The organism is Ornithobacterium rhinotracheale DSM 15997 (genome assembly GCF_000265465.1).
GTDB classification, from domain to species: domain Bacteria; phylum Bacteroidota; class Bacteroidia; order Flavobacteriales; family Weeksellaceae; genus Ornithobacterium; species Ornithobacterium rhinotracheale.
Window position 1 is genome coordinate 1,540,001 of the sequence record NC_018016.1, and the last position, 859,175, is coordinate 2,399,175.

Annotated in this window: 814 protein-coding genes, 16 tRNA genes, 16 pseudogenes, 1 CRISPR repeat array and 1 riboswitch (1 of these 848 cut by a window edge); of the genes and pseudogenes, 440 read left to right on the plus strand and 406 right to left on the minus strand. The window is 36.9% G+C overall.

Features of this window, described 5'->3' with window-relative positions; all coding sequences use genetic code 11:
- The 7 genes from ORNRH_RS07285 to trpA form a co-directional block, all read left to right on the plus strand.
- Positions 1-822: the 3' portion of an anthranilate synthase component I family protein gene (locus tag ORNRH_RS07285; protein ID WP_036601118.1), read on the plus strand. 564 nt of this gene lie to the left of the window's left edge; 822 of the gene's 1,386 nt are visible here — the last part of the coding sequence; its start codon lies beyond the left edge, outside the window; its stop codon occupies positions 820-822.
- A gap of 10 nt (positions 823-832) precedes the next feature.
- A complete protein-coding gene (locus ORNRH_RS07290) occupies positions 833-1,423 on the plus strand; it encodes an anthranilate synthase component II (RefSeq protein WP_014791235.1) in 591 nt (196 codons plus the stop codon).
- On the plus strand, positions 1,420-2,412 hold the full coding sequence (gene trpD / locus ORNRH_RS07295; protein WP_014791236.1) for an anthranilate phosphoribosyltransferase: 993 nt from the start codon (positions 1,420-1,422) through the stop codon (positions 2,410-2,412). Before ORNRH_RS07290 ends, trpD begins: the two co-directional genes overlap by 4 nt.
- Positions 2,409-3,188 (plus strand): indole-3-glycerol phosphate synthase TrpC, encoded by a 780-nt coding sequence (gene trpC, locus ORNRH_RS07300; RefSeq protein ID WP_014791237.1) that lies wholly within the window; start codon positions 2,409-2,411, stop codon positions 3,186-3,188. The genes trpD and trpC overlap by 4 nt, the downstream gene beginning before the upstream one ends.
- Positions 3,185-3,802: a phosphoribosylanthranilate isomerase gene (locus tag ORNRH_RS07305; RefSeq protein WP_014791238.1), complete on the plus strand. Its 618-nt coding sequence runs from the start codon at positions 3,185-3,187 to the stop codon at positions 3,800-3,802. The genes trpC and ORNRH_RS07305 overlap by 4 nt, the downstream gene beginning before the upstream one ends.
- Positions 3,803-4,050: 248 nt before the next feature.
- Positions 4,051-5,238 carry a tryptophan synthase subunit beta gene (gene trpB, locus ORNRH_RS07310; protein ID WP_014791239.1) on the plus strand — a complete coding sequence of 396 codons (1,188 nt, stop codon included), beginning with the start codon at positions 4,051-4,053 and terminating at the stop codon, positions 5,236-5,238.
- 10 nt (positions 5,239-5,248) lie between these two features.
- A complete protein-coding gene (trpA, locus tag ORNRH_RS07315) occupies positions 5,249-5,983 on the plus strand; it encodes a tryptophan synthase subunit alpha (RefSeq protein WP_014791240.1) in 735 nt (244 codons plus the stop codon).
- 64 nt (positions 5,984-6,047) lie between these two features.
- Here the strand turns inward: trpA and ORNRH_RS07320 are convergent, their stop codons facing one another.
- The 3 genes from ORNRH_RS07320 to ORNRH_RS07330 are packed head-to-tail and all read right to left on the minus strand — an operon-like array spanning position 6,048 to position 10,413.
- On the minus strand, positions 6,048-8,126 hold the full coding sequence (locus ORNRH_RS07320; protein ID WP_014791241.1) for a protein-disulfide reductase DsbD family protein: 2,079 nt from the start codon (positions 8,124-8,126) through the stop codon (positions 6,048-6,050).
- Positions 8,099-9,388, minus strand: a complete 1,290-nt coding sequence (gene tilS / locus ORNRH_RS07325) for a tRNA lysidine(34) synthetase TilS (RefSeq protein WP_014791242.1) — start codon at positions 9,386-9,388, stop codon at positions 8,099-8,101. The genes ORNRH_RS07320 and tilS overlap by 28 nt, the downstream gene beginning before the upstream one ends.
- Positions 9,379-10,413 carry an AI-2E family transporter gene (locus ORNRH_RS07330; protein ID WP_014791243.1) on the minus strand — a complete coding sequence of 345 codons (1,035 nt, stop codon included), beginning with the start codon at positions 10,411-10,413 and terminating at the stop codon, positions 9,379-9,381. The genes tilS and ORNRH_RS07330 overlap by 10 nt, the downstream gene beginning before the upstream one ends.
- Positions 10,414-10,596: 183 nt before the next feature.
- On the opposite strand from ORNRH_RS07330, the gene dnaK reads away from it, so the two are divergent.
- On the plus strand, positions 10,597-12,507 hold the full coding sequence (gene dnaK / locus ORNRH_RS07335; protein ID WP_014791244.1) for a molecular chaperone DnaK: 1,911 nt from the start codon (positions 10,597-10,599) through the stop codon (positions 12,505-12,507).
- A gap of 199 nt (positions 12,508-12,706) precedes the next feature.
- Positions 12,707-13,591, plus strand: coding sequence for a helix-turn-helix transcriptional regulator (locus ORNRH_RS07340; protein WP_014791245.1), 885 nt, complete (start codon positions 12,707-12,709; stop codon positions 13,589-13,591).
- A 2-nt stretch (positions 13,592-13,593) separates the two neighbouring features.
- On the opposite strand, the gene ORNRH_RS07345 is transcribed toward ORNRH_RS07340, so the two are convergent.
- From ORNRH_RS07345 to ORNRH_RS07405, 17 genes are all read right to left on the minus strand, one after another.
- Positions 13,594-14,568 carry an IS30 family transposase gene (locus ORNRH_RS07345; RefSeq protein WP_014791246.1) on the minus strand — a complete coding sequence of 325 codons (975 nt, stop codon included), beginning with the start codon at positions 14,566-14,568 and terminating at the stop codon, positions 13,594-13,596.
- 106 nt (positions 14,569-14,674) lie between these two features.
- Positions 14,675-14,890: a hypothetical protein gene (locus ORNRH_RS07350; RefSeq protein ID WP_014791247.1), complete on the minus strand. Its 216-nt coding sequence runs from the start codon at positions 14,888-14,890 to the stop codon at positions 14,675-14,677.
- A 133-nt stretch (positions 14,891-15,023) separates the two neighbouring features.
- Positions 15,024-15,233, minus strand: coding sequence for a hypothetical protein (locus ORNRH_RS11960; RefSeq protein WP_014791248.1), 210 nt, complete (start codon positions 15,231-15,233; stop codon positions 15,024-15,026).
- Positions 15,233-15,718, minus strand: a complete 486-nt coding sequence (locus ORNRH_RS07355) for a hypothetical protein (RefSeq protein WP_014791249.1) — start codon at positions 15,716-15,718, stop codon at positions 15,233-15,235. The genes ORNRH_RS11960 and ORNRH_RS07355 overlap by 1 nt, the downstream gene beginning before the upstream one ends.
- Positions 15,711-15,884, minus strand: a complete 174-nt coding sequence (locus ORNRH_RS12330; protein ID WP_014790229.1) for a hypothetical protein — start codon at positions 15,882-15,884, stop codon at positions 15,711-15,713. Before ORNRH_RS12330 ends, ORNRH_RS07355 begins: the two co-directional genes overlap by 8 nt.
- A gap of 17 nt (positions 15,885-15,901) precedes the next feature.
- Entirely contained in the window at positions 15,902-16,639 is a 738-nt protein-coding gene (locus tag ORNRH_RS12410) for a hypothetical protein (protein WP_014790264.1), read from the minus strand.
- A gap of 3 nt (positions 16,640-16,642) precedes the next feature.
- Positions 16,643-17,545: a hypothetical protein gene (locus ORNRH_RS11650; RefSeq protein ID WP_014790227.1), complete on the minus strand. Its 903-nt coding sequence runs from the start codon at positions 17,543-17,545 to the stop codon at positions 16,643-16,645.
- Entirely contained in the window at positions 17,535-18,008 is a 474-nt protein-coding gene (locus tag ORNRH_RS07370; protein ID WP_014790226.1) for a hypothetical protein, read from the minus strand. The genes ORNRH_RS11650 and ORNRH_RS07370 overlap by 11 nt, the downstream gene beginning before the upstream one ends.
- A 115-nt stretch (positions 18,009-18,123) precedes the next feature.
- Entirely contained in the window at positions 18,124-18,327 is a 204-nt protein-coding gene (locus ORNRH_RS07375; RefSeq protein WP_014790225.1) for a hypothetical protein, read from the minus strand.
- A 3-nt stretch (positions 18,328-18,330) separates the two neighbouring features.
- Positions 18,331-18,531 (minus strand): hypothetical protein, encoded by a 201-nt coding sequence (locus ORNRH_RS12510; protein WP_014791250.1) that lies wholly within the window; start codon positions 18,529-18,531, stop codon positions 18,331-18,333.
- A 13-nt stretch (positions 18,532-18,544) separates the two neighbouring features.
- Entirely contained in the window at positions 18,545-18,751 is a 207-nt protein-coding gene (locus ORNRH_RS12515; RefSeq protein ID WP_014791251.1) for a hypothetical protein, read from the minus strand.
- A 23-nt stretch (positions 18,752-18,774) separates the two neighbouring features.
- The gene (locus ORNRH_RS12335; protein ID WP_014790223.1) at positions 18,775-18,939 is read right to left on the minus strand and encodes a hypothetical protein; all 165 of its coding nucleotides are present in this window, start codon (positions 18,937-18,939) and stop codon (positions 18,775-18,777) included.
- 20 nt (positions 18,940-18,959) lie between these two features.
- Entirely contained in the window at positions 18,960-19,727 is a 768-nt protein-coding gene (locus tag ORNRH_RS07385) for a hypothetical protein (protein ID WP_014790262.1), read from the minus strand.
- A 7-nt stretch (positions 19,728-19,734) separates the two neighbouring features.
- The gene (locus ORNRH_RS07390) at positions 19,735-20,385 is read right to left on the minus strand and encodes a hypothetical protein (protein WP_014790221.1); all 651 of its coding nucleotides are present in this window, start codon (positions 20,383-20,385) and stop codon (positions 19,735-19,737) included.
- Positions 20,386-20,625: 240 nt separating this feature from the next.
- Positions 20,626-21,243, minus strand: a complete 618-nt coding sequence (locus ORNRH_RS12520; RefSeq protein ID WP_014791252.1) for a hypothetical protein — start codon at positions 21,241-21,243, stop codon at positions 20,626-20,628.
- Positions 21,240-21,788 carry a hypothetical protein gene (locus ORNRH_RS12525; protein WP_014791253.1) on the minus strand — a complete coding sequence of 183 codons (549 nt, stop codon included), beginning with the start codon at positions 21,786-21,788 and terminating at the stop codon, positions 21,240-21,242. Before ORNRH_RS12525 ends, ORNRH_RS12520 begins: the two co-directional genes overlap by 4 nt.
- A gap of 58 nt (positions 21,789-21,846) precedes the next feature.
- The gene (locus tag ORNRH_RS07405; protein WP_014790218.1) at positions 21,847-22,092 is read right to left on the minus strand and encodes a hypothetical protein; all 246 of its coding nucleotides are present in this window, start codon (positions 22,090-22,092) and stop codon (positions 21,847-21,849) included.
- 133 nt (positions 22,093-22,225) lie between these two features.
- Here ORNRH_RS07405 and rpsU point away from each other — a divergent pair, with 133 nt between their 5' ends.
- The 18 genes from rpsU (at position 22,226) to ORNRH_RS07495 (ending at position 37,172) form a co-directional block, all read left to right on the plus strand.
- The gene (gene rpsU, locus ORNRH_RS07410) at positions 22,226-22,420 is read left to right on the plus strand and encodes a 30S ribosomal protein S21 (RefSeq protein ID WP_014791254.1); all 195 of its coding nucleotides are present in this window, start codon (positions 22,226-22,228) and stop codon (positions 22,418-22,420) included.
- 62 nt (positions 22,421-22,482) lie between these two features.
- On the plus strand, positions 22,483-23,355 hold the full coding sequence (gene xerA / locus ORNRH_RS07415; protein WP_014791255.1) for a site-specific tyrosine recombinase/integron integrase: 873 nt from the start codon (positions 22,483-22,485) through the stop codon (positions 23,353-23,355).
- A 5-nt stretch (positions 23,356-23,360) separates the two neighbouring features.
- Positions 23,361-23,660 carry a ribosome hibernation-promoting factor, HPF/YfiA family gene (gene hpf, locus ORNRH_RS07420; RefSeq protein WP_014791256.1) on the plus strand — a complete coding sequence of 100 codons (300 nt, stop codon included), beginning with the start codon at positions 23,361-23,363 and terminating at the stop codon, positions 23,658-23,660.
- A 138-nt stretch (positions 23,661-23,798) separates the two neighbouring features.
- Positions 23,799-23,872 (plus strand) — tRNA-Thr (locus ORNRH_RS07425).
- A gap of 17 nt (positions 23,873-23,889) precedes the next feature.
- Positions 23,890-23,972, plus strand: a tRNA-Tyr gene (locus tag ORNRH_RS07430).
- Between the two features lie 107 nt (positions 23,973-24,079).
- Positions 24,080-24,152: transfer RNA gene (locus ORNRH_RS07435), tRNA-Gly, on the plus strand.
- Between the two features lie 11 nt (positions 24,153-24,163).
- Positions 24,164-24,235 (plus strand) — tRNA-Thr (locus ORNRH_RS07440).
- Positions 24,236-24,282: 47 nt separating this feature from the next.
- On the plus strand, positions 24,283-25,470 hold the full coding sequence (gene tuf, locus ORNRH_RS07445; RefSeq protein WP_014791257.1) for an elongation factor Tu: 1,188 nt from the start codon (positions 24,283-24,285) through the stop codon (positions 25,468-25,470).
- Positions 25,471-25,531: 61 nt separating this feature from the next.
- Positions 25,532-25,604 (plus strand) — tRNA-Trp (locus tag ORNRH_RS07450).
- 15 nt (positions 25,605-25,619) lie between these two features.
- Positions 25,620-25,814 carry a preprotein translocase subunit SecE gene (secE, locus tag ORNRH_RS07455; RefSeq protein ID WP_014791258.1) on the plus strand — a complete coding sequence of 65 codons (195 nt, stop codon included), beginning with the start codon at positions 25,620-25,622 and terminating at the stop codon, positions 25,812-25,814.
- A gap of 17 nt (positions 25,815-25,831) precedes the next feature.
- Positions 25,832-26,374: a transcription termination/antitermination protein NusG gene (gene nusG / locus ORNRH_RS07460; RefSeq protein ID WP_014791259.1), complete on the plus strand. Its 543-nt coding sequence runs from the start codon at positions 25,832-25,834 to the stop codon at positions 26,372-26,374.
- A 42-nt stretch (positions 26,375-26,416) separates the two neighbouring features.
- Positions 26,417-26,857, plus strand: a complete 441-nt coding sequence (gene rplK / locus ORNRH_RS07465; protein WP_014791260.1) for a 50S ribosomal protein L11 — start codon at positions 26,417-26,419, stop codon at positions 26,855-26,857.
- Positions 26,858-26,871: 14 nt separating this feature from the next.
- Positions 26,872-27,561 carry a 50S ribosomal protein L1 gene (gene rplA / locus ORNRH_RS07470; protein ID WP_014791261.1) on the plus strand — a complete coding sequence of 230 codons (690 nt, stop codon included), beginning with the start codon at positions 26,872-26,874 and terminating at the stop codon, positions 27,559-27,561.
- An 18-nt stretch (positions 27,562-27,579) separates the two neighbouring features.
- Positions 27,580-28,104 (plus strand): 50S ribosomal protein L10, encoded by a 525-nt coding sequence (gene rplJ / locus ORNRH_RS07475; protein WP_014791262.1) that lies wholly within the window; start codon positions 27,580-27,582, stop codon positions 28,102-28,104.
- Between the two features lie 47 nt (positions 28,105-28,151).
- The gene (rplL, locus tag ORNRH_RS07480) at positions 28,152-28,529 is read left to right on the plus strand and encodes a 50S ribosomal protein L7/L12 (protein WP_014791263.1); all 378 of its coding nucleotides are present in this window, start codon (positions 28,152-28,154) and stop codon (positions 28,527-28,529) included.
- Between the two features lie 158 nt (positions 28,530-28,687).
- Positions 28,688-32,533, plus strand: coding sequence for a DNA-directed RNA polymerase subunit beta (rpoB, locus tag ORNRH_RS07485; RefSeq protein WP_014791264.1), 3,846 nt, complete (start codon positions 28,688-28,690; stop codon positions 32,531-32,533).
- A 46-nt stretch (positions 32,534-32,579) separates the two neighbouring features.
- Complete coding sequence (gene rpoC / locus ORNRH_RS07490) at positions 32,580-36,860, plus strand: DNA-directed RNA polymerase subunit beta' (RefSeq protein WP_014791265.1); 4,281 nt, start codon at positions 32,580-32,582, stop codon at positions 36,858-36,860.
- Between the two features lie 12 nt (positions 36,861-36,872).
- Positions 36,873-37,172, plus strand: a complete 300-nt coding sequence (locus ORNRH_RS07495) for a DUF3467 domain-containing protein (protein WP_014791266.1) — start codon at positions 36,873-36,875, stop codon at positions 37,170-37,172.
- A gap of 503 nt (positions 37,173-37,675) precedes the next feature.
- Here the strand turns inward: ORNRH_RS07495 and ORNRH_RS07505 are convergent.
- The 3 genes from ORNRH_RS07505 to ORNRH_RS07515 form a co-directional block, all read right to left on the minus strand.
- Positions 37,676-37,748, minus strand: a tRNA-Lys gene (locus ORNRH_RS07505).
- A 37-nt stretch (positions 37,749-37,785) separates the two neighbouring features.
- A tRNA-Leu gene (locus tag ORNRH_RS07510) sits at positions 37,786-37,869 on the minus strand.
- 37 nt (positions 37,870-37,906) lie between these two features.
- A tRNA-Lys gene (locus tag ORNRH_RS07515) sits at positions 37,907-37,979 on the minus strand.
- 105 nt (positions 37,980-38,084) lie between these two features.
- Here ORNRH_RS07515 and ORNRH_RS07520 point away from each other — a divergent pair.
- Entirely contained in the window at positions 38,085-38,603 is a 519-nt protein-coding gene (locus tag ORNRH_RS07520; RefSeq protein ID WP_014791268.1) for a shikimate kinase, read from the plus strand.
- Here the strand turns inward: ORNRH_RS07520 and ORNRH_RS07525 are convergent.
- On the minus strand, positions 38,600-38,986 hold the full coding sequence (locus ORNRH_RS07525; protein ID WP_036601795.1) for an RNA-binding S4 domain-containing protein: 387 nt from the start codon (positions 38,984-38,986) through the stop codon (positions 38,600-38,602). The two genes, ORNRH_RS07520 and ORNRH_RS07525, sit on opposite strands and share 4 nt — an antisense overlap.
- An 83-nt stretch (positions 38,987-39,069) precedes the next feature.
- Between ORNRH_RS07525 and ORNRH_RS07530 the strand changes: the two genes are divergently transcribed.
- The gene (locus ORNRH_RS07530; RefSeq protein WP_014791270.1) at positions 39,070-39,774 is read left to right on the plus strand and encodes a hypothetical protein; all 705 of its coding nucleotides are present in this window, start codon (positions 39,070-39,072) and stop codon (positions 39,772-39,774) included.
- Positions 39,775-39,838: 64 nt separating this feature from the next.
- On the opposite strand, the gene xerA (ORNRH_RS07535) is transcribed toward ORNRH_RS07530, so the two are convergent.
- From xerA (ORNRH_RS07535) to ORNRH_RS07550, 4 genes are all read right to left on the minus strand, one after another.
- On the minus strand, positions 39,839-40,738 hold the full coding sequence (xerA, locus tag ORNRH_RS07535) for a site-specific tyrosine recombinase/integron integrase (protein ID WP_014791271.1): 900 nt from the start codon (positions 40,736-40,738) through the stop codon (positions 39,839-39,841).
- Positions 40,735-42,321, minus strand: coding sequence for a S41 family peptidase (locus tag ORNRH_RS07540; RefSeq protein ID WP_014791272.1), 1,587 nt, complete (start codon positions 42,319-42,321; stop codon positions 40,735-40,737). Before ORNRH_RS07540 ends, xerA (ORNRH_RS07535) begins: the two co-directional genes overlap by 4 nt.
- On the minus strand, positions 42,305-42,745 hold the full coding sequence (locus ORNRH_RS07545) for a deoxycytidylate deaminase (RefSeq protein ID WP_014791273.1): 441 nt from the start codon (positions 42,743-42,745) through the stop codon (positions 42,305-42,307). The genes ORNRH_RS07540 and ORNRH_RS07545 overlap by 17 nt, the downstream gene beginning before the upstream one ends.
- Before the next feature lie 103 nt (positions 42,746-42,848).
- On the minus strand, positions 42,849-44,174 hold the full coding sequence (locus tag ORNRH_RS07550; RefSeq protein ID WP_036601729.1) for an Nramp family divalent metal transporter: 1,326 nt from the start codon (positions 44,172-44,174) through the stop codon (positions 42,849-42,851).
- A gap of 166 nt (positions 44,175-44,340) precedes the next feature.
- Here ORNRH_RS07550 and ORNRH_RS07555 point away from each other — a divergent pair, with 166 nt between their 5' ends.
- Positions 44,341-45,276, plus strand: a complete 936-nt coding sequence (locus ORNRH_RS07555; RefSeq protein ID WP_014791275.1) for an alpha/beta fold hydrolase — start codon at positions 44,341-44,343, stop codon at positions 45,274-45,276.
- On the opposite strand, the gene ORNRH_RS07560 is transcribed toward ORNRH_RS07555, so the two are convergent.
- From ORNRH_RS07560 to ORNRH_RS07570, 3 genes are read right to left on the minus strand one after another with little or no spacing between them, the layout of a single operon-like run.
- Positions 45,268-46,251, minus strand: a complete 984-nt coding sequence (locus ORNRH_RS07560; RefSeq protein ID WP_014791276.1) for a LuxE/PaaK family acyltransferase — start codon at positions 46,249-46,251, stop codon at positions 45,268-45,270. The two genes, ORNRH_RS07555 and ORNRH_RS07560, sit on opposite strands and share 9 nt — an antisense overlap.
- A complete protein-coding gene (locus ORNRH_RS07565; RefSeq protein WP_014791277.1) occupies positions 46,251-47,930 on the minus strand; it encodes a Na/Pi cotransporter family protein in 1,680 nt (559 codons plus the stop codon). Before ORNRH_RS07565 ends, ORNRH_RS07560 begins: the two co-directional genes overlap by 1 nt.
- Before the next feature lie 4 nt (positions 47,931-47,934).
- Entirely contained in the window at positions 47,935-48,426 is a 492-nt protein-coding gene (locus ORNRH_RS07570; RefSeq protein WP_014791278.1) for a CvpA family protein, read from the minus strand.
- A gap of 316 nt (positions 48,427-48,742) precedes the next feature.
- Between ORNRH_RS07570 and pth the strand changes: the two genes are divergently transcribed.
- Together pth and ORNRH_RS07580 are read left to right on the plus strand one after the other, a co-directional pair.
- A complete protein-coding gene (gene pth, locus ORNRH_RS07575; protein WP_014791279.1) occupies positions 48,743-49,309 on the plus strand; it encodes an aminoacyl-tRNA hydrolase in 567 nt (188 codons plus the stop codon).
- A 3-nt stretch (positions 49,310-49,312) separates the two neighbouring features.
- A complete protein-coding gene (locus tag ORNRH_RS07580) occupies positions 49,313-50,056 on the plus strand; it encodes a lysophospholipid acyltransferase family protein (RefSeq protein ID WP_014791280.1) in 744 nt (247 codons plus the stop codon).
- 32 nt (positions 50,057-50,088) lie between these two features.
- Here the strand turns inward: ORNRH_RS07580 and ORNRH_RS07585 are convergent, their stop codons facing one another.
- The 7 genes from ORNRH_RS07585 to ORNRH_RS07615 form a co-directional block, all read right to left on the minus strand.
- Positions 50,089-51,045, minus strand: a complete 957-nt coding sequence (locus ORNRH_RS07585; protein WP_014791281.1) for a chorismate-binding protein — start codon at positions 51,043-51,045, stop codon at positions 50,089-50,091.
- Complete coding sequence (locus ORNRH_RS07590) at positions 51,042-51,461, minus strand: PaaI family thioesterase (protein ID WP_014791282.1); 420 nt, start codon at positions 51,459-51,461, stop codon at positions 51,042-51,044. Before ORNRH_RS07590 ends, ORNRH_RS07585 begins: the two co-directional genes overlap by 4 nt.
- Positions 51,451-52,026, minus strand: coding sequence for a 1-acyl-sn-glycerol-3-phosphate acyltransferase (locus ORNRH_RS07595; protein ID WP_014791283.1), 576 nt, complete (start codon positions 52,024-52,026; stop codon positions 51,451-51,453). The genes ORNRH_RS07590 and ORNRH_RS07595 overlap by 11 nt, the downstream gene beginning before the upstream one ends.
- 171 nt (positions 52,027-52,197) lie before the next feature.
- Positions 52,198-53,916, minus strand: a complete 1,719-nt coding sequence (locus ORNRH_RS07600) for a PspC domain-containing protein (RefSeq protein ID WP_014791284.1) — start codon at positions 53,914-53,916, stop codon at positions 52,198-52,200.
- Positions 53,917-53,920: 4 nt separating this feature from the next.
- Entirely contained in the window at positions 53,921-54,253 is a 333-nt protein-coding gene (locus ORNRH_RS07605; RefSeq protein WP_014791285.1) for a PadR family transcriptional regulator, read from the minus strand.
- Between the two features lie 180 nt (positions 54,254-54,433).
- Entirely contained in the window at positions 54,434-55,021 is a 588-nt protein-coding gene (locus ORNRH_RS07610; RefSeq protein WP_014791286.1) for a DUF937 domain-containing protein, read from the minus strand.
- A 6-nt stretch (positions 55,022-55,027) separates the two neighbouring features.
- Positions 55,028-55,612 (minus strand): hypothetical protein, encoded by a 585-nt coding sequence (locus tag ORNRH_RS07615; RefSeq protein WP_014791287.1) that lies wholly within the window; start codon positions 55,610-55,612, stop codon positions 55,028-55,030.
- 84 nt (positions 55,613-55,696) lie between these two features.
- Between ORNRH_RS07615 and ORNRH_RS07620 the strand changes: the two genes are divergently transcribed.
- From ORNRH_RS07620 to ilvA, 6 genes are all read left to right on the plus strand, one after another.
- The gene (locus ORNRH_RS07620; RefSeq protein ID WP_014791288.1) at positions 55,697-56,689 is read left to right on the plus strand and encodes a GyrI-like domain-containing protein; all 993 of its coding nucleotides are present in this window, start codon (positions 55,697-55,699) and stop codon (positions 56,687-56,689) included.
- 257 nt (positions 56,690-56,946) lie between these two features.
- The gene (ilvD, locus tag ORNRH_RS07625; protein WP_014791289.1) at positions 56,947-58,623 is read left to right on the plus strand and encodes a dihydroxy-acid dehydratase; all 1,677 of its coding nucleotides are present in this window, start codon (positions 56,947-56,949) and stop codon (positions 58,621-58,623) included.
- A 6-nt stretch (positions 58,624-58,629) separates the two neighbouring features.
- Positions 58,630-60,324: a biosynthetic-type acetolactate synthase large subunit gene (gene ilvB, locus ORNRH_RS07630; RefSeq protein ID WP_014791290.1), complete on the plus strand. Its 1,695-nt coding sequence runs from the start codon at positions 58,630-58,632 to the stop codon at positions 60,322-60,324.
- Positions 60,325-60,331: 7 nt separating this feature from the next.
- A complete protein-coding gene (ilvN, locus tag ORNRH_RS07635) occupies positions 60,332-60,865 on the plus strand; it encodes an acetolactate synthase small subunit (protein WP_014791291.1) in 534 nt (177 codons plus the stop codon).
- Between the two features lie 12 nt (positions 60,866-60,877).
- Entirely contained in the window at positions 60,878-61,924 is a 1,047-nt protein-coding gene (gene ilvC, locus ORNRH_RS07640) for a ketol-acid reductoisomerase (RefSeq protein ID WP_014791292.1), read from the plus strand.
- Positions 61,925-61,996: 72 nt separating this feature from the next.
- On the plus strand, positions 61,997-63,247 hold the full coding sequence (gene ilvA, locus ORNRH_RS07645; protein ID WP_014791293.1) for a threonine ammonia-lyase: 1,251 nt from the start codon (positions 61,997-61,999) through the stop codon (positions 63,245-63,247).
- A gap of 82 nt (positions 63,248-63,329) precedes the next feature.
- Here the strand turns inward: ilvA and ORNRH_RS07650 are convergent, their stop codons facing one another.
- The gene (locus tag ORNRH_RS07650) at positions 63,330-64,082 is read right to left on the minus strand and encodes a Bax inhibitor-1/YccA family protein (protein WP_014791294.1); all 753 of its coding nucleotides are present in this window, start codon (positions 64,080-64,082) and stop codon (positions 63,330-63,332) included.
- Between the two features lie 161 nt (positions 64,083-64,243).
- Here ORNRH_RS07650 and ORNRH_RS07655 point away from each other — a divergent pair, with 161 nt between their 5' ends.
- The 13 genes from ORNRH_RS07655 (at position 64,244) to groL (ending at position 78,387) form a co-directional block, all read left to right on the plus strand.
- Positions 64,244-65,056, plus strand: coding sequence for a hypothetical protein (locus tag ORNRH_RS07655; RefSeq protein WP_014791295.1), 813 nt, complete (start codon positions 64,244-64,246; stop codon positions 65,054-65,056).
- Positions 65,057-65,136: 80 nt separating this feature from the next.
- A complete protein-coding gene (locus tag ORNRH_RS07660) occupies positions 65,137-65,979 on the plus strand; it encodes a phosphatase PAP2 family protein (RefSeq protein ID WP_014791296.1) in 843 nt (280 codons plus the stop codon).
- Positions 65,966-67,093 carry a hypothetical protein gene (locus ORNRH_RS07665; RefSeq protein ID WP_014791297.1) on the plus strand — a complete coding sequence of 376 codons (1,128 nt, stop codon included), beginning with the start codon at positions 65,966-65,968 and terminating at the stop codon, positions 67,091-67,093. Before ORNRH_RS07660 ends, ORNRH_RS07665 begins: the two co-directional genes overlap by 14 nt.
- Positions 67,094-67,109: 16 nt before the next feature.
- Positions 67,110-68,789 (plus strand): 2-succinyl-5-enolpyruvyl-6-hydroxy-3-cyclohexene-1-carboxylic-acid synthase, encoded by a 1,680-nt coding sequence (gene menD, locus ORNRH_RS07670; protein WP_014791298.1) that lies wholly within the window; start codon positions 67,110-67,112, stop codon positions 68,787-68,789.
- Between the two features lie 64 nt (positions 68,790-68,853).
- Complete coding sequence (miaB, locus tag ORNRH_RS07675) at positions 68,854-70,287, plus strand: tRNA (N6-isopentenyl adenosine(37)-C2)-methylthiotransferase MiaB (RefSeq protein ID WP_014791299.1); 1,434 nt, start codon at positions 68,854-68,856, stop codon at positions 70,285-70,287.
- A 13-nt stretch (positions 70,288-70,300) separates the two neighbouring features.
- Positions 70,301-70,558, plus strand: coding sequence for a hypothetical protein (locus tag ORNRH_RS07680; protein ID WP_014791300.1), 258 nt, complete (start codon positions 70,301-70,303; stop codon positions 70,556-70,558).
- An 11-nt stretch (positions 70,559-70,569) separates the two neighbouring features.
- On the plus strand, positions 70,570-71,808 hold the full coding sequence (locus ORNRH_RS07685; RefSeq protein ID WP_014791301.1) for a sigma-54 interaction domain-containing protein: 1,239 nt from the start codon (positions 70,570-70,572) through the stop codon (positions 71,806-71,808).
- Positions 71,798-72,307, plus strand: coding sequence for an LptE family protein (locus ORNRH_RS07690; RefSeq protein ID WP_014791302.1), 510 nt, complete (start codon positions 71,798-71,800; stop codon positions 72,305-72,307). The genes ORNRH_RS07685 and ORNRH_RS07690 overlap by 11 nt, the downstream gene beginning before the upstream one ends.
- An 8-nt stretch (positions 72,308-72,315) precedes the next feature.
- Positions 72,316-73,110, plus strand: coding sequence for a hypothetical protein (locus ORNRH_RS11655; RefSeq protein WP_014791303.1), 795 nt, complete (start codon positions 72,316-72,318; stop codon positions 73,108-73,110).
- A 3-nt stretch (positions 73,111-73,113) separates the two neighbouring features.
- Positions 73,114-73,443, plus strand: a complete 330-nt coding sequence (gene secG, locus ORNRH_RS07700) for a preprotein translocase subunit SecG (protein WP_014791304.1) — start codon at positions 73,114-73,116, stop codon at positions 73,441-73,443.
- Between the two features lie 151 nt (positions 73,444-73,594).
- Entirely contained in the window at positions 73,595-76,207 is a 2,613-nt protein-coding gene (locus ORNRH_RS11660) for a reprolysin-like metallopeptidase (RefSeq protein WP_014791305.1), read from the plus strand.
- A 201-nt stretch (positions 76,208-76,408) separates the two neighbouring features.
- Positions 76,409-76,687 (plus strand): co-chaperone GroES, encoded by a 279-nt coding sequence (locus ORNRH_RS07710; RefSeq protein WP_014791306.1) that lies wholly within the window; start codon positions 76,409-76,411, stop codon positions 76,685-76,687.
- Between the two features lie 59 nt (positions 76,688-76,746).
- Positions 76,747-78,387 (plus strand): chaperonin GroEL, encoded by a 1,641-nt coding sequence (groL, locus tag ORNRH_RS07715; RefSeq protein ID WP_014791307.1) that lies wholly within the window; start codon positions 76,747-76,749, stop codon positions 78,385-78,387.
- 80 nt (positions 78,388-78,467) lie between these two features.
- On the opposite strand, the gene ORNRH_RS07720 is transcribed toward groL, so the two are convergent.
- The 5 genes from ORNRH_RS07720 to ORNRH_RS07740 form a co-directional block, all read right to left on the minus strand.
- Positions 78,468-79,598: a beta-ketoacyl synthase N-terminal-like domain-containing protein gene (locus ORNRH_RS07720; RefSeq protein ID WP_014791308.1), complete on the minus strand. Its 1,131-nt coding sequence runs from the start codon at positions 79,596-79,598 to the stop codon at positions 78,468-78,470.
- A 94-nt stretch (positions 79,599-79,692) separates the two neighbouring features.
- Complete coding sequence (gene bioA / locus ORNRH_RS07725) at positions 79,693-80,988, minus strand: adenosylmethionine--8-amino-7-oxononanoate transaminase (RefSeq protein WP_014791309.1); 1,296 nt, start codon at positions 80,986-80,988, stop codon at positions 79,693-79,695.
- Positions 80,985-81,251, minus strand: coding sequence for a hypothetical protein (locus tag ORNRH_RS07730; RefSeq protein ID WP_014791310.1), 267 nt, complete (start codon positions 81,249-81,251; stop codon positions 80,985-80,987). The genes bioA and ORNRH_RS07730 overlap by 4 nt, the downstream gene beginning before the upstream one ends.
- A gap of 139 nt (positions 81,252-81,390) precedes the next feature.
- Positions 81,391-82,377 carry an aspartate-semialdehyde dehydrogenase gene (locus tag ORNRH_RS07735; protein WP_014791311.1) on the minus strand — a complete coding sequence of 329 codons (987 nt, stop codon included), beginning with the start codon at positions 82,375-82,377 and terminating at the stop codon, positions 81,391-81,393.
- 39 nt (positions 82,378-82,416) lie between these two features.
- Positions 82,417-82,827 (minus strand): BrxA/BrxB family bacilliredoxin, encoded by a 411-nt coding sequence (locus ORNRH_RS07740; RefSeq protein WP_014791312.1) that lies wholly within the window; start codon positions 82,825-82,827, stop codon positions 82,417-82,419.
- A gap of 102 nt (positions 82,828-82,929) precedes the next feature.
- On the opposite strand from ORNRH_RS07740, the gene rnpA reads away from it, so the two are divergent.
- The 4 genes and pseudogenes from rnpA to ORNRH_RS07760 all read left to right on the plus strand — a co-directional run bounded on the left by rnpA (position 82,930) and on the right by ORNRH_RS07760 (position 87,956).
- Positions 82,930-83,313: a ribonuclease P protein component gene (gene rnpA, locus ORNRH_RS07745; protein WP_014791313.1), complete on the plus strand. Its 384-nt coding sequence runs from the start codon at positions 82,930-82,932 to the stop codon at positions 83,311-83,313.
- Positions 83,314-83,428: 115 nt separating this feature from the next.
- Positions 83,429-84,952 (plus strand): F0F1 ATP synthase subunit beta, encoded by a 1,524-nt coding sequence (gene atpD, locus ORNRH_RS07750; RefSeq protein WP_014791314.1) that lies wholly within the window; start codon positions 83,429-83,431, stop codon positions 84,950-84,952.
- The gene (locus tag ORNRH_RS07755) at positions 84,943-85,221 is read left to right on the plus strand and encodes a FoF1 ATP synthase subunit delta/epsilon (protein WP_014791315.1); all 279 of its coding nucleotides are present in this window, start codon (positions 84,943-84,945) and stop codon (positions 85,219-85,221) included. The genes atpD and ORNRH_RS07755 overlap by 10 nt, the downstream gene beginning before the upstream one ends.
- Before the next feature lie 168 nt (positions 85,222-85,389).
- Positions 85,390-87,956, plus strand: a pseudogene (locus ORNRH_RS07760) (heavy metal translocating P-type ATPase).
- 79 nt (positions 87,957-88,035) lie between these two features.
- On the opposite strand, the gene ORNRH_RS07765 reads toward ORNRH_RS07760, so the two are convergent.
- The 4 genes from ORNRH_RS07765 to ORNRH_RS07780 are packed head-to-tail and all read right to left on the minus strand — an operon-like array spanning position 88,036 to position 93,800.
- Positions 88,036-89,337, minus strand: a complete 1,302-nt coding sequence (locus ORNRH_RS07765; RefSeq protein WP_014791318.1) for a TolC family protein — start codon at positions 89,335-89,337, stop codon at positions 88,036-88,038.
- A 24-nt stretch (positions 89,338-89,361) separates the two neighbouring features.
- On the minus strand, positions 89,362-91,791 hold the full coding sequence (locus tag ORNRH_RS07770) for an ABC transporter permease (protein WP_014791319.1): 2,430 nt from the start codon (positions 91,789-91,791) through the stop codon (positions 89,362-89,364).
- Between the two features lie 37 nt (positions 91,792-91,828).
- Positions 91,829-92,554: an ABC transporter ATP-binding protein gene (locus ORNRH_RS07775; protein ID WP_014791320.1), complete on the minus strand. Its 726-nt coding sequence runs from the start codon at positions 92,552-92,554 to the stop codon at positions 91,829-91,831.
- Between the two features lie 4 nt (positions 92,555-92,558).
- Entirely contained in the window at positions 92,559-93,800 is a 1,242-nt protein-coding gene (locus tag ORNRH_RS07780) for an efflux RND transporter periplasmic adaptor subunit (protein WP_014791321.1), read from the minus strand.
- Between the two features lie 212 nt (positions 93,801-94,012).
- Here ORNRH_RS07780 and ORNRH_RS07785 point away from each other — a divergent pair, with 212 nt between their 5' ends.
- Genes ORNRH_RS07785 through ORNRH_RS07795 form a run of 3 tightly spaced genes read left to right on the plus strand, consistent with a single transcriptional unit; the run spans position 94,013 to position 97,201 of the window.
- A complete protein-coding gene (locus ORNRH_RS07785; protein WP_014791322.1) occupies positions 94,013-95,350 on the plus strand; it encodes a sigma-54-dependent transcriptional regulator in 1,338 nt (445 codons plus the stop codon).
- A gap of 3 nt (positions 95,351-95,353) precedes the next feature.
- Entirely contained in the window at positions 95,354-96,667 is a 1,314-nt protein-coding gene (locus tag ORNRH_RS07790) for a sensor histidine kinase (protein WP_014791323.1), read from the plus strand.
- A gap of 57 nt (positions 96,668-96,724) precedes the next feature.
- Complete coding sequence (locus tag ORNRH_RS07795; protein WP_014791324.1) at positions 96,725-97,201, plus strand: hypothetical protein; 477 nt, start codon at positions 96,725-96,727, stop codon at positions 97,199-97,201.
- A gap of 89 nt (positions 97,202-97,290) precedes the next feature.
- Here the strand turns inward: ORNRH_RS07795 and ORNRH_RS07800 are convergent, their stop codons facing one another.
- The gene (locus ORNRH_RS07800) at positions 97,291-100,968 is read right to left on the minus strand and encodes a phosphoribosylformylglycinamidine synthase (RefSeq protein WP_014791325.1); all 3,678 of its coding nucleotides are present in this window, start codon (positions 100,966-100,968) and stop codon (positions 97,291-97,293) included.
- Between the two features lie 74 nt (positions 100,969-101,042).
- Positions 101,043-101,810, minus strand: coding sequence for a 5'/3'-nucleotidase SurE (surE, locus tag ORNRH_RS07805; RefSeq protein WP_014791326.1), 768 nt, complete (start codon positions 101,808-101,810; stop codon positions 101,043-101,045).
- A 127-nt stretch (positions 101,811-101,937) separates the two neighbouring features.
- Between surE and ORNRH_RS07810 the strand changes: the two genes are divergently transcribed.
- Together ORNRH_RS07810 and ORNRH_RS07815 are read left to right on the plus strand one after the other, a co-directional pair.
- On the plus strand, positions 101,938-104,067 hold the full coding sequence (locus tag ORNRH_RS07810) for a carboxy terminal-processing peptidase (RefSeq protein ID WP_014791327.1): 2,130 nt from the start codon (positions 101,938-101,940) through the stop codon (positions 104,065-104,067).
- Positions 104,067-105,194: an ABC transporter permease gene (locus ORNRH_RS07815; protein ID WP_014791328.1), complete on the plus strand. Its 1,128-nt coding sequence runs from the start codon at positions 104,067-104,069 to the stop codon at positions 105,192-105,194. The genes ORNRH_RS07810 and ORNRH_RS07815 overlap by 1 nt, the downstream gene beginning before the upstream one ends.
- Here ORNRH_RS07815 and ORNRH_RS07820 read toward each other — a convergent pair.
- The 16 genes from ORNRH_RS07820 to ORNRH_RS07875 form a co-directional block, all read right to left on the minus strand.
- Positions 105,184-106,158 (minus strand): IS30 family transposase, encoded by a 975-nt coding sequence (locus ORNRH_RS07820; RefSeq protein WP_014790869.1) that lies wholly within the window; start codon positions 106,156-106,158, stop codon positions 105,184-105,186. The two genes, ORNRH_RS07815 and ORNRH_RS07820, sit on opposite strands and share 11 nt — an antisense overlap.
- Positions 106,158-106,481 (minus strand): hypothetical protein, encoded by a 324-nt coding sequence (locus ORNRH_RS07825; protein WP_014790268.1) that lies wholly within the window; start codon positions 106,479-106,481, stop codon positions 106,158-106,160. The genes ORNRH_RS07820 and ORNRH_RS07825 overlap by 1 nt, the downstream gene beginning before the upstream one ends.
- A 138-nt stretch (positions 106,482-106,619) precedes the next feature.
- The gene (locus ORNRH_RS11965) at positions 106,620-106,829 is read right to left on the minus strand and encodes a hypothetical protein (RefSeq protein ID WP_014791329.1); all 210 of its coding nucleotides are present in this window, start codon (positions 106,827-106,829) and stop codon (positions 106,620-106,622) included.
- A complete protein-coding gene (locus ORNRH_RS07830) occupies positions 106,829-107,314 on the minus strand; it encodes a hypothetical protein (RefSeq protein ID WP_014791330.1) in 486 nt (161 codons plus the stop codon). Before ORNRH_RS07830 ends, ORNRH_RS11965 begins: the two co-directional genes overlap by 1 nt.
- Positions 107,307-107,480, minus strand: coding sequence for a hypothetical protein (locus ORNRH_RS12345; protein ID WP_014790229.1), 174 nt, complete (start codon positions 107,478-107,480; stop codon positions 107,307-107,309). The genes ORNRH_RS07830 and ORNRH_RS12345 overlap by 8 nt, the downstream gene beginning before the upstream one ends.
- A 17-nt stretch (positions 107,481-107,497) precedes the next feature.
- Positions 107,498-108,235, minus strand: coding sequence for a hypothetical protein (locus tag ORNRH_RS12415; RefSeq protein WP_014790264.1), 738 nt, complete (start codon positions 108,233-108,235; stop codon positions 107,498-107,500).
- Positions 108,236-108,238: 3 nt separating this feature from the next.
- Complete coding sequence (locus ORNRH_RS11665; RefSeq protein ID WP_155814513.1) at positions 108,239-109,102, minus strand: hypothetical protein; 864 nt, start codon at positions 109,100-109,102, stop codon at positions 108,239-108,241.
- Between the two features lie 23 nt (positions 109,103-109,125).
- A complete protein-coding gene (locus tag ORNRH_RS07845) occupies positions 109,126-109,497 on the minus strand; it encodes a hypothetical protein (protein ID WP_014790870.1) in 372 nt (123 codons plus the stop codon).
- Positions 109,498-109,609: 112 nt separating this feature from the next.
- Positions 109,610-109,798, minus strand: a complete 189-nt coding sequence (locus tag ORNRH_RS07850; RefSeq protein ID WP_014790831.1) for a hypothetical protein — start codon at positions 109,796-109,798, stop codon at positions 109,610-109,612.
- 3 nt (positions 109,799-109,801) lie between these two features.
- On the minus strand, positions 109,802-110,038 hold the full coding sequence (locus tag ORNRH_RS12530; RefSeq protein ID WP_014791332.1) for a hypothetical protein: 237 nt from the start codon (positions 110,036-110,038) through the stop codon (positions 109,802-109,804).
- On the minus strand, positions 110,035-110,220 hold the full coding sequence (locus tag ORNRH_RS12535) for a hypothetical protein (RefSeq protein WP_014791333.1): 186 nt from the start codon (positions 110,218-110,220) through the stop codon (positions 110,035-110,037). Before ORNRH_RS12535 ends, ORNRH_RS12530 begins: the two co-directional genes overlap by 4 nt.
- 23 nt (positions 110,221-110,243) lie before the next feature.
- A complete protein-coding gene (locus ORNRH_RS12350; protein ID WP_014790223.1) occupies positions 110,244-110,408 on the minus strand; it encodes a hypothetical protein in 165 nt (54 codons plus the stop codon).
- A 20-nt stretch (positions 110,409-110,428) separates the two neighbouring features.
- Complete coding sequence (locus tag ORNRH_RS07860; RefSeq protein WP_014790222.1) at positions 110,429-111,196, minus strand: hypothetical protein; 768 nt, start codon at positions 111,194-111,196, stop codon at positions 110,429-110,431.
- Positions 111,197-111,203: 7 nt separating this feature from the next.
- Positions 111,204-111,854 (minus strand): hypothetical protein, encoded by a 651-nt coding sequence (locus ORNRH_RS07865; protein ID WP_014790221.1) that lies wholly within the window; start codon positions 111,852-111,854, stop codon positions 111,204-111,206.
- A gap of 240 nt (positions 111,855-112,094) precedes the next feature.
- Positions 112,095-113,258 (minus strand): rolling circle replication-associated protein, encoded by a 1,164-nt coding sequence (locus ORNRH_RS12195; protein WP_014790829.1) that lies wholly within the window; start codon positions 113,256-113,258, stop codon positions 112,095-112,097.
- Positions 113,259-113,316: 58 nt separating this feature from the next.
- Positions 113,317-113,562, minus strand: coding sequence for a hypothetical protein (locus ORNRH_RS07875; protein ID WP_014790218.1), 246 nt, complete (start codon positions 113,560-113,562; stop codon positions 113,317-113,319).
- Positions 113,563-113,779: 217 nt separating this feature from the next.
- Between ORNRH_RS07875 and ORNRH_RS07880 the strand changes: the two genes are divergently transcribed.
- Positions 113,780-113,856: transfer RNA gene (locus tag ORNRH_RS07880), tRNA-Asn, on the plus strand.
- Positions 113,857-113,998: 142 nt separating this feature from the next.
- Here the strand turns inward: ORNRH_RS07880 and ORNRH_RS07885 are convergent.
- A complete protein-coding gene (locus ORNRH_RS07885) occupies positions 113,999-114,334 on the minus strand; it encodes a hypothetical protein (protein WP_014791334.1) in 336 nt (111 codons plus the stop codon).
- A gap of 296 nt (positions 114,335-114,630) precedes the next feature.
- On the opposite strand from ORNRH_RS07885, the gene ORNRH_RS07890 reads away from it, so the two are divergent.
- Complete coding sequence (locus ORNRH_RS07890) at positions 114,631-114,873, plus strand: hypothetical protein (RefSeq protein ID WP_014791335.1); 243 nt, start codon at positions 114,631-114,633, stop codon at positions 114,871-114,873.
- 114 nt (positions 114,874-114,987) lie between these two features.
- Complete coding sequence (locus ORNRH_RS07895; protein WP_014791336.1) at positions 114,988-115,536, plus strand: YceI family protein; 549 nt, start codon at positions 114,988-114,990, stop codon at positions 115,534-115,536.
- Between the two features lie 51 nt (positions 115,537-115,587).
- Here ORNRH_RS07895 and ORNRH_RS07900 read toward each other — a convergent pair whose 3' ends face one another.
- From ORNRH_RS07900 to dusB, 3 genes are read right to left on the minus strand one after another with little or no spacing between them, the layout of a single operon-like run.
- Positions 115,588-116,490 (minus strand): NAD-dependent epimerase/dehydratase family protein, encoded by a 903-nt coding sequence (locus ORNRH_RS07900; protein WP_014791337.1) that lies wholly within the window; start codon positions 116,488-116,490, stop codon positions 115,588-115,590.
- An 11-nt stretch (positions 116,491-116,501) separates the two neighbouring features.
- The gene (locus ORNRH_RS07905; RefSeq protein WP_014791338.1) at positions 116,502-117,167 is read right to left on the minus strand and encodes a phosphoadenylyl-sulfate reductase; all 666 of its coding nucleotides are present in this window, start codon (positions 117,165-117,167) and stop codon (positions 116,502-116,504) included.
- 27 nt (positions 117,168-117,194) lie between these two features.
- Entirely contained in the window at positions 117,195-118,175 is a 981-nt protein-coding gene (gene dusB, locus ORNRH_RS07910; RefSeq protein ID WP_014791339.1) for a tRNA dihydrouridine synthase DusB, read from the minus strand.
- Between the two features lie 222 nt (positions 118,176-118,397).
- Here dusB and ORNRH_RS07915 point away from each other — a divergent pair, with 222 nt between their 5' ends.
- The 3 genes from ORNRH_RS07915 (at position 118,398) to ORNRH_RS07925 (ending at position 120,940) form a co-directional block, all read left to right on the plus strand.
- Positions 118,398-120,167 (plus strand): FISUMP domain-containing protein, encoded by a 1,770-nt coding sequence (locus ORNRH_RS07915; protein WP_036601839.1) that lies wholly within the window; start codon positions 118,398-118,400, stop codon positions 120,165-120,167.
- Positions 120,168-120,350: 183 nt separating this feature from the next.
- Positions 120,351-120,560 (plus strand): AtpZ/AtpI family protein, encoded by a 210-nt coding sequence (locus ORNRH_RS07920; RefSeq protein ID WP_014791341.1) that lies wholly within the window; start codon positions 120,351-120,353, stop codon positions 120,558-120,560.
- A complete protein-coding gene (locus ORNRH_RS07925; protein ID WP_014791342.1) occupies positions 120,557-120,940 on the plus strand; it encodes a hypothetical protein in 384 nt (127 codons plus the stop codon). The genes ORNRH_RS07920 and ORNRH_RS07925 overlap by 4 nt, the downstream gene beginning before the upstream one ends.
- Here the strand turns inward: ORNRH_RS07925 and ORNRH_RS07930 are convergent.
- From ORNRH_RS07930 to ORNRH_RS07980, 14 genes are all read right to left on the minus strand, one after another.
- The gene (locus ORNRH_RS07930; protein ID WP_014790518.1) at positions 120,930-121,904 is read right to left on the minus strand and encodes an IS30 family transposase; all 975 of its coding nucleotides are present in this window, start codon (positions 121,902-121,904) and stop codon (positions 120,930-120,932) included. The genes ORNRH_RS07925 and ORNRH_RS07930 overlap by 11 nt on opposite strands.
- Positions 121,904-122,233, minus strand: coding sequence for a hypothetical protein (locus ORNRH_RS07935; RefSeq protein WP_014790517.1), 330 nt, complete (start codon positions 122,231-122,233; stop codon positions 121,904-121,906). Before ORNRH_RS07935 ends, ORNRH_RS07930 begins: the two co-directional genes overlap by 1 nt.
- Before the next feature lie 133 nt (positions 122,234-122,366).
- A complete protein-coding gene (locus ORNRH_RS11985) occupies positions 122,367-122,576 on the minus strand; it encodes a hypothetical protein (RefSeq protein WP_014790516.1) in 210 nt (69 codons plus the stop codon).
- Positions 122,576-123,061 (minus strand): hypothetical protein, encoded by a 486-nt coding sequence (locus tag ORNRH_RS07940; RefSeq protein ID WP_014790475.1) that lies wholly within the window; start codon positions 123,059-123,061, stop codon positions 122,576-122,578. Before ORNRH_RS07940 ends, ORNRH_RS11985 begins: the two co-directional genes overlap by 1 nt.
- The gene (locus tag ORNRH_RS12355) at positions 123,054-123,227 is read right to left on the minus strand and encodes a hypothetical protein (protein WP_014790229.1); all 174 of its coding nucleotides are present in this window, start codon (positions 123,225-123,227) and stop codon (positions 123,054-123,056) included. Before ORNRH_RS12355 ends, ORNRH_RS07940 begins: the two co-directional genes overlap by 8 nt.
- Before the next feature lie 17 nt (positions 123,228-123,244).
- Entirely contained in the window at positions 123,245-123,982 is a 738-nt protein-coding gene (locus ORNRH_RS12420; RefSeq protein ID WP_014790264.1) for a hypothetical protein, read from the minus strand.
- 51 nt (positions 123,983-124,033) lie between these two features.
- On the minus strand, positions 124,034-124,825 hold the full coding sequence (locus tag ORNRH_RS11670; RefSeq protein WP_014791343.1) for a hypothetical protein: 792 nt from the start codon (positions 124,823-124,825) through the stop codon (positions 124,034-124,036).
- The gene (locus ORNRH_RS07955) at positions 124,815-125,288 is read right to left on the minus strand and encodes a hypothetical protein (protein ID WP_014790226.1); all 474 of its coding nucleotides are present in this window, start codon (positions 125,286-125,288) and stop codon (positions 124,815-124,817) included. Before ORNRH_RS07955 ends, ORNRH_RS11670 begins: the two co-directional genes overlap by 11 nt.
- A 320-nt stretch (positions 125,289-125,608) precedes the next feature.
- The gene (locus tag ORNRH_RS07960) at positions 125,609-126,028 is read right to left on the minus strand and encodes a hypothetical protein (protein WP_014790512.1); all 420 of its coding nucleotides are present in this window, start codon (positions 126,026-126,028) and stop codon (positions 125,609-125,611) included.
- Between the two features lie 23 nt (positions 126,029-126,051).
- On the minus strand, positions 126,052-126,216 hold the full coding sequence (locus ORNRH_RS12360; protein WP_014790223.1) for a hypothetical protein: 165 nt from the start codon (positions 126,214-126,216) through the stop codon (positions 126,052-126,054).
- A 20-nt stretch (positions 126,217-126,236) separates the two neighbouring features.
- Positions 126,237-127,004, minus strand: coding sequence for a hypothetical protein (locus tag ORNRH_RS07965; RefSeq protein WP_014790262.1), 768 nt, complete (start codon positions 127,002-127,004; stop codon positions 126,237-126,239).
- 7 nt (positions 127,005-127,011) lie between these two features.
- Entirely contained in the window at positions 127,012-127,662 is a 651-nt protein-coding gene (locus tag ORNRH_RS07970; protein ID WP_014790221.1) for a hypothetical protein, read from the minus strand.
- 240 nt (positions 127,663-127,902) lie between these two features.
- The gene (locus ORNRH_RS12365) at positions 127,903-129,066 is read right to left on the minus strand and encodes a rolling circle replication-associated protein (RefSeq protein WP_014790511.1); all 1,164 of its coding nucleotides are present in this window, start codon (positions 129,064-129,066) and stop codon (positions 127,903-127,905) included.
- Between the two features lie 58 nt (positions 129,067-129,124).
- Positions 129,125-129,370 carry a hypothetical protein gene (locus ORNRH_RS07980; protein WP_014790218.1) on the minus strand — a complete coding sequence of 82 codons (246 nt, stop codon included), beginning with the start codon at positions 129,368-129,370 and terminating at the stop codon, positions 129,125-129,127.
- Between the two features lie 126 nt (positions 129,371-129,496).
- Here ORNRH_RS07980 and ORNRH_RS07985 point away from each other — a divergent pair, with 126 nt between their 5' ends.
- The 3 genes from ORNRH_RS07985 (at position 129,497) to ORNRH_RS07995 (ending at position 131,673) form a co-directional block, all read left to right on the plus strand.
- Positions 129,497-130,702, plus strand: a complete 1,206-nt coding sequence (locus tag ORNRH_RS07985; RefSeq protein WP_014791344.1) for a PDDEXK-like family protein — start codon at positions 129,497-129,499, stop codon at positions 130,700-130,702.
- 2 nt (positions 130,703-130,704) lie between these two features.
- A complete protein-coding gene (locus tag ORNRH_RS07990) occupies positions 130,705-131,064 on the plus strand; it encodes a hypothetical protein (RefSeq protein WP_014791345.1) in 360 nt (119 codons plus the stop codon).
- 132 nt (positions 131,065-131,196) lie between these two features.
- Positions 131,197-131,673: an RHS repeat domain-containing protein gene (locus tag ORNRH_RS07995; RefSeq protein WP_036601859.1), complete on the plus strand. Its 477-nt coding sequence runs from the start codon at positions 131,197-131,199 to the stop codon at positions 131,671-131,673.
- 60 nt (positions 131,674-131,733) lie between these two features.
- Here ORNRH_RS07995 and ORNRH_RS08000 read toward each other — a convergent pair whose 3' ends face one another.
- The 5 genes from ORNRH_RS08000 to glgP form a co-directional block, all read right to left on the minus strand.
- A complete protein-coding gene (locus ORNRH_RS08000; RefSeq protein ID WP_014791346.1) occupies positions 131,734-133,614 on the minus strand; it encodes a monovalent cation:proton antiporter-2 (CPA2) family protein in 1,881 nt (626 codons plus the stop codon).
- A gap of 3 nt (positions 133,615-133,617) precedes the next feature.
- Entirely contained in the window at positions 133,618-134,223 is a 606-nt protein-coding gene (locus tag ORNRH_RS08005; RefSeq protein ID WP_014791347.1) for an NAD(P)H-dependent oxidoreductase, read from the minus strand.
- 8 nt (positions 134,224-134,231) lie between these two features.
- Complete coding sequence (locus tag ORNRH_RS08010; RefSeq protein ID WP_014791348.1) at positions 134,232-134,906, minus strand: ZIP family metal transporter; 675 nt, start codon at positions 134,904-134,906, stop codon at positions 134,232-134,234.
- A 38-nt stretch (positions 134,907-134,944) separates the two neighbouring features.
- A complete protein-coding gene (locus tag ORNRH_RS08015) occupies positions 134,945-135,613 on the minus strand; it encodes a copper homeostasis protein CutC (protein ID WP_014791349.1) in 669 nt (222 codons plus the stop codon).
- Positions 135,614-135,724: 111 nt separating this feature from the next.
- On the minus strand, positions 135,725-137,383 hold the full coding sequence (gene glgP, locus ORNRH_RS08020) for an alpha-glucan family phosphorylase (RefSeq protein WP_014791350.1): 1,659 nt from the start codon (positions 137,381-137,383) through the stop codon (positions 135,725-135,727).
- A gap of 212 nt (positions 137,384-137,595) precedes the next feature.
- Between glgP and ORNRH_RS08025 the strand changes: the two genes are divergently transcribed.
- From ORNRH_RS08025 to rfbD, 11 genes are all read left to right on the plus strand, one after another.
- Entirely contained in the window at positions 137,596-137,895 is a 300-nt protein-coding gene (locus tag ORNRH_RS08025) for a hypothetical protein (RefSeq protein ID WP_014791351.1), read from the plus strand.
- Between the two features lie 8 nt (positions 137,896-137,903).
- A complete protein-coding gene (locus ORNRH_RS08030; protein WP_014791352.1) occupies positions 137,904-138,188 on the plus strand; it encodes a cell division protein ZapA in 285 nt (94 codons plus the stop codon).
- A gap of 296 nt (positions 138,189-138,484) precedes the next feature.
- Positions 138,485-140,092, plus strand: a complete 1,608-nt coding sequence (rny, locus tag ORNRH_RS08035; RefSeq protein WP_014791353.1) for a ribonuclease Y — start codon at positions 138,485-138,487, stop codon at positions 140,090-140,092.
- Positions 140,093-140,203: 111 nt separating this feature from the next.
- Complete coding sequence (locus ORNRH_RS08040) at positions 140,204-140,914, plus strand: head GIN domain-containing protein (RefSeq protein WP_014791354.1); 711 nt, start codon at positions 140,204-140,206, stop codon at positions 140,912-140,914.
- A 149-nt stretch (positions 140,915-141,063) separates the two neighbouring features.
- Positions 141,064-142,581: a GH3 auxin-responsive promoter family protein gene (locus ORNRH_RS08045; protein WP_014791355.1), complete on the plus strand. Its 1,518-nt coding sequence runs from the start codon at positions 141,064-141,066 to the stop codon at positions 142,579-142,581.
- A gap of 66 nt (positions 142,582-142,647) precedes the next feature.
- Positions 142,648-142,971, plus strand: coding sequence for a hypothetical protein (locus ORNRH_RS08050; RefSeq protein WP_014791356.1), 324 nt, complete (start codon positions 142,648-142,650; stop codon positions 142,969-142,971).
- A complete protein-coding gene (mutL, locus tag ORNRH_RS08055) occupies positions 142,968-144,791 on the plus strand; it encodes a DNA mismatch repair endonuclease MutL (RefSeq protein ID WP_014791357.1) in 1,824 nt (607 codons plus the stop codon). The genes ORNRH_RS08050 and mutL overlap by 4 nt, the downstream gene beginning before the upstream one ends.
- Complete coding sequence (locus tag ORNRH_RS08060; RefSeq protein ID WP_014791358.1) at positions 144,792-145,505, plus strand: rhomboid family intramembrane serine protease; 714 nt, start codon at positions 144,792-144,794, stop codon at positions 145,503-145,505.
- Complete coding sequence (locus tag ORNRH_RS08065) at positions 145,496-146,353, plus strand: rhomboid family intramembrane serine protease (protein WP_014791359.1); 858 nt, start codon at positions 145,496-145,498, stop codon at positions 146,351-146,353. The genes ORNRH_RS08060 and ORNRH_RS08065 overlap by 10 nt, the downstream gene beginning before the upstream one ends.
- A 53-nt stretch (positions 146,354-146,406) precedes the next feature.
- Positions 146,407-146,480, plus strand: a tRNA-Cys gene (locus tag ORNRH_RS08070).
- A gap of 102 nt (positions 146,481-146,582) precedes the next feature.
- Complete coding sequence (gene rfbD, locus ORNRH_RS08075) at positions 146,583-147,440, plus strand: dTDP-4-dehydrorhamnose reductase (RefSeq protein WP_014791360.1); 858 nt, start codon at positions 146,583-146,585, stop codon at positions 147,438-147,440.
- Positions 147,441-147,514: 74 nt separating this feature from the next.
- Here the strand turns inward: rfbD and ORNRH_RS08080 are convergent, their stop codons facing one another.
- Together ORNRH_RS08080 and greA are read right to left on the minus strand one after the other, a co-directional pair.
- Positions 147,515-147,904 (minus strand): HIT family protein, encoded by a 390-nt coding sequence (locus tag ORNRH_RS08080; protein ID WP_014791361.1) that lies wholly within the window; start codon positions 147,902-147,904, stop codon positions 147,515-147,517.
- A gap of 1 nt (position 147,905) precedes the next feature.
- A complete protein-coding gene (greA, locus tag ORNRH_RS08085; RefSeq protein WP_014791362.1) occupies positions 147,906-148,391 on the minus strand; it encodes a transcription elongation factor GreA in 486 nt (161 codons plus the stop codon).
- 97 nt (positions 148,392-148,488) lie between these two features.
- Here greA and ORNRH_RS08090 point away from each other — a divergent pair, with 97 nt between their 5' ends.
- Positions 148,489-148,950, plus strand: coding sequence for a Rieske (2Fe-2S) protein (locus ORNRH_RS08090; protein WP_014791363.1), 462 nt, complete (start codon positions 148,489-148,491; stop codon positions 148,948-148,950).
- Positions 148,951-148,954: 4 nt separating this feature from the next.
- Positions 148,955-150,310 carry a DNA repair protein RadA gene (gene radA / locus ORNRH_RS08095; protein WP_014791364.1) on the plus strand — a complete coding sequence of 452 codons (1,356 nt, stop codon included), beginning with the start codon at positions 148,955-148,957 and terminating at the stop codon, positions 150,308-150,310.
- A 61-nt stretch (positions 150,311-150,371) separates the two neighbouring features.
- Here radA and ORNRH_RS08100 read toward each other — a convergent pair whose 3' ends face one another.
- The 3 genes from ORNRH_RS08100 to ORNRH_RS08110 form a co-directional block, all read right to left on the minus strand.
- Positions 150,372-150,965, minus strand: a complete 594-nt coding sequence (locus ORNRH_RS08100) for a LutC/YkgG family protein (protein ID WP_014791365.1) — start codon at positions 150,963-150,965, stop codon at positions 150,372-150,374.
- An 89-nt stretch (positions 150,966-151,054) separates the two neighbouring features.
- A complete protein-coding gene (locus ORNRH_RS08105; protein ID WP_014791366.1) occupies positions 151,055-152,440 on the minus strand; it encodes a lactate utilization protein B in 1,386 nt (461 codons plus the stop codon).
- 14 nt (positions 152,441-152,454) lie between these two features.
- Positions 152,455-153,192: a (Fe-S)-binding protein gene (locus tag ORNRH_RS08110; RefSeq protein WP_014791367.1), complete on the minus strand. Its 738-nt coding sequence runs from the start codon at positions 153,190-153,192 to the stop codon at positions 152,455-152,457.
- Between the two features lie 178 nt (positions 153,193-153,370).
- Between ORNRH_RS08110 and ORNRH_RS08115 the strand changes: the two genes are divergently transcribed.
- From ORNRH_RS08115 to mscL, 27 genes are all read left to right on the plus strand, one after another.
- Positions 153,371-154,078 carry an SDR family oxidoreductase gene (locus ORNRH_RS08115; protein WP_036601865.1) on the plus strand — a complete coding sequence of 236 codons (708 nt, stop codon included), beginning with the start codon at positions 153,371-153,373 and terminating at the stop codon, positions 154,076-154,078.
- Positions 154,079-154,546: 468 nt separating this feature from the next.
- Complete coding sequence (gene argH / locus ORNRH_RS08120; protein WP_014791370.1) at positions 154,547-155,830, plus strand: argininosuccinate lyase; 1,284 nt, start codon at positions 154,547-154,549, stop codon at positions 155,828-155,830.
- 854 nt (positions 155,831-156,684) lie between these two features.
- Positions 156,685-159,807 carry a SusC/RagA family TonB-linked outer membrane protein gene (locus tag ORNRH_RS08125; RefSeq protein WP_014791372.1) on the plus strand — a complete coding sequence of 1,041 codons (3,123 nt, stop codon included), beginning with the start codon at positions 156,685-156,687 and terminating at the stop codon, positions 159,805-159,807.
- A gap of 12 nt (positions 159,808-159,819) precedes the next feature.
- Complete coding sequence (locus ORNRH_RS08130; protein ID WP_014791373.1) at positions 159,820-161,304, plus strand: RagB/SusD family nutrient uptake outer membrane protein; 1,485 nt, start codon at positions 159,820-159,822, stop codon at positions 161,302-161,304.
- Positions 161,305-161,598: 294 nt separating this feature from the next.
- Positions 161,599-163,068, plus strand: coding sequence for a M20/M25/M40 family metallo-hydrolase (locus tag ORNRH_RS08135; RefSeq protein WP_014791374.1), 1,470 nt, complete (start codon positions 161,599-161,601; stop codon positions 163,066-163,068).
- Between the two features lie 312 nt (positions 163,069-163,380).
- A complete protein-coding gene (locus ORNRH_RS08140; RefSeq protein ID WP_036601868.1) occupies positions 163,381-163,758 on the plus strand; it encodes a hypothetical protein in 378 nt (125 codons plus the stop codon).
- A 188-nt stretch (positions 163,759-163,946) separates the two neighbouring features.
- Positions 163,947-164,249: an urease subunit gamma gene (ureA, locus tag ORNRH_RS08145; RefSeq protein ID WP_014791376.1), complete on the plus strand. Its 303-nt coding sequence runs from the start codon at positions 163,947-163,949 to the stop codon at positions 164,247-164,249.
- A gap of 18 nt (positions 164,250-164,267) precedes the next feature.
- The gene (gene ureB / locus ORNRH_RS08150; protein ID WP_014791377.1) at positions 164,268-164,642 is read left to right on the plus strand and encodes an urease subunit beta; all 375 of its coding nucleotides are present in this window, start codon (positions 164,268-164,270) and stop codon (positions 164,640-164,642) included.
- Positions 164,639-166,360, plus strand: coding sequence for an urease subunit alpha (ureC, locus tag ORNRH_RS08155; protein ID WP_014791378.1), 1,722 nt, complete (start codon positions 164,639-164,641; stop codon positions 166,358-166,360). The genes ureB and ureC overlap by 4 nt, the downstream gene beginning before the upstream one ends.
- A 64-nt stretch (positions 166,361-166,424) precedes the next feature.
- Positions 166,425-167,030: a hypothetical protein gene (locus ORNRH_RS08160; protein ID WP_014791379.1), complete on the plus strand. Its 606-nt coding sequence runs from the start codon at positions 166,425-166,427 to the stop codon at positions 167,028-167,030.
- The gene (gene ureE / locus ORNRH_RS08165) at positions 167,027-167,536 is read left to right on the plus strand and encodes an urease accessory protein UreE (RefSeq protein ID WP_014791380.1); all 510 of its coding nucleotides are present in this window, start codon (positions 167,027-167,029) and stop codon (positions 167,534-167,536) included. The genes ORNRH_RS08160 and ureE overlap by 4 nt, the downstream gene beginning before the upstream one ends.
- 3 nt (positions 167,537-167,539) lie before the next feature.
- On the plus strand, positions 167,540-168,229 hold the full coding sequence (locus ORNRH_RS08170) for an urease accessory protein UreF (protein ID WP_014791381.1): 690 nt from the start codon (positions 167,540-167,542) through the stop codon (positions 168,227-168,229).
- A 29-nt stretch (positions 168,230-168,258) separates the two neighbouring features.
- Positions 168,259-168,900: an urease accessory protein UreG gene (gene ureG, locus ORNRH_RS08175; RefSeq protein WP_014791382.1), complete on the plus strand. Its 642-nt coding sequence runs from the start codon at positions 168,259-168,261 to the stop codon at positions 168,898-168,900.
- Positions 168,901-169,686, plus strand: a complete 786-nt coding sequence (locus ORNRH_RS08180) for an urease accessory protein UreD (RefSeq protein WP_014791383.1) — start codon at positions 168,901-168,903, stop codon at positions 169,684-169,686.
- 2 nt (positions 169,687-169,688) lie between these two features.
- Positions 169,689-170,387, plus strand: coding sequence for a hypothetical protein (locus tag ORNRH_RS08185; RefSeq protein WP_014791384.1), 699 nt, complete (start codon positions 169,689-169,691; stop codon positions 170,385-170,387).
- A gap of 18 nt (positions 170,388-170,405) precedes the next feature.
- Positions 170,406-171,308 (plus strand): urea transporter, encoded by a 903-nt coding sequence (locus ORNRH_RS08190; RefSeq protein ID WP_014791385.1) that lies wholly within the window; start codon positions 170,406-170,408, stop codon positions 171,306-171,308.
- A 10-nt stretch (positions 171,309-171,318) separates the two neighbouring features.
- Complete coding sequence (locus ORNRH_RS08195; protein WP_014791386.1) at positions 171,319-173,403, plus strand: TonB-dependent receptor; 2,085 nt, start codon at positions 171,319-171,321, stop codon at positions 173,401-173,403.
- Positions 173,404-173,464: 61 nt separating this feature from the next.
- Positions 173,465-174,358, plus strand: coding sequence for an AraC family transcriptional regulator (locus ORNRH_RS08200; protein ID WP_036601870.1), 894 nt, complete (start codon positions 173,465-173,467; stop codon positions 174,356-174,358).
- A 187-nt stretch (positions 174,359-174,545) separates the two neighbouring features.
- Complete coding sequence (locus ORNRH_RS08205; protein ID WP_052040747.1) at positions 174,546-175,166, plus strand: HmuY family protein; 621 nt, start codon at positions 174,546-174,548, stop codon at positions 175,164-175,166.
- Positions 175,167-175,168: 2 nt separating this feature from the next.
- On the plus strand, positions 175,169-177,310 hold the full coding sequence (locus ORNRH_RS08210) for a TonB-dependent receptor plug domain-containing protein (RefSeq protein WP_014791389.1): 2,142 nt from the start codon (positions 175,169-175,171) through the stop codon (positions 177,308-177,310).
- Between the two features lie 8 nt (positions 177,311-177,318).
- Positions 177,319-178,254, plus strand: coding sequence for a sirohydrochlorin chelatase (locus ORNRH_RS08215; protein ID WP_014791390.1), 936 nt, complete (start codon positions 177,319-177,321; stop codon positions 178,252-178,254).
- A complete protein-coding gene (locus ORNRH_RS08220; protein ID WP_014791391.1) occupies positions 178,244-178,822 on the plus strand; it encodes a PepSY-associated TM helix domain-containing protein in 579 nt (192 codons plus the stop codon). Before ORNRH_RS08215 ends, ORNRH_RS08220 begins: the two co-directional genes overlap by 11 nt.
- A 6-nt stretch (positions 178,823-178,828) precedes the next feature.
- Positions 178,829-179,254, plus strand: a complete 426-nt coding sequence (locus tag ORNRH_RS08225) for a hypothetical protein (protein WP_014791392.1) — start codon at positions 178,829-178,831, stop codon at positions 179,252-179,254.
- A gap of 180 nt (positions 179,255-179,434) precedes the next feature.
- The gene (gene yidD / locus ORNRH_RS08230) at positions 179,435-179,680 is read left to right on the plus strand and encodes a membrane protein insertion efficiency factor YidD (protein ID WP_014791393.1); all 246 of its coding nucleotides are present in this window, start codon (positions 179,435-179,437) and stop codon (positions 179,678-179,680) included.
- 2 nt (positions 179,681-179,682) lie between these two features.
- The gene (lgt, locus tag ORNRH_RS08235; RefSeq protein ID WP_014791394.1) at positions 179,683-180,573 is read left to right on the plus strand and encodes a prolipoprotein diacylglyceryl transferase; all 891 of its coding nucleotides are present in this window, start codon (positions 179,683-179,685) and stop codon (positions 180,571-180,573) included.
- A 3-nt stretch (positions 180,574-180,576) separates the two neighbouring features.
- Positions 180,577-181,086: a DUF192 domain-containing protein gene (locus ORNRH_RS08240; RefSeq protein WP_014791395.1), complete on the plus strand. Its 510-nt coding sequence runs from the start codon at positions 180,577-180,579 to the stop codon at positions 181,084-181,086.
- Positions 181,087-181,101: 15 nt separating this feature from the next.
- On the plus strand, positions 181,102-181,479 hold the full coding sequence (gene mscL, locus ORNRH_RS08245; RefSeq protein WP_014791396.1) for a large conductance mechanosensitive channel protein MscL: 378 nt from the start codon (positions 181,102-181,104) through the stop codon (positions 181,477-181,479).
- Positions 181,480-181,554: 75 nt separating this feature from the next.
- Here the strand turns inward: mscL and ORNRH_RS08250 are convergent, their stop codons facing one another.
- Positions 181,555-183,054 (minus strand): OmpP1/FadL family transporter, encoded by a 1,500-nt coding sequence (locus tag ORNRH_RS08250; RefSeq protein WP_014791397.1) that lies wholly within the window; start codon positions 183,052-183,054, stop codon positions 181,555-181,557.
- Positions 183,055-183,069: 15 nt separating this feature from the next.
- Complete coding sequence (locus ORNRH_RS08255) at positions 183,070-184,134, minus strand: hypothetical protein (protein ID WP_014791398.1); 1,065 nt, start codon at positions 184,132-184,134, stop codon at positions 183,070-183,072.
- A 142-nt stretch (positions 184,135-184,276) separates the two neighbouring features.
- Between ORNRH_RS08255 and proS the strand changes: the two genes are divergently transcribed.
- Positions 184,277-185,752, plus strand: a complete 1,476-nt coding sequence (gene proS, locus ORNRH_RS08260; RefSeq protein WP_036602037.1) for a proline--tRNA ligase — start codon at positions 184,277-184,279, stop codon at positions 185,750-185,752.
- 71 nt (positions 185,753-185,823) lie between these two features.
- Here the strand turns inward: proS and ORNRH_RS08265 are convergent, their stop codons facing one another.
- From ORNRH_RS08265 to ORNRH_RS08310, 11 genes are all read right to left on the minus strand, one after another.
- Positions 185,824-186,372: a DUF4136 domain-containing protein gene (locus tag ORNRH_RS08265; protein WP_014791400.1), complete on the minus strand. Its 549-nt coding sequence runs from the start codon at positions 186,370-186,372 to the stop codon at positions 185,824-185,826.
- Between the two features lie 113 nt (positions 186,373-186,485).
- The gene (locus ORNRH_RS12370; RefSeq protein ID WP_014791401.1) at positions 186,486-186,653 is read right to left on the minus strand and encodes a DUF5522 domain-containing protein; all 168 of its coding nucleotides are present in this window, start codon (positions 186,651-186,653) and stop codon (positions 186,486-186,488) included.
- Positions 186,653-187,882: a 3-phosphoshikimate 1-carboxyvinyltransferase gene (locus tag ORNRH_RS08270; RefSeq protein ID WP_014791402.1), complete on the minus strand. Its 1,230-nt coding sequence runs from the start codon at positions 187,880-187,882 to the stop codon at positions 186,653-186,655. Before ORNRH_RS08270 ends, ORNRH_RS12370 begins: the two co-directional genes overlap by 1 nt.
- A gap of 3 nt (positions 187,883-187,885) precedes the next feature.
- Positions 187,886-188,215 carry a nucleotide pyrophosphohydrolase gene (locus ORNRH_RS08275; protein WP_014791403.1) on the minus strand — a complete coding sequence of 110 codons (330 nt, stop codon included), beginning with the start codon at positions 188,213-188,215 and terminating at the stop codon, positions 187,886-187,888.
- 18 nt (positions 188,216-188,233) lie between these two features.
- Positions 188,234-188,836, minus strand: a complete 603-nt coding sequence (locus tag ORNRH_RS08280) for a DUF4254 domain-containing protein (protein WP_014791404.1) — start codon at positions 188,834-188,836, stop codon at positions 188,234-188,236.
- The gene (locus ORNRH_RS08285; RefSeq protein WP_014791405.1) at positions 188,836-189,972 is read right to left on the minus strand and encodes a DUF4837 family protein; all 1,137 of its coding nucleotides are present in this window, start codon (positions 189,970-189,972) and stop codon (positions 188,836-188,838) included. Before ORNRH_RS08285 ends, ORNRH_RS08280 begins: the two co-directional genes overlap by 1 nt.
- Positions 189,973-189,992: 20 nt before the next feature.
- Positions 189,993-190,190: a twin-arginine translocase TatA/TatE family subunit gene (gene tatA / locus ORNRH_RS08290; RefSeq protein WP_036601874.1), complete on the minus strand. Its 198-nt coding sequence runs from the start codon at positions 190,188-190,190 to the stop codon at positions 189,993-189,995.
- Between the two features lie 49 nt (positions 190,191-190,239).
- Positions 190,240-191,658: a murein hydrolase activator EnvC family protein gene (locus ORNRH_RS08295; protein WP_014791407.1), complete on the minus strand. Its 1,419-nt coding sequence runs from the start codon at positions 191,656-191,658 to the stop codon at positions 190,240-190,242.
- Positions 191,659-191,680: 22 nt separating this feature from the next.
- Positions 191,681-192,481: a DUF4292 domain-containing protein gene (locus ORNRH_RS08300; RefSeq protein ID WP_014791408.1), complete on the minus strand. Its 801-nt coding sequence runs from the start codon at positions 192,479-192,481 to the stop codon at positions 191,681-191,683.
- Between the two features lie 54 nt (positions 192,482-192,535).
- Positions 192,536-192,970 (minus strand): dUTP diphosphatase, encoded by a 435-nt coding sequence (gene dut, locus ORNRH_RS08305; protein WP_014791409.1) that lies wholly within the window; start codon positions 192,968-192,970, stop codon positions 192,536-192,538.
- The gene (locus tag ORNRH_RS08310; protein WP_014791410.1) at positions 192,967-194,388 is read right to left on the minus strand and encodes a lipopolysaccharide biosynthesis protein; all 1,422 of its coding nucleotides are present in this window, start codon (positions 194,386-194,388) and stop codon (positions 192,967-192,969) included. Before ORNRH_RS08310 ends, dut begins: the two co-directional genes overlap by 4 nt.
- Positions 194,389-194,477: 89 nt before the next feature.
- On the opposite strand from ORNRH_RS08310, the gene ORNRH_RS08315 reads away from it, so the two are divergent.
- The 3 genes from ORNRH_RS08315 (at position 194,478) to nrdG (ending at position 198,419) form a co-directional block, all read left to right on the plus strand.
- Positions 194,478-195,482: an NAD(P)H-dependent glycerol-3-phosphate dehydrogenase gene (locus tag ORNRH_RS08315; RefSeq protein WP_014791411.1), complete on the plus strand. Its 1,005-nt coding sequence runs from the start codon at positions 194,478-194,480 to the stop codon at positions 195,480-195,482.
- Between the two features lie 227 nt (positions 195,483-195,709).
- The gene (locus ORNRH_RS08320) at positions 195,710-197,917 is read left to right on the plus strand and encodes an anaerobic ribonucleoside triphosphate reductase (RefSeq protein ID WP_014791412.1); all 2,208 of its coding nucleotides are present in this window, start codon (positions 195,710-195,712) and stop codon (positions 197,915-197,917) included.
- Complete coding sequence (gene nrdG / locus ORNRH_RS08325; protein WP_014791413.1) at positions 197,910-198,419, plus strand: anaerobic ribonucleoside-triphosphate reductase activating protein; 510 nt, start codon at positions 197,910-197,912, stop codon at positions 198,417-198,419. Before ORNRH_RS08320 ends, nrdG begins: the two co-directional genes overlap by 8 nt.
- 71 nt (positions 198,420-198,490) lie before the next feature.
- On the opposite strand, the gene galE is transcribed toward nrdG, so the two are convergent.
- Positions 198,491-199,504, minus strand: a complete 1,014-nt coding sequence (galE, locus tag ORNRH_RS08330; RefSeq protein ID WP_014791414.1) for a UDP-glucose 4-epimerase GalE — start codon at positions 199,502-199,504, stop codon at positions 198,491-198,493.
- Complete coding sequence (locus tag ORNRH_RS08335) at positions 199,501-200,628, minus strand: DegT/DnrJ/EryC1/StrS family aminotransferase (protein ID WP_036601879.1); 1,128 nt, start codon at positions 200,626-200,628, stop codon at positions 199,501-199,503. Before ORNRH_RS08335 ends, galE begins: the two co-directional genes overlap by 4 nt.
- A gap of 176 nt (positions 200,629-200,804) precedes the next feature.
- Here ORNRH_RS08335 and ORNRH_RS08340 point away from each other — a divergent pair, with 176 nt between their 5' ends.
- A complete protein-coding gene (locus ORNRH_RS08340) occupies positions 200,805-202,043 on the plus strand; it encodes a 3-deoxy-D-manno-octulosonic acid transferase (protein WP_014791416.1) in 1,239 nt (412 codons plus the stop codon).
- 54 nt (positions 202,044-202,097) lie between these two features.
- Here the strand turns inward: ORNRH_RS08340 and ORNRH_RS08345 are convergent.
- Positions 202,098-202,179 (minus strand) — tRNA-Leu (locus ORNRH_RS08345).
- A gap of 208 nt (positions 202,180-202,387) precedes the next feature.
- Between ORNRH_RS08345 and ORNRH_RS08350 the strand changes: the two genes are divergently transcribed.
- The 4 genes from ORNRH_RS08350 (at position 202,388) to aat (ending at position 206,677) form a co-directional block, all read left to right on the plus strand.
- Positions 202,388-202,786, plus strand: coding sequence for a DUF3127 domain-containing protein (locus ORNRH_RS08350; protein ID WP_014791417.1), 399 nt, complete (start codon positions 202,388-202,390; stop codon positions 202,784-202,786).
- Positions 202,787-202,869: 83 nt separating this feature from the next.
- Complete coding sequence (locus tag ORNRH_RS08355; protein WP_014791418.1) at positions 202,870-205,077, plus strand: outer membrane beta-barrel protein; 2,208 nt, start codon at positions 202,870-202,872, stop codon at positions 205,075-205,077.
- A 28-nt stretch (positions 205,078-205,105) separates the two neighbouring features.
- Positions 205,106-205,975: an OmpA family protein gene (locus tag ORNRH_RS11675; RefSeq protein ID WP_014791419.1), complete on the plus strand. Its 870-nt coding sequence runs from the start codon at positions 205,106-205,108 to the stop codon at positions 205,973-205,975.
- 69 nt (positions 205,976-206,044) lie between these two features.
- Entirely contained in the window at positions 206,045-206,677 is a 633-nt protein-coding gene (gene aat / locus ORNRH_RS08365; RefSeq protein WP_014791420.1) for a leucyl/phenylalanyl-tRNA--protein transferase, read from the plus strand.
- Here the strand turns inward: aat and purN are convergent.
- Entirely contained in the window at positions 206,674-207,243 is a 570-nt protein-coding gene (purN, locus tag ORNRH_RS08370) for a phosphoribosylglycinamide formyltransferase (RefSeq protein ID WP_014791421.1), read from the minus strand. The genes aat and purN overlap by 4 nt on opposite strands.
- Before the next feature lie 99 nt (positions 207,244-207,342).
- On the opposite strand from purN, the gene ruvC reads away from it, so the two are divergent.
- Both ruvC and nhaA read left to right on the plus strand, forming a co-directional pair.
- Positions 207,343-207,897: a crossover junction endodeoxyribonuclease RuvC gene (gene ruvC, locus ORNRH_RS08375; RefSeq protein WP_014791422.1), complete on the plus strand. Its 555-nt coding sequence runs from the start codon at positions 207,343-207,345 to the stop codon at positions 207,895-207,897.
- Positions 207,898-207,987: 90 nt separating this feature from the next.
- Complete coding sequence (gene nhaA / locus ORNRH_RS08380) at positions 207,988-209,331, plus strand: Na+/H+ antiporter NhaA (protein ID WP_014791423.1); 1,344 nt, start codon at positions 207,988-207,990, stop codon at positions 209,329-209,331.
- Here the strand turns inward: nhaA and ORNRH_RS08385 are convergent.
- The gene (locus tag ORNRH_RS08385) at positions 209,328-211,115 is read right to left on the minus strand and encodes an AMP-dependent synthetase/ligase (RefSeq protein ID WP_014791424.1); all 1,788 of its coding nucleotides are present in this window, start codon (positions 211,113-211,115) and stop codon (positions 209,328-209,330) included. The two genes, nhaA and ORNRH_RS08385, sit on opposite strands and share 4 nt — an antisense overlap.
- A gap of 330 nt (positions 211,116-211,445) precedes the next feature.
- On the opposite strand from ORNRH_RS08385, the gene ORNRH_RS08390 reads away from it, so the two are divergent.
- The 9 genes from ORNRH_RS08390 to ORNRH_RS08430 all read left to right on the plus strand — a co-directional run bounded on the left by ORNRH_RS08390 (position 211,446) and on the right by ORNRH_RS08430 (position 219,229).
- Positions 211,446-212,708, plus strand: a complete 1,263-nt coding sequence (locus ORNRH_RS08390) for a site-specific integrase (RefSeq protein WP_014791425.1) — start codon at positions 211,446-211,448, stop codon at positions 212,706-212,708.
- Between the two features lie 1,165 nt (positions 212,709-213,873).
- Positions 213,874-214,539, plus strand: a complete 666-nt coding sequence (locus tag ORNRH_RS08395) for a hypothetical protein (RefSeq protein ID WP_014791426.1) — start codon at positions 213,874-213,876, stop codon at positions 214,537-214,539.
- Positions 214,540-214,663: 124 nt separating this feature from the next.
- A complete protein-coding gene (locus ORNRH_RS08400) occupies positions 214,664-214,960 on the plus strand; it encodes a hypothetical protein (RefSeq protein WP_014791428.1) in 297 nt (98 codons plus the stop codon).
- 80 nt (positions 214,961-215,040) lie between these two features.
- The gene (locus ORNRH_RS08405) at positions 215,041-216,039 is read left to right on the plus strand and encodes a DUF2931 family protein (protein WP_014791430.1); all 999 of its coding nucleotides are present in this window, start codon (positions 215,041-215,043) and stop codon (positions 216,037-216,039) included.
- A 185-nt stretch (positions 216,040-216,224) separates the two neighbouring features.
- A complete protein-coding gene (locus ORNRH_RS08410) occupies positions 216,225-217,238 on the plus strand; it encodes a DUF2931 family protein (protein WP_221403023.1) in 1,014 nt (337 codons plus the stop codon).
- A 15-nt stretch (positions 217,239-217,253) separates the two neighbouring features.
- Positions 217,254-217,598, plus strand: a complete 345-nt coding sequence (locus ORNRH_RS08415) for a hypothetical protein (protein WP_014791433.1) — start codon at positions 217,254-217,256, stop codon at positions 217,596-217,598.
- 144 nt (positions 217,599-217,742) lie between these two features.
- A complete protein-coding gene (locus ORNRH_RS12375; protein ID WP_169313175.1) occupies positions 217,743-217,898 on the plus strand; it encodes a hypothetical protein in 156 nt (51 codons plus the stop codon).
- Complete coding sequence (locus tag ORNRH_RS08425) at positions 217,895-218,440, plus strand: hypothetical protein (protein ID WP_014791434.1); 546 nt, start codon at positions 217,895-217,897, stop codon at positions 218,438-218,440. The genes ORNRH_RS12375 and ORNRH_RS08425 overlap by 4 nt, the downstream gene beginning before the upstream one ends.
- 183 nt (positions 218,441-218,623) lie before the next feature.
- The gene (locus ORNRH_RS08430; protein ID WP_014791435.1) at positions 218,624-219,229 is read left to right on the plus strand and encodes a toxin-antitoxin system YwqK family antitoxin; all 606 of its coding nucleotides are present in this window, start codon (positions 218,624-218,626) and stop codon (positions 219,227-219,229) included.
- Between the two features lie 28 nt (positions 219,230-219,257).
- On the opposite strand, the pseudogene ORNRH_RS08435 reads toward ORNRH_RS08430, so the two are convergent.
- A pseudogene (locus ORNRH_RS08435) lies at positions 219,258-220,603 on the minus strand (IS3 family transposase).
- A 215-nt stretch (positions 220,604-220,818) separates the two neighbouring features.
- Here ORNRH_RS08435 and ORNRH_RS08445 point away from each other — a divergent pair.
- A complete protein-coding gene (locus ORNRH_RS08445; RefSeq protein WP_014791437.1) occupies positions 220,819-221,514 on the plus strand; it encodes an ABC transporter ATP-binding protein in 696 nt (231 codons plus the stop codon).
- A 2-nt stretch (positions 221,515-221,516) separates the two neighbouring features.
- On the plus strand, positions 221,517-223,577 hold the full coding sequence (gene glgX, locus ORNRH_RS08450; RefSeq protein ID WP_014791438.1) for a glycogen debranching protein GlgX: 2,061 nt from the start codon (positions 221,517-221,519) through the stop codon (positions 223,575-223,577).
- Here the strand turns inward: glgX and ORNRH_RS08455 are convergent.
- Genes ORNRH_RS08455 through ORNRH_RS08470 form a run of 4 tightly spaced genes read right to left on the minus strand, consistent with a single transcriptional unit; the run spans position 223,574 to position 227,888 of the window.
- Positions 223,574-224,680 carry a DNA polymerase III subunit gene (locus ORNRH_RS08455; RefSeq protein ID WP_014791439.1) on the minus strand — a complete coding sequence of 369 codons (1,107 nt, stop codon included), beginning with the start codon at positions 224,678-224,680 and terminating at the stop codon, positions 223,574-223,576. The genes glgX and ORNRH_RS08455 overlap by 4 nt on opposite strands.
- A 54-nt stretch (positions 224,681-224,734) precedes the next feature.
- Complete coding sequence (locus tag ORNRH_RS08460; RefSeq protein WP_014791440.1) at positions 224,735-226,447, minus strand: 1-deoxy-D-xylulose-5-phosphate synthase; 1,713 nt, start codon at positions 226,445-226,447, stop codon at positions 224,735-224,737.
- Positions 226,448-226,450: 3 nt separating this feature from the next.
- Positions 226,451-227,020, minus strand: a complete 570-nt coding sequence (gene gmk / locus ORNRH_RS08465; protein WP_014791441.1) for a guanylate kinase — start codon at positions 227,018-227,020, stop codon at positions 226,451-226,453.
- A gap of 10 nt (positions 227,021-227,030) precedes the next feature.
- Positions 227,031-227,888 carry a YicC/YloC family endoribonuclease gene (locus tag ORNRH_RS08470; RefSeq protein WP_014791442.1) on the minus strand — a complete coding sequence of 286 codons (858 nt, stop codon included), beginning with the start codon at positions 227,886-227,888 and terminating at the stop codon, positions 227,031-227,033.
- Between the two features lie 98 nt (positions 227,889-227,986).
- On the opposite strand from ORNRH_RS08470, the gene ORNRH_RS08475 reads away from it, so the two are divergent.
- On the plus strand, positions 227,987-228,973 hold the full coding sequence (locus ORNRH_RS08475; RefSeq protein ID WP_155814516.1) for a hypothetical protein: 987 nt from the start codon (positions 227,987-227,989) through the stop codon (positions 228,971-228,973).
- A gap of 108 nt (positions 228,974-229,081) precedes the next feature.
- Here ORNRH_RS08475 and ORNRH_RS08480 read toward each other — a convergent pair whose 3' ends face one another.
- From ORNRH_RS08480 to ORNRH_RS08490, 3 genes are all read right to left on the minus strand, one after another.
- Positions 229,082-230,512, minus strand: a complete 1,431-nt coding sequence (locus ORNRH_RS08480; protein WP_014791444.1) for a Gfo/Idh/MocA family protein — start codon at positions 230,510-230,512, stop codon at positions 229,082-229,084.
- Positions 230,513-230,615: 103 nt separating this feature from the next.
- The gene (locus tag ORNRH_RS08485) at positions 230,616-231,122 is read right to left on the minus strand and encodes a hypothetical protein (RefSeq protein WP_014791445.1); all 507 of its coding nucleotides are present in this window, start codon (positions 231,120-231,122) and stop codon (positions 230,616-230,618) included.
- 11 nt (positions 231,123-231,133) lie between these two features.
- Entirely contained in the window at positions 231,134-231,829 is a 696-nt protein-coding gene (locus ORNRH_RS08490) for a hypothetical protein (RefSeq protein WP_036601895.1), read from the minus strand.
- Between the two features lie 34 nt (positions 231,830-231,863).
- Between ORNRH_RS08490 and ORNRH_RS08495 the strand changes: the two genes are divergently transcribed.
- Positions 231,864-232,085: a hypothetical protein gene (locus tag ORNRH_RS08495; protein ID WP_155814517.1), complete on the plus strand. Its 222-nt coding sequence runs from the start codon at positions 231,864-231,866 to the stop codon at positions 232,083-232,085.
- An 88-nt stretch (positions 232,086-232,173) separates the two neighbouring features.
- On the opposite strand, the pseudogene ORNRH_RS08500 reads toward ORNRH_RS08495, so the two are convergent.
- Positions 232,174-233,485, minus strand: a pseudogene (locus ORNRH_RS08500) (IS3 family transposase).
- 200 nt (positions 233,486-233,685) lie between these two features.
- Here ORNRH_RS08500 and ORNRH_RS08510 point away from each other — a divergent pair.
- From ORNRH_RS08510 to ORNRH_RS08540, 6 genes and pseudogenes are all read left to right on the plus strand, one after another.
- Positions 233,686-233,910, plus strand: a complete 225-nt coding sequence (locus ORNRH_RS08510) for a hypothetical protein (RefSeq protein WP_014791447.1) — start codon at positions 233,686-233,688, stop codon at positions 233,908-233,910.
- 10 nt (positions 233,911-233,920) lie between these two features.
- The gene (locus ORNRH_RS08515) at positions 233,921-235,924 is read left to right on the plus strand and encodes a dynamin family protein (RefSeq protein ID WP_014791448.1); all 2,004 of its coding nucleotides are present in this window, start codon (positions 233,921-233,923) and stop codon (positions 235,922-235,924) included.
- Between the two features lie 119 nt (positions 235,925-236,043).
- The gene (gene rpmI, locus ORNRH_RS08520; protein WP_014791449.1) at positions 236,044-236,241 is read left to right on the plus strand and encodes a 50S ribosomal protein L35; all 198 of its coding nucleotides are present in this window, start codon (positions 236,044-236,046) and stop codon (positions 236,239-236,241) included.
- A gap of 129 nt (positions 236,242-236,370) precedes the next feature.
- A complete protein-coding gene (gene rplT / locus ORNRH_RS08525) occupies positions 236,371-236,715 on the plus strand; it encodes a 50S ribosomal protein L20 (RefSeq protein ID WP_014791450.1) in 345 nt (114 codons plus the stop codon).
- A gap of 71 nt (positions 236,716-236,786) precedes the next feature.
- Entirely contained in the window at positions 236,787-237,698 is a 912-nt protein-coding gene (locus tag ORNRH_RS08530) for a reprolysin-like metallopeptidase (RefSeq protein ID WP_036601889.1), read from the plus strand.
- 42 nt (positions 237,699-237,740) lie between these two features.
- Positions 237,741-239,086: pseudogene (locus ORNRH_RS08540) on the plus strand (IS3 family transposase).
- A gap of 28 nt (positions 239,087-239,114) precedes the next feature.
- Here the strand turns inward: ORNRH_RS08540 and ORNRH_RS08545 are convergent.
- The 5 genes from ORNRH_RS08545 to ORNRH_RS08565 are packed head-to-tail and all read right to left on the minus strand — an operon-like array spanning position 239,115 to position 243,457.
- Positions 239,115-240,653, minus strand: coding sequence for a dynamin family protein (locus tag ORNRH_RS08545; protein ID WP_014791451.1), 1,539 nt, complete (start codon positions 240,651-240,653; stop codon positions 239,115-239,117).
- Between the two features lie 5 nt (positions 240,654-240,658).
- Positions 240,659-241,054: a coiled-coil domain-containing protein gene (locus tag ORNRH_RS08550; RefSeq protein WP_014791452.1), complete on the minus strand. Its 396-nt coding sequence runs from the start codon at positions 241,052-241,054 to the stop codon at positions 240,659-240,661.
- A gap of 13 nt (positions 241,055-241,067) precedes the next feature.
- Positions 241,068-242,900, minus strand: coding sequence for a dynamin family protein (locus ORNRH_RS08555; protein WP_014791453.1), 1,833 nt, complete (start codon positions 242,898-242,900; stop codon positions 241,068-241,070).
- A 12-nt stretch (positions 242,901-242,912) separates the two neighbouring features.
- Positions 242,913-243,137: a DUF6140 family protein gene (locus ORNRH_RS08560; RefSeq protein WP_014791454.1), complete on the minus strand. Its 225-nt coding sequence runs from the start codon at positions 243,135-243,137 to the stop codon at positions 242,913-242,915.
- A gap of 14 nt (positions 243,138-243,151) precedes the next feature.
- Positions 243,152-243,457, minus strand: coding sequence for a hypothetical protein (locus ORNRH_RS08565; protein WP_014791455.1), 306 nt, complete (start codon positions 243,455-243,457; stop codon positions 243,152-243,154).
- Positions 243,458-243,558: 101 nt separating this feature from the next.
- On the opposite strand from ORNRH_RS08565, the gene ORNRH_RS08570 reads away from it, so the two are divergent.
- Positions 243,559-244,731, plus strand: coding sequence for a hypothetical protein (locus ORNRH_RS08570; RefSeq protein WP_155814518.1), 1,173 nt, complete (start codon positions 243,559-243,561; stop codon positions 244,729-244,731).
- A 38-nt stretch (positions 244,732-244,769) separates the two neighbouring features.
- Here ORNRH_RS08570 and infC read toward each other — a convergent pair whose 3' ends face one another.
- The 7 genes from infC to ORNRH_RS08605 all read right to left on the minus strand — a co-directional run bounded on the left by infC (position 244,770) and on the right by ORNRH_RS08605 (position 252,415).
- Complete coding sequence (gene infC, locus ORNRH_RS08575) at positions 244,770-245,330, minus strand: translation initiation factor IF-3 (protein WP_258205066.1); 561 nt, start codon at positions 245,328-245,330, stop codon at positions 244,770-244,772.
- Positions 245,331-245,422: 92 nt separating this feature from the next.
- Positions 245,423-247,342, minus strand: a complete 1,920-nt coding sequence (gene thrS / locus ORNRH_RS08580; RefSeq protein WP_014791458.1) for a threonine--tRNA ligase — start codon at positions 247,340-247,342, stop codon at positions 245,423-245,425.
- 92 nt (positions 247,343-247,434) lie between these two features.
- Positions 247,435-248,409: an ABC transporter ATP-binding protein gene (locus ORNRH_RS08585; protein ID WP_014791459.1), complete on the minus strand. Its 975-nt coding sequence runs from the start codon at positions 248,407-248,409 to the stop codon at positions 247,435-247,437.
- Positions 248,409-249,161, minus strand: a complete 753-nt coding sequence (locus ORNRH_RS08590; protein ID WP_014791460.1) for a DUF3108 domain-containing protein — start codon at positions 249,159-249,161, stop codon at positions 248,409-248,411. The genes ORNRH_RS08585 and ORNRH_RS08590 overlap by 1 nt, the downstream gene beginning before the upstream one ends.
- Before the next feature lie 66 nt (positions 249,162-249,227).
- On the minus strand, positions 249,228-251,051 hold the full coding sequence (locus tag ORNRH_RS08595) for a 2-oxoacid:acceptor oxidoreductase subunit alpha (RefSeq protein WP_014791461.1): 1,824 nt from the start codon (positions 251,049-251,051) through the stop codon (positions 249,228-249,230).
- Entirely contained in the window at positions 251,051-251,287 is a 237-nt protein-coding gene (locus ORNRH_RS08600) for a NifU family protein (protein ID WP_014791462.1), read from the minus strand. The genes ORNRH_RS08595 and ORNRH_RS08600 overlap by 1 nt, the downstream gene beginning before the upstream one ends.
- Positions 251,288-251,299: 12 nt before the next feature.
- The gene (locus ORNRH_RS08605; RefSeq protein WP_014791463.1) at positions 251,300-252,415 is read right to left on the minus strand and encodes an Mrp/NBP35 family ATP-binding protein; all 1,116 of its coding nucleotides are present in this window, start codon (positions 252,413-252,415) and stop codon (positions 251,300-251,302) included.
- Between the two features lie 366 nt (positions 252,416-252,781).
- Between ORNRH_RS08605 and ORNRH_RS08610 the strand changes: the two genes are divergently transcribed.
- From ORNRH_RS08610 to ORNRH_RS08625, 4 genes are all read left to right on the plus strand, one after another.
- Complete coding sequence (locus ORNRH_RS08610) at positions 252,782-253,450, plus strand: YceI family protein (RefSeq protein ID WP_014791464.1); 669 nt, start codon at positions 252,782-252,784, stop codon at positions 253,448-253,450.
- 125 nt (positions 253,451-253,575) lie between these two features.
- A complete protein-coding gene (gene pheS / locus ORNRH_RS08615; RefSeq protein ID WP_014791465.1) occupies positions 253,576-254,598 on the plus strand; it encodes a phenylalanine--tRNA ligase subunit alpha in 1,023 nt (340 codons plus the stop codon).
- Positions 254,599-254,610: 12 nt separating this feature from the next.
- A complete protein-coding gene (locus ORNRH_RS08620) occupies positions 254,611-255,849 on the plus strand; it encodes a serine hydrolase domain-containing protein (RefSeq protein WP_014791466.1) in 1,239 nt (412 codons plus the stop codon).
- An 11-nt stretch (positions 255,850-255,860) separates the two neighbouring features.
- Positions 255,861-256,376: an NUDIX hydrolase gene (locus tag ORNRH_RS08625; protein ID WP_014791467.1), complete on the plus strand. Its 516-nt coding sequence runs from the start codon at positions 255,861-255,863 to the stop codon at positions 256,374-256,376.
- 65 nt (positions 256,377-256,441) lie between these two features.
- Here ORNRH_RS08625 and ORNRH_RS08630 read toward each other — a convergent pair whose 3' ends face one another.
- The gene (locus ORNRH_RS08630; RefSeq protein ID WP_014791468.1) at positions 256,442-257,263 is read right to left on the minus strand and encodes a M48 family metallopeptidase; all 822 of its coding nucleotides are present in this window, start codon (positions 257,261-257,263) and stop codon (positions 256,442-256,444) included.
- 222 nt (positions 257,264-257,485) lie between these two features.
- Between ORNRH_RS08630 and ORNRH_RS08635 the strand changes: the two genes are divergently transcribed.
- The 4 genes from ORNRH_RS08635 to ORNRH_RS08650 all read left to right on the plus strand — a co-directional run bounded on the left by ORNRH_RS08635 (position 257,486) and on the right by ORNRH_RS08650 (position 262,384).
- Positions 257,486-258,808, plus strand: a complete 1,323-nt coding sequence (locus ORNRH_RS08635) for a M16 family metallopeptidase (protein WP_081484561.1) — start codon at positions 257,486-257,488, stop codon at positions 258,806-258,808.
- Positions 258,809-258,812: 4 nt separating this feature from the next.
- Positions 258,813-260,933: an insulinase family protein gene (locus tag ORNRH_RS08640; protein WP_014791470.1), complete on the plus strand. Its 2,121-nt coding sequence runs from the start codon at positions 258,813-258,815 to the stop codon at positions 260,931-260,933.
- Between the two features lie 116 nt (positions 260,934-261,049).
- Entirely contained in the window at positions 261,050-261,379 is a 330-nt protein-coding gene (locus ORNRH_RS08645) for a DUF59 domain-containing protein (RefSeq protein WP_014791471.1), read from the plus strand.
- A 36-nt stretch (positions 261,380-261,415) separates the two neighbouring features.
- Entirely contained in the window at positions 261,416-262,384 is a 969-nt protein-coding gene (locus ORNRH_RS08650; protein WP_014791472.1) for an SPFH domain-containing protein, read from the plus strand.
- 69 nt (positions 262,385-262,453) lie between these two features.
- Here the strand turns inward: ORNRH_RS08650 and ORNRH_RS08655 are convergent, their stop codons facing one another.
- The 3 genes from ORNRH_RS08655 to ORNRH_RS08665 all read right to left on the minus strand — a co-directional run bounded on the left by ORNRH_RS08655 (position 262,454) and on the right by ORNRH_RS08665 (position 265,898).
- On the minus strand, positions 262,454-263,752 hold the full coding sequence (locus ORNRH_RS08655; RefSeq protein ID WP_014791473.1) for a (Fe-S)-binding protein: 1,299 nt from the start codon (positions 263,750-263,752) through the stop codon (positions 262,454-262,456).
- Positions 263,753-263,756: 4 nt separating this feature from the next.
- The gene (locus tag ORNRH_RS08660; RefSeq protein ID WP_014791474.1) at positions 263,757-264,740 is read right to left on the minus strand and encodes an MlaD family protein; all 984 of its coding nucleotides are present in this window, start codon (positions 264,738-264,740) and stop codon (positions 263,757-263,759) included.
- Positions 264,741-264,803: 63 nt separating this feature from the next.
- Complete coding sequence (locus ORNRH_RS08665; protein WP_014791475.1) at positions 264,804-265,898, minus strand: N-acetylmuramoyl-L-alanine amidase family protein; 1,095 nt, start codon at positions 265,896-265,898, stop codon at positions 264,804-264,806.
- Positions 265,899-265,957: 59 nt separating this feature from the next.
- Between ORNRH_RS08665 and ORNRH_RS08670 the strand changes: the two genes are divergently transcribed.
- Genes ORNRH_RS08670 through ORNRH_RS08685 form a run of 4 tightly spaced genes read left to right on the plus strand, consistent with a single transcriptional unit; the run spans position 265,958 to position 270,047 of the window.
- Positions 265,958-268,585 (plus strand): putative LPS assembly protein LptD, encoded by a 2,628-nt coding sequence (locus ORNRH_RS08670; protein WP_014791476.1) that lies wholly within the window; start codon positions 265,958-265,960, stop codon positions 268,583-268,585.
- 43 nt (positions 268,586-268,628) lie between these two features.
- Positions 268,629-269,003, plus strand: a complete 375-nt coding sequence (locus tag ORNRH_RS08675) for a RidA family protein (RefSeq protein ID WP_014791477.1) — start codon at positions 268,629-268,631, stop codon at positions 269,001-269,003.
- A 17-nt stretch (positions 269,004-269,020) separates the two neighbouring features.
- Positions 269,021-269,446, plus strand: coding sequence for a hypothetical protein (locus ORNRH_RS08680; RefSeq protein ID WP_014791478.1), 426 nt, complete (start codon positions 269,021-269,023; stop codon positions 269,444-269,446).
- A 4-nt stretch (positions 269,447-269,450) separates the two neighbouring features.
- Entirely contained in the window at positions 269,451-270,047 is a 597-nt protein-coding gene (locus tag ORNRH_RS08685; protein WP_014791479.1) for a ribonuclease HII, read from the plus strand.
- A gap of 4 nt (positions 270,048-270,051) precedes the next feature.
- Here ORNRH_RS08685 and ORNRH_RS08690 read toward each other — a convergent pair whose 3' ends face one another.
- Positions 270,052-270,897, minus strand: coding sequence for a metallophosphoesterase (locus ORNRH_RS08690; RefSeq protein ID WP_014791480.1), 846 nt, complete (start codon positions 270,895-270,897; stop codon positions 270,052-270,054).
- 4 nt (positions 270,898-270,901) lie between these two features.
- Positions 270,902-271,483 carry a nicotinate (nicotinamide) nucleotide adenylyltransferase gene (nadD, locus tag ORNRH_RS08695; protein WP_014791481.1) on the minus strand — a complete coding sequence of 194 codons (582 nt, stop codon included), beginning with the start codon at positions 271,481-271,483 and terminating at the stop codon, positions 270,902-270,904.
- A gap of 61 nt (positions 271,484-271,544) precedes the next feature.
- On the opposite strand from nadD, the gene ORNRH_RS08700 reads away from it, so the two are divergent.
- On the plus strand, positions 271,545-272,012 hold the full coding sequence (locus ORNRH_RS08700) for a regulatory protein RecX (protein ID WP_014791482.1): 468 nt from the start codon (positions 271,545-271,547) through the stop codon (positions 272,010-272,012).
- Here the strand turns inward: ORNRH_RS08700 and ORNRH_RS08705 are convergent.
- The 4 genes from ORNRH_RS08705 to ORNRH_RS08720 all read right to left on the minus strand — a co-directional run bounded on the left by ORNRH_RS08705 (position 272,009) and on the right by ORNRH_RS08720 (position 275,333).
- A complete protein-coding gene (locus ORNRH_RS08705; protein WP_014791483.1) occupies positions 272,009-272,599 on the minus strand; it encodes an aminotransferase class IV in 591 nt (196 codons plus the stop codon). The genes ORNRH_RS08700 and ORNRH_RS08705 overlap by 4 nt on opposite strands.
- 13 nt (positions 272,600-272,612) lie before the next feature.
- Positions 272,613-273,590, minus strand: coding sequence for an aminodeoxychorismate synthase component I (locus ORNRH_RS08710; protein WP_014791484.1), 978 nt, complete (start codon positions 273,588-273,590; stop codon positions 272,613-272,615).
- Between the two features lie 108 nt (positions 273,591-273,698).
- Positions 273,699-274,940 carry a porin gene (locus ORNRH_RS08715; protein ID WP_014791485.1) on the minus strand — a complete coding sequence of 414 codons (1,242 nt, stop codon included), beginning with the start codon at positions 274,938-274,940 and terminating at the stop codon, positions 273,699-273,701.
- Between the two features lie 84 nt (positions 274,941-275,024).
- Positions 275,025-275,333, minus strand: coding sequence for a DUF4286 family protein (locus ORNRH_RS08720; RefSeq protein ID WP_036601909.1), 309 nt, complete (start codon positions 275,331-275,333; stop codon positions 275,025-275,027).
- Between the two features lie 817 nt (positions 275,334-276,150).
- Here ORNRH_RS08720 and ORNRH_RS08725 point away from each other — a divergent pair.
- The 7 genes from ORNRH_RS08725 (at position 276,151) to ORNRH_RS08755 (ending at position 285,863) form a co-directional block, all read left to right on the plus strand.
- Positions 276,151-276,810 carry a hypothetical protein gene (locus ORNRH_RS08725; RefSeq protein WP_014791488.1) on the plus strand — a complete coding sequence of 220 codons (660 nt, stop codon included), beginning with the start codon at positions 276,151-276,153 and terminating at the stop codon, positions 276,808-276,810.
- 15 nt (positions 276,811-276,825) lie between these two features.
- Positions 276,826-278,091, plus strand: a complete 1,266-nt coding sequence (locus ORNRH_RS11680; protein ID WP_014791489.1) for a hypothetical protein — start codon at positions 276,826-276,828, stop codon at positions 278,089-278,091.
- 92 nt (positions 278,092-278,183) lie between these two features.
- Positions 278,184-278,546, plus strand: coding sequence for a fibrobacter succinogenes major paralogous domain-containing protein (locus tag ORNRH_RS11685; protein ID WP_052040749.1), 363 nt, complete (start codon positions 278,184-278,186; stop codon positions 278,544-278,546).
- A 607-nt stretch (positions 278,547-279,153) separates the two neighbouring features.
- Entirely contained in the window at positions 279,154-279,546 is a 393-nt protein-coding gene (locus ORNRH_RS08740; protein WP_014791490.1) for an HU family DNA-binding protein, read from the plus strand.
- Positions 279,547-280,115: 569 nt separating this feature from the next.
- Positions 280,116-280,682 carry a hypothetical protein gene (locus ORNRH_RS08745; RefSeq protein ID WP_014791491.1) on the plus strand — a complete coding sequence of 189 codons (567 nt, stop codon included), beginning with the start codon at positions 280,116-280,118 and terminating at the stop codon, positions 280,680-280,682.
- 231 nt (positions 280,683-280,913) lie between these two features.
- Positions 280,914-281,627 (plus strand): hypothetical protein, encoded by a 714-nt coding sequence (locus ORNRH_RS08750; RefSeq protein WP_014791492.1) that lies wholly within the window; start codon positions 280,914-280,916, stop codon positions 281,625-281,627.
- Positions 281,628-281,633: 6 nt separating this feature from the next.
- On the plus strand, positions 281,634-285,863 hold the full coding sequence (locus ORNRH_RS08755; protein WP_014791493.1) for a PKD domain-containing protein: 4,230 nt from the start codon (positions 281,634-281,636) through the stop codon (positions 285,861-285,863).
- Between the two features lie 71 nt (positions 285,864-285,934).
- Here ORNRH_RS08755 and ORNRH_RS08760 read toward each other — a convergent pair whose 3' ends face one another.
- Positions 285,935-287,788: a S9 family peptidase gene (locus tag ORNRH_RS08760; protein ID WP_014791494.1), complete on the minus strand. Its 1,854-nt coding sequence runs from the start codon at positions 287,786-287,788 to the stop codon at positions 285,935-285,937.
- An 18-nt stretch (positions 287,789-287,806) separates the two neighbouring features.
- Positions 287,807-288,538: an LPS export ABC transporter ATP-binding protein gene (gene lptB / locus ORNRH_RS08765; RefSeq protein WP_014791495.1), complete on the minus strand. Its 732-nt coding sequence runs from the start codon at positions 288,536-288,538 to the stop codon at positions 287,807-287,809.
- An 87-nt stretch (positions 288,539-288,625) separates the two neighbouring features.
- On the opposite strand from lptB, the gene ORNRH_RS08770 reads away from it, so the two are divergent.
- From ORNRH_RS08770 to ORNRH_RS08790, 5 genes are all read left to right on the plus strand, one after another.
- On the plus strand, positions 288,626-289,522 hold the full coding sequence (locus ORNRH_RS08770) for a glycerophosphodiester phosphodiesterase family protein (protein WP_014791496.1): 897 nt from the start codon (positions 288,626-288,628) through the stop codon (positions 289,520-289,522).
- Between the two features lie 14 nt (positions 289,523-289,536).
- On the plus strand, positions 289,537-291,132 hold the full coding sequence (gene bshC, locus ORNRH_RS08775; RefSeq protein ID WP_014791497.1) for a bacillithiol biosynthesis cysteine-adding enzyme BshC: 1,596 nt from the start codon (positions 289,537-289,539) through the stop codon (positions 291,130-291,132).
- A 32-nt stretch (positions 291,133-291,164) separates the two neighbouring features.
- Positions 291,165-293,075 (plus strand): LysM peptidoglycan-binding domain-containing protein, encoded by a 1,911-nt coding sequence (locus ORNRH_RS08780; protein WP_014791498.1) that lies wholly within the window; start codon positions 291,165-291,167, stop codon positions 293,073-293,075.
- Positions 293,076-293,197: 122 nt separating this feature from the next.
- Entirely contained in the window at positions 293,198-296,299 is a 3,102-nt protein-coding gene (locus tag ORNRH_RS08785; protein ID WP_014791499.1) for a carbohydrate binding domain-containing protein, read from the plus strand.
- 13 nt (positions 296,300-296,312) lie between these two features.
- Positions 296,313-296,837, plus strand: coding sequence for a hypothetical protein (locus ORNRH_RS08790; protein WP_014791500.1), 525 nt, complete (start codon positions 296,313-296,315; stop codon positions 296,835-296,837).
- A 71-nt stretch (positions 296,838-296,908) separates the two neighbouring features.
- Here the strand turns inward: ORNRH_RS08790 and ORNRH_RS08795 are convergent, their stop codons facing one another.
- On the minus strand, positions 296,909-297,592 hold the full coding sequence (locus ORNRH_RS08795; RefSeq protein ID WP_014791501.1) for an outer membrane beta-barrel protein: 684 nt from the start codon (positions 297,590-297,592) through the stop codon (positions 296,909-296,911).
- A gap of 142 nt (positions 297,593-297,734) precedes the next feature.
- Here ORNRH_RS08795 and ORNRH_RS08800 point away from each other — a divergent pair, with 142 nt between their 5' ends.
- From ORNRH_RS08800 to ORNRH_RS08815, 4 genes are all read left to right on the plus strand, one after another.
- Positions 297,735-298,313, plus strand: coding sequence for a DUF3109 family protein (locus ORNRH_RS08800; protein ID WP_014791502.1), 579 nt, complete (start codon positions 297,735-297,737; stop codon positions 298,311-298,313).
- 4 nt (positions 298,314-298,317) lie between these two features.
- A complete protein-coding gene (locus tag ORNRH_RS08805; RefSeq protein ID WP_014791503.1) occupies positions 298,318-299,988 on the plus strand; it encodes a DUF6909 family protein in 1,671 nt (556 codons plus the stop codon).
- Positions 299,989-299,998: 10 nt separating this feature from the next.
- Entirely contained in the window at positions 299,999-300,349 is a 351-nt protein-coding gene (locus tag ORNRH_RS08810; RefSeq protein ID WP_014791504.1) for an arsenate reductase family protein, read from the plus strand.
- A 216-nt stretch (positions 300,350-300,565) separates the two neighbouring features.
- Entirely contained in the window at positions 300,566-301,153 is a 588-nt protein-coding gene (locus ORNRH_RS08815) for an N-acetylmuramoyl-L-alanine amidase family protein (protein WP_014791505.1), read from the plus strand.
- Positions 301,154-301,216: 63 nt separating this feature from the next.
- Here the strand turns inward: ORNRH_RS08815 and ORNRH_RS08820 are convergent, their stop codons facing one another.
- Positions 301,217-301,645, minus strand: coding sequence for a GNAT family N-acetyltransferase (locus ORNRH_RS08820; protein ID WP_014791506.1), 429 nt, complete (start codon positions 301,643-301,645; stop codon positions 301,217-301,219).
- Between the two features lie 103 nt (positions 301,646-301,748).
- Between ORNRH_RS08820 and nusB the strand changes: the two genes are divergently transcribed.
- Genes nusB through yajC form a run of 3 tightly spaced genes read left to right on the plus strand, consistent with a single transcriptional unit; the run spans position 301,749 to position 303,551 of the window.
- Positions 301,749-302,690: a transcription antitermination factor NusB gene (nusB, locus tag ORNRH_RS08825; protein ID WP_014791507.1), complete on the plus strand. Its 942-nt coding sequence runs from the start codon at positions 301,749-301,751 to the stop codon at positions 302,688-302,690.
- Positions 302,691-302,714: 24 nt separating this feature from the next.
- Entirely contained in the window at positions 302,715-303,227 is a 513-nt protein-coding gene (locus ORNRH_RS08830; protein WP_014791508.1) for a DUF1573 domain-containing protein, read from the plus strand.
- Positions 303,228-303,248: 21 nt separating this feature from the next.
- Positions 303,249-303,551 carry a preprotein translocase subunit YajC gene (gene yajC, locus ORNRH_RS08835; RefSeq protein WP_014791509.1) on the plus strand — a complete coding sequence of 101 codons (303 nt, stop codon included), beginning with the start codon at positions 303,249-303,251 and terminating at the stop codon, positions 303,549-303,551.
- A gap of 230 nt (positions 303,552-303,781) precedes the next feature.
- On the opposite strand, the gene ORNRH_RS08840 is transcribed toward yajC, so the two are convergent.
- The 3 genes from ORNRH_RS08840 to ORNRH_RS08850 form a co-directional block, all read right to left on the minus strand.
- Positions 303,782-303,853, minus strand: a tRNA-Glu gene (locus ORNRH_RS08840).
- Positions 303,854-303,870: 17 nt separating this feature from the next.
- Positions 303,871-304,122: a 30S ribosomal protein S20 gene (rpsT, locus tag ORNRH_RS08845; protein ID WP_014791510.1), complete on the minus strand. Its 252-nt coding sequence runs from the start codon at positions 304,120-304,122 to the stop codon at positions 303,871-303,873.
- Between the two features lie 47 nt (positions 304,123-304,169).
- A tRNA-Glu gene (locus ORNRH_RS08850) sits at positions 304,170-304,241 on the minus strand.
- Positions 304,242-304,549: 308 nt separating this feature from the next.
- Here ORNRH_RS08850 and ORNRH_RS08855 point away from each other — a divergent pair.
- From ORNRH_RS08855 to ORNRH_RS08870, 4 genes are all read left to right on the plus strand, one after another.
- Entirely contained in the window at positions 304,550-305,260 is a 711-nt protein-coding gene (locus ORNRH_RS08855; protein ID WP_014791511.1) for a C40 family peptidase, read from the plus strand.
- A 112-nt stretch (positions 305,261-305,372) separates the two neighbouring features.
- The gene (locus ORNRH_RS08860) at positions 305,373-307,070 is read left to right on the plus strand and encodes an ArnT family glycosyltransferase (RefSeq protein WP_014791512.1); all 1,698 of its coding nucleotides are present in this window, start codon (positions 305,373-305,375) and stop codon (positions 307,068-307,070) included.
- On the plus strand, positions 307,067-307,732 hold the full coding sequence (locus ORNRH_RS08865; RefSeq protein WP_014791513.1) for an ABC transporter ATP-binding protein: 666 nt from the start codon (positions 307,067-307,069) through the stop codon (positions 307,730-307,732). The genes ORNRH_RS08860 and ORNRH_RS08865 overlap by 4 nt, the downstream gene beginning before the upstream one ends.
- Entirely contained in the window at positions 307,729-309,720 is a 1,992-nt protein-coding gene (locus ORNRH_RS08870) for a hypothetical protein (protein ID WP_014791514.1), read from the plus strand. The genes ORNRH_RS08865 and ORNRH_RS08870 overlap by 4 nt, the downstream gene beginning before the upstream one ends.
- A 15-nt stretch (positions 309,721-309,735) precedes the next feature.
- Here ORNRH_RS08870 and ORNRH_RS08875 read toward each other — a convergent pair whose 3' ends face one another.
- A complete protein-coding gene (locus ORNRH_RS08875) occupies positions 309,736-310,626 on the minus strand; it encodes a cation diffusion facilitator family transporter (RefSeq protein WP_014791515.1) in 891 nt (296 codons plus the stop codon).
- A 397-nt stretch (positions 310,627-311,023) separates the two neighbouring features.
- Between ORNRH_RS08875 and ORNRH_RS08885 the strand changes: the two genes are divergently transcribed.
- From ORNRH_RS08885 to purB, 10 genes and pseudogenes are all read left to right on the plus strand, one after another.
- On the plus strand, positions 311,024-311,686 hold the full coding sequence (locus ORNRH_RS08885) for a hypothetical protein (protein ID WP_014791517.1): 663 nt from the start codon (positions 311,024-311,026) through the stop codon (positions 311,684-311,686).
- Positions 311,687-311,779: 93 nt separating this feature from the next.
- A complete protein-coding gene (locus ORNRH_RS08890) occupies positions 311,780-312,787 on the plus strand; it encodes a DUF5977 domain-containing protein (RefSeq protein WP_155814521.1) in 1,008 nt (335 codons plus the stop codon).
- Between the two features lie 131 nt (positions 312,788-312,918).
- A pseudogene (locus ORNRH_RS08895) lies at positions 312,919-313,196 on the plus strand (HU family DNA-binding protein).
- Between the two features lie 324 nt (positions 313,197-313,520).
- The gene (locus tag ORNRH_RS08900; protein WP_014791519.1) at positions 313,521-315,662 is read left to right on the plus strand and encodes a prolyl oligopeptidase family serine peptidase; all 2,142 of its coding nucleotides are present in this window, start codon (positions 313,521-313,523) and stop codon (positions 315,660-315,662) included.
- Positions 315,663-315,738: 76 nt separating this feature from the next.
- Positions 315,739-316,698, plus strand: a complete 960-nt coding sequence (locus tag ORNRH_RS08905) for an alpha/beta fold hydrolase (protein ID WP_036601921.1) — start codon at positions 315,739-315,741, stop codon at positions 316,696-316,698.
- Between the two features lie 120 nt (positions 316,699-316,818).
- Positions 316,819-317,364, plus strand: a complete 546-nt coding sequence (locus tag ORNRH_RS08910; RefSeq protein WP_014791521.1) for a DUF4476 domain-containing protein — start codon at positions 316,819-316,821, stop codon at positions 317,362-317,364.
- A gap of 141 nt (positions 317,365-317,505) precedes the next feature.
- Entirely contained in the window at positions 317,506-317,715 is a 210-nt protein-coding gene (locus tag ORNRH_RS12205) for a hypothetical protein (protein WP_014791522.1), read from the plus strand.
- A gap of 172 nt (positions 317,716-317,887) precedes the next feature.
- Positions 317,888-319,174: an adenylosuccinate synthase gene (locus tag ORNRH_RS08915; RefSeq protein WP_014791523.1), complete on the plus strand. Its 1,287-nt coding sequence runs from the start codon at positions 317,888-317,890 to the stop codon at positions 319,172-319,174.
- A 128-nt stretch (positions 319,175-319,302) separates the two neighbouring features.
- A pseudogene (locus ORNRH_RS11690) lies at positions 319,303-319,596 on the plus strand (four helix bundle protein); the annotation flags it as partial.
- Between the two features lie 4 nt (positions 319,597-319,600).
- Positions 319,601-321,040: an adenylosuccinate lyase gene (gene purB, locus ORNRH_RS08925; RefSeq protein WP_014791524.1), complete on the plus strand. Its 1,440-nt coding sequence runs from the start codon at positions 319,601-319,603 to the stop codon at positions 321,038-321,040.
- Positions 321,041-321,284: 244 nt separating this feature from the next.
- Here purB and ORNRH_RS08930 read toward each other — a convergent pair whose 3' ends face one another.
- The 10 genes from ORNRH_RS08930 to ORNRH_RS08975 form a co-directional block, all read right to left on the minus strand.
- The gene (locus ORNRH_RS08930) at positions 321,285-321,677 is read right to left on the minus strand and encodes an HU family DNA-binding protein (RefSeq protein ID WP_014791525.1); all 393 of its coding nucleotides are present in this window, start codon (positions 321,675-321,677) and stop codon (positions 321,285-321,287) included.
- Between the two features lie 136 nt (positions 321,678-321,813).
- Complete coding sequence (locus ORNRH_RS08935) at positions 321,814-322,953, minus strand: BT_3987 domain-containing protein (RefSeq protein ID WP_243925470.1); 1,140 nt, start codon at positions 322,951-322,953, stop codon at positions 321,814-321,816.
- A 52-nt stretch (positions 322,954-323,005) separates the two neighbouring features.
- Positions 323,006-324,103 (minus strand): endo-beta-N-acetylglucosaminidase family protein, encoded by a 1,098-nt coding sequence (locus ORNRH_RS08940; protein ID WP_014791527.1) that lies wholly within the window; start codon positions 324,101-324,103, stop codon positions 323,006-323,008.
- Between the two features lie 4 nt (positions 324,104-324,107).
- Positions 324,108-325,733 (minus strand): SusD/RagB family nutrient-binding outer membrane lipoprotein, encoded by a 1,626-nt coding sequence (locus tag ORNRH_RS08945; protein WP_014791528.1) that lies wholly within the window; start codon positions 325,731-325,733, stop codon positions 324,108-324,110.
- A gap of 18 nt (positions 325,734-325,751) precedes the next feature.
- Positions 325,752-328,823 (minus strand): SusC/RagA family TonB-linked outer membrane protein, encoded by a 3,072-nt coding sequence (locus tag ORNRH_RS08950; RefSeq protein WP_014791529.1) that lies wholly within the window; start codon positions 328,821-328,823, stop codon positions 325,752-325,754.
- Positions 328,824-328,952: 129 nt separating this feature from the next.
- Positions 328,953-329,975, minus strand: a complete 1,023-nt coding sequence (locus tag ORNRH_RS08955) for a BT_3987 domain-containing protein (protein WP_014791530.1) — start codon at positions 329,973-329,975, stop codon at positions 328,953-328,955.
- Between the two features lie 18 nt (positions 329,976-329,993).
- Positions 329,994-331,190 (minus strand): BT_3987 domain-containing protein, encoded by a 1,197-nt coding sequence (locus ORNRH_RS08960; RefSeq protein ID WP_014791531.1) that lies wholly within the window; start codon positions 331,188-331,190, stop codon positions 329,994-329,996.
- 4 nt (positions 331,191-331,194) lie between these two features.
- Positions 331,195-332,361 (minus strand): glycoside hydrolase family 18, encoded by a 1,167-nt coding sequence (locus tag ORNRH_RS08965; RefSeq protein ID WP_014791532.1) that lies wholly within the window; start codon positions 332,359-332,361, stop codon positions 331,195-331,197.
- Positions 332,362-332,373: 12 nt separating this feature from the next.
- Complete coding sequence (locus ORNRH_RS08970) at positions 332,374-334,047, minus strand: RagB/SusD family nutrient uptake outer membrane protein (protein WP_014791533.1); 1,674 nt, start codon at positions 334,045-334,047, stop codon at positions 332,374-332,376.
- A gap of 16 nt (positions 334,048-334,063) precedes the next feature.
- Positions 334,064-337,129, minus strand: a complete 3,066-nt coding sequence (locus ORNRH_RS08975; RefSeq protein WP_014791534.1) for a SusC/RagA family TonB-linked outer membrane protein — start codon at positions 337,127-337,129, stop codon at positions 334,064-334,066.
- Positions 337,130-337,580: 451 nt separating this feature from the next.
- On the opposite strand from ORNRH_RS08975, the gene ORNRH_RS08980 reads away from it, so the two are divergent.
- From ORNRH_RS08980 to ORNRH_RS09005, 5 genes are all read left to right on the plus strand, one after another.
- Positions 337,581-341,873, plus strand: a complete 4,293-nt coding sequence (locus ORNRH_RS08980) for a T9SS type B sorting domain-containing protein (RefSeq protein ID WP_169313189.1) — start codon at positions 337,581-337,583, stop codon at positions 341,871-341,873.
- Between the two features lie 631 nt (positions 341,874-342,504).
- Positions 342,505-344,040, plus strand: a complete 1,536-nt coding sequence (gene gpmI / locus ORNRH_RS08990) for a 2,3-bisphosphoglycerate-independent phosphoglycerate mutase (RefSeq protein WP_014791537.1) — start codon at positions 342,505-342,507, stop codon at positions 344,038-344,040.
- The gene (locus ORNRH_RS08995) at positions 344,037-344,456 is read left to right on the plus strand and encodes a BT0820 family HAD-type phosphatase (RefSeq protein ID WP_014791538.1); all 420 of its coding nucleotides are present in this window, start codon (positions 344,037-344,039) and stop codon (positions 344,454-344,456) included. Before gpmI ends, ORNRH_RS08995 begins: the two co-directional genes overlap by 4 nt.
- 110 nt (positions 344,457-344,566) lie before the next feature.
- Entirely contained in the window at positions 344,567-345,373 is an 807-nt protein-coding gene (gene map / locus ORNRH_RS09000) for a type I methionyl aminopeptidase (RefSeq protein WP_014791539.1), read from the plus strand.
- Positions 345,374-345,468: 95 nt separating this feature from the next.
- On the plus strand, positions 345,469-346,608 hold the full coding sequence (locus ORNRH_RS09005; RefSeq protein ID WP_014791540.1) for a hypothetical protein: 1,140 nt from the start codon (positions 345,469-345,471) through the stop codon (positions 346,606-346,608).
- 89 nt (positions 346,609-346,697) lie between these two features.
- Here the strand turns inward: ORNRH_RS09005 and ORNRH_RS09010 are convergent, their stop codons facing one another.
- From ORNRH_RS09010 to porV, 4 genes are all read right to left on the minus strand, one after another.
- On the minus strand, positions 346,698-347,213 hold the full coding sequence (locus tag ORNRH_RS09010; RefSeq protein WP_014791541.1) for a hypothetical protein: 516 nt from the start codon (positions 347,211-347,213) through the stop codon (positions 346,698-346,700).
- A 194-nt stretch (positions 347,214-347,407) separates the two neighbouring features.
- Positions 347,408-348,739, minus strand: a complete 1,332-nt coding sequence (locus ORNRH_RS09015; protein WP_014791542.1) for a dihydrolipoamide acetyltransferase family protein — start codon at positions 348,737-348,739, stop codon at positions 347,408-347,410.
- 185 nt (positions 348,740-348,924) lie between these two features.
- Positions 348,925-349,455: a YceI family protein gene (locus ORNRH_RS11695; RefSeq protein ID WP_014791543.1), complete on the minus strand. Its 531-nt coding sequence runs from the start codon at positions 349,453-349,455 to the stop codon at positions 348,925-348,927.
- Between the two features lie 369 nt (positions 349,456-349,824).
- Positions 349,825-350,988 (minus strand): type IX secretion system outer membrane channel protein PorV, encoded by a 1,164-nt coding sequence (gene porV / locus ORNRH_RS09025; protein ID WP_014791544.1) that lies wholly within the window; start codon positions 350,986-350,988, stop codon positions 349,825-349,827.
- Positions 350,989-351,396: 408 nt separating this feature from the next.
- Here porV and gldJ point away from each other — a divergent pair, with 408 nt between their 5' ends.
- Both gldJ and ORNRH_RS09035 read left to right on the plus strand, forming a co-directional pair.
- A complete protein-coding gene (gldJ, locus tag ORNRH_RS09030) occupies positions 351,397-353,031 on the plus strand; it encodes a gliding motility lipoprotein GldJ (RefSeq protein WP_014791545.1) in 1,635 nt (544 codons plus the stop codon).
- A 74-nt stretch (positions 353,032-353,105) separates the two neighbouring features.
- Positions 353,106-354,386 carry a UDP-N-acetylmuramoyl-tripeptide--D-alanyl-D-alanine ligase gene (locus tag ORNRH_RS09035; RefSeq protein WP_014791546.1) on the plus strand — a complete coding sequence of 427 codons (1,281 nt, stop codon included), beginning with the start codon at positions 353,106-353,108 and terminating at the stop codon, positions 354,384-354,386.
- Positions 354,387-354,467: 81 nt separating this feature from the next.
- Here the strand turns inward: ORNRH_RS09035 and purE are convergent, their stop codons facing one another.
- Positions 354,468-354,986, minus strand: a complete 519-nt coding sequence (gene purE, locus ORNRH_RS09040) for a 5-(carboxyamino)imidazole ribonucleotide mutase (protein WP_014791547.1) — start codon at positions 354,984-354,986, stop codon at positions 354,468-354,470.
- Positions 354,987-355,003: 17 nt separating this feature from the next.
- On the minus strand, positions 355,004-356,092 hold the full coding sequence (locus tag ORNRH_RS09045) for a 5-(carboxyamino)imidazole ribonucleotide synthase (RefSeq protein ID WP_014791548.1): 1,089 nt from the start codon (positions 356,090-356,092) through the stop codon (positions 355,004-355,006).
- Between the two features lie 107 nt (positions 356,093-356,199).
- On the opposite strand from ORNRH_RS09045, the gene ORNRH_RS09050 reads away from it, so the two are divergent.
- The 15 genes from ORNRH_RS09050 to ORNRH_RS09115 all read left to right on the plus strand — a co-directional run bounded on the left by ORNRH_RS09050 (position 356,200) and on the right by ORNRH_RS09115 (position 377,162).
- The gene (locus ORNRH_RS09050; protein ID WP_014791549.1) at positions 356,200-357,597 is read left to right on the plus strand and encodes a type III PLP-dependent enzyme domain-containing protein; all 1,398 of its coding nucleotides are present in this window, start codon (positions 356,200-356,202) and stop codon (positions 357,595-357,597) included.
- 126 nt (positions 357,598-357,723) lie between these two features.
- Positions 357,724-358,689 (plus strand): deoxyhypusine synthase family protein, encoded by a 966-nt coding sequence (locus ORNRH_RS09055; RefSeq protein WP_014791550.1) that lies wholly within the window; start codon positions 357,724-357,726, stop codon positions 358,687-358,689.
- Between the two features lie 29 nt (positions 358,690-358,718).
- Positions 358,719-359,027 (plus strand): hypothetical protein, encoded by a 309-nt coding sequence (locus ORNRH_RS09060; RefSeq protein ID WP_014791551.1) that lies wholly within the window; start codon positions 358,719-358,721, stop codon positions 359,025-359,027.
- A gap of 66 nt (positions 359,028-359,093) precedes the next feature.
- Positions 359,094-359,876: a 3'(2'),5'-bisphosphate nucleotidase CysQ gene (cysQ, locus tag ORNRH_RS09065; RefSeq protein WP_014791552.1), complete on the plus strand. Its 783-nt coding sequence runs from the start codon at positions 359,094-359,096 to the stop codon at positions 359,874-359,876.
- Between the two features lie 4 nt (positions 359,877-359,880).
- Positions 359,881-361,641, plus strand: coding sequence for an SLC13 family permease (locus tag ORNRH_RS09070; protein WP_014791553.1), 1,761 nt, complete (start codon positions 359,881-359,883; stop codon positions 361,639-361,641).
- Positions 361,642-361,651: 10 nt separating this feature from the next.
- Positions 361,652-362,248, plus strand: coding sequence for an adenylyl-sulfate kinase (gene cysC / locus ORNRH_RS09075; protein ID WP_014791554.1), 597 nt, complete (start codon positions 361,652-361,654; stop codon positions 362,246-362,248).
- Between the two features lie 4 nt (positions 362,249-362,252).
- On the plus strand, positions 362,253-363,155 hold the full coding sequence (gene cysD / locus ORNRH_RS09080) for a sulfate adenylyltransferase subunit CysD (RefSeq protein WP_014791555.1): 903 nt from the start codon (positions 362,253-362,255) through the stop codon (positions 363,153-363,155).
- 53 nt (positions 363,156-363,208) lie between these two features.
- Positions 363,209-364,468 (plus strand): sulfate adenylyltransferase subunit CysN, encoded by a 1,260-nt coding sequence (gene cysN / locus ORNRH_RS09085; RefSeq protein ID WP_014791556.1) that lies wholly within the window; start codon positions 363,209-363,211, stop codon positions 364,466-364,468.
- 169 nt (positions 364,469-364,637) lie between these two features.
- Entirely contained in the window at positions 364,638-364,778 is a 141-nt protein-coding gene (locus ORNRH_RS12210; protein WP_155814524.1) for a hypothetical protein, read from the plus strand.
- Between the two features lie 102 nt (positions 364,779-364,880).
- Entirely contained in the window at positions 364,881-366,968 is a 2,088-nt protein-coding gene (locus ORNRH_RS09090) for a S46 family peptidase (RefSeq protein WP_375600445.1), read from the plus strand.
- 342 nt (positions 366,969-367,310) lie between these two features.
- Positions 367,311-370,622 (plus strand): SusC/RagA family TonB-linked outer membrane protein, encoded by a 3,312-nt coding sequence (locus ORNRH_RS09095; RefSeq protein WP_014791558.1) that lies wholly within the window; start codon positions 367,311-367,313, stop codon positions 370,620-370,622.
- 19 nt (positions 370,623-370,641) lie between these two features.
- Positions 370,642-372,210, plus strand: coding sequence for a RagB/SusD family nutrient uptake outer membrane protein (locus ORNRH_RS09100; RefSeq protein WP_014791559.1), 1,569 nt, complete (start codon positions 370,642-370,644; stop codon positions 372,208-372,210).
- Between the two features lie 14 nt (positions 372,211-372,224).
- Complete coding sequence (locus ORNRH_RS09105; protein ID WP_014791560.1) at positions 372,225-373,109, plus strand: zinc-binding metallopeptidase; 885 nt, start codon at positions 372,225-372,227, stop codon at positions 373,107-373,109.
- Between the two features lie 3 nt (positions 373,110-373,112).
- Entirely contained in the window at positions 373,113-374,354 is a 1,242-nt protein-coding gene (locus ORNRH_RS09110) for a DUF4302 domain-containing protein (protein WP_014791561.1), read from the plus strand.
- Between the two features lie 261 nt (positions 374,355-374,615).
- Positions 374,616-377,162, plus strand: coding sequence for an ATP-dependent Clp protease ATP-binding subunit (locus ORNRH_RS09115; protein WP_014791562.1), 2,547 nt, complete (start codon positions 374,616-374,618; stop codon positions 377,160-377,162).
- 83 nt (positions 377,163-377,245) lie between these two features.
- Here the strand turns inward: ORNRH_RS09115 and ORNRH_RS09120 are convergent, their stop codons facing one another.
- A complete protein-coding gene (locus ORNRH_RS09120) occupies positions 377,246-379,525 on the minus strand; it encodes an inorganic phosphate transporter (protein WP_014791563.1) in 2,280 nt (759 codons plus the stop codon).
- Between the two features lie 943 nt (positions 379,526-380,468).
- Here ORNRH_RS09120 and fabD point away from each other — a divergent pair.
- Both fabD and ORNRH_RS09130 read left to right on the plus strand, forming a co-directional pair.
- Entirely contained in the window at positions 380,469-381,344 is an 876-nt protein-coding gene (gene fabD / locus ORNRH_RS09125) for an ACP S-malonyltransferase (protein WP_014791564.1), read from the plus strand.
- A 10-nt stretch (positions 381,345-381,354) separates the two neighbouring features.
- Positions 381,355-382,275 carry a GYDIA family GHMP kinase gene (locus ORNRH_RS09130; RefSeq protein WP_014791565.1) on the plus strand — a complete coding sequence of 307 codons (921 nt, stop codon included), beginning with the start codon at positions 381,355-381,357 and terminating at the stop codon, positions 382,273-382,275.
- A gap of 1 nt (position 382,276) precedes the next feature.
- Here ORNRH_RS09130 and thiL read toward each other — a convergent pair whose 3' ends face one another.
- From thiL to ORNRH_RS09170, 8 genes are all read right to left on the minus strand, one after another.
- On the minus strand, positions 382,277-383,356 hold the full coding sequence (gene thiL / locus ORNRH_RS09135) for a thiamine-phosphate kinase (RefSeq protein WP_014791566.1): 1,080 nt from the start codon (positions 383,354-383,356) through the stop codon (positions 382,277-382,279).
- A gap of 18 nt (positions 383,357-383,374) precedes the next feature.
- Positions 383,375-384,844, minus strand: coding sequence for a sensor histidine kinase (locus ORNRH_RS09140; protein ID WP_014791567.1), 1,470 nt, complete (start codon positions 384,842-384,844; stop codon positions 383,375-383,377).
- Complete coding sequence (locus ORNRH_RS09145) at positions 384,841-385,422, minus strand: riboflavin synthase (protein ID WP_014791568.1); 582 nt, start codon at positions 385,420-385,422, stop codon at positions 384,841-384,843. The genes ORNRH_RS09140 and ORNRH_RS09145 overlap by 4 nt, the downstream gene beginning before the upstream one ends.
- An 18-nt stretch (positions 385,423-385,440) precedes the next feature.
- Entirely contained in the window at positions 385,441-385,974 is a 534-nt protein-coding gene (locus ORNRH_RS09150; RefSeq protein ID WP_014791569.1) for an IS1096 element passenger TnpR family protein, read from the minus strand.
- A gap of 12 nt (positions 385,975-385,986) precedes the next feature.
- Positions 385,987-387,417: a CCA tRNA nucleotidyltransferase gene (locus tag ORNRH_RS09155; RefSeq protein ID WP_014791570.1), complete on the minus strand. Its 1,431-nt coding sequence runs from the start codon at positions 387,415-387,417 to the stop codon at positions 385,987-385,989.
- A gap of 74 nt (positions 387,418-387,491) precedes the next feature.
- Complete coding sequence (gene gldD / locus ORNRH_RS09160; protein ID WP_014791571.1) at positions 387,492-388,055, minus strand: gliding motility lipoprotein GldD; 564 nt, start codon at positions 388,053-388,055, stop codon at positions 387,492-387,494.
- A complete protein-coding gene (gldE, locus tag ORNRH_RS09165; protein WP_014791572.1) occupies positions 388,042-389,397 on the minus strand; it encodes a gliding motility-associated protein GldE in 1,356 nt (451 codons plus the stop codon). Before gldE ends, gldD begins: the two co-directional genes overlap by 14 nt.
- Before the next feature lie 24 nt (positions 389,398-389,421).
- Entirely contained in the window at positions 389,422-389,787 is a 366-nt protein-coding gene (locus ORNRH_RS09170; protein ID WP_014791573.1) for a single-stranded DNA-binding protein, read from the minus strand.
- Positions 389,788-389,942: 155 nt separating this feature from the next.
- Here ORNRH_RS09170 and ORNRH_RS09175 point away from each other — a divergent pair, with 155 nt between their 5' ends.
- Positions 389,943-390,542, plus strand: a complete 600-nt coding sequence (locus tag ORNRH_RS09175) for an outer membrane beta-barrel protein (RefSeq protein WP_014791574.1) — start codon at positions 389,943-389,945, stop codon at positions 390,540-390,542.
- A gap of 93 nt (positions 390,543-390,635) precedes the next feature.
- Here ORNRH_RS09175 and ORNRH_RS09180 read toward each other — a convergent pair whose 3' ends face one another.
- Positions 390,636-392,699, minus strand: coding sequence for a TonB-dependent receptor plug domain-containing protein (locus tag ORNRH_RS09180; protein ID WP_014791575.1), 2,064 nt, complete (start codon positions 392,697-392,699; stop codon positions 390,636-390,638).
- 224 nt (positions 392,700-392,923) lie between these two features.
- Here ORNRH_RS09180 and ORNRH_RS09185 point away from each other — a divergent pair, with 224 nt between their 5' ends.
- The 3 genes from ORNRH_RS09185 to ORNRH_RS09195 are packed head-to-tail and all read left to right on the plus strand — an operon-like array spanning position 392,924 to position 396,203.
- Positions 392,924-393,607: a DUF5020 family protein gene (locus ORNRH_RS09185; protein ID WP_014791576.1), complete on the plus strand. Its 684-nt coding sequence runs from the start codon at positions 392,924-392,926 to the stop codon at positions 393,605-393,607.
- Positions 393,608-393,633: 26 nt separating this feature from the next.
- The gene (locus ORNRH_RS09190; RefSeq protein WP_014791577.1) at positions 393,634-394,935 is read left to right on the plus strand and encodes an NCS2 family permease; all 1,302 of its coding nucleotides are present in this window, start codon (positions 393,634-393,636) and stop codon (positions 394,933-394,935) included.
- A gap of 32 nt (positions 394,936-394,967) precedes the next feature.
- A complete protein-coding gene (locus tag ORNRH_RS09195; protein WP_258205067.1) occupies positions 394,968-396,203 on the plus strand; it encodes a uracil-xanthine permease family protein in 1,236 nt (411 codons plus the stop codon).
- A gap of 6 nt (positions 396,204-396,209) precedes the next feature.
- Here ORNRH_RS09195 and ORNRH_RS09200 read toward each other — a convergent pair whose 3' ends face one another.
- From ORNRH_RS09200 to menA, 4 genes are all read right to left on the minus strand, one after another.
- Positions 396,210-397,382, minus strand: a complete 1,173-nt coding sequence (locus ORNRH_RS09200) for a class I SAM-dependent methyltransferase (protein WP_014791579.1) — start codon at positions 397,380-397,382, stop codon at positions 396,210-396,212.
- An 8-nt stretch (positions 397,383-397,390) separates the two neighbouring features.
- Complete coding sequence (locus ORNRH_RS09205) at positions 397,391-397,735, minus strand: FtsB family cell division protein (protein WP_014791580.1); 345 nt, start codon at positions 397,733-397,735, stop codon at positions 397,391-397,393.
- A gap of 6 nt (positions 397,736-397,741) precedes the next feature.
- On the minus strand, positions 397,742-398,359 hold the full coding sequence (gene udk / locus ORNRH_RS09210; RefSeq protein WP_014791581.1) for a uridine kinase: 618 nt from the start codon (positions 398,357-398,359) through the stop codon (positions 397,742-397,744).
- 134 nt (positions 398,360-398,493) lie between these two features.
- Complete coding sequence (gene menA, locus ORNRH_RS09215) at positions 398,494-399,387, minus strand: 1,4-dihydroxy-2-naphthoate octaprenyltransferase (RefSeq protein WP_014791582.1); 894 nt, start codon at positions 399,385-399,387, stop codon at positions 398,494-398,496.
- A 160-nt stretch (positions 399,388-399,547) separates the two neighbouring features.
- Here menA and lpdA point away from each other — a divergent pair, with 160 nt between their 5' ends.
- Complete coding sequence (gene lpdA, locus ORNRH_RS09220) at positions 399,548-400,939, plus strand: dihydrolipoyl dehydrogenase (RefSeq protein ID WP_014791583.1); 1,392 nt, start codon at positions 399,548-399,550, stop codon at positions 400,937-400,939.
- Positions 400,940-401,312: 373 nt separating this feature from the next.
- Here the strand turns inward: lpdA and ORNRH_RS09225 are convergent, their stop codons facing one another.
- Positions 401,313-401,894 (minus strand): cysteine hydrolase family protein, encoded by a 582-nt coding sequence (locus ORNRH_RS09225; RefSeq protein ID WP_014791584.1) that lies wholly within the window; start codon positions 401,892-401,894, stop codon positions 401,313-401,315.
- A gap of 94 nt (positions 401,895-401,988) precedes the next feature.
- Here ORNRH_RS09225 and ORNRH_RS09230 point away from each other — a divergent pair, with 94 nt between their 5' ends.
- Together ORNRH_RS09230 and tpx are read left to right on the plus strand one after the other, a co-directional pair.
- The gene (locus tag ORNRH_RS09230) at positions 401,989-402,306 is read left to right on the plus strand and encodes a MerR family transcriptional regulator (RefSeq protein WP_014791585.1); all 318 of its coding nucleotides are present in this window, start codon (positions 401,989-401,991) and stop codon (positions 402,304-402,306) included.
- Positions 402,307-402,401: 95 nt separating this feature from the next.
- Positions 402,402-402,890: a thiol peroxidase gene (tpx, locus tag ORNRH_RS09235; RefSeq protein WP_014791586.1), complete on the plus strand. Its 489-nt coding sequence runs from the start codon at positions 402,402-402,404 to the stop codon at positions 402,888-402,890.
- An 88-nt stretch (positions 402,891-402,978) separates the two neighbouring features.
- On the opposite strand, the gene ORNRH_RS09240 is transcribed toward tpx, so the two are convergent.
- The 3 genes from ORNRH_RS09240 to gyrA all read right to left on the minus strand — a co-directional run bounded on the left by ORNRH_RS09240 (position 402,979) and on the right by gyrA (position 407,661).
- The gene (locus ORNRH_RS09240; RefSeq protein ID WP_014791587.1) at positions 402,979-403,593 is read right to left on the minus strand and encodes a deoxynucleoside kinase; all 615 of its coding nucleotides are present in this window, start codon (positions 403,591-403,593) and stop codon (positions 402,979-402,981) included.
- Positions 403,594-403,727: 134 nt separating this feature from the next.
- Positions 403,728-405,125 (minus strand): tetratricopeptide repeat protein, encoded by a 1,398-nt coding sequence (locus ORNRH_RS09245; RefSeq protein WP_014791588.1) that lies wholly within the window; start codon positions 405,123-405,125, stop codon positions 403,728-403,730.
- A gap of 1 nt (position 405,126) precedes the next feature.
- Positions 405,127-407,661, minus strand: a complete 2,535-nt coding sequence (gyrA, locus tag ORNRH_RS09250; RefSeq protein ID WP_014791589.1) for a DNA gyrase subunit A — start codon at positions 407,659-407,661, stop codon at positions 405,127-405,129.
- 278 nt (positions 407,662-407,939) lie between these two features.
- Here gyrA and rpmH point away from each other — a divergent pair, with 278 nt between their 5' ends.
- Entirely contained in the window at positions 407,940-408,095 is a 156-nt protein-coding gene (gene rpmH / locus ORNRH_RS09255) for a 50S ribosomal protein L34 (RefSeq protein WP_014791590.1), read from the plus strand.
- 88 nt (positions 408,096-408,183) lie between these two features.
- On the opposite strand, the gene dgt is transcribed toward rpmH, so the two are convergent.
- The 5 genes from dgt to ORNRH_RS09280 form a co-directional block, all read right to left on the minus strand.
- Positions 408,184-409,557 (minus strand): dGTP triphosphohydrolase, encoded by a 1,374-nt coding sequence (dgt, locus tag ORNRH_RS09260; protein WP_014791591.1) that lies wholly within the window; start codon positions 409,555-409,557, stop codon positions 408,184-408,186.
- 1 nt (position 409,558) lies between these two features.
- On the minus strand, positions 409,559-409,942 hold the full coding sequence (gene gloA2, locus ORNRH_RS09265) for an SMU1112c/YaeR family gloxylase I-like metalloprotein (RefSeq protein WP_014791592.1): 384 nt from the start codon (positions 409,940-409,942) through the stop codon (positions 409,559-409,561).
- 15 nt (positions 409,943-409,957) lie between these two features.
- The gene (locus ORNRH_RS09270) at positions 409,958-410,434 is read right to left on the minus strand and encodes an S-ribosylhomocysteine lyase (RefSeq protein WP_014791593.1); all 477 of its coding nucleotides are present in this window, start codon (positions 410,432-410,434) and stop codon (positions 409,958-409,960) included.
- A gap of 62 nt (positions 410,435-410,496) precedes the next feature.
- Positions 410,497-411,183 (minus strand): 5'-methylthioadenosine/S-adenosylhomocysteine nucleosidase, encoded by a 687-nt coding sequence (gene mtnN / locus ORNRH_RS09275; RefSeq protein ID WP_014791594.1) that lies wholly within the window; start codon positions 411,181-411,183, stop codon positions 410,497-410,499.
- A 57-nt stretch (positions 411,184-411,240) separates the two neighbouring features.
- Positions 411,241-412,773, minus strand: a complete 1,533-nt coding sequence (locus ORNRH_RS09280; protein WP_014791595.1) for a YifB family Mg chelatase-like AAA ATPase — start codon at positions 412,771-412,773, stop codon at positions 411,241-411,243.
- A gap of 110 nt (positions 412,774-412,883) precedes the next feature.
- Between ORNRH_RS09280 and cdd the strand changes: the two genes are divergently transcribed.
- From cdd to ORNRH_RS09320, 8 genes are all read left to right on the plus strand, one after another.
- Entirely contained in the window at positions 412,884-413,360 is a 477-nt protein-coding gene (gene cdd, locus ORNRH_RS09285) for a cytidine deaminase (protein ID WP_014791596.1), read from the plus strand.
- Positions 413,361-413,435: 75 nt separating this feature from the next.
- A complete protein-coding gene (gene pdhA, locus ORNRH_RS09290) occupies positions 413,436-414,440 on the plus strand; it encodes a pyruvate dehydrogenase (acetyl-transferring) E1 component subunit alpha (protein WP_014791597.1) in 1,005 nt (334 codons plus the stop codon).
- Between the two features lie 4 nt (positions 414,441-414,444).
- Positions 414,445-416,058, plus strand: coding sequence for a pyruvate dehydrogenase complex dihydrolipoamide acetyltransferase (locus ORNRH_RS09295; RefSeq protein WP_014791598.1), 1,614 nt, complete (start codon positions 414,445-414,447; stop codon positions 416,056-416,058).
- 105 nt (positions 416,059-416,163) lie between these two features.
- On the plus strand, positions 416,164-416,838 hold the full coding sequence (locus ORNRH_RS09300) for a TIGR02117 family protein (protein WP_014791599.1): 675 nt from the start codon (positions 416,164-416,166) through the stop codon (positions 416,836-416,838).
- Positions 416,839-416,840: 2 nt separating this feature from the next.
- Positions 416,841-417,161, plus strand: a complete 321-nt coding sequence (locus ORNRH_RS09305) for a DUF3817 domain-containing protein (RefSeq protein WP_014791600.1) — start codon at positions 416,841-416,843, stop codon at positions 417,159-417,161.
- A gap of 74 nt (positions 417,162-417,235) precedes the next feature.
- Complete coding sequence (gene rplU, locus ORNRH_RS09310; protein ID WP_014791601.1) at positions 417,236-417,856, plus strand: 50S ribosomal protein L21; 621 nt, start codon at positions 417,236-417,238, stop codon at positions 417,854-417,856.
- 34 nt (positions 417,857-417,890) lie between these two features.
- Positions 417,891-418,151, plus strand: a complete 261-nt coding sequence (gene rpmA, locus ORNRH_RS09315) for a 50S ribosomal protein L27 (protein WP_014791602.1) — start codon at positions 417,891-417,893, stop codon at positions 418,149-418,151.
- Between the two features lie 99 nt (positions 418,152-418,250).
- Positions 418,251-419,096: a 1,4-dihydroxy-2-naphthoyl-CoA synthase gene (locus tag ORNRH_RS09320; RefSeq protein ID WP_014791603.1), complete on the plus strand. Its 846-nt coding sequence runs from the start codon at positions 418,251-418,253 to the stop codon at positions 419,094-419,096.
- A 68-nt stretch (positions 419,097-419,164) separates the two neighbouring features.
- Here ORNRH_RS09320 and ORNRH_RS09325 read toward each other — a convergent pair whose 3' ends face one another.
- Entirely contained in the window at positions 419,165-421,822 is a 2,658-nt protein-coding gene (locus ORNRH_RS09325; protein ID WP_052312693.1) for a 4-alpha-glucanotransferase, read from the minus strand.
- Between the two features lie 103 nt (positions 421,823-421,925).
- Between ORNRH_RS09325 and ORNRH_RS09330 the strand changes: the two genes are divergently transcribed.
- The 9 genes from ORNRH_RS09330 (at position 421,926) to ORNRH_RS09370 (ending at position 433,436) form a co-directional block, all read left to right on the plus strand.
- A complete protein-coding gene (locus ORNRH_RS09330; RefSeq protein ID WP_036601944.1) occupies positions 421,926-424,439 on the plus strand; it encodes an FtsK/SpoIIIE family DNA translocase in 2,514 nt (837 codons plus the stop codon).
- 25 nt (positions 424,440-424,464) lie between these two features.
- On the plus strand, positions 424,465-425,088 hold the full coding sequence (locus ORNRH_RS09335) for a LolA family protein (RefSeq protein WP_014791606.1): 624 nt from the start codon (positions 424,465-424,467) through the stop codon (positions 425,086-425,088).
- Between the two features lie 6 nt (positions 425,089-425,094).
- On the plus strand, positions 425,095-426,561 hold the full coding sequence (locus ORNRH_RS09340) for an LptF/LptG family permease (RefSeq protein WP_014791607.1): 1,467 nt from the start codon (positions 425,095-425,097) through the stop codon (positions 426,559-426,561).
- 3 nt (positions 426,562-426,564) lie between these two features.
- Positions 426,565-427,692, plus strand: coding sequence for a 3,4-dihydroxy-2-butanone-4-phosphate synthase (gene ribB, locus ORNRH_RS09345; RefSeq protein WP_014791608.1), 1,128 nt, complete (start codon positions 426,565-426,567; stop codon positions 427,690-427,692).
- Between the two features lie 57 nt (positions 427,693-427,749).
- Entirely contained in the window at positions 427,750-428,415 is a 666-nt protein-coding gene (locus tag ORNRH_RS09350) for a porin family protein (protein WP_014791609.1), read from the plus strand.
- Between the two features lie 85 nt (positions 428,416-428,500).
- Positions 428,501-428,800, plus strand: a complete 300-nt coding sequence (locus ORNRH_RS09355) for a hypothetical protein (protein ID WP_014791610.1) — start codon at positions 428,501-428,503, stop codon at positions 428,798-428,800.
- Between the two features lie 99 nt (positions 428,801-428,899).
- Positions 428,900-431,332 carry a TonB-dependent receptor gene (locus ORNRH_RS09360; RefSeq protein ID WP_014791611.1) on the plus strand — a complete coding sequence of 811 codons (2,433 nt, stop codon included), beginning with the start codon at positions 428,900-428,902 and terminating at the stop codon, positions 431,330-431,332.
- A 112-nt stretch (positions 431,333-431,444) separates the two neighbouring features.
- Complete coding sequence (locus ORNRH_RS09365) at positions 431,445-432,116, plus strand: uracil-DNA glycosylase (protein WP_014791612.1); 672 nt, start codon at positions 431,445-431,447, stop codon at positions 432,114-432,116.
- 108 nt (positions 432,117-432,224) lie between these two features.
- Complete coding sequence (locus tag ORNRH_RS09370) at positions 432,225-433,436, plus strand: glycoside hydrolase family 88 protein (RefSeq protein WP_014791613.1); 1,212 nt, start codon at positions 432,225-432,227, stop codon at positions 433,434-433,436.
- Between the two features lie 54 nt (positions 433,437-433,490).
- Here ORNRH_RS09370 and ORNRH_RS09375 read toward each other — a convergent pair whose 3' ends face one another.
- The 7 genes from ORNRH_RS09375 to ORNRH_RS09405 all read right to left on the minus strand — a co-directional run bounded on the left by ORNRH_RS09375 (position 433,491) and on the right by ORNRH_RS09405 (position 442,588).
- Complete coding sequence (locus ORNRH_RS09375) at positions 433,491-434,354, minus strand: DUF4249 domain-containing protein (RefSeq protein WP_014791614.1); 864 nt, start codon at positions 434,352-434,354, stop codon at positions 433,491-433,493.
- 12 nt (positions 434,355-434,366) lie between these two features.
- Positions 434,367-436,742 (minus strand): TonB-dependent receptor, encoded by a 2,376-nt coding sequence (locus tag ORNRH_RS09380; RefSeq protein WP_014791615.1) that lies wholly within the window; start codon positions 436,740-436,742, stop codon positions 434,367-434,369.
- A gap of 110 nt (positions 436,743-436,852) precedes the next feature.
- The gene (yaaA, locus tag ORNRH_RS09385; RefSeq protein WP_014791616.1) at positions 436,853-437,614 is read right to left on the minus strand and encodes a peroxide stress protein YaaA; all 762 of its coding nucleotides are present in this window, start codon (positions 437,612-437,614) and stop codon (positions 436,853-436,855) included.
- A gap of 19 nt (positions 437,615-437,633) precedes the next feature.
- Complete coding sequence (locus tag ORNRH_RS09390; protein ID WP_014791617.1) at positions 437,634-438,548, minus strand: dimethylarginine dimethylaminohydrolase family protein; 915 nt, start codon at positions 438,546-438,548, stop codon at positions 437,634-437,636.
- A gap of 4 nt (positions 438,549-438,552) precedes the next feature.
- Complete coding sequence (locus tag ORNRH_RS09395) at positions 438,553-439,329, minus strand: 3'-5' exonuclease (RefSeq protein ID WP_014791618.1); 777 nt, start codon at positions 439,327-439,329, stop codon at positions 438,553-438,555.
- Positions 439,326-440,012 (minus strand): CDP-alcohol phosphatidyltransferase family protein, encoded by a 687-nt coding sequence (locus tag ORNRH_RS09400; protein WP_014791619.1) that lies wholly within the window; start codon positions 440,010-440,012, stop codon positions 439,326-439,328. Before ORNRH_RS09400 ends, ORNRH_RS09395 begins: the two co-directional genes overlap by 4 nt.
- Positions 440,013-440,071: 59 nt before the next feature.
- Positions 440,072-442,588, minus strand: a complete 2,517-nt coding sequence (locus tag ORNRH_RS09405) for a beta-mannosidase (RefSeq protein ID WP_155814526.1) — start codon at positions 442,586-442,588, stop codon at positions 440,072-440,074.
- A gap of 254 nt (positions 442,589-442,842) precedes the next feature.
- Between ORNRH_RS09405 and ORNRH_RS09410 the strand changes: the two genes are divergently transcribed.
- From ORNRH_RS09410 to ORNRH_RS09435, 6 genes are all read left to right on the plus strand, one after another.
- The gene (locus ORNRH_RS09410; RefSeq protein WP_036601951.1) at positions 442,843-443,304 is read left to right on the plus strand and encodes a carboxypeptidase-like regulatory domain-containing protein; all 462 of its coding nucleotides are present in this window, start codon (positions 442,843-442,845) and stop codon (positions 443,302-443,304) included.
- 45 nt (positions 443,305-443,349) lie between these two features.
- The gene (locus ORNRH_RS09415; RefSeq protein WP_243925473.1) at positions 443,350-445,980 is read left to right on the plus strand and encodes a SusC/RagA family TonB-linked outer membrane protein; all 2,631 of its coding nucleotides are present in this window, start codon (positions 443,350-443,352) and stop codon (positions 445,978-445,980) included.
- 10 nt (positions 445,981-445,990) lie between these two features.
- The gene (locus ORNRH_RS09420) at positions 445,991-447,430 is read left to right on the plus strand and encodes a RagB/SusD family nutrient uptake outer membrane protein (RefSeq protein WP_014791621.1); all 1,440 of its coding nucleotides are present in this window, start codon (positions 445,991-445,993) and stop codon (positions 447,428-447,430) included.
- A 12-nt stretch (positions 447,431-447,442) separates the two neighbouring features.
- Positions 447,443-448,645 carry a hypothetical protein gene (locus ORNRH_RS09425; RefSeq protein WP_014791622.1) on the plus strand — a complete coding sequence of 401 codons (1,203 nt, stop codon included), beginning with the start codon at positions 447,443-447,445 and terminating at the stop codon, positions 448,643-448,645.
- A 149-nt stretch (positions 448,646-448,794) separates the two neighbouring features.
- Positions 448,795-449,865 carry a sialidase family protein gene (locus ORNRH_RS09430; RefSeq protein WP_014791623.1) on the plus strand — a complete coding sequence of 357 codons (1,071 nt, stop codon included), beginning with the start codon at positions 448,795-448,797 and terminating at the stop codon, positions 449,863-449,865.
- A 76-nt stretch (positions 449,866-449,941) separates the two neighbouring features.
- Complete coding sequence (locus tag ORNRH_RS09435; RefSeq protein ID WP_014791624.1) at positions 449,942-451,366, plus strand: alpha-amylase family glycosyl hydrolase; 1,425 nt, start codon at positions 449,942-449,944, stop codon at positions 451,364-451,366.
- On the opposite strand, the gene ORNRH_RS09440 is transcribed toward ORNRH_RS09435, so the two are convergent.
- Positions 451,363-452,097 carry a biotin--[acetyl-CoA-carboxylase] ligase gene (locus ORNRH_RS09440; protein WP_014791625.1) on the minus strand — a complete coding sequence of 245 codons (735 nt, stop codon included), beginning with the start codon at positions 452,095-452,097 and terminating at the stop codon, positions 451,363-451,365. The genes ORNRH_RS09435 and ORNRH_RS09440 overlap by 4 nt on opposite strands.
- A gap of 65 nt (positions 452,098-452,162) precedes the next feature.
- Between ORNRH_RS09440 and rsfS the strand changes: the two genes are divergently transcribed.
- Together rsfS and ftsH are read left to right on the plus strand one after the other, a co-directional pair.
- A complete protein-coding gene (gene rsfS / locus ORNRH_RS09445) occupies positions 452,163-452,537 on the plus strand; it encodes a ribosome silencing factor (RefSeq protein ID WP_014791626.1) in 375 nt (124 codons plus the stop codon).
- Positions 452,538-454,595, plus strand: a complete 2,058-nt coding sequence (gene ftsH, locus ORNRH_RS09450) for an ATP-dependent zinc metalloprotease FtsH (RefSeq protein ID WP_014791627.1) — start codon at positions 452,538-452,540, stop codon at positions 454,593-454,595.
- 83 nt (positions 454,596-454,678) lie between these two features.
- Here ftsH and ORNRH_RS09455 read toward each other — a convergent pair whose 3' ends face one another.
- The gene (locus ORNRH_RS09455) at positions 454,679-457,057 is read right to left on the minus strand and encodes an outer membrane beta-barrel family protein (protein ID WP_014791628.1); all 2,379 of its coding nucleotides are present in this window, start codon (positions 457,055-457,057) and stop codon (positions 454,679-454,681) included.
- Between the two features lie 232 nt (positions 457,058-457,289).
- On the opposite strand from ORNRH_RS09455, the gene ORNRH_RS09460 reads away from it, so the two are divergent.
- Positions 457,290-458,045, plus strand: coding sequence for a response regulator transcription factor (locus tag ORNRH_RS09460; RefSeq protein ID WP_014791629.1), 756 nt, complete (start codon positions 457,290-457,292; stop codon positions 458,043-458,045).
- Positions 458,046-458,048: 3 nt separating this feature from the next.
- Here the strand turns inward: ORNRH_RS09460 and ORNRH_RS09465 are convergent, their stop codons facing one another.
- From ORNRH_RS09465 to dprA, 5 genes are all read right to left on the minus strand, one after another.
- Positions 458,049-458,804, minus strand: coding sequence for a ThiF family adenylyltransferase (locus tag ORNRH_RS09465; RefSeq protein ID WP_014791630.1), 756 nt, complete (start codon positions 458,802-458,804; stop codon positions 458,049-458,051).
- Between the two features lie 152 nt (positions 458,805-458,956).
- Entirely contained in the window at positions 458,957-459,994 is a 1,038-nt protein-coding gene (gene cydB / locus ORNRH_RS09470) for a cytochrome d ubiquinol oxidase subunit II (RefSeq protein WP_014791631.1), read from the minus strand.
- Between the two features lie 16 nt (positions 459,995-460,010).
- Complete coding sequence (locus tag ORNRH_RS09475) at positions 460,011-461,942, minus strand: LTA synthase family protein (RefSeq protein WP_014791632.1); 1,932 nt, start codon at positions 461,940-461,942, stop codon at positions 460,011-460,013.
- Between the two features lie 61 nt (positions 461,943-462,003).
- Complete coding sequence (ctlX, locus tag ORNRH_RS09480) at positions 462,004-462,945, minus strand: citrulline utilization hydrolase CtlX (protein WP_014791633.1); 942 nt, start codon at positions 462,943-462,945, stop codon at positions 462,004-462,006.
- Positions 462,946-462,965: 20 nt separating this feature from the next.
- A complete protein-coding gene (gene dprA / locus ORNRH_RS09485) occupies positions 462,966-464,072 on the minus strand; it encodes a DNA-processing protein DprA (RefSeq protein WP_014791634.1) in 1,107 nt (368 codons plus the stop codon).
- An 83-nt stretch (positions 464,073-464,155) separates the two neighbouring features.
- Between dprA and ORNRH_RS11700 the strand changes: the two genes are divergently transcribed.
- The 13 genes from ORNRH_RS11700 to ORNRH_RS09555 all read left to right on the plus strand — a co-directional run bounded on the left by ORNRH_RS11700 (position 464,156) and on the right by ORNRH_RS09555 (position 474,678).
- Positions 464,156-465,127, plus strand: a complete 972-nt coding sequence (locus ORNRH_RS11700; RefSeq protein ID WP_169313190.1) for an HU domain-containing protein — start codon at positions 464,156-464,158, stop codon at positions 465,125-465,127.
- A 91-nt stretch (positions 465,128-465,218) separates the two neighbouring features.
- Positions 465,219-465,587 carry a hypothetical protein gene (locus ORNRH_RS09495; RefSeq protein ID WP_014791636.1) on the plus strand — a complete coding sequence of 123 codons (369 nt, stop codon included), beginning with the start codon at positions 465,219-465,221 and terminating at the stop codon, positions 465,585-465,587.
- 117 nt (positions 465,588-465,704) lie between these two features.
- Entirely contained in the window at positions 465,705-465,995 is a 291-nt protein-coding gene (locus ORNRH_RS09500) for a hypothetical protein (protein WP_014791637.1), read from the plus strand.
- Between the two features lie 76 nt (positions 465,996-466,071).
- On the plus strand, positions 466,072-466,797 hold the full coding sequence (locus ORNRH_RS09505; protein ID WP_014791638.1) for a hypothetical protein: 726 nt from the start codon (positions 466,072-466,074) through the stop codon (positions 466,795-466,797).
- 22 nt (positions 466,798-466,819) lie between these two features.
- Positions 466,820-467,104: a hypothetical protein gene (locus ORNRH_RS09510; RefSeq protein ID WP_014791639.1), complete on the plus strand. Its 285-nt coding sequence runs from the start codon at positions 466,820-466,822 to the stop codon at positions 467,102-467,104.
- A gap of 481 nt (positions 467,105-467,585) precedes the next feature.
- Positions 467,586-468,068, plus strand: a complete 483-nt coding sequence (locus ORNRH_RS09520) for a hypothetical protein (RefSeq protein ID WP_014791641.1) — start codon at positions 467,586-467,588, stop codon at positions 468,066-468,068.
- 349 nt (positions 468,069-468,417) lie between these two features.
- A complete protein-coding gene (locus ORNRH_RS09525) occupies positions 468,418-469,287 on the plus strand; it encodes a PQQ-binding-like beta-propeller repeat protein (RefSeq protein ID WP_155814527.1) in 870 nt (289 codons plus the stop codon).
- Between the two features lie 125 nt (positions 469,288-469,412).
- Complete coding sequence (locus tag ORNRH_RS09530) at positions 469,413-470,738, plus strand: NAD(P)/FAD-dependent oxidoreductase (protein ID WP_014791643.1); 1,326 nt, start codon at positions 469,413-469,415, stop codon at positions 470,736-470,738.
- A 126-nt stretch (positions 470,739-470,864) separates the two neighbouring features.
- Positions 470,865-471,296: a hypothetical protein gene (locus tag ORNRH_RS09535; protein ID WP_155814528.1), complete on the plus strand. Its 432-nt coding sequence runs from the start codon at positions 470,865-470,867 to the stop codon at positions 471,294-471,296.
- Between the two features lie 114 nt (positions 471,297-471,410).
- A complete protein-coding gene (ligA, locus tag ORNRH_RS09540) occupies positions 471,411-473,396 on the plus strand; it encodes an NAD-dependent DNA ligase LigA (RefSeq protein WP_014791645.1) in 1,986 nt (661 codons plus the stop codon).
- Complete coding sequence (locus tag ORNRH_RS09545) at positions 473,396-474,127, plus strand: hypothetical protein (RefSeq protein ID WP_036601963.1); 732 nt, start codon at positions 473,396-473,398, stop codon at positions 474,125-474,127. Before ligA ends, ORNRH_RS09545 begins: the two co-directional genes overlap by 1 nt.
- The gene (locus ORNRH_RS09550) at positions 474,099-474,500 is read left to right on the plus strand and encodes a hypothetical protein (protein WP_036601965.1); all 402 of its coding nucleotides are present in this window, start codon (positions 474,099-474,101) and stop codon (positions 474,498-474,500) included. The genes ORNRH_RS09545 and ORNRH_RS09550 overlap by 29 nt, the downstream gene beginning before the upstream one ends.
- A gap of 105 nt (positions 474,501-474,605) precedes the next feature.
- Positions 474,606-474,678, plus strand: a tRNA-Gly gene (locus ORNRH_RS09555).
- 136 nt (positions 474,679-474,814) lie between these two features.
- Here ORNRH_RS09555 and ORNRH_RS09560 read toward each other — a convergent pair.
- On the minus strand, positions 474,815-475,681 hold the full coding sequence (locus ORNRH_RS09560) for a sigma-70 family RNA polymerase sigma factor (RefSeq protein ID WP_014791646.1): 867 nt from the start codon (positions 475,679-475,681) through the stop codon (positions 474,815-474,817).
- A gap of 430 nt (positions 475,682-476,111) precedes the next feature.
- Here ORNRH_RS09560 and ORNRH_RS09565 point away from each other — a divergent pair, with 430 nt between their 5' ends.
- The 4 genes from ORNRH_RS09565 (at position 476,112) to ORNRH_RS09585 (ending at position 483,478) form a co-directional block, all read left to right on the plus strand.
- On the plus strand, positions 476,112-477,089 hold the full coding sequence (locus ORNRH_RS09565) for a glycoside hydrolase family 130 protein (RefSeq protein ID WP_014791648.1): 978 nt from the start codon (positions 476,112-476,114) through the stop codon (positions 477,087-477,089).
- Between the two features lie 79 nt (positions 477,090-477,168).
- A complete protein-coding gene (locus ORNRH_RS09570; protein WP_014791649.1) occupies positions 477,169-479,517 on the plus strand; it encodes a glycoside hydrolase family 20 protein in 2,349 nt (782 codons plus the stop codon).
- A 1,261-nt stretch (positions 479,518-480,778) separates the two neighbouring features.
- Positions 480,779-482,458, plus strand: coding sequence for an FISUMP domain-containing protein (locus ORNRH_RS09580; protein WP_014791650.1), 1,680 nt, complete (start codon positions 480,779-480,781; stop codon positions 482,456-482,458).
- A 627-nt stretch (positions 482,459-483,085) separates the two neighbouring features.
- Complete coding sequence (locus ORNRH_RS09585) at positions 483,086-483,478, plus strand: HU family DNA-binding protein (protein WP_014791651.1); 393 nt, start codon at positions 483,086-483,088, stop codon at positions 483,476-483,478.
- Positions 483,479-483,693: 215 nt separating this feature from the next.
- Here ORNRH_RS09585 and ORNRH_RS09590 read toward each other — a convergent pair whose 3' ends face one another.
- Positions 483,694-485,001: a cryptochrome/photolyase family protein gene (locus ORNRH_RS09590; RefSeq protein WP_036601970.1), complete on the minus strand. Its 1,308-nt coding sequence runs from the start codon at positions 484,999-485,001 to the stop codon at positions 483,694-483,696.
- Between the two features lie 159 nt (positions 485,002-485,160).
- Between ORNRH_RS09590 and ileS the strand changes: the two genes are divergently transcribed.
- From ileS to ORNRH_RS09620, 6 genes are all read left to right on the plus strand, one after another.
- Positions 485,161-488,556: an isoleucine--tRNA ligase gene (gene ileS / locus ORNRH_RS09595; protein ID WP_014791653.1), complete on the plus strand. Its 3,396-nt coding sequence runs from the start codon at positions 485,161-485,163 to the stop codon at positions 488,554-488,556.
- 4 nt (positions 488,557-488,560) lie between these two features.
- A complete protein-coding gene (locus ORNRH_RS09600; RefSeq protein WP_014791654.1) occupies positions 488,561-488,950 on the plus strand; it encodes a TraR/DksA family transcriptional regulator in 390 nt (129 codons plus the stop codon).
- 79 nt (positions 488,951-489,029) lie between these two features.
- On the plus strand, positions 489,030-489,587 hold the full coding sequence (locus ORNRH_RS09605; protein WP_014791655.1) for a LemA family protein: 558 nt from the start codon (positions 489,030-489,032) through the stop codon (positions 489,585-489,587).
- A gap of 14 nt (positions 489,588-489,601) precedes the next feature.
- Entirely contained in the window at positions 489,602-490,468 is an 867-nt protein-coding gene (locus ORNRH_RS09610; RefSeq protein WP_052040755.1) for a DUF2207 domain-containing protein, read from the plus strand.
- Between the two features lie 186 nt (positions 490,469-490,654).
- Positions 490,655-491,626, plus strand: a complete 972-nt coding sequence (locus tag ORNRH_RS09615) for an IS110 family RNA-guided transposase (RefSeq protein ID WP_014790141.1) — start codon at positions 490,655-490,657, stop codon at positions 491,624-491,626.
- A 76-nt stretch (positions 491,627-491,702) separates the two neighbouring features.
- On the plus strand, positions 491,703-492,743 hold the full coding sequence (locus tag ORNRH_RS09620; RefSeq protein ID WP_081484569.1) for a DUF2207 family protein: 1,041 nt from the start codon (positions 491,703-491,705) through the stop codon (positions 492,741-492,743).
- Between the two features lie 11 nt (positions 492,744-492,754).
- On the opposite strand, the gene ORNRH_RS09625 is transcribed toward ORNRH_RS09620, so the two are convergent.
- The gene (locus ORNRH_RS09625) at positions 492,755-494,035 is read right to left on the minus strand and encodes an acetyl-CoA hydrolase/transferase family protein (protein WP_014791656.1); all 1,281 of its coding nucleotides are present in this window, start codon (positions 494,033-494,035) and stop codon (positions 492,755-492,757) included.
- A 217-nt stretch (positions 494,036-494,252) separates the two neighbouring features.
- Between ORNRH_RS09625 and ORNRH_RS09630 the strand changes: the two genes are divergently transcribed.
- The 19 genes and pseudogenes from ORNRH_RS09630 (at position 494,253) to ORNRH_RS09720 (ending at position 508,723) form a co-directional block, all read left to right on the plus strand.
- Positions 494,253-495,236, plus strand: a complete 984-nt coding sequence (locus ORNRH_RS09630) for a pyruvate dehydrogenase complex E1 component subunit beta (protein ID WP_258205069.1) — start codon at positions 494,253-494,255, stop codon at positions 495,234-495,236.
- 66 nt (positions 495,237-495,302) lie between these two features.
- Positions 495,303-495,376, plus strand: a tRNA-Arg gene (locus tag ORNRH_RS09635).
- A gap of 1,000 nt (positions 495,377-496,376) precedes the next feature.
- Positions 496,377-496,805, plus strand: coding sequence for a nucleotidyltransferase substrate binding protein (locus ORNRH_RS09640; RefSeq protein WP_014791658.1), 429 nt, complete (start codon positions 496,377-496,379; stop codon positions 496,803-496,805).
- 19 nt (positions 496,806-496,824) lie between these two features.
- Positions 496,825-497,133 (plus strand): nucleotidyltransferase domain-containing protein, encoded by a 309-nt coding sequence (locus ORNRH_RS09645; protein ID WP_014791659.1) that lies wholly within the window; start codon positions 496,825-496,827, stop codon positions 497,131-497,133.
- Between the two features lie 54 nt (positions 497,134-497,187).
- A complete protein-coding gene (locus ORNRH_RS09650; RefSeq protein WP_014791660.1) occupies positions 497,188-497,616 on the plus strand; it encodes a hypothetical protein in 429 nt (142 codons plus the stop codon).
- Positions 497,617-497,786: 170 nt separating this feature from the next.
- Positions 497,787-498,881 (plus strand): Nif3-like dinuclear metal center hexameric protein, encoded by a 1,095-nt coding sequence (locus tag ORNRH_RS09655; RefSeq protein WP_036602103.1) that lies wholly within the window; start codon positions 497,787-497,789, stop codon positions 498,879-498,881.
- A gap of 3 nt (positions 498,882-498,884) precedes the next feature.
- The gene (locus tag ORNRH_RS09660; RefSeq protein ID WP_014791662.1) at positions 498,885-499,667 is read left to right on the plus strand and encodes a zinc ribbon domain-containing protein; all 783 of its coding nucleotides are present in this window, start codon (positions 498,885-498,887) and stop codon (positions 499,665-499,667) included.
- Positions 499,668-499,940: 273 nt separating this feature from the next.
- Entirely contained in the window at positions 499,941-500,483 is a 543-nt protein-coding gene (locus tag ORNRH_RS09665) for a hypothetical protein (protein ID WP_014791663.1), read from the plus strand.
- A gap of 85 nt (positions 500,484-500,568) precedes the next feature.
- Positions 500,569-501,096 (plus strand): STM3941 family protein, encoded by a 528-nt coding sequence (locus ORNRH_RS09670; protein WP_036601987.1) that lies wholly within the window; start codon positions 500,569-500,571, stop codon positions 501,094-501,096.
- A 324-nt stretch (positions 501,097-501,420) separates the two neighbouring features.
- Positions 501,421-502,680 carry a site-specific integrase gene (locus ORNRH_RS09675; protein WP_036601989.1) on the plus strand — a complete coding sequence of 420 codons (1,260 nt, stop codon included), beginning with the start codon at positions 501,421-501,423 and terminating at the stop codon, positions 502,678-502,680.
- A gap of 677 nt (positions 502,681-503,357) precedes the next feature.
- Positions 503,358-503,744, plus strand: coding sequence for a single-stranded DNA-binding protein (locus ORNRH_RS09680; RefSeq protein WP_014791666.1), 387 nt, complete (start codon positions 503,358-503,360; stop codon positions 503,742-503,744).
- 49 nt (positions 503,745-503,793) lie between these two features.
- On the plus strand, positions 503,794-504,867 hold the full coding sequence (locus ORNRH_RS09685) for a DUF932 domain-containing protein (RefSeq protein WP_014791667.1): 1,074 nt from the start codon (positions 503,794-503,796) through the stop codon (positions 504,865-504,867).
- Positions 504,868-504,943: 76 nt separating this feature from the next.
- Positions 504,944-505,417 (plus strand): DUF1281 family ferredoxin-like fold protein, encoded by a 474-nt coding sequence (locus ORNRH_RS09690; protein WP_014791668.1) that lies wholly within the window; start codon positions 504,944-504,946, stop codon positions 505,415-505,417.
- A gap of 7 nt (positions 505,418-505,424) precedes the next feature.
- Complete coding sequence (locus tag ORNRH_RS09695; protein WP_014791669.1) at positions 505,425-506,078, plus strand: hypothetical protein; 654 nt, start codon at positions 505,425-505,427, stop codon at positions 506,076-506,078.
- Positions 506,079-506,090: 12 nt separating this feature from the next.
- Positions 506,091-506,609 carry a PRTRC system protein E gene (locus ORNRH_RS09700; protein ID WP_014791670.1) on the plus strand — a complete coding sequence of 173 codons (519 nt, stop codon included), beginning with the start codon at positions 506,091-506,093 and terminating at the stop codon, positions 506,607-506,609.
- An 18-nt stretch (positions 506,610-506,627) separates the two neighbouring features.
- Positions 506,628-506,846, plus strand: a complete 219-nt coding sequence (locus ORNRH_RS09705; RefSeq protein WP_014791671.1) for a PRTRC system protein C — start codon at positions 506,628-506,630, stop codon at positions 506,844-506,846.
- Positions 506,847-506,856: 10 nt separating this feature from the next.
- Positions 506,857-507,081: a DUF7688 family protein gene (locus tag ORNRH_RS09710; RefSeq protein ID WP_014791672.1), complete on the plus strand. Its 225-nt coding sequence runs from the start codon at positions 506,857-506,859 to the stop codon at positions 507,079-507,081.
- Between the two features lie 6 nt (positions 507,082-507,087).
- A complete protein-coding gene (locus ORNRH_RS09715; protein ID WP_014791673.1) occupies positions 507,088-507,306 on the plus strand; it encodes a hypothetical protein in 219 nt (72 codons plus the stop codon).
- 167 nt (positions 507,307-507,473) lie between these two features.
- A pseudogene (locus tag ORNRH_RS09720) lies at positions 507,474-508,723 on the plus strand (IS256 family transposase).
- A gap of 194 nt (positions 508,724-508,917) precedes the next feature.
- Here ORNRH_RS09720 and ORNRH_RS09725 read toward each other — a convergent pair.
- Positions 508,918-510,450 (minus strand): annotated as a pseudogene (locus ORNRH_RS09725) (IS1182 family transposase); the annotation flags it as partial.
- A gap of 315 nt (positions 510,451-510,765) precedes the next feature.
- Between ORNRH_RS09725 and ORNRH_RS09730 the strand changes: the two are divergent.
- Genes ORNRH_RS09730 through ORNRH_RS09740 form a run of 3 tightly spaced genes read left to right on the plus strand, consistent with a single transcriptional unit; the run spans position 510,766 to position 512,200 of the window.
- Complete coding sequence (locus tag ORNRH_RS09730; protein WP_014791674.1) at positions 510,766-511,299, plus strand: hypothetical protein; 534 nt, start codon at positions 510,766-510,768, stop codon at positions 511,297-511,299.
- 11 nt (positions 511,300-511,310) lie between these two features.
- On the plus strand, positions 511,311-511,763 hold the full coding sequence (locus tag ORNRH_RS09735) for a helix-turn-helix domain-containing protein (protein WP_014791675.1): 453 nt from the start codon (positions 511,311-511,313) through the stop codon (positions 511,761-511,763).
- A gap of 5 nt (positions 511,764-511,768) precedes the next feature.
- Positions 511,769-512,200 carry a hypothetical protein gene (locus ORNRH_RS09740; protein WP_014791676.1) on the plus strand — a complete coding sequence of 144 codons (432 nt, stop codon included), beginning with the start codon at positions 511,769-511,771 and terminating at the stop codon, positions 512,198-512,200.
- Between the two features lie 72 nt (positions 512,201-512,272).
- Here ORNRH_RS09740 and ORNRH_RS09745 read toward each other — a convergent pair.
- A pseudogene (locus ORNRH_RS09745) lies at positions 512,273-512,680 on the minus strand (outer membrane beta-barrel protein); the annotation flags it as partial.
- Positions 512,681-512,700: 20 nt separating this feature from the next.
- Here ORNRH_RS09745 and ORNRH_RS09750 point away from each other — a divergent pair.
- A complete protein-coding gene (locus ORNRH_RS09750; RefSeq protein ID WP_081484570.1) occupies positions 512,701-513,210 on the plus strand; it encodes a hypothetical protein in 510 nt (169 codons plus the stop codon).
- The gene (locus ORNRH_RS09755) at positions 513,210-514,016 is read left to right on the plus strand and encodes a PRTRC system ThiF family protein (protein WP_014791677.1); all 807 of its coding nucleotides are present in this window, start codon (positions 513,210-513,212) and stop codon (positions 514,014-514,016) included. Before ORNRH_RS09750 ends, ORNRH_RS09755 begins: the two co-directional genes overlap by 1 nt.
- Before the next feature lie 332 nt (positions 514,017-514,348).
- Here the strand turns inward: ORNRH_RS09755 and ORNRH_RS09765 are convergent, their stop codons facing one another.
- From ORNRH_RS09765 to ORNRH_RS09800, 8 genes and pseudogenes are all read right to left on the minus strand, one after another.
- The gene (locus ORNRH_RS09765) at positions 514,349-514,633 is read right to left on the minus strand and encodes a helix-turn-helix domain-containing protein (RefSeq protein ID WP_014791679.1); all 285 of its coding nucleotides are present in this window, start codon (positions 514,631-514,633) and stop codon (positions 514,349-514,351) included.
- Positions 514,633-514,923 carry a helix-turn-helix domain-containing protein gene (locus ORNRH_RS09770; protein WP_014791680.1) on the minus strand — a complete coding sequence of 97 codons (291 nt, stop codon included), beginning with the start codon at positions 514,921-514,923 and terminating at the stop codon, positions 514,633-514,635. Before ORNRH_RS09770 ends, ORNRH_RS09765 begins: the two co-directional genes overlap by 1 nt.
- A gap of 93 nt (positions 514,924-515,016) precedes the next feature.
- Positions 515,017-515,247: a hypothetical protein gene (locus ORNRH_RS09775; RefSeq protein ID WP_014791681.1), complete on the minus strand. Its 231-nt coding sequence runs from the start codon at positions 515,245-515,247 to the stop codon at positions 515,017-515,019.
- A gap of 182 nt (positions 515,248-515,429) precedes the next feature.
- A complete protein-coding gene (locus ORNRH_RS09780) occupies positions 515,430-515,855 on the minus strand; it encodes a DUF3872 domain-containing protein (protein ID WP_014791682.1) in 426 nt (141 codons plus the stop codon).
- Between the two features lie 19 nt (positions 515,856-515,874).
- The gene (locus tag ORNRH_RS09785; protein WP_014791683.1) at positions 515,875-516,441 is read right to left on the minus strand and encodes a conjugal transfer protein TraO; all 567 of its coding nucleotides are present in this window, start codon (positions 516,439-516,441) and stop codon (positions 515,875-515,877) included.
- A 4-nt stretch (positions 516,442-516,445) separates the two neighbouring features.
- Entirely contained in the window at positions 516,446-517,402 is a 957-nt protein-coding gene (gene traN, locus ORNRH_RS09790; protein WP_014791684.1) for a conjugative transposon protein TraN, read from the minus strand.
- A 27-nt stretch (positions 517,403-517,429) separates the two neighbouring features.
- Positions 517,430-518,722, minus strand: a complete 1,293-nt coding sequence (gene traM / locus ORNRH_RS09795; RefSeq protein WP_014791685.1) for a conjugative transposon protein TraM — start codon at positions 518,720-518,722, stop codon at positions 517,430-517,432.
- Positions 518,723-518,748: 26 nt separating this feature from the next.
- Positions 518,749-518,961 (minus strand): annotated as a pseudogene (locus ORNRH_RS09800) (conjugative transposon protein TraK); the annotation flags it as partial.
- 374 nt (positions 518,962-519,335) lie between these two features.
- Here ORNRH_RS09800 and ORNRH_RS11705 point away from each other — a divergent pair.
- From ORNRH_RS11705 to ORNRH_RS09820, 4 genes are all read left to right on the plus strand, one after another.
- Entirely contained in the window at positions 519,336-520,358 is a 1,023-nt protein-coding gene (locus tag ORNRH_RS11705; protein WP_014791687.1) for a hypothetical protein, read from the plus strand.
- 138 nt (positions 520,359-520,496) lie between these two features.
- On the plus strand, positions 520,497-520,880 hold the full coding sequence (locus ORNRH_RS09810) for an HU family DNA-binding protein (RefSeq protein ID WP_036602116.1): 384 nt from the start codon (positions 520,497-520,499) through the stop codon (positions 520,878-520,880).
- Between the two features lie 194 nt (positions 520,881-521,074).
- Positions 521,075-522,085 (plus strand): hypothetical protein, encoded by a 1,011-nt coding sequence (locus ORNRH_RS09815; RefSeq protein WP_014791689.1) that lies wholly within the window; start codon positions 521,075-521,077, stop codon positions 522,083-522,085.
- Positions 522,066-522,707, plus strand: coding sequence for a hypothetical protein (locus ORNRH_RS09820; RefSeq protein WP_014791690.1), 642 nt, complete (start codon positions 522,066-522,068; stop codon positions 522,705-522,707). Before ORNRH_RS09815 ends, ORNRH_RS09820 begins: the two co-directional genes overlap by 20 nt.
- 175 nt (positions 522,708-522,882) lie before the next feature.
- Here the strand turns inward: ORNRH_RS09820 and ORNRH_RS12020 are convergent, their stop codons facing one another.
- Genes ORNRH_RS12020 through ORNRH_RS09830 form a run of 3 tightly spaced genes read right to left on the minus strand, consistent with a single transcriptional unit; the run spans position 522,883 to position 523,815 of the window.
- Positions 522,883-523,155, minus strand: coding sequence for a DUF3875 domain-containing protein (locus ORNRH_RS12020; protein WP_014791691.1), 273 nt, complete (start codon positions 523,153-523,155; stop codon positions 522,883-522,885).
- On the minus strand, positions 523,118-523,492 hold the full coding sequence (locus tag ORNRH_RS09825) for a DUF4133 domain-containing protein (protein ID WP_014791692.1): 375 nt from the start codon (positions 523,490-523,492) through the stop codon (positions 523,118-523,120). The genes ORNRH_RS12020 and ORNRH_RS09825 overlap by 38 nt, the downstream gene beginning before the upstream one ends.
- An 11-nt stretch (positions 523,493-523,503) precedes the next feature.
- Positions 523,504-523,815, minus strand: coding sequence for a DUF4134 domain-containing protein (locus ORNRH_RS09830; protein WP_014791693.1), 312 nt, complete (start codon positions 523,813-523,815; stop codon positions 523,504-523,506).
- A gap of 178 nt (positions 523,816-523,993) precedes the next feature.
- Between ORNRH_RS09830 and ORNRH_RS12590 the strand changes: the two genes are divergently transcribed.
- The 3 genes from ORNRH_RS12590 to ORNRH_RS09840 are packed head-to-tail and all read left to right on the plus strand — an operon-like array spanning position 523,994 to position 527,399.
- Complete coding sequence (locus ORNRH_RS12590; protein ID WP_052040758.1) at positions 523,994-525,958, plus strand: TonB-dependent siderophore receptor; 1,965 nt, start codon at positions 523,994-523,996, stop codon at positions 525,956-525,958.
- Between the two features lie 39 nt (positions 525,959-525,997).
- Positions 525,998-526,135, plus strand: a complete 138-nt coding sequence (locus ORNRH_RS12595) for a TonB-dependent receptor (RefSeq protein WP_155814529.1) — start codon at positions 525,998-526,000, stop codon at positions 526,133-526,135.
- A gap of 58 nt (positions 526,136-526,193) precedes the next feature.
- A complete protein-coding gene (locus tag ORNRH_RS09840) occupies positions 526,194-527,399 on the plus strand; it encodes a PepSY-associated TM helix domain-containing protein (protein ID WP_014791694.1) in 1,206 nt (401 codons plus the stop codon).
- Positions 527,400-527,444: 45 nt separating this feature from the next.
- Here ORNRH_RS09840 and ORNRH_RS09845 read toward each other — a convergent pair whose 3' ends face one another.
- The 4 genes and pseudogenes from ORNRH_RS09845 to ORNRH_RS09860 form a co-directional block, all read right to left on the minus strand.
- On the minus strand, positions 527,445-528,065 hold the full coding sequence (locus ORNRH_RS09845) for a hypothetical protein (protein WP_014791695.1): 621 nt from the start codon (positions 528,063-528,065) through the stop codon (positions 527,445-527,447).
- A gap of 3 nt (positions 528,066-528,068) precedes the next feature.
- On the minus strand, positions 528,069-528,518 hold the full coding sequence (locus ORNRH_RS09850) for a DUF3408 domain-containing protein (protein WP_014791696.1): 450 nt from the start codon (positions 528,516-528,518) through the stop codon (positions 528,069-528,071).
- Entirely contained in the window at positions 528,515-529,276 is a 762-nt protein-coding gene (locus ORNRH_RS09855; protein WP_014791697.1) for a ParA family protein, read from the minus strand. Before ORNRH_RS09855 ends, ORNRH_RS09850 begins: the two co-directional genes overlap by 4 nt.
- Before the next feature lie 606 nt (positions 529,277-529,882).
- Positions 529,883-531,228 (minus strand): annotated as a pseudogene (locus tag ORNRH_RS09860) (IS3 family transposase).
- A gap of 89 nt (positions 531,229-531,317) precedes the next feature.
- Here ORNRH_RS09860 and ORNRH_RS09870 point away from each other — a divergent pair.
- The 12 genes and pseudogenes from ORNRH_RS09870 to ORNRH_RS09920 all read left to right on the plus strand — a co-directional run.
- Positions 531,318-532,550, plus strand: a pseudogene (locus ORNRH_RS09870) (TraM recognition domain-containing protein); the annotation flags it as partial.
- Between the two features lie 128 nt (positions 532,551-532,678).
- Positions 532,679-537,361, plus strand: coding sequence for a hypothetical protein (locus tag ORNRH_RS09875; RefSeq protein ID WP_014791698.1), 4,683 nt, complete (start codon positions 532,679-532,681; stop codon positions 537,359-537,361).
- A 43-nt stretch (positions 537,362-537,404) separates the two neighbouring features.
- Positions 537,405-541,481, plus strand: coding sequence for a DUF6402 family protein (locus tag ORNRH_RS09880; RefSeq protein ID WP_014791699.1), 4,077 nt, complete (start codon positions 537,405-537,407; stop codon positions 541,479-541,481).
- Entirely contained in the window at positions 541,462-541,989 is a 528-nt protein-coding gene (locus ORNRH_RS09885; protein WP_014791700.1) for a hypothetical protein, read from the plus strand. Before ORNRH_RS09880 ends, ORNRH_RS09885 begins: the two co-directional genes overlap by 20 nt.
- A gap of 36 nt (positions 541,990-542,025) precedes the next feature.
- Complete coding sequence (locus tag ORNRH_RS09890; RefSeq protein WP_155814530.1) at positions 542,026-542,544, plus strand: hypothetical protein; 519 nt, start codon at positions 542,026-542,028, stop codon at positions 542,542-542,544.
- Between the two features lie 7 nt (positions 542,545-542,551).
- Entirely contained in the window at positions 542,552-543,772 is a 1,221-nt protein-coding gene (locus ORNRH_RS12545) for a hypothetical protein (protein WP_014791702.1), read from the plus strand.
- A 5-nt stretch (positions 543,773-543,777) separates the two neighbouring features.
- Positions 543,778-544,752 carry a hypothetical protein gene (locus tag ORNRH_RS09900; RefSeq protein WP_014791703.1) on the plus strand — a complete coding sequence of 325 codons (975 nt, stop codon included), beginning with the start codon at positions 543,778-543,780 and terminating at the stop codon, positions 544,750-544,752.
- Positions 544,753-544,833: 81 nt separating this feature from the next.
- The gene (locus ORNRH_RS09905; protein WP_052040759.1) at positions 544,834-546,264 is read left to right on the plus strand and encodes a fibronectin type III domain-containing protein; all 1,431 of its coding nucleotides are present in this window, start codon (positions 544,834-544,836) and stop codon (positions 546,262-546,264) included.
- A gap of 232 nt (positions 546,265-546,496) precedes the next feature.
- Complete coding sequence (locus tag ORNRH_RS11710) at positions 546,497-546,931, plus strand: hypothetical protein (RefSeq protein WP_155814531.1); 435 nt, start codon at positions 546,497-546,499, stop codon at positions 546,929-546,931.
- 11 nt (positions 546,932-546,942) lie between these two features.
- Positions 546,943-550,194 (plus strand): T9SS type A sorting domain-containing protein, encoded by a 3,252-nt coding sequence (locus ORNRH_RS09910; protein WP_014791704.1) that lies wholly within the window; start codon positions 546,943-546,945, stop codon positions 550,192-550,194.
- Positions 550,195-550,198: 4 nt separating this feature from the next.
- Positions 550,199-551,563: a PKD domain-containing protein gene (locus ORNRH_RS09915; RefSeq protein WP_014791705.1), complete on the plus strand. Its 1,365-nt coding sequence runs from the start codon at positions 550,199-550,201 to the stop codon at positions 551,561-551,563.
- Between the two features lie 2 nt (positions 551,564-551,565).
- Positions 551,566-553,323: a hypothetical protein gene (locus ORNRH_RS09920; protein WP_036601999.1), complete on the plus strand. Its 1,758-nt coding sequence runs from the start codon at positions 551,566-551,568 to the stop codon at positions 553,321-553,323.
- A 60-nt stretch (positions 553,324-553,383) separates the two neighbouring features.
- On the opposite strand, the gene ORNRH_RS09925 is transcribed toward ORNRH_RS09920, so the two are convergent.
- The 10 genes from ORNRH_RS09925 to ORNRH_RS09970 form a co-directional block, all read right to left on the minus strand.
- Positions 553,384-558,771, minus strand: a complete 5,388-nt coding sequence (locus ORNRH_RS09925) for an N-6 DNA methylase (protein ID WP_014791707.1) — start codon at positions 558,769-558,771, stop codon at positions 553,384-553,386.
- Complete coding sequence (locus ORNRH_RS09930; protein ID WP_014791708.1) at positions 558,758-559,195, minus strand: DUF1896 domain-containing protein; 438 nt, start codon at positions 559,193-559,195, stop codon at positions 558,758-558,760. Before ORNRH_RS09930 ends, ORNRH_RS09925 begins: the two co-directional genes overlap by 14 nt.
- A gap of 26 nt (positions 559,196-559,221) precedes the next feature.
- A complete protein-coding gene (locus ORNRH_RS09935) occupies positions 559,222-560,010 on the minus strand; it encodes a nucleotidyl transferase AbiEii/AbiGii toxin family protein (protein ID WP_014791709.1) in 789 nt (262 codons plus the stop codon).
- Positions 560,007-560,822 carry a type IV toxin-antitoxin system AbiEi family antitoxin domain-containing protein gene (locus tag ORNRH_RS09940; RefSeq protein ID WP_014791710.1) on the minus strand — a complete coding sequence of 272 codons (816 nt, stop codon included), beginning with the start codon at positions 560,820-560,822 and terminating at the stop codon, positions 560,007-560,009. Before ORNRH_RS09940 ends, ORNRH_RS09935 begins: the two co-directional genes overlap by 4 nt.
- A 138-nt stretch (positions 560,823-560,960) precedes the next feature.
- A complete protein-coding gene (locus ORNRH_RS09945; RefSeq protein WP_014791711.1) occupies positions 560,961-563,069 on the minus strand; it encodes a type IA DNA topoisomerase in 2,109 nt (702 codons plus the stop codon).
- Between the two features lie 44 nt (positions 563,070-563,113).
- Entirely contained in the window at positions 563,114-564,628 is a 1,515-nt protein-coding gene (locus ORNRH_RS09950) for a DUF3945 domain-containing protein (RefSeq protein ID WP_014791712.1), read from the minus strand.
- 89 nt (positions 564,629-564,717) lie between these two features.
- Positions 564,718-565,035, minus strand: a complete 318-nt coding sequence (locus ORNRH_RS09955) for a helix-turn-helix domain-containing protein (RefSeq protein WP_014791713.1) — start codon at positions 565,033-565,035, stop codon at positions 564,718-564,720.
- Positions 565,036-565,055: 20 nt separating this feature from the next.
- Positions 565,056-567,119, minus strand: a complete 2,064-nt coding sequence (locus tag ORNRH_RS09960; RefSeq protein ID WP_014791714.1) for a toprim domain-containing protein — start codon at positions 567,117-567,119, stop codon at positions 565,056-565,058.
- The gene (locus ORNRH_RS09965; RefSeq protein WP_014791715.1) at positions 567,091-567,438 is read right to left on the minus strand and encodes a helix-turn-helix domain-containing protein; all 348 of its coding nucleotides are present in this window, start codon (positions 567,436-567,438) and stop codon (positions 567,091-567,093) included. The genes ORNRH_RS09960 and ORNRH_RS09965 overlap by 29 nt, the downstream gene beginning before the upstream one ends.
- Before the next feature lie 270 nt (positions 567,439-567,708).
- Positions 567,709-568,551, minus strand: a complete 843-nt coding sequence (locus ORNRH_RS09970) for an RteC domain-containing protein (protein ID WP_014791716.1) — start codon at positions 568,549-568,551, stop codon at positions 567,709-567,711.
- A 465-nt stretch (positions 568,552-569,016) separates the two neighbouring features.
- Here ORNRH_RS09970 and ORNRH_RS09975 point away from each other — a divergent pair, with 465 nt between their 5' ends.
- On the plus strand, positions 569,017-569,796 hold the full coding sequence (locus tag ORNRH_RS09975; RefSeq protein WP_014791717.1) for a glucose 1-dehydrogenase: 780 nt from the start codon (positions 569,017-569,019) through the stop codon (positions 569,794-569,796).
- Positions 569,797-569,877: 81 nt separating this feature from the next.
- Here the strand turns inward: ORNRH_RS09975 and ORNRH_RS09980 are convergent, their stop codons facing one another.
- From ORNRH_RS09980 to ORNRH_RS09990, 3 genes are read right to left on the minus strand one after another with little or no spacing between them, the layout of a single operon-like run.
- On the minus strand, positions 569,878-571,191 hold the full coding sequence (locus ORNRH_RS09980; protein ID WP_014791718.1) for an ABC transporter permease: 1,314 nt from the start codon (positions 571,189-571,191) through the stop codon (positions 569,878-569,880).
- On the minus strand, positions 571,188-572,102 hold the full coding sequence (locus ORNRH_RS09985) for an ABC transporter ATP-binding protein (protein WP_014791719.1): 915 nt from the start codon (positions 572,100-572,102) through the stop codon (positions 571,188-571,190). Before ORNRH_RS09985 ends, ORNRH_RS09980 begins: the two co-directional genes overlap by 4 nt.
- Positions 572,103-572,148: 46 nt before the next feature.
- A complete protein-coding gene (locus ORNRH_RS09990) occupies positions 572,149-573,660 on the minus strand; it encodes a polysaccharide deacetylase family protein (RefSeq protein WP_052040761.1) in 1,512 nt (503 codons plus the stop codon).
- A gap of 340 nt (positions 573,661-574,000) precedes the next feature.
- On the opposite strand from ORNRH_RS09990, the gene ORNRH_RS09995 reads away from it, so the two are divergent.
- The gene (locus ORNRH_RS09995) at positions 574,001-576,133 is read left to right on the plus strand and encodes a TonB-dependent receptor (RefSeq protein WP_014791721.1); all 2,133 of its coding nucleotides are present in this window, start codon (positions 574,001-574,003) and stop codon (positions 576,131-576,133) included.
- Between the two features lie 89 nt (positions 576,134-576,222).
- Here ORNRH_RS09995 and ORNRH_RS10000 read toward each other — a convergent pair whose 3' ends face one another.
- The 8 genes from ORNRH_RS10000 to ORNRH_RS11715 all read right to left on the minus strand — a co-directional run bounded on the left by ORNRH_RS10000 (position 576,223) and on the right by ORNRH_RS11715 (position 586,295).
- Positions 576,223-576,648 (minus strand): nucleoside-diphosphate kinase, encoded by a 426-nt coding sequence (locus ORNRH_RS10000; protein ID WP_014791722.1) that lies wholly within the window; start codon positions 576,646-576,648, stop codon positions 576,223-576,225.
- 160 nt (positions 576,649-576,808) lie between these two features.
- Positions 576,809-578,104 carry a Na+/H+ antiporter NhaC family protein gene (locus ORNRH_RS10005; RefSeq protein WP_014791723.1) on the minus strand — a complete coding sequence of 432 codons (1,296 nt, stop codon included), beginning with the start codon at positions 578,102-578,104 and terminating at the stop codon, positions 576,809-576,811.
- Positions 578,105-578,148: 44 nt separating this feature from the next.
- Positions 578,149-580,950 carry an excinuclease ABC subunit UvrA gene (gene uvrA, locus ORNRH_RS10010; RefSeq protein WP_014791724.1) on the minus strand — a complete coding sequence of 934 codons (2,802 nt, stop codon included), beginning with the start codon at positions 580,948-580,950 and terminating at the stop codon, positions 578,149-578,151.
- Between the two features lie 96 nt (positions 580,951-581,046).
- The gene (gene galK / locus ORNRH_RS10015) at positions 581,047-582,204 is read right to left on the minus strand and encodes a galactokinase (RefSeq protein ID WP_014791725.1); all 1,158 of its coding nucleotides are present in this window, start codon (positions 582,202-582,204) and stop codon (positions 581,047-581,049) included.
- A 115-nt stretch (positions 582,205-582,319) separates the two neighbouring features.
- The gene (locus ORNRH_RS10020) at positions 582,320-583,636 is read right to left on the minus strand and encodes an MFS transporter (protein ID WP_014791726.1); all 1,317 of its coding nucleotides are present in this window, start codon (positions 583,634-583,636) and stop codon (positions 582,320-582,322) included.
- 16 nt (positions 583,637-583,652) lie between these two features.
- Positions 583,653-584,747 (minus strand): aldose epimerase family protein, encoded by a 1,095-nt coding sequence (locus ORNRH_RS10025; protein ID WP_014791727.1) that lies wholly within the window; start codon positions 584,745-584,747, stop codon positions 583,653-583,655.
- Between the two features lie 240 nt (positions 584,748-584,987).
- A complete protein-coding gene (locus tag ORNRH_RS10030) occupies positions 584,988-585,782 on the minus strand; it encodes a thymidylate synthase (RefSeq protein ID WP_014791728.1) in 795 nt (264 codons plus the stop codon).
- Positions 585,783-585,881: 99 nt separating this feature from the next.
- Positions 585,882-586,295, minus strand: a complete 414-nt coding sequence (locus ORNRH_RS11715; RefSeq protein ID WP_014791729.1) for a hypothetical protein — start codon at positions 586,293-586,295, stop codon at positions 585,882-585,884.
- Between the two features lie 129 nt (positions 586,296-586,424).
- On the opposite strand from ORNRH_RS11715, the gene ORNRH_RS10040 reads away from it, so the two are divergent.
- The 5 genes from ORNRH_RS10040 (at position 586,425) to coaD (ending at position 590,889) form a co-directional block, all read left to right on the plus strand.
- The gene (locus ORNRH_RS10040) at positions 586,425-587,612 is read left to right on the plus strand and encodes a sigma-54-dependent transcriptional regulator (RefSeq protein WP_014791730.1); all 1,188 of its coding nucleotides are present in this window, start codon (positions 586,425-586,427) and stop codon (positions 587,610-587,612) included.
- Positions 587,613-587,698: 86 nt separating this feature from the next.
- Positions 587,699-589,021 (plus strand): MATE family efflux transporter, encoded by a 1,323-nt coding sequence (locus tag ORNRH_RS10045; RefSeq protein WP_243925533.1) that lies wholly within the window; start codon positions 587,699-587,701, stop codon positions 589,019-589,021.
- A gap of 44 nt (positions 589,022-589,065) precedes the next feature.
- Positions 589,066-589,314: a hypothetical protein gene (locus tag ORNRH_RS10050; RefSeq protein ID WP_014791732.1), complete on the plus strand. Its 249-nt coding sequence runs from the start codon at positions 589,066-589,068 to the stop codon at positions 589,312-589,314.
- Positions 589,315-589,439: 125 nt separating this feature from the next.
- Positions 589,440-590,417 (plus strand): D-alanine--D-alanine ligase, encoded by a 978-nt coding sequence (locus ORNRH_RS10055; protein WP_014791733.1) that lies wholly within the window; start codon positions 589,440-589,442, stop codon positions 590,415-590,417.
- Positions 590,418-590,427: 10 nt separating this feature from the next.
- Positions 590,428-590,889: a pantetheine-phosphate adenylyltransferase gene (gene coaD, locus ORNRH_RS10060; protein WP_014791734.1), complete on the plus strand. Its 462-nt coding sequence runs from the start codon at positions 590,428-590,430 to the stop codon at positions 590,887-590,889.
- A gap of 18 nt (positions 590,890-590,907) precedes the next feature.
- On the opposite strand, the gene trmB is transcribed toward coaD, so the two are convergent.
- Positions 590,908-591,582, minus strand: coding sequence for a tRNA (guanosine(46)-N7)-methyltransferase TrmB (gene trmB / locus ORNRH_RS10065; RefSeq protein WP_014791735.1), 675 nt, complete (start codon positions 591,580-591,582; stop codon positions 590,908-590,910).
- Between the two features lie 91 nt (positions 591,583-591,673).
- On the opposite strand from trmB, the gene ORNRH_RS10070 reads away from it, so the two are divergent.
- A complete protein-coding gene (locus ORNRH_RS10070) occupies positions 591,674-592,525 on the plus strand; it encodes a mechanosensitive ion channel family protein (protein WP_014791736.1) in 852 nt (283 codons plus the stop codon).
- An 82-nt stretch (positions 592,526-592,607) separates the two neighbouring features.
- On the opposite strand, the gene pepE is transcribed toward ORNRH_RS10070, so the two are convergent.
- Complete coding sequence (gene pepE, locus ORNRH_RS10075) at positions 592,608-593,327, minus strand: dipeptidase PepE (RefSeq protein WP_014791737.1); 720 nt, start codon at positions 593,325-593,327, stop codon at positions 592,608-592,610.
- Positions 593,328-593,400: 73 nt separating this feature from the next.
- On the opposite strand from pepE, the gene pncB reads away from it, so the two are divergent.
- Complete coding sequence (gene pncB / locus ORNRH_RS10080) at positions 593,401-594,585, plus strand: nicotinate phosphoribosyltransferase (protein ID WP_014791738.1); 1,185 nt, start codon at positions 593,401-593,403, stop codon at positions 594,583-594,585.
- Positions 594,586-594,672: 87 nt separating this feature from the next.
- Here the strand turns inward: pncB and ORNRH_RS10085 are convergent, their stop codons facing one another.
- Positions 594,673-597,078, minus strand: a complete 2,406-nt coding sequence (locus ORNRH_RS10085; protein ID WP_014791739.1) for an alpha/beta hydrolase family protein — start codon at positions 597,076-597,078, stop codon at positions 594,673-594,675.
- A 248-nt stretch (positions 597,079-597,326) separates the two neighbouring features.
- Here ORNRH_RS10085 and ORNRH_RS10090 point away from each other — a divergent pair, with 248 nt between their 5' ends.
- From ORNRH_RS10090 to ubiE, 5 genes are read left to right on the plus strand one after another with little or no spacing between them, the layout of a single operon-like run.
- The gene (locus ORNRH_RS10090) at positions 597,327-598,562 is read left to right on the plus strand and encodes a DUF1015 domain-containing protein (protein WP_014791740.1); all 1,236 of its coding nucleotides are present in this window, start codon (positions 597,327-597,329) and stop codon (positions 598,560-598,562) included.
- Between the two features lie 4 nt (positions 598,563-598,566).
- Positions 598,567-599,220 carry a YggS family pyridoxal phosphate-dependent enzyme gene (locus ORNRH_RS10095; RefSeq protein WP_014791741.1) on the plus strand — a complete coding sequence of 218 codons (654 nt, stop codon included), beginning with the start codon at positions 598,567-598,569 and terminating at the stop codon, positions 599,218-599,220.
- Between the two features lie 54 nt (positions 599,221-599,274).
- Positions 599,275-600,822: an ABC transporter substrate-binding protein gene (locus ORNRH_RS10100; RefSeq protein WP_014791742.1), complete on the plus strand. Its 1,548-nt coding sequence runs from the start codon at positions 599,275-599,277 to the stop codon at positions 600,820-600,822.
- Positions 600,823-600,861: 39 nt separating this feature from the next.
- On the plus strand, positions 600,862-601,413 hold the full coding sequence (locus ORNRH_RS10105; RefSeq protein WP_014791743.1) for a hypothetical protein: 552 nt from the start codon (positions 600,862-600,864) through the stop codon (positions 601,411-601,413).
- Between the two features lie 6 nt (positions 601,414-601,419).
- The gene (ubiE, locus tag ORNRH_RS10110; RefSeq protein ID WP_014791744.1) at positions 601,420-602,148 is read left to right on the plus strand and encodes a bifunctional demethylmenaquinone methyltransferase/2-methoxy-6-polyprenyl-1,4-benzoquinol methylase UbiE; all 729 of its coding nucleotides are present in this window, start codon (positions 601,420-601,422) and stop codon (positions 602,146-602,148) included.
- A gap of 51 nt (positions 602,149-602,199) precedes the next feature.
- On the opposite strand, the gene ORNRH_RS10115 is transcribed toward ubiE, so the two are convergent.
- The 5 genes from ORNRH_RS10115 to trpS all read right to left on the minus strand — a co-directional run bounded on the left by ORNRH_RS10115 (position 602,200) and on the right by trpS (position 606,207).
- On the minus strand, positions 602,200-602,589 hold the full coding sequence (locus ORNRH_RS10115) for a thioredoxin family protein (RefSeq protein WP_014791745.1): 390 nt from the start codon (positions 602,587-602,589) through the stop codon (positions 602,200-602,202).
- Positions 602,590-602,592: 3 nt separating this feature from the next.
- Entirely contained in the window at positions 602,593-603,195 is a 603-nt protein-coding gene (locus ORNRH_RS10120; protein WP_014791746.1) for an HAD family hydrolase, read from the minus strand.
- Between the two features lie 95 nt (positions 603,196-603,290).
- Positions 603,291-604,742 carry a Fe-S cluster assembly protein SufB gene (gene sufB / locus ORNRH_RS10125; protein WP_014791747.1) on the minus strand — a complete coding sequence of 484 codons (1,452 nt, stop codon included), beginning with the start codon at positions 604,740-604,742 and terminating at the stop codon, positions 603,291-603,293.
- 42 nt (positions 604,743-604,784) lie between these two features.
- Positions 604,785-605,114, minus strand: a complete 330-nt coding sequence (locus ORNRH_RS10130) for a HesB/IscA family protein (protein ID WP_014791748.1) — start codon at positions 605,112-605,114, stop codon at positions 604,785-604,787.
- Between the two features lie 118 nt (positions 605,115-605,232).
- Positions 605,233-606,207 (minus strand): tryptophan--tRNA ligase, encoded by a 975-nt coding sequence (gene trpS / locus ORNRH_RS10135; RefSeq protein WP_014791749.1) that lies wholly within the window; start codon positions 606,205-606,207, stop codon positions 605,233-605,235.
- A 336-nt stretch (positions 606,208-606,543) separates the two neighbouring features.
- Here trpS and ORNRH_RS10140 point away from each other — a divergent pair, with 336 nt between their 5' ends.
- Positions 606,544-607,278: an SIMPL domain-containing protein gene (locus ORNRH_RS10140; RefSeq protein WP_014791750.1), complete on the plus strand. Its 735-nt coding sequence runs from the start codon at positions 606,544-606,546 to the stop codon at positions 607,276-607,278.
- A 68-nt stretch (positions 607,279-607,346) separates the two neighbouring features.
- On the opposite strand, the gene ORNRH_RS10145 is transcribed toward ORNRH_RS10140, so the two are convergent.
- Positions 607,347-607,976, minus strand: coding sequence for a lipoprotein signal peptidase (locus ORNRH_RS10145; RefSeq protein ID WP_014791751.1), 630 nt, complete (start codon positions 607,974-607,976; stop codon positions 607,347-607,349).
- Positions 607,977-608,339: 363 nt separating this feature from the next.
- Here ORNRH_RS10145 and nrfH point away from each other — a divergent pair, with 363 nt between their 5' ends.
- The 4 genes from nrfH (at position 608,340) to ORNRH_RS10165 (ending at position 614,979) form a co-directional block, all read left to right on the plus strand.
- Positions 608,340-608,990 carry a cytochrome c nitrite reductase small subunit gene (gene nrfH / locus ORNRH_RS10150; RefSeq protein WP_014791752.1) on the plus strand — a complete coding sequence of 217 codons (651 nt, stop codon included), beginning with the start codon at positions 608,340-608,342 and terminating at the stop codon, positions 608,988-608,990.
- Positions 608,990-610,492 carry an ammonia-forming cytochrome c nitrite reductase gene (gene nrfA, locus ORNRH_RS10155; RefSeq protein WP_375600446.1) on the plus strand — a complete coding sequence of 501 codons (1,503 nt, stop codon included), beginning with the start codon at positions 608,990-608,992 and terminating at the stop codon, positions 610,490-610,492. The genes nrfH and nrfA overlap by 1 nt, the downstream gene beginning before the upstream one ends.
- A gap of 91 nt (positions 610,493-610,583) precedes the next feature.
- On the plus strand, positions 610,584-613,712 hold the full coding sequence (gene ccsA / locus ORNRH_RS10160; RefSeq protein ID WP_014791754.1) for a cytochrome c biogenesis protein CcsA: 3,129 nt from the start codon (positions 610,584-610,586) through the stop codon (positions 613,710-613,712).
- A 25-nt stretch (positions 613,713-613,737) separates the two neighbouring features.
- Positions 613,738-614,979, plus strand: coding sequence for an alginate export family protein (locus ORNRH_RS10165; protein ID WP_014791755.1), 1,242 nt, complete (start codon positions 613,738-613,740; stop codon positions 614,977-614,979).
- 177 nt (positions 614,980-615,156) lie between these two features.
- Here the strand turns inward: ORNRH_RS10165 and ORNRH_RS10170 are convergent, their stop codons facing one another.
- Together ORNRH_RS10170 and folP are read right to left on the minus strand one after the other, a co-directional pair.
- Positions 615,157-617,118, minus strand: coding sequence for an alpha-amylase family glycosyl hydrolase (locus ORNRH_RS10170; RefSeq protein ID WP_014791756.1), 1,962 nt, complete (start codon positions 617,116-617,118; stop codon positions 615,157-615,159).
- Between the two features lie 276 nt (positions 617,119-617,394).
- Positions 617,395-618,219, minus strand: coding sequence for a dihydropteroate synthase (gene folP, locus ORNRH_RS10175; RefSeq protein WP_014791757.1), 825 nt, complete (start codon positions 618,217-618,219; stop codon positions 617,395-617,397).
- A gap of 108 nt (positions 618,220-618,327) precedes the next feature.
- Between folP and ORNRH_RS10180 the strand changes: the two genes are divergently transcribed.
- From ORNRH_RS10180 to ORNRH_RS10190, 3 genes are read left to right on the plus strand one after another with little or no spacing between them, the layout of a single operon-like run.
- Positions 618,328-618,870 carry a DUF1599 domain-containing protein gene (locus tag ORNRH_RS10180; protein ID WP_014791758.1) on the plus strand — a complete coding sequence of 181 codons (543 nt, stop codon included), beginning with the start codon at positions 618,328-618,330 and terminating at the stop codon, positions 618,868-618,870.
- Entirely contained in the window at positions 618,867-619,991 is a 1,125-nt protein-coding gene (locus ORNRH_RS10185) for a BT_3928 family protein (RefSeq protein ID WP_014791759.1), read from the plus strand. The genes ORNRH_RS10180 and ORNRH_RS10185 overlap by 4 nt, the downstream gene beginning before the upstream one ends.
- A gap of 3 nt (positions 619,992-619,994) precedes the next feature.
- Positions 619,995-621,068, plus strand: a complete 1,074-nt coding sequence (locus ORNRH_RS10190; RefSeq protein WP_036602009.1) for an ABC transporter permease — start codon at positions 619,995-619,997, stop codon at positions 621,066-621,068.
- 98 nt (positions 621,069-621,166) lie between these two features.
- Here ORNRH_RS10190 and ORNRH_RS10195 read toward each other — a convergent pair whose 3' ends face one another.
- From ORNRH_RS10195 to mtaB, 3 genes are all read right to left on the minus strand, one after another.
- Entirely contained in the window at positions 621,167-621,673 is a 507-nt protein-coding gene (locus tag ORNRH_RS10195; RefSeq protein ID WP_014791761.1) for an inorganic diphosphatase, read from the minus strand.
- A gap of 81 nt (positions 621,674-621,754) precedes the next feature.
- On the minus strand, positions 621,755-622,408 hold the full coding sequence (locus ORNRH_RS10200; RefSeq protein WP_014791762.1) for a hypothetical protein: 654 nt from the start codon (positions 622,406-622,408) through the stop codon (positions 621,755-621,757).
- Positions 622,405-623,736, minus strand: coding sequence for a tRNA (N(6)-L-threonylcarbamoyladenosine(37)-C(2))-methylthiotransferase MtaB (gene mtaB / locus ORNRH_RS10205; RefSeq protein ID WP_014791763.1), 1,332 nt, complete (start codon positions 623,734-623,736; stop codon positions 622,405-622,407). The genes ORNRH_RS10200 and mtaB overlap by 4 nt, the downstream gene beginning before the upstream one ends.
- A 119-nt stretch (positions 623,737-623,855) precedes the next feature.
- Here mtaB and ORNRH_RS10210 point away from each other — a divergent pair, with 119 nt between their 5' ends.
- Positions 623,856-624,602 (plus strand): hypothetical protein, encoded by a 747-nt coding sequence (locus tag ORNRH_RS10210; RefSeq protein WP_014791764.1) that lies wholly within the window; start codon positions 623,856-623,858, stop codon positions 624,600-624,602.
- Between the two features lie 30 nt (positions 624,603-624,632).
- Positions 624,633-625,400, plus strand: a complete 768-nt coding sequence (locus ORNRH_RS10215; RefSeq protein ID WP_014791765.1) for a hypothetical protein — start codon at positions 624,633-624,635, stop codon at positions 625,398-625,400.
- A gap of 71 nt (positions 625,401-625,471) precedes the next feature.
- On the opposite strand, the gene ORNRH_RS10220 is transcribed toward ORNRH_RS10215, so the two are convergent.
- Entirely contained in the window at positions 625,472-625,948 is a 477-nt protein-coding gene (locus ORNRH_RS10220; protein WP_014791766.1) for a lipocalin family protein, read from the minus strand.
- Between the two features lie 151 nt (positions 625,949-626,099).
- Between ORNRH_RS10220 and ORNRH_RS10225 the strand changes: the two genes are divergently transcribed.
- The 5 genes from ORNRH_RS10225 to ORNRH_RS11720 all read left to right on the plus strand — a co-directional run bounded on the left by ORNRH_RS10225 (position 626,100) and on the right by ORNRH_RS11720 (position 632,453).
- Entirely contained in the window at positions 626,100-627,608 is a 1,509-nt protein-coding gene (locus ORNRH_RS10225; RefSeq protein WP_014791768.1) for a sulfatase family protein, read from the plus strand.
- Positions 627,605-628,792 carry a PNGase F N-terminal domain-containing protein gene (locus ORNRH_RS10230; protein WP_014791769.1) on the plus strand — a complete coding sequence of 396 codons (1,188 nt, stop codon included), beginning with the start codon at positions 627,605-627,607 and terminating at the stop codon, positions 628,790-628,792. Before ORNRH_RS10225 ends, ORNRH_RS10230 begins: the two co-directional genes overlap by 4 nt.
- Positions 628,793-628,812: 20 nt before the next feature.
- A complete protein-coding gene (locus ORNRH_RS10235; protein WP_014791770.1) occupies positions 628,813-631,065 on the plus strand; it encodes a GH92 family glycosyl hydrolase in 2,253 nt (750 codons plus the stop codon).
- Between the two features lie 6 nt (positions 631,066-631,071).
- The gene (locus ORNRH_RS10240) at positions 631,072-631,989 is read left to right on the plus strand and encodes a dihydrodipicolinate synthase family protein (RefSeq protein ID WP_014791771.1); all 918 of its coding nucleotides are present in this window, start codon (positions 631,072-631,074) and stop codon (positions 631,987-631,989) included.
- Between the two features lie 110 nt (positions 631,990-632,099).
- Complete coding sequence (locus ORNRH_RS11720) at positions 632,100-632,453, plus strand: SdpI family protein (protein ID WP_014791772.1); 354 nt, start codon at positions 632,100-632,102, stop codon at positions 632,451-632,453.
- A gap of 256 nt (positions 632,454-632,709) precedes the next feature.
- Here ORNRH_RS11720 and ORNRH_RS10250 read toward each other — a convergent pair whose 3' ends face one another.
- Genes ORNRH_RS10250 through ORNRH_RS10260 form a run of 3 tightly spaced genes read right to left on the minus strand, consistent with a single transcriptional unit; the run spans position 632,710 to position 635,847 of the window.
- Positions 632,710-633,969, minus strand: coding sequence for an aminotransferase class I/II-fold pyridoxal phosphate-dependent enzyme (locus tag ORNRH_RS10250; RefSeq protein ID WP_014791773.1), 1,260 nt, complete (start codon positions 633,967-633,969; stop codon positions 632,710-632,712).
- Between the two features lie 21 nt (positions 633,970-633,990).
- Complete coding sequence (locus tag ORNRH_RS10255) at positions 633,991-634,842, minus strand: SDR family oxidoreductase (protein WP_014791774.1); 852 nt, start codon at positions 634,840-634,842, stop codon at positions 633,991-633,993.
- A 6-nt stretch (positions 634,843-634,848) separates the two neighbouring features.
- Positions 634,849-635,847 carry a PLP-dependent cysteine synthase family protein gene (locus ORNRH_RS10260; protein ID WP_014791775.1) on the minus strand — a complete coding sequence of 333 codons (999 nt, stop codon included), beginning with the start codon at positions 635,845-635,847 and terminating at the stop codon, positions 634,849-634,851.
- Positions 635,848-636,184: 337 nt separating this feature from the next.
- On the opposite strand from ORNRH_RS10260, the gene ORNRH_RS10265 reads away from it, so the two are divergent.
- Positions 636,185-637,069 carry an IS982 family transposase gene (locus tag ORNRH_RS10265; RefSeq protein ID WP_014791059.1) on the plus strand — a complete coding sequence of 295 codons (885 nt, stop codon included), beginning with the start codon at positions 636,185-636,187 and terminating at the stop codon, positions 637,067-637,069.
- Here ORNRH_RS10265 and ORNRH_RS10270 read toward each other — a convergent pair.
- From ORNRH_RS10270 to ORNRH_RS10285, 4 genes are all read right to left on the minus strand, one after another.
- On the minus strand, positions 637,046-637,252 hold the full coding sequence (locus ORNRH_RS10270) for a hypothetical protein (protein WP_014791777.1): 207 nt from the start codon (positions 637,250-637,252) through the stop codon (positions 637,046-637,048). The two genes, ORNRH_RS10265 and ORNRH_RS10270, sit on opposite strands and share 24 nt — an antisense overlap.
- A 41-nt stretch (positions 637,253-637,293) precedes the next feature.
- Positions 637,294-637,752 carry a hypothetical protein gene (locus ORNRH_RS10275; RefSeq protein ID WP_014791778.1) on the minus strand — a complete coding sequence of 153 codons (459 nt, stop codon included), beginning with the start codon at positions 637,750-637,752 and terminating at the stop codon, positions 637,294-637,296.
- 79 nt (positions 637,753-637,831) lie between these two features.
- Positions 637,832-640,957 carry a glycoside hydrolase family 2 TIM barrel-domain containing protein gene (locus ORNRH_RS10280; RefSeq protein ID WP_014791779.1) on the minus strand — a complete coding sequence of 1,042 codons (3,126 nt, stop codon included), beginning with the start codon at positions 640,955-640,957 and terminating at the stop codon, positions 637,832-637,834.
- Positions 640,958-640,986: 29 nt separating this feature from the next.
- A complete protein-coding gene (locus ORNRH_RS10285; RefSeq protein ID WP_221403025.1) occupies positions 640,987-642,633 on the minus strand; it encodes a beta-N-acetylhexosaminidase in 1,647 nt (548 codons plus the stop codon).
- A gap of 255 nt (positions 642,634-642,888) precedes the next feature.
- Between ORNRH_RS10285 and serS the strand changes: the two genes are divergently transcribed.
- On the plus strand, positions 642,889-644,151 hold the full coding sequence (gene serS / locus ORNRH_RS10290) for a serine--tRNA ligase (protein ID WP_014791781.1): 1,263 nt from the start codon (positions 642,889-642,891) through the stop codon (positions 644,149-644,151).
- 294 nt (positions 644,152-644,445) lie between these two features.
- Here serS and ORNRH_RS10295 read toward each other — a convergent pair whose 3' ends face one another.
- Entirely contained in the window at positions 644,446-645,042 is a 597-nt protein-coding gene (locus tag ORNRH_RS10295; protein ID WP_014791783.1) for an MliC family protein, read from the minus strand.
- 169 nt (positions 645,043-645,211) lie between these two features.
- Here ORNRH_RS10295 and ORNRH_RS10300 point away from each other — a divergent pair, with 169 nt between their 5' ends.
- Positions 645,212-646,804, plus strand: a complete 1,593-nt coding sequence (locus ORNRH_RS10300; protein WP_014791784.1) for a peptide chain release factor 3 — start codon at positions 645,212-645,214, stop codon at positions 646,802-646,804.
- 93 nt (positions 646,805-646,897) lie between these two features.
- On the opposite strand, the gene ORNRH_RS10305 is transcribed toward ORNRH_RS10300, so the two are convergent.
- The 9 genes from ORNRH_RS10305 to kdsB form a co-directional block, all read right to left on the minus strand.
- Positions 646,898-648,223, minus strand: coding sequence for a RagB/SusD family nutrient uptake outer membrane protein (locus ORNRH_RS10305; RefSeq protein WP_014791785.1), 1,326 nt, complete (start codon positions 648,221-648,223; stop codon positions 646,898-646,900).
- Positions 648,224-648,239: 16 nt separating this feature from the next.
- Positions 648,240-651,575 carry a SusC/RagA family TonB-linked outer membrane protein gene (locus tag ORNRH_RS10310; protein ID WP_014791786.1) on the minus strand — a complete coding sequence of 1,112 codons (3,336 nt, stop codon included), beginning with the start codon at positions 651,573-651,575 and terminating at the stop codon, positions 648,240-648,242.
- A gap of 20 nt (positions 651,576-651,595) precedes the next feature.
- A complete protein-coding gene (locus tag ORNRH_RS10315) occupies positions 651,596-654,133 on the minus strand; it encodes a zinc-dependent metalloprotease (protein WP_014791787.1) in 2,538 nt (845 codons plus the stop codon).
- Positions 654,134-654,348: 215 nt separating this feature from the next.
- Entirely contained in the window at positions 654,349-655,566 is a 1,218-nt protein-coding gene (locus ORNRH_RS10320; protein WP_014791788.1) for a cysteine desulfurase, read from the minus strand.
- Positions 655,567-655,682: 116 nt separating this feature from the next.
- On the minus strand, positions 655,683-656,954 hold the full coding sequence (gene sufD, locus ORNRH_RS10325) for a Fe-S cluster assembly protein SufD (RefSeq protein ID WP_014791789.1): 1,272 nt from the start codon (positions 656,952-656,954) through the stop codon (positions 655,683-655,685).
- Between the two features lie 21 nt (positions 656,955-656,975).
- Positions 656,976-657,719: a Fe-S cluster assembly ATPase SufC gene (gene sufC, locus ORNRH_RS10330; RefSeq protein WP_014791790.1), complete on the minus strand. Its 744-nt coding sequence runs from the start codon at positions 657,717-657,719 to the stop codon at positions 656,976-656,978.
- A gap of 131 nt (positions 657,720-657,850) precedes the next feature.
- Positions 657,851-658,078, minus strand: coding sequence for a DUF3820 family protein (locus ORNRH_RS10335; RefSeq protein WP_014791791.1), 228 nt, complete (start codon positions 658,076-658,078; stop codon positions 657,851-657,853).
- Positions 658,075-658,734 carry a LolA family protein gene (locus ORNRH_RS10340; RefSeq protein WP_014791792.1) on the minus strand — a complete coding sequence of 220 codons (660 nt, stop codon included), beginning with the start codon at positions 658,732-658,734 and terminating at the stop codon, positions 658,075-658,077. The genes ORNRH_RS10335 and ORNRH_RS10340 overlap by 4 nt, the downstream gene beginning before the upstream one ends.
- A 7-nt stretch (positions 658,735-658,741) precedes the next feature.
- Positions 658,742-659,482: a 3-deoxy-manno-octulosonate cytidylyltransferase gene (gene kdsB / locus ORNRH_RS10345; protein WP_014791793.1), complete on the minus strand. Its 741-nt coding sequence runs from the start codon at positions 659,480-659,482 to the stop codon at positions 658,742-658,744.
- Positions 659,483-659,575: 93 nt separating this feature from the next.
- On the opposite strand from kdsB, the gene ORNRH_RS10350 reads away from it, so the two are divergent.
- The 3 genes from ORNRH_RS10350 to rsmD are packed head-to-tail and all read left to right on the plus strand — an operon-like array spanning position 659,576 to position 661,584.
- Positions 659,576-660,286 carry a hypothetical protein gene (locus ORNRH_RS10350; RefSeq protein WP_014791794.1) on the plus strand — a complete coding sequence of 237 codons (711 nt, stop codon included), beginning with the start codon at positions 659,576-659,578 and terminating at the stop codon, positions 660,284-660,286.
- Between the two features lie 6 nt (positions 660,287-660,292).
- The gene (locus ORNRH_RS10355) at positions 660,293-661,045 is read left to right on the plus strand and encodes a DUF3822 family protein (protein WP_014791795.1); all 753 of its coding nucleotides are present in this window, start codon (positions 660,293-660,295) and stop codon (positions 661,043-661,045) included.
- Positions 661,042-661,584, plus strand: coding sequence for a 16S rRNA (guanine(966)-N(2))-methyltransferase RsmD (gene rsmD, locus ORNRH_RS10360; protein ID WP_014791796.1), 543 nt, complete (start codon positions 661,042-661,044; stop codon positions 661,582-661,584). Before ORNRH_RS10355 ends, rsmD begins: the two co-directional genes overlap by 4 nt.
- Positions 661,585-661,591: 7 nt before the next feature.
- On the opposite strand, the gene ORNRH_RS10365 is transcribed toward rsmD, so the two are convergent.
- Together ORNRH_RS10365 and ORNRH_RS10370 are read right to left on the minus strand one after the other, a co-directional pair.
- The gene (locus ORNRH_RS10365; RefSeq protein WP_014791797.1) at positions 661,592-662,575 is read right to left on the minus strand and encodes an FAD:protein FMN transferase; all 984 of its coding nucleotides are present in this window, start codon (positions 662,573-662,575) and stop codon (positions 661,592-661,594) included.
- Positions 662,575-662,931: a hypothetical protein gene (locus ORNRH_RS10370; protein WP_014791798.1), complete on the minus strand. Its 357-nt coding sequence runs from the start codon at positions 662,929-662,931 to the stop codon at positions 662,575-662,577. The genes ORNRH_RS10365 and ORNRH_RS10370 overlap by 1 nt, the downstream gene beginning before the upstream one ends.
- 69 nt (positions 662,932-663,000) lie before the next feature.
- Here ORNRH_RS10370 and ORNRH_RS10375 point away from each other — a divergent pair, with 69 nt between their 5' ends.
- Positions 663,001-663,399, plus strand: coding sequence for a thiol-disulfide oxidoreductase DCC family protein (locus ORNRH_RS10375; protein WP_036602017.1), 399 nt, complete (start codon positions 663,001-663,003; stop codon positions 663,397-663,399).
- On the opposite strand, the gene ORNRH_RS10380 is transcribed toward ORNRH_RS10375, so the two are convergent.
- From ORNRH_RS10380 to ORNRH_RS10440, 13 genes are all read right to left on the minus strand, one after another.
- Entirely contained in the window at positions 663,396-664,175 is a 780-nt protein-coding gene (locus ORNRH_RS10380) for a lysophospholipid acyltransferase family protein (RefSeq protein ID WP_014791800.1), read from the minus strand. The two genes, ORNRH_RS10375 and ORNRH_RS10380, sit on opposite strands and share 4 nt — an antisense overlap.
- Positions 664,176-664,192: 17 nt before the next feature.
- Positions 664,193-664,846 carry an NUDIX hydrolase gene (locus tag ORNRH_RS10385; protein ID WP_014791801.1) on the minus strand — a complete coding sequence of 218 codons (654 nt, stop codon included), beginning with the start codon at positions 664,844-664,846 and terminating at the stop codon, positions 664,193-664,195.
- An 80-nt stretch (positions 664,847-664,926) separates the two neighbouring features.
- Entirely contained in the window at positions 664,927-666,612 is a 1,686-nt protein-coding gene (locus ORNRH_RS10390) for a S8 family peptidase (RefSeq protein ID WP_014791802.1), read from the minus strand.
- Positions 666,613-667,242 carry a WbqC family protein gene (locus ORNRH_RS10395; RefSeq protein WP_243925501.1) on the minus strand — a complete coding sequence of 210 codons (630 nt, stop codon included), beginning with the start codon at positions 667,240-667,242 and terminating at the stop codon, positions 666,613-666,615. It abuts the gene before it with no gap.
- Positions 667,243-667,329: 87 nt separating this feature from the next.
- Positions 667,330-668,454 (minus strand): efflux RND transporter periplasmic adaptor subunit, encoded by a 1,125-nt coding sequence (locus tag ORNRH_RS10400; RefSeq protein WP_014791804.1) that lies wholly within the window; start codon positions 668,452-668,454, stop codon positions 667,330-667,332.
- Between the two features lie 114 nt (positions 668,455-668,568).
- Positions 668,569-669,225, minus strand: coding sequence for a hypothetical protein (locus ORNRH_RS10405; RefSeq protein ID WP_014791805.1), 657 nt, complete (start codon positions 669,223-669,225; stop codon positions 668,569-668,571).
- Positions 669,226-669,535: 310 nt separating this feature from the next.
- Complete coding sequence (locus tag ORNRH_RS10410; protein WP_243925504.1) at positions 669,536-670,030, minus strand: copper resistance protein NlpE; 495 nt, start codon at positions 670,028-670,030, stop codon at positions 669,536-669,538.
- A gap of 267 nt (positions 670,031-670,297) precedes the next feature.
- Positions 670,298-671,545, minus strand: a complete 1,248-nt coding sequence (locus ORNRH_RS10415; RefSeq protein ID WP_014791807.1) for an ABC transporter permease — start codon at positions 671,543-671,545, stop codon at positions 670,298-670,300.
- A 1-nt stretch (position 671,546) separates the two neighbouring features.
- Complete coding sequence (locus ORNRH_RS10420) at positions 671,547-672,773, minus strand: ABC transporter permease (protein ID WP_014791808.1); 1,227 nt, start codon at positions 672,771-672,773, stop codon at positions 671,547-671,549.
- Positions 672,773-673,462 (minus strand): ABC transporter ATP-binding protein, encoded by a 690-nt coding sequence (locus ORNRH_RS10425; protein ID WP_014791809.1) that lies wholly within the window; start codon positions 673,460-673,462, stop codon positions 672,773-672,775. Before ORNRH_RS10425 ends, ORNRH_RS10420 begins: the two co-directional genes overlap by 1 nt.
- Before the next feature lie 31 nt (positions 673,463-673,493).
- Complete coding sequence (locus ORNRH_RS10430; RefSeq protein ID WP_014791810.1) at positions 673,494-674,843, minus strand: NAD-dependent succinate-semialdehyde dehydrogenase; 1,350 nt, start codon at positions 674,841-674,843, stop codon at positions 673,494-673,496.
- A 15-nt stretch (positions 674,844-674,858) separates the two neighbouring features.
- Positions 674,859-675,305, minus strand: coding sequence for a DUF302 domain-containing protein (locus tag ORNRH_RS10435; RefSeq protein ID WP_014791811.1), 447 nt, complete (start codon positions 675,303-675,305; stop codon positions 674,859-674,861).
- 4 nt (positions 675,306-675,309) lie between these two features.
- On the minus strand, positions 675,310-677,337 hold the full coding sequence (locus tag ORNRH_RS10440) for a T9SS type B sorting domain-containing protein (protein WP_014791812.1): 2,028 nt from the start codon (positions 677,335-677,337) through the stop codon (positions 675,310-675,312).
- A gap of 116 nt (positions 677,338-677,453) precedes the next feature.
- On the opposite strand from ORNRH_RS10440, the gene ORNRH_RS10445 reads away from it, so the two are divergent.
- Positions 677,454-678,245: a M15 family metallopeptidase gene (locus tag ORNRH_RS10445; protein ID WP_014791813.1), complete on the plus strand. Its 792-nt coding sequence runs from the start codon at positions 677,454-677,456 to the stop codon at positions 678,243-678,245.
- 22 nt (positions 678,246-678,267) lie between these two features.
- On the opposite strand, the gene ORNRH_RS10450 is transcribed toward ORNRH_RS10445, so the two are convergent.
- Both ORNRH_RS10450 and ORNRH_RS10455 read right to left on the minus strand, forming a co-directional pair.
- Positions 678,268-679,044, minus strand: coding sequence for a C40 family peptidase (locus tag ORNRH_RS10450; RefSeq protein WP_014791814.1), 777 nt, complete (start codon positions 679,042-679,044; stop codon positions 678,268-678,270).
- Positions 679,041-679,694, minus strand: coding sequence for an O-methyltransferase (locus tag ORNRH_RS10455; RefSeq protein ID WP_014791815.1), 654 nt, complete (start codon positions 679,692-679,694; stop codon positions 679,041-679,043). The genes ORNRH_RS10450 and ORNRH_RS10455 overlap by 4 nt, the downstream gene beginning before the upstream one ends.
- 224 nt (positions 679,695-679,918) lie before the next feature.
- Between ORNRH_RS10455 and upp the strand changes: the two genes are divergently transcribed.
- Positions 679,919-680,578: a uracil phosphoribosyltransferase gene (upp, locus tag ORNRH_RS10460; protein WP_014791816.1), complete on the plus strand. Its 660-nt coding sequence runs from the start codon at positions 679,919-679,921 to the stop codon at positions 680,576-680,578.
- 22 nt (positions 680,579-680,600) lie between these two features.
- Here the strand turns inward: upp and ORNRH_RS10465 are convergent, their stop codons facing one another.
- The 5 genes from ORNRH_RS10465 to ORNRH_RS10485 all read right to left on the minus strand — a co-directional run bounded on the left by ORNRH_RS10465 (position 680,601) and on the right by ORNRH_RS10485 (position 690,517).
- Positions 680,601-681,485, minus strand: a complete 885-nt coding sequence (locus ORNRH_RS10465) for an IS982 family transposase (protein WP_014791059.1) — start codon at positions 681,483-681,485, stop codon at positions 680,601-680,603.
- A gap of 132 nt (positions 681,486-681,617) precedes the next feature.
- Positions 681,618-682,892: direct repeats of the CRISPR family, unit length 47 nt; unit sequence GTTGTGATTTGCTTTCAAGTTCTTATTTTTGTGTGAGTAATCACAAG.
- 108 nt (positions 682,893-683,000) lie between these two features.
- The gene (gene cas2, locus ORNRH_RS10470; RefSeq protein ID WP_014791817.1) at positions 683,001-683,345 is read right to left on the minus strand and encodes a CRISPR-associated endonuclease Cas2; all 345 of its coding nucleotides are present in this window, start codon (positions 683,343-683,345) and stop codon (positions 683,001-683,003) included.
- A 4-nt stretch (positions 683,346-683,349) separates the two neighbouring features.
- Positions 683,350-684,246, minus strand: coding sequence for a type II CRISPR-associated endonuclease Cas1 (gene cas1, locus ORNRH_RS10475; RefSeq protein ID WP_014791818.1), 897 nt, complete (start codon positions 684,244-684,246; stop codon positions 683,350-683,352).
- Entirely contained in the window at positions 684,246-688,853 is a 4,608-nt protein-coding gene (gene cas9 / locus ORNRH_RS10480) for a type II CRISPR RNA-guided endonuclease Cas9 (RefSeq protein ID WP_014791819.1), read from the minus strand. The genes cas1 and cas9 overlap by 1 nt, the downstream gene beginning before the upstream one ends.
- A gap of 194 nt (positions 688,854-689,047) precedes the next feature.
- Positions 689,048-690,517 (minus strand): lipopolysaccharide biosynthesis protein, encoded by a 1,470-nt coding sequence (locus tag ORNRH_RS10485; RefSeq protein ID WP_014791820.1) that lies wholly within the window; start codon positions 690,515-690,517, stop codon positions 689,048-689,050.
- A gap of 206 nt (positions 690,518-690,723) precedes the next feature.
- Between ORNRH_RS10485 and rpsF the strand changes: the two genes are divergently transcribed.
- The 3 genes from rpsF to rplI are packed head-to-tail and all read left to right on the plus strand — an operon-like array spanning position 690,724 to position 691,845.
- On the plus strand, positions 690,724-691,065 hold the full coding sequence (rpsF, locus tag ORNRH_RS10490) for a 30S ribosomal protein S6 (protein WP_014791821.1): 342 nt from the start codon (positions 690,724-690,726) through the stop codon (positions 691,063-691,065).
- Between the two features lie 11 nt (positions 691,066-691,076).
- On the plus strand, positions 691,077-691,379 hold the full coding sequence (rpsR, locus tag ORNRH_RS10495) for a 30S ribosomal protein S18 (protein WP_014791822.1): 303 nt from the start codon (positions 691,077-691,079) through the stop codon (positions 691,377-691,379).
- A gap of 19 nt (positions 691,380-691,398) precedes the next feature.
- Positions 691,399-691,845, plus strand: a complete 447-nt coding sequence (gene rplI / locus ORNRH_RS10500; RefSeq protein ID WP_014791823.1) for a 50S ribosomal protein L9 — start codon at positions 691,399-691,401, stop codon at positions 691,843-691,845.
- A gap of 84 nt (positions 691,846-691,929) precedes the next feature.
- Here rplI and ORNRH_RS10505 read toward each other — a convergent pair whose 3' ends face one another.
- Positions 691,930-692,535, minus strand: coding sequence for a Smr/MutS family protein (locus ORNRH_RS10505; protein ID WP_014791824.1), 606 nt, complete (start codon positions 692,533-692,535; stop codon positions 691,930-691,932).
- 132 nt (positions 692,536-692,667) lie between these two features.
- Between ORNRH_RS10505 and ORNRH_RS10510 the strand changes: the two genes are divergently transcribed.
- The 14 genes and pseudogenes from ORNRH_RS10510 (at position 692,668) to ORNRH_RS10565 (ending at position 701,166) form a co-directional block, all read left to right on the plus strand.
- Positions 692,668-692,913 carry a hypothetical protein gene (locus ORNRH_RS10510; protein ID WP_014790218.1) on the plus strand — a complete coding sequence of 82 codons (246 nt, stop codon included), beginning with the start codon at positions 692,668-692,670 and terminating at the stop codon, positions 692,911-692,913.
- Between the two features lie 58 nt (positions 692,914-692,971).
- Positions 692,972-694,135, plus strand: coding sequence for a rolling circle replication-associated protein (locus ORNRH_RS12220; protein WP_014790259.1), 1,164 nt, complete (start codon positions 692,972-692,974; stop codon positions 694,133-694,135).
- A 240-nt stretch (positions 694,136-694,375) separates the two neighbouring features.
- Positions 694,376-695,026, plus strand: coding sequence for a hypothetical protein (locus ORNRH_RS10520; RefSeq protein ID WP_014790221.1), 651 nt, complete (start codon positions 694,376-694,378; stop codon positions 695,024-695,026).
- A gap of 7 nt (positions 695,027-695,033) precedes the next feature.
- A complete protein-coding gene (locus ORNRH_RS10525) occupies positions 695,034-695,801 on the plus strand; it encodes a hypothetical protein (RefSeq protein WP_014790222.1) in 768 nt (255 codons plus the stop codon).
- A gap of 207 nt (positions 695,802-696,008) precedes the next feature.
- Positions 696,009-696,428, plus strand: a complete 420-nt coding sequence (locus ORNRH_RS10530) for a hypothetical protein (protein WP_014790224.1) — start codon at positions 696,009-696,011, stop codon at positions 696,426-696,428.
- Positions 696,429-696,431: 3 nt separating this feature from the next.
- The gene (locus tag ORNRH_RS10535) at positions 696,432-696,635 is read left to right on the plus strand and encodes a hypothetical protein (RefSeq protein ID WP_014790225.1); all 204 of its coding nucleotides are present in this window, start codon (positions 696,432-696,434) and stop codon (positions 696,633-696,635) included.
- 115 nt (positions 696,636-696,750) lie between these two features.
- Complete coding sequence (locus ORNRH_RS10540; RefSeq protein ID WP_014790226.1) at positions 696,751-697,224, plus strand: hypothetical protein; 474 nt, start codon at positions 696,751-696,753, stop codon at positions 697,222-697,224.
- 27 nt (positions 697,225-697,251) lie between these two features.
- Positions 697,252-698,115 (plus strand): hypothetical protein, encoded by an 864-nt coding sequence (locus ORNRH_RS11725; RefSeq protein WP_014791825.1) that lies wholly within the window; start codon positions 697,252-697,254, stop codon positions 698,113-698,115.
- A 3-nt stretch (positions 698,116-698,118) separates the two neighbouring features.
- On the plus strand, positions 698,119-698,856 hold the full coding sequence (locus ORNRH_RS12425; protein ID WP_014790264.1) for a hypothetical protein: 738 nt from the start codon (positions 698,119-698,121) through the stop codon (positions 698,854-698,856).
- A 17-nt stretch (positions 698,857-698,873) separates the two neighbouring features.
- On the plus strand, positions 698,874-699,047 hold the full coding sequence (locus tag ORNRH_RS12380; RefSeq protein WP_014790229.1) for a hypothetical protein: 174 nt from the start codon (positions 698,874-698,876) through the stop codon (positions 699,045-699,047).
- Positions 699,040-699,525 carry a hypothetical protein gene (locus ORNRH_RS10555; protein WP_014790265.1) on the plus strand — a complete coding sequence of 162 codons (486 nt, stop codon included), beginning with the start codon at positions 699,040-699,042 and terminating at the stop codon, positions 699,523-699,525. Before ORNRH_RS12380 ends, ORNRH_RS10555 begins: the two co-directional genes overlap by 8 nt.
- On the plus strand, positions 699,525-699,734 hold the full coding sequence (locus ORNRH_RS12030) for a hypothetical protein (protein WP_014790266.1): 210 nt from the start codon (positions 699,525-699,527) through the stop codon (positions 699,732-699,734). The genes ORNRH_RS10555 and ORNRH_RS12030 overlap by 1 nt, the downstream gene beginning before the upstream one ends.
- Before the next feature lie 133 nt (positions 699,735-699,867).
- Positions 699,868-700,191: a hypothetical protein gene (locus ORNRH_RS10560; protein ID WP_014790268.1), complete on the plus strand. Its 324-nt coding sequence runs from the start codon at positions 699,868-699,870 to the stop codon at positions 700,189-700,191.
- Positions 700,191-701,166: pseudogene (locus tag ORNRH_RS10565) on the plus strand (IS30 family transposase). The gene ORNRH_RS10560 and the pseudogene ORNRH_RS10565 overlap by 1 nt, the downstream one beginning before the upstream one ends.
- Positions 701,167-701,237: 71 nt before the next feature.
- On the opposite strand, the gene trxB reads toward ORNRH_RS10565, so the two are convergent.
- Complete coding sequence (trxB, locus tag ORNRH_RS10570) at positions 701,238-702,176, minus strand: thioredoxin-disulfide reductase (RefSeq protein WP_014791826.1); 939 nt, start codon at positions 702,174-702,176, stop codon at positions 701,238-701,240.
- A gap of 124 nt (positions 702,177-702,300) precedes the next feature.
- On the opposite strand from trxB, the gene ORNRH_RS10575 reads away from it, so the two are divergent.
- Positions 702,301-702,957, plus strand: a complete 657-nt coding sequence (locus tag ORNRH_RS10575; RefSeq protein WP_014791827.1) for a GDSL-type esterase/lipase family protein — start codon at positions 702,301-702,303, stop codon at positions 702,955-702,957.
- Between the two features lie 94 nt (positions 702,958-703,051).
- Here the strand turns inward: ORNRH_RS10575 and ORNRH_RS10580 are convergent, their stop codons facing one another.
- The 9 genes from ORNRH_RS10580 to ORNRH_RS10620 form a co-directional block, all read right to left on the minus strand.
- Entirely contained in the window at positions 703,052-704,467 is a 1,416-nt protein-coding gene (locus ORNRH_RS10580) for an L-serine ammonia-lyase (RefSeq protein WP_014791828.1), read from the minus strand.
- Positions 704,468-704,551: 84 nt separating this feature from the next.
- A complete protein-coding gene (locus ORNRH_RS10585; protein ID WP_014791829.1) occupies positions 704,552-705,133 on the minus strand; it encodes an outer membrane beta-barrel protein in 582 nt (193 codons plus the stop codon).
- A 66-nt stretch (positions 705,134-705,199) separates the two neighbouring features.
- A complete protein-coding gene (locus tag ORNRH_RS10590; RefSeq protein ID WP_014791830.1) occupies positions 705,200-706,123 on the minus strand; it encodes a hypothetical protein in 924 nt (307 codons plus the stop codon).
- A gap of 124 nt (positions 706,124-706,247) precedes the next feature.
- On the minus strand, positions 706,248-706,655 hold the full coding sequence (locus tag ORNRH_RS10595) for a hypothetical protein (protein WP_014791831.1): 408 nt from the start codon (positions 706,653-706,655) through the stop codon (positions 706,248-706,250).
- Between the two features lie 229 nt (positions 706,656-706,884).
- Positions 706,885-707,565: a zinc metallopeptidase gene (locus ORNRH_RS10600; RefSeq protein ID WP_014791832.1), complete on the minus strand. Its 681-nt coding sequence runs from the start codon at positions 707,563-707,565 to the stop codon at positions 706,885-706,887.
- Positions 707,566-707,762: 197 nt separating this feature from the next.
- Entirely contained in the window at positions 707,763-708,182 is a 420-nt protein-coding gene (locus tag ORNRH_RS10605) for an META domain-containing protein (protein WP_081484572.1), read from the minus strand.
- Between the two features lie 6 nt (positions 708,183-708,188).
- Positions 708,189-710,618: a phenylalanine--tRNA ligase subunit beta gene (pheT, locus tag ORNRH_RS10610; protein WP_014791834.1), complete on the minus strand. Its 2,430-nt coding sequence runs from the start codon at positions 710,616-710,618 to the stop codon at positions 708,189-708,191.
- 41 nt (positions 710,619-710,659) lie between these two features.
- A complete protein-coding gene (gene dnaN, locus ORNRH_RS10615) occupies positions 710,660-711,778 on the minus strand; it encodes a DNA polymerase III subunit beta (protein WP_014791835.1) in 1,119 nt (372 codons plus the stop codon).
- A gap of 85 nt (positions 711,779-711,863) precedes the next feature.
- Positions 711,864-712,910 (minus strand): acyl-CoA reductase, encoded by a 1,047-nt coding sequence (locus tag ORNRH_RS10620; RefSeq protein ID WP_014791836.1) that lies wholly within the window; start codon positions 712,908-712,910, stop codon positions 711,864-711,866.
- A 41-nt stretch (positions 712,911-712,951) separates the two neighbouring features.
- On the opposite strand from ORNRH_RS10620, the gene ORNRH_RS10625 reads away from it, so the two are divergent.
- The gene (locus ORNRH_RS10625; protein ID WP_014791837.1) at positions 712,952-713,299 is read left to right on the plus strand and encodes a 4Fe-4S dicluster domain-containing protein; all 348 of its coding nucleotides are present in this window, start codon (positions 712,952-712,954) and stop codon (positions 713,297-713,299) included.
- A 72-nt stretch (positions 713,300-713,371) separates the two neighbouring features.
- On the opposite strand, the gene hisE is transcribed toward ORNRH_RS10625, so the two are convergent.
- From hisE to ORNRH_RS10640, 3 genes are all read right to left on the minus strand, one after another.
- On the minus strand, positions 713,372-713,683 hold the full coding sequence (gene hisE, locus ORNRH_RS10630; RefSeq protein WP_014791838.1) for a phosphoribosyl-ATP diphosphatase: 312 nt from the start codon (positions 713,681-713,683) through the stop codon (positions 713,372-713,374).
- Between the two features lie 102 nt (positions 713,684-713,785).
- Positions 713,786-714,208, minus strand: a complete 423-nt coding sequence (locus tag ORNRH_RS10635; protein ID WP_014791839.1) for a DUF2147 domain-containing protein — start codon at positions 714,206-714,208, stop codon at positions 713,786-713,788.
- Between the two features lie 237 nt (positions 714,209-714,445).
- A complete protein-coding gene (locus ORNRH_RS10640; protein ID WP_014790141.1) occupies positions 714,446-715,417 on the minus strand; it encodes an IS110 family RNA-guided transposase in 972 nt (323 codons plus the stop codon).
- Between the two features lie 227 nt (positions 715,418-715,644).
- Here ORNRH_RS10640 and clpB point away from each other — a divergent pair, with 227 nt between their 5' ends.
- Positions 715,645-718,236, plus strand: a complete 2,592-nt coding sequence (gene clpB / locus ORNRH_RS10645; RefSeq protein ID WP_014791840.1) for an ATP-dependent chaperone ClpB — start codon at positions 715,645-715,647, stop codon at positions 718,234-718,236.
- 651 nt (positions 718,237-718,887) lie between these two features.
- Here clpB and ORNRH_RS10650 read toward each other — a convergent pair.
- Positions 718,888-720,057, minus strand: a complete 1,170-nt coding sequence (locus ORNRH_RS10650) for a 3-dehydroquinate synthase (protein WP_014791841.1) — start codon at positions 720,055-720,057, stop codon at positions 718,888-718,890.
- Between the two features lie 84 nt (positions 720,058-720,141).
- On the minus strand, positions 720,142-720,471 hold the full coding sequence (locus ORNRH_RS10655) for a hypothetical protein (protein WP_014791842.1): 330 nt from the start codon (positions 720,469-720,471) through the stop codon (positions 720,142-720,144).
- Positions 720,472-720,600: 129 nt separating this feature from the next.
- Between ORNRH_RS10655 and ORNRH_RS10660 the strand changes: the two genes are divergently transcribed.
- The 14 genes from ORNRH_RS10660 to ORNRH_RS10725 all read left to right on the plus strand — a co-directional run bounded on the left by ORNRH_RS10660 (position 720,601) and on the right by ORNRH_RS10725 (position 732,245).
- The gene (locus tag ORNRH_RS10660) at positions 720,601-721,764 is read left to right on the plus strand and encodes a proline dehydrogenase family protein (RefSeq protein WP_014791843.1); all 1,164 of its coding nucleotides are present in this window, start codon (positions 720,601-720,603) and stop codon (positions 721,762-721,764) included.
- 28 nt (positions 721,765-721,792) lie between these two features.
- On the plus strand, positions 721,793-724,258 hold the full coding sequence (gene priA / locus ORNRH_RS10665) for a replication restart helicase PriA (protein ID WP_014791844.1): 2,466 nt from the start codon (positions 721,793-721,795) through the stop codon (positions 724,256-724,258).
- Positions 724,259-724,439: 181 nt separating this feature from the next.
- Positions 724,440-724,706, plus strand: a complete 267-nt coding sequence (locus tag ORNRH_RS10670) for a hypothetical protein (protein WP_014791845.1) — start codon at positions 724,440-724,442, stop codon at positions 724,704-724,706.
- Between the two features lie 92 nt (positions 724,707-724,798).
- On the plus strand, positions 724,799-725,644 hold the full coding sequence (locus ORNRH_RS10675; RefSeq protein ID WP_014791846.1) for a transketolase: 846 nt from the start codon (positions 724,799-724,801) through the stop codon (positions 725,642-725,644).
- A gap of 19 nt (positions 725,645-725,663) precedes the next feature.
- A complete protein-coding gene (locus ORNRH_RS10680; protein ID WP_014791847.1) occupies positions 725,664-726,158 on the plus strand; it encodes a lipocalin-like domain-containing protein in 495 nt (164 codons plus the stop codon).
- Between the two features lie 220 nt (positions 726,159-726,378).
- Positions 726,379-726,690, plus strand: coding sequence for a hypothetical protein (locus ORNRH_RS10685; protein ID WP_014791848.1), 312 nt, complete (start codon positions 726,379-726,381; stop codon positions 726,688-726,690).
- 58 nt (positions 726,691-726,748) lie between these two features.
- Positions 726,749-727,186 carry a GlcG/HbpS family heme-binding protein gene (locus ORNRH_RS10690; protein ID WP_014791849.1) on the plus strand — a complete coding sequence of 146 codons (438 nt, stop codon included), beginning with the start codon at positions 726,749-726,751 and terminating at the stop codon, positions 727,184-727,186.
- 4 nt (positions 727,187-727,190) lie between these two features.
- Positions 727,191-727,688: a GlcG/HbpS family heme-binding protein gene (locus tag ORNRH_RS10695; RefSeq protein WP_014791850.1), complete on the plus strand. Its 498-nt coding sequence runs from the start codon at positions 727,191-727,193 to the stop codon at positions 727,686-727,688.
- A gap of 32 nt (positions 727,689-727,720) precedes the next feature.
- Positions 727,721-728,128, plus strand: a complete 408-nt coding sequence (gene uraH, locus ORNRH_RS10700; RefSeq protein ID WP_014791851.1) for a hydroxyisourate hydrolase — start codon at positions 727,721-727,723, stop codon at positions 728,126-728,128.
- Between the two features lie 37 nt (positions 728,129-728,165).
- Positions 728,166-729,116 carry a transketolase family protein gene (locus ORNRH_RS10705; protein WP_014791852.1) on the plus strand — a complete coding sequence of 317 codons (951 nt, stop codon included), beginning with the start codon at positions 728,166-728,168 and terminating at the stop codon, positions 729,114-729,116.
- 79 nt (positions 729,117-729,195) lie between these two features.
- Positions 729,196-729,630: a CopD family protein gene (locus ORNRH_RS10710; protein ID WP_014791853.1), complete on the plus strand. Its 435-nt coding sequence runs from the start codon at positions 729,196-729,198 to the stop codon at positions 729,628-729,630.
- A gap of 21 nt (positions 729,631-729,651) precedes the next feature.
- Entirely contained in the window at positions 729,652-730,263 is a 612-nt protein-coding gene (locus ORNRH_RS10715) for a fumarylacetoacetate hydrolase family protein (protein ID WP_014791854.1), read from the plus strand.
- Positions 730,264-730,296: 33 nt separating this feature from the next.
- Positions 730,297-730,740 carry a universal stress protein gene (locus ORNRH_RS10720; RefSeq protein ID WP_014791855.1) on the plus strand — a complete coding sequence of 148 codons (444 nt, stop codon included), beginning with the start codon at positions 730,297-730,299 and terminating at the stop codon, positions 730,738-730,740.
- 221 nt (positions 730,741-730,961) lie between these two features.
- The gene (locus tag ORNRH_RS10725) at positions 730,962-732,245 is read left to right on the plus strand and encodes a Glu/Leu/Phe/Val family dehydrogenase (protein WP_014791856.1); all 1,284 of its coding nucleotides are present in this window, start codon (positions 730,962-730,964) and stop codon (positions 732,243-732,245) included.
- A 262-nt stretch (positions 732,246-732,507) separates the two neighbouring features.
- Here ORNRH_RS10725 and ORNRH_RS10730 read toward each other — a convergent pair whose 3' ends face one another.
- From ORNRH_RS10730 to ORNRH_RS10865, 27 genes are all read right to left on the minus strand, one after another.
- Positions 732,508-733,245, minus strand: a complete 738-nt coding sequence (locus ORNRH_RS10730; protein ID WP_014791857.1) for a Mom family adenine methylcarbamoylation protein — start codon at positions 733,243-733,245, stop codon at positions 732,508-732,510.
- Positions 733,246-733,429: 184 nt separating this feature from the next.
- Positions 733,430-733,966: a hypothetical protein gene (locus ORNRH_RS10735; RefSeq protein ID WP_155814533.1), complete on the minus strand. Its 537-nt coding sequence runs from the start codon at positions 733,964-733,966 to the stop codon at positions 733,430-733,432.
- Positions 733,967-733,986: 20 nt separating this feature from the next.
- Positions 733,987-734,364 carry a YcbK family protein gene (locus ORNRH_RS10740; RefSeq protein ID WP_014791859.1) on the minus strand — a complete coding sequence of 126 codons (378 nt, stop codon included), beginning with the start codon at positions 734,362-734,364 and terminating at the stop codon, positions 733,987-733,989.
- On the minus strand, positions 734,361-734,612 hold the full coding sequence (locus ORNRH_RS10745; protein WP_014790926.1) for a hypothetical protein: 252 nt from the start codon (positions 734,610-734,612) through the stop codon (positions 734,361-734,363). Before ORNRH_RS10745 ends, ORNRH_RS10740 begins: the two co-directional genes overlap by 4 nt.
- Positions 734,609-734,980: a hypothetical protein gene (locus ORNRH_RS10750; protein ID WP_014791860.1), complete on the minus strand. Its 372-nt coding sequence runs from the start codon at positions 734,978-734,980 to the stop codon at positions 734,609-734,611. The genes ORNRH_RS10745 and ORNRH_RS10750 overlap by 4 nt, the downstream gene beginning before the upstream one ends.
- 11 nt (positions 734,981-734,991) lie before the next feature.
- Positions 734,992-735,396 (minus strand): hypothetical protein, encoded by a 405-nt coding sequence (locus ORNRH_RS10755; RefSeq protein WP_155814534.1) that lies wholly within the window; start codon positions 735,394-735,396, stop codon positions 734,992-734,994.
- A complete protein-coding gene (locus tag ORNRH_RS10760; RefSeq protein WP_014791862.1) occupies positions 735,380-735,820 on the minus strand; it encodes a hypothetical protein in 441 nt (146 codons plus the stop codon). The genes ORNRH_RS10755 and ORNRH_RS10760 overlap by 17 nt, the downstream gene beginning before the upstream one ends.
- A 13-nt stretch (positions 735,821-735,833) precedes the next feature.
- Positions 735,834-736,544, minus strand: coding sequence for a hypothetical protein (locus tag ORNRH_RS10765; RefSeq protein WP_155814535.1), 711 nt, complete (start codon positions 736,542-736,544; stop codon positions 735,834-735,836).
- A 1-nt stretch (position 736,545) separates the two neighbouring features.
- Positions 736,546-737,157, minus strand: coding sequence for a hypothetical protein (locus ORNRH_RS10770; protein WP_014791864.1), 612 nt, complete (start codon positions 737,155-737,157; stop codon positions 736,546-736,548).
- Positions 737,158-737,172: 15 nt separating this feature from the next.
- Positions 737,173-738,051 carry a hypothetical protein gene (locus ORNRH_RS10775; RefSeq protein WP_014791865.1) on the minus strand — a complete coding sequence of 293 codons (879 nt, stop codon included), beginning with the start codon at positions 738,049-738,051 and terminating at the stop codon, positions 737,173-737,175.
- Positions 738,048-738,512, minus strand: coding sequence for a hypothetical protein (locus ORNRH_RS10780; protein ID WP_014791866.1), 465 nt, complete (start codon positions 738,510-738,512; stop codon positions 738,048-738,050). Before ORNRH_RS10780 ends, ORNRH_RS10775 begins: the two co-directional genes overlap by 4 nt.
- The gene (locus ORNRH_RS10785) at positions 738,512-739,366 is read right to left on the minus strand and encodes a hypothetical protein (RefSeq protein WP_014791867.1); all 855 of its coding nucleotides are present in this window, start codon (positions 739,364-739,366) and stop codon (positions 738,512-738,514) included. Before ORNRH_RS10785 ends, ORNRH_RS10780 begins: the two co-directional genes overlap by 1 nt.
- 2 nt (positions 739,367-739,368) lie before the next feature.
- Positions 739,369-739,665 (minus strand): hypothetical protein, encoded by a 297-nt coding sequence (locus ORNRH_RS10790; RefSeq protein WP_014791868.1) that lies wholly within the window; start codon positions 739,663-739,665, stop codon positions 739,369-739,371.
- Positions 739,665-739,970 carry a hypothetical protein gene (locus ORNRH_RS10795; RefSeq protein ID WP_014791869.1) on the minus strand — a complete coding sequence of 102 codons (306 nt, stop codon included), beginning with the start codon at positions 739,968-739,970 and terminating at the stop codon, positions 739,665-739,667. Before ORNRH_RS10795 ends, ORNRH_RS10790 begins: the two co-directional genes overlap by 1 nt.
- Complete coding sequence (locus ORNRH_RS10800; protein WP_014791870.1) at positions 739,970-740,149, minus strand: hypothetical protein; 180 nt, start codon at positions 740,147-740,149, stop codon at positions 739,970-739,972. Before ORNRH_RS10800 ends, ORNRH_RS10795 begins: the two co-directional genes overlap by 1 nt.
- A gap of 93 nt (positions 740,150-740,242) precedes the next feature.
- Positions 740,243-740,731 carry a hypothetical protein gene (locus ORNRH_RS10805; RefSeq protein WP_014791871.1) on the minus strand — a complete coding sequence of 163 codons (489 nt, stop codon included), beginning with the start codon at positions 740,729-740,731 and terminating at the stop codon, positions 740,243-740,245.
- 4 nt (positions 740,732-740,735) lie between these two features.
- Complete coding sequence (locus tag ORNRH_RS10810) at positions 740,736-741,707, minus strand: hypothetical protein (protein ID WP_014791872.1); 972 nt, start codon at positions 741,705-741,707, stop codon at positions 740,736-740,738.
- A complete protein-coding gene (locus ORNRH_RS11735) occupies positions 741,704-742,324 on the minus strand; it encodes a DUF6046 domain-containing protein (RefSeq protein ID WP_014791873.1) in 621 nt (206 codons plus the stop codon). The genes ORNRH_RS10810 and ORNRH_RS11735 overlap by 4 nt, the downstream gene beginning before the upstream one ends.
- Positions 742,314-742,598, minus strand: a complete 285-nt coding sequence (locus tag ORNRH_RS10820) for a hypothetical protein (protein ID WP_169313191.1) — start codon at positions 742,596-742,598, stop codon at positions 742,314-742,316. Before ORNRH_RS10820 ends, ORNRH_RS11735 begins: the two co-directional genes overlap by 11 nt.
- A complete protein-coding gene (locus ORNRH_RS11740) occupies positions 742,595-744,595 on the minus strand; it encodes a phage tail tape measure protein (RefSeq protein ID WP_014791875.1) in 2,001 nt (666 codons plus the stop codon). Before ORNRH_RS11740 ends, ORNRH_RS10820 begins: the two co-directional genes overlap by 4 nt.
- A gap of 154 nt (positions 744,596-744,749) precedes the next feature.
- Positions 744,750-744,935 (minus strand): hypothetical protein, encoded by a 186-nt coding sequence (locus ORNRH_RS10835; protein ID WP_036602187.1) that lies wholly within the window; start codon positions 744,933-744,935, stop codon positions 744,750-744,752.
- Between the two features lie 44 nt (positions 744,936-744,979).
- Positions 744,980-745,327, minus strand: a complete 348-nt coding sequence (locus tag ORNRH_RS10840; protein ID WP_014791876.1) for a hypothetical protein — start codon at positions 745,325-745,327, stop codon at positions 744,980-744,982.
- A 20-nt stretch (positions 745,328-745,347) separates the two neighbouring features.
- Complete coding sequence (locus ORNRH_RS10845) at positions 745,348-745,773, minus strand: hypothetical protein (RefSeq protein WP_014791877.1); 426 nt, start codon at positions 745,771-745,773, stop codon at positions 745,348-745,350.
- A gap of 3 nt (positions 745,774-745,776) precedes the next feature.
- A complete protein-coding gene (locus ORNRH_RS10850; protein WP_014791878.1) occupies positions 745,777-747,003 on the minus strand; it encodes a DUF2586 family protein in 1,227 nt (408 codons plus the stop codon).
- A gap of 8 nt (positions 747,004-747,011) precedes the next feature.
- Positions 747,012-747,395 carry a hypothetical protein gene (locus ORNRH_RS10855; protein ID WP_014791879.1) on the minus strand — a complete coding sequence of 128 codons (384 nt, stop codon included), beginning with the start codon at positions 747,393-747,395 and terminating at the stop codon, positions 747,012-747,014.
- 112 nt (positions 747,396-747,507) lie between these two features.
- Positions 747,508-748,398 carry a hypothetical protein gene (locus ORNRH_RS10860; RefSeq protein WP_014791880.1) on the minus strand — a complete coding sequence of 297 codons (891 nt, stop codon included), beginning with the start codon at positions 748,396-748,398 and terminating at the stop codon, positions 747,508-747,510.
- A gap of 6 nt (positions 748,399-748,404) precedes the next feature.
- Positions 748,405-749,454 (minus strand): ATP-dependent Clp protease proteolytic subunit, encoded by a 1,050-nt coding sequence (locus tag ORNRH_RS10865; protein ID WP_014791881.1) that lies wholly within the window; start codon positions 749,452-749,454, stop codon positions 748,405-748,407.
- Between the two features lie 136 nt (positions 749,455-749,590).
- Between ORNRH_RS10865 and ORNRH_RS10870 the strand changes: the two genes are divergently transcribed.
- The 7 genes from ORNRH_RS10870 to ORNRH_RS10900 all read left to right on the plus strand — a co-directional run bounded on the left by ORNRH_RS10870 (position 749,591) and on the right by ORNRH_RS10900 (position 755,861).
- On the plus strand, positions 749,591-750,127 hold the full coding sequence (locus ORNRH_RS10870; RefSeq protein WP_014791882.1) for a hypothetical protein: 537 nt from the start codon (positions 749,591-749,593) through the stop codon (positions 750,125-750,127).
- A 66-nt stretch (positions 750,128-750,193) separates the two neighbouring features.
- Positions 750,194-751,702 (plus strand): hypothetical protein, encoded by a 1,509-nt coding sequence (locus tag ORNRH_RS10875; protein WP_014791883.1) that lies wholly within the window; start codon positions 750,194-750,196, stop codon positions 751,700-751,702.
- Position 751,703: 1 nt separating this feature from the next.
- Positions 751,704-752,120: a hypothetical protein gene (locus ORNRH_RS10880; protein ID WP_014791884.1), complete on the plus strand. Its 417-nt coding sequence runs from the start codon at positions 751,704-751,706 to the stop codon at positions 752,118-752,120.
- Positions 752,117-753,403: a phage portal protein family protein gene (locus ORNRH_RS10885; protein ID WP_014791885.1), complete on the plus strand. Its 1,287-nt coding sequence runs from the start codon at positions 752,117-752,119 to the stop codon at positions 753,401-753,403. The genes ORNRH_RS10880 and ORNRH_RS10885 overlap by 4 nt, the downstream gene beginning before the upstream one ends.
- Before the next feature lie 113 nt (positions 753,404-753,516).
- Positions 753,517-754,710, plus strand: coding sequence for a CdiA C-terminal domain-containing protein (locus tag ORNRH_RS11745; protein ID WP_014791886.1), 1,194 nt, complete (start codon positions 753,517-753,519; stop codon positions 754,708-754,710).
- Positions 754,711-754,816: 106 nt separating this feature from the next.
- On the plus strand, positions 754,817-755,341 hold the full coding sequence (locus tag ORNRH_RS11750) for a phage virion morphogenesis protein (RefSeq protein ID WP_014791887.1): 525 nt from the start codon (positions 754,817-754,819) through the stop codon (positions 755,339-755,341).
- 1 nt (position 755,342) lies between these two features.
- On the plus strand, positions 755,343-755,861 hold the full coding sequence (locus tag ORNRH_RS10900) for a hypothetical protein (protein ID WP_014791888.1): 519 nt from the start codon (positions 755,343-755,345) through the stop codon (positions 755,859-755,861).
- 235 nt (positions 755,862-756,096) lie between these two features.
- Here the strand turns inward: ORNRH_RS10900 and ORNRH_RS10905 are convergent, their stop codons facing one another.
- From ORNRH_RS10905 to ORNRH_RS10975, 18 genes are all read right to left on the minus strand, one after another.
- Complete coding sequence (locus tag ORNRH_RS10905; RefSeq protein WP_014791889.1) at positions 756,097-756,528, minus strand: hypothetical protein; 432 nt, start codon at positions 756,526-756,528, stop codon at positions 756,097-756,099.
- 64 nt (positions 756,529-756,592) lie between these two features.
- Entirely contained in the window at positions 756,593-756,919 is a 327-nt protein-coding gene (locus ORNRH_RS10910; protein ID WP_014791890.1) for a hypothetical protein, read from the minus strand.
- Between the two features lie 5 nt (positions 756,920-756,924).
- Positions 756,925-757,389: a hypothetical protein gene (locus ORNRH_RS10915; protein WP_014791891.1), complete on the minus strand. Its 465-nt coding sequence runs from the start codon at positions 757,387-757,389 to the stop codon at positions 756,925-756,927.
- Complete coding sequence (locus tag ORNRH_RS12385; RefSeq protein ID WP_014791892.1) at positions 757,386-757,544, minus strand: hypothetical protein; 159 nt, start codon at positions 757,542-757,544, stop codon at positions 757,386-757,388. Before ORNRH_RS12385 ends, ORNRH_RS10915 begins: the two co-directional genes overlap by 4 nt.
- Positions 757,545-757,554: 10 nt before the next feature.
- Positions 757,555-757,746: a hypothetical protein gene (locus ORNRH_RS10920; protein WP_014791893.1), complete on the minus strand. Its 192-nt coding sequence runs from the start codon at positions 757,744-757,746 to the stop codon at positions 757,555-757,557.
- A gap of 77 nt (positions 757,747-757,823) precedes the next feature.
- Positions 757,824-758,051, minus strand: coding sequence for a hypothetical protein (locus ORNRH_RS10925; protein ID WP_014791894.1), 228 nt, complete (start codon positions 758,049-758,051; stop codon positions 757,824-757,826).
- A 17-nt stretch (positions 758,052-758,068) separates the two neighbouring features.
- A complete protein-coding gene (locus tag ORNRH_RS12555) occupies positions 758,069-758,200 on the minus strand; it encodes a hypothetical protein (RefSeq protein WP_014791895.1) in 132 nt (43 codons plus the stop codon).
- The gene (locus tag ORNRH_RS10930) at positions 758,197-758,877 is read right to left on the minus strand and encodes a DUF3164 family protein (protein ID WP_014791896.1); all 681 of its coding nucleotides are present in this window, start codon (positions 758,875-758,877) and stop codon (positions 758,197-758,199) included. The genes ORNRH_RS12555 and ORNRH_RS10930 overlap by 4 nt, the downstream gene beginning before the upstream one ends.
- On the minus strand, positions 758,874-759,110 hold the full coding sequence (locus ORNRH_RS10935) for a hypothetical protein (RefSeq protein ID WP_014791897.1): 237 nt from the start codon (positions 759,108-759,110) through the stop codon (positions 758,874-758,876). Before ORNRH_RS10935 ends, ORNRH_RS10930 begins: the two co-directional genes overlap by 4 nt.
- Positions 759,111-759,115: 5 nt before the next feature.
- Positions 759,116-759,319 carry an Acb2/Tad1 domain-containing protein gene (locus tag ORNRH_RS10940; protein ID WP_014791898.1) on the minus strand — a complete coding sequence of 68 codons (204 nt, stop codon included), beginning with the start codon at positions 759,317-759,319 and terminating at the stop codon, positions 759,116-759,118.
- A gap of 5 nt (positions 759,320-759,324) precedes the next feature.
- A complete protein-coding gene (locus ORNRH_RS10945; RefSeq protein ID WP_014791899.1) occupies positions 759,325-759,519 on the minus strand; it encodes a hypothetical protein in 195 nt (64 codons plus the stop codon).
- 15 nt (positions 759,520-759,534) lie between these two features.
- Positions 759,535-759,957, minus strand: coding sequence for a hypothetical protein (locus ORNRH_RS10950; protein WP_014791900.1), 423 nt, complete (start codon positions 759,955-759,957; stop codon positions 759,535-759,537).
- A 12-nt stretch (positions 759,958-759,969) separates the two neighbouring features.
- Positions 759,970-760,128: a hypothetical protein gene (locus tag ORNRH_RS12230; protein WP_014791901.1), complete on the minus strand. Its 159-nt coding sequence runs from the start codon at positions 760,126-760,128 to the stop codon at positions 759,970-759,972.
- The gene (locus ORNRH_RS10955) at positions 760,125-760,304 is read right to left on the minus strand and encodes a hypothetical protein (RefSeq protein WP_014791902.1); all 180 of its coding nucleotides are present in this window, start codon (positions 760,302-760,304) and stop codon (positions 760,125-760,127) included. The genes ORNRH_RS12230 and ORNRH_RS10955 overlap by 4 nt, the downstream gene beginning before the upstream one ends.
- Positions 760,288-760,587: a hypothetical protein gene (locus ORNRH_RS10960; protein WP_014791903.1), complete on the minus strand. Its 300-nt coding sequence runs from the start codon at positions 760,585-760,587 to the stop codon at positions 760,288-760,290. The genes ORNRH_RS10955 and ORNRH_RS10960 overlap by 17 nt, the downstream gene beginning before the upstream one ends.
- Positions 760,584-761,504: an ATP-binding protein gene (locus ORNRH_RS10965; protein ID WP_014791904.1), complete on the minus strand. Its 921-nt coding sequence runs from the start codon at positions 761,502-761,504 to the stop codon at positions 760,584-760,586. Before ORNRH_RS10965 ends, ORNRH_RS10960 begins: the two co-directional genes overlap by 4 nt.
- A 24-nt stretch (positions 761,505-761,528) precedes the next feature.
- The gene (locus ORNRH_RS10970) at positions 761,529-763,679 is read right to left on the minus strand and encodes an integrase catalytic domain-containing protein (protein WP_014791905.1); all 2,151 of its coding nucleotides are present in this window, start codon (positions 763,677-763,679) and stop codon (positions 761,529-761,531) included.
- A 95-nt stretch (positions 763,680-763,774) separates the two neighbouring features.
- Positions 763,775-764,023: a hypothetical protein gene (locus tag ORNRH_RS10975; RefSeq protein ID WP_014791906.1), complete on the minus strand. Its 249-nt coding sequence runs from the start codon at positions 764,021-764,023 to the stop codon at positions 763,775-763,777.
- Positions 764,024-764,158: 135 nt separating this feature from the next.
- On the opposite strand from ORNRH_RS10975, the gene ORNRH_RS10980 reads away from it, so the two are divergent.
- Both ORNRH_RS10980 and ORNRH_RS12235 read left to right on the plus strand, forming a co-directional pair.
- Positions 764,159-764,599, plus strand: a complete 441-nt coding sequence (locus tag ORNRH_RS10980; protein WP_014791907.1) for a hypothetical protein — start codon at positions 764,159-764,161, stop codon at positions 764,597-764,599.
- Positions 764,600-764,713: 114 nt separating this feature from the next.
- Positions 764,714-764,962 (plus strand): hypothetical protein, encoded by a 249-nt coding sequence (locus ORNRH_RS12235; RefSeq protein WP_014791908.1) that lies wholly within the window; start codon positions 764,714-764,716, stop codon positions 764,960-764,962.
- 5 nt (positions 764,963-764,967) lie between these two features.
- On the opposite strand, the gene ORNRH_RS10985 is transcribed toward ORNRH_RS12235, so the two are convergent.
- Together ORNRH_RS10985 and ORNRH_RS10990 are read right to left on the minus strand one after the other, a co-directional pair.
- On the minus strand, positions 764,968-765,228 hold the full coding sequence (locus ORNRH_RS10985; protein WP_014791909.1) for a hypothetical protein: 261 nt from the start codon (positions 765,226-765,228) through the stop codon (positions 764,968-764,970).
- 188 nt (positions 765,229-765,416) lie between these two features.
- Entirely contained in the window at positions 765,417-765,602 is a 186-nt protein-coding gene (locus ORNRH_RS10990) for a hypothetical protein (RefSeq protein WP_014791911.1), read from the minus strand.
- Between the two features lie 57 nt (positions 765,603-765,659).
- On the opposite strand from ORNRH_RS10990, the gene ORNRH_RS12240 reads away from it, so the two are divergent.
- Both ORNRH_RS12240 and mfd read left to right on the plus strand, forming a co-directional pair.
- A complete protein-coding gene (locus ORNRH_RS12240) occupies positions 765,660-766,628 on the plus strand; it encodes a S24 family peptidase (protein WP_014791912.1) in 969 nt (322 codons plus the stop codon).
- Between the two features lie 278 nt (positions 766,629-766,906).
- Positions 766,907-770,293, plus strand: a complete 3,387-nt coding sequence (gene mfd, locus ORNRH_RS11000) for a transcription-repair coupling factor (RefSeq protein WP_014791914.1) — start codon at positions 766,907-766,909, stop codon at positions 770,291-770,293.
- Positions 770,294-770,370: 77 nt separating this feature from the next.
- On the opposite strand, the gene ORNRH_RS11005 is transcribed toward mfd, so the two are convergent.
- Positions 770,371-771,432: a branched-chain amino acid aminotransferase gene (locus ORNRH_RS11005; protein ID WP_014791915.1), complete on the minus strand. Its 1,062-nt coding sequence runs from the start codon at positions 771,430-771,432 to the stop codon at positions 770,371-770,373.
- 109 nt (positions 771,433-771,541) lie between these two features.
- On the opposite strand from ORNRH_RS11005, the gene mnmD reads away from it, so the two are divergent.
- The 4 genes from mnmD (at position 771,542) to ORNRH_RS11025 (ending at position 774,189) form a co-directional block, all read left to right on the plus strand.
- On the plus strand, positions 771,542-772,219 hold the full coding sequence (mnmD, locus tag ORNRH_RS11010; protein ID WP_014791916.1) for a tRNA (5-methylaminomethyl-2-thiouridine)(34)-methyltransferase MnmD: 678 nt from the start codon (positions 771,542-771,544) through the stop codon (positions 772,217-772,219).
- Positions 772,207-772,635 carry an NUDIX domain-containing protein gene (locus ORNRH_RS11015; protein ID WP_014791917.1) on the plus strand — a complete coding sequence of 143 codons (429 nt, stop codon included), beginning with the start codon at positions 772,207-772,209 and terminating at the stop codon, positions 772,633-772,635. Before mnmD ends, ORNRH_RS11015 begins: the two co-directional genes overlap by 13 nt.
- Before the next feature lie 35 nt (positions 772,636-772,670).
- Entirely contained in the window at positions 772,671-772,979 is a 309-nt protein-coding gene (locus ORNRH_RS11020) for a hypothetical protein (RefSeq protein ID WP_014791918.1), read from the plus strand.
- An 82-nt stretch (positions 772,980-773,061) separates the two neighbouring features.
- Entirely contained in the window at positions 773,062-774,189 is a 1,128-nt protein-coding gene (locus tag ORNRH_RS11025; protein ID WP_014791919.1) for a GNAT family N-acetyltransferase, read from the plus strand.
- Here ORNRH_RS11025 and ORNRH_RS11030 read toward each other — a convergent pair.
- Entirely contained in the window at positions 774,186-774,686 is a 501-nt protein-coding gene (locus ORNRH_RS11030; RefSeq protein ID WP_014791920.1) for a helix-turn-helix transcriptional regulator, read from the minus strand. The genes ORNRH_RS11025 and ORNRH_RS11030 overlap by 4 nt on opposite strands.
- A 264-nt stretch (positions 774,687-774,950) precedes the next feature.
- On the opposite strand from ORNRH_RS11030, the gene ORNRH_RS11035 reads away from it, so the two are divergent.
- Complete coding sequence (locus ORNRH_RS11035) at positions 774,951-776,075, plus strand: M14 family zinc carboxypeptidase (RefSeq protein WP_014791921.1); 1,125 nt, start codon at positions 774,951-774,953, stop codon at positions 776,073-776,075.
- A gap of 63 nt (positions 776,076-776,138) precedes the next feature.
- Here the strand turns inward: ORNRH_RS11035 and ORNRH_RS11040 are convergent, their stop codons facing one another.
- The 6 genes from ORNRH_RS11040 to ORNRH_RS11065 form a co-directional block, all read right to left on the minus strand.
- Positions 776,139-776,954, minus strand: a complete 816-nt coding sequence (locus ORNRH_RS11040; RefSeq protein ID WP_014791922.1) for a purine-nucleoside phosphorylase — start codon at positions 776,952-776,954, stop codon at positions 776,139-776,141.
- Positions 776,926-777,966, minus strand: coding sequence for a tetraacyldisaccharide 4'-kinase (gene lpxK / locus ORNRH_RS11045; RefSeq protein WP_014791923.1), 1,041 nt, complete (start codon positions 777,964-777,966; stop codon positions 776,926-776,928). Before lpxK ends, ORNRH_RS11040 begins: the two co-directional genes overlap by 29 nt.
- Before the next feature lie 53 nt (positions 777,967-778,019).
- Positions 778,020-778,568, minus strand: a complete 549-nt coding sequence (locus ORNRH_RS11050) for a hypothetical protein (protein ID WP_036602203.1) — start codon at positions 778,566-778,568, stop codon at positions 778,020-778,022.
- Between the two features lie 240 nt (positions 778,569-778,808).
- The gene (locus tag ORNRH_RS11055) at positions 778,809-779,993 is read right to left on the minus strand and encodes an acetate/propionate family kinase (protein WP_014791925.1); all 1,185 of its coding nucleotides are present in this window, start codon (positions 779,991-779,993) and stop codon (positions 778,809-778,811) included.
- A 22-nt stretch (positions 779,994-780,015) separates the two neighbouring features.
- Positions 780,016-782,103, minus strand: coding sequence for a phosphate acetyltransferase (gene pta / locus ORNRH_RS11060; protein ID WP_014791926.1), 2,088 nt, complete (start codon positions 782,101-782,103; stop codon positions 780,016-780,018).
- A 152-nt stretch (positions 782,104-782,255) separates the two neighbouring features.
- Entirely contained in the window at positions 782,256-782,927 is a 672-nt protein-coding gene (locus ORNRH_RS11065) for a DUF4294 domain-containing protein (protein ID WP_014791927.1), read from the minus strand.
- A 66-nt stretch (positions 782,928-782,993) separates the two neighbouring features.
- Between ORNRH_RS11065 and ORNRH_RS11070 the strand changes: the two genes are divergently transcribed.
- The 3 genes from ORNRH_RS11070 to thiD all read left to right on the plus strand — a co-directional run bounded on the left by ORNRH_RS11070 (position 782,994) and on the right by thiD (position 786,126).
- Positions 782,994-784,082 (plus strand): M42 family metallopeptidase, encoded by a 1,089-nt coding sequence (locus ORNRH_RS11070; protein ID WP_014791928.1) that lies wholly within the window; start codon positions 782,994-782,996, stop codon positions 784,080-784,082.
- A 202-nt stretch (positions 784,083-784,284) separates the two neighbouring features.
- Positions 784,285-785,169, plus strand: a complete 885-nt coding sequence (locus tag ORNRH_RS11075; RefSeq protein WP_014791929.1) for an IS982 family transposase — start codon at positions 784,285-784,287, stop codon at positions 785,167-785,169.
- Between the two features lie 144 nt (positions 785,170-785,313).
- The gene (gene thiD, locus ORNRH_RS11080) at positions 785,314-786,126 is read left to right on the plus strand and encodes a bifunctional hydroxymethylpyrimidine kinase/phosphomethylpyrimidine kinase (protein WP_014791930.1); all 813 of its coding nucleotides are present in this window, start codon (positions 785,314-785,316) and stop codon (positions 786,124-786,126) included.
- Here the strand turns inward: thiD and ORNRH_RS11085 are convergent.
- The 9 genes from ORNRH_RS11085 to ORNRH_RS11125 all read right to left on the minus strand — a co-directional run bounded on the left by ORNRH_RS11085 (position 786,123) and on the right by ORNRH_RS11125 (position 794,734).
- Positions 786,123-787,172, minus strand: coding sequence for a HesA/MoeB/ThiF family protein (locus tag ORNRH_RS11085; protein ID WP_014791931.1), 1,050 nt, complete (start codon positions 787,170-787,172; stop codon positions 786,123-786,125). The genes thiD and ORNRH_RS11085 overlap by 4 nt on opposite strands.
- Before the next feature lie 4 nt (positions 787,173-787,176).
- Positions 787,177-788,286: a 2-iminoacetate synthase ThiH gene (gene thiH, locus ORNRH_RS11090; protein WP_014791932.1), complete on the minus strand. Its 1,110-nt coding sequence runs from the start codon at positions 788,284-788,286 to the stop codon at positions 787,177-787,179.
- A 12-nt stretch (positions 788,287-788,298) separates the two neighbouring features.
- The gene (locus tag ORNRH_RS11095) at positions 788,299-789,072 is read right to left on the minus strand and encodes a thiazole synthase (RefSeq protein ID WP_014791933.1); all 774 of its coding nucleotides are present in this window, start codon (positions 789,070-789,072) and stop codon (positions 788,299-788,301) included.
- 5 nt (positions 789,073-789,077) lie between these two features.
- Complete coding sequence (locus tag ORNRH_RS11100) at positions 789,078-789,713, minus strand: thiamine phosphate synthase (protein ID WP_014791934.1); 636 nt, start codon at positions 789,711-789,713, stop codon at positions 789,078-789,080.
- Positions 789,714-789,716: 3 nt separating this feature from the next.
- A complete protein-coding gene (locus ORNRH_RS11105) occupies positions 789,717-790,304 on the minus strand; it encodes a thiamine phosphate synthase (protein ID WP_014791935.1) in 588 nt (195 codons plus the stop codon).
- A gap of 16 nt (positions 790,305-790,320) precedes the next feature.
- Positions 790,321-792,177 carry a phosphomethylpyrimidine synthase ThiC gene (thiC, locus tag ORNRH_RS11110; protein WP_014791936.1) on the minus strand — a complete coding sequence of 619 codons (1,857 nt, stop codon included), beginning with the start codon at positions 792,175-792,177 and terminating at the stop codon, positions 790,321-790,323.
- A 25-nt stretch (positions 792,178-792,202) separates the two neighbouring features.
- Complete coding sequence (gene thiS, locus ORNRH_RS11115) at positions 792,203-792,406, minus strand: sulfur carrier protein ThiS (RefSeq protein ID WP_014791937.1); 204 nt, start codon at positions 792,404-792,406, stop codon at positions 792,203-792,205.
- 78 nt (positions 792,407-792,484) lie between these two features.
- A riboswitch (TPP riboswitch) is annotated at positions 792,485-792,579 on the minus strand.
- A 360-nt stretch (positions 792,580-792,939) separates the two neighbouring features.
- On the minus strand, positions 792,940-793,773 hold the full coding sequence (gene tatC, locus ORNRH_RS11120; protein WP_014791938.1) for a twin-arginine translocase subunit TatC: 834 nt from the start codon (positions 793,771-793,773) through the stop codon (positions 792,940-792,942).
- A complete protein-coding gene (locus ORNRH_RS11125) occupies positions 793,760-794,734 on the minus strand; it encodes a KpsF/GutQ family sugar-phosphate isomerase (protein ID WP_014791939.1) in 975 nt (324 codons plus the stop codon). The genes tatC and ORNRH_RS11125 overlap by 14 nt, the downstream gene beginning before the upstream one ends.
- A gap of 78 nt (positions 794,735-794,812) precedes the next feature.
- Here ORNRH_RS11125 and recQ point away from each other — a divergent pair.
- The 6 genes and pseudogenes from recQ to ORNRH_RS11155 all read left to right on the plus strand — a co-directional run bounded on the left by recQ (position 794,813) and on the right by ORNRH_RS11155 (position 801,570).
- Positions 794,813-797,009 (plus strand): annotated as a pseudogene (gene recQ / locus ORNRH_RS11130) (DNA helicase RecQ).
- A 23-nt stretch (positions 797,010-797,032) separates the two neighbouring features.
- The gene (locus ORNRH_RS11135) at positions 797,033-797,401 is read left to right on the plus strand and encodes a sulfite exporter TauE/SafE family protein (protein WP_014791940.1); all 369 of its coding nucleotides are present in this window, start codon (positions 797,033-797,035) and stop codon (positions 797,399-797,401) included.
- An 83-nt stretch (positions 797,402-797,484) separates the two neighbouring features.
- Complete coding sequence (locus tag ORNRH_RS11140) at positions 797,485-798,924, plus strand: chloride channel protein (protein WP_014791941.1); 1,440 nt, start codon at positions 797,485-797,487, stop codon at positions 798,922-798,924.
- A 33-nt stretch (positions 798,925-798,957) separates the two neighbouring features.
- On the plus strand, positions 798,958-799,461 hold the full coding sequence (locus ORNRH_RS11145; RefSeq protein WP_014791942.1) for a hypothetical protein: 504 nt from the start codon (positions 798,958-798,960) through the stop codon (positions 799,459-799,461).
- A gap of 80 nt (positions 799,462-799,541) precedes the next feature.
- Complete coding sequence (locus ORNRH_RS11150; RefSeq protein WP_014791943.1) at positions 799,542-800,798, plus strand: putative DNA modification/repair radical SAM protein; 1,257 nt, start codon at positions 799,542-799,544, stop codon at positions 800,796-800,798.
- A gap of 10 nt (positions 800,799-800,808) precedes the next feature.
- The gene (locus ORNRH_RS11155; protein ID WP_014791944.1) at positions 800,809-801,570 is read left to right on the plus strand and encodes a TIGR03915 family putative DNA repair protein; all 762 of its coding nucleotides are present in this window, start codon (positions 800,809-800,811) and stop codon (positions 801,568-801,570) included.
- A 64-nt stretch (positions 801,571-801,634) separates the two neighbouring features.
- Here ORNRH_RS11155 and ORNRH_RS11160 read toward each other — a convergent pair whose 3' ends face one another.
- The 3 genes from ORNRH_RS11160 to truA are packed head-to-tail and all read right to left on the minus strand — an operon-like array spanning position 801,635 to position 804,593.
- Entirely contained in the window at positions 801,635-802,036 is a 402-nt protein-coding gene (locus ORNRH_RS11160; RefSeq protein WP_014791945.1) for a hypothetical protein, read from the minus strand.
- A gap of 59 nt (positions 802,037-802,095) precedes the next feature.
- The gene (locus ORNRH_RS11165; protein ID WP_014791946.1) at positions 802,096-803,853 is read right to left on the minus strand and encodes an ABC transporter ATP-binding protein; all 1,758 of its coding nucleotides are present in this window, start codon (positions 803,851-803,853) and stop codon (positions 802,096-802,098) included.
- Positions 803,850-804,593 carry a tRNA pseudouridine(38-40) synthase TruA gene (gene truA / locus ORNRH_RS11170; RefSeq protein ID WP_014791947.1) on the minus strand — a complete coding sequence of 248 codons (744 nt, stop codon included), beginning with the start codon at positions 804,591-804,593 and terminating at the stop codon, positions 803,850-803,852. The genes ORNRH_RS11165 and truA overlap by 4 nt, the downstream gene beginning before the upstream one ends.
- A gap of 41 nt (positions 804,594-804,634) precedes the next feature.
- On the opposite strand from truA, the gene ORNRH_RS11175 reads away from it, so the two are divergent.
- The 5 genes from ORNRH_RS11175 to ORNRH_RS11190 all read left to right on the plus strand — a co-directional run bounded on the left by ORNRH_RS11175 (position 804,635) and on the right by ORNRH_RS11190 (position 808,424).
- On the plus strand, positions 804,635-805,138 hold the full coding sequence (locus ORNRH_RS11175; protein WP_014791948.1) for a metallophosphoesterase family protein: 504 nt from the start codon (positions 804,635-804,637) through the stop codon (positions 805,136-805,138).
- 200 nt (positions 805,139-805,338) lie between these two features.
- On the plus strand, positions 805,339-805,527 hold the full coding sequence (locus tag ORNRH_RS11180) for a hypothetical protein (RefSeq protein ID WP_014791949.1): 189 nt from the start codon (positions 805,339-805,341) through the stop codon (positions 805,525-805,527).
- 19 nt (positions 805,528-805,546) lie between these two features.
- On the plus strand, positions 805,547-806,089 hold the full coding sequence (locus ORNRH_RS11755) for an nSTAND3 domain-containing NTPase (RefSeq protein WP_169313192.1): 543 nt from the start codon (positions 805,547-805,549) through the stop codon (positions 806,087-806,089).
- Between the two features lie 168 nt (positions 806,090-806,257).
- On the plus strand, positions 806,258-807,085 hold the full coding sequence (locus ORNRH_RS11760; protein WP_052040769.1) for an AAA family ATPase: 828 nt from the start codon (positions 806,258-806,260) through the stop codon (positions 807,083-807,085).
- The gene (locus ORNRH_RS11190; RefSeq protein WP_014791950.1) at positions 807,066-808,424 is read left to right on the plus strand and encodes an McrC family protein; all 1,359 of its coding nucleotides are present in this window, start codon (positions 807,066-807,068) and stop codon (positions 808,422-808,424) included. The genes ORNRH_RS11760 and ORNRH_RS11190 overlap by 20 nt, the downstream gene beginning before the upstream one ends.
- A 397-nt stretch (positions 808,425-808,821) precedes the next feature.
- Here the strand turns inward: ORNRH_RS11190 and fabG are convergent, their stop codons facing one another.
- Both fabG and ORNRH_RS11200 read right to left on the minus strand, forming a co-directional pair.
- Positions 808,822-809,559: a 3-oxoacyl-[acyl-carrier-protein] reductase gene (gene fabG, locus ORNRH_RS11195; RefSeq protein ID WP_014791951.1), complete on the minus strand. Its 738-nt coding sequence runs from the start codon at positions 809,557-809,559 to the stop codon at positions 808,822-808,824.
- A gap of 90 nt (positions 809,560-809,649) precedes the next feature.
- Positions 809,650-810,333 (minus strand): DUF4919 domain-containing protein, encoded by a 684-nt coding sequence (locus tag ORNRH_RS11200; protein ID WP_014791952.1) that lies wholly within the window; start codon positions 810,331-810,333, stop codon positions 809,650-809,652.
- A gap of 168 nt (positions 810,334-810,501) precedes the next feature.
- On the opposite strand from ORNRH_RS11200, the gene ORNRH_RS11205 reads away from it, so the two are divergent.
- From ORNRH_RS11205 to rclC, 9 genes and pseudogenes are all read left to right on the plus strand, one after another.
- The gene (locus ORNRH_RS11205; protein ID WP_036602215.1) at positions 810,502-811,845 is read left to right on the plus strand and encodes a dicarboxylate/amino acid:cation symporter; all 1,344 of its coding nucleotides are present in this window, start codon (positions 810,502-810,504) and stop codon (positions 811,843-811,845) included.
- A 4-nt stretch (positions 811,846-811,849) separates the two neighbouring features.
- Positions 811,850-812,416 (plus strand): thioredoxin family protein, encoded by a 567-nt coding sequence (locus tag ORNRH_RS11210; protein ID WP_014791954.1) that lies wholly within the window; start codon positions 811,850-811,852, stop codon positions 812,414-812,416.
- Positions 812,417-812,908, plus strand: a complete 492-nt coding sequence (locus tag ORNRH_RS11215) for a TlpA family protein disulfide reductase (protein WP_014791955.1) — start codon at positions 812,417-812,419, stop codon at positions 812,906-812,908.
- Positions 812,909-813,107: 199 nt separating this feature from the next.
- Positions 813,108-813,206: pseudogene (locus tag ORNRH_RS12560) on the plus strand (YkvA family protein); the annotation flags it as partial.
- A gap of 248 nt (positions 813,207-813,454) precedes the next feature.
- A complete protein-coding gene (locus ORNRH_RS11225; protein ID WP_014791957.1) occupies positions 813,455-814,666 on the plus strand; it encodes a DUF2264 domain-containing protein in 1,212 nt (403 codons plus the stop codon).
- 27 nt (positions 814,667-814,693) lie between these two features.
- Complete coding sequence (locus tag ORNRH_RS11230; RefSeq protein ID WP_014791958.1) at positions 814,694-815,359, plus strand: 3-keto-disaccharide hydrolase; 666 nt, start codon at positions 814,694-814,696, stop codon at positions 815,357-815,359.
- Positions 815,360-815,368: 9 nt separating this feature from the next.
- Positions 815,369-816,193: a helix-turn-helix domain-containing protein gene (locus ORNRH_RS11235; protein WP_014791959.1), complete on the plus strand. Its 825-nt coding sequence runs from the start codon at positions 815,369-815,371 to the stop codon at positions 816,191-816,193.
- Between the two features lie 86 nt (positions 816,194-816,279).
- Positions 816,280-816,684 carry an OsmC family protein gene (locus ORNRH_RS11240; protein ID WP_014791960.1) on the plus strand — a complete coding sequence of 135 codons (405 nt, stop codon included), beginning with the start codon at positions 816,280-816,282 and terminating at the stop codon, positions 816,682-816,684.
- A gap of 24 nt (positions 816,685-816,708) precedes the next feature.
- The gene (rclC, locus tag ORNRH_RS11245; protein ID WP_014791961.1) at positions 816,709-817,314 is read left to right on the plus strand and encodes a reactive chlorine resistance membrane protein RclC; all 606 of its coding nucleotides are present in this window, start codon (positions 816,709-816,711) and stop codon (positions 817,312-817,314) included.
- 81 nt (positions 817,315-817,395) lie between these two features.
- Here the strand turns inward: rclC and uvrC are convergent, their stop codons facing one another.
- The 3 genes from uvrC to ORNRH_RS11260 are packed head-to-tail and all read right to left on the minus strand — an operon-like array spanning position 817,396 to position 820,980.
- On the minus strand, positions 817,396-819,186 hold the full coding sequence (gene uvrC, locus ORNRH_RS11250; RefSeq protein WP_014791962.1) for an excinuclease ABC subunit UvrC: 1,791 nt from the start codon (positions 819,184-819,186) through the stop codon (positions 817,396-817,398).
- Complete coding sequence (gene cmk / locus ORNRH_RS11255) at positions 819,183-819,866, minus strand: (d)CMP kinase (protein ID WP_014791963.1); 684 nt, start codon at positions 819,864-819,866, stop codon at positions 819,183-819,185. Before cmk ends, uvrC begins: the two co-directional genes overlap by 4 nt.
- Positions 819,859-820,980: a YihY/virulence factor BrkB family protein gene (locus ORNRH_RS11260; RefSeq protein WP_014791964.1), complete on the minus strand. Its 1,122-nt coding sequence runs from the start codon at positions 820,978-820,980 to the stop codon at positions 819,859-819,861. The genes cmk and ORNRH_RS11260 overlap by 8 nt, the downstream gene beginning before the upstream one ends.
- 199 nt (positions 820,981-821,179) lie before the next feature.
- Between ORNRH_RS11260 and ORNRH_RS11765 the strand changes: the two genes are divergently transcribed.
- Genes ORNRH_RS11765 through ORNRH_RS11280 form a run of 4 tightly spaced genes read left to right on the plus strand, consistent with a single transcriptional unit; the run spans position 821,180 to position 824,164 of the window.
- Positions 821,180-821,779, plus strand: coding sequence for a hypothetical protein (locus ORNRH_RS11765; RefSeq protein ID WP_014791965.1), 600 nt, complete (start codon positions 821,180-821,182; stop codon positions 821,777-821,779).
- Positions 821,772-822,593, plus strand: coding sequence for a phosphatidate cytidylyltransferase (locus ORNRH_RS11270; RefSeq protein ID WP_014791966.1), 822 nt, complete (start codon positions 821,772-821,774; stop codon positions 822,591-822,593). Before ORNRH_RS11765 ends, ORNRH_RS11270 begins: the two co-directional genes overlap by 8 nt.
- On the plus strand, positions 822,590-823,246 hold the full coding sequence (locus tag ORNRH_RS11275) for a phosphatidylserine decarboxylase family protein (RefSeq protein ID WP_014791967.1): 657 nt from the start codon (positions 822,590-822,592) through the stop codon (positions 823,244-823,246). Before ORNRH_RS11270 ends, ORNRH_RS11275 begins: the two co-directional genes overlap by 4 nt.
- 3 nt (positions 823,247-823,249) lie before the next feature.
- The gene (locus ORNRH_RS11280) at positions 823,250-824,164 is read left to right on the plus strand and encodes a ribonuclease Z (RefSeq protein WP_014791968.1); all 915 of its coding nucleotides are present in this window, start codon (positions 823,250-823,252) and stop codon (positions 824,162-824,164) included.
- Here the strand turns inward: ORNRH_RS11280 and ORNRH_RS11285 are convergent.
- The 15 genes from ORNRH_RS11285 to ORNRH_RS11355 all read right to left on the minus strand — a co-directional run bounded on the left by ORNRH_RS11285 (position 824,124) and on the right by ORNRH_RS11355 (position 841,787).
- Entirely contained in the window at positions 824,124-824,567 is a 444-nt protein-coding gene (locus tag ORNRH_RS11285; protein WP_014791969.1) for a hypothetical protein, read from the minus strand. The two genes, ORNRH_RS11280 and ORNRH_RS11285, sit on opposite strands and share 41 nt — an antisense overlap.
- A 14-nt stretch (positions 824,568-824,581) precedes the next feature.
- Positions 824,582-825,139, minus strand: coding sequence for a hypothetical protein (locus ORNRH_RS11290; RefSeq protein WP_014791970.1), 558 nt, complete (start codon positions 825,137-825,139; stop codon positions 824,582-824,584).
- 32 nt (positions 825,140-825,171) lie between these two features.
- The gene (gene trmD, locus ORNRH_RS11295) at positions 825,172-825,849 is read right to left on the minus strand and encodes a tRNA (guanosine(37)-N1)-methyltransferase TrmD (protein WP_014791971.1); all 678 of its coding nucleotides are present in this window, start codon (positions 825,847-825,849) and stop codon (positions 825,172-825,174) included.
- Between the two features lie 148 nt (positions 825,850-825,997).
- Positions 825,998-827,074: a glycine cleavage system aminomethyltransferase GcvT gene (gene gcvT / locus ORNRH_RS11300; RefSeq protein ID WP_014791972.1), complete on the minus strand. Its 1,077-nt coding sequence runs from the start codon at positions 827,072-827,074 to the stop codon at positions 825,998-826,000.
- Positions 827,075-827,077: 3 nt separating this feature from the next.
- Positions 827,078-827,608: an isopentenyl-diphosphate Delta-isomerase gene (idi, locus tag ORNRH_RS11305; protein ID WP_014791973.1), complete on the minus strand. Its 531-nt coding sequence runs from the start codon at positions 827,606-827,608 to the stop codon at positions 827,078-827,080.
- A 54-nt stretch (positions 827,609-827,662) separates the two neighbouring features.
- A complete protein-coding gene (locus ORNRH_RS11310; RefSeq protein WP_014791974.1) occupies positions 827,663-828,187 on the minus strand; it encodes an acyl-CoA thioesterase in 525 nt (174 codons plus the stop codon).
- Between the two features lie 136 nt (positions 828,188-828,323).
- Entirely contained in the window at positions 828,324-829,856 is a 1,533-nt protein-coding gene (locus ORNRH_RS11315; RefSeq protein ID WP_014791975.1) for an arylsulfatase, read from the minus strand.
- A gap of 107 nt (positions 829,857-829,963) precedes the next feature.
- Entirely contained in the window at positions 829,964-830,599 is a 636-nt protein-coding gene (locus ORNRH_RS11320) for an L-threonylcarbamoyladenylate synthase (RefSeq protein WP_014791976.1), read from the minus strand.
- A 101-nt stretch (positions 830,600-830,700) separates the two neighbouring features.
- Positions 830,701-831,609, minus strand: coding sequence for an AEC family transporter (locus tag ORNRH_RS11325; RefSeq protein WP_014791977.1), 909 nt, complete (start codon positions 831,607-831,609; stop codon positions 830,701-830,703).
- Positions 831,610-831,697: 88 nt separating this feature from the next.
- Positions 831,698-833,026, minus strand: coding sequence for a BT_3987 domain-containing protein (locus ORNRH_RS11330; protein ID WP_014791978.1), 1,329 nt, complete (start codon positions 833,024-833,026; stop codon positions 831,698-831,700).
- A gap of 24 nt (positions 833,027-833,050) precedes the next feature.
- Positions 833,051-834,976 carry a RagB/SusD family nutrient uptake outer membrane protein gene (locus ORNRH_RS11335; protein ID WP_014791979.1) on the minus strand — a complete coding sequence of 642 codons (1,926 nt, stop codon included), beginning with the start codon at positions 834,974-834,976 and terminating at the stop codon, positions 833,051-833,053.
- Between the two features lie 11 nt (positions 834,977-834,987).
- A complete protein-coding gene (locus ORNRH_RS11340; protein ID WP_014791980.1) occupies positions 834,988-838,035 on the minus strand; it encodes a SusC/RagA family TonB-linked outer membrane protein in 3,048 nt (1,015 codons plus the stop codon).
- A gap of 159 nt (positions 838,036-838,194) precedes the next feature.
- On the minus strand, positions 838,195-838,875 hold the full coding sequence (locus tag ORNRH_RS11345; RefSeq protein WP_014791981.1) for a metal-dependent hydrolase: 681 nt from the start codon (positions 838,873-838,875) through the stop codon (positions 838,195-838,197).
- 180 nt (positions 838,876-839,055) lie between these two features.
- Positions 839,056-840,330 (minus strand): glucose-1-phosphate adenylyltransferase, encoded by a 1,275-nt coding sequence (locus ORNRH_RS11350; RefSeq protein ID WP_014791982.1) that lies wholly within the window; start codon positions 840,328-840,330, stop codon positions 839,056-839,058.
- Between the two features lie 38 nt (positions 840,331-840,368).
- Positions 840,369-841,787: a glycogen synthase gene (locus ORNRH_RS11355; RefSeq protein WP_014791983.1), complete on the minus strand. Its 1,419-nt coding sequence runs from the start codon at positions 841,785-841,787 to the stop codon at positions 840,369-840,371.
- Between the two features lie 183 nt (positions 841,788-841,970).
- On the opposite strand from ORNRH_RS11355, the gene ORNRH_RS11360 reads away from it, so the two are divergent.
- Both ORNRH_RS11360 and ORNRH_RS11365 read left to right on the plus strand, forming a co-directional pair.
- On the plus strand, positions 841,971-842,330 hold the full coding sequence (locus tag ORNRH_RS11360; RefSeq protein ID WP_014791985.1) for a fluoride efflux transporter FluC: 360 nt from the start codon (positions 841,971-841,973) through the stop codon (positions 842,328-842,330).
- 116 nt (positions 842,331-842,446) lie between these two features.
- Positions 842,447-844,780, plus strand: a complete 2,334-nt coding sequence (locus ORNRH_RS11365) for an ATP-dependent helicase (RefSeq protein ID WP_014791986.1) — start codon at positions 842,447-842,449, stop codon at positions 844,778-844,780.
- A 299-nt stretch (positions 844,781-845,079) separates the two neighbouring features.
- On the opposite strand, the gene lon is transcribed toward ORNRH_RS11365, so the two are convergent.
- Positions 845,080-847,485 (minus strand): endopeptidase La, encoded by a 2,406-nt coding sequence (gene lon / locus ORNRH_RS11370; RefSeq protein ID WP_014791988.1) that lies wholly within the window; start codon positions 847,483-847,485, stop codon positions 845,080-845,082.
- Positions 847,486-847,712: 227 nt separating this feature from the next.
- On the opposite strand from lon, the gene ORNRH_RS11375 reads away from it, so the two are divergent.
- From ORNRH_RS11375 to ORNRH_RS11410, 9 genes are all read left to right on the plus strand, one after another.
- Positions 847,713-848,165, plus strand: a complete 453-nt coding sequence (locus ORNRH_RS11375; RefSeq protein ID WP_036602224.1) for a GNAT family N-acetyltransferase — start codon at positions 847,713-847,715, stop codon at positions 848,163-848,165.
- A gap of 11 nt (positions 848,166-848,176) precedes the next feature.
- Entirely contained in the window at positions 848,177-849,058 is an 882-nt protein-coding gene (gene porT, locus ORNRH_RS11380) for a type IX secretion/gliding motility protein PorT/SprT (protein ID WP_014791990.1), read from the plus strand.
- 59 nt (positions 849,059-849,117) lie between these two features.
- On the plus strand, positions 849,118-851,265 hold the full coding sequence (locus ORNRH_RS11385; RefSeq protein WP_014791991.1) for an endonuclease MutS2: 2,148 nt from the start codon (positions 849,118-849,120) through the stop codon (positions 851,263-851,265).
- A 65-nt stretch (positions 851,266-851,330) separates the two neighbouring features.
- A tRNA-Gln gene (locus tag ORNRH_RS11390) sits at positions 851,331-851,401 on the plus strand.
- A 373-nt stretch (positions 851,402-851,774) separates the two neighbouring features.
- The gene (locus tag ORNRH_RS11395) at positions 851,775-852,239 is read left to right on the plus strand and encodes a hypothetical protein (protein ID WP_014791992.1); all 465 of its coding nucleotides are present in this window, start codon (positions 851,775-851,777) and stop codon (positions 852,237-852,239) included.
- 162 nt (positions 852,240-852,401) lie between these two features.
- Positions 852,402-852,536: a hypothetical protein gene (locus ORNRH_RS12565; RefSeq protein ID WP_014791993.1), complete on the plus strand. Its 135-nt coding sequence runs from the start codon at positions 852,402-852,404 to the stop codon at positions 852,534-852,536.
- A gap of 262 nt (positions 852,537-852,798) precedes the next feature.
- A complete protein-coding gene (locus ORNRH_RS11400; protein ID WP_014791994.1) occupies positions 852,799-853,203 on the plus strand; it encodes a hypothetical protein in 405 nt (134 codons plus the stop codon).
- Positions 853,204-853,212: 9 nt separating this feature from the next.
- Positions 853,213-853,986, plus strand: coding sequence for a lipoyl(octanoyl) transferase LipB (lipB, locus tag ORNRH_RS11405; protein WP_014791995.1), 774 nt, complete (start codon positions 853,213-853,215; stop codon positions 853,984-853,986).
- Positions 853,987-854,023: 37 nt separating this feature from the next.
- A complete protein-coding gene (locus tag ORNRH_RS11410) occupies positions 854,024-854,431 on the plus strand; it encodes a DUF4293 domain-containing protein (RefSeq protein WP_014791996.1) in 408 nt (135 codons plus the stop codon).
- 83 nt (positions 854,432-854,514) lie between these two features.
- On the opposite strand, the gene ORNRH_RS11415 is transcribed toward ORNRH_RS11410, so the two are convergent.
- Entirely contained in the window at positions 854,515-854,916 is a 402-nt protein-coding gene (locus ORNRH_RS11415; RefSeq protein WP_014791997.1) for an OsmC family protein, read from the minus strand.
- A gap of 442 nt (positions 854,917-855,358) precedes the next feature.
- Here ORNRH_RS11415 and ORNRH_RS12600 point away from each other — a divergent pair.
- From ORNRH_RS12600 to ORNRH_RS11430, 4 genes and pseudogenes are all read left to right on the plus strand, one after another.
- Positions 855,359-855,715 (plus strand): annotated as a pseudogene (locus tag ORNRH_RS12600) (DUF349 domain-containing protein); the annotation flags it as partial.
- A 27-nt stretch (positions 855,716-855,742) separates the two neighbouring features.
- Positions 855,743-857,056 (plus strand): DUF349 domain-containing protein, encoded by a 1,314-nt coding sequence (locus ORNRH_RS11420; protein ID WP_375600447.1) that lies wholly within the window; start codon positions 855,743-855,745, stop codon positions 857,054-857,056.
- 74 nt (positions 857,057-857,130) lie between these two features.
- Positions 857,131-858,141, plus strand: coding sequence for a bifunctional diaminohydroxyphosphoribosylaminopyrimidine deaminase/5-amino-6-(5-phosphoribosylamino)uracil reductase RibD (gene ribD, locus ORNRH_RS11425; RefSeq protein WP_014791999.1), 1,011 nt, complete (start codon positions 857,131-857,133; stop codon positions 858,139-858,141).
- A complete protein-coding gene (locus ORNRH_RS11430) occupies positions 858,138-858,746 on the plus strand; it encodes an IMPACT family protein (RefSeq protein WP_014792000.1) in 609 nt (202 codons plus the stop codon). The genes ribD and ORNRH_RS11430 overlap by 4 nt, the downstream gene beginning before the upstream one ends.
- Here the strand turns inward: ORNRH_RS11430 and ORNRH_RS11435 are convergent.
- A complete protein-coding gene (locus tag ORNRH_RS11435) occupies positions 858,743-859,165 on the minus strand; it encodes an acyl-CoA thioesterase (protein WP_014792001.1) in 423 nt (140 codons plus the stop codon). The genes ORNRH_RS11430 and ORNRH_RS11435 overlap by 4 nt on opposite strands.
- Positions 859,166-859,175 lie beyond the last annotated feature (10 nt).

Genomic DNA, 859,175 nt, shown 5'->3' on the forward strand with positions numbered 1-859,175 from the left:
AATGAAACTTCTAATCAAACAGATGAAAATTATTTAGATTTAGTAAATAAAGGCATTCAACATTGTTTAAGAGGAGATGTTTTTCAAATTGTATTGAGTCGAAGATTTTCTCAGTCATACGAGGGTGATGAGTTTCAAGTGTATCGTGCTTTGCGTAGCATTAATCCATCTCCGTACTTATATTATTTTGATTATACTGATTATAAAATTTTTGGTTCAAGTCCAGAAAGTCAAATTATGCTTCAAGATGGTGAGGCAAAAATTCACCCCATTGCAGGGACTTTTAAACGCACAGGCAACGATAGCCAAGATGCCGAGTTATCTAAAAATTTATTAAGTGACGAGAAAGAGAATGCGGAACACACTATGCTTGTGGATTTGGCAAGAAATGATTTAAGCAAGTTTTGCAAAAATGTGCGTGTAACGAAGTATAAAGAAATTCAGTGGTTTTCGCATGTGATACACATGGTGAGCGAAGTGAAGGGGGATTTTACAAAATCTGAAAATCCGTTTGATTTAATTGCAGGAACTTTTCCACAAGGAACTTTAAGTGGCTCGCCTAAACACAGAGCACTTGAAATTATAGACCAATTAGAACCCACTTCTCGAGAATATTATGGCGGGTGTATCGGTTTTGTGGGGCTAAATGGAAGTGTGAATAAAGCGATAACGATTCGCTCGTTTTTAGCCAAAGAAAATAAATTGCATTACCAAGCAGGGGCGGGAGTTGTAGAAAAATCAATTCCTGAAAATGAACGAAAAGAAGTGCTAAATAAATTGGGGGCTTTGACCAAAGCGATAGACAAAGCTGAAAAACTTTAATGATACTACCATGAAAATATTATTATTTGATAATTACGATTCTTTTACTTATAATTTGGTACATTACTTAGAAGATATAATTTCGGAGAATGATACCATAGAGGTGCAAAAAAATGACCAAATAAGCCTTGAGGAAATTAATAATTATGATTTACTAGTACTCTCTCCAGGTCCAGGAGTTCCGTCTGAGGCGGGAATTTTAATCGATGTGATTAAAGAATATGTTGGTAAAAAACCGATTTTAGGCGTTTGTTTGGGCATGCAAGCCATTGCAGAGGCTTTTGGTGGAAGTTTAAAAAATCTTTCTAAAGTGCATCATGGCGTAGCCAGTAATTTAGTTTTGGCTGAAGAAAAAACTGTGTTATATGAAAATTTAGAATCACCAATCCCTGTGGGGAGATACCACAGTTGGGTTGTAAATCCAGCGGATTTCCCAGAAGAATTGGTAATTACTTCTACTGACGAAGGAGGCGAAATCATGTCTTTAAAACATCGTGAATATCCAATCGAGGCAGTTCAATTTCACCCAGAAAGTATTTTGACACCGCAAGGAAAACAAATGATGCGCAATTTTATAGAATATATTAAAACTAAAAAATGAAAGAAATACTCCAATATTTGTTCAGCTACAACACGCTAAACTACGAAGAAGCAAAGTCCATTATGTTGCAGATTCCGCAAGGCGTGTTCAATGATGCAGAAATCACATCTTTCATCACTGTAATGATGATGCGTAGCATAAGAATCGAGGAATTGAGAGGTTTTTCTGATGCTTTGATAGAGATGGCTCACCCCATTAATCTCGGCACAAGAGATTTAGTCGATATTGTGGGAACGGGGGGCGATGGCAAAAATACTTTTAATATTTCGACTTTGGCATGTTTTGTCGTGGCTGGAGCTGGGCAGAAAGTGGCAAAACACGGAAACTATGGTTCGTCATCGGTTTCAGGCTCGTCCAATGTTATGGCTCATATGGGTTATGAATTTACCAATGACGAAGCCGCTTTGCAACGACAGCTTAGCGAGGCTAATATTTGTTTTATGCACGCACCAAAATTTCATCCGTCGTTGGGGAAAGTTGCACCGATTCGTAAAAATTTAGGTTTTCGCACATTTTTTAATATGGTGGGGCCACTTGTAAATCCTGCCAAACCTAAGCATTCCATGCTGGGGGTATTTAATTCAGAAATGGGACGAATTTATAATTACTTATTGCAGGAGCGCGAGGAGCATTTTATGATTGTGCATTCGCTTGAGGGCTACGACGAAATTTCGCTCACAGGCGAATCGGTCATCACCACAGAGAAAGGTACTAAGCTTCTAAATCCGCAAGAGCTTTTAAGCCAAAAAGTAAAAGCCGAAGAATTATATGGCGGAAATACCACCGAGGAAGCAGCGCAAATTTTCAAAAACATTTTAGAAGGAAAAGGGACAAAGGCACAGAACGAAGTCGTAATTACCAATGCGGCTTTAGCCTTAGAAAATACCAATAAATTCGGAGATTTTGCCACCTGCCGAGCCATGGCAGAGGAAAGCCTAATGAACGGAAAAGCTTTGCAATCACTTCAACAATTAATTAAAAACCAATGAGCATTTTAGATAAAATCGTAGCGCATAAAAAGGAGGAAATCGAATTCGAGAAACGAAGAATCTCGGTAGAAGAATTGATGGATCGCAAGCATTTTCATCGCAAGAGCATGAATTTTGCTTGGCATTTAAAAGAAGATCCATTTGGGATCATTGCCGAATTTAAAAGAAAATCTCCGTCCAAAAGCGATATCAATATTGGGGCAAAAGTAGAAGATATTGTCCCGATTTATAAAGCATGCGGGGCTGCTTGTGTTTCGGTGCTCACAGATTCGCATTTCTTTGGCGGCAGTTTGGAGGATTTAAAAAATGCCCGAAAATACGGTTTGCCTTTGTTGCGCAAAGACTTTATTTTAGATCCGTATCAATTATATCAAGCCAAAGCCTTTGGTGCAGACGCCGTTTTGCTAATTGCTAATATTTTAGAACGAAATCAAATCAAGGATTTAACCGATTATGCCAAGGATTTAGGATTGCAAGTTTTGCTTGAATTTTATGGTGGAGAGGATTTCTCAAAATATTATAACAAAGTGAAAATGGTAGGCATCAATAACCGAAATTTAAACACTTTTGAGGTAGATTATCAGCACGCAATTCGTATGCGAAACGAGTTGCCAGCCGAGGTTTTGAGCGTGGCTGAAAGTGCTATTTACTCGCCCGAGATTTATTTGGAATTAAAAAAGAATGGTTTTGATGCATTTTTGATGGGCGAATATTTTATGAAAACGAACCAGCCAGAAGAGACTTTTAAAAACTTTATCCAAGCGATTCAACCATGAAACTAAAAGTTTGCGGGCTCACTCAAATGGAACAAATCCAAGAGCTTATGGCTCTTGGGGTGGATTATTTGGGATTTATTTTTTATCCTAAATCGCCACGCTATGTGCTCAACCATTTAAGCCTTGAAAAAATCGCAGAAATTCCATTTTCGCAAAAAGTGGGGGTGTTTGTAAACGAAGATTTAGCCCAATTGCTTAAAATTGTAAATACGGCAAATTTAAATTTGGTGCAATTGCATGGCGATGAAGACGAAATGTATCTCCAAAATTTGAGAGAAAAATTAAATCCTGAAGTAAAAATCATCAAAGTTTGTAGAGTGGGAGAAAATTTAAACTTGCCCAAAAATCATCAAAATATCGATTTTTTGCTTTTCGATACCGATTCTAAAGCCTATGGCGGAACGGGGAAAACTTTTGATTGGCAACTTTTAAATCAAGTGAAAACAGACCAAAAGTATTTTTTAAGCGGAGGCGTAAGTTTAAATAATTTAGCCCAAGCTAAAAATCTAAACCCCAAACCGTTTGCCTTGGACATCAATAGTAAATTTGAGATTTCGGCAGGGGTGAAAGATCTGGAACTTATAGCACAAATGAAGGAGCTAATGAAAGTATAGCGATAAAGAAAATAAGAATTTTTGGTATTTTTTTCAATAAATGATTTTGAGGAGTAGAAGAATGCACGGTAGGAGTTCATAAAATTGATAATTTATCAAAGAATAGCGTGTAGGAATAGAAGAATGAATGGTAGGAGTGCAAGAATAGCGTGTAGAAATAGAAAAATGACCAGTAGGATTGTATAAATGGCTTGTAGGAATGCGAAAATAAAGAATTTTTAAACAAGAAAACAATAAAATAAAACAAAATGAATTATAGAAATCCAGATAAAAACGGCTATTATGGAGAATTTGGAGGTGCATTTGTCCCTGAAATGCTCTACCCCAATGTGCAAGAATTGCAAGAAAATTATTTGAAAATCATAGAGAGCGAATCGTTTAAAAACGAATTTAATGATTTGCTTAAAAACTATGTGGGGCGCGAGACGCCACTGTATTTTTCTAAAAAATTAAGCGAAAAATATGGAGCACAAATTTATCTCAAGCGCGAAGATTTAAACCACACGGGGGCGCATAAAATCAATAATGCGCTGGGGCAAGCACTTTTAGCCAAAAAATTGGGAAAACATAGAATTATTGCCGAAACGGGCGCAGGACAACACGGCGTGGCTACGGCTACGGCTTGTGCTTTGCTCGATATGGAATGCATTGTTTACATGGGCGCAGTCGATATTGAAAGACAAGCACCCAATGTGGCTCGTATGGAAATGCTCGGTGCGAAGGTAGTGCCTGCAACTTCGGGCTCTAAAACGCTAAAAGACGCTGTAAATGAGGCGTTGAGAGATTGGATCAATAATCCAACAACTACACACTACATCATTGGGAGTGCCGTGGGGCCTCACCCTTTCCCTGATATGGTGGCGAGATTTCAAAGTGTGATTTCGGAGGAAATCAAAAAGCAATTAAACGAAAAAATCGGACGAGAAAATCCTGATTATGTGATTGCTTGCGTGGGAGGTGGAAGTAATGCCGCAGGAACATTTTACCATTTTGTAAACGAAGAATCGGTGAAAATTATCGGAGCAGAAGCGAGCGGACTTGGTGTTGATTCTGGCGAAACGGCAGCGACTACGGCTTTAGGTACGGTGGGAGTTTTGCACGGGTTCCAGAGTTTGGTTATGCAAACTAAAGATGGACAAGTGATTGAGCCTTATTCTATTTCGGCAGGATTAGATTATCCAGGAATTGGACCTATGCACGCTAATTTATTTACGCAAAAACGAGCAGAATTTATTCCTGTATCAGATGATGAAGCATTGAAAGCAGCTTATGAATTAACGAGAGAAGAAGGAATAATCCCAGCACTCGAAAGCTCGCATGCACTTGCGATTTTACCTAAGAAAAACTTTAAAAAAGACGATGTTGTGGTAATTTGTTTAAGCGGAAGAGGAGACAAAGACATGGCGACTTATTTGAAAAAAATGAACGAATTTTAAACCTAAAGAAATGAAAAAATTAAATATATATTTCACAGCAGGAATGCCAGCTTTGGAAGACACGGCAGAAATTGCGCGTGTGGCACAAGAGGCGGGTGCTGATATGCTTGAAATTGGAATTCCGTATTCTGATCCCGTGGCAGATGGTCCTGTGATTCAAGATGCGCACATGAAAGCCCTTGCCAACGGAATGACGATTGAAAAATTGTTTGAGCAATTGGCTACGATTAAAGAAACAGTAACGATTCCCAAAATTCTGATGGGATACTTGAATCCCGTTTTGCAATTTGGGTTTGAGAATTTTTGTAAAAAATGTGCCGAAAATGGAATTTCTGGTTTGATTTTGCCTGATTTGCCACCCGTGGAATTTGAGAAAAAATACGGTGCAATCCTTCAAAAATATAATTTAAATTTCACTTTTTTGGTAACGCCCGAAACTTCAGACGAGCGTATCAAATATTTAGACAGTTTAAGCTCTGGTTTTGTGTATGCTGTGAGCTCATCGTCCACCACGGGCAATGCCGAAAAGCAGATTAATAACGAGGCTTATTTGGATAGATTGCAAAAATTAAATCTTAATAATCCCGTGATGATAGGTTTTGGGATTAAGAATAAAGCTGATTTTGAAAAAGTAACCCAGAAAGCCGATGGTGGAATCATCGGGACAGCTTTTGTAAAGATTTTGCTTGAAAACAAAGATTGGAAAGATAAGGCTAAAAGCTTTATTCAGTCGGTGAAGAATTAAGCTTTTAAGCTAAAGAAAAAAGGCGATTTCATTTTGAAATCGCCTTTTTTATGGTTTTTAAAATTTATTTATTCTTAAATTTTTGAATCCCTTCTTCTAGCCAATTCAAATATTTTTCGGGATCAAGTTCCGCCCCGATAGGTTCGTTGTATCGGTTAAAATCAGGATCGATGATGATGTACAATGGCTGAGAATTTGATTTAAATTCTTTAATCTGCAAAGCTGTCCATTTATCGCCTAAAGTTTTAAGTTTTCTGCCTTTTTCTTCAGAAAAAACTTGTTCAGCTTCTGGCAATTTTTCAAAGCTATCTACATACAAGGAAGCCAAAACCACATCGTTGCTCAATTTTTCTTTCACCTTTGGATTGCTCCACACATTTCCCTCCACACGGCGGCAGTTGGCACAAGTTTTTCCCGTAAAATCAAGCATCACAGGTTTGTTTACCTTTTTGGCATAAGCAAAGGCATCATCTAAATCATGAAAACTTGGAATTTGGTGCGGGCCATAATGTGCGTTTGGTGGCAAATCGCTTGCTTCGCTGGAAGTGGAGCTTACACGACCAGAAAGTCCCATTGGGGATTCGCTATAAATCTGAGGAGGAATCAAGCCGTCTACAATTTTAAGCGGTGCGCCCCAAATACCAGGTAATAAATAAAATACAATCACAAAGCTGACTAAGGCAAATAATAATCTCGGTGTGCCGATACGCTCTGTTACGCTATCCAATGGCATGCGGAAAACATTTAATAAGTATAATCCCATGACAAAGAAAATCGCTACCCAAGCGGCTACGAAAATTTCTCTCTCAAGCCAGTGCAAGTCTAGCACCATATCTGCGTTTGACAAGAATTTCATTGCAAAAGCCAATTCAATAAAACCAAGACAAACTTTTACTGTGTTAAGCCAGCCTCCTGAGCTTGGCAATGAATTTAACCAGCTTGGGAAAATAGCAAATAAAGTAAATGGCAATGCCAAAGCAAATGAGAATCCAAACATTCCAATGGCAGGCGCAAGAATTTGTCCGCCACGGGCTGATTCTACCAATAAAGTCCCTACGATAGGTCCTGTACACGAGAATGAAACGAGCACCAAAGTAAGAGCCATAAAGAAGATACCAATGTATCCCCCTTTGTCAGCGTTTTTGTCGGCTTTGTTAATCCATTTAGAAGGTAAAGTAATTTCAAACGCGCCAAAGAATGAAACAGCGAAAATAATGAAAATAACAAAAAATGCAAAGTTCAAAACAGGGTGCGAAGCAATTTCGTTTAAGGCACTTGCCCCAAAAATTAAGGTAACTAATAAGCCTAAACCTACATAAATGGTAATGATTGAAACACCGTAAACAAATGCTTTGAAAATCCCCGAACCGCGTGTTTTGCTTTGTTTGGTAAACATACTCACCGTTAGCGGAATCATAGGGAACAAGCAAGGCATCAACAAGGCGGCAAATCCACCTAAAAGTCCAAGAATGAAAATATCAAATAATCCTTTTTTCTTTTCTTGTTTCTGTGCTTCTTTGTGCGTGGCAGATGTTACATCTGTTTTATTTTGCTGAATAGTATCAACGGTGAAAGCCCCTGCATTTTCGTTTAATAAAGCAGAGTCTACAGTTGCAGGCTGTGTTTCGGTTTGCGTGTTTTCTGCTACGGTAGTTTCTTGTGTTGCGTTAGCAGAAGCTGCAGAAGCTTTTAAATCAAAGCTAAATTCCTTGTAATCAGGAGCTATGCAACGAGAGTCATCACAAGCTTGGAAAGTTACATCTACGGCAACTTTGGTGTCTTTGAGTGCTTTTACCTCTTGGGTAAAGGTTACTTTGTTTTCGTAGAATTTATGTTGTTCGTTGAACGCAGGCACAAATTCATCGTGTAATTTCCCGCTTTCTTTTATTTTACCTACGAGTTCATAATCTTTATTTTTCTTCCAATCAAATGAAGTTGGAATCCCCACGCCACCCTCAGGGTGCTGGATAGAGTAGATGTGCCAGCCCGCATCCATCGTTGCTGTGAAAATTAATTGGTAATTGCCATTTTCAAGCGTTTTTTGCTCGGTTTTCCAGTGGACTGGATTGAGCATTTGAGCCAGTGCAAATCCACAAATGATGGTAAATAAAAGACTTAGTCTAATTTTTGTAAATTCAAACATAGTTCAGTATTCTTGTTTATTGTAAATCTTTGGTCTTGGCGCATTCCCACCACCCACATAATCTCATCGTTGGCAGTAGTGAGTACCCAAGTTTTTTCTTTTTGTAATTTATTTAATTTTAAATCTTTAAAAAACTTGCTCAGTTTCTTTTTGCCGTTCATTCCCGCAGGATAAAAGAAATCGCCATTTTGTGGTTTTCTTAATTTCAGCGGAAAAGAAACTTTATCGGCATCAAATGTAATTAAATTTTGCGAATTTTTATTTTGGTCTAAAGTGAATTTCCACGAGAATGGCTTATGGATTTCTTCATTCAAGGCTAAGAAATAAATTGCATCAAAATCGATTTTTTCATTTTTAGTCAAGATTAAATGCTTGCGATCTTTGATTAAACGATAATTTTCGTTAGCAATTTCGGCACTGTTTTCGGCATAAATTAGCTTTTTGATTTCCTGAGGAGCAGTGAAACCATAAGTTTTAAATAAATGAAAAAGATAAGTGTCTAGCGGAATTAATTCGCTTAATTCTTTAATTTTAATAAAAATCGAATTATCGGTGTTGGGGCTAAATAATTTATCTTTTAATGCTTGAATGTGATTATCTATAATCATTTCGTCTTGTTGCAGAAAATTAATGCTTTTTTCAAAACCAAAACGATATTCGGGGCATTTTTCCTCTAATTCAGGCAAAACCACATTGCGCAAGTGATTGCGTAAATAATCATTTTCTGCATTGCTTTTATCCTCTCTCCAGGGAATATTATGTGCAATGGCATATTCCAGAATTTGCTTTTTGGTGGTTTTTAACAAAGGTCGCCAAATACCATTGTTAAATATTTCCATTCCCGCAACGCCTTCAATGCCAGAACCTCGCAAAAGATTGATGATTAAAGTCTCGATATTGTCGTCCAAGTGATGAGCCGTAGCCAAACAATCAAAATGCTGTTTTTCTATAATTTTTCGAAACCAAGCATAGCGTAGCTCTCTCGCAGCCATTTGGGTAGAGAGTTTATTTTCTTTTTTAAAAGATTTGGTGTCAACCGATTTTGTGAAAAAATCAATTCCATATTCTTTGCAAAAAGATTTGACCAAGGCTTGGTCTTTGTCGCAATCTTTAGGTCTTAAATTAAAATTCATATGAGCAGCTGCCACTTTTATATCGTGCGAGTGCAGCAGGTGCAATAAAACCATGCTATCTGCCCCACCGCTGGTAGCCACAAGAATTTTTTTATTAAAAAATGTGTCTAAATCAGAAACTAATCCCAAAACTTGAATTTTTTATCAAAATACTCTTCTCGATAAATTTTTAAAAATAGTAGGAAAAGGCTGATTAACAAAGGACCAAAGACTAATCCCAAGAAACCAAATAGCGGAATCCCAACAATGATTCCAAAAAGAGTAACTAGTGGGTGAATTTCTGCCAAAGATTTTTGAACAACAATTCTAAAAAGATTATCGGTGGAGCCTACGACGATGATTCCATAAAGTGCTAGCCAGATCGCGCCTGCTGTATCGCCTTGGTAATACATGATTAAAACCACTGGAACTAGCCCTATGGCAGTCCCGATAAATGGGATAACAGAGCCCACCGTGGTAACGGCGAACCAGAAAATAGGTGTAGGAGCGTCGAAAATCCAGAATCCGATTAATGCCACAACTCCTTGGCAAAGTGCCACCATAGGAATCGCAATGGCGTTTGATTTTACCATTTCTATGGATTCTTTGCTAATGCGGTTGAAGTTTTTGTCCCCAAGTGGTAAATAAGATTGAATTTGGTCTTTAATCTTATCAAAATTGATAAGCATAAAGTATAATAGAAACACAAAAATACCAAACACCACAGTCATTTCTAGCGTATTGTTAGAAGCTCCTTGAACTACTTTTGTAATCAAAGGTTCGGGATTCGATTCCTTGATTCTGCTAGAAATATCTATGTCTAAATATTGCTCTAGAGCGTGCAATTTGTTAAGGAAAAGCTCAGTATATCGATCATTATTTTGTATAATATCCTTCACGCGATTGGTGAGCAAAAGGGCGATTCCTGCAATGGGTAACAACACAACAATAAAGGTGAAAAGCATTAAAATACTTGCTGCTAACCAGCGTTTCATACCCCAGCCCACCATTTTTCGCATCCAGCCTTTGGTGAGCACAAACATAATGATGGCTCCCAAGATTCCAGAAATGTATGGAGCTAGTTCTCTAGAGATAAAATAGCCTAAAAATAAAATACAGGCAATGATAAATAGTTGCCTAACCATCTTGTTTGAGATAGGGTGTCTTTTTAGCATAATAAAAATGTCATTTTTAGTAATTAGGAGCCAAAGATAAATTTAATTTATGACAAAATGTCTTGCGTGGGCGGTAAAATTTTCAAAAAAATAATAAAAAATGGAATGGTATAGGTTTTGTCTTAGAGAAAGCAAATAATTTAATCAATTAAAAAAGAAATTTAACTAAATAAAATTAAGAATATGAGTAAAATAATAGGAATAGATTTAGGTACCACCAACTCTTGTGTGGCTGTAATGGAAGGTAGCGATCCTACCGTAATCCCAAATGCTGAAGGGAAAAGAACAACCCCATCAGTAGTTGCATTTACAGAAAATGGAGAAATAAAAGTGGGTGACCCTGCCAAAAGACAGGCTGTAACCAACCCGCACAGAACCATCTTTTCAATCAAAAGATTTATAGGAGATAAATACTCTGAAATCCAAAACGAGGTGAAACGCGTTCCTTACGAAGTAGTAAAAGGACCAAACGATACTCCAAAAGTGAAAATCGATGACAGAGAATATACTCCGCAAGAGATTTCTGCAATGATTCTTCAAAAAATGAAAAAAACTGCAGAAGATTATCTTGGACAAGAAGTAACTCGTGCCGTGATCACTGTGCCAGCTTACTTTAACGATGAGCAAAGACAAGCTACCAAAGACGCTGGAGAAATTGCAGGTCTTAAAGTAGAAAGAATCATCAACGAGCCTACGGCTGCTGCGTTGGCTTATGGTTTGGATAAAAAACACGAAGACCAAAAAGTGGCTGTGTATGACTTAGGTGGAGGTACTTTTGATATCTCAATCCTTGAATTAGGAGACGGAGTATTCGAAGTATTGTCTACAAACGGAGACACTCACTTAGGGGGTGATGACTTTGACGATAAAATCATCGATTGGTTGGTAGATGAGTTTAAAAAAGACGAAGATTTTGATTTAAGACAAGATCCTATGGCACTTCAAAGATTGAAAGAAGCTGCTGAGAAAGCTAAAATTGAATTGTCGTCTTCTACCCAAACAGAAATTAACTTACCATATATCACAGCGACTCCTTCAGGTCCAAAACACTTGGTGAAAACTTTATCAAGAGCAAGATTTGAGGATATGACCGCTGACTTGGTAAAAAGATCAATGGAGCCTTGTAGAAAAGCATTACAAGATGCTGGACTTTCAGCTTCTGATATCGATGAAGTAATCTTGGTGGGTGGTTCTACAAGAATCCCTAAAATCCAAGAAGAAGTAGAAAGCTTCTTTGGCAAAAAACCATCAAAAGGTGTAAACCCAGATGAGGTAGTAGCTATCGGTGCTGCGATCCAAGGTGGAGTGCTTACAGGAGATGTAAAAGATGTATTGTTGCTTGATGTAACACCACTTTCACTTGGTATTGAAACCATGGGAGGAGTGTTCACAAAACTTATCGAAGCCAACACCACAATCCCTACTAAAAAATCTGAAGTGTTCTCAACAGCGGCAGACAATCAGCCAGCAGTAACCATCAGAGTAGGACAAGGTGAGCGTTCTATGTTTGCGGACAACAAAGAAATCGGTAGATTTGATTTGGTAGATATTCCACCAGCACCAAGAGGAGTTCCTCAAATCGAAGTAACTTTCGATATAGATGCTAATGGTATCATGAAAGTTTCTGCCAAAGATAAAGGAACTGGAAAAGAGCAATCAATCAAAATTGAATCTTCATCAGGATTATCTGAAGCCGATATCGAAAGAATGAAAAAAGAAGCAGAAGAAAACGCTGCCAAAGATAAAGAGGCAAAAGAGAAAATCGATAAGTTGAATGCTGCAGACCAAATGATTTTCCAAACTGAAAAACAATTGAAAGAATACGGTGAGAAAATCAGTGCAGACAAAAAACAACCAATCGAAGATGCTTTGGCAGAGCTTAAAAAAGCACACGAAGCGCAAGACATAGCACAAGTAGATGCTGCTATGGAAAAAATTAACAATGCATGGAATGCTACATCTCAAGAGCTATACGCTGCCATGAACGAAAACGGAGGCGCACAAGCAGGACCTACTCCAGATGCAGGAGCAGGCAATGCACAAAACGCCGGCGGAGACGATGTGGAAGATGTAGACTTCGAAGAGGTGAAATAGTTTAAAACTAAATTTTTATAAAACGAAAATCGCAGTAAGTATTCTTACTGCGATTTTTTCTGTTTAAAATGTAAGCCATGCCACGATTTGGCATAGGTTGTTTTTAGCTTTGTATCGAAAATTAAGAAATCGAAAAATAAAAATATTACAGATTTTCGTAAGTTTGAGAAAAGAGGGAATTAGATTTAAAGATTTAAACATGGCTAAAAATACACTTAATCAATATATTTGGCTTGTCGATACGATTTATAGGGCTAAAAAAATTAGTTATGAACAGCTCAACGAAAAATGGCAAAATTCAAGTCTAAGTGAAGGAGAAGATTTGCCAATAAGGACTTTTCATAGATGGAAAAATAAGGTGCAGGAACTTTTTAACCTAAATATTGAATGCGAAACCAAAAATGGTTATAAATATTATTTGGAAGGGGAAGAAGAGATTGCTAAAAAAGGAATTAGAAATTGGCTATTAGAAACCATTTCGGTGAGCAATCTTTTGCTCGATAACGAATCCATTAAAAACCGAATTTTGATTGATGAGCGACCAGCTGGAATGTCAATTTTGCCTGAAATTATTAATGCCATTAAGAGAAATCATCCTATAGTGTTTGTGTATCAGAAATTCAGTGATAGTGCTGGCAGGAGATATGTTCTGAATCCTTACGGAATTAAGTTTTTCAAAAATCGCTGGTATATCGTTGGAGCTTTCAGTCATGATCCTGGGCGGTTACTGATTTTTGCACTCGATAGAATCAAGGATATTGAAGTGCAAAGAGAAAAAACTTTTGAATATGACAAAAATCAGAATTTGAGCGTTTTTTTTGAGGATTATTTCGGTGTAATTATCTCTAATGATGTGTCTAGAGAAAAAGTTGTATTTAAAATCATAGCCGAGCAAGTGCCATATCTGCGTTCGTTGCCTTTGCATCATTCTCAAAAAGAGATAGAACAAAATTCGGAATTTAGCTTGTTTCAGTTAGAAATTTATCCTACCTACGATTTCATGCAAGAAATTCTTTCGCTAGGAGACAAGGCGGAAATTATTTCTCCCGAATGGCTCAGAAATCATATAAAAACTAAAGGCTAGATTCAAGCACTAAATGCAACATTTTCCACAAATGTATAAAAAACATCACGAGGCTTGCAAAACTTTAACACTTTAAACGGTCTATCGTTTATCTCTTTTTGCACCGATTTCAGATTATTAGCGGTACTTTTTGTAATTGCCGAACCTTTTTTTACATACTGTCTAATAAGTTTGTTCATGTGCTCAATTTGCCCCTTTTGCCAACTAGAGTATGGATTTGTAAAATAAATCTGTGCTTGCAGTTTATTGGACACTATATCATGATTTGAAAACTCTAAACCATTATCCACGGTTATTGATTTGACCACTTTTTTATAAGGAAGTAACACATCAATAATAGCACGAGCGACCACATCAGCTGTTTTATTTGGTATATACTTTACAAACAAAAACCTTGATACTCTTTCCGTAAGTGTCAGCAAATAACCCTTATGATTTTTGCCCTCTACTAAATCACCCTCCCAGTGTCCGAACTCCTTACGCTCATTCACAACCTGCGGGCGTTCTTCTATACTAGTGCGGTTCTTTATCTTTCCAACAATTTTAGAAACCTGTGCCTTTCTCTTTTTCAAAGCGTGCCTGCAATATTTATATAATTTACCACCTTTCAATTTATCAGCCCTTATATATTGGTAAATTCTTTCCACTGAAACCATAGCAAACCCCATTTTTTTGCAATACCCCACAATCTGCAGGGGCGAATATCTTTTATACAAAAATTGTCTTACTCTTTTCTCAATGTCTTTTGTAAAGCGTCTATAACGCAAAAAACGCTCTTTCTTTTCAGAATAGAGCGTCTGTGCAGTCTTTGCTTTATACTTTCCTTTCTTCGTTCGGTTCCTCCTCACTTCACGGCTTATCGTAGATTTATCCCTTTTCAGTTCACGGGCTATTTTAGAGATAGACCAACCAGCCGTTAAATACGCCTCTATTTTAGCCCTTTCACACAAATCTAAATGTTTAAATCTCCGTGCCATCACTCACCATTTATTAATCTACTTATCTTCAAACCATATCCATAAACCTCACCCTTCGTACAAAAATCATCATAAAGTGGATTAATAAAAAAATCAAAATAAGCAATCAAATGCCCTTTATTCTTAAAAGTTTCTCATCTAAAGAATTAGATAAATTCAAAATATCATCACAATTACTTATATATTCTTTTAACTCTTTTTCAATGTACTTAATCTGTTTTTCAGTGTAGTACTTTCTTATTTCTTTTTTTGCCTCCTTGCTTTGTGCATATCCAGCGGTTACGGCTAAACATAATCCAAATGATAGTAATATTTTTTTCATGATTTTAAGTGATTTTTAAATATGTTAATACCATTATCAAAACAAATGCCAAATAGTGCAAAGCAAAAAGATAAAAAAAAAAGAAACCACACCAACAAAGGTGCAGTCTCTCTCATTATTCAAAACAAACAAATTAATTTAAAAATCTTGGTATATAGTTTCCATTGTAGAAGCGTCTTAAATACTCCCCAGTCCTACGGTCATACACATTAAAATATTTCCAATCTCTAAACTTGGAACTATCAAGCCACTTGCTGAACCTGTGTAAATCGTGCACATATTGCATTTTGAACACTCCAAAGGCTCCGAAAACTATACACGAATAATCATTTTTATGGCTCATTACTCAACACCTTTAATCTCCTCTTCTGCGTCATACAACAGGAAAGGTCCAGTACCTGCATAATGATACTCTTGTCCTGGCTCTAATTCGCAAACTGCATGACTATACGCGTCCGATACATCAAGATAGACCCCAACAAATTTACTAGTACTATTTCTAAAGTGATATCCGTTTTTATTCTTCGTTACAACAAAACCATCATAAAAAGTTCCAACATTATAACTTAACAAAATCGCTGAATTTGAATCATATCCATCTATAAAATTTGGTAAATCTTTCACAGGTTCTCCGTCCAATGGTATCAACCTTTTATAAATAACATAATCAGACTTGTCAATCAAATAACGCCTAAATGCATTAGCGGTATAAAAATATGGACCTACTTGATAATAACAATTATCCGATAAATCAATTGTAGAAACCTCTCGACACAAAAGCTCACTCCTAAACTTTCTATTATCAATAACTATCACACAATCACTCATCTTTTTTATCTTTTAAATCTTTAATTTTCTTTTTTGCAAAGCTATACGCAAAATCAAGCACAATAGCCAATAAACTTGCTAGAAGCGGTTTTAGCTCATCAAACGAAACCGCCCCCGTAAATCCTAATATACTATAAATCTTTGTCCTATCTACAAAATTTGTCATATCTCTTTATTTTTTGTTTAACTCAATTGTTCAAAACCCCCATTACTATCAAGCTGAATATTTGAAACCTGCGCCTTTACATATCCCAACAAATCTATATAATGCCCATGCTCAACAAGATATTCTTTTTCCCCATCATTATAACTCTGAATTACACGTGTAGTTTCACCATATAAATTTAATACCCTGCAATGCCCAGTTGATGGCATTCTAAATAGAGCAAGTCCACCCATGCCAGTTATTTTAACTTTCTCGGGCTCCTCACAATCATAATGAAATTTTACAGGAACTTCACTTATTTGGTTGCAATTATTTTTCTTCTCAAGCAACTTCTTTCTAATTTCTTCTTGTTCTTTACGCTTTCTTTCTTCCTGCTCCCTTCTCTTTTCTTCCTCACATTCAGAACAAAAATCATTTGCCTGCTCCTCCTGCAGTTTTTTAACCACATCACTTTTTACTGGTATTTTTCCCTTCTGTTTTTCTGATTGCATCATATCATCAACTTTTTGACTAAATGCTTTTTCATTTCTCACTGCAGAACCGCCTTTTGCAAAAACCTTATCAAACTTTGGTTTTTCTACTTTGGGCAAACTCACAGGTTCCTTGAATTTATTTGTATCCAGTGGCAACAAGGAATTATCTCCTGTGCTTACTTTCTCCTTTATACTCGTCTTTTTGGTCAATCTAAATAATAGATAGATTATTAAAAAGATGAATAACCAAAACTTAATTTTTCTTTTTTCTCGCTGTGTCATAACCTATTTTTTTAAATAAGAATTAAAAACATTTTCAAACTTTTGAGCATAAGAGGCTATATCTTTTGCTCTATCTGTAGAATTAACAACCCTTCTTGCATTGTAATAATCTGTTTTATTTTCATTACAATAAAGCTTTAAAGAAACACCCGTTAAATTATTAGGTTTATCAGCCATCATCATTTTTATGGTCATTAAAGCATTTAAACGCTTATCATTTACTATTAAATCTGGATTTGACAAAACATCTACACCAGAAAACTCTTTAAACTTAGTATATAAATGCCTACCAGTCCACTGGCAATATCCACGACCAAAAAAACGAGCTCCATCACCTTTATATTTATTACTTAAATTCTTTCTTCTACTAGCTGGATTATAACACCAAGATTGTACGCCATACTTCCACTCCATGTACACAGCCTTTTCAGCACTAACACCAAATGTATCTGCAATCTTCAAAAACTCGTTAAACTCCCTTAATTTATCCCCTTTAAGCGTTTTCTTCAAAACAGAAATTTTATCATTATAACGCTCACGCAATAAACTAAATTGACCCATTTCATGATATGCTGTAGCCATTATATAAGATGCTTGATTTATCAACAAATCACCACTTTTAATTTGATTTATTAATATATCAAACAAAGTATAACCCCAATCAGCATATGAATTATATCCTTTGGCAAATCTCAATCCATTAGGTACTAAAAGCATAGATAAAACACTTTTAGTCTCACTCTCTGTATTTGGAATATCAACGCCCACTAGTTCCAATTCTCCAAACTCAACTTTAGACTTTGGTTTTGATATTTTATAAGCCCACCAACTTCCAGCTAGCAGGGCAATTGCTTTTAAATATGTCATTTTTTTATCTCTTCTTTTATTTCTTCTCTTATTGCCCATATAACGATTTATTAAATTTATCCAAAACCTTTTGCCACTCTGGGTGAAGCTTTGGTTTTGGTGCGGGTATCTTAGGTTGATTATTTAACTTTGGACTTGGTGCGGAGCTCTTAGGTTGATTGTTTAACTTTGGTTTTGTCTTAATTGGAACAATACTTTTCCCCAACTCTATCCCATATTCCAATGGAGTTTTAAACGTTCTTACACCATGTGTAACATAATAAGGGTCAAAGGATCCAACCGAAAAAAACATTTTAAACATTTCAGACCAAAATCTAAAATTTGTCTTCACAAACTGTTCTGTAGTTTTTTCCTTTAAAACCAAAGGCTTTGCATCCTCCATTTTTTGTTTAACAACAGTTACAACTCTATTAAATCTACGAACTAACAAAAATATTATAAAAGCTATCAGCGATAACGCCAATAGCTTACTATTCTTCATCAAATCACTTAAAAACTTCATCCTTTAAAACTATCTTTAATGTGGTCCTTCAACACATCTGATAACATAATCATTCCAATGTAAACCACTGCAATTAAAACACTTGTAATTAATTTACTTGTCATCTCTCAATATTTTACCACATATGTTCCTTATCCGTAGGAACACCCGCAAGTTCTTCTTCATTCAAGTACTCTGGCTCGTTACCCTCCACATCATCAAAGAGTGTATCTATCTCTTTTTTTGCCTCGTGCGCATGATGCAAACATATTTTTGCACATTGTACATACTTCAATAACAACGGCAATGATTTAAATAATCCTTTCAATTGTTTAAACATAACTTATCTAGTTTTAATTTGTCCGAAATATCCACCATTAGGTGCTTTAGTTGAAATTACCATTCCCAGCTTTTGCAAATACACTTTTCCAGTATTCACATTGAAACTTGCTATTTCTAAAACCTTTGCGCCAGTCTTTTTATAGAAAGCCTCAAACATCATAGTTATAAATCTATTTCCAGTGTTTGGAGACTCTGAACGCACACTCTTAGAGTTTTCAAATTGCTTTAACAGTTATCATACCTCTTTGCTTTGAATAATTCCAAGCCGTAACATAAAACCTTCCATTCTTGGATTGTCCAGCTTTAGCCCCAGAATGTTTTTTAGGTTGTCTCTGATTATTATAACCTCGGTCATAACCTCGGTTAAAATTAGGGTTGGGATTTCCACCCCAACCATTACTATATCCATTATTATACGCCATTTCTATACTTTTTTAGTTAATAATTACCAGCCTCTTCTTTTTCCTTTGATTTTAATCCAGCCCATGTACACGGATAAAATCACTGCTCCCAATCCTAAAACCAAAAAGGTCGCAATACTTGTCCCTGCACCATTACCACTTAATGGCTTTAGTAAAAAACTATCAACTTTTGTTATTAATTCTTTCATCTTTATTTTGTTTTTAAATGTTATTTTTTCTTTGTTAATAAATAAATCAATGCCCCTCCTAGTAATAAATACAAAATGTTATTGTCATTTCGCCCAACATGTCCAGTAGCTTTTCCATATACCTCCCCGTCTGTTACCGCAGGATACGCACCTTCTGTAGGCATTCCTGTTTTAAGTGTTTGATCCTTACTAGGTCTGTAATCCGATGAACCTGCTTGGCTATCTGCTTGTCTTTCAGCATCTGTTTTTTCTCTAAAGAATGGCACGCGCAAAACTTCCTTACTCACGGCATCCCCTCTTGAAGTGTCACGGAATGGGAAATTTAAGTTTACATCAGTTCCTTTTGGATATTCCTTATCACCAACATAAGTAAATCTTGTCTGATACTCTTTCAGCATTCTACCATATGCCTCTGTTATCATTGCAGCTAGTGCCTCGGTACCTTTACGCGTACAATCTTTTCCCCATGGAAAACCACTTGCACAAACTTTTAAATAAAGTAACGCCTTATTAAAATTGTCAGCACTGGCTACCTTAGTAAACCCAGATTGTTCAATAATCCATTCAACGATTGTGGTTCCTTCTTTCATCGCTCTACTAGGCGACCAGCTCGAGCCCCAACAATGCAAATCAAAGCCGTTTGCCAAAACGCTATCTAACCCCCCAGTTATCTTACTTAATACACCGCCTACTATCTTTCCTCCAAATTGACCAAGAGAGGAGCCGGAGGCGTTACCGCCCCCCACACTTCCAATTAAACTACTTACCGCTGTTACTGCTCCAATCATTTCAATATTATTTTGCGTCTAACAAATAGAATGTAAATTCTTCTCCTACATTTTTATACACTGCTAAGGTGTATAAGCCTGTTAAATCCAATGCAGGTAATTTCGATAACTCATCAATCCTTGCATTTTTTGCATAATCAAGTTGTAGTTGCGAAATCCTTGTTTTGCCCTGTGCATTGATAACTTGCAATTCATTTGGTGTCTTTTCAGCTACCAAATAATCAAATGCTAATACATCAACATCCTTTACAGATATATTTTGGTCAAGCTTCACTTGTTGCACATAAATAGGCTCTGCACTTCCAATAGCCTCAAATGTTTCTGCAGTTACATTCTGTGCTTGTCCACCCGATACATGGAACTCAATGTAAGTTTTGTCACCTAATGGCAAACTTCCAGATTTAGAAAAAGGAATTACCGCTACTTTGTCGCTACCAATTGTTGTTTGCAATTTAACAAAATGAACGCCCAACAATTCTGTAAATAGCTTAACGCTCATCTTTGGCACCAAAACCTTTTTAGTAAAGGTTTCATCTACTAGGTAAGACTCAATTTGCACCTGTCCGAAATCGGTACTTGAATTACCTTTTAAAATCAAACCCGCTGCACTTTCCTTAACTTCCAGCACCTCGGTTGCTTTTGCTAATGTTACTCTCATTTTTATATCTTATTTTAAATTTCTGAAACAAAGATATTAAGCATGCAAAAGCACTTTTTAAAATCTAGCGATTTTTACCACTTTTAAGCGATTTATACCAATTTTTGACACTAATCATCAAAATATTTTTTTACGAGCTTTAGCGTTAGATATTTCTTTTTATAGTGGCTTAAAATATCTTTTTTTATCATGCGTGCAGTGGAATAGCTTACGCCTAAATAATTAGCTAGCTCCTTAGCACTAATTATTTGCAAGTTCTGTGTATTGTTTTTCATAAATTAATTGGATTAACTGGTCTAAATTTATACTCAAATCGGTATCTAATAACTGTCTTATGGCTTTATTATAAATTTTTAAATGCTCGTTTAATTTTTTATATCCCTTGCGGATCATCTGATATACTTTACCTTTATACAACTCTACAAATTGAATAGCAGTAGGCACATACTCCAATTTTCCCCGCAAGTGGTTTAACTCCTCTAAATAACTGCTAACTTCAAAATTTAAATAATTGAGTTTTTTTACCTTATTTGATGCGCCCCACACCGCACCAATTACTGGGCGTTTATTTTCTTCTTGCTTTAATAGATATTTCACCACATACGCAACTATATTTCGTTTACTCTTTGGCGTTTCAATTTTAGTACTTGGGGGATTGCTCCAACCCATTTTTTTATTACGCTGGTAAGCTAGTATGCAGTCTTTTTCTGATTTATAATTTTTTGAATACTTAGCCATATATTCTTTAGCCGTTAAGCGGTTCATCTTTTCAGAATATCTATCAACATAACCATATTTATTTATATACTGGTTCCATATGCGCTGAATATCCTCACGAGGGATTTGCGTATCAATCAAAACATGAAAATGAATATTTCCATTCTTCTGCGTCTCCGCTTTCCAGAGATAATTTTTAAACCATAGACCTTTTTTAAATGGTCAAGATACTTAGCAAGTATTTTACGCAACACTCTATCATGGTGCTTTTGGGCACTGGGCAAGGTCAAGGTTACAAAAGATAAATATTTGTCCTTGTTTGATTTCGTTGCGTCAGCAAATAAAATAGCATACTTCTTTATATTCCTTACTTGAGTATCCGAGAGCGTTCCTAAATCCTTTAAAACATGCCCTTTCTCATTATACACTTCTTGTTGTTTCTCCTTATACAACTCAACACACTTTTCAGCATATTTAACAATTGAACCAAACTCTGAAATATCATCTAGTGCGTTTAACTCATCTAATTCTGTTTTTTCCTTGTTTAGATTTTGGCGTAAAGTAGGAGCATAGCCTACTTCGTAATTTCGTAAGTCCATCACATAACTATAATGCAATAGGCTAGTAGGTCTAAGCTGAACCTTTTCACACAAATAATAATTATTAACCTCTTGATATTGTCGCATTTACAGGGATTTTTGCCGTTAGATTTTACCGATACTTGAGACGAGCCCACTCAAAAGCCTATCGGCTTTCTATAAAAAAATCGGTTTCTTCTTTTTTCACAGCCACACGATGATATAAAATATCCTTAGGTTTAAAAGTTATCCACGAACGACCAGAAAATAATACCTCAATATTATTTTCTTGTTTCAACACCTGTACTACAATACCATATTCATATATGTACTGCTTAGGTTCTAAATGATTTACGGGAATGGGTACAAACTTCTGTACTACCAAAAAAGGTCTGATTTCTTCTCTTTGCATACGCTTTTAGTTTTAAATTATTTAAGCGTTGCATTTGTGTTTTGAATGTAGGTTTTTGAAATAAAAAATTGATTTTTATGGTATTTTAAAAAATATTTATATATTTGCAGTCCCAAATAAAAGAGATGTAAATATGTTAATAGTACCTGTAAAAGACGGCGAGTCTATCGAAAGAGCGTTGAAACGCTACAAAAGAAAATACGACAGAACAAGAATCGTTAAAGAACTTAGAGAAAGACAACAGTTCACTAAACCTTCAGTTCTAAGACGTCAAGAAATTATTCGTGCTTCTTACAAGCAGAAAATGCAGTCTAAAAACGAATTATAATAAATTTATTTTTATTAATAGTATAAAACCATTTATCTTTGAGGTAAATGGTTTTTTTTTTTATGATTGAAAATTTCCTAGAATATTTAAGTGTAGAGCGCAGATACTCCAAACACACAGTGGAATCTTACCAGAGAGATTTGGTTGATTTTGAAACCTATGTGCAACAAATCAAAAAAAACTGGAAAAATATAGATAAAAAAGATTTGCGTAATTACCTCATGCAGCTCAGCGAAGCAGGAAATAAACCTAAGACCATCAATCGTAAAATGAGTGCTATTCGCAGTTTTTTTAAATTTCTGATCTATATAGATTACATTTCACAAAATCCTGCAAGCCACATCAAATCCTTGAAACTCCCAAAAGAAGTAAATATTCCTATCTCCGAATCTGAAATAGACCAATTGCTCAATCGTTCATTTTTTGATGAAACATGGATAGGCGATAGAGACTTTCTCCTCATTCAACTTTTGTACGAAACAGGAATTCGTCGCGCAGAGCTCATCGGTATAAACATCAGCGATATTGATTTTGAGCAGAAACAAATTAAGGTATTAGGAAAAAGAAATAAAGAGCGAATCATTCCGGTGAGAGATGAATTGTTGCAACATGTAAAGACCTTAATTCAAAACTCTCCATTTTCTAAAACTTGTGCAGCGTTGTTCACCACAGAAAGGGGGAAAAGAATTTATCCAAAACTTGTTTATAATATAGTAATTTCGTACCTTAGACTTGTAACCAATAAAAAAAAGGTGAGTCCGCATGTTTTAAGACATTCATTTGCTACAAATATGCTGAGTCACGGTGCAGAAATTAACGCAGTAAAGGAGATTTTGGGGCATAGTAGTTTAGCCTCGACTCAAGTTTATACGCATAATGATATTAATCAATTAAAAAAAGTGTTTAACAAAGCGCACCCGCGCGAAAAAAAGTAAAGATTATGAAAGTAAATTTGCAAGCAGTAAACTTCAACGCAAAAGATGAATTAGTTGAATTTGTAGAAGAGAAATTAGGAAAATTAGATCAATTTTACGATCAAATTGTGGCAGCAGATGTCTTCCTAAAATTGGATAACAATAATAGCAAAGAAAACAAAATAGTAGAGGTGAGACTTCAAGTGCCAGGTGATGATATCGTAGTTTCTAAAGATGGGCAAACATTTGAAGAAGTAATTAACCTTTCTGTGGATACACTTAAAAGGCTAGTTATCAAGAAAAAAGAAAAAATGACGAAAAAATAATTGAAAAAAATGAAATTTTTTCTCTAAAAAGTTTGTAGAATAAAAAATCGTTTATATATTTGCAGTCCGATTGATAAGGAAAAACAAATCAACGGACTGTTCTTTTAATTTTAGAATAAAGTTTAAAGAGAATTAATCGCCTCCATAGCTCAGTTGGCTAGAGCAGCTGATTTGTAATCAGCAGGTCGTGGGTTCGAGTCCCTCTGGAGGCTCTTAAACTTAATTTTTCGGGCAGATACTCAAGTGGCCAACGAGGGCAGACTGTAAATCTGCTGTCTTTCGACTTCGGAGGTTCGAATCCTTCTCTGCCCACAGATTTTTTAAAGGAAAGTAAAGTAAAAGGTATCTTTTATTTGCTTAAGTGAAGCAGTAATTATAATTTTGTAATTCAACTGCTTTTTTTTGATAAAAAGTCAACTGCGGGAGTAGCTCAATTGGTAGAGCTTCAGCCTTCCAAGCTGAATGTTGCGGGTTCGAGTCCCGTCTCCCGCTCAAAACTTTTGGCCGATGTAGCTCAGGGGTAGAGTGCTTCCTTGGTAAGGAAGAGGTCACGGGTTCAAATCCCGTCATTGGCTCAAATGTCGAATCAATTTAACACAAATAGAATTTAATTATTTAAGACATGGCAAAGGAAACTTTTAACAGAGACAAGCCGCATTTAAATATCGGTACTATCGGGCACGTTGACCACGGTAAGACTACTTTAACTGCTGCGATTACTAAAGTATTAGCTGATTTAGGTTATTCAGAAGCAAGAGCTTTTGATCAAATCGATAATGCTCCAGAAGAAAAAGAAAGAGGTATTACAATTAACTCTTCTCACGTAGAATATCAAACTGCAAACAGGCACTACGCTCACGTAGACTGTCCTGGTCACGCGGATTACGTTAAGAACATGGTTACTGGTGCTGCTCAGATGGATGGTGCTATCCTTGTGGTTGCTGCTACAGATGGTCCAATGCCTCAAACTAGAGAGCACATCTTATTATGTCGTCAGGTAAACGTACCTCGCATCGTTGTTTTCTTAAACAAGGCTGATATGGTTGACGATGAAGAGTTGATGGAGCTTGTAGAAATGGAAGTTCGTGACTTGTTGTCATCTTACGAATATGATGGAGATAATACTCCAGTAGTTCAAGGTTCAGCTTTAGGTGCTTTGAATGGTGAAGCTAAATGGGTTGAGTCTGTTACTGAGTTGATGAATCAAGTTGACTCTTGGATTGAGATTCCAGAAAGAGATCAAGATAAGCCTTTCTTGATGCCGATCGAGGATGTGTTCTCAATTACTGGTCGTGGTACTGTAGCAACTGGTCGTATCGAGTCTGGTGTTATCAATACTGGTGATCCTGTAGATATCGTAGGTATGGGGGAAGAGAAATTAACTTCAACTATTACTGGGGTAGAGATGTTCCGTAAGATCTTAGATAGAGGTGAAGCTGGTGATAACGTAGGTCTATTGTTAAGAGGTATTGAGAAATCAGAAATCCGTCGTGGTATGGTTATCGCGAAACAAGGTTCTGTAACTCCTCACAAAAAATTCAAAGCTGAGGTTTATATCTTGACAAAAGAAGAAGGTGGACGTCACACTCCATTTAAAAACAACTACCGTCCACAGTTCTATGTTCGTACAACTGACGTGACTGGAGAGATTCACTTACCAGAAGGTGTAGAAATGGTTATGCCTGGAGATAACATCTCTATCGAAGTAGAATTGATCCAACCAATCGCACTTAGCGAAGGTCTTCGTTTCGCAATCCGTGAAGGAGGTCGTACAGTAGGTGCTGGACAAGTTACTCAAATCTTAGACTAATAAAATAAGAATAAGCATATAAAGGTGTTTTCTGCCTAAGTGCAGAAACACCTTATATCATACGGGCGTAGCTCAGCTGGTAGAGCAGTGGTCTCCAAAACCAAAGGTCGTGGGTTCGATCCCTACCGCCCGTGCTAATATAAATTTCCATGAAAGGTATTGTTGATTTTTTGAAAGGGTCTTATAATGAGTTTACACATCATGTAACCTGGCCTAAATGGAATGAACTTCAATCTTCCACTATTGTGATCGCTATATGTACTCTCATATTAGCGGTATTGTTGTTTGGAGTAGATACTCTATTTAGTGATGCGATCAATGGTTTTTATAAACTAATGAAATAATTTAAAACTCGATTCTTATGAGCGATATGAAATGGTATGTTTTAAAAACCATTAGTGGTAGAGAAAATAAAGTGAAAGAGCTTATTCAAGACGAGATTAAATATCAAGGTCTAGAAGAATACTTGGGGCAGGTTGTGATTCCTACCGAAAAAGTTATTCAAATTAAAAACGGGAAGAAAATTCAAAGAGAAAGAGTTTTCTATCCTGGTTATGTTATGATTGAGGTGAACTTGGTAGGAGAAGTTCCTCATATTATTAAAAATATCAATGGAGTAATTAGTTTCTTGAGTGCTACTAAAGGTGGAGATCCAGTGCCTATGCGTAAGAGTGAAATTGATCGTATGCTAGGACGAATGGATGATGCGGCTGAAGATGTAGATGTTGTAAATATCCCATACCAAGTAGGAGAAACTATAAAGGTAGTTGAAGGTCCTTTTGCTAACTTTAATGGAGTGATAGAGGATCTTAACGAAGATAAAAGAAAGCTTAAAGTGATGGTATCTATTTTTGGTAGAAAAACACCACTTGAGTTAAATTACATGCAAGTAGAGAAAATTTAGGCTGCTTCCAAATATATAACGCTTAATTTTTAAAAATTTAAAATGGCAAAAAAAGTACAAAAAATTGTAAAGCTACAAGTTCGTGGTGGGCAAGCGAATCCTTCGCCACCTGTAGGGCCTGCATTAGGTGCTGCTGGTGTAAACATCATGGAGTTTTGTAAGCAGTTCAACGGGCGTACACAAGAAAAACAGGGTAAAGTATTACCAGTTGTAATTACTGTATATCAAGATAAATCTTTTGATTTTGTAATTAAAACTCCACCAGCAGCAGTTCAGTTGCTAGAGGCTGCAAAAATAAAAGGTGCGTCTTCTGAACCAAACCGTGTAAAAGTAGCGAACGTTTCGTGGGATCAGATCCGCACAATTGCTGAGGATAAGATGCCTGATTTAAACTGTTTTACTGTTGAATCTGCAATGAAAATGATTGCCGGTACAGCTCGTTCTATGGGTATAACTGTAAAAGGAGGGACTAAACCGGAATAATTAAAAAGAAGATTATGGCAAAATTGACAAAAAAACAAAAAGAAGTAGCTGCTAAATACGATAAATCAAAAGTATATTCTTTAGAAGAAGCGTCAGCTTTGGTTAAAGAAATTAGTAATGCAAACTTTGATGCATCTGTAGATATCGCAGTAAGATTAGGTGTAGATCCTAAAAAAGCGAATCAAATGGTGCGTGGGGTTGTATCATTACCACACGGTACAGGTAAAGATGTTCGAGTATTAGCATTAGTTACTCCTGATAAAGAGCAAGAAGCTAAAAATGCAGGTGCAGACTATGTAGGTTTAGACGAATATTTGACTAAAATAAAAGAAGGTTGGACAGATGTTGATGTTATTGTTACTATGCCAGCTGTAATGGGTAAATTAGGTCCATTGGGAAGAATCTTAGGTCCTAGAGGTTTAATGCCAAACCCTAAAGCAGGTACTGTGACTATGGATGTTGCTAAAGCAGTTTCAGATGTTAAGTCTGGTAAAATTGACTTTAGAGTAGACAAAACTGGTATTGTTCACGCTGTGATAGGTAAAGTTTCGTTTGAGGCTGAAAAACTTCAAGAAAATGCAAAAGAATTAATTCAAACTCTTTTGAAAATGAAGCCAACAGCTGCTAAAGGAACTTATATGAAGAGTATTTATCTTTCAAGTACTATGAGTCAGTCTGTTCAAGTAGATCCAAAAAGTGTTTAATCATAAATAAATCGAAGCATGACAAGAGAAGAAAAAGCACAAATGATAGAAGACCTAACTCAGGTCCTAAGTAGCACAAATACGGTTTATTTATCAGATATTTCTGGATTAAACTCAACAGATACTTCAAACTTAAGAAGAGCTTGCTTTAAAAGAGGTGTTCAACTTAGAGTTGTTAAAAACACTTTGTTACAAAAAGCAATGGAGAGCATTGAAGATAGAGATTATGAGGAGTTGTATGCTACTCTTAAAGGGAATACCGCAATCATGGTTTCTGAAAAAGAAAATGCTCCTGCAAAAGTAATTCAAGAGTTTAGAAAAAAATCAGAAAAACCAATCTTAAAAGGTGCGTGGATTGATTCAGCTGTTTATGTTGGTGACGACAAAGTTGAAGCATTATCTAACCTTAAATCTAAGGAAGAGCTTATCGCAGATGTTGTGGCATTGCTACAATCTCCAATTAAAACTGTTCTTTCTCAGTTACAAAGTGGTGGACAAACCATCTCTGGATTGGTTAAAGCGCTTGGTGAGCGTTCAGAATAATAAAACACTCAATTTAATAATAAGTAAAATTTAAAAAAACATTTAAAATGGCAGATTTAAAACAATTAGCAGAAGAATTAGTAAACTTAACAGTTAAAGAAGTAAACGAATTAGCTGAAATCCTTAAAGAAGAGTATGGTATCGAGCCAGCTGCTGCTGCAGTTGCTGTTGCTGGTCCTGCAGTTGCTGGAGGAGCTGATGCTGCTGAAGAAAAATCAGAATTCGATGTAATCCTTAAATCAGCTGGTAGCTCAAAATTAGCAGTTGTGAAATTGGTTAAAGAATTAACTGGTAAAGGATTGAAAGAAGCTAAAGACTTAGTTGATGGTGCTCCTCAAACTGTAAAAGAAGGAGTTGCTAAAGATGAGGCAGAAGCTCTTAAAAAACAATTAGAAGAAGCTGGAGCTGAAGTAGAGCTTAAGTAATTTACTAATTAATAAATTCAAGGTTTAGACCTTCACGTCATGTGAAAGGTCTAAGCCTATTTTACATTTTAGTTACTTGTATTAAGTAGCGCATTTGTTCTGGTGCATTGCAGAACCCCCTTTTTTTACAATGCAAACTAAATTTCATATTAACCAATATGCATACGAAATTGGCGACAAAAAATAATTCTAGAGTTAATTTTTCCACTGCAAAAGATGTTGCGGAAATTCCAGATTTTTTGGATATTCAATTAAAGTCTTTTGAAGATTTTTTCCAATTAGAAACAAGACCAGACCAACGAAAAAATGAAGGTCTTTTTAAAACTTTTGCAGAGAACTTCCCAATCACCGATACACGCAATCAGTTTGTTTTAGAATTTTTAGATTATTTTGTGGATTCTCCACGCTACTCAATTCAAGAGTGTATCGAAAGAGGTTTAACTTATAGCGTTCCTTTAAAAGCTCGTTTAAAACTGTATTGTACAGATCCAGAGCACGAAGATTTTGAAACTGTAGTTCAAGATGTTTATTTAGGAACTATTCCATATATGACTCCTAGCGGTTCTTTTGTAATTAATGGAGCGGAACGAGTTATCGTTTCCCAATTACACCGTTCTCCAGGGGTATTCTTTGGTCAATCTTTCCACGCAAATGGTACAAAATTATATTCTTCTCGTATCATTCCGTTCAAAGGTTCGTGGATTGAATTTGCAACTGATATTAATAGCGTAATGTATGCTTACATTGATCGTAAGAAAAAACTTCCGCTTACGACTTTGTTAAGAGCTATTGGTTATGAAAGAGATAAAGATATTTTAGAAATCTTCGATTTAGCTGAGGAGGTAAAAGCTACTAAGGCTAATTTAACTAAAGCTTTAGGTAGAACTTTAGCCGCTCGTGTATTGAACACTTGGCACGAGGATTTCGTAGACGAAGATACAGGTGAAGTGGTATCTATTGAGCGTAATGAAATCGTTCTTGATCGTGAAACTATTCTTGAAAAAGAACACATCGAAGAGATTTTGGATGCGGGTGTTAAAACTATCCTTTTGCATAAGGAAGACAACAAAGCTCAAGATTACGCAATTATCTTAAACACTTTACAAAAAGATCCAACAAACACCGAAAAGGAAGCCGTAGAGTATATTTATCGTCAGCTTCGTAACGCTGAGCCACCAGATGAGGAAACTGCTCGTGGTATTATCGATAAGTTATTTTTCTCGGACGCTCGATATAGCTTAGGTGAAGTTGGTCGTTACAGATTAAATAAAAAACTATCTTTAGATATTCCAGAAAATATTCAAGTTTTAACTAAAGAGGATATTATCTCTATCGTTAAATACTTAATAGAATTAGTGAATTCTAAAGCTGAAGTGGATGATATCGACCACTTGTCTAACCGTCGTGTGAGAACTGTAGGTGAGCAAATGGCAAACCAATTTGGTGTTGGTTTGAACCGTATGGCGCGTACAATTCGTGAGCGTATGAATGTTAGAGATAACGAGGTGTTTACTCCAATTGATTTGATTAATGCAAAGACCTTGTCTTCTGTTATCAATTCGTTCTTTGGAACAAACCAGCTATCTCAGTTCATGGATCAAACAAACCCATTGTCTGAGGTTACGCATAAGCGTCGTTTGTCGGCATTAGGACCAGGAGGTCTTTCTCGTGAAAGAGCAGGTTTCGAGGTGCGAGATGTTCACTATACTCACTATGGTAGACTTTGTCCGATTGAAACACCAGAGGGACCAAACATTGGTTTGATTTCATCTCTTTGTGTGTATGCAAAAGTAAACAGTATGGGATTTTTAGAAACTCCATATAGAACTGTTGAAAACGGAGTAGTTGATTTAGACAAGAAACCAGTTTACTTAACAGCAGAAGAGGAAGAAGATAAAATCATTGCGCAAGCAAATGCACCGCTAGATGATCATGGTAAATTTTTAAACGATCGTGTAATTGCTCGTGAAGATGGTGATTTCCCTGTTGTAGATCCGTCTGAAGTAAACTTAATGGATGTGGCACCAAACCAGATTGCATCAATTTCAGCCTCATTGATTCCATTCTTGGAGCACGATGATGCGAACCGTGCATTGATGGGATCTAACATGATGCGTCAAGCAGTTCCATTATTAAAACCTCAAGCACCAATCGTGGGTACAGGATTAGAAGGTGCAGTGGCTAGAGATTCCCGAATCTTAATCAATGCTGAAGGAAATGGAGAAGTGCGTTATGTAGATGCCCGTAAGATTGTAATTGCATACGAAAGAACTGAAGAGCAAGATATCGTAAGCTTTGACCCAGCAGAGAAAACTTATAACTTAATTAAGTTTAGAAAAACTAACCAAGGAACTTCTATCAACTTGAAGCCAATTGTGAAAGTTGGAGACAAAGTTCAAAAGGGGCAAGTTTTATGCGAAGGTTATGCTACTGAAAACGGAGAGCTTGCTTTAGGTAGAAACTTGCTTGTATCATTCATGCCTTGGAAAGGATATAACTTCGAGGATGCGATTGTAATTTCTGAAAAAGCAGTAAGAGAAGATTGGTTTACTTCAATTCACATTGATGAATATACTATGGATGTGAGAGATACCAAGTTAGGTATGGAGGAGCTTACAAACGATATTCCAAACGTATCGGAAGAAGCGACTAAAGACCTTGATGAAAATGGTATGATCCGCATCGGTGCAGAAGTGAAACCTGGAGATATCTTAATTGGAAAAATCACTCCAAAAGGTGAATCTGATCCTACGCCAGAAGAAAAATTACTTCGTGCAATCTTTGGAGACAAAGCAGGTGATGTGAAAGACGCTTCATTGAAAGCAACTCCATCGCTTAGAGGTGTAGTAATTGATAAAAAATTATTTGCTCGTAGTATTAAAGATAAGAACAAGAGAGCAAAGGATAAGATTACGATTGAAAAACTAGACGAAGACTTCCAGAAAAACTTTGATGAGTTAAGAGAAGTTTTACTAGAAAAACTATATAAATTATTAAATGGAAAAACTTCTCAAGGAGTATTCAATGACTTAAATGAGGAGATTATTCCAAAAGGAGCTAAATTCACTCAAAAATTATTGAGTAGTGTAGATGATTACCAAAACTTAACAGGTGGAAACTGGACAACAGATGATCACTTAAACGAATTGGTAAAACAATTATTACACAACTTCAAAATTAAATACAACGACCTACAAGGTGTATTGAACAGAGAAAGATTTACCATTTCTGTGGGAGATGAATTGCCTTCAGGTATCGTGAAATTAGCTAAAATTTATATTGCTAAAAAACGAAAACTTAAAGTTGGAGATAAAATGGCGGGTCGTCACGGTAACAAAGGTATCGTAGCTCGTATCGTAAGAGATGAGGATATGCCTTTCCTTGCCGATGGTACGCCAGTAGACATTGTATTGAACCCACTAGGGGTACCTTCTCGTATGAACATCGGTCAGATTTTTGAGACCGTACTCGGATGGGCAGGTAGAAACTTAGGACAAAAATATGCAACGCCTATTTTTGATGGAGCTCATATCAAAGAGATTAATGAGTTAACAGACAAAGCAGGGGTGCCAAGATACGGAACCACTTATCTTTACGATGGTGGTACAGGAGAGAGATTCGACCAAAAAGCAACAGTAGGTGTGATCTACATGTTGAAACTAGGTCACATGGTAGATGACAAAATGCACGCGCGTTCTATCGGTCCATACTCATTGATTACTCAGCAGCCACTTGGAGGTAAAGCACAATTCGGTGGTCAGCGTTTTGGAGAGATGGAGGTTTGGGCACTAGAAGCCTATGGTGCATCTAACATCTTGAGAGAAATTTTAACTGTGAAATCAGATGATGTTCTAGGTAGAGCCAATACTTACAATGCAATCGTGAAAGGTAATCCAATGCCAGAACCAGGTATTCCAGAATCTTTCAATGTATTATTGCATGAACTTAAAGGTTTAGGTTTAGATATTGATTTGCTTTCATCAGAAGATGAAAATCCACAATAAGAAAACCATCGTTTATTTAATTTAAAATAATATATAGCATCAGTCTATGTCAACAAATAAAAACAACACTAGCAAATTCGATAAAATCAGAATTGGTTTAGCCTCTCCAGAGAGCATTTTACAAGCTTCACATGGTGAAGTCTTAAAACCAGAAACCATCAACTATCGTACGCACAAGCCAGAAAGAGACGGTTTGTTTTGCGAGAGAATTTTTGGTCCAGTAAAAGATTACGAATGTGCTTGTGGAAAATATAAAAGAATTCGTTACAAAGGAATCGTCTGCGACCGTTGTGGGGTAGAAGTTACCGAAAAAAAAGTACGAAGAGATAGAATTGGACATATCAACCTTGTGGTGCCAGTAGCCCATATTTGGTATTTCCGTTCACTACCAAACAAATTAGGATACATTTTAGGAATCCCGTCTAAGAAATTAGACATGATTGTTTACTACGAGCGTTATGTAGTAATTCAGCCAGGTATTGCTAAAAGACCAGATGGTGAAGAGCTTAACCAAATGGACTTCTTGACAGAAGAAGAATATTTGGATATCATGGAAACTTTACCAATCGAAAACCAATATTTAGAAGATTCAGACCCTAATAAGTTCGTAGCTAAAATGGGAGCTGAATGTTTAGAGGAATTATTAAAGCGTATTGATTTAGATGAGCTTTCTTATGACTTAAGACACAAAGCAAATCACGAAACTTCTAAACAAAGAAGAACCGAAGCTTTGAAAAGACTTCAAGTAGTTGAGTCTTTAAGAGAGTCTAATCAAGACGGAAAAGTAAACCGCCCAGAGTGGATGATTATGAAAGTAATCCCTGTAATTCCACCAGAATTAAGACCATTAGTTCCGCTAGATGGAGGGCGTTTTGCTACCTCAGATTTAAATGATTTATACCGCCGTGTAATCATCAGAAACAATCGTTTGAAGAGATTGATGGAGATCAAAGCTCCAGAAGTAATCTTGAGAAACGAGAAAAGGATGTTACAGGAAGCCGTAGATTCATTGTTCGACAATACAAGAAAATCATCTGCCGTAAAAGCTGATGGTAACCGTCCATTGAAATCACTTTCAGATTCATTGAAAGGTAAGCAAGGTCGTTTCCGTCAAAACTTATTAGGTAAGCGTGTGGATTATTCTGCTCGTTCCGTAATCGTTGTAGGTCCAGATTTGGAATTGCACGAGTGTGGATTGCCTAAAGATATGGCAGCTGAGCTATATAAGCCATTTATCGTTAGAAAATTAATCGAAAGAGGAATTGTAAAAACGGTAAAATCAGCTAAAAAGATTATTGATAGAAAAGAGCCAGTAGTTTGGGATATTTTAGAAAATGTATTAAAAGGACACCCAGTGCTACTTAACCGTGCCCCTACCTTGCACCGTCTTGGTATTCAGGCATTCCAACCAAAATTGATCGAAGGTAAAGCAATCCGTTTGCACCCACTTGCGTGTACAGCGTTTAACGCCGACTTCGATGGTGACCAGATGGCGGTTCACTTACCACTTGGTCCAGAAGCAATTTTGGAAGCTCAATTATTGATGCTTGGTTCTCAAAACATTTTGAACCCAGCAAACGGTTCGCCAATTGCAGTACCTTCTCAGGATATGGTATTGGGTCTATATTATATGACCAAAATTAAAAATTCAACCGAGGAGGAGAAAGTAATTGGAGAAGGCTTAACTTTCTATTCAGACGAAGAAGTACAAATCGCATATAACGAAGGAAAAGCTGAATTAAACGCTCCAATCAAAGTTAAGGTAAGAGTAAAAGAGGACGGCGAGTTCAAAATGAAGCTTATCGAAACTTCTGTAGGTCGTGTTTTATTCAACAAAATTGTTCCAGAAGAAGTAGGTTACATCAACGAGGTTTTAACTAAAAAATCTTTGAGAAATGTAATTGGTAGCATTTTGAAACAAACAGATTTCCCTACTACTGCAAAATTCTTGGATAGAATGAAAACCTTAGGATACATGAACGCATTCGAGGGTGGACTTTCTTTCTCATTGGGAGATATCTTAATTCCTGAGCAAAAATCAGAAATGATTCAAAATGCGATTGATGAAGTAGATGCGATTCGTGGAAACTATAACATGGGTCTTATCACCAACAACGAGCGTTATAACCAAGTGATCGATGTTTGGACAAACACCAACGCAAACCTTACTGAAATCGTAATGAAGCGTATGCGTGAAGACAAACAAGGATTCAACTCAGTATTCATGATGCTTGATTCTGGAGCGCGTGGTTCCAAAGAGCAGATTCGTCAGTTGAGTGGTATGCGTGGATTGATGGCAAAACCGCAGAAAGCAGGTTCTACAGGAGGGGACATTATCGAAAACCCAATTGTATCAAACTTCCGCGAAGGTTTATCAATCTTGGAATACTTTATCTCTACCCACGGTGCGCGTAAAGGTCTTGCGGATACGGCGTTGAAAACTGCCGACGCAGGTTACTTAACTCGTCGTTTGGTAGATGTTTCTCAAGATGTGATCATCAACGAAGAAGATTGTGGTACATTGAGAGGTCTTGAAGTTTCAGCATTGAAGAAAAATGATGAAATCATAGAGCCACTAAAAGATAGAATTTTAGGTAGAACATCATTGCAAAATGTATATGACCCTGAAACTGGAGATATTTTAGTAGAAGCTGATCAATTAATTGATGAGGAAATCGCTGCTAAAATTGATGCTGCAGGTGTAGATACAATCGAGGTACGTTCTCCTTTAACATGTGATTCTAAATCAGGAATCTGTGCTAAATGTTACGGTAGAAACCTTGCAACTGGTAAACCAGTTCAGATGGGAGAAACTGTAGGAGTAATCGCAGCGCAATCAATTGGTGAGCCAGGTACTCAGCTTACGCTTCGTACATTCCACCAAGGGGGTACTGCGGGTAACGTTTCTGAGCAGTCTACTTTAAGAGCTAAACAAGATGGTACTGTAGAGTTTGATGAATTAAGAACAGTAGATTCTAAAGATGAAGCAGGAGAACCAATCAAAGTGGTAGTTTCTCGTACCGCAGAGATGAAATTGATCAATAAAAATGGCGATGTCGTAATGACAAACAACATTTCTTATGGTTCAGTTTTATATGTAAGCGATGGACAAAAAGTAATTAAAGGAGAGGCAATCAACTCTTGGGACCCTTATAACGCTGTGATTATTGCAGAAACTGCGGGTAAAATTAAGTTTGAAAACTTAACTCAAGGTGAAACTTTCCAATTAGAAACAGATGACCAAACAGGATTTACCGAAAAAGTAATTTCTGAATCAAGAAATAAAAAATTAATCCCATCGTTGATTGTTGTGGATAAGAGTGGCGAAGAGAAATCTTACAACCTACCAGTAGGTGCACACCTTATTGTAGACGATGGCGAAGAAATTATAGCGGGTAAAACATTGGTGAAAATCCCAAGATCTTCTGCAAAATCAGGGGATATCACGGGAGGTTTACCAAGGGTGACCGAGCTTTTCGAAGCGCGTAACCCATCAAACCCTGCAGTAGTTTCTGAAATCGATGGAGTGGTAAGCTTTGGTAAAGTTAAACGAGGTAACCGTGAAATCATCGTAGAATCTCGTACAGGTGAAATCAAGAAATACTTGGTGAAACTTTCAAACCAAATCTTAGTTCAAGAAAACGACTTTATCCGTGCGGGTATGCCGTTGTCTGATGGAGCAATTACTCCGACTGATATCTTGAATATTAAAGGGCCTACTGCCGTTCAAGAATACTTAGTAAACGAAATCCAAGATGTATATCGTTTACAAGGGGTGAAAATTGATGATAAACACTTCGAAATCATCGTAAGACAGATGATGAGAAAAGTAAGAATCATCGATGCAGGAGATACTCGTTTCTTAGATTCAAGTTTGGAACATAAAATCGACTTTATCGAGGAAAACGATAGAATCTTTGGAATGAAGGTCGTAGAAGATGCAGGAGATAGTGAAGTGTTGAAACCGGGACAAATTGTTTCTGTTCGTGAGTTGAGAGATGAAAATTCAAAACTTCGTAGAGATGATGCTAAATTGGTAGTTGCTCGTGATGCAATGCCAGCTACAGCAGAGCCAGTGTTGCAAGGTATCACTAGAGCAGCATTACAGACTAAATCGTTTATCTCTGCCGCATCATTCCAAGAAACTACAAAAGTATTGAACGAAGCAGCAGTGGCTGGTAAAGTAGACGACTTGAACGGATTGAAAGAAAATGTGATTGTAGGTCACTTAATTCCAGCAGGTACAGGTCTTAAAGCTTACCAAAATATGATTGTAGGTTCTCAAAAAGAATACGAAGAATTAAAAAGTAAAAAATCAACAAAATAAAAATTTTAAATCATGAGCGAAAATAACCAACAACAAAACTTTGATATCGAAATCAATAACGAAACAGCATCAGGCACTTATTCAAATTTGGCTTTGATCAATCATTCAAACACTGAGTTTGTGGTAGATTTTATCCAAATGATGCCAGGAATGCCTAAGCCACAAGTGAAATCAAGAGTTATCTTGACTCCTTACCACGCTAAAAGATTAGCTGGGGCTTTGATTGAAAATATTAATCGTTTTGAATCTCAATTTGGAGAGATTAAAGAGCCAGAAGCTGCACCAAACTTTGGTGTTCAAGGAGAGGCTTAATTCATAAAATCAGTAATAAGAATAAGGCGCGATGCATTTTGCATCGCGCCTTATTGTTTGAATAATGAACTAGAGTGTTTAGCTGAAAGATTTTTATTAAGGCAAAGAAATAAAAAATATACAATGAACTTTAATAGAATGATGAAAGAAATCGCTGTTATAGTTCCTTGTAATGGATTAAATTTAGTTTGTGGTGTCTCCAATCAGAACTTATTGTTGATTGTTTTAAATAAGCTCAAAATCATTGAAGCCTAGATTTAAAAATGGAGTTAGGTTAAAATTACGTTTTTATACTTAAACAAAGATGATATGCCTTAGTTAGAGTAATAAATGTTATTTATCCCGTTAGAGTTTTGAGGCTATTTGATAATAACGAGTAAGGTGAAAAATATAGCAAATTCAATATTTTGTATATTCGTCGGAGGAGTGAGGGTGAAGAGAATGAAAAATGTATAAAACAAAAAAATCCGTCCCAAAAAATATGAAACGGATTAAAATATATGTGACCTGGCTGGGGCTCGAACCCAGGACCCCAACATTAAAAGTGTTGTGCTCTACCAACTGAGCTACCAGGTCATTCTAAAAAATGATAACGATAAATTCTTTTTTTGTGTGCTCACGACTGGATTCGAACCAGCACACCAATACTGGCACCACCCCCTCAAGATGGCGTGTCTACCAATTCCACCACGTGAGCCTGTAAATCAAATTTTCAAATAAAAGAACTTTGTTTGTGACCTGGCTGGGGCTCGAACCCAGGACCCCAACATTAAAAGTGTTGTGCTCTACCAACTGAGCTACCAGGTCTTGCGTTTTGCAATTGGACTGCAAATATAGAAACTTTTAATTTACCTGCAAACTTTTTCTTGATTTAATTTATATTTTTTTATTTTTGAACCTAAAATTGAACATATGTTGATATCTCTTGTAGGCTATATGGGGAGTGGTAAAACATCGGTAGCCAGTATCTTAAGTGAGAAGTTGCAGTGCAAGTGGCTAGATCTTGACCACGAAATAGAAAATTTTGAAAAAATTAAAATTTCTGAGATTTTTAAACAAAAAGGCGAAATCTATTTCAGAAAATTAGAAAATCAATTGCTCGAGAAATTATTACAATCTCCCGAGCCTATGATTTTAAGCCTAGGTGGTGGGGCACCTATGTTTTATAATAACATGGAATTGCTTTTGGAGCGTTCAGAGAGTTTTTATCTCTTTGCATCGCCTGCTGAATTGGCAAAACGCTTGGCAAAAGGCAAGGAACAACGCCCGCTAATTCAGCATTTGTCTGATGATGAATTGCCTGAATTCATCGCAAAACATCTTTTTGAGCGAAATCCCAAATACCAAATGGCAAAATATACTATCAATACGCAAGGACTTTCGCCTGAGCAAGTAGCCGATGAAATCATCCAAAAACTGAAGTTGGGCTAAAAATCATCTTCTTCGTCAAAATCAAACATGAAGTCATCTAAGTCTCGGCGATCTTTTTTGGTAGGTCGCCCTAGACCTTTTTTGCGATAATGCGTTTGCGCTTCTTTACGAAGTTGGAGCAGATCTAGTTGATCTTTTTCAGTTCTGTCTTTGATGTGAAGGCTCACCAGCTTAGCTCCCATACGGCTTTGCGGAATTTGTAGCACCTCAAAAGTATAAATAATTTGGTTTTTTCTCACCTTTACAATATCGCCCACCAGCACTTCTTTAGATGGTTTGGCTACCTCATCATTTATCCACACACGATTTTTCTTCACCTCATCGGTAGCGATGCTTCGGGTTTTAAAATAGCGTACGCACCATAAGAACTTATCAATGCGCATACTTACATTTTGTACCATAAATTGTATATAATCTTAAAAGTTTAAATATATTTGTATCTGCTAATTTACAATTTTAAATTTATATGAAAATAGGAAAGTATATAATCCTTTGTCTAGTAGCCTTTTTGGTAATCTCCTCTTGTAAGGAAGATGAGGATCCGTTTAAGCTTATTTCCCAAAAAGAGCGTAATCAATTAGACGACGAGGCGATTATCATATATTTGAAAGAAAATGGATTTAACGAAGCGGGAAAAGCTATGCCACTCAGCGTATTACCCAAAGATACTAAGTCGCTTTATGAAATGGCAAAACAAGATGAATCTGGCTACTGGTATGTAGTGAATCCTAAAGTTCCTGCCAATAGAGCTAGCATTACAAGCAATACAAAAGACAACATCTTATTGCAATACAATTTGTTTTCTTTTATCCCTAAACAAATACCGAACGAAAAGTCTGAGAAGAAATATGATTTAAAGGTTATTCCAAATATGATAGAATCTACTATCAATACAACGGGAGTTCCGATGTGGGAACCGTCTTTTTACTATATTAAACCTGGAAAAGACATAAATCCAGAATTGTACGAAATCCCAGCATTAATCAATGGATTAAAACATTTTAAATCAACTAATCGCGAGGCAGATGCAAAGCCAGCTGTTCAGTTTCAAGGTTTAATTATAGTGCCTTCTCGTTTGGCTTTTGCTCGCAAAGCAAATCATTTTGTTCAGGGTTACGATCATTCCTTTATTTTAAATTTTGAAATCTATCAGGTAAAACCTAGAAAATAGGCATTTTTTAATCTTAAGAAAAACGAAATCCTTTGTTTAATTATTACTGAACAAAGGATTTTTTTTATGTCTTTTTGTTATTTCTTGGGTGAAATTTTTCGATATTTTTTCTCAGAAATGAACGGTCGATGTGGGTGTAAATTTCTGTCGTTGTAATACTTTCGTGTCCTAACATAAGCTGAATGGAACGCAAATCGCCACCATTTTCAAGCAGATGTGTGGCAAAACTATGCCTAAAGGTGTGTGGGCTTATGTTTTTCTTGATACCTGCTCGCTCGGCGGCTTCTTTTATAATATTAAATACCATAACGCGTGAGAGTTTCGTGCCACGATTGTTGATAAAAACATGGTCGCTGTAGGCTTTCTGTATTGTTTGATGGCTGCGAACGAGTTGCAGGTAATTGGTCAGGACTTTTTGCGTGTATTGTGCAATTGGCACCAATCGCTTTTTGTTTCCTTTGCCTAAGACTTGAATGAAATCTTCCTCAAAATATAGATCCGAAATCTTTAATTCCGTAAGCTCAGAAACCCGTAATCCACAGCCATATAGCATTTCGATAATCGCCTTGTTTCGTTCGCCATGTTTTTGGCTTAAATCTATATTTTCTACAATTTTATTAATTTCTTCGAGCGAAAGCGTATCGGGCAGTTTTCGCCCAATTTTTGGAGATGAAATCAGCTCGGTGGGATTAGGCTTGGTATCGTTTTTTTCTTCTTCCAGAAAATTATAAAAAGCACGCACGCCTGATAGGATTCTCGCTTGAGAACGAGCCGCATATTGTTCGCCTATTTTATAATTAAACAAGCGTAACTCTTCCGCGGTTAACTCCTCGGGATTATTGTCTGGAAACATATTTTGTAGCTTTTGCAAATCACGCAAATAGTTGCTGATGGTGTTTTCAGACAAGTTTCGTTCAAGGCTTAGATGTGCTTTGTAGTCTCGCAGTGTTTGTTCCCAGCTCATCGTTGCTCGTTATCAAGTTTTATGGCTTCTAGAATCATGGGGTCTACGCTGTTCCAAACTTGGTTATAAGCGTTGCTCCCGTAGATGAAATTAGCCATGCTTGCCTTTACAAAAGTATTGAAATTAGCTAATTCCTCGGGGCTGTTTTGAATTGGATTGATGTCCTTGCGTAGTGCATTTGCCAGAGAATCCACGCTGTAATATTTTACAAAATGCGGTTCTTTTATTTTTTCTAAAGTTAAATGGTTTTTATCAATAAATGAAAAAATCGGTCGTTCTAAATGATTGTTCAATCCGTGCTCATAAAACCATCTTCCAATGTTTACGGTATCAATCGGGATAAATACATCTGGAATAATTCCACCGCCGCCGTACACGATTTTGCCTTTCGGTGTTTTAAATCGTAAAGATTCGATTTTTTTAATGCTATCGATGTTGTATAATTCGCCAGAAGCCAATCGGTTGCGAATATCGTAAACATAATTTTTGTCGTTCTGCGTGTAAGGTTTTTGGATACATCTACCTGTTGGAGTATAATATTTAGCCGTTGTCAATCTAATTTTGGAGCCATCTCCCAAGCTTATTTCTTTTTGCACCAATCCTTTTCCATAACTTCTGCGCCCGATGATGATGCCTGCATCTTGGTCTTGAATGGCTCCTGCAAGGATTTCGCTCGCCGAAGCTGAACCTTCATTAATTAAAATATAAATCGGTCGTTTCTGAAAAGTTCCTTCGCCCGTCGCGTATCGGAATTTCTTTTTGCCTTCCTTGTCTTGTGTGTAGACAATCAATTGATCTTCCTTCAAGAATTCATCAGCAATTTTCTGTGCTGCATCTACCAATCCGCCAGGATTGTCGCGCAAATCCAAAACCAAGGATTTCATGCCTTTTTTCTTTAAAAAACTTAAAGCATTTCTAAAATCTTCGGCAGAATTATGAATGAATTTATCCAATTTGATGTAGCCCAAACGGTCATTAATCATATAAAACAAAGGAACAGAACTTTGCGAAATTTTAGTTCGTTTGGCAGTAACTTCAATCTCGTTTCCGTTGCGCAAAAGTTTAATGGGAATTTGAGTATTTAGTTTCCCTTCTAAATAGTTTTTTACAGAATCTCGGTTTTCTTTAGTAATTGAATGTTTGCCAATGGCTAAAATCCTATCGCTGAGCTCAAAAAGTTTAGCATTCACGCTATTAGGTGCGCTGTGTGTTACCACTACCGAATCGTTGTAATTTACATAGCTCACGCCTATTCCCTCGTAGATGCCGTCCATGGCGAGGGTAGTGCTTTCGCCTCGTTCCTTAGGAATATACATGCTGTGCGGGTCGAGATTTTGCGTTACAAAATCAATGGTTTTGTCCACCAAATCATCGGTGTTGAGCGAATCGATGTAGTAATTATCAATTAAGCTCATCAATCTTCGCACTTTTTGCTCGTTTAAGTCATAAGAAATAGTTACATAATCATCGTTTTCATCAATGGCAATATCATATTTTTTGCCCACTTGAACGCCAATGGCAAAAAACATAATCATCGATAAAATGATGAGAATTACATTGAAAACTTTAAACCATTTCTTCATTGATTTCTTCGGCTGAAATTTGAGTGATTTCTACTCCAGCTTTGGCTAAAAACTCCAAGCCAGAAGTATCGGAATATTGATCAATGTACACCACGCGTTTGATGCCGCTCTGGTATATCAATTTGCTACATTCTTTGCATGGCGAAAGCGTAATATAAAGCGTTGCTCCCTCGCAACTTTGAGTAGAAGCTGCTACTTTCAAAATCGCATTGGCTTCGGCGTGGAGCACATACCATTTGGTTTGATTGTCATCATCTTCGCATGTGTTTTCAAAGCCGCTCGGGGTGCCATTGTAGCCATCGGAGATGATCATTCGGTCTTTCACAATCAAAGCACCCACTTGTTTGCGTTTGCAATACGAAAGTTGCCCCCAGATTTTAGCCATGCGCAAATAGGCAATATCATATTTATTCCTCTTATCCATGCGATTTAATGTTTTAAAACCACAGCAATATAATTAAATATTTAAAAAGAAATTGATTTTTAGCTATTTTTTTAAGGCTAAAAGCTTGATTTTATTTAAATGTTTAAAGTTGTTTGAAGGTTTCTATAAGTAAAAATAAGTTTAAAATCACGATAATGATGGTGATAATCCACGCCACGATTTTAATCCAAAGCGTATTGACGAATCGTCCCATCTTGGCTTTGCTACTGGTGAATTTAACTAAAGGAATCACGGCAAAACTTAATTGCATAGAAAGGATTACTTGGCTTAAAATCAAAAGCTCGTTGGTTCCTTTTTCGCCATACAATATAGCGACAATCATGGCAGGAATCACGGCAATCAATCGAGTAACCAATCGGCGCACCCAAGGTTTTAGTCTTAAATTTAAAAAACCTTCCATCACGATTTGCCCTGCAAGAGTCCCTGTAATCGTGGAGTTTTGCCCCGAAGCCAAAAGTGCAATCGCAAAAAGTGTACTCGCTAAACTTGCCCCCAAAACTGGCGTAAGCATCTGGTACGCATCATGAATATCGGCAATGTTTTCGTAAGGCGTTCCGTGGAAAGTAGCGGCAGCTGTAATTAAAATCGCCGCATTGATGAAAAATGCCAAAAGTAGCGAAACATTACTTTCGATAGTAGCGTATTTTATTGCCATTTTTTTACCACTTTCCGTGCGTTTGTAGTTGCGAGTTTGCACCACGCTACTGTGCAAATATAAGTTGTGCGGCATCACCGTTGCCCCCAAAATCCCCACTGCAATGTAGAGCATAGAGGGATTGGTAACAATTTCTGGATGAGGTAGCAAGCCTTTTACAACATCGGGCATATTAGGCGAGCTCACGATTAATTCGTACATAAAACAGCCTGCAATAATGATGATCAAAGCCCCTACGACACTTTCTAGTTTTCTAAAACCTTTAGCCTGAAGAAATAAAATCAAAAACACATCGGCAACCGTAATGGCGACTCCCCATGGCAACGGAATCCCAAAAAGCAAATTCAATGCAATGGCAGAACCTATAACTTCTGCCAAGTCCATGGCGGCGATGGCTATTTCACAGAGAATCCAAAGGATGAAATTCACCGTAGGCTTGTAGTGGTCTCGGCAGGCTTGCGCCAAATCTCGCTCGGTAGCAATCCCTAACTTTAATGCCAAATATTGCAAAAACATGGCAAAAACATTGGAAAGCAAAATCACAAACAGCAAAGTGTAGCCAAATCTTGCTCCCCCTTCAATATCCGTAGCCCAGTTTCCTGGATCCATATACCCCACAGCCACCATAAGCCCAGGTCCCACAAAAGCCAATAATTTTTTCCAAAAACTGCTATTTTCTGGAATGTTGATACTGGCGTGTGCTTCAGCCAAACTCTGTGTCAATCGCTCTCGATTCCACGCTTTTTTCTCCATAGGTAGTTTATGTTTGCTAAAATAAAAGTTAGTTTCAGCTAACAAAGGTATGGATTATTTATTTTTCAGCCTAATATATTTTTTATTAAACTGAGTTTCAAATATTTTTATAACTAAATTTTTTTGGTTTAAAACTTGATGAATTTGGGGTTAAAAATCATTCAAAATGCAAATTATTCGGGATTTTTATCAGCAAGAAAAAGAAGGTTTGGCACCGCACGAAATCTTTTACCAATTATTAGTGCCGAGCGAAAAGCCAAAAGCCACTTTTTTGATTATTCACGGCATGGAGGAGCATAGCGACAGGTATTTAGATTTTGCCAAATTCATGGAGGAGCAAGGTTTTGCGGTGATGCTGTATGACCATCTAGGGCACGGAAAAACGGCGAAAAATACCGAAAATTTAAGTTTTATTATGCCAGATAATCCTGCTACGCACTTGGTGGAAGATGCTGGTGCAATAACCGATTTTTTGCACCAAAAATTCCCTGAAATTCCACATTTTGTTATGGGGCATTCTATGGGTTCTTTTGTGTTGCGATGCCTATTGCAAAAGAAATCTGCCGATTTTCAAGGGGCTATTGTCATGGGGACGGGTGCACGCGTGTTTGGAACAAGCTTGGCGAAAGGATTTTTAGCTATTTTAAACAAAATCATTCCACGCTATAAGAGTGATTTAATCAATGGCGTTTTTGCTAGAATGAACAACCGATTTTTCAAAGATGAGCCTTTGTTTCATGATTTAAACTGGCTGAGCGTGAATCACCAAAACCGAGAAAATTATCATCAAGATCCGTTGTGTGGTGAGCCTTTTTCGGTAAATGGATTTTATGCCTTGCTCGGCGTGGTGGATTGTGCGACCAAAGCTCATTGGGCTAAAAATATTTCGCCTGAATTGCCAATGCTTTTCATCAGCGGAAACGACGACCCGATTGGCGATTTTGGCAAAGGCGTGAAAAAAGCGGCGACCCAAGCTCAAGCTGGTGGGCGAGAAGTCGTGCTTAAATTATATCCTAAAATGCGTCACGAGATTTTGAACGAAGAGATTAAAAATCAGGTGTACTGCGATATTGAAAATTGGATTTCGAGGCATTTAGCCTAAAAGCAAAAGATTGCAACCACGCACATCGCTGTTGTCGAATCTGCCTAAAATCTCAAATTCGTTGTTTGGGTACATTTTGCCCAAATCATCGGTAGCGATAAAGCTACAGGAATATAAATTTGCTAAATCTATTACATTGATGCCTCCTGTTTTTCCTTGTGGCACGAGGCTCAAAGGATCTTCGGTATCGCGGAGCAAAATCTGCATCCAAGGCGGGGTTTTGAATCGCTGATTACCCATAGAATACGCTTGTGAGAGCAGTTCGGTCATGCCATATTCGGAGTAGATTTCCTTGAGCCCAAAAGCTGATTTTAAAATCGAGTGCAATTCCTCGCGCGTGATTTCTTTTTTGCGTCCTTTCATGCCTCCTGTTTCGATCAAAATGGTGTTTTTCATCTCAAAAGGAAAAGCTTCGGCAAAATCAATTAAGGCAAAACTCACGCCGATGAGAATGATTTTTTTGCCCAAATTTTGAGCTTTAATTAAATCTTCTTTCAATTGCTCGTGATTGTATAAATAGTGAATCTGCGTGTTTTGCTGGGTTTGTTTTTTCCAATGTTCCACCATGTCAATCAACGAAGAGCCCGTGCGCTCGGCATAGGCGGGCAGGAGCGAGAAAATCTCGTAATCGGTATAATTTCCAAAGAAATATCGGAAACTCTCGTCCAATTCATCATGATAAATCTTTAAGCGATGCACATAATGGTGGCTCGTGTTTTCGCCCGTGGTGCCTGAGCTGGTAAAAACCTTTTCGTAAGTGCTTTGCTCGGTTAAAATTTTAAATTGTTTAAAGAAAGAAATAGGCAAAAATGGGATTTTTTCTACCGAATTGATTTCCTTTGGATTGATGTTTAAATACTGGATAAATTGACGATAAACCTCGCAATGTTCCGCTTGGAAGTGGAACACGCGCAAAGTCATTTCCTCAAATTCGTGTTGATTTTGGATTTTAAAAATATCTTGAATATTAATCATTATCGGGTAAGGGCTTTGTTGGCTTTAAAAATATGGTCGCTTATGATTTCGTAATTCTGCATCAAATCTCTGTATAGCAAGGCACTCAGTGGTTTGATTTTGTTTTGCTCAATCGATTTAATTAGTAGCTTGTAGGAGTGTCTGCAACATACATCGGTATCGTGTTCTAGCTCCAGCGATTTCTTTAAATTCGGAGAAATGCCATTCTCGTTGATGTTTTGAATCAAATGCGTGGTAGATAGCGAAACCAAATCTTGCAATTGGAGCAAATTGGTGCGTAATTTAGGCGTGATGAAACTATTGGTTTGGCGTCTTTTTTTATGAGTGAAAGACATTTTTATGATTAAATCTCCAATGCTTTCGAGCTCTTTGGAAACCTCGATTAAATGATAAATCTTCTTGGCTTGATTAATGGGCAGATCCATGCCGTAGATTTTATTTAAATAGCCTAAAATATCTTTTTCTAATCGGTCTCCCTCCTTCTCGAGCAAGACAATGCGGTGGTGTAACTCTAAAAATTTTTCGTCATCGCTTTCTGTAATCAATCTGCCAACAAGCGTGATGGATTGCTTGATGTTGCCCACAAAACGCAATAATTTCTTATTGGCTTCGTAAATGTACATTTCAGAAGTGAGCGTGAAAGGAGAATTTACAAAATTTAGTTCCTTGTGTGTGTAATTATATTTTTCGTTTTTGGATTTTCGTTTTTGGCTATATTCTTCGGCATAAGAAGCAATTGGCTCTATAAATGGGAAAACTACAAGTGCCGTAACTACATTAAACAATGTATGGAAAATGGCTAAAATGATAAAGTGATTGCTAAAAAAGCTATGTTGCACCAAAATATGAATAATAAAAGGAGAAATAAAGAAAAATAAACAACCACCTAATACATTAAATCCAAAATGAAAATACGCCACACAACGAGCGCGAATATTTGCCACCGTGGCAGCGATAAGAGCTGTGGTAGAGGTTCCTATATTTGCCCCGATGATCATCATGGCACATAGTTCTAGTGGCAAACCTAAATTTAGTAAAACTAAAACAATTGAGGTGCTGGCACTGGAGGACTGAATCAAGACGGTGAGAATGAGCCCAAGCAACAAAAAGCTGAATTGCCTGCCAAGTGTGATGGAATGATGCTGAAATAAGAATTGAGATAAAAATTCCTCTTGTGTGAGGAAGTTTAAATTGTGCGTAAGGAAACTTAAACCTATAAACATCAAGGCAAATCCCATGCAGAAGATTGCCCAGTTTTGTTGTGTAACCTTTTTAGATAAATAAAACGGCAATGCAAGGGCAATGATTGGCAGGCATAGACTAGAGAAATCTATTTCGTAGCCTAAGGAAATCACCCAAAGCTTGAGTGTGGTTCCGATGTTTGCTCCCACAATAATAGAGAAAGCTTTGTAAAGAGACAGTAAGCCCGCATTGGTAAAGGAAACTGCCAAAACGCTCAAAGCCGATGAGGACTGAATAGCGGTGGTGATGCCAATCCCTGCAAGTATTGCCGTGAATTTTTTGTGAGTAATAGCATTGATGAAATTACGCAACTTTTTCCCCGCAATACGCTGTGCACCATCGCTCATGATTTTCATCCCAAAAATGAAAAGAGCCACCGCACCAATGCTATTGAAGATTTTAAACCAAAGAGTATTTATGTCGATAAAACTTAGCATGATTTTAAGGTTTTACAAAGCTGTGCCAGAACGATTCTATGATGGGAAATCCGATTTTAAAATAAGGCAGAAGAATACTCTGTGAGATGGTTTCTTCTGGAAAAAAATGCGCTTTGCCATTCACCCGAAGTATAAAAAATAGAAATGCGCCAATCATGAGCGAGATTTTAACACCGCCTAGCACCGCTCCCAAAAGACGCTCCAGAAGCCCCAGCCCTAGACTACGGCTCAATTTGCGCAGAAACCCCGCCAGAAAATGAATGGCTATCAATATCAAAATAAAGGCTATACAGAAACTTATGAACGGTGCCGTTTTCCCCTGAGCTAGCCCGCTATCGTGCAATAAATCTCCTGCCAAATCTGCATATTTTAGCCCAAAAATAAGTGCAATATACAGTCCTACGATTCCTGCAATTTGCCTAAAAATTCCACGGCGATAGCCCATGTAAGTGCCATACAGGAGCGATCCGCCTAGTACCAAATCGAGTACATTCATGCCTTTAAACTTCGTTTGTGCAAAGATAAGGTTTGAAAATTAAGTGGAGCAATCTGTTTTAATGAAATCAAAAAAATAATAATCGTAAAAAAAGGAAGCTTCTATTGGCTTAAAAAGAAGCTTCCTTTTCCCGAAAAACACGCTTGTTTTTTTCCAAAATGTAGCGTCTTTTTTTAAAAAAACACCTGTGTTTTTTGGCGAAGCTCTATTTGTTTAAAATTCAGTAGTTTTAGCATTGAAAGATTTTGCCTTTAGCAATGATAAAAAAATTAATATTTTATAACTTATTTATAAGGATAATTTTTACATTTGTTGTATGCAAAAATATTTGATAGTAGGCTTAGGCAATATTGGAGAAGAATATCGAGATACACGCCACAACATTGGTTTTATGGTCGTAGATGAATTGGCTAGAAAAGTAGACCAAAAGTTTAAGCCGTCTAATTTTGGAGAAATCATTCAGTTTAAATACAAAGCGCGTCCCGTTACAGTGCTGAAACCAGATACTTATATGAATCTGAGTGGAAAAGCGGTGAGTTTTTGGGCTAAAAAAGAAAATATCCCTGTTGAGAATATTTTAATCATTACCGATGATTTGAATTTGCCTTTTGGCACTTTGCGCATGCGTGGCAAGGGGAGCGATGGTGGGCACAATGGGCTCAAGAGTATTCAAGCCTTGTTGGGCACTACGCAGTATCCTAAACTGCGATTTGGCATTGGCGATGAGTTTTCTCGTGGCGGACAAATTGATTATGTGCTCGGAAAATGGAGCGAAGAGGAGCAGGCTAAAATGGCAGAGCGTTTGGATAAAGCATCAGATGCTTGTTTAAGTTTTGTCTTTGCAGGTTTAGCCAATACCATGAATACCTTTAACGGAAAATAAATTGTGAACGGAATCAAGAAAATATTAAGTTTTTTGTGGCGTTGCTGGTTTGGGCTAGTGGCGGTTGTTTTTACGCCCATTATTGGGGTGTTTCTTGTATTGCCGTTTAGTTTTAGAGAAAAAGATTATCCCAAGGCGTATTATTTTATGCGTGTTTGGGGATTTATTTTGTTTTATTTTTCGGGTTTATGGTGTGAGCTTTCGGGCGAAAAGCTGAAGCCTAGGCAACAATACATCATCGTTGCCAATCACACTTCGTTTATGGATATTATGCTCATGCTGGTGATTACGCCTAATCCTATGGTGTTTGTGGGGAAAGCCGAATTGGGCAAAATTCCGATTTTTGGATTTGTGTACAATCGTATTGCCGTTACCGTGGATAGGAAAAGCAAAGAAAGCCGTTTGCAAGTTTTTAAGAAAACCCAAGCTAAGCTTAAACAAGGCTATTCTATTTGTATTTTTCCAGAAGGCGGCGTGCCAGATGATACTAGTATCGTGCTCGATAGCTTTAAGCGAGGAGCTTTCTCTATGAGTATAGAGCACCATGTGCCGATGGCGGTGCATACCATTTGCGGAATGAAAGAACACATGCCATATGGTTTGTTTACAGGCTATCCAGGCAAAGTGCGTGTGTTTAGAAATGCGATAATCCCTGCGGATACTTATACCAAAGCCGAAATGCCAATGTATAAAGATAAAGTCTACGAAATCATCTATAACCAGCTGATGGCGTGTGGAGCAAAATAAAAAAGCAAGAAATTTAGATTTTCTTGCTTTTTTTATTCCCCAATCGCTAAACTTTTAAGTTCGGTTTCTTGCCATTCGCTTTGGGCATCACTTTTGGCGGTGAGTCCGCCCCCGACATAGCGTAAAGTATAATCTTTAAACAATTCGGCGCAGCGCAAGTTTACATAAAAATCAGCTGAATTTGCATTTTTAAAACCTAAAAATCCTGCGTAGAATCTACGCTCATGCGGTTCGTTTTGCAAAATAAATGCCATGGACTTGGCTTTGGGCAAACCACAAACGGCTGGCGTAGGGTGCAGTTGTTCAGTGATTTGTGTCGTGTTGAAATTTTCGGGCAAAGTCGCTGAAATATTTGTTTTTAAATGCGAAATATTTTGCAACTCTATCGTGAAAGTTTTTCCAATTTCGGGCTTAAAATCACGAAGTGCCGAAGCGATGTAATCCACTACAAATTGATGTTCTTCTCGCTCTTTCTCTGTCCAATCACGATTTTCTGCATTGGCTTTGGTGCCTGCCAAGGCAATAGTCTGGAGCTTGTTGTTTTCAATTTTTACCAATTGTTCAGGTGTTGCGCCAAGCCAAGTGGTGCCCTCGTACTGAAAAAGATACACAAAAGCTTTTGGATATTTTTGCGTGAGTTTCAGAAAAGTCTCGGTAGGAGAGAGTGCGGGCGTTTTTTTAACTCGGCTCAAAATCAATTTTTCGTAGTTTTTTGCCTTTAATTCAGCGATGAAATTTTGGCACAAATCCAGATATTCCGCTTGAGATAAAATATAATTCGGCTGATTTTCGGTTTGTAAATCAACCTTTAAACTTAAAATTTCGTTTTTGGATATATTTTTTTCGTCTAATATTTCAAAAATCCATTCCGTTTGGTTGTCAAACGAATGAAAAATGAAATTTCGACCATTTTTCTCGGTGTCTGTGGCTTTTAATTCAGCATAAAAAAGCCTTTCGTCTTCAGGATTTTTATACAGAATAAAACTCATTTTACATCAATAATTTTGTTGGTCATCGTAGCTTGTGCTGTGATATGCCCTGTTTCGTTTTTGATGATGATTTCCATGAAATGCAGGCTACTGCCTTTACGCAAAAATCGGGCAGTGGCAAAGACTTTTCCGCTACGCACGGCACGCATGTGATTGACTTGAATGTTGATGCCCACAGCAGATTTTTTATCTTCTTTTTTAAATTGTAAAATCGAAAGATAGCTACCCACCGTTTCGGCAAGTACGGCATTCACCCCACCGTGCAAAAGCCCCATAGGCTGGTGTGTTTTGGGCGTTACTTCCATCTCGGCGGTGAGCGTGTCGCCCGTAAATTCTATGTAGCGAATCCCGAGTGTTTTCATCACGGTATTGTGATTGGATTCGTTTAGTTTAGCCAAAAAATCATCAGTCTTCATCAGCAGTAAATTTAGGATTAAAGTTTTCAGGGAATTTTGGCGCAACATCTCGGTAGAAATCTTCAGCAATTTTTAAAGTTTCTTCCACAGAATGCGTCGCGGGATCAATGATTTTGCCTATGCCCGCCTCCTTTTTTTTGTAATCGCAAAATGCTAAAACGATAGGCACTCCGCCCTTTTGTGCAATGTAGTAAAATCCCTTTTTCCAGCGTGAAGAAAAGCTGCGAGTAGCCTCTGGAGAATTAATTAAAAATAAACCCTCGGGCGAGTTTTTAAGCAATTCGCCAGCGTAATCGGTTAAATTATTGCGTTTTGAACGATCTACGCCAATGCCGCCCAGCCATTTGATAACGAAGCCATACCAAGGTTTAGTCCAAGAATCTTTGATAAAAAGTTTCATTGGGATTCCGAGTTTCCAGAACGCCATCACGGCATAGAAAAAGTCCCAGTTTGAGGTATGTGGCGCACATACAAGCACACAACTATGTATTTTAGAAATGTCTAAATCGTTTTTAAGTTTCCAGCCCGTGAGCGCAAAGGCAAGGCTGCCGATGAGTTTCTTCATAAGGGCAAAGATACTTTTTTATCGATAAATGACAAGTATAAAAAAACGCGAGTTGGTGTGCTCGCGTTGATTGTTTATAGGTTAAAATGAATTTCATAATTTTTTAGTTTTTAAAAAATAAGCCCGCATACCCGATACGGGCTTTAAATTATAACATATGAGAAAAAATGATTATTCGTTAATATTTACGATTTCTTTGCCGTCGGGCAATTTGATTTTCACTTTTTGTTGTTTGCCATCAGCTTCAATTTTGATTTTACCTGGAATTTCAAGTTCTACATTTTCGTTTTTGCCATCGGCTTTAAGCTTTAAATTTTCGCCATCGATGCTGATAGAATCATTATCGGTTTCAGTGGAATCTTCATCCTCCACATCATCATCGGTACAGTTGGTGCATTTCAACTCTCCATCAATGAACATGAAAACTCTAGGTGTTCCATTTGGTTTATTACTCTCATTTGATGTGATATAGGTGTGGTTTTGATTCCTTTGTTCCACAAAACGAGCCCCTTTCACTACAAAAGGAACATTGTTTGGCAGGTGAATGTAATAATCCACTTCTTGATTACGGAAAGGTGTGTTTTTGCCCAAAGTGAAATAATTCGGAATTTCAATTTCGTTAGACAATACTTTAATCGGGAATTTTAATTTACTTAAAGTCTCTTGTGCATCTTTAAAGTTTTTGCCGCGAGAAGTTTTCGTTACTACGATTTTAGCATCTTTGGAATTGATGAAATCAAAGGTGTTTTTATTATCAACCATTGCATAGTCATCGTCTAAAAAGGTGTTAGAATCAAATTCTTTGTTGAACGAAAAGATGAGCGTGTCGTTTGGTGTCGCAGCAAGAGGAATCGAGTTGGTTTTTAAACTTTTAGCGGTGAAATTTCTTGCTTCAATTCCAGCCAAGGTGAATAGGGTTATAATTGAACCTATCAGAATTATTGGAATCGCAATTTTGAGGGCTTTATTAACCTTGAAGTTTTTTGATATTAATTTAATAGTGAATAGTATAATCCCTGCAGTGATGGAGACGAGTGCTAAAACAAGTGCCGTTCCTGCTACACCAAATGTCCATGAATTTTCAACAAACAGCGGAGGGATTTCGGTATTGAAATAGTTTAAGCTACTGCCACCATAAATGAATAGTGCCCCCACAATAGTAAATGTTGTGAATAAAGCCAAAGCTCCTAAGCTAATTACAATCGTTAAAATAATGATTTTAAGCAATATTTTTAAAGCACTACGAAAAAAACTTTCTCTAGGCGGTAACAATTCGCCATTGGCTGCTTTAAATTCTTTAATCGTTTCGGCGTTTACGGGTTCTCCCTTGGCTTGTAGCATATCCGAAACCGTAGTCGCCTTGGGGATTACAATCCATGCTATAATGTACAAAATGATGAGCGATGAGGTAGAAATACCCATCATCACGATGTCTAAAAATGGTGCTAAAACCAATGCTAAACGGATCCAAACTCTGTCTATGCCAAAGTAATTTGCTAGCCCACTAGCTACTCCTCCCAAAATACAGTGATACGGGTCGCGGTACAATTTTCTATTGGCATAGGTGGAGTTAGTGGGAGTAGTTCTTCCCGTTGCAAAGCCATTTTCTGCATAATTTTCGCTTAAATCATCATCTTCCAAATCGTTTGGCATTCCCATGGTATCGATCAGGTATTTAATGTCTTCGCGATTGGCCACCGCTCTACCTTTTAAATGCTCTTGAAGCAGCTCGCCCATGCGATATTCGATATCGGCAATGATTTCCTCTCGCCCCTCATCTTCGCTCCATTTTTGGCGAAGGGTTGCGATGTAGTTTTTTAAATCATTAAAGGCAGATTCTTCCATGATAAAAGAAAAGCCCCCAAGTCCTATGTTGTATGTTTTGTCCATGATGTTAGTTGTTTTTTTCGATAATGTGTGAAACAGTTTGAGTGAGATTGTACCACGAGTCTATCAGCTCGTTTAGGAATTTTTCACCTTCTGGTGTAATGTCAAAATATTTTCTAGGAGGCCCCGAGGTCGATTCTTCCCAGCGGTAGCTTAGCATTCCTGCATTTTTTAAACGAGTGAGTAGGGGGTATAGCGTGCCTTCTACTACCAACATTTGCGCGTTTTTCAATTCTTCTATAATGTCAGAAGAATAGCAATCTCCGCGTTTGATAATGCTTAGAATACAAAGCTCCAAGATGCCTTTTCGCATCTGCACTTTAGCTTTTTCTGTATTCATAGTTGTATAGTTTAGAACTTTCTTATGCAAATATATAAACTAAAAATAGTATTATGCAAAACATAGTACCTAAATTTAACAAATATAATGTGTTAAAATTTAAGCGTGTAGCATAAAAAAAAAACTGCGATCCTTTGTAGGTGCAGGTTTTATGAATTTATTTAGTAAAATTAAAAAATCTTATTTGTTGAAGAATCCTTTTAATAAGTTAGAGCCCATATTCATTAAATCATCTGTAATATTGCCGTCCCCGTTTTGGTCTAAAAGTTTTTCGAGCACATTTTGATTGCCTCCTTTTGTCGCTCCACTTAGCAAGCTACCGAGTAAATCAGAAATATTATTGGAGTTTAAATTTCCTTGCTGTTTTTCTTTGCCCAGAAAGCCCATAATGAGTGGAGCTATGGTAGAAAGAATTTGCATAACATTTCCACTAGAAAGCCCCGCTTGGGTACCGAGGTTTTGGGCTAATTGCTCTTGTTTTCCGCCAAAAATATGGTTTAAGATGCTCTCGCCCTCTGCATTGTTGGTAGCCCCGCCGAGCAATCCGCTCAGATTGTCCAGTATAGAGCCCGAGTGATCGTTGAGTGCATGGTTCAAGCTTTCTGCCCCTTGAGGCGTTTGAGCATTTTTGTTCATTTGTCCCAAAATGGCAGGAACCGCCATTGAGATAACAGAACTTACTTTTGAATCGTCTACGCCTAAACTTTTACTCATTTGTCCTATGACCTGATTGTTGAGTGCGCTTGTAATTAAATTTTGAATATCCATAGTTTTTTATTTGATTTTAATGTCCTCTGAAATGATTTCTAAATTTTTAGGATTTAAAGTTGCCTTAATTTCAGCTGTGAAAATTCGTTTTTCGTAGCATTTTCCTACAAATTTCACTTCAGATTCTATACCATTTTTAGTGAGTTTATAATCACGCTTTTTATAATCAATTTGTTGGCTTTGAGGGCAGAGAGTGTTTAATCTTTCCTCAATAATGGGTTTTACAAAAGATTGAAAGATTTTAGCCTTAATGAATTTCCCCTCAATACTGCGGTAGCCTGGGAAGATAGAATCTAGGCTAGCCTTGTCTACTCTGTAAAAAGGATTAATCATAGTTATGTTATTCTCTTTCTTCATTTGCCCGAAATAAACATGGTCTAAATCTTCATTTACGATATACCAATTCCGGTCAATTCTGCTTTTAAGTTCGCTTTCCATTCGTCGGTTAAAGAAAGTATTTACAGACACTTTTTTAGAACGATCTAAGAATAATCCCTGCTCTGCATCTTGGAGTGCGATGTAATTTGGAGTGCAATTAAAAAGACTAAAAAATAACCCAAAAAAGATAATTGTTTTTATTATATGGTTCATAAATCGTATTTTTAGACCCGTCAAATGTATAAATAAAATATCAATTAGAGCGAAACGCTCCACAAACTATTTAATAAACGAAGCATGAAGAAAGTAATTATTCTACTACTGGTAGTGATGATAGGAATCGTGATTTTTCCAGTTTTTTTGCCAAAATCTACACACGAAGAGGCGGAATATATCTACGAAGCCAATCCTAAAAAAGTATATGACTATTTCAATAATCTTAAAAAAATGTCGCAGTGGTTTGGCTGGAGTGGAGATGACATCGAGACCAATGCCCAATTTTCTACTCCTGCCGAAGGTGTGGGAGCATACTTCAAATGGAGCCATGAAAATGGCGAAGGCGGGTCTGTAACCATTACCGATGCCAAAGAAAATCAATTCGTAGGCTATAATCTATCGTTTGGCGAAGAAAAAGGAAACACTTCCGAGGCGATATTCCAAGTCTTGGACGATGGTAAAGTGAAAGTAATCTGGACATTTGATAGTGCAGAAGTTTCGTATCCGTTTCAGGTATATGCATTTTTCATGCGCCGCAGTATCAAGAAAAATTTACAAGAAGGGCTAGAAAAATTAGACGAGCTTATCAAAAAAGAACAAGCCGAAAACGGAGGTGATGTGCAAGCAAGAGCCATAAGAGAAGTAAGAGAGCCAGCGCACAAGCTATTTGGCGTTATGCAAACGACAGACGCCAATGACGAATCCGAATACAGAACCGCCGTAGGCGAGGCACTTGGCATGGTAGAAAGTTATTTAATTGACGAAAACTCAGTTTCTCCCACTCAAATCAATGGCGATGTGGTGTATTTCTTAAAAAGAAATGCCAGCGAAAATAATTTTGTCGCAGGATTCTTTACCGAGGCAAATGTGCCACAAAAAGAAGGTATGCAATATGTGGAAATCCCAGCATATAAATGCTTGACTATAACCGTGAATAATAATACAGAAGATATAAAAAAGGCATATCAAGATTTAGAAAAATATGCCCAAGAAAAAGGCTTCTATACATTGCAAAGCTCTTGGCAAATCATAAGAGAAGACCAAGTGCAGATTTATATCCCATTGGGACAATAAACTGAAAAAATACCCCAAAAAAGGATTTTTTAATGATATTTTACCTTTTTGTGAAAAAAACAATTAATATTTTTTTGTGATTCAAAAAAGATGCTTACCTTAGCAACCAGAAACATAACAAACAATGAATAGTCAAAACATTATTATTATCTCTATTATTATTCGTTCTCACAAGGAATGAGCAAGAGATTCTATAATGTTTTATGAAATCCCGCTCATTCCAGCAATGAGCGGGATTTTTAGTAAAAAATTAAAAAATGGAAAAGTTTAAAAAGTTTAGCGCAAAAGTCTCTACAGACGAAACACACCCTTCGGCTCAGGCAATGCTTCATGCCATTGGATTGAGCAAGGAAGATTTACACAAGCCTTTTGTAGGAATTGCCAGCACGGGCTACGAGGGAAATCCTTGTAATATGCACTTAAATGATTTAGCCAAAATCATCAAAAAAGGCGTTTATGACAAAGAAGCGGTGGGCTTAATTTTTAATACAATCGGAATAAGCGACGGAATTTCTATGGGAACGCACGGCATGCGTTTTTCATTGCCTTCGCGAGACATTATTGCCGATTCGGTGGAGAGTGTGGTAGAAGGGCTTAGCTACGATGCGCTGGTTACCATAGTGGGCTGCGACAAAAATATGCCAGGAGCTTTGATGGCGATGTTGAGATTAAATCGCCCTTCTGTTTTAGTTTATGGCGGAACGGTAGCACACGGCTCATGCTTTGGTAAGAAACTAGATATTGTTTCCACTTTCGAAGCTTGGGGGCAAAAGGTGGCTAAAGAAATAGACGAAGAAACCTATCAAAAAATCATAGAAAATGCAATTCCTGGCGCGGGTGCTTGTGGCGGAATGTACACGGCAAACACCATGGCATCTTCAATAGAAACGTTGGGAATGGCATTGCCTTTCAATTCATCAAACCCTGCAGTGGGGAGCGATAAAGAAAAAGATGCTTATGCAGCGGGCGAAGCCGTAGTGGAATTATTGAAAAAAGACATCAAACCACTAGATATTGTAACCAAAAAATCGCTTGAAAACGCATTTACATTAGTTAGTATCTTGGGAGGTTCAACCAATGCCGTTTTGCATTATTTAGCCATTGCCGATACTGCGGGCATTGATTTTGGTTTAGAGGACATGCAGCGCATCAGCGAAAAAACGCCAATGTTGGCAGATTTAAAACCTTCGGGTAAATATTTGATGGAAGATTTGCACCGAGTAGGCGGAACGCCAGCTGTTTTAAAATATTTGCTTAAAAACGGATTTTTGCATGGAGATTGTCTCACCGTTACGGGCAAAACTTTAGCCGAAAACTTGGAAAATGTTCCAGATTTAACCGATCAAAACGAAATCATTCACTCTTTAGAAAATCCAATCAAAGCGACGGGGCATATCAGAATCCTTCGTGGGAATTTAGCCTCAGAAGGTTCGGTGGCGAAAATCACAGGAAAAGAAGGTTTATATTTCAAAGGAAAAGCCAAAGTTTATAATTCTGAATACGACGCCAATTCTGCCATTAAAAATGGAGAGATCGAGAAAGGTGATGTGGTCGTGATTCGTTACGAAGGGCCAAAAGGCGGACCTGGAATGCCAGAAATGTTAAAGCCAACGGCAGCAATTATGGGTGCAGGGCTTGGCAAAGATGTAGCACTTATAACCGATGGTCGTTTCTCTGGCGGAACGCACGGATTTGTTGTAGGGCATGTTTGTCCCGAAGCGCAAGAAGGCGGTGTGATTGCCTTGGTAGAAAACGGGGATTTAATTCAAATTGATGCCGAAGCCAATACCATTGATTTGCTCGTTTCGGACGAAGAGCTTGAAAAAAGAAGAGCTAACTGGACAGCACCTGATTTAAAAGCTAAAAGAGGTGCTTTATATAAATATGCAAAATTAGTATCATCAGCTTCAAACGGTTGTGTAACGGATAAATAAAAAATTATGACACAGAATATCACAGGGAGAGACGCAGTAATACAATGTTTATTACAGGAAAAGGTAGACACCATTTTCGGGTATCCAGGAGGGGCGATTATGCCTATCTACGATTCACTTTATGATTATCAAGATAAAATCAAGCACATTCTTACACGCCATGAGCAAGGAGCCATTCACGCAGCGCAAGGTTTTGCGAGAGTTTCGGGGAGGGTGGGTGTTTGCTTTGCTACTTCTGGACCTGGAGCCACCAATTTAGTAACTGGATTAGCCGATGCTTATATCGATTCCACACCCGTTGTTTGTATCACGGGGCAAGTAGGTAGCTCTTTGCTAGGAACAGATGCCTTTCAAGAAACCGATGTGGTGGGCGTTACGATGCCTGTAACAAAATGGAACATTCAAGTAACTCGTGCCGAAGATATTCCTGGTGCCATTGCAAAAGCCTTTTATGTGGCTAAAAGCGGTCGTCCTGGACCTGTGGTAGTGGATATTACCAAAGATGCGCAATTTGCAACTTTTGATTTTGAATACAAACCATGCGAAAATCTTCGTGTGTATGTGCCAGAACCAAACATTTCAACCGAAAATATTAAAAAGGCAGCCGAGCTAATCAATCAAGCTAAAAAACCATATGTTTTGTTTGGACAAGGCGTGATTTTGGGTGATGCCAAAGAAGAATTTAAGGCATTTATCGAAAAGTCAGGAATCCCTGCCGCTTGGACTATCATGGGCGTTTCGGCATTGGAGCGAAACCATCCGCTCAATGTAGGAATGCTTGGAATGCACGGTAATTATGCACCGAATAAATTAACTAATGAATGTGATGTTTTAATCGCTGTGGGAATGCGTTTTGACGACCGTGTAACGGGAGACGTGGAGCGTTATGCAAAACAAGCCAAAGTGATTCATTTAGAAATAGATCCATCTGAAATCAATAAAATTGTGTACGCCGATGTGCCAGTGCTCGGAAGTTGCAAAAACACATTGCCTTTGCTCACAGAATTGGTAGAGAAAAAATCGCACACCGAGTGGCTTAATGAATTTAAAGAATTAGAAAAAGAAGAGTACAAAGAAGTCATCGACGAGGAACTTCAGCCAGCGAAGGACAAAATGATTTCCATGGGAGAAGTCATTAAAATGATTTCAGATAAAACACAAGGAAAAGCTGTTGTAGTAACCGATGTGGGGCAACACCAAATGGTAACCGAACGCTATTATGAATTCGAAGAGTGGAACAGCAATGTAACTTCGGGCGGATTAGGAACCATGGGCTTTGCTTTGCCAGCTTCAATCGGGGCTAAATTAGGAGCCCCAGACCGCCAGGTTATAGCAGTGATAGGAGATGGCGGTTTTCAAATGACAATTCAGGAATTAGGCACCATTTTTCAATCAGAAATCGATGTGAAAATCTTAATTCTAAACAATGAATTTTTAGGAATGGTTCGCCAGTGGCAAGAGTTGTTCTTCGACAGTAGATATTCATTCACCGTGATGAAAAATCCAGATTTTCAAACCATTGCCGAAGGCTACCACATTGCACACAACAAAGTGGAAAAACGCGAAGATTTGGAAAAAGCAGTGGAAGAGTTTTTACAATCAAAAGGAAGTTATTTGCTAGAAGTAAGAGTAGGAAAAGAAAACAATGTTTTTCCATTTGTGCCTACGGGAGCATCGGTTTCAGAAATAAGACTTAAATAATTAAATCATGAAAGAAGAATTCACATTATCCATATACACAGAAGATGTTGTCGGGGCACTTAATAAAGTGAGCTTAATCTTTAGTCGCAGACACATCAACATTATGAGTATCACCGCATCTACAAGCGAGGTGGAGCACATTCACCGCTACACCATCGTGATCAACGAGACCGAGGAACAAGTGAAGAAATTGGTGGGGCAAATCGAAAAGCAAGTGGATATTGCTAAAGCATTCTATTACCGAAATAGCGAAGTCGTTTATCAAGAAATGGCACTTTACAAATTGCGCACAGAATCTTTCACGCAGGGCGATGTAGAATTTGTAGTGCGTAGACATGCCGCTAATATTTTAGATGTTACGCCAGAATATGTAATCATTCAGAAATCGGGCTGGAGAAACGAAATTGAGGCACTTTCAAAGGATTTAAACGACAATTTTGAAGTGCTGGAATACACCAATTCAGGGCGTGTAGCAATTTCCAAAAACATGACTTTATTACAAACTTATATAGATAACTTAGAAAAAAATATTTTAATTTAAAATCAAACAATTATGGCAAAAATAAATTTTGGAGGAGTAGAAGAAAATGTGGTAACTCGTGAAGAGTTCCCATTAGAAAAAGCACAAGAAGTATTGAAAGATGAGGTAGTAGCCATCATCGGCTACGGTGTGCAAGGTCCAGGGCAAGCATTAAACTTAAAAGATAACGGAGTAAATGTAATCGTAGGACAACGCAAAAACTCAAAATCTTGGGACAAAGCCGTAGAAGATGGTTGGGTGACAGGCGAAACGCTTTTTGAAATCGAGGAAGCAGCAGAAAAAGCAACTATTATTGAATATTTACTTTCAGATGCAGGACAAATTTCTCAGTGGGATAAAGTAAAAAAACATTTAACTAAAGGTAAAGCCCTTTATTTCTCTCACGGATTCGGTATCACTTTCAACGACCAAACAGGCATCGTTCCGCCAGCAGATGTAGATGTGATTTTGGTAGCACCAAAAGGTTCAGGTCGTTCGCTTAGAACTTTATTCTTGGAGGGAAAAGGCTTAAACTCAAGTTATGCCATTTACCAAGATGCCACAGGAAAAGCCTATGATCGTGTCATCGCTTTAGGTATCGGAATAGGTTCTGGCTATTTGTTTGAAACCGATTTTAAACGCGAAGTGTATTCAGACTTAACAGGTGAACGAGGCGTATTGATGGGAGCCATTGCAGGCTTATTCGAAGCGCAATACAATGTATTGAGAGCACACGGGCACACACCATCTGAAGCATTTAATGAAACAGTGGAAGAGCTTACACAAAGTTTAATGCCGCTTGTAGCTCAAAACGGAATGGACTGGATGTATGCCAACTGCTCAACAACAGCACAGCGTGGAGCTCTGGACTGGAAAAATAAATTCCGTGATGTGACTTCGCCAGTCTTTGAAGAATTGTACCAAAGTGTGGCTTCTGGAAACGAGGCTAAAAAGACCATCGAGGCAAATTCAAAAGAAGGTTACAGAGATTCGCTCAATCAAGAGTTAAAAGAAATCAGAGAATCAGAAATCTGGGAAACAGGTCGTGCTGTGAGACAATTAAGACCAGAAAATAATTAAAAATATATTTTTTAAAAACCTACTCAGATATCATATTTGGGTAGGTTTTTAGACTAAAAAAATACGCAAAAAATGAATTTCGTAAATCAAGAAAATGTAGCACAAGCGGCAGAACGCATTCAAGAGGTGATTCGCAGAACGCCTTTAGACAAAAACTTAAACGCTTCTGCCACTTATGGTGCAAATATTTGGTATAAAAGAGAAGATTTACAAACCGTTCGCTCCTATAAAATTCGTGGAGCTTACAACAAAATTGTACAATTAAGCCCAGAAGAAAAAGCCAAAGGTGTAGTGTGTGCCAGTGCAGGAAATCATGCACAGGGTGTGGCACTTTCTTGTGCTAAATTAAAGATTAAAGGAAAAATCTTTATGCCAAAACCTACGCCTAAGCAAAAGGTGAATCAAGTGAAAATGTTTGGCGGAGAGTGGATAGAAACCGTGCTCATCGGCGATACATTTGATGATAGCAACGATGCCGCTTTGAGCGAAGTGGCAGCTTCGGGAGCTACTTATATTCCGCCGTTCAACGATGAGCAAATCATCATAGGGCAGGCAACGATTGCCAAAGAAATTTTGGAACAAACCAGCGAGCCGATTGATTATGTGATTTTGCCCGTAGGAGGTGGTGGATTGGCTTCAGGCGTTTCGTCTTATTTTAAATTGCTCAGCCCTAATACCAAAATCATTGCCGTAGAACCTTTAGGAGCACCAAGTTTAACGAAGTCTTTGGAGAAAGGAGAAGTCGTGGAATTGGATAAAATCGATAAATTCGTAGATGGTGCCGCTGTCAAGAAAATTGGGGATTTAACATTTTCTGTGATGAAGGAAACCATTGATCAAGTGCTTTTGATAGATGAAGGGCAAGTATGCGTTGAGGTGCTTAATATTTATAACAAAGATGCCATTGTGCTTGAGCCTGCGGGAGCTTTGTCCATTGCGGCATTGGAGCATTTGAAAGATGAAATCAAAGGGAAAAATGTAGTTTGTGTTCTTTCAGGAAGCAATAACGACATTACCCGAATGGAGGATATGAAAGAAAAAGCACTTTTATTCCAAGGTTTAAAACATTATTTCATCATTGATTTTCCGCAGAGAGCAGGGGCGTTGCGCGATTTTGTGAACCAAGCTCTGGGCGATGGCGTGGATATTACTTATTTCCAATATGTGAAGAGAGTAAACCGAGAGTCGGGACCCGTGGTCTTGGGCGTGGAATTAAGCGAGAAAAAGGATTTAGATGCTTTGATTGAGCGATTTGATAATTTTGATTTTGAATATCAATATTTGAACGATAATCACTTGCTTTTTTCAACTTTGATTAATTAAAAATATTCAGAAATTTATTCATAAAAAAATAGCGTCAAAAACATGTTTTTGACGCTATTTTTTGTTTTATAAAGAGATGTGATTAATCTCTGATTTTGCTTAAAAGTCTTAGGATTTCTAGATATAACCAAACCAAAGTTACAAGTAATCCAAAGGCAGCATACCATTCCATGTTTTTATTAGCACCACGCTCAATTTGAGTTTCGATGAAATCAAAATCAATGGCAAGGTTTAATGCTGCAATTCCTACTACAAAAATGCTAAACCCGATACCAATCCACCCGCTTTGATAAATAAAAGGGATGCTAACACCGAAAAAGCTAAGCAGAATGCTCACTCCGTAAAGAATTGCAATTCCTAAAGTTGCTCCAAAAACTACACTTTTAAAGCGATCGGTAACTTTAATGATTTTAAATCTATAAAGTGCTAACATGGCTAAAAACACGCCCATAGTTCCCATGATTGCCTGTGCAGCAATGCCTGGATAGTTAGCTTCAAAAAATAGAGAGATGATACCCAAGAAAAGCCCTTCCAGAACGGCATATACAGGCGAGGCAAAGGGTGCGATATTTGGTTTGAAGGTAATGACTAGTGCTAAGATAAACCCACCGATTACACTTCCCCAAAGATAAGGCATAAAGTTAAACTCATTGTCCAGCAATAACTTTTCGTCAATATATTGCCAAGAAAAATAAGCAGTAACGGCAGTGATGAGAATGAGTAAAAACGATTTTCCGATTACTCCGTTCAAGGTCATAATACCGCCCAGATCCGTGGTGCGAGTCATATCAAACGCCTTGGTCTGCAAAACTGGATTGGTTGATTTGTTTTCCATAAAACATTCATTTTTTAATTGCTATGGGGTCAAATCTACTAAATATTTGTTGTATATACCAAATTTTTAAGAATGATCGATATTGTACTTTTTGTTAATAAATAGGGTTTGAAATCATAAAATTTCAATATTTATTTAGGAAAATATTTATATTTGGATTTATGAAAAAACTCTTACTATTTAGTATAGCTATTTTTAGCTTTTGGTCTTGCCGTTCCGATGATCATCAAGAAGAAAATTTTAATCGGAAAACAGATTTAGCCATAGAAAACTTAAAAGCTAAGGTTAAGTCGGTGCAAGAGCAGCTATTTCATGTAAATAAGGATTCAGGATCTTTGCTCTTTGAGGCAGAGAATAAGGAATTTACTCCAAAAGGTTTTCTTTCTAAGTATTTCTTATGGGAGAAGGAGAGCGAAAAAAGTAACATATTGAAAGGTCTTCCCAGTGAAGTGTTTACGCTTGAATATGATGTGCAAGATCGTTTAATCCGAAAAAATAACGAGAGTATATTAAATACGGGATTTTCTACCTACGAGCATGATGATAAAGGCAATGTGATTGTAGAGAAAAGATTTTTTGAAGTAGGTAATTTAAGCCGAAAAATCACATCAAAATATGATTTTAAAAATAATTTGATTGAACAAAATACTTACGATAATCAGGGAACACATCTCTTTACAGATAAATACATTTATAATCAAAAAGGGCAAAAAATAGAATTTATTACAACTAGTGTAAATAATAGAGATTTTACAACAAAAGAAGTTTATTCTTACGATGCAAAGGGAAACCTAAGCTCATTGAAGATTTTTAAAGGAGAAGACCAAAAAATATTTTTAGAACGCAGATATACTTACACCAAGTTTGATGTGAAAGGTAATTGGACAGAGCGAAAAATTCAGTCAAATATTGATGGTGTAGATAGTTCTCATATGTATATTCTAGATGTTAGAACCATTGAATATTATCAATAGTCACAGATTGAATCAACGCGTTAAAAATTTCAAAAAAATCATCAAAATTCGTATTTTTATCGGCTGAAAAAGTTTAGTAAATGAAGATTCCGCTCTATTGGAAAGGGCTGGGCGTGTATTTGTCGCTAAGTCTTTTAGGCTGTTTTTTTATGAATTTGTCGTCGCTCGAGTGGACAAATATTCTCATCAATCGCGGATTGTTTGTAGCCTTTTTATTAGTCGTTATTTGGTTTCAGAAGCATTTTGATGGAGCACTGTTCCAGTTAGTGAGTTTAGTGCTAGCCTATTCCTTGCTCGGTAGATTATACACAGAAACGGCGTGGTTCAATACGCTATTTTTCCCTAAGCAAGATGCGCTAGTTTCAAGCTGGGAGCAGCGACTTTTTGGGCAGCAATTAGCCATTTCGTTTTCAGAAAAATGCCCCAATTTTATTTTTTCAGAATTAATGTTTTTAGGTTATTTTTCCTATTATTTAATTCCGTTTTTCATCATTTTCATGCTCCGCACCAAAGCCCTGAAAATCCTAAGCTTTGGTAATTATTTAATTCTGTCTTTTATCATTTATTATTTAATTTTTATTCTATTTCCAGTAGAAGGTCCGCAGTTTTATTACCCTTGTCCATTAAACCAAATCCAAGCCCAAGGCATTTTTGGCTACTTAGTCAAACTTGTGCAGCAAGTGGGAGAGGCTCCTACGGCGGCATTTCCGAGCTCGCATGTAGGGATTTCGGTCATTATTTTATTATGGCTAAAGGACAATTATTTTTCAATTATAAAATATATTCTGCCTTTTTCCTTACTTTTGCTGTTTGCTACGGTGTACATCAAGGCACACTATGCAGTAGATGTGATTGCGGGACTCGTTTCTGGAGTGCTGATTTATTATTTTTTGCGAAAATGTTTGAAGAATGAATTCAATTGAAATCAAGGAAGTGAAAACCAAAAGCCAGTGGAAAGCTTTTGTGTATTTGCCTGAAAAAATCCATGCACAAAATCCACATTGGATGTCGCCACTCTATATGGACGAGGAGCGATTCTTCAAACCTGAAAAAAATCCTGCTTTTGCCCAAAACGAAACGATTTTGTTTTTAGCCTACAAAAATCAAAAAGTGGTAGGGCGTGTGATGGGCATTGTGCCCACTAAGTTCAATCAGAGCAAAAAACAAAATTGTGCAAGATTTTCGTATTTGGATTGCTATGAAGATTTTGAGGTTTTTTCTAGCTTAATCAATGCCGTAAAAGATTGGGCAAGAGCAAGAAATTGCGATGAGCTTATCGGCCCGATGGGGTTTTCAGACAAAGAGCCGCAAGGGTTTGTGGTAAAAGGTTTTGCAGAGCCGAGCATGATGGTCACTGCCAATAATCCCGCTTATTTGCCTCAATTTATCGAAAAAATGGAATTTGAGCCATTTGTACGCCTAATGGAATATGATGTGCCGCTAAAAGCCAATGTCGTAGAGCGTTTTGGGCGATTCACGCAGTTGCTTTTAGACAAGCATAAACTGACTTTGCACGAGTTTAAGCGTACGCGGGAAGTGAAGCCTTTTGTGTCCTCTGTGTTTGATTTAATCAATGAAACTTATCAAAATATTTATGGTTTTGCGCCTGTTTCCGAAGCAGAAAAGAATGAATTTGCAACTCGATTTTTACCTTTGTTAAATCCTAAATTAATTAAAGTCGTAACCAATGCGCAAGGCAAAGTAGTTGCTTTTGTGGTAGCGATGCCAGATTTAAGCCAAGGAATTAAAAAAGCCCGAGGGCGTATTTTGCCTTTCGGTTGGTGGCATATTTTTAGAGCCTTTAAGAAATCCAAGCGACTGGTTTTATTGCTAGGAGCCGTGGCGGAGCCTTTGCAAGGCAAGGGAATCGATGCGATTTTAGGTTCGAGTTTAATATCATCTGCCTTGTCCTTAGATTTCAGCATGATGGATAGTCATTTAATCATGGAAGAAAATGTGAAAATGCGTAGAGAGATTGAGCGTATTCCAGGCAATCGATTGTACAAAGAGTTTCAAATTTATCATCAAAAAATTTAATTAAAGCAAAAGTTCCATGCCAACAAAAATTCGTTCTAAGAAGATAAATGTTCAGCTCATTGTAGAGGCATTCTATGCGATGGGAATCCGTGATATTGTGATTTCTCCAGGCTCACGAAACGGAGCACTCACCATGGATTTTGTAAATCATGGAGGTTTTGCTACGCACTCGGTGGTAGATGAGCGTTCGGCAGGATTTGTGGCTCTTGGCATGGCGCAAAAGACAGAAAAGCCAGTGGTGGTTTGTTGTACTTCGGGATCGGCTGCGGCAAATTATTATCCCGCAGTTACGGAGGCTTTTTATCAGAACATTCCACTGATTGTGCTCACGGCAGATCGCCCTGCGAATTTTACAGATATTTTTGACGGACAAACGATTCGCCAAGAAAATTTATTTGAAAAACACACATTTTTCAACACGCAACTTTCCGAGCAAGATGATGATGAGCAGATCTACGAAAACTTTATAAAAATAAAAAAAGCGGTGTTTTCTGCCATGGAGCAGTCGGGACCAGTGCATATCAATATGCCGTTTTCGGAGCCATTGTATGAAACCACTGAGGAGAAATTAATCAATTTTGAACAAATCACGCCGCCGATTTTTGCGCCCGAAACTTTGGATTGGGAAGCCTTAAAAAATGAATTAAGCCAGTATCAGAAAATCATGATTTTGGTAGGTTTGCAACGCCCATCTAAATGGCTAAACCATGCGTTAAAAAATTTAGCCCAGCTCCCGCAAGTGATTATTTTTACCGAAAACACCTCCAATCTGCACGGCGAGAAATTCATTTCGCGTATTGATAATGTTTTGTTTGAAAAAGAGAAGATTAAAAACGAATCGCTTGCGCCCGATTTGTTGATTACGCTGGGGCAAAACATCATTTCTAAAAAGATTAAAAGCTTTTTGCGCATTAATCAGCCAAAAGCACATTGGCATGTGAACCCGTATTGGTTTCCAGATACTTACTTTTGTTTGTCCAAGGAAATTAAACAAAAAGAAGAAATCTTTGCAGAGGCACTCAGCCGAAATATTGAGCCAAAGGATTCCGAATATCAATCCACTTGGTTGAAAATCAGAGAGGAAAATGAAGCCAAACAAAACGAATTTCTACAAAATCTAGATTTTTGTGATTTGTGGGTATTTCAAAAATTAATCAATTCGTATCCTGCGGATTGCGTGGTGCAGTATAGCAATTCTTCGGTCATACGATACAGTCAGCTGTTTGAGCACCGCGACGACATCAAGATTTTCTGCAACCGAGGCACGAGCGGTATCGATGGCTCTACTTCTACGGCGGTGGGATTTGCAATGAAAACCGAAGAATTAGTGTGCTTGGTTACGGGAGATATCAGCTTTTTTTACGATAGCAACGCCCTTTGGAATAGAGCTTTGCCTAAGAATTTGCGCATCGTTTTAGTCAATAATGGCGGCGGAGATATTTTTAGCATTATTCCAGGTCCAGAGAATACGGGCGCAGGAAAGGCTTATTTCAAAACGGAACATAATTTATGTGCCAAGCCATTGGCTGAGCTTTTTGGTTTAGAATATACTTTAGCTAAAGATAAAGCGGAATTTAAAAATGCTTTAAATCAATTTTTTTCGCCGAGCGAAAGAGCTAAAATCTTGGAAGTAGACACCGCAAATGCTCAAAACGCGGAGATGATGCGCCGCTATATAAAATTAGCAAAGCTTTAAAATATAATTCTGCCAGATTGTCAGTTTTTTTATATATCTTTGCCCTTTAATTATTGATACAAAAATGTTTGAAGAAAAAGTAATAGACGAAACAAGGCAAGGAGAAGTATATCAGGCTGAAGGAAAAAAAGGCGATAGAAAGCTTTTTCTTGAAAGTTATGGTTGCCAGATGAACTTTTCTGACTCAGAAATTGTGGCTTCTATTTTAAGTAAAGAAGGATTTTCTACGACCAATGTGTTGGAAGAAGCAGATTTAATTTTGCTAAATACTTGCTCAATTCGTGAAAAAGCTGAACAAACAGTGCGTAAACGCTTAAACCAGTTCAATGCGATCAAGAAGACAAATCCCAAACTTTTGGTGGGCGTGTTGGGCTGCATGGCGGAACGCTTAAAAGATAAATTCCTTGAAGAAGAGCATATTGTGGACTTGGTTGTAGGTCCCGATGCGTATCGTGATTTGCCTAATTTATTGCAAGAATTAGAAGATGGTCGTTCGGCGGTAAATGTAATTTTGTCTAAAGACGAAACTTATGCAGATTTAAGCCCTGTTCGTTTAGGCGGAAATGGCGTAACGGCGTTTGTTTCCATCACGCGTGGTTGCGACAATATGTGTACTTTTTGCGTTGTGCCGTTTACCCGCGGTCGTGAACGAAGCAGAGACCCGCATTCAATCATCAAAGAATGCAAAGAATTATGGGAAAATGGCTACAAGGAAGTTACCCTTTTGGGGCAAAATGTAGATAGCTACTTGTGGTATGGTGGCGGATTGAAGAAAGACTTTAAAAACGCGACCGAAATGCAAAAAGCAACTGCCGTGAGTTTTGCTAATTTGCTAGACATGGTAGCGACCGAGGTGCCAGGAATGCGTATAAGATTTAGTACATCAAACCCACAGGATATGACGCTAGATGTGTTGCATGTTATGGCTAAACACAACAATATTTGCAAATACATTCACTTGCCAGTTCAGTCGGGAAGTACCAGCGTTTTGAAACGAATGAATCGTCAGCACACTAGAGAGGAATACATAGAATTGGTAGATAACATCAGAAAAATTGTTCCAGATTGTGCTTTATCTCATGATATGATTGCAGGATTCTGTGATGAGACCGAGGAGGAACATCAAGATACGCTTTCGCTAATGGAGCATGTGAAGTACGATTTTGGGTATATGTTTGCCTATTCAGATCGCCCAGGAACGCCTGCACACAAGAAAATGGACGACAATGTGCCTGAGGAAGTAAAAAAACGCCGTCTTCGCGAAATCATAGATTTACAACAGAAACATTCCAAAGAAAGAATGGATTCTTATTTAAACAAAGTGCACGAAGTCTTGATTGAAGGTAATTCTAAAAAAAGCGATGACGAGTGGTATGGTCGCACCACACAAAACACCGTGGTAGTATTCCCAAAAACGGGCAATGAAAAAGTGGGAGATTTTGTAAATGTTTTGGTGAAAGATTGTACTTCGGCAACATTATTGGGCGAGAGAATCTAAAATCAATTAAAAAATGAGAAAAATTATAATTTTAGCTTTTGGATGTATGCTTTTTTCGTCTTGCGTAGATGGAGAGTTAAGTCTAAATGAAGTTCAGCCAAAGCTGAGGGAAGATGTGACTTTTGTCCCCTTTCCTGAAAAGCCGATTGATACCATAGACTCTGAAAAGAAGAAAAAAGAGAAGAAAGAAAAGGACAAGAAGAAAGATAAAGGGAATAAAGATGGCGAAAAAGTGATAGAAACAGATGAAACAAAATCGATAAACCCTTAAAATATTGAATTATGGCAGAATCACTACAAGCAATCAAGCAGCGATTTGGCATCATAGGAAATAACCCTAATCTAAACATGGCGATTGAGCGTGCTATGCAAGTCGCAAACACTGATATTTCTGTGCTCATCACGGGAGAAAGTGGAGTGGGAAAAGAGTTTTTTCCTAAAATAATTCATGCCTTAAGTCTAAGAAAACATAATACATACATTGCCGTAAACTGCGGAGCAATACCCGAGGGAACAATTGATTCTGAGCTGTTTGGGCACGAGAAAGGAGCTTTCACAGGGGCTACACAAACTAGAAAAGGCTATTTTGAGGAAGCCGATGGCGGAACTATTTTCCTTGATGAGGTAGGGGAATTACCGTTGCACACGCAGGTGAGATTGTTGCGTGTTCTGGAAACGGGAGAATTTATGAAAGTAGGTTCTTCCAATGTTCAAAAAACCAATGTGCGTATCGTGGCAGCAACCAATGTGAATGTGCTAGATGCAGTGCAAAAAGGGAAGTTTAGAGAAGATTTATATTATCGTTTAAACACGGTGGAAATCAAAGTTCCAGCCCTGCGTGAGCGTCCAGAAGATATTCCGTTGTTGTTCAGAAAATTTGCCATTGATTTTGCCGAAAAATACCGTCGTCCTGTTGTGAAACTTACGCCACAAGCCGAGATCACTTTGTCGCACTACGCTTGGCCAGGGAATGTGCGCCAACTTCGAAACTTTGCCGAGGAAGTTTCTGTGGTAGAAACGCGCGAAGAAGTGGGGGCAGAAGAGATCAACAAATTTTTACCGACTAATAGCATTGTGCCTGTTAAATCTGGATTTGGTGAGGGCGAAAACGATTTTTCAAACGAGAGAGAGCTATTGTACAAATTCCTTTTTGATATGAAAAAGGATTTAAACGATTTGCGAGCACTCACCTTGCAATTATTGTCCAAAAATCACGATGATGTGGTGGCAGATAACAAAGATTTAGTCAATCGAGTGCTCAATGGCTACACCTCTGCCCCCGATTCCTTATTGAAATACGAGCCAGAAAATATCGAAGCTACGCCTACTTACCCTGCAGAAGTGGAGGATTATGATTATGAGGATATTCCAGAAAATAATTCCTTATCTTTGCAGGACAACGAAATAGATTTAATCGAAAAAGCCTTGCAAAAACACAGCGGAAAACGAAAAGAAGCCGCCGAGGAATTAGGCATTTCAGAAAGAACTTTATACCGAAAAATTAAGCAATATGGCTTATAAGAAAATAATTTTTAGCCTTTTGGGCTTAATGTTGCTTTTAAGTTTAAATGGTTGTTACACCTTTACGGGCTCGTCGCTAGATCCGAGAATCCACACGGCAAATATTCGTAAATTCCCAAACTACGCACCATTGCAGAATCCTAATTTAAGCCAAGAATTTACCAATGCGCTTCAATTAAGATTTGAACAAAGAACCAAATTAACTTTGGTAAACACCGAGGATGCCAATATTATCATCGATGGGGAAATCACGGATTACACCGTAACGCCTACCTCCGTAGTGAGTGGCGACCGTGCGGCGCAAAACCGTTTAACAATCACGGTAAAAGTGAGATACGAGAACAAAATTCAGGAAGAAAAAAGCTTTTCTCGCACATTTTCTGATTATGGAGATTTCGAGGCAAATCAATCCTTGGTACAAGTGCAAGATGAGCTGACCGAGAAAATTATAAAACGACTAATCGACCAAATATTTAATGCAATTGTAGCCGACTGGTAAGAGAAAATATGGAAATTTTAGAATTACTTAAAAATCCACTTGATTTAAAGGATAACAAACTTTTTCTGATTGAGAGAGAGCTTGAAAAGTATCCGTATTTTCAGCCGTTACATTTATTGCAAACCAAGGCGATGCAGGGAGCGGAGGAGTCGATTTTTTTGGAAAATCTTCAAAAAACAGCTACTTATTGCGGTAGCCGAAAAATTCTTTACGATTATCTTTTTTATCAGAAAAAAGAGAAAACAGAAACCTCTACGCCACTCATTGCAAAAGAGGTGAAAGAAGAAATCGAGCAAAAACCGATTTTAGACAATGCCCAAGAGGCAGAAAGAGAGCAGACTTTAGCCATAGAGCAACCCGAAGAATCGCCAAAAGAAGAGGCACAAATTCCACAAAAAAGCGAATTATTATTCAATCAATGGCTTAAAGCAAACAAGAAAAGTGATTTGTCCAGCTCAGAAGATGAAAAAAATGACAAATCTCATGAAAAAACTTTTCAAGAGAAAAATCAAAGTTCTGCGGAGCTAGAAGGCATTCAAGATAAATTAAAAATTATCAACGAATTTTTGGAGAAAAGCCCGAAAATAAAGCCTTCTGAGGACTATAAGCCAAGTCCCATTAAGCTGAAACAAGACCAAAATATGTCGCATTTGATGACGGAAACTTTGGCTAAAATCTATGTAGAACAGAAAAAATATGACAAAGCAATCACTGCTTATAACATTTTGCGTTTGAAATATCCAGAAAAAAGTGGTTTCTTTGCAGACCAAATAAATTTAATTAAAGAATTAAAGAATAATTAAGATATGGCAACATTTATATTTTTAATGATCGTTATCATGATTGTCTGTGTGTTACTAGTAATGGTAGTATTGTCTCAAAACCCAAAAGGAGGGGGGCTTTCTTCCACTTTTGGAGGGGGCGGAAGTCAAATGTTTGGGGTACAACGTACCAATGACTTCTTAGACAAATCAACATGGACTTTGGCTATCTTGATAGCTGTTTTGGTAATTCTTGCAAACTTCATGGCTCCAAGAAGTACCGATGTTGTTTCTCCTGATATTCCAGTAAAGGAAATGCCAGCGTTACCGCAGACTACAGATACTTCTGTAACGCCAAACGCTCCAGCTGAGTAAGGTAGAAATTATTAAATTATAAGAGGAAATCTGTCTTTTAGTGTAAACTAAAAGACAGATTTTTTTTATGTTAATTAATCAAAGTGCTATTGTTTTTTTACAATTAATTCGATTAAATATTTTTAAATTTGAATTCTAAATAAATTTAGAGATGAAAAACCGATTTCTATATATTTTTATCCTTTTCCCGTTGGTTGCCTTTGCACAGCAATATTGGCAAGCCTCTACGCCTAAAAATCACGAAATTCAAAAAGCTTATCATTTGGATTTGATGGCTTTGCAAAAAAATATTCAGCAAAAAGCCGAAGTGCAAATTCCGACTAAAAACGGAGATTTTACAAAATATAAATTGGTGGAAAATAGCAACTTTTCTCCTGAGTTAGCAAAAAAATATCCTCATATTAAATCGTACATTGGGTATGCAAATGGTTCGCAACTGCGATTGAGTATAAGCCCTCAGAAAATTGATGCTTTGGTAATTCATGATAAAGGAGGGATTACAACTTTGGCGAAGAATAAAAATTCGTACAGTACCTATGCTGTAAATCATAATAAATTAAATTTTGATTTCAATTGCTTAACGCCTGAGGCTACAAATGTATTGCCTCCAGCGATAAGCGAATTGCCACTAAAGACAGATGGCAAAAGGCGAGTTTACCGCACGGCAATTGCCGTAACGGGAGAGTACACGCAATATCACGGCGGAACCAAAGAAAAAGCTTTGGCAGCGATCAATACCTCGCTCACGCATGTGAATGCTGTGCTAGAAAAAGAACTTTCGGTGCATTTGGAGTTAATTCCAGATGAGGATAAAATCATTTTTACAGAGGCGAAAACAGATCCTTTTTCAGAGGCGAAAACTGGTGTTAAAAATGGTACTTGGGGAAGAGAATTGCAAGAGGTTTTAGACAAGAAGATAGGAAACGAAAATTATGATTTAGGGCATTTATTAGGAGCTTCTTTTGGCGGAGGCTTGTCGATAGATATAGGAACTGTCTGCGTAAATGGTAAAAAAGGAAGTGCCTTTACTGCTCCGTATGATGCCAAGCCAGAGGGACTCAATTTTGATGTAGATTTCTTAACGCATGAAATAGGACACCAGCTGGGAGCTACGCATATTTTCTCAAAGAAAGAGCTACCACGGGAGGAATCTTATGTAGAGCCAGGTTCTGGATCTACCATCATGGGCTATGCAGGAATTGTAAACGAAGATGGCGGAAAATTCAATGTGCAGAGTCGTAGTGATAATTATTTTAATCAAGTCAGTATTTTTCAAATGAGTTATGTGCTTGGTAAGAAAAATTGTGGAAAAATCACGGATTCTCCTACTCAGCCTCCAGTGGCAGATGCAGGCGAAGATTATACAATTCCAGCTAAAACTCCATTTGTGTTAAAAGGTGAAGCAGAGGGCTCAAACAAAGAGGATTATACTTATACTTGGGAGCAATTGAATAGCTCTCAGAGCTTAAATTATACAAATGCAGATGCCAATAGCAAGACCGATCCGCTTTTTAGAAGTGTGAAACCGTCTAAAGAAAAAGAAAGAATGTTTCCGTCGTGGAATTTAATTAAAAAACAAATGTTGACCGATGCCCCTTTTGAATCTTTATCAAATGTAGCCAGATCGTTGAAGTTTGGTTTCGTAGTGAGAGACGGCAGAGATTATGGGCAAGTAGCCACCGACCACATGACGGTGAATGTTCAAGCAAGTGACACGGGATTCTCTGTTGTGAAACCAAAAGCATACGAAACTGTGGCTAAAGGAGGTGAGCTCAAGGTAGAGTGGAATATTGCCAAAACCAACATAGCTCCTATCAATGTTTCTAAAGTAAATATTTACTTGGTAACAGACCAAGCAGGAAAAATGCAGAAAACCCTGGTGAAAGAAAATGCGAGCAACGATGGAGAGGAAACCGTTCAATTACCAACGGATTTTGAAGCGAAACAAGCTTATATTTTAATCGAATCTGTCGGGAATATTTTCTTTGCAGTAAGTCAGCCGTTTTCGGTGGGGTATAAAGCCTATAATGTTTGCAAAAACTATTATCCCAATGAAAAATTGCCTCTGGCTATTGCAGATGGAGCCACTGCCTCTAATCTAAACTTTCAAGAATATACCAAAATTACATTTCCTGTTTCAGAAGAAGGGCTAATCAGTTATGTTAAATTAAAACTAGGAATTGAGCATCAGAGAATGAGAGATTTACAAGCATATTTAATCTCACCTTCGGGCGAAATGGCAGAAATTTTCACCAAACCTTGTAGCGAGAACGATAATGCAAATTATATAAATGCAGAAATATCAGACAAAGCTTCCGTCATGAAATGCACCGAGAGCGTTCAAGATTTCAAACCACAAGTGCCATTTGCTACATTCAACGGAGTTTCCCAGAAAGGAGAATGGAAATTGCTGGTAGGAGACGGAATTAAACCATATCAGGGCAAAATCACAACTGCAAATTTAAATTTATGTGCGGTGGTATTTAGTTCTCTGTTGCCAGAAAGAGCGTCTAATAAACATGTGGAGTTGTATCCAAGTCCAGCACATAGAAATGTAAATGTGAAAATTTCTAACTTAACCAAGCCAGGAGTGAAATTCAAAATATATAATCTTGTGGGGCAATTAATCAAGCAAGACGAAGATTATACTCAAACAGGAAACTTTATTAAGAAAATCAACATTATAGGAATCCCGCCAGGGGTTTATATCTTGCAAGCCGAAGGAAACGACTTTTTAGAGTCGATAAAATTCATTATTGAATAGTATTTAAACACAAAAAGATAAAACCGAAAAATGCCAAGTTGTCACCAGCTTGGCATTTTTTTGTATGAATTGTCAGTTATTGTGAAAATGTGTAAGGTGCAGATTTTCAGTAATTAAAATAGTGTTTTGGAAATCTAAGTTACTTGGCATGCTTTGTGAAACTTAGAGAGGTAAATTAACTAGAAAAAATAGAAAATAAATATGAGTAATTTAAACATTAAACCCTTAGCAGATCGCGTGGTGATTGAGCCCGCTCCAGCAGAAACCAAAACCGCTTCTGGAATCATTATCCCAGATTCAGCCAAAGAAAAACCACAAGAAGGTGTGGTAGTAGCGGTAGGAACTGGAAAAAAAGACGAGCCACTTACTGTAAAAGTAGGGGATAAAGTACTTTACGGAAAATACGCAGGTACTGAGCTTAAATTAGAAGGAAAAGATTATTTAATTATGAGAGAAGCCGATATTTTGGCAATCGTTTAATTAAATGATTAAGTAAAAATACTCAAAACAAAATATTTAAAAACAAATAAATTACAATCATGGCAAAAGATATTAAATTCAATATAGAATCAAGAGATAAATTAAAAAAAGGTGTAGATACACTAGCCGATGCAGTAAAAGTTACGCTCGGACCAAAAGGTAGAAATGTAGTGTTGGCTAAACCATTCGGTGCACCACATGTTACCAAAGATGGTGTATCTGTAGCTAAAGAAATCGAGCTTGAAGATCCAGTAGAAAACATGGGAGCTCAAATGGTGAAAGAAGTTGCCTCTAAAACTAACGATTTAGCAGGAGACGGTACTACCACTGCAACCGTTTTGGCACAAGCAATCGTTCGCGAAGGTTTGAAAAATGTCGCTGCAGGAGCCAATCCAATGGATCTTAAAAGAGGTATCGATAAAGCAGTTGAAAGAATTGTAGAAGACCTTAAATCTCAATCTACAGAAGTAGGTGATAATCAAGATAAAATTAAACAAGTAGCTTCTATTTCAGCTAATAATGATGATGCAATCGGTTCTTTGATTGCAGAAGCATTTGGAAAAGTAGGAAAAGAAGGTGTAATCACTGTAGAAGAAGCCAAAGGTACAGATACTTATGTAGATGTAGTAGAGGGTATGCAGTTTGATAGAGGTTACCAGTCTCCTTACTTCGTAACTGATTCAGAAAAAATGATTGCAGAGCTAGACAATCCATACATTTTGTTGATGGATAAGAAAATCTCTAATATGAAGGATTTATTACCAGTATTGGAGCCAGTAGCACAACAAGGTAAATCTTTGTTAATTATCTCTGAAGAAGTAGAAGGAGAAGCACTTGCTACTTTAGTAGTAAACAAATTAAGAGGTTCTTTGAAAATTGCTGCTGTAAAAGCACCAGGTTTTGGTGATAGAAGAAAAGCAATGTTGGAAGACATAGCAATCCTTACAGGCGGTACCGTAATCTCAGAAGAAAGAGGATATACTTTAGAAAACGCAACCATTGATATGCTTGGTTCTGCAGAGAAAGTTACGATTGACAAAGACAACACTACCATCGTAAACGGTGCTGGAAACGAAGAGCAAATCAAAGCGAGAGTAAACCAAATCAAAGCTCAAATCGAGACTACTACTTCTGATTATGATAGAGAAAAACTTCAAGAGCGTTTGGCTAAGTTAGCTGGCGGTGTAGCAGTACTTTATGTAGGTGCAGCTTCTGAAGTAGAGATGAAAGAGAAAAAAGACCGTGTAGACGATGCATTGCATGCAACTCGCGCAGCAGTAGAAGAAGGAATCGTTGCAGGTGGTGGGGTAGCTTTAGTTCGCTCAGTGAGTGCTTTAGATAACCTACAAGCCGATAACCAAGACGAAGAAACTGGAGTGAAAATCGTGAAAAGAGCGATTGAAGAGCCATTACGCCAAATCGTTGCTAACGCAGGTGGCGAAGGTTCTGTAGTGGTGGCAAAAATCAAAGAAGGAGACAAAAACTTTGGTTACAATGCCAAAACAGACGAATATGTAAACATGCTAGATGCGGGAATCATAGATCCTACTAAGGTTACTCGTGTTGCCCTTGAAAACGCAGCTTCTGTTGCAGGAATGTTAGTAACTACCGAAGCTGTAGTATATGATATTCCAAAAGAAAACGAAGGCGGTATGCCAGCAGGAATGCCAGGCATGGGCGGAATGGGCGGTATGATGTAAACCCTCAATTCTTAATATAATGAAAGCTACCTAAAAAGGTAGCTTTTTTTGTTTTTAGATTAAAAGTTTAAGACTTAAAATCACCTTTTAATCAAAACGCTCACAGCGTTTCCTCCAAAGCCCGCCGCGTTGATTAATACATTTTTAATTGGGCGTTTTTTGGCGTTGTTTGTATCCCAAGGTAAAGCATAAAAATCTTGATTTTTAATCATTTCTATCCCATAAATCAAACTTAATACACCCGCTGCGCCAAAAGTGTGTCCGATTTTCCATTTATTGTTAGTGATGAGCGGTAATTCTTTTCCAAAAACCGCTTTCACAGCTTCGTATTCAGCTTGGTCGCCTTTGCGTGTGCCAGGCGTGTGCGTAATTACCACATCCACGGGCTCGTCTAAATCACGAATAGCCTCTCGCATCGATGCTTGAAAATGCGTAGCCTGCGCACTGATACTCGTCGCACTTGCCAATGGCTCAGAGGTATAACCAATTCCTGCAATTTCAACGATTTTTTGATTTTTATTTTGTTCGGTTTCTTTTTCCAATAGCAAAAGCCCAGCCCCTTCGCCCAAAACCATCGTATTTTGAGATTTGTTTAAATCTCCTGCCAAGCAAGGAATTTCTTTTTCTCGGGAATAAATTCGCAATGCCTTGGATTGTGCAATGGTAAAAGGTGTGAGCGGAGCCTCGGCACCGCCCGCCAGCATTTTGTCGGTCATGTTGGCGCGTAGCCAAGCCACCGCATTTGCCACACTCAGCAGGGAGGTGCTACAAGTCATCGAGTGGCTAAATTGAATGCCATGTAAGCCCAAATCTTGCCCCACCCAGCTCGAGATGTTGCCCAAACTAGTCGTAGGAGAAGTGAGAATATCGATGTTTTCTTGGTTGAAAAATGCCTCAAATTCGGATTCTAATTTATGCGTAGCCCCTCGGCTAGAGCCGATGTTTACTCCAATTTTTAAATTTTGGTCTTCTGGATTAAAGTTAAAAGCCCTTGCGCACAAAAGTGCCAAATGCACCGTTCTGTCCAATTTTTGGTAATTTGGATTTTGGGCTAAAAGTTGTTGGAGTTTTTCTTCCATTTTGGGCGTTAATTTTCCGCCCCAAGCGGTTTCTTTGCCTATTAGGTGCTTTGCCAAGCCACTTTTAGGTTCGCTTAAATCGTTTAAGCAACTCGCTTGTGCATATTGTGTGACAATGATTTTAGAATTCATTTAAGTTGTATTTGTTGAAAAACTTTAGCCCTAAAAAAATATTCAATTATGAAATTTTTAGTCTAAAAAAAACGCCCGAAAATCGGTTTTTAAATTATTTTTTAGGTGCGAATTTTTTAATTGTTTTTCGTAAGATTTCGTAAGTTTGGTCTAATTGCTCATTGGTAATGCAGTAGGGTGGGAGAATGTATAAAACATTGCCTACGGGACGAGAAATTAAACGATTTTTCATAAAAAAGGCATAAATCTTATTTCTCAATTCTCCATAATAATCATTGTCTGGCTGGTCGAGCGCAAAACGCAACATCACGCCCAGCACTTCGATGTCTTTTACGCCTTTGGTTTCTTTTAATTCGAGCGCAAAATTCAGATTTCGTTGATAAATTCGTTCAATGTTTTTCTCGGTTTCGGGGCTTATGCTTAGATTAATGCTTGCCAATGCCGCCGCGCACCCAGCAGGATTTGCCATAAAAGTATGCCCGTGGAAAAGTGCTTTGTTCACTTCGTCTGCCCAAAAAGCATCATATACTTTTTGTGTGGCAGTGGTTGCCGCTAGTGGAATAAATCCACCCGTCAAAGCCTTGGAGATACACATAATATCAGGAAACTCTTCTAAATAATCACAGGCAAATAATCTTCCCGTGCGCCCGAATCCCGTCATCACCTCATCGGCAATGCAAAGCACATCGTGCTCCTTGCAAATTTGCATCAATCGTTCGAGCAATTCGGGTTTGTAAACGCGCATACCCGCAGCACCTTGCAAAATCGGCTCAAAGATAAAAGCCGCAGGTTTGTGATTTTTAATAATATTTAAAAGTTGCTCTTCGACTTGCGTAATGTTTTCTGGCGTAGGGACTGGAATTCGGTGATTTTTAAGTAATAAACCTTTGAAAGATTCGGTGTAGAGCCCAATGCCCGAAGCTGCCATGGCTGCGAAAGTATCGCCATGAAAGGCATCTTCAAGAGAAATGATACAATCTTTTTTCACGCCTTGGTTAATGTGGTATTGCAAAGCCATTTTCACAGCCACTTCCACCGCGGTAGATCCGTTGTCTGAATAGAAAACTTTGGCTTGGTTATGCGGTAAAATCGAAAGTAATTTTTCTGAAAGTTCTATGGCTAAAGGATGCGTGAATCCGCCAAAAAGCACATGTTCCAAAGTCTGAATTTGGTCTGAAATAGCTTTAGCAATGGCAGGATTTGCATGACCATGCGGGTTGCACCACCATGAGCCGATGGCGTCGATGTATTCGTTGCCGTTTTCGTCCCACAAAAGGGCATCTTTTCCTTTGGTAATAACGATAGGGGCGTCCATGCCCTTGTGCTGAATATACGGGTGCCAGTTGTAGGCAAGATTTTTTTGCTGTAGTTCGCTTAAATTCTTTTTCATTTCTGTCTAGCAATTGAATAAATAAATGCGCCAATTCCCCACAAACAAAGTACAAAAATCCACGGCTTTTGTGGGAGTGCTTTGTTTTTAAATAAGTCTAAAAAGCAAATGATGTGAATGATTAAAGTAATGATGGTGGCTGCCCAAAACTGCCAAGTGACTTCGCCAAAGTGTGAGAAGGTCAAAGCTTGCCCTATGTACATGGCAATGGCGGCTGCAGAAAGTAAAATGCATGCTTTTCTAGGGAATGTGAAACTTTGCATTTGTATGTTTTTACTGAAATTTGAAAGGCTAAATTACGAAAAAATGATAATTCTGTAATTTTTAATTGAAATAAAAAAAGCGTGTTTCGTAAAGAAAAACGAAACACGCTGAAAGTTAAATATCTAAAAAAATAATTTTTTACAATAAATTATTTTCTACCAAATATTCTGCAATTTGAATGGTATTGGTCGCAGCACCTTTTCTCAAGTTGTCTGAAACCACCCACATGTTCAAGGCGTTTGGTTTAGAAAAATCTCGACGGATTCTACCTACAAATACATCGTTTTTGCCCTCAGCATAAAGGCACATCGGGTAGGTATTGGTGTCGGTATTGTCTTGCAGAGTTACGCCTGGTGCATTTTGCAAAAGTTGTCTTACCTCGTTTAAGTCAAAATCATTTTCAAACTCGATGTTCACCGCCTCCGAATGCCCACCTTGAACGGGAACTCGCACAGCAGTAGCTGTAACTTCGATATTAGGATCTAAGATTTTTTTGGTCTCACGAGTAAGTTTCATTTCCTCTTTGGTATAGCCGTTTTCCTCAAAAACATCGCAATGTGGTAGCGCGTTTTTAAAGATTTGGTATGGATACACTTTTTTAACCTCTTCGCCTGCAATTTCTCCGTTTAATTGATCTACTGCGGCTTTTCCTGTACCCGTTACCGATTGGTAGGTAGAAACCACCACGCGCTTGATTTTGTACTTATCGTGCAAAGGTTTCAAAGCCACCACAAGCTGAATTGTTGAGCAGTTTGGATTGGCAATAATTTTATCCTCTTTGGTAAGTACATTGGCGTTGATTTCTGGAACCACTAATTTTTTGGTGTCGTCCATGCGCCAAGCCGATGAATTGTCTACTACGGTAGTGCCTGCCTCGGCAAATTTAGGAGCCCACTCAAGCGAAACGCCGCCACCTGCAGAGAAAAGAGCCACATCGCACTTGCTGTCTACCCCTTCTTGCAAGGAAACTACCTTGTATGGCTTTCCTTTAAAGATAACCTCTTTGCCTACAGATCTCTCTGAAGCTACGGGTACTAATTCATCTACGGGGAAATTTCTTTCCTCCAAAACTTTTAACATGCGTTCGCCCACCATTCCAGTGGCACCTACTACGGCTACTTTCATAAAATTTATTGTTGTTGGTTATTTTTAAAAAATTAATTTTTAGCAAAATTCATCGTAAGCAGATTGCAAATTCTCTGCAATCATAGCAGGAGAATGCCCCTCGATGTGATGTCTCTCAAGCATATGCACTAATTCTCCGTCTTTGAAAAGTGCCACAGATGGAGAGCTTGGCGGGAAAGGCAACATTGCTTCTCTTGCCACTTTGGTAGCTTCGATATCAAAGCCAGCAAATACAGTTCCTAAATTATCAGGTTTTTTATCTTGAGAAAGAGAAGCTACAACACCTGGTCTTGCACCGCCTGCAGCACAGCCACAAACGCTGTTTACTACCAAAAGGCTAGTGCCTTTTTTAGCTAAAAATTCTTGAACTTTTTCAACTGTAGATAAATCTTCAAAACCATTCAGCGTTAATTCTTGCTTCATTGGTATTACTATTTCTTCTGGATACATAAAAAATTATTTTAAATTTGTCTTTTGTATCTACAAAGGTACAATATTTATCAATTGCAAGCGCAATAAAATTTATATTGTTTAAGAAAAAAGTTTAATTATTTGAGTTCAAATGTAGAAAATACCGCTAAAGAAAGGTTTTTATTTAGAAAAAAAAATAAGTTAAAGCGAAAAAAATGGATTGAATTTCTTTTTAGCGAAGGTGCTTCGGTTAAGAATTATCCATTAAAAGCAATTTTTACCCCTTTGGCGCAGGGAGAAATGAATATGATTGGTGTTTCGGTGCCCAAGAAACTTTTTAAACATGCCACAGATCGCAATCACATCAAGCGTTTGATGCGAGAAGCTTACCGATTAAATCAATCCAAGCTAGAGATGCCGCATGCAATAATGTTTATTTATATTTCGGGCAAAAAACCGAATTTTGAGGGAATTTATGGGGCGATGGAAAATCTTTTGAAAAAAATTCAAGATAAAAAATCATAACGGAATTTTTTAGAAAATTTAAAGAAAAAAAGCAGCGATAAAATACCAAATACTCAAAAAAAAAATTATATTTGCAGAAACATAGTTATATAGTTACATACCTAATTATACGCAAATGGCACAAAATATAGGAAAAATTTCGCAGATTATCGGTCCGGTAATCGATGTTATTTTTGAAAATGATCAAGAATTACCAAGAATCTACGATTCGCTTGAAGTGGTAAAAGAAGGAGAAGATCCACTGATTTTGGAAGTAGAACAACATATCGGAGAAGATACCGTGAGATGTATCTCGATGGATAGTACAGATGGATTACAAAGAGGGCAGAAAGTAATTTCTACTGGAACCCCAATCACAATGCCAAGTGGAGAAGAAATTAGAGGTCGATTATTCAATGTAGTGGGAGACCCAATCGACGGGCTTGGTAAGCTAGATAAAACCAATGGATTGCCAATCCACCGCCCAGCACCTAAATTCGAGGATTTATCAACTTCTGCTGAGGTGTTATTTACAGGGATTAAGGTAATCGACTTGATTGAGCCTTATTCAAAAGGAGGTAAAATTGGATTATTTGGTGGTGCCGGTGTAGGTAAAACCGTATTGATTCAGGAATTGATTAACAATATTGCTAAAGGTCACGGAGGTCTTTCTGTATTCGCGGGAGTAGGAGAGCGTACTCGTGAGGGTAATGACCTTATGCGTGAGATGCTTGAATCTGGAATTATTCAATATGGAGACGATTTCATGCACTCTATGGAAGAAGGCGGATGGGATTTGTCTAAAGTAGATAGAAACTTATTAAAAGAATCAAAAGCTGCATTCGTGTTTGGACAGATGAATGAGCCTCCAGGAGCGCGTGCGCGTGTGGCTCTTTCTGGGCTTACATTGGCAGAATATTTCCGTGATGGTGGAGAATCAGGACAAGGGCGTGATGTGTTATTCTTCGTAGATAACATTTTCCGTTTCACGCAAGCAGGTTCTGAGGTGTCTGCACTTCTAGGGCGTATGCCATCGGCGGTAGGATATCAGCCAACATTGGCAACCGAGATGGGGGCAATGCAAGAGCGTATTACATCAACCAAAAATGGATCTATCACATCAGTGCAAGCGGTATATGTACCTGCGGACGACTTGACAGACCCTGCGCCAGCTACAACTTTCGCGCACTTGGACGCAACTACCGTACTTTCTCGTAAGATTGCTTCATTAGGTATCTACCCAGCAGTAGATCCATTGGATTCAACTTCAAGAATTTTGTCTCCAGATGTAGTAGGGAAAGAGCACTACGATTGTGCACAAAGAGTAAAAGAGCTATTACAAAGATATAAAGCCCTTCAAGATATCATCGCGATTTTGGGTATGGAAGAATTGTCAGAAGAAGACAAGTTGGTCGTTCACCGTGCAAGACGCGTTCAGCGTTTCTTGTCTCAGCCATTCCATGTGGCAGAGCAGTTTACAGGAATCCCTGGTGCGCTTGTAGATATCAAAGACACCATCAAAGGATTCAACATGATTATGGATGGTGAGGTAGATAAATACCCAGAAGCAGCATTCAACTTGAAAGGAACTATTGAGGAAGCCATCGAGGCAGGAGAAAAAATGTTAGCTGAAGTTTTATCACTTAAATTATGGGATTAAAATTAGAAATCATAACACCTGAATATGTGCTTTACCGAGGCGAGGTAGACAGCGTGACTGTGCCTGGCAAAGGTGGGCAGTTCCAGATGCTAAATAATCACGCCCCTATTGTGGCTACTTTAGAAAAAGGTGAAATCATAATCGGAGCGTCTAAAGATGCCGAGGTGAAACACCAAAAAGTAGAAAACAAAGGGAAAGATTTAGTGATTAAAGTAGAAGGAGGAACCATTGAGCTAAACAACAATCATTTGATTATTTTAGCTGAATAAATTTAATAAAAATTACTATTGAATAAATCATAAAATTCGTGTCAAGAAAATTGTTTCATGGCACGAATTTTTCTTTCATAAAAGTTACTTAAGAGAACAAAGACATTTAATCAAAATCATTTAAAATATGTGTTTTGATTGGATTTTTAAAAATATAATTTAATAACAATGGAAAAACAATATTCAATCATAGGAATGTCGTGCATGGGCTGCAAAGACAGCGTGGAGAAAGCTTTAAGCCAAGTAGCTGGTGTAAAGCATGTAGAGGTGGATTTGCCGCAAGCTCTGGCTACAATTACCTCGGATCACGAAATTCCTTTTGAGCTTTTAAAAGAGAGTTTAAAAAATTCACACTACGATATTGCACCTTTGCAGGAAATCACTAGAACTTACTCGGTGCATGGCATGCAGTGCGAGGGGTGCAAAGGACATGTGCAAGAGGCGTTAGAAAAAGTGAATGGCGTTTCTAAAGTGGAGGTAAACCTTGATAAATCTGAAGCGGTTGTAACATCTAACCAAGAGATTCCTTTAGAGCAATTTCAAAAAACTTTAGACAAAATTGACGGAAGCTACACCATAGCCAACGAGGGCGAAGAGGCTCCTGCTAAAAAAAAAAGTTAGTCAGTAAATCGGGAAAATACTATTGCCCGATGATGTGCGAGGGCGACAAAGTCTACGATGCGCCAGGCGATTGTCCCGTGTGCGGAATGGATTTGGTGCCCCTCGAAATGAATGAAGATGAGGAACAAAGCAATTATTTGCGATTGTTGAAGAAACTTAAAATCGCGTTGTTCTTTACGGTGCCCATCTTTGTTGTTGCCATGAGCGACATGCTCAGCGATAATCCTTTGTATAAAATTATGCCTCAATCCGCTTGGAATTGGGTGCAATTTTTATTGTCGATTCCCGTCGTTTTTTATGCATGTTTTATCTTATTTAAACGGGCTTATGCCTCGTTGATTACACGAAATTTAAACATGTTCACCTTGGTGGGAATTGGTGCTGGAGCCGCTTGGCTTTATAGTGTAATCGCTTTATTCTTTCCCAATTTATTGAGTGCCACGGGCGAGGTTCATCTCTATTTTGAATCTGCCACAGTGATTCTTACTTTGGTCATGTTGGGGCAGGTAATGGAGGCGAAAGCACACCAGAAAACCCATTCTGCGATAAAAGAATTAATGCAACTTGCCCCTAAAAAAGCTCTGAGAGTTTCGGGAGATGTGGAGCAAGAAGTAGATTTGTCTGAAATTAAAATTGGAGATGTTTTAAAAGTAAAACCAGGTGAAAAAATCCCTGTCGATGGTGAAATTATCGAAGGAAGTAGCCACATAGATGAAAGTATGATTACGGGCGAACCGATTCCTGTAGATAAAGTATTGGGCGATGAGGTGAGCCAAGGAACCATCAACGGAAATAAAACATTTTTGATGAAAGCCAAAAGAGTGGGGCACGATACGCTCTTGGCAGGAATCATCCAAATGGTGAACGACGCAAGCCGAAGCCGAGCACCGATTCAGCGATTGGCAGACAAAGTGTCGGCGTATTTTGTGCCGATTGTTGTGGGCGTAGCGGTGATTACTTTTATCGTTTGGTTTTTATTTTCGCAAGAACATCCGTGGACTAATGCTTTTGTAAATGCCATTGCGGTATTAATTATCGCTTGTCCGTGTGCACTTGGTTTAGCCACTCCGATGTCTATTATGGTGGGAATTGGAAAAGGTGCCCAACGAGGAATTTTGATTAAAAAAGCCGAAGCTTTAGAAAAATTAAAAACTATAAATTTAGTTTTAATTGATAAAACGGGAACCATTACCGAAGGCAAGCCATCGGTGGAAGAATTGGTTGCTGTCGAAGGCGTGAAAAAAATAGACATGCTCCAGCTAATTAATTCATTAAATCAAAACAGCGAACATCCTTTAGCCAAGGCTACGCTTAAATTTGGTCGTGAGCGTCATGTGTCTGCTTTGCCTGTTCAGAATTACGAAAGCATCACAGGAAAAGGTGTGGTGGGAGAAGTGCAAAATCAGTCGGTAGCACTTGGAAACGAAGCCTTAATGGAAAGCGTTGGAGCCAAAGACAATCATAATCTTTATGCACAAGCCGAAAAATTTATCAATCAAGGAGCTACGGTTTCTTATTTAGCCGTAGATCAAGAAATATTGGCGTTTATCGTGATTTCAGATAAGATTAAAGAAAACAGTGCACAGGCACTCAAGGCTTTAAATCAAAAAGGAATTAAGGTTATAATGCTTTCAGGAGACAGTTTAGGAACCGTGAAAGCCGTTGCAAAAAAAGTAGGACTCACTGATTTTAAAGCCGAAATGTTGCCAAAAGACAAATTGGAAGAAGTGAAAAAATACCAAGCGCAAGGCTACAAAGTGGCGATGGCAGGCGATGGAATGAACGATGCACCCGCTTTGGCACAGAGCGATGTGGGAATTGCAATGGGAACGGGAACCGATGTGGCGATAGAAAGTGCCGACATCACGCTTGTGAAAGGCGATTTGCAAGGTATTTTAAGTGCAAGATTATTAAGCGAAAAAGTCTTGAAAAATATCAAAGAAAATCTATTTTTCGCACTCGTTTATAATACGCTTGGTGTGCCAGTAGCTGCAGGGATTTTGTATCCGTTTTTTGGAATTTTGTTGTCGCCTATGATTGCTGCGCTGGCAATGAGTTTCAGTTCTGTGAGCGTGATTGCCAATGCGTTGCGTTTGCGAAATGCTAAGATTTAATAAAGTTGAAATATCAACTAAAAGGCTTTCCCTCGGGAAAGCCTTTTTCAATTACAATGAAAGGAGAAAAATATAAATTTTAGCGATTTTGTGTCATCAGCTGCCAAAGTTTTTGTTGCATTTGCAGTTCGGTTTTGGCGCGATATAATTGGTAATTGGCTTGTAACCAGTTGTTTTTGATGATAAATAAAGTATAAGCATCAATCAAGCCTTCTTTGAATTTATCTTCGGAACGCTCAAACGCCAAACGCTGGTTTTCGTGGTTGGTTTTCAGTAATTCGTAACTTTTCCAAGCGGTGTGGTAATTGTTTTTAATTTCATTGAGCTGATGATTGATTTTTAAAGTGATAGCATCGTTTCGTACATCGGCTTGGAGTTGCTCAATCTTGGCTTTTTGAGTTTCAGATTTCACCAAAAATTGGTTGAAAATCGGAATTTCTATCCCAAACGAAAGATATTGATTGGAGTGATCTTTCCATTGTTGTTTAAAATCTTGCGTAGGCGAATCCGAATCCAAAATCTTGCTATAAAAAGTACCCCATTGGTATTGAGCGGAGAGTCTTGGCAGGCGCAAGGCTTGCACTTTTTTCAAAGTTTGTTTTGCGATTTTTTGTTCCGCTTCAGCTTTGCGCGCTTCGGGATTGTTTGCCAAAATGCTCAAATTATCGATTTTTTCTAAATCTAAAAAATCAATCAAATTATCATTTTTTTCGGCAAATTCTACGCTGTCTTGGAGCATGCCCATAGCTAAAAGCAAATTATTTTTGGCAATATTTTTAGCATTTTGCGCTTGTAGCAGTTGGTTGCTCAAGTTGCCCTTATTGGCTTCGATATCATACACATCGCTCTGTGGTCGCGTGCCGATTTCCACCGCCTGCTGGGTTTGCTGCACTTGCTTTTCCATTTCTTGAATTTGTGGCGTTAAAATTTCTTCCCATTTTTTAGCCAAAAGATAACTGTAAAAATGTTGCACCACTTGCATAGCGATACGCTGCTCGGTGGCTTGCAAAAAATACCGAAAACTGTTTTTTTGCAATTGCGTAAGTTTCAGTTGCATTAAATTTTCCCACGAGAAAAGATTCATCTGTGCCGAAAAATAAAATCGGTCTTGCGAAACATTGAGTGCTTCTCGCGTATTGGTTTGCGGGTCTATGGTCGAGCCAAAACTATAGGCTCGGTTGGCACCCACATTAGCTCTAGGGAGAAGTTGTCCCCAAGCAGCAAGGCGTTCGGCATTTTGCTTTTCGGTGGTAAGGCTTATTTTTCTAATTTCTGGATTGTTTTTAAGCGCAAGGGCAAGGCTTTCTTCCAGACTTAATGTCTGCTGCGCCCAGCCCTGAACGCTCATAAAAACCAAAAAAACTATGATTGTATGTTTCATTTTAGTAATGATTAAAAATCGGAATTATTCGTATTTTAAGTATTTCACCAAATCTCGTTGTGTCGCACGGTAGGCTTTGATGCCTGTAACGACCAAGGCTAAAATGAGTAGCGAAAATACACCCACTAAGAACGGCAGCACGCCAATACTGATGCGGTAGGCATAATCTTGCAACCATTTGGTAATGAACCAATAGCTCAACGGAATGGAAATAAATGAAGCCAACAAACTGATGATGATAAATGGGCGTGTAAGCTCCCAAATCAAGGTTTTGTCGCTGGCACCGAGCGTTTTGCGAATGGCGATATTTTTCATTTTTTGCTCCACCAAGAGTGCTGAAAGCCCAAACAATCCAAGCAATGAAATGAGCAATACCATAAAATTTAAGATTGAAAACAAGCTGCGTTGCTGCTCAATTTTGGTGAAGGTTTCAGCGTAATCTTCGTTTAAAAAAGTATAGCTAAAATCGTTTTCTGGATCAATTTGGCTCCAAAAGTTTTCAATTTTTTTCAAGGTGCCAGCCACATCATTTTGATTGATTTTCACAGCCAAATAAGGAATAGCGTTTCTGATCCAAGTTCTGTTGTAATAATTGTGGAAAATAGGTTTAATCTCTTCTGTGGCGTTATGGAAATGATAGTCTTCTACCACACCGATGATTTTGAAATCATCTCCTAATGCAATTGTTTTCCCAATAGCATCTTTGTCGTTTAGTTCCATTTCTCGCACAAAGGCTTGGTTTACAATGGCACCCGATGCCGTATCCGAAGAAAGTTGTGGATTGAAATCTTTGCCCGCTACAAATTTGATATCATAGAATTTAAAAAAATTATAATCAACGGCGCCTTGTTCGGCATTAATGTTTTTCTCTTGGTTGTTATATTCAAAGTATACCGATGAAATCCCTGCAGTAGGCTTGCCGGGTCTTTGCCTTGAAAAGGTAACATCTTCTACGCCTTTAATTTTGAGCAATTCCGCTTTGGTTGTTTGGTAGCGGAGCGCATTATTCTTGCTGAAATCTTTAAAATCAATCATCACAATCTGATCGCCTTGAAAGCCTAAATCTTTGTTCATTAAATAATTTACCTGTTGGTTTACGAGCAAACTATTGATGATGAAAAAGCCCGAAATTACCAATTGCAGCACCAAAATCCCATTGCGTAGCCAAATTCCATTTTTGCTACGGCTGAAATTGCCTTTCAAAGTATTAATAGGTTTAAAATTAGCCAAATAAATGGCAGGAATGATTCCCGCCAAAAGGCTCATTCCGATGATGATAGCAAAAGCATAAGCCAAAGTTTTTACATAATCCAGCTGAATCTCTTTGCCTAAAAATTGGGCATAAATCGGGAGTAAATATTCAGTAATGGCAATGGCGAGCAAGAGCGAAATCAAACACAAAATAAAAGTTTCAAACACAAATTGCGAAATCAAAAGCAAACGACTGCTGCCCAATGCCTTGCGCACGCCCACTTCTTTGGCTCGTTGTGAGGCTTGTGCTGTTTTTAGATTGATAAAATTAATGGCAGTAAGCACCAAAATCAGAATGCAAAGACCAATGAGCATTTGCAAATTCTTTTTTAGGCTGGTGTTGTCTTGCGTTCCGAGAGTTTTCCCTTTTGAATCTAAATGAGCCTTGTCTAAACGAGTTAAGTACACACGGATGTCTTGCTTTTCTATTCCCATAGATTCTAAAACATCTTCCACTGAATTGCCACTTCTTTGCGCCTCTTTTTCAATAAAATTGGTAAACAAAATATCAGTCATTTGTTTTTCAATATTTTTGATATTGCTACCTGGTTTTATTTTAAAAAAACCTTTGTAATTGAAATTTCCCCAGCGTTCTTTATCCCTATCTAAGTTTATGCATAAAATTATAGCATCGTAGGTAAATTCTGTGTTGCCCTCGGGCAATTCATACACCGCCGCAACGATGGCTGGAAATTGATTATAAAACTTAACCTCTTTGCCTATGGCATTTGCGTAATCGTCTCCAAAAAGTTGTTGTGCGACCTTTTTTTCTAAAAAAATCTTGTCTTTTTCCACACCATTCTGCGTGCTCCCTGCAATGATTTTGTATGGAAATAGTTTGAAAAAATCAGGAGATACTTTAAGTATATTGGGGGTGCTTTTTTTGTTTCCATAAAAAACATTGGCAGTAATTGAAGATTCTATAAGAGCTAAATCTTCAATTTCAGGGATTTTAGCGTTGCTTTCAAGCATCAAAGGATACGATGTAATCGCCCAAATATCATTTTTGTTTTGTTGAATTTCTATTTGGTAAACATTTTCTCGCTCAGGGTTCCATTCTTCAAAAGAATTTTCGTGATTCCAGTAAAAAATGATGAGCAGAAAACCCACCAATCCCACCGTAAGCCCAAACACATTGATAAAGGTAGTAAGAGCATTTTTCTTATAATTTCTAAAAGCGATTTTTAGCCAATTGCGTAACATAAATTGTTGTTTTAAAATTAAAACTTGAGATTAAAATTTATAGCGAAAGATTTTCTAAAGCGGCTTGCTCAAACGAGTCGAGATAAGCGTTTACTTTTTCATCGTTAAAAATCTTTCCGTCCTTCATTTGCACCACACGAGAGGCGTAGCGTGCATCGTGCATAGAGTGCGTAACCATCACAATGGTAGCCCCTTCTATGTGTAATTTGGCGAGTAGCCCCATGACATCGGCTCCGTGTGTACTGTCGAGATTTCCCGTAGGCTCATCGGCTAAAATCAATTTTGGATTATTTACCAAAGCACGCGCTACGGCAACACGCTGCTGTTGCCCACCCGAGAGTTGCTGTGGCAAGTGATTGGCGCGGTGGGCAATCCCGATTTGTTCCATAATTTCGGTTACTTTGGCTTTGCGTTCTCGGCTCGGTACATGATTGTAAATCAACGGGAGTTCAATATTTTCTTTCACGCTGAGCTCATCAATCAAATTAAAGTTTTGGAAAATAAAGCCTAAATTCTTTTTTCGGATATCATTTTTCTGGCTTTTGTTCATTTTTGTAGTTTCTTGTTCATTGAAAATATAGCTGCCACTGGTAGGCGTGTCGAGCAAGCCCAAAACATTTAATAAAGTAGATTTTCCGCAACCCGAAGGTCCCATAATGGCAACAAATTCGCCTTGTTTTATATTTAAATTCACTTCGTTGAGTGCCGCAGTTTGCACTTCTGTAGTTGTGTAGATTTTGCTTAAATTTTGTACTTGTATCATGATTTTAATTTTTTAAATGAATGGTATTGTAATTTTTTAAATCTTTATAATTTGTGATAATTACCTGTTCGCCAGGTTGTAGTCCCTCGATTACTTCATAAAAACGATTATTTTCTTTTCCTAGTTTAATGTTTCGTCGTTCTGCCGTGTTGCCGTTTACCACAAACACCCAATCGCCTTGCGTATCGAGATGGAAATCTCCTTTAGATAGCAGAATACTTTCCACTGAGTCAGACAATTGAAGTTTAATGCCAAAACTCATCCCGATGCGTAGATTGGGAGGTGTGTCTTGCGAAAAATCCAACACTACCTCAAATTGTCGGTCTTTGACTTCGGGCAAAATTTTGCTCACAAACACAGCGTATTCTTTTCCGTTGGTGGTCAAAGTTCCAGCGATGCCCGTGTGCAAACGGTTGTTGTAAAATTCGTCCACTTTGGCGACCAACTTGTAGCCGTCGAGCAGATCCACTTTTCCGATGTTTTCGCCACTCACCAAATTTTGTCCGCGTGTGAGTGTAAAAGAGGATAGTCTACCTTTGGCAGGCGATTTTATAATGAAATTCTGCTTGTTTCCTTCGAGCAACTGTAGGCTTTTTTGCATTTGTGCCATCGCCGTTTGAGTTGCTGCAATTTGCTGATTTCTAGTATTTTGTTCGCTTTTGATGCTTTGCTCCAAAACCTGTTTGCGTTTTTGTTGGTATTCAAAATTTTGTTTAGCCATCAAAAAATCATTTTTTCTACCAATTTCGGCTTCGTATAATCTTTTTTGTGTTTCGTATTCTTGTTGCGCACGGCGATAATCGTTGTTGCTTTGCAATCGTTCTTTTTCTTGTTCAAACGATTGATTTTTAAGATTTAAAATCGTGTTTTGCATTTGATTAATCTGTTGCAACATTTGCGTTTCTTGGTTCATTTGGCTCAATTCCGTGTTGGGATTGTAGATTTTAGCCAAAGCCTGATTCATCTCTACCATGGCACCATCTTCCACATAAATTTCTTGCACCACGCCACCTTCTAGCACATTCACGAGCGTAGAATTGCGAGATTCCGTAGTGGCGTTGAGTAGCAAAATATCTTCAAATTCGCCTTTTTGCACTTCGGCGATTTTTACACGATTGCGATCGATGTTTAAACTTTCCGTTTGTTGTTGCAATAAGAAATAAGCCGCCACGCCGAGCAGAACGACTCCCAAACTTATCCAAACATATTTTTTAAAACCTCTTTTTTTCTGAATTTTCGTATCCATGTGTTTTAATTTTCAAAATTCATTTAGCTAAATGCCAAAACTTTTCCATTACATTAATGAATTTTTAAATCTTTGAAAATCAATTAAAATTGAATTTTGTCTAAATCTAAAGTGTCCGTTTTCGGACAAAAGCTGTTCGATTTCGGACACTCGGGCAAGTTTGCTATTTTAAAAAAGTGTATCTTTGATTAAGCTAAAAAACTCAGCCACTTATGCGAAAAATCGATGCCCGAATTGCCATTGTCGACGATGATAAAAGTATTTTATACGCTGCCAAATTATGGCTAAAACAATTTTTTTCTGAAATCATTTTAATCGATGAGCCTAAGGAGATTTTGCCCACGCTCAACGAAAACGAAATCGAAGTGGTTTTGCTCGATATGAATTTTAGAAAAGGTTATGAAAACGGCAAAGAAGGCATGTATTGGCTCAAAGAAATTTTAGCCACCAATCCCAATATTGCTGTGATTTTGATGACTGCTTATGGCGAAGTTTCGCTCGCTGTGGAAGCTTTAAAAAATGGCGCAACAGATTTTATTTTAAAACCTTGGAACAACGAAAAATTGTTTGCCTCGGTAAAAATGGCGGTGGAAATGGTGCGCAAAAACAAGAAAATCGAACGCCTTGAAAAATCACAAAAAAATACCATTTCAGATTATTTTTTAAGCACAAAATCGCCCCGAATGCAAGCCACGATGAATGCGATCGATAAAGTAGCTCCCACCGATGCCAATGTGTTGATTACGGGCGAAAATGGAACAGGAAAATATGTGATGGCGGAATACATTCATAAAAATTCAAGCAGGAGCGAGCAGCCCTTTGTGCATATCGATTTGGGGAGCTTGTCCGAAGGCTTGTTCGAATCCGAATTGTTTGGCTATGCCAAAGGCGCCTTTACCGATGCCAAAGAACACAGCATGGGAAAAATCGAAGCGGCACAGGGCGGAACGGTTTTTCTTGATGAAATCGGTAATTTGCCCATGCACTTGCAAACCAAGTTGCTCAGCGTGATACAGAATAGGGCAGTGGTGCGCGTGGGCGAAAACAAAGTGCGCCCGCTCGATATTCGGTTTGTGTTTGCCACGAACGAAAATTTAGTCCAAAAAATACAAGAAAAAGCTTTTCGGGAAGATTTATTTTACCGAATAAATACTGTGGAAATTGGTATTCCGCCTTTGCGTGAGAGGCTGGAAGATTTAGAAGATTTAAGCCATTATTTCTTGGAGAAATTTAGCAAAAAATATCATCGTGTGGGCTTAAAAATAAACGATGAACAATGGCGCGAAATGCGAAATTATCCTTGGCGTGGCAACATTAGAGAACTGGCTCATGGTATGGAACGCGCTGTGATTATGAGCGATGCGGGCGATTTGTCTTTAAACCTAAACACCAAAGAATCCGCTATGCCTACCGACGATTTGAATTTAGAAAAAATGGAAAAAACTTTAATCCAAAAAGCCATGCAAAAAAGCGAAGGCAATATTTCTCGTGCTGCGGCAGAGCTCGGCATTTCTCGCGCGGCACTCTATCGAAAATTAGAAAAAATGTAAACTATGAAATATGTGGCAACTTACATGGTGGGTGTGATTTTGGCGGTGTTTTCGTATAGTGCGGCACAGCAGGGAAACAGGCTTTCGGCAGTGTTGCTGGGCGTGGGGAGTTTGCTGTGTTTGTATCTGATTTATCATTTTCAGCATAATAAAAATTCGAGTTTGCTCCGTTTGATTACTGCCGTGCGATACAAGGATTTTTCCTTTCGCCCTAAAAAGACTAAAAGTCATGTTTACAATGAATTGCAAGCCGTTTTTGAACAAGTAAAATCGCAGGAAGAAAATATCGTTTCCTACAAAATGCTGTATGAGCATATTTTAAATCAATCTCAATTTGGATTGATGATTTTAAGCCGAGAAACCGAGCAAGACGAGTGGGATATTTTCTTTGCAAATTATTATTTTTTAGAGATTTTTAAACTCCCTAATTATCAAAAGTGGTCGTATTGCCAGACCAAAATGCCGAAGTTTTATGAAATTATAGAAAAAACTAAATTCCAAAATTCGCAGGCTTTTTATACGGCTAAAACCAAAGATTTTCAGCCCAAAACTTATTCCATTAGGACTTCGCGCGTGAAGGGCGTGGCGCAGCAGTTTTTTGTCATTAATATAGAATCGGTACAAGATTTAGTCGAGAAAAAAGAAAAAATAGCTTGGTATAATTTGCTAAAAGTCATTTCGCACGAGTTGATGAATACGCTCACGCCGATTAATAGCCTAATCCAATCGATGCAATATGCCACGCAGCAAGACGAAATCCAAGGCGAAGATTTATGCGAATTGCGAGAGGGCATGAACATTGTGGCTGAACGCTCGGGGCGATTGATGCAGTTTGTAGACGATTACCGAAAAATCACGCAAATTCCAAAAGCCTATGCCGAAAAAATCGAAATCAAACAATTGCTGCAAGAGATGTGTGCTTTGTTGCAAAACGATTTGCAAGAAAAGCAGATTGAGTGCGATATTTTGGGCGAGCCAACAATGATTTGGGCAGATAAATCTTTGACCGAAAGAGTGCTTGTGAATTTGCTGAGCAATGCAATTTTTGCCCTTGAAAATCTGCCCAAAGAAGATAGAAAAATTGAACTAAAAATCGAAAAGCAACACGATAGCGTACTGGTAAAAGTGCGCGATTATGGTCATGGAATTGACGAAGAAATTGCCGAAAAAGTATTTTTTCCGTTTTTTACCACGAGAGAAAAAGGCTCGGGCATAGGGCTCACGCTTTGTAAAAACATCATGGAAGCACAATCGGGAAGGATTTATTTCAAAAACTTGGCGCAAGGTTGCGAGTTTGTCCTGGTTTTTAAGGCTTAAAAAAATGGAATTTGGCATATTTTTTTTAAATTCGTTATTCAATTGAAAAATTAAAAGATGAAAAAAGTAATTTTATGGGTTTTGTTGAGCGTGAGTGCCACCGCATTTGCACAGCAAAAACCACTGACGGTGGATGAGTCGCTTCGAAAGATTTTTGGCGTAAGTTTGCAAGCGTATAGAGATAGTTTTGGCATTGTGGATGCTGCTAAAAAAGCGAAAATCGACCGTAGCAAAGTTTTGTTTGCAGACCCAAAAAGAAAAGAATTTCCGCAATTGATTTTAGTAAAAGAGGCAAAAAAAGATTTATTAAGTGCTAAAGAATTAAAGATTGTGCCCGATGAGGAGTTGAAAAATTATCAAGTGATTAGCTATTTTGTGCTTGAGCCCGTTTCGCATGAGGATTTAAAAGCGATTTCTGAAAAATCAGAAAAAGGAGAAATTTTGACCGATAAAGATTGGCTGATCATCAAAAAACGATTGATATTGCATGGCAACGAAAAGCCTGCGATAGTCCTTGAAATAGGAAAACGATAAAATTTATATTTTTTACTATTTTTATAAATACAAACGGCGCAGATTTCAAGAAATCTGCGCCGTTTTTGTTTCCTTTGTTTAAGGAAGTTTTATTTAAAATATTCTACACCATTTTTGAAAATATCCATAAAAACAGCATCTGGAATATTTTTGAGCAATCCGTTGCGATAGCGTTCTGGGTGCCCCATACGACCAAAGATTTTACCCGATGGGCTCATGATTCCTTCGATACCGTCTACCGAACTATTAGGGTTAAATGGCATATCGAATGCTACATTTCCGTTTAAATCTACATATTGCGTAGCAATTTGGTCTTTGTCTTTCAATTGTTGAACCACTTCTGGATTGGCAAAGAAACGCCCTTCGCCGTGCGAAATCGGAATGCGATAAATTTGATTTTTCATACCTTTTAGCCATGGCGAGCGATCGCTCACGACACGCACATCTACCATTTGAGAAATATGTCTGCCGATTTTGTTATGTGCCAAAGTAGGTGCATCTTCTGGTAAATCGCAGATTTCGCCAAAGCTTACTAATCCAGATTTAATCAAAGCTTGGAATCCGTTGCAGATACCCAAAATTAAGCCATCTCTGGCGATTAAATCATGCACTGCTTGCTTGATTTTTGGATTTTTAAGCACTGAAACGATAAATTTAGCAGAACCGTCTGGCTCATCGCCCGAAGAGAATCCGCCCGAAAGCATTAAAATCTGACTTTCGTTGATTGTTTTTACCATGTGCTCCACCGAATCGTTGAGCAAGGCATCGTTTAAATTATTGAATATAAAAGGTTGCGGATTGGCTCCCGCTTCTCTAAACACTTTTTCGGTTTCGTATTCACAGTTGGTGCCTGAGAAAATCGGCATGGCAACTTGTGGTTTTGCGCCTGAATTGATGTTTACATTTTTGGTTTTATCTTTAGTAACTTCAGATTTTTCTGCATTTTGTAAATCTTTGCCAAAATCAGTAGGGAAAAGACTTTCAAAAGTTCCAAACCAAGCGTTGAATAACTCGTCCAAATCAAAAGTTTCATGATTTAAAACCAAAGATTTCTCTGCTGAAATGCTACCGATTTTTTGGAAATCGTTTAATTCTGTTTTGCTTTCTAGGATTAAAGAGCCATGCATTGGGCTAAACCAATCGCCCTCAAACTGAACACTTGCTCCTAATTTATTTCCGAAAGCCATTAATGCTAAAGCCGAAGCTAAACCACCATTTTTCACGATTTGAGCAGAAACGATCTCGCCTTTTTCAATCAATTGATGAATTTGAGCATAAGCCGATTTCAATTGTTCGTAGTTCGGCATTCCGTTTTCAAGTGGCTCGTGCTTAAATAAATATAAATGATTGCCTTCAGCTTTAAATTCAGGCGAAATTACATTTTTTAATTCTCCTGCGCAGCACGCAAATGAGATTAAAGTTGGTGGCACTTTTAAATCATGAAAAGTTCCAGACATACTGTCTTTCCCGCCAATGGCAGCGATTTCGAAATTCAATTGTGCGTCGAGCGAGCCCATCAACGAAGCCAACGGGATTCCCCATTTGTTTTCATCGGTGCCCAAACGCTCAAAATATTCTTGAAAACTCAAACGCACATCTTCTCTTTTTCCACCCGCAGCCACGATTTTAGCCACACTTTCTACCACAGCGTAGGCTCCACCTAGCAATGGATTCTCAGAAGATAAATCCACATCGTAGCCCCAAGAAGCCATGGAAACGGTGCTGGTGTTTTTGTTGCGCACGGGCAAAGTGTGAACGCTCGCAAGAGCAGGAGTAACTTGGTATTTCCCGCCCAAAGGCATTAATACGGTAGTTTGCCCTACAGTGCTATCAAATTTTTCGATTAAACCTTTTTGAGAAGCTACATTTAAGCTCTGCAAAGTCTGAACGAAGTTTTCTTTATTTAAAGACTTAGTTTCTTTAGCTTTTAAAGCATTCAAAGAAACCTTTGCATTGTTTTTCTTGCGACAACCAGCGGTGTCTAGGAACTCACGATCAAGATCTACGATTTTGTCACCTTTCCAAACAATTTCTAATCGATTTTTATCGGTTACGGTACCCACGATTTCAGCCAAAATGTTTTCGGCGCGAGCCAACTCCAAGAATTTAGGTGCATCGGCAGCATCAACTACCACAGCCATACGCTCTTGAGATTCTGAAATAGCCAATTCGGTTCCGTATAGTCCGTCGTATTTCACAGGGAGTACATCTAAATCGATGTACACGCCATCGGCAATTTCTCCAATCGCAACAGAAACACCACCAGCTCCAAAGTCGTTGGACTTTTTGATTAAAGTAGTAACTTCTGGTTTTCTGAACAAACGCTGAATTTTTCTTTCTTGTACGGCATCTCCTTTTTGCACCTCGGCACTCATGGTTTCAATGGCACCCACTTTTTGCGTTTTAGATGAGCCCGTAGCTCCGCCGACACCGTCTCTACCTGTTTTGCCACCAAGTACGATGACCACATCGCCCGCTTGCGGTTGTTCTCTCTTTACCCAATCGGTAGGGGCTGCTCCCACTACAAAACCAACTTCCATGCGTTTTGCCTTGTAGCCTTCGTGGTAAATTTCTGAAACTTGCGATGTGGCAAGCCCGATTTGGTTTCCGTAAGAAGAATAGCCGTTGGCAGCTTCTTTGGTAATTTTGCGTTGCGGTAATTTGCCTTCGAGTGTGTCTTCCACATTTTCAAGCGGATTGGCTGCTCCAGTTACGCGCATAGCTTGGTACACAAACGCACGACCACTCAATGGGTCGCGAATCGCGCCGCCGATACAAGTTGAAGCTCCACCAAATGGTTCAATCTCGGTCGGGTGGTTGTGAGTTTCGTTTTTAAATAAAAGGTACCAAGGTTCTTTTTTACCTTCAACATCTACTTCGATTTCTATGGTGCAAGCATTGATTTCATCTGAAATTACCAAATCATTTAATTTTCCATTTTTTTGGAAATATTTGGCAGCAATGGTACCAAAATCCATGAGAGAAATCGGCTTGTGCTCACGATTTAATTCTTTTCTTAAAGCTAAATATCGGTCGTAAATCGCTTGCAAAGTTTCTTGGAAATCCCCTTCAAATGAAATATTTTCCAATTCAGTCATAAAAGTAGTGTGGCGGCAGTGGTCGCTCCAGTAAGTGTCGAGTACTTTTAGTTCTGTTTCGGTAGGATTTCTATTTTCTTTTTTGAAATAATCTTGAATAAATTTTAAATCATCTAACCCAAAAGCAAAACTCCATTCTTGGTAGAATTTTTCGAGTTGCGCGTCATCAAAATCAATAAAGCCTTCGATCACGGGCACGGGATGTGGCTGAGCAGATTGTGGGTAGTTCAATACGCTTAAATCTTTTTCCTTGGCATCCACTACATTTATAAATAGCTTTTTAGCTTCTGCAAATTCTTTGTCGGAAATCTCAGGGAACGCAAAAAGTTTTGCCGTTCTGATTTTGATGTCGTCTTTTCCCGTAATCAATTTTACGGCTTGCTCGGCACTATCGGCACGCTGGTCGAATTGTCCTGGTAGAAATTCTACGGCTACCGTTTTCTGGTAAGCAGATAAATCTGGCTCAGAAGTGTGCAAAATATCCATTACAGGATCGGCAAATACAGTGTGCGACACTTTTTTGAAATCCTCTTCGCTGATGTTGAAAAGATCGTAAAGGATAAAAACTTTTACAGAAAGTGCAGGGTTTATTAAATGTAATTCCTCGGTAAAGCTTTTGCTCAGATGGTCAAAAGCAGCTTTTTTCTCAATAAAAATTCGTTGATTCATGAATGGGTTTTAAAGCTTGGTTTTATAAAGGGGTAAATGTAAGGATTTCTTATGATTTTTGTATGAAAAAATTATCAAAATTTCCATTCATTCAAGGCTGGAATGTAGCGATATGCCGTTAAATCAAACTGAACGGGAACAATGGAAATGTAATTATTCAAAAGTGCCCACTCATCGGTATCGGTGCCTTCGTCCATGTTTTTAAACTCGCCTGTGAGCCAGTAGTAGTTCTGTCCGCGAGGGTCTTGTCTTTCCTCAAACTCTTCGTCCCATTTAGCCTTGGCTTGGCGACAAATTTTAATTCCTTTAATTTCTTCTTTGCTTGCTTTGGGGATATTTACATTTAAAACAACACCGCTTGGCAATTTGTTTTCCAAGGCTTGTTGAATGATTTGGCTTATGTAATCCTCTGCCGCATCAAAATCTGCATGATAGCTGAAATCGCACAGAGAGAAACCAATGGCTGGAACGCCCTCAATGGCAGCTTCTACCGCGGCAGACATTGTACCTGAATAAATGACATTGATAGAGGAATTAGAACCGTGATTAATCCCAGAAAGACATAAATCTGGTTTTTTGGGCAAAACCTTGTCGATGCCTAATTTTACACAATCTACGGGTGTTCCCGAGCAAGCCCATTCATGAGCAGAGCCACCTTTGAGCTTCATCTCTTCGAGGTGTAAAGTTGTATTGATAGTGATGGCGTGTCCCATGCCACTTTGTGGGCTATTTGGTGCTACGACATAAACATCTCCAATTTTTTTTGCGATTTGTATTAATTTTCTGATTCCAGGTGCTGTAATCCCGTCATCGTTTGTTACTAAAATAAGTGGTTTTTCCATAAAATACAATATATTTGTAAGTCGAAAGCAAATTTAGGTAGAAACATCTAATTTTGCGAAACAAAGGCATACTTTATGCTATTAAATTTTTTTAGTTTAATCATTAAAAAATATCTAAGAATAAAAAATGAAATATTTACAAAAGACTTATGTCTTACTTGCCTTTTTGTCTATGTCTCTTTTGGTATTTTGTTACTGTTCGCCATTTCCACTGAATGGTGGGCGAGATGATATAGATAAAGACATTATCAAGAATGTGCGCAGGATTTTAACGCATTTACACTATTCTCCGCAGGAAATCAACGATGAGTTTTCTGAGAAAGTATATGACAGATACATGGAGAATCTCGATAATTTAAAAACTTTTTTCAAAGGTAGCGACATTGCTTTTTTTGATCAGTACAGAGATAAATTAGACGATGCCTTTAGAAACGAAGATTTGACTTTCTATCATCAGTCCATCGATACATTATATAATAGGATTGATGAGCTAAAGGAACTTACTACCGAGTTTACTCAAAAGCCCTTTGATTTTACCAAAGATGAAAGCTTTAATTATGATTATAAAAACGCCTCTTACCCAAAAACTCAAAAAGAGTGGGAGAACAGATGGCGCCAGCGTTTGAAATACAACACGCTACAAGAAATCATGATTTTGGAACAATCGGCTAAGGATACAGCTTATTGGAAAAAGCAAGATTCCATCGGCATTAAGCCAGAAACCTTCGACCCAAGAAATAAATCGTTTGCCCAGCTAGAAACCGAAGCGCGTAAAAAAGTAGCAGAAAACATTTCTGAATATTTTAGAAGATTTAAAGCGCGTAAGAAATCTGAATGGAATTCGATTTACATCAATGCCTTTACACATCAATACGACCCACACACCGACTATTTTTCACCAAAGGAAAACGAGGATTTTGAAGTGGCAATGTCTGGACAAATCGAAGGGATTGGTGCGCAATTGATGGATAAAAAAGGCTATCCAACGATTACCAAAGTTGTAGTAGGTGGGCCTGCGTGGAAACAAGGAGATTTGGAAGTAGATGACCAAATTACCAAAGTGGCACAAGAGGGAGAAGAGCCTGTGAATGTTGTGGGAATGCTTTTGGAAGATGCCATTCGATTGATTCGTGGTAAAAAAGGAAGCAAAGTGATCCTGACAGTGAAGAAAAAAGACGGTTCGTTCAAGCAAATTCCAATCGTGCGCGACATTATAGAACTAGAAGAAACTTTTGCCAAAAGTGCCGTGGTAACCGATGATAAAGGGAATAAATACGGCGTGTTGAATTTACCTTCGTTCTATCTGAACTACGACGGAAAAGGACACGACGCGTCTGATGATGTGAAAAAACAAATTGAGTATTTGAAAGAAAGTGGAATCAAAGGATTAGTGTTCGATCTTAGAAACAATGGAGGTGGAGATTTAGCAGAGTGTGTGGAAATCGTAGGGCACTTTATTCCAAAAGGTCCTGTGGTGCAGGTGCGCATGAGTAATGGTGCCGAAAAGCAGTATGATGATGATATGCAAGGCGTAGTATGGGACGGGCCAATGGTGGTGATGGTAAACGAATTTTCGGCATCGGCATCAGAAATTATGGCTGCCGCTTTGCAAGATTATAAGCGTGCCGTGATTGTGGGAAGCCCACAAACTTATGGAAAAGGAACCGTGCAGACAATCAAGCCGATTAATTGGTTCTTACAAAACGATAGCGAATACGGTGCGTTGAAATTCACCATTCAAAAATTCTATCGTGTAAACGGAGGTTCTACACAGCTAAAAGGAGTGGCTTCGGATATTGTGATTCCAGACAGATATACCTATTTAGATATTTCTGAAGGTTCAGAAAATTCAGCCTTGCCTTGGGATCAAATTGAGCCAGCAAAGTACAATGTGTGGAGCAAGCCAATTGATATGGCTAAAATCAAAGCAAATAGTAAAGCGAGATTGTCTAAAATGAAACAAATTCAAGAAATTGAGGATTATGCTCAATGGATGAAGAGAATAGATAAAGACAAATCTGCGAATTTGAATTACGAAAAATTCAAAGCAGATTTTGATGAAAAAGAAAAACAGGCCAAGAAGTTTGAAAATTTAAGCAAGTACACCAACGGCTTAAAAATCTCTTCTCCAAACTATGAGCAAAATCTCGTGAAAAAAGATACCGTGCTACAAGCTCGCAGAAAAGATTGGCACAAAGCCCTAGGAAAAGACATTTATTTACAAGAATCAATTAATGTATTAAGGGATATTAAATAATGTCAAATCACGGGAAATCGGTATTTTATCATTCCATTCAAAAACTAAAAAAAAATGCACTGGCAATCGCAGCCTTGGTCGTTATCGTCCTAGCTGCCATTGCCAGCGTGTTTTGTTATGTGCTAGCAACAGATTATACCAAAGATGCAGCACTGCAGCAAGTAGTGCTTAAATATAAGCCCATAGGCTATAAGCAATTAATGTTAAAAGTTCCGTTGAGCGATTATACACCAGGCAGAACATTCAGCGATTATTTTTTGGGAAAAAAACAGGATTTTGAGGAAATTCCAATCACGCAATACCAAATTAAGGGAGAGCAAATCATTTATATACCTTATATAGGAGATGGATTGCAAGCTGAGCCCAAAGAAAAAGACTTAAAAATCTGGACAGAGAAAAATATTAAATTAGAAGATATAACTAAAGACTTTATTTATACCCAAAAATTCTATCTCGGCACCGATAGTTTTGGGCGGGATTTTTATTCAAGACTTTTGGTCGGGACTAGAATATCGTTTTTCATAGGTTTTATTGCCGTAGCAATTTCTTTGCTTGTAGGAATTGTGCTGGGGGCACTAGGAGGCTACTATGGTGGGAAAACAGATGCGGCAATTATGTGGCTCATCAATGTTGTGTGGTCGATCCCTACGCTTTTGCTCGTGATGGCGATCACTTTGGCGATAGGAAAAGGGTTTTGGCAGATTTTTATTGCCGTGGGGCTCACCATGTGGGTAGAAGTAGCGAGAGTCGTTCGTGGGCAATTTCTAAGCTTTAGAAAGAAGGAATTTGTGGAAGCTGCACAAAGTTTAGGCATGAGCAATGCCCGAATTATGTTTAAAGAAATCTTGCCTAATGTTGTGGCGCCAGTGATTGTAATCTCTGCGGCTAATTTTGCTGCCGCTATTTTGGTAGAAAGTGGACTAAGTTTTTTAGGTATCGGAGCTCAGCCGCCAACACCTAGCTGGGGGAATATAATTAAAGAAAATTATACACATATTTTGCTGGGAATGCAGTATTTAGCATTCTTGCCAGGGCTGTGTATTCTATTGCTTGTGCTCGCGTTTAATGTCTTTGGGAATTCGCTGAGAGATGCATTAGATGTAAAAAATGCTAGATTCAAGCACTAAATGCAACATTTTCCACAAATGTATAAAAAACATCACGAGGCTTGCAAAACTTTAACACTTTAAACGGTCTATCGTTTATCTCTTTTTGCACCGATTTCAGATTATTAGCGGTACTTTTTGTAATTGCCGAACCTTTTTTTACATATTGTCTAACAAGTTTGTTCATATGCTCAATTTGTCCCTTTTGCCAACTAGAGTATGGATTTGTAAAATAAATCTTTGATTGCAATTTCTTTGCCACTATCTCATGATTTGAAAACTCTAAACCATTATCCACGGTTATTGATTTGACCACTTTTTTATAAGGAAGTAACACATCAATAATAGCACGAGCGACCACATCAGCTGTTTTATTTGGTATATACTTTACAAACAAAAACCTTGATACTCTTTCCGTAAGTGTCAGCAAATAACCCTTATGATTTTTGCCCTCTACTAAATCACCCTCCCAGTGTCCGAACTCCTTACGCTCATTCACAACCTGCGGGCGTTCTTCTATACTAGTGCGGTTCTTTATCTTTCCAACAATTTTAGAAACCTGTGCCTTTCTCTTTTTCAAAGCGTGCCTGCAATATTTATATAATTTACCACCTTTCAATTTATCAGCCCTTATATATTGGTAAATTCTTTCCACTGAAACCATAGCAAACCCCATTTTTTTGCAATACCCCACAATCTGCAGGGGCGAATATCTTTTATACAAAAATTGTCTTACTCTTTTCTCAATGTCTTTTGTAAAGCGTCTATAACGCAAAAAACGCTCTTTCTTTTCAGAATAGAGCGTCTGTGCAGTCTTTGCTTTATACTTTCCTTTCTTCGTTCGGTTCCTCCTCACTTCACGGCTTATCGTAGATTTATCCCTTTTCAGTTCACGGGCTATTTTAGAGATAGACCAACCAGCCGTTAAATACGCCTCTATTTTAGCCCTTTCACACAAATCTAAATGTTTAAATCTCCGTGCCATCACTCACCATTTATTAATCTACTTATCTTCAAACCATATCCATAAACCTCACCCTTCGTACAAAAATCATCATAAAGTGGATTAATAAAAAAATCAAAATAAGCAATCAAATGCCCTTTATTCTTAAAAAGTTTCTCATCTAAAGAATTAGATAAATTCAAAATATCATCACAATTACTTATATATTCTTTTAACTCTTTTTCAATGTACTTAATCTGTTTTTCAGTGTAGTACTTTCTTATTTCTTTTTTTGCCTCCTTGCTTTGTGCATATCCAGCGGTTACGGCTAAACATAATCCAAATGATAGTAATATTTTTTTCATGATTTTAAGTGATTTTTAAATATGTTAATACCATTATCAAAACAAATGCCAAATAGTGCAAAGCAAAAAGATAAAAAAAAAAGAAACCACACCAACAAAGGTGCAGTCTCTTTCTAATGAGAAACAAACTATGAAAAATTAATCTAAAAATCTTGGTATATAGTTTCCATTGTAGAAGCGTCTTAAATACTCCCCAGTCCTACGGTCATACACATTAAAATATTTCCAATCTCTAAACTTGGAACTATCAAGCCACTGGCTAAACTTATACAAATCATGCACATATTGCATTTTGAATACCCCGAATGATCCGAAAACTATACAGCTATAATCGTTCTTATGGCTCATTATTCAATGCCCCTTATTTCTTCATCTCCATTATATAAAACAAATGGTCCTGATCCTTTATAATCAAATTCCTGTCCAGATTCTAATTGGCATACTTCATTACTGTACGGATCTGGTACATCTAAATAAACTCCAACAAATTTACTAGTACTATTTCTAAAGTGATATCCGTTTTTATTCTTCGTTACAACAAAACCATCATAAAAAGTTCCAACATTATAACTTAACAAAATCGCTGAATTTGAATCATATCCATCTATAAAATTTGGTAAATCTTTCACAGGTTCTCCGTCCAATGGTATCAACCTTTTATAAATAACATAATCAGACTTGTCAATCAAATAACGCTTAAATGCATTAGCGGTATAAAAATATGGACCTACTTGATAATAACAATTATCCGATAAATCAATTGTAGAAACCTCTCGACACAAAAGCTCACTCCTAAACTTTCTATTATCAATAACTATCACACAATCACTCATCTTTTTTATCTTTTAAATCTTTAATTTTCTTTTTTGCAAAGCTATACGCAAAATCAAGCACAATAGCCAATAAACTTGCTAGAAGCGGTTTTAGCTCATCAAACGAAACCGCCCCCGTAAATCCTAATATACTATAAATCTTTGTCCTATCTACAAAATTTGTCATATCTCTTTATTTTTTGTTTAACTCAATTGTTCAAAACCCCCATTACTATCAAGCTGAATATTTGAAACCTGCGCCTTTACATATCCCAACAAATCTATATAATGCCCATGCTCAACAAGATATTCTTTTTCCCCATCATTATAACTCTGAATTACACGTGTAGTTTCACCATATAAATTTAATACCCTGCAATGCCCAGTTGATGGCATTCTAAATAGAGCAAGTCCACCCATGCCAGTTATTTTAACTTTCTCGGGCTCCTCACAATCATAATGAAATTTTACAGGAACTTCACTTATTTGGTTGCAATTATTTTTCTTCTCAAGCAACTTCTTTCTAATTTCTTCTTGTTCTTTACGCTTTCTTTCTTCCTGCTCCCTTCTCTTTTCTTCCTCACATTCAGAACAAAAATCATTTGCCTGCTCCTCCTGCAGTTTTTTAACCACATCACTTTTTACTGGTATTTTTCCCTTCTGTTTTTCTGATTGCATCATATCATCAACTTTTTGACTAAATGCTTTTTCATTTCTCACTGCAGAACCGCCTTTTGCAAAAACCTTATCAAACTTTGGTTTTTCTACTTTGGGCAAACTCACAGGTTCCTTGAATTTATTTGTATCCAGTGGCAACAAGGAATTATCTCCTGTGCTTACTTTCTCCTTTATACTCGTCTTTTTGGTCAATCTAAATAATAGATAGATTATTAAAAAGATGAATAACCAAAACTTAATTTTTCTTTTTTCTCGCTGTGTCATAACCTATTTTTTTAAATAAGAATTAAAAACATTTTCAAACTTTTGAGCATAAGAGGCTATATCTTTTGCTCTATCTGTAGAATTAACAACCCTTCTTGCATTGTAATAATCTGTTTTATTTTCATTACAATAAAGCTTTAAAGAAACACCCGTTAAATTATTAGGTTTATCAGCCATCATCATTTTTATGGTCATTAAAGCATTTAAACGCTTATCATTTACTATTAAATCTGGATTTGACAAAACATCTACACCAGAAAACTCTTTAAACTTAGTATATAAATGCCTACCAGTCCACTGGCAATATCCACGACCAAAAAAACGAGCTCCATCACCTTTATATTTATTACTTAAATTCTTTCTTCTACTAGCTGGATTATAACACCAAGATTGTACGCCATACTTCCACTCCATGTACACAGCCTTTTCAGCACTAACACCAAATGTATCTGCAATCTTCAAAAACTCGTTAAACTCCCTTAATTTATCCCCTTTAAGCGTTTTCTTCAAAACAGAAATTTTATCATTATAACGCTCACGCAATAAACTAAATTGACCCATTTCATGATATGCTGTAGCCATTATATAAGATGCTTGATTTATCAACAAATCACCACTTTTAATTTGATTTATTAATATATCAAACAAAGTATAACCCCAATCAGCATATGAATTATATCCTTTGGCAAATCTCAATCCATTAGGTACTAAAAGCATAGATAAAACACTTTTAGTCTCACTCTCTGTATTTGGAATATCAACGCCCACTAGTTCCAATTCTCCAAACTCAACTTTAGACTTTGGTTTTGATATTTTATAAGCCCACCAACTTCCAGCTAGCAGGGCAATTGCTTGTAAATATGTCATTTTTTTATCTCTATTTTTTCTCATTAATGTTGGTATCTATTTTCTTTTTGCAAATCGTATTTTTCCAATAACTTTTGTTGTTCTTGAAAAAATCTCCCCACAAAACTTCCTAAATTCTTGTTTTCATTTCTTAACTGCTTTACCTGCTCATTACTTAGCTTTGGATAACTTCCAAAAAAGAACCATTTAGCACGCACCGCCCAATAATCTAAATAAATACGAAATTGCTCTTTAGATGTCTTTTGTCTAAAAGCCTCCGAAATTTTATCAGGTATGCCGTCTTTGCCCAAAAGCACAGTCTTTTGAAATCCCTTAAATGCCATCCATATGATTAAAGCTACCAGAGCAACCCCCAATAGCTTTAATACATTTGTTAAATCACTCAAAAACTTCATTACTTAAATGTTTCTTTTATTTGGTCCTTTAAGACATCAGAAAGCATAATCATTCCAATGTATATAACCGCCATTACAACACTACTTAACATCCTCATCTCAACAAATCAAATTACCACAAATGCTCCTTATCTGGATCCTCATTCTGAAGATACTCAGGTTCATTACCCTCCACATCATCAAAGAGTGTATCTATCTCTTTTTTTGCCTCGTGCGCATGATGCAAACATATTTTTGCACATTGTACATACTTCAATAACAACGGCAATGATTTAAATAATCCTTTCAATTGTTTAAACATAACTTATCTAGTTTTAATTTGTCCGAAATATCCACCATTAGGTGCTTTAGTTGAAATTACCATTCCCAGCTTTTGCAAATACACTTTTCCAGTATTCACATTGAAACTTGCTATTTCTAAAACCTTTGCGCCAGTCTTTTTATAGAAAGCCTCAAACATCATAGTTATAAATCTATTTCCAGTGTTTGGAGACTCTGAACGCACACTCTTAGAGTTTTCAAATGCTTTAACAGTTATCATACCTCTTTGCTTTGAATAATTCCAAGCCGTAACATAAAACCTTCCATTCTTGGATTGTCCAGCTTTAGCCCCAGAATGTTTTTAGGTTGTCTCTGATTATTATAACCTCGGTCATAACCTCGGTTAAAATTAGGGTTGGGATTTCCACCCCAACCATTACTATATCCATTATTATACGCCATTTCTATACTTTTTTAGTTAATAATTACCAGCCTCTTCTTTTTCCTTTGATTTTAATCCAGCCCATGTACACGGATAAAATCACTGCTCCCAATCCTAAAACCAAAAAGGTCGCAATACTTGTCCCTGCACCATTACCACTTAATGGCTTTAGTAAAAAACTATCAACTTTTGTTATTAATTCTTTCATCTTTATTTTGTTTTTAAATGTTATTTTTTCTTTGTTAATAAATAAATCAATGCCCCTCCTAGTAATAAATACAAAATGTTATTGTCATTTCGCCCAACATGTCCAGTAGCTTTTCCATATACCTCCCCGTCTGTTACCGCAGGATACGCACCTTCTGTAGGCATTCCTGTTTTAAGTGTTTGATCCTTACTAGGTCTGTAATCCGATGAACCTGCTTGGCTATCTGCTTGTCTTTCAGCATCTGTTTTTTCTCTAAAGAATGGCACGCGCAAAACTTCCTTACTCACGGCATCCCCTCTTGAAGTGTCACGGAATGGGAAATTTAAGTTTACATCAGTTCCTTTTGGATATTCTTTATCACCAACATAGGCAAACTTAGTCTGATACTCCTTAAGCAATCTCCCGTAAGCCTCAGTTATCATAGCCGCCAATGCTTCAGTTCCTTTTCTCGTACAATCCTTTCCCCATGGAAAACCAGAAGCGCAGACTTTTAAATAAAGTAACGCCTTATTAAAATTGTCAGCACTGGCTACCTTAGTAAACCCAGATTGTTCAATAATCCATTCAACGATTGTGGTTCCTTCTTTCATCGCTCTACTAGGCGACCAGCTCGAGCCCCAACAATGCAAATCAAAGCCGTTTGCCAAAACGCTATCTAACCCCCCAGTTATCTTACTTAATACACCGCCTACTATCTTTCCTCCAAATTGACCAAGAGAGGAGCCGGAGGCGTTACCGCCCCCCACACTTCCAATTAAACTACTTACCGCTGTTACTGCTCCAATCATTTCAATATTATTTTGCGTCTAACAAATAGAATGTAAATTCTTCTCCTACATTTTTATACACTGCTAAGGTGTATAAGCCTGTTAAATCCAATGCAGGTAATTTCGATAACTCATCAATCCTTGCATTTTTTGCATAATCAAGTTGTAGTTGCGAAATCCTTGTTTTGCCCTGTGCATTGATAACTTGCAATTCATTTGGTGTCTTTTCAGCTACCAAATAATCAAATGCTAATACATCAACATCCTTTACAGATATATTTTGGTCAAGCTTCACTTGTTGCACATAAATAGGCTCTGCACTTCCAATAGCCTCAAATGTTTCTGCAGTTACATTCTGTGCTTGTCCACCCGATACATGGAACTCAATGTAAGTTTTGTCACCTAATGGCAAACTTCCAGATTTAGAAAAAGGAATTACCGCTACTTTGTCGCTACCAATTGTTGTTTGCAATTTAACAAAATGAACGCCCAACAATTCTGTAAATAGCTTAACGCTCATCTTTGGCACCAAAACCTTTTTAGTAAAGGTTTCATCTACTAGGTAAGACTCAATTTGCACCTGTCCGAAATCGGTACTTGAATTACCTTTTAAAATCAAACCCGCTGCACTTTCCTTAACTTCCAGCACCTCGGTTGCTTTTGCTAATGTTACTCTCATTTTTATATCTTATTTTAAATTTCTGAAACAAAGATATTAAGCATGCAAAAGCACTTTTTAAAATCTAGCGATTTTTACCACTTTTAAGCGATTTATACCAATTTTTGACACTAATCATCAAAATATTTTTTTACGAGCTTTAGCGTTAGATATTTCTTTTTATAGTGGCTTAAAATATCTTTTTTTATCATGCGTGCAGTGGAATAGCTTACGCCTAAATAATTAGCTAGCTCCTTAGCACTAATTATTTGCAAGTTCTGTGTATTGTTTTTCATAAATTAATTGGATTAACTGGTCTAAATTTATACTCAAATCGGTATCTAATAACTGTCTTATGGCTTTATTATAAATTTTTAAATGCTCGTTTAATTTTTTATATCCCTTGCGGATCATCTGATATACTTTACCTTTATACAACTCTACAAATTGAATAGCAGTAGGCACATACTCCAATTTTCCCCGCAAGTGGTTTAACTCCTCTAAATAACTGCTAACTTCAAAATTTAAATAATTGAGTTTTTTTACCTTATTTGATGCGCCCCACACCGCACCAATTACTGGGCGTTTATTTTCTTCTTGCTTTAATAGATATTTCACCACATACGCAACTATATTTCGTTTACTCTTTGGCGTTTCAATTTTAGTACTTGGGGGATTGCTCCAACCCATTTTTTTATTACGCTGGTAAGCTAGTATGCAGTCTTTTTCTGATTTATAATTTTTTGAATACTTAGCCATATATTCTTTAGCCGTTAAGCGGTTCATCTTTTCAGAATATCTATCAACATAACCATATTTATTTATATACTGGTTCCATATGCGCTGAATATCCTCACGAGGGATTTGCGTATCAATCAAAACATGAAAATGAATATTTCCATTCTTCTGCGTCTCCGCTTTCCAGAGATAATTTTTTAAACCATAGACCTTTTTTAAATGGTCAAGATACTTAGCAAGTATTTTACGCAACACTCTATCATGGTGCTTTTGGGCACTGGGCAAGGTCAAGGTTACAAAAGATAAATATTTGTCCTTGTTTGATTTCGTTGCGTCAGCAAATAAAATAGCATACTTCTTTATATTCCTTACTTGAGTATCCGAGAGCGTTCCTAAATCCTTTAAAACATGCCCTTTCTCATTATACACTTCTTGTTGTTTCTCCTTATACAACTCAACACACTTTTCAGCATATTTAACAATTGAACCAAACTCTGAAATATCATCTAGTGCGTTTAACTCATCTAATTCTGTTTTTTCCTTGTTTAGATTTTGGCGTAAAGTAGGAGTATGGCCTACTTCATAATTTCGTAAATCCATCACATAACTATAATGCAATAGGCTAGTAGGTCTAAGCTGAACCTTTTCACACAAATAATAATTATTAACCTCTTGATATTGTCGCATTTACAGGGATTTTTGCCGTTAGATTTTACCGATACTTGAGACGAGCCCACTCAAAAGCCTATCGGCTTTCTATAAAAAAATCGGTTTCTTCTTTTTTCACAGCCACACGATGATATAAAATATCCTTAGGTTTAAAAGTTATCCACGAACGACCAGAAAATAATACCTCAATATTATTTTCTTGTTTCAACACCTGTACTACAATACCATATTCATATATGTACTGCTTAGGTTCTAAATGATTTACGGGAATGGGTACAAACTTCTGTACTACCAAAAAAGGTCTGATTTCTTCTCTTTGCATACGCTTTTAGTTTTAAATTATTTAAGCGTTGCATTTGTGTTTTGAATGTAGGAATTAAAAAAAAATCGAGAAATAATTTGCAGAATTAAAATCTATGCGTATATTTGCAATCCGTTTGAGAGAAGTCAACGGTTGAATTGAAAGAAATAAAAAAATAAAAAAAGTTTTGCAGATTAAAAAATAGTTTTTATATTTGCAATCCCAAAACGAAAGAAAAGCCTTTTTAGCTCAGTTGGTTAGAGCATCTGACTGTTAATCAGAGGGTCGCTGGTTCGAGCCCAGCAAAAGGCGCCACCAAAAGCACTGAATTTTCAGTGCTTTTTTTGTTTTATGATATTTTGTTTTTTTGGAAGGTTCATTCGAATTTAATTTTGCAATAAAAATGCAACAATGTTGATTGAAGTGGGATAAAAAAATAGGGGAATGTTACCCCCTTTTAATCAATTAATCTTTTTGATGTTCTTGTGGCGAGATTAAAAATCGCAATTTGTCCGTTTTCAATTCCCATGCGTGTTGCTTCCTCTTCATCTTCCACTAGCATTACAGCGTCCAGATAAAACTTTCCATTTTTCAGTCCACCACCCACAATGTTTGTGGTCTTTTTGGCAATTTCAATCACTTTTTTCAAATCCTCATCATTGAAGTTGTTTTGAGTTTCCTTCAGTGCTACGCACCAAAATTTATCCTTAGGCTCTTGCATGGTGTTCAGGTCGATGGTAACGCCGTTAGGATTTTCAGCCAAGATTTTTTTAATTTCCTCATATCTTTCCATTTCAATTTTTGGGCGGTTTGTTCATTCAGTTGCCCGCATCTGATTTAGGTTGATAATTGCAACGCAAAATATATAAATTGGCTTTGCGAAACAAGATAAAAAACGAATATTTTTTAATTTCATTTCTTAGCTCTGTATTTTTCAGGGGAGAGTTGATTTGTCGTTGCAAAAAATATTAAATCAATGTTTTTTATTTTTTTATCCGAAAAAAAGAAGATTCTGTAAAAAGAAATATAGAATAAATAGGCAAAAATTTCGATTTTTGTGTGTTTAAAATTTAAATTAAATCTTTTTCTATGAAACAGATCATCATTCAGGCAGATGCCTTTTTTAACTTGCTCAAAGAACGAGAGCAATCGATGTGGGAGGTTTTTTCTCAATTGATTAAAAATGGAGAGAAGCAGGAGCTTATTTTTCTGAACGATAAAAAAGAGGTGTTGTTTGCTTATATTTTGCCCGAAACGCTGGAGGAGCTTAGGAAAGATCAAAAAGTTTTTGCCCAAGAGTTTATGCAAAAATTAAAACAAATGGAAAATTAGGGCTAATTGTTTTGTCTACATTTAATTAAATTTAAAATTTAACATTGGAAATTGTGGATTTTTAAAATTTTATGGCTAAATTTATGACAAGAAAAAATCAAAAAATATTTTGTCATGAAAAATTTATTTAAAATTAGCCTTGCTTTTGTTTGCTTATTTTTTGTTTCAATGAGTGTGAAAGCACAAAAAATCGTTTCAAGAGATGTGAATATCACCATTACAGGGACTTCTACCTTGCACGATTGGGAAATGATTTCTGATAACGGAGTCTTTACTGCCAATGCTGGCAATAGCTCCATCAACGATGTTAAATTTGTGTTCCCTGTGCGTTCGCTCAAGAGTGGGAAAGCTGCCATGGATCAAAATGCTTACAATGCACTGAATGCGGATAAGTATAAAGAAATTGTGTTTAAAGCCCTCACTATTGATACTTTAAGCGGAAACACAACTGTAAATGGCTCAATCACGATAAATGGTGTGACTAAGGCGATTAGCGTGCCTGTAAAGGTTTATGATACCGATCGTGGATTTACGATTACTGGTTACATCATGATGAAAATGACTGATTATAAAGTGGAGCCTCCTGTGTATATGTTTGGAACCATTAAAACTGGAGATGAAATCCGTATTCAATTCAATATTTCTACAGAATATGTGAATTAATATTTATTTGAAAAGAAAAATTAAAAGGCTCGCCATTGGCGAGCCTTTGTTTTATAGCTTAAAATTGGATTTAAAATCTTGTAAGCATTCCAAAACGCGTGCTTTGAAATTTTCGTTGTGAGTAGGGTGGTAGAGCGAAGTGATTTGATAGCTACTCATTTTTTGTTGCGTGTTTAAATATTGGAACTCTAGATTTTCAAAGGATTCTAGTAAGATATCTCGCACAGTATTTACCGATTGATTGTATTCTACCAAATTCTCGATTTTAGGCTCCTCTTGGAAAGCTGCTTGTGCCAAACGCTGAGTTACGGTGTCGAGGTGCACAAAAGGTGTGATGTTTTCCCCATTGCCGTTGATTTTAATTTTATTGTAAAGCAGTGCGTCGAAAATTAAATTATTAATCACGCTGTCGAATCTGAACATCGGATTAAACCCAAAGACATTGGCAATTCTAAAAATGCAAACATCCATTTCGTAGCGTAGCAATTCCAAATATTTTTCGGCGTTAAATTTAGAAACGCCATAAGCATTCTGTGGCATAGGAGGCGTGTCTTCGTCAGCCTCAATGTCCATTCCATATACTGCGCCAGAGCTAGTGAAAATTACTTTTTTAGGCGAATTTTCTTGCAAAGCATTTACCAAAGTTGCCGTGCCGAAATGGTTGATTTGCTCGTAATTAAAATGATCTCGATAAGAATACGGAGACTCCACAAAGGCTGCTAGATGATACACGACATCGATGTTTTTTAAATGCTTTTTAAGTTCAAATTCATTTAAAATATCGCCTTTTATGAATTTAGTTTTATTTAATTTTTCGCCAAGGATAAAGAAATTTAAGTTTTGGCGGTAGAGGTTATCAAAAACTATGATTTCTTCTACTTTTTCGTTTTGCTCAAGGGCGCGTACCAAATTGTATCCAAGGTATCCTGCGCCGCCAGAAATAAATATTCTCATCGATAATTTTTTTATTTATTTAAATGAATGCCACATTCAGTTTTATTGCTCCCAGCCCAGCGTCCGCCACGCTCGTTTTCGTCGTGCACACTTTGCGTGCAAGGGAAGCACCCAATGCTGAAGAATCCTTTTTCTTCTAAAGGATGTGCGGGCAAATTATGTAACTTTCGGTATTCGTAAATCATTTTAGAATTCCAGTCTAGAATAGGGTGGTATTTGGTGATTCCTGATTTCTGTTTTTCAAAATAATCCAATCCGCTTCGGAATTTGGTCTGGTCTCTACGCAGTCCCGCAATCCAGATGTCGTAATCTTGGATGCTAGTATTGAGTGGTTCTACCTTGTTGATGTGGCAACAATAGTCGGTATCGCTGGCGTATAGAAACTGTCCGTCTTCGTTCACTTGCTGGTGTTTAGAAGTTTTTGAGCGAACATTTTTTAAGTTTAAGCCCCAATCTCTCACGATTTGATCTCTGAAAGCGTAAGTTTCGGCAAAATGAAATCCCGTATCGATGAAAATCACGGGCAAATCCTTAATTGCTCGGGTGCTGATGTGTAGTAGTGGCAAACTATGCGTTTGGAACGATGAGGTAATCATGATGCGTTTTCCTTCCGAATGCATTTTTTGCAAACATTCGGTGATTTCGTTCACCGCAGAATCTAAGTTAAAATCACTCATAACCTTAGTGCGTATCAAAAATTGTTCTTAAGATTCGTATTCTTTAATAATTTTAGACAAAACCTGAAATAAGTCATCTTTATTATCGAGAGAAACTAACTCTTTTCTAAATGATTTAAAATGCTGAATGCCCTTAAAATAATTGGAATAATGTTTTCGCATTTCCAAAATTCCTACTTTCTCGCCTTTCCATTCGCATGAGAACTCAAGGTGTTTTTTCACGGCGTCTACGCGTTCGGCAATGGTAGGCGGAGCGAGCAATTCTCCCGTTTTTAGATAATGTTTGATTTCTCTAAAAATCCAAGGATACCCAATCGCAGCGCGCCCGATCATAATGCCATCTACACCATAACGATTTTTGTATTCTAAAGCTTTTTCAGGCGAATCAATATCTCCATTTCCGAAAATCGGAATGTGGATTCTTGGGTTATTTTTCACTCGTGCAATTTCCGACCAGTCGGCTTCGCCTTTGTACATTTGTGCACGAGTTCTGCCATGGATAGAAAGTGCTTGAATGCCTACATCTTGCAATCTTTCGGCAACTTCGTAGATATTAATGTTATCGTGATCCCAGCCCAAACGAGTTTTTACGGTTACGGGTAGTGAAGTAGATTTCACTACCGATTCGGTAAGGCGAACCATTAAATCTATATCTTTTAAAACGCCTGCACCAGCACCTTTGCACACGACTTTTTTGACAGGGCAACCAAAGTTGATGTCTACCAAATCGGGTTTCACGGTTTCTACAATGCGGGCAGAGAGTGCCATCGCCTCCTCATCTCCCCCGAAAATCTGGATTCCTATGGGGCGTTCGTAATCAAAAATATCTAATTTTTTCTTGCTTTTGATAGCGTCTCGTATGAGTCCCTCAGACGAAATAAACTCCGAGTACATTAAATCTGCGCCATTTTCCTTGCACACGCGTCTAAACGGTGGGTCGCTCACATCCTCCATAGGGGCGAGCAATAATGGAAAGTCTGGCAATGTGATGTTTCCTATTTTTGTCATAAATTTGGGCAAAAATACAAATTAAGTGGATAATAGATGTGAATTATTGATAAAATTGATTATTAGTCTTGTAGTTCTTTAAATGTTTTGTAGTTTTGCGGCTTTTTGCATTGAGGTGTAAAAATCTTTGAGCTAAAGATTTGCTCATCATTGATTTGAAAAAACAATAAATTGAAAATATTTTTCAAATACGATAAAATTATGAATTTAAAATATATGAATATGAAACAGAAAGTTTTGCTAGCATCAATGTTTGTTTTTGGCTTTCAAGCTTTGAGTGCCCAAAATGATGGTAGGGTGGGAATAGGTACAGAAGACCCTAAGGCTATATTGGATGTCCTTTATAATAGCAAATTATCAGCAACACAAGCTCAAGGTGTTATTTTTCCAAAATTAAGCTCGGATCAGAGAAGTGAGTTCCAAAATGTAGAAGAAGGAACCATGATTTATAATACTACAAGGAAGTGTTTAGAAATGTATTATGGCGACCAGGTAGGATGGGAATGTTTTTGTTCGTGTGGTGTAGGAACTAAAAAAGAACTAATTGTAAGTGCAAGTGGCTTTGGTGGTGCTTTTATGGAAGATGCACCCTCTGGAGAAAATTTTGTGAAATTTACGCTTAGAAATAATACCTCTAAGCCAATTAATAATCTGAATCTTTCAAATGCTGTAACTTTAACAAGTGGAGTGACTAATATTCCAATAGAATCGGGGCAAAATAGCGATGTAAGTATAGAGCCAGGGCAATCGGTTGTGCTATCGTATAAATTTTTAGAAAAACCAAAATTAGGTTCTCCTTTAAAGGCTGTTTTTAGCTATGATAAAGACGAATTTAAGCTTAATGCAACGCAAGAGATTAATAATACGAGACAGCAAGAAAAACTTAAATACATACTTTCTTTACAGTATAAGGAAAAAACAATTCAAGGATTAATCAATAATACAACTAAAAAAGCTTCAATTAAAATCCCATATTCTCAAGGAGAGGGGGCTTACAAAAGCATTAGTGTTACGCAAAAAGCGGCACCAGGAGAAGATGGGAAAACACCACAGCTTACGCTTATAATTCCAGAGGGAAATCTTGCTGGTTCAGGGGTTTTAAATGCTGAAGTAGCTTCAGCTGAAGAATATAAAATAAAACTACTTCAGCCTGATGAAGAGTATGAAATTGCAAAATTTGATTTTCCAATCAACGGAACACAATTTGTAGTTCGGTTGATCGCAACAGGTGGAGTAGCAGATAAATGTCTTGATAAAACTACTCTAGATTGTGTAGGGTATGGTTCGTCGGAAAAGGAACATGAATTTATTTACATGCCTATGCAAGGGCCCGATGGAAAGATTTGGCTAAATAACAACTTAGGGGCAGAGTATACAAGAGTGGGGGCTACAGAATTTAACCCAGAAACACAAGCCGCAAATAAAAAAGATTGGAAAGCGTATGGTTCTTATTTCCAATGGCAAAGAAAACCAGATGGGCATGAATTGATGAAATGGGATACTTATACGAACAATCTATCTGGACCATCGCCTAAATATTCAAATACTAACACTTTGTTTGATTCTTGGACGAATCCTAATAGTAATAAATTTTTCAATAACGGAAGTTCATTGACCTGGGTGTCAGGAAAAGCTGGGGAAATTTATAACTTGTGGGAAGCAAATGGTAGTAATACCCCATGTCCTAAAGGCTATAGAGTTCCTACTCAAGATGATTTCGTCGCTTTACACAAAGCTATAACAGGTTCTTCTGATGCACTGTCAAATAATTCAATGTGGAATGAAGATGTCCTTAAATTAACTGTTCCAGGCTGGCATAATTGGTCTAATGGATTCTCTAAATTTAACTTAGATGGGTATTATTGGTCTAGTTCGCATATTGATAATTCACATGCGTGGACACTTATGTTTAATGAGACTGAAAGTGATCCCGCAAGTGGTGATGCTAGATCTATGGCAGATGGATTCCCTATTCGTTGTTTGAAACAGTAAATGTTAAGTATAAAATTTGAATAAAATTTTAAGCCAAATCAGTATACTGATTTGGCTTTTTTTTGTACTCTAGAGATTAAATGATTGTCTTGATAAATACTAAAATATGTTTAATTTTGAAGGCACTAGAGGTATGTTAAGTGAGGAGGGAATAGAAATATAGTAAATGTTAAATAAAGTTAAATGAAAAGCAAAAGTAAAAATACATGGTTACAATTAACCTCGGTAGGAATTCAAATCGGTGTGGTGATGTATCTAGCTGCATGGGCAGGGCGGTGGTGTGACGAGCATTATCAAACCGAATCTAGCTGGTTTACGCTAGGTTTTACGATTGTAGGAATGCTCATTTCTATATTTTTTTTGTACGAATTAGTTAAAAATACTAATAAATGAAAATTGGTTTAAAAATCATAATAGCCTTAATTATTGCCCTTTTTCTACATTTTCTTTGGAGCCAAAGCGTAGGAATTTTGCCTGAAAAATGGTTTGAATTTCAGTTTTTTTGGATACTCTTGTTCGTCCCATTTCAGGTGGGGCTGATGATTGTTTTAAATAAAAAATCTGATTTTGTAGGTTTTTATTTCATGGGAGCTCTTTTGGCAGTCATTATTTTCGCCAAAATCATGATTGAATATTTTTTTAATCTCTCGGAATTTACTACATTGCAACGAAATATTTTAATCAGTTCGTTTTTTCTATACCTATTGGCTTCGGTGTTTTTTGTTTCTCGAGAACTAAACGGAGAAAAATTTAATGCTAGATTCAACCCCTAAATGCAACATTATCCACAAAATTAAAAAAAACATCACGAGGCTTGCAAAACTTTAACACTTTAAACGGTCTATCGTTTATCTCTTTTTGCACCGATTTCAGATTATTAGCGGTACTTTTTGTAATTGCCGAACCTTTTTTTACATATTGTCTAACAAGTTTGTTCATATGCTCAATTTGTCCCTTTTGCCAACTAGAGTATGGATTTGTAAAATAAATCTTTGATTGCAATTTCTTTGCCACTATCTCATGACTTGCAAACTCCAGCCCATTATCCAATGTTATTGATTTGACCACTTTTTTATATGGAAGCAGCACATCATTCATCGCATTTGCCACAACATCTGCACTTTTACTAGGTAAATATCTAATAAATAAAAACCTTGATACTCTTTCCGTAAGTGTCAGCAAATAACCCTTATGATTTTTGCCCTCTATCAAATCACCCTCCCAGTGTCCGAACTCCTTACGCTCATTCACAACCTGCGGGCGTTCTTCTATACTTACGCGGTTCTTTATTTTTTCAACTATTTTAGAAACTTGCGCCTTTCTCTTTTTCAAAGCGTGACGGCAATACTTATACAAATAACCTCCCTTTCGCTTATCCTCTCTTATATATTGGTAAATCCTCTCAACTGATACCATTTCCAGTCCCAGGCTTTTACAATAACCGACTATTTGGAGCGGTGAATATCTTTTATACAAAAATTGTCTTACTCTTTTCTCAATTTCTTTTGTGAACCTTCTATAACGCAAAAAACGCTCTTTCTTTTCAGAATAGAGCGTCTGTGCTGTCTTTGCTTTATATTTTCCTTTTTTCGTTCGGTTCCTCTTTACCTCCCTGCTTATAGTAGATTTATCCCTTTTCAGTTCACGAGCTATTTTCGAGATAGACCAGCCAGCTTTTAAATAAGCCTCTATCATCGCCCTATCGTGCAAGTCCAAATGCTTAAATCTCCGTGCCATTAGTCTATATATTTAGGTTCAACAAGACTAACTTGATAAAATAAACGATTTGGAAACTCACCTATATATGGATAGATGAAATAATTATAATAAGCCTTTTTTTGCTTTTCACCTTTTGGATATGAGTAATCCTCATAATTTTGCCAAAAATAAATAACCCTATCTCGAGTATATCCATCATCACCAAAAAAGCTTTTTAACTCTTTTTCAATGTATTTTATCTGTTTTTCAGTGTAATACTTTCTAATTTCTTTATAAGCCTCTTTGCTTTGTCCAAACCCAGCGGTTACGGCTAAACATAGTCCAAATGATAGTAAGATTTTTTTCATGATAATAATTTTAAGTGATTTTTAAATATGTTAATACCATTATCAAAATAAATGCCAAATATTGCAAAGCAAAAAGATAAAAAAAAAGAAACCACACCAACAAAGGTGCAGTCTCTCTCATTATTATAACAAACTAATTTAAAAACCTCGGTATATAGTTTCCGTTATAGAAGCGTCTTAAATACTCCCCAGTCCTACGGTCATACACATTAAAATATTTCCAATCTCTAAACTTGGAACTATCAAGCCACTGGCTAAACTTATACAAATCATGCACATATTGCATTTTGAATACCCCGAATGATCCGAAAACTATACAGCTATAATCGTTCTTATGGCTCATTATTCAATGCCCCTTATTTCTTCATCTCCATTATATAAAACAAATGGTCCTGATCCTTTATAATCAAATTCCTGTCCAGATTCTAATTGGCATACTTCATTACTGTACGGATCTGGTACATCTAAATAAACTCCAACAAATTTACTAGTACTATTTCTAAAGTGATATCCGTTTTTATTCTTCGTTACAACAAAACCATCATAAAAAGTTCCAACATTATAACTTAACAAAATCGCTGAATTTGAATCATATCCATCTATAAAATTTGGTAAATCTTTCACAGGTTCTCCGTCCAATGGTATCAACCTTTTATAAATAACATAATGAGACTTGTCAATCAAATAACGCTTAAATGCATTAGCGGTATAAAAATATGGACCTACTTGATAATAACAATTATCCGATAAATCAATTGTAGAAACCTCTCGACACAAAAGCTCACTCCTAAACTTTCTATTATCAATAACTATCACACAATCACTCATCTTTTTTATCTTTTAAATCTTTAATTTTCTTTTTTGCAAAGCTATACGCAAAATCAAGCACAATAGCCAATAAACTTGCTAGAAGCGGTTTTAGCTCATCAAACGAAACCGCCCCCGTAAATCCTAATATACTATAAATCTTTGTCCTATCTACAAAATTTGTCATATCTCTTTATTTTTTGTTTAACTCAATTGTTCAAAACCCCCATTACTATCAAGCTGAATATTTGAAACCTGCGCCTTTACATATCCCAACAAATCTATATAATGCCCATGCTCAACAAGATATTCTTTTTCCCCATCATTATAACTCTGAATTACACGTGTAGTTTCACCATATAAATTTAATACCCTGCAATGCCCAGTTGATGGCATTCTAAATAGAGCAAGTCCACCCATGCCAGTTATTTTAACTTTCTCGGGCTCCTCACAATCATAATGAAATTTTACAGGAACTTCACTTATTTGGTTGCAATTATTTTTCTTCTCAAGCAACTTCTTTCTAATTTCTTCTTGTTCTTTACGCTTTCTTTCTTCCTGCTCCCTTCTCTTTTCTTCCTCACATTCAGAACAAAAATCATTTGCCTGCTCCTCCTGCAGTTTTTTAACCACATCACTTTTTACTGGTATTTTTCCCTTCTGTTTTTCTGATTGCATCATATCATCAACTTTTTGACTAAATGCTTTTTCATTTCTCACTGCAGAACCGCCTTTTGCAAAAACCTTATCAAACTTTGGTTTTTCTACTTTGGGCAAACTCACAGGTTCCTTGAATTTATTTGTATCCAGTGGCAACAAGGAATTATCTCCTGTGCTTACTTTCTCCTTTATACTCGTCTTTTTGGTCAATCTAAATAATAGATAGATTATTAAAAAGATGAATAACCAAAACTTAATTTTTCTTTTTTCTCGCTGTGTCATCTTCTAAAAATTTATTTAACAATTTATAAAACGCCATTCCATTTGAATTTATTAAGTGGTTCTTATTTTCTTAGAAACATACTCACCATAATTTAAAATCATTCTAGACTTAGAAAATTCCAAACTATTTTCTGGCATAACTCTATTTAAATTATAACCATTAAATAAAGCACCTTTCCAATGCATAAATGCACAAACCATATAATTAAAATTCATATCAAAATCCCTCGCTAAATCTGGATTTGATACAGCGTCAACCCCATTAACCTTCGAAAACTTTTCATACAAAAATCGTCCAGTAAGCTGACACAATCCTCGTCCTCTAAAAGTATATCCATCTTCAAAAGATTTATTACCAATCTCTTTACCTTTTTTTCCTCCATTTCTAGATTTAGAAGAATTACCATATCTATATCCAAAATAATTTCTAGGTGTATATTTCAAATCACCAAAATAATTTTCATTCCACCATTTACGACTTGGCTCCTCGTCTAAAACTTCATTATAATGACATTCTATCATTATATTAGCAAGAATAGCCGCCATGTGATTGGTTTTCATTTTACCACTTTTCACTAATGACAAAGCCTTTTCAAATACTTTTTTCTCAATAAATAAATTTGAACCAGCATCAAAACCATTTATTTGTAGACGCTCATCTTTATATTTTTCAAAATCTAAATTTTCCACAATATCAACGCCCACAAGTTCCAATTCTCCAAATTCCACTTTAGACTTTGGTTTTGATATTTTATAAGCCCACCAACTTCCAGCTAGCAGGGCAATTGCTTTTAAATATGTCATTTTTTTATCTCTTCTTTTATTTCTTCTCTTATTGCCCATATAACGATTTATTAAATTTATCCAAAACCTTTTGCCACTCTGGGTGAAGCTTTGGTTTTGGTGCGGGTATCTTAGGTTGATTATTTAACTTTGGACTTGGTGCGGAGCTCTTAGGTTGATTGTTTAACTTTGGTTTTGTCTTAATTGGAACAATACTTTTCCCCAACTCTATCCCATATTCCAATGGAGTTTTAAACGTTCTTACACCATGTGTAACATAATAAGGGTCAAAGGATCCAACCGAAAAAAACATTTTAAACATTTCAGACCAAAATCTAAAATTTGTCTTCACAAACTGTTCTGTAGTTTTTTCCTTTAAAACCAAAGGCTTTGCATCCTCCATTTTTTGTTTAACAACAGTTACAACTCTATTAAATCTACGAACTAACAAAAATATTATAAAAGCTATCAGCGATAACGCCAATAGCTTACTATTCTTCATCAAATCACTTAAAAACTTCATCCTTTAAAACTATCTTTAATGTGGTCCTTCAACACATCTGATAACATAATCATTCCAATGTAAACCACTGCAATTAAAACACTTGTAATTAATTTACTTGTCATCTCTCAATATTTTACCACATATGTTCCTTATCCGTAGGAACACCCGCAAGTTCTTCTTCATTCAAGTACTCTGGCTCGTTGCCCTCCACATCATCAAAAAGCGTATCTATCTCTTTTTTGCCTCATACGCATGGTGCAAGCAAATTTTTGCACATTGCACATATTTCAACAATGTTGGAATACTTTTCATCAAACTTCTAATATTTTTAAACATAACTATCTAGTTTTAATTTGTCCGAAATATCCACCATTAGGTGCTTTAGTTGAAATTACCATTCCTAGCTTTTGTAAATACACTTTTCCAGTATTCACATTGAAACTTGCTATTTCTAGAACCTTTGCGCCTGTCTTTTTGTAAAATACCTCAAACATCGTGGTTATAAATCTATTTCCAGTGTTTGGAGACTCCGAGCGCACACTCTTAGAGTTTTCAAATGCTCTAACTGTGATTAGTCCTCTTTGCTTTGAATAATTCCAAGCCGTAACATAAAACCTTCCATTCTTGGATTGTCCAGCTTTAGCCCCAGAATGTTTTTTAGGTTGTCTCTGATTATTATAACCTCGGTCATAACCTCGGTTAAAATTAGGGTTGGGATTTCCACCCCAACCATTACTATATCCATTATTATACGCCATTTCTATACTTTTTTAGTTAATAATTACCAGCCTCTTCTTTTTCCTTTGATTTTAATCCAGCCCATGTACACGGATAAAATCACTGCTCCCAATCCTAAAACCAAAAAGGTCGCAATACTTGTCCCTGCACCATTACCACTTAATGGCTTTAGTAAAAAACTATCAACTTTTGTTATTAATTCTTTCATCTTTATTTTGTTTTTAAATGTTATTTTTTCTTTGTTAATAAATAAATCAATGCCCCTCCTAGTAATAAATACAAAATGTTATTGTCATTTCGCCCAACATGTCCAGTAGCTTTTCCATATACCTCCCCGTCTGTTACCGCAGGATACGCACCTTCTGTAGGCATTCCTGTTTTAAGTGTTTGATCCTTACTAGGTCTGTAATCCGATGAACCTGCTTGGCTATCTGCTTGTCTTTCAGCATCTGTTTTTTCTCTAAAGAATGGCACGCGCAAAACTTCCTTACTCACGGCATCCCCTCTTGAAGTGTCACGGAATGGGAAATTTAAGTTTACATCAGTTCCTTTTGGATATTCCTTATCACCAACATAAGTAAATCTTGTCTGATACTCTTTCAGCATTCTACCATATGCCTCTGTTATCATTGCAGCTAGTGCCTCGGTACCTTTACGCGTACAATCTTTTCCCCATGGAAAACCACTTGCACAAACTTTTAAATAAAGTAACGCCTTATTAAAATTGTCAGCACTGGCTACCTTAGTAAACCCAGATTGTTCAATAATCCATTCAACGATTGTGGTTCCTTCTTTCATCGCTCTACTAGGCGACCAGCTCGAGCCCCAACAATGCAAATCAAAGCCGTTTGCCAAAACGCTATCTAACCCCCCAGTTATCTTACTTAATACACCGCCTACTATCTTTCCTCCAAATTGACCAAGAGAGGAGCCGGAGGCGTTACCGCCCCCCACACTTCCAATTAAACTACTTACCGCTGTTACTGCTCCAATCATTTCAATATTATTTTGCGTCTAACAAATAGAATGTAAATTCTTCTCCTACATTTTTATACACTGCTAAGGTGTATAAGCCTGTTAAATCCAATGCAGGTAATTTCGATAACTCATCAATCCTTGCATTTTTTGCATAATCAAGTTGTAGTTGCGAAATCCTTGTTTTGCCCTGTGCATTGATAACTTGCAATTCATTTGGTGTCTTTTCAGCTACCAAATAATCAAATGCTAATACATCAACATCCTTTACAGATATATTTTGGTCAAGCTTCACTTGTTGCACATAAATAGGCTCTGCACTTCCAATAGCCTCAAATGTTTCTGCAGTTACATTCTGTGCTTGTCCACCCGATACATGGAACTCAATGTAAGTTTTGTCACCTAATGGCAAACTTCCAGATTTAGAAAAAGGAATTACCGCTACTTTGTCGCTACCAATTGTTGTTTGCAATTTAACAAAATGAACGCCCAACAATTCTGTAAATAGCTTAACGCTCATCTTTGGCACCAAAACCTTTTTAGTAAAGGTTTCATCTACTAGGTAAGACTCAATTTGCACCTGTCCGAAATCGGTACTTGAATTACCTTTTAAAATCAAACCCGCTGCACTTTCCTTAACTTCCAGCACCTCGGTTGCTTTTGCTAATGTTACTCTCATTTTTATATCTTATTTTAAATTTCTGAAACAAAGATATTAAGCATGCAAAAGCACTTTTTAAAATCTAGCGATTTTTACCACTTTTAAGCGATTTATACCAATTTTTGACACTAATCATCAAAATATTTTTTTACGAGCTTTAGCGTTAGATATTTCTTTTTATAGTGGCTTAAAATATCTTTTTTTATCATGCGTGCAGTGGAATAGCTTACGCCTAAATAATTAGCTAGCTCCTTAGCACTAATTATTTGCAAGTTCTGTGTATTGTTTTTCATAAATTAATTGGATTAACTGGTCTAAATTTATACTCAAATCGGTATCTAATAACTGTCTTATGGCTTTATTATAAATTTTTAAATGCTCGTTTAATTTTTTATATCCCTTGCGGATCATCTGATATACTTTACCTTTATACAACTCTACAAATTGAATAGCAGTAGGCACATACTCCAATTTTCCCCGCAAGTGGTTTAACTCCTCTAAATAACTGCTAACTTCAAAATTTAAATAATTGAGTTTTTTTACCTTATTTGATGCGCCCCACACCGCACCAATTACTGGGCGTTTATTTTCTTCTTGCTTTAATAGATATTTCACCACATACGCAACTATATTTCGTTTACTCTTTGGCGTTTCAATTTTAGTACTTGGGGGATTGCTCCAACCCATTTTTTTATTACGCTGGTAAGCTAGTATGCAGTCTTTTTCTGATTTATAATTTTTTGAATACTTAGCCATATATTCTTTAGCCGTTAAGCGGTTCATCTTTTCAGAATATCTATCAACATAACCATATTTATTTATATACTGGTTCCATATGCGCTGAATATCCTCACGAGGGATTTTCGTGTCAATCAACACATGAAAATGCAAATTTCCATTCTTTTGAGTTTCAGCTTTCCATAAATAATTTTTCAAGCCATAGACCTTTTTTAAATGGTCAAGGTATTTAGCCAGTATTTTACGCAACACTCTATCATGGTGTATTTGCGCACTGGGCAAGGTCAAGGTTACAAAAGATAAATATTTGTCTTTATTTGATTTAGTTGCGTCAGCAAATAAAATAGCATACTTTTTTATATTCCTTACTTGAGTATCCGAGAGCGTTCCTAAATCCTTTAAAACATGCCCTTTCTCATTATACACTTCTTGTTGTTTCTCCTTATACAACTCAACACACTTTTCAGCATATTTAACAATTGAACCAAACTCTGAAATATCATCTAGTGCGTTTAACTCATCTAATTCTGTTTTTTCCTTGTTTAGATTTTGGCGTAAAGTAGGAGCATAGCCTACTTCGTAATTTCGTAAGTCCATCACATAACTATAATGCAATAGGCTAGTAGGTCTAAGCTGAACCTTTTCACACAAATAATAATTATTAACCTCTTGATATTGTCGCATTTACAGGGATTTTTGCCGTTAGATTTTACCGATACTTGAGACGAGCCCACTCAAAAGCCTATCGGCTTTCTATAAAAAAATCGGTTTCTTCTTTTTTCACAGCCACACGATGATATAAAATATCCTTAGGTTTAAAAGTTATCCACGAACGACCAGAAAATAATACCTCAATATTATTTTCTTGTTTCAACACCTGTACTACAATACCATATTCATATATGTACTGCTTAGGTTCTAAATGATTTACGGGAATGGGTACAAACTTCTGTACTACCAAAAAAGGTCTGATTTCTTCTCTTTGCATACGCTTTTAGTTTTAAATTATTTAAGCGTTGCATTTGTGTTTTGAATGTAGAAAGTGGTAAATATGTGTAAAAATTATAATATTAAAATAAAATTATCTAAATTTGATTGATTAAAAATTAAGCTTATGGATGAAATAAAAAATCTACTGAATAAAGTAGGAAAGATTAAAAAACATAACGACGAAATCTTGGATGCCACGGGAGCACGTTTCAATGTTTTTGGATTGTGTGGAGTTGCGCATTATGAATTGATGCATTCAAGAATTTTGGGCGAATTTTTAAACCCAAAAGGTTCACATGGTTTAAAAAATGCTTTTCTAGATGAATTTATAGAAACGCTTAATCTATTGCCTAATAATGAGGAGGTGGTAGCCTTAGACAAAGAAAAAGCAAAATTATTTTTGGAATATTACACTCCTGAAGGCAGGATTGATATTCTTATAGAAGATGGCGAAAATGCTTTAATCATAGAGAATAAATTATATGCGCAAGACCAAAGTCAGCAATTGTCTAGGTATGATGATTTTGCAAAGAAAAATGGATATAAATATTCAATTATTTATTTAACCTTAGACGGCTGTGATGCGTCTGCACAAAGTTGTACAAGTAATGATAAAAAACTAGTTGAGTATATCAAAATTTCCTATAAAGACACGATAATTAATTGGCTGGAGAATTGTTTGAAACATGCCGTAAAATACCCATATGTCAGAGAAACAATAGCACAATACATTAATCATTTAAAAACATTAACTCATCAAGATATGAACGATAAAAATAAAGAAGAGGTTTGCAAAGAACTCGAAGAAAATTTAGTAGCAGCAAAAGCAATTTACGAAAACTATGGTGCCGTATTTACTAAAATTGCAAAAGAAAAATTTATGACCAAAATCCAAGAGTATTGCGAGAAAAATAATATGCAATGCAAGTTTGATAGTGCGGCAGAAGAATACATTTGTTTCTCGGTCTTCGGGGGAGTTTTGCCACAAGATTTGAAAATATATTATTGGTATGATAAAACATCAAAGTACTATTATGGCTTATATACAACAAATAGAGCTTTATATGATAAAATCTTTAATTATGTGCAATTAGAAAAGGCTAAGCCCATAGACGGGGCTAAAGATAAAGATGCTAAGTCTAATGAAAATGAAACTTTTATTAAGAGAGGAACATCAGGAGGTAATTATCCAATATGGTTTAACTTAGAATCTCTAACAATTGATGATTGGAATGAATTAAAAGCTGAGAGTAAAAGATTTGCAAGTCAATGTATAGAGCAAATTCAATTTCTTATTAAGATAGCTCAAAAAGCCTTAAAAAATGAATAATTATGAGTGCTGACACGTTAAGCAAAAGATTGGTAGCAAAAAATAAAAGCTATTGTTCTTCAAGTTTGTTTTATATCAAGAGCTCTATTTTTAATAAGAAGCAGCAATTGTCCAATGAGGTTTATTCTGTTCATAACTTAGGATTTGGTGGTTCTGGCAACAAAATATATGTCTACGACGAGTCTGGAAATATTACAAAAATTGATATTCTCTTAGATTATGCACCTAAGCGTTCGGGGTATTTTTCGATGGTAATGGACTTGCCTAGTCGTTACATTCAAACCAGGGGTGATGATTTTGTGCAGTCGCATTTTTATAAAACATTTGAGTACGATGACCAGAATAGATTAATCCAAGAGTAGAATTTTAAGGTAGGCGAAGAAGGTGATGAGCTCCTGGAAACTATCAAAACATTCTATGTAAATCAAGTTTTTGAGATTGAAGAAAAAGAAGAAAATACCCATTATAGATTTATAAATGAAGAGGGACTGCTATTGCAAGAAGTTTTTGAAAATGGAGGCGTTTATGAGTATCAATACAATAGTAAAGGCTTATTGATTAAGAAATCTATGAAAATAAGTCGGCACCAAGAGCAGACAGAGGAATATAAATATGATGAAGAAGGTAGATGTGTTTTTAAATTAACGAGATTCATAGATTGGGTAACAGATAGGAAATGGAGCGAAACGGAGAAATATGAATTTAATGAAAAAGGTCAAAAAATAAAAATGATTAGCTTTTTTGATACTCATCAAAGTAAAACACGACCTGATAATGATGTTTTTCACGATTATACCTATGATGAAAAAAATGGAAATTTAATTCGAATTACACAAAAAAATAGCCAAGGAGAAACATTGAAAGTTGAAAATTACACCTACGATGAAGACGGAAATCTAATAAAAGAAAACAAGAGAGACGGAGAAAGTGAAAAAGAAGACATTATAAATTATAATTACATTTACTTTTAAAAATAAGTCATATTCTTTATCCTAAAACCCCACAAAATCGGATTTTGTGGGGTTTTTAGATTATACTTGATTTTCTTCGTTCAAGTAGTCTCGTTCCCATGAGTGGTCTGTAGCTGCCTCTAGCACATACAAGTCGTTTTTCAGTAAATCTTCTTGACTTTCAATTTCTTCTTTGAGTGTGGTGAAGTAGGCTTTTTTATCATGTCTTCTTGCCGCAAGTTTTTTAGTCGTTTCAATGTCGTATTTTATAAATCTATAGCCCTGTCTTGTTGCGGTGTATTTTCTAAGCCCAAGAGCTACTAAAGCATCAACGCCTAGCGTAACGGCAGAGTAGAGCGTATCTCGGTAAAAATCTTTGATGCCTAAATCTATAAATTGGTAAGCATCGTATCGGTTTCTGGCACGAGTCATTACCTTTACATGTGGGAAATTTTTGCGCACTACCTCCATGAGCTGAATATTCACTTCTGGGTTATCTACTGCGGCAATAAAGAGCTTAGCCTCATCCAGTTTAGCTGCCTTTAGTACCTCTACACGCGTGGCATCGCCATAATACACTTCGTATCCCATTTTGCGCAAAATGTCTACGCGTTCCGAGTCGTGGTCTAGAATCGTAGGCGAAATATTATTGGTCTTAAGCATACGCCCGATAGTTCCTCCAAAATGTCCAAAGCCAGCAATCACAACTTCGCTTGGGCGTTGAATTTCGTCAGAGAAAACTTCCTCATCTCGTTTTGATTTAAATTTAGTCCCAATTTTAGGCTCTAAAATCCTTTCATTAAATAATAATAAAAACGGTGTCAAAAGCATACTGATGGCAATGATCGCCATAACGATATCCGAAGTTTCTCGATTCACAATGTCCAACTGGCGAGAGAAACTCATAATCACAAAACCAAATTCTCCCGCTTGGCTTAATGCAAAAGCAAACAAAAGGTTTTGATCCCAAGATTTTTTGTAAACTTTCCCAATTAAAAAGAGAATAAAGAACTTAACGGTAGTTAGAATTAAAACAAAAATCAATACAAACCATGGGTGTTGCATGATCAGTGGAAAGTTCACCGAAGCACCTACGCCGATGAAAAATAGCCCCAAAAGTAACCCTTTGAACGGTTCTATATCGCCTTCTAATTCATGTTTAAATTCAGAGTTTGCCAACACTACTCCTGCGATAAATGCACCAAGCGCAGGCGAGAGCCCCACCATTTCCATTAAGTAGGAAACACCCATAACTAAAAGTAGAGCAGAGGCGGTGAAAAGTTCTTGTAAACGGGTTTTTGCAATAATTCTAAGCAGGGGTTCTATGATGTATTTTCCTGCTAAACTGATTAATCCAATCGAACCAATTACAATAAGGGTTTGTAGCCAGTTGGGCAAACCTTCGGTGAGAACGGCTGAATTTTCAGCCTTAAGGCTTGCGCCAGAAACCGCCAAAAGTGGAATTAATGCCAAAATTGGGATTACGGCAATATCTTGAAAGAGCAAAACTGCAAACGATGAGCGGGCGGCAGAGGTGTTGTTTAAATTCTTTTCGCTAAGCGTTTGTAGCACAATCGCTGTCGAAGACATCGTTAGAGCCAAAGCGATGGCGATAGAAGTTTGCACGCTCCAGCCAATTAAAGTCACCATAAGCAGGGTGAGCACCGTTGCCGTGAGCAGTAGCTGGATAGCTCCCATGCCTAAAATGAATTTTCGCATTTTCCAGAATTTCATAGGTTCTAATTCTAGCCCTACCAAGAATAACATCATTACCACACCGAACTCAGCAAAGTGCATTAAATCCTCGCCCTTCTGCCCAATCCACCCCAAGATATAAGGACCGATGAGCATTCCTGCAAAAATGTATCCTAAAACTGAACTTAATCCTAATTTTTTAGCCACTGGCACGCAAACGATGGCTGCCGCTAGGTAGATGATGGCTTGTAATAAAAAACTATCCAATGCTTATTGTATTTTATGTTGAAACCAGTCGTTTAAATAAATGAAATCTTTTAATTCTGAATCAAAAATTCTGAATTTAGAAATATAATCGAGCAAAATGCCATAGCGAGCACCTTTTTCTTCCAAAACTTCTTCAGAAACATTGTTCACATCGTGGAATACAAATGGGGGCAAGTAGCGCATGCCACACATTAATGCAGTTTGAGAAAAAGGCTCGAGCAAATCGGGGATAGTATGTTTCTCTAATCCCGTAGGGCAGTAATTTTCTCTCGTTCCTCCTGTGGTGATTACTTGCAAAAGCGTTTTGCCTTTCAAAGCGGCACCACACTCTCCATACGCCCAATCGTAGACCAAAACCATATCGATCCATTGCTTTAAAAGGGCAGGGCAAGAATACCAATACAACGGGTGTTGCCAAATAATGATGTCGTGCTCCAGGAGCAATTCCTGTTCCCGAGCAATGTCTACTTCAAAGTTGGGGTAACATTCATACAAATCGTGAAATGTGAAATTGTCTGAATTTGGAATATTTTGATTGAGCACTTTATTGGCGCGAGACTTTTCGTACAAAGGATGTGCGAAAATAATTAAAACTTTATGCTGTTTCATAGATTTATTTAGTGTGAAAATATAATTGCTAAAAGAAAGCCTAAAACCACCATCGATAATTTTTTGAACTTAAGTTTATGTCCCTCTACACTTTCAAAAATAATCACTGTAGAAATATGCAAAAAGACACCTGCAGCCAAAGCAAGTGCATAAGTCAATAAATGGGGTGGTAAATAATTTCCTACTATGTACCCAATGGGAGAAGCTAAAGCAAATAAAAGCATGAAAATGCCAATTTTGAAAGAGCTGAGTTTAGATTTAGAAAGAAATACAAAAAGCACCATAGCAACGGGAACTTTGTGTATGAGGATAGCCCATAGCAGATTGTGCCCATCGGGTCTTTGTAAAGGCACGCCCTCGATCAAAGCGTGAATAAAAAGCCCCAGAAACACACTGATCGGGAAGACCTCATGATCTTTACTGTGCAAGTGCCCGTGTTCAGCACCTTTTGTAATTCCCTCCAAAATGATTTGAATCAAAATTCCTAAAAGCACAAAAAGTCCGATTTTGCTTGCTGCTAAATCAGATGTGTATAAACTCGGAAAAACCTCTGCGATATTTACCCCAAGTAAATATGCCCCACTAAATGTGAGGAGTAGTTTATTTAGTAATTTATTGCTTCCCAGCAAAAGCCCCAAAGCCGCACCTAATGCTACGGCAACAATCAAAAAAATAATCTCCATGCTCGTAGGCAAATTTACTATTTAATTTTGGTAAATCGCTATTTTTCTATGGCTAGTTTTAGGGCTTTGATTTCGTCTGAATTAGCAAGGTCTTCACCTTTTCTAATGGCTGATGAATGATAAAAAGGTGCTTTTACAATTTTAGCAATTTCACCAATATTGCTTGAGCGAACGCCTCCTCCTGGCATGATGTCTATCTGGTTTCCAAATCGTTCTTGCAATTGTTTTAAAACAGCAATTCCTTCTGGAGCAGCGTTGCAATCTCCTGAGGTTAAAATCGTTGAAAATCCTAATTTTATTACTTTTTCTACCGATTCTATGATGTTTGGCGTGTGGTCGATTGCTCGGTGGAAACTGCAAGGTTTGCCTTCGCAGGCGGCAACAAGCTTTTGGCAGTTTTCTACATCGATGTTTCCCTCTTCGTCTAAAGCTCCAAACACAAAACCATCGGCACCTAGTTCTCCAAAGGTTCTGATGCTTTCAATCATTTGCTTGATTTCATTTGGCGTGTATACAAAATCTCCTCCCCTTGGTCGAATCATGATGTAGACAGGTTTTTTGCTTTCTTTTTTTACCGTAAGGTAGTCTTCCACGCTTGGAGTAGTGCCACCTTCGCTAAACCCTGCGCAGAACTCAATGCGGTCTGCAGGAGAAAGAGCTGCAATAAGAGCAGACTCTAAATTAAAACATGCGATTTCTAGTTTCATAATTAAAATTGATTTTATTATTGGGTTGAAGTTACGATTTTTCGTGTAATAAAAAAAGCAACTTTTTCACTTGTGAAAAAGTTGCTTTCAAAAATGTTTTATTCCAATTAATTACAAATCGTAAATATTAGTATAATATTCCTCAACCATACGAGCAGAGTCAAAGAAAGGAGTCACGGTATTCATGCTTGTAAGCACTTTTTTGTACCATGCTTCTGGATTGTCGTAGTATAGAGGCAATGCTTCGTTTTGTAAAATTTTGTACAAGTTTTCTCTATCGATTTTATCTTGTTCAAAGTGTGGCAATGTCCAATCAATGATTGGTAGAGTGTACAATGCATCTGGGTTCATCTCGTTGAACTCACGAATCCATCCATCGTTGGTAGATAAGTTGATGGCTCCGTTCATAGCAGCTGTCATACCACTAGTTCCAGAGGCTTCACGAGTTACACGAGGATTGTTTAGCCAAATGTCTGCACCGTCTTTTAATTTTTTAGAAAGACTTAATTCATACCCAGCAAGCACAGCCATGTTTTTGTATCCGTGGCTTAATTCTACAAGCGCATCGTATTGGCGAATTGCGTTATAGTCCATAGGATAAGGTTTTCCTGCAATGATTAGCTGGATTGGATGCTTGGTGCTGCTCATAAGCTCGTTGAATTTCTCGATGTCACGAGTAATCAAGTCCGCTCTTTTGTATTCAGCAAAGCGTCTTGCCCAAACGATGGTTAAAACATTAGGGTCAAACAATTTTGCGTTTTGGTCTGCCACTTCTTCAAACAAATAAGCCTTTAATTCTTTTTTACGCTTAATTAGGGCTTCAAGATTTTCGTCTTGTTTAGCTTTGTCTAGGCGTCTATCTGCCCAGTATTTTTTGTTTTGAGCATTGGTTACATGGGTGATAGGGCATACACCTTCGTAGTTTTCCCACATATGTCTAGCCACTTCGCCGTGAAGTTTAGAAACCCCGTTTGCAATTCTTGCCAAACGAAGTGCCACAAGCGAGTGATTAAATTCATCACCTTCTACTCCTGTAAGCTCACGCACGCGATCTAGTGGCAATCCGTTAAAGAAGCCCATTTCATTTAATTCGTGAATATTGTGTTTCTCGTTCCCCGCTTCTTCAGGTGTGTGAGTGGTGAAAACTAATTTTTCTTTCAATTTTTCTTTTCCAAATCTAGGTAGCCAATTAAATACGGCAGAAAGTGCATGAGCTTCGTTAAAGTGGTAAACCTCTGGATCGTAGTTCAGCTCTTCCAATAATTTAGCACCACCTAGCCCTAGCACCATACATTGTGCAATCTTAGCTTTAGGGTCAGAGTCATATAGCTTAAAGGTAGTAGATTTAGCTAAATAGTCATTTTCTGGCAAATCCGTACTTAAAAGGAAAAGAGGTGCGGTGCCAAAGATTTCTGGATCCAAGTAAAAAGCCTTTACCCATACATCGTGTCCAGAGATTTTGATAGTAAATTTAATGTTGGTATCTCTCAAGAAATGATAGATTTTCTCTTGGAAAAGAACCCCCATTCTACGATCCTCTTTTTTGTACTGGTCGTAGTATCCATATTTCCATAAAATACCGATACCTATCAAATTTTGTTTAGTGTCATAAGCACTTCTCATGTGAGATCCCGCCAAGAAACCTAGACCTCCAGAATATATTTTTAATGCTTGATCTATCCCGTATTCCATACAGAAATAAACAGCAGATTTTTTGAATTTAGGGTCAAATTCATACGGCGCACGAAACGCTTGCGGTAATTGATTCATAATATTTTAAAATTAAAATTTTTGCAAAAATAAGTCTTTAAGACAAATTTTTAAGTAAAATAAAGGTTATTTTTGTCATCTTTTTCAATTGAGAAAGAAGCCGTGCCAAAGATGCAGATTAAATTTATATAAAAATACCTCTCTCTACACTTGCGCTCTGTTAAAAAAAACTTTACATTTGTACATTGTTAGAATTAATGCTCTAAAGATTGATGCAAAAGTATAACGAAAGTTTTTTGGCTTTAGAAGAAGCAATCGCAGTTTTGTTGCGCAAATACAAGGAATTACAAGCGGAAAAAGACGAGTTGCTTCATCAAAATGAGCAATTGAAGCAAAAACTGAATGACGCGTGGGCAGAAAATCAAGAGTTGATATATATAAATAAAAATTTAAAAATGGCAAGTGCTTTGGGCGGAAATCCAGAGCATAAGAAATTGATGAAATTAAAAATAAATCAACTGATTAAGGAATTAGATTTATGCATGGCAGAAATAAATAAAAACTCTTTGTAAAGACACACATGAACCGAGTGAAAATCAATATAAATGTTGCAGATAGAAGCTACCCCATGGTGGCTAGCCCTGAAGAAGAGGAAATTTTGAGAGCCACTGGAAAGAAAATTAATGAGTTGATAAAATATTTTGAAGAAAAATACAGTGTAAAAGACAAGCAAGATGCCCTAGCAATGTGTGCATTGCAGTATGTGGCAAAGGCGATGGCACAAGATGAGAAGGAAAAGGAACGCGAGGATTTGCAGAGCCAAGCCATCGATCAGCTTACACAGAAAATCAATCAAAATATATAATTTTTATATTTTTTCAATTAAATAAAACGAGAAGTTCTACCCATCTTTTTGCTGGTGGGATAATAATTTTCCACATTAGTTCTAACATTATTTGGTAAACTCAACGAGAATTATGTAACCGAGCCAATGCCAGTCCTAAGACAAGCCTTCGCCTACCCAGGCACCTAAAGAAAAGGAAGTCTGAATGCTGGAATAACTCAAATCCTGTTTTTAGGAGTTTTACACAAATCACCTGGACTAATGTGGATTTTTTTATGGAAAATATAGAAGAAATTAAATAAACTCAAATATTAAAAATGGAATACATAATAATAGGAATCATAGGATTGTTGGTAGGAGGATTGATTGCCTACATACTGACAAAGAAGCAGTTAGATAACCGAAGCGAAATTCTCTATAACGAGGCAAAACAAAAAGCAGATTTATTAGAAAAAGAAGCCAATCGCATAAAACTCGAAGCCGAAAGCAAGCTTAAAGAAGCCAATACCGAAGGCGAGAGTATTAAAAAAGAGAAAATATTACAAGCTAAAGAGAAATTTTTAGAACTAAAAGCACAACACGAAGAGGCAGTAAATCAGCGAGAAAAGAAAATCTCTGACAGAGAAAAAGTAATCAAAGAAAAAGAACATAAATTAAACGAAGGGCTAGCAGAGCTTAAGAAAAATAGAAAATCCCTGACTTCTGAAATCGAAGTTTTTGAAGAAAGAAGAATTGCATTGCACCGCAAAATCGATGAGGTAAATGCCAATCATAAACGCCAAGTAGAGCTATTAGAAAAAATCTCGGGTTATTCCGCAGATGAGGCGCGCGAAGAATTAGTTCAATCATTAAAAGATGAAGCTAAAACCAAAGCGCAAGCACACATCCAAGAGATTATGGACGAGGCAAATATGAACGCTCGGGAAGAAGCGCGCAAGATTGTAATTCAGTCGATTCAGCGAATCGGGACAGAGCAAGCGGTGGAAAATGCCGTATCTGTATTTAATCTTGAAAACGATGATATCAAAGGTAGAATCATTGGGCGCGAGGGAAGAAACATTCGTGCCATCGAGGCAGCCACTGGGGTAGAAATCATTGTAGATGATACGCCAGAGGCTATTGTGCTTTCATGTTTTGACCCTATTCGTAGAGAGATTGCTCGCTTGTCGATGCACAAACTCGTAACCGATGGTAGAATTCACCCAGGTAGAATCGAGGAAGTTGTGGCTAAAACGACAAAGCAAATCGAGGAGGAAATCGTGAATGTAGGAAAGAAAACCGTAATAGATTTAGGAATTCATGGTTTAAATCCAGAGTTGATTCGTATCGTTGGGCGTATGAAATACCGTTCTTCTTACGGGCAAAACCTTTTGCAGCACTCTCGTGAGGTGGCGCACATTGCAGGTACTTTAGCGGCAGAATTGGGGTTGAATGCCAAATTGGCTAAGCGTGCAGGGTTGTTGCACGACATCGGGAAAGTGCCAGAGCAAGAATCTGAATTGCCACACGCTATTTTGGGTATGCAATGGGCAGAGAAATTTGGAGAAAATCCAGAAGTGGTGAATGCCATTGGAGCGCACCACGACGAGATTGAAATGACTTCGTTATTGTCTCCTATTGTGCAAGTTGCAGATGCGATTAGTGGAGCAAGACCAGGCGCAAGACGCCAAGTCGTGGAGTCATACATTCAGCGATTAAAAGATTTAGAAAATACCGCTTTAGGATTTGAGGGCGTGCAAAAAGCTTATGCAATTCAGGCGGGTAGAGAGCTCCGTGTAATGGTGGATTGCGAAAAAGTGGACGATGCTAGAGCCAACGAATTATCTTTCTTGATTAGTGATAAAATTCAAAATGAAATGACTTATCCAGGGCAAGTGAAAGTTACCGTAATTCGTGAGACACGCGCCATCAATATTGCAAAATAAAATATAGCAAAATCCTATTTTTAGGGATTGATTTTAATGTTAAATCGTAAAGAAAAATTAAATTCTTTACGGTTTTTTTATATATTTGGTTAAGTCTTAAATAATAATATTATGAAAAAAGGATTTTGGTTTATATTTTTCGTTTCATTTTTCATGGTTTCTTGTGGTATAGAGGCTATTTATGGAATCAAGGGGAATGGTAATGTGGTTGAGAGAAATTATGACTTGTCTAGGTTTCAAAAATTAGACATGTTAGGGAGTATGGATGTAGTTTATTACAAAAGCAATTCGTATAGAGCTACGGTGGTTGTAGATGAAAATATTCAGCCCTATGTTTTGGTAGAAGAGGGAAATAACACTTTAAGATTAAAAATGAAACCAGGTTCTTTTTCTTATAAAAAACTTTTGATCAAAGTCTATGCGCCAGATTTATCGTCGGTAGACTTAATCGGGTCGGGTGATTTTAAAGCCAATGATAAAATCACGGCAAATAAATTTTGGGGTGCTGTTTCTGGTTCAGGAAATTTCAGAGGCACGCTTGATTGCGAAAAGGTAGAAATGGCAATTTCGGGCTCTGGCGATGTGAAAGTAGGGGGCAAAACGCAAGATTTAAATGTTAGAATTTCAGGTTCAGGCAACTTTAATGGAAAAAGCTTGCAGAGTGAAAATGCAAATATCAAGGTTTCGGGCTCTGGAGATGTCACTGTATTTGCCACAGAGTCATTGGACGCAGTGGTGAGTGGCTCTGGCGATGTTCGCTATTTGGGTAATCCTCGTTTAAATACAAAAACTTCGGGCTCAGGAAGTATTCATAAATTGTAAAAAATACATTTTTTAGCCATAGATAAATATCAAAAATCGCAAAGTATTCTTTGCGGTTTTTTCGTTTCTTAACGAAATGAGAAAGCATAAAAAGTATTTATAAATCCCGAAAAAAATCCCTATTTTTGTGCGTTTTGTAAGGGAAAACTATGGTAACAATCGTAAATAAAATCGCATCTTTTGTCGTTAATTCTTATGTCAATAAGGTAGAAGAAATTCGCACGCAGCCCATTGAGGCGCAGCAGCGTGTGTTCAAGTATTTGATAGAGAGAGGGAAGAGAACGCAGTATGGACAAAAGTTTGATTTTAAAAATATAAAAACCTACGAGGATTTTAAAGAGAAAGTGCCCGTGGTGATTTATGAAGAATTGGAACCAGAAATTGAACGCGCACGCCGAGGCGCAGCCGATGTGCTCTGGCCAGGGAAGGTGCAATGGTTTGCCAAATCTTCGGGAACGACCAATGCCAAAAGTAAGTTTATCCCAATTACCAAAGAATCTTTGGAGCAAAATCATTTTACTTCGGGCAAAATGCTTTTTGCCAATTATTTAGAAAATCATCCCAATACTGCGATGTTTACCAAGAAGAATTTGCGCATTGGGGGAAGTGCCGATTTATACCAAGAATATGGCACCAAGTATGGTGACTTGTCTGCAATTATGATTGATAATTTGCCATTTTGGGCAGATTATATGAATACACCAAATAAAGAAATTTCGCTACTCAGCGATTGGAATGTAAAGCTAGATGCCATTGCGCAAGCAGCAATCAAGGACAGTGTGGGCTCGCTCACGGGCGTTCCGTCGTGGATGCTGGTGTTGCTCAACCATTGTTTAAGCCTTACGGGCAAGGATCATTTACACGAGATTTGGCCAGATTTGGAAGTGTTTTTTCATGGAGGAATCAGTTTTAAGCCTTATTTAAAAAACTACGAAGAAATTTGTGGCAAAGAGATGAGGTATTACGAAATTTATAACGCGTCTGAAGGCTATTTTTCTATGCAAGATTTGCCCGATAGCAAGGACATGCTTTTAATGCTAAACACAGGGATTTTCTTTGAATTTATCCCGATGGAAGAGGAGGCTTTAAAGGCGAGAAAAGCAGTGCCATTGCAAGAAGTAGAGCTAAATAAAAACTATGCAATTGTGATTTCTACCATCGGCGGGTTGTGGCGTTATATGATTGGCGATACTGTGAAGTTTAAATCAATTAATCCGTATAGGATCGTTGTTTCTGGTCGCACCAAACACTATATCAATGCCTTTGGCGAAGAAATTATTATAGAAAATGCAGAGGAAGCGTTGGATTTTGCGTCCAACGAAACGGGAGCTAAAATTAAAGAATACACGGGCGCACCGATTTTTATGCACGACAAAGAAAAAGGAGCGCATGAATGGGTGATTGAATTTGAACGAGAACCAAACGATTTTGAGCAGTTTAAAATTCTTTTTGACCAAAAGCTGAAAGAAATAAATTCGGACTATGAGGCAAAACGCTACAACAACATGACTTTGAATTTCCCGAGCATTCACATGGGGCGAAAAGATTTATTTTACGACTGGATGGAAAGCCGAGGCAAATTGGGCGGACAAAATAAAGTGCCACGCCTTTGCAACGACCGAGAGTATATAGACCCGCTATTACGCCTAAACCAAACAGAATCTTGATTTTAATAAAACCTTAGCGCGTAATATGCTTTAATTTTATAATTTACACTTTATATTTGCTTTACCATGTTAGGAAAAATATTCAATAAACGAGAATCTAGAAAATTTAAATACATTCCTAGATTTTACGATACCAAAACCCAAGATTTAATCAATCGCAGAATAGGAGATACCCGCTTTGCACAAGGCTATGTGGGCAAGAAAAAATCCCGCGAAGCCGATGCAATAGATGAATCCCGCATTGATTTTAAATCGTTTAGAAACAAAGAGAAACAAAGCGCATATGCTGTGAGAATCAATACATTTATCATTTTTGCGATTCTTATGCTATTTGTGTTTATCATGTGGCTTATCACAAGTCCAAGTTTTTCTAATTTCTTTGCAGAATGAGCGATATCATTCAATTATTGCCCCCACAGGTAGCCAACCAAATTGCTGCGGGAGAAGTAGTGCAGCGTCCGGCCTCTGTGGTAAAAGAATTGCTTGAAAATGCAGTAGATGCAGGTGCTACCCAAATACAATTGATCGTGAAAGATGCAGGGCGCACGCTCGTGCAGGTGATCGATAATGGCAAAGGCATGTCGGTAACCGATGCGCGTATGGCGTTTGAGCGTCATGCAACTTCCAAAATTCACACCAGTGATGATATTTTTAAAATCATGACTAAAGGTTTTCGTGGCGAAGCCTTGGCATCCATCGCAGCGGTGGCGCAAGTGGAGCTAAAAACCAAACAAGACGAAGATACGGTGGGAACTTGCGTGCAGATTAGCGGTGGCGATTTTGAAAGCCAAGAGCCTGCAGTTACGCAAAAAGGGAGCATTATTTCTGTGAAAAATTTATTTTACAATGTCCCTGCGCGTCGTAATTTCTTGAAATCAAATGCCGTAGAATTTCGCCATATTTTAGATGAATTTCATCGCGTGGCACTTTCGCACGAAAATATAGATTTTACCTTAATTCACAACGACGAAGAAATTTTTAGGCTCACAAAAGCAAATTTAGCACAACGCGTTTTGCACATTTTTGGTCGCAAAATCGAAGGTCAGCTAGTGCCTATTTCCGAAGAAACCGATATTGTAAAGATTACTGGCTATGTGGGAAAACCCAATATTGCCAAAAAATCACGAGGCGAACAATTTTTCTTTGTGAATCATCGATTCATTAAGAGTAATTATTTGCATAAAAGTATACAAAACGCTTTCGAGGATTTAATACCCAAAGGCAATCATCCCAGTTATTTTATTTTTTTAGAGCTTCCGCCCGAAAAAATCGACATTAATATTCACCCAACCAAAACTGAAATTAAGTTTGAAGATGAATATAGCATTTTTGCTCAATTAAGAGCTGCAACAAAGCATGCTCTCGGGCAATATCAAGTAACTCCACCTTTGGATTTTGATTCTACGGTACAAATAGATGTCCCGATTTTGGATAAAAGGAAAGATATTTCTTATCCAGAAATTTCGGTGGATAAAACTTACAATCCCTTTGAAGTGGACACGCCACCCGTGGCACCAAGTTCTGGCGTGCCTAAGAACGGAGGTTTTAGCTATTCGCCGTCCCCTAGACCAAAATCTGCGGGAGGCAGCTATGATTATTATGATTTATTGTCGGGGGAGGAAGAGCTGCAAACGACTTTTGTGCCACAAGAGGAAATTCAAGAAACAAGCCAAGTCTTGCAGTGGAATAATGCGTATATCGTAGCCACATACAAGGGCGATTTGCTTTTGATCGATCAGCACCGTGCGCATCAGACTATTTTGTTTTATAATTTCAAAAATTTAGCCCAGAAAAACACTTTAAGCCAGCAATTGCTTTTCCCGATTGAATATCCACTTAATGAGAAAGAAAAAAGTTTGCTCAACGAGTCGCTTTCAGATTGGTTAAGCTTTGGATTTGATATGGAAGTGCAGGGCGATGTTTGTTTGGTCAATGCCATTCCGTCTGAAATTTCTCAAGAAAATATGATTGAAATTTTACAACATTTTTTTGAGGAAGAATCCGTAGATGATTTGGGGGAGCTCAAAGAACATTTATGCCGAATCATGGCTAAAAGTGCTGCAGTGAAAAAGGGAACTACGCTCAACGAGGCAGAAATTAATCATTTGGTACAAGAATTGTTTAAGCTAGAGCAATTTAATTATAGCCCTTTTGGGAAAAAAATATATTATTCACTTTCTTTACAAGAGATTCAAAAAAAATTAGACTAAATGTTTCAAAGAATAGCACCGATTACCAAGAATTTAATCATCATCAATTTGCTGTTTTATTTGGCAACCTTTGTGTTTTCTAGCACCAATGGAATAGATTTGAGAGAATATCTTGGGGCATTTTATCCGTTGTCGGATAACTTTAGAAGTTTTCAAATCCTGTCGCATATGTTCATGCACGGAGATTTGACACACTTGTTTTTCAATATGTTGGCATTGTTTATGTTCGGTTCTACTGTGGAAATGGTGCTTGGACCTAAAAGATATGTTATCCTCTATTTTGCTTCGGCTTTGGGGGCTTATGTTTTGTTTAATGCAACTAATTATCTTGAGGCACAACAACTTATTGCCGCAGCAGATTTGTCGCCACAACAAGTGGCATTGCTCTCAACGCTCAAGCCTATGATGGGAATCCCGGGGCTAGAGACGCTAAGTGCAATTTATTCAACGCCTATGGTAGGAGCCTCGGGCGCAATTTTTGGTGTTTTGATTGCGTTTGGAATGCTATTCCCAAATGCTGTTTTAATGCTTATTTTTCCGCCAATTCCTATCAAAGCTAAATACATTATTCCGCTTTATGTATTGCTAGAGCTTGTTCTGGCGATTCAGAGCAATCCAGGCGACAACATTGCACATTATGCACACATTGGTGGCGCAATTATCGGATTTATACTCATTAGAAACTGGAAAAAGACCTTACCAAGATGGAATTAATCAATAAATTAAAAAATCAATTTATAAACGGAAATATTGCCATTAAATTAATCTATATCAATGTAGCAATCTTTTTGCTAGGTTGGATTATCCGTATTTTTACCCCGATACATTATTTGAATCTGTATTTTGGGCTAAGCCCTTATAGCAGTGATTTCTGGGCAAAACCATGGAGCTTATTCACTTATATGTTTTTGCATTATGATGTATTGCATTTATTATTCAATATGCTTATGCTGTATTTTGTATCGGAATTCTATTTTAGATATTTTGGGGAGAAATCATTTAAAATCTTCTATTTTGTGGGAGGAATTGTTGCAGGATTATTTTTTATGATTTTAAACACATTCAGTGTGCAGTCATCAAATCTCATAGGTGCAAGTGCTGCAATTTATTCTGTATTTTTTGCGATGGTGGCATATCAGCCTAATATGGAATTGAGGCTCCCATTTGTGCAATCGCCAGTGAAGTTGCTGTACATAGCAATTGGTTTGATTGTACTTGGATTTTTATTAAATACCGATAATTTAGGCGGAAATGTTTCCCACATTGGAGGTGCTTTGTTTGGGTATTTGTATATGAAGCAATTTGAAAAAGGAAAAGATATTTTTGGCAAATTGGCAGAAAAATTAAACGGATTATTCAGCAAAAAGAGTCATTTAAAAATGAAGAAAAACTCTAAAGCTGAGAGCCAAACTCCTCCGAGAGATGACTACGAATATCAAGATTGGAAAGCCGAACAAGAGAAAAATATCGATGAAATTTTGGATAAAATTTCCCGTTCAGGTTACAATAGTTTGACTAAAGAGGAGAAAGATTTTCTTTTTAAACGAGGAAAAAAACAATAAAATTGTGCTAAATCAAAATATTTGATTATATTTGCACTCCCAACCCAAAAAATGGTTTCGTGGCCGAGTGGCTAGGCAGAGGTCTGCAAAACCTTGTACAGCGGTTCGAATCCGCTCGAAACCTCCAAAAATCTCTAAGACGAAAGTTTTAGAGATTTTTTTATGCCTAAAAAATCGATTTTTAGACATTTTTCAGTTTTCTTTCCATAATTAAAAGTAAATTTGTTTAATGAAACAAGTTTTAGTTACAGGAGGAAACGGACAATTAGGAAGTTGTATTCAAAAAATAGCATCTAACTATCCAGATTTTAAATTTACTTTTACTGATGTTGCTACTTTAGACATCACTAGCCCAGAGGCGGTGAAAGACTTTTTTGCGCAAAATACATTTGATTTTGTGATCAATTGTGCCGCTTATACCGCGGTAGATTTGGCTGAGACAGAGCAAGAAATCGCACGAAAAGTAAATGCCGATGCCGTGGGCTATTTAGCCGAAGCGGCTCGTTTACAAGATGCGTGGTTCATTCATATTTCTACGGACTATGTTTTTGATGGAGGTTTTTCTACGCCTATATTGCCAGAGGAAAAAACAAATCCGCTCAATATTTATGGTAAAACCAAATTAGCGGGAGAGGAGCTAGCTTTTGCCAATAATCCCAAAACAATTGTGATTCGCACAGCTTGGGTGTATAGCGAGTTTGGCAAAAACTTCGTGAAAACAATGTTGAGATTATTCCGCGAAAAAGATGAGCTTTCTGTGGTGAATGATCAAATCGGGGCACCTACTAATGCGAATGATTTAGCTTTAGCGATTCTATCAATTTTAGAAAAAAATCGTTTAAAATCGGGAATTTATCATTTTACCAATGAGGGAGAGATTTCTTGGTTCGATTTTGCTTCTGCAATTAGGGAGCTTTCGCAAAGTTCTATCACGATTCATCCCGTAGATTCTACGGCGTTTCCTACTGTGGCTCTGCGCCCGAAATATTCTGTACTGGATTTGTCTAGTTTTAAAGAAACCTTTGAGCAAAAAATCCCAGATTGGAAAGTTAGCTTAGAGAAACTGCTGCAAGAAAATGATTTATAAATAAAAAAAGGGCTAAAAACTTAATTTTAGCCCTTTTTACTTCTAAAAACATTTTATCATGAAAACTAAATCGTTTAAATATTGCTAGCAATATTTGCTCTGATTTCTTCCATTTCTTCTTTGGAAATATCAATCTTATTGGCAAAATTCATGTCGCCCATGTCATTCATTGGCACGAGGTGTACATGTGCGTGTGGCACTTCTAGCCCCATGACGGAAACGCCCACACGATTGCAATCAATGCTTTTCTCGATAGCATGAGCCACTTTGTAAGCAAAAGCCATTAAGCCATTGAATTGCTCTGGAGATAAATCCCAAATTCGGTCGGTTTCTTGTTTTGGAACCACAAGCGTGTGACCTTTAGCAATAGGAAATGCATCTAAAAACGCGATATAATCATCGTTTTCAGCGATTTTATAAGCAGGAATTTCTCCGTTGATGATTTTAGTGAAAATACTTGCCATTTTATTCTTCTCCTAAACTTAATTCAGTGATTTCAAAATTTAAAACATTACCATTCGGTAACTTGATTTCAGCTTTTTCGCCTAATTCTTTACCCAATAAACCTTTAGCAATAGGAGTGCTTACAGCAATTTTTCCCGCTTTTAAGTCAGCCTCAGTTTCTGGCACAAGGGTATATTTCATCTCTTGTCCGTTTGCCAAGTTTTTGATTTTCACGGTAGAGAGGATAGAAACCTTGGTAGAATCTAATTGAGATTTATCTATCACACGAGCATTGGCTACTTGGTCTTGCAGTTTAGAGATTTTAGCCTCAAGAAGCCCTTGCGCTTCTTTAGCAGCATCATACTCCGCGTTCTCAGACAAATCCCCTTTATCTCTTGCCTCAGCAATTTGTTGAGAGATTCTCGGGCGTTCTACACTTTCCAAATATTTTAGCTCTTCGCGCAATTTATCCAAACCTTCTTTGGTTACATATTGTAAATTTGCCATATCTTTGATTTAAGTTATATAAAATAAAAAACATAATTCCACACTGTGGTAGTGCGGAACTATGTTGTAAAAAGCAAATATAGTAAATGTTTACGATATGTACAAGTTTAAATTTCTGAATAAAAACTATTTAAAACTGATAATTGTTTCTTTTTTAATGATTTGTATGTCGGCATGTAACAATGATCAAGGGCGTTCTAGTTGTATGCCTCGCTCGTATGTAAATGCTCGCTACTCGCTCAATACGCCACAATTGATTCCGTTGCAAAGCCCGATGGGCTATGTGGTTTTAAATCCAGATGGAACCAATGGAGGAAGAGGTTTAATTATCGTAAATACGGGTGCAAGATTTTTGGCTTATGACCGAAACGCACCACATATTTGCCCCACGGCTAAATCTACGCTAGAAGTGGTACATGGGCTAAAGGTAGTGTGCCCCGAGGACGGAGCCGAATGGATACTCAATACAGGCATGCCGGTAAATTCTGCGACAAATGGCGTACCTTTGTACCAATACACTGTGCAGCGAGAGGGGAATTTTATTTTAATCTTTAATTAAATTTATGGCTAAAGCTAAAACCGTTTTTTATTGTCAGAATTGTGGGACACGCCATGCGCAGTGGCTTGGGAAGTGCAATGCCTGTGGCGAGTGGAATACCATTGTAGAAGAAGTGGTGGAGAAAAATGCACCCGCTACACCATGGAAAGATGATAGCATAAAAACACCTGTATTGTTTAATATTCATGATATTCCAAAGACCAACGAAGCCAGAATTACTACCAAAAATGGTGAGCTCGATAGAGTTTTGGGCGGAGGATTGGTTTTAGGTTCTGTTGTGCTTTTGGGCGGAGAGCCAGGCATTGGGAAATCTACGCTTTTGTTGCAAGTGGCTTTAAGCCTAAATCATTTAAAGGTTTTGTATGTTTCTGGAGAGGAAAGTGCCACGCAAATTAAACTCCGTGCCGAGCGCATAGGGATTGGGACAGATTCTTGTTTTGTTTTGACAGAAACACAGACGCAAAAAATCTTTAAACAAGCCAAAGAAATTCAGCCCAATGTTTTAATTATAGATTCAATTCAGACATTGCAGACGCAATTGGTGGAATCTTCGCCAGGGAGTGTTTCGCAAATCAGAGAATGCACGGCAGAGCTCATTCGTTTTGCCAAACAAACCAATACGCCCGTGATTTTGGTGGGGCATATTACCAAAGAAGGAAATATTGCGGGACCTAAAATACTGGAACATATGGTGGATGTGGTGTTGCAATTTGAGGGCGAAAGAAATCATATTTACAGATTATTGCGTGCGCAGAAAAACCGATTTGGCTCTACGGCAGAATTAGGAATCTATGAAATGCAAGGTGTGGGATTGCGAGAGGTGAGCAACCCGAGCGAAGTTTTGATTTCGGCAAAAGACCAACCGCTCAGTGGAAATGCCGTGGCATCTACCATGGAGGGGATCCGACCGATGTTAATTGAGATTCAAGCCTTGGTGAGCACGGCGGTATATGGAACGCCACAACGCTCCACCACGGGCTATGATATTAAAAGACTTAATATGCTTTTGGCGGTGCTAGAAAAAAGAGCAGGCTTTCAATTGGGGGTCAAAGATGTATTTTTGAACATCACGGGCGGAATCCGTGTAGATGATCCTGCGATAGATTTAGCAGTGGTTTGTGCGATTTTATCGTCTTATGAAAACGAAACTTTGCCAGATAATTGTTGTTTTGCCGCAGAGGTAGGGCTGAGTGGGGAAATTAGACCCGTTAGTCGTGTGGAGCAGCGTATTTCCGAAGCCGAAAAATTAGGGTATGATGTGATTTTTATTTCTAAATACAATAAAGTCAATACCTCAAATTTCAACATTAGAGTAGAAATGCTCGGCAATATTGGGGATTTATATAAATTGCTATTTTAAAGCATTTTTTTAAAAGTATAAAAAACGCAAGAATTCATATTTCTTGCGTTTTTTTGTGATTTTAAGCCTCGGGTAAAAAGAAAACGGTGAGGCTTCGTGCTCCTTGTGCTCCGTGTACCAAGGTTGCCTCAATGTCGGCGGTAGCAGAAGGCCCCATCATAAAGTTTCCGTATTTAATGCCCATTAAATCCAGTTTATGGTAGGCAGTGTGCATGTTTTCTGTGAGCTTGTTTGGATCGAGCAAGATGATTAAATGCTGAGATAAAAATCCAATGGCATTCACTTTTAAATCTTTCTCCGTGAGCCAAACCATACCCATTTCTGCCACGCCAAACTCAGCTCGAATAATGCCTAAATCTACATCGGCTAAATCTTGCGGGTGGTCGATACTGCCCACGGGCTTATTGCCCTGCCATTCATCGGTCACCGAGCAAATTACTTTTGCGTCTGGAAATTCTTTTTTCACGATTTCTTGTGCCTCTTCTATCGAATTGACTTCGTGCCATTTTCCCGCAGCGATTTCTAGATTCTTTTTAAAATTTGCAAGCAAGTCTACACCTTCTTTTTCAAAAGTAGGAATTTCAGGATGCGCTACTTTCTCTCTTTTAGGGAGATTTTGTCTTATGTCGTTTAATATTTTTTCTTTGGTTGTCATGGTGGTGATATATGTTTAAATTGAAATATTTAATTAATTCAGAAAATTAATATTTATTAAATAAAAAATAGGTCTATTATAATTTATAATTACTTCTCTTTTCTATTTTTCAAATACCAATCTCTAAAGGTTTCTTTCTTCACTTTAGGCATATCGTGAAATTGTCCATAGCCGTTGGCTTTCAAATAGATCAAAGCGTTTGGCGTAAATTTTTCGCCATAATGTCCCATTTTTTCTGCCATTCTAAATAGAGTAGGGCTGCCCAAAATTTCATCTGCGGCTTCGAACATTTTTCTGCGAATAAAAGGCGTTTGTTTGTGCTCCATCATGATTTCGCGCCATTTCATAATTTGGTCGGAGATATTGATATGCACAGGGCAAACTTCGGTACAAGAGCCACAAAGCGATGAGTGGAAAGGCAATTCAGAATATTTAGCTTCGTCATAGCTCGGGTCGAGGATAATACCTATCGGTCCCGAGTAAGTGGCTCCATAAGATAGCCCACCACTTCGGCGATATACAGGGCAAGTGTTCATGCAAGCACCACAGCGAATGCATTTTAATGCCTCCCAGAAGTCATCGTTTCCTAATCTTTTTGAACGCCCGTTATCTACCAGCACGATGTGCATTTCGGCACCATCTCTCGGGGCTGAAAAATGCGAAGTGTATTGCGTGGCGGGTGTTCCCAAGGCACTGCGAGAGAGCAAACGAATGAATACGCCCATGTCTTCTACGCGAGGAATGATTTTCTCTATCCCAATACTTGCGATGTGCAAATTCGGCAAACTAGCGGTGAGGTCTGCGTTTCCTTCGTTGGTGCAGACCACAAAAGTTCCCGTTTCGGCAATGGCAAAATTGGCACCCGTCATTCCGACATCGGCTTTTAAAAATTTAGGTCGTGCATTTTGGCGCATTGCCTCGGTGAGTTTCACAGCGTCATTGTTATTGGGATCCGTTCCTATGGTTTTGGCAAAAAGTTTAGACACATCTTCCACCGTTTTGTGTACAGCAGGTACCACGATATGGCTTGGTCGCTCGTGCGAAAGTTGCTGAATTCGTTCGCCAAGGTCGGACTCTACGACTTCTATGCCGTGTTGTTCCAGAAAAGGCGTCATACCACATTCTTCCTGCAACATCGATTTACTTTTAATCAATCGCGAACGATTATTTTTTTGAATAATATCTAAAACGATTTGGTTATGCTCTTCGCCATCTTTAGCCCAATGAACAATAATACCTTTTTTCTCGGCATTTTCTGCAAATTGTAGCACATACTGGTCGAGATGAGAAAGCGTGTGCTCTTTGATTTGCGAAGCCAAATCTCGTAATTGTTCCCATTCAGGGATTTCGCTTGCCACTTTGTCGCGTTTCATGCGAGATGCCCAGAGTACACGGTCGTGCATAGGCTCGTGAATATTATCTTGATTGATGAATTCGGCGGAATTCTTTACAATATCTACTTTTTCTTGGCTCATAATTTCTAATTTTTTTAAAAAGGACCTTCGTTTAAAACTTGAGCGATGTGTATAAACTTTAATTCAGATTTTTCTCGACTCGCAATACCACTCTGGTGCATCATGCAAGACATATCGGGAGATACCACATATTCCACATTGTGGCGAGTGTAATCTGCAATTTTGTCGCTCCCCATTTTGGCAGAAACAGTGGGATCTGTCGCACAGAAAGTCCCCCCGAAGCCACAACATTCATCGGGGCGATCGATATGAATAATATTAATGTCTTTTACGCCAGAAAGTAAAGTTTCTGTTTTGTTGAAACGAGGCTCTTGCCATTCAGAGCGAGAGGTCAAATGCAGCCCACGAATGGCACTGCACGAATTGTGAATTGCAATCGTATGCGGGAACGAAACCGAAGAAAAATCTTTAATCCCCAATACATCGTGAATGAATTCCACCAATTCGTAGGTGTTTTGTCTGATTTTCTTTACCTCGGGCGTTTGCTCCACCGAATGCATATGCTCCCGCACATGTTTCACGCAGCTCCCCGCAGGGCACACAATCGTGTCGTAGCCTGCAAAGTTTTTACAGAAATTTTCTTCCGTTTTTTTGGCACTTTCGCCCTCGTTGCCCATGGGTTGTCCACAGCAAGTTTGGTTGAGCGGGTATTCTACTTCTACACCTAGTTTTTCTAAAAGCTCAAGCGTTGCGATGCCCACTTCGGGGTACACCGCATCTATATAGCAAGGTATGAATAATGCGACTTTCATTGTTTGTTTTTATGTAATTTTTAGCAATTTACTAATCAATTAGAAAAGCGGTTTACTTTAGCCCAAGTATTTTGAAAAACCATCAAAATATGGATTTTGTCTAAATAGAAATAGAACGCGACAGATACGGAACAATCTTTGCAGCATTTAATCTTGAAATTATAATATATTTTTAAATATGCAAATGAAAGATAAAGTAGCCTATATCACAGGCGGAACCAAAGGAATCGGATTTGGTGTGGCTAAATTATTAGTAGATAATGGAATGCGTGTAGCAATTTCAGGTAGAAAATTGGAAGATGCGCAAGCTACAGCCAAAAAGTTAAGCTCAGACGAATCTCGTGTTTTGGGTTTAAGCTCAGATGTTTCGTCATTAGAAAATGAAGAAAATGCCGTAAAAGAGGTTTTAGCTAAATTTGGTCAGTTAGATGTTGTGTTGGCAAATGCTGGCGTAGGGCACTTTGCTCCCGTAGATGAGCTAACGCCAGACCAATGGCACCAAATGATTAATACCAATTTGAACGGAGCTTTTCATACCCTAAAAGCGAGTGTAGAAGCACTTAAAAAATCAAAGGGATATTACATCAGTTTGGCAAGTTTGGCAGGAACCAACTTTTTTGCGACCGCTTCTGGGTACAATGCAAGTAAATTTGGTGTTGTAGGGTTTACGCAGGCAGCTATGTTGGATTTAAGAAAATATGATATTAAGGTAAGCACCATCATGCCAGGTTCTGTGGCAACGGAATTTAACCACCATACACTGAGTGAGTCTGATGCTTGGAAAATTCAGCCAGAAGACATCGGGCAAATCGTTTGGGATTTATTGCAAATGAATCCAAGAACGCTTCCAAGTAAAATCGAGGTGCGACCTACAAAACCAGCTTAATGATTTGAAAGCCACGAGATTATTCGTGGCTTTTTTTTATTCTCAAAAAATAAAGATTAACATTACCACCATAAAGGAAAATTGAAAAATATGCTAAAAATCATTATATTTGGAAGGTTGCTAATTAAATATTAATCTAAAATAAAAAAATATGAAAAAATCGAATTGGTTTCAAAATTCTACTTTTAGTCAAGTTGTTATCTTTACGATTGCGTGCATTTTCTGTGTTGCTTTAAGTCTGCTTTCTATGACAAATTTTTTTACAATTAGTCCGTTTGTGGGCGGTAATTTATTTATGTGGTTTTTAATTATGGGGGCAGTTATTTCTACCATTAAATTAATAATCAATTATAATCGAAATAAAAGCACCCAATAGTCTTGGTAAGAATTAACAACCCGTTGAAAAGAAAATTTTAAAAAGCTGCCAAAAGTCATTATATTTGGCAAACTTCTAAAAAATATACATTTATGAAACTTTGGGACAAGGGATTCTCCGTTGACAAACAAATCGAAAACTTTACCGTAGGAAAAGACCGAGAGCTAGATTTAGTATTGGCAAAATACGACATGCTAGCCTCTAAAGCTCAGGCTAATATGCTTGCAAAAGTAGGGCTGTTGAGCGATGAAGAAAACCAAGCCTTGCAAAAAGCTCTCGACGAGTTGTTGAAAGAAGAAGCCGAGGGGAAATTCGTAATCGATGAGAATTTTGAGGATATGCACTCAAAAATCGAAGCCGAATTGATTAAAAAATGTGGTGATGCGGGAAAGAAAATTCACACCGCACGCTCGCGCAACGACCAAGTTTTGGTGGCGATTCAATTATTCCACAAAGAATACTTGAAAGAAATCACCGAAAAAGTGAAAAAATTAATCGAGATTATGCTCGAAAAAGCCGAAGAGCACAAAAATGATTTGTTGCCAGGCTACACACACTTCCAAGCAGCGATGCCAAGCAGTTTTGGAATGTGGTTTTCTGCGTATGCAGAAAATTTATTATCGGATTTAGCTTTTGTGAGAGCGGCACATCATGTGGCAGACCAAAACCCACTGGGTTCTGGTGCTGGATTTGGAACAAGTTTCCCAATCAACCGCGCGCAAACTACCGAAGAAATGGGCTTTAATTACATGGCGGTTTCATCTGTAGGGGCGCAAATGCTTCGCGGAAAAACAGAAAAAGCAGTAGCTTTTGCCCTTGCGATGCTTTGCGGAACTTTGTCAAAACTTTCGTATGATTTGGTAATGTACAACTCGCAAGATATGGGATTTGTGAAATTGCCAAACGAAATGACAACTGGTTCTTCTATCATGCCACACAAAAAGAATCCAGATGTGTTTGAGCTTACGCGTGCACATTGCAATAGAATCCAAGCTTTGCCAACCGATGTGATGCTTACAATCAATAACTTGCCAAGTGGATATCACCGCGATTTCCAAATTTTAAAAGAAATCTTGATGGAACCAATGATGCAGTTCCACAATATCTTGGATATTTTGATTTTTGCACTTCCGCAATTGGAAATCAAAGATGGATTCATGGAACAGGAAAAATACGACAGCATTTACACCGTAGAAAACATCAACCACATGATTCAAACGGGGACACCTTTTAGAGATGCGTACAAAAATGTAGGGCTTTCTGTGGAAGATGGCAGCTACCAGCCACACAAAGAGTTTAAAACTAGCCATGAAGGAAGTATTCATAATTTAAGTCTAGATATCATTAAAAAGAAATTAAACGAATTTATTCTGTAATTCGCATTTAATTAAAAATAAAAAGAGAGCTTGAATAGGCTCTCTTTTTTGTTTGAAAAAACAGGTTTTTAAAATTCTGTTTTATAGCAAATTAAAATTCTTTTTTTGTGAAAGTGTAAAAAAACGATAAAAAATATTTGTAGTTTAGAAAAAAAGATTAACTTTGCAATGTTATCAAATCTCAATAGGGTAATGAGTAAAAATAAAACACATATTGCAAGTGCATTTGTTGCACCTACTTCGATGATTTTCAGAGCAGTACAAGTTCCTTGTATGTCTATGGAAGTCATGCGAATGTGTTTTATGTCTTTCTAAACTCAGATTACACGACCCAAAATCACTTTAATAAATTTAATATTTAGAGTTTTGCTTTTTTACTTGAGAAAGAAATACAATGATATTCTTTTGCAAGTAGAGGGAAAATCAAAGTTTAGATTAAAGAAAAATTAGAAATAAAATTTCTTTAATTACTATTCTTAATATTGTTTTCGATTTTTTTTCTGACAAGTTTGTGTTTTTCTAGTATAAAAAATGTTTCAGAATTCATGAACTAAATTTTAAAATTATCTAAAAACCGATAATTTCAGTGGCAAAACTCTATTTCTTTTCGGGTTGTATTCGCTAAAAAAACTTAATTAAAAACAATAAGATTGTCTAAGATTAGACAATTGCTAAACACTGAAAAAAAAATGAAAGTTAGCATTTACAAAAAATTTAAAATTTTCTTTATTGAAAAGGTGCTAAATCTTGAACGAATGTATGGTATATGCAATCTGTATAAGGAGCACAACGAGAGTTTATTACATTGCAATCAGGGCAATTATTATCAATTAAAATCAATCAAATAAAAACAAATGAAATTAAAAATATTTATATACATATTTTTCATAAGTGCGGTGATATTTGCACAAAAGAAAATAGAAGGAACTGTGACAGATAAGTACTACCAACCAATTGCTGGCGTGAATGTGCTTATAAATAAAACAACAAAAGGAACAACAACTAATGCAGAAGGGCATTACAGCATAGAGGCAAAAGAGGGTGATGTGCTGGAGTTTAAGCGTATTGGGTATCAAACTGTAACAGAGAAAGTAGATTTTAAAAATCAAAAAACACTCAACCTAGATATTACGCTTGAAGAAGAAAGCGTTCAGCTGAATGAAGTGGTGGCTGTGGCTTTTGGAAAACAGAAAAAAGATGAAATTACAGGTGCTGTGCAAACGCTTAATTCTGATAAAATATCGGAATTGCAAAACGGAAATGTAGTGCAGGGATTGAGTGGTAAAGTGGCTGGCGTGCAGGTTTATAGCAATGGTCAGCCAGGTTCTGGAGCTACGATAAGACTTAGAGGAATCGGGTCGATTAATGCCTCAAGCTCACCACTCATTGTTTTAGATGGCGTGCCTTATTCTGGTTCTTTAAATAGTATCGCCGCTTCGGATATTGCCAATATTTCGTTTCTGCAAGATGCTTCTTCAAACGCCTTGTATGGAGCACGTGGAGCTAATGGTGTGATTCTCGTAACTACCAAAAGAGCAGCTAAAAATGGAGTGAATGTAGAATTAGATGTAAAGACTGGGGTAAACTTTAGAGCCGTTGCTGATTATGATGTGCTTACTACGGCTAAGGATTACTATTCAGCCTACTATCAACGAGTGCGAGTAGGGCAGATTGCCGCTGGAAAATCCGAAGCACAAGCGCACGATTGGGCTATCAATAATTTGAAAAACACCTTGGTCTATAATGCGTATGATGTGCCGTTTGATAATTTATTTGATAGCAATGGGAACTTTAATCAAAATGCAAAGTTGCGTTATCAAGATGATTGGAGAGAGATGTTCCGTCCAGCCTCTCGCAACGAAATTAATTTAAATGTTTCAGGCAAGGGCGAGAAAGTGTCTACTTATACCTCAATCAATTATTTAAATGATAAAGGATATTTAATTAATTCTGGATTTGAAAGATTCGGAATCAGAAACAATTTAGATTATAAATTAACCGATAATTTGAATTTAACCTCAAACCTTTATTATACTTATACTTCGCAGGATAATGGTTCGTCTTATGGTTTTTCCAATCCCTTTGCCTTTGCTAGAAACATAGCACCGTTTTATCCAGTGTATTTAAGAGATGACAACTTTAATCTAGTATATCGCCCTAATGGAGAGGTGCGCTATGATTATGGTGGAGGTGAGGGACCTAATAGCTGGGCTCGTTCCTATGCCGTGTTTGAGAATCCTATTGGAAACCGTATTTATAACAAAGATAACGAGATTTATCATAGAATTTTCTCGAACCTTTCTGCCAAGTATCGTTTCTTGAAAGATTTTGAATTTACTTATAATTTTGGGGGGAGTGTAGCCAATCAGAGAGGTTTAGGTTTTGGAAATAAAATAGGGGGTACTTCTAGCTCTTCTGGAGGGAGTTTATACAGATCATCTATATTAGAGTATAACTTAAATCAACAGCAACTCCTCACTTATTCTAAGAAATGGAAAGAGCACTCTTTTGAAATTCTCCTAGGGCACGAGTATAACAAGGAGCAAGGAAATGAGTTTGATGCCTCTAAACAAGAATTGCTAATAGAAGATTTATTGGTATTTAATAATGCCGTGAAAATTGGGAATGTTTCAGGCTCTCAATATGATTATGCTACAGAAGGGTATTTGTCGAGATTGTTGTATAATTATGCAGGGAAATACTATTTCAATGCCAATATTCGTAGAGATGCCTCTTCGGTATTTGCACCAGAAAGCCGCTGGGGGACATTCTATGGTCTAGGTGCAGCTTGGAATGTGAAAAAAGAAGATTTTTTAAGAAATGTTAATTTCATCAATTCACTTCGTTTAAAAGTTTCTTATGGAGAGCAAGGAAATGATTATTTGCTAGATGGAAGAGGGTATAGATCTTATCAGCCTTACTTAGATTTGTATAAGATAGATAACTTAGGAAACGACACTCCGATTGTAACATTCTCTAGCTTAGGAAACAGAGATTTGCGATGGGAAACCTCTAAAAACTTTAATGCAGGAATAGAGTCTACACTCTTTAATGGTAGATTTTCGTTCTCGCTAGAGTATTTCAAAAGAAGTGTGGCAGACATGATTTATAAGCAAGATTTGCCTGTGTCAAATGTAGGTAGATATCAAAAACTTGCAAATATTGGAGATTTAGAAAACAAAGGAGTTCAATTTTCTACCGATGCCTTTATCGTAAAAAATGATAAAGTGAGCTGGTCTGTAAACTTAAATGCTACACATTATAAAAACAAAATTATTAGCTTGCCAGAAGCACAAAGAAAAACAGGTATTTCAAGTGGAGGATACTTCCGCCTAAAAGAAGGCTATGATCGTTATAATTATTATTTAAGACAATTTGCAGGCGTAGACCCTAGCAACGGAGATGCTCTATGGTATGTAGATGAAAGCCGTACTACCAAAACAAATGATTACAGCAAAGCAAAACAAGTATTTATTGGAAAATCAGCCATTCCAAAAGTGTACGGAGGATTTGGTACAGATTTAAATATAGGACGATTTGCCCTTTCATTAAACTTTGCATACCAGTTTGGCGGTTGGGGCTTCGATGAAACCTACCAAGCACTTTTACACTCAAACAACTACGGGTCAAACTATCACACAGATGTGGTGTATAATTCTTGGACGCCAGAAAACACCAATGCCGCTTTGCCAAGGATAGATAACTATAAGACAACTCAAAATAGTGATTCCGATTTATTCTTAATAAAATCAGACTATGTTAGTTTACAAAATGTATCCTTACGCTATACCTTGCCAAGCGTGGTTTCAAAATCATTGAAATTAAATGAGCTTTCTGTTTACGCCTCTGGTAGCAACTTGTATTTATGGTCGAAAAGAAAAGGATACGACCCAAGATTAAGCCTTAACGGTATCCCGAGTTCCCATGATTATTCAGTTTTAGCAACCGTTTCTCTAGGACTAAATGTTAAATTTTAAAATTAAAACAAAATGAAAAAAAAGATATATAAAGGATTTTTAATAGGATTTGCAATAGCTTTAGCTTCTTGCTCATCAGAATTAGACCTTGAACCACAAGGTAATGTGAGTAAAGAACAAATTTCACAAGACCCTACTGCACTAGACAAAGCAGTAAACGGCTTATACTATGATCTAGCCATAACAGGATCGGCAGGAACAAGTTCACACTCAGATTTTGGACTGTATTCTCTAAAAGTGGGAGCCGATCTTTTGTCAAACGATGTAATCCAAGTAAAGCAGCAGCACTTAGGCTTTTATTACGATTACACGGGAGAGGTATCCTCAGGCTATGCATCGAGTTTGGTGTGGCGCACATTATACTCCAAAATATTTGTTATCAACGGACTTGTGGAATCCATTGAAAAGACAGGGATAAACGAAGAAAATAAATTTGCATATGGGCAGCTATTAGCTTTGCGTGCTTATTCTTACTTCTTCTTGTCTAGATTTTATAGCAAGACTTATGTAGGGAACGAAAACACCCTTTCGGTACCAGCGGTATATACCACAGAAGATCAGTCCAAAGGATTGCCTAGAGCTACGCTCAAAGATTTATATACCCGCATTCTCTCGGATATAGAAACTGCCATTGAAAAACTAGACGGCTACAAGGCTCCTTCCAAAGTTCAGATAGACCAGCGAGCGGCAAAAGCAATTGCAGCAGACATTTATCTAGAAACAGGTGATTTTGCCAAGGCAGCAGAATATGCACACCAGGCAAAAGAGGGGCTATCGCTAGCAGGAAAAGAGCTATATACAAGCACAGGATTTTCAGACATCAATAATCCAGAAACCATCTGGGGATTTGATTCTAATTCTAGCACCATCTCTGGGCGAAACTATTATGCAACACTATTTTCTCAGTTCGATAGTACCAACGAAGGTTATGCCGGAGCCGCCAGAATTTATAAAAGTATAGATAAAAGATTGTATGATGCTATAAAGGAAACAGATTACCGCAAAGAAGTGTTTAACGGAGATTCAACCATTGATTACTATTATGCCGCGGCAGGAAAATTAAAGAAAAACATTCCGCCTTATGCCAATCTTAAATTTAAAGATCCAACACTTTTCCAAGGAGATTTGCTTTACATTCGAGCTTCATTGCTTTACTTTATAGAGGCAGAAGCCCTTGCTAGATTGGGCAGAGAGGCAGAAGCCAGAGCTGTGTTGTTCGAGCTAGTGAGCAAAAGAGATACAGCTTATCAATTATCAACCCAATCAGGGCAAAATTTAATAGATGAAATTTTGCTACAAAAGCGCATAGAATTGTGGGGCGAAGGATACGCTTGGTTTGATTTGAAAAGAAATCATTTAGCCCTAGTGAGAGATTATCCAGATTCTAATCACACCTTTGGTAAATTTAATCTACCCGCAGATAGCCCTAAATTCTTATTCCAAATCCCAGATTTTGAAATAAGTAATAACCCAGCAATTGTTCAAAATAAATATTAAGCTAAATTTATCCCAAATCTTTTCTGCCTCTTGAGGCGGAAAAGATTTGTTTTTAACTCATGCTGTATTTTTAAAATTGGGCTAAAATAGAAGGTTTTAAAGTTCCTTTTTTTATCTTTCGCAAACGAATGCTCATGGCTTGCCCAAAAACACACTACATTTTTCCAAAAAACACGCGTGTCTTTTTAAAAAACACAGGTGTTTTTTTCGAGGGCAATATTTCGTTAGTTTTTAAAAGCACAATGAGTTTAATTTAACTTAGAAAACAAGAAAAAGTTTAAATAATAAAAAAACATGAAAAAAATCAAATTAAAATTTTTTACAATCATTTTGGCTACCACCTCTTTGATGGCTCAGCAATACCCTCAGCCACTCGTTTCTGCCATCAAAGAAAAAGACCTTAAAACAGACATGTATCAGCTCGCGGCAGATGAGTTTTGGGGGCGCGAGGCAGGAACCTTAGATGAGCTAAAGGTATCGATGTGGCTGGCAGACAAGGCAAAAGCAGCAGGTATGCAACCCGCAGGAGAAAACGGGACATTCTTTCAGTTTTTTGATATGTATCGCCACCAGATCGCGCCACAAAGTTTTATAAAAATAAATAACAATGAGCTTAAAATCTGGAAAGATATCCTCGTGGCAGATGTAGTGAATGCCAATTTTGATGGGCAAATTGTATATGCAGGACAGAGCGAGCCAGAGGAGCTTACTAAATTTGATTTAAAAGGAAAAGTTTTGGCAATAAACGCATCGGAAAAAGATATTGCCAAAAATATGACACTTTTTGAACGAAGATACCCAGGCTTCATTCGTAAAAAATATTATGCCATTGCAGAAAAACTAGGAGCAAAGGGAATCATTTTTATCACAGATGATATTTCAGAAAAAAGCTGGGCAGAAGTCCTACCTCAAATGACGAGAGGACTCTATGGTGTAGAAGGACTAAGAGAAAAGGTAGTAAACGGTATTCCCGTTTTCTGGATACATAGAAATCACACCGATTGGGTAAAAAACAATCCACATATTTCGTATAACATCATCACAGAAAGCTACAAATACCCATCTGTGAACATTATCGGGAAAATTGAAGGCACAGATCCTAAGCTTAAAAATGAATATGTATTGCTAAGTGGGCACCAAGATCATGATGGGATTCGCCATCCTGTGAAAAACGATACCATTTACAATGGTGCAGACGACAATGCCTCTACCTGCGTAGCAATGTTGGCAATAGCGAGAGCGTATAAAAAACAACCAGGAAAGCGAAGCATCTTATTTGTTTTTCATGGAGCCGAAGAAAGAGGGCTATTAGGCTCTAGATGGCACTCAGCACACCCCGTTGTGCCAAGAGAAAACATCGTAGCAGTGCTAAATGGTGATATGATAGGTAGAAACAAAATCGATGAAGCAGCCCTTTTAGGCGGAGAGGCACCTCACAAAAATTCAGATGATTTGGTGAAATGGGCTAAAGAAGCAAATGACGAAAGTACCAAATTCAAATATTTGAAAGATTGGGACTTGCCAGAGCACCCAGAGTATTTCTATTTCCGTAGCGACCATGTCCCGTATGCCAAGTTGGGCATTCCTGCGGTGTTTTTTACTAGTGTGTTGCACCATCAGTACCACCAGCCACAAGATGAGTCGGAGAATATAAACTTTAAAAAGCTGCATAAAATGACCGAGTGGATCTATAGAACCAGCTGGAAAGTAGCAAATGAACCAGAAAGACCTAAACTGCTTCCAAATGTTCAGTTTGAAAGGTAAATTTTGATTGATGAGAAAAGGCTATCTCCTTATGGAGGTAGTCTTTTTTTTGTTCAAAAAAATGATAATATTCCCCTTTTTTGATTTAGTGAGAATGTCAATTGTTAATTAAAAAATAAGCGTTTTTCATGTATTTTTGATTGTTAAAAATCTTATTTTCAATATTTTTCTTGTGTTTTTTGAGCATTTGGGCAAGCGGCAGGCTTTAAAACAAAACGAAAAATTAATCACGATTTTCGATAGTATAAAAATTATTTTCAATAATCATTATTTATGAGATTAATTACTTTTGCCAAGTATTTTAATTAAAAGATGAAAAAGATATTGTGTATTTTAATGAGTATGATGATGCTTCTATCATCTACCGCTTTTGTGAGAGGCGCGAGTCTCTTAGCAGGAGAAAGTACGCACTCCACAGTTTTTCATCATAGAAATTCTTTAAAAACTAATATTGCAAATAGCAGAACAGCGGTATTGCTAAACGCATCTGAAACAGATGAGCAAGAACTAGAGCAGCAGGAGCTAGCGCAAGAAGATTTTTGCCCTCAGTTTTTAGCGCAGTTCTACTTATTTCAGTTATTAAATAAAGGGAGTTCTTCAAACCCTTTTGTAAAGAGCCAGCACTTAGAGCTCTTATCATACACACCTGTGTATATTTTATTCCATTCTATTCGACTATACTCGTGCTAATTTTTTAAAATCATTAGCAAAGAATAGTTGTACCCTAAATTTTCTTATTTCACTTAGGCTAAAATCTATGATTTAGCTAATGGTTTTATATGCCATTTTCTAGACGAAAAAAAATGATTTTTTCATCTAGGGAAGGCGTGGCTATGTCCGAAAAAAAGAATAAAAAATCAAAACTAAATCATACAAATATGCATTTAACACCAAGAGAAAAAGAGAAGCTAATGCTGCACTTTGCAGGAGAATTGGCTCAAAAAAGAAAAGACAGAGGGGTGAAACTAAACTATCCTGAGTCTATAGCATTAATCAGTAGTTTTTTACTAGAAGGCGCTCGCGACGGGAAGTCTGTAGCAGAACTTATGCAAGCAGGAGCGCAAGTGCTCACACGAGAGGATGTGATGCCAGGAGTTCCAGAAATGGTACACGAGGTACAGATAGAGGCAACTTTTCCAGATGGGACTAAACTTGTAACCGTGCACAATCCAATTCGTTAATCAAAAGAAAATTAAAAAATGATACCAGGAGAAATTTTTGTAAAAGAAGGTGAAATCATCTGCAACGAAGGCAGAAGAACCACCAAAATAAAAGTTATAAATACAGGAGATAGACCTATACAAGTAGGTTCCCACTTTCACTTTTTTGAAGTAAACAAGGCAATGAAATTCAACCGAGAAGAGGCTTTCGGTATGCGATTGAACATCGTGGCTAGCACCGCGGTGAGATTTGAGCCAGGAGAAGAAAAAGAAGTAGAACTTGTTGAGCTAGGCGGAAGAAAACGCGTGGTAGGGTTCAATAATTTAGTAAATGGTTCAGTAGTTTCAGAAGCCACTAAAAACGAAAGTTTGAATAAAGTAGAAAGTTTAAAATTTGAAAATCTTAAAAAATGAGTTTAAAAGTAGATAGAAGACAGTATGCTAATATTCTTGGGCCTACTGCTGGAGATAAAATTCGATTGGGAGACACCAACATCATTATAGAAATAGAGAAAGACTATGTTCATTACGGAGACGAAGCCATCTTTGGTGGAGGAAAAACAGTGCGTGATGGAATGGGGCAAAATGTGAATGCAAAAAGATCAGACGGCGTTCTAGATTTATGTATTACAGGAGCTACAATCCTAGACCACTGGGGAATCGTAAAAGCAGATATCGGGATAAAAGATGGGAAAATTGTAGGAATTGGTAAGGCAGGAAATCCAGATACAATGGATGGCGTAACGCCAGGAATGGTTATCGGGGCATCTACCGAAGTACACGGAGGAAATGGCTACATCGTAACAGCGGGCGGAATCGATACCCATATTCACTTTATTTGTCCTCAACAGATTGAAACTGCTTTATACAGCGGAATCACAACCATGATAGGTGGGGGAACTGGTCCAAACGATGGAACCAATGCTACCACTTGCACACCAGGGGCATTTAATATTAGAAAAATGCTAGAGGCTTGTGAGGAATATCCTATGAACATTGGATTGTTTGGAAAAGGAAACTGTTCTGCCACTCAGCCGCTCATTGAGCAAATCGAAGCAGGTGTCTTGGGGGTGAAAATTCACGAAGATTGGGGAGCTACACCAGCCACTATCGATGCTGCTTTGAAGGTAGCAGATGAGTATGATGTGCAAGTAGCAATCCACACCGATACTTTGAACGAGGCAGGTTTCTTGGAAGATACCATGGCGGCAATCAATGGTAGAGTGATCCATACATTCCACACCGAAGGTGCAGGAGGAGGACACGCGCCAGACATCATCAAAGCAGCGATGTATCCAAATGTATTGCCAGCATCTACAAACCCTACAAGACCTTATACTGTAAACACAATCGATGAGCATTTAGACATGCTTATGGTGTGCCACCACTTGAGCAAAGATATTCCAGAAGATGTGGCTTTTGCAGATTCTAGAATTAGACCAGAAACCATTGCAGCAGAGGATATTTTACACGACATGGGGGTGTTTAGTATCATGAGTTCAGACTCTCAAGCTATGGGGCGTCCAGGAGAAGTAGTTACTAGAACATGGCAAACTGCTAGCAAAATGAGAGATCAGAGAGGTTATCTTGAAGAAGATGAAAAGAACCAAAATGATAACTTCCGTGCAAAAAGATATGTGGCAAAATATACAATCAACCCAGCAATAGCACACGGAATCTCAAATTATGTAGGTTCTATTGAGGTTGGTAAAATTGCCGATTTAGTAATCTGGAAACCAGCCTTATTTGGAGTGAAACCAGAAATGATTGTAAAAGGAGGATTCGTAATTGCTAGCAAAATGGGAGATCCAAATGCTTCTATCCCAACTCCACAACCAATCATTTATAGAAACATGTTTGGAGCCGATGGAAAAGCAAAATTCGGAACCTGTGCTACATTCGTTTCAAAAGCTTCTATTGAAAACGGAAATATTGCATCTTATGGTTTACAAAAATTAGTGTTACCAGTAAGCAATTGCCGTTCAATTTCAAAAGCGGATTTAATCCATAACGATAAAACACCTGTGATTGATGTGAATCCAGAAAACTACAAAGTAAGCGTAGATGGAGAGCATATCACATGCCAGCCAGCGGAAGAGTTACCATTAGCTCAATTATACTATTTATTCTAGTAGAATTTTCAAGACTTAAGGCTTGTTATTATAAGCCTTAAGTCTATTAAAAAAACAAACCAAAATGATGAAAATATTATTAAACACATTATTAATCTTAGCTGCAAGTGCTAGCCTTATGGCTCAGTCATTTGGGCAGAGAATAGGAAAAGATGAAGCAGGACCAAAAGGAAATATACTAGTTTATGGTTCATTAGATTACTCTAAGAATGTAACGCCTGCGGGCAGTGCTAGCGAATTTGGAACAAGCCCAAATGCGAGCATTCCTTTGGGAGTAGGGTACTTTATCAATAACAATGATTTGATTGGGGTAAACTTTGCATTTGCTCAGCAAAAAGCAGACAGCAATGTAAATTTTAGACAAAGCGAAGTAGGGATTTGGTATAGCCCTTCTGTTATGTTAGGCAAATATTTTGGGCTAATCGCTCAGTTTGATGCACACTATGTGTGGGGCGAACAAAATAATGAAAAATATGATGGATACCGACTAAGAGCTTATCCAATGTTAGGCGTTTTCTTAGGAAATGGATGGGCATTAAAATTCAAATTTGGAGAATTATCTATGCTTTCTACCAAGAGAGATGCAGGCTGGAGCCATGACTATGTAGCAGGACTAAGTGGAGCTACATTCGGAACAGGGATTTCAAAAACTTTTAAAATTAGAAAATGATAATCACGCAGGCAATCGGGAAATTAGAAAACCCTTCATCAGTAAGTAAACAAGTAGATTATTTGGATTTGGAATGGTTTGAAGCCACAAAGAAAATTCAAAGAAAAAGAACACGAGCAGGGGAGGAGGTTGCCATTAAATTTTTAAAAGAAGGGCAACGACTTTATCACCACGATATTTTATTTGAAGATGAAAATAAACTAATCGTTGTAAATATTCTGCCTTGCGAAGCTATTGTAATATCCCCTAAATCTCTCCTAGAAATGGGAACGGTGTGTTATGAAATAGGAAATAAGCATATGCCACTATTCATTCAGAATGATGAGGTATTGATGCCTTATGAGCATCCTATGTTTAGGTGGCTAGAAGCCAGTGGATACAATCCTGAAAAAAGAGAGGAAAGATTGCTAAACTTATTAAAGTCTAATGTGGAGCCACATTCACATGCAAGTTCTGGCACTTCCCTTTTTACCAAAATTTTAAATCTAGCTTCAACAAAAGAGTAATTTATGCAAACATCTTTTTTAGGAAGTTTATTACACTTATCAGATCCCACTTTACCCATCGGGGGCTATACCCATTCAAATGGGCTAGAGACCTATGTTCAGAAAAAAATAGTGAAAGATGCGCAATCTGCAGAGACCTTTGTGGTGAATATGCTTAAACATAACATGAAGTATAACGATGGTGCCTTTGTGAGATTTGCTTACGAGGCAGCCAGTCGCAATGATTTAGCGCAAATTTTGGCACTAGACAAAGAATGTACTGCATTAAAATGCCCAAAAGAAATCAGAGAAGCAAGTCAAAAACTAGGGATAAGAGTAATAAAAATCTTCATAAGACAAAAAAGTTTTGAATTAATCAATGAGTATCAAAAAGCTGTGAAAAATAAAAAAGCAGATACCAATTATAGCGTAGTATTTGGGCTCTTTTCATACTTATTGCAAATTCCATTGAGAGAGGCACTTTTTGCTTTCTATTACAACGCAGCCATTGGTATGATAACCAATGCCGTGAAACTGGTGCCTCTAGGGCAATTGGAAGGGCAAGATATACTTTTTAGGCTCCAGCCCATTTTGCAGGAAGTAACAGAGGAAACGCTCCAAATCATGCAAGAAGAAATCGGGCTATGCAATCCAGCATTTGATATCAGATGCATGCAGCATGAGCGTTTATATTCAAGACTTTATATGTCATAAAAATTAAAATAATTAAAAAACAACCAAAAATGAATTCAGAAAGAAAATATATAAAAGTAGGAGTGGCAGGACCAGTAGGTTCTGGGAAAACTGCACTTCTAGAAAGATTAAGCCGACAACTTTATGGTACCTATAATCTTGGCGTTATCACCAATGATATTTATACCAAAGAAGATGCAGAATTTATGGCAAAAAATAGTTTGTTGCCACAAGATAGAATCATAGGAGTAGAAACAGGAGGTTGCCCTCACACTGCGATCCGCGAAGATGCGAGTATGAACCTAGAGGCAGTAGACGAGCTTGTAGAACGCTTCCCAGACATAGAATTGATTTTAATTGAAAGTGGTGGGGATAACTTATCAGCCACCTTCAGTCCAGACTTGGCAGATGTTACCATTTTTATCATCGATGTGGCAGAGGGCGAAAAAATCCCAAGAAAAGGAGGACCTGGAATCACTCGTTCAGACCTGTTGGTAATCAATAAAATAGATTTGGCGCCACATGTGGGAGCAAGCCTAGAAGTAATGGAGCGCGACGCTAGAAGAATGCGTGGTGGAGCCCCATTTGTGTTTACCAACTTAAAAACAGATGAAGGGCTACAGTCAGTCATCGGTTGGATTAAAAAATATGCACTCTTAGAAGAAGTAGAAGAACCCAATCTTGTGAGATAAATGGATTGTAAACTACATATACAAGCAGGCTTTAAAAATGAAAAATCTTACCTAAAAGATGTGTTTTTAACGCGTCCTTTTAGGTTAGTTCCCGTGGGGCAGCGAAAAAATGACAATAAACTTTATGCCATGATTATGAGCTCTTCGCCAGGAATATTAAGCGGAGACCATTATGACTTAAAGATTGATCTAGACGCCAAAACCAATTTGCAAATCCAGTCTCAGTCCTATCAAAGATTATTTAACATGGACGGAGAAGCAAGCCAAACGATGCAGGTAGAAGTGGGCGATGAGTCGTTTTTTTCCTATGTTCCGCATCCTATTGTGCCACACGAAAATTCAACATTTAAAAGCAAAACAAGCGTGAAAATGGGCGAGAAAAGCCGTGTGATTTTAAGCGAAATCATTACTTGTGGAAGAAAACACCACGGGGAGCTTTTTAAATTCAAGCATTTTCAAAACTTAATGGAAATTAAATACCAAGATCAGCTAGTGCTGAAGGATAATGTGATTTTAAAACCTCAGCAAATTCCAATCAGTAGCATCGGGATTTTGGAGGAATTTACTCACCAAGGCACGCTAGTATATTACTCAACCGATAAAGACGAAAACATTGCTGAATGGGTAGAGAAAATTTATGAAAAGGCAAATGATAATAATTTATTAGAATTTGGAATTTCAGCGATGCAAGAAGGCGGTTTTGTATTCAGAGCCTTGGGGCAAGGAGGAGAAGCTATGTATAATTTCTTTTTAGAAATACAAGATTTAATCTGGGAAAAAAATTAATTATGAATACTACTTTATTGGCATTAGCCATTACATCTATATCAATCAGTTTTGTGCACACCGCCTCGGGTCCAGACCATTATTTGCCATTCATTGTGCTTTCTAAATCTAAAAGATGGAGCATGTTCAAAACAACATTCATCGTGATTATTTGCGGTTTAGGGCATGTTTTGAGTTCTGTGCTTTTGGGGCTAGTGGGCGTATTTTTAGGTTGGCAGCTTAACAAGATTTCTTGGTTTCAGGACATAAGAGGAAATGTATCTGGTTGGGCTTTGTTGATTTTTGGAGTAGCCTATCTGGTGTATGCCATAATCCAAGTGGTGAGAAACAAGCCACACAAGCATTTTGATGTAATGGGAGATGATGTATATGTCTACGAGCACAATCATAGCGAAATTGTGATGCCACAAAATAGAATTAAAGTTACGCCATTGGTGCTTTTTGCCATTTTTGTCATGGGACCTAGCGAGCCACTTATTCCTTTGTTGTTTTATTCAGGGATAAACCGTTCGGTTACAGAAATTGTGGTTTTAATCGTGAGTTTCACTACCTGCACTGTGCTCACAATGCTACTTATGGTAATGCTCGGAAGATATGGCTATACACTCATTCAATCTCAAAATTTTGAAAAATACATGAATGTAATAAGTGGAGCCGTGGTTACGCTTTGTGGTGTGGGAGTAGTATTCTTTGGTCTATAAAAAAATAGAATTTAAAAAATGAATTTATTAAAAAAAGAAGCTCTAGTTACTCAAGTTTTAAAAGGTATAGGGCAAATCATGTTGCAAGAAAATAGCCTCACAGGATTATTATTCTTGATCGGAATATTTTTAGGAAGTTGGCAAATGGGCGTAGGCGGACTTTTGGCTACCTTGGCAGGAACTTTAGTGGCAAGATTTTTAAAGTACCCTGCCGAAGAAATCAATCAGGGATTGTATGGGTTCAGTGCCGCATTGGTGGGCGTTGCATTGACTTTTATGTTTCAATCTCAGGTGATTATTTGGGTTTTAGTCGTTTTGGGAGGAGGCTTGGCTACCGTTGTGCAGCATTTTTTTATAAGAAAAAATATTCCTGTTTTCACACTTCCATTCATCATCATCACATGGTGTATAGTTTTCTTATTACACAGATTTACAGACATTCCGCCATCAGATGTTTTGTCGGCAGATATTAAAATCGATGATTTAGATGATTTTGCCACATCAATCAATGGATTTGGCGAAGTGATTTTTCAAGGAGGTTTTTGGTCTGGCGTTTTATTCTTTGCGGCAGTATTCATTAGCAAGCCAGCCGCAGCATTATATGGCTTATTTGCCTCATTGCTGGGGGCGGCACTTTCGCACCATTATGGCGAGAGCATGGAGCAAATCCATATGGGATTATTTGGATTCAATGTTGTGCTTTCAGCCATTGTATTTGCAGGATTTAAGAAAATAGACGGATTCTGGGTTTTGGTAGCCATTTTATTGACATGGTTTATAGACATAGCCCTAGTCGAGAGCAATGCTCTAGACATTTTTGGAGGCGTGCTCACCTTCCCATTTGTTGCAGGCACATGGATTACATTAATCATTAAAAAATATTTAGATCCAGTTTTATCAAAAATTACATTTGATTTCTAAAAACATAAAAATGAACAAAAAAAGAATTTTATTAAGCGTTTTAGGGCTTATTGGGCTAAACTCAGTCATAAAGGCTCAAGAAACCCAAGCTAAATTTGAAAATGATACCATTCATGATAATAAAATGGTGCATTTGAATGATTTAAAAGTAACAAGTAGTGATTTTATCAAAAACATTACAAAAATAGATTTAAACAAAGTTCCCGTAAACACAGCACAGGATTTACTTAGAAAAGTGCCAGGTTTATTCATCGCTCAGCATGCTGGCGGGGGGAAGGCAGAACAGCTTTTCTTGAGAGGTTTTGACTCCGACCACGGGACAGATGTAGCCGTTTATGCAGACGGAATGCCTGTGAACATCGTATCTCATGCTCATGGGCAAGGTTATGCAGATTTGCACTTTGTGATTCCAGAAACAATTGATTACATCGATTTCGGCAAAGGAAGTTATTACGTAGACAGAGGAGACTTCAACACCGCAGGATATGTTGATTTTAAGACTTTAAACTCAATCGATCAATCCATGGTGAAAGTTGAAGGCGGAAGCTTTAATACCAAAAGACTTTACACTCAATTAAACCTTTTGCACAATCATCAAGATAGAAAGTATGCTTATGCCGCAGCGGAATATAATTATACCGATGGGCCTTTTGATGTGAAACAAAACTTTAACCGAGTAAATTTATTCTTGAAATACAACCAATGGTTTAATAATAAGCAATATGTAAATTTACAATTATCATCATTTAATGCCGATTGGAACGCGTCTGGGCAAATCCCAACACGCGCCGTGGAGCAGAAAATCATAGGTAGATTCGGCAGTATAGACCCTACCGAGGGAGGGAACACTTCGAGAATCAACGCCTTGCTTCAATACAAAAACATCTTGAGCGATACCGAGAGATTTGAAAGTAATTTATGGTATAGCAAATACGCCTTTAATCTGTTTTCAAACTTTACATTCTATAAAGAAGACAAAAATAAAGGCGACGAAATTCAGCAGACAGATGATAGAAATATCTATGGCGGAGAAAGTAAATACATCAAAAATTTAGATTTTGGTAATTCTCACGCAATATGGACATCGGGCGTAGGCTTTAGATTCGACAATATTGGGAAATTACAACTCAACAGAGTGTTTCAGCGAGATGAATTGCTCGGAAGATTATCAGATGTTAAAGGTACAGAATCTAATCTGCATGCTTATACAAGCTTTAGATACAAAACAGGAAAATTTACAATCAATCCAATTTTAAGGGTAGATCATTTCATGTTCAATCTTCAAAATTTATTGAAAGGAACAAATCCAGAATTAGGAAATTTAGACAAAGAATTGCCTATCGACAAATCAGAAGAAGCTACTCGAGTGAGCCCTAAATTAGACATGTCTTATGAGCTAAGCCCAAATGCGTTGTGGTTCTTAAAAACAGGCATGGGATTCCACTCAAACGATGCTAGAGTAGTGATTGCTCAAAATGGTAAAGAAATTTTACCATACTCATTGGGGGCAGATTTTGGAGTGAGATTAAGACCATTGCAAAACTTGATCATAACCCCTACTTTGTGGTACACATATTTGCAACAAGAGTTTGTGTATGTAGGAGACGAGGCAGTGGTAGAGCCATCTGGCAAAACAAGAAGACTGGGAGCAGATTTGAGTGTGAGATATCAACCAACCGAGAATTTATACTTTAATGCAGATGTGAGCTATGCACACGCTCGCTCTATCGACGATCCTAAGGGCGAAGACTACATTCCGCTAGCACCAATTTGGGTGAGCACTGGAGGAATCGGTTGGAACTTCCTAAACGGTTTTTCAGCCAATTTACAATACCGCTTTATGGGAGAAAATCCAGCAAATGAAGATAATACAATCAAAACCAAATCTTATTTTGTAAATGATTTATTGCTAAATTATAACAAAGAAAGATGGGGCGTGAACTTGCAAATTCAAAACTTGTTCAATGTAGAATGGAACGAAGCGCAGTTTGCCACAGAAACTCAGCTTAGAGGAGAAGCCCAGCCTATCACCGACTTGGCGTATACTCCTGGTACACCATTCTTTATGAAATTAGGAGTTTCATTCAAATTTTAATCAAAATTAATTAGAACAAAATACCAAAAGAGCACAATCTTTGGTATTTTGTCTTTTTACTATGAGCGAAGAAAATTCAATCAAAATATTATCCAACACAGAATACAAAAAATCTTTTCTGCCCGATGTATCAGATTTAATTTTAAATAATAAATCATCGATACAACTATATCGGTTAGAATCCTATTTGCGCAATATTCTCATTCCCGTAACGCCCTATCGCACCACATTTAACTTTGTATTATTTGTGAAAAAAGGAAGGCTTAAACAATATTTAGACGGCGAGGAATATGTAGTGAACGAAGGAGAATTTTTGTACATAAAGCAAGGCTCCATCACAGCCACTTTAGAAATCACCAAGGATATAGAGGGGTATTTTTTATTGTTTGAAAACGAAATATTTACTTCGCCTCACTTTACGATAAAACACCCCAATTTATTTTTCATTTCCCCTTATTTTAGTTCAGAGAATTTAGGATTCGAAAGTTTTATCAAGGTTTTAAAACTGATGGAATACGAACTCTTTGTGAATCAATATCAAGACAATGAGATTGTGCTATCTATGCTGAGAGCCGTTTTATTGAAAATGATAGAGCAGGGAAATCAAAACCCTACCAAAGTGAGCCGATCTCTTGAAATTACATTAAAATTTAGAAACCTCTTGCACGAAAATCATAAGCAAGAAAAAAAAGTGAGTTTTTATGCAGATCATCTCCATTTAACAGAGAATTATTTAAACAAATGTCTAAAAGAAGTAACGGGAAAAACACCCAAGCAATGGATCAATGAGATAGACATAGATTACAGCAAAACACTTCTCCAGACGGGCAAATCAATATCTGAAATTGCCTACGAATTGAATTTTCAAACCCCTTCGCATTTCTCTCAAGTTTTTAAAAAACTTATAGGCATTTCGCCCACAGATTTTAGATTAAAATTACAGAATAATAAGTAAATGAAAACCCCACAAAATCCGATTTTGTGGGGTTTTTTATTATAGCTTGTAAGATTGTAAATATATTTTAAAAACACTTTTCTAATTGTTATCTTTTATGATTTTTGTCATAAATAATGTAAAAAATAAATTCAATACTTTTTATTTAGAATAAATAAAAATAGATTTGCGTCAAAATTTAAAGTATATGAAAAAATCAATTTTAGCAATTGCAGGAGCATTGGTAATGTTTTCCTGCAGCAGTTCAGACGACGACAATGGCAAAAAAGTCGTAGATGGCAATGCAGGTGTTGTAGAAGTGCAAACCAGTGCAAAATCTTATGACAAATGGACATACTATTCCATCGAGCAAGGAAAGGAAGTAGCCATCGAAAATCCAAAAGAATCCCTAGCTTGGGATATAGCCTTTCACCGTGGAGATGTAAAATTAAATGGGGGAGCATCTGGAAAAGGTAAAGGAGAGGCTATTAAGCTAACGACTACGGACTTTGCAACAGTGACAGAGGCACCTGCCGAGGGTTATGTAAAAGATGTTAAGGCAAATATTTTATCTTACAACATCAAAACTCACCAAATGACTCCACTGCCAGATGGCTCTAAAAACAATCAACTTGTTTGGCTTAATATAGATACCTCTACTCCGCCGCCAAAATACACATTGTACAAAAATGTATTTGTGATAAAAACAGCAAACGGAAAATATGCCAAAATCCAATTTTTGAATTATATAGGAGATAATAAAGAAAAAATTGTGGCTACTTGGAAATACTTTTACCAAGCTAATGGCTCAAGAAAATTAGTGAAATAAAAATGTTTACCAAAAAGTTTCTTCTATTTTTCATAGTATTATGCGGGCTAAGCCTAGAGGCACAATGCCCGCATAATTTTATCGTAAAGACAGAGGAGGGCAAAGAGATACATGATTTTTGGGTAACTTATCAAGGAGAAACCTTTAAATGCTCCCAAGGCGATTCCATTTTTTATCCCGAAAAAGGCACTAAATTAAAATTTAAAAAAGAAGGTTTTTCGGGCAAAACAGTAGAAGTTTCTGGAGAAAAACAATGGGTGGTATTGCAAGGCAAGGAGCAAGAATATTCACTCAATCCCATGGTGATTACTGGCACTAGAATGCCTAAGCCATTGAGCAAATCTGCCATCTATACCAGAGTTATAACCTCAAAGCAGATCAATGCGACGGGAAATGTGGATTTGGAAGGAGTGCTCACGCAGGAAATTCCCTACATAAGTTTTACAAATCATGCAGGAGAGCCCAATATAAAGTTTCACGGGCTGGGCGGAAACTCTGTGCTCGTGCTCGTAAACGGAGAGCGACTAGCTGGCGAAACGAGAAATAATGTGGACTATAACCAAATAAATCTAAACGATATAGATAGAATCGAAGTTTTGCAAGGAGCTTCCTCCACTTTGTATGGTTCTGGAGCCGTGGGCGGAGTAATAAATATCATTACCAAAAAGCCGTTTAGAGGATTCAATCTAGGTTTGTCGAGTCTTTATAATTCCCAGAAACAGTCTAAAAACAATTTGAATCTCTCGTATTCAAACGAAAAATTAAGTACAAAAACAATATTTAATTATGATTTTTGGGCAGAAAAGGAATTTAAAGATTCAGAGCTAGCTTTTAGAACTTATGAAAATGGCGAAATCGAAAAAGATAAAACGCTCAATACAACATTTGCACCCGAGCAATTCTTCTGGAAAGTGGGGCAAATTGTAGGGTATAAATTCAATGAAAATCTAGAGGCGAGTGTAGATGTTTCGCATTTTTTCAAAGATAGAAAAAGCACAGGGGCAGAAAAAAGTATTTTTAAAAATACCTTTAGCGATAATGCAGGAGTGCTACGAGTAAACTATCGCCGAAATCATTGGGAACATCAGTTTAGTTATAATATAAATACCTACCAGAAAAGGGAAGTTTTTCTAAAGAAAGATAGCATAAGCGATCATTACAACAGTAGTATCTTCAATGCCAAATACGCCGTGAATTACAAAAAAGACAAAATCGGGGTGCTGAGCGGTGCCGAGTTTTTCTCCCAAAGGTTGAAAACCTACATGTTTCAAGAAAATGGAACCAAACGAGTGCATTCGTATAGCTTCTTCAGTCAGTTGGATTGGCAACTGGGCAAAAACGCCTTTTTGCTGGCGGGAGCAAGGCTAGAGTCTCACCAATTTTACGGAACGGCATTTACGCCCAAAATTGCCTTTAAACATAATATTTATAGAAACATAAGTGCACGCTGGAACTTTTCCACAGGATTTCGTTCGCCGAGTCTCAAGGAGCTTTACACCGATTGGGATCATTTAGGCATGTTTAGAATCATAGGCTCTACGGATTTAAAGCCAGAGCACAGCAAGCACTATATGCTCACAATTGAGCAGAATGGCAAAAAGTTTTACAACGCCATCAATTTCTTTAAAACAGATATTAAAGACAAATTAGGCTTAAGGTATAAAAATGCGCACCAAGATACGCTGCAATATCAAAACTTTGAAAAGCAAAATGTTTGGGGAATAGATTTTATGTCTAAAATTTCTGTGCTTAAAAATGTAAACATCAATCTAGGCTACGGATACACCAAAGATGAAATGAAAATAAACGGCAAAAACGCCTCAGACACGCGCCCGCATGCATTCAATTACAGCGTGGAGTATCAGACCAAACTTAGTCCAAGTCTAGCCACATCAGTTTCGTGCAATGGAAATTATTACAGCGGAATCAAGTTTTGGGTAAAGGATAATTACAATAAATTCTTTTATCAAGATTATCCCGCCTACTATGTTATGGGGCTTAATGCGACATTAAAATATAAAAAATATGCCCGCTTAAACTTAGGCGTGCGAAATATGCTCAATTATAAACCTAAAAATTACAATTTCTACAATCCCATGATCGATGGGGCATTGTACTATATAAGTATAAACTTAAACAACTAATTATAATCATGAAAAGAATTAAAAATTACATTTTATTATGCAGCACATTGCTACTCACACTGGCTTGTAGCAAGAAGCAAGAAAATGCCACAACATCTGAGAATGATGGGCAAAAAAAGATTGCCGTTCTACTAGTGAGCCATGGTTCGCACTCAGAAACTTGGCGAAATGCACTACTACATTTAGAAAAAAACACCAAACAAGAAATACTGAAAGACACGCCAGCCCAAGCCGTAGAAACCGCCTTTATGGAATATAACGAGCCCTCAATCGCTACACGCTTGAAGGAATTTGACAAAGAAGGCTATACCGATGTGTTGATTGTGCCCGTGTTCTTAACCGTGAGTCCGCACTCGTTTGAGGATATTCCTACCATCGTGGGGCTTAAAGAAAGTCCTTCGTCTATGGAAACTCTAAAAATTGAAAATATAGAAAGATATCCAGCCAAGGCAAAAGTGCATATAGCTCCGCTTTTAGACTTTAGCAATATTCTTGAGAAAAATGTACTGAGAAGAGTAAAAGCACTCTCTACTCAGCCTGCAGAAGAAGGCGTTACGCTTGTGGGCTATGGCGACAAGGATTATGAGGCAGAATGGAGCAACTTGTTTAAAAAAATAGGAGAAAGCATTAAAGATAGTTTAGGAATTACAGATTTAAACTATGCATGGTGCGGGCACATTGCAGGATATAGCTCAGAGCCTACACAAAGGGCAATAGAAGAGATTTTAAAACAAAAAAAGAGAGATATTGTAATTCCTGTTTTGGTGGCTCACGATGAAAACTTTCAAGTGAAAATCATAGGAGGTGCAATAGACAAAGTGGCAGATAATAAAGAGAAAGTAGGGTATAAACCAGACGCTATTTTGCCAGATAAAAATGTAGAAAATTGGATAGTAGACATCACTAAACAATATGTAGATAAAATCAATAAAGGTGAAAACTAAAAGCCGTAGATACAAAAAGTTTATAAAACTAAATCGAGATTATCATCGCGACTTGGGATACTTTTTTTCGGGCTTAGTCATTATTTATTGTCTATCGGGCATTGCCTTTAATCATATAGATGATTGGAACCCTGATTTTATTTTAAACAAAAAAGAAATTCAGATAAAACAGGAATTAGACAAGGCACATTTTTCAGACAAGACAGCTCACGAGCTGAGCCAGCTTTGTGGCGAGAAGGAATACAAACTTTATGATTTTCCCACGCCCTATCAAGTGAAAATCTATTATAAAGATGCAAGCTTTCATGTAGATTTTAATAAAAAAATGGGCGTTTATGAGCAGATTACCCGTCGTCCAGTCTTTTATGAAGCCAATGTTTTGCACAGAAACAATGTCAAAGCTTGGCGGTGGTTTGCCGATATATTTTCGGTGGCACTTATCATAATTGTGGTAACGGGCTTGTTCATAGCTTCGGGCAAAAATAGTTTTAAGAAAAGAGGATTCATCTTCTTTGCATTAGGATTCATACCTCCCATTGTGGCGATAATCATTCATTATTTAAATTGAAAAAAAATGAAAAAATTAATATTTTTAAGTCTCTGTTTGGGATTTATCGTAGCATGTTCTCCTAAAGGAAATCAATTATTTAAAGGAGACTCTGTGTGGCAGCGGGATTTCTACCCCATGCCAGGGCTAAAGCACCATGTCGAGTATCAATTAGGCAACGATAGCATAAGCTATGCAATAAACGGTAGTGCTGTAAACACGGCATATACAATGCGGGTGGATACCGTGGTGCCAGAGGAAAATAGAATTGTAGCATTTGACAAAGATGGCGTTTGCTATGTGTTGTTTGTTAAAGAATTAGGCGGAGATTCCATCAAAATTTTTAAAGAGCAACGAAATGATAGGGCAGATGCACTTAATTTTCCCGTTCCAGCACTTGATTACAAAGCCAATCACAACCAAGGCTGGAATACCTATTATAAGAAATCTTGAAAAAAAGCAGAAAGCACAAGAGCTTTTAGCCAATTTCTCAAGTGATATTTATAAAAGCACAAGTGATTTTGTACAAAATCACTTGTGCTTTTTTTCGCAATACAATAGTAGGGGAAAGGCTTTGGGCTAAATTTTAGAGAAATCTTTAGCCTGAAAACTAAAAATCAGTATATTTGCCCCATGTCTAGAATCATTCAGCAATTACTTGTTTTGCCCGCCATTGGTTTGATAAAACTTTACCAAATGCTTATTTCGCCATGGCTTGGTCGCAATTGCCGATTCACGCCCACTTGCTCGCAATATGGCATCGAGGCACTGAAAACGCACGGATTTTTCTATGGCAGTTATTTAACCATTAGGAGAATTATGCGCTGCCACCCGTGGGGAGGTAGTGGCAAAGATCCTGTTCCCAAAAAAGAAAAATAATAATGAAAGAAACTTTAGCATACATTACCTACAAAGGCTCAGAAGGAATCGAGATTTTCGGATTACCCCTACATTTTTATAGCTTAATGTGGCTAGCCGCTTTTGTCGTAGGCTGGTACATTATGGCAAAAATGTTTAAAATCGATGGCGTGTCAAAGGATAAGCTAGACCCGCTATTTATGTACACTTTCTTTGGAGCCGTGTTGGGAGCACGCATCGGGGAATTTTTGTTTTATGATCCGAGCGCATTTATTGAGCGTCCGCTAGAGGTATTTTTACCCATTCAATATTCGCCAGGGAGCGAGTTTCTTTTTGGCTTAATTAAAAATTACAAATTCGTAGGATTTCAAGGGCTTGCAAGCCACGGAGCCACTGTGGGGCTTTTGATAAGTTCATACCTTTATACCAGAAAATATTTGCCAGGCAAGAACATGCTTTGGCTTGTGGATCGATTAGCCATCTGTGTTTCTATCGGTGGAGCTTTTGTGCGAATTGGGAATTTTGTAAACTCTGAAATCGTGGGCAAACCAAGCGACTTGCCGTGGGCGGTGTTGTTCGAGAAACAGAGCTTAAGCTATGGCGAAATCGTGCCTAGACACCCAGCACAGTTGTACGAGGCATTTGCTTATATTTTGCTATTTATTCTGCTTTGGTGGATTTACAATAAAACCAATAAAAAATACCAAAACGGATATATTTTTGGGCTATTTTTCACTTTGCTTTTCAGTATCAGATTCATTATCGAATTTTTTAAAGAAAGCCAAGGTGTAGAGTGGGTGGCTCAAACTTTAAAGGTGAATTTAAACAATGGGCAAGTATTGAGCATCCCATTTATCATCATTGGACTTGTGGTGATGTACTTGTCGAACAAAGGATATTTTAATAAAAAATAGAATATGAAAAATTTTAAAATACAATTATTAAGCCTTTTGGCTGCGGGAGCTTTTTTAGTTTCATGCGAAAAAAAATCGACTCAAATCGAGGCAAACAATGCACCTATCGAGATAGAATTTATTAAAGAAGGCGATTTAGTGTTGAAAAATAACGATTCAATCATCAAGAAATTGGATGTTGAGGTGGCAAACACAGATTCTGAACGCCAAATTGGGTTGATGAATCGTAGCAGCATGCTAGAAAATAGAGGTATGATTTTCGTTTTCGACGAAGATAACACTTCTGGTTTTTGGATGAAAGATACTAGAATTCCGCTCGATATTATTTTTGTAGGGCAAGATAGCACTGTAATCAATGTGCAAAAAAATGCGAAGCCTTATGATGAACATAATTATCCTGCAACAGCACCATATCGCTATGTGCTAGAGGTGAATGGTGGTAGTGCCGATAAATGGGGCGTAAAAGATGGTGAGACTAAGTTGAGCTGGAAAGTAACAGATCCTAAGAATTAAAAAAAATAGAGATATATGGCATTTTTTAAAGAATTTAAAGAATTTGCAACAAGAGGTAATGTTGTAGATTTGGCAGTAGCGGTAATCATCGGGGCTGCGTTTAGTAAAATCGTTTCATCTTTTGTAGATGATTTAGTGACTCCACTAATTTTAACCCCAGCATTGAAAGCTGCTAAGGTAGATAAAATTGCGGATTTAAGCTGGAACGGAATCATGTATGGAAACTTTCTAGCTGCAGTTTTAAACTTCATTGTTATTGCTTTTGTTTTATTTTTAATGATTAAAGGAATTAATTCATTAAAGAAAAAAGAGGAGCCAAAACCAGAAGCACCAGCAGGTCCTTCGCAAGAAGAATTATTAACTCAGATTAGAGATTTACTTAAAAATAAATAAGAATTTTCTTATTCCCGAAAAAAAGAAAAGCCACTCAATTGAGTGGCTTTTTTATAAACTAATGAAAAAGTATTTTTAGAATCTAAATCCTAAAGATAAAGAAAAGTTGTTATATTTTTCTTTGATATCTTGTATAGAAGCGGCATAGCCAGTTCCATCAAAATTAGCTCCGTTATCTCTAGCAAAAGTATTTACTTCTAAGCTAGTTCTAGCACCATTAGTCAATACAGGATCTGCAGGGTTTGTAATATTAGGTGCAATATCACTAAATTTAACATTGGCACCAGGCATATTGTTGAAATATATTCCGCTGAGCAGGTGATTTCTATCTCTTTGAGAGTAGCTGTAAGCCGCGTCTAGATAGAAGTTGCCAAAGTTGTATCCCAATCCTAGAGAGAAACCGCTCAGGTCTCCATAAGGTTTAAAAGTGTTTCTTACTCCCTCAAAGCTCACTTCTTTATACGGAGATTGAACATATTTAAATCCAGCGCGTAGACTTAAGTCCTTAACTCTAGTTTCTGCTCCTACTTTTACGCTAGAGCTTCCAGAAACAAAGTTGTTGAAGTAATCATTTACCCCACGAAATATCTCATCACTTTCTGGAGTGTATTTTACAGAGCCAAAATCGTTGTAGGTATAATCCACATTGATCAATCCTTTTTTTCCTAAAATTAAGGCACCAGATGCAGTGAATTTTTGTGCAGAATTAAATCCGTTTTCACCATAATTTTGTTGGCTCACTACATAGAATGCTTGGTTTCGATCAGTTAAGAAATGCTCCATAGCAGTTTCAGAAACATCTCTATACCAAGTAGGGGACTCGTAAGATAATCCTAGGCGTAAGTTTTTGTTTACTTTTCCTATAACACCTAACCCCACAGAGATACCTGTTCCCTCTCTACGACTAGGCGAGTAATCTTGAATGTAGCTCACAGTTTGGTTAGATGTTGGATTAAACTCAGCTAAGCCATTAAGCCTGCTACTTTCAAATTGGCGAAAGTTTAAGCCTACCCCTAGGTATAATTTATCGTCGTAATTACCCGCAAAACTTAAATTCGTAACACTAGAATTAATTTCGTTTTGCGAATAAATTTGCTTCAACGAGCCTACACTAGATTGAATATCAACAGGAAGATTTATTTCATTATTGACATCAGAGCTTTTTTGGTAATTTAATCCTAAAGCAAAGCTTTTCCACTTCTCAGAAGGAGCTCCTGTGTTAAACACCATTACAGCACCTACTTGTCCTAAATTAAATTGGCTATTCTTATTTGTGAAAGAACTATTTTCATAATTACCATTTAATTTACTAGAGGATACACCAGCTGTGAAGTTGGCTTCAGAATTAATGAAAACTCCCACCCCCGCAGGGTTTTCGTTCATTGCAGAAAGATCTCCTCCCAATGCTCCCATGGATCCGCTCAAGGCACGATATCGTGAAGTTCCATAGATCCCTTGGTAATCATTGATTTGGTAAATATCTTCTATATAATTTGTGTTGATCTGTTGAGCACTCAAAGCCCCAGAGGCTAGCAAAAGCCCAAGACAACTAAGTTTTATAAATTTATTTTTCATTTTTTAGTTATTTTTTTATTTGAATAATCTACCACTTCCACTGCTAGAACCTCTTGATGGAGTAGAGTACGAACCTCTGCTGCTACCCCAGCTACTGTTGCTGTTTCCCCAACTAGAGTTGCTGCTTGGTGTATCATAGCTCACTCTTGCTCGTCTCACTGGAGGAGTAGAAGGATAATTGTTGTAATTCTCATTTCTAGTACTTCTCTGGTATCTTCTAGGAGCGTTAGATTGTGTAGAGTACGCATCGTTTCTGGTAGGAGCATTGCTTCTAACTCTTAAAGAACTTCTTGAACTATTATTGTAGTAGCTGCTGTTATAAGCACTATTGTTCATAGTTCTTCTAGGAGCTATTGTTGCATTGCTACCCATTACACTTCCTCTTTTTACAGGCACCGGTTTCACATAGTACGGAGTATAATATCCGCTTCCATAATATCCACCGCCGTAATAATAAGGATTGTTATAACCATAATATCCGTAATACGGAGCATATGGAGCCCAAGAGTTATAGCCATAGCCATAATAAGGAGAGTAGTATCCGTAACCTCCATAGAACGGATAGTCCCAGCCCCAGAAATTATTGTAGTAGCCATAAGGATAATATCCACCATAAAATCTTGGCGAGTACCAATTATAGCCCATTCCAAAACCTAATCCTAAGCCAAAGCCAGAATAGTATGGAGAACCAAAATAGTTGACAGAAACATTTACATCTTGGTCAACATCGCCCCAAGTAGAATATTTGGAGCGTGGCTTTCTATCCTTTCTTTGCCAGTCTCCCTTGTATTCAGATACAGGAGCATTGCCATTTTCGTCAAAATATTTACCCCCAATCCTTACCAAATCTTTTTCTTGAGTAGGCGTTTGGGTGTAATATCTTGCATCGTAGTACACATCTTCATTGCCATTATCATACACGGCAACTTCTCTTACATCCACAGAAGGGTCGTAATAAATTCCATCGGTTTCTCTTGCCATTGGTTGAGAAACGGTACAAGAAGAAACCCCTGCAAACAACAATCCCAGCGGAATTATGCGCAGAAATGCTAAGTTTAATATTTTATTTTTATTTTTCATGACATAAAAGTTTTATGTAAATATACAAATAATTAAATTTGTGCTTTTATTTTTAACCAAGAAAATTCAAATCATATGCCAATATTGAACGATTTATAATTTCATGAAAAAGATTGGCAAATATTTAATAAAAAAGAAGGATATGGCAAAATTAACGCCTCGTAATGAGGATTATAGCAAGTGGTATAACGAGCTAGTAGTTTCTGCAGATTTAGCAGAAAATTCAGGAGTAAGAGGTTGTATGGTAATCAAACCTTATGGCTATGCCATTTGGGAAAAAATGCAAGCTCAATTAGACAAAATGTTCAAAGAAACTGGGCACCAAAATGCATATTTCCCGTTATTTGTTCCCAAAAGTTTATTTGAGGCTGAAGAGAAAAATGCAGAAGGATTTGCCAAAGAGTGTGCCGTAGTTACACACTACCGATTGGTAAAAGACGAGGAAAAGCCAGGGAAATTAAAAGTAGATCCTAACTCAAAATTGGAGGAGGAGCTTGTGGTGCGTCCCACCTCAGAAGCCATTATTTGGAATACCTATAAAAACTGGATTCAATCGTATCGTGACCTGCCAATTTTGGTAAACCAATGGGCAAATGTGGTGCGTTGGGAAATGCGTACACGCTTGTTCTTGAGAACTGCCGAATTCTTATGGCAAGAGGGGCACACAGCACACGCTACTCGCGAGGAGGCAATTGAGGAAACAGAGAAAATGATTGGGGTTTATGCAGATTTTGCAGAAAACTATATGAAAATTCCTGTAATTAAAGGTTTAAAAACTGAAGCAGAGCGTTTTGCAGGAGCAGATGAAACTTATTGTATCGAGGCGTTGATGCAAGATGGCAAAGCATTGCAAGCAGGAACATCTCACTTTTTAGGGCAAAACTTTGCAAAGGCTTTTGATGTTAAATTCAATTCAAAAGAAGGTAAATTAGAATATGTTTGGGCAACTTCTTGGGGCGTTTCTACGCGATTGATGGGAGCTTTAATCATGACTCACTCAGACGACCAAGGGTTGGTGTTACCTTCAACATTGGCACCGATTCAAGTAGTGATTGTTCCAATTTATTTCAACGATGAGCAAAAAGCTAAAATCGATGAGGTAGCTTTGAGAATGCACGATGAATTAAAAGCTAAAGGGCTTAGCGTGAAATACGATGACAATGATGCCTATAAGCCAGGCTGGAAATTCCACGAATATGAATTAAAAGGTGTGCCAGTGCGTATCGCAATTGGACCAAAAGATTTAGAAAAAGGACATGTAGAAGTGGCAAGGAGAGATACGCTTGAAAAACAATTCATCGCGACCGATGAGGTAACCGATCTAGTGCCAAATCTTTTACAAGAAATCGACAATAATTTATTTAAGCGTGCGGTGGAATATCGTGCAACGCATACTACCAAAGCCGATACTTGGGAAGAGTTTGTAGATATTTTAGAAAACAAAGGAGGTTTTGTGTCTGCTCACTGGGACGGAACTACGGAAACCGAGGAGAAAATTCAAGAGATGACCAAAGCTACAATTCGTTGTATTCCTTTAGATAATCAATTGGAAGAAGGAAAATGTATATTGACGGGCAAGCCAAGTAAACAACGCGTATTGTTTGCAAAATCATATTAAAATTCGATTTTTCAAAACACAAAAAAAATCCGTGCTCATCTCTGAACACGGATTTTTTTATAGATAAAAATTTATTTTTTAGGCGGGTAGAAATACAAAATTTCATTTACCGCTTTCGGGATTCGTTCTACTTTGTCAGAAAGCTTATACAAGTTTAATCCCTCACCCATTCCTTGCCAAACAAGCGTATTGTTTTTGCGATTTACCAAATCGATGATCAAAGTCCCATCGTGGTATTTTCTCACATTCGGTGCACCCCAGTAGCCGTTGTAGCCATAAGGTCCCCAAAGACCAGCCCACCATGGATTATACCATGGGTCTACATCTACATTCACATGTTTTTGCGTTTTAGCAACGAGGTTTACGATCAAATCGGCAGAATTTTCAGAATTTGCCATCGTCAAACCTTTTTCTTCAAGATTTTGCTGAACTGCTGCTACTACACGACGCTTGTCTAAATCATTCATTTTTAAATTATTTAGACCTTTTTCATGAAAAGCAAAAGTTTTAAATTGCTGAAAATTCACATTTCTGTCGTAGTCACTGCTCACGCTCACCGTTCCACAGGAAGTCAATGCCAATAGCATGATCATTCCAATGATAGATAAATATTTATTCATGATTAATTCGTTTAATATAAAAGAGCGAGTAACAATAATTATTCCAATTCGTTAAGCACTAGTTTTTTAGCAAAGAATTATGCTTTGATTAAAAAATATCAAAATTCTATTTTTTATCTTTTTTTTCTAAAGGAATTGGTCTTTTTATCATAGCCATAAGGGCAATGTTTGCACCCACTTTGGCAACAATAGCCGCGTTTGAGCAAATATTTCTCGGTTTTAATTTTAAAACCTTCGGGCGAAAGATAGAAATCTCCTTCCTCTAGTTTATCTTGTGGCATTATGGCTGAATGTTAAAGCCTACTCGTTCCAAATCTTTCCAGAAATTAGGATAGGACTTGCCCACAACTTCTGGTTCTTTAATTTCCATTTCACGAATCACGGCTAGTGGCGTAAAACTCAGTGCCATACGGTGGTCTTGATAAGTCTCAATAGTTGGCGTTTGCCAAATATTTTCAAAAGAAACAAGCTCAATAGAGTCTCCCGTAATGATGGTTTTTACTCCACATTTTTCTAATTCTGCTTGCAGTGCTACCAATCGATCGGTTTCTTTGATTTTTAAAGTATGTAATCCAGTGAGCATAGCTTTGATTTTCAATCCTGCACAAGTGATGGCAATTGTTTGTGCTAAATCTGGATTTTTATTTAAATCTAAACGAATAACCTCTGGTGGTGTGAAATCTGTTTTTTTGCGTAAAATCACTTTGTTGTTACGCCAAAGGGTCATTACGCCAAAGTATTTTTCATAAATCGGAACCAAGCGTGCATCACCTTGTAGGCTATCTTTTTTATAAGTAGAAAGCGTGATGTCGCAATCTTTGGACAAAGCCGCCATGCTGTACCAATACGAAGCCGAGCTCCAGTCTGATTCTACAACAACATTGGTGCGTCTTATCCTACGACAAGGAAACACTCGAATGCCTGTTTCGTCATCAAACCATTCAACTTTTATTCCCACAGATTCCAATTGTGCTTTGGTCATTTCAATATAGGGTTTAGAAGTAAGTTCGGTGGTGAATTTTATTTCTAAACCTTGTCTTAATTTAGGCGCAACAAGCATTAATGCAGAAATGTATTGGCTGCTCAAATTTGCTTGGATTTCGATATGTTTAGGCTGAATGGCTCTTCCTGTGATTTTGAGCGGAGGATAGCCTTCTTTTTTTACATATTCGATATCGGCACCTGCTTTTCTTAGAGCTTCTACGAGAGGAGCAATTGGTCTTTCCTGCATTCTTTTAGAGCCAGTGAGGATAACTTCTTTTCCCTTAGAGAGGGCATAGTAAGCCGTAAGGAAACGCATGGCTGTTCCTGCGTGATGAATATCAATTTCGCGAGAATCACTTTGCAATGCACTTCGCAAAACTTTGGTGTCCTCGGCATCTGCAATGTTTTCTATGTCTTTGATTTCTGGGAAAAGTTTCTTTAAAATCAGCCAGCGGTTGCTCTCACTTTTTGAGCCTCCGATTTCGATTTCTCCAAAAATTTCAGCAGAGTGGTGGATAAGTTTCATAATTTAAGAACGGAGTTTTGGGTTATTGGCGTGTCTGTCGTGGTCTCTTTTGGTTTTGAGTTCCATTTTGCGCTGAAAGGCAGCGTCGATGTCTGTACCTGTTTGGTTGGCTAAACAAATTGCCACAAAAATTACATCTGCCAACTCTTCGCCTAAATCTTTATTTTTATCTGATTCCTTCTCGCTCTGCTCGCCATAGCGTCGTGCAATAATGCGAGCCACTTCGCCTACTTCCTCGGTGAGCTGTGCCATATTGGTGAGCTCATTGAAATAGCGAACGCCATGGTTTTTTATCCATTCATCTACTTGTTGCTGGGCTTGTTTTAAAGACATAAAAAAATAGCTATATTTTTATTTTTTGTATAAAACTGGGTTAAACTCCTCGTCGTTGTACATTTTCATTTGTTTGTACACTTTCATTTTCTTGGTGCCATTTTGCAAATCAGTAATAAGTTCCTCAATGGCAGTGCCCAAATCTTCTTTTTGGGTTAAAAGCACATCAAGTTTTTCTTGAGATTTTTTGCGGTGTTCTTCGCTCGCATCGGCACGATTAGCCTCTTCTCGCATGTGGTAAATTTTTAAAGCAAGAATAGAAAAACGATCAATTGCCCATGCAGGGCTTTCTGTGTTTATTTTAGCTTCTGGCGAGGTTTTAATATCTTTTAATTCGTTCAAAAACCAACTGTCTATATATTCCACAGTGTCTGTTCTTTCCTGATTAGATTGGTCTATCCAGCGTTTGATTTTTAAAGCTTCTTCTGGCGAAATTTCAGGATCACGAATGATGTCTTCTAGATGCCATTGTACAGTGTCGATCCAGTTTTTGCGATACAACAAATGGTCTAGGCTACTACTTTCATACGGATTGTTGAGCGTAGCGTAAACATCGTCTTTTACATGATAATCCTTAATGCTTTGTTCAAAAATTTTCCAAGCGTTTTCCGTCAAATTCATTATTTCAGTTTAAATGTTGTAAATAGTCCTTCCATGGCAGTGATGTAGTCTCTCTTTTTACTCTTACCTTGGTTAAGCGGTGCAAACAAAATAGCTTGCGCGATATAAAGTGTGTGATTTTTTTTGTCAAGCAAAATTTTACTTGTGTACGGACCTCCCATTTGAGAGAGCGTCATAGACCACCAACCTTGAGACTCGTATGCCAATACATTGGGCTCAGGGCTAGGAAGAGGCGTAAAGTCGTAAGAATCCATAAAAGCTGGATTTTTTTCCACCGTTACATGGTCTTTCACTTCCACTCTCATGGAGTCGTTACCATTTTTTATGTATTCAAATTTTGGCTCTTTTCCGCCCTCGGTGTAAAGTCCTGTGATGGAATCGCTGATTTGGATAAATTCCTGCAAATTCAAATTAGGCTTATTGAACGGAACTTTGTACACCAAAATGTTGATGATGTCGAATGATGATTTATTAACTAAATTATTTCTAGCATCACGATTGGTAATTGTATTGACTTGGTCTTTGCGATACCAAACAAAGTTTTTCTCGGCACGAGCGATTTGATAATCCTTTGGCACTAAAAGTGAAACGCCCATTGCATCTAAATTCGGGGTGCTAGCTTTGGCTTTAGATGCATAGCTTTCTAGCAAAAACTCTCTGTCTGCCCAGCGATAAAGATTGATGATGCTGTCTTGATTTTTGTGCAAAAGGTCGGCGATTTCTTGCGCATTATTTCCGTGCACTTCTACATAGCCTTGCGGTTTTGCAAACTTATTTTTTTCGGCAATAAACTCAGGAGCACCCAGCTTTAAATTTAAAATTAATCGAGTAGAATTGAAGCGGTTAAGCGTATTTTCCTCGAAATGGCGTGTGCCAAACATGATTTCGGCAGGATAATATAAGCCTGGAAACACTCTACCAAAAAGTAAAGAATCCTCGAGTGTAGGTTTAATTTCCTTGTACAATTCATCGCTAGAAAAAACTGATACCAAGTTGATAGGACCAGATGATGGTTTTCTATAAGGCTCGGAGCTTTCAGACTTTTTGCCACAAGATACAAAAAGCAAAACGATGATTAAAAAAAATGGGAATTTTGTAAATCCCAAATTTTTATTGTGATTGAATAAAATTCCCATAACAATTAAATTTTTTAAAACTATTGTTGATTAATTTCCTCTTTTTTCTCTTCCTTAGTTTTGTCTTCTTCTTTAGTCGCGTCTTTAAATTCTTTAATTCCTGTTCCTAAACCTCTCATTAATTCAGGGATTTTTTTGCCCCCAAAAAGTAAAAGAAGAATAATCGCAATGATTAAGAATTGTTGCGGACTTACGAAAGATAAAATGGCTGCTAACATATGCATTTTGTTTTTTACAAATTTATAAAATAATTTTTAATATCAGATATTACATGTCAGAAATCCAGCTAGCTGGGTTCTGTTTAGAGGTTCCGTTCCAGATTTGGAAATCTAGAATCGTATTGTTGTCTGGATCGGTATATACGGTACCGATGGTTTGTCTAGTGCTTACTTTTTGCCCTTGCGAAACATTTACTGTGCTTAGATTATTGTAGACAGTAAAGTAGTTCCCATGCGAAATCATCACAGCCTTGTTCCCGCCTTGGATAGAGATTACTCGCGAAACTACGCCATCAAACACGGCACGCACGGGGCTGCCTTTTTTAGTTGCAATTTTTACCCCTGCGTTGTTTACGGTAGTTTGTGGTAAAAGCGGGTGTGGCTGAGTTCCAAATCGTCCTACAACTTCACCGCTTGCCACTGGCCAAGGGAGGCGACCTCTGTTTGAGGTAAAGTTGCTTGAAAGTGCCTCGTTGCTTGTGCGATTTTCATAAGTTTTGGCAACTTCCGCTTTTGATTTCTCTTCTGCTACTTTATTGATTTCCTCGTATTTTTTCTCCACTTTAGCCACCTCTGTTGCTTGGCTTTTTCCTTCCTCTGCTGCTTTGGCTTTGGCAGCGGCAATGGCAGCTTGTTTTTCTCTTTCCGCTTTTGCCTTTCTTTCTGCTTCTAGGCGGGCGAGTCGTTCACGCTCTTTTCGGGCAGCTTCTTCTCGTGCTTTTCTTTCGGCCTCTGCCTTGGCTTTGGCAATGCGAATTTCTTCTTGGATTATGGCTTCAATTTTGGCCTCAAGTGCTTTGTTCTGTCTTTCTTTGTCTTTGATTTGAGCTGAAATTGCGGTTTCATTTTTCTTATATTCAGCCAAAATTTTATTTTTCTCATCTTGCTCGCGCAACATGTTCTCTTTTAAGACTTCACGCTGAGCCAACAAAACTTCTTTTTCATTTCTCGCCTTTTGCTGTTGTGCTTTTTCTTTTTCGATGGCGGCTTGTTTTTGAGCGATTTCTTCAGCCTTTTGCCCTTGGAAACCAGAATATTTTTCCAAATATTCAATTCTTCGATAAGCCTCGGTAAAGTTTTTTGACGCCAGCACAAAAAGCACTTTGTTCTGCAAAGACTTGTTTACATAAGCATTTACGAGCACCTCTTTGTATTCTTTTTTTAATTCAGTGAGTTCTCGTTTATACTTGTTTATGGTTAATTGCGATAGGTAAATCTCATCGTCAATCGCTTGTTTTTCTCTAGCCGTAGTGCTTATTAATTGATTCTGAGCGTTGATTTTATCTTTCAATTGCTTTAAATAAAGAATTGATTTTTTGGACTCGGAACGAGTTTGGTTCAAACTTTTGTTCAGTTTTGCAATTTGATTTTGCAGGGCACGGCTTTCTCTTCTCAGCTTTTCCTTGTTGTACTGAGCGTTTCCGATACCCACACAAAGCAGTAATATGAATAGAACTAGTTTTTTCATGAATTTTTAGGTGAAAGATGTTTTAATTAATCTTTTTTTCTTTGTATCCACTCGGAATGTTAAAAGGTGGATTATTTTCTTCAAAAACAAAATTAGTGTAATCTAATTCAATGAGGTCTTTTTGCTTTCCATTTATTGAAATTTTAACAAAGCTCGGGAAGTTTTGATCATTGAATTTTTGCCACTCATCATAAGTTACTTCGATGTTGGTTTGTGAAGTCGGATCTTTCACTTCTACTTTTCTCAATCGGTAATTGCTGTCTAAATAAAAATTATGAATATACTGGTTTTTCTTAGGCGATTTCTCGATTTCAGCATTTTTGTCGTAGCTCAAAATATACTGATTATCGTCGGTAGTTTCCAAGCTGTAATCTTGCGGAGTGCCGATTAAAAATAACTGACCTAAAAGTAGTTGTTGCAAGCGATCATAGGTAATGAAATTCACCTTTAATAAATCATTGAAATAATCAAAATTGCTGTCTATATATTCTTTGCTTAAAACACTGTATCCTTGCACTTTGCTAGGTGTGATGTTGATGCGCGCACCAGTGATTCCTAAAATTGAAGCATTTGCCCAAATTCTTTCTTGATTTTTGATATATAGACGCAAATTGGCGTTCAAATTTTTACCATTCATATCGGTATGAATTTTTGATTTGATTTGAACTTGCTTAAATTTAGGTAATTGGCTGTCGTATTTAGCATAGAAAGTAGTCAAAGCCTGCTCTTTGGCTTCGCCTCTCGCTTTCACGACATTTTTTTGCGGTCCACATGCACTAAAAATCAGTGTAAGCGGAAGAATATAGGTGAGTAATCTTTTCATAATTAATTTTTTAAGGATTAAAAAAATCGGTAAAAAATCGATTTTTAATGATTTTTATTTTTTGCCCGTGCTACCAAAGCCACCTTCGCCGCGAGAAGTGTCCGAAAGCGTTTCGCTTAATTCCCATTCTGCGCGTTCGTGCTTCGCGATCACGAGCTGAGCAATGCGTTCGCCATCGTTCACCGTAAAAGGCTCGTTGGAAACATTTGCTAAAATTACGCCCAATTCGCCACGATAATCGGAATCAATAGTTCCAGGAGAATTTAAGCATGTGAGCCCATGTTTTAAGGCCAAACCGCTTCTTGGTCGCACTTGCGCCTCATACCCCTTCGGGATTTCCATGAAAAGCCCCGTAGGGATTAAAGCTCGTTCAAGTGGTTGGAGAGTAATTGGTTCATTTAGATTAGCATACAAGTCCATGCCTGCGGCTCCTTCTGTTTTGTATTCTGGCAACGAGTGCTTTGATTTGTTGATTATTTTAATTTTCATCGGTTTAATTTTAATTGTAGTGTTTTATATTCTATGACAAAAATAATGCCTCCGTAAATAATTAATAACAAATTGCTTATCCAGAAATTGGCACTAAATACTACATAGCCTATAAAGCTAAATGCGATACACAGCCCTAAATATAAGAGAATTTTTTTCATTCGGTAGGGTATTGTGTAATATTTTTGCCCCAAGATGTAGCTCAGGCACATCATTACAAAGTAGGCGAGTAGCGTTGCCCAAGCGGAAATCATAAACCCAAAGTAGGGCAATAAAAGTAAATTCATAAGTATCGTAACACCAGCTCCTGCCCATGAAATGATTGTTCCCATTTGAGTGCGATCGGTAACTTTGTACCAAGTGGACATGTTGTAATAAATTCCGAAAAATAGATTGGCAATTACAATAATCGGAACAATGTCGATGGCTACCCAGTAAGCTCTATCTCGGATAAACAATTCTTTCAGCCAGTCGATATTTGCAATTAAGGCTAGAGCGGCAAAACTTGCGGCGATTACAAAATATTCTGTCACGCGGGCATAAGTTTTTCGGGCATCGGCTTTTTCCATTTGTTTAAAGAAAAACGGCTCAACGCCTAATCGATAAGCGGTAACGAAAAGCGTCATCAAAACGGCTAATTTGTAGCAGCCACCATAGGCTCCTGCGTGCGTGTCCGAGATTACAAATCGCTGCATGGCTTTGTCTAAATTTTCATTGACCATAAAAGCTAAACCTGCTAGCATTACAGGATAAGCATATTTAATCATTCGTTTAAATAAAGCTATGTCAAATTTAAAGTTCACTTTAGCCACAATAGGCGAAAGCAGTAAAAACGAAATTAAACTGCCGAAAAGATTACTAAAGAACGGAAACGAAACTTTATCTCTTAAACCAAATGAATAGGAAACTTCTAGCGGAATTACAATGAATAAACTTAAAACCAAAAGCGTTTGTGCAATCGATGAGGTTACACGCACCGCCGAGTAGCGAATGGGACGATTATTGAATCGTAGCCACGCAAACGGAATAACGCACAGGGTGTCGAAAAATGCAATCCAGCCAAACCAGCGAATGTACTCTGGGTGAGAACTGAAATCAAGCATATTGGCAATTCCTTGGTCAAAAACCATACAGATGATTAAAAATAATAAGGCATTGACAAATAAGAAGATGGAACTAGTGCTGAGAGCCTTCATTTTTTGGTCTGGTTCTGCCGCAAATCGGAAAAAAGCTGTTTCAAATCCAAAGGTCAAAACGATGTTTACAAACGAAATTAAAGCATATAAATTGGTGAAAGCAGCATACTCAATAGTGTCTAGCTCCTTGATGTAATAAGGCGTTAAGGCAAAATTAATCACTCTAGGCAATATTGCACCTATGCCATAAATTACGGTTTCGCTAATAAGTCTTTTGTACAAAATATAGGTTTTAAAAGCTACAAAATTGTAGTTTCTTTTTGTAAATACAAAGAAAAAATAAAATGATTTAGTTATATTTGTGTTTATCTATGGAAACCTTTACATCAAATCTACGCGTAGGCGTATTAGGTAGCGGTAGTTTTGCCACTGCAATCGTTAAGATTTTATGCGAAAATTTACCCAAGGTAAATTGGTGCGTGAGAAATGCGACCGTGCGCAATTATATCCAGCAAGAATGTAGAAATCCCAACTATTTATCATCGGTAGAATTTAATGCAGAAAAGCTGAGAGTTACCACAAGTATAAATCAATTAGTGCGCAATAGCGATGTAGTGTTGCTCGTTATCCCGTCGATCTATTTGCTAGATGCGTTAAAGGATTTAAAGGTTTCGTTGAAAGATAAAATTGTGGTTACCGCAATAAAGGGACTTATTCCTCAAAAATGCCAAATCATTACAGATTATTTAAAAGAAGAACTTAAAGTTCCGGAGGAAAATATTGGCGTTATCGCAGGTCCATGCCATGCGGAGGAAATTGCACTTGAGCGACTTTCGTACATTACAGTTGGATTTTCAGACCCGAGAAAAGCTTATATTGCTAAAAGAATTTTAACTTGTGATTATGTAAATGTGAGTGCGAGCGAAGATATTTATGGCATAGAACACGCCGCAGTGATTAAAAACATGTTTGCCATTGCTGCAGGAATTGCCCATGGATTAGGCTATGGCGACAACTTTCAAGCGGTGTTGATGAGCAATTCCATTCGTGAGATGAAGAAATATTTGAAGAAGATTAGTCCCGTAAAACGAAATATTAATGATTCTGTGTATTTGGGTGATTTGCTCGTGACGGGGTATTCTTATTTCAGCCGAAATCGTATGCTCGGCACCATGATTGGAAAGGGCTACACCGTGAAATCTGCACTCATGGAAATGAATATGGTGCCAGAAGGTTATTATGCCACCGAAGGTATCCGACAAATCGCTGAAGCAAATGATTTAAAAATGCCAATTTTGAAGGCGGTATATAAAATTTTATACCAAGAAAAAATGCCTAAAAAACAATTTGAAAAGCTTACTAAAAAATTAGATTAAAATCTGATTTTTTGCGATTTTCGCAAGCACTAAATCTGTGCCAAATAAAGTTTAAAAAGCATAAAAAAACACTGCTGATTTATATCACAGCCTAAACTTCCTTTCCCCGTCGGGTAAGTTATATATTTGTGTCAATATTTAAATAAATTATTCTTTTATTTGGTTGATAATGATTTGTTTAAATGTTTTTTTAGTTTAAAAGAACAAAACACACACATTTATAAAAAATGATACAATCTGTAATCAAAAGAGACGGGAGAATCGTAGGTTTTAACGAAGAAAAAATATGCACCGCAATCCGCAAAGCCATGTTGCATACCGATGCGGGAGCCGATGAAACTTTAATCCAAAAAATAGCCAACCACATTGCATGTGCCTCTAAGGAACAAATGAGCGTAGAGGAAATTCAAGACCAAGTGGAAATGCACTTGATGAAAAGTCCGCGCAAGGATGTGGCAAAAAAATACATCACCTACCGCGATCAGCGAAACATTGCCCGCAAAGCCAAAACCCGAGATGTTTTCTTGGAGATTATAGAAACCAAATCAAACGATATTACGCGTGAAAACGCCAACATGAACGCCGACACGCCTGCGGGCATGATGATGAAATTTGCCAGCGAAAGCACCAAGCCGTTTGTAGACGACTTTTTATTGACGGAACCTGTGCGTGAGGCAATAAGAAATGCGTATATTCACGTTCACGACAAAGATTATTATCCTACCAAAAGTTTAACCTGCGTTCAGCATCCTTTAGACAAAATTTTGCAAGAAGGGTTCAATGCGGGGCACGGAGAATCTCGTCCCGCCAAGCGTATCGAAACGGCGAGTATGCTTGCCTGTATTTCGCTTGAAACGGTGCAAAATGAAATGCATGGCGGACAAGCCATTCCGGCATTTGATTTTTATTTGGCACCTTTTGTTCGTTCGAGTTTTATCGAAGAATTAAAAACTCTTGAAACACTTTACGGACAAGATTTTTCGCATCTTTATCAAAAAGAATTCAAGGATTATTTATTCAAAGAATTAGACGGATTGCAAGGCGAAGAGCGAGTGTTGCAACATGCCATGAACAAAACGACTGAGCGTGTGCACCAAGCCATGGAGGCTTTTATTCACAACATGAATACCATTCATTCTCGTGGCGGAAACCAAGTGGTTTTTAGCTCTATAAATTATGGGACAGATACTTCGCCCGAAGGGAGATGTGTGATTCGTGAATTGCTAAGAAGTACTTACGAAGGCGTGGGAAATGGTGCCACAGCGATTTTCCCGATTCAGATTTGGAAGAAAAAACGTGGCGTGAGCTATCTTGAAAATGATCCAAATTATGATTTATATAAAATGGCGTGCAAGGTAACGGCAAAACGCTTTTTTCCAAATTTCTTAAACTTAGATGCGGACTTTAATCAGCATGAAAAATGGCAAGAAAACGACCCAAAACGATATATGTATGAAATGGCAACCATGGGCTGCCGTACACGCGTGTTTGAAAATCATTTTGGCGAAAAAACTTCTGTAGGGCGTGGGAATTTATCTTTCACCACGATTAATATCGTTCGCTTGGCAATAGAATGCATGAACATTGAAGATGAAGAAAAACGAATTTCGGCATTTTTTGAGAAATTAGATAAAATGCTTACGCTCACTGCACAGCAATTACACGAGCGATTTGAATTTCAGAAAACAGCTTTAGCAAAACAATTTCCACTTTTGATGTCAAAATTATGGGTGGGTAGCGAAGAGATTTCACCAAATGATACCATAGAGACCGTTATTAATCAAGGAACTTTAGGCATTGGATTTATTGGCTTGGCAGAATGTTTGGTAGCTTTGGTAGGAAAGCATCACGGGGAATCCGAAGAAGCACAAGCCTTAGGCTTAAAAATTGTAAGCCATATGTGCGACAAAACCAAAGAATTTACCCAGCAATATCAGCATAATTATAGTCTATTGGCAACGCCTGCCGAAGGGCTTTCGGGCGGATTCACGCGCCGAGATCGCAAGACATTTGGTGAATTAAAAGGAATTACCGATAGGGAATTTTATACCAATTCAAATCATGTGCCTGTGTATTATAAATGTTCCGCGGCGCACAAAGCCGAAATCGAAGGTCCGTATCACGCACTCACTCGTGGCGGGCATATCTTTTATGTGGAAATCGACGGAGATGCAACGCATAATCCAGAAGCAATCATGCGAATTGTGGATATGATGGATGCTAATAATATTGGGTATGGTTCGGTGAATCACAACAGAAATCGTTGTCTAGATTGTGGTTACGAAAACGCTGAAAAAGATTTAACGCGTTGCCCAAAATGCGATAGCGAACGCATAGATAAATTACAGCGAATTACAGGTTATCTCGTTGGGACAACCAATCGATGGAATAATGCCAAATTATCTGAGCTCAACGCGCGTGTAACGCATGACTAAGGAAATTTCAGTTTTAAAAATCATTGAAGGTACTTGTGTCGATGGCGTAGGCTTTCGTACTTCAATTTATGCGGCGGGTTGCGGTTTTCGCTGTAAGGGCTGTCACAATCCGCAATCTTGGTGTATAGAAAATGGCGTGTGGACTCCAGTGGAAGACCTGCTTGAAATTGTGGCGAAAAATAAATTTGATGATGTTACTTTTAGTGGCGGCGATCCCTTGTTTCAAGTTGAAGGTTTTAGTCTTTTAGCTAAAGAGATAAAGGCAGAAACGGGCAAAAATATTTGGTGCTACACGGGTTACACTTTCGAGAAAATAATGCAAAATCCGAATTTAGCCCAGATTTTACCTTATATTGATGTACTAGTAGACGGAAATTTTATCCTAAAATTAAAAAATGAAGATTTACCTTTTCGTGGTAGTGAAAATCAACGATTAATCAATGTTCCCGAATCGCTGAAAAGGGGAGAAGTAATAGTTTTAGAGTTAGATAATGAGATTTAATTAAAACAAAAACGGCTTTCATATATGAAAGCCGCTTCTTTAATGTATAAAACAAAGTTATGAAAAATTTCTTATTTTAAGCTCTTTTGCCATTCCCAAGCCGTGCGTAATGCTTCTTCAAGTGGCGTATCTGGATTCCAGCCAAGCTCGTTAGAGGCTTTGGAGTTATCGGCATAAGCCGCGGTGATGTCTCCAGCGCGGCGTTCAGTAATTTTGTAATTTAATTTTACACCATTTGCTTTTTCAAATGCTTGAATTACTTCTAGTACAGTAGAGCCTGTTCCTGTTCCCAAGTTGAATACTTCGTAGTTTTCTTTGTTTTTGTGTTCTACAAGGCGTTTCAACGCTTTCACATGGGCTTTGGCTAAATCTACTACATAGATGTAATCTCTTACCGCTGTTCCGTCGCGAGTTGGGTAATCATCTCCAAACACAGAAAGACATTCTCTGATGCCTGCTGCAGTTTGAGTTACAAATGGGATTAAGTTATTTGGCACGCCTTTAGGCAATTCCCCGATCAAAGCACTTGGGTGGGCTCCAATTGGGTTAAAGTATCTAAGCGCAATCACATGCTTGTTGAACGCACGAGAGAAATCTTCTAAAATCTCTTCGCCCATTTGTTTAGTTTTACCGTAAGAACTTTCTGCTTTTTTGATTGGAGCAGTTTCATCAATTGGTAATTTATCTGCCTGTCCATAAACGGTGCAAGATGAACTAAAGATGAAGTTGTCTACATTATTTTCTTTAGCAGCTTCAAGCAAGTTTAAAAGACCTAAAATGTTGTTTCTGTAATACATCAAAGGTTTTTCCATAGATTCTCCCACCGCTTTGTGAGCCGCAAAATGGATAATCCCTTGAATGTCTTGATGGCTGAAAAACTCATCAACAGCTTCTTGGTCTTTAAGATCTAAAATGTGAGTTTCAACTGGTTTTCCAGTGATTTTCTCTATTCTTTCTTGTACAAATTCTTCTGAGTTAGATAAATCGTCGATTACGACCACCTCGAAACCTTCATTTTGTAACTCGACTACGGTGTGCGAGCCAATGTAGCCCAAGCCACCGGTAACTAATACTTTTTTACTCATTTAAAATAATTTTTAAGGGTTGTTGTTATATATTCTAATTGCTCCTCGCTAAGTTCTGTATGCATTGGCAAAGAGATTACTTCATCTATAAGTTCCATGGTTACAGAGAAAGCCTCATCGGAATACTCGCCATGGTCATAAGCCTTTTGCTGGTGAAGCGGCACAGGATAGTAAATCATGGCAGGAATATCGTGTTCTGCCAAATATTTTTGTAGTGCATCGCGATCTGCATTCAAAATTCTCAAAGTATATTGATGGAAAACATGCGTGCTTTTTGGATCGCGCTGAGGAGTTATAATATTTGGATGATGGGCAAAAGCCTTGTCGTAATAATCCGCAGCTGCATTTCTCGCTGAATTGTAATGATCCAGATGAGGTAATTTTAGTCTTAAAATCGCCGCTTGGATACTATCTAAACGAGAATTTACTCCCACCTCGTCATGATAATATCTTTTATACATTCCGTGATTTACGATACCACGAAGTTTGTGTGCTAAATTATCATCATTGGTAAAAATGGCACCGCCATCTCCATAGCAACCTAAGTTTTTAGACGGGAAGAAAGAGGTGCAGCCCATATGTCCTATGGTTCCAGCCTTTTTGCTCGTTCCGTTTGAGTAGCGAAACTCAGCACCAAGTGCCTGTGCGGTATCTTCAATTACATAAAGGTTATGCTTCTCGGCAATATCCATAATTTCTTCCATATTGGCACATTGCCCAAAAAGGTGAACTGGGATAATTGCTTTAGTTTTAGGCGTAATGGCTTTTTCCAAAGCTTCAACATTAATGTTAAAGGTATCTTTGTCTACATCCACCAAAACAGATTTTAACTTTAATAAATCTACCACCTCTACGGTAGCCGCAAAAGTGAAATCCGCAGTGATGACTTCGTCTCCCTCCTCAAGGTCAAGTGCCATAAGCGCAACTTGCAATGCATCGGTTCCATTGGCGCATGGGATTACATGTTTCACTCCAAGGTATTCCTCTAATTCTTGTTGAAATGCTTTTACTTCAGGACCATTGATATAAGCGGAAGATTCTACTACTTCAATGATTTTTTTGTCGAGTTCTGGTTTTATTTTATGGTATTGGGAAACCAGATCCACCATTTGTATTTTTTGCATAGTTATGTGAAATCTCTATTCAATGGGGTAAAATTACTTAAAAATGATTAGATGATAAAATTATATAAGATGAAAAATGTTAGTATTTTTTTTAAGCATTGAAAGTCTCAGAAAATAAGCCAAATTTGTAATTTGATTTTAAACATAATTAAAGAATAAAAAGTTACCTTTGTCTCATGCAAAAAATCTACACACTCGGCGTTCGCGCCATGTCGCTTGGAATGAAAATCGCATCGAAATTTAACGAAAAGGCGCAAAAAGCCATAGCGGGAAGAGAGAATGTTTGGCAATATTTAACCCAAAAAATCACACCAAATGATGATTGGGTGTGGGTGCATTGCAGTTCGCTAGGCGAGTTTGAGCAGGGGCGTCCCGTGATAGAGGCAATCAAAGAAAAATATCCAAAAGCAAAAATTGCCGTTTCATTTTTTTCGCCATCAGGTTACGAAGTGCGAAAAAACTATGCAGAAGCCGATGCTGTGTTTTATTTGCCCTTTGATACGCCCGAAAATGCACAGAAATTAATTAAAATTCTAAAACCAAAACTTTGGGTATTGGTGAAATACGATTATTGGTACAATTTCTTGAGCGAATATAAAAAAGCGGGTGTCCCGATTATTGTGATTTCGGCAATTTTTAGAGAAAATCAATCTTACTTTAAGTCGTATGGAAAGTTTTTTGCCCAAAAATTAAAAAACGATTTAGCTCATTTTTTTGTTCAAAATCAAGAATCGGTGGATTTGTTGTCTCAAATTGGGATTTCAAATGCGAGTGCGGTGGGCGATACACGATTTGACCGAGTGAAAAAAGTCGCAGACCAAGCCGAAAGATTACCTTGGGTAGAAACTTTTAAGCAAGATAAAAAACTTTTCGTAGTGGGGAGCTCATGGAAAGAGGATGAGGATTTTTGGGTGAAATGGATGAATGAGGAATGTCCACTTGATTGGAAAATCATTATTGCTCCACACGAAATGAATGAAAAGTCTATTTTAGCTTTAAAAGAAAGGTTTAAAGACGAGGTGGCGACTTACCAAAAGCAGGGAAATTTAGAGCAAGCTAAAATTTTAATAGTCGATGCGATTGGATTTTTAAGCAAAATTTACGCCTATGCAGACATTGCTTATGTAGGCGGAGGGTTTAATAAAAGTGGCGTGCACAATACGCTGGAGCCTGCCGTGTTTGGTGTGCCTGTCGTGATCGGGCAGAATTATGCTAAATTTCAAGAAGTGAAAGATTTAATGTCGGAAGGGGCGCTCTTTTCGGTAAGTGATTATGCGCAATTTCAAAAAATCATCAAAAAATTGATTTCTGAAGATTTGGCGATTTATAAAATGAAAACGCAAGCAGTCTTTGATAGAAATCTCGGTGCAACCCAGAAAATCATGCAGTGGATTGAGGAAAACCGAGTAATTTAGATATTTAGGTAAATAAAAAAAAAGAGCTAAACAATGTTGTTTAGCTCTTTTAAGTGCGGATGAAGGGACTCGAACCCCCACACCTCGCGGCACTAGATCCTAAGTCTAGCGTGTCTACCAATTCCACCACATCCGCTTAATTGAGAGTGCAAATATAGAACTTTTTTTATTAAGCACAATTTTTTTTGAAAAATATTTTTTTATTTTCTGCATAAATTGCCCTATGTGAATTTTATAACATAGTAATTTTATGTATTATTTGTGTTTTATTTATGAAAAAACTTCTTTAGAAAAAATATGTATTTCTATATCTTTGCACTAACTAAGATAATTAACATACATAGATGGAAGTCGTAGGAAAAGTAAAAAAAATATTGGAACCACAAACATTTAATAGTGGTTTTACTAAGCAAGAAGTAGTAATTTTGACACAAGAGCAGTATCCGCAGACTCTTGCTATTGAGTTTTTGCAGGATAAAGTGAACTTGCTTACTAATATAAAAGAAGGAGATGATGTGAAGATCTCAATTAACTTGAGAGGTAGAGAATGGGTGAACCCTGAAGGAGTAACTAAATACTTTAATTCCATCACAGGGTGGAGAATAGAGCCACTAGTGCCCGCTACACAAGCAGCAGCAGTAGCGACTTCAGCAGTAGAGCCTACTCCTCCGTCGGCAGATTCTTTTAATCAGAATTTCAATGATTTAAACGCTGGCGATGATGTAGACGATCTCCCTTTTTAACATAATTGATAAAAAAGAAAATTTACTTAGGCATACTATTTGCAACATAATTTAACAAGATAAAAATTTAAATTTTAACTAGAATGAAAAAAACAATTATTTGTTCTGCTTTGGCATTTCTTGGAATCCAAGCTAACGCGCAAGTTGAAGATGTAAGCGTAACGCTTTCACCTACTGCTAGCTACAACTGGTTTGATAACAATTCAGCAATCAAAGATGGTTTGATGATTGGAGGTAGAGTTGGTTTTGGTTTCGGAGAATACTTTGAGCTTAGAGCACTTTACGAAAAATCAGTAGATCTTAAGTCTGAAATTGATAAACTTGATATCAAAGGAAAAGACTGGGAAGAGTTCACTAAAAAATTCCAATCTAGAAATGTAGATGTAGAAAGAATTGGAGGTGAAATGAAAGCTAACATCCCTACAGGTGGTGCTTTAGCTCCGTATGTGACTTTAGGTTCTGGAGTTCAGAAACTTAAGCATGATGGTTTGAAAGACGAGCAAATTTACTTAAGCTTAGGTCTAGGTACTAAAGTTAATTTAAGCGATCGTGTTGTTTTAAACCTAGAAGGTAAAAACACAGCTTACAACTTGAATAAAGCAAATGTTTTATACCAAGAAGCTGGTAAGTCTGAGCTAGAAAAAGCCCTAGGAGATTCTAAAGATGATAGAATGTACAACTGGTCTGTATTGGCAGGTTTACAATTCTATTTAGGAGGTAGAGAGCCTGGAACTCTTACTGAATTAGATAGAGCTTATTTAAGAAAATTCTCAGGAGGTCTTAGTGGATTCAAATTTGTTGTAGAGCCAGGAGTTGCTCAAATTAAATTCAACGATGATTTGAACCTTAGAGATACTTACCTAGTAGGGGGTACTGCAGGATTTGATTTCAACCAATTCATCGGATTGAGAGGTTTCTATTACCAAGCAACTCAAAACGAAGAATTTAAAAAATTCGATGATTTAGCAATGTATGGTGCTGACATCGTTGCTAGATTGAATGTAGCAAGAGGATTGACTCCATACCTTACTTTAGGTGGAGGTTACTTGAACGCTTACTCTAGCTATGAAGGAGAAAAACCATCTTTGGTAGATCCAAGCAGCTACTTCGTTAAAGGAGGTTTAGGGTTGAATGTTCCTCTAGGACAATACTTAGATGTGTTTGGTGCAGCAAACTTGCTTTACACTACTAATATAAAAGATGCTAATAACTTGAAAAATATCCAAGCTCCAAGCGAACTTAAACAAAGCCAAATGTACAATGTTGGTTTAAGAATCAAATTAGGAGCTACAGCTAATGAAGATGCTGTTCTTGAAAGAAAATTAAGATCAGATAACAAAGTTTACCAAGATAGAATCGATGAGCTAGAAGCTGAATTGAGAAAGGCTTACGACGAAAATGATTCTGATAAAGCAGTTCGTGTAATCAAAGAAAAACAACAAATAGAAAAAGGTTACAAAAACTCAGGTAAAGTTGTTTTAACTCCTCAAGAATTACAAGAATTAGTTGAAAACACAATCGATGAGGTAAACGAAGAGTACAGCAACCAAAAAGCTAAACAAAATCAACAAGATGTAAATCAAAGAATTGATAGATTAGAAAGACTATTGCTTGAAGTAAATAGAAAAGACTATAACAACTATCAAGGAGGTAATTTACAAAACTCAGCTACTCAAGAAATTTTAAACGAGTTAAGACAACTTAATAACAAAGTAGATCAAAACTCTAATAGAATTGCTAGCTTAGCAGGAGTTGCAGACGATAACACTGTAGTTGTAGTGCCAGCTCAAAACGCACAGCCAGTACAGCAACAAGCTCAACCAGTACAAGCAGCACCAGCAGCTACAAACACTCCAGCAGTTGTAACTAACGAGGAAGGAGAAACAGGTGTTGTGAAATCTATGTTTGTGAACGAAGGTATTTCAGTTGATGCTGGAGTTATTTTCGGAGGTGGAACTTCAGGTGAAATCGGAATCAGAGGACACTACGGGTTCACTAACTCAAACTGGGAATTCCAACCAAGCCTTTATGTAGGTGTTGCAGGTGACGGTGCTTTTGGTGCTAACGCTAATGCAATCTACAAATTTAACATTGATAGAGGATTTATCGTTCAGCCTTATTTAGGTGCTGGTCTAGGTTACAACAAATTAGATGATGATTCTAGCTTTGGAGCTAACTTAGTAGTTGGTACTTCATTCAATGTATTGAATGGTAAATTGTATGTTGATTACACCGCTTTAAATCTTGCAGATTTCAACAAAATCTCTGTAGGTTACAAATTCGGATTATAATCAATAAACAACATTTAAACGAAACATTATGAATAAATATAAAGTTTTAGGTCTTAGCTTTTTGCTAGCAATCGGTTTCACTGGTAATGCTCAACAAAACAAAAAGAGCAAACAAAAATATTCAGCTGATAGCCAGATTGTGATGTCAAAAGATGAGCTTAAATCTTTCTTGAAAATGGTAGCAGAAAAAAGAATTGAGCAAATCAAAAGATTTGAAAAGCAAGATTCTATTAGCTACTATGTAGGTAGCTTCAGCGAAGTGCCTGCACAAAAATCACAAAAGGCTAAAAAGTCTTGTGGTTCTTGCCAAAAGAATGATTTAGCTAGTCAAGTACAAAAAGTTAATGACAGATTAGACAATCTTATGCTAGCTTTGATTGGAAAAGGAGGAGCGTCTAATGTAGTAGTGCCAGGACAAGGTAGCACTACCTCTTATTTAGACAACGGAACTTCTTCTCAAATCTCAGCCTTGGAGCAAAAGCTAGATTCTCTTAAGAGATTACAGAGTTCATTCAACAACTCTACATCTACCATCTCTCCAGAGCGTCGTTCAGCTTTAGAAGAGTTACTAGCGAAGTACAAAAACTTCAAAAGACAAGTTTATTTTGCAAATAACTCTTATGCCGTTTCTAGCGATGACATTGCTTACATCAATGATGTGGCAAAAGTGCTTAAACAAAACCCAGAACTTTCTGTAGTCCTTGAAGGATACGCAAGTAATGTAGGTAGCGTTGAGTATAACAATCAACTTTCTATGAAACGCGCAGAAGCGATTACTAAAGCCTTGGTTGATAGAGGAATTTCTAGAGATAGATTATACTCTGCATTCTTCGGGATCGACAAAGGTGTTCCAGCTGCAAAAGCTAGAAGAGTAGATATGACAGTTGTGATTAAATAATTTAATCCAACTTTAAATTTAAGCTCTCTTTACCATTGGTAGAGAGAGCTTTTTTTATTACCTTTGGGTATGTTGTTTTTAGAACGAAATCAGCCTTTTCCGCCAGCAGAGATGGCAGATAGTGATGGAATCTTGGCATTCAGTATGTCGCTGGAGCTTCCTCGCCTCATTACGGCGTATCATCTTGGCATTTTTCCTTGGTACAATCAAGGAGAGCCCGTGATTTGGTGGTGCCCAGATCCAAGAATGGTGCTTTTTCCTGATGAGTTGAAAATAAGTAAAAGTATGAAAAAAGTATTTCGCGATGAGACTTTTACTTTTACGATAAATAAAGATTTTCTAGGAGTAATGAAAAATTGCCAAAAGATTTATCGCGAAGGACAGGACGGAACTTGGATTACGCAAGAAATCATAGATAATTATGTAAAGTTGCATCAGCTAGGGCTAGCACATAGTGTAGAGGTTTGGAATCAAGAGGCAGAACTTGTAGGAGGATTGTATGGCGTGAAAATCAATCGAGTATTTTGTGGCGAAAGCATGTTTGCTAAAGAAAGCAATGCCTCCAAAGCGGGATTTATATGGTTTGTTCAGAAAATGAAAGATCATTTAGACTTAATAGATTGCCAAGTTTATACAAAGCATTTAGCCTCACTTGGCGCACGATTAATCCCAAGAAAAGAGTTTTTGAAATATTTAGATTAATATTTTTTAGACAATTTATCGATAACAGAAATTAGTAGAGGTTTTTCAATTTCTGCAATTTTTCCTGCAACAAAAGCCACATCGCTACCCGCTGGAATATCAAAACGCATTTGAGCAATTACCTCGCCCTCATCAATTCCTGCAGTAACATAATGCACACTTGCGCCACTTTCTGTTTCGCCAGCAGCAATCACAGCCTTGTGCACATGCATTCCGTGCATGCCTTTTCCGCCAAATTTTGGTAATAGAGAAGGGTGAAGATTAATGATTTTTTTATCCCATTTTTGGCAAAAATCTTTATTTAAAATAGAAAGAAATCCTGCCAAAACAATTAAATCCACGCTGTTTTCTTTGCAAATCTCATCTATGGCTTGGTTGATATCTTCCTCTTTTTTATCAACAAACCAAGTAGGGATTTCTGCTTCTAGTGCGCGCTCCATGGCATAGCAATTTCTATCGGCAATCACGCAGGCGATTTCCACATTGGTAAGCCTTTCTTGTTGAACAGCATCGATGATTGCTTGCAAATTACTTCCACTTCCAGAAACTAAAACAGCGATTTTCATAGGATTTAAAATTTTTGCTAAGTTAAAAATATCAATTTATTTAAAGAAATAAATAATATTTTATTTAAGTTTGAAAACTAAAAATAGATTAAGAGAATTTTGAGTGCAGAAAATATAATTTTAGGAATAGACCCAGGAACCAATGTCATGGGATTTGGATTGATTGCAAGTCAAGGAAATCGCATGAAATTGATTATGATAGATGAATTATTGCTAAATAAATTAGACAGCCACGCCCTTAGGCTGAAAAAGATTTTTGAAAAAACACTTGCGCTCATCGATGAATATCATCCAGACGAAATTTCAATTGAAGCACCCTTTTTTGGAAAAAATGTGCAATCCATGCTTAAGCTCGGGAGGGCACAGGGCGTAGCAATGGCAGCTGGATTGTATCGCGAAATTCCTATTACAGAATATTCTCCCAAGAAAATAAAAATGGCTATCACAGGAAACGGGAACGCAAGTAAGGAGCAGGTTGCAGGAATGCTCAAAAATCTTTTGGGCTTAAAGGAAATTCCTAAAAGGCTAGACGCTACCGATGGGCTAGCGGCAGCGGTGTGCCATCATTTCAATCGAGGAAAGGGCGACGAGGTGAAATCGTATTCTGGTTGGGATGCGTACATAAAACACAATCCCGATAAACTCAAGGGATAGCCTATATGACATCTGTTGTGGTTGTTAGGCTAAAAAAATAAAATTTCGTATTTTTGTAAAAATTGAGTTTTTATAAAAAATACGAAATATATGAACAACATTCAACAACCTAAAAAAGAATTAGTAGACATCTACATCAAAGACCCGATTTTGGGCTTTATCAATAATAGTACAGCAAGTGGAATAGTGCTGTTTATATCTGCACTTCTTGCTCTTATTATTGCCAATACGGGGCTTTCTCATTGGTATCACGACTTGTGGCACATTCATTTTAAAATCGGTTTTGATGATTTTATGATCGATAAGGATTTGCACCATTGGATCAATGATGGCTTGATGGCGATTTTCTTTTTTGTGGTAGGGCTAGAGCTTAAACGAGAAGTAATCGCAGGAGAGCTTAGCAATCCAAAAAATGCGATTTTGCCACTTTGTGGAGCTGTGGGAGGAATGCTCGTACCAGCGGCGATTTACATGCTATTCAACTCAAGCGGAGAGCCAGCGCAAGGTTGGGGAATCCCGATGGCGACAGATATTGCATTTGCGCTAGGAATCCTTTATATGCTTGGGAAAAATGTTCCAACAAGTCTAAAGATATTTTTAACAGCACTTGCCATTGCCGATGATATCGGGGCGGTACTAGTTATTGCATTTTTCTATACTTCTAATATTGATTTTGTGAGTTTAGCCACAGGGGCGGCATTTTTAGCTGTTTTGATTACCGCAAATTTAATTGGTGTAAGAAATACCTTATTTTATGCCATTGTGGGGATTGTAGGGCTTTGGACAGCGTTTTTGATGTCTGGCGTGCATGCTACAATCGCTGCTGTGATTGCGGCATTTACTATCCCAACAACGGCAAAAATGCCTGAAAATCTATTTACTAATAATATTCAGAAACTATTGCATAAGTTCAACGCGCTAGATCCTAACGGGCAACCTACTTTGACAGAGGATCAGCTACATGTGGTGTCTAAAATGAGTGAAATGAGCAAAAGTGCTTTGCCACCATTGCAGCGTTTGGAACACAGCATGCACCCGCTTGTTTCTTTTGTTGTGATGCCTATTTTTGCATTTGCAAATGCAGGAGTAACTATCGAAGGAGAGTTTCTAGAACTTCTATTATCGCCTGTGACTTTAGGAGTGATTCTAGGTTTATTAATCGGGAAGGTTACAGGAATTTTCGGTATTACTTTCCTTTTAATCAAGACCAAATTAGCCAAATTGCCTGATGGAATGAATCTACTTCACCTGCTTGGCGCATCGGTTTTAGCAGCGATTGGATTCACGATGTCGTTGTTTATTTCAGGTTTGGCATTCCATGATCCGATTTATGACATGGAAGCTAAAATAGGAATCTTAATGGCCTCTGCCATTGCAGGCGTTTTAGGCTTTTTAATCATTAAAAAAGCAAACCAAAAAACAAAGAAGGCTTAGTGATATAAGCCTTCTAATTCATTTTGGTATTTAGCAAAAATTGCTTTTCTGATGGGTTTAAAAGTAGGAGTGATTTCTCCGTTTTCCATACTTAATTCTTGACTAAGTAGATAAATCTTCTTCACCTGTTCGTAGCGGGCAAGTTCGCTTTGTAAGTCATGCACTTTTTGCTCAAAGTATTTTACAACTTTTTTGTTTTTAATCAATTCTACCATGTTTTGGAAATTGATGTTTTGCTCTTTTGCCCAATTTTTAAGCCAATCGAAATTAGGCGTAATTAGGGCAACGGCATAAGGTTTTCTTTCGCCATACACCACAGCTTGGGCAATTTCAGGATCTTTGGTCAATACATTTTCCACCATTTGCGGAGCGATGTATTTTCCGCCAGCGGTTTTAATCAATTCTTTGATGCGATCTGTGATGACTAAATTTCCTTTTTCATCAAATCTTCCAGCATCGCCAGTTTTAAACCAACCATCTTTGGTAAAGGCTTTTTCGTTTTCTTCGGGGCGATTATAGTAGCCCTTCATCACGGTTCTGCCTTTGACTAGAATTTCGTTATTTTCCCCAATTTTCACATCTACATTATTAATTGGTTTTCCCACGGAGCCTAGTTCATAATCGTTTATCTGGCAAGAAGACACGGTTGCTGTAGTTTCAGAAAGACCATATCCCACGATAAGAGGAAGACGCATTGCTCTAAAGAATTCAACCACTTCGTCGCCCACATAAGCCCCGCCACAAGGAATAAATGATAGATTTCCACCTAATTTTTCACGGAATTTTTTGTAAACTAAAGTTTCCGCAATTTGGTCTTTAATTTTTAATCCAAATGGTAGATTTTTGCCATTTCGCACATATTCCTCTCGTTTTTTGCCAATTTCCAGCGCCCAGAAAAATAGTTTTTTCACAGGAGCTTTTGATTTAGACATGGTGTTGATTGCCATTTGATAAACTTTTTCATACAATCTTGGTACAGAGCACATAGCGGTGGGCTTAGCGATTAAAAGCATATCTGCAATACTGCGAGGATCTCGGTTGTAGATATTTGTCATTCCCACTGATAGGGCTAAAAATGACCACGCACGCTCAAAAATATGAGAAAGTGGTAAAAATGCCATAGACACATCTTTATCAGTCAAGTCATATCGCTCCTTGTGGTTTTCTATCGCGGCAAGGAAGTTGGTATGCGTAAGGATCACGCCCTTTGGTTTTCCCGTAGTTCCAGAAGTATAAATCAAAGTAGCAGTGTCATCTGAGTCTATTTCGTTGAATCGCTCGGCGAGTTCGGTTTTGAATTGCTCAGGATTCCCTTGTGCTACATAGTCTTTAAAATATACCGAAATATCATTTTTTAAAGGTACATTTTCATCAAAAACGATGATTTTTTTAAGACTTAATTCTTGATTTTCTAATGCTAGAAGTAACTCATTGTATTGCTCTTGTTCTCCCACAAAAACAACACTAGTTTCGGCATCGTTCAAAATGTATTTTACTTGATCTGCCGCATTGGTTGCATAGACTGGAATGGTAGGGCAACCGATGTTCAGCGCAGCAATGTCAGCCAAAGTCCACTCAGGCATGTTCTGAGAGAAAATTCCTACAGTATCTCCTTTCTTTAGTCCTTCGTTTAGGAGCGAAGCGGCTATTTTTTCAATGGTTTCAAGGCATTGTTTCCCAGTATGTTCTACCCATTTCTTTTGTCTGTAAATCTTCAACATAGGTTTCTGGGCATACTTTGTAAACTGTTCTTTTAGTAAAATAGCTAAATTATAATTTTTCATTTTTTCAGTTTAGTGATACAAATTAACGAATAATATTGCTTAAAATAGCGATTTAAGATATTTTTAATGTAAATATCCATTCCAAAAAGCAAAAATAGGTAAAAAAACGTAACTATCTATGAAGTAGTGAATTAATTATTTGTTTACCTCTAACTTGCCGACTGAGAATCACTGAAATTAGCCTTAAAAAGACAAAGTTGAGTTACTTATCAGTTACTTGATAAGCATTCAAAGTTTTTCATCAAAGAGTCTATATTTCAGTGCTTTGCATGATATTTCATCTTTCATTGTTACTCAATAGAAATTAATTTAGTAACCCCAAATTATAGAATGGTGAAAAAAACGCAAAGAACAACCTTCACGGTATTATTTTACCTAAAAAGAAAAAGCCCCAAAGCCGATGGCACACTTCCCATCATGGCAAGAATTACCATCAACGGAAAAAACGAACCCTTTTCCACGAAGTTAGGCTTATCCCCTTCGCTGGATTTACAGAATAGTAAGGTCTGTGGAAAAACCCATGAAGCTAAACAGATTAATAAAAAATTAAAAGCCATTGAAAACGATATTCAGAACATTTACAGCGAAATGCTCAAATATGAGGGGTATGTAACAGCCAAGAAAGTAAAAGACCGATATTTAGGCAGAGAGCATTCAGACAATACTTTGCTCAAATGTTTCCAAGGCTTACTCAAAGATTTTGCCCTTAAAGTAGATAAAAAATTAAGAGCACGGGCAAGTTATAATACGCATAAATCTGCGTATGCAAATCTAGCGTCATTTCTCAAAGAAAAACTTTACAGAGAGGATATAGACTTGATAGAATTGGATAGAACCTTTATAGATGATTATGATTCGTATCTTAGGATCGAAAAAGGCTTAGATCACAATAGTATTTACGGTAATATGGGGCCGCTTTTGCGAACTATTAAAAGAGCCATCAATGAAGATTTACTTTTGATAGACCCTTTTCGTCATTATAAAAACACCCTAAAGTCTAAGGACAGGGGATATTTATTGAAAGCGGAAATAGAAAAAATCATAAACTATAGAGCATCTCAAGACTTCACAAAAAGGGAAAGAGATAAATTAGAATTAATAAGAGATTTATTTTTATTTAGTTGTTTTACAGGCTTTGCCTATATAGACATCAAGCAATTGAATCAAAGCCACAAGCAACATTTTTTTGATGGGAATCAATGGCTGGTCAAACGCCGACAAAAGTCAAAGATAGCGTGTAATGTTCGATTATTAGAAATACCCAAGATGATTTTAAAGAAGTATGAAGGTTTAGGCAAAAATGGGGCTTTACTCCCTGTACCAAGCAATGGAGTCTGTAATAAATACATCAAAAAAATTATGAATGAATGTAGTATTTTTCGAGAGAAGCCGATTACTTTTCACTGGGCAAGACATAGTTTTGCCACCTTAATGCTTACGGAGGATATTCCGATAGAAAGTATCAGTAAAATGCTAGGACATAAACATATTCATACCACGGAGATTTATGCCAAAATTACCAGTGCAAAAATCAGTAAGGACATGGAAATAGCCGCTCAAAAACTCCAGAATCTGTCCGTTCACTATCATTAGGCTCCGCTTTTTTTTAATTCTTGTAGCCCATTGGCTATGATTTTTCTGAGAAAAACCCTACCCAAAACGCTACTAAGAATTTTCAAACTTACTCAAACTACCGCTACAAAACATTCCCTTTCTTCCCTGTTTTGTAGCGGTAATTTTTTTTTAGAAATAAATCTTAATTGACAGAGGCAAAAATATTCGTTAATCGATACAGAGCTTAGCGTTTCGATGGGCTCCATTTACCTAATGCTTGTCTTTTGTATTAGGATTTCTATTTCCACCTTTTTTTTCGCAGGTATAAAATGGTCGAAATGCGGTTTTTCGTAGTCGAAGGGCAAAAGTATTTCCGTGTTTTAAACGCCTTTACAAGGTCAAGCCCTGGGGTTTTCAAAAAAATCTCCACACCCTTTGGGGTTGTATTTTTCTGAAAAACCTTGCAGAGGCTAAACACTACTTTTTATAAGCCCTCGAAACGAAACCAGTATATTCCGACTCTTTAAACGAATAAAAAAATAATATTAATGATATGAGTTTTAAAAGTTTCAACTAAGGTCGTGTCGCGGACTTATTATGTGCTTATATACATACTTACGTTTGTACTTATGTAATTGAATACATATGTACATATCTATTCATATACTTATGTATTTACCTATGTACGTACTTACATACTTATGTAGCTACGTATGTATGTAAGTACATACCTAAAAAAGACAAGCGTCTTTTTGCAAAAAAATAAAGGATATTCACCACACGAACGGTAGTGAGTGTTTTCTGTTCACCCGAACAGAGCAAGTTGTGTTTTGAGGCACCGAAAACCTTTTACGGCACTCAAAACCAACTTGTCCTTGCAGGAGGCTAAAATCCCTTCGAAGTCGGGATTTTTTAATATTAAAATGGATATAAAATGGAAAAAGATAATAAGCAACTACCACAAGGTGTTCCTCTCATAGAGATTTAAAGCTGTCAAAATGAAGCATATTGGTGGATGAAATTTAAAAAGAAAGCCTTGCATATTTTATGGATTTTGTGTAATTTGCAGATTATAAGCTCCTTACAAAGAAGGGTTTTATCTAAACTGATAATTTTTTTGCTAACGATTTACAGTTGATTATAAACTTAAAAAATCTTTATGGCGTTGGCAATGGCATATTATTAACCCTGAGATAAAAGAACTATGAGAATAATAATTTTAGTCGTGTTAATGTTAATCAATACAAGTTGTAGAGCACAAGTTGATAACAAAATAAATAATGAAAAAATGAAACATTTTGATATAGAAAAGTTTGAAAAAAACAAAGGAAAACAGGGATATTACAATGAATATCACTACTCTCTAAATAATAAGAAAATTAGAGAATTTAGTTATTATAAAGAGAATGAAATAAAATATAAAAGAGAAATATCTCAACTTTTTCATCCTGTACATTATATTTATGTCTATGATAAAGAGGGAAATATATCTACAGAAATAGAAGAATTTAATAACTCTATCATTTCTATAAAACAATACAATAGTTTAGGAAAAATAATAAATGAAGAAAAGTATAATAACTATTTTAATTATGGTTTTCAGCAAATTCGTGAAATTGTATTAAAAGAAAAAGGAGTAGATATTTATGACCAACGGCAAGCAATGGTAAATCGAGTTGAAGGAGATGAAACAACTAGAATATTGAAAAAATATTATCAGGTACATATATTAAAATCTGAACTTCTTAACGGAGAATGGTACTCTGTTCCCGCAGAAAGTTTTTTTATAGATGATGAAACTGGAGAAATACTAACAGAGGAGACTATAAAAGAAAAAATTTCCTCTACTTCTTATCGCACCTATAATTAATGGCAAAAACTACACTGAAGAAGAATGGAAAATATTTGAAGGGCAACAATATCAAGCTTATAAAAAAGGTAAAGCTAAGAAAATTTTTTTGGAACGTTTATTTAGAAATTAAAACTTTAGAATTATGGTTGATAAAGTAACAGATAAAGATGCAGGACAAGATATGAGTATAGAAGTTAGTAATAATATGAATACTAATGTAGGAAATGACCATAATGTACAGATTGTAAATAATCATACTTTTAACTCAAACGATTATCAGCAAAATGTCAAAGGGAATAAGACCATTGATGTTGGAGGAAGTTTAGAAGAATCTACCTCTGAAACTACCCACAGAGCGAAAAATGGTGATATTCTTATGCAGAGTGCAGGAGTTGCTCAAGTTTTAGGAAAAATAGATGCTAAAGTTAATAAGGGATAATATGAAAAAAATAGCAGTTCTATTTTTACTAATAATGAATATAATATCGTGTCAAAATAAAAAAGTTATGGAACAAGAATTTGAATGGGAAGAAAAAAAAGGCAGCACCACTGGGGTATCCCGTAGAAGTATATAGAGGTGGCTTTGAAACAAAGGAGGGCTACTTTAGAAGTTTAGTAAGCGGTATAACCACTGGCAAGCATGGCTGGGGCTACGGAGGTGGTGGTATGAGTAGTTATATGGCACCCATACCCGACCATTTGCACACCATATGGTTTTCTTATGCAGAATCTTGTTTTTACGAGGTAGATACAGAGATAGATAAAGCAAAAATGTTAGCCCTTTTTAGAGAGGGCTATGATTGGCTAGATGCTAATGGAAAAATACGTCCTGATAATTATAATGAAATAATTGCAGGTTTTGCCCCTGGAGGAGTGGTAGTTGTCTGGGTAGCAGGAGCTACCCAGCAGGTAGAGATCGGCAGGTATCAAGGTAGGAAGATTGTAATTCCTCAAGAGGAAATAGATGCATTACCTCAAGAGGATAAATTGCTATTTGATAAAGAAAATCAAAAAGAGGTCATGGAAGATAGTAGTGTAATACCTCAAGAGATTATAGATGCCAATAAAAACAAGCCTATACCTTATGGTCTGTGGGATATTTATCGAAAGAAATACCCGTGGCGGTTAGTTTTTAAGTTTAGAGGAGAAGTAATAAAGTTAGATAAAAAGTCTATGGTTAGAATAGAGTTAGTAAATGGAGAACGATTTACTCTTTTTCATGATAATTTCCCATTAAAACAATTTTTTAATAAATCAATCCCTAAAAACCTTTATTTCGGTTGGAGAACAGAGGATAATACTTTTTATGAAGGCAATTGTTCTTTAGATGAGACGGCTATACTATCAGCTTTTAAAGAAATATTTAGTGGTAACAACAAAGATATTACTGCGGATTTAGTCATATCAGTAAACCAAGCCAACACCTATTTTATAGTGAGGTTAGTTGGAAGTAATGGTAAAGAAGTTGTTATTCCTACACCGGAAATTGAAGTTTACAAGCCAATATTTCAAGATTAATATATTTAATTATGGCAAGAACATTTGTATACAATACAGGCACACCCAAAGAGTCTATAGAAGATATCCACTTACAGGTAGAGTTGTTTTTTTTAGGAAATAAATTAAAGAGGTAGCATATGAAAAAAATAGCAGTTCTATTTTTACTAATAATGAATATAATATCGTGTCAAAATAAAAAAGTTATGGAGCAAAAATTTGAATATGAAGCAAATACAGCAGCACCATTGGGGTATCCCGTAGAAGTATATAGAGGTGGCTTTGAAACTAAGGAGGGCTACTTTAGAAGTTTGGTAAGCGGTATAACCACAGGTAAACATGGCTGGGGCTACGGAGGTGGTGGTATGAGTAGTTATATGGCACCCATACCCGACCATTTGCACACCATATGGTTCTCTTATGCAGAATCTTGTTTTTACGAGGTAGATACAGAGATAGATAAAGCAAAAATGTTAGCCCTTTTTAGAGAGGGCTATGATTGGTTAGATGCTAATGGAGAAATACGTCCTGATAATTATAATGAAATAATTGCAGGTTTTGCCCCTGGAGGAGTGGTAGTGGTATGGGTTGCGGGAGCCACACAACAGGTAGAGATCGGTAGATACCAAGGTAAAAAGATTGTAATCCCTCAAGAGGAAATAGATCAATTGGATGATGAAGATAAAGCACTTTTTAGAAAAAGTTATCGAGAAAAAATGTTTACTTCATCAGGGGTTGTGCCTTTAGATGTTCAAAAAGCCAATAAAAACAAGCCTATACCGTATGGTCTGTGGGATACTTATCGTAAGAAATACCCGTGGCGATTAGTCTTCAAGTTTAGAGGAGAAGCTATTTTGAACTCAAAAGGTGCGATTAAAAATAAATTTTTAAATGGGGAAAAATTTGAGTTGTATGCTAAAGACTTTCCAATAGAAACCCCTTTTTTACAAGCAGTTCCAAGAAGTTTTTCTTTCTCATGGAAGGCAGAAGATGGTTTCTATTACGCAGGATCTTGTAAATTTGAAGAGGAGACTATATTATCGGCATTTGAAGAGATATTTAGTGATAATAGCAGAGATATTACAGCAGATTTGGTAATATCTGTTAACCAAGCCAATACCTATTTTATAGTAAGGCTAATAGGCAGTAATGGTAAAGAAGTTGTAATTTCTACCCCCAAAATTGAAGTTTTCCGAGCAACTCGCTATGACAATATGTAACAATAACTCTAAATTATGGCAAGAACATTTGTATACAATGCAGGCGCACCTAAAAAGTCCATAGAAGACATTCATTTACAAGTAGGGATGTTTTTTGATGGTACGGCAAATAACAGAACTAACACAATGATACGAAAAAAGTATTATCAAATAGAAGAAGGAAAAGGCATTGATAAAATAAAAAAGTCAATTACTTCAATAGATATAGATAGTATAGCTTGTAAAATGGAAAGTTTTATAGAAGGATTAAAAGAGGTATACGAAGATGGTAATATACCAGAAAAGGGGGTTGTCGTATTTTTACTACCTATTATAATTAGATATTCCAATCCTCCTAAAACAGAAAAATTTAAGGTATAATATTTTGACGGATTTGCAGATGATATATTTAGTGAAGGAAGGTATGTAATGTTATCTTGGAAATCCCCAGAATTCAGAGACTCTACTTTAATTCACGAAATTGCACATACATTAGGTTTAGTTCACTCTTTTCAAGAAAAAGAAATGGATAATGGCAGAGAAGTTGTTTCTAAACATATTTTTAAAACTGGAACAACCGATAATGTAATGGATTATAGCGTAAATTCAGATGTATTTTGGAAATGGCAATGGCAAAAAATGCAAGAGGATACTAACGATTTAATACTTGAAAAACTATGAGAAACATTATTTTAGCTATATTACTTTTTTTGGGAAATAAATTGTATGCTCAAAAAGATACTATTGTTATAAATCAACAAGATATAAGAATCAAACAAGAGCAAGTTCATCATTTGAAAAATCCTCGTGGAGGCTACAGCTTAGTCAAAGAGTATTATTTGAAAGCAACAAACGAACTATTAAATGGTTTTTATAAAATAATTATTGATAAAAATCATTTTTATACACTATATTTTGAAGATGGTATAAGAAGTTTAAAAACAGATCCTTATATCAATACAATTAAATATTATCGAAATAATAGTATTTATAAATTAGAAGTTTTTTATCCAACTTTAATCACAACATTATATTATTATTCAATAGAAAACTTTAATTGTAAAGTCAAAAGGTTAACTGGATATAAAAAAAATATTTTTGACGACACAACTAAATCAACTTTTAAAATTAAGCAGAAAACTACAAAAGACTCTATACAATGGTTTTTTAAAGGAAATGAAAAAGGGAATATGAGTTTTTCTAAAATTGAAGTATGTAAATAATATAATAGTATACCAAAGAGATGCAGAAAGTAGTGACTAACTAAATATAAAATGGGGTAATGTTTATTATGTAAAATTTCAAAATACATTATGAAGAAGTCAGAGAATATAAAAGAAACCTACGGAAAAATCAAAAACAGATAATATATTAGATTATTATAATGCAAGAAAATCTTTTTATTTATGGCAAATAAAAATAATGCAAGAAGAAGTACAGAAATATTATCACTGATAATAGTATTTTTATATAGTTGTGGTAGTTATAAAAATCCTCCTCTTTCAGAGATATATACGGATGTTATTTGGAGGTTAGATAGTTTGAAAACTCCAGATAATTACGATTCAAATGAAATGCTACCTTTGTCTGAGGTAAGAAAATCATTTAACATAAAAGGAGGTAAATTATTTAACAAAGAAAACGATACGATAGTTTCTAACATTTCTTTATTATTAAGAATAAACAAAAATCTTAGAGGAATGGATGTTAAAATAAAAAATGGACTTCCTTATAAAGGATATTGTGATTTTTCTAATGGCATTATGTGTAGAAAAGATATTTTTTATGATAGTAAGGGAAATATAGTTTTTTATTCTGTGGAGAATTATACTGTAATCTTCAAAAAAGGATGTGGTTATTGGAAAGATTTTTACAATGAAGGACATCTTAAAGAAGAAGGAGAGGTAAAAAATAACTACAAAGTAGGTCAATGGAAATATTACAACAAAAATGGAGAAATAGATAGCCTAAAAGTTTATTCTGTGAAAGATAGTTGTACGTCGTCAAACTAAAGTTTACTGAGGCTAATATAGTAAACAATTAAATAAGTCCAAAACAATAATTTAATTTTCGTTGATTTAAAGTATTTATTTTCACTTGTTTTCTTAGTTTTAAGATTTGGTCTTGTCTACCTAGGTATACATCTTCAGGGGTTAAATTATTTAAAGCTTCGTGATATCTTTGCGAGTTGTAATATTGCACAAATTTATCAATAGCCCTTTCGAGTTGCTCTGGAGCATAATAATGGTGTAATTTGACTACATTTTTCATGGAACGATGATACCGCTCGATTTTCCCTTGTGTTTGCGGATGCAATGGTTTTCCATGTATGTGTCTGATCCCATAAGTGTCCATTAAGTAATCTTTGAGTTCCTTAGCAATATAACAAGGTCCATTGTCGGAGAGCAACACTGGCGGTTGCTTTCTATTTTTTATTTTAGCTTTACTGATGGCGTTATCGATGGTTCTTTTGACGTCTTGTGCAGTCATACTAGGACAGAGTTCCCAATGAACGATATATCGGCTGTAGTCATCAATGACGGTGGATAAATAATACCATCCCCAACCGATAATTTTGAAATAAGTAAAATCCGTTTGCCACATTTGATGCACGAAATTGGTTTTGGAATGAAACTGATCTGCTGCTGCCAAGAACCTATGCGGTGTGTCGGCCAATAATCCCTGTTTTTTCAAAATGCGATAAACGGATGATTCAGATATGAAAACGCCTTGTTCATCGATGAACCTTGTGGCAATGAGCCTTGGTGTTTCCTGGGGATATTGCAAGGCAATCTCAACGACCATTTGTTTGATTCTATCGGGAATGCTATTCCATTGTTGCTTTTGATTACGTTTCGCTTTAAGGCCATCAATACCATTTTGGCTGTAGGCGTGATACCAATTATAAAAGGTTCTTTTGTGAATGCCTAATTGCTTTAAAGTCCTATTAACGCCTAATTCAGAGTTTTTTACCACCTCTATAATCTCTGCTTTTTCTTCTGCCGTTAGTCTCATATATTTTTTAAATTGAGGGGTTAATCCAACAGATTTAAGCTTTTTTTTACAATGTCATAACGAATAACCAAATCGGCCAAAGACTCCTTCAATACGGTATTTTCTCTGCGTAAATCTTTGACCTCCTCACTGGTAGCTTCTCTTGTTTCGTTACCCGAAAGACGTTTCTTTCCTGCTTCAATGAACTCTTTGCTCCATTTGTAATAAGTGGCTTCGCTGATGCCATATTTTCTGCACAGCTCTGCTACACTGAGCTCTGCACGTAAGCCTTCCATGACGATTAAAATCTTTTGTTCTGCATTGTACACTTGTCGTGTATTACGGCGAACTTCCTTAATAAGCTTTTCGCTTTTTGTTTGTTTTTTTACCATGTTCTAAGTGGTTTTTGTAAAGTTAGTTTTTTCTTTTTTTAACTATACTATTTTTAACCTAAACTGGTAAACTTTTTGCTGACGATTTACATTAATGTTTTGGTATTTAGTGAGATGGAGGGTTTTTGCATTGTTTAATGTAAAAAAAATATTATCAATAGATAATTCAAAACTAAAATTCATACATTTGAAGCCAAGAAAATGATCCAAATTCTATGGCGATAAAAGTAGAGAATCTGACAAAAATATATGCTGCGCAAAAGGCACTAAATGCAGTTTCTTTTGACTTGGGAGAAGATTGTATTCTGGGCTTATTGGGACCAAACGGAGCAGGGAAATCTACCTTGATGAAAAGCCTTGTGGGGCTGGTTTTGCCTACTGAGGGATCAGTTTCGATAGATGGCTTGGTTGTGAGCGAAAATCAAGTGCAAATTGCCAGAAAAATTGGATATTTGCCAGAAAATAATCCGCTGTATTATGAAATGTATGTGCGCGAGTATTTAACCTTCGTGGCAAACATTAGAAATCTATCGCCGCAGAAAGTAGATGATGTGGTGGAACGAGTAGGGCTCACACCCGAGCAGAACAAGAAGATAGGGCAGCTGTCTAAGGGGTATAAACAGAGAGTGGGGCTGGCACAAGCCATCATTCATGAGCCAGAAATTTTAATTCTGGACGAGCCAACCAATGGGCTGGATCCCAATCAAATTTTAGAAATTCGAGAACTTATCAAACAAGTAGGGCAGGGGAAAACCGTGATTGTTTCTACCCACATTATGCAAGAAGTAGAAGCTCTTTGCGATAGAATCCTTGTGCTGAACAAAGGGCAAAAGGCAGCAGATTGTACTTTGTCTGAATTTAAACAAAACTACCAAAGCTTGGAAGAAGCTTTTTACCAAAAAACCAAATAATCATGATTACACACATCGGAAATTCGTTTAAACTTGGGGCTACATTAGAGCCCGAAGGTGTGAATTTTTGTATATTCTCTCCCAGAGCCACCTCGGTAGAGCTTTTACTTTTTGATGATGTAAACGATGTTACGCCCACCATTATAGACCTAGATCCCGTAGAAAATAAGTCTTATTATTATTGGCATATTTTCGTGCCAGGGCTCAAGGAAAATCAATTGTATGGCTACCGCATCAACGGAACTTATGATCCCGATAGGGGGTATTATTTCGATGCCTCAAAGGTTTTAGTCGATCCATATGCCAAGGCAATCGTGGGGGAATACGATCGTAGAGATGCTACCATTTTTGGTAAAAGTAATATAAAAAAATGTTTGAAAAGTGCCGTCATCAATGACGATTCTTTTGACTGGGAAAACGATGCATTCCCTAATCATGAATTAACTTCGTGCATTGTCTATGAGTTGCATGTTGCTGGATTTACTAAAAATCCTAACTCTGAATTAGACGAAAAAATCCGAGGAACTTATCGTGGATTAATTGAGAAAATTCCTTATATCAAGGATTTAGGCGTTACGGCAGTAGAGCTGATGCCTGTCTTTGCATTTGATGAGCAAGATGCGCCAGAAGATAGGAAAAACTATTGGGGATATTCTCCGATTAATTTCTTTGCCGTGCATGCACCATATGCTTCAACTGCTAAACCTCAAGAGATTGTAGATGAATTTAAAGCAATGGTAAAGGCATTTCACGCTGCCAATATTGAGGTGTATCTAGATGTAGTCTATAATCATACAACCGAAAATGATGGGCGAAATAATGGCCCAACTTTATGTTTCCGTGGTATAGAAAATAGTTCATATTATATGATGAGCCATGATTTCCATTTCCTAAACTTTACAGGAACAGGAAACACCATGAATGCCAATCATTCGGTGGTGCGTAGAATGATTACCGATTCGCTAAATTATTGGGTAGAAAAAATGCATATCGATGGATTTAGGTTTGATTTAGCCTCTGTTTTGTCGCGCGATGAGCACGGAAATCCTTTGTATAATTCACCTGTTTTGTGGTCAATTGATTCTAATCCTATTTTGTCTAGAACCAAAATCATAGCCGAGCCTTGGGATGCGGCAGGATTATATCAAGTAAATAATTTTTCGGGAGACCGCTGGATTATTTGGAACGATAAATTTCGAGATGCCATTCGCCGATTTGTAAAAGGAGATGCGGGACAAGTCGAAAAAATCGTTAATCGCATCATGGGAAGCCCATATGAGGTGAAACCACGACACAAATTATTTTCGCCAGAATTAAGCCTAAATTTTGTAACCTGTCACGATGGTTTTACCATGAACGATTTGGTGTCATACAATACCAAACACAATTTTGATAATGGAGAAGATAACCGAGATGGGCACAATGAGAATCATAGCTGGAACTGTGGAGTAGAGGGATACACAGATGATCCTGAGATTGTAAAATTAAGACACAAGCAAGTGAAAAACTTTTTTTCGCTTTTGCTCCTTTCGCAAGGAACTCCGATGATCACCATGGGAGATGAGATTCTGCGCACGCAATATGGTAACAACAATGCGTATTGCCAAGACAAGCCCCTTGCTTGGATGGATTGGAGTTTACTAGAAAAAAATAAAGAAATTTATCGTTTTGTAAGGAATTTAATCCGTTTAACAAAGCAGTTTAAAGTATTTTCTAAAGACTTTGATTATTTAAAAAGAGAAAATCCTACATCTCCTTACATTCGCTTTCACGGGGTGAAACTAAACGAAGTAGACACAAGTTTTGATAGCCGAGCTCTTTCCTGCGAAATCGTTGCACCCAAATATGGCGAGCATGTTTTTGTGATTATGAACATGTATTGGGAGCCACTTTCGTTTGAATTGCCAAAAAATAAACGATTCCACAAGGTTTTTGATACAGAAAATGACTTTGAAACTTGCGATGTGTATGGGGATTTTATTTGTCCGCCAAGAACCGTTGCTTTTGTAACGGCAAAATCAAGATTGTTTAAACAAATGCACCAAACGAAATCTCTGCTCTAAGCCGTTTCTCTTGTGTGCAAATGGCGTGTCATTTTAATCGCTAAATCCAGAAAAACTAACTTGCCAAGCGCATTTCGCTCTATGTGATAATGCGCTTCGTTTATTTCTTGGAGAATCGCTTCGATATTTGCTCCGTGGATGTACTGCGAGAAATTTTCCCATTTAAAATTATTTTTCTGCAAAGGCATATTCACCAAGTTTTGGCTGCCATAGTTTTGCAACAAAGCTTGTCTAAAAATATCGATGCAATAAGCAAGAAATAATTTTTGTTTTTCTCGGCTGTTCCAGCTACCGATGTTCATGCTCCATTCGTGGATTTTCTGCAAGGCACTCAATTTGGTTTTAGCCATAAAAGCATAACGCACCCAATCGATGAAAAGCTCCTCAAACTCCTCAGTTTTCGATTCAATTTGTTCCACTGCAATAGACATATCTCCATACGCACTTTTGGCAAACTGCTCAGCGGTGGCTTGGTCTATCTCATATTTTTCAAATAAAATACTTGCCAATTCTGCCTCCGACAATCTCGGCACTTGGATTCGCTGGCAACGGGAAGTAATCGTAGGCAAAAGCTCATTGTAATGCTCGGTAATGAGGATAAAATAAGTTTTTTTAGGAGGCTCTTCTAGGATTTTTAAAAGCTTATTGGCAGATTGCGTATTCATAGCATCTGCATTCCAAATCAGCATGACTTTGTTGCCTCCTTCGTAACTATTTAAGTTTAAAACATGAATAATTTCATTGATTTGGCTCACATTGATTCCGCCTTGTTTTTTCTCACTTGCGATGAGCTCCATCCATTCAAACAAAGAGCCATAAGGCGTTTCGTTATTAAATCGAATCCACTCTTCTTGGTAAGTGGTGAGCGAAGTGTCCTTGGCACTTGCTACGGGATAACAAAAATGAAAATCAGGATGTTGTAGTGAGTCCACTTTGTGCACACACGAATCATTTTGATTAGAGCAAAGCAATTGTTTTGCCATCCATTTAGCCAGAGGCAAGGTTCCGAACCCCGCTTTTCCGTCGAGTAGGAGTGCATGGCTGATGGTGCCTTTTTCTAGAGCTTTAGAAAATTGATTTTTGATGGTTTCGTGTATGGTCATAGGCGTAAAATTAAAGAATTTAAACCTTTCTAAAAAACGAAAAAATCGAAATTTTTATAATTCTGAGAAAAAATCTGAAAGTGCCTGTGCCGAAAGCCCGTGGAGGTGAAGCAATTCATCGGAGCTGCCGTGTGTTACAAATTCATCGGGCAGAGCTTTGATGATTATTTTTCCGGTATAGGTTTGGCTTGTAGCATAGCTCGCGACAGATTCCCCAAAGCCGCCCGATTTTACGCCTTCTTCTACACAAACGATTTTTTTATATTTCCTCAAAATGGAATCCAATGCTTGCGTGTCCAGTGGTTTTACAAATGGGAAATGTACCCAAGCAAAATCCGTATTTTGAATGATTTTTGAAATATTTTGCCCAATGGTTCCTGTGCTTAAAATGGCAACTTTTTCACCTTTTTTTAAAATTTTAGATTTAAAGCATTTTACTTTTTCTATACCTAAATCTTGGTTTGAAATCGCAGATTTAGGATAGCGAATGCTCATCGGCTGTTTAAGTTGCACCGCCAGCGAAAGCATTTGTATAAGTTCGTGCTCATCAATCGGGCAAGCCACAATCATGTGCGGAATAGCGTTCATAAAGGCAATATCAAAATAACCGTGATGCGTGGCTCCGTCGTTTCCCACAAGCCCTGCTCGGTCGATACAGAAAATCACGGGCAAGGATTGCAACGCCACATCATGAATCACTTGGTCATAAGCTCGTTGCAAAAAAGTGGAATAAATCACACAAAACGGAATCATATTTTGGCAAGCCAATCCCGCTGAAAAAGTAACGGCATGTTGTTCTGCAATGCCGACATCTATGACGCGGTCTGGGAATTTTTGTTTTAAATCTATCAATGCGCTTCCCGTGAGCATTGCGGGCGTTATGGCGCAAGTGTTAGGCTTTTCTTCAAAAATTTTAAGTAAAGATTCTCCTAAGATTTGCGGATAAGTTTTGGCAGATTTAGTCTTAATCCTTTCGCCTGAAATTTTATCAAATTTTCCAGGTGCGTGCCATAGCACTTGGTCTTTTTCAGCTTGGGCAAAGCCCTTGCCTTTGATAGTTTTGATATGAATAATTTTCGGCGTTTTGATGTTTTTTGCCCAATTCAAGGCTTTAAACAAAGCTTCGAAATCATGCCCGTTAATGCCGCCTAAATATTGAAATCCAAGCGATTCGAAAAAAGCCTTGGCATTTTCTGGGTGATTAAAGACCGACTTCAGAGCACCTACCGAAGGGTCGATGCCTATGTCGTTATCGTTTAGGATAATGCAAACATCTAAATCCGTGTCGCCTAAATGATTAAGCCCCTCAAAAGCCATGCCCGATGCAATAGATGCATCACCAATCACAGCCACATGTTTTTTCTTTTCGCCCTTTAGTTTATCGGCATAAGCCATGCCTGTAATCGCTGAAATACTTGTGGAAGAATGTCCAACGCCAAACAAATCGTATTCGCTTTCTGCTCGGCTGGGGAAACCGCTCATGCCATTGAGCTGTCGCAAGGTGTCAAAATCTGATTTTCGTCCCGTGAGTAGCTTGTGCACATAGGCTTGGTGTCCCACATCCCACAAAAGTGAATCGTGCGGAGTGTCATAGAAATAATGCAATGCAATGCTGAGCTCCACCACCCCAAGGCTCGCACCTAAATGCCCCTCCTTGGTGGATACAATGTCTAAAATAAAATCACGAATTTCCGCAGCCAACTTTGGAAGTTGGTGCGTGGGGATTTGTTTCAAATCCTCGGGAAATTGGATTTTATCTAAAAGCATTTTTTATTTAGAAATAAAATTTTCTACAATTTCGTTCACTTCTTTTTTGGCAACTTCCAAGTCATCGTTTACCAAAATGATGTCAAAATCCTTGGCAAATTCTAGTTCTTTGGTAGCTTTGGCAATACGCATTTCCAATTTTTCTGGCGAATCGGTATTGCGGTCGCGTAGTCGTTGAGCCAAAGTTTCCACGCTTGGTGGCTGCACGAAAATAGAAAGAGCTTTGTCTCCAAATTGTTTTTTAAGATTGATGCCGCCCATTACATCAATGTCAAAAACTACATTTTTTCCTGCGTTCCAAATGCGTTCAATTTCTGATTTTAAGGTGCCGTAGCAGTGGTTTTCGTAGACCTCTTCCCATTCTACAAATTCATTATTTGCCACTTTTTGTTTAAACTCTTCGGGTGTCAAAAAATAATAATCCACGCCGTCTACTTCGCCCTTGCGTGGAGCACGCGTAGCACACGAAATAGAGAAAGCCAAATCGTTTCTTGTTTTAAGTAGGTGTTTTACCAAAGTGGTTTTGCCTGCTCCAGAAGGCGCTGAAAATATGATGAGTTTTCCGCTGTTCATGATTTAAAATTTAAAGCACATTGAGCACTTGTTCCTTTATTTTTTCTAGTTCATCTTTCATTTTAATTACCAGTTTTTGCATTTCGGCATGATTGGATTTTGAGCCAAGCGTATTGATTTCTCGCCCAATTTCTTGGCAAATGAAATTTAGTTTTTTTCCATTGCTTTTTGAGCTGTCTATGTTTTTTAAAAAATATTCGCAATGGTTTTTCAGCCTAACTTTTTCTTCGGTAATGTCCAATTTTTCAAGGTAGAAAATCAGTTCTTGCTCAAATCGGTTTAGATCCACTTCTTTGATTTCGTTTAAGCCTTTTTGCATTCTTTCCTTAATGTTGGTAATGCGTTCATGCTCAAAGTTAGGAACTTGGCTTAATAAATTCAAAATTTCATGGATTCTTAATTTAAAATCCTCAGCCAAAACTTTTCCTTCATCGCTACGGAATTTTTTAAGCTGATTGAGAGCTTCTTGCAATTCGCTAGTGAATTTATTCCAATCCTCTTCCGAGATTTCGGTTTGTTCCTGCACATACACATCAGGCATTTTCATAGCAGATTTAAAAAGCGTATCCACCGAAAGGCGTTCATCAATAGCTTTGAACTGTTCAATATATTCCTTGATCAAGGGTGTATTTAATTGGTGAGTTTTGGCAACTCCGTTATGGGTGTGGTTTACAAAAACATCTACTTTCCCACGATTGAGCGACTCGCTCACGATTTTTCTTATTTCTAATTCTTTATCTTTTAAGTCTAAAGGTAATCTTATATTTAGGTCTAAATTTTTGCTATTCAGAGATTTAATATCAATCGTATAGCTAGCGTTTTCAAAACTTACTTCGGATTTTCCAAATCCGGTCATAGACTGAATCATAATATCTAAAAAAATTAAGTCCAAATGTACTAAAATGCGTTAATATGTAAGGCAAGAATTGCAGAAAAGTTTACATTTGAATAGCTAAAAAATTAAAAATGAATAAGAAAGCATTTCTTTTTTTATGTTTAAATATACTTTCCCTAATGCTTGTAAACGCACAGGACTTAACAGGGAAATGGATTATTGTAAATCCTAGCAATGATACAGACTATTATGCCGAATTGAATTTAATTCATAATGGTGGAACAATGTATGGTGGCTACTCGTATGATCGTGAAAATGGTGGCTATTGTAGATACTGGCTAGAGGGGAATTTTGATGAGTCGTCTAAAGGTTTTAAGGCTAATGATGTGGAGCTTATCGATAAATCTCCGAACCACACAGCTACGGCGTTTGATTTAAAGTATAGCAAGGAAAAAGATGGTGAGTATTTAATCGGAACGATTCAAACAATAGATGTGTCTGATATTCAATCGAAAATAGCTAAAGCTTTTGGGCTAGAATCTACAAGCCCCAAACAGAAGATTAAGTATAAAAAAGTGAGCCCCCAATACGCTCCTTATGCTTACCAAAGACCAAGATTAGAGGATAAGCCTATTGTGGAGGCAGAACAAAAAACTTCAACGCCTGATGAAATTACGCAAACTCCCATAGCGTTCAAAAGTATAGTGACCGATGCAGGAGAGTCCAATAAAACTGAAGTTGCTAAAAAGGATAGCATTCAGCCTGAAATCATTAAACAAAAAAATGAACGAAATGGCAAAGTTGTGGCAAGCATTCAACTCAATGGAGCTAAGGAGATTAAATTATTAATTTATGATTATGGTGAAATTGATAATGATACAGTGAGCATTTTCTTTAATAATGATTTAATTGCTAGTGAAATGCGTATTGATCGTGAGGCGAAAGAGTTTACTTTAAAATTAAAGCAAGTTGAAAATCAGCTAGTTTTTGTGGCTAATAATTTAGGTGATGTGCCACCTAATACAGCCAAAATTGCAATTGTGGCAGAAAATCGTCGTTATAATTACAAAATCTTTACCGATGAAAAGAATAATGCTGTGATAAGGCTTTTGAATTAATCAAAAAAACGGATTTTCATCGTAATTAAAAAATCCACAAGTCATCACGACTTGTGGATTCGTAGTAAATAATTAAAAATACAAACAATGAAAAGTCCTCAGTAAATTTTATTTTTTAGCCCAATCATCGGCAAAAGCATGTCGATAGCCTTTCACTTTTTTCCACGCACCACGCGTGAAGTCTGGAATGGCAACTGGAGCACTTCCGTTTTCGATGGATAGGGCAGAAAGTTCGGTTAGGCAAGACCATTCAGCCAAGTCATAAACATCCATATCAAGCGGAAGCCCGTTTTGCAGACAGTAAACCAAACGATAATCCATGATGAAATCCATACCGCCATGTCCTCCCACTTTTTTGGCTTTTTCCTCCAATTCTACGAGGATAGGGTGTTTATATTTATCCATTAAAGCTTTTTTCACATCTTCTGGAACAAATCCGTGAGCGTCAAGCTTTTCATGATCTGGGTTTAGGTCTTCGCTCACTTCTTCGAGTGCATAACCTTGCACTGGATATTTGTTGGCAAATCCTTTGGTTCCAGTGAGTTGGTACATTCTTGAGTAAGGTCTTGGTGTTACCACATTGTGCTGAATTTGAATTGTTTTTCCGTTTTCAGTGCGAATCATTGTCATTGTGTGGTCGCCATTTTTATAGTCTTTAGGAGCTGTTCCAAACATATCTTTCCATGCAGCAGGACCATTCACAGGCTTAGTATCCATGGATACCAAATAAGTCATGCGGTCGCCTCGGTGAATGTCTAGTAACTGGCATGCAGGACCGATTCCGTGCGTAGGATACACATCTCCTCTGAAATCCTTGTTGTAATCTAAACGCCAGTTTTTATAATAAGCTTTCCAGAAATCTTTTAAATTATGAATATATGAACCTTCTGTGTGCAATACTTCTCCGAATACGCCTTTTTGAGCCATGTTTAAAGTCGTAAGCTCAAAGAAATCGTACACGCAGTTTTCAAGCATCATACAATGTTTGCGAGTGCGTTCAGAGGTGTCGATCAAAGCCCAAATGTCTTTCATATTCATGGCGGCAGGCACTTCAACGGCGACATGCTTGCCGTGTTCCATTGCATAAAGTGCAATAGGCACATGGTATTTCCAGTCGGTTACGATATAAATTAAATCAATATCATCTCTTTCGCACATTTTTTTGTAAGCCTCGGTAGAGCCATAGTATTCTGCAGCTCTTTTTTTGCCCGCTTTGTCAAGAATTTCTTGTCCTTTTTCTACTCGATTTTTCTCGATGTCGCAAAGAGCAACGATTTCTGTTCCTGGAATTTGAGTGAATCGTTCAACAGCACCAGGTCCACGCATGCCTAGCCCTACAAAACCTACACGCACGGTTTCTAGTTTCGGGGTTACAAGGTTGATGACATCTGTCTGCCCTGGAGCTCGCTCAGGAACGGGTAAAACAATTGGTGAAACGCCTCCTTTTTTAGCAGGAGTGGTGGCTACTTTTTGCTCGGCACAACTAAAAATCAATGCGAAAATGCATGCAAAAATGCCATAAATGCTAAATTTTCTCATCCTCTACAAGTTAAATTTTTTTAATTATTTGGCTAAAATAAACATTTTTTTGCGTTCTAAAGGATAATTGATAGATGACATTTGTTCCCTGTATTTTAGACACTTATTTCCAAAAATACCATCTGTCCCCATTAAATATGGCAAGTGCTTGTTTTTTTATCTCATAAACAATTGTACCTATAATCGGATTTTTTATGTTTTCAACACTTTGAACTTTAGGAAGTATAAGGGCTTTAGATTTACTCTCTAGTTGAAGAATCCCTTTGCCTTCTTTTTTTATTTCTTTTATGTCTATATCCGATATTATTATACCTCCATCTGTTTCGCTAGATTCATTTTGATCAATGATAACATTTGAGCTGGGGGTGAGATCTATTATTTTTTCACCTGAATAGGCAACCACTTTTTTATTCTTAGAATCAACCCATAGAGCTCCTTCTTCTGTACTTTTTTGAATTTCGGATAAGTAGGGTAAAATAATGGCTTTATCTTCATTATCTTTAAATTCTAGAATAGAGTAATTGGATTGTAAAAAATCTTTTCCAATGGCAACTTGGGCGTTTCCGTAAAAAAATAAAAGGTTAATTATTATGAAAAAATGTTGTTTCATTCGTTTATAGATTATTGATATACAGGAGTTATGCAATTCCATTCTTTATTTCTAAAGAGCTGAAAACATTTTAAATCAGTGTTATATATAAACATTCCATCGGCAGGCTGCGTAATTTTATTTAAATCTTGCTGACTTAACCTTGAAATGATGAAGGGTTTTGTTTTTGATTCTAGTTTTAAAAAAGCATTTTCGTACGCTGTATCAATTGGGTGAGATAAATTAGAAATAGTAATTTCATTTATAGATGGAAGTCCTTTTGAGGGGAGCTCAGAATAAAGGATTTTATTTGTTGTTTTATTTTCTACTATTTTTAAATCCGCTGTATTTATGGTTAAAAATATGTTATTATCGGCTTTAATCATTATACGCCCTTGTTCACTAATCATATCATTAGTAAAGTAAACATTTGCAGAACCATTATTTTCAATATTTTGAGCAAGAATATAGTTGAAATTATTCCCTCTATCTTTTGAGTATAAGATGCTTACAGTTTTAGCATTGATAGGGGAATTATTGGTATTTGCTACATTCCATGTTATTTGAGTAGATTGATAAGTAGGAATGGTTTCTTGTGTATTTTGACTAGTTATTTTGAAAGGTCCTGCTTCTGAAAGAATTTTTAATTTTACATTAGAAGATATGATGTTTCCTGCTTCTTGATTTTCAATTAATGATGTTTTTATGCTGGGGTTTATACTTCTCAAATTTTTATACCTATCTCTTACTATAAAGTTAAAGTTGAGTTCTCGAGCGATATTAGAAACCGTTTCCCAAGAAGAATTTAAGCCAGGATTGGAGTCAGATAAAGATCCATTTAGGAGATTCTCAAGTTTTGGAATCATTCTATTGGGAGAAGTAGATGGAGGAATGGCTCTAGTCATTGCCCCAGAGGAATTGTTCGGTCCGAAAGATGATTTCGTAATGGGGTGTTCAGCTGAATCGGATTCTTCCCAAGTATAAAAAAGTTCATCATTCTCAGGGTCTGTAGCACTTCCCGAGAGTTGTACGTCGTCAAACTAAAGTTTACTGAGGCTAATATAGTAAACAATTAAATAAGTCCAAAACAATAATTTAATTTTCGTTGATTTAAAGTATTTATTTTCACTTGTTTTCTTAGTTTTAAGATTTGGTCTTGTCTACCTAGGTATACATCTTCAGGGGTTAAATTATTTAAAGCTTCGTGATATCTTTGCGAGTTGTAATATTGCACAAATTTATCAATAGCCCTTTCGAGTTGCTCTGGAGCATAATAATGGTGTAATTTGACTACATTTTTCATGGAACGATGATACCGCTCGATTTTCCCTTGTGTTTGCGGATGCAATGGTTTTCCATGTATGTGTCTGATCCCATAAGTGTCCATTAAGTAATCTTTGAGTTCCTTAGCAATATAACAAGGTCCATTGTCGGAGAGCAACACTGGCGGTTGCTTTCTATTTTTTATTTTAGCTTTACTGATGGCGTTATCGATGGTTCTTTTGACGTTTTGTGCAGTCATACTAGGACAGAGTTCCCAATGAACGATATATCGGCTGTAGTCATCAATGACGGTGGATAAATAATACCATCCCCAACCGATAATTTTGAAATAAGTAAAATCCGTTTGCCACATTTGATGCACGAAATTGGTTTTGGAATGAAACTGATCTGCTGCTGCCAAGAACCTATGCGGTGTGTCGGCCAATAATCCCTGTTTTTTCAAAATGCGATAAACGGATGATTCAGATATGAAAACGCCTTGTTCATCGATGAACCTTGTGGCAATGAGCCTTGGTGTTTCCTGGGGATATTGCAAGGCAATCTCAACGACCATTTGTTTGATTCTATCGGGAATGCTATTCCATTGTTGCTTTTGATTACGTTTCGCTTTAAGGCCATCAATACCATTTTGGCTGTAGGCGTGATACCAATTATAAAAGGTTCTTTTGTGAATGCCTAATTGCTTTAAAGTCCTATTAACGCCTAATTCAGAGTTTTTTACCACCTCTATAATCTCTGCTTTTCTTCTGCCGTTAGTCTCATATATTTTTTAAATTGAGGGGTTAATCCAACAGATTTAAGCTTTTTTTTACAATGTCATAACGAATAACCAAATCGGCCAAAGACTCCTTCAATACGGTATTTTCTCTGCGTAAATCTTTGACCTCCTCACTGGTAGCTTCTCTTGTTTCGTTACCCGAAAGACGTTTCTTTCCTGCTTCAATGAACTCTTTGCTCCATTTGTAATAAGTGGCTTCGCTGATGCCATATTTTCTGCACAGCTCTGCTACACTGAGCTCTGCACGTAAGCCTTCCATGACGATTAAAATCTTTTGTTCTGCATTGTACACTTGTCGTGTATTACGGCGAACTTCCTTAATTAAGCTTTTCGCTTTTTGTTTGTTTTTTTACCATGTTCTAAGTGGTTTTTGTAAAGTTAGTTTTTTCTTTTTTTAACTATACTATTTTTAACCTAAACTGGTAAACTTTTTGCTGACGATTTACATTAAAAAACCATAGCCAAGAGGCAAGCTTAATCCCTGAAGAACGTAGCAGTTTTTTTTCAGGAGATTACTTTAAAATGAGCAAAGAAGGTGGTAATAGACTAAAAAAAATATTGGATGACATATCTGAAAAAGATGTAATAATCATACAAGAATTAGGAGAAGAACTTGCTAAGTGCTCCGAAGAAAAGAGCATAGCAAATGCCGTAGCCCACTATCACAAAGAAAACCTAGTTGAAATGGGAAATATGCTCGATAAATTGAAAAAAATATCGGAACCAATCTCATCAAAAAAACTATAATTAAGAATTTATGAATACAAATATATTTGAAGAATTAAGCCAAAAAAAACAAAGTTTAATTTCGCTCACGCAAAAAGCAAAAGATTACGGATGGATTACTCCTCAAAAAGAAGAGGAGATAATCAATAGGATTAAAAATGATGTGCTCACCATTGGAGTCATTGGGCAAATGAAAAGTGGAAAATCTACATTCTTAAACGCCTTTGTTTTTGAAGACGATGTTCTACCTGCCGCAACCACCCCTATGACTGCAGCTCTTTCTATCATTACCTATGGAGAAAAAAAAGAAATTGAAGCCGAATTTTACACTCCACAAGAGTGGGAAGAACAAAAAATGCAAGCGTCTCGCTCACTAGAGGATGTAAAAGGTAATGAGATTGAAGAATCTAAAGTAAAAGCGGCTAAAGAATTGATGGAAAAAGCTCATAAGCTAGGAAGTAGTTTGGAATCTTTTCTTGGCAAAAATCAAAAGGATACTTTTGAAAATTTGGAAGAATATGTAGGAGCTGATGGCAAATACATCTCCATTACAAAAGCTGTGAAAATCTACTACCCAAAAGAATATTTAAAAGGGGTTGAAATTGTAGACACTCCAGGCTTCAACGACCCTATCGTATCCAGAGAAGAAAGAACCAAAGAGTTTCTAGAAAAGGCTGACGCAGTGCTATTAATGCTATATGCAGGGAGACCATTTGACTCTACCGATAGAAGTATCCTCTTTGAAAATGTAGGCAAATGCGGAATTGGCAAAGTCATTATAGGTATCAACAAATATGATATAGCCTACGAAAACGGAGATACAATTGAAGAAATCAACGAATACGTAAAACAACAAATAAAAGATGCCGCTAAAAATTATGGTAACGAGACTCTCTCTGATTTATTAAAAGAGACAAGCCCCATTCCACTATCTGCCGAGATGGCACTTTTATCACAAATGCCGATGAGTAAAATAAATGAATCTGAAAGTTATAGTTTCTCATTCAAACGACATTGTGATAATTTTGAAATTAATTCTCAAAATCAGCTCAGAGACAAAAGTTTCTTAAACAATCTTACCAGTGAAGTTAAAAGAATCATAGACAAGGAAAAAACGCAAATTTTATTTACAAAGCCTATCAATGAATTATTGTCATCTACCTACAATAAAGAAAACTCAACACAAAATGACATAATCGTAACGGAAGAAAAAATTAAAAACCTAAGTCTTGATGATGATGAAATTGATGAAAAGCTTAAAAATGTAGAAAGAATTGAAAAAAGACTAAACAAAAAATTAAATATCTTTATTGATGGGCTTGATGAAATTTTTAGAGAAATCGTAAAAAAAGGAAGTAAAGACCTAGACGACATGGTTGATAACCGTTGTAATAGAATGGATGATATCATAGAAAAGAAGACTGGGATATTTAAAGGGACTGAAAAAGCAAAAAGAGAAATTCAAAAAGAAATTCAACAATTAACACAGAGAGACATTAAACATAAAATTGAACATTTGTCAGATGAGGTTGAGAGAAAAGTTAAAAATGAAATTTCCGATTTCATCTTTGAAGTTGAGGGGTTGTTTATTAAATACATTCCAGATTTTGAAAGCCAAGATTTAATCAACTCTACAAAACAAAAAATAACTTTGGATATTGATGGTAATGCATTCACACCAAACAATGAAGAGAACTTACTAGATAAATTAATAAAATTCGTCAAAAATATATTTAGAAATGATAAAAATGAGTTATACGAATTAGTTAATAAAACTAGAAGTGAATTTAAAGCTGAACAATACTTGGAAAAGATATACCAACATAAAGAAAACATTGCAAAAACCATAAAAACTAACTTTTTCGATGAAGTATTAACACCTATGCGAGAAAACTTAGAACAATTACAAAAGAAAGTTCTAGATAAAGAAAACGCATTAAACGAAGAAAATAAAAAACTTGAAGAATTAACTCAACTAAATAAGTCTATTAAAAATCAAATTGAGGAATTTAAAGTTTTAAAATCAACATTATAACAACCCTCTTCCACAATTAAAATAAAATTCGTACATTTGCACTCCGTTTGCTTTTGTGCGAATTTTTCGTTTAAATACCAAACGGATTAAAGTTCAGTTTAACCAATAAGTACACAGAAATGCCAAAACAAAAAACAAAATCAGGTGCTAAAAAGCGTTTCAAACTTACAGGAAGTGGAAAAATTAAGCGTAAACATGCTTACAAAAGCCACATCTTAACTAAGAAAGAAACTAAGCAAAAGAGAAATCTTACCAAAATGGGTCTTGTAGACCAAGCTGATGTAAACAGCGTAAAACGCCAATTAGGATTAAAATAATTTTTTGTTTTTCAACAAAAACACCAATTATATAAAAATCCGGTTTATTAAAATGTTTAACCCAAGCGAGGGCAGAGAAAAAGAGAAGTTTTATTACACTTCCGCCTACGCTTAAAAAATTTAAAAATTATGCCAAGATCAACCAATTCAGTAGCGTCTAGAAGAAGACGCAAGAAAATTATCAAATTAGCGAAAGGATATTTCGGACGCCGTAAAAATGTATGGACTGTTGCTAAAAACGCAGTTGAAAAAGCAATGGTTTATGCTTACAGAGACCGTCGTCAAAAGAAAAGAAATTTCCGCGCGCTTTGGATCCAAAGAATTAATGCTGGTGCTAGACAACACGGAATGTCTTATTCTAAATTTATGGGTGCTCTTAAAAGCAACAACATCGAGCTTAACAGAAAAGTGTTAGCTGATTTAGCAATGAATCACCCAGAAGCTTTCAAAGCAATTGTAGATAAGATCAAATAAATTTTAATCATTAAACTGAACTTTTATAAGCTACTCAATTAACAATTGAGTAGCTTTTTTAAATTAAAAAAATGAATTTCAAAGCTTTATACCTTTTATTTATTTTCTTATCATCTCTAATTTATTCTCAAGAATCCAATATAAAAACCTTCAAAATTGCAATTGCCGCTACTCCTGATTTTGTAGATATTATAAAAAGAACTCCACCCTATAATAATAAGAAGTACTCTAGAAGATCTGATAAAGAAATTGCGTTATTGGCTATCAAAAACTATATAAACGATATAAATGAAGTTTTTATAAGAGAATTATCTATAAAATTTGAATTAGTTTCCGATGAAAGAACCTTAATTTCGCAAGGAGAAAAAAATCCATTTCAAAATGATTCCTATAATTCAAACTTCTGGCAAGGCAACATCATTCAAAATTTTTTAGACGAAAAAATAGGAGATAAAAATTACGATATTGGTCATCTATTTCATAGTTCTAGCCAAGTTGGAGGGCTCTCTCACTACGGAACAGTTTGCAAAAAAGGAAGAAAAGCCCGAGCTGTAAGTGCCTATGATTTCGTTGGGCAATGGAGAAAAAAAGAAATGTTACACAGAGAGTTTGAAGGAATTTTGATGCATGAAATTGGACATCAATTTAATGCTCAGCACACTTTCTCTTTTGAAATTGAAGGTCGAGCCATTGGAGCCCAAGTAGAACCTGCTAGTGGCTCTACAATTATGGCATACCCTGGAGTTGCCGCTCCAGATAATATACAAACATATAAGGATTTATACTTCAACCATGTATCTATAAACACTATGAAAAATTTTATAGAATCTTTAGATTGTGGAACTAATGAACTAAAAAAAAATAAAGCTCCTTCTATTTTTTTAGAAAATAATACATACAATATTCCTAAAGGAACTGCAATACTACTCTCGGGTGTAAATCGTCAGCAAAAAGTTTACCAGTTTAGGTTAAAAATAGTATAGTTAAAAAAAGAAAAAACTAACTTTACAAAAACCACTTAGAACATGGTAAAAAAACAAACAAAAAGCGAAAAGCTTATTAAGGAAGTTCGCCGTAATACACGACAAGTGTACAATGCAGAACAAAAGATTTTAATCGTCATGGAAGGCTTACGTGCAGAGCTCAGTGTAGCAGAGCTGTGCAGAAAATATGGCATCAGCGAAGCCACTTATTACAAATGGAGCAAAGAGTTCATTGAAGCAGGAAAGAAACGTCTTTCGGGTAACGAAACAAGAGAAGCTACCAGTGAGGAGGTCAAAGATTTACGCAGAGAAAATACCGTATTGAAGGAGTCTTTGGCCGATTTGGTTATTCGTTATGACATTGTAAAAAAAAGCTTAAATCTGTTGGATTAACCCCTCAATTTAAAAAATATATGAGACTAACGGCAGAAGAAAAAGCAGAGATTATAGAGGTGGTAAAAAACTCTGAATTAGGCGTTAATAGGACTTTAAAGCAATTAGGCATTCACAAAAGAACCTTTTATAATTGGTATCACGCCTACAGCCAAAATGGTATTGATGGCCTTAAAGCGAAACGTAATCAAAAGCAACAATGGAATAGCATTCCCGATAGAATCAAACAAATGGTCGTTGAGATTGCCTTGCAATATCCCCAGGAAACACCAAGGCTCATTGCCACAAGGTTCATCGATGAACAAGGCGTTTTCATATCTGAATCATCCGTTTATCGCATTTTGAAAAAACAGGGATTATTGGCCGACACACCGCATAGGTTCTTGGCAGCAGCAGATCAGTTTCATTCCAAAACCAATTTCGTGCATCAAATGTGGCAAACGGATTTTACTTATTTCAAAATTATCGGTTGGGGATGGTATTATTTATCCACCGTCATTGATGACTACAGCCGATATATCGTTCATTGGGAACTCTGTCCTAGTATGACTGCACAAAACGTCAAAAGAACCATCGATAACGCCATCAGTAAAGCTAAAATAAAAAATAGAAAGCAACCGCCAGTGTTGCTCTCCGACAATGGACCTTGTTATATTGCTAAGGAACTCAAAGATTACTTAATGGACACTTATGGGATCAGACACATACATGGAAAACCATTGCATCCGCAAACACAAGGGAAAATCGAGCGGTATCATCGTTCCATGAAAAATGTAGTCAAATTACACCATTATTATGCTCCAGAGCAACTCGAAAGGGCTATTGATAAATTTGTGCAATATTACAACTCGCAAAGATATCACGAAGCTTTAAATAATTTAACCCCTGAAGATGTATACCTAGGTAGACAAGACCAAATCTTAAAACTAAGAAAACAAGTGAAAATAAATACTTTAAATCAACGAAAATTAAATTATTGTTTTGGACTTATTTAATTGTTTACTATATTAGCCTCAGTAAACTTTAGTTTGACGACGTACAGTTTTTTAAATCGGTTAGGTTTTTTTGTAAACTGTAAAATAGATTATCTACTTCTTTGTTTTTTTGATTTAATTCTTGAGCGGCTTTAGAATAGGCTGTGTCTAAAAACGGGATAATCTGGTTTTCTATATAATGAATAATGTTATCTAGGTAGTTTTTTTGGGCTGTTTCGCTTTTGATTTTTTTTAAAGGTGTTAAAATATTTGAGATTGGAGCCTTTGATGAAAAAGAAATAAAGTCATTTACTTTGATGCCATTATCTTCAAACGTTTTTTTGATTCTATCCAAAACTTTTTTTACCTCTGATTCAGCTTTTGTGTCTATTTTATTGATAACTACATACAGCGGCTTGTGGAGGTGCTCTTTGATAAGTTTAATGGATTGTCGGTTGACTTCCCCTGCGTTTACATCAAAAACCCAAAATAGCGCATCGCATTCATTGATCACTTCGATGGTTCTTTCAGCATCTTCACTATCATTTGAATTAAAACCAGGAGTGTCTAAGATACTAATTTCTTTTAGATTATCGTTTTTGTATGTCATCACGAAATACTTAATCAAAGAAGAAATACCTTTCACTTGGTCCAATACTTCCTTTTTTACTCTTTTGAAAGAATTTTCTGTGATAGATTTTTGTTCATTATTCGGTGCAACAAAAGTAAAGTCAGTGATAAGTCCTCCTGAAATATATGTAGGAATAGCTGTAGAAGCTTTTGTGCTAACGGGGAGTGTGGGGGCCTTAGGGTCATCTTGTGAAATGATTCTATTGACAATTGAAGTTTTTCCCGCAGAAAATTCACCTACAAAAGCAATGCTAGTTTTATTTTGAATCCATCTCTTTTTAGAGGTTATAGCCCATTGTTCTAGCCCTTGATTAAAAAAGTAAGCATCATCTTCCACTTCAAGTTCTAAATCACATCTATTGAAAGCATCTCTGATTTCATTTCTTATGAAATTCGTGATTAAATCAACTCTCTGGTGTAATTTTTGAGTTTCTTGGTCACTTATTCCCTTAGCACATAATATTTCTTGAATAAAGGAAATTGAATCATTTTTGATGGCGATTTCTTTTGTTTTATCGCTCAGCTCTTCTTTAATTTCTTCAATTTTATTTGAAAAGCTTTCAATCTCTTTATTTTTATCGTTAATGGTTTCTTCTAAGCTTTCTTTCTCTTTTTTAAATTTTCTCTTATTATTATCATTTTCATCTTCAAGATCTTCTATTTCCTCTTCGAGCGTTTCAATTTTTCTTTTAGCATCTAGAAGGGCAGAGGTGTTGTCGGTTGGAGTGTTGCTTTTTTCTGAGATAGATGAAATTTGGTTATTTAATTCATTTATCCTCCTTTCCTTGTCGGCCAACTTATTTTCTAGGGTTGCAATTGTCTTTTTATCAGTTTCGGTATTTCCGCTTTTTAATTCGGAAATAGAATCTTTTTTATTTGATTTGGATGTAATAATATAGGTGATGACTGCCGTGAAAAGTACAGCCACCACCAAATAAATAATTGTATAGGTCTCCATTTATATTATTTTTTTAGAGCTTCAATTTGTCTTTCTAGCGCTTCGCAGGCTTCTTTATAAGATTTAGCTTGATTAAATAATTCTTGATTTTCTTTTTTTAGTTTCTCAATCTTTGTTTTGGTATCTTCAAGCTCGTCTTTTAAATCATCCTGAAGGTCATCATGTTGATTGAATTTCTTTTTAATCCTAGCATTTTCTTCCTGTAAATATTCTATTTCTTCGGAGAGCTTTGTATTTTTATTTAAAAGTAATTCTTTCTCTTTGATAAGTGAATTGATTTGATTGTTTTTTGTTTCTAGCAAATTGCTTGATTTGTTTGAATCTAATTGACCTTTTGCAATTGCTCCAGCAATTCCCCCGACTACGAGGCCTATCGCTAATCCTGTGCTTTCTATTTCCATGATTTTTTTAATTTTAATTGTTTATTAAAGATTTTTTGAAATTTTTTAATTCGGTCATTCTCGTTTTATAATTTTCTTTTTGTTCAGAAAGTTCTTTTTGTAGTGTAAGTAAATTATCTCGTTTTTGATTGATAATGCTGGTTGCATTCTCATCAAGTATACTTTGTATAGTAGTTAAAATATTTGAGCTGATTGTTTCTAATTGTTGATTGAACGCTGGTATGATTTGCGTACTGAGTAAAGAAGAAATTCTTTTTTTTCTTTGAGGTTTTCCCAGCATGCTGTCAGTTGCCCAGCTTACAATAGATTCCACAATGCCTTGCTCAGTGCCGAATTTTTCTCCATAAGCTTGATTACTTTCCTCTATTGTTTTTAGCTGATTTTCTCCCTCACTTATGTGTTCTCTAAGTTTATTTATTTTCGTTCCTAATTTCTGCATTCTATTCATGCTTTTGGCATTAGAAGCCATATTTCCAAGGTCTGTAGCTGTATCAGCAATTTCTAAAGCAGCAGATCCAGAAGCAGCAGCACCAGCAACACCAGCAGCACCAGCCGTGGAGACAATAGCTACAACCGCTGCCGTTGCTGCTAAAACTTTCACACCTGTTGAAATCATTTTGTTGTATTCTTTTCCAGCAGTATTTAGGCTTAGATTTTGATAAGTGTTGTCTAATTTTAGGCTTGAGAAATCAATCTCTCTTAAATTGTCAAAAGAAATTTCGCTTTCTTTATTGTTTTGTTTTCTAATTTGTTCATTGATGGAATCTTGCACTTTTTTGATATAATTAGAAAATAGAATATTTTGAGCATCATTGATTGCATGATTTACTTCTGCATCGTAATCAATATTTTTTTGCGAAACTATGTTTTCAAGTTTCCCTTTTACATTATCTTCGAATTTTTTAGAGGTTTCTTGTATTGTTTGTTCCGTATCAAACTTAACATTTTCAATGATTTTCTCTACATTTCTTTTAAGCGTTCTTAAGTCATAATCTTGTTGTTTGATGCTGTTTTCTAGAGATTTAAAATCTTGTGCATTTTTTAATAAATCATCTATGTAACTTAGTAGATTTTCTGAAATTGATTTTATTCTCAGTTCAGATGTTTTTTTTACAATTTCGTTTTTTTTCTTCTGAATATCTTTTAGTAAATTATAAAACTCATCTAGATTGTCTTCTAATGCAGAAACACATGCAATTCCATTTGTTGGTAATTTTAGTTCGTTTGAAAAATATTTTTTCACGCTTTCAATTTCATTTTCAGCCTTTGTGTCTGATTTCGTGATTATGACATAAATAGGCTTTTCTGATAGCTTCATTGTCGAAATAAAATCCATCAATGAACGTGTAGAAGGTTGATTGATGTCTATTACTAAAAACATTCCATCTGCATAGGGTAGGAAATTCATTAAATTATCTCTATGCTTTTGGGTAGGAGATGATAAGCCTGGAGTGTCAACAATAATTGTTTCTTTTGGAATCTTGTTAGATGTGTCAAAAATTTTTATTGTAGGTGTATCAATTAAGTCATCATTGTTCAGATCTTCAATATTTTCTATTTCTTTAATGCTTCCATCTTCAAGTACAATTTCGGCTTTTGATGTATTACTCCCAAAATGGATTTCATATATGGTTGAGGTGGTTGGGGTGATTGATGTTTCAAGCTTTTTGTTATCAATCAAGGCATTGATAAGTGTTGTTTTTCCAGCACTAAATTCTCCGATTAAAGGGAATATTAATTCTGCATTATTCTGATTTATTTTATTTTCTAAATTATTAATTTCTAAAATGAGATTATTTAAATTTAAGCTTTCTGCTATTTCTTTTAAATTGCTAATGTTTTTCATTTATTTAAATCTTTAAAGTTTTACAAAATCCATGTAACCAGAGCTTATATAGCTTCTTTTGTTGGATAAATCCACACCATAAATTCTCATGAAGGCATCTATGATTGCTTGTTTGCCATCCATAGACATCAGTGGATTGGTAGTATTTAAAACTACTTCTACATTCATTCCTTTTGCAAGTTTGTGTTGAGGGAAATCTCTTTTTACACTTACTCTAAATCTGTTTAATAATGCCATTGTGTTATAATTTTTTATCTCAATATTTCTGCTCGTATAATTAATATGAGTATCATCAGCCCTATAAAGGCGATAAAACCAAAAGCCCACGCACAACCATTGGCTTTGGCTTTTGAAATCTCTTCTCTTTCTTTAAAAAGGAGTTCTTTTTGTGTTTTAAACTCTTGTTCTGTGATAGCTCCTTCGTCCAATAAAATTTTTAACTCTTTTAAATCTTTAAATGAATTAAAAGACTCTCTCTCATTTTTCTTTTTATAAATCCATCTACCTATGGCAATTAGTCCTATAGTAGCTAGTACGAATGAGATAAATCCACCCATTTTTGTATAATTATTTGCACAAATTTAGAAAATCGTTAAATAAATTTTTTGTACAAGTTTTTATAGTGTTGTTAAAAAACTTTAAATTTGCGAAAGAGATTTTGTTAAATTTAATTGAAGTGGTTTACAATCAGAAACATATTGATTTATTGAAACTTGGGGTTGTCAAAAAATTTGGTCGCTCAATTGAGACGCATAAAGATAGTAAGGAATTAGCCGTATTTGTAAAAGTGGATAATGCACCAGTTTCTGCCCAAACGATTCGCAGAATTTTTGGATTAATTAAAAATGAACATAAGCCATCAATTCCTATTTTAAACGCGCTAGCATCTTATGTGGGATATGAAAATTTTAATCATTTTTTGTCGGAAAATCTTGAGAGTCAGCTAGAATTTTTATTTTCAGAAAATGTAAATACACAAGATTATTGGGATGCTTGCGAGAAATTGAGTTATGCGCTTCTGGATTCCCCAGAAATGGTAGCGATATGCCAAGAGAAATTAACAAAACTACCCATTGCTCGAGAATATTTTATAGAAAACCATCCGCTAAGAGACTTGGTGTGCACAGGCTATGCTATGTATTTTCAAGAATATTTAAAATATAAATACACCAATGAATCTAGATTGTATGCATACGGTTTCTTGTTTGTAGGGGCTTTCTTGTCCGAGAACAAACCTTATATAGATATTTACCATGAGCAAGTCGAGAAAACACCACTAATTTATCCGCCCAATGGTGTCTTTCACCTGCCTGCGGCTCGGAAATTTGGCGTGTCGTTGCTGCATGCATGGCTGAATCAAGATGAAAAACGATTTCATGAGAAATTTAATGAAATGCTTTCTGTACGCCCGTTGTATGAATATAGTTCAAAATATCATGCCTTTAGTTTTGATCAAGAAATGATTGAGCATCTGGTTTTAACGGATCGATTCCATGAAATGAGAATGATCATAGATACAACCGTTCCGCAAGTAAATCCCGATGTTACTTCCTCTAGCAGGCAAACCAGCCATCAAGAAACTTGGAAGATTTTAAAAGCCTATGTTTACTTAAATACAGGGGAAAGAAAATTAGCTGAAAATTACTACAAAGCTGTAAACCTATCTTTAATCAACCCAGGGTGGCAAAAATATTACACAATTTTATATTATTTTGTGAAGTATCATTTTAGTTCCATTAGAAAGAAAAAGGAAGTGTTGAAAAAAATCGAAGAGCTGATAGATATAACGCATTTTACCTTTTACCATCGCTGGATAAAAGAGCTTAAATAAAAATCCCCCGAGCAATCGAGGGATTTATTTTTATACCATTATTTAGTCTTTGTAGGCGCCATCATCATGATCATGCGCTTGCCTTCTAATTTTGGCATTTGTTCTACTTTACCAAACTCTTCTAAATCTTGCGCAAGTTTCAAAAGCAGAATTTCGCCTTGGTCTTTAAACACAATTGAACGCCCTTTGAAAAATACATAAGCCTTCAATTTAGCACCATCTTTCAAGAAGCTTTCTGCATGGCGTTTTTTGAATTCGTAATCGTGTTCATCGGTATTTGGACCGAAACGAATCTCCTTGATCACCACTTTAGATTGCTTAGCCTTCATTTCCTTTTTACGCTTTTTCTCATCGTAAAGGAATTTTTTGTAGTCTAAAATCTTAGCTACAGGCGGCTTAGCATTTTCTGTGATGAGCACCAAATCTAGCCCTCTTTCTTGAGCCCATTCCAAAGCTTGACTAGTTTTGTAGACACCTTGCTCTATTTCTTCTACATCACCAACAACACGCACTTCTGGCACGTGGATATTTTCGTTGATCTTGTGTTGGTCTTCATTTCTGTTAGAGGGGCGAAACCCTCCGAATCTTTTTTTTGCGATAATATTTAAAGTTTTGGTTATACTTGGTTTAAATCTTTGATGTTGCAAATATCGTAATATTTAAGAAATTTTACAATATTAAAACACTGATTTTAAACATTTAATTCTTTTTCCAATAGCGATTTAAAATCTTGAATGCTGAAACTTCCTAAATCCCCCTCGCCATGTTTACGAACAGACACGGTTCCATTTCCTTCCTCTTGCTCGCCAACAATTAGCATATAAGGCACTTTGTTGATTTCGGCATCACGGATTTTTTTACCCGTTTTTTCGGCACGAGCATCTACACTTCCAGCAATGTTTACATCTTGTAATTCATTTAAAACTCTGTAGCTATAGTCTAAATATTTATCACTGATAGGCAGAATTTTAAACTGCTCTGGCGCCAGCCATAGTGGCAAGTTTCCGCCAGTGTGCTCGAGCAAAATCGCTACGAAACGCTCCATAGAGCCAAATGGCGCACGGTGAATCATCACTGGACGATGTTTCTCGTTGTCGCTACCAATATAGCTTAAATCAAAACGCTCAGGCAAGTTGTAATCTACCTGAATGGTTCCGAGCTGCCAGCTGCGTCCAAGTGCATCTTTTACCATGAAATCCAATTTTGGACCATAGAAAGCCGCTTCGTTATATTCAATTTTATAATTTAATCCTTTTTCTTTAGCTGCTGTAATAATGGCATTTTCTGCTTTATTCCAGTTTTCTTCTGTCCCGATGTATTTTGAGCGGTCTTCTTGGTCTCTGAGCGATACTTGTGCTGTAAAATTCTCAAATCCAAGCGAACCGAATACATACAATACCAAATCAATTACTTTTTTAAACTCATCAAGCAACTGGTCTGGCGTACAGAAAATGTGGGCATCGTCTTGGGTGAATCCGCGCACGCGAGTAAGTCCATGAAGCTCACCACTTTGTTCGTATCGGTAAACGGTTCCAAATTCCGCAAAGCGTTTTGGCAAATCACGATACGACCACTGTGCCGAATTGTAAATCTCGCAGTGGTGCGGGCAGTTCATAGGTTTTAATAAAAACTCCTCTCCTTCGTTTGGTGTTTTGATAGGTTGAAAGCTATCTGCACCATATTTTTCATAGTGTCCAGAAGTTACATACAAATCTTTGTGCCCAATGTGTGGCGTTACTACCATTTCGTAGCCCGCTTTTTGCTGAGCTTTTTGTAAGAAAGCCTCAAGTTTGCGTCTCAAAGCAGCTCCTTTTGGCAACCACAATGGCAAGCCTGCACCTACTTTTTCAGAAAAAGTGAAAATTCCTAATTCTTTACCTAATTTTCTATGATCTCGGCGTTTAGCTTCTTCCAGATTTTCTAAATATTCTTTTAGTTCTTTTTGTTTTGGGAACGAAATTCCATAAACACGAGTAAGCTGAGGATTTTTTTCGTTTCCTCTCCAGTAGGCTCCCGCAGCGTTCAAGATTTTCACAGCTTTTACAAGACCAGTGTGCGGAATGTGCCCGCCACGACAAAGATCTGTAAAGTTTTCGTGCGTACAGAAAGTGATAGAGCCATCTTCCAAATTCTCGATTAATTCGGTTTTAAAAGGGTTATTAGCATATACTTTCAACGCCTCTTCTTTGCTCACGGGATAGAGTTTAAACTCGCTTTTAAGTTTGGCGTGTTCCAGCATTTTCTTTTCGATTTTTTCGAAATCTTTTTCAGAAATTGCTTCATCGCCAAAGTCAATGTCATAATAAAACCCATTTTCTATGGCAGGACCAATGGTGAGTTTTGCGTTGGGGTAAAAGTCCAAAATAGCCTGCGCTAACAAGTGCGCAGAAGAGTGCCAAAAGGCTTTTTTACCAAGCTCATCGTTCCAGGTTAATAGTTGCACTTCGGCATCTTGCGTGATAGGCGTGGTGATTTCTACTTGTTTTCCATCTACTAATGCAGATATTACATTTCTTGCCAAGCCCTCGCTGATGCTTTGTGCAATTTCTAATGGAGTGACTTGCTGTTCATACGATCGAACACTTCCGTCCGGTAATTTGATATTAACCATATATTTGTTTTAGATAAGTGGCAAATTTAAACAATTTTAAGATTAAACTTAATTTTTTATTTTACTATAATTAAAAAAAAGTTTTTGAGGGCTTAATTCTTTACAAAACGATAATTTTGAATCTCGATAGATAAAGCTTCTCCTTTGGTGTATGGCTCATCGGCATAGCAAATTACTTGCGTGCCATCGACATCAAGTGTGATTTCGTAACCTCGCCCCACGAATCTGCTGTGTTTCACGGTAGAAGAAACGCCGTAATTCGATATTTTGATTTCGTGTAAATAACTTAAACACTTTTCGCCATTTGGATTATTGATGTTTAATTTTTGGCAGTCGGTCTCGTCCCAGTAATTCACTTTTCCAAAAAGTTCGGCTACATACAAATCCTTTGGAGAAAGGTACACATCTTTTGGCGTACCGATTTGTAGAATTTCGCCCTCTCGCATAATGATTAAGCGATCGGCATAGCCAAGTGCATCATCGGCACGGTGCGAAGAAAAAAGAACGCCCATGTTTTGCTCCTCGCAATATTCCATCAATTGCTGTCGAATTTTGATGTGCAATGCAGCATCTAGATGGCTAAATGGTTCGTCCAAAATCAGCATTTTGGGCATTTTGGCAAGGGTGCGAGCAATGGCAACACGCTGCTGCTGCCCACCACTTAATTCTACGGGTTTTCTGTGGGCAAAATCTGAAAGCGAAAGTACTTCCAAGATTTCGCTTACACGCTGTTTTTTCTTGTTTTGATAAATGTTACTCAAGTGTTTCCCTACATTTTCAGCCACAGTCATATACAACGACAAATCGAAATCTTGTGCCACATATTTCATATCGTCGTGCCCAGGAATGAGCTGTAATTTAGGGCCTTTGACTTTATCTCCATTAAAGATAATTTCGCCCTCATCGGGGTCTAGAATACCATAAATCAACTTTAATAAAGTAGATTTTCCACTTCCGCTTTCGCCCAAAATACAGGTGCGTTCGGTGCTATCTATTTCAAAATCAATATTTCTTAAAACGGAAACATCCGTAGTATAGTTAAAGTAAAGGTTTTTTACACTCAGCATTATTTAAAAACTAGGGGAGTTTGGATGTTTTTATATTCGTAGAGAGACATTTTTAGAGAGCCTACTGCTAATTCTGCTTGTAGCAAAATAGGAATCAAATTGGCATCGTCGCTTACCCAAATTGTGACACTTTCTTGCTCTTTAAACACGCGACCACTCTGCACATAAGGGCGCATTTTGATACATTTGATGGTGCCAAATCGAGATTTAATATTTTCTCTGCCTAAAACTTTTAGCTTAAATGGATAAATTTGTCCATCCATAAAGACATTGATGTTTTTGGTGCCTCCCACAGCAAAATCTGTGTTGGCAATGGTTCTGAGATAATAAAATGCAGAAAGCATGTCTTGAATCTCTGTGTTGTAGCTATAAGTGGTTTTTTTTCCATTTTCTAGATTATGCTCATAAACATATCTTTTGTTATGATCAAAGTTTAAAACCTTGTTTTTGGTATAGCCCCCTTCGTTAATATCTCGAATGAATTTGCTCGGTTTAAAGGTAAGCTTGTCTATAAAAGTTTCATAGCGATCATCTACTTTAAAGAAAACGCGCACAGCTCCACTGGAGCTACCTTTTCCTACGATGTGCCAATGAGGAGACCCATTGTGTTTCACCTCTTTAGCCTTTAGGGTAGCAAAACCAGCATTTAAGAAACCATAATGAACTCTGTATTTTAGAAATTCACCATCTTTGGTTTGTGCTTGAGCAAAACTAAGCGTCAAGATGATGAAAAGTAAGAATGCTTTTTTCATTTTTATTAATTTTTAACAATGTGTAGGCAAAATCTTTGCCAAAATACAGCGTTCACGGTATAGATACTATTTGATCAATTCTTTTACACCCTCATAAATTTCGGTAGCCGTAAACGGCGTTCCTTTAGTTTTATTTAATTTTAAAGCATTTACCAAGAATTCATCTCGTATCAATTTCACCAATTGCCCTTGATTGATTTCAGGGACAATCACATATTTATGTTTAGCTAAAATTTCGCCTAAGTTTTTAGGGAATGGGCATATGTAATTCAGCTGGACATGTGCTACCGAAATTCCATCTTGAGCAAGCAGAGGAGTGGCTGCCAAAATAGAGCCGTATGTGCTTCCCCACCCTAAAATCAATACATCGGCATTTTCATCGCCACATTCGTAGGTAGCTTGTGGAATAAAATCCTGAATTTTATTGATTTTTTCTGCCCTTTGTTTTACCATAAATTCATGGTTATCTGGATTGTAGCTCACGTCACCAGTTAAGTTTTGTTTTTCCAGTCCTCCCACGCGGTGTTCCAATCCTGGCATGCCAGGGATAGCCCAATCTCTCACGCCATTTTCATCTCTTAAATAAGGCAAGAAAGGATCTTTGTTTTGTGGAGAAACTGTTTTTGGGTGAATTTCTTGCAAATCTTCGGCAGTTGGGAATTTCCAAGGTTCAGAGCCATTACCTAAATAGCCATCAGATAGCAACATCACGGGGGTCATGTGCTCAAGCGCAATGCGACATGCCTCGTATGCCATTTGGAAACAATCTCTTGGCGATTTGGCAGCAATCACCACGAGCGGAGCCTCACCATTTCGTCCATGCACGGCTTGCAGTAAGTCGGCTTGTTCTGTTTTGGTTGGCAAACCAGTAGAAGGCCCTCCACGCTGAACATTTACGATTACAGACGGTAATTCAAGCATGATGGCAAGTCCTATGGCTTCTGTTTTTAGAGCAATTCCAGGTCCTGATGAGGCAGTAACGGCTAAATCTCCCGCATACGAAGCTCCAATAACCGATGCCATTGCCGCAATTTCATCTTCTGCTTGAAATGTTTTTACGCCTAAATTTTTATATTTAGCTAAATGGTGCAAAATATCTGAGGCTGGCGTAATTGGATATCCGCCATAGAATAAATCTAGTTTTGCTTTTTGTGCCGCTGCCACAAGTCCAATGGCTAGTGCGTGATTTCCCGTAATATTTCGGTATTTTCCTGCGGGCATCTTGGCGGGCTTTACTTCGAATCTTTCCGTGAATGTATCGCTGATTTCTCCAAAGTGATATCCAGCCTTTAATACCTTAATATTGGCATCTAAAATTTCGGGCTTGTTGCCAAATTTATTTTTCAAAAAGTCGATAGTGAAATCTAGCGGACGACTATATAACCAATACACAAAACCGAGCGCAAACATATTTTTAGTTCGGTCTTTGTCTTTGGTGCCTAGTTCAGAATCCTTCAAAGCTTCGTTAGTCTGTTGCGTAATGTCGATTTCGTAGACTTTGGCATGTTTTCTCACCTCATCAAGTGGATTATTTTCCACTTTGGCAAGTCTTAAATTTTTAGCATTAAAGCCTTCGGTATTGGCAATTACAATTCCGTTGGGTTTTAATTTAAATTGATTTTTGATGAGAGCCGCAGCGTTCATGGCAACTAAAACATCGCATCCATCTCCCGGCGAGGTGATTTTGACACTACCAAAATGCAATTGAAATCCCGAAACGCCTGCAATGGTGCCACCTGGGGCACGGATTTCGGCAGGGAAATCTGGAAATGTACTTATGTCATTACCAATGTGTGCAGAGGTATTGGTGAATTGTGAACCCGTGAGCTGCATACCATCACCCGAATCTCCAGCAAAGAGGATTACTACTTGTTTTAGTTCTGTTTTCACTACGATTGTAAATTTATAATTTCTTTAATTTCTGGGGCGTGTTTTTTTATGGTCATTTCCACGCCAGATTTTAGTGTCATTTGGTTTACACTGCAGCCCATGCACGCACCGAGCAGGCGCACGGTAACGATGTTGTCTGCAATGTCGATGAGTTCGATGTCGCCCCCATCTGATTTCAAGAAAGGTCTAATCTCGTCTAATGCCTTTTGTACTTTAATTCTTAAATCTTCTTGCATAAAATTTAAACTTTATTGGGTTGAACATCCAGCCATGGTGGTGATACGTACGATTTCAGTCGGTGGTAAATTTGTGTTTCTTTCCGCCAAGCTTTCAATCATGTTTTTAGCAATATTTCGGTAAGCCTCGCTTGCAATGGTATTGCCTTGCAATGCGGCAGGTCTTCCCACATCGCTCGCCTCGCGAATGCTTTGAACAATTGGCACTTCTCCTAAGAACGGAACGCCGTTTTGCTCGGCTAAGTTTTTAGCTCCATTTTCGCCAAAAATGTAGTATTTATTATCAGGTAATTCTGCCGGTGTAAAGTAAGACATGTTTTCTACAATACCTAAAACAGGAACATTGATGGCATCTAGTTTAAACATGCCGATACCTTTTTTAGCATCAGAAAGTGCCACCTGCTGTGGCGTACTGATGATAACTGCACCCGTGATAGGAAGTTGCTGAACAAGTGATAATTGAATGTCGCCTGTTCCCGGAGGTAAATCAATGATAAGGAAATCTAATTTCCCCCAATTTGCTTCGTGAATCAATTGTTGTAAAGCCTTAGAAGCCATTGCTCCACGCCAAACAATTGCTTGCTCTGGATCGGCAAAAAATCCGATAGAAAGCAATTTTACGCCATAACTTTCCACAGGTTGAATTTTTGAAACGCCATCTACTTCAACCGATTGTGGTTTAGCATTTTCTACATCAAACATCAACGGGATAGACGGCCCGTGGATGTCGGCATCAAGCAATCCCACCGAAAAGCCCATGTTTTTAAGGCTAATCGCAAGGTTAGATGAAAGGGTAGATTTTCCTACGCCTCCTTTACCAGACGCTACTGCGATGATGTTTTGAACGCCGTCTAATTTCTTGCCTAAAATCTTTGGGTTTTCAGGCGAAACGGGAGCCTGTTTTGGGGTAGGCTTGGCAGTAACTTTGATTGCCAAATCCGCTTCAGGTAATTTATCTTTGATGGCAGCAGTAAGTGCCTCTTCCAATTTCTTTTTGTCGTGCATAGTAGGCGAAGGAGACTCCGCATCAATCATGATTTTGCCTCCCATAATTTGCAGGTTTTTCACCCACTGCATAAGCCCCATGGCTTCTAAAATGTCTTTTATGTCGTTTTTTGTAATACTCATAGATAAATCTGTATTATGCAAAGGTAAAAATAAATATTATAAGTGGTATTAGGAAATAAAGTTAAATAGATTTTCTCACCACGTGAATAGAAAAAATGGATTTTTGCCTATTTTTTAAAAACTAAAAATCGGATTTCGGTGTTTTTTACATCATTAAGAACTTGGATTTTTAATTAATTGTTGTCATTCTAAACTTGATTCAGAATCGTGAAAAGAAATTGAGGAAAGGCGTTTTTTTGTATTATCTTCTGATTGTGAGTGTTTTGTTTAGTTTTTTCGTTGGTGGAAAGGGAAATTTAATTGAAGGTGTTATGATTTATATCATTTTTTTTACTATCTTTGTAAAAACACAAAATTTTTTAATTTATGAAGAAATCAGTTTTAGTAGTATTAGCAGCCGGTTTAGTAGGTTTTACTTCTTGTGAGAAAAAACAAGCAGTTGAGGCTACAGATGCTGTAGAGGTAACCAATCAGCCAAGCGAGAGCGCAAGTCTTTTTGCAGTGAATACTGAAAAATCAAATGTAGAATGGCGTGCCTTTAAATTCTATGAATCTGAAAACAAAGAAGCAGGACACAACGGATTTTTTAAATTTAAATCGGGTGAGGTAGGAGTAGAAAACGGAGTGTTGACTTCGGGAACTTTCACTATCGATGTAGCGAGTTTAGAGAGTTTAGACTTAAATGATGATCCAGATAGCAAAGCAAAATTGGACGGACATTTAAAGTCTGAAGATTTCTTGCATGTAGAAAAATATCCAGAAGCTACTTTTGTAATCACTTCTGTAAAACCAATCGAAGGGGAGTACAATACAGAAATTAGCGGAAATTTAAAACTAAGAGAAATTGAGAAAAACATCACAGTAAAAGCAAATGTTTCTGTAGAAGGAGATCAATTACAATTGAATTCAGAAGAATTTAGCATTAACAGAAAAGATTTCGGCGTTAATTTCGAAGGAAAGCAAGGTGTCGTAATTCGTGACAATGTTGCATTGAAGGTGAACATTCTAGCAGATAAGGAAGTTAGCGTGAAATAAGCTTCGATAAAATATTTTAAATAATTGAAAATTAAGCCGTTCATGTTTTGAACGGCTTTTTTTATGTGCATTTCCCAATGAATTAAGTATGAATTTTGTATTTTTGGGCTTTAATCTAGCAAAAGATGATAGAAGAAATAAAATCTTACTTACAGGAGATTGAGCAGTTTAGCTCTGAGAAAGCAGCAGAAATCGAAGAATTTAGAATAAAATTTTTGGCTAAAAAAGGTTTGTTGAACGGTCTTTTTGCCCGTTTCAAAGAAGTGCCTAACCAAGAGAAAAAAGAAGTGGGGCAAGCACTTAATCAATTAAAGCAAAAAGCTACCGAAAAAATCAACGCCTTAAAATCTCAAAATGCTGGTGGCGAGTCGCAAAGCCAAAAAGAGGATTACACCAAGCCAGGGGAGCCGTTTATTTTAGGAAGCAAGCACCCAATCAGCATTGTAAAAAATAGAATTATTGAGATTTTTAAAAGAATCGGTTTTGCCCTATCAGACGGGCCAGAAATCGAGGATGATTGGCATAATTTTACTGCACTGAACCTACCTGAATATCACCCTGCAAGGGACATGCAAGATACTTTCTTTATTCAGCAAAATCCAGATGTTTTGTTGCGCACGCACACATCATCTGTTCAGATTCGCTACATGGAAAACAACGAGCCGCCGATTAGAATTTTGTCACCAGGTCGTGTGTATAGAAACGAAGCGATATCTGCGCGTTCGCACTGTATGTTCCACCAGATTGAGGGGCTTTACATTGATAAAAATGTATCTTTTGCTGATTTAAGGCAAACTTTGCAATACTTTACCACTGAGCTATTCGGTAAGTCAAAAATCAGACTTCGTCCATCGTATTTCCCATTCACTGAGCCAAGTGCTGAGGTAGATGTTTACTGGGGATTGGAGACAGAAACCGATTATAGAATGACGAAAGGTACTGGCTGGCTCGAAATCATGGGATGTGGTATGGTAGATCCTAATGTGCTTAAAAATGTAAATATCGATCCAGAAGAATACAGCGGATTTGCTTTTGGTCTTGGTTTAGAGCGTATTGCGTTGCTTTTATACCAAATTAGTGATATTCGTATGTATTTTGAAAGCGATGTGCGATTCCTAGAGCAGTTTAAAGCCGAAATGGGAATGTAAAGGAGCACTTCCATGCGATTGATTTTTTATACACTATGCGTTGCATTGCTTTTTGCGTGTAATTCCAAAAGCGATGCAACTTCGCCTGTGGGCTCAAAAGAAGCATTGTCCTACCCTGTTTATGCTAAACCAGATGTAAAGTTACCATATAATAAAAAAGCTTTGGCTGCGTTTAAGCGTGAAAAAAAATCGTATTTAGATGCTTTTTATAAAAATTATTGGGAAGCCAATAAAGTGAGTGGAGGGCTTTTGGTTGCCAAAAATGGCGAAATTATTTATGAAAAGTACATAGGCTTTTCGGACAAAGAAAAAAATAAAGCATTAACCCAAGACACGCCGATTCATTTAGCCTCTATTTCCAAGGTTTTGACGGGGGTGGCGGTGTTGCGTTTGGTGCAAGAAAATAAATTAAAGTTAGACCAATTGGTGTCAAATGTTTTGCCTGCTTTTCCATATAAGGATGTCACGATTCGTGATTTGCTCACGCATCGTAGCGGTTTGCAAAACTATGCTTATTTTCAGCCGCACAAGCGATTTTGGAGAGAAGATAAAATGAAAAACAATTATGATGTGCTAGAATATTTAGCAAATGGTTTATGCCAAGTTCATAATCAGCCCAATAAAAACTTTAGCTATAGCAATACCAATTATGCCCTTTTGGCTTTAATCATAGAAAAGGTAACAGGAGAGCGTTATCCCATTGCGATGCAAAAAATGGTTTTTGAGCCATTTGGGATGAATCATACATTTGTGTTCGATTACAAAAATCCACGAGAGGTTTCAAAATCCTATACTTTTAAAGGAGAATTGTGGCCAGAAAGCGATTTAGATGCCATTTATGGTGATAAGAATATATATTCAACGCCCAGAGATATTTTGCAACTCGACCGAGCAATGTATGCCGATAATTTCTTGACGCCAGAGCTGAAAACTTTGATGAAAAAAGGCTATAGCAACGAGAAAGAAGGCGTGAAAAATTATGGACTAGGTATCCGAATGATGCAATGGGATTCTGGCGATAAGTTGTTGTACCACAATGGGTGGTGGCATGGGAATTACACTAGCTATGTGCGTGGGGAGCAAGATACGCTCACCATTGTGGCTCTTGGCAATCAGCGGAACCGCTCGGTGTATTCTGCGTTTTCATTAGCGGGAGTTTTAGGGAAATATCCCGTAGATTTAGAAAAAGTAAAAAATGCCCATTTACTGAACGAAAGTCATAGAGATAGTTTAACTTTGCAAGCTGAATAAACCTATTTAAAATGGCAGAATTATTTAAATATTGTCTCAATTGTGGTTCCGAGAATCATGAATTTATCAATTCTCACCGTTTCGAGTGTAAGGATTGTGATTTTGTTTATTATCACAATATGGCAGCGGCTGTAATGGTGATTATTGAGCGAAACGGAAAATATCTTTTTACCGTAAGAAATAACGAACCTGCTAAGGGGAAATTGGATTTTCCAGGTGGTTTTGTAGATCCAGGGGAGACCGCGGCAGAGGCGGTAGTGCGCGAGCTAAAAGAGGAATTGGATTTAGATTTAAATATTGGTGATTTGCAATTGATCGACACGGAGGCAAATGATTATTTGTTTAAAAATATTCCTTATCGCACACTTGATGTCATTTTTAAAATTGTGCTCGACCACGATGTGGTGCTCAAAAAAGAAGATTCAGAAATTCAAGATGTGATGTGGCTAAGCGAAGATGAAATAGATTTAGATAAAATCGGATTTCGCTCAATGCGAAAAGTAGTCGAAAAACATGTTTTGAAATAAAAATTAAAAAACGCTCAAGCAATTGAGCGTTTTTTTTTGAACTTTTATTTTTTTATAAAAATGATTTAATTGAGGCTAACCTGCTTGCCTGTAGCTTGGTTATAAAGTTGTAATGCTTTTGGCAGTTCAGCCTTTAATTGTTCAATTCTTCGACCTGGGTTAGGGTGCGTAGAGAGAAACTCTGGCGGACGACGACCGTTGCGAGTTTGAGCTTCCATTCGTTCCCAGAATTTAGGAGCTTCTCTAGGGTCATATCCTGCCATAGCCATTAAGGTAAGCCCAATTCTATCTGCCTCTAATTCAGCTTGTCTTGAGTATGCCAAGATTCCTACCTGTGCACCCACGGGATACAGCGAATTAAACACATTTCTATATCTATTATCGTTTATAGCCATGTTCCCAGCTACTTGCAAACCTTGAGCAATCAATGCCTGAGTGGCACGCTGAGCACTATGCTGAGCCAAGGCATGGGTGATTTCGTGCCCCATAACCACAGCTACACCGTTGTCGTTTTGGCAAACGGGCATAATCCCAGTATAGAAAGCTACCTTGCCCCCTGGCATACACCAAGCATTTAATTGATTATCTTCGATTAAGTTATACTCCCACTGGTAGCCGTTTAAAAAATCTAATTTATTTTGAGCTTTTAGATATCTTTCCACAGCACCTTGTATATTTTTTCCCACGGTTTTCACCATGGCAGTTTGCTTTTTATTGGTAGAAAGTTTTTGAGTTTTTAAAACTTGTTGATATTGTTGTAAAGCCATTGGGATCAAAGATTCATTGCTCACCAACAGAAAGTTAGATTTTCCCGTAATGGGATTTTGCGTACATGCAGCGATGAGCATGAGAAACATAATTACAAGACCAAATGCTGTTTTCTTCATAGTTAATTGTGTTTTTGCGTTTACTTTCAATTATTGTTCCAAATAGATTGTTTGTTTTTTTATACTGAATAAATTAAATCCAAAATTAAATAGGATTTTAGTTTTAAATCATCGTTAAAGAATGAATGCAAAAATAATAAAAAGTTAATGGTTTAATGTGAAAAAAACTTATCTTTACGCGCATCATTTTTAATAAAGTAAAATAAATTTTATATAATGACAATGAAAAAAGTTTTATTGGGTGCATTTTTGGCGGGAGCAAGCCTTTTGACCAATGCACAAAAAATTGATTACGAGGAGTATGATTTATCTAATGGATTGCATGTAATTTTGCACAAAGATACTTCTGCACCTACGGTAATCACCTCGGTAATGTATCATGTGGGAGCCAAGGATGAGCGACCAGATAGAACAGGTTTTGCACACTTTTTTGAGCACCTTTTGTTTGAAGGAACCGAGAACATTAAGCGTGGCGAGTGGGACAAGATCGTTTCTTCTAACGGGGGACAAATGAATGCTAACACCACAGATGACCGTACTTATTATTACGAAATTTTTCCTTCAAATAATTTACAGTTAGCCCTTTGGATGGAATCAGAAAGAATGTTCCACCCAGTGATCAACCAAATTGGGGTAGATACCCAAAATGAGGTGGTGAAAGAAGAAAAGCGTATGCGTGTGGATAACCAACCTTACGGAAATATGATGAAGGCTATCAAAGAAAATATGTTCCAAAAACACCCATACAAGCACACTACCATTGGGGAAATGGAGCATTTAGATGCAGCAACTTTAGATGAGTTTAAAGCTTTCTTTAAGAAATTCTATATTCCAAACAATGCGGTGCTTGTCGTGGCAGGAGATTTTGATGTGGCACAGGCTAAAAAATGGATTCAAGAGTATTTTGGAGACATTCCAGCAGGACCAGCCATTGAGCGTCCGCACATTCAGGAAGATCCGTTTACTGGACAAAAAGAAGCTAAATTCTATGATCCAAATATCCAAGCCCCAATGTACATTTTGGCGTTCAGAACACCAAGTATGAAGGAGAGAGATGCTTATGTTCTAGACATGATTTCTCAAATCTTAAGCGGTGGAAAAACAGCGAGACTCTACAAAAATATGGTAGACAATAACAAGATTGCATTAGAAGCGGCTTCTTTCAATTATGGGCAAGAAGATTATGGTACTTATATGTTCTATGCTTTGCCTATCGGAAAAACAAGCAAGGAGCAAATCTTGAAAGCTTTTGAAAAAGAAATTAAAGATTTACAAACTAATTTAATTTCTGAGAGAGAATACCAAAAGGTGGAAAACTCTTTTGAAAATTCATTCGTAAATCAAAACAAAAACATTTCTGGTATCGCGAGTTCATTGGCTACCAATTATATGTTGTACGGAGACACTTCTTTAATCAACAAAGAAATTGAAATTTACCGTTCAATCACAAGAGAGGAAATTAGAGAAGTAGCAAGAAAATACTTCAATTTAAATCAATCTTTGATTTTGGAATATTTACCAGAACAAAAAAATGATAAAAAATAAACCTATGAAAAAATTATCAATCGCAATACTTTCCGCTTTATTTGTTACCGCTTGTACTTCGACTAAACAAGCAGAAAAGACAGCAGAACCACAAACTACAACCAAGGTGAACAAAGGAATCGATCGCTCGGTGAGACCTACGCCAGGTCCTGCACCTACAGTGAAAATCACTAAGCCAGAAGAGTTTAAATTAGCCAATGGATTGCATGTAATGGTGGTAGAAAACCACAAATTGCCATCTGTGAGCTTCTACTTATCTATGGATAATCCGCCATTGTTGCAAGGAGATAAAAAAGGAGTTTCTCAAATGCTAAGTGCTATTATGGGGAACGGAACTTCAAAGATTTCCAAAGACGATTTCAACGAAGAATTAGAGTTCTATGGAGCCAATGCCAATGTGTATGCTTCTGGAGCCAGTGCAACTACGCTTACTCGCTATTTTCCTAAAGTATTCGATTTAGTAATCAGTGCAGCATTAGACCCTCGTTTGTCTAAAACTGAATTTGAGAAAGAAAAAGAAAAAGCCTTAGAAAATATTAGAATTTCTGAGAAAAATGTTCAGAAAGTGGCAAACGACCTTCGTTCAGCTTTGGCATTTGGTAAAGATCACCCTTATGGTGAATTTACAACTGAAAAAACATTGCAAAATGTTACCTTCAACGATGTGAAAAACTATTATAATAAATATTTTTCACCAGAAAATGCATATTTAGTCGTAGTAGGAGATGTTACTTTGGCAGAAGTAAAGAAATTAGTAGAAAAAGATTTAGCCTCTTGGAAGCCAAAAGGCATCAAAAAAGTAAATTATGCCAAACCACAAAATTTACCAAATGTTCAAATCGATTTCATCGATATGCCAAATGCGGTGCAAACAGAAATCGCTGCTTTGAATGTGGTAGATTTAAAAATTAAAGACAAAGATTATTTTGCAGCCGTTTTAGCCAATAAAATTTTGGGAGGTGGAGCCGATGCAAGATTATTTGCTAATTTAAGAGAAGCTCACGGCTGGACTTATGGTGCTTATTCAGGAATTTCTCCAGACAAAGAAATCGGGAACTTTACAGCAACAGCAGCTGTGCGTAACGCCGTGACAGATAGTGCCGTTGTAGAAATGATGAACGAAATTAAGAAAATCGGAAAAGAGCCTGTAACGCAAGAAGAGCTTGACAGAGCAAAAGCTACTTACATTGGTTCTTTTGTGATGAATGCACAAAAACCTAGCGTGGTTGCTAACCAAGCATTACAAATCCAGGTTCAAGGATTACCTGCCGATTTCTACGAAAACTTTATCAAAAACATCAGTGCTGTAACTTTAGAAGAAGTGCAAGCTGCGGCTAAAAAATATTTTGGAGCAGAAAACTCTCGAATCGTAGTAGTAGGGAAAGCAGAAGATGTTTTGCCAGGATTAGAAAAATTAGGTTATCCAATTAATTTCTACAATCGTTTAGGCGAAAAAACTGGAAATCCACTTAAAAATCAAGTAGCAATTCCTGCGGGACTCACTGCACAAAAAGTTTTAGCAGATTATGTGCAAGCGATTGGTGGAGCTCAAAAAGTGAAAAACATTAAAAGTGTAAAAGCTGCCTTTACATTAGAAGGAGCCGCTCCACAACCACTTGAAGGAGAAGTTTTATACTACGCGCCAAACTTAGAAAAAACTGTTCTTAAAATGAACGGAGCCGTAATCGTTACCACCATTTTCGATGGAAAGGTTGAGAAAACTTCTGGCATGATGGGGAATTCAGAAAAATCTGGAAAAGATGTAGCAGAAAAATCTGCTAAAAAAGGAATTGTACCTCAAGCATTTTATACAGATAAAGAGGCTAAGCTAGTAGGCACAGCTACTATTGATGGAAAATTAGCTTACAAAGTTGAAGTGCCTGTGGGAGATTTAAAAACTTATGAATACTACGATGCCAAATCTAAATTATTGGTGCAAAATAGTGTTTCTGTAGATACACCACAAGGTCCGATGGAAATTATCACCTCTTACAAAGATTATAAATCTGTAGATGGAGTGAAATTTGCATTTGTTGTAACGCAAGAAGTAGCAGGGCAAAAAATAGTAACTACCATGAAAAACATGGAGGTGAACAAAGGCGTAAGCTTAGCAGATTTTAAATAAAATCATTTTTTGTAAAATACACATGGAGCGTCTTTCTTTATCGAAAGACGCTTTTTTGTTTTTGGATTAAAAATTTAAAACAATTAATTATATTTGTACTAAATAAAAATCACAAAATGGCAGAACTTACAAATCAACAAATACACGATTTGGGCGAAGAAATGGTAAAGGTATTTAAAACCATTTATGATCCAGAAATTCCAGTAGATATTTACGAATTAGGCTTAATTTATGATGCGCACATTAGCACAGCGGGCGAGGCTAAAATCTTGATGACGCTCACTACGCCCAATTGTCCCGTAGCCGAGTCGCTACCAGCCGAAGTAGAAGAAAAAATCGGAAATATCGACGGTGTAGAAAAAGCAACTGTGCAAATTACATTTGACCCGCCATGGTCGCAAGAGTTGATGAGCGAAGAAGCAAAATTTGAATTAGGAATGTTATAATTCTCAACAAAAAATTATCTATAAAAAAATAAACACATGATTACACAATTTGAATTTTTAGGACTAGAACTTGGCTTAGGAGCCATATTGTTCATCATCTTTGTCCTTAGTTTTTTTGGACTTTGGTTCATCGTAAAGCAACAAACCGCCGTAGTGGTAGAGCGTTTGGGGAAATTTCATAGCGTAAGAAATTCAGGTTTCAACTTGAAAATCCCTTTTGTGGATCAAATCGCTGGGCGTGTTTCGTTGAAAATCCAGCAATTGGATGTAGTGGTAGAAACTAAGACTAAAGATGATGTATTTGTGAAATTAAAAGTATCTACACAATATTTAGTAATAAAAGACAAAGTGTACGACGCCTTTTATAAATTAGACGATCCGCAATCACAAATTACCTCTTACATCTTTGATGTGGTGCGTGCCGAGGTACCAAAATTACGATTGGACGATGTTTTTGAGAAAAAGGACGATATTGCTATTGCGGTGAAATCTGAACTGCAAGAAGCTATGAACGATTATGGCTATGACATCATCAAAACTTTGGTGACAGATATTGATCCAGATGAGCAAGTAAAACACGCGATGAATCGCATCAATGCCTCTGAACGCCAGAAAATAGCAGCACAATACGAAGGAGATGCTCAGCGTATTTTAATCGTGGAGAAAGCAAAAGCCGAAGCCGAGAGTAAACGCCTCCAAGGGCAAGGGATTGCAGACCAGCGAAGAGAAATTGCTAAAGGTTTAGAAGAATCTGTAAATGTGCTAAATAGAGTGGGGATTAATTCTCAAGAAGCGTCTGCACTTATTGTGGTAACGCAACACTACGACACGCTCACCGCAATGGGCTCAAGCAATAAATCAAATTTGATTTTGTTGCCTAATTCGCCAAGTGCAGCAGGAGATATGTTGAATAACATGGTGGCTTCGTTTTCTGCGGCTAATGTGATAGGCGAGGAGATGAAAAAGAAAACACGCGAAAATATCCAAGATTCAGATATTTTATAAAGCTAAAAAAAGATGTATTATAAAGAAAGTCAGCTCGTGCGAGCTGACTTTTTTCGTTTAATATTAAAGTTATTTATCATTCACCCAATTCAATCGGTCTGCATTGTTGAACTGCCAAGGAGCTCCGTTGTTCTCTATATTTTGCATCATGTGATTAAGTTCCGTAGGGGCTTCCGATTTTTCCATGACCAAATATTGTCTCAGATTGATGATGATTGAAAGCGGATCAATCTCAATAGGGCAAGCTTGCGTACAACCATTGCATGAGGTGCAAGCCCAGATTTCTTCGGCAGAGATATAGTCGCCAAGTAGCGTTTTGTTATCTGGCACAAATTCCTTGTTTTTATCGATATTTTTGCTCACTTCTTCCAATCGGTCGCGCGTTTTCATCATGATTTTTCGAGGCGAAAGCTTTTTGCCTGTGAGGTGTGCGGGGCATTCTGCGGTGCATCTTCCACATTCGGTGCAGGTATAGGCATTCAGCAGTTGTACTCGGTTTAAATCAAAAATATCATTAGCCCCAAAAGTCTCAGTACTTGGCTCTGGCGTAACCGAAAACGGATCAATATTGGGATCCATCATGAGAGCTACTTCTTTTTTTACGCTTTCAAGATTGTCTAATTCGCCTTTTGGTTGCAATTTGCTATACCAAACATTAGGGAAGGCAAGCAAAATATGCAAGTGCTTTGAATAATATAAATAATTTAAAAATACTAAAATTCCCAAAATATGAAACCACCACGCAGTGCGTTCAATGATGAAAAGTGTGGTTTCGTTTAAGTTTTTAAATCCAGAAAATAGATATTTTGAAATAGGGAAACTTCCTGCTAAATCAATGCCTAGGATTTGGTGCAGATAGAAATCGGCGGCGTTCATACACAGAAACGCAAGCATTAGAAAAAATTCGATGATTAAAATAAGATAGGCATCTGTTTTAGGGAAACCTTTTAAAATTTTAAATCGCTGGATAGGTAATAATTTTCTTCGGACAAAAAAAAGCGTTACGGCAATAAGTACCAATGCTGCTAAAATCTCAAATCCGCCAATCAAAACATCGTAAAAACCACCCATGAATCCAAAAGCTCGGTGGGAGCCAAAAAGCCCATCGATTATGATTTCGAGCAGCTCTATATTGATAATAAAAAAGCCCAAGTACGCTGTGATGTGTAATATCCCAGCGACAGGGCGAGCCATCATTTTTGATTGCCCAAGTGCTATAAGCATTGTTTTTTGCCATCTTTTCCTTTTGTGGTCGCTACGATTGATTTTTCTACCGAGCCAAATGTTTCTTTTGATTTTTTTTACATTAAAAACGAAAAATCCGATTCCGCACAATAGGGCTATGGCAAATAGAATTTGGGCAAGCATTTTCTTATTTTATAGTATCTTTTACTCTAATTTTTTTTCCGAAAATTGAAAACTGAATGTATTTGTCTGGGCGTTCTTTTAAATCAGTTAAAAGAGTATTTAAACTTTTGGTAGTTTCGTTGAGGTTGTTGTAAAACGCAGGATCGTTTATAAGCTTATTTAGCGTTCCATTGGAGTTGTCTAGTTTGGTTAAAAACTGTTTCAGTTCTTGAGAACTAGATTCTAAATTTGCCAATGTTTTTTCAAAATTAGCCGCTTCAATTTTGTCGGCAACATCACCATACTTTTTAAGTGTAGAGTTTGCGGTGGACATCACATTGTTGGCGTTTTGAGAAAGTTGTTTCACCTCGCCGTCAATTTTATCTGCAATTTTTGTTGTGGATTGAATAAGGGCGCGAGCACTATTGGAAGTGGCTCCAAGAGATTGAATGGTTTGGTCTAGACTGGCTAAAACATGTTTTAAATTTTGATTGGTTTCTTCGTCTGCCAAGTTTCCAAATCTGCCCAAAGTAGCATTCAGAGTAGTGAGCACGCTATCGAGCTTGTTTTGAGTGGGTTGCAATTTGTTTGATAACATGGTCATGAGAGACTGCGTATTTGCAGCAACGAGCGTGTCGCCACTTTGGGCTTCTGGACCATTGTAATCAATGTTTAGTTTTATTTGCTTTCCAGCCATTAAGCCAGGTTCGTAGATTTCTGCTACTGTATTTTTAGAAAAGTGTAATTTTTTATTAAGTATCATTTTCACTACAAAATAAATATCTTCTTTCCCCTCTACGATTTTAATATCTTCTACAGTTCCCACCTTTAGTCCGTTCACATTCACAGGCTTGGTAGGGAGTAGCCCGTCCACATTTTCGTATACTGCATAGTAAATCTGCCCAGAGGTAAAGAAGTTTTTACCATTTAGGAAATTAAAAAGCCAATAAAATAGGACGATACTCACAACGGAGATTAAACCGATTTTTATTTCCTTACTTATTTTCATATGCTACTATTTAATTTGCAAAAGTATAATTTATCGTGTTATAAATCGTGAAAAATGATGATATTATTTTATACTGTCATTAGTAAACTCAACTACAAAAGCGTCTGGGAATCCTCTGGCTTTTACATGGCGTAGGTTGGCATCGCTTTTAGATTTAAAAGATGTTTTCCCGTAAAAGTATTTATAAATGCCATTATCTTTTAAAACTTCAACATTTGTGAGCCCTTTCAATTGGGGAGCTCCCTGCCTGAAACTTCTTTTGCTCGTTAAAAATTGAACTTTAAAAACTTTTCCTGCTACGGGTTTTTCTGGTTCTATTTTAGGTTTTTCAGCTTTTTTTGTCTCGTTTACATTGTTTACACCTCGTCTTAAATCCCACGCTTTTTTATACGCTTTTATGGCATTAAAGATAGATTCTGCGGTTTTCTCTTTTCCCTCATCGGAGGCAAGATACTTCCCTTCTTCAGGGTTGGTAATAAAGCCAATTTCTGTAAGAATAGAAGGCATGGCAGTTCTCCACAATACGATAAAACCAGCTTGCTTTACACCTCGGCTAAATCTTTTATCTTTATTAATATAGTTATCTTCAATGTATTTAGCCATTTTTAAGCTATTGTCTAGATGCGTGTTTTGCATTAATGTAAGCCCAATGAGAGACTCGGGCGAGCCATTGAAGTTTTCATATTTCTCTTTGTGATCATCTTCAAGCAAGATTACACTGTTTTCTTTTTTTACAATACTGAAATTGGAATTGGCTCGTTTGGGATCAGAGCCTAAAGCATAAGTTTCTGTGCCAAAGGCGCCAGGACGAGCCGAATTGCAGTGAATTGAAATAAAGAAATCTGCATGATTCCTATTGGCTATATCGGCGCGTTCTGCTAGGGGGATAAAAACATCTGTTGAGCGAGTATATATTACTTTTACATCGTTTTTAAAATAATCTTTCACCAATTTTCCCACACGCAGGGTAACATCAAGGGCTACATCTTTCTCATTGGCTGCTACACCTCGTGCTCCAGTATCATGCCCGCCGTGTCCAGCGTCTAGTACCAAAACAAACTTGTCATTTCGCTTTTGGGCTTCAGCGTTTGGGAAAAATAGAAAAGTTAAAACTATGATGAGTAATGTTTTAGAAATATTTTTTAGAATAAAATTCATATAAGCTTGTTTTTTTGTGTATTTTTGAACCCAATTTGAGACAAAAATAATAATATCGCTTGGAATATAAAGTATTTAATCGGGTTATTCGTATAATTTTAATATTTATTTGTGGGATTAGTTTCGCTCAAAAGGCGGCGAGTACCCCGAAAAATAAAAATGAAAATAAAAAAAATGTACAAGACTCGGTGCGTATCGATTCGGTGAGTAGTAACAAGAACGCACTACAATCGGTTGTAGACTACTCTTCTGATAATGTATTTCATGATTTAAAGAATAAAAAATCTTATCTAGAATACGATGCCAAGGTGCACTACACAGATATTGATATTTCTGCCGAGTTTATAGAAATAAATTGGGAAACGGGGGAGCTTTTTGCCGAAGGTAAGAAGGATTCCATCGGGCGATTGATTAAGCCAAGTATCTTTAAACAAGGCGAAAATACGATGGAATACGATAATTTTACTTATAATATTAAGACCAAAAAAGGGACTGCTTCCAACATTCGCACGCAACAAAATTTGGGTGGAGATAATGGCGTAGTGGTGGCTAAATTGGTGAAACAATATAGCGATACGGTTTCGGGATTAAGAAAAGTGGCTTTCACGACAGATGAGTATTTCATCAATAAAAAAGATTCTGTTGCAGATTATCATTTAGAAGCCGAAGTGGCTAAATTCATTCAAGGAAAAGATCGAAAAGTGGTAACGGGACCCGTTTTTATGAAAATCTATAATGTTACCACCCCTTTGGCATTGCCGTTTTCCTTTATCCCGATGGGGACAGATCGTAGCACGGGGCTTCTTTTGCCATCTTTTGGAGAAAGGCAAGATGTGGGGTTCTATATCCAAGGAGCGGGAATTTATGTTCCGCTGGGAGATTATATGGACATTACCTTTACGGGAGATATTTTTACCAAAGGAAGTTATGGCTTGCACACACGCTCCCAGTACAAAAAGCGATATAAATTCAGTGGAGATTTTAGTTTTGATTGGGAACGCAGAGTTTCAGGTTTTAAGGGATTAAGCTCTTATTCCAAGACAAAGCTATACCGATTATACTGGTCGCACAGGCAAGATCCTAAAGCCAATCCTAATTTGATTTTCTCTGCCAATGTAAACTATACCAGTAGCACATTCTATCGCGAAGGATTGAGCAATTATAATTTAATCTCTGGTAATGTTTTGCGCAATACGGCACAATCGTCTATTTCCATAAACAAGACTTTTCCCAACACGCCTTTTAGCGGAAGTTTAAACCTTTCGCATAGCCAAATGTTTGGCGGTAGTGGCAATGGGGAGCAAAATCCTGTAACTTTCACGCTCCCTGCATTGGTGGTAAACATGAGTCGTATTTACCCTTTTGCTCCCAAGGTAGGCACCAAAAAGGGATTGCTGGAAAACATTGGTATGACTTATAACTTTAATCTCCAAAACTTAATTCAGACCACAGAGGAGAATGTATTTACCAAAAAAATGTTTGATGACGCCAAAAACGGAATCAAGCATAGTTTAAGCTTCAATACAGGAACTACGATTTTCAATTATTTCCCAGTAAGTTTTGGAGGGAATTATCAAGATGTTTGGTATTTAAAGACTATAAAAAAATGGTATGATAAAGCGGCTCATAAAGTAGAAACCAAAGATGTAAACGGTTTTTCTACCTTTAGAACTTTTGGAGTAAACACCAGTGTCCAAACAACATTGTACGGAATTAAAGTATTTGGCTCGGCAGATGATAATAAAATGATCAAAGCCATTCGCCATGTCATCTCACCAAGCGTGGGCTTCAGCTATACGCCAGACTTTAGTGCACCATCATGGGGCTATTACGATTCGTATATCAACGAGCGTGGCGAGCAAGTTTTGTACTCCAAATTTGAAGGTGGAATCTACGGAAGTCCCTCAAGAGGCTTGAGCGAAAGTTTGAATTTAAGTATCTCAAACAATTTAGAGATGAAAATCCGTTCAAAACAAGATTCTACGGGCGTTAAGAAAGTTAAAATATTCGATTATTTAAACCTTTCTACCAGCTATAATTTTGCAGCCGATAGCTTAAAACTAAGCCCGATTAGCATTAACGGAGCAACGAGTGTTTTAAACAATCAAATGCGTATCAACTTCAGTGCAACGGTAAATCCTTATCAAGTACTAGTAAACGAGCAAAATCCATATGGCGTGCGCATCAACAAATTCGGGAAATTAAATGTAACTAATTACAACATTGGGCTAAACTACTCGCTCAACGATAAAACCTTTGGCGATAGAAAAATAGATTACCCTCGTAGGGGAGCCATCCGAAATGATGTCTACTATTTTGACGACCAAGGCTATGCACAATTTCTCACCCCTTGGAATTTATCTTTTGGGCTAAATTATAGTGCCAACAAAAACTTGCGTGGAGATGTGAACAAAACCACCTCGCTCAACATTAGTGGTAGGATTGCGCCAACGCCTTATTGGGACATTTCAGGAAGCACCAATATTGATTTACAAACGGGGCAAATCAGCTATACGCGTTTGGCACTTACCAGAGATTTGCGTAGTTTTAGGATTAATTTCAGTATGGTGCCGTTTGGAATGTACAAAACTTGGAATTTCTTTATCGGAATCAAAGCTAATTTCCTAAGCGATGCATTGAAATACGAAGAACGAAACTTTAACTCTGGTAGACAACCCGAGTTTTAGAAAATGATATAAAAATTAATTTTTTTAATTAAAGAAAAGAAAAATGAAAAAGGTAAACACAACTAATGCCCCAGCGGCAATTGGGCCATATGCTCAAGCGGTAGAACACAATGGAATTTTATTTGTTTCAGGGCAAATCCCTATCAATCCAGAGAATGGCGAATTGTTACAAGGAATTGAGGTAGAAACACACCAAGTGATGAAAAACCTTCAAGCCATTTTAGCAGAAGCTAATACAGATTTTTCTAAAGTAATCAAGGCAACTATTTTCTTAAAAGATTTAAACGATTTTGCAACAGTAAACGAAATTTACGGTTCATATTTTTCCGAGGGTAATTACCCAGCACGCGAGTGTGTTCAGGTAGCCAAATTACCTAAAGATGTGAGTGTAGAAATCTCTGTAATCGCAGCAGTTTAGTCAAATTTAGCTATAAAATGTTTGTAAGAAATACCTTAGCCATTCTCGCAGGTTTATTCGTTTCTTTAGCATTGATTTTGGTAGGAATAACCATGAACAAAGCTTGGTTTAGCGAGCTTTCATTCATTGACTTAGGAAACAAAAGCAATGTGCTACTTTATTGGAAAAGCGTGATTTACCACGCGCCCAATAATTTCTTCATCGCCTTGCTCATCTCGTATGGCGTAGCGAGCACCGTGGGAGGAGTGGTAACGGCATTGCTCGTGAAAACGGCTAAGCAGGCCTATGCCATGCTCATAGGTTTTATTTTGTATGCGGTGGCAATTATCGATATTTTATTTGTGCATGGTCACCCCGCTTGGTATAATGTTTTAATCTTTTTTGTATTTTTCCCATGCTCATGGCTTGGCGGAAAAATCGTAGATTTAATCGAAAAGAAATAAAAAAATGCAACGATTCTACCAAACCGAAAAACTAGAAGTAGGTTGTGATGAAGCGGGGCGTGGTTGTTTAGCGGGGCCCGTGGTCGCGGGTGCCGTGATTCTGCCGCCAGATTTTAAAAATTTGGATTTAAACGATTCTAAGCAACTCAGTAAAAAGAAACGAAATCAATTGCGTGAAATCATTGAGCGGGAAGCCTTGGATTGGGCAGTAGCTTTCGTAAGTCCGCAAGAAATCGATGAAGTCAATATTTTAAACGCCAGCATTCTTGCCATGCATCGTGCGATAGATAAATTAAGCCTAAAACCTGAATTTATCGCAGTAGATGGCGATAAATTTAAAAATTACCAAAATCTCCCACACCAATGCTGCATTAAAGGCGACGCCAATTACATGTCTATCGCGGCGGCTTCGATTTTAGCCAAAACCCACCGAGATGAATATATGGAGAAACTGGCTCAACTTTTTCCCGAATTTAATTGGGATAAAAATATGGGCTATCCCACCAAGGCATACCGAGCGGCCATCGAAGAATTTGGAGCCACTTTGCACCATAGATTAAGCTTTAAACTTCTACCGCAACAGCTTAAATTAGATTTATAAAAGCCTAAGCGCGTTGCAAAGTAAAAAGACTGATTTCTGGCGGAACATTGAAACGAATCGGGTAGGAGCACCCTAATGCACGGTTGATGTAGAGCGTTCTACCGTCTTCCAAATCAATTTTTCCTGCCGAATATCTTTTGTTTTTTACGGGCAAAATCGGTGGTGGCAAAAACGGTGCTTTGCATTGTCCGCCATGGGTATGCCCCGAAAGAATCCAGCCGTCGTAGCCTTTCCAGATTGGTAAATCGCACACATCAGGGTTGTGACAAAGCACGAGATTGGCTTGGTCCAAATTTAGATTTTCAAGTGTTTTTTTAGGTTTAAAGTTAGTGCCCCATAAATCATCAAAACCATAAAAATTCAGATTTTCGATTGCGGTGCTCTCATTTCTTAAAACCTTGATGTTTAAGGATTCTAAAGTTTTTGCAACTTTGTCGCCTTCTTCTGCTTCTTGAAAATTTTTACCATAATCGTGATTGCCCAAAATCGCAATAGTCCCTAACTTTCCATACACGCAATGTTTCATCGTATCGAGCAAGAGCGGGTACAAAATCTTATCGTGGTGCGTCGTTACATAATCGCCCGTATATACCACAAAATCAGGATTATATTTTTTAGCTTTTTTAAAACTTTCCACAATGTATTTTGGGTTAAATCTTTTCCCAATGTGGATGTCGCTAATTTGCATCAAAGTCTTGCCTTCTAATTCGGAAGGTAAATTTTTAATCGGCATGGGGGTGTGCGTAAATTCCAGTTGATACGGTGCCCATTGCCATGTGTAAAGCCCCGTGCCAAGCCCGATACCTGCCAATCCTAACCCTGTGGTAGTGAGAAATTTTCTACGATTCATATTTTTACGATTTATAGAGCGAACTGCCATCTATGTATTCAAATACTTCTGGCGGAAGCAAACATCGTACATTTTTGCCCTCTTTGATGCCTTTTCTTATCGCCGTAGCCGAGATTTCTACCACGGGCGCGTCTTCTACTCGGTAAATGCGATCCATGGGAACTTGCGGAGTCGCTACATCTTGATGAATGCGTGGATACACGAAAATATCGTAATTTTTAACCAAAAAATCTGCATTTTTCCATTTGTGGAGATTGGTCAAATTATCCTCGCCCATGATTAAGCAAAATTCATTTTTAGGGTATTTTTCCCTCAACACCGCCAGCGTATGCGTGGTGTAATTTGGCTGAGGCATTTCAAATTCAATTTTGCTGGCTTGCAGATTGGGGTAGTTTTCAATGGCGCGTTCCACCATGTAGTAGCGGTTGTTGTCATCGGCTAGCGTGTCATTTTTCTTAAACGGACTGCGTGGCGTTACCACAAACCACACTTGGTCTAGCCCGCTGTATTGCTGTATATGATTAGCCAAAATTAAATGCCCCATGTGAATGGGGTTAAAGGTGCCGAAAAACAATCCTATCTTCATCTCAACAAAATTTAATTAAAATCAAAGGCTAAAATAATTCAAAAAAAATTAATTTTACCCTGTGAAAGACGGAAAATCCTATACCATAGCCGAAATTAAAGAAAAAATGGCGCATTATTGTGCCTATCAAGACCGTTGCCATTGGGAAGTGGAGCAAAAGTTGAAAGAGTTTTTTCTCATTCCCGAAGCCAAAGATGAGGTGATTTTGATGCTGATGCAGCATAATTTTTTAAATGAAGAAAGATTTGCGCATAGTTTTGTGCGTGGAAAATTTAATCAAAAACAATGGGGCAGGCTTAAAATCACGCAAGAATTAAAAAAACGAAACATCGGCACGCGATTAATCGATGAAGCTTTAAAACAGATTGATAATCAAGATTATTTAAATGCTTTAACTGATTTAATGGAAAAAAAAGCCAACCGCATTACCTACAAAAATGAATACGACAAGTGTATCAAACTCACCCGCTACCTTATGCAGAAAGGCTATGAATATGAGTTGATTAAAGAATGTTTAAACGATATTTAAAGCTCTACAATATCAATGTCCCAAGTCATTTCGCCCAAATCAAGCATGGCATTGATAAAACCGATTTTTTGATATTTTTGAATGTCTTTTTTTTCGATTTTTTCTTCGGTGATTTTGCCTTCTTTTAGCAATCGCTGGCGGCATGTGCCGTTGAGTAAATAAGTCTTGGGCGTCACCCATTTTTTGCCATCATAAAACACCAAATTGGCGTAAGAAGAATCCGTAATTTGGTCGTTTTTCACGATGATGATTTCTTGTTCTGGTTTATCATCATTCAATCCGTTGAGTGCCTTGCGATCAAGAAATTTAAAATCATACGAAATATCATTTTTTGTCACCACTTTGAGCGATGTGATTTTTTTGGGCGTGTAAGGCGAAATTTCAAGCGAATAGCCTTGGTCTGAGTACACCATTCGTGCTTTAAATAAACCTTCCTTTGGAATGATTTGCTGCCTGAAAATTTGCTCCAAATCTAAAACTTCTGCCTTTGGGGAAAACTTTTCAAAAGTTTGATTCACACGCTTTTGGTGTTCTGCGAGATGGTAGATTTTGTGATTTTCGATTTTAATGCTTTCTAAAAAATCCATATTTGAAGGTTTTTTAAATGGGTAAATAAATTTTCTCGTAAATCTCTTGATATTCTTCGCGCCAATCGCTTTGTGCGGTAACGCCGCCACCGCTTTTGTAAAAATACGAATTTCCTGTTTTTTCTATAAATCGAATCATGACGCCCGTGTCGAGCGCATCGCCGGAGAAATACCCGCAAATTCCCGTGTAGTAGCCACGCTCGTAGTTTTCAGCTTCGGCAATGATGTCCAAAGTTTTCTTCTTTGGTGCGCCACAAATGGAGCCCGCAGGCAGTAATTGACCCAAAATATTGCCTAATTGATTTTGCCAATTTTGGGGTAAGTCTCCTTTTATTTCTGAGCTGGCTTGCAAGATTTTGCCTTTTTGCGTTTGAATTTCATCAATAAATCGAAATTTGGTAACTTCTACATTTTTAGCGATTTGGCTGATGTCGTTGCGCAATAAATCCACGATGGTAAAATGCTCGGCAGTCTCTTTGGGGTCGTTCAGTAGAACATTTTTGGCATTCGGGATTTCAGCGTTTATGGTACCTTTCATCGGGTAGGTGTAGAGCGTATTTTCTTGGATTTCGATAAAAGTTTCAGGCGAAAAACATACCCACTCATCTTGGTACAGCACTTTGTATTTAGCCTTGGCTTGCAGAAAAATTTGGGCTAAATCTAATTTATTTTTCAATGCAGTGCTAAAGGTTAAATTCACTAAATAAGAATCGCCGTTTTGCAAATGATTGGCTACAATATCAAATTGATTTTTAAAAGATTGTTCGCTCAGTGGTATGAAATCCAATTCTTCCAAAATCGGATTTTGGGCAATTTTTGGAGCGTGTTTTTGGGTTCGAAACTCAAAATAAATTTCGTTTTCATGCCATTTATCATTTGTAATGATTTCGGCGTTTTGAGTTTTGTAATCTATGATAAAAAAAGCGGGCGTGCGTTGCGTTCCCACTTCGTTCAATCGCTGAATCCAATCGGCTTTGCTCTCTAGTTTCATTTACCCAAAAGTAAGGATTTTTTCTTGATTGAAAATTTATTTAGCCATAAAAAAAACGCTAATCTTCAATGACGAAAATTAGCGTTTTTAAGTATTTTTTAATTATAATTAAATTCCGATTTCGACTTGGAAACGGGCATACCAATTGTCTTTTTTCTCTCCGTTTAGGAATTCAAAATTGTTTTTGCTCACCTCAAACTGAACTTTGAATGCGTGTTCCCAAATGTATTTAGTTAAACCCAAAGAAAACTGATTGTGAATAGGTTGCCATTGCTGAATCTCTTTGTTTGGCTCGTTGTGCGAGTAGCGTCCGATAATTTCCCAGTGGCTTGGGAATGTGTAGCTTAGCTGCCCGTCGTAACCATAGCCCGCCAATACATATTGCGATTTGCTGCGGTCTGCATTGTAAGTGATTGGATCTTGGGTGGTGCGGTTCATAAACGCTGCCATGGCAGACCAGCCGTTGTATTTAAGCATAGCATCTAAAAGCAAGGCGTTTAGATTTCTTTGTTCAAAAAGTGTTTTTCCTCTTTGCCCCTGTGCCTTTATCGCATTTTGGTTGAAATGATAAGTCCCGCCCAAATAAAGTTTTGGCGAGGTTTCTCTCATTAAATCTCCCTCGAAAAATTCACCTTTTTTCTTGAATTTCCCCAGCGGATACAATTCCACTCGCCCAGTATAAGCCAGTCCGTCAGTCGGTTCGTTGAAATTTCTCCCGCCTCCTGTGGAAATGACACCTTTTAGATTATAGCCAAATTCATTTTCTTTTAAATGAGAATAAATCGCTTGGAACCCAAAATCACGATCGATGTTGAACATCGCATTGTTGATAGAGCGATCGGTTAAGTCCAACGCACCAGAGGAGTTGTTTCTTTGGCGGTTGCCAGGCAGCTTGGTTTGTCCAAAGCCAAAAGTCCAATGCTCGTTGGCTCGGTAAAACACCACCGCGTCTCTTATGATGTTTATGTATTGCCCATCTTTGGCGCGTCCCACATCTTCTGGTGCAAACGACAATTGAATGGCGTAGAGGAATTTAGGGTTGCCCACATATCCATCAAATCTTAATCTCAAACGGCGAATGGCTCCTTGGAATTGCACGGGCTCGTGGTCTTCGAAACGAGCTTCTAGTCGGTTTTGCATTCTAAAACGCAAATTCAATTGAAACAAGCTGTCTGGCGAAGTGATCCCAATGCCTTTCCCGAAATTGTAATAGGGCAGAACATCAAGGTGCACTTGCTTGGCGATGGCTCTGATTTTGGTAGAATCCTTGTCTGAAACTACGAGTACTTTTTCTTGCGCATTTGTCCAAACGCACGCGATGAGCGTGAGGAGGCTCAAAACTTTTTTCATTTAGCTATTAATTTTACTTCTGGGCAAAAGTAAAAAAAATAATATTAATAGAATGTTAAGTTAGTGTTTTGAGCGCAGAGAAATTTAAAAGTCGTGCAAGTGCTCTAGTTCTGTCTCAAAGAAAAGCACGCGATTGGCAAATTTAATCATGATTTCGTGTTTTAATTTAGGCGCAAAATCTTTTAGGTAAGTAGCCAAAAGATTGTCTTTTTCTTCTAATTGAAGAGAATAATTCTTTGAATTGGGGTCTTGCTGAGCGCAAATTTTGGTAAGCCTAGCTTTGCCAAAGCAATTGGTTTCTTGCAACTTCTGGATATGCTCATTTTTGAGCCAATCTAAGAAATCATTTTCTACGCTATTTTCTACAATAAAAGTTATGTTATAAATTTTCATGTTTAGGTGTAAAAAGGAAATTATTTTGCCGTCCAAAGGTAGCAGAATTTTTATCTCGTGGCAAATTTAATCTTAATTTTAGGGGATTAGGAGTAACTTATGGAAAGGAAAAAACAAGCTGAGTAAAACAGCATTTTTTTCTTGATAAAGAGAAGTGTCACAATTTTAACAGCTTAAAGGCTTGTAGTTTCTAAAACATTTTATAGCTTTGCCCCTGTCTATGAAACAGTGTGTGCAACATATAATGAATTATGATAAGTTTAACAACTTTTTCTTGCATAGTTCAAGAAAAAGTGTAAACACACACACACACACACACACACACACACACACACACACACACACACACACACACAAATATATACCTTATAATATAGTTTGTCTGTTTGCTTGTGCAAATGCTTCTTTCCTTTATTTAAAAACCAAAAATATTGTTGCTGGCTTGTTGCTAGCTATACTATATTGTATAAAGAGACTAAAGCCAAAGTTCCGTTTGGGAGCATTGGCTTTATGTTTATCTAAAAATAAATGTTTTTGCAGTGTCCCACACTGTAAAATACTTTTTTTCATATACTCTCGTGGAACGCGCTTCCTAGTAGAATGTTTTTTTTCATACTTAATTTTTCTAGCGAAACCGTTAGGAAAGTTGTTATGTAATGTTCGCTATGAGAATAGCCGACAATCGTTTTTAAGTTTTGGCCTTGCTGTGGAAATCCCCTAACTCCACGGTAAGGCTTTTTTATGAAAACAAGGGGAACAAAAAATTAATAACAGAGATAAATATAAACAGAATAGAAACTTTTTAAAATTAAATTTTATGAAAAAGACAATGTTAAGCTTAGGAGTATTCGCCTTGTTAGGCTTGAGTACCCAAGTATTAGGGCAAGCAGTGGTGGATACTGCAACGCCAAGCGAGTCTCTAAAAGAAAATGCAGTAGGAATAAACACCAATGATCCTACCGCAACCTTAGATGTGGATGGAGGTGCGCGTGTAAGAAAAGCGAGAGCTGCCGTATTGCCAGAGTCTAAAGTAAAAGCCACCGAGATTTTGGTAGTAGACAAAGATGGAAACTTATTGCGTTTGCCAATTAGTACCACCACATTACAAGAGTTAGTGGGGTCTACTTCGGGAAGTGGTACACAGCCAGGAGCAGCAAGTAACACAGGTGTTGTAGATAAAAACTTTAAAGCGCGATTTAATCAGAAGGTTACAACTGATTATGATTGGACAAATAATGGAGAAGGCTTGGTGAATTATTATGAATTTACTTCTAAAGAAAGTCCTTTTTCATTGCCTGACCCTAAAAAGCATCAAGGTGCAATTATCCATTTTAAAAATTCTATAGGTGGTTCTATTAATTATGGTGGTGAAGAAGGGATAAATTATCCAATGGGAACAACAGGAATTACAGGTTCATCAGCTCAGATTGTTTGGTCTGATGGAAATAAATGGTATTTAATAGGAGGAAGAAACTAATCTAAAATAAATAATATGAAAAAGATATTTATAACAGCAATAATGCTTGGGATAGCCTTGTCTGCTAATGCTCAGGTATTGACAAATGGCTTGCCAAAAGCTCAGTTATTGGACACTAATTATTTTCTAGATGCCAGTAATTTTCAGGGAGAGGCTGACCTCTCAACAGGAAAACTATTAGGTTTTCCCAAAACAGACTTAACAAAGTTTAAATTTAACTTGGATGTAGTAACCGATGAGGTAGTGCTTTCAGGTTTTGATGGCGTGGTAGTCTATAATATGGCAAAAGGAACCACAGGAAGTGATGCCGCTACACAGGGAAAGCAAGTATCTGTAACACCAGGATTTTATTATTTTTCTAATCCAAACGGAGCAGAAACTCAAAGTGTAGCTAATGGGCAGTGGGTGCGTTTAGGCGCTGATGCTGTAGCTGGCACTACTTTAGGCACTTTGCCAAAATACACCACAACAGAAAGAGACAAGCTAAAAGGAGTAGAAGAAGGAAGCCTTATTTATAACACGACTACTAAACAAGTAGAGGTGTATAATGGTACAGGTTGGGATACCGTATCTGGTGTGGCTACCACCAACCCAGGCGGAGGTACACTAGTATCTCCAGGCACAGGTGTAACGCCTCCAGGTGGAGGAGTACAGCCGCCAAGTGCTGGCAGTGGACAGCAAGGCGGTGGCAGTGGACATGCTACGATTGCGCCGTCTCAGCAGGTGTATGTGCCCTCTTTACAATACGGAAATTCGGAATATCAGGGGTATATAGATAATACGACTCATAAAATTACAATAAAGATACCATATACTAATGGAAACAATATCGCTTATGAGCAAGTAGATTATACAGTATCTACCAATGCAGATGCAGGGCAAGATGGCGATGTAAATCAATTAACTTTGTATATACCTTCCGGAAGGTTTAATTCAGGGGGAGGGGTAATTACAGGAGAAATTATCGTTTCTGGGACAGACCAAAGTTTTAAAGTGAAAAAACAAACCTTGACAAATGGTGGCACAGAAATGGGGAAAGCCTTAATCGCAAGCATTCCGATTAAATTAGGAGATGTATACCATACGGTGAATGTGGAAGCAATAAGCGGTATCCCAGACAAAAACTTTAATGTAATGACCAATGGCAAGTACGAGCATAGATTTATCTATGTGCCTGTAAAAGGTAGAGACGACAAGTTGTGGTTGAATAATAACTTAGGGGCTAATTACGCCAATGTAGACCACCCAGCCTTTAACCCAGTGCAGGGGCTAAGTCATTAAGAGATGAAAATGCTTATGGTTCGCACTTCCAGTGGGGTAGAAAAGCCGATGGGCACGAGCTTACCACTTATACTTCTCCTACCAGTGGTTCTATGACCCACCCTAACATGCCTTGGTACAGTAACGACCAATTACAGTCTTACACCAATCCATGTCCTGCGGGTTATCATGTGCCTACAAAAGAGGAGTGGGAGGCATATCAAAATTTACTTCCAAGTAAAAATGCACAAGCTTGGCAGTCTGATGTGTTGCACCTCACTTATGCGGGCGATAAGCTCGCTGGACGATGGGATCCAACTCCAGGCAATCCTAGTGGCTGGTACTGGTCCTCTTCTCCGCACGATAGTTCCCGCGCGTGGTACTTGCACTTCAGTGATAGCATTAGCCGCACCTACAATCACTACAATCGCAGCGATCGTTACTGGGGGCGCCCGTTGCGCTGTCGCCAGGATTAGCGAGGGTTCAATTCCCTTCTTTTTAAGAGAGGGGTGCTTGATAGAGCGTGGTGTTTTTCTGTTCATTTTGGCTTGACCCAAAGTCTTGCGAAGACTTGGAGCAAGAGTATGTGAAACGAAAAAGTCAAGAGCGAAGGCAGCGGTTTGCCTAGCGGCACGGGGTTCGCCTCCGCTATTTGAAAGCTAAAGCTTTCAAGTTCGCTATGGAGGCTCTCCCTAAACCTGCCTTCACTCACCCAACTCACGCAAGCTCAAACAAAGCGAAGCGTTACCGAGCAAGTGCATGGGCAGTAGGCGGAGCGGTGCGCGTCCGAGAGACAAGCCTTGGGAGAAAGGGAGGCAAGCCCGCGGAGTCCTACGGTACGCAGTAGCCCATTTCTCTTGCTCTTGACTCACATACTCCGCTGTCGCGGACTTTGCAACTTTTTTCATCAAGGAAAAAAGTTGGTTGAAAGAAGAAGCCTGCAAAGGCACTTGTAGAAAGACTTTGCAGGCTTTTTTATTCCCTTATGAGGAATTAGCCCCACAAAAAGAAGCATTTAATATATGAATAACAAATAGGAATATGAATCATAAATAAGAATTAACAATCAAAAAATAAGAAATTATGCCAGTAAAATACAATGTAGTGGAGCGCAAGAATCCGCAGAAGAGAGAAGAGCCCGGCAAGTGGTATGCCAATGCTAAGGCAGATGGAGATATTAGTCTTAAAGAAATCGCCGAGGAGATTTCTGGCGGTTCTACCACGGTGAGCGATACCGATGTTTTGGCAGTGCTCAATGAGATGATAAAGACTTGCACTCGTCATTTATCAGATGGTAAAGTAGTGAAGTTTGGGGAGTTTGGGAATTTCCAAGTCAGCCTTACCAGCGAAGGGGCAGTGTCGGAAGAAAAGTTTAGCCCTAACTTGATTAGGGGCAACAAGATACAGTTTCGCCCAGGCGATGCACTTCGCAAAATGCTCAAAACCGTGAAATACGAGAAATATAGCAAGAAGTAGTCTTGAGCCATTTTAAGGTATGAAAGCCCTCACTAGTGAGGGCTTTTTTTTGTGTGTGTAAAAGCTTCTTACCTCAACACGAAGGCTCGCGCGACATTGCGGGAGCGTTTGCGTTCATTCGCGGGATAGTTCGCGTGTGCAGATGGGAGCGTTCCCGTCGCACGACGGGAGCGCTCGCATAGAGAGGGGCTTTTCTTTAAGGCTTCTTAGTTCTTTTTATTTTTAGATTGTTTGATGTTGATTTGTGTTTTTATTAGAAGAAATGTAATGAGGCTGAAATATATTTTTATTTTTCTTGTAAAATATATTCAAATTTGCGAACTATTTTAGTTATTTTATTATAGGGTGTTAGAGTTTCTATAAGTGTAATATGATTGTGATATTGTATGAAAAAGAAATGGTTTAAAATATTAATTTGTGGATTCAGATAGTTTGAGTTCAAGAAGTCCCGACAGGAAGGGTAGGGATTAATGTAGAACAGCCTTTGGCTACCTTAGAGGTAAAGGCATCGGAAAAATCAGTATACCAATGAGGGGATCATTGCGTCTAAACTAAAAAAAAAGCAGCGCGTGGCAGATATTAGTGTGCCTGTGGAAGGAACTCTGTTGTATGTAGAAGATGTGCAATATGATGGGGTGAATGAAAAGGTGAGTAAAATAGACGAGAAAGGATATTATTTCTATAACGGAAGACGCTGGGTAAAGTTCTCTGACCCTCATGGAGAGCGAGCCCTGTGGTGGCATTTGGGAATGGGCGTGCCAGCTTGGGAGCAATTAGGGCGAGAGCCTATATTTTATTTCAGTCATGGTCTTATTAAAGGGAAAGGGAATAAAATTTCGTTGTATGGAGATTTCTATAATGTAGAAACAGGGAGCCCTATTTTGTGTGAGAGTTATCAAGGAGCAGGCTTGCCTTTGCTAAAAGTGAGAGCCAATTATGCCGAAGTTGTTGCACCTGCGCAAGACATAATGAAATACTTGCAAGGCGAAAAAGAATTTTTAGTAAAGAAAGAAGAAGTGGAATCTTTGCATGCTAATTATGAAGTGTATTCGGATCGAACCAAGGTAATGACAGGATGTGCTAATCGTTCGGATTTAATGGTGAGGCTAGGCAACTTAATCGCAGTGAAATACTGAGAATAATCAATGTTAAATTTTATGTGTAAAGTCGGAGGCAATTTCAACAGAAATTGTCCCCGTTTTTTGTGTGAATGATGTGGGGTTTTTTAAGTGAAGAATTGTGAACTTTTTTTGCTAAATTTTAGTAATCTTGTGAAATGAATTTCATTTTTCTGAAAGTAATTGCTTGAAAGTGTGTTGTGTTTGTAAAAAATGGGGTATTTTTGCGCGCTTAAATAAAAATAAGGTATGAGAATAATAGTATACAGCGTAATTTTAATTAGTTTTATCGCGCAAAGTGCAAAAGCACAAGTAGGAATTAATACAACAGAGCCTAAGGCTACCTTTCACATAGAAGTGAAAGATCCCGATGAGCCAGATTCTTCTGCAGGAATTTTGGTGCCGAGAGTTACTCAAAATCCCGCAAGTGGAAACGAGAAAGGACAACTTATCTTTAATAAAACAGATAATCAATTTTATTTTTGGGATGGAGAAAAATGGGCTCCCATAGTAGCCCCTTCGGGTGAGGTGAAGGTTTCAGGGGCTTCTTATTTTATGGATACTAAGGCTGGGGCTCCCGTTGAAATAAGCCAAAATTCATCAGAAACAACAATTCCCAATACTCAGATTGATTTTGAGTTAAAGACTAGCAAAGATGTGCAATTTACTTCGGCGGTTAACTTTAAGGGGAGAAGTTCTGCTTTTGCCCCATTGTTTAAGATAAAGCTTACTAACGTAGAAGACCAGACGGAGCAGATAATAGATAAGGCATCTAATACTTTTTTATCTGATGGTATTTCAGACTATTATGGGAATTTACAACTTTTAGCCATCAAAAAACTTCCGGCGGGAAAATACAGAGCCGAGGTTTCTGCTTACTACAACGATTGTTGCAATTTTAATTTTACTTATCGCGTAGGGGGCGAGGATACTCCGGTGAGTTTGCTAGTACAATATAAATAAAAAGGAATGTTTAGATATTTAATTATATTTTTACTTGCTTTTAGTGCCTTAAAAGCGCAGAGTAGGGAGGAGGAACCGCAGTTTTATATTGCTATGAAATCTGCAAATCCCAATGTGTATGTAGTAGATTCTTTATATGAAATTTATAGAAATAAAACTTCTAACGAGTTTAGCCCAGAAGTGCTAAAAGCAATAAAAGCCGAAAAGCAAAAGCATAAAGAGCCTCGCTCCTCTTGGCTTTCAAACGCTAGAAAAGAAAGTGCTCCTATGAAAAAGGAATTTCGTAGCGAGTATGAGAAGGAATACCTCGAATGGAGAAAAGAAGTGCAGCCCTACATAAACGAAAAGGGCTTTGTAGAGTACCCTACTGAGCGCGAGATGAAAGCTAATTTTAGCACTCAGCCTAAGACTAAAAAGCGTACGAGAAGAAGTCTTTTTAGCCCCAGAAGCGCAAATGCCTCTTCCATCTATGATAGCGAGGAGGTGCCCTATCATGCTACTTTTGAGGGTTGGCATTACTACGGTCCTGTACAAATGCTTACTAATGATGGAAGACCGCATGTAACATCGCAAGCCAATGTGCGAGCTTTTGCCCAGTCAGCCTCAAACCCAAATTATGCCGTGTGCGCCGTGGAAAACGGAACTATCTATGTCTCTAAAAACAAAGGGGGGATGTGGCACTATGCTGCAAAGAATTATAATATAAAAGGAGTAACGGCATTGTCTTTTTCAGCCTCTAATGAAAATGTGATTTTTGCGGGTGTTTCTGCTGGTTGGGGTGTTGGTAGATTGTATGTTTCTAGAGATGGGGGCGTAACTTGGAAAGACATAACATCTAATTTTAATGAATTGCCTAAATATAGCAGCCCTGGAAATGCAATTTCTAAAATTATAAGCGTTTCGGTGGACGATAATCCTATGAATGATATTGTGTTGCTGGCAACCAATAGAGGCGTCTTGAGATTGAGACAAAGTTCTGTAGGAGGTGAGGTGTCTTATCGATTTGAGGTGTTGCTGGAAAAAGGAATTACAGATGTAGTGAGTCGCCCAAATCACAAAGGTGAATTTTATGCATTGGCTTTTAATGATGCCAAAAATCATCTATATTTCTATAAATCTACAGATGGGGGCTCCTCTTGGGAAATAAAAGGAACGGCTGGTAAAGGCTGGTTTGAACCTGAAAAAAGAATGCAAAAAAGTTTTGGGGGAAGGTTGGCAACTTCTTTAAGCAATGATAACATAGTATATGCCTATTTGATTGAAAATAGAGAGGCAGAAGATAATGGCTATCTTGGGGTGTATCGTAGCGATGACAGCGGCGAGAACTGGACTCTGCCTAATACGAATGGTCCTGGTAGAGGGGCGCAAGGATATAATAGTACTACTAATAGAAACTTAGCAACATTTCCTTTTCAGCCTTTGGGCGGTTATACACAAGGTTTTTACAATTGTGCCATCGTTGTGTCGCCTACCAATCCAAATCACATCGTGTTAGGCGGGCTGAACGCTTGGGAGTCAAGAAATGGAGGTAAGAGCTTCGGTGCTTTTGGGGGCTATCAAGGAGGAAAGCAGTTGCACCCCGATATGCAAACATTTTTTCAGCAAAAAAATGAAGATGGTACTGTAGATACATGGCTCACAACAGATGGAGGAATTAATTACTCTTCCGATTTTTTTGAGAGAGAAAACATCGTAAGAACCAATGGGCTTGGAGGAGATTATTGGGGATTTGATGTAGGAGAATATAACACCACCATGGGAGGAGGTATGTATCACAACGGAGACTCCTATCATGTGTCCTCTTATGGAGCAGGTATCTTTAAACACTTAGGAGGTGGCGAATCTTCTACAGGAACTGTACTTCCTCTAAATGACGAAAGACAAATGTATTTCGTGGACTTCGGAGGTGTAATTGTCTCTCCTAATTTAAATGAAGGATTTAAAACTACCACTCCTCTAAATCCACCACCACCAGAACCCTACGCAGGAGGAGATAACCAATATTATACACAAAGAGATTATATCGGGAACACCTATTATTATGTGCAATCTAAAGAGGAAAAAGCAAAAGGCGAAGCAAAATTATACTATTTCAGTAGTAAGGAAAATAAAAGTCTTCTGTTAGAAGAATTACAATTCAGCCCTAATGCCTCTGTACAGCAATATGTGGTATCCTTCTCCAACCCGCTATATCAATACCTTATGGTAGATAATCTAATCTACGCTTCTAATGATGGAGGGAAAAACTGGACGCCCAAAAATAAACCCTTCACAAGCGGAAACATCACATTTACAATATCCGATACAGACCCCAAAACCATCTATGTATTACAACGATATAATACAAAAGAAAACATCATAAAAGTAAGCAAAGATGGCGGAGAAAGCTATACAGATTTAGCCAATCCAGAAGTGGGCATTAATTATCGCCATATCTTAAATGTTAGAGGAACAGATATCATTTTCATATTTGGAAATAACAAATCTAAAGTATTTTACTACATAGACGGAAACTGGAAAGAATACAGCGAAGACCTCCCTTTTAATCTTTCTATTATAGAGCCTAAAATACAATACCGAACAGGAGAATTCTTTATGGCTACATCTGGCGCAGGAATTTGGACACGCAAACTCCCAGACGAAGTACTTGCCAAAATGAATATCCTAAAACTAAATATAGACGCTCCTGAAAAATTCAGTTACAACAAAGAATATATATTTAATGTTACCAACACCTCTCTCTACTACGGGAAAAACATCACCAATATAACTTGGGATTTCCCAGGAGCCACAGAAGTAACCGATGGAAACACCAACACCCCAAAAGTAAAATATAATAAATACGGAAGATTTGGAGTGCGTCTCACGCTACAAGATGATAAAGGTAATAGTTACACACATTATTTCCCAGATTATCTTACGGTATACCCATATTGTGCTTGTGATGTGCCAGATGCCATAAAAAATATCCTACCACATATCAAAGTATGGGCAGATGCCTCCAAAACCAATCTGTCCAAAAAAACACTTACCGATAGATTTACAGGTAAAGTTTATACTCTAGCAGGAGATGCCATCACACTAAAACAAGTAGGAGATAACAAAGTTTTAAACTTTGGAGAACAAAACAACTATATCGATTTAGGAAAAAACTATGAAGGGAAAACACTATTTATCATATCCAAACTAAATGAAACTACCACCAGCGGAATAAGCATGCTATTTGGGCATGATGGAGGAGCAGATTTTCATGGTGGCGGAAAAAAAGGGCCCATCTTTAGCCAATGGTATATGACAGATAAAAACAAATTTGATGAAAGCAACGGAGGAAGAACAATGATTAACAGCTACAACAGCAACTATTTCACTACTAATTTCTCTACCAATCAGCTCACGCTATATACTATGCGCACCGCCCAAGGAAAATCTCCAGCACGAGTTCGCTATATATCAAAAGACAGAGGATATGCAAACAGAACATGGCAAGGAGAAATAGCCGAAGCTATCATCATAGACAAAGACTTAACCGACCAAGAAATAAGAGAAATCAATCTCTATCTAATGGATAAATACGGAATAGCCCATAGCGAAGACACCTCTTCAGATGTGCCCAATCGTATCCCTGGACTGGTATCCAGAATTAATGCAGACAATGTAAACCTAGCAGAAGGCACTGTCTATGATGATGTCTCTATGAGTAGAGTTTCTATCGTAAATAAAGAGCAAGTAGAAGTAAAAACTTTACCAATAGCCACCAACGCCAAAGTATTTGATATGAAAGGCGGCTACCTTCAGCTAAGCAAAACCTACGAAGGCAAAACAATCTTTGTAGTCTCTAAGCTAAACCCTAACACAACTAGCAATTTTAGTATGCTATTAGGACATAGCAACACAGCAGATTTGCACAGTGGAGGCAGCAAAGGCAGTATTTTCAGTGGCTGGATATCAGACAGAGATAGGTTTAATTCCACAAACGGAGGGATAACTACAGTAAATACTCAACCTAAGGATTATTTTAATACTAACTTTATTACTGATAAATTGGCTCTCTATACCCTAAGAACTGCTAATGGAAAAGGGGGTGCAAGAATAGACCAAATATCTAAAGATCGAGGAAGAAATGATAGAATTTGGAAAGGCGAAATTGGAGAAGTCTTAATCTACGACCGCCAACTTACCGATGAGGAAATCCACCAAGTGAATCAGTATTTAATGCAGAAATTTGACATCAAGTAGAATTGTTTAAAAAAGTAAAGTCCGCTCAATCGAGCGGACTTTACTTTTATCTTTAGTCAAAAAAACACATCTTACAAAGTATCTTTGAGCCATTTAAAGAAAGTGCGTTGCCAGAACAATCCGTTTTGTGGCTGTGTTACCCAGTGGTTTTCATCTGGGAAGAACAATAATTCAGATTTAATGTTCATCAATCGAGCAGCCGTATAAGCCTGCAAACCTTGGCTAATCGGCACGCGGTAATCTTTATCATTGTGAATGATTAAAATCGGAGTGTCCCAATCTTTTACATGTTCAATCGGGTTGAAGGTAGTATAAGATTTGTGCCCTTCCCAGTACGGGCCGCCTACATCATGATTCACAAAGAAAAGCTCTTCGGTTTCGCCATACATACTGCGCAAATCAAACACACCACAATGTGCGATAAACGATTTAAAACGCTTTTTGTGAATACCTGCTAAATAATAAACAGAATATCCGCCGTAGCTTGCGCCCACAGCTCCCAATCGGTCATTGTCTACATAAGGCTCTTTGGCAAGCGCGTCGATGGCAGAAAGATAATCGCGCATAGCTTGTCCGCCCCAGTCGCCACTGATGTCTTCGTTCCATTTTACCCCAAAACCTGGAAGCCCTCGGCGGTTTGGAGCCACAACAATGTAGCCTTCTGCAGCCATTAGGGCAAAATTCCAACGGAAACTATAAAATTGATTTACAGGAGACTGAGGTCCGCCTTGGCAATAAAGTAAGGTTGGGTATTTTTTGTTTTTATCAAAATTCGGTGGAAAAATCACATTTACAAGCATTTCCTTGTTGTCCGTGGTTTTAATCCATCTTTGTTCCACTTTAGAAGGAGTAACTTGGCTATAAAAAGCATCGTTCACTTGTGTGAGCGGACTTAATTTTTTTGATTTTAAATCAAAGCTAAAGACTTCTGCCGCATGATTGATGTCGGTTTTTTCTACAATCAATTGGTTGCCCACTTCGCCCACAATGTGCGTGATGTTGTGCATTCCTTTTGAAAGCTGAGTCACTTTGGGTTTTTTATACAAATCGCTGATTTCAAAAACTTGCTCTTCGCCTGGCGTAGGTGCTACAAAGTAGATTTTATCGCCTTTTTTGTTCCAAATAAAGCTATTTACTGTGCCGTCCCAATCTTTAGTCAAGTTGATTTTTTTGCCTTTCGCCAAAATAAAAATATCGTTTTTGTCAGCTTCGTAGCCATCAGTTGCCATGCTTGTCCACGCCATCACGCCTTGCTCATTGAAAGCAGGTTGCGTGTCATAGCCCATCATACCTTTAGTTAAATTTTCTGTTTCTTGGCTTTTCAAATCATAGGCATATACATCGGTGTTGGTAGAAGTCATGTAAGCCTTTCCATATAATTTTTTGGACACATATACGGCTTTGCTTCCGTCTGTGTTCCAAGTAAACTCTACGATATTATAAGGCTCATCTTTGAGCATTTCTATCTCTTCGCCTGTTTTTAAATTTCGGATAAATAAATGTGTGAAATGCCCATTGTTCCAAGTGTCCCAGTGGCGATGTTGCAGGTCGCTGTACAAATATCCTGTGGATTTGCTTAAATCTGGATAAATGTCTTTGGCTTCAATTTTTTCGACTAAAACTTCTTTGGTGAAAAGTTCAAATTCGCCATTTGGCGAGATTTTTTTGTCAAAACTTTTCGCAAATTCTTTCGAAACCTTGTGCGATGTTTTATCCTTTAAATTAAGGCTAAAATATTCCGTTGGGATTTTGTTTTCTGCCATGTTTGGCGTACTCACTTGATAAATAAGGTTTTGATTGTCAGGTGTGAGGCTAATGCTTTTTACACGCCCCAGTTGCCAGAGTGTTTCTGGCGTAAGTTGTTGTTTTTGAGCCATGGTTAAAGAAAATAGGCTAAATAATGTGGTTACAAATATTCGTTTCATTAAAAAAATAGCTAAAAATTAAATTTTTTCGAGTCTAAAGTTTTCTCCAAGGTACACGCGGCGCACATCTGGATCATCGGCAAGCTCTTCGGGAGAGCCTTCTTTTAGGATACGCCCTTCAAACATGATGTAAGTCTTGTCGGTAATGGCGAGCGTTTGTTGCACATTGTGGTCGGTAATGAGGATTCCGATATCTTTCTTTACGAGCGAGCGAACGATTTTCTGAATGTCTTCTACCGCAATGGGGTCTACTCCCGCAAACGGCTCATCGAGCAAAATAAATTTTGGATTTACAGCCAAGGCACGCGCAATTTCGCAACGGCGACGCTCCCCTCCAGAAAGCAAATCTCCGCGGTTTTTGCGTACATGCTCCAGCCCAAACTCTTCGATGAGTTCGTCACATTTTTGTTTGCGCTCCTTGCTAGAAAGTCCGTTTACCATTTGCAAAACACCCATGATGTTGTCTTCCACCGTAAGTTTTCTAAAAACAGAAGCTTCCTGCGCCAAGTAGCCAATTCCCTTTTGCGCACGGCGGTACATGGCGTTTTTGGTAATATCATCTTTGTCTAGAAAAACCTTACCCTCGGTAGGTTTTATCAGCCCTACAATCATGTAGAAAGTAGTGGTCTTGCCAGCACCATTGGGACCCAGAAGTCCGATGATTTCGCCCTGTTTTACTTCAAGAGAAACATCTTTTACCACATTTTTCTTTCCGTAACTTTTGATTAAATGTTCGCCTCGTAAAATCATTTTTTGTCCAATAAATTATGCACAAAGATAACTAAATTTAAAATATACCCACTTTTTAAAAAGAAAAGAAGAAATTTACATTTAAGAATGATACAAATCATTAACTTTGTGCCTATGAAAAATAAAACATTTCTGTTATTAAGCCTTTTTTTATGGTTGATTTGGTCGTGCAACCCTTCCAAGCAAAAAGAAGAAATAGCCACAGAACCAGTTACTTCTACTAGCGATTATTTTCATAGCGACCAAGTTTTAATTTCTGCGCACCGAGGTGGTAGCGGATTGAAAAATTATCCCGAAAACTGCTTAGAAACCATGCAGTATTTAAGAGACTATGGCGTAAATCTTTTTGAAATAGATATCACAGAATCCTCAGACCATCAATTGCTTTTGATGCACGATGACCATTTTGAGCGCACCACCACAGGAACGGGCTCACTCGAGGGGAAAACAGCAGCAGAATTGCGCCAAGTGAATTTGGTAGACGATTTTGGCAATGCAACAACTTATAAAATGCCATTTTTAAAAGATGTGCTTGCTTGGGGGAAAAAGGAGCACGCTTATTTTATGATTGATTTTAAAAAAGGCGTTTCATACCAAAAAGTGATCAAGGAAATTCGTGATGCCGATATGCAAGACCAAGTGGCACTGATCTCATATAGCGTGGCACAAGCCGAAAAATTACACAAATTGGCTCCAGAAATGATGATTTCGGTTTCTGCGCGAAACCAGCAGGAGCTTGATTGGATTTTGGCGACCAACATTCCGCATGATAAAATGGTGGCTTTTACGGGAACCAAACTTTCATCTAAACAATTGTACAAAAATCTTGAAGAATTAGGAATTCCTGTGAATTTGGGAACTCTAGGAAACTTAGATAAAAGCGCCGAAGCCAAAGGCGATGATTTATACAAAAAATGGCACAAAGAGGGCGTGAATATCTTTTCAACCGATCGTCCGCTCGAGGTATATCGTGTCTTTCACTAAGCCGAAGAAAAACAATGAAAAATATAGATTTAAAAGATACCAGCGTTTCAGCAATTATCAAAGATTATTTGAGTCAAAAAGATTCGCTGAAATTTGCATATCATCGTTTTCCAAGTTTTGAAAACTATGTAGCCCAAGCCGAGGAAAAGGCTCAAAACTACACGCACCGCAAAGTGCTCTTTGCCGAACTCCAAAAGCAACACGAGGGGCTAAATTTAAGCCCAAAACAAAAAGAAAATTTAGCCCTTTTAGCCCAAGAAAATACACTTACGGTAACTACGGGGCACCAGCTAAACATAGCCACGGGACCGCTATACTTTTTATACAAAATCATGCATGTGGTTAAGCTGAGCGATGAGCTTAATCAAAAACAACAAAAATGGAATTTTGTGCCCATTTATTGGATGGCAACCGAAGACCACGATTGGGACGAAATAGACCATTTTAATCTCTATAACCAAAAATATACTTGCCACAAGGAGCAAGTGGGCGGAGCCGTTGGGCGATTGGATACCTCGGGAATGGAGGCGGTGATTTCAGCGTTAAAAGAAAAATTGCCCCCAAATCGATTTTCTGAAGAAGTGATTGCGATGTTGGAAAAAGCTTATGCCTCAGGGCGTACTCTGGCAGAGGCGACGCGCGTGCTTGTGCAGGAACTTTTGGGCGAATATGGGATTTTGATTCTAGATGCCGATTCGCATGAATTAAAAAAATTAATGATTCCGTATTTTGAGCAAGAATTGCTTGAAAATCCGAGCCAATCGCTGGTGCAGGCTACCAACGAAAAGTTGAGCGAGTATAAAAATCAAGCCTATGCACGAGAAATCAATCTGTTTTATTTAAGTGAAAATAAAAGAGAACGCATTGAGCGTGAGGGAGAAGAATTTGTTTTGGTGGATTCGCAACAGAAATTTAGCCAAGATGAATTTTCACAGATTCTGCACAAAACACCAGAAAAATTCAGTCCAAATGTGATTTTGCGCCCGATGTATCAAGAAGTGATTTTGCCGAATGTTGCCTACATTGGAGGTGGTGGAGAAATTGCGTATTGGCTACAATTAAAAGAGGTTTTTGCACACTATGGCGTGATTTTCCCGATGTTGGTTGTGAGAAATTCGGCATTGGTTTTGCCTGAAAATTTAGCCAGAAAAGCGGAGAATTTAGGATTAAACGAGCATAATATGTTTGAGCCGATGCACGAGTTTACAAGGCATTTGGTGGAAGAAAATTCAGATTTAATCGAGGAATTAGAAGCTTTAAAAAATGTGCTAAAATCGAATTTTGAAAAAGCCCATGCTTTGGCTCAAAAAACTGATGTAAGCTTTGCTCAAATGCTTAAAGCTCAGGAGGCTAGACAAATTAAAGGCTACAAAAAAATGCGTAAGCGTTTGCTCAAAGCCGAAAGAATTAAAATGAATGATAAGGTGCAACGCATCGAGCAATTGTTCAATTTTATGTTCCCCAATGGAACTTGGCAAGAGCGTCGCATCAATTTTATTCAATTTTATGTGGAGCAGGGGCAGGAGTTTATCCAAGAAATTTACAAAGGATTGCTCCAGCTGGAGAATAAATTTATAATATTAAACATCAAAGGCATACAACAAAAATAAAAGTTGTACTTTTGCTTAAAAGTTATAGAAATATGAAGAAATTCTTTGTCAGTCTGTCGTTAGCATTTATGTCTTTGGCATTTGCCCAAGAAATGAAACACAGCGTGCAACCCAAAGAAACCATTTATGGAATTAGTAAAAAATATGGAGTTACACAGCAGCAATTGAAGAATGCCAATCCTTTTCTAAACAGTAGAGGTTTGCAAGTGGGCGATGTGCTAGTAATTCCTTCTAAAAATAATGCCAAAACGGATGTTTTAGAAGTGCAAGAGACAGTGCTTGTACAAGATTCAGAGGACGAAAACTTTTACTACATAGTCATAAAACCCAAGGAAAGTGTCTATCGTTTGGCTAAAAAATATAAAGTTTCGCAAGAAACCATTAATAGCTTAAACCCTTTTATTAAAGAAAGAGGACTGCAAGTGGGCGATGTGGTGAGAGTGCCTAAAAAAGATTCGCCGAGTGTTACTAGCTCAAAACCTACGGTGGAGGGGCTCTATCATGTAAAAGCGGGAGACACCGTGTATAGCATTGCGCAAGCCAATGGCGTGAGCGAGGCAGATATTTATGCGGCTAATAAAAAAGTGCAAGTAGAAGGTTTGCGAGCAGGGAGCTATATAAGGATTCCAGATACTCACACAGCAAATAAAGTGACCATTGAAAAGAATTGGTTTAAATACAAAGTAGGCAAGAACGAAACAGTATTTTCTATTTTAGCTAAATACGATATTACGCTAGAAGAGCTATTGGAAAACAATCCAGATTTAAAAGATTTGCAGCCAGGAATGGTGATTTTGGTACCAGTGCAGAAAGGTGCAAATATCAAAACTTATGCAGAGGTGAGCAATCAAAAAGAAAGCGTGAAATCTGTGCAAGCGGAAAAAGATGGAGAGATTAATTTGGCTCTGATGTTGCCATTTTACCTAAATGCTCCTGAACATTATACAGGAGAGCGTAAAGTGGCTCAGGATTTTTACAAAGGAGCAAGAGTAGCGTTAGATGAATTGATTAAAAGTGGGAAAAAAATCAATATTAAAATAGTAGATGCTCAGAACGATCCCGCGATTTTAAGTTCATTTTACAATTCGCCAGAGATAGATAAGTATGACGCCATTATAGGACCTTTTTATCAAGACATGTTGGAGTTTACAGCTCAGCGATTAGAGAAAAAAGGAATTCCTGTTTTTTCGCCAGTAGTGAGTTCAGATAGGTTAAGTGCCTATAGCAATATGTATATGGCAACTCCGAGAGATGAGCACGCTGCAGATATATTGGTGGCAGAAATAGTGAAGAAATACCGAGGAGAGAAAATCAAGATTTTAACCACAAAAGAAGAACAAAAAATAGCCGATTATCTAAGTGCAGAACTAGCCGATAATTTAAAGAAAGCAAATATAGAAATTGTTTACAGTCCAGATAATTTGGCACTAGTAGAAGAAAAGAAAAGTGTGCAATCAAATAATGGAGGAGTGGCAGAAGTGATTAAATTTCAGCCAGAAATTGCCATATTGGCATCAGAAAATAATTGGCTAGGAAATCAGTTTGTGAAAACAATCACGAGCCAATCGCCAGAAGACATCACAGGATTTAGTTTATATTTTGTAACAGCTTTAGATGTTTTTGATGCTAGCAATGCCAGAAATGTAGAAGCACTTAAGAAAATAGGATTCACTTACACTTCATCTCGCATGATTAATAGTTATGGAGCTAATGAAAAAAGAATATTGCAAGCTTTTGAAGATAAATATTGCGAGAAACCTACCAAATACATGGCGATAGGATATGATGTGGTGTATGATGTGGTAGACCGTATGGATAAAAACGGAAAAATAACCGATGCTAAGCGATCAGAAACTAGATTGTCGTCCAAATTTGGTTATGATAAAGCAGAAAACGGAAAAGCCAAAATCAACAAAGAGATTAGGGTAATCCGATTGAATTAAGAATGGCTCAGGAAATGTAAATAAAAGGCGACTAATAAGTTAGTCGCTTTTTTTTATAAAAAAAAATATAACTTGTTGTGAAAAATACGTTATCTTTGTTGCAGATTTTAAATTAATTATATATGAAGAAAAATTTATTATTGTTACTAATGATGCTTGTTTTGTCTGTCAATGCGCAGTCAGAATATAGTACATGTGGTCCGAATTTGGTTTCTAATGGAACATTTAGTGGAGCCACTAATAATGAAACAAGTGTCCCGGATTGGGTGTTTACCCCTCCAGGGAATAAACATGGATGGAAGAAAGCTAAAACGCTAATCTATGGAGATTATATTATAATCAATCGTATAGGTAAGTATACAGCTTCTCCTGTAAAAATGGAATTAAAGGAGAAAGGAGCGAAGCTTATAAAGTTTAGATTCAATACTTCGGGGACAGGACCTTTTAATTATACGGTAAGTATAGGAGATCAAAAATTAGTAACTTTTAAAGAAAATGGAGGATGGGCACAAGCTTACATGACCGTGGAGCCTGGAGTGGAGGCAACACTTAATAGAGAGTATCTTTCAGAGAAGAGATTTGATATTAACAATGTGAATGGTTCTACAGTAACCCCACCACAGCAGGTTTCTAATAATATTTGGCACGAAGTAATGTTGTATTTACCTAACTATCAAGGTGGGGAAAAAGACTTAAAATTTACTTATGAAAGATCTTCTGGAATACTTCGCCAAGTTATGTTAGATGATGTGGAGGTGTATGAAGCTATTCCAAAACCAGAGATAAATAAAAAAGAATATACCGTAGGAGAGAATAATAAGTTCGATTTAGGATCGATAGATATTACCAATAAAGCTAACTACGAAGTTAAATGGTATACCTCTAACGGAGTGCTGGTAAATAGTATCAATGAAGCATCTGCAGGATCTTATTATGCGGTGTTTGCTTCTAATGGGTGCGAAGGTCCTAAAACCTATATCAATGTCTATGGAAAAGGATGTGGTGCAAATATTATTAAGAATGGAAATTTTGAAAATCCAGTGTTGAGTAATAATCGAAATGGAGGGAATTCAAAAATGAATGTGGCACAGAAAGTTATTTCAATTCCTAATTGGAGTTTTACACCTGGAGAGTATACAGCTATTTCTGTAGGTAACTACTATGGAGCTAGTTCTGTTTTAGGATTAGATTCAGGAAATAACACTCTAGCAAAACTTTCTCAAGAAATCGATATTTGTAGTGGTGTGAAGTATAGACTTTCATTTGATTTTGCGATGTCAATTTTTTCATGGGTTGGACAGAATAGAAATGTAATTTTTAAAGTAGGAGGAGTACAAATATTTAAAATTGGTATAAAAAATAGAGGATGGGATCCAGATGAGGTAGCTGTACATACTGTAAACTATAAAGTAGCCTCTAATTTTGAAATAGATAATAAGCCATACACGCCATCTACTAATGATTTACCTAATGCTCTTGCTGGAGACTATAGTAGATCTAGTGTTCTCCAAAAAGAAAAATTTTATCATTTGGAAGTAGACCTTAACATGGACGAGGTTAAAGATAGAAAAATTGAGATAGAGGTAAATCAAGGTGCCATTCCGTATTTTGGTAATTTTGGTTTGGTATCAAAAGGTATAAATCCTTTGAAAACAGAATTGACTACAAAAAGTTCATCTGTAGATTGTGTTACAGGAGTATATGACTTAAATGATGCTACGCCTCAAGCGAAAGATGGTTTAAGATACATATGGTATTATGATCAAGAAATGAAGAATGCTATTCCTCAGGGAGAGAATGGGAAGATAGAAGTAGGGCCAGGTACTTATTATATGCAAACCATATCAGATTGTTCTGGTTGTAAATCAGAAACAGCAACAGCGTTTACAGTAAATTCTGGTAATTGTTCAAAAGTAACAGGTACTGTGTATAATGATTACGATGGAAATTCTAATGGTATAAATTCAGGAAAGCCTTTTAGTGGAGGTTTGTATGCCGTACTATTAGATAATGCGGGACGAGTTGTGAATTCTCAAAAGGTAACACCAGATGGTAGCGAGAAAGGTCCTGGTACTTATTCTATTTTTGCTACTCCTGCTAATGGCTATTATGTAGTGTTATCAGATAAAAAACCAGAGATAGGAACTCCTGCTTCTGATTTGACAATAGGACAGATTTACGCATATACTGGAGAAACAGTGAATGGTGGAAATATCAATACAAAAGTAGGTACAGAATCATCTAAATTTAATCTTTCTTCAAATGGTACTGCCGTGGTGAACTTTGGTATAGGAGTGAGACCTATAGCTGGAGATGTTGGGCAAAGATTTTGTCATTCAGATGATAATGTAGATTATGTAGTTCCTGATTTAGTAGGTGTTAGTGGGGATGAAAACTTTAACGAAGGTAAAGGACAAACGGTAATTATATCATCTGTGGAAACTACACCTGGAGGTGAGCTTTTGTATAATGGGGAGAAAATAGATTCTCAAAAAGAGATTCAAAATTATGAGCCAAGTAAGTTAAAATATAAGATTACAGATACCTCAAAAGAATATAACCTTGAGTTTAAGTATAAATGGAGAGATAAATCTGGCTTAGAAAGCCCTGAGGCAGGAACAGCCACTATTACCGTAGCAGCTAAACTTGATGGAGAGATAAGTGCAGAACATACAATCATCAAGGATTGTTCAAATCAAAAAGTGAAGATTACTTTAACTGGTAAAAATGGAGCATCTCCATACACATTTACTTATTCAATAAATGGCGAACGAAAAACTGCAAAAACAAATAGCGGAGAGGATTCTGTTACAATAGAAGAAAATGCAACTACAGGTACTTATGCCTTTAAGCTTATTGATGTACAAGATTACATGAAATGTCAAGCAGAAGTAAGTGGAAAAGACACCAATGTGTTTGTAAATTGTGGAGGCGGTAAAGTAAAATGTTTTAAATCTCCAGCGAGTGGTGAAGGAGTAAACCCTACTTTAGTTTTAATTTCCACTTTGCAGACAAATAATGATTGGGTAAATAAATCGAAAAATGGATTTATAAAAATGGAATCTAAAAATAAGGGATTTGTGATTACTAGACTTACAAATGAACAAATAAAATCTGTGAAAAATCCATTAGAGGGAATGCTAGTGTGGAGTACAACAGATAACTGTTTAAAAATGTATACAGATAACGAATGGAGTTGTTTGTCACAAGGTTGTAACGAATAAAAAATAAAGAAAAATGAAAAAAAGAAATATAATCATTACATTACTGTTTTTAGGGGTAGGTTTAAATGCTCAAGTGGCAATAGAGAAGACTACTTTTAAAAGTGAAGGATCAATACTTGAATTTAATGATCAAAGAGATAGTGGAGGCGTAGCCAAAGGAATTATATTACCTATTGTTGCAGAACCAGATGCACAAAGTGTTGCAGGAACTATCGTTTACAATGATAAAAAGGTTAAGTATAAAAGTAACGATTCTTGGGTAGATATGACGGATAGTAATTCAGGAGAAGTTGTTATTCCTACCGAAGAAGAAAAAGGAGAAGGTGCAATAATTTCGGATTCAGCACCTTTAAACACAAGTGTGCCTGCGGTATTAAAGCTTGAATCTGATAATAAAGCACTTTTATTACCTCAAGTAAATGATGTTACTGTAGATATTAACAATCCAGAAGCAGGAACGATAGCTTATGACAAGAAAAGCAAATCACTAGCTATATTCAATGGAGAATATTGGTTCTTTTGGAATAAGAAACAATAATAAAAAGTAACCAAAACAAAAAAGTCCGTTTCAATCTTGAAACGGACTTTTTTTAGCTATAAGAAATACGATTATTTAGCATTTTTTCGTTTAGGGTAGAATTTAATCCCAGCACCAATGTAGTTATTGGTAAACTTATTGGTGTAAGTTTTTGAGTCATTATCAAATTTTATTTCCGCTTTATATGGCGTGACTAAACCTAATCCTCCTTCAACATTTAAGGCAAATAATCCCACATTGGTAGGAATGCTGTATCCCACATTTAGCATAAAAGAAGAAGAGAAATTTGCGCCCTTACTAATTCCATGTAATTTTCCTTTTTTACCATTTGGTAGCGTGAAGCTCTCATCGTATTCTCCATTTTCACCAGTTGTTCCAATAATATTATTGAACCCTGCCCCTACGACTAAGTAATTTTTTTCAACAGGAAAATATCTTTCAATAGAAATTGGAATTGCATATTTATCAAACTTTCTTTTTGCTTCGTATTTATTATTTTCTTTGTCATTAGAAATATATAAATACAATCCAGTTTTTATATTGTAATTATTAAACTGATAAGCATTCCAATCAATTCCCACATTAATGGTTTGCGTATTTTTTAATTTTAAAAATTGGTCCGTTTCGTTTGATGCGAAATAGTTACTTGTTCCTACGCCCAATCCTACTTTCCAGTAATCGTTAAAAGGCGTTTGTTGTTGTGCTTGGCTTAGTGCTCCTGCGCATAATAATACCAAAAATGATAATTTTTTCATGTTTTAGTGATATTGTTTATGCTGTAAATATATTGATAAAAAATCGTTTAATTCGTAATTCGTTCTCACTTTTTTAAGAGATTAAATAAATCTATAATTAAAAATAAATTTCACGAGCATTAAAAAATCTTATCTTTGCGATATGATTCAGATTGACTATACCGTAATCAGTACCGATGTACTAAGAAAAGAATTTGTTTGTAATCTAAAAGCTTGTAAGGGAATCTGTTGTGTGGAGGGCGATAGCGGAGCTCCGCTGGAAGAGGAGGAGTTGCCTATTTTAGATGAAATCTACGAAAAAGTAAAACCTTACATGAGAGCCGAGGGTATTCAAGCCACTGAGGAACAAGGCAAGTATGTCAAAGATTTTGAAGATGATTGGGTAACCCCACTTGTAAACAATGCCGAGTGTGCCTATGTGATTTTTGAAAATGGAGGCACGCGTTGTGCCATAGAAAAAGCACATTCCGAGGGAGCTATTGATTACAAAAAACCGATTTCGTGCCATTTATACCCCATTCGTGTCAATAAATACAAAAGCTTTAGTGCCGTGAACTATCATGCTTGGGACATTTGTAAAGATGCCTGCGTATTGGGCAAGGAATTAGGCGTTACGGTTGCCGAATTTGCTAAAGAAGCCTTAATCAGAAAATTTGGCGAAGCTTGGTACGAGCAGCTTATGATTGCACAAAAAGAATTACAAAACAATAAATTATTTTAATCCTATGGTAACAAATTCACCTTTAGCTAGAAAATCTACCGAAGCCATCGAGCGTTTATACATCACCATGCGCCATTTGTTTTATCGAGGCTCGTTCAGAGTGAGTGGCAATTCTGGAAACGCCTTGCGCGATTTGTTACTCCGATTAAATCCCGAAATTTATGGCTCTATTTCGGATCCCAACAAAGTAGAACTCGACGGGCTGAATTATGTGCTCGATCGCTTGCCACAAGGCATCGAGGAGTGTGCATACATCAACCTCACTGCGGCAGAGGGATATAACGATGCCACTTTTGAGGTAATTGTCCCAGCCAAGCGTCGTCGCAATTGCTACCGAATCGATGAGGAGCAAATGAATATTGAGGTTTCTCGCGGACGAAGCGAGATTTATGATGTGCTCACGCACCTCACTTTCTTTTATCACGAGGCGGATAAAATCAGAGATAAAGCCATAGGCACAAATCTTAAAAAGCCTAATCGTCTGTGGCAGAAGTTGGAGGAATTTATCTTTAGCCAAGAGCCCGTGACCGATAAAGCACGAGCTGTGGCTTTGATGCATCTTTCCGATATTTTGGGGCGCACCTACGAGGAAGTATACCGAGCGCATGAATCTTTCTCTACGCCCAATAAGCCAGACAGATTGTTCCATGTGGTGTATTGGATGGGGAGATTAAGTCAATTAGATGCTTTGGGCGAAATTCACCGAGAAATCGCATTTACAGCCACTTTGATTTCTCAAATTGGTCATCATGCAACGGGCGAAAAGTGGGCAAACCAGATTAAAAAAGTATTATACGACAATAATTTAATTCACCGGCCACTGCATATCATCAGCTCCAATATGCACAGTGTGATGAATATGCTTTTTGCGCATCATGCTTTGGGCGAAACTTATGTAGAAGAAGAAAAATTCAGCGTGTACGAAAAACTTTCGAGCAAGCATCACAAAGCCTTGCGTGAAAAAGTAAACGAATATGCCACCAAAGCAGGAATGTTAAAAATCGAAGACACTTCGGGTGCAAATATCAATGTTCAAATCATTGATTTACAGAATTTGAATTTAAAAGAAACCGCTTTTTCTGAATTTAAATCAAAAGACGCCGTGCTACTTGTCATGGATTATGCCTTTGGGGAGCAAGCCTTTGAAGTAATGGACGAGTTGCTGAAACCTTACAAAGCACACGAAACTCGCACGCACATGAAGGTGGAAAGTATTTCAATCATGGGAAAAGCTGGAATTCTAGAAGGGCAGAAAGGGGATATCATTGTGCCGACTTCGCATGTATTTGAGGGGACAGCCGATAATTATCCTTTCCATAATGAATTAACTTTCTCAGACTTCTGTAACGAAGAGCTGGGCGTGTACCAAGGAATGATGATCACTGTGCTTGGTACATCTCTGCAAAACAAGGATTTGCTACATTTCTTCCGAGACACCTCTTGGGGTTGCGTAGGGCTTGAGATGGAAGGGGCACATTACCACAAAGCCATTCAAATTGCGAGCAAAATTCGTGGGCACATTCAGCCAGATATCAAGGTGCGTTATGCTTATTATGCGTCGGATAATCCGCTGGAAACAGGAAGTACTTTGGCTTCGGGTGGGCTAGGGCTCACAGGCGTGCGACCTACTTATTTGATTACCAAAAAAATCATCGAGCAGATTTTAAAAGATTAAACCTTTAGCCATGAAAAGAATTTACTATCTCAGTACTTGCGACACTTGCAAAAAAATATTGCAAAGTATCGACACACAAGGATTTGAATTGGTGGATATTAAGCAAAATCCACTAAGCGAAAAGCAACTCAATGAATTGTATGCGATGACGGGGAGCTATGAAAAATTGTTTTCCAAACGCGCTAGATTATATAAAAGTTTAGGGCTAAAAGATAAAAATCTATCAGAAGCCGATTTTAAAAAATATTTGCTAGAAGATTACACCTTTTTGCAGCGTCCCGTGCTTGTAGATGGCGACTACATTTCGGTGGGGAGCAGCCCTAAAACCAAAAAGGAATTACAAGAAAAATATCCGATTTAGGAAATGAAATAAAAACCTTCAAAAAATATATTTTTTGAAGGTTTTTTTAGTTTTAACCTAAATTTGCTTGATTAAGTTTTTTAATGCTTTTTCTTTTTAATTTGTTAAAATAATTAATTTGTATATTTTTTAGTCTTAAAAAAGATTAAAAAATGAAATTTTATGTTTTCAAAATTGAATTATTTGTATTTTTGAAACGATTAAAATTAAATTATTATGAAAAAAGTATTAAATGTATTAGGCATAGCACTTTTGCTATTAGGTATGTCGTTTTCACAATACGACAAAAAAATTGTTGTAATCGATGCAGGTCATGGCGGAAATGACCACGGCGTGGTGGTTGATAGTAATGCCGAGAAAGCGATCAGCTTAGCCATTGCCAAGAAAGTGCAGAATTTATTTAAAGATTCTGAGGTAGAGATTGTTTTATTAAGAGATGAAGACAAATTTGTTCCGCTTACAGATCGTGTGGCAAAAATCCAGAAATTAAACCCAGATTATGTGATTTCGTTGCATATGGATAGTGCTAAAGATACCAATCGCAATGGTAGCACCATCTACACAAGCAAAAAAGGTAAAAAGCACGAAGCATCTCAAGCCCTTGCGCAAAAATTTAAAAACACAGATTATTTTAAAGATGCTCAGTTAGGAAATGCTAATTTTATACTTTTAAGACAAGTTGATTGCCCTTCGGTAATTGTAGAATTGGGCTTTTTGACCAACGAGGCAGATCGAGCAAATTTAAGCTCAGAAAACGGACAAGCAGCAATCGCAGAAGCCATAGCATCCGTTATTAAATCATAGAAAAAATAAGAAATCTAAAAAATGAAAGGCAAGAAACAAATTCGGTTTTTTGCCTTTTTTATGTTATAAATCTTTAGCCATTACCACATGATTGCCTACGCCTTCAATCATAAAAAAATCGCCGTGTGTGTGGTAGCCTAATTTAGTATAAAAAGGAACAGCAATTTCACGCGCATTGCACCAAATGGATTTAATATCATTGGCAAAAACGATTTTTTCGGCTTTTTCCATGAGTAAACGCCCAAGCCCCTGTTGCTGAAACTTTTCGTGTGTTGCCATACCGCGCAATTGGTAAGCAGGCGTTCCGTTAAATTCAGAGAGCATAAAACTTCCCACGCAGGCAAGAGTGTCATCTACAAAAACGCCCAAATGAAATGTGCCTGCCGCCAAATCTCCGTCAAAATGCACGGATTCTATGGGCAAGCCAGGGCGTAAAATCTCGTTTCGCAAGAGATAGGTGGTTTTGGCTGGGATAAAAAGTACTTTTCTCATCTCACAAAAATAGATTTATCTTTCAAAAAATTAAAATTATAACCCAAAAATCGCCGAAAATGCAAATCAAAGTGTTATTTTTGCACCCAAATATGTTCTATAAATGTTAGGAAGAAGACAATTACGCGCCAAGGCAATGCAAACCTTATATGCCTATTATCGAGGAAACGATGATGCAAGGAGTATAGAAATTAATATGGTGAAAGGGGTAAGAGAAATTGAAACCCTATACATGGTCTTGCTAGAGCTTACGCTAGCTATAAAAAATCAAGCCGAACAAAAAATTGAAATAGGTCTTAGTAAAAACTTTCCTACGCCAGAGGAAGCAAATCCAAACCGAAGATTTGTTCAAAATCCGATTTTTAAGGTATTGGAAGTTAATCTACAATTGATTGAGTTTCGCGAAGATCACAAAGAATTCAACTGGGATGTGGAAGATGTGTATCCTAAAAGAATTTTTCGCCAGTTTATAGAATCAGAGGAGTATAAAAACTACATGGCACAGGAGGAAGTGAGCTTTAAAGATCATAGTAAGATCGCTTGTGTTTTGTTCGAGAAATTTATAGCTCCAAGCGAGGAGGTAGCCTCATTCTTAGAAGATAAAAAACTAAACTGGTCAAATGATTTAGCCGTGGCTAATACAATGGTGCTTAATACATTGAGATCATTTACAGCCAAGAGTGATGAAAATACACATTTATTGAAGTTATTGCTTGATGAGTCTCATTTAGATTTCACAAGAGAATTGGTAAGACAAAGTCTTCGTTACGAGGGAGAGCTTACGCAAATTATAGAAGAAACGGCAAGCAATTGGGAGCTAGATCGTATGGCATTGCTAGATCGTATTATGCTCCAAATGGCTTTGGCGGAATTTTTGCACTTCCCAAGTATTCCTACCAAGGTTACGATTAACGAATATGTGGAAATTGCTAAAAACTATTCAACCTTGAATAGTGCCACATTTATCAATGGTATTTTGGATAAAGCTTCAAAGGATTTAAACGAAGCAGGCAGAATTAGAAAAAGTGCAAGAGGATTAATGTAAAAAAGATAAAAAATAAATTTAATTATGAAGAGAGTAAAAATAGTAGCTTTAGCATTGTTTGCCAGCTTAGCCGTAGTTTCTTGTAAAAAAGAAACTAAGCAAGAACAAGTGCTAGAGACTCAACCAGTAGAAAATACAGCCGTAGTGCAAGAGGAAGAACCTACAGTAGACCCTGCAACTGCACCTACTTTAGTTTTGGCACAAGAGGTTTACGATTTTGGAGATGTAAAAGCAGGCGAAACAGCTGAGCAGGTAATTACATTTAAAAATGAAGGAAAAGGACCTCTAATCATCAAAAAAGCACAAGCTTCTTGTGGTTGCACAGTTCCAGAATATGATCAAGAGCCAGTGCCAGTAGGAGGCGAAGGCAAGCTTACTGTGAAGTATAAAGCTCCTGAAGTGAACGGAAAGGTAACAAAAGAAGTAACGCTTACTACCAATACTGTAAAAGGTAGAGAAACATTTAAAATTACAGCTAATGTTGTTGGAGGAAAAGAAAGAGAAGTAGCTCCAGTAGCACCAGCACCAAATTTATAAAACAACTTAAAAAATAAAATTATGGGAGGAGACGGAATGATGTCTTTGGTATTTTTCGGATTAATGTTTGTAATCATGTATTTCTTCATGATTCGTCCGCAGGTACAAAAACAAAAAAGAGAAAGAAAGTTTCAAGAATCACTAGATAGAGGAGCCAGAATTGTTACAACCTCAGGAATCCATGGGAAAGTGGTAGAAATCAATGGAGATATTGTAACAGTAGAAACAGGCGCTGGAAAAATCAGATTTGAGAAAACAGCAATCTCTCAAGAATTGACAGCAGCTCGCTATGGAAACGCTGCGAAAGAGGAAGAGAAAAAATAAATTCAGAAATTTTCTAATTACTTACAATCCCTGTCCTTTTAAAGATAGGGATTTTTTATGCACTCTAGTAAAAATGAAAGCAATTAAAAGCACATTTACTCTGTGGGAAATGAAATTGTCCAATGTGCTTTCCTAATTAAAACAAATCGAAAAAGAAAATAATAATGATTAGTTCAGATCAAAATGTTTATAAACAAAAAAAAAGACCGCAACACATTGTTGCAGTCTTGTAGCCCATAGGAGAATCGAACTCCTGTTTCCAGGATGAAAACCTGATGTCCTAACCACTAGACGAATGGGCCAGATATTAATTCTTTAATTATAAAGAATTGATATGTTTAGCTAGTTTACTTTTTAAGTTCCCTGCTTTGTTTTTGTGGATAATGTTTCTTTTAGCCACTCTATCAATCATAGAAACTACTTGAGGTAATCTTTCTACAGCTTTCTCTTTATCAGTCTCAGCTCTTAGAGCTCTCACTGCGTTTCTCATAGTAGTGTGATAATATTTGTTACGCAATCTTCTAGTTTGCGTTTGTCTAATTCTTTTTAATGCAGACTTATGATTTGCCATAGATTGTCTTTTAATTTAATTCTTTATTTAATTCATTAAAAAAATTGTAGCCCATAGGAGAATCGAACTCCTGTTTCCAGGATGAAAACCTGATGTCCTAACCACTAGACGAATGGGCCATCAATTTGCATTTTGCAAGACTTAGCTTGCAAAATGGTTTGCAAATATAAAACTATTTTTTTTCTCTGCAAATTTTTCTTGAAAAAATATTTTGTCTTAATGAGAAATGACAGCTTTTCTGTTTTGCGGGTGCAAATGTAGAAATATTTTTTAAACTAAAAAATTTTTTCTTCAATAATTTTCTAGAAAATAATCGGTGTGCGGTTAAAGAGGATTAAACCTTGTTAAAAGATACTAAAATCAAGGGGCTTTTTTTGTTAAAAAAGATGCTTTTCCTAATTTTGAGCTCATTAAAAAAGAAAATTTTATGCCGAAAGCAAGTAATTATATAGTCTTACTGTTAGCAATTGTAACTCTCAGTTCCTGTGGAACTTCTAATAATTATTTATCTTCTCAATATAAAGAATCTAATAATACTAATAGTTTACCCGTTCAGTCTCGCGCTAAAAACTTATACGCGGTAAAAGTTTCTCTCAAGAAACCTAAAATTAATTACGACGATAAAATTACTCCTATAGTGGACACGAATCGTGCCAAAGTTTTAGAAAAGCTAGAGAATAATTCATTTACTTCTTATTTCGATCTCACAGTTAATAAATTAATCCACGAAGCAGAAACTTATTTAGGGACTCCTTATAGATTTGGTGGCACTACAAGAAGCGGTATCGATTGCTCAGCTTTTATGCAAAGAATTTATGAGGCAGAAGGGATTGAGCTTCCTAGAATTTCAAGCAGCCAAGCAAACATAGGAGTGCGAGTAACAAGAGATGAGTTGCAAAAAGGGGATTTGATTTTCTTTTCAACTACTTCTCGCTCAAGAGTTACGCATGTGGGAATGGTCTATGATGTGCAAGACGGGAAAGTGAGATTTATTCACGCATCAAGTTCAAAAGGAGTTACGGTTTCTGATTTAGATGAGAGCTATTGGAACAGCCGATACAGAACTGCTAGAAGAGTTGAGGAGTTTGCGACACCTCAATTGGTGAAAAACTCAGAGTTAAAAAATAAAGATATTTAAATCTTACTTTTTTGTTTGAAAAAAATATATAACTTCGTTTCGTGAATTATACGGAACGGAGTTTTTTTATGGCAACGCCTAAGATTTTATATAATAATTGTCAACCTAATCTATGGAAGAAAGAATTTCACAGACATTGCAACGAAAGATTTACATCATTGCATTTGTTTATTTTATAATTAATGCACTACAATCTTATTTTACTCCTTTGATTGATGATGAGGCTTACTACTGGGTTTGGTCTAAAGATTTAGATTGGGGCTTTTTTGATCACCCACCGATGATTGCCCTTTGGATTAAAATTGGATTCTTTTTCATTAAAAACGCATTAGGTGTGCGGTTGGTTTCTTGCTTGATGGGTGCTTTGGGCTTTATAGTTTTTACTAGCCTCGTTGATGTGCGTACCGAAAAGCAACTCAAATTATTTAGCATTATATTCTTTTCGTTTGTTTTGTTTCAGGTGTTTGGCTTCATTGCGACGCCAGATTCTCCTCTGTTGTTCTTTGGAATATTCTACTTGTATATGCTTAAGAAATTTACTGAACGCAGTACTTGGGGGAGGGCTTTTTTACTAGGTTTTTCTATGGCGGCGTTGATGTATAGCAAGTATCATTCAGCGTTTTTAATCATATTTACATTGATTCCATTTGTGCCTAAATTCATTAAAAATATCAAAGCCTATGCTGCGATTATTTTTGCTCTATTGTTGTATGTACCACATTTGTATTGGCAATACGCTCATGATTTTCAAACATTGGAGTACCATTTCTTTAGACGAAATGCAAATTTGAATTTTTACCTCACCGATCCATTGGAGTATTTGCTTAATGTTTTGGCGGTAGGTTCTCCATTTTTAATGTATTTCTTCCTAAAAGGCGTGGGAAAAGTAAAGAAAAACACTTATGTGTATTCTATGATTTTAGCGTTTTTTGCCGTGGTAGGATTCTTTATTTTTGCAAGTTTTAGAAGTTCGGTGCAGGCACAGTGGACTTTGATTGCCTATTTGCCCATGTGTTATTTGCTGTATCAATATGCGGTGCAAAATCCGTCTGAACAAAAATGGATTCAAAAATTAGGATTATTGACGATTTTTCTGCTGTTTTTAGGGCGAATTTATGTTGTGATTCCAGATCCCATTTTCAAAACTAAATACCATGGCTGGAAGGAGGCTATGATAGAGGCAGGTAAGAAAACGCACGGCATGGCAGCTTTTGATGCCTATCAAGAAGTTTCGTTGTTTAATTTTTATAATTACCCTAATAAGCAAGCAGCGATTTACCGAACCTTTGAAGGTCGCCCATCGCAATACACTATAACTGATAATGAACTGAATTTAAATCACAAAGACATTACTTTCTTTAATTACGATAAAAGTAAAAGTTCTACGCCAAACGATTCTTTGTATATAAATAGTAGCCGTCCGTTTTCGTATTTTCCAGTAGATATTAAAGATTTTATTTCGGTAAAAGATTTAAAAATTGATATTTTAGACTCAGAGATTAAAGACGGAAAATTATATTGTAAAATTAAAATCAGCGGGGCGGTAGATAGCGAAGTGAGCCCAGCATTAGGCTTTCAATTGAGATTTGTGGCGGTGAAAAAGCCATTGTCCTCCAAAGTGCTATACCAAGAAAATGTAGCATTTAAACCATTTGGAAAAAATCCTACAAACGAAATTCAAACAATAGAAATTCCTATACCTGAAAATTTTGAGCCCAAAGCTGAAAATGTGGGGTATTTAGGATTTAGTTATAAAAATTTAGACATAAAAAATCAATCAAATTACCTATATTTAGCCCGAGAAGAATGATTAAAGCAAGAAACATATATAAATATTACGGCGATTTGCAAGTCTTGAAAGGAGTAGACTTGGAGGTTGCTACTGCCGAGGTCGTTTCTATTGTGGGCGCGTCGGGAGCGGGGAAAACTACCCTTTTGCAGATTTTAGGAAGCTTGGACAAAGCATCTGAAACCGAGAAAAACCAAACAAGCATTCTGCTCGATGGGGTGGAAATTTCGGGAATGAATGACAAGGCTATTTCCAAATTCAGAAATGAAAACATTGGATTTATTTTTCAGTTTCATCAATTATTGCCCGAATTTTCTGCATTAGAAAATGTGTGCATGCCTGCGATGATTGCAGGGAAATCACTTAAAGAAGCTACGCCCAGAGCACTTGAGCTTTTATCTTTTTTTGGGCTAAAGGATCGCGCTACGCATAAGCCCCAGCAGCTTTCTGGCGGAGAGCAACAGCGTGTGGCGGTGGCGCGAGCATTGATGAACCAGCCCAAAGTGATTTTTGCCGATGAACCTTCGGGGAATTTGGATTCTAAAAATGCAGAAGAATTGCACCAATTGTTTTTTGATTTGAGAAACGAGTTTGGGCAAACCTTCGTGATTGTAACACACAACAAAGATTTAGCCGAAATGGCAGATCGCAAAATAGTGATGAAAGATGGCAACTTAGTATGATAAGTTCTAAAAGAAAAAAATGGTTTATCGGTGGAGGGATTTTGGCAATTCTTCTGCTGATAAGCGGTGGAGTTTACTCCTATTTTGATCGCGAAATCGAAGCGCAAATCAAAACTTTAATCAAAGAAAATTTGCCAGACAATATTCAGCTGGATTATAAAAAGCTGAATGTGAATTTGTTTACGGCATCGTTTAAAGTCGAGGAACCTAAGGTTTATCTTCGGGATAAAGGCATTCGTGTGAATATGGATGTGGCACGAGTAAGCGGCATTAATCTCTGGGAAATCGTGGTGAATGACCATATAGATGTCGGTAAAATAGACTTCCGTGGCGTGGATGCCGAAGTGAATCCCATGCAGCGAGACACTACTTTTGTGAAGAAGAAAACGCCAAAAGATAATTTAGAAATCTCTATCAGCAAGATTTTAATCAATATCAATTCGTTTAAAGTAATCAATCAAAAAGGACAGCAAAAGCTAGATTTAGAAAACTCCAATTTAGCATTGAGGAATTTAATGGTAAAGACCAATCCCGCTGATGAAGATGAATCTTTGAAATATGAAATCAATGATTTTGAGGTAGATAGTCTGCATGTGATGTTGAGCAAAACGCGAGAAGTGAGCATAGGGCATTTAAAGCTAGATAGCATCAGGGCTTTTGCGCAAAATGTGAATTTAGAATTGAAAGACCAAGGCGTGGCACTGGATTTAGGAGAATTAAATTTTCACAGAATTGGGCTAAATTCGATTTTAAGACAGGATACCATTCGCATAAAACGCATTGATTTGAAAAATGCTGCGGTGAAAATTACGCCATCAAAAGAAGCAGCCCCAAAAGTAGATTCTACCGAGCGAGAAAATAAAATGATCTGGGTAGAGCAATTCCGTGTGAAAAATTTAAGCCTAAATAAAATAGAAGAGGGGAGCAAATTAGCCACAAGCATTGGTGAGGCAGCGACTTATATTAAAGATATTAAAATCTTGACACAGCCAGAAGATGGGCAAAGAGGATTCTCATACCATTTGGTGGAGCTAAAGGCGAAAGACATTGTAAGTCCGTTTAAAACAGGATTGCACACGATGAAAATCGCCTCGCTCGACATGGATTCCACCAATATTGATATTAAAAAATTATCCATTCACCCAAATTATAGCCGATTGGAATTTCAAACACACATCAAGGAGCAAAAAGATGTGATAGATTTAGAAATTCCGAGTTTAAGCATACTTAATTATAAGTATGATAACGGGAATGATAAGCCGATGATTTATGCGGAAAAAGTTAGGTTAAATCAGCCAGATATTACGGTGTATCGCAACAAAGTTACGCCAGAGCAAACGCCACGAAAACCGCTATATTCCGAAATGCTTAGAAAAGCAAAATTTGGATTAGATATTCCAACTATTGACATTAAAAACGGAAAGGTAGTCTATGAGGAGCATATCGATTATCGCCAAAAACCTGGAAAAATATATTTTACCAATTTTAATGCGACAATCACTAATTTAAACAATACACAAGCATCTAATGATCAAGTTTTGATTGCTGTAAACACGCTTTTTATGGGGGCTCCGACCGAGGTGAATTGGGATTTTCATATCTTTAAACCAGCCGATCAGTTTACAATTTCAGGAACGGTAAAAAATCTAGATCCAGAACGCTTGGATACCTTTTTTGTACACAATTTGAATGCGCAAATCAAGGGAACTGTAACTTGGGCAAAGTTTAATTTTAAAGGGAATGACAAAGGGGCTAAAGGATATATGAAGATGGATTTTAGCAACATCGAAGTGGATATTTTGACCAAGAAAACCAAGAAGAAAAAGAAATTCTGGAGCACGCTTGCTAATTGGCTAGTAAAAGACGATAGCAAAGAAAATGAGGGCAAAGAAAGCAAAATCATTGTGGTAGAGCGAAATCAGCAAAAATCCTTTTTTAACCTATTTTGGTTATGTTTAAAACAGGGATTAGTTGATAATTTGTTGTAAAAAAAAGAGAATTTTTTAAACCTCTTTTTCTTTATGTTCAATCTCGAAAGTGCAATGGTGAATGTTCTGATGGAGCATCTCGTGACGTAAATCATCTTTCAATTCTCTTTCGCATTCGCAACTTAAATCTTGATTTAGAAAAATATGTGCCGTCATGGCATTTTCTACCGAGCTAATCGCCCAAATGTGAATATGTTCCACATGGCTCACTTCTACAAATCCGTTCAATTTGTCTTCCACTTTTTCAAGGCTCACATTAGGCGGAATGCCGTCTAGGCTCATGCGTAAACTATCGCGTAGTAGGTGCCAAGTGCTGTAAATCACAATAATGGCAATCACGATACTTAAAACAGGATCTACCCAATACCAGCCAAAACTTAGCATCAAAAGCCCGCCCACGAGCACCGCTGCACTCACCAGCGCATCGCTCATTAGGTGCAAATAAGCACTTTTGATATTGATATCTCTGTGTTGGTCTTTCATAAAGAGCCAACCGGTAAAGGCATTGATGATAATTCCAATACCAGCGATAATCGCAATTGTTTTACCAGGAAGGGGCTCGGGATTGCTTAGTCTTTGGATTGCTTCTAAAATAACGGCTCCCATCGAGATTAAAAGCAAAATCGCATTGAAAAGAGCAATTAATATCGAAGATTTTCGGTAGCCGTAAGTATAATTTTTGACAGATTTTTTGGCTAAAAGTTTAAAGCCGATAAGCGATAAAAAAAGCGTGCTCACATCAGCAAGGTTGTGAATCGCATCGGAGATGAGCGAAGTAGAGCTTACATAAAAACCGAATCCAAATTCCAGTAATAAATAAGCTAAATTAAGCACAATCCCAATGATAAAAGCACGATTTACCTGCTTGGGATCAAATTCATGATGATGGTGGTGATGGTGTTCCATAACTTTGTTTGTATGGAGTTCAAAGGTAAGACAATCTAATAAAAAATGCTACATGCTTTTGCAAATAAGAAACATTTTCTATCTTTGCCTCCAATGAAACTGTCTGAGAACATAGCAATTGCTACCACTCAAAACTTTTTTGGTGAAAACTTACCAAAAACTTTGGCGGTCTTAGGAATTTGTGTACATACGTACATCAGCGAGACCGTAATATTTCAAAAATCTTTTAAATATGTAAGTTTACGAGCTTTTTCTTTTTTAGGGAAAGCCGTGAAATCTTACAAATATTTTAGCTTTAAAAATCATAAAAATCTCTCTCGAAATGTTTCGGGAGGGGGGCTTTTTTGTGTCTAAATATCAATTAAAACAATAATAATTTTTTTAAAAACTAACATTTATGAAGAAAAGTATTTTACTTTTATTAGTCTTAGTGATGGGCGCTAGTCTTTACGCTCAGCAAGAGCAGGGAAGAGTTGGGATAAACACCACTTCTCCGAAAGCAACTTTAGACATTGGTAAAGAGGGCGTAGATGATGCCAAAGGGCTACTCGTGCCACGCCTTACGGCAGACGAGGTAAAGACTATGACCGATACTAACAAGGTAGGCGAAGACCAAAACTCTTTACTCCTTTATGTTACACAACCCTTTGCGGAAGCCAAAAACAAAACAGGCAAGTATGAGCTGATAGAACAAGCGGGCTACTACTATTACGATGCAAAATATAACGGAGGAATGTGGGTGCCTATTTTTGGGAATAGAAAAAATATTTATGAAATTACAGAAGAAACCTATCTATTACCCGAACATAATAATTCCTTTTTGTATGTAAAATCTGATGAAAATATAAATCTTCATGTATTAGGGGATGATTTGCATAAACTTCCTTTAGGATTTAATTGCGTAATAGTACAAGAAGGTAAAGGGCAAGTCTTTATCATTGGAGATAGGCTCAATATAAAAACAGCTCGAGGATATAAAACAAGAACCCAATACTCTGCTATTGGTGTTATTATAGACAAACCAAATAGTTTTACAATTACAGGAGATGCTGTTAATTAAAAGTTTTAAGTGACTATGAGAAATAGGAGTACAATCAAATTTAGTATAATCTTATCCCTTGTTTCATTATTCGTAAATGCACAAAATGTGGTAATGAAAGCATTGGATGCGCCTAATACAAAAACAATTATAGTATCTTATCAAAAAGATTTTAAGCGAGATAATTGTGAAGAAGGTTACGGAGAAACTGTAACTTACAGGAAAGATATAGTTTACAAAGTTTCAGAGTTTGCACTTCCAGAAGAAAAGAAAAAAGAAGAAAAGAGAGCACTTGAACAAGCAAAACAATTAGTAGAAAAGGAGGGACAAGATTTTGTGAATAATGTTGGTCAATGTCTAAAGACGGACATAGATCCTACGAGCCTATCTTTTGTTGCAATAAGAAATGTGTATGAAAGTATTCCAACTGTTTGTTCTGAGATTGTTACGGAAAAAGAAATTAAAGCTTATAGTAGTATAAGTCAGCAAGATGCTGAAGAGAAGGTAGATAAACTTGTAAAGCAATTTCAAGAAGAGCAAACAAATCATAGATCAGGAGGATGTTTGCGTCTTGCCCCTGAATTACTTTTAGCGAAATGCCAATTCACTTACGGAAGTAGTACTTATTTTGTAATGTATAATTACTTTAAGATATTTCCAGCTTATGTTAAAAGAGATGCTTATAATGATGTTATAGAGAGGGTATTTATGGGAGATGATTCTAAGGATCCTTATTACAACCCAAATTCGGATTATTATGATGAAGTGGGGAAGTCGTCAATGATTCAATGGTGTAGAGATAAAGTGGCAGAAGCAGGAGGGGAAATTATTACTTCTCCAGGAGGATTGAAAGTCTTTTTGAGTGGTTTCAGAGTTAATTATTTTGACGCACCTCTGAATCATGGTATATCTGAACTTTCAGAACAAGATAGGCAGGATCTTGATTATTTTAAAAATGACTTGTGGTGGTATTGGGGAATTAAATATTGGGAAGGTCAAATTCAGCATCATTACTTAGATTTTTATTCTAGTCCAGGTAGAGTGTGGACTGGACAAGGTTATGGATATGTTCAAGGAGATATAGCTCCTCCTGCGTGTCCAGTCTGCACAAGCGGGAATTAGTTTGGGGAAAAGTAAAAAAGTTTACCCCATAAAAAACAGAAAAAAATATGAAATATAAATTAATATAATAAACCAATCCGCAAAATCGTGGCGAGAAGAAGTGGTATGCCAATGCCGTAAACGCAGGGACTATCAGCCAGCGTGCCGTGGCTAAAAACATTGCCGAGAAATCCTCGCTCACGGCAGGAGACATCGCCAATGTAATCGAGAATTTATTAGAAGAAATGCCCAGGGTAAGAGCGTAAAGCTGGGCGAATTTGGTACTTTTCGCCTTTCGCTAAGCAGTGAGGGTGCTAAAAGCGAAAAAGATTTTAGCGCCTCTATGATTAAGTCGCCTAAAGTGATTTTCACGCCAGGGGTGGCACTTAAAAAGGCATTGACCGATGTTAAATTCGAGAAAGAATCATAGTATGGTAGTTCATACAAACAAACCTAACAGAGGCGTCAAAAGCCTCTGTTTTTTTATGTTTTTGCCTGAAAAAAAAGCATTGTTGTAACTCTCTGATAATAAATCTCTTTTAAGGGCGTAAATTTACGTACGCATCCAGCAAAATTTCTTGACGCCTCGCGATAAATTTCTAGGCGTCAAGAATTTTATTTTTATACTTAGGGGGGGCATTAGGTAAGTCTTTTCAATGCAAAGCTATTGACGTTTAGCTTAAAAAATAAAAGCTTTAATTTCCCGAAAATCAATTAAAAATTGTATTTTAGGCGGAGCAAAAATTTTTGATGAATGAAAGTAAGAAATGTCGTACTAGCAGCGTGTGCACTCACAGCCTGTGCTACGCCGCCTAAACAGATTAAGCAAGTGAAAGAGAATGTTTTAAAATACCCTACGACCAAAAAAGAAAATGTGAGTTATGAGCATTTTGGCGTAAAAGTGCAAGACCCCTACCGCTGGCTCGAGGACGATCGCTCGGCAGAAACAGCCGCTTGGGTGAAGGCTGAAAACGAAGTAACCAACGCGTATTTAGCCCAAATTCCGTTTAGAAATCAACTTAAAAAACAACTGACTGATTTATGGAATTATGAGAAAATTTCTGCCCCGTCGCGTCACGGCGATTGGTTGTATTTTTATAAAAACGACGGATTGCAAGCACAATCGGTGTTGTATCGCAAAAAAAGCGAAAATGCTAAATCCGAAGTTTTTTTAGACCCAAATAAATTTTCTAAAGACGGCACCACATCGCTTGCGGGCATTAGCTTTTCCAAAGACGGTTCGCTCGCAGCCTATCAAATCTCAGAAGGCGGTTCGGATTGGAGAAAAGTCATCGTGATAGATACCAATACCAAGCAACAGGTGGGAGATATTTTGGTTGATGTGAAATTCTCGGATCCTGCTTGGCTCGGCAATGAGGGCTTCTTTTATTCTTCGTACGATAAGCCACAAGGCAGCGAACTTTCGGCAAAGACCAATCAGCATAAATTGTATTTCCATAAATTGCACACGCCTCAAAAAACTGATGAATTGATTTTCGGCGGAGAAAAAACACCACGACGCTATATCAGTGCCAGCATTACCGAAGATCAGCGTTATTTAATCATTTCAGCGGCACAATCTACCAGTGGAAATGAACTTTATATTAAGGATTTACAAAATCCAAATGCTGAAATAATTACGGTTTTAAACGATTTTTCTACCGATACACGCGTAGTGAATAGTCAGGGAGATGAATTATTTATGCAGACCAATTACCAAGCACCAAACAATCGTTTGGTGAAAGCTAATATCAATAATTTAGCTAAAGAAAATTGGGTAAATGTTATTCCAGAAAAGCCAGAAGTGCTCAATGTTTCGTCGGTGGGCGGTTTTCTTTTTGCTCATTATTTAAAAGATGCCAACACGCAAGTTTTTCAGTATGATTATGATGGGCGACAAATTCGCCAAATCCAATTGCCAGGGCTAGGAACAGCGAGTGGCTTTGGAGGAAAAGATAGCGAAAAAACGACTTATTTCACATTTACCAATTATATCACGCCGCCCACTATTTATCAATACGATGTGATAAGTGGAGATTTCTCGGTATACGAAAAATCAAAAGTAAAATTCAATCCAGAAGATTATGTTTCTGAGCAGGTTTTCTATACTTCAAAAGATGGAACCAAAGTCCCAATGACTATTTTCTATAAAAAAGGATTGAATAAAAATGGTAAAAATCCAACTATTTTATATGGTTATGGTGGGTTTAATATTAGTTTGACACCGTCGTTTAGCGTTGCACGAGCCGTGTGGATTCAAAACGGTGGCGTATATGCCGTAGCAAATCTGCGCGGTGGTGGCGAATATGGAAAAGAATGGCATGATGCGGGAACCAAATTGCACAAAAAAAATGTTTTTAATGATTTTATTGCCGCCGCCCAATATTTGCACCAAAATAAATACACTTCGCCAGCCTATACCGCCATCGATGGTCGTTCCAATGGTGGATTGCTCGTAGGTGCAAGCGAAACTTTGCGTCCTGATTTATTTGGGGTGGCGTTGCCAGGCGTGGGCGTGCTCGATATGCTGCGCTACCACACCTTCACGGCGGGCGCGGGCTGGGCGTACGACTACGGAACTGCTGAAGACAGCAAAGAAATGTTTGAATATTTAAAATCATATTCGCCCGTGCACAATGTGAAAAAAGGCGTTTGCTACCCAGCAACACTCGTGCTCACAGGCGACCACGACGATAGAGTAGTGCCTTCGCACAGCTTTAAATTTGCTGCCGAGCTCCAAGCTAAACAATCTTGCGGCAAACCTACGCTCATCCGTATTGAGACCAATGCAGGGCACGGTGCAGGACGCTCCACCGAGCAAGTCGTGAGCGAATACACAGATGCTTATTCATTTGCTCTTTACCAAATGGGGGTGAAGCATTTGCCGTTTAGATAATACGAGGCAAGACGATAAATACAGAATCGCAGGAAAATTGATTTTCTTGCGATTTTTTTTGTAGATTTGTTCTTATATGAAAGTTTTTTTACAATTATTTATACTTGCAATCAGCTGTTTTTCTTGCATGTCTAATCTTAGACTAGAGAGAGGAACATATACAGAGAAAATAGATGGTTTAAATATTTATTATACGATTAAAGGAACTGGACCGATAATGTTAGTTGGTCACCCTAATTCTGGTAAGATTGGATACGAATTAACTCTAAAGCCATTAGAAGAAAGATTTACAATGGTATATTATGATCCTAGGGGGACGGGGAAGTCTGAAGCTCCTTTAAACCTTAGTGATTACTCTCCTGAAAATTCTGTTAAAGAAATAGAGCTTTTAAGAAAGAAACTTAATGTTAATAAAATTTGGTTGTTTGGGCATTCTGATCAATCAGCTATAGCCCTACAGTATGCTACAAAATATCCTGAACATATTTCTGGAATGATTTTAACTGGGACAAGTTACACAGGAACTCAGCAAGAATCTATGGATAGAAGAAGAGAGTCAGAAAATAAAAGAATTGCTGAATCTGAATGGTTTAAAAAAGTTATTCAAGATTGGGATTATATGATAGAAAATAAAACTAGTGTAGATGAAAAGGGTAACGATATTTCTAGTGCTCCCCTCAAATGGTGGACTTACAATGAAGAGTCTTTTCAAAAAGTGAATCCTATTGTAAAAGAAATTTCAAAAGTTGGAAGAAGAAAACCTATTAATGGGGAGTTTTACCAAGAAACTGATGAGGAAAGAAACAAATATCTAGAAGTCCAAAAGAGTTTTAAAGATATATCGGCAAAAACCTTAATTATAAATGGGAAATACGACACCAATAACCCCGTACAATATGTCCAAAAATTACATAATGTTATACCCAATTCTACATTAGTTACTATTGATAAATCAGGACATTTTCCGTGGATTGAAGCTAGTGAAGATACATTTAAAGAAATTAATAAATGGCTAAATGAGCTTAATAATAAGTAAGTTTAGCAATTTTTGTAATTAAAACTCTTCTAAAACTATTTCGTGCAATGGTTCTGGCCATTCCGAAGTGTTTTTGCGCATTCCTGAAAGGGGGGATTTCGCTGTTTCGGTAGATGGGCAATGGGTGCTAACGATGTGGGGCGCTACCGATTTTTTGAGGTGAACCCTGGCTTTTCTACCCTTTCCATTTATCAAGACGATTATTTAATTTTTCAAACAAGATTGCGTATAGAGCGTGGTGCCCGCATGGTGTTTGATTTCTTTACCAATCAAGGTTTGTATTTGCTAAGCAAAGAGCGTTTGTACAGCGATGAATACGGCTTTGGCGAGTGGGACAATATTTGGAACAATCCGTATAATCAAGGTGGAGGGGGCGTTTATCGCGAAAATCCAAATTTCAAACAATTTATGGACAAATTGAATCAAAATACATTTGATAGCAACAAGATGCAGTTTTTGCAATCCGTGGTACCGATGAATGTTTTTACTTCTTCGGAGATTAAGCAAATCCTTAGAACATTTAGTTTTGATAAGGATAGACTAAAAGCCGCCAAATTACTTTTTGATTATTGTATCGACAAGCAGAATTTCTACGAAGTGTACGATGTCTTTACCTTTGAATACTCCAAACGGGAATTGATGGATTATCTTTCCAAACTAAGGTAATTTTGTTAATTAATTAAATCGAGTTGTTAATAAATTTAGGTTTCTCAATGGTTTTTGTGGCTTTTTAAGTTAAAATAAGTTTGGCGTTAATTGTTTTTTCTTAACTTAGTCGTAAATTAAAATTAACCCAAAAAAAACGTTATGAGTTCAAGAGAAAACAAAAATTTATTATTAAGTGGAGTAGTATTCTTCTTAGTATTTCCTTTAGGTTATGAGTTAGTAAACAGATATTTATTTAATCAAGAAAATAGTCTCCAGGACTTGTTGATTTTATCTTTAGTTTCGACAATATTCTTTGTCGGGGTCTTGTATATTTGGAGTCAAAAAAGATTAAAGAAAGAGAGCAAATAGCTCTCTTTTTTATTTGAAAGATATTCAGTTTGTTTGTAGAATTTGCGTTGTTAGATTTTCCACAAAATACAAAAAAATATGTTTATAATCTATGAGGCTTGGCGTGTAGGTTTTCAATAAAATTCCTAACTTTACGCACATAAATTTTTTGTAATAAAATCAATTTAAAAATATGTCAACATTCGTAGTAGTCGGTCTTCAATGGGGCGACGAGGGAAAAGGGAAAATCACCGATGTTTTGTCGGCTAAGTCTGATTATGTAGTACGCTTCCAAGGCGGAAACAACGCAGGACACACCGTGTATGTGGGAGACAATAAATTTGTTTTGCAATTGTTGCCTTCTGGCGTGTTGCAATGTCGCGGAAAGTGTATTCTAGGCAACGGCGTAGTGGTGGATCCTAAAGCCTTTATGGGCGAAATTGCCAAAATCGAGGAAAAAAATATGCGCACAGATCATGTGTTCATTAGCCGCAGAGCGCATGTGATTATGCCATACCACATTTTGTATGATACCTACCGTGAAGAGGCGGCAGGGAAAAGCTCCATCGGGACAACCAAAAAGGGAATTGGCCCGTGCTATGAGGATAAAGTAGCTCGTGTGGGGGTGCGTATGATTGATTTGTTAAATCCAGAAATTTTAAGAGAAAAATTAAAGAAAAATATCGAAACCAAAAATGCAATTTTTGAAAAATTGTACAATAAACCAGGTTTGGATTTCGAAGAAGTGTACCAAGAATATCTTGCCATTGGAGAAAAATTAAAAGAACGCATCGTAGATACAGAACTTGAACTAAACCAAGCGATTGACCGTGGCGACAATGTGTTGTTTGAAGGAGCACAAGCCTTGATGCTAGACATTGATTTTGGTACTTATCCTTATGTAACTTCCTCTTCGCCTACTACGGGAGGTGTGTGCGTGGGAGCGGGCGTTCCGCCAACTAAATTGCAAAACCTTATCGGGGTGGCAAAAGCCTATTGTACCCGTGTAGGAAACGGACCATTTGTGAGTGAAGATTTCGGGGAAGCAGGAGCTACTATGGCAAGAGTAGGGCACGAGTTTGGTGCTGTGACAGGAAGACCAAGACGATGCGGATGGCTAGATTTAGTAGCACTTCGCCATGCCTGTATGATCAACGGAACCACGCATTTAGTGATTACAAAATTAGATGTTTTGCAAGGTTTTGATAAAATTAAAGTTTGTACCGCTTATGAAACCGAAGATGGCGAAATCATTGATTACTTTACATCTTCTACCACCAAATTGGCGCAGTACAAACCAGTTTATACCGAATTAGACGGATTCCACGAAGACATTACGCAAGCGCATAGCTTTGATGAATTGCCAGAAACCGCTCAAAAATATATTCACTTTATCGAGGAATATTTAGGCGTTGAGGTGTATTTAGTTTCAGTAGGACCAGAAAGAAGCCAAAATATCATTAGAAAAGAATTGTTTTAGGATTCCTATTTCTATTCATATTGGTAATGATTTATAAGATAGAAGAGTTACAATTATGGATCGAAGCAAGAGCATTGTTTAAAGACACTATTCCTTTTTTTGATTTCTAAAAACAAAAAGGAGAGTATGCCTTATTAGACCAGATGAAAAGGAGTTGTGGCTCCATAATGAATAATATAGCTGAAGGCTTTGAACGAAATGGTAATAGGGAATTTATTCAATATTTGAGCATCGCAAAAGGTTCCGCAGGCGAATTTAAATCACAATTGTACAGGTGTTATGATTTAAATTTTCTTTCTCAAAAGAATGCGGAACTTTATATTGCAAAAACAGACAATATCATAAATAACTTAGGCGGATTTATCAAATATTTGGATAATACCGAGAAAAAAGGAATCAAGTTTAAGAAAAATATAAATTAAAAATATGAATCTACATAAAGATAACTACGAAAACCCATTGGCGTCGCGTTATGCGTCTAAAGAAATGTTGTACAACTTTTCGCCCGATAAAAAATTTGGAACATGGCGCAAATTGTGGATAGCTTTAGCCGAAATTCAAAAAGAATTAGGCTTAGACATTAGTCAAGAACAAATCGACGAGCTTAAAGCACAAGCTGAAAATATAGATTACGAAAAAGCAGCGGAATACGAGAAAAAATTCCGTCATGATGTAATGGCACATGTCCACACCTTTGGAGATGCTGCACCGAAAGCCAAGGCGATTATTCATTTGGGGGCAACCTCTGCCTTTGTGGGTGATAATACCGATTTAATTCAAATTAAAGATGCGCTCGCCATCGTGCGCGAGAAAATGGTGAATGTGATTGCTGGATTAAGCAAATTTGCTATGCAATATAAAGATTTGCCTACGCTTGGATTTACGCACTTTCAGCCAGCTCAGCTCACAACCGTAGGGAAGAGAGCCACTTTGTGGTTGCAGAGCGTTTTGTTAGATTTTGAAGAATTGGAATTTAGAATCGATACGCTTAGATTCCGTGGTGTGAAAGGGACGACAGGTACGGCAGCAAGTTTCAAAGAATTGTTCAATGATGATTATACTAAAATTAAAACTTTAGATAAAAAACTTTCTGAAAAATTTGGGTTTACACAAGTGCTTGGTGTAACAGGGCAAACTTACGATAGAAAAATCGATGCCGAAGTAATGGCACTTTTAAGCAATATTGCGCAATCTGCCCATAAATTCTCTACCGATTTACGCCTTTTGCAGAACTTAAAAGAGGTGGAAGAACCATTTGAAAAAAGCCAAATCGGTTCGTCGGCAATGGCATATAAACGCAACCCGATGCGTTGCGAGCGTATAGGAGCCTTGGCTAAATTTGTGATGACCGTTTCGCAAGGTTCTGGATTAGTGGCTGCTACTCAGTGGTTTGAGCGTACGCTGGATGATTCAGCCAATAAGCGATTGACGATTCCACAAGCATTCTTGGCAATAGATTCTATTTTAGGAATTTGGATTAATATTTTAGATGGCTTAGTGGTGTATCCGAAAATGATTGCTAAACGCATCAACGAGGAATTGCCTTTCATGGCAACTGAATACATGATTATGGAAGGAGTGAAAAATGGAGGCGATCGTCAAGATTTGCATGAAATCATCCGTGAGCATTCTATGGAGGCAGCCAAACAAGTGAAAATGGAAGGAAAGCCAAATGATTTGGTGGAGCGTATTGTGAATGATGATAAATTCCCAATCGATAAAGCGAAACTACAAGAAGTGCTTGATCCTGCGAATTTCATAGGTTTTGCACCACAACAAACCGAGGATTTTATTGCAGAACACGCTCAGCCGATTTTAGATAAATATCAAGATTTAATCGGTATGAACTTTGAATTGAAAGTTTAATTTTTAAATTTATTTTTCATATAATTAAGAGCCCCCTCATGGGAGGCTTTTTATGTATAAAGGACTTAAACCATTGGTGATAAAAAATAAGAAAAGGTGCGAGTTTGAATGGGAGTATTCGCATCACCTCACGGAGGCGCCTCCGTCATCTTACGCGGGCGCCCCCATCAATTGATGGGGGCGCCCGCGTGAAAACACGCGAACGCCCGCGAGCTTGCTCGCGGGCGTTCGCATTGAAAGTGAATTACTTTTTGCTATATTTCTCGTATTTCACTAGCTTGAGCATCTTTCTAAGCTCTTCGCCAGGACGGAAGGTAACTTTGTTATTTTTAATCATAGAAGGGTTAAATTTCTCTGCAGTTTCAGCTCCTTCACTAGAAATAGTAATTTGAAAATTCCCAAAGTCTCCTAATTTCACAATTTCGCCATTAGACATATGCCTCACTGCTACTTTGATTAAATCGTTGAGAACTGCTAAGACATCTGTGTCTGATACGGTGGTAGAGCCACCAGCGATTTCTTGAGCAATCTCTTTAAGGTTAATCTCTCCGTCCGCTTTCGCATTAGCATAGAACTTAGCGGGTTCTTGTCTCTTTTGCGGATTCTTTCTTTCCGCTAAATTGTACTTTACTGCCATGTTTGATATTTATTAAATAATTACTAGGCACTAATGTATCGTTTTTCTAGCTTTTATGCAAATTAAAGTTTAGTCTAGAGTTAATTAAAAAAGCCGTTCTTTCGAACGGCTTTTGGGGTATTGGGCATGGGGTTGGTTATTCGTTTATGGGAGGGAATATAAACCCTTCTCCATTATCTTGGTTTACAAAAGCTGCACCACTTGGCATTTTTAAATCTTTTTGATTTTTAGACCAGTCCCAAATCATGCTTTCGTCTTCTATAATTTCCCCAGTTGTACGGTCAAGTTTTTTGCCGTTCATAGGGTAGTAAAGAAGAAGATTATCGTCGTCTGGATTTACCATTTTCCATACGTTATCTTTAATTTGTTGGTCAGTTCTAGCTGTTTTCCAGAATCTAAGTTCTCTGATTAATTCATTTGAACCACTAATCCAAAATCCAGTTAAGCCATATTTTCCAGTTCTGATTTCACGATTGGCTACTAATTGACCATTTACATAAACTTTTGTGAATTTTCCGTCATATACAAATGAAAGCATATACCATTTATTTGGTTCTGCAGATAATTTATCAGAAGGAATATCAATTTGAGAGGCTCCAGTTTTAATTTGTAATTGATTAGGTTTAATTGTAACATCCCCAAATCTAGTAAAAATTTCATCTAAAGCATCTGCATTTTTTACAGTTTTTGTACCTGCAATCGCCCTGTTGTTATATCTGTATTCCGAACGGTTAACCATGACCTCCATAGTCCATTGATCTACTTTAAAGTCATCAGAGAACATTTTACTATCTTCAGATCCACTTCCATTAATTTTTAAAGATTTGGTGATAATTTTTTGATTTAGTACTAATATAGCTTCAGATTGTCCTTTTATAACATCAGCACTTCCTCCTATGATTTTAATTGGAAGGGCATAATCCCCTTCTCTTGAGAATTTTAAATCTTTAAGTTGGATCGGTATGCTAGAAGTGATGTAGTTAGGTTTGATGCTAACACTACTTTTTGCATTGTACATGTCTTTTGGGAGCATGATATATGATGTCCCGTTTTCTTTATTATAGGCTTCTAGTTGCTTCTCATCTCCATATTCAATTGTGGCAAATGAATTTTTGTTTTCTTTGTTTACTAAATTAAGTTTCAATCCATCAATTGTTGAAGACGCACCTTCAGCAACGAAAGCTTGTAAGCTTTGTTGTGTGAAATAGATGCCTTGATGGCTAGCGAAATCCTCTGTAGGCTTGTTGTATAACTCGTCTTGACACCCATTTATCATTAAGAATGGGACTAGGAATAATATTATCTTTTTCATTTTTGTCTATTTTAATTTATTGAAAATTACCTTTGTACACTTGGTTTCCATAATATAAGGCTTTTCTTATCCATTTGTAAGGTGGATCGTTAGGATAGTCATATTCCATATGATAACTTCCAATACCTCCAATTCGTATATTTCCTGGTAAATCTAAAGTGGCATAATCGCAAAATTGAATACCTCCATCCATTGAATTTAATTCAGGCCTAGCTGAGCTTCTGTAATGTCTGATACCTCCCCATTGCCATGTTTGTTCGAATTCCACAGTGATGATAGTTTTTCTTTTCCAATTATCAAGATTTGGACGATTGATTTTACTGAGAACTTGACTTGTACTAGATTCCCAGTATGCCTGATAAATATAGTGATCTATCATTTTAGATGTTTCTGTAGATAATAAGTAAGGTTCACCATCCATTACGAGCATTTTTCCTTGAGGGTTTAGCCTTTTATATAATGTTTCTATGAAAATTTGCATAGGATGGTCACTCTCAATTATATTGCCATTTGCCATGTTGCCAGAATGTGTGTAGTTTGGCTCATAGTCAATATCAAATCCATCGAAGTTGTATTTTTCAATGGTGTCGCAAATAGCGTTTGCATAAGCTTTTACACCTTCTAAGAAGTTTCCGTTTCCTTTTTCGTTCACCCAAAAACTTTGTGGGTCTTTTCCTTCTGGAGTCAATTGATCTCCCAGATTTTGAACTATCCAGCAAAGTAGAGCTTTCCCGCCTTTAACTTCTTGAAAGAATTTTAAATCGTCCAAATGCTCTTTGGAAAAATTACCTTTTATTCCCCAAATAGAAACGAAATCTACGCTATCTGGAAGGGCTTTTAAGTAGTTTTGCGGGTTGGAGCCTTTACCTGTCCAGTTTCCAAACCACCCAAAACCTTTCACATGAGGTGTTTTTCTGTATTCTCTTAGTTCTTTGTAATAATCCCTCAAATGTGGAGGTAAATCTTCTTCAGATTTAGCTTCTAATAATGGGACTAATCGAGTTAAACCCTTTTCATTATCAAAAGTGGTTCTTTCGGTTTCATTCCAATCGCTACAGCTTGTAACAAAACCAGCGATAAATATCGATAATAATATTTTAGTTACTTTTTTCATTGTTTTAATTTTGTTGTTTTGGTCTATTATTTCTCACCCACCATAATTTAGTAGATCCTTGATCGTCTCCGCCAAGCAGAGCTGGTACTTCTCTCATACTAGGGTTTGATGTATATTCAGTTGGTGCATATGAGAATCTTTCTGGTGCATAACAATTGTTGCAGCCAATTCTTCCAGGAGCAGTTTGATCAAACGGTTTCATAATATATGGATAGCCAGTTCTTCTATATTCTGTCCATGCTTCTACTGCATTTGGATATAGCGCTAAATATTTTTGGGTTAATATTTTTTGTAAATGTTGTTCCGTTTCATCAACATTATCCCATATGTCGCTCCAATTAGGAGAAGTGTTGCCGGCAGCGAGGTTGAAGGAGTAAGGATCTGACCAAGTTCCAAATTTGTAACCTCTTGTTGTTAAATTTTTAGGTTTACTATTAGATGTTAGATATATTTCAACACCACTTGAAATATTATTTTCTTGGAAAGATGTTTTTACGCCTTGCTCATAAAGTGTTTGTGCATCTTCGCTTATTAAGCCATACAACGCAGCCTCAGCCTTTAAAAAATATGTTTCTGATGCTCGGTACCAATATAATGGAGAGTTTGCTTGGACTTTAGGTTTTGCTGCTGCAGTGATTGCATAATCAGTCTTGGGTAATTTATTTTCTGGAGCAATTCCGTTATATTCTCCTCTTGCAGGAGTAAAATAAACTTCTAGTCTAGGGTCTTTGTATCCTACCAAATAAGACCAAATTGTTGTGCCCATTCTAGTTTCCCCATATTCCTCTACAGAGGCAATCATCGAGTTTAATAAAGGTAATTTTGCAGAAGATCCTATTTTAGCTTCTTCGTCTGGAGATGTTATAACTCCACCGTTTGCAGGATTTAAAGCTTTGTCTATGTATTCTTGGGCGAGGGCGTTGTCTTTAAAATGAGATCTCACAGCCATTCTTAGCATTAAGGAGTTTGCAAATTTTACCCATTTTTTGGTGTCTCCATCGTAAATGATATCATAGTCTTTTAGTAGTTTACTTTGAACGTCTTTTAAGATTTCAACACTTTTAGAAAGATCTGCTAACATATGTTTGTAGACCTCTTCTTGTGAGTCAAGTTTTGGAGCAATATCTCCTTTTCCTGCATTTGAGTACACAATCGGACCGAAAACATCAGTCGCTCTTAACCATCCTGCAATTTTTACAATGTTTGCCAAGGCAAATACTTGTTGATCATACGGATCTTGTGAGTCTTTAGCTAAAACATTGATTTCTTGCCATTCTCTAAATAGATTTGAGTAGAAGTTCTTTTGAGCATAGCCCATTCTTCCTTCATTAAAATTCCAGTTAGCTTCTGTATTAAATCCCCAGTTGTTATTATTTCCGAAATAGCCGATGTAATTACCAGAAGAGATTAAATCTGTGTTTTGTAAATCGTTACCAGGTCCCGTTGTTTTATCTGGAGATCCAATTGGTATTACCAGTTGTTGCATTTTCATAAATGGAGCGCCATATGCTAGACCTCCTTGTTTGTATTCTTCATCTGTTACCCCGTAAACATCTGTATTGATGTCTTGAAAATCGGTACAAGCAGAGAAGAAAGCTAATATAGCTAATACTATTATATTTCGTTTCATTTGAATTTTATTTAATTATTATAATCCGAATTTTACACTAACTCCTATGTTTCTTAAACTTGGGAGCATGAAGTAATCAAATCCTTGTCCTAAATATCCAGTTGACGCCGTTAATTCAGGGTCGTATGGTGCTTTGTTATATATCATCCAAAGGTTTGTTCCTATGATGGATAAGCTTAAATTTTTGATGTTTCCGCCTAGTAGCTCTTTATTAAATGTATAGCCTATGCTTGCTTGTTGTAGTCTAACATTGGTTGCACTATATGTGTTGTAAGAGTCTAGATTGTAGACAACATCATAGAATGTTCTAGGATCAACTAGTATGTTTCCAAGCTCTACCCCATTTGCATCTCTTGCCTCTGCAGATCTTTTAGAAACGCCATATTTGTCAAGTGCTGCTTGAGTTTTGGAAATAACAATACCTCCAAGGCGAGCATTGAATAAGAGGTATAAATTAAATCCTTTGTAGTCGAATGAGTGGCTCCACCCAAGATTCCAATCAGGATTTATGCTACCAAGTTTAAATGGTTTTACTTTTTCTGTTACTAAGCCTCCTCCAGGATTGTATTCAAAGTACCCATCTTGGTCTCTTTTAATTTGCTCAAAACCATAAACATCTCCGAATGAGCCTCCTTCCTCAAGAATATATCGTCCTAATTGGATGCTCTTGATTGGAATAGTTTGCCCATTTACAGGGTTTTTAATATCTCCTCCTAAGGCTACAATCTTGTTGCGGTTTGCTGTTGCAGTAACGGTCGTGTTGTATTTCAAATCTTTGGTGATTCTTTTGTTAAATCCGAGCGTTGCTTCTATACCTTTGTTTTCAAGATTACCAGATTGGTAGTACATGAATTTATACCCAGAAGTTCCAGATAGCGATGCACTGATTAGCTGATCAAGAGTATTGGACTTGTATAATGTTACCCCCAACGAAAGAACATTGTTGAACATTTTAGCATCCATACCTACCTCCCATGAGCGGGTAGTTTGTTTTGAGTATTCGCTTAATGGATAAAACTCAAAGGCATCAATACTACCTCCATTGATTTTTCTAGTAACGGTACCTTTAGTGATTCCTGTTTTAGTTAACGGAGAAGCTACATCTGTGTAAGATGCTCTCACTTTTAAATAACCAAGGGTAGGTTTAATGCTAGCCTTTAAATTTGGAGATAATAACTCTGTTACAACAGCAGATAAACCAACTGATGGGTAGAATACCCATTCGCTATTTGTATTCACGAGCTTAGAGTTTCTATCAGTTCTTCCAGTTAAAGTCAAATATAAGGCATTGTTCCATGAGATTTCAGCAGAAGAGAAGAATGCATAGTTTCGTTCTCTGCTATTTCCTCCTGTTTCCGATGGAGCGGATTTAGATGGATCTATATTTGTGTAGGTGAATTTGTTAGGTACTAGTAATAATTGTCCTCCATATCCGCGACCTTTTGCGTCTGAATCCTCAAAAGATGTACCTACGTTCAGATTGATGTTAAAGTCAGATAAGAAGTCTTTATTATAGTTTAGGATAGCATCTGCATATCTTTGCTTTACAAAATCAGAGGAGTAAGTATATCTTCCTTTTGGTCCTGCAAAAATATTGTTGGTTGAGGCATATCGCTTATCTTCTCTTTCTCCGAATGTGTTATCAAGTCTAAAACGGGTTGATAAATTTAAATGTTTGCTAAAATCGTACTTAGCCGATGCATAGAACATAAATCTGTCTTTCACTTCAGGTCTTAAATTTCTATAAGAGATCCAATAAGGGTTATCGATTCCCATACCCATATCGCCAGGGCTCCAATACTGAGTATTGTAACCAAGTCCTGCATCGTATCTTTCAAAATATTTCTCTTGATCAAAGTTTCTACCTCTTGGGTACAAGTAAGCTCCTACAATTGGGTTGAAATATGTGCCAAAAGAGATCATGTTGTTTGAATATTCTCTTACATAGCTAGCAGATGCATCTAAGGTGAGTTTCTCGTCAAATAATTTTGCCGTATTTCTTAAAGTAGCATTGTATCTATGGTATTTATTGTTAGGCACAATTCCATCGGCATTCACAGCAGAGGCTGAAAAAAAAGTCTGGTTAATTTTATTCCCAGTAGATAAATTAAATGAATTGTTGAAAGTAAAACCAGTCTGGAAGAAATCTTTTGGATCATAATCGCTTGGTTTGTCTAGCTTTTTACCCCAAGACCAATATGAACCGTTTTCGCTTCCATATGCGTTTTGAAATTCTGGCATTACAAACGGAGATGAAGTTTCTACCGATGTAGATATGTTGATAGAAGTTTTTCCTTCAGAGCCACGCTTTGTATTAATTAAGATGACACCATTTGCTGCATTAGCTCCGTAAAGTGCAGCAGCCGCAGGCCCACTCAATACGTTTACGCTTTCTATATCCTCTGGATTGATGCTTGAAATCCCTTCTCCAGACGCGCTACCACCAAATCCAGTTCCATCGCCTCCACGATTAGCAGAGTTTATCATTGGAATACCATCAATTACATAAAGTACATTGTTGTTGCCTTCAATAGACTTGGCTCCACGCATCACAACCTTAGTAGCTCCACCAACACCGGATGCACTTCTATTGATCTGTACCCCAGCAACTTTACCATTCAAGCTATTTACAAAGTTTGCATCCTTTACACGAGTAAGCTCCTCTTGATCCAACTTTTGAATGGTATAACTCAACGCTTTTTCTTCTCTTTTGATACCCAAGGCCGTCACCACCAAATCATCAAGTGCAACATTGTTACCTATACCATAAATACCTTTTCCAAAAAGGTTGCTCACATACATCTCTCCATTAGTGAAATCGACATTTACTGGTAAATTTGCAGAAAGGTAATCCCCAATATCTGCAAGGCTTTCGTCTTTGAAATCAACCGGACTAATGTTGATGTCTTTTAAATCCTCTTTGTTAAAATGAATTTTAACATTTGTTCTGCTCTGTAGAGAGCTCAAGAAATCAGCCAAAGGAACCTCTTGGGTAACTTCGTAACTGATTTTTCCTCCATTAACCTGTGCGTAGGTTTGCATTTGTCCAAGTGCAAAACACAGGCATGCGCTCATTAGAATTTTTTTCATGTTACATTTCTTTTGTGTAAAAACAAAACTATGAAAAATTAAATTTTTTATAACCTTTTTTTTATTGATTTTAGTCATCAAAAAAGCCGTTCGTGAGAACGGCTTTTTTGTAGGGTATGGTTGGTGAAATTATTCTTCACTTGGTATTTTGAATACTTCCACCTCGTTAATGTTAATGAAATTACTACTTCCCCCTCTAGTGAAGTTAGATATTCTGACAGCATTAATGTCAATTGGTTGAGTGAATACAATAGTAGACACTGTTGAATATTGCCCAAAGTTAGCAATTCCCTGTTCTTTCCAAGTATTGCCATTATCATTAGAAACTTCAATTTTTACACTGCCTACAGCATTTTGCCAATAGCTTTTAGTGTATAATTTTATAGCTTTTATTGTATTAATAGGGAATTTTACATCAAGATATGTTGTGTTATCATCAGTGTCTGCCCACCAATTAGCCCCTTGTTGGTTTCCATCATTTAATTTAAAAAGATGATCGGGGGCGTAATTTGAATTAAACGATAAATCTGTTCTAGGTATATTATTGCCTAAACCATCAAAATAATATCCTTTTTTTCCTTCAACATTGTTACCTTCTGGGATTGGATACGATTTTTTGAATACTAGCTTAAAAACGCCACTTTCATATCCCTTTAAAATGTTTAAATTATCATTTTTAGAAACCAATTTTAGCGGGAGATAGTAGGTGCCTCCTAGCTCTTTCGCCACCTCTGCATTAAGCTGAATTTTGAAAGTTCCATTTCTTTCATCTTTGTTGAGTGTTTGTCCAGAGATTGTAAAAGCTCCGTTTGGAATGGCTTGTAAGTCCGGATTGCTACTAATCCAATCTTGGTCTAATTCAAGCTGATACTCAAAATTTTCAGACATTTTTCTATTTGTAAAGACTTCACCACTGATGACATTATTGGTGGCTAAATTGTCTTTATCTACCGGAATTGTTACTACATCTTTTTTAAAGAATACAAAATCATCTAATAAATTTATTAGCGGAGTGTCTCTTTTTTTTTCGGTGGGCGGAGCTGGAGTAAAAGAATCATCAAATTTAATTACTTCAATCTCATCGCTATCATAGCAATTGGTGAGTAGCAAACCACCTAATGCTAGAAGTGTATATTTAAATATATTTTTCATGATATTTTTAATTTTATTTTATGGTATAGTAACTTCTGTTTCAAAGTTAATTGAGCTAGCAGAAGCACCACTGTCAAAACTTATGACATAGCTGTCTTCTTTTCCTTTGGCGACATTTGAATAACCAACTTCTTTGTTCAGAGGTAGGTAGACTTCAAGGCCATCGGCTGCTGGATCGGCAAAATACATGGTGCTGTTGATTTCCTCAGGAGTAAGGGGTTTGCTCCAGAAACGAATTTCTCTAGCGTAACCATTGAATGATCCGTTTCCTAGGTGCATTCCCGTCCAATCTGGAACAGCACCCCATGCACTCTTGTAGGCTAATTCTCCGTTGACATAAAAACTTAAGTTTCCTCCTTGATAAACAAGTGAAATGTTATACCATTTACCAGCTTCAAAGGTAAAGTCTTCAAATCCTGGCTGGTTGAATTTAAGTTTACCTCCTGATGGTGTGAATTGTGTTACTTGCCCTCCATAAAGGGTTGCATAATAAGTGGAATGTCCTCTTTTTTCGTTTTCTTGGTTATTTGGATACATTAAACCAAAGTTGTTGTTAACTCTTTCTGGCATGAAAGTGTACTGTGCTGTCCATTCATCAAATAATCGAACTTTGTCGTCTTTTGATTGTAGGGTAATTCTACCTACCATACGCATTACACTAGTTGTGAATCGTCGGTTGAGGAAGATAATAGCCTCGGTGTTTTTTCCAGTATTCACGATATTTTTCCCTTTGATGTTACTCATTCTTACAGGGATTGCGTAGCTTGTAGATACGGGAAGTTTATTTCCAGATTCGTCTATCATTCTACCTACAGTAACTTCGATATTGGCGCCATATTCTCCTTCAGCGAGGTCAATATGCAGTTTTTTTCCTTTCTGGTTTTTATTCCCTGTATTAATTAGGTTAAATACATTGTTAGGCAAAACCTGATAATTAGCATTTTTCTCGCGATTGTATGCTTCTAAAAGCTCTGGAGCTACTTCTATGTCAAATGATGCAGACCCATTGCTTATGTCTGAAATTCTCGGCGTGATTAAAGTTTTACCTCCTTCATCATCAACAGTAAATCTAAGTTTACCTCCATTTAGAAGCTGCTCTATATACCCAACTGATGTGTTTGGGTCTTGAACTTTTGGCACGCTATCTTCGTAGCTACATCCAAATAATGCCCAACTAGCACCTGTTGCTAATAATATATGTTTAATTTTTTTCATTTTCTTATGGTAAAAAGTTATTATACAATTCTCTTGGGTTTAAAATACGGATTACTTGTCTTGTATTTCTATAGTTAGGGTCTAGTTCTATGTGGTAAGCACCAAAACCACCTAATCCTTGTCTTAGGATTCCATTAGCTTTTTGTGCAGCACAATTTTTTCCACAGATTCCACCATCATTTGCATTTTTTTCAAATTCTGAGCAGATGATGTGTTTGTTTTTATCCCAGCCTTTAATTCTTTTTCCAGCGTTTAAATATGAGCTTCTAGCTTCGGCATGTCCATAGTTTTGCTCTAAGAAATAGTCAAAATATATACCCATTTCTGGAAACCTATCAGACATGTCGATAAGTTCTCCGTCAAAGAAAAATAGGGTTCCTGTATTTCTAGGATTGTATTCAGTTGTTTGTTGAGGTCCGAAATTTTTACCCATTTCTTTAATAAAAGCTCTAATAGGAGCTGCACTATTTTCAGAAGTGTCGCTATATTTTCTGGTTGGGCAATTTTCATAAAGGTTGTGGCACCCTCCGCCATGGTTTCCAACGTTTGGTTCCCAGTCGATGTCATATCCGTTAAAATTATGTTTTTTGATGAATTCTGTAAGCTCTTGTGCATAAGCAACCGCCTTTTGAACACTAGTTTTTCCCTCATGTCTTTCATTGAATTTTTCAACTCCTCCAGGAAGCCCTAATCCAGAGGTTCCTGTTTGCCAACATAGTAGAACTTTTAAACCTTTAACCTCTTGTGCGTATTTTAAATCAGCATAGCGTGGATCTTTTTCATCAAATGCACTTGTCCCTCCCCAGATAGATACAACATCTACGCTATCTGGAAGATGAGTTAGCCAAGTTTGGTTTAAACCTTCAGTGGCGCTCCAGCCTCCAAACCATCCATAAACGATTTTGTGCTTAGATTTTTTGTAAGCTCTCAGGTTTTCGTAATAAGCATCATACATCTTAGCTACTTTTTTATTCCATTCTTCAACGCTAAGATCTGCTTCTTTTTGGAGATTTCTTTCTTCTGCCCATTTTTTAATGTCTCTCTCTCTGAGTTGATTCATTACAACGGGAACTTCTATGTCTACTTTTTCTGTTTCTGTCCATTCGCTACAGCTAGTGAAGAAAAGTGGAGCACAGAAAAGTAATAATAATATTTTAGTGTAATTTTTCATGTGAATTATTTTTTAATTTAATTTAGGATTAGCGTCCCACCATAGGCGAGTTGCTGAATTGTCTGCACCTTTAAGTAAGCTTGTGGCTTTAGTTACGTTTTGAGTATTTTGATCTAACTCACTTTGAGGGAATGGGAAGCGTCTTATACCATTTTTGTACCCATTGCTTGTGATAACACCAGCATTAGTTTTGTTTAAATAGGCTGTAATTTGTTTTGGATAACCTGTTCTTCTCCATTCGCTCCATGCTTCTTGCCCGTCTGGGTAGATTGCAATGTATTTTTGTGTGATGATTTGTTCTAAATGTTCTTCATTACTAGTAACATCATCCCATTTTTTGCTGACATTGCTCGGAGCCTTGGCATCGTATGTTGGGTTTTTAGGATCTGTATAATTTCCGGATGTCCCGCTAGTTGCTAGATAATTTCCAATATTAAGATTGTTTTCAGCAAAGGACATTTTTACACCTTCTTCATAGAGGTCTTTGGCATTGCCGACTACATTGTACCCTTCTAAAGCTGCTTCAGCTTTTAAGAATAATACCTCTGATGCTTTAAACCAATAAGTAGGGGTGTCATCTTCAATATTCGGAACTGAGTAGGTGGTGTAGAAGTTGATGTTGTCTTGTTGTGGAACACCAGTTCTTACAGCTAAAAATTGTTTTGACCCTCCTGCATTCACACTACCTTGTTTGAAATAAGCATTTAAACGAGGATCATTAAATCCAGTTAAATATGAATAAATGGTAGCCCCCATTCTACAGTCGTTATAGGCATCCCACAATAGATGAATTGAGTTGAGGTAATTGAATAAGTTACCTGTCTTAAGCATTGCTATATCGTCAAGCGTGGTGATAACTCCTCCTGGGTTTGATAAAGCTTTTGCTACATATTTTTCTGATAAACCTCTATCTACATATTTTACACGCATTGCCAAACGAAGCATTAGGGAATTTCCTAGTTTCATCCATTTTTTTACATCACCATGATATACGCCGTCAAATTCTTCTAAGATTTTATCATTGATTTGTGAGTAGTTAGAAAGTGTTTGTACAGCTTCGTCTAGTTCTTCAAAAAATGATTTATAAATTGCTTCTTGAGAATCATAAGGGACATACATGTTTCCAGAGCTGATTTCGGTATAAGGTAGTGGGCCAAACATATCCGTTGTTTTATGCAAAGCTTGAATCTTGATGATTTGCGCAACGGCGAAGTTTGCTTGGTTTAGTAAATCTTTTTTCTTGAATACAGGTTTACCATCTACCATTTCTTTATCATGCGTTTGTTGCTTGATCTGGATCCATGGGTTCATGATGTTTGTAAACATAGTTTGGTAAGTATAATTCACCCAACCTGTAATCATGTAGTAGGTGGTGAAGTTGTTACCATTATTGAACTTGTTTGCCATGGGAGACATGTAGCCAGACCAGTTATCTGATGCAAGGTTGAATGCAACTTGATATTCGTTTGGTCTATCAGTGTTTTCACCATTACTACGAGTAGGAACTACCCTTTTTTGAAAGTCTGTAAAATAACCACCTGCAGCAACACCATCAAGGTTTTTTTGAGCAGCTGTAGGATTTAGTGGATTTGTGTTTATTTCCTGGAAATCGTTTAAACAGCTTTGTGCGATAAGTGCAGCACTTGCTATCAAGAATTTACCGGAATTTTTAATATTTAAATTCATAATAATTTTTTAAGGTTTAAAAATCAATTTTCACATTAAATCCAAAACTTCTTAAGCTTGGAGTCATAAAGAATTCAGTGCCAGGATAGTTTCCTGTAGATGCTACTAATTGAGGGTCGAATGGTGCCTTGTTATAAATCATCCATAAGTTTCTTCCAACTAATGATAGAGTGATTTTATTTACAGCATTATTCAATAATTTTTTACCATTAATAGTATATCCAATGCTTGCTTCTTGTAATCTAACATTGGTTGCATCGTATGTATAGTATGCCATTAATTCTTCGCCACCGATGGTTTTGTAGAATTTCTCGGCATCATATACAGTTCCTTTGAAGTTTACTCCTCCGTTGTCACGAGCATCAGCTGTTACTTTTGAAACACCAAATGCATCTAGCTGAGCTTGTGTGCTTGAGTTTACAATGCCTCCAAAGTTACCATTGATTACAAATCCTAAATTGAAGTTCTTGTATGAAAACTGGTTGTTCCATCCCATAGAGAAGTCTGGAGTAGTATGTCCGATTTTGATTAATTGGCTACGATCAATTTCATATAATCCAGATTTACCTTCAATTAATTTTCCATTTTCATCACGGCTAAGGATTCCTCTCACATATACATCGCTGATTTGATCTCCTTCTCGGATAAATTTATTCCCTTGCTCTTTAAGGTAAAGCTCATCTAGGTTAAATAATTTACCATCTACTGGATTTTTGTAATTTCTTACCAATTCCTTGATAAGGTTGACATTTCGAGTATAAGTCAAATTAGTATTCCAGTTGAATTCTCCAAAGTTTTGATCTAGCCCAACAGCTAATTCTACACCCTCGTTTTGTACATCTCCAGCCTGAACATAGAATCCACTATATCCTGAGGATGCAGGAAGATTACTAATGAATGTTTGGTTGTAGGTGTTTGAATGGTAGAGTGTTAAGTCTAAATTAAATTTGTTTTTGAACATTTTTAAATTCAAACCAGCCTCGTATGATTTAGTTCTCTCAGCCTTAAAGTTAGGGAATGGATAAGTTGATATAGGAGTGAGTCCTGCAGCTGGTGATAGTGGATAGGTAATGGTTCCAGGTGTGACCCCCAACTGAGTGATAGGAGAACCTACTTCTGTATAAGAACCCCTCACTTTTAAGAACGAAATAAATGTTGGTAACTTAGCCATTTTAGAAACAACACCAGATAAACCAACGCTAGGATAGAAGATTGATGGATTTTCTGAATTTACTAATTGAGAAGCCCAGTCATTTCTACCAGTTAAGGTTAAATATAGCATGCTCTTATAGCCTAATTCTGCACTACCAAATACTGCAATGTTGCGAGTATGTCTTGATTTTTGCCCTCCAGTTCCACTTAAATTTGGATCAAAGTTGTTGGCAGAGAATAAGTTTGGAATATATCTTAAAGGTCCACCAATTCCAATCTCAGGTTTTTGTCTATCATCGTAGCTAGTACCTATATTTGCTACTAAATTGAAATCACCAAATGTTTTATTGATGTTTGCCATAAAATCGGCATAAGTTTGATAATTTTCAATTTTCCCATTGCTATAGAACCCTTTAATTGAATTGGTAAATAAACGATCTGTAGAGGCAGAGAATTTATTTTCTACATCGGTATAAGTGTTATCTACACGGACACGCCCTACGATATTTAACCAATCGGTAATATCATATTTTAAGCTAGAATATAGCATATATCTATGTTTCTTGCTTTGGAACATCTCACGATTTACAATCCAATAAGGGTTTTCTGTAGTGAATCCATTTTGTTTTACGATATAAGGCCAGTAAACCTCGTAAATTCCGCGAGTTGGATTATATCTTTCCCATGCTCTAACATCTTCAAAGCTTTCTCCTCTTGGGAATAAGTAAAGAGATGTTAGTGGGTTAAAATATCCGCCTTCTGAAATCATGTTTTGGTCTCCTTGCAAAATGTAGTTTGCACTTAAATCTAAATGCAATTTATCATTTAAGAATTTAGCAGTGTTTCTAGCGCCAAAATTGTATCGATAGTATCCGTTTGTAGGCAAAATACCATCGGCATTGGTAGAAGCAAATGAAACATAAGTTTGATTTTTCTCTGTACCTAAAGATAAATTGGCAGCATAAGTTCTATTCACTCCAGTGCTAAAGAAATCTTTAGGATTAAAGCTAGATGGCGTACTGAGTTTGTCTCCCCAACTTCTGAACGATCCTTCTCTGTTTCCATAAGTGTTCTGGAACTTAGGCATGATGTAAGGTGTAGAAAATTCTAGGTTGGAAGAAACACTTAAATTAAGTTTTCCTTCTTTACCTTTTTTAGTTGTAATTAAAATCACACCATTTGCTGCAGATGCACCATATAGTGCCGCAGCAGAAGGCCCTGTTAATACAGAGATGCTTTCAATATCCTCTGGGTTGAAATCCGAAATTCCTTCACCTCCACCAGGTTTTCCATATCTACCTCCAGCTGAGCGAGAGTCGTTGGTAAGTGGCATACCATCCACTACATATAGTACATTGTTGTCTCCTACAAGAGATTTAGCACCACGCATTACAACCTTAGTCGCTCCACCTACACCTGCAGCACTTCTTTGGATCTGAACTCCAGCAACCTTACCATTTAAGGTATTTACAAAGTTTGCATCTTTTACACGAGTGAGCTCTTCGTTATTTACTTTTTGCACATTATAACTCAACGCTTTTTCCTCTCTTTTGATACCCAAGGCCGTCACCACCAAATCATCAAGTGCAACATTGTTACCTATACCGTAAATACCTTTTCCAAAAAGGTTGCTCACATACATCTCGCCATTATTGAAATCGACATTTACTGGTAAATTTGCAGAAAGGTAATCCCCAATATCTGCAAGGCTTTCGTCTTTGAAATCAACCGGACTAATGTTGATGTCTTTTAAATCCTCTTTGTTAAAATGAATTTTAACATTTGTTCTGCTCTGTAGAGAGCTCAAGAAATCAGCCAAAGGAACCTCTTGGGTAACTTCGTAACTGATTTTTCCTTCATTAACCTGTGCGTAGGTTTGCATTTGTCCAAGTGCAAAACACAGGCATGCGCTCATTAGAATTTTTTTCATGTTACATTATTTATTCTTTTGTTATATAGAATTTTCCTAGCTAAATTACATTTGTTTAGGCTATCTGCCAAATGTACAATGTGTGATTTCAGTCATGTGTGATTTTCTGGCAGAAAGCGAAATTTATATGCTTTTTCTGTTTTGAAATTTGTTTTTTGTATAGTTAAACTGTTTTTGTGATTTTTTAAAGGAAATTTTTTTATTTTCACAAATATGTGTAAGATTTAAAACAACCTTAATACAGTATGTTTTTTGTTGTAATTTAGAATGATTCTATGTAGTTTGGGTGAGTGGAAAGAGATGCTATGTAAAAATGATAATATTTAATTTATTGATATCTTTGCATGAAAATTTTAAATATAAATAGATGAGAGTTAGAGGGATAAGTTTTTTGTTGACTTTGTTTTGTAATCTTTTGATTTTATTTGGGCAGGAATGTGTTTCCTTAAATGTGAGTGATAACAAGGGAGTTTTGAAGAACGAGCAATTAGTGATAGATGATTGTAATAATAAATGTACAGAACTTAAAGCCGAATATACTCAGACTTATAGAACAGACAAGTATAAGGTTAAAAGCATTGACTATAAAAACGTTGAGATTTCTGAGGCTGATACTAAAGTTGAGGTTCTAGGAGATCGATATTCTGCAGTGATAAAATTGCCATTTAAATTTGATTTTTTTGGAGAGACAAAAGACAACGTTGTTGTTGGAGAGAATGGCGTGATTTCTTTTGAGCCTAAATGGGCAGGGCAATACTGCCCTCAGTTCCCTGAGGAGGAGATAAATGCAAAGGATAAAGGTTCTCTTTTAACCTACACAATTTTTGGATCTATGCAAGACTTGTCGTTTCCTGAGGGGAATTCAAAGTCAGGGGTATATTACAGAACCGAGGGAGTGAAGCCGTGTCGAAAATTTATAGTGACTTTTTACGAGGCTAAGCAGTTTGGGTGTGAGCAAACATCTACATTTCAAATAATATTAGAAGAATTGTCTAACAAGGCATATGTGTATGTGAAGAGTAAACCTCAACAATGCGGAGAAAAAGGAGAGAAAACAGTTATCGGAATTAGAGGGGGTGGTAGAACCGAGGGAATAGCACCAAATTCAAGAGATACAGGCGTTTGGAGTGCATCAAATGAAGGTTGGGAATTTTATCCCGTGGGGAAAGAGTTGTCAAAAGTAACTTGGGAAGTGGGGAAAGAAAGCAGCGAAGGCAAAACTTTGAGGCTTTGTAAAGACAATGCTTTGCCAAAGAACTTTATAGTAAGAGTTAATTATCCAGTAGGAGGAAAGGATTACTATGAGAAACAAAAAACAATTAATATTTCCATTGATCAAAAAATTCCAATTTTAAAAGAGAAAAATCTTACTAAAACTTTTTGTTTTAATGAAACTAAGGCAGATCTATTGAACATAGCTCAGGATTTTATTCATGGAGATGTTAATAGTTTTAATATCACATTTAGTGAAAAAGCTGGTGACAAATCTGGTGACAAATCTGGTGATAAAGCTGGTGATAAAGCTGGTGACAAATCTGGTGATAAATCTCCTATTAATGATCCTCGGAATTATAATCTCCTGGGAGATAAGGGAATAGAGGTGAAATTTGCTAATAAAATAGATCCTGAGTGTTTTCAAACAGCTGATTTGAATATAAAGCAAGCTAGAATGGAAATTGCGTCTACGCAAATTATTTTAGCTAATACGAGTAACGGATCTAAAGATAATTTTGAATTATCTCATATGAAAAATCTTGTATTCAAGCAGATTGATTCAGGAATTGAAGTCAAATATTTTAACTCAAAAGAAGAGGCTGAAGCTAATCAAAATCCCCTGAGAAATATTGAAATGAAAGAAGGGGAGAATAAAACTATTTGGGTGAAACTTAGTCAAAAAGATGTATGCGAAAACATGCCTCCTATTGCTTTAAAGTTAAGTATGAAGCCGTCGTTAAAAGTTCATGATATAGACAATGCACTGCAACTTCCATTGATGTGCGATAATGGAAACGATGGGCGTGAAAATTATAATCTTTTAGGATTTATGCAGCGTAATGCTCTAGCAGTGAAAAATAACTCATCAGATAAAATTGTAGGAGTATTCTCTTCTATTGAAAATGCTAAATATGGCATCAATGCTCTAAGTGAAATTAATAAGAAAATCATAGATTCAAATAGAGGATATCTTTATGTAAAAGTAGAATCTGCTAGTGGTAAAGTGGGGATTGCCAAAGTTAAAGTGCGAGTAAACTTTAGTCAAGTTGAGATTGAGCAAAATTATATCAGAAATGTAAAATTTCATGACTCAGATTTTGGAAAAACATATGATTTAAATCTAAATGAAATTAAAAACGAACTTATTCGAAATTCGCAATACAACGAAAATGATTTAGAGGTTAAATTTTACAATAATAAAAATAATGCAAATAGCGGAAACGATGAAACTCTACCTACTCAACTTATTCAAAAAATTCCTTACGAAAAAGAGAAAAACTTCTTCAGTAAAACTTTTTATGTGAGATTTCAGCTGAATGGCCAAGATTGCTATACGGTAACCACTGTACGAGTGAATTTCTACAACCCAAGAGTGGAGAAAAATGAAATTTATGCGTGCGCATCGCAATCAGACCAGGAATTGGTGACTTTTGCAGATTACACTAGCGAGATTATGGGCGGAGAAAATAAGGCTAAACAATATGAAATTAGCTATATTTTCGGTGGAAAAGAAATCACTCAAAAAACTTTGAGTACAAATCAGACAGAAACGATTCAGGTGAAAGTGACTAAGGTTGTAAATGGCGAAAAATTAAGCAACATTTATCCTGTGAAATTCACTTTGTCACGACCACCGCAAGTGAAAGATGTGACTAATATTACGATAGACGAAAAGCAATGTTTCAATACATTTTATGACGAAGATGGAAATGCTGTAATAGGAGCAGAAATTGAATTTAATGAAGAATTTAAGAAGAATATCATAAGCGATGTTTCCAAATATGAGTTTAAGTTCTACCATAATAAGAATACAAATGGAGAATTATCTGAACCTATTCCTGATGGAGGTTTTTTTACGGAAAATAAGAGTTCTATTATCTATGTGAAAGTGATAGATAAAATCACTAGATGTTATTCTATATCACAATTGAAGATAGGAGTGAATTTTTATGATAAAGTAGTTTTGCAAAAGAGCAAAGGCATCAAAATTGAATCTTGCGAACCAGACGGAAGTGGTGGGATTTTTAATTATGGAGATATTAAAGGAGAAGTGTTTAATGAGAAGGCTCATCCTGAATGGAAGGTAAGTTATTTTTTGTCAAGAAATGAGGCAATTAAAAATATATTTCCTGAAAAAAATACAGTAGGAGTTAAATTCCAAGATCCGATTAAAACAGTATATGTGCGAGTAGAAAATCAATATGGATGTTTTGCTATAGCAGAGGCGGATTTATATTCATTTTATCCACCAAGATTAGAGAAGGATAAAGTGTACAAAATTTGTGATGATAATTTAGATAATAAGGTGACATTGAATATTAAAGATCTGAGGGAATTGATTTTTGCGGATAAAGATGATGAGGGGATTCTATTTCATTTTTATCCATCTGAGAAAGACTTAAATAATAAAACTAATGAAATCTTAGCTGAAAATGAATTTTCAGTGGGAGCCTTGTCTGATAAAAAAATATATGTTCTTTCTCAGCGAAAGGGATTGCCTTGTTATTCTACAGAAACTATTTCTATAGATTTAAAAGAATTTACAGAATTAGATCCAGAGTCCATCTCAAGCTGCGAAATTAAAAAACAAGGTTTTGCGATTTTTGATTTAACAAAAATAGTGAAAACAGATAGTATATATAAATTCTATCGTAGTATGAAAGACTTGCAAAATGATGTAGATGAGATAACCAATGTTTCTGCATTTGAGTCTCCAAATGCGGAGATTTATGCCAAAGTTCGTGTAGGTGATAATTGTCCTACATTGCGGAAAGTTAAATTAACGGTTAATGAAGTTTCAAGATTTAATTTCGATGAAGAAATTACATTTTGCAAGGGTGGGAAATCTTCAGAGATTAAACCGAATATTACAAAAGAAATAGAGGGGGCAACTTATGAGTGGTATGGTCCAAACGGAAAAGTTTTTTCAACAGACAAGAGCATTAGCGGTATAAATAAAATAGGAAATTATTCCTTGAAAATAAAAAATCCAAACCCAAATCCAAATCCAAAAGGATGCTTTACCGAAGTTCCTTTTGAAATCAAATACTCGCCAGAGCCAGTTATTAAGCATCTATTGGTAGAAGACAATACAATTACAGTTCAAGTAGAACCTAGCAAGTATGAAGTAGAATACGCGATAGACAATACCGAAAACTGGCAGGCAGAAAATGTTTTTAAAGACAATTTAAAAGGTAAGCACACCATTTATGCTCGTTATAAAAAATATGGTTGCGAGGTCGCGAAAAAAACATTAGTATTAGACATCTATAACTTTATATCGCCCAACGGAGATGGCAAAAATGACACATGGTATATTGATGATTTAAGCGTGTTTGATGGGCAAGAAGCACACCTTAGAATATATGATCGCTACGGCAATCTTATGTTTGAAGACAAGAGCAAGACCAAATTTAAATGGAATGGCAAAAAGAACGGGCAAAAGCTTCCATCTACAGATTATTATTATATCTTAGATTTACCAGATGGTAGAACTTACAAAGGAAATATCACAGTGAAAAATTACTAAAATTTATACCTTAGCGAGAAAAAACAGATAAATGAATTGTTATAATCATCCTTTAAATTCAGCCGTAGCAACCTGCGTCGATTGCGGAAAAGGCTTATGTGTAGAATGCTCCGATAAGTATACAATACCCATATGTTCCACATGCAATAGGCACAGAATCAGCAATGAGAAAAAACAAATCAGCAATGAATTTTTATTGATGGCAGCAGTCGGCGGATTGTTTTTTCTAATATACCGCGGGCTCGAGACGCCTCTAGCTTTTAAAATAACAACAATATACGCAGGAGCTTCGTTGGTAGCAGGCTGGCGTTTTTTGAACAGAATAACACCACAAATGTTTTTATTTTTACCGCTAATTGGCTGGTTGTTTTATTTCTTAGTGAAGGAAGTTGTCGCAGGATTCGTTGGATTCTTCTACCTCCCATTCAGAGTGTTTCGAAACATTAAAAGGCTTAGGGAATTAAATCAAATTCCTAATTAATTAATATCAATCGGTTTGCGAGATTAAAATTGCAAACCGATTTTTTTGTTATACCAAAAACCTAAAAAATATCAATATAAAATTGTGCTGCATAAATTCGTTTAGCCACACATCAATTTTGTAAATTTGTAGCTTAAAATTTAAACAACAATGGATTCAAAAGTAATTTTAATGATTTTAGATGGTTGGGGACAAACTCAGAACGCTGAGGTTTCAGCCATCGCTCAAGCCAAAACCCCATTCATAGATTCATGTTATGAGAAATACCCACATGCAGAGCTTAATACATCTGGTATGGCAGTAGGTTTGCCAGAGGGGCAAATGGGTAACTCAGAAGTAGGGCACATGAACATCGGGGCAGGACGCGTAGTGTACCAAAACTTAGCTAAAATCAATTTAGCCATCGAGCAAGGTACATTGGCAGAGCAACCAGAACTTAAAAAGGCATTTCAATTTGCTAAAGATAACAACAGAGATTTACATTTTATTGGATTAGTTTCAGACGGTGGGGTACACTCACATATCAATCACTTAAAAGGATTGTTGAAAGCTACCAAAGATTTCGGAATCACAGACAATGTGTACATTCACGCTTTTACAGACGGTAGAGATTGTGACCCAAAAAGTGGTAAAAAATTCATCGCGGAAACCATCGAGAGCGCAAATGAAAATGTTGGTAAATTAGCGTCTATCGTAGGTCGTTATTACGCAATGGATAGAGATAAAAGATGGGGTAGAGTAAAATTGGCTTATGATGTTATGGTAAACGGAGTGGGCGAAAAAACTACCGATCCAGTAGCCGCTATCCAAGCGTCTTATGACGAAGGAGTAACAGATGAGTTCATAAAACCAATCGTTTGCACAGACGACAGCGGAAATCCAATCGCTAAAATCAAAGACGGCGATGTTGTGGTATTCTTCAACTTCCGTACAGATCGCCCAAGACAAATCACCGAGGCACTTTGCATTCAAGATTTCCCAGAAGAAAACATGAGAGCATTGGATCTTTACTATGTAACCATGACTTGCTATGATGAAACATTCAAGAAAATCCATGTTATTTACAACGAAGATTTATTGCAAAACACCATGGGAGAAGTCCTAGAAAGTGCGGGAAAAAAACAAATCAGAATCGCAGAAACAGAAAAATATCCGCATGTTACATTCTTCTTCTCAGGAGGTAGAGAAGAGCCTTTCAAAGGCGAAAGCAGAATCCTTTGTAATTCGCCAAAAGATGTGACTACCTATGATTTAAAACCAGAAATGGCGGCAAATTGCATCAAAGATAGCATTATCCCAGAATTGCAAAAACAAGAAGCAGATTTCATTTGTTTAAACTTTGCAAACGCAGACATGGTAGGGCATACAGGAGTTTTTGAAGCAGCCGTAAAAGCTTGCGAAACCGTAGATTCATGTGCGGAGGCAGTAACCAAAGCAGCATTAGAAAACGGATATAGCGTTGCCATCATCGCAGACCACGGAAACTCAGATATCATGATTAATCCAGACGGAACGCCAAACACTCAACACACCACCAATCCAGTGCCTTTCTTCTTCATCACTCCAAACAATGATGCAAAAGTAAAAGACGGAAAATTAGGTGATTTAGCACCAAGTTTCTTGAAATGGATCGGAGTAGAGGTGCCAAAAGAAATGACTGGAGATATAATCATCGAGCGTGTATGATCAAAAGTAAATTAATCGCCATAGATTTCGACGGAACCATCGTAGACGATGCCTATCCAGCAGTAGGGCGTGCCAAGTTCTTTGCATTCGAAACATTGAAGAAACTGCAAGCAGATGGTCATCGTTTAATCCTTTGGACATATCGTCACGGCAAAGAATTGGAAGACGCTGTAAATTTCTGTAGAGAAAACGGCGTTGAGTTTTATGCCGTAAACAATAGTTTTGAGGGCGAGAACTTTAACCCAGAAAAAGCCAGCAGAAAACTGAATGCCGATATTTTTATCGATGATAGAAACCTTGGCGGATTTCCTGGTTGGGGCGAAGTCTATAAGATTATCAACGAGAGAATTCAATTCAATATCGAGGAACACGGAGAGCATAAGTCTAAAAAGAAAAAAGGCTGGTTCGGTTTCTAAAATTGAATGAAATAATCCCATAAATCATTTAGATTTATAGCTAAAACGAGTATCTTTGTACATCAAAAGGTACTCGTTTTTTTGTGCCTGAATTTAAAAATATAGTAAAAATGATTTTTTTAAAGACTGCAGAAGAATTAGAGCTGATGTATCAAAGTGCTCAATTAGTTTCTAAAACCTTAGGCGAAATAGCCAAAATTATAAAACCAGGAGTTACAACACAACAAATCAATGATTTGGGCGATGAATTTATAAGAGATAATGGCGGGTATCCTGCCTTTTTAGGAATGTATGATTTCCCAAAATCACTTTGTATCTCGCCCAATGAGCAAGTCGTGCACGGGATTCCAAACGATGAGCCATTGCAAGAAGGCGATATAGTGTCGGTAGATTGCGGTGTGTACATGAACGATTTTTATGGAGACCACGCTTATACCTTTGCTGTGGGCGAGGTAGATGCCGAAACTGAAAAGCTTTTAAAAATCACCAAAGAAAGTTTGTATGAAGGAATCCGAGCATGCCGAAAAGGAAATCGCATTGGCGACATAGGGCATGCCATTCAGCATTATTGCGAACGCGAGGGCTATGGTGTAGTGCGTGAGCTAGTGGGGCATGGATTGGGTAGAAAAATGCACGAAGATCCGCAGGTGCCTAATTACGGACGCCGTGGCTCTGGAAAAGCCATCAAAGATGGACTGGTTTTAGCCATTGAGCCAATGATAAATATGGGGACAAAACGCGTGAAATTCCACAAAGATGGCTGGACAGTTACCACGAGAGATAATCAATATTCAGCACATTTTGAGCACGATGTTGCCGTAGTAAATGGCGAGCCTAAGTTGCTTTCGACTTTCCAGTATATTTACGACGCACTCGGCATAGAATCCGACGAGGAAAAAGAATTTTTGTTTAAATAATAAAAGCAAAAAAATATAAAATATTAAGTATTTTCTTCAATTAAGTGTTTTTGGTATACTTATTGATTTGAGCATGCGAATTAAAAAAATAATATATGAAGAAAATACTTTTAGCAATTAGCTTTTCGTCTTTTGTTTTAAGCTGTAGCAGTGATGATTACACTCCAGCCACACCTAAAGAAACAGAAAAGCCTAAGGAAGAGGCTGTGGTTCCAAATAAGCCAGATGAACCAAAGGCTGATGATGGAAACGAAAATCCAGAAAACACTGGAGATGAAGAGAATGGAGATAATACAAACTCCGTTGTCGGGAAGCCTGATGATTTCCACATGGGGAATCGCTCTTATGCTAGCTGGAAAGAAGATGTGGATTATATCGGAGGTTTTGATATTGAAACTCTTTTAAGTGGGGCTGATAATCAAAAATATGATGCGGCTTATTTTAGCCAATTTATCAAGATATTCTCATCTAGTCCAAACGGAAACAATTTCTACACTTTTCAGGCAGAAGACTTTAAAGATGTTGAGATTAAAGACTTAAAGTTTGATATTGGTAGAAATGTAATTACATTTAAAACTAGCTACAAAGGCGTAAAAAGTGAAATTACATCTTCTTTAAAATTTGATTTGGCTAATTTTTATGATCGAAAAATCAAAATAAACGAAGATTTCGTTGCATCTCACTACATGAGAGGGATTTATGAGGAGCTTGGAGGTTTTATCGGGAATTTATTAAACTACGACGATGAGAAATACAATCTAGAGTTAGCGGGGTCAAAAAACAAAGATGAATCCAATAACTCTTTAGGTTTTAGCATTCGCGTAACAGATAAAAAAGATAAGTATATAACAACGGTTTATAAAAACATCTCAGGATTTAGGCCTCTTTCTAGTCTGCAGGAGGAGCTTTCCATTGCTCCTACTTACGAATTGCGAGAGAAAATCAAGGAGAAAATAGATAGAAATAAAAGAAACATTAGCCTATTGGAGCTATTAAAACCATCGGTAAACGAATGGATGAAGTCTGCCGATTTCTACTTTAATAACACTGATTTGGAATGGAGAGGAGATCATTATTCAGCTAGAGGGTTTTTAGATTTGTATATAGGTTCGCCTAGATTTGAGCTGATTTTAGCAACAAAAGAAGACAATTGGTTGATTTTGAAAGTGAAAGTGGTTCAGATAAATGAAGTGCCTACCGATTTGGTGTATAGCTTAAGAGTTTCAATTAACTAATAATTGAAAATTAACTTCAATAAAATAAAAAAAAGCAAGGATTTTTATAAATCCTTGCTTTTTCTATTTGGTGATATTAAATTGTTTAATTAAGCTTCGTGAAAAGATTCTTCTCTCAATTCAATTTTTTTATCAATTAAGCTACATTTTACTTCAAAGCGAATAAGCTCATCGGTCTCCTCGGTGAAATCTTCCACTTCTCCAGTCCATACAAGGTGCAGTTTTCCACTTTTGCTGGTGCTGAATTTCAATTCATTGTTATTTACTTCAAAATCATCTTCGTTCACACTTAGATTGGTGTAGAAAACTTCTTCCACTTCGCCCTCTTCGTCTTCCACTTCCACGGTGCTTTCTGGGATTTCGTAGGTTTTCCCAGTGAGTTTCTTTTTATTTTCCACATCAATTGGGAAATCATCAACGCTAAAAACTACTTTTGGAAATTCGTTTTGTAGAGAATCTTCGGCCAAGTGGTCGAGGCTTTCGGTTGATTCTATTTCAAGAACTAGGCAATTCTTTTTTCTTAAATAAACTACCTTGCAAAATGACTTGTCTACTTGGTAAACAAAAGTTTCTTCTGGGTGGAAGAATTTAATGGTACCGCTCATGTTGTTTTTCTATAACTTTTTATTGTTTCAAGATGCGAATATATACAAATTGAATAATTATATCAATCTTTCGGAATAAAATGTTAGTTATTTGTGAATAAAATCAGCAATTTTAGCTGAATTAAAGACTTTTGGATTAAAAAAAAGAGGGAAAAACGAAATTTCCCTCTAAGCATTATTTTATTAATAATTAATTAAATACCTCGGTCGATGTCAAACGATTCAAGATATTCTGCCACTCGTTTCACAAACATACCGCCCAGAGCTCCGTCTACCACGCGGTGGTCGTAGGAGTGGGAGAGATACATTTTGTGGCGAATGCCTATGGTATCGCCTTCTGGCGTTTCAATCACGGCAGGTTTCTTTTGGATACTTCCGATTGCCATAATCGCCACTTGTGGCTGATTGATGATTGGAGTGCCCATTAAATTACCAAAGCTACCAATGTTTGAAACGGTGTAAGTTCCTCCTTGGATTTCGTCTGGTTTAAGCTGATTATTTTTAGCTCGGTATCCCAAATCATTGATTTTTTTAGCCAAACCAATTAAATTCAATTGATCAGCATTTTTAATCACAGGAACAATCAAGTTTCCGTCTGGTCTTGCAGCAGCTATACCGATATTGATATTTGCTTTTTTGATGATTTTGTCGCCATCTACAGAAACATTAATCATCGGAAAATCTTTAATAGCTTTCACAATTGCCTCTACGATGATTGGCATAAAGGTGATTTTTTCTCCCTCGCGTTTTTGGAACGCATTTTTCACACGATTTCTCCATTGAACGATGCGCGTCATATCTGCCTCTACAAAGGAGGTAACATGCGGAGAAATTTGCTTGCTGTCTAGCATGTGTTGAGCGATGATTTTTCGCATGCGATCCATTTCGATGATTTCATCGTTTGCACCTAGGCTTATGGCTTTAGGGGCAGGGCTAGGAGTTTGCGTTTGCGGTGCTGAAGCTGCTGGGGCAGGAGCAGAGGAAGTGTTTGGTTGCTGGTCTTTTTGTTCCAAATAACGAAGCATATCATCTTTGGTCACTCTACCATTTTGCCCAGAACCTTGAATGCTGTTTAACTCTTCGGCAGAAATTCCTTCTTTGGCAGCGATAGAACGCACAAGTGGAGATAAGAATTTATCGCTTTCGCCCAAATCAATGCTAGCAGGCGTTTTTACTACATTTAAAGCCTTTTCAGCCTCTTTTGCGGCTTGAGCTATTTCAGGGCTAGGTTCTGGTGTCGGTGCCTCAGATTTGGGCGTATAAGCGGCTGGTTCCTCTTCGTCGCCATCGGTAGTGATGATAGCCATTGGCTCGCCCACTTTAGCAACGCTATCTGTAGGGATAATGATTTCTTTTAAAACACCACTTACAGGCGAAGGAACATCAGAATCCACTTTGTCGGTGGCTACTTCTACAATCGACTCATCTTCTTCGATGCTATCGCCTACATTCTTTAGCCATGCTGTAACGGTGGCTTCCATGATGCCTTCTCCCATGGATGGAAGTAAAAATTTATATTCTGCCATAATTGTGTTTTTGGGTTGGTTTCTACAAATGTACTAAATTTTTGTTTAAAAAAATCGCGCGTTTTGTGATTTAATTTATTTAGAAAAGACTTTTTTGCACTTATTTCAAAATCGTTTAGCCAAAAGAAAAGCGAGGTGTTTTTGCTAGCCTCGCTCTCTCAAAATTATTTGAATGAAAAAATAGATTAAGCTTCTTTTAAAATTAAATTGATGACAATTTTAACCTCGTTTGCAGTTTTCACAGCATTGTAGAAAGTAGGAGGAGTTATATTGAAATCAGTCATCAAAAGATCTTTTTCTGCTTGAACGGTGTAGAACCCTTTAGTCTTTTTAATTACAACAGGCAATTCAATGCTGCGGGTTACATTGTTTATGGTTAAATTGCCTTTTACAACTCCGTTTTTCAATTGGTCTGCAGTAAAAGTGATGTTAGGGTGTTGTGCAGTATTGAGTGCCTTGTAGGCGTTAGCATCCATTCCTTTACGATTGCTTTGTAAATCCTCGGCTTTCATTACAAATTTAGCATTCTCTATCGCGTTTCCGTTAGCAGTGCCTGAAAAGTCTCCATGATAAGCGTTCATTTGCCAATCGTGAATAGTGGAAGTTCCGCTTAGCTGAATTTGAACTCTAGAGGTTTTTAAGGCTTGTGCATTTAATAGAACGCCAAAAGTTGAAAATAAAATGAAAAAAACGGCTTTTAAGTTTAAATTTTTCATGACATTAAAATTTTAGTTATTTTGTATTTTTTTTATTTTGATACTCAAATTTACGATTAAAATTATTAAATCTTCAAATTTTTGATCGGAAAATTATCTGATTTTTATTAGTTTTTATTTTCAGACATTTCGCTACGCTGAATAAGTTTTGTTAAAAAATAGATTTGCTCAGAAAATCTACTTAGAAAAATGCATTTTCATAGGTTTTTAGACTAAAAAAATGATTATTTCTAATTTATTTCCTTTTTTTGTTTTATTTAGAGCCTTAAATTACATTAAAAAATTTAAATAAACAAAAAAAACGCAAGCTCAATTTTGAACTTGCGTTAAATTATTTTTTAAAAGTCCTTTAAATAAAGGGAATGCTTATTAATTGTTGTTAAATGCTTCTCCTCCAAAATCCCAAGTCAATCCAAATCTTAAAGTGTTTTGTAGAGCATTATTTACACTATTGGTAGGGATTAAGTAAGATAAATCCAATCCAAATGAGTTGAATTTAAACCCAGCCCCTAGAGTTGCATATTGTCTAGCTCCTTTTTCTACACTTTCGTGGAAATAACCAGTTCTGAAGGCAAAGGCGTTGTTGTAAACATACTCAGCACTCAGTGCCCAAGTGATTTCTTTTAATTCTTCAGAGAATCCATCTGGCGCGTCGTTAAGCGAGCCGAAGATACCTGAAACAACTCCTTTGTTAGGTACTTTATAATATGGATTCCCTTGCCCTTTGACTAATTCGCTAGGTGTTGGCACCAAAAGTTTATTAAACTCAGCTCCCACAGTGATTTTATTTACATCATCAAGCAAGAAATCGTAAGTGGTACCTAGTCTCAAATTAGTAGGCAAAAAGCTTTCTAGCTCGTCAGAATCAGAATAATCTAATTTAGGACCAATGTTGCTAATGTTGAAACCAGCTCTTAATTTACCATTGATATTGCCAATAGTCATTAAACCTGACTGATAAAATCCTGCGACATCCACAGCAAAAGAGTTAGCTGCTTTAGTAGTAGCATTTTGGTCATTGTTATTTAAATCCGAACGGATATAGCGACCTGCCACAGCCATACCATAATTGTCAGTCAATCGTAGACCATAAGATACATCAAGAGAGAATTCATTTGGTTTTGCTGTACCTAAGCTTACAATGTTGTCTGAGCCCGCAACAATACCATTTAATTTTACTTCACCTATATTAAAGTAATAAATACTCACCCCGAGGGCACTTCTTTCTTCCTCACCTAAATAGGTATGAAAAGTCCCGTTTAGTAAGAAAACATCATCAGTGATTTTGCCCAAGTATGGCGTGTATGAAACACCCACTCCAGAATGACTTTCGCTGAAAACATATTTTGCAGGGTTCCAGTACTGCGAAAAGGCATCAGCCGAGGTAGCAACCCCCATGTCTCCAAGTCCGCCCGCACGCGCGTCTGGAGAAATTCTTAAAAAAGGAGCCCCCGTGAGCACTGGGCGATAGCTTTGTGCATTTGAATTTAAAGCTAAAAACGCTGTTAAACCTAAGACTAGTAATTTTTTCATTATCTTAAATTGTTGTTTACTAAATATTTATTTGAAAGGACATTGTAGAGATACCCTTTCAAAAGATTTATGGCACAAATATACCATATTTAGTTATAATGCCAAACATTTAAAAATCATCTTATGATAAATGGTATGTATAGAAATCGTTAAAACTGCGCATTCAACCCATAGTTCTTGGAAAGGGAATAAAACAATGGAATAAAAATAATTTCGCCAAAGTTTATAAATTATATTTTAGCTTAATACATAAATTAATTAAAATACATATCTTTGCGGGGAATTTATGACCTTGAGCAAAGTAGCGTATTGAATAAAAAGCTTAAATAAAAATTGCAATATTCAAACTAAATTTTTTTCTTTGCAAGGTTATATTATTGAGTGAAATTAGTAATTAAAATTATACGAATGAATAAAAATAAGTTCATTTATGTTTTAGGACTGCTAGCCTTCGTAAGTTTCTCAAGCTGTGGAAGAAGCGGGAAAACAGGCGGTGGAACTAAAAGTTATACTAGTCGTACTGGTTGGAAACCAAATGATAAAAAAGGTTGGTTCTTCCAAGGTAAAAAAGAAAAACAAAAGGCCTCTCAAGGAATGGTTTACATTGAGGGAGGAACTTTTACCATGGGGCAAGTGAAAACCGATGTGATGCGTAACTGGGATAATACCCCACGCCGCATGCAGGTACGCTCTTTCTACATGGGAGACACAGAGGTTACAAACATTGCGTATAGAGAATACATGTCTTGGATCAATTATGTATTCCCTACCACAAATCCAGAGAATAAAAACATCAACGATGGTATCAAGCCAGATACCTTGGTTTGGGGAAATAAACTTTCTCGTAACGATTTATACTCGCACGAGTATTTAAGAAATCCATCTTTTGATTACTATCCAGTAGTGGGAGTAACTTGGTTACAGGCGGTTCGTTATTGTGATTGGTTGACAGACCGTGCAAACGAAAAAGCTATGATGGATAAAGGGTATATAAACAAAGATTTATACCTAAACGAAGATGTGAACTTGGGTGCAAATCACTTTAATACCGAAAAATTCCAGCAAAATCCTGGGCAAGTATTTCATGGCGATGGCGTAATTGATTCAGCTAAAATCATGAAAAACTTAAAAATTAAGACCAAAAATTCTAGAATTAATTATAGAATGAGCATGCATGCAGGATTAGTTCCAGCATTCAGACTTCCTACCGAGGCGGAATGGGAATATGCTGCACTAGCATTGCCAGGAGATAGAATTTATAACAGCTACCTAGGAAAACCAATCGCTCAAAACGAAATCAGACAACAGAGAGGAAGAAAGCGTGGAGAGTTTATGGCAAACTTTAAGCGTGGTCGTGGAGATTACTCAGGTATTGGAGGTTGGGGTAATGACGGTTTTGCGGTTACAAACGATGTTAAACAATACCCATCTAATGAGTTTGGTCTTTATGGAATGTTAGGAAATGTTGCCGAATGGGTGGCAGATGTGTACAGACCATTGATTGACGAAACTGCGAGTGATTTTAACTACTTTAGAGGAAATATTTATACCCGCAAAATTCAAAATGGCAATGGCGATTTTGAAGTATACAAAGAAGGCGAAGTAGCTTATGATACTTTAAATAATGGACAGTTATTAGCAAAAGCTCTGCCAGGAGCCTACAAAAAGGAAGTGGTGGAAGATGCTAGAGATTACGAAGATGGGGACTATCGTTCATCTTTGGATATCGGAAAAGCTGAAACAGATCCGAATGCTACAGACCCAAATATGTATAACTCGCCAGCAAGAAGATTTAGAGTGACAGATGATGGGCGTGTAGTGCTAGAAAAAGATCCAAAACAGAGATATACAGAGATCAGCAACAGAACTAGAGTTATTAAAGGAGGATCTTGGAAAGACAATATTTATTGGTTAGAACCAGGGCAAAGACGATTCCTTGACGAGGGCTCAGCAACCTCTTGGATTGGTTTCCGTGTGGCGCAAGATTACACAGGAGCTAACGAAGCAACCCGAACTAAAAGAGGCGTTGTAAAACAAAGATAATCGAATGTAAATTCAATAGAAAAAAGAGGTTCAAAATAAGATTGAATCTCTTTTTTTAATAAAATAAAAAACACATGAAAGTAGAAGATTTCTATCATAAATTTAAAGACGGATTAAAAATCTCGACCGATTCCCGAAAAATCGAAAAAGGCGATATTTTTATCGCGCTAAAAGGAGAAAACTTTAACGGCAACGCCTATGCCGAAAAAGCCATTGAGCAAGGAGCTGTTGCCGCTATTGTGGACGAGGCAGCATTTGAAAATATGGCTAAAAACATATTTTTGGTGGAAAATAGTTTGAAGTTTTTGCAAGATTTAGCACATTTCCATAGAAAAGAATTAGGCATAAAAATCATTTCGCTCACTGGAAGTAATGGCAAGACGACGACCAAAGAATTAATCGCTCAAGCCTTGGGCGCAAAATTCAATGTGGCGTTCACGCAAGGGAATTTAAACAATCATATTGGCGTGCCGCTTACTTTGTTAAGCCTAAACAAATCACACGATTTGGCAGTAGTAGAAATGGGTGCAAATCATCCACGAGAAATTGCTCAACTTTGCGAAATTGCAGCACCAAATTTTGGCTATATTACCAATTTTGGAAAAGCACATTTAGAGGGATTTGGTAGCGAGGAAGGTGTGGTAAAGGCAAAATCTGAGTTGTATGATTTCTTGCGTGCGCACAATGGAAAGGCATTCATTAACAAAGACGATGCAAAGCAAATCAAGCAAACCAATGGAATGGAGATCATTAGTTTTGCATTTGAAAACGAAGCCGATTATCAATACAAGCGAATTTTAAAAGAAGGAAAAGCCGGAGTTGAGGCAGACGAAACGCTGATTCAATCCAATTTGGTGGGAAATTATAACCAAAACAATATCGCCGCGGCAACAACCATTGCGCGATATTTTGGTGTAGAGTTTCCTGAAATTAAAAAAGCAATAGAAGCTTATAACCCAACAATTAACCGCTCGCAGACGATTGAACAAAATGGCAAGAAAATCATTATGGATGCCTATAACGCCAATCCGAGCAGTATGGAAGTTGCTTTAAAGCACTTTTCGTATTACGATGGCACCAAGGCAGTTGTGCTAGGCGATATGTTTGAATTGGGGGCGTTTTCTGCCGAAGAACACCAGAAAGTAGCTCAATTAGCAAAAGATTTAAATTTTGACGAAATCTTTTTAATTGGAGAAAATTTTAGTGCCAATACAAATCCAGAATTAGCTGTATTGACTTTTAAAACCAAAGAGAAATTTTTAGCCTTTATCCGAGAAAATCATGTGCAATCACAAAGCATTTTAATCAAAGGCTCACGCGGTATGCAATTGGAGAAAATCCTTCCAGAATTGTAATTTTAAAATTATTTAAAAAATATTAAAAAAGCCGATTTTTTAGAAAATCGGCTTTTTGTGTTTTTAGGAGGAAAGGAAATTTTAGTCAAATCCATTAGCGAATTGTCCTTTCACCTCCAAGATGTTTTCTTCCACTTTCTCTTTCAAAGATTGCTGATACTCTGCCACAGCTTTAGCCACTTCAGGCTCAAACGCACCGACTATTCTTGCCGCAAGCAGTCCGGCATTTTTAGCAGCGTCGAGTGCCACGGTAGCCACGGGAATTCCGTTTGGCATTTGTAGAATGCTTAGCACGCTATCCCAGCCATCGATGGAGTTGCTTGAGTGGATAGGCACGCCAATCACAGGCAAAGTCGTGAGCGATGCAACCATGCCTGGCAAGTGAGCCGCTCCGCCAGCACCTGCGATGATTACTTTTACACCTCGTTCTGCGGCACCTTTGGCGTATTCAAACATGCGTTCTGGAGTGCGGTGTGCAGACACGAGTGTGAGCTCAAAAGTGATGCCGAGTTCTTGTAAAATTTCTGCAGCAGCCTGCATTTTAGGTAAATCGCTTTGGCTTCCCATCACGATAGATACGGTTGGTTTTTCTATGTGCATAATTTTCTATTTTTTAATTATTGATTAATGATTTCTACTTCTTTTTTCACTTTTTCAATTTGGCTAATGATTTCGTCCCAGTTGTTCCCGCAAAAAGTGGCGTGTCCCATTTTTCGCCCTGGGCTTGTGAGTTTTTTGCCATACCAGTGAATGCTGAACCCTGGCAATTTTAGCGCATCGTTTAGCCCTTTGATGTAGCTAGCCCCCTCATGATTTGGTGCTCCGATTAAATTCAGCATGGCAGCTTTGCATTTTAAATCTGTGTTGCCAAGTGGTAAATTGACCAAGGTGCGGAGCATCATATCAAACTGAGAAGAATAAGCTGCCTCAATCGTAGCGTGCCCGCTATTGTGCACGCGTGGAGCAGTTTCATTTACCCAAATGCTGCCATCATTATTTAAAAATAATTCTACGGCATAAATCCCTGGGGAATCAAAAGCTTTTACTACCTCCAGCGCAATCTGCTTGGCATTTTCTTCTTCTTCGGGCGAAATGCGAGCGGGAGTGATTAAATAATCTAATAAATTATATGTTGGATTAAAGACTTGTTCCACAACTGGATACACAGCACGCTCTCCATCGGCATTTTGAGCCACAATCACGGCGAGTTCCATTTTTAAATCGGCTAAAGCTTCAAAAATTGAATTTTCTTCCCAAGCCTTAGTTTTTTCATCTTTTAAAATCTGAACGCCTTTACCATCATAGCCGCCTTTGCAGAGTTTCTGCACCACGGGGAAATCATTTTTTTCCTTCAATGGAGCGGTGGGAATATTATTTTTTAAATAAAAATCTTTCTGTTTGCCTTTGTCTTGAATTATTTCCAAAACATCTGGATCTGGAATTACGGTTTTGCCTTGTTTTTTCAGTTCGCGAAGAGCTTTGAGATTTACATGTTCTATCTCTATGCCCACGATGTCCACTTGCTGGGCAAAATCCATTACGCTCTGGTAATCGTTGAAATCGCCACACACAAAATGGTCTGCAATTTGGCTACAAGGTGCCTCGGGATTGGGATCGAGAATGAAAATTTCGTAGGGATAATTTAAGGCATTCTGAATGAACATTCTACCCAATTGTCCGCCACCTAAAATTCCAATTTTTTTCATATAAAAAATATCTGTGCAGTAAAATTAATTAAAATTTATTGTTCAAAACCTACCACAAAGTAAATTTTTTTTTAAAATTTGCAATTCAACAAGAATAGACAGAATAAATGAAATTAAAGTATTTTGACTTAATAGACCAAACTTACTATTTCCCGCAAGAGGAGTTTACTTTAGATGGTGCCAATTTAAGGTTTCATGGTATTGATTTAATGGGCTTGATTGAAGAATATGGGGCTCCGCTAAAATTTACTTACTTGCCAAAAATCTCTGAAAATATAAAAAAAGCTAAAAAATGGTTCAATGATGCCATTAAAGAGCATAACTATGGTGCTACTTATAATTATTGCTACTGCACCAAAAGTTCGCATTTTTCGTTTGTGCTGAACGAAGCACTTAAAAATGATATTCACATAGAGACCAGTTCCGCGTTTGACATCAATATCGTGGAGTCTCTGATGAAGTCTGGAAAAATAACAAAGAAAAACTGGATTGTGTGCAATGGTTTTAAGCGAGATCAATACATTGAAAACATTGCAAGATTAATCAATAACGGGCACAAAAAATGCTTGCCAATTATTGATAATTACGAAGAGCTAAATCTTTTAAACGAAGCGATTAAAGGAAAATACCAAGTAGGGATCCGTATCGCATCTGAGGAAGAACCTAAATTCGAGTTTTATACCTCTCGTTTAGGGATTGGGTATCGCGACATTGTGCCGTTCTACAAAAAAGAACTGAGAGATAATAAAAAAGTGAGCCTGAAAATGCTCCATTTCTTCATCAATACAGGAATTAGAGACACGGCGTATTATTGGAGTGAGCTTACTAAATGTTTGAAAGTATATGTGGATTTAAAGAAAATCTGCCCTACGCTCGATAGTTTGAACATCGGGGGTGGTTTCCCGATTAAAAACACCTTGCACTTTACCTATGATTATGCCTACATGGCAAATGAGATTGTGAATCAAATTAAGCAATATTGCGAAAACGCAGGCGTAGAAGTGCCACATCTTTATACCGAGTTTGGTAGTTTCACTGTGGGCGAAAGTGGTGGAGCGATTTACCAAATTTTGTATCAAAAGCAACAGAACGATCGCGAAAAATGGAACATGATCGATTCTTCATTTATCACTACTTTGCCAGATAGCTGGGCGATCAGTAAGCGTTTTGTGCTACTTGCCATCAACCGCTGGAACGACGAGTATGAGCGAGTGCTTTTAGGCGGATTGACTTGTGATAGCGATGATTATTACAATTCGGAACAGAACTTAAACGCTATTTTCTTGCCTAAATTTAAAAAAGATAAACCGCTCTATATTGGATTTTTCAACACGGGGGCGTATCAAGATACCATTGGGGGATTTGGCGGTTTGCAACACTGCTTAATCCCAAAGCCAAAACACATTTTGATTGATAAAGACGAAAACGGAAATATCACGACCAAATTATTCTCCAAGCAGCAATCTGCAGAGAGTTTTATGGACATTTTGGGCTACGAGGAGTAGGAGGCTAAATTTGAAAGAAAATAAATTATTAAAAAAAAGACAAATAACCCGAATTATGTTGCAAGAGAATTTTAAAACTTTTTAATTTGCGGCAAAATTCAGAAAACAATAAAAAACATTATTAAAATGGGAGCAATATCAGACTTTATTCAGAAATATTATTTGCACTTTAATGCTGCTACTTTGGTAGATGCCGCAAAAGCCTACGACGAGCAGCTTAAAAACGGTGGTAAAATGCTAGTGAGCATGGCAGGAGCTATGAGTACTGCCGAGTTAGGGAAAATCTTTGCAGAAATGATACGCCAAGATAAAGTGCATATCGTTTCATGTACAGGTGCCAACTTGGAAGAAGACATCATGAACCTTGTAGCGCATTCACACTACAAAAGAGTGCCACATTACAGAGATTTAACTCCAGCAGAAGAAAGAGAATTATTGGACAAAGGACTGAACCGTGTAACAGATACTTGTATTCCAGAAGAAGAAGCCTTCAGAAGATTGCAAAAACACATTTTCAAAATCTGGAAAGATGCTGAAGAAAAAGGCGAAAGATATTTTCCGCACGAGTTTATGTATAAGATGTTGCTTTCAGGCGTGCTTGAGCAATATTACGAAATCGATATCAAAGACAGCTGGATGTATGCTGCTGCCGAGAAAAATTTACCAATCGTAGTACCAGGGTGGGAAGACAGCACGATGGGGAACATTTTTGCAAGTTATGTGATGAAAGGCGAGTTAAAAGCAAGTACCATGAAATCAGGAATTGAGTATATGACATTCTTGGCAGATTGGTACACCGAAAATTCACAAAACGGAATCGGATTCTTCCAAATCGGAGGAGGTATCGCAGGAGATTTCCCAATCTGTGTAGTGCCTATGCTTTATCAAGATTTGGAAAGAACAGATACACCATTCTGGAGCTATTTCTGTCAAATTTCAGATTCTACCACATCTTATGGTAGCTACTCTGGAGCCGTGCCAAATGAGAAAATCACTTGGGGAAAATTAGACATAGATACGCCAAAATTCATTGTGGAATCAGACGCTACAATCGTTGCACCGTTGATGTTTGCTTATTTGCTAGACATGTAAATTAGAATAAAAAACATAGAGAAAAAGATATGAGTAAGAAACCATGCCCCAAGAAGAGAGTAATCGTTGATTACAAAAAATTGAATAATGAGATTTTGAGCCTTTTGGTAGAGAAATTTCCAGATGGATACGGGGATCAAGATGTTATTGTGTTTAAAAATGCTAAAGGCGAAACCGTAGAAGCGGTGGAAGTTCAGACAGAGGATACTGTGTATTTGGTGAAAATCAGCCAGCGTCTAGAAATCGTGATGGAGGAGTTTGAAGATGACGACGATGAGCCATTCTTTGATGATGATGTAACATTTGAAGGGCCAGATCCAAGTGCAGTAGAAGAATAAATTTTTGAAAATTAATATTTAATAAAAGGTTTGCATTGCGTATTTTTGTAATGTAAACCTTTTTTTATGAACGAGCTTTTGCAAAAAGCAATACAAGCAGCCTTGCAAGCAGGGCAGGAGATTTTAAAGATTTATGAGCAAGATTTTGCAGTAGAGCATAAGGCAGATGAGTCTCCACTCACGCAGGCAGATTTGGCGTCCAATCGTGTGATTGTAGATTTTCTGAAAAACACCCAAATTCCGATCATTAGCGAAGAAATGCAGCAGGAGAAATACGCTTTGCGCAAAGATTGGGCTCGCTTTTGGCTCGTAGACCCGTTGGACGGCACCAAGGAGTTTGTAAATAGAAACGGAGAGTTCACCGTAAATATAGCCTTAATCGAAAATGGAACACCCGTTTTGGGCGTAATTTATGCACCATGCTTAAAATGGCTTTATTTTGCTGATGAAACGGGAAGCTTTAAACAAGAAAAAATTACCCAATATTCGGAATTTTCAAAGGATTTAGCCCAAAAGTTATATTACCAAAAGCCGCAGGAGAATGTCGTGGTAGTGGCAAGTCGCTCGCATCTCAACGAGCCGACGGAAAAATTCATTCAAAAATTAAATTTAAAATATCAATCCGTAGAGAGAATTTCTATGGGCAGTTCGCTTAAATTATGTTTGGTCGCGGAATCCAAAGCACATGTGTATCCCCGATTTGCCCCCACAATGGAGTGGGACATAGCTGCGGGGCATGCCATTTGCCGATTTGCAGGCGTTTCCGTAGTTCAGGCTGAAACGGGCGAGCCAATTGCGTATAACAAAGAAAATCTATTAAATCCCTATTTTTTGGTAGGAGAAGTATAGGCGTATGCAGATGTATTTGGTCATAATTGTGCTGTTAGTTTTGGTCGTGGGCTTAGCCACCGACAAAGTGCGTTCGTCTATGTTATTTCTGCTTTCAGCATTGGTGCTGATGGTGTTTAATGTGCTCGATCCCAAAACTTTTTTGAGCAGTTTTGCCAATAAGTCCATTGCCATAATTTTCGTGTTGATTTTGCTCACTTCGGCGATTAATTTTAATTATAATATCGTCAAGTATTTAGATAAAATATTTACGCAAGAAAATAAGCCCAAATATTTCTTATTTCAGACTACGAGCTGGGTTTCGTTCATTTCTGCATTTATGAACAATACGCCCATTGTGGCACTCATGATTCCCTACATCACGCACTGGAGCAAACGCCACGGGCAAGCACCGTCTAAATTCTTGATTCCGCTGTCCTATGCCGCCATTACGGGAGGCATGCTCACCACAATTGGAACTTCGACCAATTTGGTGCTTAACGGGTTTATCGAGAGCCGAGGCATCAAAGCCTTTACCATGTTCGATTTCCTATTGCCAGGGCTTGTAACCTGCGTGGCATGTTTGATTTTCATGGTATTTTTTGCTTATAAAATTTTGCCTGCGAGAAAAAGTGCAATTGATATCAAAGAAAATTTAAAAGAATATTTAGTAGAAATTTCGCTAAAACCCAATGCCCAAGTCGTGGGACATACCGTGGAAGAAGCAGGTTTAAGGAATTTGCTCGGGGTGTATTTGGTAGAAATTTTTAGAGATGGAAAAACAATTTCGCCCGTTTCGCCACAAGAAACTTTGCAGCCCAATGATTTGTTGTTTTTTGCAGGCGACACGCAACACATTGTGGAAATCGTGAAAGAGAAAAACGGATTTGTGTTCCCAAAAACCGAAAGGTTTAATCTGAAAGGAGATTTAAAAGTGGTGGAAACCTTAATTCCGTATAATTCCAATTTGGCGGGGCGCACTTTAAAGGAAAGCCGATTCCGTGAGAAATACGATGCAGCCGTAATCGCTATTCACCGAAATGGGGAACGCTTGCGAGGAAAATTAGGAGAAATCCGATTGGCATACGGAGACTTGTTGATGCTCACCACAGGAGAGCATTTTGCGCAGTTGGTGCAAAATAATACCAACATTTATGTATTGGAGGAAAAAGACGAAATCAAGAAAATTCCGTTTTGGAAAAGTGCCATTTTGCTTGCTGTTTCGGTTTTGGCTTTAGGACTTTCGGTATTTAAGATTTTAGACTTTTTTGTCTCGCTTTTGGTCATTCTTTCCGCATTTTTCGCGCTGAAAATGTATAACTCTACGCAATTAAAAAACAATTTAAATATCGATTTATTTCTGATTTTAGGCAGTTCCATTGCCATTGGCACCGCCTTTATGGATACGGGAGGAGCCAAATGGATTGGCGATTTTGTGCTCAGTATTTTTCAGCAATACGATAAGATTGGGATTTTAATCGGTGTGTATCTTTTAACGCTGATTCTCACTTCGTTTGTTACCAATGTTGCGGCAATTTCCATAGTGTTTCCCATTGCGTTTGAAATCAGCCGAGAGCTGAATATGCCAGCGCAAGCCCTGTTTTTGGCGATAGCCTTTGGAGCCTCTTGTGCCCTTATTACGCCGTTTGGCTACCAAACCAATTTGATGATTTATGGCGTGGGCGGCTATAAATTCAAAGATTTTATAAAAATAGGCGTGCCGATGACGGTGATTTATTCCATCGCATGTTTGGTAAGCATCGCCTTAATTTATCATTTAATTTAAAAATTTAATTATGACTAAAAGCGAAAATATAGTACAGCAAAATTATAAAATCACGCGTGCCGAGCGCGAAAAACTCAACAATCAAAAAGGCAAAGTATTTTGGTTTTCGGGTTTATCGGGTTCGGGAAAATCGAGTTTAGCCAATTTGCTTGAGGTGGAATTGCACCAAAAAGGTTTTAAAACCTATGTTTTAGACGGAGATAATATCCGATTTGGTTTAAACAAAGACTTAGGGTTCAGTGCCGAAGACCGAAAGGAAAACCTACGCCGAATTGGGGAAGTTGCCAAACTTTTTGTAGACGCGGGCGTGATTGTGCTTGCTGCCTTCATTACGCCCTACGAAGCCGAGCGCGAGAGCCTTCGCCAAATTGTGGGAGAAAACGATTTTGTGCATATTTTCGTGGATTGTCCAGTAGAAGTTTGTGCGCAGCGCGATGTAAAAGGCTTGTATGAAAAAGCCAAAAAAGGTGAAATTAAAAACTTTACAGGGATTTCTGCACCCTTTGAAATTCCTGCCCAAAATGATTTAATAATTAAAACAGATACCGAAACACCTGCCGAAAGCTTAAAAAAATTAGTACATTTGGCATTCGAGAAAATTCAATAAGATTATGGGATATAAATTATCATATTTAAAGCAATTAGAAGCAGAATCCATATTTGTAATTCGAGAGGTTTTTGCGCAATTTGATAATCCTGCCATTCTTTTCTCTGGGGGAAAAGATAGCATTGTGATGACGCATTTAGCCAAAAAAGCCTTTTCGCCTGCCAAAATTCCTTTTCCGCTCGTGCATATAGACACGGGGCACAATTTCCCTGAAGCGATAGAATACCGCGATAATTTGGTAAAAGAATTGGGCGTGCAGCTGATTGTGGGCTCTGTGCAGAAGTCGATTGATGAAGGGCGCGTGCAGGAGGAAACGGGAATCAATGCAAGTAGAAATAAATTGCAAACCACCACTTTGCTCGACACGATAGAAGAATACCAGTTTGATGCCTGCATGGGCGGTGGTCGCCGTGATGAGGAAAAAGCCAGAGCCAAAGAAAGATTTTTCTCGCACCGAGATGATTTTGGACAATGGGACCCTAAAAATCAGCGTCCAGAATTGTGGCATTTATTTAATGGTAAAAAGAATATGGGCGAGCATTTTAGAGTGTTCCCGATTTCTAACTGGACAGAGATGGATATTTGGAATTACATTTTGGAAGAAAACATTCCATTGCCGTTGATGTATTTTGCGCACGAGCGCGAGGTGGTGTGGAGAAATAATTCTTGGATTCCAAATTCAGAGTTTTTACAATTAAGAGAAGGCGAGGAAATCGTGAAAAAGCAAGTGCGCTTTAGAACACTTGGCGACATCACCATTACGGGTGGAATAGAGTCTGATGCCGATACTTTACAGAAAATTGTAAACGAAGTGACAACTACTCGCAGCACAGAAAGAGGTAACCGCGCCGATGACAAGCGAAGCGATACCGCAATGGAGGATCGCAAAAAAGAAGGATATTTTTAATTTTTTAGCCAAAAAAATATTTCTTCAATTATAATTAAAAGCTTAAAATAAAAATGACAAATAATACTGAAAGAGAATTATTAAGATTTACAACCGCAGGGAGTGTAGACGACGGAAAAAGTACACTCATCGGGCGATTGTTATACGATTCTAAATCTATATTTCAAGATCAATTAAATGCAGTAGAATCAAGCTCACGCAAAAAAGGTTTGGAGCAAATCGATTTTTCGTTATTGACCGACGGGCTCAAAGACGAGCGCGAGCAAGGAATCACCATTGATGTGGCGTATCGCTATTTTTCTACGCCTAAAAGAAAATTCATCATCGCAGACACTCCAGGGCACATTCAGTACACCAGAAATATGGTTACGGGCGCATCTACTGCCAATCTTGCCATAATTTTGGTTGATGCCAGAAATGGTGTAATTGAACAGACCAAACGCCACTCTTATATTGCCTCTTTGTTGCAAATTCCGCACTTGGTGGTGTGTGTGAACAAAATGGATTTGGTGGATTATAGCGAAGAAGCCTTTAACAAAGTCATTGCACAATACGATGATTTTTCGTCTAAAATGACGATAAAAGATGTGCACTACATTCCGATTTCTGCCTTGCATGGCGACAATGTGGTAGACAAGTCAGATAAAATGCCTTGGTATCAAGGGCGCACTTTGCTCGATACGCTAGAAACCATACACATCGCAAGCGACCAAAACTTTATCGATATGCGTTTCCCTGTGCAAACCGTGATTCGTCCGCACAGCGATGCCTTTCACGATTTTAGAGGCTATGCCGGGCAAGTAGCCAGCGGAATCGTGCGTGTAGGCGATGAGGTAGAGGTGTTGCCATCAGGTTTTTCCTCAAAAGTGAAATCAATCCACACCCACGACGGCGATTTGCAAGAAGCCTATCCGCCCATGTCGGTAGCACTTACGCTAGAAGATGATATAGATGTGAGCCGTGGCGATATGATTGTAAAGAAAAACAATCAGCCAGAAAGCACGCAAGATATAGATGTTATGCTTTGCTGGTTCAATCAAAAACCAGCACACCCACGAGGGAAATATTATCTAAAACACACGACCAACGAGGTGAAAGCCATGATTAAAGAAGTGGTGTACAAGGTAGATGTGAACACGCTAAACCGTAACGAGGAAGACAAGCAATTAACAATGAACGACATTGCTCGAGTGAAATTAAGAACCACCAAACCACTTTTTGCCGATAAATATAGAGAAAACCGAATCACGGGAAGTTTGATTTTAATCGATGAAACTACCAACGAGACCGTGGCGGCAGGAATGATTTGCTAGAAATAAAAGAAAATGAATAGCATATCACCTTTTTATATATTAAATATAGCTAAAGCTAAAAGTTGAGATTGTGAGTTTTTTAATAAATTAAGCTGGGCGATAGAAGAATTGCAATGGGCGGCGCAAAATGTTGTGAAAAAATAGGAAAGCGGCTCACGGCGATAGAAGAATGACCTACGGCGACAGGAAAATGACTTACGGCGATAGAAGAACGCCCTATGGCGGCAGAAGAATGACCCACGGCAACAGAAGAATGCCCTATGGCGACAGGAAAACGGCATGTAATAATGCAATTTTTAGTAGCGTTTAAAAAGAATATGCCTCAGAAAAAGGATTTTTAAAGAAGAATAGAATAAATAAATCGTTTATAAATGAAAAAAATATGAATAGAATCCAGATTAAATTAAGTTTAATGCTAAGTCTAGTAGTAGGATTTGCATTTGCCCAAAAAAGTGGCGGAATGTGGATTCCTAATGAGCTAAACGAAAAAGAAATGAAGGAAATGGGCATGAAAATTTCGGCAAAAGATATTTTCAATCCCAACGCCCCAAGTATCAAAGACGCCGTAGCGCACTTTGGCGGAGGGTGTACCTCCGAGGTGATTTCGCCACAAGGGCTCTTGCTCACCAATCACCACTGTGGATATGGACAAATCCAAGCGCACTCAAGCGTAGAACACGATTATTTAAAAGATGGATTCTGGGCAAAAAGCAACGCCGAGGAATTGCCCAACCCAGGGCTTACTGCCACTTTTATAGTCGATATAAAAGACATAACCCCGCAAGTGAAAGAAGCCACTGCCGTGAAAGCAGGGAAAAATCAACTAGCGGAACTAACAAAGCAAGCCATCGAGAAAATTAAAAATAATTATCCCAAACAGCCATGGCAAGAAGTAATGGTAAAACCCTTTTACAAAGGAAATAAATACTATCTTTTCGTAACAGAAACCTTTAAAGATGTTCGTTTGGTAGGAGCTCCACCGAGCAGCATCGGGAAATTCGGTAGCGATACCGACAACTGGGTTTGGCCAAGACACACAGGCGATTTCTCAATCTTTAGAATCTATGCAGATAAGAACAATCGCCCAGCAGAATATTCCAAAGACAATGTTCCATATAAGCCAGAACATTTTTTACCTATAAATATTAAAGGAATCAACGAGGGCGATTTCACCTTCGTGTTCGGTTTCCCAGGAACCACCGACGAGTATTTGCCAGCCTCATCGCTAGAGCAAGTAGTGAATGTATTAAATCCTGCCAAAATCAAAGTGAGAGACAATGCCTTGAAAATTATGGATAAATACATGAAAGCCGATCAGAAAACCAAAATTCAATACGCAGCCACCTATGCAAGCATTGCCAACTATTGGAAAAAATGGATCGGAGAATCGCAAGGGATTCAAAAATCCAACGCCGTGGAACATAAAAAAGCTTACGAGCAAAGATTGCAAGAAAAAATCAATAAAAAATGTAAGCAAAATAAAAACAAGCCTTGCGACGAATACCCTACTTTGATTGCCGATTTGGGCAAACTAAATAAAGAAGTAGAAGAGTATAATCTGGTGGCAGATATGTTTTCGGAGGCAATTTACAGAAACTCTCAGCTTTTGAGAATGGCACTTAATGCCAATAATCTTTTAATGAATACAGATAAAGATTATTACGACAAAGTAACTCAAAACTTCAAAGGGATTTACAAAAACTTCAATCCACAAGTAGAAGAAGAAGTGGCTTTAAAAATGTGGGAGCTTTATCACCAAGAAGTGCCAGCTACTTATGCGCCAAACAGCTTAGCAATCACGCCACAAGACATTCAAAATTCAATTATATTTAAATTAGGGAAAGAAGGCACAGCCTTATTAGACAATCAAAATCAATTTTTAGCCGAATTGAAAAAAGATAATTTAGTAAAGAAAGTAGGAGCCCTAACTCAGATTTATTACCAAGAAGTTTCTGCGCCCCGCCAAGCAATTCAGCAAAAAATCGATGAAAAAATGATGGCATACATGAAAGCTCAATTGGAGCTGATGCAAGATGAGAAAAGATTCTTCCCAGATGCCAACTCAACATTGCGTGTAACCTATGGTAAGGTAAAAGGCTACGAGCCACGCGATGCGGTAGAATATGAGCCAAAAACCTATTTAAAAGGAATTATGGAAAAATACATTCCAGGCGATTATGAATTTGATGTTTCTCCAAAGTTGATAGAATTATTTGAGCAAAAAGATTACGGCATTTATGGAGAAAAAGGAAAAATGCCTGTTAACTTTATCGCTACAAATCACACCACGGGAGGGAACTCAGGGAGCCCAGCTTTGGACGCCAACGGAAACCTTATCGGTTTGAATTTTGACCGAGTTTGGGAAGGGACCATGAGCGACCTCTACTATGATTCAGAAATCTGCCGAAATATTATGGTAGATATGCGTTATGTACTTTTCGTAATTGATAAATATGCAGGCGCAAAACGCTTAATCAAAGAGATGAAAATTTTGAAATAATATAATTTTTCAGGATAAAATTCTAGGGGAATTGCTAATTGTAGTGATTCCCTTTTTTATGCTTAAATGTGAGTTAAAGTAATTGCTTTTATAGTTAATTTTGTTGACATTTTATTTTTTGTTTTATTTATACTTTAATTTAAAGATTATATATGAAATATGATTTAGATTAATTTTATTTATTAATATGGTATTTTTGCGGTGTGTTTTTTGTTTTTATTCTAAGAAAAATGTTTGTTTTTTATTCTTTTGTGTGTTTTTTTAGATAAATTAAGTTGTTAAAAATTTCATCTATGGTAGTTACTTTTCTATTTTCGCGAACTAAACTATTTAAATTAAAATATGAGGAGTAAAAACTTATGGATTTTTATTTTTTCATTGTTCTTATGCAGTTACGCATTTGCGCAAGAAAAAGTGATTACGGGAAAAGTGGTAGACGCCAGTGGGTATCCTTTGGCAGATGCCTATGTTTATGTAGAAGGAGCCGATAAAGGTGTGTACACAGATGCAGAGGGAAATTATAAAATTTCTGCAGCTGTAGGGGATAAGTTAAAATTCGAATTCATCGGATTTGATACGGTAACGAAAACGATTACCGATAAATCAAAGAAGGTAGATGTAAAGATGTCCTCTGGTGATAAAGATGTTAAGCTTGATGAGGTGGTAACAACAGGGATCACAACTACAGACAAGCGATTGTTTACAGGTGCGGCAGATAGATTGAAAGGAGATGATATTAAATTAGATGGTATCCCAGATGCGAGTCGTGCATTAGAAGGGCGTTCTGCGGGGGTATCAGTACAGAATGTTTCTGGTTCATTTGGTTCTGCTCCAAAAATTAGAGTGCGTGGAGCAACGTCTATCTATGGTAGTTCAAAGCCACTTTGGGTAGTAGATGGGGTAGTGCTAGAAGATCCAGTGGAATTAAGTGCAGATGATTTGGCATCGGGAGATGTTTCAACTTTAGTAAGTTCTGCTATCGCTGGTTTAAACCCGAATGATATCGAAAGCATTGAAGTACTAAAAGATGGTTCTGCGACATCTATTTATGGAGCAAGAGCGATGGCTGGTGTAATTGTAATTACAACTAAGCGAGGTAAAGCTGGTGTAAGTACATTTAATTATACGGGAGAATTTACTTATAGATTAAGACCTACCTATAAGCAGTTCAATATTATGAATTCACAACAGCAGATGTCTGTTTATCTTGAAATGTTAAATGGAGGATGGTTAGAGGATTCAAGTCTTACTTATGGTCGTGAAACTGGAGAATTTGGTCGTCTAGCTAAATTGATTCAATTTTCGGAAATTATTAATAACGATGAAGGAAAGGCTGCTTATTTAAGACCTATTCAATATCGTAATACAGATTGGTTCAAAGAATTGTTTAAAAGTAACATTTTGCAGAGTCACTCGGTGAGTATGTCTTCTGGTACCGAGAAGGCAACCTATTATGCTTCATTAAGTGCCTTGGTAGATCCAGGATGGACATTGGCTAGTAATGTAAATAGATATACGGCAAACTTTAATACATCGTATAAATTATCAGATAAATTGACATTTGTAGCATTAACTAATGGAAGCTATCGTAAACAAAAAGCACCAGGAACTTTGTCTCAAGATTACGATTATGTGAGAGGTACAGTAAAGCGTGATTTCGACATCAACCCATATTCTTTTGCCTTAAATAGTTCAAGAATATTGGATCCAAATGCATATTATACAAGAAACTACGCTCCATTTAATATCAAAAAAGAGTTAGAAGAAAACTATATCGATATAAATGTAGCAGATTTGAAATTCCAATCTGAATTAAAATGGAAGCCGTTAAGAAATGTTGAGGCTAATGTTTTAGGAGCGGTGAAATATCAAAACACTAATCAAGAGCACAATATTACAGAGTTCTCTAACCAAGCTATGGCATATCGTGCCGATAAACCGACTACAGTGAGAGATCGAAATCCGTTCCTATATAAAGATCCAGATGATCCGCATGGAAATCCATTTACTGTTTTGCCAAAAGGAGGTATTTATGAAAAAGTAGGATATAGCATGCTAGGTTATGATTTTAGAGCAACTGCATCGTATAAAAATGAATTTAATAACATTCATACCGTAAATGTTTATGTAGGAGCCGAGTCAAATTCAATTGATAGAAAGAGAACAGAATTTACAGGTTGGGGATTGCAATACTCAATGGGAGAAACACCATTTTATGTTTATCCATTGTTTAAAAAAGCAATCGAAGAAAATACATTATACTATGGCATTAACAATACCCGATATAGAAACTTAGCATATTTTGCTAATGCTACATACTCTTGGAAAAGAAAATATACAGTGAATGGTACTTTGCGTTACGAAGGAACCAATAAGTTAGGTAAATCAAGAAGTGCAAGATGGTTGCCTACTTGGAACGTTTCAGGTGCTTGGAATATTTCAAAAGAAGATTTCTTTGATCCGTTAAAAAATGTGGTTTCGAACTTAACATTGAAGGCGTCATATAGCTTAACGGCTGATAGAGGTCCAGCTTGGGTTACAAACTCTTTGGTTGATATCAGAAGTTATAATCCATGGAGACCAGTAGCTTCATTGAAAGAAAGTGGTTTGTTCATCAATGGATTAGAGAACAGTGAGCTTACTTATGAAAAGAAACATGAGCTTAACTTAGGATTGCAAGCGGAATTCTTAAAAGGAAGAATCCAAACAAGTTTAGATTGGTATAAGCGAGATAACTATGATTTGATTACAAGTACTATTACCCAAGGTTTAGGAGGTGTTGTAACTAAATTTGGTAATGTCGGAGCGATGAAGTCAAGCGGAGTTGAACTTTCAATCAATACTACCAATATTAAAACAAAAGATTTCTCATGGGTAACATCATTTGTTTACTCTCATAACGAAAACGAAGTTACAAAACTAGAAGGTAGGGTGCGTGCGATGAGCTTGCTCACTGGAAATGGATTTGCAAAAGAGGGGAAACCAGTTCGTGCTATTTACTCTATTCCATTTAAAGGATTGAACGATGAAGGACTACCTTTAGTCTTGAACGAAGATGGAGAAATCACCGACAAAGGAGTTAATTTCCAACAAAGCGATAATTTAGATTACTTAATCTATTCAGGAAATGCAGATCCTACCGATGTGGGAAGTTTTGGAAACATCTTTACTTACAAAAACTTTAAGTTGAATGTATTCTTAACATATTCTTTTGGAAATGTGGTGAGATTAGATCCAGTATTTAGTGATGAATATTCAGATCTAGTAGCAACTCCGAGAGAATTTGAAAACAGATGGGTTGTTGCAGGAGATGAAAAGAAAACTAATGTTCCTGTAATTGCTTCAATCCAAAAACAAGAAAAGTATGGTAGCCACTTGGGTAGAGCCTATAACTCTTATAATTATTCAGATTTAAGAATTGCTAAAGGTGATTTTGTGAGACTAAAAGAAGTTTCGTTGATTTACAATGTGAATAAAAGCTTCTCTAAAAGAATAGGACTAAACGATTTATCGTTAAAATTACAAGGTACAAACTTATTGTTGTTGTATGCAGATGGTAAGTTAAATGGTCAAGATCCTGAATTTATAAACTCAGGAGGGGTAGCAAGTCCAGTACCAAGACAAATTACTTTTACTTTAAGAGCTAATTTATAATTAAACAACAAGACAATATATGAAAAAAATAACATACATAGCCGCTTTATTATCTGCACTTGCAGTTCCCTACAGCTGTAATGACTTCTTAGATGAGTTACCAGATAATAGAACGCAATTAGATTCAAAAGATAAAATTACAAAACTTTTGGTGTCAGCTTATCCAGTTAATAATCACAGTGTGATTCCTGAACTTATGACGGATAATACAGCTGATATGGGACCAAGGAATACAAGGTTTATACCATTTTACGAGCAAGTAGCAAAGTGGCAGGATATTACTGAGATTAATAATGATGGTATTGAGAAAATCTGGGAAGGTTGTTATAAAGCAATATCAAGCGCAAATCAGGTGCTACAATCTATTAAAGAATTAGGTAACTCAGAAGATCTTTCTGCTCAGAAAGGTGAAGCTTTGATTGCTAGAGCTTATTCTCACTTTATTTTGGTAAATCTTTTTGGTAAGCACTATAATACACAAACGAGCGATACTGATTTAGGAGTTGTTTACATGGAACGACCAGAAACAAAACTTGCACCTAAATACAAAAGAGAAAGTGTGAAATCTAATTATGAAAAAATTGCTCGAGATATTGAGGAAGGTTTACCATTAGTTACAGATAATTATGAGGTAGCTCAATATCACTTTACAAGGGCAGCTGCGAATGCATTTGCAGCAAGATTCTACTTATATTATGAGCAGTGGGAAAAAGCTGAGAAGTATGCGGACCAAGCTCTAGGTGCTAATCCTTCGCTAAAAGATTGGGCAGCTCTTGGAAGCTTGCCTCAGGATGAGAAAATTGTGAGTAATGCTTATGTGAATGATAAAGAGGCAAATCTTCTTGACGAAGTTTACACATCATTAGCAGGATTGGTGTTTGGAAATTATTTAACAAGCGCAAGATTTAATCACACAGCGTTTGTAAACAACGGACAAACAATGTTTGCTCCAACTCCATGGAGTCCAAATGGAAATTTGACTGTAAATAATTTTAAATTTAAGCCATTTGTATATAGTGGTAATAATTTAGATAAAATATTATTTTTTAAAATTCCATATTTATTTGAATTTACAGATCCTGTGGCACAAACAGGTTTTTCAAAATCAGTTAGTGTGACATTTTATACAGATGAAACATTACTTGTAAGAGCTGAAGCTAAAATTCTTCAAAAGAAATATGAAGAAGCCTTGAAAGATTTGAATTTATTTACAAGCAATTTGTATAGAGGGGACCAAACAACAACAATTCAAGCTATTGAAGATTTTTATGGAAATATGCCATATTCAAGCAGTGAAAATGTCGATGAAGTAAATCAGAAAAAAAAGCTTCATCCTAAATTTCAAATTGAGCAAGGAACTCAAGAAAATATGTTGCACTATGTTCTACAATGTAGAAGAATTTTGACTTTGCACGAAGGTTTAAGATGGTATGATTTGAAACGCTATGGAATTGAAGTACAGAAAGTAGTTTATGATCATTTAGGGCAACCAGCAACTGTCGAGGTTTTACCAGTGGATGATGCAAAAAGAGCAATTCAGTTGCCAAGAGATGTTATTAATTCAGGATTAGAAGCTAACCCAAGATAAAAAATTATAGAAAAATGAAACTAAACAGAATATTTTTAATGTTAGCACTTTCGGTATTTTTTGCAAGTTGCGGAAAAGACGAGGTAAATACAAACGAAGATGTCGTCGTATTTGACAAGGGCTATAAAAGTGATTTTGATAAATATTTAGAAAGTATTTACACCGAACCTTATAATGTGCGATTTGTTTATAAGTGGGATGATAAAAGCGTAGATCAAAGTTATCAATTAGTACCCGTGAAGTACGAAAATGCAGTAAAGATGGCAAATTTGGTAAAGTATCTTTGCTTGGATGCATATGAACAGGTAGCACCAAAAGGATTTTTGAGAACCTATTTTCCGAAAAATATTACACTAATAGGTTCTGCAGGGTATAGAAATAATGGTACGATGATCTTAGGTTTAGCAGATTCAGGGGTGAAAATTACATTGTTTGATATCAATAATTTGAACACCAAGAATGTAGAAGCTTTATATGCTCGTTATTTTAGAACGATTTTTCATGAGTTCTCTCACATTATGCATCAAACAACGGATTATCCAAAAGAGTTTAGAACAATCAGCGAAAAAGATTATGTGGGTGATTCTTGGAACGATGCATGGAAAGATGAAGTTTCATCTTTGTCAAGAGGTTTTGTGAGTGATTATTCATCTAAAGAGCCAAATGAAGATTTTGTAGAATTGCTAGCACACTATGTAACATTCTCGCCAGATAGATGGGAGGAAATGTTAAATAATGCAGGTGATGAAGGAAAGGCTAAGCTTGAAAAAAAGATGTATATCGTAAAAACTTACATGAAAAATGTTTGGAAAATTGATTTAGATAAACTAAGAAACGAAGTTTTGAGTAGAGCAACCAACTTAGATAATGTTGATTTAGATAAAATAAAAATAAAATAACTCATGAAAAAACTATCATATTTATTATTCTCAATTCCACTATTGTGGGGATTGAATGCTTGTACCGAAGATTTTGAACCCACATTTTCAGAAAACGCAACTCAGCGTTATATAAATGTTCAGAACGAAATTACAGAATTTCTTAGTACCCCTGATGCTGATTTTATTTTACAATACTTCCCAGATGATAATCAGTCTTATGGAGGATATAATTATTTCTTGAAATTCTCAGGAAAAGATAAGGTAAGTGCGGAATCAGAGACCAATGAACAAGCTGTAAGTTCTACTTTTCGAATTCTTCAAAATGGAGGTGCAGTTCTTACCTTTGATTTATACAATGAGGAGCTACATGAATTTGCAACTCCTAGTCCATCAGAATATCGTGCAAAACGAGGAGATTTTGAATTTTTGATCCTTAAAAAAAGTAATGACACACTTTATCTAAAAGGAAAGAAAACAGGAAATTACATGAAGCTATATAAAGCAGGGAATATTCAAGAGATTAAAAGTAACATTAGAAAAGTAGCAACTACAATTGATAGGGTAGATCTTCCAGCTCAAGGTACTATAGGTACAGAGCCTTTGGTATTGTCAACAGGAGGAACTAGAAATATTATTTTTAGTACTTTAAATGGGGGGAGTATAGAGTCTACAGAAGCATCGTATATTTTTACAGAAAACGGAATTAAGTTTTACAAACCAGTTGAAATTAAGGGGAAAGTTTACGGTGGATTAATTTTTGACGAAAGTACTCAAACATTAAAGTCAGAAGATGGTGTAATTGTAATTAATTTGAAATTTGTTCCTATCAACTTTAAATCAAAAGCTTGGTTTTTGGATATGAGCAAATCAGAGAATACATCGGAAGGTTATAAGAAAGCCAGAGCAGGCGATAGTCTTTTGCATGGTATGATTCTAAGTAAATTTAAGTTACAAGATTTCTATGTGTTAGGTAATTTTAGAGATAATGTAGGATTCAATACTTTTGTTGAGGGCTATAACGGAGCATTTGCAATTTATGGTTTAAGTTTCAAAGGAGAAGATTCAAATCCAAATCTTATCCACATTGAGAAAACAAAACCTGTTGAATTTGATGCTTATTTCAAATATGTGAATGGAGTTTTAGATAAAATCACTAAAAATTCACCTTATATTGTAGAGGAGGTTCAGTCAGATCCTAAACGTGTGAAGCTAATAAGTAAAAATGATCAAGAATTATGGTTTATTCTTGATTTGCTTAAATGATGAATTTATTTGATAATAGAAAATCCACCTTAAGGTGGATTTTTTTATTAAGAACTAAAAATTAATTTTATCACAGTTTGAGTTGATGGTATTTCTCTCAATAGATTGATAGATATTAAAATTATTTTCACTATATTCCTGCCATTATGGCACATTTAGTGCTAATAGTTTTAGAAAATAATTTAAAAATCAGCCAATACAATCATACAAATTGGCTCGGCATAATTAATGATTAATTAAAAAACACACAGATATTTAATTATGAACGATAATTTTTCACAACGAGTAAAAAATGTGATTGCTTACAGCAAAGAAGAAGCCTTGCGCTTAGGTCACGACAATGTGGGGACTGAGCATTTGGTATTAGGAATTTTGCGTGATGGTGATGGGAAAGCTATGCGTTTCTTAAGGTCTTTGCAGTACGACACATCTTATATAAGAGCTAAAATTGAGGCGTTGAATCCACCGAAAGAGGTATTGGATTCTACTTCAAGGAATTTGCAGCTTACCAAACAAGCTGAAAGAGCTCTCAAAACCACTTTTTTAGAGGCTAAATTAAATCAAAGTAAATCAGTGGATACAGGACATTTGTTGCTTTGCATTTTAAGGAATGAAAACGATCCTGTTACACAAGCTTTGAACCGAATGGGGGTGGACTATGATTCCGTAAAAGAGGAAATGGCAGAAGAGCAATACCCTAGTGGAATGTCAGAAATTAATCCACAAGCAGAAGCTGGATTTGATGATAATGATGAAGAAGCAGGAGCTATCCCAGGAGGCGGTGCTCATCGTCCTGCGGGCGGTGGTGGTGCTCGCCGAGGGGGAAGAGCTGGAGTTACAAAGTCTAAAACACCTGTGCTTGATGCCTTTGGTAGAGATTTAACGAATATGGCACAAGATGGTAGGCTTGATCCTGTGATTGGTCGTGAAAAGGAAATTGAGCGTGTTTCTCAGATTTTAAGCCGTAGAAAAAAGAATAATCCGCTTTTGATTGGAGAGCCAGGAGTAGGTAAATCAGCGATTGCAGAAGGTTTAGCTTTAAGAATTGTTCAGAAAAAAGTTTCTCGAGTTTTGTACGACAAGCGTGTAATCACTCTTGATTTAGCAGGACTTGTGGCGGGGACTAAATATCGTGGGCAGTTTGAGGAGCGAATGAAAGCCATTATGAATGAATTGGAAAAAAATCAAGACATTATCCTTTTCATAGATGAACTGCACACTATCGTAGGAGCAGGCGGAGCGACTGGTTCGCTTGATGCTTCAAATATGTTTAAGCCAGCCTTGGCACGAGGTGAAATTCAATGCATAGGTGCTACAACTTTGAACGAGTATCGCCAATATGTAGAGAAAGATGGTGCGCTTGAGCGTCGTTTTCAAAAAGTAATGGTGGAACCAACTACGCCAGAGCAAACTTTGCAAATCTTGGAACAAGTAAAAGACAAATACGAGGAGCACCACAATGTGAAATATACGCCAGAGGCATTACAAGCCTGTGTGAATTTAACTTCTCGTTACATTACCGATCGTTTCTTGCCAGACAAGGCGATTGATGCCATGGACGAAGCGGGATCTCGTGTACATATCAAGAACATTCATGTGCCAGAGGATATTTTATCTTTGGAAAAAGCAATTGAAAAAGCAAAAGAAGATAAAGAAGCCGCTGTAGCTGCGCAAGATTTTGAACAAGCAAGTCAATTAAGAGATGAACAAAAAAGACTAACCGATTTGCTTGAGCAACGCTACGAGGAATGGACAGCCAGCAACGACTCTTCTCCAGAGGTGGTAGATGAGGAAAATGTGGCAGAGGTAGTTTCTATGATGAGCGGAATTCCTGTGCATCGAGTAGCTGAGGGAGAGATGAAAAAACTTGCTCAAATGGGCGATGTCGTAAAAAGCAAATTAATCGGGCAAGATGAAGCCGTAGAAAAAGTGGTAAAAGCAATTCAGCGAAATCGAGCAGGATTGAAGGATCCAAATCGCCCAATTGGTTCGTTTATTTTCTTAGGTTCTACGGGAATCGGTAAAACGCAATTAGCAAAAGTTCTCGCCAGAGAAATCTTTGACTCAGACGATGCCTTAATCCGAATAGATATGAGCGAATACATGGAAAAATTTGCTGTATCTCGTTTAGTGGGAGCACCTCCAGGTTATGTTGGTTACGAAGAAGGAGGGCAATTGACAGAGGCAGTTCGTCGCAAGCCATACGCCGTGCTATTGCTAGATGAGATAGAAAAAGCACATCCAGATGTGTTCAATATCCTGTTGCAAATTTTGGACGATGGGCATGTTACCGATAGCGTGGGGCGAAAAGTGGATTTCAGAAATACAATTATTATCCTGACTTCAAATATTGGTTCTCGCCAATTGAAGGAGTTTGGAGATGGTGTAGGATTTGGAACAGCTGCCAAAATGAATTCTGCCGATGAGCGAGCCAAAAGCACTTTGCAAAACGCCTTGAAAAAGACATTTGCTCCAGAGTTCTTAAACCGTATCGACGATGTGATTATCTTCAATGCACTTGAGAAAGAAGATATTTTAAGAATCATTGATATTGAACTTAGCAAACTGTATGGCTTGGTAAGAGACATGGGCTACGAAGTTGAGCTTAGCCAAGAGGCTAAAGAATTTGTTGCTGAAAAAGGTTTTGACAAGGATTATGGTGCAAGACCTCTGAAGCGAGCTATTCAAAAATACATCGAAGACCCAATGGCAGAGAAAATCATCAATGCAGAAATTAAAGAAGGAGATGCACTTTTGGTTGTATTAAACGAAGCCAAAGATGGTTTAGAAATCACCATAAAGGAATAAAAATTGAATTATTAGGTTTTAAAATAAAATCCTCTACTGAAACTAGTTCGGTAGAGGATTTTTTAATTAAAGAATGATAGGGATTATTTAGTTAATTTTCCTTCTTTGTAAATTCTAGCATATAGCTTAACGAAGCGAGCTGCTACGGCAACCAAATCTTTCATTTCGAGCAAAATGGTGAAATATAAAGAAGTGTTTTTAAATCCGTATTGTTTGTTCATCACTCCGTTGATTTGTTCGCTAGTAGCATCTTCAATTTCTTGTAAGAAATGCTTTTTCATGATTTGAATTTCGTCAAGATTCTTTTGAGAAAAATCACGATTACTAATGATTTCTTGTAGGAAAGCAATGTACTTAGCCAATCTTTCTTTAATGCTTGCAAGATGCTGGCACTGCTCTGGAGCGAGTGGCTTGTGATTGTTGTTTACATGCGTAGTGGCAGAGGTTACAATCAAATCTAGACTTTGCAAAATATCCTGCATCAAATCATAAGTCAAAACATACAAGTGAGCAGAAGTAGTTTCGTCAGATTTATTTTTCTTAATGATTTTGAACAAGCCACTTTTCACCATTGCATACTCTTCGTGTAATTCATTTAAAATATCATTCGCATTTTGCAACGCTTTTTTATTTTCTTTAGCCACGCCAATGTTGGTAAGCTCCAAAGTTCTCTTAATATCTTTCAAAGCAACAGAAACACTTTCTGTAAGGTAATGCATGGTTTGGTTTAAATCTTTATAATTAATAGAAGCTTTGCTCTCAGAGCGAGCTTTTCTTTTAAGGCTAATGGCGTGGTGTTTAGATGATTTATAGATAATGAAAATAACTAATAAACACAGAGCCACAATTCCATATACGCCACAGAAATACATGATACTTGCAGAAATCATAGCCATAACAGCGGCAATGATGGCAGTCATGAACCAGCCTCCAATCACATTCATAACACCAGCCACACGATACACCGCACTTTCTCTACCCCAAGCTCTATCTGCCAAAGAGGTACCCATGGCTACCATAAATGATACATAAGTGGTAGATAACGGTAGCTGCATACTTGTCGCCGCTGAAATTAAAATAGCCGCTGTAAGCAAATTCACAGAAGCACGAACCAAATCGAAATGAGCAACATTTTCATTGCTCTCAATGATTTCCATTGGAGTGAATTTTTCAGAGATTTTGTCTAAAAGGCTTTGCGGAGCAATTGCTATAAAACCTTTGTTCACGGCAGAAGTGGCATTTACCAAGCCTCTCGCAAAAAGATTGGGTTTAAAGCGTTCGTCGATTTCAGACTGAGCTCCCAAATTCACTTCGGTTTCGGTAACAGATCTCGCTTTTTTAGACAGCCACAAAGTCAAAGTCATCACAATACCTGCCCCCACGAGCAAAATATATGGCGTTTCCACCTTTCCCGCTAGCTGTACCATTTCTAAACTTTCTGGGCTCATTCCAGAATTTTGCCAAATTTGGAAAGATTGCCAGCCAGCGATCGGCACCCCGATAAAGTTTACCAAGTCGTTTCCTGCAAACGCCATTGCGAGCGAGAAAGTACCAAATAAAACCACAATTTTCAACGGGTTGATATTGAGCTTTTGTATCAAAAACATCATAAAAGAGAAGAAAATAAAAGCACCCAAAATATAATACTTAATGTGAGCCCCCACTTCGTTGATAATCCCCTCCATCGCAGGAATATTTTTCATTCCTTTGAATAATAGAAAATAAGACAATGCAGTAAAGGCAATTCCTGTAAAAATAGAGCCAAAGAATTTCATTTTCTTTTGATACTCAAACGAGAACAAAAATCTAGAAATAAACTGCACGATAGAACCAATTGTGAATGCAATAACAACAGAAAGCAAAATCCCTGTAATAATTTCGCCCGCCTTAGACCAGTTCATAAAACCTACAATGCCCTCGGCAGGGTTATCATTATTAAACAAATAAGTCATCGGTAGCTCATTGTGCAAGACCTTAATCGTAGCCAAAGCCAACGAAGCACCTAAAATCTCAAATACGATAGACACCGTGGTAGAGGTAGGCAACGCCAGCGTGTTGAATATATCTAGCAGAATAATATCGGTAACCATCACTGCCAGAAACAAAATCATAATTTCATTAAAATAAAAATGTTGTGGATTGAAAATTCCCTTTCGAGCAACCTCCATCATGCCCCCAGAAGTCATAGCCCCCAGCATGATTCCCACACTAGCAATGATCATGATAGTTTTCCATTTGGCAGCCTTGGAACCAATGGCGGAATTTAAGAAATTCACAGCATCGTTCGATACTCCAACTACTAAATCAAAAATTGCTAAACAGAATAAAAGTCCAACAATAAACACATACATGTAACTTTCCATACAATCTCATTTTTACTAAACACAAAAATATAATGAATACTTTAGACCAATGTTAAATTAATGTATTCTTTTTACATGACATTTATAAGGATTTTGTCTTAAAATCGATTTTCAAGATTATAAAACTTTAAGAAATAGATAAATAAGCCTTGGGCTGAGTGCCGTAGAAAATCATGGAATTTTATAAAATTAAACTAATTGTACAATAACATTTCCATCAATAATGAAAGTGAAAGTATTAAAATGATAGATGAATTGTCTGCACTAGCAGGGCATTGTCAAATTTGTATGGTATGTGTGTTACATCTAAGGCTAGGATGATTAAAACTTATAGATTATTAGGTTCGGAGGTTTTTATTTATTCATAATATTTTGTTTTAATTGATTGATGATTTTTAAATATGTGGGAAAATCAATCACTCTTCTATTCCTACGAGCTATTTTTTGATTTTTATTTAAAAATTTCTCCTCCTAAATGTCATTTTTATATTCCTACGACTTATTTATATCTTCCTACGAGTTGTTTATGTCTTCCTGCAAGTTATTTATATCTTCCTAATAGAGGTTTATGTGTTCCTACAACATATTTATCTTTCATTATGAGCCATTTGTCTGTAGCCTTGAATAGTTTTCATTTGATTATTGTGGGTTTGGAAAATAAAAAGTGTTTCTGATGATTATTATAGAATACAAGAAAGAGGTTCAGTATAAAAAATATTTCGAATGTTGAAGAGTTTGGATCAGATTAATGATCAATTATTCAACTCACATAAAGCTATTTCTATATGAAAGATTTAAAAGATGATAAAATTAAACAGACCATCAGGTAATTAAATATTAAAAAATGATATTTTTGGGCATTTTGATTAAAAAACATCGTTTTTTGGTATTTTTAAAATTAAAGATTTAATTATATTTGAAAAAAAATTAAAAACACATTATAATGAAAGCATATGTATTCCCTGGGCAAGGTGCTCAATTTGTGGGCATGGGAAAAGAATTATACGAATCAAACGAAGCGGCAAAAAAACTTTTTGAACAAGCCGATGAGATTTTAGGTTTTTCCATTTCAGACATTATGTTCAACGGAACACCAGAAGATTTAAAACAAACCAAAGTCACTCAGCCAGCAGTTTTCTTGCACTCTATTGCGGCAGCACAAACGATTGAAGGTTTTAAACCAGATGCCGTTGCGGGACATTCCTTAGGCGAATTGTCTGCTTTAGTGGCAGCACAAGTTTTGGATTTTGCCGATGGCTTGCAATTGGTAGCTAAAAGAGCCAATGCAATGCAAAAAGCTTGTGAATTGCAAGCAGGAACCATGGCGGCTATTTTAGGCTTAGAAGATGCTGTGATTGAAAAAGTGTGCCAAGAAACCGAAGGTGTAGTCGTTGCTGCAAACTACAACTGCCCTGGGCAATTGGTGATCTCTGGCGAGGTGCCAGCCGTAGAAGCAGCCTGCGAAAAGTTGAAGGAAGCAGGCGCAAAGCGTGCCTTGGTTTTACCTGTGGGGGGAGCATTTCACTCGCCACTTATGGAGCCAGCGAGAGAAGAATTAAAGGCTGCCATTGAGCGCACTGAATTTAAAAAGCCGATTTGTCCCGTTTATCAAAATGTGGTGGCAAAAGGCGTAACCAACCCCGAAGAGTTAAAACAAAATTTAATCGCTCAGCTTACTGCACCGGTGAAATGGACGCAGACCATTCAACAAATGTTGCAAGATGGCATCACAGAATTTGTGGAAGTAGGGCCAGGAAAAACTTTGCAAGGCTTGATTAAAAAAGTAGATAGAGCGGCTGAGGTTTCAGGTGTTCAGTAATTTATAAAAAATGGTTAAAAATACATTTTGCGCACACGGCAAATTATTGCTCACCGCTGAGTATGTGGTACTTGACGGAGCAAAAGCCCTTTGTTTGCCCACGCAAATCGGACAAAATTTGGAAGTTTCTCCGCTCGGGGAAACTTCTAATTTTTTTGAATGGACAGCGATTTTAAAAAACGGTGAAATTTGGTTTTCAGAGAAATATGTTCAAAAATCGCAGGAAATCGTATTTTTTCCAGATTCCAAACAATCCAAGGAAGGCGTTTTTTTATTAAAGATATTAAACGAAATTTTAGCCTTAAATCCTTCCGTTCAGTTTCAAAATTTAAGTTTTAAAACGCAATTAGAATTTAATAAAGATTGGGGCTTGGGCTCGAGTTCAACTTTGATTGCTTTGCTTGCACAATTCGCCGAGGTGAATGCTTACGAATTGCTCGAAAAAACCTTTGGTGGCAGCGGCTATGATTTGGCTTGTGCTTTGGCAAAACAGCCCATATTTTATACCCGAAACGGAGTTCAGCCCAAAATTGAAATAGTTGATTTTTTCCCAACATTTAAAAATCAATTGTTTTTTGTGTATTTAAACCAAAAACAAAACAGCCGAGAGGGCATTGCGATGTATCGCCAAAAACCGAAAAACGCAGATTTAATTCAGGCGATTTCGCAGATTTCTGAAAGGGTGGCTTTGGCTCAAGATTTAGAAAGCTTTAATCAGCTTTTATCTCAGCATGAAAACTTGATTTACAGACAAATAGAAATGCCCTGCGTGCAAGAAAAGTTATTTCCCGATTACACACAAGGCATTGTAAAAAGTTTAGGTGCTTGGGGGGGCGATTTTGTTTTAGTCTCAAGCAAAAATGCTGATTTAGATTATTTTAAACAAAAAGGCTACCACACCATATTGCCGTATTCTGATTTAATTTTATAATTTAATCTTTGTTTTTTTCTAAATTTTCTTTGTATCTCTTGAAAGAATCCCAGCCTTGAGAGCTCAATGGCACCTTGGTGGTATTTCCGCGTCCGATGAGGTGATTGCCTTCAGAAATATTATTGGCAAAACCAATGGTCGTGAAATTAGGATTTGCTTTAATTTTATCAAATTCAGAAAGTGGAAGCGTGAATAATAATTCGTAATCTTCGCCGCCGTTCAACGCCCCGATGCTGGCATTCATATCAAATTCTTCTCCCGCACTGATTACTTGCTGATCCAGTGGAATTTTTTCTTCGTAAATGGTAAATCCTACACCACTTTGCTCCGATAAATGGAGTAATTCCGAAGCCAATCCGTCTGAAATATCAATCATCGCTGTCGGTTTTACCTCTAATTTTTTAAACAATTCTATGATATCTACTCGAGCCTCTGGTTTTAATTGTCGGCCGATGATGTAATCATACGGTGTTAAATCGGGTTGCACTTGCGGATTCACTTTAAACACTTGATTTTCTCTTTCTAAGATTTGCAAACCAAAATAAGCTCCACCCAAATCTCCCGTTACTACGACCAAATCTTGCTCTTTGACACCATCTCGATACACCAAATCTTCTTTTTTTGCCTCGCCAATCGCCGTTACGCTGATGACTAAGCCGCTGCGAGAGGAAGTGGTGTCGCCCCCTACCAAATCGACTTTATATTTTTCGCAAGCAAGTAGAATCCCTGTGTACAATTCGTCGATGGCTTCCACTGGAAAACGATCCGAAACTGCAATGGAAACAGTAACTTGTGTAGGCGTCGCATTCATGGCACAGATGTCGCTCACATTGGTGGCAATTGCTTTGTAGCCCAAATGCTTAAGCGGTGTGTAAGCTAAATTAAAATGAACTCCTTCGGTGAGCATATCAGTCGAAACGACCACTTGTTTGTCGCCAAAATCCATTACCGCAGCATCATCGGCAATGCCCTTTTGGGTGCTTGGATTTTTGATTTTCACACTTTGTTTAATTCGGTCGATTAAGCCAAATTCACCGATTTCGCTAAGTGGAGTAGTTGGGATATTTTTATCTTCGAGCATAACTTAAAAAATTGATTTTTAATGATTTTTTTGGGTTAAAGGTAGGCTAATTATGAAGGTAGCTCCTTCGTGTGAGTTGTTTCTAAAACGGATATTTCCGCCGTATTCTTCTACGATTTTTTTCACCATGGCAAGCCCAAATCCAGAACCAGAACTTTTGGTAGTGAATTTAGGTTCAAAAATGCGATCTATCAATTCATCAGAGATTCCTGTTCCGTTGTCGCTCACTAGAATATTCACATTTCCATTGTTTTCGCGGATTTTTACTTCCACTTCTGGAGTCCTGCCAAACGGCACAGCTTGCAAGGCGTTTTTAACCAAATTGGTAATCACACGCACCAAATAACTTGAATCGAAATTGATGTACAAGGGAGATTCAATTTCTGGCGTATATTTCACAAATTTTTCGTCGAACATTTCAAGTGCCAGAGAGATTTCCTCCACAATATCAATGCTTTCGTCTTTACGCACAGGCATTTTTGCAAAATCGCTAAAGGCTTCGGCAATTCCTGTAATCGTGTCGATTTGTTTTAAAAGACCTTTGCAAAGTTCATCAACTTTTTCTTTGTTATCAGGATTTCCCGCTTCAAATTTTCGGTTGAAGTTTTGAATTTGTAAACGCATCGGAGTCAGTGGGTTTTTAAGCTCGTGTGCCACTTGTCGAGCCGCTTCGCGCCAAGTTTCTTCGCGTTCAATTTTTAATAATTGTTCCGATTGTTCGTTTAGTTTTAAAACCATTTCGTTGTAAGAATCCACCAGCACTTTCACTTCATCATTACTATCGTAAAAGATAGGGCGATTGTGTCCCACAACATGCGTTTGGTTTAAGCGTTCTGCAATTTCCTTGATTCGGGCAGTTACCGATTTAGAAAGCCACCAAGCGATGAGCCCTCCGATGAAAATTACAAATGCCACCACGGCTAAAAATCGTTCAATCAGTAAGAAAAACTCTTGTTTCTGGAACGAATCATCGTGCATGTAGGGCAAGCTGAGTATCGCAATGGGCTTTTGATTGATGTTGTACAAATAGGTGTAAACCGTGATATAAGTTTCTTTGTCATAAGTGCGAATATGCTCCACGCGATCGTTTGTCATGGAGAGGATACTCATGATTTGGGCAGGAACTCTTTTTCGTTCTTCTGGGATTTTTGCCTCCGAGGTGAGCATGAGATTTCCCTTTAAATCATATAGATTGATATGAATATCGTTGATGTCCGAAAATTCGAATATTTTGGGTTTTAAAACATCGGTAATATTTCTTTCGTCTACTTCCTCGGGATAGTCGGTAATGGCATAATCAATGGTTTCAATAATGGTTTTCTCTTTACGCAACAATCGGTTTTTGTGGAAAGTTTCGGCAGTTTGTTTAAAGTGCAAAAACATCAAAAAACCTAAGGTGCCTACCGTGAAAAGAATAATGATAATCAACGATACGAATACCCTAAGCCTAAGCGAAATCCGATTGAAAAGAAAACCTTGCTTGATCATTTTTGCATTAATTTCTGCACGTATTTTCCTAAAATATCAAACTCCAAATTTACCGAGTCGCCTGCTTTTAAATAGCCTAAATTGGTGTGTGCCCAAGTGTAAGGGATAATGGCTACGGAAAACTCTCCAGGCAAAGAATCCACTACGGTAAGGCTCACGCCATTTACGCAAATGGAGCCTTTTTCTACGGTAGCAAATTTCTTTTGGTCGTAAGAAAAATAGAGTTTAAAGCTTCCGTTTTGGTCTTCAATTTTATCCAATTTTCCCACTTGGTCTACATGTCCTTGCACAATGTGCCCATCAATCCTGTCTGAAAGACGCATGCAGCGTTCAACATTCACTTTGTCGCCCACTTTTAAGCTACCCAAATTGGTGCGTTGCAAAGTTTCTGCAATGGCGGTCACGGCATACAATTCATCGTTTAAAGCTGTAACCGTAAGGCATGCACCATTGTGGGCAATGCTCTGGTCGATTTTAAGCTCAGAGACAAAATTGGCTTTTAGATAAATATGTGTGTTGGCTTCTTCTTGCTCAATTTTGGCAACTTCTGCCATTTCTTCTACAATTCCTGTAAACATGTAAATCTTGATTAAAAATTAATAGTATCCACCATAAGGATCCGAGTCAAAATAATCGTCGTCATCGTATCCATCTTCGAAATCGTCGTCTAGATCATCTTCAAAATTTAAGCCATCTTCATCAATGTCAAATTCCATTTGCTCTTTGTTAGGAGCTTCTTTTGGGCATTCGCCATAAGTGAGGCTCACTAGCGGGTAGTCTTTTTGGCTATCTTTTTTGATGCGGTCTACCACTTCGCAAAAGAATGTCCACATAGAGAAGAAATCGTATAAATAAATCATTCTTCCCCCTTTTTTAGGTACCACGGCAGAAAGTGTGGTTTCTTGCATGGTTTCGGCATCTTCGTCGCCCGCCATGTTTTCGAGCGGAATCTCACTTCCTTGGAACCATTGGTCGTTAGATAAAAAGAAAGACGCCATTTCCTCGCCCGCAAGACCGAACGCATTTTTGATGGCTTGGTGAAATTCAAATAAAGTGCTTTTTTCTTCAATTTCTATATCTCTGAACACATCTTGCTCAGCATCAAGGATTACTCTAATTTTTAAAATCATAGGAGTGAGTTGTTATTTAATATTTTTATCAGCAATTTTTAAGCCTAATTTTTCACCTTCTCGGAACATGAATTGGAGTGCATCTTCACGATTATTTTTCAAATCTCCGTCCAAAATGGCATCTTTGATTTTAGACTTAATGCGTCCTACTTCTTGGCAAGGTTTTATGCCAAAGGCTTGCATAATATCTTCGCCAGAAACGGGTGGCTGAAAGTTTCTAATATGGTCGCGTTCTTCGAGTTCGCGCATTTTGTTTTCTACCTTTTCAAAATTGGCTTTGAAACGGAGTTGTTTATTTTTGTTTTTGGTCGTAATGTCTGCTTTGCAAAGCAAGAATAAATCTTCTAAATCATCGCCCGCTTCAAACATCAATCGGCGTAAAGCTGCATCGGTAGAATCTTCGCTCACAAGCGGAATAGGGCGGGAGCTGAGTTGTACGATTTTGCGCACATATTTCATCTCGGCACCCATGGGCAATTTGAGTCTTCTAAAGAGCCCAGGAACCATTTTTCCGCCCACAAATTCGTGAGAATGGAATGTCCAGCCGATTTTTTTGTCAAAACGCTTGGTGGGTGCTTTTCCAATATCGTGGAGTAGTGCCGCCCAGCGAAGCCAAAGTTTGTCGGTGGTTTTAGAAATATTGTCTACGACCTCAAAAGTATGATAGAAATTATCTTTATGTGTTTGTCCTTCAATTTCTTCTATGCCCTTGAGTGCCGTGAGCTCTGGTAAAAATTGTTCTAAAAGCCCTGCATTGTCGAGCATTTTTAGCCCAATAGATGGCACGGGTGTGAGCATAATTTTGTTAAACTCTTCCATGATTCGCTCTTGCGAAAGAATTTTAAGTCTATGCGCATTTTCACAAATCGCTTGAAAAGATTCTGGCTCAATATCAAAGCCTAATTGTGTCGCAAAACGAATGGCACGCATCATACGCAATGGATCATCGGAATAAGTGAGCACAGGATCCACAGGAGTGCGAATGATTTTGTTTTCTAAATCGGCGATTCCATCAAATGGATCAATGAATTCGCCATAATTTTCTTTGTTTAAGCTAATGGCTAAAGCGTTTATCGTGAAGTCTCTGCGTAGCTGATCATCTTTTATGGTGCCATTTTCCACGGCGGGCTTTCGGCTGTTTTCTGAGTAGCTTTCTTTTCGAGCCCCCACAAATTCATAATCCGTGCCATGGTAATGGAACATCGCTGTGCCAAATCGTTTAAAAACAGAAACTTTAGGTTTCTTGGGTAGTTGCTCGGCAACTTGTTTTGCCAAAGCGATTCCGCTGCCTTCGGTAACGATGTCTATGTCTTTTTTATTGGTTCTTTTAAGTAAAAAATCTCTCACAAATCCGCCAATCACATAGGATTCTTGTTGCATTTGATGAGAAACTTCTGATATAATCTTAAAAACTGAATCGTCTAAGGCTTGCTGTAAATTCATTTTGCAAAGATAATATTTTGTTCAAGAAATTTAGGTATAAAGCCTTTTTTAAAATTAATAGAAAAATGGAATTTTTATTTCCACTGCAAGCTTTCCATAAGGTGCATTACATTGGTCTTCATGTATTGAACTGCTGGCGCGAGCGAATCGGGATTGGGGCGCGCGTTGAAATAAACGGCACCACGCAAAAAATGCTGTGTGCTATCGGTTACATGAAATTGGTAGTTTAAAGCGGCTTCGCCCCCCAGTTCATACAAAGTGCCATAGACTTTGGCCTCTGGGCGAACGATAATTTGTGGATTGATGTACACCGCTCGCGAGGCGTGGGGCTCATACACCGATTTTTCTGCATCTACCAAGAGTTGAGGTAAATTGTTTTTTACAGGCTCATAAGTGAGGTAGAGTGTCGCCTTTAAATTTGGATAGTATAGATTAAATTGGCAATTTTCTTTTTTGGGCTGAAGAATTGTTTTTTTCTCCGCTTCAAAATCAAACGGGCAATTTGGCTCGTATTTTTTGAATACAGGCTTTTCATACTCAAGACGCACATCGCCATAAGGCTTGGGCATGCTATCTTGCTTGCAAGCACTCATGAATAAGCTGATAAAAAGAATAAGAAAAATACTATTGCTCTTCATTTGTTTCTTCTTCAGGTAATGGCGTTCTGGTAACTTTTATACGCTTAATTCTTCTTTTGTCGATGGATTCAATGGTGAAAACAAAGTTTTTATAATGAATTTTTTGTCGGCGATTAGGCGTTTCTTCATTAATTTCAAGAATCAGTCCTGCCAAGGTTTCTGCTTCGCCTTTCACATCATCAAAGGTGTCGTCGTCGATTTCCATGATTCGCATGAAATCCTTGAGCGAGGTTTTTCCTTCAAACAAATAATTATCTTTATCTAATTTAGAATAAAAGATATTTTCATCATCAAACTCGTCTGAAATATCTCCTACCACTTCCTCCAAGACATCTTCCATACTCACGATTCCAGAAGTTCCGCCGTATTCATCTACCACAATAGCAATATGGATTTTTTTCTCTTGGAAATCAGATAATAAATCGTCTAATTTCTTGTTTTCTGGCACAAAGTATGGCTTGCGCAAAACGGTGTGCCAATCAAAATCTTCTTCGTCAAGATACGGCAATAAATCCTTGGCATACAGAAGCCCTTTGATTTCGTCGATATCGTCCTCATACACAGGAACGCGGGAAAATCCTTTTTGCGATATTTTTTGTAAAACTTCTTGAAAATTATTTTCCAATCGCATCGAAAACATATCCACGCGAGGTGTCATCACTTCTCGGGTTTCGGTATTTCCAAAATTTACGATACCTTCAAGAATGCGTTGTTCTTCGTTCGTAGTCATTTCATCTTCCGAAGTCATTTCGAGAGCTTGCGAGAGCTGATCCACCGAGATTTTATGTTCGTTTTTTAAATTCTTTTCAATCAAGGAGCTAAGCCATAACAACGGAATTGAAATAGGCTTGGCAATGATATCAAAAAAACGAATCAAAGGTGCGGTGAAAGTGCCGAATTTTAAAGATGCTTGATTGGAATAAATTTTAGGGATAATTTCGCCAAAAAGTAAAAGCAAGAAAGTGATAATCACTACATCAAACAATACTCTGAAACTAATGCCCATAAATGTTAAATCGCCCAAGTATGGGTGCACAAAAACTTCGGAAATCATAGCCGAAAGCAATACAATCCCGATGTTTATAAAATTATTCCCGATGAGGATATCTGCCAAAAGTTTTTGTTTGTCTTTAAGCAAATTTTCGACAGAAGATACATCTTTTCCTTCTTCTTTGGCTTGCACCAAATCCTTCTTTTTAATCGAAAAGAAAGCCACTTCCGAGCCAGACAACAGCGCGGAAAGGAAAAGTAAAATTAGAAGCAAAAACAATTCGCCAAATTCATAACTAGAAAAGGCGAAAATAGCGTTTATAAATAAACTGGGAGGTTCTGTTTCCAACATAAATAAGGTTTAAAATCTCTTTATTTAAATTTCTTCGGAATGTTCCGAGGTGCTTACATTTTTAGTCAAAAACTGAATGGTAGTAGCTTGTACCTCAGTAGTGTAGCGTGTAGTTCCGTTGTCGTCCCATTTGCGGGTTTTCAATTTTCCTTCCACATATACAGAGTCGCCTTTGCTCAAATGCTTTTCGCAAAGTTGTGCCACTTTATTGCGTGCCACCACTTGGTGCCACTCGGTTTGGGTAACTCGCTCTCCTGTATCTTTTCGCACAAAAACTTCGTTGGTCGCAAGTGGGAATCTCCCTATACAATTATTCTCATCAAAATAGTGTAGTTTCACATTATCTCCCAAATTTCCCACAAGGATTACTTTGTTTACCGAACCACTCATAAATCAATCTTTTTTCTATTTAATTTTTCAAAGATACAAATTTAGAGATTATTTTTTAAAAACAATTTTTTTGAGATTTTTTAGTGTTAAATCTTTTTAGGTAAATAAATTTAGCTTAACTTCGTTTTAAGCATTTATTTTTAAAACAAAAACACATGAAAAAATTATTTTTTGCCTTAGCAACTTTATGTGTTGCATCGGTTTATGGACAAACCAACGAGGGAAATTGGGTGCTTAATGCCAGAACAAGTTTAAATTTTAATCAAGTAACGAGAAAATTGGACAATGGACTCAATACTTTGAATAATCACCGCATTTCTAATACCAATTTGGAGATAAGTGGAGGCTATTTTATAGCTAATAATTTTGCGCTGGGTACCACTTTTGAGTATGCTAGAACAATGACAGAGGAAAGCAATGGCGATGAGCTCACTAATTCGCGCTTGGCTTTTGTGCCTTCAGCATTGGCTTACATCAATCTCGGAAATTTGAATTTTAAACCATTTTTGTCTGCTGGATTGGGATATGGTAGAAGTAATACTAAATATGTAAACCATACAGGTAATGACAGTGAGCAAAAGCAAGAAAATGGCGGATTGCTTTGGGTACTTGGTGGGGGCGTTTCTTATTTCGTTTCGCAAAACCTGTCGGTTTCGTTTGATTACAGGTACACTTGCTTTGGCTACAAAGTGCAAGATGTGAAAGTAAGAGAAAAAGGACCAGGCTTAGGATTGGGCATAGGTCTTCATTTTTAAAAATTAAGAAAGAAAAACATCAAAAAAGCGATTTTCAAAAAAATACTGAAAATCGCTTTTTTTAGATATGAAAAAATGAGGCGAAAAACGAGTTTATTTAAGATTGAATCTCACGCCCAAGAAGGCTCTAATTCCTTGATTGGTAGCGTAAACATACGACGGGTCGAATGTGAGCCCGTAGGGATTGCTAGGCGTAGGAATTGCTTCGTTTTCAGAATTAAATTCTACTCCTTTGTCAAACGGGTCGTTCGCGCGAGCAATCACAAATGGGGCATGCTTGTATGGCGTGAAATCTAGCAAGTTTTTCACACCGCCATACACCTCCAATCCGTTGTTAAAGCTTTTGCTGATTTGTATGTTTTGTATCGAATACCAAGGCGATTTCTCGGGTCTTGGATCGGTTTCGCTCAGGAGAGGCAATTTCATAGGGCTGCGCAAATTTCCTGTGTAATCAATTTTTAATTTAGCTTTTTTAAATTCATAACCAATTCCCCATGAGCCCGAAAAATGTTCGGTAAATTCTTGCTGAATTTTTTCGTTATTTTCCACCGAATACACATCTTGCAAAGTGGCTCCTAGATTTAATTTTAAGCCCAGCTTGGTATAGGCATTAAAACTTAGTGAAAGCCCTTTAGAAATGGCATGGTCTTTTAAATTATCATACACGATTTGGTTGGGATTTTCGTCGTAATCGGCAACGATTTTATTGTTGAAATAGGTGTAAAATGCACTAAAGTCTAGATTAAAGAAATTGCCCGCATCTGTATAAAAATTTTGAACTAAATTCACATTTCCGTTCCAAGAAGTTTCTGGTTTTAAATGATCTTTAAAAATCACTTCGCGTGCTCCTGTGAGTGCCGCATGGTCTTCGGTAAATACATTTACCACGCGGTATCCATTGCCTGCACTTAGGCGTAAAATCGTGTTTTTGTCGGCAGAGTTCCATTTGTAATTAATTCTTGGCGAAAAAATATTTCCGTGAGCCGAATTGTAATCATATCTCAATCCTGCAAGCAATACATTTTGGGGATTGAAATGAATTTCATCTTGCACAAATGCGCCTGGCAAATGCGTTTCTTTGGCGTGTGCATAATCCTGCATGGTCGCAGGCGTGTTGTCGTCATAATAAGTGTAGCGATAAGCTGCACCAAATAATAAATTATGAATTCCGATGTTTTTGTGCCAAGTCAATTGTCCGAAATAAATGTTTTGATCGGCTAAGAATTTATCTGTGCCGTAGTAGCTGTCTTGGTGATGGTGGTTTAAGCTAATGTCTAGGAAAATCTTTTCGGTAGTGGGCAATTGGTAAGTCCCAAAAGCTTCCCAGCGGCTGGTGTAAATGCTTTCGCCGTATTTAATGTCGGTGCCACGGTAGGATTTGTTCCAGTCCATTTCGCCGCCCCAGCGATCTTCGTACACATATCGTCCCGCAAAAGTGAATTTTCGGTTTTCAGGGCGGTTCACGCTCCATTTATTAAACACCGAAACGCGATTTTGTAAAGTTAAATCCGTGAAATTATCATTATTCTTATCAATCGGATTGCTATAATTAAAGTAATTAAGCCCCACGAGAGAAGAAACCTTTTCTCCTGTGTTAAACTTCGTTGCCAAATCTACATTGTATTCTTGCCACGAAGAGGCGAAGGCGTTTACAGAAAATTTAGGTGCCGTCAAGGGATTTTTAGTAATAATGTTAATCAATCCGCCCACCGCTTCGGATCCGTAAAGAGTAGAGGCAGGACCTTTTACCACTTCTACACGCTCAATCAAATCCTCTGGAATCCCGCTTAGTCCATACACGGTGCTTAGTCCGCTCACGATGGGCATTCCGTCGATGAGAACCATGGTATTGGGACCTTCTAGCCCATTGATGTGGATATCGCCCGTGTTGCAAACATTGCAATTTACCTGCGGGCGAATCCCGTTGATGTTTCCTAAGGCTTCAAATAAATTGGGACTTGGGTTTTGCTGAAAAAAGGCTTTGGTGTACACTTCCACAGGAACAGGACTTTGCGTTTTGGTTACAGGGCGAAGCGTTCCCGAAACTACTATGGGATCGATATTAAATTTATTATTAATGGAATCTGTGGTGGGTTTTTGCGCTAAAACTCCCGACATTGTCGATAGTAGCATTAAACTAGTAGTGATTGTTTTCATGTATTAATCTTTAAATTTTGATGCAAAAATATAAAAGTTAGTCTAATCTAACAAATTTATTTTGTAAATTTAATCAAGGCAAAAATTAGCCTTATAATCAATTGATTTTGGATATTTGATTTTAATTTGTTTATAATTTTTTAAAAATTTGTGGCTCAATAGGGCAAAAAGTTTTTTGTGCGTTAAAAATTCTAAATATTTTTGCGGATAAATTCTACAAAATCATGGATAGAAAGATTTTACTTTTATTCCTTGTTATCATGGGAATCAAGGCAAATGCGCAGGAGTTGCAGCTGCATTACGACTTTGGGAAAGACCGTGATTATCTCACGGGAACTTTCGAGATCTTTAAACCCGATCGTCTAGGGAGCACATTTATGTTTACCGATATAGACTTTAACCGACCCGACGGCGCATCGCTTGTCTATTTTGAGATTGCACGAAAATTTAATATTAAAAATAAAGCCATCGATGGACTCAACTTTCATATAGAGTACAACGATGGTTTTTTAATATCCAAAGGAGAGAGCCCGGTGGGCATTCCGATAAAGCCGTCGGCACTCACAGGGATTGGCTTTCCTGTGAAAATCGGAAATTTCACACTTCATACTTCCTATTTGTATAAATGGATTAAGGATTCCAATGGGCTAGATGGGCAATTTACTGCCGTGTGGTTTCAGAATTTTGCCCAAAACAAAATCACTTTTCGAGGTTTTCTAGATGTGTGGAGCTCACCGCTCACGCCAGATAAGGATTTAAAATATGCTATTTTCATTACCGAACCGCAATTGCTATACAACCTAAACGAGCATTTTTCGGTGGGAACAGAAATTGAGATTAGTAAGAATTTTGTGCCAAGTAGAGATTTTCGTGTAAATCCTACTGTGATGGTGCGTTGGGTGCTTTAAGAAAAATAATTAAATTAAAAATCAATATGTTAGCCAATTTTTTTAAATTAAAAGAAAGAAAAACAAATGTAAAGCAGGAGTTTATGGGAGGCTTGGTAACTTTTTTAACCATGGCTTACATTATTTTCGTAAACCCGAATGTGCTTTCTGAAACGGGAATGGATAAGGGGGCACTGATTTCGGTAACTTGTATCGCGGCAGTAATCGGAACCCTTGTGGTAGGTTTCTGGGCAAATGTTCCTTTTGCAATGGCACCAGGAATGGGGCTCAACGCAATGTTTACTTATACGCTGGTTTTGACACAGGGCGCGACTTGGCAACAAGCACTTGGAGTGGTGTTTCTTTCTGGGGTAGTTTTCATCATCATCTCGGTATTGGGCTTGCGACATAAAATCATTGATGCTATTCCAGAGCCTTTGCGCATTGCCATTGGTTCGGGAATTGGACTTTTTATCGCATTTATTGGGTTTAAAAACATGGGGCTTATCGTGGCAAATCCTGCAACACTCATCGGATTGGGAGGATTTTCGCCAGGTTTGGTAATTGGACTTATCGGATTTTTAGCCACCATTTTATTAGAAATTTACAGGGTAAAAGGTTCAATCTTGATAGGCATTTTACTTTCAACTTTTTTAGGATTTATATTTGATCCTGCTGTGGGATTGCCAGACCAAGTGGTGAGTTTGCCGCCAAGCATTATGCCTGTTTTAGGAAAACTAGATGTGCTTTCAATCTTAAAAATAAGTTTCATTATTCCTATCTTTTCGTTCTTGTTTGTCAATTTATTTGATTCAATAGGGACGGCACTTGCCTGCTCGATGGAGGCAGGATTGGTGAAAGCAGATGGCAAAATGCCACATATCAAAAAAGTGCTAGAGGCAGATGCCTTTACTACTATGCTGAGTGGTATTTTGGGGACTAGCAGCACCGTGACTTATATCGAATCTGCGGCGGGTATTGCCAACGGGGCGCGTACGGGATTAAGTTCTGTTTTCACTGCGTTGTTTTTCCTTTTTGCGATGTTTTTTGCGCCTATCATTGGGATTGTGCCCGCTTATGCCACGGCACCCGCTTTGATTTTGGTCGGAATTTACATGGTGAAACATTTGGTGAGAATAGATTTTAGTCAATTATATTTATCGGTTCCTGTGTTTTTTACTTTAATTTTAATGCCACTCACATACAGTATCAGTTCAGGGATTGCTTTTGGTTTTGGAACTTATTTAATCCTCTGTGTGGGAACGGGACGATTTAGAGAAATTCACCCGATTATGTGGTTTATCGGTTCGCTTTCGATTTTTGAAATTGTAGTTTCTTTATTGCGCTAAATAATTTAAAAAATTACATAAAAAACATATCTATCAAAACATTATTAGTCGGAATTCAATTTATGTTTGTGGCGTTTGGAGCCACGATTTTGGTGCCGATTTTAGTTACCACGGGCGTGGAATCTGAATTGGCAGCCAAAGGAATAACAGATTTTCCAGATACATACAAAAGTTTTACGCCTGCCGTGGCTTTATTCACCGCGGGGATTGCAACTTTAATCTTTCATTTAATTACGAAAGGAAAAGTGCCCGTATTCTTAGGGAGCAGCTTCTCGTTTATTGCACCTATTCCGATCGCGATAGTGGCTTATGGCTACGAGGGAGCGTTGAGCGGATTGGCTTCTGTCGGGATTTTGTATTTAATCTTTGGCTTTTTGGTCAAGCAATTTGGGGTTGGATTTATTCAAAAAATATTTCCTTCGGTGGTTGTAGGTCCTGTGATTATGGTAATTGGGTTGTCTTTGGCTCCCGTTGCTATTCAAAACGCGTCCAACAACTGGCTGATTGCTTTAGTTACGCTGATTACAGCGATTGTTACTGTGATGTATGGTCGAGGTATGCTTAAATTAATCCCGATTTTCACCGCTTTGGTGGTAGGCTATGTCGTGTCTTATTTTGCAGGAATTGTAGAAGTAGAAAATATTCAAAATGCTGAATGGTTCAGTGCGCCGACATTGGTGTTCCCATCGTTTAGTTGGAGAGCGGTGTTGTATATTGCACCTGTGGCGATTGCACCGATCGTGGAGCACATTGGGAATATTTATGCCATTGGGAAAGTAGCGCACAAAGATTTTATCAAAGATCCAGGTTTGCACCGAACCATGATAGGCGATGGTGTTGGGAGTTTTGTGGCATCGTGCTTGGGTGGTCCACCGAATACCACTTATGCTGAGGTGACGGGAGCGATTCAGCTTACGAAAGTTACCGACCCTATGGTGTTGAGGATTTCGGCAATTACGGCGATCGTGGTATCGTTCATAGGCGTGCTTACGGCACTTTTGACTTCTATTCCTACGCCCGTTTTAGGTGGAATTATGATTCTACTTTTTGGAATGATAGCCTCCATAGGAATCAATACTTTGATTCACGATAAAGTGGATTTCAACAATACCAAAAATCAAATTATAGCTTCTGTGATTCTTGTTGTAGGAATCGGTGGAGCAGACATCAATTTTGGTGCGTTTCAGATGTCGGGAATTGGGCTGTGTAGTTTGGTCGGTGTGATTTTGAATTTAATTTTACCTGAAAATTTTAGTTTGAAAAAATAGTAAGAATTAAACTTCTTCTGCACTTAAAATATGAGTGCCAGCGACGGAACGGGTGAAAATCACAACATCGGTTCCGTCGCTTTTGCATTTATACTGTTTTTTAATCTTGTTTAAATCCGCAGGAAAATTTCGGCGAATTAATCGAATAGATTTATTTCTTAAAGCTTTTTTCGGGTTCTCGATAGGAGAAATGTTAGTAAAAACCTCTCCAGGGAAATCTTTAATAAGTGTTTCGCTGGTGTAGAGTTGCGTGTTAGGCTCTAATTTTTTAAGTCCCCAATTATTTCCCAATCGGTTGAAAGCACCGCTTTTCATCAAACTAGCATTCGGTTTATAGATAAATTTTTCAGGTGCGGAAAATCGAATGTTTTCATCGTCTTCCAAACCAGAAAATTCATATTTGGGCTGATTGGTTTCTAAATTCACGCACACTATTTTGGGCTTAGCCATTTTTTTCCGTGGCGAAACGAGCAATAAAATTTCTTTTAATTCATTTTTTAAAGAAACAATATGGATTTCAGCAATATTGTTTAGCGTTTTGCAAGTCTCGGTTAAATCAAGTATAGGGCTTAATTTGAGCAAAATCTGCGTATTTTGATTTTGGCACACTTGCAAAATTTCTTGTGGAGTAGGTCTCAGGTCTTCTAATTTAAAAACCTTGTTTTTGTTTTCATCTCGGCGCGAAGGGTCGGCATAGATTAAATCTAAATCTTCTTTAGAATCAGCAATGAAAGCTAAGCCATCTTGGGCAAAAGAAGAAATATTTTTTAGCCCTAAAGCCTCAAAATTATGTTTTGAGATGATTTGTAAATCTTCGTTTTGCTCAATGTGAATTACTTTTTCGGCATTTTGGGCAAATGCCATGCAATCAATCCCAAATCCGCCTGTGAGATCGGCGATTTTTTTGGCTTTTACAATGTGAGCTTTGTACTGTGCGGTTGCCCAAGAGGAGCATTGCTCTATATTGATTTTGGGCGGATAAACGATGTCTGGAAAATCGTTTAAAAATGGAATTTTTTTGGCTAAAAGCTGTTTACCCGCAATTTGCTGCACAAGCTGTGGCATGGAAACATCGGCAAAAGGAGACTTTTTTAATGCCAAACCATACGGATTGCTTTTGGCATGTTCCTTTAGCCAAGTTTGGACATCGGGGCGCAAAATTGCTTTAAGGAAATTCATATTATAGCCTAATTTTCTTCGGGCTGAATGCTGTCTTTTAGCTCAATGATAAATATATCTTCGTTGCTTTTCTTCATGAAATATTTTTCACGAGCAATTTTCTCGTACGAATTTTTGTCGTGTTCTAGCTGTTTAAGTTCTTCGTTTTGAGCTTCTAATTCTTTTTGGTAGTATTCAACATCTTCGTTCAATTTGCTGATTTCGCTGCTGAGTTCTTTGTGCATCAAAAACGAGTTTTGGTCAAAAAACAACATCCACACGCTGAACGCTACCGTTACGATTATATATTTATATTTGGATAAAAAATCTAGAATCCCAATGTTTTTATTAGGCGAAGAATTATCTTTTTCCATGGCTTGTTATTGTGCATTTAGTTTGTTTAAAATCAAAGTAGAAAGCACATCAATTGCCACGGTGTTTTGTTTTTTCTCGTTTGGAATTATGATATCTGCGTAGTTTTTAGATGGTTCTATAAACTGCTCATGCATAGGTTTTAGAGTTTTTTGATAACGAGTCAAAACCTCTTCTAGATCGCGCCCACGCTCTTGGATATCACGACGGATTCTGCGCACAAGACGCTCATCTGAGTCTGCATGGACAAATATTTTTACATCAAATAAATCTCTAAGTTCTGGATTAGTGAGCACAAGAATTCCTTCTACAATAATCACCAATTTTGGGTGTGTGATGATCACCTCCTCGGTGCGAGAGTGAGTGAGGAATGAGTACACAGGCTGCTCGATGATTTCTCCGTTTTTGAGTGCCTTGATGTGGCTCACCAGCAAATCAAAATCAATGGCTCGTGGGTGGTCGAAATTAATTTTTTCTCGTTCAGAAAAAGGTAAATGACTGCTGTCTTTGTAATAGTTGTCTTGTGAAATTACAATAACTTCTTCCGACGATAATTTGTTTAAAATATTGTTTACCACGGTGGTTTTTCCGCAACCCGTACCACCTGCAATTCCTATAACAAGCATATTGATTTTTATTTTTTACAAAGGTAGAATTAATCCTTTAAACAAAGAAAAAAAATCCCAATCTTAGCAATTTTTTAGAGCTAAATTTTAATAACATTCAGCCTTGAAAAAAATATGAATTTGCTTGAATTTTTTTAGTTAAAAACCAAACCAAGACCACAAAAGATGGCAAAAGCCAAAGTGAGCAGTGCTGTTTTTTTAAGCTCGCCATCTAATTCGGCAGGAATCACATTTTCTGTCACGCGGATGTTCATTTTTTGCGCAAAAGGAAGCAGTGCATTAAAGAAGTATCCTGGCAAAGAAACATCGTTGATGATGAAATAAATGTCCATTAATATAAAAGGTGAAAAGAGCAAAACGCTGTGATATTTTTTAGCCTTAGCCATTCCAATTTTTACAGGAATTGTGATTTTGCCTTTCTCTTTGTCTTGAGGCAAGTCTCTCATATTGTTGAGGTTGAGCACCGCGGTGCTCAAAAGCCCAATCGCCGAGGCGGGCAGGAGCAAAGTCGGGATAAAACTTTTGGTGAAAAGCATTGTTGTCCCAATTACAGAAATGAGCCCAAAACATAAAAATACAAAGATGTCGCCTAAGCCACGGTAGCCGTATGCCTTTTTGCCCACGGTGTATTGTATGGCCGCCCAGATGCAGAGCAATCCCAAGAAAATATAGAAAAATAATAATCCTAAATGTGCAGGGTAATACGCCAAAAATAGTAATAACAAGGCTGAAATTAGCGAGAGCAATGCCATGAGGATTACGCCATTTTTCATGGCGCGTGCAGAGATTTTTCCAGCGGCTACGGCACGCATTTCGCCCGTTCTTATTTCGTCGGTACCTTTGACGCCGTCGCCATAATCGTTGGCGTAATTGGACAGGATTTGCAAAAACAAAGTGGTGAAACATGCCAAGGCAAAAAGTAAAATATCAAACGAATGATAAAACTGAGCAATAAATCCTCCTAAAATGATTCCACTCAGCGAGAGTGGTAGCGTTCTGAGCCTTGCGGCATGTATCCATATTTTCATGATGCAAAAGTCTTTAAAAATTTAATTTTAAAAAAATTTAGCCCCAAAAATTATGATTTTTACCAATTGAAATCAACTTAAATGGTCAAACTTTTTTTAATCAAATAAATTATGCTTAAATTCGCACAGATTCATTAAATCAATAAAAATTTTTCACAAAATGAAATATGATGTTATCGTTGTAGGTAGTGGTCCTGGTGGCTATGTTACCGCAATTAGAGCCTCTCAATTAGGCTTTAAAACTGCAATTATTGAAAGAGAAAATTTAGGTGGAATCTGCCTTAACTGGGGATGTATTCCTACCAAAGCTTTGTTGAAAAGTGCGCAAGTTTTCGATTACTTAAACCACGCAGAAGCTTATGGTTTAAACAAGCCAGAGAACATTTCTTACGAATTTCCAAACATTGTAAAAAGAAGTAGAAATGTAGCAGGAACTATGAGCAAAGGTGTTCAGTTCTTGATGAAGAAAAATAAAATTGATGTGATCATGGGAGAAGCTACCCTAAAACCAAATAAAAAAGTTCAAGTAAAATTGAACGATGGTGGGGAAGAAGAATATAGTGCAGATCACATCATCATCGCAACAGGTGCTCGCTCAAGAGAGTTGCCAAACTTGCCACAAGATGGTAAAAAAGTTATCGGATACCGCCAAGCACTTACTTTGCCAGAACAGCCTAAAAAATTAATCGTTGTAGGTTCTGGTGCTATCGGAGTTGAGTTTGCATACTTCTACGCTACTATGGGTACAGAAGTTACTATCGTAGAATTTATGCCAAGAATTGTTCCAGTAGAAGATGAGGAAATCTCTAAACAATTAGAAAAATCATTTACTAAAGCAGGTATCAAAGTGATGACCAATGCCTCTGTTGAGTCTGTAGATACAAGCGGAGAAGGTGTAAAAGCTAAAGTGAAAACTAAAGATGGAGAAGTTACTCTAGAAGCAGATATCGTTCTTTCAGCCGTAGGTATTACTCCAAACATCGAAAACATAGGATTGGAAGATGTAGGTATTGTTACCGATAGAGGAAGAATCTTGGTAAACGATTTCTACCAAACTAATATCCCAGGATACTACGCAATTGGAGATGTGTTGCCTACACAGGCATTGGCGCATGTGGCTTCTGCAGAAGGTATCACTTGTGTTGAGAAGATTAAAGGATTGGATGTTCACCCAATCGATTATGGAAACATTCCAGGATGTACCTACTGCTTGCCTGAAATCGCATCTGTTGGTTTAACAGAAGCTCAGGCTAAAGAAAAAGGATATGAAATCAAGGTAGGTAAATTCCCATTCTCTGCCAACGGAAAAGCTACTGCCAATGGACACAACGAAGGTTTCATTAAAGTGATTTTCGATGCTAAATATGGAGAATGGCTTGGATGTCACATGATTGGAGTAGGTGTTACCGAAATGATTTCTGAAGCGGTAGCTGCTCGTAAACTTGAGACTACTGGTCACGAAATCATTAAAACCGTACACCCTCACCCAACTATGTCTGAGGCTGTGATGGAAGCGGTGGCAGCTGCTTATGGCGAAGTGATTCACATCTAAATAATCGATTAAGATTAAAATATAATTTTATAAAAAAAAATCTGTTCGAGGCTTTTGTGCTTTGAGCAGATTTTTTTTATTCAAATAATTATATTTGTAAAAATTCGTATAATGAATAAAATCCTATGCTGTATAATATATTCTGCATAGGATTTAATTTTTATTAAAAATTAATCAGCTTTTTTTGCCATTAATCCATCTTATGATTGATACATAACAAATTGCTTGTGGAAAGGTTAAAGAATAGTTTACAATAAATCGATATAACCATTCATGTAAAAAGGAAGATTTACCGAAACTAAAAATAAAACTATTGACTAAGCAAAGTGGTGTAGCGATAAAGAAGACAAATCGGAAAGTTTGTTTCAATTCTCTATTCATTAGTAAAATCTTCAGATGTTATACTTTCTCCAAAATGATGTACAATTTCGTTTATAACATAATCTTGTTGTGTTTTATTAAAAGCGGAAGTTGCATCTTCAATCAAAATAGGGTTATACCCCTTGTCATGAGCTTCGCGTAGAGTGCTTTCCACACAAACATGAGTGGCATAGCCCACTAGATAAATATCTTCTATTTTGTTATTTCTGAGCCAAATGTCCAAATTTGAACCAGCAAATCCACTAGCTCCAGTTCGTCCCGTAACAATGAATTCTCCTTCAATTGGTTTAAAATCTTCGTAAAATTGAGAACCAAATTCATTTAAAGGAAATGTTCCTACAATAGGAATGACTCTGTTCAGCCCACTTTTTCCGTTAGCAAGTTCTGGGTAACCATTCTGGAATTGTAATCCTACATGAGCAATAGGCATTTTCAGTTTTCTTGCGTGATGAAGTACCTTTGCTATTTTGGCGATAGAACTTTTAAATAATTCTTTGTCCTCTATTAGTTTTTGTAGCTTCCCTTTGGTAGATAGCCATTCATTCTGACATTCGATAAGTAGTAATGCTTTCATTGTATTTATTTTTCAATTGTTGTAAATTATTTACAATTGCAAAGAAAGTACATTAATTTTATATTTGCAACAGGAATTGTCAATTAATTACAAAATGAGTGATAAGAAGAATTTAGATATATCTTTTGATTTTGATTTTCTGGATAAAGTGATTGTGGGGATTGGTGAGGTATCTCAAATAACCAAAATTCCTACAAGGCAAATTCGTTATTGGGAAGATAAAGGAATTATTCAAAGTTTAACGGAAGAGGAGGGGAGAAATAGGCGTTATGATTACAAGAATATAAAGAAAATGCTTTTAATCAAAGAACTTTTAGATGAAGGATTTACATTAGACGCTTCGGCTGAAAAAGTAACTAAAAGAATGAAAATGATTGAAGATACTTTGAAGAAAATAAAAAAAGAATATTGATGGTGGTTTCATGCAATTTAAAAAAATTAAACAAATTGAAGATTTATGCACGAAATTTGATATAAACATGCTTGAAACAATTTAAAATATAAATTATGTCAGAAATTACATTTAAAGGAAATAAAGTCACAACTTGTGGAACTTTGCCTCAATCAGGAAAAGCGAAAGATTTTGAATTAGTAGCACAAGATTTGCAAACTAAAACTTTGGCAGATTACAAAGGAAAAAATGTTATTTTAAACATTTTTCCGAGTGTGGATACAGGTATTTGTGCAGCATCTGTGAGAAAATTTAACGAAGAGGCTGCAGGAAAAGACAATACAGTTGTTTTGTGTATTTCAAGAGATTTGCCATTTGCGCAAGCTAGATTCTGTGCTGCAGAAGGCATTAAGAATGTAGAATTGCTTTCAGATTTTAGAGGAAACTTTGGTGAAACTTATGGCGTAACGATGGAAGATGGTCCTTTAAAAGGTTTGTTAAGCCGTGCGATTGTAGTCGTGAATCCAGAAGGCGAAGTTGTGTATGCTGAGCAAGTGACAGAAATTGCACAAGAGCCAGATTACGAAAAAGCGTTGGCTGCTTAAAATAAGATTAAAAATCAATTTTTAATAAATGGAAAACCCGTTTCGGTTGAGAAACGGGTTTTTTATGTTTTTTTTAAGGAACCGAGATTTAAAATAATCCGTGAATTTCAGCTTCGATTTTATTGATGATTTCTCCTAAATCTTCGGGGTTGTTTACAAAATCGATGTCGTCTACATCGATGATTAAAAGTTTTCCCTCATCGTAGGTTTTAATCCATTCTTCGTATTTTTCATTCAATTTATCTAAATAGTCAATACTGATTGAGCTCTCGTATTCACGGCCACGCATGTGGATTTGTTTTACCAAAGTCGGGATCGTTGCGCGAAGATAAATCAATAAATCGGGTGCTTGCACAAACGAATTCATTAGATTAAAAACCGTGAGATAATTCTCATAATCACGCGTCATGAGCAAGCCCATGTCGTGCAAGTTTTTAGCAAAGATAAAAGCATCTTCGTGAATGGTTCTGTCTTGAATGATGTCTTTGCCACTTTCTCTGATTTCTTTGACTTGGCGGAAACGACTTCCCAAGAAATAAATCTGCAGATTGAAAGCCCATTTCTGCATATCGTTGTAAAAATCATCTAAATATGGATTTCTGTCTACATCTTCAAATTGTGGTGTCCAGCCAAAGTTTTTGGCGAGTAGGCGAGTGAGTGTGGTTTTTCCTGCTCCTATATTTCCTGCGATGGCGATATGCATAGTTTTCTTACTTTATTTGATTTTGAGCGTAAAAATAAGGAATGATTTTTAGTTGAGGAATTAAAATTTAATTAAAAAATAAAACCGCTTGTAAAACGAGTCTACAAGCGGTTGATTTCTATAAAAATACTTGATTATAAACTTTCAAGTTTTTTCTTCATTTCCATGAATTTGTCATCTTGTCCAAGTACATCGTAAGTATTTTGCAATACTTTGATCAAGCTTGGATTGTTTTCATCCAATTTATATGCTTTTTCTAAGTACGGAAGCGCTTCTTGGTAAAGTTTCTTTCTTTTAGCAGCGTTTTCGTTATAGATTTTTTTCTCTTTGGCAGACGAACCAAGGTTGCTGTTCATAAGTTTTACATAATCAGCTTCTGGTTCTATGATTAAAAGAGAAAGGTTCAAATAAGCATTGCTCATGTTTGGATCAAGCTCTATTGCTTTTAAGTAATATTCTTTTACTTTAGCTTTGTCACCTTGTGCATCATCCATCATTTTAGCCAAGTTGTAATAGTCGGTAGCGTTTGCTGTGTTGTTATCAACTTTTGCTTGCAAGTCGCTTATGAATTTATCGGTATCCCCAGACTCATAATACATAGCCGAAATCATGTTGTTCATGTTTTGGTTTTTAGGGAATTTTTGCAAGCCCGCTTGTGCCGCTTTGATACCTTTGTCAAAATCTTTTAACTGGTAGTAAGCATAGGTTAAATTACTGAATAATTCTTCTTCTAATGATGGAGTTTTTTCCACTCTTGGGTTTTCTGCAACACCTAATTTTACTTGCGTGTCCATGTCTTTTTTAGAGGCAAATCTCACTTCTTCGCCATTCACTTTGCTTGTAGCGATGTAGTTTTCTTGCTCTCCTGTAAAGCCACTGTCTACCAAATCTTGTAAAGTTTTAGCAGCTTGTTTGATGAGTTTTTGATCTTCGGTTTGCAATCCAGCCAAGGCTCCATAGTAAGCATACAATTCGTTTTGTAATCCTATAGCTTTGGTTAAGTTATAAGCATTCATGAAACTAACGGCTGCTGTTTTGAAATCTTTACTATTAAACGCATCGTTACCTTTAGTTAAACTTTCAGCAGCTCTTTTTTGAAGCTCTGGAACAAGTTTTTCTGAGTATTTAGGCGTTAAATTTTTGCCTTTAATGGCAGTGTAATTTCCTTCTTTAGTAACCTTTTCTGCTTGTGTTTTGTAATAGAAATACTCTTTATTTTTAGTGTCCTTATTTTTTGTTTCGTAATAAGGTTTAGTTTCTATTCTTATAAGCAGGGTGTAGAATTTAGAAGCCTTGTCTGTGTCTCCTAATTTTTCTGCGGCAAGTGCTGCGTTATGGTACAATTCTACCAATGGCTCTGGTGGAATGGTAAAATTATCTTTTAATAATTTATAAGCTTTATCAGCATTTTGTATTGTCGCTTTGTAGTCTTGGCTGCTATAAGCCTGTTGTGCAGCATCTATTTCTGCCTGTTGTGCAAAAGCCGTAAGCGATAGAAATGCAACGGCTAAACTTAATGTTAGTTTTCTCATGTTATTCTTCTTCGTTATGGTTTATACTTATTTGATCTTCTGAATCGTAATTTTCGTTTTCAGAATTTTCTTCGTCTAAATCTTCATTATGTTCGATTTCCACTTTGGCTACGGCGGCAATTTCATCTCCTTTTTTCAAGTTGATGAGTTTCACGCCTTGCGTAGCTCTACCCATTACGCGTAGCTCGGAAACGGCAGTTCTAATCGCAACCCCAGATTTATTGATAATCATTAAATCATTGTCATCGGTTACATTTTTAAGGGCAATCAAATTACCTGTTTTTTCTGTAATATTTAAGGTAATCACCCCTTTTCCGCCACGATTTGTGGTGCGGTAGTCCTCGATGCTGGTTCGTTTTCCGTAACCTTTTTCCGATACTACTAAAATGGTATCGTTTTCTATATCTGTCACAACAACCATTCCAATAGCCTCGTCGCCGCCATCTAATCGGATACCACGAACGCCCGAAGCGGTTCTACCCATAGGTCGCACAGCCTCTTCATCAAATCGAATGGCTTTACCACCCTTGGCAGCAATCATAATTTGGCTATTTCCATCGGTAAGCTTAGCTTCAAGCAATTCATCATCGTCTTTAATGGTAATTGCATTGATACCATTGGCTCTTGGTCTAGAATAAGCTTCAAGCGAAGTTTTCTTGATTTGTCCGTTTTTGGTCAACATCACCACAAATTGATTTTTCACATATTCCTCGTCCATCAAGTCGTGGGTTCTAATGTAGGCACGCACTTTGTCGTCTTGCTCAATGCTTATCAAGTTCTGAATTGCTCTACCTTTAGAGGTCTTAGAGCCTTCTGGAATCTCAAATACTCTGAGCCAGAAACAACGCCCTTTTTCGGTAAAGAAGAGCATGTATTGGTGGTTAGACGCCACAACCATGTATTCTAGGAAGTCGCCGTCGCGCGAAGTAGCAGCTTTGTTTCCAACGCCTCCGCGAGATTGCGCGCGGTATTCGGTAAGTGGTGTACGCTTGATATAGCCTAAGTGAGAAATGGTAAGTACCATTTTTTCGTCTGGAATAATGTCCTCGATACTCATCTCACCGCCTGCATAGTTGATGTCGGTGCGACGCTCATCACCATACTTTTCTTTTATTTCTAAAAGTTCATTTTTGATGATTTCGTAGCGCAAGCTTTCATTAGATAAAATATCTTCCAAACGCTGAATTTCTTTCATGATCTCCTCATACTCGGCTTTGATTTTGTCGAGCTCCATTCCTGTCAATCGAGCCAAACGCAAATCAAGAATTGCCTGTGCTTGGATTTCAGAAAGCTCAAATTCAGCCATTAAGCCTTCTTTTGCTACTTGTGGGTTTTCGCTATGGCGAATGATATAGATTGCTCTGTCTAGCGTATCTTCGGTAGCAATTACTTTCATGAACCCTTCCAAGATGTGTGCACGCTCTTTCGCTTTTTTAAGCTCAAATTCTGTACGGCGTACTACCACATCGTGTCTGTGATCCACGAAATGTCTAATCAAATCTTTTAGGTTTAATTGCTCAGGTCTACCATGAACAAGTGCAATGTTGTTTACACTAAAAGAAGTTTGTAATTGAGTGTATTTGAATAATTTATTTAAAACAATATTGCTTATCGCGTCAGTTTTTAAAACATAAACGATACGCATACCATTTCTGTCCGATTCATCTCTGATTTCGGCAATTCCGTCCATTTTGCCGTCTTTGATTAAGTCTGCAGTAGCCTTAATCATGTTGGCTTTGTTTACTTGATACGGAATCTCATCTACGATGATACATTCTCTACCATGAACTTCCTCGATACGCGTTTTTGCTCTCAAGATAATTCTTCCACGCCCAGTCTCAAAAGCGTCTTTCACGCCAGAATAGCCGTAAATAACCCCTCCCGTAGGGAAGTCAGGAGCTTTGATATATTGAGTAAGTTCATCAATTGTAATATCACGATTGTCGATATAGGCGCAAGTCCCGTCAATCACCTCAGAAAGGTTGTGCGGTGCCATATTTGTAGCCATACCCACCGCAATACCAGCGGCACCATTTACCAATAAGTTTGGAATACGGGTAGGGAGTACAGTAGGCTCATACAAAGTATCATCGAAGTTTAATTTTTGGTCTACCGTTTCTTTGTCGATGTCGGCAAGCATTTCCTCAGAAATTTTTTGCATTCTTGCCTCGGTATAACGCATCGCCGCTGGCGGGTCGCCATCCACAGAACCAAAGTTCCCTTGCCCATCTACCAGCATATATCGCATAGACCAGTCTTGTGCCATACGCACCATAGTGTCGTATACAGAAGAGTCGCCGTGAGGGTGGAATTTACCCATCACTTCTCCTACCACACGAGCGGATTTTTTGTATCCACGATTAGAGAGTAATCCCATTTCATTCATCCCATAGAGCACCCTTCTGTGTACAGGTTTTAGCCCGTCGCGCACATCGGGTAGTGCTCTCGAAACAATTACCGACATCGAATAATCAATGTAGGCAGACTTCATCTCGTCTTCTATATTAATTGGAATTAAATTTTCACCATCTGTCATACATGTAATATTTTCATATAATAGTCTGCTAATATACAATAAAATTAAAGCCTATAAAAATATAAAACCCTGTTTTTTTAACTTTTGAAAATATGCTTAAATACTGTTTTGGGATTCAGTGAGTTATAATTAAATTTTGTTGAGAGAAATCTTCGCTTTTTGAAACGAAAAGATGAAAATAAAAACGAAAATTTTTTAGAATAAATTTTTTATCTTTAAAAATATTTCTATATTTGCACCCCAATTGATTTGAAGGGTAAAATAAAATTTTAAGAGTCATGAAAAGAACATTTCAACCATCTAATAGAAAAAGAAGAAACAAACACGGTTTTAGAGAAAGAATGTCTACTAAAAACGGAAGAAAAGTATTGGCAAGAAGAAGAGCTAAAGGTAGAAAAAGATTAACCGTGAGTTCTGTTCGTGCAAAAAGATAATTTTTAGAATTAAACAATTTTACAGAAAAAATAGACCACATAAGCATTGCCTATGTGGTTTTTCTGTTGCTTTATTTTTGCTGAAAAATTATCGAATCATGCCGATTTCTATTCCTTTGATTCGGCGATAAAGTTCTACGGCGTAGTCGTCGGTCATGCTGCTGATGTAGTCTAAAACGCCCAAGACTTTTTGGTATGCATTTTCTCCATTATAATTACAAGACGGCGGGAGGAGTTTTACTGCGTTTTTCTCGTAGCCTGTGCGTAGCTTTTTGTCTTTTAAAATCGCAGGAACAAAATAGCCCAAAAGCTCATTCATTACATTATAGCCGGCAGATTCTATCTCAATCACGCTATTGTAATTGTAAATGTTTTCGATAGAAAATTCTTGAATAGTTTGTAAAGATTTTGATTTATTTAAAATTAAATCATATAAACTTGTGCTGAAATCGCCCACTATGATTTTAGAAAAGTGAATTTTATATTTTTTAATAATTTCACTTACTAAATAACCAATGATTTTGGCGCGGAGATAAGAAACTTTATCCTCCTTGTTTTCAATTTTGTTTAGGCGATTTTCGATTTTGCGAGTTTCTAATCCGCCGCCCAATTCATCTATAATTTGCTTAAAAAGTTCGATGCAAAGGCTGTGTTCCACAATGCCTAGGCGGTGAGCGTCTTCAAAATCGATGATGTTGTAGCAAATGTCGTCTGCCGCCTCCACGAGCCATACAAAAGGGTGTCTCTTGTAAACAAGCGGATTACTCTGTTCTTTAAACATACCACAGCTTTGTGCAATTTGCTCAAAAGTTTCTTTTTCTGACTGGAAAAATCCAAATTTTTTGCGATGTAGTGCATTGCCTTTTTTGCCTAGAGAAGCTACCGATTCGCACGGATATTTAGCAATCGAGGCAAGCGTCGTGTGGGTAATCATTAAGCCCCCCTCGGATTTGCCTTTTTGTTGATGCGTGAGCACGCGAATTGCATTGGCATTTCCTTCAAAATGAATGAAATCAGCCCATTCTTCTTCAGAAAAATACGATTTTAAGCTATTTTCGTTGTTTTTGAAAAATTGCGCAATAGCATCTTCGCCCGAATGTCCAAACGCAGGATTTCCAATGTCGTGGCACAAACATGCCGATGCGATGACATAGGCTAAATTATGCTTGTAGAAATATAAATCATCTTCAGTAGCATCGGATTTTATATTTTCTCTGAAAATTTCGCCCGCCAAAGTCCCAAGCGAACGCCCCACCGATGAAACTTCCAACGAATGCGTTAAGCGATTGTGTACAAATACACTGCCAGGCAACGGGAAAACTTGCGTTTTGCTTTGTAGTTTTCTAAAAGCCGATGAGAAAATAATTCTATCGTAATCGCGCTGAAAATCTGTGCGATTTTCGGCGTGTTGCGTGTTCGATTTTTCGCCAGTGCGCTGGGTGGTGTATAGTTTTGGAAACATGTTAGCTTTCGTATAATTCTATGGGTAAATGGTCGGGATCTTCAAAAAATGTGAATTTTTTACCCGTAAACTCATCAATTCTAATTGGCTCAGTGGTAATTCCTAGCTTTTGCAATCTTTCAATTTCTTCTTCAATATTTGGTGTGCTAAATGCCAAATGTCTTAGCCCTACCGCTTCGGGACGAGAAGGGCGGGGCGGTGGACTTGGAAACGAAAAAAGCTCAATAATATAAATTCCATTCAGACTTAAATCTAATTTGTAGGAATCTCGCTCTTTTCGGTAATTTTCTCTCAAAATCTTTAGCCCTAAAACTTCTGTGTAGAACTTTTTAGACTTTTGATAATCAGAGCAAATGATTGCAATGTGATGAACGCCAGTGAGCATTTGAAAATCTTTAAATTATGCTGGATAATTTAAATTTTCAGGTGTAAGTTGCAATAAAACTTCTTCCAAATACTTTTTAGCTTCGTATTTAGCCATTGGTAAATTATTGTTGTAGAAGTTTCCGCATTCTAGAGTAGAGGCACCTGGGATTTCACCTTCAAAATCTGCCATAAATCGGTATAAATCCGTAATTAATGGAACAATGTCTACTGAAGTATAGTCTCCTGCGATGATGAGGTAATTTCCTGTTTGGCAGCCCATAGGTCCCCAGTACACGATTTTATCCTTCCATTCGCTGTTTCTAAGCCAAGTCGCTGCCAAATGCTCAATAGTGTGCAATTCTGCCGCACCTAGCACGGGCTCACGATAAGGTTCTTTCATTCTAATGTCGAACGAAGTAAGCGTTTCGTTGCCTACTTGATCTTTTCTAGAAACATAAATTCCTCTCTTTAATTTTAAATGATCGATGCAAAAACTTGCTATTCTTTCCATGAAATGTTGTATTTTTTTATAAAGGCTAAAGATAAAATAAGTTGAACAAAATGCTTTTAAGCTTATAAGTTTTTAACAAATTCAAGATTAATTTCCGCTGAAATAGCACCTGCTTTTTTTACAAATTGGTCAAAAGATTGCGTGTTGCCTTCGCCTGCAATGTCCGAAATCGCTCGCTGAATGATGAATGGTGTATTCATTTGATGACAAACTTGGGCAATCGCTGCCGCTTCCATTTCTACGGCTTTGGCATCTGGGAAATTTTCTTTGATCCAAGCAAATTTCTCTGGATCGTTGATAAAGGCATCTCCGCTCACAATCAAGCCGTGAGCAGCTTGTCCCGTTTTTTGCTGAACTAAATCCTCTGCTTTTTGTCTAAAAGTTTCAGCTGGGATAAAGGCTGCAGGCATTTGAGATTGTTGTCCCAATTCGTAGCCAAATCCTGTGAGATCCACATCGTGGTGGCGCACTTCGGTGGCGAGGATGATGTCGCCTACGCGTACATTTTGCAAGCCGCCCGCGGTGCCTGTGTTGATGATTAAATCAGGCTGATAATGGTCTATAAGCAAAGTTGTTGCCACGGCGGCACTCACTTTGCCCACGCCAGAAAGCACCACGATAATTTCGTGATTTCCGTAATTTCCTTGGTAGAATTTAAAGTTGTATAAGGTAGTGGCTTCAAGATTTTCGATTTTTTCGCGCAAAAGCGAAATTTCGACTTCCATCGCGCCAATAATTCCGATTTTCATGGTTTTTTAAATTTTGGGTAAAGATAAAAAATGTTTTTTGGCTATTTATTTTTTAGGCTAAAAATAGCCCACACGATCCAAACTTCTATATTGAATCGCCTCTGCCAAATGCGCTGATGAAATGTTTTCTGCCTTGTCTAAATCGGCAATCGTGCGAGCTACACGCAAAATTCGGTCGTAGGCGCGTGCCGAAAGATTGAGCTTATCCATCGCATTCTTTAATAAGGTATAGCTTGCGTCGTCCAAAACGCAAAATTCATCTAATTGCTTAGGTCCCATTTGCGCATTGTAGTGCACATGCTCGGTATCCTTGTATCGGTTTTCTTGAATTTCTCGGGCGGCAATCACACGATTTCTGATTTGTTCGCTTGTCTCGCCATTTCGTTCTGCCGAAAGTTTTTCAAACGGCACGGGCACCACCTCGATGTGCAGATCAATTCGGTCTAAAAGCGGTCCCGAAATTTTATTCATATAGCGTTGCATTTCGGCTGGGGTAGAGGTGTTTTGCGGGTCATCTGGGAAAAAACCGCTCGGGCTTGGGTTCATAGATGCTACGAGCATAAAACTCGCGGGGTAGGTAACCGTGAATTTAGCCCTAGAAATTGTAACTTCTCGGTCTTCGAGTGGCTGGCGCATCACTTCTAGAACACTGCGTTGAAATTCGGGTAATTCGTCCAAAAATAAAACGCCATTGTGGGCTAAAGAAATTTCGCCTGGCTGTGGGTAGCTACCACCGCCCACCAAGGCTACATCTGAGGTGGTGTGGTGTGGCGAAGTGAACGGGCGTACAGTCATAAGCGATGAATTTTTCTTTAATTTTCCTGCCACCGAATGAATTTTGGTTGTTTCCAAGGCTTCGCTCAATGTGAGTGGTGGCAAAATCGATGGAATTCGCTTGGCGAGCATAGTTTTTCCACTACCTGGCGGACCGATGAGTAGAATGTTGTGTCCTCCAGCGGCGGCAATTTCCATGGCGCGTTTTACATTTTCCTGCCCTTTGACATCGGCAAAATCAAACGGAAATTGATTGATGGATTTAAAAAATTCTTTTCTGGTGTCAAATTCCACTAAATCTAGCGGAGTGCCTTGGTCAAAAAAGTCGATAACCTCTTTGATATTGCTCACGCCATAAACTTCAAGATTATTAACTACGGCAGCCTCCATGGCATTTTCCTTGGGCAGAATAATGCCTTTAAAGCCTTCTTTTCTCGCTTGAATGGCGATAGGCAAAACACCTTTGATGGGCAAAACATTTCCGTCGAGCGACAATTCGCCCATGATTAAATAATCTTCTATATTTTCTGCTTGTATTTGTTTAGAGGCAGTGAGAATCCCCATGGCAATGGTTAAGTCATAAGCCGATCCTTCTTTTCGTATGTCGGCAGGAGCCATATTGATGATGATTTTTTGTCGAGGGATTTTGTAGCCAATGTTTTGTAGTGCGGCACTTATTCGGTGGCTACTTTCTCGCACGGCACTATCGGGCAGTCCTACAATGAAATAGCCCGTTCCCTTATCCACATTAGTCTCTACCGTAATGGTCGTTGCGTCGATGCCATAGATGGCACTTCCGTAAGTTTTTACAAGCATAAATGTTTAATTCAAATAAAAAATTTTGCCCAAAATACGGAAAAAATAATTAAAATGTGGATTCTTTGGTTTTTAATTACTAAATTGGGAGCGTCTTAGATTTTGAAACTATGAAGGAATGGAGTTTTAAATACGAAATCTTTTCATCTGAAAAAGAGCTTAGTAGCGAAGATAAAATGCTTTTAGCCAAAGCTAAAGAAGCCAAAGATAGAGCTTATGCACCTTATTCTAAATTTCAGGTAGGTTGCTCGCTTTTGCTAGACAATGGAGAGGTTTTTACAGGGAATAATCAAGAGAATGCCGCATATCCCAGCGGATTGTGTGCCGAGCGTGTCGCCATTTTTGCTGCCAAGAGCCAAAATCCTGATGCTGTGGTGAAAAAGATCTTTATCACTACAAGTGCCGAAAATATGAAAGAAGCAATTTCACCTTGTGGCGCTTGTCGACAAGTTTTGGTGGAATATGAGAAAAATCAATTTTCCAAGATTGAAATTTATTTTCAAGGAGCAGAAGCCCAAATAATCAAGCTGTTTAGCGTTTGCGACTTATTGCCATTTACATTTCATTCAGAGATGTTAGGGGAATAGTTTTGTAGTTTTAAACCTAAAAGCGTAAATTTGTGCGATTATATAAACACATTGTAAAAGTTATACATAAATAATATGAAAGAAATAACCAAAGAGACCTACTTAAAGTGGTTCGAGGAAATGACCTTCTGGAGACGTTTTGAAGATAAATGTCGTTCCATGTATTTGAAACAAAAAATTAGAGGCTTTTTGCACTTATATAATGGGCAAGAGGCGATTCCTGCAGGACTTTCGCAGGTGATGGACATGGAAAAAGATAAGATGATTACAGCTTATCGTTGCCATGTTTTGCCAATGGCGATGGGTGTAGATCCTAAAAGAATTATGGCTGAACTCTTTGGAAAAGTAGATGGAACTTCTCATGGTATGGGAGGGTCTATGCACGTGTTTAGCAAAGAGCACAACTTTTTTGGAGGACACGGTATCGTAGGTGGACAAATTGCACTAGGTGCTGGTATTGCTTTCGCAGATAAATATTTTGAAAGAGGAGGAGTTACTTTCTGTTTCATGGGAGACGGCGCTACAAGACAAGGTTCTTTACACGAAACATTCAACATGGCTATGAACTGGAAATTGCCAGTAGTTTTCATTTGTGAAAACAACCAATATGCAATGGGTACTAGTGTTAAGAGAACTGCAAATCACGAAGATATTTATAAATTAGCTGACGGGTACGAAATGCCTTCTCAACCAGTAGATGGTATGGATCCTGTAAAAGTGGCAGAAGCTGCTTACGAAGCTATCGAAAGAGCAAGACGCGGAGACGGACCTACTTTCTTAGATATCAAAACTTACCGATACAGAGGACACTCAATGTCTGATGCTGAGCCTTACAGAACTAAAGAAGAGGTAAATAAATACAAAGAGCAAGATCCAATTTTACTTGTTCAACACAGAATTTTAGAAAACGGATGGGCGACTGAAGAAGAGTTGAACAAAATTACCGACGAGCAAATCAAAAAAGTAGACGAGTGTGTTGATTTTGCAGAAAAATCTCCATTCCCAGAAGTAGAACAAATCTACTCTATGGTTTACGAACAAGAAAATTATCCATTCTTAGATAAAGTAGAAAATCAATAAAACTATGGCTGAAATTATAAAAATGCCAAGATTGAGCGATACCATGGAAGAAGGTAAAGTGGAATCTTGGAACAAAAAAGTAGGAGATAAAGTATCATACGGCGACATCTTAGCCGAAATCGAAACAGATAAAGCGGTTCAAGAATTTGAAACAGATGTAGAAGGTACTCTTTTATACATCGGTGTAGAGGCTGGTCAAGCAGCACCAGTTGATAGTATTTTAGCTATCATCGGTGCAGAAGGCGAAGACATCAGCGGTTTGGTAAGCGGTGGAGGTGCTAGCCAATCAGCACCAGCTCAAGAAGCTGCCGCTCCTGCAGAAGAACCACAAGCGGAAGCTGCACCAGCGGCTGAAGTTCCAGAAAATGTAACTATCGTTTCTATGCCAAGATTGAGCGATACCATGGAAGAAGGTAAAGTAGAATCTTGGAACAAAAAAGTAGGAGATAAAGTATCATACGGCGACATCTTAGCCGAAATCGAAACAGATAAAGCGGTTCAAGAATTTGAAACAGATGTAGAAGGTACTTTATTATATATAGGTGTAGAAGCTGGGCAATCAGCACCAGTTGATAGCATTTTGGCAATCATCGGACCTGAAGGAACAGATGTTTCTGCAATCGTAGCAGGAGGTGGTGCAAAACCAGCTGCTAAAGCGGAAGCTCCAAAGGCTGAAGCACCTAAGCAAGCTGCTCCAGCACAAGAGAAAAAAGAAACTCCAGCGCCTGCTGCTCCAAAAGCACAAGCTACCAACAATTCAGGTAGAGTATTTATTTCTCCATTGGCTAAAAAATTGGCTGATGAAAAAGGATACGATATCAATCAAATTCAAGGTACAGGAGACAACGGAAGAATCATCAAAAAAGATGTTGAAAACTTTACTCCACAAGCTGCTGCGGCTAAGCCAGCTGTTGCTGGTCCAGTTGCATTGGAAGTAGGAGAAGATACTGTAATCCCTAACTCTCAAATGAGAAAAGTGATTGCTAAGCGTCTTTCTGAAAGTAAATTTACAGCACCACACTACTACTTAACCATTGAAGTAGATATGGATAATGTGATGGCGGCTCGTAAGCAAATCAACCAAATTCCAAATACAAAAGTATCTTTCAACGATATCGTATTGAAGGCTACTGCTATGGCTGTGAAAAAACACCCAGTGGTAAATTCAACTTGGAAAGATAACGAAATCGTACAATACGCTGCTGTAAACATCGGTGTTGCAGTTGCTGTTCCAGATGGGCTTGTAGTACCTGTAGTGAAAAATACAGATTTAAAATCATTATCTCAAATTTCTGCTGAGGTAAAAGATTTAGCTACAAGATCAAGAGATAGAAAAATCAAAGCTGATGAGATGGAAGGTTCTACCTTTACAGTTTCTAACCTAGGAGCTTACGGTGTAGAAAGCTTTACATCAATCATCAATCAGCCAAACTCTTGTATCCTTTCTGTAGGTGCGATTGTAGAAAAACCAGTTGTTAAAAACGGACAAATCGTAGTTGGTCACACAATGAAACTTTGTTTAGCTTGCGATCACAGAACTGTGGACGGAGCAACTGGAAGTACTTTCCTACAAACTTTAAAACAATACTTAGAGACTCCAATGTCTATGCTTGTGTAGTTTTAAGTATTAATTATACCCAAAAGAGCAGTGCTTATTGTGCTGCTCTTTTTTTATGATTAAAGAATTTGGAGCTAAAATCAAAATTTTAATTATTTTAGCCAAATGAAAAAACTATTTCAAGTTTTAAAAAAGGTATTTTTATCGATTTTATTATTTTTCGTATTGTATTTTGTTGCAGTACTAATCGGAGGGAATATAAAGTGCAATACTGATCATCATTCAGCCGAGGAAGTAACGATTTATCTGCTCAGCAATGGTGTGCATACAGATTTTGTGGTGCCAATAAAAAATGAAATATATGATTGGCAAACGCTAATTTCTCCAGAGGACACCAAGGGAGGTTATCGTGATTATACCTATGTAGCAATCGGCTGGGGAGACAAAGGTTTTTATATGGAAATCCCAACATGGAGTGATTTAACGCCGAGGATTGCTGCCCGTGCAGCTTTTGGAATAGGCGGAACAGCAATGCATACCACTTATTATAAAAATATAGTGCCAGATGGCAAGGAAACAATCGAAGTTAAAATTAGCAAAGCTGAATATAAAAAATTAGTAGATAAAATTGTAAACTCCTTTCAACTGCAAAATGGCAAATCGATTCAAATAAAAACCGATGCAACTTATGATATAGATGATGCCTTTTATGAAGCCAAAGGAAAATACAGTATTTTTTACACCTGCAACACATGGCTTAATCAAGTGTTGAAAGAGGTGGGGCTACCCTCTTGTTTATGGGCAGTTTTGTCAAATGATATAATGAAAGTTTACCAATAACGATGTTGAAATATTTTAAGAACTTACCAAAAGATAAGCTGATAAAGCAATTCAAAGCGGCATGCATTGCCGAGGGCATTACCTGTATTTTACTATATTTAGTAGCCATGCCCATCAAGTACCAATGGGGTATTTTTTGGCAAATGATTCCTATCGGAATTTTGCATGGGATCATGTTCACTTGGTATTTATTGCTTGTAAACGATGTAAGAAAAGCACTCAATTGGGACGATGAAGACTTTGTTTTTGCCATATTAGCGGCATTTTTTCCCTTTGCAAGTTTTTGGGTTGAAGTGGATTTAGTCAAAAAAAGAATGGAATAAGCCTAAGAATATTTTTTATTTCCAAAAATAAATCTTAGCTTTGCAGTCCGAAATTTTATAAAAATTATATAGAAATGTACGCAATTGTAGAGATAGCCGGGCTTCAATACAAAGTTGAGCAAGACCAGCAGTTGTATGTGAACCGTTTGAAAGGTGAAGCAGGAGAAACAATCGTTTTAGACAAAGTGCTTTTAACTGATAATGGTAGCGTAACTGTAGGCGCCCCAGTTATAGATGGTTTAACCGTTGAGGCAAAAATCGTTGAACACGTAAAAGGAGACAAAGTTGTAATCTTCAAAAAGAAAAGAAGAAAAGGTTACAAAAAGAAAACTGGTTTCCGTGCTTCATTAACTAAAATCGAAATCCTTTCAATCGGAGGAGTAAAAGGTGAAAAACCAGCTAAAAAAGCGAAAGCTACACCTGCTAAATCATCAGCTAAAGTTAAAAAAGATGATTTAACAATCGTAGAAGGAATCGGACCAAAAGTTCAAGAATTATTCAACGAAAACGGAATCAGCACTCTTGAAGAATTGGCTGCTAAGAAACCAGAAGAATTAAAAGCGATCCTTGAACCAAAAGGAGGTATCTACGCTGCTATGGACACAGAAACTTGGCCAAAGCAAGCACAAATGGCTGCCGAAGGTAAAATCGAAGAGCTTAAAGCTTGGCAAGATGAGCTTAAAGGCGGAAAATAAACATAAAACAACTTAATCTAAAAACTAAACTAAAATGGCACACAAGAAAGGAGTTGGTAGTTCTAAGAACGGTCGTGAATCAGAATCTAAACGCCTTGGCGTAAAAATATTTGGTGGACAAAACGCAGTTGCAGGTAACATTATCGTGCGTCAGCGTGGAACTAAACACCACCCAGGTAACAATGTAGGAATCGGAAAAGATCACACATTATTTGCTTTGGTAAATGGTAAAGTAGTTTTCACTAAAAAGAGAGACAATCGTTCATATGTATCGGTTGAGCCGTATGTAGACTAATTACTACTAACTATAAAAAAGTCAATAGCCACTCCGCAAAGAGTGGCTATTTTTGTATCGTTTCATGTAGAAATTAATTATATTTGAAAAAAATTAAATATGAGTACAATTAACTGGGAAAATGTTGAAAAATTTAATTTTACCGATATTACCTACAAAAAATGTAATGGCGTAGCAAGAATTGCGTTTAATCGTCCAGAGGTGAGAAATGCGTTTCGACCTAAAACCACCGCTGAGTTGTTACAAGCTTTTCATGATGCACAGGAGGATACTTCTATAGGGGTAGTTTTATTGAGCTCCGAAGGGCCTTCGTCCAAAGATGGCGTTTACTCTTTCTGTAGTGGAGGCGACCAAAAGGCGAGGGGCAAAGAAGGCTATGTGGGAGACGATGGCTATCATCGTTTAAATATATTAGATGTTCAGCGTTTGATTCGTTTTATGCCAAAAGCAGTGATTTGCGTTGTCAATGGTTGGGCAGTAGGAGGCGGGCATAGTTTGCATGTAGTGTGCGACATGACTTTAGCGAGCAAGGAGCACGCAATTTTCAAACAAACGGATGCCGATGTTACAAGTTTTGACGGAGGGTATGGTTCTGCTTATTTAGCTAAAATGGTGGGGCAGAAGCGTGCTAGGGAAATTTTCTTTTTAGGTAGAAATTATTCGGCGCAAGAAGCTTATGAAATGGGTATGGTCAATGCCGTGGTGCCGCACGACGAGCTAGAAGATACGGCGTATGAATGGGCACAAGAAATTTTGGCTAAATCTCCAATTTCAATCAAAATGTTGAAATTTGCAATGAACCTTACCGATGATGGAATGGTGGGGCAGCAAGTTTTTGCAGGCGAAGCTACTCGCTTGGCGTATATGACAGAGGAGGCAAAAGAAGGTCGCGATGCGTTTCTAGAAAAACGCAAACCAAACTTTGAGAAAAAATGGATTCCATAGGAATTTTAGATTTTTAGATAATTAAAAAACCGTTTCAAAATCATTTTTTTGAAACGGTTTTTCTGTTTTTAAGCTCTTTTGCAATCGATGTGAAGTTTTCGAAGTTTATTGCTAAAGGCTTCATCTTTCAATAGTGTTTCGATGTTTATATGCATTCTGTATTTCCATTTGTGAGGATATACAGATGGGATATTGATTCGCTCATCATCTTCGTTTGGATTGCGCAACTGTTCATCGATTCCTAAAAATTCTTGCAACGGAATCACACAAAGCATTGCAGGAGAATACAAATGCTGATGCAGGATTTCTTCTTGCAACTTAGGCGATAGTTCCTCTGGAGCTTTTCCGCTATGCCCCATCAAATTATTGTAGAAAAATTGTGTGTTTTCCTTATTTTCTCGCCACCATTGTCTCAGCGTGCTTGTGTCGTGAGAAGAAGGCGAAACTACGCACAAATACGGTGCATTTGCAGGGTGCGAAAAACGCTCGCCGTAAATTTTAGGCATACGCTGCACCTCGAGCGATAAAATAGCTAAATCGTTCATTACTTGAGGAACTACGCTTGGCACCATGCCCAAATCTTCGCCACATGTGAGCATTTGGCTTGCTTGTTTTAATGCAGGTAGTTTTTCTAAACCTTTTTCTTTCCAGAAAAATTCCTGTTTGTGGTAGAAATAATCTTCGTGCAATTGGCTCAGAATAATCTGTTGCCCCACGGGTAGGGATTTATAATTTTCGGTGTCAAACAAAGCAAATCTCGGGTGAAATGCCTCGTCATTTTTATCATCTTTTATGAAAAGCACATTTGCTATTAAATCATACAAAAGTGTAGTTTTAGGATTGTCATACCCTAAGGCTTTTTCGATTTTTCTTTGGGTATTAAATTCAGTTTTAAAATTAAAAGTTTCGCCATTTTTCACGAAGAAAGCTTCAATTATATCATCGGTTTCGTCCCCGAAAATTTTAGCTAAAATCTCTTGCGTTATGTATGGTTTATACAACCTCTCGATGGATAAGTCTACTCCTTTTTCTCTTAATTCATTTAGCGTAAATGGAATAGCAGGTTCAAACTTGCCTAAAATTCCTTGCACTTGCTCGGCTGGAATTTCCCAAATTCTGAAAAATCCTAAAATATGATCAATTCGGTAGGCGTCGAAATAAGTTTGCATAAACTGCAACCTTTTTTTCCACCACTCGAAATTAGTTTCTTTAAGTTTTTCCCAGTTATAAGTCGGGAAAGCCCAGTTTTGCCCCGTTACGGCAAAGGCATCGGGCGGAGCTCCCGCTTGCTGATTGGTGTGGAATAATTCAGGGTTTGCCCAAGTTTCTACACTGTTTCGGTAGACGCCAATTGGCAAATCGCCTTTTATGGCAATTCCCATTTGGTGCAATTCTTTCACGGCAAGGCTCAGTTGCTCGTGCAATTGCCACTGAACATAGCAGAATTTCAGCGTTTCGGCGTAAAACTGACTGTCTTTGGTGAAAAATTTATTTAAAGTTGATTTTGAAATCTTTTTATATTTCCCCCATTTATTGCTGTCCACGGTTTTGAAATGGTCTCGCAATGCACAAAACGCCGTATAAGGATAAAGCCACTCTTTGTTTTCAGCGATAAATTCGTTGAAATTCTTATTTTTTTCTAATTTCTTAAAGTGTTTTTGCACATAAGTGGCAATAAAATCATTTTTAAAGGCATTTACTTTTTCATAGGATACGCCAGTTTCTTGATTTAATTTTTCTTTGGCTTTATAGATTTTTTCAAGTTCTGCATGGGTGAGTTTGTAGTTCAGTTTTTCTAAACACAAATACATCGGGTGCAGAGCAAATACCGAAATGGCAGCATAAGGGTAGCAGTCAGACCAATCATGGCTCACGGTGGTGTCGTGGATTGGTAACAGTTGAATCAGAGAGAAACCTGCATTTTTGCACCATTTTCCAAACGGAATTAAATCTAAAAATTCTCCCACGCCTAAATCTTGTTCACTTCTGAGCGAAAAAACAGGAATTGCCACGCCACTACCACGATAGCGTTTGTCGGCAGGTTGTCTAAAATTATTGTCGCTCACGATTACAAAATCTTCATCTGATTGATTCGGCGCTACCCAGCGATTTTCTCCTTCTTCGTAATAGGAAATTTGCTGATTTTCTGTATTGTAAACAGCGTATTTATAAGCGGAATAATTGTTTTCGGCAGATAAATCAACATCTATGCTCCATTTGCCATCGCCTTGAGGATTGAGGAAAATTGCATTTTCTTCTTTCCAAAAACCTAACCCATCGGCATCGCCTAAAATCACCAATCGCTCGTTTGGATCAAAGAGCGGAAAAGTAATCTCAAAGCGGTGTGTATTTTTCTTTAACGCCCGAGTTGTTACTTTCTCATATTCAGGAAAAATATTTTTGAAGAACAAAGTCGAGAGATTAAACTCTGGCATGCTTGGCGTGTTCCAAGAATCATGTAGAATATGATTTTTGCTTTTTAAAACGGGCGAAAAATGACGGATTCCCCATTCTTCGGTTACAGAATTGTCTCGTTTATCTTTTAAAATATAATGATAATCAAATTTTTTGTAAGGAATTTCCAATTCAATTGCCCAAGTATCTTTGCCCACATATTGCATAGGCAAAGCGGTCTCGATGGTGTTTCCCACATTTTTTAGGCTAGTGGAAAGATATAAATCTTGCCCCTCCACCGATTTAAAGTTTAATATAAAGCGTGTTTTCAAAATAAATATTTTGGCACAAGTTAATAAATTTATACTAAATGGAATTATAATTTTTTTGAGCGATTACAATTTGTTACTTTTGTGCAGATTTTTGAAGACTAATATGGCAAAACAAAATAACACAACCCAAACACCTAGATTCTCTATTTTTAAAATGATTGTAGGGCTTCTTTCGCTCTTTTTGGGCTTCACCCTTTTGATCTCATTTGTTTCCTATTTAATGAATTGGAAATCAGATCAAAGTCAGGTAGGGATTTGGAAAGATCCAAGCGTGGAAGTGAACAATTTATTAGGAAAAATGGGTGCTTGGCTTGGGGAAACTTTCATCTACGAAAAATTAGGTTTTGCAGCATTATTTATTCCTGTTTGGTTAATCATTTTGGGAATGATAATTATCTTTAAAATTCAGAAAATTAAATTTTTACGCTTAACGCTAAATTTCTTATTTTTCTGTATTTGGCTGCCACCATTTCTTAATTTAATCTTTGTAAACGACAATATTTGGGGTGGAAGAATGGGGCTTGAAATTGCCGATTATTTAAAAAACATCATCGGAATCATCGGTTTTGTTTTGGTTTTATTTTTCACCTTTTTGCTTTATGCCATCATCGAATGGAAAATCACGCCAGACAAAGTGCGTTCTGCCATGCCAAAAATGCCTGAGCGTGCACTAAAAGAAGAAGCAGAATCGGTAGAAAATGACTTGAACGAGGCTCCCGTGGAAGAAAAAGTGCCTGAAGTTGAAAAGCCAAAAAATACCATAAAAAACGATTTTGCAGAAAAACTGCCTACTCAAAATACTTTTAAAAGTGATGAGGAAGAAGTGGAATTTGTAATTAAACAAAAGCCAGAATCTGTGCCTTCAGCACCGTCGTTCCAAGTGGAGCAACCGCAAGAGCCGAGCATGGAAGATGCAGAAAATGATTTTGAGCCAGAAATCAAAGAAATCATTATAGAAGATGATGACGAAGATGAATTTGAATTATTTGCTACGCCAAGCACTCCAGCATCTGCCACGCCCGTGTCTGATGTGAAAATGCAGGTGGAAAGTGCACCAGAAGAGGAAGAGCTAGAGCCCGAAGAAATTAGCCAAAACTTGGTGCAGCAATATGGCGAATACGATCAGCGTTTGGATTTGTCTAATTACAAATACCCTACCATTGATTTGCTCATAGATTATAATCAAGGCAAAAAACGCTCAATCGACCAAAGTGAATTGGAGGCAAACAAAGACCGAATTGTTGAAACTTTAAGCAATTATAAAATCAATATAGCATCGATTAAAGCGACGGTAGGGCCCACGGTGACTTTGTACGAAATCGTGCCAGAAGCGGGTGTGAGAATTTCTAAAATTAAAAACTTAGAAGATGATATTGCGCTAAGTTTAAGTGCATTAGGGATTAGGATTATTGCGCCAATTCCAGGGCGTGGAACCATAGGTATCGAGGTGCCAAATAATAATCCTACCATGGTGTCGATGCGATCTGTAATTGCTTCACAAAAATTTCAAACAGCAGAAATGGAATTGCCAATCGCCTTTGGAAAGACAATTTCAAATGAAACTTTTGTGGCAGATTTAGCTAAAATGCCTCACTTATTGATGGCGGGGGCAACGGGACAAGGTAAGTCTGTGGGAATCAATGCAATTATTTCTTCGCTTTTATACAAGAAACATCCATCTGAATTAAAATTTGTGATGGTGGACCCCAAAAAAGTGGAATTAGCCCTTTATAATAAAATAGAAAGACATTTCTTGGCTAAATTACCAGGAAGTGAGGACGCAATTATTACGGATAATCAAAAAGTTATCAATACTTTAAACTCGCTTTGTATCGAGATGGACGACCGCTACGATTTGTTGAAAAATGCGGGCGTAAGAAACATTAAGGAATACAATGCTAAATTCAAGAAAAGAAGATTAAACCCAAATGATGGGCATCGCTATTTGCCTTATATTGTTCTAGTGGTAGATGAATTTGCCGATTTGATTATGACGGCAGGGAAAGAAATCGAGGCTCCAATCGCTCGTTTGGCTCAGTTGGCTCGTGCTGTGGGCATTCACTTGATAATTGCTACTCAGCGTCCTTCGGTGAATGTAATTACGGGGATGATTAAAGCTAACTTCCCGTCTCGTGCAGCGTTTAGAGTAACTTCAAAAATCGATTCTAGAACTATTTTGGACAGCGGAGGAGCCGAGCAATTAATTGGAAAAGGAGATATGCTCTATACACAAGGAAATGACTTGGTGCGTTTGCAATGTGCTTTTGTCGATACGCCTGAGGTGGAGAGCATTGCGGAATACATCGGCGGACAAAAAGGATATCCAGATGCGTTTTTGTTGCCAGAGTATGAGGGCGAAACAAGCGATTCGAGTTTGGATTTAGACCCAAGTGAGCGAGATGCGTTGTTTGAAGAGGCGGCGCGTATTGTGGTAAACTCTCAGCAAGGTTCTGCCTCTATGTTGCAGCGTAAACTTAAAATTGGATATAACCGAGCTGGGCGCATCATTGATCAGCTAGAGGCAAACAATATTGTGGGGCCTTTTGAGGGGAGCAAAGCCCGTGAGGTGTTAATCGCAGATGAATATACTTTGGAACAATTATTGAAAAATGATTGATTGTATTTATTAAAAACGAAAACAGATGAAAAAGTTATTTTATACCACATGTTTAGCCTTATTTAGCATTGCAACTTTTGCTCAGAGTGCACAGCAGATTTTGGACAATGTGATCGAGCACTACAAAAAGCAGAAGAGTTTTTACATAAAATTCCAAAGCCAATTGGTGAATAATGATTCCAAAACAAAAGATGCCTATGCCGGAGAAGTGTATGTGAAGGGAGATAAATACAACCTCACGGTGCCAAAAATGGATATTCGCCAGATTTATGATGGTAAAAAACTTTATACCATCTCTAGCGAAAACCAAGAAGTAACGGTGAGCAAACCAGAGAAGGGGAGCGATGAGCTTTTTACCCCAACTCGTGTTTTTGACATTTACAAAGATGGCTATACTTTAAGTTTGGATAAAAAACAAGGAAATGTTCAATACATAAAATTGGTTCCGACTAAAAAATCTGAGCTTAAATATATCATCGTAGGAGTAGATACCAAGAAAAATCAATTGGTGAGCCTGTCTCAAACCAATCATAAAAATACCACAACCACATTTACTGTTCAGAAACAGGTAGACGATATCATTATTCCAAGTGCTCTTTTAAATTTTAGTAAAAAATTCTATAAAGATTACTACATTTCAGAGATTTAAAATTATATGATTAAAAAGCTAGACTGGTACGGAATCCGCACTTTTTTTGGACCATTTATATTTATATTCAGCGTGCTGTTTTTTATATTCATGGTTCAATTTGCTTGGCAAGAGATGGATATGTTTGCGGGCAAAGGCTTAGATATAGGAACAATATTTAAACTACTTTTTTATTTAGGGCTCACCGTAATTCAGTTTGTATTGCCACTTACGGTGTTGCTTTCAGCTATTATGACTTATGGAGGCTTTGGTGAGCGATATGAGCTTGCCGCAATGAAGTCTTCTGGCATGTCGCTCGTGCGTATCATGCTTCCAGTCTTTTTATTAGTCTGCGGAATATCAGTCGGTTTGTTTTTCTTTTCAGATACAGCTGTTCCGCAATCTCAGCGCAAGGCTAGAAATATGCTTTTGAACATAGCTAAAACCAAGCCTGCAATAAATTTTGATCCCGGTGTATTCATCAATGCGGTACCGGGATTTAGTATGAAAATTAGCGAAAGATCGGGCAAAAATGGTGAAAGACTTAAAAATGTGTTTATTCACCGAGACGCTTCGGCATACGAAAATCAACAAACAATTATTGCTAAAAAAGGAATTTTTGAGCCAGCCGAAGATAAAAGATTTTTGAAATTAGCATTATTTAATGGGTATTATTACGAAGACGAAATTCAGAATAAAAATCGTTTACAACTTGAAAGACAGCCGTATCAGCAAATCAAGTTTGATACGCTGGTGCATTATTTCGATATTTCAGAAATTGTAGAAAAAGCCATTGAAGAAGAAAATGTTACCGATCACTACCGCTTTTTGAACACAAAAGAATTAATCAAAAGAGTAGATACACTTAAAATTCAAAATAAGGCATATTATAATGAATTAGCCGATACGCAGTTTCAGTCGCTCACCTATGCACCGATAAGTGAAAATTTGGATTCTGTGTACCAAGCGCAAAAGAAAGCCTTGCCGTTTGACATTAATAAATTAAATGATGCCGATCGCCAGCAAGTGATGATGAGAGCCGATGAAAATATCGCAGCCGATTTAAACAGCTATTCTGTGATTAAAGATGAAATCAGTGGGCGAGATGAATTCATTGCACGACATGTTTTGATCTTGGTCAGAAACTTTTCCAATTCGCTCATGTGCGTGATTTTCTTTTTGATAGGGGCACCACTTGGAGCCATCATCAGAAAAGGAGGCGTGGGAATGCCCGTGGTGGTAGCGATTGTCATCTTTATTTTGTTTTATTTAATCTACATGTATAGTGAAAATCTAGCCAAAAATGGCGTTTTAAACCCTTATTGGGCGGCATGGCTCCCTGTGATAACCTTTACACCGCTCGGAATATTTTTCACTTATAAAGCCATGACGGATTCAAACTTATTTGACATCAACGCATATTTGGAGCCAATTTTAAGGCTAAAAAATAAACATTTTAAATCAAAAAATACAGAACACGCAAGATACCAGTAAATTATGGAAGAACAAGCCATTCGTCTTAATCGCATAGAAGAAGTTTTAGAAGACTTAAAACAGGGGAAAGTAATCATTGTGGTAGATGATGAAGACCGTGAGAATGAAGGGGATTTCATTGCCGCTGCCGAGAAAGTTACTCCCGAGATGATTAATTTTATGACACAGCACGGGCGTGGGCTTTTGTGTGCTCCGCTGGAAGAAGACCGCTGCGAGAAATTGGGCTTAAACATGATGGTAACGCACAATACCGTTTTGCACCACACACCTTTTACGGTTTCGGTAGATTTGCTAGGAAAAGGTTGTACCACAGGTATTTCTACGCATGATAGATCTAAAACCATTCAAGCCCTTGTAGACGAAGAAACTCGTCCGCAAGATTTGGGTAGACCAGGGCATATTTTTCCATTGAGGGCTAAAAAAGGCGGCGTTTTGCGCAGAGCAGGGCATACCGAGGCAGCAGTAGATTTAGCTAGATTAGCTGGCTTGAAACCTGCAGGAATCCTCATAGAAATATTAAACGAGGACGGAACCATGGCACGATTGCCACAACTGATGAAAGTGGCTGAGAAATTTGATTTAAAAATAGTTTCAATTCAAGATTTAATTGCTTATAGGCTTAAAAACGAATCATTGATTCAAAAAATTGATTCAGTGAAATTTCAAACGCATTATGGTGAGTATGATTTGATTGCGTATAAGCAAACGACTAATAATCAAATACATTTCGCCTTAACAAAAGGCGAATGGACAGAAGATGAATCTGTTCCAGTGCGTGTAAAATCAACCAACGATTATTTTGATTTGTTCACAGCTTTGCACAAAGGGGAGCAGCCATTGCTTGAGAAAATCACCCAGATTATAAACAAAGAAGGAAAAGGTGTTTTAGTATTTATCAATAATGCGATAGATTCGGATTTGGTACAAGCTAAATTTAATCATTACAAAGCGTATCTAGAGGGCACGCAAGAAAATCCATTGAAAGCTCCAGATACCAAAGATTACGGAATTGGTGCCCAAATTTTAAAAGATTTAGGCATTCAAAAAATGAAGTTAATCACCAAAACACCAGATAGTAAAAAAGCCATTGGAGGGTATGATTTAGAGATTACAGATTTTATCGAGATATAAAACCAATTTTTTTGTTAGATATATTTTCTTTAAATTTGCGCCTCAAAATTTTTTAATATGATTAGATCATTTTACGCTTTTATCTTTTTGTTTTTAAGTCAGATTACTATAAACGCCCAAGTTCCAGAGAATGGAGTTGGGAGTAAAAATGGTGATGAAAGAATTAGATATGGAATAAGAGTAGGGTATACTAGCTCTCATTTAGATCAAACTTTATTTGAACTACAAGAACTGAAGAATGTAGGAGGCTTTTATATTGGTGCTTTTGCTCAAATCCCTTTAGTAGAAAATACGCTGTATTTGCAACCAGAGATTGATTATACCAAGATAGGAAATAGATTGGAGATGGAAGGTATTGGATATTCACAAATGAGAATAAATAACATTAATGTTCCAGTATTATTAAAATATAAATTCTATAAAGGGGCAAATGTGCACATGGGACCAGAATTGAATATTTTAACAGATTCATATTTGGACTATGACTGGGGGAGACATTTTGATGGAGCGGGGAGTGAAAGTTATAATAAAGTAGTTAAAAGATTTAATTATTCAGCAGTTTTTGGTGTGGGATATCAGTTTCCTATTGGATTATCTTTAGATGCAAGATATACTGTAGGTCTCAGTAAAATTATGCACCCAGAAGAGGCTAAAGCTAGAAAAGAAGCTGTTACTGATTTTAGAACAAGAGTTATATCTTTTGGAGTAGGATATTACTTTTAAAAATTTATGAGTATTAGAAATAATTAAGAGAGCCTTTTTGGTTCTCTTATTTTTATTTAATACTTTCGTGCTTCTGAATAAAAACATGCAATCAAAGTTTAAAATAGATTTCAAAGCATTGTTCTTGTTGGTGGTGTTGCTTTTCTCGCTTGGGGTAAAGGCTTTCCACACGCACGAACATACAACTTTGTTGCATGCAAAGCACATAGAAGATACTTGTGCGATTTGCCAATTCACGATAGTGTACGGCGAGGAGCCAAGTGTTTTGCAGATTACATCACCTATTTTTGAGGTGGAGACGCTCGAGGCTCCTAGCCTTTTTGTAGCACCTTATGTGCCTGTTTTCCATTCTACAAATTTTCGTAGAGGACCACCCATTGCATAGTTGTTTAGTAGACAGAAAATTACATCAAAAATGTGAATTTTCGTGATTTTTCTCTGTTTAATCTTAAACGGACAATTTATTTATTATTAAAAATTAACTATGCAAATTAAATACATTTTCATCTTAGCCATGCTAGGGGGATATTCCTATGCGGCTACCAATCAAATTAATCTAAAAACTAAAAACGATACTATTATTAAACTTCGCAATGTCAATGCGCAAGGCGTTACTAAACTTGATGCTGCCATAGAACTGAAAGCGAAGGTAGAAAAACAAGCCATAAAGCAATCACAGAGTAGTACTTTGGGAGATCTATTGCGTCATGTTTCGGGGGTGCAAGACACTTATTTTGGTCCGAATGTGGGGGTGCCAATGATTCGCAGTTTGAGCGGAAATCGTGTGCGACTTTTAAATAACGGAGTTGCTATGAACGACTTAACGGCAATTAGCCCCGAGTTTAATTTAAACTACAATCCTAATAACTTAGAAGAAGTTGAGGTAAACAAAGCATCAGCCTCGGTTTTATATGGCGGAAAAGCCATCGGTGGAGCGGTAAATATGATTACCCAAAACCAATACAAACCTGTTGGCAAAACCTTTAAAGCTACCGTAGGGGTAGAGGGTGCAAGCAATTCAGGCACAAGACAGCAAGTAGATTTCAGTGGGGATTTTAGTCCAAAATGGAGCTGGACTGTCGGTGGCTCTCATGCCAAAATCGAGCGAATTCGTATTCCTGGCAATACAAAACCAGTGATTTTGTTTGACCCAAAAGTGGTGGACAACAATTCAGCGTTGCAGGCATTGGGGCAAATTTTTGTGGACAAAACGAGTGTTTTAAACACAACACTTTTTCCATACATTAGTCAGTATGTGTTGGATAATTTAGACGATCCTAGTGCAGGTTTAACAGAGGAAGATAAATATACTTTTACAGAAACTTATTTTGATTGGGAAACATTTACCCAGAAACCAAATCCTAAAAATCCTGATTACATTCCAGGGCAAGACCCAGTGAAAGATCGCCGAATCGAGAAAATTCTTGGAATTCATGATTATGTGCCTACCAAATATGGCGAAATCACCAATAGCCATTCGGAGCAAATGGATTTCAATGCGGGGGTTAAATACATGGGCAAAAATTTGAATTTTGGACTAAATTTTAAACACGATTATGCCGATTATGGTTTGCCATTGTATGCCAAGGAAGAACGCGCCATGCATTCGCACACGCACGATCACAGCCACGGACATAGCCACACGCACACGCCAAAAGAAGCCCCATTCTTGCCCGTCAATATCAAGGGAATGACCGATAATTTATCTTTAGATTTAGAATTAAATAAAGATTTTGCAATATTTAATCAATTAAAATTTAATGCCTTAGGTCAGTACACCAAAGACAATGAATATTTAGCCCAAAAGGTGATGAATAGCTATAAAAACCAAAATTATAGCGGAAGAATGGAATTAAAACAGAAAAAATTTAATTTTCTTTCGGGCGTAACGGGCGTAGACTTCAACCACAGAATCATGGATGGAAGCTACAAATTGCGTTATTTGCCAGATAATAAAAGCACCGAATTTGGAATTTTCACGCTTCAGAAATTAAAATACAAATTTATTGATTTGCAGATTGGGTATCGCCACGATTGGGTGCATAGAAGTGCAACGACCAATGATGATTATCAAAGAGCTCGTGGAAAATCTGGTGGAAATTTAACGACAAGAGATTTTAATTTAAATCAATTTAATTCTAAAATTTTATTTAATTTAAAAAACAAAGCCTATTTGTTGGCTTCTTATGCACACTCCGAACGTGCACCAGAGGTGAACGAATTGTATGCAGGAAACACGCATTTTGCGCTCGGAATCGAAGAAAATGGCGAGGACATGCTCGACAAAGAATGGGTGAATGCCGTGGAGCTTGGCGGAGGAATTTCGCTAGCTGGACTTAAAATTGAAGCCAGTTTGTACAAAAATTTCTACAAAAATTACATTTATATGGGGCACACAGGCGTTTCTCGCGTGCCAGGGCTCACTGTTAAAGAATGGCGTGCGGCGGATACCAATATTTATGGAATGGAGCTGAACACCAGCTATACTCAAAATTTTGGAAAATTCGGGGAGTGGACTATCAATGGTTTTTATGATTTGGTGAAAAACGAAAATGTTTCAGATAGCCGCCAGCGACAATTTACCGACGGAGATTACATGCCGAATATGCCACAAAGCCGCTGGGGAGCTGGGCTAAGTGCTAAAATCAATAAATTCAATGCAACGGTGAATATGCAGCATTATCTTCAGCAAAAATATTTGGGTAAAATGATTTGGGACGAAGAGCCAATGCCAGCGTTCACTTTGCTAAACGCTCGTTTTTCTATCGAACAAAATATCGGGAAAACACAATTAGAGTATTATTTATTTGGTAAAAACTTGCTCAATCAAGAGGCAAGACCACAAAACACTTTGATGAAATATTTGGCACCGCTACCAGGCATCAACATTGGTGCAGGCGTGGTGTTAAAAATATAGTAAATTCGATATTTTCGAGGAAAAATCCGTTTCGTTTATGAAACGGATTTTTTTGTTTTAGTCTTTAGCTAAAAAAAATTATCTTTGAAGAAATTAAAAAATGTATAGATAAATGCCAGCTGTAAAAATTCAAGAAGATTGGGGACAAATGCTCGCCGAGGAGTTTGAAAAAGATTATTTTAAAGCTTTGATTAATTTTGTGAAATCGGAATATGCCACGCAAAAGGTGTTTCCGCCAGGCAAGCAAATTTTCTCTGCTTTTGATTTTACCCCACCACAAGACACCAAGGTGGTGATTATAGGGCAAGACCCGTATCATGGTGTGGGGCAGGCAAATGGCTTGTGTTTTTCGGTGGCAGATAATATCCCGATGCCACCGAGTTTAATCAATATTTTTAAAGAAATAGAAGATGATTTAGGCATACCGATGCCCGCCAACGGCAATCTGGAACGCTGGGCAAAGCAAGGTGTTTTTTTGCTCAATGCGACACTGAGCGTGCGTGCACACCAAGCGGGATCGCATCAAGGCAAAGGCTGGGAAACTTTTACCGATGAGGTTATTAAAAAACTCTCGCAAGAGAAAGAAGAAATCGTGTTTATGCTCTGGGGAAGCTATGCCAAGAAAAAAGCAAATTTAATCGATAAAAGCAAAGGGCATTTAATCTTAACATCGGGGCATCCTTCGCCTTTGAGTGCCAATCGTGGGTATTGGTTTGGGAATAAGCATTTTTCTAGAGCCAATGAGTTTTTAGTCCAAAAAAACAAAAAACCGATTTCTTGGTAAGTGAGAAAAATCAGATAGGAAATTCAATATTTTTTGTATTTTTACGCACAGCAAAGAAATTGTAACTTTTACAAGTTTAGATAAAAGATAAATAAATATAAAGATAGAATGAAAAAAACATTGTTGTTACTAGGGCTACCTTTGGTAATGCTTAGCTGTGGTCCTCAAAAAATTGCTGATGTTACAGCACCAGGAGGAGTGGATAACCCACCTGTGTTGGAAGTGGCAAAAGCTCAAATCGGATATCAAGTAAAATTGATTGAAGAAAACGGAAGCTTTATTAATCCAAGAACTCTTGAACACGGAAAGGTAAAATATGTAAAAAACCATGACTGGACAAGTGGTTTCTTCCCTGGGACTTTGTTCTATATGTATGATTTAACTAAAGATGCTAAATGGAAAGATCTTGGGGTAAAATACACTGAAACGTTAGAAGATGTCAAAAACCTTAAATGGCACCACGATGTTGGTTTCATGATTAATTGTAGCTTTGGAAATGCTTTGCGCATGACAGATAATCCTAAATACAAAGACATCATCATCACAGCGGCACAATCTTTATCTACCCGCTTTAGACCTAAAGCTGGTGTAATCCAAAGTTGGGACGAAGATCGTGGCTGGCAAGGAAAACGCGGCTGGAACTGCCCAGTAATCATTGATAATATGATGAATTTGGAACTGCTTTTCAAAGCGTCTGAATTTTCTGGAGATCCAAAATACCGTGAAATCGCAATTTCTCACGCAGACCAAACTTTGAAAAATCACTTCAGAAAAGACTGGAGCTGCTACCATGTGGTGGATTATGACAAAGTAAATGGAGGAGTGCGTAGCAAAGAAACAGCACAAGGATACGCAAATGAATCTTCTTGGGCGCGTGGACAAGCTTGGGCTATCTACGGATTTGCAACTTGCTATCGCTATACTAAGGATAAAAAATACTTAGACGCGGCAGCAAATATTTATAACTTCTTGTTTACCAACCCACACATGCCAGGAGACTATGTGCCATATTGGGATTTTGATGCGCCAAATATTCCAAATGCACCAAGAGATGCCTCTGCCGCTGCAGTAATCGCTTCTGCATTGTATGAGCTTTCTTCTTACGGATTGCCTTATAAAGCAACTGCCGATAAAATCGTGGCTTCGCTTTCAAGTCCTGCTTATAAAGCATTGGTGGGAACAAACGGAAACTTCTTGCTTATGCACTCAGTAGGTAGTATTCCGCATGATGCAGAAATCGATGTTCCATTGAACTATGCAGATTACTATTTCTTAGAAGCATTGGCTAGACAAAAAGGATTAGAAGATTATAAACATTAATCATTGTTTTAATCTTGAAAAAAAAACAAGATTTTATCTCGGTTTTTTTTGTTTTTAGTTTTTAAAAGAAAATGGATTTGGTTTTAAATCTTTTACCTGAGTTACTCTCGTGTAGGCACCAAATATGCCTAGCCCATTATGAATATTAGAAATCACAAAAACAGGTTCTGTAAAAGCTTCTAGATCTAAATCGGAATTGCCAATTTGTTGCATCACAGTACGCTTGTAGTTATAAAAGTTTTTGTCTACTAAAAGTAAATTAACGATGATACGGGAAAAGCCCTCAAAGTCTCGGCTCACTTTTTCTGAATGCACCACGATGTTTTTCCCCTCACGATTCAAGTTGGTAAAAGGCTGCACTTTCAGCGATTCTTTTACACCTCTTCCGTAAGCTTTCACAGAGGCGAGATAGTAGTTTCTTTCGGAGCTGGCATGGTCTTTAAACTCAAAGCTCACTTCAAAATGTTTTTTGCCATCTATCATAGATGGAATCATTTTTATATTCTGAATTTCAGTATTTAACTGTGGCGGTACGGTGCATTCTGCAGAGATTTCCCTATGATTAGGAATGTTAATTATGAGTTGATAGGTATTGTTTTCTTCAATTTTAAAACCTTCATTTTCTCTTAGATAAATCTGTTTATTTTTATCAAAAGCCAAGTTTGTGCTTTCTCCCGTTGTTTTATTTTGCAGAGTTGCTTGAGCGTTTCGGATGACATCGATTTCATTTTTGTTATACTCAAGAATAGGGTGCGACCACTGCAAACCAACGCCCGGAATGGATCTCGGCGAAAGGTAGCTCATTACGACACATTTTTTTTCTGTGGCTTCCTTGGGCGGTGTTATCTCTTGGGTAAAGACATCTTCGCAGCTATTTAAAACTAAAAGAGAAAATAGGCTAAATATATATTTTTTCATTTTTTTTCTGAATTAAAATTTCAAACTATAACTAATGCTTGGAATAATTGGAAAAATCGAATATTGATTCAGCACGACTTTCCTTTGGCTTGAGCCGTCTGGATTCTCTATCTCCTTGTCGGCATATTGGTAGAAAAACGGATTCTTGCGAGAATAAACATTGTAAACTCCAATTTCCCAAATGCGTTCGCGCTTGCGCTTGGTGATTTTTTTAAACTGAATGGCTAAATCTAAACGATGATAAGCACGCATTCTTAAATCATTTTTGCTCCCATAGGCATAAACATTTGCATACGGATTGTCGCTGTCTAGAGGATCGATTAAATTAAAATAAGAGGATTTGGGCAAGCTCACGGCATTTCCCGTTCCATAGACCCAAGTTCCTGAAAGGCTGATGTTTTTGGTAATGTCGTAAAATCCTACTAGCGAAATATCGTGTCGCCTGTCGTAGCGGGCAAAATACTTTTCGCCTTTGTTATCTTCGTCAAATTGGTGTTGCACCCAAGCTAGCGTATAGCCCGCCCAGCCAGAAAACTTGCCGACTTTCTTCTGCACAAAAAATTCAAGCCCATATGCCCAGCCTTGCCCATGAATCACATTTTCTTCCCAAGAATACTCGCGGTTTGGGTGGCTTAAGTCTAAATTATTGAGCAAGAAGCTTGCTCCTGGTGCATAGCCCAAAAGGTCGTTCATTTTTTTGTAGTAGCCCTCGAGCGAAATTCCGATTTTTTGCTCGTTCCAGTCTTTGGAAATGCCCAGCGCAAATTGCTCTGAATGTTGAGGTTTTACGCGATCGGTAGTGGTAACCCACAAATCCATGGGGAGGCTCACGCCTGCACTTGTGAGCAAATGTATGTATTGGTTCATGGTTGCATAAGATGCCTTGATAGACAAATCATCTGTCAAGGAATAGCGGAGCGAAACTCGTGGCTCTAGCGAGGTATAAGTCTTGTTTTTGTGCAAATAATTGCTCAATCGCAAGCCTGCGTTCATTTTAAATTTTTTGTAAAAGCTCCACTCGTTTTCCATATAAACATTGGCTTCGGTGGTTTTGATTTTTTCTACCGTATTTTCATGATTAGAGAGCTGTTCGCTTTCATCTTTAATGCTTATTGCACTTGGTTTAAAGTTATGCAATACTGCATTGGCTCCCGCTCTGATTAAATATTGAGGCGAAATGTTGAATTGCATATCATATTTTAAGCCCAAATCGGTGATGCTTGATTGGTATTTGCTTTCGTAGAAATATTTTGTGTTATTAAGTTTCTCATCGTCATCAAACTCATCAGAAGAATATACATTAAAATTGTAGTCGCTAAAGATCAAAGAGGTGTTGGAAAAGATTTTATCATTAAATAAATGATTCCAGCGTAAAGTTGCGGTGGCATTTCCCCAGAATAATTTGCCTTTGCTCTCGCCGTAGTCGTCGCCTAAAACTGAACGGAAATAATCTTTGCCAAAATAGCCACTCAAATATAATTTGTTACGCTGATTGAATTCATAATTGATTTTAGCATTTAAATCATAAAAATAATACTTCATTTTTTCGTCTTCGTCCATGAGTGGCGTTAAGATAAAATCCACATAAGTTCTACGCGCGGAAATGATAAACGATGATTTGTTTTTCACAATGGGACCTTCGAGCATTAAGCGGGAAGATAAAAGCCCTAGCCCGATTTCTCCGCCAAATTTTTCTTTGTTCCCGTCTTTCATGCTCACATCTAGCACAGAGGAAAGTCTACCGCCATAGCGAGCAGGGAATCCGCCTTTGATTAAATTAATGTTTTTGATTGCGTCGCCATTAAAAATCGAGAAAAAACCAAATAGGTGAGAGGCATTGTACACAGGTGCATCGTCTAGAATCAATAAATTCTGATCGGGACCACCGCCACGCACATAGAGCCCGCTGCTGCCCTCGGCTCCAGATTGCACCCCAGGGGTGAGTTGCAGGGCTTTGAGCACATCTTTTTCGCCCAAAAGGCTTGGCAGGCGTTTGATTTGTGCTATGGGGATTTTCACTTCACTCATCTGTGCACTTTTGCTTTGTTTAATGGAGTTTTCTGCCGAAGCCACTACTTCCTTGAGCGTGATATGATTGCTGAGCGAAATGTTTAAAATTTGGTTTTGGTTTAATTCTATATGGTCTTCAAACTCTTGGTAGCCCACAAGTGTGCAGATGATGTCGTAATCGCCCTTGGGCAGGGAGATGGAGTAGTAGCCATAATTGTTGCTCACCACCGATTGCTTGATTTGCGGCACATAAATCTCGGCACCTATCAAAAGCTCTTGGCTGCCTTCCTCGGTAATATAGCCGCTGAGCGTAAACTTCTCTTGCGCCAGAAGCGACAGCGAAATCAGGGAAAGATATAGAAAGATGTATTTTTTCATAAGAAGAGTTTAATGTTTTGTTGAAAAACTCTCCCAAATATAATGAAAAAAATAAGCGAAATATTAATTTTTTTAATATTTCGCTTGGTGATTTTTGTTTTAAAAACTCCCTATCTCACAAAAACCAATTCTCTTTCGCTAGAGAGGTTGTCGTCGTAGGCATAATTCATGCCTGTGAAGGCTTTTAAATCATCGAGATTTTGCACTTGGTTTTCGGCACAGAAACGAGCCATAGCTCCTCGTGCTTTTTTGAAATACACATTGATTTGTTTTAATTTTCCGTTTTTGTAATCTTTAAATTTCACATCAATCAAAGTGCCTTTTAGCTTATCGAGCAACAAAGATTTCATGTATTCTTTACTGCTTAAATCCAGCAAAATTTCGCCCTTTTTAGTGTTTTTATTTACAAAATCGGTGAGCCTTTTTTGCCAAAAATCGTACAATGTTTTTCCGTCTGGATTTTGGAGTTTGGTGCCCATTTCTAGGCGATAGGGCATCACCACATCGAGCGGACTTAAAATCCCGTACAGCCCAGAAAGGATATAGACATGCTCCTTGAGATATTCCACAGCCTCGCCAGAAAGTGGCGTGTCGCGCAAGCCTCGATATACTTCGCCATCAAACATCAATCCCGCTTGGTAGCCATTGTCTTTTTTAGGTTTGGCAGTCCAGTGTTGATTGCGCTCGTAGTTCATTTGGGCAATGTCGTCGGAAATGCTCATCAAATCGCTCAGCTGTTTTGGCGTTTTGGTTTTTAAAATCTCCATTAATTGCTCCGCATCTTTCAAAAAACGGGGTTGAGTCTCTTTTCCCCATTGCTTTTCGATTTCGTCGGTATTGAGTCTTTTGGCGGGTGATAAAAATATTTTCATTTCAGTTGTTTTTTTTTATTTAATCTCTAATCAGCGGCATGGTAGAACAACGCAATAATCCGCCCATTTTAGAAATTTCACGATACGGAATTTCTTCTACCGTAATGCCCCATTCGTCGCGCATGTGTCGGTTTAGGCGTTTAAAATTTTGTTCAGAAACCACCACATCGGGAGCGATGGAGAAAATGTTTGGCGACATCCAGTACATTTCTTCGCGTGTCACTTCAAACACATTGTCGCGCCCAAATAAATCAATCAAAACATGATAATGGCGTGGGTTCAAAAATCCGTCTCGGTAGATAATCGCTTTGTTTTCGCCCACGGGCTGAAAGCAACAATCCAGGTGCAAAATGCCCGTGTAAGGATCTTGGTCGTTTTTTACCAATTCCATGTCGATTACCCATTTGTTGGGGAATTTTTGTTTCAATAATTCCACCGCGGCGGCATTGGTGCGAGCGGTTTTAAATTTGGGATAATCAGGCTGTTTGTAGGTGCCTACAAAAAGGAAATCGTTCCACAAAATCACATCGCCACCTTCCACATGCACTTGGTCTGGCACTTGGATAATGTTTTCTTTTTTCACCGAATCAAAGATTAATTCATAAGCTTGGAGCTCATCTTTTCGGTCTTCGATTAAATTGGAAATCACTAATTTATCATCAATCACAAACCCCACATCTCGTGCAAAAACTTGGTTGGTATCCTTTAAGTCATAAGGTCTAAATACCTGAACACCATATTTTTTAAGCACTTCGGCAAAGGCGTTCATCTCGTTTCGCATCGCTTCTTCTGTGGGGTACACCCCATTGATTACGCTTTCGCGAGATTTGGAATCGTAAGTTTCAGCTACATTGGGCGTTGCACCTGGGCTATTTGGTGTCCCAAGTACCACGGCTTTCAATCTTCCAGTTTCGTTTTTTATATTTAAAATCATATAGTTAAAGCTTATTATTTAATTTTCTAAGTTTAATTTCGGTTAAAACTTTTTTGGTATAAAGCGGGAAATCAGCATTTTGAATCCAGCCAAAATAGCCCGCATCTTTTTCCAACACATCTTCCACACGCTGGTCTTTGTATTTTCCGAATTTAAAGACTTCTTTACCATCTTGGTCAAACCCTATAAAACCTGCAAAATCCGCATTTTTATAATGTTGCGAAAATTCACTTAGGAAATTAATGTCGTTTTCAAGGTCTTCGTATTTAGCCACTTGCTCCACAAAAATTTCGTAAGTAGCATTGGTGTCTGCCGCTGCCGAGTGTGCGTTTTCCAAATCCTTGTTGCAATAAAATTTATACGCTGCCGAAAGGTTTCTCGGTTCTTTTTTATGGAAAATCACCTGCACATCAATCGGGCGACATTTCTTTAAATCAATATCTTGACCCGCACGCAAAAGCTCTTCGGCAAGCAAAGGCACATCAAATCGGTTAGAGTTAAATCCCGCAATGTCGCTGTCTTTCAGCATTTCTACCACTTTGGGTGCCAATTCTTTAAAAGTAGGCTGGTCTTTCACATCCTCATCATTTATGCCGTGAATGGCAGTCGTTTCGGGCGGAATGGGTCTTTCAGGATTCACTAGCCAAGTGCGGCTTTCTTTTTCTCCGTTGGGATAAACCTTTAAAATTGAAATTTCTACGATTTTATCGTTGCCCACATTGGTTCCTGTGGTTTCTAAATCAAAAAAGCAGATAGGTTTATGTAAGTTTAATTTTCTCATGATACAAAATAATTTTTAAATATGATTGAAAGTAAAATATAGACTAAAATAATTGGTGCCAAGGCGGCTTTGCCCATTATGATAAAAAGCAAAATAGCAATGACTGCCAAGGCAATGTGTGGCGTGAGTTTTTTAGCGTTTACGCCTTTAAATTTTAATGAAAATAGTGGCAAATTCGATACCAAAAGATAGCTTGAAATTAAGCTGAAGATAACCAAAACCCAACTTTGCTGAAACCACGGATATTCCATGGCTAAATAATACATCCCGATGCACAAAATCGTGTTGGCAGGTGTTGCAAGCCCTTTGAAATAGTAGCTTTGCTCGGTATCGATATTGAATTTGGCTAAACGATATGCCGATGCCAAAACTATTGAGAAAATAATGAAATTCTCATAAGGGAAAATATGATTTGATTCAGCCGTGTAAAACAACAAAAATCCAGGGAATACCCCAAAACTCACCATGTCTGCCAAGGAATCCAATTGCAAGCCAATGGGCGATTGTGCATGGAGCCAGCGAGCCGTGAGCCCGTCAAAAAAATCGGCGATCAAACTGTAAATTATACACAAAAAAGCGTATTCCAGCGGAAAAACACCTGTGACTAAAATAAATATCGCCAAACAGCCACTGAACAAATTGCTCAGCGTGAGTGCATTGGGTATGTGTTTTGTAATTTGCATAAATGCGAATATACTAAATTTTAAGCGATAATACTAATTGATTTGAGCAAAAAATAGGCTTATCGATAGGTGTCTCGCACTTGTCTGATTTTGATTGTTGGCGGATGAATTTCGTTTAATTCAGGCGAAGAAATTTCGATGGTTTTGGTTTCGTTTGGCAATAAATCAAAGAAATTATCGCTAAACTGAACACCCAAAATCGGGATCTCTACAAATACATTTTTAGCCAATTTATCGGTTTTAAGTTTTAAATAATATTTTCCGTTTTTAAATTTAAGTTTTGTATGGATTTGATTTTTAGGTAAATTCAACTCTTTTACGGGCAAGAAATAGAAATTATCTTGGGCTAAAGTTTTGCCTTTTTGGTCTTTTAAATTTAATACTAAAAAAGCATTTTTCATGGTTTTTTCGTCGGCAATATCCTTGAGGTTTAAGCTCGCAACTTTTTGAGCTTGGTTGGCTAAAACATCGGTCGGGAAATTCCATTTTTTGAGGATTTTTCCCGAGAAATCCATGAGTTTTACTTCCAAATTCGCTTTTGGGATACTTTTTAATTCATCAGAAAATATGTAAAAATCATATTTTTGAGTATCTGAGTTTTGGTAGGCATCCACGGCAATTGGTGCAAAGGCTTCTCGAGCTTTGTAGTGCAGTGCTTTCCAGTTGTTGAAATAATCCACGCTCGACCACGAAACCACCGGCCAGCTATCGTTGAGTTGCCAATACAGCGAGCCCATGCAATAAGGGCGATTTCTACGATGGGCGAGCATGCCCTTTTTCATGCCTTCGCCTTGGAGCACAAGCCCTAAGTACACAAAATCCGAAAAGTTTTCGGGCATTCGGTAGTAGCGTTCCATGTATTCTTTTATGGCATCGTTGCCCGTGCTACTTTTTTGGTGTGCTTGCATCACTTTAGAGTTTAGGGCAAAATCTTTTTCATCGGCAAAAGTGCGGAGCGTTTTTTCTTCTGGAAAAGCTTGGAACCCAAATTCACTCATAAATCTTGGTACATTTTTGTCTAAAATTTCAAATGGCTGACGGCCATACCAAACGCCCCAGTAGTGCGAATCCCCATAAGCCCAAGTGGCAGGTCGCCCCCAGTTGGCAATGAGTGGCGAGCCGTGGATGTAAGGCGTTTCGGGTGCGTATTTTTTGACTAAATCGGGGAGAAGCGTTTTGAAAATTTGGTCGTAGGAGTGAAAGAAATTTTGGTATGCATCGGCAGGGACACGCTTTTCAAATCCCCAATATTTAATGGATTCTTCCACCTCGTTGTTGCCACACCAGAGAGCCACGCAAGCATAGTTGCGTAGGCGTTTGATATTGCTGATGGCTTCTTCTTCCACATTGTCGAGAAATGCCGAATCGCTCGGGTAAGGCGTGCATGCAAACATAAAATCTTGCCAAATGAGAATGCCATAGCGATCGGCCAATTCATAGAAATAATCGTTTTCGTAAATGCCACCGCCCCAAACTCTTAACATGTTCATATTGGCGGCGACTACATTTTTAAATAATCGTTCGTAGTAAGCCGAATCTTGCTGAGCTGTAAGCGTTTCGCCAGGAATGTAATTGGCACCTTTGGCAAAAATCGGATTGCCATTTATTTTAAAATAAAAACTTTCGCCCTTGGGTTCTTTTTCTCGTACGAGTTCAATTTTTCTAATGCCAATTTTGTGATTTTTAGAGCTAATAGTTTTATCCTTGTTTTTAATTTCGATAGAAAAATCATACAAATTTTGATTTCCCCAGCCGTTAGGTTGCCAGAGTTTTGGCTGGTTTAAATCAATGGGAAGTAAAAAAGAATTAGAGCCTTTTGCGATGTCAAAACTGCGTTGTATGCTACTTATGGTTTTTCCATTTTCTCGAATATTTAAAACGATATTAGCCTTAAAATCTTTGTCAGATTTAATTTGTAAATGATTTTGAATCACGGCTTTTTTCTCCGAAACTTCCTTTTGTTCTACAAAATAATCGGTGATGTAGGCTTCGTTTAAAAATTGAAGATAAACGGGACGCCAAATGCCCATTTGTACAATGCGGATTCCCCAATCCCACCCAAAATGATAGGGTGCTTTGCGAGAATAAACACTTACTTTTTCTGTGCGATGATCGTTATCGGCAGGATATTCAAAGCCCGCTGCGAGTCGTTTTGGTTCGTTATATTTGATAGGTGAATAAAATTTGATTTTGAGCGTATTTTTTCCAGTTTTTAAATATTTTTTAACAGGAATATCGTACGGCACAAACATATTTTGGGCGTGCAGAATTTTATGTTCGTTCAGGGTAACATCGGCAAAGGTGTCAAGTCCCGTGAGTTGCAAAAGAATATTTGGGAATTTCAAGTCATTAGCCTGAATTTCAAAATCTTTTATAAAAATCCAATCTTTATCTTCCACCCATTGTATCTTTTCTTCGTTGGTGCCTTTGTAAGGTGGTGGTAAAATTTTATGCTGAATTAGAGAATGTTGCACCGAGGTAGGAATGTCGGTTTTATACCATTTTTGGGAATTAATTTCAGAAAATTGCCAATCTTGATTGAGTGTAATGCGTTTCTGAGAAAAGCTTAGACTCATGATTAAAACATTTAGTAAAAAGAAAAATCTACGCATAGGGGTATTTTTTATAAATGTATGAAAATCTATTGTGATTTCAATAATTTTATAATTTAGTGAGTTTTTTATTTTTGATGTCGTTTTTTGAATTTTTGTAAGATTGATTATTCAGGAGTAGTTTGTTGTTATTGTTAAACTATAGTTTTTTTTTTTATTATTATGTATTAATATATAAATTTGCGGTAGATAATTATTTTTATGAAAGTTATTGAATTATGCGAAAAATTTTATTTTATTTATTTGTAGCATTGGTGTCAAGTGCTCAAATTTTCACAAAAGCACAGTCTGTTACAATTCAAGGAAATGTAGTGGATGAAAATAAGGAGCCAGTAGTGGGAGCTTTGATTCAGTCTTTGAAAGAAAAATCTTTAGAGGTTGAAACAGATGGAGAAGGGAATTTTGAAATAACAGTTCCTAAGAATTCATTTATTGAAGTGTCTTTCCCTAATCTTGAGATTTTAAAATTAAAGGCTAAGCCTAAGATGAATATTGTTTTGCATCTTCAATCTCAAGAGTTGAAAGAGGTTGTTGTTACTGGTTACCAGAAGGTTAGGAAAGAGAGGATGACTGGGAGTGTTTCTACGCTTCAATCATCAGACCTTAAAAAGATGAATGTCAAGTCGATAGATAATGCCTTGGCTGGAAATTTATCGGGGGTATCTGTAACTACTTCGTGAAGGCCAGGTGCAGATGCTCAAATTCATGTAAGGGGTGTAAACTCTTTGATTGGGAATACTGATCCAATTTGGATCGTGGATGGAATGCCGCTCCAAGGGGAGGTTCCTAATTTAAATTCGTTGGGAGGGAGTTTAGACCCATCTTTATTTCAATCAGGAATAGGGAATCTGTCGCCCGATGATATAGAAAGCATTACTGTATTGAAGGATGCGGCTGCAAGTGCAATTTATGGAGCTCGTGCTGCAAATGGGGTAATCGTAATTAAGACCAAGTCTGGGAAAGCTGGCAAGGCTAAGTATAATGTATCTGCAACTTTTGGTATAAATGAAAGGCCTAAAAGTAATTTAAATATGATGAATTCATTAGAAAAAATTCAATTTGAAAAAGAGGTTTATAACGATTTAGAGGTTTCAACATATGGTAGAGTAACCTCTCTTTTGAGGGAGCTTTCCAGAGGGCTGATTTCTCAGCAAGCATTTGATGCAGAGTTGGATAGATTGGGAAGTATTAATACAGATTGGTTTAAAGAATTATATAGAAACAGTTATTCAATGCAGTTAAATGCAAATATGTCTGGTGGCACGGAAAAGACTCAATTTTATAATTCAGTGAACTATTTGAAAGAGAATGGGATAGAGTATAATAATGATTATAAAAGATTAAGATTGCGCTCAAGGATTGATCATAAAATTAATGATAAAATATCAATGCAATTAGATTTGTCTGGTACCTATAGAAATAATGTTAGTACAGCTTCAGCTATAAATCCATTGACTTATGCCATCTATGCAAATCCGTATGAATTGCCAAATGAATATGATTTAAGTTGGTCTATGACTCAAAGTAGAATAAGAAGTGGGTTGAGATGGTCTACACTAAATGTTAAAAATGAAATAGAAAGAAATCAATCAAATAGTAGATATCTAGAGGGTGCCGTTAGAGCAAAGTTAGAGTGGAAGCCAATAAAAGGACTGTCTATAGCTTCGCAAGGCATAGCAAGTGCAAGAAGTAATAATACTAATAGGACAGAGGGAGAGGGAACTTATACAAACTTTGTGAATAATTGGTACAATTTTGCGGTTTCGGAGATTCTGCCAGAGCAAGTAAAAGGCTCTCTAAACGAAGGGACTTCTTATGGAAATAGTTATACGCTTAGAAACACCATTGAATATGGATTGAATATTAATCAAAAACATTATTTAGACTTATTTGCCGGACAAGAAATTTCACACTCTATTACCAATACATCGTTTAATTATTCTCCAATTTTTGATCAATTACATAGAATAATTGGGTTCCCAGCTTTGCCAGAGGGAATAGATGTGAGAACAATCCCATTTAGTAGCCTAGGGAATACAGGTAGATTTGAATCTAAATTAGTTTCTTTTTTCTTTAACGGAACCTATTCTTATATGGATAAGTATGTGTTAAGTGGCTCTGTGAGATACGATGGATCAGATGTTATTGGAAATGATAATCAATTTACACCACTATGGAATGTCTCAGGGAAATGGAATGTTTCTAAAGAGAATTTTTTTGAATCAGAGATTATAAATGATTTGTCTTTGAGAGCAGGTTTTGGCTATACTGGAAGTATAGATAAAAACGCATTTCCGTTTGTTTTGATGAAATTTGAAAATAGATATGATTATGATAATATAATTATTCCAACCTCGTTTGTGTATGCAAATCCCAATGTTAAATGGCAAACGAAAAAAGATTTCAACATAGGGGTAGAATCATCTTGGTTAAATAGAAGATTAATTTTTGGACTGAATTACTATAATAATTTTGTATACGATTTATTGGATAGAAAAGCCCTGGCACTTTCTTCTGGGCGAGAGGACGTAGTTCAAAATGTTGCTAATTTGAGAAACAAAGGTTGGGAGTTTGATCTAGAGGCTAAAGTTATAAAAACAAGAGATTTATCGTGGATATTAAGAGGAAACCTTTCTCTAAATAAAAACATAGTTACAGAAACATTTTATGAAAATCTAGCATCTTTACCTATTATAAGCTCAGGTAGTGGTAATCGTAATTTTGTGAAAGATTATCCAGTTCAAGGATGGTTCGGTTATCGATTTGCTGGAGTAGATCCAGAGAATGGGCATACATTAGTTTATGATGGTAATGGAGATGTTTTTGATATGGATAGACTTAGTAATGTAACTTTAGGATTAAAGGCACCTACGCCTCAGTTTTTGGGAGATTTTGTTCCTCCAGTTGTAGGCGGATTTTCTACAAGTCTTAATTGGAGAGAGTGGTCTCTTAATATGAATTTTGAATTTAAAATGGGACATTACATTCGTTCGTTTGAAGGCTTTAGTTCAATTTCATCAAGAAATCGACATATTAGTGATAAATCAAGATGGAGAGCTCCAGGAGACAAAGCTTTGAAGCCAGAAATTTCATATAACAATGTGGCTTATAGAGAATACATGTACGATTCTATGCTAGAAAAAGGAGATTATTTAAGAAATACATTTACATCATTTGGTTACAATTTGCCACAAAATTGGCTTAAAAATATGCAGATAGACAATGCTAGAATAAGCATCGGAGCCAACAATCTATTTACTATTACTAAATATAAAGGAATAGACCCAGCCCTCATGGGAAGTTTAGGGTACCCAAATACAAGAAGCTACAATTTAATGATTAATATAGGTTTTTAATACTGTGAAAATGAAAAAAATTATAATAGCAATATTGGCTTTATTTACAATTTATTCTTGCCAAGATTACTTAAATGTAAAGCCAGAAAATGTAATGACAGTTAGTTCTTACCAAGATGTCAAGTCTCTTTTAGGAGGACACCTAAAGTCTTTTCAAGATGGCGATACGAGACAAGCCTTGAGTAATGTCCCAATTTTCTTTAGCGACAATAAGGATTATTTAATTACGCACTTTTATAGCGATGATTATGATCTTGAAAAATATTTGGATAATTACATGGGGAGAAACAATAGAGGGGATTTTCAAAAATCTCAAGATTGGAAACACCCAGATATTAATGAGCAAATATGGAAAACGGGATTTAAATCAATTGGATTCTACAATATGGTTTTGTTCGAGTTGGATAAAGTAAAGGCTTCTGAAGATGAAAGAAATATTATAAAAGGTGAAGTTAAGACATTAAGAGCTTGGAACTTCTTTAGATTACTCCAATTTTTTTCGCCTTACCACAATAATAGTCTTGGTCTACCATTGAATACAAACCCAGACAAAGTTGGAGATTACGATAAATCAAGAAAATCACAGGTGGAAAATTACGACTTTATTATAAATGAACTAGAAGAAGTTTTAAATTATAAAACAAAACCTAAACAGGGATATAATATATTTTATGATAAGAAAATTGTCCACGCTCTTTTAGCCCAAGTGTATTTGTATAAAGGAGACTCGGGGGCAAAGGCAGCAACAGACTATGAGAAAGCAATTGCCCATGCTCAAAAAGCGATGGAAGGGCGTCTTAGCTTAGAAGAAATTTCAAGAAATCCGACGGAAAATGAAAGCTATGGTATTAATAAAGAAAAGACATATTCTTTATTATCGTTTATGTACAACGATACAAATAGAATTTTTAATCTTGTAGGGATGCCAGCTTGGGGTATGTTTCAATATGCCTCAGATGAATTATTTAGCTTATTTGATGAAAACGATAAAAGAACTGATTTATATTTCAATAAGGATAAAGGTATTTTGAAGTTTGAGTCAGAGTTTCAATACTCGTATTGTAAGTGGGATTTCTTTACTGCGAGCGAAATGCAATTGATTATAGCTGAAAGTTATGCCCGAAAAGGTGATGAAGAGAATGCTAAAAGAGCATTAAAAGTCTTTACAGATTCAAGGTATAATAAATACCTTTCCAAAGAAAATTTATCAACATTGGATAAAATTTTGATTGAACGCAGAAAAGAATTTTGCTTTGATTACTGCATGAGATGGATTGATTTGACTCGATTGCAAAAAGGCTTTAAACATAAATCTGTAGGCAAGAAAAAAGACCAAAAAGAATTTTTTGAATTATCAAATGGGGATTTCAGATTTTGTATGCCAATTCCGAAATCAGGTGAGTTGCAAAATAATAAAATAGAACAAAACCCTGGCTGGGGTAACTTTTAAAATATAGTAAAAATGAAATTTTTAAAATTTTTTGTACTGAGTATAATAGCATTGCTTATGCTCAATTCTTGTAACAAAGATGAAACTGAATATTCGATTGGTTTTATCGGATTCGATAAAATAGCAAAAATCGAGCTATCTCCTAATAGTCCTCAATTAATTGCAGATGGAGTGGCTGAGCTAAAATTTAAGGTAAAATGTTATTATCTGATAAAAGATACAGTACTTGTGCCTATGCTAGCAGATAGAGTTCCTCTAGACAAAATAGAAATAAAATCATCTGACGGGCAAAAAATAAAGTTGTCTGAGGCTTATACAACAAAATCCAAAGCAGATTCAATAGCCTTTACCTGTACAGTGGGAGATAAAACATCAAATGAGGTGAAAGTAGCATTGACAGAACCCGTTGTGAACAATGATGAAGAGATAGTTGTGCCAATTATTTTTCATGCATTATATACTGAGGAAACAAAAAACAACACCAAAAATTTAAATAAAGAATTTCTTCAAGATATTGTGAATAAAACCAACAAAGTTTTTGCTAATGAAGTGAATAAATCCCCTAGTAGTTTCAATTCAGGAATTAAATTTAAGGTGCATAAATTAGAATTTGTAAAAGTAGATGCAGAAATAATGAGCAGTCAATTTGATTTGTATAACTACATTTCAGAGAATTTAATCGAGGAGCCTGAAAAATATTTAAATGTTTGGATACTAAATACTCAGATGTGGAAGTTAGGAGATGATGCATGTGTTCCTGCGTTCACATTCGGAGATCCATCAAAAATTAAAGGACTTGATTTGGAGGTTGTTAAAAGTATAGATGAAATTAAAAAAATAAAACCAGAATATGTCGGTTTTGCTCTAACATATGGAGGCATTTATCAGATGAAAGAGGGGTATGGCGGTAAATCTTTCTCCTACAGCATAGGAAAGTATTACGGGCTTTTACCAACAGGACATTATAATGAGGATAATCCTCCGATGGAGAACAATGACTTGGATTATTGTCCCGATACCTATTCTTATGTTAAAAAAGAGATGACTTTGCAGAAAAAAACATTTCCTATAAATGGAGATAAAAATAAAATATATTATTACGATTCGTTTAATATAATGGATGAAATATCATCCTCGAAAACAATAAGCAAAGACCAAATCTTTAGAATAAAACAGGTGATGAAAGACTGTCCATTTAGGCAAATGAAATTGTAAATAGAACTAAATTCCGTAAATTATTTTACGGAATTTTTTATTTAAATATGAAATTAAAACACGATTGATAATTATCATGATTTAAAAAACTAATTTTTCAATTTAAAATTTCGTATCTTAGTCCACCAAAATTTTAAACAAAATAACACATGAAAAAATTTATATTGCTCCTTGCTAGCGCGATGACCTTTGCACAAAATGCCAAACCAATGCCTACCATTTTATTTACCAATAAAGATAAAAATTTAAATGGAGGTTGCTACAGAATCCCTTCGCTCATCACAGCACAAGACGGAACTTTGATTGCTGTAGCCGATCAGCGTTTGAATGGTTGTGGAGATTTGAAATACAACGACGACATCAACATCGTGGCGCGTCGTAGCACCGATGGCGGTAAAACTTGGAGTGATATAGAAAGCATTGTGGATTTCCCGAAAGGAGAATCAGCATCAGATGCATCTATGGTTTTGAATAAAAAAACAGGAGATATTATCTTGTTTTACAATTATATGGATTTGAAAAATGAAAAAGACATTTTTAAACAACATTATGTAATCAGCCACGACAATGGCAAAACTTGGAGCAAGTCCTACGATATTACAAGACAAATCGCTCCAGAAAATTCATACAAAGACTTTAAATTCATCACTTCGGGGCGTGCTACCCAAGCACCCGACGGAACGATTTACCAAACTTTGGTAGACCTTCAAAAGAAAGGAGTTTTTATATTTTATTCTAAAAACAATGGCGTTTCATGGAATTTATTAACAGGTTCGGTACAGCCCGCAGATGAAACCAATATTGTTGCCCTGCCAAACGGAAACATTTTGCTAAATGCGCGTGTGGCAGGATTAGGAAGTCGAAAAATCTATGAATTTGCGCCAAATGGCAAATTGTTGAGAGACGAGGTAGTAAAAGCCTTGCCAGATCCTGCTTGTAACGGAGCCATTTTGGACTATCAAGTAGGAAAACAAAATTTACTGTTTTTCTCAAATGCAAACGACAGCAAGAAACGTAAAAATATGACCATAAAATACAGCACAGACAATGGTAATACATGGAGCCAAGGAAAAGTGCTAAATCCAGGATTTTCAGCATATTCATCTTTAGCTCAGTTGGATAACAATGATTTAGGAATTTTATACGAGGTTAATGACTACGGCGACATCGCTTTTAGCTATTTGCCGATAGATTGGGTTTTGTCTCAAAGTGTAAAATAAACCAAAAATTCCCGCTTTTTGTTTTAAGTCAAAAAAATTATCTTTGCACAGCTGAAAAAATCCGAAAAATAAAAGAATGAAATTTCATAAAACGCTCGTTTTATTAATTAGCCTTGCATGCGTGGTGTCATGCCAAAAAAAAGAAAACAAAATACAAACGCCAACTTTAAGTTTAGATTCTTTAAAAATCAATATTCCAGTGATAAATGTTGATGTGGAGCCAGAAGATGAAGGCAGGGAGCAACCTGAGTGGGCTAAAAATGCAGTGATTTATGAAGTAAATGTTCGTCAATTTTCTAAAGAAGGAACGCTAAAAGCCGTAACACAACAGCTAAATCGCATCAAAGATTTGGGGGCAGATGTAGTATGGCTCATGCCGATTTATCCCATTGGGAAAAAGGGGCGAAAAGGCGAGTTGGGAAGCTATTACGCCATTAGAGATTACAAGAAAATCAATCCCGCTTTTGGGAAAGAAGAAGATTTAAAAGTCTTGGTAGACAGTGCACATGCTTTGGGCATGAAAGTTTTGCTCGATTGGGTGGCAAATCATACATCGCCAGACCATTTTTGGGTAAAAGCAAACAAAGATTTTTATGTGCTCGATAGTGCAGGGAAAAAACCAATAAAGCCACTCGGAACAGATTGGGACGATGTAATTCAACTTAATTATAGCAATCCGCAAATGCAGGATTCTATGATAAGTGCCATGCAATATTGGGTGAAAAACTTTGATATAGATGGCTACCGCTGTGATGTGGCAGAAATGGTGCCAATGAGCTTCTGGAACCGAGCTCGCACCGAGCTAGATAGCATAAAAAATGTATTTATGCTTGCCGAGGGCGAAAAGCCTGAGCTTTACGAAGCCTTTAATGCAACTTATGCCTTTGCGTTTAAGGATACGATTTTGGATATTGCGCGTGGTAAAAAAGACTTCAACGCTGTGTATGAATATTTTAAAAATACGATTGAAAAATCTAAACCAAATGATTTGAAATTGTATTTTACCACCAATCACGACGAAAACTCATGGAACTATACCGAGCAAGAAATGTTTGGCGAAAACTATAAGAATTTTACAATTTTAACGTATGCTATGGCGGGTATTCCGCTCATTTACAATGGGCAAGAAGCGGGGCTAGACAAGCGATTGGATTTCTTTAATAAAGATGTAATCCGCTGGGGAAATTACCGAAACTATGCATTTTTTCATCAAATCAATACACTGCATAATCAAAACCCCGTGATGTGGAACAATGGGAAACCTGCAAGCTTTGAAGTAATTAAAGCCGATAGCAATACATTCCAATTCATTCGCTCCAAAGACCGACAAGTCTTGGCATTTTTGCAAAACTATTCGGATAAGCCACAATTTGTAGCGAAATTAAGCCTAAACGGATTGAATACTAAAATCAATTTGCTTAACAATCAGCCCATTCCAGAGGACAATCGTGGAATAGAAATTCCACCGCACCAGACCATCATCATCGGTCAAGAAAATTAGTATAAAAGCCTAATTTCCTTATGTGCAAAAGCTTGAATGGGCTTGTTTTCTAGCTCAATCAAAGCTTTGCCTTCGGGCGTAATGCCTCGCAAGATTCCGTTTTGCAAAATACCATTATGCTCATAAGTTGCTACTTGATCTTTCACGAACAGCGATTTTAAATAATAATCATTGATTTCGTCGAATTTTTTGTCCAAGATTAAATGATAATTTTGGCTAAAAACGGACATAATTTGCTCAAGCAATTGCGCCAAATCCTCATTAAAGTCAACATTAAAACAAGCAAGCGAAGTGGCGTTGAGCATGCCAAAATCACGCTGAAAAACATTTAGCCCAATTCCAATTACCGAAAAATCAATTTTGTCATGTTTTATTCGGTTTTCGATTAGGATTCCGCCTAGTTTTTTGCGATTTAGAATCAAGTCGTTAGGCCATTTCACTTTTACAGGAAACTGCCAATCTGTCAAAAACTGGTGCAAGCAATTAGCCACCCAACGATTGAGGTAGGCTTGGTCTTTTAAATCTAAATTTTTTAGTAAAAAACTAAAGGTTAAGTTTTGATTATCAGACGATAGCCATTGGTTGCCTGCATAGCCCTTTCCATGTGTCTGTGCATCGCACCACACCACGGTAAACGCCTCGGCTCCTTGCTCTGCCAATTGGTATAACTTTTGATTAGTTGATGGCAATGATTTATAACGAATAAATTTTACAGAATTCGGCTCTTTCATAGTACAAAGATAGCTTGTATTTTGTAGGATTTGTTTTATTTTTGCAATTATATAAAAATATTTGAATGTCAGAAAATTCATCAAAGAAACTCCTTGACTCTGTAGTCCTTGGAATCGAAGATTTAAAGGGAGAAGATATCACCGTATTAGACTTGCGCGAAATAGAAAATGCTGTATGCGATTATTTTGTCGTGTGTACAGGAAACTCAAACACGCAAGTTTCGGCAATTGCCAATTCCATTGAGCGCACCGTGCGAAAAGAAAACAAAGAGCGACCAATCAGCGTGGAAGGAAAAGAAAACGCGATGTGGGTGTTGCTAGATTACGCATCGGTTGTGGTGCATGTGTTCCAGCGAAATATTCGTGAATATTACGATATAGAAAGCATGTGGGGCGATGCCAAAACCATCAATGTTCAACCTGAAAAATCTGCGGAATAAATGCCAGAAATCAATAACAATAATAATAACAATAGAAATAAGCCTACTTTTAATCTAAATTGGCTTTACACTTCGCTTGCTATATTTTTGATTGGGTGGTTTTTCTTTATGAACGATGCCTTTCAATCAAAATCTAAAAAAATTCAAGAAAATCAATTTTTTGAATATGTAGAAAAAGGTTATGTAAAGAAATATGTATTTAATAAAGACAGCGATGTGGTAGATGTGTATCTTACCGATGCTGCTTTAGAAAATCCAGAGTTTAAAGGACTTAAACAAGAGTCTGGTATTATGGGACAAAGCCCAAATATGACTTTTAAAGTACTTTCTAAAACCGATTTTGCACGCAAAATGGATCAGTTGCCAAAAGAAGCGACCGAGCATTTAAAGAGTGATATTGAGGAAGAAAGTGTTTGGACAAGTTTATTGATCAATGTGGGCGTTTGGTTCTTATTGATTTTTATTCTTTGGAGTTTTGTATTCCGTCGCATGGGCGGAGGCGGAGGTCCTGGCGGACAAATCTTTAACATAGGGAAATCTCGTGCAAAATTGTATGATGAAAACGATAAAGTAAAAGTTTCATTTAGAGATGTCGCAGGACTAGAAGGAGCTAAAGAAGAAGTAGAAGAAATCGTAGAATTTCTTAAAAATCCAGATAAATATACCCAATTGGGAGGTAAAATTCCTAAAGGTGCCTTGCTTGTAGGCCCTCCAGGTACAGGTAAAACGCTTTTGGCTAAAGCCGTAGCAGGAGAGGCAAAAGTACCGTTTTTCTCGCTTTCAGGTTCCGATTTTGTGGAAATGTTTGTGGGAGTAGGAGCTTCGAGAGTAAGAGATTTATTTAAAAAGGCTAAAGAAAAATCGCCTTCAATCATATTTATCGATGAGATAGATGCCATTGGTCGTGCGCGTGGCAAAAATGCGATGACTGGCGGAAACGATGAGCGCGAAAATACATTGAATCAGTTGCTTACCGAGATGGATGGCTTTGGAACAGATACTAATGTAATCGTGCTTGCTGCGACCAACCGTGCCGATATTTTGGACAAAGCCTTGATGCGTGCAGGTCGTTTTGATCGAAGAATCTATGTGGATTTACCAGAAATCCATGAGCGTCAAGAAATTTTTAAAGTGCATACAAGAAATTTAAAAATTAAAGATGAACTTGATATTGAATTTCTAGCCAAACAAACACCTGGATTTAGTGGAGCAGATATTGCTAACTTGTGTAACGAGGCCGCTTTAATTGCCGCGAGAAAAGGAAAATCAGCGATAGATAAACAAGATTTCTTGGATGCGGTAGATAGAATTATCGGAGGTCTAGAGAAAAAAGGCAAGATTATTAAGCCTCAAGAAAAACGCAGAATAGCATTCCACGAGGCAGGACATGCAACTGTGAGCTGGTTGCTAGAACACGCTTCGCCATTGGTCAAGGTTACTATTGTTCCGCGTGGTCGTTCGCTAGGAGCTGCTTGGTATTTGCCAGAAGAAAGACAAATCACCACGCCAAGCCAATTAAAAGATGAAATGTGTGCTCTTTTAGGTGGGCGTGCTGCCGAGCAAGTGATTTTTGGAGATTACTCAACAGGAGCACAAAACGACTTGGAGCGAGCCTTTAAACAAGCCAATGCCATGGTTACGATTTATGGATTGAGCGACAAAGTGGGGCACATTTCGTATTATGACAGTTCTGGACAATCGGATTACAGCTTCAGCAAGCCGTATTCTGAAAAAACAGCTGAATTAATCGATAGCGAAATTAAAGCTTTGATAGATGAGCAATACCAGCGTTGTATTGATTTGCTGACAGAGAACAAAGATAAATTATCTGAATTGGCAAAAATCCTCATTGAGAAGGAGGTCATTTTCCGTGATGATTTGGAAAAAATCTTTGGAAAACGTGTTTTTGACGAAGAAAATGATTTGGTAGCAGATTCTGTGAGCCAATCGCATAGAAAGCCAGAAGTGCAAGATTTACCTGAAAGCACAGAGTTGCCTTCGTCAAACGATTTGCCAGAAAACAACAATGACACTCCATCGCTTGAGAATTTAGGCTAAGGATTTGTTTAAGATATTTAAAAACACATCGCGGGGTTCCTAAGAACCCCGCGATGTGTTTTTTTGTACGAAAAATAAGGAGATTAATCTAGTCTCTTTACTTCATCTTTATTACCAAGTTCTTTTTCTTTCACTCTAATTTTTTCGTTACCAAATTTATAACTAAAACCAAGAGTGAAACTTCTGTTATCATCATAAGTATTGTAAATCTGTTTAACGCCATTGGTATATGTTGTTACATTAGGAGAAGAGGTTTTAAATACATCATTAATCCTAGCGGTTAGTTGTAGCTTTTTATCCATAAAATTCATTTTAAAGCCTAAATCTAGTTTCCAAAAAGGATCTATATTGAACATAAATTCATTTCCTCTTGTCTGTCCATAAAAAGATGCTTCTGCCTGAATAGTTCCTTCACGGTTTAACAGAAATACTTGGTTTGTGTATGCTTGAAATTTCCAGCCATTAAAAATTTTATCTGTTCCTAAATTTACATCTGTCATCGTTTCTTGATATACTCCAGAAATCATAGATGTAGTATTCCACCATTTAAATGGATTAAATAATATTGTTTGAGATGCGCCATAAGATTTTAAATTACCAACATTTTGAAATGTGTAGTATTGTTGTTTTTGATTAGTATCAACTTTGGGGATTTGACTGGCTATGTCTTCAATATAGTTAAAATACAATTCAGTAATAAATGCCTTTTTTAATATGTATTTAAATCTTATTTCATTCGAGAAACTAGGTTGCAAATTAGGGTTACCTTCAACATAAGAATTAGCATTAATATAGAATTTAAAAGGGTTTAATCTAGCAAAACTTGGTCTATTGATGCGTCTATTTAAAGATAAATTAAATATATTGTTTATATCCTTGGTATAAGATAAATATAGGGTTGGGAATAGTTGTACATAATTCTTTTTATTCACTTGGTTTAAATTTTTAGAAAATCCTTCGGTTTGAGTGAATTCTGAACGAAGTCCTAATTTAGCTTGTAAATTTTCATTAAACTTTTTAGATATATCCAAATATAATGCTTGAATATCTTCTGTATATTTAAATGCATTGCTTTTATTTTGAGAAAATACAGGGATTCCATTACTTAGATCATAAAAATTAACATCATTATTAGTTGTTGTTCTAGCAATCTTACCACCATAAGAATAGTTAGCAAATTTGGTCGGATGTTGAAAATCTACTTTAGCACTATAATTTTCAATATTTTGAATTCCAGTATTATTAGTCTTTTGAAATGTTGAGTGATACCCCGATTGTTCACTTTTAAATTCTCTATCTTTATTGTTTTTATAATTAAAATAATCTAAATCTATAAACATCTCACTGCCTAAGGTGTCTAATTTCTGAGAGTAATGCACATTCAAGATGTTATTTATGGTTTTTTGTTTCATTCCCCCTATGTTTTTTACTTTTCCTATTAAGGTATTATGTGTATTCATGATGAATGTGTTACTGTTCTTGATTGAATTAGGTTTTTTATAATCTCCTGAGTAAAAGATTCCTATGTTGGATTTGTTACTTATTTGATAATCAATCCCTAATTTTCCAGAAATATAATCACTAGCTATTTTGGTTTTTATTGTATCTTTCCATACTCCTGCAGGATAATAAATATTCATTTTAGTTAGTTTTTGGGAGTGTCCATTTTTTCCATCTATAGAGGCAAATATTTTCCATTTTTGATGACTGTAATTAAAGGTGTTGCCTAATTGTGTTGCTGGATATGTTGTCTGTGTGTAAGAGGTTCTAATTTGATTATTCCAAGAATTTTCTTTTGGTCTTTTTAAAATAATATTGATAAGGCCTCCATTTCCTTCAGCTTGGTACTTTGCTGGTGGTGTGCTAATTACTTCAATATTTTTAATATCATCAGAAGAAAAACTACTTAAGTAGCTCACTAATTCCTCTCCAGATAGAGGAACAACCCTATCATTGATTAAGACCCTTGCACCTGATTTGCCTATGATATTTATGTTATTATTATTTACTTGAACACTTGGCGTAACCTTAAGCAAATCTAAAGCATTCCCGTTGCTAGAAGATACAGAATTTTCAACATTAAATACCAGCCTATCAACTTTTTGGTCGATCATTTTTTTTCTCGCTACAACTACAAATTCTTTTAATGTTGTACCTCCCTCTTTTAAAATTATAGTTCCAAGTTCAAATGTCTTTGGCTTAATTGTTTGAGTTTCCAATCCTACAAAACTTATTTCAATACGATCTACAGGTTTTTTATCCTCTACTTCCAAATTAAAGTCACCATTATTGTCGGTAATAGTACCTTCAATAATGTTATTATTCTCGTCTATAGCTAAGATGTCTGCATATGGAACTGGTATTTGTTGCTCATCAATTATCTTTCCCTTGTATGTTATAGTTTGGGAAAAAACTATAGTACTAAGCATTAGCAATAAAAAATTTAAAATTACATTTCTCATAAATTCTGTTTTTAATTAATTACTTATTTTACATTACGAAATTAGGTGATATTGTTTGAATAATAATTACACAAAAGTGTAGTAATTTTCTGATCTATAGTAAACTACAAAAAAGTGTAGTTTCTTTTATAAATAGTTGTAGAAATAAAGCTGTTGGAAAATAAACGAAAGTTTCTTTGTTTAACATTTTTTTCTCTATATTTGAAAATAAAAATTAACTATTTGTTTAAATATGAACAACAATCCATTTTTTTTTGATAAAAACACTATTAATAAGCTTTCTGAGAAAGAATTAAAACAGACATATAATTATTTAGCTACGATAGAAGCCTTTTCTAGAGTTACTTATAGTAGCGTTTATGTTATAGATTATCAGAAAAAAGGGTTTGACTTTGTTTCCCATAATCCCTTATTTTTATGTGGTCATAGTCCTGAAGAGGTTCAAGAAATGGGATATGCTTTTTACTTCAAATATGTTCCTGAAGAAGATTTGGAACTTTTATTGAAAATAAATACAACAGGATTTGAATTTTTTCATAAAATACCTGTAGACGAAAGACTTTTATACACTCTTTCTTACGATTTTCATCTTAGAAATAATGAGGGGAAAACGGTGTTGGTTAATCAAAAAATTACGCCGATATATTTAACAGATGAAGGGAAAATATGGAAAGCAATATGTGTTGTTTCAATCTCAGAAAAGAAAAACTCTGGAAATATTACACTTTATAAAAAAGGGAGAAATATAAAATTAGTTTATAATATAGAGGGGGATTACTGGAAAGAGGAGGAGAGATTAAAACTTTCTGAAAGAGAGAAAGAGATATTGATTTATTCAGCAAGAGGTTTTTCTATCGCTCAGATAGCTGAAGCAATTTTTGTATCGGCAGATACAGTAAAGTTTCATAGAAAAAAAATGTTTGAAAAATTAGGTGTTTCAAATATTTCTGAAGCTATTTTTTTTGCGACTAATAATCAATTGATATAATAGCTACTCATTGGCGATAGTAGATAAATAAAATTCTGGAAATGTTTTAACTCTTTTCTTTGTTGCTATTCTAAAGATAAGATCTGTACACATTGAAGCAGCAAGCCAAGAGGCGACAGAAAGTTGTGGAGGAGGAGATGAGATATTTTCATTTTTATATTTTTCGATTATCTTTTCAATCCAAACCTGAGGTGAGTTCCAAAATCTCATATAGCTAGTGGAGTATTTTATAACTTTCAACTCATTTAGCAATTCATCATCTTTATTGATTATATCCAATAATAAACCTTTTGGTGATATAATTGTAACTAATCCACCCCATCCTAGATTAAAAGGATGCAAAATTGGAATTTCTTTCTCTTGACATATTTTGTCAAAAAGTTGAGGCATTTTAGAATTGAAATCTATGGCATTAATAGCTATTTTATTATTATCTATAATAGATTCTATATTATCAATATCTATAAATAGATTGTAAGATTTTATTTTAGCATCAGGATTAATGCCTAGTAGTCTCCTTTTTAAAGCTTCAGCTTTATTGTTTCCAATATCATCCATTAGATAGTTTTGGTGATTTAAATTGGAAAGTTCAACAGAATTGCCATCTACAATGTTTATATGCTCAAATCCAAGTCTTAGAGCGCACTCAGCTATCACACTTCCAATGCCACTACCAGCTATAAGTATAGGGGTGTCTTTTATAAGTGTTTGCTCTTCAGGGCTTATGTACATTCCATTCCTATTATATCTTGAGTCCATAATTTATTATTTCATAGGGTAAAGGTATTATTAAATACAATATTTAATACTACACCAAAGTGTAGTTTTTATAAACAAAGAATAAAAACCTTTAGCAAAAAAAATACCCAGCGAAATGGCTGAGTATTCTTGATTCTTTAATTAAAAAAGGCTTAATAGCTATGCTCGTCTAATTCTACTTTGCCCCAGAAAGTTTTGTAGACAAAGAAGGTGTAGCCCAGCACGAGCGGTCCGCCGATTGCTACGATAAGCATCATGATTTTGAGCGATTTGGTAGACGCCGCTGCATTATACACTGTGATGCTGTTGGCAAGGTCGTTGGTGTTTCTTAAAAGTTCAGGGTAAAGTTCTACCGCCACGAGCATCATCATAAAACTCAAAGTTAGAGAAGAGAAAAGAAACGCTCCACGGAAGTTCTTTTTGTGTGCCAAGCGTGGTACATTAGCAATGCTCAAAAATCCCAAAATTGGGAAGATAAAATAATAAGGTTCAGCCATTAAATCATCGTACAAATGTGGGATGAATGTAAGTGCATAAGCCGTTGTGATGGTGAAAATAATTATAAATAGAATTACGGCTCTTTTTAAAATATTTTCTAACTGAAGAAATAGCTGTCCGCGTGTTTTGATGAGCAAATATATCGCGCCGTGCATTACAAAAAGTGCCAAAATACTTAATCCGCAAAGGATAGAAAACGGATTTAGAAATTGGAAAAAGGCACTTCCCGCATATTCTAGCTCATGATTGAGTGGTATCCCCTGTAAGATGTTTCCAAGCACTACGCCAAGCAAAAATGCCAAAAGATTAGACGAAACGAAATAGGAAATATCCCAAGTTCTTTTCCACCAGCGCATGTTTTCTTTTCCACGGAATTCAATGGAAACGGCACGGAAAATCAGACAAACCAAAAATAGCATAAATGGAATGTACATTGCCGAAAAAAGTGTGGCATAAAACAACGGAAAGCCCGCAAACAACGCACCACCACCGATGACAAGCCAAACCTCGTTACCATCCCACACAGGACCAATGGCATTGAGCGCAATACGGCGGTGATCTTCTCGCTTGAAAAATAAGTGCAACGCACCTGCGCCAAAGTCGAAGCCATCTAAAATGGCGTAACCCGAAAATAATGCACCTACTACCAAAAACCACCAAGTGGGATAATCGATTCCTAATAAAGTTTCCATAGGTATTGCTTAAATTTTAATTTGTTAAATTTCTATCTATAATTCTTTCGTTATAATCTTGGAACCATTTTTTTACCAATTCTTCCGCCTTTTGGTGCTGTGGTAAATTGCGTTCAGAGATTAAATTATGCGCCAAATCGGCGTTGTTTCGTTTATAAATCCCAATGACATCTTTGCCATCGAAGATGTAAATATAATCATTAATGATGAATTGATTATTCACGCCAGTAGAATTAACGATAATATTGGGCTCCTCGCTATTTTCTTGCACCAAACTGCGTCCCCAGCTACGGAAAGGCTTGTTGTAGCCAATCAAATCGGTGAGCGTAGGGTAGATGTCGATTTGTTGTGCAGGCGTGGCTACTTCGCCATGAAGATTATAGTTTTCATTTGGGCTAAAGAATAAAATCGGAATTGCAAAACGATTCATCGTTTTTTGATACTCAGGATAGTAGACTTGGTTGGTGTGATCTGCTACAATCACAAAAATCGTGTTGTGGTACCAAGGCATCTTTTCTGCCGTTTTGAAAAATTGTTTCAATGCAAAATCTGAGTACTCAATCGGTTCGTGAATTGGAATTTTTCCTTGTTTAAATTTTCCGTTGTATTTCTCAGGAATTTTAAACGGGTGATGAGACGAAACACTGAACAAAGTCGCCATAAAAGGCGATTGTTTTTGGTTAAGTGTCTTGGCAAAATATTGGAAAAATGGCTCGTCCCAGATTCCCCAAATTCCGTCGTAATCATCGTCGTTGTTGTATTCCGTTTTGCCATAATAATGATTAAATCCTAAAATATTCCCAAAGCCTAAAAAGCCCATGGAGCCATTAGGTGCCCCATGGAAAAACGAAGTATCGTAGCCCATATCGTTGCATACAGACACGATAGATTGTATTTTTTGATTGGCATACGGCGACGAGGTAAACGCATCTTTGAGCGAAGGAATTCCGCATAAAACCGAAGACATTCCGTGAATGGATTGTCTGCCATTGGCGTAAGCCTCGGTGAAAATTAAACTTTTGCCCGCCAAAGAATCCAAAAATGGCGTATAGGAAACAAAATCTGGAATTTGAGTATTTTTATTGAAAGCTCCGCTGTATTCTTTCCCAAAACTTTCCATGATAAAAATAACGATATTCGGTTTTTCGGGCGTTTCGCGAGGATAATATTTTATGGTCTTAATATCTCGCTCGGCCTCGGCGGTAGGATACCAATTTTCTTTTTTAAAACCATTGCTGCGAATTGTGCGAATCAGCGAAAAAGGGCTGTTCAGGACTAAATTCGCATTCACGGGCTTTTTGGTGTGGCGTCCCGCATCTACCATGTTGATGGGGCGTGTGCTATGCTGAAAATCACCACGGATTCCGCCCACGACTAAAACCGTAATCACGGCAATTTGCAATACCGAAATCCCAAAATATTTCCATAATTGCTCGGGCTTGTAGGTGCGAATTTTCACTTTCTTATACAAGAAAATCCAAAGAATCATCAGCCCAATGTACCAAATCGGTATTGAGGGTTGAGATTTTATAGCTTCCCAGAATACGCGTGCTAAATTGGTTTCGTGTCCCACGACATCGAACACGGCAGAGGTGAGCCTACTTTGGCTAAACTTAAAATAAACAAAATCTCCAAAATTCAAGACATAAGCAATGCCATTGGTAATGAAATACCACCACATCAAAAAGGTTTGAAATCCTTTTCTAGTATTAATGTATAGTGGCAAAATACTCAGTAAAATAAAAACCGAGTTGATGTATAAAATCGCCGTGGTGTCAAAAGCTGTTCCGTAATAGCAAAGCCTAAACAAATCTTTTGTGGAATCCACCGAAAGCAAATCGGCATTGTAGTAATAGAAAAGCAATCGCGCAATTTGGTAAAACACAAATACCAAAAGCAAGCGATAGGCAAGCACTTTAAGCTCGTTGAGGCGAGACCAATTTTTCATTTCTCAAAATTTAAAAAATGCCGAAAATTCGACATTTTGATACATTTTTTTTAGGATTAAATTATTCAGCTTTTGGCAAAAAGATTTCAGCCATCATACAACGAGCACTTCCACCGCCTAGTTTTTCAATGATTGGGATAGAAACACTTATGATTGGGTTGTGTTTTTCAATTGCTTGAATTTGATCAGGCGTAAGCGACTGGTAAGCCGTTTCAGACATCACTAAATATGGCTGATCGTCTTTCCCCAAAACTTGTAGCATATTTCCTGCAAATTGGTGCATTTGTTCATCGGTGATTTTGATGATTTCTTTCCCCGTTTGCTTTAAAGTTTCTACCACATTTTTCTTCTCTTTTTTATCGTCGATGCTGTCTAGGCAAATGATGGCATATTTATCTGCCAAGCACATCATCACATTGGTGTGGTAAATCGGCATACGCTCACCATCTACAGTTTGATTTGCTACAAAGCTAATTGGCGTAAATTCAAAATCTTCGCAAAATTCGATGAATAAACCTTCATCTGTGCGAGGAGAAAGTGCGGCATAAGCATAGCGATTTTCGCGATCGAGAATCATACTTCCTGTGCCTTCCAAGAAAATATCTTCTTGCTCGGCTGCCGAAAAATCGGTTACACCATCAATCACAAAACCGATTTCTTCCAAATAGTCCAAAATATCTTCTCGGCGTTCTGGTCTGCGGTTTTCGGCAAACATAGGATACAGGGCAACCTGTGCATTCTCGTGCGTAGTAATCCAGTTGTTTGGGAAAATAGAATCTGGCGTGTGTGGCTCTTTGGTGTCCTTTACAGTGATTACATTCACGCCGTGGCTGCGCAATTTTTCCACCATTGCCATAAATTCAGCGTGTGCCAATGCCTGCACTTTCTCGCTGTCTCGGCTAGGTTTTTGTTGAAAATAATTGTTTTCAGCCGTTTCGGCATTGTAATAGAACGCCACAGGTTCTATCATTAATATACTATTGGTATTCTGTTTATTTTTCATAAGGCGAATTTACTACTTTTTTAGGAGATTAGTTCATAATTTTTTCCAGATAATGGACGAATGATTCCTTTCATTTCTAAATTTAACAAATCACTCATCAGCGCAAAGCCAGGTTTTTTAAGATTAAGTGCAATTTCATCTATATGCAACTGATTATTCTTGCGCAAAACTTCGACAATTTCTTTTTCTTCGGGCGAAAAATTGATGAATAATTCGCGCTGAATAGGTTTTTGTTTTTTCTGAGGTGTTAAGTTCAAATAGTTTAAAACATCTTTGGCTTCGGTGAGCAAAAATGCTTTGTGTGATTTGATTAAGTGATGACACCCCTTGGAATAAGTGTCGTCCACGCGTCCAGGTACGGCAAAAACATCACGATTATAATTATTAGCGTGAGTAGCAGTGCTCATAGCACCGCCTTTTACGGCAGATTCTACAATGATTGTTGCGTCAGAAAGCCCCGCAATAACTCGGTTTCGGCTTAGGAAAAATTCTCTCTGCGGACGATGAAAAGACGAAAAGCTCGAAATCAAACCGCCATTTTTAAGCATTTTCATGGCGGTGGCTTCGTTTGCTCTGGGATAAATTTCGTGCACCGAATGTGCCAAAACGCCCAAAGTAGGCAAATTATTTTCTAATGCAGCACGATGTGCGGCAGCATCTACACCGAGTGCCAATCCGCTCACGATGACTACGGGCTGATCGGCTAAATCTGCCACAAATTTTTGGATAAATTCTTCGCCGCGGGGTGTCATGTTGCGTGTGCCCACGATCCCGATGAATTTTTTGTCTTTCCAGTCCATTTCGCCACGATGAAAGATAAAACAAGGCGAGTCGCTACATTGTTTCAGTAGATAAGGAAAATCCTCGGAGTAAAAACTTAGAATTTTGATATTTTTTTGTTCGCAAAGTTCAATTTCTTTTTCCGCTCGCTCCAAGAGTTCTGTGTTCCCAATGCCTTCTATTTTCTTGGGCGAAAGGTTTTGAATGCTTAATTTTTCTTTGGTTGAAAGTTCCCAGACACTTTTTGCTGATCCAAAATGGGAGATGAGCTGTTTTGCAGATTCGGCGCCAATGCCAGAAACATAATTAAGTGCCAAAAGATACTTTAAATCATTGTCTTGATACATAAATAGTTATAAAATTGTTGAAATCTCTTTTATAAGTTTTGCATAAAAGTAAGATTTTATTTTTTAATTTTGCTACTATGAACATGAAAAAAACTATAGTTGCATTATTATACCAGTACGATTGTGTCATCGTTCCAGGGCTTGGTGGCTTTATCGCTAAAAACACCGAATCTGAATTTAATCCTATAGATTACACATTTTCTCCGCCGAGAAAAAAAATCGGATTTAATAGCGATTTAGTGCACACCGATGGGCTTTTGGCAAATGCGATTGCCAAAGAAAATGGTATGGATTATAAAAATGCAGTTTTAGCAATTGATAAAGAAGTCGCACTTTGGAAAGAAGCTTTAAATCAAGGGAAAAGCATTCAAATCGAAGGCTTAGGCGTATTGAATAAGCAAAACCAAAGTTTAAACTTTCAGCCAGAGCAAAACATCAATTTTGCACTAGAAACCTTTGGGCTAGAGCCTGTGAAGGCAACTTATATTTTGAGAGAAAAATCTGAACCTAAATCTGTTGCCAAAACAACAAGTGCTTGGGGCTCTTATGCGGCTGCCATTGCACTAGCCATTGGAGTAGGCGTAACTAGCTTTTTTGCCAATCATACACTAGTGCAGCCACAGTTAAGTAGTATTCTTCCATTCACTTTGAATGCAGAAATCCCTCAAAGACAAAATGTAGCAGATTTCATATTAGAACAAAGCGAGCATCCAATCGAAGTTTCTTCTACCTCGAATAAAAACATGGAGGCAAACGAAGTGGTAGTTGCAGAGCCAGTGCCAGTTGTGGAACAAGTAGAGGTAGTAAAGGAGCCAGAGGTGGCAGAAGTTGTGGTGAAACCTTATCAGGTAATTGGGGGTTCATACAAAAGACACAGCGAGGCGATAGAGGAAGTTGCAAACATGAAGAAGAAAGGCTACAACAATGCTGTAATCGTAGGGAAAGTAGGTTCTTATTTCATGGTAGCATACGATACTTTTGACAGCGAAGACGAAGCCTTAGCCTTGAAAAGAAGCCTTGAGGCTAAAAAAGTAGATGTATTTTTAAGAAAATAGGCTAAAAACGATATTTTTTAACACAAAGCAGGAATTTTTCCTGCTTTTTTTGTTTATATTTATCAAAAACAGAAAGAACTTTTACAAATCAATGATGAGACAAAAAGAAATATTTAATTCACTTGTTATAGGTTTAATAGATGATATTCCACAAGGGGAACAATTTGAAAAAGCGGAGCTAAATATAATGAGACTTGAGGGAGTTGTAGAGTTTAATAGCTATATAATTGATGGTGAGAATAAAAAAAGAACTCTAGAAGTTTCTATGGGATACAAATATGCAAAATTAATCCACGAACTCTATAATATAACTCAAAACGAGCCGCCAGTTCATACGAATTGGAACAGAGCAAAGTTTACTTTATTTCATGATGGAAAAATGCAAATGGAATATATTTGGGATCAAGAATTACAAGATGAAGTAGATGGTTACAATAACGATATTAAACCAAATGCTTAGGCTCAAAAGTTGTTAGCAGCAGGTATTTTAATTTTTCGAAGAACCTCTAAAAGAATGTTTAAATCTGAATATTAGATAGATGGAAAATATAAATTGGAAAAATTTGATAATTTATGATTGCAAAAAAACAAAAGTGAAATCCAATCGATTTCGTTGGTCAATCAATTGCCCGAGTTGAATAAAACTGAAGGGTTTATTACAAGAGATATAGTTAAAGGTTACTTTAAAACTGAAAATGGCGAGCGCGTGATGGTTCTCATCAATCAAGAAGATAATTTGCCCTATATTTTAATCACGACTAAAAACGGGCAGAAAATATATTTTTCGTCTGACGATGAAAGCGATTTGGAATTGTATAAAATTTTGAAAGGAGACTTGATGCCAAATGTAGATATTTTAGGAAAATAGGCTAAAAACGATATTTTTAACACAAATCAGGAATTTTTCCTGCTTTTTTTGTTTATATTTATCAAAAACAAAATCTATGTTCATTGCAATAGTATATTCCATTTTATTTGTAATTTTTGGACTGTATATTAATCCAAAACGAGTGCAGTTTCTATTCTTGTGCCGTGGGTTCAACGATTACAGTGATGATAAATTTAATGTATCAGGTTTTTCTTCTTATTTGAAGAAGTTAAATATTTTCCTTGGCATATCCATGCCACTGCTATTTTTTGCGATTTATCATTGGTACGAAGTTGCTTATGCATATTTAAGCCTACTTATTTATCCAATCTTTGTGTATATCTTTTTAATGATAAAACAACCCAGCTTTTATTATGTGAAGCCCAAAAAGTATGAAAAAGAAGATTGGATTTATGCCCCTTATATTGGAATATTTAGTATTGTAGGTGTATTTATACTATTGTATGTGGGGACGAGAAATTCCGAATTGGAAGTGGAAAACGACAAAATCAAAATCACGGGAATTTACGAAACAGAAATAAACAAAAGTGAAATCCAATCGATTTCGTTAGTCAATCAATTGCCTGAGTTGAATAAAACTGAAGGGTTTATTACAAGAGATATAGTTAAAGGTTACTTTAAAACTGAAAAAGGCGAAAGCGTGGTGGTTCTCATCAATCAAGAAGATAATTTGCCTTATATTTTAATCACGACTAAAAACGGGCAGAAAATATATTTTTCGTCCGGCAATAAAAGCAATTTGGAAGTGTATAAAGAATTGAAAGAAAAGCTAAATCTTTAAAATTTATTACGAACTCAAATCTGTGATAGATGTACCTCCCGGTAAGTTTGCAGAGCAATTTATAAAAGACCTTAGCCGTAGAGATGTCAATAGCCTAGACCAAATTAAATGGATATTTAATGGAGCAAAAAAACCGATAGGAAAAGATGGAAAAGCCTTTAAAGAAACAATGGAAAAAGCAATTGATAATCTTCCGATTACAGATGATTTGGCTAAGAAAATACTAGACAACCCTGATGCTACAAAGGCAATACTAAAAAATGAATTAAAATCTAAATTTAATAATATTTTTAAACTTTCGAACTAATGAAAATTATTGAAATAATTGAAAAAATAGATAGTGTATTTCATTTTGGCAATAATTTATGCTATACAAAATCTAATGGAGTCTATATTAATCAAAATCTAATTGATCATAATGAAGATGATTACACTTTCGTGTCAAATGATAATCTTTTTTTTGTTAAAAAAAAGAAAAAGGACTATATATTTATAGAGATAAAAAATTCAATCTATTAAATAAAGAATTTACAAATATTTTTTTCTATAATTTTGAAAACTTCATTTTAAGTAAAATTAATGATGATTTTCCTGTTATTACTTATTTTAAAACTTGTAATTCTGAATTTTCTTTATGCGGTTTAAACTCAATATTATATTTTAAATATAATCATATTGTAACTTATAACACTTTAGAAAAAAAAGAAATTTTAATTGTAGATTATAAAGGAGAAATTATTAAAAAATTTGTAATTAGAGATGGATTTAATATTGATAATAAACCAAAGTTGGTAAACAATATATTATTCTTTAAAGCCTATAATGAAAATCAAAAAAATCAACTATTAACAGGATTAGATATAGAAACAGGAGCAGTAATATGGCAAGATATGTATGAGGTAACCAATGAGCGTAACTTTATTCAAGCCACTGCTTATAATGAAGCAGACCAATTGTATTATGGTTTTTATAGCAACTATCAAGTATTTAATCCTAAAACAGGAAAATTAATTTTCAAAAAAGAAATAGAAGATATAGAAAAATATGATTTAGAACCCTATATAAATGCTATTTATGATGATAAATTATGGTTTGTAAGTGGTAGAGGTTTGCAAACAAAGTTCGGATATATCAATATACAAACGCAACAAATAGAATTATTGCAAGATTTTCCGCAAGAGGAAGATGAGTTTTTTGATGCACCTATATATCACGATGGAAAATTGTATTTAAGAGGTAAACATTTTAATAATCTGTATGTGTTTGAATAGAAAACCAACAGCCTAGACCAAATTAAATGGAAAATCTATGGGCAAAACTTTACCAAAGCAGATTTTGAAAAATATTTAAAAGAGAATAGAGAGGCGATTGAGAAATTACCTATTCAAAAAATAGAGAATCTTCTTCCAGACTCAATGAAAGAAGGATTAAGAGATACAAATAAGTATGATAGAATTTATAAACAACTTATAGATAATTATGAGAAAATATTCATTAAATAAAATATTACATAAAATCCAAGATTTTTTACTAATCAATAATATTTTTGTCTTATCAGAAAATTTTTTGACTGATATTTTAAATAATAGGAGTAAAAAAATAGATTGCCTATCTCTATATATGGTAAATGGATATATACTGACAGATAGTAAAATTGTATTTGATTATAATTTGAATGAAATTGAAATAAAAATTGATGATGAGTTTATGTATAGAAGAAAATCTTATAATAATATTGTCATTTTTAACAATGAAAAAACATTATTCTTTTATGACATTTTAAATGGTCAATTGATAAAAAAAATAGATATTTCTATTTTAAAAGATATGGGAGCTATCTATTGTTTTATTGATGCAAAAACTATATTACTTAAAAATGATTTTTCAAAATTATTTGCCTATGATTATATTAACAATGAAATCCTATGGCAATTTAATATATCCGATTACTTCAATGCTCCATCAGGAGTTTACCAGGGCAGAGTGCTCGTGGTAGGAGACCGGCTAGTATTTTTTGCCCATACCAAGGATTGGAAAAAGGGAGCCACCTTTGTATTAGATGCCCAAACGGGAGAGGTATTAAACAATCCAGCACAGACTATATTTGGAGGAAAACTATTTTTATTTGACGGGTACATATGGCAAAAGAAAGACAAAGGTTTTGCCAAGATGAATCCCAACACTTTTGAAGTAACTCATTATGATTTAAGCCAAGAACTGCCCACAGAAATCATAGACAACAAAACAATGGCATATCACGATGGCGTAATAGCCGTAAGTGCCAAGCCTCAAAAAGGAAGTATCAGAAGTTTGGTATTATTATTTGATACAAAAACTGAGCAGATAATATGGAGAAAAGAAATTTTGCACGATGAGAATAAAGCCTCTACCGATGCAAACAGAAGACAGATAGAAGAAATACAGATGAATGAAAAATATATTGCCGTATCCACCTCAGGTTATTTGTTGTATGTTTTTGAAAAAGAGTAATCATCGAGATTTATACAACGCCACAGATATCTCCCAAATTAAATGGATATTTGATGGGCAGAAAGCCCCTACAGTTTTTTTGCTAAAAAATTATAGCGTAACTTTGTAGCCATAAAACGAAGTTTATGAATATTCCTGATTTAAGTATCAAGCGTGTCGTGGTGATTGGTGCTGGTTTTGCGGGGCTTAACCTTGCCAAAAAACTCAACAAACAAAATCTGCAAGTCGTGCTGATTGATAAAAACAATTATCACACCTTTCAGCCATTGTTGTATCAAGTGGCTACAGCTGGGCTAGAGGCAGATTCTATCGCACACGCCGTGAGAACTTTATTCAAAAAAGAAAAAAACTTTCATTTTAGAATCGCGCAAATCAGCCGTATCGATACCCAAAACAAGAAAATTCATTCCGATATTGGGGATTTAAGCTATGATTATTTAGTTATCGCCACGGGCTCTAAGACCAATTATTATGGCAACAAAAACATAGAAACTTATTCTATGCCTATGAAATCGATTCCGCAAGCTTTGGATTTGCGTCATTTGGTATTGCAGAACTTCGAGGCAGCGTTGCTGACAGATGATTTGGCAGAGCGCGAACGATTGATGAATTTCGTTATCGTAGGAGGTGGGCCAACGGGCGTGGAATTGGCAGGAGCTTTTTCTGAATTAAAGAATCATGTTTTGCCAAATGATTATCCCGATTTAGATATCCGAAGAATGAATGTGCATTTGATCCAAGCGGTAGATCGACTATTGCCAGGTTTTTCAGACAAAGCTTCGACCAAAGTTGCCGAATATTTGCGAAAGATGGATGTGCATGTTTGGCTCAATACCATTGTGCAAGATTACGATGGAAAAGTAGCCAAAACCAATCTCAGAAATTTTGAAACCTCAACCTTGATTTGGGCAGCAGGAGTGCAAGGTAGCACTATCGACGGCATGCCAGAGGAATCCGTGGAAAGAGGAAGATACAAAGTGGATTTGTATAACAAAGTATTGGGCGTAGAAGATATTTATGCCATAGGAGATATCGCTTGTATGCAGTCCGAGGACTATCCGCATGGGCACCCGATGGTGGCACAACCCGCCATTCAGCAAGGAAAGCTTTTGGCTCGCAACCTCAACGCCTTGAGCATAGGTAAAGAAATGAAAGCCTTTAAATATAACGATAAAGGATCCATGGCTACCATTGGGCGAAATAAGGCAGTGGCAGACATCGGAAAATTCAAATTCACAGGATTTTTTGCATGGATGATTTGGATGTTTGTGCATTTAATTTCGCTTGTGGGCTTTAGAAATAAAGTAGTAGCACTCGTAAACTGGGTGATCCAATATTTTCAATACAACAAGGGGGTGCGTCTCATCATTCGTCCATATCGCCGTAAAGTAAAGGAAATCAGCGAGGCAGAGAATATAGAAGCCGTTTTAGAAGCAGATAAAAAATCCTAAAAAAGCAGAAAATCAAAAAATCTCAATAAAAAAATGTTAAAATGTTTGTTGAGAATTTTGCTTTGTTTTAAATTTGCACCTAAGTTGATAAAACAAACTAATATTAAAATTAAAATAAATAGTAAAATGAAAAAAGTATTATTACCATTAGTTGCTGTTGTAGCATTCACTTTCACTTCATGCGAAAAGAAAAACAACGAAGCAACTCCAGTTGCAACTGACGTAGAAAACGTACAAGGAGAAAACGTTGCTGACGCTCAAGAAGATGTTAACGCTGAAGTAGCTGATGCTCAAAAAGCATTAAACGATGCTCAACAAGCATTAGAAGAAGCTAAAGCTAAAGGAGACGAAGCTGCTGCTAAAGTTGCAGAAGAAAAAGTTGCTGAATTGCAAAAAAAATTAGACGAGATCCAAGCTAAAGCTGCTGAAACTCTACAAGCTGTAGACGGTGCTGCTGACAACGCTGGTCAAGTTCTAGACAATGTTAAAGATCAAGTAGAAGAAAAAACTGACGCGGTAGAAAACGCTGCAGAAAAAGTAGAAGAAGCTGTAAAATAATTCAGTTTTTTTGAATAAGATTCAAGCCATTTGCTCAGCAAGTGGCTTTTTTTGTCCCTAAATGCTACGAAAAAAACACACAAATTTTATATTTTTACGCCTTAAGCTTTTACTATGAGTATCGAAGAAAAAATCCAGCAACTACGCCAAGAAATCAATCATTATAATTACCAATATTATGTTTTAGATCAATCGGAAATCTCTGATTTTGATTTCGATATGAAACTAAAGGAATTGCAAGATTTAGAGGAGCAGTATCCTGAGTTTTTTGATCCAAACTCGCCTACGCAAAGAGTGGGAGGTAGTGTAACTAAAAATTTCCCGACCGTGCAGCACGCTTATCGCATGTATTCTTTAGGAAACTCTTATTCAGAAGACGATTTGCTCGAGTGGACACAGCGTGTGGAAAAAGATTTAGGCGAGGTTACATACTTTTGTGAGCTTAAATACGATGGGGCTTCAATTAGTTTAACCTATGAGAACGGAAACCTCACGCATGCCGTAACGCGTGGCGATGGCATCATGGGCGATGAGATTACGACCAATGTTCGCACAATCCGTAGCATTCCGTTGAAAATCAATGGAGAGTGCCCTCCTGTGTTTTATATGCGAGGTGAAATCATTATGCCCTTAAAAGCTTTTAATGCGTTGAACGATGAGCGAGAAGAATTAGGTTTAGAACCATTTATGAATCCGCGTAACACTGCCAGCGGAACACTCAAATTGCAAGATTCAAGCGAGGTGGCTAAGCGAGGATTAGAGGCTTTAATGTATAATGTGGCGGGCGAAAATTTACCATTTGATTCGCAACAAAACATGCTCGAAACTGCTCGAAACTGGGGATTTAAAGTGCCAAATGCAGGAAAAAAATGCAATAACATTCAAGAAATTTTAGAATTTGTGCATTATTGGGATCAAAAACGCCATGAATTGCCTTACGAAACCGATGGAGTCGTGGTAAAGGTAAATTCTATGGTTCAGCAAGATGAGCTTGGGTTTACAGCCAAATCGCCAAGATGGGCTATTGCTTACAAATTCAAAGCCGAACAAGCTTATACAAAATTAAATTCAATTGATTATCAAGTAGGGAGAACGGGAGCTGTAACGCCTGTGGCGAATCTAAACCCTGTGCTTTTGGCGGGAACCACGGTGAAAAGGGCTTCTCTGCACAATGCCGATATCATCGAGAAATTAGATGTAAGAATTGGTGATACCGTGATTGTAGAAAAAGGCGGAGAAATTATCCCGAAAATTGTGGGCGTAGATTTGAGTCAAAGACCAGCAGGAACGGAGCCTACGAAGTTTATTGCAGAATGTCCCGAGTGCGGAACGCCACTCAAAAGAAACGAGGGAGAAGCAGCATATTATTGCCCAAACGAGGACGGTTGCGCGCCGCAAATCAAAGGGAGATTAGTGCATTTTGTGAGTCGTCGTGCGATGGATATAGAAAGCATTGGAGCAGAAACCATTGCACTTTTGTATCAGCAAAATCTTGTGAATAATATTGCAGATTTATACCGATTGAAGAAAGAAGACATTTTGCCACTGGAACGCATGGCGGAGAAGTCGGCAGACAATATCATTCACGCATTGGAAGAGTCCAAAAAAATGCCTTTTGCCAAGGTTTTATACGGAATAGGTATTCGCTATGTGGGCGAAACGGTGGCTAAAAAATTAGTCAAAGCTTTTCCGAGTATAGATGAATTAATGCAAGCTTCGATCGAAGAGCTGGAGGCGGTAGATACCATCGGAACTCGCATTGCCGAGAGTGTAAAAGAATATTTTGCAAAGCCAGAGCATCAGCAGTTAATAGAGGATTTAAAGTCTTTTGGACTACAAATGCAGGCAGAGCAACAGGAAATGCTTTCTCAAAAATTAGAAGGTTTAAGTTTCTTGTTTACAGGGAAATTAACGGCTTTTACCCGTGATCAAGCCAAAGAAATGGTGGAGAAAAACGGAGGGAAAATCGTTTCTTCGGTGTCTAAAAACTTAAATTATTTGGTAGTGGGCGAAAAAGCAGGTTCAAAACTGAAAAAAGCTCAAGCCATAGAAAGCATAAAAATTATTACAGAAAATCAATTTTTAGATTTGATTCAATAGTGGAGATAAAAATATTTAGCAAAATAGAGGATGTGCCTCCCGAATGGGGCAAGCTGGCGAATGATGTTTTTTTAAGTGCTAAATACTTGAGAGCTACAGAAAAAAGTATGCCTGAGAATTACCAAACATTCTATGTCGTTTTGTGGGATGAAGGTAAAATTCAGGCAAAATCCGTTTGTCAGGTGTTGAGTTTTGATCTTTCGCAAGTGAGCGAAAAAAAATGGATTTCCAAAAGTTTTATGCAAAAAATTAAATTCACGGCATTTAGTTTTGGGAATATGATGCTCACGGGAAATCACGCAGCGGTGTTTGCCAACACAGCGGCGGAGCATTATTTTTACAAGCATCTGGATCAAATTGCTGATTTGATAGAAAAACATGCAGGAATTAAGCGAAATATTACTTTAATCAAAGATTTTAATCTTCAAGAAAAAAAGCAAATTCAGGCATTTTTGCCTCAGTTTTCAGGTATTAAAGTTCAGCCCAATATGGTGATGAGTTTTCGCAAAAATTGGAGAGAATTTTCGGACTATCTGCAAGCGATGCGCACCAAATATCGCACTCGAGCCAAGCGTGCGTTTAAGAAATCCAATGATTTACAATTTTGCACGCTCACGCTCAACGAAATTGAGCAGTATAAAAATGAGGTTTATAAGCAATATCAGTGCGTTTTTGAAAATGCTGAGGTAAAATTCCTATGTCTTGCCACCAAATTATTTTTACACGCTTAAAAAAGAGCTAAAAGACGATTTTGAGCTTATTGCAGGTTTTCTAGATAAGAAGCTAGTATGTTTTTACACTTTAATTAAAAACAGAAATGAGCTAGAATCTGGATTTTTGGGTTACGATGCTCGGTATTTGCAATCGCATGCTTTGTATTTGCGCATGTTGTATGAAATGGTTTCGGCGGGAATTGCTTCAAAATATGCCAAAATCATATTTTCTCGCACCGCTTTAGAGATTAAAAGCTCGGTTGGGGCGACGCCAGAGGAAGTTTTTGTGTTTGCTAGGGCAAAAAATCCAATTTTGAATCGTTTTTTAGGCAAGATTGTTTCTTTTTTCTATCAAGAGCCAAATTTTGAGCCAAGAAATGTTTTTAAATAAATTACTGTAAATCAGATTTGTATATAAAAATATAAAAATTTTTCAATAAAATTTGCTTGAAAAGTTTGGTATTTTAAAATTCCGTCTTATATTTGCAGTCCAATTGCGGGAGTAGCTCAATTGGTAGAGCTTCAGCCTTCCAAGCTGAATGTTGCGGGTTCGAGTCCCGTCTCCCGCTCTACGAGTCTTTAAGCGTAGCTTGAAGGCTTTTTTTTCTTTTTTCATAATTTTTTATTGATTAATTATTGCAACAAAAAATCGCTGAATTCTTTCGAACTCAGCGATTTTGTTTTTTATGCCCTTTTTGTGAGGGGTTATCTCGCAAGATAAGTTTTTAAAATTTTGCTTCTTGAAGTGTGTTTAAGTCTTCTAATGGCTTTTTCTTTAATTTGTCTTACACGCTCACGAGTTAAATCAAAAGTTTCACCGATTTCTTCCAATGTCATTGGATGTTGTCCGTTTAGCCCAAAATACAAACGAATTAAATCTGCTTCTCTAGGGGTAAGCGTTTGCAAAGCACGCTCAATCTCGATGCGTAGCGATTCGTTCAATAATTCGCGATCTGGGTTTGGAGATTCGCCCGAGCGGAGTACATCGTATAAGTTTGAGTCTTCTCCTTCCACGAGTGGAGCGTCCATAGAGACATGGCGTCCAGAGTTTTTGATGGATTCTTTTACATCTTCCTCGGTCATATCCAGCTGATCTGAAATTTCTTCGGCAGATGGAGCTCGCTCATGCTCTTGCTCAAGGGCAGCATAGGCTTTATTAATTTTGTTGATAGAGCCGATTTTGTTCAGTGGTAATCTCACGATACGAGATTGCTCTGCCAAGGCTTGCAAGATAGATTGGCGAATCCACCATACGGCATAAGAAATGAATTTGAAACCACGCGTTTCGTCGAATCTTTGAGCGGCTTTGATGAGTCCTAGGTTTCCTTCGTTGATCAAATCTGGAAGGCTAAGTCCTTGATTTTGGTATTGTTTAGCAACCGATACCACGAATCTTAAATTGGCTTTAGTCAATTTTTCTAGCGCAATTTTGTCACCAGCTTTAATCCTTTGAGCGAGTTCCACCTCTTCTTCGGCAGTAATCAAATCTACTTTACCAATCTCTTGTAGATACTTGTCTAGCGACGCAGTTTCACGGTTGGTTACCTGTTTTGTAATCTTTAGTTGGCGCATATGGTGTTTTTAGTTTTAATATTTAATTTTCAGTGAAATAAGCCTTCAAACTTTTCAAGGTTTTAGCGAAAGCTCGGGTTTATATATACGGAAAAAATATCGGATTGTTACAATTTAAATGTTAAAATATAATTAAAAATATGAATTTCAAGTGATTTTTGATTCAAAAATGGCAATAAATCAAATTTTAATCCGTTTAAACGCCTTTAATTATTAGTTGAAAGATATTCAAATGTTTAATTTTAAGGTGATTGTGAATGATTTTTGTGTAGAGGGGTACTTATTGGGATTTTCATTCGGGTTGAATCTTTTTGTTGGTGCAATCTGTTTTTTTGAGATGTTTAAGCTAAAATTCACATCAAAAATCATAGAAAAATACAATTAAAATTGTTGTATATTTGTTTGTGTTAAATGAAAAATCAATAATATAATGCAAAACAAAGTACAAATCCCATGGCAAGATCGTCCAGAGGGCTCCAAAGATGTCGTGTGGCGATACGACCAAAATCCAATCATAGATCGTTACGCAATTCCTAGTTCTAATAGTATTTTCAATAGTGCCGTTGTGCCGTTTGAAGATGGCTTTGCGGGAGTGTTCCGTTGCGATAACAAGGCGGTGCAAATGAATATTTTTGCAGGATTTAGTAAAGATGCAGTGAATTGGGAGATTGAACACAATCCCATTGATTTTGCCAAGGATCCTGATACCGAGATGATTCACTCTGATTATAAATACGATCCGCGTGTTACTTTTATCGAAGATCGTTACTGGATCACTTGGTGCAATGGCTACAACGGACCTTCTATCGGGGTGGGCTACACTTTCGATTTTAAAAAATTCTATCAGTGCGAAACTGCCTTTTTACCATTTAACCGAAATGGCGTTTTGTTCCCACGAAAAATCAACGGAAAATATTGTATGCTCAGCCGTCCAAGCGACAACGGGCACACAGCCTTTGGCGATATTTTCTTAAGCTATAGCCCAGATATGAAATACTGGGGCGAGCATCGTTTTGTGTTTGGAGCCACTCCGTTTGAGGATAGTGCTTGGCAATGTCTAAAAGTAGGAGCAGGCGCGGTGCCAATCGAAACAGAAGAAGGCTGGCTAGTCATTTATCATGGCGTAATCCGCACTTGCAACGGCTATCGCTATGCAATGGGTTCTGCCTTGCTGGATTTGGACGACCCGAGCAAAGTGCTTTATCGCACACAAGACTATATTTTAGGTCCTGCGGCACCTTATGAATTGGTAGGAGATGTGCCAAATGTAGTGTTCCCTTGTGCGGCGTTACATGATTTTGAAAAAGATAGAATTGCAATTTATTATGGCGCAGCAGACACCCATGTGGGATTGGCTTTTGCGCATATTTCTGAGCTAATTCAATTTACCAAAGAGCATTCTTTATAATTTAAAGTTCAATGAGAGAATCAAAAAAGGGCAAAAAATACCTTTTTTGGTTCTTTTTTTATTTTTTAATGAAACGAAAATGAAAACAATACAATTATTTTGTCTTGGTTTTTTTGGCTTAATCTTGTCGTGCACCGCGGTGCAGAATAATGCTGAGCCAAAAAAAACAGCATTTAGCACAATTCAAAAAGATCAAATCATACCCGTTCCGCAAAAGGTGGAATATGAAATGGGAGCTTTTGTATTTTCGCCTGAAACCAAAATTTACATTTCCAACGAAAATCAGCGTTATGTAGCGGAATTAATTCAGGCTAAATTCCAGCCAGCAATGGGCTACGAATTGCCCATCGTTACCCAAAAGCCTAAAACGAATTTTATAGGTTTTGAAGAAGATACTCATTTAAAACCAGAAAATTATACTTTAAAAGTAAATCCAAATTTTATAGAATTAAAGGCAAGCGACCGAGCAGGCTTTGTGTATGCCTATGAGTCTTTGCGCCAATTGCTTCCGCCAGAAATTGAGTCGGGAAATTTAATCAAGAAACAATGGGCGGTGCAAGCGCAAAACATTACAGATTTCCCAGAGTTTAAATGGCGTGGCGTGATGCTCGATGTGTCAAGACATTTTTTCTCCAAAGATTATATTTTAAGCACAATCGATCGTTTGGCTTTGTTGAAAATGAATACACTTCATTTGCATTTAATAGATGATCAAGGTTGGCGAATTGAGATTAAGAAATATCCAAAACTTACCGAAGTAGGCGCGTGGCGTGCAGACCACGAAGATAAACATTGGGACGCTCGCCCTCCGCAAAAACCTGGCGAAAAAGCTACTTATGGTGGTTTTTATACCCAAGAAGAGCTGAAGGAAATCGTGGCTTATGCCACCGAGCGTGGCATCAATGTAGTGCCAGAAATCGAGATGCCAGCCCATGTTACGAGTGCAATTGCAGCTTATCCCGAATACTCTTGCCAAGGCAAACCCGTTACGGTACCAACAGGTGGGCTATGGCCAATTACTGATATTTACTGTGCAGGACAGGAAAAAACTTTTAAATTTTTGGAAGATGTTTTGGATGAAGTGATGGAGATTTTCCCTTCGGAGTACATTCATATCGGGGGAGATGAAGCTACCAAAACCAACTGGAAAACTTGTCCGCACTGCCAAGAAAGAATGAGAGAAGAAGGCTTAAAAGATGAAAAAGAATTGCAAAGTTATTTCATTAAGCGTATCGAAAAATATTTGAACCAGCATGGCAGAAAGTTAGTTGGTTGGGACGAGATCTTGGAGGGCGGCATTGCTCCCGAAGCTACGGTGATGAGCTGGCGTGGCTTTGATGGCGGAATCGAAGCGGCAAATCAAGGACACGATGTTGTGATGACGCCAGGAGACTATGCCTATTTTGATGCCTATCAAGGAACGCCACAAAACGAGCCTTTGGCAATTGGAGGATACAAAACGCTTAGCAAAGTTTATGAGTTTAATCCTATTCCACCACAGATTGCACCCGACAAAAAACATCATATTCTAGGAGCACAAGCCAATTTATGGGCGGAGTTTGTGCCAAACGAAAAGCACTCGGAGTACATGTTGTATCCGCGTCTTTTTGCCATGTCAGAAGTGTTGTGGTCTTCGCCTAAGCAGCGCGACATCAAGGATTTCTTCTCTCGTGTGTATGTGATGATGGATCGTTTCGACCGATTGGGCATCAACTATGCAAAGAGCATTTACGAAGTTACGGGAAAAGAAAAAATAGATGAAAAAGATCCAAATGTAATTTGGCTGACTTTGTCCAACGAAATTCCAACTGCTATGGACATTCGTTATACCATTGATGATAAAAATTTAGCCAAAAATGCTAAAAAATACACTTCTCCTATCAAGATTACGAAAAACTGCACCGTGCGTGCCTCTTTGTTTAAAGACGGAAAGCCTATCAATAATGTGTATGAGAAAACATTTAAATTCCATAAAGCAGTGGGCGCAACGGTAAGTTACGAGCCAATGTATCACAAAAGCTATCAAGGTCAGCACGAGACCAATATGGTGAATTTGCTCCGTGGTACCGAGGATTTCCACGATGGGCAATGGCAGGCATGGTTGAGAGATAATGCCACTATTACACTTGATTTGCATCAACCTATCGACATGAGCGAAGTGGTAGTGGGCATGATGCAAAAACAAAGTTCGGGTATTTATTTCCCGCTAGAAGTGGTGGCTTATGTTTCGCTTGATGGCAAGAGTTTTAAAAAAGTGGGCGAAATTAAACAGCCTTATGAGGAAAATGGATTGGCTGAGTTAAAGAATTATGCCTTTGCATTTAAGCATCAAAAAGCACAATTTGTGAAAATCTTTATCAAAAACATTGCACATCCACCTAAGGGCGGCGACGCATGGATTTTTGTAGATGAAGTCATGGTAAACTAGCCAAAGCCATAATGTTTTAAAAAAAGCCTCTTTAGCTTTAATTTAAGATTTAGGGGCTTTTTTTTTTGTAATTGTACTTGGCGTATAATAAAAAGACTTGTAATTTTAACATGCTAAATGCTTGCGATTATAAAAACTTTTTATAGCTTTGCCCCTGTCTATGAAACAGCGTGTGCCACATATAATGAATTGTGATAAATTTAACAACTTTTTCTTGCTTAGTTCGAGAAAAAGTGTAGACACACACACACACACACACACACACACACACACACACACAATTATATACCTTATAATATAGTTTGTCTATTTGCTTGTGCAAATGCTTCTTTCCTTTATTTAAAAACCAAAAATATTGTTGCTAGCTTGTTGCTAGCTATACTATATTGTATAAAGAGACTAAAGCCAAAGTTCCGTTTAGGAGCTTTGGCTTTATGTTTTTTTACAAAGAAATGTTTTTGCAGTGCCCCACACTGTAAAATACTTTGTTTTCATATACTCTCGTGGAACGCGCTTCCTAGTAGAATGTTTTTTTTCATACTTAATTTTTTTGGTCGAGAGACTAAAAGAGTTATTTAGTAATGTTCGCTATGGGAATAGCCGACAATCGTTTTTAAGTTTTGGCCTTGCTGTGGTATGCCCCTAATGCCATGGTAAGGCTTTTTTGTTGAAAGTAGCACAGCTTTACAGCTGTAATCGATATAAATGAGAAGTTCTTTGGGATTTTGTATAGTGCTAGTGTCTTCTTTCTTGTTCTTTTGGCTTGACCCAAAAGAACGAAAAAGTCAAGAGCGAAGGCAGCGGTTTGCCTAACGGCACGGGGTTCGCCTCCGCTATTTGAAAGCTTTGGCTTTCAAGTTCGCTATGGAGGCTCTCCCTAAACCTGCCTTCGCTCACCTACAGCTCGTTGAAGCGAAGCGTTAATGAGCAAGAGCATGGGCAGTAGGCGGAGTGGAGCGCGTCCGAGGGATGAGCCTAGGGAGAAAGGGAGGCAAGCCCGCGTAGTCCTACGGTACGCAGTAGCCCATTTCACTTGCTCTTGATTCACATACTCTGCTCTCGCAGACTTTTCAACTTTTTTCATCAAGGAAAAAAGTTGGCTGAAAGAAGAAGTCTGCAAAAGCGGAGTATATGGAGTAATTGTAAAGAGGGAGGGGAATTAGCCCTGCAAAAAGGAAACACTATACAAAATCCTTGATGATATAGAAAGAAATAAAACGAAATAAAACCATAAAGTTTAATTTTAAAAAAGTAAAAAAGTATGAAACGAAGTTTTTATCTTCTAGGAATGTTGCTGGTGGGCGGTGTAGCCCTTGCGCAGCAAGATGCAGAGGGGCGAGTGGGGGTGAATACCACTACCCCAAATGCAAGTTTGGAAGTCTCTCGGAACGATGAGTTGTTTAAGAAGGACGAAACCCAAGCACAAGGGGTAACCTTCCCAAACTTTAGTACCGAGGAGCGTTCTAAGTTTGAGAATGTTGCCGTGGGCACGATGATTTTTAACACAACCAAGAAATGTTTAGAGATGTATTTTGGGGTAGTGAATGGGGTACACCAGTGGAGTTGTATTCCTGATGTGAACAATAAGCAGTCTCAAAATGTGAGTGTGGAGCCAGCCGGCTGGAGTGGACAGTTTATTGGTGGCGTAGCATTAAATGGTCAATCGGTTAAGTTTAAGTTAGTGAACAATGGTTTTGTAGGGATAACAAATGTTAATTTTTCTGATGCTGTGAGCATACAGAACGCCTCTAGTGGGGCTTCCAAGCAGGGCAATGTAAGCGTTAAGCAAGGGCAGCACACCAGTGTTTCGTTAAATGGAGGAGAAAGCAGGGTGCTCACCTATCAGTTAGAGGGTACGCCAGAGGCAGGAACCTTAGTAGCTAAATTTGAGAAATTAGGGCTTTCCGCCGACCAGCAAACTGTGGTAGGCTTAGGAAGTGCTACTTTGCAAAATGCCCAGCCTAATTATACAGTATCATTAGTGTATAACCAGACCAAAATACAAGGAAGGATAGACAATGGCAGTAATAAAGTAACGATAAAAATCCCGTATACTAATGGTAAGGGTTCTTATAATGCTTTTAGCCAAACGGTAGCTGCGGCTAAAGGGCAAGGGAATGATGCCAATAATTTAACCTTGGATATAGCAGGCGGTAATTTTGGCGTAAAGGGTGAGCTTACCGCCACAGTAAAGGTAGAGGGTGATGGCGAATATTTAGTAAAACAACTAGCGCCAGGGAAATCCTATGACATAGCCACATTTAATGTAGATATAAACGGAAGTAGAGCAACTGTAGTATTAAAAGGTAGAGGCGGTATCCCAGATAAGAAGTTTGGGGTGAAAACCAATGGTAAATTAGAGCACCAGTTTATCTATATTCCTATCACAGGCCCAGATGGCAGAACATGGTTAAATAACAATTTAGGAGCGGATTATGCTAATGTTAATTCTCCACACTTTAATCCAACCCAGCAGGCTACAAGTAAGACTGATTATAAGGCATATGGTTCGTTGTTCCAGTGGGGTAGAGAGGCAAATGGACATGAGTTAGTAGATTGGACTAGTTTTGGTTCAGGACGTGTAGTTCATTCAAATCTGTCTTGGAGTAGAGATATGTCGTCAAGTTTAACCACTTATCATGATCCATGTCCAAATGGGTATCATACTCCATCTAAGTCCGAGTGGGAACAATTGTTCAGCAAAGTGGGTTCAGGCAATTCAAATATGTGGAAAGAGCGTCAGTTAAATCTTCCCGCTGCAGGCTACCGCTACAGCTCCAATGGTTCGCAGTTCAACAGCACAGGTAGCGGCGGCTACTATTGGTCGTCTACGCAGAATGGTAGCAATAACGCATGGGAGTTGGGCTTCAGCTCAAGCAGTGGCAACATGTTCAGCGCCAATCGTTCCTACGGGCAGCCGGTTCGTTGCCTCAAGGATTAGCGGGGTTTCATTCCCCTCTTGAAGGGGGTGCTTGATAGGGGGGGGTGTTTTCTTTCTTCTTCTTTTCTCTTGATAGAAAGTCTTGCGAAGACTTGGAGCAAGAGTATGTGAAAGCAAAAGATCAAGAGCGAAGGCAGCGGTTTGCCTAGCGGCACGGGGTTCGCCTCCGCTATTTGAAAGCTAAAGCTTTCAAGTTCGCTATGGAGGCTCTCCCTAAACCTGCCTTCACTCACCACCACGCGTAAGTTTCGAGCATTCCAGCTCGAACAAAGCGAAGCGTTAATGAGCAAGTGCATGGGCAGTAGGCGGAGCGGAGCGCGTCCGAGGGATTAGCCTAGGGAGAAAGGGAGGCAAGCCCGCGTAGTCCTGCGGTACGCAGTAGCCCATTTCTCTTGCTCTTGACTCACATACTCCGCTGTCGCGGACTTTGCAACTTTTTTCATCAAGGAAAAAAGTTGGTTGAAAGAAGAAGCCTGTAAAGGCACATATACAAAGACTTTGCAGGCTTTTTTGTTCCCTTATGGGAAAGGTGGGGAATTAACCCCACAAAAAGAAGCATTTAATATATGAATAACAAATAGGAATATGAATCATAAATAAGAATTAACAATCAAAAAATAAGAAATTATGCCAGTAAAATACAATGTAGTGGAGCGCAAGAATCCGCAGAAGAGAGAAGAGCCCGGCAAGTGGTATGCCAATGCTAAGGCAGATGGAGATATTAGCCTTAAAGAAATCGCCGAGGAGATTTCTGGCGGTTCTACCACGGTGAGCGATACCGATGTTTTGGCAGTGCTCAATGAGATGATAAAGACTTGCACTCGTCATTTATCAGATGGTAAAGTAGTGAAGTTTGGCGAGTTTGGGAATTTCCAAGTCAGCCTTACTAGCGAAGGAGCAGCGTCGGAAGAAAAGTTTAATCCTAGCTTGATTAAGGGCAACAAGATACAGTTTCGCCCAGGCGAGGCACTTCGCAAAATGCTCAAAACCGTGAAATACGAGAAATATAGCAAGAAGTAGTCTTGAGCCATTTTAAGGTATGAAAGCCCTCACTAGTGAGGGCTTTTTTTATGCGCAAAAGGTTCTTATCTCAACGCGAAGGCTCGCGCGACATTGCGGGAGCGTTTGCGTTCATTTACGGGATAGTTCGTGTGTGCAGATGGGAGCGTTCCCGTCGCGCGACGGGAACGCTCGCGTAGAGAGGGGCTTGCTTTTAGCTTTGGTCGGTAAAAAGATTAAGAGGATTTCACCGCTTTTTTATAGACTTCCAAACAACGCAGTCGGCTAGATTTTAGATCCACCATAGGCTCGGGATATTTAGCCGTGCCCCATTCAGGAATCCATTTTTTGATATATTTTTGATTTGGGTCAAACTTTTCTGCCTGCGTAATGGGGTTAAATACTCTAAAATATGGGGCAGCATCGGTGCCACAACCTGCCACCCATTGCCAATTTCCGTTGTTAGATGCCAAGTCAAAATCCATTAATTTCTCGGCAAAATAAGCCTCGCCCCATCGCCAATCAATCAAGAGATTTTTAACCAAAAAACTCCCCACAATCATGCGTACACGGTTGTGCATAAAGCCCGTAGCGTTCAGCTCTCGCAAACCCGCATCCACAATAGGAACGCCCGTTTTTCCTTGGCACCAAAGTTCAAATTCCTGCTCGTTGTTTCGCCAAGCAATAAAATCGTATTTTGGTTTAAAAGCCTTAGAAACCACTTCTGGATAATGCCCCAAAACTTGACTGAAAAACTCGCGCCAAATCAATTCGTTCCAGAAAGTTTCGTTGTGCTGCATGGCATAGCGCATGGCTTCTCGTATGCTCAAAGTCCCAAAACGCAAAGCCGTGCCGAGCTTGGAAGTGCCGTCGTTTAAGTAAGGCAAATCTCGCTCTTTTTCGTAATGATCGATATTGATGTTTTGCAAATCGGTGGGCAAATTAGGAATTTCCACATTTTCAAACCCTATGCTCTCCAGCGTTTCAAAATCATCATTAAAAAAGGTATAAAAATTGGATTTTTCGAGTGCTATGGGAAACGCCTTTAAATCCCGAGCGGGTTCCAAAATCTTTTTCCATTGATTTTTGTAGGGCGTGTACACTTTATAAGGCTCGCCCGCTTGCGTGAGCACTTCGTTTTTCTCAAAAATAATTTGGTCTTTAAAGGTGTGAAATTCGATATTTTTTTGGGTTAAAAGTCGTTGCACTTTTTCATCTCGCTGGAGCGCGTAGGGCTCATAATCACGATTGGTGAAAACAGCCTTTAGATGTGAATCTTGGGCTAAATCTTTCCAAATTTCGGAGGGATTTCCTTTTAGGATTAATAAGTCTGAATTCAGCTTTCGCAAGGACTTTTTTAAGGCTAAAAGTTGCTGCAAGATAAAGCCAACACGCTTGTCTTGCTTGGGCAAATGTTTTAGAATTTCGGTGTCAAAAATAAAAATACATTTTACGGGTATTTTGTGCTGAATGGCGTGGTGTAGTGCGGTATTGTCCTTTAGTCTTAAATCTCTACGAAACCAATGAATTACATAATCCTTCATGTGAGTAAGATAACGATTTTGAGGATTTAGCCCAAAAAATCCCCGAAAATCTAAATAAGTGTTCAAAATCAGCGTTATTTAATCCCATAATTAGAAAAAAATGCTTAATTTCGCAGACATTCAATTTTTGAGAATTTTAAATAGAACAATTAAAGAATTATGCATAATAAATTTCCAGAATACAAGCAGTTGGACTTGGTAAAGGTCGCCGCGGAAGAATTAGATTTTTGGGAGAAAGACGATACCTTTAAAAAGAGTATCGAAACTCGCGAAGGAAACGAAACTTTTGTATTTTTTGAAGGACCACCTTCAGCCAACGGAATGCCTGGAATTCACCATGTATTGGCGCGTTCAATCAAAGATATTTTTTGTAGATACCAGACTTTAAAAGGCAAACAAGTTAAGCGTAAAGCAGGCTGGGATACGCACGGCTTGCCAGTGGAGCTTGGCGTGGAAAAAGAATTGGGAATTACTAAAGAAGACATCGGCGTAAAAATCTCGGTAGAAGATTACAACAAAGCTTGTCGCGAAGCGGTAATGCGCTACACCGATGCTTGGAACGATTTAACTCATAAAATCGGATATTGGGTAGATTTAGAAGATCCATACATTACCTACCAATCTAAATACATGGAATCGGTATGGTGGCTATTGAAACAAATCTATGATAAAGGCTTAATTTATAAAGGCTACACCATTCAGCCATATTCTCCAAAAGCGGGGACAGGGCTTAGCTCGCACGAGTTGAACATGCCTGGGACTTATAAAGATGTAAGCGACACTACGATTGTGGCTCAGTTCAGAGCTAAAAAAGAAACTTGCCCTGCTTTGCAAGATTTAGATGGCGCGGTGTATTTCTTGGCTTGGACGACTACTCCTTGGACTTTGCCATCGAACACGGCACTCACCGTGGGCAAAAAGATTGAGTATGTCGCGGTAAAAACTTTTAACCAATATACTTTTGAGCCAATTACCGTAATCATCGGAAAACCATTGTTGAAAAAGCAATTCGGCGGGAAATTCGTAGAAACCGATAATCCTGAGGATTTTGCAAATTATAAAAGCGAAGATAAAAAGATTCCTTACCAAATTCTAAAAACCTTTACGGGAGCAGATTTAGTAGGGGTTAAATATGAGCAATTATTGCCTTGGGCATTGCCATATAAAGATGCAGACCAAGCCTTCCGTGTGATTGCGGGTAATTTCGTAACCACAGAAGATGGTACAGGTATCGTGCACACTGCAGCTACCTTTGGTGCAGATGATGTCCAAGTGAGTGAGGAAAACGGTGTGCCACCAATGCTCGTTTTAGACGACCACGGAAACCCTGTTCCGCTTGTAGATTTGCAAGGGAAATTCACTTCGCATGCTCCTGAAAAATACGCAGGAAAATATGTGAAAAACGAATATTATAACGAGGGCGAAGCACCTGAGCGTTCTGTAGATGTAGAAATCGCTATTCAGTTAAAAGAAGAAAACAAGGCCTTCAATGTTCAGAAATATAATCACACTTATCCACATTGTTGGCGTACCGATAAGCCTGTTTTATACTATCCGCTAGACAGCTGGTTTATCAAAATCAGCGACAAACGCGAAAGATTGGTGGAATTGAATAAAACCATCAATTGGAAACCAAAATCTACGGGAGAAGGCCGTTTCGGAAACTGGCTGGCAGAGGCTAAGGATTGGAACCTTTCTCGTTCAAGATATTGGGGAATCCCATTGCCAATTTGGCGCACAGAAGAAGGCGATGAGGTGAAATGCATTGGCTCTGCACAGGAGTTAATGGAAGAGGTGGAAAAAGCTATCGCAGCAGGCGTGATGACCGAAAATCCATACAAAGATTTTGTACCAGGTGATTATTCAGAAGAAAACTATGAAAAATTAGATTTACACAAAAATTATGTAGACCAAATCACATTGGTATCTTCGACAGGCAAACCAATGAAACGCGAATCTGATTTGATCGATGTTTGGTTCGATAGTGGTTCTATGCCTTATGCACAATGGCACTATCCGTTCTCTTGCGATAAAAAATTAGAGGAAATCGTTCCTGCTGATTTCATCGCAGAAGGCGTAGACCAAACACGCGGATGGTTCTATACTTTGCACGCGATTGCAACTTTAGTTTTCGACCAAATTGCCTATAAAAATGTAGTGTCTAATGGTTTAGTTTTAGACAAAAACGGACAAAAAATGTCTAAGCGTTTAGGAAACGCCATCGATCCGTTTGAAACCATTCAGAAATATGGTCCAGATGCAACACGCTGGTACATGATTTCGAATGCACAACCATGGGAAAACTTAAAATTTGATTTAGAAGGAATTGAGGAAGTTCGTAGAAAATTCTTCGGTACCTTATATAATACATATTCGTTCTTTGCATTGTATGCCAATGTAGATGGATTTACCAACCAAGAGGCAAAGGTTCCTGTTGAAAAACGCCCAGAGCTTGATCGTTGGATTTTATCTGAATTAAACACATTGATTGAAAAAGTAGATGGATACTATTCAGATTATGAGCCTACGCGTGCAGCGAGAGCAATCCAAGAGTTTGTGGGAGATAACTTAAGTAATTGGTATGTTCGTTTGAACAGAAGACGCTTCTGGAAAGGCGAATATTCTGAAGACAAAATTGCTGCTTACCAAACTTTGTACGAAGTATTGAAAGTCGTAGCACAATTGGCTTCTCCAATTGTACCATTCTTTAGCGATAGATTGTATAAGGATTTAACCGCGGTGGCGGGAGAAACACAATCTGTTCACTTATCAGATTTCCCGAAAGCTGATGCAAGCCTAATCGATGATGAATTGCAAGAAAGAACACACTTAGCTCAAAAAGCGACAAGTATGCTCTTTAGCCTTAGAAAACAAGCCGAAATCAAAGTAAGACAACCGCTTACTAAGGTGATGATTCCTGCACTAGATGAGGTAATGAAAGAAAGATTGGAGTCTATTGCCGAGCTACTGAAACACGAGGTGAATGTAAAAGAAGTAAAAATCTTGAGCAACGAAGAAGCTGCGGATATTTTGGTAAAAGAAGTGAAACCAAACTTTAAATCACTAGGACCAAAATTCGGTAAGGATATGAAAAATGTTGCGGCAGCAATTCGTTCAATGAGCAACGAGCAAATTAACGAGCTGGAGCGTGCAGGCAAATTCAGTTTAGAAATAAACGGAGAAACGCACGAATTGCCAATCGAGGATTTTGAAATCATAACTAAAGATATTCAAGGTTGGGTAGTGGCTGTAGATGGCAACTTAACAGTGGCATTAGATACTACACTCACAGATGAATTAAAAGCGGAAGGTCTTGCAAGAGAGTTAGTTAATAGAATTCAAAATTTAAGAAAAGATGCGGGGCTAGAAGTTACCGATCGCATCAATGTTCAGTTACAATACACTCCAGAGATTCAGCAAGCGGTAGATGCTAATTACGATTACATCGCCAACGAAACTTTGGCAGAAAAAATTGAAGTTTTTGAAGTGCTAAATGTTGCAAATGTCGTAGAAATTGACGATATTGTAACGAAAATAGCAATTCAAAAACCTTAACAATATGAGTAACGAAGAAAAAGGAAAAAAAAGGTACAGCGACGCCGAGCTTGAAGAGTTCAAAGTGTTGATTCTTGAAAAAATTGCAAAGGCGGAAAAAGATTTAAAAGTGATAAAAGAATCTTTTATTAATGATCAAAACAATGGTACCGATGATACTTCGCCTACCTTCAAAGCATTTGAAGAAGGCTCGGAAACCATGAGCAAGGAGCAAAACGCTCAGCTCGCAAACCGACAAGAGAAGTTCATCAAAAATCTAAAAAATGCCTTGATGCGTATTGAAAACAAAACTTATGGCATTTGTAGAGAAACAGGTAAATTGATTAGTAAAGAAAGATTAAAACTTGTTCCGCATGCAACTTTAAGCATCGAAGCTAAGCAAAAACAGCGTTAAAAAAAGAAGACTCAGATGGTTGATTTCTGAGTCTTTTTTTTATTTTTGTAGAGATCAATTAAAAAATATAGAAAAAAAAATGACAACAGTAGGTATTATAATTTTAGTCATCTTAATTTTGTTTGTGTTGTATGGCGTGGGCGTTTACAATAAATTAGTAAGCCTTAAAACCCTTGTAGAGGAGGCGTGGAGTGCCATCAATGTAGCATTGAAAAAGCGTCATGATTTAATCCCCAATTTGGTGGAAACCGTGAAGGGATATGCACAACACGAGAGCGGAACTCTGGAAAAAGTAATCCAAGCGAGAAATCAAGCAGTGCAGGCTAATGGTGTGCAAGGGCAGGAGCAGGCAGAAAATATGCTCACTAAGGCTCTGGGTGGTATATTTGCCTTGGCAGAAAGATATCCAGATTTAAAGGCAAATACCAATTTTTTAAGTCTGCAAGAACAGCTTACTCAAATAGAAAATGATATTCAAAAAACAAGAAATTACTACAATGGCACTGTGCGCGAGAAAAATATCTTGATAGATAGCTTCCCGAGCAATATTGTTGCAAATATTTTTAAATTTACTAAAAGTCAATTCTTTGAGTTGGACAATCCAGCCGAAAAAGAAGTGCCACAAGTTAACTTTTAGACCTTAAAAAATATATGAAAAATAGGTTTTTTGTATTTTTCTTCTTGCTCTGCCTAGCCGTATTTGCTCAGCAGGAGCGAATCCTTAATTTTCATTCAGATATAAAGATTGAGGAGTCGTCTGATATTCAGGTACAGGAAAAAATCAAAGTGCATGCAGAGGGCATAAATATCCGTCGTGGAATTTTTAGAGTACTTCCCACCATTCGCAAGAAAAATACAGGAAACTATAAAGTAAACTATCATGTGAGCTCGGTATTGAGAGATGGGGTAGAGGAGCCTTATTCTACCGAGGTGCGAGATGGGAAATTCTATATCTACATCGGTCGTAAAAACAACTTTTTGCCAGCTGGAGATTATGAATATCAAATCAATTACACGGCAGATAACCAAATTGGGTATTTTGACACCTACGATGAGTTTTATTGGAATGTGAACGGAAACTATTGGGATTTTCCAACAGATAAGGTTTCAGCCAATATTGTATTGCCTCATGGCGTAAAAGTGGAAAGCACCGCTTGCTACACAGGCTCTTATGGAGAGGATAAGCAGGATTGTGATATAGAAACGAGAGACGGAGCAGTGAGCTACAAAGCAGAAAACCTAGCCATAGGCGAGGGGCTAACGGTGGCTGTGGCTTTCACTAAAGGGGTAGTTATGGCACCTGCGCCACCTAGTTTTCTTGAACGATACGGGATTACGATTTTATCCATTATTCTATTGATTCCCACACTTTTCTATTGTTATAGAACTTGGGACAAATACGGGCGCGATTATCCCAGTCCTGTGGTGGTGCCACAATTCAATGTGCCCAATAATATGTCGCCAGGCACAGTGGGAATGTTTAATGATTTAAGGGTCGTACATTTGTACGTTGGTTAATAATTTGATAATTTATAACTTTGATATAGGCATGGACAAAGACCGATTAAGGGGTGGTTCAAGAAACCGGGTTTAACGTTCAGTCCCCATGCCTTTACATCTGAAATCTGGATAGTTCGTTGGGACTTATGATCCCGTGTTGGCGACGATAGATTACAGGATGTATTCAACCAAATTAAAGACGTTATGACTTACATTGGAATTGACATCAGCAAGGACAGCTTTGTAGCTGCTTTTCCGAAAGTATCGGGTTATCAGACCCAAACTTACCCTAATACCGTAAAAGGTATCAGGAAGTTCATCGGCTCGCTTTCCGTAACAGAACATCATTGTGTGATGGAAGCCACCGGCAATTACGGCTTTCTGCTTCTTTATCTGCTTGACAGGCAAGGAATAGCTTCCAGTATGGTAAATCCCAAACAAATCAAGCACTTCTCACGCATGATGATGACCGTCACCAAGACCGACCCCAAAGATGCCTGTATGATTGCCATGTACGGGGAGAAAATGAATCCTCCCGTTTACAAGATGCCCTCTGAAGCCGTCATGCTGCTGAAGCAGAAGAAAACGATTATCAGGCAGTTGAAGAAACAGCTTACGGCGAGCAAGAACCTGAAAAGCTCCCTCGTTATGCTTCCGTTCCAAGACAAGAACGGGATGAAAGCGTTGGATAAGACCATTTCTTTTTTGGCAAGCCAAATTGAGTCTTTGGAATCCGAACTTGCAGACTTGGCTTCGTCTGAGTTTGACAGGCAGGTTAAACTACTCACATCCATCAAAGGGATTGGCATCACTTTGGCTACAGCCTTGATTGTCGCTACCGGAGGATTCTCCTATTTCAACAATGCAAAGCAGGTTTCCCGTTTTATCGGGATATGCCCGACTTACCAGCAGTCAGGAACATCCGTACACATCAAAGGTGGGATTAACCGAAACGGGGATGCGAGCCTGCGTTCTTTGCTTTATGTCGCCTCGTGGTCTGCTTTACGTGGAAACACAACCTGTAAAGAATGCTACGCACGGTTGAAAGCCAACGGGAAGCCTTCCAAAGTGGCTCTTATCGCTGTTGCTAACAAACTCGTCAGACAAGCATTTGCCGTAATTAAATCAGATGCACCTTATGTGGATGGATTCGTTTCTACCCATCAAACAAAATAACCTATGGTGGAATTTTTGCTCTCATTTTATTTGCTTATTAATATAGTTCGTTAAATCAAGTTTTTATTCGGCTGCGATTGTGCATTTAGCCATCAAAGGATATTTAAAAATCGAAGAAATCGTAAAAAAAGGATTTTTTGCAGACGAAAAATACTATAAATTAATCCAACTAAAAGAACCCGACAAAAATCTGCCCGATGAAGAGCAGTATTTGATGGAAGAGTTATTTCATTCTAAAACTGAGAAAATCATCGGAAAGAAATATGACAAAGATTTAAGCGAATCTGTGCAAGCATTCAGAGATTCGTTGATTGTTCAAAATGATTATTTAATCAGAAAAGGGGCAAATTTAAAACTTTTAACCTTGCCAATTTTATTGGTTTTTGGGCTTAATTTAGCCTTAATAGCATTTTGCTACATCAATGAGTACAAAGACGGAGGTTTCGAGGATACACTAGGTTTCTCAATCGTTTCGCTAGTTGCGACTTTGTTTTTGCTCACTATTCCAGCCTTTGTGCGAAATTTTAGTGCAGTGATTGTTTTGTACAGCATTTCCAGTATATTCTTAGTAGGAGTATCCGTTTTGTATTTATTGGAAATGGGAGAGGACTTTTACTTTTTAAGCATTCCGCGATTGCTTGCGAGCATTGGGCTAAGTGTTTTGTTGTTTTATCGTATTTTGATTAAGCGACCAAGTATAGAATTGCTTAAAATTCAATCCTTAATCAAAGGGCTAAGGATGTATTTGGGCTTTGCCGAAGAAAAGAAGTTGCAGTATTTTAACCCACCGAAATTAACGCCGGAAGTGTTCGAGGAAATGTTGCCTTATGCCATGGTACTTGGCACAGATGGAGTTTGGGGCAAGAAATTTCAAAAAATGGTGGAAGCAGGCGTAGTGCCAAAAGACTATGAACCCACTTGGTATGCAGGGAATTTCTATAACTTCCATGCCTTTACCTATGGTTTAAATAGCGGATTAGCCCAAAGCGTAACAACTTCTATGACGCCACCACAATCCTCAAAAGCAGGTTCATCATCAGGCGGCTTTGGAAGCGGCTCGTTTGGCGGAGGTTTCTCTGGCGGCGGCGGTGGCGGTGGCGGCGGTGGCGGCTGGTAGGTTGTTAAGTTTTATTCAAACCTAAAAAGCTCAAAAGCTTGTCGGTCGAGTTCTTCTCTAAAGTCTGGGTGAGCAGTCGAAATCAAGAGTTTAGCTCGTTCTTTGTTGCTTTTTCCAAACAAATTCACCGCACCATACTCAGTAACCACCCATTGCACATGCGCACGCGTGGTAGTAACGCCAGCGTTTTGTTTAAGGCTCGGAACAATTTTGCTGATGCCTTTGTGCGTCTTAGAACTAATGCCAAAAATAGGTTTTCCGCCTTTGGACATGGAGGAGCCAAGCGTAAAGTCTAGCTGACCGCCTACACCAGAAAATTGATACGCTCCTAAAGTATCGGCACAGATTTGCCCCGTTAAATCTATCTCCAAAGCACTATTGATGGCAACAGCTTTGTCGTTTTGGCTAATCACACAAGGATTATTGGTATATGACGAAGGCTTTAGCATCACTTTAGGATTGTCGTGTACAAAATCATACAAATCCTTTGCTCCAAATAAAAAGGTGGAAACGATTTTTTCGGTATCAATTCTTTTATTTTTACCATTAATCACCCCAGATTTAATCAAAGGCAACACGCCATCTGAGAAAATTTCGGTGTGGATTCCTAAATTTTTATGATTTTTCAAATTGCCCAAAACAGCATTTGGCAAAGCTCCAATTCCCACTTGGAGGTTTGAGCCATCTTCGATCAATTCTGCAATATATTCGCCTATGGCAGCATCTACCTCTGATGGCGGAGGCGTTACCACTTCGGCAATAGGAGAGTTGTGCTCCACAGCATAATCAATCTCGCTCAGGTGAATGTAGCCATCTCCAAAGGCGCGGGGAACATTAGAATTCACTTGTGCAATCACCGTTTTAGCCGATTTCATTGCCGCCAGAGAAGTGTCTAGACTCACCCCAATAGAGCAATATCCGTGCGCATCTGGAGGAGAAACCTGGATTAAAGCCACATCTAGATCAATGTATCGCTCCTCAAACAGGCGAGGCATTTGGCTTAAAAAAGTAGGCGTGTAGCTACCTTGCGGAGAATTTACAGCACGACGCACATTGCCCCCGACAAATAAACTATGAATATTAAAACTATCTTTTAATTCAGGTTTAGCATAGCCTCCATCATCATTCGTTATGATTTGAAAAATTTTCACATTTCTAAGCTCGCTTGCGCGTTCCACCATCGCATCGACCAAAATATTGGGAGACATAGGTGTGGTGTGGATAAAAACGGAATTCTCGCTATTTATGGCTTTTACAGCGTCTTGTGCTGAACAAAATTTAGTTTTTTTCATACATTATTAAGTGCTAAATAAAATGATCGATAGCCTAAAAGTACAAAAAAAATTTAAATTAAAAAATAGAAATTGTTTAAAATACGCTTTATCTGTTATAAAGCGGAATAGGGCAGCAGGAATTAGAAAAAATTTAGGTGAAATAAATCATTTTTTATGGATATGCTTGGTAATATTCAAGTATAATTAATAAATTTGTGGAGTTAAAGAAAAAAATATCATGACAGAAAAAACTTTTAGAGAAGTAATTGCTGAGGCAATGAGCGAAGAAATGCGTCGCGATGAATCTATATATTTAATGGGGGAAGAAGTAGCAGAGTATAACGGAGCGTATAAAGCTTCTAAAGGAATGCTTGCTGAATTCGGACCAAAAAGAGTTATAGATACCCCGATTGCGGAGTCTGGTTTTGCTGGAATCGGTGTAGGGTCTGCAATGAATGGAAACCGTCCGATCATTGAGTTCATGACTTTTAACTTCTCTCTGGTTGCAATCGACCAAATTATAAACAATGCTGCTAAAATGCGCCAAATGAGTGGTGGACAATGGAATATCCCAATCGTGTTCCGTGGACCTACTGCCTCTGCAGGGCAATTGGCGGCTACGCACTCTCAAGCTTTTGAAAGTTGGTATGCAAACTGTCCTGGTTTAAAAGTTGTAGTTCCGTCAAACCCATATGATGCAAAAGGATTATTGAAATCTGCCATCCGTGATAACGATCCTGTAATCTTCATGGAATCTGAGCAAATGTATGGTGACAAAATGGAAATGCCAGACAGCGAATATTTAATTCCGCTAGGAGTGGCTGATGTCAAAAGAGAAGGTACAGATTGTACAGTAGTTTCTTTTGGTAAAGTAATCAAAGAAGCGATAAAAGCTGCTGATGAATTGGCTAAAGAAGGTATCAATATCGAAGTTATTGATTTAAGAACAATTCGTCCGCTAGATTATGATACTGTAATCAAATCAGTTAAGAAAACAAATCGTTTGGTAGTTTTGGAAGAAGCTTGGCCATTTGGTTCAGTAGCTTCTGAGATAGCATACATGGTTCAGCAAAAAGCATTTGATTATTTAGATGCTCCAGTGAAAAGAATCACAACTCCAGATGTGCCATCTCCATTCTCATCTGTATTGTACGAGGCTTGGTTCCCGAAAGCAGAAGAGGTAGTGGCTGCCGTAAAATCTGTGATGTATAAAAAATAAGATAGATTTATAGTTAATAAAAAAGCACCTTAAATTTAAATTATTTAGGGTGCTATTTTTTGTGTTGGCCCCATAGTTCAACTGGATAGAATATCAGATTTCGGCTCTGAGGGTTGAGGGTTCGAATCCTTCTGGGGTCACATTCAAGTCTATAAAACAAAGACTTGCAGAAAATAGGGACTAAAAAAGGGACTAATAATAGGATTAGTCCCTTTTTTAGTCATGTTTTATACTTTGCTCCATAAAATTCAAATTCGCTTAGAAGCATACGAATAATACTATTTCACCCCTAAGCTGGTAAAAAACTTACCACCCCCAAATCCGTAAAAACACTAGTTAACAGTAACTTACATTTTTTCTCAATATTTTATATTATTATATATACATAGTAACATAGTAGAATTACATAGCAGAATTCTTTTAATCATTTTTTTATTTCTGTAATCTATTTTTATTCTTATTGAAAATCAACTAGTTGAGAGTTTTGGTTTTAATGCGTAATTTTAGTTGCAAGATGTGTCTTTGTGCCCACAACTTTTTACAAAGTTTCGGATACTAAATACCATCTTACCTTTTTTAAATTCTATTATTTTACTTCGATTACATCTTCGAAAAAAAAAGAATTTTTGAAAAAGGGGATAAAAACTTCGGAACACGTTTTTTAATCACTTAAAACAATTTTAAAGGCAAAGAATATATTTGATTTTAGCTAAAAATAAGTTGAAGTAAACTATCAAGATTGGCACAATCAAAATCTCTGTAAAAATAGTAAAGTATTTTGGTGATGATTTTTGAAGTATTTAATCAAAATTTAATATATTTGATAAGTTTATAGATTTTAAGTTAGCATAAGAAGACTATGGAGAAAAAACAACCAAGAATGTAGAAGAGCCATTAGAAAAATAGCTATGGAAATTTGGAGATTACGAAGATATTAAAGGTTTTTTGTGCCTCTGCGTCCAAAAAGCGAGTGGCAGAATTAGATTATGTGCTTACTACTGGCAGATATGTAGAAGAAGAAGATTTTTGATTTCAATGAAAGATTTACATTTTTGAAAGCAATGTTTGAAGCTCAATTAATTGAAGAGGAAGCATTAAATCAAAAAATATAGGAGAACTTGTCTAGAAAAAATTAGAAGAATGAAAAATAATACCGATATTCGATGGATACAACGATTAGACAATTACAATAAAGCTTTGTCTAAATTGACCGATGCCGTGCAGTTAGACCAAACTAAAACGCTTAGTGAACTAGAAAAACAAGGTTTGATTCAGTCTTTTGAATATACGCATGAGCTTGCATGGAAAGTCATGAAAGATTATTTTACTTTTCAAGGAAATACAGAAATTACAGGTTCACGAGATGCAACGAGACAAGCCTTTAAAGCAAATCTTATAGAAGATGGAGATAACTGGCTAAAAATGATACATAACAGAAATTTAACTAGCCATACTTACAATGAAGAGACATCAGAGGAAATCTACGAGAATATAGTAACTATTTTTTATCCCCTTTTTGTTTTATTCCAAAAGAAAATGAATCAATTAAAGGAGAAAAACGAAGAGTGATTAACTTTCAACTTAAAACATGTACGGATTAAAGGAGAAACATATTGATACAATACAATCTATTTTTGGAAAGTATCCAGAGATAGATGAAGCCATTTTATATGGTTCTCGGGCAAAGGGTAATTACCAAAATGGTTCTGATATCGATTTAACTTTAAAGGGAGAACACTTAAACCTTTCTAAACTTTCTCAAATTCAAATAGAGCTAGAAGACACCTATTTGCCGTATCAAGTAGATTTATCGATATATCATGCCATTGAAAATCCAAAACTGATAGAACATATAGACCGAGTAGGTATTTCTTTTTATAAAAAAACAAAACTGTAAATCGTCAGCAAAAAGTTTACCAGTTTTAGGTTAAGAATATAGTATATTAAAAAAATGAAAAGTTTAAAGATTATAGTATTACTATTTGCTCTGATATCATTTTCTAGTTGTAGAACAAATGGGAAAGAAGAAGCAATAAATACCGCTTTTAAAATATTGGAAAGTATAGAGCGTAAGGACTATGAATCTTTTCAAAAACTATTGATTATACCTGAAAATGAATATAATTTTGAAAGTTTAAATGAAATGTTTAGCGATAGTGTAATTGCAAACTTTGATAGAGATAAAGTTATTTTTAAAGACACAATATTTCCTTTTAATTCTCCGTTTAACATAAAAAATAAATATATCAAAATTCCTTATTATAACTTTCCGAAGGAATCTTCCTCGGCTTATAAAAAGATGACATTATATATTTTCTTTGATGAAAAAAATCAACAGGATTTTAATCAAGCACTAAGGATAAACTTAGCAGGAGAATAGTAATTGGATAAATGACAGAGGTTAATTGTTAAAAAAAAACTAAATACTAAAGTTTTTATAAATAAGATTATAGGAGCGACGCAAAAAAAGAAATCCCATTTTTTTAGGAGATTATAGCCAAATCATTTAGTTTTGTTTCATAAACCTTTATGTTTAAAAAAACGATGAAAATTCAAATCAAAGAAATCATACAATCCCTTGAAAAATGGGCTCCTACGGCTTACGCTGAGTCGTTCGATAATGTGGGCTTGCAGCTTGGGGATAAAGAAAAATATATTGAGAAAGCATTAGTCGCTTTTGAAATTACCGAAGAAGTTTTAGAAGAAGCAATTGAAAACCAAGCAGGTTTAATCATTACATTTCACCCATTGATTTTTGGCGGGTTCAAAAGCATTACGGGCAAAAACCGAGTAGAGCGCGTTTTGCTCAGAGCCATTAAGCACGATATTGCGATTTATGCCATACACACCAATCTCGATGCGCAGCTCATGGGCGTAAACCATGAAATCGGAAAACAATTAGGCTTAAATGATTTAAAAATCTTGATTCCGAATAAGGAAACTTTGTTTAAACTCAGTTTTTTTGTGCCACAAAACGATGCCGAAAAAGTCAAAAAATCCCTTTTTGAAGCAAATTTGGGCATCATCGGCAACTACACCGAATGCAGTTTTAGCACCCAAGGCACAGGTACTTTTAAACCCAACGAATCCGCAAATCCGTATTTGGGCAAATCCAATGAGCGAGAGGAAGTAAAGGAGGAGCGTGTAGAGATTTTAATCAAAAAACACGAAATTGGGAAAGCTATTCAGACTTTAAAACAAAATCACCCGTACGAGGAAGTGGCATACGACATTTTTCCTTTGGCAAACGAAGATCTCGCCACAGGAATGGGGCAAATTGGCGAATTGCCAGCAGCCATGAATGCCGAGGAATTTATCCAATTGCTTAAAAAAGTTTTCGGCACGCCGTGTATTAAAACCTCGGCTTTGGTAAAAAAGGAAATCAAAAAAGTAGCCGTTTTAGGTGGTTCGGGCGCATTTGCCATTGGCGCAGCAAAAGCCTCAGGCGCAGATGCTTTCGTTACGGCAGATTTAAAATATCATGATTTTTTCTTGGCAGAAAATCAGCTGTTATTGTGCGATGTAGGGCATTATGAATCAGAACAATTCAATAAATTTTATATAACACGCTATCTTTCAGAAAATTTTAGTAATTTTGCATTCCTTACCTCTAAGGTAAACACAAACCCAATTAATTATTTTTAAATTATGGCTAAAAATAAAAGCACTGAAGCAAGTGTAGAAGAAAAGCTAAGAGGCTTATACAACCTACAATTAATAGATTCTCGTTTAGACGAAATCCGCAACACGAGAGGAGAGCTCCCATTGGAAGTTCAGGACTTGGAAGATGATATTGCTGGTAAAGAAAAACGCTTTGCCTCTACAGAGCTAGATGTAGAAGCACTAGAGGTGAAAATCAAAGAGGAAAAAGAAGCAATGAAAGAAGCTGCCGCTTTGATTAAAAAATATACAAAACAACAGGACAATGTGCGCAACAATCGTGAGTTTGAGGCATTGTCTAAAGAGATTGAATACCAAGAACTTGAAATCGAGCATAGCGAGAAAAAAATCAAAGAATTTAATGCTAAAATCGGTTTCTTGAGGGAAAAACAAGAAGATTTACAGCAAAAAATCAAAGATTATCAAGAATATTTAGACCACAAAAAATCTGAGCTTGATAACATCGTAAAAGAAACAGAAAAAGAAGAAGCTAAGTTAAACGAATTGACAGAAGAATATAGCCAAGAGATTGATCCAAAATTATTGAAAGCTTACCAAAAAATCCGTTCGTCTGTGAAAAACGGATTGGCAGTAGTGCCAGTAGAGCGTGGAGCTTCTGCGGGATCGTTCTTTACCATTCCTCCACAACGCCAGATGGAAATCGCTATGCGTAAAAAAATCATCTTAGACGAGCACAGTGGTAGAATTTTGGTAGATGCAGAGCTAGCCAACGAGCAAAAAGAAAAAATGGAAAAAATCATCAATGCTTAATATTGATTAAAATTTCTTTCCTAAAAAAATAGATTTTAGGCACATTTCTCTTTTGAGGTTTGTGTCTATTTTTTTGTTTTAAAAAATTATAAATAAAATGTTCATTTAATTATATTTTTATTAAATTTGTCCGAAATACAAGTGCTAATATTAAAGAAGTGAAAAAATGAAAGTTGATTGAATTTTTTAAGTATTTAAATCACAGCAATCAAATATTTCTTTAAAATTCAGATTTTGAATATATTAAAACCAAAAAAACATAACCATAAACATATGAAAAAAGTACTATTAGCAGCGGCAGCTTTGTTGGCATTCAATGCTAGCCAAGCGCAGGTAGAAAAAAGCATAACTGGTTTGCAGTTAGGGCTTTTTGGTGTAGATCTTAACAACGAAACTCGCCTTTCTGAGCAAGTTGCATTGCGTTCGGCAGTTGGGTTGAATGTGGGCGTTTGGGGTGGTAATTTTTATGATAAAACAGGCTTTATTCTATATCCAAAATTATCGCTTCAACCTAAATATTACTACAATATTTTGAGCCGAAAAGAACAAGGTAAAAATATTAAAAACAACAGTGCCAACTATTTATCATTACAAGTGAATTACACACCAGATTGGTTTTCGATTTCTAATTATGATAATTTGCGACTCATCAATAAACTAGATATAGTACCTACTTTTGGGATTCGTAGAAATTTTGCGCAAGATTTTAATTATGAGTTTCGAGTGGGCTTAGGCTACGGGACTACATTTGGCGAAAAAAACAATGTGAGCGGCACTGTATTAGATTTAGGATTTAAGGTAGGATACGATTTTTAAAATTAAATTTAGCAATAAACAAAATCGCAGGAAAATGAATTTCTTGCGATTTTTTTTGTACCTTTAAATGATATTTTTTGATAGTATGAGAGAAAGAAGAATTGAAGTCAAAAAAAGCAAAATTTGGAGGGCACTTATTGGGTCTTTATTCTTTGTATCCATTAGTATTTGGATTTTGTCTGCGCCAGAAAATGCGTTTTTTAGGAGTGTATTTGCTAAAATTATTGCCTATTCGGGCTTGGTGTTTTTTGGTCTTGTAGGCATTATTGCTTTGATACAATTATTTAGCAAAAAGTCTGCACTCATTATCAACGAAAAAGGGATTACAGATAACACGACGATGGTTTCTTTAGGATTTATTCCTTGGGCTGAAATCCAGCAAATCCAAACCACAAATGCGATGAATCAACGATTTTTAATGATAATTTTAAAAGACCCCAAACGCATTATCGCGCGTAGCAAAAATCCTTGGCAAAAAATGTTTAATAAATTAAATTATAGATTATACGGTTCGCCCGTAGGCATTTCTATTAACAATTTAAAAATAAGTGCAGAAGAGCTTAAACAAGAGTTGAAAGCTTGGAGTGAGATGAATAACTCAGAAAAATTATAACTGAAAAGATTAAGGCATAAAATCTGAAAAATTGATTTTATGCTTTTTTTGTATTTTAAAATAAAAATTCATTAAAAATGCAAAAGTAGGTAAAAAAATGTAACCAGCTATGAAGTAGTGAATTAAACATTCATTTACCTCTAACGTTCCGACAGAGAATCACTGAAAATAGCCTCAAAAAGACAAAGTTGAGTTACTTATCAGTTACCTGATAAGCATTCAAAGTTTTTTATTAAACAGGCTATATTTCAGTGTTTTGCGCAATATTTCATCTTTCATTGTTACTCAATAGAAATTAATTTAGTAACTCAAAATTATAGAATGATGAAAAAAACGCAAAGAACAACCTTCACGGTATTATTTTACCTAAAAAGAAAAAGCCCTAAAGCCGATGGCACACTTCCCATCATGGCTCGAATTACCATCAATGGAAAGAATGAACCCTTTTCTACGAAGTTAGGCTTATCTCCTTCGTTGGATTTACAAAATAGTCAAGTGTGCGGAAAAACCCATGAAGCCAAACAAATCAATAAAAAGTTAAAGGCTATTGAAACGAATATCCAAAATATTTATAGCGATATGCTTAAATATGAAGGATATGTAACCGCAAAGAAAGTAAAAGATCGATATTTAGGCAGAGAACATTCTGGACATACCCTATTAAAATGTTTTCAAGGCTTACTTAAAGATTTTGCACTTAAAGTTGAGAAAAAATTAAGAGCACCAGGAAGTTATAATACTCATAAAACTGCCTATGGAAACTTAGAGCGATTTCTTCAAGAAAAACTTCACAGAGATGATATAGAATTGATAGAGCTTGACAAAAATTTTATTGATGATTATGATTATTACCTTAGAATAGAAAGAGGTTTAGACCACAATAGTATTTATGGTAATATGGGGCCACTTTTGCGAACCATAAAAAGAGCCTTAGACGATAATCTAATTATTGTCAATCCCTTTCGGCATTATAAAAATACACTCATACCCAAAGATAGAGGTTATCTTTTGAAATCTGAAATTATAAAACTCATTGAATACACCCCTTCTGATGATTTTTCTAAAAAAGTGAGAAAGACCATAGAATTAGTGAGAGATTTAGCCCTTTTTAGTTGTTTTACAGGTTTTTCCTACATTGATATATACCAACTTAGCCCTGCCCATTTACAGGAGTTTTTTGATGGTCATAAGTGGCTCATCAAACGGCGACAAAAATCAAAAATACCTTGTAATGTTCGATTATTAGAAATACCCAAGATGATTTTAAAGAAGTATGAGGGCTTAGGCAAAAATGGTGCTTTACTTCCTGTACCAAGTAATGCTACTTGTAATAAATACATCAAAATCATTATGAATGAATGTGGGATTTTTCGTGATAAACCGATTACTTTTCACTGGGCAAGGCATAGTTTTGCTACCTTAATGCTTACGGAGGATATTCCGATAGAAAGTATCAGTAAAATGCTTGGACATAAGCATATTCATACAACGGAAATTTATGCAAAAATTACGAATACTAAGATTAGCAAAGATATGGAGTTAGCCTCACAAAAATTGCAGAATTTGTCTTTAAGTTATGCTTAAAAGTTGCTTTTTTATTCTTGTAGCACATTGGCTATGATTTTTCAGAGAAAAACCCTATCCAAAACGCTACTAAGAATTTTCAAACTTACCCAAACTACCGCTACAAAACATTCCCTTTCTTCCCTGTTTTGTAGCGGTAATTTTTTTAGAAATAAACCTTAACTAACAGAGATAAAAATATTCGTTAATCGATACAGCGCTTAGAGTTTCGATGGGATCCATTTACCTAATGCTTGTCTTTTGTATTAGGATTTCTATTTCCACCTTTTTTTCGCAGGTATAAAATGGTCGAAATGCGGTTTTTCGTAGTCGAAGGGCAAAAGTATCTCCGTGTTCTAAACGCCTTTACAAGGTCAAACCCTGGGGTTTTCAAAAAAATCTCCACACCCTTTGGGGTTGTATTTTTCTGAAAAACCTTGCAACGGCTAAACACTACTTTTTATAAGCCCTCGAAACGAAACCAGCATATTCCGACTCTTTAAACGAATAAAAAAAAGGTCAATATGAAACATACAAAAGTAGATTTATTAGTAATGGATTTAAAACGAAACCGCTCTTCCTCTCATTACCGAATAATAAAAAAAAATCAACACCACCTCGCAAGAGAGCAAAGCGTGGGCAGGCTATGAGAGAATGGGTATTTAAATAAGCAGTATCAATTTTAAAAATTAAATAAGATGAACATTACAGGACGATTAACAAGAGATGCAGAAGTGAAAGCACTTCCTAACGACAGAAAGGTAGTAAACTTTTCAATTGCCGTAAACGACCACTATCGTAACAAGCAGGGCGAAGACATACAGCAGACCGCTTTTTTCGATTGTGCGTATTGGCAAGGTACAAATGTAGCCAAGATATTAACCAAAGGAGCTTTGGTAGAACTCACAGGGCGAGTAAGTGCGAGGGCGTGGCTTAGCAAGGACGGAGAACCCAAAGCAGGGCTTAATTTTCATACCTCAAAAATTAAGTTACACGCAAGAGGACAAAGACAGAACACGGAAACAAACAACGGAGAGGGAACACCACAACCGATTGAGGAAACCGAAGACGATTTACCATTTTAATGAACAGAATAACAAAAAAACATTTAGGAACATTTAAAATTTTAGAACAATGGCACATAACATTAATTACAACAGCAGAACAGGGAAGTATAGTTTTTTCAGTGTAAAAGAAAAAGCGTGGCACGGATTGGGACAAATCGTAAGTGAACACCCAACGAGTAAAGAAGCCATACAATACGCAGGATTGAACTTTGAAGTCAGCAAAGAGCCTTTATACACCAAAGGCAAAGGACTCATAACCACCGAGCAGGGAATAGAGTTTTACGACAGTGAAATCGAAGTGCCGAACGCCTTTGCCACGATGCGAGAGGATACTAATGAGGTTTTGGGCGTAGTAGGTAAAGATTATCAAGTTGTGCAAAATCACGAGGCATTTGCCTTTTTTGATGAGATTGTCGGAGGAGGCGATGGAATATTGTACGAAACCGCAGGAGCATTAGGTAAAGGCGAACGCATATTTATCACCGCTAAATTACCCGATTATATCCGAGTGGGGAACGGCGATGATGTAACGGAAAAGTATATTTTCTTAACCACGAGTCACGACGGAAGCGGAAGTATCACCGCCGCCTTTACCCCTATTCGAATAGTGTGTCAGAATACATTAAATGCAGCATTTAAAAATATGAATAATGTTATTCGTATTCGCCATACCTCAGGAGCAAAACAGCGATTAGCCAACGCACACAAGGTAATGGGATTGGCTAATAAATTAAGTAACCGATTAGAGGGAACCTTTAACAAGTGGGCAAAAATCCGAGTAAACGACCGAGAAGTGCGAAAGTTAATAGAATTGGCATTGTGTCCGAACAAGGAGACATTAGAACATCTAAAGAAAGGGAATAGCCAAGGCTTATCAAGTATGTTTAAAAACAGCGTAGAAGACGCATTTATGTATGCTCAATTAAGTGAGAGCCAACAAATGGAAACTACCAAAGGAACTTTGTTTGGAGCATACAACGCCGTTACTGGGTACTATCAAAATGTATGTAATTACCGAGATGAAGAAAGCAAATTAAAATCCCTAGTAATGGGCGGGACAGCCCAAAGCAGGGGACAAAAAGCCTTTGACCTTTGTAGCGTATATGCAGAACACGGAGCGGATATGTTTAATTACAACTAACAGAGAATAACGAAAAATCAAATATTAACCCCAAGGCGGTTATATCATATAATCGCCTTTATAAAACCACAAGACAATGGCAAACTGGTGCAACAACAATGTAACCTTTGAGGGGATAGAAGAACAAATCCAAGAGGTAGATACTATCTTTCAAAAGATGATTGACAAGGAACAGCAAGAGGAGTGCGGACAACTACCTAACTTTATCAAGGAGGGAAACACCTACTTTTTCAGTATTGACCAACAAGGCGAGGGCATCTATAGATATGAAACCAAGTGGGTGCCAAACCTTGAAGAAGTCCGCGAGATAGCCCAAAAGGTGGGTATCACAGATTTTGTACACGAGTATGAAGAGTTAGGGAACTTAATATACGGACAAGCAATTTATAAAGAGGGGACTCTCATAGAGTATGATTTAGAAGATGAAGATTTTGAGCAGTATCAATGGAATGAAGATGATGGTACTTACACTTTTGCAGAGGAGATATACCACAGCGAATGGGAAATCTTAGCCCTTCTTTTAGAAGACAGAATAAACAACACAAAATAGAGTAGCAATGGAAAAAATTACGATATCAATCTATAAATATGAAGAATTAGAAACAGAGGTACAAGAAAAAGTATTGAGAGAGTACCGACACAAAGAAGTTAATACCACAAGTTGGTGGCAAGACACTTATTTTGATTTTATGAAGATATGCTCAAAATTGGAAATAGATATAAATCCGTTTGAAATCTTTTTTAGTGGATTTTATTCTCAAGGCGACGGAAGTAGTTTTGCGTGTAATATACTTGATATAAGAAAGTTTATACAAGCCGTTAGAGAAGAAAAATGGAAAGATTATGCCCCTAACCAAGCATTTGATTTTGATAGATTGGATATGGATAAAAGGGTGCTTGAGCTTATCAAAAACGGATATATAGACCTATCTTTTAAGACCTATAATAAACACAGATATTATCATTTACACTTTGACTGGGAATACACTTTTAGAAATAATGATAAGGAATATCCACACATTGAATATCAAATAGAAAAACTATTGAAATGGACAGAAAGTGTTTTAAATGATTTAAACCAATATCTATACAAAGAATTGCAAAAAGAATACGAAAGGCTAACCGCTGATGAATATATCATACAAATGTTTGCGGAAGAAGATTACCAATTCACAGACAAAGGATATTCAATAGCTAAAGTAATCAATTAAATTTTAAGAACAATGAACACAAATTTTTTCAAACAAATAGCAGGATTAGAAATAGAGGGAACCCTCCATCTAACCATTAGAAAAGATACTGAAAACATAGTAATATCCATATTATTAAACAATGATGCGTGTGGGGATAAGGCGAAGAACCTTATCCCATCGCTAATAATCAAAGGAACAGCCGAAGAATTAGACGAGCAATTTTTTGCAACCATAGAAAAACCGATTGAAAGCACATCTTCTTTAATGGTAGATATGGAAAATTATCTAAAAGCACAAGAAATCGCTAAACGCCAATCACAAATGGAAAAAGAAAAAGCAGACAGGGAAAAGAAAGAGAAAGAAAAACGAGCCAAGAAATACAATGAACTTATGGAAAAGGTGGAGGAACTCGCTAAGCAAGAAAAACCGAGAGAAGCGTGGATGAAACTGCCTAGTGTAGAAGAATATCCCGAACACGCCGAAAAAATTAGAAAGCGAAGAAAGGAACTTTCAGCATTGTTTCAGCCGAATTTATTTGAAATAGATTAAACTTAAAAAACAGAGATTATGTTATTAGCAACAGAACTACAAAGAGTATTTAAACTTAAAGATAACGGACAAGAAATTGAACTGGCAGACCCTAATCCACAATGGAGTGTCGATGCGGTATTAAATTTTTACAGCAATCAATATCCGATACTTACCACCTCGAAAGTGTCTGCCCCTCAAATTGTAGAAGATAGCGTGGTTTATAGATTTGAGAGTGTAATGGGAACAAAAGGCTAAACATTAAGTTATGGAAACAAAAGACAGAGCGGAAATCCACCAAAACGGACAATGGATATTAAAAGGCGATATAACAGCGATTAGGGTAATTTTTAAAAACCTTATAGGCGAGAATTTTCAAGGCAAAGCCTATGATGATTATATCGAGTATATAGCCTTAAATCAAGGCTTTAAAAAAGGAGAAATCCAACTTTACATAGACAAGGAATTTATTAAAAAAGGAACAATCAAATAAAACAAAATGAATTATGCAAAACAAACATATCATCAAGGGAACTTTACCCCAACTACAGAAGAACACACAACGCAACGAACGATTATGCCAACAACTGGCGGAGTTTTTAGAATGGGTACACCGAGCCAAAGACCAAAACGAGGTACAGAAAGACAAGCAAAAAAGCGTCCCCAAAGAGCAAGTGCCAATGCTATTTTAAGAAATATTTTTTACCTAAAATGGTAGAAATCCAAGAAGTAAGTATCAACGAAAGGGATTTTTTTAAAGCAGTCTCCCACCAACTGTGTAAACTAAAAAGTTATTCTGAAAATTTTTGAGCCACCAGAGCTCAAAAAAATTTTCGGAAATAACTTTTTAATGATTAAAAATACTTTAATTAAATTTACATGGTTATGAACAAAGAAGAACTATTAAACAACAAGGATTTCTACAAGTCCTTTAAAAACGGAGAAGACCTTAATTCTTTCTTTAAAGAATTGCACAAAAAAGCGGTAGAACATATGCTTTCAGCCGAGTTAGATGCTCATCTAGACAATGAAAAGTACCAAAAATCCAAAGCCGGAAATTATCGCAATGGAACGAGTACAAAAACCATAAAAACCTCTTTTGGAGAAGACCAAATTCAGGTGCCTCGAGACCGCCAAGGTAGCTTTGAACCAGCTTTAGTTCCTAAACGGCACAACATCATTGAAGGCTTGGAAAAAATCATTATCTCTTTCTACGCCAAAGGAATGAGCGTGAGCGATATAGAGGAACAAATTAAGGATTTGTATGATTTTGAGGTCTCCGCCTCTACCATTTCGCGCATCACGAGTGCCGTGGTCTCTGAGATGGTCGCCTGGCAAAATCGACCCTTAGAGGATTTATATTTAATCGTTTGGATGGACGGCATGGTGTTTAAAGTCAGAGAAAACTCAAAAATCATTCAAAAAAACATTTATCTTGCCGTAGGCTTAAACCGTTCGGGCAAGAAAGAGGTGCTCGGCATGTGGCTTGGAAAGAATGAAAGCTCGGCTTTTTGGATGAATGTTTTAACCGATTTAAAGGCTCGGGGTGTAGAAGATATCCTCATTACCGCAACCGATAATTTAAACGGATTTACCCAAACGATTCGCTCTGTTTTCCCTGAATCACAAACGCAGATTTGTGTGGTGCATCAAATGCAAAGCATTCGTGAATACCTTAAAAACTATAAAAAACAAATGAACAAATACGAAACGCTTGCCGATATGTGGTTTGGAAAGACCGAAAAGCCTTTACCCAAGATATGAAACTCATTTACACCGCCCCTAACCGAGAGGCTGCCAAGGTGGCATTGGAGGATTTTGCCAATAAATGGGAGAATAAATACGCTTATGCCATAAAATCTTGGCGGGATAACTGGGACGAACTCACCGTATTTTTTGATTTCCCTATTGAAATCAGAAAGATTATTTACACCACCAATTTAATTGAAAATCTGAACGGAAAAATTAGAAAATACACTAAAAACAAAATGTCGTTCCCTACAGACGAAGCGGTTACAAAGTCGGTGTATTTAGCCATAAGAGAGGCTACCAGAAAATGGTCGATGCCGATCAAAAACTGGGGCTTGATTTTGAATCAATTTATGCTTATATTTGAACAAAGGCTCAGATTGTAATTCAAAACCCTTACTTTTTAGTTTACACACTTTTTGGGAGGGTGTCGCTTTTTTTATGCTACAAATTTTAGGTTGTTAAAATCAAATGTAACTATTGAGTAACTTTTTCGTTTTCTTCTCTCTGGTTTGATTAAAGATGTCACGTAAAGTCTCTGATTGGCAATTAGGTCCACTTTTTTGGCTGTTTTTAGTGTTAATAAGGCATTTTTTGCCACCATTTTTCTTAAATTATGACCTATTGCCATCAATAAAAATTCTAATGTTACCTTATCTAAGCCTGTAAATGTAAATCTATTAAATTGGTTGTTGCTTTTTAACTGACCAAATACTGTCTCTACTTCAACAGGTCGTTTGCTTCTGTGATAAAGTCCTTTTTCACTCATTAGTTTTTCTCTGGCTTTCTTTTTTAAGAAATTAAGTCGGTGATTTATTTCTATTCTTCGGTTGGTCTTGGATTTATGACATAACCCTCGTAAAGGACAACCTTCACATCTTTTGGCTTGATAGTAAGTAACCTGCGACTCATATCCATTATCTGAAGTTCGCTTACCATATCCCACCTTTTCCATTCTTTGTCCCATAGGACACACATAGAAATCTTGGGCTTCATTGTAAAACAGGTTTTGAGTTAAAAAAGGATTGTTTTTCACTTTTTTCTTTTGTTCCATATGAAAGTAATTATACTTTACATAAGCCTCTATATCTTTCTCTTCCAGCATCTCATAATTCTCTTCGCTCCCATAACCTGCATCGGCAACAATTTCTTTACTCTGTTTGCCATGGGATTGTTCAAAACTATTCAAATGAGAGGCTAAGGTGGTAGTATCACCTGGCGTCTGATGAATAGTAACATGAGTAATAAACTGATTTTCGGTCGATATCTGAGGATTATAAGCGGCTTTTAACTGTCCGTTTTTCATATAATCCTCCTTCATTCTCATGAAAGTAGCATCGGGATCTGTTTTGCTATAAGAGTTTCTATTGCCTAATATCTCTAAGTCTTTTTAATACTTTTCCAACCTTGGAAGATGCTCATCTTGAAGTTTCTTAAGTTCTTTTGCTATTTTCTTCGAGGGTTCTTTTAAGCGTTTGTTTAAAACAGAGAGGCGTTCTTTTAACTCTTTACTATCTATCTTTTTAGGTAACTTTTCCTGATTTGCCTCTTGATTATCTGCCAAAATATGATGTTCTATCTCTGATAAAACCCCCTTGATTTTAGTTTCTAATTTATCTTTATACTTCTCAACTGATTTACGCCAAACAAATGTATATTTATTGGATTTTGCTTCTATTTTTGTGCCATCAATGTGCTGAACATCAAGGCTTACATAGCCCATCTCAACTAATATCTTAACAATTTCTGAAAACAAGGACTCAATAGAATCTTTTAAAATTTTACCACGAAAATCATTAATGGTTCTAAAGTTAGGGGTTGAGTTTGCAGAGATATACATAAAATGAATATTCTCTTGAAGCGTTTTGGCTATTTTTCTACATGAATAAATATTTGATAAATAACTGTAAAATAAAACTTTAAGCATCATGCGTGGATGATATGCTGAGGTGCCACCACCTTTATATTTTTTAAGAATATCACTGATATCCAATGAGTTTACTACCATATCCACCAAACGAACAGGATGGTCTTCGGGGATTTTATCAAAAATATTTTCTGGAAATAACTCCGGGCAGTTGCCTGGTTGCGTTTTAAAAATTACCTTTGACATGATTTTATTTTTTCACCTCTAAGATAAACATTTTAGAGAAAATCAACAAAAAAAAGAGGGTGTCTTGACTTTTTGGACACCCTCTTTCTTTATTTTTAGTTTAAAAATTGGCTTGTAATCGGCACTTATCGCCGTTAAAGATGCGTTTCATAAACCATTTTATTGGCAGACAAATCCAGTTTTTTTTATTCTCTCCAACACTAACTATTGAATCAAGAAAAAAACAAAAAATCAACCTAAAAGTTTATATATAAAAACGATTTAATTATATTTGTAATTAAATTCAAATCAAAAATAAACTTATAAGTTGATTTTATGGAAATAATTCCTATATTTGTACCCTATTTATACGCAATCCAGTATAAAGATTGTAAGGAAAATGAGTACGATAGATTATTGGAATTATGGAATGATACTGATCGTTTGATTAAATTATTGAATGATTTAAAAGAAGACATTCCTCCCAACAAAACAAAGTATGAAGTAGCGCAAGAAATACTGAAAGAAGTTGAATATATAGACGATCTTCTTATAGAAATTACTGAAACAAAACCTGTAAATTTAGATGAGTTTTTTCAACCATTGTATAATCAAGAGTACTACGAAGTGAAACTATCCTTACGAAAAGGGAAAGTAGGAAGAACTCTCAGAACTAATTATCTCAGAGTATATGCTATTAGAATTGATGAAGAAACATATATCATAACAGGAGGTGCCATAAAAATGCACCGAGCGATGCAAGATAGAGTACACACACAAAGAGAATTAGACAAATTAAAAAAAGTGAAAGATTTTTTGAATGACAACAATGTTTTTGATAAAGATTCTTTCGAAGATTTCACCAAATAAAATCGTATAAAATGGCTAATAAAGAAAAATTTATAGAATTAGTTTCTGATACGGTATCCGATACTGTAGAAAGAGCCAAACTAAGAAAAGCAAGGAGAAGACAACTTAGGCTGTCTCAGAAGATTGCTTTGAATATTTTGAAACGAATCGAAGAATTGGGTTGGAAACAAAAAGATTTAGCCGAAAAAATGGGTGTAAGTCCACAACAAGTAAGTAAATGGGTAAAAGGAAAAGAAAACTTTACTATTGAAACCATTGCTACCATTAGCGATGTATTAGATATTGAATTGATACAAGTGAAACCCTTGTCAGAAAGAAAAATAGAGTTAAAGAACTATAAAGAAATGAAGGATGTTTATGAGGAAAACACCACTAAAATCATTCACCTATCTCCTGATTTTGGTAAAAAAATAACCCAATCAAAAAGTTATAGTAATCCATATTTAAAAATGGCTAATTATTAAGCATTATGGAAAAACAATTAAAAATCCCCTTTCGACTGATAAAAATTGAAGAAATTCAACTCTCTCTATTTGAGAAAAATATAAATTTAGAGGCTCCTGTAGATCAAAATGTTGGATTTGGTTTTGGGGCAAATGTAGAAGACCGCATTATCGCGTGTAGTTTGTCTTTTACTTTAGAAAAAGAAGACAAACCATTTATAAATATAGAAGTAGCCTGTCATTTTGAAATTGAAGAAAAAAGTTTCAAAACAAAACTTTTACAAAAAGATGTGCTAAAAATAGATAAAGATTTTGCCTCCCACTTGGCAATGATTACAGTAGGCACCACCAGAGGTGTACTATACGCTCACACTAAAAGCACACCTTTTGAAGAATATTTTATTGGATTACTGAATGTTCAAGAAATGATAGATGAAGATATCGAAATGACTCTTTAAAAAAAGATTTTTTATAAAAAAACCACCTCGATTCAAGGTGGTTTTTACCAATTGACTAACTAATTCAAACTACTAATTGGCTCGGTTTTGTTCGTCTTCATTACCTGAAGTTCGTTCATTTACTCGGATTTTGTCATTTCCAAATTTATAACTCAACCCTAATAAAAAGAATTGATTATCATAATAATTGCTATACTTTTGTTCTATACCACTTGTATAAGTCGTCGCGCGAACCTTTCCACTTTTGAATACATCTTCCAATTTGGCAGTTACTTGTAGTTTTTTGTCAAGGAATTGCATTTTCATTCCCAAATTCAACCAAGACTGTGGTTCTACAGTAAATATTTGGAAATTCGTTCGGTTGGTAAATAAAAAAGTGGCTTCCACTTGGATGGTTCCTTCAGAATTCAAAGAGAAACTATTGGTAGAATACCATTGAGCATTCCAACCTTTTTTAAAATTCATTCCAAGATTTATACCTTCATTTTCTTCAAAATCAGATTGATAAAACGAAAGACTATTCGTCGTATCCCACCAATGTACTGCACATCAACCCAAGCGAAAAAGGCAGTTTGATATGGTACACCAAAACACAAAAGAGACCCCTATATTTTGTGGAAAGGTTAGGAATGCAAAGCGGAACAGCCTTTGTTCCTCCTTTACTTTGGAAAGCCACCAAAGATAGTTTGAACATATACGCTTTGAAATCTAACTGCAGACCTCAAGAACATACAAAATTGTATTATGCGCCTTTTTTTAATGTTTACGAAAATGCTAATGTATGTATGGGGAGTGTAAGTATAGATATTGAAAAATCAACCTCATTGGAGGAATTTATGCAATTATGGGAAACCTATTTTTTTGAAAGTTATTTTAGCCATTTGTTAGACAATTATTGCCCAACAAAGAGAAATATAACCAATATTTGGAAAAGCCTTATCGATACGGAAAAGCCATTCCCAAACAAAGAATTGAAAGAAAATAATAAAACTCTAAAAGATATTTTATAATGGATACAAGAGATAAAGTACATTACATAGATAACAGCCTTATCAATGCGACTAACCCAATAACTATCCATTTGATTGGTGCAGGTGGCACAGGTTCGCAAGTTTTAACCGCTTTGGGTAGAATGCACCACGCTTTGGTGCAATTAGGACACGCAGGATTTGATTTAACTTTGTGGGACGATGATACCATTAGCCAAGCCAATTTAGGCAGACAACTTTTTGCCGAGAGCGAAATAGGTTTATATAAGTCGGTGGCACTTATCAACCGAGTAAACCGATTTTTTGGCACGAATTGGAAAGCAAAAACTATTAAATTTGCAAAGGATTATCAGAAAAACAATTCTCACGAGCTTGTCAGCAATTTATATATCACTTGTGTCGATAGTGTTTCATCACGCTTTGAAATTGCGGACATCATTGAAGATTGTTCAGGAAATAGTAGTCGTTTTCAAGGCAACCAACCAAGATATTGGTTTGATTTTGGAAACAGCCAGCATACAGGACAAGTGATTTTATCCACCATTGGAAAACACTCACAGCCAAAGTCAAAGAAATATAAAACCATTGAGAAACTCCCTTTTATTACCGATGAATTTGCCGACTTATTAAAGCAATCCGAAGAAACAGACGACACGCCGAGTTGTTCACTTGCAGAGGCTTTACTCAAGCAGGATTTGTTTATAAATTCTACATTGGCACAAATGGGCACTTCTTTACTTTGGGGTATGTTTCGCAATGGATTTGTAAAACACAGAGGTTTCTTTTTGAATTTAAAGGACTACCGCACGCAGCCTTTGCCATTATAAGGCAAAGGCGGTTCAAAAAAGACTTTACATACATTCGTCGCGTATCGATAAATCTATGCAATACAGGTTTATCGATAAGCTCCTCATTCCTTTAAATACTTTTTTAAACAAAACCAAAGTATACAAGCCTATTGCTTATAACACCGTACAAGTACGACGCTCCATAAGCAAAACGCTTGGGATTTTTTGCGGACTTCTTTTTCTTTCTGAGGCAAAGAAAAAGAAGCCAAAAGAAGCCCCACCTTAGAAATGGATTAATTGTTAGCTTTTGAGTATTCAATGCCTTATAATAATTAATGCTTAAAAATAATTCGTAAGTTTTGAGACAATCGTTATATAGCCTTATAATTATCCTCTAATATTTTTAGTACATCGCTTTCTTTGTATAGAATTTTACCCTCAATTTGAACATAAGGCAAAAAACCATCGTCTCTATATTGTTGGAGGGTTCTTTGGCTTATATGCAACAAATTGCATAGCTCTTTTCCCGAAAGGTAGATTTCTCCATTCAATACAGGTCTAAAATGTTCTAATAAAAACTTTACATATTCATTAAGTTCTTGTACTTGCTTTTGGTAAAAAGCCATTTCTTCTGTTTGATCTGTGTAGAGTTCCATTAGATTTCAGTTTTTGCAGTTTGACTTTCTAATAACTCCAGCACATCACTACGCTTGTAGTAGTTTTTTCGATTAATATATGAATAAGGCAGTAAATTGCGGTCTTTGTAATTTTGGAGGCTTCGTTTGCTAATGCCCAACAACTGACATACCTCTTGTGTGTCTAACCATTTTTTGTCTTGACAAATGGCTTGATGCGTTTCTACTACGGACTTTGTTTGTTTGAGTAAGTCCCCTAATTTTTGATTGATTTGTTCAAATGCTCTTTTTTCAATAACTATCACATCCATAATTTGGTATCTTTTTAGCGAAGATACTTTGAATGCAATTCGGTGAAGTAAAGACGGTTGTCTTTGGAAGTGGGTGGCTTTGTTTGGAAAGGGCTATATTACTATATTATGCTCTGCGAGTAACCTTTTGGTTAATTTTCTATTGGTTTCTTGCGAGATTTTTTCTATAAAAGAAGCCTTGCTTTGTGCCGTTTTTGTAGGGATTTCTTGGTCAATATTAACCACCTTAATCCCTGATTGATTTCTAAACAAATCAACCATCTCCAAAAAGGCTTTTCCTTTTTTGGTATTTGGGTTCACTTCTATGGTTAGTATTTTAGACATAAGAGATAAATCTTTTAACAAAGATAAAAAAGATTTTCCATAAAAAACAAGAAATTGAAAATATTACACTCACTAATGGTAACTTAGGAAATTCTACATTGATGAATTGCAAAAAATGACCCACAAGCAGTTCTTATGGTATGCAGGTGGGTTCTGTTGATGCAAATATACGACTATTATTTCTATTCCGTTCCCTCCTCTTTCTTAGCATTAAACTCAAAGTTCAGTTTTTGTTCTTTACCTTTGCCATCGGCAATCCAAACCTCAAAACTTTGCGTATTGTTAGACAGAGAAGTGTAATACAATCTAAAAGTTCGGTTAGGAATTACATACGTATCATTCGGCAAAAAAGGCTCTTGGTTAGCCAACTTTAGCCTACCATTACTCTCAAACTGAAAGTACCGCAAAGTATAAGTTTCATATTTGTACTTTTGTTCTGATACGATTTGACAACGAATTTCTACGGTCTGCCCTTGCTGAATATCCTTAGGGACGGGCATTGTCTTAACCTCAAAAGGAAAATTCGTTTGTATATCCAGCCTGTCCTCGCAAGCCGTAAGCCCCAGTAAAATAAGCGTTACAGTAATGATTTTTACAAAATATTTCATCTTTTTGAATTTTAAAAGTTTATAAAGTGATTCTGAGTCCAAAACCTATGTGCGGACGCAGTTGTTCTCGTTGTGTTCCCCACATCATCTGTGTTTGTCCTTGTACAAATACGAGCATATTGTCTATGAGATAACGCTCCAAACGCAAGCGTGCAAGTCCTCCATAGACCCAGGCATCTTTATTATTGATGACCGCACCATCGAATAGCGTGTGATTTCCTTGATTGATGAGTTCGTAGCCTACTACACCACTCAATCCAACACTGAGTGATATATTTCGACTACTATTCCCAATAAGACTTAGCGAATAACCACCTTCGGCGGTATAAGTTTCTATGGGTAAATCCTGTTCTCGATAGGTATAAACATTACGAGTGTAAGCCACTCCAAATTGCCAATAATCCCCCTCACGGGTATAGCGAATATAGCCTAATCGAATATCATAGGCTTTGGTGTCAAGTTTCAAGGAAGTTGGAAGCAAGTTCACACTTGCCTCCAATCCTTGTTGTCCAGGGAATAGTCGTTGAGCGTCCAACAGACTTATTCCTCCAAGCCAACCACACATCACTAACAATAATCTTTTCATCAAGTTATAATTTTAAGTTGAATTGTTGTATTTCTCTTGCGTAAATTAAGTCTTCATTACCAATGTTAAAAGATTGGTATCGCCTGCCATTTTTCTCAAAGATTTCTACCTTGAGTAATTTGTCATCATCTAAGGTCAATTGCTCTAGCATATACACGGCATTGGCTTTACTTTTGGCTTCTACTCTTTGTAGTTCCTGATAGGTGCGTAAAGCTTGGATAGGGATTTCTTGGGCTACTTCCTTTTTTCCTGTGGATTTATCGACGATTTTAAAAGTGATAAAATCCACTTGATAAGGCAGGCTACTTCGGTTTTTCATACGAATATCAAAATATAATTTCCCTTGATAAACATAGATTCCTCTAAGTAGAAACTGAATACCTGCATTTTTAGAACCGATATGTTTGATAAAGTTTCGTTTTTGCTGGTAAATGGATTCCATAATAAGTTGAGCCACCGCGGGGGATTGGTTTCCAATATCCGTAAATAAAATATCCGTTTTTGTGCTAAAATCCTCGATATTATACTCATTCATAATGCGTTTAAAATCCATGGTTGTTACCGAAGGATTTTCATTATAGAAAATATCGAAATGGTAAAAGCGACCATCTTGGGTGATCACTGATAAGTTAGTACTGGTTAGAAAATCTGGAGTAGCGGCCTTCACACGCAGAACATTTTCAGCGTTTTGGGCTTTGTCAGCAATGAGATTTTCGCTTCCTAAATCTACATAAGTGATCGGTGAAGGGAATATCAAATGCGTTGTTTTGTCGTAAGCCACTTCTAAAAAATAAGGTTCAATTTTTCCTGGTGTTACAGGTTCTGACACTTTAGTTTCAGAGATTGTATCATTTTCATAATAGATACTATCCGTTTCGAGGTTTGGCGTTTCTGTTTGTGCATTGACATTTCCTACTGTTAGAGAGAAAATGGCGATAAAAAATGGGTGTAATGATTTCATAGATATTAAATTTTTTGAATGAATGAATTAAGGTTTTGAAACTAATAAAACTTGATATCCCGCCTTTACTTTGATTTTAGGCTGAGCGATCTTTTTGGATAGGTACGAACTTGTGCCTTGTAATACCCCCTTTCCGACTTCAGATACAATTTGGTCTTTGGCAGAAGAGCTAAAAGTATAATTGATTCCTGAAGATTGACTGAGTCCAGCAGCGACTTCACGAAAAGCATTGGCACCAGGTGTATAAGGGATATAAAGTCCCCTTTGTCCATCTAAGTCGTAGGCAGTTACCGATACGGGAACGATACGCCCTTGATACTCCAATGAACGAATGTCTAACAACAGTCTTCCTTCGCCCATCTTTGCCATTGCGGTCAAAAGCGTACCTTTGGGCAGTACCATTCCTGCCACTCGAATAGGTTCTAAAAGTCGTAAAGGAATACGATTATTTTTATCAATGCGTTGCTCGGTGTGAATACACGCCTTAATACTGTTTTTTAGCATTGGCTTTTCTTCCTTTTGGCTTTCCATAGAATGAAAACCTCTTTGGTTTTGTTGCACCCAATTTTCTAATAATTTCTCATCAGATAAGGCTCTTGGAAGTTGGCTTACCACTTTATTAGATACGCTATATACAGGCGTAATATGAGCTTCTTTATCACTCCCTATATAGGCATTGTCGTTGGCTTTTGTTTCAGAGGTTTCATCGGAAACTTCTGGTTTGTCTTGTTGTAAACTGTATTTGTTCGCCAGTTGATAGGAACGCTCCATAAGTTTCATTTGGGTTTCCAAAGGGTCTTGGGGCTTGGGAGCTGTCAGTTGTTTTTTAAGCTGGTCGATTTCTTCTTGCATTTGTTTTTTTTCCTCATCAGAGTCCTCCCTGTAAAAATCATCTAAGTTTCTATGAACTTTTTGGTAAGAGGTCATAGACGCATTTATGGGATCATCTTCTGGAGGTACACTTTGCGAAAAATCTCCTAAAGACTGCATTGCCATTTGCTTTTCTTTACGCTTTTGTTCTAATAACGCTTGTTCATAGGCTTTTTCCTTATCTTCAGGTAATGAAATTTCCGTAGGCTCTGGTATAAGATCTTGCTCTACTTTTAATTTATCCTCAGAGTCATTTCCCATAAAGAACAATAGATACATACAGCCTAAGAAAGCCAATCCCATCAAAGCAAAAATGAACCATTTTTTGAGCTGTTTTCGGTTTTCTTCTCTTTGAGCTTCGCTTTGTTCTTCTTGTGCCTGTTGCTTCTCATCGGTGAGCAATACATTGTATTTTTCTGGCTCTTCTTGATTGGTTTTATTTTCTTCCATAGATTTTATTTTTAATGGTGATTAAATTAGCGTTCGACGGTTTGCACATCTTCTTTTTTTATAACTCGAAATTGCTCCATGATAAAGCCTTGGGGATTATTATCCGAACGAACAGAATTAACCAATTGACAAGCGGTTACTAATTTTCGTTCGGTAATATTACTGGCTCGAGTGATGTATTGCTTAGCATAAATTTGAACTTGATAGGGATAGTTATCAAAATTACATACAATGCTATCTTGCCCAATACAAAAACATTTTCTATCTTTGCCAGCGATGAAACGAACTGAGAACATAGCACCTACTACAAACCAAAACTTTTTAGGCAAAAACTTGCTTAAAAATTTGGTGGTTTCAGGAAAAAGTGTAAACACACACACACACACACACACACACACACACACAAGGGCGACCGTTCGTTAGTGCGCGCGTAATATTTATAAAATCTTTTAAATATGCAAGTTTGCGAGCTTTTTCTTTTTTAGGGAAAGCGGTAAAATTTAGTATTAAAAATCATAAAAACCTCTCTCGAAATAGCTCGAGAGGGGCTTTTTTATGTCTAAATATTAATCAATATCAATTAACAAGTATAAATTTTTTAAAATTAAATTTTATGAAAAAAAGTATTTTACTTTTATCGGTTTTAGCAATGGGTACAAGTCTTTATGCTCAGCAAGACCAAGGAAGAGTAGGGATAAATACCACAAAGCCTAAAGCCACTTTAGATATCAATGTTGCCAGTGCCAATGCTGACACTACAACCAACGAGGGGATTATAGCCCCCAAATTAACTAAAGAGCGTATAGCCAAGATTGCCGTACCACAAGAGGGAACTTTGGTATACGCTAAAGATGCTATTTATAGTGGCACAAACAGTAAAGTAGCCAAAATTACAGAGAAAGGCTATTATTTTTATAATGGTACCGAGTGGGTGAAAGTGCGAGGGGCAGATACTAATATTGCAAATATCAATATTTACACGGAAGACGGCACCCTTTCTGCCAACCGTACGGTAAACTTAAATAATAAAACCCTTACCTTTAAGGGTACAAATGCCCAAATAAAAGTACCTAACATAGCAGAAGTTGATGCCCAAAATAATAATACTCAAGATTATAATGTGGTAATAGGTGGAGACGGAACACTAAAAAAAGATGACAGATACTGGTATTTTTGGAATGAGGTTAAACCTGATACAGAACGAATAAATAAAACCTCAATGTTTATATTTCAAAATGGAGTAGTAGAACCCTGGTGGAGTGAGGAGAACAAAACCAGTAATCAAGAGTTATTCATGATACGTTCACCTAATCTTTTTGATTCAAATGGGAAAAGAGTAACAGAAGGTGATAGTAGTGGACAAACTTATGCTGTAATGGTAACAGCTGATGACTGGTTGTCTGCGATGCATATGTTTTTTATGATACCAGCAATTAGATCAAAGTCGTGTTGGTATGGTGTGGGCGGAATTCTACCAATAGGAATGATGTTTAAGAGAAAATATACTGATTGGCATATTCTAACCGAAAATTTGCCGTGGACAGATGGAGGGACAACAGAAGAACGCTACTGGGAGAAAAAAGATACGAAACCCTTGCGTGCTGACTTAGGATGTCTTCTCTCCATCAGATACTAATATAGAAAGTCAGCCTGTATGTCACTCTGAACTTGGTTTAGGCTCTCACACGCAGAGTAAATGAGATACTAAACTAAATTTATCATGAAAAAAGGAAATAGAAAAAACAAAAGTTTAACCATAAAAAAATATATAAAAATGCCAATTAAGTACAAAGTAATAGAGCGAGGGCAGCCAGGTGTAAAGGGCGGCGGAGACAAGAAATACTACGCCTCGCCCAATATGAGCGGAGAACTAAGCCTCGAGGGGCTTACCAAAGCCATTGAGAAGATTAGCACGGTGAGCGGTGCAGACATTCGCGCGGTGCTGTATGCCTTGGTAGATGTGATGGACAGTGCTTTAGCCGAGGGGCAAATCGTCCGTCTGGGTGAGCTGGGCAGCCTGCGCACAAGTTTCAGTAGCGAGGGCAAAGCCAAAGCCGAAGAGGTCAATGCCACGAGCATTAAAAACCCCAAAGTGATTTTCACCCCAGGCAAAAACATTAAAAAGACGCTCGCTAGCCTCACCTACGAGAAGCTCTAAAAACTTATAGCTATAAAATAAATTTTTATAGCTATAAAAATAAATCCTATGCTTATAAAATTACAAACTTATAGGCATAGGATTTTTTGTTTTAGGAGATTATATTGAGAAGTTTTTGAAAAAAGTATTGTGGAAATTTTAGAAAAAAATTATATTTACCCCATTAAATTATTTTTTAACTATAATAATCAAAGATGGCTAATAACCCAAAATTAGAAGTTTATCAAGTTTGGCTTACACCCAAAGGGAGTAAAGACAAGACATTTAGAGATTTTTTCATTGAAACAAATTCTAAAGGTAGTTCGAGAGATGATAACAATGCTACAATCTTCCTAGATTTTTTTAATGACTTCATTCATAAAATTGATACCGATGATTTTATAGCGAATTCTAAAAAGAAAAAAGCATTTACAGCTTATGATACTCGACCAGTAGGGAAGTTTGAACCCTCAATTAAAATACATTCAAATAGATGTATTATAGAGGGGACTATTGAAGGTGGGAGATATGGACAAAAAAGAAATAAATCTTCATTTGGTAGTAAATTAGAAAAAGAAGATATTAAAGAGAATGATATTATTTTAGATAAATTTTACTTTTGCTTATTCACTCCTTTAAATTCTGATTTAGGGATTCTATTTATTCAGTCGTATACCACTGATACCATATCGGATATTTTTACAGAGTTCATTAAATCAATTTTTTATCAAAAAGGGGTATATAATAAAGCCAAAGTGGAAAAGTTTGTCCCAAAGAGAATTGCTGATGAATTTAGAAATCACAGCCAAATAAAAAGATTCAAGTTCAGTAATCGTTTTGTTTTTGACCAAATGACAAACAATCCTATCGGAGTTGAATATGAAGAATTTATCATAAAAGTTGAAGCTGTTTCTAAAAATGGATTACCGAAAGAGTCTTTATCTAATTGGCTGAAATCTATTAGTTCAAAATTATTCGATAGAAGAGCGTTAGGGAGTTTTAATAATGGAAAGGTTTATTTAAAAAATACAGAAACTACAAATGAAAGTGCCTTTGACATAAATAGTGATTTTGATATAAAACCTGTAATTTATTTAAGGGGTAGAGTTGAAATTAAGGAGGATGGACTTCCTAATTTTGAGGATTTAAGTAAATTTTGTTTAACTCTATTAGATAAAGAAATAATACCTGAAGTGTATTGTAAAAATGAAATACAAGAGCGTTAAATATTACATAGGTAGATTAATTTCTGATGGTCAGAAATGGCAAAATATGAATATTAATGGTAAGGAAGTAAAACCTATATGCTATTTTAGTAAAATTCAGTTCATACTTATTTTCATATCCATTTCGATGGTGTTCTTTGTTACTAAAAACGGATTTAATAAGGATTTTATTGGTTATATAATCGCTTCCTTATCAATATTCATAGGTTTATTTTTAACTCTAGTATTGACTATATTTGATAAATTTCAAAAGATAAATTTTGAACAAATTAATTTATCTGATAAGGATAAGATTATTTTAATTCAAAGAAAGAATTTTTTCAAGCAATTTACCGCCTTAACTAGTTATTCTATTTTATTATCTACACTTTGTATATTTCTACTGAGCTTATCATTACTAATGGATATATTAAAGGTTAATATTTATAATTTTAAAATTATTAAATCTATAGAAGATATAAATTGCAAAAATTTCCTCAATGGAGTTGGTCTTTTTTTTATAGTAGTTTATCGTATTTCAGTTCTATATTTTTTATTAGATTTCTTTTTAATGATCCTTTATGTACTTTCAAGTATTTATACTTATATTACTTTAGAATTTGATAGAAAAAAAATATCATAAATACTATAAGTAGAAAAATTATGTTGTTTTTAAACTGTCATGAAAAAGGAAATAGTATATTTTATGAGTTCGCATTCTCTTTTCAGTAGTTTGTGTTATAAATAGATAATAGATAACTAATGATTTAAAAAAAGAGGTTCGTTAAAGTATCTTTCGTAGGAACGCGTAAGAATGCTTAGTTTTTCCTTTTGAATATTTTTTGGCTCGTAGTTTTCTTTAGTAAACTAATCTTGTTTATGAACGATACAAAAGTTGGGTAATACTTTGACGGCTTTAGCCATATCGAGTGTAGATTGTCGTAATCATTAGAAGAAATTGTAAATAATTCTGGGAGGGCAATCTTAAAGCCGATACTAATATCGGCTTCTTTGGATAGCACACAAGCCTCTTCAATGGCTAACAAAGGAAATTTATGCTCCAATGTTGCTGTTTTGGATATATTTCTCATAAGTTGGGGAATTAGTAGGTTGGATAAATCGACGGATAGCCTTTCGGTGGATAAGGTATTTAGGATGTCTTCTATTGGCGGCTATTTTCATTAAGCCGTGTTCGCCATATTTTCGGTTCAGCGAAAAAGTCTGCCAAATGACCAAACTCGCCAATAGGACACCTAAACCAATCGTGATATAAGGACTTACGCCCACTATATATAGTACCATAGTGAGTAAAAGGACGCCCAATAAACCGCCTGCGAAAATAAACAGGTATTGGGCTTTGAGTCCTTTAAACTCTACCGTTCTACCGATGCCTTTATTGATGGCAAAACTCTTTTTCTTTCTTTCCATAGGACTATCGTTTATAAAAAGAAAGACCTTAGAATGGTAGCGGCTACAATCAAAAAGATACAGGCACCAAACCACGAAGCGGCGGTTTTGCTTGTATCAGGATCTCCGTTAGAGAATTTGTTGTAGACTTTCACGCCACCGATTAGTCCAACCACTGCACCAATCGCATAGATAAGTTTGGTAGCGGGGTCGAAATAAGAAGTAACCATTTTGGTGGCTTCGTTGATTCCACCTACGCCATTGCCCTGCTGGGCAAAAAGGCTAAAAGAAGTTAAAAACAAAGCAATCATTAAGCTTGTTTTTAAGAACGTTTGTTTTGCCATTTTTTTGTGCTTTTTAAAATTTATAACACAAATGTATAGGCACACTTTCAATGGGTTACACGCTTGGCTTGTTTTGGAATTTTATGGCAGGGAATGGCTGGTTTAAAAATATTTGTATGTTAAAAATTTATATTCTACATTTGCTTATGTTTATTGAATCTAAATTAAAACAATAAAAATGAAAAAAGTATTATTGCCAATTATTCTGATTGGAGGATGTGTTCAGTTTATGAATGCACAACAAAAAGAGGATAGCATAAAAGTGCAGAAGTTAAAAGAAGTTATTGTTACAGGTAAGTATTATAAAAAGAATTATACGGCAAAAGAATCTTCTAAATCTCTACGTGTGGAAACTCCTATTCTTAATCAACCTCAAAATGTACAAATTATTACCCACGGAGCTTTAGCAGATCAGCAGATTTTAGGTATTGGCGATGGGCTCATAAGAAATGTAAGTGGAGCTACCAAACTAGAACACTGGGGTGATCTTTATGCTCATATAAATATGCGTGGAACGAGGGCGGCTGCATTTATGAATGGGACAAATATTACAACACAATGGGGACCTCTATCGGAAGATATGAGTTATGTTGATAGAATTGAGTTTGTAAAAGGACCAGCAGGTTTTATGATTTCCTATGGGGAGCCTAGTGGACTATATAATATAGTGACGAAATCCCCTTTCTTCAGCGAAAAAATAACGGGGAGTATAGGTATTACAACGGGAAGTTATAATTTATACCGTTCAGAGGCCGATATTAATACTAAATTAAATGATAAACTAGCAGTAAGGCTTAATCTAATGGGAAAAAACTCCAAATCATTTAGATCCTATGATTTTAATGATAGGTATGTAGTAAATCCTTCTCTGAAATATAAACTTACAAATAAAACGATACTTACTGCAGAATATATTTATCAAAAAGCCAAAATGAGTCAAGTTGGCTCCTATTATATGTTCAGCCAAAAAGGTTATGCAAAGTATCCCCAAGAACTAACACTCAGTGATCCTAAACTCCCCGCAACAACAATTGATGAACATTACGCCAATATTAATTTACAATCACAGTTGAGTGATCATTGGAAACTAACAACTCAACTATCTTATATGTCAGATGATCAAATGGGAGGTTCCATATGGCCTTCTGCTGTAACTAAAAAAGATGAAGTTGTAAGAGAATTTAGTTTTTGGAAATCGAAGACACAAATGAAGTTTGCTCAAATCTTTTTAAATGGGAAATTGCAGACGGGCAATATTACTCACAGAATCTTAACAGGTTTGGATTTAGCCGATAAAAGTTTTTTGGCAGATTGGTCTCAAAAAGGGCTTTTAGATAAAGTAGATAAGCCCTATGATCCAACCAAATCATATCATCCAGCAGAAAATGGGTATCCAACTTATGATCATTCAAAACCTTTAGAAGAAATAGGTACGCCTATAGCTCAATCTTACACTAGCGTTTATTTGCAAGATGAAGTGGCATTTTTAGAGGATAAAATTAGGCTTACCTTAGCGGGTAGATATACTGATGCCTTTATGAATAAATACGGAAAAGAAGCCAACGCAAGGAAGTTTACACCCCGAGTTGGGGTAAGTCTTAGTCCAATAGAAGATCTTTCTATTTATGGGCTCTACGATCAAGCTTTTATGCCACAATTGGGCATTGTGAGAGGGAAAGATGATGTACCGCCTATCACTGGAACTAATTACGAATTGGGAATAAAAAAAGACTGGATGAATGGGAAATGGAATACCTCTCTATCAATCTATAAAATCATAAAAAATGATGAATTAATTAGTGATCCAAATAACAAAAAAGGGGAGCAATACTCTATCGTAAAAGGACAATCTGTAGCCAAAGGATTGGAATTTGATGTTAAAGGAGAAGTTTTTGAGGGAATGAATGTAATACTTAATTATGCATTGACCGACAATAAGATAACTAAATCTAATATCCCAACTCTAAAAGAAGGTGATAAAGTCTCAGGGTACGCCAAACATAATTTTAATACTTGGCTAAATTATCAAATTCCTCAAGGGGCTTTAAAAGGTTTTGGCGCCTCACTCGGGTATACTTTTCTTAAAGATAGAACCACATGGAATTGGAATGATGTGAATGATGTTCAGCCATTAAGCAATTAAAAGAAATGGGATGCAGGGCTGTTCTGGGGGAACAAAACGATGGATGTGCGGTTAAATGTTTATAACTTAACTAATGAATACTTGTATAGTGGCTCTTATTATGGCTATGGAAATTATTACTACTACCAAGCAGAGGCTCCAAGAAACTGGCGCCTATCTATTGCTTATAAATTTTAAATAAATTAAAGGGGTAGCTCTCAATAGGAGAGTTAGCCTTTTCGATTATTATGACTATATGAAAAGAAAGAAAACCAAGAAAACAAGATTCAAAAATATTATAAGTAAACTCCATTTATGGTTTGGACTAGCAATTGGAGTATTAATCTTCATTATTTCCATAACAGGTGCACTGTATGTATTTAAAGATGAGATTCAGAACTCTCTTCGCAAAGAAGTTTTATATCATGGTGAGCCAGGTATTGAAAACAAGAAAACATTGCCTCTTTCTATTTTGGAACAAAAAGTTAATACACAAACTAAAATTCCTTACCCAGTCCATTGGGCTACTATTCCATTAGATAAATCTAGAAGTTATGAGTTCCATTATTTCGAAAAAAACTTAGATGCATGGAATTATTTTGATGAATTTATAGTATACAAAACAGCCTATGTAAATCCATTCACAGGAAAAGTTTTAAAAGTTTATGATGAAAAAATGGGATTTTTTAATATTGTAAAATTTATTCATTGGAGTTTTTTACTAAAATCTAGTTGGGGAACATATTTGGTAGGGATTCCTGTTCTAATATTTATTTTTATGCTTATTTCAGGAATTATTTTGTGGTGGCCTAAAAATAAGAAAGCAAGAAGGCAACGAGTTTGGTTCCAATGGAAAAATATTAAATCTTGGAGAAGGAAAAATTATGATTTACATTCTATTTTAGGTTTTTATAGTGCTTTTGCAGCTTTAATTATAGCAATAACAGGTGTTTTTTATTCATTCTTTTTAGTCAAAATTTTAGTATATTTCCTATTCTCTGGAGGCAAGACTGAATATCCTTTTTTTACGGAATATAAAACTACTGCACCTATTGAGATGAAAACAGAATATACATTAGATAAAATTGCAGAACAAGTAGAAGCATTATTCCCCAAAGCCTACGCTTATAATTTAGACTTTGGACACGAACATAAAGATGATCATCAACACCCTAATCTTTCGGTTTATGTAAAAGATCTTTCTTATTCTTATCATAGAAATAATACACTTATTTTCGACGAAAACTCAGGTGAATTATTGAAAATTCATCGCCATATGGATAAAAACTTTGGAGAAAAAGTAGTTGCAGCCAATTATGATATTCATGTGGGGGCTATACTAGGAATTTGGACAAAGATATTAGCTTTCATTATCAGCCTTATATGTGCATCTCTACCTATTACAGGTTTTTTAGTTTGGTGGGGAAGAAAAAATAAAAAAATAAAAAATATTCCATCCTAGCATTCATAGCCTTCTTAATCTTTTACAAGATACTTTTTAAGACTCTCACACAAAATCCCCAATATCAAAGTCCTCTTTACTTTTTGTAGGAGGACTTTTTAAGTTTCTGTCTAATAGTTCAGAAACTCGTTTTTTGGCTTGTGGCAATACTTTCTCAATTTGGTTTAGTAATTCGGTATCACTGAGTTTTTTGGCTATTGAGGTAGCCTGTCGTTCTTCCTCTTTATCTAATTCTTTCTTTGTTAATAAAGGCTCTACCTGTGCTAATTCTTCAAAGGATAATCCTGTAGCAAAATCATCGTCTTCTTCGGGAGTACGCAAGGCTCGGAGTTCCTCCTCCTCATCTTCATTGAGTTCCTTGCTAAATATCGCTTCTAAATCCTCATCAGGAATTTGTGCTGGAATAGAAGTTTTTTTAGGCTCTGGCTGCGCCATCGTAGGTTCCTCGTTTGAAGATGATGGCTCCGTAGTTTCTTGTGCTGGTTCATCAACTTTGGAAGCAACAAATTTACTCTTACCTACCACTGTATAAGGCTGTTCTTTTTTAGGTTTTGGGGGAATTCCACTTCTTGGATTAGAAGTTTTATTTTTTGGTCTTAAAAAATTTCTTTCCCATAATAGAAAGAATATGATAATAAACAACAGGATAATAATAATCTTTTCCATAACTTAAAATATTGGTTTATACTTGTCTTTGAATGCTTTTTTAATTTCCTTTTCATAGCGATTAAAATGGTCTTTTAACAGATTATCGAGATAATTGTAAATGGATATTTTGTCCTCTCCAATTACCTGTACAATTTGAACAATTCTGCGATGAAACTCGGGGCGGATATATACCGATTTTCCATTTCGTGCTGAAGTTTCTCCAGAACTAAAAAACAAACTTTCATAGGTTTCTACATCTGTTTTCTTAAGCCTTGTAGATGTTGATGCCTTTTGTTCAGGCTTGAGCATATTTGCAGGTTCTATGTTCTGAGTTTTGTTATCTGAAACAATCTCATCTTTAATTGGCTCTGATGTTTTAGCCGAATCTTTTACAACTGATATCTCCTCTCTTTTTCCTGCCATTAGCTCCATTAACTCGCTTTCGTTGATAGGATTTCTTTTCTTGCTCATACTTCTATTATTTTTACAAATTCCTTAATAAAATCATCCAAATGACAACCACTCATAAGTCGTTTGTCTGCGGGCATTAAAGTGGAACGAAATACATATTTCTGATTACCGCTTCCGTCTTTTCGGAAGCGTTTACTGTCCGAGATAAAACTCTGCATCATAGACAAATTCAATTCTGCAATAACATTTTCGTAGATTTTATACAATGGCGATTTTTCTCGTCCATCGACTTGGTTCCAAAACAAATGCACGGTTTGTATAGCACTCTCCATATTTTTGGCAATGATGTTGGAAAGTACTTCTGTAAAACTGAGAGTACTTTCAATCACCACCCTATCGGCAGTGATGGGCGCAAAAATATGATTGATATGGGATAGAACGGTCAAAATACCTGCGGTATTAACCGTTCCAGGCATATCGAATAGCACTATATCAATATCATAAGGCGTTTCGTTGATAAATTCTTCTGCCTTTTGAATTGCCTCACTAGATTTGCAAGTGATAATCGGGTAGGCTTTTTTGTTAATGGAGCTGAATAGCTCGTGAGCTTTCTGCTTGAAATGTTCATTCTGCATCACGATTTTTAAATCCTGTTCCCGTAGATTACTGATACTATGCTGTGGGTAATCACAATCGAATACTACTACATTATAGCCCATTCGGTAATGGAGCAAGCTGGCGACTAAAATCGTAAAAGTGGTTTTTCCTACACCGCCCTTTTGAGTGGCAAAGCTGACAAATTTGGGTTCTTTTTTCATATGTCTAATTTTTAATGAATATTTAGGTATATACTTACTTACCTATATACATATGTACATATATATGTACTTATGTAGGTACTTACTTATATACTTGCATATATACTTATGCAGGTACGTACATATGTACTTACATACTTATGTAGGTATGTAGCTACGTAGCTACGTATGTATGTACATACGTATATACGCACAAAGGAACATTAAGCAGGAATATAGCTGAAATAGGCGGTATTTCTTGGCATTTTATGGCGTTTTATGGCACATAAAAAATCATTGTTAGCTCAGGCTTTATCCGTTGTTTTGCTATGGAAACAGAATAATAGGTAGCCTTTAAAAAAAGACAGGGTCTTTTTACCAAAAATAAAAGCTATTCACAACACGAACGATAGTGAGTGTTTTCTGTTCACCCGAACAGAGCAAGTTGTGTTTTGAGGCACCGAAAACCTTTTACGGCACTCAAAACCAACTTGTCCTTGCAGGAGGCTAAAATCCCTTCGAAGTCGGGATTTTTTAATATTAAAATGGATATAAAATGGAAAAAGATAATAAGCAACTACTGTACGTCGTCAAACTAAAGTTTACTGAGGCTAATATAGTAAACAATTAAATAAGTCCAAAACAATAATTTAATTTTCGTTGATTTAAAGTATTTATTTTCACTTGTTTTCTTAGTTTTAAGATTTGGTCTTGTCTACCTAGGTATACATCTTCAGGGGTTAAATTATTTAAAGCTTCGTGATATCTTTGCGAGTTGTAATATTGCACAAATTTATCAATAGCCCTTTCGAGTTGCTCTGGAGCATAATAATGGTGTAATTTGACTACATTTTTCATGGAACGATGATACCGCTCGATTTTCCCTTGTGTTTGCGGATGCAATGGTTTTCCATGTATGTGTCTGATCCCATAAGTGTCCATTAAGTAATCTTTGAGTTCCTTAGCAATATAACAAGGTCCATTGTCGGAGAGCAACACTGGCGGTTGCTTTCTATTTTTTATTTTAGCTTTACTGATGGCGTTATCGATGGTTCTTTTGACGTTTTGTGCAGTCATACTAGGACAGAGTTCCCAATGAACGATATATCGGCTGTAGTCATCAATGACGGTGGATAAATAATACCATCCCCAACCGATAATTTTGAAATAAGTAAAATCCGTTTGCCACATTTGATGCACGAAATTGGTTTTGGAATGAAACTGATCTGCTGCTGCCAAGAACCTATGCGGTGTGTCGGCCAATAATCCCTGTTTTTTCAAAATGCGATAAACGGATGATTCAGATATGAAAACGCCTTGTTCATCGATGAACCTTGTGGCAATGAGCCTTGGTGTTTCCTGGGGATATTGCAAGGCAATCTCAACGACCATTTGTTTGATTCTATCGGGAATGCTATTCCATTGTTGCTTTTGATTACGTTTCGCTTTAAGGCCATCAATACCATTTTGGCTGTAGGCGTGATACCAATTATAAAAGGTTCTTTTGTGAATGCCTAATTGCTTTAAAGTCCTATTAACGCCTAATTCAGAGTTTTTTACCACCTCTATAATCTCTGCTTTTTCTTCTGCCGTTAGTCTCATATATTTTTTAAATTGAGGGGTTAATCCAACAGATTTAAGCTTTTTTTTACAATGTCATAACGAATAACCAAATCGGCCAAAGACTCCTTCAATACGGTATTTTCTCTGCGTAAATCTTTGACCTCCTCACTGGTAGCTTCTCTTGTTTCGTTACCCGAAAGACGTTTCTTTCCTGCTTCAATGAACTCTTTGCTCCATTTGTAATAAGTGGCTTCGCTGATGCCATATTTTCTGCACAGCTCTGCTACACTGAGCTCTGCACGTAAGCCTTCCATGACGATTAAAATCTTTTGTTCTGCATTGTACACTTGTCGTGTATTACGGCGAACTTCCTTAATAAGCTTTTCGCTTTTTGTTTGTTTTTTTACCATGTTCTAAGTGGTTTTTGTAAAGTTAGTTTTTTCTTTTTTTAACTATACTATTTTTAACCTAAACTGGTAAACTTTTTGCTGACGATTTACAATACGAAGTTAAGCCCCAATTTTATGTAATTAACTTCGATGATCCACGCAAAAGCCACCGCTGTAATCCCATCAATCCCCAATTTATGACAGATATATCCGATGCGTACGAGAGTGCTTATACGATTATGCTCAATCTAAACCGAACTTGGATACAGAAACAAGGGGATTTCTTTGTGGAATCGCCTATCATCTTATTAGCGGCTATCATTTGGTTTTTGAAAATCTATGAAAATGGTAAGTATTGCACCTTTCCACACGCGATAGAGTTACTAAATAAACCCTATGCAGACATCTTTACGATTTTAACTTCCTATACCGAATTGGAAAACTATTTATCACCTTTTATGGACGCTTGGCAAGGCGGAGCCCAAGACCAGTTACAAGGACAGATAGCGAGTGCCAAAATCCCTTTATCAAGAATGATTTCACCACAATTGTATTGGGTAATGACGGGTGATGATTTTTCATTAGACATTAACAACCCGAAAGAGCCTAAAATTTTGTGCGTAGGGAATAATCCTGATCGACAAAATATCTATTCAGCAGCCTTGGGGCTTTATAACTCTCGTATCGTAAAACTCATCAATAAAAAAGGGCAGTTAAAATCGTCTGTAATCATTGATGAGTTACCTACGATTTATTTTCGTGGATTAGATAACCTAATTGCCACCGCAAGGAGTAACAAAGTAGCGGTTTGTTTAGGTTTTCAAGATTTTTCGCAGCTTACTCGTGATTATGGGGATAAAGAAAGTAAGGTGATCCAAAATACGGTAGGTAATATTTTTAGCGGACAGGTTGTGGGTGAAACCGCAAAAACACTGTCCGAGCGTTTTGGTAAAGTCTTACAAAAACGCCAAAGTATGACTATTAATCGAAGTGATAAATCGACATCGATTAGCACACAAATGGATAGTCTTATTCCTCCGAGCAAAATATCCAACCTTACACAAGGGATGTTTGTTGGCTCGGTGTCGGATAACTTCGACCAACGTATCGACCAAAAGATATTCCATGCCCAAATTGTAGTAGATAATGAAAAGGTTGCTAAAGAAACGAAAGCCTATAAAAAAATACCTGATATTTTATCCTTCAGTGATGAAGAAATGAAACGACAGGTAGATGCAAATTATAAACAAATCAAAACTGATATTGTAAATCTTGTAGAAAGTGAAATGGAGAGAATTGCTAATGATCCTAATTTACAACATTTGATTGAGAAGGATACATAAAACGATTATCTATAAGACTATGAATACATGGAAATTAAATGTTAAAAAAAATTGTTTTCCTGAAAAATAAGATTACATTAGCACTCTAGAGATTTTTATAAAAAAATTACAACAAACAGGTGCTAATTATGCAAAAAATTCTACTCTCGGTATTATTCATCCAATTTTTCGTTTCAAATTTATATGGAGGAAGTATTATAAGAGATTCAATTAGTTCATTTCCTGAAAGGAATAATATAGAATCATTTAAAGAAAAATCTGATTTATTTGATAACATTTTAACCTATTCAAAAGACCCAAGTTTAGAGAAAGAAAAAGGGAAAGCCATGGGGGCTTTTGAGGAAATAGACAAAGAAGGCAGGTATATTAGTAAAATCAATCCCAATGAATTAACTAAGTTTCCAATTGGAATTAGAGAGAGGAAATCAAATACAGAGTATGGGTTGGTTGTGACAAAGGCAAAATTTACGCCAGAATATGCTTTAATAAACATATACGCACGAGTAATTACGCCACAAAGAGGGCTAGAAGGAGGGAAAAATGTACTTTATTTTGGAGCGGAAAATGTCAAACTATCTTATGAGGGCAGAATAATTGGAGATACTAAGTTATCGCTTTTGGGGGATGTATATATTCCATTTAATCAGAAAAAATGGCTACTTACTATAGAGGGAGGCAGGCTTAACAAAACCAATGGAGAGAGTGAGAATAGTAATAGTTATGTAACAATAGATTGTTATGGGATAAAAGAATTGTCTCTTAAAGGGAATTTACAAATTTCTAGAAATATATTGGTTCCATTAGATGACAATGGGAATATTTTACCAGAAATAGGTTCAAATGGAAAAACTCAACGTGTTCGTGGTGATTTTTTGATAAAAGCAAGTGATTGGAATGATCTACTTGTGAATGTAAGCTTAACCCCTTTTGCAATAACCTCACAAATAAAGAAACAAGATAGAGGTTTTTTTTCATTTTTAGTCAATAATGCAGTTTTAGATTTAAGTGATTTACGTACAGATCCCAATGTTGTATTTCCTGAATATTATGAGAGGAATGGCTATTTAATTGCAGGTAAATCATCATGGAGGGGATTGTTTATAAAATCTTTATATGTAGGACTCCCACAAGAATTTAAAGATGAAGAGCATATAGATAGGCGAGTTTCTTTTCAAGCTCAGAATTTAATAGTAGATTCTTATGGAGTTTCCGGCAGTTTCTCTGCCAATAATGTAATTTCTTTAGAGAAAGGTATCACAAGTAGAGAAAACGCTTGGCGTTATTCAGTAGATAAGATAGGAGTAGATTTAGCAGCCTCTAGAATTGTAGGGGCAGATTTAAAAGGAAAAATACAATTACCCGTTCAAAAACTTCGTCCCAACTCTGATGATTCGTCCAATTATTTAGGGTATGAAGGAGTGATAACAGAAGACGAGTATTTAATATCTGTTAGCACAATAAATCAATTAGAGTTTGATATATGGAAAGCAAAAGCAATTATAGCTCCTGGCTCTTCTATTGAGATGCAGGTTAGAAATCGAAGGTTCTACCCTAAAGCGATACTAAACGGAACGATGAGTATTCAAGCTAATGCGGAAGCTTCAGAAAAAAGTCCGGATTCCACAGATAAATATGATGTAGGATTTAAAGGGATTAAGTTCGAAAGTCTAACACTGCAAACAGAAATGCCTTTTATCACGGCTAAATATTTTGGTGTAGAGGGAGAGCAAAAATTAGCAGGATTCCCGGCAAGCATAAAAAAAATATATATAGAAGCCGATAAAAACTATGCAAACTTAGGTTTTGAAGTTAGTGTAGGATTACAAGAAAAGCGTTTTTCAGCTTCAGGAGGTTTGCAAATTAACGGAGCTATCATTACTGAGGACAATCGTCAAAGATGGGAGTATGATGGTTTAAGTCTTTCAAAATTTGCTTTAAGAAATGTAGATATTGGGGTTGCTACTGTGTCTGGATCCTTGGAATTTATGTCTAAAGACCCATTGTATGGAAAAGGCTTTAAAGCCTTTTTAAATGCCAAAATAAAGGCTTTACAAAATGCAGAAGTTGGAGTTAATGCCATTTTTGGGTATAGTACCTTTAGATATTGGGGATTTGAGGGAAGTGTAGATAACCTGAATATTCCCACGGGAGCTACCGTTAAGATAACTGGATTTACAGGTGGGGCATTTTATAGGATGGTTCCAGATAAGGAGATGAGTTTGTTGTATAGTGATAGGGCGTTGGTAATGACTCCCGATGAATCTGTGGGCGTTGCATTAAGAGCAGGCGTATACGGAGCCGTTAAGGATAAGGATGTAGCTTCTTTTATGGCTGGATTTAACATCACTACAAATGCCAATGGAGGGCTTGCTAATATAGGGTTCATAGGAGAGGCAACGATTATGAGTGATTTATCTTCTCTTATTCCTTCTGGAGGTCCATTACCTACCGTGCAAAACAAATTTAGAAGCTGGATAGATAATAGTAAGTTTATAGATAATATAAAAAATGAGAATCATATAAAAACCTTTTTAGACATTCAAGATGTTGATGAGCAATACCCACTAACAGAAGATATTAAAGGAAATATTTATGCAAAGCTGGCCATGAACTACGACTTCAATAATAGTGTATTTCACGCCAACTTAGATGTCTATATAAATGTAGCCAATGGTATAATCGCTGGAATAGAACAAAACGGAAGAGCGGGCAATGCAGTCTTACATGTTGCCCCAGATGATTGGTATTTGCATATAGGCACACCTAATAATATGATCGGGCTCAAAGTAGGCTTTGATAAATTTTTTGTGCAATCAGGTAGTTATTTCATGGTAGGAAATCATATACCAGGGAGTCCGCCACCACCAGCAGAAGTAGCTCAAATTTTAGGTTTACAATTAAACGATATTGATTATATGAAAAACCTGAATCAACTTGGAGAAGGAAAAGGTTTTGCTTTCGGTTCTCATTTTAAGTTTGATACAGGGGATATGACCGCATTGTTCCTTTATGCTCGTTTTCAAGCAGGTTTAGGGACAGATATCATGCTTAAGAATTATGGTCAAGAGGCAAAATGTACGAACAGAGGTGGGCGCCAAATAGGAATACATGGATGGTATGCTAATGGGCAGGCTTATGCTTATTTACAAGGAGAATTAGGGATAAAAATAAAACTATGGTTTGTAAAGAAAAAAATCCCTATTATCAAAGCCGGAGCAGCAACTCTTTTACAAGCAAGGGGTCCAAATCCTTTTTGGGCGAGAGGTTATCTAGGAGGACATTACAATCTCCTAGGAGGATTAGTAAAAGGAAACTTTAGATTTAAGTTAGAATTTGGAGAAGAATGTAAACTAGAAAATGCCTCTGTTTTAGATGGAATGAAAATAATTACCGACCTTACCCCTTCAAAAAATGCTACTGATGTGGATGTTTTTGCCATTCCACAAGCGACTTTTGCTTTCAAAGTTGATGAGCCTATTGTTATACCAGAAGATGATGGAGATCATACCTACAAGATTATATTGGATAAAATGACCATTGTAGATGAACAAGGAAAAGAAATAAAAGGAAAGATAGAATATCCAAACGCTAAAGACATAGCCAACTTCGTGTCAGAAGAAGTGCTTCCGCCTAATAAAAAATTAAAAGCTATAGCACAAGTAAGTTTTATGGAGAAAAAATCTGGGATGTATAATGTAATCATGGTAAACGGAAAAAAAGCCATTGAAATAGAAGAGAGAGAATTTACTACGGGGACAGCTCCCAATACAATCCCTCTGAGCAATATTGAGTATGCTTATCCAGTTGTAGAACAAGAAAATTACTACACAGGAGAGACCAACAGAGGATATATAAAACTAAAAAGAGGACAAGATTACTTATTTGATGATCCTGTTTGGAAAACTTCTATCGAATTTAAAAACAAAGAAACAATTTTAAATAGTGATTTTGATTACAATACGTCAGATAATATGGTAAGCTTTGCCGTTCCTAAATTATCTAAAAAACAAAATATTTCTTTTGCAATCATAGCAAATAACAGCCAACAAACTGAAAATAAAAACGAAATAAAAAGGCTAACTAAAGAAAATAACCCAGATAAAGAGGGAACTTCCATTAGCACAGAAATAACCACAAAAGTAGCACAAAATATTTCTAAAGATGGAAGAATAGAAAGATTATCTTACAACTTCAGGACTAGTAGATATAATACTTTCAAAGAAAAATTAGCCAAGCTAAACTTTACACCTCTTTGGAAACATATTAGCTCAGATGTAGTGAGTTTACAGAATAATATGAATGCTGATGAGTATTTTGATATTGTAGAACTCGTAGGAACAAAATATACTGGCAATAAACCTTTGATAGAGCTTTCAGCTTTAATGAACGATGCCTTTGCTAATAAATTTAAAACGCTCATTTATGATTCTTATCCACTAGAAGGGCTTACATTAAACCGAGAGAATAATAGTTCAGACTTTGTGGGGATTCCACCGATTAAAGGGTTCTCAATCTATACTTCGTATCTACATTATTTAGAATCAGACAAAGGCTTTTATTTGCTGAAAGAGACATTTCCTTATGCTTATAATCTCTTTGAGTATTATAAATCAGACTGGTATGAAATTGTGTCAAAAGCAGCCTCTAAATATATTGAGACACCTTCAATTCAAAGACCGGAAGGAATTAATGCTTTATTGGAATCGAATTATGGAATAATCCCAAAAACAAAATACGGGGTAAAAGCAAGCTATATATTACCTGGAAATCAAAAAGGAACCGAACAGATTTTTTACTATAATTACAAATAAGGTGAAAAATTTGGAGAAATATATTAATTTAATACAGCCTATAATGCAGAAACTATATCATTATATAAAACAAGTGGGAAACTACGCTAGAATACCTGAAAAAATTATTCCAATTGTTTTTAGTTTTTTATTTGCCTTTCAACCATTATCACTGAAGGCGCAACAATACCCTGTAAAGATGGTACCAGTCTTGTTGCCACCCTATAGTTTAAAGCTGAGTGAGTATGCTATAAGTACGCAGACAAAGTTGCGCTTACAAGTCATGATGACAGACTTGCAGGAGCCACAACACCCCACAGGCATAAAGTTTAGCTTAGAAAGTTCGTTAGGCGCAGTTCCTATAGCCACTAGCCAAAGTTTTGTATCTGGGATGTCTCCTTTTACGCTGTATCCAGGCAGTAATATAACGCTGACCAATGTTGATTTAAGACCTCTGTTTGAGTTGCAGAATTTGGCAGGCTTAAATGCTTCACAATATGCACAAACTCTGCCAGAGGGAATTTATCAATTTTGCTTTCAGGCATACGATTATTATACCAAGAACAATCTTTCCGCAAAGACCTGTGCACAGGCTTATTTAACACAATATGAGCCTCCTCTACTCAATCTCCCTCAGAATGCAGAAAAAGTACAAGTTGAGGGCGATATCGTAGGCAGCAAAGGAATTGTATTTCAATGGATGCCAAGGCAAGTCGCCCCCAATACCCATTATATATTCATTTTAAAAGAACTATGGGATGCAGGACGCAGTCCTGTAGCTGGATTTTTATCCTCTCCTATATTATGGAAAGAAAAAACTTATGCAACAAGTTTATATTATGGTCCCGAGAAAACGCGTTTAATTCCAGGGAAACGCTATGCTTGGCAGGTGCAAGCAGTAAGCGGTAATCCAGTAGTTGGCACAAATCCTACCGAAGATAATGGAGTGTATAAAAACAATGGGCTCTCCGAGATATTTTATTTTGATTATGTAGAAGATTGTAAGGTGCCTACATTTTTAATGGCAAAAAATGCAGGTAGAGGACGCGTGGAGCTTAGTTGGACAATGCCCGGACAGCCCTCGGGATTATACAGTATACAATACCGAAAGAGAGACAGCAATACGGATTGGCAAACCGAAGAAAGTTACCAGACCAAATATATACTCACAGGCTTAGAAAATCAGACTGAATATGAATACAGAATAGGAACAGTTTGCGGAAATCTACAGAATTTTAACCCTTCGCCTATAGAGGGAGACACTTCAGGCAATGCCTATGCGTATAGTGCGATACAATATTTTACAACAGATAGCGAAGAAAAAGAAAGTAGTAAATACCAGTGTGGCGTAATGCCCTCTATAGACCTTACCAATAAAGCCCCATTGCAAACCGCATTAGGAACCAATGAAGTCTTTACGGCAGGAGATTTTCCAGTAACAGTACTATCATCACAGGGTAGCAATGGCATTTACAGCGGAGAAGGCTATATACAAGTGCCCTATTTAGGAGATACCAAAATAAAAGTAGTCTTTAATAATATTAAACTAAATACCGATAAACAACTGATAAGCGGTGTGGTGGAGACTACTTATGATGTGAATGAAAGTGCCGTATCATTTGTATCAGAAGGCATAGGAGAACTCTTTGGAGACAAAGGAGTAAAAGACATTACATTAAACTACACCATCAAAGAAATAAAATATGATGAGAAAACCAAAAGAATCATCATCATAGGCGATGCAGGCGCAGGTAATGAAAGCGACAGTGGTTCAGAAGAAGATAGCCAAGAGGTGTTGCCAGGAGGCAAAGATTATACCCTTACCGATGCCAAAGGCAATGTTTGGGCTGTCGATGAAGAGGGGAACATAACGAATGTAGGAAGACAAGCCAAAGGAGGAGCTTCTACTCCACAAAATACCGCAGGAGTAAATGCAGAAGGTAAGGCTACGGCTATCACAGCTGAAGGCATTAGAGTAACTTTTAAAAACAGTAGTGATTCCAAATACGCTTTTGATCAACCTGAAAAAGCATTAACTAGCGACTACAAAGAACTCAATGGTAAACTGATTCCATTCAAAGCTGTAGAAAACAAAAAGACGGAACCCTTTATTGCAAGCGTGGAGATTACAGATAATAGTATATCTGCGGATAGTTTAATATTCAAAACTTCTAAAGGTGTACCGATAGATGCCAAAAAAGTAGGAAATGATTATAGATTGACTTTAAAAGGATTATACAGCTATGCTACAGAACAAGTACAAGCAATCATTAAGCAAGGAGATAAATACCAAGTAGCTGGAGCGTTTAATTTAGTTCATATCTCACCTAAGACAATTAAGCTAAACCTCGTTCCAACGCTAGGGGTAAGTATATCTAGAAACCAAATACAGAAAGTAAAAGATATCTATAAGGAAATAGCTATAGATGTAGATATTAGCGTTAAAGAAGCCTTTGACATTACGCCTTATTTAGTAAATGGAAAATTACCTTCGGAAGATGCCTTTGGGGATTTGTCTAGCTACAGTCCTGCACAAAATAAGGTAATTGAAGCCTACAAACAAGAGCGAGGAGTAGATTTGTCTTACTACATATTTGTAACGGATAAACCCTCTTCCAATGGACAAGACGGCTATATGCGATTGGGCGGACAGTTTGGATTTGTGTATGACCAACAGGCAAGAACCATAGCACACGAGCTAGGACACGGAGCCTTGCGATTAGAACACCCATTTAAGGAGTTTAAGAATGTAGCCCAAGGGGAGGTTAAAAACCTGATGGACTACAATACCAGCAACACCAATACCAATACTAACACCAATACCAACACAAATTTCATATACCCAGACTGGAAACAAGTAAACGACCCTAAGTTTAAACTTTATTTGTTCCAAGGACAGGATGAGGGGGAGTTAGTTAATTTAGATGTTAGAGAGCATCTCAGAAAACTTCGTTTATATTACAAGTATAATATTCATTTCAATATATCTAGATATAGTCGTACTGGGGGAATAAAAAAAGGAGTTGATTTTTTTGATTATAAAGTTAAAGATTTAGTACTTATTTATTATAAAAAAGAAGGACTTGTTGCAAATTTATCTTTGTCAAAAAGTGAAAAATATTCCAATTTTTATAATAAATTAATGTACCAAATAAAAATAGGAAATGTTGGGGAAATAAATTGTCTATCAAAAGAGGATAGAGATGTTTTATATGATTTTATAACAAAGGATATGTTCAAATATATGCCACAAAATACTATTAGAATAATAAATAAAAAAACATATAACTATAATTTGATTTATAATGATTTGGAAAAGATAAAAGGAAATCTAATAAAGAAAAATATATATAAGGGACTATCAGTCAAAGAAAAATTATTACTGGATTTACCTTTAATAATGTGGAGTAAAAAATGGGAATATGGCAGTATCTTTATGTATAATTGGTTTATGGAAGAAGGGGATATCAATATGGATAAGGATCTGTATAAATTTTTAGATAATTGGAAAGAATTAAAAGAAATGAAAAATAAATTTTATACTTTTATAGAAAAGTATAAAAATGTAGAAATAAAAAAAGAAGAAAAGGAAAATACCTTTCGTTTATATGCTTTAAACGATTTGAAAAAACATCTATCTCAAATAGATATTGATACAAATATTAAACTATCTAATGAATTAAACGAAGATTACTTAAATTTTTCAAGATATAATATACAGATAGGAGTGTTTGATGACATTAATACTCCTTATGTTGCTTCGTTTGGAACTTTTTCTATTAAATATCTATTAGAAGGAAATTATAATAGAGGAAAACAGGAAATTTCTATAACAAATATTTGGGAGAAAGTTGATGATAATTTTGATTTTGTTGATGATAAAAAGTGGAGTATTATTCTTAGCCAACCATTAGGGGTTTGGAATAAATCAATTTTTAAGTATTATGAAAAGGTCGGTGCTTATAAAAATATTGATCCCTTTGATGATCGATTGAATATTAGTAATAGTGTTTTTAATTCATTCAGAAAAAAAACAAAAATAGGAAAAGACTTTTGTATTAAAGGAATAAGAAGTATCAAAGGAAAAAATATGTTTATCAAAACAATAAAAATTAACGAGAATGAAGTTATCTATAAATAAAGTTATAAAAAATAATTTCTTTTTTTCTCTTTTGATTTGGTTCTTATTACACCTATTACATATAAATGTGAGTCTTTTTGAATATTGTTGGGAAGAAAAATTGTATTGGATGGAAATGAGAACAGGCGTAGGAGGGCATTGGATAAATCAAACTTCATTTAATTTTTCTGATTATAAAGAATATGGACCAAAAAATATCAAAGACATTTTTTTTCCCTACACATATAGGCAAGAAGATGTTTTATTATTACTATTATTATTGATTGTATTATTTTTTTGTTATATTGTATTCCCTACTATAACAATGCTATTCAAAAAAAAGAATCAAAAGAAAATGTTTATAATTATTGATAGTATTAATTTTTCAATATATTTATGGTGTGCTTTTATAGGGCTATCAGACAAGCCTATGATAGGTGTTATTCCAATATACATATTGTTGCCTTTATTTTTTTGTATTCTACTATGTTTTAGAATACGCCAATATAAAAAGAAATTGATATTTTAAAATATCCCAAAAAATATGTTTATCAAATCAACAAAAATGAAGTTATCTATAAATAAAGCCATAAAGAATAATTTTAAGTTTTTTTTACTCGCATACACACTCTTGTATTTTTGCCTTATTAATTTAAAAATATTTGAAGATTATTGGGATGAAAAAATATTTTGGGAACATAGAGCAGGAAATTGGACAGCCTATTCAGGATTTTCTACAAGTGATTTTTTTAAATATAGTATCTTGACTATAAATGATTTTACTCCTTTTTATTTAGCTGGAACGAGGATTGGAATTTTTTATATTATGATTCTTGTACTTCTTTTTGTTTTCTACATCATAAACCCAATAATTTTTTGTTTTTTTGCTAAAAAAAACAAAAATATTTATTTATTGAACGATTTGATTTTTTTAATACTATATACTTGTGTTCTCATTTTTTTCCTCAGTATTTTTTTCCCTCTAAGTGTAGGTCTTATTCCTTTATATATTTTTTTTCCGATTAATTTTATTGTCTTGACTACTTTTAGAATATATCAGTATAAAAAGAATTTAATATGTTAAGTCTAAAATGCAGAGACTAATTTTTCACATATTAATATTAAGTATTTTATTTACAGACCCTGTCGGAGCTCTATATGCAGGTTGGTATAGAGGAGATTCAAAAACGGCAGCCATTTATGCTGTATCTATTGCTATGGTTGGTTCGTCTTATATCAAAGGAGGCAAGAAAGGAGTATCCAAGATAGATGAAATGTTAGGCATTGTAGCAAAGAAAACTAACAATGTAGATGGATTTGAATTAGTTTATAAGAAAATAAAAGATCTTAGCCCCACGGATTTTCATATTGCTTCTGTCAATCCTTTAGACCCTGCCGTTGCAACTAAAATTAAAGCTAATGACTTTATAGAACATGTAGATAAAGATTTCATAAAAGTGAATTTAGACCAAAAACTTGAAAAGTTTTCTAAAAAAATAGATGATTTAGCCTCGAAACTTAATTGGAGCAAAACAGACAAAGATCTTTTCAATAAAACTTTTAAAGCCACCCCAACCTCAGAAAATATCCAAAGCTGGAAGTTGCTAAAAAAAGCTAACCGAACAGGACTAATGCAAAATACTAATGCGATAGATATCTTGACAAAAGCAAGGCTTAACCCTAATATCAATAAATTAGGTATTACCGATGAAGCATTAGCAAAAATAAAAGGATTTAGAGGCACTTCGTTTGAAGATGTGATAAAACAATTAGACGAGTTTGCTACTCATGTAAACCCCAACCAAGTAGAGGGATTATCTAAATTAGTATCCGATTTAGGCAAAGGAGGCAGCTGGTCTCAAGGAGCGGAATGGACGCTACGCTATATCAACAAGAATGCCACCCACTTCAACGGTAGAAAGATTGTATTTGAAATTACAGAAAAGTGGGGCGATGCCGAAAATGGAATGATACGGATTGCCGATGTGGTGGATATAACACAAGATAATTTTAAAATTTATTACGAACTCAAATCTGTGATAGATGTACCTCCTGGTAAGTTTGCAGAGCAATTTATAAAAGACCTTAGCCGTAGAGATGTCAATAGCCTAGACCAAATTAAATGGATATTTGATGGGCAGAAAGCCCCAGCGGATTTTAAAGAAAAAATGATAAAAGCAATAGAGGATTTGGATATTAACGATAAGAAAATAGCCGAGAAGTTTTTACCAGACGTTAGGAAACCAAATACTGAATTATTGAAAAAAGAAATAAAAACACGATTTGAAGAAATTTTTAAGGTAACAGATTGAAAAATATGATAAGAAAAATAGAACAAATTAAGGGTGTTGATAAAATTTTATCTTTAGATAAAAAAGTTTTTATTATAGGAGGAGATAAATCTAGTAAAGAAATTTGTCAGATATCCAATGAATTTAATGTGTCAAAAAGTTTAGAGATAATATATAGAGATAAAAATGACGTATTAGAAATATATGATGAAGAAAAAGATTTATTTATAGAAGTTGATGAAAAAGCTAATTATTTAATACAATCTCAGACAGATAAAAGCCTAATGCTTATTTTTAAAGCAATAACAGATGAATTTTATATATATAATTATAAGCAAAATAAAGCTATAGACAAATACATATCTGATAAAAATATTTGTATATATAGCAACAATTGTGTGGTTGTGACTAAAGGTTTATCTTATACAAAACGTAATGCTTTAGATTATTTTCAATTAGGAGAATTTAACATTCCCCTCTGGACCTACACTTGTCCAGAGGGCAGGAAGATAGAAGGGCAGTTGTATGAATATGAAGGAGTGTTGGTACTATCACACAGAGATAATGATTTTAATATTTCGGCTGTGGGATTGGATATCAACACAGGAAAAAAACTTTGGGAACGAGTAGGCACGCATACATTAGGGGCAAAAAATAAAGACAAAATATACAATTTTGTATCCTCACATAAAGATAATAGAGATTACCTACAAATATTAGATATAAAGACAGGACAATTAGAAGAAAAAACACTCACTACCAATCAAAAGAATGATTATATCGTTTGGCTTTCCACCTATAGAGATGGTAAAATTTATTGTTCAAATTTGGCACACGGCTGTAAGTTAGGAGTAATTGATGTAGAAAGTAAAGAGTTGATAGTAGAGTTCCCGCTTAATTTAAAAGATGGCGTACAAATAGACGCCCCAGTAGTTACAGAAGACAAAATTTATATATTAGACAGCCAAGAGGTATTGCATATCTACGAAAGAGAAATCTAACCAGCCTAGACCAAATTAAATGGATATTTGATGGGCAGAAAGCCCCACCGGATTTTAAAGAAAAAATGATAAAATAGAAAAATGATAAAAAAATATATACTAGCTATAGCGGTACTGATAAGCGGTATAGTATTCTCTCAAAACAAAGAAGAGCAGAGAGAGCCTCAAATTCGCCTAAAGGTAGAGAGTAAGCAAGATCGCGTGTTATTGCGATGGGCAGTAGATGAGCCCATTGCATGGCAAAAAGCCAACAAAATAGGCTTTGTACTCAAAAGATATACGCTCATGAGAGATGGCAAACTATTGGAAAATCCTGAGGAGAAAAATTTAGGTATTTTTCAGCCCGCTTCAGAAGAAAAATGGAAAGCAATAATAGAAACCAATAACAATGCAGCCATTGTTGCCCAATCTTTGTTTGGAGAAAGTTTTGAAGTAGAAGTGGGCAATTCAAATGATTTACAAGGGATTATCAATAAATCTCAGGAAATAGAACAACGCTTTGCTTATGCCCTCATGGCAGCCGATTTAGATTTTGAGGTAGCAAAACTCGCAGGTTGGGGCTATGTAGATACAGCGGTAGCGCCTAATACACGCTATGTCTATACCGTGGAACTCACCCCAAGGAACAATGCCCAAGCTTTACAAATAGGAAAAGGTAGTGGTATGGCAGAGCTTTTACCTCAAGAAGAAAAGCTCCCCCAGCCCATAGATTTTATAGCGGTTTTTAAAGATAAAACCGTGAGTTTATCTTGGGATTATCAGCAATTAAGAGACCTCTATACCGCTTATTATATAGAAAAAGCCCAAGATGGGAAAAACTTTTCCCCATTGAGCAATCTCCCCGTCATGAATATGAATAATACAGAAAGGAAGGAAGCTCGTGGAATGTTTTATGTAGATTCTCTAGCACAGAATAATAAGCAAGTTGCTTACAGAATACGCGGTAAAACCATTTTTGGAGAATACGGGCCTTACTCCAATATCGTTTCGGGAGAAGGAATAAATAGATTGGAAAAGAGCCCCGTTATTACAAATTACAATATTGGAGAGAATGAAAATATTACCATCACATGGGAATTTCCTAAAGAATCAGAAAATGAAATTACAGGCTTTCAGCTTTTGCATTCAGAAACAGATTTGCCAGATAGTTACCGAGCAGTAATAAAAGGAATACCAGTCAGCAAAAGAAAACTAGTAACCAAAAGCCTTTCCCCCTCTAATTATTTTAGAATAGAAGCTATAGGTAAATCAAAAGAACACAGAGCCTCTTTTGCAATATTGGTTCAGCCTAATGACATTACCCCACCCAATACTCCCACAGACTTTAAAGGAGAAATAGATTCCTTAGGTGTGGTGCATTTAAGCTGGAAAGCTAATACAGAAAAGGATTTGGAAGGATATCACCTATTCAGAGGGATACAAAAAGGAGAAGAATTGGTGCGTATTACCCCACAGGCAATTACACAAAACACCTATCAGGAATACGATAGCATTAGAAAGTTTAAACAGTAAAGTTTATTATTACATAACGGCAACAGATAGAAGGAAAAATCAATCTAAACCTTCGGTTATTTTAGAATTAGAAAAGCCAGATAAAGTAAAACCACAAGCCCCTGTTTTTACGGGTTATAAATTAGAAGAGAATGGCTCCATTACACTCAATTGGTTGAAAAGTTATAGTGAAGACGCCGCTTTGTATAGGCTTTATCGTAAAGAAAAATGGCAACCGGACACGAATTGGAAAATGATCTATGAGACAAAGAAAAAAGAGCCAAATTACAGCTATACAGATAAGGAGGTGGAAACCAATAAGAAATATGTGTATTATTTGCAAACCATTGATAAAAGCAACTTAAAATCAGACAAATCACAGCAGATAACTTTGGAAAGCAATCATTTTAAGCCAGAATCTGTATTGGGAAGCCTCACGGGTACACAAAACAGAGAAAAAAGACAAATAGAACTAATGTGGAAAGTAAATAGTAATAATATAGTAGAAATTGTAGTCTACCGAAAAAAAGGAGAAGAAACTCCAACTTTATGGGGAGCGCTTGAAGGAGGTCAAAACTTTTTAGAAGACCCCTCGGTTCAAACAGGGAATACATATACTTATTTACTAAAACCTATGCTAAAAAATAATCAAGTAGCAAAAACCGAAAAAATAACCGTTGAATATTAAAGCATATTAGAATGAAAAAGATTTTACTAGTTATACTATTTGCCATATTGGGAAATTATGTCTTTGGGCAGAAATACGAAGTTTCTTTAAACAATTATTTTGCAAAACTTAGATATGACTCATATAAAAACAGAGGATGTGGAATTAATGAATTTTGGATAGAGGTATCTACGATGAACGGTAAAAAATACAGAATAAAGCAGAGCTATAGTAACCATTATTTTTTAGATACTACTACCCCTAGAGTAATCGTTGACTCGAAGGTTTCGAATATTCGAATATATTCTTTTCACCATGCTGAAACCGCTATAGGATGTAACGGAGGAAGAGCTAAGATTAACGAACAAATAGATATAAATGCAAATTGTCAAACTTCAATGCCATTTAGTAAAAGTGCTTATGGTAGTAAGCATGGATGTCGAGTGTGGTTTGATATAAATTTTGAAATAAAGATAAATCCTATAATCAATATTAGTTCTGTGGATCCTAGATATAGTTCAATAGGGTATAGCGACACAAAAGAAATATCGGTAACTTCTGATTCTAAAGGTTTTAGCTCGGAGAATTATAATTGGGAATATCAAGTCGTTGATTCTAAATTAGGTGAAACACTTTCCGATAGTAATTGGAATAGTATGCCTTCAAATTTAAATTTTTCTGAAAAAATTGTTTTTACACCATCAAGTTTCTTACATATAAACTCTATAGGAAAAAGAATATATTTTAGGATTAAAACTTGTAATAAACCGAGTAATTATATATGGTTTGATCTTTTAACTTCTGCACCACATATCACTTCACACATTTCTAATAAAACCAAATGTTTTAATACAAGAGACGGGGAATTAACACTCCATTTTGATAGAAAACTTGACAAAGGAGAGACCTTATCTTTAAGTTTGGAGAACAAATCAACAGGAACTGTGGTTGTTAATAAAGACATTACCTCTTATTTACATTCAGATACAGCCTATACACTTGAGAATTTACCCCCCGGAGAATACAGATTAAATGTAAATGGTACTTATAATGGAAATTCCACTTATACAGACGGAGAAAAGCACAGCATTGATTTTGAAATTGAAAAAGCAACACCGGTAAGCTTTCAACTGTCATCTAAAACAGATGTCTATTGTTTTGAAGGAAACGATGGTGTAATTAATATAGAGGCAAAAGGAGGCACAGGAAAATATCAGTATTTAATAACAAAAGACGGAAAAAATTATTTAGACTGGACCGATTTTAATAATGCTAATAAAACTTCTATAAACGCTTTGTCAAAAGGAATTTACAAAATAAAAGTACGAGATACACATGAGTGTGTAGCCAGGGAGCCCAATGATTCGAGTATAGAAAAAGAAATTGAAATTACGATCAGTCAGCCAAACGCTCCGATTAGTTTAATTGATAAAGAAATAGAAATTGTACAGCCTACGGGGTATGGATTAAGCAATGGCTATATCTCTGTCATGGTACAAGGAGGAACACCAAAATCAGACGGAAGTTATCATTATGAATGGAGAAAAGATAGCCCTACGGGGACGCTCATCACAACTGGACTAACAGCCAGAGTATCAAATGATTCTTATACCATAAAAATCAGTAATCTCACCGCCGGCAAATATTATCTCACTGTAAAAGATAAAAATTATAATGCCGCGACGGCTAAGCTAGGAAATTGTGGAATTGTATCAAAAGAATTTGAAGTAACTCAACCCGATCCATTGAAGGCAGAAATAGAAATATTACAAGACATTTCTTGTAATATTTCCAATGAATATGCTTTTAAGTTAGATTTAAATCAGAATGGAATTCCTGACAATGCAGAAGACGGAAAGATAGAAGCGAAAGTAACAGGAGGGGTAGGAACCTATAGCTATCAATGGCAGAAATTGGATAATGGTATTTTCATAGATATTTCTGGAGCTACAGCACCTGTTTTAAAAAACATTAAAGCAGGCACCTATAAAATATTAGTAATAGATGAGAACAAGAACAAAGTCGAGGAAAAAATAGTAACGACTTATCCACCTAAGTTTGAACTATCAATGTCAGCCAATTCCATTTCATGTAATAATGAAAGTAGCGGCAGAGTTTCGGTAAAAGCAACGGGCGGAACAGGGGCTTATTCTTATGAATGGAATACAATGGATACCACTTCCGAGGTTACAGGGCTTAGAGCTGGAAATTATTTTGTACTTGTAACAGACGCTAAAAACTGTAAGATAAAGGGAGCAGCAGAAGTCACACAGCCAGATAAAATTGTGATTACGGACGAAGAAGTTCGTAATCCAATATGTCATAATGCTTCTAATGGATCTATTAAAATAAAAATTTCAGGAGGGACAAAACCCTATAAAATCAGTTGGTCTAATGGTGTAACGACAGAAGAAAACTCAAATTTAGCTGCAGGAAACTATGTACTAACAGTTACAGATGCCAAGGGGTGTCAAGAAATAAAAGAATATAAATTAACAAATCCAGAACCATTAAGAGTCCATATTGGGGAAGATGTAACGTTATGTGCAGGAGACACTCAAAGATACGACGTAACGATAGATGATAAAGGAGCAAGTTATTTATGGAAAAATGAAAAAGGAGAGATAATAAGCAAATTACCAACAATAGAATTATCCGATGCAGGAGTTTACACTGTTACGGTTACGGATTCCAAGGGATGTATAGGGACAGATCGTGTTGTTATAAAAAAATCTAATGAGATACTAGAGCCTAAATTTATGCTTACGACTCATGCTTATACCGAATCCACCGTTGTATTAGTAAATACATCACCCAAGATGCCAGAAACTGTTGAGTGGCTTATTCCAAATAATTCTGCTGTAAGTGTAATAGAAAAGAATGAAGAATATTTAGAGCTTAAGTTTTCAAATACAGGTTCGTATAGAATAGGGTTAAAAGGAATGCAAGGGCAATGTAAAAAAACTTTCTACAAAGAGGTTGTCGTAGAAGAAAACTTGTCTGGAGTAGATTTATCTTCAGATAAAATTTCTAATATCACAGAATTTAATGTAGCCCCAAATCCTAATGATGGAAACTTTAAAGTAATTGTAAAATTAGAGAAAGAAAATACCATTAATCTGCGAATTATAAATATGCTCACTCAACAAGCATATCCTGTAATTACCAAGCCAAAATCAACCTATTTTTTAGTGCCCTACCATGTAACTCTGTCTGCGGGGGTATATTTTGTTATTTTAGAAACAGGTAATGAATCAATGGTGAAGAAAATGATAATTAAATAAAGATATGGAAAAGATAATAAATCGAAATAATTGGATATCAACACTCATTACATTGATGACATTTATAGTTATCAGTTCTTGTGCTAGAGAGGATAGTATTCCAGTAACAGCAGACTTTGATATAAAAGTTGTCAACGAAGATTATTCAGTACCTGTGAGAATCGAAATAAAAAATAAATCAAAGGGAGCGGATACCTATCAATGGACGTTCGAAGGAGCTGTAACGTCTCATTCCAGCCAAGTAACCCCTAAGCCTGTAATTTATACAAAAGCAGGGATTTACAAAATTATATTAAAAGCATCCAATAAAGATGGTAATGAAGACAGAAAAGAGCTAGAAATCAAAATAGATGCCGCTATGAAAGTTGATTTTGATTGGATGATGCAAGGTAGTGATATTTCTCCAATGACTTTACAGATGCAAAATAAATCATTAGGAGCGACTAATTATCATTGGGAGTTTGAAGAAGGACTCCCAGCACGGTCTAATCAACAAAATCCAAAAGTCGTTTTTAACAAAGCAGGAGAGCACAGTATTAAATTAACCATCACCAATGGAAGAGAAAGCTATACTATGCAAAAAAGCATTATTGTAAAACCTGAAATGACAGCTGATTTTGATTGGTCTGTGGATTATATCGACAATGATTATCAGGCACCTGTAATATTACATTTAAAAAACAAATCAACACATGCTTTTTCCTATAAATGGATAGTTGAAGGAGCATCACCATCAATATCTGAAAAAGAGAACCCAGACATTCATTTTGCCAATGCAGGCAATTACACAATTATCTTGCAAGCAATAAATGATAAAGTGACTAAAGAGATAAGAAAACAAATCACCATACACCCTGATGTCAATTTACTTTCATTTAGTAATATTAAATTAGGTATCAATACAGCCCATAATACCATTGGTTGTTTCTTTTCCTCCAATTTAGGAAAAGTAATCAAAGAGAATGAAGTATCAGAAATATCTACGGATAAAATAGATTTTGGCTTTTTTGGCTTAAACACCTCTTTTACTTATAATCAATTTCTATCACCAGATGAAGTACAAACCACGTCGTTTAATAAGATACCTAATGCCATTCACACAAAAATAATTAATTCACAAGAGTTGGTGAAAATACAATTAAGCCCAACATTATTTGAATCGATTAAAACAGGAAAAGGCTTTAGTAGTATAAATATTACAGAAACAAATACAGGAAAAACGCCTTTTGACAGTACAAAGAAACCACGAGTAGTTTTATTTCAAACAAACGATGGAAGAAAAGGAGCAATACTAGTCAAAGATTATATTTCATCAGGAAGAGATTCATATATCTTAGTAGATATTAATGTTCAAAAACACGCCCAATAATTATGAGGAAAAAATTAATTAAGTATTTTTTGATTTCATTTTCAATGATATTAGGAATAGCGATATGTAATGCACAAGAAGTTAATTTAGAAGGTTTAGGAAAAAGGGTCAAAGAAACCTTAGAGAAAAATCCATTCAAGCTTAGTGGAGGGATTTCTGCAAACTCAGTTTTTTACAAATCAAATGTTTATAGTGAGCGAGCTCCTTTTACTTATTTTTTGAATGGGAACTTAAATTTGGGAGTATATAACTGGTCTATGCCTATTTCATATAGTTTTACAAATCAAGGAGGGCAATTGGGATACGAAGTTCCCTTTAAATTTAACAGATTAAGTATAGCCCCTAGGTATAAATGGGTAAAGGCTTATATTGGCGATGCTTCCATGAGTTTTTCTCCCTATACATACAATGGGCTTTTATTTACGGGCGGGGGACTTGAACTTACTCCCAATATCCCTTTAAAAGTAGCTGTGATGGCAGGTAGATTGAACAAAGCCGTTGAAGACGATGAAAATTCTAATACGATTCCTGCTTATAAAAGAATGGGCTATGGGGCCAATGTTAAATGGGAAAAAGAAAAATATAAACTAGGAGTTATAGGTTTTTATGCGAAAGATGAAGTTAAATCTTTACAGCTTCAACCTGACACTAAAGGAGTCTTTCCTCAAGAAAACCTTGTATTGTCATTTACTGGAAAAATAAAAATGCAAAAAAATTTAGAGTTGTATGGGGAATATGCAAATAGTGCTTTAATTAATGATTTAAGGAATAATAACAAAGGCGGAGATAAGAAAGGAACAGCTTCTTTGTTTTTGCCAGCAAATACTAGTCTAGAATCTTATTCTGCTTATAATGGGGGCGTTAATTTAAATCTAAAAAAAGGAACTATTGGGATTAAGTATGAGAAAATAGATCCGGGATATAAAACATTGGGGGCGTATTATTTCAACAATGATCTTGAAAACATAACGCTTAATGCTTCCTTTCTAATGTTTAAAGATAAAATTTCTCTAGCTACTAGTTTAGGGCGCCAACGAGACAATTTGGACAATAAAAAGATTAAACAAACGAACCGTTGGGTAGGAGCCGCTAATCTTAATGTTCGAGCTTCAGATAAACTTTCAGTTACTGCGAGTTATTCAAACTTTACGATGTTCACAAATCATCAATTAAATCAGTTCAATATAATTAATAAAAATCCGTTACTATTACAACAGCCTAAAGATTCTATTGAATATAAACAAATAGCCCAAAACACAAACATAAATATTAATTATATAATTTCCAGTACAAAAGAAAAGACTCAAAACATAAATATTAATTATTCGCTAAATGATATGGTCAATAAAGAAAATAATGTTGTGAGAAAAGGCGGATTGTCAAGATTTCATAATGCAAATATTAATTACAGTTTAGGCTTTCCTAACAAAAAATTAAATATGGCAGGAGCTTTAAATTTCACACACACTTATACTATGTCACAAACAACAATAATATGGGGGCCTGGGGTTACAATAAATAAATCTTTTCTAAAAGAAGATAAACTTAGAACCAACATGGGATTGTCTTACAATCAATCGAAAAACAAGAAAACAAATGCTAAGGTTTTAAATTTTTCTTTAGGGGCTAGCTACGCTCCTTGGAAGAAACATAATTTTAATCTTAATTATATACAAATGCTTAGAAAAACTGATCAAAAAGAGATTAATCCGAATTTAAATGAAATAACATGTACTTTTGGCTATAATTTTAATTTTTAATTAAATTTGGCAGTTTCCGACACCGTCCCAAAAAGTGAACAAACTAATAAAGTTATTCTCTTACATTTTAAACTTTTTGCTCGAGATATTTATTTTACTTTGGGGCGGTTGAATAGCTTTATCATCAACCTTTGATACCACTTGCTCATCATCTAGAGAATCTACCTTTGTATTATTTTCATTTATCGACAAATGAATTTTCCTTTCAATGGAAGCTAGTTCATTTTTAAGTTCTGCGAGTTCCCTTTCTTTATTCCATTTACCATTCACCACTTGTTGTAAGATAGGTAAATCCTCATTGATTTCTTTGAGTTCCTTTTCACTTTTTTGAATGAGATTAGGTATTTTTTCCAAGGCTTTGATAAAGCTCATAGAGGCTAAGTTGGGATCTTGTGCTATTTTTCCATTATTATGTGTATAGCGTATACCGCCTTCTCCTTTTACAAAGAAACGATTTTGGCGGATGTCCACCCCTTCTTTTGTTGTGATTTCAGTTTTGACCAAAACCTGAAAACCATATAGGTTTCCAATTTCTTGATAATCTCCGCCAGTTCGAGCCTTTTTAGCGTAAATATTCAATCTTTCCCCCAATTGTTCTATGCTAGATTCTTGTGGGAGCTCCTCTAGTTGTAAGGCATTCACAAAATCCCCATTAGGTAATTTATGAGCCCTTGCATTGAGATTATCCCAATCGGCATGTAAACGCATCAATCGATTTTCAAGAGCCTCTTTATCTTCTGCAAGCATTTCTAGTTTAAATCGAGAAGAAGATTTATTTCGTAGAAAAGCTTGTCGTTCACTTTCCAAAGCGGTTATTTTCTTTTCCACTTTAGCTTTATCCAATAAATCGGTATTTCCAGAAAGAATTGCTACATATTCTGAAAAATTCATTCCAGACTGTTTCCCTTCATCAATGGTTCGTTTCCCTAGTTTATTGGATTTAAGTTGGTCGATAAAGAGTTGTTTATTGAAAAGTAGATTGAATTTATAAGAATCCAGAGATTTTTCCACAGCATAGATAATTACATCCACTTTGTTATCCGCAAAATATTTAGCCACTTCATTCCCTTTTCGTATGGCTCTACCATCTCGTTGTTGTAAATCACTAGGTCTCCAGGGCGTATCCAGATGATGAATGGCAACGGCTCTCTTTTGTGCATTCACGCCTGTACCGAGCATATCGGTAGAACCAAATAGCACACGGATTTTCCCCTCATTGGTATCGGCGATGAGTTTTTTTCGAGATTTATCGTTTTTAGCTTCTTGGATAAAACGAATCTCTTGTGGCGGAATGCCGTAATCTTCTACCAATTTTCGTTTAATTTCAGAGTAAGGATTCCATTCATTAGGTTTGTAAGTTCCTAAATCTGAAAACACAAACTGCGTTCCCTTTTGAGCCTTGTATTTTTCGTAATATTCATAGATTTTCTTAGCACAATGAGAGGCTTTATTATCAGGGTGGTCATCATATTTACTATCAACCAATCGCATGTCTAATGACATCTTTCGTGCATAATCTGTTGCAATTAGCATTTTAGCTTTTTCCTCTCGTTGAGACAGGGGTTCTCTTCCTAGTAATGAAGCATCTCCATTTTGAGCAAATTTCATTAATTTTTCAATAAAAACTTCTTGCTCGGGGGTAGGTGGAATATTATATAAAATCTCATTTTTTTCAGGACGGTCGATACCGATATCCTTGGCGGTTCGATAGTCTGTGATTTCTGAATAGAATTGTGCTAATTCAGGCACTTTGATAAAATAGCGGAATCTTTCTTTTTGTACAATATTATTCGCCACTGAAAATTCGTAATCAGTAGTTTTACGAGCATAGATGGCTGCCCAAGCATCAAAACAAGTAATACCTTGTTTCTCTAGTGCTTTGGGACGTAGGTATTTGAATAGTAAATAAAGTTCCGTTAAGGAGTTAGAGATGGTAGTACCCGAGAGAAAGGTAGCTCCTAAGTCTTTACCAGACCTTTTTTGAATGGTGCGAATGGCAAACAATAAATTCATTGCCTTTTGGCTACCTTGCATATTTCCAAGCCCTGCTACGCGATCATGTCGTGTATTGAACATCAGGTTTTTAAACTTATGGCTCTCATCAACCAACAAATGATCAATTCCCATCATTTGAAAATCGACAATATCATCAGTTCGATTATTAATATCATGTTCTAAAGCTTTCAGCTTAACCTCTAGATTTTCCTTTCTTTTGATAATGCCTTTGAGCATTCCTCTAGAAATTTCTTCTCCTTGTTGTTTCAAAGCCCATAGATTTTCTTCCACATCGTCTAATTCTTGCTGAAGAATTTCTTTTTGTATTTCGTAAGATTGAGGAATCATTTTAAATTGGTCATGCGTTAAAATCACACAATCCCAATCATTATTTTTAATATCACCAAAAATACGCAAACGCTTATCGGGTTTGAAGTCATCCTTTCCTGGGTATAATATTTTAGCAAAAGGATAGGCTTTTCTATAGGTTTCAGCAATTTCGTGAACATTGGCTTTTAATCCGATAATCATGGGTTTGTGAGCCAATCCCAAGCGTTTCATTTCTTGTGCAGCACAACACATAATCAAGGTTTTTCCCGCGCCCACTTCATGGTCACAAATAGCCCCACCATTGAGTTTAATCATCCAAATAGCATCTTTTTGACTACTATATAAATCCTCAATGCCTAATCCTTTACGATCTAAACCAGGGAAATCTTGATGAGAGCCATCATAATTGGGGCGAACAAAACAATTGAACTTACGATTGTATTTATCTGCTAAGCGTTCTTTAAAAGCGGGACTTTGTTCCAATAACCAATTAGAAAAAGCGGAACGAATTTCATCAATTTTATGATTAGCCATTTGAATAGCCTCCATATCCGCCACTTTAACTTCTTTATTATTAACTTGTATCTTTTTAGTAATATTAGGCGTAGTATTGATGAGGGCATATTTGAGTAATGCAATCCCATCATAAGTTCTACTTTCAGATTTTACAGCATATTGGTCGTAGATACGGCTGTTTTTTCTAGCACACTGAACATCGAAATTATCCATTGTTTTGGAATAAGACACTTGTACCTCTGTATCAAATAAATGAGAGGCGAAATGACTGTAGATTTCCATAGGAATCCACCGTTCTCCTAGGTTGAAATCCAACTCTTCAAACGCAATGGGTTCAGGGCTTACCTTTTTTAGGGCTTCTAGAGCCGCTATCGCCTCTTGATGCTCGGGAAGTCTTTCCAAATATTTTTCGACAGCCTCTATTTTTTCTACAATATTTCCAGCGAGCCAAGTTTCTCCTGTTTCATATTGCATGGCCATAGGATTGTAATAGAGTGTTTCTTTGAGTTCTTTCTTAAGGGTTTCCGTATTTTGTCCAGCAAGTTCACTCATATAAGGCAAATTCACTTTACCATGTACATTTAACGAATGGATCAGGGCTTCTTTGGGGGTAATATTTTCTACGGAGGTAGTAGAAAAGCTAACAGGTTTTTCAAAAATATCAGCTTTGCGGTAAACTCCATTGACTTTTCGCTCTAAATAAGGGATTTCGTTGCCAGCACCATCTGTTTGGATCAATCCTATGTTATTTTTACTATTCAAAGCGCCATAATTTCTTATAAATTCATTGTACAAAGTGTTGAGTTTTGTTCTTTCGTCTGGATAGGGCTTTCTATCCTTGGCTTCTTTGTTGTATAAATCAAAATAACTATCTCGAAGAGCCATATAATCTATGGCTTTTTTTCGCTGCAGAACCCCTACATCTAATGGGACAAAAGTGGCGGTTCCCTCCTCTTTGCTTACATTTCTTAAATATCCTGGTTGTTCATTTTGAATCACTAAAGCATCTTCTCTATAATGGCTTAAAATATCGCCTTCAAATGGTGTAGGTTCAAAGCTAATAGAAGTATTATCTGCACTTTCACTTTCCCCCGTTGAATTTGTATCATCGGAGTAAGAAAAAGAGAAAAGATCCTTTGGAAAAGCCTTATATGCGGTATTTGTTGTTTGTTTTTTCTTACTAGAACGCTTGATATTTTTTGAAGGTTTAGGTACTGTTGGAGGCTCTTCAAAAAGTGTATCAAATAGGCTTAATTGTATCCCAACATTATTTTCGATTCTGGCGGTTGAAAGATTGTTTTTGGGAGTGGAATGTGTTTTTTTCGTATTTGCACCAATAGACTCTTTTGTTTTTGTTGCTGATAGTTCAGGCGTTATAGAAGTTGAAATGGTATTAATTTGGGATTTTTCGTTTTTTTTGAGTATTGTAGTTGGTTGATTTGAAAAAGAATCCGCAAGATATAAAGGCATTCGTTGTTTATAATTACCAAAATCAAGGTTTAATTTCTCTTCGAGGTCACGGGCTATTCCAGACACGCCATTTTCGTGTACATAAATTCTTGAGGGTTTTCCATATAAGTCTGTACCCAATTGTGATTTTGTATGAATAATCCGTTGAGGATTGTTTTCAAACAGGGCATTAGTGGTATAAGCTTCGGAATGTTCTATCGTATCGCAAAAAAGTAAATCTTCGGTAGACAGGCTTTGTTTTAGCGTGTCTTTTTGTAAGATGATTAAATCACTCCCCACTTCAGTTCCCGCGTAATCCGTAAATAAATTATTGGGCAATCGGATAGCTGAAACTAAATGAGCTTGGCGTATTATAGCCTCTCGGATAGGACGGTTTTTAGGACTATTCAGCACCCCCTGAGAGGTAATATAGGCTAATAATCCGCCTTCTTTAAGGGTGTCCATTCCCTTTAAAAAAAAGTAATTATGAATATTTTGTGCCGCCTGTTGTTTTGCCAAGTCTTTACTTCTTGAAAAAGACAAATCAAATACAGCAATATCCCCAAAGGGTATATTACTGCTTACTATATCAAAGAAACTATTTTGTCGTTCCTCAATATTTTCAAATCCCTTAATTTTTATTTGGGCGGAAGGATATAAATGTTTAAGTACTTTCCCCGTTAGTAAATCTTTTTCAAAAGCCGTTACAGATACATTTTGACTTGATTTAAAATGTTCTACAAAATTCCCTGAGCCTGCTGAGGGGGCTAATACTTGTTGGTATTGAAAATTTTGTTCATTAAGTACCGTTGAAAGAGCTTGTATGACTTCTGGTGGGGTATAAAATGAAGTAAGCACTGAGATTTTAAGACCATCGATCATCCTTTTATAAGCTGAAAAATCAGAAGCATTGACACGAATAAACTCATACAACTTTTGAGTGGCTTCAAAATAAGGCTCATCGGACTTTGACCAAAAACGACGATCTTCCTCTTCGTTTGCTGGATTGAGTATAAACTTTAATCCTCCAAAACCTGAATATTTTCGGAGGATTTCTTTTTCTTCGTTTGTGGCCAGTCGCTTTTCTTGGTCTAATTGAAAAGCAACTTGTAAGGCTTGAATGTTTTGTTCTAAATGTAGTTTCTTATTGAACGCCATTTTCTTCAATCCATATTTGAATTTGTCCTGTTAGTTCAGTGTAAAGAGCATCATACGCTTGGGAGCCCTCAAAATCTTGATGTAAATTGTAATGCTCAAATACTTCAATGCAATAGGGGAACATTTTAAGTGCAAAGGCACGGGCTTCATCGGCAGGGATTTCTCGGTCAAACTCATTACAAACCACTTGATATACTGTGTCAAAAGGAGAATAATACAAGCCTTCAAAAAGAGCTTCATTTGCAATAGCACGGCATTCTAGTACAGAGTGCCCCGCATCAAAGGCTCTTTCATAAGCCTCTGCTGCTAAATCGCTACGTTCTTTGATAAAGGCTTCATTTGTTGCCAGATTGGGAAAACTCGTGTTTAATAGTTCTCTTAGTCGTAAATCGTAATACGAAATTTCTTTTTCTTGTGTTGCCATAATTTATATTTATTATTGATGATTAATTATATTTTTTCAATGAGTTCAGTTCGTACCTTTTCGTAAGCTATTTGGTGGTCGTAATTCTCGCTAGGGTGTAGCAGTAAAGCTGTGTCCCCCAAAAATTCACTATCCTCTAATTTCAATTCTAAATTTCTTAAAAATTGTTTTTGAGTAGGACTTTGTCCTTCTGAAAAATTCATATATTGATGGTAGGTTTGAATTATTTTTTCAATATCAAGATGAGTTTTGGTTAAACATTTATACAAGTCAAATAAATCCCTACCTTTTCGTCTCTGATATAAAGCTCTTAGCTTAGTGGCAATTAATTCTTCTAATGAATAAGTAATAATACTTGCCTTATCTTTATACCAAGGACTATCCACTTCAAAAGGAACTTTTGAAAATCCTAATGCTGTAAAATGTTCTTTACAATTGATTTCTATTTTTAATCGAATGGGAACCACAGGAGGAATCTCTGAGGCTACTTTAAAAATTAGTACATTGTTGTTTCTTTTTTGACGAACATAAGGTTCTCCCAAAAAGGACAGGACTTGTCGAAGTCGGTCGATAGTTTCTTTAATAGGTTCGGCTTTGATTTGAACTAAGTCAATATCTTCCGAATAGCGAGGTTGTGGGGATAAATATAACTTATGCAAGGCAGTTCCTCCCCGAAAAGCCAAATGTTTCGATAGAAAAGCATCTTTATAAATTTCTACCAGAGCTTTACAGATAATTAAATCTTGTTCTACTTGTTCGGGTGTCTGCCATGGAACAATGGAGCGCCAATAAGTAATTGTATTTTTAGGTATCATTCGTCAATGTATATTTGTTCATTTATTATTATTTTCCAAACTGGATGATAGTCATCCGTATCAGATACTTCTTTACCTGTTTTTAGAGGTGTTTTCCAAAATTTTAGTCCAATTTCTTGGGCTTTTTCCCACACTATTTCTTCCAACTCTTTTTCTTCTAAAATAGAAAGTATATAACCTAAACGCTGAATACTTGCTATCGGAAATTGTGATATTAGCGTATTAGACATTTTTTTTAAATCCATTTCAGCACAAAGTTCCTGTATGACTTCAGTCGCTCTATTCAAACCACCTATTTCATTCTCATAGATAAGTAGATCTAAGGCAGTAACTTCAGGAGTGGACACTTTTACATAACCGTTTTGCGTTTTATGTAATGTCCATAATTCCTCGGTGATGAAACGCTTAACTGGAAAAACAATCTGTACATTATTCTTTAAGGTTGTTCTTAAAGGCGGTAATTCAGTAAGTACAGAAAAAGTTTGTGGGCGTTGATGTGCAGCCCCATAAAAGCTGGCAGCACTTAATAAGCCGATATAATAATTCCTTTCCAGATAATTCATTAGTTCATCTATATATAGATAGGGCGGCACTTGTTTGCTCAAAGCATATTCAACAGGAATAACCACATAAAATCCTTTCCAAACGGATAAAATTTTCCCTTTGCAACTTAACCGATACAAGGCATTAGCAATGCTTTGCTCTTTTAAATTTGTAAATTGATTTCGTACTTGTTCAATACTAAAAGTCATAATCCCCTTTTTAGGTAACTCCTCTACCCAGTCCTTAACCGTTGTCTTCGTAATCAGCATTCTTCTTAATTTGATTTATTTGCAAATATACCCACTTTTTGAGTATTAACGCAAACATTTCAAATAAAAGATTTAAATAATTATCTATTGACAGCATTTATCGCCGTTAAATATTCATTGCTTAAACCACTTTTTAGATTACTTTCGTTTACGTCTTCCTTTTTTATTTTTAGAGCGAGGTGGAAACTCAAAAGCCGTAGAACCATCTTCTTGTAGTGCCAAATAAGCATCAAAACTTTTGCCTGCCTTGCTTTTTAATCCTTTTAAAAGCGTTGTTTTTCCATTTGCTAACAATGCCATTACCGCTTGATCACTTACCCTTTTTCCGCAAACATTTCTAAAGAATAACCACTGACAATCATCTTCCGTACATTTAGCAACTTTCTCGTATAAACGGACACTTTGCTTTTTACAAACAGGACAAACCAATGTTGGTGAAGCAATCCCTTCGATTTCCATCCCTAAAAAATCTTCTGTGATTTTTTGGGTATAATCTTTCATCGCTTGTAAGAATTCTTTTGGAGGGCGTAGCCCTTCCTCAATTTCATTGAGAGAGGCTTCCCATTCACCCGTTAATGCTACATCAGCGATTTTTCGGTCTTTGACCCATTCATACACTCTTAACCCCTTTTCGGTGGGAACTAGGCTTTTCTTTTGGCGTTTGATATAGTTTCGTTTCAGCAAAGTTTCTATGGTTGCCGCTCGAGTAGCAGGTGTCCCAATACCTGTGCCTTTGAGTAATTGTCGTTGATTTTCGTCTTCCAAATCCTTTCCTGCCGATTCCATAGCCGATAGCAAAGTGGCTTCCGTATATAATGCTGGTGGGCGGGTGGTTTTGGATAGAATGTTACTGTCCATTACTTTTAAGGTATCTCCTTTTTGTAGTTCGGGAAGCTCTTGCGGAATTTCCTCTTCTTTTTCTATTTCTGAAAAAGAGCCATTGACTGCCCTCCAACCTGCAGATTGTATCGTACAACCTTTGATTTCGTAATTTTTATGACCTGCTTCTACAGTGATCTTCTGCGTTTCCTTGATACAAACTTCCGATACCGCTTCTAATAAGCGCCCGGCAATCATTTTATAAATGAGGGCTTCTTTCTTAGGAAGTTCGGTCGGTATTTTGTCAGTAATTAGCAGTCCGTGATGGTCGGTTACTTTTACATCATTGACGATACGCTTGGTAAGAGAGGAGCGTCTGAGTTGTTGTGCATATTTTGCATAGTCCTCATAATGCTCTAATTGTTTAATCAACAAAGGAATTTCTGCCCATACATCTTCTGAAATATATTTACTTCCTGTACGAGGATAAGTGATGTATTTCTTTTCATACAAACTTTGAGCAATGTTTAAGGTTTCATCTGCCGAAAAACTATATTTTTTATTCGCCTCTTTTTGGAGTTCGGTTAAATCATAAAGTAAAGGCGGTTGTTCTTTTACCGTTTTCTTTTCTACGGAGAGTACTTCTGCATTTGGATGGCGTTCAACAGTTTTTTTCCATTCTTCTACTTCTTCTTTTTTTTCCGTTTTTAAAGTGGAAAGGCTATTAAATTTGAGATGGCCTTTTTGATGTACTAACTGCAATTGCCAATACGGTTTTTTCTCGAATTGGGTATGCGTGAGGTATCGTTCACAAAGCATGGACAAAGTAGGAGTTTGTACCCGCCCGAGGGAGTATACACCGCTTCCAGCGGCGATACTCAGGGCTTGGGTAGCATTGATTCCTACCAGCCAATCGGCTTGGCTACGCATTTGGGCAGCGTGATATAAAGGGGCAAATTGCTTTCCTGGACGGAGGTTTTTAAAGCCTGAAAGAATGGCTTTTTCTGTGAGTGAACTAATCCAAAGTCGCTCAAAAGGTTTTTGACAATTTAAGTAATCATAAATGTAGCGGAAAATCAATTCACCTTCTCTTCCTGCATCAGTAGCCACTACAATTGAATCGCATTGTTCAAATAAAGTTTCAATCACTTTAAGTTGTTTTAATACGCTTGCATCAGCTACATATCCTTTATTTTCTCTCACTTGGCGGGGTTGTAGTTCAAACGGTTCTGGTAGTATGGGTAGATGTTCTTTTTGAAACCCTACACAACCATAGGCTTCAGGCATTGCCAATTGTACTAAATGGCCAAATGCCCAAGTAACGGCATAACCATTACCTTCTAGATAACCGTCTTTTTTACTATTAGCCCCTAATAAGTGAGCGATTTCTCTGCCTACACTGGGTTTTTCCGCTAGGATTACTTTCATGGATTTTTGTTTTTTGAATGAATGAAATGGATTACGATTAATCTCTACATTTTACGTCCACTTGAAGTTTTTTTAGCAGGAGTTTTAGGCTTTACCGTACGCTTAGTGGTCTTTGTCGTAGTGGTTTTCACTCCTTTGTTTGTTGCTTCTTTTTGAGTTTTTGTTGTGGATTGTGTAGTTGTGTTTTTATTCTCCTTGGCTTTTTTATTGATTTCTTTAGCCTGGCGTGTTACTTTATCTTCTTTTTGTTGCTTATTAGGATTTTGGAAAGTGAATTTTACTTTACCTGTTTCTTGATTATAGGTGAAATAGCCATTGTAAACTTTTCCCGTACTCTTACTTTCCAAGCCCTCTAAGTATACAGGTTTTCCCTGCGAAAAATCCTTGTATTGTTCTTCGGTAAGTTGTCGGCCTCTTAACTCTTTGGGTGCTTCTTCAAAAGTAGGTTGGGTATTGATTTTTTGTGTAAGATTGTCATCAAACAAAAATTCTACATAACGCTTTTCTGCATTGAATTGCACATTCGCATTAAAGGGTTCTCCTTTGTTTGAAGTCATCCCTTCTAAAAAGATAGGTTTTCCTTCCTTAAGCCTTTGTTTTTGTTCTTCGTTAAGCTTAATACCCTTGATTTCATCGGGTATTTTGATGTATTCTTGACGCAAAGCAACAATTTCATTTGTCAATTCATCAATACTGATGATTGATGGGATTTTTTCACCCGTTTTTACATTGGTAAGCTCTACCACGCGTCCCATATTTCCTGTCTTCAATAGATTTTCTTTGTCTTCTTGGGTAAATTCGTGCCCAAAAAAGGGATAATCTAATTGAGGTTCTTTGCGGATACCGTGAATGGAGACACTTACTTTCCCTTCGTTATCTTTCCGTAAAGATAAACGCGCGTCGAAACGGGTAACGGCACTTCCTAAATTCATACTAATTGGAACCAATCGGTCGGTTTTATACCCTTTTAGTAGTGGTTCTAATAAGTTTCGTTTTTCTAGGTATTCTTTTGAAAGTCCTACACTGTTCATTGTATCCCAATCAATATCGTCTAGTTCATAGCGATAATTTTGTTCTTGGGTTGCCTCATCGGTGGTATCTTGCGATGGGGTTTCATTGACCGCTTGGGTAGTTTCTTGTACTTCCTGAGTGTCTTTTACTTCTTGGGGTTCATTGGTTTGTTCCATTGTATTTTGATTTTGAGATTGATATTCTTGTGGTTGAACTTTATAAGGCTGTAAATCTTGGGGGAAAAGTTGAACTTCAAGTAATTTAGGAAAGGGAATTTTGAAAAAAGAAAAATGACTTGGATTTTTCACTTGCCTTAAAAAATTACTAAAGAAGTTTGAGAGTATATTTCCGTGAGGATCCACTCTCATAAAATCTTGCTGGTGTGCTGGATCTGGAGGAAGGGTTTCTAACTGACCGTCTTTATCCAATCCTTTTACGGCACGAATCTGTTGTTCCTCTTGGTCATACACAAGCAATAAATCCGTCCATTGTTCATCAATAATAGGCGTATTTTCTTTTGGATTTGTTTCTGTGGATTCGTTAGCCATAGTATATTAGTTTTGATGGTTTTAATTCATTAAACTTTAAATTGTAGAACGAAAATAGAAGCTGTAAATAAGAATCTAATACGATCGTGTTATTTTGGCTTTGATTGTCCTTTTTTGGCTTTAACAGGGATACTAAAATGTTCTCTAATAAATTGATGTACATCTGATAATTTGTAGTAAATTTTCCCAGAAATCGTGTAATAAGGTAGTTTACCCTCAGAGCGATAACGCTGCAGAGAACGAGCTGATATTTTGAAGGTAAGCATTAAATCTTGATTGTCGAGTAATTCCTCTCCGTCGATGGTACTTCGTTTCTTTTCAGCTTTTTCAAAGCGTTCTGCAAGTAGGTCGAGACGATCCATCAGTCGTTCCATCCACATGATAAATTCCATTCGGTCGATATTCATAACGAGTAAGTTTTAGTGTTTTATTTTTGATTAAGTATTTTTTTCATGAGTTTGCCAATGCTTAATTGCTGTGGGTTTTGACTATCTGCAATCAATAATTCTTTGGCTTTGAGTTTTAGGATATAGTTTTTCGCTGTCCGTTCCTGTACGCCCGTTAAGGCTTTAATTTCTTGTACCAGTTCACTATATTCCCATACGGCTCTTTTTCTAAACAGAGGCGATACAAGGGTCGCTAATTCTGTGGTCTTGTCTTTCTTTTCAATTTTCTTTTGAGTACCACAATAACGATGCATTCCACTTTTAGCGTCCCATCGAAACAATATCTTAGGCAATTGATTGGGATCGCCTTTACGGATTTTCTTCGGTAACACAACAGAACAATTGCTGGTTCGGTCTTGTTCTACCGAAAGCACCGCAGAGGCTTTTCGTTGCAACTCCGAACCTAAATGCCCTCGAAGTTTTAATCCTCCTGGCGTTAAATGTAATACACATACCATACAGGTTTGGTAATGTCCTGCCAATGCGTACAATTCCTCTATCATTTCAATACTTTCGCTTTCATTATTGGCGGAACTAATTAAATCAGCAATGCCATCAATGACCACCAGATGAATCCCTGAATACTCATAATACAAGGTATCCATACATTGTCGAATAATTTTCATACGCTCTTTTCTTGGAATTTGAGTAAGACAATAGGCTTTAAAATTTAAGGGCATGGCATCGAGCTGAGCTCGTTTGAGTAATATGGAAATGTTGTCGTACAATTGATCTGCGGATTGTTCGGTATCGAAAAATAAAACCGCATGATTATCACAATAGGTTACATTGAGTCCTAATAAATCTATGGCGTGATTGCCCTGATATAAACTTCCTGCAATCATTGCAGCTACATAATGACTCTTTCCCGTCCCTTCACCTCCTGTGACGCCTAAAAGACTACTTTGCAATCCAATCGCTGCTTCTTTTAAAGCGATGACGGTCTTTTGCTTAATAGGTGGTTGATCCCATTGAATTTCGCAGGACTGTAATAAGGAAAGCCCTTGCTTATACTTTTTTTGAAGCATTTTCAAAAACAATGTTTTCAAATCCTTAGCGGTATGACCTTGTTGAAAATAGTTTGAGATATCTTTATTGTCTTTCGTTCCAGATAGAGGAAGTTCTAACACTTCTACCAGATCCTCTAATTTTTCCAAATGACTTTGTACCGCTTTTTTTCCTGCATGATCCACATCATACAATAATACAATATGGCGAAAGCGACCTTTTAAAGATTGAATAAGAGAGAGGGGAATATGACTATTTTCACTATTAAAACAAATGGCTGAAAAGCCTTTTGCATACAAACTCATCACATCTTTTTCTCCACCTGTAATAAACAAAATATCATCACCTTCTAAGGGTAATTGTTCCAATCCAAAACAGTAATCCGTAGCAATACCTGCATATAGAAAACGATGTTTGGAAAGAGGACGATAGATTTTGATGAGTTCCGCATTCTGATATGAAAAAATAGGCTCACCATCATTAGATTCTATTCGATAGGCTTGTCCTTTTTTATTGATGCTTTCAAAAGATTGCAAGGATTTCACTCTAAATGTGTCTAAAATGGTTTTCGTTATTCCAAATGCCTTCCAATATTCGAGTTCTCTTTTACTGAAGTTCTTATCGACTATTGTATAGGGACGATAACTAGGTAGTTCATTAGTTGCCGTGGGATTAGCTTCTACTTTGATTTTTCTTTGGGGGCGTTTAGTTGGATTGGAATAAGAAATATCTAACCCTAAATTTAAATCTTGATTGATCATTTTTAGAATTTCTACAAAGTCATGAGCTTGTGTACAGTCTAAACCATATAAATAGCCAACTAAGGAAAAGCAATCGCCATTAAAAAGAGGATCTCCAAAATCTTTAATCCGATAGATGCCTGTTTTCTTATCCTTATAAATATTACAAGAGGGATTTTTATCATCATAAAAAGGGTTTTTAAAGTTTTGCCCCACTTTCCAATTCCCTGAAACATAATGACGAAATACTTCCAGCCCGTTATTGGTCTTACTTAATATGTCTTCCTTTTTGAACATACGAGTGTGCTTTTTGAGTTAAACTTTCTAAGTAATCCGCTGTACTTTTTATCACATGAAATTCCATAAGTTGTCGGATGCTTCCTAAAGTGTAGAAGTATTGTCCATGGACTTTAGCATAGGTGATTTCATTGTTCTGTCGCATACGCCAAAGTGTTTTCTCACTTAAATGGAGGTATTGGCATACTTCGTGGTTATTGAGCCATAATTGGTCAATGATTTCTGTTGATTGAGATTGTTTTTGGATATACGCTTTAATAAATTGGATTTCTTGGCGTAATTGTAACCATTGGTTCTCTTCAATAGTGATTAATTTCATTGCTTCTGATTTTATCGTTTATCTGAGGACAAAGTTCAGAAGACCGAGGCGATGATAACGCCAAGTTTTGCCAATGGGTAGATAGAAAATTAGCACATTTTAACGAATTTATATTTATGCCTTAATAATCATGAATTTAGAGCAAAAAAAAGACGCTTAAAGCGACTAATAATCATTTTGAAGTTAGTAAAGTAAGTAGTGTGAGTGCGTTTTGCCAATGGGTGTTTATGGGTGTTTTTCTCTTATGCCCAATAAATGGGCAAAAGCAAACTATAAATTTTTATTGATATAGTTTTGCAAAGAAGATTGTAATTGATCAATAAATAAGGTTTGAGATTTTGAACGAAATTTCATACGATGAAAGGAGTGATTAATATCCTTGAGTTCCACTTTAAATATCCTTTGAAAAGCAAAAGAGATAGCGCTCAGGTTGGTGTTTCCATTGGAAATAGCACCAGAACAATATAATGCATAGATTAGCTCCACAAGGGCATTTTTAGAAGCACTCCATTCCAAGGAATGTTCAAAATCCTCTATATCTTCGTATTGTTTTTCAGTTGTCCTGAATAATAGATAATCATAAAATAACTCACGAGCGATAATTCTAGCGACTAAATAGTCATAATAAGTAGAAAAATAGGGGTCTAAATCAAAGACATGATTTTCTAATCCATCAGCAAGATTAATAGCGAAACGCTTAAAGTAGAGAGCATCTTTATCATTTCTGCCCGACCAATAGTACCGATAAAAATCATCTGATTTTAGAAAATAATCATAACGCTCTCGGCATCTTTCCTCCTCATCACTAAAGTATTTTTTAGTAAAGTCATTGATAGAGGTAGGGCGTAGCATTTCTGTACGATACACTCGATTGTAAAAGATTAATTTCCCCTGAATATTGGGTTTGATATGTCGAAAGAAATAGATTTCTTCATCATCATCTTCAAAGCCTTTTTGTAAAACCTCTTTACGAAATTCTTGCAATTTATCATTTAGGTAAATCACCATCTTAAGTGCTTCCTGCGTAATTTGCTTGGTTTCAAACGTTACTTTTTTTTCTTCCTTTTCAATCTCTTGTTCAATTCGTCTGAACATGTTTACATAATGCGACATATTAGATTTTTTAAAATTAAGACTAAAAAAATAAGCATTAATTATCACAAACTAAAATAGGGAGAAAGAAGAAAATCAAACAAGAAACAAAATTTACATTCAAATAAATCCTGTAATAAAACTTTGTATGTATTTGCAGGCTGCACGCCGCAAGCGTGCTCCTCTATGGATGCCGACTTGCAGCGTGCAGCCTGCAAAGCAAAGTTACAAGATTTTTTTTTGAAAGTAAATAAGTGTATATTTGCGGTATTGAGTTTTCAATGAAAATCAGTGAAATTCAAGGAAGCAAGTTGAGTTACTAATTCGTTACCTGATGTTTTAAAAATACTTGTAATGTTTTGGTATTTAGATAGATGAAGAATCTATACATTTTTTAAAATAAATGATTCTCAAACACCCCAATATCCAAATCCATTTCGTAACTTTATCTTCTCAAAGTAATCATTTAACCCTAAAAAATCAATTATGGATACCAAAAAATTCTTTGATCTAAGTGGCAAAACAGCCATTGTTACAGGAGGTGCCAACGGAATCGGCAAAGCGTGTTGCGAAGTTTTAGCCGCTTTCGGTGCCAAAGTAGTCGTGGCGGATTATGACCTAGAAACTGCGAAAAAAACGGCTCAAGAAATTGAACAATCTGGCGGAAAGGCAATTGCCATAAAATGTGATAACTTCAAAGACGAAGATTTAGTAAATCTCGTGGAGGAAACCGTGAAACAATTTGGCAGTTTAGAAATCCTCGTCAATAATGTTGGCGGTGGAGGCGGAGGCAAGGAAAGCCCTTACAAAATCGAGGTAGGGCAGTTCAAAAAAGTATTTGAAATGAATGTTTTTAGTACATGGCGACTTTGCCAGCTTGTGGCTCCTCATATGGAAAAAAGCGGCTACGGAAGTATCATCAATATGTCGTCTATGGCTTCGATCAATAAAAGTCCAGCCATCAGTGCTTATGCTTCTTCCAAAGCGGCGATTAATCACATGACGCGCAATTTGGCATACGACTATGGACCTGCCAATATTCGTGTAAACGCAGTGGGACCTGGTGCCACTCGCACCCACGCATTGAGCACGGTGCTCACGCCCGAAATCGAAAAAGCGATGTTGAAGCATACACCAATCCATCGTTTGGGAGAGCCAGAAGATATTGCGGGAGCGGTACTCTACTTTGCATCGCCTATCTCAAGCTGGGTGAGCGGACAAGTCATCTTTGTGAATGGTGGGGGCGAACAAACTTTAGATATGTAAATCTTAAAATTAAAATAATAAAAAAAAACGGCAAAAATTCAATTTTTGCCGTTTTTCTGTTTTTTGAAAAAATGATTAAAATTAATATTTAATCCATTTTAGCCATTCTTTGATAGATGGTTTCTTGCCATACATCAATATACCCACTCGGTAGATTTTTGCAGCAAACCAAACCATTAAAAATACAGAACCTACAAGCAATCCAATGGAAAGGAGAAGTTGCTCAATCGGCACGCCAAAACTGATTCTCGCCATCATCGTAACGGGCGATGTGAATGGAATGATACTGAACCAATACCCCACAGGACCGTCTGGGTTTTCAAAAATACTTATTGAGCCATATAGCCCAAGCATTAAAGGCAAAATCCCGAGCCACATAAATTGTTGAGTTTCGGTGTCGCTTTCCACCGATGCCCCAATGGCGGCAAATAGCGAACTGTAAAATAAATAGCCAAAGAAGAAATAAATAAAGAATACCGAAACAATCAACGGGATATTCATGTTTAGAATGGTGTGAATAATTTCTTTGATTTCAGAAAAATCCCCTCCCGTAGTAGTTGTAGCCATATCTCCCAATTGCTGAGCAGGGGCAAAGAATGAATCAATCAGAGCTGGAGACACCATTAAAAAAGCTAAAATCAAAGCAATCCAAATGGTGAATTGCGTTATAGCCACCAGCGTTGAGCCCAAGATTTTTCCCATCATTAGGTTAAAGGGTTTCACGCTTGAGATGATGATTTCTACCACACGGTTGTTTTTTTCCTCAATCACGCTACGCATTACACGCACGCCATACATCATGATAAACATAAATGTAGCATACATTAAAATCCCTGAAAATATGGATTTTACACCTTCTTGCATTTGGTCGGTACTTTTGCTTCCGTCGTCGGATTCTTGCGTTACAGCGATTTTTACGCTCGCTTCGGCTTCGTCCAAATCTTGTGTAGTGATGCCTTTGCGTTTAAGATTGATTTCGGTAAGCGTTTTTTCGATTTTCTTTTCAATTGTAGGAATGAGCGAAACGCCTATGTTTTTATTTGAAATAAATTCAATGCCATTTTTTAAATTAGTAAAAGCACTGTCGGTTTTGGGGATAAATAAAATTCCCGTTAAAGATTTGGAAGTGAGAATGCTATCTTTTAATCCATTAAACTCTTTGGGTGCATAAAAGGTGTATTGATTATGCTCATTGCTTTCAAAAGTTTTTTCAAAAAGCCCAGATTCGTCGATCACGGCAATGCGATTGGTTTCGTTGTTTGCCATGTTTAAAAATCCTACGACCAAGCCAAAAAGCACGATTAAAAACGGCATGGCAATCGTGAGAATGATAAATGATTTTTTACGAACTTCTACTAGAAATTCTCGTTTTGTAACTAGCCAAATTTGTTTCATAGCGATTGATTTACAGCGTTTATAAATACTTCATTCATACTTGGGATAATTTCGGAATATTCCCCGACAATCCCTAGCGTGCAAAGTTCTTGCAAGAGCGTGTTGTCGCTTTGTTCTTTTCTAGTAGTAAAGCTTGCATAGGCTTCGTTTTCAATTAAATCTGTTATTTTGTGTTGTGCCTTAAAGTTTTGCCAAGCATCTGGTGAAGTGATTTGCAATCCGATTTTAAAATCACCTTTCTTAAAGGAATTTCTCACCGATTGAATTTCGCCATCAAGCACCTTGTTGGATTTATTGATTAAAGCCACATAATCGCACATTTCCTCTACACTTTCCATGCGGTGCGTGGAAAAAATAATGGTAGTCCCTTTTTCCTTTAATTCTAAAATTTCATCTCGAATGATGTTGGCATTCACGGGATCAAATCCACTGAATGGCTCGTCAAAAATCAAAAGTTTTGGGTTATGCAATACGGTAACGATGAATTGAATTTTTTGCCCCATTCCTTTAGAAAGTTCAGAGAGTTTTTTGTTCCACCAGCTGCCAATGTCTAGCTTATCAAACCAGTATTTGAGCTTTTGCTTGGCATCGTTTCTGGAAAGCCCTTTGAGTTGAGCGAGATAAATGGCTTGTTCGCCTACTTTCATATTTTTATACAATCCGCGTTCCTCTGGCATGTAGCCAATTGCAGAAATATGATTTGGGGCTAATTTTTCCCCATCGAGTATGATTTCGCCCGTGTCGGGCATTGTAATTTGGTTGATAATACGGATGAAAGTAGTTTTTCCAGCACCATTGGGACCCAGTAAGCCATAAATTGATGCTTTAGGAATTTCTATGCTAAAATTGTTTAGAGCTACTTTATTGCCATATTTCTTGCTGATATTTTTTGCAATTAAAAGCGATTCCATAGTTTGTTTTAATGATTGTTACAAATATAAAAAAAAGTCTGAAGTATTAATTCAGACTTTGATTTTGTGTTGAAATATTATTTTCGCCTTTTATTGGTTTTCTAAATCGGTAAGCATGCCCGTTTTGTAGATTTTGATCGGCAAGCAACTGAGCCACTGTTACAAAATGATACCCTTTAGCTTTTAAATTTTTAATCACCTCAGGAATGGCTTCTACCGTGGTTTTGTGGATGTCGTGCGCTAGCAGAATGGCGTTGGGTTCTGCTTTGCTCAAGCGTTCTGCCACGATTTTAGAGTTTTTGATACGCCAGTCTTCTGGATCGATGTTCCATAAGATAAAAGGTTTTTTTACCACTTTTTTTACCGTTGGGCTAATTGAACCATATGGCGGACGCAAATAGTCTGATCTTTTTCCAATTAATTCTTCCAGCACATCATCGGTTCTATCAACTTCCTCTTGCACTTTTGCCGCACTCAGTTTCTTTAAATCTTTGTGATCCCAAGTGTGGCTTTCAATTTCGTGCCCTTCGCTATAAGCACGCTGAATTGTTTTTTGCTGCACTTGTGCCGATTTTCCAAGTACGAAAAATGTGGCTTTTACATTATTTTCTTTTAAAATATCGAGCAATTGAGGTGTGTAATCAGACGGGCCATCGTCAAAAGTGAGTGCAACACAAGGCACTTTGCTACAATCTACGGCTACCTCTTCGGGTTGTTGAGGTAGAATTTCATCTTCCTCTTCCTCCTGAACAGGCTGATTGTTTACTAAATTTAAGAAAGAAGGCTTTAAATAAGTATCCATTTTAGCCTTAGGCAATTCAATAGAGATTTCGCCCATGTAGCCAGGTGCTACGGAATATTTATCAAAAATAAATTTCCAATCGCCATTTGGCAGCAGAATCATAGTTTTGTAGTTTTCGCCACTAGCTTCGGTTCCCTCTGCAATGCTTGGCAATAATCTTTCAAACATTTTTTCTTTGTCGGCATTAGGAATTTCTTTGTTGTTAAAGATTTTATTTTTAATCGTATCGCTTACAATTTGTTTAGCCTCTTCAGCAAAAGCTCTGAAATCGTTTATATTATTAAATACATTTTCGATTCTCAGTTTTTTCTTTTTGTTTAAATCGTAGTAGTGTGTAAAGAATTGCTTGGTAGAATTATTCCCATAAGAAGCCTCGCGCTCAATCAAGAAAACAATTACATTGTCGTTGTTTTGTAAAACTTCAAAATGTTGATTAAAATCAATTGGTGCTGGATGAACGATAAGCGAATCTGCACTTTTATTTTCGTTGGTTAATCTCTTAAACTCAGTCTCAAAATCGTGCACAAAATTATACTCATATTCGTTGATGAAAGGGTAGCTCGTGGTCTCTGGATACGAAGCCAAAAAACGATAAGCGGCACTATCATTTCCTATTTTGATTGTTTGTACTAGGATTTCATCTTGTTGAGCATCTTCTGTTTCAATTAGAGTAGAGGGAGCAGCATCTTTGCCATTATTTTTACAAGCGTAAAAAAAGATAGACAAGATACTGAATAGAAATAATGTTTTTTTCATTGATTTGTAAAGTAAATATAAGGTTTGATTTAGGTTGGTCGTGAGCTTTCGCAAAACGAACGCCAAAATTAAGCCATTTTTCAGATATTCGGGAAATACTTTTTCATAAAAAACTTTTTAGAATGAGTTAAAACAATATTTTTGCTACGATTGTTTTAATTCTAGCAAACAAATTGTTACCTTTGTCTCAATAAAATCATAAAAGGGGTGCTTTCTGAAAATGCAGAAGGCTGAGATTATACTCTTAGAACTTGGGCAGGTAATGCTGCCAAAGAATTATCTTCAGGATTGAAAGTTGCACTCTTTTTATGCATATGAATTTAGAAATTTATTAAATTTTATGTATAAAAAGTTATTCAGTTTAGTCAGTGTAGCCGCTTCATTATTAGCTACCGCGCAACAGAAAACGCAGGACACTATTGCCTTGTCAAGTGTACATGCCGTTGCGAAATTACCGATTACCAAGGAAGTTATAAGCAAAAAACAACTTCAGAAAAAGAATTTAGGGCAGGATATGCCCATATTGCTTAAAAATGCAACGGCAGTAATCAGCACCTCTGATGCGGGAACAGGTGTGGGATACACGGGAATGAGAATCAGAGGAATTTCTGCAGACCAAGTGAATGTAACCTTTAACGGGGTACCCGTAAACGATAGCGAATCGCAAGGCGTGTTTTGGGTAGATTTCCCAGATGTTTCATCATCTACCGATGCTGTAGTTATCCAGCGTGGGGTAGGCACTTCTTCTAACGGTGCCGCTTCGTTTGGAGGAAGCATCAACCTTGATACCAATCGCCGTAGAACTCAAGCTTTTGGCGAATTAATGGGGGCTTATGGAAGCTTCAACACCCAAAAATATATGCTGAGTGCAGGCACAGGAGATGTAGCCAATCAAAAATTGAATTTTGATGTGCGTGGCTCTTATATAAAGTCTGACGGATACCGTGATAGAGCGTCGGCAGATCTTTATTCCGTAGGCTTCAATGCGAGATATATGCCTTCTGCCAATACAGAAATCCATTTATTAAACATTTTTGGGCACGAGAAAACTTACCAAGCTTGGAAAGGAATTACTAAAAAACAGGAGGAAAAATATGGAAGAACATATAATCCCAATGGAGCTATTTTCAATAATGATTCTTCGATAAGTTATTACGACAATCAAGTGGATAATTATGACCAAAACCACACACATTTATATTGGAATCAGAAATACGAAAATGGCTGGAAATCTAGATTTACAGCACATTACACGAGAGGGAAAGGTTATTACGAAAGTTATTATCAAGGAGTTGAACTCTTGTCATATAAAATTGATTATATAGGAAATAAAAATAATGATGTAGTGAGTAGAGAATGGCTTGATAATCATTTTTATGGCGGAATCTTCAATGTGGAGAATACTCAATTGGGCAATACTCAATTATATGCTGGCGTGGCAGCCAATAAATATGTGGGCGATCACTATGGAGAAATTATCAAAGTAATTAAGCACCCAGAATACAAGCAAAACGGCTACTATTACGAAAACGAAGCCAACAAAGTTGAAATTTCAGGATTTGTGAAATTCTTGCAAAAGATAGGAAAAGTTGATTTGTTTGGAGATGTTCAGATCCGAAACATTAACTATGATGGAAAATATAAAAATGGAGGAGAAAACGATGCAGAAGACTTCCGTCCGTTTGATAAAAACTATAATTTCTTGAATCCAAAAGCAGGGATTACTTATAATATCAATAATTTTGAAAATGTGTATTTCTCGTATGGATTAACGCACCGTGAGCCTAAAAGAGCCGATATTTTAAACGCAATTGATGAAGGTACAGAAATTAAACCAGAAACTTTACACGATTTTGAATTAGGATATAGAATCGAAAAACCTTATTTGAACTTAGGCGTAAATGCTTACTACATGAGATACAAAGATCAATTGGTGCTTTCAGGAAAATTAAACCAAGTAGGTGCTGCAATCAAAGAAAATGTGGGCGATAGCTACCGTGCGGGCTTGGAACTAGATTTTAAAACACCGATTGTGTATAAGCAATTAAATTTCTTCGGGAATTTGGCTTGGAGCGTAAATAAAAATATAGATTACAAAGAAACCGTGAATAAAAAAGTGAAAAACTTTGGTACCACCACCATTTCTTTCTCACCTAATATTGTGAGCTCCGTAGGTTTGGAATTTACACCAGTAAAGGATTTAAACGTTACTTTCGTGAACAAATATGTGTCTGAACAATATGTGACCAATACACAAAATGAAAACTTAAAGCTAGATGCTTACAATGTTTCAGACCTTTCTGCCAATTATACATTCAAATTACAGGGAAGAAAAAGCATTGAAGTAATGGCATTGATAAATAATATTTTCAATGAAAAATACGCGTCAAATGGTAGTAATAAAAAAGGTAATTTGAGATACTACCCACAAGCAGGCACCAACTTCTTGGCGGGACTAAAATTGAAATTCTAATTATTCATTCTTTTTTTTATGTTGTAATGAAAGCCGTGAAAGAGGAAACTCGCACGGCTTTTTTTATGGCTTGAATGAATTTAAAATAATTAATATTCAAAAATTTCTCTACCCGAAAAATGGAATTTAGCCTCAATTTCAGCATTTTCATTGCTGTCGGCACCATGCACAGCATTTGCCTGTTTGGAATCCGCATATTTCTTGCGCAGCGTTCCTTCCTCGGCTTCGGCAGGATCCGTTGCACCGATTAATTTTCGGTAATCTGCCACGGCATTTTCTTTCTCTAAAACAGCGGCTACAATAGGTCCCGAAATCATGAAATTCACCAAATCATCAAAAAACGGACGATCTTTGTGCACAGCATAAAAATGTTGCGCATCAGCACGGCTCAGTTGCGTAAGTTTCATTGCACGGATTTTAAAACCTGCATTCACTATATCGTTTAAAATCGCCCCGATGTATCCCTTTTTTACTGCATTGGGCTTAATCATTGTAAAGGTAAGATTGTTTTGCATGTGTTTGAATTTTTAGTTTTAAAAATAAATCTTTTGCCTAAAGATAGAAATAAATATTAAAGAATCAATAAGTTGATGTCAGATTTTAGCCCAATTGAGTTTTTTAGAGAAACAAAAAATAAGGGCAATTCAATATTTTTTTGAATTGCCCTTTTGGTTTTTATGCCGTTTGCGTTTCAGACTTTTTAGAAATAAAGACTAAATAAACGCTCGTGACGATGAATAAAAATAACAAATACCACACATTTTGAATCAAGTCGAAATAGCTAAAATCTTTGCTTAAGCTCAGAATCAATAAAACTTGTGCCCCATAAGGAATAATCCCTTGAATGATACAGCTATAAATATCCATGAACGAAGCCAATTTTTTAGCATTTAAATGATAAGTGTCTCTAAGTTTTTGCACCAATGGGCTAGAAATAATGATGGAAACGGTGTTGTTTGCCACGGCAACATCTACCACAGAAACGAGCGTTGCCACCACGCCATAGGCTCTTTTTCGATTGATGAATTTTTCAACGCTGTTGAGCAAATATTTTAATCCGCCCTCTTTGTTTACCATGTGACCAAGTCCCCCGATCAACAAGGAGAGGATAAAAATTTCGTTCATATTAGCAAAACCAGCATAAATGTTTTTGGTAAAAGAAATCACCGTAAAATAATCAAAATACAGCCCAATTGCCCCCGCAGCAATAATTCCGAGTACCAGTGCTCCAAATACATGCATGCCACTGGCTGCCAAAATAATCACGATTGCATAGGGCAATACATTGATGAAATCTACATAATTCACGGCTAATTCCTGCCCTTCGATTTGGATATTTTTACCCAAAAAGTAGAAAACAACGATGCTACATAGTGCCGCAGGAATGGCTAATTTTAGATTTTCCTTCATTTTATCTGCCATAGAGCATTCCATGCTTTGGGTAGCGGCAATTGTGGTGTCCGAAACCACAGATAGATTGTCTCCAAACATAGCTCCGCATAATAGGGAGCCCGCTAATATTGCAGGTTCGGCATCGGTTTGGGCGGCAAATCCTAAAGTAGTTCCGCCAAGTGCTGCAATGGCTCCCATCGAAGTGCCCGTGGCAGTGGCTACAATTGCAGAAATAATGAAAATTCCCACATACAGCCAGCCCGATGGCAAGGTGTGCAATGTTAAATTCACCACAGAATTAAGTGCGCCGATTTCGCTAGTAATTTGCGTGAAAGCACCTGCTAGCAAATAGATTAAACACATCGTGATGATGTTGCTGTTTCCGCAGCCCTCTACAAATACGGCTACTTTTTCCTTAAAATTGCCTTTGAATAAAAGTAAGGCAGTAATTACGCCCACTACCGCAGGAATGGGTGCAGGAATGGCGTAAAAATCTTCTAAAATGATACCGCTCCCTAAGAATAGTGTAATAAACACAATAAATGGAATGAGCGATGTCCAGCTAAGCTTTTGTTTCATAAAAGTTAATAGGTTTTGGTTTATAAATAGGTTTTAAATTAGGTTTAAAGTTTATCTAAAAGATATTTGGCGGTGTAGCTTCGATCCGAGTGAATGATCTCTTCTGGCGTACCTGCGGCTACGATTTCTCCTCCTTTTTTGCCTCCTTCAGGACCAAGGTCTAGAATATAATCGGCACATTTTATAATATCGGGGTGGTGTTCAATCACCCAGACGCTGTGCCCATTATCAATGAGTGCGCGTAGCGATTTCATCAGCTTATTGATGTCGTGAAAATGCAATCCCGTAGATGGCTCGTCAAAAATGAAAAGGGTGTTCTTGGCAGCCGTTCCCTTAATCAAGAAAGAAGCTAGTTTAATACGCTGAGCCTCACCTCCAGAGAGCGTGCTGCTTGATTGCCCAAGTTGCACATAGCCCAGCCCCACATCTTGCAGACTTTGTAGTTTTTCGGCGATTTTTTCTTCGCCGTGCTCGCTGAAGAAAATAATGGCATCATCTACCGTTAAATTCAGTACATCGCTGATGTTTTTTCCATGGAATTTTACTTCCAAAATCGAATCTTTAAAGCGTTTTCCATGGCATTGCTCACATTCTAAATTTACATCTGCCATAAACTGCATTTCGATGGTAATACTTCCTTCGCCTTGGCAATGGTCGCATCGTCCGCCATCTACATTAAACGAGAAATGCTTGGCTTGGTATCCACGCAATTTGCTTAATTTTTGATTGGCAAAAAGTTTTCTTATGTCATCATAAGCCTTGATGTAAGTTACAGGATTGGAGCGAGAAGATTTCCCAATCGGGTTTTGATCTATGTATTCAAGGGCTTTAACTTTGCTTAAATCGCCTCTTATGGATTCAAAATCTCCGAGTTTGCTCCCGTAAATTTCCAATTCTCGTTCAATGGCTGGTATGAAAATAGATTTCAATAAAGTACTTTTGCCTGAGCCACTTACGCCTGTAATCACGGCTAGGCTATTAAGTGGTAATTTAGCCGAAATGTTTTTTAAATTATTTTCTCGTGCACCCGTTACTTCGATGTAGTTTCTCATCGGGATTCGGGTTTGTGGCACTTTTATTTCTCGTTCCCCGTTGAGGTATTGAGCCGTAAGCGTTTTAGATTTTAGCAATTCGGGATAGGTGCCCGCAAAAACTACCTCGCCTCCGTGAGTTCCTGCTTCAGGACCTATATCGATGATGTAGTCGGCAGCTTTCATCACATCCTCATCATGTTCCACCACAATCACGGTATTGCCTAAATCTCTCAATTTTTTCAGTACAGAAATTAAGTTTTCGGTGTCGCGTGAGTGCAAACCTATGGAAGGCTCGTCAAGAATGTACATACTGCCCACCAAGCTACTTCCGAGTGATGTTGCTAAGTTGATGCGCTGTGATTCCCCACCAGAAAGTGTGTTGGAATTTCGGTTTAAACTTAAATAGCCTAAACCAACATCTAGTAGGAAACTGATTCGGTTGTTGATTTCCAAAAGTAAGCGTTTTGCCACTTTTTCTTGGTAAGGCGATAGTTCTAATTGATTGAAAAATTCGCCCAATTCATTCAGCGGTAAATTCACCAAATCATTAATCGATTTGCCCCCGATTTTCACCCAATTGGTTTCTTCGCGCAAGCGTTTTCCTTTGCAAGTAGGGCAAGTAGTCTTGCCACGGTAGCGAGAAAGCATCACACGATATTGAATTTTGTAGGTGTTTTCTTCCAGCATTTGGAAGAAATGATTAATGCTAGCTGAATTTTTATTTTTCCCTTCCCAGAGTAGTTTTTTCTGCTCTTCGGTCAGTTCAAAATAAGGTTTATGAATCGGAAAACCAGAATCTGCCGTTTCTTTGATAAATTGATTTTTCCACTCGCTCATTTTTTCGCCACGCCAAGCGACTACGGCATCTTCGTAAATGGATAAATTTTTATTCGGAACGACTAAATTTTCGTCAATTCCCATCACCTTGCCATATCCCTCACAAGTAGGGCAAGCACCCAGTGGATTGTTGAAACTAAAGAAATGTAGACTTGGCTCGATAAATGAAATTCCGTCTAATTCAAAACGATTAGAAAATGATTTAATTTCTTTTTTTTCAGGGATTTTCACCATCATTTCGCCATGCCCTTCATAGAACGCAGTCTGCACCGAATCGCTCAATCGGTGATAAAAATCTTCATCATTCTGCGTATTTACTCGATCGATGACTAAACTGATTTCGGTGCCCTCTGGTGGCTCAAAATTAAAATCAATTAAATCCTGAATTTTTTGAGTTTGGTCGCCAATTTCTAAACGGGCAAAACCTTGTTTTTGTAGAATATCTAAACTTTCTTGAAATGAGCGAGATTCATCTGTCTTGATGAATGGTGCAAGAATGCTTAAATTCGTATTTTCGGGTAATTTTTTAATATAATCAATAACATCGCTTACGGTATCTTTGCTCACCTTTTCGCCCGAAATAGGAGAGAAAGTTTCCCCGATGCGTGCATACAGAAGTTTTAGATAATCATAAATTTCGGTAGTGGTGCCCACCGTTGAGCGTGGATTGGTAGAGTTTACCTTTTGCTGAATGGCTATGGCAGGGGCGATTCCCTTGATGTTATCGACTTGAGGTTTGTCCAATCGACCTAAAAACTGGCGCGCGTAGGCAGAAAGGCTCTCTACATAGCGACGCTGCCCCTCGGCGTAAAGCGTATCGAAGGCTAAAGTGGATTTTCCCGAGCCCGAAAGTCCTGTGATTACCACCAATTTGTTTTTGGGAATCGTGAGATTTATATTTTTTAAATTATGAAGTTTGGCTCCAATAATTTGAATTTCGGTTTTAGGATTAAAATCTTTTTTAGTTTTGGTCATAGGTTTTTGTAATAAGAAAACAAAGTTACAAATTTTTGTATAAAAAAAGCCCTCCCGTGTGGGAGAGCTTTTAATTATAAATGTTTAAATATTAAATTATTTCAATTTTCTAGCACCGTTGCTGATGACTACATCGTAAACTTTTGGCTCACGACCATATTTTTCTAAATAGGCTTTTTTAGCTTTTTCGATGAATTCGTCGTATAAATCTTCTTTTACCAAGTTGATTGTACAGCCACCAAAGCCACCGCCCATTACACGAGAACCAGTTACGCCACATTCTTTAGCCACATCGTTTAAGAAATCTAATTCCTCGCAGCTCACTTCGTAAAGTTTGCTCATGCCGTGGTGCGTTTTGTACATTCTGTCGCCCACAGTTTCGTAATCTCCTTTTTCCAACGCCTCGCACACATCAAGCACACGCTGAGTTTCTTCGATTACATATTCTGCACGCTTGTAGTCTTCTTCAGAGATTTGGTCTTTTACTTCGTTAAGCATATCCATAGAAGCATCTCTCAAAAATTCCACTTCTGGATGATTTTTCTTAATCGCTTCGGCAGCACGCTCGCAAGATTCACGACGCTTGTTGTATGCAGAAGAAGCCAATTCGTGTTTTACGACAGTGTCTAGCAAAACTAAACGATAGCCATGTGTATCCGGACTGAATGGGAAATATTCGTATTCCATAGATTTACAGTCAAGGCGCATCAAGTGTCCTTCTTTTCCAAAAACGGAAGCAAACTGATCCATGATTCCACATTTCACGCCTACATAGTTGTGCTCTGTAGCTTGCCCGATTTTAGCCAATTCAAATTTATCAATACCAAGATTGAACATTTCGTTTAAGGCAAAAGCGTAAGTGCTTTCGAGTGCTGCAGATGATGACATACCTGCTCCTAGTGGCACATCTCCTGCAAAGGCAGTATCAAATCCCTCGATTTTTCCACCTCTTTTTTGAATTTCACGGCATACACCAAAAATATATTTAGCCCAGCTTTGGCTTGGAGCGTCTTCTTCATTTAAGCCAAATTCTGCACTTTCTTTTAAGTCTACTGAATAGGCACGCACTTTATCGGTACCGTTTTTCTTGATTTCAGCTATCATTCCTTTGTCGATAGCTCCTGGAAATACGAAACTTCCGTTGTAATCGGTATGCTCACCAATTAAGTTAATTCTACCTGGAGAGGCATAAACTTCGCCTTCAGTTCCGAACTTTTCTTTAAAAGTATTTCTTACAGTGTTTTCTAAACTCATATGTTATTTATTTTATTGGGTTAAAATTTTGATGTATAAATGTAGGCATTTTTTGTGGATTAAAAAAATAAAAGCCCCGAAATTTTCGGGGCTTTTGTCATGTTTATAGTTGATTTTATTCTTCTACTGGAAGGCTTTCTGGGGCAATGTCTACAGGAATATCTGTATTTACATTTTTAGACCCGATCAATGCATAATATAACAAGAATGCAAGACAAACTACAATTACCCAGTAGCTTTCGATGTAGCCAGATGAATCGGCAACAGCACCTTGGATAAGTGGAATGATACCACCACCGCACACCATTACCATGAAGAATCCTGAGGCTGCCTCAGTATATCTTCCTAGACCTTCTACTGCAAGGTTGAAGATTCCTCCCCACATTACAGAAGTACAAAGTCCGCAAAGTACCAAGAACATGATGCTAGTCGGGATTTGAACCATTCCAAATGAAATATCTGATTGGAACACAGGCATACTCACGGTGTGTTCTACTGGGATAAAGATTGCCGCCAAAGTAAAGGCAATACCTAAAGCAGATACAAAAGTAAGCATAGTTTTACTTGAAACGCTACCACCTACAGCAGCTCCGATTAAACGACCTACTAACATTAAGAACCAGTAAGTACCTACTACAGATCCTGCAACAGTAGCTGTGTATAATAATTCACCTTCGCTGTTGGTTAAGCTAGTCATGTATGGGTTGATGAAGTTTTGGATACCCACCTCGATACCTACATATAAGAAGATAGCAACAGCTCCTAAAGTAAAGTGACGGAATGAGAAAGGGCTGTGAGGTGCTTTCTCATTATTTTTAGTTACAGCTAAGCTTGGCTCTGGAATGTTTACAAAGAATAATACCAAGAATGCAGCAGCAAAAATACCCATTGCTAAAAATAACGCAGGATAAGCATTAGTTAAGTTTGCTTTTTCAACATTGCTACCGATAAAGTAACCTACCAAGATAGGAACGATGGTTGCCATCAAAGAGTTGAATGATCCACCCACTTGGATTAATTGGTTTCCTTTGTTTCCGCCACCACCTAATTTGTTAAGCATTGGGTTTACCACGGTATTAAGCATACACATAGAGAAACCTGCAACGAATGCACCAAGCAAATAAACTTCAAAACTTCCAAATTCACCAGACAAGAATTGGATTCCAGTACCTAAGAAACCTACTGCAATAGCGATAAGGGCAGTTTTTTTATAACCAATTTTTTGAAGTAACATACCCGCAGGATACCCCATAAAGGCATAAGCAATAAAGTTTGCAAAATACCCCAAGGTAGCCATAAAGTTTGAAGCTCCAAATTGATTTTTTACGATGACACCCATTGGGTTTGCTAAACCTGTAACGAATGAAATCATACCAAATAGCGCAATCATCATGATGATTGGCAACAAATAATTTTGTTTTTTCGTACTCATATGTTTTATGTTTTTATTAATTTTTTATTCCGAATTTAAAGACAGTAACTTGTTCATACTCATCTCCTGGAAGCAAAGTAGCTGATGGGAAATGAGAATTGTTTGGCGTATCTGGGAAAACCTGTGCTTCAAAACACAATCCGCTACGCTCTGGGAAAGTAGCACCATGAGCTCCTTCAAAGCCCCCTAGCCAATTTCCTGTGTAGAGCTGAACACCAGGCTCCGTAGTCAATACCTCTAGCGTTCTGCCCGATTTAGGATCTTCGCAAAGTGCGGCGAAAGTTAATTCACCCGCTTCCGCTTTGTTCAAAACATAGCAGTGGTCGTAGCCTTTCCCGATTTTTAATTGCTCAAAATCTGAGTTAATTCTTTCTCCCACGCTGTGAGGTTCGGTAAAATCCATTGGTGTGCCTTTTACTTTCAAAATCTCGCCCGTTGGGATAGAGTTTTCATCAATTGGCACAAAGAAATCCGCATTGATTTTCAAAACATGATCTTCAATACTAGGCGATGGATTCTGGATACCCGCCAAGTTAAAGAAAGCATGTTGTGTTAAGTTTACAGGCGTAGGCTTATCCGTTTCAGCGATGTATTCAATTACAAATTCGTTGTTATCAGTTAAGGAGTAAATCACTTCTACGCTTAATTCTCCAGGGAAACCTTCCTCGCCATCTTGAGAAATATAATTAAACTGAATCGTGCTCTCATCAAGTTGCTGAGCATCCCACACACGCGCATGGAAACCAGTTGGCCCACCATGTAGAGAGTTAGGTCCATTATTGATAGTTAGTTCAAAATCCTCTTCGTAAAGAGAAAACTTACCCTCTTTGATTCTATTGCCATATCGCCCAATAATAGTGCTTAAGAAAGGTTCTGGGCTGTTTACCACAGCATCGATGCTATCGTGTCCCAAAACCACATTGGCATAGTTTCCATCTTTGTCTGGAACCATGATAGAAAGGAGCGCACAGCCATAATTGGTCACGGCAACCTCCATTCCATTTTTATTTCTTAGGATAAATAAATCAGTTTCTTTGCCGTTGATTTCGGTCTGAAAATCAGAACGCTGCAAATTTGATTTATTTTCACTTGGGAAAAATTCGTTTTTCATCGTTATAAGTGTTAAAAAAATCTTATGCAAATAACGATTTATTTTTGAATTTTCAAAAAATAATTCAATGATTTTTGTGGTATTTTTAAGGGAAGTGTGCGAGCCTTAATATAAGTATATCTTTTTTGAAAAAGTAACTTGTTTTCATGATAAAATTCAGTTATTTATAAAAAATACCGAATTTTAGTATTTTGGGAAAAAATGAAAAATTGAAATTTAAGCTATTTTTTCAATGAAAATTTACACCGCCACTTCGCCTTTGATGTGTGGATGAGCCTTGTAATTTTTTAGGCTAAAGTCTTCATACTTAAATGAGAAAATATCTTTCACCTCAGGGTTGATTTCCATTTGTGGAAGCGGATACGGCTCGCGAGTGAGCTGCTTTTTCATTTGCTCAAAATGGTTGGAGTATATGTGCGCATCGCCCAAAGTGTGGACAAATTCGCCCGCTTCTAGTCCGCAAACTTGCGCCATCATTTTCAGTAAAAGTGCATACGAAGCAATATTGAATGGCACGCCTAAGAAAATATCGGCACTGCGCTGATACAATTGCAACGAAAGTTTGCCATTTGCCACATAAAACTGGAAAAGTGCGTGGCAAGGCATCAGAGCCATTTGGTCTAGTTCTCCCACATTCCAAGCCGAAACGATAATTCTTCTAGAATCTGGGTTGTTTTTAATCGTATCTACAGCCTCTTGAATCTGATCAATGGTCTTTTGATTAGGAGTAGTCCAGCTACGCCATTGCTTACCATACACAGGACCTAAATCTCCATTTTCATCTGCCCATTCGTTCCAGATTCTTACGCCGTGATCCGTTAAATATTTAATGTTGGTCTCGCCTTGCAAAAACCATAAAAGTTCGTAAATAATGGATTTTAGGTGTAATTTCTTGGTTGTGAGCAACGGAAAACCTTTAGATAAATCAAAACGCATTTGATGACCAAAAATACTTTTAGTTCCCGTTCCCGTGCGGTCTTCCTTAAAACTGCCGTTGTCTAAAACTTCTTTTACTAATTTTAGGTATTGTTGCATTTGGCAAATATATAAAAATGAATATTTCTTTACTGAATGGAAAGTATAAAAAAAGCGCTTTTCTTAAAAAAGCGCTTTAAATCTAAATGAAGTTCTTAATTATTTAGCAGCTTCTTCTGTAGCATTTTGAACAGCTTCAGCACCTTGAGCAGCAGCATCTTGAGCTCCTTCTACAGTAGCACCAGCAGCGTCTTGAGCAGCTTCAGAAACATTTTGAGCAGCATCTTTCACATCTTCTGCTACATTTTGTAAAGCTTCTTTAGCAGCGTTCAATTTAGCTTGAGCAGCAGAAACAGCAGCCTCGTCGTTAGCTTGTTTAGCAGCGTCTAATTCAGCTTGAGCAGCATCTAATTCAGCTTGAGCTTCGCTAACTGCTTGAGCAGTTTCTGGAGCTTCTTCTACAACTACTTCCTCAGTAGTTTCAGCAGGAGTAGTTTCTGGAGTTTGACTGTTTTTACATGAAACTGCAAATACTAATGTTGCAGCAGCTAATGATAATAATACCTTTTTCATTTTCTTTAGAATTTTAATTTTTCAGGGAACAAATGTAAAAAGGTTTTGTAATAAAACAAAAAATATTTTAAATTATTTTTCACGGATAAATGTATTTTTTTAACTTTGGAACTTACTTAAAAATATAAAATGGCTAAAATTCTTATTGTTGAGGACGAGCAAGCGATTCGCAATGTGCTGAAAAGTATTTTGGAAGACGAGGATTCTACTTTTAAAATAGAGGAAGCAGAAGATGGCGAACAAGCTATAGATAAAATCAAAAATACAGATTACGATCTTGTGATTTGTGATATCAAAATGCCTAAAAAAGATGGTGTTGAGGTGCTGGTAGAGGCATTAAACCTTAATCCAGATATTCCATTTTTGATGGTTTCTGGACATGGCGACATCGAAACAGCGGTAGATTGCATCAAAAAAGGTGCATACGATTACATTCCAAAGCCGCCAGATTTAAACAGATTGCTCAGTAGCGTGCGCAACGCGGTAGATAAGAAAAGTTTAATTCAACAAAATAAATCGTTAAAAGATGAAAATAAGGCACTTAAGCGGAAAGTGAGTGCTAAATATCAAATGATTGGCGAATCAAAGGCTTTAACTGAAATCAAAGAAATTATAGATAAAGTTGCGGCGACCGATGCGCGTGTTTTGATTGTGGGACCCAACGGAACGGGAAAAGAATTGGTTGCACACCAAATTCACGAAAAATCAGACCGAAACAAAATGCCTTTGGTAGAAGTGAACTGTGCTGCGATTCCTTCAGAATTGATTGAAAGTGAGCTTTTTGGTCATATGAAAGGTTCGTTTACGGGAGCTCACAAAGACAAAGCAGGAAAATTTGAACAAGCTAATAAAGGAACCCTTTTCCTAGACGAAATCGGGGATATGAGCCTTTCTGCGCAAGCTAAAGTGCTGCGCGCATTGCAAGAAAAGAAAATTACACGAGTAGGCGGAGATAAGGAAATTCCTGTGGATGTGCGTGTTTTGGCTGCGACTAATAAGGATTTGAAAAAAGAAATTGCAGAAGGAAATTTTAGAGAAGATTTATACCACCGTTTGGCAGTAATTTTGGTAAAAGTTCCTGCGCTAGATGATAGAAAAGAGGATATCCCAGCCTTGGTAAATCATTTCTCTGAAAGCATTTCTCAAGAGCATGGCAAAGCTACCAAAGAATTTAGCCCAGAAGCGATAAAAGAACTGCAATCTTATAGCTGGACGGGGAACATTCGTGAATTGCGAAATGTCGTGGAACGCCTTATTATATTAGGAGAAAATCCCGTGAGCAAAAAAGATGTTCAATCTTTTGTGCCTAAAAAATAAAGAGATTTTGGGCAAATAATGCTATTTTTGTGCCCATGGATTTTAAGGAGCATATCAAGAAAAATTTTCAAATTGCCTGGCCTGTGATGCTATCGCAAGCTGGGCAAATTGTTGTGAATGTAGCAGATAATGTGATGGTGGGCGGTCTCGGCGGTAGATTTGATTATGTAGAAAACATTCAATTGGGGACTACGGCATTGGCGGGCGTTGCTTTAGGAAATTCAGTTTTATTCATCATTATGAGCACGGCATTTGGCTTTTCGTTTGGGATGTCGCCCCTTGTGGCACAAACCGATGCTAAAAACAATATTCAACGAGGTGCCAAAGTGTTTTCGCACGGATTATTGCTGAACTTAATTATCACTGCTTTGTTGCTAATCGTATTATTTTCCATTGAGCCGTTGTTATTCAAAATGAAACAGCCCGTAGAAGTGGTACAGGCTGCAATTCCTTACATTAGAATTGCAGGAATTTCCATTATTCCGCTCATGATTTTTCAGTCGCTAAGGCAGTTGTCCGAGGGATTATCGCTCACGCTCAATGTGGCAATTGCAACCATTGTAGCAAATGTTTTAAATATATTTTTCAACTATTTATTCATTTATGGAAACTGGGGCATGCCGCGTTTAGAAATTGCGGGAGCAGCACTTGGAACATTGATTTCTCGTGTAATTATGATTTTTGTGCTTTTGTTTTTAATGCTAAAAAATCCAAAGACACAAATGTATCTAAAGGCAGTTTCGTTTAAAATATTTAATAAATTTATTTTTAGAAAATTAGCATTTCTAGGAACACCTACAGCCATGCAGATGTTTTTTGAGATGGGGACTTTCTCGGCAGCAGCATTTATTTGCGGAATGGCAGGAACCGATCAGCTTGCAGCACATCAAATCGCCCTAAATTTAGCATCAATCACCTTTATGCTCTGCATCGGAATCAGCACGGCGGCCACTGTGCGTGTGGGCAATCAATTTGGGCTAAAACATTTTCAAAATCTACGAAAAGCAGGTTTTTCTGCCATTGTGATGACGATGATTATCATGAGTATTTCAGGGATAAGTTTTATAATATTTAGACATGTCTTGCCTGAGTTTTATACCGAAAATCCAGCCGTCATCGGCATTGCCTCTCAATTATTAATCATAGCAGCACTCTTCCAATTGGCAGATGGCACGCAAGTTACCGCTCTAGGGAGTTTGCGAGGCATGCAAGATGTATTTGTGCCAGCAATGATCACACTTGTGGCGTATTTTGTGATTGCGTTGCCGCTGGGGTATTTTCTGACTATTCCTAAAGGAATGGGAGCATTGGGTATGTGGATAGGGCTAGGCTCAGGATTAATTTTTTCTGCGATTGCTTTAGTTTCAAGATTTTACTTGAAAACGAAACAATTACTTTTGCAAAATTGAAATCAAAATCATATATTTGAAGAAAATTAAAAAATACCTTAATTATGGAATTACCTAAATTTTTATTAGCAGACAATTCTAGTGTAGAGGACGCATTTGTTTTGCACACTGAGTACCCAAGATTTTTAATCAATGTTCATACCGATGAGGTAGAGTGGTTTGATGAAATCGACGAAGAGGAAGAGGAAATCCAAACTCAAGTAAACGATTTGATTCAAGAAGCTTTTGAATTCTTTGAAGATGAACTCGATGCTTATGAGGAATTGGATGAGGAAGAAGACGAAGAAGTTTAATTTTTTTTAGAATTTATAATTTCAATCCCGCAAATTACATTTTTGCGGGATTTTTTTGTTGATTGAAAACGAAATGCACCATATAATTCATAAGATTTTAATACTTTTGCCCTAAAATTTGAACTATGCAAAATGTTGCCATCGTGATGGGCGGGTACTCTGGCGAGTACGAAGTTTCGCTAAAAAGCGGACAAACGATTTTTGATCATATAGACACTTCTAAATATAAGCCAACCAAAGTTTTAATCGGTACAGATGGGTGGTTTGCACAAGTAGGGGATAAGAAATTCCTGATTGATAAAGCGGATTTTTCTTTTAAGAATGAAAAAGGAGAAAAAACAAGTTTCAATGTAGTATTTAACATCATTCACGGAACGCCAGGCGAAGATGGACAAATGCAAGCCTATTGGCAACTAATTAATTTGCCATATGTGGGCTGTGGGCATTATCTTTCGGCACTTACTTTTAGTAAAAAAGACTGCATCGCAGTACTGAGCAAATATGGTATTTCTTCGGCTAAATCGGTATATTTAGTGAAAGGAGATAAATATGATTTAGATGAGATTATTGAAAAAATCGGGTTGCCATGCTTTGTGAAACCCAACCAATCAGGTTCAAGTTTAGGCGTTTCTAAAGTGAAAACCAAAGAAGAATTTGAACCCGCTCTAGAAAAAGCATTTAAGGAAGATCATGATATTTTGATTGAATCTTTCCTCGACGGAACCGAGGTATCTGTGGGGGTGGTGCAATATAATGGAGAAACCATTGTGAGCGGAATAACAGAAATTGTATCAGAAAACGAATTTTTTGATTACAATGCTAAATATGAAGGCGCTTCGCAGGAAATTACACCAGCTAGATTGTCGCCAGAAATCACCCAAAAAGTAGAGCAAATTGCTAAAAAAGCCTATGAATCGTTGCGTATGAAGGGCATGTCTCGTAGCGAATACATTATCGTAAATGGAGAGCCTAATTTTATAGAAATGAACACTTTGCCAGGCTTTTCGCCAGCGAGTATTTTGCCACAACAATTGGCTTATTCCAAAATAGAAATCAAAGATTTTATCACAAGTGAAATCGAGAGCGCTCTGGCTCAAAAATAAAATTTATACAATGAAAAGAATTGCTGTTTTTCCTGGTTCGTTTGATCCCATTACGCTTGGGCATTGCGATATCATCAATCGTGCGTTGCCTTTGTTCGATAAAATTATCGTGGCGATTGGGCAAAATTCAGGGAAAAATTATATGTTTTCGCTCGAGAAGAGAAAACAATTTTTAGAAGAAACATTTAAGGACTATCCAAACATAGAAATCGATACCTACGAAGGACTCACCGTAGATTATTGTCTGCGAAAAAAGGCTAATTTTATTCTTCGTGGGCTCAGAAATCCTGCCGATTTTGAATTTGAGAAAGCCATTGCACACACCAATCGAGCTTTGACCAAACAACAATTGGAAACCGTGTTTTTGCTCACCTCTTCGGGTAAATCCTACATTAGCTCAAGCATTGTGCGAGATGTTATAAAAAATAATGGGAACTATAGTATCCTAGTTCCCAGTGCAGTAAAAGTGTAGCCCTAGAGGCTACATTTTTTATTTTAAGTTAAAACACATATAAGTGATTTTCTTGTTTTCTTTTCTGAATTTAGCTTCGTAAAAAGTCTGAATCCCTGTTACGTAATCTGGCAAATCTACCGTGTCCGGATGGTAGATATCGTGATTAGAAAGGCTCACCTTATAGCCCGATTGCTCAATCACTCCGTGCGTGTAGCCGTGCAGAAATTCGCTATCTGTCTTTAAATGAATTTTTCCGTTTGGCTTTAAAATCTTTTGGTATAAAGCTAAAAAGTTAGGATGTGTAAGGCGGTGCTTAGCTCGGCGGAACTTAATTTGCGGATCGGGGAAAGTAATCCAAATTTCATCGATTTCGTTTTCGCCAAAAGCATGAGCAATCAATTCGATTTGGGTGCGGAGATAGCCCACATTTTTAATTTGATTTTCCTGCACTTTTTTAGCCCCCTTCCACAAGCGAGCCCCTTTGATGTCTACTCCGATAAAGTTTTTGTCTGGAAACATGCTCGAAAGTCCGATGGTGTACTCACCACCGCCGCAACCTAGCTCGAGCACGATGGGATTTTCGTTTTTAAAGAAATCCTTGTTCCAATTATTTTTAAGTTTAAATCCGTTTAAAACTTCTTCTCTTGTAGGTTGCACCAAATGTGCAAAACTCTCGTTCTCCTTAAATCTTTTTAATTTATTTTTTGCCATACGGCTGCGAAGGTAGGTAAAATATCTCGTCCTAAAAAAGCGTTATAGTTTTTTTAGGACTGTATGTATTTTATTTGTTATCTTCGTGGCTATGGAAAAATTAAACTTAGATTTGACCAAGATAGATTTAGATTGGCTTATTTCGAATTCTATTTCTTGGGGCTTGAAATTATTCACCGCGATAATAATTCTTGTCATTGGTTTTTGGTTGACATCAAAGGCTTCTGTTTTAATTATCAAATTTTTATCAAAAAGTAGATTGTCGGTTTCTATAAGAAACTTTTTACAGTCATTGGTTTCGGTTTTATTAAAAGTGCTTACCATAATCATTGCGATGAATACGGTAGGGATTCAAACAACATCTTTGGCAGCATTATTAGGAGGTCTTGCAGTTGGGGTAGGGCTTGCGTTGCAGGGAAGTTTATCCAATTTAGCAGGAGGGTTATTGATTTTATTTTTTAAGCCATTTAAAGTCGGAGATTATATTGAAGCATTAGGGCAAAAAGGAACGGTGCAGGTGATTGATATTTTGCAAACAGTTCTTTTAGCACCAAATGGTCAAACCATTATTTTACCTAATGGAAATGTATTTAATAATCCGATTATTAATTTAACTCAAAGTGGTTACCGAAGGGTAGAAATAGGCATAGGAGTAAGTTACGATGCTGAATTTGACCATGTAAAGGAGGTACTGACCGAAGTGATAAAAAATGAACCGCTAGTGATAGAAGATAGAGGTTATGTTATTGAAATTAATGAATTTGGTGACAATAGCGTGAATTTAGCAATGTATTGTTATTGTAATTCAGCAGATTTCATGACAGTGAAATGGAATCTTAATAGAGCAACTAAAAAAGCTCTAGATGCGAATGGCATTGGTATCCCTTATCCGCAGAGAGATTTGCATTTAATTATGCCTGAAAATAATATACTACAGAAGTAGTGTAATTTTTGTGTAAAAGATTTTGATATTTTTTATAAAAATAAATCCTTTCTCAGACGCCTGAGAGAGGATTTATTTATTTTTAGAATAACTGCGGAAATAGTTCTTGAATATTGATTCCGCTTTCTACTTCATATGGTGCTTTGTTTTTTTCAAAAATCCTTGAAGTATGCGGACCTTCAATTGTCAGTTTATTGTTATAACAAAGGATGAAATTCCCTTCGCGTAATCCTACAACAGGCGTTTCGTTTTGAGTGAGAAATTCTAAAATTCGGGTTTCGCGCGTTTCTCCTTTGTGTTTGGAGTTTGGATCTGGGTCTAAATAATGAGGATTTAAGCAAAATGGAACAATTCCCATGGTATCAAAACTTGGCGGATACACAATAGGCATGTCATTGGTAGTCTTCATAGTTAGTCCTCCAATGTTGGAGCCAGCACTAGTCCCTAGATAGCGAGTTCCGTTTTCGATACTACGCTTTAAGGTCGGGAATAAATCAAACTCGTACATTTTTTTGACTAAAAGAAAAGTATTTCCCCCGCCTGTGAAGACTGCTTCGGCGTTTTCCAAACATTCTTTTTTATTTTCTACACTATGTAGTCCCGTAACATTTATATTTAATTCTTGAAAGAAATCTTGCGCTTTTTGAGTGTATTCTTCGTGTGTGATTCCGCTTGGTCTTGCAAATGGAATGAATATCAATTCTTTACAATCTTTGAATAATTCAGCGATTTCATTTTTTAAATAAGCTAAATATCCGCTACCATAAACAGTGGATGTGCTGGCTAAGATAAAATTCTTCATAATCATTAAAAAAATAGCGCAAATTGTGGAATATGTAAAATGCTTTTAATAAATTGCAAGAAAATAAAAAACAATGAACATTAATCCTACTGTTTTTAATTCAATACTAGACAATGATTTTTACAAATTTACCATGCAGTGCGCTGTGGTAAAACTTTTTCCAAATATACGAGCAAAATATAAATTTATCAACCGCGGAAAGCACGAATTCCCAGATGGGTTTAAAGATTTAATGCGTGCGGCGGTGGATAATATGGCACATTTAAAACTTACCAAAGATGAAAAAGCTTTTTTAATCAGAACTTGTCCGTACTTGAACCCTGCTTATATCGACTTCTTGGAAGGCTATCGTTATGACCCGTCTGAGGTGCATATTGAGCAAAATGGAGCTGATTTAGAAGTAAGTATAGAGGGCTTGTGGTATCGTACCATCTTATGGGAAGTTCCTCTGCTTTCGATGATTTCGGAGTTGTATTATAAAGCGACTAATCAAGAAAGCTGGAGCGATGAGAAAATCGTGAAAAATACGCTAGATAAAGTAAAATTATTTAATGAACTAGGCGTAAAGTTTGCGGAGTTTGGTACACGCCGCCGCCATAGCTATCATGTTCAGCGCAAGGTGGTTCATGCGCTCGAAACTTATAATGGGCATAGTTTCACAGGTTCGTCTAATGTGCATATGGCAATGCTTTATAACACTAAGCCAATCGGAACGCATGCACACGAGTGGTTTATGTTCCACGCAGCGGAATATGGCTTTAAAATGTCTAATGCCATGGCTTTAGAACATTGGGTAGATGTATTTAGAGGAGATTTGGGGGTGGCACTTTCGGATACTTATACCACAGATGTTTTCTTCAAGCAATTTGATACTAAATTTGCTAAGCTGTTTGATGGGGTGCGCCATGACAGTGGAGACCCGATTGAATTTGCCAATAAAACCATTGATCACTACAAAAGTCACGGAATCAATCCGCATTATAAATACATAATTTTCTCAGACGGATTAAATCCTGAAAAAGTGAAATCCATTACCGAGGCTACGAAAGGAAAAATCGGAATTTCGTTTGGAATTGGAACTAATTTAACCAATGATGTTGGGCTTGAGCCTATGAATATTGTGATTAAGCTCACAGATGTGCTCACCAGCGATAACGAATGGGTGCCTACCGTAAAACTTTCAGATGAGCCGTTTAAGCATACAGGAGACGAGAGAATGATTCATTTAGCTAAAGAATTATTGAGAATTAAAGATTAAGTAAAATAAAGGATTATAAAAAATCCGTTCCCACAGTGGGAACGGATTTTTTTATCAAAAAAAAAGACTGAAAAAATCGAATTTTAGTTATTTTTTTAAGCAATCATCTAAGAATTTTTCTTGTTCCCAAAGAACATGCATAATGCTCTTTTTAGCTCGGTATCCGTGAGATTCTTTAGGTAGTAGCACCAATCGAACGGGAGCCCCCAAGTTTTTAAGTGCTTGGAAATAGCGAATACTTTGAAATGTAAAAGTACCTGAATTGTTATCGGCATCGCCATGAATTAATAACAAAGGCTTTTTCATTTTATTAGCGTTCATAAATGGCGACATTGTGTTATACAGTTTTGGATTGTCCCAATAGTTTCTCTGTTCCGATTGGAATCCAAAAGGCGTGAGCGTTCGGTTGTAGGCACCACTTCGTGCCACACCACATTTAAAATCGTCGCTGTGTGTGAGTAGATTAGCCGTCATAAACGCCCCATAAGAGTGCCCGCCCACGGCAACGCGATTTCTATCGATGTAGCCCAGTTTGTCCACCGCATCTATCGCAGCTCTGCCATCGGCTACAAGTTGCTCAATAAATGTATCGTTTGGTTCAGTTGTGCCTTCGCCTATGATTGGGAACGAGGCGTCGTCAAGCACTGCATAACCTTTGTTCACCCAGTACACAAAAGATCCGTAGTAGGGATAAGTAAATTCATTTGGGTTCTTTTTGTTTTGTCCCGCGGTAGATTTTGATTTATATTCAGCAGGATATGCCCAAATGAGCAATGGTAATTTTTTACCGCTTTTTGGGTCGTAATTTTTGGGTAAATAGAGCGTTCCTGTTAAGTCTACGCCATCGTTTCGTTTGTAGTGGATCACTTCTTTGTGCACGCCTTTTAAGGCTTCGAACGGATTTTTAAATTCAGTGAGTGCTCTTGATTTTTTAGATTTTAAACTTTTTACATAATAGTTTGGATAATCTTCTGGCGATTCGATTTGCGTTAAAATATCTTTGTTTTTAAAATTACTAAAAGTCAATAAACTTTCTTTTTTTCCTTTTAGATTCGAAGTGTAAAGTCTTTTAGTTTTAAAATTTTTCAAATCGATTTCGTCCACAAACGGGAATTGCCCTTTTGGGGTGTAACCATCGCCAAAGAGGTATGCCTTGCCTTTGTCGGTAGCCACTATATATTCGCCCCATTGATTTTTTTGCTTGTACAAACTTCCGGGGTCGTTGTAGACATCTTGGTAGTTTCTGTCTTGAATCACTTTAATTAAATTCCCATTGCTCGGGTCGATGGCATATTGTTTCACATTTCGAGTGTCGTACCAGCTATCTGAAACCAAAGCTAAACGATCATTCACCCAATCGATGCCATTAAATCTCTGTTTAGTTTTAAAAATAGGCGTAGGATTTTCGTTAAAAGGAGCTTTCCAGAAATAAATTTCATCGCGATAATCCGCAGGTTTATTCGCATCGCCACCATCTAAGGCTTCCACAAAATAAAGCGTTGCAGGTGCATCATTTCTCCAGTTGATGTTTCTTTTGCCCACGCGTGTAGAGGAGAATCCTTTAGGTCTAATTTCATCAAGAGGCTTGTCATATACTACTTTTACAAGATTTCCCTGTTTGTCATAAACACGCTCTTCAATCGGGAATCTACCAATCGGAACGATGTAAGAAAATGGCTTTTTCAAAACGCTGATGAGCCAATAATTGCCATCTGGCGATTGCTGATCGCTTAGGTATAAATCATCTTTTAAGAAAGGTGTTTTTTTGCCATTTAAATCAATATAGCTTAAAGATGAAAGCATGGCATTTTCAAAATTAGCTTCGTCTTGCGGATCCTTTAATAAATCTTGGTAAGTTCGGTTCTGCGAAACTTTTCCTGAGCTGGTAGAAACGATAGGGCCGCTCGGCAATTGTCCTGTTTTGTCGATATATGGCTTGCGTTGTGTAGAAACTTCTTTAATCAAAAAGCCTTGGCTATTCTTTAACCAAGAGTAAGGCGTTCCCACAATGGCATTGAGCGGAAGCGTTTCCAAACGATGTGCCGTTGCTGTTTTTAAGTCCACATACCACAGCTCCACTGATTTGGGTTTAATATTTAAAAAAGCTAATTTCTCATTATCTGGCGAAAAGCTCATCGACGAGATTTTAGCATTTTCGGGTAAATTTTTCACTGCCGAAACCTTATTGGTTTTCATGTCTTTTACCTGAAGATTGGTGTAGTAGGTAATCTCGTTGCTAATGTTGTTATTAGGATTAAAACGCACCCCCGCCAAGCGCATTTCGTCTTGGTTCAGTTCCTCAAGCGTTTTGTAGGTATTGCGATTGGCAAGCACCATGAAACTTCTATTGTCGTTGAGCAATACACTCGGAACTCGCTCATAGTCTGCAAGTTCTAAAATAGCTTGCGAAGGCACTTGGTAGCTTATGTTTTCTTGTGCAAAACCTTGCGACACAAGTCCTAGCAAGCAAAGGCTTAAAAATGTTCTCTTCATATAATTTAAATTAGGATAATCAATTGAGCTTTCTAAGATAATGATTTTTACTTAAATCAAAAATTTATTAATAATTGAAAATCATATGAAAAATAATATTTAGATACTTTTTTTGTTTTTTATGGAATAAAAAAAGCTATTCTTTAATATTTTAAGTGAAAGAATTGAGAGATTTTTACGATTAATTTTTTATATCTAAGTTTTAGGAATTTGATAGGCGATAAATAAATTATTCTTAATTTTGCAGCATGATACAATTTAGGCCTTTTAAGGGGATCCGTCCAGCCAAAACAAAAGCCGCAAGTGTGGCTACCAAAAACATAGACTATTATGATTCGGCTGAAATTGATTATGAGTTAAAAAATAATCCAGATTCTTTCTTTAAAGTAATTGAACCAGCTTTGTTAGGAGATGACGAAGCGAGTTTGGTAAAAGTAAGAGAAAATCTAGAAACATTTATCAAAGAAAAAATTTTATTAAAAGACCCTAGTTCTTACTACATTTATGAGCAAGAGGACGCCAAACATGGGAAAACACTTGGAATCATAGGAGTAGTAAGTTTAGATGATTATAAAAATGGTCTGATTAAAAGACACGAAAATACGCTCAAAGAACGACAAGAAAAGTTTACGAGATATTTGAAGACCATCAACCTGCAGCCAGATCCTGTGTTGCTCACTTTTCCAGAAAATAGCAATATAGAAATGATTATTTCTATGATTACGGTAAAAACTCCGTGTTTAGAATTTTCAGGTTCAGATCAGCGCACACATCGTTTGTGGCAGGTGAAGGATCGTTTGCTCATGCAGCAATTAAAGTTTGCGATAGAGAAATTACCAGCACTCTACATTGCAGATGGGCACCATCGCATGGAAAGCTCTGTACAATATACCGAGCACCGCAGAGCCGAGGAGCCAGATTTCTTCGGAGGGGAAATGTTTAATTACACACTTGCTGTCATTATTCCGGGGAATTTCTTGAAAATCTATGATTACAACCGTTTGGTCAAAGATTTAAATGGAATGACAGAGGAAGAGTTTTTAGAAAAATTAAAAACCGTATTTAGTGTAATCGAGAAGAAATCTCCTTATTACCCATCAAGCAAGCACCATTTATCCATGTACCTGAATGGAAAATTCTATGCACTTTATGTAAACCACAGCTACCGTGGTGTGCCAAAAGCGTTGGGAGAATTAGATACTTACTTGTGGGAAGAGCATATCATGAAACCTATTTTAGGGATTGAGGATTCTCGCGAGAGCGACAAAGTAGAATTTGTAAAAGGAACAGGCGATATTAACGGAATTATGAAAATGAAGGAATTGGTGGACAAAGGTGAGTACAAAGTAGCCTTTGGTTTCTATCCAATTGCGCTCAAAGATTTAAAATTAGTGGCAGATGAAGACAAAACCATGCCACCTAAGAGCACCTACATTTATCCCAAATTTTTATCGGCACTCACCATGTTAGATTTAAATGATTAATCCCATGAGCCTTGTAGAAAATTACCAAAAAATCAAAAAATCATTGCCTGCAGAAGTTGTGCTGGTTGCGGTATCTAAAACCAAGCCTGTGGAGGATATCCAAGCCTTGTACGATGCAGGCGTGAGAGATTTTGGTGAAAACAAAATCCAAGAAATGTGCGAAAAATACGAATCTTTGCCAAAAGACATTCGTTGGCACATGATTGGAGCATTGCAGTCTAATAAGGTAAAACACATGGCAGAATTTGTACACTTGATTCACGGAGTGCACAAAAAATCATTATTAAAAGAAATCGATAAGCGTGCAGCACAGGCAGGTCGTGTGCAAGAAGTTTTGCTTGAAGTAAAAATTGCCGAGGAAGATTCCAAACACGGAATGACACGCCAATCGGCACGCGAAATTCTAGAAACACAAGCCGACTTCCCAAATGTAAAAATTGCGGGCTTAATGGGTATGGCAACTTTTACCGATGATGAATCTCAAGTGACAGAGGAGTTTAAAGAATTGCACCAGATTTTTGTAGACTTGCAAAAAGATTTTCCGCAATTGCAAATCCTTTCTATGGGCATGAGCGGCGATTATCTCATCGCGGTGGAGCAGGGAAGTACCATGGTGCGTGTGGGGAGTAAAATCTTTGGCGAAAGAAATTACCATTAGTGCATGGTTTCAAAAATCAATTTTTATATATTTTTTATAAATGCCATATTTTTGATGGCATTTTTTTCGTGTAATCAAGCACCAAAAATCGATGATTCTAAGGTTTTTAGGCTTAATCGTTACGAAAATGTTTCTTCGCTCGATCCTGCTTTTGCGCGTAGCAAATCTAATAATTGGATGTGTAATTTAATTTACACAGGCTTAGTCAATTTTGACGATAGTTTGCACATCGTTCCCGAAATTGCCAAAAAATGGAATATTTCGCCCGATGGCAAAAAATATACTTTTACATTACGAAACGATGTTTATTTTCAGCCCAATCAAGTTTTTGGTAAAGATTCAACACGCTTGGTAGTGGCAGAAGATTTTGTGTATAGTTTCGATCGATTAAAAGACCCAAAAATCGGTTCGTCGGGAGGTTTTGTTTTAAACAATGTGGAAAGTTATAAGGCATTAAACGATAGTGTTTTAGAAATAGATTTAAAACAGGCGTTTCCTCCGTTTTTAGAGCTTTTGTGCATGAAATATTGTTCGGTGGTGCCACACGAAATTTTTGATGCAGGATTGGATTTTAATAAAAATCCAGTCGGCACGGGACCATTTCAATTCCAGTTGTGGGAAGACAATGTGAAATTAGTTTTAAAGAAAAATCCATTGTTTTATTTAAAAGACGAAACGGGAAAAAAATTGCCATATTTGGATTTTGTGTCGGTGAAATTTCTGCCCGAAAAGCACAGCGAATTTTTACAATTAGTGCAAGGCAAAGTGGACATGCTTGCGAGTTTAGACCCGTCGTACAAAGATGAATTGCTTACGCCCAAAGGCGAATTGCAAGAAAAGTATAAATCATCGCTCGAGATGATAAAAGCTCCTTATTTAAATACCGAATATTTATGTTTTTATCTCGATGGAAATGAATCCTTAGCACCTGAATTAAGAAAAGCCATAAACTCCGCCATCGACAAGGATAAAATGATTATGTACTTGCGCAACAACATCGGATTTCCTGCAAATGGCGGTTTTATTCCGCAGGGGTTGCCTGGGCATTCGGCTAAAATAGGAGAGGGCTATAATACGCAAAAATCCCGTGCATTGATTGCTGATTATAAGGCTAAAAATAAATCTTTGCCATCGCTTAAATTGGTAACGACACAAGAGTATGCCGATGTGTGCGAATTTGTTCAGTCTGAGTTAAATAAAGTAGGTTTCCCTATCCAAGTAAATGTGGTGGATCCCGCAACATTGCGCGACGGAAAAGCCAATGGGAAGTTTCCATTTTTTAGAGCCAATTGGGGCGCAGATTATCCTGATGCCGAAAACTTTTTAGCTCTGTTTTATAGTAAAAACTTAGCGCCTTCAGGACCCAATTATTCACATTTTAAAAATCAAAAATTTGATGCGTTTTATGAGCAAGCGATAAACACAAACGACGAAAACGAGCGTGCTAAGCTGTACCAAAAAATGGACGAAATCTTGATGCAGGAAATGCCTGTGATTCCTACTTTTTACGACCAGAGCACCACTTTTTTACGAAAAAATGTCCACGGATTTACGACAAGTCCTATCAACATGCTTGATTTAACCCGTGTATGGAAAGATTAAAAAAATATCATACATTTGCGTAAAAGCTATCATTCATCTATGAAAAAGAAAATCAGCCCAAATCTTATTGGCTTTATCGTTGCCATTGTGGCAACCGTGGGGAGCTTGTGGTTTTATTTTAGTTTTCTTCAAAAGAAAAACTACTATATTTTGGATAATCCCACGACTGAAACCATTCAAGTTTCGATAGATGATAAGCCGTATATTGTGGCACCAGAACAGCAAGTTTTAATCAATCTTAAAAAAGGAGCTCACCGAATGATTACACATAATAATCAAGAGATAAACTTTTCGGTGAAAACACCAAGAGGTGTGTTAAATCCCACGAAATCAGCATATTTTATTTTCGGTTTGCCATACGGAGTTGGGGTGAATGTAGATTCCGTTTTTGAGCAAAATGTACATAAATACCAAAATAAAGTTTATCACGGAGACATCCGAATCGATAGTGCCGCCTATATCGATGATTTTTACTATAACTTAAACGAGAAGTTTCCGAAAGTAACTAAAAAATCTGAAAATCATAAACTTAGAAGAAAGATATTTAGAAAAGACGATTTTAAACAATACTATTTCCAAAATTTTGAATAAACAACTATGTCCAAAGAAATAAAACCCTATAATACCCAAAAGAGTAAGAAAACAGAGGTTCAAGAAATGTTTGACAATGTTTCGCCGAAATATGATTTTCTGAACCGATTGCTTTCTGCTAGAATTGATGTTTTATGGCGTAATAAAGTCGTGAAAATCATTCAAAAAACAGAGCCCAGCAAAATTCTAGATGTGGCAACGGGTACGGGAGATTTAGCAATTACTTTAGCTAAAAAGAGTAAAGATGTCAAAATCACAGGTTATGACTTGTCTGAAGGTATGCTCTCTTATGGTAGAAAAAAAGTGAAAGCAGAAGGTCTTGAAAAACAGATAAAAATGATTCAAGGTGATGCCGAAAATATGCCGTTTGAGGAAGCGAGTTTTGATGTGGTAACAGCGTCGTTTGGTGTGCGAAATTTTGAGAATTTAGAAAAAGGCTTATTAGAGTTTTTACGCGTTTTGCGCCCAGGTGGGAAAATTGTAATCCTTGAATTTTCTCAGCCACAGAAGTTTCCGATGAAGCAATTGTATCATTTTTATTCATTCAGAATTTTGCCACTTGTGGGAAGAATTTTCTCCAAGGATCCAAGGGCATATACTTATTTGCCCGAGTCGGTAATGGCGTTCCCGTATGGCGAAGAAATGTGCAAAATCATGGAAGGCATTGGCTGCAAAAATGTGAAAGCTACGCAACTCACAGCGGGTATTGCCACTATTTATGAGTGTGAGAAATAGGATTATTAAAAAAGCGCGAGATACAAAGTATCTCGCGCTTTTTTAAATTTTTTAATCTTCGGTTTCAAAATCTTCGGCAAAATCTTGTATTTTTTGAAGCAATTCGTTGTAGGGTAGAAGTCCCGATGATCGTTCTAAAACGCTTTGTTCATGAATGAATAAAAGACTTGGCGTGCTACGAATTTTAAACATTTCTGCCAAGCGTGGATTGGCTTCGATGTCTACTTTTCCTATTTTTACTTTTTGTGCTAAATCTTGATTTTCTTTCACCAAACGAGTAATCAGTGAGCTCATCACTTGGCATGGCTGGCACCAGCTGGCGTAAAAATCAAGTACAACGGGCAAATTGCTTTCGGCAATTTCGTGGTTAAAGTTGGCTTCGTTAATTTCGAGGGCTTTGATGCTTTTATTCTTTGAACTAAAAATATTAAATAATCCCATTTTTTATAATAAGTTTAAATCTTCTAAATCTTTTCTCAGTTTTTCTGGTGTTGTAAATTGAATGGCGTTTATGCCTTGAGCTTGTGCGGCTTTTACATTGTCCAAATTATCGTCGATAAACAAACATTTTTCGGGTATTAAGTCATAACGATTAAGCAAAACTTGATAAATTTCAGGTTCAGGTTTAATGAGTTTTTCTTCGCCCGAAACCACAATTCCTTTAAAAAGTGAAAAGAAATCATATCGGTTGTAGGCAATGTCAATAGATTCGGCAGACCAGTTGGTGAGTCCGTATAAAGGATATTTCTGGTGTAATTCTTTCAGAATTTCTACGGTTCCAGGAATGTCAGATTTCAACATATCTTCCCATTCTCCATAGAATTTAGCGATCATTTCGCTATGTTCAGGAAATTGATTTTGAAGGATTTTTGTGGCTTCGGCAAAACTTCTTCCGCGATCTTGTTCCATGTTCCACTCATTGGTACAAACATTGGCAAGAAACCACTCCATTTTTTCTTCGTTATCAAAGTATTTTTTGAAAACATAACGCGGGTTCCAGTCTACTAAGACGCCACCGAAATCAAATATAATTGTATCGATATTCATGATTTTTAATTTTGGTAAAGATAAAAAATAAAGCCGCTTTTGAAATGAAAAAACGACTTTATAAAATGTATAATTTAATGCTTTATTCCGGAGTATTATCCAACACTTCCTTCCAAACTGATTTCAAGCAGTTTTTGGGCTTCTACGGCAAATTCCATAGGAAGTTTATTTAATACTTCTTTGCTAAATCCATTCACGATCAATGCAATTGCTTTTTCTTCATCGATTCCACGCTGGTTGCAGTAGAAAATTTGGTCTTCACCAATTTTTGAAGTAGTCGCTTCGTGCTCAAGTTTAGCCGTGCTGTTTTTAATATCGATGTAAGGGAAAGTATGTGCACCACATTTATTACCCATTAATAGTGAATCACACTGAGAGAAATTTCTCGCATTGCTCGCATTTTTAGCCACTTTCACAAGACCACGGTAGCTGTTTTGAGATCTACCCGCAGAAATACCTTTAGAAATAATCGTTGATTTGGTATTTTTTCCAAGGTGAATCATCTTAGTTCCCGTATCGGCTTGCTGGTAATTGTTGGTAACCGCAATTGAGTAGAATTCCCCAATTGAGTTGTCGCCTTTTAAAATACAACTTGGATATTTCCAAGTAACAGCCGAACCTGTCTCTACCTGAGTCCAAGAAACTTTTGCATTTTTCTCTGCCAAAGCTCTCTTAGTTACAAAGTTATAAACTCCACCTTTTCCGTTTTCGTTCCCAGGGAACCAGTTTTGAACGGTAGAATATTTAATCTCGGCATCGTCCATAGCAATAAGCTCTACAACGGCTGCGTGCAATTGGTTTTCGTCGCGCTGTGGTGCTGTACAGCCCTCTAGATAAGAAACATAAGAGCCCTCATCTGCCACTACAAGCGTACGCTCAAACTGCCCAGTTCCTGCTTGGTTGATACGGAAATAGGTTGAAAGTTCCATTGGGCATCTCACACCTTTTGGAATATAACAGAACGATCCGTCTGAGAAAACAGCAGAGTTTAAAGCGGCATAGAAATTATCGCCACGCGGAACGACTTTACCCAAATATTTCTTTACTAAATCTGGGTGTTCCTTGATTGCTTCGCTGATAGACATAAAGATAATGCCTTTTTCTGCCAAAGTTTCTCTAAAAGTAGTTTTCACCGAAACAGAATCAATTACGGCATCTACAGCCACGCCACTCAATCTTTTTTGCTCCTCAAGCGAAATTCCTAATTTTTCAAAGGTTTTTAAAAGCTCAGGATCTACCTCGTCTAGCGAGTTGAGTTGTTTTTGCTTTTTGGGTGCAGCATAATATTGAATTGCTTGGAAATCTGGTTTTTCATAATTTACATTAGCCCATTCAGGCTCTTCCATAGTAAGCCAAATTCTATAAGCTTCAAGACGCCATTCAGTCATCCATTCAGGTTCGTTTTTTCTCTTAGAAATTTCACGAATGATGTCTTCGTTTAGCCCTTTGGGAAACTCTTCGTACTCCACATCGGTTGTCCAGCCGAATTCGTATTCTTTACCAGATTCTAGTTCTACTCTTAAATCGTCTTCTGTATATTTTGACATAGTTTTTCTTTGTGTTAAATGATTGAAAGTGTGGTTTTTAAGTTATAATGAAAAACTTTCACCACAACCGCAAGTTCTATTGGCATTAGGATTATTAAAGACAAAACCTTTCCCGTTAAGCCCTCCCGAATACTCGAGCGTAGTGCCCACAAGATAGAGGAAAGATTTTTTATCGACTAAAATCCTTGCGCCATTATCTTCAAATAATTTGTCGTTTTCAGTTTTTTCTGTATCAAAGCTTAAATTGTATGACAAGCCAGAACATCCCCCGCTGATGACACCTACGCGAACATAAGCGTTTTCAAAGGATTTTCCTTCCTCGGCGAGCAATTGCTCCAATTTGGTTTTAGCTTGTTGAGAAACTTTAATCATGATTTTTGTCAATTATTTTTACAAAATTACAGATTAATTTAAAACTAATCTAATTTGAGACAAATAATCTGATGATATAATCATAAATATTTTTTATGATTAGGGATAAAGGCTAACATTATTTATTGATGTAGCCTAATTTTTCGCGTACTCTTTTCAGCGTTTCGTTGGCAATCACGCTAGCTTTTTCCGCACCTTGCGCTAGTGCTTCATCAATTTCTGAACGATTGGCTAAAAGTGCATCGAATTTCTCACGAGCCTCTCCAAATTTTTCAGTAATCAGTTCAAAAAGAGCTTGTTTAGCGTGTCCGTATCCATAGCCACCTTTTGTATAATTCTCCTTCATTTCAGCGATTTGGCTTTCGTTTGCCATCGTTTTATAAAGGTTGAAAACATTGCAAGATTCATAATCTTTTGGCTCCTCAAGCGGTGTGCTATCTGTCTGAATGCTCATAATTTGTTTTCTCAGTTGTTTTGCTGGTAAGAAAACATTAATGTAGTTACCGCGAGATTTGCTCATTTTTTCGCCATCAAGACCAGGGATATACATTGTGGTTTCGTTAGTTTTTCCTTCTGGCATTACAAAAGTTTCGCCCATCAAATGGTTGAAGCGAGCCGCCACATCACGCGTGATTTCAAGGTGTTGCATTTGGTCTTTTCCCACAGGTACTACATTGGCGTCGTATAACAAAATGTCTGCCGCCATTAAAATAGGGTAGGTAAAAAGTCCGCCATTTACATCGTCTAGACGCCCAGCTTTGTCTTTAAAAGAGTGCGCCAAAGTCAATCTCTGGTATGAGAAAAAGTTTAGCAAATACCATGTGAGCTCAGTACATTGTGGAACATCTGATTGACGATAAAATACAGATTTAGAAGTGTCTAATCCCAATGCAAGCCAAGCGGCAGCCGTTTGGTAAGTATTTTCTTTTAAAACTTCGGCATCTTTAATTTGGGTTAAAGAGTGCAAGTCTGCAATAAATAAAAAACTCTCGTTTTTCTCGTCTTTTGCCATTTCGATGGCGGGTAAAATTGCTCCCAAAATATTTCCTAAATGGGGCGTTCCTGTACTTTGTAAACCAGTTAATACACGCATTTTTATATGTTTTATTAAACAAAAATTGTAGACTCAGAGAAAAAGATTTTCGTAAGATTTTACAATTTTCATTGAAACTTTAAGTTATGTAATATATTCGTTTAGGTGGCTATTGCTGCCACAATTTGGCGAAGTTACGATATCTTTACTTTTTACACAAATTCCTATTTTTAGACCTATTTCTGACTTTAATTGCAAAAACTTAAATAAATAATATTTAACTAAAAAATACTTTAAAATTTAACTTTTTTAAATGATTTTGGTCTAAAGTTTGTAATTTGATATTCATTCTCTTTAACATTTAAACTTAATTATTTAAATATCTTAAAAAATGTCATGAAAAGTAAATTAGTCATTTCAGTAATCATCGCTGCACTTGGGTTGATTATTGCAACATGGGTTTTTGGTGTATCGCTTAAAAACAGAAACGAAAAACAAAACACAATTTCTGTTACAGGACTGGGAACGAAGCAGTTTACCTCCGATTTGATCACATGGTCGGGTAAATTCTCTACCACGGGCATTAACTTAAAAGAAGTCTATGATGCCTTGGCAAACGATAAATCGGTTATTTACAACTATTTGATTTCTAAAGGGGTGAAACCTGAAGAAATTGTATTCTCTGCAGTAGATATTGAGAAAGAATATGATTATGAAACCAATAGCGATGGTTCGTCTCGCCGAGTGTTCACAGGTTATGAATTGACTCAAAGCGTTTCGATTGAAAGCCAAGAGGTGTCTAAAATTGAAAATTTGTCAAGAGACATCACTGAAATCATTAATCAAGGAATTGAATTTACATCGTCTTCGCCTAAATATTTTTATACCAAATTAGCTGAAGTAAAACAAGATATGATTGCCAATGCGACCAAGGATGCTAAAGAGCGTGCAGAAAAAATTGCAAATAATGCAGGTAGCAAACTCGGGAAACTTAAAAAGGCATCGATGGGAGTGATCCAGATCACAGCACCAAACTCTGACGAAGATTTTTCATACGGCGGAACATTTAATACAGCTTCCAAAGAAAAAGAAGCGAGCATCACTATCCGATTGGAGTATAATGTGGATTAAATGTATTTGGTTATTAACGAAAAAAGCTTTCTCCGCGGAGAAAGCTTTTTTTATATATCTTAAAATAGTTAATGAAATGCTTTTTTCTGGAAAATCAAAAGCAAAGCACCGCCCACAGAAATAGCACTATCTGCTATATTAAACACAGGCGAGAAGAAAACACCTTTGGCTCCTCCAATGATTGGAATTGCCTCTGGGATATTGTAATTAAACAAAGGGAAATACAGCATATCCACCACGCAACCTTGGAATAGGGGGGCATAGCCTTCGAAATTTAATTGAGAAACGCCAGGGTACCAGCGGTTCCATTGATGCAATTCGCTGTTCCAAGTGGTGCCCGAATCGAACATTACGCCATAAAAAGTGCTATCGATTACATTGCCCAATGCTCCTGCCAAAATAAGCGACATGGGAATGATGAAATAATTATTTTTCATGTATTTTTTCCACGGTCCTATAGTCACTGCCCAAACGATAGCCCCACACATTATCCAGCGCAAAATCGCTAAAAGAGACTTGCCGAGTGGTCCACCCCAGTTCATGCCATATGCCATGCCAGGATTCTCCACAAATACGATTTTAAACCAATCAAAAATATCAAAGGCCTCGCTATTGATGCCAAAATGTGTTTTGATGTAGATTTTAGAAACTTGGTCTATGATTACGATGATAATCGCAATGATTGCAAACTTTTTCAAATTGTATATATTAAAGTGTAAGTGGCAAATTTAATAAAAAACTAAAATATTTCAAGATTTAATTGTATAGCCCAAAAAGCAATGCCGAAATTGCAAACTAAAAGTAAGGTGTAGCATTATAACTAAACCCCTTTATTTTGTTGTTTTTTTATTTAGAATAAATTTAAATATAAGGTTTTTAACTTATAATTATTCTAAATTTTAAAAAGGGTAAAAAGGTATTTAATTCGTAATATATTGATTTTTAGAGGAATTAGTACAATGTACACTTACCCTTGATCTTTAGATAGCCTTAAACACTGAAAAATATCATTGCTAGAGAATTTTATGGGGCTTATTTTCGCGAAAAATAATGCAAAAGTTATGAACGATAATCATAATTCAGATCATAAAAAGAGACGCTTTAGTATATTACCATCAAAGAAGTGGCAAGTTCCTGCCATAATATCTTTTGGTGCTTTATTGGGGTTAGGTTTTTACACTTTGCATTTTAGTAAAGCTACATCCTATCTTTCAGACGATCCCAAGGCATGTATCAATTGCCATGTGATGACACCTGAGTACATGACTTGGGCAAAGAGTTCGCATCGTAGAGTAGCTTCATGTAATGATTGCCATGTGCCTCATGACAATATTTTTGCTAAATATTTCTTTAAGGCAAAAGATGGGCTTTATCACTCTTATGTCTTTACAACTCGTACAGAGCCACAGGTGATAAGAGCTAAGGAAGCCTCTATAAATGTGATTCAAGAAAACTGTATCAGATGCCACGAAAATCAAGTGACAGATGCTAAAACAGCAAGTACTGTGCAGCATCATGTAGAGAATAGGACTTCTCGCACTTGCTGGGAATGCCATGAGCAAGTGCCGCATGGTAATGTGAAAAGCTTATCTTCTGTAGGGTATTTGATAGAGCCTACTACAGATGTAACGAATGAGAATGAACAAATTGTTCCAGAATGGTTGCAAAAGAATGTTCAAGAAAATAAGTCTAAAAAACAAGAAAATAAATAATTAAAATGAAAAATTGGTTCTTTTTTATCGTAACGATTGTGGCTGTTTTCTTTTTAGGTCTTTTGATTTCTAACATCACCGACCGAAAAGCAGAAGCAAAGTATGCTTATCAGCCGAAAGTAAAGATTGCTGAAGACCGTATTGAACCACGCGACTCAATATGGGGGCTAAACTATCCAAGACAGTATCAATCTTATCAGCAAACAGCTGATACCACCTACAGATCTCCTTACTACACTAGTGGGAAAAGAGATGTCTTGAAAGATGAACCATCTTTAGTAGTCCTTTGGGCAGGATACGGATTCTCTAAAGACTACACTCAGCCAAGAGGTCACTTCTATGCAATCGATGACATTAGAGAAACGCTAAGAACAGGTGCTCCTATGAAACCAGGAGATGGACCTATGCCATCTACTTGCTGGACATGTAAAGGTCCAGATGTGCCTAGACTTATGCAAGAAATGGGAGTTGCTCAATTTTATAGCAAGAAATGGGGAGATTTAGGTTCTCAGGTAGTTAATAGAATTGGATGTGCAGATTGCCACGACCCAAAAACTATGAACTTAACAATTACCCGCCCAGCATTGGTAGAAGCATTTAATGCTATGGGACAAGATGTTAAAACACAATCTCATCAAGAAATGAGAAACCTTGTGTGTGCACAATGTCACGTAGAGTACTATTTCGATAAAAATAAAGTAGAAGGAGCTCAATACTTAACTTTCCCTTGGCATAATGGTAAAACAGTAGAAGGAGCTGAAAGATACTATGATTCAATCAACTTCTACGACTGGGAGCACCCATTATCAAAAGCTAAAATGTTGAAAGCACAGCACCCAGATTATGAAATCTTTAAACAAGGTGTTCACGCAAAAAGAGGCGTTTCTTGTGCAGACTGCCACATGCCTTACAAATCAGAAGGAGGACAGAAATTCACAGATCACCACATAGGATCTCCATTACAAAATCCAGAAAATTCATGTTTTGTATGTCACAGAGAGAGCGAGAAGAATTTAGTGGCTGATGTATATGAAAGACAAACTAAAATCAAAGAATCTACAAGATATTTAGCTAAAGAATTAGCAAAAGCACACATCGAAGCTAAAAAAGCTTGGGATTTAGGAGCTACCGAAGCACAGATGAAAGATATCTTACTTGGATTAAGACATGCTCAATGGAGATGGGATTACTCAGTAGCATCTCACGGGGCAGCATTCCACGCACCAGTTGAGGTAGCAAGAATCGCAAGTAGCGGTATCCAAGAAGTAGCACAAACTAGATTGAAACTTTCTAGATTGTTATCACAATTAGGATGGAACAAACCAGTAGAGTTCCCTAACTTAGATAGCAAAGCAGAACTTCAAAAATACATAGGTCTTGATATGCCAAAATTGAAAGAAGATAAAGAAAAATTCTTGAAAGAAATTGTTCCTCAATGGTTGCAACAAGCCAAACAAAGAGAAGCAAAATATGGCGTACAGCAAGTATCTATGGCTAAATAATACAACATTTAATTAGAATTTTAAAGACTATCCTTTGTGTAAAACATTGGGATAGTCTTTTTTACTGAATAAATATTTGTAAAATTAAAGCATGAAAAAAATCTTTCAATTTTTAGTTTCAACCAAGGTTTCCATGGTGTTGCTTTTCATTTTTGCTGTGGCAATGGCTGTGGCAACTTTTGTGGAAAATGACTATGGAACGCAAGTTGCTCGCGCTCAGGTGTATGAAGCTTGGTGGTTTGAACTTTTAATGCTTTGGCTTTCAATTAATTTTATTTTTCATATAAAGAAATACAACCTCCTGAGTAAGAAAAAATTGGTGATAGGGCTCTTTCACATAGCTTTTGTAATCATCATTCTAGGGGCGGGAATCACGAGATTTTTTGGTACAGAAGGGAATATGTCTATCCGCGAAGGGCAGGCAGTAAATTATTTCCTCTCTGCCGAAAAATATGCTCAAATCAAATTTGAGGATCAATTAGATTTGGCTTTAGTAAACATTATTCCTTATAGTTTTTCTGGAATCGATAAATCTTTGAAACTAAACGACGAAAAATTTAATTTCAAAGTTGTAAAATACTTTAAAGCTGCAATTCCAGAATTAAAAGAAGGGAAAGACACTATTATGGAAATGGCTATTTCCAGAGGGCAGGGAAGAGAGGATTTGCATGTCGTAAATCGTGCAGAAATCCCGTTGCCAAATGCTGAAAAGTTAAGCTTTAACTATAAAAATCCTTCGGCTTTTATTCAAATTTTTAAAGAAAACGGAGCTTGGAAAATCAAGTCTAGAGAAAAGTTGTCTATCGTGGAAATGATGACGCAAAAAATGTCGGTTTTGCCTGCCGATACAGTTTCAAACTTGGTGTATAATACGCTATACCAGTGGGGAGACGCGACATTTTTAGTAAAAGATATTGCCGAGAATAAACAACAGTCTTGCTCCGAAGCACCGCAAAGTTTAGAAGAATTTTACCCAAAAATGGTGGAGGTGGAAATCACCGATGCCGATGGGAAAAATATAGCAAAATCATATTTTCCGTTTACCAACAAGGCACCTGAATGGAAATCCTTTCAATACAAAGGGAAAACTTATCAATACACATTTGGCTCAGAAAAGAAATTCTTGCCATTTGCTTTAAAATTAAATAAATTCGAGATAGAACGCTACCCAGGAAGCCAAAGTCCGTCGGGATATGCGAGTGATGTGCAAGTGATTGACAAGGAAGAGGATAAGGATTTTGAGTTTAAAATCTATATGAACCATGTTTTGGACTATCGTGGCTATCGTTTTTACCAATCATCGTATGATGCCGATGAGCAAGGAACACTACTTTCTGTGAACAAAGACCGATTGGGGACGCTGGTGACTTATACAGGCTATGCACTTTTATTTATTTGTATGATTCTCACTTTGTTTGCCAAGGCGAGCCGTTTTTCAATTTTAAATAAAAGATTGAGTAAGATTAAAAAATCCATTAATTTAATTTTGTTTTTTGCACTAGGAATGGGAGCTATGCATGCACAAGATTTTGAGAGCAGCATTACGCCTCAAGAAAAAGCCAATGAGTATGGGCGTCTCGTGGTGCAAGATTTAGATGGGCGAATGAAACCGCTTACTACTTTGGCTTACGAGATTTCGCGAAAGTTAAATGGCAAGACTAATATTGCGATAAGCACAGCTGATAAGACTTATAAACTCTCGCCAGAACAGTTTTTATTAGCCATTCAAATTGATCCGAAATTATACAGCCAAATTCCGATTTTTAAAGTAGATGATGAAAAATTGGGCGGATTACTCAAAAAAATGAACTTGCCCGTTCAGAAATATTATGCGTTTGATGATTTAATCGATGAAAAAGGGACTTATCTTTTGCACGATGAGGTGGAGCGAGTGAATCGCCTCAAAGCTTCAGACCGAAACGATGCCGAAAAGGAATTACTGAAATTAGATGAGCGATTTAATATTTTTTATGGCGTAGTAATGGGAGATTTTTTGCGATTATTCCCAAACAAAAATGCTGAAAACAATGAATGGTTTACCGCCAAGCAATCACAAAAAGATTTTACACCAGAAGATGCAACCTTTGTTCAAAATATAGGAAAATACTATTTATCAGCACTTGCAAAAGCCAACGCTCAGCCAGAATTTAATGCCGAAAATTACAAAGACGCAGATGAAAGTTTGCTCTACATTTCGGCGTATCAAAAGGAAATAGGCAAAGAAGTATATCCTAGTGAAACGATGATTGCAGCCGAAACTTTTTATACCAAAGCCAATATCGGAAATTATCTATTTGGATTTTTTATGGTTTTGGGCATTATTCTTTTGGTCGTAAACATTTTGGGGTTATTCAGTACGCAAAAATCGCTGAATTCAATATTAAAAATAGGCTACATTTTATCGTTCATCGGATTTTTAGTCTTCACATTTGATTTAGGTTTAAGATGGTATATAGCCAAGCACCCACCATGGAGCGATGGTTTTGAAATGATGCTTTTCGTGTCATGGGGCGTTTTGCTTTTCGGTTTGTTGTTTAGCAAAAAATCATCTTTTGCTTTGCCTGTGGGATTATTATTTTCGGGCGTTTTGCTATTTGTGAGTTTCTTAGATTGGCTCAATCCAGAAATCACAAACCTTAAACCTGTATTACATTCCTATTGGCTAAAGATTCATGTCGCAGTGATTGTGGGGAGCTATGCACCATTGGCACTTTCTGCGGTATTAGCCTTGCTTTCTTTGGTTTTAATCATATTTAAACCAAAAATGCCAAGCAAGAGATGGTGGGCTGCGATGCAAGAGATGTCGATCGTGAACGAAATGTCGCTTACCATAGGGCTGTTTTTGCTCACAATCGGGACATTTTTAGGCGGAATCTGGGCAAATGAAAGCTGGGGACGCTACTGGGCTTGGGATCCTAAAGAAACTTGGGCTTTGATTTCGATTATGGTATATGCCATTGTTTTGCATTTGAGATTAATCCCAAAATTAGCCAATGCTTTGGTGTATAACTTATGCAGTATGTGGGCGTTTGCGAGTATTATCATGACATCGTATGGCGTGAATTATTACCTCAGCGGGTTACACTCATATGCCAAGGGAGATCCCGTTCCTGTGCCGGTTTGGGTGTATTGGGCAGTGGTAATATTTGGAATAATCAGCGTGTTAGCCACTATTAAATTTTATAAATTAAATAAAAACGAACAGAAAAAATTAAGATAGAATAATTAAAATTAAATTTTTTAGTATGAAAAAGTCAATTTTATCGTTAGCTGCAATGATGGCAGCTGGAGTATCATTTGCTCAGTTGAGCATCGATGCAAACTTGAAAACTCGTTTTGAGTATCGTCATGGTCAAGCTGATTTGTATGTAAAAGATACAGATCCTGCTACTTTTGTATCTCAGCGTACAAGATTAGGCGTTAACTACAAAAAGGATTTCTTGGAATTGCAAACTAGCTTACAAAATGTGAGCGTATGGGGAGATGCTGGGCAACCAGGTGCTTCTGAAGGTGTAGGAATCTACGAAGCTTGGGCTAAATTAGGCATGGGAGAAAACTTTAGCTTAAAATTAGGTCGCCAGCCACTTTCTTATGATGATGAGAGAATCCTAGGAGCTCTAGATTGGGCACAAACTGGTAGAACTCATGATGCAGCTTTGTTAAGCTATAACAACAATGGGCTTTCTGCAGATGCTGGTTTTGCTTACAACCAAACAGGAGAAAACAAATTGGGTAATTATTACGATCTACACAATGCGTTTTCTTACAAAACTATGCAGTACCTACACTTGAACAGAAAATGGGCAGGGACTACTGCTAGTGTATTGATGATGAATAACTCATTCCAAGCCCCTCAACAAGATAGAGTTTATGCTCGCCAAACATTGGGAGGATTCATCAACTCAAACATCACTCCAGCGTTTAACTTAACAGGTAGCGTATACTACCAAACAGGTAAAGCAGCTTATGATGTGAATTTATCTGCATACCAAGCAAGATTAGAGTTAAATTATATTCAGCCATCTTACCAATTTGGTCTGGGAGCTGAGTTGTTGAGTGGTACTAAATATGATGAGACAGAGAAAAGCCACACATTCGTTCCATTATATGGTACAAACCATGGATTCAACGGATTTATGGATTACTTCTATGTAGGAAACTACGCTTCGCCAAGCAGCAAAGGTTTAAACGATTTCTACGGAAAAGTAGCGTTTAATGTAGGCGGAGATGCTAAACTTTTAGTTCAGCCACATGTATTTCTTGCAAATGCTCAAATCGCTCCAGATACAGACAAATACTTAGGTACAGAAGTAGATTTAGTGTATTCAAACTCAATTTCAAAAGACATTAAATTGAATGTAGGTTACTCACACATGTTTGCTGCTGAAAGCATGGAACTTGTAAAAGGAGGAAAACATGGAGAAATCAACAACTGGGCTTGGGTACAGCTTTACATTACTCCAAACTTATTTAAAAGTAATAAATAATATTATTTTTGATTAAATTTAAAAGCCATTGTTCGCGATGAACAATGGCTTTTTTTATGAATTTAAATTAATAAGTTATCTTATTTAGATTAAAACCTAGTTTGCTTAAATATAGAAGCCTTTAGCTTATAAAAATAAGACACAGAATTTTAAATCTTGAAAAAAATAACACAAGCCTTATTTCAATACAATTGCGGTGCGACTTGGTAAGTAAATTCTGAGCGTATTGTCAGGCGTTGGATATTTAATACTAGTATCCAATCGGTTGAACCCGCCAAATCTTTCATCATCGGTGCACAATTCTACTTCCAAATCTTTTTCAAACGGAACATGAATTGTAAAGTCACTATAGCTTTCTTGTCCAAAATTGAACAAGAACATGCGTCCACCTTTTGTGAAACCTAAAATACCTTTTTGGTTATCTTCATAAATTTTAAACTCATCTTTGGCATTTAGTATAGAAGATTCTTTTAAGAAATGAACCATCTCGCCATCAAAATTGTTTAAGAATTTATATTTTAAGTGATCTTGTTCTGGCAACGACCATTGGCGTTTGGCATAAGCATAAGACCAGTTATTTCCCTCTCGAGGGAAATCAATCCATTCTGGGTGCCCAAATTCGTTCCCCATAAAGTTCATATAGCCCTCGCCACCTAGAGCTGCCGTTACAAGACGAATCATTTTGTGTAAGGCAATTCCGCGATCAACAATAATGCTTTTGGTAAATACACTCATGTTTTCGTACATGTCTTTGTCCATGAGCCAGAAAGCGATTGTTTTATCGCCTACCAGTGCTTGGTCGTGGCTTTCGGCATAAGCAATGCTCTTTTCGGTGCGGCGTCTATCAATCAATCGCCAGTACAGTCCGCCCATATCCCATTCTTCGTCTGATTTGGTTTCAAGCGTATCGAACCAGAAATCTGGAATGCCCATAGCCAAGCGATAATCAAAGCCCAATCCACCTTCGCACACTGGGCGGCATGCGCCAGGCATTCCGCTCATGTCTTCGCAAATGCTGATCAATCCTGGCTTTAAGTCATGGATTAATTCATTGGCAAGTTGAAGGTAAATGATGGCGTCGTTATTAGTGTCTTGGAAATATTTGCTGTAATGATCAAAATTCACATGCCCAAAGTGATGGTAGAGCATGCTTGTTACCCCATCGAATCTAAATCCATCGAAATGGAATTTTTGAATCCAATATTTAAGGTTGGAAGCCAAAAATCTTTTCACTTCAATTTTAGCATAATCAAATAAGCGAGAATCCCAATCTGGGTGCCATCCGTTGAAGTAGAGCTCCGTTCCATCTAGTTCGGCTAAGCCTTCGTCACGGTTTTTTACGGCGTGGCTATGCACTACATCTAGAATCACGGCAAGTCCGTTTTGGTGAGCCGTATCGATTAATTCTTTTAAATCATCTGGCGAGCCGTAGCGCGAAGATGGTGCATAAAAGTTGGCTACTTGATAACCGAACGAGCCATAATAAGGATGCTCCTGCACCGCCATAAGCTGAATTACATTGTATCCTAATTTTTTGATTTTAGGAATCATAAATTCAGTAAACTCCTTGTAGCTACCCACTTTTTCTTCCTCGGTAGCCATACCGATGTGCGCCTCATAAATCAACGGATTTTTAATGCTTGAAATATCAAATTTAGCATCGTTCCATTGATAAGTATCTTTGCCAGAAAATACGCCGTCAAAGGTTTTGTCTTCGTTTTGGGTAGTTTGCGTAATATAGGCAGGGATCCTGTCGAGTGCGCCGTTATCGGCGATTACATGCATTTTAACCTTAGAGCCTGGAAGTAGCTTATCAGCGTATTCGCTATCGGGTAAGAAAACTTCCCAAGTTCCAAAATTTCCTCTCTTCAGTGGGGTCACAGAACGATCCCATCCATTAAAATCTCCAATCAAAAAAACTTGATGGGCATTTGGAAGCCAATCTCTAAACCACCATCCTTTTTGCTTTTTGTCATAATTAAAACCAAAAAACTCGTGTGCGGTGGCAAATCGGTCGAGCGAGCCAAAGTTTCTCTCTATATATTCCTTCGTGTTTTCATACCACTCTATGCGGTTGATGATTTGTGGTTCAAAATCTCTTAAACTAGGATCTTGCTCAATGAGTTTTAGTTGGTGCATCTCGGTTATGTTTTTACAAAAATAAATGATTTAAGCATTTCAGCAATACAAAAACCTGAAAAATTTGAAGTAATATTTGTCACATTTGGCAAAAAAATAACAATTTATTCCGAAAAGTTTTTTATATTAGTAGCTACGAATAGTTTGTATCATAGTGTTTTAAGTTGTGGAAAATGCTCAAAATACGGATTTTTCTCTTAGTTTTTTATATTGAAAAATTGCCGTATTTTTAGATAAGATATTTTTAAAAAAATGGAATTTGCTATATTTTTTCTATCAGGAATGATAGGTTTCCCAGATTTTGACGCATTCCACAGCAGCTTTTACATCATGTACGCGCAAGATTTTGGCGTTGTTTTCAAGTGCCAGCATATTGAGTGCTGTGGTTCCGTTTTGGCTCTCTTGTACGGGGGTGTCGAGCAGTTTGTAAATCATAGATTTTCTTGAAATTCCCGTGAGAATGGGATATTTGCCAAACAATAAATCCTTTTGCTGGCGGAGTAATTCATAATTTTGGTGCAATGTTTTGGAAAATCCATAGCCAGGGTCTAGAATAATGTCGTTGATGCCTAATTTTTTAAGCTCAAATATTTTTTGGCTAAAGTATAATTGCACTTCTTCAAAAATATTGTCGTACTCGGTATTTTGAGTCATTGTTTGAGGTGTGCCCCGCATGTGCATTAATATATAAGGTACTTTGAGCTGAGCCACGGTTTCAAACATTTTGTCATCTATCGCACCGCCCGAAATGTCGTTCACAATGCTCGCGCCCGCTTGGATGCTTGCCTTGGCAACTTTAGCCCAAAAAGTGTCTACAGAAATAATGATATCGGGGAAATTTTCAACCAATTTTTCAATCACGGGCAATATGCGTTGTAGCTCGGTCTCGGCATCTAGGAAGGTAGAGTCGGGGCGAGTGGATTGTCCGCCAATGTCGATAATGCTTGCGCCTTGTTCCAGCATTTCTTCGGTGTGTCGCAGTGCCACATCTAGCTGATTGAATCTTCCGCCATCGGAAAAAGAATCGGGGGTAATGTTTAAGATTCCCATCACGCGTGGCGAATCCAGCGAGAGCAATTTTCCGTTACAATTAATCGTCATTGTTTTGAAATATTTGGTTTAAAAAACTTATTTTTGTAGGCTAAGATAGTAATTTAAAGCCATTGGTTATGGCTAATGTGCAAAAAAAATTAAATCAAACTTTTAAGTATGGAAAAAACTTTACAGCAATATGACCAAGCGTTTGCGATGTGCCGAAATTTATTTGAAAAGAAATTAGAGGATTATGGTGCGTCATGGCGAATTTTGCGTATGGCATCGGTCACAGACCAGATTTTTATCAAAGCCAATCGCATTAGAAATATCCAAGAAACCACTGAGCGTAAGGTAAATGAAAGCGAAGAAAGCGAATTTATTGCTATTGTAAATTATTCCATCATTGCATTGATTCAACTGAGCAAAGGTGCTGTGGTGCAGCCCGATATGTCGGCAGAGGAAGCCATGGTTTTGTATGACCAATACGCTCGCGAAGCCCGAGATTTAATGGAACGCAAAAATCATGATTATGGCGAAGTGTGGCGCGATATGCGCATTTCATCTATCACCGATTTGATTTTGCAAAAAATCCTGCGCGTGAAACAAATCGAAGACAATCAAGGGAAAACCGTGGTGTCCGAAGGTTTGGACGCCAATTATCTCGATATGCTGAATTACGCTATTTTTTCACTCATTAAATTAAACGAAAAAGCATGAGAATTTTAACCCAAATTGTTCGCATTTTTGTAGGAATTTTATTCATCATTTCAGGTTTAGTTAAAACTGTAGATCCCATAGGTTTTAGCTATAAATTAGAGGAATATTTCTCGCCCGATGTGTTCAATATTCCATTTTTGAAAGATTTGGCGTTGCCACTATCCATCTTTTTTGTCATTTTCGAAGTGATGCTTGGGGTGTTGTTGCTTCTAGGTGTTTGGAAGAAATTTACACTTTGGTGTTTGTGGCTTTTGATTGTATTTTTCTCATTTTTAACATTTTATTCGGCTTACTTCAACAAAGTAACCGATTGTGGCTGCTTTGGCGACGCGCTTAAATTAGAGCCTTGGCAATCATTTTACAAAGATTTAGTTCTTTTAGTATTAAGTACATTTTTATTATTTAAGCAAAAATACATCAATCGATTCATAGCAAGACCATTTTCTTATGTCATTGGAATAGTGTGGCTTGTGGCGTGTAGTTTCATCGCCTATTGGGGCGTGGCACATTTGCCGTTAGTAGATTTCAGAGCTTATGCCGTGGGCAAAAACATTTCTGAAGGAATGAAAACAGCAGATGAATTAGGACTAAAGCCGCCGAGCATTATGCTTGAGTATGAATTAGAAAACCGTGTAACACACCAGAAAATCAAGGTGGACGAAGAAAAATATTTGGCAGATAAGCATTATTGGGAAGAAGGCTCTTCGTGGGATTTGATTTCGACCCGAGAAATTGTCAAAGAAAAAGGATACACACCACCAATCCACGATTTTATGATTGATTGTGGCGAAGAAGGCGACATGACCGATGTGTATTTGTCTGAGCCAAAGGTGGTAATGGTCATAACCTCGTTGCCGTCGAGAGCGAGCGAAAAAGGTTTGGCTAAAATTGCTGAATGGGTGCAAGCCCTAAAAGCTGAAAATCCTGATATCAAGATTTTGAATGTTTCTTCTCAAAACTTAAACATTGGCGGTGTAAATTCTTGCTTAATGGATGCCACAACGCTCAAAACCATGATTCGTAGCAATCCAGGCGTGGTATTCCTAAACAAAGGAACGGTAACGGCTAAATTTGCTTGGCGTGATTTGCCGAAAATTAAAAATGTAAATGCTAATTTCTAACGGGTGGCAAGGTTCATAATCAGTAAAATACTCTATGGTTTGCTCACTTTGTGGGGTGTGGTTACCGTGATTTTCTTGCTCTTTAATGTAATGCAAGGAGACCCTGCGCGTATGATGCTCGACCAGAACGAAGACCCTGTGCAATTGGCGGCGATTCGCCATAATTTGGGCTACGACCAACCAAAATTTAAGCAGTATCTATACTATTTAAATGATTTATCGCCTATTTCTATAAATAGCAAAGACAGAGAAGATTTTACTTATTATTCTAAAGCCAAATATGGCGGAAAGGTGCTTTTTTCTACACAGAATTATGATGTAGTGCTTAAATATCCTTATTTGCGAAAATCTTACCAAAAACAAGGGAAACCCGTTGCCGAAATCATTGCTGAAACCTTGCCTAATACGCTCATTTTAGCCACCTCTGCAATTGTGATTGCATTTATTTTGGGAATTGTTTTGGGGATTATTTCTGCGGTGTTCAAAGACACTTGGATAGATAAATTTTTGCTTGTAATCACTTCGATTGGTATGAGTGTGCCGTCGTTTTTTGCCGCGATCATTATGGCGTATATTTTTGCCTATCTCTTGGTAGATTACACGCATCTGAACATGACGGGGAGTTTATACGAAGTCGATGATTATGGCACGGGCAAATATTTAGATTTAAAGAATTTAATTTTGCCTGCCATTACTTTAGGGATTCGTCCGCTTGCGGTGATTACGCAGCTCACGCGCAACTCTTTGCTCGATGTGATGAGTCAAGATTACATCAGAACCGCATTTTCCAAAGGATTGAGCAAAAAGCAAGTGATTCTAAAACACGCATTAAAAAATGCGCTAAATCCCGTAATTACCGCCACATCGGGCTGGTTTGCGGGCATGCTTGCAGGAGCCGTTTTTGTGGAATTTATTTTCGGGTGGAATGGGATAGGCAAAGAAATCGTAAACGCTTTGAACACGCTCGACCAGCCCGTGATTATGGGTGCCGTTTTGGTCATTGCATTGGCGTTTATCATCATTAATATTTTGGTGGATATTCTCTATGGCGTGCTCGACCCAAGAGTGAGAAAATAGGAATTTAGGTGTTTTTTTGATTGAATTTTGATACTAAATATAAAACACAAAAAAATCCCGAGTAATCGGGATTTTTTAATTCTTTGAAAATTATATGATTAGATTAAATCTTTCATTTTAAATTCTTCTCCGCTGTAGCGATCAAAGCAGTCTTTCAAAATTTGCTCCGCTTCTTCTTTAGTGCCCCAGCCTTGCACATCTACTTTCTTTTTCTCTAAATCTTTATACACTTGGAAGAAATGTTCTATTTCGCTTCTCATGTGCGGGTTAAGGTCTTCTAGCGTTTCAAGGTTACTCCAAACAGGGTCGCCCACAGGTACACAGATTAATTTTTCGTCTGGACCTTTCTCATCTTGCATGTGGAATACACCAATGGTTTTCACTTCGATTAAACATCCAGGGAAAGTAGGCTCTGTTACCAATACCAAAACATCTAGCGGGTCTTGGTCAAGGGCAAGTGTATTAGGAACAAATCCATAATCAGCAGGGTAGTGCATAGAGGAGAAAATAGTTCTGTCTAAACGGATTCTGTTCCATTTTTTGTCTAATTCATATTTGTTGCGGCTTCCTTTAGGAATCTCGATTAATACATCAAATGTTTTCATAGTCTTTATATGATTTAAATAATATCGCAAATTAATCATTATTTGGAAAAGCAACAAAATTAAATTCTAAAAATTTAACTTTTATGCATGGTCAAAATAGTTTTTTAATTGAATGCTTACTTTTTTGGCTAATTGCATGACCATGATATGCGTGCCACCTTTTATGATATCGGCATTTTTAATATTTCTTACGGGGAACACAATATCCCTATCGCCGTGCATGTGATGTAGATTTTTTACGACTAAATCTTTTGGATCCCAACGAATGATTTGATGGATACTCCACTTTAAATAATAAGGATCTCGGTGCGTGAAAAATTCCTTGATTTCAGGCAGCCGTCTGTCGTATAACTTTCTAAAAAAAGAATAAGAAAGAAAACTGTCTGAAGTGAAAAAACGCATCGGAATCAATCGATCGGCATTTAATTTTCCGCCCCAGCGCATCAATTTTGGGAGCTCGCTATGGTTTTTCACTGTGGAGATTAAAATCGTTTTTTTAGGCGAAAGAAAACGATTCATTTCTTGCACGATAATGCCCCCAAATGATAATCCAAGCAAGGCAAAATCCTCGCTTGTGTCTATGTTTTTTGCCATGCGTTGCGTGTAGTGCACCAGCGTTTCGCCCCTTTCGGGAATGAGCCATTCGATGAAAACGGGCTCTATCCCATCGGGGAATTTTAAAAATTTAAACGCCTTTTGGTTGGCACCGAGCCCGCTGATGCAGTAGAGTTTCATAAAATTTGCACTTCCACAATGCCGTCTGGATTAAGCATAACTAAATCCACCTCGGTGCATTGATTGATTAAATCTGGATTGTATGGCGTTTGCACTTTGATGTAATTTTCGGTATAGCCGAACATCATGCCATCTTTATTTTCTGCCTCCCACACTACTTTTCGTCGTGTGCCCAATTGAGATTGGTAAAATGCAACACGCTTTTTCTCGGAAAGAATTCTAAGCATTTTGTTGCGTTTTTTTCTTTCGTTAATCGGTACTACGCCTTCAAAATCAACGGCTTCTGTGTTGTCTCGCTCCGAATAAGTAAAGACATGCAAGTAGCTGATTGGTAATTGATTCAAGAAATTATAAGTTTCAAGAAAATGTGCTTCGGTCTCACCTGGGAAGCCCACAATCACATCTACCCCGATGCAACAATGCGGCATAATTTCTTTAATTTTAGCCACACGCTCTTGGTAAAGCCCTGTCAAGTAGCGGCGTTTCATTTTCTTTAAAATCTCGTCGCTACCTGATTGCAATGGAATATGAAAATGCGGCACAAATCGTTGGCTCTTTGCCGTGTATTCGATTAATTCATTTTTTAATAAATTCGGTTCGATAGATGAAATTCTGATACGGTGCACATCTGTCTCTTGGTCAAGTCGTTCCACGAGTTCCAAGAAGGTGTGGTCGTGCTTTTTGTTACCAAATTCACCTTTTCCATAATCGCCGATGTTTACTCCCGTGAGCACGATTTCTTCAATCCCTTTTTCGGCAATTTCTTGTGCATTTTTTAGTACATTTTCCACGCTGTCGCTTCGCGAAATTCCACGCGCAAGCGGAATGGTGCAATAGGTACATTTGTAGTCGCATCCGTCTTGCACTTTTAGGAAAGCACGCGTTCTGTCGCCAATGGAGTAGGCACTTTCGTAAAAATCAGCTTCTTCGATTTCGCAAGAGTGAATTTGCGTGTTTTCCTTGTTTAAGCTATCTAAAAAATGGACAATATTAAATTTTTCTTTTGCCCCCAAAACCAAATCCACACCTTCCATAGCTGCGATTTCTTCAGGTTTTAATTGCGCATAACATCCCACCACAATCACAAAACCTTGCGGATTGGCTTTTTGTGCCATCTTCACCACGCGTTTGCAATCTTTGTCGGCATTTTGCGTTACCGAGCAGGTGTTTATTACATACACATCGGCAGGCTGGTCAAACTCCACTTGCTCATAGCCACCTTGTTTGAGCGAACGAGCAATGGTGGAGGTTTCGGAAAAATTGAGTTTGCAGCCAAGGGTATAGAAAGCTGCTTTTTTATGTAGATTGTTATTTTGTGACGCATTCATTTTGCAAAAATAATCATTTTTAGGATAGAAATATCTTGTATTAAATCTTAACACATAAATATTGTTCAGTAAAATGAAAAAAGTATTAAATTAGCCAAAGAATTCAAAATTAATTTCACATGAAACGACTTTCTACCCTTATTTTTATTATGTTTTTTGCAATGCTTCATGCTCAAAAAAGTATTGATGTGCAAGCTCGTTTTTTAGAAAATACCAAATATGAAGCTACGGCTAAATACGAGGTGAACATGAAGGTACTTGATAGCGATGAGTCCTTAGATATGAATTTTGTATTCAAAATGGATTTTTTGACGGGTAAGAAATCGGGAGAAAAAACGCCTATCGTCATCAAGATGAATAAGATGGATTTTAAAATCAACGAAAATTTAATTCCGATTTCTTTTAATGGCTTGAAGATGTATGGCATTGCCGAAAATGGAACCAAAATTAGCATTGATTCGGTTGCGGGGACTATGATGAATAGCGAAGTGAAGAAGCAGCTCAAAAAGACATTTGACCAAATGAAACAGTACGATTTCTCTGGGAAAATCAAAGTGGGAGAGTCCAAAACTCTATCCCTGCCAATTGAGATGGATGGAGATAAAGTGGTGGCAGAAATGGTTTACACGCTAGAGCGTATCGAAAACAATCACGGGGTATTTAATTTCAAAGGGAAAATTCCAGAATATATGAGCAATCAGGGCTTAAAAACCAATATAGAGCTAGAAGGGAAACTTTTCTATGATATTAAAAACTTTTTCTACGATATAAACGATATCAATATGAAAATGAAAATGCAAAAAGGATCAAAAACCATCAATGCATTAGGAAAATTCGATATAAGAATTAACATCGTTAAAGAATAAAAAAACGAATTTTAGCTATTTTTTAATTCAATGAAAAAAGCATTTTCTCTACTATTTTTGTTCGTATTATTTGGGCTAAATGCGCAAAAATCCGTTAGGCTAAAACCTGGATTTTATCCCAAAAAGCATTACCAAATTGAGTCCAAATCATTGATCAATATATTTGGGCAAGGAAATGCAGTTGCGATGCTTGAGCAGTTTACAATCGAGATAAAGACGGGGCGGAGATTCATTTTTATCATTCCATTTTCGGGAAAGATTACCGAGAGCACCTTTAGAGCCAATGGGCAAGAAATTCAGCCCCAAGAAAAAATTGTGGGTGCAGATTTTAGTGGGCTTTCAAATGGCGAAATCCTGCGTATTGATACGATTGCGATAAAAGAGAAAAGCATACTTGAGCGATTGAATAATGTTTTTGGAACAATGAATGATTACAATCAATTTCTAAAAGGAAGAATGCGAATAGGCAATCGTTTTGTGATGAGGTTGCCCATGCAAGAAATTCAAAAATATATGAAAGGGGAGAATAAAGATTCTGACATTAAAATCATTTATACGCTCACCAAGATTGATAAAAAATATGCATATTTGGATTTATCTGTCGAAATGCCAGAACTGGAATTTGAATCTGGAATCATCTCTAAACTAAAAGGAAAAGGAGGGGCGAGATATGATAAGGATGCCAAATTCTTTGATAAAAATGATGTAACGATCGAAATCTCGCTTTCGCAAGATGACAAGAGTGTAGATATTATAAACGATATTTCGCTAGACACTAAGGTTTTAGATTTAAACTAGAAATTCTTTAAATACAAAAAAACAGCCCTTAAAACTAAATTTAAGGGCTGTTTATATATAGAGAAAAAGTATTATTCAATTTTGATGTAAGTATTGATCAAAGTTTCCTCTTTACCATCTTGGTCTCTATCTTGCGTTTTGCCTTTTAAAACCAAAGTTTTGCTATCTGGAAAGCTCACTAGATAGTCAGGAAATTGCAATCCATTGATAGTTAAGTGTTCACCATTTTCAGTAAAGTTATAGTATTCTATCTCATTGTTTAAAGGTATGCAAGTATCATTTTCCCCTTCAGTAAAGCTCTCATGGAAGTATTGATTTTTTTGATTAAAAGCAATATAATCTTTCTTAGCACATTCGTTCTCCTCACGAAAATCAAAGGTATTTGCTTTGTTGTTACTCGTATTTATGATTTTTTTCTCCACCAAATGCCACTTGCCTAAAAGTTTTCCATTGTATAGATTAGTTTTCGTATTATCATCATCGTTTTTACAACTTGTAAAAAGGAAAGATAAGCCCAATAAGCCTGAGAGTAAAACTATTTTTTTCATAGCATAAATTTTAATGCAAATGTCAAAAGTAGTGCCAAATGAATGCGTTACTAAATTGAATTTAAAAAATCACCAAACAAAAATCATGAGCATACTACTGATTGAAATCCTAAGAAAATATGTATATTAGCCTAATTGTAATTAAAATTTAATGAAAAAGGCTATTTTATTATCGAGCCTCATGAGTGTTTCGGCACTAGCGATGGCTCAGAAAAAATTAAGTTCAAAACCCAATATCGTAATCATTTATGCAGATGATTTGGGAATCAACGATTTGTCTTGCTATGGGGCTAAAGAAATCAAAACGCCAAACATAGACAAATTGGCGCAAAATGGTGTGAGGTTAACCAATGCTTATGCTGCAGCGGCAACCTGTACGCCGAGCCGTTTTTCATTGCTTACAGGCGTTTATCCTTGGAAAAACAAAAATGCCCGAATCCTAGAAGGCGATGCGCCGATGCTCATTCCACAAAACGACCATAATTTGCCAAGCCAATTGCAAAAGGCAGGCTATGTTACGGGCGTAGTGGGAAAATGGCATTTAGGTTTAGGAAATGGCAAAATGGACTGGAACCAAAAAATCACTCCGTCGCCCAACGATATAGGATTCGATTATTCATTCATCACCGCAGCTACCAACGACCGTGTGCCTACTGTTTTTGTAGAAAATCACTCGGTGGTGGGCTTGGAAAAATCAGACCCGCTCAAGGTGAGTTATAAAACCAATTTCCCAGGTGAGCCTACGGGAAAAGACAATCCAGAATTGCTGAAATTAAAACCTTCGCAAGGGCATAATCAAAGTATCCATAACGGAATTCCACGCATCGGCTATCAAACGGGCGGAAAGAATGCCCGCGACCAATGGGTAGATGAGGATATGGCAGATCTTTTTGTGAAAAAGGCAGAAAACTTTATTTCAGAAAATAAAAATAAACCATTTTTCTTGTACTACGCACTGCACCAGCCACATGTGCCGCGCACACCGAATCAGCGTTTTGTGGGGAGTACCAATTTAGGACCAAGAGGAGATGCCGTGGTAGAAGCCGATTGGTGTGTGGGACAAATCATGGAACAGCTTAAAAAAGAGAATTTGCTAGACAATACTTTAGTAATTTTCAGTAGCGACAATGGTCCTGTGCTTGACGATGGCTACTTTGATGGGGCAGAGGAGACCAAAAATCTTCATCAGCCTTGGGGTAAATATAAAGGTGGGAAATATAGCATGTACAACGCAGGGGCAAATATTCCTTTGATTGTATATTGGAAAGACCAAACCCCGCAAAAGGTGTCTGATGCTTTGCTTTCTCAGATTGATTTACCTGCATCTTTGATGGATTTGGTGGGAATGAAAAATGTAACTTTTGCCGATTCTCAAGATTATTTAAAAACATTTTTGGGCAAATCCAACAAGCACCGCAAATATCTGTTGCACGAGGGAATGCAAGGTAAAATTGCATTGAGACAAGGCAAATGGTCTTACATTCCGCCGTATGACGGGCCTAAAATGGTGCCATGGGGTGTAACTATCGAAACAGGAAATGCCGACAAACCACAATTGTACAATTTGTGCCAAGACCCAGGCGAGACCAAAAATGTTGCTGAAAAACACGCAAATAAAATTAAGAAATTTGATAATTTAATTAAAGCTTCAATGCAATGATACATTTTAGAAATTGCTTCCTTTTTTGTTTAACTTTTTGTGCAGTTGTGCTTTTTGCACAGCAACCACAAACGGTAGAAGTGTTTAAAAATACACTCGTAAATTTCAGCAACGAGGGCGAAATCCCGAATACGATTCGTTTGCAAAGTGGTCGGCTTTTAATTAAAAAAGTAAAAGCACCCGTATTTAAAAAAGGAACAGATGTTTCTATCAAAGTAAAATTGCGTTCTAATGGTGATTCTTGGGACAAGGCGGGCTCTGTTTTTGTTTTAAGCCCTAAAGATCAAAACAATATTTTAAAAATAGCGCAAGGCAAAGCCAAATTCCCAAGTGGCTCTGCACCCGAGGCGGGGTTTAATGGCGTGCTGCCTGCAGAAGGCTACAATCCGCCTGTGGAATTGATGCGTTTTATGACGCCTTTTGGCGTAGGACATTTTAGCGACACGATTAAATTCCCCAAAACCAAATTAGGGCGTCCTGTGAGTGTGCCTACTTGGGCAGATTTTGTGGAGTGGAATCAGGATATTTCGCAATTGCAATCTTTGTTGATGGGCGAATTTTATGTCGGTGTTTGGATTGATACTTGGACTAAAGAAGGCTATTTGGTAGACATCAGTTTGGAATATTCGGGAAGACCTCGCCCGATTAAAAAAGTGCTCCCGCTTGTGAGCACAGTCTACTACATTGATGGACAAAAAATCCCTGATTTCTTTTCAAGACAAACTTTGCAGATGTCTTTTGATTTTCCAAAAGTGAAAAAATCAACTCAACCTGAACTATACTACATCACTTCGGGGCATGGTGGGCATGAAAAAGGCGATGAATTTGTGAAAAAACAAAATACCGTGAGCATAGATCACAAGCCCGTTTTAGATTTTATTCCATGGAGAGATGATTGTGCTTCGTTCAGAAGGTTTAGCCCCACGAGTGGCGTTTGGGTGCAGAAAGACACGGCAAGATTTTACAACGATGCGGGCGGGGTAGAAACTCGCGTGATTGAAGAACGATTGGCGTCTTCGGATTTGTCTCGCTCTAATTGGTGCCCAGGTTCGCAAGTATTGCCTGAAATTGCCCCTGTTCAATTATCGCAAGGAAAACATGTTTTAGCTATAAAAATACCTGCCACTGCCAATAAGGAAAATCAACAAAATCATTGGATGGTTTCGGCATATTTGGTGTACTAAAAAAACTTCAATTTAAATAAATGAAAAAAATAATTGTTTTATCCCTTGGATTGCTTGGGAACCTACTTTTAGCACAAAAAGCAATCGATTATGTAGATCCGTTCATTGGCACCTCCAATTTTGGAGCTACCAATCCTGGAGCCATTGCGCCGCGTGGCATGTTGAGCATTTCGCCGTTTAATGTGGCGTTTGATACCACGGGCATTAAAAATCCTTTAGAAAAAGATAGCCGATGGCTTTCTAATCCATATGTGCACGAAAATACATTTTTCACAGGTTTCACGCATGTGAATTTGAGCGGTGTAGGCTGTCCAGATTTGGGCGTAATCATCGCTATGCCCACCATGGGAGATTTAGAACTAAATCACTTAAAATATGGTAGCACTTACCACGACGAAAAAGCAAAACCAGGCTACTATGCTTTGACATTGGATAAATATAACATTAAGGCAGAAGCCACTGCCGATACAAGAGCGGGCATTACTCGCTATACTTTCCCCGCAGGGCAAGCCAATTTAATCATCAATCTTGGTTTGGGCTTAACCAATGAGCAAGGAGCGGTGATCAAAATGAATAATAATCAGGAATTTCAAGGAATGCGTATGGTGGGCTCGTTTTGCTACAATAATGCAGAAGGGGCATATCCCGTGTATTTTTATGGCAAAGTTTCGATTCCTGCCGAGGAATTTGGTTCGTACAAAGTGGCAGATAACTACCAAGGCGTAGAAGCGCAATGGATGACCTATAACGGACAAACTTTGCTAAAACCTTCGTTCACTAATGAAGTCATAGGCGATAGCATCGGCGGTTTTTTTAGTTATAATTTTAAAAAACCGACACAACTTGAATTAAAGATTGGCGTTTCGTATGTAAGTATTGAAAATGCTAAAGAAAACTTGATGAAAGAAATCGGGCAAAAAGACTTTAACCAAGTGGTGGCGCAAACTCAAAACGCTTGGGAAGATAAACTCTCAGTCGCTGAGGTAGAGGGCGGAACTTTAGACCAGAAAAAAATATTTTATACAGGACTATACCACGCATTGATTCATCCCAATATTTTAAACGACATCAATGGCGAATTTCCTTTACACAAACGCGTGGGCATAAAGAAAACCAATCACCAGCGATATACCGTATTTTCGTTGTGGGATACCTACCGCAATTATCATAGCTTATTGTCGCTGTTATATCCACAAGACCAGTTGGATATGGTAAATACAATGCTCGATATTTACGACGAAACAGGTTGGTTGCCAAAATGGGAATTAAACAACACCGAAACCTTTACCATGGTAGGCGATCCTGCCACCGTTGTTTTGGCAGATACCTACATGCGTGGCATCACAGGTTTTGACAAGAAAAAAGCTTACGAAGCCATGCTAAAAGGTGCAACGCAAATGAAAGACAATCCGCTACGCCCAGGGATTGATGATTACTGGACATATGGCTATGTGAGTTTAAATTCAGGTGTGCCTGGTCCTGTTTCCACTACTCAGGAATATAATATTGCGGATTTTGCAATTTCTCAATTTGCGAAAGTGATGGGAGATAAAGAAAATCAAAAGAAATTTGATACTCAATCTAAAACTTACCGAAAATTATATGACAAAAAATGGAGTCTTCTAGTACCAAAATACAGAAATGGCGAATGGCTAAAAGACTTTAATCCAGAAAAAGGAGCCAATTTTGAAGCCAACGAGGGCTACATCGAAGGAAACGCCTATCAATACACATTTATGGTTCCGCAAGATATTCGTGGTTTAATAAAACTAATGGGCGGAAACAAAAATTTCGTGAAAAATCTAGATGCCGTGTTCGAAAAAGGACAATTCGATATGGCAAACGAGCCAGATATCGCTTATCCTTATCTATACAATTACATCAAAGGTAGCGAGTGGAAAACCCAAATGCGTGTAAACGATTTATTGAACAAATATTTTACAACACAACCTGCAGGGCTCCCTGGCAACGACGACACGGGCGTAATGTCTGCTTGGGCGATGATGAGCATGATGGGCTTTTATCCTACCGAACCAGCCGTTGCTAATTATGCACTTACGGCACCTAAGTTTACTAAAATTAAATTACGCTTAAATCCAAAATTCTTTGGAAACGATGCGGTGGAAATCATCTCCAATGCAAGCCCAGAGAACATTTACATTCAGCAAATTAAAATAGATGGTAAGAAACATAATTCTTACTTCATCACCGATAAAGAATTGAAATCTGCAAAAAAAATAGAATTTATACTGGGAAATCAACCCAAAAAATAAAAAAATATGGAAAAAATACAAGGACTCATCGTTGCACCCTTTACGCCGTTTGACAAAGCTGGCGAGGTGAATTATGACATCATTCCGCAATATGCCGAAATGCTCAGAAAAAATGGGCTAAAAGGCGTTTTTATCAACGGTTCGTCGGGAGAGGGCTATATGCTCACTACCGAGGAGCGCATTCAACTAGCCGAAAAATGGAAAGCGTCTGTGCCAGCTGATTTTAAAATCATTGTGCATGTAGGGAGCACTTGCGTGAAAGATAGCAAAAAAATGGCTGAGCATGCCCAAGCCCTAGGCGTGTTTGGGATAGGCTCTATGGCTCCGCCGTTTCCAAAAATTGGGCGAGTAGAAGAGTTGATTGCCTATTGCCAAAAAATTACAGAAGGAGCACCCGATTTGCCATTCTACTATTACCACATTCCAGTGTTCAATGGGGCGTATCTGTCTATGGTAGAATTTTTGGAAAAAGCCGACCAAAAGTTACCAAGCCTTGCGGGCATTAAATATACCTACGAAAATATGTACGAGTTTAACCAATGTAAATTTGTGCAAAACGGGAAATATGATATGCTCCATGGGCAAGACGAAACACTTTTGGCGAGTTTGGCAATGAGCAAAACCCAAGGCGGCATTAGTGGCACTGCCAACTATGTGGGCAATGTGCTTGTGGGCGTAATGGAGGCATGGCAAAAAGGAAACTTAGAAAAAGCCCGAATTTTGCAAAATTATAATCAAGAAGTCATCAATGTGATTGTAAAATACCGAGGAAACATCGTAGGAGGAAAACGCATCATGAAATTGATGGGCTTAGATTTAGGCGAAAACAGAGTGCCGTTTAGAAATGTTACAGCCGAGGAAGAAGCCGCTTTATTAAAAGATTTAGAAGCTATAGATTTCTTTAATAAATGTAACGAACTTTAATATTTTTTGAAATAAAAACAGCAAGCGCGAAACTTTTTCGCGCTTTTTTTGTGATTGAAAAATAGCAGAATTTTAAATTTTTTATTTATTTTTAGTCAAAATTATTTTTCATGGAATCTGGAGTTATTGAACTTTTATTAATTGATTTGATTTTGATGTTATTGCCAGTTGTTTTTTATTTCTTTCCGCCCAAAAAAATGAATTCATTGTATGGTTACAGAACCCTAAAATCTTTTAAAGACCAAAGATCTTGGGATTTTGCACAAAGGTATTCCGCAAAAAGATTGTTGCAGATTTCATTTATAATCATGTTGTTGCAAATAACAATGATACTTTTGGGCGTTGATGCCAATATTGAAAATTCATATTTGTTACTAGTAACATTACTAAGTTATATAATAGGGCTAATTATTTGTGTAATATCAACAGAAATAGCATTAAAAAAACTTCAAGAAAACGCTTAAGATAAATAGGGTGATCTATTTTTGTCATTCCAAACTATAGATTTTTATTCATATTTGTTATTTTGAAATTAATTCAGAATCTTAGTGCGCTAGACCCTGAAACAAGTTCAGGGTGACACGCGTGAGGAAATTGTGCGTGGAGTCATTGCGAATTTGATTTTAAGACCATTGTGTCATTCCGAACTTGATTAGGAATTCATAAAAAAACTCCGCTTATCGCTAAGCGGAGTTTTTTTATTATGATTAAAAACGAATTTTAGTATTGTTGGTAATCTAAATTCATTTCGTCTTCCATTTTAGCATAAACGCCAGAAGTCAATTTTTCGCGAATAGCTTTGAAGGCTTCGATTGTTTCTTTGATTTCGGCATCGGTGTGTGCTGCAGTTGGGATCAAACGCAATAGAATCATTCCTTTTGGAATTACAGGATATACCACGATACTTGTGAAGATTCCAAAGTTTTCGCGCAAGTCTTTTACCAATAAAGTTCCTTCTACGGTGGATCCTTCTAAGAATACTGGCGTAACGCAGGTTGAGGTATTTCCTAAATTGAAACCAGCTTCGCGCAATCCGTTTTGTAATTTATTGGTGTTTTCCCAGAGTTTATCTTTTAATTCTGGCATGGTTTGTAGCATGTCAAGTCTTTTCAATGCACCTACTACGAGTGGCATTGGCAAAGATTTAGCAAAGATTTGAGAACGCATGTTGTATTTTAGGTACTCAATCATTTGTTTTTCGCCTGCTACGAATGCACCAACACTTGCCATAGATTTAGCAAAAGTAGAGAAGTACACATCAATTTCATCTTGCACGCCTTGCTCTTCGCCGGCACCAGCACCAGTTTTGCCCAAAGTACCGAATCCGTGTGCGTCGTCTACCAAAAGTCTGAAATTGTATTTTTTCTTAAGTGCTACCACTTCTTTTAAGTTTCCTTGCTGTCCGCGCATTCCGAAAACTCCTTCTGTGATAACAAGGATTCCGCCTCCTGTTTTTTCGGTGATTTTTTCGGCACGACCTAGCATTTTTTCTAAACTTTCGGCATCGTTGTGTTGGTAAGTAAATCTCTTACCCATGTGTAGGCGAACACCGTCTACGATACAAGCGTGCGAATCGCTATCATACACCACAACATCTTTTGGGCTAAGTAATGCGTCGATGATTGAAAGCATTCCTTGGTATCCGAAGTTTAATAAATAAGCAGCTTCTTTCTGAACGAATTTAGCCAAACGCTGTTCTAGCTCTTCGTGTTTATCAGTCTGTCCAGACATGGCACGCGCTCCCATAGGGTATGCAAGCCCGTATTGTGCAGCCGCTTCGGCATCAGTTTTTCTGATTTCTGGGTGATTGGCAAGTCCCAAATAGTTGTTTAAACTCCAGCAAATTACTTCTTTGCCTTGGAATTTCATTCTTGGGCCAAGTTCCCCTTCAAGTTTTGGGAAGATGAAATAACCTTCGCCATAGTCTGCAAATTGTCCTAACGGACCTCTGTTTTCTTTTATTCTTTCAAAAATATCCATAATTCGTATTTAATTTTATTTTTATGATTCTTGTGTAAGTTTTTTTAAATCTTTGTAGAAAATCTTGTCGAGCATGCGATCTGGAATGAGGTACATCGCAGCTTTAAACATTAATTTTTTTGGAGCCACGACATAGCGTGCTTTAGGTTTTTTAGCTACAAAAGCTTCCCACGCTTTGTCGGCAACAGCTTCCACGGGCAAGCCGATTTTCTCTATTTCGTCTACCGCCTTGTCTAATTGTGCAAAGATTTCACCATAATCGGTGTCTTTATACGGATTTCCGCCTGATTTGGCTTTGCCCCAAATTTCAGTTTTGATTGGTCCTGGCTCAATTAAAACCACCTCTACGCCGTAAATCATAAGCTCTCTTCTGAGTGCATCGTAGATGGCTTCTATGGCGTGTTTAGACGATGAATAAGGTCCTAGCATGGGGCGTGTCATCACGCCAGCGGTAGAGCTAATTTGAATGACTTTTCCTTGCCATTTGGCTTCTTTTGAGGCACCGAGTAGCCACAATAGTTTTTGTGTAAGATATACGGGGGCAAAGACATTTACCTCGTATTGTTGTCTTAATTCTTCAATCGGCACATGCTGAATAGGTCCATATTTGGCAACTCCTGCGTTGTTTACTAGTACGCTCAAGCCTTTTTTGCCCACCACTTTGTGGATTTCTTCCACGGCTTTGTCCACTGCAGGATAATCTGTTGTATCAAAAACTAGCGTGTGAAAAGTATTTGGGTATTTTTCTTCGAAATATTTGGCATCTTCTTTTTTGCGAACGCTCCCGAAGACATACAAGCCTTTGGCTAAAAACTTTTCGCAAATGGCTTTTCCTATTCCAGAGGAAACGCCAGTAACTACTGCATATCTCATAATTTTTTATTTTTTATCGATGTTAAAGCCTTGTTGCGCCATCCAATCGTCGCTGTACACTTTGTTCATGTAGCGAGAGCCATGGTCTGGGAATACCACAACGCTCACGGCATCGGCTGGTAAATTATCCTTGTATTGCAATAATCCTTGCAAAACGGCACCGCTCGTATAGCCGCCCATGATTCCTTCTTGCAGAGCCAATTCGCGTGTGCGGTAGGCACTTTGCTCATCGTTTACTTTTACATATTCATCAATTACCGAAAAATCGGTGGCACCAGGGATTAAGTTTTTGCCCAAGCCCTCGATTTGGTAAGAATGAATTAAACTTTTATCTAATTCTCCCGTTTCGTGATAATGTTTAATCACAGAGCCATCGGCATCTACACCGATGATTTTGATGTTTGGATTTTGTTCCTTTAAATATCTAGCAATTCCTGAAATGGTTCCGCCAGTGCCAGAGCAAGCAAATAAATGTGTGATTTTGCCCTCTGTTTGTTCCCAAATCTCCTTGCCCGTAGAGTGGTAATGGGCTTCGATATTTTTGGGATTAAAGTATTGATTGATGTAAATAGAATTTGGAGTTTCTTCGGCGATGCGTCTTGCCGTTTCGTAATAGGAGCGAGGGTCGTCGGCAGGAACATTGGCAGGGCACATATGCACTTCTGCACCCAATGCTTTGAGAAATGCAATTTTGTCTTCCTTGGTTTTATCGCTCACGGCTACGATACATTTGTAGCCTTTTACAATGGCATTCATAGCAATAGCAAAGCCCGTGTTGCCAGAGGTAGTTTCTACAATCGTGGCACCGGGCTTTAGCAAGCCTTTTTCTTCGGCATCTTCTATAATGTATTTTGCGATTCGGTCTTTGGCAGAATGTCCTGGATTGAACATTTCAAGCTTTGCAAAGACTTCGCCAGGAACCGATTGCGTAATGCGATTGAGGCGCACCATGGGGGTGTTCCCGATGAGTTCAAGTATATTGTTATAAATCTTTTTTGTTTCCACAAAAATGAGTTTTTGTAATTAAAAAGCTAAGGTACGAATTTTAAATGAATGATTGTTCTTTTTGTGCTGTGAAACTTTAGATAATTAATGGTTTTAATCGTAGTAAAATGCAATTATAAAGGTTTTTTAAGGTTTGAGTCTATATTTAAAATGTCCCAAAGCTCTTCAGCTAAGTTTATTAATTTATTATTCAGTTCTGGAATATATTTAATACAATAATCGTCGATATCAATCTCTTCGTAGTCCAAATCTTTACTAACCCGTAGTGCATTATAAAAAAGGTTGCCCATGAGCCTAAAGAAAAGTAAATTGCATTGGTTACCAATCAAATACAATTATGAGCAACCTAGAGGCAAGTTACAATTTTATTTTGAATAAACTAATAGAATTTTCAGGAACTGAAAATTTCTATTTTAAACCAGTGAAACCAAAATTATCTGATATAGAGCTGATAAGCTTAATTATTTTAGCAGAATTTAAATCTATCGATTCTGAGTACCAGCTTTTTAGAGAGATAAAAGGTTGGGCTATTGAATCTAAAATTGAAAGGAGTGTTTACAACAGAAGAAAACGAAAACTCTTCCCTTTTCTTGAAGAAATTAGGTGCAAAATGGTGAAAAAGTTCAATGATTTTGAAAACTATTTCTTGGTGGACAGCATGCCTTTAGAAGTGTGTAAATTATCCCGCTCTTCCAGAAGCAAAATCTGTAAAGAAAATAGCTTTTCAATGCCAAATAAAGGTTTTTGTGCTTCTCAAAATCTACACTTTTATGGTTACAAGCTACATGCGATCTGTTCTATTGCTGGTGTGTTCCAAAGTTTTGACTTATCTCCCGCCTCCGTTCACGACATTCATTATTTGAAAGACATAAAACTTCAAATTTCTGATTGCGTGTTACTTGGAGACAGGGGCTATCTTTCTCAAACGGTTCAGCTTGACTTGTTCAATGAGGTAAAAATCCAGTTAGAAACCCCTAAAAGAAAAAATCAAAAAGATTACAAACCTCAGTTCTATCCATTCAGAAAGTGTAGAAAACGTATAGAAACTTTATTCTCGCAGTTGTGTGACCAATTTATGATACGGCGTAATTATGCCAAATCTTTTGAAGGATTCAAAACAAGAATATTGGCAAAAATTACCTCCTTGACTACTATTCAATATCTCAATAAATTTGTCTTTCATAGTAACATTAACAATTTAAAAATTAACCTCATTCGATAATGCACTACGGGTTTTACTAGTTAAATTTTTTTCAGGGGAAAAGGATATTTCAAAATCCTCATCATCTCTCAATCCTTTAAAAAGAACAATACCTCTATGTTTTAGTTTATTGGCCATTTCTGAATTGTAGTCATTTATTCCTTTTTTATCTTTAAATTCATCTTTATTTTCACCTTCATACAATTTTTTAAAGATTGTAAGTACTTTGTCATTTTTCTTCGTTTTTAAAAGTTTCTTAAACCTTTTTTCTCTATTTTTTTCATCTCTTCGTCGTAATCACTTTTAGAGTTTATCTCTAGACTTTCTTTTTTCAAATAAAACCAAAGTATCTGTAAAAATAAATCTCTGACACTTTGGTATTGTATAATTGAATTCATGAGATAATTGCTTCTAATAAAGATTTGTCCCCTGTATCCATCTCTCCAATTAATCGGCGATTTGTGTAATTTGACAAAAGCCATAAATGCAGAGAAACGAGCGAAGTAAATTAAGTCTATTAAGGTTTTATATTTTTTGTAAATTATAAAGATTGTCTTAGCTTCTTTATCTTCTTTGCCAAAAATATAAGCGCCTATATCGCCTTTTCTATGTTCTAAATATTTTAAACTTTTTAAATATTCATTTTCAAGTTCATTTAATTCTTCAAGGCTATAATCTTTACCTTTGTAATTTATTCGTAACATACTTTTAATATTTCTCATAAAGATATAAAAAAAATCCCAAATTCATATGAATTTGGGATTTTAAAAAAAAACTCAATTATTATTGATTAAATGGAATTATTCGGTATGAGTATTCGTATGGTTTGTAGAGATAAACTCTGTACTTCTCTAGTGGTAATGATCCCCAGCTATTGATTCCGCCTAAACCTAATTGGTTAAGGTCGATATCAAGATGCACATTTTTATCATACTCCAATTCGCCTGAATGCGTTTGCCCTTTTTCTTCCCCAGGATATAATTGTTCTGGAGCATATGGCAATGCATTGATGTTTAAGAAAACGCTTTGTGGCTCGATGGTGAATCCGCTGCCGTCGTTTCTAGTGATTTTGGCATAGCGCACATCTGATTTGTTACCAGATTCTTGCGGACGAATGTATGGGTGGTATTGGTCTTTGATGGCTCCTTTGTATAAGCCTACCATAGCTGATTGTTTTCTGTCTTGGTAGCTTTCCCATGGACCACGACCATACCATTCAATATTAGTGAAATCGATAGGCAAAATCATGTGTGTTCCAATTTTAAAGCTTATGGCTTTGTCATCATTTTTTAGCGGCGTGTATTTATTGTCTATCAAAATACTTCCTGCCGCGTCAAAAGTGAGTGTTTGTGTGAATTGGATAGTTTTGTCTACTAATTTTTTCGCGATAATCACTTGGATTTCTCCTGTGTTTAGGGCTTTGTAGCTTACGCTTTCCACTTCGCCATTTTGGTCTGCATCTTTTAAAATTTTGTAATTCTTAGGCAATCTAGCTCCAAAGTCGTTATCAGTTCCAGGACGCCAGAAATTAGCATAAGGACCTTGCTCGAAAATTACTTTTCCATCTACGGTGTAGTTTTCTAATCTACCTTTAGTCTTAGAAATAGTAGCAGAGAAATTAGCATCGCTTATGCTGATGTTTTGTGCATTTTCATCTACATTGATGGTGGCTTGCTGTGGCGTGTAGGCCTGTCTACGATATTGAGATAGTACAAATTCTCCAAAGGCAAGTGGAGTGTGTGCGTCTAAGATTCCTTCTTTAGCTTTGGTGTAAGCGGTAAGTTGCAAAATGTATTCGCCGTCGTTTCCTGCGGTGAATGGTAATTTATAGTTTTTGCTTTTTTGTGCAGCGATACCAGTTGGTTCAAAATCGCCTTCGTTTACTACTTTTCCATCTTTTAATAATTGCCAATGAATGATGAAATTATCCAAAGATTTAAAGAAATACTTGTTTTTCACATTTACGATACCATTTCTGTAGGTAAATCCGATAAATTGCTGAACGCGGCGCACTTCGTATGCATGTGGGTGCAAAGTGTGGTTGGGTCCTATGACACCATTGTTCAAGAAATTGTTGTCGCTTGGAGTGTTCTTATCGCCCCAGTCTCCGCCGTAGCCATAAATTGTTTTTCCGTTTACTTTTTTCTCAACTCCTTGATCCATCCAGTCCCAGATAAATCCACCCATAAGCGAAGGGTATTTTTCATACAAATCCCAATACTCTTGGTGTCCGCCCAAGCTATTGCCCATTGCGTGAGAGTATTCGCATTGAATGAATGGCTTTGTAGGATTGCTATTTACATAATCAATTAAGAATTGAGGATCACGATACATGCGAGATTCCATGTCGATGTTCCAATCTCTTGCTGCGATTTCGTAATGAATAGGGCGAGATGGGTCTAGACCTTTCAAGGCTTTGTAACCTTGGTAGAAATTCCAACCATTACCCGATTCGTTCCCCATACTCCAAGCAAAGATACTCGGGTGGTTTTTGTCGCGTTGTTCCATGCGAGTGATGCGCATTACATGCGCTTTTTCCCACTCTGGTTTGTTTGCCAAAGTTTTGTCTGCGCTGTAGAACATTCCGTGGTTTTCCACATTGGCTTCATCCATTACATAAAGCCCATATTTGTCGCATAAATCATAGAAATAAGGATCGTTCGGGTAGTGCGAAGTACGCACGGCATTCATGTTAAGCTCTTTCATCATCTTAACATCTTTTTCCATATCCTCTCTAGAGATAATTTGTCCTGTTTTAGAATTAGCATCGTGGCGGTTTACCCCTTTGATTTTTACAGGGACTCCGTTGATTAAAAACAGAGGACCTTTGATTTCCACAGTTCTAAATCCCGTAGGACGACGAATTACTTCTTGCAATTTTCCGTCTTTATCTCTTAAAATTAATTCTAGGGTATAAAGATTTGGAGTTTCTGCTGTCCAAGGCTTAGCATTTGGAATATTAGCTAAAAATTGATTTTCAGTTTTTCCGTGAGGCATTTTTAGTCTAGATAAAGCTTGCTTGCCTGTCCAAACTTTTTTGCCTTGGTCGTCGTACAAATTCGCTTCGATGGTGCTTTTTTCTTGGTTTTCATCAGTATTATTAAATGCCTGAACACGAAGGCGCATTTCTCCATCTTTGTAATGATTCACTAATTGAGAAATTGCTTCGTAATCATAAAAATGCATTTTTGGTCTGGCATAGAGGTAGCAATCTCTCGTGATTCCAGAGAGTCTCCACATATCTTGAGCTTCTAGGAAACTTGCATCGCTCCAGCGGTGCACTTCTAGTGCTATGAGGTTTTTGCCAGGTTTAACATATTTGGTAATATTAAATTCTGATGGAAGTTTGCTATCCTTGCCAAATCCTACATATTTACCATTTACATAAAGTTTAAACGCTGATTTTACAGCTCCTAGATGAATAAAGATTTCGCTTCCGTCCCAATTATTAGGTATTTCAATTACTCTACGATATGCAGCTGCGGGCTGATCCACTGTGTCTGGAATGTTAGGTGGTTGCGGATTTTTCATCGCAAATTCGAAACTTTCGTTTACATAAATTGGCGTTCCGTATCCATTAAATTCCCAAGTGGCAGGAACTTTAAAATTGTCCCATTTAGCATCATTAAACTTAGTGGCATAGAAATCTTTGGGCAATTGTTTGCGGTCTTTTACCCATTTAAATTTCCAAGTCCCATTCAAGTCTAAAAATCTTGAAGATGCAGACGGGTCGTTTTTCTTTGCAAGTTCCACCGATTCATAAGGGAAGTAGGTGGCTCGCATAGGCAAACGATTTTCTTCCTGCATCGCAGGATTTTCGTAATACGGGTCTAAATATGGTTTCTGTGCTTGCTGTGCCTGCATAGACATTGCACAGAGAAAACCCAACCCAATAAGCATTTTTTTCATATATGTTGAATTTTTATTTTAATTAAAATTTAGTAGGCCGTTTTGTCGTAATATTTAGGATAAAAATTAATTCCTTTAAGTTTCCATTCGTCGAAATGATATTCATTTAATCTTTTTACAAAATCATCAAAATTCTTATTTTCGAGTGGCGTCCAAGCCATTTCTGCAAAGGCTTGCATGCGTGGATAAATCATGTATTCGTAGTGCAAGACAGAGGACATAAACTCCGTCCACACGGCAAACTGAGTGCCTAGAACATATTTCTGTTGTTCAGGTGATAATTTATCCGAAGACGGATTATAAGCATACACCGCCTCGAGCGTATTGATCGAATATTTAGGAGCCCAATATTTGCCAATCTCGCTGCGATCTTGGTGTCTTATGAAATACAACGGATTACTTGGAGACATCACCACATCGTGTCCCATTTTTGCTGCAGCGATTCCGCCCTTTTCTCCGCGCCAGCTCATCACCGTAGCCGATGGGGCTAGTCCACCCTCCAAGATTTCGTCCCAGCCGAGGAGTTTTCGGTGGTGTTTGGTTAAGAATTTCTCTATTCTTTTAACGAAATAACTTTGTAGCTCGTGTGTGTCTTTTAAATTTTCCTTTTTCATTCGAGCTTGGCAAAGCGTACAAGTTTCCCAATGTTTTTTATCCACCTCATCGCCCCCGATATGAATGTATTCCGACGGGAAAATTTCCATAACTTCTTTTAAAATATTTTCTAAAAAAGTGAAAGTTTCATCTTTCCCCGCACAATACTCTAAATTAAACGAATCTCTGTATTCATCGGTATGATGTAAAATGGAATTTGGCGTTTTCTGAGCTTTTCCATTACAGCTAAATTGTGGATAAGCCGCCAAAGCTGCTCCGCTGTGTCCTGGCATTTCGATTTCAGGAATCACGGTAATGTTGCGTTCCTTGGCATACGCCACAATATCCTTGGCTTGCTCTTGTGTGTAGTAGCCGCCATAGAGATATTTTTCGCCCGTAGGCACCGTATCTTTTTGGTAAATTCGAGCTTTAGGGATTTCCATACGCCAAGCACCAATCTCTGTAAGCTTAGGATATTTTTTTATTTCCAAACGCCAGCCCTCGTTGTCGCACAAGTGCCATTGGAAAGTATTTACTTTATAAAAAGCCAACATATCAAGCGTTTGTTTAATGGCTTCGACCGAATAAAAATGACGACTCACATCGAGCATCATACCACGCCATTTATACCTTGGGTAATCTTTTATTTGTACACTTTGCACAATTAGCGGGGCATTGTTTCGCACCATTGGGAGCATTTGCAAAAGCGTTTGCACACCATAAAAAGCCCCCTCACGGCTATTGTATTTTATGGTAATTTTTTCGGGATTAATTTCAAGTTCATAGCCCTCTTTGCCGAGTGAAGTAGGAGCAGTTTGGCTAAAAACGATTACATTTTTACTAGGAGATTTAGCATCTTTTAAATGGTAGCCCGAAATTTCCACCATTTTATTTTTAAAATATTGAACCAATTTTTGAGTATCAGCATCTTTCGGGTAGTTTATGCGTGTTTTTTCTGTAATCAAAAACGAGCCCTCGCCTTTGTGCAGTTCCACGGGTTTTGGAATAATGTGAAATTGAGCCATTGCCGTGCCTAGAAATAAGCACAGAATCATTGCCCCAAATGTTTTATAAAATTTCATATTTTTTTAAACCTTAAAATACACAAATTTAATGAAAAAAAATTATTATCTCAATCCGAAATAACGCATAAAACCGCAGAAAATCCCATTTTTGATATGATTTTTGGCAGGCTTTTAAAAATGATTAAAAAATGTATTTTTAACACTAAGTTTTAATTTCAATTCATGGTAAATTAACCAAAAGCTAAAATCTAAGTTTTTTATTTTTATAAATTCGTTTTAAATAATTATTTTTGTTGAAAATTCAAGAATATTATGCTACTTGTAAACGAGATTAGAGAGCAACGCGCTCGTATTGAGGAAGGTCTTAAAAAAAGAAATATCGAAGATTTAAGCTTTTTAGACCAAATTATTGAACAAGATGATATAAGAAAACAAACTCAGTTTGAATTAGATAACGCACTTTCGGAATCCAACCAGCTTTCAAAGCAAATTGGCGAGCTTTTTAAATCTGGCAAGGCACAAGAAGCCAACGAACTTAAAGCTAAAACTGCGGATTTAAAAACTAAAACCAAAGAATTACAAGAGCAATTAAACGCTGCGAAACAGAAAGTGGAAGAATTATTATTCCAAATTCCGAATGTTTTGCACGAGTCTGTTCCATTTGGGAAAGGCGAAAACGAGAATGTGGAAGAGTTCAGAAGTGGCGACGAATATGATAGAGAAGGGCTGCCACACTGGGAATTGGCTAAAAAATATAATTTAATCGATTTTGAATTAGGAACTAAAATCACGGGAGCAGGTTTCCCAGTTTATCGTGGAAAAGGTGCCGTGTTACAGCGTTCTTTGATCAATTATTTCTTAAACAAAAACACAGCCGCAGGCTATGAGGAGTTTCAAATGCCGCTTATGGTAAACGAGGCTTCGGCTCGCGGAACAGGGCAATTGCCTGACAAAGAAGCGCAAATGTATGAAGTGCCACTTGACGGATTTTATTTAATCCCGACAGCTGAGGTGCCTGTGACCAATGTGTACCGCGATGTGATTTTGGAAGACAAAGATTTCCCGATTTTAATGACAGGTTACACGCCATGTTTCCGTCGTGAGGCAGGCTCTTATGGTAAAGATGTGAGAGGGCTCAATCGTTTGCACCAATTTGACAAAGTAGAAATTGTGCGTATTGAAAAGCCAGAAAATTCTTATGCCGCTCTAGAGGAAATGAAAAAACATGTCGCATCGATTTTAGATGAATTGGGCTTAACTTATAGAATTTTGCACCTTTGCGGTGGCGACACAGGATTTGCATCGGCGTCTACCTACGATTTTGAAGTTTGGTCTTCGGCACAAAAAAGATGGTTGGAGGTAAGTTCAGTTTCAAACTTTGAAACTTTCCAAGCCAATCGTTTAAAACTGAGATACAAAACCGAAAAAGGCACTGCACTTTGCCACACCTTAAACGGAAGTTCATTAGCTTTGCCACGCATCGTAGCGGCATTGCTTGAGCATTACCAAACCGAGGACGGAATCCAAATTCCAGAAGTATTGCAAGGACTTTGCGGTTTTGATGTGATTAAATAAATTAAATCAATACACAAAAAACAAAACGAAGATGAGAAGCGATTTTCATCTTCGTTTTTTTATGGTTTAAATTTTCCGATTCGGCTATTTCTAATCAGATTTTTATTCATATTTGTTATTCTGAATTAAATTCAGAATCTCTCTGTGCATCGTTGAGACCCTGAATCAAGTTCAGGGTGACATGCGTGTCACAAGTTTTCGTAGTGTCCTTCCGAACTCGATTTGGAATCTCCCTATGAAACAAAAAAAGCGTTCTCATAACGAGAACGCTTTAAGTTTATTTGGACTTAAAAATTATTTAGAAGTGTAAACAACTTTTGTATCACCTTGAACATACTCAGCAGTGTTATCACCTTTGTTTGTCCAAGTTGTAGTGTCGTCTTTGTATTCAGCACCTTTAGCCCAAGCTTGAGTTTGTGGTAAAACAGTTGTTTGACCATCTTGCTCTAATTTCACGAATAATTTATCTCCTTCGCTGTAGTAAGTAGCTTTGATGTCTTTAGCTCCTTCAGCAGAATACTCGTAAGAAAGTGGGCTGATTAATGTATAAGCTACATCACTTCCTACTTTATTTAAAGTTGATTCGTTTCCGTTTAGGCTTAAAGTATAAGCATCGTTGCTGTAAACTTCACCTTCTTTTTTAAGCTCAACTGGCTCAGCATCACCTACTTTTAAAGTAGCAGTTTCACCTTTTACCTCTGCAGTAACAAAGTCTCCAGTGTCGCTAGCTTTAAATACATAAGGGATAACCTCTGCAGGTGTAGCTTCCTCAGCTTGTTGTACTTGTTCTGTTGTAGTTGTGTTTTCTTCTTGCGCAGCTGCGTTATCTTTTTTCGAACAGCTAAATACCAAAAGGCTCGCAAATGTGATTGCTAAAACTGATTTTTTCATCTTTCTTGTAATTTTGAATTAATAATTGTTTTAAAATTTAGTTAAACGCAAATCATCAATTTTTAATTTTAATTTGACAATTCACACCCAACTTAGTGCATTTTTTGTGCCAAAAATGAATGAGGCAATAAACTTTATTGCTTATCTTTGCGCCAAATTTATAGTTAAAATGTCTAAACTACTTGAAAAAGAGATAAATAAAAGAAAAACTTTTGGGATAATTTCACACCCAGATGCGGGAAAAACTACACTTACAGAAAAGCTTTTGCTCTTCGGTGGAGCGATTCAAGAGGCGGGGGCGGTAAAATCCAACAAGATTAAAAAGTCTGCCACTTCCGATTTTATGGAAATCGAACGCCAGAGAGGTATTTCCGTAGCAACTTCGGTGCTTGCTTTTGAATATAGAGATAAGAAAATCAATATTCTAGACACGCCTGGTCACAAGGATTTTGCCGAAGATACTTATCGTACACTCACTGCAGTAGATAGTGTGATTGTCGTGATAGATGTGGCAAAAGGGGTGGAGGAACAAACCGAAAAATTGGTAGAGGTTTGCCGTATGCGTAATATCCCGATGCTAGTGTTTATCAATAAATTAGATAGAGAAGGGAAAGATGCTTTTGATTTGCTTGATGAGGTGGAGCAAAAATTAAACCTTTCGGTTACGCCACTTTCTTGGCCAATTGGAATGGGGGAGCGTTTCCAAGGGATTTATAGCATTTACGAGAAAAACATTCAATTGTTTAGTGCTCAAAACAAACAAAAAGTGAGCGAAGCCATTGAGTTTGAAGATATCAACAATCCAGAATTAGATGAAATCATCGGAGAAGAAGCCGCTGAAACTTTGCGCGAAGAGCTTGATTTAATCGATGGGGTGTATCCTGCTTTTGATAGCGAAGCCTATTTAAAAGGCGAGTTGCAGCCAGTGTTTTTTGGTTCGGCTTTAAATAATTTTGGAGTAAAAGAATTGCTTGATGCCTTTATAGATATTGCGCCAAACCCAATGCCTAAGCAGAGCGATACTCGTTTGGTGGAGCCCAATGAAGATAAATTTACGGGTTTTGTGTTTAAAATTCATGCCAATATGGATCCTAAACACCGTGACAGATTGGCATTTGTTAAAGTGGTGTCAGGCAAATTTGAGAGAAATAAGCCGTATTTGCATGTTCGCCAAGACAAAAACTTAAAATTCAGTAGTCCGAATGCGTTTTTTGCAGACAAAAAGGAAATTATAGATGAAAGTTTCCCAGGCGACATTGTAGGATTGCACGATACAGGAAATTTCAGAATTGGGGATACGCTTACCGAGGGCGAAAAATTGAATTTTAAGGGGATTCCGAGTTTCTCGCCAGAGCATTTTAGATATGTAAACAATGCCGACCCGATGAAGGCAAAGCAGTTTGAAAAAGGGATAGACCAGCTAATGGATGAAGGGGTGGCTCAGCTCTTTACTCTTGAATACAACAATCGTAAAATCATCGGTACCGTGGGAGCTTTGCAGTTTGAAGTAATCGAATACCGCCTAGAACACGAATACAATGCTAAGGTGTCTTACGAAAACATCAATATCCACAAAGCTTGCTGGGTGGAATGCGAAGACGAAAAATCAGAAGAATTCCAAGATTTCTTGCGTGTGAAACAAAAGTATCTTGCCAGAGATAAATATAACCAGTTGGTGTTCTTGGCAGATAGTGCGTTTACCATTCAAATGACGCAACAGAAGTACCCAAGCATTCAATTGCACATGGTGAGTGAATTTTAAAAAATAGGATTTTAATATATTTTTAAATATAAAAAACCGTTTCAAAATTATATTTGAAACGGTTTCTTTTTTTGGGTATTAAGTCTTAAAAAATTATTGCAAAAATGGATTTTCTTGTCGAGCACTTTTTGGGAAAGCAATCGTATAGCGAGGATCGTTCTTTTGCAAAATTCTTTCTACATCGTTGTAAGTATGTTTGATTTCTTTTTGGTCGTTTCGGCGTAAATCAAACCAGCGATAGCCCTCGAAAGCTACTTCGCGTTGGCGTTCGTTCATAAATTCTGTCCAAAGATTTTCTCCACTTAAAGAATTTAATTTTTCACTGAATTTTTTAAGCCCTTCAGCATTGTAGCGAGTTTTAGCCAATTGGTTTAAAACTTCTTTGGCTTCGCCTTCTTGCTTTAATTTCAAAAGTGCTTCCGCTTTTACGAGCATAATTTCTCCAATTCTAAAAGAGCATTTAAAATCGGTATTATTGCCTTTTACAGTTTGGTATTTGTCGCTGTCTTTTACTGGTGCATAATAAAGCGAAAATCTTAAATCATCTTTTTGGTCGTAAAGATTTAGCAAATCCTTGCTCACAAAAGCCAATTGTCTTACTTTGCTATCTATGGCGTAATCCAGTGCCATGATGTTTTCTGGCGAACTTACTTGGTTGGGCAAAATGTTATCTTCATTTTTATTTAAATCAAGCAAATTGCTATTTTTAGCCAAAACTTTGTTGGCATAATCAATAGATTTCTGCCATTCGCCTTTGTATAAAGCCACACGAGAAATCAGTGCATTGAGCGAAATTTTAGAAAAACGATAAGGCGTTTTGCCATCCGCTTTTTCAATTTGCATTAGACTTTCGGCCTTGGCTAAATCATCTTCAATCAAAGCATAAATTTTAGCAATACTCTCTGGTCTGTTTTCCTTTTCCAGATCGGTTGCCAGCACAATTGGGACACCTTTTTCTTCGGTATTTTGTGCATTATAAGGTTTTGCAAAAAGATTCACTAGTTCAAAGTAAGTGTAGGCACGCAGTGCATGCGCTTCGGCAAGGAGCTGTTTTTGTTCCTCGTTGCTTTGCAGTTTTCCTACATGATTGATGACCTCGTTGGTATAAAAAATACTTCTGTACAAAAGATCGTAGCTGAATTCTGAAGTTTCTGCGTCATAATCTCTATCGTTCCAGAGGAAGATATCTTTGTAATTATTGGCAGAAAAATCTTTAGGATTTATCTCCAATTCATCGGTGCGAACACTGGTTTTGCTTTTATCATTGGGAAAAGCATTGTAGCCCGAGGTGAGCAATTCGCGATATTCCTGCAAAGTGCTGGGAATTACACGGTCTTTGGGCTGAATGTCTAAATAATCATCACACGAAATCATCGCAAAAGATGAAATAAGACTTAATGTTATAAGTAGTTTTTTCATGATTAAATTCTAATTTTTAAAATTGAAGATTAAAGCCAACGGTTACCGATTTTTGAATAGGTTGAGCGTAGATGCTTCCATAAGTTTCTGGATCAAAATAGTTTTTGTGCCCATTGCTGATGACAAAAAGATTTCGCCCTTCTACCGTAAATTTTACATTAGAAATTCCCGCTTGTTTCACCCATTCTTTAGGGAAATTGTAGCCCAATCGGATGCTGGTAAATCTAAAGTAGCTCAAGTCCTTAGCCAAATTTTGGAACGCATAATAGGTGTTCATATCATCTACACCGCCAAACCAGTTGTAGGCATTTCCTGCCTCTGGCGTATCACGACCGATGATTCTTGGCAAGCTGCTGCTTGTGTTTTCTGGAGACCAAGCGTTTAGGATTTCGTTTTGGTAATTCTGTCCAGGGTCTACTTGCGTAAAGTTGTACGACGGCTGAGCCAGCACGGTTTTCTTAATCACAAATGTTCCAGAAATGCCAAATTCAAAGTTTTTATAGCTAAAGTTATTAGACAATCCTCCAAACCATTTTGGGCTGTTGTAGCCTTGGTATTGGAATAAAGCTAAACGCTGTGTTTCGTTCAAATTTGATTGAACGAAATATCCAGGCATAAAGGCTGCATAAGGATCTTCTAGAGCAAAGAAATCATTGGTAGAAACGATTTTTCCATCTTTTTCAAACACAGGCAATCCATTTTTGTCGAGTCCCGCAAATGGCACTGTCCAGATGGCGTCGTTTGGTTTGTTTAAGCCCAAAGGTCTTTTCTGGTTCGGGCTTGGTTGCGCCGAGATTAATTCATTCTTATTGGTACTGATGTTAAATGAAGTTGTCCATCTAAAATCTTCGGTCGAAATGTTGGTTGTATTGATCCCGATTTCAAAACCGCGATTGGTGATAGAGCCATAGTTAATCGATGTACTGGTAAACCCTGTTTCTTGTGGTAGATTTTTAAGCGTGATTAGATCTGTACTTTTTCTATCATACCAGTCTAAAACTAAATTCACTCGGTTTCTGAACAAGCCTAAATCCAATCCAAAACCTAAATTTTCGGTTTTTTCCCAGCGTAATTTGTCGTTTGGTGGAGATAGCACCACGATTGTATTTTCCGTGTTGCCTTGCGTGATGCTGGCAGTGGAGTAGTTTCCGATTACAAATGGTGAAGTGCTCTTGTCGATGTTTCCTTGGAAACCGTAAGAAGTTCTTAATCTTAAATTAGAAATTACTTCTTTGGCAGGTTCAAAGAAAGCTTCGTTCGAAACATTCCATGCCCCCGCAACCGACCAAATTGGTAAATATTTATACTTTGGATCTACGCCAAATAGGTTAGAGCCATCATATCTTAAACTACCAAACACGGTATAGCGGTTGTCGTAAGTGTACGATGCTGTCCCGAAAAACGAAACATAAGCATTTTCGTATTCAAGATTTTTGAAAGGGCGATAATTTTCGTCCAACGCATCAGATGAATTTCTAAAAATCACAGGAATGTTGTTTAAATTTCTATCATTGTAACCAAATGTATTGGTATTAATGATTTCCTTTTTATCCTTTCTGATTTCAATCCCTGCCAAACCACTCAATTCGCTTTTGCCTATTTTTTTCTCTAGGTTTAGTGAGTTTCTCCACATATAGTTGAAGAAATCCGTGCTGCTGTTTTTCAAAATTCCGCCCAGTGGCAACCAGTATTTATTGGTTTTTGTGCTGGAATCGTAATAGCGTGTTCCTGCCACATAAGCACGATTGTAGTATGAATTTTCGTTGGCGTATTTTTCGCTGCGGTTGCGCTCAACTTGCAAGCCTAAAAGCGAGTTGAAAGTGATACCTTTAGTGATTTTGTATTCCAAATCGAAGTTAGACATCATTTGCAAAGTTTTCAGCGTGTTTTGGGTATTTTCACGCTCTTCAATAATATTGAATTTCACAAAATCTGAGTCCGTTCTTAAATTCGGATTAATGTTTTCGTCATAGGCATAGCTTCCATCTGCATTGTAAATCAATTGGTACGGATTCACCACTCTTGAGTAATAATTAGGATTGGTAAATGCGCCAGCATCGGTTAAATATTTATTTTGTATGATCGAAGCTCCCAAAATAGAAACGCCTAATTTGATTTTATCATTGATTTTAAAATCATCTTTTAAAGTTAAATTAAAACGCTTAAAACCTACCTGTTGCAAAGAAGCTTTCTCATCATAATAGCCCAGCGAGAAATAATAATTATTTCTATCTCCGCCGCCTGAAATCGACGCAGAATACTGCTGGTTGATCGATGTGCGATACAACTCTTTCCACCAATCAATTTGGTTATTTCTAAGAGCATTGATTTTAGCCAAAGTCTCGGCAGAAAGTTCCTTGCCGTTTTTATAATTATCAAGTTCGTTGGCGGCTGAAATGATTCTTGCTACATCGCCGTTTCCACTTCTAAAGCTTAAATCTTTTCTTTTAGCCAGAGCCAATTCAAAATCCACTTTTTCATTAGTGTTTAAAAGATTGATTCGATTGAAATCTGGCATAAAGTTGATGAAAGTATTGGCAGTAATATTGATGTTTAAATTTCCTTTTTTACCACGCTTTGTCACCACATTGATCACTCCATTTGCTGCACGCGCTCCGTAGATAGATGTTGCCGAAGCGTCTTTTAAAATTGTGATAGACTCAATGTCATCTGGGTTCAGTCCTGCGATTGAGTAGTTTCTTAAATCATCGAGGTTGTTTTTATCTTTCAAGTTTGGAACATCATTGCCTTCCATTGGCACGCCATCAATCACCCAAAGCGGATCTTTCACACCATTGAGCGATGAATTTCCACGAATCTGAATGCTTGAAAGTTGCCCAGGCGAGCCCGTTTGTGGCGTGATTGAAACTCCCGCAGCTTGTCCCTGCAACATTTGGTCTACGCTAGAAACCCCTTTTTGATTGATTTTATCCATGGAAATATCTACCACAGAAGAGGTCAATTTTCTTTTTTCGATTTTTTGGTATCCCGTAGCCACGACTTCTTTTAGGTTTAAATCATCAAAAACGCTTCTCAATACTACATGATATACGCTTTTGCTTGTTAAATCAATGGTTTCGGTATCGAATCCATCGTAGCTAAAAGTCAATTTTTTAGCACTTTTAGGTACTTCGAGACTAAAGTTTCCGTGGTCATCGGTTATGGTGCCTAGTGCATTGTTGCTTATGGTTCCGTCGGTTACTTTTTCGCCCACCACCGAGTTAGGCACATACACAGAGGCTCCCACTACAGGATATCCTTCTTTGTCTTTCACGGTTCCGCTTATCGTGCGGTTTTGTGCATACAATACCATAGGCAACACAATTGCCACAGGTAAAATTATTTTTTTCATAGATTTTTAAAAATAGATTTTTATTTTAAATTTAATGCTTCTTTAATTCTGATTATTAAATCGTTATAGTGATTTCTGGTTTCGGTGTCAAAGGTTTTAATGCGTTTAATTCTTTGCAAAACCGCTAGAAGTTCGCCACGCTTGTACGACGCTACTTCAGACACACGCACCATAGATTTATAATTTAAATTAATTTGATTTTCTGGCATGTCTAGATGCTCGCAACCCATATGCAGTGGTGCATAAATCGAATTGATTTTGTATTTATTAGTTTTGTCAAACAAGTTTTTGTTGTCTACAATTAGGGCATCTACATAGTTTTTCTGCGTCATGCGTTGGTAAATATCCAATTTTGCACGCATTGGGAAAACTTCGCCTCGCAAGTATTCAAACATTTTTTTCACGGTCATTCCCTTGTAGTTTGGTTGATTAAACTCGTTGTCGAGCAATCTTAACAATCTACCATTTTCAAATAAATAATAAATGACAGAATATTGCTTTTCGCGAGCCAATGAATAAGTTGATTCTTGCTGATAGCCCATTGGCGTGCTTCTGATTGGTTTTACTTTTTGTAAAATTTGCTCATCGTTGAACAGCCAAGTCGGGATTGTAATCGCGTTTTTTACCAAATATTCCAAAGCCTCTTGCTGAATTTCGTAAGGCACAGGCGTAAAAGTTTTTTGCCCATCGCCATACACAGACGGCGTGATATAGATTCCTCCCACATTATTAAGCACATGAAAATTATAAGCCTGCCATTGATTGATGATAGTCATGTAGAATTTCCCTGCTTCGGTATAATTTTCTTGTTTGTTCAAGTTCCAGTCCAAGATGTGTGGCATGGTTTTTTTCAAATTGATTAAACCATAAGAGCTGGCTTTCATGGCATTGTTTCCTAAATCTTCGCTTTGAGAGCGAGGGTCTATAATATCGTTGCTTGGTTGTTGTGCCCCATAGAAATAGAGCGGATCTCCAGCATGTTTTGCAATCCATGTTTCGTTGATTTTTTTATCCTCAAAAGGATTTTCTGTCGGAGTCCAGCGGTATCCCCAAGCGATGGCATATTTATCATAAATTCCGATTTCTGGTGTAATTTGCTTTACGCCATCTCCTTCTTGTGCCACATAGTTAAATCGAGCATAATCCATGATTGATGGTGCTGTTCCTCCCATTTTTGAAGTGAAAGAAGGCGAACGCAAGGAATCCACAGGATATGCAAATGATGATCCCATGTTGTGCATCAACCCAAAAGTGTGTCCTATTTCGTGCGAAGAAACAAAGCGAATTGCATTCCCCATTACTTGCTCTGGGAACGGTAATTTACGCACTTGCGGATCTATGATTCCTGTTTGTACGCGCATCCAGTCGCTTAAAAGCGTCATTACATTGTGCCACCAAATCACATCAGCCTCGATGATTTCTCCCGAACGCGGATCCACCACAGATGGCCCCATGGCATTAGCTTTGTCTGATGCGGCATAACTTAAAACAGAATATCTCACATCATCAATATCAAAATCATCTTTGTTTTCTTCGTTTAATAATTTAGCCTCTACAGCATTTTTAAAACCAGCAGCCTCAAATGCCACATTCCAGTCCAAGATTCCTTGCATGATGTATGGCACCCATTGAGGTGGAGTAGAAGGATCGATGTAGTAAACGATTTTCTTTTTAGGCTCAACTAATTTTCCTTTTAAGTAATCATTAATTTCGTTGTCTTTAGGTTCCAATCTCCAGCGAGTAATGATTTTTCTTTTATCCACTTGCTGTTGCATATCGGTGTAGTACCATTTTGGCTCGTTGAAGAATCCCACACGATCGTCATAAAAACGTTCTTTCATAGGTTTTTCTGGGAGCAAAACAAGGTTCGATGTTACATCGATAGTAATGTTCACTTTGCTTTTGCCCTCCGTAACTTTAGACGACAAAACAGATTTAATCACAACATTTTGCGGGAAAGATTTGGTTTCACTTATAAAAGATAAATCCTTGTTTACACTTCCTCCTAGTCCTAAGTTGTTCAATAAATCATTGAAAGAAGTACTTGAGCCATCAAACACTTTATTCACTTTTACAACAACCGCTGTAGAATCTTTATTAAAGGCTTCGATTTTAAAAGATTCAAAAATAGATTCGTTGTAGTTCACCGCTACCGATTTAGAGATAGCATCAGCGGTATCCACTTGGATTTTAGGGTCAAAAGATTTTACCCAAACTTTTTTATTCTTTTTACCTTTGTAGAAACGGAGCAGGATATTTTGATAATTCATTCCGCGGTTGATTCCCGCATCGTTTAGCTCACTACCTACCGATGATATTTTGTTGACAATCAGCATGTCTTTTCCCATCAAAGAATCGGGAATTTCGAAATACAAATTATCATCTTTTTCGATTAAAGTAAAAAGTCCTTTTTTTAAGACAGCGTCTTTCACGATTTTATCATAAGACGAAATACTGTCTTTCTTTTTCTTTTTATCATTTTCTTTTTTTACTGGTTTTTTTTGCCCAAAAGCAACGCTCACGGCTAGTAAAAGGCATAAAAAAAATCTTATTTTCATATCGTAAAAGTTTAGCTTGCAAATGTATAAATAAAAAAATAAATGAATGTTTAAAGTTTTTAATAAAGCTAAATTAAAGCCAAGAAAAAAGGAATCCAAAACTGAATTCCTTTTTCTTTATTTAAAATAATTGATTTTTATTACTGATTTCTTAAAAATCGTTTAAAAACATGGTTTTTTATTTGAAAAAACTAAAAAAAATATTTTTGAAAACTTTAACCAAGCATATTTTTAGCCAGCTCCAGCCCGTTGAGCAATTGATTGACATCGTCTTCGGTGTTATACACGGCAAAACTTGCACGAATGGTGCCACTAATATTGAATTTATTCATCAAAGGTTGGCAACAATGGTGCCCCGTGCGCACGGCAATGCCTAGTTTGTCTAAAATCATGCCCACATCAGATGCATGCACCCCTGGCAAGTCCATCAAAAACGAAACCGCCCCTGAGCGTTCAATGCCCTCTCCAAAAATTCGGATTTCGGGTATATTTTCTAGCCCGTTGAGTGTTTGGTTAATCAATTTTTGCTCGAGCTGAGTGATGGCTTCATGCCCAATGTTTTCGATAAATTCCGCTGCTTTAGCAATGACGATATTGCCGCAAATATTAGGCGTTCCCGCTTCGTATTTAAAGGGTAATCCTGCGTAGGTAGATTTATCCATGCACACGCTTTCAATCATTTCGCCACCACCACGATAGGGCGAAAGTTGCTCTAGGATTTCCTCTTTCCCGTACAAAATTCCTGTTCCCGTAGGTGCATACATTTTGTGTCCAGAAAAGGCATAAAAATCAGCATTTAAATCTTGAACATCAATCTTTAAATGTGGTGCTGATTGCGCCCCATCTACCAAAACCCAAGCCCCCACAGCGTGTGCTTTTTCAATCATTTCTTTAGCAGGGTTCACTGTTCCCAATGCATTTGAAACATGATTAAAAGCCACGAGTTTTGTTTTAGTATTTAAAAGTTTTTCATACTCTTCTAAATCCAAACTTCCGTTTTCAAGCAAAGGAATGTATCGTGTAGTTGCGCCCGTCCACTCGGCAAGCATTTGCCACGGAACGATGTTAGAGTGGTGGTCTATTTCAGAAATAATGATTTCGTCGCCTTTTTTAATAATGTTTTTGAGTGCATATGCCACCAAATTAATGGAATCCGTGGTGCCAGAAGTAAAATTGATTTCGCTAGCTTTTTTAGCATTGATAAAAGCACGCATTTTCTCGCGGCTATTTTCCATTTCTATGGTTGCCTCTTGGCTCAGCGTGTGGATTCCTCGGTGCACATTGGCGTTGAGCGTGGTGTAGTAGCGATACATTTCGTCTAACACCATTTTGGGTTTTTGCACAGTTGCGCCGTTGTCAAGGTACACGAGCGGTTTGCCGTTTACTTTTTGACTTAAAATAGGAAATTGAGATTTTATATTTTCTATGGTCATTGAGCTAAATTTAGTTGAAAAGCAAAAATAAAAATTTTAAATTGTAAAAATGAATAAAAAAACCGAAGAAAATTGATTTTTCTTCGGTTCAGTGAATTCAAATTCAAATAAAAATGCTAAAAATCAAGTTCAACTTTTAGTTTTGAAGCCAAAAGTTTAGTCCAATATTTTTTAAGCGGTTCAACTTCGATACTTGAAAGTACATCTGCCGAGAAAGCGTATAACAAAAATGCTTGTGCTTCTTTGGTCGGGATACCGCGTTGTTGCATATAGAATAGCGCATCTTTGTCGAGCTGCCCCACGGTGCACCCGTGCGAGCATTTTACATCATCGGCAAAGATTTCTAATTGCGGTTTGGTGTTGATGCTGGCATCGTCCGTAAGCAAAATGTTGTTGTTTTGCTGGAACGCATCAATTTTTTGTGCCTCTGGATCCACAATGATTTTCCCGTTGAATACCCCTTTCGACTTTCCATCTAATATGGTGCGGTATAATTCATGGCTTTCGCAATTGGCAGCAGTGTGCTCCACAAGTGTATGGTGGTCGATTAATTGTTCGCCTTCGCCCAAGCTCACAGCTTGCATTAGGGAATTGCAATTTTCGCCCAATTGTTTGAAATTTAAACCATTTCTAGTGAATTTTCCGCCCAAAGATAAAGTGTCAATACTCACCACACTTCCCTGTTTTTGCTCGGCAAATACTTGGTCTATGAGTGCTGTATGCTCGGTATCGTTTTGGGTTTTGTAGAAATTGATCTGAGTATTTTCGCCCACCACAATTTCGGTTACCGCATTGGTGAAATGTGGCTCGTTGTTTAAACTTACATGAGATTCAATCACATCTAGGGTTGCATGGTCTCCCGCTACAATCAAATTTTTTGGCTGAACGAAGCTTGCTTGTGCCTCATTGGTGAAAAACACGATTTCAATCGGTTTTTCTACTTTTTGATTGTGCTTGATGTGAATATAGTATCCATTGGTAGCCAAAGCAGTATTCAGAGATTCAAGTGAATTTTCATGCTTAACTACGGTATTTAAATATTTTTGATAAATGACGTTTTCTTTTGCCGCAGTTACAGGCAAAAACTCAATTTCGCTACCGATGTTGGATAAATTTTCGGCAAAAAAACCGTTTACAAATACAATTTTGTAGCTATCAAGCTCAGGAATGAAGTGTTGTTCAATATCGCTAAGGTTCAACGCTTCTTCGTTTAATTTTAAATTATATTCCTGAGAGATGACAGGTTTTAAATTAGTAAATCGCCATTCCTCGTTTTTGGTTGTAGGGAATCCTTCTTGCACAAACTCCTCAAACGCCTGTGTTTGGCGTTCGCTTGGAGTGGGGTAGGATTCAAAATGAGATTTTATTTCTTCTAAAAATTTAGACATAATTATATTTTCTGCTTTAAATTATTTAAGCCAATCGTAGCCTTTTTCTTCTAGTTCAAGAGCCAAGTTTTTGTCGCCAGTTTTGATGATTTTACCATCAGCAAGTACATGCACAAAATCTGGAACGATGTAATCCAAAAGTCTCTGGTAGTGCGTGATGATAAGCACTCCGTTGTCTTTATTCTTAAACTTGTTTACCCCTTCTGCTACGATTTTAAGGGCATCGATATCTAGCCCAGAATCGGTTTCGTCTAGGATTGCAAGTTTTGGATTAAGCATCATCATTTGGAAAATCTCGTTTCTTTTTTTCTCCCCTCCAGAGAATCCCTCGTTGAGCGAGCGAGATAAGAATGATTGGTCTATATTTAATAAAGCTGATTTTTCTTTAATTTGTTTCAACATTTCGCCAGCAGGCATTTCTTCTAAGCCTTGAGCTTTGCGAGTTTCGTTGATTGCTGTTTTGATAAAATTAGTTACCGAAACACCTGGAATCGCCACAGGATACTGGAACGACATAAAAATACCTTTCTGCGCACGCTCTGCAGGATCAAGTTCAAGTAAACTTTCGCCCTCAAGTAGGATATCTCCATCGGTTACTTCATAGTCTTCTTTCCCTGCAATTACAGATGAAAGCGTACTTTTTCCCGCACCATTTGGTCCCATAATGGCGTGTACCTCGCCTGGATTTATCTCAAGATTGATTCCTTTTAATATTTCTCTTTGCCCATCTTCCAAGGCAGCGTGTAAGTTGTTAATTTTCAGCATAATTTTAAAAATTGTCTTGCAAAAATAATTGTTTTATTTTATATATAGAATAATTATAGATAAAGAATTTTTATAACTTCATAAATTAATCGAAATATAAAAATGCAAAATTAAGTGATTTTAGTCAGTTTTTAATCCTTGTTTCCGTACAATTTTTTGAGATTATAGATAATTTCTTCCAGTCCGTTTGATTTGATTTCCAATGTGGTGGAAAGCAAGATGCCCAATTTGCCTTGCGGGAAACCTTTGCTTTTAAACCATTCTAAATAATGCACGGGAATATCCGCAATCGTTACGCCTTTGTATTTGCCAAATGGCATTTTGGTCTGAACGATTTCTATTAAAATTTCTTTGTTCAAAATTTAAATCTTTTTTCGTTGATTGGGGCATTCGGTTTTATTTGATTAAAAACGATGACATAATCGTGCCCTCCTTTGGGCTCATAGTGCATGTGCGTGGCAAACTTTAGCCCATCAAAAACCTTAAAATCGCTGTAAATGATTTTTTCTTTATCATCTTCAGATTGCACCAAATTATAGTTTTTAGCATCAAACCAATAATCGATTTTTACCGTATTTTTTACCAAACGAATATGGAAAACTTCTTGATTGTCGATTTTTTCTTTGCCTAAAAAATCTGCCTTAAATCCTTTTTTTTCATAATGCAAAATATCGGTTTCAAAGGCATCTGGCGTGTAATTGGCAAGCGGCACATTTTGATTTTTTTCTGGGCTAAAGGTGTAGGCATTTTTGCCATCATAGCCTTCGCTCAGCGTTTCTTTGCCATCGATGATGAAAGACACACGCTTGAAATAAGGGCGACGATGTTCTATGCTCAGCGTCACGGGATTATTCACATCCATGATCACTTCACCTTTTATATATATGGTGTTTAATCGATCCCAGCGAGCCGTGCCCCCCGTGTTTTCAAAATGTTTTTCGATGATGGATTGTGCCGATTGTGCAAAAAGTAACGGACTCAATATGAGCCATAAAAAGCTAAGTCTTTTAGCCATAAAAATATTATTTATTTTGTTGAATGAATGCTTCTGCCATTGCTAAATCTTCTGGCGTATCAATACCAATGCTTGGATTTTTGGCAATGCCCAAACGGATTTTAAAACCATTTTCTAAATAACGAAGCTGCTCAAGCTTTTCGGTGGGTTCCAAAAATCCACGGTCGAGAGTGGCAAAAGAAAGCAATGCATCACGACGAAAGGCATAAATACCCAAATGCTTGTAATAAGTGGTGTTTTCCTGCATTTCTCGCGCATATGGAATGACTGAACGAGAGAAATAAAGTGCATTATTGTAGTACCTATCTACCACCACCTTCACATTATTGGGATTCTCAATCATATCGGGCTCGGTAATGATTTCCATTAAACTCCCTACGGCGACTTCCTTTTGCGTATCGTTTTCAAAAATTTGAATGAGCGTTTTTAAATCTTCGGCTGTGATAAATGGCTCATCTCCTTGCACATTTACAATGATATCTGCATCAAGATTCTGTGCCACTTCGGCGATTCTATCGCTTCCAGAAACATGATTTTCTGCCGTGAGCTGAACTTTTGCATTATTTTTTTCCAAACATGCCAGAATGCGAGCATCATCTGTTGCCACGATAACATCATCGAAAAGCTCAGTATTTTTCACCGCTTCGTAAGTGTAGAGAATCAATTCTTTACCGTTTAATTTTTGCATTAATTTTCCTGGAAATCTTTGCGAATTATATCGCGCAGGGATCACTGCGACTACTTTCATGGAGTTTTAATTTTCGGTAAAATTAAAATTTTTTGCTCAAAATATTTAATTAGTTAAAAAAAATAATTTATATTTGAATAAATTTTTGACACAATGAAAAACATACTTAAAGTTATTTTGGTAGTTACTGCATTAGGTTTAGCATTTTTAATCTACCGCTCAATCCAAGGTTATGTGGATTTCAATAGAGAAAAGATGGAACGCTATGCTACTGCGGTGGAACAGTTACAGGATTTAGCCTTGGCAGAGAAGTTGTATAAAGTAGCAAACGGAGAATATACCGCTAGCTTAGATACTTTGAAGAATTACATCAACACGGCTAAAGTATTAAATATTTCTAGAAAGGATTCATCAGCCTATGTGTTCGATAAAAGCAAAGGTATCGATGTGATGAAAAACTTTACTATTGTAGATACTATCGTATCTCCTGTAAGTGTAAAAGATTCAATCTTTGGAAACAGAGATTTCAATTACCGAAACTTTGGTTATATTCCAGTAAATGGTAAAAAATTCCCAATTGAGCTTTACGCTTCTTTCAACGACCGTGTTGTAGGAAACGATAGTACAAACATTCAGCGCGACTACTTCTTTATGGGTAGCATTGATAAAGCTAAAGTGCTTGATGGGCTAGATGAAGAAATGGTGAGCCGTGAAGTAGAAGATGAGTCTTCTCCAATTAAATCAGACATCATTAAAGTAGGTAGCAAATCTCGTCCGTCACTTGAAGGAAACTGGGGTACAGATGTAGATGTTAAAATTCAAGAGAAGAGAATTAAAAGAATGAAGTCTGAACTCAAAAAATAATTTTTGATGAGCAGTAATATTTTATCCATCCTTTTTGAAAAGGATGGATTTTCTTTTTGTAGTTTTAAGGATCAGAAGATTATTGCCACAGATTTTACGCCTTATGAGGTAAATTCTGAGGTGGCAATAGAACTCGTGCTAGAGCATAAAATCAAGGATAATTTATATCTAAAGCAAGAGTATGATCAAGTTTATGCGCAAGTGCTCGGAGAGCAATTTTGTATTGTGCCAGATGAATACTACCAGCAAGAAAAAGACAATGAATTGTGGATTTCGTTCAACACAGAGTTATATGAAAATGACAAAGTAGTAAACGAAAAACTTGTAAATACCGATGCACATTTTCTATACAGTTATCCCATAGAAATTGAGCAGATGTTGTCTAAATTTTATCCTAAGTATGAAATTTCGAGTGCATCGAGAGCTTTTTTAAATGCAATAAGTACCGATAACGAAACGCCAGAAGTTTTTGTGAATATCCATCATCGTTCGGTAGAGATTTTATGTCTTAAAAATCAAAAATTGTTGTTTTACAATGTATTTTCGGTGCAATCGAAAAATGATATAATTTATTATATTTTAAATGTTTATAAGCAACTTTCACTAGATACCAATCAAGATAAATTATACTTTTTTGGAAATGAAGAAAATTGGGAAGGGCTCATTAAAAAACTTTTAAATTTTGTGCGCCATGTAATCCCTGGAGTGAACGATGCTACTGAATTACAATATTATACCCATTATTTAAAACTATTATGAGAATAATCTCTGGAAAATGGAAAGGTCGCAAATTGCAGGCACCTAAAAATTTACCCACTCGCCCTACCACAGATTTTGCCAAAGAAGGCTTGTTTAATGTGCTGAACAGCCGTTTTTATTTCGAAGATTTACAAGTTTTGGATCTCTTTGCGGGGATAGGGAGCATTTCGTATGAGTTTGCTTCTAGAGGTTGCCAATCTGTTACAGGAGTAGATAAACACGCTGCTTGCGTGAAATTCATCAGCCAGACCAAAGAGCAATTAGAACTTGATAACCTACAAATTTTTAAAGCAGATGTTTTCAGTTTTTTAGCTCAGAATCAAGGTTTAAGCTATGATTTAATCTTTGCCGATCCGCCGTTTGAATTTGAAAAAGAATCTTATCGAGAAATCTTGGATTTAGTGCTTGAAAATCAGCTGTTAAAACCAGAAGGAACTTTGATTTTAGAGCACTCTAAAAAAATGGATTTAAGCGATTTTCCAAATTATAAAGAAACCAAAAAGTACGGAAATGTACATTTTAGTTTCTTTAGTAAATAATCAAAATTTAAAAATTATTGAATTTTTCTGATTGAAATTCTCCTTTGTCATCTGTCCAGATAAGGAGAAATTTCAAATCTTTGCGATTTTGTGCATAGGCTTTAGCTTTGTCCAATCCCATAGCCATTAGGGCAGTTGCGGTGGCATCTGCCTCGGCAGCCGTGGGGGCGATCACCGTGGCACTTAAAAGGTTGCTAATTCCCGAGGTTCCGTCGATAGGGTTCATGGTGTGCACCACTTTGTCGCCGTTGTCTAAAATATGGAATTTGCGGTAATTTCCAGAAGTAGCAAGCGACTCATTGTCAAGCGGAACGGTAGTAAACAAATCTTGATCGCCTGATTTAGGCACATCTACACCTACAACCCAAGTGTTCCCATCTTCTTTTTTGCCTTTGGCTCTGATTTCGCCACCGATTTCAACTAAGTAACTTTTTACCCCCGCTTGGTCGAGTATATGTGCCACATAATCATTGATATAGCCCGTAATAGCATTGAAGACTAATTCAGTTCTGGTATCATTTTTTAAAATAGAATCGTTGCGTACAGCGGTTTTAGCAATTCCCACAAATTGCATTACAGAATCCACTTGAGCTCGGCTTGGTTTGTTATGGATTTTAGCCTTTTTAAAGCCGTAAAGATTAGAAAGCGGTTGCACTGTGGGGTCGAAATAGCCATCAGTTTTTTGGTTAAAATCTTGGCACTGTTTCCATAAATCAATCACGATAGAATCCACAGCCGTACCTTTTTCCGATTGATTAAATCGCTCAACATCGGTGCCCGATTTGTAAGTAGAGATTTTGTCATCGAAAAAAGTAAGAGCTTTTATAATTTCATCGCTTAAATCTTTGTCTGAATAATATTGAATCCCATAAGTCGATCCAAAAGCATCGCCTTTAGCATAACGCAAAGTAGGCTCGGTTGATTCTGTTTTTTTGTTGCAACCTACATTTAATAATAAAAGCGAGGAGGCTAAAATAATTGATTTTTTCATTAGCTTAAAAAATTAAATCCATTAAAAAGTAATTTGTAGGCTTCGCCCTTTACAGGTTTTCTGCTTAAATCATCTGCGTGCGTGATGCCTACGCCCGCAAACCAAACGCGTGCATCTTGCTCGCGTGCATGCGCCACCATTTTGCTTGCAATGGCGGGCAATCTTGTGTAATCATCGGGTGGGAGCGAGGCCTGCACCAAGACAAATATATTTTTTTCGTTTTTTTTGTAGGTTACAAATTGCGGATGTTTTTTGAGTTTGCTATTTACGGCAAGAAATTCAAATCCCATTTTTTGAAGCTCTTCGCCTATAAAATTCATTGCCATGTAGTGCAATTCTTCTTCGGTAAATTCCATGCTAAATTTATTTGAATGTGCAAATTACTATAAAAATTTCTTTTAATTTTGCTCGAAAGAATTTTTTTAATGGCTGAACGCATAATTTTTTTTGATGGTGTATGCAATTTATGCGATGGATTTGTACAATTTGTTTTAAAGAGAGATAAGAGTAAAGTGTTTAAATTCAGTTCGTTGCAGTCGGGTTTTGCACAGAAAAAACTAGCTGAACTGGGCGAGAATGCACAAAATTTAAACACAATTTTTTATCTAAAAGATGAGAAGTTATTTAGCCAATCGCAAGCGGTGATAGAAATTGCTAAAGACTTAGGCTTTCCGTACCGAATAATTTCTGTTTTTCAGGTTTTTCCTCTTTCATTCAGAGATTTTTTATACCAAAAAGTGGCTAAAAATCGCTATAAATTATTTGGGCAAAAAAACGAATGTATGCTCCCTACGCCCGAATTGAAAAATCAATTTTTGGATTAATTTTCGCCTTCTTCGGGAATAGGTTTTACCTTTATGTATTTTTCTGATTGCTCGATAGCGTCCATTACTTGGTCTATAATTTTTTGAGTGCTATCGTTTTCATAATCAATTTCTAAAGGTGGCTTGAAAGTCATAGTTTGCTCAATGCCACGCTTTTTAATCAAAAGCCCTTTTTTGTCAAACGAACGGCGGAATCCATCAATCACTACAGGAACCACAATTGGTTTGTTCTTTTTGATGATATGTGCAGTTCCCTTTCTACCAGGTGCAAAAGCTTTGGTAGTGCCTTGTGGGAAGGTAATTACCCAGCCTTGTTGCAAAGCTTTTTCAATATTATCAATTTCTTTTAAATCAACTTTTCGATTGATGTTTTTTCCCGCTTCGCGCCATGTTCTTTTCACGGTAACGGCTCCTGCCAGAGAAAATATTTTAGCCAAAAGACCTTTATTCATGGTTTCTTTTGCCGCTACATAGTACATATCAATTTTAGGATTTAGCAGGTAAATAGGGTTTTTAATTGAATTTTGAAATCCATTTTTCACGCTGCTGAATACATGATACATCGCCGAAACATCTGCAAAATAGGTTTGGTGATTCGATACAAAAAGTACATTTTGCTCTGGGAGATTGGCGATATTTTCGGTTCCTTGGATTTTCAACTTGTTGAATCCGTTGTATCTACGATACGAAATTGCACCAAAGGTGAAAATGATAAATCGCTTGATGAAATGTGGATACCCAAAGGCATCGAAAAATATATTTTTTTTACGACTCACAATCTAATTTTTTAAGGCTACAAATTTAATGAATTTCGCAAAAATACAAGAAATTCATTTAACATCATTGCAGTTGCGCCCCAGCAAATTAAATTATTGGGCAAAGCAAATGCAGGCACTTGGTGTGCAATATTGTCCACAACTACGGTGTGTTTTATAATGTTGGGCGAGTGAATAAATTCATTTAATTTTAATGGAACAATGGCTTTTACTTCTCGCTCAGAGGGGATAAAATTTGGCTCGCCTTTGTAAACCCCTACAAAGGGGTGCACCATAAAGTTGCTTGGAGGAATAAATAATTGACTTAATTCGCCCACGATTTCTATACAATTGGGATTTGCATTGATTTCCTCTAGACTTTCTCGCAAAGCAGTGTCTTGCAGATCCCCATCTACGGATTCCACTCTTCCGCCAGGGAACCCAATTTGATTGGAGTGAACGCCAGGATAGGTGTTTCTGTGAATTACGGGAAAATACAATTCGCCATTTTCTTCATACACAATGATGAGTACAGCTGCAATCCTAGGATTGGCAGGATTATATCTCGCCTTGTCTACCAAGTTTTGACGATAGGGCGGTGCCATTACTTTTTGGGCTTTCCAGCCAGGTGTTTTTGTGTTTCTAAATAGGCTTTTAATGTTTGAGGATGTAAGGTTATTTATAGGTTTCATAGTTTAAGGTTTATAAAAAAGGCTATACTTATTTAAAAGTATAGCCCTAAAATTAAGAAATTTAATAATTAAAAACTATATTATTTCTTTCTTTTTTTACTAGACTTTTTGTTTTTCTTTGTTTCAGCTTTCGCTGGGGCAGTAACTCCTGCTTTTGCATTAGATACTTCTTCCGCTTTTTTAAGTGCTTTCAATGCATCTACCACTACACCGTGAGTAGAAATATCTTTCAAGTTTTCGTTGTAGTTTCCAGTTTCGATTAAGATATTTCTGATTTCTTGTGCAGTAAGGTTAGGGAAATAGCTCCAAACCAATGCCGCAATACCAGCTACTACTGGAGACGCCATCGAAGTTCCTTGTAGGTATTTGTAGCTTGCATCTGGCACAGTAGAGTAGATTTCTACTCCAGGGGCAAAGATATCTACTTGTTGTTTACCATAGTTTGAGAAACTAGCTTTGATGTTTTTGTTGTCTGGAGTGCTAGCTCCCACAGTGAGCAATGAGTTACTCACAGGGTGTCCGTTTCTAAAGTTGGTAGGGTAGTGGATATCTGTATCAATGTTTACATCATCATTACCTGCTGCTTTTACTAAAAGAACATTGTGATCTGTAGCATATTTAATCGCGTCCCAAACGGCTTGCTTGTTTGGAGAATATGGTTTACCAAAACTCATGTTGATGACTTTTGCACCATTATCTACTGCGTAACGAATCGCGTTTGCCACATCTTTATCTCTCTCATCTCCATCTGGCACAGTGCGCACATTCATGATTTTTACATTTTCAGCGACACCATTCATTCCGATACCGTTGTTTCTCACCGCACCTATGATACCTGCCACATGCGTTCCGTGGAGTGCATCTGGACCTTCTACGGTATTGTTTCCGTAGATTCTTTCGTTTACATCATTGTAGTTATCTCCTACGATGGCGCGTGGATCATAATCAAGGTTTAAATAATAATCTAATTTACCTTTGTAGTGGTTTAGGTATTCATTTCCTTGTTCTTTAAACTCTTCAATGATTTTATTGGCTGTAGTTCCAAAAAATTCTTCAGCAGATGCAGTGTTTACAGCTGATAGTATTTTTTCTTTCATGAATGCAGCCTCTTGCCCTTTAGGTGTAAATACTTTGATATCTTCTAGGCTAATGACTTTGTCTCCTCCGTACTCTTTGGCAAATTCTTCAAAAATTTTCAAAGTTTGATTGATTTGTCCTTCGGCTTGAGCTACAGCCATTTGCGCTTCTGCTAATTCTTCTTTGTATTTAGGCAGAATTTCTTGGTATTCAGCGTATTTTTTAGGATACTTTTGCTGGTTAAGTTTGTTTTCAGCTTCGTTTTTAGAATCAAATAAAGCTTTGTATTCTCTTACTAAACGAGTGATTTCTGTGTTGTCGTGGTCTACATCTCCATTTGGTCCACCGATAAAGTTCCAGCCGTGGATATCGTCGATGTATCCGTTTCCGTCGTCATCTATTCCGTTTCCTGGGATTTCTTTTACATTCGTCCACATGTTTGCTTGCAAATCTGGGTGATCTCCTTCGATACCACTGTCGATTACGGCAACGATTACTGGGCTAGATTTTAAACCTTTAGATTTTGCATAAGCATATGCATCGTCTGTGGCTACACCATAGATTGAATCTTTGGCATAGTTTACATGAAACCAGTTTTGTTTGGCTAGCTCTTTTGCAGATGGCTGTTCTTGCGCTTGAGCAAATACAAAACCTGCTACTAGAGATAAGCTGAGTACTAATTTTTTCATTTATTGTTGTTTTAAATTTTTTAAATAAACTATACTTTGTGGTCCTTCATTAAACAATAGATCCACTACGCTTAAATCTGGAATAAATTGTATTTTTTCGCTAAATACCTGCGTATATTCTGGCAAATCTTCTACAGGATTTTTGGCATCATAGGCTTGTCTAAAATCTTCTGCGGGCGATTCGATATACGATTCAGAAAGCGAAAATTTATTTTCGACTTGAAGCAAACTCAAAAGTTGTTCCAAAATTTCCAAATTTAAGTCTAAAAGGAATTTATGTTTTTTCTCAAATATGGGCATTAAATCGTCTTCGTAATACTCAAAGTAGGGTGAGCGACGATAGGCTGCCTCAAAGGAGCGCAAATGTTCCTTTTGCCAATCTTGTGCATAGCTTATTTGCAAATCCTTCATGGCGCGTTTTCCTGTGTGGGCAATGGGCACTACGAGTTTTTGCAAGCCGTTTGGACTTAGGATATGACAACGATTTCTGTAAGTTTGTTTTTGATAGTTTTCGTACACATCAATACACGGATTTTCTTGCGATAAAAAATCTGCAAAAAATCTAATTGGCGGAAAATATTGTGATGAAAATGCGTTCAATTCCATATGATTTTCTACAAAAATAAACATTTTTCCGAAAAACAAATCAAATAATCTTTAATTGAACAAATTATCTGATTGGCGATATTTTTAAATTTCGGATAGATTTAGCGAGCTTTAGCCTTTGTTCTCCTCCTCTGATTTTTCGTTGAGATGAATGTTCCAAACTTTTACTTCATCTTTTTCGGTAATGCCTTTGAGAATTTCGATGTTTTCGCCATCACTCACGCCTAAACGAATGGGTTTTTTGATCCATTCTTCGCCGTTTTTCACTTCTACAAAGGCAGTGCCGTCGTCTTCATACTGAATGTTTGATTCAGCTAAAACCAATACATTTTTCTTGTTCTCGGTCGTGATTTCGGCATTGGCACTGTAGCCTGCACGGATGAAATCGTTTTGATTTAAATTCACGCTGGCTTTGATTTCAAATTCCACAATCCCATTGTTTCTGATGCCCGATGGCGCGATAAAATCAAGCGTTCCTGTAAAAGTTTCATTGGGCAAGGCACCGATTTTGATTTCAAGTGGCATGCCTATCTTTAGTTTTCCTACTTCGGCTTCGTCTACACGACCTTCAAAAATCATGTCTTTGATATTGGCAATGGTGGCAATGGTTGTCCCTGTGCTAAAGTTGCTGATTTCTTGCACATTGTCTCCAATTTCTACAGGGATGTCTAGAATCATTCCGTTGATAGTGGAGCGAATTTGCGTAGTAGAATATTGCTCAAGCCCAGGTGCCACGCCTGTCTTGGCGGTGTGGTAATTGTTTTCGGCATTTTTTAAACTTTGTTTGGCTGAATTATAAGCCGCAAGAGCTGTTTCGTATTCGGCTTTGGAAATCACGCCTTGCGAGTAGAGCAATTTTTGGCGATTGTAGTGTCGCGTTTGGTTGGCAAGTTCCGTTTGGGTGGAATTGATTTGCATCTGTGCCGAATTTAGGCTATTGACATTTGGGATTACTTTTATTGTGGCAAGTAATTGCCCATTGGTAACCTCCATACCTTCTTTCACTTTAATGGATTGAATCACGCCTGTGATATTGGGCTTGATTTCGATTTTTTCGCGTGGTTTTACTTCGCCTGTGGCTACTGCCGTTTTCTTAATGTCTGTTCTAAAAGCATGTGTGGTCTCGTACACCACATTTTCGGCAGTACTTTTTTGGTAGTTATAGGAAAAAGCCCATATTCCTAGGCATAAAACTAATAAAACAAGGACTGCTATAATGATTTTTTTAGCTTTCATGTGTTAGATAATTAAGGTTTGGCTAAAATATGGATTTTATTTGAAATAAGCGCGTCTAGAAACGAAAAAATAGTCGTTTTCCAAATGCGCTTAAATTTAAAATGGTGAAAGGTTTTAGCTTCTTACGAATTTGCCAACGCTCTCTAGTAGCTGTGGGCGATCTTCTAAAGCGATTCTGGATACGGCGTAGAAATCTCGCACCCAATCGGAAAGCTCGGTAAAGGCTTTGTTTTTCTGTTGGGTAGCGTTTTGGTTTTCGCCTTTTTCTTTTTCGTATTTGGCGCGTAGGCTTTCCACTTTTTGGATTTGTGCCACTTGGGCTTCTACTACGCTTTGATTGATTTTAAATTTTTCTAACAAAGGTTTGGCTTCGCTATGGCTTTGGGCTTGCTCATAAAAGGTTTTGATTTCCTCCAATGCCTTGAGATAGGCGGCAGATAGCGTGCCATCGATAGCGAGGCTTTTCCAGAGTTCTGTTCTTTTCATCAAAGCCACTTTGGCTATTTTTCTGTGTTTGCTGTAGGTTTTTTTTAGGGAGTTAAAGGCGTTGGCAAATTGGGCATAGGCTTCTTTTTCTTCGGTAGTTTCTTGCTTGTTTTGATTATATAGCTGTTGTGTTTTGTCGAATAGGGCTTTGCCTTCGGCTATTTTTTCTTCGTCGTAGCCATATTCTGCCATTTCGGTTTTTAAGTCTTGTACCTCATCTAGATTGGTGAATAGTAATCTGTAATTTTCAAGATATTGGAGTTCGGAATTTTTTAATTTGCTCATAATAATTTATTTTAATTGGTTTTCATTCTCCAAATATACAAAAAAAAACAATTATTCTTCTATTCTTATAAGTCATTTTTTGATTTTTATTTAAATAAATGGACTCCTGATTGCTATTTTTGTATTCCTACGGATAGTTTTTGTATTTCTACAGGACATTATTGTATTCCTACAAGGGATTTGTGGGTTCCTACTGGTGATTGTTCTATTCTTATAAGTAATTGGGCTGTTTTTAAGAATGATTATTGCAAAAAAGCACGAGCATATTGCTCGTGCTTACAATTATTAGGATGCATTATAGAATGAGATTTTAATTCTCTTTGGTCAAAACATACATAGAGGCTAACTCTTCGGTGTTTTTTTGTCCATCAGCGTTGAGCTGTGTAAGGGTATTGTTTTCGAGTTTATATTTTACAGGTGCTTCTCCTTCTATGTTTATGCTTATTTCAGAGTTTGCTTCATCCCAAATGTATTTTCCATTTTCTACAAAAGGTTGGTTATTTTTGCCCATATATACACTTTGTAATGTGAAAGTATTATCATTATTTAGTGTAAGGGTAGTTTTTATCCCTTCACAATCTGCACAGGGTAAGGTCCCTGTATAAACGCCTTTCCAATTGGTTGCTGTTTCTTCTTTTTGTGTTTCTGTGGTTGTTGGTTTTTCTGTAACTTGTTTTTTTTGTGATTTGTTGTTACACGCAGAAAGTGCAAGTACTGCCACTGCTACTAATGATAATTTTTTAATTCGATTCATTTTTTTATTTTTAAAATTATTATACAAAGTACATGTCAAAATGCGTGCCATTTTTCGCTTTTTGCTATCGTGACGATGGCTATAAAAATAGTTTTTATAATATTTTTAAAATTATCAAGACTTCTTTATTTATAGAAAGTTTCCTCTCTATATCGTTTATTATCGTTATTATGTTGTTGTTCTGCAATGCTACAATTTTTTTATTCGCGTGAGGGATAGAGCCGATATCCTTTTTGCGAGGCTTTGTGCCGAGCAAAAGATAAAGGCGAGAGCCCGACCCGTAGGGGCACGCCCAAAAAAAATGAATTTGGTATATTTCTACTCCTCTCGCAAGGCGTCGATGGGCTTTATGGCGATGGCGCGTAGGGCGGGAATGAGCCCCGCTAAAAGAGACATAACTAAGACCAATACAAATGCTCCGAGCAATATTTTGATGTCGATAGAGCTATTTACAAACGGGATATCGTTGTCTTCGGAGTTGGCGACATAGGTGTTTATGCTCGCTAAAAATGCGGTGCCTGCGATGATGCCTATAAGCCCCGAGAAAAAGGTGATGACGCTACTTTCGATCAAAATCTGACTCACGATTTGGGAGGGCGGTGCGCCCAAGGCTCGGCGGATTCCGAATTCTTGTGTGCGCTCCTTGACGGTGATGAGCAAAATCGAGCTCACGGCCAAAACGCCCGCCAAAAGTGTGAAAAAGCCCACGACGACTGTTAGAAATTCCAAACCTTGCATAAATCTGAACATTTTACCAAACATTTCGCCCAGATTGAATGAGCCAAGTGCCTGTGTATCGTTGGGCGCGATGTGGTGGCGTGTTTTTAGAAAATCCTTGATTTGCGTTTCTGCTTTTTTGATGTCGGCGTAGTCGTCGATATTGATCACGATTAAGCCCACATTGTTTCCTTGGTTAAAGATTTGATTGAAGGTGGCAAATGGAATGGTAACGGTGCTCCCGCTATCTATCCCGCCTTTGGAGTCGCCAGAATATACGCCCACAACTTTGAAACTTACCCCGTTGATTTGAAGGGTGGTGCCCAGCGGATTGCTCCCTTTGTCATAAAGTTCGTCGATCAAGCGGTCGCTTATCACGGCAACTTTGGCATTATTTTCAATATCTTTTTGGGTGATGTATCTGCCCTTTAAAATCTTTTTGACAAAGATTTTGTTTTGCTCTGGGAAATCTCCAAAAATGCTATAATTCCCATTTTTGGCTTGGTGCACCACGCTTGCGTTGTTTCGCTGGCGAGGCGTGATGATTTTTATTTCTTTAAATTCCTTTTTTAGAGCATCGATGTCACTCAGCTGAAAACGGAATGTTCTTCCACGCCCAAATCCGTCGTAGGGAACGCTCGTTTGCTGTGTCCAGATAAAAAGGCTATTGGTGCTTGTGCCTTTCAACTCCTTGTCAAAACCATTGCTTAAGCCATTGACCACACCAAGCAAAAACACAAAAAGCAACATGCCCCAAGCTACGCCCACCATGGTGAGCAGCGTGCGTGTCTTGTTTTTTTCTAAAGCGTGGTAAATTTCGCTCCAAGTATCTCGTTCAAATATCAACATTTTAGTTACTGTTTAAGGCTTCAATAGGTTTAATTTTAGCGGCTTTTCTAGCGGGAATAAAACCTGCCAATAAGCCAGAAATAAGCAAAATTATGGCGGCTAGCACAATGCGTGAAGACTCTACTGTGGCGTTGTAAATCATATAATCTTGCAACGAATCTTTTACAGAGTAGGTGAGTAGCATACCCATAAAAATCCCGATAAATCCAAATAAAAAGGTGATTGCCAAGGCCTCTTGCAAAATAAGACTGATGATATTAAAAGGCGTAGCACCCAAGGCTTTTCTGATGCCGATTTCCTTGGTGCGTTCCTTTACGCTAAAGACCATCATATTGGCAATACTCACCATGCCCGAAATCAAACTACCAATCCCAATGACCAAAACGATAATGGTAAAAACATAAAAAAACATATTGGTGCTATCGAGTGCATCTTTTGGGTCGTATGCTCGGACTCCGCGTGTGTCGTCTGGCGAAACGCTGTGTTTAATTTTTAATTCTTTTTCCACCTCTTGTGCAATGTCGTGCAGCTCATCTAAACTTGAGTTTGGCAAAGGATACAAGGTGAAATTATCGATATTTTGCGTTCCGTAAATCACATGGTAGGTGTTGATGGGCAGGTAAATATAGCGTTCTTTGTCGTCGCCTTCTTCGCTTGAGTACACGCCTACCACTTTGTAAAGCGTGTTTCCAAGTTGAATATTTTCGCCCACGGCAGATTTGTTTTTAAATAAATCTTTTTCTACCAATCTGCCGATTACGACATTTTTCTCAATCGACTGATTGTCGAGCGGATCGAGAAAACGCCCAGAAATGATTTTTAAATCACTGGCTTTTTTCTCTTTGGATGTGGTCCCGATTAAGTTATAATTTCCAAATTCCGAGAAATTTCTGGCTGATACCATTTGAGAAATATGTGGTAAAACGATTTCTATTCGGTCTTTTAGCAATTCTTGTAAAAATTGATAATCCGATTTTTTAAGCTGAATGTAGCGATTGGGCTGCTTGCCTTTGTAGGGCAAGGTGGTGTAGTTTGTGTAAACTTCGATGGTCATCATATTGGGTGGTAAAAATTGCTCCTCAAAACCGTTCTGCAAACCTTTACTTAGTCCAAAAAGCGTGATAAATACAAATAATGCCAATGCAATGGTAGCACCCGATAAGAATGTCCTTAATTTATTGCTCCGAATCGAAGCCCAGATTTCTGCCCAGCGATCTATATCAAACATTACACACGTACTTGGTTAATCTTTTCGTCTTCTATAATCACACCGTCTTTCAATCGCACAATCCGCTTGCACATATGTGCAATGTCGTCTTCGTGCGTTACCATAAGTATCGTTTTGCCCTCATCATTAATCTGCTGAATCAGGCGCATCACTTCTTGCGAGGTTACACTATCTAGCGCACCCGTAGGCTCATCGGCAAGGAGCAATTTAGGGTTTGCAGCCAAAGCACGCGCAATGGCAACACGCTGTTTTTGTCCGCCCGAGAGCTCATTGGGCATGTGTTTAGCCCAAGGCACCAAGCCCACTTTGTCGAGATAGTGCATAGCGATTTCGTGGCGTTTTTTTCTACTCATATTTTGGTAATAGAGTGGGAGTGCCACATTTTCCACCACATTTTTAAAATTAATTAAATTATAAGATTGAAAGATAAAGCCCAAAAACTTGTTTCGGTAGTGTGCGGCTTTTTTCTCGCTTAGTTTTTCGATGCGCACTCCATCTAAGTCGTAGGTGCCTGTGTCGTGTTCATCAAGCATGCCAATGATATTGAGCAGCGTGGATTTTCCCGAGCCAGACGAACCCATGATGGCTACAAATTCGCCTTTATCTACATGTAAATCAATGCCTTTTAGTACATGTAGGCTATTTTTGCCCATTTGGTAGGACTTGTTTAAATCTTGTATATCAATCATTTAATTAAAAAATCGGATTTTACTATATTTTTTAGGCAATATAAACGGTTTTTTCGTTTACAAATGCTTTAATTCCATTTTCGGCAAGCTCTCTTCCGTAACCCGAAATGCCGGTTCCGCCAAAGGCTAAACGCGGATCGCTTTTTACCATTTCATTGATGAAAACAGCACCGTCTTTGATGTTTTTAATGAAATGTTTTATTCGTTTTTTATCTTCGGTAAAGATACTCGCACCTAACCCAAATTCTGAATTATTGACCAATTCTAACGCCTCGTCATCGGTTTTAAAAGTGGTGCAAGCCAAGAGTGGTCCAAAGGTTTCTTCATAAAAAACAGGCATTTCTGGCGTAACATGGGTGAGAATAGTCGGGGCAAAAAAGGCTTCGTGACGAGTGCCACCGATCAAGATTTTTGCGCCCATTTCCACCGAATCATTCATTTGTTTTTCAAGCTCTTCGGCTAAACTTTCTCTAGCCATAACGCTTAAATATGTTTTATCTTCAAGCGGATTGCCCACAACGAGTTCTTCTACTTTTTTCTGTAATTTAGCAACGAATTTTTCGGCAATTTTCTCGTGGACTAGAAGTCGTTTTCCTGCAATGCAACTTTGTCCCGTGTTTTGAAAACGCGCATTTACTACCGTTTTCACAGCTTCTTTGATATCGCAATCTTCAAAAACCACCAAGGCATTGGAGCCACCTAGCTCGAGCAAACTCGGCTTGATTTCTTCTCCAGCCACTTTTGCCACGGCAGCACCTGCGGCTTTGCTTCCTGTAAGGCTCACGCCTTTTACCATTGGGTGGCGAATGATGCCTTCTACCGCCTTGCTACTAATCGGCAGATTGATAAAGCAGTTTTCTGGCAAGCCTGCCAATTCAAATGCTTTTTCCACATTTTTGGCACTTTGCATCACATTGCTTGCATGTTTAAGCAAAACAGTGTTTCCTGCCATGAGCGTAGGCACAGCAAAACGGATAACTTGCCAAAATGGGAAATTCCAAGGCATTACGCCTAAAATTACTCCAAGCGGGTCGTAGCGCACATACGATTTTTGAGCTTCGGTTTTGGTATGTTTTGATTTTAAAAGTTTTTGTGCATTGCTTGCGTAGTAGCGGCAAACCCACGCACATTTATTGATTTCGGCTATGGATTGTGTGATGGGTTTTCCCATTTCTTCGCTGATGGTTCTTCCCCATTCGTAGGCATTTTCTTCTAAAACTTCGGCAAGTTTTTTAAAGATTTTTTTGCGTTTTTTGAGCGAAATGTTGTTCCAAGCAGGCTGAGCGACATTGGCTGATTCGATTTTTTCAATGATTTCAGCCTCAGAAAGTTCAGCGTGTTCGTAAATAGTTTCTTGTGTAAATGGATTGATAGATTTCATAGTTTGTTGAGATGTTTATTGTACTTTTTCAGCGATAGATTGCAAAGCATTTTGCATTTTGTCTAGCACTGGTTTATTTTCTTTGATGCCTAAACTTTCGTATTCCTTAGGCGATTTATATAAAACAAAAGTTTTTCCGTCTTTTTCATAAACCAGAAAGCGCAAAGGCAATTCATAGGCTATGGCTGGAGATTCTTGCATGAGAGCGGTGCCCACTTTGGGATTCCCGAAAATAATTACGGCAGTTGGGTTTATTTCTAAACCATTTTTTTGAGCTAATTCATCATGGCGAATTACTTGCATAATGCCCATATCTTTAGCTTTTATTTCATTTTTTAAAGTTTCAAGCGTTTGCTCAAACGGAAACTTTGATTCCACAGTGTTCATAGTTGGATTTTTAGAAGAGTTGTTGCACGCTGTAAGCATGAAAAAACTAAGTGCTAATATAATGATTTTTTTCATATTTTTATTTTTTATAATTGATGATAGAGATGTTTCCCTTATAGATCGCATCGTCGATTTGCAAAATGTACCAATAATCTCCTTGCGGAAGATTTTTACCTTCCCATTTTACAGCTTGTTTCAGAGGGTTTTCATAAATCACTTTGCCGTATCGGTTATAGATTTTTAAATTTTTATACTTTCCCTTATTGATTTTTGGCACATAAAAATAGTCGTTTTTGCCATCTTTTATTGTTGTGATAACATTGTTTAATTTAATAAACTCAAATTCTTTTGGTGCAGACATGCACCCATTTTTGAATTTAATATAAAACTGATAAACGCCAGGGGCTAAATCCTTGAACGAATTTTCTTCTTGCCATTTGCCATTATTTATGCGATAGAGCAATTCCTCTGTGTTGTTTGAAAGGATTTTAATTTGATAATTTTCGTAAATGATATTAGAAATTTCAGGTGCTTTCTTTTGTTTAATTGTAAAGAATTGTTCTGTAAAACAGCCCTTTTCATTGTAGATTTTTACACTATATTTTCCCGCTTTGCTCACTTCTAGCGTTTGTTTTTCTTTTTTATTGTCCCAAACATAGCGAGCAAAACCATCTTGTGCCGAAATTTGAATTGGAAATTCTTCTGGGCAATATTCAAAAGATTGTTCAACGGTTGAAATTTTAGGGGCATCATTGGCAAGAATCGTGAGAGTAGTAGTGGTGGAACAATGTTCGTTTTCCACTTTTACAAAAAATACATTTTTACCTAAATTTATAGGTGTCTGATTTGGGTTGTTAATTTTTTTATTTTGCTCTAAATTTTCTTTGGAACTAAAGAAAGAAAAAGAGACTTTTCTGTTGTTAATTTTTGATTCATATAGAGTTAAATCAATTTTGCCATCTTCTAGTGTATTGAGGCAAACTTGCTCTTCAAGCATTTTCACCGATGGGTTTTCGGGGACATTTAATTCAATAAAACTATTGTTCTCGCAACTACTTTTTTGGGCGTGTACATAGATTTTGGTATTTTTCTTTAAAACGAATTTTTCAGGATTTTGGATAGAGTTTCTTTGGTTATCTAAATCATCTTGCCTTGTGTAATAGGTATATTTTAGTCCCTCTTGATTGCTGAGCGAAAAGCTCGTTAAATCTACATTCACAGATTCTTTCCCATTTAAGCAATAGGTGGAGGTCGCGGGCGAAAGTTTTACGCCCTCCAAATCAATTAAAAAATTCACTAATTCAAAACAGCCCGTTGCGATATTCTCCACACGGCACCAATATTTGCCACTTCTAATTTTGGAATGCTTATTCAATGGATTATTTTTAATCGTGGCATCGGATTCGCTGGCATAATAAGAAAATTTCAGTCCTGTGGTGTCGGTAGTTACTTTTTGGTTTAAAGATTCAAAATCAAAAGTTTCTACGCCATCGTTTTCAGGATCACAAAGGCTGATGTTTTCTAAATTTAGATTTAGAGTAACTTCTTCCATTGGATTTTCTATCTCAGCATCGCCCGTCCACTCAAGTGTAAAAGCACTATTCCCGTGTGGGCGATCTATAACAATAAAGTAGCTTTCTCCCGTTTTTACTTGAATGTCTTTTACAAACGAATTGCCTCTATTAGCTGGTCCCTCGTAAGTATCTTTTTCACTTGGTTTTAATCCTGTAAAGTTGTTGTATAAGCCTGCTCCCATGGGATTGGTTGTGGAGCAACGGAGGATTCCGCCTAAATTATAACAAGTAGGATTGGGACCAAACACCCAAAAATCGTAATCTTCCTCTATATCCCTTGACGCAGGACGGAGAATAAATCCCAGATTTCCGCTTTTTTTGATAGTGACTTTTACCCAAAGTGAATTATGTTCGTGGGAGTTACAGAAATTTCGATCGTCAATTTCTTGACGAATACCCACACCTCCAACATCTAGCGAAATGTTTTTATTTCCACACACTTGGATGTAGTTTACGCAATCGTTTGGGTATTTGTTCTGAGCCCAAATCAAGGAGCCCGTAAACAGAAACATCAAGAAATATCTTAACTTCATATTATCTAAAAATTAAAAAACTCTATAAATGTATGAAAAATGTACGAAATATGGATTTTGTATTGTGAAAAAAGTAACTTTGCAGATGTATTAAGCTACCTAAGTGATGTCAAGAAATGAAAAATAATATACTACCACTATTGCTCGTTTTTGGATTGAGTGCTCAAGTGGGATGCCAACAAAAAAACGATACAAACAATGCTGCAAAAAACATCGAAATTCAGAATTTTGTAGAAGTTCAAAAAGCAAAAGATACGCTTACTTTTGTCAAACCACAAACCAATTATAAAGATTATTTGGTCGGGAGAACTAATTTTGCTAAAGATTCTGCTTTTGTTCTGGTACCGTCTAAATATTGTAATAAGCAAACTTATTTAAGAAAAGAAACCTACGAAGCTTTTTTGAAAATGCACCAAGCAGCACAAAAAGCGGGATTTAATTTGCTCATAGTTTCGGGGGCGAGAAATTTTCAGCACCAGAAAAATATTTGGGAAAGAAAATGGAAAGCCAATGCTAATTTAACACCGAAAGAACGCGCCAAAAAGATTTTGCTTTTTAGCTCAATGCCTATGAGTTCGCGACACCATTGGGGGACAGATGTGGATTTAAATTCGCTGAATAATTCTTATTTTGAAAGCGGAAAAGGAAAGCAACTCTACCAATGGATGCAAGAAAATGCAGGAAAATACGGGTTTTGCCAAGTTTTTACCGATAAGAAAGGCGGCAGAACGGGCTACGAAATGGAAAAATGGCACTGGAGCTATATGCCGCTTGCCAAACAGCTTTTAAAAGATTATAACAAACAAATCACGACCAAAGATTTTAAAGGGTTCTTAGGAAGCGAAACCGCAGATTCGGTGCGAATCATCAAAGATTATGTAAATGGAATCAACACTTGCGAAGATTAAAATTTTGCCCGGGTAATTTAAATTATTCGGGCAAAATTCTTTTTACAAATCGCAATTTGTGCGAGTATTTTTGCGTATCGGTATTAAATATACCTGTGGAGTCAATTGGGTCGATACGCACTTTGCCATGCGCGTGTAAAATTCGCTGATTATCGATGATAATCCCTACATGGATAATGTTTCCTTCATCATTGTCAAAAAAGGCTAAATCTCCAGGCAGAGCTTCTTCTACAAAGCCCAACATTTCGCCTTTTTCGGCTTGGTCTTTGGCGTCTCTAGGTAAATGAATTTTGGTAAATTTATACACCTGTTGCACAAGCCCAGAGCAATCAACGCCAAAGTTGGATTTTCCGCCCCATAAATAGGGGACATTGATGTAGTTTTTAGCCAAAATCACCAATTCGTCTCGGCTTATCAAGCCTTCCACTTGTTTGGTTTCGCAATACAATTCGTAGGTGTCTTCGCCCAATTGAAAAGTATTGTTGCTAATATTTCTGATTTCGGCACCCAATGGGAGCGTGGTAGGCTCATTGTTTGCCACAACAAGATTAAAAGGCTCGGTGGTGTAGTAGCAAGGAGTTTCGGTATCGAAGAATGCGGCTTCTTCAATTGGCTGAAGATGTTTCTCATCTACCCAGCCTTCGTAAGCATCAAAATCGGCTTTAATTCTAATCCAATTTTTCTTTGTTTTTAAAATTTCAACCTTTTCGCCAAAAAGCAATTGCGTTACCATTTCGGCACGGTCGCTCGCTTCGGCACGCACAGGCGAAATACTTACTTTGCAAATCCCGAAATTCATATTTTTCTAATCAAGGTTAAACCATCTCTTATCGGCAACATCACAGCTTCCAATCTTTCATCATTTTTTACAAATATATTAAAATCATGCAAAGATTGCGTCATTTTATCTTTAGAATCTATCTCGTGTAGCACTTTATTTTTCCAAAGCACATTATCGGCAAGGATAATGCCGCCTTGTCGCATTTGTGGTAAGAGCTTTTCTATATATTCGCGGTATTTTTTTTTGTTGGCATCTAGAAATACCAAATCCCAAGGCTCATCCACTTTTTGGTCAAGAAAATCCATAGCGTCTACCAAATGGGCTTCGATTTGATGACTAAAAGCCGATTGGGCAAAAAACGGACGATAGAATGCTGCCGCACGCTCATCTCGGTCTAGGGTTACGATTTTCCCGTCGGGAGCTAAGCCTTCTGCCAAGCAAAGTGTGGCGTAGCCCGTGTAGGTGCCAATTTCCAAAATTCTTTTTGGCTGAATCATTTTAGCCAAAAAACTAAGCAATCGCCCTTGCAACACACCAGAAATCATGTGTGGCTGGTGCATTTCTTGTTCCGTTTTTTCGCGAATTTCCTTTAGCATTTGGGGCTCATCAGACGAAAAAGCGGTAATATATTGGCACAAATCTTCGGGTAGAATATCGTTTTTAAACATAAATGCAAAGGTATGAAAATGTTAAAACTACGAAAACTTTTCGGTTTGAAAAATGCGATTTTCAATGTTTTTTATCAATGATTAAATTTTGGTTGAATTAATATTTTTAAACTAAGGAGAATCAAAATTTTCTAACTAAATTGAAACCCAAAAAAATACATAAAATTCCATTTTTTTACCCAAAAAACTTGAAATTTTGTATTTTTGCTCAAATATACTTGCTTATGACTTCGTTAAAATACACCGACTTATCTGAAAATCAATCTATTTTAAATTCTTGGGTAAATGAGCTCAGAAATGTGGAAGTTCAAAACGATCGCATGCGTTTCCGCAGAAATTTAGAGCGCATCGGTGAAGTAGGTGCATTAGAAATCAGCAAAACTTTTAAGTACAAAGCTTGCGAAATCAAAACGCCACTTGGCGTGAAACCTTCGGTGGAGCTTGAAACTCAGCCCGTGGTAATGACCATTTTGCGTGCAGGTTTGCCTCTGTATCAAGGTGTTTTGAATTATTTTGACCATGCCGATAGTGGTTTTGTGGCGGCTTATCGCAAACACAACGCCGAGGGGTTTGAAATTAAACAAGATTATGTAACTTGCCCAGATATCACAAATCGCCCTTTGATTGTGGTAGATCCTATGTTGGCAACGGGAGCGTCTTTGTGCGAAGCGATTCATGCCGTGCTGGAATTGGCTCAGCCTTCTGAATTGCATATTTTATGTGCCATTGCGGCGACACAAGGGATTCAGAAAATCAACGAAGAATTGCCCCAAGCGCATTTGTGGTGTGCCACTGTGGATGATAAATTAGACGAAAAAGGCTATATCGTTCCTGGATTGGGCGATGCGGGAGATTTGTGTTTTGGTCCTAAATTGCAATCTTAATTTTTTAATAACCCGTAGTGCATTATCGAATGAGGTTAATTTTTAAATTGTTAATGTTACTATGAAAGACAAATTTATTGAGATATTGAATAGTAGTCAAGGAGGTAATTTTTGCCAATATTCTTGTTTTGAATCCTTCAAAAGATTTGGCATAATTACGCCGTATCATAAATTGGTCACACAACTGCGAGAATAAAGTTTCTATACGTTTTCTACACTTTCTGAATGGATAGAACTGAGGTTTGTAATCTTTTTGATTTTTTCTTTTAGGGGTTTCTAACTGGATTTTTACCTCATTGAACAAGTCAAGCTGAACCGTTTGAGAAAGATAGCCCCTGTCTCCAAGTAACACGCAATCAGAAATTTGAAGTTTTATGTCTTTCAAATAATGAATGTCGTGAACGGAGGCGGGAGATAAGTCAAAACTTTGGAACACACCAGCAATAGAACAGATCGCATGTAGCTTGTAACCATAAAAGTGTAGATTTTGAGAAGCACAAAAACCTTTATTTGGCATTGAAAAGCTATTTTCTTTACAGATTTTGCTTCTGGAAGAGCGGGATAATTTACACACTTCTAAAGGCATGCTGTCCACCAAGAAATAGTTTTCAAAATCATTGAACTTTTTCACCATTTTGCACCTAATTTCTTCAAGAAAAGGGAAGAGTTTTCGTTTTCTTCTGTTGTAAACACTCCTTTCAATTTTAGATTCAATAGCCCAACCTTTTATCTCTCTAAAAAGCTGGTACTCAGAATCGATAGATTTAAATTCTGCTAAAATAATTAAGCTTATCAGCTCTATATCAGATAATTTTGGTTTCACTGGTTTAAAATAGAAATTTTCAGTTCCTGAAAATTCTATTAGTTTATTCAAAATAAAATTGTAACTTGCCTCTAGATTGCTCATAATTGTATTTGATTGGTAACCAATGCAATTTACTTTTCTTTAGGCTCATGGGCAACCTTTTTTATAATGCACTACGGGTTTTTTTGTGTGAGTAATCACAAGTCGATGCAAGGCAAGGAGATGGGGTAGGGTGTTGTAATTAGGTCTCAAATTATTATTTTTGTGTGAGTAATCACAAGATGAACCGCTTAACGGCTAAACAATATCTAGTTGTGATTTGCTTTCAAGTTCTTATTTTTGTGTGAGTAATCACAAGCGAAGGGATCACAGGATTAAACTTAGGTTAGTTGTGATTTGCTTTCAAGTTCTTATTTTTGTGTGAGTAATCACAAGTTTATGTAAATTAAAATAGATTAAAAATGGGTTGTGATTTGCTTTCAAGTTCTTATTTTTGTGTGAGTAATCACAAGTTATAGAATTTGAAGCTGACGAGGAATTTCGTTGTGATTTGCTTTCAAGTTCTTATTTTTGTGTGAGTAATCACAAGAAATTTCAGAAGCTAAGTTAACGCACATAGTTGTGATTTGCTTTCAAGTTCTTATTTTTGTGTGAGTAATCACAAGCAATTTCTTAATTGGTGATAACCAACACCGTTGTGATTTGCTTTCAAGTTCTTATTTTTGTGTGAGTAATCACAAGAAATGGTCAGAATGTGACGGATGTTTATGTGTTGTGATTTGCTTTCAAGTTCTTATTTTTGTGTGAGTAATCACAAGTGGCATTCCCTGCGAGTGGACTTACAACAGTTGTGATTTGCTTTCAAGTTCTTATTTTTGTGTGAGTAATCACAAGAACACGCAAAAGATTTAGCCACAGCGCAGGGTTGTGATTTGCTTTCAAGTTCTTATTTTTGTGTGAGTAATCACAAGAAACAGATGAAGTGTTTAAATCTGGTCCTAGTTGTGATTTGCTTTCAAGTTCTTATTTTTGTGTGAGTAATCACAAGAAACTTGAAAAGATTCGTTTAGACTATTTAGTTGTGATTTGCTTTCAAGTTCTTATTTTTGTGTGAGTAATCACAAGAATCTAAAAGAGCAAAGTGATGGAAGACTGGTTGTGATTTGCTTTCAAGTTCTTATTTTTGTGTGAGTAATCACAAGTATAGGGGGATATTACTGCAAGAGAGAGTTGTTGTGATTTGCTTTCAAGTTCTTATTTTTGTGTGAGTAATCACAAGATCTTCTCGATTAATTAATAACCTCATACGTTGTGATTTGCTTTCAAGTTCTTATTTTTGTGTGAGTAATCACAAGGAGAAAGCACAAGCTAAATTAAAAGAACAAGTTGTGATTTGCTTTCAAGTTCTTATTTTTGTGTGAGTAATCACAAGACGATATTTAATTATATCGTGGTAGCAAGGGTTGTGATTTGCTTTCAAGTTCTTATTTTTGTGTGAGTAATCACAAGATACTTCTTGTTTTTGCTTGTAAATCAAAAAGTTGAAAAGGTTGCTAGGATTATAGAAATCTGCAACCTTTTTTTATTTGAAGTAAATTTTTGATAATTTTTTTAATTCTAGAAAAGTTCCAATTGCTGGTACATGGGTGGTTTTTCCACCTCTTTGGTACTATGGAATATTTCTGTCATACCGAACTGTTTGTCGGTGATTCTAAAAATGGCTACACGCCCATGTTTGGGTAAAATGTCTTTTACTCGCTTTATGTGCACTTCTGTGTTTTCTCGGCTTGAACAGAATCGCATATAAATTGAAAATTGAAACATAGAGAATCCATCTTCTAGCAATTGTTTTCTAAATTTGCTAGCTCTTTTACGGTCGAGCTTGGTTTCCGTAGGCAGGTCAAATGATACAAGAATCCACATAGAGCGATATTGGTTTAAGCGAGTGAAAAGTTCTTCCATAGGTTTAGCAAAATTCAGGATAAGCGATTTTTCTTCTAGAGCCTTCTATACATTCATAGAAACTACTTGTTGTGTGGCTCATGGCAACCATGAGAGGGCTTTTTTTGCCATCTATAACAACATCTAGGCTAGGAATTTTTAGTAATTCCGCTTTGTGAGTTGTTGTCAGTTCTTCGGTTAACTCAAAGTTAGCAAGCATTTGGTTGATTAATTGATCGACAAAAGGGCGATAAGGTTCCATAAGATCATCTGCAAGGCAAAATGCGTTGTATTTATTTTTATGAAAAATGCCCAAAGCGGGGAGAAGCCCGCTTGCCGTAATGGCTCGTGCTGTGACGGCTCTTAATATGGCGTATCCATAATTTAGCCAATGATTGGGCGGAATGCCTTTTTGGTTGCGAGAAAAATCCTCAATCGGGAAAATGTTTTGAAAATAATAGGCCGCTGCATAAGCTTCGTGATTTTCTCCATCACCACTTTTCACTTCTTGGATCCATCTTCGTAATTTTCGAGCATCAATATTATTTTTCTCTAAATGCATTGCTTGGTTGGTGATTTTGGCTTGCACCGTCTGTTGCCATAAATTTTTCTTAAGCGGTAGGCTCATGTCAAGCTGATTTTTCAGTCGCTCAGAAAAAAGCGTATGCCCGCTAAGCGGTTGAAATACGCTAGCGGGCATATGCTGGGCATCACATTGAACGACGAGGACTTTGTTTAAACTAAGTTTGCTCAATAATCCACATGTAATGGTGATTTGAGGATGCTCAAGAACAATGACGCCGAGATCTTCAATAGGCAAAGTGCGTTCAGGTTTTTCTTTTTCTGGAAACCGAACGACGAGCTGCTCATTCCGTGTGGAAAGATAAGCTGGATTACCGAAAAAAAGTGTTCTTTTGAGCATTATTTAATAACTTTAATAATTTTTCCTAAACGATTTACTTCTATTTTCCAACAAATAGTTTTGATTAAAACTGGCTCGTTTTTTTCATTTTTTATAGATGTCTTTTCGTTAAATTCTATAATTCTTTGGGATTTATTATTTGTTCCATTTTCGTTTTCAATAATTGGTTTTGCAGTTCTTGAAGGAACAAAATAAGCTTCACTACCAGTACAGCTTACAAATTTGTATATTCGATCAATCTGATCCTTACTCAGATTTTCAAAATCAACTAAATTCGGATTTTTTCTTTCTTCATTATTTGGAACAAAAACAAGTTCGTTTGGAGATAATGAAAATAAAAGTTGATTTCCCTTTTCATCTGTATCTGGACATGGATTTAATCCTTCTTTTTCTCTTTGTATAGCTAGAATTAAAGGTATTGTTTTAAAATCTCTTTTGTTGTTGTCAGAATAAATTCCTAAAAAAAGATTTGTTCCTGTTGCGGTCTCTGCAAATTTTTTGTTTTTTTGTTGAGTGTAGCCAACCTTAATTTTATTTCCCAATGTTTCAAATAATTTTACTCTTTTGATTGGTTGGTGTTCTTTGTTATTATTTAAGTGTTTAATGTTTTTGTTTAAATCTTTTAAGCCTTCAGGTGAAAAAGCAAGTTTTTCTGGTTTGATTGGGTTGCCATCTGAATCAAATTTATTATTGTATTTGGTGCTATTTAAATGTTTTAATAAAATATTCCTGATAGTTGGATCTAAAACTTTTCCTATTTTTTTAGGTGTAAAGCTTTCGTCGATCAATTGTCTAGATGATGATAAAATAGTTTTGTCTCTATTATCTTTAAAATCGTAAACTTCAACTTTTTGAATGTTATTGTCCTCAAAAATAAAATTACACTCTTTGAAAAAATTTATAATTTGGTTATTGTCGAATTTATTTACTTCTTTAAGTTCTTTAATTTTATGTTTTAAATTTTCGTCAATAATATTTTTGTAATTTTCTAAAGCAGATTTTAAAGGCAATTTTTTGCATACAATGCCATAGATTGTATCGATATGTAATGGCTTTCTAATAGCCCATGCATCTCCCTTTGTTTGCTTTTTTTGAATCTTTTTGTAAGTACCATCTTTTTGTTTTTCCCATTTTTTGTACCAATTAATTGTTTTATTTATAATTCGTTTATTTACTTTAAAGTTTACAATTGTCGTTTCAAGCTTTTTAAGTGCATCTTGGGTAAATGATTCCCATGGTTTTATAAAATCTTTAAAAACCTGTTTTTTACTTCCCTCAGTTGTAATAGTTTCTCTTCTTTTTAATTTAGCGCGTAAATCATGTCGTTGATTTCTACTTTTTGCATATTGATTATTTAAAAAGTTTATATGATTTCTCGTGGTACATGCTACAATAAGTGCATCCAAGGCATGATGTCTATGATCAATTCTTTTGGTGTTTAGAGTTGATAAATTGTCGTTTAAGTAATTTATTTGAAATACATTTTTTCCTTTTTTGTTTTCCCAATTACCATAAATTTTATTTTTATTAATATTGTTTAACCTTTCAAATCTTGGAGTTATCAATTTGTTCCAGATATTGTTTAGCCCCCAATCGTTTCTAAGTATAGATGTTATTTGGCCATTTGTACTTACTATTCTTTTAGCGGTACTTTCAAGCTCTCCTTTTTCTCTAACAATGTTAGATAACAATGATAATACAAGTTTTGATATATATTTAGTGTCATTAAGTTGTCTTTTAGTGAATGTGTCTGGAATTTCTTCCAAAAGTAAGTTTCTCAATTTTATAGAATTCTTTTTGAAAGATGTCCTCACGAGTTGTTTATATTCCTCTTGATTGAGGATCGTAACCGTTTCTCCATCAGATAGTTTAACGGCTTTTCCTCCCTTAGCTTTTATGAAATTCATAGCTAGTGAGTTGTCTTTTAGTTTGTTTACTTCAGCTTCACATATTACTTTATTATTAAAACTATCATCAAAGAATTTAGTTTGAGGTATTATGTGTTCTTTTTGGTACTTTGCAGTGAAAAGTTTAGTTAAGGGAATAATTTTACCCGTGTAAGGTGATATATAGCCTTGTTCTAGCCAGAGTTTGTATTTTGTAATATCAGACTTAGATATTTTATTGTTGTTTCTAATTTTATTTATTTCCTTAATTTTTTCAGAGTTTTCCTCTTTTGAGTAAATACCTTCGTCATAGATTTTTAAAATTTCTTGTTGAGATGGAGAATAAGGAGTTACATTCTCATACTTAGTATCGCTGGCCATCTCTATAAGTAGTGATTTAATTAAATTGTTTAATTTTTGATTCTTTGTATTGTTGTTAGTTATTTGAGCTCTTTTTTTTGAACTAGATTTTATTTCCCTACTAAGTTCAATATGTATTTCAGAGAAGAAATTTTTACAACTTTTTCCGTGTATGACCCATATATCTTTAATTAACTTCAATGTTTCGTTGATTATTTTTTCTACGATTGGATTTCCAATAGAGTGCTGTTTTAAAAATTCTATTTTATCGGGAGAGTCCCAATATTTAATTTCCGAAACCTCAGAAAATCTATTATAAGCAACATATGAAGCTAGCCATAATGGTAAATCTTGGAAATCATTTTTATCTTGTAATAAGATTGTTTTTTCTCGTACTCTGTCAGAGATGCTATCGTCCACTTCTCCGTTAAGTATGTTCATAATCTTATTTTGAATATTATTGTCAATTTTGTTAAAAGACCAATATTTCCCAAATCGAACTAAACTAAGTAATTTTTTCAATGCCTTTTCAGAATACGCACCATATTCCTTTTTGAAAGGAGGAAATGAGATAAAGATATCTGAGAATTTTTTAGGTAATTTATTTTTTTCTGAGAATTTTTGAAGACCATTTTTTAATTCTCTTTCATCTTTTGCAGAATAGAGCAAAAGCCATAGACTTTCAATTTGTTCATTCGTTAATGTGAGTTTTTTGTCAACTTTTTTTAGATATTTTAAAATTTTAAAACGAGTCTCATTTAATAAGAAATTTCTATCGTTGTCTTTTGAATAATTCCATCTGTATTTTTCAAGAAGTTCAGTTCTAATTGCTTTTTCTGTAGGCCTTTTGATACCTTTTGCTATTAGATCATTTTTAACATTGTCATGCAAGTCAAAACATTTGTAGGATAATAATTGAAGTTGATCTATTTTCTCTTTATCGTTTAACCATTCAAAAAAATGTTCTTTTGTTTCAAAATCAGGTAATAACTTACTTGTGATATCTTTCTCAAGCCCATCAATAATTTCATAAACTTTTAAATTCTTGATAAATTGTAATGTTCTGAATTCTTGATATAGAGGTTTGCTCTTTGCAATGCAATTTATTTTTTGAATTTGTTTTTCTCCGTTCAAATAATATTCTCGACTTTCAAAGCTACATTTGTTTATTGTGGAGTTTTTCTTTTTAAGATCTCTTTGATAGTAAATTACATCATCAATGAGTAAATAACATAAATCTTTATTTTTAAGTTCTTTTTGTCTTGTACTATTTTTTGGATATAATTCAATGATGGATTTTTGGAATAAATCTTCATTTAGTAGCTCAGGGTGGAATTCCTTTTGTTTCTCTAAAATTTGTTTTAGTTCATTTTTGTAAAACTTTCTATCTATAATGTTTATAAGTTCTCCATTTAATTTTTGGTTAGGATCCTTTAATAAATGTTCATAAAGATATGTTCCAACTGTCTTTCCGTAATTTTCAATTCTATCTTCCGTACTTTTTTTAATAGCAATCCAATCTTTTTCTGAATCAACTAATTTTAAAGTTCTATCATCTTCACCATTTTTCTTCTTAATTATATTTCCTTTATTATCAAATTTTTCTGTTGAAATAAATTCTTTTGTGCTGCCAACCCAATCTAATAAAGATATTTTGCTTTTATTTTTATAAATCCATCCATTTTCTAGAGTAATAGTATAATTTTGAGCATCTTCTTTTTTTACATTAGTGACCTTTAGAGCATAGTATTTCTCAATTTTATTTTCCTTGTTTTCATCAGCATTATCATCTCTAAATTGATAATAACCTCTTTTTTTATTGAAATTTAAAATAACCCAAGCAAGTTCTTCTTTTGAGATTTTTTGAGATAAGGCTTTCTTTCGTAAGTAGTAAATCGTCCAATCATATGGTACATTTTTAATATTGTGTTTTGAAAATTCTTTTAACATTTCTCTGTAACTATCCATGAAAATAAATTCATGTTTTCCGTGGTCATTTTCTACATATGAAATTTTTGGTTGAGAATTACCAAAAAATTGTCCTAAATGTTTTTTGAAATCAATTTTTTTAGAATAATGTTCAGGCAAAAAACCTAAAATATTTAATACCCTATGCAATCTTTCTCTTCTTAGCTTTTTTCTTTCATATAACTTTCTTACACCTTTTTGTTTTGTTCTTTCAGCTGTTTTAGAGATAGATTCGCCTTTTGAAAATTTGTCTAAAGTTCTTTGATCTGTAGGTATCACAACAACACCGAGATCTATAATTTCTAAAGGTAATCTAGTTTTGTCATTTAGAACTTTGATTAAAGCCCATCCAATACTGTTGGTTCCAAGGTCTAATCCTAGAATAGTGTTCATGATATTTATAATCTATAATGGTTGAGGTGATAAATTTATGAAAATAATTTTAATTTTATCAAAAAAAATATTTTTGTGGTTTTAAAAAAAGTTTTTACCTTTGCACCAAGAACTTAAAAGCAAATCACAATAAGGATTATTCCGTTGTGAAAACATTTAGTGCCTCGACTATCTTCGGGGCAATTTTTTTTATCCTAAAGTTTCTTATTGCGAAATTTGTTGAGATATTCAACCAAAGGAAAAATACCGAAAATTTGATTTCCGATAATTGTCAAGATGATTAAAACCAGAGGTTTATAAATTAAATTGATCCAGAAATAATGGCTCTCGGGTAGGAGGTAGGCAATAGAAAAAGCCGAACCTATTAAAAGAAGTGAACTCAGCATTTTTCGACTCAAAGGGAATACGCCAAACTTCACCCAATTGAAAGTGATTTTGATTAAATTAAACACCGTGAGCGATACCGCTGTTGCCATCGCAACGCCTAGAAGCCCTAAATTAAAAACTTTAATAAAAATTAAATTCAAACTAATCGTGAGCATTGCCAAAAGCAACATAATCACAATATTGATTCGGTAGTATTTGGAAAGCGAAATAATGTGCCCATTAAAGCCCGTCGCTAGATCAAAGAGCATGGCACCGCCCAAAACCCACAGAATAGGAGAGGCTGCGAGCAGTTTGTCGCCATTTTTGATCAGTTCTGTGAGGTAGGGAAATCCAACTAGAATACAGGAAAAAATCACTAAACCTTGAAAGAATAATTGAAACGAACTGTCTCTATAAAATTGGTTAAGTTCAGAATAATTTTTTTCTTCTAAATGTTGATTGATGATTGGTGCAGAAATGCTGTTGATCCCCATTTGTGGAATCATCATAAACGATAAAATCGCTAAAATAATGCTATACACCCCGTTGGATTCAAACCCGATGAGTTCACCAATCATAAAATTATCTACGCGCAACGCTACATAATGCCCAATGTTGCCCAGAAATCCGTATAAACTATAATTTATAACTTTTTTCCAGAGTTGATTGATTTTTAAATAATTAAGACTAAAGTCAGGCTGGAGTTTTTCTAATCGGTGCGCATACCAAACATAGCATAAAAGCGAAAAAGCAAACATTCCAATAAAAAACGAATACGCTATTTTTTCTTTTAAACCAAAATAGAAAAACAACGAAAAAGCACCGATATTCGCAATTTTAGGAAATAAATTTTCAAAAATATTAGGAATTGCAATTCGCTTAAAATTAGATATATATTTATTGAAAATAGCATTTAATGCTAAAATCAAAATCAAAGGCAAAATCAGAGATTTCATTTCCCACACCGCCGATTCTTTGATGCTAGGAAAAAGCCAATTCGCTACAAAAAATAAAATCGTAAATAGCGAAAAACTAAAAATCATGCTCAGAAGGCTCACCCATAAAAAATTCTGGTGTTTGCCCACTTTTTGTGCGTCATAAAAGAATTTCACATTAGAAAACGACACGCCAAGCACCACGCAGGGCAAAAACATTTCTGCCGTAGAGAGCACATAGCGTAATTTCCCGTAAAAGTCTAAATCATTGGGAAATATAAAGATTACGGCAAGTGTTCCCAGAGCAAAACCTAGGTAGCCTACAAGGGAATATTTAATACTTTGCCGTGCAATAATGCCCATTTTTAAAGTTAGATTTTTTAAGAAAGAACAAAGGTAGATATTTTTGCTGAATGAAATTGTTTTTTTGTATTTTTGGTATTAAGCGATGCGGAAAATTATACCGAAAAATGATTTTCAAGCGTTTAAATGTAAAATTTTTTGTTTAAAATAAGGCAAAACCAAAAATAATTTCTATATTTGCCACCCAATTTAAAAATCATATTAAAATGAATCATTACGAAACTGTTTTCATTTTAACTCCCGTTCTGTCTGATTCTCAGGTGGAGGAAGCAGTTAAAAAAGTTGAAAACTTCCTAAAGGAAAGAGGTACAGAGATTGTACACCAAGAAAACTGGGGACTACGCAAATTAGCTTACCCAATTCAATTGAAAAGAAACGGATTCTACCACCTAATCGAATGGAAAGGAGAAGGAAATGTGGTAGCAGACCTAGAGTTGATGTTTAAACGCGACGAGCGTGTATTGCGTTACTTAACCGTGAAATTAGACAAACACGGAATTGAGTGGGCAGAAGACAGAAGAAAACAAAAAGCATCGTCTAACAAATAAAAAATACAACTATGGCAATTGATGAATTAGCAAAACAAGTAGAGCAAGGCGGTGAATCAGAAATCCGTTATTTAACTCCAATCGATATTGAAACTCAATCTACTGAAATGTTCTGTAGATTTAAAAAATTCGGAATCAAATATGTAGATTATAAAGATCCAGATTTCTTACTACAATTTGTGAACGAGCAAGGTAAAATTTTACCAAGAAGATATACTGGTACTTCTTTGAAATACCAAAGAAAAGTGGCTCAAGCTATTAAAAGAGCTCGCCATTTAGCTTTATTACCATTTGAAACAGATTTATTAAAATAACCCAAAATAAGAAACTAAAATGCAAGTAATTTTAACAAAAGACGTAGAAAACTTAGGTTTTGAGTTTGAAGTAGTTTCAGTAAAACCGGGTTACGGAAGAAACTTTTTAATCCCTCAAGGTTTGGCTAAATTAGCTACTCCTAAAAATATTGAGGAATTAAACAAAGTTTTAGAAGATAGAAAAGCACACGAAGAAGCACTTATCGCAGAGGCTAATAAAATTATTGAGGCTGTTAAAGGTCTTGAATTAGTAATTGCTGCTAAAGTGGGAGAGGGTGATAAACTTTTCGGTTCTGTAAACAACGCAGATTTAACTGATTTGTTGAACCAAAAAGGTGTGAATGTTGAACGTAAACATGTATCTATCTTAGGTAGAAACATCAAGAGATTAGGTTCTTACACAGCTATCGTGAAACCTCACAGAAGTGTACAAACTGAAATTTCTTTCGACATTGTACCAGAATAATTTTATTTAATACATAACTTAAAAACGGATGGTTTTTTATGGGAACCATCCGTTTTTTTTATGCTTTGATTTTTTTTATGAAAATTAGAATTTAGGCAATTCCACTTCTGTTGCCCCTAATTTGTATCGTTGGAAATCGGCATCGTAAAAATGATATCCCATTTCGTTTAGCCATTTTTTTACTTCAGTTTCTAGGATTCCTTCTCCTTTTCCGTGGATGATCACGACACGATCGTAGCCATGCTCTCTTGCTCTTTCCACTCTTTTCTTTAAAGAGTTCATTTGGCGGGCTAAAATCAAGTTTTTTGCCAATAATCGGTCGTAGTTTTCTAATTGGGCATAATGCAAATCAATTTCCAAAGGTGGCTTTCTGATTTTTTTTGGCTTTTTAGCAACCTTTTCCTTTTCAGTTTTGATTTCTGGCATTTTTGCACGAGGATCAAAAACTTTTTCTACCTTTTTCTTTTTAGAGGCTAATTTTTTAGTTTCTTTTTGGGGAGTAGTTTTTGGTGAAGAAAATTCAATTTCTTCTTCCATTCCTACATCGGGCAGAAGCTCTTTAGGTTCGTAGAGCATCTCAAAACCAAAATCGGTCTCAATGGTGATTTCGTTTTCGTTCACTTTGGTTACAGTGCCGCTGAGATTATCATCGATTACTTTTACTTTATCACCTATTTTAAAATGTATCATAGTTTGGATTTAATGGTTGAATCCATAAAGGTAATAAAAAATAGGGATTTTATGCTTTTTTTAGCTTAAAACTTTTAAATCCTACATTCAAAACACAAATGCAACGCTTAAATAATTTAAAACTAAAAGCGTATGCAAAGAGAAGAAATCAGACCTTTTTTGGTAGTACAGAAGTTTGTACCCATTCCCGTAAATCATTTAGAACCTAAGCAGTACATATATGAATATGGTATTGTAGTACAGGTGTTGAAACAAGAAAATAATATTGAGGTATTATTTTCTGGTCGTTCGTGGATAACTTTTAAACCTAAGGATATTTTATATCATCGTGTGGCTGTGAAAAAAGAAGAAACCGATTTTTTTATAGAAAGCCGATAGGCTTTTGAGTGGGCTCGTCTCAAGTATCGGTAAAATCTAACGGCAAAAATCCCTGTAAATGCGACAATATCAAGAGGTTAATAATTATTATTTGTGTGAAAAGGTTCAGCTTAGACCTACTAGCCTATTGCATTATAGTTATGTGATGGATTTACGAAATTACGAAGTAGGCTATGCTCCTACTTTACGCCAAAATCTAAACAAGGAAAAAACAGAATTAGATGAGTTAAACGCACTAGATGATATTTCAGAGTTTGGTTCAATTGTTAAATATGCTGAAAAGTGTGTTGAGTTGTATAAGGAGAAACAACAAGAAGTGTATAATGAGAAAGGGCATGTTTTAAAGGATTTAGGAACGCTCTCGGATACTCAAGTAAGGAATATAAAAAAGTATGCTATTTTATTTGCTGACGCAACTAAATCAAACAAGGACAAATATTTATCTTTTGTAACCTTGACCTTGCCCAGTGCCCAAAAGCACCATGATAGAGTGTTGCGTAAAATACTTGCTAAGTATCTTGACCATTTAAAAAAGGTCTATGGTTTAAAAAATTATCTCTGGAAAGCGGAGACGCAGAAGAATGGAAATATTCATTTTCATGTTTTGATTGATACGCAAATCCCTCGTGAGGATATTCAGCGCATATGGAACCAGTATATAAATAAATATGGTTATGTTGATAGATATTCTGAAAAGATGAACCGCTTAACGGCTAAAGAATATATGGCTAAGTATTCAAAAAATTATAAATCAGAAAAAGACTGCATACTAGCTTACCAGCGTAATAAAAAAATGGGTTGGAGCAATCCCCCAAGTACTAAAATTGAAACGCCAAAGAGTAAACGAAATATAGTTGCGTATGTGGTGAAATATCTATTAAAGCAAGAAGAAAATAAACGCCCAGTAATTGGTGCGGTGTGGGGCGCATCAAATAAGGTAAAAAAACTCAATTATTTAAATTTTGAAGTTAGCAGTTATTTAGAGGAGTTAAACCACTTGCGGGGAAAATTGGAGTATGTGCCTACTGCTATTCAATTTGTAGAGTTGTATAAAGGTAAAGTATATCAGATGATCCGCAAGGGATATAAAAAATTAAACGAGCATTTAAAAATTTATAATAAAGCCATAAGACAGTTATTAGATACCGATTTGAGTATAAATTTAGACCAGTTAATCCAATTAATTTATGAAAAACAATACACAGAACTTGCAAATAATTAGTGCTAAGGAGCTAGCTAATTATTTAGGCGTAAGCTATTCCACTGCACGCATGATAAAAAAAGATATTTTAAGCCACTATAAAAAGAAATATCTAACGCTAAAGCTCGTAAAAAAATATTTTGATGATTAGTGTCAAAAATTGGTATAAATCGCTTAAAAGTGGTAAAAATCGCTAGATTTTAAAAAGTGCTTTTGCATGCTTAATATCTTTGTTTCAGAAATTTAAAATAAGATATAAAAATGAGAGTAACATTAGCAAAAGCAACCGAGGTGCTGGAAGTTAAGGAAAGTGCAGCGGGTTTGATTTTAAAAGGTAATTCAAGTACCGATTTCGGACAGGTGCAAATTGAGTCTTACCTAGTAGATGAAACCTTTACTAAAAAGGTTTTGGTGCCAAAGATGAGCGTTAAGCTATTTACAGAATTGTTGGGCGTTCATTTTGTTAAATTGCAAACAACAATTGGTAGCGACAAAGTAGCGGTAATTCCTTTTTCTAAATCTGGAAGTTTGCCATTAGGTGACAAAACTTACATTGAGTTCCATGTATCGGGTGGACAAGCACAGAATGTAACTGCAGAAACATTTGAGGCTATTGGAAGTGCAGAGCCTATTTATGTGCAACAAGTGAAGCTTGACCAAAATATATCTGTAAAGGATGTTGATGTATTAGCATTTGATTATTTGGTAGCTGAAAAGACACCAAATGAATTGCAAGTTATCAATGCACAGGGCAAAACAAGGATTTCGCAACTACAACTTGATTATGCAAAAAATGCAAGGATTGATGAGTTATCGAAATTACCTGCATTGGATTTAACAGGCTTATACACCTTAGCAGTGTATAAAAATGTAGGAGAAGAATTTACATTCTATTTGTTAGACGCAAAATAATATTGAAATGATTGGAGCAGTAACAGCGGTAAGTAGTTTAATTGGAAGTGTGGGGGGCGGTAACGCCTCCGGCTCCTCTCTTGGTCAATTTGGAGGAAAGATAGTAGGCGGTGTATTAAGTAAGATAACTGGGGGGTTAGATAGCGTTTTGGCAAACGGCTTTGATTTGCATTGTTGGGGCTCGAGCTGGTCGCCTAGTAGAGCGATGAAAGAAGGAACCACAATCGTTGAATGGATTATTGAACAATCTGGGTTTACTAAGGTAGCCAGTGCTGACAATTTTAATAAGGCGTTACTTTATTTAAAAGTCTGCGCTTCTGGTTTTCCATGGGGAAAGGATTGTACGAGAAAAGGAACTGAAGCATTGGCGGCTATGATAACTGAGGCTTACGGGAGATTGCTTAAGGAGTATCAGACTAAGTTTGCCTATGTTGGTGATAAAGAATATCCAAAAGGAACTGATGTAAACTTAAATTTCCCATTCCGTGACACTTCAAGAGGGGATGCCGTGAGTAAGGAAGTTTTGCGCGTGCCATTCTTTAGAGAAAAAACAGATGCTGAAAGACAAGCAGATAGCCAAGCAGGTTCATCGGATTACAGACCTAGTAAGGATCAAACACTTAAAACAGGAATGCCTACAGAAGGTGCGTATCCTGCGGTAACAGACGGGGAGGTATATGGAAAAGCTACTGGACATGTTGGGCGAAATGACAATAACATTTTGTATTTATTACTAGGAGGGGCATTGATTTATTTATTAACAAAGAAAAAATAACATTTAAAAACAAAATAAAGATGAAAGAATTAATAACAAAAGTTGATAGTTTTTACTAAAGCCATTAAGTGGTAATGGTGCAGGGACAAGTATTGCGACCTTTTTGGTTTTAGGATTGGGAGCAGTGATTTTATCCGTGTACATGGGCTGGATTAAAATCAAAGGAAAAAGAAGAGGCTGGTAATTATTAACTAAAAAAGTATAGAAATGGCGTATAATAATGGATATAGTAATGGTTGGGGTGGAAATCCCAACCCTAATTTTAACCGAGGTTATGACCGAGGTTATAATAATCAGAGACAACCTAAAAAACATTCTGGGGCTAAAGCTGGACAATCCAAGAATGGAAGGTTTTATGTTACGGCTTGGAATTATTCAAAGCAAAGAGGTATGATAACTGTTAAAGCATTTGAAAACTCTAAGAGTGTGCGTTCAGAGTCTCCAAACACTGGAAATAGATTTATAACTATGATGTTTGAGGCTTTCTATAAAAAGACTGGCGCAAAGGTTTTAGAAATAGCAAGTTTCAATGTGAATACTGGAAAAGTGTATTTGCAAAAGCTGGGAATGGTAATTTCAACTAAAGCACCTAATGGTGGATATTTCGGACAAATTAAAACTAGATAAGTTATGTTTAAACAATTGAAAGGATTATTTAAATCATTGCCGTTGTTATTGAAGTATGTACAATGTGCAAAAATATGTTTGCATCATGCGCACGAGGCAAAAAAAGAGATAGATACACTCTTTGATGATGTGGAGGGTAACGAGCCAGAGTACTTGAATGAAGAAGAACTTGCGGGTGTTCCTACGGATAAGGAACATATGTGGTAAAATATTGAGAGATGACAAGTAAATTAATTACAAGTGTTTTAATTGCAGTGGTTTACATTGGAATGATTATGTTATCAGATGTGTTGAAGGACCACATTAAAGATAGTTTTAAAGGATGAAGTTTTTAAGTGATTTGATGAAGAATAGTAAGCTATTGGCGTTATCGCTGATAGCTTTTATAATATTTTTGTTAGTTCGTAGATTTAATAGAGTTGTAACTGTTGTTAAACAAAAAATGGAGGATGCAAAGCCTTTGGTTTTAAAGGAAAAAACTACAGAACAGTTTGTGAAGACAAATTTTAGATTTTGGTCTGAAATGTTTAAAATGTTTTTTTCGGTTGGATCCTTTGACCCTTATTATGTTACACATGGTGTAAGAACGTTTAAAACTCCATTGGAATATGGGATAGAGTTGGGGAAAAGTATTGTTCCAATTAAGACAAAACCAAAGTTAAACAATCAACCTAAGAGCTCCGCACCAAGTCCAAAGTTAAATAATCAACCTAAGATACCCGCACCAAAACCAAAGCTTCACCCAGAGTGGCAAAAGGTTTTGGATAAATTTAATAAATCGTTATATGGGCAATAAGAGAAGAAATAAAAGAAGAGATAAAAAATGACATATTTAAAAGCAATTGCCCTGCTAGCTGGAAGTTGGTGGGCTTATAAAATATCAAAACCAAAGTCTAAAGTTGAGTTTGGAGAATTGGAACTAGTGGGCGTTGATATTCCAAATACAGAGAGTGAGACTAAAAGTGTTTTATCTATGCTTTTAGTACCTAATGGATTGAGATTTGCCAAAGGATATAATTCATATGCTGATTGGGGTTATACTTTGTTTGATATATTAATAAATCAAATTAAAAGTGGTGATTTGTTGATAAATCAAGCATCTTATATAATGGCTACAGCATATCATGAAATGGGTCAATTTAGTTTATTGCGTGAGCGTTATAATGATAAAATTTCTGTTTTGAAGAAAACGCTTAAAGGGGATAAATTAAGGGAGTTTAACGAGTTTTTGAAGATTGCAGATACATTTGGTGTTAGTGCTGAAAAGGCTGTGTACATGGAGTGGAAGTATGGCGTACAATCTTGGTGTTATAATCCAGCTAGTAGAAGAAAGAATTTAAGTAATAAATATAAAGGTGATGGAGCTCGTTTTTTTGGTCGTGGATATTGCCAGTGGACTGGTAGGCATTTATATACTAAGTTTAAAGAGTTTTCTGGTGTAGATGTTTTGTCAAATCCAGATTTAATAGTAAATGATAAGCGTTTAAATGCTTTAATGACCATAAAAATGATGATGGCTGATAAACCTAATAATTTAACGGGTGTTTCTTTAAAGCTTTATTGTAATGAAAATAAAACAGATTATTACAATGCAAGAAGGGTTGTTAATTCTACAGATAGAGCAAAAGATATAGCCTCTTATGCTCAAAAGTTTGAAAATGTTTTTAATTCTTATTTAAAAAAATAGGTTATGACACAGCGAGAAAAAAGAAAAATTAAGTTTTGGTTATTCATCTTTTTAATAATCTATCTATTATTTAGATTGACCAAAAAGACGAGTATAAAGGAGAAAGTAAGCACAGGAGATAATTCCTTGTTGCCACTGGATACAAATAAATTCAAGGAACCTGTGAGTTTGCCCAAAGTAGAAAAACCAAAGTTTGATAAGGTTTTTGCAAAAGGCGGTTCTGCAGTGAGAAATGAAAAAGCATTTAGTCAAAAAGTTGATGATATGATGCAATCAGAAAAACAGAAGGGAAAAATACCAGTAAAAAGTGATGTGGTTAAAAAACTGCAGGAGGAGCAGGCAAATGATTTTTGTTCTGAATGTGAGGAAGAAAAGAGAAGGGAGCAGGAAGAAAGAAAGCGTAAAGAACAAGAAGAAATTAGAAAGAAGTTGCTTGAGAAGAAAAATAATTGCAACCAAATAAGTGAAGTTCCTGTAAAATTTCATTATGATTGTGAGGAGCCCGAGAAAGTTAAAATAACTGGCATGGGTGGACTTGCTCTATTTAGAATGCCATCAACTGGGCATTGCAGGGTATTAAATTTATATGGTGAAACTACACGTGTAATTCAGAGTTATAATGATGGGGAAAAAGAATATCTTGTTGAGCATGGGCATTATATAGATTTGTTGGGATATGTAAAGGCGCAGGTTTCAAATATTCAGCTTGATAGTAATGGGGGTTTTGAACAATTGAGTTAAACAAAAAATAAAGAGATATGACAAATTTTGTAGATAGGACAAAGATTTATAGTATATTAGGATTTACGGGGGCGGTTTCGTTTGATGAGCTAAAACCGCTTCTAGCAAGTTTATTGGCTATTGTGCTTGATTTTGCGTATAGCTTTGCAAAAAAGAAAATTAAAGATTTAAAAGATAAAAAAGATGAGTGATTGTGTGATAGTTATTGATAATAGAAAGTTTAGGAGTGAGCTTTTGTGTCGAGAGGTTTCTACAATTGATTTATCGGATAATTGTTATTATCAAGTAGGTCCATATTTTTATACCGCTAATGCATTTAAGCGTTATTTGATTGACAAGTCTGATTATGTTATTTATAAAAGGTTGATACCATTGGACGGAGAACCTGTGAAAGATTTACCAAATTTTATAGATGGATATGATTCAAATTCAGCGATTTTGTTAAGTTATAATGTTGGAACTTTTTATGATGGTTTTGTTGTAACGAAGAATAAAAACGGATATCACTTTAGAAATAGTACTAGTAAATTTGTTGGGGTCTATCTTGATGTATCGGACGCGTATAGTCATGCAGTTTGCGAATTAGAGCCAGGACAAGAGTATCATTATGCAGGTACTGGACCTTTCCTGTTGTATGACGCAGAAGAGGAGATTAAAGGTGTTGAGTAATGAGCCATAAAAATGATTATTCGTGTATAGTTTTCGGAGCCTTTGGAGTGTTCAAAATGCAATATGTGCACGATTTATACAGGTTCAGCAAGTGGCTTGATAGTTCCAAGTTTAGAGATTGGAAATATTTTAATGTGTATGACCGTAGGACTGGGGAGTATTTAAGACGCTTCTACAATGGAAACTATATACCAAGATTTTTAAATTAATTTGTTTGTTTTGAATAATGAGAGAGACTGCACCTTTGTTGGTGTGGTTTCTTTTTTTTTTATCTTTTTGCTTTGCACTATTTGGCATTTGTTTTGATAATGGTATTAACATATTTAAAAATCACTTAAAATCATGAAAAAAATATTACTATCATTTGGATTATGTTTAGCCGTAACCGCTGGATATGCACAAAGCAAGGAGGCAAAAAAAGAAATAAGAAAGTACTACACTGAAAAACAGATTAAGTACATTGAAAAAGAGTTAAAAGAATATATAAGTAATTGTGATGATATTTTGAATTTATCTAATTCTTTAGATGAGAAACTTTTTAAGAATAAAGGGCATTTGATTGCTTATTTTGATTTTTTTATTAATCCACTTTATGATGATTTTTGTACGAAGGGTGAGGTTTATGGATATGGTTTGAAGATAAGTAGATTAATAAATGGTGAGTGATGGCACGGAGATTTAAACATTTAGATTTGTGTGAAAGGGCTAAAATAGAGGCGTATTTAACGGCTGGTTGGTCTATCTCTAAAATAGCCCGTGAACTGAAAAGGGATAAATCTACGATAAGCCGTGAAGTGAGGAGGAACCGAACGAAGAAAGGAAAGTATAAAGCAAAGACTGCACAGACGCTCTATTCTGAAAAGAAAGAGCGTTTTTTGCGTTATAGACGCTTTACAAAAGACATTGAGAAAAGAGTAAGACAATTTTTTGTATAAAAGATATTCGCCCCTGCAGATTGTGGGGTATTGCAAAAAAATGGGGTTTGCTATGGTTTCAGTGGAAAGAATTTACCAATATATAAGGGCTGATAAATTGAAAGGTGGTAAATTATATAAATATTGCAGGCACGCTTTGAAAAAGAGAAAGGCACAGGTTTCTAAAATTGTTGGAAAGATAAAGAACCGCACTAGTATAGAAGAACGCCCGCAGGTTGTGAATGAGCGTAAGGAGTTCGGACACTGGGAGGGTGATTTAGTAGAGGGCAAAAATCATAAGGGTTATTTGCTGACACTTACGGAAAGAGTATCAAGGTTTTTGTTTGTAAAGTATATACCAAATAAAACAGCTGATGTGGTCGCTCGTGCTATTATTGATGTGTTACTTCCTTATAAAAAAGTGGTCAAATCAATAACCGTGGATAATGGTTTAGAGTTTTCAAATCATGATATAGTGTCCAATAAACTGCAAGCACAGATTTATTTTACAAATCCATACTCTAGTTGGCAAAAGGGGCAAATTGAGCACATGAACAAACTTATTAGACAGTATGTAAAAAAAGGTTCGGCAATTACAAAAAGTACCGCTAACAAGCTGAAAGCGGTACAAAAAGAGATAAACGATAGACCGTTTAAAGTGTTAAAGTTTTGCAAGCCTCGTGATGTTTTTTATACATTTGTGGAAAATGTTGCATTTAGTGCTTGAATCTAGCAATAAAAAAACAATCCCCAATAAATTGAGGATTGTTGTAAACAATAAAAATAATTAAAGATGAATTATAATTCTGCAATATATCTTTCAGCGTCAAGAGCGGCTTTACACCCAGAGCCCGCTGCCGAAATCGCTTGGCGATAAGTGTGATCTTGCACATCTCCTGCCGCAAAAACACCAGGAATATTAGTGTGAGTTCCTTTGCCTTGTGTAATGATATAACCAGTTTCATCGGTATCCACCACACCTTGGAAAAGCTCTGTATTTGGTTTGTGCCCAATGGCTATGAAAACTCCATCTACAACCAAATCGCGTTTTTCTTGTGTTTGATTGTTAAAAATATGAGCTTTTTCTACTACCATTTCTCCACTAAGACCTTCCAATTCATGATTAAATAAAACCTCAATGTTTGGTGTGCTTAATACTCGGTCTTGCATTACTTTAGAAGCACGCATTTCGTCTTTTCTCACTAAAAGATACACTTTGTTGCAAAGCTTTGCCAAGTAAGTAGCCTCTTCCGCAGCGGTATCACCGCCACCAATTACAGCTACATCTTTGCCTCTATAGAAGAATCCATCACAAGTGGCACAAGCTGAAACTCCGCTTCCTGCATATTTTTTCTCATCGTCTAAGCCTAAATATTTCGCCGACGCACCCGTTGAGATAATAACGGTTTTGGTATTATAAACTTCTCCGTTATTGGTAATTACTTGATGAATACCACCTTTTTCTTGGCTTAATTTTACTTCTTTTACAAAATCAAAAATTACCTTAGTACCGAATCTTTCTGCTTGTTTTTGCAAATCAGTCATTAATTCTGGTCCCATGATTCCATCGGGATAGCCAGGGAAATTCTCAACATCTGTAGTTGTAGTGAGTTGTCCACCTGGCTGCATGCCTGTAATCACGATAGGGTGCATTTCAGCTCTGGCGGCATAGATAGCTGCAGTGTATCCTGCTGGTCCCGAACCTATTATAATAACATTGTGTGTAGTATCTGACATAATTGTTTAGTTTTTTTACAAATTTATTGAATTAAAATGAATATTTTATCATATTTCAAATTTTGTATTGTTTAAAAAATCTCTTGTATCTTTATTGCTACGAAATTTTTTAAAATATATTGAAATGAAGAAAATCGCTATTATTTTAAGTTTTTCAAGCCTTTGTGTTTTTGGACAAAATCAATATTCGCCTTACTATTATCAGCGTGTAAGTTTGTTTGAAGAATTACCCATTACGCCCAATGATGTCGTGTTTTTGGGCAACAGCATTACCGATGGTGCTGAGTGGCAAGAGCTTTTTCCAGATGTTTCTATTAAAAATAGAGGAATCAGTGGAGATGTGTGTCAAGGTGTTTTAGACCGATTGGAGCCGATTGTTTCTGGGAAGCCAAGCAAAGTTTTTCTACTCATTGGAACCAATGATTTGGCACATAAAGTGAGCAACGATTCTGTGGTGAGTGGGATTAAAACTATCGTAAAAACGATTCAACAAGAATCACCGAAAACTAAAATTTATTTACAAAGTATTTTGCCTGTAAATGATTCTTTTACCAAATTTAAAGGTCATTACGCACGTATTAATGATATTCCGCTCATCAATGCAGAATTAAAGGCGTGGGCTTCCAAAGTTGGGATCACCTACATCGATTTGTACAAAGATTTTGTAATACCAAACACCCATCAATTAAATCCAGACTTCACCAACGATGGTTTGCATCTTTTGGGCAAAGCCTATGTGCATTGGGCAAAATTGATTAAGCCATATCTTAATGAGCGATGATTTTGTAATAATTATTCGACTGCGCAAAACACAAAAATTCAATCAAAAAATAGATGAAAAACACATTTTTCTTCCAATTCATTGTCAAGAAAATTTAGCAATCTACCAATTTCACGCTCACGGCCAATCCACCTTCTGATGTTTCTTTGTATTTGGAATTCATGTCTTTAGCGGTTTGCCACATGGTGTGAATCACATGGTCTAGCGACACTTTCGGGTGCTCTGCATCGAGTGCCAATTCCGATGCGTTGATGGCTTTGATGGCTCCCATGGAATTTCGCTCAATACAAGGAATTTGTACCAAACCTTCAATCGGGTCGCAAGTAAGTCCTAAATGATGTTCCATGGCGATTTCTGCCGCGTTCAGACATTGTGCAGGCGTTCCACCACGTAATTCGCAGAGAGCCCCTGCAGCCATGGCCGATGATACGCCGATTTCTGCTTGGCATCCACCCATAGCGGCCGAAATCGTTGCGTTGCGTTTAAAAATACTACCAATTACACCAGCGGTGAGCAAAAATCGTTTAATTTCTTCAAAGCCAGCTTTGTGATTTTCTACGCTTAAATAAAACATCAATACGGCAGGGATTACTCCTGCAGAGCCATTGGTAGGAGCCGTAACTACGCGTCCTAGCGAAGCGTTTACTTCGTTTACAGCAATGGCAAAAGTTGAAACCCATTTAAAGATTTCTCGGTAAAACATGCGAGTTTTTCGAATACTCTGGAGCCAATTTTTTGGGTGAGTGTAAGGAAATCTCGGGTCTTTCAATTTTTGGTACATATCATAAGCTCTGCGGCGTACCATAAGCCCTCCAGGCAGGAAACCTTCGGTGTGGCAACCGACATAAATCGACTCGAGCATTACTTTCCAAATGGCTTTTAATTGGTGATTGATTTCCTCTTCGGTGCGCACGCTCAATTCGTTTTGCATCACGATATCAGAAATGTTCATATTGAGCTCATTACAATAGTTTAATAAATCTTTAGCCTTATAAGTAGGGTATGGAAAAGATTGGTTGTCAGATAAATCCACCATCTCTTCGGTTTCTTCTTTAGTTATGAATCCACCGCCGATAGAGTAGAAGGTAGAGTCGTAGCTTTCGCCATTTTCAAGAAAAGCGGTAATCTTCATCCCATTGGCATGATAGGGCAAAAATTCCTTGTTGAATTTAATCTGTTCAAAATCGAAATATATTGTTTTTTGATTGTCTAAGAGCAAGTTACGATGCGTTCGGATATGTCCGATGATGCTGTCGATGCTTTCCACGGGAATCGTTACGGGATCGGTACCACTCAATCCCAAAAGAATAGCCAAATCCGTAGCATGCCCTTTGCCTGTAAGAGAAAGCGAGCCATACAAATCGATTTGAATCCCATTGACTAAATCAAAAATGTTGCGAATTTTTAATTCTTCCAAGAATTGTTGAGCCGCTCGCCATGGTCCCAAAGTGTGCGAACTTGAAGGTCCCACACCGATTTTGAGCATATCAAAAACACTAATATTTTCCATTTTTAAAAAGTATAAATTACAAATAAGGCGGATTTAATCCTGAATTAAATCCGCCCTAAAGATAAGAAATATTATTAAGTTTTTTTAAAATTTATAGCCTACGCCTGCTTGAATAGTAAAGGCAAATAAGGATTTGCCACTTAATAAACCATGAAGTTTAGCCGAAGGGTTTACCGAAAAAATAAAATCAGAATAGGAATATTGTGCTCCCGCAGTGGCGCCGAGCCCAAGTCCTGACTGATTTGGAGCTGTGGTTCTGTTTAACTGAGCCTCTAACAACGCTCCACCACTCGCAAAGAAGTATTTACCAAAATGATAGCGAGCATATACGGGAATGCTTAACAAATGAAAATCTTCCTTTATATCATCTATTTTAGGTATTTGTCTAGGAATGTTCGTATGGCTTGTAATAATTCTCTTACCTAAATAATCTATACCCGTTTCAATAAAAAAGTTTTTTTCAAGCTCACGAAGATAATGCAAATCAAAAGCAATGGGAGACCCAATATGATAGCCATCGCCACCATCTTCTGTATTTAAAAAAATGGGCTGGTCTTCAACGAAAAAATTATATGAAAATCGAATTTGATTTTTTTGCTGAGCTTGTGACAATCCACTGATTATTAAAAAAAGCAATGCAAAACTGCGAAATAATTTTGTTCTCATATTTAATTAAATTCTGTATATCAAATATAGGAATTATTTAATATGTTTTGTGAAAAAGATTAAGTTTTAAGTTTTTTCATAAATTTCATCTCGTAGTGCAATGTTGCGTTGTGCGAGTTCAGTTCTAATTTTTTCGAAACTTTTTCGGTTGTAGTAAGTATAAAAATGCGTGTAGCTAAAATCTTTTAAAACTATTCCGATTTGGTTGTTTACATTGTTGGGCGCGCCCCGTTCAAAAATAATTTCATGAATATCTTGTATTCTGTATGCCTTAAAATACCAAGGAAAATAGAGATTTTTGATGATTAAATATTGCTGAGAAAAAACTAAATAATAACTCTGCTGTCCATTGATTCCATAAAAAAACACGATGAAAAAAATGGGCAAAATAAGAATAATTGAAAGCGGGAAGAGTGTTTTTGGGAAAAGCAAAGTTGAAAGCCCTAAGATGAAGAGCATCAATTCATTATTGAAATTGAAAAGATGATTTCCTTTGTATTCTGTTCTTTTTTCGTTGAAGGTTTCACGCTTTAGCATAGGTTTGATTTCAATCGGAGTGCAATGTTCATCTCGCTGAACAACTTGGTAGAGCAATAGATTTAAATCTTTTAAATTTTGATAAAAATAATAGGGCAAAATCAATTTTTTTCCATCATCAAAAACGATTTCGGTAACTTCGGCTTGTCTTGTGAGCCTTAGTTTTTTGGTATTAAGTTCGAAACTTTTAATTTGATTTAAAGTATATTCTTGATTTTTAAAAGAAATGCTGTTTTCGTCTGCAATAATTTTGAATGGCAAAGATAAATCTAAATAAAGAGTAATTGCAATTAGCACAAAAAGCATAATGGCAATCATCAACAAAAGGTTACTTCCTTTGTCAATTGCAGTGTAAAAGCTTGCGCCAGCGATTGTAAGTAAAAAAAGAAAGCACACGCCCAATAAAATGGCTAAATATATTTTGTTTGTTTTTACGACAACTTGTTCAAACATCTCAGTAGTTTATCTTAATGTAAAGATACGGAATTTGATGTACTTTTCATTTTAAACATATTAAAAAACAAAAAAAGTGAGGAAATCAAATTTCCTCACTTTTTTCAATTATAAATTAACTAATCTATTTTCTTTTAGCTTGAGCCACCCAAGTTTTTCCATCTTGTTGAACAAAAAGCGTAAGATTTTTTTCATCAATATTAATATATTGTCCTTCTCCAAGTCCTTCAACTTTTATAGATGAGTTTTTACCTTTTTCAATTTTTATCCCTGTAAGGGTTGGGATATCTTCATCTGTTCCAGAGAATTCAAAGTTGTATCTGTCTCCAGCTTTTACTACAGTAACTTTTCCATCTTGAAGACCTACATTATTTTTGGCTAAAAAACCTTCAGAGTAGCCCACTTTTCCTTCGTATGAACCTACGAAAAATAGGTTGTCTGCTGGATCGTCGTCGTTACTACATGAAACTAAAGTAAACGATGCTACTACCATAAGCAATAGTAATCCAAAAATTTTCATTGTTTTTTTCATAATCTAAAAAATTTAAAATATTAATACGCTAAATAAGAGGGCAAACATCTTGCCAAGTGTTTGAAAATGAATGTGTGAATATTACAGTTAGTTTATTTTTTTAAGTTTAATTTGCGATTTTTTTAATTTTTATAAGAAAAAAAATACTTTTAAATATGGTTTTTCTCTCCAATAAAAAACTCCCTTTCCATTTTTGGAAAGGGAGTTCTAAATGAAAAACATATTAAATTTAATTTCTTCGGTCAAGCATACTTAGGAAGTATAACAATTGTGCTAGTGAGCCAATTGCAGCGACTAAGTAAGTTCTAGCTGCCCATTTCAAAGAATCTTTGGCAGCGGCATATTCGCGTGGTTGCACTATATTTCTTTGCTCCATCCAGGCGAGTGCTCGGTTGCTGGCATCATATTCCACGGGCAGGGTCACAAAAGTGAAAATGGTAGTTACTGCAAAAAATACAATTCCTAAAATCAATATATATGGAATGTTCATGGTTGCATAAAGAGCGATACCTCCCATAATCAAAAACATTGATAAATTAGAACTTACATTCACAGCAGGCACCATTTTAGATCTAAAGTTAAGCCATTTGTAGCCCACTTTATGTTGCACAGCGTGTCCGCATTCGTGTGCCGCAACAGCAGCGGCAGCGGCAGATCTTTCTAAATACACGCCTTCTGATAGGTTTACGGTTTTGTTTCGCGGGTCGTAGTGATCGGTCAGCTGTCCTGGAACCGAAACTACTCTCACATCATTTATTCCATTATCGGCAAGCATTTGTTCTGCGATTTCTTTTCCGCTCATGCCATTGGAAAGTCGCATTCTTGAGTATAGCTGAAATTTGGATTTCAGTTTATGGCTCACATACATGCTTGCGAGAGTGAAAATACCAATTATTAAATAATATCCCATGATTGATTTAAATTATCTTGCCCTACAAGAATCAAAAATGATACCTATTTTTATTAAAAATGAGTGAATGAATTTAATTGTTGTCTTAATTATCTAAAAACTAAATATTTGTGCTATTCTTTAAAATTAGTTAAATAAAAAAGAGAGATTTCATTTCAAATGAAACCTCTCTTTTGCGAATATTATAAAAATTGAATTTATCGTTTAAAATGTAATAACAATAAATTATTTTGATAAAAATACAAGTCCTTTCCTTTGATTTCGTAACGATTTGATTTACTTAAAAGCGATAAATATCGTTTTTCTATATCAAGTTGCGGACAAGCCATGCGAGTGCTTGCTAAGTTGGCTAGGTTGATTACGCCAGCTTGTGCTGTGCATGCTCCAAAAAATCGGTTGCACCCTGCAAATCCATTTACTTTCAGTTCTTCTCCATCTTTTTGAAAATTAATAGATAAAGGATCTGCGTTGAAACCAATTTCTGCATCTTTATTGTTTTGTAAAATCCAATTTCCGTACAATTTTGAAACATCGGTAGAGCCTTTTGCAATAGGGCTTAGGGCATCGCACGAGAAAAGCAAAATTGCCATAACAAACAATATGGATAATTTTTTCATGCTAAATTAGTTTCTAAGTTCTGCGTTTAATTTATCTTGAAGCACTTTGATTACTTTTTTCATAATCGCATCAATTTGCTTATCGTTCATTGTCTTTTCCTCATCTTGTAATTGAAGGCTGATTGCATACGACTTTTTACCCTCAGGAAGTTTATCACCTTGATACACATCAAATAAATTTACATCTTTGATGTGGGTAGTGTCGCAAGCTTCAACACATTCTTTTACAGCTTCATAGCTTGTATCTGTGTTTAGCAATAGTGCCAAATCTCTTCTTACGCTCGGGAATTTAGGCAAGCTTTTGAATTTCATGCCTTTGTTTTCCTCATAATTTTTGTAGAAAGCTTCCATGCCAAATTCTGCATAAAACACAGGCTGATCGATGTCGAATTTCTTTAATAAATCTTTGTTTACTTCTGCTACATATACCAAAGATTCTTCGTTTAGAAGATAGTTTAGTGCATAGGTAAAGTAATCTTTTTTCAATTCTGCACCTTTTGTGTTTTGAGCTTTGAATTTTTCTAAAATTTGCTCCACAACACCTTTAAGGTAGAAGAAAGAAACACTTCTCGATTTTTCATGCCAATTTTCGCCCGCTACATCACCAGTTACAGCGAGAGCCAAATGTGGAGTTTCGATATATTTTCCGTTTTCTACTCGGTAAGATTTTCCAAATTCAAATAACTTGATATTGCTATTTCGGCGTTTAATGTTGTAGTCTAAGTTTGAGAGCAAACTTGGCAACAAACTTCTACGCATTGTCGAAACATCTTGGCTTAATGAGTTAATCAAAGTCACAGAATTTTTTTCGCTAAATCCAAGCCAATCGTTGTACTCTTTTTTGTACATCGAGAGGTTCATCGCTTCGTTAAATCCGTGTGTGATCAACAAATCAGAAATGCCCTCGCTCACTTTATGGTCTAGGAATCCCTCGCCAGCAACGATGGAAGAGCTCACCTTTTCGTTGATTTGGATATTGTTGTAGCCATAGATTCTCAAAATATCTTCAATCACATCAATCTCACGCTGAACATCTACACGATATGCAGGTACTTTTAATTCCAAAGTTCCGTCTGTTTCAGAGATGATTTCTATGTCAAGAAGTTCTAAAATTTCTTTGATTTTTTCGCGATGCAGTCTTTCGCCCAAAATTCTTTCTACATTTCTATATTGTAGCAAAACGTCAAAACCTTCGATTGGTGTAGGGTACACATCTATTATTTGTCCTACTACTTCGCCACCTGCGATTTCTTGGATTAATTTTACGGCAAAATGCAAGGCTTTTACACAGTAATTAGGATCAATTCCTCTTTCAAATCGGAATGATGAATCACTGTTAATTGTTTGGCTTTTAGCCGTTTTTCTCACGCTCACGGGATTGAAGTAAGCACTTTCTAAGAAAATGTTTTGTGTGGTTTCGCTCACAGCAGAATCCTTACCACCCATTACACCAGCGATACACATAGGTTCGTTTGCATTGCAAATCATCAAATCATCGCCACTCAAAGTGCGTTCTACCTCGTCTAGCGTAGTAAATTTTTCGCCTTCTGTGGCTTTTTTTACAATAATGGTATTTCCTGCAATTTTATCGGCATCAAAAGCGTGCATTGGTTGCCCCAATCCGTGCAAAACATAGTTGGTAGCATCTACCAAGTTGTTTTTAGGCGAAAGTCCGATGGCTTTTAATCTCTGTTGAAGCCATTGTGGCGATGGAGCTACTTTTACTCCTTTGATATAAATTCCTGCATATCTCGGACAAAGCTCAGCATCTTCTACTTTTACCTCAATTGGAGATTTTTCTTTTGAGCTGATTTCAAGCTCTGTATTAGGCTGTTCAAAAGAAGCATTGAGCTTTTTAGATTTCATAGCGGCATAGGCGTCTCGTGCTACACCGAAATGCGACATAGCATCGGCACGATTGGCAGTAAGCCCGATTTCGTACACATAATCTACACTCTCTTCAATAATTTCTGATAGGGGAGTTCCCGCCACTAGGCTTTCATCCATTACCCAAATCCCAGAATTATCCTCAGAAATGCGTAATTCTTTTTGAGAGCAAATCATTCCGTTTGATTCTTCGCCTCTTAATTTTGCTTTTTTGATGGTAAACGAGTTTCCTTTATCATCTTTGATTACGGTACCCACAGTTGCCACAGGAACATTTTGCCCTGCTGCAATGTTTGGTGCACCGCACACGATTTGCTGAATGTTACCGTTTCCTAAATCTACGGTTGTAACTTTAAGTTTGTCGGCGTTGGGATGTTGTTCGCAGGTCAATACTTTTCCTACAACAAAACCTTCTAAATCTTCTTTGGCAACGCCAGTTTTTTCTACTCCTTCTACTTCAAGTCCTGTATCGGTTAAAATGGCTGAAACTTTTTCTACATTTAAATCTGTTTTTAAAAAATCAGATAGCAATTGGTGAGAAATTTTCATGTATTATAGATTAAATACTTATTTATGTTGGTTTAAATTTTTTATTTAGCTGAAAGCATTAGTGGCATCACAAGCATTAAGATTTCTTCGCCTTCTTCCAAGTCTCCCACAGGTTTTATGATACCCGCACGGCTTGGTTCAGACATAGAAAGTGTAATGTCTTCGCTTTGTAAATTTTGTAAGATTTCAGACAAGAATTTAGCATTAAATCCAATTTGGAATTCTTCTCCATGGTAGTCGCATGGCAATTTTTCCTCAGCCTTGTTTGCGAAATCTGTATCTTCTGAGTTGATGGTTAATTGATTACCATTTAGTTTTAATCTTACAAGGTAAGTTGATTTATTGGCAAAGATAGACACACGGCGTAGCGAGTTCAAGAACATCGTACGGTTGATAGTCATCACTTTTGGATTTTCTTTTGGGATCACAGCACCATAAGCAGGATACTTCCCATCTACCAATCGGCAAGTAATGGTCAAATTCCCTACGCTAAATCTTGCATTGTTTTCGTTATAGTCCACAATCACATCTTCTCCAGAAGGCAAAATATTTTTTAAGATATTCATAGGCTTTTTAGGCATAATGAATTCCGAACCATCTGTTGAATGTAAGTCATTTCTTGTATATTTCACCAAGCGGTGTGCATCTGTTCCCACAAATTGTAGGAAATTGCTATTCCATTCGAAATAAACACCCGTCATCACAGGGCGATGAGTATCGTTGCTCGTTGCAAAAATAGTTTTGTTAATCGCCTCTACCAAGACATCGCTCGGGATTGTTGTAGAGCTCACATCTGGCAAAGCTGGTGTTTCTGGAAAATCCTCAGACGAAAGATAAGATAGCTGGTATTTACCTTGATCAGAAACGATTTCTAATTGATTATCTTCTCTTTTTAAGAAAGTTAAAGGCTGGTCTGGGAAAGTTTTAAGCGTATCAAGCAAAATCTTTGAAGGCACGCAAATAGATTCCACATCTTCTGACTGAACTTCGATCACGGTCGAAATGGTGGTTTCTAAATCTGTTGCAGTGATTTTCAATTGATTGTGATCTAAATCAAACAAAAAATTGTCTAAAATAGCTAAAGTATTGCTTGAATTTATGACGCTACCTAGCATTTGTAGGTGCTTTTGCAATGTCGAACTCGCAACGATAAATTTCATATTATATTAATTTTTAATCTATAACTTAATCCAACAAATGTACACAATTAACTTTGAAAATGAAAACTTTTCAAGATACTTAGATTCATTTTAGCCCGATAATCCATTCCATAGTATCAATCCCATCGGCATAATCCCAAAGATTTGGTCGTTGTGCTTGCCCGAATGGAGTAGTGGTTAAAGTTGTATTAAAGTTTTCTGTAACAAGGAATTGGGTTTTGTCTTGAAGCGATGCCAAAGTTTGGTTTAAAATAGCATCGGAGTCATATTTTTCGTAATAAACCACCGCAATGGGACTGAAAAGTGAAGCATTTTCTTCCAGCAATACAAAACCATTGTCCATGATGGGGATTTGCTTCATCATCAAAATCGCACGATTGTAGTCGTAATTATTAGCATACTTGTGGTGATTAATGATGTCTTTCCAATCATAAAGTGCCTTGAAAATTCGATTTAAATCATAATTTTTAGGAATATAGAGTTTGGTCACATTTCTGCAACCTAGCCCAAAATATCGGAGCATATCATGACAAAGCAACCTCAATTGTTCGTCCGTTTCATCGCCCGTGAGCACTGCCACCGATGTTCTATTTCGGCGAATGATGTGTGGCTTATCTTTAAAATAAGCTTCAAAATAGCGTGCCGTGTTATCGCTACCTGTGGCAATCACAGCATCGTAATCGTGGAGATTTTCAGCCACTTCTATAGCTTGGTTTAAATCTTCTGAATGCGTTTTTAGAAAATCAATCATGTATTGCATTAGCGATTGATCTTTGGACGACAATTTGATTTGAGCCTTTTCGCCCGCAAGCAACACACAAAGCAAATCGTGAAACCCTACCATCGGAATATTGCCCGCGGCTACAATCCCAATGGTTAAACCTTTGGGCGAAAAATCATAATTTTTAAGCCATTTTTCTATATTTTCAGGGCTTAAAGCCTGAGCCCATTCACTCAGTGTGAAAAGCATATTTTCTTCTGTAAACCAAGGATTTTGCACACTTGCTTTTCGTATGGCAAGGGCAAGCTTCTCTTGCTCGGGAGAAAATTCGTTTTTTGAATGATTTTTTATGAATGATTCTAAATTACGCCCCAAATCGCAAAAAGTTGCGACACGATTTTTTAATTGCATAGAATTTGTTGTTAATTTGCAACAAAAATAAGATTTTAATTATGGCAATCAAAATAACAGACGAATGTATTAATTGTGGTGCTTGCGAACCAGAGTGCCCAAACAACGCAATTTACGAAGGAGCTATGGATTGGCGTTTCGAAGACGGAACTACACTTACGGGGTTTGTGTCAGGTAGAAATGGGCGTTCTGCCGATGCTGCCGAAGCTCAAGAACCGCTAAGCGATGATGTGTACTACATCGTGCCAGATAAATGTACAGAGTGTAAAGGATTCCACGATGAGCCACAATGTGCGGCAGTGTGCCCAGTAGATTGTTGTATCCCAGACGAAAACTATCAAGAGTCTGAAGAAGAGCTATTGGAGAAAAAAGACATGTTGCATTCTTAATTGGAATGAAGATTTTTTTAAGTTATTGAAAAAAACGCGATTTTCATAGAAAATCGCGTTTTTTTGTTTTTTTTAGTAAACCTTGTCCTTCTTTCCGTTTTTGTCTCGATCTTTTAAGATAAGCAAAACATCTTTAAGCGAGTAGCCTCGATCGTGCAAAGCCAGCATGTAGTAGTAAAAAACATCTGCCGACTCTTCCAGAAAATCCTTGTCGCATTCTTTTCCAGAAGCAATGACCATCTCCACCGATTCTTCGCCCATTTTTTTAGCCAATTGGTATGGACCAAGACTTAATTTTCTAGCCAATCGGTTATTTTTGTCAAGCGACTTGGCTTCTTCTATTTTTTTTTCAAATTTCTTTAAAAAAGGAAAATCTTTGGGCATACAATCTGTTTAGAATTCAATTTGAGCGCGCAAGTTATAAATTAATTGATGACTATAAAATTTTTTAGTCTTAAAATAACTCAAACGAATTTTAAATTTAGATTAATTTACGCGTTCCCACACCTGTGTGCGCCCCAAAAGCGAAAAGCCAAGAAATCCTCTCACTTTCAATTTATTCTTGCCATCTAATTCTATTTTGCAAGAATATTCTTTGCCAGAATCTGGATCGGTAATTTTGCCATCTTCCCAAATGTTTCCATTTTTCTTTAGCCCAGTAATTACCTCAAAGCCTAGAAGAGGCTTATTCTTTTTGTCGCCTTTGCATTTTTCGCATCTTTTATCTTGCAGAGCGGGATTTGTGATTTTTACAATCTTGCCAAAGAGTTCACCGTTTTTTTCGTAGATTTTTACAAACGAGCGAGCTTTTCCCGTGTTGTCATCAATAGTTTTCCAAGTGCCTACAGGCGATTGAGCCATGATAAATCCTGAAAGACTGATAAATAGTAGCAATAAAATTCTTTTCATTTTGCAAAGATATAAAAAATAATTAATTGTGTTAATTATATTAGTTTTTTGTGCGAAAACTGACTAATTGTCAGCTGTTTTTTATCAGGCTTTTAATGTTGAGAATTTTTGTCTTATTTTCATAAATGGCTAAATATTTGAGGTAAACTTATAAAATAAATTAAAAACTTAATACATGAAAATTTAACGAACTATATTAATAAGCAAATAAAATGAGAGCAAAAATTCCACCATAGGTTATTTTGTTTGATGGGTAGAAACGAATCCATCCACATAAGGTGCATCTGATTTAATTACGGCAAATGCTTGTCTGACGAGTTTGTTAGCAACAGCGATAAGAGCCACTTTGGAAGGCTTCCCGTTGGCTTTCAACCGTGCGTAGCATTCTTTACAGGTTGTGTTTCCACGTAAAGCAGACCACGAGGCGACATAAAGCAAAGAACGCAGGCTCGCATCCCCGTTTCGGTTAATCCCACCTTTGATGTGTACGGATGTTCCTGACTGCTGGTAAGTCGGGCATATCCCGATAAAACGGGAAACCTGCTTTGCATTGTTGAAATAGGAGAATCCTCCGGTAGCGACAATCAAGGCTGTAGCCAAAGTGATGCCAATCCCTTTGATGGATGTGAGTAGTTTAACCTGCCTGTCAAACTCAGACGAAGCCAAGTCTGCAAGTTCGGATTCCAAAGACTCAATTTGGCTTGCCAAAAAAGAAATGGTCTTATCCAACGCTTTCATCCCGTTCTTGTCTTGGAACGGAAGCATAACGAGGGAGCTTTTCAGGTTCTTGCTCGCCGTAAGCTGTTTCTTCAACTGCCTGATAATCGTTTTCTTCTGCTTCAGCAGCATGACGGCTTCAGAGGGCATCTTGTAAACGGGAGGATTCATTTTCTCCCCGTACATGGCAATCATACAGGCATCTTTGGGGTCGGTCTTGGTGACGGTCATCATCATGCGTGAGAAGTGCTTGATTTGTTTGGGATTTACCATACTGGAAGCTATTCCTTGCCTGTCAAGCAGATAAAGAAGCAGAAAGCCGTAATTGCCGGTGGCTTCCATCACACAATGATGTTCTGTTACGGAAAGCGAGCCGATGAACTTCCTGATACCTTTTACGGTATTAGGGTAAGTTTGGGTCTGATAACCCGATACTTTCGGAAAAGCAGCTACAAAGCTGTCCTTGCTGATGTCAATTCCAATGTAAGTCATAACGTCTTTAATTTGGTTGAATACATCCTGTAATCTATCGTCGCCAACACGGGATCATAAGTCCCAACGAACTATCCAGATTTCAGATGTAAAGGCATGGGGACTGAACGTTAAACCCGGTTTCTTGAACCACCCCTTAATCGGTCTTTGTCCATGCCTATATCAAAGTTATAAATTATCAAATTATTAACCAACGTACAAATGTACGACCCTTAAAATTATTTATTATGGATATCAATAAATTTACAATAAAATCGCAAGAAGTGGTGCAAAAGGCACAGCAACTTGCACAAATGCATGGAAACCAAGCGATAGAGAACGGTCATTTAATGGAGGCTCTATTGAACGAAGATAATCAAGTAATTGAGTTTATTCTTAAAAAACAGGGCGTAAACATAGATTATTTGAAAAAAGAATTAGAAAAAATTATAAATACCTACGCCAAGGTTACGGGAGGCGATATGCATGTTTCGTCGGCATTGAGTCGTGTGCTAAACGATGCATCGATCGAGGCGCAAAAGATGAAAGATGATTTTGTGAGTGTGGAGCATTTGCTTTTAGCTTTATTGAATGCCAATGATAGAGTATCTGATTTGCTTAAATCCTTGGGGGCTTCGCATCAAGGTACTTTAGATGTGAGTGCAGAGCTTAGAAAAGGCGAGCGTGTAACTTCTCAAAGTGCGGAGGATACCTATAATTCGCTTTCAAAATATGCCAAAAACTTAAACGATTTGGTGATTGAAGGGAAATTAGATCCTGTGATTGGGCGTGACGAGGAAATTCGCCGAGTATTGCAAATTTTGTCGAGAAGAACTAAAAACAACCCGATTCTAATCGGTGAGCCAGGGGTGGGTAAAACTGCCATTGCCGAAGGCTTAGCGCACAGAATCGTAAACGGCGATGTGCCCGAAAACTTGAAAGATAAAATAATCTATTCACTGGATATGGGGGCACTCGTTGCAGGGGCTAAGTACAAAGGTGAATTTGAGGAAAGATTAAAATCAGTGGTAAAAGAAGTGACTGGCTCCGAGGGGCAAATCATTTTGTTTATCGATGAAATTCACACACTTGTAGGTGCTGGTGGTGGAGAAGGTGCAATGGATGCTGCCAATATTTTGAAACCAGCCTTGGCTCGTGGTGAGTTGCGTTCAATTGGGGCTACGACCTTAAACGAATACCAAAAATATTTTGAAAAAGATAAAGCACTTGAGCGTCGATTCCAAAAAGTAATGGTGGAAGAACCAAACGAAGAAGATGCAATTTCTATCTTGCGTGGTATCAAAGAAAAATATGAAGTTCACCATAAAATCAGAATCAAAGACGAGGCGATTATCGCTGCCGTTGAGCTTTCGGAAAGATATATTTCAGATAGATTTTTGCCAGATAAAGCAATTGATTTAATCGATGAAGCCTCTTCTAAATTGCGTATGGAAATGAATTCCAAACCAGAGGAACTAGATGTTTTGGATAGAAAAATCATGCAATTAGAAATTGAAATCGAAGCGATTAAGCGTGAAAACGATGAGCGAAAATTAGCTTTATTAAAACAAGAACTTTCTGAATTAAATGATAAAAGAAGCGAATTGAATGCAACTTGGCAGTCTGAAAAAAGTTTGGCAGACAACATTCAAGTGGCTCGCAAAAATATCGAAGATTTAAAATTGGAAGCCGAGCGTGCCGAGCGTTTGGGCGATTACGGAAAAGTAGCAGAAATCCGTTACGGTAAAATTAAAGAAGAAGAAGCTAAGTTGGCTGAATTGGAAAAACAATTTACCGACCAAGATGCCAAAATGATTAAGGAAGAAGTGGACAGGGAAGACATTGCCGAAGTGGTAGCTCGCTGGACAGGAATCCCTGTAACCAAAATGATGCAATCTGAGCGAGATAAATTGCTTAATCTTGAATCTGAATTGCACCGACGTGTCATTGGGCAAGAAGAAGCAATCTCTGCCGTGTCTGATGCGATTCGTAGAAACCGTGCAGGCTTGAGCGATGAGCGTAGACCGATTGGTTCGTTCCTATTCTTAGGTTCGACTGGGGTAGGGAAAACCGAGCTGGCAAAAGCCTTGGCGGAATATCTATTCGACGACGAAGATAGTATGACGCGTATCGACATGAGTGAATACCAAGAGCGTCACGCCGTGAGCCGTTTGGTAGGAGCGCCTCCGGGCTATGTGGGTTACGATGAAGGTGGACAATTGACTGAGGCAGTTCGCCGTCGCCCATATTCAGTGGTGCTTTTAGATGAGATAGAAAAAGCGCATCCAGATGCATTCAATATCTTGTTGCAGGTGCTTGACGATGGACGATTGACGGACAATAAAGGGCGCACCGTGAATTTCAAAAACACGATTGTGATCATGACATCAAACATCGGTTCGCACATTATTCAAGATAATTTTGCCGATTTGGAAAACAAAGACGAAGAAGCTGTTTTAAGCCAAACAAAAGAAGAAGTATTTACATTATTAAAACAAAGCTTTAAGCCAGAATTCCTAAACCGTATCGATGAAACAATCCTTTTCAAACCATTGAAGAGAGAAGAAATCAAAGAAATCGTGGAATTACAATTGAAATCTTTGTCGAAATTATTGGCAAAACGAGAAATCGTACTGGACACTACACCAGAGGCTATTAATTATTTGTCAAGAATTGGTTATGATCCGCAATTTGGGGCAAGACCAATCAAAAGAGCCATTCAGCAAGAAGTGCTCAACAAATTGTCCAAAGAAATTTTGGCGGGTAATGTACACGACAACTCTGTAGTGCTCATCGATTATTTCGAAGAAAGCGGATTGGTTTTCAGAACCAAAGAATAAAAAACAAAATAATGATTAAAAAAATCCCTTCAGTTTTTGGCTGAAGGGATTTTTTGTGTAAAATCAATCGTATCGTTCATTTCAATTTTAATCACTCTCACTGATTTTTCTCATTTTTTCATTTAGAAATAAATAAATTTCAGTCATTATCTATTTTTCAGTGGTAAAATATCATTTCTAAGTGATTATTATTTATTTTTCAGTGGTAATAATTGACTTTTCAGTGGTAAAATATCATTTCTAAGTGGTTATTGTCTATTTTTCAGTGGTAAAATATCATTTCTAAGTGGTTATTGTCTATTTTTCAGTGGTAAAATATCATTTCTAAGTGATTATTATTTATTTTTCAGTGGTAATAATTGACTTTTCAGTGGTAAAATATCATTTCTAAGTGATTATTATCTATTTTTCAGTGGTAATAATTGACTTTTCAGTGATAAAATATCATTTTCAAGTGGTCATTATCTATTTTTCAGTGGTAAAATATTATTTCTAAGTGGTTATTATTTATTTTTCAGTGGTAATAATTGACTTTTCAGTGGTAAAATATCATTTCTAAATGATTGCCAACGAAAGGGATAATTTAGGGGGGTATATTTTCAATGTAAAACTATATTTTCATTTTTTTATTCCAAAAATTTGAAAAAATCCTTATTTCGGGAAATTTTCAGTGTAAAAATCAATTGCATTTTGAATTTCATCGAGCGTGCATTCTACTTTGTCTGGTGTGCATTCGCCGATGCGTCTTAGCATCACAAAATTGATTTTGCCCCCTTCGTTTTTCTTGTCGTGCAGCATAATTTGCTCCAAAATTTTAGCCGAAGGCAATTCAAAATAAGGATAAAGCTCGGTCAGTCGATAAAAAATTTCGTTTAATACCTCTTTAGTAATAAAGCCTTTTTGCCAAGCCAAATGCGCTTCCAGCATTAAGCCCGTAGCCACCGCTTCGCCATGAGTGATGCTCGGCTCGCCTTCATTTTCAGCAACGATAGGTTGCGACAAATCATCATCGCTTTCCAAGCTCGCCGTGATGAAATTATTAATTTTATCTCCCACCGATTCGCCTTTGGCAATAACATTTTTGTCGAGCCATAAAAAATAAGTTTCTATGGCGTGTCCAAGCGTGTGTCCTGCATTTAGGATTTTTCTAAGTCCCTTTTCGGTAGGGTCTTGCGTTACTACATTTAGTTTTACATTCACAGAATCCTCAATCAATCCTGCAATGTTTTTTGCACTTAATTCTTTGATTTCAGAAAGCGTTTTCCACTGTTTTTCATCTTGAATTAAACCGTGTTTAAGCATTTCTGCAAAACCAGAAAGCAATTCTCGCGCTGGCAAAGTTTCCAAAAATTCCGTTTCGATAATCACCATTTGTGGCTGAGAAAATGTGCCCACAATGTTTTTAATTCCGCATAAATCCACACCTGTTTTTCCGCCCGCAGAAGCGTCTACCATGGCAAGCAAACTGGTTGGGATATTTACAAAATCGATTCCGCGATTGTAGATGGACGCTACAAAACCACCGAAATCAGTAACGACACCACCCCCTAAATTGATGAGCAAAGATTTACGATCAAGTCCGCTCAACTTCAATGTTTTAAGTACTTGATTTACGAAAAATAATTGCTTAGTATCTTCGCCCGCAGGAATTTCTATAAATTCACAATTTGTAATGTTTTCAGTTTTTTGAAGAAACAAAGGAAGGCATTTTTCATGCGTATTTTCATCGACCAAAATCATAATACTGCTGTAGTTTTTTTCAGCAATCAATTGGTCTAAAGCTTCAAAACCTTGGTTGAAATAAATAGGCGCTTGTGTCATATTTTATTTTTTGAAATCTTAAAGTACAAAGATAGCTAAAAAATGGGTTTTAGCTATATTTCAAAAACCTATTTGGCTATATTTTTAATTATAAAATCTATATTTTTTTAATCTTTTTTTTCGCAATGTAGCATCGCAATTTTTCTTTTTTGAAAGAAAAGTGTTTTTTTGATAAAAATCTTCGGAATTAAACTTTTTTTCTGTTGGTTTAATATTTTCTCTTGTTGAGCAAGTCTCGTTTTTACTCCAATTTTTAACAAGTAAAATAGGGATTAAAAATACACATAATATGGTTAAAATAAGTAATATATCTTTAAAAATGATAAAACCAAAAAGTGTGATTCCTAAAAAAGTTTCAGGAAATAATAAGATGATGATAAAAATGAAAATCCCTATTTTAAGTATTTCTTTCATTCAAATTCAATTATAACTTTATTGAAATAAAGCTTTTAAAAGAGTGGGAAACAAAAATAAAAATAATAAAAAACTATTGCGAAAAAATGAATAAAATTTTAAATTTGTTTTAATGCTAAAATTAATCGAATGAAATTTTTTGAAAATACAGAAATCGCCTTTCGCTCCAAGTCTGATTATGAACTCAAGAGAGCGTATTTGCTTTTTAAATCCGTGAATTATAATTTTTTGGTAAATTTTGGAGCGGTGAGTTTGCCGATATTCAAAAACATACCTGGTGTAAAAACACTTGTCAAAAATACGATTTTTGATCATTTTTGTGGGGGCGAAAATTTACAAGAATCTCTCCAGACGGTAGACAGATTGTATGAGCAAAATGTGGGCAGCATTTTGGATTATTCGATTGAGGGAAAGGAAGATGAGAAATCTTATGATGCCTGTTTTTATGAAATTTTGTCGATTATAGATTTAGCTGAAAATAATCCAAAAATCCCTTTTGTAGTGTTTAAACCTACGGGCTACGGAAATATTGATTTGTATGAAAAAGTGGGCAAAAAGCAACAGCTTTCTCCAGCTGAACACACGGCGTGGGAGCATATCAAAACCCGCTACTATAAAACCTGCAAAAAAGCATACGAAAAAGGTGTCAAAATCATGATCGATGCCGAGGAAACTTGGTTGCAAGATGCGGCAGATGACTTGGCGCAAGAAATGATGAAAACTTTTAATAAAGAGAGAGTTGTAGTGCTCAATACTTTGCAAATGTATCGCACCGATCGCTTAGAATATTTAAAAAATGAATTTAAAAAAGCGGAAGAAGAAGGCTACTATTTAGGCTTTAAAATCGTGCGCGGCGCCTATATGGAAAAGGAGCGTGAGCGTGCACAGAAGATGGGGTATCCGTCTCCGATTCAGCCTAATAAAGCAGCAACAGATGTCTCGTACAATGCGGCAATTGATTTCATTACCGAGCATCACGATAGGATTTTCCTTTTTGCGGGCACGCACAACGAGGAAAGCTGTATGAATCTTAAAAATAAAATCGACCAAAATTCAGAGTTAAAAGATTGCTGGTTTGGGCAATTGCTGGGCATGAGCGATAACATTAGCTTTGTGCTGGGCGAAAATGGCTATCATGTGGCAAAATATGTTCCGTTTGGTCCTGTAAAAGAGGTGATTCCGTATTTAATCCGAAGAGCACAAGAAAACACCTCGGTGGCGGGACAATCCAACCGAGAATTGACTTTGATCGAAAAAGAGCTTCAACGAAGAAAAGAATTAAAACAATCATAAAATCAGCGAAAAAAAAGTTTTAGCTAAATTGAAAAATCCGATTGAAATCCATTTTGCCGAAGTGATTTTGCCACTTCCGCTCGACGGCACTTTTTGTTATCATATCCCGAGAGAGATGCGTGGCAAAGTGCAAGTGGGGCAGCGTGTAGCGGTGCCGTTTGGCAACCGAAAATTGTACACAGGCATAGTGCATTCAATCCATAAAAATCAACCGGAATTATATAAAACCAAGCCCATTTATGCTTTGCTCGACGCCAAGCCACTCGTGACCGAAAAGCAAATCAAATTCTGGGAGTGGATTGCGGAATATTATATGTGTTCGCTCGGCGATGTGTATGGCAATGTTTTTCCCACGGCGTTAAAGCTTGATAGCGACACTTTTGTGAAAATTGTTCCTGAGCAAAAACTTACGCCCGAAATGGAACTTTCCGATGAAGCCTACACGATTTGGGAAGCTTTGAGCGTGAAAGGGATTCTCTCCGTAGATGAATGTGCAGATTTGGTTGAGCGAAAGTCGGCGTTGCCATTATTGAAGGAATTAATGTCTTATGGTTTAGTGATTTTAGACGAAAAATTAATCCAAAAATATACGCCTAAAATCGAAAATTATATTCGGCTAAATGAAAACATTTCTGCCGAAACCAAGGCTCAAAGCATTCAAGAATTAAGCCGAGCTCCTAAGCAGAGAGAATTGTATTTAAAACTGATTGTTAAGCAAAAACAAAGCAATTCGCCCGTGAAAGTTTCTGAATTTATAAAGGAAAACAACACGACACACGCCACGCTGAATGCACTTGCCGAAAAACATTTGGTTGAAATTTATGAAGACCAAACCCAGCGTGTGCAAACGTATGATGAGGAACTTAGCAAAATTAAAACATTAAGCCCTGCACAGCAAACGGCGTTTGATTCGGTGCAGGAGGCACTTAATCATCAAAAAAATGTGCTTTTGCATGGCGTAACTTCTTCGGGAAAAACCGAGATTTATATCAAATGTATTGAGCGTGTTTTGGCACAAAAGAAAAAAGTATTGTATTTATTACCAGAGATTTCGCTCACTACACAGCTCACACAGCGCATTCAGAAATATTTTGGCGATCAAGTGGGTGTGTACCATTCCAAGTTTAACCAAAACGAAAGGGTAGAGCTCTGGGAAAAAGTTTTAAATAATGAATATAATATAATAGTGGGAGCCCGTTCTTCGTTGTTTCTACCTCTGCAAGATTTAGGGCTTGTAATCGTAGACGAGGAGCACGAATCTTCTTTAAAACAAACAGATACTCGACCATTTTACAACGCACGAGATGCGGCAATGGTTTGGGCAAAAATGAACGGAGCGCAAGTTTTGCTAGGTTCGGCAACGCCTTCGCTTGAGATGTATTATTTGGCGCAAGAAAATAAAATTGCTTATGTGCCACTCACCGAGCGATATGGCAATGTGAAAATGCCTGTGATGGAAATCGTAGATTTGAGGGAAGCCGTGCAACAAAATAGAATGATCGGGCATGTTTCATTTGAGCTGAAAAATGCAATTTTAAACGCTTTTGAACATAAAAAGCAAGTCATCATATTCCAAAATCGTAGAGGATTTTCGCCCGTGCTGGAGTGTAACGATTGTGGGCACACGCCGTATTGTCCCAATTGTGATGTTTCGCTCACCTACCATAAATTAACTCAAGAATTAAAATGTCACTACTGTGGGCATACGCAAGCCAAGCCCGTAAAGTGCTATGAATGTGGCTCTACGGATTTAAAAACAGTGGGATTGGGAACCCAGCAAATAGAAGACGAATTTGTGCAACTATTTCCCGAGCATAAAATAGCCCGTATGGATGTAGATAGCATGCGCAAGAAATTTGCCTTTGAAAAACTGATTGAAGCACTTGAAAATCATGAAATAGATTTGCTAGTAGGTACACAGATGGTTACCAAAGGTTTAGATTTTGACAATGTGAATCTGGTAGGTATCATCAAGGCAGATAATCTGCTCAATTTTCCAGATTTCAGAGCACACGAGCGAGCATTTCAGCGAATTGTGCAAGTGGCAGGGCGTGCAGGACGCCGAAAGGAACAAGGAAAAGTGATAGTGCAAGCTTACAAAGCAGATCATTTTGTTTTAAAAAATGCACAGAAATTCGATTACGAAAATACAGCCAAAGAGATTTTGTCCGAACGCGAACACACGCTCTATCCGCCATATTGCAAATTAATAGAAATTACATTCAGGCACAAAGACCAAGAATTGGCAGAAAAAACAGCGAATTACTACACGCAGATGTTGCGTCATTTCTTTGATGATCAAACTTTGCTTGGCCCTGCCGCGCCCTCGATTGCAAGGCTAAACAATCAATACAGATTTAAAACTTTAATTAAAATTAAAGAGGGGCAAAGCCCTAAAAAAATAAAGCAGTTGCTTAAAGAAGCACTAACTAAGTTGCACGGAGTGAATGCATTTCGCCGTGTGCGTATTGATTTTGATGTGGATCCGAGCTAAACTTTCAAAAAACATTTTTATCCGCCTTTTTTAATTCTTAATATCTTGTTAATCCGTTAAGAGTTGGTGGGTGTGTTTTTTACATTGAATAAAGCTTAATGTTAAATATACATATTTCTTGTTCTAAAATTTGTATATGATATTTATCATATTTAAATTTGCAGCACAAACCTATTAAAAAATGAAAAAATTAGTATTAACACTAGCATTTATTGCTACAGGATTGAGCGCGACAAATGTGTACGCTGCCGACAATGGAGGTGTGAGAGACAGCAAAGAAGTTATTGCAAGCACTGGAAAAGATGGATACATCAACATCAAAGTTGAGAAACCAACTTTAGTGAAAATCTATGCTGAAGATGGTATGTTTGTGAAAAAAATGATTGTTCGTCCAGGTTTGAACGAAGTTCAAATCGATGATATTTTTTGTAGATTAAAATATGGCTAAAAACACATTTTCAGCTATAAAAACTTATCAACATTCTATAGTGAATTTCGCTACTTTCTCGAAAAATCATTATTTTTACCAAAAAATATAACATGGCAGATATTCAACAATTAGAAAATCTTACTACACAAGTACGCAGAGATATTTTACGCATGGTGCACGCAGTGAATAGCGGACACCCAGGTGGTTCCTTAGGTTGTGCAGAATTCTTGGTTTGCCTATATGGCGAGGTGATGGATTATAGCACAGATTTTAAAATGGACGGAAAAAACGAAGATGTTTTCTTCTTGTCTAATGGGCATATTTCACCTGTGTTTTATAGCGTTTTAGCCAGAAATGGATTTTTCCCTGTTTCTGAATTAGCAACTTTTAGAAAATTAGGCACTCGCTTGCAAGGGCACCCTACTACGCATGAGGGTTTGCCGGGCGTGCGTGTAGCATCTGGTTCGCTAGGTCAGGGGCTTTCTGTGGGGATTGGAATGGCTTTGGGTAAAAAATTGGACGGAGACAGCCATTTAGTATATACTTTGCACGGCGATGGCGAATTGCAGGAAGGGCAAATCTGGGAGGCGTTGATGTATGCAGGAGCCAAGGGGGTAGATAATATAATCTCTACCATAGATTACAACGGAAGACAAATCGATGGGGATACCAAAGATGTATTGAGCTTAGGCGACTTAAAAGCTAAGTTACAAGCCTTCGGGTGGGATGTAGTAGAGGTAGAAAAAGGAAATGATATTCCTGCCATTTTAGAAGGATTGAAAGATGCTAAATCAAAAACTGGCAAAGGAAAACCAGTAGCGATTTTGCTCCATACCGAGATGGGACATGGCGTAGATTATATGATGGGCACACACGCTTGGCACGGAAAAGCTCCAAACGATGAGCAACTGGAAAAAGCTTTGGCTCAAAACCCTGAAACGCTGGGGGATTACTAAAATTTAAAAAAAGAAAGCGATGAAAAAATTAATCATACCTGCGATGTTATGTTCTCTTTTGGCAGTTTCCTGCTCAAAAGATGACGATAATGGCAATAAGCCAGTAGTAGAACCCCCGATCGAGAAATTTGAAAGCCTTATTGTAGGGAAATGGAAGCCTACCGCTATCCAGATTGTGAAAAGTAGTGATGGCGAGGTGGTGGATTTAGGATTGTCCAGCAGCAATGAATGTAACTCTAAGGATTTTAATCAGTACACAAAAGACGGTAAGTACATAGAAAATAAGTATTTTGAACAAGAAGATTCAGCCGATTGCAAAGAGCAAGTTAGTGAAACAACTTATACTATTGATCAACTAAAATCAACATTGGAGATAAAAGGGCTGCTCAATCCCGTAGAACAAATCATCAAGCTGAATAGAGAAGAGCTAGTATTGAAAGTATTAGGAGCAGATTACGACAAAGATGATAAAGCAGATTACAGAATTTATACTTACAAGAGAATTGATAAATAAATCTATTAAGGAAAAGCCTTATTCCATATAGGACAAAGGATTTCCTAGGTGGGACGGGCTTTGTCCTAACTTGGACAAAAGGCGTCCCAGATGGGACAAAGAGTTTCCCAGCTGGGACAAAGAATTTCCTACTTAGGACAAAACATTTCCTTATTGGGACAGCAATCGTCCCAGTTTAACTTTTATAAATTCACAATAAAAACGATTAAAAATTATTATTATGGCAAAAAAATCATACTCGGAAAACATCACCTTGGCTAAGGTAATGGCTGATGGGCTCTCTCGATACAAAAGTAATTTGCCAGCAGGAGTAAAGGAAAGCCAAATCTCCGAATTAGAGAGCTTGAGGCAAACCATAGAAACCTTAAACAGTGAACAAGAAAAATTAAAAGCAGACCTTAAAACCAAAACTCAGGCATTAGATGCTAAACTTAATGAGCTGCAAAAACTCTATGCAGAACTTAAAAAACGCATCAAGATAGATATAGAGCAAAGCCAGTGGAGAGAGTTTGGCATCGAAGATAAACGATAGAAAAATTGAAGATAAATTGAAAAATATAATCAGAAAACTAACTATTTTATTCATTTTAATGCAGGCAAATCTCAACGCTCAATCGCAGACCAAAGCCTACTTATCGGGCGATATGGCAATGAAAATTGCACAAAAAGCCTATGAGGAAGCCCAAAAAAGCAATCATCATGTAACAGTTACAGTGGTAGATGCTTCGGGGCAAACGCTTGCAGTTTTAAGAGACGATAGAGCAGGAGTGCATACGCTTAGAGCCAGTTACAAGAAAGCCTATACCGCCAATTCTCAAAAAAGAGAAACCGCCGAAATCGCCAAAGGAGTAAAAGAAGGGAAAATACCAGAAGACATCAGAAATCTAGACGAAAATATTTTGATCATGGATGGTGGAGTACCCATCTTTATAGGCAAAGAAGTAGTGGGCGGAATCGGAGTAGGAGGCGCACATGGCAGCGAAGATGTGAGAATTGCCAAAGCTGGATTATCAGTTTTAAATCAATAATATTATGAAGAAATTAATTATGTTGTCGTTACTTATACTTTCGGGTGTAGGTTACGCACAAAAAAATAGCTTATCATTAGATAAATCATTTAGTTTAAACCAGAAAGGAGCGTTGGAATTAGCTGAGCAAGCTAATATAGAGGCGGAAAAGCTTGATAAAAAAGTATCAATTGCAGTGTTAAATAATTCAGGTGTGGTGGTTCTACTTCTGAAGGGTGATGGTGTTGGTCCTCATAATACAGAGGCTTCAAGAAGAAAAGCGTATACAGCTCTTTCTACAAAAACACCTAGTTTTATTTTGATGAAAAAAGCAGAGAGTAGTGAAACTGCAAAAAATTTAAATACTCTACCAGAATTATTATTGTTAGGAGGAGGTGCACCCATTTGGAGTAATGGTGAACTAGTTGGCAGTATAGGAATATCTGGAGGAGGAAGTGGTGAAAATGATCATGCCATCGCTCAAAGAGCAATTCAAAAAATGGGGTATTCTTTAAAAAAATAAGTTTAATAAAATAATAAAAAAAACAACAGTTTATGAAAAAAGTTATCATTCTATTTGCTTTAATGTTTGCGAGTCTAAGTTTCGCTCAACAGGCAAAATATCAGCTATCTAGTCACATATTAGACATTACTCAAGGAAAACCAGCCCCAGGAGTAAAGATTCAACTCTCAAAGAGAGCCTCAGACGGCACTTGGAAAGTTGTAGATGAGAAAACCACCGACCAAAACGGAAGAATCAAAGACTTTTTAAAAGAAGGCGCGAATGTAGACAATAGAGGAATTTATAAATTAACCTATTTCACATTACCTTATTTTCAGTCATTAGGTCAAGACACCTTTTATCCCTTTGTAGAAGTAGTTTTCGAGATAAAAGATAAAAATCATTACCATGTACCGATTACCCTCTCGCCTTATGGCTACTCTACTTATAGAGGGAATTAAAAACAATAAAAAAATCCTTATTTAAAAAAACAAAAAAATGAAATACACATACACTGAGAAAAAAGATACTCGTTCAGGATTTGGAGCGGGCTTAGCCGAACTAGGAAGAACAAATCCCAATGTTGTAGCACTTTGTGCCGATTTGATAGGTTCCTTAAAAATGGACGAATTTATCAAAGAAAATCCCGATAGATTCTTCCAAGTAGGTATTGCCGAGGCTAATATGATAGGTATCGCAACAGGATTGGCAATCAGTGGTAAAATCCCATTTACAGGAACCTTTGCCGCATTCTCTACAGGGCGTGTTTATGACCAAATTCGTCAATCAGTAGCCTATTCAAACAAAAATGTAAAAATCGCCGCCTCTCATGCAGGGCTCACACTTGGGGAAGACGGAGCTACGCATCAAATCCTCGAAGACATAGGCATGATGAAAATGTTGCCAGGCATGACGGTGATTTGCCCATGTGATTATAACCAAACCAAGGCTGCCACCATTGCCGTAGCAGAATACGACGGACCTGTGTATTTAAGATTCGGGCGTCCTAGTTGGCCAGTATTCACCCCAGCAGATCAAAAATTTGAGATAGGCAAAGGGCAATTAATGATTGAAGGTAGCGATGTTACCATCGTTGCGACTGGGCATTTAGTGTGGGAGGCAATCGTAGCACAAGATTTATTGGAAAAAGAAGGCATTTCTGCCGAAGTTATCAATATCCACACAATCAAGCCACTTGACGAGGAAATTATCTTAAAATCAGTAGCAAAAACAGGTTGTGTAGTAACGGCAGAAGAGCACAATGTGCTTGGCGGTTTGGGCGAAAGCGTTTCTAGAGTATTGTCGTTAAACAATCCAGTGCCACAAGAATATGTAGCCGTGATGGACAGCTTTGGAGAAAGTGCAACCCCAATGGAATTGATGAAAAAATACAAAATCGATAGCACTGCCATTGTAGAAAAAGTGAAAAAAGTCTTAGAAAGAAAATAGAATTTAAAAGATTTAAGGTAAAAACTTGTCAATTATAGATAGATTGGCAAGTTTTTTATTTAGAATTAAAAAGATAAATATGTTTAAACTAGCATTGATGCTACATGTCTTGGGAGCCGCTATTTGGGTAGGGGGACATTTAGTTTTACTATTTGGCTATGTGCCCAAGGCCGTGAAAAACAAAGATTGTAGCATTATCGAAGGATTTGAAAGCAAATACGAGCCCATAGGCGTTCCTGCATTAATCATTCAGATCATCACGGGGATTTACATGGCATTTTTCTATTTTGATTACAAATTTATGTCGTTTAGCAATGGGCTGGAGCGAGCAGTAAATGTCAAAGTCATATTATTGCTGTGTATTTTTGCATTAGCCATTCATGCAAGGTTTTTTATCATTCCCAAACTCAATAAAAACAATTTAATGCCCATGATTTATCACATAGTTGGGGTAAATATCATCAGTGTTTTAATGCTAATTATCGGGGTTTTGTTTAGATTTGGAGGAATTTAGAAATTATAGAATAAAAGTTATATGAAAATTATATGTGTAGGGCGCAATTACGCAGCGCACGCCAAGGAATTAAACAGCGAAGTGCCACAAGAGCCCGTATTGTTTATGAAGCCAGAATCGGCAATCACGCAAGCAAAATCGTATAAAATCCCAAGATTTACCAAAAACTTGCATTACGAAACAGAAATCGTTTTAAAAATCAATCGTTTTGGGCATTACATTCCACAGAGCGAGGCAAATTCATATTTTGATAACATTGCACTAGGCATTGATTTCACAGCAAGAGACATCCAGAACGAATGCATTAAAAAAGGATTGCCTTGGGAAAAATCCAAAGCCTTTGACGATTCTGCCATGGTTTCAAAGTTTATACCTAAAGATAAATTAGGCGACATCAATGCACTCAATTTTAGCCTAGAGCGAGATGGAGAAGTAGTGCAACAAGGCAATACAAAAGACATGATCTTTGGTTTTGATGAATTGATTGCGCACATTTCACAATACTTTAGTTTAGATGCAGGCGATTTGATTTTCACAGGAACACCTGTGGGTGTAAACCATGTTTCTCCCGAAGAAAAATATCAAGGCTTTATCGAAAAAGAATTGATGCTAGATTTTGAAATTGAAAAATAAATGCTTAAATTTAGACAATCAAAAAATAGTATTATGAAAAAATTACTTGTTCCCATTGATTTGTCTGAGTTTAGCAAAGAAATTATAGATGAAGCCGTGAAGCTAGCCAAGCTGAGCGATGCAGAGGTTATATTACTAAATGTAGCAAGTTTAGATGTAGGCTTTATCGTTGGCGATGTAGGTTTTCAATATTTGCCAGAATTGGAAGAAACAGCCCTTGAGGAAGATGCCAAAACGCTCAATGATTTTACAAATTATGTAAATGCCCAAGGCGTGAATTGCCATTCTCTAGTAAAGCAAGGAATCCCAGTAGATGTAATCCTAGAGCAGGCAAAAGAGCAAAACATAGATTGTATCGTAATAGGATCAAAAGGTCACGGTTCGCTATACGAAGCTTTGGTGGGAAGTGTATGCCACGATGTGATTAAATACTCAAAAATCCCAGTGCATGTGAAACCAAACAACAAAAAAGATTAAAAATACAATTTTTGTAGAAGCTTCATCTTAATTAATTAATGTGAAGCTTTTTTTGTATTTACAATTTATTGGTAAAAAAAAAGGTTAAATCTGGCGTTCTATTTCAATATTTCTCATTTATGAATGCCTTTATTTAAAGATAAATTAAAAAATTAACACTTTAAAAAATTGTGAAATTCAAAAATTAAATATATCTTTACCTAAAGAAACACATCTAAAAAATGAGTAACGATAATTCAACTAAGAAAAGAACTGGCATGTACGAAAATGTAATGCACGAGTTCAACAAGGCTGCAGACAAGATGCAGCTGGATCCAGGAATAAGAAAAATTCTTGGAACTACACAAAACGAAATTGTAGTGCATTTCCCAGTAAGAATGGATAATGGAGAAATTGAAGTTTTGACAGGTTATCGCGTTCAGCACAACAATGCTTTAGGACCTTACAAAGGAGGTTTGCGTTATCACCCAACAGTAGATATTGATGCAGCTCGCGCTCTAGCTACTTGGATGACATGGAAAACTGCACTTGCAGGATTGCCTTATGGTGGAGGTAAAGGAGGTATCCAGATCGATCCTAAAAAATATTCACAAGCAGAGCTTGAGAGAATCACTCGTCGTTTTACCTATGCATTAGGAGACAACATTGGGCCTAATTATGATATTCCTGCACCAGATGTAAATACAAATGCCCAAATCATGGCTTGGATTGCAGATACCTATTCATCTGGTAGAGCACCAAACCAGCGTTCGGCAAACATCCATGTAGTAACTGGAAAACCAGTAGGATTTGGCGGATTGGCAGGTAGAGACCGTGCAACTGGTTATGGAGTTGTTACCAATATTAAAAAATGGGCAGAAAAAGAAAATGTAGATCTAAAAGGTAAAAAATTCGTAGTTCAAGGATTCGGTAATGTAGGATATTGGACAGCTCATTTCATGAAGAAAGAAGGTGCAATTCTTATCGCTGTACAAGACCACACAGGAAGTATCTATAACGAAAATGGAATTGACCCTGAAGCTCTTTTAGCTCATGCAAAAGAAAATCAAGGGGGAATCAAAGGATTTGGCGGTGCAGAGGAATTGGAGAACGAAAAATTCTTCTCTACTCCGTGTGATATCCTAATTCCAGCAGCTCTTGGAAACCAAATTACAGTAGATAATGCAGACGGAATTCAAACTACTTTGATTGCAGAAGGTGCTAATGGACCAACTGATTCTGCCGCAGAAGAAATCTTACTTAAAAAAGGAATCACCATTATCCCAGACATTTTGTGTAACGGTGGAGGTGTAATTGGTTCTTACTTTGAGTGGTTGCAAAACAAGCGTGCTGAGATTTGGAAAATCGAAAAAGTGCTAGAGCAATTGAAAGATAAAGTGGAAACTGCTTTTGATAAAGTAGTGGATGCTAAGGAAAAATATGACACCGATTATAGAACAGCTGCTTACATTGTAGCGCTAGAAAGAATTGCAGAGGTGTACAGAGAGAGAGGTGTATTCCCTTAATTAAAATAAAGGAGTAAAACTTTTTTAACATGAGGACAAAAGCCGTTTCATTTATTTGAAACGGCTTTTAAGTTTTATCTCAAATTCCGTATTGAAAATAAAATAATAAGTGTAAAAAATCAATTAAATTATAATCCGCAAAACCAAATGTGAAATGGATTAGCAGGCAAAATGTAATTTAAAACTTACAAACCCATTCGCATTGGTTGCAATGTGAAACTAAATAAATTTATCTAAAAAGCCCTCACTTTGAGGGCTTTTATTATATCTCATCTAAAAACTTCTTGATGCGCTCTTTTATTTGCTTTTTATCCCTATTAATATGTATGGGCGTAGCGCCTTTTTGATATTTGGGATAAGCTTTTTCTTGCTTGTTATATTTAAATTTCTTGCACAATGGAAATATATAGCGATAGGTATCAACTTCGAAGGCTTCCAAATCACCCAAAAGATAGGCTATATTATTGCGTAAATACATTGATTTGCTATCCATGCGAGTGAGGTTCATGTGGTGATTGATTTCACCTGTGCGTTTATTCTTATAAAAGGCAGTTTTGTGGCTACCAAAGAATCTAAAGTTAGCTGCCTTGTATATGGTTCCACAGCCTAAACGACCATCTGCAAAGCTTTGAACCGCCACGCAATTGGGGCAATCCAACTTTAATAACTTGAGTGATCTACTTATAAGTATAGTCTCTGCATTCTTTCCAAGCTCATCACTTATCCACATTCTATTTAACTCTAGCATCATTGCTTTTGGATTTGGATGCGTAAAATGTTTAGCTTTTGGGTGCATCATATAGCCGTAAACAGCTACACCTAAGCATTCATTTTCACTTTCAGCCCCCTCTCTAAAAATGCCATAATTAAACAGACCATGATTTGCGCCCATTTTGTGGCTGTAATGATTTTCAATAATTAATTCTCTTGCCTTTTGCTTGGATATTAGCTTTATAACTAAATTACCCATTTTGCTACTTTGTACAACAATCCTTTTCATTTCATTCATACTTTATTTTTATTATATTTGCAATACCACGCAATTAGACATAAAAAAGCACGAAGTAACAGAAGACATTTTGTCCTCCGTAGCTTCGTGCTCGTGTTTAATTGTGTGGTAACTTTTAAAGCGGAGGGCATTTTTTTATACTTCCGCCCTCTGCAAAAGAAGTTTTAAACGATATTTAAGTTCTATTTAAAAGCCGTTTAAATGCTTTAAAAATACCAGTACTTGAACCTATGTAAACAATACCAAATAATATAACTGCCCAAAGCAAATACTTAAAGTTATTAGCCAGTTTGATATTGTCTTGCTTTTGCCTTATTGTTATTTTTTCAAGTGCTGAAATAGAAACTTGCTGGTGCTCCAGCCGTGTTTGCAGTTCGCTTATTCTGCCATATAGCTCGTTACTATGCTTATGATTTGAGCTATCTTTTTGGCTCTTTTTCTCTGTATAAGTTGCATTTTCAGCCACAATTTCACGAAATGGCTTGCCGTTCCGATATTCAGTGATGCGTGCTGGCTTAGTACTATCTTTCGAGCTTAGCGTGAAATCATAACCAAAATTTAAAAGGCTATTCTGAGAGTTATCCGTTTTTTCCAGATAACTGAAATCACTTTTATTTAACCTAAGGAATTGTTCGTTTTGTTGCACCTCGGTGAATACACGGCTCTCCATTTTTGCCGTTTGTGTTTTGCAATTTAAAAGCAAAATCAACAATAGAACAAATATTACATTTCTCATCCTTTCCATCTTGCCTTGATTCCTCTTATATCATAATGCACAAAAGTAAGGTAAATGCCTAGTCCTCCCTGTTTCATTTTTCCGTTGAAAATTAACCTTTCAATGGTTGAGGCTAGTTTTTCAGGCGTTACGCCCTCCACGCGAATATCCGCTGCCTTTCCTTGCAAATGCTGACTATTTACTTTGCCGCCTATCTTGCGGTTATGTGCTACACTTCGGTAACCAGAATTTACGATAATAGGCTTGCCTAAATAATTGCGTAGTTCTTGTAAATTACTCGCTAGCTCACGCAAGTTTTTGAGCGCAAACGCTGGTGTCGTGCTTCCGTCGTGGCACTCAAATTCTTTTAAATCAAAATCTTTACTTAGTTTCATAACTTCAATTGAATTAAATATTTTACAAACACAATGGGGTTAAGCGTTGCTGTAATATCCCGCCAATCAAACAAGCCATAAGCTAAATAGTCTCTTAACTCATTCAAAAAGGCGAAAGCAACAGTTACAAAATAACCAATGAGCAAGGCTTTCCACCAATTGAAATCAAAAGCGAGTAAGGCGTAGGCGACAACAAATGTTATCGCCAAGCCTACCGCGCTGTGCAATGCTTTGTCTACTGGTATCATGTGCTTAAATCTCCTGAATATGCTAGTACTGATATTAAAAAGACTGCCCACACTATTTCGCCGTAGATGCTAAAAAACATCGTGGTGCCGTCTGTAAACTTTAAATGACGAATCCAAGCTCTGTTTAGCCAATAAAACAATGGCATCGAGATTAAATAAGCCACAATGAAATAAGTGAATGCCCAAACAGCGCTCAGTGGCGCAGGGTCTATCCATATTAGACCAATGCCGTAGATGCATCCTAAGATGATACCCTGCGCTACGAATCTTGTAAATAATTTTTTAAGGCCGAAACCGCCTAAAAAAGCATCGATTTTACGCCAAATGCTTTCTGCTTTTTTTAAAAGTCTAAATAATAATTCTTTCATCACTATAAATTTTAGTTATTAATTTTTTGTTTTAATTCATCGTTTTCATAGGCTTTACGACAATGGTTGCGCTCGATGAGAAAGAGCAAAGCATTTAGCACGGCGCCTGTTCTGCTCATGGTGCCTGCCTTTTCTTGCATGCCGAGGTCTGAGCTTAGGCTTAATCCGCGCTTGCCAAATTCTTTACCTTGTTTAGTTTTGAGCGTGCAGTTCCAGAGCGTGCGGAGCTCCGAGCAACCAAAGCAATCCCAGCGGTAGGCACTTTCACGGAAATAATCTGCCATGCCTTGGAATGCCGTTTTAAAGCCTTTTTTTCGGCAATCCTTGGCAAATACAATTGCCACATTGAGTGGCGTAAGTGCTAGCACCAGCACAGGCGCCAGCATGAATATTAAAAGATTAATGATCGTTTTCATTTTCCTCTACTTCTGGGATTGGTACTGGCTGTTTTTTGATTAATTCTCCCTCTAATGTCATTGCAGCTCTTGATACTTTCATGTCGCGTACGATGCCATTAAATAGTGCCGCGATAATAACTTTTTTCATACTTTCCCAAAAAAGCTTAGTATCTTCGGGCGAAGTTTCAAATACTGGATTTGTGCGAGTATCTACCAAATCTCCCGTAGGCGTGATGCTGCTCGTTATTTTCTCTGTGTGAACAACCATATTTTCCACATCAATATTGATACTTGTAACTTGCACACGCTTTTTAAGCCCATTATTTCTATAAAAAGGGCTCTCTAAGTCAAAATCTGATGAATTGTACTCGATACCTATAAATCCATCGTCACCGCCCTCAAAAAGGCGAATTTCCTTGTCTTTAATTCTAATTGTCTTCATATTTTTTTATTTTTTATACGTAAATTTTTTCTCCTACCTCGTGAACAATCTTTCCGAAGTCTTTTCCAATGTTATTTTTTCTGTAAAAAGATTTCAATTCACTGTAATTAGGTGGCATTTCTCTTTTCGCTGAACCATAATCGTTTACCCCACAACCTCTCTCTCTTAATTTTCCAATCAACTTTTCTCCTATCTCGGTATAGTGGGCTCCTTCAATGCCAACTTGATTAATGTTGACATTATTGTAAGCGTAATCAAGAAACTCATCAACATAGCGCACATGAAGTGGTCTGAGAGTCTTCCAATTCGAATAATCTTTTAAACCAATTTGTGTAAATACAGCTCCTTCCTGTACTATGAAATCTGGAAGAATTAATTTATCAATGCTTAGCATTTTCAACCTTGATTTTGAAAAATCAATGGAATTTATAATCTCGCTATTAATTACAGATGTTACTACTTCTTTTGGATTTGTGTGTCCAACGCTAATCTTTCTCGCATCAAATACTTGCAATATTTTTTCATTTTCATTATCTGGAAATTCAATCATGTAATTACTATCTGTGATTTCTCCAGATGATTTAATCTCATTACCTTCTAAAATGCGATATTTAAGTGTTCTACCTCGCTCTGTCGCAAATTTCACAGAAGTAGCTCCTCTTGCTTTAACATAATAATCTATCCAAGTTTTGCGCTGAGTGACTAAAAACATTCTCCTACTCATCTTACACTAAATTTGCGTGAATTTTATCATTATCTAATAGTGTCATATAAATGACGTGATTTGTTCCAGCTATGAAAAAATCTATACTTCCCCTCCAATCTATCTTAGAATCTCTTGGTAACGAACTTCCGTTAAAATTAATTAATACAGTTGTGCCAATCTTAGCTCCTTCCATGTCAATAGTGAAAGTTTCTATTGGTGCTTTTGTGGTTCCATAATTTCTATCACAATCAAAAGTGATGACATTTCCATTCGTCTGCACCGCAGGGAAATTTTCAAGTTTTTGTTTTTCTTGACGCGTAAATGTTTCCTCAATGTCTAGCGCTGTTTTCCATAGATGTTTATTATCATCTCCTATATTGCTAGCATCTGCATTGGCTTTTAATTTGAAAGCATCGACTTGCTCTTTTTTGTAACGCTCAAAATCGGCATTTTCCACCTTGCTGGACAAATCTATGCCCGAAAGCATATCGTTTAGCCCTTGGATATTTTCCGCTGGAATTTTATCGTCCTTGTGCCAAAAGCTGTCCAGCCACGCCCAAAATTGCTCCTGCGTGGGCTTCAAACCGTTTTTAAACCATTGTTTAATGCTATTTAAATCTGTCTTTGCCATGATTTTTTTTTAGTTTTAATCAAATCCTACAAATCGGATAAATTTTACAATTCTGGTGGGCTGTACCACATTAAACGCTTGCCCTTGCCCCACGCTTTTCTCCTCTGTGTCTCTTTGGTTGTATCTTCTTTGATTTCCGATACCTAAGGCATACTCCACATCACCGCCTTTGTCATTGGTATCACCGCTGACGGTGTAGCCATTGCCTATCTTGTTACCAAAAGTTATAAAATTGTTGAATGTGTTATTAGGCGCGTGCTTGTGTGCTGGCAGTTCATCAATGATAAGCCTATGCTCGGCCTCTCCAATTTCAGCCCCAAGTGTAGCAAAATTTCCTGTGCCTTGTCCTGCTGGAACGCGACCACGCAAGTCGGTGTGTTCCACCCAGCCAGCTGGAATTTCGTTTGCGGGCCTGTCCCAAATTGCTACCAAGCCGATGGGAATTGTATTTTTTAGCAATTTTTCCAGCTTCGTTATCTTTTCAGCTAAGGCTGTAACCGTTGTTTTATCTTCCTTTTCTGCCTGCAATACAGGAAGGGGCTTAAAGCGCTTGAAATCTGCCCAGTTGTGGGCGTTGGAGCCTGCGCCAAAAGTGGCATAGCGCATGATTTCAACTTCTTTGCTCACGCCATCTTCAAAAGGTAACTTCTTCTTTTCTTCTCTAATCACCACGGTAGCGCTTGCAGAACCTCCTTTAAATGGCAATAATTCGCCTTTTATAAAAACAGTTCCGTCTTTTACCGTGGAACCTGTAACCTCGCAGCCGCTTATAATGGCTAAATCACCCGCCAAGTAGCCAAGGCTATTGAATAGCTTGTAGCTGCTTTGCATAAAGTCCAGCACATTGGTGTCCAATGGGAAACCACCTGTGTTGTCAAATTTTAATGTATTCATTTGGTGTATATTTTAAATATTTTACTTGCTAATTTGTAATAATTGACAAGGGCGTTTATCTCTACCTTTTTGCCCTCTAATTCCTTTGGGATTAATACTAAAAAATCCACTCCAGTGTCGGCGTAATCGGCTCTATCCCGCAAATACATTGTGCCTAAAAAGCGCGGTTTTTGCTCGCCACGGGTATAAATGTATTGTCGGCTAAATTTGTTCCCCTCTACAATTTCAATGCGTCTTTGCTGAATATCAAAAGCATCGTTCAGCGCTTTTCTTAGGTAGCATTTTTGCCCGTTGTACCCAAGGGTTTGAATATCTGTTTTTCGCTTAATGGTAAAAGCATAATACAAGTTTTTAAGTGGGCTAAGCAATGTAAATAGCCACGCGCGCATTCGTGCTTTTCGCAAAAAAGTGGGCGTTAAAAGCAGGCTTAATTTTTCAATATCTAAATTATATACTTTCATTACAAATACTGAATAATGCTTTTAGTTTCATCTTCTGCATCAAAATTCACAGCAAAATAGCCACTCACTGGGATGGTAGAAATATCAATAGGCGCAAAGCTGGCGTATGTGTCTGAGGAGCCGTCTATCCATTGGCTTTCTGCCAAATCAAGACTTACATCTGCCACGCCGTTGGCCTTTTGAATTTCGTCTACAAGCTTTTGCAAAGACAATTCGCCATTAAATGGCAGGGCTTTCATATGCCTTTCGATAGCTTCGCGCACGGGTTGTTTGGCGGTTAAAATCTCAATACCATTTTCATCAAGCACCAACGGATCGCGCACAATTCTAAGATTTAATTTCAATCTATCTGGTCGGTAATTGATAACAGAGATTGCTACACCAGCGTCTTTTATTTCGTTGATATAAGCTTTAAACGAGCTCTCAACCTCGGGCGTGAGTTTCCAAAGTTTACCTCCAGTTTCGCCCGCTATTTTGATGATAAGCGTGCGCTGTTCTGCGCTCTCAACCACGGCGGCGTATTTTATTACTTTGGCTTGCTCTATTTCCTCCTCCGTATGGTTTTCGTTATTGTATTTGTCGCCGTCTTCTAGCAAATCAAATCCGTATTGAAAAGCCAATGCCTTATTACGATACCAGCGTGCCGTGTGAGGCTTGAGCTGGCGCAAACGCTCGTCAATCTCTGCCCTGTGCAAATCAAAGATTTTTTCCAGCGACCAAATCGCTACGGAAACAATGTAAATCCACAAACGCCAAAGGGCGGTTTTGCTCGTAGAATTTAATTCGTTGAGCTCCTCGTGGTTGGCTTTTTCTTGGTAGATTTGTTGTTGTATTTCTTCTATGCTTCTTGCCATAATTAAGATACTTTAAAGTCTTGGTTAATTGCCCAATAACTGATACCCTCCAGTTTATTTATTTGATTGCTTGTGTGGCTCACTCCTGTGGCGGGCTGAATATTTTTGACTTGGTAATAAGCTAAAATATCCGCATCCTGCATGATGACTTGTGGTAGTTCCAACCTTTGCCCAGCTTGCACATCATCGGTAATGCTTAGATTGTTAGCCTCTGCTAGCTCAAAAACGCCCGCAATGCTCCCCGTGTGCATTAAGCACACATCAAAAAGGGATTGTTTATGTAATACTACTACCTGTATTACACTTTGGTTTTTCCGTTGAGTTGTTTGTATTTTGTAAGCTCATTAGTGAGCGCTTCCACTTTTTGCTCTAATTCTTTGATGGTTTTTTTAGCGGCATCAAGTTCCACAATGGCTGTTTTAAGTTGTTCGCCCAAATTCTCTATCATTTCACGATAAATGCGTACGGCTTTATCTACATTGTCAAGCTCATTTGCCTGTACTTCCATTTGTTGCTTTTTGCGAGCAAAAAACCAAGCCACGAAAGCGCCAACAATAGCCGTAATTATTTCACTTATATAGGGTTGTAAAAGTTCTATCATCATTATTCAATTTTTGCGTTTATCGTTCCTGTTACGGCACCGCCACTTGATGGTGCAATGAGCCCCGAAGTGTAAACGATTTGTAATTCCTTAATTTCTTCCACAATGGCTTGTGCTAAATCCGTGGCAAATTGCTCCTTGCTACGATTGGGATCGTCCTCCTCGGTTTGGCACTTGTCCATGGCGATAACTATTTTATTTTTTAGTCTGTTTTCGTTGAGCATTTTCTCTGTATTAAAATTAATTGCCTGCCGTGCTACGGCTTTAAAGCCATTTTAATTATCGTTTAAAAGGTTATTAAATCGTTTTTCCAATGCGGTAAACTCGGGCTCGTTGATGAGCTTTATCGTGCTACCTGTATTCGTCGTGAACTTCATTCGTTTAATCGTTGCGATTAAATCAGCCATTAAAGTTTTGAGCGTTTCGTTCTCCTTTCGGAGGAGAAAGCCGTTAGTAATTTTAAGCTCTGTTTCTCCAGCTTTAAATTCAATACTTTCTAAATCTTCAGCCCAAATTAAAAAGGCTTTGGCTGGGTTATTTTCTATTAGACCTATTAGCGCATTGCTATCTTTTTTAGGTTTAAAATTCGCAGAGCCAAGCCCTAAATGCACATCGTGAATATCTAAATCATCATGCAAGCCCTTAGCTTCACAGGTTTTATTTTCCCAATCTACCGCTGTAACTATTACCCACTGCACTTGTGTGGCAATGCGTTTTTTTATGTTTTGGTCTAACAACCCCTCAAATTCATCGATTAAATCCATTCTTTTATTTCTTTGCCACTTGTCCTATTTCAATTTCTTGTCTATACCCATCTGCGCTTAATTTCTTAACCACTCTATCAATGTAATAAATACCTTTTCTGTCTGGGTAAAGCGTTGAGCTTATCGATACCTTTTCTCCGTGTTGTAAGCTGGGCATGCCCAGCGTGGTAAATGCGCCATCAAAGCCCTCTTTTTTATGCAAATCATAAAGGCGTTTCACTTCTTTTTCCATTGCCGCTTTATCTCCAAAATCTAGCTTTATATTGAGCGTTGTTTTGGGATTTTCGTCGCCAAATTCATACTCCATTTTTTTACCTTTTCCCGTTACGGAAGTAGCTTTTATTTTAATGGTTCTATCTTCTTTACTTAAATATTTTAAATCATTGCTTACGCAGTTTCTTTCAAGGTCAAAGCGGTAAACTGATTTATCGTTTTTCACATCGGAATAAGGCTTGGCTGTGGTTAATTTACCATTGCGGATAAATGCGTAAAGGCTGTAATCTTTTTGTAGTGTGTCCAACACTGCGCCCAGCGTGGTATTGGCAAAACGCATAGCTCCTATTTGAATATCGGCATCACAATCTACCTCTATACCTTTTACTATTTCAGCTAAAAAGCTTTTTAGAGAACCGCCTTTATAGGCAAAGTGTACAGGGAGTTTTTTCAGCTGAAACATCTCATCCTCTAACTCAATAGTTATCGGATAATCTGCCGACACTTTGCGGATATAGCCAGTAAACTCTGTAAGTAGTTCGCCGTTATATCCCATTTTAATGACACACTTATCTCCTGCTTTGAAAACATTGCCCACTTTGTATTTATCAAAATCTCGAACATTGCGGGGAAGCACTATCTTAGCCGTATCAGTAAGCATTTTCCAACTGCTCTCTATTTCAATTTCTGAAACCCTAAAAACACTAAAAGCTCGTCCATTCTTAGGCTTAAAAAGTAATTCAGTGTTAATTGCTAATGTCATCTAAATATAATTTCAAAAGGTTCATCACTCACACAATTAAGCTCTATAGGGATCACATTAGGCGAAGCCTCTACACTGGTAATATCTATGCTTTCTATTACTATATTGTCTATGTTCTTTTTTCCAAACAAATCTCCTTGTACAGGCACTGATTGCACTACGTTTGCCCATTCAATAATGCGACGCTCATATTCTCTAGAAGTCATGGCATTATCACTTAGACAGATAGTTCTTATACGAATACTCCAATCGTCGAAACCATAAATTTCTTTTACCGTTCCGCTAGCACCAATAACATCCGTTTTAGTTATGTTTTTAGCTCTATAAAAATCCACTAGAGTAGCAGGAGGAAACCAAAACTCTGAGAGTTCTCGACTAACTAGCTTGCTATCTTCATCATAAAATTTATAGTTTCCAGCTTCAAACATTATAGGAAAAACTACGGGAGTTCCCATTTGGCTTAAACGCTCAGCTTCGTTTAATTCCACTTCTTTTACTTTTGTGGAGTAATTAGGTTCTTCACTTACATCTTTGCTCAAAGGATTGGTTAAATAAACTGGATTATTTACCCCAAAAGCCATTTTAAAAAGCTGTGAAATGTTATATCTATTGTCCATTGTTATAAATTAGGTTTAAATGTTTTTTTATATCCTCGTAGTTCTTGCCATCTCTCCGCAGTTGAATTTTTAGATTCTTTTCAAGCTCCAGGCGAGAGCCTTTACCTTTGAGGTATTGGTACATATTCATACCGCATAATGGATCTGATTTCAAGGAACCTTGATTTAATTGAAGTAGAATTTCAACCTCTTGCAATAAACTTTCTCCTATAAAAAAGTCCCCATTTAGCAAGTCTAAATCTCCATTTTTATCAAGCAATATATCTTTCATCACACAACCACTACGGCATCTCTCAGCCTGTCATTTATTTTACTTACTACTCCGTTTGCTGCGACCTCTTTACTGCTAATGCTTCTATCAATCGAAAAGTAGTTTTTCATCTCTACCTTGAAGTTTATAACTTTATTTCCTCCAGAAGAAGATAAACCACCACCGCCTGTTTTCGTTTTCTTCCCTTTTCCTTTTCTTCCACCTGTACCTGTTTCGCCACCAGTGCCATTACCATTACCGTCAATTAAATCATTCACACTTACACCTCCAGTAACGACATTACCAGTAGGTTTATCCTGTTTTTTTTGTTTTCCAGCTTCTTTTTCAGAGGTAGAGATAAGATTCATGTTCTTTCTAAATTCCTCCACACTACCAGCGGCATTTTTCGCCCAATCCCAACCTGTGAGTTCTGCCACCCATCCTAAAATTCTTTGTAAAGGATGCATCAACACATCTAACAAGACTAAACCTATACGCTTCAAACCGCCAATAATACCATCAGATTGAAAAGCATCTACAATACTATCCCAATGGCGTTTAATCATCATCACGGCACTTACCACCATTCCAATAGGGCCTAAGAGCAAAAGCATAGTAGAACCCCAGCTATCAAATTTGTTAATAGCAACTACTATAAGCCCTATCAATACCGCAATCGCTGCAATTACCAGTCCTATGGGATTAGCAGAAAGCGCAGCATTCCAAGCCCATTGCGCAACGGTTACCGCTTTTGTCCAAAAAGCGGCAATCTTTTTCGCCACAATTGTTTCCCCCAGCCATTTTCTAGTACTCTTCAATACGGGGGAAAGTCCCGAATAAGCCGCTCCAAAATCTCCTAAAACACTTACTGTTCCCCCTAGAGTATCTCCCATAACACCGAGTACGCTAGTAAACTTGAAACTCCCAATTTTTAAATCATCAATCCATGCTTTGGCTCGTTTCATTTTTTCACTCCAGCCACTCATCACAATTTCAGCTTGCTCATACGCCACATTGGTTCCTGTTATTTGTTCAGTTAGTTCAGCTTGAGCATCTGCAGAGTTTATTAAACCTTGAGCAGATTGAATATTTTCTGCACCAAATACTGCTGCTAACGCATCTGTATTCTTTCCTATCTTTTGCAACTCTCTAAGTCTATCGGCAAACGGAACAGAAGCATCGGATACTTTTTTCATGTTTACTCCATAGCTTTTAAGCATTTCAGTAGCTTCTTTTGATAAAGCTGATGGCGCGTTCATCTTAATTAGAACATTTCGTAATCCAACACCAGCTTCTGCACCATATTTTCCACTTTTTGCTAAAGCTTGAAGTGCTGCGTTGGTTTCTTCAAAGCTTACATTGGAGAGCTTTGCAGCCCCTCCAGCTTGAACTAGTGCTTGAGCAATTTGCGGTACTTCTGCTGCGCCCTCTTTAGCGCCTGCTGCCATTACATTCATCATTCTTTCCATTTGTCCTGCCGCAGCAATAGGGTCGTCGAGATTTACTTTGAATTGAAGCATAGAGGTGGTAAGTGCATCTGTAGCACCTTTGGCATCTCCGCCCATGGTTTTAGATAGCGTATTCACATATCTACCCATTTTTTCCATGGCCTCATCGCTTTCTCCAAGTTGTGGACCTAACCTTGAAAGAATGGTTTTAAAGGTCTCCAAATTGTCGGTAGCCTCCGTACCAAATGTTTTAGCCAATTCTCTTGCTTTATCACCCAAGGCATCTAATTTTTCACCAGAAACCCCTGCAATAGCAGAAACATCTAACAATGATGCCTCAAAATCCTCACCCACCTTTGCCGCTTCCGAGATGCGTGAACCTAAACGATTTACTCCCTCTGTTGCCGCCATCCAATCTATGGCACGGATACGCTTTAGGCAATCTCCAAAACGATTACCCTTTTTTGTCGCCCCATCAAACTTTTTTTTGGTATCATCTATTTGTTTCTGCACCTTTTTAATGGGAGCAGTAATTTTATCTACTAAATTTAATATCCAATTGGTTTGGCTCATTTTTTGTTATCTTTGGGGTGTGGAAACTTTACTTACACTTTTAGGTTATCTCATTAGCTTTGTATGCACAGCAGGAGCTGTTGTTTTTTTATTTTTTGCACTCGTGGTTGTAATATCGTTACTTGTAGCTTTTCCAATGGCTATTATGGAAGACTTACGCACTTTCTTCGGAAGAAAATAACTCGTTTACTACCTCCGTCAATGCTCTGCGAAAACTATTATACATCAATCGGTTTTGAACTTTTAAATGATAGTCTAAGGCTTGAAAATGCTTAATGTATTCATCTTCTTCCAGCGTACTGGGTTCTTTGTGATAATGCCCTAAAATCAAGGCATCCACGGCCTCTTTAAAGTCGCACTCGTCAATATCTAAACAAGCACGCTCTAGACTTTTTTTAACGCCACGCGGGAGCTTTGTACCATTCCTGCCAGTTGCTCCAATAGCCCCGTGTACACGCTGGCATCGTTCTCCATTAGCTCGGTGTCGCCCATTAATACACAGTTTTTAACAATAGCATCGTTGGCTCTTTCTGGATTATCCTTATAGCCTTTACTTCCCAGCATATCCACTAATGCCTTGTTTGGTTTTTTTACTAAGAAATAGGCAGGCTCTTGGTCTGCGTTTCCATTTTTATCAAAATTCGTATCTGCTGGATATACTTCAATTTCTCTAATGCAACGCGGATACTTGGCTTTTGCGTCTTGTATTTGTTGTTCTGTGTATGGTTTCATTTGATTTCTTTTTTTTATAGTTAAATGTTCCAATCAATGTGGCTTACGATAAGTTCGCATTTTACGGAGATAGAGCCATCGTTTTGCTTTACTTCTACGGAGTTGCCCGTAAACTCGCAGTAGTTTATGCGGTCTTTTCTAATTTCCCCTTTCTTATCGTACAATACAATAATGTCAAAAGGCTCAATGTCTTGTAATCTTTTTCCAGACGGCAGACTTTTGGTGATGGCATCCACTTCTTCTTTGTAAAGTGTGATAGACGCTTTTGCTTCATAATTGCCCTCTGTTCTGCCGACAGGCATATTACCTGCTCCATAAGCATTCTCTTTTTTCGTGGTATCGGAGTAGGAAAGCTCTGAAATACCCACTACATCACGCCCTAATAGGTTGATGGTAATTTTATTCCAGCCTTGCATTTTTCCGAATGGATTTACTACTGTTGCCATAAATTATAGATTTTGAGTTAAACCAATTTCGCCCTCAATTTTGTGTAGAATTAGATCTACCACAATGCTTATTTTCACCTTCAATGCTTCTGTTTCCGAAACGATTTGTTTTGGATTAATAAACACAGAATAGCCACTAATCTCATCTGCAATTTGCATTTGCTCAATGGACTTTTGAGCTAAGTTTTCTAAATATGCTGTTGTGGATGCCTTTAAATATCCTGTCTGAGGGTCTTTTTTTAATTTGCTTTTAATGCGTGGGGTAAGTACGGCTCTTACCAATCTAGCAGCTTTATTCCAAACTCTATTGTTTTCTATGTATGTAAAGTCGGATGCAGCACTAACACAAGTGTGTGAATTAGAAAAATAGAAACCTGCAACATCTACATAAGTACTTACAAAAATATAACCTTTATTGTTTAAATCTTGCTGGCTTTGGGTACTCACTTCACTAATGCTTTCACCTGTACTGAATGCTACTTTTACAAATTTACCTAAGGCTTCATTTGTTAAGGGGTAGGTGTTATAAGTACGCACATTTTTTGGTTTTTTCTCAATATCTACAGAGCCTACATTTTCAGCTACACTACGAACGGATAACATACCTAATGCTGCACCTATACATGCATGGTACTTATAGTCTGTATCTAAATCTGCAATGGCTTTATCTTGCCCAATGATTACAGATATTTGAGATGCGTTCTTTGTTTTTAAATCTTCTAAATTTGCAATTTTAAGACTATTCTTGCCTTTGCCCTCAACAAGTACAAAATCTAATAAAATTCCATCTTTTTTAGCTTCTTCTACAATTTTAGTTTGCAAGGCTTCAACCTCGCCTGCTAGAGTGCTTAAGTCATTTGTAAAGCCAAAAGCAGCAATGCCTTTTACTTTCTTTAATTCTCTTAGCGTGGTTAAAATCTCCGTAGCTTTATCTTGCAATTTAGCTCCAGTTGGTAGTGGTAAAAAGAAAAGCTCTGTATCTGGCGCCAATCGGAACACCTCCGAAATATGATAATGTGCCAAAACTTTTTTATTGGCATCAAAACTTTCATTTACTCCTAATTTTTCAACATCTTCTACTTGCAATAGACGGTAGGCTTGCCCATGCTGCATAGTTGTAGTGTCCACGGGCATAGCACCAATGAGTAAAAAACTATTATCTGCATTGTTTGACAAACGACCTAAGCTGCCCTCTAATTTCTTTAATTCAAAACCCTGTAAGTGTCCCATAGGTTATATTATTTTGTGGTTTTTGATTTTGTTTCAGGAGTAGCTTTTTCTTTGCCTTCTACCTCTTTTGCGGCAGGAGATGGCTCTACAACTTGATCAGATTCTTCATCATTGCCACTTTCTTGTGCAGATTCTTTTTCTCCCGTAGTTTCTTCTACCTTTTCTTGTTTGTTGGCAGGCATTGTTTTTTTACCTGTAACTGCTGATAGAGCAACAGCTCTCAGGATTTTATGTATTTTCATTTTGCTATTTTCAGCATGTAGCAAAGCACGATTTTCATCTTCGAAAAACTGCCCATCTTCGGTGGCATAAAGCTTTTCCAAATTTTCATTTTTCTCAAAAAGAGCTTTAGCGAGCCCAATTAGATTAATTAAACTGAGTATTTTTTTCATGTTCTTGTATTTTAAAATGGCTTTAAATAATTTTTAAAAGCCCCATTCTTTTTGATAGTTTCCAAAAGGCTTAAGCTATCTGCTAATTATTTCTAATGGGGCTTTATTTTCTTTACGATCCAGATTGGATAACTGCAGTTCCCTCATCCTTAATAGCTACACACACCCAGTGAATTTCAAATCCAATCTCGTGGCGTCTGTATTTAGGGTTCTGAGTTTTATCAATAGCGTAACGCTCTGCAGTGCCTGGCGCCTTAACTGTGTATTGTTTGTGGAATACAACTGAAACCTCCTTACCCTGCGCTACAACATCAAAAGCTTCCTTTTGATTGCTATTAAAGGTTGGGGCATAAGTGCTTTCATACACTTCAAATCCATAGTAGTTACTTGCGATTTTTCCTTCTTCTGTATTTTGGTAGCGTGTTTTAAAGGTTAAATCCTCAATCAGTAAATCCGTGGCGTGGTCTGAACAAAGCACTAGCACGCGGCCCTTTTTAGGAACTTTTAATTTGTCCAACTTTTTCTTCAAGTTGATGAGGTCTTTTGCTGTAAGACGCTTTCTTCCGCTACCATCATCTTCTCCTGTGGTAACTATTACAGGGGTTTTCTCTGTATTTTCTTGTGGACAAATACTATGCAGTGCATGTTCAGCGGTTTTGTCTTCCAAAGTTTCTCTGTGCTGTTGCTGAACATCACTTACTTTCTCGTAAGGCAAAGCATAAAGCTCATCTGTAGTAACTTCTGTATTTTCAGTCTCATATTTATGAAGTGAAATCACCACTTTTCCATCCTCTCTTTGGCTAGAATTAATAGGATAAATTTTATTATCAATTAAAACCTTAGGAGCTGCACCACGCATTGGAATCTTGATAACATCATTACCTACCCATTGTGGTTTTGATTTCACAGCTTCCAGCCATGTATGTTCATGGCGAAATTGCTTAATAAGCTCCGTAACGGCGAGCTCATTTTTAAATACTAAACTATCTGATTTCTTTGGCATAATTCTCTATTTTTTTGCTTGATATTGTTGGTTAAGTTGTCTAGCTTTTTCTGGATTGTTTTCCATCAAAGCCTCAAATGCTGCGGGGTCTTTTTCTAAATAATCTTCCAAGGTCCAATTGCTTTGGTCTGTTACGGTTTTCCCCGTTTTGTTTACGAAACTAGAACCCGCAACTACTGGAGATAGGCTTTCTAGTGCCTTTTTAGTTTGTTCAAAGTCAATGGTAGCTAGTTTCACATAAGATTCTTTACTATCCGCCGTAATGCGTTTTTCTTTGATAGCTTTATCCACTAATTGATTAGCTTGTTCTTGTCTTTGCGCTTCGTTATTCTCTGCTTGAGCTCTAAGTTCCTCGATTTTTTTCTGTATTTGCTCATCGGTGGCATCTGCTGCCATTCCAAGTGCGGCAATAATTTGTTCTTTATTCATAATCGTATCGTTATTTTGATTTTGTATTTTTGGAATATTAGGGCACCCACAGGCTTGCATCATTACAATACTCTGTGGTGTTATATTCAGATCTTCATCTATAATATCATTGATTAAACCTATTTGTTTAGCCTCCTGCGCATTGAACCAATAATCCTTTTGCCACATTTGGTCTATTTCCTCTAGGCTTTTATTAAAACGCTTAGCATACACATCTCGGTATTGAATAGTTAAGTTTTCCAACGCTTTTAAATCAGACTTTACTTCATCTTCATTTCCTATCACATAAGTTGATGGCTTATGAATCATGAATTGAGAGGTAGCATAGGCCTTTGCAGGAAAATTTGCCATGATATAAGTCCCTGCGCTTGCTACCAAAGCACCAGCCATGATTTCTACATGAGGTATTTTCTTTAAAATATTTACAATCTCTGTAGCTTCATATACACTACCGCCTACCGTGTTGAGGTATAACTCTACCTTTTCAATATCAGTAGTTGCTTTTAATTCAAGTGCAGCTCTTATTTCACTAGCTGTATAATCATGCTCAATTGTTCCATTAATTTGGATTTGCAATTGAGACTGACTAATCTTAGCTACTTTTATGTGCGATTTTTCTCGTTTCATTACAGGGCAAAGTTGCAGAACTGCATTTGCCTAGCAAAAAAGCCATTCCAAAATAGGCAGTAATTTTTGCCTATTTTGTGATAAGATTTTTAATAAAAGCCATAGCCTTAGCACCTTTGCCACAAAGAAAAAGACCATGGCAAAGGATAAAGAAAAACAAATCGCTTTTCATCTTTTTGTGGATAAGAACCTTACCGCAAAACAAATTGCTGATCATCCACAAGTGCAAGTTAGACACAACACAGTTTGTAATTGGATTAAAGAGGGAAACTGGAAAAAGATACGAAACGCCCAAATTAGTCAAAGTAGCGAAAGGCTTGAACGCATACAAGCCGTGATTGATGGGCTATCTAATGAGCGTTTAGCTATTCTAAAAGAAATCAAAGAAACAAAAGAGCTACTGAGAGATGAGTTAGATGCAGATTTAAAAAAAGTAGCAGAGAAAAGTTTAGCAGATTTAAACAGCAGTGCTGTACGCATAGACAACGGTATTGCCATGTGGAATAAGACTTTGCTTTCTTTTCACAAGGAAAACAGAATAAGCCTAAGCGTTTATATAGAAATTCAAAATAAAATATTTGAAGCCTTGCGTGCGTATGATGAGGCGATTTACATGAAAACTTTGGACTTTCAACAAGCACACATCCTTGAAGTGTCTGAACAACTGAATTAAATAAATCTTTTAAAAGCCTTTTAAAATCAATTTTAAGCCACTTTAAATACACAACAATATCAATCAATGAAACGACAGGATAAAATTGCCATAGAGCGTTATTTACAAAAATTAGCCCTCGCAAGAAGTGCGGGAGCACCAAACCCTTATGAAACAGCACAAGAAAAGGCTCAACGCTTAGAGCTTTTTAAAAAGAATCCTGCCGATATGGTCGCATACTATTTCCCACATTATGCTACTTGCGATTGCTCTGAATTTCATTTGGAATGGGCAAATATGGTACTAAAAGACAAAACATTCAAAGGCATTTGTCAGTGGGGGCGTGCTTTGGCAAAATCTGTATGGAATAATGTTTTTATTCCATTTTGGCTTTGGCTCCGTGGTGAAGACATGTATTTCATTATCATAGGGAATAATAAAAAACGGGCAGAACAACTTTTAGAAGACTTGCGGGCAGAATTTGAAGCCAATCCGCGAATTATTTCTGATTTTGGAGAGCAAGTGCAACAAGGTACTTGGGAAGATGGTTTTTTCATTACCAAAAGTGGTTTTATTGGCCAGGCTTTAGGTATGGGACAATCCGTGAGAGGGTTAAGGGTAAAAAACTTACGCCCTACACACATAGTGGCAGATGATATTGAAACTAAGGAATTAGTAAAAAACCCTAAGCGTCAGCTTGAGATGGTAGAATGGATTTTGCGAGATTTAATACCTACTATGGACGGCACCATTAGGCGATTTGTACAGGCGAATAACCGATTTGCACCAATAATGATACAGACAATTTTAGCCGAAAAAAACAAAGACTGGAAAGTTCACGAAGTCAATGCTTACAATCCAGTTAGCTATGCGCCTACATGGCACCAGAAATACGAGGCAGATTATTTCAAAGAGCTAGAAGCAGAAATCGGAACTTTGGCTGCCAACGCAGAGTATAATAACAGCCCATATGTCGAGGGGGTTATTTTTAAGGATGAGCAATTTCAATGGTGCAAACTGCCGCGCATCGACCACTTCGAGGCAATCATTGCACATTGGGATATTGCTTATGCAGGAACAGCTAATAGCGATTATAATGCTGTAGTGATTGCTGGGTTAAAAGATAAAAAGTTTTATGTGATTGATACTTTTTGTCTGCAATCCAAGATGAAGCAAGCCGCAGAATGGATTTGTGATTATCAAAAGCAATTACCTAGCTCCGCTATTATCCACTGGCAATACGAGGCGCAATTTTGGAACGATGAAGTTTCTCGCATATTAGAGGAAACCCAAAGCGAGAAAGGTGTACAGCTTAATATCACGAAAAAGCAACTACCAAAGGTGGATAAGCTAAACAGAATCCTCACCCTGCAACCCTATTTCCAAAATGCACGGATTTATTTCAATGAAAAATTAAAGCCTAACAAGCATTTTCAAGTAGGCTTAGCACAACTCAAAGGAATTGAGCCTGGCTACAAAGTACACGACGACTTTCCAGACGCATTGGAGGTATGTATCTCCGAACTTGAAAAATTTACCCCTGTTAGAAAAAGTAAATTTCTAATGGGCAAATACAAACGAACAAACGAGTGGTAAAATGATATATCTAAATAAAGACAACCTAAAAAGCCATGTTTTTGAGCGCATCATTGACGAAAGCTCCAAAGACTTTGAAAAAGCCCTTGACCAGTGCGAGGCAGAAAATATAGCCATTATTAAAACCTTACTTGGCAGTTACTATGATGTGGAGGCTATTTTTGACGAAACCAATCCGATTAAAAATGCTTATTTAGAGCGTATTTTAACCTTTCTTGTGCTTTGGGATATTCAGCATCGCAATGCGTATAGAAAACTTAGCAATGTAAGCAAAGAACAAAAAGAGTGGGCAGACAAAGAGCTAGACAAATTAGCCTCTGGTAGATTATCTCTAGATAACTTGCCCCCTAAATCTAGCACCACAGATCGTTCAAAAATATTATATGGTAATCTTTCTAATCCAGACTTTTATATATGAAAAATAAAATACTAAATAGCATTCAAAATTTCTTTTTAAGAAAAGCCAGCTATACCGATTTAAACAAATTCAGAGCATTGGCCAGCAATCAAAGCAATATCCCCTCTGAAATTATAAAACATCAAGCTAAGCTTTTACGAGTAGAAAATCTACAATCGTGGAAAATGGCGGTAATGCTTGCTACGGACCCCGAAAATCCAAACAAACAAAATTTACAAGCACTCTATGAAAATATGCTGCAAGATAATCATTTGGCTTCGGTAGTAGAAACTCGTATTGCTAAAACGCAGCAGATGCCATTTGCATTGTTCAATACCAACAATGAGCGTGTGGACGAGGCTAAAACTCTTTTAGAGAGCGTTTGGTTTCAAGAATTCATCAAACTTGCCATTATGTCAAAATTTCAAGGAACCACACTCATTGAGTTGTTTGAGCTTGATAACAACGGAGAGCTTAAAGAAATAAACGAAATTCCGCAGGCAAACTTTAATCCGATGAAAGGCATCATCTTAGCAGAGGCAGGAGATGAAAAAGGCTTAGCTTATCGTGAGGGTAAGCTGGCAAATTACTACATACAAGTGGGGAAAGATTACAACGATTTAGGCATGTTTGCCCAAACGGCTCCCATCATCATAGCTAAAAAATTAGGCTTAGGCTCGTGGCTTGATTTTATTGATAAATACGGCGTGCCGCCTTTATTCATAACCACAGAGCGCGAGGACGACAACCGTATGCTTGAACTTTTTGAAATGGCTACAAATTTTAAAAGAAATGGCTTTATGATTGCGCGTGGGGCTGAAAAATTTGACATTCCAAACCTTTCTAATTCAAATAGTGGCGAAACTTTCGATACTTTGATTAAAAGGGCAGATAACGAAATTTCTAAACGATTTTTGGACGGTACAGGCTTAACAGATGAAAAAGGTTTTGTCGGTAGTGTAGAGGTGCAATATGAATTGGCTAATGCTCGTTTTGTATCGGATAGAATTTTAGTTAAAAATGTGATTAACAAACAGCTTATCCCTTTATTAGTTAAACTTTCGCCCGTGTACAAACCTTTAGAAAACTTGTATTTCGATTGGGACGAGGAGGAAACCCTAACCGCCGATAAAGTCTGCGAAATGGTCGCAAAACTTGGCTATCAATTTGAATTCAACCCAGAACAAATTGAGGAGATAACAGGGCTTAAAATTTTAGGCATCAAAAACAATTCTTTTCCAGCCTTTGAGGAGGGAGAGCCTAAAAAAAAAATGACAAAAACGCCCAGTGGCAACTCAAATTAACTCACCGAGCTTTAGCCAATCTTTATCACGGAGAGCATTGCGATTGTGATACCTGCCAGAGCGATATTGAACGCTTTAATGCTGCATTGGATTTATCCGATTGGCTAAAAGTGATGGCTAAAATAGCACAGGACAGGTACGAGGGGAAACTCAAAGCCGGAGAGCTGGACAATGCCTACATTTTAAACACTTACGAAGAATTGAAAGGCGGTTTTACAGAGGGATTTGACAGCTCTAATTTCAAGGTGCACGGAGCCACCAACGGCATTAGTCCGGAAACGCTGAAAATGCGCCAAAATCTGTTTAAGTTTTCCGGTGCGAAAACTTATACCCTACTGGAAGAAATTAACCAAATATTAAACTCCAATAAAGGCGAAACCTTTGACAGTTTTAAAAACGAGGTATTGAAACTCAACCCACGATACAACAAAAACTACCTACAGGCAGAGTGGCAAACCGCTAAGCAAGCAGGCTACCATGCGGCCAATTGGGACGAGTATCAAAATAACAAAGATTTGTATCCAAATTTGAAGTACAAAACGCAAGGTGATAATAGGGTAAGAGAACCGCACCGCTTGTTAAATGGTATTATTGCTCCTTTGGACAGCGACTTTTGGAAAACACACTATCCGCCTAATGGCTGGCGTTGTCGTTGTTATGTGGTGCAAACCGCCGAAAAGCCTACAGATGAAAAGGATATACCTACGCTAAACGAAAAGGAAATGCCCAAAGAATTTAGGGGCAATGTAGGTATAAGTGGCGAAATATTTAAGGAAACCGCCGAAAACAAGGGCAAACCGCACCCATATTTTGCACTCTTTAAAAACGCTGGCAGCGAAACCAAAAAAGCCTTTGAATACAGCAAACTTGCAGCTGCCAAAGAATTGGCATACACCGCCGAAAATGGCGCACAGGTAAAGGTAAGCCCTTTTGCAGACCCTGCCGATTTTGAGGATAATTTTAAAACCGCTTCAATTATTGCAGATAAGTTAGGTGTTAGCGTTAATATTCGAGCTCATTTGGATTCTAATATTTTAGAAGGACACAAAAACCCTGAACTTGAAATAAAGGGAATGATTGGCGATAGAAAAGCTATTAAAACTTCTCAAGTTAAAAACCTTAGAAACACTTATCGTTCTGCGAAAGAACAAGGATGCGAGTGCATTGTTTTTGATTTAGATTCGTGTCCTTTGACAATCGAAGAAGTACGAAATGAGGCAGTCAAAAAATTTAAAACTTTTCCGATGATAAAAGAAATCTTTATCCATAAAAACGGAGAGGTTATAAATATAAAAAGCAACCCATAATGAGCTGCTTTTATATACTGACATATTCTTGACTTTTACCTCGCGAACTTTAAGTATACCGCAAATATACAAACAATTTTTAAAATACCATTAAAAACTTTTTAAAATGGAAGAAAACCAAGTACCGGATTTTATGAAAATGGCAGAAGAAATGCTGCAAGGTCTGCCCCAAAGGGTAGCAGAAGAAGCACGCAATCACTTTATGAAAAGCTTTATCAAGGAGGGGTTTACGGCTAATTCTTTTATCGCTTGGCCTAAGCGAAAAGATACTCTCCCCCATAAAATGCTCTCGCTGTCCTATACCCTCAAAAATAGCATTAAAATAAGCCGTGCAGATTTTGAGCAGGTTATTATTTCCGCAGGCGAGGGGATTCCCTATGCTGCTATACATAACGAGGGTGGTAATATTACCATACCCGTAACCAAAAAAATGCGTAAATACTTCTGGGCAATGTATAAGAAAACTGGAGAAGAAAGATATAAGCGTATGGCTATCACAAAAAAAGATTTTTTAAGTGTGCATATTCCAAAACGCCAATACATCGGAGAAAGCAAAGTTTTGGATAAAAAAATAAATAATATCATTCTTGATGAAATAAAAAAAGCGTACAAAAAATTAAACTTAAAATAATATGGAAAACTGGCAAGACCTTTACAAAGAATTAGCAGAAAAAATAACCGATAAAATGCCTCAAATTAGCTGGGTAGACCTCTGGCACAATCAAGTCTCCTTTTTAGCGGATGAGCATCGTTTTAATACTCCCGCTGTATTTATAGGGCTTCGCTCCGCAAGGATAGAAGATACCGCCGAGCGCGTGCAGCTCGTGCATTTACAGGTGGATTTTTATCTATTTTATGAGACCTATTTAGATACTTTTCAAGGAGCATATAACCAAGAGGGAGCTTTGGCATTCACTCAATCTTTGGAGACCTTACACGGCATTTTTCACGCCAGCGAGGGCAACAATTACAGCTCTATGCGCAGGATAGATTTTGCGCCAATAGACACAGGCGGAGCGGGAAATTTGTACAAAGTTTCTTTTGAATGTATACTTAATGATTCCAGTGCAGAGAAATATTATGAAGACACTCAAATAAAAGCCGATATAGAGAGTGAAGATAGCTATTTTCTAAGTGTTACACCCGATTGAAAATAATGTTTTCAATCGTGCGTTCAGATCTGAAAAACTTCTGAGCAAGCTCACTAATTATATACTCGTGTGTATACTTCTGTTTACCATAAGCGGTTATATTACTCAAACGAGCATATTCCTCACGCACACAGGCGTAAAGTCTAAGGGTTTGATGGCGCTTGCTGGTTTGTAAAGTAGGCATAGTACAAAAATAAAACAAAAAAAAACGCCAAGCAAATTGGCGTTTTTAGGTTTAAAACCTTAATATCCAAAGGTCGTACCATTTCCTTATACTATACTTTGTTGTAAATTTCCCTCTTTCTTTTAGAATTTTTTCAGCATCTGCATTTGGGTTAAAAAATTGCTGTAAAATTGGGAAAACCAATTTAAATTCACCTACCACTTCATTAATTGAATAAACGGGAACACCTGCAACACCCAAATCTTTGTTTTCTCCCTTATTGTATTTGTAATATTTTATTAAAAATGGATTTTCCTCTCCCTGTTTTCGGAAATAAATATGATCCCCAACAATAGTATCTTGTTTGTAGCCATTAGCCGAAACACTTGTAATTTCACTTATCGCTTTTTTAAACGATAAACTGTCTAAATCCTTGAATGGTTTCTCTTGAGAGTATGCCATGGCGGAAACTAATCCAACAAATAATAGTAAACACTTTTTCATAACTTAATTTTCCCCAAAAATAAAAAAGCCTCTTGAATTTATCAAGCGGCTACAAAAATATATTTTATAACTGTTCAGAAATTTGGAAATTAATTTGTAAAATAGCGTTCTTTTCAAAGAAAAAATGCGGAGGCAAAAGCTCGCGCGTGTGCAATAACATTTCAGAGAGCGCATAAGCCTCGTGGTGCTTTAATTTTAGCTTAAAGGCTTTGTTTTGTGGCTCATTCCGCTTGTCTATTTGCTTCTTATATAGTTTGGTGAGCACTTCATCAAAAATACTTTGCACGGCTCTTTGTGCGGGCGTATCGCCGATTGTATGGGGTATTTCGTTTAAACTAGCTAACATAGCATTTAATTGCTCTGGAGTTAGGCTAATGCTTACTTTCTCCATAGTCTTTAATTTTCGCTAGGTTTTCCTCCTAATTTTCTAAACCAAGGCTTAGAACCTGCTACTTTGCGATAAGCATCTTCTTTCCTTTCCATAGATTTAAATTGTTTTACAAGCTCTTTTAATTCTTCTAAATCATAGTCTTTTAAAGGCTTATGCAGAATGCTACTTTTAAGCATAAAGTTATTAAATGGTGCCCAGCTTTCAGGATTATGCACGCCAATTTTAGTAGCTATTTTAAGCACAATAGAGCGCAGGCGTTTCTTCTCATCTTCAATCTCTAAATGTGTTACATAATCATTTAAATTAGCCTTAGGCGCATAGCATTTAAGCAAAAGGGTTAGCTCTTTTTCGTTAAGCTCCTCCAGCAAAGTGGTTCTGCCATCGCTCATCGCCGATACATTGAGTGCCAAATCAACCGCCGAAACACCTTTATTGGCTACTATTTGTTGTATTTTTTCTATTGTTTTCATTCTCTAATTATGAATATAGTGTCTATAAATTCGATTTTCTCGGCATTTGGAAAGCGTTTGGCAACCATTTCTAGGCTCTCTGCTGCCACATACTTTTCGTAGATACTTCTGTCGGCAAAGTCGGGTTCTGAAAGTGTAATTTTATATAGTTTCATTTCTTAATATTTATTTTAATTTGTAAGTCTTGCTGTCTATTCTTTTATACTTAAATCCAAGTTGAAATTTCTCTTGCTCTAATTCTTTGGCTTTAGCCAAGGCTTTCAAGGCTTTGTCTCGCTCCAGCTTTCTGACAGCTTCTGGTGTAAGCGGAACGCCGTCAAATTTTAGCGCTTTTTCTCGTTCTCTTTTGCGTGGCATAATAATGTTGTTGTTTTTTAATTTGTCCCCGCCGAGGGCTCGAACCTCGGAGCTTGCCTATCGGGGTGTTGCACCTATCAGTCGCAAAGAATAAATGAGGAGGGCAAAGCCTTAACATATTTAAGTGAAACTTTCGCATTTTCCCCTCTGTTGTCTAGCCAACTTTGAAAGGTATTGACGGCATATTTCCCTGCCTCTTTTTCACTAGTTGATAAAACTATCCCTATCGTGTAGTTTGGGTTGTAAACCACACCCTTAACGGTTGATTTTATGCCCAATTTCACTCTGTAAGCCTTTCTTTTCATTTTTTGTTTTTTTATTTTTAATGATTAGTGAAATTTTCCTCGTTATCATCTTCTTTTTGATGAATGACAGCTTGCAAAAAGCCTAAAACAAACCCCGCAGTGGTAAAAAAAATAGCCACAACGGTCAATACAAATCCTGTCATAATCATTTCTCGTATTTTTCGTTTACAGGGAACAAGCCGTCAATGTCGGTTCCCTCTGGAAAGTCCACCGCAGATATAGAAAGTGGAATACTTACTTTTTTGCCTTGTGCGTCAGTACAACTTGCCTCCACAAAAAAGGCAGAACGCTGTGGCTTGTAGGATTGGCGAATGATATTCACGGCGTCTATAAACTCCTCGTTATTGATTTCCTCAGCTAATTTAGTGAGCTCAATCACTCGGCTGGCTTTCAGATTGCCTTTGCTATCTTGCTTTAAAAGCCTTTGGATTACTTTCACCAAATTGGCGGAGTTATCATCTTTGGCCAAGCTCTGCAAAAAATCTCTTACTTTCTCAATACCAGCGGTTACACTGTCGTCCCAGTTGTCTATCACGCGGAACCCGTAAATAATGGTATTGCCATTTTCATCGGTAAAGGTGTGGCTTTGCTGGGTGTCCCTCACGCCAAACACTTCGTTTTTAGTTTCCAAGAGAATTTTTAAGCTCTCAAAGGCAAACAATTTGACTTGGCTAATATTTTGGCTTAAAGTCTTCAATGTTTCCGCTATTCGCGGTACATTGTCGTTTACCAATGCCTTATAGGCTTTTCTGTCTTCTTCTTGTTGTCTTTTGCGGCGTTTAATTTCAGCCGCTAGTTGTTCATCGGTTAAATTTTCTAAGCTCATAAATTATATTCTTTTTTAATGTTAGACACTGTTTTCGCGGCTTTTTCTTTGTCATAGCTGTCATTAAAAACTTCATTCATCATTTCTTCATTTGGCACTTCTATCTTTATTTCAGCAGTTGCCTCTGATAGGATGAATGTAATTCTAATAAAATACTTCCCGTCTTCTGTTGTTTTAGTTATCAGTATTTGTCCGTGTTCTTCGGTCTCGTGAATAATTGCAAATTTTTCCATTGTGTTTATTTTTTCAAATTATCTTCTTTTTTTCCATAAATCCCTTTATTTATCCACATTTCAGCAGTTTGCAAATTGGTGATAGCAATTGCTCTGCATCGTGGTTCTACTTCTTCTGCATTTAAAATGCTTTCTAATTCTTCAATTTTTTCGGCGAATAGTTTTTTCAATTCGCCTTTACTTAATTTTTTAATTGGGTTTGCGTCCATTGTGTTTATTTTTTAATCGTTAATGTTATACCTGTTCCGCTGCGTTTCAAGGTTCCAAACTTGCTGTAGGTGAAGTGAAATTCCGCTAAATCTTCCAGTTTCAATTCCTCTGCGTGAATTTTAAAAGTGTCTTTCTCCTCTTTGACTGACGCTTTGAGGAAAAACTCTTGAACCATCTTTTTTGTTATTGTTTCGTTCATGATTTTTATTCTTTTTTAGATATATATTAAAAATTCTGATAGTGGAGGAGGATAGAGACCCCATTTATCTATTTTCCCTTCTCCGTCTACTCTCATTATTACATAGTCCCCAAAACCTGTATCTCCTGGACACATTATTTTTGGTACATAGCCACTAATTTTAGTTATTACTTCCTTATTTTCATCTAAAAGGGTATAAGTTCCGTTATCGCATACTTTGTAATGAATTTTTGCTGTCTTGCCCTTTTCCCAATTGACAATAATTCCTTTGTCTATATCAATTAATGGCTTCCAAAAAGCTCCTTCCCTGCATGGAATCAAATCTCCATTAGTGTCTTCAATCCCATCTACAGTGGCATCTTCCCAATATCTCGCGCCACATTCAGCTAAGAGATATTTTACATTTACTTTTTTTACTACTTCAAGTATTCTTATCATTGTATTTGTGTTTTAAAATTGTTTTAAAAAGTTTTTAAATGCTGTTTTTTCTTCTTCTGTAGCTACATCAAATGGCGTTACCCATTCTCCCTGTTCGTTCTGAATAAATGCTTTGCCATTTACTACATAATACTGGCTATGCACACGCTGAATTTTAATTTTATTGCTCATCTTATTTCTGTTTGGATTGTGTATTGATATTTGTTTAATAACTCCTGCACTTTTGGCTGGTTGGCATCTTGCCAAGCCACGCACACAAAGCGTTTTCTTGCTTTCACAACGGCACCATGCTTATGCTTCAATACACAGTGCAGGTAATATCGTCTTGTGTTATCTTTTGAGCTCATACAGTAAGTTTAAAAATTCACAATAAAGCCCTTTAAACTCCTTGGCATAGCGCTCCTCACTCTCAAAACCATCATCTGTTTTGCGGGCAAAGAAATATCCATATTCCCCCTCTCTTAGTACAGAAAACTCGGGCACATTCCACCCAAGTTTGCGTAGTGCCTCGAGATGAAATTTGTACTTTTCAATGGTCTGCTCGTTTTTTTGATGAAGCAAGCATCTGTCTACATGCGGCAAAAATTTATACAAACTATCTAGCCGCAATAAATTGAGAATATCTTTCATATATATAAAGTGTTTAATAGTTCAACATTTACCGCTTGGTTGCTTTTTTCAGCTTCAGCAAAAGCATCTTTGATAATGATTTCTAAATCGCCAAAGTTTTGCACTCTTTTTTTTAGCCAATTAGCCACTGTTTGGCTAAGCTCCAATGTAGAGCAGATTTTATCTATATCTTCTGTTATATCTGTGATTAAATTTTCTCTTCTACCAAATCGACGGGCAGTTTGTCTAAAATTTTGCTTGTTGCGCTCGTAGCCTTTTTTTAAAATTTCATTGATGCCCATTCCCACCAGCAGGAAGCCTACTTTTCCATCTAAGCCATCGGCCAAAGTCTTTATAATGTTAATGTAACCTGTCTTTTTGCCTATATGCTCGGCCTCATCTATGATTAAAATGGGGTTGTCGCACATCAATAGTTTTTTGACTACTTTTTTGATGATGGTTCCGGCAGTTCCAAAGGTTTCTACGCCTACCACTTCGCCAATATTCACGGCAAATTCTTTGGCATTTTCCACCGCCGAACAGGTTACGATAAAGGTGTTGTTGGGGTAGCGCGTAATGTATTGGCGCAGGGCGTGGGTTTTCCCGCTTCCGGTGTCGCCATCAATGGTGGCACGCTCTCCGCTCTCGCGCACTTCTTTTATTTTGTTAATGATTTGCTGAAAGTTAGCGGTATCAAAATGCTGCCAATAGCTCACTCGAATATCTAAGCCTATCGCTTTGGCAAGGCCTAAATAATACACATCTTTAATGGCTGTTTTGCCTATGTGCGTTTTACGCTGTAATATTTGATTTACATAGGTTAACCCCACACCGCTAATTTTTGCCACATCAGGCTGTTTGGCGCCGGTGTTTTCCATATAGCGCTCTACGGCTACTGGAATTTGCTCTGTTTTTTGAAAAATGCTTAATTTTGTCATATGGTTTTATTTTATAGGGCGGGATTACCATTTGAAGTCCCGCTTTATTCTTTCTCTTTTTAGTTTTATCTTTTCTTTTTCGCTTAGGCTTTCACTTTCCTGCAATACCATTGCGGTGTTATAGCTCTTTTTATTTCCTCCCAGTTTCATTGCGTGGGAGTAAGGTAATTCGCTATAAATAGAGCCTATCTCATCTCTTAATGCATCTGCCTTTTCCTCGTGGGCAAGTTTTCGCTCATAATGTTTGCTCAGTGCTATATTCGTATCCATATCGGCCTCCGCGTGCGATTGTACGGCTAATTCGGCAGCAGGACAGCTCATAATGTATACATCGTCTAGCGTGTATAAGTCGGCCATTTCCTCGTCCCATACTATTTTTACATTCACGCGCTTGGCGTAACCTGTGGCCTTGGCCAAAATTTCCACCCCTGTGTTTACATAGTCTGGAATTTCAAATAAATAGGTTTGGCGGTTGTAGCCTGTTACCTTTTCCACTTTCACAAAGCCGCGCATATAGCTAATATCTGCCTGCGTATGATTGCCAAATAAGCGGCGCAATATGCGCTTATCCATATACTGGCATTCTATATGTTTTCTCTCACGAAATATCTTAGCTGGGATTAATTCTTTATTCCCTCGTCTTGGGCTATTATTCCACATTTTTACACACTCTTCAAATTGCAAAATAGCCTCCTCGTAGGTTGGTAATTCCTCTATTTCTAAATAATCAGGATTAGCCATGCCCTCAATACCTACTTTCCAGCTACTGCTCACCAAGTTTGGCAGTGCTTTGAGTGATTGTTTCACTAATCTGAAAGACATCTCCGCTGGGTTAGCCTGCGAGTTTCCTTTTTCTATCGTGCGCACCTTATGAAATACGAGGTTAAGGAGCGCCTTGCTCTCTTGGCTCGTGTAAGCGCCGTGGTTATCGCTCAGGAATTCAAACATCGTAAGCCCCTCGCTGTTTCTTACAGCCATTTTTAGGGCTTTTTCCAGCATTTCGTAAGTTTCCTCGTGGCCTTTTTTGCTCGCCACCGACCAACCTACTATACACTGGCTTGCCACATCGGTAATCATCATCACATAGAGCTTATACACTCTTTTCCCTACACGGTAAGCAAGTAGTCCAGAACCATCTGCGGTAAACAGCGAGTGGGCGTATTCTAGTTTTTTGGTAGGTACATAGGTTAAAACATTCTTTTTATACCAGTCCTTGCCGTGTCTTTCTTTGCCCAAGAATTGATTATCCCAACGCGCTACATATTTATTATAAGTCCTGCGAGAGAGTGGCGCATAGCCCAGCTCTGTTATCATTGGGATATAGTAGTTATCATACAGCGCTGCCACGGATTGCTTACTCGTACCAAAAGGGTTCATATACGCCCCATACATCACGGCTTCGTGCGCATCAAAAGGCAAAATTTCGCCTGTGTTTTCATCTACCAGCTCGCATTTACCCACCACGCGGGCGTTATCATTGCCATATTTGGCAGAAATCAAGTAATTTCTTTGCTCCGCAAGGCTTAATGGAAACTCGCTTATTTTGTTGCGTAAGCTATGGGCATTGCCTATGCTTAGCCCCTCTAAATTACGAGGTGCCAAAATCTCAGCACATAACTGCAAAAACTCTTGCTTTTGGCGTATGCCTAAATGCTTAAAATCCCCCAATTCATAATTGAGTTTAATGTAATTTAACCAAGCCATTGCCTCTGCCAATTCCATTGCTTTGGTAGCGTTAAAGCCTACCGGCGCATGAAATTGGAAATATCGCATATTTTCCGCCGATATTTGCCCACGCACCGCGCGCATAATTTCCTCTTTGGCATACTGCTTTAAATCTCTTTTCTCATCGGCTTGAAACTCCTTTAAAAGCTCTTTTAAAGCCTCCTTGGTGCCAAATTGCGAACGGTAGTGCTTAGGCACTCTATCCGGCAAAAAGTCGTAATCATAGTAAAACTGATGATTTATTCGAGCCCAGCGCCAAGCCTTTCCTGTTGCCGGAAAGGTGTCTCGGTTATGGTAACAAGCCGGAACGCTTTTTTTATATTTACTTCTTACAAATTTTAAGTAGTCATTTGACAGAGCACAAGTTTGAACAACAAGGCGTTCAGAGACCCACAGCGTGTCGCCCTCTGTATTTTTTCTTATCAATATGTCGCCTTGTTGTAGTTGCATTTTATTATATCTTTGTAAAAAAACAATTATGCTCTTATTTAAAATTTCTTATCTGTCGGATAAAAAATCACACACTTTCTCTGATGTAAAAAAGTTTATGACTTTAATGAACACTTTGCACGCTGAGCGTTTTTTCGCGGAAGTGTACAAACACTCAAAAGAAGCTGCTCAACACGCTCCTGATTATCATTGCGTTCAATATCTTTGCTGGCATCTTCCTCCGAAATTTGAACACACTTTTCTGCTAAAATTCCAATGTGCAAATGCAGACGATATGGTCCTATTTTCAAGCTTATACCGGAATTTTTGCTCTTTATCCAGCTATACTTTTGAGTTGATTTCATTAGATTAAATATTTTTAAATTTTGTTCCCGCCGTGTACCTGCCTCACGGTGTATGCTTTTCGGGAAACCTAACGGAGTAGTTTTCCGTTAGGTGAAATTTCCATACATTTGTTGTGAACTATAAATTTTAATCGTATGGAAAATAATCAGTTTTATGAAGCTGTAAATCAACTTTTAAAACTCAAAGAAAAAATACAATCCTTGCGAATAGATTTAGCCAAACACTTCGTCTCCGCCTCATCCGCCTTTCTTGCATTAATTGTCGCATTTGTCCAAGAAGAAGCTCGTGGTAATCTCTTTTTTGTGGTAGTATTCTCAACGGTATTATTGAGCATCCTTGCCTCGTCAACATTCCTAATAATCGCATTAAAGCAATTTCGTAGTATGGAGGAAGATTGGCAGGAATATATATCCAAACTCTCTCTCGGGTTAAATCATAATAAAACATTAGTAATCGCTTCAAAGTACGATAACTTGCTTTCCGTTTGCGAGTGGGTTTACTTATTTTCATTTATATTAAGTGTTTTACTTATTGTAATAGGTTCGTTCATCGGGTGTTTAACTTTTGATGTTTAGTTCCCGCTGGGGGCTCGAACCTCAGTGCCTGCCTGTCGGGAGAAAATCACTATATTTGCCTTACGGCGAACCACTTCGTTAGGTTTGTGCTGTCTAATCAAAAATTATAGTGATATGAATAAATTTAATTATCATTGTTGCCTTAGATTTGGCTCTATTTCCTATGCTGAAAATGAAATTTGTTTAGAGGCTATTAAAAATTTTCTCAAATCATTCCATTGTAATTCTTATGAAATTGAAGACCTCGGCGGCTTTTACGAAATTGAAATTAACTATGAAAATATTCATAAGCAGAAAGTCCTTAGATTTTCAGAGGCATTAATATATTTTTCGTTATTTCATAGAATTCAAATCATAGAGTAATTATTTTACTCCTTTGGAGTTATTGGCACATAAACATATCCCTGAGAGATTACCTTAGGTTTTATCGCTGCTTTTGTTATAAATTTTGCTTTCATCGCAAAGGCCTTTTTTTCTCCCTCAGCCAGTGGCTCTTTGTGCGTGTAGCAGAGAATAGGCTTTAACGCTCCAGTATTCGCATTTTCTATTACCAAATAGAGATTGCAAGCCTCCTTATTATTTAATTCTTTGTGGAGCTTTCTTAGTAGTTTCTTCGCTTTCTTTGTCATAATTAAATTTTTTAAATCCCTAAATACCTTTCAATATCACTATAATTAGCCTCTCTATAACGGGAGTAAACCCCGACACCGAACACACACAGCGTTTCCCTCACCATTGAGAGCCTCACATCATTCCATCTAGCGCATACTTCTACTTTTACGCTAAACACTTTTTTTAATAACCACTTTTTCATTTTTTATTGATTTATAAGTTTCTCTAATTCCTGTTTTATTTTAAGCCCTTTGCCTCTGATAGGCATTCTTTCGCCTCGTGCAATTTGTCCAATATATATAGGCGAAGTATTAAAGGCTTCCGCCAGCTTTTGGTAAGGCGTCTGATGTTTTTCTTTGATAGCCTTGGCGAGTGTTTTATTTTTATTCATACCTTTGCTTTAAATTGACAATGCAAATACACAAACTTATTTGAAACACACAAACAAATGAGAGACAAAAAATCAAACTTATTTGAAAAAATAATACAAATATCTGAGTACTACGGATATAATTCTATAAACGATTTTTCAATAAACGGCTTAGGTTATACCTCTTCCGAAAAGATTAATAGACTTAAAGACCCAAATAAGAAACCATCAATAGACATAATAAATGATATTTCAAATAAGTTTGAAATTAATCTTAATTGGCTTTTAAATGATATAGGAGAAATGGTGATTGGGCAAAAACCAAATGTGCAAAAAAAGTTATACAATAAAAGTATAACTCAAAGTATAACCAAAAGTGTAACAAACGAAAAATTCAAAAAAGGTTACACTTCGGAAAAAGAGGAAAAAACCAAAAATGCAGAAAATACTAACAAAAAAAATGTTAGTATAAATGTTAGTGAAAATGTTAGAAAACGAAATGTGCAAAATTTACTAACAAATGAAGAGGAAAACGAGAATGTTGCTTTTTTCAATGAGGAAGAAAGGGCTTATGCTATCAGTAGCCTGCCCACTAATCGCAAAACACGAGATGCGCTTAGCCATATACAAGAAGTGCCTCTGTATAATTTTGAGGCCACTATGGGGCTAAAAGAGCTTTTTTCCGGCGGTAAATCTTCCGCCGCAATATTAGACACCATTAAGATCCCTAACCTGCCTAAATGCGACGGGGCTATCTTTGTTACAGGAGATAGTATGTATCCGCTGCTTAAAAGCGGCGATATTGTTTTATATAAAGAAATGCCCTTAGATTCAATTTTTTACGGAGAAATGTACTTACTATCCTATCGTGTAGATGAGTGGGAAGAATATATTACCGTTAAATATGTTCAAAAATCCGAGTTAGGGGGAGAGTATTTAAAACTTGTAAGCCAAAACCAGCACCTCCAGCCAAAAGATGTACTGGCAAGGGATATAAGCGCCATCGCCTTAATAAAAGCCTCAATAAGGATAAATACAATGATGTAATATCGGAATAAGCGGCTATTTTAGTACTAAAATAGCGGTTTTAACGGCTGTATCGTTATTTAGTAAGATAAAAAATATCGTTTCAATAGCGGTAAAATAGCGATAAATAACGGTAGGGTTTTGCGACCTCCCTTTATTTATCACTATTTCGCACTGCATTTTTTGTATTACCCCTTATAAAATTTAGGCTAAAAGATTAATCTAATTTATAGAATATCACGACATAATCACTTGTTTTTTTGTAATCTTATGCTCTATTTTGTGGCATTTCAATCGTGATGCCGTATCTTTGTCTCGTTTTGAAAGAAATTACAATCCAACAGTGGTATAATGAGCATCAATCTAGCGATTTGGTGCATTCGCTCGTGCAATTTGTAGAAAAACAAGCACATAGCAATCTGCAAATCAAGGGCTTGGTGGGCTCGTATTTTAGTCTTTTGACGGCGGCGGTTTTTAATCAAACCAAGAAAAATATACTTTTAATCTTTAACGATACCGAGGAGGCGGCTTATACACTCAACGAACTTGAAAGCGTGTTTGGGAAAGAAAAAGTGTTATATTTTCCCGCGTCTCATCGTCGTCCTTACGAGATTGAACAGACCAATAATGCCAATGTGGTGTTGCGTACCGAAGTGCTCAATAAATTAGCCAATTCAACCAAAACACATATTATGGTAACCACCGCACAGGCACTGACCGAGAAGGTAGTTACCAAAAAAACACTGAACACTAAAACGCAGAAAATCAAAGTAGGAGAGAAGCTTTCGGTAGAGTTTTTAAACGAAGTTTTGTTTTCATATGATTTTCATCGCACGGATTTTGTGACTGAGCCTGGCGAATTTTCAGTGCGAGGCGGAATTGTGGATATTTTCTCATTTTCAGATGACCAGCCGTATAGAATTTCGTTTTTTGGTGATGAGGTAGAAAGCATCAGAAAATTCGATTTAGAGAGTCAGCTTTCGGTGGAGAAAGTCAATAGTTTTACGGTGATTCCTAACATGGAAAACAAAACCTTGACCGAGAAAAGACAATCTTTTTTAGACTTTTTGCCTAAAAGCACTTTGATATTTGCCAAAAATCTGATTTTATCGCAAGATCATATTGCCAAAAACTTTGATTTAGCCCAAGAAAATTTTGAAAATTTATCGGGAGAAATCCAGCATTTGTCGCCCGAAGATTTATTTAACACAGCAGAAGAGATTGAAAATCAGTTAAAAAATAAATTTTTAATTGAATTTTCGCACCAAACTTTATTTACTCCAGTTGATGTTTTTGAGTTGCACCAATCGCCGCAACCTACCTTTAATAAACAATTTGAATTGTTGATAGAAACCCTTGAGCAACAACATGAGCAGGGCTATAAAAACTATATTTTTTGTTCGGGAGAAAAGCAAATTCAGCGTTTTGAGGAAATCTTTTCAGACATGGGCAAGGAAGTGCATTTTACGCCTGTTTTAGGCACTTTGCACGAGGGCTATATTCATCATGATGCTAAGATTTGTTGCTTTACCGATCACCAAATTTTTGAACGCTATCATCGATTTAATTTAAGAAATAAATTCTCTAAAAGCGAGAGCATTACGCTCAAAGAGCTTACGGCATTGCAAGTGGGCGATTATGTTACGCATATAGACCACGGCGTGGGGAAATTTGGCGGGCTCAAGCGTATCGATGTCAATGGTAAAATGCAGGAAAGCATTAAGCTTATTTATCAAGACAACGATGTGCTGTATGTGAGCATTCACTCGCTGCATAAAATTAGCAAATTCAACGGGAAAGACGGCAAAGAGCCAAAAATCAATAAATTAGGTTCGCCCGCATGGCGAAATCTTAAAAATAAAACTAAACGAAAAGTAAAAGAAGTCGCCTTTGATTTAATTAAGCTTTACGCCAAACGAAAAATGGAAAAAGGCTTTAGCTTTTCGCCAGATACATATTTGCAAAACGAGCTGGAGGCATCTTTTATGTACGAAGACACGCCAGATCAGCTCAAAGCCACCGAAGATGTAAAAGCCGATATGGAAAGCAGTCGTTCAATGGACAGGCTCGTGTGTGGTGATGTAGGTTTTGGCAAAACTGAAGTAGCGGTGCGTGCGGCATTCAAGGCAGCAACCGATGGCAAGCAAGTGGCGATTTTGGTGCCTACGACTATTTTGGCTTTTCAGCATTATAACACATTTAAAGAGCGTTTAAAAGACTTTCCCGTGCGTGTGGAGTATCTTAACCGATTTAGAACCACCAAGGAAAAAAACGCAATTTTAAAGGATTTAGAAGCGGGGAAAATTGATATCATTATCGGGACACATCAATTGGTGAACAATAAAATCAAGTATAAAGATTTAGGTTTGCTAATTATAGACGAGGAACATAAATTCGGGGTGTCTGTCAAAGATAAATTAAAGACCCTGCGTGCGCATCTGGATACGCTTACGCTTACGGCAACACCGATTCCGCGTACTTTGCAATTCTCGCTGATGGCAGCACGAGATTTAAGCGTGATTAAAACGCCACCGCCTAACCGCCAACCTGTGCAAACGCAAATCATAGGGCTAAACGAAGAGGCGATTAGAGATGCGGTGTTTTACGAAATTCAGCGAGGCGGACAAGTCTTTGTGATTTACAACCGAATCGCAGGTTTGCAAGAAATGGCGGGCATGCTTCAGCGATTAATCCCTGAGGCTAAAATCGCCGTGGGACACGGACAAATGGAGGGCAAGAAATTAGAAAAAATCTTGCTCGATTTCATGGATGGTAAATACGATATTCTAGTTTCTACCACGATTGTGGAAAGTGGTGTAGATGTGCCGAATGCCAATACAATGCTGATTGTAGACGCGCAAAATTATGGTTTGGCAGAATTACACCAAATGCGCGGACGGGTAGGGCGAAGCAACCGAAAAGCCTTTTGCTACCTAATCACGCCGCCGCTGGTAACGCTTACCAACGAGGCACGAAAAAGATTGCAAGCCATAGAGCAATTCAGCGATTTGGGCTCAGGATTTAATATAGCGATGAAAGATTTGGAAATTCGTGGTGCAGGGAATTTGCTCGGAGCGGAACAAAGCGGATTTATGGCAGAAATGGGATTTGATACTTATCAAAAAATCTTGAACGAAGCCATTGAAGAATTAAAATATTCCGATGATTTCAAAGATTTATTCAATGATGAAAATCAAAAACAGCAAGATTTTGTTTCAGATTTTAATTTAGATGCCGACACCGAAATTTTGATTCCGTATGAATATGTGAACAATGTTGAGGAGCGTATGGTGCTGTATCAGCGTTTGGCTGAAATAGAAACGCCTGAGCAGCTAAAGGCTTATACCGAGGAACTTATCGACCGATTTGGCGAAATGCCTGCCGAAGTCGAGGAATTGCTTGAATCGGTAGAGTTGAAATGGGAGGCTAAAAAATTAGGCATTGAAAAAATTGTTTTAAAACAGAATAAAATGCTTTGTTATTTCATTAGCAATCCGCAGTCTCCATTCTTTGAAACCGAGAATTTTAGGAAGATTCCTGCCTTTATTGCACAAAATCCAGCTATCTGCAGTTTGCAAGAAAAAAAGCTAAAAGGCAATGATTTTAATACTTTAATTTTAAAAATTTCGCCTATAAAATCGGTGGGCGAAGCCAAACAATGTTTGGTCAATATTTTAAATCTTTAATAAAAGCTAGAAATTGAAATAAAAAAAGCCATTCAAAACTTGAATGGCTTTTTTGTGTAAATAATAAAATTAGAAAATTAATATTTTTTCTCAACGAGAACTCTCCACCCAAACGGATCTTCCGCTTTCCCGTATTGAATTTCGTTCATTTGTTTTTTAAGGATTGGTCCCCAAGCATCAATTTCCTCTAATTTAGGCAATTCGAGTACTTCTTCTGGGTATCCGATGGCTTCGAAATTGTTGAGTACCACCGCAGTACCACAACCAAATACTTCTTTTAATTCGCCATTCTTGTGTGCTTCGTAAACTTCTTTTACAGAAACAGGACGCACTTCTACATTCCAGCCGTTTTCTTTAGCCAGAGTAATTAAACTATCGCGAGTTACTCCGTTCAAGATTCTTTCGCTCGTAGGTGCCGTAAGCAAAGTATCGCCGATACGCACAAAAATGTTCATTGTTCCAGCTTCTTCAAAATACTGGTGGGTAGCGGCATCTGTCCAGATGATTTGGTCGAAACCTTCCTCTTTAGCCAAAGTAGTTGGGTAGAAAGAAGCTCCGTAGTTACCAGCTGCTTTTGCAAAACCTACACCGCCATTAGCCGCACGAGAGTAGTGGTCTGCCACTTTCACGCGCAAAGGTTTGTTGTAGTAGTTTGGTGCAAAAGAACAAATAATGGCAAACATGAATTCCTCTGATCCACGCGCAGAAATTACATCTTCGGTAGAGAAAAGCACAGGGCGCACATACAATGAAGTTCCGTAAGTTTCTGGAACCCAGTTTCTATCTACATCGATAAGTGCCTTTAAACCATCCATAAACACTTCTTCTGGAATAGAAACCATGCCTAGACGCTCAGCCGATTTGTTGATACGCTCAAAGTTCTTATCTGGACGGAATAAGTAAACATCTCCGTTTTCACCCTTAAAAGCCTTCATTCCCTCAAAACAAGCTTGCCCGTAGTGGAAAGCGTGTGTGGCAGGAGAAAAGCTTAAATTACCAAATTCGCGGATTTCTGGCTCGCCCCATTTTCCATCTTTGTATTCGCAGATAAGCATGTGATCTGCAAAGGTTTTACCAAAAACTTTGCTTTCAAAAACAGCAGGTGTTAAACGAGATTTTTCAACTTTTTGAATTTTCATAATGTATTGATTATATTTTTTATTAATAAATTTTCAATCAAATTTAATCAAAAATATGATATTACTAAACATTTAATTTTATAAATTGCATAAAAATTTTGAAAGCCCTATGCTTAAAAGAGAAATCCTAACCACTGCCGATGGCTCTAAAACGCTCTATATTCCCGAGTGGAACGAACATTATCACTCCAAACATGGAGCCTTACAAGAAGCGCAACATGTGTTTATAGCCAATGGTTTAGCACAATTTTCGGCACAGGATTGTAGCATTTTGGAATTTGGTTTTGGAACAGGGCTAAACGCTTTGCTCACACTGCTTTCGCCACATCAAAAGCTGAAATACCACACACTCGAAAAATATCCTATGACGCCCGATGAGGTGCAAGCATTGGATTATCCTAAACTTTTTGCCGAATTTTTTAAGCAAGAAGAAAATGCAATTTTGCCTATTTTTGAGAAAATTCACACCGTGGAATGGGGCGAATACCAAGAAATCACGTCAGATTTTAGCCTAAAAAAACAACAAGCAGACTTTAAAGAGATGGAGTTACCCGAGGGAATGTATAATTTGGTATATTTTGATGCTTTTGGGAAACGAGTACAACCAGAATTATGGCACGAATCGATTTTTGAAAAAATATATAAATCACTTAAAAAGAACGGATTATTTACCACCTATGCCTGCAATGGCGATACCAAACGCGCTTTGAAAGCGGTAGGTTTTAGAGTGGAAAAGAAACCTGGACCTCCAGGCAAACGAGAAATGATAAACGCATGGAAAGATTAGACGCATTCACGATTAGAGTTTATGGAATTTTGATTCATAACAATCAATTAATGAGGCTGAAAGAGCCATTTTGGGGAGAGATTCTGTATAAAATGCCGGGCGGTGGTTTGGAGTTTGGCGAAGGGACTTTGCAGTGTCTGGCACGCGAATTAAAAGAAGAGCTGAATTTGACGCTCGACCAAGCTGAACTTTTTTATGTGCAAGAAGATTTCATTCGTTCTAAATTTAAAACCAATGAGCAACTTTTTACTGTGTATTATAAAATTTCTTGCAAAAATATAAGTGATTTGCAAATTATTGATAAAAATATTGAAGAGGTAAATTGGATAAATTTAGACCAATTATCGCCTGAAGATATGAGTCTTCCTGTGGATAAAATTGTGGTGGGAAAATTGCTAAGAGAGTTAAAAAATTAAGATTTATTACTTATATTCGTAGCAAATTTTAAGCTATGAAGAAAAAGACATTATTTATCATCGGGGTTATTTGTAGCCTTATCGTAGCATTTTATATTGCTTTATGGATCGGAATTTCTACCCAAGGTGCACATTCTTTTGAAGAATCTGTAAATCTTTTCAATAGCTATTTTCCCGCAATTATTGACGGGACTTATCTGCTTATTTTACTGAGTTTAACGGCAATTATTTGCTTTTGGCAAACCAAGAAAAAAGATGTTTCTACAAATTATAAGCAAATTGGTAATTATTTGATGATTCTAAATTTCATCTTTTCAGTATGGTTGATTTGGACTTTGTTGTAAAGGCAGTAAGATAACCCAAAATATCATTTTTTTAGCATAATTAAAAAGTGTATTTTTGTTGTTTAATTAAAGGAAAAACGGAATGGCAATAGAAATAAAAGAAGTAAGCAATACAATTGATTTAAAGCAGTTTATACAATTTCCTATGCGAATGTATAAGGAGAATCCCTATTATGTTCCACCTTTGATTAGCGAAGAAATTGCAGCACTGAGCCACGATAAAAATGAATTGTACCGAGAAGGAAAAGCAAAGTCCAAGTATTTTTTGGCATACAAAAATGGCGAAATCGTGGGGCGTATTGCAGCAATGATTAATTACCAAGAGGTTAAAGAACAGGGCGTTCCGAGAGCAAGATTCGGTTGGTTTGATTTTATTGACGATAAAGAAGTGAGCCAAAAATTGCTTGAAAAAGCCATAGAATTTGGTAGAGCAGAGGGCTTGAAAGAAATCGAAGGTCCCGTAGGGCTTACCAATCTCGATCGTGCAGGATTGCTCACCAAAGGGTTTGACAAAGTGGCGACTATGGTGACGCTGTACAATCATCCCTATTACGAGGAGCATTTGCTAGCGCACGGCTTTGAAACAGCCAAAGAATGGGTAGAATACGAGCTCTATATGCCCGAGACTTTGCCCGAAAAATTGAATAAATTTACGGATTTAATCCAAAAACGATATAAAATCAAGGTTAGAGATTTAAAATCTAAGCAAGATTTATTACAAATTGTAGATCCGATGTTTGAGTTGCTTGACAAAACTTACGGGCATCTAAGTAGTTATGTACCAATTACTAAAAAGCAAATTCAGCACTATAAGGATAAATACATCAATTTCGTAATTCCAGATTTTGTAACTGTGATAGAAGACGAAGCAGGACGAATGATTGCTTTTGCAATCACAATGCCTTCGTACTCAAAAGCATTGCAAAAAGCAAACGGAAAATTGTTCCCATTTGGCTGGTACCATTTCTGGAAAGCCAGCAAGAAAAACGACGCAGCCGCCTTTTATTTAATCGGGATAGATCCTGAGTATCAAGGCAAAGGCGTTACAGCGATTATTTTCTCTGAGATGTATAAAACTTTCAAAAAGTATGGAATTTCATATTTAGAAACCAATCCAGAATTAGCAGAAAATAAGAGTATACAAACTTTGTGGAAGGATTATGATCCTGTGAACCACAAGCGTCGCAAAAGTTACCGAAAAGATATTTAAAGACTTGGTTCGAAGCTTTCGAAGCTGCCATCATTGTAAAAGCAAATTACTCGTGTGATTTGCTTTTCTTTTTTGGTAGCTACCACATTTTGCTCTTGAGGTTCTTTTTTCGGAGAGGGTAGAGCAGGAGTAGCCTTTTTCTCTTCTTGAATTTCTTCATTTTTAACGCTTGTATTTGGCGATATTTCGTCTTCTGGTACACTTCTGTATGGAATATCGTCAAATAAAGAAGGTAAAATCGGGTTATTTTCCGTTTTTTTACTCATAATTACTTTATTTTCAATTTCATACATCGGTAATTTTTTTAACATAAGATATTCCCATCTTAGCTCAGGAAATTTTTCTTTTACTTTTAGTAAAAAATCAAGGCTAGGATTATTTCTTCCCGATAGGATATGCGAGATAGAGGAGCGTTGTACATCAATTTTTTCAGCAAATTCTGCTGCGTTAAGATTGTAAACTTCTAAAATATTTTCGATAACTTTCTTGTAGTCCATATACAAATATAAAAAATATTTTACAATATTAAAATATGTTTTCAGCTATTTTCGTTTAAAGTAAATCTAATATTAAACTTTAATTAAATGATGTAAAATGCTCATATTTATATTTTTAAATATTTAAATTGTATATTTATTAAAAATAATATTTTAAACTGACAAAATAGCATTTCGATATATTTTTTCGTGATGTGAACTTTTTTAATTATTGTAAAATGTAAACTTTAATTCTAATTAAAATCAAATTAGTATCTTTACTTTATGAATTTAGAAAATATATTCAATCAATATGAGCAATGGAAGGAAAGTGGCTTAGATCTTCGTTATTTACTGCCTCATATTGTTGAGGATTTGATACAAAGAAATGCGTATCAATCCGAAATCATAGGTCAATCGTTTCAAGATAGACCGATTTATAAATTGACATTGGGAACAGGTGAGAATAAAGTGTTGCTATGGAGCCAAATGCATGGTAATGAGAGTAGTGCTACGCGTGCGATGTTTGATATCTTTAAACTGCTCACAAATCCCAATTTTAAAGAATTTTCAGATGAATTATTGCAGAAAATTCAGATAGAATTTATTCCCCAATTAAATCCTGATGGGGCGTATGCCTATACCCGAAGAAATGCAATGGGGATTGATGTAAACAGAGATTTTTTACAATTGGCAAGTCCTGAAATGCAAGCTTTACAAAGACAAGTGAAATCTAAAGTTTACAAATGTTTATTTAATTTGCACGACCAGCGAACTATATTTAATGTTTACAACACGAAACATTCTGCCACTCTTTCCCTTTTAGCTCCTGTATTTGATAATAAAGGGACTATTTCAGAATCTCGTAAACAATCGATTCATTATGTAAGTGAAATTTATAAAAGTTTACAAATGTATCGTCGGAATATTGCTCGTTTTAGTGATGAGTTTTATCCAAAAGCTACTGGAGACAATTTTCAAAAATGGGGAATTCCAATTATTTTATTTGAGTCGGGACATTTTCCAAATGATTATCAACGAAACGAAACAAGAAAAATTACAGCTTTTGGAATTTTGGCAGGATTGTATAATATTGCGTTTAATAATGAAATTTCAGAAGATGCTTTAGAAGTTTATCATGCAATTCCGCAAAATGATAACAAAGCCATTGATATTATTTTCCGTTCGGTCGTTTTGACGAATGGCAACACAGAATTTGTAACTGATATAGGTGTGCAGTATGAAGAAGTGCTTAATCCCGAAAAGCAAATAATTGATTTTGTACCTAAAATATATGAAATCGGAGACTTGTCGGATCGCGTAGCACACGAAACTAAACTCGCTGAGAATTGCGTATTTCATAAGAATCCTAATCGAGTGCCCAAAATCGGCGAAATAATCGACTTATAGAAAAACAAAAAAAGGAAGTTTGTGCAAACTTCCTTTTTTAATTATATAAAAATTCAATTTTTATTAATTTTCTGCTACGAGAGATTTCACTAATTTAATCACATTTGGCATTGCAACATTTGCGGCATTCAGCACTTCTTCATGAGAAACTGGAATACTGATTTCTGGTCCACCCAAATCGGTGATGACAGAAAGTGCTGCCACACGCATTCCTTGGTGTCTTGCCACAATCACTTCTGGCACAGTACTCATTCCTACTGCGTCACCGCCCAAGATTCGCACCATTCCGTATTCGGCAGGAGTTTCAAAGGTAGGACCTTGCAAGCCTACATACACACCTTTTTTAATATCGATATTTTCTCTTTTAGCGATTTCGTCAAATTTGGCAATAAAATCATAATCATAAGCCTTGCTCATTTCTGGGAAACGAGGACCAAATTCTTCCATGTTTTGTCCTCTCAACGGGTGCTCTGGAAACATGTTGATATGATCTCTAATCACCATAACATCACCTACTTTAAAATCTGGATTCACTCCGCCAGAAGCATTAGAAACGATTAAGTTCTTGATGCCTAAAAGATGAAAAACTCGGAAAGGAAAAGTTACCTCTTTCATGCTGTAGCCCTCATAGTAGTGGAATCTACCCGCCATTAGAAGCACTTTTTTGCCCTCAAGCGTACCAAAAATAAGCTCTCCGTTGTGTCCTTTTACCGTAGTTTGCGGAAAATCAGGAATTTCGGTGTAAGGGATTTTTACGATTGGCTTGATTTCATCTTTCAAAGCCCCAAGACCAGAGCCTAAAACAATCGCAAATTCAGGAATTTCTCCCCCGATTTTATCTTTAATGTAATTAGTTGCTTCTTGAATTTTTTTGTACATAATTGCTAATGATTTCGTTAAACTTATCTGGCTGATCGATGCCAATTGAAATCGGAAGATAGTACAATTTTTTGACAATTCCATGCTCTTGGCTCAATCTCATGTAATCTTTTTCGGTTGTTAACATAATTTTAGGCGAAGGCAAGGATTCATAAGCACCGATAATTTCTTTGATGTCATTAGGTTTAAAGTCGTAATGATCAGGATATTTTAAATGTTTCACCGAAACAAATTTGCTTTTTGCATGTTTTACTAAATCATCGCTTTTTGCAATTCCCGTGATAAGTAACGCATGGCAATCTTCTGCTTGGCGAATGTCTGCATTAAACGAAATATTGAATATCGTATCACTATAATTTATGTGAGAAAAGAAGACTTCTTGCTCTGGCAATAATTTCAATTCTCGTTTAATTTTTTCTTTTTCTTCTTCGCTTAAATCAGGCGGGCATTTTGTAACTACAATTACATTAGCACGCTTGGCACCACTGCGTGGCTCGCGCAGGTTTCCCATTGGCAGCACATAATCTCTGCTATACAACTCATTGTAATCGGTGAGCAAAATATAAAATCCAGCCTTGAGTGCACGATGCTGAAAAGCATCATCTAAAACCACAACATCTAAGGCAAATCGCTGAAATAATTCCTTAATAGCTTCTACACGATTTTCTCCCACACTCACGACAATTCTATTTTTAAATCGATGAAAAAACATCATAGGTTCATCGCCGATTTGTCGCGCATTGGAATCGTAGTTTGCTACCAAAAATCCCGAAGTTCTGCGGCCATAGCCACGGCTGAGTGCGGCTACTCGGTAATTTTTTCTAAGCAAATCTAGTACATACACGGTATGTGGTGTTTTTCCTGTTCCGCCAGTCGATAAATTACCGATTACAATTACAGGTTTTTTAAAACTTTTTACGGGGAATAGACCGATTTTGTATAATAAATTTCTAGTACTCGTTACTCCCCACCACATAGCCGATAGGGGCGCCAATAGTTTTCGCCAATTCATAGTGCAAATATAATTTCGATAAAGGAATTTTTAAGAATGATTTTTAAAAGTTTTTAGATGAGAAAGGTGTTAAAAATAATACCTACCAAAATCGCAAATAGTATACTGAACAAACTTCCCGTAATCTCGCGTGAAATTTGGTTTTTGTCACGATGCGAATTGGCAAAAATCACATATAAAAATTTAGCTATAATTAAAAATCCAATCGGTGGAAATTCGTTTAAAAATATAAAGGTTACAACAAGAAGTCTTTCTAAAACGCCAATGTATTTTCCCCAAGAATTGCTCGGTGAAAAATCGCTTGAATTTAATTTTTTTTGGTCTAAAAAACTCGAAATCAAAATAGAAGCAGGGCTTGTATTGATTATATAAGCGAGCAGAACAATGGCTACGCGATATATTTGTTCATCGCTTGCACTTCTATAATATAAAGGAAATAGCAAATAGCCAAAAATGGCAATTTTGGTGATTTGTGAGTATAAAAATCGATAAAAATAGGATTTTTGTTTTAATAAAAATTGAACGACATCGATGAGTAAAAAAGCACCTATTCCAAAGGGTGGTTGTCCAATATTTCCCGAAATAATAAAAAATCGGCGCACTTAGAGCTAGAACTATACCCAAGTGCAATAAAAATTTGAGTGTAGAATCAATGCGTTTTAGTGGATTTTTGCTCCAAAAAACGGGCGGAATAAAGAATTCTGTGAAGAAATAAAGTAAAAAAAGTGATAATAAATATTGGTACATAAATCTATGTCAAATGAAAAATTCTATGCAAAAGTAAGGTGGATTTTTCAGCTAGAAAAATCCACCTTTAAATAAATTTATAAGAAGTTGTATAATTATAAATTATACGCCTCTTGTGCCATTTCTAGCTCCTCGTTGGTCGGGATTACAAGCACTTTAATTTTTGAATCCTCTGTATTGATTTCGCGAGCTTCGCCACTGCGGATTTTGTTTTTCTCAGGATCAATTTTGATGCCTAGATAGTCTAAATCTCTGGTAGATAAATCTCTAAAGAAATCACTATTCTCACCAATTCCCGCAGTAAATACAAGTGCATCTACGCCATTTAATGCAGCAATGTAGGCACCGATGTATTTTTTGATTCGGTAGGTGTTCATAGCTAGTGCTAATTGGCAATCTTTGTTTCCATTTTCTGCCTCAGATTCAATGTCTCGCATATCGCTGTAGCCAGTTAAACCCTTCATTCCGCTTTCTTTAGACAAGAAATTAGAAACTTCTTCTGGAGACCAGTTGTTTTGCTGTTGTAAAGTTACCACAACAGAAGAATCGATTGATCCACAACGAGTTCCCATGATAAGTCCATCGTTTGGTCCATAGCCTAGAGAATGGTCTACCGCTTCACCTTTGTTCACAGCAGTCATAGAGCAGCCGTTTCCGAGGTGGATTGTGATTAATTTTTTAGAATCATCTTTTAAGTATTCGTAGGCTTTTCTAGTTACATATTTGTGAGAAATCCCGTGGAATCCGTAAAGTCTAATTCCAGTTTTGTCGGTTTTATCCTTTGGAATTGCGTAACGATATACAAATTCTGGCAAAGTTTTGAAGAATGAAGTATCAAATACAGCTACTTGTGTAGCATTGCTGAATAATTTTTCGGCTACTTCAATTCCTTTTAAATTGGCAGGATTGTGTAGGGGAGCCAATGGGAAAAGACTTTTGATTTTTTCTTTTACCTCATCTGTGATTTTTACAGTTTCAGTAAACTCTTGCCCTCCATGCACTACACGGTGAGCTACAAGATCCACATCTTCTACATTGCTGATTACACCGATTTCTTTGTCGAGCAATCTCGCCGTAACTTCTTTCAGAGCCACTTCGTGGTTTGGAATTTCTAATTCATCAGAAAATTTACCTTTTTCTGTTTTGTAATGAATTGCAGAAACCTCAAGCCCGATACGCTCAACAAGCCCGTGCGCAAGCACTTTTTCTTGTGGCATTTCAAACAATTGAAATTTAAGCGATGAGCTTCCCGAATTGATTACTAATATTTTTTTATCCATTATACTATTTATTATTTTATGATTAAAAATCTTGTGCCTGAATAGCTGTGATGATTACTGTATTGAAGATATCATCTACGGTACAACCTCTACTTAAATCGTTTACAGGGCGATTAAGTCCTTGTAACATAGGTCCAATGGCAATAGCTCCAGTTTCTCTTTGCACCGCTTTGTAGGTGTTGTTTCCTGTATTTAAATCTGGGAAGATTAAGACAGAAGCTTGTCCAGCAACCTCAGAATCAGGCATTTTTTGACGACCTACATTAGCATCTACAGCCGCATCGTACTGGATAGGACCTTCGATTTTCAAATCTGGGCGTTTTGCTTTTACCAATTCTGTTGCTTCGCGCACTTTGTCTACATCGGCACCTTTTCCAGAGTTTCCAGATGAGTAAGAGAGCATTGCCACTTTTGGTTCAATTCCAAAGGCTGCGGCACTATCTGCAGAAGAAATTGCGATTTCGGCTAATTGCTCAGCAGTTGGGTTTGGATTGATGGCACAATCGCCGAATACAGAAACTCTATCTTCTAGACACATAAAGAATACAGAGCTCACAATTGAACAGCCTGGCTTGGTCTTAATGAATTGTAGGGCAGGGCGAATGGTGTGTTGCGTAGTGTGCACAGCTCCAGAAACCATTCCGTCGGCATCGCCTTTGTAAATCATCATAGTACCAAAGTAGGAAACATCTCTCATGGTATCTCTCGCCATATCCATGTTTACCCCTTTGTGTTTTCTGAGCTCGTAGAATGTGTTTACATAATCCTCGAATTTATCAAAATTCTCAGGGTCTACGATTTCCACATTGGCAAAATCCACTTGCAAGTTAAGCTCTTTTAAATGAGCTTTGATTTGCTCTTCGTTTCCGAGAAGTACAATATCTACGATTCCTAATTTTGAAAGTCTTTCTGTTGCAGTCAAAATTCTTGGATCGCCAGATTCTGGTAAAACGATTTTTTTGCGCGCTTTTTTAGCCGTATCAATCAAGCTGTATTGGAACATCATAGGAGTCACCACTTTATTTGTATAAGAATTCATAGATTCTATAAAGTTTTCTGGCGAAACGAATTTTCCAAATGTATCTAAAGCAGATTGAATTTTAGTGATTTTTTCTTTTGAAACATCAGAGCGAATGGCACCAATTTTTTGTGTAGTTTCAAAAGTTCCAGTTTTTACCGAAACGATAGGCACATTTTGTTGAGTACCTTCGATTAGTCGCATGATTGTTTCTTCTGGTTTAATTCCGCCTGTCAAAACAATACCTGCCACACTTGGGTATTTAGAAGAGATGTGTGCTTGTAGCGAACCTAAAATAATATCGGCACGATCGCCTGGCGTGATTACCAAACTATTTTGATCTATATGGTTTAAGAAATTAGGCAATTGCATAGCACCTACAGCAAATTTACCTGTGAGATTGCTTAAATTTTCTTTCCCAACTAAAACCTCGGCATCCAATTCTTCTACAATTTCCTTAATGCTTGGATTTTGCAATTCAGAAACAAGCGGAACAATGATTTTTTCCACATTTTCTGGTAAATATTTATCTAAATGTTGTTTTAAAGCCTCAACATTTTCCTCTTGAATTTTATTAGCTACAATTCCAATGACTTGAACATCACGATTTTGGAAAGACTTGTAAGCCATCTCAAGGTTTCTATCAAACTCCTTAAAAGTTTTATCGATTCCAGTACTGATTAAAAGTACAGGCAAACCTAAGTTTTTAGCGATATTCACATTCCAGTCAAACTCGAAAACGCTGCTCCCCCCCAAGAAATCAGTACCTTCCACAAGTACAAAATCGTGAGTGCTTTCTAATTTTTTGTATTTAGAAATGATTTTTTCAAGAGAATCAGCGATTTTACCTGAATTTCTGTTGCGAATCAGCTCATCACGAGTCACCGCATAGCTTTCATCATAAGAAGAATTAAGCCCAAAATGACTTAAAATCGTTTCGATATGATTGTCTTTTTCCTCCTCGCTAGCCACCACGGGTTTAAAGTAAGCTACCTTTGCCATTTTCCCGAGCAAAGATTGCATAAGTCCTAAAATAATCATTGATTTACCACTGTGTGGCTCCAGTGTTGCAATGTATAATCCTTTATTCATTTTAAATTGAGTGTAAAATTCACCCCAAAGTTAAGGATTTTCTTGCGTTTTTACCCTCGATTTTTAGAAAAGATTTTGGAAATTTTTATTGTATGGTTTAACTAAACGCTCTAAATCTCACCTACATAAGCATTGTCGAGTTTTTGAGGATGTTACTTTTTCTTTAAAGCCTCAAAAATTGGGCGTAGATTTTCTTTTTTACGAGAAGGATTTTTGTCAATTGGTTGATATTTTCCGCTGGCGATGCCTCGTTGCAAGATCACGGCTAAATATAAATCTTCGCGTGTTTTTTCGGGATCAAATTCCTTTTTTAAATCAATATTAAAAGCTCCGCCCGCGGTGTTCCATAAAAATGCCGAGAAGCCACCACGCAATTCTTTAATAATGTCATAAGTTGTTTTGCCTGTTTCTTTATTAATCAGTTTGCACAAAATTTGTCCGCGAGAAGTCGAAAGCTGTTTTAATTTCTCTTCGTATTGGTCTGCCAACTCGTTGTAGCGTTTTTTGATATAGCGTCTGCGCTCGCGCTTGCTACTGATTTGGTCTGCACTGTCTTTTACCAAATAATATTCCGTAACAGCCTTTTGCAGAAAGGGATAAATATCGTCTACACGACGCTCAAGCCAGATGTAGTATTTCTTCTCGATGTCTTTATTAAATTTTAAAGAATACGCGTTCACATCCTGCAAAACAATGGTGTGCTGGCTCCAATTGGCAGAATCTATTTCGCTATCGCTTACTTCTTTGTCAAAGTCAGGATTCTGTACTTGAGCTAAACTCATTCCCGAAATTAGCAAAACTCCTAAGGCAAAAATTCTTTTCATATCAGAAGTGTGTTTTCAAAAATTATTCCTAACTTTCGAGTTCAATAATATTTAAATTAAAATTAAATGAAAGATACATTTTTTAAGGCTAAAAGTCTTGATTTTTTAGAAAAATATTTAAATGTAGCATCGCCTACGGGCTATGAATCTGCTGGGCAAAAAATCTGGATAGATTACATCAAAAATTATGTAGATGAAGTGCGCACCGATGCCTATGGCACGGCTTACGGAATCATTAATCCCGATGCGAAGTTCAAAGTGGTAATAGAAGCGCATGCCGATGAGATTTCGTGGTTTGTGAATTACATCACCGACGACGGATTGATTTATGTTGTGCGAAATGGTGGCTCTGACCAAGCCATTGCGCCATCCAAACGCGTAAACATTCACACCGAAAAGGGAATCGTGGAAGGCGTATTCGGCTGGCCCGCTATTCACACACGCCAGCAAGGTAAAGACGAAGCACCAAAAATTGAATCAATCTTTATCGATGTTGGCGCCAAAGACAAAAAAGAAGCCGAGAAAATGGGTGTGCATGTGGGCTGTGTGATTACTTATCCCGATGAGTTTAAAATCATGAACGATAAATATTTTTGCTGCCGAGCGCTTGACAACAGAATCGGTGGATTTATGATTACCGAAGTGGCGCGTCTGCTCAAAGAAAACAAGAAAAAATTGGATTTTGGGCTATATATCACCAATTCGGTGCAGGAAGAAGTAGGACTAAATGGAGCCAAAATGATTACCGAAACCATCAAGCCAAATGCAGCCATCATCACCGATGTTACGCACGATACCACCACGCCGATGATTGATAAGAAAAAAGAAGGCGAACAAAAATGTGGCGAAGGTCCCGTGATTGCCTATGCGCCATCGGTGCACCACACATTGCGCACTATCATTGAAAAGGCCGCCAAAGACAACAAAATTCCGTTTCAGCGTGCGGCGCTTTCTCGCTACACAGGAACCGATACCGATGCCTTTGCATACAGCAATGGCGGAGTGCCTTCGGCATTATTGAGCTTGCCACTTCGATACATGCACACCACGGTAGAAATGGTGCACAAAGATGATGTGCAAAACTTAATCCGGCTGATGTATGAATCATTGCTAAAAATCGAGAATAATCATAATTTTAGCTATTTTCAGGATTAAAGATTAGTTTTTCATCCTAACTACAAGAATGACAAAATATGTTTTTTAAGCATTTTTTGTCATTCTTTTTTATCATTTAATTATTTTGAAATTGTTTCGGAATCTAAAAAAATAGAATTTAATACCCGTAATGCATTATAAAAAAGGTTGCCCATGAGCCTAAAGAAAAGTAAATTGCATTGGTTACCAATCAAATACAATTATGAGCAACCTAGAGGCAAGTTACAATTTTATTTTGAATAAACTAATAGAAATTTCAGGAACTGAAAATTTTTATTTTAAACCAGTGAAACCAAAATTATCTGATATAGAGCTGATAAGCTTAATTATTTTAGCAGAATTTAAATCTATCGATTCTGAGTACCAGCTTTTTAGAGAGATAAAAGGTTGGGCTATTGAATCTAAAATTGAAAGGAGTGTTTACAACAGAAGAAAACGAAAACTCTTCCCTTTTCTTGAAGAAATTAGGTGTAAAATGGTGAAAAAGTTCAATGATTTTGAAAACTATTTCTTGGTGGACAGCATGCCTTTAGAAGTGTGTAAATTATCCCGCTCTTCCAGAAGCAAAATCTGTAAAGAAAATAGCTTTTCAATGCCAAATAAAGGTTTTTGTGCTCCTCAAAATCTACACTTTTATGGTTACAAGCTACATGCGATCTGTTCTATTGCTGGTGTGTTCCAAAGTTTTGACTTATCTCCCGCCTCCGTTCACGACATTCATTATTTGAAAGACATAAAACTTCAAATTTCTGATTGCGTGTTACTTGGAGACAGGGGCTATCTTTCTCAAACGGTTCAGCTTGACTTGTTCAATGAGGTGAAAATCCAGTTAGAAACCCCTAAAAGAAAAAATCAAAAAGATTACAAACCTCAGTTCTATCCATTCAGAAAGTGTAGAAAACGTATAGAAACTTTATTCTCGCAGTTGTGTGACCAATTTATGATACGGCGTAATTATGCCAAATCTTTTGAAGGATTCAAAACAAGAATATTGGCAAAAATTACCTCCTTGACTACTATTCAATATCTCAATAAATTTGTCTTTCATAGTAACATTAACAATTTAAAAATTAACCTCATTCGATAATGCACTACGGGTATTTAATATATTTTTTATCATTTCAAGTTTGATTTGGAATCTAGTACTTAATTTATTCTGTCTTTGAAAACTTTATTATCTTTGTGGGGTAGACTTTACTTTCACAGTTGAAAAATATCAGTTAAGCCATTTATGAAAAAATCTCAAAATATGTTTTCAGTTTTGTCCATTGCAGGTTTTGATGGGAGTGGAGGGGCTGGTATGCAAGCAGATATCAAAACAATTTCTGCACTTGGGGGGTATGCAACTACGGTGCTGACTGCCCTGCCTGTTCAAAATACGATGGGAGTACAATCTATTTTTGAAATTCCGCCAGATGTCGTGAAACTACAGCTTGAAAGTGTGCTTGAGGATATCCGCCCCGATGCGATAAAAATAGGAATGATTTACAAAACGGAAATTGCACAAATTATAGTCGATTTTTTAGCAGAGATACCAGATGTTCCTGTTGTTTTTGACCCCGTGATGGTTTCTTCAAGCGGAAAGAAATTGTTTGAAGAGCAAGCAAACGAATTTTTAATTCAAAAGTTTCTTCCTAAAGTTTCTCTTCTCACGCCCAATCTTGATGAAGCTTCTATTTTGGCAAATATGCCGATTAAATCCGTAGAGGATATGGAACAGGCAGGAAATATAATTATAAAAATGGGCGTGCAGTCCGTTTTATTAAAAGGAGGGCATTTAGAGGGAGAGCGACTGACTTCGCTTTTTTTTGATACAGATAAATCTATTCATCGATTTGAAAGTCAGAAAATTGTTTCTAAAAATACGCACGGAACGGGCTGCACGCTTTCTTCTGCCATTGCGACTTATATTGCCTCTGGAAAGACATTTTTAGAATCCGTTTCGCTTGCACAAGAGTATGTGTATCAGGCAATTTTACATGCTAAAGATAAGGCTTGGGGAAAGGGCAAGGGTTCTCTACATCATTTTTATAAACAATTTTAAGTGTCAGAGATTCCATTTTCTAAATTTAAAAAAGCCTGATTAGGCATTTTTTGTTCTAAAAACGAAATGGCTCTAGCACTGCGAACACCGTGAGCACAATATACCACCAAGGGTTTTTGAGTGGGCAATTCCTGCCAGCGATCGGGGAGTTCGTGTAGAGGAATATGCAGACCTCCTATGTGGGAAATTTCTCGCTCTTCGTAGGTGCGCACATCTAGTAAATAATAGTTTTCCTTATTTTTTTGATAAGTTTCAAAATCTATTTCATGGTTTCTGTTTGAGCAACTCACAGTTATGGGGGAGATTTCTGTGATTTGAATATCAGGATCTTTTTCAAATTCAAAAATATTAATTTCTAGATTTAATAAATTAATTTTAAGTAATTTACCTGCTAATACATCACCGATTTCTGTTAAAATCTTAATCGCCTCATTTGCCATTAAAGTCCCTACGACACCTGGTAAAACACCAATTACGCCTACTTCGCTACAAGTTGGCATGTCGGCACTGCTCATAGGTTCTGGAAAAAGACAGCGATAGGTTGCATTGTTCCTGTAATTGTACACCGAGAGCTGCCCTTCAAATTTAAAAATAGAACCTAAAATAAATGGTTTTTCGGCTAAAACACAAGCATCATTTGTGAGATATTTTGTGCTAAAGCTATCACTTCCTTCGACGATTAAATCGTATTTTTTGAAAAGAGCTAAAGCATTTTTCTCATCTAGTGCAAAAGGATAACTTTCGATTTGGATAAAGGGATTGAGGCGAGATAAATGCTTTTTGGCAACATCTGTTTTAGGTTTCCCAAGGTCGTCGTGAGTAAATAAAACTTGCCGATGGAGATTAGTTTCGCTCACTTTGTCTGGATCTATAATTCCGATGTTTCCTACGCCGGCGGCAGCTAGATATTGCAAAATAGGACAGCCCAAGCCACCTGCCCCAATGACTAAAACAGAGGAGTTTTTTAATTTCTCTTGTTTTTCTATTCCTATTTCGTTGAGTAGGATATGGCGTGCGTATTGTCTTTTTTCTTTTTCGTTCAACATTGTTTTACCAAGCTTTTTCCCAGTCTTTCCAAACGGGTTCTAAATTACTTTTTTTCAACATATTATATACCTCATCGGTGGTGCGTTCATCTGAAATTTCAAATTGTTCCAAAGATTGAGGTTCCACAGCATAGCCTCCTGGATTTGTTTTAGATTCGGCACTCATGGAGGTGATTCCTAAGTGTATAATGTTATCTCGAAATTTAGCATTCTCACGAGTGGAAATTGAAAGTTCAATATCTTCGTCTAAAAGGCGATAGGCACAAATAAGTTGGACTAAATCCGCATCTGTCATTTCAACTTTAGGCTTGATTCCGCCACTGAATGGTCTAAGGCGAGGGAAGGAAATTGAATATTTGGTTTTCCAGTAAGTTTTTTGCAGATGTTTTAAATGCAGTGCTGTGAAAAAGCTATCTGCTCGCCAATCCTCTAAGCCTAGCAAAGCTCCGATTCCGATTTTGTGTAATCCCGCCCGTCCTAATCTATCGGGGGTTTCTAGTCTAAAATCAAAATTTGATTTTTTGCCTTTTGGATGATGCTGTCGGTAAGTTTCTCTATGATAAGTTTCTTGGTAAACCAATGTGGCGTATAGTCCCGCTTCTTTTAAATAAGCATATTCTTCTTGTTTTAATGGCTGAACTTCAATTGATATATTGGAAAAATGAGGACGCAACAACCGAATGGCATTGTATAGGTAATCTACCCCCACAGTGCGATTGGCTTCTCCTGTTACGAGTAGAATATGGTCGTAACCTTTACTTTTTATAAATTCCGCTTCTTGCAAAATTTCAGTATCTGTGAGCGTTCTGCGAGGAATTTTATTAGTAAAACTAAATCCGCAATAGGTGCAAATATTATGACATTCATTGCTCAGATACATAGGCGAATACATTTGCATAGTATTGCCAAAACGCTTTCTTGTTCGCTCGTGGCTTTCTTGAGCCATTTGCTCTAAATAGGGCTTTGCAGAAGGGGAGATTAAGGCTTTGAAATCTTCTAAATCTCTTTGTGTATGAGATAGTGCCTTTAGCACATCTTTTTCTGTTTTTTGGTGAATGCTCTGGAGCGTTTCGTCCCAGCTATAATCAGCTAAGACTTCATTAAAACTTTTCATTTCATTAAAATTTTAATCATATAAAAATTTAGTAAAAGGGCTACTAGCTTCTGCTTGATGGCTTACTTTGCCCAGCTTTGCCTCGTATGCCATACGCCCAGATTCTACGGCTAATTTAAAGGCTTTTGCCATCTGTACAGGTCGCTCAGAAACTGCAATAGCAGTGTTTACAAGCACGGCATCTGCCCCCAGTTCCATGGCATAGGCGGCGTGAGAAGGGGCTCCTATGCCTGCATCTATAATCACGGGAACATTGCTCTGTTCTATGATGATTTTTAAGAAATCGAGCGTTTTTAAACCTTTATTGGTGCCAATTGGTGCCCCTAGAGGCATTACACATTGCGCGCCCACATCTTCTAGTCGTTTGCACAAAACGGGATCGGCATGAATGTAGGGCATCACAACAAAGCCTTTTTTTACAAGCTCTTCGCAAGCTTTGAGTGTTTCTACTGCATCGGGCAATAAGTATTTAGGATCTGGATGAATTTCTACTTTTATCCAATTGGTTTCTAATGCCTCTCTTGCCATTTCGGCTGAAAAAATGGCTTCTCTAGCATCTCTCACGCCCGAAGTGTTTGGCAATAAATGAATGTGCTCAAATTGTAGTCCTTGCAAAATGGCGTCTTCTTCATTATTGGCGTCTACTCTTTTAAGTGCAACTGTTACAAGCTCGCTCTCGCTTGCTAAAATAGCTTCTTCCATTAATTGTGAAGAAGAAAATTTTCCCGTTCCTGTAAATAATCTGGAATTAAAAGTACGGTCTGCAATGGTTAATTTATTACTCATGATTTTTATTTAAAGTATGATTGAATTTCACGGACGGTAGCCTTAGGCTCTTTTTCTTGATGTAAAAATCCAGAAAGTGCAATGCCACTTATTCCTATTTTTTGTAGCTCTTCGACATCTTTTAGCTCAATGCCTCCGATGCTTATAATCGGTAAGTTGATATGGTTTTCTCTCATTTTTTGGATGATTTGTTTGTAACCTTCTAAGCCGAGAATCGGGCTAAGTTTCTTTTTGGTGGTAGTAAAGCGATAGGGGCCTAGTCCTATGTAGTCTACTTTCATATCAATAAGTTTTTGGCAATCTTCCCATGTGTTGGCGGTGCCGCCTACAATCTTATCTTTGCCTAGGAGTTCTCTCGCAATTTCTGGACTTTCGTCTTCTTTGCCAAGATGAACACCATTTGCGTGCGTAAAGTGAGCAATTTCAATATCATCGTTCACGATAAATACAACGCCGTGCTCTTCGCAGTATTTTTGCGCTTTGCTTGCAACCGACAAAATTTCTTTTTTATCGCCTTCTTTGATGCGTAGCTGCACCCAATCCACGCCAGCATCTACCATTTTTTTGATGTTCTCTAGATGCTCATTAGGCGTGTTTCCTTGACTTATGTAGTAAACTTTAGGCGTTTTTATGCATTTCATTTTTTATTGGAAAATGTTTAAATATTGATAATACAGATTTTTAAATGATTCTAAAGGTTTTGAATTCTGCCAAATGCTCCCCAAAACAGCTACACCAGAAAATCCATATTTTTTAGTTTTTTCTAGGTTATTTTGGGTAATTCCTCCCAGTGCAATAATTGGTTTTAAAGGATTTTTTAAATGAAAATCTTTCCCTTGATAATTGTTTTTTGAAATGGAATTAAAGACAGGGCTAAGCAAAGCATAGTCAAAAAGATTTTGACTTTCAGCCTCGTTTTGCAAATGAAACGAAGCCGAAAGTGTTTTATCTTTTAATCTGTAAAATTCAATTTTTTGATTAATTTTTGTTTCTTTTCTGTGGGTTTCTTTAAAGTGTAAACCTTTTAAATCAAAATGTTCAATCAATTCATGATGCTGGTGCAGTATCATTTTTTTGTGCTGGTTTTCTTCAAATTTTTGTAACCATTCCTTTGTTTTTTCTTTGTTAAAAGTTGGCTTTCGCACATGGAGAGTGATGGGGAATTCAATCATTTCACGAAGTAAATCTATTTCGTTTGGGATTTCATTTTCGGAGGTGATTACAATAAACATTTTGATTTCTATTTAGTTATAAATACACTTCGCTGCCTTTTTCTTTAAATTCTTCTGATTTCTGTTTCATTCCTTCCTCAATAGCTTCGAGTGTGTCTAGTCCATTTTCTTCGGCATAATTTCTTACTTCTTGAGTGATTTTCATCGAGCAGAAATGAGGACCGCACATCGAGCAAAAATGTGCCACTTTTGCATTCTCAGAAGGTAAAGTTTCGTCATGAAATTCTCGTGCTGTATCGGGATCTAGCGAGAGGTTAAATTGATCTTCCCATCGGAATTCAAATCTTGCTTTGCTCATCGCATCATCACGATGTTGTGCACCTGGGTGCCCCTTGGCTAAATCAGCAGCGTGTGCCGCTATTTTATAAGTAATTACGCCTGTTTTTACATCTTCTTTGTTAGGTAGTCCCAAATGTTCTTTTGGTGTAACATAGCAAAGCATAGCACAACCATACCAGCCGATCATTGCCGCCCCGATTCCGCTTGTAATGTGGTCGTATCCTGGAGCAATATCCGTAGTTAAAGGACCTAGAGTGTAAAAAGGCGCTTCGCCACATTCTTCCAATTGTTTGTCCATGTTTTCTTTAATCATATGCATAGGAATATGCCCAGGTCCTTCTATAATGCACTGTACATCGTGTTTCCAAGCAATTTTGGTCAATTCGCCTAAGGTTTCTAATTCGGCAAATTGAGGATAATCATTGGCGTCGGCAATACTTCCTGGGCGCAACCCGTCGCCTAAGGAAAAGGCGACATCATAGGCTTTCATGATTTCACAAATCTCCTCAAAATGAGTGTAAAGGAAATTTTCTTTGTGATGTGCCAAACACCATTTAGCCATGATAGAACCTCCGCGAGACACGATTCCTGTAACTCGTTTGGCGGTATGCGGAATGTATTTGAGGCGCACCCCAGCATGAATAGTGAAGTAGTCTACCCCTTGTTCTGCTTGCTCAATCAGTGTGTCTCTAAAGATTTCCCAAGTGAGGTCTTCGGCTTTTCCATTTACCTTTTCAAGTGCTTGATAAATAGGAACTGTGCCAATCGGAACGGGAGAATTTCTTAAAATCCATTCTCTGGTTTCGTGTATATTTTTTCCTGTGGACAAATCCATAATTGTGTCTGCACCCCAGCGACAAGCCCAAACAGATTTCTCTACTTCTTCCTCAATAGAAGAGGTAACGGCAGAATTCCCGATATTGGCATTGATTTTTACTAAAAAATTTCTACCAATAATCATAGGTTCGCTCTCTGGGTGATTAATGTTACAAGGGATTACGGCTCTTCCTCTAGCCACTTCGTCTCGCACAAATTCTGGTGTAATCACTTTAGGAATAGATGCTCCAAAGCTTTCTCCTGCATGCTGCTTGGTAATTTCCTTGATTGCCTGTAATTTTTGATTTTCACGAATGGCAATAAATTCCATTTCTGGAGTTATGATTCCCTTTTTGGCATAATGCATCTGTGTTACATTCTTGCCCTCTTTAGCTTTTAATGGTTTGCGGATGCGATTAAATCGCAATTCATCTAAATTTGTATTGGCTTCTCGCTGGCGTCCGTATTCCGAAGATAAGCCAGCAAGCTGTTCGGTATCTCCACGGCGATCTATCCATTCTTGGCGAATCGGTTGTAGCCCTTTTCGCACATCGATTTCGATATTTGGATCGGTATAGGCACCACTTGTGTCATAAACAAAAACGGGGTCATTTGGCGTTTTTGTTCCTTTAAATTTATCAATTGTATCGCTCAGAGTGATTTTGCGCATGGGCACCAGCACATCCTCAAAAAGGCTACCTTGTACATAGACTTTTTCGGAATTAGGAAAAGGCTCTCGGCTAATGTTTTGTTCAGTTGGTGTCACTTTTGTCTTCATGTATTTTATATTTTAGTTGAATATTTTACCCTCCTTGAGTAGCCTTGATGATTAAGATAGTATCATTCTCTTGTAGCTGAAACATTTCCCACTTGGAACGACTGATCACTTTTTGATTTACGGCAATAGCAATACCTCTTGTCGCTATATTTTTTAGAACGACAAGTTTAGAGAGCGTAGTCTCTTTTGGAATTTGTTCAATTTCAGAATTAATTTTTACAGTAATCATTGGCTCATTTTTTTACTGTAAATCTTTGAGGAGAAGCCATTGCTGACTGAGCCATCAAACTATAAAAAATATATTTTCCATAGTTTTTCAACTTTTCCCTATCGCAAGAATTATCTTGTTCAGGTTCAAAGGGTATTTCTCAGCCGATTCACTCAGCACCCCTAAAGTTTTACAAGTTTTGTGAGGGCGAATATATTAAAAATAAAATATTTAAACAAAATTATTTTAAATAAAAGGCTAAATCAAAATAATTTATCATTCTGAATTCATTTCAGAATCTCTTTGCGCTAGACCCTGAAACGAGTTCAGGGTGACAAGCGTGCGAAAAATTGTGCGTGATGTCATTCCGAACTTAATTCGGAATCTAAAAAAAATAGAATTTGGTGTATTTTTATCGTTCCAAACTAGATTTTGGATTTCTGTGGATTTTAAAACATACTTAATTATAAAGTCAAAATTCCGTGTGGGGTAGCACCTATTACCCCACACGGAATTTTGATTCTCATACCGAAAAAAAAGATTTTTAGCCTAATTTAAATGTTTTTTTCAGCCAGAGTTCTTTCTTTATTTTTATATACCCATTTCACGATTAAAATGCTCAATTCGTAAAGTAAAAGCAATGGAATAGAGGCGATTACCATACTTAAAATATCGGCTGGAGTAATGATTGCGGCAATGGTGAGCACGACTACAAAAGCGTGTTTTCGATAGGTTTTCATGAAATTGGGCGTTACCAAATCAATTTTAGCCAAGAAATAGACAAAGATAGGCAATAAAAACACCACGCCCGTAGAGAGTGTTGTTTGTACAAAAACGGAAATATAGCTTAATAATTTCCAATTATTTTCTACGCCAAACGGCTGAAAAAAGTACATGAAATGCACCGAAAGTGGCATAATGAAATAATAACTAAATCCCACACCGAGCAAGAAAAACATAATGGTGAAAAACATTGTGAGATTGCTATATTTTCGTTCCATAGGCGTGAGCCCAGGTTTAATGAATTGGAAAATTTCGTACACCACATAGGGCAGAGCGATGATAAGCCCCGCGACCAAAATTACTCCAATAATGGCAGTAAACTGTCCGCCAAACTCAAGATTGGTGAGTTCGCTTTGAATGTCAAAGGGCTTGGGATATAAATCGCCATAGCCTGTGAAATGTCCAATTTTATTGAATGCTTTGTAGGTTATAAAATTTGATTTGAGTGGTGCCATGATGAAATCCAAAATCTGTTGCCAGAAAACCGTGGCTAAAATCGCGCCTATAACTACGCCCACAATTGCACGCAGGAGATGTTTACGGAGTTCGGCGACATGATCCAGAAATGGCATGTCGTTTTTGGGAGTATTATTATTGTACTTCACTTAATCCTTCATTTGTTAATACATGGAAATCGATAATTCCAAAATAATCGTTGTTGTCATCCACTACTATAAGTTGCCCAATTTTGTTTTGATTAATGATTTTAAGCGCATCTACCGCAAGGACATCCTTATGAATGGTTTTGGGCGCAAAAGTAGCAATATCATTTGCTTTTATCCCATTTAAATCAGAATATTTTTGCAACATTCGGCGTAAATCTCCGTCGGTAATCACACCTACGATTTTGCCTTTTTGTTCTACGACAGTGATTCCGAATCGTCCCGAAGTAAGCGACTGAATCACTTCTTTGATATCGGCATCTATGTCCACACGCGGTTTTTGGCTAGAGTCTACCATGTCGGCAACTTTCCAAGAAAGTTTTTTGCCCAAGGAACCTCCTGGGTGAAATACTCCAAAATCTTCTTTGGTAAAGTTTTTTAATTGTTTCAAAATCACGGCGATGATGTCGCAAATCACAAGCTGAACGGTGGTGCTTGTCGTGGGAGCTACATCTAGGTATCCCAGCTCACGGGAGACAGTGGTATCAAGCACAATATCGGCATTTTTAGCCAAATAAGAATGCATGTTTCCCGTGATGGCAATCACTTGGTTGCTTAGTTTTTTTATGGAAGGAAGCGCATTTTTAATTTCGGCGGTATTTCCTGATTTAGAGAGAACTATCGCAATGTCTTCTGGAGCTAAAAGTCCTAAGTCGCCATGCAAGGCTTCGCCCGCATGTAGGAACTGAGCGCGTGTACCAGTGCTGTTAAGCGTAGCAACCATCTTTTCGGCAATGGGTTTGTTTTTGCCTACGCCCACAAGTACCAGTTTGCCTTTGCAGTTTTTGCAAGCATTTATGCAATTTACAAAAGATTCGTCAAGGTTTTTGCCTAAACGGAGAACTTCTTGTGCTTGTAGTTGCACGAGCTCTTGCGCATATTTTAAAATTTCTTCTGATTTCAAGGTGATAATATTTGTTGTTTTAAAAATTTGTCGTACTTTTATATTTACAAATTTAAAAAGTCTTTTTGAATTTATATTATGTCATCGAAAAATTACAAACTAAAAGAAGCTCTTAAGAAACATTTTGGCTTTAATTCTTTTAAAGGGCAACAGGAAGAAATCATTACCTCTCTGCTTGATGGAAAGGATACCTTTGTGTTGATGCCAACTGGAGGAGGAAAGTCACTTTGCTACCAGCTCCCAGCACTTATGCAGGAGGGAACGGCAATTGTGATTTCCCCATTGATTGCTTTGATGAAGAACCAAGTAGATGCCATAAGGGGATTGCACGAGGAAGAAGGAATTGCGCATGTGCTGAACTCTTCGCTCAATCGGGCTCAGGTAGCGCAGGTTTTAGATGATATTGCAAAAGGTGTTACCAAATTGCTGTATGTAGCACCAGAATCTCTGACCAAGGAAGAGTATGTAAACTTCTTTAAAGATGTTAAAATTTCTTTCTTTGCCATAGACGAGGCACACTGTATTTCGGAATGGGGACACGACTTTAGACCTGAGTATAGAAACATAAAATCTATATATTCAAAAGATTGGTGAACAGCCCATTATAGCACTCACAGCTACTGCTACGCCAAAAGTGCAAGAGGATATTCAAAAAACACTGGGCATGACTGATGCTTTGGTTTACAAAGCCTCGTTCAATCGTCCGAATTTGTTTTACGAAGTACGCCCAAAGGTAGATATTGATAAACAAATTATTAAATTCATTAAAACCAGAAAAGGACAATCAGGAATTATCTATTGCCTAAGCCGTAAAAAAGTGGAGGAAATGGCACAAACGCTTGAGCTAAACGGAATTTCTGCTTTGCCTTATCACGCTGGTTTGGATGCCAAAACACGCGCCGAGCACCAAGATAAATTCTTGATGCAAGATGTAGACATTGTTGTAGCAACTATCGCCTTTGGAATGGGGATCGATAAGCCCGATGTGCGTTTTGTGATTCACTATGATTTTCCAAAAAGCTTGGAAGGCTATTATCAAGAAACAGGACGTGCAGGTCGTGATGGTGGCGAAGGATACTGTTTGGCTTTTTATGATTATAAAGACATTGAAAAACTTGAAAAATTTCTTTCAGGAAAACCCGTTTCTGAGCGTGAGGTAGGACTACAATTGCTAAACGAAGTGGTTTCTTATGCAGAAACCTCTATGTCGCGCAGAAAATTCTTATTACACTACTTTGGAGAAGAATTTGATGAAGTGAATGGGGAAGGAGCGGATATGGATGACAATATGCGTAACCCTAAAAAAATGATTGAAGTTTCTAAGGAGCTCAAAACATTTTTGGAAATCATTGAAAAAACCAATCAAAAATTGAAATTAAAAGATTTGGTGAAATTGCTCGTGGGCAAAAACACGGTGATTACTAAATCTTATTCATTAGAAACCGAAGACTTCTTTGGGATAGGAAAAGATTATTCAGAAAGTTTCTGGAGAAGCATTGGTCGCCAGTCGATTGTAAACGATTTTGTGGAAAAAGAAGTAGAATCGTATGGAATTTTAAAATTGAATCAAAAGGCTTTTGACTTCATTGCAAAACCTCACAAATTCGAAATTGCAGAAGATCATGACTACGAGGCATTGATGAGCCAGCAAAACGATGAGCCAGTAGCTAGCGGTGGTGCTTTAGATGAAACTTTGCTTAAATATTTACAAGAACAAAGAAAAAAATCTTCTAAAAAACACGGAATTCCGCCTTTTGCTATTTTCCAAGATGCAAGTTTAGAAGACATGGCTTCGCAATATCCTACAACCATGGAAGAGCTTACCAACATTTTTGGTGTAGGAGAGGGGAAAGCCAAGAAATTCGGAAAACCGTTCATCGAACTGATTGAACGCTATGTGGAAGACAATGATATTGAAAAACCAAACGACATTGTCATTAAGCAAATTGCCAATAAGTCTACTAATAAGGTGTATATAATACAAAGTACCGATAGAAAAATGAACTTGGAAGACATAGCCAAGGCCAAAGGTATGAGCATGGAGGAACTTCTTTCTGAGATGGAAAGTATTGTATATCAAGGGACAAAAATCAATATTAATTATTATATTGAGGAAGTGATAGATGAAGATTTGCAGGAGGAAATCATGGATTTCTTGATGGAGGATGCCGAAACCGATAGTTTGGCAGAATTGCTTGAGGAGTTTGGCGATGATTTGGATGAGGAAGAATTACGCCTTATGCGCATAAAATTCATTAGCGAAGTAGCAAACTAAAATTTTATTTAAAAATTAAAAGATTGGATCAAACATTATTACTCCTATTCATAGGATTATTGGCAGGTCTCATCGGCGGACTTGTGGGGATAGGTGGTGGATTAATCATCGTGCCGTTTTTAGTTTTTTTAATGGGAATGTCTCAGCACGAAGCGCAAGGAACCAGTTTAGCCACATTGCTATTACCACTCAGTTTCCTCTCGGTATATAGTTACAACAAAGCGGGTTTCATCAATTGGAAATATGTATTAATTCTCTCCATCACCTTCATGATTGGTAGTTATTTCGGAGGCGTTTGGGCTTTAAAAATTGATCAAAAAACACTCAAAAAAATATTTGGGTTCATTATGATTCTCGGAGCTGCTAAAATGTTTTGGGATTCATATAAATAAAAATTGCAATTACTTTATTAAGTTGATAAAATTAAATAGATTTGCATTTCATTTTTTAAATCAAATCTTAAAGCATTTTACCAATGCAAAAAGTAATTAATTTTCTTAGATACTATCTACGATTATCGACTGATCGCATCCACAGTCATAAAATTAAAAACAACCTTTTACAAGCCATTCCATTCTGGGTGGGTGCCGTAATCACGGGATTATTTGCCATTTTCTATGCCAGTTTATTTAGGTATGCAGAAGAAGTCCTAGCTTGGATTTTAGGATGGCATAAGTGGCTAATATTCATTTTATTGCCTTCGGCTTTTCTGATTTCGTGGTGGCTTGTTGTAAAATTTGCACCTTACGCCAAAGGGAGTGGAATCCCACAAGTGATGGCCGCAGTAGAACTTTCTACGCCAAAGAATCATAAGAAAATACCTAAATTGCTTAGTTTAAGGGTTTTATGTGTTAAGATTATTTCTAGTGCCATCATGGTAGTGGGCGGTGGAGCCATAGGTAGAGAAGGGCCTACAATTCAAATTTCGGGTTCTATTTATAAGAAAATCAATGAATTATTGCCTGCCTCATGGCCAAAAATTTCAAGAAAAAATATGATCATGACAGGTGCAGCGGCTGGACTTTCTGCAGCGTTCAATACACCACTTGGAGGAATTGTTTTTGCCATAGAGGAACTTACAAGAACTCACCTAAGTTACTTTAAAACAGCACTTTTTACAGGAGTTATCATTGCAGGCTTCTTAACACAAAGTATCACAGGTCCTTATCTCTATTTAGGATTTCCAAGAATTGATGATATTTCCTCTTGGATTATATTTTCGGTGCTATTGGTAGCCGTGATTTCTGGAATTTTAAGTAGTTTGCTTTCGCAAGCAATGCTCAGCGTTTTAAAATTCAAAAAAACATTAAAAACTCAACGCCAAGAAGTTTATTTTTTATTAGCATCATCACTCATCATAGCAACGCTAGCCTATTTCATTAGCGAGGATATTTTAGGTTCTGGAAAAGAATTAATGGAGCGTGTGCTCTTTACCGACGAAAAAACTTTGCCTTGGTATGTGCCTATTTTAAGAATGGTAGGAACAGGACTTTCGTTTACCTCGGGAGCTGCAGGAGGTATTTTTGCACCAGCTTTGGGTGCGGGTGCCACCGTGGGGTCTGTTGTAGCAGGGTGGTTTGCTTACACTTCATCAGAAATCAATTTGTTGATTTTAGTTGGGATGGTTTCGTTTTTGGTAGGTATCACGCGTGCACCCTTTACATCGGCAATTCTTGTAATTGAAATGACCGACCGCCACAGCTTGATTTTCTATCTCATGTTTGCAGGTTTAGTTGCTTCGTTTGTAGCATTTAACATCAACAGACACTCGTTCTATGATGTGCTTAAAATGGGCTATTTAAAAGATTTAAACGACGAAGATAGAAAAGAAAAAGCTACCGCTTTGGCAACTGAAACAGAAAAATTAAATGTAGCAACAGAAGTGCAAGGCGATAAAAGCGAAGAATTAAAATAAAATTTTTTCATCTTGATTTAAAACATTTTAAAAATGAAAAAAATCGTATTTTTTATATTTTTGAGTGTATTGATTTTCTCTTGCAAAAACAACGATGATGACAATCATTTTGATGTCGATTTATTAAAGCATAAAACTTGGGTTGCTCAAAAAGAATTGCCCAATAAAGTTTGGAACGACACGCTGACTTTTAATGCAAATCATACATCAATCCTAAAAACTAAATTGATTGATGGCTTGTGGAATAATACCGATGTTCAGATTTCTTCTCATTGGGAATTAAAGGGAAACCAAATTATTTTTTCAGATTTAAAGGTGAATTTAGTTTCATCTAAATCTCCTTGGATTAGAGAAGATATTGAAGACGAAAACGCTGTGAATGGCGGTATCAAGTATGGAGAAAATGGCAAAAATGATAATTCAGAAAAACCATTTTTCACTAAAAACAAAGAGATTTGGTATATTCAAAAACTGACCCAAAATCAATTGGTGGTGCAAGATGATAATCACCAGATCACGACTTATACCGCTCTATAAAATTATATAGAATTTATGATTTTTAAGGCTTAGGCTTTCTTTGGTTTTTCTTACTTTTGCTCAAAAGCAAGGGGCAAAAAATGAATTTTGATAGAATTAAAGAAAAACTAGAAATCCTAGCAGATGCTGCTAAATACGATGTTTCTTGCTCATCGAGCGGAGGCAATCGTAAAAACAAGGGTGGGCTGGGAAATAGCCACGCATCGGGGATTTGCCACAGCTTTACCGAAGATGGCAGATGTATTTCTTTGCTTAAAATTCTATTGACCAATCATTGCATTTACGATTGTGCCTACTGCGTTTCTCGTCGCAGCAACGACATTAAGAGAGCGGCTTTTACGGTGGACGAGGTGGTGGATCTCACCATGAATTTTTATCGCCGAAATTATATCGAGGGATTATTTTTAAGTTCAGGAATTTTTAAAAATGGAGATACTACCATGGAGCGTTTGGTGCGAATTGCCAAAAAGTTACGCACCGAGCATAAATTCAATGGGTATATTCATCTCAAGTCTATACCAGGAGCGAGCGAGGAGTTGATGCGCGAAGCGGGACTTTATGCAGATAGACTTTCGGTGAACTTAGAAATCCCGACCGAACAAGGCTTAAAACTTTTGGCTCCCGAGAAATCGCACAAAGATTTGGTGAAACCTATGCGCACGATTAAACAAAATTTAGAAATTTATAAATCGGAGCGAAAAATCATCAAAAGCACGCCTAAATTTGCACCTGCGGGGCAATCCACGCAAATGATTGTGGGAGCCACCAACGAAACGGATTTAAAAATAATTCATGTCGCCAATTATTTTTACAAAAAATACGACATGCGTCGCGTATATTATTCTGGGTATGTGCCTGTTTTAGAAGATAATAGATTGCCTTCGCTTAATACCCAAGTGCCCGTTCAGCGTGAGCATAGATTGTATCAAGCCGATTGGTTGATGCGTTTTTATGGATTTGAAGCCAATGAAATTTTGGACAGCGAAGCACCTTTTTTAGATTTAGAAATCGATCCAAAATTGGCATGGGCGATAAGACACCGCGCGCTTTTTCCCGTGAATATCAATACAGCTCCGAAGGAACTTTTGCTTAGGATTCCGGGCGTGGGTGTAAAATCGGTTTTGAAGATTTTAAAAGCCCGAAAATTTCAAAAATTAACCATAGAACATCTCAAAAAAATGGGCGTGGCGACCAATCGAGCCAAATTCTTTATAGAAGGAGCAAGTCCTAATCGTTTTAATCAATTTCTTGAAAAACAGAATTTAAGACAATTATTACTTAACGAAACCAAATCTAAATGGTCTAGCCTTTATGGCGAGCAATTGTCTTTGTTTTAATGTTTAAATCATGATAAATCTCGTGTACGACGGAAGTTTTGAAGGGCTGATGACGGCAATTTTTGAAGTGTTTGAATATCGCTTTCAATCTGTGTGTATTTTGCCCGAAAACCGAGCCGCACAGTTGGATTTGTTTGCTGAGCGGCACGATGTCATCACACAAACCGAAAAAGCCGAGCGTGTACTCAAAAAATTGGAAGAAAATTTAGGCAAAAAAGGAATTTCTCAGCTGATGTATGTGTTTATGTCTGAGCTTGATGAGCGTGAAAATTTAATTTTGCATTTGGTGCAAAAATCGGTAAAAAATCCTAAAAAATATGTTTTTAATGATTTAGCTGATGATCAAATTTTAGCCATTGCCAAAATTTGCAAATCCGTGGGGCGAGAGGTGCATCGCATGAAAGCTTTTGTGCGTTTTGAAAAGCTCCAAGACGAAACTTATTTTGCTCGCATTGAGCCTGATTTTGATGTTTTGCCTATGCTTAAAAATCATTTTTATCATCGCTACCGAGACCAAAAATGGCTAATTTATGATGCGCGTAGAAATTATGGTTTATTCTATGATTTAGAAACTTGTGAAATGATTTTCCCTACAGGAGATTTTGCCCAAAATCCTGAAGATTTGTGGCACACAGAGGAGCAAAACTATCAAAAATTGTGGCAACGCTATTTTGTGAAAACGGGTATTGAGGAATGCAAAAATACTAAATTGCATTTGCAAAACATGCCCAAACGTTATTGGAAATATTTAACCGAGAAGAAAATATACTGAAAAAGCGTTTTTCTCTTAGAAAAACGCTTTTTAATAAACATCACAAAAATTAATTATATAAAAATTATTTATTTAATTCTTCTTGCACAGTTTTGTAATATTCTTGTGCTTGGTTGTATTCAGCTTTGTTTTCTTGTGTTTTCAAAGTTTCAACAAGCGAAGTAATTTCGGCAGTAGCTTGGTTCAATTCGTCTACATTTCCTGCAACCGATGCATTTTTAGCTTTCTCAGCTGCAGCGTGCAGATCGTTTACCCAATTTTGTAAAGTTTCGTCTTGTAATTGTGGAGCTGCAGGAATAGAAGAATTTTCCAAATCAGAAGTTGCACCTTCTTCTGGCGCATCTGTGGTAACATCTTCGGTTGCAACATTTTCAGTAGAAACAACTTCCTCTTGTTGAGTTTCTTTTTTACATGAAGTAAGGGCTACAAATGATGCAATTCCCGCTAGTAATAATACTTTTTTCATATCAAATCGTATTTAAAAAATGTACGGCAAAGGTACAAAAATTTTAATCTCTTAAAAAATTAGGCTTGCGCATCACGGAATTGAACTTTGTATAAATGTGCATAATAGCCATTTTGGTTCAATAATTCTTGATGTTTACCCATTTCTACAATTTTTCCCTGTTCCATCACGATGATTTTATCGGCGTTTTGAATCGTAGCCAAACGGTGTGCAATAATGATGGAAGTTCGGTTTTTAGTGATTTTTTCGGTTGCTTCTTGGATTAAATTTTCCGAAGCGGTATCGATAGATGAAGTAGCTTCGTCCAGAACCAAAATCTCTGGCTTGTGCACATAGGCACGCAAAAATGAAATCAATTGGCGTAGCCCCACCGAAAGGGTAGAACCACGCTCACAAACTTTATAATGATAGCCACCTGGTAGTGTTTCGATAAATGGGTGAATATCAATTTCTTTGGCAGCTTGAATGATGTCGTTTTCGCTGATGTTGTTGTCGCCAAGACGGATATTGTTTAAAATCGTATCGTTGAACAAAAATACATCTTGCAACACCACTGCGATATGGCTACGCAGATTTTGCAAACTATAATCCCTAATGTCCACACCATCAATGCAAATACTACCTGATTTAATGTCATAAAAACGGCTTAAAAGATTGATGATTGTGGATTTTCCTGCACCTGTTGCCCCCACAATAGCAATGCATTCTCCCGCTTTGGCTTCAAACGAAATACCTTTTAAAATTTCTTCGTCTGGAATGTATTCAAACACCACATCTTTAAATAAAATATTCCCTTGAATGTTACTTTTTTCAATCATTCCTTTGTTTGGCAGAGTTTCGTTTAAATCCATCATTTTAAACACTCGCTCGGCACTCACAAGTCCGCGTTGTAGGTTGTTGAAACGCTCTGCCATTTGACGAATTGGACGCACCAACATCGGGATAAACATGATAAAAGCAATGACCTCCCCAGGCGAAACATCTTTAAAATAAAAAGCACTCCAGCCCCCTAAAATGATGACCAAACCAAGTGCGACAGATGAGACCAATTCCACCACAGGAAAGAGCAATGAGAAATAAAAAACAGTGGCTAAGTACGCATCTCTCAACTTTTTATTAATACCTTTAAATTTCTTAAATTCAGCATCTTCTCGATTAAAAAGTTGAATGATTTTCATCCCCGAAAGGCGTTCTTGTACAAAACTATTGAAAATCGCAGTTTGCGTTCTTTCTTCAGAAAATGTTCGTTTAATTGATTTTTGGAATAAACTGGTAACCACTGTCATAAGCGGAAGAATCACAATAACAACCAAGGCTAATTTCCAGTTGGTGTAAAACATTACTGCCATAATGCACACAATGCGCAAAACATCGCCCAAGACCACCAAAATCCCATCGGTAAAGACTTGCGAAATGGTTTCGATATCAGACACCGAACGAGTAACCAATGTCCCGTTTGGCGTTTTGTCAAAGAAACTTAATTTGTACTGAATGATTTTGTTAAATAATTGAATTCTAAGTTTTTCAATCACCGTTTGTGCAATAATATTGGACATTAAAATAAAATAATATTGCAAAGCGATTTCCATGGTGATGATGACACCCAAAATCACACAGATTTTCAATAAATCGGCTACATTTTTATGCAAAATATAGGCGTCGATAGCGTCTCCCGCAAGCAACGGGCGTGCAGACGATACCACCGATAAAAGAATGGCAATGATGATAACGGAATAAAATCTTTTTTTGTCTTCTATTCCTAAATTAAATAATCGTTTTAGTTCTTTTAAATTAAATCTTTTGGCTCTACTACTCATACATAAAATAAATCAGACGGGTAGGCAACATGTGTCAAAAACAGACCTTGTGCCGGTGCCGATGCGGCTGCAAAATTACGCCCTTTTTTTTCAATTATCTGTTTAAATTCTGTGATATTTATCTTTCCTTTTCCCACTTCTACCATAGTGCCTACAATGGCACGCACCATGTTTCGCAAGAATCTATCGGCACAAATCGTAAATTTCAATTCATCGCCATTTTGTTCCCAAATCGCTGAATAAATTTTGCAAATATTGGTCTTGGTATCGGCATGCAATCGGGCAAAACTCGTGAAATCTTCGTACAAAAAAAGCTGTTTAGCGGCTTCGTTCATGGCATCGATGTCTAGCGAATGGTGCATGATCCAAGCGTTTTCGGTCTCAAAAACATTTTTTTTGGTAAAAATATAATATTCATAGGTTCGGGACAGTGCATCAAACCTTGCGTGGGCATCTTCTTTCACGGGAATAATTTGGTGCACAGCAATGTCGTCGGGCAAAAATCGGTTTAATCTATTTTTTAAAACCTCGGGTTCTTGACAATCCAAATCGGCGTGAGCAAACATCTGTTTGGCGTGCACTCCCGCATCGGTTCTACCTGCGCCCGTAACCTGGATAGGCGTTTTCAAAAGCGTAGAAAGTCGGTTTTCGAGCACTTCTTGCACCGTTACTGCATTGGGCTGAATCTGCCAACCGTGATAATTTGTTCCTTTGTATGAAAATTCAATGAAATATCTCAAAACTATTTTTTAACTTTAGACCACAAAAATACAACAACGAATTGAAAAAAGTTTTATTATTATCGGATACGCATGGTCATATAGACGACAGAATTTTGCACTACGCCCAAGATGTAGACGAAATTTGGCACGCGGGAGATGTTGGGAATCAGAAAGTTGTAGAGGCTTTGACTAAAGAAAAAACATTTAGAGCCGTGTATGGAAATATAGATGATGCCCAAATACGTTCGCAATTTCCTGAAAATCTATTTTTTGAAGTGGAAGGCGTGAAGGTTTTTATGACGCATATCGGGGGCTATCCGCCCAAATATAATTCGCGTTCTCTAAAATTAATCAACGAGCATAAGCCTAAAATCTTTATTTCGGGGCATTCTCATATTTTAAAAGTAATGCCTGATAGCAAGCGAGATTTAATCCACATGAACCCTGGTGCAGCGGGCATTTACGGGTTTCATGAAATTCGCACGATGTTGCGTTTCACGATAGACAATGGCAACATAGGTGGGCTAGAAGTCATTGAACTCGGAAAACGCGGAAAAATATGAATTTGAAGGATTTTCATTCTTAATTTGTCATTCTGAATTTATTTCAGAATCTTTTTGCTTTGATAAGACCCTGAATCAAGTTCAGGGTGACAGGACGGTGAAATTATGCGTGGTTTAATTCCGGACTTGATTTTTTGATTTTTTTGCTATTTTTACACATTGAGTTAGACAAACAAAACACATTTGAAGTTATAAACTTTATGGAAGAAAAATATCTTAATTTTAAAAGTTTACTTGAATATTTTGTAACACATCTAGAGTATTGTCAAAACAATGAAGACAAGAGCACAAGGGGATATCACAAATATTTAAAAGATTGGATTGAAGGAACTGATAAACAATTTAAAAAATCAGGTTGGGGATCTGATGGTGATAACATACAAAAGTAAATTGAGCCATGGGAAAAGCATGAAAACAAAAAAATATGCATTACACATAGATTCAAGAGACTATAGATCAAAACGATGTCATTTAAAATGTTTTAACACAGCTATAAATATAATAGCCAATTGGGATGTCAATAGAGTAAATAGTTTATCATTATATGCTGAGGAAGATAGATTTAATGCTAAATTTAAAATACCAAAAGAAAATGTTTATTCAATTGAGGATTTAGGGCTTTATGATAACGAAGAACCAAATGATACATTGAAGAAATTCTTTGATGTATACTATGATTTACTACAACAATTTAAATCAATTAATATGACCTATAAATACGTAGAATTGCTAAAAGAGAAAAAAAACTTAATTCTCACAGGTGCTCCTGGTACAGGAAAAACACATTTAGCTAAAGAGATAGCGAAACAAATAATAGAAGAAAATGGTACAGAAGAACAGATAGGTTTTGTACAATTTCATCCATCTTATGACTACACCGATTTTGTAGAAGGCTTGAGGCCTACAAAGCCTGATGCTAATGGTACTATTGGTTTTGAATTAAAAGATTGAATTTTCAAAGCCTTTTGTAATAAAGCGAATAAAAACCTAATTGATAGCAAAAAGAACCCCGAACAAATAAATTCTGACAGACGTTTTGAAGTTGCTTATGAAAGGTATATTGATCAAATTAGAAATGGAGAAATTCAGGAGTTGCCATTGTACTCTGAAAATTACACAATGTCAATAGTTTCCGTTTCTGATAATGATAATATTCTTCTAAAAACAAAAAATCCAGATAGCACTCGTGTCTATACAGTTTCTTATAATAGATTAAAAAAACTTTCAGAAGTATATACTTCGATAGAAAAATTGGAGGGGATTTCAAATATTTACAATGCGATGACAGAAGTTATTGGAGGTTGTTATTCTTCTGCTTATTGGGCGACGCTGCACTATATTTATTCAAACTATTATAATACGAATGTTCAACCTTCAGAATCACCTATTCAAGAAAAAAAATATGTTTTCATCATCGATGAAATAAACCGAGGCGAAATTTCAAAAATATTTGGTGAGTTGTTTTTCTCAATAGATCCTGGCTATAGAGGGAAAAAAGGTGCAGTGAAAACTCAGTATGCGAATATGCATGATGATCCAGACGAAATGTTTTATATTCCTGAAAATGTTTACATCATCGGAACAATGAACGATATTGATAGAAGTGTTGAGAGTTTTGATTTTGCTATGCGTCGTCGTTTCACTTGGAAAGAAATTACAGCGCAAGATAGTATGGAAAATATGAAGCTTTCCGAAGAAGATAAAAAAAGATTGACTAATCTTAACAACAAAATATCTGAAATTGATGGACTAAATTCTTCATATCATATTGGAGGAGCTTACTTACTAAATTTTGATGGAGAAGATAAGTATAAAAAAATATGGGAATTAAGAATAGAGCCACTACTTATAGAGTATCTTAGAGGATTTCCTGAGGCAAATGAAAAATTAAATGATTTAAGAAACAGCTTCCTTCAAGTAAATCAAAATGAAAGTTCAGGACAATAGCTCGAAAATTTTAGAATTAAATCAGTTACATTTATCTTTCACGGAAGATATACAAAGATTTGCAAATAAGAGTATAAAAGATCTGTGTGAAGTAAGTAGTGACTTATTGGTTTTTCCCAATGTTTTAGGGTATCATAAAGATGATATTGGCTCAGCGACAATTTGCTACTATGATTCTATTAATAATACGCTCAAAACTAATAATATCTTAGGCTTTGTAGGATGTAATGATACTCAATTAAGCATAGTATCAAGATTCGATAATGATGAATTGTCTAAAAACTATTTTATGCATTATATGCTTCAGAGAGTATTTTCCATAAACTTATTTAATTTTGATACTGATTCCAATAAAGAATCCATATGGGATTTTCTAATTTATCTTTTTCCATATTTTTTAAAAAAAGCATTTTCTCAAGGAATATACAAGGCATATATTAGAAATGAATATAATAATGCGAATGTAAAGGGAGCAATAAATGTAACACGACATATCCGCCAAAATATTCCATTCCAAGGCAATGTAGCTTATACAACTCGAGAACATAGTTATGATAATTCTGTAACCCAATTAATTCGTCATACCATTGAGCACATTCGTTCAAAGAAGCTGGGTAATGGAGTACTTAATTCTGATACAGAAACTAGAGCTTTGGTTCAAAAAATTAATTACATAACACAAAATTCATATAAAAAATCACAACGACGAGCAATCATATTAAAAAATATACAACCGATTTCGCATCCATACTTTACGGAATATAAAATTCTTCAAAAACTTTGTTTGAAGATACTCCGTCATGATAAAATAACTTATGGCGAGAATAAGGATAAAGTTTATGGATTGTTGTTCGATGGTGCTTGGTTATGGGAAGAATATTTGAATACAATTTTAAAAGATGATTTCATACATCCAGAAAATAAGACACGACGATATAAACAGTATTTATTTGAAAATAAAATTCAACCAATTTATCCAGATTTTATAAGCAAAGAAAAACCGACAATTGTAGCTGATGCTAAATACATACCCTTGGATAGGAGTAAAACATCATCTTATCATAGCGAATCTGAAAAGGCTCTAAGTATTTATTATAAAACGATAACTTACATGTATCGGTTTAACTCTCAGCATGGTCTTCTGTTATTTCCCATTAAAAATAAAAATCCTTTCAAAAATGATTTAAAAATTAAAGAGACACTTGGAAAAATCTCAAAAATTGGATTACCAATACCGACAGAATGTGAAAACTACAACGATTTTTCAGAAAAAATGAAAAAGCGGGAAAAGATTTTTATTAAAGAGATAACAATTGAAAATAATCCCATATTGAAATAAAGAGTACTATCCAATAATAATTGTTTGAGTATATTTTTCTTTTTAGATTTTTTCCGTTATTTCGTTTTTAGTATCAGACTCATTTTCGGCATATTTTAAAATGAATTTTTGTTTTTCATGCCCTAATCAAAGGAACATTTAATAAGTTGATATTTATATAATTGTAGTCGAAAGCACTTCTTCCTAATTTATAAAATCTTTTTTTTAACAGTGCTTTCAAAAAATTCTTGATATGTTCATCTCAGAATATCTTTGTACTAGACTTCTGAATCAAGTTCAGGGTGACAGGACGGTGAAATTATGCGTGGTTTAATTCCAGACTTGAAATTAAACCACAAAAAAAAACAGAAGAAAAACTAATTTCTTCTGTTTTTTATGAATTGTTTTATTCAAACTTTTAAGTATGCATTCCGCCATCTACACTAAGCACTTGCCCTGTAACATAGCTCGAAAGTTCTGAGCCTAAATACAAACAAGCATTGGCAATGTCTTCTGGTGTTCCGCCACGACGAAGTGGAATGTTGTTTCTCCATTCTTCTACGACTTTTTCGTCCAATTTTGCAGTCATTTCTGTTTCGATAAAACCTGGTGCAATGGCGTTGCAACGGATATTTCTAGAGCCCAATTCAAGTGCCACTGACTTGGTAAAGCCCAAAAGCCCTGCCTTAGAAGCTGCATAATTAGCTTGCCCTGCATTCCCTTGCAATCCTACCACCGAGCTCATATTGATGATAGAACCGCTGCGTTGTTTCAACATGGGGCGTAAAACCGCCTTGGTAAGATTAAAGGCAGAATCCAAATTCACTTTGATTACTTTTTCCCAATCCTCGTAGCCCATACGCATCAATAAGTTATCTTTGGTGATTCCAGCGTTGTTTACTACGATATCGATTTGCCCAAAAGCTTCAATCACTTGGTTTACCAATTCTTGTGCTGCATCAAAGTCCGATGCGTCTGATTGAAAGCCTTTTACGCTTTCCCCATATTTTTCTTCTAGCGCTTTGGCAGCTTCTGCAGAAGAAGCGTAAGTAAAGGCAACTTTGGCTCCATTTTCTACAAATTTCTCAAGAATTCCCTTACCGATTCCGCGTGTAGCTCCCGTTACAATCGCTACTTTTCCTTTTAATAATTCCATTTTTTACGATTTATTTCGATAGAAACAAATGTATAAATTTTAATTTTTTTAACCAAAACAACTTTTTAAGCCGTGGAGAATACTTAAAGTTTATTTGCTGTAATATTCTCTAGATTTTTTAAGCGGTTTGCTCACATCAAAATACACATTTTCTACATTTCCATTTTCATCTTTTACTTCGAGCACATCATATCTAGCATCGATAAGTTTTTGGGAAATAGGGGTTAATTTTTTGAAATACAGTAATTGATATTCATCTGGTACAGAGCTTATCACATAAGCAGTTTCTTTGCTTTTGCCATCGCCACTTCTTTCTATGGCTTTGATCAATTCAGCATAAGCGGGGATAAATTTTCTTACAGATTCTTTGTCTTTCAAATTTCCATAAGCAATCATCAAGAATGTGAGAGGTTCCAATTCGATAGGATTTTTGTCTAATATGGCTAAAGCAAGCGGAATGGCTTCTTTGAAGTTGCCAGCTTTCATTTGCTTATTAAGTTCCTTTTCATTATCCGATTTCTCTTTGTTGAAAGCATATGGATCGTAATTTTCATAAAACACATTTCCATAATATAGATTAGTATAGTCATCTTCTGTGAGAGTGGGATCGTGCAATTTCAACCGCTCAATTAAGTTTGGGTAGTAGCTTGAGGAATTTTCATCTTGAATTTTAGCTTTTATGCTATCAAAATCTATATTTGAAATCTTCTGTGCATAAAACGTTGTGGGTAGCATAAGCAATGCAAAAACGAGAAGTGAAGCAAATTTTTTCATACTCTAAATTGATTTTATTTGAAATGATTAAGTAAATTTAAATAAAAAATATTTTAAAGTGAAATTTCATAACAAAAATCATATAAAAAAATTTCATTACATTTGTCTGAATTCAGCAGAAAATCATACTGCTTTTACTACAAAAATATTTATCACTTTTTATTGAATATGAAGAAATTAGAATTGCATTGGCAAATTATGATAGGGATGGTGTTGGGTGTAGCATTTGGCTATGCAATGACCTTTTGGTCTTATGGCGCTCAATTCATTTCCGATTGGATTGCCCCTTTTGGTACTATTTTTATTAAACTTTTAAAACTAATTGCAATCCCGCTGATTTTGGCATCGCTTGTAAAAGGAATTTCCGATTTGCAGGATATCTCAAAATTTAAAAATATGGGGATTCGCACTATCGGAATTTATATTTGTACCACGATTGTAGCGATTGTAATTGGGCTAAGTTTGGTCAATTTATTCGCTCCAGGAAAGGGAATCCCACAAGAAACGATAGATCAGCTTACGGCGACTTATACCAATAATGCCGATATTTCCGACAAGATTAATACCGCGGCGTCTCAAAAAGCAGCAGGGCCTTTAAACTTTTTAGTCGAAATGGTGCCAGACAACATCATCGGTGCTATGACAGACAATGGAATGATGCTGCAAATTATATTTTTTGCTATTTTTGTGGGAATCAGTCTTTTATTGGTAGATGACGAAAAGGCAAAACCACTTAAAGATTTCTTCGATTCGCTTAACGAAGTGGTGCTAAAGATGGTAGATTTAATCATGCTTACTGCACCCTTTGCCGTGTTTGCATTATTGTCCAATGTCATTGTTTCATCCAACGATCCAGAAATTCTAGAAAAATTAGCTTTCTATGCAGGAACGGTGGTGATAGGTTTAACTTTATTGGTGGTGTTTTATGTTACGGCAGGATACATTTATACCAAAAAAACACCCAAGGAATTTTTTAAAGCCATGTCGCCAGCGCAATTATTGGCATTTTCCACCAGTTCGAGTGCCGCAACCTTGCCCGTAACTATAGAGCGTGTAAATGAACATTTGGGCGTAGACGAAGAGGTGAGTAGTTTTGTATTGCCGGTGGGGGCGACAATCAACATGGATGGGACAAGTTTATACCAAGCCGTGGCGGCAGTTTTCATTGCCCAAGCGATGAAATTCCCGCTAGAGTTTTCAGATCAAATCACAATTGTGCTCACGGCATTGATGGCATCTATTGGTTCCGCTGCCGTGCCAGGAGCGGGTATGGTGATGCTCGTTATTGTGCTAGAGTCGATCGGGTTCCCAGCCGATAAATTAGCCGTAGGTTTAGCCTTAATCTTTGCTGTGGATCGTCCGCTTGATATGTTCCGCACGGTAGTGAATATTACGGGAGATGCCTTTGTTTCGCTATGTGTCGGGAAATCTTTGAATAAATTACACACCCCAAAAGCCAGAAATTGGGACGATAATTATAAAATGAGAAAAATTAAAAATCAAAATATATAGAATTATGGTAGAAAATTATTTAAACCAAAGCCTTACTTGGGAAGAATACATTGCCCACATCAACGATGTGATTGCCAACGGCGACCAGAGCGATGATAAATACCAGTATTATGATTTAAACCTTAAACGCATCGAGCGTTTGCTCAAGAAAACGACTTTAAGCCCAGAGCAAGAAGAGCGTGTTAAAAAATTAGACAAAAAAGTAATTTTATTCGCCATTACCGAAGGCTGGTGCGGAGATGCTGCACAGATTTTGCCCGTGGTAGAGGTCTTGGCAAACCAAAGTCCTAAGCTGGATACCGCTTTTATTTTAAGAGATAGTAGCGACTATATCGAGCATCATTTAACCAATGGCGGAAAATCAATCCCGATTGTGGTAGGAGTGGATGCTGAGACCAAGGAAGAAATCTTTGTTTGGGGACCAAGACCTGAGTGGGCAAAAACACTTTTGGCTGAATATAAGGCTGGCAAAATGAACCACGATGAGTTTGTAATTGAGCTTCAAAAATCTTATAATAAAGATAAAGGAAACGCGATTATCAACGAATTTTTGGACTTATTAGAAAAATAAATGAGAAAATTATTTTTAATCATTTTTTCCATTTTAGCATTGAATGCCTGCAAAGCACCAGAACCCAAGTTTGAGGAAGGACAAGCTTTGCAAACAAGTCAATTGGATTTGGATTTAGAAAAAACTACGGGCGAAGAATTGAATTTAAAAAACATTCAAAAACCGATTTTTTTACATTTTTGGGGTAGCTGGTGCCCGCCGTGCAAAGCAGAGATGCCAAGTATCGAAAAGCTGTATCAAAAGTATGGCGACAAAGTGGAATTTATCTTAATCCCCATAAATGATAAGCCCGAAAAATATCAAGCATTTTTGAATGAAAATAATATCAATGTGCCTGTATATGAGGCTAAATCTTTAATTGATAAAGATTTAATGCCAAAAGCTTTCCCTACAACTTATATTATAGATAAAGATAAGAAAGTGGTGAAAGAAGCAATCGGAATGCATGATTGGGAGGGAGACGATTTGCAGCAGCTGTTTGTAGGATTCTAAAAAAAATGGAATAATTTTTGAAAATTAGATGAAAAAATAATTTATGGGCAAGAGAAGACTATTAAGCGAGCTTTGGAATAATAGACACGAAATAAATAAAGATAATATTCAAGAAAAAGCAAAAGCTTTCTCAAGAATGGTTCCTTTGATGATTAAAGGCGAATACAAGCCAAAGAGCAAAGCAAATATCATCATAGGATTAGGGGCTGTGATTTATGCCGTGTCGCCGTTGGATTTAATTCCAGATTTCATCCCAGGCGGATTCCTTGACGATGTCATCATTATGGGATACGGAATCAAGAAAGTAAACCAAGAAATTGAGCGATTCCTTGAATGGGAAGAGCAACAACAAAACGAGATTTTCTTGGATTAAATTAAATTTAAAGAGCATAAAAAAATCGCAGAGATTACAATTCTTTGCGATTTTTTTATGGTTAAAAATCATCAAAAAACGATTTTTGTCAGTTAGGATAGTGTTTTTTGCACATATACTTGGCGTGAAATTTTAAAATTTATATCTTTAAGCTGAAATTAAATTTTAATAACATGAAGAAAATAGTTTTAATTGTAATTTTAAGTTTTGTACAGTTACAAGTTTCGGCGCAAGAAAATGTCCGAAAATACTGGAGTGATTTAGCTTATAAGATGTCGGTTCCTGTGCTTAAAAACATGAGCGAGGGGAAGTTACATCAAAACATGCCCGCGGAATATAGCCCTACTTGGGACGGCAGAAACAAAGAAGTGGCATATATGGAAGCTTTTGGGCGTTTAATGGCGGGAATTGCGCCATGGCTGAGCCTTCCAGATGATAATACTGCAGAAGGAAAACAGCGCAAGCAGCTCAAGAAATGGGCACTTCAATCTTATAAAAATGCCGTAGACCCACAATCGCCAGATTACCTTTTATGGGAGGGCGAAACGCAGATTTTGGTAGACGCTTCGTACATTGCAACTAGCTTTATGCGTGCTCCAAAAGCCCTTTGGGAGCCACTCGATCAAGTGACTAAAGATCGATACATCAAAGCTTTTAAAAAATTGGAAAAAATAAAACCAGCCTATAACAACTGGTTGCTTTTTAGAGCTACGATAGAAACATTTTTGCTTTCGATAGGGGCAGAGTACGACGGATTTGCACTAGAAGTTGCCACCCGAAAAATCAACGAATGGTATGTGGGAGATGGATTTTACTCAGATGGGAAAGAATTTTCGCTAGATTATTACAATGCATATGTGATTCACCCGATGCTTGTAGAAGATTTAGAAATCATGGAACGCAACAAAGTGAGAGGAGCCATCAGCTTTGATTTGGCTTTTAGAAGAATGCAACGATACAATATTTTGATTGAAAGAATGATTTCGCCAGAAGCCACTTATCCGCCATTTGGTCGTTCGGTAACTTATCGCATGGCAACATTCCAGACATTGGCTTTAGCGGCTTGGAAATATAAGTTGCCAGAACCTTTGACCAACGGACAGGTGAGAAACGCCCTAACAAGTGTGATGAAAAGATTGTTTAGCGGAAATGATAACTTTAATAAAGCAGGATTCTTAAACTTAGGCTTTTTAGGAAGTCATCCAAATTTAGCCGATTACTATTCAAACAACGGAAGTATGTATATGACTTCGCTTGTATTCCTGCCACTTGGCTTGCCAGCCGATCACGATTTCTGGACAGCACCGAACCAAGAATGGACATCGCAAAAAGCTTGGGGCGGAAAAGATTTCCCTAAAGATTATCACCAATCTGTGATGAAATAAGTATATTTGAAGAAATTAAATAAAATCATGAATTTTAAAAACTCGATTTTTATATTATTTTTTGCTTTAAGCGCAAACCTCATGGCACAGAAATCTTGCCTTTTCAATGGTAAAGATTTAAGCCAATGGTATGCTTATAGCAAAGCAACTGGTGTGCATGATAATGCAGAAGAGGTATTTGCTGTAAAGGATAAAGCAATCAAAATGTATGGCAAAACGCCAGGTTATTTAATGTCTAAAAAATCATACAAAAACTTTGAACTTACTTTGCAATTCAGATGGAACGATGATGCCTCTTTTGAACGCAGAATGGATACCAAAAACAGTGGAGTAATGTATCTCGTGCCAGAAAATCAAGAAGATATGCTTTGGCCAAGAGGAATTCAATTTCAGATTAAAGAAGGCACTACGGGAGATTTTATCTTTTTGCAAGGCGTAACTTTGGACATCAATGGCAAAACAACCGAGGCTGGAAAAAGTGTGGTGTATGATCGTATCTTATCCAACGAAAAACCAATCGGAAAATGGAATAAATTGCAAGTGATTTGCAAAGACGGAAAAATTATTCAAAAACTGAATGGGAAAATCGTGAACCAAGGAGAAAATCCAAATGTGCAAAGTGGTAGAATTCTTTTGCAATACGAAGGATTCCCAATTGATTTTAGAAAAATTAAAATCAAAGAATTAAAATAATTTCTACGGGTGGAGTATTTATATCAAGTTTCAAACAAAAATTCACAAGATTTTGCCGAGGGGCTAAGTGCGCCATATTATTATATTTTGGCGTTCGATGGCGATGCACGCTTTTCTGTGGATTTTGTAGACTACAACACCCAAGGAAAAACACTTTTATTTTTGTCGCCTTACCAATTGCTCAAGTGGGAGGGAGGCGACAATCTTTTGTTCACCAGCATTGCCTTTCATGGCGATTTTTATTGTATAGAGTATCATAACAAAGAGGTAGCTTGTAATGGAATTTTGTTCAATAATATTTATGATGAGCCACATGTAGCAGTGTCTGATGAGACTTATGCCGAAGTGCTTGATATTGTTCAGAAAATCAAAAACTTTGGCTATGCCAAAAACAATTTCGACAATTCGATTTTAAAAACTTATTTACAACTGATTTTGGCGTTAAGTAGCAAAGAGAAACAGCACAAAATCACCAATCCTACGCAGTATAAAACGGATTTAACGCATATTGCAAGCTTTCAGCAATTGATAGAGCAATACTTTTTAACCGAAAAATCGCCCTCATTTTATGCGGATTTATACGGCGTTTCGGTAAGTGCCTTTAGTAAAAAGGTTAAAAAGCATTTTGGCAAAACGCCTACACAACTCTTGCAGGAGCGCACCATTTTAGAAGCTAAAAAACAATTGCATTTAACCAATCAATCGGTAAAAGAAATCGCTAGTAATCTGGGTTTTGAAGATGAATTTTACTTTAGCCGATATTTTAAAAATGCAGTAGGGATTTCGCCTACTTTTTACCGCGATCAAGTCGGGATTTCCGAGGTGGCAAAATAGTCTATGCTTTTTCTATTTTTATCCATTCTATAGAATATCAAGGTTGCCGTATATTTGCAGTGTCAAAAAAAATAAAAACATTAATTATGGCAACTATTAAAATTAAAAATTTACCAGAAGGTTTTCAAAGTATTATTACCAACGGAACACACACCATCATAGGTGATGAGCCTATAAAAAGTAAAGGAACTGATTTAGGATTGGCACCTACAGAGCTTTTGCTAGGAGGAATTGCAATGTGTAAAGTAGCTACTGTGCGTTATATCGCAAGATTGAAAAATTGGGAAATCGGAGATGTTACTGCAGAGCTTTCTCAAGATGTGAGCAGAGAAGAAGGCGGACTAAAAACAGTAGTGAAAGTGGCAATTAAAATCGAAGGAGACATCACAGAAGAGCAAAGAGCTGAATTGCTAAAACAAGCAGACAATTGCTATGTTCACCGTATGATTAAAGGTGATTTCCAAATCGAAAATGCAACAACTTTAGACTAAAGAAAGAATAAAAACATAGAATTTATGAATAAAGTATTTCAATTTTTAAGCGACAGTCAGTCACAGTTTATCAACTTTATGCGTGTGGCAATTTTCATCGTTATGGCATGGATTGGTGGATTAAAAGTTTGCCAATACGAAGCAGATGGAATCGTGCCTTTTGTAACAAATAGTCCATTTATGAACTTTTTCTACAACAACACAGGTAAAACAGGTGTAAACGAAAAAGGTGAAACTGTGGCACAATACAAATTGCACCGCAACCCAGAGGGGAAAATGGTGAAAGAAAACATCGAGTGGCACAAAGAAAACGGAACTTATGTGTTCTCTTATGGTCTTGGAACCGTGATCGTAACAATCGGTATTTTAGTTTTACTTGGAATTTGGTCACCACAAATCGGTGTTTGGGGAGGATTATTAACATTCGGAATGTCAATCGTAACACTTTCATTCCTAATTACTACGCCAGAGGTATATGTACCAAATTTAGGCGGAGATATGCCGACTCCAAACTACGGATTCCCATACCTTTCAGGTGCAGGTCGTTTGGTGCTCAAAGACATTATCATGATGGCAGGTGGATTAATCGCTGCATCTGATTGTGCTCGCAGAATTTTAGCCAAAAAATAAAAGTAAACAATTCGTTTCTTTTTTCAGATATTAAAATGATTGAAAGTAGCTCCGATCTCTCGGGGCTATTTTCTTTTTTATTTAAGGGTGAAAGTATTTGAAAACCAAACCCGCTTTGTGCACCCCTAGCACCTCTTCCAGCTCCTTTTGCTCGGCATGTTTAATTCTCTCTACCGATTTAAAATGCTTTAATAAATCTTTAATGCTCTGCTCACCAATCCCCTTGATGTTTTCTAATTCAGAATTAAAGGCATTTTTGCTGCGGCGATTGCGGTGGCGTGTAATCCCAAATCGGTGCGACTCGTTTCGCACATGTTGCAAGACTTTCAAAGTCTCAGAAGTTTTGTCTAGATAAAGTGGCGTGCTGTCGCCTGGGAAAAAGATTTCTTCCAATCTTTTGGCAATTCCTATGATTGAAATTTTTCCGCGCAAGCCCAATTTGTCCAAACTTTTCAAAGCAGCTCCTAACTGACCTTTTCCTCCATCAATTAGGATTAATTGCGGAAGAGGTTCGCCCTCTTCGAGCATTCGTTTGTAGTGGCGATAAATCACTTCTTCCATACTCGCAAAATCATCGGGACCTTCCACCGTTTTTACATTAAATATGCGATAATCCTTTTTGCTAGGCTTCCCATTTTTAAAGACCACGCAAGCCGAAACAGGATTTGTTCCTTGAATGTTTGAGTTGTCAAAACCTTCGATATGGCGAGGTTCCACGGGAAGGTGCAAATCCGCTTTCATTTGTGCCATGATGCGATTGGTATGGCGATCGGGATCTACGATTTTGGTCTGTTTTAATTTTTCAATTTTATAATATTTCGCATTTTTTTCCGAGAGTTCTACGATTTTTCGCTTATCCCCGATGAGTGGCACGGTGATTTTCACCCCAGGGATTTCAAAATCTAATTCAAACGGAAGGTAAATTTCTCTCGCATTCGACGGAAAACGCTCGCGCAACTCAATGATGGCTTGAGCCAGAATTTCCTCATCAGTTTCTTCCAATTTCTTTTTGATTTCAGTCGTGTGGCTGCGAATGATGGCACCATTTACAATATTAAAGAAATTGATGTATGCATAGCTTTCGTCTGAGGTGATGGAATACACATCTACATTGGTGATTGATGGGTGAATCACGGTAGAACGCGCCTGATATTTTTCTAAAATCTCCAGCTTTTCTTTGATGTTTTGTGCTTTTTCAAATTCCAATTTTTGAGCAAATTCATTCATTTGCTCCACGAGATAAGCTTTGGCTTCTTTAAAATTTCCTTTTAAGATGTTTCTCGCATTGTCAATCATTTTCATGTACTCTTCTTCGGTCTGCAAGCCTTCGCATGGGCCTAGGCAATTTCCTAAATGATATTCCAAGCACACTTTATATTTGCCTTCATTTATTTTATGTTCAGATAAATCATAATTACAAGTGCGAATGTTGTAAATCTCTTTAAATAGCTGAAGCAGAATTTTGGCAATGCGGGGATTGGCATAGGGGCCGAAGTATTCCGAGCCGTCTTTAACCATGTTTCGGGTATAAATAATGCGAGGAAAACGCTCTTTTTTAACGCAAATCCAAGGGTAGGATTTATCGTCTTTGAGCATTACATTGTACTTGGGCTGGTATTTTTTAATTAAATTATTTTCAAGCAAAAGCGCATCAAATTCCGTTTCTACCACAATGGTTTTGATGTCTTCGATTTTGCGCACCAAAAGGCGTGTGCGAGCGGAGTCGTGTTCTTTCTGAAAATACGACGAAACTCTTTTTTTTAAATCTTTGGCTTTTCCTACATAAATCACCGTTCCGTTCTTATCAAGGTGCTGGTACACACCAGGTTTGTGCGGGAGGGTTTGTAGAATTATGCTAATTTTTTCTTTCAAAATGTAAGATAGCTTAAAACTTTTTCTAAGGTTTCTTCTCGGTTTAAATCTGAATTGTCTATCTCGATGGCATCTTCTGCTTTTTTGAGCGGAGAAATAGCTCGAGTGGTGTCGATGTGGTCGCGTTCAATCACATTTTTGGTAATTTCTTCAAGATTTACATCTTTTCCTTTAGCGATTAATTCATCGTATCGGCGTTTGGCACGCACTTCTGGTCGCGCGGTGATAAAGAATTTGTAATCAGCCTTTGGGAAAACTACTGTCCCGATGTCGCGCCCGTCCATCACAAGTGATTGTTTTTTGCCCATGTCGCGCTGTTGTTCAACCAAGAAGGCACGCACCTCTGGAATTGCAGCGATGAAACTCACTACATTTGCTACTCGCATTTCACGAATTTCGTTCTCCACATTTTGTCCGTTTAGGTAAGTCTCATTGATTTGCTCAGCCTTGTTGTATTTAAATTCAATTGAAATTTCAGACAAATGATTTGCAAAGTCATCATCTACATTGCCCTTTTCGTCGATCAAGTTATTCTGAATCGCATACAAAGTTACGGCACGGTACATCGCCCCAGTATCCACATGGATTAAATTTTTTCGTTTGGCTACCTGTTTGGCAATAGTGCTTTTTCCCGTTGAAGAAAAACCGTCGATTGCGATGATAATATGCTGATTATTCATTTGTTTTCTTATTAAGTGATTGTTTTAATTTATTAAATCCTTCAATAATTTTATTGATTAAATTCTCGTTATTGCTGTTTAATTCTTCCACAAATTCCATGGATTTAGAATCCTCGTTGGTGTCTCTGTAATATCCAGTTTTTATGTTGTGGTCTAGTTCTTCCAGTTCTTTAACTTTATTTTGAAAGAGCCTTTTCATCACCCTATTTTTATGTTTAAGAATGTATTGATCATTCCATCTAGCATAGTCATTGGGTTTAACTTTGTAATTATTTATAACACCATATATTTGAGTAAATTGCGCCCCAAATAGTAGGATTAAGGTAGTATAGTTAATCCAAATCATGATGAAAATAATGGTACTCGCAGCACCAAAGCCAGAGCTAGGATTGGCAATGCTGAAATAGTAACTCAACGCCCATTTACCAATGTTGAAGAGTATGGCTGTTACAAAGCCTCCGATCCAAACCATTCTCCATGGGATTTTTACATCTGGCAAAGTCTTGTACATGATAGAAAATAGAACTGCTAGCACTCCAAAACTCAGAATGTAGTTGCTTATTTTAAAGAAATAAGTCCACTCTCCACCTACATAAAATTCTAGTGTTTCCTTAAAAGAGGCTAGAACGGAACTGGAAAGTAAAGAGAGCAATATAAGCAAAGCAAGTACTATGATTAAAAGCATAGATTTAATCCTGTCTACAACAACTCTCCACATGGCATTATCTTCATTAACCTGAACGCTCCATATATGGTTAAGCGATTTCTGAAATTGGAAAAATAAAGTAGTAGCTGCAAATACCAGCGTTCCGATACCTATTACCTGCATATACCACTGGGCACCAGCATCTAAGTAAGCATTTTGGATAATGTTTTCGATAAACTCAGCAGATTTCAGCCCCATCATATCCTGTATATGTTCTACAATTTCTCCTTTGATGGCACTCTCTCCCCATATTTGTCCCAGCGACCATATGATAATTATCAAAAGCCCCGGCAAAGACAAAATAGCATAATAAGATATAATGGCACTTTGTCTAAATGGATCGGCATCTAGCCACATTAGCGTTGTTTTCTTTAAAATCTTCCAGAAATTGAATAAATGTTTCTTCATAAATCATCGCAATTTAATCAATAAAAAAGGATTGAAAAAATGTACTTATAAATTAACGCCGAATGAGGTGTTTTTTTAAGAAAAATTTGGGAGCAAATAGGCAAGAAAAGATTAGTTATAAAACAAATTTGATTAAAAATATTAAGTATCAAGTAAAATTTTATATATTTGTTGGATTAATAATACTTTGCAAAGGAATATGTCTAATTTTTGGGAAGGTTTTAAAAGTTTATTTCGTAAGAATTCTTCTTCAGAGGCAGAAGAGGATTCTCATGAGATAGATATATCTTATCCAGAGGAAATTTCTACAGAAGAGAGATTTGTAACCAATTTCACTTCTGCAGGGGGGCATTTTTTGTATTGCGAAAGTTTAAAAGTAGCGAGTAGCTATTTAAAGGAAATTTTAGAAAAAGATCGATTAGGTCCCATTGTTTGTTTTGATGAGCAATTGCAGAAATGGTTGATGCAATTAGGGATTTATTATCTAAAATCTATTTCTCCAGCGGCAGACAGTTGCTTTATTAAATGTATAAGTCTAAACGCCTTTAATGGTTCTATTGTTCTTTCATCTAAGGATTTAGGAGGGAGGTTCCCTAAGGATTTACCACAAACATTTATTGTATTTTCTAGATTTTCTCAAATCGAAAAATCGCTGAAAGATGCAATGATTAAAATCAATAGAAACAAAGAAAACACAGGAAGCATTACTTCCATCGGTGGGACAAATATAGATCACCACTCGAATCTTGAAAATTCATTAAAACCTAAAATTTATTTATTACTTCTTGAAGATGAATAATTTTACACTTAGAGCTGTCTCAGGCTTGATTTATGTGTTACTAATTGCATTTTTCAGTCTTTATAGTCCGCTTACTCTTATCATAGGATTTGCCCTACTGTTTGCATTGTGCTTTTGGGAACTGCAAAAAATCCTTGATTTCGATAATATTTGGTATGTAGTAGCCGTACTGGCAGTGAGTGCTTATTTATTCGGCACCTATGCTTATCGGTTTTATCACGGACAGAGTTATGAGCCTTTTAGTCTGGTAGCATTGATGCCTAGTTTGCTATTTTTTATGCTTGTCTATGTCATCTTTAAACGCCCAGATGAAATTGCTTATGACACCTCCAAATTAATATTTATGGTCATCTATTTAGGGCTACCATTTGCCTTAATGTTTAGATTTATTTTTCCGAGTGATGTCGTTGGTTTCGAGAAGCTTAATCCGTTGTTCTTAATCTTTGCTTTAATATGGTTTAGCGATACATTTGCCTACATCACAGGCAGCTTGATTGGGAAAACAACATTCACTAAAATCTCAAAGAATAAAACCCTTGAAGGGCTAGCAGGGGGATTGATCTCGGTAGTATTGCTGGGAATTTTTATTGAATATTATTTAAAAAATATTCATGGAAATTGGATTGTAATTTCTATTTTAATTGGTATTTTTGCGCCGCTTGGAGATTTAGCTGAGTCAAAAATAAAACGCTTGTTCGGGGTAAAAGATAGTGGAAATCTTATCCCTGGGCATGGTGGTTTTTTAGATAGATTAGATAGTTTTTTAATGGTGAGCGTAGTTGTTTACACTTATTACACGATTTTTGAATTATGAGATTACATAAAGAAGGAAAGAGAATATTACTTTTTACATTAATTGCATTTGTAATTATAGGAATATTGGTCAATAAATATACTCCAGCACCATGGAGCTATATTATTTTATTATTTATTACTTGTTTTTACTTATTCATCGTATGGTTCTTTAGAAATCCCAACCGAGTGTCTGAGAGTGCTTCGCTCGATGTAATTGCACCCGTAGACGGAAAAGTTGTCGTGCTAGAGAAAGTATACGAAAAAGAATATCTAAAGCGTGAAGTGATTCAGCTTTCAATCTTTATGAGCCCGCTTAATGTGCATGTGTGCCGATATCCTGTGAGTGGCATCGTGAAATTTGTGAAATACCATGCGGGCAAATACCTAGTAGCATTTCACCCAAAATCTTCTGAATTAAACGAAAGAACAACCACTGTGGTAGAAACTGCCAACGGGCAAGAAGTTCTGTTCCGCCAGATAGCAGGAGCCGTTGCACGCCGCATTGTTATTTATCCAAAAGTGGGAGATGAGGCAAAAGCGGGGCAGGAGTATGGGTTCATAAAATTTGGTTCAAGATTAGATGTTTTCTTGCCTCTAGACGCCGAAATCCTTTGTAAATTAGGAGATAAACCCAAAGGAGCTATCACTAAAATCGCTGAACTAAAAGCATAAAAAGTGAGCATTCAGGTTACGGTACTTGGTTTTAATTCTGCAATCCCTACGGCACATACTCATCCAAGTGCGCAAGTAGTGAATGTAAACGAGCGATTTCTGCTCATTGATTGTGGCGAAGGAACGCAAGTACAGCTTAGAAAAGCTAAAATTCGTTTTTCAAAAATAGATCATATTTTCATTTCTCATTTGCACGGAGATCATGTATTTGGTCTGGTGGGATTGATTTCTACATTTCAGCTTTTAGGACGAGAAAAGCCACTTTATATCTTTGGACCAGAAGGGATTAAAACTTTCATTAACCATCAATTGAAGCTTACACATAGCATCAATAGTTTTCCGATTGAGTTTAAAGAACTTAAATCAACAGAAAGCGAACTTATTTTTGAAGATAAAAAAGTGGAGGTTTACACCATTCCGCTCAATCACCGTGTGTATTGCAATGGATATTTAGTTGTCGAAAAACCAAAGCTAAGAAAGCTTAATATGGATGCAATTCAGCAGTATCCTGAAATTGAAACTTGCGACTATCTCAAGATAAAAAAAGGCTTTGATTTTGAACTAAGCGACGGGAAAATTATTAAAAATCAAGATTTAACATATCCTGCGCCAGCACCTAAAAAATATGCCTATTGCTCAGACACGATGTACAAACCAGATATTACCCCCATTATTCAAGGGGCAGATTTATTGTATCACGAGGCTACTTTTTTAGACGAACTAAAGCCTACTGCAGTGAGAACTGGGCATTCCACAGCTAGAGAAGCGGCAACAATTGCCAAGGAAGCACAAGTTAAAAAATTAATGATTGGACACTTTTCCAATCGCTATCAGGACTTCAAAGTTTTGCAAGAAGAGGCGCAAGAGGTGTTTCCCGCTACGATTCTTCCGCAGGTGTTGAAGTCGATTGAGGTTTAATTTTTCTACGCATAAATAAGAAATACAAACACGAAATCATTACGCTAGCCCATACTAAATAAAAACCTGCATGAAAACTAGTTTTCAGCATTTTATGCGAGGTTTCGGTAAAGTCGATGTAGGTGTAGTACAAGCCCACAATGCTCAAAATTAGCAAAATGAAGCTACCGATTTTTTGAGCTCCAATCCCTGAAATCCAACGGATGATGTTTAGAATTAAAATCAAAATGAGTTGCACGCCAAAAAATAAAAGTGCGGCTTTCCACCAATTTTTTAAAATGGCGTAATCACGATAAATCAACCCAATTCCCACTTTGCCAATCCAAGACATTTTAGAAACTAAAATACCTGAAATTAAGCTACTTATTGCTTGTAGTAAAATTAAATTTATTTGATTTTTCATAAGGATTTTGTTGTTTAATCAACTACTTGCCAGCCGTTTTCTGCGTTGTATTTTAGCTTAAATTTTCTGGTAATAAAATTTGATTTAGATGTTTTATCTTTTCCAAATGTGTAAAAAGGTGTTTTTACTTTTTGCAAAACAGCTGTGCACACAATACTTTTTTCATTTTTCTTAATAAAAACAATTTCTTTATCTTTATTTAGTTGATATTCAATTGTTTTTACTTCTGTTTTGTTCGGTTTTTGATTGATGACATAAGGCAAAGATTTTTCGGTAAGACTTAAAGAAAATTGCCAAATGCTATCTTTAGACAAAAATCGTTTTTTTACATTTTCTTCTTCGATGTTAATGTAGCCCTCTTTAGCCAAATCCTTGATAATCTGCACTTGGCTTTGGTCTTTTTTAGTAGAAAGTTTTAAATTCTCGGTCTGAATCCAGCCCGTTTCATAAGGCGGATTGCTTTCAAGATATTCTTCTACAATAGATTGGGTATTGGCTGCAGAAATATCTTTTTTGTTACAAGAAAAGAATATAAAAAGACTTAAAAAACTGATTATTAATGATTTTTTCATGACTTAAATTTTATACTAAATTACAAAATAATTTAATCTTCTAGCAAATCTGGGCGTCTTTCTTGCGTGCGTTCTAAGGCTTGCTGGTGTTTCCATTCTTCGATTTTAGGAAAATTCCCGCTCATCAAAATGGCAGGAACTTCACGACCTTTCCACACGGGTGGACGCGTGTAAACAGGCGGTGCCAACAATTGATCCTGAAACGAATCCGAAAGGGCAGATGTCTCATCGTTCAATACACCTGGCAAAAGTCGCACCACAGCATCTACAACCAAAGCGGCTGCCAATTCGCCACCGCTGAGCACAAAATCGCCTACCGAAATTTCTAATGTTACATATTCATCTCGCACACGCTGGTCTACGCCTTTGTAATGACCACAGAGAATCAATAAATTACCTTTAAGCGACAATTGATTTGCCATTTTTTGGTCAAAGGTTTTTCCATCAGGCGTTACATAAATCACCTCATCATAAGTGCGCTCGCTCATCAATTGCTCAAAACAGCGTTCTATGGGCTCCACTTTCATCACCATGCCCGCTTCGCCACCGTAAGGATAATCGTCTACACTTTTGTAATTATCTGTAGCATAATCTCTTAAATTATGAATATGAATTTCTACCAAGCCTTTGTCTTGGGCTCGTTTCATAATAGATGCATTGAACGGACTGCTCAATAAATCTGGGACTGCAGTTACAATATCGATTCTCATAGGCACAAATTTAATCTTTTTTGCTTGAATAATTTGAAATAATTTAAAATCCTATGAAAATCAGATTTTTAATGTTTTTTTATTTTAATTAAAACAAAAAACTCACCACAAAAATTGTAGTGAGTTTAGTATTTATGAGCTTAAAAATTTACACAAACGGAAGTTTTACCACCTCGGCTTTGAGTCTTTTGTTTCTTACTTGGATGTAGATTTCGCTTCCTACTTTAGAAAAAGCTTTTTGCACATAACCCAATCCGATTCCTTCTTTCAAAATCGGAGATTGCGTTCCAGAAGTTACTTTTCCGATGTTGTTGCCCTCGGCATCCACGATTTCGTAATCGTGGCGAGGAATTCCGCGGTCTACCATTTTAAAGGCTACCAATTTTCTTGAAACGCCTTCTTCTTTTTGCTTTTTAAGAATATCAGATGCGATGAAATCTTTAGTAAATTTAGTAATCCAGCCCAAGCCAGCTTCAAGCGGAGAGGTTTCCATAGAAATATCGTTCCCGTATAGGCAATATCCTTTTTCCAAACGGAGTGTGTCGCGCGCTGCCAATCCACAAGGCTCAATGCCGTATTCTTTGCCCGCTTCCATCACTTTGTCCCACATAAGGTCTGCATATTCATTTGGGAAATAAATTTCAAACCCGTCAGAACCTGTGTAGCCTGTTGCTGAGATGATTACATTGTCTACACCTGCGAATTTTCCAATCTGGAAATGATAAAACGGGATTTCGGCTAAATTTACATCCGTAAGGCTTTGCATGGCTTCAGTCGCTTTGGGACCTTGCACAGCCAAAAGCGAAGTGTCATCACTTTCGTTGGTGATTTCGCAACCAAATTCATTTTGTTTATTTACCCATTCCCAATCTTTGTCTAAACAGCCTGCATTTACTACCAAGAAATATTCATCATCAGCGATTTTATAAACGATTAAATCATCTACAATTCCGCCTTTTTCATTAGGCATGCAAGAATATTGAGCCTGATTCACTTTTAATTTTGAGGCATCGTTTGAAGTGATTTTTTGCACTAAATCTAGGGCTTTTTCACCTTTAATTCTAAATTGCCCCATGTGGCTCACATCAAAAACGCCCACTTTTTCTCTCACAACCATGTGTTCCTGATTCACGCCAGAATATTGCACAGGCATTTCAAAACCTGCAAAAGGTACCATTTTGGCACCAAGTGCTATGTGTTTAGCGTTGAGTGCTGTTTTTTTCATATTTTATTGATTGTTTAAATGTTGAAGATATTGATTCAAAATAATTTTAAACCACTCGGTGTAGTTTTGCGGATTTTGAGCAACATCTTTCACCAAATCATCCATACTTATCCATTTAAAATCAGCAACTTCTTCTGGATTTGGAATCGGTGTTCCGTCAAAATTTCCTACAAAAACATGGTCTAACTCGTGCTCGATAAGCCCCAAACCTACATCGGCTTTGTATATAAAATGAAAAGCAGGTTTTAATTCGCAATCAAATCCCATTTCTTCCTGAATTCGGCGATGTGCCGCCTCTGCATAAGTTTCATTTTCTCGTGGGTGACTGCAACAAGTGTTTGTCCATAATCCTGGGCTGTGGTATTTGCCATGTGCGCGTTGTTGCAAAAGCGTTTCGTTTTTATCATTAAATACAAAAACGGAAAAAGCACGATGCAAAACGCCTTCTTGGTGCGCTTGCATTTTGCCCATAAGACCCTGCACTTGATCTTGCTCGTTGATTAAAACTACTTGTTCTTCTTTTGGGGTATTCATTAAACCAAATATAGGAATTTTTTATCAAAATTAAATGATGATTTTAGATTTAAATTATTCCTCTGGGAAAAGGAAATCCTTTAAATCTGGAACTTCGCTCGGCTGAATTTTTTTGCTTAAAAGTAAACTCAATTGTTTGCGACGAAGTGCTTGCTCATAGCGATCTGTTTCTTGCTCCGATTGTGGCGTAATTTTCGGGATTTCGATAGGCTTATTGTTGGCGTCTACTGCCACAAATGTGTAGATTCCAACATTGGTTTTTCTTTTTTCGCCAGACGAAGTGTCTTCTACCCAAACATCGGCAATCACTTCCATACTTGAGGTAAATGCACGCGTAACTTTTGCCACTACTTTTACAATGCTCCCCAGTGGAATTGGTTCCTTGAAATCTACACGGTTTACCGAAGCAGTAACCACGCGGGCAGTTTCGGCATGGCGACGAGCGGCGATAGAGCAGGCTCTGTCCATGCGAGAAAGGAGCTCGCCTCCAAACATGTTGTTTAAGTGGTTGGTTTCGTTAGGCAAAACGACATTGGTGAGTATAGTAAGTGAGTCGTTTGGTGTTTTTTGTTTATCCATAGATTTATTTTTTCAGGGGTTAAAAATGAGGATTTTTTTTAAACTGGGCAAAATTATACTCAATTAAAAAGTGCTTAGCCCTAAAAACTAAGCACTTCTACAAAACTAATTAAAAATGATATTTTGCTATATTTTTTTAAGCTCCCTCAAATTTAGGAAGTGTTACTTTAAAAATATCGCTAGGAGAATGTTCTTTTTTGATGATTTGCACCATTTCTTTTACAATGTCTGGATGCTGAGCGGCGACATTGTGGTCTTCGTGAATGTCGGTGGCTAAATTATACAAATGCGGAACTCCTTTAATTACAATAAGTTTCCAATCGCCTTTGCGCACGGCAATTTGATTGGTCTCATGAAATTCCCAATACAAGTGGTCGTGTGCTTTTTGTTTTTGGTCATCGCCCAGAAGCGTTGGCAAAAACGAAATTCCGTCGATGCTTGAATTCTGAGATTTTTTATTGAAATATCTTTTTGGGAATTTTTTGTCTCCTGCGATGTCTGCAAAAGTAGGCATAATGTCATAAAATGCGATTTGATGATCGCTCACGGTTCCAGGTTTTATTTTTCCTGGCCATTTTACGATGAATGGCACACGGATTCCGCCCTCGTAGCATTGTCTTTTGATTCCTCTTAATTTCCCATCTCTGCCAAAGAATTCAGGGTCGGCACCACCTTCTTCGTGAGGGCCGTTGTCGCTACTAAAGACTACAATTGTGTTTTTGTCTAAGCCTTTTTCTTTTAGTTTTTCCATTATTTCGCCTACATAGGAATCGAGACGAGTAATCATTGCGGCAAATTGTGCATGAGTGTGCGTAGTTGCGTGGTATCTACTGCCATCGCTACCGCCCCAAGTTTTATCTTCAAAAAATTGTTTTTTGTACTTTTTTAATAATGAATCGTTGGGCTGCATCAGCTCGGCATGGGGTAGAGTGTAGGTGAAGAATCCATAAAATGGTTTTTTGCCGTTTTGCTCGTCTAGCCACTCAAGTGCTTTGTGATGAATCATGTCGGCAGAATATTGCGGACGCTTGTAGTAATCTTCGCCTGTCATTGGGTACTTTACATTTTCGTCCATCACGACACGAATGGTTTGAGTATCGCCTTCTTTTTGGCTATATCGGTTCAAGAAATTTGGATAATATGAGTGTGCCTGAAACTGACAAATGTAACCATAAAACTCATCTACTCCACGTTTTTCTGGCACGGAATGAGAGCCTTCGTAGCCACCCGCCCATTTGCCAAACATGCCTGTGGTGTAGCCATTTTTCTTCATTACTTCTGGCAAAATCACTTGATTGGCATCATAAGGTTCTTGTCCCACTAGGCTATATTCTTCGTTTTGTCCGTACATGATTTTAGGACTTTTTTGCCAGTATTCCTTGTTGCCACGCACATGCGTGTGCCCTGTATGTTGCCCTGTCATAATGGTAGCGCGAGAAGGTGCACAAACGGGGGCTCCTGCATAAGCCTGTGTAAACATCATGCCTTGCTTGGCTAATTTATCAATATTTGGAGTTTCGACATGTTTTTGCCCATAGCAAGCCAAATCTCCATAACCTAAATCATCTGCCAAGATGAAAATAATGTTGGGCTTATCACTCTGTCCCCACAAAACAGCAGGAATAGTAAATGATGCAGAAAGTACAGCTTTTTTTATATGTTGATTCATCGTTTCAAATTTCAAAGTTTCGTAAAAATACGAATTTCTTCTATTTAAAAGAAGTGGAAGTTTGCTAAAACTCCCACTTTCTAACTTAAATTATGTTTTAAAAAAAATTAAATATAATCTTCGATATCGCCTTTTCCTTGTCTTAAGACTTCGTAAGCTCCATCGCCTTCGGATAAATCTACTACCGAAGAGGCTACCAAACCGCCTTTTCCACTATCTATCACGATGTCTACTAATTTATCGTATTTTTCAGCGATTAATTCAGGATCTGTGTAGTATTCTTTTTCATCTTCATCTTCAGAGACTAATAATGAGGTTGAGGCAATAGGACTTTCTAGCATGTTTACAATGGCGTGTGGCACTTTGTGATCTGGCACGCGGATTCCTACTGTTTCTCTGGATTTATAATAAGACGGTAGAGAGTTGTTTGCCTTTAAAATAAAGGTGAAAGGACCAGGCAAAGCTCTTTTTAATAATCTAAAGGTTGTATTGTCGATAGGTCTTGTAAAAGTTGAAAGATGGCTTAAATCATTACATACAATGGAGAATTGTGATTTATCTAATTTTAGACCTTTTAGCTTTGCCAATTTCTCCATGGCCTGCTGGTTGAAAATGTCGCATCCAAGCCCATAAACTGTATCTGTAGGATAAATAATTACCGCTCCGTTTTTTAGGGCATCTACCACTTGTTCTATCGCTCTGCTGTGCGGGTTCTCTGGGTGAATTTTTAATACTTTTGCCATGTTATTAAGATTTATTGTTTAGCTAAAGATAGCAATAATTTTTTAATAACATAGCATCAAAATGCTTTTTATGACAAAATTTATGTTTAGGAAATTGAGGTTTAGTGCATTAAAATCCAATACCAAAAACTAAGTGTGATGATGGAGGCGGGAATGCCATACCCCACGAGCAAACCACAAAATCTGGGTTTAATCCCGTAAGATGCCGCCACGATTCCTGCAGTAACCATTGGAGGCATAGCGGATTCTATTACGGTGACTTTGATGAGCTCGCTATCTAGTCCCAAAATTTGGATATAAAGAATGTACACCACAAGTGGGATTAAAACCAACTTACAAAGTAGCCCGAGCCCAACGAAACTCCAGTGCATACTGCGTTTTTCAAGCTTTAGTTGCAACCCAATTGAAAGTAGTGCCAGCGGAACTACTGTTGCGCCTAGGCTTTCCATGCTTTTTTCTAAAAAATGGGGGAGACCTATGCCTGAAAAATTTAGCCCTAATGAAACTAAAAATGCTAAAAATGGAGGGAAGGTGAAAAATCGATAAATGATGCCTCTGAAACTTGTAGATTCTTTGGAACATTGCGAGCAAATGAGTAAGCCTACTGTGCTTAATACAACAAAAGTTCCCGCTTGGTCGATGATTAAAACATTTTTGATTTGATGCTCGCCAAACATGGCTTGGATAAATGGAATTCCGAGAAAAGAGGTGTTTCCTAATCCCGAAAGTAGAATGAGTGCCCCTGTGAGGGCTCTTGGTAGTTTATAGATTTTGGCTAAAGTGAGAAAAAAAGCAGCACTGATGAAGAATGCGATCCAAGGCATTAAAAGTGCATAAAAATGCTCATCACTGAATTTGATTTTGGGAATAAAGCATAAAACTAATGCGGGTAAAGATAGATAAATAATGATTTTATTTACGGTGAGATGCGCATTTCTGGGCAAAAGATTGGTGTCGCGCATGATCATGGCACCTACGATACAGATGATAATTAATAAGAAATTATCCATATAAAAATTTTGCGTGCAAAGGTAAAGAAAAAGCCCAAAAGTCGTGAAACTTTCGGGCTTCAAAATATTACAAAATGAGAATTAAAAATTATTTTCCGTATAAATTAAATTCTGCCATGTTAAAAAATGCTCTACCATTATTTGTTTTCAAAACATCAAATTTGATAAATGAAAAAGGAGTTTCTGACTTTAAAACTTCAGAGTTATAAATACTTGAAGCTCCAGTAGGCAATCCTTCACTTATTGTCTTTAATTCATGCCATTCTTCATTTTCTGTAGCCTTCACATAAATCTTGATTTGAGTAGGCTTTCCATTTGGATGATTTCTATTTTGATATCTAAACGCCATATTTTTAATTGGCTTTTTTAAATTGATTTGAAGATTATGGGGCTTTCCATCTCCTTTTTCTTTAGACCATGATGTATGGAAGAATGTAGCTGGGTTGTTGTCAATTAAATTACTTATAGGTCCTTCTTGCTCTTCTTGTGCATTAGTGCTTAACATATCAACTGTCAATGGAATAGCATTGAATGCTGCATATAATACATATCCGTTTTTAGAACCTTCAATTCCTGGTTTAGAAGCTTCTTTAATTTTTAAAGGTAGGGCATACGCAGGACCTAATAGTGTACCATCATTTTTAATAGAAATTTCAATAGGTAAGCTATTGTTTGCTCCTACTTTGAATTCTCCTTTTCCTGCATTAGCTATAGTATATTGCCCTTCAGGAATAATGGTGTAACCATTAGGTAAGCTTGAATTATCAACAGTAACGGTAGCATCGAAATCCCATAAGCTCTTAAATGGCAATGATAATGTTACATTTTGTTTTGCAGAGTTATCTGCAATTTGCAATGTTGCACTATTTTCTAAGAAGCTTACCACTGGTGTAACGACTTTTGGTTGAAGTAAAATTAAATCGCTTTTAGAGTTTACAGAGTCATTAGCATTTATTTTTTCCAGTTTGATAGGAAGAACATAATTGCCATTAGATCCGTTGTTTTCTAAAAACTTCTTGATCTCATCTGTTTTCAGTGTAATATTAGCGATTTTATAGGTATCACTAGAACTAAAACTGTAATTAGTTTGTCCTAAATCATACAAAGAGCTAGGGAGTGATAGATAAGTTTTACCAGTTACTTTTGAGTATTCAGCTAATTCTTCACTTGATAAAGCTCGAATTTCAGCATTGGTAGTAGATTCAGGTTTGTATCCACTTTTCATGATTGTGAATTCGTAATTTCCATTTTCGCCTATATCATAAAGTGTAAGAGGAGTCTCTCCTGAATCTTTGAAAAGCAAAACTGTATTGAATTCTTCTGGAATTAAATCATCATACTTTTCTTCACATGATTGAATCCCCGCGGTGGCTAATAAGCCACCGAACAATAACGGGATTAATTTTTTATTTGTCATGATTGAATTGTTTTTTTATTAATATTAATAACCTGGTGATTGAATTAACTGAGGGTTTTTAGCAACTTCTACAGTGTACAATGGTAATAAATACATTTTGTTCATCCAAACGAATGGTTGATCGATAGGACCTACGGTATTTAACGCTTCAAAAGAAGGTTTTTTGATGCCATATGCGTTTAAGCCTTGTCTTTTTCCAGCACCCATTGTTTCTGGAGCAATCATCCATCTACGAACATCGTAGTAACGATGACCTTCTCCCCATAGCTCAATAAATCTTTCGTTTCGAACCCAATCTCTAAGTGACATATCTGAATTGATATCTCCTGTAGTTAAATCAGGAACACCCGCACGATTTCTAATGATATTTAGGTTATTGATAGCCTCTTGATCTTTTCCTAATTCGGCCTTACATTCTGCCAAGTTTAAATAAAGCTCTGCTAAACGAATAAGTGGTCTTGGTTTAGATTCGTTATTATTTCCGCCACTCTTATTGTATGTAAGCTTAGGCATTATGTATTTTTGACTAAAATAACCAGTAACATTGTTGTCTCTGTTAAATTTCTCTGGGTTATAACCTTGTAAATCTGGGTCTCTTAATTTGATTTTAAGTGGATTACCATTATTTACTTTTGAACCATAATCACCGTCATCAAATGCAAACCAAGCGTAGAATCTAGGCTCTCTGTCGACGTTCAAAGTAATGATACCATTTCTGTCTGCTATTTTAGCTGACTGGAACCAGTATTTTCTATCAGGGAAAGAGCTATCATATGCTGGTCTTTTTCCGTTTTTAGTATAGAAATACTCGATGGAAGTGTTTAATACAGGTGAAACACCACTATATCCATTTACATAGTTACCATTACTTTGTTTTAGGATTGCGTGAGGAAGAGATCCTATAACCATGTTTCCTTGGTGTGGATATCCCCAAATGATTTCTTTGTTACCTTCGTTTACACGAGTAGTAACCAAGTATCTCATCAACATTACTTTTTTAAGAAATTTTTTACCTTCTTCTGTATTTTCACTTACATTTGGAACAAATGGTAACGGAATACTTTCTTTCTTGTATAATTCTTCATCATCATATAGCTTGTTGCCACCTTGTGATAGGGCAAAATCTAAAGCTTCTTGACAGGCTTTTTCAGCTCGTTCCCATTTTTTAGGATCATAAGTTAAACTTACAAGATCGTAGCCATAGCCTGGAGTTTCGAAATTTTTATTTTTCCATTGAGGGTAAGGGAATTTTCCATTCCATAGAGGAGAGGCAGCATATACCAATAATCTGGCTTTTAAGGCTTTTGCCATAGTAGAAGTTGCTCGTCCCCATTTTTCATCAGATCTAGAGGCTGGAAGGTCTTCTGCCGCTTTGTCTAATTTATCAACAATCCAATTGGTTACATAATCAAAGTGAGATCTACCAGGAAACTCGCTATTATCTGCATCCATTGGAATAAAATGATCTACAATTGGACATGGGCCGTATAGAATTAATGTTTGATAATGGTAGTAAGCAATTAAAAAGTTAGCTTCTGCTTTCCATTCTTTTTTCTCCTCATCAGTCAAACCTCTGGCTTGATCAATGTTATTTAAGAATAGGTGGCATTGCCCTATGAAACGGTAATAGTTACTACCCCATCTCCATCCATCATTCATTTGTCCAGGGACATTTAATCCGTAAAGGATTGTATGCATACCTTCTCTCCATAGTGGGGGAAGTACCCATTCATCCGAAGAGGCTTCTACACCTGAATATTGAAAAGGGTTTGTGATGCCTCCATAACAAGTGTATAAGAAATCAAGTGTTGCATCAAAGTCTTTTGTTGCATCTTTTAGCTGTGCTTGTTCTGGCGGAATTACATCTAAGTAATCATTACATGAGGTAAGGCTTAATCCTGCAATAAGGAAAATCCCTCCGTAGCGTTTAATTGATTTATTTATTTTCATTTTGTTTTATTTTAGAAGTGGAGTTGTACACCTACATTGTAAGTTCTTTGTAAAGGATAAGCATTCCAAGAAAGTTCTGGATCCCAGTCTTTAAATTTGCTAAATAAAGCTAAATTATTTGCTTCTAAGAATACTCTACCTTGTTTAAATTTATAACCAATTTCTAAAGTTTTGAATCTTAAGAAACTACCATTTCTCATCCAGTAGGTACTTGCAGGACTGTTATTTTGAGTATCTGCTTCCAATAGTCCTAACCTTGGATATTTAGCATTAGGATTTGGATTAGCTTCTGTCCAACGGTTATCTGCGATTAATTGGAATACAGCGTTGTCATTTTGTCCAAATGGACTCATTAAACCTGTCATGATAGTTCTTTTAGCCGAGCCGTTGAAGAATAGGTTTACATCAAATTTTTTGTAGAAAAAGTTGATTCCAAAACCATATTGTAATCTTGGTTGTCCACCATATTTCGAGATCATTACTTGGTCGTCGTTAGTGATTTTACCATCACCAGTCACATCACGATATTTGATGTCGCCAGGTTTTGGAGTACTACCTAAGTCTTGTCTAGGGCTATTGTCTATTTCTTCTTGAGATTGGAATAATCCTTCAGCAATATAACCATAAGTGTAGCTTAATGGGTATCCTGTACGGTTTCTCCAAGAATATTCATATTCTGGGTCATCAACATCTAAGTATTTATTTTGTACATAGGTAAAGTTACCTCTTAACATCATAGATAAGTCGTTTGTAATATTGGTTCTAAAGTTCATGCTACCATCCCAACCCCAGCTTCTAACTCTACCTTTGTTAGACCATGGTTTTGAATTGTGATAACCTAACATTTGAGGCCAAGCTTCTCTTTTAAGTAAGATATCGTATCTATTGTTGTTGAAGTAGTCAACAGTTAAGTTTAATTTGTTGAATAATAAAGTTTCAACCCCTACATCAAATTGTTTTACTTTTTCCCATCTAGCGTTTCTTACTGCATAGTTAATCATTTCAACCCCTTTTCTATGGAATCCTAAGTTTTCTCCAGTCCAGTATTCGTATCCGTCTGATTTTAATTTCACTTTATCTCTGTACAAGAAGTGTTCTGCTCCAGCACCTAAACCTGTATCATCACTACCAGCTAGCCCGTAAGATCCTCTAAGTTTTAAGAAGTTTACAGTACTTGATAGAGGTGAGAAAAAGTCTTCTCTACTGATTACCCATCCTAAAGATAAGCTAGGGAAAAACTCAAAACGCTCTCCTTTAGGTAAACGCTCTGTTCCTGTGTAACCAGCACTTATTTCAGCCAAATATTTTTCATCATACCCGTAGTTAAATCTTGCAGAATAACTTTGGTTTCTTCTTGGTAAAATGTCGTTTCTAAACTCTCTTTGGTTATACAGCACCATACCTTTAACATTGTGTTTTCCAAATTTTCTGCCATAATTTATTTGAGCATTGATTACCATGGTGTTATCGCCATTTTTATTGATTTTTGATTGATTAATATAATCAGAACCTTTTGTTCCTACTCTTTCTATAGCAAACTCACCGGTATCTGGATTGTAACTTCCATCTTTCAATCTATACTCGTACCCCTCAATTGATTGATTGTAACTTGATTGTGACCAGTTTTTAAAGTTAAATAATACATTGGCACTTAATCCTTTTGTTATGAATTTTAAATCTTGAGATAACTTTAAAGAGGTGTTAATAGTATTGTATCTACTTTCTTGAAAAGAATTTAGTAAAGTTTCATACAAGTTTTCTCTTGGTGTGTTTCCTGTAATGATAGCAGTACCAAAATTAATGTGTCCTGGTATTTCATCTTCAGGTGTTAAATACTCTGGAAATGTGATTGGGAAAGCAATTGGATTAGCTCCTAATAATTTTTTAAAGAGAGCAGAGGTACCATAGTTACCACTAGTTCTTTGTCCAACTTGTGCATTCATTCTCAAATCAATTTTAGTCCCTTCCAATAAATTGTATGAAATGTTGTTTTGGAAGTTGTAACTCCATCTATTAATGTTGTTATTCCAAGAATATTCTTTTTTAGATTTCAAGATACCATTATCATGATTTGCTTGAATACTCATGTAATAAGTGGTTTTGTTTCCTCCACCTTGAATATTAACATTAGCTCTTTGGCTCATTGAGAAATCACGGAATAAAACATCTTTCCAATCTACATTAGGGAATACATAAGGATTAACACCATTGCGAGTATTATCGATAACATCTTGTGAGTATCTAGGTTTTGCATTTGGGTTTCTGGAAATTAAAGCTTCGTTGTATAATTCCATCCAGGTAGGACCATCTACGAAATTAGGGAAGTTAAGAGGTTGATGAATAGAATATTCAAAAGAAACCCCCACTCTTGTTTTTTCATTATGGTTACCATTTTTAGTTTTCACAAGCATTACACCATTTGCCCCACGAGAACCATAGATAGCAGTAGCAGATGCATCTTTTAAGATAGAGAAACTTTCAATGGTTTCAGTAGGAATATTGTTCAAATCACCAATACTAATCTCAACATCATCTAATAGGATAAGTGGAGTGGCTCTACCTCCAAAAGTTCCAATTCCACGGATGTAGAAATTAGAACCTGCACCTGGCTCACCACTACTAGCAGTAGAGATTATACCAGCCATTTGTCCTGCAAAAGAGCTAGTGAGCGAAGATGAAGACATTCTCAAATCTGCACCTTTCACACTGGTAATAGCCCCGGTTACAGAAGCTCTCTTTTGTTTACCATAACCTACAATTACATCCAGGTTCACTTCGCTTTCACGAACTTTTAAAAGTCCCATGTTTAATTTCTTAACCGGAAAAGTAGCCTCGCTCAATGTGGTTGGGTTGGTAATGACTAAGACATCTCCAATTTTACCATCGATTGAGAATTCACCTTTCGCGTTGGTTAGTGTTTGCACATCAGATCCTTTGATCGCGACTTGGGCAGATTCTAAAGGACCGAATTCGTCTTCTACTTTACCAGTAATCTGTCCCAAGACTACAGTGGTAAAAAAGAGTAGAAATAAACTACACCAGATAATTTTTTGCCTCATGTTAAAAAAATTTTGTTGTTCGTTGGGCTAAATTACCTAATTGTAAAGAAAAAAACAAAAATAATCCCTAAAAAATGACAAATGTTACAAATTATATGTTAATGTATTTTTTACATTATCTCTTGTATTTGCCGCCTTAAGTAGTTTAAGGTTAAAATATTAAATGATTAAAATGTTTCCAATTTGTAATAATTCTAAGTTAATATTTTTTTTGTTAAAGAAATTGTGTGCTTCCTCATGGTTAATTTCAATTACTGGGAAAGTGTCGTAGTGGTAACCAAGTACACGTTTGGTCTGTACATATTCGGCTGCATAGCTTGCTTGCAGTGCATCCATTGTAAAATTCCCGCCAATTGGCAATACAGCTAAATCTATGGCACCATATAATTCTGGCAAGTATTTCATCTCGTAGGTGAGAGAAGTGTCGCCAGCGATATAAATCTGCTTGTCTTTTGACTTTATTAAATATCCGTTTGGGTTTCCGCCATAAGTGCCGTCTGCAAACGAACTTGAGTGAAATGCAATGGTAGAGGTGAGTACACCAAAATCAAATTCATAACTCCCTCCAGTGTTCATTCCGTGAGATTTTAATCCCTTTTGTTCGTAGTATGCTGCAATTTCGGCATTTGAGATGATGAGCGCATCGTTGTTTTTAGCAATTTCCTCTGCATCAAGCACATGGTCTTGGTGCGCATGGGTGAGTAGAATGTAGTCTGTTTTGATGTCTTCTACCTTAATTTTGTCATTTTTTGGATTTCCAGAGATAAATGGATCTACCAATATTTTCTTCCCATTAGCTTCAATCAATAAACATGCGTGTCCTAAAAATTGTATTTTCATCGTTTTTTGGTTTAAATTATGATTTCTTCAAATATATGAAAAAAATCGTGTTTCTTTAAAATGTTAAAAAATGGAATTTTGATGTATTTTTTAATCTTGAGATGATTTTTTAGCATAAAAATTAAAAGGCAGAAACTTTCCATTCCTGCCTTTTTTTGAATAATGAATTATAACTAAAGCTTATATACTAAATCCATCTGGTAATACGGCTCCTTTCTTCACCACCACAATTCCGTCTACGATTTTATATTCAGGAGTGTCTTTGTCTTTTAATCCCTTATGTCCATTGATGCGAACATCGTTTCCGATTCTCACATTTTTATCAATAATTGCATTGCTGATAAAGCATCTTTCTCCAATCCCGATTGGTGGGATTTTTTTGCGTTTATTTTCTTCAATTCGTTCAAGAGATTCGTAGTAATCGCTACCCATGATGTAGGTGTCTGCTACCGTAGTGCCTTTGCCTATGCGGGTTCTGATTCCAATTACACAGTTTTCCAAACGACTTGCATGCACGATAGAGCCCTCGGATAATACTACTCTTTCCAGCGAAGTGCCTTCTACCTTGGCAGGTGGCAACATTCTAGCGTGGGTGTAAATCTGATTGGTATTATCATATAAATTAAATGAAGGTAAGTGGCTTGCTAAGTCCAAATTTGCCTCGTGGAAGGACTTGATCGTTCCTATATCTGTCCAGTAGCCCTCAAATTGGTAGCTGAGCACCTTATGATTTTCAATACTTCCTGGAATGATGTGTTTTCCAAAGTCTGTACCTTCGTTTTCTTCCAACAATTTATTTAGTACATTTTTATTGAATAAATAAATCCCCATGGAAGCTAAGTAATCTCTACCTTTAGCCTGCATTTCTTTTCCAGTATCAGAAGTCCAGTTTTTCAATTCCTCTGCGTCTGGTTTTTCGATGAAAGAAGTGATTTGATTAGCCTCGTTGGTTTTCATGATACCAAAGCCAGTAGCGTCGCTTGCATTTACTGGAATCGTAGCGATACTCAATTCGGCATTGCTCTCGATATGTTTTCTAAGCATATCTTGGAAATCCATTTGGTACAATTGGTCTCCAGAAAGAATGAGCATATAGTCGTAATCTATTTTCTTATAATGTTGCAAGCTTTGTCTCACCGCATCTGCAGTTCCTTGGTACCAATCTCCATTATCATCGGTTTGCTCAGCTGCCAAAATATCCACAAATCCTTTGCTGAATAAATCAAAACTATAGCTGTTCTTGATGTGGCGGTTCAGCGAAGCAGAGTTAAACTGAGTAAGCACAAAAATTCGGTTGATACCAGAATTTAAACAGTTAGAAATTGGAATGTCTACCAATCGGTATTTTCCTGCAAGCGGCACGGCAGGCTTAGAGCGTTCGCTTGTGAGTGGCTGCAATCTGGTGCCTCGTCCTCCTCCTAGGATCAGCGCCAAAATTCTTTGATTCTCTTTCATTTTATCGTTGTTTATTAAATTTACTTTTTTAAGTTATTTTATTCAGGTTTTAAGCTTTTATACATATCTAAATAATTCTGAGCAGCTTTGTCCCAAGAAAAATCTAGTTTCATATTATTCTTAATAATTGCGTTGATTCTTTTCTTATCCGCTTTGAGTGTGATGGCTCGGTGAATCGCATGTAAAATATCATCGCTGCTGAGGTTGATAAATCTAATTCCATTTCCACCCTCATCTTCAAAATCAATAACCGAATCTAGCAAGCCACCCACTGTGCGCACAATCGGCAAGCCACCATATCTAAAGGTGTAGAACTGATTCAATCCGCAAGGTTCAAATCTCGATGGCATAATCATAAAATCCGATCCTGCATAAGCAATGCGAGCCAGAGCTTCGTCATAACCAATGAAAACATTAAATCTATCGTCTAGATAATACTTCATTTGCTGCACGCCATCGCTCAGATCTTGGTCGCCACTTCCTAGGATAAAGAAATTGGCTTGAAAATCTAAAATATTAATCGCTTTCCAAACGGCATCTGCCAAAACATCTACGCCCTTTTGGTCTACGAATCGACCGATAAAAGTGATGATTGGTAATTTTTCATCAAATCCAAATCTCTCGCAAAGTGCTTTTTTGTTTTCGGTTTTTCCTTTGATGGCGTTTTTTTGAGAATAGTTGAAAACTAAATTTTTATCCGTTTCAGGATTCCACTCATCGTTATCGATACCGTTTAGGATTCCGATGCATTTTTGCCATTCTTGTCTAAAGAGTGGCGCAAGGCTAGAATCTCCGTCCATCAATTCCTTCATATATTGTGGCGAAACGGTATTCACGCGCCAAGCGCATTTCACCGCAGTAGCCATGGCATTGATGCAGTTGTCCCACACCAGTAGTGGCATTTGCCAAGTATCAAACCACGGGAAGTAGTCGGCGATTTCCCAAGGCATTTGCCCTTGATATTTTCCGTTGTGGATTGTGAAAACAGAAGGCGTTTCTCTAAACTTAGGATACTGGTGGGCATACTTCATTAAGAAAGGAATGAAGCCTGTGTGGTAGTCGTGGCAATGAATCACATCTGGCATTTCGTCCCATTGGTGAATCCAGTTGAGTGCCGCCACTTGAAAAGCCACGAAATAATAATCATCGTCGCCATAGCCATAAACTTTTTCACGATGAGAGAAACCTTCAATTTCAATTAAATATAAATTGTATCCAAAATCGTGGGTTTTCCAGATTTTTACCTCTAATTTATTTTTACCAAATGGCAAAAACGCCACATGATCTAATTCTTTATTAATCTCAGCGGTTTTGGCGTTATACACATACGGCATCACTACTTTTGATTCTACGCCTTCAATTTTGTTTAAATATTTTGGGAGAGCTCCCACTACATCGCCCAAGCCTCCTACTTTGGCGATGGGATAACATTCTGCTGATAAGTGTACAATATGCATGTCGTTTATTTTTCTATAAATTTACAAAAAAAAATGACTCAAAATAATGATTTTTGTTATTAAATTATCAAATTTTGCTTTTAGTCCTAATTTAGGTGTACCAAGTACCATTACAAGTGATTGTAAATTAATGTTTAAAATAGATTTAACATTATCAATAAAACTTTCCTTACATTTGTCATTATGTTTAAGAATTTATTATTTATCTTCATTGGCGGTGGCTTGGGAAGTGTTTTAAGATTTGTTATTTCGTTTTTTAATGCCAATTATTCTTACGGAACTTTTCTAGCCAATTTTTTAGGATGCTTATTAATTGGTGTGTTTATGGCATTAGGGCAACGCTCCCTATTCAGCCAGCCAGTGTATCTATTATTAGCTGTAGGATTTTGTGGCGGGTTCACCACTTTTTCCACCTTCACTGCCGAGAATTATAAAATGCTTGCAAGTGGCGATTATCTCGGATTTGGCATTTATAGTTTAGGTACCTTTATTATATGTCTATTAGGATTAATTTTAGGAAGTAAAATCGCCGCAGCCTTTTAGAAAATATACCAAAATCCCATTTTTCTTAATTTTTTATCCAATTGAATTATATTAAAATACATTTAAATCCGATTTTGCACTTTCCCCGAACTATAAAAACTTAGTATATTTACGGCATGGGAAGTAACTATTTAGATGAATTAAATGATGTTCAACGCCAAGCCGTAGAAGCTACCGAAGGACCCGTAATGGTGATTGCAGGAGCAGGTTCTGGAAAAACACGAGTTTTAACTTATCGCATTGCACACTTAATCAATCAAGGGGTAGATAGCTTTAATATTCTAGCACTCACCTTTACCAACAAGGCTGCTCGCGAGATGAAGGAGCGTATCGCTAAAGTGGTGGGCGTGAGCGAAGCTAAAAACATCTGGATGGGAACTTTTCACTCCATTTTTGCAAGAATTTTGCGTGTGGAAGCCCCTCTTTTGGGCTACCCGTCTAATTTTACGATTTATGACCAGCAAGATGCACTTTCAATTTTAAAGAAGGTAATCAAGGACATGAATCTAGACCAAGATGTGTATAAACCCAAACAAATTCTCAACCGAATTTCTCAGTTTAAAAACAACTTAATCACAGTGCGTGCCTATTTCAATAATCCAGAAATCATGGAGGCAGACGCCATTGCACTGCGACCACAAACGGGCGAAATCTATAAACGCTATGTGGAAAAATGCTTTAAATCTGGCGGAATGGATTTTGATGATTTATTACTGCGTACCAACGAGGTTTTAACTCGCTTTCCCGATGTTTTAGCCAAATACCAAAACCGATTTAAATACATTTTGGTAGATGAGTATCAGGATACCAACCATTCTCAGTATTTAATTGTAAAAGCTTTGGCTTCAAGGTTCGAGAATATTTGTGTAGTGGGCGACGATGCGCAGTCGATTTATGCGTTCCGTGGGGCAAATATTCGTAACATTTTAAATTTTAATAAAGATTATAAAGATGCACAATCTTTTGCCTTGGAACAAAATTATCGTTCAACTCAAAATATTGTAAACGCGGCAAACGATATTATTGCCAAAAACAGAGATCAGCTCAAGAAAAATGTATGGACTTCCAACGATGCGGGGGCAAAAATTCCCGTGTATCGTGCCTTGACCGATATGGACGAGGCTCGCTACATTGCGGCACAGATTTTTGAAAAGAAAATGCAAAATCAGTACAATAATAGTGATTTTGCTGTGTTGTATCGTACCAATGCACAGTCGCGAGCGATAGAGGAGGCGTTGCGCAAAAAAAATATTCCGTATAGAATTTATGGCGGCATGTCGTTTTACCAAAGAAAAGAGGTAAAGGATTTAATCGCTTATCTGCGATTGCTCGTGAATCCAAACGACGAGGAGGCTTTGATGCGAATCATAAATTATCCCGTGCGTGGCATCGGGAACACAACGCAACAGGCACTTACTGTTTTTGCAGACAAAGTGGGCAAGCCTGTCATCGAAATTTTATTTAATTTACAGTTTTATGCACCACAATTAAAGTTAAACGCCCGAGCATTTAATTCGTTAAATAATTTTGCAACGATGATTCAAAGTTTTGCCGTAAAATTGAAAACGGGCGATGTGTATGAGGTAGCATTGCAGGTGGCAAAAGAGTCTGGCATGCTCAAAACATTGAGCGATGATGATACGCCAGAAGGTCGTTCAAGACTGGAAAACTTGCAAGAGTTGCTAAACAGTTTGCAGGGCTATGTAGAGGAGCAAAGCCAAATCGAGGGAGGAAATCCCACTTTGCAAGGATTTTTGGAAGATGCGGCACTCTCTACCGATGCCGACAAAGATGAAACCGATACCGATAAAGTTTCGCTGATGACGGTGCATTTGGCAAAAGGTTTGGAGTTTCCTGTGGTTTTTGTCGTGGGCTTGGAGGAAAATTTATTCCCATCTCAAATGAATTTAAACTCTCGCCAAGAGCTTGAAGAAGAACGCCGCTTGTTTTATGTAGCACTCACACGTGCCGAGAAAGAAGCCATGCTCTCTTATTCCGTTTCGCGTAGCCGTTGGGGCAAAATTGTAGATGCCGAACCGAGCCGATTTTTGGAAGAAATTAGCGATCAATATCTGGATTGGAAGAACCCAAGTCCTGTAACGCCTATGAACAGCACAGGGCTTTCGGCAGATTTGTTTGGTGATGATTTTCCAACTTTTACCCGAAAAGAGAAGAACGAACCGATTTCGTACAAACGAAAAATCAAAAAAGCTTTGCCGAGCACAAGCAATCATAATTTAAAGAAATTGAGCGAAGCAAAATTGCAAGCGGGCGATTCTGCCAATCAATCACTGAAAGTGGACAGCGTAGTGCTACACGACCGATTTGGTAGAGGCGTGGTGAAAAGCATTGAGGGCGAAGTGGGCGATGAAAAAGCCATTGTAAACTTTGAAAACGCTGGCGAAAAGAAATTACTTCTGCGCTTTGCCAAACTCAGAATTGTAGGATAATTGTCAGGAAATCTTAATTTATAGATTTTTATTCATATTTTTTTCATATTTTGAATTTAAACCCATTTGTCATTCTGAATTCATTTCAGAATCTCTTTGCGCTAGCCCCTGAATCAAGTTCAGGGTGACAGCGCGTTGAAATCTTGCGAAGTGTCATTCCGAACTCGATTCGGAATCTCAGAAAAATCGGAATTTGATGGATTTTTATTCATATTCGTTGTTTTGAAATTAACGCTAAACCCCATAAAAAAATCCCTTAAAATCATATTTTAAGGGATTTTCTTTTATAATATTAAAACTTATTTTAATAATGCAATATCAAGCACATCTTCCATTTTGTCTACATAATGGAAGGTAAGCCCTTTGATGTATTCGGGCTCAATTTCTTCAATATCTTTTTTGTTTTGAACACAAAGGATAATTTCTTTGATGCCTGCTCGTTTGGCGGCTAAGATTTTCTCCTTGATTCCACCCACGGGTAGCACTTTTCCACGCAAAGTGATTTCGCCCGTCATGGCAATATTTTTCTTTACTTTTCTTTTAGTAAAGGTAGAAACGATACTTGTGAGCATGGTAATCCCTGCCGATGGTCCATCTTTGGGAACAGCACCTTCTGGCACATGCACATGCACATTTGATTTTTCGATTAATTCCGAATCTATGCCTAGTTTTTCGTGGTGTGCTTTCACATATTCGAGTGCAATTTGGGCAGATTCTTTCATCACTTTACCCAAATTTCCCGTCATAGAAAGTTGCCCTTTGCCATTAGATAAAATCGACTCGATAAACAAAATATCTCCGCCCACTTGTGTCCAAGCTAAGCCCGTTACCACACCAGGAACATTGTTGTTTTCGTATTTATCTTTTTCGCGCGGAACACCTAAAATTTCTTCGATTCGTGCAATCGTCATTTTAGGATCCACTTCTTTCTCCATGGCAGTATCTTTGGCAATGTTTCGCACCAATTTAGCAATGCGTTTCTCGAGTCCGCGCACGCCTGATTCTCTGGTGTAGCCATCGATGATAAACGCTAATTCCTTTTTGCCTAAACGAATTGCATTTTTAGGCAACCCGTGTTCGGTAAGTTGTTTTGGAACTAAATGTCTTTTGGCAATTTCTACTTTTTCTTCTACGGTGTAGCCATTCACTTCAATCATTTCCATACGGTCGCGTAGGGGAGAAGGAATGTTTGCAATATTATTTGCCGTAGCGATAAATAACACACGAGACAAATCATAACCAATTTCTAAATAATTGTCGTAGAAAGAGGTGTTTTGTTCAGGGTCTAGCACTTCGAGCATTGCCGAAGACGGGTCGCCGTGATTACCTTGTCCTAATTTATCAATCTCATCTAAAACAAAAACGGGATTGGAAAAACCTGCTTTTTTAATATTTTGTAAGATTCTACCAGGCATAGCACCTAGGTAAGTTTTTCTGTGTCCTCTGATTTCCGATTCGTCGTGCATTCCACCGAGCGACATTCTCTGGTACGAGCGATTGAGTGCCGTAGCAATAGAACGACCAAGCGAAGTTTTTCCCACGCCTGGAGGCCCATACAAACAAATAATTGGCGATTTCATATCACCTTTTAATTTAAGCACGGCAAGGTATTCCAAAATGCGTTCTTTCACCTTTTGGAGCCCGTAGTGATCTTTGTTTAAAACCTTCTCGGCATAGGCGATGTCCAATTTATCTTGAGAAACTTTGTCCCAAGGCAAACTTAACATTAAATCCAAATAATTTCGCTGAATAGAATAATCAGGCGATTGTGGGTTAAGTCTGCGTAGTCGGTTTAATTCTTTATTAAAAGTTTTCGCAATTTCTTCTTTCCAAATTTGTTTTTTGGCGCGTTTTTTCAATTCTTGAAAATCATCTTCTGCACTAAAGTCGCCCAACTCTTCTTGAATGGCTCTAATCTGCTGATTCAAGAAATATTCGCGTTGTTGCTGATCCATCTCCTTGTGTGCACGAGAATGGATTTTGTTTTTAAGCTCTTGCTTTTGCAGTGCAGTGTTTAGATGTTCGAGCGCGAGCATGGCACGCTCTTTTTGGTCGTTTTCTTCCAGTAATTTTTGTTTTTCTTTTAAGTCTAAATCAATGTTCGAGCTTACAAAATTCACCAAAAACGACGGACTTTCAATGGAATTAATCGCATAGCCCGCTTCCGATGGCATATTGGGATTAATTTTGGCAATGCGCAACGAAATTTCTTTAATCGAATCAATTAAAGTATTGTACACCACATCATCTTCCTTAGGTTTTTCTTCCTCCAAAAGATTAATTTTTGCAATGAAATAAGGATTTTCAGTCAGCATTTCTACTAGCTCAAATCTTCTTAAACCTTGCAAAATCACAGTGATGTTTCCGTTTGGCATTTTGATCAATTTAATGATTTTTGCCACACTGCCCACGCTAGCTAAATCCTTGGCAGATGGATTATCGAGCGAAGTATCTTTTTGTGAAATTACCCCGATTAAATCTTTGTTATCATAGGCATCTTCTAGCAATTGGATAGATTTCTTGCGCCCAGCAGTAATGGGAATTACCACCCCTGGGAACAAAACCGTGTTGCGCAATGCCAAAATCGCTAATTCGTCTGGCGTTTCGGTATTGAGAAGAGCCTCCTCGTCTTCCTTGCTTAAAAGTGGAATAAATTCGGATTCGATAGAAATGTTATCTTGAAATGTCAAATTGTCTAAATTCATGATGATTTGTGCTATTAATTTTCAAAAACCGCCGACGATTTGTCAGTCCACTGAAAGTCTAAAAATCGCTTTGGTACTGAAAATCAATAGTGTTAAATATTATTTTTAGGTTAAAAAAATATGGGTACAAATATAAACAAAATTTATACCTAAATGCTGCTAGTTTTATATTTGTGATTTTGTAAAAATGGGAATAAAAAATTATTTTTGTTACCTATAAATTTTTTGTGCAAAAGTTGGATATAAGAAAAATCTACTTAAAAAAGGACATTGATGATGCTTTAAATTTAGCATTCAAAACATTTATAAAATGCAATTCAGAAGATTGCAATGCGCAAGGGGTTGCCTATATATCGGATTTTTTAAAAAATAAAGAAACCGTAAATAAACTTGATTTTTATGCAGCATTCGTTAAAGGTAAAATTGTAGGAATGATTGCTTTTGGCTATAATCCTCTGCATATTTCTCTGTTTTTTGTAGAAGAAAATTATCAAGGTTTAAAAATTGGGAATAAATTGTTTAACTTTGCGATTCAAAATATTAAAGAGAAATACATTTGGGTTAAATCTTCCACTCTAGCGGTTAAGTTTTACGAAAAACTAGGATTTGTGGTAGTGGATAGCCCAGAGATTAAAAATGGATTGAAATCTACATTAATGAAATATGAATTTCTCGGATAAAAATTATTTATATGAAAAAAATAATAAGTCTAGCAATATTGTTTTCTACCCTTGGTCTTAATGCCCAATGGAAGACCAACTATGGGAGAGAAGATTTCTTTGTAGAGCACGATGAGCAGAGACTTTCGTGGGGATATTTTGTGGGTATAAACAAATTTGACTTTAAAATTGCACCGAGATATAATTACGGAAAAAACATCAATAATGTGATTGATGATGGAACGAATGAGACTCGCCTTCATAGAGCGCAGAACGAAGATAAAGATGGTGGAAATGTAGCAATCAATCGCGATGGGAAGTTTCTTGTAACAATTGATTCCAAAATGGGATTTTCTGCGGGATTGATGGGGAGATTAAAAGTAAATGACTATATAGATTTATGGGTGCAGCCAGGAATTCACTTTACCGAGCGCACTTTGCATTTTGATAATGTAAAGACAAGGGAGATTTATCATAACTTAAAATACACCGAAGAAGGAGAACAACCAAGCAGAGAAGAGTACACCGTGACAGAAGATGCACTTGAGCGAAGTATAAAATCATCGTATGTAGGCATTCCATTTATGATAGAATTTCATGGCGATCGCTGGTTCAATACGCGTCCTTATGTGCAAGCAGGATTGGGATATGCCATTAATTTACAATCGCAAGAAAGTAATACCGACGATAATTATGGCGGGATTTTCAGAATGAAAACTCACAACTTCAACTGGCAAGCCGAAATGGGAATCAATATTTATTTCAGAAGATTTAAATTAACCCCATCAGTAAAAGGTATTTTCTTCCTTAATAATGAATTGGTGCCAGACAATCCTGGAACGCCAAACATTTGGGCAAATACAATGAGTTCGCTCAAAACACGCGCCTTGGTGTTCTCCCTAAAATTTGAATAATTTAAACATTAAGATAAAAAACTAAATTCTATAAAGATTTATAGATTTTTTAAACATAAATGAAGATTCCACAAAAGACCTTAGAAGATTTAGAATTTAATAAAGTTTTGCTTGAGGTAGAAAAATACGCCAAAACCGAACGCGTAAAAAGAGTAATCAGAAAACATAAGCCTCTCGCAAGCCACAAAACCATACTTTTCAGGCTAAAGGCTACAAACGAATACCTTTCGGCAATGCAATCAAGCAACCGATTTCCGTTTAGCGAGTACGATGACATACGAGAAGATTTAGACAAAATCGAGGTCGAAAATTACCAGCTTTCAGCGGATATTTTTTTAGCTATAAAATCTCAAATGCTTCAAATTCAAGAATTAATGAAATTCTTGGAGAAGTTTAAAGATTATTATCCGATTTTTTATAAAACCATTTCAAAACTTACTTTTCAAAAAGAAGTTTTAGCACACATTGATACCGTTTTTGATAAGCATGGAGAAATCAAAGACGATGCGTCTAAGGAATTATTACAAATCAGAAAACAGCTAAAAATCGTAAATCAGCAATTGAGCGATCGGTTCAAAGGAGCGTCCAGAGCATATTCCGAGTATTTAGACGACATTCGCGAATCTGTGATTGATGGTAGACGCGTGCTTGCTGTGCTTTCTACGCATAGAAAAAAAGTGCCAGGGCGCATGGTGGGAAGTAGTAAAACGGGGTCTATTGCTTTTATAGAGCCAGAATCGGTATTGCGCTCGCAGCGAGAATTAGACGAATTGCATGAGGACGAAAAAAATGAGATTCGCAAGATTTTGCGTGCGCTCACGGCTACGGTTTCGGTGTATCAAGACGATTTGATTGATTACCAAAATTTCCTTTTTCAGTTAGATTTAATTGCGGCGCAAGCACAATACGCAGATGAAATAAATGCCGTTTTGCCACAAATCAATAAGGATAAAAAACTTGAATTAAAGCAAGCCTATCACCCGCTATTGTATGCCAAACATCGTCACGAGAAAAAGAAAATCATACCACAGTCGGTAACATTCAATAAGAAAAACCGAATTATGGTGATTTCTGGTCCCAATGCAGGCGGAAAAAGTATTACGCTTAAAACAATTGGTCTACTGCAACTTATGCTGCAATCGGGCTTATTGGTTCCTGTGCACGAAAAAAGTAATTTTTGCTTTTTTAAAAATATTTTCACGGATATAGGAGATAATCAGTCCATTGAAAACCAGTTGAGTACCTATTCATACCGATTGAAGCAAATGCACTATTTCTTGTATAATTCCGATGCCGAAACTTTGCTCCTCATCGATGAATTTGGAACAGGATCCGATCCTGAATTAGGAGGTGCTTTGGCAGAAGTTTTCTTGGAAGAATTTTATGAAATGGGCGCATATGGCGTATTTACAACACACTATACCAATATTAAAATTCTGGTGGAACAATTGCCTGAAGCTGAAAATGCAAGCATGCTTTTTGACGAAAAAACGCTGGAACCTATGTATTTGCTCGAATCGGGGCAAGCGGGGAGTTCATTTACATTTGAGGTGGCAGAGAAAAATAAAATCCCGTACCGATTAATTAATAAAGCTAAAAAGAAAATCGAGCGTAATAAAGTGCGACTTGATAAAACGATTTTAAAACTTCAGCAAGAAAAATACCATGTGCAAAAGACCAAAAATGCACTCGAAGAGCTGAAAGAAAAATCGCATGATAAGCATTCTCAATTGGAAGAAACGCATGATAAAATTTATGCTAAATTAGTTGATTTTCAGCGATTGTATGAGTCTGAACAAAAGAACATTCAGCTGGGGCAAAAACTCACTGAAATGGCGGATGTTTACTTAAAAAACAGAAGCAGAAAACAATTGATTACTAAATTCTTGAAATTGATTGAAATTGAAAATGCGAAGAAGAATCCAAAACATTTTGAAGAGAAGAAGAAAGAAAAACGAATCAAACAAAAATTGCGAAGAGAGCTCGATAAAAAAGCAGATCGACTAGAGGAGACACAGCAAAAAATAGAAGAAGAGAAGAAAAAAGAAACTCAAATGCGCATTGCCTCTATGAAAATAGGCGACCGAGTTCGTATCAAAGGTAGCTCGAGTGTAGGCAGCATCGAAGCAATTGATAAAAAGCAAGTTGTGATAAACTATGGAAAGTTTAGGACTAAAATTAACATAGAGGAAATAGAAAAAATATAGGAAATTTATAATTTTATTTTGCAGGTTTAAATTTTCTTTCTATATTTGCAGTCCAATTGAAACGGAGACCCATGGTGTAACGGTAGCACACCGGTTTTTGGTGCCGTTTGTCGGGGTTCGAATCCCTGTGGGTCTACTAATTTTATTGAAAGCCATCTGAATTTCAGGTGGTTTTATTTTTTACATCCATTTTTACAGCCACTTTCGGTGTAAAAATGACTGTTTTATTAAGTTTGAGTGTATAAGATATATTTTGATTTTCTTATTTATTTTATTGAAATATAAACTTTGATGTATTTGTCTTGACTTAAACTTTTCATTTCAGATGTATTGATTTCAGCAAAATAATGATTTAATGCGAAAATTAAATTACCGTTTTAGACTTATTTAATTATTTACTATATTAGCTACGGTTAAGATGACATACATTGTAAATGCTCAATTACTTGTCAAGCAATTGGGAATTTATGCAAGTCCAAATTTTATCAAATTACGCAAAAATTAAAATAATGAATAGATTGTCAATAATGGTATGTTTAGGTGTTTTAGTATTTAGCTGCTCTCCTAATCTTAAAAATAATTCTAATACGAACAAATCGAAACAAATACACGAACTTGCAGTTTTTAACTTTTCGGAAATTCCAAAAGATTTATTGGTGAATTTGAATAAAATGGGAGTCGATAGTTCTCCAATACTCAATGAGTATGAAGGAAAATATCTAAATTTTATTTTTAAGATATCTCCACAGGATTTTAATTTTATTGGTAAAAAGGTCGGTTTTATAAAAGGTAAAATAGATTATTTTAGAAATACACGGGAGCGTTTTAACAATAATTCTTCAGTTGTCGGTGGTAGTGGCATATATATTTTTAATACTACTCAGAAAATTGAAAGTGGTGGATATGATGCAGCGATTGTTTATTGGAATAAATTTTCACTTCCGATTGAAGAAGTAATTAAACGATTGAAATAAATGAGAGGGGGGGCTATTCAAGAATTTAGGATTTACCTTTGGGAAGTTAAACCCACCTGTTTTTATTTTAGGTGCAAGTCATCAGCAAAAAGTTTACCAGTTTAGGTTAAAAATAGTATAGTTAAAAAATAAAAAACTAACTTTACAAAAACCACTTAGAACATGGTAAAAAAACAAACAAAAAGCGAAAAGCTTATCAAAAAGGTTCGGCGTAACACGCGCCAAGTGTACAATGCTGAACAAAAGATTTTAATCATCTATAACCTTGAAGATATATACCTACGCAGACAAGGCTAAATTTAAACCAAAGAAAACAAGTAAAAATAAATACTTTAAACATTATTGAGCCCCTGCATCAAGTTCAGGGTGACAGTTTATGAAAAAAAAGCAAAATTGGTAAATTTAGTCATTCCAAGCAAGACAATATTAAAGTTAAATAAAAAAGATTTTAATTCAGGGTTTTCTCTTTTAAACATTCCAAAAACATCACAAAATTAGGTTTCGGTTTAGGTATGTTCCAAAAAATTGTTACTTTAGTAAATTCAAAATGGATTATAAAATGAAAAATATATATTTAAGTTTTGCTTTTGCAGCGTTTTCATTAGTTGCGTGTAAAAGCGAAAATCAAGAGGAGGGAGTGTTGAGCCCTGAAGATATTGCAAGTATAGAGGAAACCAGTACTAGCTCGGTAGATAAAATCGATTTCGATGGAAAATACGAGGGCGATGTACATGGTAAAAAGTATGATTTAAAACTGAATGATGACGATTTTACGCTAAATTACGGCAATGAAAAATTTGAGGGCAAAGCCTACATCAACGGTGATGGAACTCGCATCGAGCTTGAACCAAAAAGCGGAAATCTTAAATACAAAATTTTAGCTTGGGTAGATGAAAATCAACTTTCTGTTTTAGATGAAAATGGAGATTATCCAGAACCAGAAATTTTCTTAAATCGTAAATAAATATCAATTATGAAATTCAACCGAGCAATCAATAAAAAAGTAATTTTTAAGGATTTAGGAGAGAATCAAGATTATCAGCAAGTTTGGGATTTTCAAGAGGAAAGATTAAAAGAAATTGTAGATATCAAAATGCATTTGCGACAACTAGAGCGTGATTATGCCAATGCTAAGGATGTGAGCGAATGCAGAGCTATTTCCAACGAAATTGAAACCACAGAGACGCCTAACTATTTATACTTTGTACAGCACCCACATGTCTATACTTTGGGCAAAAGTGGCGACGAGCACAATATGCTAGCCAACGCAGATAAGCTCAAGGAGATTCAAGCAACTTATGTAAAGACCAATAGAGGAGGAGATATCACTTATCACGGGCCAGAGCAACTTGTGGGATACCCAATTTTGGATTTAGAAAACTTCAAAACCGATATTCATTGGTATTTGAGAAGTTTAGAAGAAGTCATTATCAAAACCATCGGCGATTATGGGTTAAAAGGTGAACGAAGCCAAGGAGAAACAGGCGTTTGGTTAGATGTTGGGAAACCTTATGCGCGTAAAATTTGTGCCATGGGTGTAAAAGCTTCGCGCTGGGTGAGTATGCACGGATTTGCTTTGAATGTAAACACTGATTTAAAGTATTTTGAATACATAATCCCCTGCGGAATCAAGGGAAAAGCAGTCGCATCGCTTGAGCGTGAATTGGGCAGGAAAGTAGATGTCAACGAAGTAAAAGAACGCTTAAAAAAGCATTTTTGCGAGGTTTTTGAGTGCGAAATTATTTAAAATACATTATTTTTTTTAACTTTGTAAAAAAATATAGATGATACAAAGGATTCAATCGGTATTTTTATTTTTAGCGGCAATTGTTTCTTTAGTGATTTCCAATGTGGTAGATCTCTGGAAGCAGGGTTCTGAGTGGATGCAGAGCAACGATTATACATTAATTTTTGCAATGTTTCTATCATCTGGGATTTTGTCTTTTGCCGTTATATTTTTGTACCGAAACAGAAAAAGACAATTAATTTATAATTATATAAACATATTTTTAAATGTAGTGCTAGTAGGATTACTGGCATATGATTTATACAACTTGCCTGGAGAAGGTATCAATTCGCAGAAGGGCATTGGGCTGATTTTGCCTTTGATTTCGATTATTTTGCTTTTTATGGCAAATAGCGGAATTAAAAAGGACGAGAAGCTTGTAAAATCGATAGATCGTATCCGTTAATCTTAGTACACTTATTGTTTTTTGAGTGTTAAAAGCAGTCTTGAAAAAGACTGCTTTTTTCTTTAGTTAAAAATGAAGGATTCTTAAGCCCAATCAAATTGGAAATCCTTTTCAATATCTGGGTGCAGGCTCATGTACACGGGGCAAGTTTTAGCAGTTTGTTCCAAGATTTTTCTTTGTTTCTCATCTGTTTTAAAAGGAACATGAAACACCACTGAAACTTTAGCAATTCTGCGCGGATCGGCAGACATTTCCTTGGTTACATCAGCAGTAATGCCCTTAATGTCCCAGTCCATTGACGCTGCTTTAATCCCCATGATTGTCAAGGCACAACTTGCAAGAGCAGTAGCCACTGTGTCGGTAGGTGAAAACGCTTCGCCTTTTCCGTTGTTGTCTACAGGTGCATCGCTTAAAATCACATTTCCAGAAGCCAAGTGCGTTGCTTCTGTTCTTAATTCTCCTAAATAAGTTACTTTAGATGTCATAAAAATTAAATTTTTTTTGTACTTTTATGATTCATATATGAATAAATGAAACTAAAAGCACATCATTATAGTTAAAATTTCATGTAAAGATATAAAAAAATCTTGACAGAATTTAGTATGATTGCTTGATATTCATTAGCTTTGTTAAATAATAATTTTTGCAGAAAAATTTGAACCCATGTCTATAGAAAAAGAAAACCTGCTAAATGCAGACGGAAATGTAAACGAATCGGACGCGTTGAATGCTCCATCAAGTGAAACAAGTGCAGAGTCGGTAGCTCCTGCGCCAGAAAAAGACTACGACGAAAACGCAGACAATGATCAACATCAAGACCAATCGGTGGAGGATGAGAACGATCATGAAAGCGAAGAAAACGAAGTCCCGCAAAAGGACTACGATGAAATGTCTATGCCAGAGCTGGTGGCGGAACTCACTTATTTGATGGGGAAATATCCTGTGATAAAACTCAGAGAAGCTTTTCACCAAATCAAAGATGCGTTTTATAAACAATTTTCTGAAGCAGAACAAGAGGCCAAGGAGAAATTCGTGGCGCAAGGTGGTGATGAGATAGACTTTAAATATGAAACGAAAGATCGAAATGATTTCAACAAAATCAATCGTGAATACAAAAATCGCCTGCAAGATTATTATAAAGGTATAGAGCTAAAGGAAAAAGAAAGTTTAAAGGAGCGCGAAGCCATTACCGAGGAGCTAAAGGCACTTTATACTGAGCCAAATAGTGATGTCAATATCTTTAAGAAATTCAGAGAATTAAAAACTCGTTGGCATAATGCAGGGCGCATTCCTAAGGCTAAAGCGAGCAATATTTTCAATAATTATTATTTCCATTTAGACAACTTCTACAAATTCTTGGATCTTAATCAAGAGTTGAGAAAAATGGATTATGAGCATAACTTAAATGTTCGCCATTCCATCATAGCGCGTGCAGAAAATTTATTGCAGGAAGAAAATGTGCAAAAAGCTCTGAACGAGTTGCAATATCTACACCGCATGTGGAAAGAAGAAGCAGTGCCTGTGGCTGAAGAACACAGAGAGCCTACTTGGCAGAAGTTCAAAGAATTAACAGCTAAATTACACGATAGAAAAGAAGAATTAAGCATTCAGCTTCAAGAAAAACTTGCCGAAAATCTTAAAAAGAAAAATGAAATCATCGAGACAATAAACAAAGTGATTGAAGGGCAGGAGATTAAATCACACAATTTGTGGCAAAAGAAGATCAAAGAAGTTAAAAAACTTAGAGATGAATATTTCGCTATCGGTCGTGTGCCAAAAGCTGAAAACCAAGCGACTTGGGATAAATTCAAGGAAGTTACGCGCAATTTCAATCGCCAGAAAAATGCTTTCTACAAAAATATGAAGGCAGAACAAATGGAAAATCTGGAGAAAAAACGAAAATTAGTTGAAATTGCTAAAGAGCACAAGGATAGCACCAACTGGAACGAATCGGCTAAAGTGGTAAAAAGAATCCAAGCCGAGTGGAAGAAGATTGGACATGTGCCAAGAAAATATTCAGACAAAATCTGGAAAGAATTTAACGAGGCTAATAATCAGTTTTTTGATAGATTTAAAAATAGAAATAACGAAAAACTTGAGCAGCAAAATCAAAATCTAAAAGCAAAACAAGAGTTGCTAGAGGAAATGAAGAATGCCGAAAAACCGTCTGACAAAGATGCGTTGCTCAAATGGTTAAATGAATACAGCATTCGCTGGTCATCGATTGGATTTGTGCCAAATGGAAAATTGGACATCAATAAAGATTTTACGCATTTAACGCAAAAAATCTTAAAAGATGCGGGGCTAGATAAAGATGCGATTGAAAAAGCTCAGTGGGAGAATCAATTAGAGCAAATCAAACAAAATCTAGATGATAAATTGCTTAGAAATCTAAAATTTGATTTGAGAAAGAAAATTGATGAAAAACAAAAAGAAGTTTCTCAATTACAGACCAATTTGTCTTTCTTCTCTAATGCAGATGATTCTAATCCATTGTTTAAGAGTGCAATCTCTAGCATTGAGTCGCATGTAGAGGAGTTGAATGCCTTAAAAGCTAAATTCAATGATTTAAAGAGAATTAATCTTGATGCTTTGGCAGACAGAAACGATGATTCAGAAGAATAATTTTTGATTAATATATTATTAAGGTATAAAAAGTCTGTTTTGTAATTGTCATAAAACAGACTTTTTTCAATATTATGGTACATCAACAATTCATGCAGCGTTGTCTTCAATTGGCACAAAATGGGCTTGGCACCACTTATCCTAATCCCGTGGTGGGGGCAGTGATTGTGCACGATGAAAAAATCATAGGCGAGGGCTGGCATTATAAAGCGGGGCAACCACATGCGGAGATTAATGCGATTAATTCCGTGAAAGACAAATCTTTGCTGTCAAAATCCACCATTTATGTAAGCTTGGAGCCTTGTGCACATTTCGGCAAAACACCACCTTGTGCCAATGCTATTGTGGAAAATAAAATTCCTAAAGTCGTAATTGGCTGTAGAGATGCCGCAGCACATGTCAATGGAAAAGGTGTTGAAATCCTTAAAAATGCAGGAGTGGAAGTGGTTGAAGGTATTTTAGAAAAAGAATGTTTAGAAATTAATCGGAGATTTTTTACTTTTTATGCTAAAAAAAGACCTTACATCATTTTAAAATGGGCAGAAACTGCCAATCATTTTTTTGCGCCCGAGAACGGAGAACAGAAATGGATTACGAGCCAAAAAAGCAAATACCTGAGCCACCAATGGCGTTCAGAAGAAAATGCTATTTTGATTGGGAAGAAAACTTTAGCCATAGACAATCCTTCGTTGAATTGTAGATATGTTAAAGGTGTTGATCCCATTAAAATTGTTATTGGAAATGATTTTTCAGATTTAAAAAACACCACTTTGGTAAAAGACGAAAAGTCTATCATTTATGAAAAAAAATCGTTTTTAGGAGATTTTTCGCTTGAGAATATTTTACACGATTTGCACCAAAAAGGGATTCAAAGTGTAATTGTGGAAGGCGGAATAGAAACATTAAAATCTTTTATACACGAAGGTTTATGGGACGAAGCTCGCGTTCTTCAATCCACTAAAAACTTCTGGGAATCGGGTAGGAGATCGCCTGAATTGAAAAATGCAAAGCATTTGAATACAATAAGTTTTGGAGATGAATTAATTCATTCCTTTAAAAATATAAATAACGAATATTTGCTATGATTTTTGAATGTAAAAGCATTAAAAATCCGATTGAGAATATAATTACCAAAGAGAAAGGGAGTAAATTTTTGGGATATGCGTATCCTGTGCAAGATGAGGAAGAAGTGAAACAAATCTTGGATGAGTTACGGCAAAAATACCCAGATGCTACCCACCATTGTTATGCCTATCGTTTAGGGTTCGAGGGAGAAAATTATCGTGCCAATGATGACGGCGAACCTAACGGAACAGCTGGGCTCCCGATTTATAATCAGTTACTTTCTCGAGAGCTCACTTATTGCTTGGTTGTTTCCGTTCGTTATTTTGGAGGTATTAAGCTGGGTGTAAGTGGCTTAATAAAAGCTTATAAAGAAAGTGCGGAACTCACACTCGATGAGGCTGAAATCAAAATTATTGAAAAAACGAAAAATTTGAGCATTAATTTTCCCTACACTTCACAAAACATTGTAATGCGTAACATTGAAAAGTTCAATGCGCAAATTCTGAATCAAGAATATTTGGCAGATTGCACACTTGAGCTTCAATTAAGTTTGAAAAATTACGAATCTTTTGTGAATAGCTTTGAGCCTTTTAACGAAATTTTAATTACTGAAAAAGGTGTTTAATCTCCGTTTTCGGGCATTAATCGCTTTAAAGTTTCTTCAAAAATAGGAGGGACGCTTGTGGGGCGTCCTGTTTTCATATCTACGAATACTAATTCAGTCTCCCCGATTGTTAATAACTTTCCATCTTCGTTGGTAATTTTGTAGGTGAATTTTATGCGAGCACCCGTCGGTATTTCTGGAATGCAAGTTTCGATACAGAGCTCGTCATCGTATTTGGCAGGAGCGATGTATTTGCAAAAAAGGCTCAGCACAGGAGTCATTATACCTTGCTCTTCTAATCGCTTGTAATTTAGCCCAATATTACGCAAAAGTTCGGCGCGTCCTACTTCAAAATATTGTGCATAATTCCCGTAATAGGCATACCCCATTTGGTCGGTTTCGCCGTATCTCACTCTTATATAAGTAGTTCCTTTAATCATAGAAAAATAT

Excerpts from the sequence above, each read along its gene's own strand:
- ORNRH_RS07290 (WP_014791235.1), top strand. The coding sequence starts at position 833 with ATGAAAATATTATTATTTGATAATTACGATTCTTTTACTTATAATTTG.
- trpD (WP_014791236.1), top strand. The coding sequence starts at position 1,420 with ATGAAAGAAATACTCCAATATTTGTTCAGCTACAACACGCTAAACTAC.
- trpC (WP_014791237.1), top strand. The coding sequence starts at position 2,409 with ATGAGCATTTTAGATAAAATCGTAGCGCATAAAAAGGAGGAAATCGAA.
- ORNRH_RS07305 (WP_014791238.1), top strand. The coding sequence starts at position 3,185 with ATGAAACTAAAAGTTTGCGGGCTCACTCAAATGGAACAAATCCAAGAG.
- trpB (WP_014791239.1), top strand. The coding sequence starts at position 4,051 with ATGAATTATAGAAATCCAGATAAAAACGGCTATTATGGAGAATTTGGA.
- trpA (WP_014791240.1), top strand. The coding sequence starts at position 5,249 with ATGAAAAAATTAAATATATATTTCACAGCAGGAATGCCAGCTTTGGAA.
- ORNRH_RS07320 (WP_014791241.1), bottom strand. The coding sequence starts at position 8,126 with ATGTTTGAATTTACAAAAATTAGACTAAGTCTTTTATTTACCATCATT.
- ORNRH_RS07330 (WP_014791243.1), bottom strand. The coding sequence starts at position 10,413 with ATGCTAAAAAGACACCCTATCTCAAACAAGATGGTTAGGCAACTATTT.
- dnaK (WP_014791244.1), top strand. The coding sequence starts at position 10,597 with ATGAGTAAAATAATAGGAATAGATTTAGGTACCACCAACTCTTGTGTG.
- ORNRH_RS07340 (WP_014791245.1), top strand. The coding sequence starts at position 12,707 with ATGGCTAAAAATACACTTAATCAATATATTTGGCTTGTCGATACGATT.
- ORNRH_RS07345 (WP_014791246.1), bottom strand. The coding sequence starts at position 14,568 with ATGGCACGGAGATTTAAACATTTAGATTTGTGTGAAAGGGCTAAAATA.
- ORNRH_RS07350 (WP_014791247.1), bottom strand. The coding sequence starts at position 14,890 with ATGAAAAAAATATTACTATCATTTGGATTATGTTTAGCCGTAACCGCT.
- ORNRH_RS11960 (WP_014791248.1), bottom strand. The coding sequence starts at position 15,233 with ATGAGCCATAAAAATGATTATTCGTGTATAGTTTTCGGAGCCTTTGGA.
- ORNRH_RS07355 (WP_014791249.1), bottom strand. The coding sequence starts at position 15,718 with ATGAGTGATTGTGTGATAGTTATTGATAATAGAAAGTTTAGGAGTGAG.
- ORNRH_RS12330 (WP_014790229.1), bottom strand. The coding sequence starts at position 15,884 with ATGACAAATTTTGTAGATAGGACAAAGATTTATAGTATATTAGGATTT.
- ORNRH_RS12410 (WP_014790264.1), bottom strand. The coding sequence starts at position 16,639 with ATGACACAGCGAGAAAAAAGAAAAATTAAGTTTTGGTTATTCATCTTT.
- ORNRH_RS11650 (WP_014790227.1), bottom strand. The coding sequence starts at position 17,545 with ATGGGCAATAAGAGAAGAAATAAAAGAAGAGATAAAAAAATGACATAT.
- ORNRH_RS07370 (WP_014790226.1), bottom strand. The coding sequence starts at position 18,008 with ATGAAGTTTTTAAGTGATTTGATGAAGAATAGTAAGCTATTGGCGTTA.
- ORNRH_RS07375 (WP_014790225.1), bottom strand. The coding sequence starts at position 18,327 with ATGTTTAAACAATTGAAAGGATTATTTAAATCATTGCCGTTGTTATTG.
- ORNRH_RS12515 (WP_014791251.1), bottom strand. The coding sequence starts at position 18,751 with ATGGCGTATAATAATGGATATAGTAATGGTTGGGGTGGAAATCCCAAC.
- ORNRH_RS12335 (WP_014790223.1), bottom strand. The coding sequence starts at position 18,939 with ATGAAAGAATTAATAACAAAAGTTGATAGTTTTTTACTAAAGCCATTA.
- ORNRH_RS07385 (WP_014790262.1), bottom strand. The coding sequence starts at position 19,727 with ATGATTGGAGCAGTAACAGCGGTAAGTAGTTTAATTGGAAGTGTGGGG.
- ORNRH_RS07390 (WP_014790221.1), bottom strand. The coding sequence starts at position 20,385 with ATGAGAGTAACATTAGCAAAAGCAACCGAGGTGCTGGAAGTTAAGGAA.
- ORNRH_RS12525 (WP_014791253.1), bottom strand. The coding sequence starts at position 21,788 with ATGCGACAATATCAAGAGGTTAATAATTATTATTTGTGTGAAAAGGTT.
- ORNRH_RS07405 (WP_014790218.1), bottom strand. The coding sequence starts at position 22,092 with ATGCAAAGAGAAGAAATCAGACCTTTTTTGGTAGTACAGAAGTTTGTA.
- rpsU (WP_014791254.1), top strand. The coding sequence starts at position 22,226 with ATGTTAATAGTACCTGTAAAAGACGGCGAGTCTATCGAAAGAGCGTTG.
- xerA (WP_014791255.1), top strand. The coding sequence starts at position 22,483 with ATGATTGAAAATTTCCTAGAATATTTAAGTGTAGAGCGCAGATACTCC.
- hpf (WP_014791256.1), top strand. The coding sequence starts at position 23,361 with ATGAAAGTAAATTTGCAAGCAGTAAACTTCAACGCAAAAGATGAATTA.
- tuf (WP_014791257.1), top strand. The coding sequence starts at position 24,283 with ATGGCAAAGGAAACTTTTAACAGAGACAAGCCGCATTTAAATATCGGT.
- secE (WP_014791258.1), top strand. The coding sequence starts at position 25,620 with ATGAAAGGTATTGTTGATTTTTTGAAAGGGTCTTATAATGAGTTTACA.
- nusG (WP_014791259.1), top strand. The coding sequence starts at position 25,832 with ATGAGCGATATGAAATGGTATGTTTTAAAAACCATTAGTGGTAGAGAA.
- rplK (WP_014791260.1), top strand. The coding sequence starts at position 26,417 with ATGGCAAAAAAAGTACAAAAAATTGTAAAGCTACAAGTTCGTGGTGGG.
- rplA (WP_014791261.1), top strand. The coding sequence starts at position 26,872 with ATGGCAAAATTGACAAAAAAACAAAAAGAAGTAGCTGCTAAATACGAT.
- rplJ (WP_014791262.1), top strand. The coding sequence starts at position 27,580 with ATGACAAGAGAAGAAAAAGCACAAATGATAGAAGACCTAACTCAGGTC.
- rplL (WP_014791263.1), top strand. The coding sequence starts at position 28,152 with ATGGCAGATTTAAAACAATTAGCAGAAGAATTAGTAAACTTAACAGTT.
- rpoB (WP_014791264.1), top strand. The coding sequence starts at position 28,688 with ATGCATACGAAATTGGCGACAAAAAATAATTCTAGAGTTAATTTTTCC.
- rpoC (WP_014791265.1), top strand. The coding sequence starts at position 32,580 with ATGTCAACAAATAAAAACAACACTAGCAAATTCGATAAAATCAGAATT.
- ORNRH_RS07495 (WP_014791266.1), top strand. The coding sequence starts at position 36,873 with ATGAGCGAAAATAACCAACAACAAAACTTTGATATCGAAATCAATAAC.
- ORNRH_RS07520 (WP_014791268.1), top strand. The coding sequence starts at position 38,085 with ATGTTGATATCTCTTGTAGGCTATATGGGGAGTGGTAAAACATCGGTA.
- ORNRH_RS07525 (WP_036601795.1), bottom strand. The coding sequence starts at position 38,986 with ATGCGCATTGATAAGTTCTTATGGTGCGTACGCTATTTTAAAACCCGA.
- ORNRH_RS07530 (WP_014791270.1), top strand. The coding sequence starts at position 39,070 with ATGAAAATAGGAAAGTATATAATCCTTTGTCTAGTAGCCTTTTTGGTA.
- xerA (WP_014791271.1), bottom strand. The coding sequence starts at position 40,738 with ATGAGCTGGGAACAAACACTGCGAGACTACAAAGCACATCTAAGCCTT.
- ORNRH_RS07540 (WP_014791272.1), bottom strand. The coding sequence starts at position 42,321 with ATGAAGAAATGGTTTAAAGTTTTCAATGTAATTCTCATCATTTTATCG.
- ORNRH_RS07545 (WP_014791273.1), bottom strand. The coding sequence starts at position 42,745 with ATGGATAAGAGGAATAAATATGATATTGCCTATTTGCGCATGGCTAAA.
- ORNRH_RS07550 (WP_036601729.1), bottom strand. The coding sequence starts at position 44,174 with ATGGAGAAAAAAGCGTGGAATCGAGAGCGATTGACACAGAGTTTGGCT.
- ORNRH_RS07555 (WP_014791275.1), top strand. The coding sequence starts at position 44,341 with ATGCAAATTATTCGGGATTTTTATCAGCAAGAAAAAGAAGGTTTGGCA.
- ORNRH_RS07560 (WP_014791276.1), bottom strand. The coding sequence starts at position 46,251 with ATGATTAATATTCAAGATATTTTTAAAATCCAAAATCAACACGAATTT.
- ORNRH_RS07565 (WP_014791277.1), bottom strand. The coding sequence starts at position 47,930 with ATGCTAAGTTTTATCGACATAAATACTCTTTGGTTTAAAATCTTCAAT.
- ORNRH_RS07570 (WP_014791278.1), bottom strand. The coding sequence starts at position 48,426 with ATGAATGTACTCGATTTGGTACTAGGCGGATCGCTCCTGTATGGCACT.
- pth (WP_014791279.1), top strand. The coding sequence starts at position 48,743 with ATGCAAAAATATTTGATAGTAGGCTTAGGCAATATTGGAGAAGAATAT.
- ORNRH_RS07585 (WP_014791281.1), bottom strand. The coding sequence starts at position 51,045 with ATGAGTTTTATTCTGTATAAAAATCCTGAAGACGAAAGGCTTTTTTAT.
- ORNRH_RS07590 (WP_014791282.1), bottom strand. The coding sequence starts at position 51,461 with ATGAAGACTGATGATTTTTTGGCTAAACTAAACGAATCCAATCACAAT.
- ORNRH_RS07595 (WP_014791283.1), bottom strand. The coding sequence starts at position 52,026 with ATGAAGAAACTCATCGGCAGCCTTGCCTTTGCGCTCACGGGCTGGAAA.
- ORNRH_RS07600 (WP_014791284.1), bottom strand. The coding sequence starts at position 53,916 with ATGGACAAAACATACAACATAGGACTTGGGGGCTTTTCTTTTATCATG.
- ORNRH_RS07605 (WP_014791285.1), bottom strand. The coding sequence starts at position 54,253 with ATGAATACAGAAAAAGCTAAAGTGCAGATGCGAAAAGGCATCTTGGAG.
- ORNRH_RS07610 (WP_014791286.1), bottom strand. The coding sequence starts at position 55,021 with ATGGATATTCAAAATTTAATTACAAGCGCACTCAACAATCAGGTCATA.
- ORNRH_RS07615 (WP_014791287.1), bottom strand. The coding sequence starts at position 55,612 with ATGAACCATATAATAAAAACAATTATCTTTTTTGGGTTATTTTTTAGT.
- ORNRH_RS07620 (WP_014791288.1), top strand. The coding sequence starts at position 55,697 with ATGAAGAAAGTAATTATTCTACTACTGGTAGTGATGATAGGAATCGTG.
- ilvD (WP_014791289.1), top strand. The coding sequence starts at position 56,947 with ATGGAAAAGTTTAAAAAGTTTAGCGCAAAAGTCTCTACAGACGAAACA.
- ilvB (WP_014791290.1), top strand. The coding sequence starts at position 58,630 with ATGACACAGAATATCACAGGGAGAGACGCAGTAATACAATGTTTATTA.
- ilvN (WP_014791291.1), top strand. The coding sequence starts at position 60,332 with ATGAAAGAAGAATTCACATTATCCATATACACAGAAGATGTTGTCGGG.
- ilvC (WP_014791292.1), top strand. The coding sequence starts at position 60,878 with ATGGCAAAAATAAATTTTGGAGGAGTAGAAGAAAATGTGGTAACTCGT.
- ilvA (WP_014791293.1), top strand. The coding sequence starts at position 61,997 with ATGAATTTCGTAAATCAAGAAAATGTAGCACAAGCGGCAGAACGCATT.
- ORNRH_RS07650 (WP_014791294.1), bottom strand. The coding sequence starts at position 64,082 with ATGGAAAACAAATCAACCAATCCAGTTTTGCAGACCAAGGCGTTTGAT.
- ORNRH_RS07655 (WP_014791295.1), top strand. The coding sequence starts at position 64,244 with ATGAAAAAACTCTTACTATTTAGTATAGCTATTTTTAGCTTTTGGTCT.
- ORNRH_RS07660 (WP_014791296.1), top strand. The coding sequence starts at position 65,137 with ATGAAGATTCCGCTCTATTGGAAAGGGCTGGGCGTGTATTTGTCGCTA.
- ORNRH_RS07665 (WP_014791297.1), top strand. The coding sequence starts at position 65,966 with ATGAATTCAATTGAAATCAAGGAAGTGAAAACCAAAAGCCAGTGGAAA.
- menD (WP_014791298.1), top strand. The coding sequence starts at position 67,110 with ATGCCAACAAAAATTCGTTCTAAGAAGATAAATGTTCAGCTCATTGTA.
- miaB (WP_014791299.1), top strand. The coding sequence starts at position 68,854 with ATGTTTGAAGAAAAAGTAATAGACGAAACAAGGCAAGGAGAAGTATAT.
- ORNRH_RS07680 (WP_014791300.1), top strand. The coding sequence starts at position 70,301 with ATGAGAAAAATTATAATTTTAGCTTTTGGATGTATGCTTTTTTCGTCT.
- ORNRH_RS07685 (WP_014791301.1), top strand. The coding sequence starts at position 70,570 with ATGGCAGAATCACTACAAGCAATCAAGCAGCGATTTGGCATCATAGGA.
- ORNRH_RS07690 (WP_014791302.1), top strand. The coding sequence starts at position 71,798 with ATGGCTTATAAGAAAATAATTTTTAGCCTTTTGGGCTTAATGTTGCTT.
- ORNRH_RS11655 (WP_014791303.1), top strand. The coding sequence starts at position 72,316 with ATGGAAATTTTAGAATTACTTAAAAATCCACTTGATTTAAAGGATAAC.
- secG (WP_014791304.1), top strand. The coding sequence starts at position 73,114 with ATGGCAACATTTATATTTTTAATGATCGTTATCATGATTGTCTGTGTG.
- ORNRH_RS11660 (WP_014791305.1), top strand. The coding sequence starts at position 73,595 with ATGAAAAACCGATTTCTATATATTTTTATCCTTTTCCCGTTGGTTGCC.
- ORNRH_RS07710 (WP_014791306.1), top strand. The coding sequence starts at position 76,409 with ATGAGTAATTTAAACATTAAACCCTTAGCAGATCGCGTGGTGATTGAG.
- groL (WP_014791307.1), top strand. The coding sequence starts at position 76,747 with ATGGCAAAAGATATTAAATTCAATATAGAATCAAGAGATAAATTAAAA.
- ORNRH_RS07720 (WP_014791308.1), bottom strand. The coding sequence starts at position 79,598 with ATGAATTCTAAAATCATTGTCACACAATATGCACAAGCGAGTTGCTTA.
- bioA (WP_014791309.1), bottom strand. The coding sequence starts at position 80,988 with ATGAAAAAGAATTTAAGCGAACTACAGCAAAAAAATCTTGCCTACAAC.
- ORNRH_RS07730 (WP_014791310.1), bottom strand. The coding sequence starts at position 81,251 with ATGCAAAGTTTCACATTCCCTAGAAAAGCATGCATTTTACTTTCTGCA.
- ORNRH_RS07735 (WP_014791311.1), bottom strand. The coding sequence starts at position 82,377 with ATGAAAGTAGCCGTAGTAGGTGCCACTGGAATGGTGGGCGAACGCATG.
- ORNRH_RS07740 (WP_014791312.1), bottom strand. The coding sequence starts at position 82,827 with ATGTATCCAGAAGAAATAGTAATACCAATGAAGCAAGAATTAACGCTG.
- atpD (WP_014791314.1), top strand. The coding sequence starts at position 83,429 with ATGGCACAAAATATAGGAAAAATTTCGCAGATTATCGGTCCGGTAATC.
- ORNRH_RS07755 (WP_014791315.1), top strand. The coding sequence starts at position 84,943 with ATGGGATTAAAATTAGAAATCATAACACCTGAATATGTGCTTTACCGA.
- ORNRH_RS07765 (WP_014791318.1), bottom strand. The coding sequence starts at position 89,337 with ATGAAACATACAATCATAGTTTTTTTGGTTTTTATGAGCGTTCAGGGC.
- ORNRH_RS07770 (WP_014791319.1), bottom strand. The coding sequence starts at position 91,791 with ATGTTACGCAATTGGCTAAAAATCGCTTTTAGAAATTATAAGAAAAAT.
- ORNRH_RS07775 (WP_014791320.1), bottom strand. The coding sequence starts at position 92,554 with ATGATACAAGTACAAAATTTAAGCAAAATCTACACAACTACAGAAGTG.
- ORNRH_RS07780 (WP_014791321.1), bottom strand. The coding sequence starts at position 93,800 with ATGGATACGAAAATTCAGAAAAAAAGAGGTTTTAAAAAATATGTTTGG.
- ORNRH_RS07785 (WP_014791322.1), top strand. The coding sequence starts at position 94,013 with ATGCGAAAAATCGATGCCCGAATTGCCATTGTCGACGATGATAAAAGT.
- ORNRH_RS07790 (WP_014791323.1), top strand. The coding sequence starts at position 95,354 with ATGAAATATGTGGCAACTTACATGGTGGGTGTGATTTTGGCGGTGTTT.
- ORNRH_RS07795 (WP_014791324.1), top strand. The coding sequence starts at position 96,725 with ATGAAAAAAGTAATTTTATGGGTTTTGTTGAGCGTGAGTGCCACCGCA.
- ORNRH_RS07800 (WP_014791325.1), bottom strand. The coding sequence starts at position 100,968 with ATGAATCAACGAATTTTTATTGAGAAAAAAGCTGCTTTTGACCATCTG.
- surE (WP_014791326.1), bottom strand. The coding sequence starts at position 101,810 with ATGGAAAAACCACTTATTTTAGTAACAAACGATGACGGGATTACAGCA.
- ORNRH_RS07810 (WP_014791327.1), top strand. The coding sequence starts at position 101,938 with ATGAAATATTTACAAAAGACTTATGTCTTACTTGCCTTTTTGTCTATG.
- ORNRH_RS07815 (WP_014791328.1), top strand. The coding sequence starts at position 104,067 with ATGTCAAATCACGGGAAATCGGTATTTTATCATTCCATTCAAAAACTA.
- ORNRH_RS07820 (WP_014790869.1), bottom strand. The coding sequence starts at position 106,158 with ATGGCACGGAGATTTAAACATTTAGATTTGTGTGAAAGGGCTAAAATA.
- ORNRH_RS07825 (WP_014790268.1), bottom strand. The coding sequence starts at position 106,481 with ATGAAAAAAATATTACTATCATTTGGATTATGTTTAGCCGTAACCGCT.
- ORNRH_RS11965 (WP_014791329.1), bottom strand. The coding sequence starts at position 106,829 with ATGAGCCATAAGAACGATTATAGCTGTATAGTTTTCGGATCATTCGGG.
- ORNRH_RS07830 (WP_014791330.1), bottom strand. The coding sequence starts at position 107,314 with ATGAGTGATTGTGTGATAGTTATTGATAATAGAAAGTTTAGGAGTGAG.
- ORNRH_RS12345 (WP_014790229.1), bottom strand. The coding sequence starts at position 107,480 with ATGACAAATTTTGTAGATAGGACAAAGATTTATAGTATATTAGGATTT.
- ORNRH_RS12415 (WP_014790264.1), bottom strand. The coding sequence starts at position 108,235 with ATGACACAGCGAGAAAAAAGAAAAATTAAGTTTTGGTTATTCATCTTT.
- ORNRH_RS11665 (WP_155814513.1), bottom strand. The coding sequence starts at position 109,102 with ATGACATATTTACAAGCAATTGCCCTGCTAGCTGGAAGTTGGTGGGCT.
- ORNRH_RS07845 (WP_014790870.1), bottom strand. The coding sequence starts at position 109,497 with ATGAAGTTTTTGAGTGATTTAACAAATGTATTAAAGCTATTGGGGGTT.
- ORNRH_RS07850 (WP_014790831.1), bottom strand. The coding sequence starts at position 109,798 with ATGTTTAAACAATTGAAAGGATTATTTAAATCATTGCCGTTGTTATTG.
- ORNRH_RS12530 (WP_014791332.1), bottom strand. The coding sequence starts at position 110,038 with ATGATAACTGTTAAAGCATTTGAAAACTCTAAGAGTGTGCGTTCAGAG.
- ORNRH_RS12535 (WP_014791333.1), bottom strand. The coding sequence starts at position 110,220 with ATGGCGTATAATAATGGATATAGTAATGGTTGGGGTGGAAATCCCAAC.
- ORNRH_RS12350 (WP_014790223.1), bottom strand. The coding sequence starts at position 110,408 with ATGAAAGAATTAATAACAAAAGTTGATAGTTTTTTACTAAAGCCATTA.
- ORNRH_RS07860 (WP_014790222.1), bottom strand. The coding sequence starts at position 111,196 with ATGATTGGAGCAGTAACAGCGGTAAGTAGTTTAATTGGAAGTGTGGGG.
- ORNRH_RS07865 (WP_014790221.1), bottom strand. The coding sequence starts at position 111,854 with ATGAGAGTAACATTAGCAAAAGCAACCGAGGTGCTGGAAGTTAAGGAA.
- ORNRH_RS12195 (WP_014790829.1), bottom strand. The coding sequence starts at position 113,258 with ATGCGACAATATCAAGAGGTTAATAATTATTATTTGTGTGAAAAGGTT.
- ORNRH_RS07875 (WP_014790218.1), bottom strand. The coding sequence starts at position 113,562 with ATGCAAAGAGAAGAAATCAGACCTTTTTTGGTAGTACAGAAGTTTGTA.
- ORNRH_RS07885 (WP_014791334.1), bottom strand. The coding sequence starts at position 114,334 with ATGGAAAGATATGAGGAAATTAAAAAAATCTTGGCTGAAAATCCTAAC.
- ORNRH_RS07890 (WP_014791335.1), top strand. The coding sequence starts at position 114,631 with ATGAAACAGATCATCATTCAGGCAGATGCCTTTTTTAACTTGCTCAAA.
- ORNRH_RS07895 (WP_014791336.1), top strand. The coding sequence starts at position 114,988 with ATGAAAAATTTATTTAAAATTAGCCTTGCTTTTGTTTGCTTATTTTTT.
- ORNRH_RS07900 (WP_014791337.1), bottom strand. The coding sequence starts at position 116,490 with ATGAGAATATTTATTTCTGGCGGCGCAGGATACCTTGGATACAATTTG.
- ORNRH_RS07905 (WP_014791338.1), bottom strand. The coding sequence starts at position 117,167 with ATGAGTGATTTTAACTTAGATTCTGCGGTGAACGAAATCACCGAATGT.
- dusB (WP_014791339.1), bottom strand. The coding sequence starts at position 118,175 with ATGACAAAAATAGGAAACATCACATTGCCAGACTTTCCATTATTGCTC.
- ORNRH_RS07915 (WP_036601839.1), top strand. The coding sequence starts at position 118,398 with ATGAAACAGAAAGTTTTGCTAGCATCAATGTTTGTTTTTGGCTTTCAA.
- ORNRH_RS07920 (WP_014791341.1), top strand. The coding sequence starts at position 120,351 with ATGAAAAGCAAAAGTAAAAATACATGGTTACAATTAACCTCGGTAGGA.
- ORNRH_RS07925 (WP_014791342.1), top strand. The coding sequence starts at position 120,557 with ATGAAAATTGGTTTAAAAATCATAATAGCCTTAATTATTGCCCTTTTT.
- ORNRH_RS07930 (WP_014790518.1), bottom strand. The coding sequence starts at position 121,904 with ATGGCACGGAGATTTAAGCATTTGGACTTGCACGATAGGGCGATGATA.
- ORNRH_RS07935 (WP_014790517.1), bottom strand. The coding sequence starts at position 122,233 with ATGAAAAAAATCTTACTATCATTTGGACTATGTTTAGCCGTAACCGCT.
- ORNRH_RS11985 (WP_014790516.1), bottom strand. The coding sequence starts at position 122,576 with ATGAGCCATAAGAACGATTATAGCTGTATAGTTTTCGGATCATTCGGG.
- ORNRH_RS07940 (WP_014790475.1), bottom strand. The coding sequence starts at position 123,061 with ATGAGTGATTGTGTGATAGTTATTGATAATAGAAAGTTTAGGAGTGAG.
- ORNRH_RS12355 (WP_014790229.1), bottom strand. The coding sequence starts at position 123,227 with ATGACAAATTTTGTAGATAGGACAAAGATTTATAGTATATTAGGATTT.
- ORNRH_RS12420 (WP_014790264.1), bottom strand. The coding sequence starts at position 123,982 with ATGACACAGCGAGAAAAAAGAAAAATTAAGTTTTGGTTATTCATCTTT.
- ORNRH_RS11670 (WP_014791343.1), bottom strand. The coding sequence starts at position 124,825 with ATGGGCAATAAGAGAAGAAATAAAAGAAGAGATAAAAAAATGACATAT.
- ORNRH_RS07955 (WP_014790226.1), bottom strand. The coding sequence starts at position 125,288 with ATGAAGTTTTTAAGTGATTTGATGAAGAATAGTAAGCTATTGGCGTTA.
- ORNRH_RS07960 (WP_014790512.1), bottom strand. The coding sequence starts at position 126,028 with ATGGCGTATAATAATGGATATAGTAATGGTTGGGGTGGAAATCCCAAC.
- ORNRH_RS12360 (WP_014790223.1), bottom strand. The coding sequence starts at position 126,216 with ATGAAAGAATTAATAACAAAAGTTGATAGTTTTTTACTAAAGCCATTA.
- ORNRH_RS07965 (WP_014790262.1), bottom strand. The coding sequence starts at position 127,004 with ATGATTGGAGCAGTAACAGCGGTAAGTAGTTTAATTGGAAGTGTGGGG.
- ORNRH_RS07970 (WP_014790221.1), bottom strand. The coding sequence starts at position 127,662 with ATGAGAGTAACATTAGCAAAAGCAACCGAGGTGCTGGAAGTTAAGGAA.
- ORNRH_RS12365 (WP_014790511.1), bottom strand. The coding sequence starts at position 129,066 with ATGCGACAATATCAAGAGGTTAATAATTATTATTTGTGTGAAAAGGTT.
- ORNRH_RS07980 (WP_014790218.1), bottom strand. The coding sequence starts at position 129,370 with ATGCAAAGAGAAGAAATCAGACCTTTTTTGGTAGTACAGAAGTTTGTA.
- ORNRH_RS07985 (WP_014791344.1), top strand. The coding sequence starts at position 129,497 with ATGGATGAAATAAAAAATCTACTGAATAAAGTAGGAAAGATTAAAAAA.
- ORNRH_RS07990 (WP_014791345.1), top strand. The coding sequence starts at position 130,705 with ATGAGTGCTGACACGTTAAGCAAAAGATTGGTAGCAAAAAATAAAAGC.
- ORNRH_RS08005 (WP_014791347.1), bottom strand. The coding sequence starts at position 134,223 with ATGAAACAGCATAAAGTTTTAATTATTTTCGCACATCCTTTGTACGAA.
- ORNRH_RS08010 (WP_014791348.1), bottom strand. The coding sequence starts at position 134,906 with ATGGAGATTATTTTTTTGATTGTTGCCGTAGCATTAGGTGCGGCTTTG.
- ORNRH_RS08015 (WP_014791349.1), bottom strand. The coding sequence starts at position 135,613 with ATGAAACTAGAAATCGCATGTTTTAATTTAGAGTCTGCTCTTATTGCA.
- glgP (WP_014791350.1), bottom strand. The coding sequence starts at position 137,383 with ATGAATCAATTACCGCAAGCGTTTCGTGCGCCGTATGAATTTGACCCT.
- ORNRH_RS08025 (WP_014791351.1), top strand. The coding sequence starts at position 137,596 with ATGCAAAAGTATAACGAAAGTTTTTTGGCTTTAGAAGAAGCAATCGCA.
- ORNRH_RS08030 (WP_014791352.1), top strand. The coding sequence starts at position 137,904 with ATGAACCGAGTGAAAATCAATATAAATGTTGCAGATAGAAGCTACCCC.
- rny (WP_014791353.1), top strand. The coding sequence starts at position 138,485 with ATGGAATACATAATAATAGGAATCATAGGATTGTTGGTAGGAGGATTG.
- ORNRH_RS08040 (WP_014791354.1), top strand. The coding sequence starts at position 140,204 with ATGAAAAAAGGATTTTGGTTTATATTTTTCGTTTCATTTTTCATGGTT.
- ORNRH_RS08045 (WP_014791355.1), top strand. The coding sequence starts at position 141,064 with ATGGTAACAATCGTAAATAAAATCGCATCTTTTGTCGTTAATTCTTAT.
- ORNRH_RS08050 (WP_014791356.1), top strand. The coding sequence starts at position 142,648 with ATGTTAGGAAAAATATTCAATAAACGAGAATCTAGAAAATTTAAATAC.
- mutL (WP_014791357.1), top strand. The coding sequence starts at position 142,968 with ATGAGCGATATCATTCAATTATTGCCCCCACAGGTAGCCAACCAAATT.
- ORNRH_RS08060 (WP_014791358.1), top strand. The coding sequence starts at position 144,792 with ATGTTTCAAAGAATAGCACCGATTACCAAGAATTTAATCATCATCAAT.
- ORNRH_RS08065 (WP_014791359.1), top strand. The coding sequence starts at position 145,496 with ATGGAATTAATCAATAAATTAAAAAATCAATTTATAAACGGAAATATT.
- rfbD (WP_014791360.1), top strand. The coding sequence starts at position 146,583 with ATGAAACAAGTTTTAGTTACAGGAGGAAACGGACAATTAGGAAGTTGT.
- ORNRH_RS08080 (WP_014791361.1), bottom strand. The coding sequence starts at position 147,904 with ATGGCAAGTATTTTCACTAAAATCATCAACGGAGAAATTCCTGCTTAT.
- greA (WP_014791362.1), bottom strand. The coding sequence starts at position 148,391 with ATGGCAAATTTACAATATGTAACCAAAGAAGGTTTGGATAAATTGCGC.
- ORNRH_RS08090 (WP_014791363.1), top strand. The coding sequence starts at position 148,489 with ATGTACAAGTTTAAATTTCTGAATAAAAACTATTTAAAACTGATAATT.
- radA (WP_014791364.1), top strand. The coding sequence starts at position 148,955 with ATGGCTAAAGCTAAAACCGTTTTTTATTGTCAGAATTGTGGGACACGC.
- ORNRH_RS08100 (WP_014791365.1), bottom strand. The coding sequence starts at position 150,965 with ATGACAACCAAAGAAAAAATATTAAACGACATAAGACAAAATCTCCCT.
- ORNRH_RS08105 (WP_014791366.1), bottom strand. The coding sequence starts at position 152,440 with ATGAGCCAAGAAAAAGTAGATATTGTAAAGAATTCCGCCGAATTCATC.
- ORNRH_RS08110 (WP_014791367.1), bottom strand. The coding sequence starts at position 153,192 with ATGAAAGTCGCATTATTCATACCTTGCTATATAGATGCGGTGTACCCC.
- ORNRH_RS08115 (WP_036601865.1), top strand. The coding sequence starts at position 153,371 with ATGCAAATGAAAGATAAAGTAGCCTATATCACAGGCGGAACCAAAGGA.
- argH (WP_014791370.1), top strand. The coding sequence starts at position 154,547 with ATGAAACTTTGGGACAAGGGATTCTCCGTTGACAAACAAATCGAAAAC.
- ORNRH_RS08125 (WP_014791372.1), top strand. The coding sequence starts at position 156,685 with ATGAAATTAAAAATATTTATATACATATTTTTCATAAGTGCGGTGATA.
- ORNRH_RS08130 (WP_014791373.1), top strand. The coding sequence starts at position 159,820 with ATGAAAAAAAAGATATATAAAGGATTTTTAATAGGATTTGCAATAGCT.
- ORNRH_RS08135 (WP_014791374.1), top strand. The coding sequence starts at position 161,599 with ATGAAAAAAATCAAATTAAAATTTTTTACAATCATTTTGGCTACCACC.
- ORNRH_RS08140 (WP_036601868.1), top strand. The coding sequence starts at position 163,381 with ATGAAAAAGATATTGTGTATTTTAATGAGTATGATGATGCTTCTATCA.
- ureA (WP_014791376.1), top strand. The coding sequence starts at position 163,947 with ATGCATTTAACACCAAGAGAAAAAGAGAAGCTAATGCTGCACTTTGCA.
- ureB (WP_014791377.1), top strand. The coding sequence starts at position 164,268 with ATGATACCAGGAGAAATTTTTGTAAAAGAAGGTGAAATCATCTGCAAC.
- ureC (WP_014791378.1), top strand. The coding sequence starts at position 164,639 with ATGAGTTTAAAAGTAGATAGAAGACAGTATGCTAATATTCTTGGGCCT.
- ORNRH_RS08160 (WP_014791379.1), top strand. The coding sequence starts at position 166,425 with ATGATGAAAATATTATTAAACACATTATTAATCTTAGCTGCAAGTGCT.
- ureE (WP_014791380.1), top strand. The coding sequence starts at position 167,027 with ATGATAATCACGCAGGCAATCGGGAAATTAGAAAACCCTTCATCAGTA.
- ORNRH_RS08170 (WP_014791381.1), top strand. The coding sequence starts at position 167,540 with ATGCAAACATCTTTTTTAGGAAGTTTATTACACTTATCAGATCCCACT.
- ureG (WP_014791382.1), top strand. The coding sequence starts at position 168,259 with ATGAATTCAGAAAGAAAATATATAAAAGTAGGAGTGGCAGGACCAGTA.
- ORNRH_RS08180 (WP_014791383.1), top strand. The coding sequence starts at position 168,901 with ATGGATTGTAAACTACATATACAAGCAGGCTTTAAAAATGAAAAATCT.
- ORNRH_RS08185 (WP_014791384.1), top strand. The coding sequence starts at position 169,689 with ATGAATACTACTTTATTGGCATTAGCCATTACATCTATATCAATCAGT.
- ORNRH_RS08190 (WP_014791385.1), top strand. The coding sequence starts at position 170,406 with ATGAATTTATTAAAAAAAGAAGCTCTAGTTACTCAAGTTTTAAAAGGT.
- ORNRH_RS08195 (WP_014791386.1), top strand. The coding sequence starts at position 171,319 with ATGAACAAAAAAAGAATTTTATTAAGCGTTTTAGGGCTTATTGGGCTA.
- ORNRH_RS08200 (WP_036601870.1), top strand. The coding sequence starts at position 173,465 with ATGAGCGAAGAAAATTCAATCAAAATATTATCCAACACAGAATACAAA.
- ORNRH_RS08205 (WP_052040747.1), top strand. The coding sequence starts at position 174,546 with ATGAAAAAATCAATTTTAGCAATTGCAGGAGCATTGGTAATGTTTTCC.
- ORNRH_RS08210 (WP_014791389.1), top strand. The coding sequence starts at position 175,169 with ATGTTTACCAAAAAGTTTCTTCTATTTTTCATAGTATTATGCGGGCTA.
- ORNRH_RS08215 (WP_014791390.1), top strand. The coding sequence starts at position 177,319 with ATGAAAAGAATTAAAAATTACATTTTATTATGCAGCACATTGCTACTC.
- ORNRH_RS08225 (WP_014791392.1), top strand. The coding sequence starts at position 178,829 with ATGAAAAAATTAATATTTTTAAGTCTCTGTTTGGGATTTATCGTAGCA.
- yidD (WP_014791393.1), top strand. The coding sequence starts at position 179,435 with ATGTCTAGAATCATTCAGCAATTACTTGTTTTGCCCGCCATTGGTTTG.
- lgt (WP_014791394.1), top strand. The coding sequence starts at position 179,683 with ATGAAAGAAACTTTAGCATACATTACCTACAAAGGCTCAGAAGGAATC.
- ORNRH_RS08240 (WP_014791395.1), top strand. The coding sequence starts at position 180,577 with ATGAAAAATTTTAAAATACAATTATTAAGCCTTTTGGCTGCGGGAGCT.
- mscL (WP_014791396.1), top strand. The coding sequence starts at position 181,102 with ATGGCATTTTTTAAAGAATTTAAAGAATTTGCAACAAGAGGTAATGTT.
- ORNRH_RS08250 (WP_014791397.1), bottom strand. The coding sequence starts at position 183,054 with ATGAAAAATAAATTTATAAAACTTAGTTGTCTTGGGCTTTTGCTAGCC.
- ORNRH_RS08255 (WP_014791398.1), bottom strand. The coding sequence starts at position 184,134 with ATGAAAAATAAAAATAAAATATTAAACTTAGCATTTCTGCGCATAATT.
- proS (WP_036602037.1), top strand. The coding sequence starts at position 184,277 with ATGGCAAAATTAACGCCTCGTAATGAGGATTATAGCAAGTGGTATAAC.
- ORNRH_RS08265 (WP_014791400.1), bottom strand. The coding sequence starts at position 186,372 with ATGAATAAATATTTATCTATCATTGGAATGATCATGCTATTGGCATTG.
- ORNRH_RS12370 (WP_014791401.1), bottom strand. The coding sequence starts at position 186,653 with ATGCCACAAGATAAACTAGAGGAAGGAGATTTCTATCTTTCGCCCGAA.
- ORNRH_RS08270 (WP_014791402.1), bottom strand. The coding sequence starts at position 187,882 with ATGAAACTTATCCACCACTCTGCTGAAATTTTTGGAGAAATCGAAATC.
- ORNRH_RS08275 (WP_014791403.1), bottom strand. The coding sequence starts at position 188,215 with ATGTCTTTAAAACAAGCCCAGCAACAAGTAGATGAATGGATAAAAAAC.
- ORNRH_RS08280 (WP_014791404.1), bottom strand. The coding sequence starts at position 188,836 with ATGAATTTGACGGAAAACGCTTGGAAAATTTTTGAACAAAGCATTAAG.
- ORNRH_RS08285 (WP_014791405.1), bottom strand. The coding sequence starts at position 189,972 with ATGGGAATTTTATTCAATCACAATAAAAATTTGGGATTTACAAAATTC.
- tatA (WP_036601874.1), bottom strand. The coding sequence starts at position 190,190 with ATGTTAGCAGCCATTTTATCTTTCGTAAGTCCGCAACAATTCTTAATC.
- ORNRH_RS08295 (WP_014791407.1), bottom strand. The coding sequence starts at position 191,658 with ATGAAAAAACTAGTTCTATTCATATTACTGCTTTGTGTGGGTATCGGA.
- ORNRH_RS08300 (WP_014791408.1), bottom strand. The coding sequence starts at position 192,481 with ATGAAAAGATTACTCACCTATATTCTTCCGCTTACACTGATTTTTAGT.
- dut (WP_014791409.1), bottom strand. The coding sequence starts at position 192,970 with ATGAAAATTAAAATAATCAACAAATCAAAGCACTCGTTGCCAGAATAC.
- ORNRH_RS08315 (WP_014791411.1), top strand. The coding sequence starts at position 194,478 with ATGGAAACCTTTACATCAAATCTACGCGTAGGCGTATTAGGTAGCGGT.
- ORNRH_RS08320 (WP_014791412.1), top strand. The coding sequence starts at position 195,710 with ATGATACAATCTGTAATCAAAAGAGACGGGAGAATCGTAGGTTTTAAC.
- nrdG (WP_014791413.1), top strand. The coding sequence starts at position 197,910 with ATGACTAAGGAAATTTCAGTTTTAAAAATCATTGAAGGTACTTGTGTC.
- galE (WP_014791414.1), bottom strand. The coding sequence starts at position 199,504 with ATGAGTAAAAAAGTATTAGTTACCGGTGGCTTGGGCTACATTGGCTCG.
- ORNRH_RS08335 (WP_036601879.1), bottom strand. The coding sequence starts at position 200,628 with ATGCAAAAAATACAAATGGTGGATCTGGTTTCCCAATACCATAAAATA.
- ORNRH_RS08340 (WP_014791416.1), top strand. The coding sequence starts at position 200,805 with ATGCAAAAAATCTACACACTCGGCGTTCGCGCCATGTCGCTTGGAATG.
- ORNRH_RS08350 (WP_014791417.1), top strand. The coding sequence starts at position 202,388 with ATGGAAGTCGTAGGAAAAGTAAAAAAAATATTGGAACCACAAACATTT.
- ORNRH_RS08355 (WP_014791418.1), top strand. The coding sequence starts at position 202,870 with ATGAAAAAAACAATTATTTGTTCTGCTTTGGCATTTCTTGGAATCCAA.
- ORNRH_RS11675 (WP_014791419.1), top strand. The coding sequence starts at position 205,106 with ATGAATAAATATAAAGTTTTAGGTCTTAGCTTTTTGCTAGCAATCGGT.
- aat (WP_014791420.1), top strand. The coding sequence starts at position 206,045 with ATGTTGTTTTTAGAACGAAATCAGCCTTTTCCGCCAGCAGAGATGGCA.
- purN (WP_014791421.1), bottom strand. The coding sequence starts at position 207,243 with ATGAAAATCGCTGTTTTAGTTTCTGGAAGTGGAAGTAATTTGCAAGCA.
- nhaA (WP_014791423.1), top strand. The coding sequence starts at position 207,988 with ATGAACAACATTCAACAACCTAAAAAAGAATTAGTAGACATCTACATC.
- ORNRH_RS08385 (WP_014791424.1), bottom strand. The coding sequence starts at position 211,115 with ATGAAAAATTATAATTTAGCTATTTTACTAAAAGAACAGTTTACAAAG.
- ORNRH_RS08390 (WP_014791425.1), top strand. The coding sequence starts at position 211,446 with ATGGTGAAAAAAACGCAAAGAACAACCTTCACGGTATTATTTTACCTA.
- ORNRH_RS08395 (WP_014791426.1), top strand. The coding sequence starts at position 213,874 with ATGAGAATAATAATTTTAGTCGTGTTAATGTTAATCAATACAAGTTGT.
- ORNRH_RS08400 (WP_014791428.1), top strand. The coding sequence starts at position 214,664 with ATGGTTGATAAAGTAACAGATAAAGATGCAGGACAAGATATGAGTATA.
- ORNRH_RS08410 (WP_221403023.1), top strand. The coding sequence starts at position 216,225 with ATGGAGCAAAAATTTGAATATGAAGCAAATACAGCAGCACCATTGGGG.
- ORNRH_RS08415 (WP_014791433.1), top strand. The coding sequence starts at position 217,254 with ATGGCAAGAACATTTGTATACAATGCAGGCGCACCTAAAAAGTCCATA.
- ORNRH_RS12375 (WP_169313175.1), top strand. The coding sequence starts at position 217,743 with ATGGATAATGGCAGAGAAGTTGTTTCTAAACATATTTTTAAAACTGGA.
- ORNRH_RS08425 (WP_014791434.1), top strand. The coding sequence starts at position 217,895 with ATGAGAAACATTATTTTAGCTATATTACTTTTTTTGGGAAATAAATTG.
- ORNRH_RS08430 (WP_014791435.1), top strand. The coding sequence starts at position 218,624 with ATGGCAAATAAAAATAATGCAAGAAGAAGTACAGAAATATTATCACTG.
- ORNRH_RS08445 (WP_014791437.1), top strand. The coding sequence starts at position 220,819 with ATGGCGATAAAAGTAGAGAATCTGACAAAAATATATGCTGCGCAAAAG.
- glgX (WP_014791438.1), top strand. The coding sequence starts at position 221,517 with ATGATTACACACATCGGAAATTCGTTTAAACTTGGGGCTACATTAGAG.
- ORNRH_RS08455 (WP_014791439.1), bottom strand. The coding sequence starts at position 224,680 with ATGACCATACACGAAACCATCAAAAATCAATTTTCTAAAGCTCTAGAA.
- ORNRH_RS08460 (WP_014791440.1), bottom strand. The coding sequence starts at position 226,447 with ATGCTTTTAGATAAAATCCAATTTCCCGAGGATTTGAAACAAATCCCC.
- gmk (WP_014791441.1), bottom strand. The coding sequence starts at position 227,020 with ATGAACAGCGGAAAACTCATCATATTTTCAGCGCCTTCTGGAGCAGGC.
- ORNRH_RS08470 (WP_014791442.1), bottom strand. The coding sequence starts at position 227,888 with ATGATTCAGTCTATGACCGGATTTGGAAAATCCGAAGTAAGTTTTGAA.
- ORNRH_RS08475 (WP_155814516.1), top strand. The coding sequence starts at position 227,987 with ATGAATAAGAAAGCATTTCTTTTTTTATGTTTAAATATACTTTCCCTA.
- ORNRH_RS08480 (WP_014791444.1), bottom strand. The coding sequence starts at position 230,512 with ATGAGAAAATTTAGCATTTATGGCATTTTTGCATGCATTTTCGCATTG.
- ORNRH_RS08485 (WP_014791445.1), bottom strand. The coding sequence starts at position 231,122 with ATGAAACAACATTTTTTCATAATAATTAACCTTTTATTTTTTTACGGA.
- ORNRH_RS08510 (WP_014791447.1), top strand. The coding sequence starts at position 233,686 with ATGAGCAAAGAAGGTGGTAATAGACTAAAAAAAATATTGGATGACATA.
- ORNRH_RS08515 (WP_014791448.1), top strand. The coding sequence starts at position 233,921 with ATGAATACAAATATATTTGAAGAATTAAGCCAAAAAAAACAAAGTTTA.
- rpmI (WP_014791449.1), top strand. The coding sequence starts at position 236,044 with ATGCCAAAACAAAAAACAAAATCAGGTGCTAAAAAGCGTTTCAAACTT.
- rplT (WP_014791450.1), top strand. The coding sequence starts at position 236,371 with ATGCCAAGATCAACCAATTCAGTAGCGTCTAGAAGAAGACGCAAGAAA.
- ORNRH_RS08530 (WP_036601889.1), top strand. The coding sequence starts at position 236,787 with ATGAATTTCAAAGCTTTATACCTTTTATTTATTTTCTTATCATCTCTA.
- ORNRH_RS08545 (WP_014791451.1), bottom strand. The coding sequence starts at position 240,653 with ATGGAGACCTATACAATTATTTATTTGGTGGTGGCTGTACTTTTCACG.
- ORNRH_RS08550 (WP_014791452.1), bottom strand. The coding sequence starts at position 241,054 with ATGGAAATAGAAAGCACAGGATTAGCGATAGGCCTCGTAGTCGGGGGA.
- ORNRH_RS08555 (WP_014791453.1), bottom strand. The coding sequence starts at position 242,900 with ATGAAAAACATTAGCAATTTAAAAGAAATAGCAGAAAGCTTAAATTTA.
- ORNRH_RS08560 (WP_014791454.1), bottom strand. The coding sequence starts at position 243,137 with ATGGCATTATTAAACAGATTTAGAGTAAGTGTAAAAAGAGATTTCCCT.
- ORNRH_RS08565 (WP_014791455.1), bottom strand. The coding sequence starts at position 243,457 with ATGGGTGGATTTATCTCATTCGTACTAGCTACTATAGGACTAATTGCC.
- thrS (WP_014791458.1), bottom strand. The coding sequence starts at position 247,342 with ATGGTTAATATCAAATTACCGGACGGAAGTGTTCGATCGTATGAACAG.
- ORNRH_RS08585 (WP_014791459.1), bottom strand. The coding sequence starts at position 248,409 with ATGCTGAGTGTAAAAAACCTTTACTTTAACTATACTACGGATGTTTCC.
- ORNRH_RS08590 (WP_014791460.1), bottom strand. The coding sequence starts at position 249,161 with ATGAAAAAAGCATTCTTACTTTTCATCATCTTGACGCTTAGTTTTGCT.
- ORNRH_RS08600 (WP_014791462.1), bottom strand. The coding sequence starts at position 251,287 with ATGCAAGAAGATTTAAGAATTAAAGTACAAAAGGCATTAGACGAGATT.
- ORNRH_RS08605 (WP_014791463.1), bottom strand. The coding sequence starts at position 252,415 with ATGAGTATTACAAAAAACGACATAAAAGACATTTTAGAAGCCATGGGG.
- ORNRH_RS08610 (WP_014791464.1), top strand. The coding sequence starts at position 252,782 with ATGAAGAAATCAGTTTTAGTAGTATTAGCAGCCGGTTTAGTAGGTTTT.
- pheS (WP_014791465.1), top strand. The coding sequence starts at position 253,576 with ATGATAGAAGAAATAAAATCTTACTTACAGGAGATTGAGCAGTTTAGC.
- ORNRH_RS08620 (WP_014791466.1), top strand. The coding sequence starts at position 254,611 with ATGCGATTGATTTTTTATACACTATGCGTTGCATTGCTTTTTGCGTGT.
- ORNRH_RS08625 (WP_014791467.1), top strand. The coding sequence starts at position 255,861 with ATGGCAGAATTATTTAAATATTGTCTCAATTGTGGTTCCGAGAATCAT.
- ORNRH_RS08630 (WP_014791468.1), bottom strand. The coding sequence starts at position 257,263 with ATGAAGAAAACAGCATTTGGTCTTGTAATTATGTTTCTCATGCTCATC.
- ORNRH_RS08635 (WP_081484561.1), top strand. The coding sequence starts at position 257,486 with ATGAAAAAAGTTTTATTGGGTGCATTTTTGGCGGGAGCAAGCCTTTTG.
- ORNRH_RS08640 (WP_014791470.1), top strand. The coding sequence starts at position 258,813 with ATGAAAAAATTATCAATCGCAATACTTTCCGCTTTATTTGTTACCGCT.
- ORNRH_RS08645 (WP_014791471.1), top strand. The coding sequence starts at position 261,050 with ATGGCAGAACTTACAAATCAACAAATACACGATTTGGGCGAAGAAATG.
- ORNRH_RS08650 (WP_014791472.1), top strand. The coding sequence starts at position 261,416 with ATGATTACACAATTTGAATTTTTAGGACTAGAACTTGGCTTAGGAGCC.
- ORNRH_RS08655 (WP_014791473.1), bottom strand. The coding sequence starts at position 263,752 with ATGCTTGCCCAAATTCTATTTGCCATAGCCCTATTGTGCGGAATCGGA.
- ORNRH_RS08660 (WP_014791474.1), bottom strand. The coding sequence starts at position 264,740 with ATGAAAATAAGTAAGGAAATAAAAATCGGTTTAATCTCCGTTGTGAGT.
- ORNRH_RS08665 (WP_014791475.1), bottom strand. The coding sequence starts at position 265,898 with ATGAATTTTATTCTAAAAAATATTTCTAAAACATTACTCATCATAGTT.
- ORNRH_RS08675 (WP_014791477.1), top strand. The coding sequence starts at position 268,629 with ATGAAAAAGGTAAACACAACTAATGCCCCAGCGGCAATTGGGCCATAT.
- ORNRH_RS08680 (WP_014791478.1), top strand. The coding sequence starts at position 269,021 with ATGTTTGTAAGAAATACCTTAGCCATTCTCGCAGGTTTATTCGTTTCT.
- ORNRH_RS08685 (WP_014791479.1), top strand. The coding sequence starts at position 269,451 with ATGCAACGATTCTACCAAACCGAAAAACTAGAAGTAGGTTGTGATGAA.
- ORNRH_RS08690 (WP_014791480.1), bottom strand. The coding sequence starts at position 270,897 with ATGAATCGTAGAAAATTTCTCACTACCACAGGGTTAGGATTGGCAGGT.
- nadD (WP_014791481.1), bottom strand. The coding sequence starts at position 271,483 with ATGAAGATAGGATTGTTTTTCGGCACCTTTAACCCCATTCACATGGGG.
- ORNRH_RS08705 (WP_014791483.1), bottom strand. The coding sequence starts at position 272,599 with ATGGATTTTTTAGAAAGCATTAAAATCGAAAATCACAAAATCTACCAT.
- ORNRH_RS08710 (WP_014791484.1), bottom strand. The coding sequence starts at position 273,590 with ATGAAACTAGAGAGCAAAGCCGATTGGATTCAGCGATTGAACGAAGTG.
- ORNRH_RS08715 (WP_014791485.1), bottom strand. The coding sequence starts at position 274,940 with ATGAAAAAAGTTTTGAGCCTCCTCACGCTCATCGCGTGCGTTTGGACA.
- ORNRH_RS08720 (WP_036601909.1), bottom strand. The coding sequence starts at position 275,333 with ATGAAAATTTATAACATAACTTTTATTGTAGAAAATAGCGTAGAAAAT.
- ORNRH_RS08725 (WP_014791488.1), top strand. The coding sequence starts at position 276,151 with ATGAAAAAGACAATGTTAAGCTTAGGAGTATTCGCCTTGTTAGGCTTG.
- ORNRH_RS11680 (WP_014791489.1), top strand. The coding sequence starts at position 276,826 with ATGAAAAAGATATTTATAACAGCAATAATGCTTGGGATAGCCTTGTCT.
- ORNRH_RS11685 (WP_052040749.1), top strand. The coding sequence starts at position 278,184 with ATGACCCACCCTAACATGCCTTGGTACAGTAACGACCAATTACAGTCT.
- ORNRH_RS08740 (WP_014791490.1), top strand. The coding sequence starts at position 279,154 with ATGCCAGTAAAATACAATGTAGTGGAGCGCAAGAATCCGCAGAAGAGA.
- ORNRH_RS08750 (WP_014791492.1), top strand. The coding sequence starts at position 280,914 with ATGAGAATAATAGTATACAGCGTAATTTTAATTAGTTTTATCGCGCAA.
- ORNRH_RS08755 (WP_014791493.1), top strand. The coding sequence starts at position 281,634 with ATGTTTAGATATTTAATTATATTTTTACTTGCTTTTAGTGCCTTAAAA.
- ORNRH_RS08760 (WP_014791494.1), bottom strand. The coding sequence starts at position 287,788 with ATGAAACGAATATTTGTAACCACATTATTTAGCCTATTTTCTTTAACC.
- lptB (WP_014791495.1), bottom strand. The coding sequence starts at position 288,538 with ATGATTTTACGAGGCGAACATTTAATCAAAAGTTACGGAAAGAAAAAT.
- ORNRH_RS08770 (WP_014791496.1), top strand. The coding sequence starts at position 288,626 with ATGATACAAATCATTAACTTTGTGCCTATGAAAAATAAAACATTTCTG.
- bshC (WP_014791497.1), top strand. The coding sequence starts at position 289,537 with ATGAAAAATATAGATTTAAAAGATACCAGCGTTTCAGCAATTATCAAA.
- ORNRH_RS08780 (WP_014791498.1), top strand. The coding sequence starts at position 291,165 with ATGAAGAAATTCTTTGTCAGTCTGTCGTTAGCATTTATGTCTTTGGCA.
- ORNRH_RS08785 (WP_014791499.1), top strand. The coding sequence starts at position 293,198 with ATGAAGAAAAATTTATTATTGTTACTAATGATGCTTGTTTTGTCTGTC.
- ORNRH_RS08790 (WP_014791500.1), top strand. The coding sequence starts at position 296,313 with ATGAAAAAAAGAAATATAATCATTACATTACTGTTTTTAGGGGTAGGT.
- ORNRH_RS08795 (WP_014791501.1), bottom strand. The coding sequence starts at position 297,592 with ATGAAAAAATTATCATTTTTGGTATTATTATGCGCAGGAGCACTAAGC.
- ORNRH_RS08800 (WP_014791502.1), top strand. The coding sequence starts at position 297,735 with ATGATTCAGATTGACTATACCGTAATCAGTACCGATGTACTAAGAAAA.
- ORNRH_RS08805 (WP_014791503.1), top strand. The coding sequence starts at position 298,318 with ATGGTAACAAATTCACCTTTAGCTAGAAAATCTACCGAAGCCATCGAG.
- ORNRH_RS08810 (WP_014791504.1), top strand. The coding sequence starts at position 299,999 with ATGAAAAGAATTTACTATCTCAGTACTTGCGACACTTGCAAAAAAATA.
- ORNRH_RS08815 (WP_014791505.1), top strand. The coding sequence starts at position 300,566 with ATGAAAAAAGTATTAAATGTATTAGGCATAGCACTTTTGCTATTAGGT.
- ORNRH_RS08820 (WP_014791506.1), bottom strand. The coding sequence starts at position 301,645 with ATGAGAAAAGTACTTTTTATCCCAGCCAAAACCACCTATCTCTTGCGA.
- nusB (WP_014791507.1), top strand. The coding sequence starts at position 301,749 with ATGTTAGGAAGAAGACAATTACGCGCCAAGGCAATGCAAACCTTATAT.
- ORNRH_RS08830 (WP_014791508.1), top strand. The coding sequence starts at position 302,715 with ATGAAGAGAGTAAAAATAGTAGCTTTAGCATTGTTTGCCAGCTTAGCC.
- yajC (WP_014791509.1), top strand. The coding sequence starts at position 303,249 with ATGGGAGGAGACGGAATGATGTCTTTGGTATTTTTCGGATTAATGTTT.
- rpsT (WP_014791510.1), bottom strand. The coding sequence starts at position 304,122 with ATGGCAAATCATAAGTCTGCATTAAAAAGAATTAGACAAACGCAAACT.
- ORNRH_RS08855 (WP_014791511.1), top strand. The coding sequence starts at position 304,550 with ATGCCGAAAGCAAGTAATTATATAGTCTTACTGTTAGCAATTGTAACT.
- ORNRH_RS08860 (WP_014791512.1), top strand. The coding sequence starts at position 305,373 with ATGGAAGAAAGAATTTCACAGACATTGCAACGAAAGATTTACATCATT.
- ORNRH_RS08865 (WP_014791513.1), top strand. The coding sequence starts at position 307,067 with ATGATTAAAGCAAGAAACATATATAAATATTACGGCGATTTGCAAGTC.
- ORNRH_RS08870 (WP_014791514.1), top strand. The coding sequence starts at position 307,729 with ATGATAAGTTCTAAAAGAAAAAAATGGTTTATCGGTGGAGGGATTTTG.
- ORNRH_RS08875 (WP_014791515.1), bottom strand. The coding sequence starts at position 310,626 with ATGGAACACCATCACCACCATCATCATGAATTTGATCCCAAGCAGGTA.
- ORNRH_RS08885 (WP_014791517.1), top strand. The coding sequence starts at position 311,024 with ATGAAGAAAAGTATTTTACTTTTATTAGTCTTAGTGATGGGCGCTAGT.
- ORNRH_RS08890 (WP_155814521.1), top strand. The coding sequence starts at position 311,780 with ATGAAAGCATTGGATGCGCCTAATACAAAAACAATTATAGTATCTTAT.
- ORNRH_RS08900 (WP_014791519.1), top strand. The coding sequence starts at position 313,521 with ATGAAAGTAAGAAATGTCGTACTAGCAGCGTGTGCACTCACAGCCTGT.
- ORNRH_RS08905 (WP_036601921.1), top strand. The coding sequence starts at position 315,739 with ATGAAAGTTTTTTTACAATTATTTATACTTGCAATCAGCTGTTTTTCT.
- ORNRH_RS08910 (WP_014791521.1), top strand. The coding sequence starts at position 316,819 with ATGGGTGCTAACGATGTGGGGCGCTACCGATTTTTTGAGGTGAACCCT.
- ORNRH_RS12205 (WP_014791522.1), top strand. The coding sequence starts at position 317,506 with ATGAGTTCAAGAGAAAACAAAAATTTATTATTAAGTGGAGTAGTATTC.
- ORNRH_RS08915 (WP_014791523.1), top strand. The coding sequence starts at position 317,888 with ATGTCAACATTCGTAGTAGTCGGTCTTCAATGGGGCGACGAGGGAAAA.
- purB (WP_014791524.1), top strand. The coding sequence starts at position 319,601 with ATGAATCTACATAAAGATAACTACGAAAACCCATTGGCGTCGCGTTAT.
- ORNRH_RS08930 (WP_014791525.1), bottom strand. The coding sequence starts at position 321,677 with ATGGCAGTAAAGTACAATTTAGCGGAAAGAAAGAATCCGCAAAAGAGA.
- ORNRH_RS08935 (WP_243925470.1), bottom strand. The coding sequence starts at position 322,953 with ATGATAAATGGGTGTCAAGACGAGTTATACAACAAGCCTACAGAGGAT.
- ORNRH_RS08940 (WP_014791527.1), bottom strand. The coding sequence starts at position 324,103 with ATGAAAAAAGTAACTAAAATATTATTATCGATATTTATCGCTGGTTTT.
- ORNRH_RS08945 (WP_014791528.1), bottom strand. The coding sequence starts at position 325,733 with ATGAAACGAAATATAATAGTATTAGCTATATTAGCTTTCTTCTCTGCT.
- ORNRH_RS08950 (WP_014791529.1), bottom strand. The coding sequence starts at position 328,823 with ATGAAAAAAATTCTAATGAGCGCATGCCTGTGTTTTGCACTTGGACAA.
- ORNRH_RS08955 (WP_014791530.1), bottom strand. The coding sequence starts at position 329,975 with ATGAAAAATATATTTAAATATACACTTCTAGCATTAGGTGGTTTGCTA.
- ORNRH_RS08960 (WP_014791531.1), bottom strand. The coding sequence starts at position 331,190 with ATGAAAAAAATTAAACATATATTATTAGCAACAGGTGCTAGTTGGGCA.
- ORNRH_RS08965 (WP_014791532.1), bottom strand. The coding sequence starts at position 332,361 with ATGAAAAATTACACTAAAATATTATTATTACTTTTCTGTGCTCCACTT.
- ORNRH_RS08970 (WP_014791533.1), bottom strand. The coding sequence starts at position 334,047 with ATGAATTTAAATATTAAAAATTCCGGTAAATTCTTGATAGCAAGTGCT.
- ORNRH_RS08975 (WP_014791534.1), bottom strand. The coding sequence starts at position 337,129 with ATGAAAAAAATTCTAATGAGCGCATGCCTGTGTTTTGCACTTGGACAA.
- gpmI (WP_014791537.1), top strand. The coding sequence starts at position 342,505 with ATGGATTCAAAAGTAATTTTAATGATTTTAGATGGTTGGGGACAAACT.
- ORNRH_RS08995 (WP_014791538.1), top strand. The coding sequence starts at position 344,037 with ATGATCAAAAGTAAATTAATCGCCATAGATTTCGACGGAACCATCGTA.
- map (WP_014791539.1), top strand. The coding sequence starts at position 344,567 with ATGATTTTTTTAAAGACTGCAGAAGAATTAGAGCTGATGTATCAAAGT.
- ORNRH_RS09005 (WP_014791540.1), top strand. The coding sequence starts at position 345,469 with ATGAAGAAAATACTTTTAGCAATTAGCTTTTCGTCTTTTGTTTTAAGC.
- ORNRH_RS09010 (WP_014791541.1), bottom strand. The coding sequence starts at position 347,213 with ATGAGCGGTACCATTAAATTCTTCCACCCAGAAGAAACTTTTGTTTAC.
- ORNRH_RS09015 (WP_014791542.1), bottom strand. The coding sequence starts at position 348,739 with ATGGCAGAATATAAATTTTTACTTCCATCCATGGGAGAAGGCATCATG.
- ORNRH_RS11695 (WP_014791543.1), bottom strand. The coding sequence starts at position 349,455 with ATGAAAAATTTAAACTTAAAAGCCGTTTTTTTCATTTTATTTTCAACT.
- porV (WP_014791544.1), bottom strand. The coding sequence starts at position 350,988 with ATGAAAAAATTACTAGTCTTAGGTTTAACAGCGTTTTTAGCTTTAAAT.
- gldJ (WP_014791545.1), top strand. The coding sequence starts at position 351,397 with ATGAATAAAAATAAGTTCATTTATGTTTTAGGACTGCTAGCCTTCGTA.
- ORNRH_RS09035 (WP_014791546.1), top strand. The coding sequence starts at position 353,106 with ATGAAAGTAGAAGATTTCTATCATAAATTTAAAGACGGATTAAAAATC.
- purE (WP_014791547.1), bottom strand. The coding sequence starts at position 354,986 with ATGCACATAGAAAAACCAACCGTATCTATCGTGATGGGAAGCCAAAGC.
- ORNRH_RS09045 (WP_014791548.1), bottom strand. The coding sequence starts at position 356,092 with ATGAAAAAAATTGGAATTTTAGGTGGCGGACAATTGGGTAGAATGTTC.
- ORNRH_RS09050 (WP_014791549.1), top strand. The coding sequence starts at position 356,200 with ATGAAATTAAAGTATTTTGACTTAATAGACCAAACTTACTATTTCCCG.
- ORNRH_RS09055 (WP_014791550.1), top strand. The coding sequence starts at position 357,724 with ATGGGAGCAATATCAGACTTTATTCAGAAATATTATTTGCACTTTAAT.
- ORNRH_RS09060 (WP_014791551.1), top strand. The coding sequence starts at position 358,719 with ATGAGTAAGAAACCATGCCCCAAGAAGAGAGTAATCGTTGATTACAAA.
- cysQ (WP_014791552.1), top strand. The coding sequence starts at position 359,094 with ATGAACGAGCTTTTGCAAAAAGCAATACAAGCAGCCTTGCAAGCAGGG.
- ORNRH_RS09070 (WP_014791553.1), top strand. The coding sequence starts at position 359,881 with ATGCAGATGTATTTGGTCATAATTGTGCTGTTAGTTTTGGTCGTGGGC.
- cysC (WP_014791554.1), top strand. The coding sequence starts at position 361,652 with ATGACTAAAAGCGAAAATATAGTACAGCAAAATTATAAAATCACGCGT.
- cysD (WP_014791555.1), top strand. The coding sequence starts at position 362,253 with ATGGGATATAAATTATCATATTTAAAGCAATTAGAAGCAGAATCCATA.
- cysN (WP_014791556.1), top strand. The coding sequence starts at position 363,209 with ATGACAAATAATACTGAAAGAGAATTATTAAGATTTACAACCGCAGGG.
- ORNRH_RS12210 (WP_155814524.1), top strand. The coding sequence starts at position 364,638 with ATGACCTACGGCGACAGGAAAATGACTTACGGCGATAGAAGAACGCCC.
- ORNRH_RS09090 (WP_375600445.1), top strand. The coding sequence starts at position 364,881 with ATGCTAAGTCTAGTAGTAGGATTTGCATTTGCCCAAAAAAGTGGCGGA.
- ORNRH_RS09095 (WP_014791558.1), top strand. The coding sequence starts at position 367,311 with ATGAGGAGTAAAAACTTATGGATTTTTATTTTTTCATTGTTCTTATGC.
- ORNRH_RS09100 (WP_014791559.1), top strand. The coding sequence starts at position 370,642 with ATGAAAAAAATAACATACATAGCCGCTTTATTATCTGCACTTGCAGTT.
- ORNRH_RS09105 (WP_014791560.1), top strand. The coding sequence starts at position 372,225 with ATGAAACTAAACAGAATATTTTTAATGTTAGCACTTTCGGTATTTTTT.
- ORNRH_RS09110 (WP_014791561.1), top strand. The coding sequence starts at position 373,113 with ATGAAAAAACTATCATATTTATTATTCTCAATTCCACTATTGTGGGGA.
- ORNRH_RS09115 (WP_014791562.1), top strand. The coding sequence starts at position 374,616 with ATGAACGATAATTTTTCACAACGAGTAAAAAATGTGATTGCTTACAGC.
- ORNRH_RS09120 (WP_014791563.1), bottom strand. The coding sequence starts at position 379,525 with ATGGAAAGTTACATGTATGTGTTTATTGTTGGACTTTTATTCTGTTTA.
- fabD (WP_014791564.1), top strand. The coding sequence starts at position 380,469 with ATGAAAGCATATGTATTCCCTGGGCAAGGTGCTCAATTTGTGGGCATG.
- ORNRH_RS09130 (WP_014791565.1), top strand. The coding sequence starts at position 381,355 with ATGGTTAAAAATACATTTTGCGCACACGGCAAATTATTGCTCACCGCT.
- thiL (WP_014791566.1), bottom strand. The coding sequence starts at position 383,356 with ATGCTCGAAGATAAAAATATCCCAACTACTCCACTTAGCGAAATCGGT.
- ORNRH_RS09140 (WP_014791567.1), bottom strand. The coding sequence starts at position 384,844 with ATGATCAAGCAAGGTTTTCTTTTCAATCGGATTTCGCTTAGGCTTAGG.
- ORNRH_RS09145 (WP_014791568.1), bottom strand. The coding sequence starts at position 385,422 with ATGTTTACAGGAATTGTAGAAGAAATGGCAGAAGTTGCCAAAATTGAG.
- ORNRH_RS09150 (WP_014791569.1), bottom strand. The coding sequence starts at position 385,974 with ATGATTTTAAAAATTAGAGTAATCCTTGATGCTGAGCAAGATGTGTTC.
- ORNRH_RS09155 (WP_014791570.1), bottom strand. The coding sequence starts at position 387,417 with ATGAATTTACAGCAAGCCTTAGACGATTCAGTTTTTAAGATTATATCA.
- gldD (WP_014791571.1), bottom strand. The coding sequence starts at position 388,055 with ATGAAGAGCAATAGTATTTTTCTTATTCTTTTTATCAGCTTATTCATG.
- gldE (WP_014791572.1), bottom strand. The coding sequence starts at position 389,397 with ATGTTGGAAACAGAACCTCCCAGTTTATTTATAAACGCTATTTTCGCC.
- ORNRH_RS09170 (WP_014791573.1), bottom strand. The coding sequence starts at position 389,787 with ATGAGTGGTTCGGTAAACAAAGTAATCCTTGTGGGAAATTTGGGAGAT.
- ORNRH_RS09175 (WP_014791574.1), top strand. The coding sequence starts at position 389,943 with ATGAAAAAATTATTTTTTGCCTTAGCAACTTTATGTGTTGCATCGGTT.
- ORNRH_RS09180 (WP_014791575.1), bottom strand. The coding sequence starts at position 392,699 with ATGAAAACAATCACTACTAGTTTAATGCTACTATCGACAATGTCGGGA.
- ORNRH_RS09185 (WP_014791576.1), top strand. The coding sequence starts at position 392,924 with ATGGATAGAAAGATTTTACTTTTATTCCTTGTTATCATGGGAATCAAG.
- ORNRH_RS09190 (WP_014791577.1), top strand. The coding sequence starts at position 393,634 with ATGTTAGCCAATTTTTTTAAATTAAAAGAAAGAAAAACAAATGTAAAG.
- ORNRH_RS09200 (WP_014791579.1), bottom strand. The coding sequence starts at position 397,382 with ATGAATTTCCTTAAAGCAATTTTGCGCCCCGATGTCCAAACTTGGCTA.
- ORNRH_RS09205 (WP_014791580.1), bottom strand. The coding sequence starts at position 397,735 with ATGGAAAAAGATAATTCTTCGCCTAATAAAAACATTGGGATTCTAGAT.
- udk (WP_014791581.1), bottom strand. The coding sequence starts at position 398,359 with ATGCTTGTTATAGGAATTGCAGGTGGTACGGGTTGCGGAAAAACCACC.
- menA (WP_014791582.1), bottom strand. The coding sequence starts at position 399,387 with ATGAAAATATGGATACATGCCGCAAGGCTCAGAACGCTACCACTCTCG.
- lpdA (WP_014791583.1), top strand. The coding sequence starts at position 399,548 with ATGAAATATGATGTTATCGTTGTAGGTAGTGGTCCTGGTGGCTATGTT.
- ORNRH_RS09225 (WP_014791584.1), bottom strand. The coding sequence starts at position 401,894 with ATGAAAGCATTACTACTTATCGAATGTCAGAATGAATGGCTATCTACC.
- ORNRH_RS09230 (WP_014791585.1), top strand. The coding sequence starts at position 401,989 with ATGAGTGATAAGAAGAATTTAGATATATCTTTTGATTTTGATTTTCTG.
- tpx (WP_014791586.1), top strand. The coding sequence starts at position 402,402 with ATGTCAGAAATTACATTTAAAGGAAATAAAGTCACAACTTGTGGAACT.
- ORNRH_RS09240 (WP_014791587.1), bottom strand. The coding sequence starts at position 403,593 with ATGCATATCGCCATCGCAGGAAATATAGGAGCAGGAAAAACCACACTC.
- ORNRH_RS09245 (WP_014791588.1), bottom strand. The coding sequence starts at position 405,125 with ATGAGAAAACTAACATTAAGTTTAGCCGTTGCATTTCTATCGCTTACG.
- gyrA (WP_014791589.1), bottom strand. The coding sequence starts at position 407,661 with ATGACAGATGGTGAAAATTTAATTCCAATTAATATAGAAGACGAGATG.
- rpmH (WP_014791590.1), top strand. The coding sequence starts at position 407,940 with ATGAAAAGAACATTTCAACCATCTAATAGAAAAAGAAGAAACAAACAC.
- dgt (WP_014791591.1), bottom strand. The coding sequence starts at position 409,557 with ATGTTTCCAAAACTATACACCACCCAGCGCACTGGCGAAAAATCGAAC.
- gloA2 (WP_014791592.1), bottom strand. The coding sequence starts at position 409,942 with ATGCTCACTGGCGTTCATCACATTGCAATCATTTGCTCTGATTATCAA.
- ORNRH_RS09270 (WP_014791593.1), bottom strand. The coding sequence starts at position 410,434 with ATGGAAAGAATAGCAAGTTTTTGCATCGATCATTTAAAATTAAAGAGA.
- mtnN (WP_014791594.1), bottom strand. The coding sequence starts at position 411,183 with ATGAAAATCGGAATTATTGGCGCGATGGAAGTCGAAATTTCGCTTTTG.
- ORNRH_RS09280 (WP_014791595.1), bottom strand. The coding sequence starts at position 412,773 with ATGCTTGTAAAAACTTACGGAAGTGCCATCTATGGCATCGACGCAACG.
- cdd (WP_014791596.1), top strand. The coding sequence starts at position 412,884 with ATGAAGGAATGGAGTTTTAAATACGAAATCTTTTCATCTGAAAAAGAG.
- pdhA (WP_014791597.1), top strand. The coding sequence starts at position 413,436 with ATGAAAGAAATAACCAAAGAGACCTACTTAAAGTGGTTCGAGGAAATG.
- ORNRH_RS09295 (WP_014791598.1), top strand. The coding sequence starts at position 414,445 with ATGGCTGAAATTATAAAAATGCCAAGATTGAGCGATACCATGGAAGAA.
- ORNRH_RS09300 (WP_014791599.1), top strand. The coding sequence starts at position 416,164 with ATGAAAAAACTATTTCAAGTTTTAAAAAAGGTATTTTTATCGATTTTA.
- ORNRH_RS09305 (WP_014791600.1), top strand. The coding sequence starts at position 416,841 with ATGTTGAAATATTTTAAGAACTTACCAAAAGATAAGCTGATAAAGCAA.
- rplU (WP_014791601.1), top strand. The coding sequence starts at position 417,236 with ATGTACGCAATTGTAGAGATAGCCGGGCTTCAATACAAAGTTGAGCAA.
- rpmA (WP_014791602.1), top strand. The coding sequence starts at position 417,891 with ATGGCACACAAGAAAGGAGTTGGTAGTTCTAAGAACGGTCGTGAATCA.
- ORNRH_RS09320 (WP_014791603.1), top strand. The coding sequence starts at position 418,251 with ATGAGTACAATTAACTGGGAAAATGTTGAAAAATTTAATTTTACCGAT.
- ORNRH_RS09330 (WP_036601944.1), top strand. The coding sequence starts at position 421,926 with ATGGCAAAACAAAATAACACAACCCAAACACCTAGATTCTCTATTTTT.
- ORNRH_RS09335 (WP_014791606.1), top strand. The coding sequence starts at position 424,465 with ATGAAAAAGTTATTTTATACCACATGTTTAGCCTTATTTAGCATTGCA.
- ORNRH_RS09340 (WP_014791607.1), top strand. The coding sequence starts at position 425,095 with ATGATTAAAAAGCTAGACTGGTACGGAATCCGCACTTTTTTTGGACCA.
- ribB (WP_014791608.1), top strand. The coding sequence starts at position 426,565 with ATGGAAGAACAAGCCATTCGTCTTAATCGCATAGAAGAAGTTTTAGAA.
- ORNRH_RS09350 (WP_014791609.1), top strand. The coding sequence starts at position 427,750 with ATGATTAGATCATTTTACGCTTTTATCTTTTTGTTTTTAAGTCAGATT.
- ORNRH_RS09355 (WP_014791610.1), top strand. The coding sequence starts at position 428,501 with ATGCAATCAAAGTTTAAAATAGATTTCAAAGCATTGTTCTTGTTGGTG.
- ORNRH_RS09360 (WP_014791611.1), top strand. The coding sequence starts at position 428,900 with ATGCAAATTAAATACATTTTCATCTTAGCCATGCTAGGGGGATATTCC.
- ORNRH_RS09365 (WP_014791612.1), top strand. The coding sequence starts at position 431,445 with ATGCCAGCTGTAAAAATTCAAGAAGATTGGGGACAAATGCTCGCCGAG.
- ORNRH_RS09370 (WP_014791613.1), top strand. The coding sequence starts at position 432,225 with ATGAAAAAAACATTGTTGTTACTAGGGCTACCTTTGGTAATGCTTAGC.
- ORNRH_RS09375 (WP_014791614.1), bottom strand. The coding sequence starts at position 434,354 with ATGAAAAAATATATATTTAGCCTATTTTCTCTTTTAGTTTTAAATAGC.
- ORNRH_RS09380 (WP_014791615.1), bottom strand. The coding sequence starts at position 436,742 with ATGAAAAAATACATCTTTCTATATCTTTCCCTGATTTCGCTGTCGCTT.
- yaaA (WP_014791616.1), bottom strand. The coding sequence starts at position 437,614 with ATGAAAATATTTTTATCACCCGCCAAAAGACTCAATACCGACGAAATC.
- ORNRH_RS09390 (WP_014791617.1), bottom strand. The coding sequence starts at position 438,548 with ATGATTTTAAATATAAAAAACGAAACTGGAAGATTGAAAGCCGTGGTA.
- ORNRH_RS09395 (WP_014791618.1), bottom strand. The coding sequence starts at position 439,329 with ATGAGAAAATTAAACTTACATAAACCTATCTGCTTTTTTGATTTAGAA.
- ORNRH_RS09400 (WP_014791619.1), bottom strand. The coding sequence starts at position 440,012 with ATGCAAATTACAAAACACATACCCAATGCACTCACGCTGAGCAATTTG.
- ORNRH_RS09405 (WP_155814526.1), bottom strand. The coding sequence starts at position 442,588 with ATGAGTCTAAGCTTTTCTCAGAAACGCATTACACTCAATCAAGATTGG.
- ORNRH_RS09410 (WP_036601951.1), top strand. The coding sequence starts at position 442,843 with ATGCGAAAAATTTTATTTTATTTATTTGTAGCATTGGTGTCAAGTGCT.
- ORNRH_RS09420 (WP_014791621.1), top strand. The coding sequence starts at position 445,991 with ATGAAAAAAATTATAATAGCAATATTGGCTTTATTTACAATTTATTCT.
- ORNRH_RS09425 (WP_014791622.1), top strand. The coding sequence starts at position 447,443 with ATGAAATTTTTAAAATTTTTTGTACTGAGTATAATAGCATTGCTTATG.
- ORNRH_RS09430 (WP_014791623.1), top strand. The coding sequence starts at position 448,795 with ATGAAAAAATTTATATTGCTCCTTGCTAGCGCGATGACCTTTGCACAA.
- ORNRH_RS09435 (WP_014791624.1), top strand. The coding sequence starts at position 449,942 with ATGAAATTTCATAAAACGCTCGTTTTATTAATTAGCCTTGCATGCGTG.
- ORNRH_RS09440 (WP_014791625.1), bottom strand. The coding sequence starts at position 452,097 with ATGAAAGAGCCGAATTCTGTAAAATTTATTCGTTATAAATCATTGCCA.
- rsfS (WP_014791626.1), top strand. The coding sequence starts at position 452,163 with ATGTCAGAAAATTCATCAAAGAAACTCCTTGACTCTGTAGTCCTTGGA.
- ftsH (WP_014791627.1), top strand. The coding sequence starts at position 452,538 with ATGCCAGAAATCAATAACAATAATAATAACAATAGAAATAAGCCTACT.
- ORNRH_RS09455 (WP_014791628.1), bottom strand. The coding sequence starts at position 457,057 with ATGAGAAATGTAATTTTAAATTTTTTATTGCTAATGCTTAGTACTATA.
- ORNRH_RS09460 (WP_014791629.1), top strand. The coding sequence starts at position 457,290 with ATGAACAACAATCCATTTTTTTTTGATAAAAACACTATTAATAAGCTT.
- ORNRH_RS09465 (WP_014791630.1), bottom strand. The coding sequence starts at position 458,804 with ATGGACTCAAGATATAATAGGAATGGAATGTACATAAGCCCTGAAGAG.
- cydB (WP_014791631.1), bottom strand. The coding sequence starts at position 459,994 with ATGGAAACTTTATTAGGAATCGATTATCCCACTTGGTGGTTTTTGGTA.
- ORNRH_RS09475 (WP_014791632.1), bottom strand. The coding sequence starts at position 461,942 with ATGAAAAATTGGTCTCGCCTCAACGAGCTTAAAGTGCTTGCCTATCGC.
- ctlX (WP_014791633.1), bottom strand. The coding sequence starts at position 462,945 with ATGAAAAATAAACAGAATACCAATAGTATATTAATGATAGAACCTGTG.
- dprA (WP_014791634.1), bottom strand. The coding sequence starts at position 464,072 with ATGTATCAAGACAATGATTTAAAGTATCTTTTGGCACTTAATTATGTT.
- ORNRH_RS11700 (WP_169313190.1), top strand. The coding sequence starts at position 464,156 with ATGAAAAAAACTATAGTTGCATTATTATACCAGTACGATTGTGTCATC.
- ORNRH_RS09495 (WP_014791636.1), top strand. The coding sequence starts at position 465,219 with ATGATGAGACAAAAAGAAATATTTAATTCACTTGTTATAGGTTTAATA.
- ORNRH_RS09505 (WP_014791638.1), top strand. The coding sequence starts at position 466,072 with ATGTTCATTGCAATAGTATATTCCATTTTATTTGTAATTTTTGGACTG.
- ORNRH_RS09525 (WP_155814527.1), top strand. The coding sequence starts at position 468,418 with ATGGTAAATGGATATATACTGACAGATAGTAAAATTGTATTTGATTAT.
- ORNRH_RS09530 (WP_014791643.1), top strand. The coding sequence starts at position 469,413 with ATGAATATTCCTGATTTAAGTATCAAGCGTGTCGTGGTGATTGGTGCT.
- ORNRH_RS09535 (WP_155814528.1), top strand. The coding sequence starts at position 470,865 with ATGAAAAAAGTATTATTACCATTAGTTGCTGTTGTAGCATTCACTTTC.
- ligA (WP_014791645.1), top strand. The coding sequence starts at position 471,411 with ATGAGTATCGAAGAAAAAATCCAGCAACTACGCCAAGAAATCAATCAT.
- ORNRH_RS09560 (WP_014791646.1), bottom strand. The coding sequence starts at position 475,681 with ATGCGCCAACTAAAGATTACAAAACAGGTAACCAACCGTGAAACTGCG.
- ORNRH_RS09565 (WP_014791648.1), top strand. The coding sequence starts at position 476,112 with ATGCAAAACAAAGTACAAATCCCATGGCAAGATCGTCCAGAGGGCTCC.
- ORNRH_RS09570 (WP_014791649.1), top strand. The coding sequence starts at position 477,169 with ATGAAAACAATACAATTATTTTGTCTTGGTTTTTTTGGCTTAATCTTG.
- ORNRH_RS09580 (WP_014791650.1), top strand. The coding sequence starts at position 480,779 with ATGAAACGAAGTTTTTATCTTCTAGGAATGTTGCTGGTGGGCGGTGTA.
- ORNRH_RS09585 (WP_014791651.1), top strand. The coding sequence starts at position 483,086 with ATGCCAGTAAAATACAATGTAGTGGAGCGCAAGAATCCGCAGAAGAGA.
- ORNRH_RS09590 (WP_036601970.1), bottom strand. The coding sequence starts at position 485,001 with ATGAAGGATTATGTAATTCATTGGTTTCGTAGAGATTTAAGACTAAAG.
- ileS (WP_014791653.1), top strand. The coding sequence starts at position 485,161 with ATGCATAATAAATTTCCAGAATACAAGCAGTTGGACTTGGTAAAGGTC.
- ORNRH_RS09600 (WP_014791654.1), top strand. The coding sequence starts at position 488,561 with ATGAGTAACGAAGAAAAAGGAAAAAAAAGGTACAGCGACGCCGAGCTT.
- ORNRH_RS09605 (WP_014791655.1), top strand. The coding sequence starts at position 489,030 with ATGACAACAGTAGGTATTATAATTTTAGTCATCTTAATTTTGTTTGTG.
- ORNRH_RS09610 (WP_052040755.1), top strand. The coding sequence starts at position 489,602 with ATGAAAAATAGGTTTTTTGTATTTTTCTTCTTGCTCTGCCTAGCCGTA.
- ORNRH_RS09615 (WP_014790141.1), top strand. The coding sequence starts at position 490,655 with ATGACTTACATTGGAATTGACATCAGCAAGGACAGCTTTGTAGCTGCT.
- ORNRH_RS09625 (WP_014791656.1), bottom strand. The coding sequence starts at position 494,035 with ATGAAAAAAACTAAATTTTGTTCAGCACAAGACGCTGTAAAAGCCATA.
- ORNRH_RS09640 (WP_014791658.1), top strand. The coding sequence starts at position 496,377 with ATGAAAAATAATACCGATATTCGATGGATACAACGATTAGACAATTAC.
- ORNRH_RS09645 (WP_014791659.1), top strand. The coding sequence starts at position 496,825 with ATGTACGGATTAAAGGAGAAACATATTGATACAATACAATCTATTTTT.
- ORNRH_RS09650 (WP_014791660.1), top strand. The coding sequence starts at position 497,188 with ATGAAAAGTTTAAAGATTATAGTATTACTATTTGCTCTGATATCATTT.
- ORNRH_RS09660 (WP_014791662.1), top strand. The coding sequence starts at position 498,885 with ATGGCTAAAAATAAAAGCACTGAAGCAAGTGTAGAAGAAAAGCTAAGA.
- ORNRH_RS09665 (WP_014791663.1), top strand. The coding sequence starts at position 499,941 with ATGAAAAAAGTACTATTAGCAGCGGCAGCTTTGTTGGCATTCAATGCT.
- ORNRH_RS09670 (WP_036601987.1), top strand. The coding sequence starts at position 500,569 with ATGAGAGAAAGAAGAATTGAAGTCAAAAAAAGCAAAATTTGGAGGGCA.
- ORNRH_RS09675 (WP_036601989.1), top strand. The coding sequence starts at position 501,421 with ATGAAAAAAACGCAAAGAACAACCTTCACGGTATTATTTTACCTAAAA.
- ORNRH_RS09680 (WP_014791666.1), top strand. The coding sequence starts at position 503,358 with ATGAACATTACAGGACGATTAACAAGAGATGCAGAAGTGAAAGCACTT.
- ORNRH_RS09685 (WP_014791667.1), top strand. The coding sequence starts at position 503,794 with ATGGCACATAACATTAATTACAACAGCAGAACAGGGAAGTATAGTTTT.
- ORNRH_RS09690 (WP_014791668.1), top strand. The coding sequence starts at position 504,944 with ATGGCAAACTGGTGCAACAACAATGTAACCTTTGAGGGGATAGAAGAA.
- ORNRH_RS09695 (WP_014791669.1), top strand. The coding sequence starts at position 505,425 with ATGGAAAAAATTACGATATCAATCTATAAATATGAAGAATTAGAAACA.
- ORNRH_RS09700 (WP_014791670.1), top strand. The coding sequence starts at position 506,091 with ATGAACACAAATTTTTTCAAACAAATAGCAGGATTAGAAATAGAGGGA.
- ORNRH_RS09705 (WP_014791671.1), top strand. The coding sequence starts at position 506,628 with ATGTTATTAGCAACAGAACTACAAAGAGTATTTAAACTTAAAGATAAC.
- ORNRH_RS09710 (WP_014791672.1), top strand. The coding sequence starts at position 506,857 with ATGGAAACAAAAGACAGAGCGGAAATCCACCAAAACGGACAATGGATA.
- ORNRH_RS09715 (WP_014791673.1), top strand. The coding sequence starts at position 507,088 with ATGAATTATGCAAAACAAACATATCATCAAGGGAACTTTACCCCAACT.
- ORNRH_RS09730 (WP_014791674.1), top strand. The coding sequence starts at position 510,766 with ATGGAAATAATTCCTATATTTGTACCCTATTTATACGCAATCCAGTAT.
- ORNRH_RS09735 (WP_014791675.1), top strand. The coding sequence starts at position 511,311 with ATGGCTAATAAAGAAAAATTTATAGAATTAGTTTCTGATACGGTATCC.
- ORNRH_RS09740 (WP_014791676.1), top strand. The coding sequence starts at position 511,769 with ATGGAAAAACAATTAAAAATCCCCTTTCGACTGATAAAAATTGAAGAA.
- ORNRH_RS09755 (WP_014791677.1), top strand. The coding sequence starts at position 513,210 with ATGGATACAAGAGATAAAGTACATTACATAGATAACAGCCTTATCAAT.
- ORNRH_RS09765 (WP_014791679.1), bottom strand. The coding sequence starts at position 514,633 with ATGGAACTCTACACAGATCAAACAGAAGAAATGGCTTTTTACCAAAAG.
- ORNRH_RS09770 (WP_014791680.1), bottom strand. The coding sequence starts at position 514,923 with ATGGATGTGATAGTTATTGAAAAAAGAGCATTTGAACAAATCAATCAA.
- ORNRH_RS09775 (WP_014791681.1), bottom strand. The coding sequence starts at position 515,247 with ATGTCTAAAATACTAACCATAGAAGTGAACCCAAATACCAAAAAAGGA.
- ORNRH_RS09780 (WP_014791682.1), bottom strand. The coding sequence starts at position 515,855 with ATGAAATATTTTGTAAAAATCATTACTGTAACGCTTATTTTACTGGGG.
- ORNRH_RS09785 (WP_014791683.1), bottom strand. The coding sequence starts at position 516,441 with ATGAAAAGATTATTGTTAGTGATGTGTGGTTGGCTTGGAGGAATAAGT.
- traN (WP_014791684.1), bottom strand. The coding sequence starts at position 517,402 with ATGAAATCATTACACCCATTTTTTATCGCCATTTTCTCTCTAACAGTA.
- traM (WP_014791685.1), bottom strand. The coding sequence starts at position 518,722 with ATGGAAGAAAATAAAACCAATCAAGAAGAGCCAGAAAAATACAATGTA.
- ORNRH_RS11705 (WP_014791687.1), top strand. The coding sequence starts at position 519,336 with ATGAAAAAAAGTATTTTACTTTTATCGGTTTTAGCAATGGGTACAAGT.
- ORNRH_RS09810 (WP_036602116.1), top strand. The coding sequence starts at position 520,497 with ATGCCAATTAAGTACAAAGTAATAGAGCGAGGGCAGCCAGGTGTAAAG.
- ORNRH_RS09815 (WP_014791689.1), top strand. The coding sequence starts at position 521,075 with ATGGCTAATAACCCAAAATTAGAAGTTTATCAAGTTTGGCTTACACCC.
- ORNRH_RS09820 (WP_014791690.1), top strand. The coding sequence starts at position 522,066 with ATGAAATACAAGAGCGTTAAATATTACATAGGTAGATTAATTTCTGAT.
- ORNRH_RS12020 (WP_014791691.1), bottom strand. The coding sequence starts at position 523,155 with ATGAGAAATATATCCAAAACAGCAACATTGGAGCATAAATTTCCTTTG.
- ORNRH_RS09825 (WP_014791692.1), bottom strand. The coding sequence starts at position 523,492 with ATGGAAAGAAAGAAAAAGAGTTTTGCCATCAATAAAGGCATCGGTAGA.
- ORNRH_RS09830 (WP_014791693.1), bottom strand. The coding sequence starts at position 523,815 with ATGGCAAAACAAACGTTCTTAAAAACAAGCTTAATGATTGCTTTGTTT.
- ORNRH_RS12590 (WP_052040758.1), top strand. The coding sequence starts at position 523,994 with ATGAAAAAAGTATTATTGCCAATTATTCTGATTGGAGGATGTGTTCAG.
- ORNRH_RS12595 (WP_155814529.1), top strand. The coding sequence starts at position 525,998 with ATGGATGTGCGGTTAAATGTTTATAACTTAACTAATGAATACTTGTAT.
- ORNRH_RS09840 (WP_014791694.1), top strand. The coding sequence starts at position 526,194 with ATGAAAAGAAAGAAAACCAAGAAAACAAGATTCAAAAATATTATAAGT.
- ORNRH_RS09845 (WP_014791695.1), bottom strand. The coding sequence starts at position 528,065 with ATGGAAAAGATTATTATTATCCTGTTGTTTATTATCATATTCTTTCTA.
- ORNRH_RS09850 (WP_014791696.1), bottom strand. The coding sequence starts at position 528,518 with ATGAGCAAGAAAAGAAATCCTATCAACGAAAGCGAGTTAATGGAGCTA.
- ORNRH_RS09855 (WP_014791697.1), bottom strand. The coding sequence starts at position 529,276 with ATGAAAAAAGAACCCAAATTTGTCAGCTTTGCCACTCAAAAGGGCGGT.
- ORNRH_RS09875 (WP_014791698.1), top strand. The coding sequence starts at position 532,679 with ATGCAAAAAATTCTACTCTCGGTATTATTCATCCAATTTTTCGTTTCA.
- ORNRH_RS09880 (WP_014791699.1), top strand. The coding sequence starts at position 537,405 with ATGCAGAAACTATATCATTATATAAAACAAGTGGGAAACTACGCTAGA.
- ORNRH_RS09885 (WP_014791700.1), top strand. The coding sequence starts at position 541,462 with ATGAAGTTATCTATAAATAAAGTTATAAAAAATAATTTCTTTTTTTCT.
- ORNRH_RS09890 (WP_155814530.1), top strand. The coding sequence starts at position 542,026 with ATGAAGTTATCTATAAATAAAGCCATAAAGAATAATTTTAAGTTTTTT.
- ORNRH_RS12545 (WP_014791702.1), top strand. The coding sequence starts at position 542,552 with ATGCAGAGACTAATTTTTCACATATTAATATTAAGTATTTTATTTACA.
- ORNRH_RS09900 (WP_014791703.1), top strand. The coding sequence starts at position 543,778 with ATGATAAGAAAAATAGAACAAATTAAGGGTGTTGATAAAATTTTATCT.
- ORNRH_RS09905 (WP_052040759.1), top strand. The coding sequence starts at position 544,834 with ATGATAAAAAAATATATACTAGCTATAGCGGTACTGATAAGCGGTATA.
- ORNRH_RS11710 (WP_155814531.1), top strand. The coding sequence starts at position 546,497 with ATGATCTATGAGACAAAGAAAAAAGAGCCAAATTACAGCTATACAGAT.
- ORNRH_RS09910 (WP_014791704.1), top strand. The coding sequence starts at position 546,943 with ATGAAAAAGATTTTACTAGTTATACTATTTGCCATATTGGGAAATTAT.
- ORNRH_RS09915 (WP_014791705.1), top strand. The coding sequence starts at position 550,199 with ATGGAAAAGATAATAAATCGAAATAATTGGATATCAACACTCATTACA.
- ORNRH_RS09920 (WP_036601999.1), top strand. The coding sequence starts at position 551,566 with ATGAGGAAAAAATTAATTAAGTATTTTTTGATTTCATTTTCAATGATA.
- ORNRH_RS09925 (WP_014791707.1), bottom strand. The coding sequence starts at position 558,771 with ATGGCGTTCAATAAGAAACTACATTTAGAACAAAACATTCAAGCCTTA.
- ORNRH_RS09930 (WP_014791708.1), bottom strand. The coding sequence starts at position 559,195 with ATGGCAACACAAGAAAAAGAAATTTCGTATTACGATTTACGACTAAGA.
- ORNRH_RS09935 (WP_014791709.1), bottom strand. The coding sequence starts at position 560,010 with ATGATACCTAAAAATACAATTACTTATTGGCGCTCCATTGTTCCATGG.
- ORNRH_RS09940 (WP_014791710.1), bottom strand. The coding sequence starts at position 560,822 with ATGCTGATTACGAAGACAACGGTTAAGGACTGGGTAGAGGAGTTACCT.
- ORNRH_RS09945 (WP_014791711.1), bottom strand. The coding sequence starts at position 563,069 with ATGAAAGTAATCCTAGCGGAAAAACCCAGTGTAGGCAGAGAAATCGCT.
- ORNRH_RS09950 (WP_014791712.1), bottom strand. The coding sequence starts at position 564,628 with ATGGCTAACGAATCCACAGAAACAAATCCAAAAGAAAATACGCCTATT.
- ORNRH_RS09955 (WP_014791713.1), bottom strand. The coding sequence starts at position 565,035 with ATGAATATCGACCGAATGGAATTTATCATGTGGATGGAACGACTGATG.
- ORNRH_RS09960 (WP_014791714.1), bottom strand. The coding sequence starts at position 567,119 with ATGTTCAAAAAGGAAGACATATTAAGTAAGACCAATAACGGGCTGGAA.
- ORNRH_RS09965 (WP_014791715.1), bottom strand. The coding sequence starts at position 567,438 with ATGAAATTAATCACTATTGAAGAGAACCAATGGTTACAATTACGCCAA.
- ORNRH_RS09970 (WP_014791716.1), bottom strand. The coding sequence starts at position 568,551 with ATGTCGCATTATGTAAACATGTTCAGACGAATTGAACAAGAGATTGAA.
- ORNRH_RS09975 (WP_014791717.1), top strand. The coding sequence starts at position 569,017 with ATGGATACCAAAAAATTCTTTGATCTAAGTGGCAAAACAGCCATTGTT.
- ORNRH_RS09980 (WP_014791718.1), bottom strand. The coding sequence starts at position 571,191 with ATGAAACAAATTTGGCTAGTTACAAAACGAGAATTTCTAGTAGAAGTT.
- ORNRH_RS09985 (WP_014791719.1), bottom strand. The coding sequence starts at position 572,102 with ATGGAATCGCTTTTAATTGCAAAAAATATCAGCAAGAAATATGGCAAT.
- ORNRH_RS09990 (WP_052040761.1), bottom strand. The coding sequence starts at position 573,660 with ATGAAAAAAACATTATTTCTATTCAGTATCTTGTCTATCTTTTTTTAC.
- ORNRH_RS09995 (WP_014791721.1), top strand. The coding sequence starts at position 574,001 with ATGTATAAAAAGTTATTCAGTTTAGTCAGTGTAGCCGCTTCATTATTA.
- ORNRH_RS10000 (WP_014791722.1), bottom strand. The coding sequence starts at position 576,648 with ATGCAAAACAATCTTACCTTTACAATGATTAAGCCCAATGCAGTAAAA.
- ORNRH_RS10005 (WP_014791723.1), bottom strand. The coding sequence starts at position 578,104 with ATGAAACAAAAGCTTAGCTGGACATCGCTCATTCCATTTATTGTGTTT.
- uvrA (WP_014791724.1), bottom strand. The coding sequence starts at position 580,950 with ATGACCAAAACTAAAAAAGATTTTAATCCTAAAACCGAAATTCAAATT.
- galK (WP_014791725.1), bottom strand. The coding sequence starts at position 582,204 with ATGAGTTTAGAAAACACTGTAAGAAATACTTTTAAAGAAAAGTTCGGA.
- ORNRH_RS10020 (WP_014791726.1), bottom strand. The coding sequence starts at position 583,636 with ATGAGTACGAAAAAACAAAATTATTTGTTGCCAATCATCATGATGATT.
- ORNRH_RS10025 (WP_014791727.1), bottom strand. The coding sequence starts at position 584,747 with ATGAAAAACGAATTTTTCCCAAGTGAAAATAAATCAAATTTGCAGCGT.
- ORNRH_RS10030 (WP_014791728.1), bottom strand. The coding sequence starts at position 585,782 with ATGCAACAATACCTAAAATTAGTAAAAGAAGTTTTAGACAACGGCAGT.
- ORNRH_RS11715 (WP_014791729.1), bottom strand. The coding sequence starts at position 586,295 with ATGAAAAAGGTATTATTATCATTAGCTGCTGCAACATTAGTATTTGCA.
- ORNRH_RS10040 (WP_014791730.1), top strand. The coding sequence starts at position 586,425 with ATGGCTAAAATTCTTATTGTTGAGGACGAGCAAGCGATTCGCAATGTG.
- ORNRH_RS10045 (WP_243925533.1), top strand. The coding sequence starts at position 587,699 with ATGCTATCGCAAGCTGGGCAAATTGTTGTGAATGTAGCAGATAATGTG.
- ORNRH_RS10050 (WP_014791732.1), top strand. The coding sequence starts at position 589,066 with ATGGAATTACCTAAATTTTTATTAGCAGACAATTCTAGTGTAGAGGAC.
- ORNRH_RS10055 (WP_014791733.1), top strand. The coding sequence starts at position 589,440 with ATGCAAAATGTTGCCATCGTGATGGGCGGGTACTCTGGCGAGTACGAA.
- coaD (WP_014791734.1), top strand. The coding sequence starts at position 590,428 with ATGAAAAGAATTGCTGTTTTTCCTGGTTCGTTTGATCCCATTACGCTT.
- trmB (WP_014791735.1), bottom strand. The coding sequence starts at position 591,582 with ATGGCAAAAAATAAATTAAAAAGATTTAAGGAGAACGAGAGTTTTGCA.
- ORNRH_RS10070 (WP_014791736.1), top strand. The coding sequence starts at position 591,674 with ATGGAAAAATTAAACTTAGATTTGACCAAGATAGATTTAGATTGGCTT.
- pepE (WP_014791737.1), bottom strand. The coding sequence starts at position 593,327 with ATGAAGAATTTTATCTTAGCCAGCACATCCACTGTTTATGGTAGCGGA.
- pncB (WP_014791738.1), top strand. The coding sequence starts at position 593,401 with ATGAACATTAATCCTACTGTTTTTAATTCAATACTAGACAATGATTTT.
- ORNRH_RS10085 (WP_014791739.1), bottom strand. The coding sequence starts at position 597,078 with ATGAAGAGAACATTTTTAAGCCTTTGCTTGCTAGGACTTGTGTCGCAA.
- ORNRH_RS10090 (WP_014791740.1), top strand. The coding sequence starts at position 597,327 with ATGATACAATTTAGGCCTTTTAAGGGGATCCGTCCAGCCAAAACAAAA.
- ORNRH_RS10095 (WP_014791741.1), top strand. The coding sequence starts at position 598,567 with ATGAGCCTTGTAGAAAATTACCAAAAAATCAAAAAATCATTGCCTGCA.
- ORNRH_RS10100 (WP_014791742.1), top strand. The coding sequence starts at position 599,275 with ATGGCATTTTTTTCGTGTAATCAAGCACCAAAAATCGATGATTCTAAG.
- ORNRH_RS10105 (WP_014791743.1), top strand. The coding sequence starts at position 600,862 with ATGAAAAAGAAAATCAGCCCAAATCTTATTGGCTTTATCGTTGCCATT.
- ubiE (WP_014791744.1), top strand. The coding sequence starts at position 601,420 with ATGTCCAAAGAAATAAAACCCTATAATACCCAAAAGAGTAAGAAAACA.
- ORNRH_RS10115 (WP_014791745.1), bottom strand. The coding sequence starts at position 602,589 with ATGGGATTATTTAATATTTTTAGTTCAAAGAATAAAAGCATCAAAGCC.
- ORNRH_RS10120 (WP_014791746.1), bottom strand. The coding sequence starts at position 603,195 with ATGAATATCGATACAATTATATTTGATTTCGGTGGCGTCTTAGTAGAC.
- sufB (WP_014791747.1), bottom strand. The coding sequence starts at position 604,742 with ATGTCAAAATATACAGAAGACGATTTAAGAGTAGAACTAGAATCTGGT.
- ORNRH_RS10130 (WP_014791748.1), bottom strand. The coding sequence starts at position 605,114 with ATGATTAAAGTTTCTCAACAAGCTAAAACCAAATTGGAGCAATTGCTC.
- trpS (WP_014791749.1), bottom strand. The coding sequence starts at position 606,207 with ATGCGTGTATTAACTGGTTTACAAAGTACAGGAACGCCCCATTTAGGA.
- ORNRH_RS10140 (WP_014791750.1), top strand. The coding sequence starts at position 606,544 with ATGAAAAGTAAATTAGTCATTTCAGTAATCATCGCTGCACTTGGGTTG.
- nrfH (WP_014791752.1), top strand. The coding sequence starts at position 608,340 with ATGAACGATAATCATAATTCAGATCATAAAAAGAGACGCTTTAGTATA.
- ccsA (WP_014791754.1), top strand. The coding sequence starts at position 610,584 with ATGAAAAAAATCTTTCAATTTTTAGTTTCAACCAAGGTTTCCATGGTG.
- ORNRH_RS10165 (WP_014791755.1), top strand. The coding sequence starts at position 613,738 with ATGAAAAAGTCAATTTTATCGTTAGCTGCAATGATGGCAGCTGGAGTA.
- ORNRH_RS10170 (WP_014791756.1), bottom strand. The coding sequence starts at position 617,118 with ATGCACCAACTAAAACTCATTGAGCAAGATCCTAGTTTAAGAGATTTT.
- folP (WP_014791757.1), bottom strand. The coding sequence starts at position 618,219 with ATGACGATTAATTGTAACGGAAAATTGCTCTCGCTGGATTCGCCACGC.
- ORNRH_RS10180 (WP_014791758.1), top strand. The coding sequence starts at position 618,328 with ATGGAAAAAACTTTACAGCAATATGACCAAGCGTTTGCGATGTGCCGA.
- ORNRH_RS10185 (WP_014791759.1), top strand. The coding sequence starts at position 618,867 with ATGAGAATTTTAACCCAAATTGTTCGCATTTTTGTAGGAATTTTATTC.
- ORNRH_RS10195 (WP_014791761.1), bottom strand. The coding sequence starts at position 621,673 with ATGAAAACATTTGATGTATTAATCGAGATTCCTAAAGGAAGCCGCAAC.
- ORNRH_RS10200 (WP_014791762.1), bottom strand. The coding sequence starts at position 622,408 with ATGAAACTCTACTGCATCAGCGGGCTCGGTGCCAACCAAAAGGCGTTT.
- mtaB (WP_014791763.1), bottom strand. The coding sequence starts at position 623,736 with ATGAATGCGTCACAAAATAACAATCTACATAAAAAAGCAGCTTTCTAT.
- ORNRH_RS10210 (WP_014791764.1), top strand. The coding sequence starts at position 623,856 with ATGAAACGACTTTCTACCCTTATTTTTATTATGTTTTTTGCAATGCTT.
- ORNRH_RS10215 (WP_014791765.1), top strand. The coding sequence starts at position 624,633 with ATGAAAAAAGCATTTTCTCTACTATTTTTGTTCGTATTATTTGGGCTA.
- ORNRH_RS10220 (WP_014791766.1), bottom strand. The coding sequence starts at position 625,948 with ATGAAAAAAATAGTTTTACTCTCAGGCTTATTGGGCTTATCTTTCCTT.
- ORNRH_RS10225 (WP_014791768.1), top strand. The coding sequence starts at position 626,100 with ATGAAAAAGGCTATTTTATTATCGAGCCTCATGAGTGTTTCGGCACTA.
- ORNRH_RS10230 (WP_014791769.1), top strand. The coding sequence starts at position 627,605 with ATGATACATTTTAGAAATTGCTTCCTTTTTTGTTTAACTTTTTGTGCA.
- ORNRH_RS10235 (WP_014791770.1), top strand. The coding sequence starts at position 628,813 with ATGAAAAAAATAATTGTTTTATCCCTTGGATTGCTTGGGAACCTACTT.
- ORNRH_RS10240 (WP_014791771.1), top strand. The coding sequence starts at position 631,072 with ATGGAAAAAATACAAGGACTCATCGTTGCACCCTTTACGCCGTTTGAC.
- ORNRH_RS11720 (WP_014791772.1), top strand. The coding sequence starts at position 632,100 with ATGGAATCTGGAGTTATTGAACTTTTATTAATTGATTTGATTTTGATG.
- ORNRH_RS10250 (WP_014791773.1), bottom strand. The coding sequence starts at position 633,969 with ATGGATATTTTTGAAAGAATAAAAGAAAACAGAGGTCCGTTAGGACAA.
- ORNRH_RS10255 (WP_014791774.1), bottom strand. The coding sequence starts at position 634,842 with ATGAGATATGCAGTAGTTACTGGCGTTTCCTCTGGAATAGGAAAAGCC.
- ORNRH_RS10265 (WP_014791059.1), top strand. The coding sequence starts at position 636,185 with ATGAGCAACCTAGAGGCAAGTTACAATTTTATTTTGAATAAACTAATA.
- ORNRH_RS10275 (WP_014791778.1), bottom strand. The coding sequence starts at position 637,752 with ATGTTACGAATAAATTACAAAGGTAAAGATTATAGCCTTGAAGAATTA.
- ORNRH_RS10280 (WP_014791779.1), bottom strand. The coding sequence starts at position 640,957 with ATGAAAAAAATGCTTATTGGGTTGGGTTTTCTCTGTGCAATGTCTATG.
- ORNRH_RS10285 (WP_221403025.1), bottom strand. The coding sequence starts at position 642,633 with ATGAAATTTTATAAAACATTTGGGGCAATGATTCTGTGCTTATTTCTA.
- serS (WP_014791781.1), top strand. The coding sequence starts at position 642,889 with ATGCTACTTGTAAACGAGATTAGAGAGCAACGCGCTCGTATTGAGGAA.
- ORNRH_RS10295 (WP_014791783.1), bottom strand. The coding sequence starts at position 645,042 with ATGAAAAAATCAGTTTTAGCAATCACATTTGCGAGCCTTTTGGTATTT.
- ORNRH_RS10300 (WP_014791784.1), top strand. The coding sequence starts at position 645,212 with ATGTCTAAACTACTTGAAAAAGAGATAAATAAAAGAAAAACTTTTGGG.
- ORNRH_RS10305 (WP_014791785.1), bottom strand. The coding sequence starts at position 648,223 with ATGAAAAAACTACTTATAACATTAAGTCTTATTTCATCTTTTGCGATG.
- ORNRH_RS10310 (WP_014791786.1), bottom strand. The coding sequence starts at position 651,575 with ATGAAAAAAATAATTTTACCTGTGGCAATTGTGTTGCCTATGGTATTG.
- ORNRH_RS10315 (WP_014791787.1), bottom strand. The coding sequence starts at position 654,133 with ATGAAAATAAGATTTTTTTTATGCCTTTTACTAGCCGTGAGCGTTGCT.
- ORNRH_RS10320 (WP_014791788.1), bottom strand. The coding sequence starts at position 655,566 with ATGACCATAGAAAATATAAAATCTCAATTTCCTATTTTAAGTCAAAAA.
- sufD (WP_014791789.1), bottom strand. The coding sequence starts at position 656,954 with ATGTCTAAATTTTTAGAAGAAATAAAATCTCATTTTGAATCCTACCCC.
- sufC (WP_014791790.1), bottom strand. The coding sequence starts at position 657,719 with ATGCTGAAAATTAACAACTTACACGCTGCCTTGGAAGATGGGCAAAGA.
- ORNRH_RS10340 (WP_014791792.1), bottom strand. The coding sequence starts at position 658,734 with ATGGCTAAAAGACTTAGCTTTTTATGGCTCATATTGAGTCCGTTACTT.
- kdsB (WP_014791793.1), bottom strand. The coding sequence starts at position 659,482 with ATGAAAGTAGTCGCAGTGATCCCTGCGCGATATAATTCGCAAAGATTT.
- ORNRH_RS10350 (WP_014791794.1), top strand. The coding sequence starts at position 659,576 with ATGAAAAACATACTTAAAGTTATTTTGGTAGTTACTGCATTAGGTTTA.
- ORNRH_RS10355 (WP_014791795.1), top strand. The coding sequence starts at position 660,293 with ATGAGCAGTAATATTTTATCCATCCTTTTTGAAAAGGATGGATTTTCT.
- rsmD (WP_014791796.1), top strand. The coding sequence starts at position 661,042 with ATGAGAATAATCTCTGGAAAATGGAAAGGTCGCAAATTGCAGGCACCT.
- ORNRH_RS10365 (WP_014791797.1), bottom strand. The coding sequence starts at position 662,575 with ATGAAAAAATCAATTATTTTAGCCTCCTCGCTTTTATTATTAAATGTA.
- ORNRH_RS10370 (WP_014791798.1), bottom strand. The coding sequence starts at position 662,931 with ATGGAATTTACCGAAGAAGAATTGCACTACATGGCAATGAATTTTATA.
- ORNRH_RS10375 (WP_036602017.1), top strand. The coding sequence starts at position 663,001 with ATGGCTGAACGCATAATTTTTTTTGATGGTGTATGCAATTTATGCGAT.
- ORNRH_RS10385 (WP_014791801.1), bottom strand. The coding sequence starts at position 664,846 with ATGAAACCTATAAATAACCTTACATCCTCAAACATTAAAAGCCTATTT.
- ORNRH_RS10390 (WP_014791802.1), bottom strand. The coding sequence starts at position 666,612 with ATGAAAAAATTAGTACTCAGCTTATCTCTAGTAGCAGGTTTTGTATTT.
- ORNRH_RS10395 (WP_243925501.1), bottom strand. The coding sequence starts at position 667,242 with ATGTTTATTTTTGTAGAAAATCATATGGAATTGAACGCATTTTCATCA.
- ORNRH_RS10400 (WP_014791804.1), bottom strand. The coding sequence starts at position 668,454 with ATGAAAGCTAAAAAAATCATTATAGCAGTCCTTGTTTTATTAGTTTTA.
- ORNRH_RS10405 (WP_014791805.1), bottom strand. The coding sequence starts at position 669,225 with ATGAGCAAATTAAAAAATTCCGAACTCCAATATCTTGAAAATTACAGA.
- ORNRH_RS10410 (WP_243925504.1), bottom strand. The coding sequence starts at position 670,030 with ATGGCACGCATTTTGACATGTACTTTGTATAATAATTTTAAAAATAAA.
- ORNRH_RS10415 (WP_014791807.1), bottom strand. The coding sequence starts at position 671,545 with ATGTTGATATTTGAACGAGATACTTGGAGCGAAATTTACCACGCTTTA.
- ORNRH_RS10420 (WP_014791808.1), bottom strand. The coding sequence starts at position 672,773 with ATGTTTGATATAGATCGCTGGGCAGAAATCTGGGCTTCGATTCGGAGC.
- ORNRH_RS10425 (WP_014791809.1), bottom strand. The coding sequence starts at position 673,462 with ATGATTGATATACAAGATTTAAACAAGTCCTACCAAATGGGCAAAAAT.
- ORNRH_RS10430 (WP_014791810.1), bottom strand. The coding sequence starts at position 674,843 with ATGAAATCTATCAATCCATTTACACAAGAAACTATTTACGAACACGCT.
- ORNRH_RS10435 (WP_014791811.1), bottom strand. The coding sequence starts at position 675,305 with ATGAAAAAAATCATTATATTAGCACTTAGTTTTTTCATGCTTACAGCG.
- ORNRH_RS10440 (WP_014791812.1), bottom strand. The coding sequence starts at position 677,337 with ATGAAGTTAAGATATTTCTTGATGTTTCTGTTTACGGGCTCCTTGATT.
- ORNRH_RS10445 (WP_014791813.1), top strand. The coding sequence starts at position 677,454 with ATGAAAAATAATATACTACCACTATTGCTCGTTTTTGGATTGAGTGCT.
- ORNRH_RS10450 (WP_014791814.1), bottom strand. The coding sequence starts at position 679,044 with ATGAATTTCGGGATTTGCAAAGTAAGTATTTCGCCTGTGCGTGCCGAA.
- ORNRH_RS10455 (WP_014791815.1), bottom strand. The coding sequence starts at position 679,694 with ATGTTTAAAAACGATATTCTACCCGAAGATTTGTGCCAATATATTACC.
- upp (WP_014791816.1), top strand. The coding sequence starts at position 679,919 with ATGACTTCGTTAAAATACACCGACTTATCTGAAAATCAATCTATTTTA.
- ORNRH_RS10465 (WP_014791059.1), bottom strand. The coding sequence starts at position 681,485 with ATGAGCAATCTAGAGGCAAGTTACAATTTTATTTTGAATAAACTAATA.
- cas2 (WP_014791817.1), bottom strand. The coding sequence starts at position 683,345 with ATGGAAGAACTTTTCACTCGCTTAAACCAATATCGCTCTATGTGGATT.
- cas1 (WP_014791818.1), bottom strand. The coding sequence starts at position 684,246 with ATGCTCAAAAGAACACTTTTTTTCGGTAATCCAGCTTATCTTTCCACA.
- cas9 (WP_014791819.1), bottom strand. The coding sequence starts at position 688,853 with ATGAACACTATTCTAGGATTAGACCTTGGAACCAACAGTATTGGATGG.
- ORNRH_RS10485 (WP_014791820.1), bottom strand. The coding sequence starts at position 690,517 with ATGGGCATTATTGCACGGCAAAGTATTAAATATTCCCTTGTAGGCTAC.
- rpsF (WP_014791821.1), top strand. The coding sequence starts at position 690,724 with ATGAATCATTACGAAACTGTTTTCATTTTAACTCCCGTTCTGTCTGAT.
- rpsR (WP_014791822.1), top strand. The coding sequence starts at position 691,077 with ATGGCAATTGATGAATTAGCAAAACAAGTAGAGCAAGGCGGTGAATCA.
- rplI (WP_014791823.1), top strand. The coding sequence starts at position 691,399 with ATGCAAGTAATTTTAACAAAAGACGTAGAAAACTTAGGTTTTGAGTTT.
- ORNRH_RS10505 (WP_014791824.1), bottom strand. The coding sequence starts at position 692,535 with ATGATACATTTTAAAATAGGTGATAAAGTAAAAGTAATCGATGATAAT.
- ORNRH_RS10510 (WP_014790218.1), top strand. The coding sequence starts at position 692,668 with ATGCAAAGAGAAGAAATCAGACCTTTTTTGGTAGTACAGAAGTTTGTA.
- ORNRH_RS12220 (WP_014790259.1), top strand. The coding sequence starts at position 692,972 with ATGCGACAATATCAAGAGGTTAATAATTATTATTTGTGTGAAAAGGTT.
- ORNRH_RS10520 (WP_014790221.1), top strand. The coding sequence starts at position 694,376 with ATGAGAGTAACATTAGCAAAAGCAACCGAGGTGCTGGAAGTTAAGGAA.
- ORNRH_RS10525 (WP_014790222.1), top strand. The coding sequence starts at position 695,034 with ATGATTGGAGCAGTAACAGCGGTAAGTAGTTTAATTGGAAGTGTGGGG.
- ORNRH_RS10530 (WP_014790224.1), top strand. The coding sequence starts at position 696,009 with ATGGCGTATAATAATGGATATAGTAATGGTTGGGGTGGAAATCCCAAC.
- ORNRH_RS10535 (WP_014790225.1), top strand. The coding sequence starts at position 696,432 with ATGTTTAAACAATTGAAAGGATTATTTAAATCATTGCCGTTGTTATTG.
- ORNRH_RS10540 (WP_014790226.1), top strand. The coding sequence starts at position 696,751 with ATGAAGTTTTTAAGTGATTTGATGAAGAATAGTAAGCTATTGGCGTTA.
- ORNRH_RS11725 (WP_014791825.1), top strand. The coding sequence starts at position 697,252 with ATGACATATTTAAAAGCAATTGCCCTGCTAGCTGGAAGTTGGTGGGCT.
- ORNRH_RS12425 (WP_014790264.1), top strand. The coding sequence starts at position 698,119 with ATGACACAGCGAGAAAAAAGAAAAATTAAGTTTTGGTTATTCATCTTT.
- ORNRH_RS12380 (WP_014790229.1), top strand. The coding sequence starts at position 698,874 with ATGACAAATTTTGTAGATAGGACAAAGATTTATAGTATATTAGGATTT.
- ORNRH_RS10555 (WP_014790265.1), top strand. The coding sequence starts at position 699,040 with ATGAGTGATTGTGTGATAGTTATTGATAATAGAAAGTTTAGGAGTGAG.
- ORNRH_RS12030 (WP_014790266.1), top strand. The coding sequence starts at position 699,525 with ATGAGCCATAAAAATGATTATTCGTGTATAGTTTTCGGAGCCTTTGGA.
- ORNRH_RS10560 (WP_014790268.1), top strand. The coding sequence starts at position 699,868 with ATGAAAAAAATATTACTATCATTTGGATTATGTTTAGCCGTAACCGCT.
- trxB (WP_014791826.1), bottom strand. The coding sequence starts at position 702,176 with ATGTCAGATACTACACACAATGTTATTATAATAGGTTCGGGACCAGCA.
- ORNRH_RS10575 (WP_014791827.1), top strand. The coding sequence starts at position 702,301 with ATGAAGAAAATCGCTATTATTTTAAGTTTTTCAAGCCTTTGTGTTTTT.
- ORNRH_RS10580 (WP_014791828.1), bottom strand. The coding sequence starts at position 704,467 with ATGGAAAATATTAGTGTTTTTGATATGCTCAAAATCGGTGTGGGACCT.
- ORNRH_RS10585 (WP_014791829.1), bottom strand. The coding sequence starts at position 705,133 with ATGAGAACAAAATTATTTCGCAGTTTTGCATTGCTTTTTTTAATAATC.
- ORNRH_RS10590 (WP_014791830.1), bottom strand. The coding sequence starts at position 706,123 with ATGTTTGAACAAGTTGTCGTAAAAACAAACAAAATATATTTAGCCATT.
- ORNRH_RS10595 (WP_014791831.1), bottom strand. The coding sequence starts at position 706,655 with ATGAAAAAAACAATGAAAATTTTTGGATTACTATTGCTTATGGTAGTA.
- ORNRH_RS10600 (WP_014791832.1), bottom strand. The coding sequence starts at position 707,565 with ATGGGATATTATTTAATAATTGGTATTTTCACTCTCGCAAGCATGTAT.
- ORNRH_RS10605 (WP_081484572.1), bottom strand. The coding sequence starts at position 708,182 with ATGAAAAAATTATCCATATTGTTTGTTATGGCAATTTTGCTTTTCTCG.
- pheT (WP_014791834.1), bottom strand. The coding sequence starts at position 710,618 with ATGAAAATTTCTCACCAATTGCTATCTGATTTTTTAAAAACAGATTTA.
- dnaN (WP_014791835.1), bottom strand. The coding sequence starts at position 711,778 with ATGAAATTTATCGTTGCGAGTTCGACATTGCAAAAGCACCTACAAATG.
- ORNRH_RS10620 (WP_014791836.1), bottom strand. The coding sequence starts at position 712,910 with ATGCAATTAAAAAATCGTGTCGCAACTTTTTGCGATTTGGGGCGTAAT.
- ORNRH_RS10625 (WP_014791837.1), top strand. The coding sequence starts at position 712,952 with ATGGCAATCAAAATAACAGACGAATGTATTAATTGTGGTGCTTGCGAA.
- hisE (WP_014791838.1), bottom strand. The coding sequence starts at position 713,683 with ATGCCCAAAGATTTTCCTTTTTTAAAGAAATTTGAAAAAAAAATAGAA.
- ORNRH_RS10635 (WP_014791839.1), bottom strand. The coding sequence starts at position 714,208 with ATGAAAAGAATTTTATTGCTACTATTTATCAGTCTTTCAGGATTTATC.
- ORNRH_RS10640 (WP_014790141.1), bottom strand. The coding sequence starts at position 715,417 with ATGACTTACATTGGAATTGACATCAGCAAGGACAGCTTTGTAGCTGCT.
- clpB (WP_014791840.1), top strand. The coding sequence starts at position 715,645 with ATGGATATCAATAAATTTACAATAAAATCGCAAGAAGTGGTGCAAAAG.
- ORNRH_RS10650 (WP_014791841.1), bottom strand. The coding sequence starts at position 720,057 with ATGACACAAGCGCCTATTTATTTCAACCAAGGTTTTGAAGCTTTAGAC.
- ORNRH_RS10655 (WP_014791842.1), bottom strand. The coding sequence starts at position 720,471 with ATGAAAGAAATACTTAAAATAGGGATTTTCATTTTTATCATCATCTTA.
- ORNRH_RS10660 (WP_014791843.1), top strand. The coding sequence starts at position 720,601 with ATGAAATTTTTTGAAAATACAGAAATCGCCTTTCGCTCCAAGTCTGAT.
- ORNRH_RS10670 (WP_014791845.1), top strand. The coding sequence starts at position 724,440 with ATGAAAAAATTAGTATTAACACTAGCATTTATTGCTACAGGATTGAGC.
- ORNRH_RS10675 (WP_014791846.1), top strand. The coding sequence starts at position 724,799 with ATGGCAGATATTCAACAATTAGAAAATCTTACTACACAAGTACGCAGA.
- ORNRH_RS10680 (WP_014791847.1), top strand. The coding sequence starts at position 725,664 with ATGAAAAAATTAATCATACCTGCGATGTTATGTTCTCTTTTGGCAGTT.
- ORNRH_RS10685 (WP_014791848.1), top strand. The coding sequence starts at position 726,379 with ATGGCAAAAAAATCATACTCGGAAAACATCACCTTGGCTAAGGTAATG.
- ORNRH_RS10690 (WP_014791849.1), top strand. The coding sequence starts at position 726,749 with ATGCAGGCAAATCTCAACGCTCAATCGCAGACCAAAGCCTACTTATCG.
- ORNRH_RS10695 (WP_014791850.1), top strand. The coding sequence starts at position 727,191 with ATGAAGAAATTAATTATGTTGTCGTTACTTATACTTTCGGGTGTAGGT.
- uraH (WP_014791851.1), top strand. The coding sequence starts at position 727,721 with ATGAAAAAAGTTATCATTCTATTTGCTTTAATGTTTGCGAGTCTAAGT.
- ORNRH_RS10705 (WP_014791852.1), top strand. The coding sequence starts at position 728,166 with ATGAAATACACATACACTGAGAAAAAAGATACTCGTTCAGGATTTGGA.
- ORNRH_RS10710 (WP_014791853.1), top strand. The coding sequence starts at position 729,196 with ATGTTTAAACTAGCATTGATGCTACATGTCTTGGGAGCCGCTATTTGG.
- ORNRH_RS10715 (WP_014791854.1), top strand. The coding sequence starts at position 729,652 with ATGAAAATTATATGTGTAGGGCGCAATTACGCAGCGCACGCCAAGGAA.
- ORNRH_RS10720 (WP_014791855.1), top strand. The coding sequence starts at position 730,297 with ATGAAAAAATTACTTGTTCCCATTGATTTGTCTGAGTTTAGCAAAGAA.
- ORNRH_RS10725 (WP_014791856.1), top strand. The coding sequence starts at position 730,962 with ATGAGTAACGATAATTCAACTAAGAAAAGAACTGGCATGTACGAAAAT.
- ORNRH_RS10730 (WP_014791857.1), bottom strand. The coding sequence starts at position 733,245 with ATGAAAAGGATTGTTGTACAAAGTAGCAAAATGGGTAATTTAGTTATA.
- ORNRH_RS10740 (WP_014791859.1), bottom strand. The coding sequence starts at position 734,364 with ATGAAACTAAGTAAAGATTTTGATTTAAAAGAATTTGAGTGCCACGAC.
- ORNRH_RS10745 (WP_014790926.1), bottom strand. The coding sequence starts at position 734,612 with ATGATACCAGTAGACAAAGCATTGCACAGCGCGGTAGGCTTGGCGATA.
- ORNRH_RS10750 (WP_014791860.1), bottom strand. The coding sequence starts at position 734,980 with ATGAAAGAATTATTATTTAGACTTTTAAAAAAAGCAGAAAGCATTTGG.
- ORNRH_RS10755 (WP_155814534.1), bottom strand. The coding sequence starts at position 735,396 with ATGAAAACGATCATTAATCTTTTAATATTCATGCTGGCGCCTGTGCTG.
- ORNRH_RS10760 (WP_014791862.1), bottom strand. The coding sequence starts at position 735,820 with ATGAAGACAATTAGAATTAAAGACAAGGAAATTCGCCTTTTTGAGGGC.
- ORNRH_RS10765 (WP_155814535.1), bottom strand. The coding sequence starts at position 736,544 with ATGAGTAGGAGAATGTTTTTAGTCACTCAGCGCAAAACTTGGATAGAT.
- ORNRH_RS10770 (WP_014791864.1), bottom strand. The coding sequence starts at position 737,157 with ATGGCAAAGACAGATTTAAATAGCATTAAACAATGGTTTAAAAACGGT.
- ORNRH_RS10775 (WP_014791865.1), bottom strand. The coding sequence starts at position 738,051 with ATGAATACATTAAAATTTGACAACACAGGTGGTTTCCCATTGGACACC.
- ORNRH_RS10780 (WP_014791866.1), bottom strand. The coding sequence starts at position 738,512 with ATGAAAGTATATAATTTAGATATTGAAAAATTAAGCCTGCTTTTAACG.
- ORNRH_RS10785 (WP_014791867.1), bottom strand. The coding sequence starts at position 739,366 with ATGGCAAGAAGCATAGAAGAAATACAACAACAAATCTACCAAGAAAAA.
- ORNRH_RS10795 (WP_014791869.1), bottom strand. The coding sequence starts at position 739,970 with ATGATGATAGAACTTTTACAACCCTATATAAGTGAAATAATTACGGCT.
- ORNRH_RS10800 (WP_014791870.1), bottom strand. The coding sequence starts at position 740,149 with ATGGACAAGTGCCAAACCGAGGAGGACGATCCCAATCGTAGCAAGGAG.
- ORNRH_RS10805 (WP_014791871.1), bottom strand. The coding sequence starts at position 740,731 with ATGGATTTAATCGATGAATTTGAGGGGTTGTTAGACCAAAACATAAAA.
- ORNRH_RS10810 (WP_014791872.1), bottom strand. The coding sequence starts at position 741,707 with ATGACATTAGCAATTAACACTGAATTACTTTTTAAGCCTAAGAATGGA.
- ORNRH_RS11735 (WP_014791873.1), bottom strand. The coding sequence starts at position 742,324 with ATGGACAATAGATATAACATTTCACAGCTTTTTAAAATGGCTTTTGGG.
- ORNRH_RS11740 (WP_014791875.1), bottom strand. The coding sequence starts at position 744,595 with ATGAGCCAAACCAATTGGATATTAAATTTAGTAGATAAAATTACTGCT.
- ORNRH_RS10840 (WP_014791876.1), bottom strand. The coding sequence starts at position 745,327 with ATGAAACCATACACAGAACAACAAATACAAGACGCAAAAGCCAAGTAT.
- ORNRH_RS10845 (WP_014791877.1), bottom strand. The coding sequence starts at position 745,773 with ATGGCAACAGTAGTAAATCCATTCGGAAAAATGCAAGGCTGGAATAAA.
- ORNRH_RS10850 (WP_014791878.1), bottom strand. The coding sequence starts at position 747,003 with ATGGGACACTTACAGGGTTTTGAATTAAAGAAATTAGAGGGCAGCTTA.
- ORNRH_RS10855 (WP_014791879.1), bottom strand. The coding sequence starts at position 747,395 with ATGAAAAAAATACTCAGTTTAATTAATCTAATTGGGCTCGCTAAAGCT.
- ORNRH_RS10860 (WP_014791880.1), bottom strand. The coding sequence starts at position 748,398 with ATGCCAAAGAAATCAGATAGTTTAGTATTTAAAAATGAGCTCGCCGTT.
- ORNRH_RS10865 (WP_014791881.1), bottom strand. The coding sequence starts at position 749,454 with ATGAAACGAGAAAAATCGCACATAAAAGTAGCTAAGATTAGTCAGTCT.
- ORNRH_RS10870 (WP_014791882.1), top strand. The coding sequence starts at position 749,591 with ATGGCAAAGGATAAAGAAAAACAAATCGCTTTTCATCTTTTTGTGGAT.
- ORNRH_RS10875 (WP_014791883.1), top strand. The coding sequence starts at position 750,194 with ATGAAACGACAGGATAAAATTGCCATAGAGCGTTATTTACAAAAATTA.
- ORNRH_RS10880 (WP_014791884.1), top strand. The coding sequence starts at position 751,704 with ATGATATATCTAAATAAAGACAACCTAAAAAGCCATGTTTTTGAGCGC.
- ORNRH_RS10885 (WP_014791885.1), top strand. The coding sequence starts at position 752,117 with ATGAAAAATAAAATACTAAATAGCATTCAAAATTTCTTTTTAAGAAAA.
- ORNRH_RS11745 (WP_014791886.1), top strand. The coding sequence starts at position 753,517 with ATGGCTAAAATAGCACAGGACAGGTACGAGGGGAAACTCAAAGCCGGA.
- ORNRH_RS11750 (WP_014791887.1), top strand. The coding sequence starts at position 754,817 with ATGGAAGAAAACCAAGTACCGGATTTTATGAAAATGGCAGAAGAAATG.
- ORNRH_RS10900 (WP_014791888.1), top strand. The coding sequence starts at position 755,343 with ATGGAAAACTGGCAAGACCTTTACAAAGAATTAGCAGAAAAAATAACC.
- ORNRH_RS10905 (WP_014791889.1), bottom strand. The coding sequence starts at position 756,528 with ATGAAAAAGTGTTTACTATTATTTGTTGGATTAGTTTCCGCCATGGCA.
- ORNRH_RS10910 (WP_014791890.1), bottom strand. The coding sequence starts at position 756,919 with ATGGAGAAAGTAAGCATTAGCCTAACTCCAGAGCAATTAAATGCTATG.
- ORNRH_RS10915 (WP_014791891.1), bottom strand. The coding sequence starts at position 757,389 with ATGAAAACAATAGAAAAAATACAACAAATAGTAGCCAATAAAGGTGTT.
- ORNRH_RS12385 (WP_014791892.1), bottom strand. The coding sequence starts at position 757,544 with ATGAAACTATATAAAATTACACTTTCAGAACCCGACTTTGCCGACAGA.
- ORNRH_RS10920 (WP_014791893.1), bottom strand. The coding sequence starts at position 757,746 with ATGCCACGCAAAAGAGAACGAGAAAAAGCGCTAAAATTTGACGGCGTT.
- ORNRH_RS10925 (WP_014791894.1), bottom strand. The coding sequence starts at position 758,051 with ATGAAAAGAAAGGCTTACAGAGTGAAATTGGGCATAAAATCAACCGTT.
- ORNRH_RS12555 (WP_014791895.1), bottom strand. The coding sequence starts at position 758,200 with ATGATTATGACAGGATTTGTATTGACCGTTGTGGCTATTTTTTTTACC.
- ORNRH_RS10930 (WP_014791896.1), bottom strand. The coding sequence starts at position 758,877 with ATGAGCTTAGAAAATTTAACCGATGAACAACTAGCGGCTGAAATTAAA.
- ORNRH_RS10935 (WP_014791897.1), bottom strand. The coding sequence starts at position 759,110 with ATGGAAAAATTTGCAATTATTCACGAGACCGAAGAACACGGACAAATA.
- ORNRH_RS10940 (WP_014791898.1), bottom strand. The coding sequence starts at position 759,319 with ATGGACGCAAACCCAATTAAAAAATTAAGTAAAGGCGAATTGAAAAAA.
- ORNRH_RS10945 (WP_014791899.1), bottom strand. The coding sequence starts at position 759,519 with ATGAACGAAACAATAACAAAAAAGATGGTTCAAGAGTTTTTCCTCAAA.
- ORNRH_RS10950 (WP_014791900.1), bottom strand. The coding sequence starts at position 759,957 with ATGATAAGAATACTTGAAGTAGTAAAAAAAGTAAATGTAAAATATCTC.
- ORNRH_RS12230 (WP_014791901.1), bottom strand. The coding sequence starts at position 760,128 with ATGAGCAATAAAATTAAAATTCAGCGTGTGCATAGCCAGTATTATGTA.
- ORNRH_RS10955 (WP_014791902.1), bottom strand. The coding sequence starts at position 760,304 with ATGAGCTCAAAAGATAACACAAGACGATATTACCTGCACTGTGTATTG.
- ORNRH_RS10960 (WP_014791903.1), bottom strand. The coding sequence starts at position 760,587 with ATGAAAGATATTCTCAATTTATTGCGGCTAGATAGTTTGTATAAATTT.
- ORNRH_RS10965 (WP_014791904.1), bottom strand. The coding sequence starts at position 761,504 with ATGACAAAATTAAGCATTTTTCAAAAAACAGAGCAAATTCCAGTAGCC.
- ORNRH_RS10970 (WP_014791905.1), bottom strand. The coding sequence starts at position 763,679 with ATGCAACTACAACAAGGCGACATATTGATAAGAAAAAATACAGAGGGC.
- ORNRH_RS10975 (WP_014791906.1), bottom strand. The coding sequence starts at position 764,023 with ATGAAATCAACTCAAAAGTATAGCTGGATAAAGAGCAAAAATTCCGGT.
- ORNRH_RS10980 (WP_014791907.1), top strand. The coding sequence starts at position 764,159 with ATGGAAAATAATCAGTTTTATGAAGCTGTAAATCAACTTTTAAAACTC.
- ORNRH_RS12235 (WP_014791908.1), top strand. The coding sequence starts at position 764,714 with ATGAATAAATTTAATTATCATTGTTGCCTTAGATTTGGCTCTATTTCC.
- ORNRH_RS10985 (WP_014791909.1), bottom strand. The coding sequence starts at position 765,228 with ATGACAAAGAAAGCGAAGAAACTACTAAGAAAGCTCCACAAAGAATTA.
- ORNRH_RS10990 (WP_014791911.1), bottom strand. The coding sequence starts at position 765,602 with ATGAATAAAAATAAAACACTCGCCAAGGCTATCAAAGAAAAACATCAG.
- ORNRH_RS12240 (WP_014791912.1), top strand. The coding sequence starts at position 765,660 with ATGAGAGACAAAAAATCAAACTTATTTGAAAAAATAATACAAATATCT.
- mfd (WP_014791914.1), top strand. The coding sequence starts at position 766,907 with ATGCCGTATCTTTGTCTCGTTTTGAAAGAAATTACAATCCAACAGTGG.
- ORNRH_RS11005 (WP_014791915.1), bottom strand. The coding sequence starts at position 771,432 with ATGAAAATTCAAAAAGTTGAAAAATCTCGTTTAACACCTGCTGTTTTT.
- mnmD (WP_014791916.1), top strand. The coding sequence starts at position 771,542 with ATGCTTAAAAGAGAAATCCTAACCACTGCCGATGGCTCTAAAACGCTC.
- ORNRH_RS11015 (WP_014791917.1), top strand. The coding sequence starts at position 772,207 with ATGGAAAGATTAGACGCATTCACGATTAGAGTTTATGGAATTTTGATT.
- ORNRH_RS11020 (WP_014791918.1), top strand. The coding sequence starts at position 772,671 with ATGAAGAAAAAGACATTATTTATCATCGGGGTTATTTGTAGCCTTATC.
- ORNRH_RS11025 (WP_014791919.1), top strand. The coding sequence starts at position 773,062 with ATGGCAATAGAAATAAAAGAAGTAAGCAATACAATTGATTTAAAGCAG.
- ORNRH_RS11030 (WP_014791920.1), bottom strand. The coding sequence starts at position 774,686 with ATGGACTACAAGAAAGTTATCGAAAATATTTTAGAAGTTTACAATCTT.
- ORNRH_RS11035 (WP_014791921.1), top strand. The coding sequence starts at position 774,951 with ATGAATTTAGAAAATATATTCAATCAATATGAGCAATGGAAGGAAAGT.
- ORNRH_RS11040 (WP_014791922.1), bottom strand. The coding sequence starts at position 776,954 with ATGTACAAAAAAATTCAAGAAGCAACTAATTACATTAAAGATAAAATC.
- lpxK (WP_014791923.1), bottom strand. The coding sequence starts at position 777,966 with ATGAATTGGCGAAAACTATTGGCGCCCCTATCGGCTATGTGGTGGGGA.
- ORNRH_RS11055 (WP_014791925.1), bottom strand. The coding sequence starts at position 779,993 with ATGGATAAAAAAATATTAGTAATCAATTCGGGAAGCTCATCGCTTAAA.
- pta (WP_014791926.1), bottom strand. The coding sequence starts at position 782,103 with ATGAATAAAGGATTATACATTGCAACACTGGAGCCACACAGTGGTAAA.
- ORNRH_RS11065 (WP_014791927.1), bottom strand. The coding sequence starts at position 782,927 with ATGAAAAGAATTTTTGCCTTAGGAGTTTTGCTAATTTCGGGAATGAGT.
- ORNRH_RS11070 (WP_014791928.1), top strand. The coding sequence starts at position 782,994 with ATGAAAGATACATTTTTTAAGGCTAAAAGTCTTGATTTTTTAGAAAAA.
- ORNRH_RS11075 (WP_014791929.1), top strand. The coding sequence starts at position 784,285 with ATGAGCAACCTAGAGGCAAGTTACAATTTTATTTTGAATAAACTAATA.
- thiD (WP_014791930.1), top strand. The coding sequence starts at position 785,314 with ATGAAAAAATCTCAAAATATGTTTTCAGTTTTGTCCATTGCAGGTTTT.
- ORNRH_RS11085 (WP_014791931.1), bottom strand. The coding sequence starts at position 787,172 with ATGTTGAACGAAAAAGAAAAAAGACAATACGCACGCCATATCCTACTC.
- thiH (WP_014791932.1), bottom strand. The coding sequence starts at position 788,286 with ATGAAAAGTTTTAATGAAGTCTTAGCTGATTATAGCTGGGACGAAACG.
- ORNRH_RS11095 (WP_014791933.1), bottom strand. The coding sequence starts at position 789,072 with ATGAGTAATAAATTAACCATTGCAGACCGTACTTTTAATTCCAGATTA.
- ORNRH_RS11100 (WP_014791934.1), bottom strand. The coding sequence starts at position 789,713 with ATGAAATGCATAAAAACGCCTAAAGTTTACTACATAAGTCAAGGAAAC.
- ORNRH_RS11105 (WP_014791935.1), bottom strand. The coding sequence starts at position 790,304 with ATGTTTATTGTAATCACCTCCGAAAATGAAATCCCAAACGAAATAGAT.
- thiC (WP_014791936.1), bottom strand. The coding sequence starts at position 792,177 with ATGAAGACAAAAGTGACACCAACTGAACAAAACATTAGCCGAGAGCCT.
- thiS (WP_014791937.1), bottom strand. The coding sequence starts at position 792,406 with ATGATTACTGTAAAAATTAATTCTGAAATTGAACAAATTCCAAAAGAG.
- ORNRH_RS11140 (WP_014791941.1), top strand. The coding sequence starts at position 797,485 with ATGCAAAAAGTAATTAATTTTCTTAGATACTATCTACGATTATCGACT.
- ORNRH_RS11145 (WP_014791942.1), top strand. The coding sequence starts at position 798,958 with ATGAAAAAAATCGTATTTTTTATATTTTTGAGTGTATTGATTTTCTCT.
- ORNRH_RS11150 (WP_014791943.1), top strand. The coding sequence starts at position 799,542 with ATGAATTTTGATAGAATTAAAGAAAAACTAGAAATCCTAGCAGATGCT.
- ORNRH_RS11155 (WP_014791944.1), top strand. The coding sequence starts at position 800,809 with ATGATAAATCTCGTGTACGACGGAAGTTTTGAAGGGCTGATGACGGCA.
- ORNRH_RS11160 (WP_014791945.1), bottom strand. The coding sequence starts at position 802,036 with ATGAAAAAAGTATTATTACTAGCGGGAATTGCATCATTTGTAGCCCTT.
- ORNRH_RS11165 (WP_014791946.1), bottom strand. The coding sequence starts at position 803,853 with ATGAGTAGTAGAGCCAAAAGATTTAATTTAAAAGAACTAAAACGATTA.
- ORNRH_RS11180 (WP_014791949.1), top strand. The coding sequence starts at position 805,339 with ATGGAAGAAAAATATCTTAATTTTAAAAGTTTACTTGAATATTTTGTA.
- ORNRH_RS11755 (WP_169313192.1), top strand. The coding sequence starts at position 805,547 with ATGAAAACAAAAAAATATGCATTACACATAGATTCAAGAGACTATAGA.
- ORNRH_RS11760 (WP_052040769.1), top strand. The coding sequence starts at position 806,258 with ATGTCAATAGTTTCCGTTTCTGATAATGATAATATTCTTCTAAAAACA.
- ORNRH_RS11190 (WP_014791950.1), top strand. The coding sequence starts at position 807,066 with ATGAAAGTTCAGGACAATAGCTCGAAAATTTTAGAATTAAATCAGTTA.
- fabG (WP_014791951.1), bottom strand. The coding sequence starts at position 809,559 with ATGGAATTATTAAAAGGAAAAGTAGCGATTGTAACGGGAGCTACACGC.
- ORNRH_RS11200 (WP_014791952.1), bottom strand. The coding sequence starts at position 810,333 with ATGAAAAAATTTGCTTCACTTCTCGTTTTTGCATTGCTTATGCTACCC.
- ORNRH_RS11205 (WP_036602215.1), top strand. The coding sequence starts at position 810,502 with ATGAAGAAATTAGAATTGCATTGGCAAATTATGATAGGGATGGTGTTG.
- ORNRH_RS11210 (WP_014791954.1), top strand. The coding sequence starts at position 811,850 with ATGGTAGAAAATTATTTAAACCAAAGCCTTACTTGGGAAGAATACATT.
- ORNRH_RS11215 (WP_014791955.1), top strand. The coding sequence starts at position 812,417 with ATGAGAAAATTATTTTTAATCATTTTTTCCATTTTAGCATTGAATGCC.
- ORNRH_RS11225 (WP_014791957.1), top strand. The coding sequence starts at position 813,455 with ATGAAGAAAATAGTTTTAATTGTAATTTTAAGTTTTGTACAGTTACAA.
- ORNRH_RS11230 (WP_014791958.1), top strand. The coding sequence starts at position 814,694 with ATGAATTTTAAAAACTCGATTTTTATATTATTTTTTGCTTTAAGCGCA.
- ORNRH_RS11240 (WP_014791960.1), top strand. The coding sequence starts at position 816,280 with ATGGCAACTATTAAAATTAAAAATTTACCAGAAGGTTTTCAAAGTATT.
- rclC (WP_014791961.1), top strand. The coding sequence starts at position 816,709 with ATGAATAAAGTATTTCAATTTTTAAGCGACAGTCAGTCACAGTTTATC.
- cmk (WP_014791963.1), bottom strand. The coding sequence starts at position 819,866 with ATGAATAATCAGCATATTATCATCGCAATCGACGGTTTTTCTTCAACG.
- ORNRH_RS11260 (WP_014791964.1), bottom strand. The coding sequence starts at position 820,980 with ATGAAGAAACATTTATTCAATTTCTGGAAGATTTTAAAGAAAACAACG.
- ORNRH_RS11765 (WP_014791965.1), top strand. The coding sequence starts at position 821,180 with ATGTCTAATTTTTGGGAAGGTTTTAAAAGTTTATTTCGTAAGAATTCT.
- ORNRH_RS11270 (WP_014791966.1), top strand. The coding sequence starts at position 821,772 with ATGAATAATTTTACACTTAGAGCTGTCTCAGGCTTGATTTATGTGTTA.
- ORNRH_RS11275 (WP_014791967.1), top strand. The coding sequence starts at position 822,590 with ATGAGATTACATAAAGAAGGAAAGAGAATATTACTTTTTACATTAATT.
- ORNRH_RS11285 (WP_014791969.1), bottom strand. The coding sequence starts at position 824,567 with ATGAAAAATCAAATAAATTTAATTTTACTACAAGCAATAAGTAGCTTA.
- ORNRH_RS11290 (WP_014791970.1), bottom strand. The coding sequence starts at position 825,139 with ATGAAAAAATCATTAATAATCAGTTTTTTAAGTCTTTTTATATTCTTT.
- trmD (WP_014791971.1), bottom strand. The coding sequence starts at position 825,849 with ATGAGAATCGATATTGTAACTGCAGTCCCAGATTTATTGAGCAGTCCG.
- gcvT (WP_014791972.1), bottom strand. The coding sequence starts at position 827,074 with ATGAAAAAAACAGCACTCAACGCTAAACACATAGCACTTGGTGCCAAA.
- idi (WP_014791973.1), bottom strand. The coding sequence starts at position 827,608 with ATGAATACCCCAAAAGAAGAACAAGTAGTTTTAATCAACGAGCAAGAT.
- ORNRH_RS11310 (WP_014791974.1), bottom strand. The coding sequence starts at position 828,187 with ATGGATAAACAAAAAACACCAAACGACTCACTTACTATACTCACCAAT.
- ORNRH_RS11315 (WP_014791975.1), bottom strand. The coding sequence starts at position 829,856 with ATGAATCAACATATAAAAAAAGCTGTACTTTCTGCATCATTTACTATT.
- ORNRH_RS11320 (WP_014791976.1), bottom strand. The coding sequence starts at position 830,599 with ATGGCAAAAGTATTAAAAATTCACCCAGAGAACCCGCACAGCAGAGCG.
- ORNRH_RS11325 (WP_014791977.1), bottom strand. The coding sequence starts at position 831,609 with ATGGATAATTTCTTATTAATTATCATCTGTATCGTAGGTGCCATGATC.
- ORNRH_RS11330 (WP_014791978.1), bottom strand. The coding sequence starts at position 833,026 with ATGACAAATAAAAAATTAATCCCGTTATTGTTCGGTGGCTTATTAGCC.
- ORNRH_RS11335 (WP_014791979.1), bottom strand. The coding sequence starts at position 834,976 with ATGAAAATAAATAAATCAATTAAACGCTACGGAGGGATTTTCCTTATT.
- ORNRH_RS11340 (WP_014791980.1), bottom strand. The coding sequence starts at position 838,035 with ATGAGGCAAAAAATTATCTGGTGTAGTTTATTTCTACTCTTTTTTACC.
- ORNRH_RS11345 (WP_014791981.1), bottom strand. The coding sequence starts at position 838,875 with ATGAAAATACAATTTTTAGGACACGCATGTTTATTGATTGAAGCTAAT.
- ORNRH_RS11350 (WP_014791982.1), bottom strand. The coding sequence starts at position 840,330 with ATGAAAGAGAATCAAAGAATTTTGGCGCTGATCCTAGGAGGAGGACGA.
- ORNRH_RS11355 (WP_014791983.1), bottom strand. The coding sequence starts at position 841,787 with ATGCATATTGTACACTTATCAGCAGAATGTTATCCCATCGCCAAAGTA.
- ORNRH_RS11360 (WP_014791985.1), top strand. The coding sequence starts at position 841,971 with ATGTTTAAGAATTTATTATTTATCTTCATTGGCGGTGGCTTGGGAAGT.
- ORNRH_RS11365 (WP_014791986.1), top strand. The coding sequence starts at position 842,447 with ATGGGAAGTAACTATTTAGATGAATTAAATGATGTTCAACGCCAAGCC.
- lon (WP_014791988.1), bottom strand. The coding sequence starts at position 847,485 with ATGAATTTAGACAATTTGACATTTCAAGATAACATTTCTATCGAATCC.
- porT (WP_014791990.1), top strand. The coding sequence starts at position 848,177 with ATGAAAAAAATAATAAGTCTAGCAATATTGTTTTCTACCCTTGGTCTT.
- ORNRH_RS11385 (WP_014791991.1), top strand. The coding sequence starts at position 849,118 with ATGAAGATTCCACAAAAGACCTTAGAAGATTTAGAATTTAATAAAGTT.
- ORNRH_RS11395 (WP_014791992.1), top strand. The coding sequence starts at position 851,775 with ATGAATAGATTGTCAATAATGGTATGTTTAGGTGTTTTAGTATTTAGC.
- ORNRH_RS12565 (WP_014791993.1), top strand. The coding sequence starts at position 852,402 with ATGGTAAAAAAACAAACAAAAAGCGAAAAGCTTATCAAAAAGGTTCGG.
- ORNRH_RS11400 (WP_014791994.1), top strand. The coding sequence starts at position 852,799 with ATGAAAAATATATATTTAAGTTTTGCTTTTGCAGCGTTTTCATTAGTT.
- lipB (WP_014791995.1), top strand. The coding sequence starts at position 853,213 with ATGAAATTCAACCGAGCAATCAATAAAAAAGTAATTTTTAAGGATTTA.
- ORNRH_RS11410 (WP_014791996.1), top strand. The coding sequence starts at position 854,024 with ATGATACAAAGGATTCAATCGGTATTTTTATTTTTAGCGGCAATTGTT.
- ORNRH_RS11415 (WP_014791997.1), bottom strand. The coding sequence starts at position 854,916 with ATGACATCTAAAGTAACTTATTTAGGAGAATTAAGAACAGAAGCAACG.
- ribD (WP_014791999.1), top strand. The coding sequence starts at position 857,131 with ATGGTACATCAACAATTCATGCAGCGTTGTCTTCAATTGGCACAAAAT.
- ORNRH_RS11430 (WP_014792000.1), top strand. The coding sequence starts at position 858,138 with ATGATTTTTGAATGTAAAAGCATTAAAAATCCGATTGAGAATATAATT.
- ORNRH_RS11435 (WP_014792001.1), bottom strand. The coding sequence starts at position 859,165 with ATGATTAAAGGAACTACTTATATAAGAGTGAGATACGGCGAAACCGAC.